Raw genomic sequence first — 911,237 nt, 5'->3', positions numbered from 1 at the left:
GGTGCGGCCGTGACCCAGTCGCCCGCCGAGGCGGCGAGGCGGGCGAAGTCGCCCGGCGCGGTGAAGTAGGAGGCGACCGCGACCCGGCGGTGGCCCTCGCCAGTGAGGCGGGCGACGGCTTCGGCCACCGAGCGGCCGCCGGTGACGGCGCCGGTCCGGACCGGGACGCCGAGGCGGGCGGCGAGCAGGGCGGCCTGGGTCTCGGTGTCCACGGCCGCGGCCGGATCGCGGGAACCTGCGGCGGCGAGCACGACGGCGTCGCCGTCCGGCCCCCAGCCCGCTTCGGTCAGGCGGGTGTGCAGCAGTTCGGTGAGCAGCGGGTCGGGGCCGAGCGGGGGTGCGATCAGGCCGTTGACCTGGGGCGCGGCGGCCAGCAGGGCGGGCAGGTCGACCTTGACGTGGTAGCCCCGGCTGAGCAGCAGCGGGACCAGCACGGCGGGGCCGCTCAGGCCGTCCAGTACGTCGGGCAGCAGCGGGGCGTTCAGTCCGAGGTGCGCAACCCGGACGTCGAGTTCGGGGCGGGCGGCGGCCAGCAGGGCGGTCAGCCGGTGCACCTCGGCCAGGGTCTGCGGGTCACGGGAGCCATGGGCGACCAGGACCAGGGCGGGGCGGCGGCGGGCGTGCAGAACCCGGAGCGGGGCCTGGCCTCGGGTCGGGATCGTCGTCATGGGCCAAGCCTGCCCAGCGGCTGTTTCGGCGCCGTTGCCCGACCGTCAACATTGGTGAACCCGGCCTCACAGTGGCCGGAACGGCCCGCGAGAGGGCCGTGAACAGCAGCTGTAACCGGGCGGGCGCCGGGCCGAAACAGCGCCGTAGCAGGCTGGCGGCCATGAGCGAGACTGCCACTGACACGCACTGTCCGTACTGCGCCCTGCAGTGCGGCATGGGCCTGCGCCGCACGGGCGGCGCGGTTCCGGTGGAGGTGGTGGAGCGGCCCGGCTTCCCGGTCAACCTGGGTGCGCTGTGCGGCAAGGGGTCGAACGCCGCCGCGGTGCTCGCGCCCGGCGCCCGGCTGACCACGCCGCTGGTGCGGGTGGACGGCGAGCTGCGCCCGGCGGGCTGGGCCGAGGCGCTGGACCGGATCGCCACCGAGCTGTCGGCCACCGCCGCCGCCCACGGACGGGACGCCGTGGGTGTGTTCGGCGGTGGCGGACTGACCAACGAGAAGGCCTATCTGCTGGGCAAGTTCGCCCGGGTGGTGCTCGGCACCTCGACCATCGACTACAACGGCCGGTTCTGCATGTCCTCGGCGGCGGCGGGCGGGATCAGGGCCTTCGGCCTGGACCGCGGGCTGCCCTTCCCGGTGGCGGACATCCCGAAGGCCGGCTGCGTGATCCTGGTCGGCGGCAACCCGGCCGAGACGATGCCGCCGTTCGTCCGCTACCTGCGGGAACTGCAGGACAACGGCGGCAGGTTGATCGTGGTGGACCCGCGCAGGACCAGGACCGCCGAGCTGGCCGACCTGCACCTGGCGCCGCGCCCCGGCACCGACCTTGCGCTGGCGCTCGGCCTGCTGCACCTGGTGGTCGCGGACGGCCGTACCGACGAGGCGTTCATCGCCGAGCGCACCACCGGCTGGGCGGAGACCCGGGCGGCCGCGATGGCGCACTGGCCCGAGCACGTGGAGGCGGTGACCGGCGTCCCGCTGCCCCAACTGCGGGAAGCGGTCAGGACGTTCTGTGACGCCGGGACGGCGATGGTGCTCACCGCGCGTGGGCCCGAGCAGCAGGCCAAGGGCACCGACACGGTGAGCGCCTGGATCAACCTCTGCCTGGCCACCGGCAACGCGGGCCGCCCGTACGCGGGGTACGGCTGTCTGACCGGCCAGGGAAACGGCCAGGGCGGCCGGGAGCACGGCCAGAAGGCCGACCAGCTGCCCGGCTACCGGAAGTTGGACGACCCGGCCGCCCGCGCGCACGTCGCGGCGGTCTGGGGCGTGCACCCCGACAGCCTGCCCGGCCCCGGCCCGAGCGCGTACGAACTGCTGGACTCGCTCGGCATCACGGTCCGTTCGCTACTGCTGATGGGCTCCAACCCGGTGGTCTCCGCGCCGCGTTCGACGCACATCGCCGAGCGGCTCCGCTCGCTGGACTTCCTGGCGGTCAGCGACGTGGTGCTGTCCGAGACGGCCGCGCTGGCGGACGTGGTGCTGCCGGTCACCCAGTGGGCCGAGGAGACCGGCACCCTGACCAATCTGGAAGGCCGGGTCGTCTTGCGCCGCAAGGCCGTTGACGCTCCGTCAGGTGTCCGCAGCGACCTGGAGGTACTGCACGGCCTGGCCGGACGGCTGGGCCACGGCGAGGGGTTCGACACCAACGCCGAGAAGGTCTTCGACGAGCTGCGACGGGCCTCCAGCGGCGGTGCGGCCGACTATGCGGGCATCAGCTACCAGCGGATCGCCGAGCAGGACGGGGTCTTCTGGCCCTGCCCGGACGGCGACCACCCGGGCACCCCCCGGCTGTTCCTGGAGCGGTTCGCCACCCCGGACGGCCGGGCCAGGTTCACCCCGGTCCAGCACCGCCCTGCGGCCGAGGAGCCGGACGCCGAGTACCCGGTCCGGCTGACCACCGGGCGGGTGCTGGCCCAGTACCAGTCCGGCGCCCAGACCCGCCGGGTCGAGGCCCTGAACGCCGCCGCACCGGGCGCCTTCGTCGAGCTGCACCCGCAGCTTGCCGAGCGCCTCGGCGTGGCGGACGGGGACCGGGTCGCGGTGGTGAGCCGGCGCGGACGGACCGTCACCCCCGCCCGGCTGACCACCGCGATCCGCCCCGACACCGTCTTCATGCCGTTCCACTGGCCCGGCGAGGCCAACGCCAACGTGCACACCAACCCGGCCCTCGACCCGACCTCCCGAATGCCGGAGTTCAAGGTCTGCGCCGTCCGCCTGGAGGCGGTCACCTCCCACTAGGGCCGGTCCGGCAGGACCGGCCGGGCAGGGTCTGGACGGCGGTCAGCACGATCTTGCCCTGGGTGCGGCCGCTGTCCAGCAGCTCGTGGGCCTTGGAGGCGAGTTCGAGCGGCAGGACGGTGTCGATCACCGGCCGCAGCTGCCCGGCCTGGACCAGGGCGGCCAGCTCCCGCAGGCCGGTCTGGTCGGCCTCGACGGCCATGAAGGCGGCCCGCTTGCCCAGCGGGCGGGCCTGCTCGGCCAGGTAGGACTCGGCGGGGGAGGCCAGCGAGACCAGGAAGCCGCCCTCCTTGAGCGCCCGCAGTGAACGCGGGCCGTAGGCGCCGCCGATGGTGTCGATCACGACATCCACCGGTTCGACCGCCGTCTCGAACTCGGCCTCGGTGTAGTCGATCAGCTCGTCCGCGCCGAGCCCGCGCAGGAACTCGTGCTTGGCCGCCCGGGCGGTGCCGATCACGTACGCGCCACGGGCCTTGGCGATCTGCACCGCGAGGTGGCCGACCCCGCCGGCGGCCGCGTGGATCAGCACCCGCTGCCCGGGCCGGACGTCGGCGGTGTCCACCAGCGCCTGCCAGGCGGTCATCCCGACCAGCGGCAGGGCGGCCGCCTCGGTGTGGTCGAGCCCGGCGGGCTTGTGGAGCAGGTGCCGGGCGGGCGAGGTGACGTACTCGGCGTACGTCCCTGCGGCCACCGGGTGGCGCGGCATGCCGAAGACCTCGTCGCCCGGCGCCAGCGTGGTCACGCCGATGCCGACCGCCTCGACCACCCCGGAGACGTCCCAGCCGAGCCGGACGATCCGACCGCCCAGCCCGCCGCTCCCCCGGTGCCACGAGTCGGTCGGGTTGACCCCGGCCGCGTGCACCCGCACCAGCACCTCGGCCGGGGCCGGTTCGGGCCGCTCCACCTCGACGACCTTCAGTACCTCGGGGCCGCCGAAACCGTCCTGGCCGATCGCACGCATCGTCATCTCCCTTGTCCCGGGCGGCCACTGCGGCCGCCCGACGACAAGATTTCCGGATCCGAGCGGGCCCGACGAGTGGCAGGAATGCCGCGATGTGCAAGGATCTTGCCATGCATCGTGTCGTGGTCCTGGCCCTCGATGGCGTCTACCCCTTCGAACTGAGCATCCCGGTACGGATCTTCGGCACCGCCGAGGGCCCGGACGGCGGGCGGCTGTACGAGGTGGTCACCTGCAGCCTGGACGGCGCCCCCGTGACCACCTCCGCCGACTTCGCCATCACCGTGCCGCACGGGCCCGAGGTGCTGCGGACCGCCGACACGGTGGTGATCCCGCCGTTCGCCTGCGGCCCGGACGGCCTCCGGGACTGGCTGCCGGACGACCTGGCGGCGGCGCTGGCCCTGCTGCCCCCGACGGTGCGGACCGTCTCGATCTGCACCGCCTCGTACGTGCTCGCCGCCGCCGGCCTGCTGGACGGACGCCGGGCCACCACGCACTGGACCGAGGCCGCGCACTTCCAACGCACCTTCCCCCAGGTCGAGGTGGACGCCGACGTGCTCTTCGTCGACGACGGCCAGGTGCTCACGGCGGCGGGCGTCGGCGCCGGGGTCGACCTCTGCCTGCACCTGGTCCGGCGCGACCACGGCAGCGAGATCGCCAACCGGGTGGCCAGGCTCTGCGTGGTGCCGCCCTGGCGCGAGGGCGGGCAGGCCCAGTACATCGACCGCCCACTGCCCGAAGCCGCCGCCGCGTCCACCGCCGCCACTCGGGTCTGGGCCCTGGAGCAGCTCCACCGCCCGCTGCCGCTGGCCGAGTTGGCCGAGCACGCCCGGATGAGCGTGCGCACCTTCTGCCGCCGGTTCGGCGAGGAGGTCGGCATGCCGCCCGGCCAGTGGCTGACCCAGCGCCGGGTCGACCGGGCCCGCCGCCTGCTGGAGACCACGGACCTGCCGATCGACCAGGTCGCCTCCGAGGCGGGCTTCGGCACCGCCGTCTCGCTCCGCCAGCACCTGACCGGAACCGTCGGGGTGTCGCCCTCCGCCTACCGCACCGCGTTCCGCACCCGCACCACCGCCTGAGCACCCGCACCGCCGCCTGACCAGCGGCCGTCCGCCCGAGCACCAGCCGCCCGCCCGCCTGCTCACACCCGCCGGTACCGCCGTTTGAGGTCGAAGTTCCGCCTGCGAAACAGCGCGGCCCCGGCCGGGTAACACCTCCGGATCATGCTCATCGACATGACGGCAACCGATTCCCGAGTGGTCGTGGTCGGCGGAGGTATGGCCGGCCACCGACTCGCCCAGCAGCTCGCGCTGCACGGCGGGCGCGAGGTGCTGCTGCTCGCCGAGGAGGAGCACCGCCCGTACAACAGGGTGCTGCTGGCCGAGGTGCTGGCCGGGCGGTACGCGCCGGAGATCGCCGAGTTGGCCGCGCTGCCGGCGGCGGTCGAGCGGCGCCGGGCCCGGGTGGTGCGGATCGACCGGGAGCAGCGCCGGGTGCTGTGCGACGACGGCGCGGAGATCGGGTACGGCGACCTGGTGCTGGCCACCGGGAGCAACCCGGTGCTGCCGCCGCTGCGCGGCCTGTTCGACGACTCCCTGGCGGGTCGCGACCGCCACGAACTCCCCGCCGGCGTCTTCGCCTTCCGCACCATGGCGGACTGCGCCGACATCGACGCCCGGCTGCCCGGGACGCGGCAGGCCGTGGTGGTCGGCGGCGGACTGCTCGGGGTGAGCGCCGCCCGGGCGCTGGCCGCGCGCGGCATCCCGGTGGTGCTGGCCCACCAGGGCGAGCACCTGTTGGAGCGTCACCTCGACCCGGAGGCGGCCGAGCTGCTCCGGACCCACCTGACCGAGCTGGGCGTCGAGGTGCACACCGAGTGCCGGGTCCGCTCGGTGCTCACCACCGACACCGCCGACCGGGCCGTCACCGGCGTCGAACTGGCCGACGGCTTCCGGCTGGACGCCGACCTGCTGGTGATCGCGGTCGGCGTCCGCCCCCGGACCGGACTGGCCCAGGCGGCCGGTCTCGAGGTCCGCCGGGGCGTGCTGGTCGACGACGAGCTGCGCACCGACGACCCGCACATCCACGCGCTGGGCGACTGCGCCGAGCACGACGGCACCGTCTACGGCCTGGCCGGGCCCGCCTTCGAGCAGGCCGACGTCCTGGCGCAGGTGCTCACCGGCCGGCCGGCCGCCTACCGGGGCAGCCGGCTGCTCACCCGGCTGACCCTGGCCGCCACCCCCGCCCGGGGCCCGCTGGACATCGCCGCTTTCGGCGTTACCAGCCCCAGCCCCGAGGACCGGGTGGTCCGCCTCGCCGACGCCGGCCGGGGCAGCTACCGCAAGGTGATCGTCCGCCGGGACGAGACCGGCGACCGGCTGGTCGGCGGCGTACTTCTCGGCGACCTCGACACCATCGGTCAGGTCGCCCACACCTGGGAGGGCGACGAGGCCCTCTCCGCCCACCCGCTCCACCTGCTCACCACCCGGAGCACAACCCCCGGAGGGGCTTCCAGATGAACACCAACCCGATGACCACCACCAAGCCCACCGTCGTCCTGGTCGGCTACGGCATGGTCGGCCACCGCTTCCTGGAAGCCCTGGCCGACACCGGCACCGCCGACCGCTTCCGCGTCGTGGTGCTCGCCGAGGAGCCCCGCCCGGCGTACGACCGGGTCGCGCTGACCTCGTACTTCTCCGGGAAGACCCCGGAGGACCTGCTGCTGGGCGAGCCCGGCTTCCTGGACACCCACGGCTTCGAGCTGCACCTGAACTCCCCGGTGGCCTCGATCGACCGGACCGGACGGACCGTCACCACCGCCGCCGGGCACACCGTGGCGTACGACACCCTGGTGCTGGCCACCGGCTCCTACCCGTTCGTCCCCCCGGTCGAGGGCAAGGACGCGGACGGCTGCTTCGTCTACCGCACCATCGAGGACCTGCACGCCATCGAGGCGTACGCGGCGGGCCGAAAGGTCGGCGCGGTGGTCGGCGGCGGGCTGCTCGGGCTGGAGGCGGCCGGTGCGCTCAAGGGCCTCGGGCTGGAGACCCACGTGGTGGAGTTCGCCCCGCGCCTGATGCCCGTCCAGGTGGACGAGGGCGGCGGCGAGGCGCTGCGCCGCACCATCGAGGAGATGGGCGTCACCGTGCACACCGGGGTCGGCACCAACGCGATCCTGACCACCGACGGCGCCGCCAGCGGGATGACCTTCACCAGCGGCGAGCGGATCGACACCGACCTGGTGGTCTTCTCGGCCGGCGTCCGCCCGCGCGACCAGCTGGCCAGGGACTGCGGTCTGACGGTCGGTGAGCGCGGCGGCATCGCGGTCGACGCGCTCTGCCGCACCTCCGACGAGGCCGTCTACGCGATCGGCGAGTGCGCCCTCGCGGTGGACGGCCGGGTGTACGGCCTGGTCGCCCCCGGCTACGAGATGGCCACCACGGTCGCCCGGCAGCTCGCCGGGCAGGACGCCAAGGAGTTCACCGGCGCCGACCTCTCCACCAAGCTCAAGCTGCTCGGGGTGGACGTGGCCAGCTTCGGCGACGCCTTCGCCACCACGCCCGGCGCGCTCGACGTGGTCTACTCCGACTCCCGCTCCGGCATCTACAAGAAGCTGGTGGTCACCCCCGAGGGCGCGCTGCTCGGAGGCATCCTGGTCGGCGACGCGGAGGCGTACTCCTCGCTCCGTCCGCTGACCGGCACCGGCACCCCGCTGCCCGTCCCGGCCGAGTCCCTGGTGCTCCCGGCCGGTCTCGGCGCCCCGGTCTCGCTCGGCAGCTCGGCGCTCCCCGACGACGCGGTGGTCTGCAACTGCCACAACGTCACCAAGGGCGCCGTCCGGGCGGCGGTGACGGACCACCAGTGCACCACCGTGCCCGAGGTGAAGCAGTGCACCAAGGCCGGCACCGGATGCGGCTCCTGCATCAAGCTGCTCTCCACCATCGTCACCGACGAGCTGGAGGCCAGCGGCGTCGAGGTCGACAAGGGCCTCTGCCCCTGCTTCGCGCACACCCGCGCCGAGCTGTACGAGATCGTCCGGGTGAAGCGGATCGCGACGCACCGTCAGCTGCTCGCCGAGCACGGCCGGCTGGCGGGCGAGGGCTGCGAGGTCTGCAAGCCCACCGTCGGCTCGATCATCGCCTCGTTGGCCCCCGAACTGGCCGCCTCCGGACACATCCTGGACGGCGAGCAGGCCGCGCTCCAGGACACCAACGACCACTTCCTGGCCAACCTCCAGCGGAACGGCTCCTACTCGGTCGTCCCGCGCATCCCGGGCGGCGAGATCACCCCCGAGAAGTTGATCGTGATCGGTGAGGTGGCCCGCGACTTCGGGCTCTACACCAAGATCACGGGCGGCCAGCGGATCGACCTGTTCGGCGCGGCCGTCGACCAGCTCCCGCTGATCTGGTCCCGGCTGGTGGCGGCCGGCTTCGAGTCGGGCCACGCGTACGGGAAGTCCCTGCGCACCGTCAAGTCCTGTGTCGGGTCCACCTGGTGCCGGTACGGCGTGCAGGACTCGGTGGCGATGGCGATCCACCTGGAGCTGCGCTACCGGGGCCTGCGCTCGCCGCACAAGCTCAAGTCGGCGGTCTCCGGCTGCGCCCGCGAGTGCGCCGAGGCCCGGGGCAAGGACTTCGGTGTGATCGCCACCTCGAACGGCTGGAACCTCTACGTCGGCGGCAACGGCGGTGCCACCCCCCGGCACGCCGACCTGCTGGCCCAGGACCTCACCGACGAGGAACTGATCACGCTGATCGACCGCTTCCTGATGTTCTACATCCGCACCGCCGACCGGCTGGAGCGCACCTCCGCCTGGCTGGAACGGATCGACGGCGGCCTGGAGCACGTCCGGCAGGTGGTGGTCGAGGACAGCCTCGGCATCGCCGCCGACCTGGAGGCCCTGATGGCCAACCACGTGAGCGACTACCAGGACGAGTGGGCCGCCACCCTGGCCGACCAGGACCGCCTCCAGCGCTTCGTCTCCTTCGTCAACGCCCCCGGCGTGCCGGACCCGAGCATCCGGTTCACCCCCGAGCGCGACCAGGTCAAGCCCGACCTCGGCGTGCTGGCCACCGCGGAGGACCTGCTCGCCACCCTCTCCGCCGACCTCCTGGAGATCCGATGACCACCGTCACCGCCCCGATGGCCACCGTCACCGCCACCGCCCGGGTCGAACTGCAGACCCCCGGGGGCTGGGTCGCCGTCTGTGACCACGACCGCCTCATCCCGGGCCGGGGGGTCGCCGTACTGCTCCCGGACGGCAGCCAGGCCGCCGTCTTCACCGACCACCGGGGCGCCCTCTACGCGGTCGCCAACCGGGACCCGTTCACCGGCGCCTACGTGCTCTCCCGGGGACTGCTCGGCTCCACCCCCGAGGGCCGGGTGTACGTCGCCTCGCCACTGCTCAAGCAGCGTTTCGACCTCAGCACCGGCGAGTGCCTGGACGACGCGGCGGTGAGCATCGCCGTGCACCCCGTCCGGCTGGGCTGAACGGGCCGTCCCGGACTCCGGTGGCCGTGGACAATGCCCTGATCCACGGCCACCGGCCCTACCCGCGGCGGAGCTCCGCCAGCACCGCCTCGGCCATCCCGCGCTCACCGGCGGCGTTGGGGTGCACCGCGGCCAGGCCCGGGGCCGGGCGCGGTGGTTCGATCCAGCGGGTGCCCACGCCCGCGCACATGTCGTGGCCCACCGAGACGGTGTCCACGAACCGGGCACCGGCCGCCTGCGCGCGGCGCTTCAGCTCGGCGTTCAGCTCCGCGAACTTCCCCACCAGGTACCGCAGGTCGGCGGCCGCCACAGTGAACCCGAACGCCCCGGTGCAGGCCGCCGGATCAGCCGGGAGCAGCGCCGGGTAGCCGACCACCAGGACCTTCGCCGCCGGGGCCCGCCGACCGGTCTCCGCCAGCACCGTTGCGACCCGTTCCCCCGCTGTGGCGATCCGCCGGGTCACCTCGTCCGTACCGTCGGCCGCGGCGAAGACCGACCGGCAGTCGGTGCCGGTCAGCCCGGCCGTCGCACAGCGCGACAGCACCTCCAGGAAGCCGACGTCGTTGCCGCCGATGCCGACCGTCACCAGCCGGGTGGCGGCCGAGAGCGCGTCCAGCTGCGGCGGGTTCGACCCGTCGGGCACCCGCTGGGCCGCCGTCAGGTCGGCCGTGGTGGCCGAGCTGCAGCTGACGTCCGTGAACGCGGCCGGCTTGAGCTCCTTGGCGACCAGCGCCGGGTAGTTGACCGTCGACCGGTGGCACCCTGCCGGGACCCCGGCCTCCGGCGCGATCCCCAGCCCCGAGGTGTACGAGTCCCCCAGCGCCACGTACGGACCGCCCGCCGTCGGCGGGGCCTGCACCGCAGGGTCCGTCCCGGATGTCACCGTCGGGGCCGTCCCGGACGCCGCGCAGCCGGCCAGCAGGGCCAGGCCCAGCAGACCGGTCAACGTCTTCCGCACTAGTCCGCGCCGCGCTCGTGCTCGGCCAGGAACTCCTCGAACCGGCGCCCGAGTTCGTCGGCCGAGGGCAGGTCACTGCTCTCCGCGAGCAGGCTCTCCCGGCCGTCGGCCCCGGCCACCGCGTCGTACTGGCTCTCCATCCCACGGATCGCCGAACGCAGCTCGCCGTCGCCCTGGGCCAGCTGCTCCTCGATGTCCGCGTACACCTCGCCGACCCGGTCGCGCAGGTCGGTGCCGGGCAGCACCAGCCCGCTGGCGGACTGCACCGCCTCCAGGATCAGCACGGCGGCGGCGGGGTACGGCGAGCGCGCCACGTAGTGCGGCACGTGCACCGCGAAGCCCAGCACGTCGTGGCCGGACTCGGCGAGCCGGTACTCCAGTAGCGCCTGGGCGCTGCCTGGCACCTGGGCCTGTTCGAACCACTTCGGGTAGCCCGAGGCCAGGTCGAGGCGGGTGCCGTGCGGGGTGAGGCCGACCGGGCGGGTGTGCGGGACACCCATCGGGATGCCGTGGAAGTCGATCGCCATGCGCACCTCGAAGCGGTCCACCAACTCCCGTACGGCGGCCGCGAACAGCTCCCACTCGGTGTCCGGCTCCGGGCCCGTGATCAGCAGGAACGGGGTGCCCACCGCGTCCCGGACCAGCTGGAGCAGGATCTCCGGCGGGTCGTACGACGTCCAGCGCTCGCGGTCGAAGACCATCGCGGGGCGCCGGGCCCGGTAGTCCACCAGGCGGTCGTGGTCGAACCGGGCGACCACCTGCGGCGAGCCCTGCTCCAGCAGGTGGGTGACCACCTGGCCGCCGGCCTCGCCGGCGTCCATGAAGCCCTCGAAGTGGTACAGCAGCACCAGACCGGCGGCGTCAGGACCGGCCTCGGCCTTCGCGGCGGCCAACGCGTCCACGCCCTGCTGCTCCAGCCGGTACAGCTCCTTGGCATCACGCACCGCGCACCCAACCCCGTCCGTCTAGTCGTTCGTCTCGTCGCTCAGTCCAGCACGCCCCGAACCGCCCGCATTCCCACTCTGCCCGGCCGCCGGTGTACGCGCGTGGCGAACGTCCGAGAATCATCGCATCCCCGCGCGAAACCGCAGGTGACAGCCCTGCCGGGGAGCGCGGCGCGGTGACGGCGGCGCGGGGCCGAGAACCGCGCGCCACGGATGACGCGCCGTGAAGTGACGCACCGCCTTCGGACGGGTATCGTCCTCTCGCTGCCTCGCATCGCCGCGTCGTCGTCACGTCGTCCGTCACGCCGTCGTCACGGCCCGGCCCGGTGCGGTCAGCCACCCCACACCGCACCTTGCCTTCACTTGGCCGCCTGTTTCCCTTCGCGCTCTCGTACCTCTCTCGGCCATCTCGCGGACGCACGCTGTCCCCTCGCTCATCCCTCGCCGGACCGGCCCCGTGGTTCCGTGTCCGCTCCGGCACCGCGCTGCCCGACTCCGGGCCGTCGCCGTCCCTCCGTACCGCCGGGTCCCTCCGGCGTACGCCGAGGTCGGCGCCGGGCCCTGGGACGGGGCGAAGTCCCCTCCCGAGCGTCGCACCTGGCGCCCGGGTCCCTACGACAGCCGAAGGACCGAAGGTTCCGTGCCCGTACCCGTCACCCTCATCGGCCGCTCCGTGCGGCTGGAGCCTCTCGCCGAGCACCACGCCGAGGCACTCGCCGACGCCGGCGCCGAGGACCGTACGACCTACGCCTTCACGCCCGTCCCGCACGGCCTGGAGGCCGCCCGGGACTACATCGGGCGGGCCCTCGCCGATCAGGCGGTCGGCCGGTCCCTGCCGTTCGCCACCGTGGCGGTGGCGGACAACCGGGTGGTCGGCTCCACCCGGTTCCTCGAACTCGACTACTGGCAGGGCCCGGTGGTCTGGCCGCCGACCCCCGGCGTGCCGTACGGCGACCCGCGCAGCGCGGTGCCCGACGCGGCCGAGATCGGCGCCACCTGGCTGTCCTCCCGGGCCCAGGGCACCGGGATCAACACCGAGGCCAAGCTGCTGATGCTCCGGTACGCCTTCGAGACCTGGCGGGTGCGCCGGATCTCGCTCCGGGCCGACGCCCGCAACCTGCGCTCGCGGGCGGCGATCGAGCGGCTCGGCGCCACCTCCGAGGGCGTCCGCCGGGCCCACTCGCGCGGGCTGGACGGAGTGGTCCGCTCGACCGCGTTCTACTCGATCCTGGACGAGGAGTGGCCCGCCGTCCGCGACATCGTCGAACTGCGGATCGCCGCCGCCACCTCGCCGAGCGCACCGGACCCGACCATCGCGCAGGAGTGCCGCCTGCACGGTGTGCCGCTGATCACCGCCTAGGCCGGTCCGGCCGGTACTGAGCGAACCCGCGTCGCTCAGGACCGGCCGGACAGCTCCTAGCTCTTCGCGGTCCGTCGACGCGCCAGCTCCCGGGTCTCCTCCGGGAGTTCGGCCACGTCGACCAGCTTCGGCAGCAGCTCGGGCTCGGTGGTCAGGGCCCGGAAGGTCTCGCCCACGGTGAGGTCGTGGGCCGGGCGGTACTCGACGCTGATCGCGTCCCCGGCCCGGACCACGCCGGGCTCCAGCACCCGCAGGTAGGCCCCGGGCAGCGCCCGCTGGGTGAACCGCTTCACCCAGCGCTGCTCGTCCAGCCAGTCGGCGAAGGTCGAGCACGGCACCCGGGGCGTCGTCACCTCCAGCAGCACCTGGCCGCCTATCCGCCAGCGCTCCCCGATCAGCGCGTCGTCCACGGCGATCCCCCGGGTCGTCAGGTTCTCCCCGAAGCACCCGTCGGTCAGCTCCCGCCCGAGCTCCGTCTCCCACTGGTCGAGCGCCTCCCTGGCGTACGCGTACACCGCCTGCTGCTCACCACCGTGGTTCACGGTGTCGAAGATCGCGTCCCCGGCCAGTCCGGACCCGGTCTCCCCGGGCGCCCGCACCTCCACCGGCAGATCGGTCGGCCGCTTGTCGATCCCGGTACCCCCGATCTCCGGCTTGGCCGGATTCGGGCGCGGATGAGCAAGGTTGACGGAGCGTAGGAATCCCATGCCCGGCAGCGTACGGCGACCGTCAACCCACCCGCAGCCGGATTACCCGGCCCCGACCACCCCTCCGGTGGCCCACCCGGGCAGCGGCTCGGTGGCGGCCGGCCGGGGAGTCGCCGCCGCCGTTACCGCCAGGCCCCGGGTTCAGCGGTCCAGGAATTCCCGGACGGCGGCCACGAAGCCGGCCGACTCGCCGACCCAGGGGAAGTGCCCGATCGCGGGCAGCACCGAGATCTCGCCGGCCGGGAAGGAGGCGGCGATCCGGGCCGCGAAGGCCGGGTTCGGGCTGCCGTCGTACGCGCCCGCCAGCACCAGGACCGGGGCGGTCAGGGCGGCGAGCGCGGCCCGGGTGGTCTGCGGGTCGAAGGCGCCCTCGGCGTAGTAGAGGCCGCCGAGTTCGGGGTGAGCCTGGGTGGCCCGGTCGGCGACGTGCTGCTGTTCGGCCGTGCCCCAGCGGCCGTAGATGAGGGGGGCGAACCCCTCGAAGTCGAACACTCCTTGTCTGGTGGCCTCCAGCGCCGCCAGCGCGGCCGGGTGCCACGGCTCACCGGCTGTCAGGGCGGCGGCCTCGGCCCGGTCGTCCGGCCCCTCCGCGAGGCCGAGCGCGCCCGCCGCCGGGGTGAGCAGCACCAGCCGGCGCAGCCGGGCCGGGTACCGGGCGGCGTACAGCACGGCCAGCTCGGCCGCGGCGGAGTGCGCGAGCAGGTCGAAGGCGTCCAGGCCGAGGTGCTCGCGGAGCGCCTCCACGTCCTCGACCTGGCGGTCGCAGCGGTAGTCGGCCGGGTCGGCGGGGGCCTCGGAGCTCCCGGTGCCCCGCAGGTCGAGGCGGATCAGCGTGCGGTGTGCGTCCAGGCCACCGAGGTCGCCGAAGTACGCGGAGTCACGCATCGGTCCCCCGGGCAGACAGACCAGCGCGGGCCCCTGCCCGGAGCGGTGGTAGGCGAGCGACGTGCCGTCAGGGGCGGAGAAGGTAGCCATGCGGAGATCATCTACGCCCCGACCTGCCGGGGGCAACCGACTACCCGTCAGCCCCGGGGCCGTCGGCCCCCTCCGCCTCCGCAGCCGCCGCGAGCTGCTGGAGCGCCGTCAGGTGCCCGGCCAACGCGGCCCGGCCGGACCGGGTGGCGGCCAGCCAGGTGCGCGGGCGCTTGCCGACGTGCCCCTTCTTGGCCGTGACGTAGCCGAGCTCCTCCAGGGTGGCAGCGGTCTTGCTGAGCACCGAGTCGGAGACCTGGCAGTAGTCCCGCACCGGACTCGGCCTCCTGACACCCGCTCAGGAAGACCGGCACGGTCAGCCGGTCTATTTTCCTGACCGGCAAGTGGTTTCTCAGCACCGGGCGTCGATCTCCTCGAAGGTGTCGTAGTGGTCCCCGGTCCAGTACTGCTCCCCCGCCGCCCCGGTGACCACCCGGAGGGCGCCCCGGGTCGGTGAGCCCGGGGTGACCACGGTGTACTCGTGGTAGTAGTCGCGCTTCTTCCGGGGCAGCCGCCCCTCCCGGTTCTCGAAGACGATTCCGTCCGAGCGGTAGGGGTACGGACCGCCCCTGGCGATCAGCGCGAGGGTGTCCCTGGCCTGGACCGGCAGCGCGGTCCGGCAGACGTCGGCGTACGCGGCGCTGCTCGGCACCCACCCGGCGCTCGCGGGGGCGGTGGCCTGCCCGCCACCGCCGCAGCCGGACAGCGCGAGGGCCAGCAGGAGCAGGACCGGACCACGGCGGCGTCTCATCCGCCCAGCATCCCGCTCCGACGCGCCGGGAGGAGGACAAAACGCCGCCGGGGCGGGTACGGACGCCATTGTCCGTACCCGCCCCGGCTGCTTACGTACGGCGGCTCTCCTGCGCCGAGCTCCGCCGTACGCCCCTCCCCGTTGGAGGGGGTGCGGTCAGCGACGGGACCGCGCTGATCAGGGATCAGCGCGAGTCGCTGCCCGCGGTCTCGAGGGCGGCGCGGCCTGCCTCCAGGCGCGCCACCGGAATCCGGAAGGGCGAGCAGGACACGTAGTCCAGGCCCACCTCGTGGAAGAAGTGCACCGAGTCCGGGTCACCGCCGTGCTCGCCGCAGACGCCGAGCTTGAGGTCGGGACGGGTGGCCCGGCCGGCCTCGACGGCGTGCTTGACCAGCGCGCCGACACCGTCCCGGTCGATGGTCTCGAACGGGCTGACCCCGAAGATGCCCTTCTCCAGGTAGGCCGTGAAGAACGAGGCCTCCACGTCGTCCCGGGAGAAGCCCCAGACCGTCTGGGTCAGGTCGTTGGTGCCGAACGAGAAGAACTCGGCCGCCTCGGCGATCTGACCGGCGGTCAGCGCGGCCCGGGGCAGCTCGATCATCGTGCCCAGCTTGATGTCCAGCGACACCCCGGTGGAGGAGGCGACCTCGGCGAGCACCCGCTCGCACTCGTCCCGGACCAGCTCCAGTTCCTGCACGGTGCCGACCAGCGGGATCATCACCTCGGGGCGCGGGTCGCCGCCGGCCAGCTTGCGCTCGGCCGCCGCCTCCGCGATTGCCCGGACCTGCATCCCGAACAGGCCGGGGATGACCAGGCCGAGCCGGACGCCGCGCAGACCCAGCATCGGGTTCTGCTCGTGCAGCTTGTGCACCGCCTGGAGCAGCCGCAGGTCGTTCTCGTTCGGGTCCTTACGGGCCTCGGCGAGCGCGACCCGGACCGACAGCTCGGTGATGTCAGGCAGGAACTCGTGCAGCGGCGGGTCGAGCAGACGCACCGTCACCGGGAGGCCGTCCATCGACTGGAACAGCTCCAGGAAGTCGCCCTTCTGCAGCGGCATCAGGGTGGAGAGCGCCAGCTCCCGGTCCTTGTCGTTGTCCGCCAGGATCAGGTGCTCGACCTCCTTGCGGCGCTCCTCGCCGAGGAACATGTGCTCGGTGCGGCACAGGCCGATGCCCTGGGCACCGTACCGGCGGGCGCGGTTGGCGTCCTCGGCGTTGTCGGCGTTGGCCCGGACCGCGAGCCGGCGGCGGACGTCGGCGTGCGACATCAGCCGGTGCACGGCCTGCACCAGGCCGCCCTGGACGTCGGCGCCCGCGTGCAGGGTGCCCTCGAAGTACTCGACCACCGGGGACGGCAGCACCGGTACCTCGCCGAGGTAGACCCGGCCGTTCGCGCCGTCGATCGAGACCAGGTCGCCCTCCTCGATCACCAGGCCGTCGGAGGTGGTCATCCGGCGGCGCTTGGTGTCGACCTCGAGCTCCTCGGCGCCGCAGACACAGGTCTTGCCCATGCCACGGGCCACCACGGCCGCGTGCGAGGTCTTGCCACCGCGCGAGGTGAGGATGCCCTCGGCCGCGATCATGCCCTCCAGGTCGTCCGGGTTGGTCTCCCGGCGGACCAGGATCACCTTCTCGCCGGACCGGGACCACTTGACGGCGGTGTACGAGTCGAAGACCACCTTGCCGACCGCGGCGCCGGGCGAGGCCGCGATTCCCCAGGCGACCTGCTTGGACTCGGCGTTCGGCGCGAACCTCGGGAACATCAGCTGGGAGAGCTGGCCGCCGGTCACCCGGTGCAGCGCCTCGTCCAGGTCGATCAGGCCCTGGTCGACCAGCTGGACCGCGATCCGGAACGCGGCGGCGGCGGTGCGCTTGCCGATCCGGGTCTGCAGCATCCAGAGCTTGCCGCGCTCGATGGTGAACTCGATGTCGCACAGGTCGCGGTAGTGCAGTTCGAGCTTCTGCATGATCGCCATCAGCTCGTCGTACGACTTCTTGTCGAGCTGCTCCAGGTCGGCCAGCTGGAGGGTGTTGCGGATGCCCGCCACCACGTCCTCGCCCTGGGCATTGGAGAGGTAGTCGCCGTAGACGCCGACCGCACCGGTGGAGGGGTCGCGGGTGAACGCGACACCGGTGCCGGAGTCCTCGCCGAGGTTGCCGAAGACCATCGAGCAGACGTTGACCGCCGTGCCGAGGTCGTTCGGGATGCGCTCCTGGCGGCGGTACAGGCGCGCCCGGTCACCGTTCCAGGAGTGGAAGACCGCGTGGATCGCCAGGTCCATCTGCTCGCGCGGCTCCTGCGGGAACTCCCGGCCGGTCTCGCGGAGCACGATGCCCTTGAAGGTCTCGACCAGGTCCTTGAGGTCGTCGGCCGTCAGGTCGAGGTCGTTCTCGGTGCCCTTCGCCCGCTTCGCCTCGTCGAGGGCCTCCTCGAACAGCTCGCCGTCGACGCCCAGCACGGTCTTGCCGAACATCTGGACCAGTCGGCGGTAGGAGTCCCAGGCGAACCGCTCGTTGCCGGACTGCGCGACCAGACCGAGCACCGAGCTGTCGGAGAGGCCGATGTTCAGGACGGTGTCCATCATGCCGGGCATGGAGAACTTGGCCCCGGAGCGGACCGAGACCAGCAGCGGGTTGTCGGCCTGTCCGAGCCGCTTGCCCATCTCGGCTTCCAGGGACTCCAGGTGGCTGCTGATCTCCCGGTGCAGCGACGAGGGCTCGCTGCCGGTCTCCAGGAAGACCTTGCAGGCCTCGGTCGTGATGGTGAACCCCGGAGGGACGGGGAGACCCAGGTTGGTCATCTCGGCGAGGTTCGCACCCTTGCCGCCAAGAAGGTCCTTGAGGTCCTTGTTTCCTTCGGTGAAGGAGTAAACAAACTTCTGCTCGGACGGCACGGGTCGTCTCCTCGCACACGGTTGCCCTGACGCCGGAGAACATACCCATTTCGAAGGCGCTGGTGCGCCCCCAACAGGCTGTACATACCTGAGGGCGGCAGCCGACCCGAGGTATCGAATGCCCGGAAAGGCGTTCACCTCTGTTGCTGAAATCGTCCGGCTGACGCTAGCAATGCTTCAAGTATTGAACTCATCGAAACCTGAAGATCACACGAAGCGGACGGAGAGTAGCGGCAGATCCTCTGCCGTGTTGCCCCGGCTTGATTTCCTGCAGCCAGTCCGGTGGTTCGGCACCCCGGCCCTTCGGGAAGCGTTCCACCCCTCCGGAGCCCGTCCGACCCACCTGACCGGCCGTCAGGGCCACCGTATGTGGCCAGCGTCACGAGCGCATCTCAGCCGTCGGTCGTATGCCGATCGGGCACTCCGCCACGCTGCGTCCACTCGCGAACGCGCTGGGTCATTGAAATCTGCCACAAAGGAGCCCCCTTGGCCAGGTTGTCCAAGAGGGCTCGGCCGGGTCGGCCTGTGCGCCGTCGGAGGCCATTTGGCCACCGCGTAGCGGTCAGCCTCCAGAGCTGTCCGATTCGGCGTCCGCGCTGGGCAGGGCGCAGTCGTACGGATCGTCCAACCAGCCCTCGGGCAGTACCACCCGGTTGTTGCCGCTGGTCCGGCCGCGCGGACCGTCGGCGCTCTCCGGCCAGAGCTGGGTCTGCTCCACCTGGGAGAGCGTCTCGGTGAGTTCGGCCAGTGAACTCGACATTGCCAGCTTCACCCGCAGCTCGGAGCCGACCGAGAAGCCCTTGGTGTACCAGGCGACGTGCTTGCGGAAGTCGACCACGCCCCGCGCCTCGTCCCCCATCCACTCCCCCAGCAGCTCGGCGTGCCGCACCATCGCCCCGGCCACGTCGGCGAAGGCCGGCCGGGCGTAGTCCACCTCACCCTCGAAGATCTGCACCAGGTCCTTGAACAGCCAGGGGCGCCCCAGGCAGCCGCGCCCGACCACCACGCCGTCGCAGCCGGTCTCGCGCATCATCCGGACCGCGTCCTCCGCCGCCCAGATGTCCCCGTTGCCGAGCACCGGCACGTGCGCGGGGACGGACTCGCGCAGCCGGGCGATCGCCGACCAGTCGGCGGTGCCGCCGTAGTGCTGGGCGGCGGTGCGGCCGTGCAGCGCGATCGCCGACACGCCCTCCTCGGCACCGATCCGCCCGGCGTCCAGATAGGTCAGGTGCTCGTCGTTGATGCCCTTGCGCATCTTCATGGTGACCGGCAGGTCACCCGCGTTCGCCACCGCCTCCCGCAGGATCTCGCGCAGCAGGTTCCGCTTGTACGGCAGCGCCGAGCCGCCGCCCTTGCGGGTCACCTTGGGCACCGGGCAGCCGAAGTTGAGGTCGATGTGGTCGGCCAGGCCCTCGTCCGAGATCATCCGGGCGGCCTTGCCGACGGTCACCGGGTCGATCCCGTACAGCTGGATCGAGCGCGGCTTCTCGCTCGGGTCGAAGTGGATCAGCTGCATGGTCTTGGCGTTCCGCTCGACCAGCGCCCGGGTGGTGATCATCTCGCTGACGTACAGGCCCTTGCCACCGCTCTGCTCCCGGCACAGGGTGCGGAACGGGGCGTTGGTGATCCCGGCCATCGGGGCCAGCACCACGGGCGGCCAGACCTCCATCGGCCCGATGTTCAACGGCTTGAACTCGGGCGTCGGGGCAACGGGAGTGGTCGTCATGGCGCGGCAGGTCCTCGGGCGTCGGCGGATGGGCAGGACTCCCTATTCTCCCCCACCCGGCCCCGCGTCCAGCCGCAGCAGCTTCTCCCGGCCCTCCTGGTCGCGCGGCGTGTACGTCACCAGCCGGGTACTGGGCCGGGGGCCGAGCCAGAGGCTGGTGTACTCGAAGCCGATCAGCCCGGCACCCGGGACCAGGAACCGCTTCACGCCGTTGCCCGCCGCCGCCACCTCGTGGCGCCCCCAGAGCTCCTCGAACTCCGGCGAGGCGGTGCGCAGCCGGTGCAGCAACGTCTTCCAGGCCGGTTCGGCCCCGTGGTCGGCCATCGCGACCCGGAACCGGGCGACCATCCCCTGCCGGTCCGTGTCCCGGTCCACCAGCCGCTGCCCGAAGGTGCCGCCCGTGAACACCTGCCACATCAGGTTGCGCTCCTCGAACGGGAGCTCCTCCAGGTCACCGGCCAGCCACTGGTAGGAGCGGTTGAAGGCCAGCACGTCGTACCTGCTGTTGATCACCGCCGCCGGGTAGGGCGCCAGCTGCTCCAGCAGCAGCCGGACCGCCGGGGTCACGGTCGGACAATCGGGCCGGGCCACCGGGTCCTCGCTGCCCGCCAGGACGAACAGGTGGGTCCGCTCGGTCGGATCGAGCTGCAACGCCCGGGCGACCGCGTCCAGCACCTGGGCCGACACCTGGATGTCGCGACCCTGCTCCAGCCAGGTGTACCAGGTCACCCCGACCGCCGAGAGCAGCGCCACCTCCTCCCGGCGCAGCCCCGGGGTCCGGCGCCGGCCGACCACCGGGAGGCCGACCTGCTCGGGGGAGATCCGTTCGCGGCGGCTGCGCAGGAAGGCGGCCAGTTCGGTGCGGGCGGTGGTGGTCATGGTCATGGGTACCAGCATGCCGGGGCCGCTCTCCCGTTGCCAGGTGCTGCTGATACCAGGATAAGGAGCATCTGGTACCCGGCTGGCCCCGGCGCCAGAGTAGCGGACGTGACTCAGCAACTGACGCTCCCCCAGCTCGCTCCATCCCGGTCCCTGCTCTCCACCGCCGGGCTCGCCACCGTCCTGCTCGGGGCCTTCCTCCCCTCGCTGGACTTCTTCGTCGTCAACGTCGCCCTGCCGACCATCGAGCACGACCTCAGCGCCGGGCCCGCCGTCCTGGAGCTGATCGCCGCCGGGTACGGGATCTCCTTCGCCGTCCTGCTCGTGCTCGGCGGCCGCCTCGGCGACGCGCTCGGCCGCCGTCGGCTCTTCCTGTACGGCGCGATCGCCTTCGCGCTCACCTCGCTGGTCTGCGGCCTGGCCCCGGACGCCTGGAGCCTGGTGGCCGGCCGGGCCGCCCAGGGCGCGGCCGCCGCACTGCTGATCCCGCAGGTGCTCGGCACCATCACCGCCGCCACCGACGGCCACCGCCGGGCCAGGGCGCTCAGCGTGTACGGCGCGGCGGGCGGGGTGGCGGTGGTGGCCGGGCAGGTGCTCGGCGGGCTGCTGGTCGCCGCCGACCTGTTCGGCACCGGCTGGCGCTCGGTCTTCCTGCTGAACGTCCCGTTCGCGCTGCTGGCCGCCCTGCTGGCGCTGCGGCACGTCCCGGAGAACCGCGCGGACCGGGCCACCGGGGTCGACCTGCCTGGCACGGCCCTGCTGACCGCCGCCCTGCTCGCGCTCTTCGTCCCGCTGACCGAGGGGCGGGCGCTGGGCTGGCCGGTGTGGGGCTGGGTGCTGCTCGCCGCCTTCCCCTTCCTCGCCTGGGCCTTCGTCCGCGTCGAACTGCGGACCGAACGGGCCGGGGCGGTGCCGCTGCTGCCCTTCTCGCTGCTCCGCCTGCCGGAGATGCGGCGTGGGCTCGGCATCGCACTCCCCTACTTCACCGGCTTCGGCGGCTTCATGTTCGTGATCGCCGTCCTGCTCCAACAGGGTCTCGGACTGGGCCCGGTGACGGCGGGCTGGGCGCTGGTGCCGATGGCCGTCGGCTACTTCTGCGCCTCGCTGTCCGGCCCCCGGCTGGTCGGCCGCTTCGGCAGCCGGGTGATCACGGTCGGCGCGGTGGTCCAGGCGCTCGGCCTCACCACCCTGGCCACCACCGCCCTGGTCACCGACCTCACCCCGCTCCGGATGCTCCCGGGCGTCGCCCTCGCGGGCATCGGCCAGGGCCTGATCGGCACCCCACTCTTCCGGGTCGTCCTCTCCCGCATCCCCACCACCCGGGCCGGCGTCGGCAGCGGCGTCCTCGCCACCACCCAGCAGTCCAGCCTCGCCCTGGGCGTCGCCACCCTCGGCACCCTGTACCTCGCACTCGCCCCCTCCCTCGGGTTCGCCCAGGCCCTCGCAGTGGTGCTGGCGCTGCAGACCGGCGGCTCGCTGGCGATCCTGCTGCTCAGCCTGCGGCTGCCCCGCTCGGTCGGGTGACGACGCGCACGGTGAGCCGGCATGCCGTGCGCCCGCAGTCCCTCGACCACGGACGGGCCGTCAGCGTCTCTTCCCGGCCGAGGGGTTGCACCGCCTGACACCCGACGTCGGTGGCGGGTGACAGCATGACGGGATGAACGACGCCGTGCACCCGTCCACCACCCGTACCCGCGAGGAGCTGGCCGCCCTGGTGGCGGCCGGTGCGCGGCCGAAGTACCTGATGTTCTGGGGCCACCGGCCGGAGCGCGACGGCAGTGTCGGGCCCGGCTCGCTGAGCCAGTGGTGGCCGTCCGCGTTCGCCGTGGACGGGGTGCGGTACCCCACGGCCGAGCACTGGATGATGGCGGGGAAGGCTCGGCTGTTCGGGGACGAGGAGGCGCTCGGGCGGATCCTCGCCGCCCGTACCCCGGCCGAGGCGAAGAACCTGGGCCGGCTGGTCCGCGGCTTCGACGACGCGCGCTGGGCGGCTGCGCGGTTCGACCTGGTGGTGGCCGGCAACCTCGCCAAGTTCGGGCAGGACCCGGCGCTCCGCTCCTACCTCCTCGGCACCGCCAACCGGGTCCTGGTCGAAGCCAGCCCGCTCGACCGGGTCTGGGGCATCGGCCTGGCCGCCGACGCCGAAGAGGCCCTCCGGCCGTCCGCCTGGCGGGGTCTCAACCTCCTGGGATTCGCCCTGATGGAGGCCCGCCGGCAGCTGTCCTCCTGAGGCATCCGCTCGGCCGGGCAGCTCCCGGGAACTGCGACGCCGGCTGCTGGGCGCCTGACCACGGCCGAAAAGCTCCGGACTCGCCTCCGTAACACAACTGCCTTGTTCTGCGGCCAGGATGACCCTTCAGGGACTGCCGGAAGACTCAGGACGGTGCGATGACGGTGCGCGAAATCGACCCCGGGGCGGCGGAGGATGTCCAGGCCCTGCGGTCGGAGCTGGACGAGCTGCTGCGGGCCCGCCGGTACGCGGCCCAGCGCGAACAGCGGCTCGCCGAGGGCGTGAGCAGCGGCAACGATCCCGAACTGCACCGTCAGCTGGCCCAGATCCGAAGTCTCAGGGACGGACTCGCCAGCCGTCACCTGGAGTTGAGTGAGCGTCTGCTCGCGTTGGAGGACCACCGGCGCGAGCAGACCGCCGTCCCGGTCCCGCGTCGTCCGACCGGTGCCCGGTTCGGCGGCGCTTACGAGGCGGCCCCCGCGCCGCAGCCCGCTCCGGCGGCGGCCGCCGCGCCGATGCGCGGGGCCCGGTTCGCCGGGGTCGCCGCCCCCGCCGCCGAGCCCGAACCCGAGGCGCCGCAACCGGTGGCACCGCCCCGCCCCAAGGCCCCCGAGCCGCGCAGCGCAGCCGAGTTGGCCGCGCTGGCCGCCCGGATCACCGCCCTGCACCGCCGGGGTTCGGCCCAGGAGTCGGCCGCCGTCACCGCGCAGGCCGCGGTGGTGCTGGCCCCCGCCGACGTGGCGCGGCTGATCGCGCTGCTGCGCGCCGAGGGCCCGGCGGGCGCGGCGGGCTACCTGGCCCGGGCGGTGGCCCACGGCGCCGCCGGGCAGGCCGCGGGCACGCTGGCCGAGCTGCGCAGGGCCGGTCTCTCCGAGGAGGCGGCCGCCCTGTTTCACGCCCTCTGGGGTTATCCGGCCACCGAACTCCCCTCTCTGCTGGCCGCGTTGGAGCAGGCCGGGCTCTCCGCCGACGGTCTCACCCTGCTCTGGGAGTGGGGCTCGGCCCCGCCCGCCGAACTCGCCGCCCTGGCCGACCATCTCCGGGCGGCCGGCCGCACCGAGGACGCGTACCGGCTGCTGCACCAGGCGGCGGGCCGTCGGACCGACGAACTCGCGGACACCGCAATCCACTTGGCCCCCCGGCTGGCCGAGGCACTGAGCTACGAGGTGGTCCGGCTGCGCTCCCCCGCCGACCTCGCCGACTACGCGGCCGGGCTGGTCGTCTCCCCCGACCGCTACCGAGCGCTGCTGGCGGCCGTCGGCACGCTGGACGAGAGTCGCACCCGGGCCGCGCTGGCCGCCCTGCGCGGGGCGGGCCTGCCGCTCCGCACCTGACGGGAACGACGGTGGCCCCCGACCGAGGACGTCGGGGGCCACCGTCGAGACGTACCTAGCAGCCGATCAGGCGCGCACCCAGGTAGGACTTCACCTGGTCGAGCGAGACCCGCTCCTGCGCCATGGTGTCACGCTCGCGGATGGTGACCGCGTTGTCCTCGAGGGTGTCGAAGTCGACGGTGACGCAGAACGGCGTACCGATCTCGTCCTGGCGGCGGTAGCGCTTGCCGATCGCGCCCGCGTCGTCGAACTCGACGTTCCACGCGGTGCGCAGGTCGGCCGCCAGGCCACGGGCCTTCGGCGACAGGTCGGCGTTGCGCGACAGCGGCAGCACCGCGACCTTGACCGGCGCGAGCCGGGGGTCGAGCCGCATGCCGACCCGCTTCTCCATGACGCCCTTGGCGTTCGGCGCCTCGTCCTCGAAGTAGGCGTCGATCAGGAAGGCCAGCATGGCGCGGTTCAGACCGGCTGCGGGCTCGATGACGTACGGGTAGTACCGCTCGCCGGACTCCTGGTCGAAGTACTTGAGGTCCTGGCCGCTGGCCTCGCTGTGCACCGTGAGGTCGTAGTCGGTGCGGTTGGCCAGGCCCTCAAGCTCGGAGAACTCACTGCCGCCGAAGTTGAAGCGGTACTCGATGTCCACCGTGCGCTTGGCGTAGTGGGACAGCTTCTCCTTCGGGTGCTCGAAGAAGCGCATGTTCTCGGTCCGCAGGCCGAGGCCGACGTACCAGTCCCAGCGCTGCTGGAGCCAGTACTCGTGCCACTGCTCGTCCTCGCCCGGCTTGACGAAGAACTCCATCTCCATCTGCTCGAACTCGCGGGTGCGGAAGATGAAGTTGCCGGGGGTGATCTCGTTGCGGAAGCTCTTGCCGACCTGGGCGATGCCGAACGGCGGCTTCTTGCGCGAAGTCGTCTGCACCGCCTTGAAGTTGGTGAAGATGCCCTGCGCGGTCTCCGGGCGCAGGTAGGCCAGGCCACCCGCGTCCTCGGTGACGCCCAGGTGCGTCTTCAGCATGCCCGAGAACTCCTTGGGCTCGGTGAAGGCGCCCTTGTTGCCGCAGTTCGGGCAGTTGACGTCGGCCAGGCCGTTGGCCGGGACCCGGCCGTGCTTGGCCTCGTACGCCTCCTCCAGGTGGTCCGCACGGAACCGCTTGTGGCAGGAGAGGCACTCGGTCAGCGGGTCGTTGAAGGTGGCGACGTGGCCGGAGGCCTCCCAGACCTCGCGGGCCAGGATCACCGACGAGTCGAGCCCGACGACGTCCTCCCGAGCGGTGACCATCGAACGCCACCACTGGCGCTTGATGTTCTCCTTGAGCTCGACGCCCAGCGGCCCGTAGTCCCAGGCGGCGCGGGTGCCACCGTAGATCTCGCTGCAGGGGTAGACGAAGCCACGGCGCTTGCTCAGGCTGACGATCGTGTCGATCTTGTCGGCGGCCACAGTGCTCTCTTCAGTACGACGTCACGGGAGGACGGCACGGTCAAGGCGCGGCTGGTTGCACGCACCCGAATACTCCAGAGGTTACCGGGCGTGGTGGTGGGGGGTTCAAATCGGTATTCCGGGACGGGTCGGTGCGTCGAACCGATGATCGGCCTGTTCGATGATCGATCGAGTTGACAATCATTTCCAGTTAAGTTGAGAATGGTTGTCATGATGTTGCGACGCCTCACCACCTCGATAGCCCTGACCGCCACCGCCGCCGTCGGCGCCCTCGTCCTGACCGCCTGCGGAGGTTCGAGCAGTGCGAAGGACGCCGGCGGCAAGCTGGACGTGGTGGCGTCGTTCTACCCGATGGAGTTCCTCGCCCAGCAGATCGGCGGCGAGCACGTGAAGGTGACCGGGCTCACCAAGCCCGGTGTCGAGCCGCACGACCTGGAGCTGACCGCCAAGCAGGTCGCCCAGGTGAAGGGCGCCGACGCGGTGGTCTACCTCAAGGGCCTCCAGCCGGCCGTCGACAAGGCCGTCGCACAGACCGACGCCAAGCACGTGGTGGACGCCACCGCCGCCTCCCCGCTGGTCGACCACCACCTCGCGGAAGAAGAGGCCGAGGGCGGCCATGAGCACGAGGGCGCCGCGGGCGACCCGCACATCTGGCTCGACCCGAACCGCTACGCCACCGTCGCCAAGAGCCTCGGCGCCGAGCTGGCCAAGGCCGACCCGTCGCACGCCGCCGACTACCAGCGGAACACCGACCGGACGGTGGCCGAACTGGCCGCGCTGGACCAGGAGTTCAAGGACGGCCTGAAGGACGTCAAGGGCAGGTCCTTCGTCACCAGCCACGCCGCCTTCGGCTACCTCGCCGACGCCTACGGCATCAACCAGATCGCCATCAACGGCGTCGACCCCGAGGCCGAGCCCACCCCGGCCAAGCTGGCCGAGGTCCAGCAGGCCGCCAAGCAGCACGGCGTCACCACGATCTTCTTCGAGACCCTGGTCAGCCCCAAGCTCGCCGAGACGGTCGCCAAGGACCTCGGTCTGAAGACCGCCGTCCTGGACCCGCTGGAGGGCGTCAAGGACCCGGCCAAGGACACCTACTTCTCGGTCATGCGGCAGAACCTGCACAACCTCCAGGCCGCGTTCGGCACCACCACCGGCTGACGGGACGTCACCAACTCATGAGCTTCACACCACAGGTCTCCCCGGCGCGGCACCCCCGAGAGGCGGGTGCCGCGCCCGCGGTCGTCCGCCTCCGCGACGCCGTCGCCTCCCTCGGCGGCCGCCCCGTGCTGCGCGGCGTGGACCTGGAGGTCCGGCCCGGCGAGGTGGTCGCGCTGCTCGGGGCCAACGGCTCCGGGAAGTCCACCACCGTGAAGTCCGTGATCGGCGCCGTCCCGCTGGAGCGGGGCGGGCTCGAGCTGTTCGGCACGCCGTTCGCCAAGTTCCGCGCCTGGCACCGGATCGGCTACGTGCCGCAGCGCACCACCGCCGCCGGCGGGGTGCCCGCCACCGTCCGCGAGGTGGTCTCCACCGGGCGGCTCCCGCAGCACGGGCTGTTCCCGTTCCGCCGCAAGGACCGGGACGCAGTCGACCGCGCCCTGGCCCAGGTCGGCATGCTGGACCGGGCCGAGGACGGCGTGGCCGGGCTCTCCGGCGGCCAGCACCAGCGGGTGCTGATCGCCCGCGCACTGGTCGGCTCCCCCGAACTCCTCATCATGGACGAACCGATGGCCGGGGTGGACGTGGCCAGCCAGCAGGTACTCGCCGACACCCTGCGCCAGGAGGTCGGCCGGGGCACCGCCGTTCTACTGGTGCTGCACGAACTCGGGCCGCTGGAACCGCTGATCGACCGCACCGTGGTGCTCCGCGACGGCTGCGTCGCGTACGACGGCCCGCCGCACCCGGACACCGGCCAGCACGCCCTGCCCGGCCACGACCACGTGCATCCCCACGGGGACGACCACCTGACGACCCCTGGACTGCTGTCATGACGGAAATGCGGATGCCCTCCAGGCGGGTCCGTGGTCGTGTCCTGCACGCGCTGCCCGACGCCCCCTGGACCGCCGTCATGACCGAAGTGCAGACGCCCTCCGGGCGGGTCAGTGGTGTTGCCCTGCCCGACCAGCCGACGACCCCTGGACTGCTGTCATGACGGAAATGCTCAGTTACGACTTCATGCAGCGGGCGCTGATCGCCGCCGTGCTGGTCGGCATCACCGCGCCCGCCGTCGGCATCTACCTGGTGCAGCGTCGGCAGGCGCTGATGGGTGACGGGATGGGCCATGTCGCGCTCACCGGTGTCGGCCTCGGCTTCTTCTTCCAGACCAGCCCGGTCTGGATGGCCGTGCTGGTCTGCATCCTCGGTGCGGTGGTGATGGAGCTGGTCCGCTCGCGCGGCAACCAGCGGGGCGACATCGCGCTGGCGATGCTCTTCTACGGCGGCATGGCCTGCGGGAAGATGCTGGTCAGCATGAGCGCCCAAGCGGGCAACGGCAGCCTGGAGAGCTACCTCTGGGGTTCCATCCTGACCGTGGCGCCCAGTGACCTGGTCACCATCACGGTGCTCGCCGGGGTGGTCATCGCGGTCACCATCGGCCTGCGCCGCCAGCTGTTCGCGATCTGCCAGGACGAGGAGTTCGCCCGGGTCACCGGCCTGCCGGTACGGGTCCTCAACCTGCTGCTCGCGGTGATGGCCGCGGTCACCGTCACGGTGGCGATGCGGGTGGTCGGCCTGCTGCTGGTCAGCGCGCTGATGGTGGTCCCGGTGGTGGCGGCCCAGCAGCTCACCCGCTCGTTCGCGATGACCCAGGCCACCTCGATCGGCGTCGGCGTCGCGGTGGCGGTGGCCGGGGTGGCCGGTTCGTACCAGGCCGACCTGCCCTCGGGGCCGACCATCGTGCTGCTGGCGATCGTGGTCTTCGCGGTGCTCAGCGCGGTCGCCGCGCCGCTGGCCCGGCGGCGGCACCGGGCGGCGGGCGACCACGGCCCCGAGGTCTGCGAGGTCCGGCTGCCCGGACAGCAGCAGGGCAGCGCGGAGGATTCGGTCACCAGTCGGGGGCTGGCACAATGAGGTGCCAGACCACCCCACGACCAGGAGGACCCACGGTGACCACCGCAGGCCCGTCGCGCGCTCGATCGACCCGGCAGCGAGCTGCCGTCTCGGCGGCCCTGGACGAGATCGAGGACTTCCGCAGTGCGCAGGAACTGCACGACCTGCTCAAGCACCGGGGCGACTCCGTCGGTCTGACCACCGTCTACCGCACCCTGCAGTCGCTGGCCGACGCCGGTGAGGTGGACGTGCTGCGCACCGCCGACGGCGAGGCGGTCTACCGCCGGTGCAGCAGCGGGCACCACCACCACCTGGTCTGCCGCAGCTGCGGCTCCACCGTCGAGGTCGAGGGCCCGGCGGTCGAACGCTGGGCCAACGCGATCGCGGCCGAGCACGGCTACAGCGACATCGCGCACACCCTGGAGATCTTCGGTACCTGCGCGGAGTGCACCAAGAAGGTCTGAACCACCACGAGGGCCCCGTACGCGACCGCGTGCGGGGCCCTCGGCGCGTACGGGGTCAGCGCTGGGCCGGGACCTCGTTGGCCAGCGGAACCTCGTTGGGCTGAGCCCCGCCGAAGCGCCGGTCGCGCATCGCGAACTGCTCGCAGGCCCGCCACAGGTCGCGCCGGTCGAAGTCCGGCCAGAGCACGTCCTGGAACACGAACTCGGCGTAAGCACTCTGCCAGAGCAGGAAGTTGGACGTGCGCTGCTCGCCGCTCGGGCGCAGGAAGAGGTCCACGTCCGGCATGTCGGGGTGGTAGAGGTACTTGGTGATGGTCTTCTCGTTGACCTTCGACGGGTCCAGCCGACCGTCGGCCACATCGCGGGCGATCGCCGCCATCGCGTCCGCGAGCTCGGCCCGGCCACCGTAGTTGACGCACATGTAGAGGGTGACGGCGTCGTTGTTCTTCGTCTGCTCCTCGGCGACCTGGAGCTCCTGCACCACGCTCTTCCAGAGCTTGGGCATCCGCCCGGCCCAGCGGATCCGGACGCCCATCGCGTCCATCTCGTCGCGGCGGCGGCGGATCACGTCCCGGTTGAAGTTCATCAGGAACTTCACCTCGTCGGGGGACCGCTTCCAGTTCTCGGTCGAGAAGGCGTACAGCGACACGTTCTTGACGCCCAGCTCGATCGCGCCCTTGAGCACGTCCAGCACCACCGACTCGCCGATCTTGTGGCCCTCGGTGCGGGGCAGCCCGCGCTCCTTGGCCCAGCGGCCGTTGCCGTCCATCACGATCGCGACGTGCTCGGGCACCAGCTCACCCGGGAGCTTCGGCGGCAGGGCGCCGCTCGGGTGCGGGGTCGGGGGGAGGTACTCCCGCTGCTTGCTGCCGAAGAGCCGTCGCGCTGCCATGCTCACTTCTCCACGTATCTCATCGAGCGGATACCCCGCTCCAGGTGCCACTGCAGGTAGGCCGCGACCAGGCCGCTGCCCTCCCGCCAGTACCGGGACTCACATCCGTCCGCCGTCCGCCAGTCCCCTGACAGCAGCGCGCCGAGCAGTACCAGTGTCTCAGGGGAGGGTACGGCACAGCCAGGCACGCGGCAGTCGGCGCAGAGCACCCCGCCCGCCTGCAACGAGAAGAACCGGTTGGGGCCCGGCAGTCCGCACTTCGCGCAGTCGGTGAAGCTGGCGCCGTACCCGTTGACGGCCAGTGAGCGGAGCAGGAACGCGTCCAGCACCAGGTGGGACTGGTGCGTGCCGGCGGCCAGCGTGCGCAGGCCGCCGACCAGCAGCAGGTACTGCTGGACGGCCGGCTCGCCCTCGTTCTCCGCGAACCGCTCGGCGGTCTCCAGCATCGCGGTGCCGGCGGTGTAGCGGCCGTAGTCGGTGACGATGGTGCCGCCGTACGGCGCGATCGTCTCCACCTGGGTACAGAGCGGCAGCCCCCGGCCCACCAGGTCCGCACCGCGGCTGAAGAACTGCACGTCCACGTGCGAGAACGGCTCCAGCCGCGCCCCGAACTTCGACTTCGTCTTGCGGATACCCCGCGCCACCGCCCGCACCTTCCCGTGCTGACGCGTCAACAGGGTGATGATCCGGTCGGCCTCGCCCAGCTTCTGGGTGCGGAGCACGATGCCGTCGTCCCGGAACAGACTCATGCCTCCCATTCTCGCGCACCCCACCGACACCCCCGCCCTCGCGGGCGCCGGGACGGGACGCCGCCTGCGGCGCGCTTGAGCAGCACCGACGACGGCAACCGCCTGCGGCGCACGCGGGCGCAGCGGAGAACATCGCCTGCGGCGGGCTCAGCGGACAGCAGCCGCCTGCGGCGCGCTCCGCGGACGTGCGGAACCGGTTTCGCCGGCGGCGGGCTTGGGTGGTGCGGGCGGGGTCCGCCGGCGGCGGGCTTGGGTGGACAGCCGGGCAGCAGCAGCCTGCGGCGCGCTCAGCCGGAACGAAGACGACAACCGCCCGCGCCTCGGCGGGGCAGCTCCGACATCGCCTGCGGCGCGCGCTCGGCGGACCGCCGGGCGGGCGCGCCTGCGGCGGCCCTCCCGACGGGGCTCGCCTGCCAAGGGGTTGCACCTGAGTTCCGCCCAGCGGCACGTCGCAGGCGGCCCCATATATGACCCGTCACAGGCGACCCGCTCGCATGTCCCGAAGCGCGCCGTAGACGAATCCTCCGAAGCCCGCCGCAGGCGACTCTGCTCTCGCCACCCCAAGGCCGCCACCAGCGAATCCGGCTCACACGTCCCCGAGCGCGCCGCAAGCGAATCCTCCCGATGCCCGCCGCAGGCGGCCCCTTACAGCCGTGAGCCCCGCACCCGGTCTCGTGGGGGGACCGGTGGGTGCGGGTCACGGCGGGCCCGGAGGGGGGAGTCGGGCCCGGCCTGTGGGGGTCTAGTGGGGGGCGTTGGTGGCTGCCTCCAGGAGTTCGTCGACGCGGCTGCCGGGGAGTTTGAGGCAGCGGCCGACGGCCAGCAGGGCGGCGCGCTCCTGGGGGAGGTAGCGACCGTCGGCCAGCGCGATCCAGGCTCCCTGGAGGAGCAGCCGCTCCCGCCCCTGCTGGGCCAGGTGCGGCACCAGGGGCCCTATCGCGGCGTGCAGTTCGACGGTCAGTCCGTTCCCGGCGCCGACCAGGTCGAGCGGGGCCTCGCCGCCGACGCCGGACAGGGCGGCCAGTGCGGCCAGCACCTGTGCCTCGCCGCAGTCCTCGAATCCGGCCTCGCGGATCACGCCGCAGGCCGCCTCGCGGGCCGACCGGCCGCCGGTGCCGCCCGCGGCGAGCAGGGCGAGCGCGACGGTGTACTGGGCGTCCCGCAGCATCGCGGCCAGCCGGACGCAGGTGAGTTGGTCGAGGGTCTCCACGCCGTAGCGGCGGTGGCAGGAGGTGCACTGCACGCAGCCGGTCACCGGGCCGACGGGCAGGACCGGGGTGCCGAGCAGCCGGAGCCAGCGCCGACCGTACTGCCGGCGGTAGTTGCGGTCCCCGCCACAGCCGGGACAGAAGAAATCACCGAGGACGTCGGTCCGCCAGCGAGGACGGACACCCCACAACCCTGTCACGGCGCCACTCCCCAGACATGGCAGGCGGCCTGCACAACAGTGGGCAGGTCACGCGACCGGACTCCGCGGCCGTCCCACCGACCTCGGTTCCGGTGGATAGATGCTGCCACGGTTACGGCCGGGTGTCAGCACCCCGAACGGGTAAAGATGTGTCGCAGAACACATTCCCCGGGAACACCTCAGGGGGCCACCGACGGCGGCCCCCTGAGGGAGGATCAGGCGCGCTGCGCCCGGTTGACGGCGCTCACCACGGCCTTCAGCGAGGCCAGCACGGTGTTGCCGTCGATGCCGACGCCCCACAGCACCTTGCCGTCCACCGCGCACTCGACGTACGCGGCGGCCTGGGCGTCGCCGCCCTCGCTCAGCGCGTGCTCGGCGTAGTCCAGCACCCGAACGTCCACGCCGATCCCGGCCAGCGCGTTGACGAAGGCGGAGACCGGACCGTTGCCGGTGCCGGTCAGGGTGACCGGCTGCCCGTCCACCACGGCCTCGGTGGACAGCACGTCCCGCCCGTCCTCGGTGGTCAGGCTGCGGGACCCGCTCAGGGTGACCCGGCCCCACGGGTTGGCAGGGGTGGGCAGGTACTCGTCCTGGAAGACGCTCCAGATCTCGGCCGGGGTGACCTCGCCGCCCTCGGCGTCGGTCTTGGCCTGGATGATCCGGGAGAACTCGATCTGCTGACGGCGCGGCAGGTCCAGCTTGTGGTCGTTCTTCAGCACGTAGGCGATGCCGCCCTTGCCGGACTGGCTGTTGACCCGGATGACCGCCTCGTACGAGCGGCCCACGTCCTTCGGGTCGATCGGCAGGTAAGGGACGCCCCAGGTGTACGTGCCGACCGGCACGCCGGCCGCCTTGGCGTCGGCCTCCAGGGCGTCGAAGCCCTTCTTGATCGCGTCCTGGTGCGAACCGGAGAAGGAGGTGTACACCAGGTCGCCAGCGTAGGGGTGGCGCTCCGGCACCGGCATCTGGTTGCAGTACTCGGCGGTGCGGCGGATCTCGTCGATGTCGGAGAAGTCGATCATCGGGTCGACGCCCTGGGAGAACAGGTTCATCCCGACGTTGACCAGGTCCAGGTTGCCGGTCCGCTCGCCCTGGCCGAACAGGCAGCCCTCGACCCGGTCCGCCCCCGCCATGATGGCCAGCTCGGCCGAGGCCACGCCGGTGCCGCGGTCGTTGTGCGGGTGGGTGGACAGCGCGATGAACTCGCGGCGGCTCAGGTTCCGCGACATCCACTCGATCTTGTCGGCGTAGACGTTGGGAGTGGACCGCTCGACCGTGGTCGGCAGGTTCAGGATGATCTCGCGGCCCTCGCCCGGCTGCCAGACGTCCATCACCGACTCGCAGACCTCCAGCGCGAAGTCCAGCTCGGTGTCGATGAAGATCTCCGGCGAGTACTCGTAGCCGAAGACGGTGTCGTCCCGCAGGATCTTCTCGGCGTACTCCATCACCAGGCGGGTGCCGTCCACGGCGATCGCCTTGATGTCGTCCTTGCTGCCCTTGAAGACCACCCGGCGGAACAGCGGCGAGGTGGCGTTGTACAGGTGGACGGTGGCGCGCGGGGCGCCGACCAGGGACTCCACGGTGCGCTCGATCAGGTCCTCGCGGGCCTGGGTCAGCACCGAGATGGTGACGTCTTCGGGGATCGCGTCCTCGTTGATCAGCGACCGGACGAACTCGAAGTCGGTGGCACCGGAGGAGGGGAAGCCGACCTCGATCTCCTTGTAGCCCAGCTTCACCAGCAGGTCGAACATCTTGCGCTTGCGGGCCGGCGACATCGGGTCGATCAGCGCCTGGTTGCCGTCCCGCAGGTCGGTGGAGAGCCAGCGCGGCGCCTGGGTGATCACCTTGCTCGGCCAGATCCGGTCCGGCAGGTCCACGGTGCCGAAGGGTACGTACCGCTGGAACGGCATGCCGGACGGCTTCTGCGGGGTGGCCGCTGCGGTGATCGGAGTGGGGCGGTCGTTGAACGCGCGAGCGATGGAGGACTGCTCAGTCATGGAGGAGACTCTCGGCTTCCGAACTCGATTGCGGGCTGGTCGGGGTGAATGGACACCCGACTCGGCCGACTACCGCCCCGCGTCGGTGCGGGTGCAGCACAGTCCCCCGCGGAGAGGGAGCCGGCCTTCAGTGGTCTACAGGTCCTCGCCGCGGCAGCTAAGAAGAAGCAGCCCGTAACGCATGATGTGTCCCAGCGTAACCCAGGCCACTCCGTACCCACAGTGAGCCTCGCCACCATTCCACCCAGTGAGACGGACTCGAACTGACGTGCCGTCAACCAACCCATCCGTCCGGAACCCCCGCCGACTTCGCACCGCATTTTCACCGAAACGGGCAGCGCGTCGGCGGCGGTGCGTAGCACACTGGCAACCATGCGTATCCAGGTGAGCCGGACCGGTGGCCTGGCCGGCCACGCCCTCCGAGCCGAGCTGGACACCACCGAGCGGATCGACGCGCCCCACGTGCACGCACTGGCCAGGGAGGCCGTGGCGGGCGGCCTCCGCGCGCCCTCGTACGGGGTGCCGGACGGCTTCCACTACACGATCACCGTCGACGGGCGGACGGTGCACTGCGCCGACCCCAGGCTCACCGACTCGCAGCACGAGCTGGTCTCGCTGGTGCTGCGCGAGGGCGTGGCGCTGCACCCGCAGCAGTAGTCCGCTTTCGGATAATCCGGATCCCGCCGCAGTTTGTAGACTGCGGGCATGACCACCCGAACCGTTCTGGACCTCTCCGGCCTGCTCGCCCACACCAGTCACGTCCTGGCGACCCGGATGTCGGCCGCCTTCGCCGAGAGCGGCCTGGAGATCACTCCGCGCGGCTTCTGCGTCCTGCTGCACGCACAGGAGGAGGAGCGGACCCAGATCCAGCTGGCCGAGATCGCCGACCTGGACAAGACCACCATGGTGGTGACCGTCGACGAGCTGGAGCGTCTCGGCCTGGCGGAGCGCCGCCCGTCCAGCACCGACCGGCGGGCCCGGATCATCTCGGTCACCCCGAGTGGCGCCGAGGCGGTGGCCGCAGGCGTGCAGATCGTCGACCGGGTACACCAGGACGTACTGGACGCACTGCCCGAGCAGGACGGCGCGGCACTGCTGCGCGCCCTGACCACCCTCCAGGAGGGGCACCTCGCCACACCGGCCGAGAGCGACCGGCCGATCCGCCGACCCCGCCGGGCGCGGGCATAGTCCGGGAAAAGATAGTCCGGTACGGGACTATCTGGTAGCGTCCTACCCGCTGTCACCGAACGGGAGGGACCCCATGACCCCGCACGCCCACTCACGCTGGTTCTCACTCGTGGCGCTCTGCGCCGGGATGCTGATGATCATCCTGGACGGCAGCATCGTGACCGTCGCGCTGCCCGCCATCCAGTCCGACCTGGGCTTCTCCCCCGAGGACCTGACCTGGACGGTCAACGCCTACCTGATCGCCTTCGGCGGACTGCTCCTGCTGGCCGGCCGGCTCGGTGACCTGCTCGGGCGGAGGCGGATGTTCGTCGCCGGGCTGGTGATCTTCACCGCGGCCTCGCTGCTCTGCGGGGTGGCGGGCAGTCAGGAGGTGCTGATCGGCGCCCGGTTCCTCCAGGGCGTCGGCGGGGCGATGGCCTCGGCGGTCAGCCTCGGCATGATCGTCACGCTCTTCCCCGAGCCGGGTGAGCGCGGCCGGGCGATCGGCGCGTTCAGCTTCGTCGGCGCGGCCGGTGCCTCGATCGGGCAGGTGCTCGGCGGGGTGCTGACCGAGGCGGTGGGCTGGAACTGGATCTTCTTCGTCAACCTGCCGATCGGGCTGGCCGCCGTGCTGCTCGCCCTCCGGGTGCTGGCCGCCGACGGCCCGGCCCGGTCACTCCGCGGCCTGGACGTGCCCGGCACCGCCCTGGTCACCGCCGGCCTGATGACCGGCGTCTACGCGATCGTCTCGATCACCCGGTACGGCTGGGGCGCGCTGCTGCCCGGCGGCCTCGCGGTGCTGCTGCTCACCGGCTTCGTGCTCCGCCAGCGGCGGGCCGCGGAACCGCTGCTGCCGCTGCGACTGCTCCGCTCCCGCACCGTCTCCGCGGCCAACCTGGTGCAGGTCCTGATGGTCTCCGCACTGTTCGGCTTCCAGGTGCTGATCGCGCTCTACCTGCAGAACGTGCTCGGGTACGGCGCCGCAGCCACCGGCTTCGCCATGCTCCCGGCCGCCCTGACCATCGGCGCGGTCTCGCTCTTCCTGTCCGCCCGGCTGACCGCCCGGTTCGGTGAACGGGCCGTCCTGCTCGGCGGGTTGGCCCTGCTGGTGGCTGCCATCGGCCTGCTGACCAACCTCCCGGTGGACGCCTCGTACCCCGTCCACCTGCTCCCCACCATGCTGCTCGCGGGCGGCTTCGGCCTGGCCGTCTCCGCCCTCACCTCGCTCGCCATGGCCGAGGCGAGCCCCGAGGACGCGGGCGTCAGCTCCGGCCTCTTCAACACCACCCAACAGGTCGGCGGCGCCCTCGGCGTGGCCGTCCTGGCCACCCTGGCCGGCCACCGCACCCACGTGCTGCTCGCCGACGGCGCGTCAGCTCAGGCCGCCCTGACCGACGGCTTCCGGCTCGCATTCGGGCTCGGCACCGGCCTGCTGGTGGTCGCCTTCCTGATCGCCGCCACCGTCCTGCGTCGTCCGGCCCGGGCCGTTGTACCCGCCCCGGTCTGAGCCGGCCCCGGTCTTACCCCCACCCGAAGAGGAGCCGTCCCGATGAGCACCCCGACCCTCGACCCCGCCGTCCGCGCCCTGCTGGACGCCCGGAACTTCGCCACCGTCACCACGCTGAACCCGGACGGCGGCCCGCAGTCCTCGGTGATGTGGCTGAAGCGCCAGGGCGACACCGTCCTGCTCTCCACCACCGCGGGCCGCCAGAAGGCCCGCAACCTGGCCCGCGACCCCCGGATCAGTGTCTCGGTCTACGACCTGGCCAACCCGTACTCCTCGGTCGAACTGCGCGGCACCGCCGAGCTGCTCCCCGACCCCGACCGCCAGCTGCCGTACGAGCTCTCGCACCGCTACCTGGGCACCGACCCGCCGCTGGCTGAGCCCGACGAGGAGCGGCTGATCATCCGGGTCACCCCGGCCAGGGTGCTCCGGTTCGCCGTCTGAGGGTCAGAACCCCAGCTTGCGCAGCTGCTTCGGGTCCCGCTGCCAGTCCTTCGCGACCTTGACGTGCAGGTCGAGGTAGACCGGCGTGCCGAGCAGCGCCTCGATGTGCTTGCGCGCCGTCGTGCCGACGTGCTTGAGCCGGGCGCCCTTCGCTCCGATGACGATGGCCTTCTGGCTCTGGCGCTCGATGTAGACGTTGGCGTGGATGTCGAGCAGCGGGCGGTCGGCCGGGCGGCCCTCGCGCGGGATCATCTCCTCGACGACCACGGCCAGCGAGTGCGGGAGTTCGTCCCGGACGCCCTCCAGGGCGGCTTCGCGGATCAACTCGGCGACCATCACCAGCTCCGGCTCGTCCGTCAGGTCGCCGTCGGGGTAGAGCGGCTGGCCCTCGGGGAGCAGCTTGGTGATCAGGTCGCCGACCAGCTCGACCTGCTGGTCGCCGACGGCCGAGACCGGGATGATCTCGGCCCACTCGAAGCCGAGCTCCTGGGCCAGCTGCTGGACGGCGAGGAGCTGTTCGGCCAGCTTCTTGGAGTCGACCAGGTCGGTCTTGGTGACGATGGCCACCTTGGGGGTCTTCCTGATCTCGGCGAGTTCCTTGACGATGAACTTGTCGCCGGGGCCGAGCTTCTGGTCGGCGGGCAGGCAGAAGCCGATCACGTCGACCTCGGCCCAGGTGGAGCGGACCAGGTCGTTGAGGCGCTCACCGAGCAGCGTGCGCGGCTTGTGCAGCCCGGGGGTGTCGACCAGGACGAGCTGGGAGTCGGGCCGGTGCACGATGCCGCGGACGGTGTGGCGGGTGGTCTGCGGACGGTCCGAGGTGATCGCGACCTTCGTCCCGACCAGAGCGTTGGTCAGGGTCGACTTGCCGGCGTTGGGACGGCCGACGAAGCAGGCGAACCCAGAGCGGTACGGGGAGGAAGGGGCAGTCATGCCGACCATTCTCCCTGATCCACCGAGCGGGATCGGTCACCCGGTCTTCTTCTTCCCGGTGAGCGCGCCCACCAGCACCAGCAGGAACAGCACCAGCGAGCCGACCAGCCAGTACGGCGACCCGGTCTCGCGCCACCGCCCCAACCCCATCAGGCTCAGCAACACCCCGGCGAAGAACGCGAACGCACCCATGCCGGTCAGATTATCGACCGCCGAGCCCGACGGGGTACGGCGTCTCAGAAGCTCTGCCGCAGGACGCCGTCCGGCCCGGCCAGGTGCACCGGCGCAGCGGGGCCGCCGAGATCCCGTACGGCGGCCAGGTCGGCCTCGGAGGGCGCCGGTTCCTCGGTGACCACGGCGGCCGCCTCCAGGCCCTTGGCGCCGCTCGCCACGGCCATCGCGACGGCCGTCCGCAGTGCGCTCAGCTCCAGCGAGGGGAGCGCCACGGTGCCCGCCACGTACGTCCGTCCGGTCTCGTCCCGGACCGCCGCCCCCTCGGCCACGCCGTTGCGGGCGCGGGCCGAGCGGGCCAGCGTGATGATCTTCTTGTCCTCGGCGTCCAGCTCAGTCGGCTCAGTCATGCCGCCGAGCATAGGCGGCCGCCCGGGCCGCGGACCGTCAGGCCCCGGCGGCGTCCTCCAGCAGACCGCCGCGCCCGGCCGGGGCGAAGTCGGCCAGTGCCGCGTCGACCCGGGCCAGGTCGGCCGCCGACAGGGAGACGGCGGCCGCCCCGGTGTTGTCCTCGATGTGCCCGGGCGTCCGGCTGCCCGGGATCGGCACCACGTGGTCGTCCTGGTGCAGCAGCCAGGCCAGCGCCAGCCGGCCCGGCGTCAGGCCCAGCTCGGCGGCGATCGCCCGGATCGGCGCGTAGCGGTCGTTGTTGGCCCGCAGGTTGGCCTGGTCGAAGCGCTCCAGGTGCTGCCGGAAGTCGCCCTCGGCCAGCTGCTGCACCGTACCGGTCAGGAACCCGCCGCCGAGCGGGCTCCAGGCCACCAGGCCGACGCCCAGCTCACGGGCGGCGGCCAGCAGCTCCGGCTCCACCGGCTGCCACATCGACCACTGCACCTGGACCGCGGCCACCGGGTGCACCGCGTACGCCTCGCGCAGCTGCGCGGCGGTGACGTTGGAGAGCCCGAGGTGGCGGACCAGCCCGTCCCCGACCAGTTCGGCGACCGCCCCGACGGTGTCGGCCAGCGGGACCTGCGGGTCAGGGAAGTGCGGGTAGTACAGGTCGATCACGTCGGTACCGAGGTTGCGCAGCGACTGCTCGGCGTAGCCCCGGACGTACTTGGGTTCGGCGTTCACGGCCAGCTCGCCGAAGGCGTAGGTGACCGGGAAGCGGTGCGCCTCGGCCCCCTCGGGTATCCGGAAGCCGAACTTGGTGGCGATCACCACCTCGTCCCGCCGCCCGGCGATCGCCCGGCCGATCAGCCGCTCGTTGTGGCCGTCGGCGCCGTAGCCGTCCGAGGTGTCGATCAGCGTCACCCCGCTGTCCAGCGCGGCGCGCACCGCCCGCTCACCGCGATCGTCGTCGATCTCGCCGTACATGCCGGGCGAGAGCACCATCGCCCCGAAGCCGATCGGGGCGGTACTGAGGGCACCCAGGGTGCGGGTAGTCATCACATCTCCTCGGAGGGGGGGCGGGTAGGCAGAGAACCCTTACCCCTCAACTCCTGACGACCCGTCAGCTGTTCCGGGTGACCGCTTTTCGATCACCGTGGCCGATTCCGGCCGCCCGTCCCTCGAAGGTCCGGGCGGCCGGATAGCCGCCGGGCGCTACTCCTCGGGCGGGCCGCCGGCTGCCGGCTCGTCCTCGCCCCGGACCGGGGCGACCAGGACGGTGCCGATCCGGTTCCGCCGCCCGGCCGCGCTCTCGGCGGTGAGCCGGATCGCGGTCAGGTCGGTGTGCGCGTCCTCGGGCACCGGCAGGTCGCAGGAGGAGCCGGGGATAGGCACCCGGCCGAGGTGCTTGGCGAGCAGACCACCGACGGTCTCCACGTCCTCGTCCTCCAGCTCGAGCCCGAACAGCTCGCCGAGGTCCTCGACCAGCAGCCGGGCGGTGATCCGGTACGAGCCGTCGCCCAGGTCCTCGACCGGCGGGAGCTCCCGGTCGTACTCGTCGGTGATCTCGCCGACGATCTCCTCCAGGATGTCCTCGATGGTGACCAGACCGGCGGTGCCGCCGTACTCGTCGATCACGATGGCCACGTGCGAGCGCATCTTCTGCATCTCGCGCAGCAGGTCCGCCGCAGGCTTGGAGTCCGGGATGAAGACCGCCGGGCGCAGCACCGACGAGACCGGCTCCGACTCGGCGTCCCGGTTGATGTGGGTGCGCCTGACCAGGTCCTTGAGGTAGACGATGCCCACCACGTCGTCCTCGTTGTCCCCGACCACCGGTATCCGGGAGAAGCCGGAGCGGAGCGCCAGGGTGAGCGCCTGACGGACCGTCTTGTGACGCTCGATCATCACCAGGTCGGTCCGCGGCACCATCACCTCGCGGACGATGGTGTCGCCGAGCTCGAAGACCGAGTGCACCATCCGGCGCTCCTCGTCCTCGATCAGGTCGTCCTTCTCGGCCAGGTCGACCAGCGCCCGCAGCTCGGCCTCGGAGGCGAACGGCCCCTCGCGGTAGCCCTTGCCGGGGGTGAGCGCGTTGCCGAGCAGGATCAGCAGCCGCGGGATCGGGCCGAGCACCCGGGCCAGCGGCAGCAGCACGAAGGAGGCGGCGGTCACCGTGGTCAACGGGTGCTGGCGACCGATGGTGCGGGGCGAGACGCCGACCGCGACGAACGAGACCAGCACCATCACCCCGATCGCCAGCAGCACGGCCTCCCAGGTCTGGTGCAGGCTGCGCACGCAGACCACGGTGACCAGGACGGCCGCGGCCATCTCGCAGGACACCCGGATCAGGGTGGCCAGGTTCAGGTAGCGGATCGGGTCGCTGGCCAGGGTCAGCAGCCGGTCGGCGCCGCGCCGCCCGGCCCGGACGGCCTCCTCGGCACGGAACCGGGAGATCCGGGAGATCCCGGCCTCCGCGCAGGCGGCCAGCCAGCCGAAACCGACCAGCAGGAGAGCTCCGATCAGGAAGCTCGTACTGTCACCACTCACGGAGGGCCGGGTCCTGTCTTTCGGATCGCGTCGGATCAGCGGGCGTCGTCAGGGTGCGTGCATCGTCGGTGCGGAGGAGGAAGTCCATGCGGAGCATCGGCGACTGACGACAAGCCGACGAGGTGCGTGCCCTGGCGGCGCCCGCCCGGCGTACTCCGAAAGACAGGACCCGACCTCAGTGGGTGGTCGGCGCCGGGGAGATCCCCGAGAGGCCGCGGCCGGCCCGCCAGTCGTCCAGGATCCGCTTCTGGAGGCCGAACATGACCTCCTTCTCCTCCGGCTCCTCGTGGTCGTAGCCGAGGACGTGCAGCACCCCGTGGACGGTGAGCAGCTGGAGCTCGTCGTCCACGGAGTGCTTCGAGGGGGCCTCCTCGCCCTGCCGCTTCGCCACCTCGGGGCAGAGCACGATGTCGCCGAGCAGCCCCTGCGGGAGCTCCTCGCCCTCCTTGCCCGGGCGCAGCTCGTCCATCGGGAAGGACATCACGTCGGTCGGACCGGGCAGGTCCATCCACTGGATGTGCAGTTCTTCCATCTGGGCGCTGTCCACCAGGATGACGGAGAGCTCGGCCTGCGGGTGGATCCGCATCTGGTCGAGGGCGTAGCGGGCGACGTCGAGGATTGACTCCTCGTCAACCTCCCAGTCGGACTCGTTCGCGATGTCGATCGACATGTCGGGGTCGGTACTCAGCTTTCGGTGTGATGGGACTGGCGGGGGGCACGGGCGCCCTTCCGCTGAACGGGCTTACGGGGTACGGCGGGTGCGTCGGTCTCCTGCAGCGCGTCCCAGCGCTCGTAGGCGTCGACGATCCGGCCGACCAGCTTGTGCCGGACCACGTCGGTGCTGGTGAGCACGGAGAAGTTGATGTCCGGGACGTCCGCCAGGATCTCCTGGACCACCTTGAGCCCGGAACGGGTGCCACCCGGCAGGTCGATCTGGCTGGTGTCACCGGTGACCACGACGCGGGAGTTGAAGCCGAGCCGGGTCAGGAACATCTTCATCTGCTCGGGCGAGGTGTTCTGCGCCTCGTCCAGGATGATGAAGGCGTCGTTCAGGGTCCGGCCGCGCATGTACGCGAGCGGGGCGACCTCGATGGTGCCCGCGGCCATCAGCCGGGGGATCGAGTCCGGGTCCATCATGTCGTGCAGCGCGTCGTAGAGCGGGCGCAGGTACGGGTCGATCTTCTCGTACAGGGTGCCGGGCAGGAAGCCCAGCCGCTCCCCCGCCTCGACGGCCGGCCGGGTCAGGATGATCCGGTTGACCTCCTTGGCCTGCAGCGCCTGGACGGCCTTGGCCATCGCCAGGTACGTCTTGCCGGTACCGGCCGGGCCGAGGCCGAAGACGATGGTGTGCTTGTCGATCGCGTCGACGTAGCGCTGCTGGTTGAGGGTCTTGGGGCGGATGGTGCGGCCCCGGTTGGACAGGATGTTCGCGGTGAAGACCTCGGACGGGGCCGGGTGGGCCGGGTCGTCGACGGCGCTCCTGAGCATGGCGATGGAACGCTCCACGGCGTCCTCCGTCAGGGGTTGGCCGGTGCGCAGCACCAGCATCATCTCGTTGAACAGCTCCTGGACCATCGCCACCTCGGCGCGGGCGCCGGTGGCGGTCACCTCGTTGCCGCGGACGTGGATGTCGGCGGTCGGGAACCCCTCCTCGATGACCCGGAGCAGGGAGTCGGTGGCACCGAGCAGGGTGACCATCGGATGCTTCTCGGGGATGGTGAACCTGGCGGTGGTGGCGTCCCCGTCGGGACGCTGCTGTCCATTGGCACGGGTCTGCGGTGTCTCAGTCATGGGTCGGCGCTGTGGCCTGCCTCATCCCATCCGTCTCGGGTGCCGCTCGGTCTCTCCGGGGTCACCAGGGTACGCCGCGCGGTGGACCGTTGCGGCGGTGCGGCCCGCCGCCGGGGCGACGGAGTTCGATGGTCCGGGAGTTGCGCCCCGGACGCGACTGCTTTTCGGTCAGAGCCGCGGCGGCACCGGGCTGTGCTACACGGCCCGGCGCGGCGGCACCGGGACGCGAACCAGGTCCTCCGCCACCACCAGCTCGCCGTCGAAGTACTTCCTGGCCTCGGCCAGGTGTCCGTCCAGATCCGGGTAGCGCTGCGAGAAGTGGGTCAGCACCAGCGTCTGCACCCCCGCCTCGGCGGCGGCCCTGGCGGCCTGGGCGGCGGTCAGGTGGCCGTGGTCCTCGGCGAGCTGCGCCTCGCTCTCCAGGAAGGTCGCCTCGATCACCAGCAGGTCGGCGCCCTCGGCCAGTTCGCCGACGCCGTCGCAGAGCCGGGTGTCCATCACCAAGGCGAACCGCTGGCCCGGGCGGACCTCGCTGACCTCGGCCAGGGTGATGACCCGGCCGTCGGCCAGCTCGATCCGGCCGTCCCGCTGGAGCTGCCCGACGGCCGGGCCGCACAGCCCGTGCTCGGCCAGCCGCGCGGGCAGCAGCCGGGTCGAGTCCGGCTCGGTGAGCCGGTAGCCGAAGGAGTCCACCGGGTGCGAGAGCCGGACCGCCGCCAGTTCGAACGGGGCGCCCGGCGCGGGCAGCGGGCCAGGGCCCTCGACCGGGTGCGGGCGCAGCTCGGCGGTCTCATGGAAGGCGGTGGCCTGCCGGAGCCGGTCGAAGAACACCTGACCGCTGGCCGGGTAGTAGGCGTCCACCGGGTGCGGGACCCGGTCCAGGTTGATCCGCTGGATCACCCCGGCCAGGCCGAGCGAGTGGTCGCCGTGGAAGTGGGTGACCGCGATCCGGGTCAGCTGGGTGGCCGAGACCCCGGCGTGCAGCATCTGGCGCTGCGTCCCCTCACCGGGGTCGAAGAGCAGGCCCTCGCCGTCCCAGCGGAGCAGGTAGCCGTTGTGGTTCCGGTGCCGGGTGGGCACCTGGCTGGCGGTGCCGAGGACGACGAGTTCGCGCTGTGACACCGGATCAGACCAGGCCCTCGTGCAGCTTCGTCCCGCCGAGCAGGTGGACGTGGGCGTGGAAGACGGTCTGGCCCGCGCCGGCCCCCGTGTTGAAGATCAGCCGGTAGTCGGTCAGACCCTCCTCACGGGCCACCTCCCCCGCCTCGGCGAGCAGTTCGCCCGCGATCGCCGGCTCGGCGGCGGCCAGCGCGGCGGCGTTCGGGTAGTGCGCGTGCGGGATCACCAGGACGTGCGTCGGCGCCTGCGGGTTGATGTCCCGGAAGGCCAGCGTGCGCGCGCTCTTCCGGACCACGGTCGCGGGGATCTCGCCCGCCACGATCTTGCAGAACAGGCAGTCGGACTGCGGCTCGCCGGCCATCTCGGTCTCCTTCACGCGGTGATCGTCCCTACCCGCCGCAGCCTAACGGAGGCGGCTGGTCACGTACCGGCCCACGGCACGTGACCAGCCGCCTCCTGACGGTGCTACAGCTGCGGCTCCGCCAGCCCGGGTCCGGTCTTGGCCGGGGTCCCCGCCAGGGCGGCCAGCGCGAGCCGGACGCCCTCGGCGAGCTGCGGGTCCTCGCCGGCGGCCCACTGGTGCGGGGCGATCACCACCTCGACATCCGGGTCGATGCCGTGGTTCTCCACGCCCCAGCCGTAACCCTCCAGCCAGAAGGCGTACTTGGGCTGGGTGACGCCGGTCCCGTCGACCAGGCTGTACTTGCCGTCGATGCCGATCACGCCGCCCCAGGTCCTGGTGCCGACCACCGGGCCGATCTTCAGGGCCTGGATGGCGGCGTTCACGATGTCGCCGTCCGAGCCGGAGAACTCGTCGGCCAGCGCGACCACCGGACCGCGCGGGGCGTCCGCCGGGTACGGGGCGGCGCCGTCCAGGTCGCGGCCGAGGTCCCAGCCGACGATCCGCCGGCTGAGCTTCTCGATGATCAGCTGCGAGGTGTGGCCGCCCCGGTTCTCCCTGAGGTCGACCAGCACGCCCTCCTTGGCCATCTCGACCCGCAGGTCCCGGTGCAGCTGGGCCCAGCCCACGCTCTGCATGTCCGGGATGTGCAGGTAGCCGAGCCGCCCGGCGGACAGCTCCCGGACCGCCGCCCGGCGGCCGGCCACCCAGTCGTGGTAGCGCAGCGCCTCCTCGTCGGCCAGCGGGACGATCACCGGGTGGCGCTCGGCCCCGTCCTTGCCGGTCACGGTCAGCTCGATCGGCTGGCCCGCCGTGCCCGCGAGCAGCGGGGCCGGGCCGGTCACCGGGTCCACCGGGCGGCCGTTCACCGCCAGGATCGCGTCCCCGGCCCGGACGGCCGCGCCGGGCGCGGCCAGCGGCGAGCGGGCCCGCGGGTCGGAGGACTCGCCCGGCAGTACCCTGGCCACCCGCCAGACCTCGCCGTCCCGCACCAGGTCGGCCCCGAGCAGGCCCTGCCGGCGCGCCGCCTCGGTGCCCCGCCCGGGCGGCATCACGTACGCGTGCGAGGTGCCCAGCTCGCCGACCGTCTCCCAGAGCACGTCCACCAGGTCGTCGTGGGTGCCCGCCCGCTCGACCAGCGGCCGGTACCTGGCCAGCGCACCGGCCCAGTCGAAGCCGCCGAGGTCGGCCCGCCAGAAGTTGTCCCGCATCAGGCGGCCGTTCTCGTCGAACATCTGCCGCCACTCGGCGGCCGGGTCGACGGTGGCCCTGATCCGGTCCAGATCGACCGTCAGGTCGTCGTCGTCCCCGGCCTTGTGGTCCGCCGGGAGGATCCGCAGACCGCCCTCGTCGAGCACCGCGATCCGGCTGCCGTCGCCGCTGACCCGGAAGTCGTCCAGGTCCTCGACCAGCTGCTCGGCCTTGAGCTTCTTGAAGTCGAAGCGCTCCAGCGCCGGCCGGGGGTGGTCGTCCTCCAGCGAGGCGGCGTTGTCGCCGAGCATGCCCAGCAGCGGGTGCCTGGTCCACAGCACGCCGTCCTTGGCCGCCCGCAGGCTGCCGAACTGGCCGCCCTCGACCGGGAACGGGATGATCCGGTCGGCGATGCCGTCCAGGTCCACCCGGGTCTGGGGGACGGTGCTCTCCTCGGCCGTCTCCTCGTCCTTCTTCTTCGGCTCCTCGTCCTCGCCGCCGAGCGGGCGCCCGGCCCGCTGCGGGCCGAACGGTGACGGGGTGTCGGCGGCCAGCGTGATCAGGAACGGCCGGGCACCGGTCGGGAAGGACAGGTCGAAGACGTGCGCGTCGTAGACCGGGTCGAAGTTTCGCACCGACAGGAAGGCCAGGTGCCTGCCGTCCGCCGTGAACGCGGGCGAGTAGTCCACGAAGCGCTGCGGGGTCGCCTCGGCGACCGTACGGTCCGTCAGGTCGGCCAGCATGATCTGGCGCAGCGACTCCGCGTTCAGGGCCGGCTGCGACCAGGCCAGCCACCGCGAGTCCGGCGAGAAGGCCAGGCCGGACACCTCGCCGTGGCCGCTCCTGGTCAGCTGGTGCAGTGTGCCGTCGGCGAGCGTGAGCAGCAGCACCCGGCCGTCGTGCGAGGCCAGCGCCAGTGTCCCGCCGTCCGGCGAGACCGCCAGGCCGAGGACCCGGCCGAGCTGCCCGGCGGCGAACCGGCGGCGCTCGGTGCCGAGCACGGCGGGGGCGTACTCCACCGCGTCGTCGCCCTCGGCGTCGGTGATCCACACCACGCCCTGGCCGCCGTCCTGCCCCGGCACGATCCGGGCCAGCCGGTGGCGGACGCCCGGGGTCTCGGCGAGCACCCGGGCCGGGCCCTCCTGGTGGGTCAGCCAGTGCACGCTGCCGCGCACCACGACCGCGCTGGCCCGGCCGGTCCGGTCCGGCGTCACCGTCTCCAGCTGCCCGGCGGCCGGGGTCGGCCGGGGCTGACGGCCCGTCCGGGGGCCCGCGAGCACGATCTCCAGGCGGCGCGGTGCGGCGCCCGCCAGGTCGTCCAGGATCCACAGGTCGCCGGCGCTGTGCCAGACGATCCGGGTGCCGTCGGTGGTGGCGTTCCTGGCATAGAAGCCCTGATCGTAGGGGGCCCCGTCGCCGTGCCGCCGCAGGTCGGTGCCGTCGGGAAGGCTGGAGTACAGCTGCCCGACGCCCTCGTGGTCGGAGAGGAAGGCGATCCGGTCCCCGACCCAGAGCGGCGAGTCGATGTTGCCGGCCAGCCCGGCGTGCACCCGCTCGAACTCGCGCGCACCGATCCACAGCTTCCCCGTCGTGCCGCCCCGGTACCGCTTCCAGTACGCGGGCTCGGTGCCCAGCGGGGCCAGCAGCAGCGTCCGCTCGCCGTCCGGATCCTGCGCCAGGCCGCCGATCGGCCCGTACGGCAGCCTGACCGGCTCGCCGCCGTCCAGCGGGATCGCGAACGCCCAACTGCGGCGCGAGGTCGCCTGCCCGGCGCTGGAGACCGCGATCGGACGGCCGTCCCTGGTCCAGCCGCGCAGCCTGGTCCTCGGCGCACCCCAGTACGTCAGCCGGCGGGACTGGCCGCCCCCGGTGGGCGCCACGTGGATCTCCGGCGCACCGTCCCGGGTCGAGGTCCAGGCCACGTGCCGCCCGTCCGGCGCGAACCTCGGGTGGCTGACCGGCACCTGATCGGCGGTCAGCCGCCAGGCCCGTCCGCCGTCCAGCGGGGCGAGCCAGATGTCGTCCTCGGCGACGAAGGTCACCAGGTCGCCGTGCAGGTGGGGATGGCGCAGATACGCGCTCGCAGAGGTCGTCACGGCGTCACCCTAAACGCATCCCCGCGAACGGAGCCCGGGTTTTGGCCGGTCGGTCTCAGCCCCAGCGGTTGGTGCGCCCCAGCAGCAGGGCGCCGGCCGCCACCCCGGCGGTGGAGGTCCGCAGGACGGAGGGGCCGAGCCGGTGCGGGGTGGCCCCGGCTTCGGCGAAGGCGGCGATCTCGTCCGGGGAGACGCCGCCCTCGGGGCCGACGATCAGGACCAGGTCGCCGGCCCCGGGCAGCGGGGCGGTGGCGAGCGGGACGGAGCCCTCCTCGTGCAGGACGGCCGCGAACGCCGCCGAGGCCAGCACCGGCGTCAGCTGACGCGTCGTCATCAGCTCCCGGACCTCGGGAAACCGGAGACGCCGGGACTGCTTGCCCGCCTCCCGGGCGGTGGCCCGCCACTTGGCGAGCGCCTTGGCGCCCCGGTCGCCCTTCCACTGGGTGATGCAGCGGGAGGCGGCCCAGGGGATCACCACGTCGACCCCGACCTCGGTCATGGTCTCCACCGCGAGCTCGCCCCGGTCGCCCTTGGGGAGCGCCTGGACGATGATGATCCGCGGTGCGGGCTCCGGCTCCTGACGGACGCTCAGCACGGTGACGTCCAGCGCGTCCTTGCCGTGCACGGCCGCCACGGTGCCCTCGACGCCGAGGCCGTGCCCGTCCGCCAGAGTGAGCGCCTCGCCGGGCTCCAGCCGCTTCACGGCGGCGGCATGCCGCCCCTCGGGCCCGTCCAGCCGGACCACCCCACCGGGGGCGGCCCCGGCGAGACGGTCGGTCTCCACGACGAACACGGGGGCGGTCATGCGTCTGCCTTACCTGGTAACCGGGGCCGCCTCAGCGACCGTTGAACGCGTCCTTCAGGCGGGAGAACAGCCCCTGCTGGCCCGGTGCGAACGTCCCGGAGGGCCGCTCCTCGCCGCGCAGCACCGCGAGGCGGCGCAGCAGGTCCTCCTGCTCGGGGTCGAGCTTGGTGGGGGTCTGCACCTCGACGTGCACTATCAGGTCGCCCCGGCCGCCGCCGCGCAGATGCGTGATGCCCCGGCCGTGCAGCGGGATCGACTGGCCGGACTGGGTGCCGGGCCGGATGTCGACCTCCTCCAGGCCGTCCAGGGTCTGCAGCGGCACCTGCGTGCCGAGCGAGGCCGCCGTCATCGGGATGGTGACCGTGCAGTGCAGGTCGTCCCCGCGCCGCTGGAAGGTCGGGTGGCTGGTCTCGGCGATCTCGACGTACAGGTCACCGGCGGGGCCGCCGCCGGGGCCGACCTCGCCCTCGCCCGCGAGCTGGATCCGGGTGCCGTTGTCGACACCGGCCGGGATCTTGACCGTGAGGGTGCGACGGGCCCTGACCCGGCCGTCGCCCGCGCACTCGGGGCACGGGGTCGGGACCACGGTGCCGAAGCCCTGGCACTGCGGGCAGGGGCGGGAGGTCATGACCTGGCCCAGGAAGGACCGGGTGACCTGGGAGACCTCGCCCTTGCCGCGACACATGTCGCAGGTCTGCGCCGAGGTGCCGGGGGCGGCACCCTCGCCGGAGCAGGTGGTGCAGGTGACGGCGGTGTCCACCTGGAGTTCCTTGGTGGTGCCGAACGCGGCCTCCTCCAGGGTGATCTCCAGCCGGATCATCGCGTCCTGGCCGCGACGGGTGCGCGAGCGCGGGCCGCGCTGACCCGAGGCCGCGCCGAAGAACGCGTCCATGATGTCGGAGAAGCCGAAGCCCGCCGCGCCGGCCCCGAAGCCGCCCGCGCCACCGCCGCCGTTGGGCGACAGCGGGTCGCCACCGAGGTCGTAGACCTGGCGCTTGGCCGGGTCGGAGAGCACCTCGTAGGCGGCGTTGATCTCTTTGAACCGCTCCTGCGTCTTGGGGTCCGGGTTGACGTCCGGGTGCAGTTCGCGGGCAAGGCGCCGGAACGCCTTCTTGATCTCGTCCTGCCCCGCATCCCGTCGGACGCCGAGTACCGCGTAGTAGTCCGTGGCCACCAAATGCTCCGCTTGTTCCGCCTCTAGAAGTGCTGCGACTGGTCTGACAGTGCTCTGTTAGGACTCGGCCAGGATCTGACCCACGTACCGTGCCACCGCTCGCACCGCCCCCATTGTGCCCGGGTAGTCCATCCGGGTCGGTCCGATCACACCCAGCTTCGCGACACTCTGATCGCCCGAACCGTAACCGACCGAGACCACGGAGGTGGAATTGAGCCCCTCGTAGGCGTTCTCGTGGCCGATCCGGACCGTCATCCCCGCGTCCGCCGTCTCACCCAGGAGACGGAGCAGGACGACCTGCTCCTCCAGGGCCTCCAGCACCGGCTGGATGGTGAGCGGGAAGTCGTGGCCGAAGCGGGTCAGGTTGGCCGTGCCGGCCAGCATGATCCGCTCCTCGTTCTGCTCGGCCAGCGTCTCGAAGAGGGTGGCCAGCACGGTGCTGACGGTGGGCCGGTCGGCGGGCTCGAAGGCCGCCGGCAGGTCCTCCAGCAGACCGGGCACCTCGGGCAGCGGCCGGCCGACCGCCTGGGTGTTGAGCTTGGCGCGCAGATCGGCCAGCACCGTCTCGCCGACCGCCCCGGGGCAGTCGACCATCCGCTGCTCGACCCGGCCGGTGTTGGTGATCAGGACCAGCATCACCTTGGCCGGGGCCAGCGCCACCAGCTCGACGTGACGCACCGTCGAACGCGACAGCGAGGGGTACTGGACCACCGCGACCTGTCGGGTCAGCTGCGCGAGCAGCCGGACCGTACGGGCCACCGTGTCGTCCAGGTCCACCGCGCCGTCCAGGAAGTGCCGGATCGCCCGGCGCTCGGGGGCCGTCATCGGCTTGACCTCGGCCAGCCGGTCCACGAACAGCCGGTACCCCTTGTCGGTGGGGATCCGGCCCGCGCTGGTGTGCGGCTGGTGGATGTAGCCGTCCTCTTCCAGGGCCGCCATGTCGTTGCGCACGGTGGCGGGGGAGACGCCGAGGTTGTGCCGCTCGACGAGGGCCTTGGAGCCGACCGGCTCCTCCGTGCCGACGTAGTCCTGGACGATCGCGCGCAGCACCGCGAGCTTGCGTTCGTCCAACGGCCGCTCGCTGTACATGGCCACGCACCTCCGTCTCCGCATCCGTCCTGACCGGGCCCCTGGCACTCAAGTGGGCAGAGTGCCAGGACAGTAGCTGCCAGTGTAAGGCCCCACTCCGACGGCAGGAACGGTCCGCCCTGGTGATCCTTGCCGCTGTCCGCCCCGTGTCCAACCCCTGCCACCCACCGAATGCCCCCGGCAAGTGGCAGCATCGAAAGCGACAGATGCCGACATAAGGAGCAGTCATGTCGTCAGGCCAGCACTCCCGCTTCGCGCCCGACCGCGGGCTGACCGGTCGGATGGTCACCACGATGTTCGTGATCGGACTGCTCTACGTCGGCTTCACCGGGCTGCTGATCGTGCTGCTCCGGGGCGCCTGGCCGCTGATCGTGCTGATCTCCGGCGGGCTGTTCGTGGCCCAGTTCTGGTTCAGCGACCGGATCACCCAGCGGGCGATGGGCGCCCGCGAGGTGACCCCCGAGGAGTTCCCGCAGCTGCACGGCACCATCGACCGCCTGTGCGCCCTGGCCGACATGCCCAAACCCCGGGTCGCGGTGACGGTCACCGACATGCCGAACGCCTTCGCCACCGGCCGCAACCCCGAGCGCGCCGTGGTCTGCGTCACCACCGGCCTGCTCCGGCGGCTGGAGCCGGCGGAGCTGGAGGGCGTGCTCGCGCACGAGCTCTCGCACGTCGCGCACCGGGACGTGGCGGTGATGACCATCGCCGGCTTCCTCGGCGTCCTGGCCGGGGTGATCACCCGGATCGCGCTGTACGGCGGCCTGATGAACGGACGCGGCCGCAGCAACGACAGCAACGCCGCGCTCGCCATGATCCTGATTCCGCTGATCAGCATGGTCGTGTACGCCGCGAGCTTCCTGCTCACCCGGCTGCTCTCCCGCTACCGCGAGCTGGCCGCCGACCGGGCAGCCGCCCAGCTCACCGGGCGGCCCAGTGCGCTGGCCTCCGCCCTGACCAAGGTGACCGGCCAGATCGCCGCCATCCCGAGCGAGGACCTGCGCCGGGCGCAGCCGTACAACGCCTTCTACTTCGCCCCCGCGCTGAGCGCCCGGGAGGCCGCGAGCCAGCTGATGTCCACCCACCCGTCGCTGGAGCAGCGGCTCGAGCAGCTCGGCCGGATCTCCGCCGAGCTCGGCCGCTGAGGAGCCCACGTGGGATTCCTGGACGCGCTCTTCGGCCGCAGCAAGCCGGTCCGGCCCGACCTGGACCAGCTCTTCGGCGTACCGTCCGCCGCCCTCACCCTGGAGGCCGCCGCCGGCTTCCGCCCCACCGGCTTCGGCTCGGTCTGCTTCGCCGCCGTCGAGGGTGCCGCCTTCACCGAGGTGGCCGGCCAGATCCGCGCCCTGCTGGACGCCGACACCGAACGGGGCGGCATCCCGGTCGAGGTCTCCCAGGACTCGTACGGCTACTCCTGGCTGCTCGCCCGGCACACCCCGGAGGAACTCCCCGACCTGGTCAACGACCTGCACGCGGTCAACAGCGAGCTGGAGGCGAACGGCTTCGGCCCGCAGCTGCTCTGCTCCATCGTCGGCTTCCGGAACGCCGCCGACCGCCCGCTCGGCCTGGTCTACCTCTACAAGCGCGGCACCTTCTACCCCTTCGCGCCGCTCCCCGGCGAGAAGCGCGACAACCCGCTGGAGCTCCAGGTCAAGGCGATGCTCGGCAACGACCTGCGGATCGAGCAGGACCTCACCCGCTGGTTCCCGGTCTGGGGCGCACCGGGGCTCTGACGGTCAGCCGGCCGCGGCCGCGCGGTAGGCCGCCACGGCGGGTGCGAGGACGGTCGTCACGCCCGACGACGGCTTCTGCGCCACCACCTGCTGCACCATCAGGATCACGTCGCCCTCGCGCACGAAGCCGGTCTCGGTGACGAACGGATCGGCCTCGCCGGGGTACGCCGAGACGATGCGGAGCACCAGTCCGTCGTCGGCCGCCACCCCGGCCGCCGTCACGGACGCGGTCTCCTGGACCTGGGTGCCGCCCGCGAGCGTGCTGGTGAAGGAGGCGCAGCGCTGAGCGGCAGCGCGGACGGCGGCCATCACCTCGGCCGACCGGCCCGGTGCGTACCGGTCGAGCGACTCCTGCCCGAACCACCCGTCGTCGGTCTCGTCGGGCGGATTCCGTTGCAGGCCGACCGCCACGTCCTCCAGGGGAGGGGCATGCACCGTCATGAAGGACTCGACGCCCAGTTCGGAGCACGGCATCTGCGCGAGCGAATCGGTGGAGGCGGGCTGGTGCGGGGCGCCGGTCGTCGTCGAGTCGACCTGCGCCGACAGCAGCTCGAAACCCTGGGGCAGCCGGTCCTGGGTCAGCAGTCCGGCCCGCAACGACCGCCGGGCGGACGGCGTCGGATGACCGGCCGAGCCGGCCGGGCCCACCGAGCAAGCCGATGTGCCGAGTACCGCCAGCGCGGCCATGACCACCACTGCCTGCCGTGTGCGCACCTGTCCCCCACCGAATCCGTAGTCGGCCGCACTCTGTCACACGGCCGCCATCTGCCCGCGCCCGGGCTCCGCGGCCGTCCGGTCCGTGTTCTACGCGATGGAGGACGACCGGCTCGGCTGCGCGATCGCCCTGGTGCTGACCCGTGACCAGCTGACGGAACGCCAGTCGGTCGACTGGCTGGGCCCGGTGGCGGAGGACTTCCGGGCCGGGCGGCCGGGCCCGGTCCCCGCGTACGTCTCCAGCACGATGCGCACGCTGCGGGTGGTCTACCTGCTCGCCGACCGGGGCGTCCGCCCCCGCGGCCACCAGGGCGGACCGGTCCGGCTGCGGCACGCCGAGGCCGTCCGCGAAGCGGCGGCCGACGTCCTGGCGATCAGCTCCCGCTACGCCGGGTGACGGCGGGTCAGCTCTCGTAGACTCGGTGGAATGCGCAGCAGGGAGTACGGCCCCGATCTGACCCCGCCGTGGAAGCGGCAGCAGCCCGCCCCCGAGGTGGCGGCCGAACGGGATCTGGTGGTGGAGGAGGCGGCCACCGGCTTCTGCGGCGCGGTGGTGCGCTGCGAGCGGACCGCCGAGGGATTCACCGTCACGCTGGAGGACCGGTTCGGCAAGCACCGGGTGTTCCCGCTGGTGCCGCGCGGCTTCCTGCTGGAGGGCCGGGTGGTCACCCTGGTCCGGCCGACCGCCGCGGCCCCGGCACCCACCCGCCCCAAGGTGACCGCCTCCGGGTCGGTCGCGGTCCCCGGCGCCCGGGCCCGGGTCGCCCGGGAGTCCCGGATCTACGTCGAGGGACGGCACGACGCCGAACTGGTCGAACGGGTCTGGGGTGACGACCTGCGGATCGAGGGCGTGGTGGTCGAGTACCTGGAGGGCATCGACGACCTCCCCGCCATCGTCGCCGAGTTCGCGCCCGGACCGGGCCGCCGCCTGGGCGTCCTGGTCGACCACCTGCTGCCGGGCACCAAGGAGCACCGGATCGCCCAGCAGGTCACCGGCACCGAGGTGCTGGTCGTCGGCCACCCCTACATCGACGTCTGGGCCGCCGTGAAGCCCGCCAGCGTCGGCATCCCCGCCTGGCCCGACGTCCCCCGCGGCGAGGAGTGGAAGCTCGGCGTCTGCCGCCGCCTCGGCTGGCCCGAGGACACCCCGGCCGCTTGGAAGCGCATCCTCGCCTCGGTCGACTCCTACCGCGACCTCGACCCGGCCCTGCTGGGCCGGGTGGAAGAGCTGATCGACTTCGTGACGCTGCCCTAGGCCCGGTCCGGACAGGCCCTAGTCCACCAGGTCGCGGACCACCCCGTCGGCCAGCAGCCGCCCGCGCAGCGTGAGCGCGGCCCGGCCGTCGGCGTACGCGTCGTGGTCCAAGAGGCCGTCGGCCAGGGCGCGTTCGGCGGCGGCCAGCCCGTCGGCGGTGAGCAGCGAGAGCGGGCACCCCTCGCGGAGGCGCAGCTCCAGCAGGATGCGTTCGACCCGGCGGTCCTCCTCGGGGAGGACCTCGCGGCCCTGGCCCGGGGTACGTCCCTCGGCGAGCGCCTGGGCGTACGCGGCGGGGTGCTTGGCGTTCCACCAGCGGACGCCGCCGATGTGGCTGTGGGCGCCGGGGCCCGCACCCCACCAGTCGGCGCCGGTCCAGTAGAGCTCGTTGTGGCGGCACCGGCCGGCCTCGGAGATGGCCCAGTTGGACACCTCGTACCAGGAGAAGCCGGCCGCGCTCAGCGCCTCCTCGGCGATCAGGTAGCGGTCGGCGTGCACGTCGTCGTCTATCATCGGCAGCTCGCCGCGCTTGACCCGGGCGGCCAGCTTGGTGCCGTCCTCGACGATCAGCGAGTACGCGGAGACGTGGTCGGGCCCGGCGCCGATCGCGGCGTCCAGCGAGGCCCGCCAGTCGTCGTCGGACTCGCCGGGGGTGCCGTAGATCAGGTCCAGGTTGACATGTTCGAAGCCGGCCGCGCGGGCCTCGGCGACGCAGGCCTCCGGGCGGCCGGGGGTGTGGTGCCGGTCGAGCAGCTGGAGCACGTGGGGCTTGGCGCTCTGCATGCCGAACGAGAGCCGGTTGAAGCCGCCCTCGCGCAGCTCGGCCAGGTAGGCCGGGTCGACCGACTCCGGGTTGGCCTCGGTGGACACCTCGGCGCCGGGGGCCAGGCCGAACTCGTCCCGGATCGCGGCCAGCGCCTTCACCAGGTCACCGGCGGGCAGCAGGGTCGGGGTGCCGCCGCCGAGGAAGACCGTCTCGACCGGGAGGTCCACGTCACCGAGCACCCGCCGGGCCAGCCGGACCTCGGCCACCAGGTTGTCGGCGTACGTCTCCTGCGAGGCCACCGCGCCGGAGGAGCGCAGCTCGGTCGCGGTGTAGGTGTTGAAGTCGCAGTAGCCGCAGCGGCTGGCGCAGTACGGCACGTGCAGGTAGAAACCGAACGGCCGCCCGCCCAGCCCGTCGAGGGCGGAGCCGGGCAGTGAACCGTCGGACGGCAGCGGTTCACCGTCGGGAAGTGCGGAGGGCATGCACCCATTGTCCGGTACGACCCGGGTGGGCCGTACCGGACCCGGGCCCTCAGGCCTCGACCGTGCCCGCGTACATCTCGGTCACCGCGTCGGCGTAGGTCCGCTCGACCACCGGGCGCTTGATCTTCAGGCTCGGGGTCAGCTCGCCGTGCTCGATGTCCAGGTCGCGCGGGAGCAGGGTGAACTTCTTGATCGTCTGCCAACGCTGCAGGTCGCCGTTGAGGCGCTGCACGAAGCCCTCGATCAGCTGGTTCACCTCCGGGGAGGCCACCACCTCGGCGTAGGATCGGCCCGCCAGGCCGTGTTCGGCGGCCCACGGCATGATCACCGCTTCGTCCAGGCCGATCAGGGCGGTGCAGTAGTTCCGGCCGTTGCCGATCACCAGGATGTTGCTGACGAACGGGCAGACCGCCTTGAACTTGCCCTCCACCTCGCTGGGCGCGACGTACTTGCCGCCCGAGGTCTTGAACATGTCCTTCTTGCGGTCGGTGATCCGCAGGTAGCCGCCGTCCAGCTCGCCGATGTCACCGGTGTGGAACCAGCCGTCGGCCTCCAGCACCTCCTCGGTCTGCTCGGGCAGGTTGTGGTAGCCGCGCATCACGCCGGGACCCTTGAGCAGGATCTCACCGTCCTCGGCGATCCGGACCTCGGTGCCGGGCAGCGGCTGTCCGACGGTGCCGACCCGGTAGTCCTCCTGCCGGTTCACCGTGGAACCCGCACTGGTCTCGGTCAGGCCGTAGCCCTCCAGCACCGGCACGCCCGCTCCGGCGAAGAAGTACCCGATCTCGGGGGCGAGCGCGGCGCTGCCGGAGACCGCACCGCGCATCCGGCCGCCGAAGGCCGCCCGGATCTTCGCGTAGACCAGCTTGTCGGCCAGCCTGTGCTGGATCGTCAGGCCGAACGGGGCGGTGTTCTGCCCGGTGGCGATCCGGTTGGCCTGGGTGGTCCTGGCGTACTCCCGGGAGACCTTCGCGGCCCAGAGGAAGATCTTGTACTTGGCGCCGCCCTCGGCCCTGGCCTTGCCCGCGATGCCGTTGTAGACCTTCTCGAAGATCCGCGGCGCGCTGGCCATGATGGTGGGGCGGATCACCGGGAGGTTGTGGATGATCCGGTCCACCCGGCCGTCCACCGCCATCACGTGGCCGGTGGCGATCTGGCCCGAGATCAGCGTCTTGCCGAACACGTGCGACAGCGGCAGCCACATGAACTGCACGTCGTCCGAGCGGAGCAGGCCGCTCTCCTGCTGGGCCACGCCCTCGTACGCCCAGCAGTCGTGCACCAGGCGGACGCCCTTGGGGCGGCCGGTGGTGCCCGAGGTGTATATCAGCGTGGCCAGTTGCTCGCGGTCGAGCGCCGCGACCGCCTTGGTGACCGCGTCCGGGTGCTCGGCCAGGTGCGCGGCGCCGCGCTGCTCCAGCTCCGCCAGCGACAGGATCTCCAGGCCGCCGGTCTCCTCGTCGCCGGTCGGGGCGTCGAACAGGATCACGGTGCGCAGCTCGGGCAGCTCGGCGCGGCGGGCGACCACCTTGGCCAGCTGGGCGGCGTTCTCCGCGAACATCGCGCGGCTGGCCGAGTTCGCCAGGATGAAGGCGGTCTCCTCGGCGTTGGTGCTCGGGTAGACCGTGGTGGTCGCCGCACCGGCGCACATGTTGCCGAGGTCGGCGACGATCCAGTCGATCCGGGTGGACGAGGAGAGCGCGACCCGGTCCTCCGGGCCGATGCCGAGCGACATCAGACCGGCCGCCACGGCCGCCACCCGCTCCGCGGTCTGCGCCCAGGTCAGCGAGCGCCACTGCTCGGCGCCGGGGGCGCCGTCGGCCGCGTGCTCGTCCACGGGGACGGGGAACCGGTAGGCCTCACCGTTGGGGGTGGCCTCGACGCGGCTGAGGAAGAGGTGGGCCACCGAGGGCGGGCGCCGGTCGATCGTGGACTGCGCGGAACTCAACGAGGACCTCCGGGGGGCGGGTGGCCGAGGGTGGAGCGCGGTGGCGTGGGGGCCTGCCTACCGGCTGTTGGTTAACCAGCGAGTAACAAGCTGGCAATCAGCAGCCTAGGGGCTCGAAGGCCGATCCGTAAGGGGGTGAAATGAGCTGGCACCCCGACCGGCGCGGCGTGCAAAGACAGTACAAAACCGCGGGGTCGAGCCACCGTAAACCCCCACACGGCGCGCCGGAAGCCCGAAAATGGGGTGCGACTCCCCCCGCCGACAACGAAAGTGTCACGGTGCTGATCAAACTTCTGCGGGCTCATCTGGGCCCGTACTCCCGGCCCATCACCCTGCTGGTGCTGCTCCAGCTCGTCTCGACCATCGCAGCGCTCTACCTTCCCGCTCTGAACGCCGACATCATCGACAACGGCGTGGTGAAGGGCGACACCGGACACATCCTGGCCCTCGGCGGCGTGATGATCGGCGTCACCGTCGTCCAGGCGCTCTGCTCGGTCGCCGCCGTCTTCTTCGGCGCCCGGACCGCGATGGCGATCGGCCGCGACATCCGGGCCGCCGTCTTCGACCGGGTGCAGAGCTTCTCCGCCCGGGAGCTGAACTCCTTCGGCGCGCCCTCGCTGATCACCCGCACCACCAACGACGTCCAGCAGGTCCAGATGCTGGTGCTGATGGGCTTCACCCTGATGGTGGCGGCGCCGATCATGTGCTTCGGCGGCATCCTGATGGCGCTCAACCAGGACGTGCCGCTGTCCGCGCTGCTGCTGGTCGTGGTGCCGGTGCTGGGCGGTGTGGTGACCGTGCTGGTGCGCCGGCTCCGGCCGCAGTTCCGCACCATGCAGACCCGGATCGACACGGTGAACCGGGTGCTGCGCGAGCAGATCACCGGTATCCGGGTGATCCGCGCCTTCGTGAAGGACCGTCACGAACAGGATCGTTTCGCCGGTGCCAACACCGAGCTGACCGACGTCTCGCTCAAGGTCGGCCGGCTGCTGTCCTTCATGTTCCCCAGCGTCATGTTCGTGGTGAACGTCTCCAGCGTCGCGGTGATCTGGTTCGGCGCGCACCGGATCGACTCCGGCGGCATGGAGATCGGCGCGCTGACCGCCTTCATCTCCTACCTGATGCAGATCCTGATGAGCGTCATGATGGCCACCTTCATGTTCATGATGGTGCCGCGCGCCGAGGTCTGCGCCGAGCGGATCCAGGAGGTGCTGGCCACCGACAGCAGCGTGGTGCCGCCCACCGACCCGGTCGGGAAACTGCTGACCCGGGGTCAACTTGAGCTGCGCGCGGTTGAGTTCCGCTACCCGGGCGCCGAGGCCCCGGTGCTGCGCGGCATCGACCTGGTCGCCCGTCCCGGCCAGACCACCGCCGTGATCGGCTCCACCGGCAGCGGCAAGTCCACCCTGCTCGGCCTGGTGCCCCGGCTGTTCGACGCCACCGGCGGCCAGGTGCTGCTGGGCGGCGTGAACGTCCGCGACCTCGACCCGGTGCTGATCGCCGACACCGTCGGCCTGGTCCCGCAGAAGCCGTACCTGTTCTCCGGCACGGTGGCGAGCAACCTGCGCTACGGCAAGCCGGACGCCACCGACGAGGAGCTCTGGCGCGCGTTGGAGGTGGCCCAGGCCAAGGACTTCGTGGAGCAGCTGGCCGAGGGCCTGGACGCGCCGATCGCCCAGGGCGGCACCAACGTCTCGGGCGGCCAGCGCCAACGGCTGGCGATCGCCCGGGCTCTGGTCAGCCGCCCGCAGGTGTACCTCTTCGACGACTCGTTCTCCGCACTGGACTACGCGACCGACGCCAGGCTGCGCAAGGCGCTGGCCCAGGAGACCGCCGACGCGGCGGTGCTGATCGTGGCCCAGCGGGTCTCCACCATCCGGGACGCCGACCGGATCGTGGTGCTCGACGAGGGCGCCGTGGTCGGCAGCGGCACCCACCACGAGCTGATGACCGACAACCCGACATACCGGGAGATCGTGCTCTCCCAGCTCACCGAGCAGGAGGCGGCATGAGTACCTCGGCCAACGGGGCCACCCCGAAGAAACCCCAGGCGGAGAACTCCCAGGCCGCCGCCGCACGGCGCGGACCGGCCGGCCCCGGCCGGTTCATGGGCGGGCAGGCCACCGAGAAGTCGCTCGACTTCAAGAACTCCTCCAAGCGCCTGCTCGGCATGCTCCGGCCCGAACGCCCTCTGCTCCTCGGCGTGCTGACGCTCGGTGTGCTCAGCATCGGCCTCGCGGTGACCGGCCCCCGGGTGCTCGGCAAGGCCACCGACCTGATCTTCGCGGGCGTGGTGGGCCGGCAGACCCCCTCCGGGATCGACAAGTCCCAGGTGCTCGACGGCCTGCGGCAGAGCGGCCGGGGCGGCGTCGCCGACGTGCTCGGCGCGGTCGACTTCGTCCCCGGCCAGGGGATGGACTTCGGCGCGATCGGCACCGTGCTGTTCTGGGCCCTGCTGCTGTACGTCGGCTCGGCCGTGTTCGGCATCCTCCAGGGCAGGCTGGCCGCCTCCGCGATCAACCGCGCGGTGTACCGGCTGCGCGAGGACGTTGAGGCCAAGTTGTCCCGCCTGCCGCTGAGTTACTTCGACAGGCAGTCGCGCGGCGAGGTGCTCAGCCGGGTCACCAACGACATCGACAACATCGGCCAGTCCATGCAGCAGACCATGGGCCAGGTGGTGAACTCGCTGCTCACCATCGTCGGCGTGCTGGCGATGATGTTCTGGATCTCCCCGCTGCTCGCGCTGATCGCGCTGATCTCGGTCCCGCTCTCGGTGGTGGTCGCCACCAAGGTCGGCAAGCGGGCCCAGCCGCAGTTCATCACCCAGTGGAAGACCACCGGCACGCTCAACGCGCACATTGAGGAGATGTACACCGGCCATGCCCTGGTGAAGGTCTTCGGCCGCCAGCAGGAGGCCGCGGAGACCTTCCGCCAGGAGAACGACGCGCTGTTCGCGTCGAGCTTCCGGGCCCAGTTCATCTCGGGCACCATCCAGCCCGCGATGATGCTGATCGGCAACCTCAACTACGTGCTGGTCGCGGTGGTCGGCGGTCTGCGGGTGGCCAGCGGCGCACTGTCGATCGGCGACGTGCAGGCGTTCATCCAGTACTCCCGGCAGTTCAGCCAGCCGCTCACCCAGGTCGCCAGCATGGCCAACCTGGTGCAGTCCGGTGTCGCCTCCGCCGAGCGGGTCTTCGAGCTCCTGGACGCCCCCGAGCAGTCGGCCGAACCGCTCTCTCCCGAGCGGCCCGAGGAGCTGCGCGGGCTGGTCTCCTTCGACGGCGTCTCGTTCCGGTACGACCCGGAGAAGCCGCTGATCGAGGACCTGTCGCTGAAGGTCGAGCCCGGCCACACGGTGGCCATCGTCGGCCCGACCGGCGCGGGCAAGACCACCCTGGTCAACCTGCTGATGCGGTTCTACGAGACCACCGGCGGCCGGATCACCCTGGACGGCGTGGACATCGCGGCGATGTCCCGGGAGGAGCTCAGGGCCGGGATCGGCATGGTCCTCCAGGACACCTGGCTGTTCGGCGGCACCATCGCGGACAACATCGCGTACGGGGCCGAGGGCGCGACGCGGGAGGCCGTGGTCGAGGCCGCGAAGGCCGCCCACGTGGACCGCTTCGTACGGACCCTGCCGGACGGCTACGACACCCGGATCGACGACGAGGGCACCGGGGTCAGCGCGGGCGAGAAGCAGCTGATCACCATCGCCCGGGCGTTCCTGGCCCAGCCGTCCATCCTGGTGCTGGACGAGGCCACCTCCTCGGTGGACACCCGGACCGAGGTGCTCATCCAGCGCGCGATGGCCCGGCTGCGGACCGGCCGGACCAGCTTCGTGATCGCGCACCGGCTCTCCACCATCCGGGACGCGGACGTGATCCTGGTGATGGAGGGCGGCTCGATCGTGGAGCAGGGATCGCACGAGGAGCTGATCGCGGCGAAGGGCGCCTACGCGCGGCTGTACGCGGCCCAGTTCAGCGAGGCGGTCGCCGAGGTCGACTGAGACCGAGGGGGACGGCGACGGCGAGGCGGAAGTGCCTAACCACGCACACGGGCGGCGGCCACCGCCGAGCTTGCCGTCGCCGTTCCCCGGCCCCCTGACGGCTGACGTCCGGAGCGCAGCGCCCCCACGGCGGTGCTGCCCAGGGCGATCGCCATGCCCAGAAGCTGAAGGGGCGTCAGGGACTGGCCGAGCGCGATCCAGCCGATGACGGTGGCCGAGACCGGGCTGAGCAGGCCGAGGAAGGCAACCGAGGAGGCGGGCAGCTTGCCGATGCCGCGGAACCAGAGCCAGTACGCCACCAGGGTGTTGGGGACGGCAAGGTAGAGGTAGCCGAGCAGGTTGGTGCCGGTCAGGGCGGGCGGCATGCCCTCCACCGCGAGGGCGACCGGAAGCAGCAGCAGCCCACCCGCCGTCAGCTGCCAGCCCGTCATCGCCAGCGGGCCGACACCCTCGGGGCGGCCCCAGCGCTTCGTCAGCACGGTGCCGACCGCCATCACCCCGGCTCCGGCCAGACCGGCCAGTACGCCGATGGTGTCGAGTCGGGCGGTGGCCTTGAGGACCACCAACGCGACCCCGAAGACTCCGGCCAGCCCGGCCAGCAGGCTCCGCCCGCCGGGCCGCTCCCCGAGCAGCGGGAGCGCCAGCCCGGCGGCGAGCAGCGGCTGCACCGCGCCGAGCACGCCCGCGACTCCGCCGGGCAGGCGGTACGCCGCGACGAACAGCATGGCGAGGAAGAGCCCGATGTTGAGCGCGCCGAGCAGCGCCACCTTCCACCACCAGCTCCCCTTCGGCAGCCGCCTGGTGACGGCCAGCAGGATCAGCCCGGCGGGCAGGGCGCGGAGGGTGGCGGTGAGCAGCGGCCGGTCGGGCGGCAGGTACTCGGTGGTGACCAGGTAGGTGGAACCCCAGGCGAGCGGGGCCAGCGCGGTGAGGGCGAGGGCACCTTTGGAAGTCGGAAGCATGTAAGTAACTTAGCACTAAGCTACTTGCAGTCAAGCTTCTTTCTCGTGGCAGACTCTCCCCATGGACAGCACCCCCCGCCCCGACCCCGTGGACGCGATCACCGCCCAGTGGAACCGGGTCCGTCCCGACCTCCCCACCGACGCGATGGCGGTGTTCGGCCGCATCTTCCGGATCTCCCGGGTCATCACCGACCGGCTCGGCCAGGTGCACGCGCAGCACGGCATCGGCAAGGGCGAGTTCGACGTCCTGGGCACGCTGCGCCGCTCCGGCGAGCCGTACACGCTCTCGCCCCGCGAGCTGACGGCCACCCTGATGGTCACCACCGGCGGCATGACCGGCCGGCTGGACAAGCTGGAGCGGGCCGGGCTGGTCAGCCGCTCCCCCGACCCGAACGACCGCCGGGGCCTGCGGATCACCCTCACCGAGGCCGGTCTCGCGCTGGTCGACCGCGCCGTCGGCCCCGGCGTCGCGATCTACGAGGAGACCCTGGCCGCCGCGCTCACCCCCGAGGAGGCCGCCACCCTGAGCGATCTGCTCCGCCGCCTGCTCGCCGCCTCCGGAGGCTGACCGGCTACGGTGTCGGGGTGATTGACGACAGGTCAGGAGTCGACGAGTTCGAGGCGCTCCGGCGCTATCTGGGCTCGGTCGCGTACCGGTTGCTGGGATCGGTGAGCGACGCGGAGGACATCCTCCAGGAGGCGTGGCTCCGCTGGCGCGCCACCGACCGGAGCACGGTCCAGGAGCCGCGCGCCTACCTCACCACCGTCGTCACCCGGCTCTGCTACGACCAGCTGGGCTCGGCCCGGGTGCGCCGGGAGGCGTACTACGGCGAGTGGCTGCCCGAGCCGCTGGTCGCCGAGGAGAACGCCCCCGACCGGCTCGCCGAGCTCGGCGAGGAGGTCTCGCTGGCGCTACTCGCCGTCCTGGAGGAGCTCACCCCGGCCGAGCGGACCGCCTTCGTGCTGCACGACGTGTTCGCGGTCGGCTTCGAGGAGATCGCCGGCTCACTGAACCGCACCCCGGACGCCGCCCGGCAGCTGGCCTCCCGGGCCCGCCGTCGGGTCCGCGAACGCGGCCACCGGGGCCGGGTCGATCCGGCGGCGCACCGCCGGGCCGTGGACGCCTTCGCGGCGGCCGCCGCCAGGGGTGACCTCCAGGCTCTGCTGGCCGTGCTCGACCCGGACGTGGTCTGGCACTCCGACGGCGGCGGTGTGGTCAGCGCGGGCTCCCGCCCGGTGTTCGGTGCCGACAAGGTCTCCCGTCTGGTGCGCGGCCTGACCACCAAGTGGCTCGGCCCGGACAGCGGCTACCTCGCCAGCCCGGTCCTGGTGAACGGCGAACGGGGCCTGGCCTGGCACGACGCCGAGGGCCGGATCGCCGGCGTGCTGGCGTTCCAGGTGACCGACGGGCGGATCGCCGCCGCGTACGTGGCGCTCAACCCGCAGAAGCTGACCCATGTGACGCGGCTCACTGTCACAGACTGACCGGCTGTCTCGTCCACCTCCCGAAAGCACCAGACACGCTTCGCAGGAGGACGAGATGACCGCTCAGCAGCAGCACATCGTCGTGATCGGCGCCGGCTACGCGGGCCTGGCGGCGGCCACCCGGATCGGCAGGAAGCACCGGGTCACCCTGGTCGCGCCGGAGAGCCGGTTCCTGCACCGGGTCCGCCAGCACGAGACCGCGGCCGGGCTGCCCGAGCACCGCCCGGCGCTGGCCGAGGTGGTGCGGGGCCGTCAGGTGACCCACCGCCAGGCCCGGGTCACCGAACTCGACCTGGCCGGGCGGAAGGTCTTCCTGGACTCCGGCGAGGCGCTGACCTACGACACCCTGGTGTACGCGCTGGGCAGCAGGACCGCCCTGCACGGCATCCCCGGCGCGGCCGAGCACGCCTACCCCGTCGAGCGGGCCGCCGAACTGGCCGAGCGGATGCGCACCGCCGCGAGGCCCGGCACCGTCGCGGTGGTCGGCGGCGGTCCGACCGGCATCGAGCTGGCCGCCGAGCTGGCCGAGGCGCACCCCGCCTGGCAGGTCCGGATCGTGGCGGCCGGCCAGGTCGGCGGCTGGCTCTCGGCCAAGGGCCGGGCCCACGTCCGGAAGGTGTTCGGACGGCTCGGCGTCCAGGTGCACGACCGGTCGGCCGTTACCGCCGTGACCGCGGCCGGCCTCCGCACCGACCAGGGCACCCTCGACGCCGACCTGGTCGCCTGGGCCGCCTCGATGGAGCCCCGCGAGCTGGCCGCCGAGACCGGACTGACCGTCACCCCCGACGGCCGCGCGGTGGTGGACCAGTACCTGCGCTCGGTCTCCCACCCCGAGGTGTACGTGATCGGCGACGCCGCCCAGGTGGTGGTCGAGGGCGTCGGCGAGCTGAGGATGAGCTGCGCCACCGCCCAGCCGATGGGCGTCTATCTGGGGAAGCTGCTGACCGGGCGCACCGACAGGCCGTTCGGCTACGGGTACGTGATCCACTGCCTGAGCCTGGGCCGCAAGGACGGCCTGGTCCAGCTGGTCCACAAGGACGACTCCATGAAGCCGAAGGCCGTCACCGGGACCGCCGCCCGCCTGGTCAAGGCCGGGATCGTCAGCGGCGTCCTGTGGAACCTGCGCTGACGGCACGACGAAGGGCCCGGTCCGTGGACCGGGCCCTTCGTCGTGACCGACCTACTTCTTCTCGCCCTTGGGAGCGTCCGCGTCGGTGGACAGCGCGGCGATGAAGGCCTCCTGCGGGACCTCCACGCGGCCGACCATCTTCATCCGCTTCTTGCCCTCCTTCTGCTTCTCCAGCAGCTTCCGCTTCCGCGAGATGTCACCGCCGTAGCACTTGGCGAGCACGTCCTTGCGGATCGCGCGGACCGTCTCACGGGCGATCACCCGGGAGCCGATCGCGGCCTGGATCGGCACCTCGAACTGCTGGCGGGGGATCAGCTTCTGCAGCTTGCCCGCCATCATGACGCCGTAGTTGTACGCCTTGTCCTTGTGCACGATCGCGGAGAACGCGTCCACCGCGTCGCCGTGCAGCAGGATGTCGACCTTGACCAGGTCGGCGGTCTGCTCGCCGATCGGCTCGTAGTCGAAGGAGCCGTAGCCACGGGTCTTGGACTTCAGGTGGTCGAAGAAGTCGAAGACGATCTCGGCGAGCGGCAGGGTGTAGCGGAGCTCCACCCGGTCCTCGGAGAGGTAGTCCATGCCCTGGAGGTTGCCGCGGCGGCCCTGGCAGAGCTCCATGATCGCGCCGACGAACTCGTTCGGCGCCAGGATGGTGCCCTTGACGACCGGCTCGTGCACCTCGGCGATCTTGCCGGTCGGGAACTCGCTCGGGTTGGTGACGATGTGCTCGCTGCCGTCCTCCATCACCACGCGGTAGACCACGTTCGGCGCGGTGGAGATCAGGTCGAGGTTGAACTCGCGCTCCAGCCGCTCCCGGATGATCTCCAGGTGCAGCAGGCCGAGGAAACCACAGCGGTAGCCGAAGCCGAGCGCGACCGAGGTCTCCGGCTCGTAGACCAGCGCGGCGTCGTTCAGCCGCAGCTTGTCCAGCGCGTCGCGGAGCAGCGGGTAGTCCGAACCGTCCAGCGGGTACAGGCCGGAGAACACCATCGGGCGCGGGTCCTTGTAGCCGCCCAGCGCCTCGGTCGCACCCTTGTGCATCGAGGTGATGGTGTCACCGACCTTGGACTGCCGGACGTCCTTCACACCGGTGATGATGTAGCCCACCTCGCCGACGCCCAGGCCGTCCGCGACCTTGGGCTCGGGCGAGATGACGCCGATCTCCAGCAGCTCGTGGGTCGCGCCGGTGGACATCATCGCGATCCGCTCGCGCTTGGTGAGCTGGCCGTCGACCACTCGGACGTAGGTGACCACGCCGCGGTAGGAGTCGTAGACCGAGTCGAAGATCATCGCACGGGCAGGGGCGTCCTTGACGCCGACCGGGGCCGGGATCTTCTCGACCACGTGGTCGAGCAGCTCCGGCACGCCGAGGCCGCTCTTGGCGCTGACCTTGAGCACGTCCTCCGGGTCGCAGCCGATGATGTGCGCCAGCTCGGCGGCGTACTTCTCGGGCTGGGCGGCCGGCAGGTCGATCTTGTTCAGCACCGGGATGATCGTGAGGTCGTTCTCCAACGCCAAGTACAGGTTGGCGAGGGTCTGCGCCTCGATGCCCTGGGCGGCGTCCACCACGAGGATGGTGCCCTCGCAGGCGGCGAGCGAGCGGGACACCTCGTACGTGAAGTCGACGTGGCCCGGGGTGTCGATCATGTTCAGGATGTGGGTCGTGCCGGTGTTCTCACCAGTCTTCGGCGCCCACGGGAGGCGGACCGCCTGCGACTTGATGGTGATGCCGCGCTCGCGCTCGATGTCCATCCGGTCGAGGTACTGGGCGCGCATCTGCCGGGGGTCCACCACGCCGGTGATCTGGAGCATCCGGTCGGCGAGGGTGGACTTGCCGTGGTCGATGTGGGCGATGATGCAGAAGTTGCGGATCAGCGCCGGGTCGGTACGGCTGGGCTCTGGCACATTGCTGGGGGTCGCGGGCACCTTGGTCCGATTCTCCGTTGGTCCGGGGGCCGGGCGCTCCGGCTCGGCACTGACGGCGCCGAGCGGCTTCCCGGGACCGGACGGTCTCGTCCGATCGAAATGGTTCCTGCCATCTTCCCACGAGCCCGGACCGGCGCGGTGTCCAGCTCTTCCACTGGGCGGCCGGGGTGCGGCAGGATCGACTCCCATGATCCTGGAGAGCGCTCTGCTGGACGTCCGCCCCGGCCTGGAGCAGGAGTTCCTCGCCGCGTTCACCGAGGCCAGGCCGCTGATCGCGGTCCAGCGCGGCTTCCGCTCGCTGGAGCTGCGCCGCTGCCTGGACCAGGGCCGGAGCTCGCGCTTCCTGCTCCAGGTGGAGTGGGAGACCCTGGCGGACCACACCGAGGGCTTCCGCCGTTCGGCCGAGTACGAGCGGTGGCGGGAGCTGCTGCACCGCTTCTACGAGCCGTTCCCCGAGGTCGAGCACTACGGCGAGGCGCTGCTCACGGCGTAGGGCCTGCCTCCTCCGGTTTGGGGGGAGGGTGGGGCCTTTGGTAGCGTTGGCCGCTGCACCTGGCACCGGCATGCCCTCTCAGCCTGCCGCGCCCGGCGCAACCCGTTCAACTCTCGACTCAAGACTGAGGCTATTTTCGTGGCGAACATCAAGTCCCAGATCAAGCGCAACAAGACCAACGAGAAGGCGCGCCTGCGCAACAAGGCCGTCAAGTCCTCGCTGAAGACCGCTCTGCGCAAGGCCCGCGAGGCCGCCGCTGCCGGCGACACCGCGAAGGCCACCGAGCTCGCCAAGGCCGCCTCCAAGGCGCTCGACAAGGCCGCGAGCAAGGGCATCATCCACAAGAACCAGGCCGCCAACAAGAAGTCCGCGATCACCAAGCGCGTCGCGGCCTGACGTTCGGCCCCCCGGTCGACGGGCACGGCGGCCCTCTACCCGCCTCCGACGACCACCCCTCACGTCAACCTTCCGGCCCTCTACCCGGAACTCGTGAGACGTAGAACTCCGTACCGCACGCGGCCTGCGTTCGCCACGCGGGTGCGGTACACGACAGGCGTCGTAGCTCCGGCTACGGCGCCTGTCGGCGTCTGTGCGGGTGCGGCCTCACGCTCTGCCACCTTGTGTGCACCGATAGGGTTCGGTCCGACGTGGCCAGCACGCATCCCGGTTGGGGGCTCATCAGATGTCGCATCAGCTGCCGGCACCGACGGACACCGGTCCGGTGTTCCCCGGCCTCCACACGCCCATGCCGTACGGGCCGCCGCCCCGGACCACCCGTCGGCACCGTCCGCTGCTCTGGGGCGTGCTGAGTGCGCTGCTGACCTCGGCGATCTGGGCCGTCGCGGTGCTGACCGTGCCGGGCATCGTGGTGCTGCCGGAGGGCCCGGCACCCGCGATCGGGAGCTACCGGGTGGTCGACGACCTCTGCACCACCGCCCGGCTGAACCGCTTCACCCAGCTCTACCCCGCGCAGTCCGGCACGCCGTACCACTACTCGACCCGGCACGCGGCGCTGGACGACATGTACTGCAGCAAGTACCTGAAGAAGAGTGCCGGGGAGACCGAGTACTCCTCGCTCTACATGCAGGCGCAGCTGCACCGGAAGGTGAACCCCCGGGCCGAGTTCGAGGCACAGCAGTCCGGGCTCCGGCAGCGGAAGTACGTGATCACCGAGGTCTCCGACCTGGGGGAGCAGGCGTACGTCGGCTACCTGGACGACCGGAGCAGCTCGGACCGGACCTGGCACTACCTCACCCAGGTGCTGTACGTGCGGGACGGCGCGCTGACCTACTACCTGAGCTGGTCCGGCTCGTACCAGGAGGGCAAGGCCGTCGCCCCCGACCGGGAGACCGTCCGGCAGGCGCTGCTGATGGACAGCCGGGACCTGCTCCGCGCGCTGACCGGTATCTGAGCGCGGTCCTGACCGGCCGTCAGCGCATCCGGAAGACCGGGCCCGGACGGTGACGACACCCTGCAAGGCAGGGACTCCTTCGGAGGTTCGGAGGAATTCCGCGTCAGCCTGCGGGACGGGCCGACGGGGCCGCACCTCGCTTGCGGGGCCCGGTGCCGTCACGGGCTGCCCTTTCGGCCTGATCGGGGTGGACCGTCCGGGCAGTGTTGCGGCGGTGATTCCGCCCGGCGGCCGCCCAGGGCTTGAGGGGGGCGGCCCGGGGTGCTTCGATGTGCAGCAATTCCTAGTTGGTCTAGTCCAATTGCTGGCACACTGGCGCGAGGCCCACCACGTGAACCGGAGCACCGACTTGCGCAGGATCTGCCTGACCCTTCCCACCAACCGCGCCTGCGCCACCACGATTTCGGACATCGGCGCGGAAGCCGCCTACGCAGCCGAGCAGTTCGGCGTCGAGGTGAGGCTGCTGATCCTCGACTCCTCGGACGAGTCGACCTTCACCGAGCACGCCAAGGCCGTCGGCGAACTGCCGGTGCGACCCGACGTGATCGCGCACCACCTGGACGAGGCCGCCCAGCGCGACTTCCTGCGCAGGGTGATCGACCGGTCCGGTGCGGCCGACCCGGAGCCGCTGCTCGACCTGATGCTGCCGGACGCCGTCTCCTACGGCGCCTGCACCAACCGGGCGTTCCTGATCGCCGCCGCGCTCGGCTGCGCCTCGATCCACCGCAGGGACTCCGACAGCGGCTACCAACTCCTCGACGGCGAACCGGTGTTCCCGATCCACCATGAGCTGCTCTCGCTCGGCAGGTCGGGCACCGACGCGGCCGTCGGCGTCACCGAGAACGCGCTCGACCCCGCGCACGGGGCCAAGCCGGTCTCCATGGTCGGCAGTTCCTTCATCGGCGAACTGTCGGTGGACGTCGGCGAGATCCGCGAACTGGACCCTGCGGTCTACCACGAGGTGGTCAGCCTCTGGGCCCCGCCCGAGTGGTCGCGGGAGGAGGTGGACGGCCTGGTCGAGGAGTCCTTCGTCGGCGGCGGCACCGATCCGTTCACCCACGACGTCTCGGTGCTGGACGTGCCCGACATCTGGCGGATCGACATGTGCAACATCGGCTTCGACCGCGAGCTCTACGAACGCGTCCCGCTGCCGCCCGCGACCGCCACCATCGGCAGCGACTACTTCCTGCTGCACGTGGTCCGGCACGCCCCGCTCCCGGCGGTCGTGCACAACCGGCACATCGTCAACTACTACACCCCGGAACGGCGGACCGGCGCCGGGTTCCTGGCGTACCAGCTGCGGTTCGTGAAGTTCCTGCTGTCGATGCTGTACTTCCATCCCGTCTACTTCGCCCTGGAGGCGGCCGGCCCCGCGCTGCTCGACGCAGAGCATCGCGTACACGCCGCGACGATCGCCGGGTTCGCCCGGCAGACCGCCGGTGCGGACCGGGCGGAGAACGTCCGCCGGCTGGACGTGGTCGACCGTTGCTACCGCCGACTCGGCGGCAAGTACGCCGAGTTCGCCGACCACCTGGCTCCGCTCCGGGACCGCCTGCTGGACGAGGCGCAGGCCGACATCGAGTCCTTCGCGCTGCTGATCGACGCCTGGGGACCGCTGGTGGCGGCCGCCAGGTCGGTCGGGCTGGAGCAGCCCGACGACCGGATCCGGATCCGTCCGCTGGTGGAACGCGACTGGGACCAGCTGGTGGCCCTGGAGGCCCGCGCCTACGCCGAGAGCGGCCTCTCCGAGGGGGACGTCGCACTGCGGTCACGGGCCGCGGTCTCCCCCGCCACCTGCTTCGCGCTGGAGCACGAAAGGCGGTTCGGCGGCTACCTGCTGGCCCTGCCCTACCCGGCGGGCCGGTGCCCCGACCTGAGCCTGGCGGAGACCTCGGCCTTCGCCTCGCGCAACCTGCACGCCCACGACTTCGTGATCACCGAAGAGCTGCGCGGCCGGGGGCTGACGCCGCATTTCGTCCGGCAGATCGAGGCGACCGCGCGTGCCCTGGGCTTCGAGCGGCTCTCCATGGTCGCGGTGCAGCGCAGCCACGTGCTCTGGGCCCGGCTCGGCTACACCGCCGACCATGAGGTGGCCCTGCCGGAGAGCTACGGCACCGAGGCGGTCTACATGTCCAAGGCCCTCTGACCGGCAGCCACCGGTACGAAGCACCCCCGCCGCCGCGCATCCTCCGAAGACGAAGAAGGCTCACTCACCCATGCTCCGCGCTCAAGATCCGTTCCGGAGAGCACAGTTGGCGATCGCCGCGCTGTTCTTCTCGCTCGGGTTCCAGTACGCCACCTGGGTCTCCCGGCTCCCCGCTCTGAAGGCGGAACTCGACCTCACCGAGGCGCAGCTCGGGCTGCTGCTGATGGCCGGCGGCGTGGGCGCAGCGGCCTCCTACCCGCTGGTGGCGGTGGCGATGAAACGGCTGGGGTCGCGGCGAGTGTCGCTGCTGGCCGCCCTGGCGCTGGCCGTGGTCCTGCCAGTACTGGCCGTGGCGCCGAACTACCCGGTCACCCTGGTGGTGATCTGCTTCGACGGGGTCGCGGTGGGCTTCCTCAACGTCGCGATGAACGCCCAGGGCGCTGCCCTCGAGGTCGAGTACCGGCGGACCGCGATGGCCCGGTTCCACGCCACCTTCAGCGCCGGTTCGTTGACCGCGGCGCTGGTCGCCTCCGGCGTCAACCTCCTGTCGTCGGCGCTGACCGTGCACTTCGGCGTGGCCGCCGCACTGCTGCTCCTGGCGATCGGACTCACCCGCGGCGGACTGCTGACGGGTGATCAGCAGCCCGCGCCGGAATCGGCGGAGCAGCCTGTCGGGCCTGGACTGACCCTGCCGACCCGGGTGACCGCCTGGATGGGCCTGGCCATGGTCTTCGGCACCATCACCGAAGGTGCCATGAACGACTGGTCCACGCTCTACCTGAAGGACTCGGTCAGTGCCTCGGCCCAGGTCGCGCCGCTGGGCATCGCCGTGGTCGCCGGGATGATGGTGCTGGCCCGGATCTTCGCCGACGGCTGGCGGGCCCGCTGGGGTGACGGCAGGATCGTGGTCGCGGGCAGCGCTCTGGCCGGTGCCGGGCTCGCGACCGCGCTGCTGGTCGGCGGGGTCGTTCCAGCGCTGATCGGCTTCGCCTGCGTGGGTCTCGGCACGGCGGCGATCACCCCGTGCGTCTACGTGGCCGCCGCCCGCCAGGGCCCGGACGCGCTGGCGCTGGTCGCCGCGATGGGTACCGTCGGTCTGCTGGCCGGCCCGGCGATCATCGGCTTCATCGCGGACGCCAGCAGCCTGGTCTGGGGCATGGCCGCCGTCGCGGCCTCGGCCGGACTGGTCTCACTGTGCGGCACCCGGATCCGCTGGAAGGCCCTCGCCGAGGTCTGACACCACCCTCGGCTCACGCAGACCACCCGCTCGCATCGACGGCCCGCCTCGGGTGCCGGCCCGTACCGGCGGGCGGTCTGCGCAGGCGCCCGTCAGTGCGGGCGGGCGGTCTGCGCAGGCTCAGGTCAGTGCGGGCGGGCGCCCGCGCGGGAGGCCCTGGCCACCGCGACCACGGCACGCTCCAGGGCGTAGGCCGGGTCGCCGGAACCGCCCTTGACGTCGGCATCGGCCCGGGCGATCGCGGTGAGGGCGGTGGCGACCCCGTCGCCCGTCCAGCCGCGCATCTGCTGCCTGACCCGGTCGATCTTCCACGGCGGCATGCCCAGCTCCCGGGCCAGGTCGCCGGGCCGCATGTTCCGGCCGGCGCTGGCCAGTCGGCCGATGCTGCGGACGCCGGAGGCGAGCGCGTAGGTGATGCCGGTGGGCGGCTGACCGACCGCCAGCGCCCACCGCAGCCGCTCCAGCGCCTCGGCCGTCCGGCCGGTGACGGCCAGGTCGGCCACCTCGAAGCCGGTGGCCTCGGCGCGGCCGCCGTAGTAGCGGGCGACCACGGTCTCGTCGATCGCTCCCTCGACGTCGGCGGTCAACTGGCTGCAGGCCGAGGCCAGCTCGCGGAGGTCGCTGCCGAGCGCGTCGAGCAGCGCCTGGCAGGCCTCGGGGGTGGCGGACCGGCCCAGCGTACGGAACTCGCCCTTGATGAACGCCAGTTTCTCGCCCGCCTTGGTGAGCTTGGGGCAGGCCACCTCGCGGGCACCGAGCTTGCGCCCCGCGTCCAGCAGGCCCTTGCCCTTGGCGCCGCCGGCGTGGACCAGCACCACCATGACCTCCTCGGCGGGCGTGTCGAGGTAGGCCCTGAGCTCCTTGACCGAATCCGCCGAGAGGTCCTGTGCGGCCCGGACCACGATCACCTTGCGCTCGGCGAACAGCGAGGGCGTGGTCAATTCGGCCAGGCTGCCGGGCTGGAGCGCACCGGGGGCGAGGTCGCGTACGTCGGTGTCCGGATCGGCCGCCCGGGCGGCGGCGACCACGGCGGCGACCACGCGGTCGAGCAGCAGCTCCTCCTGGCCGACCACCAGGGTCAGCGGGGCGAGCAGGACGTCGGGTGCACTCTTCCTGGCCATCGCCAACCAGGATCGCACGTGCCACCGACGGTGCCCCGCCGACCCGGCTCCGGAGGCCCGTGGAGAATGGTGTGCGTGACCATGAACCTCAGCCGCCAACTGCTCGTCCTACCCGATCGTGACGCCGCCGAGGAGGTGACGGAGGAGCTCTCCGCGCGCTGGCCCGAGCTGGGCGAGATCGAGCTCGTCCGGGACGCGCTGGCCGGCGAGGACGACGCGGAGGACGCGCAGTGGCTGGTGGTGCTGGAGGCGCCCGAGGAGGGCGGCTGGACGGGGGAGCAGCTCGCCGCCCTGGACCGGCTGAGTGCGGAGCAGGACGGCTGGCGCGAGGAGGGCTGACGCGGTGTCGGCCCCGAGCTGGTGCGGCGGATGTCCACGGTTCACCCCGACCGCTGAGCCCGAGGCAGCCGGTGTACCGGTGGCCCTCAGGGCAGATGGTCGGCCCCCTGAACGACGGCGTGCAGCGAGCCGGGTGAGCCGAGCACCGCGATCGCCCCCGAGCGGTCGGTGCGCAGCACCGTCGCGCCGAGCGACTGCAGGCGGTCGATGGTGGCCTGGGAGGGATGGCCGTACGGGTTCTCCGGGCCGCAGGAGATCAGGGCCAGCCGGGGGTGGAGGGTGCTGGTGAGCTCGTCGTCCTGGTGGGCCGAACCGTGGTGGGCGACCTTGAGCACCTCCACCTGAGGTGGGGTCAGCCGGGCCCGGAGCGCCGCCTGCGCCGGCGGTTCGAGGTCGCCGAGCAGGGCGATCCGGAGCGCGTCGGGCGGTCGGCCGACGGTGGCGATCAGGGCGATGCTGGCGTTGTTGGCGCCGGGGGCGGTCGGGTCGATCGGGTCGGTGGGCCAGAGCAGCTGCCAGGAGAGCCCGGGGCCCGCGCTGCGCCGCTCGTCCGGCCTGGCGGGGAGCACCGGGACGTGGGCGGCGGCGGACCAGGCCAGCACCCTGGCCCGCTCACCCGGCGGCGAGTCGAGGGTGGTGACCTGGACGGCCCCGACCGTACGGCCGCGCAGGACGCCGGGCAGGCCCTCGACGTGGTCCGCATGGTAGTGGCTCAGGATCACCAACGGGACCGTGGTGATGCCCAGTTCCCGCAGGCAGCGGTCGGCGGCCAACGGGTCGGGACCGGTGTCCACCACGATCGCGCTGTCGGCGGGGGAACCGATCGGAAGCACGGACATGTCGCCCTGGTCCACGTCGCACATGATGAACCGCCAGTCCGGCGGCGGCCAGCCGGTGGCGATCCGGGTGACGGGTGCTGGGCGGAGCACGGCGAGCAGCAGGACCAGGGTGAGGACGGCGGTGAGGACGGGTCGCAGCCGGTCGGCGGTGCGGAACGCCCGGGTGGACCAGGCCAGCGCGAGGATGACCAGCGCGAGCAGGGCGGCTCCCACCAGGCCGCCCGGCCAGCTGAGTTGGGCGCCGGGGAGGTCCGCACCGTGCCGGGCCACGGCGGCCAGCCAGCCGGTGGGGACGGCCGCCAGATCGGCCAGCACCCGGGCGGCGGGGCGGGAGAGCGGATCGACGGCCAGGGTGGCGAAGCCGAGCAGGGTGGCGGGTGCGACGGCCGCTTCGGCGAGCAGGTTGCACGGGATGGCGACCAGGCTGATCCGGGGCGCCAGCAGGATGGTGGCCGGGGCGCAGAGGGCCTGGGCGGCGGCGGTGGCCCCGGTGGCGGCCGCCAGGAACTCCGGCCAGCCCCGGGCCCGCAGGGCGGCGGACCAGCGTGGACCGAGGGTGAGCAGACCGGTGGTGGCGAGGACGGAGAACAGGAAGCCGAAGGACCGGGCCAGGTACGGGTCGAACAGGATCAGCAGCAGGACGGCCGAACAGAGCGCGGGCAGAGCACGTCGGGGACGTCCGGTGGCCAGCGCGAGCAGGCCGATCAGCCCGGTGGCGGCGGCCCGCAGCACGCTGGGCTCCGGACGGCAGACCGCCACGAAGGCCACCGTGAGGGCGGCTCCCACCACGGCGGTGGTGCGCAGTGGCAGCCCCAGCAGGGCCGCCAGGCCGCCCCGGGCCGTACCGCCCGCTCCGGTGGGTGTGCCGAGCAGGATGGCCAGCACGATGGCGAGATTGGCACCGGAGACGGCGGTCAGGTGCCCGAGGTCGGTGGCCCGGAACGCCTGGTCGAGGTCCGGGGGCAGTCGGGTGGTGTCGCCGACCACCAGGCCCGGGAGCAGGCCCCGGGGGTCGGTGGCGAGGTGGTCGGTTGCCGCCCGCAGGCCGGCCCGCAGGCGGGCGGCCACCTGCTGGGCGCGGTCGGGCGCTTCGAGCTGTCGGGGTGGGCCCTGCGCCAGCAGGGCGGCGGCGGTGCTGCGGTACTCGTCGGTGGCGGGCAGCACCCGGGCGTCCACCCGCAGCCTGGTGGACGGGATCACCTCGCGCCAGGCCGCGACGTCCTGGGCGCGGACCACCACGGTGACCGGCGTCGTGGTGGCCACGTCCGGGCCGACCCGGTCGACGGTGGCGGCGAGGGTGAGCGTGGACTGCCCGGGAGAGGTGCCCCGGGAGTGTGAGGTGTGCGGCTTGGGATCACCGGTGACGGTGAGTTCGACGGTGAGCGCGGGCGGGGCCTCGGAGCGGGCGAGCGCGGGGATCGGCCCCCGGTACAGGTCGGCGGTGTGCAGGGTGGTGCCGACCGTCGCGGCGGCCGAGGCCAGCAGGGTGGCGGCGACCAGAGCACCGGTCGGGCGGGCACGGTGCAGCAGGACGAGGGCGGTGACGACGAGCAGGGCCGCCGCTCCCAGCAGCAGCGGACGGTGCTGCGCGCCGAGGCCGAGCACGGTGGCGGTGACCGCCCAGACCACGACCGTGGGCACCAGCAGCCGGAGGTCGGCAGGCTCAGCCGGGTGGGGGGCCACGGTGCGAGGAGCCGTCGGGTGAGGTGTCACAGCGTCAGCAGCGTCCGGAGTTCGGCGTACTTGCGGTCACCGACGCCGCTGATCTGACGGAGCTGGTCGAGGGAGCGGAACGGGCCGTGCTCCTGACGGTGCTGCAGGATTCGCTGAGCCAGCGTCGGGCCCACTCCGGGGAGGGCGTCCAGTTGCTCCTGGGTGGCCTGGTTGAGATGGACCGGCCCGGCCCGGGCCCCCGGCGCGGCGCCCGCGACGGCTCCGCTGCCGACCAGGACCTGTTCGCCGTCGGTGAGCACCCGGGCCAGGTTGAGCCCGTCGGTGGCGGTGTCGGGCAACGGACCACCCGCCAGCGCGAGCGCGTCGGCCACCCTGGCTCCGCTCGGCAGCGTCCGCAGGCCCGGCTCCCGGACCTTCCCCGCGACGTCGACCACCACGGTCGCCCCCGACGGCCGTACCGATGGCGGCCCCGCCCCCGAACGTGACCCGGCTGGTGCCGACGCCGAGGACACCGCGGCCGGGACGGCGACCTCCGACGGCCGGCCCAGCCAGAAGTGCTGCACGGCGTACCCGACCGCGAGCAGCAGCAGCACCGACAGGCCGAACACCGCCCGCCGGTCGAACAGCAGACCGCGCACGGCCGGAGCCGGTGGCGGCGGGAGCACCTCCTCCGCCGGCTCGGGCGGCTCGGGCGGCTCGGCTGACGGCACCGTCTGAGCGGGTGTCAGGAAGAGGTAGGTCAGCCGCCCGCGGACGGTGTCGGCGGTCTCCTGGCGACGGGCTGCGCCCGGGGTCATCGTTCTCATGCCGAGGACGCTACGAGCCCCGGCGGGCAGCCCGGCCCAGCGGGGAAAAGCTGTGGAAAAACCGGGGTTGTGGACAACCGGGGTCCCTCGAAGGAGGGAGTTTCAGCGCGGTGCGACCACCACGGCCAACAGCCCGGGACCGACGTGGGCACCGATCACCGCGCCCACCTCCACCACCGAGAGTTCGCGCAGCCCCGGCACTCGCTCGCGCAGCCGGTCCGCCAGCGGCTCGGCCCGGTCCTCGGCGGCGAGGTGGTGCACGGTGATGTCCACCTCGTCCGTGCCCGCCTTCTCGACCGCGATCTCCTCCAGCCGGGCGATCGCCCGGGAGGCCGTCCTGACCTTCTCCAGCGGTTCGATCCGGCCGCCGGAGAGGTGCAGCAGCGGCTTGACCGAGAGCGCGGAGCCGAGCAGCGCCTGTGCGGCCCCGATCCGACCGCCCCGCCGTAGGTACTCCAGGGTGTCCACGTAGAAGAATCCGCTGGTCCGCTCCGCCCGGGCGGTCGCGGCGGCGGTCACCGCGTCCAGGTCGAGACCTTCCTCCACGGCCTGAGCCGCCGTCAGGACGCAGTGGCCGAGCGCCATGCCGATCAGGCGGCTGTCCACCACCCGGACCGGGAGACCGGCCTCGGCGGCGGCCAGCCTGGCGGCCTCGCCGGTGCCGGACAGCTCGGCGGAGATGTGCAGCGAGACGATGCCGGTGGCTCCCGCCTCGGCGGCGGCCCGGTAGGCGGCGGCGAAGGTCTCGGGGCTGGGACGGGAGGTGGTCACCCGCTGCTTGGCGCGGAGCGCCTCGGCGACATCCTTCGGGGAGATCTCGACGCCTTCGGTCAGCGCCGTGTCGCCGACCACCACACTGAGCGGGACCACCGTGATCCGGTGCCGGTCGATGGCCTGCTGCGGCAGGTAGGCCGTGGAGTCGGTGACGAGGGCGAGGCGGTGGGACATGTGCCGGAGGGTACTCCCCGCTCGTCGGGTACGGACACCAGGGTCGGCCGCGTGGGCCGGTCGCTCAGGCCAACTGCTCAGGCCGACCGCTCAGGCCGACCGCTTGCGCAGCCGCTGCGCGAGGTCGGCAAGCCCGAGCAGGTCCTCGGCGCTCACCCCGCGCTTGCCCGAGATCCCCGCACGCTCGGCCCTCGGAGCGGCCGCACCGGCAGCACCAACAGCCGAGTCCCAGTGCCGGAGCGCCCCCGCCTCGCTCTCGCACTCCTCCGCGAGCCGCGAGAGCTCGTCGTCGGCGAAGCGCTGCATCCGGTCCTGCGCCGCCCAGCGCATCGACTCCGCCGCGTGCGTGATCCGGTCGGCCCGCTCGCGCAGCTCCGGGAGCTTGGTGGCGACCCGGGCGGCCTCCGGCTCCAGTTCCAGGGTCCGCAGTTCGCCGTCCAGTTCGGCGGCGTGCGCGTCCAGCCGGGTCAACAGCTGGAGCGACTCGGCCAGTTGGGAGTCCTCGGCGAGGCCGGTGGTCAGCACCTTGCGGGTGCTGTCGAGCGAGGAGCGCAGCGTGAGGCGGACGGTGGAGATCTGACCGTGGGCGCCCGGCCTGGCGAAGGACTTGGCCTTCAGCGCGGTGTTCTCGAAGGCCCGGCGGGCCTTCGCCTCCTCCTGCGAGATCCTGGCCGCGGCGGCCTTCGCGACCTTGACCGCACCGACCCCGAGCACGACCAGGAGTCCCAGTCCGAACAGCAGGGCAAGACCGAGTACCACGCCGAGCGCGTCCATCACGAGCCACCTTCCGGATGAGCCGACCGTACCGAGGACTTCCACAGTAACCGCCGCCCTCCCCCGTCGGACCGGTCCGGCGGCTCCGGAGGGAGAGATCAGGGCCTCCGCGGGAAGAGATCAGGGGCGGCTCAGGGATACCCCGACACGCAGCAGGGCCGCCCCCGGGAAAGAAGGGGGCGGCCCTGCTCACGCCACGTCAGGCGGTGGCAGTCGTCAGCCGGTGACGATGTTCACCAGCTTCGGCGCCCGGGCGATCACCTTGCGGACCGGGGCGTCGCCGATGGCGGCGACCACGGCCGGGTCGGCCAGTGCCAGCGCCTCCAGCTCGGCGTCGGAGATGGCCGGCGAGACCTCCAGGCGGGCCTTCACCTTGCCCTTGACCTGGATCACGCAGGTGACCGCCTCGTCCACCGCGTAGGCCGGGTCGGCCACCGGGTAGTCGGTGTAGGTCAGCGACTCGGTGTGGCCCAGCCGGCGCCACAGCTCCTCGGCGATGTGCGGGGCCAGCGGGGCGACCATCAGCACGATCTGCTCCGCGACCGAACGCGGCGTCGAGCCGCGCTTGACCAGGAAGTTGTTCAGCTCGATGGCCTTGGCCACCGCCGTGTTGAAGCGCAGCCCGGCCATGTCACCGCGGATGCCGTCGATCGCCTTGTGCAGCGCGCGCAGGGTCGCCTCGTCGGGCTCCTCCTCCGTCACCACCAGCTCGCCGGTGGCCTCGGAGACGATGTTGCGCCACAGCCGCTGCAGGAAGCGGTACGAGCCGACCACCGCGCGGGTGTCCCACGGACGGGAGACGTCCAGCGGGCCCATCGACATCTCGTACAGGCGCAGAGTGTCGGCGCCGTACTCGTCGGCGATCTCGTCGGGCGCGACCGCGTTCTTCAGCGACTTGCCCATCTTGCCGGCCTCGCGCTTGACCGCCTCGCCGTTCCAGATGTACTGGCCGTCGCGCTCCTCGACCTCGGCGGCGGGCACCGGGAAGCCCCGCTCGTCGCGGAAGACGTCGGCGGTGATCATGCCCTGGTTGAACAGCTTGTGGAACGGCTCGACCGAGGAGACGTGCCCCAGGTCGTGCAGCACCTTGTGCCAGAACCGCGCGTACAGCAGGTGCAGCACCGCGTGCTCGGCACCGCCGACATACAGGTCGGCGCCGCCGCCGGGCTTCTGCGCAGTGGGGCCCAGCCAGTACTGCTCGTTGGCGGGGTCGACCGCCTTCTCGCTGTTGGCCGGGTCGATGTAGCGCAGCTCGTACCAGCAGGAACCGGCCCAGTTGGGCATGGTGTTGGTCTCGCGGCGGTACCACTTCGGGCCGTCGCCCAGGTCCAGCTCGACGTTGACCCAGTCCTCGTTGCGCGACAGCGGGGTCTTCGGCGAGGAGGTCGAGTCGTACGGGTCGTAGGTGTGCGGCGAGTAGTCCTCCACCTCGGGGACCTCGACCGGCAGCATCGACTCGGGCAGCGCGTGCATCACGCCGTCGGCGTCGTAGACGATCGGGAACGGCTCGCCCCAGTACCGCTGACGGCTGAACAGCCAGTCGCGCAGGCGGTAGTTGACGGTGCCCTCGCCGATCCCGCGCCCGGCCAGCCACTCGGTGGCGGCGGCCTTGGCCTCGACCACGCTCAGCCCGTCCAGTGACAGGTCGTCGTGGGCGGAGTTCACGATCACCGAGTCGTAGGTGTCGAAGGCGTCGTCCCAGGTCGACGGGTCTTCGCTCCGGCCGTCGGTCGGCTGCACCACGCAGCGCATCGGCAGCGCGAAGGCGCGGGCGAAGGCGAAGTCGCGGTGGTCGTGCGCGGGCACGGCCATGATCGCGCCGGTGCCGTAGCCCATCAGCACGTAGTCGGCGATGAAGACCGGTACGGGCTCGCCGCTGACCGGGTTGGTCGCGTAGGCGCCGGTGAAGACGCCGGTCTTCACCTTCGCCTCGACCTGGCGCTCGACGTCGGACTTGGCGGCGGCCTCGGCCCGGTACGCCGCGACGGCCTCGGCCGGGGTCGCGGCGCCGCCCTTCCAGTCCTCGTGGGTCTCGGCCGGCCAGGCGGCCGGGACGATCGAGTCGACCAGCGCGTGCTCGGGGGCCAGCACCATGTAGGTGGCGCCGAACAGGGTGTCGGGACGGGTGGTGAAGACGGTGATCCTGTCGGAGCCGACGGCGAAGTCGACCCGGGCGCCCTCGGAGCGGCCGATCCAGTTACGCTGCTGCAGCTTGATCGCCTCGGGCCAGTCCAGCAGGTCCAGGTCGGCGATCAGGCGGTCGGAGTACGCGGTGATCCGCATCATCCACTGGCGCAGGTTCGACTTGAAGACCGGGAAGTTGCCGCGCTCGGAGCGGCCGTCCGCGGTGACCTCCTCGTTCGCCAGCACGGTGCCCAGCCCGGGGCACCAGTTGACCGGCACCTCCTTGGAGTACGCCAGCCGGTACTCGCCCAGCAGCTCCTCCCGCTCGGCGGCCGACAGCTCGGCCCAGGCGGCGCCCGGCGCCTCCCGCTCACCGGACTCGAACTGCGCGATCAGCTCGGCGATCGGGCGGGCCCGGCCGGCCTCCTGGTCGTACCAGGAGTTGAAGATCTGCAGGAAGATCCACTGGGTCCAGCGGTAGTAGTCCGGGTCGATGGTGGCGATCGACCGGCGCGGGTCGTGGCCCAGGCCCAGGCGGCGCAGCTGCTGCCGCATGTTCGCCATCGCGGCCTCGGTGGTGATCCGGGGGTGCTGGCCGGTGGCCACCGCGTGCTGCTCGGCCGGCAGGCCGAACGCGTCGTAGCCCAGGGTGTGCAGCACGTTGTGACCGGTCATCCGCTGGTAGCGGGCGTAGACGTCGGTCGCGATGTAGCCCAGCGGGTGGCCCACGTGCAGGCCCGCACCGGACGGGTACGGGAACATGTCCATGATGAAGCTGTGCGGCTTCGAGACGACGTCACCGGCGGCAGCGTCCGCCAGCGCACCGGCCGGGTTGGGGGCGTTGAACGTCCCCTCCTTCTCCCAGAGGTCCTGCCAGCGGGACTCGATCTCGGCGGCCAGCGTCGCGCCGTAGCGGAAGGGCTCGGTGGCAGCGGCCTCGGCCGCGGCGGGGGTCGTCTCGCTCATGGTCCTTCGGGCTCCATCTGAATGTCAGTTCGCGAACGGCGGCGGGAAAACAAAAAAGCCCCTCGCAGGAGGGGACGCCACGCCGACTCCGGCCCTCGGCCGGTCCTGGTCAGCGCGGCCGGCTAAGAAGCAGGCGCACGGTTCGCATGGCCACAGGGTACCGCACCGGCTGTCGCCGGACGGTTCGGAAAACCGGGGTCGCCCTCGCAGGACCCCTACCCCCTGGGCCGTAGGCGGCTGAGCAGAGCCCCTGGCCCCTATCCCCTGGCAGCGGCGTCGAACTCCCGGAGGGCCCGCGCGACCCGGGCCGACTGCATGCCGGCCGCGAGCAGCCGGGCCTGGTCGGCGACCAGGGCGGCCTGCTCCCGCTCGCCGGTCCTCAGGTACGAGTCGGCCAGCCGGACCATCAGCAGCGCCTTGGCCCTGGCCCGTTCCGGCGAGAGCACCGCGACCGCGCCCGCGAGCAACTGCTGCGCCCGTTCGTGCTCGCCGAGGAAGAGGTACGCCTCCCCCACCATGCCCTCCAGGTCGGCCCGTTCCTGGCTGTGCTCGTGGTCGTCCCCCAGGGCCTGGAAGGCCCGCTCCGCGACCGCTTCGGCGCTGATCTGCTCGCCCTTGCGGCCGTGCGCCCGGGCGATCCTGCCCAGTTGGAGGGCCCGCTCACGGGGAGTCAGGACCTCGTCGGCCGCCCGCAGCGCGGTGGAGAGCATGGCGACGGCGTCCAGCCCGCGCCCGCCCGAGTTGTGGGTCGCCTGCACCGCAAGACAGCCGACCACGCTGACCCCGAGCCGGGGATCGCCCGAGACGTGGGCGGCCCGCAGGGCGGCGACGAAGGCCCGTTGCGCCGCCGCATCGTTGCCCAGGTCGTAGTTGGCCCACCCGACCAGCCGGGCGAGCCGGCCCGCGGCGCCGTACAGCTCGCGGCCGAGCCGCTCGTCATAGGCGCCGAGTTCGAGCAGCTTGCCGATCATGGCGAGTTCGGCCTTGGCCAGGTCGAGTATCAGGCCGCCGCCGTACGCCCGTTCCAGCCGCTGCTTGCTGTCGTAGCTGAGCCGGAGGTCGGCGAGCTGTTCGCCGGCTATCCGCAGCGCGCCCTCCCCGCCGGTCAGTTCGGGGGCCGGGGAGGCCCAGTGCCGGGCGGCCTGCTGGAGTTCGTCGCCGCGGAACAGGTCGGTCAGCCGGACCGGGGCGGCATCCGCACCGGCCTCGCGCAGCGCGGTCTGGGCGGTGTCGGCGGTCCACGGGTCGGTGAGCAGCCGGGGCGAGAGGATCTTGGCGCCGCGGCTGCTGCCCATCTGGCCCCAGAGCTGCTCGTACGTCACCGCGATGCCGACCGTGCGGCTGAGCACCTCGCAGACCGTCTGGTCGTGCGGGCTGCGCGGCACCATGCCACGGTCGCGCCACTTGTACGGAGCGGTGGAGCTGATCGCCAGCCCGGGCGGGAGCGCGGCGTTGAGTTCGCGGGCCAGCCGCTCCGGGCTCCAACCGAGCTGGTGCAGGATGCGGGCCAGCTCCTCGTTCCTTCTGCGCTCCAGGTCGGCCATGGCATCGACCGTATCCGGCCGCTCCGGCAGCCGGACAGGGAACCCCCGAAACGAAAGAGGGCCCCTCCCGTTACCCGGGAGGGGCCCTCTTCACGAACTGTGGAGCTACGGAGAATTGAACTCCGGACCTCTTGCATGCCATGCAAGCGCTCTACCAACTGAGCTACAGCCCCGCGTCATCCGGCGTCTCCCCCGGCGACGTCGTTCACTTTACACGCTCCCCGGCCTACTCCCCTAATCCCTTCCGGCGGCCGTCGCCCGTCGGGTGCGCAGCGCGAAACCGGCCGCCAGGACGAAGGCGGCGGCGACCGCCGTGAGCGTCACCAGCAGCGCCCGGCCCGAGTCGGCGGGCGGTGCCGGGAGCGCGGCGCGGCCGAGGAAGAGGGTGCCGAGCAGGGCCACCCCGACCAGCTGGCCGAGCTGGATCACCGTCACCAGCACGCCGCTCCCGTCCGCCGCGTCCGCAGGGTCGACCCGACCTAGCGCGGCGGCGAACAGGGGGCTGTACGCACAGCCGGCCGCCAGGCCGCCCACGCCGAGCGCCAGTTCGGCGCCGGGGCCGAGGTCGGCGCCGTCGCTCACCAGCACCCCGAAGAGCAGGTACGCCCCGGCAGTGGTGACCAGCGCCAGGGGCGGCAGCGAGCGGTGCAGCCGGACCGGCAGCCGCTGCCAGTACAGGCTGGAGAGGCCGAAGCCGAGCGCGGCGGGGGCGGAGAGCAGCCCGGCCCGCAGCGCACTGTAGCCAAGTGCCGCCTGCTGGTGCAGGGCGAACGCGAACAGGAAACCGGCGAAGGCCGCCATGATCAGGAAGATCGCCCCGGCGGCGGGCCTGAGACCCGGTGCCCGCAGCACCCGGCCCGCGACCAGCGGCTGACCGCCCCGGGCCGCGATCCGGCGCTCCACGACGGCGAAGACCACGAACAGCACCGCGCTGGCAGCCAGCATCACCCAGCCCCAGAGCGGCCAGCCGAGCTCGTGCCCGAGCACCAGCGGCACCACCAGCAGGCCCAGCGCGGCTGCCAGCACCACCAGACCGACCAGGTCGAACCGCCGACCGTGGTCCCCCGGGAGTGCCGGGAGCAGCCGGCGGCTGCCGATCAGCAGCAGCACGCCGATCGGCACGTTGACCAGGAACACCGGCCGCCAGCCGGTGCCGAACAGGTCCGCGCTGACCAGCACGCCGCCGAGCACCTGCCCGACCGCCATCCCGCCCGCCAGCACCGCCGAGTACAGCCCGAGCGCCCTGACGCGGGCCGCTCCGGTGAAGGTCCGCTGGATCAGGCTCATCACCTGGGGCACCATCAGCGCCGCCCCGGCCCCCTGGAGCACCCGGAAGCCGATCAGCCAGCCGCTGCCCGGCGCCAGTCCGCAGGCCAGCGAGGTGGCGGTGAAGGCCGCCAGGCCGTACCGGAACAGCCGGCTGTACCCGTGCCGGGCGCCGAGCCTGGCGCCGGTGATCAGCAGCACCGCGTACGCGATGGTGTACCCCGCGACGACCAGTTGCAGGGCCGCACCCGAGGCGCCCAGGTCGGTCCGGATGGCGGGGACGGCGACGTTGACGATGGAGACGTCCAGCAGGGCCATGAACTGGCCCAGCAGGACGAGCGCGAGCAGCGGCCCGGTACGGGCCGGGGCAGGTGCGGCGGCCACGGGTGGTGTCTGAAGGTCCGTCATGTGCCCAGCCTGCCCGCCCGCTGGTACTGGTGGTTAGAGCCTGCCGATCCTGGTATTGGCAGCACCCCGCTCCCGACGATCCGTCAGGATGGGGGCATGACCGTGCTCGACGAGCTCCACCCGACCACCCCGGCCCCCGAGATACGCCGGACCGAGCTCGCCGCCTTCCTGCGGGCCTGCCGGGCCCGGATCACCCCCGAGGCGGTCGGGCTGCCGCCGGGGCCGCGCCGCCGTACGCCGGGGCTGCGCCGCGAGGAGCTGGCGCAGCTCGCCGGGGTCGGGGTCACCTGGTACACCTGGCTGGAACAGGGGCGGCCGATCAACGCCAGCGAACAGGTGCTGGAGGCGGTGGCCCGGACGCTGCGGCTGGACGGCACCGAGCGCGACCACCTGTTCCGGCTGGCCGGGCTCAGCGTGGTCCGGGCGGCCGACCCCGCTCTCTCGGCCCTCGACCCGGCCACCCAGCTGATCCTGGATCAGCTCGACCCGCTGCCGGCCGCCGTCAGCAACGGCCGCTACGACCTGCTGGCGCACAACGCGGCGTACGACAGGCTGTTCCCCGGCGCGACCCGGCCGCCGACGCCCAGCGGGCGGCGGAACAGCATGTGGTGCGCGTTCACCGTGCCGGCCTGCTGCAACCCCTTCCTGAACCGGGAGAGCGAGCTGCCCCGGATGGTCGGCGTGCTGCGCGGCGCGTACGGGCGGCACGTCGGGGAGCCCGCCTGGGAGGAGTACATCCGGGACCTGGCGGCGGCCAGCCCGGAGTTCCGGGAGCTGTGGGCCCGTCAGGAGGTGGCGCCGCCGCGGTCCTCGCTCAAGGTGTTCCGGCACGCGGCCGTCGGCGACCTGCGGTTCCAGGCCGCGTACCTGACCATGCCGACCGCACCCGAGTGCTACCTGGTGGTCTACACCCCGGAGGGACCGGAGGACCGAGCCGCGCTGGAGTGGCTGGCGGCCCACCCGGACACCCAGCCGGTCGACCACCGGCACTGAGGTCCGGTAACGACCGAAGGCCGCCTCCCTGAGGAGACGGCCTTCGGTGTGTTGTGGAGCTACGGAGAATTGAACTCCGGACCTCTTGCATGCCATGCAAGCGCTCTACCAACTGAGCTACAGCCCCGCGTGCCGCACGGTCCTTACGGACCGCCGAAGCGGAGTGGAGCTACGGAGAATCGAACTCCGGACCTCTTGCATGCCATGCAAGCGCTCTACCAACTGAGCTACAGCCCCGCAGCCGGAGGAATCCCCGCCTGCCTTCCGGCCTGCGTTCTTTCCTGCGAACGAGGAAGACTCTAGCTGGTCAGGTCCGGAACTGCGAAATCCGGCACCGCTCAGGTCTCGTCGCCGATCACCGGCTGCGGCAGGGTGCCCGCGTTGTGCTCCAGCAGCCGCCAGCCGCGCGCGCCCTGACCGAGCACGGACCAGCAGCAGTTGGAGAGACCGCCGAAACGCTCCCACTGGGTCGGCTCCAGATCGAGCAGCCGGCCGAGCATGGTGCGGATCGTCCCGCCGTGGCTGACGACCACCAGGGTGCCGTCCTCCGGCAGCTTCTCCACCGCGGCCAGCACCACCGGGACGGACCGGTCCGCCACCTCGGTGCTCAGCTCGCCGCCACCGCGCCGGACCGGCTCGCCGAGCGCCCACGCCTCGTACTCCTCCGGGAACCGCGCCCGGATCTCCGCGTTGGTCAGCCCCTGCCACTCACCGGCGTAGGTCTCCCGCAGGCCCTCGTGGTGGTCCACCTCGAGGCCGGTGACCTTGGCCAGCTCGGCGGCGGTCCGCCGGGCGCGCTTGAGGTCGGAGGAGATCAGCAGGTCGGGCCGGAGACCGGAGAGCAGCTTGGCCGCCCGCTGGGCCTGGAACAGGCCCTGGTCGGTCAGCTCGATGTCGGTGCTGCCCTGGAACCGCGATTCGAGGTTCCAGGAGGTCTGGCCGTGCCGCCAGAAGACGATGCGCGGCCCCCGCGCCTTGCCGCTCAGCTCTCGTCCCCGGAGACGGCGTTGCCCGCGGCGTCGGTGACGGCGTTCTCGGGACGGTTCCGGGTGGCCATCGCCTCGGCCGGGACGGGCAGCTCGGGGCAGTCCTTCCACAGGCGGTCGAGGGAGTAGAAGGAGCGCTCCTCGGAGTGCTGGACGTGCACCACGATGTCCAGGTAGTCCAGCAGGATCCAGCGGCCCTCGCGCTCGCCCTCACGGCGGACGGGCTTGATGTCCAGCTGCTCGCGCAGCTGCTCCTCGATCTCCTCGGCGATCGACTTCACCTGGCGGTCGTTGTTGGCCGAGGCGATCAGGAACGCGTCGGTGATCGACAGCACATCGCTGACGTCGAAGGCGATGATGTCGTGGGCCAGCTTGTCGGCCGCCGCGAGGGCGGCGACGTTGATGAGTTCCTGGCTGTGCTCGGTGGCAGTCACGGTGTTCTTCCGGCTCGTCCTATGAGATTCGCCTTCCAGGATCTCACGAACCGGCACGGGTCCCGGTCGGTTCGCACCGGGACCCGGACGCCCTACTGCGCCTTGGGCGGCTGGTAGTCCTTGCCGAGCACCACCACGAGGTCCGCGTTCTGTGCGGTGGTGACCTTCTTCACCGCGGTGTCCTTGAGCCCCATGGTGATCGCCAGCTGCTGGGCGACGGCCAGCTTGGCGTCGTCCGTGTAGCGGATCTCGGTGGCCGGCTGGACCGGTGCCTTGGCGCCGATGGGCAGCAGTTCCAGGCCCGAGTTGGCGACCTGGCTCCCGGCCGTGTTGGCCGCTTCGTCCACGCCGGAGCCGTTCAGCACCGAGACCCGGGTGGTCTTGTTCGCTGCTGCGGCGTTCTTCACCGTGCCGCCGAGCACGTCCTTGACCTGCTTGCCCGCCGTGGCCTCGTCCAGCGTGCCGTCGGGCTGCACCGACAGGGCACTGGTGGTCAGGTGGTTGTCCTTCGTGTACTGGGCCAGCTGCGCCAGCACCCCGGCCAGCGCCTGTTCCGGCAGCGAGGGATCGGGCACCGCGCCGACCCGGTGCACCAGGTCCTGCGCCTCCTTCAGGTCGGTGGGCATCACCCGCAGCACCCCGTCCAGCACCTGCCCGAACCGGGCCAGCTGGGCGTCGGTGGTCTCCCCCGGCGCCTGGTACGTGGCGTACGCCACGGCGGCCTGCGCGCTCAGCGAGACGGCCTTGCCGGCCGGGGCCAGCTCCTTGCCGCCGGGCTGGTTGCCCTCGTGGACCACCGCGTTGGTGTCCACCTTGATCCCGCCGAGGTGGGCCACCAGCAGCAGCAGGTACGGGGTGTCCAGCCGCCACGTCCCGGCCACCGGGGCGCCGAGCACAGTGCTCAGGCCCTCCCTGGTCCCGGAGGCGCCCGTGGCGTCCAGCGATTTGCCGAGCGCCTCGGTGGCCGAGACGCCCGAGCCGGGCAGCTTGAGGCTGTCCGGCAGCAGCAGCACCGAGGCCTTCTGGCCGGACTGGTCGTTCACCAGCAGGGCGCTGGTGACCTTGCCCTGAAGGTCCCTCAGGTGCACCACGTTCACGGTCCGGCCGCCGGCCGCCTTGGCCGCCGAGCTGGAGCCGCCGAGATCGCCCTGCCACCAGAGGTAGCCCGCCGTCCCGCCCGCGACCAGCACCAGCGCGACCGCCGCGCCGAGCAGCCGGTTGCGCAGCTTGCGCCGGCGCTCGTCCCGTCGCTCGGTCCTGGACTCGGCGAACTTCAGCCAGTCGATGACGTCCTCGGACTGCTCCGCCTCCTCGTCCACGAAGGTGAACTCACCGGTCGGGTAGTCCGGTTCGGGAGCGGCGGCCTTCCGGGCCTGCGGGGCCGCCGACGGCGCGGGCGTCACCGGCGGCGCGGGCGTCACCGGCGGCGCGGGCGGTTCGGCCACGGGCGCCCTGACCGGCTGGACGGGCTGCACCGGGACCACCGGCGGGGCCGCCTGGTACTCGGGCTGCCGGTACGGGTCCTGGACGTACTGCTGCGGCTGCCCGTACGCGTCGTAGTAGACCTCCGGCGGCGGCTGCTGCGGATAGTACTGCTGCTGGTACGGGTCCTGGACGTACTGCTGCGGCTGCCCGTACGCGTCGTAGTAGACCTGCGGCTGGGGCTGCTGCTGGTACTCCTGGTAGGGCTCCTGCGGGTACCACTCCTGGTTGCCGCGCTCCTCGGGACCCGTCACGCCGTACCTCCCCGCGCGTACAGCGCCCGTTTGTGGATGTACCGGACGACACCGTCCGGGACCAGGTACCAGACCGGATCGCCCTTGGCGACCCTGGCCCGGCAGTCCGTCGAGGAGATCGCCAGCGCGGGCACCTCGACCAGCGAGACGCCGCCGACCGGCAGACCGGCGTCGGTGAGCACATGACCGGGGCGGGTGCAGCCGATGAAGTGGGCCAGCGAGAACAGTTCCTCGGAGTCCCGCCAGGACAGGATCTGGGCCAGCGCGTCGGCACCGGTGATGAAGAAGAGGTCCGCGTCCGGGTGCAGCGCGCGCAGGTCGCGCAGGGTGTCCACGGTGTAGGTGGGCCCCTCGCGGTCGATGTCGATCCGGCTGACCGAGAACTGCGGGTTCTCCGCCGTGGCGATCACCGTCATCAGGTAGCGGTCCTCCGCCGACGTCACCACCCGGTCGCTCTTCTGCCACGGCTGCCCGGTCGGCACGAAGATCACCTCGTCGAGGTGGAACGCGCTCGCCACCTCACTGGCGGCGACCAGGTGCCCGTGGTGGATCGGGTCGAAGGTGCCACCCATCACGCCGAGGCGCTTACGTGCCCGCACTCCGGGGGTCTCGGCCTGCTGTCCCATGCCGCCACACCTTACGCGACCCGCATCGCGGCCGGGCAAGCCCGCCCGGCCGCCGACCCGGACGACTCAGCGGTCGCGGTTGAAGCGGGTGGTGATCCAGAGCAGCAGCAGCAGGATGCCCAGACCGGCGCCGCCGGTCAGGTACGGGCTCAGGCTCTCGTGGTTGCCGCCCTCGGAGGCGCCTTCGGCAAGCTGGGTCAGGAGGGGCAGTGCGGAAGTGCTCATGGTCGGCAGGACCTTCTCGACTCGGTGAGGGCGGATGGGGCCCGCTCATCGTACGGGGGTGGTAGGCGCAACCGCGCGCCGCCCCACCGCGTCTGACTCGGCGTGGGGCACTCGGACCAGCCGTCAGTTGTCGCGCCCGGCCCGGGCCAGCACCCAGACCAGCAGGCCGATGCCGACCACGGAGCCGATCAGGACGAGCCGCAGGAAGAGTCCGGGGCCCGGCTCGGTGGAGACCGGTCCGGCCAGCTGGGCGAAGGTGGCGGGGTTCATCAGCGGTCTCTCCTCGGTGCGTTCGACTCCGCCCAGGGTAGACCCGGACGTACCGGACATCGGACGGCGCCCCCGTCCACCAACCCCCGACGGGGTCGTAGTGTGGCGGCGGGGACGAGTACATGCGGACAGACGTTGTAGCGGACAGCAGCGGGGGCCGGGCAGAACCGGTGCCGGCGTCGAGCAGGAGGTACTCAGCACATGACGGACATGACCAAGGACAACACGCCGAGCCGCCGCCGTGAGCGCTTCCCCGGGATCTCCACCCGGGCCTGGGAGCACCCGGCCGACCGCTCGGCCCTGGTCGCCCTGCGGAAGCTCTCCGGCTTCGACGAGATCCTGAAGAAGCTGGCCGGCCTGGTCTCCGAGCGCAGCGTCCGGCTGATGTTCCTGGCCACCGCCGTCCGCACGTCGGAGCGTCAGTTCCCCGAGCTGCACGCGATGGTGCGGGACGCCGCCTACGTGCTGGACCTGGAGCAGGTCCCCGACCTGTACGTCACGCAGGACCCGACGGTGAACGCGATGTGCATCGGGATGGACACCCCGATCATCGTGGTCACCAGCGGGCTGGTCGACCTGCTGGACGAGGAGGAGCTCCGCGCGGTGATCGGCCACGAGGTCGGCCACGCGATGTCCGGCCACGCGGTCTACCGGACGATGCTGCTGATCCTCACCAACATCGCCACCCGGATCGCCTGGATCCCGCTCGGCACCCTGGCCATCACCGCCGTGATCACCGCCCTCAAGGAGTGGTTCCGCAAGGCCGAACTCTCCTGCGACCGGGCCGGCCTGCTGGCCGGTCAGGACGTGCAGGCCTCGATGCGCGGCCTGATGAAGCTGGCCGGCGGCCACAACCTGGCCGAGATGAACGTCGACGCCTTCCTGGAGCAGGCCGAGGAGTACGACAAGGCCGGCGACCTGCGGGACGGTGTGCTCAAGCTGCTCCAGGTGCTGCCGCAGACCCACCCCTTCGCGGTGGTCCGGGTCGCCAAGCTCAAGAAGTGGGCCGACAGCGAGGAGTACCGCTCCATCCTGGCCGGTGCCTACCCGCGCCGGGCCGACGACGCGAACACCTCGGTCGGCGAGCAGTGGAAGGCGGCGGCGGACTCCTACTCCAAGTCCATGAAGGAGACCAAGGACCCGCTGCTGGGCCTCATCCGCGACGTGGCCGGCGGCGCCGCCACCGTGGGCGGCAAGCTCCGTGACACCTTCACGGGGCCCCGCAACTCGGGCGAGTAACTTTTTGCAGGACACCCAGGTGGCACACGCCATGGGCTCGGGGAACTGCGAGGAGGTCTGGCGTGCGGGTCACTGCGAAAGTGCCTGACCATCCACGCGACGATCACCTGTTCCGAGGTCGGCGTCGCAGTTCCCCGAGCCCCTGGCGTGTGCCCGCCTAGGGCAACGCCTAGGGCTTGAGCACCGCACACACGGCCCACGCCGAGCGCGAGTGGTCGGCCGGGTCGGTAACGGCCGGTGGGGTGGTGCCGGTGAGGACCGGCTGCAAGTAGGCCGCCAGCCGACTGGTGCAGGAGGTCGGCCCGGTCTGGACCACCGCGTCGATCAGGCGGAGCCGTCCGGCAGCGAGGTCGGCCCGGTCGAACTCGAAGCGGAGCGCCCGCCGCACGGTGTGCAGCGTGACCGGCCCGCTCGGTGCGTCCGCGGGCCGGAGCGCGTAGACGAGGGTGTGGTCGGTGTCGATGGCCAGCACACCCGCGTCCTCCTCGTCGATCGTCATGGCACCGACCACCTTGACGGTGTCCACCGCCAGCGCGACCTTGGCCGGGTCGAAGCGGACCAGCCAGCCGGTGGCCGCGTGGTGCTGGTCGTCGCTGGGGGCGGCGATGCTCTGGTCGTACTGGGTCTGCTGCCCGGGCGTGACCAGGCGGCGGACGTCCGCGGTCTCGCCGTGCACCAGGGTGCCCAGGGCCAGTGAGGAGGCGCTCAGGTAGTGCTGGACGATGTCGAGCGCCCGGCTCACCTCGGTCCGGGTGAAGTGCGGGGTGGCCGAGCCGCCCGGGGTGCCGAGACCGACGGCGCCGTCGTGGTAGCTCGCGGGCAGGCCGGCGAACGGGGCGTTCGGGTCGTCCACCGGTACGACGGGGGTGCTGGGGGCCAACGCCACCAGGCTGGCGGTCAGTTGGCTGCCGCTGGGCCGGCCGGACGAGTGGGGCGAGGAGATCCCGAAGTACACCGCGGCCGCGAAGGCCACCGCCACCACCACCAGCAGCGCGATCGCCTGCCGGGACAGCGAGCCGAACAGACCGCGGCGCCGGACCGCCCGGGAGTAGCCGCCGCCCAGCCGCTCCCGGGCCGAGAGCTCCTGAATCCGGGCAGCCCGGACGAACGATTCGTCGAACACGACGGATCGGTACTCGTCCTCGTTACCGGAACCACCGTCGGGCGTACCCTCCGGAGGCTCGACCGGGTCACCCATGACTCAAGGGTAGAGCCGGGGCCGGTGCGCCACGAGAGGCCATGCGTAACTTCTTCGTGGCCGCCGGTGAACCACCGCCGCCGGTCTCAGCGGCTGATCGAAACCGTCACCGGCGGCGCCTGCGAGGTCTCACCCCGTGGTGGCGCCCCGCTGGAACTGGAACTGCTACCGGTCTCCGGGCGGCTGGCCGGCTGCTCGCCACCGCCCGCGCCCCGGTAGATCGCGGCCACCGCGACGGCCACCACGCTGACCCCCATCACCACGGCGAGCACCCAGGCGACCGGGCGGTGCCAGCGCTGCTGGGCGACCTGCCGGGCGCCGCCCGCCCGGCCGGGGTCGAACCCGTCCGCCCGGCTCCAGCGCAGCCGCCGGGCAGCCCGGCCGCCGGACCAGGGGTCGGGGTGGAGCCGGTCGTCGTCCAGACCGCTCGGGTGCGGGCGCAGCTCCAGCGGCAGCCCGTCCGTCGCGGTGAACTCCGGAACCCGGCCGAGTGCCACCGCGTCGGGCTCGAACCTGGCCTCGGCGGCGGCCAGCTGCCGCTCCTCGGCGCTCGGCTCGTGCACGGCGGCGGACCGGATGAATGCCTCGTCAAGGACCACGGTGGCGAACTCGTCGTCCGCTCCACCGTGGTCGGCGCCGTCGGAGTACGGCGAGCCCCCCACGTCCTCAGCCACGGATTCAATGTATTACCGGACGGGGCTTTTGTCTGTGGGTCCCGGCAGTTCGTCAGGCGCGGCCCTGCCGGATCCTGAGCCGGCGTCAGCCGCCCGTGCCACCCACGGTGGGCGTCGCGCCACCCCGGACATGGCCGTCACCGGTGACGATGTACTTGGTCGAGGTCAGCTCCGGCAGGCCCATCGGCCCCCTGGCGTGCAGCTTCTGGGTGGAGATGCCGATCTCGGCGCCGAAGCCGAACTCACTCCCATCGGTGAACCGGGTCGAGGCGTTGACGGCCACGGTGGTGGAGTCGACCAACTGGGTGAAGCGGCGGGCGGCGGCCTGCGAGGTGGTCACGATCGCCTCGGTGTGGCCCGAGGACCAGCGGCGGATGTGCGCGACGGCGGCGTCCAGCGAGGGCACCACGGCGGCCGCGATGTCGTACGAGAGGTACTCGGTCTCCCAGTCCTCCTCGGTGGCGGGCACCGCCGTGACGGCGGAGCCCTCGGCGGCCTTGAGCACCGCGTCGTCGCCGTGCACGGTCACCCCGGCCTCGGCCAGCGCGGCCAGCGCGAGCGGCAGGAAGGCGTCCGCGACGTCCTGGTGGACCAACAGGGTCTCGGCAGTGTTGCAGACGCTGACCCGCTGGGCCTTGGAGTTCAGCAGGATGCCGACCGCCATCGCCAGGTCAGTGTCGGCGTCGACGTAGACATGGCAGTTGCCGGTGCCGGTCTCGATCACCGGCACGGTCGAGCCCTCGACCACGGTACGGATCAGTGAGGCGCCGCCGCGCGGGATCAGCACGTCGACCAGGCCCCGGGCCCGCATCAGCTCCTGGACCGAGTCCCGGCTCTCGCCGGGCACCAGCTGGATCACGTCGGCGGGCAGCCCCGCCCCCACCACGGCATCCCTGAGCACCCCGACCAGCGCGGTGTTGGAACGGTAGGCGGAGGCCGAGCCGCGCAGCAGCACGGCGTTGCCGGACTTCAGGCAGAGCGCGGCGGCGTCCACCGTGACGTTGGGACGGGCCTCGTAGATGATGCCCACCACGCCGAGCGGCACCCGGATCTGACGGACGTCCAGACCGTTCGGCAGCGTGTAGCCCCGGATCACCTCGCCGACCGGGTCGGGCAGGCCGACCACCGAGCGGACGTCGGCGGCGATCGCCTCGATCCGCTCCCCGGTCAGCGTCAGCCGGTCGATCACCGACTCGGCGGTGCCGGCCGCCCTGGCCTTCGCGACGTCCTCGGCGTTGGCGGCGGTGATCTCCCCGGTCCTGGCGAGCAGCGCGTCGGCGATCGCCAGCAGCGCGGCGTCCTTCACCGAACGCGGCAGCGGGGCGAGCACGGCGGCCGCCTCACGGGCACGGCGCGCGACGGCGAGGACGGGGCTGTCGGTGGTCTGGTCGCTGGTCATGCGGCCAAGGGTAGCGACTACGGACGCCCCGCCGGGCAGGCTTGTCGAGCCGTGAGACGGGGCCGGACCGAGCACAGCCGAGCCGCGGTCCCCGCGTCCGTGACCGGTCAGTACGGGTGCACCCCGCCCAGGTGCGGCGGCGTCTCGCCGAAGCCCTCGGCGATCCGCTTGTGGTAGGTCGGGCGGTCCACCACCTCCAGGCCGACGATCTCCCACGGCGGTAAGTTCGCCGAGCTCTTGTGCTCGCCCCAGAGCCGGAGCGCGATCGCGGCGGCGTCGTGCAGGTCCCTGGCCTGCTCCCAGTAGCGGATCTCGGCGTGGTCGGCGGCATAGCGGGCAGTCAGGAAGAACGAGTGGTCGTGGGCCAGCTGTTCGAGCCCGGCCCGCAGCTCGGTCAGCGGGGTCACCTTGCCCGCCACGCTCAGCACCACGTGCCAGAGCCGGGGCTGCTCCTCCTCCGGGCGCTCCGCCCGCTCGTTCAACTGCCGTACGGTGCCCCGGGGTTCCTCGGGCGCCTGTTCGCCCCTACCGCCGTCGATGCTGGTCAGCCTTCGTCCCACCGGCGGCCTCCTGTTCGGCGACGTCGTGTCCTGGCCGCTTCGGACGGCCACGGGTCCGGCCCGTCAGCCGCGCAGGATGACCAGGTCGTCGCGGTGGATGACCTCGCGCTCGTACGCGGCACCGAGCTCCTGGGCCAGCTCTCTGGTGGACCGGCCGAGCAGACGGGGCAACTCCCTCGCATCAAAGTTGACCAGTCCACGGGCGACGATGTGGCCGTTTTCGCCAAGAAGGTCCACCGGATCACCGGCGGAGAAGTCCCCGTCCACCCGGGTCACCCCGGCCGGCAGCAGCGACTTCCCTCCGACCACCACCGCCTCGACCGCCCCCGGGTCCAGCTGGAGGGCGCCACGCGGGCTGCTGGCGTGCTCCAGCCAGAGCAGCCGGTCGGCGGAGCGGCTGCCGGTGCGCAGGAAGAGGGTGCCGGTCCGCCGGCCCGCCAGCGCATCGGCGGCCTGGCTGGCGGCGGTCAGCACCACCGGGATGCCGGCGCCGGTGGCGATCCGGGCGGCCTCCACCTTGGTGACCATGCCGCCGGTGCCGACACCCGCCTTGCCGGCGCTGCCGATCTCGATGCCGTCCAGGTCCTGCGGGCCGCTGACCTGGTCGATCCGGCTGGTGCCGGGTCGGCTCGGGTCGCCGTCGTACAGGCCGTCCACGTCGGAGAGCAGCACCAGCAGGTCGGCCCGGACCAGGTGGGCGACCAGGGCGGCCAGCCGGTCGTTGTCGCCGAACTTGATCTCGGCGGTGGCGACCGTGTCGTTCTCGTTGACGATCGGCATCGCGCCCATCGCCAGCAACTGGTCCAGGGTCCGGTAGGCGTTCCGGTAGTGGGCCCGGCGGCTGGCGTCCTCGGCGGTCAGCAGCACCTGGCCGACCCGGACGCCGTACCGGGCGAAGGAGGCGGTGTACCGGGCGACCAGCAGCCCCTGGCCGACGCTGGCGGCGGCCTGCTGGCGGGCCAGGTCCGGCGGGCGGCGGTCCAGCCCGAGCGGGGCCAGGCCGGCCGCGATCGCGCCGGAGGAGACCAGCACGATCTCGGGGGCCGACGGCTGGCTGCGGGCCTTGGCGAGGGCGTCGACCAGCGCGTCCACCCGGTCCGCGTCGAGCCCGCCGGCGGCGGTGGTGAGCGAGGAGGAGCCGACCTTGACCACGATGCGGCGTGCGGTCAGGACCTCCTGACGCAGGGTCTGGTCCGTCATCCGGCTTGCCTCCACACGAGAATCGACGGGTCGTAATCTACGCGATCAGGACCACCGCACCCGACGACCTTTCAGCCCGTGGACACGCCACAGGGGCGCGGCGGACCCGCCACGCCCCTGTGAACGGTGCCGAGTTACTCCTCGTCGCCGGAGTCGTCCACGTCCAGCGCAGCCGGGCGCTTGCTGGAGAGCGCCTCGAAGGCGAGGAACTCGTCCTCCGCCGAGTCGCGCAGCTTCTGCTTGTCGCGGCGGCGGTCCAGCGCGGGGCGCTGGGTGTCCAGGCGGTGGTCCTCGCCACGGCGGCCGAGCATCTCGGCGCCGGCGGCCAGGGTCGGCTCCCAGTCGAAGACCACGGCGTTCTCGTCCGGGCCGATGATGACGGTGTCGCCCTCGGTGGCACCGACCTTCCAGAGCTGGTCCTCGACACCGAGCCGGGCCAGCCGGTCGGCCAGGTAGCCGACGGCCTCGTCGTTGGAGAAGTCGGTCTGCCGGACCCAGCGCTCGGGCTTGAGGCCGCGCACGCGGTACGCGCCGTCCTCCTCGGTGACCGTGAAGCCGGCGTCGTCCACCGCGGTCGGCCGCAGCACGATCCGGGTGGCCTCCTGCAGCGGCTTGGCGGCCCGTGCCTCGGCGACGATCTGGGCCATCGCGTAGTTGAGCTCGCGCAGGCCCGCGCGGGAGGCGGCGGAGACCTCGAAGACGCGGTAGCCGCGCTCCTCCAGGGAGGCGCGGGTCAGATCGGCGATGTCCTGGCCGTCCGGCACGTCGATCTTGTTGAGCGCGACCAGGCGGGGTCGGTCCTCCAGACCGCCGTACTGGGCGAGCTCGGCCTCGATGGTCTCCAGGTCGGTGAGCGGGTCACGGCCCGGGTCCAGGGTGGCGCAGTCCAGCACGTGCACCAGGACGGTGCAGCGCTCGACGTGACGGAGGAACTCCAGGCCCAGACCACGGCCCTGGCTGGCGCCCGGGATCAGGCCGGGGACATCGGCGACGGTGTAGACCGTCTCGCCCGCGGTGACCACGCCGAGGTTGGGGATCAGGGTGGTGAAGGGGTAGTCGGCGATCTTCGGCTTGGCGGCCGAGATCACCGAGATGAGCGAGGACTTGCCCGCGCTCGGGTAACCCACCAGGGCGACGTCGGCGACGGACTTGAGCTCCATCACGATGTCGCGGGCCTCGCCGGGCTCGCCGAGCAGGGCGAAGCCGGGGGCCTTGCGGCGGGAGGAGGCCAGCGCCGAGTTGCCCAGACCGCCACGGCCGCCTGCCGCGGCGATGAAGCTGGTGCCGTGGCCGACCAGGTCGGCCAGCACGTTGCCCTGCTTGTCCATCACCACGGTGCCGTCCGGCACCGGCAGGATCAGGTCGCCGCCGGTCGAGCCGGTCCGGTGACCGCCCGCGCCCGGCTTGCCGTTGGTGGCCTTGCGCTTCGGCGAGTGGTGGTACTCGAGCAGCGTGGTGACCTGGGCGTCGACCATGAGGATAACGCTGCCGCCCTCACCGCCGTTGCCGCCGTCGGGCCCGCCGAGCGGCTTGAACTTCTCCCGGTGAACGGAGGCGCAGCCGTGGCCCCCGTTACCCGCGGCGACATGCAGTTCGACGCGGTCCACGAAGGTGGTCATGGGGTGTGCCTCCAGATAGGGAAAAACAGTCTCTGCTTCAAAGCATGGAGGGTGGACCGGAAAATTCCGGTCCACCCTCCACAGGAATTCCGACGCGGGGTCAGAATCAGGCCTCGACGGCCACGATGTTCACAACGCGGCGACCGCGGTGGGTGCCGAACTGCACCGCACCGGCGTTCAGCGCGAAGAGGGTGTCGTCGCCACCGCGACCGACGCCCGCACCCGGGTGGAAGTGGGTGCCACGCTGGCGGACCAGGATCTCGCCGGCGCTGACGACCTGACCACCGAAGCGCTTGACGCCGAGGCGCTGGGCGTTCGAGTCGCGGCCGTTCCGGGTAGAGCTTGCGCCCTTCTTGTGTGCCATCTCGCTATCCCCTTACTTGCTGACGGAGTCGATGCTGGTGATCCGGACAGCGGTGTGGCGCTGACGGTGGCCCTGGCGGCGACGGTAACCGGTCTTGTTCTTGTAGCGCAGGATGATGATCTTCTCACCCTTGGTGTGGTCGACCACCTCGGCGTGAGCCTTCACGCCGGCGAGGACCCACGGGTCGGAGGTGACATCGTCACCGTCGACGACCAGGATGGTCGAGAGCTCCACCGAGTCACCCGGCTTGACGTCAACACGGTCAATCTCCAGCACGTCGCCGACGGCGACCTTGTGCTGGCGGCCGCCTGCGCGAACGATCGCGTACATGCGGTACCTGCTTTCTCTAACTCGATCGGAACTCTCGATGCCAGCCACCTGGGTACGGACACAGGCGGCCTCCCCCTCACTCCGAGGAGTGCGGGAGGTGATGTGCTCGGGAGCGCGGCGCTAGACACGCCAAGGGTCAAGAATACGGACCGGCCCCCACTTGGGCAAACCGGACCCTACGAGGGCGGGGGCGACTCGTTCGAGCCGCCCCCGCCCCAGGGCTTACTCAGCCGCCGAATCACCCTCGGCGGCCGCGGCCTTCTTGGCCGCCGCGCTGGTCCGCTTGGTGGCGGTCTTGCGGGCGGTGGTCTTCTTCGCGGCCGTGGTCTTCTTGGCCGCGACGGCCTTCTTGGCCGGGGCCTTGCGGGCCGCGCGCTTCTTCGGCGCGGGCTCGTCCTCGGCCGGGGTCTCGACGACGGGCTCCTCGACGACCGGCTCGGCCTCGGCCGCGGGCGCCTCGACGACGGCCTCCGGCTCCTCGACCGCGGGCACGGCGGCGGCCGTCAGCGCGGCCTCCATCGCGGCCTCGGCGCGGGCCTGCAGCACCACGATCTCGGCCTCGCCCGGCGCACCGGCCGGAGCCGTCGCCTTGCGGACCGCGCGGCGGCGGGTCCGGCCGGCCGGAGCGGCCGGGGCCGCCTCGATCTCGACCAGGTCGACCTGCGGAGCGGGCTGCTCGACGACCGGGGCCTCGACCGCCTCGGCGATCTCGGCCGGCTCGGGGGCGCCGATCTCCGGCTGCCCGCCACCATTCGGGATGACCTCGAACTCCTCGTGGTCGTGCTCGTCCGCGACCGCCTCGGTGACCAGGTGCGCCTCGTCCTGCGCGGTGCCGCCCTTGCCCCGGCGACGACGCTTGGAGCCACCGGCCGCAGCCGCCTCGCCCGCGGTGCCGACCGGGCCACCGCCGCCGCCCACCGAGGTGGGCTGCTCCATGTGGACGATCACGCCACGGCCGTTGCAGTGCACGCAGGGCTCGGAGAAGGACTCCAGCAGGCCCTGGCCGACCCGCTTGCGGGTCATCTGCACCAGGCCGAGCGAGGTGACCTCGGCCACCTGGTGCTTGGTCCGGTCCCGGCCCAGGCACTCCAGCAGGCGGCGCAGCACCAGGTCCCGGTTGGACTCCAGCACCATGTCGATGAAGTCGATCACGATGATGCCGCCGAGGTCACGGAGCCGCAGCTGCCGGACGATCTCCTCGGCCGCCTCGATGTTGTTCCGGGTGACGGTCTCCTCGAGGTTGCCGCCCTGGCCGACGAACTTGCCGGTGTTGACGTCGACCACGACCATTGCCTCGGTCCGGTCGATCACCAGCGAACCGCCGCTCGGCAGCCAGACCTTGCGGTCCAGCGCCTTCATCAGCTGCTCGTCGATCCGGTAGGTGGCGAACACGTCCACGTCCGAGGTCCACCGCTGCAGACGCTCGGTCAGGTCCGGCGCCACGTTGGTGACGTACTCGTGGATGGTGTTCCAGGCCTCGGAGCCGGAGACGATGACCTTGGTGAAGTCCTCGTTGAAGATGTCGCGGACGACCCGGACGGTCATGTCGGGCTCGCCGTACAGCAGCGCCGGGGCGTTGCCGGTGGTGGCCTTCTTCTGGATCTCCTCCCACTGCTGCTGGAGGCGCTGCACGTCGCGGGTCAGCTCGTCCTCGCTGGCGCCCTCGGCGGCGGTGCGCACGATCACGCCCGCGTCGTCCGGCACGATCTTCTTGAGGATCTGCTTGAGGCGCGCGCGCTCGTTCTCCGGCAGCTTGCGGCTGATGCCGGTCATCGAGCCCTCGGGCACGTAGACCAGGTAGCGGCCGGGCAGCGAGATCTGGCTGGTCAGACGGGCGCCCTTGTGGCCGATCGGGTCCTTGGAGACCTGGACCAGCACGGACTGGCCGGACTTGAGCACCGACTCGATCCGACGCGGGCCGCCATGGCCGCCCAGCGCACCGAAGTTGACCTCACCGGCGTACAGCACCGCGTTGCGGCCCTTGCCGATGTCGACGAAGGCGGCCTCCATCGACGGCAGCACGTTCTGGACCTTGCCCAGGTAGACGTTGCCGACGTACGAGGTGGCCTGCTCCTTGTTCACGTAGTGCTCGACCAGCACGTTGTCCTCGAGGACACCGATCTGGGTGCGCAGGCCGTTCTGACGGACCACCATGACCCGCTCGACCGACTCGCGGCGGGCCAGGAACTCGGCCTCGGTGATGATCGGCACCCGGCGGCGGCCCAGCTCGCGGCCCTCACGACGGCGCTGCTTCTTGGCCTCCAGACGGGTGGAGCCCTTGATCGACTGCACCTCGTCCGGATCGAACGACGGCTCGGTGGAACGGCGGCGCGGCTCCCGGACCTTGACGACGGTTCGGACGCCGTCCTCGTTGGTCTCGGCGACCACCTCGACACCACCGGTGTCACCGCTGCGGCGACGACGGCGACGGCGACGGCGGGACGAGGCCAGGCCACCGGCCAGGTCGTCCTCGTCATCCTCCTCCGCGTCGTCCTCGGGCTCCTCGACGGGAGCCGCGGCGGCGACCGGCTCGGTGCCCTGCTCGGCCTCGAACTCCTCGGCCTCACCACGGCGGCGACGACGGCCACCACGGCGGCGACGGCGGGACGGACGGTCATCCTCCCACTCGGCCTCGGCCTCGGCCTCGGCCTCGGCCTCGGGGCCGGCGGTCACCTCGACGGGCGCCTCCTCGACCTCGGCCGGGGCCTCGGCCTTGGGGACCTCGCGGACCGGCTGCGGCTGCTCCACCCGGGGCTGCTCGACCCGAGGCTCCGGACGGGCCTCCTGGCGGGCCTCGTGGCGCGCTTCCTGACGACCGCCCTGGCGGGACTGGCGCGACGGGGTCTGCACCCGGACCTGCTGGCGGGTGCGACGGCGGCGGCCGACCCCGCTGTACTCGAACTCGTCCTCCTCCTGGGCCGCGGCCGGAGCGGCGACCGGAGCGGCGGCGGGCACGGCCGGAGCAGCGGCGGGCGCCGGGGCCGGGGCACTCGCGGCGGCCGGGGCGACGTAGGGCGCGGGCTCCTGGAAGACCGGGGCCTGGAAGATCGCGGTGGACGGACGGACCGCGCGGCGGCGGGCCCGCGGCGGGGCGGCGTCCTCGACCACGGGGGCGGGCTCGGCCACCGGGGCCTCGGCCACCGGCTCCTCGACCGGAGCCTCGGGCTCCTCCTCGACGACCGGCTCCTCGACCACGACCGGGGCGGCCTCGACCACCCGGCGGCGACGGGCGCGGCGCGGCGGGGCGGCGTCCTCGACCGGGGCGACCGGGGCGGGCTCCTCGGCCACGGCCTCGACCACGGGGGTCTCCTCGACGGCGACCGGCGCCGTCTCGGCCCGCTTGCGCGGGGTGCGGCGGGCCCGGACGGGCTTCTCGGGGGCGGCCTCGGCAGCGGGCTCCTCGGCGGCGGCCTGGACCGGCGCGGGTGCCTCGGTGGCGGCCTCGACGGCCTCCGGCGCACCGGCCGGGGACTCGACGCGCTTACGGGTCCGGCGGGCGCGCACCGGCTTCTCGGCGGCGGGCTCCTCGGCGGCGGCCTGAACGGCGGCGGCCGGGGCCTCGTGCGTCTCCACCGGGAGGACCGTCTCGGCGGTCTCGGTGGCCGCGCCCTGCGGGGTGCCCGCGGGGCGGGACACCGCGCGGCGGCGGCGACGCGGCGGGGCCGCGCTGTCGTCGGCCGCGGACTGCTGCGGTTCGTTGTTCTCGTTCTCGAGCATGCGGGTGGATCTCCCGTCAGGCCCCCGGGCTCCGCATCCGGGCACGGCGCGACGCCGCTGGTTCCGGTCGGTCGCGAGCTTCGCGGGCCGACCTCCACGGCGTCGCCGTGCGGGACGCCGATGCCGCACAGGGGCTCGTAGTCTCGCTCGGCGCCCCGCACAGTGCGGGGTGTCGAAAGTCTTCTGGTTCTGACCAGTCTTCAAGTTTTCCGGGCCGGTGCCGTCCCCCGTCCCGGATGGCTGCCGGAGGGGTCCTCGGGCCCACCGCCCATCCGGGGCGGCGGGCCACAAGGGGCTGGCCTGCGTTCGACGGCGCTCGCTCCCCTGGGGAGCCGCAGCGGCCCGGAGGGGACCCGGCCCGACTCGCCTCGAAAGGCTGCCGGGTCGGCCCTCCTCCCGCTAGGCGGACGCAGGTGCGCGCGGCCCGGCGGCCTACAGGCCGGCCGGGGCCGCGGCGCGGTCGAGCGCCAGCGGGTCGGTCACCGTGCCGGTCTCCTCGTCGAGCGGCCCCTGCGCCAGCCTGGTCACCTCAGCGGGGACCGGCGGCGCCAGGTCGGCCGTCGCACGGAGACCGGACAAAACGTCGTCGGGTCGTACGGCGGGTGTGGCGTGTCGTACTACCAGCCGCAGTATCGCACAGGGATTGGTGCTACGAACATCGGCGGTACCGTCCGTACCGGTCTCGTTACCATCGCCCACCTGGGGCGAAAGCAGTTCGAGCGCCGCCACCGCCCCGCGCGCGTCGAAAACCCGGACGCCGTTCTTGGTGCGGCGTTCGACCTCGACCTGCTCGGCGGCCAGGAACGCGGCGATCGCGCGGCCGGCCTCCTCGGGCGTGACCTGGTCCAGTCGGACCTGCCACTCGGAGGCTTCCAGCCGCTCCACGAAGTTCGGGGTGCGGACCTCGACGGCGTCGGTGATGTCCAGGCCGTTGGGCAGCGACTCGTCGAGCTGCGCGCGCAGCGCCTCCGGGTCACGGGCCTCGGCCAGGCCGATCTCCAGGTACTCGGCCTCGCTGGCCACCCCGGTCGGGGCGGCGTTGGCGTACGAGACCTTGGGGTGCGGGGTGAATCCCGCCGAGTACGCCATCGGGACCGCCGAGCGGCGGAGCGCGCGCTCGAACGCCCGCTGGAAGTCACGGTGGCTGGTGAAGCGCAGACGGCCGCGCTTGGTGTACCGGAGACGGATCCGCTGCACCGTCGGCGCGGGCGGCGGACCATCAGGCGTGCGGCGTGCCAGGGTCGCTCAGTCCTTAGTCAGTGGGCCGGTCCGGCCGCTGCACCAACGGGCTCCGGCCGGACTCTGTCAGGCTCAAGGGTACGGCCTGCTCAGCCGACCATCGCCCGCTTGGCCTCCCGGACCGCCTCCCGGGTGGACGCCCAGGCCCGGCGCAGCTCGTCCTTGACCGGCCACCACACGTCCCGCCGCAGCCAACGGCACGGGTGCACCACCGCGAAGCGCCACAGTCGGCCGCCCAAGTGCCAGGCCCGGCCGGCCAGCTGACCGACCGTCCGCAGCACCGGGTACAGCAACACCCGCCAGAGCCACCCGAGCGGAAGCACCACCAGATACCGCGCCAGCCACGCCAGCCCTCGGCCGAGGGCGGTCACCAGGGTGACCGCTCCACGCCCGAACGCCGCGACCGCCGCGAGCAGAGCACGGCCGAGCGGCGTGAGCACCGACTGCCACAGCCACACGAGCGGGACCACCACCAGGTAGCGGCCCAGCCAGGCCAGCGCCCGGCCGAGAAGGGTCACTGCCAGCACCAGGCCCCGGCCGGCCGGGGTCAGCACCGACTGCCACAGCCACACCAGCGGGACCACCACCAACCACCGCCCCAGCCAGGCCAGCGGCACCGCCACGCCGTACCGGGCGAGCCGGACCAGACCCCGGCCGAGCGCCAGCAGCGCGGTACCGGCCGCGCGCAGCGCTGCCAACAGCCCGCGTCCGCACGGCCGCAGCACCTCCCGGCCGAACCAGCCGCTCGGGCGGACCACCAGCACGGTGACCAGCCAGACCGTCGCGGCGACCAGGGCACGGCCGGTCCACCCCAGCCCGTGCCCGGTCACCAGCACGAGTGCGGCCACGGCCCGCCCGAGCGGGGCCACCACGTTCGCCCAGCTCCAGAGCAGCGGCGCCCGCACCAGCACCCTGAGCACCCAGACGACCGCCCGGCCCACGGCGGACACGGTGGCGGCCACGGCCCGGCCGAGCGGGGCCAGCACACGGCCGTACAGCCACTTCACCAGCAGGGCCAGTCCGCGCCCTGTCCCCCGGACGGCGGCGGCCACCCCCCGCCCGAGCGGGACGAGCAGGTTCTGCCTGCACCACACCGAGGGCCGCAGCACCAGCACCCGGCCGGCCCAGGTCAGCGCCCGGCCGAGCGGCGTGAGGATATACCGGTAGAGCATCAGCAGCGGCCGGGCGACCAGGCCGTACCAGACCCTGCCGAGCAGCCATCCGAGCCACCCGAGCGCCTTGCGGACGGGCCGCCAGGTGAGGACCAGCAGCTCCCAGACGAACCGCAGCGGGACCACAACCGCGAAGGCGAGGAACCTGGCCGGTATCCGTACGAAGGCGACCAGGCAGCCCTCGGCCGGTCTGTCGTCCTGCTGATCCATCGGTTTCCCCCCATGACCTGACGGCCCCTGCCGTGCAGTACGCACGGGAGGGGCCGTCAGGTTGCGTGCCGGTATTACGAGTTGACCACGGTGAGGGGCAGCAGCTTCACGCCGGTCGGGCCGATCTGGATGGAGGTGTCCATCTGGGGGCAGACGCCGCAGTCGAAGCACGGGGTCCAGCGGCAGTCCTCGACCTCGACCTCTTCGAGGGCGTCCTGCCAGTCCTCCCAGAGCCAGTCCTTGTCGAGGCCGCTGTCCAGGTGGTCCCAGGGCAGCACCTCCTCGTAGGAGCGCTCGCGGGTGGTGTACCAGGCGACGTCGACGCCGGTGCCGGCCAGGCCCTTCTCGGCGGCCGCGATCCAGCGGTCGTAGGAGAAGTGCTCGCGCCAGCCGTCGAAGCGGCCGCCGTCCTCGTAGACCGCGCGAATGATCGCGCCGACCCGGCGGTCGCCCCGGGAGAGCAGGCCCTCGATGATGCCGGGCTTGCCGTCGTGGTAGCGGAAGCCGATGTTCTTGCCGTACTTGCGGTCACCGCGGATGGCGTCGCGGAGCTTGCCCAGCCGGGCGTCGGTGTCCTCGGCGGAGAGCTGCGGCGCCCACTGGAAGGGAGTGTGCGGCTTCGGGACGAAGCCGCCGATCGAGACGGTGCAGCGGATGTCGTTCTGGCCGGTGACCTCGCGGCCCTTCTGGATCACGTTCTTCGCCATCGAGGCGATCTGCAGCACGTCCTCGTCGGTCTCGGTGGGGAGACCGACCATGAAGTACAGCTTCACCTGGCGCCAGCCGTTGCCGTAGGCGGCGGCGACGGTGCGGATCAGGTCCTCCTCCGACACCATCTTGTTGATCACCTTGCGGATGCGCTCCGAGCCGCCCTCGGGGGCGAAGGTGAGACCGGAGCGACGGCCGTTGCGGGTCAGCTCGTTGGCCAGGTCGATGTTGAAGGCGTCGACCCGGGTGGACGGCAGCGAGAGGCCGATCTTGTCCTCGGTGTACCGGTCCGCCAGGCCCTTGGCGATGTCACCGATCTCGGTGTGGTCGGCGGAGGAGAGCGAGAGCAGGCCGACCTCCTCGAAACCGGTGGCCTTGAGACCGCGCTCGACCATCTCGCCGATGCCGGTGATGCTTCGCTCCCGCACGGGGCGCGTGATCATGCCGGCCTGGCAGAAACGGCAGCCGCGGGTGCAGCCGCGGAAGATCTCCACGGACATCCGCTCGTGCACCGTCTCAGCCAGCGGGACCAGCGGCTGCTTGGGGTAGGGCCACTCGTCCAGGTCCATCACGGTGTGCTTGGAGACCCGCCACGGCACGCCCTCGCGGTTGGCCACCACACGGGCGATCCGGCCGTCCTCCAGGTAGTCCACATCGTAGAAGCGCGGGACGTAGACACCGCCGGTACGGGCCAGCCGGAGCAGCACCTCGTCGCGGCCGCCGGGGCGGCCCTCGGCCTTCCAGGCCCGGATGATCTCGGTCATGTCGAGCACCGCCTGCTCGCCGTCACCGATGACCGCGCAGTCGATGAACTCGGCGATCGGCTCGGGGTTGAACGCGGCGTGGCCGCCGGCCAGCACGATCGGGTCGTCGAGACCCCGGTCGGCGGCGTTCAGCGGAATGCCGGCGAGGTCGAGCGCGGTCAGCATGTTGGTGTAGCCGAGCTCGGTGGAGAAGGAGAGCCCGAACACGTCGAACGCCTTCACCGGCCGGTGCGCGTCGACGGTGAACTGCGGGACGCCGTGCTCGCGCATCAGCGCTTCCAGGTCCGGCCAGACGCTGTACGTGCGCTCGGCGAGCACGCCCTCGCGCTCGTTGAGCACCTCGTACAGGATCATGACGCCCTGGTTGGGCAGCCCGACCTCGTAGGCGTCGGGGTACATCAGGGCCCACCTGACGTCGGCGCTGTCCCAGTCCTTGACGGTCGAGTTGAGCTCGCCGCCGACGTACTGGATCGGCTTCTGGACGTGCGGGAGGAGGGCCTCCAGGCGTGGGAAGACCGATTCGACTGGCATGCGGTGAGCCCTTTTCGGCGGGGACGAGGTGACCCTCAAGGGTAGCCGAACCGGCTGCGGTCAAATCCCTATCGGCCGCTGGGTGCGGACGCACTGGAGCAGGCCGACGCCGATCCAGACCGCGAACATCGAGGACCCGCCGTAGGAGACGAACGGAAGCGGGAGGCCCGCGACCGGCATGATGCCGAGGTTCATCCCGATATTCTCGAAGGCCTGGAAAGCGAACCAGCTGACCACCCCGGCCGCCACGATGGTGCCGAACAGGTCGGTGGCCTGCCGGGCGATCTTGCAGGCCCGCCAGAGCAGCAGGCCGAGCAGCAGGATCAGGCCGAGCCCGCCGACGAAACCGAGCTCCTCGCCGGCCACCGTGAAGACGAAGTCGGTCTGCTGCTCGGGGACGAACTGACCGGTGGTCTGGGTGCCCTTGAACAGCCCCATGCCGGTCAGGCCGCCGGAGCCGATCGCGATCCTGGCCTGGGCGGTGTTGTAGCCCACCCCGGCCGGGTCGAGCGCGGGGTTGGCGAAGGCGGCGAAGCGGTCGATCTGGTACTTGCTCAGCACGCCGAGCTGCCAGATCCCGGCCGCGCCGAGCGCACCGGCCCCCAGCAGGCCGAAGACCCAGCGGTCGGCCGCGCCCGAGGCCAGCAGGACGCCGAGGATGATGACGCCCATCACCATCACCGAGCCCAGGTCGGGCATCAGCATGATCACGGCCATCGGGAGCGCGGCCAGCCCGAGCGACTGGAGCACGCTGCGGGTGGGCGGGTGCTCCCGCTCCCCCGCGTCCACCCGGGCGGACAGCACCATGGCCATCGCCAGGATGATCACGAACTTGGCGAACTCGGCGGGCTGGATCGAGAACCCGCCGCCGAACTGGATCCACGCCTTGGCGCCGTTGATGGTCGAGCCCAGCGGCGTGAGCACCGCGAGCAGCATCAGCAGCACCACGACGTACACCACAGGCACGGCGGTGCGCAGGCGCCGACTCCCTATCAGGACCACGATCCCGCACAGCACCAGACCGATCGCCAGGTTGGTGAGGTGGCGGAGCAGGAAGTACTGCGGGTCGCCGTGGGTCAGCGAGTCCCGGCCCCGGGTGGCCGACCAGACCAGCAGCGAGCTGCCGAGCGAGAGGCCGAGGGCGGACAGCACCATGATCCAGTCCAGCCGGCGGAGCGGGGAGCCCTTGGCCAGCACCCGGCCCACCGCGCTGCGCTGCGGCGCCAGCCGGTACTGGCTGTACGAGGAGGTCATGCCCGGCCCCTTCCGGCGGTACGGGTGACGGGTTCGAGCGCGGCCAGGGTCAGGGTGCCCGGCGCGGCGGGGACGGTCGGCTGCTGCGGGTCCAGGAAGGCCCGGCCGCCGAGGAGCGCCACCGGGTGGACGGCGGTGCCGTCCGGGTTGAACTTCGGCAGCTCGGTCTGCGGCTTGCTGAGCAGGGCCTTGCCGGTGTCGACGTTGCCCTTGTCGTCCACGCCGTACAGCGCCTGGTAGATCCGCCGGACGGCGTCACCGGAGGCACCGGAACCGGTACCGGCCTGACTCATCGTCATGACCACCGCGTAGTCGCGGCTGTAGGTGGTCAGGTAGGAGGTGGTCTGCTTGTTCAGGACCTCCGCGGTGCCGGTCTTGGCGTGCAGCTCGATCTTGCCCTGCGGCCAGCCGGCGCCGGTGAACTTCCAGGCCGCGCTGCCCTGCTCGATGACGCCCTTGGTGGCCTGGTCGATGTACTGCAGGGTGCGCTCGTCGGTCGGGATCTTGCCGTCCACCTGGGGGGCGATCTCCCGGATCAGCGTGCCGTCCGGGCTGATCACGGCCTTGCCGATGGTCGGACGGTAGAGCGTGCCGCCGTTCGACAGCGCGGCGTAGATCTTCGCCATCTGGAGCGGGGTCACCAGCGTGTCGCCCTGGCCGATGGCGTAGTTGACCATGTCACCGGCGCGCATCTGGTTGCCGTCGGCGCAGTTCTCCTTGGCCACCAGGGTGCCGTAGTCGTTCTTGCCGGACTTGGCCTGCTCGCACCAGGCGTCCCGGTTGGCGTCGTAGAAGTCCTGCTTCCACTTGCGGTCCGGGATCCGGCCGGGGGCCTCACTGGGCAGGTCGACGCCGGTCTTGGAGCCGAGGCCGAACTGCTTGGCGGTCTTGAAGAACCAGTCCGCCGGCTCCTTCTTCGGCTTGATACCGCCGTCGGCCATCCACTGGTCGTAGGCGAGGCCGTAGAAGACGGTGTCGCAGGACACCTCCAGCGCGCGGGCCAGGCTGATCGGGCCGTAGCCCTTGCTCTCGAAGTTCTTGAACTCGCGGCCGCCGATCGTCATGCTGCTCGGGCAGTCGTAGGTGCCGTTCAGCGAGTAGCCGGCCTGCGCGGCGGCGGCGGCGGAGACCACCTTGAAGGTGGAGCCGGGGGCGGACTGACCCTGTATGGCCCGGTTCAGCAGCGGGTAGTTGGACTCCTTGCTGGTCAGGCTCTCGTAGTCCTTGCCCGCGATGCCGCCGACCCAGAGGTTGGGGTCGTAGGTCGGGGCGCTGGCCATCGCGACGATCCGGCCGGTGTGCACGTCCAGCACCACGGCCGCGCCGGAGTCGGCCTCGTAGTTGCGCTTGGTGTCCTTGTCGTAGGCCTTGCGGGCGTCCACCATGGCCTGCGCGAGGTTGTCCTCGACGGCCTTCTGCACCCGGGCGTCGATGCTGGTGACCAGGTTGTTGCCGGGCACCGCCGGGGTCTTGCCCGCGCTGCCGATCACCCGGCCGAGGTTGTCCACCTCCAGCCGGTCGATGCCGGTGGTGCCGCGCAGGTCGTTGTCGTAGACCGACTCCAGGCCGGCCCGGCCGATCTGGTCGACCGGAAGGCGGCGCTCCCGGCCCTCCTTGTCCTTGGACTTGGTGACCTCCTCGTCGGTGACCGGCGAGAGGTAGCCGAGCACCTGGGCGAGGTTGGCGCCCTCGACACCGGTGTAGCGGCGCAGCGAGGTGGGCTGGGCGGTGACGCCGGGGAAGTCCTCGTGGCGTTCCATTATCTGCATCGCCTGCTGGGTGGTGGCCGCCTTGGTCACCGGGATCGGCTGGTAGGGCGAGCCGTTCCAGCAGGGCTGCGGGGTCTTGGCGTCACAGAGCCTGACCTTGTCCTGGACGTCCTTGGCCGGCATTCCGAGCACGTCGGCGAGCCGGGCCAGCACCGCCTTGCCGTGGTCCTTCTGCTGGAGCAGCGAGGTACGGCTGACCGAGACCACGAGCTTGGCCTCGTTCCCGGCCAGGATCCGCCCGGAGGCGTCCAGGATCTCGCCGCGGACGGTCGGCTCGACCACCTCGCGGACGTGGTTGCCCGCCGCCTTCTCCACGTACTCGGCGCCGGTGCGGATCTGCAGGTACCAGAGCCGCCCACCCAGGGTGGCGAGCAGCGACAGCACCAGGACCTGGAGGACGATCAGACGGATCGTCACCCGCTGGGTGCGGCCGGTCTCCGGGATGTTGCTCAACGGTGATCGCTCCTCAGGGGCGCTTGGCCAGGCCGGGGATCCGCCGCTTCCTGCCGTACGGCAGCGGGGAGGCCTCGCGGGTGGTGCGGTAGCGGGCCAGCGTGCCCAGGCCCGAGCCGCTGGAGTCCTCGGACTCGGTGATCACGCTGCCGCCGTCGAACCGGCGGGCCAGCATCATCACGGCGGGCACCACGAACGGGGCCAGCAGCACGTCGTACAGCAGGGCGCTGAACACCAGCCCGGTCAGACCGACGTGCCGGGCGGCGGTGTCGCCAACCAGGGCGCCGACCGTCGCGTACAGCAGGGTGGAGGCGACCGCGGCGACCGCCACGATCAGCAACGCGCTGACCGCAGAACGCTGCCGGGCGCCGTCCGGGCGGAGCAGCCCGGCGACGTAGCCGAGCAGGCAGAGCACCAGGGCGTAGCGGCCGATGGCGTGGTCGGAGGGCGGTGCAAGGTCGGCCAGCAGGCCGGCCGAGAAGCCGACCAGGCAGCCGCCGGTGGGCCCGTACACCAGGGCCAGGCCGACCACCACGAGCAGCATCAGGTCCGGTGTGGCGCCCGGGAGTTGGAGCCGTCCGAGCACGCTGACCTGGATCACCAGGCCGAGCAGGACCAGGACGGCGGAGAGCAGGATCCGGTTGATCCGCATGGTCAGTTCCCCCCTGCGGGTGTCGAGGCGGGCTGGGCGGGCGGCAGGACGGCGTCCCTCGGGTCGGTCCGCGGCGGGACCACCACCACGCCGACCAGGTCCAGCCGGGTGAACTGGACGTACGGCTCGACCAGCACGGTCTTGGTGAGCTGACCCGGCGTCGCCTCCACCTCGACCACCTTGCCGACCGGCACGCCGGGGACGAACGGGCGGCCGCTCTGCGAGCCGAAGGTGACCAGCCGGTCCCCGGCCTTGACCTGCGCCTTGCCGTTGAGCAGCGAGACCTTCATCGGGCCGGTGCCCTGGCCGTTCGCGAAGCCGATCTCGCCGCTGCCCTCCAGCCTGGTCCCGACGCTGAAGCCGGGGTCGGAGGCGAGCAGCACGGTGGCGGTGGTGGGCGCGATGGTGGTGATCCGGCCGACCAGACCCTGACCGTTGATCACGGTCATGTCCCGGGTCAGGCCGTCGTCGCTGCCCGCGTCGATGGTGATGGTCCAGGAGAAGCCCTGGGCGGCCCCGATCGCGATCACTTGGGCGGCCTTGACGGTGTATCCGCCGTTCCCGGCGGTGCGCAGCAGCTCGTCCAGCTGCTTGGTGCGGCCTGACGCGGTGTCGGAGGACGCGACCCGCTGGCGCAGGTCGGTGTTCTCCCGGGTGATCTGGTCCAGCCGGGCCTGGTGGGTGCCCGCGTCCCTGACCGCCCGTACGGTGCCGGCCACCGGGTCGACCAGCCCGGCCGCGCCGCGCTCGACCGGGCCGAGCGCGCTCGCGGCGGCCCGGCGGGCGCCGCTGAGCGGAGAGCTCTCGCCGCCCTTGATGTCCACGGTGATCAGGGCGAAGGCGACCGCTACCAGCAGGACGAGCAGCAGTCGGCTCTCTCGGGTGTCCCTCACGATGCTGGAGCTGCCCCTTCGATGCCTGGCCCCCACCCGCTGCGGACGGCTGAGGGCCCTTCAGTTGACGTGTGTTCCACCCGGCTCAACGACGGGGCTGGGCGTCCAGTACCTGCTGGAGCGCCTCGAACTCCTCGACGCACTTGCCGGAGCCGAGCGCGACCGAGTCGAGCGGGTTCTCCGCGATGTGGATCGGCATCCCGGTCTCGCGGCGCAGCCGCTCGTCCAGACCGCGCAGCAGGGCGCCGCCGCCGGTGAGCACGATCCCACGGTCCATCACATCGCCGGCGAGCTCCGGCGGGCACTGGTCCAGGGTCGTCTTCACCGCGTCGATGATGGAGTTCACCGGCTCGTCGATCGCCTCGCGGACCTCGGCTGCGGAGATCACCACGGTTTTCGGCAGCCCGCTGACCAGGTCCCGGCCGCGGATCTCGGCGTGCTCGTCCTTCTCGCCCTCCAGGGCGAACGCGGAGCCGATGCTCATCTTGATCTGCTCGGCCGAGCGCTCACCGAGGAGGAGCGAGTACTCCTTCTTGATGTGCTGCACGATCGCGTTGTCCAGCTCGTCGCCGGCCACCCGGATGGACTGCGCGGTGACGATCCCGCCGAGCGAGATCACCGCCACCTCGGTGGTGCCGCCGCCGATGTCCACCACCATGTTGCCGGTGGCCTCGTGCACGGGCAGCCCCGCGCCGATCGCGGCCGCCATCGGTTCCTCGATGATGTGCACCTGGCGTGCGCCGGCCTGCGAGCTGGCCTCGATCACGGCGCGGCGCTCGACCCCCGTGATGCCGCTCGGCACGCAGACCACGACCCGGGGGCGGGCCAGGTAACGGCGGCGGTGGATCTTGAGGATGAAGTACCGCAGCATCCGCTCGGTGATCTCGAAGTCGGCGATCACGCCGTCCTTGAGCGGGCGGATCGCGACGATGTTGCCGGGCGTGCGCCCGATCATCTTCTTCGCCTCGGACCCGACCGCCAGGATGCCGCCGGTGTTGGTGTTCACCGCGACCACGGAGGGCTCGTTGAGGACGATGCCCTTGCCCCTGACGTACACCAGCGTGTTGGCAGTGCCCAGGTCGATCGCCATGTCACGGCCGATGAACGACAGATTGTTGGCCATGGGGTGTGTGGTGCCTTCCCGAGCTCGGAATCAGATGGCGGGGAGATGGGGGCGGACGACGGCTGACCAGCCGTACCGAGCCCGTGAGTTGTGCTCCATCGTAGCCACGCCGGTCATCTCGGACTGCGAGGTACGGCGTGCAGCCCATTCTCCGGCGGCTCGTCGGCATCTCCGAGGATTGGGACGCCGTGTCGGGGCTTCGAGTTCCGTATTTGAGGATGAAACGTCGATATTCACCTGGTCGGGCCAGGCGGTGCACCGGCCCGACCGGGTGACCGCCCGTCAGGCCTGCGCGGGGAAGAAGATCTTGATCTCGCGCTCGGCCGACGCCTCGGAGTCGGAGGCGTGGATCAGGTTCTCGCGGGTGATGGTGGCGAAGTCACCGCGGATGGTGCCGGGGCCGGCCTGCAGCGGGTCGGTGGCGCCGGCCAGCGCGCGGATGCCGGGCACGACGTTCTCGCCCTCGACGATCAGCGCCATCGACGGACCCGAGGTCATGAACTCGAGCAGCGGCTCGTAGAACGGACGGCCGACGTGCTCCGCGTAGTGCTGCTCCAGCGTCCCGCGGTCGAAGGTGCGCAGCTCGGCTGCGGCGAGCCGCCAGCCGGCCTTGCGCTCGATCCGGCTGATGATCTCGCCGGCCAGGCCGCGCTTGACGGCGTCGGGCTTGAGCAGGACGAGAGTGCGCTGCGACACGGTTACGGCTCCTGGGGACTAGGGGTCGGTCACCCGAAAGGCTACCTTGCGTACTCGGCCGGACCTGCAGGTGCGTGCACCCAGGGGCGCGAGGAACTGCGCGCTGCGGAAGGGCAGCACGTGCAACTGACTCACCGAGCCCGGCTGAACAGTGGTCCACTTCCGCCTCGCGCAGTTCCTCGCGCCCCTGGCTTTACGCCTGCGCGAGCTCTCGGGCGGCCTTCATCTCGTCGATCCGGCGTCCGTAGTGCACCGAGCACCACCAGAGCGCGGCGAAGACCGCGCCGAGCCCGAACATGGTGGGCAGCACGAAGCCGCTGACGACCAGTCCGACCTGGAGCGCCCAGCCGACCGCCACGGCGCCCGGCCGGGTGATCGCGCCGCAGAGCAGTACGCAGAGCAGCATCGCGATCCCGCTGACGGTCCACACCGTCGCGGTGGGGACGTCCGAGAGCTGCATCGCGACCAGCGCGGCGAACATGATCAGCAGGGCCTCGCCGATCAGCGTCGAGGAACAGAGAACGCGCATGTCACTTCTTCCCGAGCAGGATGCGGGCTTCGCCGACGGTGATCACGGACCCGGTGACGAGGACTCCGGCACCGCCGAGGTCCTCGTCCTCGGCCATCGTGACGGCCGCGTCGATGGCGTCGTCCAGCCGGGGTTCGATCCGGACCCGGTCCTCGCCGAAGATCTCCACGGCGATCGCGGCCAGCTGGTCCACCGGGGTGGCCCGGTGGGTGGAGTTCTCGGTGATGACCACCTCGGCGAGGATCGGCTCGAAGGCCTCCAGGAAGCCGGCGGCGTCCTTGTCGCCGCTGGTGGCGATCACACCGACCAGCTTGGCGAAGTTGAAGGACTCGGTGATCGCGGCGACGCTGGCCTCGGCCCCGTGCGGGTTGTGCGCGGCGTCCAGGATCACGGTGGGGCTGCGGCGGACCACCTCCAGGCGGCCGGGCGAGCTGACTCCGGAGAACGCGGCGCGGATCTTCTCCGCGTCCAACGAACCGCCGCCGGCGCCGCCGATGCCGAAGAACGCCTCGACCGCGGTCAGTGCGAGCGCCGCGTTGTGCGCCTGGTGGGCGCCGTGCAGCGGCAGGAAAATGTCCTCGTACTCGGCCCCGCCCAGTCCACGGATCGTCACCAGCTGCCCGCCGACCGCGACCTCACGGTGGATCACGCCGAACTCCATGCCCTCACGGGCGACGGTGGCGTCCACCTCGACCGCGCGCCGCAGGATCGCCTCCGCAGCGTCCAGCGGCTGCTGGGAGACCACGGCGAGCGCACCGGGCTTGATGATTCCGGACTTCTCGGTGGCGATCTTGCCGGTGGTGTCGCCGAGCCGGTCGGTGTGGTCCAGGCCGACCGGGGTGATCACCGCGACGGTGCCGTCGACCACGTTGGTGGCGTCCCAGGAGCCGCCCATGCCGACCTCGATCACCGCGACGTCCACCGGGGTGTCGGCGAACACGGCGTACGCCATGCCGGTGAGCACCTCGAAGAAGGACATCGGGATCGGCTGCTGGGCGTCGACCATCTGCACGTACGGCTCGATGTCGCGGTAGGTCTCGATGAACTTCCGCACGCTGATCGGCGCGCCGTCCAGACTGATCCGCTCGGTCACCGACTCGACGTGCGGGCTGGTGTAGCGGCCGGTGCGCAGCTCGAAGGCGAGCAGCAGCTGCTCGATCATCCGGGCCGTCGAGGTCTTGCCGTTGGTCCCGGTGATGTGGATCGCCGGGTACGCCCGCTGGGGCTGGCCGAGGATGTCCATCAGCGCGGCCATCCGGTCGAGCGACGGCTCCAGCTTGTTCTCCGGCCAGCGGGCGGAGAGGGCGGTCTCGATCTCGCGCAACTCACCCGCCGGGTCGGCGGAGTCCGGGTTGCCGGGGCGGATCGTGTACGGGTTCTGCTGGGCCTTGTCGCTCACGCACCCAGTCTACGGAGCCGCTCACCCACTCCGATCCGGGTGGTCCACGACTCGCCCGCCGGCCCCCGCACCGGCGTCACGCCTGGCGCGGGATGCTCCGGGAGCCGTGCCGGTGCCGGAGTTCGGCGGTGATCTCCCCGAGCTCCCCGTCGGGCAGGAACGGCAACATCATCGCCACCGCCTGGAGCAGGCCGCCGACCAGGAAGGTGGTGTCCGGGGTGGAGGCGACCAGCGAGCGGACCGTACCCACGTCGCCCGCGTCCACCGCCTCCACCAGCTGGGCCACGTCGACCAGCTCCTCGTCCACCGCGACGCCGGAGGTGTCCGCCGGGGCCAGCCTGGCCAGGCCGCGCAGCACCCGGTCGCCGACCTCGGGCGCGTACGCCTTGCGGACCGCCTCGGCGGCGATCCACACCAGCAGGGTGGTCACCTCCTGCTCGGCCTGGTCGGCCAGCAGGCGATCCAGCTCACGGTCGAAGGCGAGCTGGTTGCCGTGCCGGAAGGCGAGCAGCAGGGTCGCCGCCCTGGCCTTGGCCACGTCGACCGCCTCCGCAGGCAGTTCGTCGGCCAACTCCTTGGTCACCACCACGCCGTGCCCTCCCGTCAGTCGACATGCACTGCCCAGAACTCCCACTTACCGTACACAGTCGAACTGCAAACGCCGCTTAACCCGCCGCAAAAGAACACGACCCGATCGGCCGAACGTCAATTCGGCAATTCTCCCGATCCGGCCCCGGACCTGGGACTTCGTCAGCTACCCTGCGAGCGGCCGCGTTCTCGGATTTCCAACTCTTCGTGCAGATCCACGGCCGGGCGGGGCCTCCGTACGGGAATTCGGCCGAACGGGTTAGCGCGAACTCGTCCGGCCCGCGGAATATCCGACGGCTAATCGACAAACACCGAGGGCCGCACCTCCGCGTGATGCGGAGGTGCGGCCCTCGGCCGGAACAGGTCGGGTCAGCCCTGCGGCAGCGACGCCAACTGTGCGGTGATCCGGGCGATGTCGGCCTCGGCCGCCTGGCGGCGGGCCTTGATCTTGTCGACCACGTTGTCCGGCGCCTTGGCCAGGAAGGCCTCGTTGCCGAGCTTGGCGGCGGTCTGGTCCATCTCCTTCTCGGCGGCGGCCAGGTCCTTGGCGAGACGCTTGCGCTCGGCCGCCACGTCGATGGTGCCGGAGAGGTCCAGCGCCACGGTGACCCCGGCGACCGGCAGCGAGGCGGTGGCCGCGAAGCCCTCCTCAGGGACGGTCAGCCGCAGCAGCGAACGGATCGCCGCCTCGTGCGCGGCCAGCACCGTACCGGCCAGCTCCAGCTGGGCCGGGACCCGCTGACCCGGGTTCAGACCCTGGTCGGAACGGAACCGGCGGACCTCGGTGACCACCTGCTGGACGGTCGCGACCTCGGCCTCGGCGGCCGCATCGATCCGACCCGGGTCGGCGACCGGCCACTCGGCGATCACCAGCGACTCGCCACCGGTCAGCGTGGTCCACAAGGTGTCCGTGACGAACGGCACGATCGGGTGCAGCAGGCGCAGCGTCTTGTCCAGCACCTCGCCGAGCACCCGGCGCGCGGCGTCTGCCTGCGGACCGCCCGCGAAGAGCGTGGTCTTGGAGAGCTCGACGTACCAGTCGAAGACCTCGTCCCAGGCGAAGTGGTAGAGGACGTCCGAGATCTTGGCGAACTCGTAGCCCTCGTAGAGCGCGTCCACCTCGGTGATGGTCGCGTTCAGGCGGGACAGGACCCAGCGGTCGACGGCGGTGAGCTCCTCGGGCGCGGGCAGCGGGCCCTCGACCGTGGCGCCGTTCATCAGGGCGAACCGGGTGGCGTTCCAGATCTTGTTGCAGAAGTTCCGCGAGCCCTGCACCCAGTCCTCGCCGATCGGGACGTCGGCTCCGGGGTTGGCACCGCGGGCCAGGGTGAACCGGACCGCGTCGGCGCCGTACGCGTCCATCCAGTCCAGCGGGTCGACCGCCGTGCCGGAGGACTTGGACATCTTCTTGCCGAACTGGTCGCGGACCAGACCGGTCAGCGCGACGGTCTTGAACGGCGCCTGGCCGTCCATCGCGTACAGGCCGAACATCATCATCCGGGCGACCCAGAAGAAGATGATGTCGTGGCCGGTCAGCAGCACGTCGGTGGCGTAGAACTTCTCCAGGTCCGGGGTCTGTTCCGGCCAGCCGAGCGTGGAGAACGGCCACAGGCCGGAGGAGAACCAGGTGTCCAGGACGTCCGGGTCCTGGTGCCAGCCCTCGCCGGTCGGCGGCTGCTCGTCCGGGCCGACGCAGACGACCTGGCCCTCGGGGCCGTACCAGACCGGGATCCGGTGACCCCACCAGAGCTGGCGCGAGATGCACCAGTCGTACATGTTGTCGACCCAGTCGAAGTAGCGGCGCTCCAGCTCCTTCGGGTGGATCTCCACCCGGCCGTCGCGGACCGCGTCGCCGGCGGCCTGCGCCAGCGGCGCGACCTTGACCCACCACTGCAGCGAGAGCCGGGGCTCGACGATGGTGTGGCAGCGCGAGCAGTGGCCCACGGAGTGGTCGTACGGGCGCTTCTCGGCGACGATCCGGCCCTGCTCGCGCAGCGCACCGACCACGGCCGAGCGGGCCTCCAGCCGGTCCAGGCCGAGGAACGGGCCGTGCACGGTGATCGCGCCGTGCTCGTCCATCACGGTCAGGTTGGGCAGGCCGTGGCGCTGGCCGATCGCGAAGTCGTTCGGGTCGTGCGCCGGGGTCACCTTGACGGCTCCGGTGCCGAACTCCGGGTCGACGTGCTCGTCCGCGACCACCGGGATCTCACGGTCCGTCAGCGGCAGCTTGACGGTGCGGCCGACCAAGTGCCGGTAGCGCTCGTCGTCGGGGTGGACGGCGACCGCAGTGTCACCGAGCATCGTCTCGGCCCGGGTGGTGGCGACCACGAGGGAGTCCTCGCCCTCGCCGTAGCGGATCGAGACCAGCTCGCCGGGGACGTCCTTGTGCTCCACCTCGATGTCGGAGAGCGCGGTGAGGCAGCGCGGGCACCAGTTGATGATGCGCTCGGCGCGGTAGATCAGGTCGTCGTCGAAGAGCTTCTTGAAGATGGTCTGGACGGCCTTGGACAGGCCCTCGTCCATGGTGAAGCGCTCGCGCGACCAGTCCACCCCGTCGCCGAGGCGGCGCATCTGGCCCAGGATCCGGCCGCCGTAGTTCTCCTTCCACTCCCAGACCTTCTCGACGAAGGCCTCGCGGCCCAGGTCGTGGCGGGAGAGGCCGGACTCGGCGAGCTGCTGCTCCACCTTGTTCTGGGTGGCGATGCCGGCGTGGTCCATGCCGGGGAGCCAGAGCGCCTCGTAGCCCTGCATCCGCTTCCGGCGGGTCAGGGCGTCCATCAGGGTGTGCTGGAAGGCGTGGCCGAGGTGCAGCGCACCGGTGACGTTCGGCGGCGGGATGACGATGGTGTACGCGGGCTTGTCACTCCTGGCGTCGGCCGTGAAGTAGCCGCGCTCCTCCCAGCGCTCGTACAGCACGCCCTCTACCTCCGCCGGGGCGTAGGTCGTCGGGAGGGTGGCTGCGTTGTCCCCGTCGAAGGTTCCGGGGCGCTGGTTCGTCGTGTCGGTCACGACACACAGTTTACGTAAACCCGGAGACCGCCTTCGACCGCATTCCCCGGCGGCCACCCGGACGGGGGCCGGTCTTGACGCGTACGGTACCGTGCCCCGATACTCGCACGCTCGTTTGGCGCGCACTGACGAACAGTCACAACCGACATGGGGGAGACCGATGAACGGGCCGGGGCAGCAGTATCCGCAGGGCCAACCGCCGCAGCAGCCGTACGGCCAGCCGCCGCAACAGCAGCCCTACGGCGCGCCGCAGCCCCCGTACGGTCAACCGCCGCAGCAGTACGGTTACCCGCCCCAGGCCCAGCCGCCCGCCGCCCCGCCGTACGGCGCGCCGCCGCAGCAGCCGGGCCCGCCGCAGTACGGCCAGCCGCCCGCGCCCCAGTTCGGTCAGCCCCAACAGCAGCCCGCCGCACCGCAGTTCGGCGCCCCGCCGCCGTTCGGCCAGCAGCCGCAGTACGGCGCGCCGCAGCCCCTGTACGGGCAGCAGCAGCCGTACGGCCAGCCCCAGTTCGGCGGGCCGATGCCCGAGCCGCGGAAGAGCAACACCGGTCTGGTGATCGGCCTGGTGGTCGGTGCCGTGGTGCTGGTCGGTGGCGGCGGCGCCGTGCTCTGGGCGCTGAACTCCTCCGACTCGCCGGTCGGCGCCGGCAGCTCCACCACCGGGAAGTTCAAACTGGCCGCCCCGGCCACCCTCCCCGGCGGGTACACGCTGAAGACCAGCAAGGACGCCCCGGGCGACCCCAAGGAGAGCGGCAAGGGCTACAGCTCGTACGACGGCGGCCTGGTCGCGACCTACCTCAAGGGCAAGGACGCCACCGACAGCCTCACCATCGGCGGCTCCTGGGGCACGGTCACCGACCCCGAGGCCATCACCAAGCAGGTCAACAAGCAGGCCGCCGGTCTGGCCTCGCTGACCTGGAAGACCCCGCTGACGGCGGTCGACGCCAAGGACGCCAAGGACGCGGGCGGCAAGCTCACCTGCGGGGTGGCCAGCAGCAGCGGGATCGAGATCCCGATCTGCCTCTGGGCCAACCATTCCACGGCCGGCTCGGTCACCTTCACCAAGATCTCGCTGGACGGGAAGAGCAGCCCGCTCACCCCCACCCAGGCCGCCGACCAGACCCGGGCGATCCGGGACGCCATGGTGGTCCCGAAGTAATCAGAGCAGCGACGCCCGCGACAGCGAGGAGCCCCGCACCCTCCGGGAGGGTGCGGGGCTCCTCGCTGTCGCGGGCCGCGGGTCAGGCGCTCTTGTCGCGCCGCTCGCGCTTGATCATGTCGCGCGGGACCAGGGTCGGGATCGCGTGCTTGGAGACCACGTCGCCGGTGACCACCACGCGGGCCACGTCCTGCCGGGACGGCACCTCGTACATCACGGACATCAGCACCTCCTCCATGATGGCCCGCAGGCCACGGGCACCGGTGCCGCGCAGGATCGCCTGGTCGGCGATCGCCTCCAGCGCGTCGCGGCTGAACTCCAGCTCCACGCCGTCCAGTTCGAAGAGCTTGCGGTACTGCTTGACCAGCGCGTTCTTCGGCTCGGTGAGGATCTGCAGCAGCGCCTCGCGGTCCAGGTTGTGCACGCTGGTGATCACCGGGAGCCGACCGATGAACTCCGGGATCATCCCGAACTTCACCAGGTCCTCCGGCATCACCGAACGGAAGTGGTCGCTGCTGTCCGACTCGCGCTTCGAGCGGATGGTGGCGCCGAAGCCGATGCCCTTGCCACCCGCCCGGCCCTCGACGATCCGCTCCAGACCGGCGAACGCGCCACCCACGATGAACAGCACGTTGGTGGTGTCGATCTGGATGAACTCCTGGTGCGGGTGCTTGCGGCCGCCCTGCGGCGGCACGCTCGCGGTGGTGCCCTCGAGGATCTTCAGCAGCGCCTGCTGGACACCCTCGCCGGAGACGTCCCGGGTGATCGACGGGTTCTCGCTCTTGCGGGCGACCTTGTCGATCTCGTCGATGTAGATAATCCCGGTCTCGGCCTTCTTGACGTCGTAGTCCGCCGCCTGGATCAGCTTCAGCAGGATGTTCTCGACGTCCTCACCGACGTACCCGGCCTCGGTGAGGGCGGTGGCGTCGGCGATCGCGAACGGCACGTTCAGCATCCGGGCCAGCGTCTGCGCGAGCAGCGTCTTGCCGGAGCCGGTCGGGCCGAGCAGCAGGATGTTGGACTTGGCCAGCTCGATCGCGTCCTCGCGGCCGTTGCCACCGCTGCGGCCGGCCTCACCGGCCTGGACGCGCTTGTAGTGGTTGTAGACCGCGACCGACAGCGACTTCTTCGCCGTGTCCTGGCCGACCACGTACTGGTCCAGGAACTCGTAGATCTCGCGGGGCTTCGGGAGCTCCTCGAAACGCACCTCGGAGGTCTCGGCGAGCTCCTCCTCGATGATCTCGTTGCAGAGGTCGATGCACTCGTCGCAGATGTACACGCCGGGGCCGGCGATGAGCTTCTTCACCTGCTTCTGGCTCTTGCCACAGAACGAGCACTTGAGCAGGTCGCCACCGTCTCCGATGCGTGCCACGAGGTGCTTCCCCTTCGCCAGGGGCCCCGCGGGGGTCCGGGGCCTGGTGCTGTGGACCGGTTCGCCGTCGAGCGACCGGTCTCGCTATCCGACGGTACTCTGCCGAGCCGCCGATTCCGCCTTCTTCGACAGCTCTGCCCTACGCCCAGGGCGAATTGATACCGAACAGATGCCGTCGAAGACACGGGCGGAGCATGGCTGACCGCCATGCCCCGCCCGGTGAGCCCGGCTGGGCTCAGGAGGTCAGGGAGGACTTCCGGGTCGAGATGATCTGGTCGATCAGCCCGTACTCCAGGGCCTCCTCTGCCGTCAGGATCTTGTCCCGCTCGATGTCGTCGCGGACCTGCTCGATCGCCTTGTTGGAGTGCTTGGACAGCATCTCCTCCAGCTGCTCGCGCATCCGGAAGATCTCCCGCGCCTGGATCTCCAGGTCGGAGACCTGGCCACGGCCGGTCTCGGTGTACGGCTGGTGGATCAGGATCCGGGCGTTCGGCAGCGCCATCCGCTTGCCGGGCGTGCCCGCCGCCAGCAGGACGGCCGCAGCGGAGGCCGCCTGGCCCATGCACACGGTGGTGATGTCCGGCTTGACGTACTGCATGGTGTCGTAGATCGCCGTCAGCGCCGTGAAGGAGCCGCCGGGCGAGTTGATGTACATCTGGATCTCACGGTCCGGGTCCATCGACTCCAGGCAGAGCAGCTGCGCCATGATGTCGTTGGCCGAGACGTCGTCCACCTGGGAGCCGAGGAAGATGATGCGCTCCTCGAACAGCTTGGCGTACGGGTCGTACTCGCGGATGCCCTGCGAGGTGCGCTCGACGAAGCGCGGGACGATGTAGCGGCCCTCTGCCCTCGGGGCGGTGAACTCGGTGCGCGCGGTGTTCATGGGGTGTTCGGTCCTCCGAAGCGTGACGGTCGGTTGGGTCTGCTGCCGGCTGCTGTCAGGCGCCGGTGCCGCCGCCGCCGGGAACGTCCGCGGCGCTGTGCATGATCGAGTCGATCAGGCCGTACTCCTTGGCCTGCTCCGGGGTGAACCAGCGGTCCCGGTCCGAGTCCGCGGTGACCCGCTCGAAGGACTGGCCGCTGTGCGCGGCGATCAGCTCGGACATCCGCTTCTTGGTACGGAGCAGCTGCTCGGCCTGGATCTTGATGTCGGTGGCCGAACCGCCGAGACCGGCGGAGGGCTGGTGCATCAGGATGTTGGCGTTCGGCAGCGAGAAGCGCTTGCCCTTGGCACCCGCGGTCAGCAGGAACTGGCCCATCGAGGCCGCCATGCCCATCGCGATGGTCACCACGTCGTTCTTGATGTACTGCATGGTGTCGTAGATCGCCATGCCCGCGGTGATCGAGCCACCGGGCGAGTTGATGTACAGGTAGATGTCCTTCTCCGGGTCGGCCGCCAGGAGGAGGAGCTGGGCCGTGATCTTGTTGGCGATGTCGTCGTCGACCTGCTGGCCGAGGAAGATGATCCGCTCGTTGAGCAGCCGGTTGTAGACCTGGTCCCCCAGGCCGCCGAGCACGTCACCAGCGGCGGCGTGCGGCGCCATCAGGCCAGGCATCTGCATCTGCGGGAACGTCACTTAGCCACCTGCTCAGTCGAATTGGACGGCCGCGCGTGGGCCGCCACTCTGTCGCACAGCTAGAAATCACTGCGTGAATGTCACTGTCTAAGGACCCTAACGCGCAGGCCCGGCCGCAGAATCCCCCACGCAGAACTGTTCGCTGTGAGCGCAGGGTCGGGACGGGAACGGCGGACGGCCCGGACACCCCGCTGACGGGGTGTCCGGGCCGTCCGGAACAGCTCGGGTACGACCGGGGCGATCAGGCCTCGGTGGTCTCCGCCGACTCCTCGGAGACCGCCTCGGTGGTCTCGTCGGTGGTCTCGTCCTCGTCGTCCTCGAAGGAGACGACGTCGCCGTTGGTGTCGGTGACCTTGGCGGCCTCGACCACCAGCGCCAGCGCCTTGCCACGGGCGACCTCGCCGACCAGCAGCGGCACCTGGTTGCCCTGGACGACCTGCTGGGCGAACTGGTCCGGCGTCATGCCGGAACCCGCGGCGCGGCGGATGAGGTGCTCGGTGAGCTCCTCCTGGTTCACGCCCAGCTTCTCCTTGTCGACGATCTCGTCGAGCACGAACTGGGTCTTGATGCCCTTCTTGGCCTGCTCCTCGGTCTCCTGGGCGAAGTCCTCGACGGACTTGTCCTGGGTGGCGAGGTAGGTCTCGAGGGTCAGGCCCATGGGCTCGAGCTGGTGGTGCTCGAGGTTGTGCTTGCGGGTCTCGACCTCGTCCTTGAGGAGCTTCTCCGGGTACTCCATCTCGACCAGCTTCAGCAGCTCGTCGAGCACCCGCTCCTGGGCCTGGGTGGCCTGGTCGAACTCGCGCATCCGCTCGAGGCGCTTGCGGGAGTCGTCCTTCAGCTCCTCCAGGCTGTCGAACTCGCTCGCCAGCTGCGCGAACTCGTCGTCCAGCTCGGGGAGTTCCTTCTCCTGGACGGCGGTCACGGTGACGGTGACCTCGGAGCTCTGGCCGGCCTGGGTGCCGCCCTTGAGCTCGGTGGTGAAGGTCGCCGACTCGCCGGCGGACAGGCCGACCACGGCCTCGTCGATGCCGTCCAGCAGGCGGCCGGAGCCGATCTCGTAGCTCACGCCGGTGGCGGTGCCGTCCTCCGGCACCTCACCGTCGACCTTGGCCTCGAGGTCGAGGACCACGACGTCGCCCTCGGCGGCGGCGCGCTCGACGTCCTTGACCGAGGAGAAGCGCTCGCGCAGCTGCTCCAGCGACTTCTCGACGTCGGCGTCCTCGACCACGATCGGGTCGACGACGACCTCGATGCCCGAGAAGTCCGGCAGGGTGATCTCGGGACGCACGTCGACCTCGGCGACGAAGCTGAGGTCACCGCCGTCGGCGAGGTTCTCGACACCCTGGATGTCGGTGATGTCGGGCTGTCCGAGGACCTCGATCTTGCCCTCGTCGACGGCCTGCGTGTAGAAGCGCGGCAGGGCGTCGTTGACCGCCTCTTCCAGCACGGCGGCACGGCCGAAGCGCTGGTCGATGACGCGGTTCGGGATCTTGCCCTTACGGAAGCCCGGGACCGAGACCTGCTGGTTGATCTTCTTGTACGCCGCGTCGAGGCTGGGCTTGAGCTCCTCGAAGGGCACCTCGACGGTGAGTCGAACCCGGGTCGGGTTCAGAGTCTCGACGGCGCTCTTCACGGTTGGGTCTCCTAGTGGGCTTGCGGTCAGGTTGTCTCCGCCGTCCGACGACCGGCCGTGGGCCGATCGGGTTCGGGCGAGACGGGTGATGGGCGGTTGGAGCTGCATCTCCCGTATTGGGGTGGACGGTGAGCGTGACTCCTCGCCCTCGGGTGGTCTGACCTGTGCACATGCCACAGGGACGACCACCAGCGGCCCATCCTACCGGTACCACGAAAGGCGGACGCCAGGGCGCTGCGGTTCGGGCCCCGGAAGTCCCCCGATGGCGGCTCCCGGACCACCACCTCCACCCGCCGTGCGAGGCGAAACGCCAACAGGGCCCCGCCTGTTGACGAGACCCTGCCGCACTGTCGGGGTGGCCGGATTCGAACCGACGGCCTTCCGCTCCCAAAGCGGACGCGCTACCAAGCTGCGCCACACCCCGTGGTGCCGAGAGAAGCGTACACGCCACCCCCGTTACCCCTTTGGTCATCCCGATGACCCGCCGAAGGGGCCGAACCGCCCAAGCAGTGTGCGAGCAACCGACCCGACCAGGTACGCTGACCCTGTCCTCGCGACCGGCAACGGTCCCGGGGGCGCCGTGTGCTCCGGCACCACGCGCGGGTGTAGCTCAATGGTAGAGCCCCAGTCTTCCAAACTGGTCACGCGAGTTCGATTCTCGTCACCCGCTCCAACGCTTCGGCCCCCTGGTCAATGACCAGGGGGCCGAAGTCGTCTGAGGCTGGATCAGACGTTGACGCCGTGCGCGCGGAGGTAGGCGACCGGGTCGATGTCGGAGCCGTAGTTCGGGCCGGTGCGGACCTCGAAGTGCAGGTGCGGGCCGGTCACGTTGCCGGTGGCGCCGGAGAGGCCGAGCTGCTGGCCGGCCGAGACGGACTGGCCGACCCGGACGGAGATCGAGGAGAGGTGGGCGTACTCGGAGTACTTGCCGTCGGCGTGCTTGACGATGACCTCGTTGCCGTAGGCCCCGCCGTTGCCGGCCGAGACCACGGTGCCGGCCGTGATGGCCTTGACGCTGGTGCCGGTCGAGGCGCGGAAGTCGACACCGGTGTGGTGACCACTGGACCAGTTGGAGCCGGCGGCGCCGTACGGGGTGGAGGTGCCGCCGCTGACCGGGGCGACGTAGCCGCCGGTCGCGACGGTGGCCGGCTGGGCCTTGGGGGCCACGGCGGCCTTCGGGGCGGTGCTGGCCTTGGGGGCGACGGTGGTGGACTTGGAGCGGGACGCCTTGGTGGAGTCCGTGGTGCTCGTGGTGGAGGAGGAGGACTTGGTCTCGGCCTTCGGGGCCTCGGCGGCGGGCTTCGGGGCCTCGGCGGCGGGCTTCGGGGCCTCGGCGGCGGGCTGCGGCGCGGCGGCCACGGCCTTACCGGCCAGCGAGAGCTGCTGACCCGGGTAGATCAGGTTCGGGTTGCCGCCGACCACGGAACGGTTGTCCTGGTAGAGCTTCTGCCAGCCGCCGTCCACCTGCTTGGCGGAGGCGATCTTGGAGAGGGTGTCACCGCTGACGACCCGGTAGTTGCTCGCGGCCGGGGCGGCAGCGGCAGCCGGGGCCACGGCGGGGGCGGCCGGGGCGGTCTCGGTGGCGATGGTGGTCACGGCGGCGGGGGCGGCCTGCGGCACGGAGGCGGCGGCGTGGCCCTGGTGGGCGCTGGCGGCGGCGACCGGGAGTGCGAAGGTGGCGCCGAGTACGCCGGTCGCGACGGCGATCCGGGTGAGGTGGGACAGCTGGACGCGACGGTGCTTGCCCTGTGCGGACATGGGGGTGGTCCTCTCCGACGCCTACGAGGTGAGCTGTCGGGTTCGGGCGGGAGATGCCCGGCCGCAGGAATGCGGCTTCACCCCAAGCCGTCCCGGTCACACCGGTTCGGCGACTTACCTTGGGTCCCCCGCTCCTGCCATGCGTGCCTGGTACGAGGCGCCGGGCGGCGGCAGGACTCGGCGTTCCGCCCGGTTGAGCCGTCCGGTCGTTCACCGGACAGGCCACGAAGCAAAGCCGATGGTCCGTGGAGTTGGCAAGCCCCCATCGGCGGACAACCCGGGATGATCAGGGACGAAGGTCACGTCGGAGCCGGGACTCGGGTCCCCGGGGGCCTTGATCAGCGACGCTTCGTCTGCGACCGGTTGACGGAGGGTGCCCGATCTCGCCCTCCGTGGCCGTCCGGACCCGCTCCGCCAGCACGGAGAGTGACACCGCTCACGTCCGGCCGATACGCTCGCCACGGTTGAGCTCGAACGCCGGTGTTCGAAGCGCCGCTGAGCAAGGAGCCCCGCCTGTGCGCCCCGAGGAACGGCTGGCCGTCATCCAGCGCGCGGTGATCCGCGAGATGGGCCGCCTCGGCCAGGAGTTCACCGTCGACGGCCCGCTGGTGCGCGGACCCGGGACCACGGCGGTGGCCTTCCGGGACCACGACGAGCACGGCACCGGCGGCGGCCACGTCGATCTCGGCTACGTGCTGCGGCTCGGCCAGGGCGACGCGCCGGTGATCTGGGACTGCGCGGCCGGCGTGGGCGGCACCGAGGTGGAGCGGCTCGACAGCGCCGTCCGGATGTGGGCGGACACCACCGCGTCCGCCGTGGTCGGCCTGATCACCGGCAGCGGTGACCACTACGACGCCCCCGAGTTCCCCGGCTGGCACGTGGTGCAGGGGCCGGCCGCGGTGTTCGGTGCCGACACCGACCCGCTGTTCGACTGGGTCACCGAGCGCGACCTCGGCCCAGTGCTGGCCGCCGCCGTGCTGCCGAAGCTGACCGAGCGCCAGGTGAACGGGGTGAAGCTGTTCCTCGGCGGCAAGGCGGGCGACGACGTCGCCGAGGTCCGGGTCAACGGGACGGTCTGCGAGCCGGCTTCGGCCGCCCTGCGCGCCCTGGACTGGCCACGGGGCGAACGGCTCTGCTGGGCCCGGCTGTTCCTGCTGCTGGTCGCCGAGCACCCACAGCCCGAGCACCCACAGCCCGCGCACCCGCTGCACAGGCACCCGCGACCCGAGGCCCCGGGGCAGGCCGAACTCCCGCCGTACCGCCGCTGGTTGAACCGCTGGCGGCGGAGCCGTCGCTGAGTCCGGCCCGGCCCGGGTCAGTCCCGTCCGGTCAGCTGGCGACCGAGGAGATGGTCTGCGCGAGCTGGGTCAGGAAGTCCTGGATCGGCTTGGCCGCCGTGGACTGGCTCAGCATGAAGCCGAAGAGCGCGGCCATGACCGCATGACTGGTCTTCAACTGCTTGTTGCGGATGAAGATGACCACGATGATCCCGAACAGGACCAGCGCTGAGACGGAGAAGGCCACCAGGACTCACTTCCTCATTCTTTCGTAGCGAGCTTCGTGGCGGGCCCAATCCCCCGAGACCCCCGAGAATCGACCGTCCCACCCGAACTCAGTGTGGTCGTTCGTGCCGACTGCGTAAAGGACTTGCCGGAAGGCAGCCTCGAAGATCCTGCGATGTGAGACGAATTTCCGCCGACCGAGACGATAGCCCAGCCAACCTGACGGGCCGTCGAACGGGTACCCCTAACTGGAAGTTGGCGGCTCCCGCCCTGGTGGGCGCGGACCTAGATCCACTTTGGCGGGCCGTCGTCAGGAATGGCCGAAGAGTGGTACACCGACTTGACACATTCCGGCCACCGGTCGGTCACCCGCGCCAGAGCAGCAGGACCGCCCGGTCGTCGTTCACGTCCTTGGCCACCGACTCGATCAGCTTCACCGCCGAGCCCCGGCCGCCGTGTTGGGAGAACGGAGCACCACCGATCAGCCGGTCCGCCTCGCCCATCAGACGGTCCATCCCCTCGGTCAGGTCCCGGCCGGGGATCTCCACCATGCCGTCGGTGCAGAGCATCAGCACGTCGCCCTGGTCCAGCCGGCCGCGGACCGCCTCGAACACGGCCCCGTCGTAGACGCCGAGCAGCGCACCCTCGGTGGACTCCTTGACCTCCCAGCGGCCGGTGCCCGCGTGCCGCTGCATCCCAGGCAGGTGCCCGGCCGAGAACAGCTCGTACTCGCCGGTCTCCAGGTCAAGCACCAGGTGCACGGCGGTCGCGAAACCCTCGTCCCAGTCCTGCCGGAGCAGGTAGCCGTTGGCGGCGGGCAGGAACTGCTGGGCCGGCAGCGAGCCGAGCAGGCCGCCGAACGCGCCGGAGAGCAGCAGCGCCCGGGAGCCCGCGTCCATGCCCTTGCCCGAGACGTCGGCGAGGACCACCTCCAGGACCCGCCGGCCGGGTCCGGTCCTGGTGGCCACCACGAAGTCGCCGGAGAAGGACTGGCCGCCGGCCGGGCGGAGCGCCATGTCGGCGGACCAGCCCGCGGGCAGCGCGGGCACCCTGCTCTGCACCCGGAGCCGCTCGCGCAGGTCGAACAGCATCGAGCCGCCGCCCCGCCACGGCACACCGACCCGGCTGCGGAACTGGGCCAGCAGCAGTCCGGCCACGCCGACCGCGCCGACCACCAGGGCGGCGCCCGGGGTGACGCCGAAGACGTACGTGTCGGGGCGGTCGCTGGCCACCCGCTCGCCGGTGTGGATCAGCGACTCGACGGAGAGCCCGAGGGCTGCGGCCGCGTAGAGCAGCACCAGCGTGCCGGGCCGCAGCAGCAGCGCCCCGGCCAGAATCGGCAGCACCAGGGCGGTGGGCGGGGCCCAAGCCGGGATCAGGACGTTGAGCGCCACCAGCAGCGGTACGGCGACGATCAGCACGGCGAAGGCCAGCCAGTCCGAGGCGTCGCCCCGGAAGTAGTCCACCCCGGTCCGGCGCAGCACTCGGCGGGCCCGGAGGAGCCTGCTGCGCAACCGGGCCGTCCACGGGCTGTCGGCCGCCTCTGCGGCCGGGCCCGATTCAGTCGGCCGGGTCGTCAAACCCGGCGTGCTGCCAGCCATGGGCTCTGACCTTATCCACCGGCGTGGGCCCCCGTCGACGGTTGGGGCGCCGCCGGGCGCACAGTTCCGGCGCGGATCGAGCCGTTTCGACCCGCCGGAGGCGCCCACCCGCCGCTGAAACCCTGGCGGGATCCGTGGGGTCAAGCCGCCGAATATAGGTCGCGCACGACACAACTCGGTGATAGCTGTTGGCACATGACCGCTGATGCCCTGACGGGCGACCACCTGACAGCTGACGGCCTGACCGTGCGCCCCCTGGCGGCCGAGGAGTGGGACGACTGGTACCGGACGCTGGAGGTCGCCTTCGGCGGCCAGGAGGAGCACCCTGAGGAGCGCGCGCTCTGGCGGGAGCTGACCGAACCGGAGCGCTCAGTGGGTGTGTGGGACGGCAACGCGCCGGTGGCCTGCGCCGGTGCGTTCTCGCTGCGGATGACCGTCCCGGGTGGGGTGATGGTCCCAGTGGCGGCGGTCACCATGGTCGGCGTGCTGCCGACGCATCGGCGACGCGGCATCCTCACCGGGCTGATGCGCCGTCAGCTGGCCGGGCTGCGGGACGGCGGCGAGGCGCTCGCGGTGCTGACCGCCTCGGAGTCCGGCATCTACGGCCGGTTCGGCTACGGCCTGGGCAGCTGGCGGATGGCGCTGACGGTGCCGACCGGCCGGGTCGGGGTGCGGGCCCGGGTGGACCGCGGCGTCCGGCTGCGGCTGGCCGACCCGGCCGCCGCCGGGCCGGCCTGCGAGGAGCTGTACGCCGGGCTGGTGCCCGAGCGGCCCGGCATGCTGGAGCGCCGCCCCGGCTGGGAGAAGCTGCCACTGCTCGACCCGCCGGCCGGCCGGGACGGTGCCTCGCCCCGGCAGTGCGTGCTGGCCGAGGACCGGGAGAGCGGCGAACTGCTGGGCTACGCCCGGTACGCGGTCTCGATCGCCTGGGGCACCGAGGACATCCCGGACGGCACCGTCCGGGTCCGCGACATCGAGGCGCGCACGCCGGAGGTGTACGCGGCGCTCTGGGACTACCTGCTGAACCTGGACCTGGTCGAGCGGGTGACGGTCGCCAACCGCCCGGTGGACGACCCGGTGCTGCACCTGGTGGACGATCCGCGGCGCCTGGAGCCCCGGCTCGCCGACGCCCTGCACGTCCGGCTGGTCAGAATCGGCGAGGCGCTGGAGCTGCGCGAGTACACGACGGCGCTGGACGTGGTGTTGGAGGTGACCGACGGCTTCTGCCCGTGGAACGCCGGACGCTGGCGGCTGCGGAGCGCCGGTCCCGGCAAGGGGGCGAGCTGCGTCCGTACCGACGATCCGGCCGATCTGGCCCTGGACGTAAGGGAGTTGGGGGCCGCCTACCTCGGCGGCGTCCGGCTCGCGGCGCTCGGGCGGGCCGGGTTGGTGCGGGAGCTGACCGGCGGTGCGCTGGCCGGGGCCGACCGGGCCTTCGCCTCGGATCTGGCCCCGTGGCTGCCGCACGGCTTCTGACCGACAGGGGCGCGGGGCCGTGCGGCCCCGCGCCTCAACGGAAGGTCAGCCCTGCGGGTGGTGGGCCGGGACCGGGGGGAGCTCGCCGGTGGTCTCGTACTCGGAGAGCATCTCGATCCGGCGGGTGTGCCGCTCCTCGCCGCTGTACGGGGTGTTGAGGAAGATCTCGACGAAGCGGGTGGCCTCGGCCTCGGTGTGCATCCGGCCGCCGACGCTGATCACGTTGGCATTGTTGTGCTCGCGGCCGAGCGCGGCGGTCTGCTCGGTCCAGGCCAGCGCGGCGCGGACGCCCTTGACCTTGTTGGCGGCGATCGCCTCGCCGTTGCCGGAGCCGCCGATCACGACGCCCAGCGACTCCGGGTCCGCAGCGGTGCGCTCGGCCGCCCGGAGGCAGAACGGCGGGTAGTCGTCCTCCGCGTCGTAGATGTGCGGGCCGCAGTCGACCGGCTCATGGCCGTTCTCCTTCAGCCACTGGACGAGGTGGTTCTTGAGGTCATATCCGGCATGGTCGGAACCCAGGTACACGCGCATGCGCAGATTGTGGCATGCGCGGGTACCCGGGCCGCGGTCGACAGGTCGGTTCAGGAGGCGCGCCGGACCAGCTTCCAGGCCAGCGGGAGCGCGCCCATCGCCAGCACCAGCTTCAGCGCGTCGCCCACCAGGTAGGGGTAGAGCCCGAGTTCGGCCGCGCGGGCCAGCGGGACGTGCAGCGAGGCGGCCAGGTACGGGACGCCGACGGCGTAGATCGTCAGGGTGCCGAGCAGCATCGCGCCCGCCGTCCGGAGCGGGCTGCGGTCCGCGCCCCGCTGCGCCAGCGCCCCGACCAGGCCGGCCGCCAGCACGAAGCCGATCACGTAGCCGAGGCTGGGCATCGCGAAGCCGGAGCTGCCGTCGGCGAACCAGGGCAGGCCCGCCATGCCGGCCAGCAGGTAGAGGCCGAGCGAGGCGATGCCGCGCCGGGCGCCGAGCGCGGTGCCGACCAGCAGGGCGGCGAAGGTCTGGCCGGTGACCGGGACGGGCGAGCCGAGCACCGGGACCGAGAGCTGCGCGGCCAGGCCGGTGACGGCCGCTCCCCCGGCGACCAGGGCGAGTTCGCGGGCCTGGGCGCCGAACCGGGAGCCGGCCTGCGGGAGCAGGTCGGCCAGGACCGGGGTGGTGGCTGCGGCGGACGTGGCGGTGGCCATGGGCGGGTCTCCTGACGACTCGTTCGGTGATCAGTTGTGAACCTACGTCGTCGTCAGGGCCGGTGGGGGCGTCGGATCCGGCCAAGGGCCGGTGCCCCGACTTGTCGTGTTCGACCCATTCAAGCCATCGAGAGTGAGGAATCGATCACTTTCCGTCAGATGACCGTCCGCATGACGGTCTCCTGACCCCGCCCCTTGGCATGCCCACCGTTCGTACCGAATAGTGGACGTTCACTCCCGCTATCCGTACAGAGTCTGGACCTCCCTGATGCCCTCCCCCACTCCCCCGCCGACGGTGGAGCCCGCCGAGCGGGCCGCCACGGGCGCGCCCAGCGGCCTCTCGCACGGGCTGAAGCAGCGTCACCTGTCGATGATCGCGCTCGGCGGCGTGATCGGTGCCGGGCTGTTCGTCGGCTCCGGGGCGGGCATCGCCGCGGCCGGCCCGGCCATCGTGCTGGCGTTCGCCGCCTCCGGCGTGCTGGTCATGCTGGTGATGCGGATGCTCGGCGAGATGTCGGCGGCCCGCCCGGCCAGCGGCTCCTTCTCCGTGCACGCCGAGAAGGAGATCGGCCCCTGGGCCGGAGTGGCCTCCGGCTGGGTGTTCTGGACCCTGCTCTGTGTCGGGGTGGCCGCCGAGGCGATCGCCGCCGCCGGGATCGTGCACGGCTGGCTGCCCGGTGTGCCCACCTGGGTCTGGGTCGCGCTGTTCATGACCTTCTTCTGCGGCACCAACCTGGCCGCCGTGAAGAACTTCGGCGAGTTCGAGTTCTGGTTCGCCGTGATCAAGGTGACGGCGATCGCCGCCTTCCTGGTGGTCTGCGTCCTCGCCATCCTCGGCCTGCTGCCCGGCACCTCGGCCCCCGGCACCGGAAACCTGACCGGCCAGGGCGGCTTCTTCCCGAACGGGCTCAGCGGACTGGTCACCGGCCTGCTCGCCTCGGTCTTCGCCTACGGCGGGCTGGAGACGGTCACCATCGCCGCCGCCGAGTCCGAGAACCCCCGGCGCAGCGTGAGCATCGCCGTGCGCACCGCGATGTGGCGGATCGCGCTCTTCTACGTCGGCTCGATGGCCGTGATCGTCACGCTGGTCCCGTGGAACGACCCGAAGGTGGTCAGCAGCGGCCCGTACGTCGCGGTGCTGGACGTCATCGGCATCCCGAACGCCGCGCAGCTGATGAACGTGGTGGTGCTGATCGCCCTGCTCTCCGCGATGAACGCCAACATCTACGGGTCCTCCCGGATGGCGTACTCGCTGGTCCAGCGCGGCCAGGGCCCGCGGGTGCTGGCGAAGGTCAGCGGCGGGGTGCCGCGGCTCGCGGTGCTGGCCTCCTCGGCCTTCGGCTTCTTCGCGGTGCTGCTCAGCTTCAAGTGGCCCGACACGGTGTTCGCCTGGCTGCTCAACATGGTCGGCGCGGCGGTGCTGGTGGTCTGGGGCTTCATCGCGGTGGCCCAGCTGCGGATGCGGCGCCGGCTGGAGCGGGAGGCCCCGGAGCTGCTCACCGTCCGGATGTGGGCGTACCCGTACCTGACCTGGGTGGCGCTGGCCGGCATCGTCACGGTGCTCGGCCTGATGACACTGGACCACGACAACCGGGTCCAGCTCTACTTCACGGCGGCGCTGACCGTGGCGCTGTCGTTGGCGGGCTGGCTCAAACAGCGCCGGGACGCCGACGCCTGACCGGCCGTCAGCCCGGAGGCCCTGGACCCGATGGTCCAGGGCCTCCGGCGTGCCGTCACTCGAAGGACGGGCCCGCGGTGCGGGTGCGCTTGATCTCGTAGAAGCCGGGGGTGCCGGCCACCAGCAGGGTGCCGTCCCACAGCCGGGCGGCGGCCTCGCCGCGCGGGGTCGGGGTGACCACCGGGCCGAAGAACGCGATCCGGCCGCCGTCCGGGCCGTCCACCGCGATCACCGGGGTGCCGACGTCCTCGCCGACCAGGCCGATGCCCTCGGCGTGAGAGGCCCGCAGCGCCTCGTCGTACTCGGTGGAGTCGGCCGCGTCGGCCAGCTCGACCGGCAGACCCGCCGCAACCAGGGCCGCCTCGATGGTGGCCCGCTCGTTCGGCAGGCCCTGGTTGTGGAAGCGGGTGCCGAGCTCGGTGTAGAGCGGGCCGAGCACCTTGTCACCGTGCGCCTGGGCGGCGGCGATCAGCACCCGGACCGGACCCCAGCCCTTGGCGACGAAGTCCTTGTAGTGCTGCGGCAGGTCCTCGCGGTGCTCGTTCAGCACCGACAGGCTCATCACGTGCCAGCGGGTCTGCACCGGGCGGAGCTGCTCCACCTCCAGCATCCAGCGGGACGTCATCCAGGCCCACGGGCAGGTCGGGTCGAACCAGAAGTCGGCGATCTTCTTGGAGTCTGCGGTCGTCACTGACGGCGTCCTTCGCTCGGTACGGGGGTTCCAAGGTCAGCAACAGCGGTGGGACGCCACTGATTCCGGCCGCCTGTGCAATGGCACCTGGGGGCGTACGTGAAAGGATGCGGCTGGGACGACCTCCCGACAGAGACCGTGCGAGCCGGACAGAGGAGTACACCACCGTGCCGGGCAAGAACCTGAGCCGTGAGGAAGCCCGGCAGCGGGCCGCAATCCTCTCGGTGGACAGCTACCGCGTCCACCTCGACGTCACCTCGGCCGTCGATCCGACGGCCGCCACCTTCCGGTCGACCACCACCATCGCCTTCCGCTCCGCCGAGACCGGCGCGGAGAGCTTCGCCGACCTGCTGGCCCCGCGCGTCAGGGCCGTCACGCTGAACGGGCGGTCGCTCGACCCCGCCGAGGTCTTCGACGGCACCCGGGTCGCGCTCGCCGGGCTGGCCGAGCAGAACCTGCTGGTGGTCGAGGCGGACTGCGCCTACAGCCGGACCGGCGAGGGCCTGCACCGCTTCGTCGACCCGGTGGACGGCGAGACCTACCTCTACACGCACTTCGAACCGGCCGACTCCCGACGGGTGTTCGCCAACTTCGAACAGCCCGATCTGAAGGCCCCGTTCACCTTCACGGTGACCGCTCCGGCCGCCTGGGACGTGTACGCCAACGCGGTGCACACCGCGGTCACCGAGGACGGCGCCGCCCGGGTCTGGGAGTTCGCGCCGACCCGGCCGATCTCCACCTACCTGACCGCCGTGGTGGCCGGCCCGTACCACGTCGAACGCGACCACTACACCCGGGAGTCGGCCGACGGCTCGACCCTGGAGATCCCGCTCGCTGCGACCTGCCGCAAGTCGCTGGCGAAGCACTTCGACGCCGACGAGATCTTCACCGTCACCAAGCAGGGCCTGGACTTCTTCCACGCCGAGTTCGACTACCCGTACCCGTTCGGCAAGTACGATCAGTGCTTCGTCCCGGAGTACAACATCGGCGCGATGGAGAACCCGGGCTGCGTCACCTTCCGCGAGGAGTTCGTCTTCCGTTCGAAGGTCACCGAGGCCGCGTACGAGGGCCGGGCCAACGTCATCCTGCACGAGATGGCGCACATGTGGTTCGGCGACCTGGTCACCATGCGGTGGTGGGACGACCTCTGGCTGAAGGAGTCGTTCGCGGACTTCATGGGCTCGTACGGGCTGATCGGCGCGGGCACCAAGTACACGTCCTCCTGGATCACCTTCGCCAACCGGCGCAAGGCCTGGGCGTACCGGCAGGACCAGTTCCCCACCACCCACCCGATCACGGCTGACATCCGTGACCTGGAGGACGCCAAGCTCAACTTCGACGGCATCACCTACGCCAAGGGCGCCTCGGTTCTCAAGCAGCTGGTGGCGTACGTCGGCGCGGAGGCGTTCTTCGAGGGCGCACGGCACTACTTCAAGCGGCACGCCTTCGGAAACACCGTGCTCGCCGACCTGCTCGGCGCGCTGGAGGAGACCAGCGGCCGCGACCTCACCTCCTGGGCCGCCGCCTGGCTGCAGACCTCCGGGGTCAACTCGCTCACCCCGCAGCTCACCGTGGACGCCGAGGGCCGGATCACCGAGTTCGCGGTGCTCCAGGACGGCGGCACGCTCCGCCCGCACCGGATCGCGATCGGCTGCTACGAGCGGGACACCGACGGCAGGCTGGTGCGCACCGAGCGGGTCGAGCTGGACGTGGACGGCGCCCGCACCCCGGTGCCCCAGCTGACCGGCCGGCCGCGCCCGGCGCTGGTGCTGCTGAACGACGAGGACCTGACCTACTGCAAGATCCGGTTCGACGACCGCTCGCTGGCGACGCTCCGCGAGGGCCTGGGCGAGATCGTCGATCCGCTGTCCCGCGCGCTGGCCTGGTCGGCGGCCTGGAACCTGACCAGGGACGGCCTGATGCCCACCCGTGACTACCTCGACCTGGTGGACCGGTTCGCCGGGCCCGAGTCGGAGATCGGGGTGCTGCAGTCGCTGCACCAGCAGGCCAAGGGTGCCCTCGATCTGTACGCCGCGCCGGAGCACCGGGCGGCGGGCGCACGGCAGTTGGCGGCCTGCGCGCTGCGCGAGCTGCGCGCCGCCGAGCCCGGCAGCGACCACCAGCTGGCCTGGGCCCGGTTCCTGGCCCTGACCGCCGACCAGGCCGAGCAGCTCCAGCTGGTCGAGGGCCTGCTGGCCGGCACCGCCAGGATCGACGGCCTGGTGGTGGACCAGGAGCTGCGCTGGGCGCTCTGGCTGGCGCTCGCCTCGGCCGGACGGGCGACCCCCGACCAGCTGCAGGGCGAACTCGAGTTGGACAACACCGCGAGCGGACGCCAGCACCTGACGCACTGTCTGGCCGCCCTGCCCACCCCCGGCGCCAAGGCCACCGCCTGGGCCTCCGTGGTGGAATCGGACGAGCTGCCGAACGCGCTGGTGGAGGCCCAGATCGCGGGCTTCGCCCAGCCGGGCCAGCGCGAGCTGACCGCCGGGTACGCCGACACGTACTTCGAGGTGATCGAGTCGGTCTGGGCCCAGCGCTCGATCGAGATCGCGATGCGGATCGTCGGCGGCTTCTTCCCCCGGTTCCAGACCGATCCGGCGACCCTGGCCGCCGCCGACGCCTGGCTGGCCGGGCACCCGGGCGCCGCCCCCGCGCTGCGCCGCCTGGTGCTTGAGTGCCGGGACGACCTGGACCGCGCGCTGCGCGCCCAGGCGGTCGACGGGGCCTGAGAACGCCGAAGGGGCCGCCCACGTGTGCACGTGGGCGGCCCCTTCGGCGTAGGTCACTTCAGGGTCGCGCTGGTCAGACCCGACTGCACCTGGCGCTGGAAGGACAGGTACACCACCAGCACCGGCAGCATCGCGATGGTCATGCCCGCGAACAGCGCCGGGGCGTCGCTCTTGTAGCCGGACTGAAGGGCCAGGTTGACCAGGCCCTGGGCCAGCATCGAGTGGTCGGCCTCGCCGGCCGAGGTCGGCTGCATCAGGGTGACCGGCAGGATGTACTGGTTCCACTGCCCCAGCACGTTGAAGATGCCCACGCTGATCAGGCCGGGCTTGGCCATCGGCACCATCACCCGGAAGAACGCCCGCGCGTGCGAGCAGCCGTCCAGCATGGCCGCCTCGTGGATCGCGGTCGGCAGGGTGCGGAAGAACGAGTGCAGGAAGAACACGGTGAACGGCAGCGAGTACGCCGTGTACACCAGGATCAGGCCCGCATAGCTGTTCAGGCCGAGGTAGGGGCTGATCTCGCCGAGGTTGCGGACCATGAAGAACAGCGGGACGAGCGCGAGGTAGACGGGGAACATCGCGCCCGCGACGAACAGGAAGTAGATCGGCCGGTTGCCCCTGAACTCGTAACGGGCCAGCACGTAGGCGGCCATCGCGCCGAGCAGCATGGTCAGGGTCAGCGAACCGGCCAGCACGATCAGGGTGTTGGCGAAGTAGCCGCCGATGCCCTTCTCCCAGGCGGTGCCGAAGTTCTTGAAGCTCCAGCTGCTCGGCCAGCTCCAGGCGCTGCTGTTGATCTGGGAGTCGGTCTTGAACGACCCGAGCACCACCCAGGCCAGCGGGAAGACGATCATCAGGGCCCAGATGGCCAGGAAGCCGTGCGAGAAGACGTTCAGCACCCCGCCGCCGTCGGCGAAGCGTGCCTCCTTGACCGGCGGCCGGGGGCTGACGGGGCGTTGGGCGGGAACGGTCGTGGTCTTGTCGATGCTGGTACTCATGCCATGGCCCCGCTCAGTACTCGATCCGCTCGCGCCGGGTGACCCGCAGCGAGACGACGGACAGGATGAGGGTGAAGAAGAAGATCACAACACCCATCGCGCAGGCGTAGCCCGCCTCACCGAAGGCGAGGAAGTTGCGCATCAGGTACGTCGACATCAACTCGCTGTGGTGGTCCGGGCCGCCACCGTAGGTACGGCCCGGGGTCATGCTGGCGACCAGCGCGAAGGCGTCCATCGCCACGATGGCGAGGTAGACCCAGGCGGTCTGGACGGTCTCCCAGAGCAGCGGCAGGGTGATCTTGAAGAAGGTCTGCCCGCGCTTGGCGCCGTCCAGCAGCGCCGCCTCGTAGATGTCCTTCGGGATCGACTGCATGGCCGCCGAGAACAGCACCAGGTAGAAGCCGACGCCGCCCCAGACCAGGACGCCCATGATGCACCAGAGCACCAGGTCAGGACTGTTCAGCCACTCCATCGGGTGCTGCGGATCGACCAGGCCGAGCTCGATCAGCGCGCCGTTGGCCAGGCCCGCACCGTCGCTGCGGTACACCGCCTGCCAGAGCACCGCCAGGATGGCGATCGACAGGACCTGCGGGAAGAAGAAGACCACCTTGTAGAAGGCGGCACCCGCCACACCCTGGACCCCGCCGGTACCGCCCTTGCCGCCCACGTTGAGCATGAAGGCGAAGAACAGCGCGATCAGGATGGTGGCGACCGGGAGCACGGCGAGCAGGAGCAGGTTGTGCCAGAGCGCGCCGAGGAAGACCTCGTCACCGAGGAGCTTGGTGTAGTTGTCCAGGCCGACGAAGTTCATCTCCTGGCTCTGCCCCGACCAGTCGGTCAGGGAGTATCCGAACGTCTGCGCGTAGGGCCAGAGCACCAGGCCCACGTACAGCAGGATCGGAAGAAAGAGGAACCCCACGATGAAGGGGTACTTGCCGTGACGCATCGTCACATCTCCTGTCCGTCAGGCGGGCGCACCGGGGGCCTGGTGCGGGAGGCCCCCGGTGCGCGGTGTCGCCCTCCTTGCCCGCCGTCGGGCAGGGGGCCCTCCGCCGGTCAGGCGGTCTTGTTCTTGGTGGCCGACTCCTTGGCGCGCTTGATCCACTCCGCCGGAGTGATGCGCTTGGCCAGCAGCTCGCCCGACGCGTTCTGCAGGTCCTCGTCGAACTTGCTCGCGGTGTTCGGGTACTGGTAGTTGAAGACGTTGGCGCCTGCGGCCTTCAGCGCCGCCACGGTCGACTTGGTGCCCGGCTTCAGCTGGACCTCGGGGCCGACGCCGTCCTTGAGGCAGGTGAGGCTGTTGGCGGCCTGGGCGAACTTGCCGGAGGCCTCCTTGGTCAGCATCATCCGGAGGAACTCCAGGCCGCCGGCCACGTTCTTGGCCTTGGCCGGCACCACGAACGGCTCGCCGGAACCGGCCCGGATGGCCTCGAACGGGAGCTTGTCGCCGGGCAGCGACGGCATCGGCAGGAAGGTCATCTCGAAGTCTGCCGGGGTGGAGGAGAGCTGCTCGTTCTCCAGCCAGGAGCCGGACGGGATGAAGACCGCCTTGTACTGGTTCCACGCGGTCTGCGACTCGGTGTGGGTCATGCCGTTGGTGCCGGGGAGCAGGAAGTCCTTCTCCACCACCTGGTAGAACGCCTCGACGGCGGTCTTCACGGCCGGGTCGTCCCACGCGGTCGGGTCGAGCTTGTCGATCCGGGCCATCAGGTCGAGGCCGCCCTGCTTGGCGATCATGTCCAGGATGGCGACGTTGATGTAGTACGGGTACTTGCCCTGGTGGGCGAGCGGGGCGATGCCCTTGGCCTTGGCCTGCTCACAGACGGTGATGAAGTCGGCCCAGGTCTTCGGTACGGTCCAGCCGTTGTCCTTGAAGAGCTTGCCGGAGAACCACAGACCCCACATGGTGTACGCGTACGACAGGTTGTAGACCTTGCCGTCGATGGTGCCGGACTCGATGGTGCCGGGCATCAGGACGTCGCGGACCTTCTTCGACGGGTCGTCGATGTACGGCGCGTCCAGCAGGGGGGCCAGGTCGACCAGGCTCTTGTCCTTGACCAGGACGTCGAGCTTGATCTGCTTGTTGCCCGAGTCGTCGATGACGTCCGGCGGGGAGCCGGCGTTGAAGCGCGGCTGCAGCTTGCCCGTGATGTCCTTGTCGGCCTGCTGGTTGACCTTGGCGTCCGGGTACGTCTTGGAGTAGATCGCGGCGAACGCGGCCAGGTAGTCCTTGCCGTAGCCACCGTCGAAGATGAAGGCCTCCAGGCCCGCCTTCGGGTCGACGCCGAACGGGTTCTTGGCGTCCTTCAGGTTGTACTCACCGGACTTCTTGCTGTCGCTGCTGCCACTGCCCCCGGCGCAGGCGGCGAGCAGCGAGCCGCTGCCGGCCGCGAGCACGGTGATGGCCGCGGCCCGCTTGAAGATGTCACGGCGGTTGTACTCGGTTGCAGAGCCCATGAGTGCCCTAACCCCTCGGTGTCCAGAAGATGCGTACAGATATTGACGGATCGTCAATTCCTGCCAGTGAGGCGCGCCCAGCGGCCAAGGGGCCGGTCAGAGGCGGTTTCTGTGATGGGCAAAGGTATAGTCCACTGTTCATCTGGCAGCAATAGCCGAACCGCCCGATGCGGCCCCTGAGGACCAAAGCGTTGTCGGCGATGCAGCATGTGCAATGTGCAGGGGGCCTGCGTATTTGCCCATCCGGCCCGTCGGTGGGGAAAATCTAGCGCGCTAGTGTTCGTTTGAACATAGAAATGCGCAGCTTCGCGCATCACAGAACAGTGACGCACGAAGCTGCGCGCGGCTTTTGCTACGGTTCGGGCACCGGGTCAGGCGCTCGCCCGGCGCCCGTCAGAACCGGAGCCCCTTGTCCAGGGCCTTCACCAGGGTCCCGTCGCTGTCGTCGTGGTCCAGCGCCCAGACCATCACACCACCAAGTCCGATGAAGCGGGAGTATGCGGCCTTGTAGCTGAGTACCTCGGGGGTGTCGAAGGTGTACAGGGTGCTGCCGTCGTACTTCCAGCTGGCTCCCCGCAGCCAGTCCGTGTGCACCGTGCCCGGCAGGTTCTTCACGTCCTTGTAGGGCAGGTCGGCGACCGAGGAGGTGGCGGCCTGGTAGAGACCGTCCCCCTTCGGCCCCGGCTGCACGCCGGTCCAGCCGTGGGCATAGAACGGCACCCCGAGCACGGCCTGCCGGGCCGGCAGGCCGCGGTCGAGGTAGTGCCTGACCACCCGGTCACCACTGAGCTGCTTCGGCGAGGGATCGGCGCCGTCCGCGAACAGGTTGGCCTGGTGGGCGGTCGGACCGGCGCCCTCCCAGGGGCCGTGCAGGTCGTACGTCATCAGGTTGAGCCAGTCCGCCGACCGTGCGATCCGCGGGAGCTCCAGCCGGTCCGCCACCGTCTCGTTGGCGGCCACCGCGGCGGTCAGCAGGTAGTGCTGCCGCGACTTCCTCCCCAGCTCGTCCAGCTGCCGCCGGAACTCCTGCACCAGCAGGGTGAAGTTGTGACCGTCCTCGGGACGGACCACGTTGCCCGCGTCGCCGCCGCCACCCGGGTACTCCCAGTCGAGGTCTATGCCGTCGAAGACGCCGAGACCGGCCCCGGCCCCGCCCTCGGCCGAACCGAGCTGCGGCAGGTTGCCCCGGAGGTACAGGTCCAGGCAGGAGGAGACGAAGGCCTTCCGGGACGCGTCGGTGAGCGCCGCATCCGAGAAGTACTTGGACCAGCTCCAACCGCCCAGCGAGATGACGGCCTTGAGCTGCGGGTTCTTCGCCTTGAGCTTGCGCAGCTGGTTGAAGCTGCCCTTCAGCGGCTGCTCGGCGGTGTCGGCCCTGCCGTCCACCGACTCCTCGGCGCCGACCGGGCGCTGGTAGTCGGCCCAGGCGTCGCCGACCCCGGCCTCGTTGGCCTCGAAGCACCTGCCCTCGGCGTTGACGTTGCCGAAGGCGTAGTTGATCACTGTGAGCCTGGCGGCCTGACCGGAGGTCTGCACGTTCTTGAACGAGAAGCCGCCGTACACACCCCACTGGGTGAAGTAGCCGACCCGCTCACCGTTCAGGTGCGGGCCGGTGTGGGCCTGGGCCGTGCCGGGAGCCAGGACGGCGGCGATGGTGACGGCCGCGAGCAGTGCAGAGGATCTTCTGGGCATGCGGGACCCGTTCTCCGAATCAGCGTCAATTGGTCTGGACCATGTGCTGACTGAGAGATTTAGTCCATTGCGGGCGAACGCACAAGAGGCCCGGACCCCGCACGGCTGCGGGGTCCGGGCCTCTTGTCGGGCTGATCAGCCGATCAGGCTGCGCAGCACGTACTGCAGGATGCCGCCGTTCCGGTAGTAGTCGGCCTCACCGGGGGTGTCGATGCGGACCACCGCGTCGAAGGTGATGTCGCCGGCCGTGACCTTGACGGTCTTCGGGGTGCGGCCCTCGTTGAGCTCGGTCACGCCGGTGAAGGAGAAGGTCTCCTCGCCGGTCAGACCCAGCGACTCGGCGGTCCGGCCCTCGGGGAACTGCAGCGGCAGGACGCCCATGCCGATCAGGTTCGAGCGGTGGATGCGCTCGTACGACTCGGCGATGACGGCCTTGACGCCGAGCAGCGCGGTGCCCTTGGCCGCCCAGTCACGGGACGAGCCGGAGCCGTACTCCTTGCCCGCCAGGATGACCAGCGGGGTGCCGGCGGCCTGGTAGTTCTGCGCGGCGTCGTAGATGAACGACACCGGGGCGTCGGCCTGGGTGAAGTCGCGGGTGTAACCACCCTCGGTGCCCGGCGCGATCTGGTTGCGCAGACGGATGTTGGCGAAGGTGCCGCGGATCATCACCTCGTGGTTGCCACGGCGCGAGCCGTACGAGTTGAAGTCGCGCTTCTCGACACCGTTGGCGGTCAGGTACTGCGCCGCCGGGGTGCCCGGCTTGATGTTGCCGGCCGGGGAGATGTGGTCGGTGGTGACCGAGTCGCCCAGCTTGGCCAGCACGCGGGCGCCGGTGATGTCGTTCACCGGGCTCGGGGTCTTGGCCATGCCGTCGAAGTACGGGGGCTTCCGCACGTAGGTGGACTCGGCGTCCCACTCGAAGGTGTTGCCGGTCGGGACCGGGAGCGACTGCCAGCGGTGGTCACCTGCGAAGACGTCCTGGTAGCCCTTGGCGAACATCGCCTCGTCGATGGAGGACGCGACGGTGTCGGCGACCTCCTTCTCCGAGGGCCAGATGTCGGCGAGGTAGACCGGGTTGCCCTCGGCGTCCGTGCCCAGGGCCTCGCGGGTGATGTCGATGTTCATGTTGCCGGCGAGGGCGTAGGCGACCACCAGCGGCGGCGAGGCCAGGTAGTTCATCTTGACGTCCGGGTTGATCCGGCCCTCGAAGTTGCGGTTGCCCGAGAGCACCGAGACGACGGCCAGGTCGTGGTCGTTGACCGCCTTCGAGACCTCCTCGGGCAGCGGGCCCGAGTTGCCGATGCAGGTGACGCAGCCGTAGCCGACCAGGTTGAAGCCCAGCTTCTCCATGTAGGGGAGGACGCCGGCCTTCTCGTAGTAGTCCATGACGACCTTGGACCCGGGGGCCAGTGTGGTCTTGACCCACGGCTTGACCGTGAGGCCCTTCTCCACGGCCTTCTTCGCCAGCAGGGCGGCGCCCAGCATGACGGAGGGGTTCGAGGTGTTGGTGCAGGAGGTGATCGAGGCGATCACGACGGCGCCGTGGTCGATCTCGTAGGTCTTGCCGTCCGGGCTGGTCACCGGGGTCGGCTTGTGGATCCCGTTGCTGCTGGCGGGGGCGTCGGAGGCGGGGAACGACTCCTGGCCGGCCTCGTCGACGTCCGAGATGTAGTCACGGACGGCGGTGCGGAAGCGGTCGGCGGCCTCGGCCAGGACCACGCGGTCCTGCGGGCGCTTCGGGCCGGAGATCGACGGGACGACGGTGGAGACGTCCAGCTCGAGGTACTCGGAGTAGACCGGCTCGACCGACGGGTCGTGCCAGAGGCCCTGCTCCTTGGCGTACGCCTCGACCAGCGCGAGCTGCTGCTCGGAACGGCCGGTCAGCTTGAGGTAGTTGATCGTCTCGGCGTCGATCGGGAAGATCGCGCAGGTCGAACCGAACTCCGGCGACATGTTGCCGATGGTGGCGCGGTTCGCCAGCGGGATGGCGGTGACGCCGGCGCCGTAGAACTCGACGAACTTGCCGACCACACCGTGCTTGCGCAGCATCTCGGTGATGGTGAGCACCAGGTCGGTGGCGGTGGTGCCGGCCGGCAGCTCGCCGCTCAGCTTGAAGCCGACCACGCGCGGGATCAGCATGGAGACCGGCTGGCCGAGCATCGCGGCCTCGGCCTCGATGCCACCGACGCCCCAGCCCAGCACGCCCAGGCCGTTGACCATGGTGGTGTGCGAGTCGGTGCCGACGCAGGTGTCGGGGTACGCCTGGCCGTTGCGGACCATGACCGTGCGGGCCAGGTGCTCGATGTTGACCTGGTGCACGATGCCGGTGCCCGGCGGGACGACCTTGAACTCGTCGAACGCGGTCTGGCCCCAGCGCAGGAACTGGTAGCGCTCCTTGTTGCGGCCGTACTCGATCTCGACGTTCTGGGTGAACGCGTCCTTGGTGCCGAACTTGTCGGCGATGACGGAGTGGTCGATGACCAGCTCGGCCGGCGCCAGCGGGTTGATCTTCGCCGGGTCGCCGCCCAGCTCCTTCACGGCCTCGCGCATGGTGGCCAGGTCCACCACACAGGGGACACCGGTGAAGTCCTGCATGATCACGCGGGCGGGCGTGAACTGGATCTCCTGGCTCGGCTGGGCGTTCTCGTCCCAGTTGCCCAGCGCCCGGATGTGGTCGGCGGTGATGTTCGCGCCGTCCTCGGTGCGGAGCAGGTTCTCCAGCAGCACCTTGAGGCTGTACGGCAGCCGCTCGGAACCCTCGACGGCGGAGAGCTTGAAGATCTCGTACGACTCGTCGCCCACCTGCAGCGAGCTGCGGGCGTCGAAGCTGTTCGCGGACACGACTGACTCCTTTTGGATCCACCCGGTGGTAAGGTGACCCTAACTTGGGTCCGACCCGGCCGCCGGTGGAGGCGTACGCCTCTCGGCAAGTATCTTGACGTCAAGATAAACCATAGCGCGGAGTTATCTCGATGTCGAGATAAACCATAGTGCATGCCCGGGTGAGCGCCGCGTCAGGCAGGCCCCTATTGGCGGTCCAGCCGCGATACCTCTCCAAACTTCCGCTCCGGGTGCCGTCACGCAACTCCACCGCCGGGGCGGCGGGGGCGGGCGGGGGGACGGGTGGGCCGCGCGGACGGGCTCAGGGTGGGCGCCCCGTACGGGTGACTTCGGGCGGCGGGGCGTGCTCCGGCCCGGCCGGAGCTGGCAGCTTGGGGCGGAGACCCCCTCCCGAAAGGCCCGCCCATGTACGCCGCCCCCGCGCTGGCACTCGCCCTGCTGCAACCGCTCCTCCCGCCGGCGAGCACGGTGGAGGCCACCTTCGACCGGACGGACGGCATCGCACCCGCCACCGCCGTCAGCTTCGCCCCGGACGTCGTCCCGTACGGCGCGGGCGTCCGGATCGTGGCGCACCGGGCCGACGGACGCACCACCGTCACGATGACGGTGGACGGGCTGGTGCCCGGTCATGCGTACCCCGTGCACGCGCACACCCGTGGCTGCGGCACCGTCCCCGCCGACTCGGGCCCGCACTACCAGGACCGGCCGGACCCGGTACAGCCCTCCACCGACCCCGCCTACGCCAACGACCGGAACGAGCTCCGGCTCGTCCTGCGCACCGACGAGACCGGCCACGCCACCGCGAGCAGCACGGTGGAGTGGGAGTTCCGGGAGGGCGGGGCCAGGTCGTTGGTGCTGCACGCCGGCCAGGACGGACAGGGACACGCCCTGGCGCAGCGGGTCGGCTGCGTCAACGTCAACCTCTGAGCGGCTGAGGGTCCGTCAGGGGGTCGGTTCGCCAGGGATCAGGAGCCGAGCGTCGCCACCAGGATCGCCTTGATGGTGTGCAGGCGGTTCTCCGACTGGTCGAAGACCACCGAGTGGGCGGACTCGAAGACCTCGTCGGTCACCTCCAGCTCGCTCAGGCCGGAGACCTCGAAGAGCTGGCGGCCGACCTCGGTGCCCAGGTCGTGGAAGGCCGGCAGGCAGTGCAGGAACTTGACCGACGGGTTACCGGTGGCCCGGATCGTCTCCATCGAGACCTGGTACGGCCTCAGCAGGGCGATCCGCTCCGCCCAGACCTCCTTGGGCTCGCCCATCGAGACCCAGACGTCGGTGTAGAGGAAGTCGGCCCCGGCCACGCCCTCGGCCACGTCCTCGGTGAGGGTGATCCGGGCACCGCTGGTCTCGGCCAGCGTCTGGGCCGCCTTCTGGACCTCCGGCGAGGGCCAGAGCTGCTGCGGCGCGACGATCCGGATGTCCATCCCGAGCAGCGCTCCGGTGACGAGCAGCGAGTTGCCCATGTTGTAGCGGGCGTCGCCGAGGTAGACCAGCGTGGTCTGCTCCAGCGGCTTGGTGCCGTGCTCGACCACGGTGAGCATGTCGGCCAGCGACTGGGTGGGGTGCCACTCGTCGGTCAGCCCGTTCCAGACCGGGACACCCGCGTGGGTTGCCAGCTCCTCCACCAGCACCTGACCGTGCCCGCGGTACTGGATTCCGTCGAACATCCGGCCGAGCACTCGGGCGGTGTCCTTGATGGACTCCTTGTGGCCGAGCTGCGAGCCGGACGGGTCCAGGTACGTGGTGCTGGCACCCTGGTCGTGGGCGGCCACCTCGAAGGCGCAGCGGGTCCGGGTGGAGGTCTTCTCGAAGACCAAGGCGATGTTCTTGCCGGTCAGTCGGGGCCGCTCGGTCCCCGCATACTTCGCTGCCTTGAGCTGGGCGGACAGCTCGAGCAGGAAGCGGAACTCCTGCGCGGTGAAGTCCAGCTCCTTGAGGAAGTGCCGGTTCCGGAGGTTGAAGGCCATGCCGGGCTCCTGGGTCGCGGGGACGATGAGACGGGAAGTGTATACGACTTCCAGAATTCTTATGCATCAGGAGCTGGCGCATGGCAGTGAGTGGCGGCCGATAGGGACGTGGCGGGCCACCCTCGCACGGGGGTGGCCCGCCACGACCGACGTCAGAGGCGGGGGTCGACCGGCTCCGACTCCAGCGCCAGGACGGCGAACACCGCCTCGTGCACCCGCCAGAGCGGTTCGGACCCGGCCAGCCGGTCCAGCGCCTCCAGGCCGAGCGCGTACTCCCGCAGGGCGAGCGAACGCTTGTGGCCGAGTGAACGCTGCCGCAGCTCGGCGAGGTGCTCGGTGTAGTCGGGACCGTAGATGATCCGCAGGTACTCCCGGCCGCGGACCTTCACACCGGGCTGGACCAGGCCGCCCCGGCCGGTGGCACCGCCCCGGACCAGCGAGGCCAGCGGCTTGACCACCATGCCCTCGCCACCCGCCTCGGTCAGCTCCTCCCACCAGGCGACGCCGGCCGCGACCGAGGCCGCGTCGGAGGTGTCGACCAGCAGTCGCTCCGTCCGGTGCAGGATCGGTGCCGCCGGGTCGTCGGCCGCCACCAGGCGGTGGATCCAACCGAGGTGCTGGTCGTGCGAGCGGACCGCGAGGTTCGCCCCCTCGGCTGCCAGCACCTGGAACGGGGCCAGCCGAAGACCCGTCAGGCCCTCGGTGGGCCAGCAGTAGCGCCGGTAGGCGACAGTGAACGCCGCCGCGTCCGCCGACCGCTGACGCTGACGCCCGATCAGCTCGTCCAACGGCAGGCCACGGGCGGCGCCGAGCTCCAGCGCGACGAGCGCCTCGGGCAGTGCGGCACCGGCTGCCGCACCGACCGCCGCGTACTGACGGCGCAGCAGCTCGACCGCCTTGAGCGACCAGGGCATCAGCTCCGCGTCCAGCAACAGCCAGTCGGTGCCCAGCTCCTCGAACAGCCCGGCCCGCTCGGCCGCCGCCCCGAGCCGCTCCAGCACCGCGTCGGTGAGCTCCTGGCCGTTCAGGAAGGCCCGGCCCGTCCTGGTCCAGATCGCGCCCGGACCGGCCAGACCGAACCGGCGCTCCAGCGACGCGTCGTCGCGCGCGACCAGCACGACCGCGCGGGAGCCCATGTGCTTCTCCTCGCAGATCACCTGCTGGACACCGTCGTTGCGGTAGCCGAGGAACGCCTCCTCCGGGTGCTCCAGGAAGCCGTCCCGACGCGAGGTGGCGACCGGCGCCATGGTCGGCGGCAGGTAGGCGAGCAGGCGCGGGTCGAGCGCGAACCGGCTCATCACCTCGAGCGCGGCGGCCGCGTTCTCCTCGCGGATCGACACCCGGCCGTGCTGGGTGGTCTCCACGATCCGGCGGCCGGCCACGTCCTGCAGGTCGAGCGGACGGCCCTCCCTACCACCCGGCGCATCCGTGCGCAGCGGTCGGACGGGGGCGTACCACTCCTGCTCCGCCTCGACGGTGACCAGCTCGCGCTCCGGGTACCGGAGCGCGGTCAGGCTGCCGCCGAAGACACAGCCGGTGTCCAGGCAGATGGTGTTGTTGACGAAACTGGCGGTCGGCACCGGGGTGTGGCCGTAGACCACCAGGGCCCGGCCCCGGTACTCCTCCGCCCACGGGTAGCGGACCGGCAGACCGTACTCGTCGGTCTCGCCGGTGGTGTCGCCGTACAGGGCGTGCGAGCGCACCCGGCCGGAGTTGCGGCCGTGGTACTTCTCCGGCAGACCGGCGTGACAGACCACCAGGTTGCCGCCGTCGAGCAGGTAGTGGCTGACCAGACCGCGCATGAACGCGCGGACCCGGGCGCGGAACTCCTCGCTCTCCCCGGCCAGCTGGTCGATGGTCTCCTGGAGGCCGTACGCGACGGTGACCTTGCGGCCGTCCATCCAGCGGCCGAGCTTGTTCTCGTGGTTTCCGGGCACGCAGATCGCGTGGCCCGCCTCGACCATCCCCATCACCAGGCGCAGCACACCCGGGCTGTCGGGGCCGCGGTCGACCAGGTCACCGACGAAGACCGGGGTACGGCCCTCGGGGTGCACGGCGTCGACCGGGCGGCCCTGCTCGTCCTTGGCCAGCGAGTAGCCCAGGGTGGTGAGCAGCGTCTCCAGCTCGGACCGGCAGCCGTGGATGTCACCGACGATGTCGAACGGGCCGGTGAGCTCGCGCAGGTCGTTGTACCGCTTCTCGGTGACCACCTCGGCCGAGTCCACCTCGGCCACGCCGCGCAGGACGTGCACCTTGCGGAAACCCTCACGCTCGAGACCGCGCAGCGAGCGGCGCAGCTCGCGCTGCTGACGGGGGATCACGTGGGCGGCGAACTGGCGGTCCGGTCGGGCCTTGTTCCGCTCCGCGCAGACCTCCTGCGGGAGGTCGAGCACGATCGCGATCGGCAGCACGTCGTGCTCGCGAGCCAGCTTGATGAGCTGCTTGCGGCTCTCCGGCTGGACGTTGGTGGCGTCCACCACGGTGCGGCGGCCGGCCGCCAGGCGCTTGCCGACGATGTAGTGCAGCACGTCGAAGGCGTCGGAGGAGGCCGACTGGTCGTTCTCGTCGTCGGCGACCAGGCCGCGGCAGAAGTCCGAGGACACCACCTCGGTCGGGCGGAAGTGACGCCGGGCGAAGGTGGACTTGCCGGAGCCGCTGGTGCCGACCAGGACCACCAGCGAGACGTCGGTGACGGGAAGGGAGCGGGTGGACGGGCGCTCGGCCGGAGTGTCGGTGGTGGTGTCGGGATCGGTGGTCATCAGGCGGCGCTCCCTTCGGTGGCTTCGGATGCGGATGCGGTGGATACGGCGGCTTCGGATACGGATGCGGTGGATACGGCAGCTGCGGCTGCGGCTGCGGCTGCCGAGGTGCGGCGGAACAGCGCGAGCTGGGTCGGCGCGCCGACCTCCCCGTCCAGCGGGCCGACCGGCCGGACGGTGACGGAGTAGCCGTAGTCGGCCGCGATCCGCTCGGCCCACGCCAGGAACTCCGACCTGGTCCACTCGAACCGGTGGTCGCTGTGCCGGACCTGTCCGGCCGGGAGGGTCTCCCAGCGGACGTTGTACTCGACGTTGGGCGTGGTCACGACCACGGCGCCGGGCTGGGCCGCACCGAACACCGCGTACTCCAGTGCGGGCAGGCGCGGCAGGTCGAGGTGCTCGATCACCTCGGAGAGCACCGCGGCGTCGTAGCCCTTGAGCCGGTCGTCGGTGTAGGTGAGCGCGCCCTGGACCAGCCGGACCCTGGCCGCCTGACGCTCCGACATCCGGTCCAGCCGCAGCTTGCGGGCGGCGGCGGTGAGGGCTCGGGAGGAGACGTCCACGCCGAGCACCTCCGTGACCCGGACGTCCTTCAGCAGTGCCTCCACCAACTCGCCCTGGCCGCAGCCGAGATCGAGCACCCGGGCGGCACCGACCTCGGTCAGCGCAGCCAGGATCGCCTCCCGTCGGCGGACTCCGAGGCTGACCGTCTTCGGCTCCTGATCCGCCGTCGGGTGGTCGGCTCGTTGGTCGGCTGCCTCGTCGGTGTGCGGCGTGTCGTCGGTGTCGGGCGTGTCGTCGACCGCGTTGTCCACCTCCTCGGCCTCCCGGTCGTCGGCCTCGGCCAGCCGGGCCAGTTCGAGTCGTTCCAGTGCCGCCCTGGTCAGCGACCAGCGGCGGGCCAGGTACCGACGGGTGATCAGCGCCAGCTCCGGATGCGCCCCGAGCCAGCCCTCCCCCGCCGCCAGCAGCTTGTCCACCTCGTCGGGCGCGACCCAGTAGTGCTTGGCGCCGTCCAGAACCGGCAGCAGCACGTAGAGCTGCTGCAGGGCGTCGGCCAGCCGGACCTCGGCGGACAGCTCCACCCGGACGTAGCGGGAGTCGCCCCACTCCGGGAAGGCCTCGTCCAGCGGGATCGCGGTGGCCACGACCTGCCAGCCCAGCGGCTCGAACAGCCGCCGCACCATGGCCGACCCACCCTCCTCCCCCGCGCCGTTGGCGGGCACGGCGGGCAGCGCGATCCGCAGCGGCCGCGACTGCTCCGCCAGGCCGGGACGCTGCTCGCAGACACCCTTCATCGCCGTCCGGAACACCGTCCGCAGCGCGACCGCGAGCAGCGAGGAGGCCGCGTAGGGGCGGTCGTTGACGTACTGGGCGAGCGCGAAGTCGGGTGAGCCCCCGCGACCCTTGCCCCGGCCCTTGCGGACCAGTGCGATCGGGTCGACGTCCAGCAGCATCGCCGCCGTGCAGGACTCGGTGCCGGTCTCCGGATAGAAGACGTGGGCGACACCGTGCGAGGTGGAGAAGCGCTGCACCTTGTCGGGGTGCTTGTGCAGCAGAAAGCCCAGGTCGGAGGCCGGGCGTTCAGCCGTTCCTGTGGTGGAGATCGAAATGAACACCTGTCTGAGTATTGCTGACGGCGGATGAAGGCGGCACCGGGTTTTCGCCGAGGGGAGGGGCTGCGCGACCGCCGTTCGGAGGGGTGGGCCGGTGTCCGCACGGTGAGCGTGTTCGTCAGCCCGGGCGGTGATTCGTTAACGTGCTCGATGTGACTGCTGAAACCTCCTCCCTCGCAAGTGGTGCCGTGGCCGTCGGCCTGGCGACCATCGCCGCCGACGGCACCATCCTCGACACCTGGTACCCGGCCCCGGAGCTGGCCGCCGCCCCCGGCCCGGCCGGGACCGTCCGGCTGACCGCCGAGGAGGCCGAAGCGGCGCTCGGTGCGGGCACCGCCGAGGCGCTGCGCGCCGACGCCCGCCGGGGTGTCGAGGTCGTCGCGGTGCGCACCACGATCGCCTCGCTGGACGAGAAGCCGCTCGACGCGCACGACGCCTACCTGCGTCTGCACCTGCTGAGCCACCGTCTGGTCCAGCCGCACGGCCAGAGCCTGGACGGCCTCTTCGGCCTGCTCGCCAACGTCGCCTGGACGTCCATCGGCCCGGTGCCGGTGGACCAGGTCGAGCGGGCCCGGCTCGCCGTCCGCGCGCAGGGCGGCCAGCTGGCCGTGTACGGGATCGACAAGTTCCCCCGGATGACCGACTACGTCGCGCCGAGCGGGGTCCGGATCGCGCACGCGGACCGCGTCCGGCTCGGGGCGCACCTGGCCGTGGGCACCACCGTGATGCACGAGGGCTTCGTCAACTTCAACGCGGGCACCCTGGGCACCTCGATGGTTGAGGGCCGGATCAGCGCGGGCGTGGTGGTCGGCGACCACAGCGACATCGGTGGCGGCGCCTCGATCATGGGCACCCTCTCGGGCGGCGGCAAGCAGGTCGTCTCCGTCGGCGAGCGCTGCCTGCTCGGCGCCAACGCCGGCATCGGCATCTCGCTGGGCAGCGACTGCGTCGTGGAGGCCGGTCTGTACGTGACCGCCGGCACCCGGGTCACCACCCCGGACGGGAAGATCGCCAAGGCGGTGGAGCTGTCCGGTCAGGACAACCTGCTGTTCCGTCGCAACTCGCAGAGCGGCGCCGTCGAGGTCATCGCGCGGTCCGGCTCGTGGGGCGGTCTCAACGCGGAGCTGCACGCTCACAACTGATCTCCTGTCAGGGTCCGTCAGTGGAAACCGGTTCGGGCTGAAGCGACGGTTCAGGCCGTTGGAGCGGTGGAGGCGCGAGGCCGGACGACCGGTGCCCGCGCCTCCGGCGTTTCCGGTGTCTCCGGTGCTCCCGCCGTCTCCGGCACGCCCGAGGCGGTGGCCCTGGTCGAACCGCGTAGCCCAGCGGCCGGGCGAGCCGCAAACCGGGATCACCCCTGAGGCTGACCGGGAGCCGGTGTTGGACCTCTACGAGTGGTCTGTGGTGACCGGGCATCGGCAGAGGTCGTTGGACCGCCGGGGCCGCTTGCCCGAGCGGCGGCTCCGCCACCGACGCCCGTCGGTTCACACCGCACTACCGAGCTGGAGGGGTCCGCTCATGTCCGAGCCCTGGTCCGAGGCACCCGTAACACCGCAACAGGACGCGCCCGCCCCGGCGGCCTCCCCCGGCAGTCTGCTGGAACAGATGCAGCGCATGCTCGCCGACCTCAACGCCAACCTCGCCGGATTGGACGCCGACCTGCAGTCCTCCGCCGGACGGACCGGCGAGCAGCGCGACGCGGACGACCGCTCGACCGACTCCGCAGGCCGGGCCTGATCCGCCCGCACCGTGGCCGGCGGCCCCAGCGGTACGACCAAGGTCGGCACCCCCTGGCTCTCCGCCGGTCCGGCCCCGGCCACCGCTGACAGCTCCGGCTCTCCCGCCACCTCGGCCTCCGCCTGCTCCGTCGAGTCGACCGGCACCGCGTCGGCCGCCTCCCGGCGGAGCGTCCGCAGCAGCTCGACCACCACGTCCTTGCACTCCGAGCCCGCGTCCACGCCGTCGATGCAGCGCCAGTACAGGCTCTCCCCGTCGGCACCGCAGGCCAGCACCACCAGGGCCTCGGCCGTTTCGTGCAGCAGCCCGCCGAGTTCGGTCAGCACCGGCTCCAGCTCGCCGAGCTCGTCCAGCCGGGCGGCCCGGCCGTTGCCTCCCCAGTCGGCCCGGTGCCATTCGGTGTCGGCGGTCTCCTGGGCGCTCTCCGCCCGGCCGGGCTCCTCCAGACAGCTGACCGCGTGTGCGCCCGCATCGCAGAGCAACTGCCCGAGGGCGGCCAGCTCTCCGCTCTCCCGCCCGGCGATCGCGGCTCCCACGGCCTCGGTGAGCAGGGCCGCCTGCCACGCCTCCGCCAGCGCGTCCTGCGCGCTCCGGGCCTCCGCCAAGGCGTGCCGGGCCGTCTTGATCAATCGCAGCGCGTCCATGCGTCGCCGCTCCCCTCGCTCGCGTCCGACAGTCCGACCGTCGAAGCCGACGGTGTGTCACGCGGCAAGAGTGCGGCGGCTCCGGCCGCTGCGGGTGAAAGAGCCGGAGAGCTGTGGACAACCAGCCCCTGTGGACAACTACCGTCACCCACAAGAGGGACGGCGAGGCGTCAGACCGGGAAGCGGATCTCGTTGCGCTCGATCTTGGCCGCCAGCGCCGCCGCCGGGTCCACGCCGACCGCCGTACAGAACTGGAGCAGGTACGCCAGCACGTCGGCGACCTCGTCCCGGACCCGGTGCGCGCGGTCCGGATCGGCCATCACCGTCGCCGCCTGCTCGGGGGTGAGCCACTGGAAGATCTCCAGCAGTTCGCCGGCCTCCACGCTGAGCGCGGCCGCCAGGTTCTTGGGGGTGTGGAAGGGCTCCCAGCCCCGGGCAGCCGCGAAGTCGGTGAGCCGCTGCTGGAGTTCGTCGAGGGTCTTGTCGGTCACGACTACAGGTCTACCCCATCGGTGTCGCCACGCGGGCCCTGCAACGGCACCCGGGCCGACTCGGGTCGAAGCACGCTGTGGCCGCTGGCCGGATCGCGTCGGCACTCGACCAGTTCGATGCCGAGTCCCGGTTCGCGGGCCGGCACCACGTCCTGCACCGCGCCCAGCAGGCGGATGTCCTCCTTCTCGCACACCTCCCGGGCCAGCCGCAGCAGCGCCGAGACCTGCTCAGCCCCCAGACCGGCCGCCAGGTCCTCGGCCAGCACCGTGAGCTGACGATGCGCCGCCGGGACCTCCACGGCCGGATCGACGTCCAATACCCCGACCCCGGTGAGCAGGACGGTGGCGAACGCGAGCAGCCGCAGCATGCCGTCCGACGCCTGGTCCGCGCCCGTCCGGCCGAGCACCCCCTCGTCGAAGACGGCGAGCAACTGCTCGCGGGCCTCCGGGCCACGCCGGGCCACGTCCAGGCCGAGCAGCGGGTGCGGGGCCGCCTGCTGGACGGCCTTGAGCAGCCGGCCGTACCGGCGGGTGCACTGCTGCTTCACGCGGGCCAGCACCGGGGAGATGTTGGCGGCCGAGGCAAGCAGGCGGGCCTCCGGGTCGGGCTCGGCCCAGTCGCGCATCAGGGCGGGCACCGGGTGCAGCGGGAAGACCTCGCGCAGGGCGGTGAGGAGTTGCTCGGCGGCGGCCAGCACCTGGCGCTCGCCGTTCGAGGAACCCGCCACCCGGAGCGGGATCTGCGCGGTGATCAAGCTGTCGTTGGGGAACGGCGCCCGGATGTCGCCCTGCCGGGTGTCGTTGTGCCAGGTGACGTTGACCCTGCCGTGGGCGACGTCCTGCTCCCCGGTCTCCACCAGGGTCTGCCCGGCGCAGGTCAGCCACTCCCGGGCGACCCGGACCGGGCCGTCGGTGCGGACCACCACCTCCAGCCGGATCGGCCCGGCGGCGGAGCGGACGGTGCAGCCGAGGATGATCGCGTTCCGGCCGTGCGGGACGCAGCCGAGCAGGCCACCGCGGATCGGCAGCGCGAGCGGGCCCGAGGCGCCGCCGAGGCCGTCCAGCGAAGGACCGATGGGCTCGCCGAGGGAGAGCCGGGAGAGGGTGGCCAGCGCGTCCAGCGCGTTCGACTTGCCGACGCCCGAGGGGCCGTGCAGGACGGTCAGCGGGGAGAGCGGCAGGGTGGTCCGCCGGTAGGACTTGAAGGAGGTGAGGCGCAGCTCCTCCACGGTGGGGCGGAGGACTGGACGGACTGCTGCGGGACGGACGACTTCGCTGGTCACCCGGGGGACGTTAGCCGTCGTCGGAGGTGGCGAAACGTGCCTGCGGCGCATCTTCATCCCAACGAGTCCCGCCCGGGACCGGGCCGAGTCCCGGGCCAGGACCAGGCCAGGTCCGGACCAGACGGGAGAGCTGGACGCGGCAGCCGCTCAGCGGTACGTGGTCAGGTGCACCGAGCCGCTCAGCGGTACGTGGTCAGGTGCACCGAGCCGGTCACCTCGACCGGGTCGGGCAGTTCGGCGAGCGCGGCGGCCAGCCGGGCCGGGTCGGTGTGCCAGGCGTTGGGACCCATCGCGACCACCTCGTTGGCCTCCGCGTGCGAGAGCCGGAGCCGGAACTCGACCTCGGTGCGGTCGGTACGGGTCAGCCAGGGGCTGAGCTTCTCGTCCGTCCGACGCTCCTTGTCCTCGTCCACCGAGAGCAGCCCCAACGCCTCCACCAGCTCCCGGAGGTGACGGGAGGTCGGCGAGACCAGCAGCATCCGGCCGCCCGGGCGGAGCACCCGGCGGATCTCGGGGCCGTTGCGCGGCGCGAAGACGTTGAGCAGCAGGTCGGCGGAGTCGTCCAGGAGCGGAAGCGGGCGCCAGGCGTCGCAGACCAGCGCGCCGATCCGGGGGTGCGCCCTGGCTGCGCGCCGGAGTGCGAACTTGGAGATGTCGAGCGCGGCACCGACCCCGCCCGTGCGGTCGAGCACGTGGGACAGGTAATAGCCGGTGCCCGCCCCGAGATCGGCGACCAGGCCGGTCGGACCGTCCGTGACCTGACCGCCCATGACCTGACCAGCCGTGACCTGACTCCCCATGACCTGACCGGCCGCCTCCGCCAGTGCGTCGGCGATCGGACGGTAGTGACCGGCCGCCAGGAACGCCTCCCGGGCGGCGACCATCTCGGCGGTGTCGCCGGTGCCGGTGTGCGCGTCACCGGCGAGCAGGCTGACGTAGCCCTGCCTCGCCTGGTCGAAGCTGTGGCCCGCCGCACAGCGCAGCGTCCGGCCGTCCAGGATCAACGGCCGGACACAGTGCGGGCAGGCCAGGTAGCGCTCGATGTCCTGCAACAACGTGGGTGGTCCTCGCCGGAGTCGGAATGGACCACCAGGCTACTCAATCAGCTTCGCCCTCTTCGCCGTCGTCGTCGCCGCTGACCTCCTCGTCCTCGGGGTCGTCGACGATCCAGCCGGCCAGCCGCTCGGCGACCCCGCTCACGCCGAGCTTGCCCTCCCGGATGGCCCGGGCCAGGCTGCGCACCTCACGGGCGGTGGTGGCGACGGTGCAGCCGCTGGCCACCAGGTACGAGTACGCGACGGCGGTGGCGAACAGCTCGTTGGTCCGCTCCAGGGCCGGGACGCGGATCAGTTGGTGCATCAGGGCCGCGGCGCGGTCCTGCGGCTCGGGGTAGACGGCGATGTCGAAGATCTCGGCCTGGTGCCGGGCAACCGAGGCGAGCAGCGATCCGTAGTCGGTCACTTGGGGATCGCCCGGGGTGTACTGCTCGGCTGTCATGAGCAGCCAGGACAGGTCTACCTCAAGTTTCAACGGCGCACGTCCTGCAGCTCGGCGCCGCGCTCGAACTCGGCGAGGAAGGCGGTCTCGTACTCCTTCATGAACTGTGCGGCGGTGTCGACGAACAGCCGCCCCGCCTCGCCCATGTCCTGCTGCACGAGCCGTTCGATGTACTGGTTCATGCTGATCCCCTGCTGCTCGGCCCGCTCCCGGGCGATTTCGGCGGTCGTGGCATCCACCCTGACGTTCAGCTGCTTTTTGGCCATGCTTCACGCTAGCGCCGATGTGCTAGCACAACAAGGGCGCATTCCGGCCCTCCGCACTCCCTCCCCCGCGCACGAGGAGTCCCCTACCCGCGCACGGGGCGCTTGGCACCCCCTGGGTACATCCCGTCGGACCGCCGCCGAGCACGGGCCGGCCGGGCGACCGGATCACGGCGGGCCCCGGAAACGGCTGATGGGCGCCGGGGCGGTGGCCCCGGCGCCCATCGGTGGTGGATCGTCAGTCGGCGGCGATCGGCTCCAGGATGGCCACGCACTCGAAGTGGTGGGTCATCGGGAAGAGGTCGAAGGCGCGGAGCGAGACCGGCTGGTAGCCGCCCTCGCGGAAGAAGGCGAGGTCGCGGGCGAGCGCCGCGGGGTCGCAGGCCACGTAGGCGATCCGGCGGGCGGAGAGGCCGGCCAGGTGGGCGACGGTCTCGCGGCCGGCGCCCGCGCGGGGTGGGTCGAGGACGATGAGGTCGGTGGAGGTGATGCCGGTGCGCGGCAGCAGGGTCTCCACCCGGTCGTGCTCGATCCGGACGTTGTCGAGGGTGGCCAGGTTGTGGCGGGCGTCGACGACGGCCTGCTTGCTGGACTCGATGCCGAGGACGGCGCCGTCCTCACCGACCCGGTCGGCCAGCGCGCCGGCGAACAGGCCCACACCGCAGTAGAGGTCCAGGGCGCTCTCGCCCCACTGCGGGTCGAGGCCGTCCAGGACGGCGCCGACCAGGGTGTCGGGGGCCTCCGGGTGGATCTGCCAGAAACCGCCGTTGGAGACCCGCCAGGTGCGGTCGGCCGCCCGCTCACGGACGAAGGACCGGCCGTGCACCTTGTGGATCAGGTCCTGCTCGTCGACCCGGGAGATCGAGACCGGCTTGTCGAGCTCGACCAGCGGGAGCTGGGAGCCGGGCGTCGGGGCGATGATCACCTGACGGTCGGAGGAACCGGCCGCGGCGATCACGTCGATCGAGCTGACGCCGGGCCAGGTACGGGCTTCGACGCCGAGCTCGGACACGCCCTCGGAGGCGATCAGGCAGCGGTCGACCGGCTCGAGCTCGTGCGAACGGTTGCGGCGCAAGCCGACCTTGCCGGTCGCCGGGTCCACCGCGTACTGGATCCGGGTGCGCCAGGCCGGCACCTCGCCGGGCGGGAGCTTGCCGCCGACCGGCTCGACGCTGCCGTCCCAGCCGGCCTCGGCGGCGGTCAGGCCGGCCAGCTTGGTGAGCTGCTCGGTGAGCACCGCGACCTTGAGCTTGCGCTGGCCGCCGGGGGTGACGTGCTGCCAGTCGCAGCCGCCGCACTTGCCGGGGCCCGAGAACGGGCACGGCGCGGGGATCCGGTCCTTGGCGGGCTCCAGGATCTCCACCGCGTCGGCACGCAGGAAGCGGGACTTGGTGGTGCCCTCGGTGACCTGGGCGATCACCTTCTCGCCGGGCAGCGCGTGGCGGACGAAGAGCACCCGCCCCTCGTGCCGCGCCACGCAGTGGCCGCCGCCGTGCGCGACCGCGCCGACCTCGACCTCGTAGCGCTCGCCGACCAGCGGGTCACCGGCGGGCACCCGAGGGGTGGACGGCGCCTTGGTCGAGCGCTCCGTCCTCACCGGACGGGCGGCCCGGCCGGCGGCCGCGCCGGTGCGGGCGGCCTTCGGGGAGCGTCCGGCCTGCTTCTTCGCGCCCCCAGCACCACCAGCACTGCCAGCGCCCCCAGCACCACCACCGGCGCCCCCGGAGCGCGGCGCCGGGCTCGGCTCGGGCTCACCCGGCGCGAGCGGCGCGGTCTGCGCCGTGAAGCCATCGCGGTCGGTCGCCTCCGGGCGGGCCGGCCTGGCGCCCCAGCGGGGCCGGGCGACCTGACCCGGCTTGCTGCCGGACTTGCCCTTGCCGGTGCGGCCGGAGCCGGAGGAGCGGGGCGGGTTGTTGCGGGTCACGAGTCGGCGTCCTTGCTGGGGTTGCTGGAATCACTGGCGGCACTGGCGTTCGCGGAAGTCCTCGACTCTACGCGCTGCGGCCGGGGCTCACCGCGCCGGACGGCGCCGGGAGCGGACCAGGCCTTCTGCGGCTTGCGTCGTTCGGAGGACTCCAACTGCCAGGGTACGGAGGTCACCATCACTCCGGGCTTGAACAGCAGCCGCCCCTTGAGCCGCAGCGCGCTCTGGTTGTGCAACAGGTGCTCGTACCAGCGCCCCACCACGTACTCGGGGATGTAGACCGCGACCACGTCGCGCGGGCTGCTGCGGCGCAGGTTCTTCACGTACTCCAGCACCGGCCCCGTGACCTCGCGGAACGGCGAGTCCAGCACCTTGAGCGGCACCTCGATCCCGCGCTCGTCCCAGTCCCGGCGGAGCGCCTCGGTGTCCGTGGGGTCCACGTTGACGGTGACCGCCTCCAGGGTGTGCGCCCGGGTCAGCCGGGCGTACGCCAGCGCGCGCAGCGCGGGCTTGTGCAGCTTGGAGACCAGCACGATGGCGTGTACCCGGGTGGGCAGGACCACGTCGTCCGCCACCTCGGCGGCGACCAGCTCGCGGGCGATGCCGTCGTAGTGCCTGCGGATCGCCTTCATCATCACGTAGAGCACGACCATGGCCGCGATCGCGATCCAGGCGTGGCTGATCTTGGTGGCCAGCACCACGATCAGCACCGCCATGGTCATCACCAGGCCGAAGGCGTTGATCGCCCGGCTGCGCTGCATGTGGGCGCGCTTCTTCGGGTCCTCTTCGGTGCGCAGCAGCCTGGTCCAGTGCCGGATCATGCCGGACTGGCTCATGTTGAAGGAGACGAAGACGCCGACGATGTAGAGCTGGATCAGCCGGGTCGGGTCGGCGTCGAACGCCACGATGAACAGGATCGCCGCCGCCGCCAGCAGGATGATGCCGTTGGAGAAGGCGAGCCGGTCGCCACGGGTGTGCAGCTGGCGGGGCAGGTAGCGGTCCTGGGCCAGGATCGAGCCGAGCACCGGGAAGCCGTTGAAGGCGGTGTTGGCAGCCAGCACCAGGATCAGCCCGGTGACGGCGGCGATGAAGTAGAAGCCCGGGGTGAAGTTGGAGAACACCGCCTCGCTGATCTGCGCCAGTGCGGTCTTCTGGTGGTAGTCCGCCGGGGCGCCGACCAGCTGGCTGGGCTCCTCCGCCATCTGGGCACCGGTCAGCCGGGCCAGGTAGATGATGCCCATGAACATCACGACCGCGAAGACCGCCATCATCAGCAGCGTGGTGGCGGCGTTCTTGCTCTTCGGCTTGCGGAAGGCGGGCACGCCGTTGCTGATCGCCTCCACACCGGTCAGCGCGGCACAGCCCGAGGAGAACGCCTTGAGCAGCAGGAAGACCAGCGCGAAGCCGGCCAGGCCCTCGTCACCGGGCAGCGCCGCCAGGTGGAACCCGGCACTCTCGGCGGGCATCTCCGTACCGAAGATCACGTTCCGGACCAGGCCGTAGCCGATCATGCCCATGATGCCGAACATGAACGCGTAGGTCGGGATCGCGAACGCGCCGCCGGACTCCCGGACCCCGCGGAGGTTCATGCCCATCAGCACGATCACCAGGATGATCGAGATGCCCATCTCGTGTCCCCGCAGCGACGGCACCGCCGACACGACATTGGCCACGCCCGAGGTGGTCGACACCGCCACCGTGAGCACGTAGTCGACCATCAGGGCGCTCGCCACCACCAGGCCGGAGTTCGGCCCGTGGTTGACGGTGGCGACCTCGTAGTCGCCGCCACCGCTCGGGTACGCGTGCACGTTCTGCCGGTACGAGGCCACCACCGCGAGCATCACGACGGCGACGACGATGCCGATCTGCCAGGAGAAGTGGATCGCCGAGACACCCGCCACCGAGAGGGTGAGCAGGATCTCCTCGGGGGCGTACGCCACCGAGGAGAGTGCGTCGGAGGCGAACACCGGCAGGGCGATCCGCTTGGGGAGCAGGGTCTCCCCGAGCTTGTCGCTGCGCAGCGCGCGGCCGATCAGGATGCGTTTCGGTAGGTCAGCAGGCATAGGCACGTTAAGGAATCGTAGGGGGTCCCCTCCGGTTCGACGCTCTCTGGTGGCCCCTTCGTCGGGACTGTGTTCGGTGGAGGGGCTAGCGTGTCGGATGATGACTGCGCGGGAACCATCCGGAAATCCCCGCGCCACACGGTGCCGAGGACTCGGCGAACTGTCCCCCCGGAGTCGGGGGCGGAAGGATGACGATCGGTGTCTGCGCAGGTCATGACCCCAACGGACCGGGTGAGGTAGTCCCGTGCACATCGTCATCATGGGCTGCGGCCGCGTGGGTTCGGCCCTGGCGCGCGCCCTCGAGAAGCAGGGTCACTCGGTCGCCGTGGTCGACCAGGACCCGACCGCCTTCCGGCGGCTCGGCTCGGGGTTCAACGGCCGCCGGGTGAACGGGGTCGGCTTCGACCAGGACACCCTGCGCGAGGCCGGGATCGAGGAGGCCGGGGCGTTCGCCGCGGTCTCCAGCGGTGACAACTCCAACATCATCGCCGCCCGGGTCGCCCGGGAGAACTTCGGCGTGGAGAACGTCGCGGCCCGGATCTACGACCCCCGCCGGGCCGAGGTGTACCAGCGCCTGGGCATCCCGACCGTGGCCACCGTCCGGTGGACCGCCGACCAGATGCTGCGCCGGCTGCTGCCCAGCGGCGGCGAGCCGCTCTGGCAGGACCCGAGCGGCGGCGTGCAGCTGGCCGAGGTGGCGTACGCCCCGTCCTGGGTCGGCCACCGGCTGACTGAGCTGGAGGAGGCGTCCGGGGCCCGGATCGCGTTCCTCACCCGGCTGGGCGAGGGCGTCCTGCCGACCCCCCAGCTCGTGGTCCAGGAGGGTGACCTGGTGCACGTGATGCTGCGCCGGGCCGACCTGGACACCGTCGAGGCCGCGTTCGCGCGGGGCCCGCAGGAGGATGAGCACTGATGAGAGTCGCCATTGCCGGAGCCGGCGCGGTCGGCCGCTCGATCGCGGGCGAGCTGCTGGAGAACGGCCACGACGTCCTCCTGATCGACAAGAACCCGAACTCCATCTCGGTGGAGCGGGTCCCGATGGCCGAGTGGCTGCTGGCCGACGCCTGCGAGATCACCTCGCTGGACGAGGCCGCCCTGCAGCGCTGCCACGTGGTGATCGCCGCCACCGGTGACGACAAGGTCAACCTGGTCGTCTCGCTGCTGGCCAAGACCGAGTACGGGGTGCCCCGGGTGGTCGCCCGGGTGAACAACCCGAAGAACGAGTGGCTCTTCAACGAGTCCTGGGGCGTGGACGTCGCCGTCTCCACCCCGCGCCTGATGTCGGCGCTGGTCGAGGAGGCCGTGAGCGTCGGCGACCTGGTCCGGCTGATGCGGTTCAGCCAGGGCAACGCCAACCTGGTCGAGCTGACCCTCGCGGCCGACACCGAGCTGGTCGGCACCCGGGTCGGGGCGGTCGACTGGCCGGCCGACACCGCGCTGGTGACCATCATCCGCGAGGGCCGGGTGCTGGTGCCGGGTAAGGACGACACCCTGGAGGGCGGCGACGAGCTGCTCTTCGTGGCGGCCCAGGAGCGCGAGGAGGAGCTCGAGGAGCTCCTGTCCGCAGGCTCCGGCGCCCAGTAACGGATCCGGGAACGGACGAAGGGCCCCACCGTGCGGTGGGGCCCTTCGCGTCACTCCGCCTGCTCGTCCTCCTCGACCTCCGCCTTGATCGGCGGCGGGGCCTTGAGCAGGATCTGCCAGGTCACGTACATCGCCAGCAGCAGTGGCGGGATGCCCAGCGCGACCTTGAGCCAGCCGAGCAGGTTGACGTTCCCGGTGAAGTAGAGCGGGAAGAGGATCACCGGCTTGATGCCCATGATCACCGCCCAGGCCCAGGTGGCCTTGGTGTACGCGGCCAGCCGGCCGGGGTTCTGCTTCCGCCAGGTGAACATCTCCCCGGTGATCGGGCCGAGCATCACGCCGATCAGCGGCCAGCGGACCAGGGCGGAGACGGCCAGACCCACGCAGTAGCCGACGTTCCAGAGCAGGCCGGGCAGGTAGAAGTTCTCCGCCTTGCCGGTCTTCATCGAGATCCAGGCACCGAGCGCGACCCCGAACACACCGCTGAACGCGTGCTGGACGGTCTCCCGGCGGAACAGCCGGACCACCACGAAGAGCAGGCTCAGTCCGAGCGCGGCCCAGGCGGCCGGGGCCACCTGGTGGGTGATGTTGAAGGTGATGATGAAGAGCAGACCGGGCAGGGTCATGTCGATCATGCCCCGGACGCCGCCGAAGGCCTTCAGCACCGTGTCGGCCGCCTCCTTGGAGGCGGCCTCGCGACCGGCCCGCTCCTCCTCCGCCGTCAGGGCGGCGGGGACGGGCTTGGCCAGGTCGAGCTGGGCGGCGGGGTCGCCGCCGGGCAGGTTGGTCACACTCACTCGCTCCCGTGTCCGGCCGGACGCAGTTCGTAGCGGGGGTTGAAAAGCACGCGGCGCCCGCGTGCATGACTGATCCGGCCGGTCGCGATGAGCCGACGGCCCGGCTCTATGCCGATGATCGAACGGCGGCCGAGCCAGACCACGTCCAGCGCGTCACTGCCGTCGAAGAGCTCTGCCTCCAGCGCGGGGACCCCGGCCCGGGGGCGGAGGGTGACGGTGCGCAGGGTCCCTGCCACGGTCACCACTTCCCGGTCACCGCAGCTGGCGATCGGAGTGCAGCCCGACTCCGCCGTGTCCTGCCGCAGTTCCTCCGCGTCCAGCTCCTCGGACGAGGAGGTGAGGCGGCTGATCATGCGGCGGAACCGGCCCTGCGGCTGCTCGCTGCTGTTGTCACCACTCATGCCCGAAGGGTACCGGTTTCGGCTCACCGAACGTCAGTCCGCCGGGGTACCGGGGCCACCCGGTCAGGGCTCGAAACGGTAGCCCATGCCCGGTTCGGTGATGAAGTGCCTCGGCCGGCTCGGGTCCGTCTCCAGCTTGCGCCGCAGCTGGGCCAGGTAGACCCGCAGGTAGTTGGTCTCGGTGCGGTAAGCCGGGCCCCAGACCTCCTGGAGCAGCTGGGTCTGGCTGACCAGCCGTCCGGCGTTGCGGACCAGCACCTCCAGCAGGTGCCACTCGGTCGGGGTTAGCCGGACGTCGGTGCCGTCCCGGTTGACCTTCTTGGCGGCCAGGTCGACCGTGAAGCCCTCGGCGACCACGGTCGGCTCGTCCTCGCCGACGACCGGTTCTGCCCGGCGGATCGCGGCCCGCATCCGGGCCAGCAGTTCGTCCATGCCGAAGGGTTTGGTGACGTAGTCGTCGGCCCCGGCGTCCAGCGCCTCGACCTTCTCGTCCGAGCTGTGCCGGGCGGACAGCACGATGATCGGCACCCTGGTCCAGCCGCGCAGGCCGCGGATCACCTCGACGCCGTCCAGGTCCGGCAGGCCGAGGTCGAGCAGCACCACGTCGGGGTGCCGGGCGGCGGCCAGCTCCAGGGCCGACGCGCCGTCATGGGCGGCGTCCACCTCGTACTTCCGGGCCTTGAGGTTGATCACCAGGGCGCGGACGATCTGCGGTTCGTCGTCCACGACGAGGACCCGGGTCATACGGGCTCCGCCTTTCGGTTCGGGGAGGGGTCGGGTACGGCGGCGGGCAGCACGACCACCATGGTCAGCCCGCCGCCCGGGGTGTCCTCGGCGGCCAGCGTGCCGCCCATCGCCTCGACGAAGCCCCGGGCCACGGCCAGGCCGAGCCCGACGCCGACGCCGCGCGGGGCGTCGCCGTGGCGCTGGAACGGAGCGAAGATCCGCTCCTTGGCCTCCTCGGGCACGCCGGGGCCGCGGTCCACGATCCGTACCTCGACCTGCCGGGCGGCGCCCGGGCGGTCGATCGCGGCGGCCCGGACCAGGACGTCGGAGCTGTACTTGACGGCGTTCTCCACCAGGTTGGCGAGCGCCCGCTCCAGCAGCCCGCCGTCGGCCCGGACCATGGCGAGCGTCTCGGGCACGTCCAGCCGGACCGAGCCCGGCGGCACCCCGCCGAGCGCGTACGGGACCACCTCGTCCAGGTCGGTGTCGCGGATCAGCGGGGCCACCGTGCCGGTCTGGAGGCGGCTCATGTCGAGCAGGTTGTTGATCAGATGGTCGAGCCGGTCGGCGCCGGTCTCGATGCCCGCCAGCAGTTCGGCCTCGTCCTCCGGGCTCCACTCGACGTCCTCGGCGCGCAGCGAGCTGACCGCCGCCTTGATCCCGGCCAGGGGAGTGCGCAGGTCGTGCGAGACGGCGGCCAGCAGGGCGGTCCTGATCCGGTTGCCCTCGGCCTCCCGCCGGGCGGCGGCGGCCTCCCCGGCCAGTCGGCGGCGCTCCAGCAGGGCCGCGCCCTGGGCGGCGTACGCCCCGAGCAGGCGGCGGTCGGCGGCGGGCAGCACCCGGCCGCGCAGCACCAGCGTGAGGTGATCGCCGACGGGCACGTCCACGTCGCCGTCCTCGGGCCTGGCCGGGGGGTGCGGGCCGCGGGCCGCGGCGGGCCGCCAGGGCGAGTGGTCGTCGGCTCGCTCCAGCAGGACGGCGGAGTCCTGTTGGAAGGTCTCCCTGACCTGGTCGAGCAGGGCGGTCAGCAGGCCGTCGCCGCCGGGGGCGCCGCGCAGTACGGTGCCGGCCAGCGCGCTGAGCGACTGCGCCTCGGCCTGGCCGCGGGCGGCCTGCTGGGTGCGTCTGGCGGCCAGGTCGACCACCGAGGCGACCGCGATGCCGACCGCCGTGAAGATCGCCACGGCCAGGATGTTCTGCGGCTCGGAGATGGTGAAGGTGTGGATCGGCGGCGCGAAGTAGTAGTTCAGCGCCGAGGAGCTGACCAGCGCGGAGGCGATCGCCGGGAAGAGACCGCCGACCAGGGCCGCGCAGACGGTCAGGCTGAGGAAGAGCAGCATCACGGAGGGGAGCCCGAGACCGTCGACCTGGGTGAGCAGCAGGGTCAGCAGCGGCGGACCACCGACCCCGATCAGCCAGCCGAGCACCGTCCTGGTCCGGCCGAGGTCGGTGACCTTGCGCAGCGGCACCCGGCCGCGGCCCTTGGCGACCTGCTCGTGGGTGACGGTGTGCACGTCGATGTCACCGCTGCCCCGGGTCACGGTGGCGCCGACCCCGGGGCCGTACAGGTACTGCCAGGCCCGGCGGCGGCTGCTGCCCAGCACGATCTGGGTGGCGTTCACGCCCCGCGCGAAGTCCAGCAGCGCGGCGGCCGGGTCGTCGCCGAGGACGGTGTGGAAGGTGCCGCCGAGGCTCTCGGTGAGGGCCCGCTGCTCGATCAGGGTCTGCGGGGAGCCGCTCGCGCCGGTCAGGCCGTCCGAGTGGGCGATGTGCACGGCGAGCAGCTCGCCGCCGGAGGCGCGGTCGGCGATCCGCGCGGCGCGCCGGATCAGGGTGGCGCCCTCGGGGCCGCCGGTCAGGCCGACCACGATCCGCTCGCGGGCCTGCCAGGTGCCCTCGATGCCGTGCTCGGCCCGGTAGCGCTGCAGGTACTCGTCCACCCGGTCGGCGGTCCAGAGCAGGGCCAGCTCGCGCAGCGCGGTGAGGTTCCCGGGCCGGAAGTAGTTCGCCAGCGAGGCGTCGATCCGGTCCGGCGGGTAGACGTTGCCGTGGGCCAGGCGGCGGCGCAGCGCCTGGGGCGACATGTCGACCAGCTCGATCTGGTCGGCCCGACGGACCACCTCGTCCGGCACCGTCTCGCGCTGGCGGACCCCGGTGATGCCCTCGACCACGTCGCCCAGCGACTCCAGGTGCTGGATGTTGACGGTCGACACCACGTCGATGCCGGCCGCCAGCAGCTCCTCGACGTCCTGCCAGCGTTTGGCGTTGCGGCTGCCCGGCACGTTGGTGTGGGCCAGCTCGTCCACCAGGGCGACCGCCGGCCGCCGACGCAGCACCGCGTCCAGGTCCAGCTCGGCGAGGGTCGCCCCCCGGTACGTCAGTTCCCGGCGCGGGACCGTCTCCAGACCCTCGATCAGTTCGGCGGTCCGGTCCCGACCGTGGTGCTCGACGAAGCCGACCACCACGTCGGTGCCGCGCAGCGCGCGCCGGTGCGCCTCGGCCAGCATGGCGTACGTCTTGCCGACGCCGGGTGCCGCCCCGAGGTAGATCCGCAGCCTGCCGCGTGCCATCCGCACCGTTCCCGGTCAGCCCGGCGGGCCGTGCCCCCGGACGCCTGTTCGTCTGCCCCCGAGCCTACGGCCGCCCGACTGGAAATCCGCTGATCAGATCACCCGTCCGGCCAGTCTTAGCGAGCTCTTGACGGCCAGGAGGCCCCTTCATACCGCCGCCACGCCCGTGCAACACCCCGCTGGGAACATCGACCGCATGCTCTCTCTGGTCGCTCCCCCCGCGCCGGTCCGGGCGCCGCAGCCCTCCGAGGGCGGCGGCGCCGGGGCGGTGCTGCGCGCCGTACTGGCCGACGGGCCGCTGGCCCGGGCCGCCGTCGGACGGGCCACCGGGCTCAGTCCGGCGGCGGTCTCCCGGCACACCACCGACCTGATCGGCCTCGGCCTGGTCCGCGAACTGCCCGCGCCGGACGGACCGCCCCGGGCCGGCCGCCCCCAGCTGCCGCTGGACGTGGACAGCCGTCACCACCTCGCCTGCGGGGTGCACATCGGCGTGCCCTTCCTCACCTTCGCCCTGCTCGACCTGCGCGGCCGGGTGGTCGCGCAGGAGCGGCTGCCCCGGCGGGGCGACGCCGCCACCGTGCTGGCCACCATCCGCGACCACCTGCCCGGCTTCCGGGCCCGCCGGGCCGCCGGGCGCTCGCTGCTCGGCCTCGGCGTGGTCACCGGCGGCTGGGTCGACTCCGAACGCGGCACCGTGGTCGAGCACGGCCCGCTCGGCTGGCGGGACATCCCCGTCCGGGCCGAACTTGCCCGCGCCACCCGGCTGCCGGTGCACGTCGACAGCCACGCCAAGGCACTGGCCCAGGCCGAGTTGCTGTTCGGCGCGGGCCGCGGCGCCACCGAACTCGTCCAGCTCTTCGTCGGCAACGTGGTCGACGCCGCCTTCGCCACCGGCGGCACCGTGCTGCGCGGCCGCCGCTCCCGGGCCGGCAACGTCGGCCACCTGCCCGTACCGGGCTCCACCGAACCCTGCGTCTGCGGCCGCACCGGCTGCCTCCAGGCCACCGTCTCCGAGCGCACCATCGCCCGCCGCGCACACGCCCGGGGCATCGTGCCCGTACCGGACTTCCAACTGCTGCTGACCCTGGCCCGGGCCGGCGACGAGCGGGCCGAGGCGCTGATCCGGGAACGGCTGCGGCTCGCCGCCCCGGCCGTCGCGCTGCTGCTCAACGTGCTCAACCCCGAGGTGCTGGTGGTCAGCGAGGCCGGGCTGACCGTCCGTCCTGACCTGGCCGGCTACCTGTACGGACAGGTCGCCCGGCACGGCCCGGTGGAGCCGGGCCAACTGGTGACGGCCGCCTCGTTCGGAACGGACGTGCTGGCGGTGGCGGCCTGCGCGGGCGTACTGGACAGCGCCTACCAGCGGCCGATGGAGCTGCGCACCGCGCGCAGCTCGTAACGGCCGGATTAATTCCGCCGCCTGGCGAATCACTGACCAATTCTCCTCCGACAAAGGAGAATTGGGGACAAATCCCTTTCCTCCTCCTCCGGAACCGGAGCACCTCACCATGCCCACTGACGACCGGCAGCTGCACTTCAACCTCTTCCTGATGGGCGTCGGCCACCACGAGGCGGCCTGGCGTCACCCGCGCACCGACCCGCACCGGGCCGCCGACATCACGCACTTCCAGCGCCTCGCCCAGACCGCCGAGGCGGCCTCCTTCGACTCGGTCTTCCTGGCCGACGGCGTGGAGGCCCGTTCGGACGGCGGCTGGGGCCTGATCAGCCACTTCGAACCGTTCACGCTGCTCACCGCGCTGGCCGTGGTGACCGAGCGGATCGGCCTGATCGGCACCGTCTCCACCGGCTTCACCGAGCCGTACAACCTGGCCAGGCAGTTCGCCTCGCTCGACCACATCAGCCACGGCCGGGCGGGGTGGAACATCGTCACCTCGGCCGGGGAGCGGTCCGCGCAGAACTTCAGCCGCTCCGCCAACCAGGAGCACGCCGTCCGCTACCGGCGGGCCGCCGAGTTCCTCGACGTGGTCACCGCGCTCTGGGACAGCTGGGAGGACGGCGCGCTCACCCTGGACCGGGCCACCGGCGCGTTCGCCGACCCGGACCGGGTGCACGAGATCGACCACGTCGGCGAGCACTTCCAGGTCCGCGGACCGCTGAACATCCCCCGCCCGCCGCAAGGGCACCCGCTGCTGGTGCAGGCCGGCTCCTCCGACAACGGCCGGGCCTTCGCAGCCCGTTGGGCCGAAGCCGTGTTCACCGCACAGCAGACCCTGGCCCAGGGGCAGTCCTTCTACGCCGACCTCAAGCGCCAGGCCGCCGGCTTCGGCCGGGCCCCCGAGCAGGTCGTGGTGCTGCCCGGGGTGGTGCCGGTGCTCGGCTCCACCGAGGAGGAGGCCCACCGCCTCGACCGCGAACTGGACGAACTCATCAACCCCGCCCGCGCGGTGGGCGTGCTCTCCACCGTGCTCGGCGTCGACCTCACCGACCACCCGCTCGACGAGCCGCTGCCGCCGCTGCCGCCGGTCACCGAGATCAACGGAGCCAAGAGCCGGTTCGAGTTGATCCGTGACCTGGCCGGACGCGACCGCCTGACGCTCCGTCAACTGGTCGGCAGGCTCGGCGGCGGACGCGGCCACCAGGTCGTCGTCGGCACACCCGAGCAGCTCGCCGACCACATCGAGACCTGGTTCACCCAGGGCGCCGCCGACGGCTTCAACATCATGCCGCCGATCCTCCCCGACGGCCTGACCGACTTCGTCGAGCAGGTGCTGCCGATCCTGCGCAAGCGCGGCCTGTTCCGCGAGGGCTACACCGGCCGCACCCTGCGCGAGCACTACGGCCTCCCCCGGCCCGCCGGCCGCTTCTCCTGACCCCGCAGCACCGAAGGGGCGCCCACCGGTTGGTGGGCGCCCCTTTCGTGCCAGGCGTTCACCGGACTGTGGTCCAGCACCCGGACCCCCGCGCGCGCTTCACCCTGATCCGCATCCGGCGCATGCACTCGGGGCCCTGCAGACCGTTCCGCAGCTGCCGCCCGTCGGGGCCGGTCGGGAAGGGGTAACTCCTGCTCTCGGCGCGCTCGTTGATGTTGGCGTAGGTCCGATCCAACACCCGCCCCATCCAGTGCCGGTCGGCCAGGTAGCCGCCCAGCGCCTCCCGGCTCGCCATCGCGGCCTCCCGCGCCGCCGGTTCGGGCTCCACGTACCAGAATCCCGTACCCCCGGCGACAGTGCATCCGCATCCGGCGCATGCACTCGGGGCCCTGCAGACCGTTCCGCAGCTGCCGCCCGTCGGGGCCGGTCGGGAAGGGGTAACTCCTGCTCTCGGCGCGCTCGTTGATGTTGGCGTAGGTCCGATCCAACACCCGCCCCATCCAGTGCCGGTCGGCCAGGTAGCCGCCCAGCGCCTCCCGGCTCGCCATCGCGGCCTCCCGCGCCGCCGGTTCGGGCTCCACGTACCAGAATCCCGTACCCCCGGCGACAGTGGCGCCACTGGTACCGCACTAACCCTCGTCGGCGAGGACCACGTCCGCGCCGGCCCGGGCCGCGTCCAGCGCGGCCCAGGTGGCGGCCGGACCGCCGCCGACCACCAGGACGTCCGTACTCAGCTCCTGCACGGCTCTCTCCTCAACCGTTCACAGGCGCGCGCCAGGCGGTGAACCGGCGCTCCAGCCGGACCAGCAGCTGGTTGAACGCCACCCCGATGACCGAGATCGTGACGATTCCCGCGTACATCTGCGGGATCGCGAAGTTGTACTGCGAAGCGTTGATCAGATAGCCCAGACCGGCCTTCGCGCCGACCATCTCGGCCGCCACCAGCACCAGGATCGAGACCGCCCCCGCCAGCCGGATGCCCGTGAACACCACCGGCACCGAGGCGGGCAGGATCACCTTCTGGAACAGCTTCACCGGCGACAGGTCCAGCGAACGGGCCAGCCGCAGCAGGGTGGGGTCGACGCTGCGCACGGCGCTGATGGTGTTCAGCAGGATCGGCCACAGGCAGGCGTACAGCACGATCGAGATCTTCGAGGTCTCACCGATCCCGAGGATCAGCACGAAGACCGGCAGCAGCGCCAACGCGGCGGTGTTGCGGAAGAGTTCGAGCAGCGGGCTGAGCAGATTGGCCACCGGACGGTACCAGCCGATCAGCAGTCCGAGCGGGACGCCGACCACCACCGCGAGGCCGAAGCCGCTGAGCGAACGGGTCAGGCTGGCCCAGGTGTTGACTGCGAGCTGTCCGCTGTCCAGCAGACCGAGCCAGGCGTCCAGCACCTCACTGACCGGCGGCAGGAAGGTCCGGTCCACCAGGTCGAAGCGCGGGGCCAGCTCCCAGAGAACCAGCAGCAGGACGATCGCCACCGACTTGGTGACGGCGTTGAACAGCAGGCCGGGCAGGCGGCTCCGGCGGGGCGCCGGGGCGAGCGTCTTCGGGATACTCGAGAGCCTGGAGGTCTCCGAAGTCTTCGGGTTCACCAGGCTGATCGACGGCGCGGGCCGCAGGTCGGTGCTCATACGTGGGCCACCTCTCGCTCCAACTGCTGGGCTCGGTCGACCTCGTCGTGCAGCAGGCTCCAGATCTCGTGCCGGTACCGCGCGAACTCCGGTGCGGAGCGCAGGTCCTGTGCCGTCGTCCGTTCGCCCAGATCGATCGGGACCACCTCCTTCACCCTCCCGGGCCGCGAGGTCAGCACCGCAACTCGCTGCCCCAGGTAGACCGCCTCCTCGATGCCGTGCGTGATGAACACGACCGTCTTGCCGGTGCGCTCCCAGATCCGCAGCAGCTCGTCCTGGAGCAGCTCCCTGGTCTGCGCGTCCAGTGCCGCGAACGGCTCGTCCATCAGCAGCACGCCCGGGTCGTACGCCAGGCTGCGGGCGATCGCCACCCGCTGCTTCATGCCGCCGGACAGCTCGTGCGGATGCCGGTCCTCGAAACCGGACAGGCCGACCAGCCCGAGGTACTCCCGTGCCAGCGCAACCCGTTGACGCCGCGGAACCCCGGTCGCCTCCAGGCCGAACTCGACGTTGCCCTGCGCGGTCCGCCACGGCAGCAGCGCGTACTGCTGGAACACCACGCTCCGATCGACACCGGCCCCGGTGACCGGATTCCCGTCCAACAGGATCCGGCCGCCGGTCGGCCTGGTCAGGCCCGCCGCCAGATCCAGCAGCGTCGACTTGCCGCAGCCACTCGGCCCGACGATCACCACGAACTCACCGGCGGCGATGTCCAGATCCACCCGGTCCAACGCGGTGAACTCGGCGCCGTCCTTGATCGGGAAGGTCTTGGTCACCTGCTCGAAGCTGATCCGACTCGTCACGCTCTCAACCCCCGTACGTGTTGTACTCGTTGGTGTAGAGGTCGGCCGGCCTGATCTGGCCCACCTTGATGTCGCCGTGCGAGACCAGCCAGTCGATCCAGAGCTGGAACTCCTGGTCGTTGATCCGGCCGCCGGTCTCCGCCACGCCGGTGGAACGCCAGTACTGCAGGGCGGCGGTGTCCTCGTTCCGGCCCCGCTTGCGGATGATCTCGGTGCTGCGGGCGATCACCTCCTCGCGCGGCGTGCTCCTGGACCACTCGATCGCCTTCGCCACACCGGTGACGAAGGTGCGGGAGGTGGTGGGGTTCTGCTTCAGGAAGCGGTTGGTCAGCACGAAGGTGCCGGCGCTGAACTTGCCGAGCAGGTCGTAGTCGCTGAACAGCGGCCGGATCCCGCCCGCCGCCAGCGCCTTGTCCCGCAGGATGCTGCCCAGCACCGAGACCTCGATCTGCTTCTGCCGCAGCGTCTGCTCACCGTTGACCGGCGGGATGACGATCGGCTCCACCTTGGCGATCTCGGCCGCCGTCAGCCCGTTGCGCTGGAGGTAGATGTCGAGCATCGCCTCGCTGTGTGCGCCCAGCGTGTTCATCCCGACCTTCTTGCCCTGCAGGTCCCGGGCCGACCGGATCGGGCTGTCCGCCAGCACGTAGTAGCCGTTGTAGGTGAACTCGTCCACGCCGTAGTAGCTGATCACCGCCTTCACCGGCGCGCCGGCCGCGATCAGCTTCACCACCGCGCCGTTGAACGCCCCACCGAAGTCGGTCTGGCCGGTGGCAGCCGACTGGATGTCCTGCGGACCGCTGATCGTGTTGCCGACCCACTCCAGCTTCACGTCGCCGAAGTAGCCGAGGTCCTCGGCGAGTTCGGGCAGCGTGACCTGCCCGGCCCAACCCTGGTAGCGGATCTTCCCGGTCTCGTGCCCGCCGCCCCCGGTCGCAGTGGCCCGGCCGCAGGCGGCGGTCGCCGCGCCGATGGCAGCCAGGGCGAGGAAGGTACGTCTGGAAGTGCTGGTGGGCATGGCGATGTAATCCTTTACGAGGGCAGCGGGGAGCGCCGGACCGACGAGGCGGTCACGGGCTTCGGGGTTCGTTGAACGGCCGCCCTGAACACGGGCAGACGCGGGTGCACGATCAGCGGTACGGCGTCACGGAGCGCCGGGTGAACGGCGGCCGGGCATGGGCGGGCGGTGCGTCGTCGTCAGCGACAGACGGCACAGATCGCGCTCGCGTGCCGTCGGAGATCGACGTGCAGGCGGCCCACAAGGCTCACGGCTCGGCTCACGTCCCTCAGCGTTCCAGCGCTGCGGAGCCTCGTCAACGAATGTTCCCCCGGCGGAAGAAACCCGGCCGGACCCGTCGCGGTGTGGGTGCTGTGGGGTCCCCTGTTCCCCACAGCACCCACCTGGCCGTGACCGGGCGATCGCGGCCCGGTCCTCGGCACGTACAGAACACGCCGCGAGACGGGGGAAGGTTGCATCGGAATCCGGAAAAACTTCGGTGTCTTCCACGACGCGTCGACCGAGGTCAGCCCTGGCCTGTCGGACGGCCGCCGGTTGGGGTCCCCACCTCGCCGAACCGCTCGGCCGCCGTCCGGAACTCCGGCTCCAGCGCCGCCGGTTCGGCCTGGCTTGCCGACCGGTACTGCACCGTCAGCACCGCCAGCTGACGGCCACTCAGCCGAGTGGTGAACTCCTCCACCCGTCCGGCGAGCCTGGTCGACGCGACCACCGCCGCCCGGTCGGTCCGTTCCCCCGCCGGCCAGCCCAACGCCGCGCACTCCCCAGGGCCCAGCAACCGGGCCGCCGCCTGCGCCGCCTGCGACTCCGCCTCGAACTCCAGCAGGTACTGCACCGACGTCACATCGGACCGGGCCAGGTCGCCGTGCACCAGCTCCCAACGGTGCAACGCTCCCAAGGAGTCCACCAGCTCAGGCACACACCCCTGGACGGTCGGCAGCGCGAACGCCGTGGCCGCCAACAGCTGTGCCCCCCACGGCCCGTACCGTCCCGGGCTCACCGGCAGCTGGTCCCGGCCGAACAGCAGTTGACCGCCGGCTGCGTCCACCGGCATCACCGTCTCCACCGGGCCGACCGGCTCGCCGGGACCGGGCAGCACCAGGGTGGGCGTGATCGTGCGTAACGCCGGCGGCCCCACCAGCCCAGCGGCGATTCCGCCGCCGCCCCTCATCGCCGCCAGACCACACACCCCGGTGGAGGCCAACGCCCCCACAACCAAAGTCACTTCGATCCGACGCCACCGCCGACGGCGTACCGCCCGGCCCACCACGTGCTCGGGCTCGGGCACCCGCAGGCCGCTCAACTCCCCGCGCAGACCGTCGAACAGACCGTCCAACCGCGCGGCGGAGATGGCCGGACGATCCTGGTCGTCCACGGTGATCGTCGTCCTCTCAGTCACGAGCGCTCAACGTCCTAGTCAAATTTCGCTCCCGGCCGCCGCGTTGCTCCGGTACGACGGGAGTGGGAGTCCCGACGCCCTCAGTACGCGCCTGCGGCCGGGCCTCTTGTTCCGACCGCGGCTGCGGAGCGTGGCCGGGTCTCGACGGTACGCCGGGCTTCGGACCTGACGGCGCTTCCGGTTGCCGCTCCGTCAGTCGGAGGCCACCCTCGCCCTCCTCCTCCCCCAGCAGTTCCGCCAACGCCTGCCGCCCGCGGTGCAGCCGCGCTTTCACCGTCCCGACCGGGACACCCTCCTCGGCCGCGATCTCGGCCACCGCCCTACCCCCCATGTGATGCAGCACCAGGGCCGACCGCTGGGCTTCCGGCAACCGGCGCAACGCCTCCACCAGGGCCACCGACTCCGGCCCGGGCCCCGGCAACGGGCTTCCCTCACCGTGCCGTACCCAACTCCGCAACGCCGTCCTGGCCCGCCGCCACCGGCTGATCGCGATCCGCTGACCGGTCAACCGCACCCAGGCCACCGGGTTCTCGTACGCGCTGAGCCGGTTCCAGTGACTCCAGGCCCGGACAAACGCTTCCTGCGCGGCGTCCTGGGCGTCCCCCAAATCCCCTGTCAGGGCGTAGAGGTGAGCGACCAGCTGACCATACGCACCTTCGTAGAACGCCCGGAAGTCGCTCTCCGCCTCGTGCCCTCGGTCACCACCCATGACGGGCCAGTGTGCCGTGGACGGAACCGCGAGGCAACCGGGTTGGACGGGCGCTGACCGGGATCTGAAATGCAGAAAGCCCCGCCGGGAGACCCGGCGGGGCTTTCTGTGAATGATTGTTCGGCGGCGTCCTACTCTCCCACAGGGTCCCCCCTGCAGTACCATCGGCGCTATGAGGCTTAGCTTCCGGGTTCGGAATGTAACCGGGCGTTTCCCTCACGCTATGACCACCGAAACACTATGAAACTGTCAACCGCACCCCACCGTGACCATGGCAGGGGGTCGTTGTTTCAGAACAACACAGTGGACGCGAGCAACTGAGGACAAGCCCTCGGCCTATTAGTACCGGTCAGCTCCACCCCTTACAGGGCTTCCACATCCGGCCTATCAACCCAGTCGTCTACTGGGAGCCTTACCCTCTCAAGGAGGTGGGAATATTCATCTCGAAGCAGGCTTCCCGCTTAGATGCTTTCAGCGGTTATCCCTCCCGAACGTAGCCAACCAGCCATGCCCTTGGCAGAACAACTGGCACACCAGAGGTTCGTCCGTCCCGGTCCTCTCGTACTAGGGACAGCCCTTCTCAATATTCCTACGCGCACAGCGGATAGGGACCGAACTGTCTCACGACGTTCTAAACCCAGCTCGCGTACCGCTTTAATGGGCGAACAGCCCAACCCTTGGGACCTACTCCAGCCCCAGGATGCGACGAGCCGACATCGAGGTGCCAAACCATCCCGTCGATATGGACTCTTGGGGAAGATCAGCCTGTTATCCCCGGGGTACCTTTTATCCGTTGAGCGACGGCGCTTCCACAAGCCACCGCCGGATCACTAGTCCCGACTTTCGTCCCTGCTCGACCCGTCGGTCTCACAGTCAAGCTCCCTTGTGCACTTACACTCAACACCTGATTGCCAACCAGGCTGAGGGAACCTTTGGGCGCCTCCGTTACTCTTTAGGAGGCAACCGCCCCAGTTAAACTACCCACCAGACACTGTCCCTGATCCGGATCACGGACCCAGGTTAGACATCCAGCACGACCAGAGTGGTATTTCAACGACGACTCCACGACAACTGGCGTTGCCGCTTCAAAGTCTCCCACCTATCCTACACAAGCCGAACCGAACACCAATATCAAGCTATAGTAAAGGTCCCGGGGTCTTTCCGTCCTGCTGCGCGAAACGAGCATCTTTACTCGTAATGCAATTTCACCGGGCCTATGGTTGAGACAGTCGAGAAGTCGTTACGCCATTCGTGCAGGTCGGAACTTACCCGACAAGGAATTTCGCTACCTTAGGATGGTTATAGTTACCACCGCCGTTTACTGGCGCTTAAGTTCTCAGCTTCGCCAACCCGAAGATTGACTAACCGGTCCCCTTAACGTTCCAGCACCGGGCAGGCGTCAGTCCGTATACATCGCCTTACGGCTTCGCACGGACCTGTGTTTTTAGTAAACAGTCGCTTCTCGCTGGTCTCTGCGGCCGGCCCCAGCTCAGAGTGCAAGACTCATCACCAGTTCCGGCCCCCCTTCTCCCGAAGTTACGGGGGCATTTTGCCGAGTTCCTTAACCATAGTTCACCCGAACGCCTCGGTATTCTCTACCTGACCACCTGAGTCGGTTTGGGGTACGGGCCGCCATGAAACTCGCTAGAGGCTTTTCTCGACAGCATAGGATCATCCACTTCACCACAATCGGCTCGGCATCAGGTCTCAGCCTTAATGAGTGACGGATTTGCCTATCACTCGGCCTACACCCTTACCCCGGGACAACCACCGCCCGGGCTGGACTACCTTCCTGCGTCACCCCATCGCTCACCTACTACCCTGTTGGGTCACCGGCTCCACCACGTCCCTTTGTCCGAAGACTCCGGGCCGGCTTCACGGGCTTAGCATTCAGAGGTTCGACGTTGGCGCTTCAAAGCGGGTACGGGAATATCAACCCGTTGTCCATCGACTACGCCTGTCGGCCTCGCCTTAGGTCCCGACTTACCCTGGGCAGATCAGCTTGACCCAGGAACCCTTGGTCAATCGGCGCAAGAGTTTCCCACTCTTGTATCGCTACTCATGCCTGCATTCTCACTCGTGAACCGTCCACAACTGGATTCCTCCGCTGCTTCACCCGGCACACGACGCTCCCCTACCCATCACAGCCCCCGTTGGGGGTATTGCTGCAATGACACGACTTCGGTGGTGTACTTGAGCCCCGCTACATTGTCGGCGCGGAATCACTTGACCAGTGAGCTATTACGCACTCTTTCAAGGGTGGCTGCTTCTAAGCCAACCTCCTGGTTGTCTCTGCGACTCCACATCCTTTCCCACTTAGCACACGCTTAGGGACCTTAGTCGGTGTTCTGGGCTGTTTCCCTCTCGACCATGGAGCTTATCCCCCACAGTCTCACTGCCACGCTCTCACTTACCGGCATTCGGAGTTTGGCTAAGGTCAGTAACCCGGTGAGGCCCATCGCCTATCCAGTGCTCTACCTCCGGCAAGAAACACGTGACGCTGCACCTAAATGCATTTCGGGGAGAACCAGCTATCACGGAGTTTGATTGGCCTTTCACCCCTAACCACAGGTCATCCCCCAGGTTTTCAACCCTGGTGGGTTCGGTCCTCCACGAAGTCTTACCTCCGCTTCAACCTGCCCATGGCTAGATCACTCCGCTTCGGGTCTTGGGCATGCAACTGTACCGCCCTATTCGGACTCGCTTTCGCTACGGCTACCCCACACGGGTTAACCTCGCTACACACCGCAAACTCGCAGGCTCATTCTTCAAAAGGCACGCAGTCACGAGACACACAGCAAGCTGCATGTCCGACGCTCCCACGGCTTGTAGGCACACGGTTTCAGGTACTATTTCACTCCGCTCCCGCGGTACTTTTCACCATTCCCTCACGGTACTATCCGCTATCGGTCACTAGGGAATATTTAGGCTTAGCGGGTGGTCCCGCCAGATTCACACGGAATTTCTCGGGCTCCGTGCTACTTGGGAGAAGCTCAAGTGAGCCGCACAGATTTCGTCTACGGGGGTCTTACCCTCTACGCCGGACCTTTCGCATGTCCTTCGACTATCCATACGGTTTCTGACTCACCGACCGGCCGGCAGACCAATCAAGAACTTTCCCACGACCCCGCTCTGGCAACCCCTGCCGGGTCTCACACCAAAACGGTTTAGCCTCATCCGGTTTCGCTCGCCACTACTCCCGGAATCACGGTTGTTTTCTCTTCCTGAGGGTACTGAGATGTTTCACTTCCCCTCGTTCCCTCCACACACCCTATGTGTTCAGGTGCGGGTGACAGCCCATGACGACTGCCGGGTTTCCCCATTCGGAAACCCCCGGATCAAAGCCTGGTTGACGGCTCCCCGGGGACTATCGTGGCCTCCCACGTCCTTCATCGGTTCCTAGTGCCAAGGCATCCACCGTGCGCCCTTAAAAACTTGGCCACAGATGCTCGCGTCCACTGTGCAGTTCTCAAACAACGACCAGACACCCACCCTCATGACGCTCACGCACCACTCAAGTAGGACCGGCACTGAAGCAACAGCCTCACGGCCGTTCCCTCAGGACCCAACAACGTGCCCGACACACCCGCCATCCACCGCGTTCCACGCCCCGAAGGACAGTACTGACGGCTTCAACCGTGTGTGCCGAATAGTCAACGTTCCACCCATGAGCAACCAACCGAGAGCATTCGTCTCGGTCTGGCTATGTGCTCCTTAGAAAGGAGGTGATCCAGCCGCACCTTCCGGTACGGCTACCTTGTTACGACTTCGTCCCAATCGCTGGTCCCACCTTCGACGGCTCCTCCCCTTACGGGTTAGGCCACCGGCTTCGGGTGTTACCGACTTTCGTGACGTGACGGGCGGTGTGTACAAGGCCCGGGAACGTATTCACCGCAGCATGCTGATCTGCGATTACTAGCAACTCCAACTTCATGGGGTCGAGTTGCAGACCCCAATCCGAACTGAGGCCGGCTTTTTGGGATTCGCTCCGCCTCGCGGCATCGCAGCCCTTTGTACCGACCATTGTAGCACGTGTGCAGCCCAAGACATAAGGGGCATGATGATTTGACGTCGTCCCCACCTTCCTCCGAGTTGACCCCGGCAGTCTCCTGTGAGTCCCCATCACCCCGAAAGGCATGCTGGCAACACAGAACAAGGGTTGCGCTCGTTGCGGGACTTAACCCAACATCTCACGACACGAGCTGACGACAACCATGCACCACCTGTATACCGACCACAAGGGGGCGACTATCTCTAGCCGTTTCCGGTATATGTCAAGCCTTGGTAAGGTTCTTCGCGTTGCGTCGAATTAAGCCACATGCTCCGCTGCTTGTGCGGGCCCCCGTCAATTCCTTTGAGTTTTAGCCTTGCGGCCGTACTCCCCAGGCGGGGAACTTAATGCGTTAGCTGCGGCACCGACGACGTGGAATGTCGCCAACACCTAGTTCCCAACGTTTACGGCGTGGACTACCAGGGTATCTAATCCTGTTCGCTCCCCACGCTTTCGCTCCTCAGCGTCAGTAATGGCCCAGAGATCCGCCTTCGCCACCGGTGTTCCTCCTGATATCTGCGCATTTCACCGCTACACCAGGAATTCCGATCTCCCCTACCACACTCAAGCCTGCCCGTATCGAATGCAGACCCGGGGTTAAGCCCCGGGCTTTCACAACCGACGCGACAAGCCGCCTACGAGCTCTTTACGCCCAATAATTCCGGACAACGCTCGCACCCTACGTATTACCGCGGCTGCTGGCACGTAGTTAGCCGGTGCTTCTTCTGCAGGTACCGTCACTTGCGCTTCTTCCCTGCTGAAAGAGGTTTACAACCCGAAGGCCGTCATCCCTCACGCGGCGTCGCTGCATCAGGCTTTCGCCCATTGTGCAATATTCCCCACTGCTGCCTCCCGTAGGAGTCTGGGCCGTGTCTCAGTCCCAGTGTGGCCGGTCGCCCTCTCAGGCCGGCTACCCGTCGTCGCCTTGGTAGGCCATTACCCCACCAACAAGCTGATAGGCCGCGGGATCATCCTGCACCGCCGGAGCTTTCCACCAACCCCCATGCAGAGGAAGGTCATATCCGGTATTAGACCTCGTTTCCAAGGCTTGTCCCAGAGTGCAGGGCAGATTTCCCACGTGTTACTCACCCGTTCGCCACTAATCCACTCCGAAGAGCTTCATCGTTCGACTTGCATGTGTTAAGCACGCCGCCAGCGTTCGTCCTGAGCCAGGATCAAACTCTCCGTGAATGTCTGCGAGTAATCTCGCGAGCCACTCGCGTTGAGCGGCACGGCAACCACCGGAATAGGCGGCCCCGCGCACTGCGTCCTCGCTAGTGTTTTACTTCATAAAGGAATCTCCAACCCCACAAAGTGAGGCCGGGGATGTCAACATATCTGGCGTTGACTTTTGGCACGCTGTTGAGTTCTCAAGGAACGGACACTTCCTTCGAGCCGCTTATCAGGCGGACCCTCCGGGCGCTTCGTTCGTTCTTTCGTGTTCCGAGCTTATCAGATGTTTTCCGCTCCGTTTTCCCGGAGTCTCACTCACCCAACTCGCCCTCGTCCTCCGGAACCTGACGGCCCGTCCGACGTTTCAAACTCTAGCCGATCCCCGCTCCTGAAAGCGAATCCAACCGCAATCCATATAAACGCACACGGCAAATAGACCCGGCCCGCAAAAAAGCGCGAACCAGTTCGACCAGAAGATGTGTTCAGAGGATTGGCCACCCCGGGACCGTCCGCGCCGATGCGTGTCCGGTGCTCCCTGCCGAGCGACTAGGGAACACTACCCCCGTCTGGGTCCTGCCGCAAATCACCCACCCTGACCACCCTGGTGCAGGCGGCCAGGCCCAGCTTCACGTACTCGCCGTTCGGGTCGTCGTTGCCGGTGATCCAGTCCCGGGCCGCCTCCGGGCTCCGGCCGCCGGCCACGTGGCGTCGCATCAGCCGCTCGTCCCGCACGGCGTCCTCGGCCTTGACGTACCAGAGCTCGTGCAGCAGGGCGCGGACCGCGCTCCACGGGTGCTCCGCGTTGGCGAGGTAGTTGCCTTCGGTGATGACCAGGCGGGTGTGCGGCTGGATCACGTGGCAGCCGGCCACCGGTTCGTCCAGGGCGCGGTCGAAGCCGGGGGCGTAGATGTCGTTGAACCGTTCCACTGTGACCCGGCGCAGCAGGGCAAGGTAACCGAGGGCGTCGAAGCTCGCGGGTGAGCCCTTCCGGCCGCGCAGGCCCAGGCGGTCGAGCTGGACATTGGCGAGGTGGAAGCCGTCCAGCGGAACGTAGGCAGCGGTGCCGGGGCCCTCGGCGCGGTTGAGCTCGGTGACCAGGTGCAGGGCCAGGGTGGACTTGCCCGCGCCGGGCGGCCCGGTCAGGCCGAGGAGGGAGCGGCCCTTGTGGACGGTGCGCCCGTCCAGTAGCCGGGCCGCCAGCCCGACGAGTGCGGCGGGATCGGTGACGGCGGACGTGCGAGCCGCTCGGGCTTCCTCGTGCATGGCCGCACCCTACTCAGCGGGTCCGGTCGTGAGGACCGGAACGTCGAAGGTGAGCGTGCCGGCGTCGGCGTCCAGGGTGGCGGGCAGGCCGAGCGGCACGGTGAGGGTGGACGGGCAGTGCCCGAAGCCGAGTTCCCAGGCGACCGGGACGCCGAGCGGGGTGAGCCGGTCGGCGAGCACCTCGCGCACCGGGGCGAGCGGTCCGCAGTCCTCCCAGGAACCGAGCGCGATACCGGCGACGCCGTCCAGGGCGCCGGAGCGGATCAGCTGGGTCAGGATGCGGTCGAGTTGGTAGGGGTGCTCGCCGACGTCCTCCAGCAGCAGGATCGTCCCGGCGAAGGAGGGGCGGGCGGTGGGGGTGCCGCGTTCGGCTGCGAGCAGGCTGGCGCAGCCGCCCGCGGTGATGCCGTGGGCCGTTCCAGGGACGAGCGGCCCGGCGGTGGGGGCGCCGACCACCAGGGTGTCGGCCGGGGTGAAGAGCGTGCGGCGCAGGTGTTCGGCGGTGGGCGGGTCGGCGATGAAGGTGGCGCCGGTGCCCATCGGGCCGTACAGGGTGGGGATGCCGAGGCGCTGGGCCACGGTCTCGTGCAACACGGTGATGTCGCTGAAGCCGACCAGGACCTTGGGCGGGGCGGCGCGCAGGGCGTCCCAGTCGAGCAGGTCGACCATCCGCTGGACGCCGTAGCCGCCCCGGGCGCAGATGACGGCGGCGATGGTGGGGTCGAGCCAGGCCCGCTGGAAGTCGGCGGCCCGGTCGGCGTCCGTCCCGGCCAGGTAGCCGAGGTGGCGGTCGGTCAGGTGTGCGCCGGGGACGACGTCCAGTCCCCAGGAGCGGAGGATCGCGGTGCCTGCGGTGAGTTGGTCGGGGTCTATGGCGCCGCTGGTGGCGACCAGGGCCACCCGGTCGCCCGGCACCAGGCTGCGGGCGCGGCGCGGCACCGTGGCCCCGTTCTGCTGAGGCATCGTCAGCCCCTTTCTGGGAGGTGGGCAGGCGCGTGACGCGGGTCGCGCGCCTGCCGTCAGTCCTACCCCATACCCATCGCTGACCTGACCTCGGCCAGGGTGGCTTCCGCGATGGCGTTGGCCCGTTCGGCACCGCCGGCGAGTACTTCCCGGAGGAGCGCCCGGTCGGTGGCCAGTTCGGCCCGTCGGGCACGGAGCGGGCGGAGGTACTCGTTGACCGTCTCGGTGACCCGGCGCTTGAGGGTGCCCGCGCCGCCGTCGCCGATCTCGGCGGCGACCTCGGCCGGGTCGCGGCCTTCGCAGAGCGCGGCGAGCTGGACCAGTCCGGACACGCCGGGCCTACGCTCGGGGTCGTACGTGATGTGGCGGTCGGCGTCGGTGGTGGCGCCCTTGATCAGCCGGGCCGTCTCGTCCTCGGTCGCGCCCAGGGCGATCCCGTTGCCCCGGCTCTTGCTCATCTTGCCGCCGTCGGTGCCGGGGAGCTGCGGTGCGTCGGAGAGCAGCGGCTGCGGTTCGGGGAACAGCGCGGTGGCGTAGCGGTCGTTGAACCGGCGGGCGATGGTGCGGGTGGTCTCCAGGTGCGGGAGCTGGTCGCGGCCGACCGGGACCAGGTTGGCCTTGCAGAACAGGATGTCGGCGGCCTGGTGCACCGGGTAGGTGAACATCAGTCCGCTGACGGCGGCCTGGCGGGAGTGCGCGATCTCGTCCTTGACCGTGGGGTTTCGGCTGAGCTCGGCGACGCTGACCAAGCTGAGGAAGGGGAGCAGCAGTTGGTTGAGCGCCGGTACGGAGCTGTGGGTGAAGATCGTGGTCCGCTCCGGGTCGATCCCGGCGGCGAGGTAGTCGAGGACCAGGTTCTCGGCCTGTTCGGCGGGGCGGTCGGCCCGGTCCCGGTCGGTGAGGGTCTGGTAGTCGGCGACCACCAAGAGGAGTTCGACGCCCGCCCGCTGAAGCCGGACCCGGTTGTGCAGGGTGCCGAAGTAGTGGCCGAGGTGGAGCGGTCCGGTGGGACGGTCGCCGGTCAGGACGCGGTACCGGTCGGGGTGCTGCTGGACGGTCTCGAACTGCATGGCGGTCTCCTCAGTGGCTGACGATGGGTCGGACCGGCCCGCCGGGACGCCCTGAGGGAACGCGACAGGGCCGTCCGGTCGGACGGCCCTTTAGTCGTGCGGAAAGGGTGGCCGTCCTAGGACGGCCACCAGTTCAGGCACGGCTGCTGCTTCATGGGTACCAGCGTAGCGGCCGCCACCGCCGCCGGACCGGTTCAGCGCGGCTGGTTGGGGACGTAGCCGAGGTGCACCGGAGTCTCCGGACCCCGCCCGGCCAGCCAGTCGCTGCGGACGGCGGCCAGCAGCTCGGGCAGCGTGGGAGGCCAGAACGGGTCTGCCGCCGACGAGGCCAGTTCCTCGGGCGTCCACCAGCGCCAGTCCAGGATCCCGTCGGCGAGGTGCATCTCACTGACGTCGCCGACCGGGCCGCGGCGCGGGCCCCGGCCGAGGTAAATGTGCTCGGACTGGCGGACCGGTGTGCCGTGCCAGGTGAAGTCGTGCTCCCAGGTGCAGAGCAGCGGGCCGGGCGCGAGGTCGGTCCAGCCGGTCTCCTCCCACAGCTCCCGTCTGGCCCCGGTGGCCGGGGTCTCGCCGGCCTCGATGCCGCCGCCCGGCAGGTTCCAGTGGACACCGACCTCGCTGTTGTCGGAGCGCAGCAGGAAGACCGCACCGTCCGGTTCCAGTACGGCGGTCCTGGCCGCACGTCGTGGGGTTCGCATCCGGTCACCCTGGCAGAACGCCGTCGCGTCGGACCACTGGAATTCCGGTGGCCGGGTTCTACCCTGAGCCGGTGATCATGCTGCCTGCCGACCCGCTGACCCCCGGCCGTCCCGACCCGCACTTCCTCCGGGAGGCGCGCCGGATCGAGGAGTTGAGCGGCGGGTTCGTCCTGCTCGACCATGACGCGCTGCTCGCCGGGGACGTTCGGGCCGCGGTCCGCCGGATCCCGGCCGGGGGCCGACCGCTCTGGTACCGGGGCTGGATGGTGCCGGTCCCGGCCTACGCCGCGCTGGCCGAGGCGCTCGCCGAGCGCGGGCGGCCGCTGCTGACCTCACCGGCCTCGTACGCGGACGCCCATGAACTGCCCGGCTGGTACCCGGTCTTCGAGGGCTTCACGCCGGAGAGCGTCTGGCTGTCGGGGCCGACGGGGCCGACCCGGGAGCAACTCGGCGAGGCCGCCCGGCGGCTGGGCGGGCACGGGCCCGCGATCGTCAAGGACTACGTGAAGTCGCGCAAGCACGAGTGGGCGGAGGCCTGTTACGTACCGGAGCTGGGCGATTTGGACGGACTGGCGCGGGTGGTGGGCCGGTTCGTGGAGCTCCAGGGCGAGTTCCTGACCGGCGGGGTGGTGCTGCGGCGGTTCGAGGAGTTCCGGCGGGACGCGAGCGGGCGGGCCGTGGAGGCGCGGGTCTGGTGGCTGGACGGCGAGCCCGTCCTGGTCGGGCCGCACCCGGACTGCCCCGACGCGACCGTCCGGCCGGAGCTCGACGGGGTCGGGCAGCTGGTCAGGGAGCTGGGCTGCCGCTTCGTCACCACCGACCTGGCGCAGGCGGCGGACGACGGTTCCTGGCGGGTGGTCGAGGTCGGGGACGGCCAGGTCAGCGACCTGCCGCGAGGCGCCGAGCTCGGCGGCCTGCTGTCCACCCTGCTGGCGGTCAGCGGGGGCTGAGCTCGGGCCCGGGCCTCCCGGAACTCCGTGGAACCTTTGCCGGACCGCGCTCCTCCTGACAGGACGACCACATCCGGCGAAGGAGATCGCATGACCGTCAGCAAGCGTCCGATGCCACACCTGGAAGGTGCGAAACACCGCTGGGTGGAGGTCAGGGGCGCCCGGCTCCACCTCGCCGAGTTCGGCAGCGGCGACCCCGTGCTGCTGCTGCACGGCTTCCCGCAGCACTGGTACGCCTGGCGGCGGCTGGTGCCACTGCTCGCGGCCGACCACCGGCTGATCTGCCTGGACCTGCGGGGTTTCGGCTGGTCCGAGCAGACCCAACACGGCTACGACACCGACGCACTCGGCGCGGACGTGCTCGCCCTGCTGGACGCGCTCGGCCTGGACCGGGTGACGCTGGTCGGCCACAGCTGGGGAGCCGGGGTGGGCTTCCGGATCTGCCAGCGGGCGCCGGAGCGGTTCCGCGCGTTCCTGGCGTTGAACATGGCCCGCCCCTGGACAGCGCACCGTCAGGTGCTGCCCAACCTGTGGCGGATGTGGTTCACCGCGTTCATCGAGTACCCGGTGGTCGGGCGGCTGGTGCTGCGGTACTGGCCGGCCTTCACCCGGTACCTGCTGCGCCGGGCTGTCCCCGACCCCGGCTGCTGGTCGGAGGCGGAACTCGCCGAGTTCACCGAGGCGACCCGGGTCTCCGCCACGGCCGGGCAGTCGCTGTTCTGGCAGTACGTGCTGCGCGACATACCGGCCGGTCTGCGCGGCACGCACCGTCGGCGGCGGCTGACCGTCCCCACGGTGGTGCTGGGCGGCGAGCACGATCCGGTGATCCCGCCGGCCCTGCTGCGCGGTGAGCCGAACGCCGACGACCTGACCGTGTCGGTGTTGCCCGGCGTGGGCGGCCACCTGCCCGAGGAGTGCCCGGAGCGGGTGGCCGGGGCCCTGCGGAAGCTGATCGCCGAAACGGGCTGACGCAGGGTCAGCGCAGCCGGGCCCGACGCTCCACCTCGCGGAGGAAGGCGCGGGCCCGGCGCTCGCCGACCAGGCGACGGTACCCGCGCTGCACCGGCCCGAGGGCGGCCGGCCGGAGCGCGCCGCAGACCGCGAACCGGGTGCCCCCACCGCCTTCGCCGTCGGGCTCGGCGGCCATGCCCATGGTCACCAACCGGGACTGCATCAGGCACCAGCCGGGCCCGAGCCGCGCCTCGAACCGCCCCCGGAACCCGAGGGTGTCAACGGCCTCTGCCTGCTTGAGCTCGCTGTCCCCCGCCGGCACCCGGAACTCCCGGACGAAGGGGATCAGATGGGGCAGCTCGCCCTCCAGGTCGGCGACCACCGCCCAGACCCGGTCGAAGGGCAGGTCGAACCGCCGCTCGGCGTACAGCGGCGCGCGCAGCCCGGCCGCCAGGACCCGTAGCCGGGCGATCCGATCCGGTCCGTTCACCGCGTCCACGCCTTCCGGAAGGAGGAACGGGCCCTGCTGAGCCGTGACTTCACGGTGCCCTCGGGTACGTCCAGCAGCTCGGCCATGGTCCGCTCGTCCAGCCCCTCCAGCTCGCGCAGCACCAGGACGGTGCGGTGCTGGACGGGCAGCCGGGCCAGCAGGTCCCGCACCTCGGTGGTCAGGTCGGTGCCGACGGCGGGCAGCAGGTCCCGGAGCCGGGCGATCTGCTCGGAGGCGGCCGGGGTCTCCGCGCCGGTCCGCCGGGCCACCCGGACCGCTTCCCGGACAGTCACCGCCCGCACCCAGCCGTAGACCGCCACCGGCTCGCGCAGCCCGCGCAGGCCGCGGAAACCGGCGAGCAGCGACTCCTGCACGGCGTCGGCGGGGTCGGCCGGGGCGATCGACGCGCACAGCCGGGTGACGTACGGGGTGATCAGCTTCAGCAGATCGTCCATGGCCAGGGCGTCGCCGCGCTGCGCCGCACGCACCAGCGGCGCCGCCACGTCCCAGGGCCGCAGGTCGTCGTCCACGGTCGGAACCGTACTCCTGACCGTCCGTCAGCCGTCGGCCGGTCCGGCCTCCAGCTGGGCGGGTGCGGCCACGGTGGGCGCCGACGGCCGGGCAGTCGCATGGTGAGCAGCCGGGCGCGCGGGGCGAGCCACTTGACCATCGCGAACAGGGAATCGGTACGGCTGCGGTCCGCATCGAGCACGGTGAAGAGGTTGGCCCCGAGGTAGAAGGTGATCGCCGTGTTGGCCAGGTTCGCACGGCTGATCGCCGACGGTCGGCGGGCCGCGCGAGCTCCGGGTGTCGGCCGAACGGGTGTGACGGGCCACGGCCCTCGGGCGTCCGGAAGTGACGGAAGGTTGTCACCCACGGCGCTACACCCGCTGCTCCTGGTGGCTGTCCGCGACGAAGGCCCGCCAGAGCCGCGCGTAGGCACCGTCCTCGGCGAGCAGGCCGGCGTGCGTGCCGTCCTCGACCACCCGGCCGTGGTCCAGCACCACCACCCGGTCGGCCCGCTCGGCGGTGGTGAGGCGGTGGGCGATCACCAGGGTGGTGCGGCCGCCGCTGATCCGGTCGGCGGCGCGGTTGACGGCGGCCTCGGTGGCCAGGTCGAGCGCGGCGGTGGCCTCGTCCAGCAGCAGGATGTCCGGGTCGACCAGTTCGGCCCGGGCCAGGGCGATCAGCTGCCGCTGCCCGGCGGACAGGTTGCGGCCTCGGCCGGAGACCCGGTGCGCGTAACCACCCGTCAGCCCGGTGATCATCTCGTGCGCGCCGACCGCCCTGGCCGCCGCCTCCACCTCGGCGTCGCTCGCCTCCGGCCGCCCGTACGCGATGGCATCGCGCACCGTGCCCGCGAACAGGTACGCCTCCTGCGGGACCACGCCGAGCCGGTGCCGGTACTCCGCCAGGTCGTAGGCGGTGATGTCGGTGCCGTCGATCCGGACGGTGCCGCCGGTCGCGTCGTAGAACCGGGCGACCAGTTTGACCAGGGTGGACTTACCCGCGCCGGTCTCGCCGACCAGCGCCACGGTCTGCCCGGCCGGGATGTGCAGGTCGATGCCGGTCAGCACGTCCGCGTGCCCGTCGGCACCGCCGTGGTAGGCGAAGCTGACGTCCCGGAAGGTGATCTCGCCCCGCAGCTTCTTCACCGGCAGCGGGTCCGCCGCGTCCGGGGTGCCGGTCGGGGTGCGCAGCAGGTCCCGGATCCGGCCGAGGCCGACGGCGGCCTGCTGGTAGCCGTCGAAGATCTGCGAGAGCTGGTTGACCGGCGCGAAGAACAGGTCGATGTAGAGCAGGTACGCGACCAGCGCGCCGATCGTCAGGGTGCCCGACTCGACCCGGGAGGCGCCGACGATCAGTACCAGGGCGGCGGCGGCGCTGGACAGGAACTGGACGAACGGGAAGTACAGCGAGATGTACCACTGCGCCTTGACCCGGGAGTGCCGGTAGGCCAGCCCGCTGGCCACGAAGCGGTCGGTGTTGACGGTCTGCCGGCGGAACGCCTGGACGATCCGCATGCCCGCGACGTTCTCCTGCAGCTCGGCGTTGACCGTGCTGATCAGGTCCCGGGAGATCTGGTACTGGCTGCTCGACCTGCGGCGGAAGACCAGGGTGGCGACCGCCAGCACCGGCAGCACCGCGAAGACCACCAGGGCCAGGCCCGCGTCGATCACCAGCAGCGCGGCGAAGATACCGAAGAAGGTGAACAGGCTGACCACGGCGGTGACCACGCCGGTCTGCAGGAAGCTCGACACCGAGTCCACGTCGGTGGTCATCCGGGTCATGATCCGGCCGGACAGCTCGCGCTCGTAGTAGTCCAGGCCGAGCCGGTTGAGGTGCGCGAAGATCTTCAACCGCAGGGTGTAGAGCACCCGTTCGCCGGTCCGGCCGCTGACCCTGGCCTCGGCGGTCTGCACCACCCAGTCCAGCAGCACGATCGTCAGGGCGAGCAGCGAGGCGGTGGCCACCCCGGCCATCGCGGCCTTGCTGACGCCGTCGTCGATGCCGTGCCGGATCAGGATCGGCAGGGTCAGCCCGGCGGCCGCGTCCAGCGCGACCAGCAGCAGGGCGACGGCCAGCGGTGCGCGGAACGGGGCGAGCAGGCGGCGGAGGGTGAAATCCGGGTCACCGGCCTCGGCCTGCTCGACCGGGATGTCGGGGGTGTCGGTGGCCGGGGGCAGGGCCGCGACCTTGGCGAGCAGCTCGGGGTCGGTGCCGCTCGCCGCCTCGGGCTCCTGCTCGGGGGTCTCCACCACCGGCGTCTCGACTGCGGACACCGCGTCCGGGTCGCTGATCAGCGCCCGGTACCGGGGACACCGGGCATCAAGCTCCTCGTGCGTGCCGAGGTCGACCAGCCGGCCGCGCTCCAGCACCGCGATCCGGTCCGCGAGCTGCAGGGTGGAGCGGCGGTGCGCGATCAGCAGCGTGGTGCGGCCGGCCATCACGCCGCGCAGGGCCTGGTGAATCTCGGCCTCGACCTGGGGGTCCACGGCCGAGGTCGCGTCGTCCAGCAGCAGGATGCGCGGGTCGCTCAGAATCGCCCGGGCCAGGGCGATCCGCTGCCGCTGGCCGCCGGACAGGGTGAGGCCCTGCTCGCCGACCTTGGTGTCGTAGCCGTCCGGGAGTTCCCGGATGAACCCGTCGGCCTGCGCGGCCCGGGCGGCGGCCTCGATATCGGCCCCGGTGGCGTCCGGGCGGCCGTACGCGATGTTGCCGGCGACGCTGTCGGAGAACAGGAAGCTGTCCTCGGGCACGATGCCGACGGTGGCCCGGATCGAATCGAGCGTCAGCTCCCGGACATCGTGCCCGTAGAGGCGGACGGTGCCCTCGGCGGCATCGTAGAAGCGCGGGACCAGCTGGGCCACCGTGGACTTGCCCGAGCCCGAGCCGCCGACCAGCGCCAGCGTCTCGCCCTCGGCGAGGCGGAAGCTCAGCCGGTGCAGAACGTGGGCCGCGTCGCCGTACCCGAAGTCGACCCCGTCGAACTCGACGGCGGGTACGGGAAGCTCCATGGCCGGCGCTGTGGTCAGGTCGACCGCGTCCGGACGCTCCTGCACCTTCGGGCGCTGGTCGACGAGCTGGAGCACCCGCTCGACCCCGGCCCTGGCCTGCTGGCCGACCGTGATCACCATGGTCAGCATCCGGACCGGTCCGGTGAGCTGCGCCAGGTAGGTGGAGAACGCGACGAAGGTGCCCAGGGTGACCTCGCCCCGGACGGCCAGCCAGCCGCCGAGCGCCAGCACCGCGACCTGGCCGAGGGCCGGGATGGCCTGCATCGCCGGGGTGTAGAGGCTGTTCAGCCGGATCGAACGGAGCCGGGCGCCGAACAGGTCGCGCGAGGCGCGCTCCAGCTTGCCGCGCTCCTGGGCCTCCTGGCCGAAGCCCTTCACCACCCGGACGCCCCCGACCGCGCCGTCCACCACGCCGGCGACCGCTGCCGCCTCCTGCTGCGCGGCCCAGGTCGCCGGGAACAGCCGCTTGCGGCTGAGGGTGGCGAACCACCAGAGCGCGGGGCCCATCACCAGCGCGACCAGGGTCAGCGGCAGCGAGAGCCAGAGCATCACCAGCACGGACATGCCGAACATCAACACGTTGCCGGTCATCATCGGCAGCATCGACAGCAGGCCGACGATCAGCTGCAGGTCGGAGGTGGCGCGGCCGACCACCTGGCCGGTGTCCAGCCGGTCCTGCCGCTCGCCGTCCAGCCGGGTGAGCGAACGGAACAGGTCGGACCGCATCTCGTGCTGCACGTCGACGGCCAGCTGACCGCCGTAGTACCGGCGGACCTGGGTGCAGAGGAAGACCAGTGCCGCCGCGGCCAGCAGGGCGGCCGCCCACGGCGCGAGCGGCCGGGTGTGGGTGGTGATCACGTCGTCGATGATCACCTTGGTGATCAACGGGACGGTGGCGGTCACGGCCATGCCGACCAGCGAGGCGCCGAAGGAGAGCAGTACGTTGCGGCGGTGCCGCCAGCTGTAGCCGACCAACCGGCGGAGCCAGCCCTGCTCGGCCGTGGATCCGTGAGTTTCAGACATATTTAGGAATACTAACCATTTCATCGTCCGCCCCCACCGCTTTTCGACGGGCACCCATCGTGACCGAACAGCTCTCCGGCCGAGCTGCTTCCCGTCCCGACCAGGATGGTCCTTCGAGCCGCCGGTGCGGACCGGTCGGGCGAACTCCGTCGGGTCCTCCGTTGGACCTAGGGCCTGTCCGTTGCACCTGGGGCCTGTCCGGCGGACCGCTCAGCGCTGCTCGGCGGCAGCCCCGAAGGCTCCCTGGGCCAGGCCGCGCAGCAGGCCGGCCATGGCGGAGCGGGACAGACCGGTGCGGTCGGCGCTGTGCGGGGTGGAGTTGAGCAGACCGAAGACGGCGTGCACGGCGGTACGGGCGGTGGGCTCGGCGGCCGGCTCGGCCAGGGTCGGATAGGTCTGCCGGACCACCTCGATCCAGAGCTCGACGTAGGCTCGCTGGAGCCGGCGGACCCGGCGGCGGTCCTCCTCCTTGAGGTGCAGCAGCTCGCGGTCGTGCAGGGTGATCAGGTCGCGGTCGTCCAGCGCGAAGTCGACATGCCCGACGATCAGGGCATCCAGTGCGCCGTCCGGGTCGGTCGCCTCACCCGCTCGGCGGCGGCCCTCCTCCAGCAGGCGCTCGCTGATGCCGATGAGCAGATCGGCGAGCATCGCGTCCTTGCCGGAGAAGTGGCGGTAGAGCGCGGGGCCGCTGATCCCGACCGCCTTTCCGATCTCGTCCACTCCCACGCCGAGGAAGCCACGCGCGGCGAACAGCCGGGCCGCCTCCTTCCGGATCTGGTCGCGGCGCGGGACTGCGGGGGCTGCTGGGACATTCGGCATGCCACCCATCGTAGACAGTGGGGTTATCCATGGTTAACCTGAGCCCACGAGTTAACGCTCATTAACCTTGGGCGGATTCGGGTCTCGGGCTACCCGTTCGACGGCCCGTCCCGTCCGCTCTCCGAGGGCAAGGGAGCTCTGGGGATGGCCATCTCCACCGTCGGTCCGTTCGCCGGTCCGGCTGCTGCTGCGGCTGCTGTTCCGCCACCGGTCGTACCCGTTGATCCGGCCGCGGCGCCCGCGCCCCGGCTGACCAGCGCGGCCGACCCCGGCTCGGAGGCGTACCGGGCGAACACCTCCGCCCACCGGGCCCTGGTCGCCGAACTCCGCGAGAAGCTCGCGGCGGCGGCCCTCGGCGGCGGCGCAAAGGCCCGCGCCCGGCACACTGCGCGCGGCAAGCTACTGCCGCGCGACCGGGTGGACACCTTGCTCGACCCCGGCTCCCCCTTCCTGGAGCTGAGCCCGCTCGCGGCGGACGGCCTGTACGACGGTGCGGCCCCGGCGGCGGGCGTGATCGCGGGCATCGGCCGGGTGGCAGGCCGCGAGGTGGTGGTGGTCGCCAACGACGCCACCGTCAAGGGCGGCACCTACTACCCGATGACGGTCAAGAAGCACCTCCGGGCCCAGGAAGTGGCGCTGGAGAACCAGCTGCCCTGCATCTACCTGGTCGACTCCGGCGGCGCTTTCCTCCCGATGCAGGACGAGGTCTTCCCGGACCGCGACCACTTCGGGCGGATCTTCTACAACCAGGCCCGGCTGTCCGCCGCCGGCATCCCGCAGATCGCGGCGGTGCTCGGCTCCTGCACGGCGGGCGGCGCGTACGTCCCGGCGATGAGCGACCAGGCGGTGATCGTCCGGAACCAGGGCACCATCTTCCTGGGCGGCCCGCCGTTGGTGAAGGCCGCGACCGGCGAGGTGGTCACCGCCGAGGAGCTGGGCGGCGGCGAACTGCACTCCCGCACCTCGGGAGTGACGGACCATCTGGCCGAGGACGACGCGCACGCCCTCGCCATCGTCCGGACCATCGTGGCCGGGCTCGGCGCCCGGCCCGCCAAGCCGTGGCCGCTGACGCCGGTCGAGCCCCCGGCGGTGGACCCGGCCGGGCTGTACGGCGCGGTGCCGGTGGACCCGCGCACGCCGTACGACGTCCGCGAGGTGATCGCCCGGCTGGTGGACGGCAGCCGGTTCGCCGAGTTCAAGGCCGAGTACGGCGCCACCCTGGTCACCGGCTTCGCCCGGATCCACGGCCACCCGGTGGGCATCGTGGCCAACAACGGCGTGCTGTTCGCCGAGTCGGCCATGAAGGGCGCGCACTTCATCGAGCTCTGCGACCAGCGCGGCATCCCCCTCCTCTTCCTCCAGAACATCACCGGCTTCATGGTCGGACGCCAGTACGAGGCGGGCGGCATCGCCAAGCACGGCGCCAAGATGGTCACCGCCGTCGCCTGCACCCGGGTGCCCAAGCTGACGGTGGTGATCGGCGGCTCGTACGGCGCCGGGAACTACTCGATGTGCGGCCGGGCGTACTCACCCCGCTTCCTGTGGATGTGGCCGGGCGCCAAGATCTCGGTGATGGGCGGGGAGCAGGCCGCCTCGGTGCTGGCCACCGTCCGCCGGGACCAGTTCGACGCCCAGGGCGAGGACTGGTCGGCCGAGGCGGAGGAGGAGTTCAAGCGGCCCGTCCGGGAGCAGTACGAGCGGCAGGGCAACGCCTACTACGCGACCGCCCGGCTCTGGGACGACGGCGTGATCGACCCGCTGGACACCCGTACCGCCGTCGGCCTCGCGCTGACCGCGTGCGCCAACGCCCCGCTGGCCCCGGCCAGGCCGTACGGGGTCTTCCGGATGTGACGCACCGTATGTGACGCACCGTCGGCTGCCCGCCGTCCGGCCCGCCCTGCTGTTCTCCTGATCTTCCGACTCGGAGGAACACCTCCCATGTTCGACACAGTTCTGGTCGCCAACCGAGGCGAGATCGCGGTGCGGGTGATCCGCACCCTCCGCCGTCTCGGCGTGCGCTCGGTCGCGGTGTTCAGCGACGCGGACGCCGACGCTCCGCACACCCGGGCGGCCGACCTGGCCGTCCGGCTCGGCCCGCCGGGGCGCAGCGACAGCTCGGCGGCGGAGACGTACCTCCGCACCGACCTGCTGCTGGACGCCGCCCGGCGCAGCGGGGCCCAGGCCGTCCACCCCGGGTACGGCTTCCTGGCCGAGAACCCGGCCTTCGCCCGGGCCTGCGCCGAGGCCGGTCTGGTCTTCATCGGCCCGCCGCCGGGTGCGGTGGAGCTGATGGGCGACAAGATCAACGCGAAGCAGGCCGTTCGGGCCGCCGGCGTACCGGTGGTGCCCGGCAGCCAGGGCGGCTCGCCGACCGACGCCGAACTCACCACCGCCGCGGCCGAGATCGGCTACCCCGTGCTGCTCAAGCCCTCGGCCGGTGGTGGCGGCAAGGGCATGCGCCTGGTGCACGACCCGGCCGAGCTGGCCGGTGAGCTGGCTGCCGCCCGACGGGTCGCCCGGACGGCCTTCGGCGACGACACCCTGCTGCTGGAGCGCTGGGTCGACCGCCCGCGGCACATCGAGGTCCAGGTCCTGGCCGACACCCACGGCCGGACGGTGCACCTCGGCGAGCGCGAGTGCAGCCTGCAACGCCGACACCAGAAGCTGATCGAAGAGGCGCCCTCCGTTCTGCTGAACCCGGAGACCCGGGAGGCGATGGGACTGGCGGCCGTCCGGGCAGCCCAGGCCTGCGGCTACACCGGCGCCGGGACGGTGGAGTTCATCGTGCCGGGCATCGACCCCGACGGGCCGGCCCCCGACGGCGTCCTGGACTTCTTCTTCATGGAGATGAACACCCGGCTCCAGGTGGAGCACCCCGTCACCGAACTGGCCGTGGCCGTGCGGGCCGACACCGGGGCCCCCGAGCGGCTCGACCTGGTCGAGTGGCAGCTGCGGGTCGCCGCCGGTGAGGAGTTGACGTTCGATCAGTCGGAGGTCTCCTTCCTGGGCCACGCGGTCGAGGCCCGGATCTGCGCCGAGGACCCGGAGCGCGACTTCCTGCCCACCGGCGGGCGGATCCTGCTGCTGGACGACCCGACCGGCGACGGCATCCGGGTCGACTCGGGCATCCAGCCCGGCACCGAGGTCGGCAGCCTGTACGACCCGATGCTGGCGAAGGTGATCGCGTACGGGCCGGACCGTCCGACCGCGCTCCGTCGTCTCCGGGCCGCGCTCGCGGAGACCCGGGTGCTCGGGGTCACCACCAACACCGGCTTCCTCCGCCGCCTGCTGGCCCACCCCGACGTGGTGGCGGGCCGGCTCGACACCGGCCTGGTCGAGCGCACGGTGGAACTGACACCCGAGGTACTTGCCTCCTCCCTGGTTCGTGAGTTGTCCGACCCCGCCGCCGAACCGGCCGAGAGCCTGTACTACGCGGCCGCGCTGGCCCGGCAGTTGGGCCTGGCACCGGCCGCCGTGGACGGCTGGACCGACCCGTTCTCCGTGCCGTCCGGCTGGCGGCTCGGCGGCGGCACCGCTTGGACCACGCACCGGCTCCGGCTCCCGGGGCACGACCCGGTCACCGTCCTGATCCGCCCCGCCACCGACGACACCCCGTCGGAGGCCGGGCCCGAGTTCGAGATCCGGATCGGTGCAGCGGGACCGGTACGGCTCGCCCGGGCCTCCCTGAGCCCGGGACGGTTGCAGCTGACGGTCGATGGACTGCGGTCGACGTTCGCATACGCCACTGACAGTGGCACCGCGACCGCGGGTGGCCCGGTCCAGTGGCTCGGGACGGACGGGGACGCCTGGGCGGTACACCCGTACGACCCGGTGGTCGACCGGGCGGGTGCGAGCGCCGCCCACCACGGCGGCCTGACCGCACCCATGCCGGGCACGGTCACCGTGGTCAAGGCCGCCCTCGGCGAACTGGTCCGCCGTGGGCAACCCCTGTTGGTCCTGGAGGCGATGAAGATGGAGCACGTGATCACCGCGCCGCACGACGGCACCGTCACCGAACTGCGGGCCGGTGCCGGGGCGACCGTGGCGATGGACGAACTGCTGGTCGTGGTGGAGCCCGTCGGGGACACCGCCGAGGAGCTCACCGGGGCTGCGTCATGAGTGGATCCACCGTCACGAACGGGGCCACCGGAACGCCGGCAACCCACGAACCCGACGCGCTCGAACTGGGGCTGCCCGCCCTCGTACCGGAACCCGGCCTGCCCGGTCGGGTCAGTATCCACGAGGTAGGGCCGCGCGACGGTCTGCAGAACGAGAGTTCACTCGTACCAGTGACGGTGAAGGCCGAGTTCATCGCCCGGCTCGCCGCCGCAGGACTGCGCGCGGTGGAGGCCACCAGCTTCGTGCACCCCAAGTGGGTACCGCAGTTGGCGGACGCCGAGGAGCTGATGCCCCGGCTGGCCGGCCTGTCCGAGCAGTACCCCGGGCTGCGGCTGCCGGTGCTGGTGCCGAACGAGCGTGGCCTCGACCGCGCGCTGGCCCACCACGCCACCGAGATCGCCGTGTTCGCCAGCGCCACCGAGACCTTCGCCCGCCGGAACCTCAACCGGACGGCGGGCGAGGCCCTGGAGATGTTCCGGCCCGTGGTGGAACGGGCCGGTGCGGCCGGGGTGCCGACCCGCGGCTACCTGTCGATGTGCTTCGGCGACCCGTGGGAAGGGCGCGTCCCGACCGCTCAGGTGGTCGACTTCGGCGTCCGGCTGCTGGAGCTCGGCTGCACCGAGCTGAGCCTCGGCGACACGATCGGGGTGGCCACCCCGGGCCAGGTGGGCGCACTGCTGCAGGGCTTCACCGAGGCCGGCGTCCCGATGGCCAGGCTCGCCGTCCACTTCCACGACACCTACGGCCAGGCGCTCGCCAACACGCTGGCCGCGCTGCGCGCCGGGGTCACCACGGTCGACGCTTCGGCGGGCGGCCTGGGCGGTTGCCCGTACGCCAAGAGCGCCACCGGCAACCTGGCCACCGAGGACCTGGTCTGGATGCTGCACGGCCTCGGCATCGAGACCGGCGTCGACCTGCGGGCCCTGGTCGCCACCAGCGCCTGGATGGCCGGGCAGCTCGGCCGCCCCAGCCCCTCCCGGGCGGTCCAGGCCCTCGCCGGCCGCCCGGCCTGAACCGTCCCCCACCGTCCGTCCCCCTCGGCCCGCCGACTCTCCGGCTCCGCGGCCGCCTCGATCCAGGAGGATCACCATGCTCGATCACCGCTTGGACAGTGAGTACGAGGAACTCCGGCGCACCGTCGCCGAGTTCGCCCAGGACGTGGTCGCCCCGAAGATCGGGGACTTCTACGAGCAGGGCGAGTTCCCGTACGAGATCGTCCGTGAAATGGGGCGGATGGGGCTGTTCGGCCTGCCGTTCCCGGAGGAGTACGGCGGCATGGGCGGCGACTACTTCGCGCTCTGCCTGGCCCTGGAGGAGCTGGCCCGGGTCGACTCCTCGGTCGCGATCACGCTGGAGGCCGCGGTCTCGCTGGGCGCGATGCCGATCTACCGGTTCGGCACCGAGGAGCAGAAGCGGGAGTGGCTGCCCCGACTGACCTCGGGCGAGCTGCTGGGTGCATTCGGCCTGACCGAGCCGGAGGGCGGTTCGGACGCGGGCGCCACCAGGACCACCGCGCGGTACGACCAGGCCACCGACGAGTGGGTGATCAACGGCACGAAGTGCTTCATCACCAACTCCGGTACGGAGATGACCGGTCTGGTCACCGTGACGGCACTGACCGAACCGATCGCTCGTTCGAGTGAAGACGGCTCGGACCCCTCGCCAAGCCGGGAGATCTCCTCCATCATCGTGCCCACCGGTACCCCTGGCTTCGCGGTTTCACCCAAGTACTCCAAGGTCGGCTGGAACGCCTCCGACACCCGAGAACTGTCCTTCACCGACTGCCGAGTCCCCGCAGCCAACCTGCTCGGCGCCCAGGGCCGCGGCTACGCCCAGTTCCTGCGCATCCTCGACGAGGGTCGCATCGCCATCGCAGCCCTGGCCACCGGCCTGGCCCAGGGATGTGTCGACCAGTCAGTCAGCTACGCCGGCACCCGCCGCGCCTTCGGGCGGACGATCGGCGCCAACCAGGTCATCCAGTTCAAGCTCGCCGACATGGAGATGCGCGCGCACACCTCCCGCCTGGCCTGGCGGGACGCCGCCTCCCGGCTGCTGCACGCCGAACCGTTCAAGAAGGAGGCCGCGATCGCCAAACTGTTCTCCTCCGAGGCCGCCGTGGACAACGCCCGTGAGGCCACCCAGATCCACGGCGGCTACGGCTTCATGAACGAGTTCCCGGTCGCCCGGTTCTGGCGCGACTGCAAGATCCTGGAGATCGGGGAGGGCACCTCCGAGGTCCAGCGGATGCTGATCGCAAGGGAGTTGGGGGTCAAAAACGTCTGACCTCAGGTCGAGGTCAGGTCAAGGTCTCGTCAGGTCAGGGTCTCGTCGGGGTGGGGTCACGGCAGGCCGACGGTCTGTGCGCACCAGATCGTCTTGCCGCTGGTGGTGTGCCGGGTCCCCCAGCCCTGGGTGAGTTGGGCGACCAGCATCAGGCCCCGCCCGCCCTCGTCGAAGGCACGCGCCCGGCGCAGGTGCGGGGTGGTGTCGCTGGCGTCGGAGACCTCGCAGATCAGCGACGTGTCGCGGATCAGTCGCAGCCTGATCGGCGGCTCGCCGTACTTGATGGCGTTGGTGACCAGCTCGCTGATCACCAACTCGGTGATGAACGCCGTCTCCTCCAGCCCCCAGGCGTCGAGCTGGTCGACGACGACCATCCTGGCGTACGCCACCTGTGCGACGTCGGGCTCGATGTCCCAGGCGGCGACGTGCTCGGAGGCCAGCGCGTGCGTGCGTGCGGGCAAGCAGCAGGGCGGCGTCGTCGGTGCGGTGGCCGGGGAGCAGCGCCTCCATCGCCGCGTCGCAGAGGGCGTCGAGTGAGGCGGCCGGCCTGTTCAGGACGCTGAGCAGTTCGGCGGTCCCCTCGTCCATGTCACGCTCGCGGCTCTCCACCAGCCCGTCGGTGTAGAGGGCGAGCAGGCTGCCCTCGGGCAGTTCGATCTCGGTGGCCTCGAACGGCAGGCCACCGACGCCGAGCAGCGGCCCCGGCCGTGCGGGTACCGGGGTCAGCGTGCGGTCCGGCGAGATGACCAGCGGCAGCGGATGGCCGGCGCTCGCCAGTGAGCAGCGGCATGAGACCGGGTCGTAGACGGCGTACAGGCAGGTGGCACCGGATTCGCCGCTCGACTCGAAGCGGACCTCGGGCTGGAGGTCGCTGGGGAAGTGTATGACCAGGTCGTCCGGGTGGGTCAGCAGTTCGTCGGGCGGGAGGTCCACGTCGGCCAGGGTGCGGACCGCCGTCCGCAGTCGGCCCATGCTCGCCGAAGCATGCAGGCCGTGACCGACGACATCGCCGACGACCAGTGCGACCCGGGCACCGGACAGCGGGATGACGTCGAACCAGTCACCACCCACCCCCGCACTGGCTCCGGCGGGCAGGTAGCCGGAGGCCACTTCGATCGCCTCCTGGCTCGGCAGCCGCTGCGGCAGCAGGCTGCGCTGCAGGGTCAGCGCGGTGGTGTGCTCGCGCGTGAACCGGCGGGCGTTGTCGATGGCGGCAGCGGCCTTGGCGGTCAGCTCCTCGGCGAGGATCAGGTCATCGGCGGTGAAGGACTCGGGCCGGTCGGTGCGGGCGAACGCGACGACGCCGAGCAGCGCGCCGCGTGCCCGGAGCGGCACGGTGATCCGGCCGGTCAGCCCGTCGGCGGCCATCGACTCGTCGATCACCGGATTGCCGGGCGGCCAGAGGGCCGGATCGGCGGAGAGGCCCGGTCCGAAGCCCCATTCGCCGCGCTGGCTCGGCTCGGCGGCGAGCTGAACCGTTGACCTGCCGGCGGCCATGCAGCGGGCGGCGACGGAACCGGGGGCGTAGCGGACCGACGTGGTGGGCCCGGGCAGCTGGTCGGGGCCGACCTTGACGCTGCGCTCGGCCACGCCCTGATCGGCAACGCTGCGCTCGGCAGTGCCATGATCGGCAGCCCGGCTGAGGGTGATGGTCCCACTGACGGTGAACGCGGCGGACAGGGGCGGCTCGTCTCCACGGAGCACCTCGTCGAAGAGGTCGACCGTGACGTGGTCGGCGAATCCCGGCTGCGCGGTCCTGGCCAGTTCCCGGGCGGTGCTGACGACGTCGAGTGTCCCGCCAATCCCGCTACCGGCCTCGTTGAGGATGAGCAGACGCTGCCGGGCCCAGTACTCGGCGCTCATGTCGAAGCCCCAGTTGGCGACCGCACGGACGGTGCCCTCGGCGTCCCGGACGGGCCACATGCTGGTGGCCCAGGCGTTGGCATAGTTGCTGCCGAGCGGTCGGAATACCGTGATGAGCCGCGCGGGCTCACCCGTCCTGGCCACCTCGGAGAGCTTGTTGGTGTATGCGGTGTCGTCCAGCTCGGGGAACAGCTCGCGGTACTTCTCGCCGAGCACTTGCGCCTCGGAGTGTGCCATCACCGCGCACGCGGCGCCGTTGACCCAGAGGAACCGCAGTTCGGTGTCGTAGACCCCCAAGGCGAAGGGGCACTGCTCGAAGGCCCGGTCGGCGATCACGGGGCGGCACCCCCAACGCTGGACGGTCACCGCACGGCCCAGCGGCCGACCGTCGGGGCCGTGCAGGAGCTGAGCGGCCACCACGGCGTCCACCGTCGAACCGTCCCGGTGGCGCAGCGTGCGCAGAGCTGCCGGACCGGTGTCACCGCTCCCGGGGAAGCCGGGTGGCGGATCGACGAACAGGTCGGTGAGCGGACGCCCGACGGCCTCCTCCGCCGTCCAGCCCAGCAGCAGTTTCCCGGCCTCCCCCCAGCCGGTCACCACGCCGTCCGGGTCTGTCGGGACCACAGCGATGGGAGCGTCCTGGTTGTCCGCCATCTCCATGCGCCACGCCTCCGTCCGGGCAGCCGTGCACGCCGGAACGGGTTCCAGCGCCGCATCCAGCGTAGGACCGCCACCCCGGCCCCGCCGTCCGGACCGCGGCCATCCGGAGGTAATGGATCGCGGCCGTGAAAGGCCGGGATCTACGACGTGTTTCCGGTCAGGCCGGTGGGCGTCGCTCACACGACCCTCTCGCAGCAGTCGCCAATTTCCTTGCCGACCCTGGAATCTGGTGCTCAATCAGTTAGGTGTTCCGCTCGACGGATGTGAACGCGAGGGCTTGACATGCCCCTGAAGCGGGCGTTTCCTGTAGCGCCGAGGGGCGTTTGATATCGATCGTTTCTGGTTGGTTGTGTTTCGTTTCCCATCCACCGCATCCCTCCTCTCTGGAGCTGCCATGGCGAAGCCGTCGATTCACCGCGCCGTTCTTCCCGCAGTACTCGTCCTGCTCTTGAGCACGCTGACCGGCCTGTTCCTGCCGGCCACGGCCGGTGCCGCCACCACCACCGCCATCACCGTCGACGGCACGCAACCGGGCCTCGCCTTCGACGGCATCGGAGCGATCTCCGGCGGCGGCGGCAACACCCGCCTGCTGATCGACTACCCGGAGCCCCAGCGCAGCCAGCTCCTCGACTACCTGTTCAAACCCGGCTACGGCGCCAGCCTGCAGCTGCTGAAGATCGAGATCGGTGGTGACACCAACACCACCGACGGCGCCGAGGCCAGCCACGAGCACGCCCAGGGCGTGGTGGACTGCAACCAGGGCTACGAGTGGTGGCTGGCAGCCCAGGCCAAGGCGCGCAATCCCGGCATCAAGCTCTACGGCCTCTCCTGGGGAGCACCGGGTTGGGTCGGCGGCGGCAAGAGCACCTTCTTCACCGCCAACGCGATCAGCTACGTGATGGACTGGATGGGCTGCGCCGCGCAGCACGGCCTGGCCATCGACTACCTGGGCGGCTGGAACGAACGCGGCTTCGACGTCCCCTGGTACGAGAGCCTCAAGTCCGCGCTGGTGTCCCACGGTTACGGCAGCACGAAGGTGGTCGCCTCGGACAACTTCGGCTGGTCGGTGGCCGATTCGATGACCACCGATCCGGCATTCAGGAACGCGGTGGACATCGTCGGTGTCCACTACCCCTGCGGCTACCTCGGGGCGTTCAAGTCCTGCCCGAGCACCGCGAACGCGCGCAGCCTGGGCAAGCCGCTGTGGGCCAGTGAGCACGGCTCGCTGGACACCACCGAGGGTGCACCGGCGGTGGCCCGGGGCATCAACCGCGACTACATCGACGGCCGGATGACCGCCTTCATCAACTGGCCGGTCATCGCCGCGCTCTACCCCAACCTGTTCTTCTCGACCGACGGCATGTCGATCGCCAACCAGCCCTGGTCCGGCAATTACATGATCGGCAAGACCACCTGGGTCACCGCTCACACCAGCCAGTTCACCCAGCCCGGCTGGCGCTACATCGACTCGGCCGGTGGCTACCTCAGTGGCGGCGGCAGCTACGTGACGCTGCACTCGACCAGCACCGACGACTACAGCACGGTGCTGGAGACGATGGACGCCACCGCCGCCCAGACCGCGAGCCTCAAGGTCACCGGCGGCCTCTCCGGCGGGACCGTCCACGTCTGGGCCACCAATGTGAACTCCGGCAAGTCCGCGGACCACTTCGTGCGGCAGGCCGACGTGACGCCGAGCAACGGCCAGTACAGCCTCACCCTGCAGCCCGGCTACGTCTACACCCTGTCCACCACCAGCACCGTCCCCGGCACCACCGCCGCACAGGGCAAGGGCAGCGGCACCCCGCCGCCCGCGGCTCCCCTCGCACTCCCCTACCGCGACGATTTCAGCGGGGCCACCGACAGCACCTCGCCGAAGTACTTCACCGACATGAACGGGGCGTTCGCCAAGGTGGCCTGCGTCGGCGGCCAGGCCGGTACCTGCCTGCAGCAGATGGCCACCGGCACGCCGGTCCGGTGGACGGACGAGCCCTACAACGCCCCGTACACCCTCATGGGCGACAGCGGTTGGAGCAACTACACCGTCTCCGCCAAGGTACTCCTCCGGCAGCAGGGCAGCGTGGAACTGCTCGGCCGCGTCGGCCAGCAGGGCCGTAACAACAACGGCCTGAACGCCTACCACCTACGCGTCTCCGACACCGGCGCATGGTCGATCCTCAGGAGCGACCTGAACTGGAACTTCACCACCCTCGCCCAGGGCACCACGAGCGCGCTCGGCACCGGCAGTTGGCACTCGGTGGCGCTGACCATGCAGGACAGCAGGCTCACCGCCGTACTCGACGGCACCGCCGTGGGCTCGGTCAGCGACACCACCTTCGCCGGCGGGCAGGCGGGTCTCGGCGTGGTGGGCTACCAGAACGCCCAGTTCGCCCAGTTCTCCGTGACCCCCGGCACCGGTTCGGCGACGCTGGGCGGCAACCTCGGCTTCGAGTCCGGCGACTGTGCCGCCTGGTCCTGCTACGGCGGTTCCGCCGCGACGGCCGGGAACGCCCACACCGGTACCTACAGCGTGCAGCTCCCCCCGAACTCCGGTGCCAACCAGACCATCTCCGGCCTCACCCCCAACACCAGCTACAGCCTCACCGGTTGGGCGAAGACCGGTGTTGCCGGCCAGTGCGTCCAGCTCGGCGTCAAGGACTTCGGCGGCACCGAGACCCGCACCTGCCTCTCCGGCACCTCGTACACCAGGTGGATCGTCCCGTTCACCACGGGACCGGGCAGCACCAGCGCCACGGTCTACGAGTGGAACCCGCCCGGCAACACCGCCAGCGGCTGGGGTGACGACCTCGTGCTCACCTCGGGACCGGTGACCGGCGCCCTGGTCCTGGACGCCTCCAACAGCTGCCTGGACGTCCCGGGCGCCACCACGAACGCGGGTACCCGGCTGGAGATCTGGAGGTGCACCGCGGGCCCGAACCAGAGCTGGTCCCACCGCACCGACAACACCTTGCAGGTGTACTCCGGCGCCGGTCTCCGGTGTGCGGACGATCTCGACTCCAGCACCGCCGCCGGAGCCCCGGTCGGGATCTGGACCTGTAGCGGCAGCCCCAACCAGCAGTGGCAGCTCCGCACCGACGGCACCATCACCACCCCGGCCGCGCCGGGCCTGTGCCTCGGCGCCCCGGCCGGCCAGACCGCCGACGGGACGCTGCTCGGTCTGCAGTCCTGCGTGACGGGCGCCGCCTCGCAGCGATGGCGCCTGGCCTGAGCAGCCGGTAGCCCGTCGCAGGGACGATGCGTCATCGCCTCTGCGGTGGGCTACCGGCCGCACCGGTCATGCAGCGGGGAACGGACGACAGCGCATTGTCGGGCCGCCCCGGGCGTCACTCGTCCTGTCCCGCATAGGCGAGGAGCTCCTCGGACGACCAGGCCAGACGCCCCTGCGCGAGATCAGCCAGCACGTCCCGGACCCACGCCAGCTCCGCCGCCGTCATCGCGCGGACGTACCCCGTCTCCAGCGTCGCGATCCGGGGCAGCCCGCTCTCCGCCGCCCGGGCGAGCTCCTCGTCCTGGCGGGCGATCGCCGCCTCCAATGCCTCGACGCGGCGGCCGAGCGCGTCCCGCAGTGCCTCGGGAGTCAGCATCATGAGCAGCGACAGCGCGGCGGGGAACTCGGGGAACTCCTGCTTCGGCACGGAGAGCATCTCGTCGAGCCAGCGGTGCGCCGTCTCGCTGCCCGCCTCGGTGACCTCGTAGACCGTGCGCTCCGGGTACTGCGCGTCCCGGCCGGTCTCCCGGACGGCGATCAGCCCGGCCGCGAGCAGGCGGTCCATGGTCCGGTACAGCCCGGCCCGTTGGCCGACGTTGACGACCTGGTCCTTGCCCCACTCCTTGAGCAGGCGTTGGACGCCGTAGGGATGCAGCGGCTTGTAGTGCAGCAGGGCCAGAACGGTCATCGCGAGGGGGGAACTTCGAGGCGCTGTACTCATGGACCGATGCTATCCACCGAGGAACTAGTTGACCAACAACTAGTTACAGTGCAACTATAGAGCCATGGCGAACTCCACAGGCACGACGAGCGGCAAGGTCCGCTCCGCACTGGTCATCGGCGGCGGTATCGCCGGCCCGGTCACCGCGATGGCGCTGCAGCGGGCGGGCATCGAGGCGACGGTCTTCGAGGCGTACGACGGCCCGGCCGACGAGGTCGGCGGCGGTATGGGGCTGGCACCGAACGGGTTCCAGGCGTTCGACGCGATCGGCGTGGGCGACGCGATCCGCGCGGTCAGCGCCGAGATGAACGGCATCGTGCTGCAGAGCTGGAACGGCCGGAGACTGGCCCAGTTCGGCACGCTGCCCGGGATCGATCCGATGCGCTTCGTCATCCGCGCGAAGCTGTTCCGCACCCTTCGCGAGGCGGCCGAGGAGCGCGGCCTGACCACCGTCTACGGTCGGCGCATCGTCGACGCGAGCGAGGACGCCGACGGTGTCACCGCCCGCTTCGAGGACGGCAGCACGGCCACCGCCGACGTGCTGATCGGCGCGGACGGGCTGCGCTCCACGGTCCGCCGCCTGATCGAACCGACCGCCCCCGCACCGCAGTTCGCGGGCACGATCGGTTTCGGCGCCCTGATCCCCGCCGTCGGCGTCGCGCCGACCGACGGCAGGATGCACATGGCCTTCGGCAGGCGGTGCTTCTTCGCGTGGCAGGTCTTCGCCGACGGTACGGGCGTCTGGTTCGTCAACCTGCCGGTGGCGCACCCGCTCTCGATCGGCGAACAGCGCGAGCGCGGCGGCGCGTACTGGCTGGACCACCTGGCGAAGGTCTGCGAGGGCGACACCACCCCGGCGCAGCTGATGCTGGCGGCCACCGACCCGGGGACGATGCTCTTCGCCGGCGGCATGGAGAAAATGCCGCGGGCCGTGCGCTGGAGCCGGGGCCGACTGGTGCTCACCGGGGACGCGGCCCACGCGCCTTCCTCCAGCTCCGGCCAGGGCGCCTCGCTGGCCGCGGAGAGCTCGGTCGAACTCGCCCGCTGCCTGCGCGACCTACCCCTCCCGCAGGCGCTGGCCCGCTACGAGAACCTGCGTCGGCCCCGGGTGGAACGGATCATCAAGGAGACCGCCAGGACCAACGCCCGCAAGGCCGCGGGCCCGGTCGCCCGGGTGGTCCGGGACGCGCTGTTGCCGGTGGTGTTCAAGCTGACGAAGCCCGAGAAGAGCGCCTGGCAGTTCCGGTACCCGATCGACTTCGACGCCCCGGTGGCGTGAGGCCGCGATCGGGACGGACGGCGGCCGGTCAGGGGATGACGATGACGGGCCGGTTCGCCCGGCGGGCCAGCCGGCCGGAGACCGAGCCGAAGAGCTTGCCGAGCAGCCCGTGGGTGCTGCCGACCACGATCGCGTCGGCGGCGTACTCGCGGCCGACCTCCTCGATCTCGTGGCAGATGTCGCCGCCCCGCTCGACCAGGATCCAGGGCACACCGGCGAGGTAGTCGGCGCAGGCCAGTTCCAGGCCCAGGAGTTCGGTCCTGTGGTCCGGCATGTCGACGAACACGGGCGGCTCGCAGCCGGCCCAGACGGTGGCGGGCAGCCGGTTCGCCACGTGCACGATGACCAGCCCGCACCGCGAGCGGCGGGCCATCCCCACCGCGTACGCGAGGGCCCGCTCGCTGGACAGCGAGCCGTCGAAGCCGACCACCACCCCGTGCTGGAACGCCGGGTCGCAGGCGGGTACGGCCTGCTGCTGCACGGTGGGCTCGTCGCTCCGCCCCGGGCGGGAACCCGCAGGACCCGAGCCGGCGCCGCCCGTGATCATTCCGTCCGTCATGACGTCCTCCACCGCACCGTCACCCCGTTGCCCGGCCCGCCGCTGTCGCGGACGCGGCCAGCCACGGCGGACCACGTCGCGCGCGAGGACCGGCACCGGACGTCGGCGGCCGCGCAGACCGAGCGACCACTCGTCCACCGTCCGCGTGCCGACCGCATCGTCGTCGGCAGCGGGTCGGCGAGGCTCAGGACCGACCATGGCTGATAGCTCTTCGCGTGGAATGGGCCGACAGGACGGGGCACGGATGCCCGGGCAACAGGCCCACCCCCGACTCCGAGCCGGTCTCTGCCGAGCACCACCGAATGTGACCTGTTCCTCTCAGAGTACGACGGGGCCAGGGCCCCGCCCAGCTGCGGAGCTCTGAAACGGCGACGATCCCGCTAACGGCGGACGCGCACGCCGTGGCTTTCGCGCCCCTCTGTTGAGGTCGCGCGCCGCCCGACGAGAAGTTCCCTGGAGCTTCGCCGAGGAAGCCCCCGGGCGCAACAGTGCCGCCACAGAACGTGATCCGACTGTCATCGTCCGGCAGGCGACCGGACCGGCCGGTCTGTCTGTTCCTGTCCCCTATATACAGCCGCGAATGCGTGCACGTCACGGGCGGGGCGAGCGGGCAGCGGCTGACGCCTTCTGCGGGCCGCATCCTCCGCACCCGTCCGGTCGCATCCCAAACCCCGAACGTCGGCAGACCGGCCGCTTCCGGCCATTCCGTTCCGCTACGGAACGCGACCGGGCAAATGCCTGCTGCATACGCCGCAGCCCTGGCAGCATCAGCGCATGCCGCTGCTGCTGTTCGATCTCGACAACACCTTGCTGCCCCGGGACGCCGCGTTCCGCGCCTGGGCGCAGGACTTCCTGGCCGAGCACCGGCTGCCCGCCGGGGATCTGGGGTGGTTCACCACCATCGACGGCAGCGGGCACGTACCGCGTAGCACCGTACTGGGCGCGGCCAAACGCCGCTACGGGCTGGACCGGTCGATGGACTTCCTGCTCGCCCACTACCGACGCGGCATCAACTCGCACATCCACTGCCCCAGTTCACACATCCAGGCGCTCAACGCGGCGCGCTCGGCCGGCTGGTCGCTCGGCATCGTCAGCAACGGCGGCACCCGGCCGCAGCTGGACAAGATCCGCCGGGTGGGGCTCGGCTCGCTGGTCGACGGCTGGGTGATCTCCGAGGAGGCCCGCTACCTCAAACCGGACCCCCGGATCTTCGAGATCGCCGCCCAGCGCTGCGGGGTCGCGCCGACCGGCGACTGGACCACCCACACCTGGATGGTTGGCGACCACGCCCCGGCGGACATCGCCGGGGCGGAGCTGACCGGTCTGCGCAGCGTCTGGCTCCACCACGGCCGCCCCTGGGCCGAACTCGGCTACCGGCCGACCCTGAGCGCGGCCGGCATCCCCGAGGCCGTCGGTCTGATCCTCTCCGCCCGCTCGGCCCCGAGCCCCCGGCGCGCCGCCGCAGCACCGTCCACCGCCAAACCGACGCACCGGCCGGGCACCGCCCTGCACTCAACCTCGGCCCGCTTCGCCCCGGCCCCGGTCGCAGCTCCGACCACGGCCCCCGCCGCTACCGCCACCAGCGCGTGACGCCCTGCTCCACGAACCCCAACCGCTGGTAGAGCGGCTGGCCGAGCCGGGTGGCCACCAGAGTGGTCACCCGGCCGGCCTGCGCCACCAGAGCGGGCGAGAGCACCGCCCGGCCCAGCCCCTTCGAGCGGAACTCGGGCAGCACCGCCACCCAGTAGACGCCGACCGTCTCCCCGTTGTCGTACGTCATGCACGCCGCGGCCGGCGCGCCGTCCACCCGGCCGAGCCAGGCCCGGTAGCCGGATTCCGCCAGCAGGCCGGGCGGCAGGTGGACGCCGCGCTGCCACGGCTGCCTGGCCTCGATCGGGAAGCCGTCCACCACGACCCGCTCCACGGCGGCCAGTTCGTCGGCTCCGTGCACCTCCGTGACGGTGACTCCGTTCGCCCCGGCTCCGGCGGTCGCCGTCGGCGTGCCGGTCGGCCGGGCCGAGGAGGACAGCTCCGCGACCGACGGCGCGTCAGGTTCGCGGACCATCACCGGCATGCCGGCGGCCGGGGCCCGCCCGCCTTCGCCGGTCAGGTCGATCCCGCCGTACGGGTCCTCCAGGATGAAGTGCTCGGTGCCCCACTCCTTGCGCAGCTGGGCCAGTTCGGCGAGCAGCGGTTCGGCGCCGTCCGGTCCGTACGGGCGGGTGAGCACGATCCGGTGCGCGTCGGCGGCGTCCCGCGCGCACCGGACCGCGGTGAAGCCGGGACGGCTGGTGGACTCCCAGCCGTGCACCCGGGCCTGAGCCAGCCAGAAGGAGGCTGCGTTGTCATTGGCCTGTTCGAGCCGACCCCGATTCGTCATGGCCCGACCCTAGCCAGTGGTCGAACGGCCGACCCGTCCCACCCCTCCGGAGGGCGCACACGGGCGCGCACTTGTACCGCGCGCGCTCCTCGTACGGACCGGCTGTTTTCGGTCAATCTCGGGGCCGGTCCGGTCCGCCCGGCAAAGTCGCAGCCCAGGGCGCTCGGCGCGGCTCATTCTTCCGTGCGGCCGACAGGTGGGTCGTGTGGCAACCAGCCATCGATGCTCCGGCCCTCTTCACAGGGGGGTCGACGGCTGCCACGCTTCGTGATCGAATGCATCACGCCAAATTGCCATGTCGACATAGCGTCGGATGGTGAACTTGTCACAACGGCAACGGTCCAACCAGTAGATTCGATCTTGACCAACGGCTTGACCGTCAGGGCGGTCTGCGGGGCGATTCGGCGGTCACGGCGAGCAGTTCGGCACCACGGCACCACCACACACAACCGAGGGGGCTGGAGCGCCTTGAGCAGGGTGAGCAGGAGCGACACGGGTCCTGACGGCGGCCAGTCGTCGGCCGGCTTCACGAACCGCGCCCCGAGAGACAGCGCGCCCCACCAGCCACACCAGCACCCGGGCCACTCCTCCGCCCCCGCCAACTCCCTGCTGCGGCGCGTGATCCCCGCCACCACTCCACTGACGGGCGGTCAGTCGGGCTCAGCCGCCTCACAGCTGACGTCCAACCAGTTCGCCAACGGAGCGGCGACCGCCACCCTCCCGGTCCCGGCCACCTCCGCCGCGTCGAACTCCGCCCTGCTGGGCCACGCCACCACGCCGCGCAAGCTCTCCGGCCGGCGCCGTCGCGAGACGGTGGCGGTGCTGATCTTCGGTGGCGCCCCGATCTTCGAGAGCTCGATCCCGCTCTCGGTCTTCGGCGTCGACCGCCAGGACGCCGGCGTCCCGCGCTACCGCCTGCTGGTCTGCGCGGGCGAGGACGGCCCGCTGGCGACCACCGGCGGCCTGACCCTGACCGCGCCGTACGGCCTGGAGACGCTCGCCCGGGCCGGCACCATCGTGGTCCCGGCCTGGCGCTCGATCTCGCAGCCCCCGCCGCCCGAGGCGATCGCCGCGCTGCGCAAGGCCCACCACGAGGGGGCCCGGATCATCGGCCTCTGCACCGGGGCGTTCGTGCTCGCCGCGGCCGGCCTGCTGGACGGCCGCCCGGCCACCACGCACTGGATGTACGCGCCGACCCTGGCCAAGCGCTACCCCAAGGTGCACGTCGATCCGCGCGAGCTCTTCGTGGACGACGGCGACGTCCTCACCTCGGCCGGTACGGCGGCCGGGATCGACCTCTGCCTGCACGTGGTCCGCAGCGACCACGGCGCCGAGGCCGCCAACGCGCTGGCCCGCCGGCTCGTGGTGCCGAGTCGGCGCGGCGGGGGCGGTCAGGCCCAGTACATCGACCAGTCATTACCTGAGGAAATCGGCAACGACCCGCTCGCCGAGGTCGTGACCTGGGCCCTGGAGAACCTCAACCAGCAGTTCGACGTCGAGGTGCTGGCGGCCCGCGCCTACATGAGCCGCCGTACGTTCGACCGGCGGTTCCGCACCCTCACGGGCAGCGCCCCGCTGCAGTGGCTGATCACCCAGCGGGTGCTCCAGGCCCAGCGGCTGCTGGAGGCGTCCGAGCTCTCGGTGGACGACGTCGCACGCCGGTGCGGCTTCCGCTCCCCGGTCGCGCTGCGCGGTCACTTCCGGCGCCAGCTCGGCGTCTCACCGGCCGCGTACCGAACGGGTTACCGCGCTCGGCGTCCGGCGTCCCAGTCGACCACCGGGCAGGGGCTGCCCACGGGCGCGAACCCGACCGTGCCGGCCCAGACGCACCCGGCTGACCGGTCCGCCGGCGCTCCGGGCGGGACGATGCACCTGACGGCGGGTCAGACCCGCCCGTTGGTGCCGGCCCAGTCCGGCGGCGCCGGCCGCCCGGTCGCGCGCGGCGCCCACCCAGGGCACGCGGGTGCCGAGGGCAGCACTGAGCGGGCCGTCGAGCACGCGCACGCGGCGGCCACCGAGGAGGGCTACGGCCAGCCGACGGCCCGTGACCTGGGCCAGGGTCACCGACCGGACGGAGCACCGGCGTCCGCGCCCCGCCCGGGCCACGGCGGTCCGGCGGCCACCTCCGGCGAGGCTCAGGGCACCGCTCCGGACGACTCCGTGGGCGGACGGCCGGACCGGCAGCTGTCCGGCTCCCGGGATCGCGCCGTAGGGTGAGTGTGTGAATGACCGCCTGGTATGGATCGACTGTGAAATGACGGGGCTCGACCTCGGCCGGGACGCCCTGGTCGAGGTCGCCGCTCTGGTGACCGACTCCGAACTGAACATCCTCGGGGAGGGCGTGGACGTCATCATCCGTCCACCCGCCGAGTCCCTGGAGACCATGCCGGACGTGGTGCGCCAGATGCACACCTCCTCCGGCCTGCTCGACGAGCTGGCGAACGGCGTCACGCTCGCCGAGGCGGAGGCGCGGGTGCTCGCGTACGTCCGGGAGCACGCCGCCGAGGCGGGCAGGACGCCGCTCTGCGGCAACTCGGTGGCCACCGACCGGGGCTTCCTCGCCCGGGACATGCCCGCCCTCGAGAGTCACCTGCACTACCGGATCGTGGACGTCTCCTCGATCAAGGAACTGGCCCGTCGCTGGTTCCCGCGCGCCTACTACAACAGCCCGCAGAAGGGTGGCAGCCACCGCGCCCTCGCGGACATCCGGGAGAGCATCGCCGAACTCCGCTACTACCGCGAGGCGGTGTTCGTCCCCCAGCCGGGCCCGGACACCGACCTCGCCCGCGCCATCGCGGCCAAGCACCAGCTGCCCACCGGCTGACCTACCGCTCCCTTCCGCACCACCGAAACCCTGGCGCGAGCACCCGTTCCGATCCTGTAGAGTTCTTCCTGTCGGAGCGGGAACGCACCGGCAGATGGTGGGTATAGCTCAGTTGGTAGAGCACCTGGTTGTGGTCCAGGTGGCCGCGGGTTCGAGTCCCGTTACTCACCCCAGAAGCCTTGAGGGCCTGATCTCCTGGAGATCAGGCCCTCAAGGCTTTTCGCATTCCTCCGGGCCGGTGTGACCCAGCGCGCCGACCAGGCACTACCCACCGAACCTACCCGCTAGTAACATCGCTGCCATGACCACACCTTCGATCGGCCAGCTGCTCGACTCCACGGTGCCGATGGCGCACACCCTCAACCTCGAGTACCTGGAGACCGGTGCCGAGCGCGCGGTGCTCCGGCTGCCGGACCAGGCCGCGTACCACAACCACGTCGGGGGCCCGCACGCCGGCGCGATGTTCACGCTGGCGGAGTCGGCCAGCGGCTGCATCGTGCTCGCCGCGTTCGGCGACCAGCTGCACCGGGCCGTGCCGCTCGCCGTGAAGGCGGAGATCGCCTACAAGAAGCTGGCGAAGGGCGTGGTCACCGCGACCGCCACCCTGGACCGCCCGGCCGCCGACGTGGTGGCCGAGCTGGACAAGGGCGAGCGCCCGGAGTTCACCGTCACGGTCGACATCACCCGCGCCGACGGCGACGTCACCGGCGTGATGACCATCACCTGGACCCTGCGCCCCAACTCCTGACGTCCGGTCATCCGGCGGGGGCCACCACCACGGCCCCCGCCTGCCGGACGGCGCCCGCCCGGGCGATCTGATCGGCGGCGCAGCCCGGGCAGGACCGCCCGGACCGGTCTAGGCGGACTCCCGCACCACCAGTTCGGTGGCCAGCACGACCTGTCGCCGCGCCCGGCCCTGTTCGGCGATCTCCTCCAGCAGCAGACGGGCCATCGTCCGGCCCATCTCCTCGATCGGCTGGCGCACGCTGGTCAGCGCGGGGTCGGTGTGCCGGGCCACGATCGAGTCGTCGAAGCCGATCACCGCCACGTCGTCCGGCACCCGGCGGCCGGCGGCCCTGAGCACCTGCAGCGCGCCCGCCGCCATCACGTCCGAGGCGCAGAACACCGCATCCAGGCCGGGCCGGCGCTCCAGCAGCTCGCGCATCGCGAGCCGGCCGCCCTCCTCGGTGAAGTCCCCGGCACCGACCAGGTCCTCCTGGTACGGCCGACCCGCCTCCTCCAGCGCCTGCCGGTACCCGGACAGCCGGGCCCTGGCTCCTTCCATGTCGAGCGGCCCGGCGATGGTCGCCACCTGGTCGCAGCCGCGCCGCAGCAGGTGCCGGACGGCCATCCGGGCACCGCCCGCGTTGTCCGCGTGGACGTAGCTCAGCGGCTCCAGGTCACCCCGCCGCCCCGCCAGCACCGAGGGGATCTCCAGGCTCTCCAGCAGGCTCGGCAGCGGGTCGTCCTGATGCACCGACACCAGCAGTACGCCGTCCACCCGTTGGGCGGTCAGATAGGCCGAAAGTCGCTCCCGCTCGCGCCGGTTGCGGACCAGGATCAGCAGCAGCTGCATGTCGGTCTCGGCGAGTTCGGCGGAGACGCCGCTGATGATGTCGGAGAAGTACGGCTCGGAGAACAGCCGGGTCTCCGCCTCGGGGACGACCAGGGCGATCGAGTCGGTCCGCGAGGTCACCAGGGTGCGGGCGGCCCGGTTCGGGACGTAGCCGAGTTCGGCGATCGCGGCGTTCACCGCCTCCCGCGCCCGCTCGCTCACCCGGGGCGAACCGTTCACCACCCGGGAGACCGTCCCGCGCCCGACGCCCGCCAGGGCGGCGACCTCCTCCAGGGTCGGCCGGGCCGCAGCCGCCGTCCGGGCCGGGGCGGCGGTCGGGCGGACCGGAGCCGGGCGGGCGGAGGCCGAAGCCGCCCGGGCCTGCTCCCGGCCGCCGCCGGCTTCGCCTTGGGACCCCGTCGGGCGCTGTGCGGTCTGGCTCATCGCTCACCTCGTAGCACTGCTGGTCATGGTCGTCGGTTGGCACTGCTGATCGTGGTCGTCGCTGCCCATTGTGGCCGGTTCGGGCGTGGATCGGCCCACCCGGTTCCGAGCGCCTCGCACACCGGTCCGGTGGGCCGGTCAGGACACACTCCGGCAACGGTTCCGACTTCTGCTCTTGACACTCACCCCCGCGACCGAGCAACCTTCCGGCATGCCTTCCGTGGGAGCGCTCCCACACTCTACTGGCCAATCATCGCGCACACAGCACCCCTGCCCCACCCTGGACCAAGGAGAACGTCATGCGCCGCAGCACCACCCGCCCCCGCAGAGCCGCTGCCCTCGCCACCGCCACGGTGGCCGCCACCGCCCTGCTGCTCACCAGCTGCTCCAGCTCCGGTTCCGGCTCCGGTGACGCGAAGGGCGGGGACTCCAACGAGAAGATCACCCTCACGGTCGGCGACTTCGGCACCTTCGGCTACCAGGAGGCCGGGCTCTACACCGAGTACATGGCCGCCCACCCGAACATCACCATCAAGGCCGAGACCGCGCAGGACGGCCAGAAGTACTGGGACGCCCTGACCACCCACCTGGCGGCGGGCAGCGGCCTGACCGACATCCAGGCCGTCGAGGTCGGCTACATCGCCCAGGCCACCAGCAAGTTGGGTGACAAGTTCCTCGACCTCGGCAAGACCGAAGGCATCAGCGCGGGCGCCTGGCTGCCCTGGAAGTCCGAGCAGGCCACCACCGCCAAGGGCGAACTGATCGGCCTCGGCACCGACATCGGCCCGATGGCCGTCTGCTACCGCAAGGACCTGTTCCAGCAGGCCGGCCTGCCGACCGATCGGGAGGCGGTCGGTGCGCTCTGGGCCGGCGACTGGAACAAGTTCGTCGAGACGGGCAAGCAGTACCAGGCCAAGGCTCCGGCGGGCACCTTCTTCACGGACTCGGCGAGCGGTCTGTTCAACGCCGTGATCTCCAGCGACACGCAGCAGTACTCCGACGCCTCCGGCAAGTTGAACGTCAAGGAGAGCCCGACCGTACGGAAGGCGTGGGACCTCTCGGTCGCCGCCTCGCAGGCGAAGATCAGCGCCGGTCTGCGGCAGTTCCAGAAGCCGTGGGAGGCGGCCTTCGCCAACGCGAAGTTCGCCACCGTGGTCTGCCCGTCCTGGATGACCGGCATCGTCAGCAAGCAGTCCGGTGAGGCCGGCAAGGGCAAGTGGGACATCGCCAAGCCGCCGGTCGCCGCCAACTGGGGCGGTGCCTTCCTGACCGTCCCGAAGGCGGGCAAGCACACCAAGGCGGCTGCGGCGCTGGCCGCCTGGCTGACCGCTCCCGAGCAGCAGGCCAAGGTCTTCACCAAGGTCGGCAACCTGCCCTCGACCACTGCCGGCCTGGCGCTGCCCGCCGTGCAGTCGGCCAAGCTGGACTACTTCGGCGACACCCCGACCGGCCAGATCTACGCGGCCGCCGCCTCGGCCATCAAGCCCGCCAAGATCGGCCCGGACGACGGCACCGCCAAGACCATCATCACCGACAACGGCGTCCTCGACATCGAGGAGCACGGCACCGACCCGGCCAAGGCTTGGGAGAACGTGCTCAAGGGCATCGCCGACAAGATCAACGGCTAACACCTTCCGGCACGGCGGTCGGCGGTCCCTCCGCCGACTGCCGTCTCCGTCCAGAACCCCCGCCCGGCCGAGGCCTGACGAAACGCTTCGGCCGGGCGGCACCATCGGCAGCCCTCCCGGGAGGACACCCCGTGGCCACCCCAGCCCCGTCCACCAGCTGGCGTTCGCGCCTGTACCGCTTCGACCTGAAGGCCTCCCCGTACGCCTACATCGCACCCTTCTTCCTCTGCTTCGCCGCCTTCGGGCTGGTCCCGCTGGTCTGGACCGGCTGGCTGTCGCTGCACCAGGTCGACCTGCTCACGCCGGACGTCATGGAGTGGCGTGGGTTCGGCAACTACACCCGGCTCTGGGACAGCGACCAGTTCTGGACCGCGCTCCGGAACACCTTCACCATCGGGGTGCTCTCCACCGTCCCGCAGCTGCTGATGGCCCTCGGCCTGGCGCACCTGCTCAACTACCGCCTGCGCGCCCGGGGTTTCTTCCGGGTGGCGGTGCTCGCCCCGTACGCGACGTCGATCGCCGCGGCCACCCTGGTGTTCGTCCAGCTCTACAACCCGGATTACGGGATGATCAACTGGGCGCTCTCGGCGGTGGGCATCGACCGCACCGACTGGTTCGCCGACACCTGGCCCTCCCAGATCGCCATCTCCTCCATCGTTACCTGGCGTTGGACCGGCTACAACGCGCTGATCTACCTGGCCGCGATGCAGGCCGTACCGAAGGACCTGTACGAGGCGGCCAGCCTGGACGGCGCCTCCCGCTGGCAGCAGTTCACCCGGATCACCATCCCGTCGATCCGGCCGACCATCCTGTTCACCATCATCGTCTCCACCATCGGCGCCACCCAGCTGTTCGGTGAGCCGATGCTGTTCGGCGGCGGGGTCGGGGTTAGCGGCGGTTCCGCGCACCAGTACCAGACCCTGAGCCTCTACTTGTACGAACTCGGCTGGCCCAGCCGTCAGTTGGGCCGCGCCTCGGCGGTGGCCTGGACGATGCTGCTGATCCTGCTGCTGATCGGCGCGATCAACCTGCTGATCGCCCGTCGCAACCGCACCAAGCTGGGAGGCTGAGTTATGAGCACCCTGACCACGCCCCGCCCGGCCGAGGCCCCGAGCACCTCCGGGCCCATCACGGCCCGGCGGCGGTTCCGAGCCGGAGCCGGCGACCACGACAAGGCCGGCCCGGTCACCTACGTGCTGCTCGGCCTGGCCGCCCTGGTCTCGTTCTTCCCGCTCTACTGGACCTTCGTGGCGGCCAGTCACACCGGCGAGCGGGTCGCCCAGTCGCCGCCGCCACTGCTGCCCGGCGGGGAGCTGTGGACCAACCTCTCCACCGTCTGGGATCAGACCGAGATGGGGCTGGCGCTGCTCAACTCGACCATCGTGGCCGGGCTGGTGTCGATCTCGACCGTCATGTTCTCCACCTTGGCGGGCTTCGCCTTCGCCAAACTCCCCTTCCGAGGGCGGAACATCCTGCTCACCCTGGTGGTGGCGACCATGACCATCCCGCCACAGCTCAGCGTCATCCCGCTGTACAAGATCATCACCGACCTGGAGTGGGGCAACCAGCTCCAGTCGGTGATCCTGCCCTCGCTGGTGGCGGCCTTCGGGGTGTTTTTCATGCGGCAGTTCCTCGCCGAAGCGCTGCCGGTGGAGCTGATCGAGGCCGCCCGGGTGGACGGTGCGCACAGTCTGCGGATCGTCTGGCACGTGGTCTTCCCGATCGCCCGTCCCGCCATGGCCGTCCTTGGCATGCTGGTGTTCGTGCAGTCCTGGAACGACTTCTTCTGGCCCTTCGTGGTGCTCACCCAGCAGAACCCGACCGTGCAGGTCGCGCTCTCCGCGATCGGCGGCGGCAGCGCGTACGACATCAACCAGGCCGTCATCATGACCGGTGCGTTGGTCGGCACCCTGCCGCTGCTGCTGATCTTCGCCGTGCTCGGCAAGCACATCGTCGGCGGCATCACCGCCGGTGCCGTCAAGAGCTGATCCGACGTCAGCGTCCACACTCACCATGGGAGCGCTCCCGCAATGACCGTGACCGAACCGAGCACCACCCGCACCGGCCCGGCCTTCCCGCCCGGTTTCGCCTGGGGCGCGGCCACCGCCGCGTACCAGATCGAGGGCGCCATCACCGAGAACGGGCGAACCCCGTCGATCTGGGACACCTTCAGCCATACCCCCGGCAAGGTCGCCAACGGTGACACCGGCGACATCGCCGTCGACCACTTCCACCGGTTCCGCGAGGACGTCCGGATGATGGCCGACCTCGGCCTCACCGCCTACCGCTTCTCGCTCTCCTGGCCCCGGATCCAGCCGACCGGGCGCGGCCCGGCCGTCGAGAGCGGCCTGGACTTCTACCGAGCCCTCACCGACGAGCTGCTGACCCACGGCATCGCCCCGGTCGCCACCCTCTACCACTGGGACCTGCCCCAGCACCTGGAGGAGCTCGGCGGCTGGCCGGCCCGGGACACCGCGTACCGGTTCGCCGACTACACCGCCCTGGCCGCCGAGGCGCTCGGCGACCGGGTCTCCACCTGGACCACGCTCAACGAGCCCTGGTGCAGCGCCTTCCTCGGCTACGGCTCCGGCGTGCACGCCCCGGGGCGCACCAATCCGTCCGACGCCCTCAAGGCCGCCCACCACCTCAACCTCGGCCACGGCCTGGCGGTCGGCGCCCTGCGCTCGGCGCTGCCACGCACCGCCCAGCTGGCCGTCTCGCTCAACCTGCACCAGATCCGGCCGCTCACCGACGACCCGGCCGACCTGGCGGCCGCTCGCCGGATCGACGCCGTCGGCAACCGCGTCTTCACCGGCCCGATGCTGAACGGCGGTTACCCCGCCGACCTGCTCGCCGACACCGCCCACCTGGTCGACTGGGACACCCTGGTCCAGCCCGGCGACGAGGCCGAGATCGGCCGGCCGATCGACCTGCTGGGTATCAACTACTACACGCCGACCGTGGTTTCGAGCGCCGAGAACGCCAAGGACCTCCCCCGCCACGACGGTCACGGCGGCGGCGACCAGTCGCCCTGGCCCGGCGCGGAGGACGTCGCCTTCCACCTCGCCCCCGGCGAACGCACCGCGATGGACTGGCCGATCGACCCGACCGGCCTGACCGACCTGCTGCTCGACGTGCACCGGGCGCACCCCGGGCTGCCGATGATGGTCTCCGAGAACGGCGCCGCCTTCGAGGACATCGTCGGTCCCGACGGCACCGTGGACGACCAGGAGCGGATCGCCTACGTGCACGGCCACCTGGCCGCGGTGGCCGACGCCGTGGCGGCGGGAGCCGACGTCCGGGGCTACTACCTATGGTCGCTGATGGACAACTTCGAGTGGGCGTACGGCTATGCCAAGCGGTTCGGCGCCGTGCACGTCGACTACGCCACCCTGGCCCGCACCCCGAAGGCCAGCGCCCGCTGGTACGCCGAGGTGATCCGTACCGGAACCCTGCCGCAGCAGGGGTGACCGCCGCCGCGTGACCTGACCGCCCGACCGGTCGTTCTCTCTTGTCGTGCGAGCAAATCACGCGGCCCGGCCGCGAGTCGAGGGCCCGAGCGGCGATCCGGAGTGTCATGAGCGTCCGGGCCCGGAGCACGGCCGGGGGCGACTGCCCCGGCCCCGGGCCCGGACGCTCGCCGCGGGCGGCGCGGTACTCGCCCACGTCTGGGGCCTCGGCCTCGGTGTCACCAGCGCGTACGCCAGCGAGGGACCGGCCGTCATCGATCTGGTCAACCAGACCGACGCACCGGAGCTGTTGGGCCGCCTGACCGGGGCGACCGTGCCCGTGCTGGAGCAGCAGACCGCCGCGGTGGCCCGCGCGCTCCAGGACCGGATCAAGGCCGACGGGCTGCCGCTGCCCGGTCAGGCCACCTCGGTGCCGGACGCCTTCGCGATCGCGGCGGTGCTGCTGCCCGCCGTGCCGCCGCAGCCCCGGGGTGACGGAGAGCCCCGGGCCTCCCGGTCCGGCGGGGTCGCCGAGAGCGTGGTGGCGGAGACTCCGCCGGCCGTCGGTGCCGCGCTGCCCCCGGCGGTGGCCGGGCAGGCGGTGGTGCCCGCCACCGCTCCGGGCCGGTCCCCGGCGAGCGCCAGGACGGCCGACCTCCAGGTGGTGCAGGACAGTTGGGAGGCCGTCCGGCCGGAGCCGACGGTGGCCACCGCCGCGCCGGTGGAGAGCGAGGGCGAGCTCACCGCCGTGCTGGTCCCGATCGCGGCGGGGCTGCTGCTCACCGGGGCGGCGATGTACAAGCACCGGGGGATCCCCAGCGGGCACTGAACGGCAGCTGGCCAGCTGCTGGTTGGCGTCCGGCTGGCTGGCAGCAGGCAGTGGGCGTCCGGCTGGCTGGCAGCAGGCGGTGGGCGTCAGCGGAAGACGCCCGGCGGGGGTGCCGGGGACGGCGCCGCCGTGGCGTCGGTGGCCGGGGCGGCGCCGGCGGTGAAGTCGGCCAGCGGGCGGCCGTGTTCGATCCGGCCGAGGTAGGAGTCGGAGGCCACCCGGCGCCCCAACTCGTCCAGCGGAAGCGGCTGGTGGGCGGCAGCCAGGATCAGGTTGCCGAACCGCTTGCCCCGGAGCACCGCGGGATCCGCCGTCAGACAGACCTCGGGGAAGACCGCCAGCAGGGTGGCGACCTGGGAGCGGGCGAAGCCGATCGCCCCGCCGTCGGCGATGTTGGCGGCGTACCGGCCCCCCGGGGCGAGTGCCCGGGCGGCCAGTGCGGCGAACTCGACGGTGGCGCAGTGGGCCGGGGTCCTGGCGCCGGAGAAAATGTCGGCGATCACCAGGTCCACGGTGCCCTCGGGGGTCCGTTCGAGCACCGCACGCGCGTCGGCTCCGCGTACCTTGATCTGCCAGCCGCGCTCCAACGGCAGTTCGGCGCGCACCAGTTCGGTCAGCTCGGGGTCGATCTCGGCGACCTGCTGACGGGATCTCGGCCGGGTGGCGGCGGTGTAGCGGGCCAGCGTCAGGGCGCCACCGCCCAGGTGCAGCACGGTGATCGGCTTGCCGGGCGGGCCCGCGAGGTCGATCAGGTGGCCGAGGCGGCGCTGGTACTCGAAGCCCAGGTGGCTCGGGTCGGCCAGGTCGACCAGGGACTGCGGCGCTCCGTCGAGCAGCAGCGTCCAGGCGCTGGGGCGGTCGCGGTCCGGGATCAGCTCGGCCAGACCGGAGGCGACCGTACGGGCCAGCGGACCCTGTGCGTGTGTACGACCGCCGGGCGAACCGGCGGGGGCCGACGTGGCGGGCTCGGCCTCGGTGCGAGCCCGACCGGCCCGGTTGCTGCGTCCCATGGGGACCATTATCGCCGGGGGGAGCGGGTGGCCGCCCCGGCGGCGGGCCGGCGCCAGGGTGTCGGCGCAGGTCAGGGCGGCAGAGGTAAGGGCGCCTGGGTCAGAACGGGCCGAGACCGCTCGCCGTCAGGGTGCAGGCCGCCTCGCAGAGGGCCGAGCGGAGCACCCACGGGTCGGTGGCGCGGGCCGGGGCGGTGGGCCCGGCGGGCGGCATCACCCAGCGCGGGTCGGTCGCGGGGAGCTGCTTGGCCCCCGGCGTACAGCTGGTGCCGGGCAGGTGCCACTGACCGGCGACCCCGGCCGGGACCAGGAAGGCGATCGCCGACCCGCTGCCCGTCTGGTGCACCGTGCCGCAGGCCCGGCGAAGCCGGAGGATGTCCACCGTCTCCAGACCGTGCCGGACCGGGACGGTGACGGTGTCGAAACCCACCGGGGCGGGGAGCGGGGCGGGCAGCGTCCCGGAGTGTCCACGGGCCGCTGCGGGGGCCGCCCCCGCTGCGATGCGTCGGTACTGCGGAAGTCCGGTGGGCATGGGCCCTCCTGTCGCCTCGTCAGGTCGGAAGCCGAGGTCGCCCGATCGCAGGACCGGATCGGTGGGGCACGGCGCTGGGCTTCCACGTACCAGGACAACGCCAGAGGTGCCGAAAGGCCACGGGGCGACGTACAGCGCGCCATGGCATTTCATGGCGGATCTCGGCAACAGTGACCGATTTGATGGGAATTGACCCTACATCATCCAGCAACCAGGTGTGATCGGTCCGTGACGGCCGGTACTCTCTGCGCTGGATCGAGGCCCTCCCCCGGGCCGTCCGCACCACCGACGACCGACCCGACGCACCAAGGACCGACCCCCGACGCACCAGCTCGGAGCGCACCAGATGGCAGCCACGAGGCCCCTCGCCCTCATCCCCAACGCCGCCATGCGAGCCCTGCGCGGCGACCTCTCCCCCGGCGAGTTCGCCGTGGCGATCCGCCGGGCCGCCCGGGAGATCGGCGAGCACGTCTCGTGCGACGCCCGTTACGTCGGCCGGGTCGAGGCCGGCGAGATCCGCTGTCCCAACTACGCCTACGAGCGGGTGTTCCGGCACATGTGGCCGGACCGCTCCCTGTCCGAGCTCGGGTTCACCCCCCGTACGGCGGTCCGCCGCCGGGGGGCCGCCCCGCCGCCGGTCCCGGTTCCCGGGTCGGGCGGGCTCGACGACTCGTACCATCCCGACGAGGAGAACGACGACGTGCGTCGCCGGACGTTCCTGAACGGCGGATCCACCGCCCTGGTGACCGCGCTCGGTCTCGACCTGCCCGCGCAGGCCGCGACCCCGGCCGCGCCGACCCCGCGCCGGGTCGGCGCGGCCGAGGTGCTCGGGGTGGAGCAGGCCGTCCGCGACATCCGGCTGCTGGACGACGTGCACGGCGCGGACACCCTGTTCGAACTGGCCGGCCAGTCGCTGCGGGGTGCGTACGTGATGCTCAACGACGGCGAGTACAGCGCCGCCACCGAGCGCCGACTGCAGGCCGGCGCGGGCGAACTGGCCATCTCGGTGGGCTGGTTGGCCCACGATTCGGACCGGCTCGCGGACGCCCGTTCGTTCTACTCCGAGGCGCTCGCCACCGCCCGGATGGCCGACGACGCGGCCCTGGAGGCGCACGTCTTCTCCAACAGCGCCTTCCTGGCCCGGGATGCCGGCCGGGCCAGGGAGGCCCTCAGGGCCGCCCAGGCCGGGCAGGCCGCCGCCCGCCACCTGGACTCCGACCGGTTGCTCTCCCTGCTGGTCATGCGGGAGGCCGGCGCCTGGGCCCTGCTGCGCGACCGGGCCGCCTGCGAACGGGCGTTGGGGCGGGCCCACACGCTCTTCGACCGGGGCGAGTCGGAGGCCGACCCGGAGTGGATGAGCTTCTTCGGCGAGGCGGAGATCGCCGGCCTGGAGGCCCAGTGCTGGTCCGCGCTCGGCGAGTTCGCCCGGGCCGCCGACCGGGTCGGCCAGGCGATCGCCCTTCAGGAACCGCACTTCGTCCGCAACCGGGTCCTCTACACCGCCGAACTCGCCCACGACCGCCTCGGCCTCGGCGACCTGGCGGGCGCAGCGGTGCACGGCACGGCGGCAGCCACCCTGCTCGGCCAGGTCCGCTCCGCCCGCATCCGCGGCATGCTCGCCACCACGGCGGACCGGCTGCGGCCGCACCGCACCGTCCCCGAGGTCGCGGCCTTCCTGACCGTCCACGACGCCGCCTGAACCACCGGGAGGTCGGGTTCGGCTGGCGGCCGGCTCCGGCGTGTTCAGCCCTCCAGGTGACTGTGGTCGTTCCAGATCTCCACCGCCGGTGCCCCGTACTCCCAGGAGAGCACCGAGAGCGCCGCCGTCCCGAGCTTGAACCGCTGCGCGAACTCGGGCGGCAGCCCCAGCCACCGCGCCGTCAGGATCCGCAGCAGGTGCCCGTGCGCGAACAGCACCACGTCGCGGTCGGCGCAGTGCATGGTGGTGGTCTCCGGGTGCGGGGTCCCGTGCTCGGCGTTGACCTCCGCGAGGAAGCGGTCCACACGAGCCGCCACCTCGGAGAGCTTCTCGCCGCCGGGCACGCCGTCCCGCCAGATCAGCCAGCCGGGGTGGTCGGTGGCCCGGATGTCGGCGCCGGTCCGGCCCTCGTACTGGCCGTAGTCCCACTCCAGCAGCTCGTCCCGTTCGACCGCCCGGTCGCCGAAGCCGGCCAGATCGCAGGTCTCCCTGGCCCGGGACAGCGGGCTGGTGTAGACGAGGGCGTCCGGCAGTCCGTTCCACGGGGCCTTCGCCAGGCGGGCGCCGAGGGCCAGGGCCATCCCACGGCCCTCCGCGGTGAGCGGGATGTCGGTACGGCCGGTGTGCTGGCCGCCGGCCGACCAGGCGGTCTCGCCATGCCGGACGAGGACGATACGGGCGGGCATGGGCGGACTCCTCGCGAACTGGGGGCTGCGACCTCCCCATGATCCCTCACCACCCGGGTGCCCCGACGATCGGTCCGGAGTCCGGAAGGGTGCCCCGGCCCTCGGCCGCCGTCCGGAACGGCCCGGAAGGTCCGGGGAGCGCGTTCCAGGGTGGTTTGTCGGTGCCGGGTGCGAGACTTGGCCGCACCATGAACGTCTTGACCCACGGGCAGGCGGAGCCGGTCGCGCGACGGCTCCGTGATCTGCGCGGCCCGGCGCCGCAGCGCAGCCTCGACGCCCGGGCGCTGGCCGCGCTCGCGGCCAACCCCGGGTGCCGCCGTCGCGCGGTGCTGGACGCGGCGGGGGTCGACAAGGGCGCGGTGGCGGACCGGCTCGGACACCCGGCGCCGTTCGGGCAGTCCCCGTTCGCGATCACCCGGGGGAACGTCTTCGAGGCCCGCCTCAAGGCCGACGGCTACGCGGCGCTGCTGGACCCGCTCCGCCGGCTGCTCGGCACCCCGCCCGAGGGCGTCGGCCCGTCCGTGCCGGACCTGCTGCCCCGCTCGGCCCCCGCGACCAGGGCCGAGCGGACGGCCCAGGCGCTGGCCGAGGCCGCCGCCGATCCCGAGCGGTGGACGCTGCTCGACCACCCGATGTTCCGGCTCACCCTGGCGGGCAGCCCGGCCTACCTGGAGCCGGACGCGGTGGTGGTGCACGGCGGGCGCAGCACCGTGGTGGAGATCAAGTCTTTCCCGGTCATCGACGGCTCGGCCGATCCGGCCAAGGTCGGCGCGGCCGCCCGCCAGGCGGCGGTGTACGTGCTGGCGCTGCAGGAAACGGCGGCCACGCTGGCCGGTACGACGGCCGACCAGTCGCCGTACGCCACCGACGCGTTCCCCGGCAGCCCGGAGCTGAGCGTGCTGCTGGTCTGCCCGAAGGACTTCTCCAACCGCCCGACGGCGACCGTCGTGGACGTCCGCCGCGAGCTGGCCACCACCCGCCGCCAGCTGGCCCGGCTGACCGGGATCGACCAGCTGCTCGACGCGCTCCCGTCCGGCACCAGTTTCGACCTGGCACCGGATCAGGCCGGGATCCCGACCCGCCCGGTCGCCGAGCTGACCGCGTCGGTCGAGGCGGTCCCCGCCGCCTACAGCCCGGACTGCCTCTCCACCTGCGAGCTGGGCTTCCACTGCCGGGCGCAGGCCCGCTGCGCGGACGCGGTGGAGCAGCTCGGCCGGGGTGTCCGGGGCGAGCTGGGCAGCCTCCGTACGGTGAGCGCCGCGCTGGCGGCCGCCACCGACCAGGGCCCGCAGGCCGACAGCGAGGCCGCCGCCCGCCTGGCACACGCCGCCGCCCTGCGCGCCGAGGCGCTCGGGGTCCGGGAGGCCGACCGGTGAGCCTGCTCGCCACCCTCGCCCGGCTGGAGGCGGTCCGCAGCGGGCACGCCGAGCCGCTGGCCACCGTCCGGCACCGGCACCTGTCCGACCGGCCGATGGTGCTGATCCCGCTGGCCGCCGCCGGTGAGGCGGGTGCCCCGCTCGCGGTGCTGCTCGGCACCGAGCGGGAGGCGCCCCGCCTGCACCTCGTACCGCAGCCGCTGAACCGCGGTCAGCGCTTCGAGTTCCTGGCCCGGTTCGCCGCCGACCTGGTGCCCTACCTGGAGTCGTACGGCGCCGAGGTCGAGCAGATCGAGCGCACCGAGAAGGACCCGGAGACCGGCGAGAAGACCCAGACCTTCCGCGAACTCTGCTCGGACGCACCCCAGTTGATCGTGCCGAACAGCGGCTCGGTGCACCACCTGGCGCTGCTCGGCCGGTCCACCCGGTTCCGCCGCACCGCCGAGGACCCGGATCCGGGGCCCTACCCGGCGCCGACCCGGGTGCCGCTGCTGGGGCGCTGGCTGACGCATCTGACCGAGCGGGCCCAGGTGCCGGGCTCCAGCCTGCTGCTCCCGATGACCGGGCTGCTGGCCCGGCACTGGGCGACCGGCCAGAGCCACCTGGAGGACCAACACCTCGGGGCCCAACTCGCCTGGCACCAGCCCCCGTCCGGCAGCTCCGGCGCCGAGCTGGCCACCCGGGTGGAGACCGCCAGGGACGCCGCCGGCCAGCTGCTGCACCCACCGGCGGGCCCGGCCACCGACCCGGCCTTCGACGCCCGGGTGCTGGCCCCGGCCATCACCCGGCACGACAACGCCCTGGCCGCCCTGGCGACCGCCCAGGACGACCCGGCCCGGCTCCGGGTCAAGCAGGCCGCCGAGGAGCTGCACGCCGCGCTGCTCGGGGTGCTGCTGCCGACCTGGCAGGACGTCTGGCGCGGTCTCGACCTGCTCCGCACGCTCCCGCCCGCCGCTCACCTGGCCGAGCGTTGGGAGGGCGACCGCTGGTCGTACACGGGCCACCGCGACCGGCTGGCGGCCGGCGAGCCGCCGCAGCCCAAGCAGGACGACGCCGTCACGGCCGCCCGGAAGCTGGCGCAGCGGGAGCGCGAGCAGGCCAGGCTGGACGTCCAGGAGGCGTTGGACGACCCGCTGGCGATGGCCGAGCACCGACTGTCGGGTGAGGCGTTCGCCGGGGTGGTCACCGAGGTGGTCCCGGAGTACGACACCTCGGGGCGCTCCCCCAAGCCCCGCCCGCTGTTGGTGGTGCGGACCACCGACCGACCGCACGCCGACCAGGGCCGCAAGGTGTACCGGGCGAACCACAGTTCGGCCCAGGAGGCGGTGATCGTCGGCTCCGACCCGGCCGCGGGCACCGTCACCGTCCGGGTGCTGAACGGGATGGGCCGGAAGAAGGACCCGGAGCCGGGCAGTCTGCCCGAGCCCGGGGAGCGGATCGTGCTGACCCTGTTCGAGCTGACGCCCCGCCAGTCCGCACCGCTCCCCGAGCCGGACGACACCCCGTGGACGCACGGCGGGCCGCCCGGCGGCAGCGATCACTCGCCTACCGCCACCGAAGAGTGGGAATGACCACCGGCATGACGATCAGTCCGACCAGCCCGGCAGACGAGCACCCCGGTGCGGCCGCCGACGCCGCCGTGGCCGCGATCCTGGCCGCCACCCTCCACCCCGCTCCGGGCGGCCCGCGCGGGGTGGTGGTCGACTCGCCGCCGGGTGCGGGCAAGTCCACCCTGGTGGTGCGGGCCGCCCGGGAGCTGGTGGCGGGCGGGGAGAAGCTGATGATCGTGGCCCAGACGAACAGTCAGGTGGACGACCTGGTCGGCCGACTCGCCGAGAAGGGCCCCGACCTGACGATCGGTCGGCTGCACGCCGCCGACTCCAAGCCCGCCGCCGAGCTGTCCCGGTACGCCAACGTCACGGCCGCTGCCAAGGTCGGTGACCTGCTGGAGCAGGACGTGATGATCTCCACGGCGGCCAAGTGGCAGTGGGTGAAGACCGAGACGCGCTGGCGGCACGCGATCGTGGACGAGGCGTACCAGATGCGCTCGGACGCGCTGCTCGCCGTGGCCGGGCTGTTCGACCGGGCCCTGTTCGTCGGCGACCCCGGCCAGCTGGACCCGTTCACGGTGGTCGGCACCGACCAGTGGGCGGGCCTGTCCTACGACCCGTCGAGCAGCGCGGTGGTCACCCTGCTCGCGCACAACCCGGAGATCCGGCCGCACCGCCTGCCGGTCTCCTGGCGGCTGCCGTACTCCGCCGCGCCGCTGATCTCCGCCGCCTTCTACCCGTACACCCCGTTCCGCTCCGGTACCGGGCCCGATGACCGGCGGCTGACCACCGGGACCGCCCCGGACGGCTCCGCGCTGGACGCGGCGATCGACGAGGCGGCCGAGCACGGCTGGGCGCTGCTGGAGCTGCCCGCCCGGCACACGGTGCGGACGGATCCGCAGGCGGTGGCCGCCACCGCCGCCACCGTGCACCGGCTGCTCACCCGGGGTCTGACCGCGCACTCGGAGCAGGGCAGCACCCCGCTGACCGCTGACCGGATCGCGGTCGGCACCGCCCACCGCGACCAGGCGGCGGCCGTCCGGGCCGCCCTGCTGGCGCTCGGCGTCCCGGTGGACGGCTCGGCCGGCCCCGCCGTCACGGTGGACACCGCGAACCGGTTGCAGGGCCGCGAGTACGACGTCACCGTGGTGTTGCACCCGCTCTCCGGGCGCCCGGACGCCACCGCCTTCCACCTGGAGACCGGGCGGCTCTGCGTGCTCGCCTCCCGGCACCGGCACGCCTGCATCGTGGTGGCCAGGGCCGGCATCCCCGAGCTGCTGGACGAGCACCCGGCGACCGAACCGGTCCAGTTGGGAGTGACGATGAAGTTCCCGGACGGCTGGGAGGCCAACCACGCGGTGCTCGCCCAGCTGAACGAACACCGGGTGCAGCTGCGCTGACCTCGGGTGAAGCCGCACCGGCCTTGGGGGCGCACGCCGGGGGAATAGCACCCGCACGCGCACCGTTCCGCTACCGGCCGTCCCCGCGCGACAATGGACGGCAGTCCCCTCACCCACCACCTCGGAGGTGTCGTCCCATGCCCGACCGCCACCCGCCGGTGTCCGCCCAGCCGGTCGGCCGCGACGCCGTACCGCCGCTCCCGGCGCAGTCCGGCCCTTCCGCTGGCGAGCCGAGCACCGTCCCGCCCACCGCCAGCGAGAGGCCGCGTCGCCTCCGTCCGGCCCAGCTGCTCTTCGAGCCGCCCGCCGAGGCGCCGGAGGAGGAACGGTTCTTCGACCTGGAGTCGATCGACGACCCGGCCGAACTGCTCCGCCGCGCCACCGAATTGACCCTGGCCTTCCGGATCGCCGCCGAGCGGGCCGCCGACTTCCAGGCGATCGCCGCCGCCCAGCTCGCGGACACCCGCCGGTTCGACGCCCTCTCACCCGCCGAGATCGCCGCCCGGATCGAGTGGACGCCGGACTACGCGGCCCGGATGGTCGAGTACGGTCAGACCCTGCTCCGGCAGCAGCACAGCGGCGAGCACTGAGACCGCGCCCCGGCACGCCTCTGGCATATGCGGCCGGGAAGGGTACGCCCCTCGCCCACCCGTTGTCCGCCGAACCCGACTTTCCCGGCGCGACTCACCCCGCCCGCGCCAGTCTGCTGCCCGTGGACATCTGGACGTATCAATCCGTGGAGTACGTCACCGTGGCCGGGGAGTCCTGGCTGGCCTCCGCGAGTGAGTACCCGCGCAGCATGCGCGCCCTCTGGGAGTCACGCCCCTGGGCGCCGACCGTCCTGCCCTGCGGGCGGGTCTTCGACGTGATCAGCATGCCGGCCGTGTTCGGCCGCACCGTGCTGGACGAGCTCTGGGCCACCGGCCCCGGCTGCGGCCCGGTCGCCTCCTTCCGGGGGCGGACCCTGCTCTTCGTCCAGCCGGGCGCGGCGCCCCGGCTCCGCAGTCTGCTGGCCTGGGAGGAGTGGGCCCGCGAGGTGCCGCCGCTGCTCTGCCACGGGCAGGGCGACGCGGTGACCGTGCCGCCGATCCAGCGGATGGTGGACGCTCCGGTCTCCCCCGGCCAGGGCGCCGGCCGCTGGATCGTCGCGCCGGACTCCCGGGAGCCCTGGCTGCCGGGTGCGGCCACGGTGCTCTGGGCCTGCGTCCGGGCCTCCCGGATCCGTCCGTCGGCCGAGCCTGCCGGGGCCTGAAACCGATTTTGGTTCCGCCCGACCCCGCTGCTAATGTTTTCCACGTCAGCAGGCGCCGCTAGCTCAGTTGGTTAGAGCAGCTGACTCTTAATCAGCGGGTCCGGGGTTCGAGTCCCTGGCGGCGCACAGACGGTCGAAGGGCCCCCACCTTACGGTGGGGGCCTTTCCTCGTTCTCAGGCCCGAAAGCCGGTGGTGGCCCCCCGCCACAGCGGGGGGCCACCATCCGTCAGCGCCCGCGCAGCGAGCGGTAGTTCTCCACCAGCGCGGCGGTCGAGCTGTCCAGCGCCTCGGCGCCCTCACCGGTCAGCAGCACCGGCTCGATCCGCTTGGCCAGCACCTTGCCGAGCTCAACGCCCCACTGGTCGAAGGAGTCGATGTTCCACACCGCGCCCTGGACGAACACCTTGTGCTCGTACAGGGCGACCAGCTGGCCGAGCACCGACGGGGTGAGCTCGGCGGCCAGCACGGTGGTGGTCGGGTGGTTGCCCTTGAAGGTCTTGTGCGGCACCAGCTCGGCGGGCACGCCCTCGGCGGCGACCTCCTCGGCGGTCTTGCCGAAGGCCAGCGCCTGGGTCTGGGCGAAGAAGTTGGCCATCAGCAGGTCGTGCTGGGCGGCCAGGGCGGGGCTCAGCTCGGCGACCGGCTTCGCGAAGCCGATGAAGTCGGCCGGGATCACCTTGGTGCCCTGGTGCAGCAGCTGGTAGTACGCGTGCTGGCCGTTGGTGCCGGGGGTGCCCCAGACCACCGGGCCGGTCTGCCAGTGCACCGGGTTGCCCTCGCGGTCCACCGACTTGCCGTTGGACTCCATGTCGAGCTGCTGGAGGTACGCGGTGAAGCGGGCCAGGTAGTGCGAGTACGGCAGCACCGCGTGCGCCTGGGCGTCGAAGAACGCGCCGTACCAGACCCCCAGCAGACCGAGCAGCAGCGGGACGTTCTGCTCGGCGGGCGCGGTGCGGAAGTGCTCGTCGACCAGGTGGAAGCCGTCCAACATCTCGCGGAAGTGGTCGGGTCCGATCGCGATCATCAGCGAGAGGCCGATCGCCGAGTCGTACGAGTAGCGGCCGCCGACCCAGTCCCAGAACTCGAACATGTTGGCCACGTCGATGCCGAAGTCCGCCACCCCGGCCTCGTTGGTGGAGAGCGCCACGAAGTGCTTGGCGACCGCCTCCTGACCGGCCCCCAGCTCACCGAGCAGCCACTCACGGGCCGAGGTGGCGTTGGTGATGGTCTCGATGGTGGTGAAGGTCTTGGAGGCGACGATGAACAGCGTCTCGGCGGCGTCCAGGTCACGGACCGCCTCGTGCAGGTCGGCGCCGTCCACGTTGGAGACGAACCGCACCGTCAGGTCGCGCTGCGCGTAGGAGCGGAGCACCTCGTACGCCATCGCGGGGCCGAGGTCGGAGCCGCCGATGCCGATGTTGACGATGTTGCGGATCCGCTTGCCGGTCTGCCCGGTCCACTCGCCGGAGCGGACCCGGTCGGCGAAGGCTGCCATCCGGTCCAGCACCGCGTGCACGGCGGGCACCACGTTCTCGCCGTCCACCTCGACCACCGCGCCGCGCGGCGCGCGCAGGGCGGTGTGCAGGACGGCTCGGTCCTCGGTGATGTTGATCTTCTCGCCGCGGAACATCGCGTCGCGCAGCTCGGCGACGCCGGTGGCGTCCGCCAACTCCCGCAGCAGGCCCAGCGTCCGGTCGTTCACCAACTGCTTGGAGTAGTCCACCAGCAGGTCGCCGACCTGCAGCGTGTACTCGGCCCCGCGGCCGGGATCGGCCGCGAACAGCTCGCGCAGGTGGGTCTCACCGAACTCCTCCCGGTGCTTGGCCAGCGCCGCCCACTGCGGCAGCCGGTCCAGGGGGGTGCGGTTCTGCGCCGTCATCGGTTGCTCCTCGAAGTCATCCGGTGGTGTGTACCGGCAGGCCCAGCGGGAGGGTGGCGCGAGGTCCGGCGGTAGTACGGGGGTGTGCGCCGACTCCGTTGACGGCCTGCCGCGGGCCAGCCTACGCGTCCTGGCGGGCCGTCACCCGCGCCACCACCGGCGGTCACGGACACTTCGTCGGTTCCACACCCGCAGGTCACCTGGCCCTGCGGCTACTTCGGGCGGCTACTCCTTCGGGAGCTTCCGGCCGCTACTTCCGGCGGGACCGCAGGTCGAGCTTGCGCATCACCTGGTCGGCGATCTCCGGATCGGCGCCCGGCTCGCCCCGGGCGGCCAGCACCTCGCGGCGGGAGGCGGCGATCATCTCCTGCTCGATGTCGGCGGCGGCCTGCCACTGGACGAACCGCTCCCTGGCCTCCTGCGCCTCCTCCTCGGCGTACTTCTCCGGGCAGAGCCTGGCCAGCCGGTCATGCTGGCGCTCCCGCAGCCGTTCGACCACCTCGGGCTGCAGGTCACGCTCGTCCTCCAGCTCCCCGAGCCGGGTCAGTCCGGCCTTGGCGGCCCGCCACCACATCCGCTTGACCTCCTCCTCGTGCACGTCCGCCGCGCCGCCCAGGCCGAGCAGCCGGACCACCAGAGGCAGCGTCAGACCCTGGACCAGCAGGGTGAACAGCACCACCGCGAAGGCGACCACCACGATCTCCTCCCGGCCGGGGAAGGACGCGCCGCCGTCGATGGTGAGCGGGATGCCGAGCGCCAGCGCGACGGTGGCCACCCCGCGCATCCCGGACCACCACAGCACCACCGTCTCCCGCCAGCTGATCGGGGTGTCCTCGTCGGCCCCGCTGACCCGTCTGGAGAGCCAGGCGGCCGGCAACAGCCAGAGCAGCCGGACCAGCACCAGGGCGCCGATCACCCAGACCGCGTCGCCGACCATGCCGTGCCAGCGGTCCTTCACCTCCGCCATCAGCGGCGCCAGCTCCAGGCCGATCAGCCCGAACGCGACACCGGTGATCAGGATCTCGACGATCTCCCAGAAGGCGTTGCCGACCAGTCGGTACGCCACGTCGTCCGCGTCGGCCGCCCGGTCCGCCAGGTAGAGCGCGCAGACCACCACCGCCAGCACGCCCGAGCCGTGGATCTCCTCCGCCAGCACGTAGGCGGCGAACGGCACCAGCAGGTTGAGCGCGACCTGCTGGGTCGGGTCGTCGAGCAGGCCGGCCAGCTTGGCGTTCAGCCAGCCCAGCGCGATCCCGACCACCACCGCGAGCACCGCCGAGAGCACGAACCGCAGTGCCGCGCCGCCCGCCGAGAAGTCCCCGGTCACCACCGCCTGGACGGCCACCGAGTAGATGACGATCGCGGTGACGTCGTTGAACAGGCCCTCGCTCTCCAGCACGGCAACCAGCCGCCGGGGCAGTCCGACGCTGCCGGCCACCGCGACCGCCGCGACCGGGTCGGGCGGCGAGACCAGCGCGCCCAGGGCGACGGCGGCGGCCAGCGGGAGGGTGGGCATCAGCCAGTGGAACACCCCGGCCACCACCGTGGTGGTAACGATCACCAGGGCGACCGCGAGCAGCAGGATCGAGCGGATGTTGGCCCGGAAGTACCGGACCGAGGAGCGCCGGGCCACCGCGAAGATCAGCGGCGGCAGCACCAGCGGCAGGATCAGCTCGGGGTTGATGGTGATGTCCGGAACCTGCGGCAGCCAGGCCAACAGCATGCCGATCGCGGTCATCAGCACCGGCTGCGGCACCCGGGTGATCCGGGCCACCGGGATGGTCACCACCGAGGCGAGCAGCACCAGGAAGAGCAGTGACAGCTGGGCCACGGAGTGAGGTCCTCTCGGTCTCACGGCCTTCCCGTTCTGGCGGCCGTTCGGGCCAGGATAAATCTGACAATGAGCCAACCTGATCCGGCTCGCCGTCGGGTTCTTGACTTCAACCGCGCTTGAACACTCAGAGTGGGCCGCAGAAGCCCACGGCCAAGCCCAGAAGCAGTCCACGAGCCAAGAGGAGCGGTGCCATGCTGGCGTCGATGTTCAACGAACCCGGTGGCCCCGACGTGCTGTACGTGGCGGAGCTGCCGGTGCCGGCGCCGGGGCCGGGTGAGGTGCTGGTCCGGGTACTGGCGGCCGGCATCCAGCCCGCCGACACGGCCGTCCGGTCCGGCTGGTGCCCGCCAGGCGCGGCCATCACGTACCCAGCGATCCCGGGCAACGAGTTCGCGGGGGTGGTCGAGCAGCTCGGGGCGGGCAGCTTCGGCTGGGAGGTCGGCGACGAGGTGCTCGGCTTCCGGCTGCTCAACTGCCACGCCCAGCACGTCGCGGTGGACGGCGCGCAGCTCGTCCCCAAGCCCGCCGGGATGAGCTGGGCCGAGGCGGGCTCGTTCTCGGCCTCCGCCCAGACCGCCCACGTCGCCCTCACCGAACTGAAGGTCGGCCGGGGCGACACGGTACTGATCCACGGCGCCTCGGGCGGCGTCGGCACGGTCGCCGTCCAGCTGGCCCGGGCCTGGGGCGCCACCGTGATCGGTACGGCGAGCAAGCGCAACCACGCGTACCTCCGCGAACTCGGCGCGATCCCGGTCACGTACGGCGAGGGCCTGCCCGCCCGGGTCCGCGAGCTGGCCCCGGACGGAGTGAACGCCGCCCTCGACGCGGCCGGGCGGGGCGCACTGGAAGCCTCGCTCGAACTGGTCCCCGACCGGACGCGGATCGGCACCATCGTCGACTACCCGGGCGCCCAGCGCCTCGGCCTCACCGCCCTGCGCGGCCCCCGCACCGCCGCCCGCCTCGCCGAACTGACCGCCCTCTGGGAGTCCGGCGCACTCCGACTGGAGATCGCCGCAACCTTCCCACTGACCCGGGCGGCCGAGGCCCACCGCTTGGTCGAAGCCGGTCACGTCCGGGGCAAGGCGGTCATCACCCCTTGGGCCGACTGATTTCTGCTTTCGGCTGCTGACCAGGTAATGTTCTCTCCGTCAGCAGGCGCCGCTAGCTCAGTTGGTTAGAGCAGCTGACTCTTAATCAGCGGGTCCGGGGTTCGAGTCCCTGGCGGCGCACCGCGAGGCAATCGCCTGACCAGGCCGCTCTTCCTTCGGGGAGGGCGGCCTCTGGCGTTCCCTGGCGCCGGAGCTGGCGAGGGGCTGATCACGCCCCGGTCGACCCGCGCGGGCCTCGGCGCCAGTGCCGTTCCGTCATCGCGAGTCCGCCAGTACCACTCCGCGTCCACCGCCTGTCTGAGCGCCATCGGAAGAGGGAGGGGCAGCCCAGGAGATCATCCGGTTCGCGGACCTGACCGGCACGCACACGCAGAACGACGAGTCAGGTGGGTCGTACAAGACCTGCAGGGCCCGGGAGCCGCGTCGGGCAGTCGTCCGGCGCGGCTCCCGCCCCTGCGGCGGGCCGGGCTCAGCCGAAGTAGCTGTCGAAGTTCTTCGAGAACTCGCGCACCCCGTTGTACTGGTCCCAGTTGATCGACCAGGTCATCAGGCCGCGCAGGGCGGGCTGGGCTCCGCTGCGCGGGACGTATGTGCCGCAGTTGGTGGTCTTGGTGAGGCAGTCCAGGGCCTTGTCGACCTCGGTGGGGCTGACGTAGCCGTTGCCGGCGTTGGTGGTGGCGGGCATGCCGATGGCGAGTTGGGAGGCGGCCAGCGGGGGGAACATGTTGGCGGTGTTGCCCGCGACCGGGAAGCCCTTGAGCAGCATGTCGGTCATCGCGACGTGGAAGTCGGCGCCGCCCATCGAGTGGTACTGGTTGTCCAGGCCCATGATGGAGCCGGAGTTGTAGTCCTGGACGTGCAGCAGGGTCAGGTCACTCCGCATCGCGTAGATCACCGGCAGGTAGGCGCCCGCGCGCGGGTCCTGGCCGCCCCAGGGGCCGGAGCCGTAGTACTGGTAGCCGAGTTGGACGAAGAAGGTCTCCGGCGCCATGGTGAGGACGAAGTTCTGGCCGTACTTGGCCTTGAGCGTCTTGAGCGCCGAGATCAGGTTGACCACCACCGGCGAGGTGGGGTTCTTGAAGTCGGTGTCACCGGTGTTCAGCGAGAGCGAGTGGCCCTCGAAGTCGATGTCGAGGCCGTTCAGGCCCCACCGGTCGATGATCGCCGAGACCGAGCTGACGAAGGCGTCCCTGGCGGCCGTGGTGGTGAGCTGGACCTGGCCGTTCTGGCCGCCGATCGAGATCAGCACCTTCTTGCCCTTGGCCTGCTTGGCCGCGATCGCCGCCTTGAAGTCGGCGTCCGACTCGACCCCGGCGCACTCGGTGGCCGGGCAGCGGTTGAACCGGATGTCGCCGGAGGTCGCCGAGGTGGGCTCGCCGAACGAGAGGTTGATGACGTCCCAGCTGTCCGGGATGTCGGCGACCTTGGTGTAGCCCGCGCCGTTGCCGAAGCTGGCGTGCAGGTAGCCGACCAGCGCGTGCGGCGGCAGACCGCTCGGCGGCGAGGTCGGCGAGGAGGAGGAGGAGGAAGGCGAAGGGGACGGGGAGGAGGAGGGAGAGGAGGAGGCAGAGGCAGAGGGAGAGACGGACGAGGACGGCGACGGGCTCGGCGCGCCAGGACCGTCCAGCGAGAGGTCGTCCGCGTAGTACGTGCCCTGGCCGTACCAGCCGTGGGTGTACACGGTGGCGCTGGTCTGCGCGGCGGCGGTGGTGAAACTGACCGTGAGCTTCTGGTAGGCGCCGCCGGTGCCCGGGGTCCAGGTGCTCGCGCCGCCGTCCACGCCGAGGTAGACGTACGCGCCCTTGACCCAGCCGGTGAGCTGGTACGTGGTGCTGGGCTTGACCGTGACGGTCTGGCTGCACTGGGCCGAGTCGCTCGCCGAGGCGGCCCCGGCGAGGGCGTAACTGCCGCTCCTGGACTGGCCGGTGAGGCTGCCGAGGCCGCCGGTGCAGCTCCACGGGGAGAGGCTGCCGGTCTCGAAGCCGCCGTTGGTGAGGAACTCGCCGGCGCTCGCGGGCGGCGCCAGGGTGAAGCTGAGGGCGACGGCACCGGCCAGGGCCGTGCTCCAGGCGGTCGCGGCGGCGACCAGTCTTCTGGTGGTTCGGGGAGTTCGCATGTGGGGATGCTCCTGCCTCGATCTGTAAGGGTGGTCCAACTCGCTTCGGGGGAAAGCTCGGTGTGGGGAGCGCCGATTGGACTGGACCACTGAACCGGCTGCGCGGCGCAGGTGTCAATGGTCTCGGCCAGCGCAGGGGTTGACGGCCCGTGAGGAGCAGTCCGGGTTGCGACCCGCCCGGGACGCCCGTTGCATGAAGGGGTGACCGAGCCCGGCTATCTCAGGTACCCGCACCTGCGCGGCGGCCTGCTCACCTTCACCGCCGAGGACGACGTCTGGGCCGCCCCGTTGGCCCCGGACGGCACCGTCGGCCGGGCGTGGCGGGTGAGCTGCGACCGCACCAGGGTCAGCCACCCCCGGCTCTCGCCGGACGGTGCGACGGTCGCCTGGACCAGCTGGCTCACCGTCACGCCCGAGGTGTGGACCGCCCCTTCGGCCGGTGGCCTGGCCACCCGGCTGACCTACTGGGGCAGCCAGGACACCCGGGTGCGCGGCTGGCTGCCGGACGGCGAACTGCTCGCGCTGACCTCGTACCACGAGCCGTTCGCCCACTACACCTGGGCCTGGGCCCTGCCGCCGGACGGCTCCCCCGGCCGCCGGATGCCCTGGGGTCCGGTCAGCGACGCCCAGATGGACGCCCGGCACACCGTGCTGCTCACCGCCGCCGCGCCGCACGAACCGGCCGCCTGGAAGCGCTACCGGGGCGGCGCCACCGGCCGGCTCTGGCTCGACACCACCCAGCTGCTCCCCGACCACCCGGGCCACCTGTCCTCCCCGATGCCGGTCGGCGGGCCTGACCGCCCGAGGATCGCCTTTCTTTCCGACCACGAGGGCGTCGGCAACCTCTACTCCTGCCGCCCCGACGGCACCGGTCTGCGCCGACACACCGACCACGCCGCGTACTACGCCCGCGAGGCGGCCAGTGACGGGACCAGGATCGTCTACCAGCACGCTGGCGACCTCTGGCTGCTGGACAGCCTGGACCACCCGCACCCACGCAGGCTGGAGATCCCGCTCGGCGGCTCGCGCTCGGGCCGCCGCCCGTACCAGGTGCCGACGGCCAGTCAGGTGAAGGACCTGGCCTGCGACGCCACCGGCCGGGCCAGCGCGATCACCGTGCGCGGCAGCCTCTACTGGCTCGCCCACCGGGACGGCCCCGCCCGGGTGCTGGCCGACACCCCCGGGGTGCGGACCCGGCTCCCCGTCCTGCTCGGCCACAGCGGCCAGCTGGCCTGGGCCACCGACGCCGAGGGCGCCGACGCGATCGAGGTGGCCCCCACACCGGGCCGGGGCGACCCGGACGCCCCACCGCGCCGGATCGCCGCCGGGCGGCTCGGCCAGGTGCTGGAGCTGGCCGCCGCGCCCGACGGACAGACCCTGGCCGTGGTCTCCTCGGACGGCCGGCTGCTGCTGGTGGCCACCGCCGACGGCACCGTCACCGAGGCGGCCACGTCCCGGTACGGGCCGGTCGGCAGTCCGGCCTTCTCCCCGGACTCGCAGTGGCTGACCTGGTCGCAGCCGGTGGCGGGCCGTTCGCTGCGTTCGATCCAGCTGGCCCGGGTGGCCGATCCGGCGCACACCATCGACGTGACCGGCGGCCGGTTCGAGGACGAGCACCCGGTCTTCACCCGGGACGGCCGCTTCCTGGTCTTCCTCTCCTGGCGCGGCTTCGACCCGGTGCACGACGTGCACACCGGTGACATGTCCTTCCCGCTCGGCTGCCGCCCGTACCTGGTGCCGCTGGCGGCGGACACCCCGTCACCGTTCGCCGACCCGGCGGAGGGACGGCCGCCGGTCGGCCTGGACCCGGAGCAGACCGGCGACGGCACGGTGACGGTCGACCCGCAGGGCCTCTCCAGCCGACTGGTGCCGTTCCCGGTGATCGCCTCCAAGTACTCCGCCACCGCACCCGTCCGGGGCGGTCTGCTCTGGCTGCGCTGGCCGATCGCCGGGGCGCTCGGCCAGACCTTCGCCAATCCGGCCGACACCTCGGGCCGCCCCGCCCTGGAGTACTTCGACCTGGCGCACGGCACCAGGACCACCGTCGCCGAGCAGTTGGACGGCTACTCCGTCTCCGGTGACGGCCGCTCGGTCCTGGTGTTCTCGGCCGGCACCCTGCGACTGCTCCAACTTCCCTCCGGAAGCCAGCCGTTGACCGTCGACCTGCGCCGGATCACGCACACCGTGCACCCGGCGGAGGAGTGGCGGCAGGCGTTCCACGAGGCGGCCCGGATCGTCCGGGACCAGTTCTGGGACCCGGGGATGTGCGGCCTCGACTGGCCCGAACTGGTTGACCAGTACGCCCCGTTGGTGGACCGGGTGGCCAGCCCCGACGACTTCGCCGACCTACTCAGGGAGCTGCTCGGCGAGCTCGGCACCTCACACGCCTACGTCTCTGCGTCCCGGCGCAGCGAGGGCCCGAGTCCGGCCGCCCAGCCGCTCGGCCTGCTCGGCGCCAACCTCCAGTGCGCCCCGGACGGCCGCTGGCTGATCCACCGGGTCCTGCCCGGCGAGTCCTCCGACCCGCGCGCCCGGGCCCCGCTGGCCGGGTACGGGCTGCGCGACGGCGACGAGTTGGTGGCCGTCTCCGGCCGTCCGCCCGACCCGCTGCGCGGCCCCGCCCCGCTGCTGGTGGGCACCGGCGGGACCACCGTCGAACTCACCGTCAGGACGGCCGCCGGTGGCGCCCTGCGGCGGATCGCGGTCACCCCGCTGACCGACGAGCGGCCGATCCGCTACCAGGACTGGGTGACCCGACGGCGGCACCTGGTAAGGGAGTTGAGCGACGGCCGGTGCGGCTACCTGCACATCCCGGATCTCGGCGGCTCCGGCTGGGCCCAGTTCAACCGCGACCTGCGGCGTGAACTCGACTACCCCGCACTGGTATTGGACGTTCGGGGGAACGCCGGCGGGAACGTCTCCGAACTGGTGTTGGAGAAGCTCAGCCGCCGGGTGCTGGCCTGGGACCACAGCCGGGGCAGGCACCCGGTCCGCTACCCGAAGGACGCCCCGCGCGGCCCGGTGGTGGCGCTCGCCGACCACGCCACCAGTTCCGACGGCGACGTGATCATCACCGCCATCAAGCTGCTCGGCCTCGGCCCGGTGGTGGGCAGCCGGACCTGGGGCGGGGTGGTCGGCATGACCGGCCGCCACACCCTGGGGGACGGGACCCAGATCTCGGTGCCGAAGAACGCCGCCTGGTTCACCGGCGGCATCGGCTGGTCGGTGGAGAACCACGGCGTGGCACCCGACGTCCCGGTGCTGCGCGGCCCGCACGAGTGGGCCGCCTCGCTGCACACGGAGCTGGAGGCGGCCGTCCGGCTGGCGCTGGAGCTGCTGGCCGCACACCCGGCGGCCACTCCGCCGCCGCCGGACGCACCCCGCCCCGACCTGCGCCGTCCGCCGCTCCCCCCGCGCTGACCCGTGCAGGGTCAGGCGTGGTGGCAGGCGACACCATCCTCCAACGCGGGTGCTGCCGTCTCACAGCGGGCCTGCCGGGCCGGGTCGAGGGTGGCGTAGAGCGGGCAGCGGGTGCGGAAGGCGCAGCCGGTGCGCCGTTCGGTGGGTGAGGGCGGGTCCCCCGGGAGGAGCACCCGGGTGCGGGCGCGCTCGGCTGCCGGGTCGGGGAGCGGGACGGCGGAGAGCAGGGCCTGGGTGTAGGGGTGGCGGGGGCGGGCGAAGACCTCGGCCGCCGCGCCGGCCTCGACGGTGCGGCCGAGGTACATCACGCTGATCCGGTCGCAGAGGTGGCGGATCACCGAGAGGTCGTGCGAGACGAAGAGGTAGGCCAGGCCCAGTTCGGCCTTGAGCTGCTGGAGCAGGTTGAGGACTCCGGCCTGGACCGAGACGTCGAGGGCGGAGACCGGTTCGTCCAGGACGAGCAGCTTCGGCTGGACGGCGAGGGCCCGGGCGATCGAGATCCGCTGCCGCTGCCCGCCCGAGAACTGGTGCGGGTAGCGGGCGACGTACGCCGGGTCGAGCCCGACCTGCCTGAGCAGTTCGGGGACCCGACGGTTGATCAGCTCGCGGGCCGCGCCCCGGGCGAGCAGCGGTTCGGCGATCACGTCGCCGATCGGCAGCCGGGGGTCGAGGCTGGCCATCGGGTCCTGGAAGACGATCTGCACCTCGCCGCGCAGCCGGTGCGCTCCGGCCCGGTCGAGCGTCGCGGTGTCCTGGCCGAGCAGTTCGATCCGGCCGGCCTCGGGCCGGCCGAGGCCGAGCAGCTCGAACAGGGTGGTCGACTTGCCGGATCCCGACTCCCCCACCAGCCCGAGCGTCTCGCCCCGGCGGAGGTCGAGCTCGACGCCGTCCGCCGCGTACACCGACCCGACCCGGCGCTTGAAGACGGTGCCCTTCAGGACCGGGAAGGTCTTGGTCAGCCCGGTCACCCGGAGCACCGGTTCGCGCTCCGCGCGGGGCGTCGGGTCGGCGGCGGGCAGCGGCGGTACGGGGTAGACGTCCTGCGGGGCCGGGCGGTCGCGGGCGAGTTCGTCGGCGCGCAGGCAGGCCGCCAGGTGATCGCCCTCGCCGGTCAGCGGCGGTTCGGCCGCCAGGCAGCGGTCCTGCACCAGCGGGCAGCGGTCGGCGAACGGGCAGCCGGGCCCGACCGCGCCGAGCGCGGGCGGTTGGCCGGGGATCGGCACCAGTGGGCCGCCCTCGGTGTCCAGCCGGGGGACGGCGCCGATCAGGCCGAGGGTGTACGGGTGCCGGGGGTGGGCGAACAGCTCGTCCACCGGGGCGGTCTCCACCACCCGGCCCGCGTACATCACCGCGACCCGGTCGGCCATCCCGGCGATCACCCCGAGGTCGTGGCTGACCAGGACCAGCGCGGCGCCGGTCTCGCGCTGCGCGGTCCGCAGCACGTCCAGCACCTGGGCCTGGATGGTGACGTCGAGTGCGGTGGTGGGCTCGTCGGCGAGCAGGATGTCGGGGTCGTTGGCGATCGCCATGGCGATCATCGCGCGCTGCCGCATGCCGCCGGAGAACTCGTGCGGGTAGGCGTCCAGGGCCCGTACGGGGTCCGGGATGCCGACCAGGTCCAGGAGTTCTGCCGCGCGCTTGCGGGCGGCCTCCCGGTCCAGCGGCTGGTGGATCCGGATCGCCTCGACGATCTGGTCGCCGATCCGGTAGACGGGGGTGAAGGCGGAGAGCGGGTCCTGGAAGACCATCGCGACCTTGCGCCCGCGCAGTCCGGCGAGCTCCCGGCCGGGCAGACCGACCAGCTCCCGGCCCTCCAGCCGCACCGAACCGCGGACCCGGGCGGTGCCGGGCAGCAGTCCGAGCACGGCCAGTGCCGTGACGGACTTGCCGGAGCCGGACTCGCCCACGATGCCCAGGGTCTCGCCGCGCCGGAGCGCCAGGTCGACCCCCCGGACGGCCGGCTGGGAGCCGAAGTCCACGGCGAGGTCAGCCACTTCGAGCAGCGGGGTGGTCATGACCGGCTCCCGGAGGTCGGATCGAGGGCGTCCCGGAGGCCGTCCCCGATCAGGTTGACGGCGAGCACGAACAGCACCAGCAGGCCGGCCGCGAAGTAGAACAGCCAGGGGAAGACCGGTGCCTGGTCCGTACCGGCGGCGAGCAGGGTGCCGAGTGAGACGTCGGGGGCGCGGACGCCGAAGCCGAAGTAGGAGAGCGCGGCCTCGCTCATCACGGCGCCGCCGACCGCGACGGTGGCGTCGGTGATCAGGAAGGAGGCGACGTTGGGCAGGATGTGCCGCAGGATGATCCTTAGCGGGTGGACGCCCATGAACCGTGCGGCGCGGACGAATTCGCGCTCGCGCAGTGAACGGGTCATCGAGCGGACCACCCGGGCGGTGATCATCCAGTTGAACGCGGCCAGCAGCACCACGAAGGCGATCCAGCCCGAGCCCTTGAGCCGGGGCGAGATGATGGTGATGATCAGGAAGCTCGGGAAGACCAGCAGCAGGTCGACCAGGAAGGTCAGTACCCGGTCGGTCCAGCCGCCGAAGTACCCGGCGCAGGCGCCGACCAGCCCGGCCAGCACGGTGGAGAACAGCGCCACCAGCAACCCGATCACCAGCGACTTCTGCAGGCCCCGGACGGTCTGCGCGAAGACGTCCTGCCCCAGCCCGTTGGTCCCGAACCAATGAGTACCGGACGGCGGTTGACGGATCGCCAGGTAGTCGGGCGTAGCGTAGTCCCAGGGCGTCAGGAACGGGCCGACGAAGGCCAGCAGGAAGAGCAGCAGCACGGTCACCGCGCCGATCAGCACACCCTTGGCGGCCAGCAGGCGCCCAGTGACCAGGCGCATCCTTCCGGCAGCGAGCGGGAGTTCGGCGGTGGGCAGCGGCAGGACGGCAGTCATCAGGACCTGACCCGGGGATCGAGGGCGGCGGTCAGCAGGTCGGCCAGGAAGCCGGACGCCAGCACCACCACCGCGGCGAACAGGTTGACCGCGACCACCGAGTTGATGTCCTGCTCGTTGATCGCCTGGATGAACCACTCCCCCATGCCGTGCCAGCCGAAGATGGTCTCGGTGAAGGCCGCGCCGGTGAAGATGCCCAGGAAGCTGTAGGCGAACATGGTGGCCATCGGGATCACCGCGGTGCGCAGGCCGTGCTTGACCAGGGCCCGGTTCCTGGTCAGCCCCTTGGCCTCGGCGGTGCGCAGGTAGTCGGAGCCGAGCACGTCGAGCATGGTGGCGCGCTGGTAGCGGCTGTAGACCGCGATCCCGCCGAGCGCCAACGACAGGGTGGGCAGCAGCAGGTGGAGCCCCCAGTCGGCCAGGTGGGCACCGATCCCGCCGGCCAGTCCGGGGGTCTCGTAGCCGGTGAACGGGATCACCTCGTGGCCGGCCGCGTCCTTGGCGGCGATCGCACCGTTCTTCAGCAGCAGGGCGAGCAGGAAGACCGGGGTGGAGAGCAGCACGAAGGAGGTCAGGGTGGCCGCGCGGTCCGAGAAGCGGTACTGCCGCACCGCGCCCCAGGCGCCGACCGCCACGCCCAGCACCATCCCGAGCAGGCTGCCGACCAGCAGCAGCCGGAGCGAGACCCAGATCCGGCGGCCGAAGTCCTCGTTCACCGAGGTGTCGTGGATGGTCCGGCCGAGGTCGCCGTGGAGCACCAGCCCCTCGGCCCAGGAGCCGAAACGTTCCACCACGGGGGTGCGGTCGTTGATGTTCAGCGCGGTCAGCTGCCGGTCCACCGAGGCGGCGGACGGCCGGGGCTGCTTGGCCTCGAAGTAGCTCCGGGGCCCGAGCGCGGTGCTGGAGAGGGCGTACGCCAGGAAGACCGCGACGATCAGCAGGATCACGTAGTAGCCGAGGCGTTTAACCAGGTACCGGATCACCCCGCACCGCCGGTCCGGAGGTTCGTACACCTGGTCAGCATGACGAATTGCCTTCGCTCTAGGGGTGTTTGGCGCAGCTTCGCGCGCAGCAGTTCTACGGCATGGCCAGTCGGCCGTCCAGAGCTCTGGCACGCCCTGCTTCGGCCGATTGGCGAAGCAGCAGGTCAGAGTGTTCCAGCGGGTTGCTGACGGCGTATTGCCGCAGTGTTGCCGCTCGTTTCGATTCGATCAGGTGTGAACAGGACCCCCTGGTACGTGAACTGATCCGCTGTTACGTTCTGCTCGGCCGGACACCGACTTGGCTGCCCATGCTCAAGCGTCGCCACACCTGGCGGCCACCGACTCTTCCCGGGGGAACCCCAGATGGACACCTTCACCGCCGCCCGCGGCCTGCGCCGCGCCGCCGTCCTCGCCATCGCACTGACGCTGGCCGTCACCGGGTGCAGCTCGGCCGGCTCGGGCTCGGGGGACGTGGCGAAGAACGTGGTGCCGGCCCAGGACGCCGAGGACAACAACCCGCAGCCGCTGGAGAGAATCAAGGACGGCGGCGAGTTCCGGCCTCCGCTCCAGCAGTGGATCACCCAGTGGAACCCGTACCAGGTGGACGGGCGGTACGGCGACGCGGTCGAGATCATGGGCTACACCGAGGCCAAGCTGTTCCGCACCGACGCCAAGGGCGTCTTCAAGCCGGTGCCGGAGTACCTGGCCTCGGCCGAGGTCACCTCCAAGTCGCCGCAGGTGGTGACCTACAAGATCAACCCGAAGGCCAAGTGGTCGGACGGCAAGCAGATCGGCGCGCAGGACTTCAAGGCGGTGTGGGAGTCCACCAACGGCAAGAACCCGGCCTACAACATCGCCGACTCCTCCGGCTACGAGCAGATCGCCTCGGTCGAGCAGGGCGCCGACGCCCAGGAGGTGAAGGTCACCTTCGACAAGCCGTACGCGGACTGGCAGAACCTGTTCAACCCGCTGATCCCGGCCGCCGGCATCGCCACCCCCGAGGCGTTCAACCAGGGCTGGATCGAGCAGGTGCCGGTCACCGGCGGACCGTTCAAGTTCGGCGCGATCGACAAGACCGCGCAGACCATCACCCTGGTGCCGGACCCCAACTGGTGGGGCCCGAAGCCCAAGCTGGACAAGATCACCTACCGGGTGCTGGCCATCCCGGCGATCACCCAGGCGTTCCTCAACAACGAGGTGGACTACGCCTCAGCGGGCAGCGCCACCGCGTACGGCCAGCTCAAGGACGCCAAGGACGGCGTGATCAGGACCGGCACGCCGTGGGACGAGGTGCACATCTCCTTCGGCGGCAACGGGCCGCTGGCCGACAAGTCGCTCCGGCAGGCGCTCGGCCTGGCGCTGGACCGGGCCGCCCTGATCAAGATCGTCAACCAGGGCGTGCCGGTGGAGTTCAAGCCGCTCGGCAACCACCTCTTCATGACCAACCAGAGCGGCTACCAGGACAACTCCGGCGACTGGGTCAAGTTCAACGTTCCGGGCGCCAAGGAGCTGCTGGACAAGGCGGGCTGGAAGGAGGCGACGGCCGGCCAGCCGCGCACCAAGGACGGCCAGCCGCTGGAGCTGCACTACGTGCTGAGCGACGGCTCGGCGCAGGCGCAGATCGACATGGCCACCGCCGTGCAGAACATGCTCCAGCAGGTCGGCGTGAAGCTCACCGTCGACAAGGTGCCGAGCAAGGAGTACTTCGGCAAGTACATCAACCAGGGCAAGTTCGACCTGGCCAGCTGGCGCAACACCGGCTCCTTCCCGCTCTCCGCCGGGGTGGCCAACTTCCGTGCCCCGCAGGGCGACAACGTGTTCGGGAACTACTCGAAGCTGGCCACCCCGGAGATCGACGAGCTGCTGCGCACGGCGGCGGCCACCCTCGACCCGGCCGAGGCGGCCAAGCTCTACAACAAGGCCGACGCGCAGATCTGGGAGCTGGGCCACACCTACGAGCTGTACCAGCGGCCGAGCATCGTGGCGGTCCGCAAAGGCCTGGCGAACTTCGGGGCGGGAAGCCTGGCGGACACCGACATCACCAAGGTCGGCTGGGAGAAGTGACCCCTGAGAGGTACGGGCTGACGGACGCCAGACGGCACTGACGAGCAGCGCGGTGATCACGAGGCCGGTGGCACGGGCCAGCGGGTGACCCACCCCCGTGTACCGCCACCGGCCTTGACCTTCCGCGTTGCTCGCCGACCGCCCGCGTCGTCCTTGCACTGCCGAGGAATCTAGCCGGTCAAACCCGACACGCCGAACAGCACTCACGGGGCACGCCCGGGGACCCGGCCGCTGTCACCCGGTTCGCGCACTCCGTCGTCAACTCTCGCTGACGACACGAGAGAACGGGCGGCGGCCGGCCCGACGTGCCGCGCTGCTACGTGCGTCGCCGAGGACGGGCTGCCAGGATCGCGGCATGACCAGCAGCGAGACCGTCCCGACCGATCCGGCGCCGTTCCGCCGGATGACGCCCCGGAGCAAGAGCGAGAGCCACCGGGCCGCCACGCCCCTGGAGCTGTTCTTCGACCTCTGCTTCGTGGTGGCGGTCGCCCAGGCCGGTTCCCAGCTCGCCCACGACCTGGCGTCGGGTCACCTCGGCCACGGGCTGTACAGCTACGCGTTCGCGTTCTTCGCGATCTGGTGGGCCTGGATGAACTTCAGCTGGTTCGCCTCCGCCTACGACGTGGACGACGTGCCGTACCGGCTGACCACGCTGGTCCAGATCACCGGCGTGCTGATCCTGGCCGCCGGGGTGCCCCGGATCTTCGCCGACCAGGACCTCACCCTCTCGGTGGTCGGCTACGTGGTGATGCGCCTGGCCATGGTCACCCAGTGGCTGCGCGCCGCCGCCTGCGAGAGCGGCGGCGCGCGCACCATGGCGCTGCGCTACGCGGCCGGCATCACGGTCTGCCAGATCGGCTGGGGCCTGGTGCTGCTGGTGCCGGAGGGCGCCCGGGTATGGGTGCTGCCGCTCGGCATCGTGGCCGAGCTCTCGGTGCCCGCGCTGGCCGAGCTGCACTCCCAGAGCACCTGGCACCCGCAGCACATCGCCGAGCGGTACGGCCTGTTCACCCTGATCGTGCTCGGCGAGACGGTCTCCGCCGCCACCCTGGCGATGCAGGCCGCGCTGGACGAGCACGAGGCGCTGGGCGAGCTGATCCCGCTGGCGACCGGCGGCATCCTGATCTGCTTCGCCGCCTGGTGGATCTACTTCGCCCGGCCGGTGCACCACCTCCTCACCTCCAGTCGGCGGTCCTTCCTCTGGGGTTACGGCCACTACCTGGTGCTCGGCTCGGCCGCCGCGATCGGCGCCGGGATGGAGGTCGCGATCGAGTACGCGACCGGCGAGGCGCACATCGGTGCGGAGGCGGCCACCGCCGCTGTCACCGTGCCCACCGCGCTCTACCTGTTCACCGTCTGGCTGCTGCACGCCCGGCACACCAAGCGCGGCCCGGCCGAGGTGCTGCTCCTCCCGGTCGCCGCGGTGGCCGTACTGGCCTGCACGCTGCTCGGCGCGTCGGGCGTCCTGGCGGCCGGGCTCGTCTGCGCGGCGGCGGTGGCAACGGGCGTCACGCTGCACTCCCGTCAGTCCTGACTGTGAGGATGGGCGGACCCACTACGCCTGGAGGCCCGCATGCCGTCCGTCCCCGACCAGCTCGGCGACCTGCCGTACGCGCACCTGCTCGTCCCGCACACCGGACCGCTCCGGCGCGACGAGCGATACGACACCGTGCACTTCGAGGGCCCGGAGCTGGACGGCCCGGCGAACGGCGCGAGCTTCCTCGAGTGCGCCTTCACCGGCGTGCAGCTGAGCGGTGCCAAGCTCCGGCAGGCCCGGTTCAACGAGGTCTGGGTGCAGGGCAGCCGCTGGGTCGCGGTGGACTGCGCAGAGACCGAGTGGCAGGACACCGGTTTCGTCGGGACCGTGCTGGCCGGACTGACCGCGTACGGCTCGGCGCTGCGCCGGGTGGTGTTCCGCCAGTGCAAGCTGGAGGCGGTCAACCTGCGCGCGGCCACCCTGCGCGACGTGGTCTTCGAGGACTGCCTGCTGCGTGACGTGGACTTCGGCGGCGCCAAGCTGACCGAACTCTCCTTCCCCGGCTCCACCCTGGAGGAGGTCCGCCTCGGCGGCGCGACCCTGCGCCAGGTCGACCTCCGCGGCGCCAGCCGGCTCGGTCTGGCCGACGGGCCGGACGGGCTGCGCGGCGCGATTCTGGGCAGTGCCCAACTCTTCGAACTGGCCCCGCAGTTCGCCCAGGCGCTCGGGATCACCGTGCGGGACTGAGCCCCGACCGTTCATCCGGCCTTCGCTCCGCCGGTCCAAGTTGAACAATCCAACAAGCCTTGATGGAAAGTCCTGGACCGGCGCCCCGGGCTGCACAAAGATGCCGCCTGAACGATGGCGTGGACACAACGTGTGTGCACAACATCGCTACCGAAGGGACGGGCAGACGGGATGTCCGAGCTGAGTCGTAGGAAGTTCATGGCACTGTCGGCGAGCGCGGCGGCCGGGGCGGCGGTGGCCACTTCGGCGGCAGCCGAGGTCAGCGCCGCGGCCACCGTGGCCGGAGGCACGGCCGAGGCGGCCGCGCTCGGCCTCGACGCGACCGGGACGATCACCGACGCAAAGCACATCGTGGTACTGATGCAGGAGAACCGCAGCTTCGACCACTACTTCGGCATGCTCAAGGGTGTCCGGGGCTTCGCCGACCGGGCCGCGATCCAGATCCCCGGCGGGCACAGCGTCTTCAACCAGCCGAACGGCACCGGCCGCCAGTACCCGTGGGCGTTCAGCGCCACCAGCCCGGCCGGCGGGCAGACCCCGGAGCGGCTGGCCCAGTGCAGCGGCGACCTCGCGCACTCCTGGAACGACCAGCACAGCGCCTGGAACACCGGGAAGATGGACAACTGGGTGGCCGCCAAGTCCAGTGTCAGGGCGCTCGGTTACCTCAACCGCAAGGACATCCCGTTCCACTACGCCCTGGCCGACAACTGGACGGTCTGCGACGCCTACTTCTCCTCCACGCTGAGCGCCACCGGACCGAACCGGACCTTCCACTGGAGCGGCCAGATCGACCCGGACGGCAAGGCGGGCGGCCCGGCCTACAACGGCGGCGACGAGTCCGGACTCCGCTGGCAGACCTACGCCGAGGCGCTGGAGAACGCCGGGGTGAGCTGGAAGCTCTACCAGAACGCCGCCGACAACTACGGCGACAACGCGCTGGCCTACTTCAAGCAGTTCACCGACGCCCCGGCCGGCAGCCCGCTCCGGGTCAAGGGCATGGGCTCGGTCCCCAAGGTGACCGGCAAGACCCCCGAGGACATAGCCGCCGCGATCCGCGCCGACGTGCTGAACGGCACGCTGCCGCAAGTCTCCTGGATCGTCGCCGACGAGGCCTCCTCCGAGCACCCCTACGCGCCGCCGAACGACGGCGCGCACTTCGTGCACCTGGTGATGGACGCGCTCAACGCCGACCCGGCCGTCTTCAACTCCACCGTGCTGTTCCTGAACTACGACGAGAACGACGGCTTCTTCGACCACGTGCCGCCGCCGGTCCCGGTGACCGGCACCGCAGGGGAGTTCTACAACGGCCAGCCGATCGGCCTCGGCTTCCGGGTCCCGATGGTCGCCATCTCGCCCTGGAGCCGGGGCGGTTGGGTGAGCTCCGAGGTCTTCGACCACACCTCGGTGCTGCGCTTCCTGGAGACCTGGACGGCTGCCCTGGGCAAGCCAGCGACCTGCCCGAACATCAGCGCCTGGCGACGCAAGGTGACCGGTGACCTGACCGGCGCCTTCGACTTCGCCAACCCGGTGTACGGGATGCCCGCGCTGCCGGACACCTCCTTCGTGATCGGCCAGTCCAGCTGCGGCCCGCTGCCAAACCCCGCGCCGACCAACAACGCCCTGCCGCTGCAGGAGGCCGGCACTCGGCCGGCCCGCGCGCTGCCGTACCAGCCGAACGCCAACCTGGACCACCTGGAGTTCGGCGCCAACGGGGTGATGAAGGTCTGGATCAAGATGGCCAACGAGGGTGCGGTGGCCACCAGTTCGGCCCACTTCGCGGCCTATGCGAACGCCTACCGCAGCGGCGGGCCGTGGCAGTACACCATCGACCCGGGCGGCAGCACCAGCGACTTCTTCAACTGCGGCACCAACTTCGGCAACGGCCCGTACGACCTCGGCGTCACCGGCCCGAACCGGTTCCTGCGCCGCTTCAAGGGCGACGCCACCAAGCCCGGCAAGACGGTCACGGTGACCGCCTCGTACGCGAACGCGCCCGACACCGGGAAGGCGGCGCTCTGGTTCCGGCTGGCCAACGCGGGCACCGCGGCGGTGACCTTCACCGTCACCCCGAACAACTACCGCGCGGACGGTCCCTGGACGTACACCGTGCAGGCCGGCGGCAACACCAGCGACTGGTTCAACGCCGTCGCGTACCAGAACGGTTGGTACGACTTCACGGTCACGGTCAGTTCCGACCCGAGCTGGTCGCAGCGGTTCACCGGGCACATCGAGACCGGCGCACCGAGCATCTCCGGCTGACGCGGCCGGTCCGGGTCGGCGGTCCTGGTCGGCCGTCCGGGTGGGCGGTCGGCGGGCGATCGGCGCAGGCTGGAGGTATCCGGCCGGGCGGTCGTCCGCCGCCCGGCCCTTCCCCCGGAGGTGAGTGGGATGACGACGGAGCCCGAAACGGAGCCCGAGACCGAGTTCGGCCCGGACCGGTACGCCAGGCCCCGCAGGGTGGGCGGACCACGCGGCGCCTGGCGGCTGCTGGAGCACGTCCAGCCGATCACCGTCGTGCTGCTGGTCGCGGCCTCGGCGGGCCTGGTCCTGGTCGCCGTGCAGGTCGACAACGCCTTCGCCATGGCGGCGGCCAGCCTGGTCTGGCTCACCACCCTGTTCGCCCTGATGGGCTGGCTGGGCCGTCGCCACGAGGAGCAGGCGGCAGGACGGCACCGCAGGCCCGCCTGACCTGGCGCCCTGCCGACCGGACGGAGCCGACCGTGACCGCGCGATCACGATTTCGGAGTTCCGGCTGACGTCGCGTACAGTCTCCGACGTCAGACAGGCGCCGCTAGCTCAGTTGGTTAGAGCAGCTGACTCTTAATCAGCGGGTCCGGGGTTCGAGTCCCTGGCGGCGCACCGCGAGGCAATCGCCTGACCGGGCCGTCCTTCCTTCGGGAAGGGCGGCCTCCGGCGTTTCCGGGTCCGGCGCGAACGACCCCGGCCCGTGATCACCCGGGCCGGGGTCGAGGGTTCTGCGACCGTGACAGGTGGCTCAGAGCCCGGCCGGGACCTTGTCCAGGAAGCCGTGGACGCTCTTGATCTTGCCGGCGCCGTCCAGGACCGCGACGTCGAAGCCGATGACGATGTTCTCGCCGCCGGCCGCCGGGACGAGCTCCCACTGGAAGCGCGCGATGTTGTGGTGCGCGTCGATGTCGCCGTACTGGTTGAAGACGAAGCCCTGGAACTGGTCGCGCGCACCGCTGATCACCGCGGCGACGCCCTCGTGGCCCTCGACGTCGGCCAGCGGGTCCGTGTAGGTGGCGCCCTCGGCGAACAGGTCGGCGATGGCGTCGGCACGCTTGCCGGCGTCGGCCTCGTTCCAGATGGCCAGGTAACGGGTCACCACGTCGTTGAGATCACTCATGCCCAAACTCCCTACGTCTACGAAACTCATCATCGGCACCACCCGATGACGGGCAGCGACGCACCCACTCTGGAGCAGGCGGGTGGAGCTGCGCTGGACCGCCGCTGGAGCCGCCGCCAGCAGGGACGGAGCCGCACGCCCGTCCTCCTCGCCCGGCGCAGTCAGCTCCGGGTCAGGACGGGGTCAGGCTCGGGTGTTCGCATGGTGCCCGACCTGCGGCGGCCGACCTGGACGGCGGCAACGGCACCGGCCGCGACCGGGCGGGTCCACGAAGCAGACGGAGGCGATCGCTGTGAGGAACCAGAGCCCGTACCACCCGGCCCGGAGGTCGGTCCGATGACCGTGACCGCTGCCACCGAGCAGCTGATCTCGCTGTCGGCGCCGGAACGGGCCGACGCCCTCAGGGAGTTGGTGGCCGGGGAGTTCCGGGTCACCATGCTGTTGGAGCCGGACGAGGAACTGCCGCTGGACCGCAGCTACTTCGACCTCGGGCTGACCTCACTGCGGCTCACCGAGATCAAGCGCCGGCTGGAGCAGCGGCTCGGGCTGGCGATCAGCGCCAACACCATGTTCAACGAGCCGACCATCGAGGCGCTGGTGACCCACCTGTCGGGTCTGCTGCCCGGCGGCGGCACCGATGCGCCGGCGGACGACGCCCCGGTCGCGCAGGACCACGCACTGCTCGACGAAATCCTCAAGGACCTCTACCAGTCCTGAGCACCGGCGGACCTCTCCCGCCGTCGTATGGAAGGGAACCCATGCCCGACACCGCCGCGCCCGTGGGGGATCAGCTCCGCAGCGCCCTCGAAACCGTGCGCAAGCAGCAGGAGCTGCTCAAGGACCTGATGCTGGAGAAGTACGAACCCATCGCCGTGGTCGGTGTCGGGCTGCGCTTCCCCGGTGGCAGCAACAGCCCCGACGAGTTCGCCGACTTCCTGCGCGACGGCCGGTCGGGCATCGGTCCCTTCCCGGCGGACCGCTTCGACCTGGAGCGGTTCACCGAGGCGGCGGGCGCGGAGGAGACGGACGGCGAGCCGTCCCAGGGCCGGATCCGGGCCGCCGGCGGCGGTTTCCTGGACCGGGTCGACCTCTTCGACGCCGGCTTCTTCAACATCTCCCCCAAGGAAGCCCAGTACATGGACCCCCAGCAGCGGCTGCTGCTGGAGACCGCCTGGGAGGCCCTGGAACACTCCAACATCGACCCCGCGCCGCTGCGCCGGGGCAACGGCGGCGTCTACATCGGGGCCAGCTCGATCGACTACGCGCTGGAGCTGGAGTCGCTCCCGTACGAGGAGCTGGACGGCCACCTGGCCTCGGGCATCACCTTCTTCCCGCTCTCCGGCCGGCTCTCGTACTTCCTCGGCTGGCGCGGCCCGTGCGTGAGCCTGGACGCCGCCTGCGCCTCCTCGCTGACCGCCGTGCACGCGGCGGTCCAGGGGCTGCGCCACCGGGAGTGCGACATCGCGCTGGCCGGTGCGGTGAACGCGCTGCATCACCCCCGGATCCCGGTGATCTTCTCCAACGCGAACATGCTCGCCCCGGACGCTCAGTGCAAGACCTTCGACGAGTCGGCGGACGGCTACGTCCGCGCCGAGGGCTGTGCGGTGGTGGTGCTCAAGCGCCTGTCGGACGCCAAGCGGGACGGCGACACCGTGCTCGGCCTGATCCGGGGCTCCGCCGTCGGCCAGGACGGCGACAGCGCGGGCCTGACCGTGCCGAACGGGCCCGCCCAGGAGGCAGTGATGCGGGCCGCGATCCACCGCGCCGCGCTGCGCCCGGAGGACATCCAGTACGTCGAGGCACACGGCACCGGCACCCCGCTGGGCGACCCGATCGAGATGGGTGCGATCAGCGACGTGTTCGCCAAGTCGCACACCAAGGCGGCGCCGCTGACCGTCGGTTCGGTGAAGACCAACCTCGGCCACATGGAGCCGGTGGCCGGTCTGGTGGGCGTGATCAAGACGCTGCTGCAGATGCGCGAGTCGGTGATCTATCCACACCTCAACTTCCGTACGCCGTCCGGCCGGATCCCCTGGGACCGCTACCCGGTGACGGTGCCCACCGAGAACCGGCCCTGGCCCGCCGAGGTCAAGCGCGCCGTGGTCAACAGCTTCGGGTTCGGCGGCACCATCGCCGCCGTCGTCCTGGAACAGCCGCCCGGCTTCGCCACCGGCGCGACCGGCACCGAGGAGCCCGACGCCCGCCAGGTCTTCACCCTCTCCGCCAAGAACCGGCGGTCGCTGCGCCGGCTGATCGAGCGCTACCAGGAGCACCTGGAGCGGACCCCGGGCATCGACGTGGCCGACCTCTGCCACACCTCCAACGTCGGCCGCTCGCACTTCCCGCTCCGGATCGCCGGGGTGGTCGGCGGCCGGGAGGACCTGGACGGCCTGCTCGCCAAGGGGCTGACCCAGCTGGACCGCCGGGCGGTCGAGGCCCCGGAGGCCCGCAAGACCGCGTTCCTGTTCACCGGCCAGGGCTCGCAGTACCCCGGCATGGGCGCGCCGCTGTACGACCGCTACCCGGTGTTCCGCCGCCATGTGGACGAGTGCGACCGGCTGTTCGCCCCGCTGCTCGGCCGGTCGGTCCGGGATCTGGTGCTCGGCGTCGGCGAGGACCAGGAGGCCGTTCACCAGACCCGGTACACCCAGCCCGCGCTGTTCACCCTGGAGTACGCGCTGGCCCAGCTGTGGATGGACTGGGGTGCCCGGCCCAGCACCCTGATCGGGCACAGCATCGGCGAGGTGGTCGCGGCGACGGTGGCCGGGCTGTTCAGCCTGGAGGACGCGGTGACCCTGGTGGCCGCCCGCTCCCGGCTGATGCAGTCGGTCTCCGCCCCCGGTGGGATGGCCGCCGTGCCGGCCGCCGCCGCCGAGGTGACGCCGCTGTTGGAGGGGTACTCCGACCTGGCGCTCGCGGCGGTCAACTCGCCCGACCAGTGCGTCATTTCGGGCGGGAGCGACTCGCTGGCGGAGGTGACGGCGATCCTCCAGGAGCGGGGCTTCGCGGTGAAGCAGCTCCAGGTCTCGCACGCCTTCCACTCCCCGCTGATGGCGGAGGTGTTCGACGAGTTCCGCGCCGTACTGGCCGGAATCCACTTCCAGCAGCCGCAGTTGACGCTGATCTCCAACCTCACCGGCAAGGTGGCCCGGCCCGCCCAGCTGGCCGACCCGGAGTACTGGGTCAGGCACATCGGCGAGCCGGTGGCCTTCGAGGCCGGCATGCGGGCGGTCGAGCGGCGCGGCAAGCACGTCTTCGTCGAGATCGGCCCGTCCACCGCGCTGACCACGCTGGCCCGCAAGTGCGTGGCGGCGGACGAGCACCGCTGGCTGAGCAGCCTGCACCCGAAGGAGCAGGACGGGCTCACCATCCTGCGCTCGCTGGCCCAGATGTACACCGCCGGGCAGCCCGTCTCCTGGCAGGGCTTCCACCGCGACCGGCCCCGGCGGCGGATCGGGCTCCCGCTCTACGCCTTCGATCGCAAGCGCTACTGGCTGCCGAACGGCAGCGGCCCCGGCACCGAGGAGGAGACCGGCGAGCGGCACTTCCTGCACGTGCCCACCTGGGTCGAGCAGGCCGCCGAGCCGGAGGCCCCGGCCTCCCGGCACGTGCTGGTACTGGGCGCGGGCCACGCCGCCTTCCCCGAGCCCGCCGGGGCCGGCCTGCGGGTCACCCCGGTCTCCACGCCCGAGGAGGCCGTCAAGCTGCTGCGCACCGAGGGCGCGACCGACCTGGCCTGGTTCTGGCAGCCCGGCGAGGGGCCGGCCGGAGTGGACCGGCTGCGCGCGGAGTGCGAGCGGAACTACCGTGAACTCCTCGCGCTGCTCGATGACTTGGAGCAGGACGGGACAGCCCTCGGGCTGCGCCTCTGGCTGGCCACCCGGCAGGCCCAGGTGCTGCCGGGCGACCCGGCGGGCGACGGCACCCAGCTCGCCGCGGCCACCCTGTGGGGCTTCGGCCACGTGCTGCTGAACGAGCGCCCGATGCTGCGGGTGACCCTGGTCGACCTCCCCGCCGGAGCCGGCGGGGAGCAGGACCTGGCGGCCGAGTGGCTCGCCCGGGACACCGGGGACTTCCAGGTCGCGTACCGGGACGGCGTGCGCCGGGTCCGGCGGCTGCTGCCCGCCGAGGAGGCCGGCCGGCCGGCCGAGGGCGCGCCGATCCGCGCCGACCGCACGTACCTGGTCACCGGCGGCCTCGGCGCCCTGGGCCTGGTGACCGCCCAGCGGCTGGTGAAGGAGGGCGCCCGGCACCTGGCCCTGCTCGGCCGGCGCCCGCTGACGGCGGCGGAGACCGCAGCCGTCCGGGAGCGGATCGGCACCGAGGCCGAACTGACGGTGCTTCAGGGCGACATCGGCAGTGCCGAGGACACCCGTCGGGTGCTGGCGGCGCTCCGGCAGGCGGAGCAGCCGCTCGGCGGCATCGTGCACGCCGCCGGTGCGCTGGCCGACGCGCCGGTCTCGGCGCAGACCTGGGAGAGCATCGACGGGCTGTTCGGGGCCAAGGTGTACGGCAGTTGGATGCTGCACGAGGCCGCCGCGGACTTCCCCGAGCTGGACTTCTTCGTCGCGTTCTCCTCGGCGGCCGCGGTGGTCGGCGGTGCCTCGCAGTCCAACTACGCCGCCGCCAACGCCTTCGTGGACCAGTTGGTGCACTGGCGGGCCGGCCAGGGCCTGCCCGCGCTGGCCGTCAACTGGGGCCCCTGGTCGGAGGTCGGCATGTCGGCCCGGCTGAGCGCCCAGCACGTCAAGGCGCTGGAGCGGGAGGGCATCACCTTCTTCACCCCCGCCCGGGCGCTGGACACCCTGGTGTCGCTGCTGAGCCGCGACCAGGGCCCCGCGCAGCTGGTGGCCGGCGAGTGCGACTGGGACCGCTTCTCCGCCGCCAAGCCGGTGGTGAACGCGCTCTACAGCGCTCTGGTACGGGCGGAACAGGGCGGCTCGCGGACCATCGACGTAACGCAGCTGCGCATCCTCCAGGAGTCGGAACGGATCACCGAGATCACCGACTTCATCCGTCACCGGGTCGCCGAGGTGCTGCACATCGAGGACCCGGACGACGTCGGCCCGAACACCGAGTTCGCGCAGGTCGGCCTGGACTCGCTGGTCGCGATCGACCTGAAGAACGCGCTGGAGGCGGCCCTGCGGGTCCCGCTGCCGCCGTCGATGGCCTTCGACTACCCGACGGCAGCCCTGCTCGCCGCCCACGTCAACACCCAACTCGCGCTCCCCGGCAGTGCACCCGGCGTCTCGGAGTGACCGGCATCAGAGTGAAAGGTCCGCAACGGCCATGACCGACAGCACAGCCCAGACCCTCGTCACCGTCTCCGCCCAGCACGCCCGGCAGCGTCCCGGCCACCCGGCGGTGGTCTGCGAGGGCCGGGTGACCACGTACGCGGAGCTGCACCGGGAGAGCAACCGCACCGCGCACGCCCTGCTGGCCGCCGGTCTCGGCCGGGGCTCCCGGGTCGCCTACCTCGGCAAGGAGTCCGAGCACTACTACGAGATCGCGCTCGGCTGCGCCAAGGCGGGCGCCGTGCTGGTGCCCGTCAACTGGCGGCTGACGTCCGGCGAGGCGGAGCACATCCTGCGGGACTCCGGCGCCGAACTCCTCCTCGTCGAGGAGGCGTTCCGGCCGCTGGTCGACCGGATCCGGGCGGACCTGCCCTCGCTGCGCACCGTGGTGGCACTGGCCGCTCCCGGGCCGGCCGGTGGCGGCCAGCGGACCTGGCACGCCGACCGGCCGGACACCGACCTGGATCCGGGCACCGGCTCGCACGACGCGGTGCTGCAGATCTACACCAGCGGCACCACGGGCGCGCCGAAGGGCGTGGTGCTCGCCCACCGGAGCTTCTTCACCCTGCCGGAGGCGATGCGGCGCAGCGGCCAGGACTGGATCGACTGGCTGCCGGAGGACGTCAACCTGATCTCCCTGCCGGGTTTCAGCATCGCCGGCATGGGCTGGTTCATGCACGGCTTCGCGGCGGGCGGCACCAACGTGGTGATGCGGATGTTCGTCAGCGAGGAGGCCGTCCGGCTGATCGAGGCGCACCGGGTGACCACCACCTTCGCCGCGCCGGCCATGCTGCAGATGATGATCGAGGAGCCCGGGGTCACCCCGGAGACGTTCAGGTCGCTGCGCAAGGTGGCCTACGGTGCGGCGCCGATCTCGGAGTCCCTGCTCAAGCGCTGCCTGGACATGCTGGGCTGCGAGTTCGCGCAGATCTACGCCAGTACCGAGACCGGCACGGTCGCGGTCTGCCTCCCGCCGGAGGACCACTACCCCGGCAGCCCGGTGCTCGGTTCGGCCGGGAAGGCCTGCCCGGGGCACCAGTTGAAGATCGTCGACGGCGAGGGACGCACGCTGCCGCCCGGCGAGATCGGCCAGGTCTGCGTGTTCACCCCGGCCAGGATGCTGAGCTACCACCAGCTGCCCGAAGCGACCGCCGAGACCCTGGTCGGGCTCTGGCTGCATCTGGGGGACGCGGGCTACCTGACCGAGGACGGCTACCTGTTCCTCTGCGACCGGATCAACGACACGATCATCGCGGCCGGGCAGAACATCTACCCCGCCGAGATCGAGAAGGCGCTCGGCGAGCACCCGGCGGTGGCCGAGGTGGCGGCCCTCGGAGTGCCCGACGAGCTGTGGGGCGACGCCGTGCTGGCCTGCGTGGTGCTGCGGCCGGGACAGCAGGCCGGGCCGCGCGAGCTGCTGCGCTTCCTCTCGGGCCGGCTCGCCGACTACAAGGCGCCCAGCCGCTGGGAGTTCGTCGACAGCATCCCGCGCAACCCCACCGGGAAGATCCTGCGCCGGGTGCTCCGCGAGCGCCACCTGGCCGACCGGGCCGCCGTTCCCGCGCAGGTCTGACCCACCGTCGAGAACGAGGAGTCCGCAATGAGCACCACGACCCATCCGCTGCGCTTCGGGCTGCTGTTGCCCACCCGGGAGATGGCGATGACGGGCGACTACGCCGTCGGGCCGCTGCTGGAGCTGGCCCAGGAGGCCGAGGCGGCGGGGTTCGACTCGGTGTGGACGGGTGACTCGCTCACCGCCCGCCCCCGGCTCGACCCGCTGATCGTGCTGGCCGCCGTGGCGGGGGCCACCTCCCGGATCTCGGTGGGCACCGGCGCGCTCACCGCCGCCCTGCGGCACCCGCTGATCGGCGCCAACATGGTGGCCAGCCTGCACCACGCGGCGGGCTCCCGGCTGGAGTTGGGGGTCGGCGCGGGCTTCCCGATGCCGGAGAGCGAGGCCGAGTTCGACGCGGTCGGCGTCCCGTTCGCGGGCCGGTCCGGGCGGCTGGACGAGACCGTCCGGCTGTGGAAGCAGGCCTGGGGAAGCGGACAGGACCCGGCCGCCGGCAGCTTCCGGGGCAAGCACCTGACGGCGGACCTGCTGCACCGGCTGCCGCCCGCCGCCACCGCGGCGGGCCCCCGGGTCTGGCTCGCGGGCAGCGACACCCCTCGGGTGCTGGAGCGGGTCGCCTCGGGCTACGACGGCTGGCTGCCGTTCCTGCCCACCACCGAGGCGTACGACCGGGCCTGGCGGCGGATCGGCGAGCTGCTCGCCGAACGCGACCGGCCCGCGGACGCGGTCGTCCCCGGCCTGTACGCCACCCTGAACGTCGACTCCGACCGGGCCCGCGCCGCCGCCGGGCTGGACGAGTACGTCCGCGGCTACTACGGCCGCCCGCTGGACGTCATGACCGGCATCCAGGCGTACGGCTACGGCTCCGCCGAGGAGTGCGCCGAGTGGCTCACCGGGTACGTCCGGGCGGGTGCCCGCCACGTGGTGCTGCGGATCGGCTCGTTGGACGCCGCCCGGCAGTTCAAGGAGCTCGCCGAGCACGTCCTGCCGGCCGTCCGCGCCAGCGTCGGCTGACCACCGCCTCACACCAGGAGAGAGCATGACGACCCCGACCGCCCTCGGCCAGTGGCTGCAGCCCGCCGAGATCCGCCCCGACGCCACGATCAGGTTGTTCCTCTTCCCGCACGCGGGCAGCGGGGGCACGATCTACCGCAACTGGCACGAGTACCTGCCGTCCGACATCGCCCACCAGATCGTCCAACTGCCGGGCCGCGAGAAGCGGTTGGGCGAGACGGCATTCACCGAGATCGAGCCGCTGGTGGAGGCGGCCTACGAGGCGATCGCGGACGACCTGGACGACCGCCCCTACGCCTTCTTCGGGCACTGCCTCGGCGCCCAACTCGCCTACCGGGTCTCGCTCGCGATGGCCAGGGACGGGCAGCCCGCGCCGGTCCTGATCGGCGCCTCGGGCTGGGCGCCCGAGGGGTTCTCGCAGGTGACGTACGAGCAGAGCCTCATGCCGGAGCCCGAGTTGGTGACGTGGATGCGGACCCTCGGCTCGTTCCCGGAGGAGGTGTACGGCAACCAGGACCTGCTGAGCATGATCGTCCCGGCGCTCCGGGCCGACCTGGCCGTGGTCTCCACCTACGTGGACGACGGTGCGGCCACCAACTGCCCGATCGTGGCGTACAGCGGCAAGTCCGACCCGCTGATGGACCCGGGTGCGATGGCCTCCTGGGACAAGCGCTCCCCCGAGTACCTCGGCAACAGCGAGTTCGTCGGCGACCACTTCTACATCGACCACGCCGAGCACGCCCTCGCCGTCACCTCGGACCTGGTGCGCCACCTGCGGCGGGTGGTCGACGCCCGGCGCTGACCGGGACGGTCCGCGACACTCCAGCGTCTCTCCAGTGGCGCTCCAGCACCGCCGGGGACCATCACCGGCGACAGTGGCGTACACACGCGATCACAGAACGTATTCGAACAACCTCCCACATGAGGGACAAGGGGTTTGCACCGATGACCGACACAGCGGACCTGAGCACGAAGGCGGGGCCCGCGGCGGCCCCGGCCGAAGACCGGCCCAACTGGTCGACACTGCCGGTGGTCCTGGCGCCCACCTTTATGATCACGTTGGACATGTTCATCGTGAACGTGGCCATCCCCTCCATCCAGGAGGACCTGCACGCCGGCACCGGAGCGATCCAGTTCGTGGTGGCCGGCATCAGCCTCGCCGTCGCGGCCGTGCTGATCACGGCCGGCCGGCTCGGCGACATCTACGGCCGGCGGCGACTGTTCGCCATCGGCCTGGCCCTGTTCACCGTGGCGTCGGCCGGTTGCGGCGTGGCACCGGACGCCGGTGAGCTGATCGTCGGCCGGGTGGCCCAGGGTGTCTCGGCCGGTCTGATGATGCCTCAGGTGCTGGCCATCCTGAGCATCGCGTACACCGGCGCGAACCGCCTCAAGGCCTTCAACGCGTACGGCATCTCGATGGGCTTCGCCGGCGTGTTCGGGCAGCTGATCGGCGGCGCGCTGATCAAGGCCGACCTGTTCGGCCTCGGCTGGCGGGCGATCTTCCTGATCAACGTCCCGATCGGCATCGTCGTCCTGCTGCTCACCCGGCGCCACGTCCCGGAGTCCAAGGGGACCGGCAGCTCGAAGCTCGACCTGGTCGGCACCGTCCTGGTGACGCTGGGTCTGGTCGGCGTCATCCTGCCCCTGATCAAGGGCCGTGAGGAGGGCTGGCCCGCCTGGACCTGGGAGTGCCTGGCCGCCTCGGTCGTGCTGCTCGCGGTGTTCGCGCTCCACCAGCGCCGGCTGGGCGCCAAGGACGGCGCACCGCTGATCAACATGGCGCTGTTCGGGCAGCGCGCCTTCTCGGTCGGCCTGATCACCACCATGCTGTTCTACGCGGTGATGTCGACCTTCTTCCTGGTCTTCGCGCTCTACCTGCAGCAGGGCCACGGCCTGTCCGCGCTCGAGTCGGGTCTGATCTTCGTCCCGCTCGGGACCGGTTTCTTCCTGTCCTCGATGATCGCCAAGCAGATCGGCGCCAAGCTCGGGCAGCAGGCTCTCGCGGTCGGCTCGGTCGTGCTGGCGGTCGGGCTCGTCGTCCTGGAGCTCACCGCCGACCACCTCGGCACCGACGGGGCGATCGGCTGGATCACCCCGGCCCTGCTGGTGGCCGGCTTCGGGATGGGCATGGTGATGGCTCCGCTGTCCGCGTCCGTCCTGGCCGGCATCCCGCCGCAGTTCGCCGCCGCGGCCTCCGGTGTGCTGTCCACCGCGGTCCAGGTCGGCACCGCCCTGGGCGTCGCCATCATCGGCAACCTCTTCTACAACGCGCTCGGCTCCCCGGTCCAGCCGTCCTCCTTCACCCACGCGTTCGTGCTGAGCAGCGAGGTACTGGCCGTGCTGTCCGTCGTCGTGGCGGTCTCGGTGCAGCTGCTGCCCAAGCCCGCCAAGCGGGGCTGACCCGCAGCAGTCCCACCGCAGCGCCCGTGGCACCCGTGCCACGGGCGCTGCGTCGTCCCCACCACTACCCGGACGCGGCGTCAGCCGGCGGTCAGGGACGCGTCACCGTCACCTCCCACACTTGTGCCAGCCCGACGGGGGGCTAGAACAGGGGATACGTGACATGCGTTGGCAGGACATCTACATAGCGGGTACCGGAGTCTTCCTGCCGGAGAGATTTCCGGTCGCGGACGCGCTGGAACAGGGCCTGGTGCGTGAGTTCAACCAGGGTCTCGGCTACGAGTCGGTGCTGGTCGACCGCAGCGGCACGGCCGCCCCGGACATGGCCGTGGGCGCCGCCCGGCAGGCACTCGAGCGGGCCGGCATCCCCAGCGAGAAGTACGGGCTGCACCTGCACGCCCACCTCTGGTACCAGGGTCACGACTGGTGGTCGGCGGCCAACTACGTCGCCGCCCGGTCCTCCGGTAACCAGGCCGTCGCCTTCTCCATCGACCAGCGCTCGCTGACCGCGCTCGGCGGGATGCACCTGGCCGCCGGCTACCTCAGCTCCGGCGCGGCCTCCACCGCGATGATCACCACCGCCGACCGGTTCACCGCCCCGATGATCGACCGCTGGAACACCCAGCGGCAGCTGATGTTCGGCGACGGCGGCACCGCGGCCGTGCTGTCCCGCACCGGCGGCGTCGCCAAGCTGGTGGCCACCGTGGCGTTCGGCGAGAACGCGATGGAGACCTGGACCCGCGGCGACGAGCCGTTCCTCGACTTCCCCGGCCAGACCTCCCCGATCCCGGTGATCGAGCGCGCCGAGGCCCGGATGTCCGCGCCGGAGGCGGCCGCCGACTGGAAGCTCTGGGTCGACAGCATGCTGCGGCTCAGGGACGAGGTGCTGGCCGAGGCCGGCATCGGGATCAAGGACATCGTCCGCGCCGCCATGCCCTTCCAGCACCGCGGCGACGGCCAGGCCGAGATGCACGACCTGATCGGCCTGACCGAGGAGCAGACGCTCTGGCGTGAACTCGGCCGCTACACCGGCCACATCGGGGCCGGCGACCCGTTCGCAGGGATCAACCACCTGCTGGAGAACAGGCTCGTCGAGCCGGGCGACCACGTCCTCGCCTACGGCTGCGGCGTCGGCTTCAACTTCTCGGCCGCCGTCCTGCAGATCACCGAAACTCCCGCCTGGTGACCCGGCCCCACCCCAGACCGACCGACTCCGGAGACCCCATCATGCGCCACACCACGGACATCTTCCTGGCCGCCACCGGGACCTGGCTGCCCGACGAGCGCCGGTCGCTGGCCGACGCCGTCGCCGCCGGACTCGTCGGTGAGAGCCACCGCGACCTCGGCTACGAGTCCATAGCCGTCGAGGAGTCCGGCACCGCGCCGGTCGACATGGCGGTCGCGGCGGCCCGTCAGGCCGTCGGACGGTCCGGCGTGGCCGGCGCCGACTTCGGGCTGCACCTGCACGCCAGCGTCTGGTTCCAGGGCCTCGACTGCTGGGCCCCGGCCGCGTACGTGGCCAACCAGGCCGTCGGCCCGCAGGCCATCGCGTACAGCGTCGACCAGCGGTCGGCCGGCGGTCTCGGCGCGGTGCACCTGGCCGCCGCGTACCTGTCCTGCGGCACCGTCGCCAACGCGCTGGTGACCACCGCGGACCGGTTCGACGGCCCCGCGATCGACCGCTGGAACTCGTACGTCCAGGCCATCTGGGGCGACGGCGGCACCGCGCTGGTGCTCTCCACCGAGGGCGGGTTCGCCCGGCTGCTGTCCAGCGTCGTGGTGAGCGACAACAGCCTGGAGCGGTGGGACCGCGGCGCCACCCCGTTCGCCTCGGGGCCGCTGCAGGAGACGCCCGTCCAGGTCGAGAAGCGATTCGAGCAGCACGCCGCCACTCCGGACGCCGTGGCGGAGTTCGCCCAGTGGACGGCCGCCGTGCTCGCGGCCAGGGACCAGGCGCTGGCCGAGGCCGGGGTGGAGCTGGGCGACCTGAAGCGCGCCGTCCTGCCGTTCGTCCACCGGGGCGGCGGTCAGGCCGAGTTGCACGACCTGCTCGGCCTGACCGAGGAGCAGACCGTCTGGCGCGAGTTCGGCCGGCACGTCGGGCACCTGGGCGCGGGCGACCCGTTCGCGGGGCTCGACCGCCTGCTCCAGGACGGCGCGCTCGCCGTCGGCGACCGGGTCCTGCTCTACAGCGTCGGGGTCGGGTTCACCATGGCGGCCGCCGTCATCGAGATCACCGACCTGCCCGCCTGACCCGCCGCCTCACCCGTCCCGTACGACCACGCCCGGAGGAAGAGCCGTGACCGACACCGAGACGCTCCTGGACTACCCGCTGCCGCGGACCGACCCGCTGCTGCCGCCGCCCGCCTACACCGAACTCCGCAACGGACCGCCCAAGTTGGTCCGGGTCAACGGCGGGCGCCGGGCCTGGCTGGTGACCAGGTACGACGACGTCCGCTCCGCCATCGCCGACCCCCGGGTCAGCTCGGACGACATGGCGCCGAACTTCCCGGCGCTGATCCCGCTGCCGCCGAGCCCCCGGGCGCTGTCGATGTTCCGGATGGACAACCCCGACCACGCCACCCTGCGCCGGATGGTCATCCCGGAGTTCACCGCCCGCGCCACCCGCGCGATGCAGCCCGACGTGGAGCGGATCACCAACAACCTGATCGACGCGCTGGCCGCCGGCCCCAAGCCCGCCGACCTGATGGCGGCCTTCGCCGACCCGCTGCCCACCCTGGTGATCGCCCGGCTGCTGGGCGTGCCGTACGCGGACCACGAGGTCTTCCAGGAGAACGGACGGATCGTCACCTCGCCGACCGCCACTGCCGAGGAGGCCGGCGCCGCGTTCGTCACGCTGACCGAGTTCATGAGCCGGTTGATCGACGACAAGCGGAAGGACCCGCAGGACGACCTGATCAGCCGACTCTGCGTCAAGTACCTGATCCCCGGAGCGATCAGTCACGACGACCTGCTGGCGATGGCCCGGCTCCTGCTCTTCGCCGGCCACGACACCACCGCCAACCAGATCGCCATCAGCGTGCTGTTCCTGCTGGAGAACCCTGCCCAGCTGGCGCTGCTCCGGGCGAACCGCAGCCTGATCCCGAGCGCCGTCGAGGAGCTGCTGCGCTTCGCGTCCATCAAGCAGCACGACTTCATCCGGACGGCGGCCGAGGACATGGAGATCGGCGGCGTGCCGATCCCCAAGGGCGACGGCATCATCTTCGCGCTCCCCTCGGCGAACCACGACGAGACGGCCTTCCCCGACCCCGGCCGCCTCGACATCACCCGCGACGCCCACCAGCACCTGGCCTTCGGCCACGGCGTCCACAAGTGCGTGGGTGCCCCGCTGGCCACCCTGGAGCTGGAGACCGCGATCGGCGCGCTGCTCGACCGCTTCCCGGAGCTCAGCCTGGCCACCGGCCTGGACGAGGTGCCGTTCCGTGACGACATGCTGCTCTACGGAGTGCACCGGCTGCTCGTCACCTGGTAGGCAGCACCACCGAGACCGCCGAAGCCCCGTCCCGCTCCCCGGGGGGACGGGGCTTCGGCCTGCCCGGGGGCCCTCGGTGAAGGGCTGACGCCGGAGGTGAAATCGCTCCAGTGGTAGTCGAGTTGACGGCCCGACAATCCGAACACCCAATCCAGTCGGGATTGATTCACCTCGTACCCGTGAAGGATCAACGGTTCCTCACCACTGGGAGACAACCATGCAGTTCAGGATTCTCGGGTCGGTCGGGGCAGTCGTCGACGGCCGGTTCTGCACGATCCCGGGAACCCGTCAGCGCACCCTGCTGGCCACCCTGCTGACCCGCACCGGGCGCCTCGTGCCCACCGAACAGCTCTACACGGAACTCTGGGGCGACAACCCGCCCGCGACCGTGGAGAACTCCCTCCAGGCCCACATCTCCCGCCTGCGCCGCACCCTGCGCAAACTCGGCGGCCCACACGGGGACATACCCCCGCTGATCACCCAGGCGTCGGGCTACATCCTGGACGCGGCGCCCGAATCCATCGACGTCAACCTGTTCCGGGAGCGGCTGGCCAGGTCCAGGAGGGCGATGGCCGTCGACAGCCGGGTGGCGGGCGAGCTGCTGGAGGAGGCCCTCGCGCTCTGGCAGGGCTCCCCGCTCCAGGACGTGGCCGCCGGCCCGCTCTGCCAGAGCGAGGCGCTCCAGCTGGAGGAGGAGTACCTCTCGGCACTCGAGGACAAGCTCTGGCTCGGCACCTGCTGCCCCGAACCCTCGCTGGTCATCGGTGAGTTGAAGCGCATGAGCATCACCCATCCATGGCGGGAGCGGATCACCGAGATGCTGATGCTCGCGCTCTACCGCAGCGGCCGGCAGGCCGAGGCGATCGAGGCCTACAACACCGCCCGCGGTCGACTGGTCGACGAGCTCGGCATGGAGCCCTCGCCGCAGCTCAAGAACCTCTTCCGGGAGGTGCTCAACCAGGCCCCCGGCCTCTACAGCCCGAACCCGCTGCAGCAGCTCAAGTCGGCCTGAGGAACGCGGGGAACGGCGCGAGGTCGGAAGGCTAGGTACTGCCGCCTTCCGACCTCGCGTCGTTCCCCGGTGCGGCCGCTCAGCTGCCGCTGGTAGCGCCCCCGGGCAGGATCCGCCGGAATCCGGCGTACGGGACCAGCGCGTCCGGCAGCAGCACCGAACCGTCCTCCTGGACGCCCTGCTCCAGCAGCGCCGCGATGGTCCGGCCCACCGGCAGCGCCGAGCCGTTGAGGGTGGCCGCGGGCAACTTCCCGCCACCCGCGACCCGGTGCCGGATGCCCGCCCTGCGAGCCTGGAAGCTGCCGCAGTCCGACACCGAGGAGATCTCCCGGTACGAGTCGCTCCCGGGCAGCCAGACCTCCAGGTCGTACGTCATCCGGGCCGAGAAGCCCATGTCCCCGGCGGGCAACATGACCACCCGGTAGGAGAGTTCCAGCCTGCGGAGGCACTCCTCGACCTGGCCGACCATCAGCTCCAGCTCACGCTGGGCGTCCTCCAGCGCGCAGATCCGGACCAGCTCGACCTTCTCGAACTGGTGCAGCCGCAGGATGCCCCGGGTGTCGCGGCCGTACGAGCCGGCCTCGGCGCGGTAGCAGGGTGTCCGGGCGGTGAAGGCGAGCGGCAGGGCGCTCTCGTCCAGCAGTTCGCGGGCCACCAGGTTGGTCAGCGGCACCTCGGCGGTCGGGATCAGGAAGAGCTCCCGGTCCCCCACCATGGTGGCGAACAAGTCCTCCTCGAACTTCGGCAGTTGGCCGGTGCCGGTCATGGTCTCCCGGTTGACCAGGTGCGGTACGGAGTACTCGGTGTAGCCGTGCTCCTCGGTGTGCAGGTCGAGCAGGAACGAGGTCAGGGCCCGCTCCAGCCGCGCACCCGCGCCACGGCTGACCGTGAAGCGGGCACCGGACAGCCTGGCGGCCCTCGGCCCGTCCAGGATGCCGAGCGACTCGCCGAGGTCGGCGTGGTGCCTGGCCTGACCGGCGGCGGGCCGGAGCGTCGGGCCACCGCGCCGGACCTCCACCGCCTGCTTCTCGCTGTCCCCGTCCGGGACTTCGTCCAGGGGGAAGTTCGGGATGCCCGACATCCGTTGCTCCAGGTCGAGTTCGACCTCGCGGACGACGGCCTCGGCCTGCTGCACCGCCTCCCGCAGCCGGCGCGACTCCTCCCGGGCCTCCTCGGTGGGCGCCCCGCCCCCGCGCGAGGAGCGCTTGAGCTCGGCCCGCAGCCGGGCGACGGTCTCCACGGCGGCGGACCTGCGCCGGTGCGCGGCCCCCAGCCCGTCCAGATCCAGCTGGTACCTGCGGCGGGCCAGCCGTCGGACGGCCTCCGGGCCCAGCTCGATCAGCTCACGTACGTCGTGCACGGCACTCTCCTTCGGCGTGTTGCGGGGTCGGTTTCGGTGCGCAGGTCAAGAGACCGGGACGGCCACCTTCGCCGGCCGTACGGACTCCGTGACCGCCGCCTCGGCGACATGGCTCCGGGCCAGCCGCCCGTACCGCGCCGGCCGGGCGGACCGCAGCCACCGGGCGTGGCCGAGCCCCAGCACGCCCACCGCCGGGATCACCCAGGGCAGAGCGGCGACCAGGCCGTTCCGGGTGCCGGTCAGCAGCTCGAAGTTGCCGACCACCAGCCAGACCGTGGCCGCCAGCCCGAGGAACCCGAGCAGCGGGGCGACCGCACCCTGCCACCAGCCGAGGCGCAGCCCCTTCCGGGCCAGGCCGAGCACCGACAGCGCGGCCAGCGCCTGGAGCACCACGATGCCCAGGGTGCCGAGGCCGAGCATGCTGGTGGTCAGGTCCGCGTACGGGTCGAGGCCGGCGAGGGCGAAGCCGGTCACCGCGACGGCGCTGACCACGCTCTGGACCACGCTGGCCCGGTGCGGGGAGGCGTGCCTGCGGTGCACCGCGGCCAGCCCGGCGGGCAGCAGGCCGTCGGCGGCCAGCACCTGGGCGTACCGGTTGGCCGCGCTGTGCAGGGCCAGCGTGGCGGCGAACAGGCTGGTGCAGAGCATGACCTGGAGCAGAGTGCCGCCGGCCGGGCCGAGGTAGTCACTGCCCAGCGTGAAGAACAGCTCGCCCATCTGGTCGGTGGCGACCTGGCGCACCTGGTCCGCGCCGATCGCGCCCACCGCCGTCCAGCTGGTCAGCGCGTAGAACCCGGCGATCAGCAGGACGGCCAGGTAGGTGGCGCGCGGGACGCTGCGCCGGGGGTCCCTGGCCTCCTTGCCGTACAGCGCGGCGGACTCGAACCCGATGAAGGAGACGAAGGCGAACATCAGCGAGACCCCGATCCCGGGGCCGCCCGCGACGTGCGGGGAGAACGAGGCGGCGGGCAGGGCGGAGGCGCCGTGCCGGCCGAGGACGGCCACGTCCAGCGCGGCCAGCACGCCGATCTCACCGATCATCAGGACGGCGAGCACCCGGGCGCTCACCGCGATGTCGCGGTAGCCGAGCACCGCGACGGCCGCCAGTCCGACGGCGGCGCACAGCTGCCAGGGGAGGTCCAGGCCGTGGTCGGCCAGCACGAGCTGGGTGAAGTAGCCGAGGGCGCCGACCAGTCCGACGGTCGCGCAGTTGTAGGCGACCAGGGCGATGAAGCCGCCGCCGACCGCGGGCGGGCGGCCGAGCCCGTCGGCGATCGAGGCGTAGAAGCCGCCGGACCCGCCCGTCCGGCGGGCGCTGACGGCGTAGCCGACCGAGAAGCAGAGCAGGGTCACCCCGGCGAACGCGAAGGCGGCGGGGACACCGGCGCCGTTGCCGATGGCGAAGGCCAGCGGGACGGTGCCGACCATGGCGGAGAGCGGTGCGGCGGCGGCGACGATGAGGAAGACGATGTGACTGGTCGTCAGGCGTCCGGAGGAGGGCGAACCGGCCGGGGCGGCCGTGCTCACTGATCCGGCCGGGGGTCTGGTGACGGTCATCGGGGCTCCAAGGGAGGGAGTGCGCCAAGGGAGGGAGCGGTGGATCGGGACGGCATGACGACGGGCCTGCGGCCGGGTGTGGGGCCCCGGGCGCAGGCCCGTCCAGGGGATGGATCGAGAACCGGCGGGTCTATGCGGCGGCGATCGCCAGGACCGCGTTCTGGCCGCCGAAGCCCAGCGAACTGCTCAGCGCGAACTCCACCGGGGTGTCGGTGGCCGAGGTGGCGACCTTGATCTCCATCTCGGGGTCGAGCGTGCGCAGGTTGGCGGTGGGCGGGACGACGCCCTGCTCCACCGAGAGCACCGTGAAGACCGCCTCCACCGCGCCCGCCGCTCCGAGCAGGTGCCCGGTGACGCCCTTGGTCGAGGTGACCAGCGGGTCACCGGTGAGCACCCGGCGGATCATCCGGGCCTCGGCGAGGTCGTTCAGCGGGGTGGAGGTGCCGTGGGCGTTGACGTGCCGGACGTCGCCCGGGTCGGCCCCCGCATCGGCCAGCGCCGCCCGAACGGCGGACTCGATGCCGAGGCCCTTCGGGTGCGGGGTGGTCATGTGGTGGGCGTCGGCGGTGGCGCCGTACCCGGCGATCCGGGCCCGGATCCGCGCGCCGCGGGCCCGGGCGTCGACCGCCCGCTCCAGCACCACCACCCCGGCGCCCTCCCCCGCGACGAAACCGTCGCGGTCGGCGTCGAACGGCCGGGAGGCGGTCCCCGGGTCGTCCTCGCGCCGGGAGAGCGCGCCCATCTGGGCGAACCCGGCCATCACCAGAGGCGTGATCATCGCCTCGCTGCCGCCCGCCACCACGATGTCGCAGCGGTCGAGCAGCAGCAGGTCGCGGGCGGTCCCGATGGCGGTGGCACCCGAGGCACAGGCGGTGGCCACCACGAGGTTGGGGCCGGTGGCGCCGAACTCGATCGCGGTCTGCCCGGCCAGCATGTTGGGCAGCTGCATCGGGAGCAGCAGCGGGGAGACCCGGGCGGCGGACTGCTCCACCAGGATCCGGTGCTGCGCCTCCACCGTCCCGGGGCCGCCGTCGGCGCACCCCAGGACGACGCCCACCCGGGCGCCGTCCCAGGTCTGCGGGTCGAGTCCGGCGTCGGCGATCGCCTCGCGGGCGGCGACCAGGGCGAACTGGGTGAACGGGTCCAGCCGGTGGGCCCGGCGGCCGCCGAGCAGCTCGGCGGCGTCGAAGCCCGGGACGCGGCAGGAGATCCGGACCGGGTTCCGGTCCAGCACCGGGTCGAGCGCGGCCGTCGGGCGGCCCTCGAGGACCCCCGCCCAGCTCGCGGCGACCCCGATGCCGGCGGGGGTGACCAGCCCCAGGCCGGTCACTGCTACGTCGATGCCGGCCATCAGACCCGTGCGCCCGCTTCCTCGATCAGGGCGGCCATCTCGCCGATGGTCTCCGCCTCCAGCAGCTGGTCGTCGGTGATGGAGATGCCGTACTCGGCCTCCAGCAGGAGCGACAGCTCGACGACGGCGAGCGAGTCGAGCTCGACGTCCTCCTTGGTGGCCTCGGGGGTGACCTGCTCCGGCATCACCTTGAGCTTGCTGACCAGGATTTCCTTGAGCTTCTCGAACATGATCGGGTCCTTTCGGGAGTCTGTTGCCGGGTGGTGGGGCTCAGCCGAGGTCGGGCCACGTGACGGTGGCGGCGCCCCAGGCGAGTCCGCCCCCGAACGCGGTGAGCAGTACGCGCTGACCGGCCTCCAACCCGCCGTTCTCGACCGCCTGCGCGAGCAGCAGCGGGATCGAGGCGGCGCCGGTGTTACCGACCCGCGCGATGTTGGAGAGCCTGCGTTCGGCGGGGATGGTGAGGCGGTCGGCGACCGCCTCCAGGATCCGGGCGTTGGCCTGGTGGGCCGCCAGCCGGTCCACGTCCTCGATGGCCCAGCCGGCCGCGGCGACGGCCTGGAGCGAGGCCTCCGTCATCCGCTCGACGGCGTGCCGGTAGGTCGCCCGGCCGGCCATCTGGAAGAACTCGTCGCCGGGCTTGGCGGCCTCGCCGGTGGAGCGCTGGCGCGAGCCGCCGGCCGGGACGGTGATCAGGTCGCTCTGGTCGCCGTCGCTGCCGAGCACGATCGGGCCGATCGCGCCGGGCTCCCAGACCTCGCCGGCCCGGAGCACCACCGCGCCCGCACCGTCGGCGAAGATGACGGCGGTGGTGCGGTCGGTCGGATCGATGATGGTGGTGAACGCGTCGGCGGCGATCAGCAGGACGCGCTGCGCGAGGCCAGAGGCGATCAGGCCCGTCGCGGTCGCCAGCCCGTACAGGAAGCCGGTGCAGACCGCGGAGACGTCGAAGGCCGGGACCCCGCCGAGGCCGAGCCTGGCGGCCACGTCCGGCGCGGTGGCCGGGCACGGGCGGTCGGGGGTGGTGGTCGCCAGGACCACCGCGTCCACCTGCGAGTCGTCGGCGGACTTGAGGGCCCGGCGTCCGGCCTCCACCGCGAGGTCGGAGGTGGCCGTACCGGGTGAGACCACGTGCCGGGTGGAGATCCCGGTCCGGGTGCGGATCCACTCGTCCGAGGTGTCCAGCCGGGCCACCAGGTCCTGGTTGCTGACCAGGTCCGGCGGGACGTAGGCGCCGACGCCGACGATGACCGCGGCGCGGCCCTGCGGCGGGCCGGGACGCAACCCGGGGTCCGGCAGACCGACGGTCATACCGCGTCACCCCCGGTGCTGCTGAGGACCTCCAGCGGGAGGCCCATGTACGCCATCCGCTCGGCGGCCATCTCGTCCGTCCACTGCTCGGCCATGTCGTAGCGCTGCTCGGGAGTGGTGTCGAGCATCCGGACGCCGGGCCAGATCTCGTAGTCGCCGATCTTGTCGGCGTGCTCGGCCATGCCCTGCTGGAAGAGCTCCTCGCGGTGGATCACGAACTCCTTGTCGGGCACCTCGTCCCAGAGCTTGACGCCGGCCCGCAAGATCTCCAGCAGCCTCGGCCGGTAGCCGGGTTCGGCCGCCAGGTGGTCCTTCAGGATGGTGCTGGCGACGGTGAGGTGGCGGATCTCGTCGATCGCGGTGCCCCGGGAGATCTCGCCGGTGGCGGGCGACAGCGGGGTCCACTTCCGCTCGCTCAGCTCGGCGGCGGGGGCGAGCACGCCCTCGATGACGATGGCGAAGACCGCGACGCCGCCCATGAAGTCCGCCTGGTCGCGGACGACCTCCAGCGTGAAGTCCTCCACCGGCTGGAGCACCCGGCGGCGGTAGTCGGCGGCCATCTCGTCGATGTCCTTGACCAGGGTGGCGGCGGGGAGGCCGAGTTCGACCAGGTGGTTGCGGAACACCCGGGCGTGCCTGGCCTCGTCGATCAGCTGGGTGGCGTAGAACTCCAGCTCGGGGATGCCGGGTGCGATCGCCACGTAGTGGGCCAGCAGCCGGGTGGCGATCTCCTCGGAGAGGCCGCGGTAGCCGAACTCAAGGACCAGGGCGTCGCGCAGCGGGCCGGGCTGTTTCAGGAAGTCGGGGATGCCGGCGTCCCTGTGGTGCCCGGTCTCGCCGCGGTCGCGCAGCGTGCCCTGGGCGACCTCGGTGAACCAGTAGGCCAGATTGCACTGCTCCGGGCCGAGGGTGAGCTGCTTCGCCCCGTCCAGCAGTCCGGGAGCGGTGTCCCAACCGGCCTCGGGTGCCACGGTGTTGGTCATAGTCCCGCGTCTTCCTTCCTGATGCGGCTGATGCCGGTCCCCTGGACGGGGACCGGGAGGAGCGCGCCGACGTACAGCCCGCCGGCGAAGCTGAGCAGCGGTTCGCCCTCGCCCGCCGTCGCGTGGACCACCCGGCCGAGCAGGACCTCGTGGTCACCGACCCGGACCCGGCCGGCCACCCGGCAGTCGACGTGCGCCAGTGCCCCGTCCAGCAGCGGCGCCGCCGAGTACCGGGCGGGCCGCCAGTCGAGTCCGGCGAACTGCTCGGCGCCGTCCGGGCGGGAGCTGTCGGCGAACCAGCGGGCGAGTGCGCTCTGGCCGCCGCCGACCACGTTGATCGCGAACCGGCCTGCCTCGGAGGCCAGTTCGGCCAGCACCGAGCCGGCCTTCAGACTGGCGCCGACGATCAGCGGGCTCTGCGAGACGGTGGTGACCTGGCTGGCCGTGGTGCCGTGCAGCCGCCCGTGGTGACTGACCGTCAGAACCGATACCGGGCAGGCCAGATGACGCAGGTCGCGACGCCGCTGGACCGGGTCGGCGGTGGTCCGCCGGATCGGCTCGGCGGTGGTGCTCACCGGACCGCGCCCTGGCTGACGGGCTCCCTGGCCGGCGGCGTGGCGGCCGCCGGAACGTGGCCGACCGGGGTCGGCGTCATCTCGTGGCCGACCGGCTTGGGGTGCGGCAGGCCCAGGTCGTCCAGCAGCCGCAGGTAGCCCGGCTGGCGCACCGGCTCGAAGGGCAGCGCGAAGGACTTCATGAAGTTGCCGAACAGCGCCCGGTCGCCGAACAGGTGGAAGGGCAGCACGAGCAGCGCCCACTCCGGCCCGATCAGCCAGCACCACAGGCCGGCGACCGCCGCTTGGGTGATCAGGCTGTGCATGACGTTGTAGAGCACGTAGTACGTCTTGGAGATCGGCCGGCCGCCCGCCTTCTTGAAGGCGAGCGCACCGGGGATGTACCCGATCAGGTCGATGTACAGGAACAGCCCGATCGCCGGCAGCCAGCGGATCTCGCCGAGGTGCGCGACGATGAGCCCGGTGGTGACCGCGAGGCCGACCAGGTACTCGGCGCGGTGCAGGGAGTAGGTGCTCGGGGTCTCGAAGGGATTGGCCTGGTCCACGGTTCAACTCCTGGAGCAACATGGCGGGTTCGAGGTGCGGGGGAAGCGTGGTGGCGGGAGCGGCGGCGCCGGGTGGGGGGTCCCGGCGCCGCCGCTGGTCGGTCAGCCCGCGGCGGCCACCGGCTGGGGCTCGGCGAGCTCGGCGTCGCCGAGCAGGGCGGTGTCCTCGAAGAGGCCGGTGACGGCCCAGGCCACGGTCTCCTTGATGACCCGCTCGGCGATCGGGTCGAGGATGCCTTCGAGGCTCGGGATGCCGAAGTCGAAGTCCGCCTCGAAGTGCACCGCGACGTCGGCGCCGTCCTGGCGCAGCGCCCAGGTGCCGGTGAAGCTGTCGAAGTCGCCGTCGGTCTGCTCGAAACGGATCTCCAGCCGGTCCCGGTCGAAGTGGTCCGCCTCGGTCCAGCGCAGCAGGCCGCTGCGGAAGTGCAGCTCCCAGCTGGAACTTCCCACCGGGTCCGGCAGGGTGGAGTGCACGGTGGTGGCCCGCACGTGCGGGGCCAGCTCCGGGTAGCGCTCCCACTTCAGGACGGTGGTGAAGACGTCCTCGGCCTGGTGGTTGCGCACCACGGCGTCGAGTTCCACGTGTCGCACGGTCAGTTACCGCCTTCCGGCATCTTGGCCGAGCCCCGGACGAGGTCCAGGGTGGCCTTGTCAAAGGAGTCGAGCAGGAACTCGACCTCCGGGTCGGTCAGGATCGCCGGCGGGGTGAACCGGACCACCGAGCTGCCGTTCATCGAGTGGTTGGCCACCACGCCGTGGTTGAAGAGCTCGATCAGGAGCTCTCCGGCCAGGCCCGCCTCGACCAGCTCCACACCGATCAGCAGGCCCTGGCCCCGGACGTCGACGACCAGTTCGGGGATGTTGCGGTAGGCGATCTCGGCGATCCGCGGCAGCAGACGGGAGCCGAGCTCCATCGCCCTGGACACCAGCCGCTCCTCCTTGATCGCCTGGACGGCGCCCTGGACGGCGGCCATCAGCAGCGGCTGCCCGGAGAAGGTGGCGGTGTGGATGTACGGGTCCTTGTCGAAGGGCTTGAACGCCTTGCGGGTGGCGATGGCCGCCGACACCGGCACCACCCCGCCGCCAAGCGCCTTGCCGGCCAGCAGCACGTCCGGCTGCACGCCCTCGGTGTCAATGCCCCACCACTCGCCGAGCCGGCCGAAGCCGGTCTGCACCTCGTCCAGGATCAGGAAGCCGTCGAACTCCCTGACCAGCTCCTCGACCTGCTTGAGGTAGCCCTTCGGCGGGATGATCACGCCGCCCTCGCCCTGGACCGGCTCCAGGATCACGCAGACCTCGCCCGGGTGGGCGCGGAGCTCGTCGCGCAGCGCGTCCGGGTCGCCGAAGGGCAGGTGCGAGACGTCCGGGATCAGCGGGCGGAACGGCGCCTGGTAGACCTCCTTGGCGGTCGCCGACAGCGCGCCGAGGGTCTTGCCGTGGTAGCCGCCACGCATCGAGACGGTGCGCTTGTAGCCGTTGGCGCGGGCCAGCTTGAGGCCGGTCTCCACCGCCTCGGCGCCGGAGAGCGCGAAGTGCACCCGGTCCAGCCCCGGCGGGGTGATGGAGGTGAGTGCCTCGGCGGCGCGGGCCACGGTGGGCTCCAGCAGGATGCGGGTGGCCACCGGGTGGGTGGTCAGCTGGCGCATCACCGCCTCCATCACGATCGGGTGGCGGGCGCCCATGATGAACACGCCGTAGCCACCGGCGTTCAGGAAGCGCTCGCCGTCGCTGGCGGTCACCCAGGCACCGGAGGACTCGACCTCCATATGGCTGCCGAACAGCTCGGCGAGGGTCGCCCGGCCCTTGCTGAGGTGGGCCCGGTAGAGGTTGAGGATGCTCTCCTCGGTGTCGACGCCGCCGGTGCCGGCGCTTCCGGCGTCGGCCCTTCCTGCGTTGATCGGGGCGGTCTGCATCACGGTCACGGATGACTCCCTTTCAGGGCGGTACGTCGGTCAGGAGAGTTCGAGGGGGGCGCCGCCGAAGTACTTCAGCAGCGGCTCCGCCGCGCTGCCCCGGGACGGCGGGTGGAAGGCCAACGGCCGTACGGCGGTAGCGAGTCGGGCGTGGTCGGAGGAGCGGATGAAGTCCAGTCCGCCGAGCAGTTCGAGCGCCTGGTCGGCGGCCCTGTTCAGCGCCTCCTGGGCGGCGAACCGGGCGACCAGCACCTGGGCGACCGCCTCCTCGCCCGTCACCCCGTCGCGCACCGCACGGGCCGCGCCCTCCAGCAGCGCGAAGGCGGCCTCCACCCGGATCGCGGCGGCGGCCCGCTCGCCCGCACTGCCCTTGCCCCGGTCCAGCACGTGCTCGATCAGCGCGGAGGCGGCCCCCGCGTAGCCGGCCGAGATGAGCATCTCGAACCAGACGAACCCGGCGGTCTGCAGGTCGTCGATCCGGTGCGGGTCAGCCTCGGAGGTGCGGATGACCAGGTCCTCCGGCACGAACACGTCAGCGAGTTGGACCTCGTCGCTCTCCGCTGCGGCCAGCACGTCGTTACCCCAGAACGGGTGGACGGTCAACCCCGGGGAGTCCGCCGGGACGAGCGCCAGCGCCATCTCCGGCGTGCCGTCCGCGCCCGGGACGGCGATGCTCGCCGTCAGCAGGTCCATCGAACGGGCCAGGCTGCACGGCTTCTTCGAGCCGCCCAGCCGGTAGCCGCCCTCGACCGGGACGGCGGTCACCGCCGGGGTGAGGATGTTCTGCTGGGTCCGTCCCTCGGCCCAGCCGGAGGCCATCACCCGCTGCGCGGGGACGACGCCGTGCAGCAGGTCGAGCTGTGCTCCGGTGAGCCGGCCGGCGTCACCGGCCAGCGAGTAGAGCATCGCGGCCGTGAAGTGGTGCATCGTCACCGCGGCGGCCAGCGAGGGCGAGAGCGAGCCGAGGGCCCGCTGCACCCGGACGGCCTCGACCGGGTCGGCCCCGTGGCCGCCGTACTCGGCCGGGACCAGCAGGGCCACTCCGTCGTTGGCCCGGAACAGGTCGATCACCGGGCTGCCCGGTGCCTCGCGTTCGGCGTAGGGGATGTCGGCCAGGGCCTTGACCAGCCCGGGGTGGTACCGCTCGCAGGTCTCGCGGGCGGAGTCGAGGGAGCGCACGGCAGAAAACCTCCGGTCGTGGGTGATCAGGGACGAGGAGCGGCGGCCGCTCAGTCGGAGCCGAAGACCGCCTGGCGCGGGCTCACGTCGTGGGCGATGCTGACGCCCTGGATGTGCGAGGTCTTGAGCATCGGGTAGTTCGCCTCGCCGTAGACGCCGCCGGTCAGGCCGGTGCCGCCGTGGCTCGGCAGGTACGGCAGGAAGCCGATGTGCGAGTCGTTGATCTTCAGCAGCCCGCCGTTGGTGACGCGCTGCACGAAGGCGTTGATCACCTTCGCGGACTTGGCCCAGAGCGAGTTGCGCAGGCCGTACTCGTTGCTGTTGACGAAGGAGATGAAACTGTCGAGCAGTTCGTCGTTGTCGCCCGGCTCGGGCACCACGATCGGCAGCAGCGGGAAGAAGGTCTCGTGCCGGACGACGTCGTGCTTCCGCGCCCCGGCCAGACCGTTCACCCGGAGCACCGTGGGCTGGAGGAACACGCCGGTCTCGGACGGGGTCCCGTCCAGCTCGGTGCGCTGGCCGCCGGTGATGATCTCGGAGCCCTGCGCCAGCGACTGCTTCAGCAGCGCGAAGAACTTCTCGCTCCGCCGGACCGGGGAGAGCAGCACGTTCTCGTCCTCCGGGTAGCCCGGCAGCACGGTGGCGACCTGCTTCTTGACCTCCTCGATCAGCTCGTCCGCGATCGCGGGGTGCGCCAGCACGTAGTTGGGCACCATGCAGATCTGGCCGGAACCGTAGAAGGACTCGGCGATCGCCTCGGCGGCGTACTTGAGGTCGGCGCCCTGCCAGACGATGATGCCGTCGTTCCCGGCCAGCTCCAGGATCGGCTTCTTGCCGTGCGCCACGCACTGCTCCTGGAAGCGCAGGCCCTCCTGGCTGCCGCCGATGTAGAAGATGTCGTTGACCAGCGGGCTCTCCACCCAGCGGTCCAGGGTCTGCTTCGGGTTGCTGCAGACGGCGTTCAGCACGCCGGGGGGCGCACCGACCTCGTCCAGCAGCGGCGCCACGACGTCGCGCAGGATCCACATGGTGCTCAGCGGGATGCTCCGGGGAGCGCGCACCACGACGGCGTTGCCGGCCATCAGGGCGAGGACGGCCAGTGCGGCGCTCGGCGCCGGGGCGTTCTGCGGCGGGTTGAAGCCCACCACGCCGTCGGGCTGGCGACGGACGATCAGCCGGCGTCCGGCGTGCTCGAACTCGGTGTGCATCCGCTGCCGGTACCAGTAGATGCTCTCCTCGCTGTAGACCTGCAGCAGGCAGCTCAGCTCCCAGCGGGCCAGCCGCACCGGATGCGCCTCGGAGACCAGCATGTCGATGAACTCGTCCTGGCGGCGGACGAGTTCCTCGCGGAAGAGGGTGCCGAGCCGCATCCGGCGTTCCAGCGGCACGGCCGCCCAGCCGGGCGCGGCGGCGGCGGCCGCCTCGGTCGCCAGGTCGATCGCCTCGTTGCTCGCGATGGCGCACCGGCCGACCACGTACGGGTGCTCCGCCGCGTCGGAGTCCGGGTCCTGCTCCAGGGCGCGCTTCAGGCTGACGCTGGTGAAGACGTCCTCCAGCAGCGACCTGGCACTGACCGTGTAGACCCAGCCGTCGCCGTCGATGTCCTTTCCGGCGATGTACAGCGGATAGCTGCGGAGCGGTTTCTCCCGCCCAGACCCGGCGGTTTCGCCGGGAGCGTCGGAATTCCCGGAGAGGATTCCCACCGCCGATTCGTCAAGAAGCATCATCAGGCCTTTCCGAAGAATTCCGAGCGGGAAAGTCGGTATTTCCAGCTGAATCGACTTGATGGTGACAGAACATTCTGACTCCCCGCTGACGCGCGGCTGATCAGCGCAGCGCGGCCGAGATCCACTCCTGCAGCTCGTCGGCCGCCATCCCGTCCAGCCGGTCGGCCGCGGCCGCGACGTCCTTGTCACCGCCGAACTCGACGAACTTCTCCCGCATCAGTTCGGCGTGGTTGGCCCGGGTGTGCGGTCCTGCCGCCGCCAGCGGGACGAGGCGCTCCCTGGAGGCCGTACGGCCGTCGGTCAGCCGGACCGTCACCCGGGCTCCGGTGGCCTTGGTGGACGCGGAGAAGTCGCCGGGCTGCCGGCTGTTCGCGGCGTCCACCGCGAGCTTCGCCTCCGCCTCGCCCGCGAACTCGCGCAGCCACGGCTCGGCCGCGTCCCCCGCCTGCCGCAGCGCCTCGCCGAACGGGGCCTCCGAGGCGAACAGCGCCCGGGTGAACTCGGGGTCGTGCACCAGCCGGACCCGCTCGGCGACCTGCCAGCGGCCCCGGTCGTTCAACAGCGGCGCCGAGAAGTCGTTGACGGTGAGCCCGCCGGTGAGCAGCGCGGTGGCCACCGGGTACGGCGTGTGCAGCACCAGCGCGCCGAGCGGTGATCCCGGCCCGGCCACGTACGAGGCGGCCTTGCGGCCGGCGAACAGCGTGTACAGCGACGCCTCGACGACCACCTCGGCGATCTCGTCGGGTCGGATCGGGCCCAACTGCCGGCGCAGGTCGGCGGCGCAGTCCACGGCGGCGTCCACACCGGGGCCGCCCGGATGCATCTTGAACGAGAGGGTCTCGGTGTGCCAGCGCTCGCCGAGGCCGGCGTTGACCGCGTCCGGCAGCGGGACGTTGGAGAACCTGTCCAGGAAGCCGTCCGGGTGCTCCAGGATGTCCGGCGCGCCGCGCAGGCCGACCCGGGCCGCGTCGCAGGCGTCCATCGCCGTGCGGACGGGCGTGAAGGAGTTGAACAGCCGGGCATCGCTGGCCAGGAAGGCCCGCATCAAAGGCCAGTTGGGCATCGCGAAGGCCAGGCCGACGGCGCTGGTCCACACCACGTCGTCGGCCCCCTCGCAGTGCAGCCGGCCGCAGACCGCCCCGGCCAGGTGGGTGTGGACGGCGCTGTGGCCGCGCAGCGGTCCCAGGGTGGCGGCGGCGGTGATCCTGGCCGCGCACTCGTTGGCCGCGACCACGGCCGCGACCAGCGCGGCACCGTCCAGCCGGCGGTCGTACGCGTAGGCGAGCGGCACGGCGACGGTGGAGTTGGAGAGGTGGCCCGCGTATGCGGTGTCGTCGAGGTTGAGGAACGACCCCAGCCCGGACAGGACGCAGGCGGAGAGCCTGGCGTCGTGCTGCAGCGGCGGGCCGAACGCCTCGACCATCCGGCGGCCCAGCGGGTGCTCGGCACCGGCCCGGATCGAGGCCAGCTGGGAGAGCACCTGACTGGCCGCCAGCGAGCGCACCCGCGCGGGGATGTCTTCCGGGCGCAGCCAGGCAGCCCAGTGCGAGAGTTCCTTGAGGACGGGCACGGTGGGGCTCCCTGAGATCGGGCGGCCCGGCACGGAACGGCCTCGGGGCCGCAGCCAGTTGCACTGTCCGGAGGCGCGGGACCCTACGTTCGGGCGGCGCCCCAGACGGGGAGGGCGCCGGGCAGGACCTCCAGGGTCATCGACGGCCAGCGGCGCTCCTGCAGTTCGCCGTCGTGCTCGAAGCAGAGCGGCGTGGCGTCCAGGCGCTCGACCACGATCCTGCGGCCGCGCCCGTAGGCGACCCCCGGCAGATCGAGGTGGCGGGCCTCCCGGGTCAGTTCCGGCACCTGGGTCGGATGCACCTCGGCGCCGATGACGCAGACGTCGAGCAGGCCGTCGTCGAGCTCCGAATGCGGCAGGACCTGGTACTGGCCGCCCCGGTAGCGGCCGCCGCCGACGTTGGCGAGCACGGTGTCGCCCTCGTGCAGCACGACGCCGTCGACGGTGACCCGGCCCGGGTAGGGGGTGAACGCGGCGGCGGTGTCGGCGAACGCCTTCGCGTAGCGGGCCCTCCCGGTGAGCGGGATGCTCCGCGCGGTGACCAGCGCCTCGGCGATCACGCCGGAGCAGGCCCCGAGCAGCACCAGCTCGTCGGTCTCGGCGAGCAGGGCCAGGTCGATCCGGTGCAGCTCCGCCTCCCCCGTGCCGTCCAGCGCCGCGGTCAGCGCCTCGGCCCAGGGGCGCTCGCCCCAGAGCATCCGGTAGTCGGAGTTCCCGGTCCCCGCGGGGACGATGGCCAAGGCGGCCGCCGTCCCGTGGCCGGGGCGGGTCATCCCCTCCACCACCTCGCGCACCGTGCCGTCGCCGCCCACCGCGACCACCAGGTCCGGGGCCGGCACGCCGCCGTCCCCCCGGAGCGCGGTCCGCACCGTTTCGGTGGCGTCGCCGCGGTGCGTGGTGCGGTGCAGGACGACGGCGTCGAGGCGCGCGGAGCAGAGCCCGGTGACCTCTTCGAGCAGTGCCGCATGCGTGGTCCCCGCCGTCGGGTTGGCGATGATCAGGGCCCGCCGGGGGCGCTGGACAGCTGCGGATCCCATGCTCAAGTCTCCAGACACGATGCCGACAGCCTCGATCGGCCGCCGGCGGAAGCCGACGGCCGATTCGGACGCGGAGAAGGCAGGATTCGAACCTGCGTGGGCCTGAACCCGACCAGAGCCAAAGCCCCGGCCCCCGATAAACCACTCCGGGCACCTCTCCCTCTGCACTACGCGGAGAAGGCAGGATTCGAACCTGCGTGGGCCTGAACCCGACCAGGACCATAGCCCCGGCCCCCGATAAACCACTCCGGGCACCTCTCCCTCTGCACTACGCGGAGAAGGCAGGATTCGAACCTGCGTGGGCCTGAACCCGACCAGAGCCATAGCCCCGGCCCCCGATAAACCACTCCGGGCACCTCTCCCTCTGCACTACGCGGAGAAGGCAGGATTCGAACCTGCGTGGGCCTGAACCCGACCAGAGCCAAAGCCCCGGCCCCCGATAAACCACTCCGGGCACCTCTCCCTGATCCGGCCCGGTTTCCCGTGCCGTTCACATGGACAACAGTGCCCGGTTCTCCTGATATCCGCCTGACACCCCGCTGACGCGTACTCGCGGCTTTTTACGCCCCTTTCCCGGTGCCATTTCCAGGTGCTCTACTTTCCTCACCGCCCATTCACCCCGGAAGGGATCGACACCTGATGTCACCCATCACCGCCACCGAGACCGAGAGTCCGGTCCTGCAAGCCGTACGCACCCACACCCGGTCCGAGAACCCGAGTGCGTTCCTCGCCCTCAACAGCGGCAACAGCGTCTTCACCACCCCGGGCGCCGACGGCGTCGTCGTCTACCGCCGCACCGGCCGCCACCTGGTCCAGTTCGGCGGCCCGTTCGCCTCCGCCGAGTCGTACGACACCCTGCTCGACGGCTTCACCGCCTTCGCCCGCGAGCAGGAACTCCAGCTGGTGAGCGTCCAGTTGCAGCGCTCGGACGCCGACCGCTACGCCGACCGCGGCTTCACGGTGAACCAGCTCGGCGCCTCCTGGGCCGTGCACCTGCCGGACTTCACCCTGCGCGGCACCCGCTTCATGCAGCTGCGCAACAAGATCTCCAGGGCGTTCCGGAACGGGCTCCAGGTGCAGGAGGTCCCGGCCGACCGGTGGGAGGGCGCGCTGCAGGAGATCGACGGCGCCTGGCTCGGTTCGAAGGGCGACCACGCCCGTCAACTGGAGTTCCTGGTGGGCCAGATCGGCGGCCCGGTCCAGTCGCACCGCCGGCTCTTCCTCGGCACCATCGACGGCGCTCCGGTGGGCTACATCTCGTACTCGCCGGTGTACGGGAGCCGGGCGGGCTGGATGCACGACCTGAGCCGCCGGATCCCGGGCGGCTCGCCCGGCCTGATGGAGGCAATCAACTCCGCCGCCATCGACGTGTTCCGCGCCGAGAGCGTGGACTGGCTGCACTTCGGCTTCACGCCGTTCACCGGCCTGGACGCCGCGCACGAACTCCCTGGCCACAGCCTTTCGTTCCAGTGGCTGATGCACTTCCTGTGGGCCGAGGGCGAGGCGGTCTACCCGGCCCAGACCCAGCTCGCCTACAAGGAGAAGTGGGCTCCGGACGTGCTGCTGCCCGAGTACGTCGCCTTCGACGGGCCGGCCTCGCTGGCCTCCTTCGCGCACATCTTCCGCGCCTGCAACGCCTTCTGACCCGACCCCACGAGGAGAGACCCGACATGTCCGAGCAGCAAGCACCCGACACCGACGCGCTCAAGCAGTCTCTGGTGGAGTCGTTCATGGCCATCATCGGGGCACCGGACGACCTGGAGGTCGCCCGGGCGGCCGACCAGGTGGTCCGCACTCTCGACGAGCGGCTGACCGCCGAGTCGGTCGCGGCCTGAACCGGCCCGCACCGGCGGTAGTACGTCGAGAGAATGACGCCGGGTCAGGGGCCGATCAGCGCCGCATCAGCGCGGTGCCGGATTCTGGCCCCTGTCCGGCGTCCGGCACCGCGATCTCCGCGCCTCTCGGCCCCAGTGGCGGCCGAGCCCGTACGCCGCTTGCGGACCTCACCATCCCGCCGCGCCTCGCGTCACTTGACGGCAGCGCCGTCAGCCACGACCGGGCGCCTGCCCCAAGGAGCTCACGGCATGCAGTCTCCGCACGTCAGCCAGGCCGAACCTGGCGCCCTCGACACACTCGACGCTCCCGGCGGCCCGAAGCAGGCCACCACGGCGGGAGTCGGGGCCTCCGCCACCTTCTCCGAGCTGCTGAAGCGGGTGAAGGCCGAGGGGCTGTTGGACTTCGACCGCCGCTACTACGTCTGGCGGCTCGTCCTCAACACCACGATGATCCTGGCCGGCCTGGCCGTCTTCTTCGAACTCGGCGAGTCCTGGTGGCAGTTGCTGGTCGCCGCCTGGATGGGCCTGTGCGGTGCGCAGAGCTCGTTCATGTGGCACGACGCCGGCCACAAGTCGATGTTCCGCAGCAAGAAGGCCGCCACGGTGGTCGGCTACTTCCACGCCAACTTCGTGAACGGGGTCAGCTACGGCTGGTGGGTCAACCACCACAACCGGCACCACAGCCACCCGAACCACCTGGAGCTCGACCCCGACATCGGCCGCCGTACGGCGATCTTCGACATCAAGCAGTACGCCAGCCGCCGTGGTCTGCAGCGGTTCATCGTGCGCTACCAGAGCGTGCTCTTCTTCGTCCTGCTGACCCTTGAGGGCTTCAAGATGCAGCGGACCGCCGTCAAGGCGATCGCGAAGGGCGAGACCAAGTACCCGGTGCTGGAGTCCGCGCTGATCGCGCTGCGGGCCGTGCTCTACCTGGGCGCCGTGTTCGTGGTCCTGCCGCCCGCGATGGGCGTCGCGTTCGTCCTCGTCCAGACGGCCGTGCTCGGCGTGTACTTCGGGTTGCTCTTCGCCCCGAACCACAAGGGCATGGACGTCCGTGACGGCGAGGAGGAGACCCTCGACTGGCTGGAGCGCCAGGTGCTCACCTCGCGCAACATCACCCCCTCGCCGCTGATCGACTTCCTCTACGGCGGCCTCAACTACCAGGTCGAGCACCACCTGTTCCCCGCGATGGCGCAGAAGCACCTGGCCCGCGCACGGGAGCTGACCATGGAGTACTGCGCGGAGCGCGGGGTGCCGTACCGCGAGGTCGGCTTCTGGGCCTCGTACCGCGAGGTCGCGAGTTTCCTGCACGAGGTCAGTGCGCCGGTCCGGCGGGGCGAGGGCGACGCGCTCGCCGCCGAGGCCCTGCGGGCCGCCTGACCGTACCCGTCCGTCGTCGACCACTCACCGCCCCGGCCACCGTGCCGGGGCGGTTCAGCAGAGGAGCCGGTAAGTCCCATGCTCGACCAATCAGTCCGCGTGGCGGAGCCGACGCCACGGCCCTCGATCGGCGATCGGCTGGACCGCATGCCGATCACCCCGATCCACCGCAGGCTCACCGCCATCGTCGGCGTGGGCCTGCTCTTCGACACCTTCGAGAACAACCTGTCCGGGACGATCTCCAAGGTCCTCCAGCACGAGTTCGCGTTCGGCGGCGACACCCTGAAACTGGTGCTGGCCTCGGCCTTCGTGGGCCAGTTCCTCGGCGCGCTGGTGCTGGGGCGGGTGGCCGACCGGATCGGCCGACGGCGGGCCTTCCTGATCAACCTGGCGCTGTACTCCGGGTTCTCGCTGCTCGGTGCCTTCTCCCCGAACGCCGAGTGGCTGATCGCCACCCGATTCCTGGCCGGCATCGGCATCGGCGCCGAACAGGCGCTCTCCGACTGCTACTTGGCCGACGTACTGCCTGCGGGGAAGCGCGGCAGGTACACCGCGTGGGCGTACACCATCGCGTTCTGCGGCGTGCCGGCCGTGGGCTTCGCCGCCCTGTGGCTGGTACCGCTCACCCCGCTCGGGATCGCCGGCTGGCGCTGGCTGTTCGTCCTGGGCTCGCTGGGTTCGGCCGTGGTGTGGGTGCTGCGGCGGCAGTTGATCGAGTCGCCGCGCTGGCTCGCCTCGGTGGGCCGGCACGCCGAGGCCGAGCTGCTGGTCGCCCGGCTGGAGGGCCGGCCCGCCGGGGACCCCATGACCGGGCCGGTCGCGGTGGAGCCGCCCGCCGTCCGGGCCCGGGTGCGGGAGATCTTCCGGCCGCGGTACGTCAGACGGACCGCGATGCTCTGGATCTTCTGCGTCCTGTCGGTGATCGGCTACTACGGCTTCGGGGCGCTGGCCCCGCAGATCCTGGCCGCCAAGGGGTACGGCATCGTGGCCGGGCTGGGCTACACCGCGCTCTCCTTCGTCGGCTACCCGATCGGCTCGCTGCTGTCCGTGCCCGTCATGGACCGGATCGAGCGGAAGGTGCTGGTGGCGCTCTCCGCCGTCGCCATGGCGGCGGCCGGCCTGGGCTTCGCGTACGCGGGCTCGGCGGCGCTGGTGGTGCTGTTCGGCTTCGGCTACACCGTCGCCAGCAACATCTTCTCGACCGTCTCCCACGTCTACCTCGCCGAGCAGTACCCCACGTCCATCCGGGCCGCGGCCTCCGGCGCGGCCTACTCGCTGTCGAAGCTGAGTGCGGCGGCCCTGCCGTTCGTGCTGCTGCCGGTGCTGCAGTCGCACGGTGCCGGTCCGCTGTTCGCCGTGATCGCCGCCGCCATGGGGCTGTTGACGGCCACCGTGCTGCTGCTCGGCCGTCGCACCACCGGCGCGTCGGTGGACGCGGCGTAGCGCGTACGGCAGACCCGCAACGCAGAGGGCCCGTTCACTCCGTCGAAGGACGGGGGGAACGGGCCCTGGCGTCGGCGGCCGCGCCGGTGGGTCAGCCGGCGTTGGCGGACGCCCGCTGCTCCTGGGCGAGGAAGGCCGCCATCGCCGTGACGGTCGGGTGCTCCCACGCCACCGCGGGCTCGAGGTAGAGGGCGAACTTCTCCTCGATGTCGCCGAACAGGCTCAGCGCCGCGACGGAGTCCAGGCCATACTCGACGAACGGCACTTCGGTGTTGATCTCCGTCTCCGGGCGGGAGAGGTGGGTGGCGAGCCGCTCGGTCAGCCAGCTCTTGATGTCGTGCTCACGATGAACGGATCCTGGGGTTGTCATCAGATGCTCCTTCGCAGTGGCGTCTCGCCGCAGGGTGCACCGCCACACTCAAGGGCCGCTCGAACGGCCCTGGACGGCTCACGCGGCGGTCTGCCAGCTGGCCGGTGGTGCGTAGTTGACGCGCCGCCAGGCGCAGTGCCGTTCGACGGTCGGCTCCGCCGGGGCACCGGCCGGGCCGGCCGGGCGCAGCCGGAGCAGGACGGCGGTCAGGGCGGCGAGCTCCTCGTCGGTCAGCGAGCCACGGGTGATGGTGATGGTCATGCTGGGTCCCCTCGACTACATCGGCGGGTTGCCGTGTTTGCGGCTGGGCAGGTCGGCGTGCTTGGTGCGGAGCATGGCGAGTGCGGAGGCGAGGACGGCGCGGGTTTCGGCCGGGTCGATGACGTCGTCCACCAGGCCGCGTTCGGCGGCGTAGTAGGGGTGCATCAGTTCGGTCTTGTATTCCTTGATCTTCTGCGCGCGGGTCGCTTCGGGGTCCTCGGCGCCGTTGATGTCGCGGCGGAAGATGACGTTGGCGGCGCCTTCGGCGCCCATCACGGCGATCTCGTTGGTGGGCCAGGCGTAGGACAGGTCCGCGCCGATGGAGCGGGAGTCCATGACGATGTAGGCGCCGCCGTAGGCCTTGCGCAGGATCAGCTGGATGCGGGGCACGGTGGCGTTGCAGTACGCGTAGAGCAGTTTGGCGCCGTGGCGGATGATGCCGTCGTGTTCCTGGTCGACGCCGGGCAGGAAGCCGGGGACGTCGAGCATGGTGACGAGGGGGATGTTGAAGGCGTCGCACATCTGGACGAAGCGGGCGGCCTTCTCGCTGGCGTTGATGTCCAGGACGCCGGCGAGGGACTGGGGCTGGTTGGCGATGATGCCGGTGACGTGGCCGTCGATGCGGGCCAGGACGCACAGGACGTTGGTGGCCCAGCGTTCGTGGATCTCCAGGAACTCGCCGTGGTCGACGATCTCCTCGATCACCTTGCGCATGTCGTAGGGGCGGTTGCCGTCGGCGGGCACCAGGTCCAGGAGGGAGTCGTTGCGCCGGTCGACGGGGTCGTCGGTGGGGGCGGCGGGCGGCATCTCGCGGTTGTTCTGCGGCAGCAGCGACAGCAGGAAGCGCACTTCCTCGATGCAGGACTGCTCGTCGTCGTAGGCGAAGTGGGAGACGCCGGAGACGCCGGAGTGGACGTCGGCGCCGCCGAGGCCGTTCTGGCTGATCTTCTCGCCGGTGACGGCCTGCACCACGTCGGGGCCGGTGATGAACATCTGCGAGGTCTCGCGGACCATGAAGATGAAGTCGGTCAGCGCGGGTGAGTAGGCGGCGCCGCCGGCGCAGGGGCCGAGCATGACGGAGATCTGCGGGATGACGCCGGAGGCGCGGGTGTTGCGCTGGAAGATGCCGCCGTAGCCGGCCAGCGCGGTGACACCCTCCTGGATGCGGGCACCGGCACCGTCGTTGAGGGACACCAGCGGCGCACCCGCCGCGATGGCCATGTCCATGATCTTGTGGATCTTCTGCGCGTGCGCCTCACCCAGCGCGCCACCGAAGATCCGGAAGTCATGCGCGTACGTGAACACGGTCCGGCCGTGCACGGTGCCCCACCCGACGATCACACCATCGGTGTGCGGCTTCTTCCCCTCCAGACCGAAACCCGTCGCCCGGTGCCGCCGCAACGGCTCCACCTCACGGAACGACCCCTCGTCCAACAGCAGGTCGATCCGCTCACGCGCCGTCAACTTCCCCTTCGCGTGCTGCGCCTCGGTCGCCTTGTCGCTGGGGCCGCGCACCACCTGCGCGCGGAGTCCGTGCAACTCGGCCACCCGCCCCCGCGCAGCGGTGGGCGGGCCGGGTGAGTCGGGTTCGGGCGCGGGACGCTCCGCGCTGGACGGGTTTACGCTGCCGACGCCGATCGCTGCGGAGCCGGCCTCCTGATCCTCGACGGTGGTCATGACAGCGGACCGTAGGAACGGTGCCTAGAGCGGTACTCGGTCCGTGCTCGACCTCAACCGGAGACCCGCTCGGGCGGCCGACCAGCCGGCCGGCCGCCGCTCACCCGACCAGCCGGTTCAGCTCCAACACCGGTTCGCCGTCGACCAGATCGAGCCTCGGGTCGGCCGCCAGCAGCGCGATGTGCAGGCGCTGCAGCCGGGCGGACGGTTCGATGCCGAGCTCCGCGACCAGGGTGCCGCGCAGCCGCTGGTAGGTCTCCAGTGCCTGCCAGGCCCGGCCCGACCGGTACTGGGCGAGCATGAACTGCGCGTGCAGCCCCTCGTGCATGGGGTGGCGGGCCGAGAGCACCGTCAACTCGCCGAGCAGGTTGGCGTGCCGGCCCAGCCGGAGGTCCGCGGCCACCCGGCCCTCCAGCGCGCCGAGCCTGGCCTCCTCCAGCCGCAGCACCTCGATCTCCAGCACCCGGCCGACCTGGACGTCCACCAGGGCAGGTCCGCGCCACAGCTTGAGGGCCTGCCCGAGCAGCATCGAGGCGGTCGCGTCATCCCCCGCGGCCAACGCGGCCTGTCCAAGACCGAGGATCCGCTCGAACTCGGAGCTGTCCACCTCGCCCGGCTGGACGTCGAGCAGGTAGCCGCCGTGCCGGGTGACCAGCACCTCCTTGGCCGCTGCGCGCTGGTCCGTACCGAACGCGGTCGCGAGCCGTCTGCGCAGCTGGAGGATGTAGGTCTGGAGCGTGGTGGTCGCGGTGCGGGGCGGTTCCTCCCCCCAGATCTCCTCCATCAGCGTCGGCACGGTCACCATCTGATTCGCCTGGAGCGCCAGGAGGGCCAGGATCTGCCGCGGCTTGGCCGCGGTGGGAAGGATCGACGTCTGTTGCTCATGAGCGACGAAGGGGCCCAGAAGATTGATCTGCACGGATCCGCCTCCTTTCGGGAGCTGAGTGTGCGCCCCGGGCGGAGGGGCGGCGGGCAAGCCCGACCGGGCCCTCGCCGGCGCCTGGTGCCAACACCACCGCACCCGGATGCGCTCTCAAGAGACTGCCATGCGCGCAGGCCGCTCCAACAGTGAGATCTTCACGGGTTGAGCGGGAGTTCACCCCGGCTGCGGGCATGAGAAGTTCACCCTCGACGCATGACGGTTCCACTGTCCCGGCGCCGTCCGAATCACACAGACTTCCGTGACGTACGACCCACCCGTTCGGACAGTCTTCAGCAACCGGAGAGACCTCGTGCGTACCACCGATCTTCCCCTCCGACCGTCCACCCCCGACCTTGAGTGTGACTGGCGTTTCGCCGAACTCGTCGTCTGGACGCACCTCGACCCGGAGCTCCGCGCCCGGTACGCCGTCGACCCGCGGGCGGTGTTGGCCGAGTTCGACGTGGTGCTGCCGACCGGCACGGCCGTGCCCCCGCTCCGCCGCCCGCAGCACCCGCCGGTGGTCGTCGAGGACCTCGGCCGGGCGGCCGCGGCCATGATGAGCATCTGTCTGAGTCCCGGCGAATGAAGCCTGACGTCCGGCGCGAGACGCCGTCGCCACGCGGCTCCCTGGTTGGGTTCAAGCGCCACTTACGGGCCGAGGTGGTCGCCGGGGACGGTGTCTACCTGATCTCGGAGCGCGGCACGACCCGTCTGCACGGCCCCCATCTGGAGGCCGTGGGACCGCTGTTGGACGGTACCCGGGGCATCGCGGCACTGGTCCGCGATGCCCGGCCGGGGGCGACGGCCTCGGAGATAGCCGAGCTGCTCTGCTCGCTCTCCGAGGCGGGGCTGGTCTCGTACCGCGCCCGCGCCCCGCACGAGAGCGGCTCCCCTGCCCGCCGGGCCGCCGAGGCTTACTGGGACCTGGCCGGCCTGGACGGCCCGCACTCCGCCGAACGGGCGGCCACTGCCAGGGCCAGGGTCCTGACCGTCGGTCAGGTGGACGGCCCGGTGGTGCGGCAGGCGCTGGAGGACGCCGGACTCCCCTGCCTCCCTCCCGAGGCCGGGATCGAGGACGCGGACCTCACCGTGGTGGTCTGCGACGACTACCTCGCACCGGGGCTGCGCCGGATCGACGCCCGGCAGCGGGCGGCCGGACGGCCCTGGCTGCTCGCCAACCCGACCGGCTCGATCACCTGGACCGGACCGGTCTTCGAACCGGGTACGGGCGCCTGCTGGTCCTGCCTGGCCCACCGGCTGCGCGCCCACCGGCAGCCCGAACTCGCCCTCCAGCAGGCACTGCGGATGCGCGAGGCACCACAGGGCCCGGCCGCCTCGCTGCCGGTGACCCGGGGGCTCGGCCTGCAGCTGGCCGCCCTGGAGGCCGTCAAGTGGCTCGCGGGGCACCGGAATCCGGGGCAGCGGGCGGTCCACACGCTCGACACGCTGACCCTGGAGGCCCGGACCCACACCCTCGTGCACCGCCCGCAGTGCCCGGAGTGCGGCACCCCCGCAGCCGGATCGGCCGCGGCCGGCCGGCCGGTGGTGCTGCGCTCCCGGCCGAAGACCTCCACCCGGGGCAACGCCCACCGCTCGCTGACGCCGCAACAGGTGCTGGACAGGTACGGACACCTGGTGAGTCCGGTGACCGGCGCCGTCAAGGAGATCACCCGCTCCCGGTACGGGCCTTCGTTCCTCAACTCCTTCATCTCCGGCCACAACCTCGCCACCCACTCGCCCGGCCTGCCGGGCACCCGGCAGTTCAGCGGCGGCAAGGGCGCCACCGAACTGGATGCCAGGGTCAGTGCGCTGTGCGAGGCGCTGGAGCGCTGCTCCGGCACGTACGAGAACAACGAGCCGGTGGTCCGGGACACCCTGCGGGGGCTCGGCGAGGCGGCCGTCCACCCCAACCGCAGCCAGCTGTACGACGAGCGCCAGTACCGGGACCGCGACCGGTGGAACGCCGGGCACTCCGGCTTCCACCACGTCTGCGATCCGCTCGACGACCACACCCCGATCGACTGGACGCCGGTCTGGTCGCTCACCGGGGACCGGCAGCGGCTGCTGCCCACCTCCCTGCTCTACTACGACGCACCGCGCCCGGTGCCCGGCAAGCACTTCGCCCGGGCCGACTCCAACGGGTGCGCGGCGGGCAGCAGTCTGGAGGACGCCGTCCTCCAGGGGTTCTTCGAGCTGGTGGAACGGGACGCCGTCGCCCTGTGGTGGTACAACCGGACCCGGCAGCCCGGGGTGGATCTCGCCGCGTTCGCGGACCCCTGGATCGGCGAACTCCAGGAGGTCCACAGCGAGTTGGGACGAGAGGTCTGGGCGCTCGACCTGACGGCCGACTTCGGTGTCCCGGTGGTCGCCGCGCTGTCCCGGCGGACGGACAAGCCCGCCGAGGACATCGTGTTCGGCTTCGGCGCCCACTTCGACCCGGCGGTGGCCGTCGGCCGGGCCCTGGCCGAGATGAACCAGCTGCTCCCCGGCGCGGTGGGAGCCGCCGCCGACGGCACCGGCTACACCCTGCGGGACGCCGACGCGCTCCGCTGGTGGCGCACCGCCACCACCGCCTCCGAGCCGTACCTGCTCCCGCACGACGGTCTGCCGGCCACCGTGCCCGGCACCCACCCCCACGTCACCCGCGCCGACCTCAGGGACGACGTCACCGCCGCCGGTGAGCTCGTCCGCCGCCACGGTATGGAACTGCTCGTGCTGGACCAGACCCGCCCGGACATCGGGCTGCCCGTGGTGCGTGTGGTGGTACCGGGGATGCGCTCCTTCTGGGCCCGGTTCGGCCCGGGGCGCCTGTACGACGTGCCGGTCGCACTCGGCCGGCTCGCCGAACCGACGGCCTATCAGGACCTCAACCCGGTCCTGATGTTCGTCTAGGACCGGTCCGGGACCGGCTCCAGCGAGACTCCAGCGCTGTCCGCCACCCTCGGGGTCCCGAACGGATTCGATGCCGGAGACCGACCGTGATCGTCTCGCCCGACCCCGAAGATCTGGCGCCGCGACGCCTGTGGTCGCTGCGGGAGGATGTCCACGTCGAGCTGCCCGTTCCGGGCGGGGACGTACTGCTGCACAGCCGTTGGAAGACCGAGCGGGTGGTCCGGCCGGACCGGACCACCCGCGAGGCGTTGCTCCGGATGCGGCTGGGTCCGGTCTCGCTCCGGAACGTGCTGGACGGCGCCGAGGACGGCGCCGAGGAGCGGCTGTCCCGGACCCTGCACGGGATCCGGCACCTGGTCGTCCGCTCCATCGGGATGACCGGCTCGCAGTCCCCGGTGCTGTCGTTCGTCCCGATGTCGCCCAGGGCGGAGCTCGACCTCCCCGATGTCGCTCCGGACCGGCCGGTCCGGCTGTCCCGCTTCGCCCATCTGCACAGCGAGGGCCGGGGCTTCGTGATGGAGTCCCCGCTCTCCCTGTTCCGGGTGGCCGCCCACCGCGGCGCGGGGGCCGAGCTGCTGGCCTCGCTCGGCTGGACGGCGACGCCCGAGGAGCTGCTCAAGACAGTCCCGCTCCCACCCGCCGTCCTGCTGGACCTGCTCGCCCACCTGCTGGCGGCCGGGCTCGTGATCACCGACGAGGAGCAGCAGGGCGAGCTCCGGTCCGCCTTCGCCGAGCCCACGTTCGCCGAGGACAGCGACCCCGTGCTGGCCACCTGGTCCCCGGTGGACCTGCTCTTCCACACCCGGAGCACCACGGGCCGGCACGACCACGACTTCGGTGCCACCTTCGCGCACACCCTCCGCCTGGTGCCCGAACCGGCCGTCCGGCCGCTGCCGGACGGGCCCCGGTTCCCGCTGCCACGGCCGACGGTCCGCGACACCACGGCCGACGCCCCTTCACCACTCGCCGCCGCGCTCGACGCCGGGCCGCGCGAAGGCTCAGCCGTGGGTGAGTTGACGATGACTCAGATCGGCGAGCTGCTCCACCGGTCCCTGCGGGTCCGCTCGGTGTCGACGGACCCGGCCGCCCCGGCCGCGTACCAGGTCAGCGACCGTCCCTACACCAGCATCAGCGGGAGCCACCCGCTGGAGGCGTACCTCACGGTCACCCACTGCGCCGGGCTGCCGCCCGGCATCTTCCACTACGACCCCGCCGAGCACCGGCTGACCCTGGTGAACGGGGACCAGGCCGACCTGGCAGAGATCCTCACCTGCATCCGGGCCGCTGCGGGACTCACCGCGACCCCTTCGGTGACCATCACGCTGACCGCACGGTTCCCGCGCGTCAGCTGGAAGTTCAGCGCCCTGGGCTACGCCCTGGTGCTCCGCGACACCGGCGCCGCGCTGCAGACCCTGGCCCTGGTGGCCGCCGCCATGGGCCTGACCACCGCCGTCCTCGGGAACTCGGACCTCGACCTGGCACCCCGCACCGTGGGCCTCGACTGGCGGTCCGAATCCCCGGTGGGCCAGCTGATCATCGGCCCGTCCCGCGCTCCGGCCGACGGCCACCGCTGACCGACCGGCCAAGTCGGCTGAATTCCATGCCGGACCGACCCCCCACCCCGTACGCTCGGTCTTGGAATCGGCAAGTCGGAAGGGCACGGATGGGCGTCCAGTCGGGAGAAGGGCAGCCCTCGGCCTCGCTGCCGCACGCAGCTCGCCGGGCACTCGGGCGGTTACGCGCCGCGGTACGGCGCCCACCTAGGGACGCGCCGGGGACTCCGGTGCCCCGGTTCGCGCTGTTCATCCTCTGCTTCGTGCTGATCGCGTTCATGGTGCAGGTCTCGGTGAACCTCTCGGTGGCGAGACCGGGCCACACCACCCCGGTGATCGGGATGGTGTGCTTCGCCGTCATCGACGTCATCCAACTCACCCACTCACTACCCCAGATGGCCGCGTTCCGGCGCAGGTACGGTGGGTGGACGCTGGGCGCCCAGGCCCTGCTGACCTACCTGCCGATCATCCTGTTCGGCGATGTCTGGGGCGCGGCCGGCGGGTTCCTCGCGGGGTCGGCGCTGCTCCTGCTGCCGACCGCCTGGGCCTGGGTGGCCTTCACGCTGGTGACGCTCTCCATCCCGGCGATCGCGGTGGCCAACCACAGCGACTTCCAGAACACGGTCTACGTCGTGATCTCCACCGCGCTGAGCGGTCTGGTGGTGTACGGCCTCAGTCGGCTGGCCGGCCTCGTGGTCGAACTGCACCGGGCGCGGGAGAAGTTGGCCCAGATGGCGGTGGCACAGGAACGGCTGAGGTTCGCCCGGGACCTGCACGACCTGCTCGGCTACAGCCTGTCCGCGATCACCCTCAAGAGCGAGGTGGCCATCCGGCTGGTGCCCAAGCACCGGGGCCGGGCGGTCGACGAGTTGACCTCGATACTGGAGATCTCACGTCAGGCGCTGTCCGACGTCCGGGCCGTCGCGAGCAGTTACCGCGACATGTCGCTCTCCGGCGAGGTCGCGGCGGCCGAGGCGATGCTCCGCGCCGCCGACATCGACGTCGAGGTGCGGGTCTCCCGTACCCCGCTCGCCCTCGACGGGCAGTTGGACACCGTGCTGGCCACCGTGCTCCGCGAGGCCGTCACCAACATGCTCCGGCACAGCAAGGTGCAGCACTGCCTGATCGACACCGTGCAGGAGGGCTCCCTGGTCAGGCTCACCATCGTCAACGACGGCGTGACCGACGAACCCGAGACGGCCGTCTCCGCCACCCGGAAGTTCAACGAGCGCAGCGGGAGCGGGCTGGCCAACCTGGACGGCCGGGTGACGGCGATAGGAGGACGACTCACCGCGGGCGTCCAGCCGGACGGCCGGTTCCAGGTGGTCGCCGAGGCGCCGCTCGAACCGGCTGTGCACCTGCGAGTGGCATCCTGAGGCGCCGTCAGAGCAGCAGCCAGCCGGCCTCCTCCGCGATCCGGATAGCGTCCACCCGGTTGCGCGCATTCAGTTTGGTGACGACCGTCGTCAGGTAGTTGCGCACGGTGCCGGCCGAGAGGAAGAGCGCCGCCGCGATCTCCACCACCTCCGCTCCGCCGGCGGCCATCCGCAGGACGTCCACCTCCCGCTTGGTGAGCGGGTTCTCCCCCGAGTCCCAGGCCGCCATCGCGAGTTGCGGGTCGACCACCCGGTCCCCGGCCACCACCTTGCGGATCGCCTGGGCCAGTTCGGCCGGCGGCGCGTCCTTGAGCAGGAACCCGCCCACCTTGGCCGCCATCGCCCGGCGCAGCGTGCCCGGCCTGCCGAGGCTGGTGAGGATCAGCGTCCGGCAGCTCGGCAACTGTTCGTGCAGGATGGTCGCGGCGGTCAGCCCGTCCACCCCGGGCAGGTCGATGTCCAGAACCGCGATGTCCGGTCGATGGGTCAGGGCCTGGGGGAGGATCGAGTCCCCGTGGTCGACCTCCGCGACCACCTCGATGTCCTGCTCCATGCCGAGAAGAGCCACCAGTGCCCCCCTGACCATGTGCATGTCCTCAGCGAGCAGTACCCGAATCACAGTCCCCCCGCTCAATCGATCCCGACGAACAACCGTCAGATGAGCGAGTGTAGGGCGACCGGCAAAAGGATCACTTTAGGCGCCGCGTCACGTCACCGCCGTCCCGGCGGTAACCGCTCAGTGCGTCCAGCAGACCGTCGTCCAGCATGGTGCGGGCCGCGATGTCGGCCGTGTCGCCGAAACCCGCGTCGAACAGGGCGACGCTCACCGTGTAGGCACCGTCGTCCACCGCCCAGGTGCCGAAGCTCCACTCGTCCCCTGTGCCGGGCGAGCCGTCCGGACGCAGCACCTGGACCCGATCGGCGCCCGCCGTCGGCGTGAAGCCGAACTCGGTGAACCGGAACCGCAGGCCCTGGCCGATCGCCTTGCTGTACGCCTCCTTGAGCGTCCACAGCCGCACCAGTGCCAGGTTCCGCCGCTCCTCCGGCAGCTCCTCCAGCCGAGCGATCTCGTGCGGGGTGCAGATCTGCTTCTCCGCCCCCGTGCCGAGCAGCCGACGGCTCTCCAGCTCCGCGTCCACGCCGATCCAGCCCCGGCGGGTCAGGCCGACCACCAGCAGGTCCTCGGTGTGGCTGAGGCTGATGTCGACCTGGTCGCAGCCCCGCAGGTAGGGCCGCCCGCCCAGCTTGTACGCCAGGTCGACCGTCTCGGGGGAGGCCTGGAGCGCGTTGCCCGCCGCGTGCTTGAGCAGCAGCCGGGAGGCCAGGAAGCGGGACCTGACCTGCTCGTGCGACATGGCCTGGTAGCGGGCCCAGTCGCGGCCGAGCACGGCGACGTCCCGCTCCGACGGCTCGACGGAGCCACCTGACGGCGCGTCCGGTTCCGCCGCCGACGCCCCGGCGACCGGGTCCGGCTCCCCCGCCGGGAGCCAGTCACCCAGCCGGGACACCAGGACGGCACTCCCGCGCATCGCGAGCGCCTCCCGGACGGCCTCCCACGGACCCTCGGGGCCGGTCACCCGGATCGGCTCACCGACCGCCGCTCCGGTGACGGTGGCCGGCATCACGGGCGACCCTCCCCGGCGAGGTCGGCGAAGCCGTGCGGGTCGGGCAGGTCGGCGAGGTCCGTGAGGTCGGTGAGGTACTCGACCAGCGTGGTGACGCTCACCAGGCTGCCCACCATCTCGGAGAGCGACAGCTCACCGAGCTCCGGGAGACGGTTCTCGATCCGGTACTTGAGCTGCATCAGCATCACCGAGTCGAACCCGAGGTCGTCGTAGAATCGCGCGTCGGGGTCCGCCAGGACGGCCGGCTCCGGGGCCTGGTCGGCCAGCACGGCGGCGACCTCCGCCGACACCAGCTCCAGCAGCCCCCGCACCGGCCGGTCGAGCACCGCGCCGGGGCTCGGGCCGGTCAGTTGGCGGCCGTTCCGATGAATCGTCATGTTCGGTCCCTCCGGGTGGTGGTCTCGGGCGCCGGTCCTCTCAGGACGCCGGGCGGGCCGCGGTCTGGGAGTCGTACAGGTCGAAGCTGCCCCCCGTGCGGTAGCGGCGGAGCAGCTCCTCCAGCACCTGGTCGTCGGCGCCGGGGGCGCGGTCAGGCAGACCGGCGCCGAGCCGTCGGCAGATCCTCAGCAGGGCGGTGACCAGCCAGGCCGACCGGCCCAGGAAGGTCTCGGGGCCGCCCTGCTGGTGTCGCCAGACCCCCAGTGCGGCGGCGGCGGCGAGCAGCAGCGTGTAACGGTCGGCCAGCGCGTAACTGCGGGGGCTGGCCAGGCCGTTGCGGTCCTGGACCGACAGTTCCCGGCAGGCCGAGCGGAGTTGCCGCAGCTCCGCGACGAGCGACCGGGCCAGCACCCGCAGGACGTCCCGGTGCTCGCCGCCCTCCTCGGACTGCTCCAACCAGGCCGCGGCCGACACCAGTTCGGCGGCCAGCGGGTCGCTGTCGCCGACCGCGCCCAGCCGGGTCACGTCCAGTGCGGGCAGGTCGTCCTGCATCCGGAACAGCGCCGGGTCGGGCTGGTGCTCGGCGAACCAGGCCCGGTCCGCCAGCACCGGCAGCCGGGGGATGATCGTCGACTGGCAGGCCGCCGTGCCGGAGTGCCCGAGGCTGGTGATCGGCAGGTCCCTGACGTGCTTCTGGAAGATCCCGTACTCCCCCTCCTTCACGTACAGGCTGGAGCCGAGCAGCACCGAGAGGTCGTAGACCAGGTCGCTGAGCAGGATCGGCAGGAGGTACTTGGTGGCCGCCGCGTAGACGCCGGTGGCCACCGGGTGGAGGTGGACGCCGCGGGTCGCGGCCAGGGCGAGGCTGTCGCAGACCAGCAGGTCCGCGAAGGAGCCGGCCAGACTGGCCCTGGCCTGCGGATTGCGCATCACCGGGCGGCCGTTGACGCCCCGGTCGAGGGCGAACCGCAGGGCGGTACGCAGTGCGGTGTCGCAGCCGGCCAGCACCATCGAGGGCAGCACGCTGCGGGTGAGCTGGAAGGAGCTGAGCGCCAGGTCGACACCGTCGCCCCAGCCGCCGAGGAGGGCGTCCCGAGGGACGGGGCAGTCCTCGAAGCCGAGACCGCTCATCCAGCAGCCGCGCAGGCCGACCGTCCGGTACCTGGGCAGGTCGCGCACCCGGTCGGCGGGCAGGGTCGCCCGGTCGAGCAGGACGGCCGAGTGGCTCCGGCTGCCCGGACGGGTGTCGGTGCGGCAGAACATCACCAGGGCGTCGGCGTGCGCGGCGTTGACGATCACCCGCTTGGCGCCGTCGAGCCGCAGGCCCCGGCCCGACGGTTCCGACCTGAGGCTGAACTCGTCCCGCAGGAAGGCGTTCCCGTGCGCCAGGTCCCGGTAGGCGACGGCCAGCCTGCCGCCGCCGAGCAGCACCTCGGCGGCCTGGCGCTGCTGCCGCTCGGTGCCGCCCGCCCAGACCGAGATCGCCGCCAGGAAGGAGCCGGCGCCGTGGCCGACGCCGAGCGAGGGATCCCGGCGGAACACCGGGCGCAGCATCCGCGCCAGCACGTCCACCCGGTCGAACCTGCCGCCGAGCCGCTCGGGTACGAACTCCGCGTTCAGCCCGATCCGGTGCAGCAACTCAACCGCCGCACTCGGTAGTTCGGACCGCTCGTCGGCGGCCAGCACGGCGCTGTGACCGAACGGGTTGGCCGGGTCCCACGGGTCGCCGAAGCCCTCCTCCAGCTGCGCGAGCCGTCGTTGCACGTCCAGCTCGGTGGCCGTGGGGGCCTCGGCCGTCGACAGGGTCATCAGGGTGCCTCCGTATGCGTCGGGGTGGCGCCGACCAGCTGCGCGACCTCGGGTTCGACCACCTGGTGGAGCGCCTGCAGCCTTCCGGCGAGGAAGAGTTGCCGCATCGCGGACCGCTCCAGCTTGCCGCTGGTGGTCCGGCGGACCGTCCCGGGCCGCACCAGCAGCACGCTGCCCGCCCTGACCTCGAACTCCTGGGAGACGCACCTGCGGACGGCCAGGTTGAGGGCGGGCAGGTCGAGGTCGTAGCGGCTGCCCGTCCGGACCTCCTGCACCACGACCATGTGACTGCGGTCCGGTTCCACCGCGAACACCACGGCCGAGCCGAACAGGCTGCTGACCTTCTGCACGGTGCGCTCGATGTCCTGGGGGTAGAGGTTGCGGCCGGCCACCACCAGCAGGTCCTTGATCCGGCCGGTGATGAACAGCTCGCCGTCGCGGAGCACCCCGAGGTCACCGGTGCGCAGGAAGCCCGTCTCGCCCTGGGCGGTGGCCGTCCGGAACGCCCGGTTGGTCTCCAGCGGACGCTTCCAGTACCCCTGCGCCACGCTCTCGCCGCGCACCCACACCTCGCCGACCTGGCCCTCGTCGAGCGTCCGGCGGGTCCGCGGGTCGACGATCCGCAGGTCGAGGCCGGTGGAGCCGGGGCGGCCGCAGCTCACCAGGGTGCGGACCGGACCGCCGGGCAGCGGGTCGCTCAGCTGGTGCCGCTCCAGCGCACCGGCGTCCACCACCCGCTCGACCGACCCTGCCCCGCCCGGCTCGGCCGGGCGTCCGAAGGCCAGCAGGGTGGCCTCGGCGAGCCCGTACGCGGGCACGAAGGCGTCGGGGTTGAAACCGACCGGGCCGAAGCGCCCGGCGAACGCCCGCAGCGTGTCCGCCCGGACGGGCTCGGCCCCGTTCACGGCGGTCCGCCAGCCGGACAGGTCGAGGCCCTCCAACTGCCGGTCGGTCACCCGGCGGACGCAGAGGTCGTAGCCCAGATCCGGCGCGCCACTGACGGTGATCCCGTACCGGCCGACGGCCTGGAGCCAGCGGACCGGGTGCCGGACGAAGTCCTCGGGCGCCAGCAGCACCCCGGTGCCGCCCACCCAGAGCGGGTGCAGCAACTGACCGACCAGGCCCATGTCGTGGTGGAACGGCAGCCAGCCGCCGATCCGCGACTCCGCCGTCGTGCCGAGCAGGGCAGCGATCTGGCGCTGGTTGGCGAGCAGGTTCCGGTGGGTCACCATCACGCCGCGCGGTTCGCTGGTGGAGCCGGAGGTGTACTGCAGGACGGCCAGGTCGTCGGCATCCGCCGCCGGCAGGTGCAGGCCCTCGGCCTCGGGCAGTTCGGCGCCGTCCAGGGCCAGGCAGGGGACCTGGGTGTTGCCGGACTCCGCCAGCAGTCTCGAGATCGCGGGCGCGGACTGACGGTCCGTGAGCACCAGGGCCACCGCCGCGTCCTTGACGATGCCGAGCACCCGGCTGTCCCGGGTGTGACGGCCGTTGGGCGTGGGCGCCGGCACCGCGACCGCACCCGCGTACAGGCAGCCGAGGAAGGCCACCGTGAAGCGCTGGGCGTCGGGCTGGAGGATCAGTACGTGCCGCCGGTTCAGGCCGCGCTCCAGCAGCCAGCCGGCCACCCTGCGCGCGGCCAGATCGAGCTGTCGGTAGGTCAGCGGCTCGGCCCGCAGCCCGTCCAGGTCGGCGGGTCTCGCTCCCCGGCCCCGCCCGGCGTCCTGCAGGAACAGGTAGGCGTCCTGCTCCGGCCGCTCCACCGCCTGCCGCGACAGCACTTCGGCGAAGGTCACTGGCTCCGTCATCGATTCCCCCGGTCACATGGGCGTTCCAGCACGCCGGTCACAGGGTCGGGGCAGTTGCTAGAGTCCGTCTGGACTACCGCTGGGCAGTCCGGAGCTGCCGCGCGGGCGCGCAATCCCGGGCCCGGACACGCGGAAGACCCCCGCCGAGGCGGGGGCCTTCCTTCGTCCGTCGGCCGACTGTCAGCCCTGGCGGCGGCCGAAGATCCGACGCCACCAGCTGCGGCGCGGGGCCGGGGCCTGGACGGCGGCCGGGGCGACGGCCTGAGCCGGAACGGCTGCGGCGGGCGCAGCGGGCGTGGGCGCAGCAGGTGCGGGCGCGGCGGGTGCGGGCGCGGCGGGCTTCGCGCGGCCCGGGGTGAAGGTGACCGGCAGCCCGGTCAGGTGGCGGGCGAGCCAGGCGCCGCTCCAGCGCAGCTCCTCCTCGGCGACCGCCAGCTGGAGGTCGGGCAGCCGGGTGAGCAGGATGTCGATTCCGGTCTCGGCGATCGCGCGGCCGACGTCCTGGCCGGGGCACTCGTGCGGGCCGCCGCTGAACGCGAGGTGCGAGCGGTTGCCGTAGAGCGGGGTGTCCAGGTCGGGACGCACCTCGGGGTCGACGTTGCCGGCCGCCAGGCCGAGCAGCAGCATATCGCCGGCCTTGATCTGCTGGCCGCCGAGCTCGGTGTCGATGGTGGCCCAGCGGCCGGGGATCATCGAGAGCGGGGGGCTGTCCCAGAGCACCTGGTCCAGCGCGTCCGGCAGGGTCATGTGACCGCCGGAGAGGTTGGCGCGGAAGCGGCTGTCGGTGAGCACCATCCGCAGGGTGTCCGCGATCAGGTTCACGGTGGACTCGTTGGCCATCAGCAGCACCAGGCGCAGGTGCTCCATCAGCTCGTCGTCGGAGAGCCCGGCCTCGTGCTGGATCAGCCAGCTCGCCAGGTCGTGGCCCGGCTCGGTCCGCTTGCGGGCGACCAGCTGGCGGAGCGTGGTGGCCACGTACTCGTTGCTGGCTATCGCGGTCTCGGTGCCGAGCATCATGTCCCGGGCGGCGACCACGAGTTGCGGGCCGTACTCGTCCGGCATGCCGATCAGCTGGGTCATCACCAGCATCGGCAGGTGCTCGGCGAACTCGCCCACCAGGTCGACCGTGCCGCGGCCGGTGAAGCCGTCGATCAGCTGGTCGGCGAACCGGGTGACGTACCGTCGCATGCCCCGGCGGTCGAAGCGGTTCAGCGCGTCGGTGACCGCTCCGCGCAGCCGGCGGTGCTCGGCACCGTCCGCGAACAGGCAGAGCGGCTGCCAGGCCAGCACCGGCATCAGCGGCGAGTCCATCGCCACCTGGTTCTGCTGGAACGCCGTCCAGCGCCGGGAGTCACGGGAGAACCGGGACGGGTTGCGCATCACGGTCAGGTTGGCCGAGTGGCCGACCACCAGCCAGGCAGGCAGGTCGCCGTGCAGCAGCACCGGCGCCACGGAGCCGTGTTCGGCGCGCAGCTTCTCGTACAGACCGCTCGGGTCGGCCTCGGCCTCCGGGCCGTACAGCCGCCGTATCTGGTCGGTGCCGAGGCCGTGGGCCGGGCAGCCGGGCGGCGGGGTGAGCTGGCCGTCGGGGGTGGTCACGGGTTGTCTCCGGGAGTGAGTGTGAACAGACGTCAGGTGCTGAGCGTGTACAGGTAACGCATCAGGGCGAGCAGTACGTCGCGGCTGGCGCCCCGGCTGCGGGCGTCGCAGCCCACGATCGGCACCTCGTCCGGCAGGTCGAGCGCCGCGCGCAGCTCGTCGATCGGGTAACTCGGCGACTCCGGGAAGGTGTTGACGGCCACCACGAAGGGCACGCCGCGCTCCTCCAGCCGCCCGATCACGTCGAAGCTGACCTCCAGGCGGCGGGTGTCGACCAGCACCACCGCGCCGAGTGCGCCCTCGAACAGGCCGTTCCAGAGGAACCAGAACCGCTGCTGACCCGGGGTGCCGAAGAGGTAGAGCACCAGCTCGTCGGAGATGCTGATCCGGCCGAAGTCCATCGCCACCGTGGTGGAGGTCTTCCGCTCGACACCGGTGGCGTCGTCCACCTCGGCGCCGGCCCGGGTCATGGTCTCCTCGGTGGTCAGCGGACGGATCTCGCTGACCGATCCCACCAGCGTGGTCTTGCCGACCCCGAAGCCGCCGACGATCACCACCTTGACGGCGGTGGCGGCGGTGGCGGGCAGCAGGTCGGTGCCGCTCGGGCCGCTGGGATCAGAGCTTCTGAAGTCCATTCATCACCGCTTCGATCAGGGCACGGTCGGGGAGTTCGGCCTTCGGGACGGGGGCCCGGGCCTCGACCCGGTCATCCGTCAGCAGGTCGGCGATCAGCACGGTCACCACGCTCATCGGCAGGTTGAGATGGGCGGAGACCTCCGCCACCGAGAGCGGCGACTCGCAGATCCGCAGGATCGCCGCCTGCTCCGGCTGCATCGCCGGCTGCGGACGGGCCTTGGCGACGATCAGGGTGACCAGATCCAGTACGACCCGCTCGGTCAGCCCGCTGCGTCCACGCGTGATCACGTACAGCCGCTCAGGGTTACCCGCCTCCCAGTCCGCGCCAGGGTCGGTCATGCGACCTGCTCACCATGGCGCGGGGGTGTGCTCAGATGCTCACCGATCCGGGCCACCAGGTCGCGCATCCGCTGGCCCATCAGTCCGGCGTCCACGCCCTGGTCGGCTAGGACCGCGAGGTAGGCGCGGGCGCCGGCCGCCATCAGGTAGAAGAACCCGCCCGTGGTCTCGATCACCACCAGCCGCATCCGGCCGTCCCCGTGCGGGAATTCGGAACCGATCGCGGTGGCCAGGCTCTGCAGTCCGGCGCAGGCGGCGGACAGCCGGTCCGCGGTGTCGGTGTCCGTGCCGTACTGCGCCATCCGCAGCCCGTCCGAGGACAGCACCACCACGTGCCGGGTCTGCGGTACGCCCTCGGCCAGTTCCTTGAGCATCCAGTCCATGTTGCCCCGCTGCTGAATCACTGCTCACCCTTACCTGAGGACTCGTCACTGTGGGGGTCCGGCCGGCCGTTCACACCGTTGGCGAACGCCGCCAGCCACATCCCGGGCTGCTCCGGCTCCGGCGCCGGGGCGGCCTGCGGGACCGGCAGCGGGCGGCTCGCCGCGGCGTGCCGACGGCGCTGCGGCAGGCCGTTGGCGGCCCGCTCGGTCACTGCCGGGTACTGCTCGCTCTCCCAGGGCTGCGGTCCCGACGGCTGCCGGACCGCCGCCTGGGCGGTCACCGCGTGCCGGGCCGTCAGGGCCGGACGGGCCACGGCGGGTGCCCGGCGCGGCCCGGAGGCCACCCCGATGCCGTGCGCCCGCTCGGTGGTGGCCGGGGTGGCGGTGAGCAGGTCCTGCGGGACGATCAGCACCGCGCGCACGCCACCGTAGGCGGAGGGGCGCAGCGAGACCTGGAAGCCGTACGCCTGGGCCAGCCGGCCGACCACGGCGAGGCCGAGGCGGGGCGTCTCGCCGAGGTCGTTGAGGTCGATGCCCTCCTGCGCCTCGCGGAGCATCCGCTCGGCCCGGGCCCGGCCCTCCTCGCTCAGGCTCAGGCCGCCGTCCTCGATCTCGATCGCGATGCCGGTCTGCACCTCGACCGCGGTGAGGTGCACGTCGGTGTGCGGCGGCGAGTACCGGGTGGCGTTGTCCAGCAGCTCGGCCAGCGCGTGGATCAGCGGCTCGACCGCGGTGCCGACCACGGCGACCTCGGAGACCGGGTGCAGCTCGACCCGCTGGTAGTCCAGGATCCGCGAGATGGCCCCGCGCAGCACGCTGTAGAGCGGAACTCCCTTGCTCCACTGGCGGCCCGGCCGCGCCCCGCCGAGTACGGCGATCGAGTCGGCCAGCCGGCCGACCAGGGCGTTCCCGTGGTCCAGCCGGAGCAGATCGTCGAAGACGGCCGGATCGGTGCCGTGCCGGTCCTCCATCTCGCGCAGGTCCTGGGCCTGCCGGTGCACGATCGCCTGCACCCGGCGGGCGATGTTCACGAACGCCCGCTGGGCCGACTCGCGCAGGCCCTCCTCGGCGTCGACCGCTTCGAGCACCGTCCGCAGCACGGCCTGCCTGGCCTGCTGGAACCCGGGCGAACCGGTCCCGGGGGCCAGCTCGCGCAGCACGTCCTCCAGGAACTCACCGGCCTGCAGCCGGGCCACCGCGTGCGGCAGCATCTCGGCGAGCTGGGCGGTCTCCGCCTCCTGGACGGCCAACTGGCTTCTGAGCTCGGCCTCCTGCCAGGCCGACCGCTCACGCAGCGCGGTCAGCGCGCGCCCCCGGCGGCCCGCCTCGGCCGCCACCAGCGCGACCGCCAGCGTGGCCACCGCGCCGCACCAACCGACGGCCGGCCGGGCTTCCTTGGCGATCAGGAAGGTGGCGACGACGGCCGCGGCCGCCGTCAACACCGTGGGCAGGAGCCACCCCAGTGCGCGCGGGGGGCGCAGTTCTGCGGGCGTCTCTCCAGCACCAAGCATCAGCGTCCTCAACTGTCGGAAGGTGTACGGACATACGAGCCGCGTACCGGCCTGGGAGGGGCCTTTCCGGTCCTCGCCCACCGTGACCGGCACGGCGTGGGCGGGGCTGGGCGGGAGTAGCATAGCCGGTTTTTCGATTCACTCTGACGGGGACTCAACAGACTTTGCGGCTAGCATATTTGGGCCTTTCACGTGGCCTTTTGGGCGTAGATCACATGCAGATCACACCGGGACAACAGCCCTGAGGCCCACCAGTTCGAACCCGCACCTCAGCCCCGGACGGCCTGCCCCGCTCTGCACCTCACACCGTGGCAGGCCGCCCTGAGAGCCCCCGTTCCGGCACCGGACGTCAGCCACAGGCACCAGGGCCGGCCTCACACCTCGGACCCGGACAGGTGCCCTGAAACCCACCGCGTCGGCGCCCGATCTCAGCCGGAGGCGTCCAGCACTGCCGCAGCCACATCGCCCGGCCGGTCCTGCATCAACAGGTGGCCGGCCGGGACGGCGATGCGGAACTCCCCGCCCAGCAGTGCCGCCAGCTCCCGCTGCTCCGCGAGCCAGCCCCGCCCGCCCCGGCCGGTCGAGGCGGCCAGCACGATCGTCGGCGCGCCGACCGACGGCAGCGCCCGGCGCAGCTGGTTCAACTCGGCCGCCACGTCCAGGTAGTAGGTGTTCTCGGCGAGCGCGGCCCGGAACGACCGGCTGGTCCGGTAGCAGCGGCGGACCAGCTCGGCCGGCGCCGGATCCTGGTGCCCCAGGGTGTTCGCGGCCACCACCACCCGCCGGGCGGCCGGGCCGAGCAGGTACGGCAGCGCGGTGGCGGTGGCGAGCCCGCCGAGCATACGGACCGTCAGCTCGCGCAGGTCCGGGGCGCGGGGCGGGCGGGCGGCGGGTTCGGTGCTGCCGTCGAGCAGCACCACGGCGGCGGTCCTGACCGGGTACAGCCGGGCGAAGGCCTCGACGTGGAAGGCGGCGATCGAGTGGCCGACCACCGTGACGGGGGCGTCCACCGCCAGGGCGTCCAGCAGGGCGGCGATCCGGTCCGCCTCGCCCCGGGCGGTGGGCCGGTCGGGCACGGGCTCGCTGAGGCCGAGGCCCGGCCGGTCGAAGCGGACCACGGTCCGGTGCGGTTCGAGCAGCGGGACCACCCGATCCCAGTCGAACCAGCAGCAGCCGAGGCCACCGCTGAGCACCACCACCGGACCCCGTCCCGAGACCACGGCGTGCACCGCCCGGCCGCCGACCCGGACGAACCGCGCGCCGCTCACCGCTCCACCCCGCGCGGCCCGGTGGCGACAGCGCGGGCCAGCACCGCGAGCCAGGCCGCGATCAGCAGGATCTGCGAACGCTGGCCCGCGCCCAGCGTCCAGGTGCCGTGCCCGGCCTCGAACGCCGCGATCGCGCCGAGGCTCCAGAGGGTGGCGGCCAGTTCGGCGGCCACCAGCCAGGGACCGTACCGGCCCAGCGGCGGCCACCAGCCGTACCGTCGGGCGGCGGTCGTGAGCAACACCACGGCCGCGATCGCGCCGACCATGGCCAGGCTGCTGCTGACGGCGTGGGCGGTGTGGGTGGCGGGCACCAGGCCGGCCGTCTCGCGGGCCGCGCACTCCGGGTCGGCGGTCGGCGTGCAGCTCAGCGGCAGCCGGGAGTCCACCGCCGTGGCGGCGCCGAACAGCGCCAGTGCCGACCAGCCGGCCACCGCCCAGGGGCGTCGCTCCAGCCGCCACAGCGCGGTGCCCGCCGCCGCCAGCACGGCCAGCCCGGCGACCAGGTCGGTGGCGCGGAACAGACCCCCGAGCGGCTGGTCCTCGGCGGCCAGCTCGCTGACGTACGTCCGCACCGGGTCGAGCCCGGTGCGGATCACCACCTCCAGCACCCAGGCCGTGTAGGCGAGGGCGCTGACCAGCAGGAGGACGGCGGTCACCGTCGTGGTGCGGCGAGGGCGGCGGGCTGCGGGGCTGGGCACCGGGCCAGCCTAGTCACCGGCGCGGGCCGGGCGCCGGAACCGATTCGGAGCTTCCCCTCGGAGCGTGTATTGTTCTCGGGGTCGGACAGGCGCCGCTAGCTCAGTTGGTTAGAGCAGCTGACTCTTAATCAGCGGGTCCGGGGTTCGAGTCCCTGGCGGCGCACAGACGATCGGAAGGCCCCTCACTTCGGTGGGGGGCCTTCCGGTGTTTCCGCTCCCGAACGGGCGGCCGGGTGTCCAATGGAGGGAGAGGCCACCCACCAGAGGAGCACCCCATGCCGAACCCCGCCAAGGGCCACCGGATCGACCTGGTCTTCCCCGAGCAGACCGTGACGGTACGGATCGACGGCACCCAGGTCGCGAAGTCGAGCCGCCCGCTGGCGCTGTTCGAGACCGGCCTGCCGGTCCGCTACTACCTGCCGCCGGAGGATGTCGACCTGACGCTGTTCCGGCCGAGCGTGACGCACACCACCTGCCCGTTCAAGGGCGAGGCGTCGTACTGGTCGTTCGGCGACCGGGCGGACGTGGCCTGGTACTACCCCGAGCCGATCGACTCGGTGGCGCCCATCGCCGGGTACGTCTGCTTCTACGACACCGTCGCCGAGCTGAGCGTGGAGGGCGAGCTCCCCGAGCGCTAGGGCCTGTCTCTTGAATCCCGCCGGGCGGGCGGTAAGCGCGATGTGAGGAAAAACGGGACATAGGTCCCTTCATCTCCCATACCGTTCGGGGCAGAATGGGACGGATCGTCTGATCCCGACCGCGTGAGCAACCGTCACAGGTCTCGCAGGAAAGGCCTCCCGTTGTTCCGCAGTGCCCCGAACGGTCCCCTCCCCCGTCTCCCGAAGCTCGGCACGTCCCGGCCACGCCGGACCGGCTGGCGCCGCCTGATACCGACCTGGCGGGTCACCCTGGTCGGCTCGCTGGTCTGCACGGTGCTCGGGACCGGCCTGTTCGCCCTCGGGCTGGTGCTGGTGAAGGTGCCGGACGCGCACGCCCAGGCCACCGCGCAGAGCAACACCTGGCTCTACCAGGACGGCACCCTGCTGGCCAGGACCGGGCAGACCAACCGGCAGAACGTCGGCCTGGACAAGATCTCGCAGGACGCCCAGCACGCCGCGCTCGCCGCCGAGGACCGGAACTTCTACCACGAGGGCGCGGTCAACCTGAAGGGCCTGACCCGGGCCGCGTTCGCCACCGCCACCGGCGGGAGTACCCAGGGCGGCTCGACGATCACCCAGCAGTACGTCAAGAACACCTACCTGAACCAGAAGCAGACCGTCACCCGCAAGGTGAAGGAGCTCTTCATCGCGCTCAAGGTGGACGCCACCGAGACCAAGGACGAGGTGCTGTCCGGCTACCTCAACACCTCCTACTACGGCCGCGGCGCGTACGGCATCCAGGCCGCCGCCCAGGCGTACTACGGCATCGACGCCGCCCAGCTGAACGCCGCCCAGGGCGCGTACCTGGCCGCGCTGCTCAACGCGCCCAGCGCGTACGACGTCTCCACCGCCTCCCCCACCGGCAAGCAGAACGCCACCAACCGCTGGAACTACGTGCTCGACGGGATGGTGCAGGAGAACTGGCTCTCCGCCTCGGACCGCGCCGCGATCACCTTCCCGGAGGTGAAGGAGCCGAAGAGCGCCCCCGGGCTGGCAGGCCAGGCCGGGTACCTGGTGAACGCCGCGACCGAGTACCTCACCACGCACAACGTGCTCACCGACGCCCAGCTCGCCCAGGGCGGCTACACCGTCAGGCTCACCGTGGACCCGAAGCGGCAGCAGGACCTGGACGCCGCCGTCCGCGCGCAGCTCACCGACCGCCTCAAGCCGGACAGCCGGCCGGTGGACGCGGCCGCGCAGGCCGGAGCGGTCTCGCTGGACCCGAAGACCGGGGCGGTGGTCGCCCTGTACGGCGGCCAGGACGCCACGAAGCACTGGATCGACAACGCCACGCGGCAGGACTACCAGGCCGGTTCGACCTTCAAGGCGATCGCGCTCGCGGCCGCGCTGGAGAGCGGCGCGAAGACCCAGTCCGGCCGGACCATCACCCCACAGACGGTGTACGACGGCCGGAGCAACCGGCCGGTGGTGGGCGGTCGCGGCACGCCGTACGCGCCGCCGAACGACGGCAACAAGAGCTACGGCCAGATCACCCTCCAGCAGGCCACCGACTGGTCGGTGAACTCGGCCTTCGCCCAACTCGCCCAGGACACCGGCCTGGAGAAGGTCCGGGAGACCGCCGTCGCCCTCGGGCTGCCCGCCGACACCCCTGGGCTCACGGCGGTTTCCTCGATCGCGCTCGGCTCCTCCACCCCGAGCGTGCTGGAGATGGCCGGGGTGTACGCCACCCTGGACAACGGCGGCCGGCAGACCACCCCCTGGCTGGTGAAGTCACTCGAGCACGAGGGTGAGAACGTCGCGCTGCCCGCGCCGAAGACCACCCAGGCGGTCAGCGAGGAGACCGCGCGGACGGTCACCTCGATGCTCCAGGGCGTGGTGAGCGATCCGGGCGGCACCGGGTACCGGGCCAAGGAGCTCGACCGGCCGGCCGCCGGCAAGACCGGCACCACCGACGACCTCAAGTCGGTCTGGTTCTCCGGCTACACGCCCGAACTGGTCACCTCCGTCGCACTGTTCGGCCAGGAGCCGGGCAGCGGGAAGCAGGTCTCGCTGGACGGGACCGGCGGCGCCGCCGGTGCGGCAGGCGGCAACTTCCCGGCCCGGATCTGGACCGCGTACATGGCGGCGGCGCTGGACGGACAGCCGGTCACCGACTTCCCCGAGCCGGCCGGCCGTGGCCGGAGCTCCGCCGAGGAGCCGGCCTCGACCCCCTCCTCGACGCCGTCCGGCACTCCGAGCGCGCCGGCCTCCACCCCGGCCGAGCAGCCGTCGACCCCGGCCGAACCGGACCCGTCCAGCTCGACGCCGAGCGCCACGGCCTCGCCCACCCGCACACCGAAGCCCACCCCGACCCAGACGCCGACCCGGTCGCCCGACCCGACCCGGTGGCCCACGCCGACGCCAACGCCGCCGGAACCGAGCCGGGAGCCGACGAACGGCGGCGGCGCCTCGCAGCAGGCCGTACCGACGGGCTGACCGCCTACACCGGATGGCAGGACCGTCAGACGTGGACACCCCTTACCGGAGAGTGGTTCGGGCTGGCACAATGCGTCGGTGCACAGCTCTCCGCCCCTCCCCCAGGTGTCCTGGCTCTCCCCCCGGACGCTCGGCCTCACGCTGGCCCTGGTCTCGGCGCTCGCCTTCGGCGGCTCCGGCACCGCGGCCAAACCGCTGATCGAGGCCGGGCTCTCGCCGCTGCACGTGGTCTGGCTCCGGGTCACCGGCGCGGCGGTGGTGCTGCTCCCGCTCGCGTACAAACACCGGGACGCGGTGCGACGCCGGCCGCGGCTGATGGTCGGCTTCGGGCTGCTCGCGGTGGCGGGCGTCCAGGCCTGCTACTTCGCCTCGATCTCCCGGATCCCGGTCGGGGTGGCGCTGCTGATCGAGTACCTCGGGCCGCTGCTGCTGCTCGGCTACCTCAAGTTCGTCCAGCGCAAGCCGGTCTCCCGGGCCGCCACCATCGGCGCCGGGGTCGCGGTGACCGGCCTGGCCTGCGTGGTCGAGGTCTGGCACGGCCTGGCCTTCGACGCGCTCGGCGTGCTGTTCGGGCTCGGTGCCGCCTGCTGCCAGGTGGGCTACTTCCTGCTCGCTGACGCCGGGCGGCAGGGCGACAGGCCGGTGGACCCGATGGCGATCAGCGCGTACGGCCTGCTGATCGGAGCCCTCGCGCTGACCGTGTTCACCCGGCCGTGGACGGCGGACTGGAGCGTCCTCGGCGGCGACGTGGTGATGAACGGGCGGGTACTGCCCGCCACCCTGGCGGCCGGCTGGATGGTGCTGATCGCCACGGTGCTGGCCTACCTGACCGGCGTGGTCTCGGTGCAGTTCCTCTCACCGGCGGTGGCCGCCGTGGTGGCCAACCTGGAGGCCGTGGTCGCCACCGTCGCCGCCTGGTTCCTGCTCGGCGAACGGCTCGGCGGCTGGCAGCTGGTCGGCGGCGCGCTCGTGCTGATCGGCGCCTTCACCGCTCAGACCAGCCGGCCCGCCGAGCCCGGCCCGGAGCCGGCGGACGCCGCCGACCTTGCGGCGCCGGTGGGTCTCGCACAGCTGGCGGAGTCGGTGGCCCTCGCGGAGCCGGTGGCCCTTCCTGAGCCGGTGGCTCTCCGAGAGCCGACGGACCCGCCTGCCGAGCGGAGCGCGGCGGGCGGGCACCGGGGCTGACCGGGGTGACCCGCCGGGGGGGATTACTTGCCGACCCAGCCGAACCAGTCCGCGTGGGCCAGCGGCCAGACGATCGCCGAGGTCGGGCCGACCACGTCGGAGACCGGGACGGCACCGGCACCCGGGCCGCCCTGGTGGTAGCGGGAGTCGGCGGAGTCGCTGCGGTGGTCGCCCTCGACCCAGAGGTACCCCTGCGGGACGGTGACCGGGCCGAAGTCCAGCCCCGAGCAGGAGTCGTCGCCCGGGTGCAGGTACGGCTCGGAGACCGGCGCACCGTTCACCGTGAGCGTCCTGCCGGTGCACTGAACGGTGGCACCACCGGTCGCGATCACCCGCTTGACCAGGTAGTTGTCGTCCTTCGGCGGCAGCAGGCCGACAAAGCTGAGTGTGCTGCCGACCGCGTCGGAGAACGCGTTGCCGCCGGCCGGCTGCTTCGGCAGCCACCCGCCCGGGTCCTTGAAGACCACCGGCTCGCCGGGGCTGGGCTCCCAGCCGAGCAGTGGCGCCATCTTGTTGACGGCCACCCGGTCGCCGATCCGCAGGGTGTTCTCCATCGAACCGGACGGGATGCTGAACACCTGGAACAGGCAGGTCTTGATGGCCAGCGCGATCACCAGGCCGAGCACGATCATCGCGGGGAACTCGGCCCACCAGGGCAGCCGTCGGCGGCGTCCGGTGGCCTTTCCGGTGGCCCTGCCGCTGGTCCCGCCGAGGTGGTGCGGTGCGTGGTGCTCGGTGGCAGGGGTCGACGTGTCGACCGCCGGGCCGGACTGTGGAAGCGTCACGGATCAGGCCGCCTGCGGGCCGGAACCCGGCTGCGGGGCGCGCCTGGCGCCGTACTGCTTCTCGGGGTGGGGCTTTCGGGGCTGGGACTTCCTGGCCATCGCGCTGTCCTGCCTTTCCGGGTATCCGGGGAGAACAGCACGCTAACGCCGCACTGGAACTGTCGCGAAATCAGACATTTGGCCACGCCCGACGGAGCGGGCTTCCGGGCGGGTCCCGCGTGGCTCCATGGCGGGTGCCACATGGCTCCCTCGCGGATCTCGCCTGGCTCCCGAGCGGGTGCCGGATGGGGCCGCCGGGCGTACCCCGGACGCCTCAGGACTGGGCGATCGCCTCGTGGTGCCTGATCACCTCGGCGATGATGAAGTTCAGGAACTTCTCCGCGAAGACCGGGTCCAGGTGCGCGCCCGCGGCGAGTTCACGGAGCCGGGCGATCTGGGCCCGCTCCCTGGCCGGGTCGGCGGCCGGCAGCTTGTGTTCGGCCTTGAGCCGGCCGACCCGCTGCGTCGCCTTGAACCGTTCGGCCAGCATGTGGACGACGGCGGCGTCGATGTTGTCGATGCTCTCGCGCAGGCTGACCAGCTCGGCCCGGACCGACTCGGCGATCCCTCCGTTCCCATCGGCTGCGGCACCGGTGGCAGCCACGGAACCGGCCGTGGAACCGGCGGTGGTGGCGGCGGAATTCGTGGGCTGATCCGTCATCGGGGTGGCTCCGGAGCTCGCTGACTGGGCTCTGGCAATCTAACAGGGCGGCCACCTGGCGATCCCGGAGTGTGTCACCTTCGTCCGCCATGTGGACACTCCGGTCGGAGCGGTAACCGGCTTTCCGAACTCCGTGTGGCGCTCGCCACGTAGGCTGGGCGCGGCATGACCGGATCGACGGACCAGTAGTCCCCCAGCACAGGAGGTACCTGATCGTGGCAACCACCCGTACCGCTCGCACCGCTTGGGAAGGCAACCTGCTCGAAGGCAAGGGCGAGGTCACCTTCGCCTCCTCCGGCATCGGCCAGTTCCCGGTTTCGTGGCCCGCCCGTGCGGAGGCCGCGAACGGGAAGACCAGCCCCGAGGAGCTCATCGCGGGCGCGCACTCGGCCTGCTTCTCGATGGCGCTCTCTCACGGGCTGGCGGGCGCGGGCACTCCGCCCACCGCACTGGACACCCAGGCCGACGTCACCTTCCAGCCGGGCACCGGGATCACCGGTATCCACCTGACCGTCACCGGCCAGGTCCCCGGCCTCGACGAGGCGGCCTTCGTGAAGGCCGCCGAGGACGCCAAGGCCAACTGCCCGGTAAGCCAGGCGCTGACCGGCACCACCATCACCCTGACCGCGAAGCTCGCCTGACGCTGCTCACCGTCTCTTTCGCCCGATGGGGCTCCGGCCCCTCTGCTTCGACTCCCGCCCCCTGACTTTCCGTCGGATTGACTGCCCGTCGGGCTGACTCTCCGTCGAATTGACTCTCCGTCTGTCTACTTTCGTCGGATAAGTAATGCTGTCTGACGAGAAGTGCGGAGGGGGGCGCGTGCGCCCCTGACGTGCATCTCAGGATGTGTGCCAGGGGCGCCGTCACGTACCAGCACGGTTGCTACGAAACCTGACGAATCACCCTGGCGGCGGTCGCCGTTGCAACTGCGGGCGTCCTATGATCACCGCAGTGCCCTGCTTCCTTGCCGAACGCCCTCCACCCGGCGTTCCCGGCACCGAACGCCGACCGAAGGTCGAGGGCCTCACAGAGCGGTGAGCCGGCCACTGCGGTGCGGTCGGCGGGAGCAGCAACAGCAGCGGACGGGAGCATGCCGTGCCGGGTCGGAACGAGGGAGCCGACCGCACCTGCCCGGTCTGCTCCGGACCGCTGAGCCTGGGTGGTAGCAGCCCGGACTCGCTCGTCGACGCTCTCCAGGCCAGTGAATCCCGCTTCCGTGCGGCCTTCGCCGACGCCGGGATCGGGATGGCCCTGATCGGCCCCGACGACCGGATCATCGAGGCCAACCCCGCCTTCGCCGCGATGATCGGCCATGAGGCGCCGAACCTGGTGCGCACGCACATCCACGAGATCATCGACCCCGAGGACAGCCCCCGGCAGCTGTACCTGGAGCTGATCCGCGGCGATCGCGACCGGCTGCGGGTGGCGAAGCAGCTCAAGCACCGCGAGGGCCGCGTGGTCTGGAGCAACGTCACCATCTCGCTGATCCGGGACGGTGCCGGGCACCCGCTGTACACCCTCGCCATGGTCGAGGACGTGACGGAGCAGCGGCTGCTCGGCGACCAGCTCGCCTACCAGGCGATGCACGACCCGCTGACCAGGCTGCCGAACCGCACGCTGTTCTTCGAACGGCTCAACACCGTCTTCGAGTTCGGCACGAGCGGACCCACCGAGGCGGCCGTGCTCGCCCCGACCGGCCTCAGCACGTCCGGCCTCAGCACGGGCCTCGGCGCGACAGACGTCGACGCGACAGACCTCGACGCGACCGATCTGAGTGGGGCCGACCTCAGTGGGGCCGACCTCGACGCCGGCACCTTGGGCGACCTGGCCGGCTCCGTCGATCCCGCCGCACTGGACCGGCTCGACCGGTTGGACGGGCTGGCGAGGCTGGGCGACCCGGACGGGCTCGCCGAGCTGACCGGGTCGGCGGCCCAGGGGCGGCGGATCGGCCTCTGCTACGTGGACCTGGACGGCTTCGCGGCGATCAACGAGACCCTCGGGCACCACGTCGGCGACGAGCTCCTGGTCGCCGTGGCGGCACGGCTCGAACGCGGCTTCGCCCGCGAGGAGGGACGGCTGGTGGCCAGGCTGGGCGGGGACGAGTTCGCCGTACTGGTCTGCGACAGCGACGGGAGCGAGCAACTGACCGCGCTCGCCGCCGAGCTGATCAAGACGCTCGAGGATCCGTTCGAGGTGGCCGGCCAGCAGCTGGCGGTGACCGCGAGCGTCGGGGTGGTCGAGCGGCAGATCGTCGAGACCACGCCGACCGACCTGCTGAAGGACGCCGACGCCACGCTGTACTGGTCCAAGGCCGACGGCCGGGCCCGCTGGACGCTCTACGACCCGGACCGAGGCGCCCACCAGCTGACCAGGCAGCGACTGGCCACCGCGCTGCGACCGGCACTGGAACGCGGCGAGTTCACCGTCGAGTACCAGCCGCTGGTCGGGCTGGCCGACGGCACCGTGCACGGCGCCGAGGCGCTGGTCCGCTGGCGGCACCCCCGGTACGGGACGCTCTCCCCCGACCGTTTCATCCCGCTCGCCGAGGAGTCCGGCGCCATCGTGCCACTCGGCAAGTGGGTGTTGGAGGAGTCCTGCCGACAGGCCAAGCGCTGGCTGCTCGAGTTCCCCGACGCCGAGACCTTCGTCAGCGTCAACCTGGCAGCCCGTCAGATCTGGGACTCGGACGTGGTGGCCGATGTCGCCCAGGCGCTGAAGAGCACCGGTCTGCCCGCCCGACTGCTCCAGCTGGAGATCACCGAGAGCGCGGTGCTCGGCCCCGGCGGCCGCCCGGTCCAGGCGCTCCAGGCCCTGGCGGACATGGGCATCCGGATCGCCATCGACGACTTCGGCACCGGCTACTCCAACCTCGCATACCTCTCCCGACTGCCGGTGCACGTGCTCAAGCTCGACGGCAGCTTCATCGAGGGATTCCGCGACCCGGCTCCGGGCGGACGGCCGGACAGCCGCTTCCGGCGCACCGACGCGGACGAGCAGATCGTGGGCGCGATGGTCCAGCTGGCGCATGCGCTCGGCCTGACCGTGACGGCCGAGGGCATCGAGAACGCCTCCCAGGCCGAACGCCTACGCCTCACCGGCTGCGACACCGCCCAGGGCTGGTACTTCGCCCGGCCCGGCGAGGCCGAGCGGATCGCGACCATACTGCGCGAGGGTCGCGTCCGCTCGGTGTGACCGGCTGTCAGCCCCTGCTGGCGGCGATCACGGGCGACACTCCGACCGTTCTCCTGCCGCCGTCAGGGCGTATGCGCGGTCAGACCCGTCCGCAAGGTCAGGCCGTACCAGCCGTCAGGCCGTACGCCTCGGCGATCAGTCCGTAGGAACGCTGCCTCGCGGCGTGGCCGTGGATGTGCGAGGTCACCATGAGCTCCTGGGCGCCTGTCCGCTTCCGCAGCGCCTCCAGCCCGTCGGCCACCTCGCCCGGCGCACCGAGCACCACGTTGGCGAGCCAGCTGTCCAGGAACTCGGACTCCGCCGGGCTGTACGGGTACTGCTCCGCCTCGTCCGGGGTGGGGATCAGCCCGGGTGTGCCCCTGCGCAGCCGAAGCATGGCCAGTCCCGCCGAGCGGGCCAACCGCCTGGCCTGGCGCTCGTCGTCGGCCGCGACCGCACTCACCCCGATCAGCGCGTACGGCTCGTCCAGCACGGCGGAGGGGCGGAAGGACGAGCGGTAGAGGTCGAGCGCGGGGACGGTGTTGGCCGCGCTGAAGTGGTGCGCGAAGGCGAACGGCAGGCCGAGCCGCCCTGCCAGCTGCGCACTAAAGCCGGACGAACCGAGCAGCCAGACCGGCGGCCGGCCGTCGCCCTGGGGAACGGCGCGGAGCCTGGCGTACGGGTGCCCGTCCGGGAAGTCACCGTCCATGAAGTGCAGGAGTTCGGAGAGCTGCTGCGGGAAGTCGTCCGGGCTCTCCGCCACACCCCGGCGCAGCGCGCGGGCGGTGGCCTGGTCGGTGCCGGGCGCCCGGCCGAGGCCGAGGTCGATCCGGCCCGGGTGCAGCGACTCCAGCAGCCCGAACTGCTCCGCGATCGCCAGCGGCGCGTGGTTCGGCAGCATCACGCCACCGGAACCGAGCCGGAGGGTGCGGGTGTACGCGCCGAGGTGGGCCAGCAGCACGGCCGGGGTGGAACTGGCGACTCCGGGCATCCCGTGATGCTCGGCGACCCAGAAGCGGTGGTAACCCCAGCGCTCGGCGTTGCGTGCCAGCTCGGTGGTGGCCTCCAGCGCCTCGCTCGGCGTGTGACCGGCGCCGATGGTCGCGAGGTCGAGGATGGAGAGCGGGGCCGGGGCGGTGCCCCGGGTCACGCCACGGATGGGGTCTGCAGCCACTGCGGGCGGAGCGCTCGCCTGCTGCTCGTCCTCGGAGGTCATTGCCGGGGGTTCTCCCTTCTGGCCGGGAGCGGGCTGTCCGTTCCTGCCGTCGGGACTCACTCAACCGAGCCGAGTCGTCTCCTGTTCCCCGGAGACCGGGTGCTCCTCCACCGCCTGTTTTTGCCGCCGATTCGCGGGCGCTCCACCGTCTCGGGCCCTCGGCAGCTGATGCATCGACAGCAGGACTGGGCTTGAACGCAGTTAGGGGGTGAGTCTGGGGTGGCGAATTTCCGCCAGCGCCAGAAGTCGCCAGCTGTAGGACTCGCGCCGCCTCACCCCATCAGGCAGGCTTTCCGATCGGCAGGGGCAGTGCACCAGCGCGCCCCATCCTCACCTGCAAGGTCGGCGGACCGGATCGGTTCCGCTGGACCCCTGTGAGCCCCTGGAGCGGCACCCCGCCTCAGGGGCTCACGCCAATTCTCAGGACCTTGCCCTCTCGGCCACTGCTCGGCGACCACTCCTGGGGCCGTATCGTGATGCGCGACACGTGGGGGTGCTTCATGGCATGAAACTTCAAGCCGCTAGCGTTTACCCCCGTAGTCAACGGGACACCTCCCGGAGACTTGTTGAGGGAGCATCGCCTTGGACGCCGCAGCGCTGGTAGGGCCGGTATGGATCTGCGTACTGGCGCTCTTTGCCGTACTCGGCGACGCCTTCCTCCCGTTCCTGCCCAGCGGCACCCTGGTGATCCTGGCCGTCCTGAACACCACCGAGGTGGACGGTGCGCCGCTGCTGCTCGGGGCCGGTGTCGCGGTGGCCTCCTTCCTGGGTGACTACGTTCTTCTGAACCTCGCCCGCCGTGGTTCACCCCGGGTACAGCGCCGACTCGACGACCGCCCTGAACTGGCTGCCAGCGTCGAACGGCTGCAGCACTACTTCACCGGCCAGACCAGTCGGACCGCCGCAGCCGTGGTGATCGTGGCCCGTTTCGTCCCGGCCGGACGGACCGTCCTCGACCTGGCAGTCGGCCACTCTTCCTCCTCCTCGCGCCGCTTCCTCAGGATGTCGGCGCTGGCCGCGCTGATCTGGGCCTCGTACATCGTGAGCCTGGGCTGGCTGAACAGCCACTGGTTCAACACCGAGTGGCTGAGCCTGGTGGTCTCCTGCGTCGCGGCAACCACGATCAGTACGGCGGTGGCGCGCGTGGTCCGCCGTCGGCGCCGCGAGCTCGCGCTCACCTGACGCCCGCCAGGCGCTCTCCCGGTACCCGCGCTCTGGTCGAGTCTGCCCGGTCGGATTCTCCCCGTCGGTCGGATGTGCCTGGTGGGTCGGATGTGCCCGTCGATGGGCGGCGTTCCGGGGAACTGTCCCAAGACTGCAACAGTGCTCCTATCGTGGAGCCGGACGCCCCTTGGCTGCGTGTTGTCCCGCAGCGAAGGGGCTTTGAAGTGCTCTCATCCCACGTGGCATGCTGGCGCTGAAATATCCATCAATATCCGATTTTTCCGCGTGGACACTCGGATGCACTACGGCTGGGGAGACCATGGGCAGCATCTCGCGCAGGACCGTGCTCAGTGCCACTGCCGCCACGGCGGCCCTCGGAGCGGTGGCCGCCTGTGGCGACAACGGCTCCGGGGGCGGCGGTTCGGGAGCCGGGACGTCCACGCCGGGGAGCCCGGCGGCCGGGTCCAGCGGGAGTTCGAGCAGCGCCTCGGTGAAGGGCAAGCCGATCGGGGACGGCTCCACGTCGGACACCGGGGCCCAGCCCAACCAGCCGAAGCCCGAGAAGCTCAAGCCCGGTGAGCGCCCGCCGCAGTTCGTGGTCTTCTCCTGGGACGGCGCCGGCGGCACCGACGACAACCAGTTCCCGAGGTTCCTCAAGCTGGCCGAGCAGTACAAGGCCACCATGACCTTCTTCCTCTCCGGCATCTACACCCTGCCGAAGGGCAAGTCGAACCTCTACCACCCACCGCAGCACTCGGTCGGCGCGTCCGACATCCCGTTCCTCTCCGACAACGCGGTGAAGAGCACCATCAAGCTGATCAGCCAGGCGTGGCTGGCCGGGCACGAGATCGGCACGCACTTCAACGGGCACTTCTGCTCCAGCCGCTCCGACGGCAACGGCGTCAACAAGTGGAGCCCCGACGACTGGCAGAGCGAGATCGACCAGGCCATCGCCTTCGTCACCCAGTGGAAGACCAACACCGGCTTCACCGATGTCGACCCGCTCCCCTTCGACTACAGGAAGGAGCTGATCGGCGGTCGAACCCCGTGCCTGGAGGGGCAGAAGGCACTGCTGCCGACAGCGGTCAAGCTGGGGTGGAAGTACGACGCCAGCTCGTCGGGCGGTCTGCAGATCTGGCCGCAGAAGGTGCAGGACGGGAAGATCTGGGACTTCCCGCTGCAGTCCATCCCCTTCCCCGGGCACGGCTTCCAGGTGCTCTCGATGGATTACAACATCCTGGCCAACCAGTCCGCGGGCAGCACGAAGGGTGACCCTGCCAAGTACGACACCTGGCGCGGCCAGGCCAAGGACGCCTACCTGGCCGGCTTCGACCGCGCCTACAACTCCAACCGCGCGCCGCTGTTCATCGGCAACCACTTCGAGCAGTGGAACGGCGGCATCTACATGGACGCCGTCGAGGAGGCGCTCAAGGTGATCGCGGACAAGCCCGAGGTCCGGCTGGTGTCGTTCCGTCAGTTGGTCGAGTGGCTGGAGGTCCAGGACCAGTCGACGCTGCGGAAGCTGCGGACCCTCGGCGTGGGCAAGGCGCCTGCGGAGGGCTGGCCCGCCTTCCTCGGCTCGGCAGGCTGACGGAAGGTCAGTTCCGCCGTGACATCTGTCATTGGGATGTCGTCACCGGCGGCACTGCCGAGCCGTACCCCTGTCGCGGGACTCTCATTGAGGCAGCAGAGAGCCGCCGGGGAATCATCGGACAGGGGACACAGCGATGGCACTCACCACCAGCACTCGGACCACCGGCGTTCGGACCATCGGCGCTCAGGCCAGCGGCGCTCAGGCCAGCGGCGGTCAGAACGACCGCAGCGCTCTGGCCGGCGCCGTCACCACCGAGCCGCGTGGCACGGGGGTGGACCCGAGGATCGCCGCGCTCGCCCCGCTGGCCGTGGACGTGGCACTGCCGCTGGCCGTGTACTTCGCGGCCCACTCGCTGTTCGGCCTGAGCCTGGTCACCGCACTCGGCCTCGGCAGTGCGGTGCCGGCCGTCCGGACGGTGGCGAGCCTGGTCCGGCGGCGTCCGGTGAACGCGCTCGCGCTGCTGATGCTGGCCGTCAACATGGTGGGGATCGCGCTGTCCGCCGTAGCGGGTGACGCCCGGCTGATGATCGCCAAGGACGGCGCCGTCTCCAGTGTGATCGGCGGTGCGATCGTGATCTCGGCGCTGCTCGGCCGACCGGTGATGAGTGCCGGGCTGCGGCCCTTCCTGGTCCAGAACAAGGCTGACCGGGAGGCGGCCTGGCTGCGGCTCTCCGCCGGGGACGCCGCCTTCCGCCGGAACGAGCGGAACTTCTCCCTCGTCTGGGGCACCGCATTGCTCATCGAGTGCGCGGCCAAGGTCGTCGGCGCGTACACCTTCCCGGTCGAGACCATGGTCTGGCTCGGCCCGGTCATGCTCGCCGCCGCCATCACCTGCGGAATCGCCGTCGGCAACCTCATCGCCGGGCGGATGGCCGAGCGCCTCGCCGCCGAGACGGTCTGAGCCGGGCCGCCGACGCGCGCCTACCCGCTGCCGAACTGGCACCTCCTGTCGAACGTCCCCACTCGGGCTCTTCCGGACACACTCTGGAAGGGCCCGAGGCGTCGCTCCGCAGACGCCCCGTCAGCTCGGGATCAGGTACGGCGTCAAGGGCTCGCTGTCGGCCCACTGACGGCAGGTCAGTCGGCGAGCAGTCGCCGCACGATCTGCTCGGCGCCGGCCTGACCGGTCAGGATCGTGTAGTGGTTGGTGTCCGGCACCGGGGTCGCCCTGACCCGCTCCAGGTCGAGCCCCGCGAGCTCGAACCTGTTCAGGTCGTACAGGCCCTGCGGCTCGTCCATCAGGCCACGCTCGGCCCAGAGCAGCTCGGCGGGTAGCGGCAGTCGGTGGACGGCCCCGGCGGCGTCCTTGTCGACCAGGACCTCGCCGCCGTCCTGCCGGATCGCCTCCGGCACGCAGGAGGACCGGAGCTCGGGCTCGGCGCCGACCAGGTCCCGTTGGATGTAGGCGTCCAGCTCAGCCGTCCACGCTCCGGCGAAGGCCGGGTGCTGCTGCCAGAACGTCCGGTAGGCGTCCCGGCTCGGGAAGGTCATCGACAGCTTCGCCAGCGCGGGGCCGAGGACGGCGGCCAGTGCGGCGTCCTCGGTCACTCCGGGCGGCAACGGGAAGCTGACCGCTCCGTCCACCAGGAGTAGCGAGGCGGCCAGTTCGGGGTGCCTGACGGTGGCGAGCGCCGCTATCCAGGCACCCATCGAGTGCCCGGTGAGCCGCACCGGACCGAGGCCGAGCGCCGCCACCAGGACGGCCATATCGTCGGCGTGCCGAGCCAGACCGTAGGGCCCGGCGACCGTCCGGCTGGCTGCCCGACCGCGCAGGTCGGGAGCGATCAGGGTGGCCCGGCCGGCGAGGTGACGGGCCACCTCGCTCCAGGCCAGGGCGTTCGCGGCGATGCCGTGCAGGGCCAGCACGGTCGGGGCGCCGGGTTCGGTGGCCGGCCACCGGAGCACCGCCAGTTCGCCGCCCGGGACGGGGACGGTCAACTCTTCGTAGCGGGCGGGTCCGGAGCTCACGTGGTGCCACCTTCCAGGGGGCGAGCCGGGCCGGGAAGTCCGACCTTGCCGGTGCCGGAGCGGCCGGCTCGGATACGGGTCGGTAGCTTGGCCAGACCGCCGGGGAGCAGATAGACCACGGCGACGAAAAGTGCGCCGAGCAGGAAGAGCGGCTGCGACAGCGGTACCCGGAGCACGGCCGGGAGGTCCGCGATGGCGGAGGAGTTTGCCAGGTCACCCAACCGGTGACCTGCCCAGGTGTAGAGGACACCGCCGAGCAGCGGGCCCCATCGCGTGCCCGAACCGCCGAGCACGACCATCACCAGCAGCGCGAGGGTCGCGTCCGAGGTGGCCGCCTGCGGGGTCGCACCGCCCGTCAGCAACAGGTAGACCACGCCGCCGGCCCCCGCCAGGCCGCCGGCGATGACGAAGGCCACCAACTTGAAGCCGTACGGGCGCAGGCCGAGCACCTCGACCCGGCGCTCGTTCTCCTTGATGCCCTCCCAGACGCGGCCGATGGGAGAGCTGACGGTCCAGTGGACGACGGCCAGGGTCAGCACCAGGTAGCCGAGGGCGATCCAGTAGAGGTTGGCGGTGTTCTCGATGCCGACCAGGCCATCGGGCAGCATCCCGGACGGCACGGCCCGCCCCTCCTCGCCACCGGTCACCCCGCCGGGGTTGCGCTGGACCAGGATCGAGCCGGCCTGGGCGAACGCGAGCGTCACCATCGAGAACCCGATGCCGGTCACCCGCAGGCTGACCGAGCCGAGCAGCAGCGCGAGGCCGATGGAGCAGCCGACGCCGAAGAGCGCGGCGGCGGCGAACGGGAGGTGGAGTTCGAGCATCGCGAGGTCGGTCGCGTAGAGACCGGTGGCGAAGTAGAGCGCGTGCCCGAAGGAGAGCAGACCGGTACGGCCGAGCAGGAGGTCGTAACCGGTGGCCAGCGCCCCGTAGACCAGGCAGAGGGCGATGAGTTGCAGGCTTCCGGGGCTGCCGAGCGGGCCGTCGAGGAGTCCGGGAAGCGGAAGCGCACTGTATGGGGCGACAAGGAACAGGATCAGCAGAGCGATCGGCCACCAGCGTAGCGCTCTGTATATCGGTGTCGAGCGTTCCGTGATTGGTTCACCCGTTCGAGGGATGGTGTGATCCACCCCCGATGCAGCAGACTTCCCGTCAGCGGCGCTTCCGGTGCTCGTGGTTGAGGTGTCAGTGCTCACGCGAGCCTCCCGGTGAGTCCGCGCGGCCGTACCAGGAGCAGCACGGCCAGCAGCACGACGACCGAGAGGTCGCCGAGCCCGGCAGCGGTGTAGTAGTTGGCGAACTGCTGGACGAGGCCCACCACGACGGAGGCCACTGCCGCTCCGGTGACGGAGCCCATGCCTCCCATCACGACCACGACGAAGGCGAAGATGAGCAGGCTGGTCCCCTGGCCGGGGTGGACCGAGCCGAAGTAGAGGCCGCTGAGCGCCCCGCCGAGAGCAGCGGCCGCGCCACCGATCGCGAAGACCAGCGTGAACGCCTTGCGGACATCGATGCCCAGGGCCGTCACCATCGCACGGTTCTCGACGCCGGCCCGGACCACCAGGCCGTACCGGGTCCGGCTCAGGAAAAGCCGCAGCGCCACCAGGACGACGGCCGCGGCCGCGAGCAACACGAAGCGATTGACCGGGACGATCGCGCCGAGCAGTTCCACCGTGCCTGAGAGCGCGGCGGGTTGGGGGAAGGGACGGGAGTCCGCACCCCAGATCCCCATCAGCAGGGCGGGTACCGCGAGACCGACACCGACCGTGGCCAGGATCTGGTCCCGGGGCCGGTTGTAGAGAGGACGGATCAGCACCAGTTCCAGCAGGACGGCCGCGACCGTCCCGACCGCCGTACCGAAGACGACCGCCGGCCAGAAGCCCATCCCGCCCTCGGTGCCCGCCCACCAGGTGGCGTACGCACCGACCGAGAGCAGCGCCCCGTGGGCGAAGTTGAGCACGTCCATCAGCCCGAAGATCAGGGAGAGCCCGGAGGCGACCAGGAAGTAGAGCGCACCCAGTCCGAGACCGGTGCAGGTGAGGAGGACGACAGTGTCCATCAGGGAGCCACCTCCTTGGTGACAGCGGCAGTCGGAGCGGCGGGAGGGGGTACGGCGACGGTCGACGCAGGCGACGGGCCAGGACGAGCAGTGGGGCCGGGCGTGGGGCGGCCGACTCCGAGCAGTCGGCGGGCGGCCTCCTCGTCGGCCAACAGCTCGGCGGTGCCACCCTGGTGGGCGGTCCGGCCGTCGGCCAGTACGGCACAGGTGCCGGCCAGTCGGCGGACCAGGGCGAGGTTCTGCTCGACCAGCAGGACGGGCACCGTCGCGGCGGCCCGCTCCAACACGTCGGCGACCTCGGCCACGATCCTCGGCGCCAGACCCTTGGTCGGCTCGTCGGCGATGATCAGGCGGTTGCCGTTGAGCAGGGTCCGCCCGATCGCCACCATCTGCTGCTGCCCGCCTGACAGCGTCCCGGCCAACTGCCGCGCGCGCTGCCGGAGTTCCGGAAAGAGCTCATGGACCAGGTGGTACGCCGGGGAGCTGTCGCGTTCGGCCAGGCGGAGATTCTCGGCTACGGTCAGGCCGGCGAAGATCCCCCGGTCCTCCGGTGCGTAGCCGATGCCCTGACGGACCACCAGGTGAGTCGGCAGCCTGACAAGTTCGGTGCCCGCGAACCGCAGGCTCCCGGTACGCGGCACCAGTCCCGTGATCGCCTTGACCGTGGTGGTCTTCCCCGCGCCGTTGCGCCCGAGCAGAGCGGTGACCCCGCTCGGCGCGACGTCCAGGTCCACCCCGTGCAGGATGTGCAACCCGTCGATCACCACCCGCAGGCCACGCACCGTCAGCAGCGGCTCTGCCTCAGCCGGACCAGTAGAGGCAGCAGCACCCGGCCCCGCACCCGCACCCGCACCCGCACCCGCACCCGCACCCGCACCCGCAGCATCGTTCAGGAACGAGGAGTCCGTCACAGTCCCTCTCCCAGGTAAGCCTGTTGCACCGTGGCGTCGGCCATCACCGCAGCAGGGGTGTCGAGCGCGAGCAGCGTGCCGTGGTGCATCACGGCGAGCCGGTCCGCGAGGCCGAGCAGGACGTCCATGTGGTGCTCGACCATCAACACGGTGCGGCCGAGGTCCCGGTGCACGGAGCGGATCAGGGCGGTCAGGGCCGGGACCTCCTCCGCACTGACTCCGGCCATCGGCTCGTCTAGGAGGATCAGCCTGGGGTCCGAGACCAGCAGGACGGCCAACTCCAACTTGCGCTTCTCACCATGCGACAGGGCGCCCGCCAGACTGTCGGCCCGGTGGGCGAGTTCGGTCCGCTCCAGGGTCTCGGCCACCTGTGCGGCGTACCGGCCGGCCCGGCGCCAGATCCGGTACGAGGCGCCCGGCCCGGCCGCCGCCTGGGCGGCCAGTCGGACGTGGTCGGCCACGGTCATCCCGTTCCACAAGGAGGAGGTCTGAAAGGTGCGGCCCAGCCCTCGTCGGGCCCGACCGTGCACCGACTCGGTGGTGATGTCCGCTCCGTCGAGCTCGATGGCTCCGTGGGTCGCCGGGTTGATCCCGGAAATCAGGTTGAACAGGGAGGTCTTGCCCGCACCGTTCGGGCCGATGAAGGCGATGAACTCGCCCTCGTGCACGTCGAAGGAGACGTCCTCGACGATCGGCACACCACGGACCGACCAGCCAACCCCGCGCAGCCGCAGCACCGAATCGAACGGGGCCTCCGCCGACGTCCCTGTACGCGTACCCGACCCCGTCCCCCTACCCGTACCCGTACCCATACCCATACCCGTCACCACTCTCCCCGAGGCTGCCGCACTGGCCGACGCGTCAGCCGCAAGGGCTGCAGCTGACGGGCCGGTTTCAGCCGGGCGGTCCGACATGTGGATCAGCCCGCGATCGGGGTGGCCGGGGGTGCCACCTGGTCGGCGGGGAGGATCTTCTCCACCGTCGGCCTGGCATCCGCACCGGTCCCGGTCAGCTTCACCTGGAACATCGGCTGCAGCAGCGCGTGGTCCTCGGCCCGGACGGTCAGCTTGCCCTTGACCCCGTCGAAGCTCCACCCCTCCAGTGCCCTCACCAGGGCGTCGACGTCGTCGGCAGAGCCCTTGTTGGCCTCGATCGCGTGCACCACCAACTGTGCGGCGGTGAAGCCGTCGGGAGTGAAGATGTCCGGCTTCCCGCCGGTCTTGCCGACGGCAGCGGTCATCGCCTTCTCGACCTCGGTGCCGGCCGCGCCGTCGAAGTAGTGGTTCAGGAAGGAGATCTTGTCGGCCGCCGGGCCGAAGAGCGGGTAGGAGGCCGCCAGGTCGAGACCGGTCACCACCTTGGTCGAGCCGAAGACGTCCTGCTGGTTGAGCGAGGTCCAGAGCGCGGACGCGGTCTCCCCCGCCCAGGCGACGTACAGCAGGTCGGGCTTGGCCGACTTCGCCTGGGTGGCGAACGGCGTGAGGTCGGTCGCGCTCGGCGGGGCGAGCACCGACTCCACCGTCGCGCCCTGACCGCCCAGCACCGCCTTCACGGCCGCTACGTTGCCCTGCCCGAAGGCGTTGTCCTGGGCGAGCACCGTGACCTTCTTGCCCTTGGCCTCACCGATGAACGAGGCGGCCGTACGAATGTCCTGGTACGACTGCCGACCCGAGCGGAAGGTGTACTTGTTCAGTCCGGTGACCTTGTCGGTGGCGGCTGAACCGCTGATGAAAAGCACCTTGTTCTGCGCCGCGATCGGTCCCACCTGGAGCGCCACGCCCGACGCGGTCGAACCGGCGAGGATCTTGTGGCCCTTGCCGATCAGGTCCTTGGCGGCGGAGACGGCCTTGGCCGGGTCGCCCGCGTCGTCCTGCTCGGCGATCTCGATCTTGTGACCGTCCACCGCGCCGGTGCCCTTGGTCGCGTAGTCGAGGCCCGCCTTGAAGCCGTCCAGGTACTGCTTGCCGTAGGCCGCGAGCGGACCGGTCTTCGAGTACACCAGACCGACCTTCACCGGCGCCTTGCCGCCACCCGCACCCCCACCACCACCGGCATCGCCCGCCGTGGTGCCCGCCGTGGTGCCCGCCGTGCCGGCCTTGGCGCAGCTGACCACGGTCACCGCGAGCAGACCGCCCAGCGCAGCGGCGAGCAGGCGTCGACTCCCCCGACGGGCAACCGACGCAGCATCCGAGCGAACACCCGATGGGGCCCCCGGGCGAGCACTCGACCGAGCAAGCGGTCGCGCGGCCTGAGCTGCGGGTCTGGGGCGGTTGGTCGAACTGCGCATGATGGCCGACTCCTGACGACTGACACGTGTCAACGGACGACACGGCGGTGGTGGATGCCGGAACCGTAGGTGCGCCATCAGGTGGGCGACATGTGACGGGCCGACGCAGCGTCAGCCGTCGACGTGTGCCGGACAGCCATATCCCGACCCGTCACCCGCACCCATGTGCCTGATCGCCACGGAACCGGCCACCCCCATGGCCACCGTCGCCATGGAGAATGCCGCCCCGCTGCGGGGAAGGTGGTGGGCGCAGCAAGGTCCCGGCCTCCTGCGGCACCCTCCCGAAACCCCCTCATGAGGTGACCCCCTTGGACAAGGTCCTGGACTCCCCCGCCCGCGCAGTCGAGGACATCCCCGACGGCGCGACGCTCGCCGTCGGCGGCTTCGGCCTCTGCGGCATTCCGAGCACGCTGATCGGCGCCCTGGTCAGCGCCGGCACCTCCGGTCTGCGGGTGGTGTCCAACAACTGCGGGGTGGACGACTGGGGGCTCGGTCTGCTCCTGCGGGCCGGCCGGATCGCCCGGATGACCTCCTCGTACGTGGGCGAGAACAAGGAGTTCGCCCGGCAGTACCTCTCCGGCGAGCTGGAGGTCGAGCTCACCCCGCAGGGAACGCTGGCCGAGCGGCTGCGAGCGGGCGGCGCGGGCATCCCCGCCTTCTTCACCCCGGCGGGGGTCGGCACCCAGGTCGAGGAGGGTGGCCTGCCCTGGCGGTACGCCCCCGACGGGAGCGTCGCGTTGGCCTCACCGCCCAAGGAGGTACGGGAGTTCGGCGGGCGGCGGTACCTGCTGGAGGAGGCGATCACCGCCGACTACGCCCTGGTCCGCGCCGAGGTGGCCGACCGGCAGGGCAACTGCGTCTTCAACGCCGCCGCCCGCAACTTCAACCCGCTCTGCGCAACCGTCGGCCGGATCACCGTGGTCGAGGCGGACCGGATCGTCGAGCCCGGCGAGCTCCTGCCGGACGCGATCCACCTGCCCGGCGTCTACGTCGACCGGGTGGTCGCCGCCGACCCCACGGACCGCCGGATCGAACGGCGCACCGTCCAGCCCCTGCCCGCCAACTCCACCACCGCCCACGGGAGCTGAGCATGACCACCGCCGCCACCACCCCCGCCGCCGACCGCCCCACCGACCGCTCCCTCGACCCGCGCGACGCCCTGGCCGCCCGGGCAGCACGCGAGCTCCGCGACGGCCAGTACGTCAACCTGGGCATCGGGCTCCCCACCCTGATCCCCGGTCACCTGCCGCCCGGCGTGCACGTCGTCCTGCACTCGGAGAACGGCATCCTCGGCGTCGGCCCCTATCCGTACGACGGCGCGGAGCACCCCGACCTGATCAACGCGGGCAAGGAGACGGTCACCGTCGCCGACGGCGCCGCGTACTTCGACTCCGCCTTCTCCTTCGGCATGATCCGGGCCGGCCGGATCGACGTCTCGGTGCTCGGCGCGATGCAGGTCTCCGCCGCAGGTGACCTGGCCAACTGGATGATCCCCGGCAAGATGGTCAAGGGCATGGGCGGCGCCATGGACCTCGTGCACGGCGCCCGACGGCTGATCGTGGTGATGGAGCACACCACCCGGGACGGCTCCCCGAAGATCGTCGACGAGCTCTCCCTGCCCGCCACCGGCCGGGCCGTGGTGCACCGGATCGTCACCGACCTGGCCGTCATCGACGTCACCCCCGACGGCCTCCGCCTGGTCGAGGTCGCCCCCGGCCACACCCGCGAGGAGGTGCAGGCCGCCACCGGCCCGAAGCTGCTCTGACCCACCACCGGACAGCCCGGGGCCGACGCGCCCGCCCCCTCCACGGGCGCGTCGGCCGGGGCCGGACGAACCGTCAGCCCTGCTCGGCCAGGTTCGGCACCCGCCAGTCGATCGGCTCGCTGCCGAACCCGGTCAGCGCCTCGTTGATCTGCGAGAACGGGCGGCTGCCGAAGAACAGCCGGGCCGACAGCGGCGAGGGGTGCGCCCCCTGCACCACCACGTGCCGGGAGGTGTCGATCAGCGGCAGCTTCTTCTTCGCGTAGTTTCCCCAGAGCACGAAGACGCACGGCTCGGGCCGGTCGCTGACCGCCGTGATCACCGCGTCGGTGAACTTCTCCCAGCCCTTGCCCTTGTGCGAGTTGGCCTCGTGCGCCCGCACCGTGAGCACCGCGTTGAGCAGCAGCACACCCTGCTCGGCCCAGTGCATCAGGTAGCCGTTGTCGGGGGCGGGGATGCCGAGGTCGGCGTCCAGCTCCTTGAACATGTTCCGCAGCGAGGGCGGCGTCTTGACGCCGGGCTGCACCGAGAAGCTCATCCCGTGCGCCTGGTTGTCGTCGTGGTACGGGTCCTGCCCGAGCACCAGTACCCGGACCTTGTCGTACGGCGTGGCCGCCAGCGCCGCGAACTCCTGCCCGCTGGGCGGGAAGACCTGGTGCTCGGCCCGCTGCTCCGCCACGAAGGCCGCCAGCTCGCCGAAGTACGGCTTCGCCAACTCGCCTGCCAGCGCCCCGCGCCAGGACTCCGGCACCTCGAATCCGGCCACCGTCTCCACCAGCTCAGTCACAGCCCCACTGCCTCTCACCGCCTCGGACCCCCGATTGACACCCCGAACGCTACACACCCGCACCGACACGCCCGTGCCCCTCCGGTCCGCTGGAGACCAGCCGGACCGGAGGGGCACGGGAAGCGACGGGAAGCGGGCGGAGACGTCAGACCAGCTCGATCAGATCGGCGATCGACTTGACCACCCGGGTGGGCCGGTACGGGAAGCGCTCCACGTCGGCCTCGGCGGTCAGGCCGGTGAGCACCAGGATGGTCTCCATACCGGCCTCCATGCCCGCGACGATGTCGGTGTCCATCCGGTCGCCGATCATCACGGCGCTCTCGGAGTGGGCGCCCGCGCTGTTCAGCGCCTCGCGCATCATCAGCGGGTTGGGCTTGCCGACGAAGTACGGGTCGACGCCGGTCGCCTTGGTGATCAGCGCCGCGACCGAGCCGGTGGCCGGCAGCACGCCCTCGTTGGACGGGCCGGTCTCGTCGGGGTTGGTGCAGATGAACCGCGCCCCGGCGTTGATCAGGCGGATCGCCTTGGTCAGCGCCTCGAAGCTGTAGGTACGGGTCTCGCCGAGGACCACGTAGTCCGGGTCCTTGTCGGTCAGCACGTAGCCGGCCTGGTAGAGCGCGGTGGTCAGTCCGGCCTCGCCGATGACGTACGCGGTGCCGCCGGGGCGCTGGCCCTTGAGGAACTTGGCGGTGGCCAGGGCGGAGGTCCAGATGCACTCCTCCGGCACCTCCAGGCCCATGCCGGCCAGCCGGGCGCTGAGGTCCCGGGGGGTGTAGATGGAGTTGTTGGTCAGCACCAGGAACGGCTTGCCGGACTCCCGCAGGCGGCGGAGGAACTCCTCCGCGCCGGGGATCGGCGTGCCCTCGTGAATGAGGACACCGTCCATGTCGGTCAGCCAGGACTCGATGGGCTTGCGCTCTGCCACGTGCGTGTCTCCCGAAGTCGTGCGAGGTCGTGCGAGGTCGTGCGGATAGCTGTGAGGGTGGTGCGCCCCGGAGGGCGCCACCAGGGATACTGCGCTGCCCCGACGGGGCACAGCCTAATCCGCACGCCTGCCCGAGGGGAGTACGTCCCGCCCACCGGACGGTCCGCTCCGCCCCTCGGCTCGATCCTCATGGCCGCCTCAAGACAGGCTTAAGAGCTCCCTAACGGAGCTGAGTGACCGTCAACTCCCATACTGTGTCTGGCTAGCGTACTTCTCAGCGACCCCCACCGCTGAAGGAGCACCCCCACCATGTCTCTCCGTCGCACCGCCGTCCTGGTCACCCTCGCCGGCACCGCACTGGCCACCACCCTGCTCGGCACCGGCACCGCTACCGCCCACGGCTCCCTGCAGAACCCGCTCAGCCGGGTGTACGGCTGCTACCTGGAGAACCCCGAGCAGCCGAAGTCGGCCGCCTGCAGGGCCGCCATCGCAGTCGGCGGCACCCAGGCGATGTACGACTGGAACGGCGTCCGGATCGGCGACGCCGCCGGTCGGCACCGCCAGCTGATCCCGGACGGCCGCCTGTGCAGCGCGAACGCCGCCGAGTTCGTCGGACTCGACCTGGCCCGCAACGACTGGCCCGCCACCAACCTCACCGCCGGCGCCAGCACCACGTTCAAGTTCCGGGCCACCGCGCCGCACCGGGGCACGTTCCAGCTCTTCATGACCAACAGCAGCTACAACCCGAACCTCCCGCTGAGCTGGTCGAACCTGGACGCCACGCCGTTCGCCAGCATCACCGACCCGCAGGTGGTGAACGGCTACTACTCGTTCCCGGTGACCGTGCCGACCGGCCGGACCGGCCGTCAGATGATCTACGCGATCTGGCAGCGTTCGGACAGCCCGGAGGCGTTCTACACCTGCTCCGACGTGGCCTTCGACGGCAGCGGTACGGCCGCCGCCCCGGCCGCCGTGGTCCCGGCCTCGGACACCTCCGCGCACCACGACCACGCCGCAGCCGTCCCCGCCACCGCCCCCGGGGCACCCGCCGCACCGGAAGCACGCGCCACCGCCCCGCAGCTGGCCGCGACGGGCACCGACCGCTCCACCGGCCTGATGGCCGCCGTCGGCACCTCGTTCGTCCTGGCGGGCGGCGCCGTCGCCGTCCTGCACCGCCGTCGCCGGATCGAGGGCCGGCCCGCCCGCTGACTCCGGGTCACCTCACCGACGGCGCTCCCACCCGGACGCCGGAGGTCGTGGTTGAGTAGGGGCATGAGCAGCGCGCCCCGCCCCCCGTTCCGTGTCGGCCTGGTCGGCTTCGGCCTGGCAGGCTCCGCCTTCCACGCCCCGCTGATCGCCACCACCCCCGGACTGCAGCTGGACGCGGTGGTCACCGCCAACCCCGACCGCCGCGCCCAGCTGCACCGCGAGCACCCGGGCGCCCGGCCGCTGGACACCCCGGAGCAGTTGTTCGAGCAGGCCGCCGACGGCCGGCTCGACCTGGTGGTGATCGCCTCCCCGAACCGCACGCACGTACCGCTGGCCCGTACCGCCCTGACCGCCGGGCTGCCCACCGTGGTGGACAAGCCGCTGGCCGCCACCGCCGCCGACGCGGCCGAGCTGTGCCTGTTCGCGGAGCGCACCGGCACCCTGCTGTCGGTCTTCCAGAACCGGCGCTGGGACGGCGACTTCCTGACCGCCCGGCGGCTGGTCGAGGACGGCTCGCTCGGCCGGGTGCACCGGTTCGAGTCCCGGTTCGAGCGGTTCCGGCCCAAGCCCAAGGCGGGCTGGCGTGAGCTGGCCGACCCGGCCGAGGTCGGCGGCACCCTCTACGACCTGGGCAGTCATCTGGTGGACCAGGCCCTCACGCTGTTCGGCCCGGTCGAGTCGGTCTACGCCGAGATCGACGTCCGCCGGGACGGCGCGGTGGTGGACGACGACGCCTTCCTCGCCCTCACCCACGCGTCGGGCGTCCGCTCGCACCTGTGGACCAGCGCGATCGCCGCACTCGGCGGCCCCCGCCTGCGGGTGCTCGGCGACACCGCCGGGTACGTGAAGTTCGGCATGGACCCGCAGGAGAACGACCTCAGGTCCGGCCGCCGCCCGGGCAACGGCGCCCCCTGGGGCACCGACCCGGCCCACGACGGCACGCTCGGCACCGACGAGTCGTCAGCCCCGTACCCCACCGCCCCCGGCGACTACCCCGCCTACTACGCGGGCATCGCCACCGCCCTCGCCGACGGCACCCCGCCCCCGGTCGACCCCCGCGACGCGGTCGCCACCCTCACCGTCCTGGAAGCCGCCCGCAACTCGGCCGCCACCGGCAGCACCATCCCCCTGCCGGTCTGACGGCCCTCCTGCTCTCCGCGCGGAGCTGAGCTCAGCCGCGGTCCCACCCGGCGAGGTACCGGTCGATCTCACCGATGATCCGGGCCTTGCCGGGTGCGTCCAGGAAGGACGCCTCGACGGCGTTCCTGGCCAGGGCGGCGACGCCGGACTCGTCCAGGTCGAGCAGGCGGGCGGCGACCGCGTACTCGGTGTTCAGGTCGGTGCCGAACATCGGCGGGTCGTCGCTGTTGACGGTCACCAGCAGGCCGGCGTCGACCATCTGACGGATCGGGTGCTCCTCCATCCGCGCCACCGCGCGGGTGGCGATGTTGGAGGTCGGGCAGACCTCAAGCGGGATGCGCTGCTCGCCGAGCCAGTCCATCAGCGCGGGGTCCTTGACCGCGTGGGTGCCGTGGCCGATCCGCTCGGCGCCGAGCACCCGGAGGGCGTCCCAGACCGTCTCGGGCCCGGTGGTCTCACCGGCGTGCGGGACGCTGTGCAGGCCGATCGCCCTGGCCCGGTCGAAGTACGGCTTGAACTGCGGGCGCGGCACCCCGACCTCGGGACCGCCAAGCCCGAAGCTGACCAGGCCCTCGGGCGCCAGGTCCACGGCCAGCCGGGCGGTCTCCTCGGCGGCGGCGAGACCGGCCTCGCCGGGGATGTCGAAGCACCAGCGCAGCACCACGCCGAGTTCCTTCTCGGCGGCGACCCTGGCGTCCTCGATCGCCTCCATGAAGGCCACGTCGGGGATGCCCCGGCTGACCGAGGAGTACGGGGTGACCGTCAGCTCGGCGTAGCGGATGTTCTGCCGGGCCATGTCCTCGGCCACGCCGAAGGTGAGCGCCCGGACATCCTCGGCGTCGCGGATCAGGTCCACCACGCTCAGGTAGACCTCGATGAAGTGCCCGAAGTCGGTGAAGGTGAAGTACTCGGCCAGCGCGGCAGGGTCGAGCGGCACCCTGGTCCTGCCCTCGTGCCGGGCGGCCAGCTCGGCCACCACCCGCGGCGAGGCGGAGCCGACGTGGTGCACGTGCAGTTCGGCCTTGGGCATCCCCGCGATGAACGCCTCGATGCCCCGCTTGCCCTCAGCCAGCACTTCGTTCTCCTTCGTACGATGCGGACGCGCCATGCTAACCCCGGCCCTCGACCCGATCCTTGACCCCGGCCCCCGACCGGGGCCCGTGACCGCAGCCCTCAGCCGCCCAGGGCCATGGCCACGGTGTGGATCAGCAGTCCGGCCAGCGCACCCACCACCGTGCCGTTGATCCGGATGAACTGGAGGTCGCGGCCGACGTTGGCCTCGATCTTGCGGGAGGCGTCGTCCGCGTCCCAGCCCGCCACGGTCTCCGAGATCAGCGCGGTGATCTCGGCCCGGTAGGTCTCCACCACGTACACGGCGGCGTCCTGCAGCCAGCCGTCGGCCTTCGCCTGGAGCCTGGTGTCGGTGGCCAGCCGGCCGCCGAACGAGCGCAGGCCGTCCCTGATCCGCCGGCGCAGCTCGCTCTGCTCGTCCTCGGCGGCGCTCAGCACCAGGGTCCGGACGGCCGACCAGGACGAGGCGATCAGCTCCTGCACCTCGGGCCGGGCCAGCAGGTCGGCCTTGGCCCCCTCGACCCGGGCGATGGTCTCCGGGTCGTGCTGGAGCTCGGTCGCGAACTCGGCCAGGAAGTTGTCGATCGCGCCCCTGGCCGGGTGGTGCGGGTCGTCCCTGATGTGGGTGACGAAGCGCATCAGCTCCTTGTGCACCCGCTCGCCGACCTGGTGGTCGATGAACTTCGGGGTCCAGCCGGGACTCTTCCTGGTGACCCGCTCGACCACGTCCTCGTGATGCTCCGTCAGCCAGTCGTGCACCCGGACGGCGATCAGGTCCACCACCCCGTGGTGCCCGCCCTCGGCGACCACCCTGCCGAGCAGTCGCCCGGCCGGTTCGGCCACCGAGGTGGCGGCGGCCCGCCGGGTGACCGCCTCGGCCACCACGGCCTGCACGTCGTCGTCGTTGAGCACCGCGAGCACCCCGCGCAGCGCGGCCGACGCCTCGCTGGTGACCCGCTCGGCACTGCCCGGCGCGGCCAGCCACTCGCCGAGCCTGCGGGCGATGCCGATCCGTCCCAGCCGGTCCCGGACCACCGGGCCGGAGAGGAAGTTGTCGCCGACGAAGTCGCCGAGCGACTGGCCGAAGGCGTCCTTCTTGGTCGGGATGATCGCGGTGTGCGGGATCGGCAGCCCGAACGGGCGGCGGAACAGCGCGGTGACGGCAAACCAGTCCGCCAGCGCACCGACCATGCCGGCCTCGGCGGCCGCCGCAACGTAGCCGGCCCAGGCGCCCGCTCCGGCCGCCTCGGCCCAGGTGGCGAGACCGAACACCACCGTGGCCAGCCCGAGCAGCCCGGTCGCGAACAGCTTCATCCGCCGGACGCCCCGGCGCTTCTCCTCGTCGGCGGCCGTGAAGCTGACTCCCAAGCCGCCCGGCGGCCGGACCTTCTGATCGACGCTCACCCCGACAGTCTGCCCCGACCGGCCAGATCATCCGACGATGCCACGGGCTTCTCCGGGACAGATCAGGGGCGGATCAGGGAGACTGGCACGCGCCGTACCTGCCAGGATCGCACCGCCGAAGGGTGTCGCACGATGACCAGCACCGACCGACCGATCCGCTGGGGCGTGCTCGCCACCGGCGGGATAGCCGCAGCCTTCACCGAGGACCTGCTCGCCGTCCCCGGCGCCGAGGTGGCCGCCGTGGCCTCCCGGAGCGAGGCATCGGCCCGCGCCTTCGCCGACCGCTTCGGCATCCCCCGGGCGTACGGCTCCTGGGCGGAGCTGGCCGCCGACCCTGAGGTCGACGTGGTGTACGTGGCCACCCCGCACGCCGCCCACCTGGCCGCCACCACGCTGATGCTGGAGGCCGGGAAGGCGGTGCTGTGCGAGAAGCCGTTCACCCTGAGCGCACCGCAGGCCGAGCAGCTGGCCGCCACCGCCCGGGCCCGGGGGAGCTTCCTGATGGAGGCGATGTGGATGTACCTCAACCCGGCGGTCCGCCGGATCGTCGAGCTGGTCAGGGACGGCGCGATCGGCGAGGTGCGGGCGGTGCACGCCGACTTCGGCTTCCCGGCCCCGGCCGACCCCGCCCACCGGCTCTGGGACCCGGCGGCGGGTGGCGGCGCCCTGCTGGACCTCGGCGTCTACCCGGTCTCCTTCGCCCACCTGCTGCTGGGCGAGCCCGAGCAGGTCAAGGCCGTGGCCACGCTGACGCCGGAGGGCGTGGACGAGCACACCGGCATGGTGCTGAGCCACCCGGGCGGGGCGCTGTCGCTGCTCAGCTGCTCGCTGGTGGCCGACTACGGCCAGCGGGCTTCGGTGCACGGCACCACCGGCCGGATCGAGCTCCCCGCCGACTTCTTCCACGCCGGCGGCTTCGTGCTGCACCAGGACGGGAAGCCCGCCGAGGAGTACGTGATCGACCGCGGTCCCGGGAACGGCCTCGGACTGGAGGCCACCGAGGTGGTCCGCTGCCTGCGGGCGGGGCTGACCGAGTCGCCGCTCGTACCGTTGGACGGCACGCTCGCGGTGATGCGGACGCTGGACGCCGTCCGGTCCCAGATCGGGGTGGTCTACCCGGGCGAGTGACCGCCCCGAGCAGCCGTCACGTGCCCGACAGTCGGCTCCGGCGAGTAGCCGTCAGGCGCCGAGCACGATCCGCCGCACCCCCGCCCAGCGCGCCGGGTCGGTGACCCGGCGGCCGTCGAGCAGCGCCAGCACACCCGGCAGGTCGGCCGCGCCCAGCGTCCGGTACTCGGCGTGGTCGGCCTGCACCACGGCCGCCTCCACCGGCTCACCCCGGTGCGGCGGCAGGCCGAGCGCGGTCAACTCCCCCGCGTCGTACAGCGGATCGGTCACGTACGGCCGCGCTCCGGCCGCCCGGAGCGCGGCCACCAGCGGGAAGACGCCGGAGTACGCGGTCTCCCTGACCCCGCCCCGGTACGCGGCGCCGAGCACCAGCACGCCCCGATCGGCCAGCCCGCCGAGCGCCGCAGCCAGCCGGTCGACCGCGTACCCGGGCATCGCCAGGTTGGCCGCCCTGGCCGCCTCGACCACTGTCGCGGTCGGGTCCCCGGCGAGGTAGAGCCTCGGGTAGACCGGGATGCAGTGGCCGCCCACCGCGACACCCGGCTGGTGCAGGTGGCTGTACGGCTGCGAGTTGCAGGCCGCGATCACCTCCGCGAAGTCCACCCCGATCCGGTCGGCGTACCGGGCGAACTGGTTGGCCAGTCCGATGTTGACGTCCCGGTACGTGGTCTCGGCCAGCTTGGCGAACTCGGCCGCCTCGGCCGAGCCGAGCGCCCACACACCGTTCGGGCGGGGCAGGTCGGGGCGCGGGTCGAAGTCCAGCACCTCGCGGTAGAACTCGACGCCCTGCCGGGTGGAGCGCTCGTCGATCCCGCCGACCAGCTTCGGGTAGCGCCGCAGATCGGCGAAGACCCGTCCGGAGGAGACCCGTTCGGGGCTGAACACCAGCGCGAAGTCCGTCCCCGGGCGCAGGCCGGACCCCTCCGCCAGCAGCGCGGCCAGCCGCCCCGCGGTGGTGCCGACCGGCAGCGTGGTCTCGTAGCCGACCAGCGCGCCGGGCCGCAGTCCGGCCGCTACGGCGCGGGTGGCGGCGTCCAGCAGGGTGAAGTCGGGCCGGTCGTCCGGGCCGGTCAGCAGCGGCACCGCGACCAGGACGGCATCCGCCTCGGCGACCGCCGCAGAGGTGTCCGCCACTGCCTTCAACTGACCAGTGGCGACCGCCAGTTTGAGCCGCTCGGGCAGATCCGCCTCGCCGGGGAACGGTGCCTGGCCGTCGTTCACCTGCCGGACCACCGAGGGGGCGGTGTCCACGCCGAGCACCCGGTGCCCCTTGCCCGCGCACTGCACCGCGAGCGGCAGCCCGATCTTCCCGAGACCGACCACACAGACCGTCCGAGCCATGGTCAACTCCTGGTCATCCGGTTGGCGAACGAGCGCCAGCCCCTCCGTCGGCGCAGCTCGCGCCTGGCCCGCTCCGGCACCACGCCGCGCCAGAGCTGCCGGGGCAGAACGAACCGGGCCGTCCCACCGCCGAGTTCGTCCTCGATCAGCCCCCGGACCGCCCGGAACCGGTCGCTGCCGGCCAGCTCCAGCCGGAGCCGGTCGGGCTCCGCCAGGTCGGCCAGCACGTCGCAGTGCTCGCGGACCAGCCGACCCACCTCGGCCACCACGTGCCGCTGCTCCGCCTCGGGCTGCCTGAGCAGCTCGGCCTGGAGCAACTGCGGTACGTCCCAGCCGAAATGGCGCCGATGCAGGGCCCGGCGTACCTCGCCGCCCGGCTCGGTGAGGCGGTCGGTGACGGCCAGGATCTCGGTCAGCCCGCGCAGCCGGTCCCGGTGGTTGGAGCGCACCGTGGCGTTGGCCCGGTCGGCCCGCAGCACCGCGTGGTAGCAGTCGTAGTCGGCCAGCACCGAGACCCGCCTGGCCCGCAGCAGCGCCTGGAGGGTGAACGGCTGGTCGGAGTAGACCGGCAGGTCCTCCCGGCGCCGCAGCCCCTCCCTGACCAGCGGTTCACGGCGGAACAGCTTGGTGTCCGAGAGCGCCCAGGCCAGCGCGGAGTCGGTGAAGTCCACCGAGGGCTCGGTCCGGTCGAAGATGCCCTGCGGCACCTGCCGGCCGCCGACCCCGACCATCCTGCCGAGCACCACGTCGGACTGGTACCGGTCGGCCATCGTGACCAGCCGTTCCAGCGCCTCCCGGCCGAGCCAGTCGTCCGCGCCGAGGAAGAACACGTAGCGGCCCCTGGCCAGTTCCATCGCCCGGTTGGTGGGCGCGGCCGGGCCGCCGGAGTTGGCCTGCCGCTCGATCCGGAACAGACCGGGGTGCTCGCGGGCGAACCGGGACAGCTCGGCGCCGCTGCCGTCGGTGGAGCCGTCGTCGACCGCGACCACCTCCAACCGGTCCCGCCCGATGGACTGTTCGACCAGTGATGTCAGACAGGCCGTCAGGTACGGCATGGTGTTGTAGACCGCGATCACCACGGTCACGTCGGGCGTGCTCATCGGCTCCTCACCCCCAGCAGGCCCTGCCGACCGGCGGCGGCCAGCACCGATTCGGCCACCTCGACCGTGTGCAGCCCCTCGGTCAGTGCGACGGTCTCGGCCGGTCGTCCGGCCACCGCCTCGCGGAACTGCTCGTGCTCGCTCATCAACGGCTCCCGTTTCGGGAAGGCGTACCGGATCACGTCGCCCTCGGTCACTCCGCGGAAGGTGCGGACGGTGTCCCACTCAGTGGCCACCGCGCCGTTCACCTGGAGGGTCAGGTCCGCGGTCAGCGTGTCGGCGACCAGGCAGCCGCGCTCGCCGGTCACCGCGACGTAGCGCTCCTTCTGCGGGCTGAGCCAGTTCACCAGGTGGCTGACCATGGTGCCGTCGGCCAGCGTGCCGACCGCGGCCACCATGTCCTCGTACGGGCGGCCGCTCTTGCGCACCGTCCTGGCAGCCACCGAGGCGTAGCTCTGGCCGGTGATCCAGCCGGTCAGGTCGATGTCGTGGGTGGCCAGGTCCTTGACCACCCCGACGTCGGCGATCCGGCGCGGGAACGGGCCCTGGCGGCGGGTCGACACCTGGTACACCTCGCCGATCTCGCCGCTCGCCAGCCTGGCCCTGAGCTGCTGGAGCGCGGGGTTGTAGCGCTCGACGTGCCCGACGGCCGCCACCTGACCCCGGAAGGCGTCCACCAGCCGCCGGGCGGCCCGGACGTCGTGCGCGAGCGGCTTCTCGATCAGCGCGGGCACCCCGGCGACGGCCAGCCGCAGGCCGACGCTCTCGTGCTGAGCAGTCGGGCAGGCCACCACCGCGTAGTCGACGCCCAGCGCGAGCAGGTCGTTGAGGTCGGCCAGCACCGGGACGCCGCCGGGGGCGGTGCCGCCCGCCGGGTCGACCACGCCGACCAGTTCGACCCCGGCCAGTCCGTCCAGCACCCGGGCGTGGTTGCGTCCCATCGCGCCGAGGCCGATCAGTCCGGCCCGCAGCGGCCGCCGTCGGCCCGCCGCCGCCCGACCGTCAGACCGCATGCCGCACCGCCCTTACCACCAGGGCGAGTTCGTCCTCGGACAGGGTCGGGTGCACCGGTAGCGCGACCACCTCGGCGGTCGCCCGCTCGGTCTCGGGCAGCTCCCAGCGGCCCGGGTAGGGCGGCAGCCGGTGGATCGGAACCGGGTAGTAGACCTCGCTGCCCACCCCGGCCTCGGCCAGGCTCCGGCGGAAGGCGTCCCGCTCACCGCGCACCCGGACGGTGTACTGGTGGTAGACGTGCCCGGCTCCCACCGCCACCGCCGGCAGCCCCAGGCCGGTGGCGGCCAACTCCCGGTCCAGCAGGGCCGCGTTGGCCCGGCGGCGCTCGGTCGCCGCCGCCAGCCGACCGAGCTGGACGCGGCCCACGGCCGCCGAGACGTCGGTCATCCGGAGGTTGGCCCCGACGATCTCGTTCCGGTAGGGCTGCTCCATCCCCTGGTTGCGGAGCAGCCGCAGCTTCCGGGCCAGCGCCGGGTCCGCGACGGTGACCATGCCGCCCTCCAGGGCGTGCATGTTCTTGGTCGGGTAGAAGCTGAAGCACCCGGCGGCGCCGAACGAGCCCACCGGCCTGCCGTCCAGGCTGGCGCCGTGCGCCTGGCAGGCGTCCTCGACCAGCGCCAGGCCGTTCCGGTCCGCCAGCCCGGTCAGTTCGGCCATCGCGGCCGGGTGCCCGTAGAGGTGGACCGGCAGCAGTGCGGCAGTCCGCGGACCGATCGCGGCCCGGACCGCCGCCGGGTCGAGGCAGAAGGTGTCCGGGTCGATGTCGGCGAAGACCGGCTCGGCACCGGCCAGTCGGACGGCGTTGGCGGTGGCGGCGAAGGAGAAGGACGGCACCACCACCTCGTCGCCGGGCCCGATCCCGAGCGCCGTCAGCGCCAGCTGCAGGGCAGACGTACCGGAGTTGACCGCGACGCAGTGCCAGCCGTCCACCAGCTCGGCGAACTCCCGCTCGAAGGCGTCCACTTCGGGGCCCTGGACCACCGATCCGCTGCGCAGCACCCGGACGGCGGCGGCGATCTCCGCCTCCCCGATCACCGGCCGCGCCACCGGCACCACGGCGGCGGAACGCACCGTCGGCACCTGTTCCCCGACCAGCCCCGCCGGCACCGACCCCCCGACCAGCTGAGCCATCCGCGCGCACCCCTCACAAGCCTGTCCGGTGATCCGGAGTGTCAACTGCCCACGACACTCCGGGGTCACCGGCTCCACCCGGACGAGTGACGACGGCCGAACGGTACGGTCGAACAGGTCAGCCGATCTTCGCGTACATCCGGGCGATCACGTCCTCGATAGCGGGCTCCCGGACCGACAGGTCGACCAGCGGGTAGCGCTCGGCCACGGCCGCGACCAGCGGGGCGGCACTCTGCTCGGCCGGGAAGGCCAGCCACTGCCGGGGCCCGTCGACCCGGACCACCCGGGCGCCCGGCACGGCGATCGCGGGCCGTGGCTCGGCCAGGTCGACCACCAGGGTGCGTTCGCTGCGGCCCGCCGCGTGCAGCCCCTCCAGGCTGCCGTCGTGGACCACCCGGCCGTGGTCGATCACCATCACCCGGTCGCAGAGCTGCTCAATGTCGGTCAGGTCGTGGGTGGTGAGCAGCACCGTGGTGCCCTTGACCCGGTTCACCTCGCGCAGGAACTCCCGGACCCGTGTCTTGCTCACCACGTCCAGGCCGATGGTGGGCTCGTCCAGGTAGAGCACCTGCGGGTCGTGCAGCAGCGCCGCCGCCAGGTCCCCGCGCATCCGCTGGCCGAGCGAGAGCTGCCGGACCGGGGTGTCCAACAGGTTCCCCAGGTCCAGCAGTTCCACGCAGCGCGCCAGGTTGGCCCGGTACCGGTCGGCCGGGATGCGGTAGATCCGGCGCGCCAGCTCGTAGCTGTCGCGCAGCGGCAGGTCCCACCAGAGGGTGGTGCGCTGGCCGAAGACCACGCCGATCCGCCGGGCCAGCCCGACCCGCTCCCTGGCCGGTTCGACCCCGGCCACCCGCAACCGGCCCGAGGTGGGCACCAGGATGCCGGTGAGCATCTTGATCGTGGTGGACTTGCCGGCGCCGTTCGGGCCGATGTAGCCGACGCACTCGCCCGCGCCGACGGTGAAGCTCAGGCCGTCCACCGCGTGCACCACCCGCTTCTCGCGGCGCAGCCGCCCGACCTTGGTCCGGATCGTGAAGTCCCGGCGGACGTCTTCCAGTTCGATCAGTGCCATGTCCAACTCCTCTTCGGAAGGGTCTAGTTGCCGGTGCCGCGATAGGCCCGCAGCCCGGCCCGCCAGGCCAGTCCGGCGGCCAGCACGCAGAGCAGGGCGGCCAGCGGGGAGGCGAACCGGAAGGCCACCGGCAGGCCGAGCGGATCGGGCTTGCCGAGGATGTGCAGCGCGGGCAGCCAGTTGACGAAGGCGATCGGCAGGCCGAAGACCGTCCCGGCCACCAGCTCCTTGGCGAAGATCGTCGGCGGGTACTGGAGCATGGTGGCGCCGCCGTAGGTGAAGGAGTTCTGGAACTCGCCCGCCTCGCCCCACCAGAACTGCACGGTGGCGAAGCCGACGAAGATCGCGCCGAAGATGACGCTGCCGCAGCTCAGCAGCACGGCCAGCAGCAGCACCCGATCAGCCGTCCAGTGCACCTCGACCCGGGTCAGCGACCAGGCCAGGATCACCGCGGCCTGCACCGGGCGGCCGACCCGGCGCAGCGAGAACCGTTCGGCACAGACCTGGGCGAGCGCCGGGGCGGGTCGGACCAGCATGGTGTCCAGGGTGCCGGTGCGGATCCGCTCGCCGAGCGCGTCCACGCTGCCGACCAGCACGTTGGCCATCCCGAGTGCGAAGCTCGACGTCCCGTACAGGAAGCCGAGTTCGCCCAGTGACCAGCCACCGAGCTGCTCGGTGTGCTGGAACATCAGCAGCAGCACCACGAAGTCGAGTGCGGTCACCGTGGTGCTGGCGGCCAGCATCATGACGAACGAGGTCCGGTAGGCCATCGTCGAGCGGGTCCACATCCCGGCCATCAGCCTCCAGGAGCGCACTGCCCAGGCGGTCCGGCCCCACACGGTGTCAGCCACCGTGCACCACCACCTTGCGGGTGGCCAGCAGTTGGACCAACCGTCCGGCCGCGAGCAGCAGCAACGCCCAGGCCGCCTGGAAGCCCAGCGCAGCGAGCAGCGCGGTACCGGAGCGGCGCTCCAGGAAGACGTCGGTGGGGACCTGGATCAGCGCGGACCAGGGCAGCAACCGCGCCAACCGGCCCAGCCCTCCCGGGAAGAGGGTGAGCGGCAGGAGCGCCCCGGAGAAGAACAGCGCGACCACCACCATCACCGAGCGCACCCCCTCCGAGTCGTGCAGCCAGAACCCGGTGAGCGAGACCAGGAAGCGCAGCCCGAAGCTGACCAGCACGGCCAGCAGCACCGAGGCCAGGAAGGCCGCCCAGGTGTACGGGTGACCGGGCAGCCGGATGTCGAAGGCCAGCACCCCGGCCACCGTGGGCGCCACGCCGCGCCCGAGCAGGTGGAACGCGGCCCGGCCCAGGTCGGCGGCCAACCACCAGCCCATGAAGTCCACCGGCCGGTACAGGTCGACGGCGATGTCCCCGCTCCTGAACCGCTCCTGCACGTCGTCCTGGAATCCGCCACCCCAGACCGCCACGGTGATCAGCAGGGCCTGGCTCACCCAGATGTAGGTCACCGCCTGGTTGCTGTCGTACCCGCCCACCCCCGGCCTGGCCTGCCAGAGCGCGAGGAAGGTGTACGCCAGGATGAAGCCGAACACGGTGTTGGTGAAAGCCCCGGCCAGGGTGGCGGCCCGGTAGGTGGAGTAGCGACGGAACGAGCCGGCGGCGACCGCCAGGTAGAGGCGCACCGATGCCGTCCGGTCCACCCGGTCCGGTGGGCGGAGCTGCTGGGCGAGCTGCATCTTCTGTCTCCTTGTCGACTTTTGGGCAGGCAGGAGAGCGCAGCCGGAGAGAGCCCGGGGCAGCCCCGAGCGGCCCCGACCGGCTGACCCCCGGGGGTACCGGGGACTGCGGGCGGAGCTGCGTCTGTCCTGCTGCGCTATGTGGTTGTCACCTTTCAACGTACCGCCGGTGCGGGCCGGGCGCAGCCGAATTACCGAGGGCCACGCCTGGTCAAAGCCGTCTGATGGCGGATCAGATCCCAGATAATCCCCCCATGAGCCAGCAGCTGGACCTGCCGCCCACACCCGACGGCCTCGACTGGGAGGACCGCGCCGAGGGCTCCCGGCCCGGCCGGCGCCAGGCCCGGCGGGCCGCCCGCAGGGCCAGGCGGCAGTCGCTGCCCTGGTGGCGGCGGATGGTGCCGACCTGGCGGATGGTGGTCGGCGGCCTGCTCGGTCTGGTCCTGCTCGGCCTCGCGGGCTTCGTCACGCTGTACCTGATCGTCCCTGTCCCCGGCCCCAACACCCAGGCGGTGGCGCAGAGCAACGTCTACTACTACGCCGACGGCAGCACCGAACTGGCCCGCACCGGCTCGGTGAACCGCCAGGACGTGACGATCCGGCAGGTCCCGCCGGACACCCGGCACGCGGTGGTCTCCGCGGAGGACCGCAGCTTCTACCGCAACAAGGGCATCGACCTGCGCGGCATGGCCCGGGCGGCCTGGAACACTGCGACCGGCAAGGGCACCCAGGGCGGCTCCACCATCACCCAGCAGTACGTGAAGAACTACTACCTGACCCAGGACCAGACCGTCGCCCGCAAGGCCAGGGAGCTGTTCATCGCCCTCAAGGTGGACCAGCAGCAGAGCAAGGACGAGATCCTGGCCGGCTACCTCAACACCAGCTACTTCGGCCGCAACGCCTACGGCATCGAGACCGCCGCCAAGGCGTACTACGGCGTAGACGTCTTGGACCTGACCCTCGGTCAGGGTGCCTACCTGGCGGCCCTCCTCCAGGCCCCGAGCGCCTACGACGTGAAGAACAGCACCCCGGCCAACCGGGAGAAGGCGCTGGCCCGCTGGAACTACGTCCTGGACGGCATGGTCCAGCTCGGCTTCCTGGACGCCGACACCCGGGCCGCCACCACCTTCCCCGAGCCGCTCGACCCCCAGCCCGCCACCGGCCTGAGCGGACAGGCGGGCTACCTGGTGGACGTCGCCGACGACTACCTGATCAGCGCGAACGTGCTGGACGCCGCCACCCTGAAGGCCGGCGGCTGGAAGATCACCACCACCTTCGACAAGGCCAGGCAGGACGCCTTCGTCCAGGCCGTCCAGGAGGAGCTGACCGCCGAACTCGACCCCACCGCCCGGCCGGAGAGTGACACCGCGGTCCGGGTCTCCGGTGCCTCGGTCGAACCGGACAGCGGGAAGGTCGTCGCGGTCTACGGCGGCCCCGACTACGCCGAGCAGCAGTACAACGACGCACTCCGGCAGGACAACCAGGTCGGCTCCACCTTCAAGCCGATCGACCTGGCGGCCGGGCTGGAGGGTGAGCACACCACCCGGGACGGCAGGCCGATCACCACCCAGACCCTGTACGACGGCAGCAGCCGCCGCCCGGTCGTCGGCGGCCCCACCACGTACGCCCCGCCCAACGAGGACGACGCCGACTACGGCGCGGTGACCCTGCGGTTCGCCATGATGAAGTCGGTCAACTCGGTCTACGCCCAGGAGGGCGTGGATGCCGGCCTCGACCACGTCCGGCAGACCGCGATCCGGCTCGGCCTCCCGGACACCGTGCCGGGCATGGACCCGGCGAACACCTCGATGACCCTTGGCACCGCCACCCCCAGCGCGCTCGACCTGGCCTCGGTGTACGCCACGCTGGCCGCCCACGGCCAGGCGCACACCCCGTGGTCCGTACTCAAGCTGGAACGCTCCGGCGGCTACTCCGACCTGCCCGAACTCCCCGACCACCCGGCCCGCGCCGCCATCGGCCGGGGCACCGCGGACGCCGTCACCGACGTGCTCCGGGACGTGGTCAGCCCCGCAGGCACCGGCGCCCGCGCCCTGAACCTGGGCCGCCCGGCGGCCGGCAAGACCGGCACCACCGACAGCAACCGCTCGGCCTGGTTCGCCGGCTACACCCCCGAACTGGCCACCGTGGTGGGCCTGTTCCGCGAGGATCCGAAGACCCACGCCAAACTCTCGCTGGCCGGCACGGCCGGCCACAGCCGGATCAACGGCGGCGCCTTCCCCACCGAGATCTGGACCAACTACATGGCAGCCGCCCTCCGGGGCACCCCGGTCCAGACCTTCGACCTCCGCCCCAGCCGGGCCAACACCCAGCCGAGCGCCCCGGCCTCACCCACCCTCAGCCCCACACCCACGCCCACCCCGAGCCCGACACCGTCCGGTCCTGCCTCCGGCTCCCCCTCGCCGACCCGCACACCGTCCGCCACCGCCCCGGCCTCCGCCACGCCACCGGCCACCGGCACCCCGTCCGCCACCCCCGCGCCCCAGCCCGGCCCGAGCGGCTCCCCGAGCCCGTGACCGCCTGGGCCACCAGCGGTGTGGGCCGTCAGAGGTACAGCCCCGTCGAGCCCTCCGTGTCGCCGAACCGGGTCGCCGCCACCGCGTGCAGGTCGCGCTCGCGCAGCAGCACGTACGTCGCGCCCCGGACCTCGACCTCCAGCTTGTCCTCCGGGTCGTACAGCACCCGGTCGCCGGGCTCCACCGAACGGACGCTCTGACCGACGGCCACCGCCTCCGCCCAGGTGCAGCGCTTGGACAGCTCGGCCGTGGCCGGGATCAGAATGCCGCCGGTCGAACGGCGCTCACCCTCGCTGCCCTCGGTCTTCACCAGCACCCGGTCGTGCAGCATCTTGATCGGCAGCTTCGCGCCCAGCCGGTCGTGCCGGGTCTCCTCGTGCTGTACGTTCCGCTCTTCGTTCACGCTCCCGACGGTACCCGCCCGGCCGCAGGGGCGTGACGCTGGCCCGGCATGCGGGAGGGGTCGGACCCGTCAGGATCCGGCCCCTCCAGAGCGCTTCGATCAGCCCCGTCGGCGTCTGCGGGCCGAAGCCACCAGCAGCAGCACCCCGACGCCGACCAGCGCGGCCGGGACGATCCGCTCCTTGCGCGGCTGCCCCTTCTCGTCGGTGAACTGCCCCTTCAGCTGCTCCACCGCACCGCTCGCGGCGACGTACGCCCGGCCGGCCTTCTCCTCGACCGAACCGAGCAGCCTGGCCTTGGTCTGCGCCGCGATGGTGCTCGGGTGCACCCGGACCGCGAGCTCGTCCAGGGTCGTCGCGAGCTGGGTGCGGGTCCGCGCGATGTCCGCCTCGATCTGGGCGGTCGTCCGCGCCGCCTTGTCTGTCCCGGCCTTGCCCACTCGGGCCACCCCTTCACTGGTTGCGTCCGTCAGCGTCCGATACGACAGGTGTCAGTCTGTCAGCTCCCGGCCCGGCCCGCGCAGTGCCACCCACCAACAGGGGTAGGTTTGCGGCTGGTACGACCCACGAGTCCGCACGAGGAGAAGTCCCACCATGAGCGAGCGCCTCCAGCCCGGCGACCCCGCCCCCGCCTTCACCCTGCCCGACGCCGACGGCAACCAGGTCTCCCTCGCCGACCACCTCGGCCGCAAGGTGATCGTCTACTTCTACCCCGCCGCCCTGACCCCCGGCTGCACCAAGCAGGCCTGCGACTTCACCGACAACCTGGAGGTCTTCGCGGGCGCCGGGTACGACGTGATCGGCATCTCCCCCGACAAGCCGGCCAAGCTCGGCAAGTTCCGCGAGGCCGAGAACCTCAAGGTCACCCTGCTGGCCGACGAGGACCACGCGGTTCTGGAGGCGTACGGCGCCTACGGCGAGAAGCAGAACTACGGCCGCACCTACACCGGCGTGATCCGCTCCACCGTGATCGTCGACGAGCAGGGCAAGGTCGAGCACGCCCTCTACAACGTCAAGGCCACCGGCCACGTCGCCAAGCTGCTCCGCGACCTCAAGGTCGAGACCGTCTGACGCCCGGCCGGGCACGACCCTGACGCCCCGCCGGGCACGACGAAGCGGTGGCGGTGCACCCCCCGACCGGGTGCACCGCCACCGCGTCTCTCACCTCGTCAGGTCAGCAGACCCCGAGGTCGTTCCAGACGCCCCACTGACCGGTGGTCGAGGGGTCCTCTCCGGTGGTCCACCACTTGTTGGTGTACTGGTGGCCCTTCCAGGACACCTTGGTGCCGGTGGTGGCGTAGACGGCACCCGCGCTCCAGCTCGGAGCGGTGCAGGTGCCGGTGCTCGGGCTCGGGCTGCTGCTCGGGCTGGTGCTGGGTGAGCTGCTCGGGCTCGACGACGGGCTGCTCGACGGCGAGCTGCTCGGCGAGGAGGACGGGCTGCCGGACGGGGAGCCGGACGGGCTGCCCGACGGCGAGGAGGTCGCACCACCGGTGCCCCGGGTCAGGTCGCCGGTCAGGCCGTACAGGGTGCCGCCGACGTTCACGGTCCAGTTCGCCGGGGTCGAGACCGGCAGGTAGTAGGTGAAGTCGATGTCCACCGAGGCGCCGGGAGCCAGCGACTGCCAGCCGGGCAGCGAGACCGAGACCCGGTTGTAGACGCCCTTCAGGCCGCCGACGTTGTTGGTCGCGGTGTGGTCCTGGCGGATCACCTTGAGGCCGAAGCCCGACTGGTCCTTGGCGTTGCCGGGGGCCGAGTTGGAGTAGTCGAACTGGAACTCGGTGCCGCCCGGCAGGGTGACGGCCGAGTTGTTGACCAGGTGGATCTTCGGGTTGATCGGGTAGTTCGAGTCCCCCAGCGCGAAGTTGGTGAAGGACACGTCGATCGGCAGGGTCTGCTGCGGTAGCGCGATGGTGGAGCGGGTCGCGCCGTACGCGGAGGCGGCCTTGAACTTGTCGTACATCAGCGAGGTCAGGGTCGAACCCTGCACGTACTCGCCCTTGCCGCCGTTCGCGGTGGCGTCCCAGCGGTAGTCACCCGCCAGCTCCCAGATCATGGTGCCACCGGCACCCTGGTTGACGATGTAGTCGGCCTTGGCCGCCACCGACTCCTCGTCCTCGGTGGACAGGAAGACCTTCTTGGTGTCGTTCCAGAGCCACGGCGCGACCAGCGAGGAGCTGTAGTTGCGGGTGTACGTGCCCTGCAGCGCGGTGTCGGTGAGCTTGTACTTGGAGAGGTAGTCGGGGACGACGCCCTTCTCCAGGTTCTTCGCGTGCCACATCGGGTTCGAGCCGGCCGGGGCCTCCTTGCCCGCGTCGTCCAGGTCGTGCCACAGGTTGTCGATGCCGACGGCACCGTCACCACAGGTGGTCAGACCGGCGCCCACCGGGCAGGTGCTGGTCGAGGACGTGCCCCAGAGGCCGTTGGTGCCACCGGTGACGTTCTTGAAGCCGCGGGTGTAGTACGGCAGGCCCATGTTGATCCGGCCGCCCGGCATCGCACCGCGGAAGTAGTGGTACGCCCAGTCGGAGTTCAGGTAGCCGATGCCGCCGTACTGCGCCGTGGAGTAGACGTTCGCGGAGGCCAGCTCGGCGTCCTTGCCGTCGTCGTACAGCGAGGCGTTCGGGCCGACGTACTTGTTCCAGGCACCGTGCAGGTCGTACGACATGATGTTGACGTAGTCCAGGTACTGGGTGACCGGGAACGTCTCCATCCCGCGCAGCAGGTAGCCGGAGGACGGCGAGGCGATCGACAGCAGGTAGTGCTTCCCGTCGGCGGCGCCCGCCCGGTCCAGCTTCTCCCGCAGGGTCTTCAGCAGCGCCGCGTACCCCTTGACCAGCGAACCGCGCTTGGCGTTCGCGGCGGTCCAGTCGAGCGGGTTGCCCGCGTCCTTCATCGAGGTCGGGTACTCGTAGTCGATGTCGACGCCGTTGAAGCCGTACTTCTTGATGAAGTCGACCGAGGAGTCCGCGAAGGTGTTGATGCCGGCCTGGTTGACCGAACCGTCCGCGTTGACCGTCATCGAGTAGAAGCCACCCGAGTTGACGCGGCTCCCGTCGGCACCGAAGTAGCCACCGGTCTCGGCCCAACCACCTACCGAGATCAGGGTCTTGACGTTCGGGTACTGCTTCTTGAACTTGCTCAGCAGGTTGAAGTGACCCTTGTACGGCAGCGTCGGGTCCATCTCCGCGCCGGGCACGCCCGGGAAGGTGATCCCGGTGGCCTCGTTGGTCGCGGTGTCGTCGCCGACCGAGAGCCTGTTGCCGCCGTCGACGTGGCCGAAGGCGTAGTTCAGGTGGGTGACCTTGTCCCACGGGACGTTGTTGACCAGGTAGGCGGGCGTGCCGTCCTTGCCGGTGCGCCAGCCCGTGAAGTAGCCGATGATGCGGCGCTGGTGGTCGGCGCCCATCTTCTCGCGGCCCGCGGTGTCGTACACGCTGCAGTAGGGCACGTCCACGCCGGGCGTGGTGTACATCCCGTCAGGGCGACAGGCCTGGTTGTCGACGGCGGCCGCCGCCTGCGAGGGCGCCGTACCGAGCGTGGCGACCAGCAGACCGGCCAACCCGGCGGCGGCAGCGGTGGCGAACGCCGCCCGCCTGCCGGACGTCTGACGGCCCGCAGCGCTGGGACGCCGCTCCGTCGTGGATCGGATCAACACTCGGTCCTCCAGGGGAGAGTGCCGGCGCGCACTGTGGGGGGCGCGCAGTGGGGGAGGTCGGACACACCACAGCCGCCAACCGGCCAACTCCCGGCTGCCGCGCTGCAGATTGGCGCGAAGCTATGTGGTCTGAACCACCTAGGTCAATAGGTCTGTACCAATCGGTAGCCATCCGAAACCTGCCCCGCCCCGCGCTCCCCACCACCGGACCATCCCGCGTCCTTACGCCCCAGCACTCGTTCGTACCCATGGGGGACGAGTGCACAACTGAGCCCGGAAGAGACGAACATGACGAACCGCTACACCCGCGAACTTCTGACGGACACCGCAGCGACGGTCGCGTCGATCGACCAGCTGCTGCTGGCACTCGGCCGCGACCCCGGCCGGAGCAACCGCAAGTACCTCTGCCACCGGCTCACCAGCTACGGGATCGACGTCTCCCACTTCGTGCCGAGGGGCACCGTCGACACCCGAGAGCTGCTGGAGGAGGCCGTGGCCGTCTGCCACAGCGTGGCCGGGGTGGTGCGCCATCTTCACCAGCGCCAGGCGGGCGGCGGATCAAGGCGCTCGGAATCGACACCTCACACTTCACCGGGCAGGCGCACGACCGGGGAGTGCGGTCCGCACGACGCCTTCGCCCGGACCAGGTGCTCGTGCAACGGCCCGCCGATGCCAAACGCCTGCCGGGCTCCCGGATCCGCAAGGCACTGCTCGAACTCGGTCGTCCGGACGCCTGCCAGGACTGCGGGACCGGCCCCGTCTGGCAGCGGAGACCACTCACCCACGAGGTCGACCACATCAACGGGGACTGGTCGGACAACCGGCCCGACAACGTCAGGCTGCTCTGTCCGAACTGCCATGCCGTCACGGACACCTACTGCGGTCGGAACAGGGGTCGCCGACGGACCGGCCGACTCTGAAGGTCGGCTGCTCCGCGCCCTGCCACCTGTAGCATGATGGCTGCTGTACGGGCGGCCTTGGCGTAATCGGCAGCCGCGCGGGTTTTAGGTGCCCGTGAGGGAAACCTCGTGAGGGTTCGAGTCCCTCAGGCCGCACAGAAACGGAAGGCCCCCGCCTCGGCAGGGGCCTTCCCTCGTGCCCGACGGACCATCAGCCCAGCAGCTCCCGCGCCACCGGAGCGAGCGCCCGGAATGCCTGGCCGCGGTGGCTGATGGCGTTCTTCTCGGCGGGGGTCAGTTCGGCGCAGGTGCGGGTCTCGCCGAGGGGCTGGAGGATCGGGTCGTAGCCGAAGCCGCCGTCGCCCGAGGGGGTGGTGCGGAGGGTGCCGAGGAGCCGGCCCTCGACCACCCGCTCGGTGCCGTCCGGCAGAGCGAGCGCGGCGGCGCAGGCGAAGTGCGCTCCCCGGTGCGGCTCGGCGATGTCGCCGAGCTGGGCGAGCAGCAGCTCCAGATTCGCCCGGTCGTCGCCGTGCTTGCCGACCCAGCGGGCGGAGAAGATGCCGGGGGCGCCGTTGAGCACGTCCACGCAGAGCCCGGAGTCGTCCGCGACGGCGGGCAGGCCGGTGGCGCGCGCCAGCGCGTGCGCCTTCAGCAGGGCGTTCTCGGCGAAGGTCACGCCGGTCTCGCGGACGTCCGGGATCTCCGGGTAGGCGTCGGCGCCGACCAGTTCCACGTCGAGTCCGGCCGTGCCGAGGATGGCGCGCAGCTCCGCAACCTTGTGCTGGTTCCGGGTGGCGAGGACGAGGCGTCGGGTAGTCATGCCGACCACCCTATGCGCGCCGACGCCTCGTCAGCCGGTGCAGGCCTTGGACAGGTTGGAGGCCGCGTCGCCGAGCGGCTTGAGGTCGGGGACCTGCTTGGCGTTGATCGCCGCCTGGGTCTTCTCGACCTGGGTCTGCAGGTCGGTGATCGCCTTGCTGACGTCGGTGTCGCTGGAGTTGCGGCCCAGCTCGTCGAGGTCGGTCTTGAGCTTCTGCAGGGCCTGCCCGGCGGCCTGCGGGTCATCGGCCGCGTTGCCGTACGCGCTGCTCACGTTCGCGAAGTCGGTGCTGATCCGCACCGCCGTGTTTCCGCAGTCGAGCGCCTTCTGGGCCGCCGAGCAGCCCACCGCGAGCGGCAGCAGGAGCGCGAGCGCGGCCACCGACAGGGTGGTGGAACGGTTGATGCTGAGGGGCATCGAAGGTCCTCCGTTGTGAAGACACTGGGGCAGGTCCGACAGTCAGCAGGACGACGGCGCGACCGCCGCCGGTTCCCGTACCGTGCCGACGGCCCGAACCGTACGGGCTCCGGGGCTGCCTGTACAGCGGCCGTTCCCGGAGCCCGTGCGGTCCGACGCCCGGTCAGCCCTCGAGCACCTTGCGCTGGATCTCGTCCAGCTCGGCGCAGCCCAGCGTGCCCAGGTCGAGCAGCTGGTCGAGCAGCGCGCGGTCGAACGGCGCGCCCTCGGCGGTGCCCTGGACCTCGACGAAACGGCCGTCGGAGGTGCAGACGATGTTCATGTCGGTCTCGGCCCGGACATCCTCCTCGTAGCGGAGGTCGAGCATCGGGACGCCGTCGATGATGCCGACGCTGACCGCGCTGACACCACCGGTGATCGGCTGGCCCTTGGCGCGCAGCAGCTTCTTGTCGCGGGCCCAGGAGACCGCATCCACCAGCGCCACGTACGCGCCGGTGATGGCCGCGGTGCGGGTGCCGCCGTCGGCCTGGAGCACGTCGCAGTCGAGCACGATGGTGTTCTCGGCGAGCGCGCGGTGGTCGACCACGGCGCGCAGCGAACGGCCGATCAGGCGGCTGATCTCGTGGGTGCGGCCGCCGATCTTGCCGCGGACCGACTCGCGGTCGCCGCGGGTGTTGGTGGCGCGCGGGAGCATGGAGTACTCGGCGGTGACCCAGCCCTCACCGGTGCCCTTGCGCCAGCGGGGGACGCCCTCGGTGACGCTGGCGGTGCAGAGCACCTTGGTGTCGCCGTAGGAGACCAGGACGGAGCCTTCGGCGTGCTTGCTCCAACCTCGTTCGATGGTGATCGGGCGGAGCTGTTCGGGGGTGCGGCCGTCGATGCGTGACATAGGCACCGAGCCTAGCCGTTCCCGGCGGAGGGCCGGAAAACGCCGCGGCCCCGGGAAGTGCTGCGGCCCGTCACCCCCGAACGGGGGTCACGGGCCGCAGCGGGTGGGACCAGGACTGTCTCAGCTCACATCATGTCTTCGATGTCCGCAGCGATCGGGTCGGCGTCGGTGCCGATCACGACCTGGATCGCGGTGCCCATCTTCACGACGCCGTGGGCGCCGGCGGCCTTCAGCGCGGCTTCGTCGACCAGGGAGGCGTCCTTCACCTCGGTGCGCAGCCGGGTGATGCAGCCCTCGACCTCTTCGATGTTGTCGATGCCGCCGAGACCGGCGACGATCTTCTCAGCCTTGCTGGCCATGTCTTTCTCCCTCTGTCTCGGCTCCCGGCAGCTCTGCCCGGTGCCGTACCGCTCGGTGCTGGTGGCTGTCGTCGGAAGGTGACGCGGACTCAGTTGCCGCGCCTACGACAGCGCGCGACCAGCATCGCCCGAGTTCGACCGACTTGCCACGTTAGTTCACGTTCGGCTCAGCAGGACGCGCGCGTTGCCGATCATCGTCACAGGATGACGATCAGGTAGGTCCTCGGACCCGACGCGGCCACTCTGCCCCGAAGTGGTCTACACCAATCCTAGGTGCACTTCGGGCGGCGCGGAAACGCCCACCGGCGTTCCGGGCCCGGACACATCCGGCACTCGGAGGACGATGATGAGTTCGGCAGGCGCCACGGCCCCGCAGACGCAGTGGTGGCACGGCCTCTACGGGGGCCTGCAGAAGATGGGGCGGAGCCTGCAGCTCCCGGTCGCGGTCCTGCCCGCCGCCGGCATCCTGAACCGGCTCGGCCAGGACGACGTCTTCGGCAAGGACGGCCTCGGCTGGAACAACGTGGCCAAGGTCTTCGCGGCGGCCGGTGGCGCCCTGCTCGACTCCAGTCTCGGTCTGCCGCTGCTCTTCTGCATCGGTGTGGCGATCGGCATGGCCAAGAAGTCCGACGGCTCGACCGCGCTCGCGGCGGTGGTCGGCTTCCTGGTCTACTACAACGTGCTCCGGGCCTTCCCGGCCGACTGCGCAGGCGCCACCACGCTGATCGGGAACCAGTGCGTGGACTACACGTCGAAGAAGGCGGCGAACGCCGTCTACCAGAATCCCGGCGTGCTCGGCGGCATCCTGATCGGCTTAGCCTCGGCCTGGCTCTGGGTCCGCTACCACCGCACCAAGCTGGTCGACTGGCTCGGCTTCTTCAACGGCCGCCGCCTGGTCCCGATGATCACCGCGCTGTTCGGCCTGGCGTTCGCCTGCCTCTGCCTCTGGGTCTGGCCGCCAGTCGGCGACAGGCTGACCGACTTCAGCCAGTGGCTCTCCGACCTGGGCGCCTGGGGTGCCGGCCTGTTCGGTCTGGCCAACCGCGCGCTGCTGCTGATCGGCATGCACCAGCTGCTGAACACCTTCCTCTGGTTCCAGTTCGGCGACTACACCAAGTCGGACGGCTCGGTGGTCCACGGCGACATCCCGCGCTTCCTGGCGGGCGACCCGACGGCCGGCCAGTTCACCTCCGGCTTCTTCCCGATCATGATGTTCGCGCTGCCCGCCGCCGCCCTGGCCATCGCGCACTGCGCCAAACCGCACCGGCGCAAGGAGATCACCGGTCTGATGCTCTCGCTCGGCCTGACCTCCTTCGTCACCGGCGTGACCGAGCCGATCGAGTACTCCTTCGCCTACATCGTCCCCGCGCTGTACGCCGTGCACGCACTCCTGACCGGCGTCTCGATGGCGGTCACCTGGGCCTTCGGCGTGCACGACGGATTCAGTTTCTCGGCGGGCCTGATCGACTACGTCATCAACTGGAGCCTGGCCACCAAGCCGTGGCTGATCATCCCGATCGGCCTGGTCTTCGCGGTGGTCTACTACCTGCTCTTCCGCGTCATCATCACCAAGTTCGACCTCAAGACCCCCGGCCGCGAGGACGAGGACCAGGTCGACGACGTCACGAAGGCCTGACGCCCGCCCCGCTGGAATTCCCCCTGCGGCGGCGGAACCCATTTGTTGCGCAACTCGCCAAAATGCCGATTGCGGCCGGTGCGCATGATCGGCAATCGGAAAGAAGGTTTCGATTCAGTAGCGCTTCCGGCCACACGGCTTCCTGGGGTTCCGGCCCCCCTCTCGGCATGCTAGAAAATTGGTCTACGCCACTAGTGGTGTAGACCAGTTCGCGGTTCGGCCCCCGATGCTCCTCCCCCGACCGAGCCGCCCTGCCGTTAGGAACCACCCCCCATGACTACGACTGCGAAGGCACCGGCGCCCGCCGCGGCACCGGTCCCCTCCCCGGGCAAGAAGTTCGGGCAGAACCTGCTCCAGGGCCTGCAGAAGATCGGCCGCAGCCTCCAGCTCCCGATCGCCGTGCTCCCGGCGGCGGGCATCCTGCTGCGCCTGGGCCAGGACGACGTCTTCGGGCCGAAGGGTCTCGGCTGGAACAAGGTCGCCGAGGTCTTCGCAGCGTCCGGCGGCGCGGTGTTCGACTGGATGCCGCTGCTGTTCTGCGTCGGCATCGCGATCGGCTTCGCCAAGAAGGCCGACGGTTCCACCGCCCTGGCCGCACTGGTCGGCTTCCTGACCTACCACAAGGTGCTCGAGGTCTTCCCGAAGACCTCGGCGCAGATCCTGCCCGGCAAGGACATCGCAGCGGTCGCCCAGGACCCGGGCGTCCTCGGCGGCATCGTGGTCGGCCTGATCAGCGCGATGCTCTGGCAGAAGTACCACCGCACCAAGCTGGTCGACTGGCTCGGCTTCTTCAACGGCCGCCGCCTGGTCCCGATCATCATGGCCTTCGTCGGCACCGCCCTGGGCGTCGTCTTCGGTCTGGCCTGGGGGCCGGTCGGCACCGTGGTCGACAACTTCAGCGGCTGGGTGATCGGTCTCGGCGCCGGCGGCGCCGGAATCTTCGGCCTGGTCAACCGCGCCCTGCTGCCGGTCGGCATGCACCAGTTCCTGAACACCTTCTTCTGGCAGCAGGCGGGTTCCTTCCAGGACACCGCCGACAAGGTCGCCCACGGTGACCTGAACCGCTTCTTCGCCGGTGACCCCAGCGCCGGTCAGTTCATGTCCGGCTTCTTCCCGATCATGATGTTCGGCCTCCCGGCCGCCGCGCTCGCGATCGCGCACGCCGCCCGCCCGGAACGACGCAAGGTCGTGATGGGCATGATGATGTCGCTGGCGCTGACCTCCTTCGTCACCGGTATCACCGAGCCGATCGAGTTCGCGTTCATGTTCATCGCCCCGGCGCTGTACGCGGTCCACGCCGTGCTGACCGCCGTCTCGATGGTCGTCACCTGGGCCCTCGGGGTGCACCACGGCTTCACCTTCTCGGCCGGGGCGCTGGACTACTTCCTCAACTGGCACTTCGCCACCAAGCCTTGGTTGATCATCCCGATCGGCCTGGTCTTCGCGGTGGTCTACTACGTGCTCTTCCGCTGGGCGATCGCCAGGTTCAACCTGCCGACCCCCGGCCGGGAGACCGACGAGGAGCTCGAGGAGCTCACCAAGGCGTGAACGCCTGACCGCTTCGACGGAAGGCCCCTGCCCGGCAACTGCCGGGCGGGGGCCTTCCGTTGCCGGAGGGTCAGAGCTGGTAGACCGCACCCGGGCGGGCCAGTTCGACCGGGCCGCCGTACACCGCGGCGGCGTCGCGCCGGTTGACCTCGGGGTCCGTCCACGGCGGGATGTGGGTGAGCACCAGCCGGCCGACCCCGGCTGCGGCGGCGTGCTCGCCCGCCTCCCGGCCGTTCAGGTGGACGTCCGCGACGGTCTCCTTGCCATGGGTGTAGGCCGCCTCGCAGAGGAACAGGTCGGCCCCGCGGGCCAGTTCGACCAGCGCCTCGCACTCGCCGGTGTCGCCGGAGTACACCAGGCTGCGGCCGCCGTGCTCGATCCGGAAGGCGAAGGTCTCCACCGGGTGGCTGACCCGGACCGTCGTGACGGTCAGCGGGCCGAGCCGGAAGTCGCCCTCGGCCAGCGTGCGGAAGTCGAAGACCTCGGTCATTCCCGGCTGCTCGGGCATGTCGTACGCCCGGGCCAGCCGCTCGGCGGTGCCCGCGGGCCCGTACACCGGGACGGACGCGGGGCACCCCTCCAGCCGGTAGTTCCGGGCGACCCAGTAGGCGCAGAGGTCGATGCAGTGGTCCGCGTGCAGGTGGCTGAGGAGCACTGCGTCGATGTCGTACAGGCCGCAGTACTTCTGCAGGGCGCCGAGCGCGCCGTTCCCGAGGTCGAGCACCACCCGGTAGCCGTCGGCCTCGATCAGGTAGCTGGAGCAGGGCGACTCGGCGGACGGGAAGCTTCCCGAGCACCCCACCACGGTCAGTTTCATGCCGAGCCCCTCCACCCCGATGGGTCATGGTCCGTGCCTGCGGAGCTACCTGGTGGTAGCGGCCGGCTGCCAGACGAGAGTAAGGGCCGGGAGGCACTTTGCCCCCGTCTCCGTGCCGTGCTGTGGCTGATGTCACCAGAACGGGGCGCGCCGGGGACGGGGGCGGGACGGACGGGAGTGTCAGCGGTTGCCGGGGCGGCTCCGGGCCCAGGCGCGGATGGTGCCCGCGAGCCAGCGGGGATGGCCGTTGCCGTCGATCATGTCCGGTTCGGGCAGCAGGCCGTGCCGCCGGTAGTTGCGTACGGTGTCGGGCTGCACGTTGATGTGCCGGGCGATCTCGGTGTACGACCACAACTCGTCGCTGCGTGAGGACATCTGGGCCACCTTCAGGGAGGGTTCCGAGGGCTGCTGTCGGGAGCTCGCGATCAGCTTTTCCGGCCCAACGAGAATCTTTAGTGCAGAAGGGACTCCGTGGTCGTTCCGTGACAAATCAGCAGCACCAAACGGATAAATGCTCAACTGTCACAGCCGAACCGGGACGTGGTTGTACGGTCTGCGGATGGAGAAGTGGCTGATAGCAGCGTTGGTCGTGCTGGTCCTGCTCGCGGCCCTGGTCGCCGCCCGCCGCCGGCGGGGTGCCCCGGCCGGCGGTCCGGTGGCCCGCGAGGTGTGGTGGGCCGAAGTGCCGTTCGAGGACGGGCCGGGGACGAAGGACCGGCCGTGCCTGGTGCTGCGGGTGAACCGGCGGACCGCCACCGTCGCGAAGATCACCAGCAAGCGGCACGACGACCGTCCCGGCGTGCTCGCCCTGCCGGCGGGCGCGGTCGGCGACCGGCAGGGCCGGGCCAGCTGGCTGGAGACGGACGAGCTGCGCGAGGTGCCGCTGCGCGCGTTCCGCCGCCGGGTCGGGCCACTGGACGGACCGACCTGGACGAAGGCCCAGCGGGCGCTGCGCTGAACGACGGACGGCGCGGCCCCCGCCCGGCGGGAGCCACGTCGCACGCGGAACGACTGACGGACCGTCAGGCCCAGAGCTGGCCCTGCAGCACCTCGACGGCCGCCTCGGTCGACTCGGCCGTGTAGATGCCGGTGGAGAGGTACTTCCAGCCGCCGTCGGCGACCACGAAGACCACCTCCGCCCGCTCCCCGGCCTGGGCGGCCTTGCGGCCGGCCCCGATCGCGGCGTGCAGGATGGCGCCGGTGGAGACGCCCGCGAAGATGCCCTCCAGCTGGAGCAGTTCGCGGGTGCGGCGGACGGCGTCCGCCGAGCCGACCGAGAACCGGGTGGTGAGCACCTCGGCGTCGTACAGCTCGGGGACGAAGCCCTCGTCCAGGTTGCGCAGCCCGTACACCAGGTCGTCGTAGCGCGGCTCGGCCGCGACGATCCGGACGCCGGGTACCTTCTCGCGCAGGTAGCGACCGACGCCCATCAGGGTGCCTGTGGTTCCGAGGCCCGCCACGAAGTGGGTGATGCCGGGCAGGTCGGCGAGGATCTCCGGGCCGGTGCCCGCGTAGTGCGCCCCGGCGTTGTCCGGGTTGCCGTACTGGTAGAGCATCACCCAGTCCGGGTGCTCGGCGGCGATCTCCTTGGCGATCCGGACGGCGGTGTTGGAGCCCCCGGCGGCGGGCGAGGGGATGATCTCCGCGCCCCACATCCGGAGCAGCTCGCGCCGCTCCTCGCTGGTGTTCTCCGGCATCACGCAGACCATCCGGTAGCCCTTGAGCTTGGCCGCCATGGCGAGCGAGATGCCGGTGTTGCCGCTGGTCGGCTCCAGGATGGTGCAGCCGGGGGTGAGCAGCCCCGCCGCCTCGGCCCGCTCGATCATGTGCAGCGCCGGCCGGTCCTTGATAGAACCGGTCGGGTTGCGGTCCTCCAGCTTCGCCCACAGGGTCACCAGACCGTCCCCGTTGCCGGGCACGGCGGCGGAGATCCTGGGCAGGCGGACCAGCGGAGTGTTGCCGACGGCTTCGAGCGGGCTGTCGTACTTCATCGGGCGGAGCCTCCGGCAGGTCGAGGAGCGGGACGGGGTGCGGAGGGGCCGCGGACCCCCGGCGGTCGGAGGGGTCTCAGCCGCCGGCCACGGCAGGGAGGATGGTGACACTGTCACCGTCGGCCAGTCCGGTGCCGATGCCCTCCAGGAAGCGGACGTCCTCGTCGTTCAGGTAGACGTTGACGAAGCGGCGCAGCTCGCCGCCGTCCAGCAGGCGGGCGGCGATGCCCGGGTGCCGGGCGTCCAGGTCGGCGAACAGCTCGCCGAGGTTGGCACCGGCGCCCTCAACGGCCTTCTGGCCGTCGGTGTACGTGCGGAGGATGGTCGGGATGCGGACCTCGATGGCCATGGCTGCGCTCCTGATCGGGTGAGTTCGGGTGGCCGCGGGCGCGGCGGGGAGAGGATCGCCCCGGGTGCGGGGAGAGGCGGTGGGTACCGAGGTCAGCGGACGTCGGCGGGGCCGGGACAGATCGCACTGGCGAGCCGGCACAGGTCGACGTGCAGGCGCGCGACGAGGCGGATGCCCGGGGCCTGGTTGCTCACATCGACGGAACGCATGGGGGCATCGTATAGATTCCCGCCCCCGCTCCGACATCTCCGTCTCGCCATCCGGATGTTTCCGTATCGAACTGCGAGATCAGTGGCTGGAGACGCGCCGCGGCCCGCCGTACCGGCCTGGTCAGGGCGGTACGGCGGGCCGGACGTTCGTTCAGACGGCGTAGGCCGGGACGATCTCGACGTCTTCCTCCGTGATCACGCCGTCCACGATCCGGAACGAGCGGAACTGGAACGGGTCGTCCGGCCCGGTGCCGTCGGCGGTGGAGACCAGCACGTAGTGCGCCTCCGGCTCGGAGGCGTAGCTGACGTCGGTCCGCGACGGGTACGCCTCGGTGGCAGTGTGCGAGTGGTAGACGATCACGGGCTCCTCGTCCCGGTCGTCCATCTCGCGGTAGAGCTTGAACAGGTCACCGGAGTCGAACTCGTAGAAGGTGGGCGAGCGGGCCGCGTTGAGCATCGGGATGAACCGCTCGGGGCGGCCGCTGCCCGCCGGGCCCGCGACCACGCCGCAGGCCTCGTCCGGGTGGTCGGCGCGGGCGTGGGCGACGATCGCGTCGTGCAGCTCTCGGGTGATGGTCAGCATGCGGTCAGGATAGCCAGCCGTCCGCGCCGTCCTCATCGGCCGTCTCAGTCACCGGACCTGACGTGGACGTGGTCGTGCCCGTGCGGCACCACGGCCTCCGGCCTTCGGCGCTTGAGCGTCTGGTACCCGACCACCAGCAGCGCGGCCCAGAACGGGAAGACGTACAGCGAGATCCGGCTGTCCTTGTCGATCGCGATCAGCACGATCACCATCACCAGGAAGGCCAGCGAGGCCCAGCTGGTCACCGGCCCGCCCGGGGCCTTGAAGGTCGGCGCGGGCAGGTGACCCGCCTTCCAGGCGGCCCGGTAGCGGATCTGGCTGATCAGGATCACCGCCCAGGTCCACAGGCCGCAGACGGTGGCGACCGAGGTGATGTACTCGAATGCCCTGGCCGGGGTGAGGTAGTTGAGCACCACGCCGAGGCCCATCAGCAGGCAGGAGACGGTGATCGCGGCGGCCGGGCTCTTCTGCCGGTTGAGCGCGGTGAGCTGCTCGGGTGCCTGACCGCGGATCGCGAGGTCGCGCAGCATCCGGCCGGTGGAGTACATCCCGGAGTTGCAGGAGGAGAGCGCGGCGGTGAGCACCACGAAGTTGATGATCCCGGCCCCCGCCGGGATGCCCATCTTCTCGAAGGCGGCCACGAACGGGCTGACGCCGGGGCCGAACTCCCGCCATGGCACCACGGCCAGGATGACCACCAGCGCGCCGATGTAGAACAGCGCGATCCGCCAGGGCAGCGTGTTGATCGCGCGCGGCAGGGTCTTCTGCGGATTCTGGCTCTCCCCCGCCGTGACGCCGACCAGTTCGACGCCGAGGTAGGCGAACATGACGATCTGCAGGGTCATCACGGTGGAGCCGACGCCCTTGGGGAAGAAGCCGCCGTCCGACCAGAGGTTGCTGATCGCCGCGGTGTCACCGGCGTCGCTGAACCCGAGGGTGAGCACCCCGATGCCGATCAGGATCATCCCGAGGATCGCGGTCACCTTGATCATGGAGAACCAGAACTCGATCTCGCCGAACAGCTTCACCGAGATCAGGTTGGCGCCGTAGAGGATCAACAGGAAGACCAGCGCGGAGATCCATTGCGGGATGCCGGGGGCCCAGAACTTCACGTACACGGCGGCGGCGGTGGTCTCGGCCATGCCGGTGACCACCCAGAACAGCCAGTACGTCCAGCCGGTCACGTATCCGGCGAACGGGCCTAGGAACTCGCGGGCGTACTCGGCGAAGCTGCCGGCGACCGGCCGGTAGGTCAGCAGCTCGCCGAGCGCCCGCATGATCGCGAAGATCACCAGGCCGGCCACGGCGTAGCTGAGGATCAGGCTCGGGCCCGCCTTGGAGATGGCGGTGCCCGCGCCGAGGAAGAGGCCGGTGCCGATCGCGCCGCCGATCGCGATCATCTGGATCTGGCGGCTGCCGAGACCGCGTTCGTAGCCCTCCTCGTCCGGTACCGGGTCGGTCACCTCGTCGTACTGCTGCTGGTCCATCGGCCACCGTCCTTGCGTCGGGGAGAGTGGCAGTCGTACCACGCGGCGCCCGGATAGCGGTGCACATCTGAGCGACATTTGAGCATGTGATGTCAGGTTTGGTGGCGTAATGCCGGAAATGCCGGAGCCTCCGTCCCACACCGTGGGACGGAGGCTCCGGGGCCGGGCATCAGCCGGCCATCGCCTCCAGCAACGACTCCTGGAGCGCGCCGAGCCACAGGTAGGCCATCGCCAGCGGCTTGGCCGGGTCGTCGTCCGAGAGTGCGAAGAAGTCGTCGTCCTCGGTGACCTCCAGCCGGGTGCCGAGGATCAGCCGCAGGTCGTTGGTGGCGCCCAGCCAGCGCGGGCACTCCTCGACCGGGACGGTCAGCTCCTTGCCTCCGCCGACCCCGTCCAGGGCCCGGATCACCGTCATGACGTCGTCCCGCTTGCGGGCCCGCAGGTCCGGCTCGGTGTAGCGGCGGAACTCGGCCGAGAACGCGACCGCCTCCTGGTCCTCCGCCTTCTCCGGGTCGCCGTAGGCGTCCGGGAAGAGCCGGGCCAGCGCCGGGTCGGCGGGAGGCTTGCTCGGCCCCTCGGCGAACATCGCGGCCAGGGGGTCGGCGTCCTCCGCCGGACCCGGGCCGATCATCTCCAGCACCTGCAGGAACAGCGAGCGCAGCAGAGCGGCGTCACCCTCGTCCAGCGCGATCCGCGCGCCGCCGTCGCCCGTGCTCTCGAACAGCCGAACCATGATTAGTCGTCAACCCGTCGTCGTGGTGGAGTGGTTGGTCAGTCGTGCTGGAGCGTGGCCCACAGGCCGTAGCCGTGCATCGCCTGGACATCCCGCTCCATCTCCTCGCGGGAGCCGCTGGAGACCACGGCGCGGCCCTTCTGGTGCACCTCCATCATCAGCGTCCTGGCCTTCTCCTTCGGGAAGCCGAAGTAGGCCTGGAACACGTACTGCACGTAACTCATCAGATTGACCGGGTCGTTGTGGACGATCGTGACCCAGGGGGTGTCGGGCTCCACCGCTGGAATGCCTTCGACCTCCGGGCGCTCGATCTCCACGGGCGCGACACTCACGGCTGCACTCCTCGTCGGGACACGGTTTACCGCCTCTCATGCTTCCATCCAGGGGACCTGCGGGCGAATCCGGGTCGGTCGGAACGAGAAATCGTCAAAGTGACGCTAAGTCCGGTAGCATCATCGCCATGGATGCCGACACCGTGCGCCGCTCCACGGCGCTGCTCACCGACCGCTACGAGCTCACCATGCTGCAGGCCGCCCTGCGCAGCGGCGCCGCGCACCGGCGCTCGGTCTTCGAGGTCTTCACCCGCCGACTCCCGGACGGCCGCCGCTACGGCGTGCTGGCCGGGGTCGGCCGGGTGCTCGACGCGGTCGAGGACTTCCGCTTCACCACCCCGCAGTTGGACTGGCTGGCCGACCAGAACGTGGTCGACGAGCCCACCCTGCGGTTCCTCGCCGACTACCGGTTCTCCGGTGACATCCACGGCTACCCCGAGGGCGAGGTCTACTTCCCCGGCTCCCCGCTGCTCACCGTGGAGGGCAGCTTCGCGGAGGCGGTGATCCTGGAGACGCTGATCCTCTCGATCCTCAACCACGACTCGGCGATCGCCGCCGCGGCCTCCCGGATGACCAGCGCGGCGGGCGGGCGGCCGTGCATCGAGATGGGCGCGCGCCGGACGCACGAGGACGCCGCCGTGTCGGCCGCCCGGGCCGCGTACGTCGCGGGCTTCGGTGCCACCTCGGACCTGGCGGCCGGCTTCACCCACGGCATCCCGACCACCGGCACCGCCGCGCACGCCTTCACCCTGCTGCACGACAGCGAGCGGGACGCCTTCACCGCGCAGATCGACTCGATGGGCCGGGGCACCACCCTGCTGGTCGACACCTACGACCTGAACGAGGCGGTGCGCACCGCCGTCGAGGTGGCGGGGACCGGACTCGGCGCGGTCCGGATCGACTCCGGCGACCTCACCCTGCTGGCCCACCGGGTCCGCCGTCAGCTGGACGAACTCGGCGCCACCGGCACCCGGATCATCGTCACCTCCGACCTCGACGAGTACGCCATCGCCGCCCTGGCCGCCGCCCCGGTGGACGGCTACGGCGTCGGCACCAGCCTGGTCACCGGCAGCGGCGAGCCGACCTGCGCGATGGTCTACAAGCTGGTCGCCCGCGCCACCGGGCCCGACGGGCCGCTGGTCCCGGTCGCCAAGCGCTCCGCCGGCGCCAAGTCCAGTGTGGGCGGCCGCAAGTGGGCCGCCCGGCAGCCCGACGCCGAGGGCGTGGCGGCGACCGAGGTGGTCGGCACCGGACCGGTACCGGCCGAGCTGGAGCCGCACCTGCTGCACGTGCCGCTGATCCGCGACGGCAAGGTGGTCGGACGGGAGCCGCTGAGCGCCGCCCGGGACCGTCACCTCAGGGTCCGGGACGCGCTGCCGCTCTCAGCCACCCAGCTCTCCAAGGGCGAGCCGGTGCTGCCCATCGAGCTCCGGCTCGGTTCCTGACGGCGCGTGCCCGGCAGTGCACCCCTGACAGTGCGTCGCCCCTTCCGCCTACGCGCGTCACTGCCTACAGTGGCCATCACCGAGGCCCATCACACCGCCCCCGGAGGCGGAGAAGGAAGCAATCCCATGCATCGGGCACTGATCGTCGTCGACGTGCAGAACGACTTCTGCGAGGGCGGCAGCCTGGCCGTGCCCGGCGGGGCCGAGGTGGCCGCCGCGATCACCGACCTGATCGCCGAGTCGACCCCCGGGTACGCGCATATCTGCGCCACCCGGGACCACCACATCGACCCCGGGCCGCACTTCTCCGCCGAGCCGGACTACGTCAGCTCCTGGCCGGTGCACTGCCTGGCCGGGACGGAGGGGGTGGGCTTCCACCCGAACTTCTCGCCCGCGGTGATCTCGGGCGCGGTCGAGGCGGTCTTCGACAAGGGCGCGCACTCGGCCGCCTACAGCGGCTTCGAGGGCTTCGACGAGAACGGCGAGACGCTGGCCGCCTGGCTGCGCGAGCGGGACGTCACCGAGGTGGACGTGGTGGGGATCGCCACCGACCACTGCGTCCGGGCCACCGCGCTGGACGCGCGGCGGGAAGGATTCACCACCCGGGTCCTGCTCGACCTCACCGCAGCTGTGGCGGCCCCGACCACCGAGACCGCGCTCGCCGAACTCCGCTCCGCCGGAGTGAAGTTGACCGGGACGCCGATCGTCCGCGACTGATCCTTCGCGGGCGGCACGCCCGTTCACCCATGGCCGGCGACCATCAGCTCGACCACGTCGGTGCCGCCCGCCAGGAACGCCTCCCGCAGCTCGCCACCGACCGCGTCCGGCTCCGCGGCGAGCCGAGCCCCCGACACGTACACCACCCGGACCCCCAGGTACTCCATCCGGTGCTGGCCGCCCCGCACCCAGGCCGCCTCGCCCTCGCTGACGCAACGCAGCTCCGAGTCCACCTCCACCGCGACCCCGGCGGCCGGCCAGTACAGGTCCGGTACGGCCACGAAGGTGCCGCCGGGCATCCGCAGCTCGGGGCCGGCCAGCGGGGCGGGCAGCAGCCACTCGTCCACCAGGTCGCCGATCCGGCCGAGTACCGACTCCCGCTCCGCCGCCAGCAGTTCGTCGACCGCGGCCCGCACCCGCTCCTCGCCGAGCAGGCCGGCCTCCCGGAGCTCGGCCAGCAACTCCTTGAGCGTGCAGCCGGGTTCGGTCTTCGCCAGCGCCTCCCGGAGCACCGCCCTGAGCTGCCGGGTCGGCACCTCGCCGGTGTCGAAGACACCCGCGTCGGTCCACTCCCGCAGCGTGTCGGCCACCGCCCTGGCCACCGGGGCACAGGCCAGCCCGTGCACCGACCGGGCCACCAACTCCCGCTCCGTACGCCGGATCCGGACCTCACCGGCGTCCTTGAGCCGACGCTGCCGGGGCACCAGCACCTCGACGCCGGTCACCGCGGGCAGTCGGGGCGCGGAGCTGAATCCGTACAGTGCGAGCGCCGCCGCGCCGGTGATCACCGCGCCGTCCCGACGGCCCTCCTCCCGCCCGTTCTGCGCCGCGTACAGCAGCGCGGCCCACATCCGCTGCTCCGGCGTCGGCTCGCCCTCCTGCAACAGGTAGACCCGGGGCAGCAGCCGCTGCCACGGCCCGCCCTCCCGACAGTGACCGCTGACCACCCGGGTCGGCACCCCACTGGCCCGGAGCTGGCTGGCGGTGACCACGTTCTGCTGACGGCGCGCCAACTCCTCGAGGGAGGGCGACTGCGAGGGAATCTGGTAGCTGCTCATGCCGACAACCCTCCCCATCCGGCCCCGCTCCGCACCCACGACCTGACGCACCGTTACCCAACCGTCGCGAAACCGGGACTCCCCCGCACTAAAGTCCTCATACCCTCACCCATTCGGACCAATGGACGTTCGGCCGAATGCCGGAATCGATCGGACTTGGCCTGTACCATCCGATTTTCCGCCCGGCGGTCGGCCGGCCGCCCCGGAGCACCACAGGCCCGCCACCTGCACCGGCTGACCGAGAGTGACCAGCGCCATACGCGCCCCCGCCGTCCGGGGGTCACAGCGGACCTTCAGGATTGCCTAACATCACCTCATGCCACGTGACGAATCCGCCGCCCTGCGCGCTGCTCAACTGCGCCTCGGTCGCCTCCCCGGCTACGTCCGCCAGCCGGACCTGGCCCGGCGCAGCGGCGACGACGGCCACACGTACAAGAAGGGCTGGGAAGTCCGCTTCACCGCGCGGACCGAGGAGGAGATAGCCGAGATCCGCGATCTGGTGATAGCCGCCGGCTTCGCCCCGGCCCGGCCTTTTTTCAAGGGCAACCAACTCATCCAGCCGGTCTACGGCATCGCCGCCGTGCACGCCTACCTCGAAGCCCGGGAGGCCGCAGGGGGCGCCGGCATCCCCGAGCAGCCCAACCGCCGCGCGTCCGCCACCGCCGCAGCGGCCGCCGCTGCCACCGCCGCCGGAGCAGCTGCCAGGCGCGCCCGCCACAGACCCGAACAGCCCGACCACAGCTCCTGACGCGGGGCTCGGGACTCTGCTGATCCGCCGCACCTGAGGAAGTGCGGGCACGTACCCGGGCGAAGCACCTACCCGGGCGTCAGACCTCCCCGCGGCTCCCCGAGCCCGGGAACCGCGGCCGGCCGGGTCACCGTACAGGGCGTCAGGTGAACCGTCGCCGCCCGGAGCCCGGGAACTGCCCGCACCAGGGACCGTTCGGCAGCCTGCGCGACCTGGTGCCCCGCCGCCACGGTGAGGCTGCCGTCGATCAGCACCTCCGCCTCGGCCCGCAGCGAGTGCCCGATCCACCTCAGCCGCAGCGCCCCGACTCCCCGCACGCCCTGGACCGCCCGCAACTCCCGCTCCGCCACGTCCAGCAGCGCCGGATCGACACCGTCCATCAGCCGCCGCCCGACCTCCCGGGCGGAGCTCCACAGCACCAGCAGGATCGCCCCCGCGATCACCAGCCCGACCACCGGATCGGCCGAACGCCAGCCGGCCGCGCTGCCCGCGGCGCCGAGCAGGACCGCCAGCGAGGCCAGCCCGTCCGTCCGCGCGTGCAGGCCGTCGGCGACCAGTGCGGCGGAGCCGATCCGCCGTCCGGTGCCGATCCGGTAGCGGGCCACCCACTCGTTGCCCAGGCAGCCGACCAGCGCCGCTCCGGCCACCGCCCAGAGCCGGCCGACCGGCTCCGGGTGGAGCAGCCGGTGCACTGCGGTGACCGTCGCGAACACCGCCGAGACGGCGACCACCGCCACCACCGCCACGCCCGCCAGGTCCTCGGCGCGGCCGTAGCCGTACGGGTAGCGGCGGTTGGCCGCCCGGCGGCCGAGCAGGAAGGCCAGCCCGAGCGGCACCGCCGTCAACGCGTCGGCGAAGTTGTGCACGGTGTCGCCAAGCAGCGCGACCGAACCGGAGAGCGCCGTCACCGCCCCCTGCACGCCCGCCGTGACCGCCAGTACCACCAGCGAGATCCAGAGCGTGCGCAGGCCCGCCGCGGAGGACTCCAGGGTGCTGTCGAGCCGGTCTACGGCATCGTGCGAGTGCGGCCGGAGCAGATGGACCAGTCGGCGCCCCGGCCCGTGCGGGTGATGGTCCACGTTCGGGTGCCCGTGCGAGTGTCCGTGCGGCTCCATGGATGTACGGTGGCACATCAACTCCCTTGCAGCCACTGCCGTACTACCCACCCTGACCAGGTGCGCAGCACCCGCAACTGACACACCGTCACACAACGGCTCAATCACACCCTTCCCGGGCAGCTGATGGGACTTGTCACTCAAAGCAGCCAACCAAGGCCCTAGAGTGAGCACCGACCGCCCGTTACCCGCCACCCCCCGGACCGAGAGGCTGATGTGACAAACCGTCATGACCCGCTCGCCTCCGTGGAGTTCATTGCCTTCCGCGAGCTGCACCACCCCCGGTACCTGAGCTACGCCCGGGTCTGGTTCCGCGAGAGCGGGCTGGCCGCGTCCGTGGTGGAGGAGGCCTTCGCGGCGATGGCGGCGAGCTGGGCCGAGATCCTGGGCAGCCCCAACCCCACGGCGGCGGCCTGGCGGATCCTGCGGGCCACCGTCTCCTCCCGGTTCGACCCGGCCCGGGTGCCGACGCAGCGGATCACCGCCGCCGACGAGGACCTCGCCATCCTGCACTACGTGGTCGGCCTGGCCACCCCCGAGATCGCCGACACGGTCGGCACCGACACGGCGAACGTGGCCAGCCAGCTCCGCCACGCGCTCCGCGACGTGGCCGACTGGTGATCCAGACAGGCTGACGCCGCCGAGGGCCGCTGTCACCCCGGAAGGGCTGACGCCGCCCGGTGATCGTTGTCACCCCGGTGGCGCCTTCACCACGGCTCCGGACGGGCGAATGATGGGATCACCGCCCCCTGACGGGTGGTCACCCGACCCGAGGAGCCCGCCGGTGCCACTCCCCCACGCCGCGGCGATGATCGACCGGCAGGCCGATGCCTGCGGTGAACTCGGTTCACCGCTCTACGAGTTCCTGCTCCGCCGCGCGGCGCTGGACGTGGCCTCGGGAGGCCCGTGCGCGGCGGCCGTCGTGGGGCACGAGGACGCCCCCGGTCCCGATGCGATCGCGCTGCGGCTGCTCGGCGGGGTGCACGCCCTGGTGCTGACCGGCCGGGCACCCGACCTGGCGGCCTACTACCCGAGCGCCGGCGGCCGGTTCACCCTGCCCGTTCCCGGGGGCGCCTGGACGGCCTTCCGCACCACCGTCGCCGACCACCTGGACTGGGTCAGGAGCTGGCTCACCAGGCCCCCGCAGACCAACGAGACCGGCCGCGCCAACCTGCTGATCGCCGGACTGCTGCACCTGCTGGCGGACACCCCACGTCCCGTCCGGCTGTTCGAACTCGGGGCCAGTGCCGGCCTCAACCTGCTGGCCGACCGGTTCCGCTGCGAGTGGTCCGGCGGCGCGCACGGCCCGGCCGGGTCACCCGTCCGGCTGACCGACGCCTGGCGCGGCGACCCGGTGTTTCCGCTCGACCGGCCGCTGCCTGAGCTGGAGTTCACCGAGCGGCGCGGCTGCGACCTGACCCCGATCGACCCGCTCTCGCCCGAGGGCGCGCTCGCGCTGCGCGCGTACGTCTGGGCCGACCGCCCGGAGCGGGCCGCCCGGTTGGACGGCGCGCTGGCCCTGGCGGCCGAGCACCCGGTGAAGGTCGAGCGGATCGGTGCTGCCGACTTCCTCGGCCCGGTCTCCGTGGCCGAGGAGGCGCTCACCGTGGTCTGGCACTCGGTCATGCGGCAGTACGTACCGGCCGAGGAATGGGCCAGGGTGGAGGCCGAGTTGGCCCGCCTGGCGGCCGCCTCCACCCCCACCGCGCCGTTCGCGCACCTGGCCTTCGAGCCCACCCGGGTGGGCGGCTCGGAGCAGCGCCGGTTCGTCCTCACCGTCCGGGCCGGGACGGGCCCGGCGCAGGTACTCGCCGAGGCCGTACCGCACGGACTGCCCGCCTGGGCCTGGTAGGCGGTCAGCGCGTGACGTCGTACAGGTGGTGCACCGGGTCGTGGATCAGGTACCGGGCGAACGACTCGACAGTGAACCTGGCGCCGTCGCTGCGGACGCCCGTACGCTGCCACCGCGCCCCACCCACCGCTTCGAAGGCGCGCGCCAAGGTGTCTGCCGCAGGCAGCAGTTCGGCTGCCACCAGGGCCGGATCCTGCTCGCCGTACCGTTCGGTGACGGCCGTCTCGTCCTGGTTCCAGTTCGGGAAGAGCGGACCGTCCTGGTCGAGCATCAACCGGAGCCGGACGTCGAACAGCCGGAAGACGTCCCGGACATGGCACGCGTACTCGAGGTCGGACCACACCTCGGGTGCGGGCCGACGGCGCAGTTCCGCCTCGGGGCGTTCGGTCAACAGGTCCACCCAGGCAGTGGCGTTGGCCCGCAGTAGTCCCGCGACCTCCTCGCGCACGACGGCCGGCGTGTCGAGGCCGCAGTCGGGGCAGGGGCGGTGGAGGACCCAGGTCCAGTCCTTGGTGTCAGGAGTGATCATGCCTCCAGGATGCTGGCCCGCACCGCCCCCGGCCAGGGGCGGAACGGCCAGCCACCGCTGAGATACCGCCAGCTCAGCGGACGGGCGGCTCGGCACCGGCGCCGGCCTCCACTGCTGCCTCCGTCTCCGTCAGCGGGAGGTACATCACCAGCAGGTCGACGTAGCCCAGCTCCGGGTGGAGGAACCCCTCCGGGACGGCCGCCAGCACGGTGAACCCGAACGACTTCCAGAGCGCCACCGCACGGGAGTTGCTCGACGCCACCGCGTTGTACTGGATCGCCCGGTAGCCGTCCGCACGGGCCTGCTCGATCACGTGCGCGCAGAGCGCCCGGCCGACCCCGCGGCCCGCGTGCGCCTCGTCCACCATGAAACCGGCGTTGGCGATGTGCGACCCGGGGCCCATCTGGTTGGGGTGCGTCTCGGCGCTGCCCAGCACCGTGCCGTCCTCCGCCACCGCGACCACCGTCCGGCCCGGCGGCCGCTTCATCCAGATCTCCCGGGCCAACTCCTCGGAGATGTCCCGGGGCCAGGTGAAGGTGTCGCCGGCCGCGACGATCCGGTGTAGGAAGGGCCAGATGGCGGGCCAGTCGGCCTCGGTCGCCTCACGAATGATCACCCACGCAGTCTGCCCCCGTGCAGCTGCTCCCGGCCAGCTGTATTCCCCCGTTCCCTCTGCGTCTCCCCCCTCTCGAGAGACTCTCCGCATCCCTTGACCTCCCCTCCTCAGCCGAGCGCCTTCGCGAACCAGACCTCGGCGTACGGGTCGTCCCCGTACGGCTCGACCGGCTGGTATCCCAGGCGACGGTACAGCGCGAGGGCCTCCACCAGGTCCTTCCTGCTGTTCAACCTGACCAGACCCGCCCCGCGCGCCCGGGCCAACTCCTCTGCCGCACCGACCAGTCGGGCCCCCGCTCCACCTCGACGGGCCGCCTGGCGGACGAACATCCGGGTCAGCTCCGCGTCGCCCTCCGCCAGCCCCGCCCCCTGCCAGCGCAGCCCCACGCAGCCCACGGGTACCGCCCCGTCCCAGGCCAGCAGCAGGGTCCCGTGCGGCTCCCGCAGATCCGCCCCGTCCCCCAGCGTCGCCGCGATCTCCGCCGGGGTCGCCGGACGCCGGTAGTAGCGGCTGGCGAGCTCGTCGACGTACTCGTACAGGACCGCAGCCGCCTCGGGGTGGTTGACGGCGATCGGGGACACGGTCCAGTTCAGGGGCGCTGTGCTCATGCCGCCATTCTCCCGGCGGCCGCAACGCGTTTTCCCGTGGCATCGACCCACCGCCCGGCGGTAGAACTGCCAGGTGATCAACGACGCCGCTCTGCTCCCGAAGCCCACGCTGACCGGCCATCGCCTCCGCCTGGTCCCGCTCTCGCCCCGCCACGCCGAGGACTCCTGGCACGCCACCCAGGACCCCGAGGACCGCCGACTCACCGGCACCCGACGGGAGTTCACCCTCGCCGAGATCGACCACCGGTGCGCCACCCGCGCCGACCAGCCCGACCGTCTGGACCTCGCCGTCGAGGGCCTCGACGGCCGCTACCTCGGCGACCTCGCCCTGATGGACCTGGACCGCGACAACCGGTCCGCCGCTCTCCTGATCGCCCTCCTCCCGACCGCCACCGGCCGGGGACTCGGCACCGAAGCCGTCCGCCTGCTGCTCGACCACGCCTTTACCGCGATCGGCCTGCACCGCGTCCACCTGGAGGTCTTCGACTTCAACCTCCGTGCCCAACGGGTCTACCAGAAAGCGGGTTTCAGCCTCGAAGGCCGCCTCCGCCAGTCCCACCACTGGGACGGCAAGTGGCACGACACCCTCCTGATGGCCGCCCTGGCCACCGAATGGCGGGCGGCCACCCCGACCCCCGCCGCTACTTGACCTTGCAACTCGAGTCGACCGACGTGGCCGGCAACCCGACGATCGACTGCGCCCACCCCAGCAACGCCGAACAGACCTTAGCCTCCTCGGCATTGGCTGGCGGGTGCCCCTCGCTGACACTGACACTGCCCGTCGCCGCAGCCGGCGAGGCGAGGCTCAACGCGAGCAGGAGCACGGGCAGGACGGACTTCACACGACGGCTGCGCATAGGCATAACAGGACGGCCCTTCGGGGTGCTATGGCTTACTGACTGGCCATCAGTACCCGAAGGGCCGCTCCCTCGGCCGGGATTGTGCGCCGTTCGTGGGCGTGTCACCGGTACGGATTGCCCCCACTGTCGCCACCCGGCTGAGGCGGGTACTGCTGCTGGCTCCCGTACGGAGGCTGCTGCGGCGGATACTGCGGGAACTGCTGCTGCGGCGGCTGCGGCCCCCCGTACGGAGGCTGCCCACCCCCGCCACCCCCCTTGTTCCGCCGAGCCACCGCGATCACGCCGCCCACCACCAGCACCGCCACCAGCCCGACCCCGGCCCAGACATACACCGGAATCCCACCCTCGCTCTTGGGCTCCGCAGCCTGGTTGCCACCAACCGAGCCGGAGCCCGTGCCCCCACCGGCCGACGGGGACGCCTGCGGCGCGGCGGAAGAGCCGTCCGGCTGGCGCTGCGACTCCGGCCGCGACAGAAGCGGATTCTCCTTCGGCCCGTTGTCCACGGCCGGGTTGGCGGCCAGCGCCTTCTGCGGCGAAGCGATGCCGTAGCCGTAACTGTCGTTCGGCACCTTCTGCCCCGCGGGCACCACCGCCGATTTGATCAGCCGGTTGATGACCTGCCCCGCCGACAGCTCCGGGTACTTCGAGCGCACCAGCGCTGCGATCGCGGAAACATAGGCGGTCGCGTCGGACGTGCCGCTCCCGGAGTGATATCCGGTCGTCGTGGCAAAGTCGGCGGAATAGATCTCCACCCCGGGTGCCACGAGTGTCAACTCGGGGCCCTTGTTCGACTTCTCCCAGACTTTCCCGGATCGGTCGACCGCGCCCACGGCGACGACACCGGGTACGGCCGCCGGGTAGCTCACCGGCGTGTCATGATTCCCAAGATTTCCGGCTCCACCTACCAGTACGACATCCTTGTCGATGGCGTACTTGATGGCTTGCCGGACATCATCGAGGGCGCCACCGGTGAAGGACATGTTAATGACCTTGGCGCCATGGTCGACAGCATAGCGAATTCCCTCGGCCAGCCGATCTTTCTCCCCTTGGCCCGTGTCCCCAGAAGCCGTGACCGCAATTTTGACAGGAAGGATTTTGGCCTTGGGCGCAAGGCCGATCACGCCTTCATTGTTTCCATGCCCTCGGGCGGCGATCAAACTCGCCATGGCCGTCCCATGGCCATTCGTGTCGGTCCTTCCGTCGCCCTGCCCTCCGGAAAGATCGATGCCCGGGAGGATCTGGCCGGCGAGGTCCTGGTGGCCCGCTGCGACGCCGCTGTCGATGACCGCCACGATGATGTTCTCGCCCTGGCTCACAGGCCAGACCTTGGCTTCGGCGTCAAACTTCTCAATAGCCCACTGCCCCGTGCGAATATCATCCGCAGCAGCTGGTCCGGCGACAGTGCCCCATAGGAGTGAGCCCAGAACGAGTACTGCTGCTCCCCGAATCTGCCGACTGGACATCAACCCTCGCCACTCCACTCGCTGGAAACATTGCTGATTCTACGAATGGGCAGGGAATCGTCCCCTGCCCATCCGGTCGACCTCTGACTACTCCACCACGTTCGGATTCGTCGGATTCCCGACTGCCCAGGTTTCCTCGTCCTCGACGAGATAGTCCGGACGACGCTTGCCGTTCTTGTCCTTGTCCTTCTTGCCCTGCTGAGCAGCGCCCGCCATGCCGCCTCCCGAAGCGCCGGCAGCTTGACCGACCTGCCCACGGCCACGTCCGAGTCCCGATCCGCCCTCGGTGAAGGATCCGCGACCGGTACCCCCCGAACCGACCGCACCTGCCGTACCACCAGCACGCCGGGCCGCACTCGATCCTGCTCGACCTGCGGCGCCACTGGCGCCGGATCCCGCTGCGCCCGAACCTGACATCCCGGAGGACCCGAAAGCGCCGCTGCCCCGCCCCGCCGATCCTGCGGTCGCCCGCCGGAGTTCGGAGTTGGTTGTACCCCTGGTTCCGTTGAATCCGGCTGATGTACCCCTCGCGCTCCCGCCCGAGGAACCGCCGACGACTCCGGTACCACCAAGGTTGCCGCTCGTCCCGGTCCCAGCCCCCGGCCCAGTGCTGTGGCCCCCGGACGAACCGGGAGCGCTGCCGGTCGGCCTCGGGGCCGCCACAACACCATCGATTCCAGTCCCCGGCCCGAACGATCCTGGAGACTGCGGCTTGGGGAGCGGATTCGCGGTGCCACCCTTGATGCCCGGATCGGTGGGACCACTGGGCTGGAACTTCTTCGGCGGCTGAGCTCCGGTGGAACCCAGCGAGCTGGTGGACCGCGACTTGACGGGCGCTCCACCTGAGCTGTTCGCACCAGCAAAGCCGACACCAGCACCCATGATCAGGCTGCTGAGTGCCGCCGGGCCTGTGGAGTCCGGAGCAGGGATGGAGTCCCAGTCCTCAACCCGCCCACGGGAAGGCGGCTTCAGGTACTCGGTCGCTGTCCGGTACCGAGTGGCCAGGAGGTTCATCACCGCAACCGCCTGAGCCTTTTTCTCGTCGGAGACAGTAGTCCTGGTGTCCTCGTTGTCGGCACCGGCGGCAGACGCAGCGGTGTCACCAACAGCGTCGGCAGCCTTGGACCAGAAGCCTGGCTCCTCCGGCATAGTGCGCTTGGCTTCGTCAATGGCTCCCGACATGAGTTCGAGAGTGACGGCAGCATCGTTGGCGTAAGCGGCGACATTGTTGATACTCGTCGCCAGCTTGGTCATCTTGGTGTGAAACGCCTCGCTGGTCGAACCTTCCCAGCTCGTGGTGGCATCCGACGACGCAGTGGTCAGGGACGTCCGGATCTGCTTGAGGGTGTCACTGGCACGCCGCCAGGGATCGGCTGCGGACATGATGCCGCCAGAGTCCATGCCGCCGACCATCCGGCGGAGATCGCCATGGCTGTAGCCATCGAAGTTGGTGAATTCGCTCACGAGTGTGCCTCCTGTCCGCCGGAAAATCCTGGATGTTGGGGGGTGCTCACCATGTCGACTGGGGTTCGCCACTGCCGGCCGGCGTTGCTCCGACGGGAGGAGTGGGGCTCGTCTTCGGGCCACCGGGGCGCGATGACGACGAGCTGTAACCGACCTGCGTGGTGGCCGTGTTGCTGCCCACCGACCAGCCGTCGGAGTTCAGCTTGAGACCACGGGTGGTCTCGCTCTCCTGCTCCTCGTAGTTCCGAGCGGTGAGCTCCGCCTTACGCTGGGCCTCGTCAATGGCGTCCTGGAGGAAGTTCATGACGTCCCGAAGGCTGTCCCGCATCGTCTCGTACTTGTCGAACAGCGCCTGCGCCTCCGGAAACGTCCCGAACGCCGCCCGCCCGACCCCGCTCTGTCCGTGTGTCCGGCTGCCGTCCGCCCGCGCCTGGAACTCGTCCAGCAGTCCCCGTACCTGCGACGCGAACGCCCGTAGGTTGTCGACCTCGACGCGGTAGCCGGCACCGCCGCCGTTCCCCGTGCTCACGACTGTCCTCCCCCATGGAGCCAGGACTGGACTGGTATGCCCTGGTATCAACTGTTCCGGTACGACCCGGCCTTGAGGGCACGGGCTTACAACCCTCATGTCTAACACATGCCGCCGTCGGCCTGAACGGCGACGTGACGCTCCGAGAGCGATTGGTACCGAATCAGGACACGGCCGCCGCGAGCGCCCGGCGGCAGAGCGAGTCGGCCCGGCGGGTGGTCTCGGGCTGGCGGTAACCGGCCGTCAGGTCCAGCGTGACGGCCACGGATTCGGGAAGGCCGATGCGGTGGCCGACCGAGACGAAGACCGGCTTGGTGCCCGCCCGGGTGCGGAGTGCGGCACCGACCTGCTCCCCGGTATCGGGGTCGAGCAGCGGTGCGGTGGCCCCGCGTTCCGGCCCGGGCTGGTCGAACACGAAGGTGAACGGCGTCTTGGCGACGCCGAGGGTGCGCAGGCCGGTGAGTACGCCCAGGTGGCTGGCGAGACCGAGGCGGCGCGGGTGCGCCAGGCCGTATCCGTCGCAGACCACCAGGTCCGGGGCGCGCCGGAGATCCGCCAAAGCGTCCAGGACGGTGGGCAGTTCGCGGAAGGCGAGGAGGCCGGGGACGTACGGGAAGGTGATCCGCCCGGTCGCGGTGGTCTCCTCGACGACGGCCAGGGTGGGCAGCGAGAGCAGGACCGCCGCCGCGACCACCACGTCCCGGTCGTCGTCGTAGGCCACGTCCACGCCCGCGACCAGGGCGTCGGGGGCCAGGCCGGGACCGGACGGTTCGACCAGGGCCCGCAGGCGTTGCTGCACGGCGAGGGCTTCGGCCTCGGTGGTGGGCCAGTCGGCAGGCACGGGCATGGACTCCCCCAGATGACTACGGCTGTTCGATCCCACCGTACCGAGCGCGCGCGTGAGCCCGTGCGCCCCCCGTTCTCGGCCGAAGGCCTACTTGTCCGGACCGAAGGCTGGGTACACCTTGGTAAGGCAAGGCTTCCCCCGGCAGCGCAAGGCTCATGCGAAGGACGGTCCTGTCATGTCGCGTCCCACCATCGCCCAACTCGTCACCGGCATCCTGACCGTGGTGGTCGCGGCCGCCGTGCTGCTCGCCGTCTCCGCGTCGCGGGGGGTGTTCGAGATCGCCGTACTGGTGGCCTTCTCGGTGGCGCTCGGCACCCTGGCGACCGCACTGCTGATGACCGTCGCGGCACAGCGTCGGACCTCCGCCGGGCACCGGCCGCAGCCCCGCCCGACGACCGCCCCGGAGTACGCGGCACAGCGCTGAGCGGGCGGAGCGCCCACGAAACGCACGCGAGCCCGCGAGCCAACGCACGAAGTACGACTCGCGGGCCCTCATCGCCTGCCGCAGCATGCCGCCGTCCGGCCGCCGCGCCCTGGCGCCCCGTCAGGCCGTCGAGACGACCACGGTCTTGGCGGCCTTGTCATGGAGGCACTGGCGGTACGGCTTGTCGAAGACGCCGAACAGGCCGTCCACCGGCCACCACAGCCCGCCGCAGCAGATCACGGCTGGGAGCACGAAGGTCGCAGCCCGGGTCCAGGCGGCCGACCCGGACGGGGCGCTGCCGTCGACCAGCATCGCGACCCGGATCTTCATCAGTTTCTTGCCGAAGGTCTGGCCGTCCCGGCTGAGCATGATGCCCTCGTAGACCAGGTAGAGGGCGTAGCCGAGCCAGGCCGCACCGACCCAACCGCCCTGGTCGTCGAGGTGGGCGAACGGAAGCACCACCACCACCGCAACTGCCTGCACCAGCAGGAAGTCGACCAGGCGGGCGAGGATCCGGGCGCCCCAGCCACCCAACGGTGGCATCCCGGCGACCGGGCCGGCGCCGGTCTGGTACGGGGCACCGTAGGCGGGCGGTGGGGGCGGCGCGCCGTACGGGGATCCGTCATAGCCGCCGGGTGCGCCGTACGGGCCGGGAGGTGGCGGCGTGCCGTAGGGGTCGGCCGCCGGTGGGTGCAGAGGCGGTGCGCCGTACGGATCGGACGGCGCACCCTGCTGCCCGCCCGGTTGCGGGGGCTGCTTGTCGAAGGAGGGCTTGTCGCCCCCCTCCGGTGCGGGGTCTGACGAGGGGTCATGGGTGCTCATGATCCGAGTAGAACATCACGGATACTACGATGTTGGGATATTTAGTCCGTTTTGATCCATCAGGCTCGTTCCTCTCGGCGCACTGAGGCTCCGTCAGGCGCGCACCACGCGGGTCCGCGCCGCCCGGTCCGGCCAGCCCCGCCGGGCGGTACGGTCCCGCAGCGGCGTCAACAGGCCGACCACCGTGAGCAGCGCCACCTGCCGGACCAGCCACCGCACCGCCGACCGGCCGACCGTCGGCGCTAGAGCGGCGCGGGTCATGTCGGCGACCCGGATGCCGACCAGGCGCTTGCCGAAGGTCTGTCCGGTCCGCGAGACCGGCAGGACCTCGTAGAGCAGCGCGGCCAGCACCAGGACCCCGAGCAACGCCGCCAGCCGACCGAGCACCAGTCCGTCCACCAGCCAGACCCGTACGAGCTGACCGTCATGCCCGGCATTCATCTTGGCCAGTTCCACCTTGGCCTCGATGTGCGAGATCACCGAGCTGACCATCGGCACACCGGCCGCGACGGCAACGACGGCGAGCGCCACCGTGTCGACCAGCCGGGCCACCGCCCGACGGCCGAGACCGGCGGGGAGCGGGGCCGGCGGCTTCCGCGGGACGGCCCGGCGCGGCACAGCCGGCTTCGGCTCGGTCGGCTTCGGGGCGGTCGGCTTCGGGGCGGCCTTGGACACGGCGGCCACCACCGGAGCGGGCACCTGCACGTCGACCGGCGTCACCGTCGGCGCCAGTTCGGGCAGGGTCGCCGGCTCGGGAAAGGTCGTCGGCTCGGCGAAGGTCGCGGCAGGCGCGCCCCAGGAGACCACCTCGGGCTGCGGGGTCGGCACGGCCTGCCACGCGGTGGCAGTGGGAGGCTCGTGAACGGTCTGCTGCAACTCCCGTTCCGCATACGGCGCCAGGACGAAGGACGCACCGCCCGAAGTCTGGTCGAAGAAGACCGGTCCGGTCTCCTCGGCCGCCAGGACGGACCGGGCCGGCGGGGCCGACCGGACCGGCGGGACGGTCCGCGTCTGCGGGACGACAGGAACGGCGGGGGACGACTGCGAGGGCTCCACCCGCGCCGGCGACCCGACCACCGGCCGGGGCGGCGGTGCGACCGGAGCGAACGTGGCGGCCGCCCGATGGGTGACCCCTCGGGGCGGGGCCAGCGATTCACCGGCCGCCGGGGCCGGGCGGCTGGTGCCCGGCACCCAGGCGGAGCCACCCCAGTAGCGGACGAAGCCGGGGACGGACGGGTCGGGGTAGTAGCCCGGCGCCGGGTCGACGGCTGTGTCCAGGTCACCGGCGAAGGGCCGTTCCGTCATGGGGTTCTCTTTCCTGGCAGCACCGTGGAGCGGACGACCGGTCAGCACCCGCCTGCGGGCGGACAGTCGTCGAGCAGTCACAAAGGGTAGTACCTAGACGACGCGACGGCGGGCAGTTGGTCAATTCCAGGACCTTGGGCGAAGGCGTGTAAGAGCTTCGCCGGAGCTCACTCTCTCCTGCTGCAGGGGCACGGAGGCGGTCCCCACCACACCGAGAGGAACCCCGTCATGGAGCGGTCCACGAGCGTCATCGAGCACGAACTCGACCTCAACCTGGTGCTGTCGCCCGAGCGCAGCGTCCCGGTCCCGGCCCGGCTGTCGTACGGCAGCCACGACCCGTTCGCCGTGCACATCACCTTCCACCTGGACACCGGCACCCCGGTGACCTGGGTGTTCGCCCGCGAGCTGCTGGTCGAGGGAACGTTCCGGCCGTGTGGCCAGGGGGACGTGCGGATCTGGCCGACCCGGTCCGGACGGCACAGCGTGCTCTGCATGGCGCTCAGCTCTCCGGCCGGCGACGCCCTCCTCGAGGCACCGCTGCCCGCCGTGGCGGCGTGGCTCGAGCGGGCGCACCGCCTGGTGCCGCCGGGCGCCGAACTGGCGGCGCTGGACCTGGACCACTCGCTGGCCGAACTGCTCGCGTGAACATTAACGCGGGCGTGAAAGTTGGCTCAGGCGGGAACATCCACCCCAGGGTGAACGCCCACCGGAACATGAACGCTCACGCAGGCATGAACGCCACCTCAGACGTGAACATCGCCCCGACCATGAACGCTGTCCCCCTAGCGAACGCCACCCCCACCATAAACGTTCACCTAACTATGAACGTTCACCTCACCATGAACGCTCACGCGAACACTCACGCGAGCCGCCCCCCTCTCAGCGCCGCCCCGCCCGCTCCCCCAACCCGCCGGAAGTCCGCTGCCGGGGCAGCCAGACCAGCGGTGCCCCCGCCGCCCGCCGCCGAGAGCGGATCCGCACCGCAGCCACCGCCAGGAAGCACAGCCCGGTGAGCGGGTAGACCGCCGCCGGCAGCTGGGCCAGCGGCGACAGGTGCAGGTCCAGGTCGCCCTTGTGCGGAACGACCCACATGCCGAAGGAGAGGAAGGCGAGCAGCGTGGCAGCGAAGATCAGCCGCCACCGCAGCCGCCGGATCGCCGTCGGCCGGGAACGCTCGTGCGCCGCCTCCGCGGCGAGCAGCACCAGCACGGGCACGCACCAGACCCAGTGGTGGGTCCAGCTGATCGGTGAGATCAGCACCGCCGTGACGGCCGCGCAGCAGACGCCCCAGGCGTTGGCCCTGGGCAGCCAGCGGGCGCTGCGGAACGCCCAGGCCGCCGTGGCGAGCCCGGCGATCGCGATCAGGGCGGAGACCGCCGTGGCGACGGCCCCCGGGTGGGTGGTGTGCAGCAGCCGGGCGACCGCGCCGCTGATCGACTGGTTGTCCACGATCTCGGTCTTGCCGACCCGCGAGGAGTCGTAGAGGTACTTGGTCCAGAAGCCCCAGGTCGCGTCGGGAAGGATCAGCCAGCCGAGCAGGAAGGTGCCGAGGAAGGTCGCGCCTGCCACGAAAGCGGCCCTGACCCGGCCGGTGATCAGCAGGTAGACCGCGAACAGGCCCGGGGTGAGCTTTATCCCGGCCGCGATGCCGATCGCCACGCCCTTGGAGCGGCGGGAGTCCGCACGGGTCAGGTCCCAGAGCACCAGGCAGGCCAGCGCCAGGTTGATCTGCCCGTACCGGAGCGTGGTGAAGACCGGTTCCAGCCAGACGCCGAGCCCGGCCACCAGCACCACGCCGACCGCGCGCAGGTCCCGGCGGGGCCAGCCGACCAGCTTGAAGGAGAGGTGCGCGAGAAGGGCCAGCAGCCCGACGTTGCCGACCGTGATCGCCACTCGCAGGAAGCCGATGCCGAACCAGGTGGTCGGCACGAACAGCATCGCCGCGAACGGCGGGTACGTGGCGGGGAGGTTCCACTCCGTCACCCGAAGCCCGTACAGGTCCTGACCGTTCGCGACGGCCGCGCCCTCGGCCCGGTAGACGATCATGTCGACCATCGAGGTGCCGACGAAGTGGCGCACCACCGCGTACGTCAGCAGCGAGAACAGCGCCGCTGCCGTGGCGATCGCCAGTGGCCGGCGCGGAGCCTCCCGGAGTGCCCGGACGGGAGCGCCGAGGGCGACGGTGATACGCCGTCCGGGTGTGACATGGGCAACGGGGGCGGGCTCCTGAGAGGCCCTGCGCTGCTCTTGCGCCGTTGTCACGTGTTAGCTCCGTCCGCGGGTAGACCAGCTAGCGACCTTACCGGACCACCGGAAACGCGCTACCTGACGCTACCCCTCCCACCGCCCGACAGCTGCCCGACGGCTGCCCGACGGCTGCCCGACGGCTGCCCGACGGCTGCCGCGAGCCTCAGTCGGGAGTGCTCCTGACCCCCCGTTGGTCAGGAACACCCCCGCCGGACCGTCACCCGGTGTAGGCGCCGAGGGCCCGGGCGAAGTCCAGCGGCTGCTGGACGATGCTGCTGCAGGAGGCGTCCGCGTACGGCTTGGCGCCACCCGCGCAGGCCTTGTCCCGGGTGCCGGACCACATCGCCAGCCAGGCCAAGTGCTTGGTCCCGGCGAACTCCGCGAGCTGGGTGGCGTCGGCCACGGTGAAGACCTCGCTGGCCACGTCGTTCACGCCGATCATCGGCGTGACCGCGACCTTGGCCCAGGCGGCCGCGTCGGCCAGGCCGAGCACGCTCTTGAGCTGCGCCTGGGTCGCGGTGGCCGCGTCGATCGCGTACTTGCCCATCCGGCCCTGCGGGTTCGGCGCCGCGCGGTCGCCGTAGTCCATCGCCATGATGTTCACCGCGCCGATCGCCACGCCGTAGGACTTGGCGTTGCCAACCAGGTTCACGCCGTCCTGGGTCAGCCCGCTGGGCAGCGCGGGCAGCGTGTAGGAGACGTCCAGGGTCTTGCCCTTGGCAGCGGCGCTCTTTTGCAGCTGCGCGACGGCCTGGGCGCGACGGGTGTTCGCGGCGGTGTCACCGAGGGCACCGCCCTCGACGTCGAAGTCCACCTTGGTGGCGCCGTACGCGTCCACGGCCTTCTGGTAGGCGGCCGTCAGCTCGGGCACCGAGGAGCAGGCGGTGGCCAGTTCACTGCCGTTGGCACCGCCGAAGGAGATCCGTACGTCGCCGCCGATCGCCCGCAGCGCACCGATCTGCGCGGCCACCGCGTCGCTGCCGAGGTCGCTGACGCCGCCCCACTTCGGGGTGCAGCCGCCGCCGGAGACCACGAAGGCGAGGGTGTAGTTCTTCACGCCGGTCGCCTTCGCAGTGGCGACCAGATCGAACGGCGGGTAGAGCGAGGAATCCACGTACGGGGCGAAGTGACTCGACGTCACCACGGGCGGTGGCGGGGTCGCCGAAGCAGTGGGAGTGGGGGTCGGTGTCGCCGTCGGCTTCGCGGTAGTGGGGGTAGCGGTCGGCGGGACGCTCGGGGTCGGGGTGGCGGGCGTGGTCGGGCGCCCCGAAGGAGTGGGCGGAGTGGTGGAGCCCGCCGTGCACGGGGCGTCGTTGATCAGGCAGTTGGCGGGCTCGGCCTGGGCGGCGCCGGTGCCCTGCACCACGAAGCCGACGTCCAGGGACTTGCCCGGCTCTATCCGCTTGCTCCAGTCCTGGGGCTTGACGGTGACGTGCTGGCCGGTGGCGGTGAAGGTGGCGTTCCAGAGGCTGTCGATCCGGGCGCCGGCCGGGAGGTCGAAGCTGAGAGTCCAGCCATCGATGGCCGTGCTGTCCGGGTTGGTTACCAGGTACTGGCCGGTGTACCCGGTCTCCCAGGTGCTGGTGCGGCTGTAGACCGCCCCCGGGGTCGCGGCGCTGGCGGTGGCGGCGAAGGTTACCGCCGCGCCCGCGACGATCGTGGTGGCGACCGAGGTGGCGCCGATCACCGTGCCCTTGCGGCTGCGGCGGCGGTGCCCGGAGCGGCGGGTGGGCTGGTTCGTCATGGGCTGAGACCTCCGGCTGAGTGACCGTCAACCGGCGCTCGACGCCACCGGCCGGGCCGACGCTAGCGCCGCCCCGACGGCCCGGGGCCCCGCCTCAGACACCCGAACACCTCCGTTAGGGATCCCTTAAGGCAGACGCTCGGCCAGGGACGCTCTGCAAGGTGCACGGCTGTCGCACCGGGGCCGGAAGCTAAAGTGCCTGACCAGCTATGCACGGGCCCCCTCAGCCACGACGCTTGCGCGACAGCCGGGGCAACGTGGACAGCGTGGGCCGGGTCTCCAGGCGGAGACGGAGTTCGGCGCCGCCGAGGACGGCGGAGCGGCCGAGGGCGAGGTCGCCGCCGGTGGTCTCGGCGAGTTTGCGGACGATGTCCAGGCCGAGGCCGGTGGAGCCCTCGCCGCCCTGGCCCTCGCCCCGGCGGAGGGCGGCGTCGGGGTCGGCGAAGCCGGGGCCCGCGTCGCCGACCAGGACGATCACCGACCCCTCGGTGACCAGGACGTCAACCGAGAAGGCGGTACCGACGGCGGTGTGCCGGAAGACGTTGCCGAGCAGGGCGTCCACGGCCGCGGCGAGGTCGCCACGCTGGGCCGGTACGGGTGCAGCGCCCTCCGCGCCGGCCAGCTGCCAGCGGCGGCCCTCGTCCTCGGCGAGGGCGGACCAGAAGCCGACCCGCTCCCGGATCACCTCGGCCGCGTCGCAGCCGAACGCCACCGAGGGGATGTCCTCGGGCGCGCGGCGGGCGGTCCTGATGATCTGGTCGACCTCGCGCTCCAGCTGGGCGACCGCGTGCCTGGTGGCGTCGGCGGCGTCGCCGGTGCCCAGCGAGGCGGTGTTCAGCCGGAGGACCGTCAAGGGCGTGCGCAGGCGGTGCGAGAGGTCGGCGGCGAGTTCGCGTTCGGCGACCAGCAGGTGGACCACCCGGTCGGCCATCGCATTGAAGGCGAGGGCGGCCTCCTGGAGTTCCTCGGGGGCACCGTCGGCCTCCCGCCCCTCGACCGGGACCCGGACGGCGAGGTTGCCGCTGCCGAGCGAGCGGGCGGCGGCGGCCAGCCGACGGGCGGAGCCGACGATCCGGGCGCCCATCCGGTCGGCCACCAGCACCGAGATGGCGACCAGGGCGAGCGCGACCAGCGAGAGCACCAGCCAGGCGGTGCCCACGCCCCGAGTGAGGTCACCCCCGGCGACGTACACCTCGACCACCGCGACCCGCTGGGCGTCCACCGCGACGGGCTGCAGCAGGACGAAGCCGCCGGGCGCCCGGTCGATGAAGGACTGGCCGTGGCCGGCCGCGGTGCCGACCGCGACCTCGGAGGCCCGGCCGTGGCCGACCACGGTGCCGGGGCCGGAGCCGGTGACCGGGAGGTGGACGGCCATCTTCTCCTGGGCTCCCGCGTCGGTACTGGCCAGCGCGCGGGTGATCGCGCCCTCCTCGGTGGTGATCGCCAGGGCCGGACCGAGCGCGGCAGCCTGGCGTTCGGCGGAGGTGAAGGCGCGGTCCCTGGCGGTCTGCTGGACCATCAGGCCGAGCGGGATCAGGAAGGCCAGCGCGACCATCGTGGTGCCGGCCACCGCCGCCTTGATCAGCGCCCGGCGCAGCGAGCTCCCGGTCCGCACGGCACCGTCGGTACGGGCGACGCGGTCGGTCCGCGCGACACCGTCGGTACGGGCACCGCCGTCCGCCCGGGCACCCCGACCGCTCCGGCTCACGTCGGCTCCCCGCCGTCGGCCTCCGCCGCCGGGGCCTCCAGCCGGACCCCGACGCCCCGGACGGTGTGCAGGTAGCGCGGTTTCGAGGCAGTCTCGCCGAGCTTGCGGCGCAGCCACGACAGGTGCACGTCGATGGTCTGGTCACCGCCGTACGTCTGCCGCCAGACCTCGGCCAGGATCTCCTTGCGCGGCACCACGACACCGGGCCGGGCGGCCAGGAAGGCGAGCAGGTCGAACTCGCGCCGGGTCAGGTCCAGCGGCCGGTCGTCCAGGACGGCTTCGCGCCGCTGGGCGTCGATGGCCAGTCCGCCGACCCGGAGCACCTGGGCGACCGGGGCGGTGCCGCCGCCGAAGCGGCGCAGCACGGCGGTCATCCGGGCCGTCAGGTGTTCGACGGAGAAAGGTTTCACCAGGTAGTCGTCGGCGCCGTCGTTGAGCAGCCGGACGATCTCCGCCTCGTCGTCCCGGGCGGTCGAGATGATCACCGGGACGTTGGTCAGTCCGCGGATCATCTTGAGCGCCTCGCTGCCGTCCAGGTCGGGCAGGCCGAGGTCGAGGATCACCAGGTCGCAGCCGACCTGGGCGACCTCCCGGAGGGCTTCCAACGCGGTGCCGACGCTGCGGACCGCGTGGCCGGAGGCGGCCAGGTGCCGGATGAGGGCGGAGCGTACGAAGGGGTCGTCCTCGACCACGAGCACTGTTGCCATGGGGCCGCAGGGTACGCCATTCGGGACCAATGGTCTGTACCGCAGGACGGTTCCGGAACGGCCCGCGACCGGCCCGGTGTCATTTGTGCAACTTCCCTGCCGATTCGCTGACCTGCACTCCTGACGGTCCCGCCGGTACGGCAGGATGTGCAGGCGATGCGGAACGGACTGGTACAGCTCGGCGCCTGGACGGCGGCCACGGGGGCAGCGGTGGCGCTGTCCTGGCTCGGCGTGCACGCGGTGCTGACCGAGGCCGCGTTCGAGCAGCCCTCGGCCCTGCCGCTCCCGTCAGCGGCGGCCCGGAGCTCCGACGCACCGTCAGTTCCGTTGCCGCCCAGCACTGGCGACACCCTTTCGACGAGCCCCACGCCCACGGCGGCGATCACCCCGGTGGCCAGGCCGAGCAAGAAGCCCACTCCCACCGCCGCCTCCTCGGTGAAGAGCTTCCGGGTCCCCGGCGGTCGGGTCGCGCTGGACATGCAGCCGACCACCGCCGACCTGGTCTCCGCCACCCCCGACCAGGGCTGGCAGATGCAGCTCTGGCAGGGCGACCAGTGGCTCCGGGTCGACTTCTCCAGGGACGGCAGCACCAACTCGGTCTTCGCCACCTGGAACGGCCACCACCCCGACGTCCAGACCGTGGTGCGCTGAAGGTCAGCCCAGGATCCCCGGCGGCGGCACGAGGTAGCCCGGCAGGTACGGGCCCGGGTAGGCGGTGCGCTCGACCAGCAGGTGGTGCGCGGGCCCGGGGGTGCCCAGGGTGGCCAGCACGGCGGTGCCGTAGTGGTCGGTGAGCTCGTGCGGTTCGGTCACCGAAAGAGCGCCGCGGTCGACCGCATAGTCGTACGCGGCGTAGGCGTCGGGCACTTCGATGACCAGGTCGAGGATGGTGTCGCCGTGCCGGGCGACGTGCCGGGCGATCCGTTCGGCCCGCGCGGTGAAGGGGTGGAGGGCGGAGCTGACGACCAGTCGGGTCGCGCCGGACTCCAGCACGAAGGAGAGCGTGTCGGGACGGCCGGTCTCGGGGCCCGCGTACGCGGTGCACCGCATGGCCAGTGCGGCGCAGTAGTACCGGGCGGTGCGGCGGGCGTCCCGGACGGCGAGCACCGCGTCGGTGCGCAGGGCCGCCGGTGGACCGGTCTCGTCCGGGAACGGGGCGAGCGGTGCAGTGGAGACGTCGGTCAACGAGAACCTCCCCGGTTGGCCTCGTGGCACGCTGTGGGGGCCCGCACCACGAGGCGGTGGAGGGAGCGTGGCGCCCGGACCGGCGTTGCGCAACTGTTCCGGATTCCGCTGGGCAAGCTGTGCGCCCGGGCCGGACAATGGCAGGCGCAGTTGGACAGATTGCCCACTGGACGGAGCGGCCGTGCACACCCCGAACGACGCGATCGACGCGCTCGACGGCAAGTTGATCAGACTACTCAGCGAGGAGCCCCGGATCGGGGTGCTGGAGTGCTCCCGCCGGCTCCAGGTCGCCCGGGGCACCGTTCAGGCCCGGCTGGACCGGCTGCAGGCCCGGGGAGTGATCGGCGGCTTCGGCCCCCAGGTGGACCCGGCGGCGATCGGCTATCCGGTCACGGCCTTCGCCACGCTGGAGATCTCGCAGGGCCAGGGGGTGGACGTCCGGGCCCACCTGACCTCCGTGCCCGAGGTGCTGGAGCTGCACACCATCACCGGGCACGGCGACATGATGGTACGGATCGTGGCCCGGTCGAACGCCGACCTGCAGCGGGTGATCGACCGGGTGGTGGGCTTCGACGGGATCGTCCGGGCCTCGACCGCGATCGCGCTGGAGAACCCGGTGCCGTTCCGCATCCTGCCGCTGGTGGACCAGGCCGCGCGGGAGTGATCCCGGGGGCGGTCCACCGGACGCCGACGGAGCGTCAGCAGGCGGGCACCGCGCCGCCGGTGTTCAGCGCGCCCAGGGCGGCGATCGCGCCCGCCAGGGTCTCCACCGGCACCAGCCGCAGTCCGGCCGGGGTGTTCACCTTGGCCGACGAGCACTCGCTCCTCGGCACCAGGAAGACGGTCGCGCCGTCCCGGGCGGCCGCCTGGGTCTTCAGCGGTACGCCGCCGACCGCGCCGATGTTGCCCTGCTCGTCGATGGTGCCGGTCCCCGCGATCACCCTGCCGCCGGACAGGTCACCGCCCTTGCCGTCACCGGCCAGCTTGTCGACGATGCCCAGCGCCAGCAGCTGGCCGGCGCTCGGCCCGCCGATCGAACCCAGGTCGACCTTCACCTTCACCTGGTTCGGCGACAGTTTCAGGTAGTCCAGGGCCGCGACTGTGGCACTGTCCTGGGACTCCGTCATCTGTTCCGCCGTCACCTGCTCGGCCTTGACCGGGTCCCGCTGCGGGTAGACCGCCTCGGACGGCAGCACCGCCTGGTCCGGATCGAGCCAAGCTTCCAGCGCGGTGGACAGCCGGGTGCGCTCGCCCGGGTTGGTCGCCGAGATGGTCACCATCCGCAGCTGCCCGTCGGTCTGCCGGAGCGGCGCCCCGGTGACGGTCAGCACCGGCTGCCCCTCGTACGAGCCGAGCACGTCGGCGGTGGTCCCCGGCATGGTCAGCGTGAACGGCAGCGGCACGAAGGCCGCCGTGCCGAACAGCGTGGCCACCAGCGCCCCGCACAGGGCCAGCGCGCGGGTCTTCGGACGGGTCAGCACCGGGGGCAGCTTCGCATCGGACACACCGGAATCGTACGGGCCAACCCGTCCGGCGCGCGGCACCGGCCACCTGAGGGCTACCTGAGGGCGTCGGCCACCTCGGTCGCGGCCTCCACCACGCGCGGTCCGACCCGCTCGGGCACCAGCCCGTTGAGCATCACCACGCCGACGCTGCCCTCGATCCCGCTGAGCCCGAGCAGCGCCGCCGCCGCACCGCTGGCTCCGGACTGCTCCTCCGCCCGGGTGATCACGAAACCCTGCTCGGGCCGGCGCTGACCGGGGAAGTTGCGGGCCTCCAGGATCGCCCGGCCGGCCGCGCTCTCGTCCAGCGGGTGCCGCAGGCCGGTCCGGTACGCGACGTGGAAGTCGGTCCAGCTCGGCTCAACCACGGCCACCGCGAGCGCCTCGGCGCCGTCGACCAGGGTCAGGTGGGCGGTGGCGCCGAGATCCTCGGCCAGGCTGCGCAGCGCGGGCAGCGCGGCCTCCCGCAGCAGCGGGTGGACCCGGTGGGCCAGTCGCAGCACGCCCAGCCCGACCCGGGCCCGGCCGCCGATGTCGCGGCGGACCAGCCCGTGCTGCTCCAGGGTGGCCAGCAGCCGGTAGACGACCGTCCGGTTGACGGCCAGCCGGGCCGCCAGCTCGGTGACGGTCAGGCCGCGCTCGGAGTCGGCCAGCAGTTTGAGGACCCGGACACCACGGTCCAGGGTCTGGGAGGTCTCGGCAGTCACGACGCGCATTCCTTTCTGCGGCGGGTCACCGACTTCCGGGCAGGCCGGGGCCTGACCGGGGGTCCGGTGCTGTACGCGCAGGTGGGGTGTCCGCCCTGGAGCTGTCCGTCGGCGTCGTCGACGAGCGGGCAGCCCTGCGGTGCCCGTCTCGGGTTGGGGTGGGTCGTTCGAGAGAGCGTGGGGAGAAAGTAGTGAAGGAGGGGCACGCTGCGGAAGGGTCTGTCCAAAATTCGGGCAGGATCCGTTATCGAACGGAACGCAAATCCGGACAACCAGCCCATTTATCCAGGCCCTTCCCGCCCACCAGTTCGAACGGACTCCGGAGTCCGGACACTCACCAGAGGTTGCGGCCGACCGTCCAGACCACCGCAACAGCGAGAACGGCCACCGTCCCGCGCGGACCGAGCCGCACCCGAAAGCGCCGCCCTGCCAGTCCGTGCCGGACCCAGTTCCCGTAGAGCACCGCGAGCAGCGGGAGGGCGAGCAGCAGCGCGGCATTGTCCGCCCAGGCGGCGGCCAGATCACCGTGCAGCAGGTCGTACGTCATCCTGGTGGCGCCGCAGGCGGGGCATGCCAGGCCGGTCAGCCGGTGCCAGGGGCAGAACGGCAGCAGCTGTCCGGCCAGGTGCGGATCGCGGGAGCGGAGGTGCCAGGCGCCCACCGCCCCGGCGGCCGACACGGCCGGCGGCAGTGCGGCGGCGCGCAGCCGGTCGGTCCCGGACACGACGGAACCCCCGGCCCGGGTGAACTCACCGGACCGGGGGTCGGGACGCCTGGAGCGCACCTGGGGCACCGTCAGCCGGCGAGCTTGCGGCCCTGGGCGTCGGTGCGGTCATTGCTGACCAGGAAGATGACACCGTCGATCAGCGACCAGAAACCGAGGCCACCGCAGGTGCAGAGCTGGGCGATCGCCATGCCGGTGTGACCGGTGTAGAAACGGCCGACGCCGAAGCAGCCGAGGAAGAGCTGGAGAACGCCGGCGACGATCTTCGACTTGTCGGACAGCTCGGGGGAGGCGGTGTTTGCCACGGTGGTTCTTCTCCTTCTGGCGGCCCACCGGAAAAGGGCATGGTGAGGCCGCGTCAAATCAATGGGGTCGCCGGAGGATCGCGCAGGAATATCGCCGTGCGACCAGGCAACCGGCACGCTATCGGACTTCCGCACCCCATGTCTCGGTAAAATCCGCCCACCAAACGACATTGCCGTAACGCTTCCACAACGGATCGTCAGATCGCCCGACGCAGGCCACCTTCGGGCGCATCGAATCCCGAGCTCTCCATGCCGAATTCTGGACGGAAATCGGCGTGGCGAGCTTTCCCTGTCGCTTCACCGAATGGCCGGGGCCAATATCTGACGCTGCGACAGATGCGCGCTCGGCTACCGGAGTTCGCCGAGAACGTGCGCATCACCTTCCGGGGAATCCCAGCGCGCAGGCTCTCAGTTGGCCCACTCGCGGATCTTGGAGATCCGCGCCTTCAGCTGGTTGGCCGTCGCCTGGGCCGTGAGCGGGCCGCCACACTGGCGGCGGAGCTCGTTGTGGATGGTGCCGTGCGGCTGGTTGGTGCGGTGGTGCCAGGCGGCGACCAGGCCGTTCAGCTCCTTGCGCAGGTCGCGCAGCTCCTGGTGGGTCACCACGGGGCGCTGCTCGGCCGGGAGCTCCAGCAGGTCGGCCTCCTCGGCCGGCTTGCCCTTGGAGCGCTGGATCTGCCGGGTCTGACGTTTCTGCAGCAGCATCTGCACCTGGTCGGGCTCCAGCAGGCCGGGGATGCCGAGGTAGTCCTCCTCCTCCTCGCTGCCCGGGTGCGCCTGCATCCCGAACTCCATGGAGTTGTAGAGCACCCGGTCGAAGACCGCGTCGGAGCCGATCGCCTCGTAGCTGAACTCGTCACCGCCGCCGTCCGGGCCGTCGTTGGCCCGCTCGGCCTCGGCGAGCAGCCGGTCCTCCTCGTCGAAGAGACCGTCACCCTCCTTCTTCGGCCGGTCCAGCACGTGGTCCCGCTGCAGCTCCATCTCGTTGGCGAAGCCGAGCAGCGTGGGTACCGTGGGCAGGAAGACCGAGGCGGTCTCGCCCCGCTTGCGGGCCCGGACGAAACGGCCGACCGCCTGGGCGAAGAACAGCGGGGTGGAGATCGAGGTGGCGTACACCCCGACGCAGAGCCGGGGCACGTCGACGCCCTCGGACACCATCCGGACCGCGACCATCCAGCGGGACGTCCCCGCCGCGTAGTCGGAGATCCGCTGGGAGGCCTCGGTCTCGTCGGAGAGCACCAGGGTGACCTTCTCCCCGGAGATCTCGCGCAGGATCTTGGCGTACGCCCGGGCCACGTTCTGGTCGGTGGCGATCACCAGGCCGCCCGCGTCCGGGATCGCCTTGCGGACCTCGGTGAGCCGCCGGTCGGCCGCCTGCAGCACACTCGGGATCCACTCGCCCTGCGGGGCCAGCGCGGTCCGCCAGGCCTGGGCGATCAGGTCCTTGGTCATCGGCTCGCCGAGCCTGGCCTCCAGTTCGTCCCCGGACTTGGTCCGCCAGCGCATGTTGCCGCTGTACGAGAGGAAGATGACCGGCCGGACCACGTGGTCCGCCAGCGCGTGCCCGTAGCCGTAGGTGTAGTCGGCGACCGACTTCCGCAGACCGTCGGTGTCCTGCTCGTACTGGACGAACGGGATCGGGTTGGTGTCCGAGCGGAACGGCGTACCGGTCAGCGCGAGCCGCCGGGCGGCCGGCTCGAAGGCCTCGAAGCAGGCCTCGCCCCAGGACTTGGAGTCACCGGCGTGGTGGATCTCGTCCATCACCACCAGGGTCTTGCGGGCCTCGGTCCGGTTGCGGTGCAGCATCGGGTTGACCCCGACGCCCGCATAGGTGACCACGATGCCGTGGTACTCCTTCGACAGCGGCCCCGAGGAGTAGGCCGGGTCGAGCTTGATGCCTATCCGGGCGGCGGCCTCGGCCCACTGCTTCTTCAGGTGCTCGGTCGGGGCGACCACGGTGATCTGCTGCACCAGGTGGTTGTGCAGCAGGTACGAGGCCAGGGTGAGCGCGAAGGTGGTCTTGCCTGCGCCGGGGGTGGCGACCGCGAGGAAGTCCCGCGGCTGCTTCTCGACGTACTTGTCCAGCGCACCCTGCTGCCAGGCCCGGAGCTTGCCCGCCGTGCCGTACGCGGCGCGGCTGGGGAAGGCTGGGGACAGATGGTGCGACCCGGCGGCGACGGGGCGGACCGGCGCATGCGGGTCGGCATCCGAGAACAGCGGGGCCATGGCGGAGGAAGCGGCAGTACTCACGGTCTCCGGAGGGGGATCGTCGCAGGTCAGGGCCCAGGCGGCAGGCCCGTCCCGCAGTCGGGCAGCGGTCGGACAACCCGCCTAGCCTACCGGCAGCCACCCCGGGCGCCCGCCCGACACGAGATCCACCGGGGGCGCGCGTCGCGGCCCCGGCGCGGACGTGCAGGCCGAACGGGGGGTACCGGACGATTCCGGTCGGTCGGCCGGTTTCGCCGGAAAGGTCGTGGGCAATGTGACGTGGGTCACGTCATTACGTCTCAGAAGTGACGTAAGACCCAGGGGTCACCCGGCTCTCACTGGTGTGGCCCCGGACAACCGGGCCGTGCCCGATCGGGAGGAATCCATGTCCGCCGCCGTTGTCGAGCAGGTCGTCCAGGCCAGGCTCATCGTCAGCACCCACCGCTCCGCCCTGCTGCGCGTCACTCTGCGGTACCGGGCCGACGATCCGCTGGCGGTGCGGATGGGCTTCCCGGCCGAGTACTCGCTGGACGTCGAGCCCGAGCCGCCTGCCGCCTCGCAGCCGCCCGAGGTCGAGTGGGTCTTCGCCCGCCAGCTGCTCGCGGCCGGCCTCGACCAGCCGACCGGCGACGGCGACGTGCACGTCCGCCCCGCGCTCGGGCAGCGCGCGATGGTCGAGCTACGGGCCCCGGAGGGCGTCGCGCTGCTCCAGTTCGACGCGCCCGACCTGCGCCGCTTCCTCTGGCGCAGCCACCTGGTGGTGGCCGAGGGCGAGGAGTTCAGCCTCCTGGACGCGGACCGGGCGCTGGCCGAGCTGCTCGGCTGAGACCACTACCCGGACAGCTTGCGCATCAGCCGGACGCCCTGAGCGGGCGTCAGGTGGGGCAGGTACGCCTTGCCGATCGCCCGACTGATGCTGCCCAGCGCGGCCGGGTCGGGGTAGACCATGTACATCGGCCGGTACTCGGGCTGGAACTTCGCCTTGAAGGCGAGCAGCGAACGGAAGCCGTAGACCGGCTCCATGCTCCGGCCCAGCCAGTCCATGGTGCGGTCCAGCGCGCTCAGCTCGGCCCCGCGCTCGGCCCTGGCCAGCGGGGCGCCGGAGAGGCTGAGGAACTCCGCGCCCTCCTCCTTGAAGCCGAGCGCGGCGGAGGCGATCAGGAACTCCATCACGCCCCGGAAGCCCTCCGAGCGCCGCCGCATGAAGTCCAGCGTCCAGCCCACCGGGGCGCCGTCCCGGTAGACCGGCATCCAACTGGTCAGCCCGTGCACGGTCCGGTCACCGTCCACCGCGACCAGTATCCGCACCGCCGGGTCGGCCAGCTCTTCCAGGCCGCCCAGGGTGAAGCCCATCTCGGGAAGGCCCTTGTCGGAGACCCACTCCTCGGAGATCGAGCGGATCTGGTCCCGGATCGCGAGCGGCGCGTCCTGCCAGCTCCACCACTCGGCGGTGATGCCCTGCTTGCCCGCCTTGTTCAGCGCGGTCCTGATGTCCTGCCACTTCTTCCCGGTGAAGGCCAGCTCGGGCAGCGGCACCACGGTGTCCTCGGCGACCTGGAGCGAGCGCCAGCCGAGCTCCTCGGCGACCTGCTGGGTGTCGCCGGTGACGCTGTAGAAGCAGGGCGACCAGCCGCGTTCGTCGCAGTACCGGGCGAAGCCGCCCACCGCCCGCCGCCGGGCGGCCGGCTCGCCGAACGGGTCGCCGGTGGTCAGCGCGACCGTGGCGATCACCCGGTACGGGACGGCCGCCTCGCCGCGCTCGTCGAACCAGTAGTGGTTGCCGTCCCAGGTGGAGATGAAGGAGAGCGTCGAGCCGCCGTACCGGGTCAGCAACTCCCTGGCCCGGGCCGCGTCCTCGGCGTCCACGTGCACCACCGGGCGGCGGAACGCGAGCAGCAGCGCGACCAGCGCGACCACCCAGAACAGCACCCCGCACCAGATCTGCAGCGCCTGCGCGGTGCCGCCCACGGCGATCGGGTAGGCCGGCACCAGGTCGTTGTAGGCGGGCGGCAGCAGCTCCGAGGGCAGCCCGGCCACCAGGCGGTAGAAGGTGGCGTCCGGCTCGTACTGGTCCCGGACCAGCCAACCGATGCCGACGTACGCACCGCAGCTGAGCAGCAGCGCGCCCCCGATCACCTGCGCCAGCCGGCGCAGATGACGCCGGGGCAGCCGCTGCTCGAAGCGCTGACGGGTGATCAGCAGCAGGAGCAGCATCACCACCGGCAGCAGCATCGCCTCGACCATCAGCTGGATCAGATAGCTCGCGCCGCCGTCCCGGGAGAAGTCCGAATAGCTCTCCACCAGCACCAGGACCAGCACGCCGGTCCAGAGCAGTTCGGTGACGGCGGTGATCCACCAGGCCAGCCGCAGGCCCCGGCGCAGGCCCTCGGCCAGCACGATCAGCAGCCCCGGCACCAGGGCCGCCATCAGCCGGCCCGGCGAGTCGAAGAACCGCTGGGTGGAGTGTGCCCGGGCGCAGGCCTTGGCCGACTCCTCGCAGGCCGCGGCCACCTCCTCGGCTGAGGGCACGTGCGAGAAGTACAGCTCGCTCATGGTGTCGAACGGCCCCATCGCGTCCTTGTAGAGCGAGGCGACCAGCGGGCCCAGCGCGGTGGCCACCAGGCAGAGCGCGACCAGCACCCGGGCCTCGGTGTGCGAGATCCCGCGCGGCCGGGCCGGGCCCCGGTGGTGCAGCAGCGCACCCAGCAGCAGGCCGACCAGCACCGCCGCGACCCGCTGGACGGTCTCCAGGTGGCCGACGTAGAGCATCGCCACCAGCGGGACCAGGACGATCAGCAGCCGCAGCCGACGCCGCCAGAGCGCGGTCAGCCGGTAGCTGAGCACCGCCGCCAGGCCGAGCAGGCCGATGTTGGGGCCGAGGGCGATCTGGTCCTGGATGGAGTCGAGCCAGTCCAGGTCGGCCGCTACCCCGAGCCACACCAGCCCGGTGCCGAGCAGCGAGCCGAGCACCTGACAGGTGATCAGCACTCCGGCGGTCAGCGGGGTGCCGAGCCGCTGCTCGGCGACCGGGCCGAGCAACAGCAGCAGCACGCTGGCGGCCACGTACGCGCCGATGCCGGGGCACCAGAGCAGCGAGCTGACCAGGGCCCACCAGTGCCCGTCCTGCAGGCTCGGCAGGCCGACCCCGACCTGTTCGAGCAGCGACTGCTCCGGCCCGTCGCCGAGGCTGCCGGTGGCCGCGCCGACCGCCCAGAGCGCGGCGAGCAGAGCGAGCGTGAGCGGCGCGGCGCGCAGCCGGCCGGCCAGCACGCCGAGCAGCCGCAGCCAGCGGTGCCAGCCGCGCTCGGGCCTGGGTGCGGTCGGGGCGGCCTCGGCCGCCGGGAGGGTGCCGGTCATCGGATCAGTCCCGCCTGCTGGGCCAGCCATGGGAGGTTGACGCCGAGTCCGGCCCGGAAGGTGTTCCAGTCGTGGCCGCCCGGGACGGTCTGGAAGGTGGCCTTCATCCCGGCCGCCACGGCCGCCTCGTACACCGTGCGCGCCTGCGGTCCGTACTCGCCGTCACCGGCGCCGACCACGAAGGCGCCCGCGGTGTCGGGGAACCTCTTCCGGGCCATCACGTGCAGCGGGTCGACCGCGTCGAAGGCCGCCTCGTCGCCGCCGAAGGCCTTCTGCACGGTCTGCTGCCGGCTACCCAGGGTGGGCTCCAGCTGGCCGGAGATGTCCAGGAAGGTGGCGTACACCTCGGGGGCGTTGACGGCCAGCTGGATCGAGCAGGTGCCGCCCTGGGAGAGCCCGCCGATCGCGAAGGCCTTGCGGCCGGTGCCGGTCTGCAGGTGGGTGTGCGCCCAGTCCGGCACGTCCTGGGCCAGGTAGGTCTGGGCTTGGGCGATCTTCGAGTTCATGCAGAGCGAGTTGGCCCACTGCGAGCCGTTCTGGCTGACCATCAGGACGATCGGGGCCAGGCCCTGGTGCGCGGCGGCGAAGGCGTCCAGTTGCTGCGGCACCTGGCCGGTGCCGACCCAGTCCGACGGGGAGCCCGGCTGGCCGGTCAGCAGGACCAGCACCGGCAGCAGCGGCCGGGGGTTCGCCTGGTAGGCGGGCGGCAGGTAGACGTAGGCGTCCATGGTCTTGAAGCCGGACTTGGTGCCGGGGATCGGGGTGGTCGACACGGTGCCCTTGGCGGGCAACCCGGCGGGCGGCTGCCAGACCTCGGAGAGCGTCTTGCCCTCCGGTACGTGCACGGCCGGCACCCGACCGGTGGTCAGGGCGTCGGTCTTGCCGATCCAGGGGGCCAGCAGCACCCGCAGGGTCGGGTTCTCGTCGAACTGCCGGTTGACCTCGGAGGTGGCCATCAGCACCACCAGCGCGGCCGCCAGGGCCGCCAACGCCCGCCCGCGCCAGGGCAGCGGCGGCATCCGCAGCGCGGCCAGGCAGAGCCCGAGCACCGCCACCCCGATCCAGAACAGGGTCTTCCGGGGCAGCCCGTCGGGGAACGGCACCCACCAGACGTCCACCACGAACCGCAGCAGTACGGTCAGCGCGGCGGCGAGCACCACCGCGCACGGCAGCCGCCTGGTCCACCAGTGCCTGCTCCTGGAGTACACCAGGCCGAGCAGCGCGGCGGAGCCGACGGCCAGTACCAGGGACGGGATCACCCCGGTGGTGAGCGGCCAGTCCAACGGGTTCCAGGTCACGGCGAGGTCGGTCCGACGGCTCATCAGGTCGCGCTCCGTACCAGGTGGGCGAAGACCACCACGTTGGCGTCCCAGCCGCGCCCGGCGGTGAAGTCGCCGCCGCAGGTGATCAGCCGCAGCTGGGAGTCGGCGCTCCGGCCGTACACCCGGGCGTCGGGGAAGGCCTCCTTGGGGAAGCTCTCCACTCCGTCCACGGTGAAGTACGCGGTGCCCCGGTCCTCGCCGTCCACCTCCACCTGGTCGCCCTTGCGCAGGGTGCCCAACCGGTAGAAGACCGCGGGGCCGTCCGCGATGTCGACGTGTCCGGCCATGATCGAGGTGCCGCGCTGACCCGGCGTCACGCCGTCGCGGTACCAGCCCGCGAGGTTGCGCTCGTGCTCCGCCGGGGTCTCCAGCCGGCCACCGCTGTCCAGTCCGAGCCCGGCCACCGGAGCGTCCACCCGCAGGGCCGGGATCCGGATCCGGGTCGGCACCGCGTGGGCCCTCGGCGGCACCAGCAGGGCGGCCGAGGTCGCCGGGTCCAGCGCCTGGTCCCGGTCCGGGGCGGGCGGGCCGCCGATCCCACCGCCGGCCAGCAGCCAGGCTCCGAGCACCAGTGCCCCGCCTGCCGCGAGCGAGCCCGACCACGGGCTCCTGGAGACCTGGTCGGTCACCCGTGACTCCTCTGCCTGACGTCGATCCACAATTCGTTCCAGTCAACCGCCCCCGGCCCCGGCTCGCTCGCCGAGCGCGCCCAGCTTCCGCCGTACGCTACCTGAGCGCGGGTCAGCCGCCTGACGACGGATCAGCGACGGGCGCGGTCGGCAGGCGGCGCCTGGACAGCAGCCCCTCGGCCCCCGCACCGGCCAGTACGATCGCGGGCAGCTCGGCCGACTTCTCGTACAGCAGGAACCGCGGCACCCAGCGCGGGCCGTACCTGGCGTTCGCCCGGTACCGCTCCTCCAGCCGCCACCAGCGGGCCAGCGAGCCCAGGACCACCCGGGCGAGCCGCAGGACGAGGCCAGGCCGGGTGTCGCGCTCGAAGACGTGCCGGAACATCGCGAAGTTCAGCGAGACCCTGACCACCCCGAACCGGCCTGCTCCCAGCAGGAGTTCGGTGATCAGGAAGTCGACCAGACCGTCGTCGGACTCGCGGTCCCGGCGGACCAGATCGAGGGTGAGACCGTCGGTGCCCCAGGGCACCAGGTTGACCAGCGCGCAGACCCGGTCGTACTCGTCCCGGCACTCGGCCAGCACGCAGTCGCCGTCCGCCGGGTCGCCGAGCCGGCCCAGGGTCATGGCGAGGCCGCGCTCGCCCCGGCCGTGCCGCCAGGCGTCGGCGAGCCGGACCAGCTCGGCCGACTCGGCCGCCGGGACGTCCCGGTGACGGCGCAGCAGCACCCGGTACCCGGCCCTGGTGACCCGCTCGCGGACCTGCCGCAGCTCCTCGGTGGGGACGAAGCCCGCCACCTCGACCACCGCCTCGGCGCCGAACTCCATCGCCCGCAGCCCGGACAGCTGGTACACCGCCCCGGCCCGCTCCCCCGCGCCCAGCACCGCCGGGATCCAGGCGTACTGCATGGCCTGCTGCCGCCAGACCTCGACCGCCTGCGGCCAGTCCTCCGGGTCGCCGACCGGATCGCCGGTGGCGAAGGTGACGCCGTTGACCACCCGGTGCAGCACCGCCGCCCGGCCCGAGGGCGACCAGCAGACCGATCGGTCCCGACGGAGCACCAGATAGCCGAGCGAGTCCCGCCCGCCGTACCGGGCCAGCAGGGCGCGCAGCCGCTCCTCGTCCTCCGACTCCAGCCGGACCAGCCCGCGCGGCGAGCGGAACAGCAGCCGGACGGCGACCAGCAGCAGTCCCGCGCCCAGCACGTTCAGCAGCACGTCGAACCAGCCGGGTACCGCCAGGTCCGCGTACTCACCGATGCCGGAGAGGGTGACCAGCCGGAGCGCCACGTACTTCGCGCTGGCGCCCCAGGTCGGCGAGGTGCCCTGGTCGGCCAGCCGCAGCAGCACCGCGCCGATGCCGGTCAGCAGTGCGCCGCCGCCGACCAGCACGGTCAGCGCGAGCGGCAGGTTGCCGGGCTCGCCCCTGGCCCGGAAGGCCGGGCGGCCGAGCAGCAGGGTCAGCAGCACGGCCAGGGTCAGCCCGGCCGAGACCCAGTTGAAGGGGTGCGCGCGGTCCTCCGGCAGCACGGCCAGCGCGAGCGAGAACAGCGCCGCGTACCCCGCCACCACGACCGTCGCCACCACCCAGGCGGCCCGCTTGCGGCGGCGCAGCATCACCGCGAGCAGGGCGGCGAACAGCGCCGCCGTGAAGCCCGCGGTCATCAGCACGGGGGTGAAGAACTCACCGCTGTTGGCCCGCTGCACCCGGTCCCGGAACGGCGCGATCGCCCCGGCCGCCAGGTTGAGCGCCGCCGCGAGCCGCAGGTACCACTCGGCCGCGGTGGCGCACCGGCCCCGCCAGCGCGGTACCTCGACCGGCTGCTCCGGCACGGGTGGGAGTGACGGTGGTTCAGGCAGCGGCTCCGGCACCGGCACGGCTGCCTGACGCGGGCTGGGATCGGGGGCGCCGGCCAGCACGTCGTACACCGAGGTCTTGGCCGCCACCAGCCGCCGGTGGATCCGCTCCTCCCGGCGTTCCGCCCTGGCCAGCCGTCGGGGGCGGGCGTGGTAGCGCCAGCGCGCCCAGGGGCTGCGCGGCCGGGCCAGCCGGAGCATCCCGACGATCGCCAGCGGCGGCAGCATGACGCCCAGCAGGCCGGTCCAGATCTTGCCCTTGAGCAGGCTGGCCAGCACCGGCACCAGCAGCAGCGCGGCGACCGCGACCTGACCGCCGGTCAGCCCGCCGGTGAAGCCGCCCAGCGGCACCTCACCGAGCAGCAGCAGACCGATCAGCGAAACGGCCAGGATCACCGCGTCCACCGAGGTCCGGCCCTGTTCGCTCCAGTACACGTCCTCCAGGTGCAGCACCAGGGCGAACTCGTCCAGCACCAGCCCGCAACCGATCCCGAACCCGGCCGCCAGCACCTCGCGGAGCGCCCCGCCGTGACCCCGGACGGCGACGGCGCCGACCCCGCAGATCACCATCAGCCCCTGGCCGAACACCACGTGGTGGATGTGCAGACCGCCGGGGGTGACGTTGCCGGGCCACCAGGAGGTGCCGCGCCGGATCATCCGGACGCTGAACCGGATGAACAGGAAGGAGCCGATCAACCCGAGCAGCAGCAGGAAGAGCGGCTGCCGACCGGTGTCGACGATCCGCTCGTGGTAGGCATCGAGCACCGACTGCCACATGGACGGATCTGCCTCCGCGGTCCGGGAGTCCCATCCGACGCCTGGTCAGGGCGGGCCGCCAGCCGGATACTCCGTACGGGCGAGCGTTGTCGGGGCACCATGAGGATCACCCGCGCCACTGTCCCGCCTTAGCCGCCGGATCGGGTGGCTCCGTGGCAGGCTGTGGCCCATTAGCCACATCCGTGCACTTATCGGACTAACAATCGGCCGACTCCCGACGGCCTCGGCCCGGCAGCACCGCACGGCCCTCCAGGAACGGACGTGACCATGGACGCACTCTCCCGCCGCACACTGCTGGCCGCCGGGGCCGCCACCGCCGCCACGCTGGCGGCGGGCTGCGGCAGTTCGACCGGCGAGGACGGCGAGCAGGCCGCACCGCCGGCCCCGGCCGCCGCCGGCAGCAGCAGCCCGGGAGCCCATCCCAGCGTCCCGGCCAAGCCTCCCGCCACCGTGATCGGTGACGGCTCCACCTCGGACACCGGACCGCAGCCGCACCAACCGACGCCCGAAAAGCTCAAGCCCGGTGAGCGGCCGCCGCAGTTCGTGGTCTTCTCCTGGGACGGCGCGGGCGAGCTGGACAACCGTCTGTTCACCCGGTTCCGGCAGCTGGCCAAGGACCACCAGGCCTCGATGACCTTCTTCCTGTCCGGCATCTACACCCTGCCGGAGGCCAAGAAGGACCTCTACCACCCGCCGCAGCACCGGGTCGGCGCCAGCGACATCGGCTACCTGACGGACCAGCACATCCACGACACCATCGAGCAGATCGGCGCCGCCTGGCTGGAGGGCCACGAGATCGGCACCCACTTCAACGGCCACTTCTGCGGCGCCAACGGCGGTGGCCGGTGGTCCCCCGAGGAGTGGGACAGCGAGATCGAACAGGCGATGTCCTTCGTCATGAACTGGAAGACCAACACCGGCTTCACCGACCTTCCGGCGCTGCCCTTCGACTACCGCAAGGAGCTGATCGGCGGCCGCACCCCCTGCCTGGAGGGCCAGCGCGGCCTGCTGCCGACCGCGGTCAAGCGGAACTGGAAGTACGACAGCAGCGGCCCCGGCGGCACCCAGGTCTGGCCGCAGAAGTTCCAGGGCGGGGCGCTCTGGGACATGCCGCTGCAGTCCGTCCCGTTCCCCGGGCACAGCTTCCAGGTGCTCTCGATGGACTACAACATCATGTACAACCAGTCCGGCAACAACACCAAGGGCAGCTCGGGCTCGTACGACGCCTGGCGCACCCAGGCCGCCGGGTCGTACCTGGCCGGCTTCGAGCGGGCGTACAACTCCAACCGGGCGCCGCTCTACATCGGCAACCACTTCGAGCAGTGGAACGGCGGCATCTACATGGACGCCGTCGAACAGACCATCAGGACCATCGCGGGCAAGCCCGAGGTCCGGCTGGTGTCGTTCCGCCAGCTGGTCGAGTGGCTGGAGGTGCAGGACCCGGCGGTGCTCCGCAAGCTGCAGACCCTCAACCCCGGCCAGGCGCCGACCGGCGGCTGGGAGACCTTCCTCGGCACCCCGGCGGCCACCGCCGGCAGTCCGGCGGCGGGCTGAGCCACGCCTCAGCTCAGCTCTTCACCCGGCCGGTGAGCGCGGCGCCGAGCAGGGCCACTCCGGTCATCACCGCGAAGATCAACGCGAACGGTGCGACCGGCACGCCGGCCTGCGTTGCCGTCGCCGCCGCAGTTGCCGCCGCGCCCGTGGCAGCCACCGAGCCGCCGCCGAGCGCCGCGAACAGCACGCCCGCCAGACCGGCCAGCGCGACGTTCCCGAGCGCGTCGCTGAGCTGGAGCGAGGCCGAGTTGACCCCGGCCTCCTCCGGCTTGGAGAGCTTCATCATCAGCACGCTGATACTGGCCACCGCCAGTCCCATCCCGACCCCGCCGACCGCCCAGGACACCGCCGCCACCCAGACCGGCACCGCCGGGATCAGCACCAGCGCCGCGCCCGCGATCGACACCGCCGTCAGCAGGAAGCCCAACCGGATCAGCGCCTCCCGGTGCCGGTCCGCCGCCGGGCGCCCCTGCAGCCAGGAGCCGAGCGCCCAGGACAGCCCGCCGCTGGTCAGGGTCAGTCCGGCCATGGTCAGCGACAGGTGCCGCTGGGTGACCATCATCAGCGGGATGAACAGTTCGGCCGTGAAGAAGGCCCCCGCCGCCACCCCGCGCAGCACGATCACCGTCGGCAGCCCCCGGGCCACCCGCAGCGCCCCGGCGGGCAGCAGCCGCAGCACGGCCGGCCCCAGCAGCGCCGCACCCACTACCGCCGGAACCAGTCCGGGCAGGTCGCGTCGCTGGCCCGCGTACTGCAGCAGCGCGGCACCGACCGCCGCCATAGCCGCCAGACCGGTCCGCCGGAGGTCGAACTCCGCACCGCGCCGCGACGGCTGCCCCTGCTCGGCACGCCCGGCCCGCTCGGCACGCTCCGACCGGCGCAGGGCGGGGCCCATCACCACCAGCGGCAGCAGGATCAGCACCGGCACCGCCAGGAACACCCAGCGCCAGCCCAGGTGCTGGGTCACCGCACCCGAGATCAGCGGCCCGAGGATCGAGGGCAGCACCCAGGCCGCCGAGAAGGCCGCGAACACGGCCGGCCGGAGCCGCTCCGGGAACGCCCGCCCGACCACCACGTACAGCGCCACGATCACCAGGCCGCCGCCGAGCCCCTGCACCACCCGGCCGGCCAGGAACATCCACATGTTCGTCGCCGCCCCGGCCAGCACCAGACCTGCCCCGAACACCGCGATCCCGGTGAACAGCGGCCCCATCGGCCCCCGCCGGTCCGACCACTGCCCCGAGACCACCAGCGCGAACAGCGTCGAGGTGAAGTACCCCGAGTATGCGAAGGCGTAGAGCCCGAGCCCGTCCAACTGCCTGGCCGCCTCCGGCATCGCGGTGTTCACCGCCGTCGCCTCGAAGGCGAGCAGCAGGACGACCGAGACGATCCCGAGGGTGAGCGCCCGGTACGGGCCGCTCAGCACGCCACCCTGCGAGGGTGGTTCGGGGACGGTCTCGACGGAGGCGGAGGTGGCTGTGGTCATGCCCCTCATGGTAAGTGCCGTTGGCCCAAGTGACTCCTGACCTGCAGTCGCCCCGGCCTCCGTCGCTGGTCCTACGCCCCTCGGTCAGTGCAGCACCTTGAGCCCGACCACTCCGCCCAGGATCAGCACCAGACAGGTGATCCGGGCCGCCGACACCGCATCCCCCATCGCCGCCATGCCATACAGCGCGGTACCGATCGCGCCGATCCCGACCCAGACCGCGTACCCCGTACCGAGCGGGATCGACTTCATCGCGTACGCCAGCCCGCCCATGCTCAGCACCAGCGCGACCCCGAACACCACGCTCGGCACCAGCCGCGAGAACCCCTTGGACGCCTCCAGGGCGACCGCCCACACCGTCTCCAGCACACCGGCGATGATCAGAACGACCCAGGCCATGACGAGCACTCCTCGCAGTAGGTGTCACTTCACTACTGCGTCGTCTTGTCGGACCGGGTACGGCGCGTCTCGTCCGGGGGCGATCACTCGCCTGCGTTCGAGGCTAGCACGGCCGACACACGGAATTCATATTCGGATATTGACGCGGGACCGTGCATTCGGGCACCATGAATTCACGAACAGCGCGCCCGGTCGATCCGGGTCACGACGACAGGAGCAGGCCATGAGCAGGGAGACGGCGGCGATCTCGATGCCCCGCACCTGTGCCGCTCCCTGTTGTCGGTCCTGTCGCTGACGCTCCCCCCTTGTCGACAGCTGGCTCTGACCTGCCGTCACACCTTCACGGCCGTGTGCCCGAGTGGCTTAGGGAACCGCCTGCAAAGCGGTTTACACGGGTTCGATTCCCGTCATGGCCTCTTTGCCGGATGCGTCGAATTCCCCTGCGCGGGGGGAATTCGGCGTATTCTTCCGTGCTGCCCGGAATCCCCGCGTGAACGGGAACGGCCCGGCCACGGGGTCTCCCCCGCGGCCGGGCCGTCACTCGGACCGGACCACCCGCTACTCGATCACCGGCGGGTTGGCCTTGCCGCCGGAACGCCAGGTGTCCTCGTCCTCGACCAGGTAGTCGGGACGATTGCCGTTCTTGTCCTTCTTCTTCCCGCCGGCGTGGCCCCCGGGCATACCGCCCGCACCGGCCGCACCGCCACGGCCCTGGCCGCTCTGGCCGAGACCGGAACCACCCTGGGTGAAGGCCCGGCCGCTCGCGCCGCCCGCCTTCGCACCACCGACCGCACCGCCCGCCTTGCGGACCAGGCTCGGCTTGCCGCCGCCGGCCTTGCCACCGGCCGCGCCGCCACCGGCCATGCCACCCATACCGGACGCACCACCACGGCCCTGCCCAGCACCAGCGCCACCAGCCGCACCGGCACCTCCGGCCGCACCAGCACCCAGGCCACCGGCCCGGCCACCCGCACCGCCACCGGCGAGCCCGCCGCCGCTCCGGCCACCACCACTGATACCGCCACCGGCACGGCCCCCGCCGCCCGGCAGCCCACCGACGCCACCAGGGAAGCCCCCGATACCGCCACCACCCGTGCCACCGCCGGTGCCGCCACCGGCCCCGATCCCACTGCCACCCGGCAGATCGATCCCGGGCCGCGGCAACGTCGACCCCGTCGGCACCTGCACGCCACCGTCGATCCCGGTCCCGGGCACCCAGCCCGGCACCTTGCCGTCCGGCGGCAGCTGGTGAATCCCCGGATACACCGTGTTCGGCGGGGTGACCAGCTTCTCGTCACCCCGGGGGATCACCGGCCCCCCCGGAGGCGTCGGCGTCTTCTGATCGCCGCCACCGGGGCCGTTCGGGTCGACCGGCTGCTTGATGTGCGGCGGGGGCGTCGGCGGATCGATCGGGGGATGAGGACCGACCGGAGCAGGCGGATACGGCTTACTCGGATCCTCGCCCTGCTTGCTCGGCGGGTCGAGATACGCGGCAGCCTCGGTGTACTGCGGGGCCAAGTGCTCCATCACGACGATCGCCCGTTGGTGCGCGATCTCGGTGGCGGACAACTCGTCGTAGTTCTTGTTGACTGCGCTGGCGCGGTCCATCCCGCTGGCGAGGTCAGCCTTGAACTGAGCGTCCGAGCGCTCACCGAGGTCGCCGACCCACTTCATCCCGCTCTCGAAGGAGCTGGGAACATCGATCGCGTCCATCGTCGACTTGCCCTGCTCCAGCGCCTGCCCTGCGTAGCTCATCGCCGAGGACGTGCGTACCGCGTGCGCAGCGGTGTTGGTCAGGTTGGTGTGGAGAACGTTGGCCCGGGCGACGAAGCCATCGGCTGCCTTCCCCTGCCAGTTCTGCGTGGCGTGCTCGACGGCCCGCTTCAGGTCATCAGCCGCGGACCGGAGTTCGGCGTCAACGTTCTTCCAGTGGTCCGCGACCTCCTTCAGACGGCCGGGGTTGGCTCCCTGCAGCATGTTCTTGAGCGGGATGAGGGATTCACCTTCGAAGTTCGTCTTGCCTGACATGTCAGACCGCCTTCTGCTGGCTGTTCATGACGGACTTCTGGTCTTCCTCGATGCTCCGGTAGTTGTCGGTGACCATCTTGGTCTTGTCACCGAAGTCGTTGATCAGGTTGTTCAGATCGGTGATCGTCTGAGTAAGGAAGCTCTGCATGCCGCTGTGCGCGCTGTACAGCGCACTGGCCTCGGAGAAGCTTCCACCGAAGTGGCCCGGCTCGACTACGGTGTTGTACTTGGTCTTGTCTGCGGTCTGACCGATGTTCTGCTGGAGCGCCCGCAGTCGCTTGACGACCGCCTCCAACTCGTCGGTGTTGACCTGATATCCGTCCGACATACGGCTCCTCCCCCTGGAGTGTCGCTGCTTCCCCGTCTGGCATTGGCTCCGGCGGGTGATGAACTCGCTCTGGTCCGTCGGCTGCTGACGAACCAGGGCGTTCGATCGTATCGCTTACTTGAGGCGTGCTGACACACCCTCAGCGTTACTGGTTGCCACCAGGACCGTACGGATTCTGGTACGGCGGCTGCTGCGATGGCTGGCTACCGTAGGGCGGCTGCCCCGGCGGCGGAGGCTGGTTGCCGTACGGCTGGTTCGGATACGGCGGCTGAGCCTGCGGGTACCCGTACGGCGCTGGTCCGGGCTGGGGCACCTGGGCGGCCCGGCGGCGCTTCGACGCCTTAACCAGGACCACGATCAGAATTACGACCAACAGCGCGAACACCAGCAGCGCAACTGCCGCGATGGCAAGGCCCTTACCGATGATCGAGAAGCTCTCCGGCTCGGAAATGTCCGCCGCGCCCGTACCTGCTCCAGGAGTCGTACTGCCTGGGGCCGTTCCCGCCGGACTGGCGGAGCCGCTCGAACCGGCAGCCTTGGCCAGCGGTCCCTGCGGCGAACCGGCCGGAATGTTCTGGGTAAGGGCCTCGTACGGCTGGACCACCCCATAGCCGTAGTGCGCGTCCGGCAGCTTGGCGCCACTCAAGGAAGCAGGCACCTTGGCCGACTTCACCAGCCGGTTCGCCACCTGTCCGGCCGTCAGGTCCGGGTACTTCGCCCGTACAAGGGCAGCGGCACCTGCAACGAACGCAGTCGCGTCGGATGTGCCGTTGCCGATGCAGTACTTGCTTCCGGAGCAGTTGCCGGCCGAGACGATCTCGTCGCCGGGCGAGGTGAGCATCAGCTCCGGACCGGAGTTCGACTTGGCTCGGACCTTGCCGTCCTTGCCAACTGCGCCGATCGCCATCACACCAGGGAGGTTGGCAGGGCTCGAGACCTTGGAGCTGCCGTCGTTCCCGGATGCCACGACGATCAGAACGTCCTTCGCCGTCGCGTAGGCGATCGCATCGCTGTACCGGGATGTACCGGGGCCCTGACTTCCCTGCGAGATGTTGATGACCTTCGCGCCATTGTCCGCCGCCCAGCGAATGCCTTCCGGGATGGCGTCCGCCGCGTCGGCAGTGGCCTTGTAGATTGGAAGAATCTTGGCCCCCGGAGCCACGCCGACCACACCTTCTCCGCCGCCGTGGCCCTTTCCGGCGATGATGCTGGCCATCGAGGTGCCGTGGTCATCCGTCGGCGCCTTCTCCCGCCCTTGGCCGGCCGGATCAAAGCCAGGGAGGACCTGACCCGCCAGATCCACGTGGGTGGGGTCGACACCCTCGTCGATGACGGCCACCTTCACGCCCTCGCCCGTGCTCACCCCCCAGGCCTTCTCCAGGCCGTACTGCTGGATGACCCACTGCCCGTCCCGTACCTGGTCGGCAGAGGCCAGCGGCGCCGTGGTCAACAGCAACCCGGCGGCCAGCGTGGTGGCGCCGAGCGCGCGCATGGTCCTGGTGAGCGTCATCCCTACCCCGTTACCCCGTCAGTTGGAGACTGCGGTGCGCGCCGTGCAGGCACGCACCGCTCGATCGTATCGCCCGACTACCTGACATGGGCAGAACCCCACGCCTCTGCACGCCTTCACCACAGGCGAAGTGCGATGCCGTAGGTGAGCCCTCAGGATGCGTTCGGGATCTTGTCGAAGATCATCTGGGTGATCTTCCGGGCGACACCGCAGACGTCCGGCTTGGTCGCCTTGTCGTAGTTAGTGATCTCGACGTCCACGGCGTTGTCGCCGAACTCGTTGACGCTGTTCAGCTGCACCACAATGTCGCAGGAGTCGAGGTTCTTGCCGCTGGCCTTGGTCAGCTTCTGGGACGCCTGGTTGCCGCCGAAGCGGAGCTTCGTGCTGCCGCCCTCCTGGTGCTGGACGCCCTGTTCGTAGCGGATGGCCTGCACCATGATCGCCAGCATGGACTTCTTCGTGGAGACCACGCAGTAGTTGCCGGGGTCCTTCTGGCCCTCCATCTCGTCGTTGGTGGCCTTGTTGATGTCCTCCGCGGTGAAGATTGAGCACATCTGCACCGTCTGGGTCCGCTTCTGCACCGTCACCGGACCGGCGGCCGTGCCGGTGTCCGGCGTCTCGGGCTCCACCGGCAGATCGACCGCGGTCGGGTGCCCGGTGGCCTGGCTGATCATCGAGCAGGACGCGAGTGTCAGCGGGAGCACCGCCAACGCCACCCCGCTGACGAATCGTCGAGTACGCATAATGTGAGACCTCATTCCGAGTACCTGTCTGAGCGGCCGTCGAACCCCAGCGGCGCAGCCCCCGAACACAGCCGCCGCCCCGTCCCCGCGTCGAGCGTGTCGGTGACCAGGAAGACCCCCGTCCCCACCAGCGCCACGCCGGCCACCATCGCCAGCACCGCCAACACACCGAGCCGGGCCCGGCCCAGCAGCCGCTGTCCCAGCGGCAGCGCCACCGCGACCACGCCGAACCCCAGTACGCCCCAAGCCCCCACCCGCATACCGGTGTTGGCCGGCAGGTCGAGGCAGCTCGCCAGCACCGCGCGGTGCCGTTCGTCGTACGCCGTGCTGAACCACCACACCGCGACGCCCCCCAGGGCGGCGGCGGACAGGCCGAGGGAGCCGGACCGGGTCGGCGTCATCAGTACCACCCCGGGGAGACCCGTACGATCCGGATCTTCTGCTCGCCCTCGGCCTTCTCCGTCGCGGGGAGGCGGCCGTCCAGGCTGACGTTCTGGCGGGAGGTGGTGTGCTGGGTGTACTTGACGTCGCCGTCGGGGGTGACGGCGGTGACCACGGCGGCGTGGTGGGTGTTGCCCTTCTCGATGTGCTCGTTGTCGCCGGATTGCTCGTAGAAGACCAGGTCGCCGGGCATCGCCTGCGAGGCGGGAACCTCGTAACCGCCGTTCTGCAGAATGAAGTTCTGCAGGTTCTCGGCGGCGCCCCAGCTCTTGGACCAGTCCGTCCGCTCGTCGAGCCAGCCGGAGTCGGCGTCGTCGTCGCGCCCCCAGCTGTCGTCGGACCAGCCGGGGCCCCAGCCGGTGTCAGGCTTCTCCTTGACGCCGCCCTGCCGCAGTGACTCGGAGGCGAAGTTGGTGCAGTTGTTGTCGAGCTTGTCGATCGACGTGTCGTCCCAGTGGTCCAGCGCCCACTGGACCTGCCTGACCCGGTCGTACTTGCCGTCCCGGCCGCGCAGGTCGAGCTCGACGTCCGTCGGGATGCCGTTCAGGTTGGCGATCCGCACCGGCTCGGCCCGCATCAGTTCGTGCTGCTGTTGCGGCGTCAGACCGGCCCACCAGTCCCGGACCACCTGCGGGTCGGTGCCGTCGGGGATGCTGCGGGAGAGGATCTCCATCTGGGTGTGCGAGGCGGCGGTCTGTGCGTCGTCCAACGCCTTGGCCGGGTCGGACTCGTACGTCTCGCCCATCAGGGTGCGCAGCTGCGGCTCGGCGAGCGCGTCGGCCTCGCGGGCCTGGCGGAGCGCCTCCTTGATGAGGTCCGAGACGTCGTTGAGGTGGACGAGTTTCTCGGTGGTGACGCCGTCGCCCTGGGTGGAGGTGTTGCCGTCCTGGTCCACCGTGATGTGGTGGAGCTCGGCGAGTTCCAGCGCGTGGTTCAGCGTCCGCTGCGCGTACTCCATGGCGGAGGCGAGGCCGTCCAGCACCATCGTGACGCCGCGCATGAGGTCCGCGCCGGCCTCCAGCCGGTCGGCGATGTCCTTGAGGTCGGCGGCGGCCTGCTGCCCGACCGCGTCGGTCCAGTTCTCGGCCAGCGGGCGGCTGCCCTGGCCACGGACGTCCTCGGCGGCCTGCAGCGCGTGCTTGGACAGCGAGAGCCAGTCCTCGGCGGCGGTCTGCCACTGCGCGGGGCGGGCGTTCCTGAGATCGGCGAAGGTGATCACGGCGCTCACACCTTGCCGAGGTCGCTCATCGCGGCCCGCATCCGGGCGTCCGCCTCGGCGTCGGCCGCGTCGTACTCGTCGGCCGAGCCGTGCAGTTGCTCGGAGAGCCGCTGCAGGCGGTCGGCCAGCAGCACCATGTGGCGCTCCCAGTCCCCCGCGCACTCCCGCAGGGTGGCCGCCGAGGACCAGCCCGGGTCCAGCGTGCCGGCGGTCTCGCTGGAGTCCAGCGCACCGGAGAGCCGGCTCTTGGTCTGCCGGCTCAACTCCCCCATGCTGTCGCCCACCCTGCGCACCCCGCCGGTGGTGATGTTCACGTCCCGCATCCGGACCCCCGCCCGTTCCCCGTTCAGACCGCCTTACCGGGGAACACCCTAACCAGGCGGTCCGACGACCCGTCAGCCACCTGCACGGAGCAGGACACCAGGACGCCCGTCAGCCGACCGTCGCGTCCTCGGGCAGGATCGGCAGCCGTCCGACCGGCAGCCCGGTGGCGGCCCGGACGGCGGCGGCCACGGCGGCCGGGGCCACCACGGCGGGGACGGCGCTGACGGCCTTGGCGCCGAAGGTGGCGACCACGTCGCGGTCCTCGATCAGGGCGGCGATCCTGACCTCGGGGGTGTCCAGGGCGGTGGGCAGGCGGTAGCCGGTGAGCGAGGGGTTGACCAGGCGGCCGCCCTCGGTGCGCAGGTCCTCCAGCAGGGCGAGCCCGACGCCCTGGGCGACCCCGGCCTCGATCCGGTCCTCGATCTGACGGGGGTTCAGGGCCCGGCCGACGTCCTGGGCGACCGTCATCTCGACCACCCGGACGGCACCGAGCTCGATGTCGACGTCCACCACCGCCCGCATCGCGCAGAACGCGATCGAGACGAAGGCGTCGCCCTGACCCGCCTCGTCCAGCGGCTCGGTGGGGTGCGGCCTGCACTGGGCGGTGGCCCAGAGCTCCTTGCCCTCCAGCGCCTCGGTGACCGGCATGCCCAGCACGCCGTCGTACGAGGTGATCTTGCCGTCGGCGATCGTGAGCAGCTCGACGGACATCCCGAAGTTGGCCGCGATCGGCTGCAGCAGCTGGTGCCTGACCATCAGCGCGGCCCGCTCCACCGCGCCGCCGGAGACCCAGGTGTGCCGGCCGCGCGCGGACGGTCCTGCCGAGGCCTGGTCGCTGTCGGCGGGGGCGATGTAGACCTCCGAGACGCCGAGCACGGACTGCACGATCTGCCGGGCCAGGGTGGCGAAGCCCTGCCCGGAGTCGACCGCCGCGCAGATCACGGTGGCGTGGTCGCCGCTGACCCGGACGGTCGCTGTGGAGACCTCGTCCTCGCCCTCGGCGCCGAGCATGTGCACCATACCGACGGCGTAGCCGATCCCCCGGCGGACGGCGGCCGGGTCGCCGGCGCCCCCCGGGCCGCCGGGCAGCAGCCACTCGCTGTCCGGGTCGTCCAGCGGGAGCGGCGGCAGCGGCGCGGTGGAGACCGCGTCGAGCAGCACCGCGACCGGGGCGGGGCAGGTGACGGCCTGTCCGGTCGGCATCGGGTCCCCGGTGGCGAGCGCGTTGCGGCGCCGGACCTCCACCGGATCGATCCCCAACTGAACAGCCAGCTGGTCGAGTTGGGACTCGTACGCGAAGCAGGTCTGCAGAGCGCCCTCGCCGCGCATCCGTCCGGCGGGCGGGTTGTTGGTGCGCACCGCCCAGGCGTCGACGAAGACGTTCGGGCAGACGTAGGGGCCGACCGAGAAGGCCGCGGCGGCGGCCAGCGCCTCCGCCGACACCTCGGCGTACGCACCGCCGTCCAGCAGGATCTGCGCCTCGACCTTGACCAACCTGCCCTCGGCGTCGGCGTGGTGGCGGTAGCGCAGCAGGGCCGGGTGCCGGGAGGTGTGGGTCTGGAACGACTCCTCGCGGGTGAGGGTCATCTTCACCGGACGGCCGGTGCGCAGCGCGAGCAGCGCCAGGGTGACCTGGAACGAGCGGTCCTCGCGGTCCGCGGTGGCGCCGGGCACACCGGTGACCACCAGCCGGACCCGGTCCGGGTCCAGGCCGAGGCTCGCGGCGGTGCGGTCCCGGTCGCCGTGCGGGTCGGTGGAGGAGAGGTGCAGCTCAACGCCACCGTCCGGGCGGGGCACGGCGAGACCGGCCTCGGCGCCGATCGGCGCCGGGTCCTGCCGGCCGACCTGGTACAGGCCCTCGACGATCACCTCGCCGACCGCCTCCGGGTCGCCGGCGCGCAGCGGCAGGTGGCGGAACAGGTTGCCGTCGGGGTGCAGCGGCGGGACGTTGAAGGACTGCTCGGGGTCGGTGACCGGCTCCAGCGGCTCGTACTCGACCACGATCGACGCGGCGGCCAGCCGGGCGGTGTCCGGGTGGTCGGCGGCCACCGCCGCGATCGGCTCGCCGTGATGGCGGACCACGCCGGAGGCCAGCACCGGCCGGTCCGCCGAACCGCGGCCGTCCGGGGCGACCTCGGGGGTGCCCTCCGGCCCCGGCGGCAGGTCGGCGGCGGTGATCACGGCGTGCACCCCGGGCAGCGCCAGCGCGGCACTGGTGTCGATCGAGACGATCCGGGCGTACGGGTGCGGCGAGCGCAGCACCGCACCCCAGAGCAGCCCCTCGGCCCACAGGTCGGCGGCGTACGGGTAGATGCCGAGCGCCTTGGGCAGCGCGTCGCTGCGCGGGGCGGAGCTGCCGAGACCGAACGGCTCGGCGCCGTCCGGCAGTTCGCCGGCCGAGGGCGCGACCGGGGCGGTGAGGTCGGTGGGCGAGCTCATGCGCGATCGTCCTCGGGGAGCCGGATGCCGTGGGGCGGGGTGGTGCCGTCGTACACCGCGTCGTAGCCCGGCCCGTCGAAGGGCGTGCCGTGCGCCGGGGTCGGGTAGTACGGCGTGCCGTGCGCGGGAGTGCCGACCGGGCCGTCCGCGGCGGTGCCGTGTGCCGGGGTGGCCTCGTGCCGGCCCGGTTCGTACGGGGCCTCGTAGCCCGGGTCGTACGGCGCCGGGTCGTAGTACGGCGTGGGGTACTCGGGTTCGTAGACCCCGGTCTGGTGCGTGGTGGCGGCGTACTCGCGGGCCACCGGCTCGGCCTCGACCCAGACCTCGGAGTCGGCGTACAGCGGGTGTTCACCGGCCAGCGGCAGATCGGCGGCGGACTGGGTCGGCGGCACCGGGGCGGGCTGCGCGTCCGCCGGAGCGGCCTCGACGGTGTCGGCGGCGGCCGGCTCGGCGTCGGGCTCCTCCTCGACCACGCCGCGCGCCTCGGCCACGGCCTGCACCGCCGCGAGCACGCCCTGGTAGCCGGTGCAGCGGCAGAGGTTGCCGCAGAGCGCCTGCCTGGCCTCCACCTCGCTGGGCCGGTGGTTGCGCTGGAGCAGGTCGTGGACGGCCATCGCCATCCCCGGGGTGCAGTAGCCGCACTGCACCGCGCCGGAGTCGGCGAGCGCCTGCTGCACGTCGCTGGCCGTGCCACCGGCCGAGAGGCCCTCGACGGTGGCGATCTCGCTGTCCGAGGCGAGCGCGGCGGGCACCAGGCAGCCGGCCACCAACTGGCCGTCCACCTGCACCGAGCAGGCCCCGCACTCGCCCTGCTCGCAGCCGTCCTTGGCCCCGGCCAGGCCGAGCCGTTCGCGCAGCACGTAGAGCAGGCTCTCGCCGATCCACGCGTCGCTGACCGGCCGTTCGAAGCCGTTGACCCGCAGGGTGTACGAGGCGGTCGGACGCACGTCGGCGCCCATGAGGTCGTCCGTCACTTCAGCGCCCTTCCCAGTGCCCGGCGGGCCAGCACGGATACCGTACGCCGCAGCCTCATCGCGGCCGCGTGCGCCCCCCCGGGGCCGCTCTCGGTCATGCCGTCGGGCACGCAGGCCGCTGCCACGTACTCGCCGAAGGCGGCGGCCGCGGCCGGGTCGATGGCGCTGGCGGCCTGGTCGCCGCGGGCGTCCCAGTCGATGCAGCCGGCCACCCAGGACTCGGCCTCCAGCGGGCGCAGCGGCACGGGGGCGACGGCGCCGACGGCACACCGGACGGCCCGCCGGGCCGGGTCGAGCACCAGGGCGACCGAGGCGGTGGCCCGGGACGGGCCGCTGCGTCCGGTGGCCTTCAGGAAGACCTGCGGGGCGTGCAGCAGCGGGACGCGCACCCAGGTGAGCAGCTCGCCGGGGCGGACCGGGTCCAGGCCGGTGAGCAGGTGGCTGACCGGGACCTCGCGGGTGCCGCCCGCCCTGGCCAGCGTGACGGTGGCCTCCAGCGCGGCGAGCACCGGCAGGGTGTCCCCGGCGGGGGCGGCGGTGGCGATGTTGCCGCCCAGCGTGCCGACGTTACGGATCTGCGGCGGCCCTGCGGTCCTGGCGGCGTCCGCCAGCGCGGGGATCAGCGCCGAGAAGTCGGGGCGGTCCATCCGGGCGTGGGTCAGCCCGGCACCCAGCACGGCGGTGCCGCCGTCCTCGTAGCGCCAGCCGCGCAGTTCGGTGATCCGGCCGAGGCCGATCAGCGCGGCCGGACGGAGCCGGCCCGCGTTGACCGCCTCCATCAGGTCGGTGGCACCGGCCACCGGCACCGCGCCGGGAGTGGCGGCGAGCGCCTCGACAGCCTCGTCGAGCGAGGCCGGCAGCATGATCGTCCGGTTCACCAGGAATCCACCGTGCTCCACTTGCTCATCAACTGCCCGCCGTCTCCCGGCGGTGCGGCCTGGCCCGTAGGGTACGGGCGATCGGGGCGGGTTGGGCAACTCTGGCACACAAAGCTTGGTGATCATTTCCCGGGGGACGGACAGGCGGGGAGAATCTCGGACGAATCCAGGCAGCGAACGATCCGATCCGGTCGGCCCCGGATCGGAACTTCACCTGTTGTTGACGTACGGGCCGGGTTCAGAGGTTCCGCCGGCGGGGGCCCGAATGAAGGAGCGGCGTCCGGGCCGAGTCCGGGCGGTGCCGGCGAGGAAGTCCATGCGGAGCATCGGCGACCGAGGAGAAGCCGTCCGAGGGGGCACCTCCCGCCCGAAGGGTGGGGGAGACAGTCCGGGCGCCGCGACGCCGGGCCCCCGCCGGCGGAACCTCTAGTTCCCGGGCCCGTCGGACGGGCGTCCCTGCACCCCCGGGCGGCGCTGCCAGGGGTGCGGCCCGGCCGGCGGGCGGTACTCCACGCCGAGCGCGTCCAGGCGGGCGTAGTGCGTGGCCATCCGGCGTTCGAAGTCCGGCCAGTCGCGGGCGGCGGGCTCGCGCGGCAGGTCCGACCAGGCCACCTCGGCGAACGCGGCCAGCCGGGGGAAGGCGCGGTAGTCGACGTCCCGGGCGTCGTTCATGAACTCGGTCCACAGGTTGGCCTGGGTGCCGATCACCCGGGCGGCCGCAGCGGCGTCCAGCTCGGCCGGGACCGGTTCGAACCGGTAGACGTCCTCCAGCGTGCGGACGAAGCCGACCGGGATCGGCTCGTCCTCCCCGGCCGCCTGCCGGTGATCCAGGTAGACGTGCTGCTCGGGGCACATCACCACGTCGTGGCCCGCCTTCGCGGCCGCCACCCCGCCCTGGTAGCCGCGCCAGGAGGAGACCGCCGCACCGGGTGCGAGGCCGCCCTCCAGGATCTCGTCCCAGCCGATCAGCCGTCGGCCGCGCTCGGCCAGCCAGCTGTCGAAGTGCCCGATGAACCAGCTCTGCAACTCCTCCTCGTCGGCGAGCCCGAGCCCCTCGATCCGGCGCTGCGCGGCCGGGCTGAGCTTCCACTGCTCCTTGCGGCACTCGTCACCGCCGAGGTGGACGAACTGCGAGGGGAAGATCTCCAGCACCTCCTCCAGCACCCCTTCGAAGAACCGCAGGGTCGGCTCGGAGACGTTCAGCACGTTGTCGCTGATCCCCCAGTCCGTCCAGACCGAGAGCCCGGCGGTGTCCACCACATCGGTGTTACCGAGTTCGGGGTAGGCCGAGATCGCGGCCTGCGAGTGGCCCGGCAGGTCGATCTCCGGGACCACGGTGATGTGCCTGGCGTCCGCGTACGCGACGATCTCGCGCAGGTCGTCCTGGGTGTAGAAACCGCCGTGCGGCTCCTCGTTGCGGCGCTCGGCGGCCCGGAAGCCGACCATCGAGCGCTCCCGCCAGGAGGCCACCTGGGTGAGCCTCGGGTAGCGCTTGATCTCGATCCGCCAGCCCTGGTCGTCCGTCAGGTGCAGGTGCAGCACGTTGAGCTTGTGGACGGCCATCAGGTCCAGGAAGCGCAGCACGTCAGCCTTGGGCAGGAAGTGCCGCGACACGTCCAGCAGCACCCCGCGCCAGCCGAACCGGGGCGCGTCCTCGATCTCGGTGTACGGCAGCACCCAGCCGGTACGACGCAGCGGGGCGCGGCGGTAGGCGTCGGGGCCGAGCAGCTGACGGAGCGTCTGAACGCCGAGGAAGGCCCCCGCCGGGGCACCCGCCGACAGCCGGACGCCGTCCGGGCTCACCGAGAGCCGGTACGCCTCCGGGGCGAGCGACCCGTCGAGCCGCAGCTCGACACCGCCCGGGCCGGGGCGCAGCGGGAGGCCGGCGGCGGAGTTGAGCGCGGCGCGGAGCCAGGACTCGACGTCCTCCAGGCCGGGGTCGGCGGTCAGCGTCGTGCCGGGGTCCAGCGCGTACTCGCCGCGCTCGGGAGAGGTGACGCTCAGCGGGGCGGGGATGAGGTCCATGGCCTCATCCTGCCCCGCCGGAGCACCAGTGGCATAGACCAATCAAGCGGTCTACTTCTTGTCGTCGTCCCCGCCCTGCGGCTTGCCGATGCCGTCGAAGATCTCCTTGCACATCGGGCAGACCGGGTACTTCTTCGGGTCGCGCCCGGGGACCCAGACCTTGCCGCAGAGCGCGACCACGGGAGAGCCGGAGAGCGCGCTCTCCATGATCTTGTCCTTCTGGACGTAGTGCGCGAAGCGCTCGTGGTCGCCGTCGCCGTTGGAGACCTGGGGGACGGGCTCGACCAGGGTGCCGGTACCGAGACCGCGCTCGGGCTCAAGAGTGCTCATGGGGGCCAAGTCTATGGGGCCCGGCGCCACGGCGGGAGCCCGTGTCGGTCGAGGCCCGGGGCCCGTGTCAAGTGAGGCCCGGGGCCGTGTCAGTTGAGGCTCGGGTCGTCCGGGTACGTCGCCAGCACCGCGAGCGGGCCGCGCTGGCGGCGCAGCACCGCGCGCCAGAGGCGCTCCGGCTCCGGGCAGAAGATGTCACCTGGCTCACAGTCCACCAGGTACCAGGCGCCCTCCGCCAACTCCGCCTCCAGCTGCCCGGGCGACCAGCCGGCGTACCCGGCGAAGACCCGCAGACCGCCCAGTTCCCCGGCCAGCAGCTCGGGCGGGGCCTCCAGGTCGACCAGCCCGATCGCGCCGTGCAGGCGGCGCCAGCCGAGCGGCTCGGCCTGGCCGGGTTCGCCGGGGACCACGGCGACCGCGAGGGCCGAATCCAGGCCGACCGGGCCGCCCTGGAACAGGACCGCCGGGCGGCCGGCCAGCTCTGACCAGCCGTCCAGCACCGCCGCCACCTCGATCGGGGTGGGGTGGTTGAGCACGACGCCGAGCGCGCCCTGGGCGTCGTGGTCCAGCAGCAGGACCACGGAGCGGGCGAAGTTCGGGTCGGCGAGCACCGGCGTGGCGACCAGGAGTCGGCCGGTGTTCGAGGAGGCCGGGGTCATGCCCACATGATCCCGCAGTCGGGCCCCGCCCGGGAGTCCAACACGAAAGCCGCGCCGGGTCCGGTACCACCCGAACGGACGTACCGCGCCGCCGTGTCGGCCCCCGGGAGAGCATGATCACGAGTAGGGCGCAAGGGAACCAACCGTCCTCCCCTTACCATCTATAGGTGGTGGAAGGGCCTTCTACTCCGGTGGAAGATCCTTCCACTTGCGTCTGCCCTGCTCCGCAGCCGACTCACCCCCCTATGGCATCCCGGATTGCGAGAACGATGACCGACGACGTCCTGCTGGTCCACGGCGGAAACCCGCTCGAAGGCGAGATCCGGGTCCGTGGTGCGAAGAACCTGGTCCCCAAGGCCATGGTCGCCGCCCTGCTCGGCACGGGCCCCAGCAGACTGCGCAACGTTCCGGACATCCGCGACGTCAAGGTGGTCCGCGGCCTGCTGCAGCTGCACGGCGTGACGGTGCGCACCGGTGACGAGGAGGGCGAGCTGATCCTCGACCCCTCGCACGTGGAGAGCGCCAACGTCGCCGACATCGACGCGCACGCGGGCTCCTCGCGGATCCCGATCCTGTTCTGCGGCCCGCTGCTGCACCGCCTCGGCCACGCCTTCATCCCGGGCCTGGGCGGCTGCGACATCGGCGGCCGACCCGTGGACTTCCACTTCGAGGTGCTCCGCCAGTTCGGCGCGACCATCGAGAAGCACCCGCAGGGCACCTACCTGGTGGCGGCCCAGCGGCTGCAGGGCACCAAGATCGAGCTGCCCTACCCGTCGGTCGGCGCGACCGAGCAGGTGCTGCTCACCGCGGTGCTCGCCGAGGGCGTCACCGAGCTGCGCAACGCGGCCGTCGAGCCGGAGATCGTCGACCTGATCTGCGTGCTGCAGAAGATGGGCGCGATCATCTCGCTGGGCACCGACCGGACCATCCTGATCACCGGCGTGGACGAGCTGGGCGGCTACACCCACCGCGCCCTGCCGGACCGGCTGGAAGCGGCCTCCTGGGCCTGCGCGGCGCTGGCCACCAAGGGCGACATCTACGTCCGCGGCGCCGACCAGATCCCGATGATGACCTTCCTGAACACCTTCAGGAAGGTCGGCGGCGCCTTCGAGATCGACGACGAGGGCATCCGGTTCTGGCACCCGGGCGGCGAGCTCAAGGCGATCGCCCTGGAGACCGACGTGCACCCCGGCTTCCAGACCGACTGGCAGCAGCCGCTGGTGGTCGCGCTGACCCAGGCCGACGGCCTCTCCATCGTGCACGAGACGGTGTACGAGTCCCGGCTCGGCTTCACCGGCGCGCTGAACCAGATGGGCGCGCACATCCAGCTCTACAGCGAGTGCCTGGGCGGCACCCCCTGCCGCTTCGGCGCCCGCAACTTCCAGCACTCCGCGGTGGTCTCGGGCCCGTCCAAGCTGATCGGCGGCGAGCTCGTCATCCCCGACCTGCGCGGCGGGTTCTCGTACCTGATCGCGGCGCTGGCGGCCGAGGGCACCTCGACCGTGCACGGCATCGACCTGATCAACCGGGGCTACGAGAACTTCATGGAGAAGCTCCGCGACCTCGGTGCCCAGGTCGAGCTGCCCAGCGAGAACCTGGTCGGCATCTGATCCGCAGCCGTAGACGACCGTGGCCGGTCTCCCCGAGGGGAGACCGGCCACGGTCGTCTACGGCTGCTTCGGGACTACTTGCCCTTGGCAGCTTCCTTCAGCTTCGAACCAGCGCTGACCTTGGCGCTGAAACCGGCCGGGATCTGGATCGGGTCGCCGGTCTGCGGGTTACGGGCCGTACGAGCGGCACGGTGGGTGCGCTCGAAGGTCAGGAAGCCGGGGATGGTGACCTTCTCGTCGCCCTTGGCGACGACCTCACCGACAACCTCGGCGAAGGCGGCCAGAACAGCGTCGGCGTCCTTGCGGGTCACCTCGGCGCGCTCCGACAGAGCGGCCACCAGCTCACTGCGGTTCATGTGTACTCCTGTGGTCTGTTCGCGTTGCGGTGTGCGGGGGGCCCATCGGTCGTCCCTCCCGGGGCCCCCACGTTCTGGAGGCGGCCGGACGGGCCGCTGGTCCGCACACTGTGCTCATTCAGGCGAGGGTTGGTCAGGGGTCGGGCTTGCACCCCGAAGCGCCTCAAACCGCACTGCCTGGGTACGAATCCTGCCCCGACCGGCACTGAGAAAGCCAATCGGACCCCGGCGCGGTTGACCCGAACAGCGCCCGCCCACCGGAGTTGTGACACTCCGTCGGCTCCGGCGGACCGGATCGGGCGACGGTCCGGAGGACACGCCGGGAGCCCAGGGGGACGTTCCGTACTTGTCGGACACGCCTGCCCCGTGCAGGGCTACCGTACGCCCTGGCACCGACAAGCCCAAACACGCCCCTTCCCCTTGTGTCGCAAGGGTTCGGGGCGTGTGCCGATGGGTAGGGCCGGCGACCGGGCTTTTGTCCGAGCGTCCGGACGCTCCCGGGCAGCCGTGCGACCTAGAGCCGAACGACCGGGAAAGCCGCGGTGTCGAGCGTGCCGACGATGCCGGGGGTGGGCCTGCCGGGGGCGGGTTCGGCGCCGCCACGGGCCGCCAGGGCGGCCTCCCGGACGGCTGCCGCCACGGTCTTGGCCACGTCGGGGTGGAAGACGCTGGGGATGATGTAGTTGGCGTTCAGCTGGTCGTCGGCGACCGTGGTGGCCAGCGCCCGGGCGGCGGCGATCATCATCTCGGTGTTGACGGTGTGGCTCTGCGCGTCCAGCAGGCCACGGAACACGCCGGGGAAGACCAGCACGTTGTTGATCTGGTTCGGGAAGTCGCTGCGGCCGGTGGCCACCACCGCGGCGGTCTGACGGGCCACCGCCGGGTCGACCTCCGGGTCCGGGTTAGCCAGCGCGAAGACGATCGCGTTCTCGGCCATGGTGGCCAGGTCGTCGCCGTCCAGCAGGTTGGGGGCCGAGACGCCGATGAAGACGTCCGCGCCGGCCACCGCGTCCTTGAGCGTGCCGGTACGGCCGGAGCGGTTGGTGTGCTCGGCGATCCAGCGCAGCGAGTCGTTCAGGTCCTCCCGGCCGCTGTGCACCACACCGCTGACGTCGGCCACGGTGGCGTGCTCGACACCGGCCGCCAGCAGCAGCTTGAGGATCGCGGTACCGGCGGCGCCGGCGCCCGACATCACCACCCGGATCTCGGAGATCTCCTTGCCGACCACCCGCAGCGCGTTGGTCAGCGCGGCGAGCACCACGATCGCGGTGCCGTGCTGGTCGTCGTGGAAGACCGGGATGTCCAGCGCCTCGCGCAGCCGGGCCTCGATCTCGAAGCAGCGCGGCGCGGAGATGTCCTCCAGGTTGATGCCCGCGAAGCCGGGGGCGATCGCCTTGACGATCGCGACGATCTCGTCGGCGTCCTGGGTGTCCAGGCAGATCGGCCAGGCGTCGATGTTGGCGAACCGCTTGAACAGCGCGGCCTTGCCCTCCATCACCGGCAGGGCGGCCATCGGGCCGATGTTGCCCAGGCCGAGCACGGCGGAGCCGTCGGTGACCACCGCGACGCTGTTGCGCTTGATGGTCAGGCGGCGGGCGTCCTCGGGGTTCTCGGCGATCGCCATGCAGACCCGGGCCACGCCCGGGGTGTAGATCATGCTGAGGTCGTCACGGTTGCGGATCGGCAGCTTCGAGGACATCTCGATCTTGCCGCCGAGGTGCATCAGGAAGGTACGGTCCGAGACCCGGCCGATCGCCACGCCGTCGATCGCGCGCAGCTTCTCGACGATCTCCTCGCCGTGCGCCACCGAGGAGGCGGCCACCGTCACGTCGATCCGGAGCGCCTCGAGGCCGGAGGCGGTGACGTCGAGACCGGTGACCGAACCGCCGGAGGACTCGACCGCGGTGGTGATCGAGCTCACCGCGTTGCCGGTGGCCGGGACCTCCAGCCGCACCGTGATCGAGTTCGAGACACTGGGCACCGTCGCCATCGACGTCCTTCTTCCTGGATCCACGTCTTGAGATCAACACTTTGTTGAAAATCTCACGCCTTGGGCATGCTAGACCTCGATCGTCGCACCAACCAAGGGCCTGCCAGAAATAACGTTCATTGAGTGTCCGGACTCGACAAGGTTTCTTGCCCTTCACGGGCGATGCGTTACATTGGACAAGGCACCGGCTCGATCCAAGCCCCCGGGCCCAACCTTCGTCGCTACGAGCGACCACTTGCCGCGAGGCGAGCATGGCGGGTCGGTGTCATAACGTCGGAAGGCCCCTCACCACCGGTGAGGGGCCTTCTCCGTGTCGGTCCGTCAGCGCAGCAGCGCCGGCACCCCGTCCGCGTCCGGCAGGTCGTCGGGGCCGGAGAGCACGGTCAGCCGCTGGGTCGCCCGGGTCAGCGCCACGTACAGCACCCGCAGCCCCGCCTCGGACTCGCCCGCGATGCCGACCGGGTCGGCCACCACCGTGGCGTCGTACTCCAGGCCCTTGGCCTCCAGGCTGCCGAGCGCCACCGCCCGCTCGCCCAGACCCTCGATCCAGCCGGCCGCCTCGACCCTGCGGTCCATCGGGACCACCACCGCGACCGTGCCGTCCACCTCGGCCAGCAGCTTGGTCAGCTCGGCCCGGGCGGCCGCCGCGAAGTCGGCCGGGTCGGCCGACTCCACCGCCGCGAAGCGCGGCGCCAGACCGGTCGAGCGGACCGCCGACGGCGAGGGGGTGCCGGGCGCGGCCAGCGCCAGCACCTTGGCCGCCACCTCGGCGATCTCGGACGGGTTGCGGTAGTTGACGGTCAGCGTGTGCCGACGGCGCGGCTTGCCCGCCAGCACCTCGTCCATCGCCGCCTGCGCCTCCTGCGGGAACGGCCAGGAGGACTGCGCCGGGTCGCCGACGATGGTCCAGGTCGCCATCCGGGAGCGCCGGCCGACCATCCGCCACTGCATCGGGGTGAGGTCCTGGGCCTCGTCCACGATCACGTGCGCGTACTCGACCCGCTCGACCGGCACCCGGTCACGCTGCCGGGCCGAACGGTCCGCGTAGGTGGTGACCTCCTCCAGGCCGGTCAGCAGGTCGACGGCGTCCACCTCGCGGACCACCCGTCTGGCCGACTCGCCGAGCAGCAGCTGCAGCTCGTCCACCATCGCCACGTCGTGCACCGAGAGCGGGCCCTCGCCACGGTCGGTCAGCCCGCTCCATGACGCGGCCAGCAGGCGCGCCTCCTCCGGCGTGACGGCCCGACGGGCGATCCGGTTGGTGTGCCGGGGCTGCTTGAGGGTGGCCAGCACCTGACGGGGCGTCAGGGAGGGCCACCAGGCGTCCAGGAAGTCCAGGAAGACCGCCTCGTCGGAGACGTACTCGTCGAACGCCTCCTTCTCCTCCTGGCGCTGCTCCCTGGCGTAGTGGTCGCTCGGGCGCGGCTGGTGCCTGATCGCCTCCTGCCAGAGTGCGTCCAGCAGCAGCCGCCGGGCCCGCGGGCGCAGCAGGTTGAGCGGTGTGCCGCCGCTGCCGATCACGTTGCCGCGCACGGCGCGCAGCCTGTTGGCGTCCAGCCGGAGCGCCTCGCCCCGGGCGAACACCTTCAGCTCGGTCGGCGCACCCAGCTCCAGCGCCGCCTTGGCCGCCCGGCGCAGCAGCGTCACCATCCGGGCCGAGCCCTTCACGTGCGCGGCCTCGGGGGTGTCGTACCGGCCGGCCTCGATGCCGTCCACCAGGCTGCCGACGGCCCGGATCGCGACCTGGCCCTCCTCGCCCAGCGAGGGCAGCACGCCCTCGGTGTACGAGACCAGCAGCGCCGTCGGGCTCACCACCAGGATGCCGCCCGCGTACCGGCGGCGGTCCTGGTAGAGCAGGAACGCGGCGCGGTGCAGCGCGACCGCCGTCTTCCCGGTGCCGGGGCCGCCGGTGACCAGGGTGGCGCCCGGCGCGGGGGCCCGGATCACCTCGTCCTGCTCGCGCTGGATCGAGGAGACGATGTCCCGCATCGAGTGGCTGCGGGCCCGGCCGAGCGAGGCCATCAGCGCACCGTCGCCGACCACCGCCAGCTCCTGGCCGTCCAGGGTCGGCGTCAGGTCGGGGCGCAGCAGGTCGTCCTCGACCCCGAGCACCTTGCGACCCTTCGACCGGATGACGCGCCGTCGGATCACCCGGCCCGGCTCCAGCGGTGTGGACCGGTAGAACGGCGCGGCGGCCGGCGCCCGCCAGTCGATCACCAGCGGCCCGAACTCGGCGTCGAGCACGCCGAGCCGCCCGATGTGCAGCGTCTCGGCGACGGCCGGGTCGGCCGGGTCGAGCGGGGTCTGCGACGGGATGCCGTGCTCCTCGGGAGCATCGGCCTGTTGGAGGTCGATCCGGCCGAACAGGAAGTCCTCGAACTCGCTGTTCAACCGGTTCAGGTGCGCGCCCGCGCGGTACACCTGGGCGTCACGCTCGGCGAGCGCGCCGGGCGTACCGACCTGCACGCGCTTGGCGGCGTCCTCCAGGATGTACTCGGCCTCGGCGAGCTTCTCCTCCAACCGGTGGTACACCGTGTCGAGATGGCGCTGTTCGCCCGCGATCTCGCGGTCGCGGATGGTGTCTGAGTCAGAGCTGCTGTGCATGGCCTCGGGGGGTGCGGCGAAGGACCTCGGAAAAGAGACGGACGGATGATCCTACGCCCTGCGCACCGCGCTCGGCCATGCACCGGCGCGGACTCGGGCGGACGTGCGCCGCCAGGGGCCCGGGACTCCGATCCCCGACCCGCCGACCGTGCACTGCCGAGCCCCTGCCGACACCTACGCCGCGCCGTACTTCTCCCCCGGATCGGCCACCGGATCGAGCGCCAGCCGGTACCCCCGCTTGACGACGGTGGCGACCAGCCGCGGAGCACCCAGCGCGGAGCGCAACCGCGCCATCGCCGTCTCCACCGCGTGCTCGTCGTTCCCGCTCCCCGGCAACGCCCGCAGCAGCTCGGCCCGCGGCACCACCCACCCCGGCCGCTTCGCCAGCGCCCGCAGCAGTGCCATCCCGGCGGGCGGTACGGGCCGCAGCCCGCCGTCCACCAGCACGGCCTGACCGCGCAGTTCCAGCAGGTGTCCGGCCACCGAGAGCCGGCGCGCCCGGCCCGGCAGCTGCGCGGTGAGCATCTGCACCATCGCTCCGAGCCGCATCCGCTCCGGCCAGACCGTCGCGACGTCCAGCTCCTCCAGCGGGGCCGCCGTCACCGGGCCGACGCAGACCGGCAGGACGTCGCGGCGCAGCGCGTGCAGCAACTCGGCCGTCAGGCCGCGCTGTTCGGCCCGGTCGAGCAGGCTGATGGCGGCGGGTGCGCTGGTGAAGGTGACCGCGTCCAGGGCACCCGCGCAGCAGGCGTCCAGCAGCCGGTCCAGCGGGGCGAGGTCGGCGGGCGGCAGCCAGCGGTAGACCGGGACCTCCACGACCTCCGCGCCGGCCGCCTTCAGCGACTCGACGAAGTCCCGCAGCGGGGCGCCGTGCAGCTGGACGGCGATCCGCCGCCCGTCCACGCCCTGTTCCAGCAGGCGTTCCAGCACCTCGACCGAGGACTCCGACTCGGGCGACCACTCCTCCCGCAGCCCGGCGGCCCGGATCGCGCCCTTGGCCTTGGGGCCACGTGCGAGCACCACGGCCTTGCCCAGGCGGTCGATCAGGTCGTCGCCGAGCCCCCAGCCCTCGGCGGCCTCGATCCAGCCCCGGAAGCCGATGCCGGTGGTGGCCACCGCGATGTCCGGCGGGTCGGCGACCAACGCGCGGGTGGCGGCGAGCAGTTCGGTGTCGTCGGTGAGCGGCACGATCCGCAGGGCGGCGGCCCGCAGGACGGTGGCGCCCCGGCGCTGGAGCAGGGCGGCGAGTTCGTCCGCCCGGCGGGCGGCGGTGATGCCGATGGTGAAGCCGGCCAGTGGCGGTACCGGTTCGGCGCGGTCGGTGGGGCGACTGCTCGTCAGATCGTCCATGGCTCTCGGTCCTTCGGTGGTGCGCGCCTCCCGGCTGCGGCCGGCCGGAAGGGTGGGTGGACGGAAATCCTCTCCCCTGGCGGTGTCGCAGCGGGGTCGGTCCGATTTCCGGCTTGTTTCGCAGGTCGGACCGGCCGTCCAGGGACTGGACGGCCGGTCCGAGGGACGCTCAGGCGCGGGCCAGCGCCGGGCTCGGCGCGGTCTCACCAGGGGCCGCACTCGGACGGCGGAGGTACACCACCCAGGTGAGCGCGAAGCAGACCGCGTACGCCGCCAGGAAGGAGACGAAGGCCGGGGTACCGGTCTTGGCCACCAGGAAGGACTGGCGGAAGGCCAGGTTGATGAACAGTCCGCCGAGCGCACCGACCGCCCCGATCACGCCCACCGCCGCGCCGGACATCCGGCGGGACCAGGCGGCAGCCTGCTCGACGGTGTCGCCGAGCTGGGCGATCCGGTCCTGCGCCTTGGCCTCGAAGATCACCGGGATCATCTTGTAGGTGGAGCCGTTGCCCAGACCGGCGAAGACGAACAGGGCGATGAAGCCGGTCAGGAAGACCGGCAGCGACCGGATCGACGAGGCGTACGTGACCAGCCCGGCGGCGGCCGCCATCGCGGCGAAGTTCCACAGGGTGATCCGGGCCCCGCCGAGCCGGTCCGCCAGCCAGCCGCCGACCGGGCGGATCACCGAGCCGAGCAGCGGGCCGACGAAGGTCAGCTGAGCGGCCTGCAGCGGGGTGCGGCCGAACTGGTTCTGCAGCACCAGACCGAAGGCGAAGCTGAAACCGATGAAGGAGCCGAAGGTGCCGATGTAGAGGACGGACATCAGCCAGGTGTGCTTCTGCTTCACGATCTCGGCCAGCGCACCGGTGTCGCTCCGCATCGGCGCCAGGTTGTCCATGAAGAGCGCCGCGCAGGTCGCCGCGACCACGATCAGCGGCAGGTAGATGCCCAGCACCAGCCTCGGGTGGGTCGCCCCGGCCCAGGTGATCACGCCGAGCGCCACCAGCTGGATCACCGGCACGCCGATGTTGCCGCCGCCCGCGTTCAGGCCGAGCGCCCAGCCCTTGCGGTGCTGCGGGAAGAAGGCGTTGATGTTGGTCATCGAGGAGGCGAAGTTGCCGCCGCCGAGCCCGGTCAGCGCCGCGACCAGCATGAACGTGGTGTACGAGGTGCCCGGGTGCATCACCCAGGCGGCCGCCAGGGTCGGCAGCAGCAGCAGGAGCGCCGAGACGATGGTCCAGTTCCGGCCACCGAACCTGGCCACCGCGACGGTGTACGGGATCCGGACGAACGCGCCGACCAGGGTGGGCACCGCGACCAGGAAGAACTTGCCGGCCGGGTCCACGCCGTACTTCGGTCCCATGAAGAGGACCATCACCGACCAGAGGCTCCAGATCGAGAAGCCGACGTGCTCGGAGACGACCGAGAACAGCAGGTTGCGGTTGGCCACCTTCCGCCCTGTCCGCTCCCAGAATCCGGCGTCCTCCGGCTGCCACTCCTGGATCCAGTGGCCGCCCGCTCTGCCCTGCGCTGCCGTGTCGGTGCTCATCGCGCTCCCCTTGCCTGCCGGTGCCCTGTGCCAACTGACGTTAGGAGGCGGTGATTTCGCCCTCGTTGTGGCCTGTGACGCCCGAGGAACCGTCCTCTCACCCGCCGGACGTCGGCGTTGTGAGGGCGCGGCCCCTGCACAGCGGACGAGGTGCGACCCCGACTCCCTACCCGTCCCGGCGCCGACGAACCGGATCACTGCGAGAAGGGTTGACACCGCATGCACCGAGGAGCACGCTGCCGTCATTCCGACGAGAACGCCGCCCCTCCCACCCCGGGCGGCGTGTTAACGCTCACACGACTTGTGCGTGTCGCACTTGGCTGCCACCCCCGCCAGGAGAACTGCGTGAACGTCAGAACCCCCGTGGGCTGATGCCCTCCTGACCGGTCATCGCTGCGCCGTGTCGGCGTCCCACCCCCACAGCGAAGGACGAACAGATGAAGCACCGATCCTTACTGGCCTCGGTCACGGCCGCCGCGCTCCTCGTGCTGGGAGCCGCCGGCACCGCACAGAGCCGGACTCCCGCCCCGGCCACCGCCCTCGCCGCACCGGCGGCCGTCGGTGCGGCCGCCCCGGCCGCCGTCACCGCCGCCGCACCGACGGCCGGCTGCGGCAAGGCTCCGGCGCTGAGCAGCGGCGCCCACACGATCCAGAGCAGCGGCCAGAACCGCAGCTACATCCTCAGGCTCCCCACCGGTTACGACAGCAACCGCCCCTACCGACTGGTCTTCGGCTTCCACTGGCGCGGCGGCACCGCGAGCGAGGTCGACTCGGGCGGGACCGACGGCTACAACTGGTCCTACTACGGCCTCCGGCGGCTGGCGGACGCCGCCAACAACGGCACGATCTTCGTCGCCCCCCAGGGCTTCGACAACGGCTGGGCCAACAGCAACGGCCAGGACGTGACCCTCGTCGACGACCTGACCCGGCAGCTCGAGTCGGGGCTGTGCATCGACGGCACCCAGCTGTTCTCGGCCGGCTTCAGCTACGGCGGCGCCATGTCGTACGCGCTCGCCTGCGCCCGGCCGACCCTCTTCCGGGCGGTCGCGGTCTACTCCGGCGCCAACCTCAGCGGGTGCGCCGGGGGAACGCAGCCGGTCGCGTACATGGGGCTGCACGGCCTCCGCGACAACGTGCTGCCGATCTCGCTGGGACGCTCGCTCCGCGACACCTTCGTCAGGAACAACGGCTGCACCCCGCAGAACCCGCCGGAGCCGGCCAACGGCAGCCTGACCCACATCGTCACAACCTACTCCGGCTGCCGGTCCGGGTATCCCGTGGTCTGGGCGGCCTTCGACGGAGCGGGCCACGACCCCGGCCCCATCGACGGCTCGACCGGTGACGGCTGGCGCACCTGGACCTCGGGCGAGGTGTGGAAGTTCTTCTCCCAGTTCGAGTCGGGCACCACTCCCCCGCCCAGCGGGCAGCAGCTGGTCGGGCAGCAGTCCGGCCGGTGCGTCGACATCAGCGGCTCCGCCACGGCCAACGGCACCCAGGCCCAGCTGTGGGACTGCAACGGCGCCACCAACCAGCGCTGGACGAACACCGCGGGCAAGCAGCTCACGGTCTTCGGCACCAAGTGCCTGGACGCCTCCGGCAAGGGCACCGTGAACGGCACCGCCGTGGTGATCTGGGACTGCAACGGGCAGACGAACCAGCAGTGGAACCTCAACGCCAACGGCACCATCACCGGAGTCCAGTCGGGGCTGTGCCTCGACGCCACCGGCGTGGCCACGGCCAACGGTACGAAGCTCCAGCTGTGGGCCTGCTCGGGCGGCGCGAACCAGCAGTGGCACCTGCAGAGCTGACCCGGACCGCCTGACCGGCCGGGCCCCGACCGGTCGGCGCCCGGCAAGCACGAAGGCCACCCTCCGGTGGGGAGGGTGGCCTTCGATACACATGGGGTGGTGGAGATGCCGGGAATCGAACCCGGGTCCAGTGGAGTGGATTCAGGACTTCTCCGAGCGCAGTCCGCTGTGATTTTCTCGGCCCTGGCAGTCACGCGGACAAGCCGCCAACAGGCCCAGTCACTGTTTGGTTTCCCCACCGACCCCCGTGACCGGGGTGGCGGGTTGAGTTCCCTAAATTATGCCAGGGTCCGGGTCGGGAACTCCCCGGTCTGACACCCGTTCACTTTCGCTTAGGCAGCGAGAGCGAACTGCTGGGCATCGCGCTTAGAGTTGGCGATTATTGTTTTGCGGCAGATGGTTAACGAGATCATTGCCGCGTTCCTCGGCTCGCTTCTCCTGTTTCGACTTCCCCTGTCGAAACCGATCATCCCCATGTTTTGTTGAGAAACAACGCTCCGGCGGGCGGACCCTCCGGGGTGGTGCTTGAGCCATACTACGCGCAGCGACCGGCCCTGGCCAAGCAGATTAACCCTGCTGGCGGCGGCGGACCGCCGCGACCGCCCGGTCCGTCTCACGGCGGTCCTGCTTCTCGCGCAGGGTCTGCCGCTTGTCGTGCAGCTTCTTGCCGACCGCGAGGGCCAGCTCCAGCTTCACTCGGCCGTCCTTGAAGTACAGCGAGAGCGGCACCAGGGTGTGGCCGGTCTCCTTGGTCTTCGACTCGATCTTGTGGATCTCCATCCGGTGCAGCAGCAGCTTGCGCTTGCGCCGCGCCGAGTGGTTGGTCCAGGTCCCCTGGGCGTACTCGGGGATGAACACGTTGTCGATCCACACCTCGCGCTGCTGGACGTAGGCGTAGCCGTCCACCAGGTTGGCCCGCCCCTCGCGGAGCGACTTGACCTCGGTGCCGGTCAGCACCAGGCCGCATTCGTACGTGTCGAGGATGGTGTACTCGTGTCGCGCCTTCTTGTTCTGCGCGATCAGCTTCTTCCCGGTTTCTTTAGCCATAGCGCCGATCATTGTCGCACCTCGGAGGACCCATCGGCAGCCCCTTTACCGCTGGGTGCGGCACGCCGAGGGCTCGTACGGGACCGTCCCCGGCAGCGCCACCCCCACAGAGGCGGGCACCCGCCCCGCCCGCACCCGGGCTACCTGCCGCCCAGCCCCGAGAGCACGGTGTCGGCGAGTCCGACGGTGTCGGCCGGGGTGGCGCCGGGCGGGCGGGGGACGTCCGGGGTCAGGCCGGTGCCGTCCGGGGAGCGGCCGGCCGGGGTGAAGTAGCGGCCCACGGTCAGTTCCAGCACCGCGCCGTCGGCCAGCCGGCTGGGCTGCTGGACGGTGCCCTTGCCGAAGGTGCGGGAGCCGACCAGGACGGCGCGGCTGCGGTCCTGGAGCGCTCCGGCCAGCAGTTCGGCGGCGCTCATGGTGCCGCCGTCCACCAGCACCACCAGCGGGGTGACGGTGTCGCCGCCGGGGGCTGCGGTGAGTTCGCGCCGCTCGCCGTGCTCCAGGTAGGAGCCGACCGGGCCGCCGTCCAGGAACAGCGCGGCGGTGGCGGCGGCCTCGTCGACCAACCCGCCGGAGTTGCCGCGCAGATCGAGCAGCACCCCGTGGGCGCCCTGGACGGCCGCTCTGACCTGCTCGGCCACCCCGGCCGTGAAGCCGTGCACCGCGATCCGGACGACGCCCGGGCGCGGCTGGTCCACCGTCACGTCACGGGCCGCCAGTTCAGCCCGGTGCAGGGTCAGTTCACGCTCCGGGCCGCCGGGGCGGCCCAGCGCCAGGGCGACCGTCGAACCGGCCGCGCCGCGCAGCCCGGCCACCACCTCGGTGATCGGCAGCCGGTCGGCCGGGACGCCGTCGATCCGCAACAGCCGCTCCCCGACCGCGATCCCGGCCTGATCGGCCGGCCCCGCCGGAGTCACCTGGGCCACCGTGGTGGCCCCGTCCGGCGCGCGGAGGACCGAGAGGCCCACGCCCGCGTACCGGCCCTGGGTGAAGTCGGTGTACGCCTCCCGGCTGTAGTACGCGGCCCACGGATCGCCGCCCCCGGCCAGCAGTTGCTCGGCCTGCTGCCGGGAGAGGTCGGCCCCGGCCAGCGGGCGGCCGCCCAGCGCGTCCGAGGAGGTGGCGAGTTGAGCGAACTCCGGGGGCTCGCTCCAGGCGCCGGTCATCGCACCGCCGAGCAGCACGGCGCCGAACACCAGCGAGAGCACGGCCCCCTGGCGTACCCCACTGCGCAGCGTCACCGGCATGGCACCGGAGTCTAGGCGCGGTCCCTGGCCCGACGTCAGACCTTGAGGTACTTCCGCAGGGTGAAGAACGCCGCGATCGCGGCCATCCCCATACCGACCACGATCAGCAGCGGGATCACCGACAGCACCGAGGAGAGCCCGATGAAGTGGATGAACTCCACCTTCTTGGCCAGGAAGCCCTGCACGAAGAAGTGCCCGGCGACCAACAGCCCGGAGGCCAGCGCGGCCCCCAGCAGTGCGGCGAACGCGGCCTCGGCGATGAACGGCATCTGGACGTAGAAGTTCGAAGCACCGACCAGGCGCATGATGCCGGTCTCACGCCGTCGGCTGAACGCCGACACCCGGACGGTGTTGACGATCAGGAGGAGCGCAACGAACAGCATCAACACCATGATCACGAACGCGGCCGTCTGCAGACCGTTCAACAGCCCGAACAGGTTCTCCAGGATCTTCTTCTGGTCCTGCACCGATTTGACGCCCGGTAGACCCGCGAAGGCGCTCTGCATGACGTCGTACTTGGTCGGGTCCACCAGCTTCACCCGCCAGGACTGCGGCAGTGCGTCCGCACCCACCGCGGCGATCAGCGCGTTGTTCGGGTCCATGTCCTTCCAGTGCTTGAACGCCTCGGCGGAGCTCTCGAAGGTGAAGTTCTGCACCAGCGGCATCTTCTCCAGCTTCGCCTTCACGTCGGCGATCTGCTGGTCGGTGGCGGCACCCGCCGCACACTGGGCCGACTTGGTGTCGGCCTTGGTGCAGAAGTAGATGCTCACCTCGACCTTGTCGTACCAGAAGTCCTTCATCGAGTTGACCTGGTCACGCACCAGCAGGCTGGCTCCGGCCAGGGCGAGCGACAGCGCAACGCTGATGACGACCGCGATGGTCATGGTCAGGTTGCGACGGAGACCGACGCCGATCTCGGACAGTACGAACTGGGCGCGCATGGCTTTGTCTCACTCCAGGGTCATTGCGGGTGGGGCGGGCAGGCGGACGGGGCGTCAGGGCTCAGTGCTGGTAGCCGTAGACGCCGCGGGCCTGGTCGCGGACCAGCAGCCCCTTGTCGAGCTCGATCACCCGCTTGCGCATCTGGTCGACGATGGCCTGGTCGTGGGTCGCCATCAGGACCGTGGTGCCGGTGCGGTTGATCCGGTCGAGCAGCTTCATGATGCCGACCGAGTTCTGCGGGTCGAGGTTTCCGGTCGGCTCGTCGGCGATCAGCAGCATCGGACGGTTCACGAAGGCGCGGGCGATCGCCACGCGCTGCTGCTCACCACCCGAGAGCTCACCGGGCATCCGGTCCTCCTTGCCACCGAGGCCGACCAGGTCGAGCACCTCGGGAACGACCTTGTTGATGGCGCTCTTCGGCTTGCCGATCACCTCGAGGGCGAAGGCGACGTTCTGCGCCACCGTCTTGTTCGGCAGCAGGCGGAAGTCCTGGAAGACGGTGCCCAGCTGGCGGCGCATGTGCGGCACCTTCCAGTTGGACAGCTTGCCGAGGTCCTTGCCCAGGACGTGCACCTCGCCGACGCTCGGCCGCTCCTCGCGCAGGCAGAGCCGGAGAAAGGTCGACTTGCCCGAGCCGGATGACCCGACCAGGAAGACGAACTCGCCCTTCTCGATCTCCAGCGAGACGTTGTCCAGGGCCGGACGGTTCTGCTTGGGATAGGTCTTGGAGACGTTGTCGAATCTGATCACGGCTGCATCACGGGGGCCATCCTAGGTGGAATGGCGACCGCATCGGCCGAACTTCCGTGACCCGATCGTTACTTCGGGCTCCGGAGGGCTGGCCGGACGGCACCGTTCCTCGGTCGGTTCCGCTCCCGCGACGGACCGGGAGCGGCGGCGGAAGTGGCCGGCTGCCACTTCTCCGGTCTCGGACCATACGCGAAGCAGCTCCGGGCCCGCAGGCCCGGCCGCGCTGCCGGCCTGAGAATTGGTGGCCAATGTTCCGATTTGACCGGATAAATGCGAGCCATGTCACAGCTCTGCTTGCGGTTGAGCGGTCGACCGGCCCCACGCACGGGCCGGATCGACCGGAACCTGGCACAGTGGTAGCAGAGAGCGGCCGTACGGGGCATCCGAAGGAACCGGAAGCCCGCCCGGCGCGTTGCTGTAAGCAGCAAGGAGGAGATCGCATGACGTGCGACCATCTGGTGTGCGCCAACTGCAACGGCCGCGTGAGTGACGGCCGGTGCCCGGTCTGCCGCGCCAACCGAGCCCGGCTGCAGGGGCAACAGGGCCCGTTCGCCGCGCTGACACCCGCCACGCTGCTCGCGTTGCTGGTCGGCCTGCTGGCCGTGGCCCTGATCGCCCGACAGGCCCTGGCCTGACCCAGGACACGCGAAAGGGCCCCGGGACTTCCCGGGGCCCTTTCGTATGCCGTTGCGCCTACGCGGCGGTCTCGCGCTGCTTCCGCCGGCGGATCCCGGCCTCGATGCTCTGCTCGACCTTCATCGAGGCCGGCATCCGCGCGTCACGATGCCGTTTCGCGCTGCTTCCGCCAGCGGATGCCGGCCTCGATGAAGCCGTCGATGTCCCCGTCCAGCACCGACTGCGGGTTGCCGACCTCGAACTCCGTCCGGAGGTCCTTGACCATCTGGTACGGGTGCAGGACGTACGAGCGCATCTGGTTGCCCCAGGAGCTGCCGCCGTCCTTGAGCGCGTTCATCGCGGCCTTCTCCTCCTGCCGGCGCAGCTCGAGGAGCTTGGCCTGGAGGACGTTCATCGCCGAGGCCTTGTTCTGAATCTGCGAGCGCTCGTTCTGGCAGGAGACCACGGTGCCGGTCGGCAGGTGGGTGATCCGGACCGCCGAGTCGGTGGTGTTGACGCCCTGGCCGCCGGGGCCGGAGGCGCGGTAGACGTCGATCCGCAGCTCGCCCTCGTCGATGTCGACGTGGTCGGACTGCTCGACCACGGGGAGCACCTCGACGCCCGCGAAGGACGTCTGACGGCGGCCCTGGTTGTCGAACGGCGAGATCCGGACCAGGCGGTGGGTGCCCTGCTCGACCGAGAGCGTGCCGTAGGCGTACGGCACCTTCACGGTGAAGGTCGCGGACTTGATGCCGGCCTCTTCGGCGTACGAGGTGTCGTACACCTCGGTCGGGTACCCGTGCCGCTCGGCCCAGCGGAGGTACATCCGCATCAGCTGCTCGGCGAAGTCGGCGGCGTCCACGCCACCGGCCTCGGCCCGGATGTTGACCAGGGCCTCGCGGGAGTCGTACTCGCCGGAGAGCAGGGTGCGGACCTCGAGCTCCTCGACCGCCTTCTGCACCGAGGTCAGCTCGGCCAGCGCCTCGGTGAGGGTGTCCGCGTCGTCCTCGTCCTCGGCCAGCTCGAACATGATGGAGAGGTCGTCCACCCGGCCGCGCAGGGTCTGCACCTTGCGCAGCTCGCCCTGGAGGAAGGAGAGCCGGCTGGTGACCTGCTGCGCGTTCGCCAGGTCGTCCCACAGGTTCGGGGCGGCCGCCTCCTCTTCGAGGGCGGCGATGTCGGCCCGGATCTTGTCCAGGTCGAGGACGGCCTCGATCGACCCCATGGTCGTTTCGAGGGACTTGAGCGCTTCGGAAGGATCGACGGCTGCCACGCCACCAGCCTAATGGCTCCGGGCCACCGACCGTGCATGGGTATCCGCAGCCGGGTCGGTCGACCACGGAGCGGACGCCCCGGAGCGGGTACCGGGGGACGAGGCCGCGAAGGCCGAGTACGCGGCCGCCGCACCGGCCAGCAGCAGCACCACGGCGAGCAGCACCGCGTACAGCCTGCGGCGCCGGACCAGCGCCGAGCGCCCCTTCCGGTGACCGGCCGCCGGGGCCGCCGCCTCCCGGCGCTGGGCCTGGGACTCGGCCGCGTAGGAGGCCAGCTCCTGGGCGGACGGGCGGCGCAGGCTGGTGTGGGTGTCCCGGGTGGAGTCGGGCGAGGGCGCCGGTACCAGCGGGACGGCCGGGCCGCGACGGCGCCGGTGGGTGCCGGGGCCGGTGTCCGCCTCGGCGTAGACCGCCTCGCCCGGGGTGATCAGCTCCTCGACCGGCGCCTTGCCCTGCGGCGGCACGTGCGCGGGGAGCCCGGCGAGGTACGGCAGCTGCTCGCGCAGCCGCTCGGCCAGCTCGGCGGCGCGCAGCCGGGAGGCCGGGGCCTTGGCCAGGCACTCGCCGATGATCCGGGACAGTCCGTCGGGGAGCCCCGGGATCGGCGGGACGGTCTCGGTGACGTGCCGGCGCAGCACCGCGCCGGTGTGGCCGCCGCCGAACGGGGTGAAGCCGGTCAGCAGCTCGTACAGCACGGTGGCCAGCGCGTAGATGTCGACGGCGGCGCGCGGCTCCAGGCCCTCGATGATCTCGGGGGCCAGGTAGTCGGGTGTGCCGATGATCCTGGTCGCCCTGGTCCGGCGCGGGGCGTCCACCAGGCGGGCGATGCCGAAGTCGGTGAGCTTGGCGCGCGGGGCGCCGCCCGGGCCGGCCGGGGCGGCCAGGTCGAGCATGACGTTCTCCGGCTTCACGTCCCGGTGCACGATCCCGGCGGCGTGGGCGGCGGCCAGGCCGTCGGCCACGTCGGCGATCACCGAGACGGCGGCCATCGGGGTCAGCGGGCCGTCCCGGTCCAGCCGGGAGCGCAGGTCGGCGCCCTGCACCAGCTCCATCACCAGGGCCAGGTCGTCGCCGTCCATCACCATGTCGCGGACCCCGACCACCCGGGGGTGGTCCAGGCTCATCAGCGCGGTGCGCTCCTGGATGAACCGCCCGACGAGGACCTGATCGGAGGCCAGGTCCTCACGCAGCAGCTTGACTGCCACCGGCCCGTCCGGGCCCTCGCCGAGCCAGACGGTCCCGGCGGACCCCCGGCCGATCACCTGGTGGACGGTGTACCGGCTGCCGATCTTGCGTGCCAATGCTGGTGCTCCGTAGGCGGCGGGAGCGCGCGGTACCGCTGCGCGCTCGGTAGGTCGGTGCTTCAGCCCACCAACCTACGCGCCCGACGGCCGTTCGGGGGACGCCGAACGGCCCTGTGCGCCCTCCCGGAACAGGAAAAGATTCTGAAGTGTCGACAAATCTCTACTGTTGACTGCCCGTCAGGTTGCTGATCCAGTCACTGGCCTTGCTGAACCAGTCCTGGACGTTCTGCCACCAGATCGGCAGGTCGGTGAAGTTCCACAGCGCGACGGCGGCCACCGCCAGCACCAGGATCACCATCAGGCAGCCCTTGAGACAGCCCAGACCCGGGATGTACATCCGGTTCCGGCTACGACGGCGCGGCTCCCGGGCGGGTTCGGGCTCGCGCTGCTGCGGGGCCGGCGGCTCCTGGCGGCGCGGCGGGGCGGGCTCGGGCCTGCGGGCCGGGGTGGGGGCCGGGGCCTGCTGGTACGGCTGCGGCGGGGGCGCCTGCTGGTAACCCTGCGGCGGGGGCGCCTGCTGGTAACCCTGCGGCGGGTACGCCTGCTGCTGGGCCTGGTACGGCGCCGGGGCCACCGGCGGCCGACGGCGGCCGGCGGGGGGCTGCGGCGGCCCGGACTGCTGCGGGCGGTAGGGCTGGTACGGCTGCGGCGGGGGCGCCTGCTGGTAGCCCTGCGGCGGCCGCTGCTGCCCGGCCTGGTAGGGCTGCGGTGCGACCTGCGGCTCACCGAAGTCGGCGGGGTCGAAGTAGGCGACCTCGGTCTGCTGGTTGCGGTCCCGGGCGGCCCTGAGCTGGGTCTGCCAGGGGTGCGGCTGCTCCGGCTGCACCGGCGCGGGCGGCGGCGTGACGGGCGGCACCGGCGGCGGTGCGGTCCGGCCCGCCGCGCTCTGAGGGGTCATCAACTGGGTGGCGGCCGCCGCGTCGTACTGCCCCGAGGGCAGCACCTGGGTCGGATCGGCGCCACCGAAGGCGGAGTCGACGAACTGCGCGGAGAGCGGCACCCCGGGCTCGGTGGGCGCGACGTACGCGGGCGTCGGCCGCGGGTCGGGCAGCAGCAGGGCCCCCACCTCGAAGGCCGCCTCGGCCTGGGCCGGCGAGGCGTGCACGCCGACACCGGCCGCGACCACCCGCAGGGCCCTGGCCAGCGCGACCGCGCCGGGCCGCTCGGCCGGGTCCTTGCGCAGGCAGCGCTCGACCACCGTCCAGAGCGGCTCGGGCATGGTGCGCGGGCGCTCAGGGTCCTGCTGGAGGTGCGCCTGGAGGATCGCGATCGGGCTGTCGCCCTGGAACGGCGCCCGGCCGGTGACCAGCTCGTACAGCATGATCCCCGCACCGTAGACGTCCACGGCGGAGGTCTGCGGACGGCCGTCGGCGGACTCGGGGGCGACGTACGCGGGCGTGCCGACGAACTCGTGGGTCCGGGTGATGCCCGGGGAGTCGGCGAGGCGGGCGATGCCGAAGTCGGTGAGCATCGGGTGCATCTGCTCGGCGCCGTCGACGCTGGTGCTGGCGAGCAGCACGTTGGCGGGCTTGAGGTCGCGGTGCACGATGCCGTCGGCGTGGCTGACGGCCAGCGCGTCGGCAATCTGGGCCATCAGCAGGGAGCCGGCGATCGGGCTGAACGGGCCGTTGCCGCGCAGGTAGTGGAACAGGTCGGGGCCGTCGACCAGGTCCATCACCAGGGCCAGCAGCTCGCCCTCGACCACCAGGTCACGGACCCGGACGATGTTCGGGTGGGTCAGCCGGAGCAGCACCGAGCGCTCGCGCAGGAAGCGCATCACCACGTCCGGGTCGGCGGCCAGTTCCTCGCGCAGTATCTTGATCGCCACCGGCCGCCCGGGCTCGATCCCGGGCACCACGACGTCCTCGCGCACCCGGGCCCGCCAGACGGTGCCGGTGGCCCCTCGTCCGAGGGCTTCCTCAAGCAGATACTTGCTGCCGACTGGCCGCACCTACGACTCCTCGCGCCGCCGTGTTTTCGGCAACTCTAACGGTGGCCGCTCAGGTTTCCGAGGCGCCCGGACCGCGTCCCGCGGGGCGACGTACGCCCGAGGTTGACCTGACGGTTCGTCGGCTCCACCATGGCGATCATCGCAAGATCGTCAAATCCGGTGCCGGGCGCGCGGTGTCGGTCCGGGGTGGCAGGATGACAGGCACCACTCTTGTGGCCCAACGGCATCACGGAAGGGGAGTGCGGGGGCGATGCAGATCCGGCTCACTGTCCTCCGACCGCGCAGCGGCACGGCAGCCGTGGGAACGGCCACCGACGTCCTGGTCACCGCCCCGGTCGGCACGGCGCTCGGCGCAGTCGCGGGGGCGCTCGCGGGCGCCGTGGGCGTGCGCGGCCCGCGCTCCGCCACCCATGTGCACCTGTACGCCGGTGCCGAGCGGATCGACGAGCAGACCCTGCTCGGCCATCCCCCGCTGCTGGACGGCGCCGTGCTCTCGCTCAACGAGCCCGATCCGGACGCGGACGAGGACGGCCCGCCCGCCCCCGCCGAGCTCCGGGTCACCGGCGGCCCCGACGCGGGCGGCGTGCACCGCCTGCACGGCGACCGGATCCACGTCGGCCGGTCCAGCGCCGCCGACGTCCCGCTCGACGACCCCGACGTCTCCCGGCTGCACCTCTCGCTCACCCTGGGCGCCGATGGCCAGGTGACGGTCCGTGACCTCAACTCGACCAACGGCACCGGTCTGGACGACCGGTTCCTCCGCGACGAGGCGGTCGAGCTGCCCGACGGCGGGCTGGTCCGGATCGGCGAGTCCACCCTCCAGGTGGTCCGCACCGAGTCCGGCGAGCTCCCCGGGGCGCGGACCACCCCGGACGGGCTCGGCCACCTCCAGCTCACCGTCGCCCCCCAGCCCAGGCAGGCCGCGGTACCCGAGCCCGAGCCGGTCCTCGCCGAGCCGCCCGCCACCGGCGGCCTGGCCCGCGCGCTGCTGTCCCGCCGACGCGGCCGACCCGAGCCCACCGCGCCCAGTCCCGCCCAGCAGCACGCCGCCGCCCGACTCCGGCAGGCCGCCGCCCAGCGCGAGCGCTGGCCCGACCTCGCCACCGTGCTGCTCACCGCGCTCGGCCCCGGCCCCCGGCTCTGGGAGCGCGGCCACACCCACCCCGACTCGCTGACCCTGCGGCTCGGCACCGCCGACCGGCCCGGCGGCCCCGGCACCACCCCCGGCACCATGCTGCCCGCCGTCCCGGTCACCGTCGACCTGCAGACCGCCGGCAGCCTCGGCCTGGCGGGCCCGCGGGCCCGGCTGACCTCGCTCGCCCGCGCCGTCCTGGCCCAACTCGCCGTGCTGCATCCGCCGAGTGCGCTCAGCCTGGTGGTGGTCGGCGCCGACGAGGAGCGGACGGCCGACTGGTCCTGGTCGTTCTGGCTGCCGCAGCTCCAGCCGACGCACGGTCAGGCCTGCCGTCTGCTGGTCGGGTTCGGCCCCGAGCAGACCGAGGCCAGGCTCACCGAGCTGACCAACGGCCCCAGTGACGGCCTGTCAGGTCCGCCCGCCACCGTGCTGCTGCTGGACGGCACCCCCGGCACCGCCGAGGGGCGGGCCGCACTGGCCGTCCTGCTGGAGCAGGGCCCCGCCCTCGGCGTCTTCCCCATCTGCCTGGCCGATCAGAGCACCGCCCTGCCAGCCGGGCTCGGCGCCACCGCCGTCCTCACCGGCGAGGTCGCCACCCAGCTCACCCTGGACCGCCCACTCGGCGGCGGCGGCCGCGAGCGGATCGAGGAGATCGCCGTGGACGCGGTCTCCCCCGCCTGGGCCGAGCGCCTGGCCCGGGCCCTCGCCCCGCTCAGCGAGGCCAGCCCGGTGGCCCGCGGCCCGCTGCCCGACCAGCTCAGGCTGCTCGACCTGCTCCGCCTCGACACCGTCACCCCCGCCAAGCTCTCGGCCCGCTGGGCGGCCCTGCCCTCGGGCCCCGGCACCGCCACCGCGCTGCTCGGCACCACCAGGGACGAGCCCTGCCTGATCGACCTCGCCGACCCGGACGAGCCGAACGGCCCGCACGTCCTGGTCGGCGGCGCCCGGGGTACCGGCAAGACCGAGCTGCTCCGCACCCTGGTCGCCTCACTGGCCGTCTCCGAGCAGCCCGAACGGCTCCGGATCACCATCGTCGAGGGCCGCGGCTCCGCCCCCGACGCCCCGTCGAGCCTGCGCGGCTGCACCGACCTCCCCCAGGTCACCGAGCACGTCGACGCCGGGGCCGACCCCCGCGGCGCGATGCTCGCCGCCGAATCCCTGCTGGACGAGCTGGCGCACCGCGAGGCGCTCTTCGGCGACCAGGACTTCACCGGCTGGCACACCGCCCGGGCCCTCGGCACCCCCGCCCCGGCCCTGGTCAGCGCCGGTGGCGGCACCCTGCGCGAGGCCACGGTCCGGATCGCCGCCCCCCGCAAGGCACCCGACGTGCTGACCGCCGTCCCGGCCCGGCTGGTCGTCGTGGTCGACGACTACGACGCGCTGCTCGCCCCCACCTCCCCGGCCGGGCGCCCGCTCGGCCGCGCCCTGGCCGCCGTCGCCGAACGCGGCGGCCGACTCGGCGTCCACCTGGTGGCGGCCACCGGCTCCCCCGAGCAGACCGCCGGTACGGAGCTGGACGAGGTGGCCCAGCTCAGGATCGCCCTTCGGACGGCCGACCCGGCCGACTCGGACCAGCTGATCCACCTCGCCGACGCGGCGGCCCTGCCGGAGGAGACGCCAGGCCGGGCCTACCTCCGGCGGCCGGACGGGGGCGTGACCGCCTTCCAGTCCGCCCGGGTCAGCGGCCGGATCCCCCGGACCGCCACCCTCCGCCCCACCGTGGTCGCCATCGACCCCGCCCAGCTCGGCGCCCCGCCCACCCGCAGGCCCGTCCGCGAACTGGGCAACGGCCCCACCGACCTCGCCCTGCTGGCCAGCGCCCTCCAGCGGGCGGCGCAGGTCTAGGTGTACTCGGTCATGAGGTTGGTGACAGTCGGCTGATCGGTGGCTGGCCGCCGAGCGCGGTGTGTCGACGTCGAGTGTTGTAGAAGTCGAGCCAGGGTGCGAGTGCGCGGGTGCGTTGGGTGTTGCTGGTGAAGACCTGCCGGTAGGCCCATTCGGTCTGCAGGGTGCGGTTGAAGCGCTCGACCTTGCCGTTGGTCCATGGGCAGTGCGGGCGGGTGAACTTCTGGCGTGCGCCGAGTTCCCGGCACGCGGCTTGGAAGTCGTGCGAGATCCGGTAGTTCTTGGCGTTGTCGGTCATCACGCGTTCGATCCGGGTGATGCCGTGTGCCTGGAAGAACGTGGCGGCGCGGGTGAGGAAGCCGGCGCAGGTGGCGCCCTTCTCGTCGGGCAGGACCTCGGCGTAGGCGAGGCGGGAGTGGTCGTCGACGGCGGCGTGGACGTAGTCGTAGCCCAGGCCGCGCAGGGCGCGGGGGCGTTCGCCGCGGCCGTGGGCGCGGTGGCCGCCGCCGTCCGGGATCTTCCCGAGCTTCTTGACGTCGATGTGGATCATGTCGCCGGGGCCGGCGTGCTCGTAACGCCGCCCGCCTGCCCGGGTGGCACGGATGACTTCACCGGTCAGCGGGTCGCAGGCGGACAGTGGCGGCACGTTGTGGCGGCGCAGGATCCTGCTGACCGTCCGGGCCGGGACACCGGTCTGCTCGGCCAGGAAGCCCGGGCCCACCCGCAACTGGTGGCGGGCCTTCAGTACGCGTCTTTCGACCGCGGGCGAGGTGCGTGCGGGACAGTGGTGCGGGCGGCTGGTCCGGTCGTGCAGACCGTTCCAGCCCTCCGCCCGGTACCGGTTGACCCAACGGTGGGCGCACTGGCGTGAGACACCGAGCTCCTTCGCGACGTGCGCGACCGGACGTTCGTCGAGTACGACACGGCGGACCAGCAGGCATCTGCCGTGAAAGGTCAGCCGGGCATTAGCGTGGGCCACCAGGACCTCCGAGGTGAGTGAAGACGGCAAACTCCACTACGCCCGGAGGTCCCTCCATGATCAAGTACCGACGCCACCTGTCATCAACGTGTCGGCCGAGTACATCTAGGGCCGGTCCGGCGGGGCTCGGAGCACGGAGAAGGGAGGGCGGGACCGCAGCGGTCCCACCCTCCCTTCTCTGCTGTCAGTGCGCGGTGCGCAGCAGCGTACGGATCACCCGCATCGCGACCGAGAGGCTGGACAGCTCGTACTTGTCCGAACCCCTTATGTCGTCGAGGGTGGTCTTGGCCCGGCTCAGCAGGGTGGAGTTGAGCTCCGCCCAGGCCGCGTACCGCTCCTCCGGGGAGGCGCCCTCGGGGCCGCAGGTGAGGATGTCGGCGGTCAGGGCCGCGTGCGCCGCGAACAGGTCCTCACGGATCGCCGCCCGGGCCATCGAGGACCACCGGTCGGTGCGCGGCAGTTCGATGATCCGGTCCAGCAGGTGGGTGATCTGGAGGCGGTCGGCGAGGTCGTAGTAGAGGTCGGCGACCTCGGTGACGTCCACCCCGGCGCGGTCGGCGACACCGACGATGTCCAGGGTCGGGAAGGCCGAGGAGAGTCCGGCGATCCGGCCGGCCAGCTCGTCGGGGACGCCGGCGGCGACCAGCTCCTGCTGGATCGACTCGAACCAGGCCAGGTCCTCGCCGCGGAGCGGCTTGGGCAGGCTGTCCCAGACCTGGTTGACCCGGCCCTGGAAGAACGCGATGTTCTCCGCGATGTCCAGCGGCTGGCGGCGGTTGTTGAGCATCCACCGGGTGGCCCGCTCGACCAGGCGACGGCTGTGCAGCCGCATCTTGGTCTGCACCCGGGCCGGCACCACGTTGTCCAGGCCCTCGATCTCGTCCCAGATCCGCTCCAGGCCGAAGACCGCGCGCGCCGCCGCGTGGGTGCGGGCGATCTCCTCCATGGTCGCGCCGGTCTCCTCCCGGAGCCGGAACGCGAAGGTGCAACCGCCGCGGTTGATCGTGTCGTTGACGATCAGGGTGGTGATGATCTCGCGGCGCAGCGGGTGGCTGTCGATCGCCTCGGCGAACCTGGCCCGCAGCGCGCTGGGGAAGTACTGGTGCAGGGCGGTGCGGAAGTACGGGTCGTCGGGGAGCTCGGTGGCCAGCAGCTCGTCGGCCAGGGTGATCTTGGTGTAGGCGAGCAGCACCGACAGCTCGGGCTGCGAGAGCCCCCGCCCGGCCTGCTGGCGCTCCCGGATCTGACGGTCCGTCGGCAGGAACTCGATCGCCCGGTCGAGCTGCCCGCCGGCCTCCAGCCGGTTGATCATCCGGGCGTGCACGTCGACCATCGAGGCGGCCTGGGCGACCGCGTTGGCCAGCACCACGTTCTGCGCGTAGTTGTTGCGCAGCACCAGGTGGCCGACCTCGTCGGTCATCTCGGCGAGCAGCTTGTTGCGCTGCTTGACCGTCATGTCGCCGTCGGCGACGACCTGGTTGAGCAGGATCTTGATGTTCACCTCATGGTCCGAGGTGTCCACGCCGGCCGAGTTGTCGATCGCGTCGGTGTTGATCCAACCGCCGGTGCCCTCGGGGCCGCCGGTCGCCGCGTACTCGATCCGGCCGAGCTGGGTGCAGCCGAGGTTGCCGCCCTCGCCGACCACCCGGGCGCGGACCTGGCCGCCGTTCACCCGGATCGCGTCGTTGGCCTTGTCGCCGACCTCGGCGTTGGTCTCGGCGGTGGCCTTGATGTAGGTGCCGATGCCTCCGTTCCAGAACAGGTCCACCGGGGCCTGGAGGATCGCCTTCATCAGCTCGGCCGGGGTCAGCTTGGACTCGGTGATGCCGAGCCGCTCGCGGACCTGGGAGCTCAGTTGGATCGACTTGGCACTGCGCGGGAAGACCCCGCCGCCGGCCGAGATCAGCGACTTGTCGTAGTCGTCCCAGGAGCTGCGCGGCAGCTCGAACAGCCGGCGGCGCTCGGCGTACGAGACCGCCGCGTCCGGGTTCGGATCGAGGAAGATGTGCCGGTGGTCGAAGGCGGCCAGCAGCCGGATGTGCTCGCTCAGCAGCATCCCGTTGCCGAACACGTCACCGGACATGTCGCCGATGCCGACCACGGTGAAGTCCTCGGACTGGGTGTCGACGCCCAGCTCGCGGAAGTTCCGCTTGACGGACTCCCAGGCGCCGCGCGCCGTGATGCCCATGCCCTTGTGGTCGTACCCGGCGGAGCCGCCGGAGGCGAACGCGTCGCCCAGCCAGAAGCCGTACGACTCGGCGACCCCGTTGGCGATGTCGGAGAAGGTCGCGGTGCCCTTGTCGGCGGCCACCACCAGGTAGGTGTCGTCCTCGTCGTGCCGCACCACGTCGACCGGGTGGACGACGTCGCCGGCCTTCAGGTTGTCGGTGATGTCGAGCAGCGCCGAGATGAAGGTCTTGTACGAGGCGATGCCCTCGGCGAGCCAGGCGTCCCGGTCCACCGACGGGTCGGGCAGCTGCTTGGCGACGAAGCCGCCCTTGGCGCCGACCGGCACGATCACGGTGTTCTTGACCATCTGGGCCTTGACCAGGCCGAGGATCTCGGTTCGGAAGTCCTCGCGCCGGTCGGACCAGCGCAGACCGCCGCGGGCTACCTTGCCGAAGCGCAGGTGCACGCCCTCGACCCGGGGCGAGTAGACCCAGATCTCGAAGGCCGGGCGGGGCGCGGGCAGGTCGGGGATGGCCTTCGGGTCGAACTTCATCGACACGTACGAGTGCCAGTCGCCGTCCTCGGCGCGCTGGAAGAAGTTGGTCCGCAGGGTGGCCCTGATCAGGTGCAGGAAGGAGCGCAGGATGCGGTCCTCGTCCAGCGAGACGACCTCGTCCAGGGCGCCGGACAGCTCCTCGAGGATCGCCTCGGTGTTCTCCGCCGCACCGAGCTGGTGGGCCGGGCTGAGCCGGGCCTCGAAGAGGTTGACCAGCAGCCGGGTGGAGTGGATGTTGTTGCGGAGCGCGTCCTCCATGTAGTCCTGGGAGAAGGTGCTCCCGGCCTGCCGGAGGTACTTGGCGTAGGCGCGCAGCACCACGGCCTGACGCCAGGTCAGCCCGGCGCTGAGGATCAGCTCGTTGAAGCCGTCGTTCTCCGCCTTGCCCGTCCAGGTGGCCGCGAAGGTCTCCTGGAACCGCTCGCGGGCCTCCTCGGTGAGGGTGGTCGCCTCGCGCAGCCGCAGGCCGAAGTCGTAGACCCAGGCCTTCGAGCCGTCGTCCCGGGTGAGCGCGTACGGGCGCTCGTCGAGCACCTCGACGCCCAGGCGCTGGAGCACCGGGAGCACCTCGGTCAGCGAGATCGGGCCGCCGACCCGGTAGATCTTGAACCGGCGCTCGTCGTCGCCCGCGCCGACCGGCTGGTAGAGGTTCAGCCGGAAGTCGCCCTCGCCGCTCAGCGACTCGATCTGCTTGAGGTCGGCGACCGCGGTGCGCGGCGGGAAGTCGGCCCGGTAGCCGTCCGGGAACGCGTTGGCGTAGCGGCGGCCGAGCTCGGCGGCGCGCTCCTCGCCCAGCTCGACGTGCAGCTGGTCGTTGAAGCCGTCCATCCAGAACCGGGCGGCCTCGGCGAGCTTGGACTCGATCCGCTCGATCTCGGCGTCGGTCAGGCTGGGCAGCTCGCTGCCCTTGGCGACCCGGACCACGAAGTGGAGCCTGGTCAGCACCGACTCGGTGGACCACACCGTGTACTCGATGTTGTCGCCGTTCAGCTCCTGCTTGAGGATCTCCATCAGGCGGAGCCGGATGCGCGTGGTGTAGCGGTCGCGCGGCAGGTAGATCAGCGCGGAGAAGTAGCGCCCGTACTCGTCCTGACGGAGGAACAGCCGCAGCCGGCGGCGCTCCTGGAGGTAGAGCACGCTGGTGGCGATGGAGAGCAGCTGCTCGGCCGGGGTCTGGAAGATCTCGTCCCGGGGGAAGGTCTCCAGGATCTGCAGCAGGTCGCGGCCGTCGTGGCTCTCGCCGGAGAAGCCGGAACCGGCCAGCACCTCCTGCACCTTGCGGCGGACCACCGGGATGCGGGTGACCGACTCGGTGTACGCGGCGGAGGAGAACAGGCCGAGGAAGCGGCGCTCGCCGACCACGTTGCCCTGGGCGTCGAACTTCTTCACGCCGACGTAGTCCAGGTACGCCGGGCGGTGCACGGTGGCGCGGCTGTTGGCCTTGGTGAGGACCAGCAGCTTCTTCTCGTGCGCCTTGGCCCGGACCGGCGCGGACAGCCGGCCGAACGCCTCGGAGACCGGGTGGTGGTCGGTGTCGTGGCTGAGCGGGTCGGAGCGCAGGATGCCCAGGCCCGTGCCGGGGACGGCCCGAAGCACCTCCTCGCCGTCGTGCTCGGCGAGGTCGTACTCGCGGTAGCCGAGGAAGGTGAACTTGTCGTCGGCCAGCCAGCGCATCAGCTCCCAGGCCTCGCCCACCTCCTGCTCGGACAGGTGGGACGGGGGCGCCTCGGCGAGCTCGTCGGCCAGCCGCAGCGCGGAGTCGCGCATCTTGCTCCAGTCCTCGACCACCTCGCGGACGTCGCCCAGCACCCGGCGCAGACCGGTCTCGATCGCGCTCAGGTCCTCGCGGTCGGTCTCCCGGTCGATCTCGATGTGCATCCAGGACTCGACGGTGGCGTCGGCGGGCCACTCGGCGCCTGCCGCCTGGCTCCGCGAGCAGGCGTCCAGGTCGAGGATCTCCAGCAGCTTGCCGGTGATGTCACGGCGGACCGCGAGCTGCGGGTGGATCACCACGTGGATGCCGCGGTCCTGGCGGGTCAGCTCGTTGGTGACCGAGTCGACCAGGAACGGCATGTCGTCGGTGACCACCTCGACGATCGTGTGCCCGCAGGACCAGCCGTTCTCCTCGACGGTCGGGGTGTACACCCGGACCTCGGCGGTGCCCTGGGGCCGCTTGAGGCCCAGCCGGTACTGGGAGGCGGCCGCACCGTAGACGTCGACCGGGTCCCGGTCCACCAGGTCCTCGGGGGCGGTGTGGAGGTAGTAGTGGTGCAGGTACGCGGCCAGAGCGCCGTTGCTCAGACCCTCCCCTGGCGCCGCTCCCCCCACCTGGCTGTTCTCAGCGGCTGCTGCTGCCTTGGTGAGCAGTTCGGCCTTGGCTGCGTCCAGCTTGGTCTGCATGGCTGTTTGGCTCCTGTCGCGCGCCGTTGCGTGACTCGGTGACGGTTCGGTCCACCGCCGAGTCTGCCCACAATCCTTCCGCATCACCGGAAGAAAGACGGCCATGGCACGCATGACGCGACGTTCGTCCGGGTATTACGGAATGTTGGCCTGCGGCCGGAACCCGACGACGCCAGTCAGCCTAACCGGCGGGAACGTGGGTGTCAGGGGACATGAAGGAGCAAACGCCCGAACAGATCGGGCCGTCCTGGACACCGTGTCCAATCAACCCTCAGCCCATGTGCGGATAGCGGTACCCGGTCGGCGGCACGAAGGTCTCCTTGATCGACCGGGCCGAGGTCCAGCGCAGCAGGTTCTGCGCGGCACCCGCCTTGTCGTTGGTCCCCGAGGCCCGCCCGCCGCCGAACGGCTGCTGCCCGACCACCGCGCCGGTCGGCTTGTCGTTGACGTAGAAGTTGCCCGCCGTGAACCGCAACCGCTCCATCGCCTGCGCGATCGCGTACCGGTCGGTGGCGATCACCGCGCCGGTGAGCCCGTACGGGGCGCCGGCGTCGACCCGGTTGAGCGCGTCGTCCCAACGCGAGTCCTCGTAGACGTGCACGGCCAGCACCGGGCCGAAGTACTCCTGGCCGAAGATCTCGTTCCGGTGGTCGCTCGACACCAGCACGGTGGGCCTGACGAACCATCCGATCGCGTCGTCGTACTGGCCGCCGGCCGCCAGCTCCACCGTCGGGTCGGCCACCGCCCGGTCGATCGCGGCGGTCACCCGGGCGTACGCCTTGGCGTCGATCAGCGCGCCCATGAAGTTGGACAGGTCGCTGACGTCGCCCACGGTGAGCGCGTCCACCTCGGCCAGGAACTCGTCCTTGATCTTCTGCCAGAGGCTGCGCGGCAGGTAGGCCCGGGACAGCGCCGAGCACTTCTGGCCCTGGTACTCGAAGGCGCCGCGGATCAGCGCGGTGCGCAGTACGTCCGGGTCGGCCGAGCGGTGCGCGATCAGGAAGTCCTTGCCGCCGGTCTCGCCGACGATCCTCGGGTACGTCCGGTACGAGCCGATGTTGCTGCCGATGGTGCGCCAGAGCGACTGGAAGGTGGCGGTCGAGCCGGTGAAGTGCAGTCCGGCCAGCGCCGGATCGGCCAGCGCGACCTGGGAGAGCGCCTGGCCGTCGCCGGTCACCAGGTTGATCACCCCGGGCGGCAGCCCGGCCGCCTCCAGCAGGCGCATCAGGTGATGGGCCGCCAGCGTCTGGGGGGGCGCGGGCTTCCAGACCACCGTGTTGCCCATCAGCGCGGGCGCGGTCGGCAGGTTGCCCGCGATGGCGGTGAAGTTGAACGGCGTGATCGCGTAGACGAAACCTTCCAGCGGGCGGTGGTCGGTGCGGTTCCACACCCCCGGGGACGACTTCGGCTGCTCGGCCAGGATCTGCCGGGCGAAGTGCACGTTGAACCGCCAGAAGTCGACAAGCTCGCAGGGCGCGTCGATCTCGGCCTGCTGCACGGTCTTGGACTGGCCCAGCATGGTCGCCGCCGCGACCGTCTCGCGCCACGGGCCGGCCAGCAGGTCGGCGGCCCGCAGGAAGACCGCGGCCCGGTCGTCGAAGGAGAGCGAACGCCAGTCGGCCGCCGCCGCCAGTGCCGCGTCCACCGCGAGCCTGCCGTCCTCCCGGGTGGCGTTGCCCAGCAGGCCGAGCTTGGCGGCGTGGTGGTGCGGCTGCACCACGTCGATCCGCTCGCCGGAGCCGAACCGCTGCTCGCCGCCGATGGTCATCGGCAGCGGGATCTGCTCGGCCGCCAGTTCGTCCAGCCTGCGTTCCAACCGGGCCCGTTCGGGACTGCCCGGGGCGTAACCGTGCACCGGCTCGTTGACCGGCTCGGGGACCTGCGTGACTGCGTCGATCGGCATGGCTGGCTCACTCTCTTCCGCTCAGCCCCCAGCCTGACCACCCGTCAGCCGAATCGCCGTGGCTGACACGCCCTGACGGGTGTGGCTCACGCCACGATCCGCTCGGCCAGCTCCACCGCTTCGGCCAGCGAGTCCACCACCGGCACGCCGAGCGGCTCCAGCTTCTCCCGCGTGTGCGAGCCCCCGGTGTACAGCACCGCCCGCGCCCCGGCGTTCTTCGCGGCCACCGCGTCGTCCGCCGCGTCGCCGATCACCACCGTGTGTGCCGGGTCCGCGCCGAGCGCCTCGAGGTGCTGCCGCAGGTAGTCGGTCTTGCCGGTGCCGTACGACTCTCCGACCCGGCCGTCCACCCGGACGAAGTGCTCCTCGATGCCCCGGGCCCGGACCTGCGGCACCAGCCGGTGGTGCTCGTGCATCGACAGCAGCGACTGGCTCCGGCCCGCCGCCCGCCACCGGGTCAGCAGCTCGGCAGCGCCCTCGGTCAGACCACAGGCGTCGCTGAGCTCCTGGTACCGCTCCTGGAAGGCGCCGTCCAGCATCAGCCACTCGCTCGCACTCGGGGTCCGGCCGAGCAACGACTCGTAGAACTTCGGTATCGGGAAGCAGTACAGCTCCCGGTACTGCTGCACGGTGATCGGGGCCACCCCCACGGTCGCGAAGGCGGCGTTGCTCGCCGCCACCACCGCTGCCATGTCGTGCAGCAGGGTGCCGTTCCAGTCCCAGACGATGTGAGTACGCACCGGGGAACGGTACCCGAGCGGTGCTGGGAGGCGAGGACTGGCCGGTCGGCGGCGACCGGGAAAACCGCTGTCCGATCATCGGGGCACGGTGATAGACATCCGGCGTGGAAAAGAATCTTGAGTTCCCCGAGCTGCTGCGCCTGATCGACGAGCGGTCCACCGCCTTCCGGGCCGCGGTCGCCGCCGCGCCCGGTCTCGACGCACCGGTGCCGAGCTGCCCCGGGTGGACGCTGTTCGACCTGGTGAAGCACCTGGGTGGCGGAGACCGTTTCTGGGCCGCCATCGTGGGCGCGGGGCCGGCCGACGGTCCCCCGGCCGAGGCCGCCGCCGCGCGCGCCGCACTGGAGCTGCCGCGGGAGCGTGAGGCCCTGCTGGCCTGGGCGGCCGCGTCGACGCAGCTGCTGCTGAGCGCCCTGCGCGAGGCAGGCCCGGACGCCGACTGCTGGACGTGGTGGAGTGCCCGGCAGACGCCGCGGACCTCCGGCGGAGTCGCCCGCCACCGGGTCCAGGAGAGCATGGTGCACACCTACGACGTCCAGCTCGCCTCGGGCGCCCCGCAGCCGCTGCCGGCCGAGGTCGCCCTCGACGGTGTCGAGGAGTTCCTGTTCACCTGCGTCGCGACGCACAGTGCTTGGCCGCACGAGCCCACGGCCTTCGAGTTCCACGCCGCCGAGGGCCGCTCCTGGCGCCTCACGGTCGATGCCGACGGCGCACGCTCCGCCCGCATCCCGGCGCCCACTGCCGCGACCGGCGAGGACTCGGAGGCAGCCGGCGCCTCGGTCCACGGCACGGCCGGTGAGTTGGTCCTCTACCTGTACGACCGGATCAAGGCCGACTCCCTGCAGATCGGCGGAGACGCGGGGCTGCTCGACCTGCTCCGCGCCTGGGAGCCGGAGGAGTAGGACGCAGCGGGGCGGACCGCCCCACTGACATCGTCCCTGCGGCAACAACCCGAAATATTGCCGCAGGGAAGACGTCAGTTCCCTGCTCACCGCCGTGCCGACCGCACTCTTCCGTGCCGCTCGACCGGGGCGGCCGGGTTCAGGAGACGCTGACGGTGACGTCGTCGAGGACGAACGAGGTCTGCTTGGTGTAGTCCTCGGTGCCGGTGAACTTCAGGGTGACGCTCTGCCCGGCGTACGCAGCGAGGTTGAAGGTGCGCTGCTGGTAGCCGGCGGCGGCGTTGAGGTTGGAGTAGGTGGCGAGGGTGGTGCCGTTGGCGGTGACGGTCAGCTTGTCGTAGGCGGTGGTCGTCGACGACGCCGTGTCGATGTGCAGCCAGAAGCCGAGGGTGTAGTTGGTGCACCCGGCCGGCAGGGTCACCGTCTGGGCGAGGGTGTCGGTGTTGGCGGCGCCGTAGCCGTCCAGCCAGGCGTCGTAGCTGCCGGAGTGCGCGGGCTCGCTGGAGCTGCTGGTGACGGTGGTGGCGCCGCCGCTGTTGGTCTCGGTCCAGGACGAGGCGGATCCGGTCTCGAAGCCGCCGTTGGCGATCAGCTGGGCCGAAGTGCAGCCGCCACCGGTGGAGTTGACCGTCCAGGTGAAGGTGGCCGAGGAGGACGGGCCGGTGGAGTCGGTGGCGGTGGCGGTCACCGTCGAGGTGCCTGCGGTGGTGGGCGTGCCGCTGATCAGGCCGGTGCCGGTGTTGAGGCTGAGGCCGGCGGGCAGACCGGTGGCGGCGTAGCTCAGGGTGCCGCCGGCGGTGTCGGTGGCGGAGAGCTGGAGGCTGGTGGCGGTGCCGACGGTGGCACTGCGGGCGCCCGGGTTGGCGAGGGTGACCGATCCCGTGCCGCTGCCGGTGCCCTGCGCGAGCCAGGCGGTGGCGTTGAGGGCGAGGGCGGCGTCGGTACCGGCGGGGTCGTTCCATCCGTCGAACAGCGTGTTGCCGGACTGGCCGGTGCCGTCGTCGATCGGGGAGCTGTCGCCCCAGACGGCGACCCGGCCGCTGCCGAAGGCCGAGGTGACGAAGAAGGCGCCGCTGGTGCCGCTGTAGCCGCTCCGGTAGAGCAGGCCCTTGACCGCGGGGTTGTCGGCGGGCTTGAGGGTGAAGGTGGTGCCGTTGCGAATGATGGAGCCGGTCACCGTGCCGAACGGCCCGTTGAGCACCGGGTCGGTGCTGTCGGCGATGGCGCGCGGGTTCTCGTTGGCGATGTTCAGCAGGTCGACGGAGAAGCCGAACGGGTCGGTGTTGTCGACGCCGTTGCTGGTCATCAGGTCGTTGATGATGCCGGGCGAGTCCCAGCCGTCGTTGTTGCGGTCGCTCACGTTGTGGTCGGAGACCAGGAACAGGCCGCCGCCGTTCTGCACGAACTTCAGCACGGCGGTCTTCTCGGCGTCGCCGAGCCGGATGTTGGGCTCGGGCAGCACGAACTCGTCGAAGTTGGCGAGGTCGAGCGCACCGCCCGTGCCGTACGTGATCGTGGAGCCGGACGGGAGGGTCTTCAGGCTGTACTGGCCGGTCTTCTGGAGCGCCACGCCCCAGGCTGAGATCGCGCCGGTCCAGGACGTCTCGCTGGTCGGACTGGCGTTCTGGCCGAGCGGGTCGGGCTGGCTGGTGGAGATGATCCAGTCGGCGTTGCCCGCGGTCTCGCCCTTGCTGTTGTCGAACAGGATCCGCTTCGGGGTGCTCACGGCGGCCGTGGTCGCCGCCGGGGTCCCGGCCACGGCTGCGGCCGCGCGGTGCGGTACGGCGCTCGTGCCGGCCACCACGACCAGTGCGGTGACGGCGACAGCCAGGGGACGGGCGGCGTTCAGGACTCTGATCATGTGTCAACACTCCTCGTGCCTGGGGGAACTGAGGGTGCGCGCTACGCGCGTAGGCGCGGCCATACGGTGCCATGGTCGGGTGATCGGAGCTTGAACGGAACACGTCGACTGAACGTTTCTGCAGAGTCGCCGGTCGCGGGAGTGGCCGAAAAGGGCACCGGCTCGTGATGAGGGGCCGTCAGGGTCTCGGCGCAGTACCGGGGTTCACCGCGGCGCGCATCGCCTGCTGCCGCGCTTGTCCTACTTATTCGCGGGGCTTGAGCTGAGCGGATGAACTGTCCGGGCCACCTTGTTGAATTCGAGTCGAATCCGACAGGCACCAGGCGTGAAAGTCACAGAGATCATTCCGGGGGTTTCTCGAATGGAGCGATGTGAGCATCTTGCCGCAGGGGCCGGACGGCCTTCGGAGAGGGATTCCGCACAGATGGCGGCCGCTCGCAGCGGTGACCGCCTTCGCGATGACCGCCTCGGTGGCGGTCGCCGCGTTCGGACCGGATTCCCGGGCCGCCACGGGCGACGGCACAGTGACCGTCCAGGTCGTGCGTGAGGTCAACGCGGACGGCAGCTGGAACGGGGCCGCCCTGGAACCGGGCATGAGCGGCGTCACGGTCACGCTGACCGACGACGCGGGCGCGAGCATCAGCGGGACGACGGCGGCCGACGGCACCGTCACCTTGCGCCCGGCGGGCACCGCGCTGGCCGGCGGCAAGTACCGGGTCCAGGTCATGAACCCGAAACCCGGCACGCTGTTCTCGGCCTTCGCCGACCGCCAGGGACTGACCGGCGCGCCGACCAGGTTGAGCAGCACCGAGGAGTTCGTCGACCTCTCGGGTGGCAAGAGCGTCTCCTACACCACGGCCTTCTGGAACCCGGCCGACTACTGCCAGAAGAACGCCCCGCTGGTCACCGCCTGCATCAGGAACGACACCGACGCCACGACGATGCGGACGCTGGTGCAGTTCCCGTACAACGCTCGCGGGACCGACAGCCAGACCACCGACCTGGCCACCAAGGCGGCCACCGGCTCGGTCTACGGCATCGGCTACAGCAAGCAGAAGAAGTGGATCTTCAGCGGCGCGCACGCGCACCGGAGCGCCCCGTACGGCCCGTCCGGACAGGGTGCGATCTACCTGACCGACCGGTCGACCGGCACCACCACGCTCTTCGCCACGGTGCCGGCCGCCGGGACCACGGCGCACGCCCTCACCACCAACAACGATGTCGGCTTCATTCCGGTGGTGGCCAAGGAGTCGCTCGGCGACGTCGAGGTCTCGGAGGACGGCAACGACCTCTACGTGGTGAACCTGGCGGACCGTCAGCTCTACCGGTACGACGCGACCGCGAAGACCGCGAGCGCGGCGAAGGCGGTCTACCCGATCCCCGGCCCGGACACCGCCTGCCCGGCCGCGGCTGACTGGCGTCCGTACGGACTGGGCTTCCAGGACGGCGTGCTGTACGTCGGCGGCGTCTGCTCGGGCGAGTCGACCCAGAGGAAGTCGGACCTGCGCGCCGTCGTGCGGACCTTCGATCCGGTGGCCGGCTCCTTCGGCCCCGTGGTGATGGACCAGAAGCTGGACTACCCGCGCAGCAACACCTTCCAGTCGGCGATCTGCAAGGGCCCCTCCTGGTACCCGTGGAGCGACCAGGTCCCCACCACCCAGGACGGCATCGCCTGTCCCCCCGGCGTCTACGCCAACCCCGAGCCGATCCTCGCCGACATCATCGTGGACACCGACGGCGCCCTGATCCTCGGCTTCCGCGACCGCCTCGCCGACCAGGTCGGCCAGGGGCAGCCCATCGTCCCGAACGGCGGCCTGTACGCGCCGGCCGCAGGCGGTTCGCTGACCCGGGCCTGCCCCGAAGCGGGCGGCCTGTTCGTGATGGCCGAGAACGGTGGCTGCGGCAAGTCCGTACGCGGCGACGACTTCTACTACAACCGGACCTACTGGGAGCACGGCAACGGCTTCTTCGCCGGCAACGCGCTCTCCAAGGTGGAGAGCACGATCGCCGGTTCGGGCGTCGACCCCACCGGGGCCATCTTCACCGGCGGTACGGCCTTCGCCAACCGCGACGGCTCCGAGAGCCCCCTCGACGCCACCCACGGCAACCGGCTGACCACGACCTTCGGCAAGGGCGGCTCGATGGCCGACCTGGAGGTGCTGTGCGACGAGGCACCGCTCCAGATCGGCAACCGCGTCTGGTACGACGTCAACAGGAACGGCATCCAGGACCCGAGCGAGGGCCCCGTGCCCGGCGCCACCGTCAGGCTGTACGACGCGGCCGGTGCGGTGGTCGGCACCACGAAGACCACTGCCCGCGGTGAGTACTACTTCGACAACTCCAACGTGACGGGCGGGCTGCTGCCCCGTACGCAGTACACCATCAAGATCGACAACCCGGCGGACTACCAGGCAGCCGGCCCGCTCTTCCACTGGGTCCCCGCCAAGAACGACGTCGGCACCAACGACTTCATCGACAGCGACGGGGTGGTACCGCCGGGCGGCACCTACCCCGAGCACACGATCACCACCGGCGGCCCCGGGCAGGACAACCACACCTACGACTTCGGCTACATCCAGCCGGAGGGGCAGGTGTCGGTGCTCAAGCAGTCCAAGGAGAGCAGCACCCCACTCCCCGGCGCGGTCTTCCAGCTCTGGCGCGAGACCAACGGCACGGCAGGCCTCCAGACCGACGGGGCCACCCCCGACACGACGGTGGGCACCCCGTGCACCACCCCGGCCACCGGCATCTGCTCGGCCACCGTGCCGCTCGGGACGTACTACTGGCAGGAGACCCAGGCACCGACCGGCTACCTCCTCCCCTCGCCCGCCGTCTTCGGACCGCTGACGCTCACCTTCGCCAACTACGCCCAGGGCGCCACGGTCACCGCCGTGGACGAACTCGCGACGGGCGCGGTCAGCGTGCTCAAGCAGGACGCCGCCGCCAAGCCCCTGGCGGGCGCGGTGTTCCAGCTCTGGCGCGACACCAACGGCACCGCCGGCCTCCAGACCGACGGGGCCACCCCCGACACGACGGTGGGCACCCCGTGCACCACCCCGGCCACCGGCATCTGCTCGGCCACCGTGCCGCTCGGGACGTACTACTGGCAGGAGACCCAGGCACCGACCGGCTACCTCCTCCCCTCGCCCGCCGTCTTCGGACCGCTGACGCTCACCTTCGCCAACTACGCCCAGGGCGCCACGGTCACCGCCGTGGACGAACTCGCGACGGGCGCGGTCAGCGTGCTCAAGCAGGACGCCGCCGCCAAGCCCCTGGCGGGCGCGGTGTTCCAGCTCTGGCGCGACACCAACGGCACCGCCGGCCTCCAGACCGACGGGGCCACCCCCGACACAGCGGTCGGCACCCCGTGCACCACCCCGGCCACCGGCATCTGCTCGGCCACCGTGCCGCTCGGGACGTACTACTGGCAGGAAACCCAGGCACCGACCGGCTACCTCCTCCCCGACCCGGCCGTCTTCGGACCGCTGGTCCTGACGATGGCCAACCTGACCCAGGGCGTGACCGCGACCGCCGTCAACCAGCTCGCGACGGGCGCGGTCAGCGTCCTCAAGCAGGACGACAACGGCAAGGCCCTGGCGGGAGCCGTCTTCCAGCTCTGGCGGGACAGCAACGGCACAGCGGGGCTCCAGACCGACGGGGCCACCCCGGACACGGCAGTCGGGACGCCCTGTACGACTGCGGCCACCGGCATCTGCTCGGCCACCGTCCCACTGGGCACGTACTACTGGCAGGAAACCCAGGCACCGACCGGCTACCTCCTCCCCGACCCGGCCGTCTTCGGACCGGCCGTCCTCACGATGGCCAATCGGCTGTTCGGCGTCAGCGTCACGGCGGTCAACCAGAAAGTGACGGGCGCGGTCCGGATCCTCAAGCAGGACAGCGCGGGCAACTCCCTCGCCGGAGCGGTGTTCCAGCTCTGGCAGGAGACCAACGGCACCACCGGTCTCCAGTTGGACGGGGCGACGCCGGACACCGAGGTGGGCTCCCCGTGCACCACGGCGGCGAACGGCTACTGCTCCGTCACCGTGCCGCTGGGGACGTACTACTGGCAGGAGACCAAGGCTCCCGACGGCTACCTGCTCCCCTCGCCCGCCGTCTTCGGACCGCTCGCTCTCACCATGGACAACAGCCTTCTCGGCACCAGCATCACCGCCGTCAACCAGCTCGCGACGGGCGCGGTCAGCGTGCTCAAGCAGGACGACAGCGGCAAACCCCTGGCCGGAGCGGTGTTCCAGCTCTGGCGCGACACCAACGGCACCGCCGGACTCCAGACCGACGGCACCACCCCCGACACAGCCGTGGGCAGCCCCTGCACCACCCCGGCGACAGGCATCTGCTCCTCCACCGTCCCGCTCGGCACGTACTACTGGCAGGAGACCCAGGCGCCCGACGGGTACCTGCTGCCCAGTCCGGCCGTCTTCGGGCCGCTCGTCCTCACCATGGACAACCGCATCCAGGGCGTCACCCTCACCGCCGTCAACGAACTCGCGATGGGCAGTGTCAGCGTGCTCAAGCGGGACCAGAACGGCACGGCTCTGCCCGGCGCGGTGTTCCAGCTCTGGCGGGACACCAACGGCACCCCGGGGCTCCAGACGGACGACACCAAGGTGGGCAGCCCCTGCACCACCCCGGCCAGCGGGCTGTGCAGCAGCCGGACCACGGTCGGGACGTACTACTGGCAGGAGACCAAGGCACCCGACGGGTACCTGCTCCCCGACCCGGCCGTCTTCGGACCGCTCGTCCTGACCACCGCCAACTACGCCCAGGGAGTGAGCACCACCGCCGTCAACCAGCTAGCCACCGGCGCCGTGACCGTCCTCAAGCAGGACGACGGCGGCAAGGCCCTCGCCGGAGCCGTCTTCCAGCTCTGGCACGAGACCAACGGCACCACCGGACTCCAGACCGACGGCGCCACCCCCGACACCAAGGTGGGTGCTCCCTGCACCACCCCCGCCGACGGCAGGTGCAGCAGCACCGTCCCGCTCGGCACCTACTACTGGCAGGAGACCAAGGCACCCGACGGCTACGTCCTGCCCGCCCCGGCGGTCGCCGGCCCGCTCGTCCTCACCGCGCTCAACCGGCTCCAGGGCGTGACCGTCACCGTGGTCAACCGGCCGCAGGCGGCCGACCTGCACCTGGTCAAGCGCGGCGACGGGGACGGGCACCCCGCACTCAAGGGCGCGGCCTTCCGGCTCTGGCGGGAGAACAACGGCATTCCCGGCCTGCAGACGGCGGGGTCCGGCCCGGACCAGCTGGTCGGCGACGGCTGCGTGACGGACGGTCAGGGCCGTTGCGCCTTCCCGGCCCTGCCGCTCGGCGCGTACTACCTGGAGGAGACCCGGGCGCCCGACGGGTACCTGCTGCCCGCCGAGACGGTGAGCGGTCCGCACCTGATCGGCGAGGGTGACATCGGCAAGGTGGTCGAGATCGTCCGGCTGAACACCGCGAAGCCGACCCCGTCGCCCTCCCCCAGCCCGTCCCCGTCCACGCCGCCCGGGCCCAAGCCTCCGAAGCCGCCGGCCTCGCTCCCCGCGACCGGTCTGGCCGTGACGGGCGCGCTCTCGCTCAGCCTCGCGGTGATCTGCGGCGGCATCCTGCTGCTGGCCCTCCGCGGCAGGCGCCGGAAGGCGGGTGACTGACCCGGTACCGGACGAACCGGCAGGGGCCGGTCCGCGCAGCCGCGAGGCTGTCCGGACCGGCCCCTGCGGCTTTCACCACCGCCCACTCCGGGGGCCCCGAAGTCCGACGGTTGCTCAGGCGCCGGACACGACCCGGCCCAGCTCGATCCAGTCGCCCCGGCCGTCGCCGCCGTTGAAGGCGTAGCCCTCGGCACTGCCGTTGCTGAGGTTCCAGAGATAGTCACAGCCGGGGACCACTCGTGCGTGGCCAAGCTGACCATCGGCGACCAGGGGAGGACCTGCTCAGGCGCGCGGGTCGACCCGTACTGGGTGCTCACCGCCGCCTCCTGCTTCGCCGATGCCGGCCGCGAGTACGGTGGCAAGCAGTCCGGACTTCCACACCGGGCGTGGCTGGTTGTGAAACAACGTCGGTAGTCCTCAACCGGTCTGACGGTACACCGGAGGGCAGGCACAGCCGGCCGACTGCCCTCTCCGGCGCCCCTCCGCCGCCCAGACGGGCACGACAGCGGACGCTGGTTCCCCCAACGGATCCGCGAACCGGACACCAACTCATGATCGAGTCGGTGAGGACACTGATGTCACCTGCCCACGGCCCGTCCGCCCGGGAGTTCAGGCCAGCAGGGCGGGGATCTCCTGGGTCGCGAACCAGAGCAGCTCGTGGTCCTCCGCACCGTCCACGGTGAACTGCGCGTCGTCGTCGCCCATGTCCGCCGCCTCGATCACCGCGGCGGCGGCCGCGATGTCCGCCACCACGTCCTCCTCGGCGACGTCCGCGTGCACCGCTGCGGCCTTCGCCAGCGGGAGCGGGCTCTTGAGCACGACCCGTCCCAGCGAGGCCTGGTCCTGGTACTCGTCGCCGACGAACGGCCCCACCCCGGAGTCCGCCACCTCGACCGCCACGACCACCCGACGCCGGGGCGCGGCGGGGTCGGCCGCGAGCAGGCGCAGCGCCGCCTGGGCGGCCCGGTTCAGTGCCGCGTACTCCAACTCCTCCAGGTCGTCGCTGACATACCACTCGCGCAGCGCGGGAGTCACCGCGTAGGCCACCGACTGGTCCAGCGCCCCACCGGGGTACGCCGCCGCCAGGCCGGCCAGGGTCGTGGGCACGTACACGCGCATCGAGGGCACTCCGGGGTCGTCAGCGGGCCAGATCCTCAAACAATACGCGCAGCCACCCGGTGCTCCCGGGGGCGGCGAACCGCGTGGAGCGCCGGCGTGCGGTCACCGCGCAACCGGGCCTCAGCCGCTGCGACGCTCCACGAGCGCCCGGCCCACCGTGTGCAGGGCCGTCTCCAGGGTCTCCGCCCGCCGGGCCGGGTCCATCATGTTCACCCCCATCGCCGCGAGATCCGCCGGCGTCGGCGCGAGCAGCTGCACCCGCACCCCCTCGGCCCGCAACTGCCGGGCCTCCCGCATCAGCTGACGGGTCACCGCCCGCCGGTACCGACTGATCAGGTGCACCAGGACGCCGCCGGACCGCCGCCGGTCCGACGGCGACGGCCAGGACGGCCGCAGGGCCATCGGCGCGAGCACGTAGACCTCGTCCAGCCCTCGGTCGGCCATCAGGTCCGCGTTGGTGGCCGACCAGCAGCCGCCGTCGACGTAGCGGCTGCCGCCCACCTCGACCGGGGCGAACCAGCCGGGGATCGCGCAGGAGGCCATCACCGCCTCGTCGACCGCCGCCACCGGCGCGCCGGGGTCGCCGAAGGTGACCCGCCGCCCGGTCCTGTGGTCCACCGCCGCGACCCGGAGCGCGGGCGCCATGGTGTCCCCGGCCAGGCCCCGCACCAGCGAGCCGATCGGGGCCACCGAGCCGCGTCCGGTCGGCACCAGCGCCGAGACCATGGTCAGGAAGGGGTAGTCCCCCGGATGCCGGACGACGTCCCGCAGCAGGCCGGGTGAGCCGATCCCCGGCCCGGGCCTGGGCGGCAGCGCCCCGCCCAGGACGGTGTCGTAGTCGAAGTCGAGTCCGGCCAGCGGTCCGGTGAGGATCTCCAGTCCGCGGTGGTGGTCGCGCAGGTCGGCGACGCCCACTCCGCTCGCCAGCAGGGCGCCGAGGATCGAACCGGCCGACGTGCCGAGCACGATCTCGGCCGAGCCCGGACGCCACCCGGTCACCTCCTCGACCGCGCAGAGCGCGCCGATCGTCCAGGCGGCGCCGAGCATGCCGCCCCCGCCGAGCACCAGTCCCCGTCGCACCACGCCGACCTCCTCCGTCCCCGGACCTGCCACCGTCCGTACCGCCGTCCGCGCCACGGAGAACGTCCCCCTTCGGGCCCCACGCCACCCGTCACCCTGTCAGCCGGACGCGCCGGCCCGGGGCGTACGGCTCCGGTCCCCGCACCGTACGTCACCCGGATAGGTGACCCGGGAGGCCGCCGTCGACACGGTCCGGGTCTTCGTTGCCCGCGCCACGGCCCCCCGGTACCAAGGGACTCGACCGCATCCGCGAACGAAGGGCGCCCGCTGTGACCGTTCCCGCACCGCACGTCCGCGCTCTGGTCCACCCGGCCGCCCCGCACCAGCCGCACCGGCGCCGCGCCGACCGGGTGCCACGTCGGCCACACCCGGTCGGCGAGCTGACACCACGTCACCCGCGCGCCGCCTGCGCACCGGCCAGGACCGGGCAGAGCGTACTGGCCGCACGGTTCGCCCACCGGCTGGTGGAGGTGCTCACCGGCCACCGTCCGGCCGGGCAGCTCCAGCGGCACACCAGCCTGCCCGGGTACCAGCAGCTCACCGCCCTGGTACGGACCGGACCGCTCCGCCCGCGCGGGCGGCTGACCGCACACCGGCTGGGCCGGGTCTACGACTCCGCGCCGACCGCCCGGGCCCTGGAGGTCTGCGTCCGGGTCGAGTTCGGGCCGCGCCACCACATGGTGGCCTTCCGGCTGGAGCGCCACCGCCGCACCGAGCAGTGGCAGTGCACCGCTGTGGAGGCCCGCTGAGGCAGCAACCCAGTGGCAGCCCGCTGAAACGCCACGAGGCGCGGAGCAGCGAGCCCCGCGCCTCGTGACAGTTGTCGCTACTTCCGGCGACGGCCCTTCGCCGCCCGCGCGGCCTTGCGGCGCTCGGCCCGGGTCAGCCCGTCGCCCTCGTCGCCGAGGCCGTCCTCGAAGTCGCCCTCGACGACCGTCTCGTCGCCGTCCACCGACGGTGCGGTGTAGTGCAGGCGCTGCGGCTTCGGAGCCTCCAGGCCCTTGGCCTTGATCTCCGGGCGGGCCGCGGCGGCGTCCTTCTCCAGCTTGGCCAGGGTCTCCTCGGCGTCCGCCAGCGGGACCTCCTCGACCTGCTGCTCGACCTGGACCTCCAGGTTGAACAGGTAGCCGACGGACTCCTCCTTGATGCCCTCCATCATGGCGCCGAACATGTCGAAGCCCTCGCGCTGGTACTCGACCAGCGGGTCGCGCTGGGCCATCGCCCGGAGGCCGATGCCCTCCTGGAGGTAGTCCATCTCGTACAGGTGCTCGCGCCAGCGGCGGTCCAGCACCGAGAGCACCACCCGGCGCTCCAGCTCACGCATGATCTCGGAGCCGAGCTGGTCCTCGCGGGCGCCGTACTGCGCCTGGATGTCCTCCTGGAGCACCTTGGTGAGGAACTCGGCGGTCAGACCGGCCGGGCCACCGACCTCCTCCTCCAGCTCCTCCAGGTCCAGGGTGAGCGGGTAGAGCTGCTTGAGCGCCGTCCACAGCTTCTCGAGGTCCCAGTCGTCCTCGAAGCCCTCGCCGGTCGCGGCACCGACGTACGCGGCGACGGTGTCGTCCATGAAGTGGCCGACCTGCTCCTGCAGGTCCTCGCCCTCCAGGACGCGGCGGCGCTCGCCGTAGATGACCTCGCGCTGACGGTTCAGCACCTCGTCGTACTTGAGGACGTTCTTGCGGATCTCGAAGTTCTGCTGCTCGACCTGCGTCTGCGCGGAGGCGATGGCGCGGGTGACCATCTTGGACTCGATCGGCACGTCCTCCGGGACGTTGGCCATCGCGAGCACGCGCTCGACCATGCCGGCCTTGAAGAGCCGCATCAGGTCGTCGCCGAGCGAGAGGTAGAACCGGGACTCGCCCGGGTCGCCCTGACGGCCGGAGCGGCCGCGGAGCTGGTTGTCGATCCGGCGGGACTCGTGGCGCTCGGTGCCGAGCACGTAGAGGCCGCCCAGGCTCTGGACCTCCTCCTGCTCGGCCTTGACCGCGGCCTTGGCCTTCTCCAGCGCGGCCGGGAAGGCGGCCTCGTACTCCTCCGGAGTGTCCAGCTCGGTCAGCCCGCGCTGGGCCAGCTCGGCCGCCGCGAGGTGCTCGGCGTTGCCGCCGAGCATGATGTCGGTGCCACGGCCGGCCATGTTGGTCGCGACCGTGACGGCGCCCTTGCGGCCCGCCTGGGCGACGATCTGCGCCTCGCGCTCGTGGTGCTTGGCGTTCAGCACCTCGTGCGGGATCCCGCGCTTGCGCAGCTCCTGGGAGAGGTACTCGGACTTCTCCACCGAGACGGTGCCGACCAGGATCGGCTGGCCCTTCTCGTGCTTCTCCGCGATGTCCTCGACCACGGCCGCGAACTTGGCCGGCTCGGACTTGTAGATGAGGTCGGGCTGGTCGATCCGGAGCGGGGTCTTGTTGGTCGGGATCGGCACCACGCCGAGCTTGTAGATCTGGTGGAACTCGGCCGCCTCGGTGGTGGCGGTACCGGTCATGCCACCGAGCTTGTCGTACAGCCGGAAGAAGTTCTGCAGGGTGACGGTGGCCAGCGTCTGGTTCTCGTTCTGGACCTCCACCCCCTCCTTGGCCTCGATGGCCTGGTGCATGCCCTCGTTGTAGCGGCGGCCCGCCAGCATGCGGCCGGTGTGCTCGTCGACGATCATGACCTCGCCGTTCATCACGACGTAGTCCTTGTCGCTCTTGTAGAGCTCCTTGGCCTTGATCGCGTTGTTCAGGAAGCCGACCAGCGGGGTGTTCACCGACTCGTAGAGGTTGTCGATGCCGAGGTAGTCCTCGACCCGGCTGACGCCCTCCTCCAGCACACCGACGGTGCGCTTCTTCTCGTCCACCTCGTAGTCGCGGTCGCGCTTGAGGCGCTGCACCAGCTTGGCGAAGTCGGCGTACCACTTGGTCGCCTGGTCGGCCGGGCCGGAGATGATCAGCGGCGTACGGGCCTCGTCGATCAGGATCGAGTCGACCTCGTCGACCACCGCGAAGTTGTGGCCGCGCTGCACCAGCTCGTCCTGCGACCACGCCATGTTGTCGCGCAGGTAGTCGAAGCCGAACTCGTTGTTGGTGCCGTACGTGATGTCCATCGCGTACTGGCGCTTGCGCTCGGCCGGCGACATGTTGCCGAGGATCACGCCGACCTCGAGGCCGAGGAAGCGGTGCACCCGGCCCATCCACTCAGAGTCACGCTCGGCGAGGTAGTCGTTCACCGTGATCAGGTGGACGCCCTTGCCGGTCAGCGCGTTCAGGTACGCGGGCAGCGTGCCGACCAGGGTCTTGCCCTCGCCGGTGCGCATCTCGGCGACGAAGCCCATGTGCAGCGCGGCGCCACCCATCAGCTGGACGTCGTAGTGCCGCTGGCCGAGCACGCGCTTGGCGGCCTCGCGGACGGTGGCGAACGCCTCGGGGAGGATGTCGTCCAGCGTCTCGCCGTCGGCCAGCCGCTGCTTGTACTCATCGGTCAGGGCGCGCAGCTCGTCGTCCGTGAGGTTGACGAAGTCCTCTTCGATGGAGTTGACCTGGGCGGCAATCCGCTGCAGCTTGCGAAGGGTCTTACCCTCGCCGGCGCGCAGGATCTTGTCGAAGACGGACACTTGGGCGGGCTCCTTGCCTGGATCGGCTCTGGACGACTGCACGATGGGTCGACCCCACCGCACGGGCCATCGTATGCGAGGAGGCCAACGCGCCGGGAGGTGCGTCAGCACGGTAATACCGTGTCACCCGTGGGAGCACAACCCCCGAAAGCGCTCCGGTCCGGACAAAACGGTCCACCGTCCTTGCCCCTCGCGCTCGTTGATACGTACAGGACGGGTTCCAGGTTCCCGGAGCCGCGTTGTCCTACCCGGGATCTACGCTGCTGGGCATGACCGCCCCGAGTTCTCCCGCCCCGACCGTCGAACTCTCCGCCGACGACGCCCGCCGGATCGCCCTGCGCGCCCAGGGCCTGCTCGGCGCGCCGGACCGCAGGGCCGGCGTCCGGGGCGTGCTGCGCCGGCTGGGCGCGGTCCAGCTGGACACCATCTCGGTGCTGGCCCGCTCGCACGAGCTGATCCCGTACGCGCGGCTCGGCGCGGTCGGCCGCCCGGCGGTCGAGGCGGCGTACTGGGGGTCGGCGGCCACGTTCGAGTACTGGTCGCACGCGGCCTGCATCCTGCCGATCGAGGAGTGGCCGCTGTTCGCCTTCCGCCGCCGGGCCTACCGCGCCCGCGGCCACCTCTGGGGCGGCGAGGTCAGCGAGGAGACCTACCTGCGGGTGCTCGACCAGCTGCGCGCGGAGGGCCCGCTGACCTCGACCGAGCTGGGCGGCGCGAAGCGGACCTCGGAGTGGTGGGACTGGTCCGACACCAAGATCGCGGTGGAGCGGGCGCTCGCCTTCGGCGACGTGGTCTGCACCGAGCGGCGGAGCTGGAAGCGGGTCTACGCGCTCGCCGAACAGGCCGTCCCCGCCGAGCTGTTCGAGCAGGACCTGACCGACCGGGAGTGCGTCCGGCAGCTGATCACCCAGGCCGGGGCCGCGCTCGGCGTGGCCACCCGGGCCGACCTGATGGACTACCACCGGCTCAAGGCCGTGCACTTCGACGCCGCGCTGCCCGAGACCCGCCTGGTCCCGGTGACGGTGGCCGGCTGGGCCGCCCCGGCCTGGGCCGATCCGGCGGCACTGGCGACCACCCCGCGCGGGCGGCACCGCACCACGCTGCTGTCACCCTTCGACTCCCTGGTCTGGGACCGCCCCCGCACCGAGCGGATCTTCGATATGACGCACCGCCTGGAGGCGTACACCCCCAAGCACAAGCGGGTGCACGGCTACTTCGCGATGCCGCTGCTGGCCGGCGGCCGCCTGGTCGGCCGGGTCGACCCGGCCCGCGAGGGCCGCACCCTGGTGGCCCGTCAGGTCTCGCTGACCTCGCCCCGGCACGTCGGGGCACTGGCCGAGGCGCTGCGCGAGGCCGCCTCCTGGGTCGGCTGCACGGACGTCCGGGTGGAGGCGCTGCACGACGAGTCGCTGCGCCCGGCGGTGGAGAAGCTGCTGGGCTGAGGGGTCAGCCGATCTCCAGGATCTTCTCCCGCATCGCGTAGACCACGGCCTCCATCCGGGAGTGCAGCTGGAGCTTCTCCAGGATGTTCCGGACGTGGTTCTTCACCGTGTTCTCGCTGATGAAGAGCTCCTTGGCGATCTCCCGGTTGTTCATTCCGGTGGCGACCAGCTTGAGCACCTCGAGCTCCCGGTCGGTCAACCGCGGCGCGGGCACCAACTCCCGGTCGTCCGAACGCCGTTGGATCATCGACTTGAACTCGGTGAGCAGCTTGGAGGCCATCGCAGGGCTGATCTGCGACTGCCCGTCGGCGACAGCCCGGATCGCGGTGGCCACCTCGTCGGTGGAGATCTCCTTGAGCAGGTAGCCGGTGGCCCCCGCCTTGATCGCCTCGTAGAGGTCGGCTTCCTCGTCGCTTATCGTCAGCATGATGATCTTGGTGCTGGGCACCACGTCCTTGATCGCGGTGCAGGCCTCGATCCCACTCCGCCGGGGCATCCGGACGTCCATCAGGATGATGTCCGGCAGCAGGTCGGCCGCCTTGACCAGCGCCTCCGCGCCGTCCCCCGCCTCGCCGACGACCCGGATGTCCTCCTCCTCGGCCAGCACGATCTCCAGGCCTCGGCGGAACAGGGCGTGGTCGTCCACCACCAGCACCCGGATCGGTTCGGCCCGGCGCGGCGGGTAGTCCGCCTCCCGGGCCTGTTCGGCCGTCAGACCGAATCGCTCCCCCATCCGTGCCTCCCCGTCACCGGTCAGTGTCCGGCCATCATTCCACGAAGCGCCGCCACTGATCACCCTCCGCCGTCGGGCCGCCCAGCTGGGTGACCCCCGGCGGCTCGGCCGCCGGGGGTCACCGGTTCATCGACTGCTCTTCCGTTGTCGTAGCGGGGGCCGCTCAGTCCTCGTCGGGCCCGCCGATCGCACCACCGGCGCCGCCCACCTCACCGACGGTCGAACCGTCCGTGGTCAGGTGGATCACGCCGTAGTGGTAACCGTGCCGCCGGTAGACCACGCTCGGCAGCCCGCTGTCCTTCTCGACGAAGAGGTAGAAGTCGTGGCCGACCAGCTCCATCTCGAACAGCGCCTGGTCCAGCGCCATCGGCGCGGCGCCGTGCGTCTTCTCGCGGACGACGAGCGGGCCGTCGCCCTCCACCTCCAGGGATCCCATCATGGTCTTGCGAACGGCGCCGTTCGTCCCGGTGCTCGGCGGCTCCGCCTCGGGGAGCGCGGCGAGCGCGGCCGTCGCCTCGGCGACGCTGATCGGGGTACGGCCGTTGCCGCCCTTGTGCACCCGGCGCCGGTCGGCCGACTTGCGCAGCTGCGCGTCGAGCTTCGCCGAGGCCAGATCGAGCGCCGCGTAAGGGTCGGCGGCGGCGGCCTCGGCCCGGATCACCGGGCCACGGGTACGAAGGGTGATCTCCACCCGCTCGGACCGGTCGGCCTGACGCGGGTTGTGTTCCTTGGACACCTCGACATCGAGGCTGATCACCTTGTCGTCGAACTTCTGGACCTTCTCCAGCTTCTCGGCCACGTGCTCGCGGAACCTCTTGGGCACCTCGGTCTTGCGGCCCTTGACGACGATGTCCACGCAGAACTCCGATCCCTTGTGCTGACGCCGATCCGGAGTGCTCACCGGAGCGGACTGAGACCCAGCCGGACCAGCCTCTCTGTCGCCGAACCCGTGGTTCGCCGGGAGCGGCGAGCGCGACTGGCCCTCACCTCACTTCCTCCCCACCAGGAACGCTTGAAACCCCTTGGAGCCTTATCGAACACCTCACACCGGGATTTCGCCTCCCCAGTCCTGTGCCGGTCGAACAACGTAGTGGCGCAGTACGGGCGGTACAGCTGTTCCACTCTGTTTACCCCCCGGTGGGTGAAACATCGGTAAAGGCCTGGACAACACCCTCGGGGCGGACGACCGTTTGGCTCAGCCGCGCCCGAGGAGGCCGCCATCGCCGTCCACCTCCTGTTCGAACTGCTCGACCTGCTGCTGCCCACCACCTGCGCGGGCTGCCGCACCGGCCGCACCCAGCTCTGCCCCGCCTGCCGCACCGCGCTCACCGCTGCCGGGGCCTCACCCGCCGGGCCCGATCCGGCTCCACCCGGGCTGCCCCCGGTGCACGCCGCAGGCCCGTACGCGGACCCGGTCCGGCAGTTGCTGATCGCCCACAAGGAGCGCGGCGCGCTCCGGCTGGCCGGACCGCTCGGGCAGGCGCTGGCCGGGGCCGTCCGGCCGCTGCTGGACGGGCGGCCCGTGCTGCTGGTGCCGATGCCCTCAACGCGGCGCTCGGTCCGCGCCCGGGGGCACGATCCGACGCTGCGGCTGGCCCGGGCCGCCGCCCGGGAGCTGCGCCGGGCCGGGCACCCGGTCCGGGCCGCGCCGGTGCTCGGGCACGGCCGCCCGGTGGCCGACCAGTCGGGCCTGAGCGCGGCGCAGCGCCGCGCGAACCTGCACGGTGCGCTCTGCCCCCGACCCGGTGCCGTAAGGCTGCTGAGCGGCCGTCAGGCGGTGCTGGTGGACGATCTCGTGACCACCGGGGCCACCCTGAGCGAGGCGGCCCGGGCCCTCACCGCGCTCGGGCACCCGCCCCGGGGCGCCGCCACGGTCGCGGCGGCGGTCCGCAGGCGGGTCAGCCCGGGTAGCTGAACATCCAGGCCTTCGGCTTGCCCTGGACCTCGCGCCACTGGTTGCCGACCAGCCGGTAGATCTGCTGCTCGGCGGAGGAGGTGGCGAGCACCGGCGGCACCTTGTCCGACCGGTCGCCGCGCGCCTCGGTGGCGGAGACCGAGGACATCGAGTCGCCGCCCTGGAGCGCGAAGTCGGTGCTGACCGAGCCGTCCGTCCCGAAGTAGTGCAGCTGCTGGAGCTTGCCGTCCTCCTTGCCGAGCACCAGTAGCTGGTCGGTGTCGGCCCAGGAGACCGAGACCACCTCGCTGAGCACGGTGCCGACGGACCGCAGCCCGGTCACCGTGGCGGCGGGGGCGGCCGAGGTGCCCGAGTGCTCGATCCGGCCGATCAGCAGGCCCTGACGGCCCTGGTCGGCCACCACCAGCGCGATCCTGGTCCCGTCCGAGGAGACCTTGAGCGAACGGACGCTGCGCCGGTCCAGGCCCTCGATCCGGACCGGCACGACGGTCCTGCCGCGGACCACCTTCACCTCGGTGCCCTCCGGCTCGCGATCCACCACCCAGAGCGAGCCGCGCCCGTCCCAGCTCGGCGAGGTCAGTCCGGCCTCCGGTCCGACGGCCGGGCTGGTCAGCACCGGCTCGCCGAGCTTGCCGCCCTCGGTGACGCCCAGCCGCCTGCGGTCGGAGCTGATCACGGCGGCCTCCAAGCCGTCCCTGCGGACCGCGAAGGCCGCGGGCCGCTGCGGGTTCTCCTGCCCCAGCACGCCGGTCACCGGCATGGTCCTCGCGTCCTCCGAGGCCTGGATCAACTGGCCGTTCCCCAGCAGGTAGTACTGCTGCGTTCCGGCCGTTCCGCCGGCCAGGACGCCCGGCGCGATCTGCGCGGTGCGGCCCGCGTCGGTCTGGCAGCCGCCCCGGTCACCCTGGAGGTCCAGCCGCATCAACTGGGACTTGCCCTGCAGGTCGGAGAGGGTGTGAAAGAGCTGGGCCGCCATCTGCTGGCAGTACGGCTGGCGGCCGCCGAAGTCCGGCACGCTGATCTTCACGGTGGCCACCCCGCTGTCGCTCACCGTGACGGTGTCGCGGATCTTGGTGGTCCGGTCGAAGACCGGGTCCACCACGTTGGCGAGCCAGCTCGACGGCCCCTCGACCAAGGCCTTGGCGGCGGAGGTGAACGGGTCTATTCGGCGCCGCAGGTAAACCGGGTCGGGCACCAGCACCGGGGTCTGCGGCTTCTCGGCCCACGGGTCGGCGACGGTCGGGTAGTAGAGGTGGACGGCGCGGTAGCCGTTCTTGAACTTGGTCTGATCGATGATCAGACCGTCCGGCAGCTGGTCGATCCGCCACTGGCCCTTGTTCTTGCCCTCGGTCTCCTTGACGAAGGAGAAGCGCGCCTCGAACTGGGCGTCGTGGTCGGCCCGGTAGGTGTGCTTGGAGTCGAGCCGGGCGACCTGTTCACCTGTCACCTTGAACTCGGCCCTGGTGTCACCTATCGCACCCGTGGTCACCGGCTGGGAGACGCTGCGCAGCACCACCAGACCGGCGTCCGGTTTCCACCGCTTGGCGGCCTCCACCGTCAGGTACTCGGCGGCCGTGGCGTACGCGGGCTCGTCCGCGTTGGCCGCGTCCAGGAAGCCCGTCAGCAGGCTGTTCGGCCCGTCACCCGGATACGGGGCCACCGGGTAGACCCGGACCTGGAGGTTCTCGGACCCGCCGGCCTGCTGGAGTTCGACCCGCTCCGGCGGCCCGTCGGAGGGCATCGCGACGCAGCCCGCGGTGAGTGTCGAGACGATCACCATGCCGAGCGCGGCCACGGCCCGTCGGTCAGTCCTGCCCGTCCTCGGCACGCCCGGCCCCCTCCGTCTCGCTCTGGTCGGCGCCGTCGGACGCCTTCGGCACGGTCGGCGGCCTGACCGCCGAACGGTCCACCACCACCTGGGCACCGGTCGCACCGTACCCCGCCGCCACGGCCCAGACGTCCGAGGGGTCGGAGACCGGTGCGGTCGGCGCCTTGCCCAGGCCGGGGCCGATACTCAGCACCCCGCCGAGACCGCTGCCGAAGCCGCCGTTGGGCGTCTCCGGGGTCTCCGGGACCTCGCCGCCGGGCTCGCCCGTCACGGTCAGGGCGGTCGCCCCGGCCGGGCGGGCCCGCCGGTACGGCGCACCGGTGGAGTTCAGGCCGCGGTTGTGCCGGGAGTCCTCCGGCTCCAGCCGGAACGGGGCCCGGCCGATCTCGCCGCCGCGGGTGCGCGGCAGGGTGAGCCGGAAGTGCGAGCCACCGCCGGGCTCGCCCCAGGCCTGGAGCCAGCCGCCGTGCAGATGGGCGTCCTCGACCGCGATCGACAGCCCCAGGCCGGTGCCGCCGGTGGTCCGTACCCGGGACGGGTCGGCCCGCCAGAAGCGGTGGAACACCCGGGACGCCTCGCCGGGCTTGAGCCCGATCCCGTAGTCCCGGACGCCGACCGCGACCGCGCCGCCGGCCGAACCGAGCCGGATCACCACGTCCCGGCCCTCGCCGTGCTCCAGCGCGTTGACCACCAGGTTGCGCAGGATGCGCTCGATCCGCCGGGAGTCCACCTCGGCGACCACCGGCTCCTCACCACCACGGATGATCACCGCGCTGCCCTTGGCCTGCGCCAGCGGGTCGGCGGCCTCGACCACCCGGCCGACCACCTCCCGCAGGTCCACCGGCTCGGCGTCCAGGATCGCCGCGCCCGCGTCGAACCGGCTGATCTCCAGCAGGTCGGCGAGCAGCGACTCGAAGCGGTCCAGCTGACCCTGCAACAGTTCGGCCGACCGGGCCGCCATCGGGTCCAGGTCGTCCCGGCTGTCGTAGATCAGGTCGGCCGCCATCCGGACCGTGGTCAGCGGGGTGCGCAGCTCGTGCGAGACATCCGAGACGAACCGCCGCTGCACCCGGGAGAGTTCCTCCAGCTGCCGGATCTGCGCCTGCAGCGCGTTGGCCATCCGGTTGAACGATTCGCCGAGCCGGGCGATGTCGTCGGTCCCGGTGACCTTCATCCGCTCCTCCAGGTGCCCGGCGGCGAGCCGCTCGGAGATCCCGGCGGCCATCCGGACCGGGGTCACCACCTGACGGACCACCAGCCAGGCGATGCCGCCCAGCAGCATCACCACGAACAGCCCGGCGGTCGCCAGGGTGCCGCTCACCAGGTCGAGGGTCTTGGTCTCCTGCCCGAAGGAGAAGACGTAGTAGAGCTGGTAGTTGGTGTTGTCGGGCCCGGAGAAGTGCTTGCCGATGACCAGCCCCGGCTCCTCGAAGGGGTCGCTGTCACGCTTGATCATCGTGGTCTGCTCGTGGGAGACCGACGGCTCCGCCGCCACCTGCCCGCGCAGGTCGGCGGAGATCGAACTGGGCAGGATGTCACCCAGGTAGTACGCGCCGCGCAGTCCGGCGCTGGCCGCGCTCTCCTGCACGTCCGAGGTCGGCACCAGGGCGATCACCGAGTAGACCCCGGTGCCCCCGCTGGCCAGGTCGGAGACCTGCTTGATCAGCCAGGTGCTGATCTCCTCGCGGGTCGGGTCGTTGTTCGCCCCGACCCTGGCCTGGAGGTTGATCGCGTCGTTGATCTTCTCCTGCTCGATCTGGAAGCCGCCCTTGGCCTGGCCCTGGGCGGCGGTCTTCTTGGCGTTCAGCAGCCCGCCCCGCACCTGGGCCACGACCACCACGCCGAGCACCAGCACCACCGCGAGCGACAGCAGCAGGGTCGCCGCCACCACCCGGACCTGGATCGACCGCCGGTAGAGCGCCAGCAGCCGGTGGATCGGCCGCCGGAACTGACGGACCACCGACGCGAGCAGGGCCCGTGGACCACCGCGGGGCCGGTGGCCCTCGGTGGTCGAGCTCAGTACGTCCCCGCGCACGGCGGACTCCCCGTCGGGGGCGGTGCCCGACGGGGAGTCGTCAGTCTGGTGCCTCACGTCAGCTGGGCCCGGCCTTGTAGCCGACGCCGCGGACCGTCACGACGATCTCGGGACGCTCCGGGTCCTTCTCGATCTTCGAACGGAGCCGCTGGACGTGTACGTTGACCAGCCGGGTGTCGGCGGCGTGCCGGTAACCCCAGACCTGCTCCAGCAGCACCTCGCGGGTGAACACCTGCCAGGGCTTGCGGGCCAGCGCGACCAGCAGGTCGAACTCCAGCGGGGTCAGCGGGATGCCCCGCCCGTCCCGCTTCACCGAGTGCCCCGCCACGTCGATCACCAGATCGCCGATGGTCAGCTGCTCCGGAGTCGGCTCCTCGGCCCGGCGCAGGCGGGCGCGGACCCGCGCCACCAGCTCCTTGGGCTTGAACGGCTTGACGACGTAGTCGTCGGCACCGGACTCCAGGCCCACCACGATGTCGACGGTGTCGGTCTTCGCCGTCAGCATCACGATGGGCACGCCGGACTCGGACCTGATCTGCCGGCAGACGTCGATACCGTCCCGCCCGGGCAACATCAGGTCGAGGAGAACCAGATCAGGCTTGGTCTCCCGGAACGCGGCTAGTGCCTTGTCCCCATCCGCGACGAAAAACGGCTCAAAACCCTCACCACGCAACACGATGCCCAACATCTCGGCCAGTGCGGTGTCGTCATCGACGACCAGGACGCGTCCCTTCATGGGTCCATCCTCTCATTACCGGATTGTGACCTGCCGCACAGCCGTGCCATTCTGGCGCGCCTTGGCCCGCCAAGTCGGTCATTTAGTAGCAAAGTTCACTGCTCTCGTCGCGGTGGCCGGACGCCCTTGACGCGTGCCGGGACCGACCAGCGATCGCCCGTCGCCACCATGGCACGATGGGCGGCACAGAGTACCGATTCCGCCAGGGAGCCGTGATGACCGACACTCCGGGCTGGGCCTCGCCCAGCTCGCCCGAGCCGCCCCGAGAGGACGCCGGCCCGTCGGCAGCAGTTCCCCCCACTCCGGGCCCAGGCCCGTACGACGCAGCCTACGGCCAGGGCCCGTACGGCGGGACCGGGCCGCAGTCCGGCTGGGGGCCGCAGGCCGGTGGCCCGCCGCCCGGCTGGGGTCAGCCCGGCTGGGGGCCGCCGCCGAGCCCCAAGCCCGGCGTGATCCCGCTCCGGCCGCTCGGCGTCGGCGAGATCCTGGACGGCGCGTTCACCACTGTCCGCACCTACTGGCGCACCATGCTCGGCCTCAGTCTCGGCGTCGCCGCCGTCGAGCAGAGCGTGCTGGCGGTCGCCCAGTGGTGGCAGTACGAGCAGCCGGACGCGGTCGGCCCGCTGATCATGCTGGCCTTCGGCTACCTGCTCGGCCCGCTGCTCGGCATCGTGGCCAGCGCGCTGCTCACCATGGTGGTCAGCAAGGCGATCCTCGGCCAGCCGGTGTCGATCGGCGCCGCCTGGGCCGCCGCCCGGCCGCAGCTGCTCAAGATGACGGGACTGAGCCTGCTCACCGGACTGGCGGTGCTGGCCGTCCTGGCGGTCTCCCTGCTGCCGATGATCATCGTTGCGGTCGGCGACGATGCCGACCCCCGGCTCCTCGCGCTGACCGCACTGTTCCTGCTGCCCGGTATGGCAGTGGCGGCCTGGATCGGCGTCCAGCTGATCCTGGCCGCTCCCGCCCTGATGCTGGAGAAGCAGGGCGTGTTCACCGCGCTGTCCCGCTCCCGTCGGCTGGTCAAGGGCGCCTGGTGGCGCACCTTCCTGGTCACGCTGCTGATCCAGGTGCTGGCCGTGGTCTTCACCATGATCGTGATGACCCCCTTCACCATCCTCGGGGCCGTCTTCGGCATCGGGACCATGGAGAGCGACCCCGACCAGCCGTTCGCCGGCCTGGGTGCCGTCGGGCCGCCCGTGATGATCCTAATCGTCTCGGTCGGCGCGATCCTGGCCTCCACCCTCACCGTCCCGGTCCAGGCCGCCGTCAACGTGCTGCTCTACGTCGACCGCCGGATCCGCCGCGAGGGGCTGGACATCGAGCTCACCCGGGCCGCCGGCATCCCCGGCCAGTACGGGCCGCAGGGGACCTGAGCGAATGCCCGCATGGGGGGAATGGGTCCCGTCCGACGGAGCTCCGGTCACCGTCGAACGGGACCCGGCCCAGGACGCCGCCCGCACCGAACTGCTGAACCCGGCTTACCACCGGCACGACCCGAACCTGCTCCAGCGCATCAGGGACTGGGTCCTCGAACAGCTCGACCGGGCCTTCGGCGCGGTCGGCCTGCCCGGCGGCGGACTGACCGCCACAATGCTCTTCCTGCTGATCGCCGCCCTGCTCGTGGCCGCCCTCTGGTGGCGGTTCGGCCTGCCCCGGCGGACGGCCCGAGCGGCTGCCACCCTCTTCGAGAACACCGGCCCCGCCACGGCGGCCGACCACCGCGCCGCAGCCGCCGCGCACGCTGCGGCAGGCGCCTGGGAGGCCGCCGTACGCGAGCAACTCCGGGCGATCGTCCGGGCGTTGGAGGAGCGTACGCTGCTCGATGTCCGCCCGGGCCGAACCGCCGACGAGGCCGCCGACGAAGCCGGACGGGTCCTGCCCGAGCACGCCGACGCGCTCCGCCGGGCGGCCCGCACCTTCGACGAGGTGGTCTACGGCGAGCATGCCGCCGACCAGGCGGCGTACCAGTCGCTGCTGTACCTCGACCGGACGCTCGGCGCCGCCCGGCCGACCCTGACCGGAGCCGCCGGATGACCACCACCTCCACCCCGGTCGACGTCTTCCCCGGCTGGGCCCAACTCTGGCGCCGCAGCCGGTGGTTCGCGGCCGCCGCGGTCTTCGTCCTGCTGACCGCACTGCTGATCTCCGGCCTCGGCGGCCACCGCGAGTACCCGCCACTCGACCCGCGCGACACCGACCCGCACGGCACCCGGGCCGCCCTCCACCTGCTGGAGGAACGCGGCCTGACCACCCGTACGATCGCCACCGAGGCCGAGCTCACCGCCGCCCTCGCCGAACCCGGCACCACCGTGGTCGTCCCCTTCACCGCCCCCATGCCGTCCCGCCAGCTCGTCCAGCTGGGCCGCCAACACCGCGGCAGCGACAGCCGGTTGGTGCTGATCGGCCCGGACCGCAACGCGCTCGCCGCCATCACCCCCGACATCACGCTGGTCACCGCCCCCGACGGCGAACCGCTGTACCGGGACCCGCTCGCCACCGACCCCGGCTGCGCGCTCCCCGAGGCCACCCGGGCCGACCGCGCCGAACTCGGCGGTCTGCTCTACGACCCGGGCCCCACCGACGTCGGCTGTTACGCCGTCAGCGGCCACCCCACGCTCGTCCGGCACACCGACCCGGGCTCCCGCGAGATCGTGGTGCTCGGCAGCGCCCGGGCCCTCACCAACGACCGGCTGGACGAGCAGGGCAACGCCTCGCTGGCCCTCGGTCTGCTCGGCTCCCGCCGCCAACTGGTCTGGTACCTCCCGGACTACAGCAACCTGCCGGCCGGCCAGGAGCCCAAGAGCCTCACCGACTTCATCCCGGCCGGCTGGAACTGGGCCGCCGTCCAACTCGGTATCGCCGCCCTGCTCACCGCCCTCTGGCGGGCCCGCCGACTGGGCCCGGTGGTCACCGAGGACCTGCCCGTCGTGGTCCGCGCCGCCGAGACCACCGAGGGCCGGGCCCGGCTCTACCACCGGGCCAAGGCCCGCGGCCGAGCCGCTGACGCGCTGCGCCGGGCCGCCAGGCACCGGATCGCCACCGCCCTGGGCATGCCGCTCAGCACCGGCGAACCCGAGCCGACCGCCCTGTGCGCCGCCGTCGCCGATCGCGTCCGGCAGCCCGCCACCGACCTGCACGCGCTGCTGTACGGCGCCGCACCCACCGACGACGCCGCACTGCTGCGGCTGACCGACCAACTCGATGCCCTGGAAAGGCAGGTACGACAGCCGTGACCGAGCAGGCCGCCCCCACTCCCCTCACCAAGACCGACGCGACCCCGGTTGACGCCCCGGCTGCCGTCCCGCCCTCCACCTCTGCCGACGCGCCCGCCTCGGACGCCAGGGCCGCACTCACCGCGCTCCGGACCGAGATCGCCAAGGCCGTGGTCGGCCAGGACGCCGCCGTCACCGGCCTGGTGGTCGCCCTGCTCTGCGGCGGCCACGTACTGCTCGAAGGCGTCCCCGGCGTCGCCAAGACCCTGCTGGTCCGCACTCTCTCCACCGCACTCAGCCTGGAGACCAAGCGCATCCAGTTCACCCCCGACCTGATGCCAGGTGACGTCACGGGCTCGCTGGTCTACGACGCCAGGACCGCCGAGTTCTCCTTCCAGCCCGGCCCGGTCTTCACCAACCTGCTGCTCGCCGACGAGATCAACCGCACCCCTCCGAAGACCCAGGCCTCGCTGCTGGAGGCGATGGAGGAGCGCCAGGTCACCGTCGACGGCGAACCCCGAAAGCTGCCCGAACCGTTCCTGGTCGCCGCCACCCAGAACCCGGTCGAGTACGAGGGCACCTACCCGCTCCCCGAGGCCCAACTCGACCGCTTCCTACTCAAGTTGGTCCTCCCGCTGCCGACCCGCGAGCAGGAGTTCCAGGTGCTCGCCCGGCACGCCGCAGGCTTCGACCCGCGCGACCTGGCCGCCGCCGGGGTCCGCCCGGTGGCCGGCCCCGCCGACGTGGCCGCCGCCCGCGCCGAGATCGCGAAGCTCACCGTCTCCCCCGAGGTGCTCGCCTACATCGTCGACCTCTGCCGGGCCACCCGGCAGTCCCCGTCGCTCTCCATCGGCGTCTCCCCGCGCGGTGCCACCGCCCTGCTCGGCACCTCCCGCGCCTGGGCCTGGCTGGCGGGCCGCGACTACGTCACCCCCGACGACGTCAAGGCACTCGCCCTGCCCACCCTGCGGCACCGCGTCCAGCTCCGCGCCGAGGCCGAGATGGAGGGCGTCACCGCCGACTCGGTGATCCAGGCCGTCCTGACCCAGACCCCGGCCCCGCGCTGACCCTCCCTCACCCTGCCCTAGGAGCAACCTGATGGCCCTGACCGGCCGAACCGCCCTCGTCGCCGCGCTCGGCGCGCTGGTCGTGGGCCTCCTGCTGCCCTCCTGGGCCGGGATCGGCGCGGTCTGCCTCCCGCTCCTGCTCGCTGTGCTGGCCGATCTCGTCCTCGCCGCCCCGGTCCGCACCCTGCGGTTCGAGCGGGGCGGTGACACGACGGTCCGGCTCGGCGACCCGGTGGACGTCGAACTGTCCGTCACCAACCCGTCCGGACGCCCTCTTCGGGGTCGGCTCCGTGACGCCTGGGCACCCTCGGCGTGGGAGCCCGGCACCGCCGTGCCGGGCTCCCGACACACCGTCACCGTCCCGGCCGGCGAACGCCGCCGACTCACCACCCACCTCGCCCCCACCCGCCGCGGCGACCACCACGCCCACCGGGTCACGGTCCGTTCCCTCGGCCCGCTCGGCCTGGCGGCCCGTCAGGGATCCCACCAAGTTCCCTGGACCATAAGGGCGTTGCCGCCGTTCGCCAGCCGCAAGCACCTGCCGTCCCGACTGGCCAGGCTGCGCGAACTGGACGGTCGTACCTCGCTGCTCAGCCGTGGCCAGGGCACCGAGTTCGACTCCCTGCGCGAGTACCTGCCCGGCGACGACGTGCGCTCCATCGACTGGCGCGCCAGCGCCCGCCGCAACACCGTCGCCGTCCGCACCTGGCGTCCCGAACGCGACCGGCACGTGCTGATCGTCCTCGACACCGGCCGCACCTCGGCCGGCCGGGTCGGCGACGCCCCGCGCCTGGACGCCGCGCTGGACGCCGCCCTGCTGCTGGCCGCGCTGGCCACCAAGGCCGGCGACCGGGTGGACCTGCTCGCCCACGACCTGCACGCCCGGCGCACCGTCCTCGGCCGGTCGGCCTCCGAGGTGCTCCCCGCCTTCACCAACGCGATGGCGACCCTCGAACCCGCGCTGGTCCAGACCGACCTGCGCGCCCTCACCTCGGCCACCCTCCGGCTGGCCCCGCACCGCTCCCTGATCGTGCTGCTCACCGGCCTCGACGCGGACCCGATCGAGGAGGGGCTGCTCCCCCAGCTCCCGCTGCTGACCAAGCGCCACGAGGTCGTCCTGGCTTCCGTCGCCGACCCCCGGCTGGACGAGCTGGCAGCAACCCGCGGCACCGTCCAGGACGTCTACGGCGCCGCAGCAGCAGAACAGACCCGCGCGGACCGGACCCGCACCGCCGCCCGACTCACCCGCCGCGGCGTCACCGTCCTGGACAGCCCGCCGACCGCGCTCCCCCCGGCACTGGCCGACACCTACCTGGCCCTCAAGGCTGCAGGTCGGCTCTGACAGCCCCGTTCATGACCGGGGGCCCGGCTCGCGGGCGCCCAAAACGCTGTTGTGGGGGAACTGCGAGGCGGCTACCGAGTGTACTTCGTGCTGGCGTCGGTGCTCTGCGGGGTCGCCCAACCGCAGCACAGGGCCAGGGCAGAGCTCACCGAGCCCGAGTACTACGGGGCGCTGAAGAGCCAACTCCGGATCTTCAGCGCCGGCCCGACTGCGTTCTACGCGGTCAGCACCTTCCTCGTCCTCGCCTCCGCGTCGGCGGCCGCCGCCGCCCGTTCGCGGACGGGCACGAAGAGGACTCGTCGATCCTGAGGGCTGGTTCGCGTCGGCAGGACTTCTCGGTCAGGGCTGGTCGTACCAGGAGAACGCCACGATCCGCCAACCGTCCTCCTCGGTACGGACGAACTGGATCGTCTTGGTGCCGCCGCCCTCGAACGGCTCACCCTCCATGACACCGGCCTTGCGGTACTCGCCGACGCGGCACGCGATGTCCCCCACGACCTCGGTCCGCTCCGAGGTCTCCCACTCGTGGAACTCCGTCAACCGCCCATCGGACAGCAGCCGTTCACGAGGCTCGACGAACTCCTCCACGGTGTAGGTGACCAGGCCATCGGCACCGGTCTTGACGATCACCCCGCCGGGCAGCATCAGCCGACGTATCCGGTCCACGTCGGCCACCTTGCCCTCCCGGTTGTCGAAGGATCCGAAGAACTCGGCGGTCAGCAGATCGATCTCACTCTTTGACATGGCGGGAACGTAACACGGGCCGGGGAAATGCAGAAAGCCCCCCGGCTGATAGCCGGGGGGCTTTCTGTGAATGATTGTTCGGCGGCGTCCTACTCTCCCACAGGGTCCCCCCTGCAGTACCATCGGCGCTATGAGGCTTAGCTTCCGGGTTCGGAATGTAACCGGGCGTTTCCCTCACGCTATGACCACCGAAACACTATGAAACTGTCAACCGCACCCCACCGTGACCATGGCAGGGGGTCGTTGTTTCAGAACAACACAGTGGACGCGAGCAACTGAGGACAAGCCCTCGGCCTATTAGTACCGGTCAGCTCCACCCCTTACAGGGCTTCCACATCCGGCCTATCAACCCAGTCGTCTACTGGGAGCCTTACCCTCTCAAGGAGGTGGGAATATTCATCTCGAAGCAGGCTTCCCGCTTAGATGCTTTCAGCGGTTATCCCTCCCGAACGTAGCCAACCAGCCATGCCCTTGGCAGAACAACTGGCACACCAGAGGTTCGTCCGTCCCGGTCCTCTCGTACTAGGGACAGCCCTTCTCAATATTCCTACGCGCACAGCGGATAGGGACCGAACTGTCTCACGACGTTCTAAACCCAGCTCGCGTACCGCTTTAATGGGCGAACAGCCCAACCCTTGGGACCTACTCCAGCCCCAGGATGCGACGAGCCGACATCGAGGTGCCAAACCATCCCGTCGATATGGACTCTTGGGGAAGATCAGCCTGTTATCCCCGGGGTACCTTTTATCCGTTGAGCGACGGCGCTTCCACAAGCCACCGCCGGATCACTAGTCCCGACTTTCGTCCCTGCTCGACCCGTCGGTCTCACAGTCAAGCTCCCTTGTGCACTTACACTCAACACCTGATTGCCAACCAGGCTGAGGGAACCTTTGGGCGCCTCCGTTACTCTTTAGGAGGCAACCGCCCCAGTTAAACTACCCACCAGACACTGTCCCTGATCCGGATCACGGACCCAGGTTAGACATCCAGCACGACCAGAGTGGTATTTCAACGACGACTCCACGACAACTGGCGTTGCCGCTTCAAAGTCTCCCACCTATCCTACACAAGCCGAACCGAACACCAATATCAAGCTATAGTAAAGGTCCCGGGGTCTTTCCGTCCTGCTGCGCGAAACGAGCATCTTTACTCGTAATGCAATTTCACCGGGCCTATGGTTGAGACAGTCGAGAAGTCGTTACGCCATTCGTGCAGGTCGGAACTTACCCGACAAGGAATTTCGCTACCTTAGGATGGTTATAGTTACCACCGCCGTTTACTGGCGCTTAAGTTCTCAGCTTCGCCAACCCGAAGATTGACTAACCGGTCCCCTTAACGTTCCAGCACCGGGCAGGCGTCAGTCCGTATACATCGCCTTACGGCTTCGCACGGACCTGTGTTTTTAGTAAACAGTCGCTTCTCGCTGGTCTCTGCGGCCGGCCCCAGCTCAGAGTGCAAGACTCATCACCAGTTCCGGCCCCCCTTCTCCCGAAGTTACGGGGGCATTTTGCCGAGTTCCTTAACCATAGTTCACCCGAACGCCTCGGTATTCTCTACCTGACCACCTGAGTCGGTTTGGGGTACGGGCCGCCATGAAACTCGCTAGAGGCTTTTCTCGACAGCATAGGATCATCCACTTCACCACAATCGGCTCGGCATCAGGTCTCAGCCTTAATGAGTGACGGATTTGCCTATCACTCGGCCTACACCCTTACCCCGGGACAACCACCGCCCGGGCTGGACTACCTTCCTGCGTCACCCCATCGCTCACCTACTACCCTGTTGGGTCACCGGCTCCACCACGTCCCTTTGTCCGAAGACTCCGGGCCGGCTTCACGGGCTTAGCATTCAGAGGTTCGACGTTGGCGCTTCAAAGCGGGTACGGGAATATCAACCCGTTGTCCATCGACTACGCCTGTCGGCCTCGCCTTAGGTCCCGACTTACCCTGGGCAGATCAGCTTGACCCAGGAACCCTTGGTCAATCGGCGCAAGAGTTTCCCACTCTTGTATCGCTACTCATGCCTGCATTCTCACTCGTGAACCGTCCACAACTGGATTCCTCCGCTGCTTCACCCGGCACACGACGCTCCCCTACCCATCACAGCCCCCGTTGGGGGTATTGCTGCAATGACACGACTTCGGTGGTGTACTTGAGCCCCGCTACATTGTCGGCGCGGAATCACTTGACCAGTGAGCTATTACGCACTCTTTCAAGGGTGGCTGCTTCTAAGCCAACCTCCTGGTTGTCTCTGCGACTCCACATCCTTTCCCACTTAGCACACGCTTAGGGACCTTAGTCGGTGTTCTGGGCTGTTTCCCTCTCGACCATGGAGCTTATCCCCCACAGTCTCACTGCCACGCTCTCACTTACCGGCATTCGGAGTTTGGCTAAGGTCAGTAACCCGGTGAGGCCCATCGCCTATCCAGTGCTCTACCTCCGGCAAGAAACACGTGACGCTGCACCTAAATGCATTTCGGGGAGAACCAGCTATCACGGAGTTTGATTGGCCTTTCACCCCTAACCACAGGTCATCCCCCAGGTTTTCAACCCTGGTGGGTTCGGTCCTCCACGAAGTCTTACCTCCGCTTCAACCTGCCCATGGCTAGATCACTCCGCTTCGGGTCTTGGGCATGCAACTGTACCGCCCTATTCGGACTCGCTTTCGCTACGGCTACCCCACACGGGTTAACCTCGCTACACACCGCAAACTCGCAGGCTCATTCTTCAAAAGGCACGCAGTCACGAGACACACAGCAAGCTGCATGTCCGACGCTCCCACGGCTTGTAGGCACACGGTTTCAGGTACTATTTCACTCCGCTCCCGCGGTACTTTTCACCATTCCCTCACGGTACTATCCGCTATCGGTCACTAGGGAATATTTAGGCTTAGCGGGTGGTCCCGCCAGATTCACACGGAATTTCTCGGGCTCCGTGCTACTTGGGAGAAGCTCAAGTGAGCCGCACAGATTTCGTCTACGGGGGTCTTACCCTCTACGCCGGACCTTTCGCATGTCCTTCGACTATCCATACGGTTTCTGACTCACCGACCGGCCGGCAGACCAATCAAGAACTTTCCCACGACCCCGCTCTGGCAACCCCTGCCGGGTCTCACACCAAAACGGTTTAGCCTCATCCGGTTTCGCTCGCCACTACTCCCGGAATCACGGTTGTTTTCTCTTCCTGAGGGTACTGAGATGTTTCACTTCCCCTCGTTCCCTCCACACACCCTATGTGTTCAGGTGCGGGTGACAGCCCATGACGACTGCCGGGTTTCCCCATTCGGAAACCCCCGGATCAAAGCCTGGTTGACGGCTCCCCGGGGACTATCGTGGCCTCCCACGTCCTTCATCGGTTCCTAGTGCCAAGGCATCCACCGTGCGCCCTTAAAAACTTGGCCACAGATGCTCGCGTCCACTGTGCAGTTCTCAAACAACGACCAGACACCCACCCTCGGCACCCCTGACAGGATGTCCTCAAGTAGGACCGGCACTGAAGCAACAGCCTCACGGCCGTTCCCTCAGGACCCAACAACGTGCCCGACACACCCGCCCTCACCGACCCACTTTCCACGCCGAAGCAGTACTTGTGAGGCCAACAGACCGTGTGTGCCGAATAGTCAACGTTCCACCCATGAGCAACCAACCGAGAGCATTCGTCCCGGTCTGGCTATGTGCTCCTTAGAAAGGAGGTGATCCAGCCGCACCTTCCGGTACGGCTACCTTGTTACGACTTCGTCCCAATCGCTGGTCCCACCTTCGACGGCTCCTCCCCTCACGGGTTAGGCCACCGGCTTCGGGTGTTACCGACTTTCGTGACGTGACGGGCGGTGTGTACAAGGCCCGGGAACGTATTCACCGCAGCATGCTGATCTGCGATTACTAGCAACTCCAACTTCATGGGGTCGAGTTGCAGACCCCAATCCGAACTGAGGCCGGCTTTTTGGGATTCGCTCCGCCTCGCGGCATCGCAGCCCTTTGTACCGACCATTGTAGCACGTGTGCAGCCCAAGACATAAGGGGCATGATGATTTGACGTCGTCCCCACCTTCCTCCGAGTTGACCCCGGCAGTCTCCTGTGAGTCCCCATCACCCCGAAAGGCATGCTGGCAACACAGAACAAGGGTTGCGCTCGTTGCGGGACTTAACCCAACATCTCACGACACGAGCTGACGACAACCATGCACCACCTGTATACCGACCACAAGGGGGCGACTATCTCTAGCCGTTTCCGGTATATGTCAAGCCTTGGTAAGGTTCTTCGCGTTGCGTCGAATTAAGCCACATGCTCCGCTGCTTGTGCGGGCCCCCGTCAATTCCTTTGAGTTTTAGCCTTGCGGCCGTACTCCCCAGGCGGGGAACTTAATGCGTTAGCTGCGGCACCGACGACGTGGAATGTCGCCAACACCTAGTTCCCAACGTTTACGGCGTGGACTACCAGGGTATCTAATCCTGTTCGCTCCCCACGCTTTCGCTCCTCAGCGTCAGTAATGGCCCAGAGATCCGCCTTCGCCACCGGTGTTCCTCCTGATATCTGCGCATTTCACCGCTACACCAGGAATTCCGATCTCCCCTACCACACTCAAGCCTGCCCGTATCGAATGCAGACCCGGGGTTAAGCCCCGGGCTTTCACAACCGACGCGACAAGCCGCCTACGAGCTCTTTACGCCCAATAATTCCGGACAACGCTCGCACCCTACGTATTACCGCGGCTGCTGGCACGTAGTTAGCCGGTGCTTCTTCTGCAGGTACCGTCACTTGCGCTTCTTCCCTGCTGAAAGAGGTTTACAACCCGAAGGCCGTCATCCCTCACGCGGCGTCGCTGCATCAGGCTTTCGCCCATTGTGCAATATTCCCCACTGCTGCCTCCCGTAGGAGTCTGGGCCGTGTCTCAGTCCCAGTGTGGCCGGTCGCCCTCTCAGGCCGGCTACCCGTCGTCGCCTTGGTAGGCCATTACCCCACCAACAAGCTGATAGGCCGCGGGATCATCCTGCACCGCCGGAGCTTTCCACCAACCCCCATGCAGAGGAAGGTCATATCCGGTATTAGACCTCGTTTCCAAGGCTTGTCCCAGAGTGCAGGGCAGATTTCCCACGTGTTACTCACCCGTTCGCCACTAATCCACCCCGAAGAGCTTCATCGTTCGACTTGCATGTGTTAAGCACGCCGCCAGCGTTCGTCCTGAGCCAGGATCAAACTCTCCGTGAATGTCTGCGAGTAATCTCGCGAGCCACTCGCGTTGAGCGGCACGGCAACCACCGGAATAGGCGGCCCCGCGCACTGCGTCCTCGCTAGTGTTTTACTTCATAAAGGAATCTCCAACCCCACAAAGTGAGGCCGGGGATGTCAACATATCTGGCGTTGACTTTTGGCACGCTGTTGAGTTCTCAAGGAACGGACACTTCCTTCGAGCCGCTTATCAGGCGGACCCTCCGGGCGCTTCGTTCGTGTTTCCCAGCTTAGCAGAACAATTTCGGCCGTTTTACCGGCTTCATTCATTCTGAATTCCCGCTGGGAGGGATTGTCGCCGGATTGGTGGCGGGTATCCGTGGATACTCACTGCCCCATCCGGGCTACGTCGTAGACTCTAAACCTTCAAGGTGGCTGTTGTCCAGCCCGTCTCAACCGTTCAAACCTACTAGCACATCGCGGCCACGTCAATGGTTTTGCTGCGCTGAGGAGAAGACTACCAGGTCAGCGACCCTGTACCGACCACGGACGAGCTACGCCGCCACCGGGTTCAGGTCCGTCAGATCGGCCGAATCGAGGTCGCCCAGGTCGCCCGCGGCTGCGGCTCGGCAGCCGAGGACCAGGGCGTACAGGAGGAAGAGCAACTCCGCGAGTGCGCCGATGCCGATCCGGGCCCAGGTGGGGAGTCCGGAGGGGGTGACGAAGGCTTCGAGCAGGCCGCTGACGAACAGGACGGCGGCGAGGCCGATGGCCATGCCGATCACCGACCTGCCTTCCTCGGCAAGTGCGGTGGCGCGGGGGCGCGGGCCGGGGTCGATGACGGTCCAGCCGAGGCGGAGGCCGAGGCCGGCGGCGACGAAGACCGCGGTGAGTTCGAGCAGACCGTGCGGGAGCAGCAGGCCGAGGAAGAAGTCCAGACGGCCGGCCGAGCTCATCAGGCCGAGGGCGACGCCGAGGTTCATCACGTTGCTGATCAGGACCCAGACGACCGGGAGGCCCAGCAGGACGCCGAAGATCAGGCACTGGGCGGCGATCCAGGCGTTGTTGGTCCACACCTGGGCTGCGAAGGAGCTGGCGGGATGGTCGGAGTAGTACGTCTCGTACTGGCCGCCAGGCCTGGTCATCTCGCGGATCTGGTCGGGGGCGGCCAGGCTGTCCCGGATCTCCGGGTGGGCGGCCACCCACCAGCCGACCAGGGCGGAGAGCAGGATCGAGAGCACGGCGATCGGTATCCACCAGCGGCGCGAGCGGTAGAGCGCGGCGGGGAAGCTGACGGTGAAGTACCGGCCGGCGTCGCGCCAGGAGGCGCTGCGGGCGCCGGTCACCGCGCTGCGGGCCCTGGCCACCAGGGTGGTGAGGCGGCCGACCAGGGTGGGGTCGGGGGCGGCGGACTGGATCTGGGCCAGGTGGCTGGTGGCGCGTTGGTAGAGGGTGACGAGTTCGTCGGCCTCCTCCCCGCTGAGGCGGCGCTGCCTGCTCAGGACCTCCAGACGGTGCCACTCCGCCTGGTGGGCGGTGACGAAGACGTCGAGATCCATGCGGCGGTCTCCTGCGGGGAAGAGGGACTACGGAATCGGGCTCAGCATGCCAGAGGGGAGGGTTGCCCTTCGCGGGGGTCGGGCGGCGCCGTATGTTGGCGGCTTCAGACGCGGGGCGGCCCGCCGGATCGAACGGGCGGGGTGGCGGACGATGAGTCAGTTGGTGACGGGCGAGGCGGTGGTCCTCGGACTGCGGTCGGCCAAGCTGCCGAGTCGGGCGCTGGCGGTCTGGCTGGATCTGCTCGCCGAGTTCGCCGTGCTGATCGGCTCGCTCTTCCTGCTGGACTCGACGCTCAGTGAGGTGGACGACGCCGCTGCGGCGGCGATCGCGCTCGGGCTGATGGTGTTCTGCCTGGTGGGCGTGCCGGTGCTGGTCGAGACGCTGAGCCGCGGCCGGTCGCTCGGGAAGTTGGCCATGGGTCTGCGGGTGGTGCGGACCGACGGCGGACCGGTGCGGTTCCGGCACGCGCTGGTGCGCGGGCTGGTGGGCTTCGCCGAGCTGCTGATGTTCATGGGTGTCCCGGCGGTCATCTGCTCGCTGGTCTCGCCGGAGGGCCGCCGACTCGGGGACGTCTTCGCCGGGACCCTGGTGGTCCGGGAGCGGGTGCCCGGCTCAGGCGCCGGCCGGGCCGCACTGCCGCCGCTGTCCCCCGAGCTGATGCAGGGGCTGGGCGGCGGGTTGGTCGCGCTGGACCTCTCTGCGGTGCCGGAGGGGCTCTGGCTGGCGATCCGGCAGTACCTGGGACGGATCGAACAGCTGGACCCGGCCGTCGGGCACGGCATGGCGCTGCGTCTGGTCGCTGACCTGGTGACCCGCACCGGCCAGGCCGCACCGTACGGGGTGCCCCCGGCGGCCTACCTCGGCGCGGTGCTGGCGGAGCGCCAACGGCGTGACTGGGAGCGGTCGTCGAGCCGGCTGGCGCAGCAGGCCCCGCAGGTCCGACAGCCCGTCCAGCCACAGGTCCAGCCTCAGGAGCCCCCGGCCGCGCCGCCGACCGGCTTCGCGCCGCCCGCCTGAGCCCGGGTCAGGCGTAGTACTCGGTCGGCCACTGGTTGGGCGGCGACTCCAGCTCCTCCAGCTCGATGCCCGAGGCGGCGAGCACCACGTCACCGGCCAGGTGGACGATCTGCTGCTCGCCGGTCTCCAGGTCGGCGACCTGGTACTGCTCGACCTGGAGCGGGCCCGAGTCGGTCTCGTGGGTCTGTACGGACTCCAGCAGCCACCCCTGGTCGAGGGTGCGCGGCGCGAGCACCGGGTCGGTGAAGGCGACCAGCCTGACCCGGGAGCTGCTGCCCGGCTGGAGCCGGAGCAGCCGGGCGGTGGCGATCAGGAAGGCCGGCGAGGAGCCGGTGAAGGCGTGCGCCCGGTCGTAGCCCTCGGCCGCGTGCTCGGGGTTGCCGTCGGCCGCCGTACGGACCCAGGTGACGCCGTCGACCGCGCCGCCGCGTACCAGCCAGCCGCCGGACCGCAGTTCGAGCCTGAGCGGCCGGGCGCGGGAGTCCAGCGTGAGGTCCGTGGTGGCCAGCACGGCCCCGTCGGGCGCGTACGTCTTGGAGACGTACCGCCAGCCGGCCGGGCCCGGGGCGCAGCTGAAGCGCTCCTCGCCGAGCAGTTGGTGGTCGTGGCTCCCGTGCAGTGAGGCTGTGTGGTGCAGGTAGCGGCCGTTGGGCATGGGCCGAAGCCTACGTGCAACCTCTCCGCCGGAACGGCCGTGCGGCCGGTGCCACGGGGGCGCCGGCCGCACGGTTCGTTGCTGGGGCGGGATCAGTAGCGGTACTGCTCCGGCTTGTACGGGCCCTCGACCGGGACGCCGATGTAGTCGGCCTGCTCCTGGCTCAGGACGGTGAGCTTGACGCCCAGGGCGTCCAGGTGGAGCCGGGCGACCTTCTCGTCCAGGTGCTTGGGCAGCACGTAGACGCCGACCGGGTACTCCTCGGTCTTGGTGAAGAGCTCGATCTGCGCGATGGTCTGGTTCGCGAAGGAGTTCGACATCACGAAGGACGGGTGGCCGGTCGCGTTGCCGAGGTTCAGCAGGCGGCCCTCGGACAGCATGATGATGGTGTGGCCGTCGGCGAAGCGCCACTCGTGGACCTGCGGCTTGACCTCGGTCCTGACGATGCCGGGGAGCTTCGAGAGACCGGCGATGTCGATCTCGTTGTCGAAGTGGCCGATGTTGCCGACGATCGCCTGGTGCTTCATCTGCTCCATGTGCTTGGCAAGGATGATGTCCTTGTTGCCCGTGGTGGTGATGAAGATGTCCGCGATCCCGACGACCTCCTCCAGGGTGGTGACCTGGTAGCCGTCCATGGCGGCCTGCAGCGCGCAGATCGGGTCGATCTCGGTGATGATGACGCGGGCGCCCTGGCCGCGCAGCGACTCGGCGCAGCCCTTGCCCACGTCGCCGTAGCCGGCCACGACCGCGACCTTGCCGCCGATCAGGACGTCGGTGGCGCGGTTGATGCCGTCGATCAGCGAGTGGCGGCAGCCGTACTTGTTGTCGAACTTCGACTTGGTCACCGCGTCGTTGACGTTGATGGCCGGGAACAGCAGCTTGCCGTCCCGGTGCATCTCGTACAGGCGGTGGACGCCGGTGGTGGTCTCCTCGGTGACGCCCTTGATCGTGGCGGCCATCTCGGTCCACTTGGACGGGGTGTCCTTGAGGGTGCGGTTGAGCACCTCGAGGATGAGGCGGAACTCCTCGTTGTCCGCGGTGGACGGGTCCGGGGCCTGGCCGGCCTTCTCGAACTCGACGCCCTTGTGGATCAGGAGGGTGGCGTCACCGCCGTCGTCCAGGATCATGTTCGGGGTCTGGCCGTTCGGCCAGGTGAGCGCCTGCTCGGTGCACCACCAGTACTCCTCCAGCGTCTCGCCCTTCCAGGCGAAGACCGGGACACCGGCGGGGTTCTCGGGGGTGCCCTCCGGGCCGACCGCGATGGCGGCGGCGGCGTGGTCCTGGGTGGAGAAGATGTTGCAGGAGCACCAGCGGACCTCGGCGCCGAGGGCGACCAGGGTCTCGATCAGGACGGCGGTCTGCACGGTCATGTGCAGCGAACCGGTGATCCGCGCACCGGCCAGCGGCTGCGAGGCCGCGAACTCCTTGCGGATCGACATCAGACCGGGCATCTCGTGCTCGGCGAGCTGGATCTCCTTGCGGCCGAAGGCGGCAAGCGAGAGGTCGGCGACCTTGAAGTCACCGGTGAGGTTGGTCGACATGCGGTAGTGCTCCTCGCTGCATGGGACGGTTCGGGCCTGTCTTACGGGTGTGCTCAGTGGCAGGACGCCCGACGGCTCGGCGTACTGCTGCTGCGGCACAATCCGTCGGAGGACCTCTCTCCCTCGACCGACCCCGCCCGGGTGCACCGGACGCCGTCGATCGACCGCCATCAGCAGCGACGTTTGGCTCTGCTGACGAATCTACACCGACGGCGTGATCGCACGGGATTCGTACGGACGGATTCGGCCGGGACCGGGGCGCCCGGTCCGACGGTCCGTCAGTGCGAGGGACCGCCGGGGGTGGCCGCCCGGTCGGGGCCCTGGGCCTCCTTGTCGGCGCTGTAGATGTCCGGCTCCAGGTAGATCGCCCGGGCGATCGGGACGGCCTTGCGGACCCGGGCCTCGGCCAGGTCGATGGCCTCGGCCACCTGGGCGGCGCTGTCCTCGGCGTTGACGCCGATCTTGGCGGCGACCAGCAGCTCCTCCGGGCCGAGGTGCAGGGTGCGCATGTGGATGATCCGGGTCACCGAGTCGTGGTCGACCAGGGCCGCGCGGATCTTCGCCACCTCGTTCTTGTCGGCGGACTCGCCGATCAGCAGGCTGCGGGTCTCCAGCGCGAGCACCACGGCGATGGCCACCAGCAGCAGGCCGATGCAGAGCGTGCCGATGCCGTCGAAGACCCCGTCACCCGTGAGCACGGTGAGCCCGACGCCCAGCAGGGCGAGTACGAGGCCGATCAGCGCGCCGAAGTCCTCCAGCAGGACCACCGGCAGCTCGGGGGCCTTGGCCCGGCGGATGTAGTCGACCCAGCCGAGCGCGCCCTTGGCCTTCCGGCCCTCGGTGATCGCGGTCAGGAACGACCAGCCCTCGGCCAGGATGGCGAAGACCAGCACGCCGACCGCCCAGTACCAGCCGTGCAGCTCGTGCGGGTGGCGGATCTTCTCGACGCCCTCGTACACGGCGAACAGGCCACCGACGCTGAACAGCACGATGGAGACCACGAAGGCGTAGATGTACCGCTCGCGGCCGTAGCCGAACGGGTGCTCCTCGTCGGCCTCGCGGGCCGCCCGCTTGCTGCCCACCAGCAGCAGCACCTGATTGCCCGAGTCGGCCACCGAGTGCACGCCTTCGGCCAGCATCGAGGACGAGCCGGTGAAGGCGAAGGCCGCGAACTTGCTCGCGGCGATCGCCAGGTTCGCGGACAGCGCCGCAACCAGTGCCTTGGTGCCGCCTTCGGTGCTCATGCTGGGGTGGTGTCCCTCCGACTGGGCCGGTGCACCGCACCGGCCGACGCTCAGCTTGCCGATCGCACAGAGTATCCCGGTGCGGTACGGCGCCTGGGCGCCGGTCAGTCCCGCGTGGCGGCCAGTCCGAGGTAGACGGCGGCGAAGTCGGTCAGCGCGGTGAGCTCGGCCAGGGCCTGGAGCGGATCGGCCAGCGCACTGCGGTACTCGGTCAGCCGGACGTCGTGCGCGTCGGCCAGCCGGTGTGCGCGGCGGACCGGGTACCCCGGCTCGGGCACCTCGGCCTGGTCATCCTCGGCCGGATCGGCGGCGCGGCCCGGGGTCTGACGGAGCAGCAGCACCTGGAGCAGTAGCGGGTCGGGCTCGTCCACCCGGTCCCGGAAGAAATCGTCCGGGTCCGCACCCGAGCCGAGCTGCCCGACGAACATCCCCCGGTGGGTGGTCAGCACCTGCGGCAGCGCCCCGGCCACCGCCGGGCGGCCGGCCCGGTCGGCCAGCATGGTGGCGAACCGCTCCGCGACCGCCGTGGCCACCGGGCCCTCGGCCCAGATCAGCGGCACGGTACCGGAGAGCTTGCCGGCCAGGTCCTTCGCCGGGTTCACGTACGCGCCGGCGTCCGGGCGGCAGCGGACCGCCGTCTCGTCCAGCCGGTCGGCCGTGGCCTGCAGCGAGCCGGGCGGCAGCTGGGTCACCCCGAGCTTCTCGGTGAGCGCCAGCAGCGGGGCCAGCAGCGCCCAGAGCGCGCCCGGGTCCAGCGGCGGCAGGTCGGGCTCGGCACCCGCGACCGGCTCGGCCGGGCCCACCGTGGACGGCGCGTACGGCAGCGGCAGGCCCCGGACCTGGTGCGCGGCTTCGGTCAGCGGGCTGGTCGCCGGGGCGATCACCACCACCGAGCAGCCGCGCGCGTACGCCTGCTGGGCGAGCTCGATCAGGCCCTGCTCGGTGCCGTCGATGGAGGCGATAACCAGCAGGTCGACCGGGCCGACCCAGCCCGGCAGCTGCCAGCTCATCCCGGCCGAGAAGAGCGGGTCGGCGGCCGTCCGGTCACGCCGTACGGGCTCCGCGTCGGTCGGCGGCAGCGGGAGCACCTGGGTGGTCCCGGCGGCCAGCGCGGCCAGCGCACCGCCGGCGGCCAGCACGCTGCCGTGACCCGCGACCAGCAGGGTGCGCGGGCGGCCGTCCGGCCGCAGTGCCGACAGCCCGGCGTCGTCGGCGAGCCGCAGGGCGGTCCTGACCCGGGCCCCGGCGCCGGCCAGGGCGAGCAGGGCGTGGTCCCGGTCGGCGCGCTGGAGGGCGGCCGGGTCGTCGAGCAGGCTGTCGTCGATCATTGCGGCGGCCTCCGGCCTCGGACTGGATCAGGAGGGGCGGCGGGCCTCGTCGACCAGCAGCACCGGGATGCCGTCGCGGACCGGGTAGACCAGGCCGCAGGTCTCGCCGGTGCAGCGCAGCTCGCGCTCCTCGCCCTTGCTCTCCTCGGCGAGCGCGGAGTGGCACTCGGGGCAGACCAGGATCTCCAGCAGGAAGGACGGCAGGCTGCTCATGGTCGTCAGGCTCCAGAAATCGGTACACGGTGCCGCCGGTACAACGGTGCCCGGCCACTGGCCACCCTACCGGCCGGTGTGGTGGTGGGGGGTGTCAGGTGCGGATGAGGGTCAGGACGGTGTCGCGGATGGTGGCCATGATGGCGGGGGTGTCGGCTTCGACGTTGAGCCGCAGGAGGGGCTCGGTGTTGGAGGCGCGGAGGTTGAGCCACCACGTGGGCGTGGTGATGGTGAGCCCGTCGAGGGTGTCGGTACCGGCGTCGGGACAGCCGGCGTAGTGGGCGGCGACCCTGGCGGTGGCGGCCTCCTGGTCGGTGACCGTGGAGTTGATCTCCCCCGACGCGCTGTAGCGGTCGTAGGCGGCCGTCAGCGCCGACAACGGCCGCTCCTGGTGCCCCAGCGCCGCCAGCACGTGCAACGCCGCCAGCATCCCGGTGTCGGCGCGCCAGAAGTCCCGGAAGTAGTAGTGCGCGGAATGCTCCCCGCCGAACACCGCACCCGTGACGGCCATCTCCTGCTTGATGAACGAATGCCCCACCCGGGTCCGCACGGGAGTGGCACCCAGCTCACGGACCACCTCGGGCACCGTGTGCGAGGTGATCAGGTTGTGGATGACGGTCGGGTTGCTCTCACCGGCGGCCTGCACCCGGGCGATCTCCCGCGCCGCCACCAACGCCGTGATCGCCGACGGCGACACCGCCTCACCACGCTCGTCGATCACGAAACAGCGGTCCGCGTCCCCGTCGAACGCCAGCCCCAGATCCGCCCCGCACTCCACGACCTTCGCCTGGAGGTCGACCAGGTTCGCCGGATCCAACGGGTTCGCCTCGTGGTTGGGGAACGTCCCGTCCAACTCGAAGTACAACGGCACCAGATCCACCGGCAGACCCGCGAACACCGTGGGCACCGTGTGGCCGCCCATCCCGTTCCCCGCGTCCACCACCACCTTCAACCGCCGCATCCCCGCCAGGTCCACCAGACCCAGCAGATGACCCGCATACCCACCCAACGTGTCCTTCACCGACAACGACCCCGCAGCCACCTCCAACGGCGGCACCGTCACCACGCCATCCGGACCCGTCCACGACTCCACCAACTCACGGATCTCCGTCAGCCCCGTGTCCTGCCCCACCGGCGACGCACCCGCACGACACAACTTGATCCCGTTGTACCGCGCCGGATTGTGCGACGCCGTGAACATCGCCCCCGCCAGATCCAACGACCCCGACGCGTAATACAACTGATCGGTCGAACACAACCCGATCTCCACCACATCCGCCCCCGACCCCACCGCCCCCAACGCGAACGCCCGCGACAACGACGGCGACGACGGCCGCATGTCATGCCCCACCACCACCGCCGACGCACCCACCACCCGCACAAACGCAGCACCCAACGCGAACGACAGACCCTCGTCCCACTGATCCGGCACCACACCACGCACGTCATACGCCTTCACCAACTGCATCAAGTCCCGCACTGCCGCTCCACACCTGTTGGGTCCTCAGAGGAGGGCAGCGTACTCGCAGGTGGTGGACGGTCTCAGCTCTCGGGCGAGCGCAGGACGCGCAGGTGGCCCCGGCGGCCCGCCTCGGTGGGGTCGGGCCCGGAGGGCCTGGTCTGACGGGGTGTCTGCGGGCGGGCCGCCTCGCGGACGGCGTTGGCCAGCGCCTCCAGATCATCGCTGGAGCGCCGCAGCGGGCCGGCCTCGGCGGCCAGCCGGACCACCTCCCAGCCGCGCGGGGCGGTCAGGCGCTCGGCGTGCTCGGCGCACAGGTCGTAGCAGTGCGGCTCGGCGTAGGTCGCGAGCGGGCCGAGGACGGCGGTGGAGTCCGCGTAGACGTACGTCAGCGTCGCGACGGCCGGTCGGCCGCACGCGGTCCGCGAACAACGACGTACAGAGCTCACGAGGGTGGACGGTACCGCACTCCTGACCAGGCCGCGAAGACCCTCCCCCGCCGAGTGTCACGTGTCGCCGACATGGGCCCCGGCCGGGGTGGTCCACTTCCGGGCTGCCAAGGGCTACGCTCGACTCTGATATGGACAGCTCCGCACCCCAATCACCGGCCGAGCCGCCCCGGCGTCGCAGACACCGGGACAGGCACGGCCGCGGCCTGCGAGGGCCGTTGGCGCCTCCCCAGGTGCCCATCTCGCTCACCAGGTCCGAGCTGTTCGAGGACTACGTGCGCGAGTCGGTGGAACGGCTGGAACGGCGCTGGCCGCAGCTGGTCGACGTGGAGTTCGCCGTGCAGGAGGTGCCGCTCGCCGACGCGGGGGCGCCGGAGCCGGAGGCGGTGCCGCTCGGGCGGGTGATCGCGGCCGCCCAAGGGCGGAAGAGCCGGATCATCGTCTACCGGCGGCCGGTGGAGATCCGGGTGAAGACCAGGGACGACCGGGCCGCGCTGGTGCACGAGATCCTGATCGAGCAGGTCGCGGACCTGCTGGGGCTCTCGCCGGACGCGATCGACCCCCGGTACGACGAGGAGTAGCCGACGACCCTCGGCCCGGGGCTCGGCTCTGCCGAGGTGCGGCTCCGCCGCGTGGGCGGAGCCGCACCTCGGCAGGTTGCGGAGTCTCAGGCGCTCTCGCGGCGACCTGGACCCACGGGTCAGCGGAGGAGGACGGCCGGGTCCGGGGCGGCGTGGGGGACGCTGACGGTGCTGTGGTCGTCCGGGATGGACTGGATGGTGAACATCGGGACGTCCTTGAGCGGGAGCAGGAGCATCCGGGCCGCCGCCACGGGACCTCCGGAGACGCTCTCGACGGTGAGGCCGAAGGTGCCGTTGAGGCCGGCCGGATCGGGGGCCGGGAGGGCGACGGTGGCGCCGGCAGGGATGTCGACGTCCTTGCTGGTGGGGGTGCCCGCAGAGCTGCCGGCGGAGCTGGTGACCCTGACCTTGGCGGCGGCTTCGCCGGTGGCGGTCAGGAAGACCGTGGTGGCGCCACCGCCCCGGTTGTCGGCGAGGCTGCCGCGCTTGTTGATCGGAGTCGCACCGGTGATCCAGGCGGCGTCGGACTTGCCGTTCTGGCTCCGATCGACCCGGAGGGTGGCGACGATCGGCGTCGGGTGGGCCGGGTCGGACGGGCTGAGCCGGAGTGCGCCGGGCTCGGTCCGGGTGATCTGGCCGAGGTCGACCGCGGTGACCATGCCCGCCTTGACGTGGACCGTCTCGAACCCGGCCGGGGTGAACCAGCCGTTCTTGCCGGAGACCTGGACCTTGAGGTCGGCGTCGTCCTCGCCCGGGGCGGCCACCACCAGATGGGCGGCGGTGGCGTCGCCGACCAGCCCGGGGAGCACCTGGATGGGGGCGGGATCCGCGGAGGCGGGCACCCAGTCGGCGCCCTTGTTGCCGTCGGCGGCGTGCAGCCCGGCGCCGACCCGGCCGCTGCGGGCCACCACGTGGATGGCCAGGTCCTTCTGGTCCTTGACCAGCGAGGGCAGCCGGACGGCCTGCGAGGAGCCGGGTGCGAGCGTGAGGCCGTCGGCGCCCTGGACCTCGAGCGGGCCCTTGTCGCCGAAGAACTTGAGGTCGACCACGGCCCCGATCGACTCGGCGTTGACCAGGCTGACGTAGTCCACCCGGTCCCCCGCCGTGCTGGCGCCGGAGAACCAGAAGCTGGTGTCGGACGGGGTGCAGTTGATGCCGGAGAGGCCGAGGCCCTGCTGGTCGGTGACGACGGTGGTCTGGCCGACGGCGAAGCCGGGGGCGTACGAGCCGGTGCCGGTCGCGATGGTGCCGGGGGCGACGTCACCGTTCTGGGCCGGTCCTGAAATCGGCGTACCGACCTTGGCGAGCGCGACCCTGGCGTCCGCGGGGGCGGTGTTGGCGGGGTCGGCGCTCGGGCCGGCCGAGGGGGCCGTCGATGCCGGGGCCGCAGGCGCCGGGGCGGCGGCCGGGGTGCGCGAGGCGACGTCCTGCAAGGCACCGTACCCGCCGGTGGCGCTGCCGCCCGGCGGCGTGAAGAGCGACAACGTGGTGACGCCGGTGAGGTTCTGGAGCGGCTGCGGGCAGACCTTGACGGTGCGTTCGACCTGGGCCGAGGTGGCCCCGCCGGTCGCCGCCCCGGCGGTGTCCGCCGGCGGCCGCAGCTCGGCGATGCCGAACACCACCCCGAGCACCACGGCCCCGGCGAGCAGGGAGGTTCCGGTGCGACTGCCACCGAGCACCTTGAGGTCGGGGGCCTTGAAGCCGGGGGTCTTGAGCGTGGGCTTCTTCATGACGGTGGGTCAGCTCCCCGATCCGTGCCGGTAAGGCTGGCCGTATGGGTCGTTGGGGTCGTAGTACGGCTCCTGCTGCGGCTGCTCCGGCATCCAGGCCTGCTGGTCCGGCTGCTGCGCCTGCGGTTGCTGCTCGTACCCCTGGTACTGCTGCTGGTCGTACCCGGCGTACTGGTCGTAGCCGTACTGCGGCTGCTCGTACCCGTACGGGGCGGCGGGCTGCTGCTGGCCGGCGTACGGGTCCCAGCTGTACGGGTCGGCCTGCTGGTACGGGTCCTGGTACTGCTCGGCCGGGGGCGCGGGCGCCGGGTCCGGTTCGGTGGCGGACTGCGGCGGGACGGCGGCGTAGACGCCGTTCTCCTCGGTGCCGTCGGTCTCGCCCTCGCCGCGTTCGGCCAGGCGGCGGGCCCGGCGGCTGCCGGGGACGGGTGCCTGGGCCTGGGCGGCGGCGGCCAGCGCGGCGGCGGCCACCACCTCCTCGGGCAGGTCGTCGTCGTTGTGGTTGCGCCGACCGGGCAGGGCGAGCACCAGGACGGTGGCGCCGAGTAGGAGTTGGGCCCAGATCCAGCCGGTGTGCAGCAGGCCGGACTCGTGGGTGACGTCCAGCCGGCCGCCGGTGGCGGGGAGCTTGAAGCCCTGCGCCCAGCCGTCCAGGGTGACCGGCTCCAGGGTGGTGCCGTTCAGGGTGGCGGTCCACTTGGGGTCGGCCTGGTCGGCCAGCCGCAGGACCCGGCCCGCCGGGCCGGCCGGGAGCTCGCCGTAGATGTCGTGCACGCCGGACGGGAAGGGCTGCCCGGTGCCCTGGGGGTCGACGATCACTGCCCGGGTGGCGGGGGCGCCGGTGACCTGCCAGAGCGCGATGCCGTTCTCCTGGCTGAGCTTGGTCAGGCCGGGGGTGGTGTCCAGGACGTCGCGGACCTTGGGGGTCAGCGGGTCCTTGACCTCGACGTAGCCGATGCCGTGCCCGGCCAGTTCCTTGGCCTGGTCGCCGCCCGAGCCGGCCAGCAGCCGGCCGACCAGACCGGTCAGCCGGTCCTTCGGGTCGTCGGCCGCGTCCACGGTGCCCTCGGCCTGACCGAGGGTCAGGCCCGCGCCGCGGACCATCGCGTAGTGGACGGCGGCCGCCTGGGCGTCACCGCTGATCACCAGCGTGCGGATGTGGTCGGTGGTGCCGGCCTCCTCCGCGATGAAGGCGGGGACCTGGTCCGTCTCGGTCCGGTGGAGCGGGCCCTGGACGCCGGTGGCGGCCCACCAGACGGCGGTGCCCACCGGGGCGAGCACCGCAGCGGCGAGCACCAGGGCGGCGACCGGCTGGCGCCAGCCGAAGGCGATCCCGGCGACCCGGGCGTTGGCGCCGTCGGCGCCGATCGCGGCGGCCGCCAGCAGGGCGACACCGGTCAGCAGGGTCGCGGGCCCGGCCCAGGCGGCCACCGGGGCGCCGCCGGAGGCGGGGGTGACGGCGGTGCCGGCCACCACGACGGTGAAGAGCAGACCGGCGAAGGCCGCTCCCCAGGCGGCCAGCACGGCCCGTCGGCGGTCCGCCCTGAGCAGCGCGGCCAGGGCGGCGAGCACCACACCGGCGGAGAGCCAGACCGGCGGGACGCCGGCGCCGCCGGGGTTGACCAGGATCAGGCCGAGCGGCCCGGGGGCCGTACCGCTCAGGCCGGGCAGGCCCGCTTCGAGCAGCAGCCGGGAGGGGTGCGCCAGCGCCTGGAGCGACCAGGGGGCGAGCACCAGTACGGGGACGCCGAGGATCACCAGCATCCGCAGGCCGAGCAGGCGCACCGCCTCGCCGCCGGAGCCGTACGCCCCGCCGCGGAGCACCGCGAAGGTGAGCGCGGCAAGGCACAGCGGGACGGCGATGGCCCAGGTGAGCGGGACGAAGGCGGTGCAGAGGGTGAGCATCAGCACGGTCATCCAGGTGGACCGCCAGCCGGGGCGGGCGCCCTTGGCAGCGGTCTCCGCGCGGATGCCGAGCCCGGCGCTGATCGCGGCGGCGCGGGCCAGCGGCGGCAGCAGTACGGCGAGCACGGCGGTGCCGATCCGGCCCTGGGCGAGCGCTCCGGTGGCGGCCGGCAGCAGGGCGTACCCGGCACTGGCCCAGGCGCGGACCAGCTTGGACTCGATCAGCGGACGGGAGACCAGGTAGGCGCTGACCGCGGCGAGCGGGATGGCCAGCACCAGCAGCAGGCCGACCGCGAGGTCGGCGTTGCCGAAGGTGAGCCCGGAGAGCACCGCGAGCACGGCCAGGTACGGCGGGGCGGTGGCGGTGGAGCCGGTGCCGACCGGGTGCCAGCCGTCGGCGTACATCGACCAGAGACCTGACGCACCGTCGGAGGCGGGCAGCAGGGCGCCGCCGAGCAGGTTGCCGCTGCCGAGCAGGTCGCGGCAGGCGATCAGGGCGAAGATCAGCAGGGCGGTGAAGAGCAGCGGGGCCGGGCGCCTGGCCAGCTTCTTGAGCAGGGCGAACTGCTCGACCACGAGGTCGTCGGCGTCCTCGTCACCAGGCCCGGACTCGACCGAGCCGTGCCGTCCGGCGCCGGAGTCGTCGGCGCCGCCGATGCCGAGCGAGCCGATCAGGCCCTCGACGGCGAGCCTGGCGGTCGCGCCGGGGGCCGGGAAGAGGGTGCGGTCGTCCAGCGCGTCCCCGGCCCTGGTCCTGGCCCGGCGTTTGCGGGCCGCCAGCAGGCGGGGCAGCCGGACCAGCTCGTGGCCGAGGCCGGCGAGTTCGTCGAAGGCCTGCTTGGGGTCCTTGCCGACCACGTTGACCAGCACCCGGAACAGCGTGCCGAGCACCAACCGGAGCAGCACGTACGGGAACAGCAGGCCCTTGGAGTTGGCCAGCAGGGTGTAGACCGCGCCGGCCTTGTCGACCCGGTGCGGGTGGGCCGCGCCGCAGTCGATCGCGCGGCGCTCGCGGCTGGCGGCCTCGGCGTGCCGGAGCACGGCGTCGGGGGCGACCACGACCCGGTGGCCGGCCGCGTTGACCCGCCAGCAGAAGTCGGTGTCGTCGCGCATCAGCGGCAGTGCCTTGTCGAAGCCGCCGAGCTCCTCGAAGACGTCGCGGCGGACCAGCATGCCGGCGGTGGAGACGGAGAGCACCGGACGGACCTGGTCGTGCTGGCCCTGGTCCTGCTCGCGGCGGTCCAGCCCGGTCCAACGGCGGCCGGAGCGGGCGATGGTGACGCCGACCTCGAGCAGCTGCCGGCGGTCGTACCAGCTGCGCAGCTTGGGGCCGACCACGGCGGCGGTCGGGGTGGAGTCGGCGACCTGGAGCAGCCGGCGCAGCGCGTCGGTCTGCGGCTCGCAGTCGTCGTGCAGCAGCCAGAGCCACTCGACCGGGCGGGTCTCGCGCGGCCCGCCCCGGCCGAGGTCGTCCTCGGCGCCGAGCGGGTCGCCGAAGTCGTCCCAGCCGCCGGTGACCGGGTCGTAGCCGGACGGGTCGAGGCTGTACGGGAGGTCCTCGGGGCGCAGCGGGGGGCTGTTGAAGACAGCCTGGCCGACGGCGTTGCCGAAGCCGGAGCGGCGGCCGAGGATCAGCGGTCCGCTCTCGGGCAGCCAGTCACCCAGGGTGTCCTGGAGCAGCTGCGGCGAGGTGTCGGTCGAGCCGGTGTCCACGGCGAGGATCCGCTGCACCTGCCGGTCCTGGCCGAGCAGGCCGGCGAGGGCCTGCGGGAGCCAGCGGGCGCCGTCGTGCGAGACGATCACGGCGGTGACCAGGTGGCGCGGGTACGCGGGCGGCCGGGTTGCGGAGAAGCCGCTCTGGTGGCTGTAGACGGTCATCGAGTGCGTGGGCCCCAAGCTTCTCAGTGGACGCGGCCGAGGACGGCGAAGTCAGGTGGCGCACCACACTAACGGCTCCGGGTGGCGGGCTCGCGCCCGGAGGGTGCGGGGGAATGCGAAAGCGCCCCACCGTCATGGGTGAGGCGCTGCACGGAACAGGTGTGGGACCAGCGGCCGAAGGCCCGGTCAGACCGCGCTCTTCTTGAGCCGACGGCGCTCGCGCTCGGAGAGACCGCCCCAGATACCGAAGCGCTCGTCGTTGGCCAGGGCGTACTCGAGGCACTCGGACCTGACCTCGCAGGAGAGGCAGACCTTCTTCGCCTCGCGGGTGGAGCCGCCCTTCTCCGGGAAGAAGGACTCCGGGTCGGTCTGAGCGCACAGCGCGCGCTCCTGCCAACCGAGTTCCTCTTCGTCCTCTTCGATGCCCTCACCGATCAACAGCTCAAAGAGCTCGCTCATCTGGCGCGCCTCCTCTGCCCCTTGTGGCGTCCCCGTGGTGTTGCCGTTGCCTGGAGCGGCGGAACGACACGAGTGAAATTACATGTGCGTCACTCTGGCCCAGTCAAGCCGAGCTCTGGTATTGGGTCGAGGATTCACTCCCCGGAACCAAGGCACTACGATAAGTGTACATATCCGGACATCTAGGATTTAGCACCCTGATGGGCCTCAATCATCCGGAACCACCCACTGTCTGACAGGCAGTCAACCTGACACACCGTCGCCCCGACCACCCCCCGAACGGGGGGACGTCGGAGAGGATCGCGCTGGTTGCCTGGTCATCGGCTGCCTTCCCGGCGATCTTCACATCGAAACATCAAGGGTGATTTATCACCCCATCCGGTAGTTCAGGACTGATCCACCCCGAATGTCCCCGGAGTTGGCTTGACACTCACGCCTCTCCTGCGGTCTCCTTACTCCCATGTCAGAGTTCGCCACCTCCCGGGGCCGCCGCCAGGCGCAGTTCCGTGCTGCCGCGAGCTCGTTCTGTTGTCGCCTCTGTTCCTGCTGTATCTAGGCGCTCGCGTCCCACCGCGCGCCGCCCAGGAACATCGAGGCCGCCCGCGCGACAGAGTCCCCCCTGAATCCCGCGGCCCGGCTGAATCCCCCGCCGACCAGCTGCTCCGAGGATTCCTCCATGCGAATGCCCCGTTTCCGCAAGCGCAATCGAGACCGCGCCAAGCACGCCGCCCTCACCGCCGTACCGGCTCCCCGGTGGACCGACGGTCTGAGCGACGTCTCCATCGCCGGCGACCCGCTGGCCTTCCCGCACCTGGCCCGCACCGACCTGCCGCAGCACCCCGGCACCGTGGCCGGATACGCCCGGCTGGTCCGCGAGATCGCCGCCGACCGCTCCCGCTGGGAGCCGCTGGTCCGCTACGACGCCCTCACCCGCTGGTACGCCCGGCTGGAGACCGGCCCGGGCTACGAGGTCTGGCTGCTCAGCTGGCTGCCGGGACAGAGCAGCGGGTTCCACGACCACGGGCAGTCCTCCGGCGTGATGACGGTGCTCCAGGGCGAGCTGGTCGAGCGCTCGCTGACCCACGCCGGTGAGGGCTCCCGTCCGCTGCGCCGTGGCGGCCAGCGTGTGTTCTCGTCCGGGTACCTGCACGAGGTGGTCAACGCCTCGCTGGAGCCCGCCGTCTCGATCCACCTGTACTCCCCCGGTCTGGTCGAGATGAACCAGTACGCCGGTGCGGTTGCCCCGGAAGCGCGCGTCGAAACGCACTGACCCCGGGCCCGGGCCCGCTGTCACCGGCCCGCCTGGCAGGATGAGCGCATGCGCATCGTGGCACTGGCAGGCGGGATCGGTGGAGCGCGTTTCCTGCGCGGACTCCGTGAGCTGACCGGCCCTCAGGACGAGATCACCGTCATCGGCAACACCGGCGACGACATCCACCTCTTCGGTCTCAAGGTCTGCCCGGACCTGGACACCGTGATGTACACCCTCGGCGGTGGTATCCACGAGGAGCAGGGCTGGGGCCGGGCCGACGAGACCTGGTCGGTCAAGGAGGAGCTGAAGGCGTACGGCGTCGGGCCCGAGTGGTTCGGCCTCGGCGACCGGGACTTCGCCACCCACATCGTCCGGACCCAGATGCTCGGCGCGGGCTACCCGCTCAGCGCCGTCACCGAGGCGCTCTGCGACCGCTGGCAGCCCGGTGTTCGGCTGCTGCCGATGAGCGACGACCGGGTGGAGACTCACGTCCGGATCACCGACGCGGCGGGCCCCCGGGTGGTGCACTTCCAGGAGTACTGGGTCAAGCTGCACGCCGCCGTGGCCGCCGAGGCGATCATCCCGGTCGGCGCCGACACCGCGAAGCCCGCCCCGGGTGTGCTGGAGGCGATCGCCGGGGCCGACGTGATCCTCTTCCCGCCGTCCAACCCGGTGGTGTCGATCGGCACCATCCTGGCCGTCCCCGGCATCCGACAGGCCGTCAGTGCGGCCTCCGCCCCCGTGGTCGGGCTCTCCCCGATCATCGGCGGGGCGCCGGTGCGCGGCATGGCCGACAAGGTGCTGGCGGCGGTCGGGGTCGAGGCGACGGCCGAGGCGGTCGCCCTGCACTACGGCTCCGACCTGCTCGACGGGTGGCTGGTGGACACCGCCGACACCGCCGCGGTGGCCGCGGTCGAGGCCGCCGGGATCACCTGCCGGGCGGTGCCGCTGCTGATGACCGACGTACCGGCCACGGCCGGGATGGCCAGGGCCGCACTGGAGCTGGCCGAGCAGGTCCGGTCTTGATCTCGGTCCTGCCGGTGGCGGGTCTACCGGAGGTCACCACCGACGCCGACCTGGCCGAACTGATCGCCAAGGCCGGGGAGTTCGAGGACGGCGACATCCTGCTGGTCACCTCGAAGATCGTCAGCAAGGCTGAGGGGCGGCTGCTGCACGCCGCCGACCGGGAAGCCGCGATCGACGCCGAGACCGTCCGGGTGGTCGCCCGGCGCGGTCCGGCCAGGATCGTCGAGAACCGCAACGGGCTGGTGATGGCGGCAGCCGGCGTGGACGCCTCCAACACGGCGCCAGGCACCGTGCTGCTGCTGCCGCTCGACCCCGACGCCTCCGCGCGGGTCCTGCGGGCCGGGCTCCAGCGGCTGACCGGCCGTCGGCTGGCCGTGGTGATCACCGACACCTTCGGCCGGCCGTGGCGCAACGGCCTGACCGACGTGGCGATCGGCGCCGCCGGGCTGGCCGTCCTCGACGACCACCGGGGGCGGCGGGACAGCCACGGCAACGAGCTCGCGCTCACCGTCACCGCCACCGCCGACGAACTGGCCGCCGCCGGTGACCTCGTGAAGGGCAAGACCAGCGGCGTGCCGGTCGCCGTGGTGCGCGGTCTGGGAGCCCTGGTGACCGGGGAGGACGGCGAAGGGGTCCGCCCGATGGTCCGGCCTGCCGCCGACGACATGTTCCGGCTCGGCACCTCCGAGGCGCTCCGACAGGCTGTCACGCTGCGGCGCACCGTCCGCTCCTTCACCCCCGAACCGGTCGACCCCGCCGCCGTCCGCCGGGCGGTCGCCGCCGCCGTCACGGCCCCTGCCCCGCACCACACCACGCCGTGGCGGTTCGTGCTGCTGGAGAGCGCGGCGGTACGGACCCGGCTGCTCGACGCGATGCTCGCCGCCTGGCAGCGGGACCTCCGCGAGCTGGACGGGTGGGACGACGCCAAGGTGACGCGCCGCACCGCCCGGGGGGACGTGCTGCGGGACGCCCCGTACCTGGTGGTGCCCTGTCTGGTGATGGACGGTTCGCACGACTACCCCGACGCCCGACGGACCGCGGCCGAGCGGGAGATGTTCACGGTGGCGATCGGGGCGGCCGTGCAGAACCTGTTGGTGACGCTGACGGGCGAGGGGTACGGGTCCGCCTGGGTCTCCTCGACGATGTTCTGCCGGGACACCGTGCGGGAGGTGCTCGACCTGCCGGACGGGTGGGACCCGATGGGGGCGATCGCGGTCGGACGGCCGGCGGAGGCTCCGCGGGAGCGTCAGGCCCGGCCTGCGGACGCTTTCGTGGTCACGCGCTAGCCCTACGCCCTGCTGGCCGACTACCGGTGCCGGTGGTCCTCGGGTGTGAGGCGGGGGCCGTACCGGGGGGCTCGGGTGGCGGTCATCAGCAGGAGGCGGCAGAGGCGGTGCCGGTGGCCCGCGTAGGGGGCCAGGAGGGCGAGCATCTGGTCGTCGTCGCTGCGCGGGCGGCCGGCCAGGGCCCAGCCGACCAGGTTGGGGAGGTGGTAGTCGCCGACCGAGACCGCGTCGGGGTCGCCGTTGCTGCGTTGCAGCGTCTCCGCTGCGGTCCAGGGGCCGATGCCGGGCACGGTGGTCAGCCGGGCGAAGGCCTCGTCGGAGGGGAGGGCCGCCGCCTCCTCCAGCCGGGGGGCCAGTCGGGCGGCCCGGACCACGGTGGCGGAGCGCCTGGGATCGACGCCCGCGCGGTGCCACTCCCAGCTCGGGATCAGCGCCCACTCGCGGGCCGACGGCGCCACCCGGAGGCCGGGGAGCGGGCCGGGTGCGGGGGTACCGAAATCGCGCAGCAGGGTGCGCCAGGAACGGAACGCCTCGTCGGTGGTGACCTTCTGCTCCAAGATCGAGGGGATCAGCGACTCCAGCACCAGCCCGCTCCTGACCAGCCGGACACCGGCGTGGGTGCGCTGCGCCTCGCGCAGTGGGCCGGGGGGCAGCACCAGCCCGGACGGGTCGTCAGTGTCGCCGAGCAGCGTCGGCAGCCGCTCCAGCACCCAGTCCGCGCCGGGGCCCCAGGCGCGGGCCTCGACCTCTCCGGCGCGGGCGGAGAGCCGCAGGGTGCCGATCCCGCCGGGCGTCCGGGAGGCCCGCCAGATCCCGCCGTCGGGGTCCGTCCGGTAGGCCGGGTCGGCGGGACCGTGCCGCAGCGGCAGCATGGTCCGCCCGAGGTCCAGCGGGAACCCCGGCCGCCACCGTCGTACCGCGCCCGGCATCTCGCACCACCTCTCCGGGGAGCACCCTACGCCGCTCAGTACGTGTAGATGTGACCCTGCGGGTTGACCGTCATGCAGGCCTTGTCGTCGTCCGCCGTGGCCGCCTCGGCGGACCTGGGCAGCTGGGTCGGTGCGGCGGCCGGCGGGAAGGCGGTGCCGGTCGGCCAGTCGGCGCCGATCACCAGGGTCAGGGACCTGCCGGTGCCGCCCTCCTTGAGGGCGGTGGCCGGCAGGCCGAGGGCGGCGGCGACCGCCTGGGCCTGGGCGGAGCGGCTCGCCGGGTAACCGAGCTGGGTGGTGGGCCGGGTGCCGCCCCCGGCGATCGCGGTGGCCCCGGTGAAGCCGAGGTGGCCGAGCGCGGCGCCGATCTCCTTGGCGCGGCCCTCGGTGCCGGAGGCGTTCTGCACGGTGAGCTCGACCTCGCCCTTGGCCACCGGGACGGAGGGCGTGGGGTCCGGGGCCGGCGAGGGGCTCGACGGCGCCGCAGCGGGTGCCGGGCCCTTGTCGTCGAGGGGACGGTCGGCCAGCAGCAGCTTCCATATCTGGTCGGTGTCCGGCTGCCTGAGCTCCAGCCGGTCCGCGTCGCGCCTGGCGGTGTCCACCGGCACGGTGAGGGTGGTGATCCGCTCGGTCGGCACGGCACGCAGTTCGGTACCGAGCTCGTACAGCTTGCGGATGTCGGCCAGCGGCTTGTCCACGCTGAGCGACTTCGTTGCGGCCTCGGCCAGCGACATCAGCCGGCCGGGGTCGGTGAGCGAACCCTTGGCCTTCAACTCCCGTACCATCGCCGAGAGGTACATGTGCTGGGCCTTGGTGCGGCCTATGTCGTCACCCCAGGCGTCGCGGACCCGCAGCCACTTGAGCGCGTCCTCGCCCTCGATGTAGTGGGTGCCCTTGGGCAGCTTGAGGTCGGTGCCGCCGACGCCCTTCTGGTACCGGTCCCAGAGGTTCATGTTGACGCACACGGGCACCCCGCCGACCGCCGTGGCCATGCTGGCCACGCCCGCGAAGTCGACCATCATGTAGTGGTCGATCCGGATGTGGGTGAGGGCCTGCCAGGTGCCGACCAGGCAGCCCGGGCCGCCCCGGGCCAGCGCCTCGTTGATCATCTTGTTCTTGAGCGCCGGATAGTTGGTCTTCCCGTCCTCGCTGTGACAGGCCGGGATGTCCACCAGGGTGTCGCGCGGGATGCTGATCAGCGAGGCGTTGCTGCGGTCGGCCGAGACGTGCAGCAGCATCTGGACGTCCGCCAGCCCGGGCCGGCCGGCCTCGTCGGCCCCGCCGCCGAGGGCGACGTTGGCGGCGGAGCCCCGGTTGTCGGTGCCGATCAGCAGGATGTTCAGCGGGGTCTGGCCGGCGGCGTTCGGCGCGGTCCGGTCACCGCTCACTTCACTGAGGTTGAGCTCGCCGGCCTGGAAGTTGCCGTTAAGGTGCTGGTAGTACCAGAACCCGGCGCCGCAGCCGGCGACCAGGACGAGGCCGACCGCCAGCGCGGTGACCCGCAGCCAACGGCGCCGTCCTGAGCGCTTCCCGGCCGCTCGGCGTTCGGCGCCCCGGCCACCCGGTGGGCGGGTCTGGACGTCCGGCATCTGTTGGCCCCCCTGCTCAAGTGGTCGCCCCCCGTAGGCCACCTGTTCGGAACCTACCCGAGATCACAGCACGGGCCCGAATCCTGTTACGGAATCAGAACGCTTGAGCGATCAGGGCCTGACGGTCCGTCGAACGGCCGGTTACTTGGCGCACACGTTGGCGTCGTCGGCCTGCACCCGCTGGAGGTCCTTCGGGGCCTCGGTGGGCACCGGCGCGGCTGGCTTGCCCACGGCGGTGTAGTCCTTGCCGAGCACCAGCTGCAACGGGTCCTTGGCGCCGAGCGTGCTGCTCTCCTTGGCGGTCTCGGCGGGCAGGCCGAGCGCGGCCGCCAACGCGAGGGCCTGGTCGGACCTGCCGCGCGGGTAGCCGATCGTACTGGTGGCGACGGCGGTGGCGTCCTTGCCGGAGGCGGCCTGGGTGAAGCCCTTGCCCTCCAGGGCGGTGACGGCCTTTCCGGCCTGGCCGGTCGTCCCGGTGCCGTTCCGGACGGTCACCTTGACCGCCGCCGCGTCCACCTGCGGGGCGGCAGGCACGGGCGCCGGGGCCGCCGTGGGGGTCGCGGCCGGCGCCTCGGCGGGGGCGCCCGCCACCTGGGTGAGCGAGCGGTCGGCGGCGACCATCGCGAACAGCTGGGCGGCGTCCTTGTCGTTCAGCACCAGCCGGTTCTCGTCCTTGGGATCGTCCAGCACCGGCACCGTGGTGAAGGTGATGTTCTGGGTGTTCACCCCGGAGAGGTCGAGCGCCAGGTCCTTGAGCTTGTCCACGCTCTTGATCGCGGAGTCCACCGTGAGCGCCTTGGTGGCGGCGTCCGCGAGGTTCCACAGCTTGGTCGGGCTGGTCAGGGTGTCACTGCTCTTGATCTTGCGGATCATCGAGCTGATGAACTGCTGCTGGAGCGGGATCCGGGTCAGGTCCCCGCCGAGGCCCACGGCGTGCCGGGTACGGACGAAGGCGAGCGCCTCCTCGCCCTGCACCACGTGCCTGCCCTTGGACATCTTCAGGTGCGAGTCCTTGTCGTTGATGTCCTTGGCCGCACAGACCTCCACCCCGCCGACGGCGGTGGAGAGGGTCTTGACCGCCTCGAAGTCCACCATCACGAAGTGGTCGATGTGAATGTCCGTCATCTTCTCGACGGTCTTCCAGGTGCAGCCCGGGTCGCGGCCGTTCTGCCCCAGGCTGGTGTTGAACATCGCCCGGCTCTCGGCCGGGATCTTCTTCCCGGCCGCGTTCTCGCACTCCGGGATCGGCACCATCAGGTCGCGCGGGATGCTCAGCACGGTCGCGTTGGAGCGGTCCTTGGAGATGTGGAACAGCAGCGTGGTGTCGGCGTGGCCCTCGCTGCCCTCGTCGCCGTACTCGCGCCCCAGGCCCTTCCGGCTGTCCGTGCCGATCACCAGGATGTTCAGCGCGCCGGTGGCCGCCTTCGGCCGCTCGGCCTCGCTGCCGAGCTTGACCTCGACCGAGGAGAGGTTCCCGTTGAAGTGCTGGTACGCGTAGTACGCCCCGCCACAGCCGGCCACAAGGACCAGCGCGCCCACCCCGGCGGTCCACTTGAGGGCCCGTCGCCTGCCGCGCGGCTTCCCGCCGGACACCTGACGGCGGCGGTCGGCCCGACTGCCGGACGGCGGCTCGGCCACCCGCCGGGGGTTCTCGGCCGTCCGGGGGCGCGGCACCTGTGCCGGCACCGCGTCCAGGTCCAGCCGGAACTCACCCGTGGCCGGGTCGAGCACCCACTGATCGGCCGGATCGACCTCGCGCGGGGTCTGATCCGCGAGGTCCGCCCTGTGCCGGTGTCCGCTGTTCATCCCGGACACCCTAGACGAGCTTCCGCCATGATCCGGCCGGAGTGTGACCGGTGTCATGACGGCCAACCACCTTAAAGGCGGGCAAACTTCCCGGCCCGCCCGCACCGAACCCACACATTTCAGTCGGATGGCGTCAGTGTATGGCGCAGGAGTCCTGGTCGGCGGTGCGTCCTTCCAGGGTGGGACCGGTGGTCGGCAGGGGGGCTACGGAGGCTGACGGGGCGTCGGGGTACGGCGTCTCCGTGGTGGCGTCCTCCGCCGGGTCGGCGCTCGGTCGGGGGGTGTACGCCGGGGCGAACGGACCGGCGAGCCCGGAAGGCGTACGAGAGGGTGACGGCGACGGCGACGGTGTGACCTGGTACGGCCGGACGGTGACCGGCAGGTCCGCCCGGAGGGCGGCGAAGAGCTGGTCGGTCTGCGGCTGGACCAGCTGGTCCCGGTCCCAGTCGCCCGGGTAGGGGCGACGCGGGGTGGTCACGAAGACCACGTTCCCGGTGGACATCGAGCGCAGGTCCTGAGCCAGGTCGTAGAGGTCGGTGACCCGGCTCAACCCCTCGTCGGCGGTGATGGCGGAGGTCGCGGCGTCCAGCAGCGGCCACAGCCTGGCCGGGTTGAGCAGCACCCCCTGCGACTGCACCTTGCGGATCAGCGAGGCGAGGAACTGCTGCTGGCGGCCCATCCGCTGGGTGTCGCTGCCGTCGCCGAGGGTCTCCCGGACCCGGACGTAGCCGAGCGCCTGCTCGCCGCCGAGGGTCTGCCGCCCGGCGGCCAGGTCGAGTTGGGCGTTCCGGTCGTGGATCGCCCGGGGTACGCAGACCTCCACCCCGCCGACCGCGTTCACCATCCGCTTGAAGCCGGTGAAGTCCAGGATCAGGTGGTGGTCCACCCTGATGCCGCTGAGCCGCTCCACGGTGCGAATGGTGCAGGCCGGGCCTCCCGCCTCGAAGGCCCAGTTGAACTGGACGAGGCGGGCCTGGGTCCTGGTGCCGTCCGGGAGTTCGCAGGCCGGCACACGGACCATCGCGTCCCGGGGGATGCTCACCGCCGTCGCATGCCGCCGGTCCGCCGAGAGGTGCAGCAGGATCGTGGTGTCGGAGCGGCGACCGCCCGCGTAGCCGTACGCGGCGTTGGCGCCGCTGCGGTCGTCGCTGCCGATCAGCAGGATGTTCTCGGCCTGCGCCGCACCCCGGTCGGGCCGGCCGGAGGCGTCGCGCTCCAGCAGCCGTCCCGTGGTGGCGTCGGTCTCGATGTTGCCGTCCAGCTTGCGGTACGCGATCCAGGCCAGCGTGCCGCCCGCCAGCAGGAAGAAGGCCAGCACGGCGGCGGTGATCAGCAGGAAGCGGCGACGCCCCCCGCCTCGGGAGGTCGGGGGGCGCGCGCTGTCGTCATCGTCCTCGGCCATATCGGGGATGCCTACCCCGGTGGCCGCCGGGCCGGGGTCAGCCCAGGCGCAGAGTCACCCGTTCGGATTCGATCCGCTTCGTCCACTGCTCCTCGGTCAGCTCGCCGGAGTTCCGGCAGAGCACCACCGAGGCGCCGGCCGCCAGCGGGGCGAGCAGCCCGGCCTCCAGGCCGGTCCAGTCCTCGTAACCCAGGGTGCTGAGCACCCGGCTGCCGGGCTCCAGGCCGAGCCGGAGCGCGCCCTCCCGGGCGAGCGCCACGGTCTGTTCACCCGTCAGCTTCAGCGGCAGGCCGTCCACCAGCGTCTCCAGCGCGGGGGCCTGCGGGTCCACCGGCGAGTACGGGGCGAACCGGTCCCCCTGGCCCGGCACCTCGGCCGCGTAGTCCAGGAAGCCGTCGGGGCGCTCGGGGAACCTGCCGCCGAGCGGGCGGAGCGCCAGCGCCACCCGCTCGCCGGAACAGTCCTTGGCGGTGTCCAGACCGTCCGGCCCGCTGATCACCAGGTCGGCCTCGGCCGGGTCGCCGCCCGGCACCGCCGTCACCCCGACCGACCAGCAGGCGAGCAGCCAGACGGCGCTCTGCCAGTGGGCCGGGAGGAGCAGCACGGCGCGGGTCTCGGGGCCCGCGTTCAGCTCGTCCTGGAGCAGGTTGGCGGTCTTGGCCACCCAGTTGTCGAAGGTCTTGGCGGAGAGTTCCACCCGCTCGCCGGTCGCGTCGTCGTAGAACGTGACCAGGGGGCGGGACGGATCGGCGTCGGGGGCTCCCGCGCGCAGGTATGCGTGCAGCAGCTCGGCGGGAGTGCGGGCGTCGGCAGCGAAGGGCGCAGTCATGGTGCGGTCCAGCCTACGACCTAGGACCGTGCCCGGGGAGAGGAGGCCAATCGGACGAACTGGCGTGGCGTCAGGTCCGGGTCGCGCGCAGGATCCCTTCCATGCGCCTCTCTCTGCTCGCCGCTGTCGGCTCCCTGCTGCTCCTCCCGCAACCCGCCTTCGCCTCGCCCTCCGAAGGGGGCGTCACCACCTTCCCGCTGACGGCGGGTCAGCGCGGACCGGCCGAGCGGGACACCGCCGCGTTCTCGCTGGTCGGGGTGAGCTGGGACGATCCCGGGGCGGTGCTCGACGGCTCGGTCCAGGTGAAGGTCCGCTCGGTCGCCGGGGTGTGGAGCGACTGGCAGCCGCTGGAGGTGGAGGCGGACGACCGGCCGGACACCGAGGGCGCCGAACGGGCCGGCCGCGGCGCCACCGCGCCGCTCTGGGTCGGGCCCAGCAACGGGGTCGCGGTCCGGGTGACCGGCAGCAGCCTGCCGCGCGGGCTGCGGGCCGAACTGGTCGACCCGGGCCGGACGTCCGACCGGTCGGTGCCCGCGACGGACCACGAGGGGCCGCGACCCGGAATCGTGACCCGGGCGGGCTGGGGAGCGGACGAGAAGCTGCGGGACCCCGGCTTCGGCTACACCGGGCCGGTCCGGGCGGTGTTCGTGCACCACACCGACACCGCCAACGACTACGCCTGCTCGGACGCGCCCAAGGTGATCCGGGCGATCTACCAGTACCACGTGAAGAGCAGCGGCTGGCGGGACATCGGCTACAACTTCCTGGTGGACCGCTGCGGCACCATCTACGAGGGCCGGGCCGGCGGCGTGACCAAGCCGGTGCTCGGTGCCCACACCCTGGGGTTCAACACGGACACCGCCGGGGTCGCGGCGATCGGCCACTACAGCTCCGACGCCGCCCCGCAGGCCCAGGTGGACGCGATCGCCAAGGTGGCCGCCTGGAAGCTCGGCCTCACCGGCCAGGACGCGAACGGCTCGGTCACCCTGACCTCGGCCTCGGACGGCAGCAAGTTCAAGAAGGGGACCGCCGCCACCTTCCGCACCGTCTCCGGCCACCGCGACGCCTTCAACACCGAGTGCCCGGGCAACGCCCTGTACGAGCGCCTGCCGGCCATCCGCTCCTGGTCGGCCCACCTCCAGGGCCGCTAGGCCTCCCGGAGGGTGCCGTCGGCCTCCAGGTACGTCTCGCCGGTGCGCGGGCAGACCCAGCGGCCGTCGCCCGCGTCGGTGAGGGGTTCGCCCGCCCGGCCGACCCATTTGATCCGGCGGGCCGGGACGCCGGCCACCAGGGCGAAGTCGGGGACGTCACGGTGCACCACGGCGCCCGCCGCGACCAGGGCCCAGCGGCCCACGGTGACGCCCGCGACCAGTACCGCGCGGCCGCCGATCGAGCAGCCCTGACGGAGCGTCACACCCTCGGCATGCCAGTCGTCGCCGCGCTTGAGCCTGCCGTCGGGGTCGACCGAGCGGGGGTAGAGGTCGTTGGTGAGGACGGCGGCCGGGCCGACGAAGACGCCGTCCTCCAGGACCGCGGGCTCGTAGACCAGGGCGTGGTTCTGCAGCTTGACCCGGTCGCCGATCCGGACCCCGGGGCCGACGTACGCGCCCCGGCCGACGATGCAGTCCGCGCCGATCACCGCGTCCTCACGGACCTGGGCGAGGTGCCAGACCGTACTGCCGGGCCCGATCACCGCCCGCTCGTCGACATCGGCGCTCTGTTCCACCCGCACGGAGTTCCCCATGGCGCCGAAGATAGCGCCACGGGGGCCGCGTGGTGGGCTAGTTGAGCTCGGTGACCGGCTTCATCGGTTCGGGTGCGGAGCTGGCGATCACCCGGCGGGCCAGCCGGCGCGGGGAGGTGAGGAAGCCGAAGCCCCAGCTCAGGTGCATCGTGGCGAGGGCCACCGGCAGCTGCAGCCGGGCCCGGGCGGCGAGGCCGCGGCCCTCCAGCACCGAACCGCCCGCGATCGCCAGCAGGTAGCCGCCGGGGAGCGCGAGGAAGGCCGGGTGCACCGCCGCGCCGAGCACCAGACCGGTCAGCACGCCGAGCAGGGCGGTCGGCGGGGCGAGGTAGCGCAGGTTGACCGAGCCCCGGTGGTAGCGGGTCACCACCCGGCGCCAGCGGCCGTAGTCCTTGTACTGCTTGGCCAGGGCCCGCACGCTCGGCCGGGGCCGGTAGGTCACCTTGAGCTGGGGCGTGAACCAGATCAGGCCGCCGTCCTGGCGGATCCGGTAGTTCAGCTCCCAGTCCTGGGCGCGGATGAACTCCTCGTTGTAGCCGCCCAGTCGCTCCAGCACCTCGCGGCGGAACACCCCGAGGTAGACCGTCTCGGCCGGGCCGGCCAGACCGCCGGTGTGGAAGGCCGCGTTGCCGACGCCGATCTTCGAGGTCATCGCGGCGGCGACCGCGTTCTCCCACTCGGTCTCGCCCTCGGCGTGCATGATGCCGCCGACGTTGGCCGCGTCCATCTCGCCGAGCAGCCGGACGGCGGTGGCGATGTACCCGGGCGTGAGCAGCCCGTGCCCGTCCACCCGGACCACGATCGGGTGACGGGAGCCACGGATCGCCGCGTTCAGGCCGGCGGGGGTGCGCCCGGTCGGGTTGGGCACGGTACGCACCCGGGGGTCCTCGGCGACCAGTTCGGCGGCGATCGCGTCGGTCCGGTCGGCGGAGGGGCCGAGGGCGATCACCACCTCCAGCTCGCCCGGATAGTCCTGTTCCAGGATGTGCCGCACGGCGGTGCGCAGGTGACGTTCCTCGTTGAGCACCGGCATGATCACGGAGACCGCCGGCAGCTCCTCAGCAGCCTTGGTGTTCATCGGGGCCCACCGTACCGGCGCCCGCCCGGCCTTGTCAGGTTCGGTCTGCTGCGCGAGGTTCGCAGGAACGTTTCAGCGACCTCCCCGGCGTCCGGCGTACCCGGTCGGCGCGTCCCCGCCCGGCCACCGGGGCACCCGCCTACCATCCGAGAGATGCCGTCCACCGCCCTCCGCCCCGCACCGGAACGCACCCCGCAGGCCCGCACCCCGCGCCGCCGCTGGGGCGGCTGGCTGGCGGGCGCCGTCTCGCTCGCCATCCTGGCCACCGCCTGCGGCGGGCGGGCCCTGCTGGACGGTGTCGGCGACGCGATCGGCCGGGTGGACGCCTTCGACCGGAGCCAGGACCGGCCCGCCGACGACGGGGTGACCACCTTCCTGGTGGTCGGCACCGACGACCGCGAGGGCATCCCCGCCGACACCCTGAAGAACGTGCTGCACGCGGGCGGCGAGTCCTGCCACTGCACCGACACCATGATGATCGTCCAGCTCGCCGAGGACGGCGGCAGGGCCAGCGTGGTCAGCATCCCGCGCGACTCCTACGTCACCATCCCGGCCCACCAGGACCCCGCCACCCACAGGCAGGTGCCGGAGGGCCACGGCAAGATCAACGCGGCGTACGGGATGGGCGGCGCACCGCTCACCGTCCGCACGGTGGAGCAGAACACCGGCCTACGGATCGACCACTACCTCCAGATCAACTTCCTCTCCTTCGTGTCCACGGTGGACGCACTGGACGGCGTCGAGGTGTGCAGCACCCGGCCGCTCAAGGACGACTACTCCGGCCTCGACCTGCCCGCCGGGACCACCCGGCTGGACGGTGCCGGGGCACTCAGGTACGTCCGGGCCCGGCACCTGGACGGCCGGGCGGACCTGGGGCGGATGCAGCGTCAGCAGAAGTTCCTGGCCCAGCTGCTGCACCAGGCGACCAGCAGCGGCACCCTGCTCAACCCGGTGAAGCTCAGCCGGGTGACCGACACCGTGCTCAAGTCGGTCAAGGCCGACCAGGACCTCTCCACCGAGGACCTGCTCCAACTGGCCACTCGGTTGAAGGACCTCTCCCCCGCCCGGGCGGACTTCACCACCGTCCCGGTGAGTGACGTCAACCACCAGGTGGAGGGCTGGGGTTCGACGGTGCTCTGGGACGACGCCGGAGCCAAGGCGCTGTTCGCCGCCGTACGCGAGGGCCGGGCGCTCACCGACCGTCCGGCCGCCGCTGCTTCCGCCGTCCCGGCCGTGGTCACCGTGCCGCCGGGGCAGATCCACGTCCAGGTGCTCAACGGCGCGGGCGTGGTCGGCCTCGGCGCCCGGGTGGACGACGACCTCCGCAAGGCCGGCTTCGCCACCACCGGCGCCCCCTCCAACGCGGGCGGCGGCTCCACCACCCGCACGGCCGTCCGCTACGACCCGCGCTGGGACGAGTCGGTCAAGACCGTGGTCGCCGCCCTCCCGCACGCCGAACTCGTTCCCGCCCCCGGCCTCGGCGCCACCATGCAGGTCATCGCGGGCACCGACTACGCGGGCGTCACCGGCGTGGCCGGACCCCCGTCACCCACAGCCACCCCGTCCCCGTCCGGGGCTCCGGCGGTGGTCGCCAGTACCGGCAGCGAGATCAGCTGCGCCTGACCCGGGCCCGCTCAGAGCCAGCCGCGGGCGATGAGGAAGGTGGCGACGGTCAGCACCAGATAGGCCGTCAGCGCACAGCGGTTGACGAAGAGCCGACGTTGCGGCAGCAGACCGGCTCCATCGGTCGCGGGACGGTCGGCCTCCGAGTCGGCGGCCCGGGTGATCGCGGCGGCCAACTGCTCGGCGTCGTAGCCGCCCAGTCCAAGCCACTGGGCCGGGCGGCTGCCGACCGAGAGCTCCCGGCCACTGCGGAGCCGGACGATCACCTGACCCTTCTTCGCCTCGGCCCCCTCGATGTCGGCCCAGTCCGCCCGACGGTGTGTCAGCCCGTTCACCACGGACAGGCCGCGACGGTCGAGTGCGGCCTGCCAGCCGAACGCGGCCACCGCACCGGTGAACCCGAACCCGCCGACCAGCAGGGGATGCAGGAGCCCGCTCCACCAGCCGTCCGCCGTCCGCAGCAGCACCAGCGAGCCGAACAGCAGCGCGGCGACCGGCCCGACCGCCAGCCGCAGCGGCGCGGGCGTCTCCCAGCGGTCGGCGTGCACGGGGGCGGGCGCGGCGGCGGCGGTTTCGACGGTGGGCGCGGCGGCGGCGGTTTCGACGGTGGGCGCGGCGGCGGCTTCGACGGCGGCGGTCCGATGGGCCAGCGGCCGGACCTCCGGCGCGCAGACCAGGGCCCACCAGTGCACCGGGGGCCAGGTGCTCTCCGGTGAGCCGTCGGCTTCCGAGGACCGGACCAGGAGTTGGGCGGATGACCCGTCAGGTCCCTGGTAGAGCAGGGCCTCGACCGGTCCTTCCAGGTGCACCGTGTCTTCGTCGTCCTCGTCCTCTTCGCCTGTCCAGGTGTCGTCGTCCCAGCCGAGCGTCTCGTGCATGCGCAACTTCCAGAGCGGAGCTCCGGACAGCGGCCCGACCGATGCCCCGCTGTCGCCCGTCCGGACCAGCACCCGGAGCGCCGGAGCGCCCGGCCGGTCGAAGCCACGTCTGATCCGGACCGCCTTGGCAGCGGAGGCCAGCGCGATCAGCCCGCCCCCGCCGACCACAGTGGCGGTCATCAGCCAGACCGTCGGGTCGTACGGGTCCCCCGCGAACCGGGCCCACCCGTCCTGGTCGGCCAGCAGCGGAAGGGTGTCACCCGGCGCCGGGACGGCGTCCCACCAGACCTCCAGGTCGACGAAGCGCACGACCTGGTCCTCGGGCAGCCGATAGCTGAGCGTGGTGTCGCCGAACTCGTCCGAGGAGCGTACGGTGCCCTGCACCAGCTCAGCCCCGGCCGCCCGTTCGTCGCTCACCGCCTCCCGGTGCAGCCCCAGGCCGAGCAGCAGCACGGCCGTACCGAGCAGCAGCCACCCCAGCACCCGGCGCCCGGTCGGACGGAGCGGGTGGGCCGCGAACGGGGACGGCTCGCCCGCCGCCGTCCACGGGTACGGCACCTCGGGCCCCATCTGCTCCGCGAGCTGCTGCCGCGCCCGGCGGCGGCCGACCTCGACGACGGTCAGCAGCCAGGCCAGCAGCGCCTGCCCGATCAGGACCACCCAGCGGCTCACCTGGTCCGGCAACCCCTCCGGCAGGTACCAGACCACCGGCAGCAGCGCGTACGGAACGAGCACCTGCCCCTGCGGCCGGGCCAGCAGCACCAGCGCCTCGCCCAGCAGCCCGGCGGCCACCAGATCCCCGGCCCAGTCCTGTACGCACGGCTGAGCCGGACTGCAGACGACGGGCGCCCCCGCCCGGATCATGGCAACCAGACAGAGCCCGAGCGGGACCAGCACCAGCCACCGGTTGTCCCACCGACGGGCGGTCCTGGCAGCACGCCACCGGGCGGCCGCCTCGGCGGTGAAGGGCACGCCGGACGGCGGATCAGTGGGGGACATACGGCAGATGATCCCACCAGCACACCGACGGGGACCGACGGCCCCTCAGTACGGCAGCAGCCCGGCGGTGACCAGGTCGAAGTCGAAAGGCTCAGGGATGCGGAGGGTCTCGCCGAAGTCGACGTCCTCCCGCCGGTGGTACTTCGTCCCGTCGGGGCGGCTGAACAGCGTGACGGTCTTCTGGCGGGCGTCGACCAGCAGATAGAGCTGAATCCCCATCAGCGGGTAGTCCCGGACCTTGCCCACCCAGTCGTTCTCCGGGTTGGAGGGTGAGACCAACTCGACTGCGATCACGGCTGCCTCGGCGGCAACCTGGTTGTCCGTGGTCTCCAGAGCACCTTCCGGAAGGTACGTCAGATCGGGGTTGCGGCTCTTCCCGACCTTCGGCGAGACGAGGTCGGTGTTCTCGCTCGGCAGCAGTCCGGCCGGGGCGTGGGAGTCGAACTGCCGACGGACCGTCAGGAGGTTTCGTTGGTGGATGCCGGACGGGCTGACCATCATGACGATGGTGTCGCCGGAGAGCTCGACCTTGAACCCGTCAGGCAGACTCCTGCGGGCCTCTTCGAGGAGTGCGAAGTGCTCGGGATTCATGACTCTCAGCGTAGTCGGCAGGACGACCAGCCGGTGGCACCACCGCCGCCCCGCTCCGCCGCCAGTGAGCCTTGAGGCGGGGGTGAGTCCGGTCGCCTATGGTCCCGGCATGGTTGATCGTCTTCTGGTGGACGTGGGAGGGGCCCGGCTGGCCTGTCAGGTTTCGGGTCCGTCGGATGCGCCGCCGCTGGTGCTGCTGCACGCCCTGACGGTGGACGGCGCGGACTGGGACGGGGTGGCGCCGGCCTTCGCCGTGGGTCGGCGGGTGTACGCGGTCGACCTGCGGGGTCACGGCCGGAGTGAGCGGCCGGGGCAGTACTCACTGGAGCTGATGCGGGACGACGTGCTCGGTCTTCTGGATGCCGTGGGTGTCGAGCGGGCCGACGTGATCGGGCACTCGATGGGCGGGGTGGTGGCGTACCTGTTCGCCGAGGAGTATCCGGAACGGGTGGACCGGCTGATCCTGGAGGACGTGCCGGCTCCGCACCCCCGCCGACCGAGCCTGTCGATCAGGCCCGCGGGGACGCTGCCCTTCGACTGGGAGATGGTGCTCGCGGTCAGGAGCCAGCTGGACACCCCCGACCCGGCCTGGCTGGAGCGGCTCGGCGCGATCACCGCCGAGACCCTGGTGCTGGCGGGCGGCCCGCGCAGCTGGGTGTCCCAGGAGGGCGTCGCCGAGCTGGCGCGCCGCATTCCGGCCGGACGGGCCATCACCATTCCCGCCGGGCATCTGATCCACCGGGCCGAGCCGCGAGCGTTCACGGAGGCGGTCGCCGGCTTCCTGGGACTGCCGGACTCGCCGCCGTAGCCGGATTGTCCGATCGGATGCCGATTGCTACGTCCGGTGCGGCGGCTGTTGCCGCCGGTCGTCCGCGCTCCCTAGGCTCACCCCGCTCAGTCGGCCCAGGACGAAGGAACACGGTATGACCATCACAGCCAGCCCCGATGCCCTCGACCGCAAGATCGACCTCTGCTTCGGGCAGATCGACCTGGACCGGAACGGTCTCGTCGACGCCTCCGACGTGCTCGGGCTCGCGGCGCGGACGATCGACGCCTCGGGTGAGGACTTCGACTCCCCGAAGGCGGTCGCGATGCTCGCGGCGTCCCAGGCGTGGTGGCGGGCGCTGGTCGCGGACCTGGACACCAACCGGGACCGGAAGATCCAGCGGCACGAGTACCGCGCCGGGATGCGGCTGCTCGCGGAGGCGCCGGGCGCGTTCGACGACGTCCTGCGGCCGATGGCGCTGGCGGTGTTCCGGCTGATGGACCGGAACGGCGACGGGGCGATCTCGGCGGCCGAGTTCTGGGACTTCCAGCGGGCGTTCGGCTCCTCCGAGGCGGCGGCCCGGTTCGCCTTCGAGAAGCTGGACACCGACCGGAACGGGGTGCTCTCCGAGGCGGAGGTGCTCTCGGCATTCCGGGGCTTCTACACCAGCACCGACCCGGACCAGGTCGGCAACCACCTCTTCGGCGACGCCCTGAACTGACCCACCGCCACACACGGACGGAGGGGCCGCACCCCCGTGGCGGCCCCTCCGTACGTACTCGTGGTGCTGGTGGTGCGTCAGTCCGTCGCGATGGCCGCCAGGACGTTCATCCGGCCGGCCCGGAAGGCCGGGAGGAGGGCGGCCAGCAGGCCGATCACGGCGGACGCGAGCAGGATGCCCACGATGGTGGCGACCGGGACCGTCAGCAGGCCGACCCCCGAGTCCGCCAGCACCTGCTGGGAGGTGACGCCCCAGGCGAGGCCGAGGCCGGTGCCGAGCAGGGCGCCGAAGATGGCGATCACCACCGACTCCAGGCGGATCATCCGGCGGAGCTGACGGCGGGACAGACCGATCGCCCGGAGCAGGCCGATCTCCCGGGTGCGCTCGACCACCGAGAGGGCGAGGGTGTTGACGACGCCCAGGACCGCGACCACGATCGCCAGGCCGAGCAGGCCGTAGACCATGTAGAGCAGGGTGTTGACCTGGCTCTGGATGATCTCCTTGTAGCCCGCCTTGTCGGTGATCAGCAGCTGCGGGTACTCCTTCAGGGAGTCCTCCAGCGCGGCCAGCACCTTCGCCGGGTCGGCCCCGTCCGCGACCACGGCGAACATCGCCTGGTCGGCCGGCTGCTCCGCCGCCGGGACGGCCTTGCCGACCGTCTCCAGGTTGGTGAAGGTCCCGTTGAACATGTCACTGTCGGCCTTGATGATCAGCCCGACCGTGAGTTCCTGGGTACGGCCCTGACCGTAGTCGGCGGTGATCCGGTCACCGGTCCTGAGGCCGTGCTCCTTGGCGAACTTGCTGCCGACCGCCACACCGCCGACCTCGAACGCGGCCTTCGCCGAACCCGATTCCGCCGGCATCCTGAAGTCCTCCACGAAGGTCTTCGTGGCGGCAGCCAGCTGCTCCTTGCTGCGCTTGCCGTCGGGAGTGGTGTACTCGACCGTGAAGCCCTTCTGCAGCGTCACGTGCTCGAGACCCTGCACGCCCTGAACCGCCGTCACCATCGGCGGGGTCAGGTCGCCCTGCTGCTTGAGCCCGACCACGAAGTCGGCACCCACGGACTGGTCGATCATCTCGTTGGCCGAGGAGACCATCGAGGAGGTGACCACCGAGGCTCCGGTGACCAGCGCCAGACCGATCATCAGCGCGGCGGCGGTGGCGCCGGTGCGGCGCGGGTTGCGGGTCGCGTTGCGCTGCGCCAACTTGCCGGACGGGCCGAACAGCGCGGGCAGCACCGCTCCGAGCACCCGGATCACCGCGGTGGACAGCAGCGGCCCGATCACCACCAGGCCCACCAGGGTCAGCACCACGCCCAGGCCCAGCAGTTGGCCGCCGGTGGAGGCGGTCGACGCTCCGGCCGCCGAGACCAGCACCGCCGCACCGCCCGCGGTGAGCAGCACTCCGATCGCGGCCCGGATCCGGTTGGCCTTGGCCTCGGCGGGGGTGCCGTGGTCACGCAGCGCGGCCATCGGCGAGATCCTGGACGCCCGGCGGGCCGGGATCCAGGCGGCCAGCACCGTGATCACCACGCCGACCGCGTACGAGGCGATCGGCACGCTGGCGCCGATCTCCAGGTCGGCGGAGGACAGGTTCATCCCGGTCGCCTTCATCAGCTGGATCAGACCGACCGCCAGGCCGATCCCGGCCAGCAGCCCGAGGGTGGAGCCGAGCACACCGAGGATCAGCGCCTCGACCAGCACCGAACGGTTGACCTGGCTGCGGCTGCCGCCGATGGCCCGCAGCAGGCCGATCTCGCGGGTGCGCTGGGCGACCAGCATCGAGAAGGTGTTGATGATCAGGAAGCCGCCGACCAGCAGCGAGATCCCGGCGAAGCCGAGCATCGCGTACTTCATGTAGTCGAGGAAGCTCATGTCGGCCTGACCCTCGGCCTTCTGCTCCTCGGCGGTGAGCACCTTGTACCCGCTGCCGAGCGCGGCCAGCGCGGCGGCCTTCAGCTCCTCGTGGCTCCGTGAACCGTCGCCGGTCACCTCGACCGTGCTGAACGCCGTGCTGCCCAGCAGGTCGGCCTGGGCGGTCGGCAGGTCCATGAAGGCCAGCGCCGCACCGGGGTTGGTGCTCTGGAAGGTGGCGATGCCGGAGATGGTGAAGTCGTGGTTGGCGGTGGCGATCACCCGCAGCTTGGCACCGATCCCCAGGCCGGCCTTCTTGGCCGTGTCGGCGTCCAGCACGATCTCGCCGGCCCCGGCCGGTGCCCGGCCCGAGGTGATCTTCAGCATGGTCTGGTTGTCGTGCCAGGAGCCGGTGATGGTCGGGGCACCGCTGGTCGGGCCGACCGCCTTGTTGGTGAGCGGGTTGGTCAGCACCGCGTTCTGGACCGAGACCTCACCGCGGGCCGACTTCACCCCCGGCAGGGCGGCGATCTTCTGCTCGGTCCCGACCGGGACGGTACGGGGCTTGCCCCCGCCGCGGTTCTGCTCGCCCTCGGCGTCGGGGACGGCCTGCCGGACCGAGATGTCGGAGGCGGTGGTGGCGAAGAGCTTGTCGAAGGTGGCGGTCGCGGTGTTGGAGAACACGAGGGTCCCCGACACGAAGGCGACCGAGAGGACCACAGCGATGAGCGAGAGCGCCATCCGCCCCTTGTGGGCGAAGAAGCTCCGTAGCGACGTCTTGAGCAGCATTGGTTTCCGACCCCGTCTCAGCTGGTGCGCTTGCCGTCGAAGCGCCGCATGCGCTCGAGGACGGAGTCAGCGGTCGGGGCGTGCATCTCGTCCACCAGGCGGCCGTCCGCCAGGAACAGCACGCGGTCGGCGTAGGACGCGGCGACCGGGTCGTGGGTGACCATCACGATGGTCTGGCCGAGCTCGTCGACCGAGCGGCGCAGGAAGGTGAGCACCTCGGCGCCGGAGCGGGAGTCGAGGTTGCCGGTGGGCTCGTCACCGAAGATGATCTCGGGCCGGGCGGCCAGGGCCCGGGCCACCGCGACGCGCTGCTGCTGGCCGCCGGAGAGCTGGGTGGGCCGGTGCTTGAGGCGGTCGGCGAGGCCGACGGTGGAGACCACGGTGTCCAGCCAGGCGGCGTCGGCCTTGCGGCCGGCGATGTCCATCGGGAGCGTGATGTTCTCCAGTGCGTTCAGCGTGGGGAGCAGGTTGAAGGACTGGAAGATGAAGCCGATCTTGTCCCGGCGCAGCTTGGTGAGCTGACGGTCCTTCAGGCCGGTGATCTCGGTGTCGCCGATCCAGATCCGGCCCTCGGAGACCGTGTCCAGACCCGCCAGGCAGTGCATCAGCGTGGACTTGCCGGAGCCCGAGGGCCCCATGATCGCGGTGAACCGGCCGCGGTGGATGTCCACGTCCACGGCGTCGAGGGCGGTGACCCGGGTCTCGCCCGCGCCGTACGCCTTGGTCACCTGCCGCGCGGCCGCGGCCGGGGCCTCGGGGCCGCCGGAAAGCTGCTGGTCCTGCACGGCGCTGGCTGCCGTCGTCACTTGAGTCTCCTCGATCGTGGTCCACCCGTCGACCCCAGGCTTCCGCAGTCCACCCGTCCTCGGACATGGTGTGGTCTGCCGTCTTCGCCCTGGGGCTGCCCCCACCCTCCAGGTGGTGCTGAGTGGAGTGGCGAGGTAAGAACCACGTTAGGAGCGCCGTCCGAACGGATCGTCATCCGCCGGGAGGAAGCCGACCAACGAGCGATGTACGGGCTGCGGGCCCCCTCCCCCTAGGGGTTGCCACCGCCCGTCTCAGGGATCAGCCGATCAGCACCGGCTCGCCCTGCCGGACCAGCGCGGTCGCGAAGGCATCCACCACCGGCGTGAGCAGGGCCTCGGTCTCCCGCTCGATCAGCGTCGAGCCGTCCTCCCGGGTGCCGATGTGACGGTCCAGTACGAACCAGCCCTGGGTGATGTGCCCGGCCCCCATCGAGGACAGCACCGGCCGCAGCGCGTAGTCCACCGCGAGCACGTGCGCGGTGGAGCCGCCCGTGGCCAGCGGCAGCACCGCCTTCCCGGCGAGCGCGTACTGCGGCAGCACGTCCAGCAGGGTCTTGAGCAGTCCCGAGTACGCGGCCTTGTAGACCGGGGTGCCGATCACCACGCCGTCCGCCTCGGCGAACAGTTCCACGGCACGGGCGAGTTGGGGATCGCTGAGGTCAGCGGAGAGCAGCGCGGCCGGGGGCAGGCTGCGCACCTCCAGCGGGATCACCCGGTGGCCGTGCCCGGTCAGCCGGGCGTCGACGTGGCGCAGCAGGCGGGTGGTGCGGGAGGTGGCGGAGGGCGAGCCGGAGACGGACAGGACGGTGGCCATGAGGCACCCCAGGGGTGTGGAAGCGGGCAGGGCTGACCGCGCGACGGTGCGCGAGAGGAGAGGAGGGGGAGCAGGGGTGGCGAGCGGTCAGCCACTACAGAGGGAGCAGGACACGCGCAGCAGGTCGACGTGCCGCCTCCGCGTGAGAATCCGTTGCTGCTCCATGGGGGTCATGGGACCACGCGGCGTTCGAAGGGGTCAAGGTTCGTTCCGGCCCGTGAACATACGGCCGACCGGTCCGGGACGTGCATCAACTCTGCTACAAGGGCCCTGGTGGGAGACCCCACTGCGGTGGACGGCCGCGGTTTCGGGCATCCTCTCCCACATGAACACGTGGCAGGAGGGCCGCCCGAGCGGCGGCAGTGGCGGCGGCGCGTACGGGTCCTACGGCTCCGAGGGCGGGCCGAACCCGTACCGGGACGAGCCCCCGCTGCCGCCCGGGCTGAACCCGCGCGGCCCCGGCGCCGCCGCGCCGCACCGCCCGGCCGTGCCGCCGCAGGCCGTACCGCCGCAGGCCGTGCCCGCTCAGGCCGCTGCGGGTGCGCCGCCGCGGGCTCCCGGCACCCCGATACCGCCCGGCCCGCCGCAGTCGCCGACCGCGCCGCCCGCCGCGCCGCGCCCCGCCAACGGGCGCTGGTCGCGCGGCCGGAAGATCAGGTACGGCGTCTACGGCACGCTGGCCGCGCTGATGGTGACCGCCGTCGGCACCTGGTTCTGGGCCGGTTCCCAGCTCAACCACGAGAACGTGCTGGCCTCCTACGACGGCAGACCGGCCGCCGGGAAGGGCACCAACTGGCTGATCGTCGGTTCGGACAGCCGACAGGGGCTGTCCGACGCCGACGAGGACGCGCTGCACACCGGCTCCGCCGTGGGCAAGCGCAGCGACTCGATGATGCTGCTGCACATCGGGGACCACGGGAACACCCTGATGAGCATCCCGCGTGACTCCTGGGTGCAGATCCCGGCGCACCCCAACACCAACGGGAGTGGCAAGGCCGTCCCGGCCACCACCACGAAGATCAACGCGGCCTTCAACACCGGTGGCGGCAGGCTGCTGGTGCAGACGGTCGAGCACAACACCGGCATCCGGATCGACCACTACGCCGAGATCGGCTTCGCCGGCTTCGTCGGGATCGTGGACTCGGTCGGCGGCGTGGACATGTGCATCGACAAGGCGATCGCCGACAAGGACTCGGGGCTCAACCTCAAGGCGGGCTGCCAGTCGCTGAGCGGCAAGGAGTCGCTGGCCTTCGTCCGGCAGCGGCACCAGATGGCCGACCAGGACCTGGGCCGGATGCGCAACCAGCAGAAGTTCCTCTCCGCGCTGGCCAACCAGGCCGCCTCGCCGGCCACCCTGCTGAACCCGTTCACCTTCTACCCGATGGTCAGCTCGGGCCTGGGCACCCTGATCGTGGACGACGACGCGGGCCTCGGCGACCTCGGCTCGCTCTTCCTGGCGATGCGGTCGGTCTCCGGCGGCGAGGGGAAGTCGATGACCGTCCCGATCGCCAACCCGGACTTCCGCACCCCCACCGGCGAGTCGGCGGTCAAGTGGGACGCCACCAAGTCGAAGCAGGTCTTTGACGCCTTCAAGAACGACAGCGCGGTGCCCGAGGTGAAGTGACGTCGGACCTGAGCCACCGTCAGTCCGCCTGATCCGGACGGCCCACACGGGGCGGCCGTCCGGGCGCCGCGCGCCCACTCTGGAAGCATGAGCAGCACTGGCCGGTCCGGCGGAACCCCGGGGTCGTACGGCTCCGAACCCCCGCTGCCGCCCTCGCTGAATCCGCGCGGGCGCCCGGCCGGGCCGCCCCGGCGCCGGAACTGGTGGCGGATCGTGCGTTGGACTGCTGGGCTGCTGGTGCTGGCCCTGGTCTGCGTGGTGGGCGGCAGCTGCCTCTGGGCCGGCGGGAAGATCCGGCACGTGGACGTGGTCGCCGACTGGTCCGGCCGCCCCGGCAACGGCCCCGGCACCAACTGGCTGCTGGTCGGCTCCGACAGCCGGGCCGGGCTGAGCGAGCGGCAGCAGCGGGACCTGCACGTCGGCGGCGAGTCGGGGACCAACACCGACACCGTCATGGTGCTGCACCGGGGAAAGAACGGCCCGGTGCTGATGAGCATCCCGCGCGACAGCTACGTGACGGTCCCCGGGCACGGCAAGAACAAGATCAACGCGGCCTACGCCCAGGGCGGCCCGCGCCTGCTGGTGCAGACCGTGGAGCAGAACACCGGCATCCGGATCGACCACTACGCCGAGGTCGGATTCACCGGCGTCGTGAGCATCGTCGACTCGCTCGGCGGCGTACGCATGTGCCTGGACCAACCGGTGGTCGACGCGAAGTCCGGCGCCGACCTGCGGGCCAGCTGCCGGACCCTGAACGGCACCCAGGCGCTCGCGCTGGTCCGCACCCGCTACGCGCTGCCCGACTCCGACCTCGGCCGGATCCGCAACCAGCAGGCGTTCCTGCGCGCACTGGCCGGGGAGGTGCTCAGACCGTCCACCATGCTGAACCCGTTCGACCTGTACCCGTTCCTGAGTGCCGCCCTCGGGGCCCTGAGGGTGGATCAGGGCTCGTCGCTGTGGACGCTGGCGCGATTCGGGCAACAGCTGGACAAGGTGGCGGGCTCCGGCGGCCGGACCATCACCGTGCCGATCGCCGACCAGGACTACCGGACGCCGGCCGGCTCCTCGGTGCTGTGGGCCCCGAACGCCGCCCAGCAGCTGTTCGAGGCGATCCAGAACGACCGGCCGGTGCCCGCGACGTCCTGAGCTCAGGGGCGGTACAGCTCGTGGATCGCGCTGATCTTGCCGGACGCGTCCACCGTGACCGCGAACTGGTTGCCGTAGCAGTTGTAGGGCGCCTTCACCGAGGCCCGGTTCGTCAGGCAGGCCTCCGCGTGGGCCATGAAGTCGTTCAGCGGGAGCTGCTTCTCCTTGAGGTCGGCGAGCACGTAGGTCTTGACCTCGTTGGTGAACTCGAAGACCTTCACCGCGCCGGTCGCCTCGAAGTAGCTCTCCCCCGGGAGGTCCGGGCCGCAGACGAACTTGGTCTCCTTGGCCTTCATCCAGACGTGGGTGGCGTACCCGACCTCGGCGGCCTCGATCACCCGGCCGACCTGGGCCGCGTTGGCCGTGCAGTTCGCTGCCGGGGTGGCACTCGCCTTGGGTGCGCTCTTCGACGCGGCCGGGGCGGAGGGCTTCGCCGTGCCGGTGCCGGTGCCGACGGCCGTCGCCGTGGGCGTGGCGCCGGCGCTGGCGGTCAGCGCGGGGCCGCCGGCCGGCGCCGGATCCTTCGGCCCGCAGGCGGTCAGGACCAGCACGCTGGAGGCGAGGACGGCGGCGGCGACGGGCAGGCGGCGAGCGTTCATGGCAGGTTCCCCCGGATACGAATGACAAGGTCAACCTGTACACGGGGCGGCCACCCCGGCGGGTTACCTCCAGGGCGCCGATGTGACAGCACCGGGACAATGTCGCGGCGCTGACCCTCCGTCAGCACCGGAGCGGCCACAATGTGCTCCATGTCGCTGGTGACCGCTCTGATCTACCGCCGCCGCAGCCGCCTGTTCGGGCGCCTGGTGCAGGAGGCCCTCGCGCTGTACGGGATGGAGGTGCCGGCCGCCGTCGAGATCGGGCCCGGGCTGCAGGTGTTCCACCGCGGCTTCGGCACGGTGCTGCACCCGTACACCACGCTCGGCGCGGACGTCACCCTCTACAACGGCGTCACCATCGGCCGGGCCGACCCGTGGGTGCCGCAGCGGCGGAGCGCGATGCGCCGGGTGGTGCTGGAGGACGGCGTCCTGGTCTGCGCGGGCGCCAAGATCGTCTGCCGGAGCGGCGTGCTCACCGTCGGCGCGGGCACCATCGTCGGCGCCAACGCCGTCCTCACCACCTCCACGGGACCGAACGAGATCTGGGCCGGCGTCCCGGCCCGCCGGATCGGAACGCGCGAGAGCCCCGCCGACCGTACCGACGGGGCCCTGCGAGGCAGTTGAGGGCTACGGGAGGTTGCGGGACATGACGATCCGCTGGATCTGGTTGGTGCCCTCGTAGATCTGGGTGATCTTGGCGTCGCGCATCATCCGCTCCAGCGGGTAGTCACGGGTGTACCCGTACCCGCCGAGCAGCTGGACGGCGTCCACGGTGATCTCCATCGCGGCGTCCGAGGCGAAGCACTTGGCCGCCGCACCGAAGAAGGTCAGGTCGGCGTCGACCCGCTGGGACTTGGCGGCGGCGGCGTAGGTCAGCTGCCGGGCCGCCTCCAGCTTCATCGCCATGTCGGCCAGCATGAACTGCACGCCCTGGAAGTCACCGATCGGCTTGCCGAACTGCTTGCGCTCCTGGACATAGCCCTTGGCGTAGTCAAGCGCGCCCTGCGCGATGCCCACCGCCTGCGCGGCGATCGTCACCCGGGTGTGGTCCAGCGTCTTCATCGCGGTCGCGAAACCGGTGCCCTCCGCGCCGATCATCCGGTCCGCCGGGATCCGCACGTTGTCGAAGTACACCTCACGCGTCGGCGAACCCTTGATGCCCAGCTTCTTCTCCGGCGCCCCGAACGACACACCCGCGTCGCCCTTCTCCACCACGAACGCCGAGATGCCCTTCGTCCGCAGCTCCGGATCGGTCACCGCCAGCACCGTGTAGAACTCCGACACCCCGGCATTGGTGATCCAGCGCTTCACACCGTTGAGCACCCAGAAGTCACCGTCACGCACCGCCCGGGTCTTCATCCCCGCCGCGTCCGACCCCGCGTCCGGCTCCGACAGGCAGTACGAGAACATCCCCTCGCCCCGCGCCAGCGCCCCCAGGTACTTCGCCTTCAGCTCCTCCGAACCCGACAGCTGCACCGGCAGCGAACCGAGCTTGTTCACCGCCGGGATCAGCGACGACGAAGCACACACCCGCGCGATCTCCTCGATCACGATCACCGTCGCCAGCGCGTCCGCACCCGCACCGCCGTACTCCTCCGGAACGTGCACCGCGTGCAGCTCGTTGGCCTGCAACGCCTCCAGCGCCTCCTGCGGGAACCGGCCCTGCTCGTCCACCTCGGCCGCGAACGGAGCGATCTTCGCCTCCGCCAACGACCGCACCGCCTCCCGGAGCATCTCGTGCTCCTCGGAAAGCCGGAAGAGATCGAAATCCGCCCCGGAGTTGCCCGCCATGTGCCTCGCCCCTTGAATTCGGACCACGTTAGTTACTGTTAAGTAAGCGCAATTCTAGGCGGCCGCCCCGCCCATCCCGGACGTGACATGCGTGACACCGGGGTGACGGCTGCCCGGTCACCCTCACCGGACGTTCTCGTCCAGCGTGTCGCCGGTGCCGGGGTGCTGGGCCAGGTACTCCAGGACCTGGTCGTTGCGGACCGCCTCCCAGAGCTGACCGGCCGCCCGCTGGTCCAGGTAGACCACCGACTGGCCGCCCTCGTCGCCGAAGCCGCCGAACGGCGCGTTCATGAACCGCACGCCGTCACCGCGCAGCGCGCGCAGGCTCCACGCCAGGTCGTACAGGTCGGTGTTGCTCAGCCTGTCGTCCACGCTGACCACCTCGCCCACCGAGCCGAGCAGGCCGGTCAGCCTGCCGGGGTTGCCCAGGGTGCCGGAGCTGAGGGTCTGTTGCATCAGGGCGCGCAGGAAGTTCTGCTGACGCTTCGTCCGGTCCAGGTCGCCGTTGGGCAGCCCGTACCGCTCCCGGACGTAGAGCAGCGCGGTCGTCCCGTCCATGTGCTGGGTGCCGGCCGCCCAGTGCCTGGCCTCGCCCTTGCCCTCGATCTCCTTGGGGATGGTGATGTCCACCCCGCCGACCGCGTCGGTGAGCGAACGGAAGCCGTTCCAGTCCACCACCGCCAGGTGGTCGATCGGGATGCCCGTGAGGTCCTGGACGGTACGCACCATCAGGGCCGGACCGCCCAGCGAGTACGCCGCGTTGAGCTTGGCCTTGCCGTGTCCCGGCACGTCCACCCAGGTGTCCCTGGCCAGTGAGATCACCGAGGCGTTCTTCCGGTCCGCCGAGAGGTGCAGCAGCATCATGGTGTCGCTGCGGGCCGCTCCCGCCTTCCAGACCGGGGCCTTGGCGGGCGCGGCCGGGTCGGTCCTGGCATCCAGGCCGACCAGCAGGAAGGTGACCCCGGCGTTGGACAGCGGCTTCGGGCGCTCCGATGCGGCGAGGCTGGGCAGCGCGTCCGGGATCCGGGTCACCGAGGAGGCGTAGTGCTCGGCCGTCCAGTACACCGCGCCCGAGCAGCCGCCGGCGATCAGCAGCACCGTCAGCAGGACCGCCAGCAGCAGCCGTCGGCCCCGCCGCCGGGGCCCGGGCTCCTCGGTGTCCCCGCCGTCCCCGGCTCCCCCGGCCTGCTCGGAACGGTCGGCGAAGATGCTCAGTCCGGCGGAGTCCGCCCCGTCCTCGGTACTCATGCGGGCATTGTCGGGCCGGACCGCCGCCCGCCGGGCGGGAACCGGTAGGAGGAGGGTGAAGTCGTTACCTCGCCACCGCCGGCTACGCGGCAGGGCGCCCGCCGGATAGCATCGGTCCCTGCCCGACCCGAGCAGATCGACCCTAAGGGGAAGCGCGTGACCCTCCGCATCACGGTGATCGGCACCGGATACCTCGGCGCGACCCACGCCGCCTGCATGGCGGAGCTCGGTTTCGAGGTGCTCGGCCTGGACATCGACCCGGAGAAGGTCGCCACGCTGGCCGCCGGGAAGATCCCGATGTACGAGCCCGATCTGGCCGAGCTGCTGGTCAAGCACGTGCCCGGCCACCCCGGCTCCTCCGGCCGGCTGCGCTTCACCACCTCGTACGAGGAGGTCGCCGACTTCGGCGACGTGCACTTCCTCTGCACCAACACCCCGCAGAAGAAGGGCGAGTTCGCCGCCGACATGTCCTATGTCGACGCCGCGCTGGACTCGCTCGCGCCACACCTCAAGCGCCCCACCCTGGTGGTCGGCAAGTCCACCGTGCCGGTCGGCAGCGCCAACCGACTGGCCGTCAGGCTGGCCGAGCTGGCCCCGGTCGGCGAGGCCGCCGAACTGGCCTGGAACCCGGAGTTCCTCCGCGAGGGCTTCGCCGTCGGCGACACCCTGCACCCCGACCGGCTGGTGGTCGGGGTCCGCAGCGAGCGGGCCGAGGCGCTGCTCCGCGAGGTGTACGCGACCCCGGTCGCCGAGGGCGTGCCGTTCGTGGTGACCGACTTCGCCACCGCGGAGCTGGTCAAGGCCGCGGCCAACTCCTTCCTCGCCACCAAGATCTCCTTCATCAACGCGATGGCCGAGGTCTGCGAGAGCGCGGGCGCGGACGTGGTCCAGCTCAGCAAGGCGCTCTCCTTTGACGAGCGGATCGGCGGCAAGTTCCTCAACGCCGGCGTCGGCTTCGGCGGCGGCTGCCTGCCCAAGGACATCCGCGCTTTCATGGCGCGGGCCGGCGAGCTCGGCGCCGACCAGGCGCTGACCTTCCTGCGCGAGGTCGACTCGATCAACATGCGCCGCCGCTCCCGGATGGTCGAACTCGCCCGCGAGCAGTGCGGCGGCGGCTTCCTCGGCCGCCGGGTCGCCGTGCTCGGCGCCGCGTTCAAGCCCAACTCGGACGACATCCGGGACTCCCCCGCCCTCAACGTCGCCGCCCAGATCCAGCTCCAGGGCGCCCAGGTCACGGTGTACGACCCCAAGGCGACCGACAACGCCCGCAAGATGTTCCCCGGTCTCACCTACGCCACCTCCGCTCTGGAGGCCGCCGAGGGCGCCCACGTCGTCCTGCACCTGACCGAGTGGCAGGAGTTCCGCGACCTCGACCCGGCCGTCCTGGGCAGCGTGGTCGCCGAACGCCGCATCCTGGACGGCCGGAACATCCTGGACGACGCCAAGTGGCGCGCGGCCGGCTGGACCTACCGCGCGATGGGCCGCCCGACGGTGGAATAGGCGCCTCCCGCAGGCGGGTTGCAGCCGGTATGAGCGACGACGCGACGGTACGGAAGATCCTGCTGGAGAGCGGCGACACCTGGGCGGTGGTCGGGTTGTCCAACAACACCGCCCGGGCCGCCTATGGGGTGGCCCAGGTGTTGCAGCGGGCGGGCAAGCGGGTGGTGCCGGTGCATCCCAAGGCCGAGACCGTGTTGGGTGAGCCCGGGTACGCCACGCTCGCGGACGTGCCGTTCGACGTGGACGTGGTGGACGTCTTCGTGAACTCCTCGCTGGCCGGGGCGGTGGCCGACGAGGCGGTCGCCAAGGGGGCCAAGGCGGTCTGGTTCCAGCTCGACGTCATCGACCGGGACGCATACGCCCGCACCACGGCGGCCGGTCTTGACATGGTGATGGACCGCTGCCCGGCGATCGAGCTGCCACGGCTCTGACCGGTCGGCGCCTGCGCCCGGCTACCGGGCCGTGGCTCGGAGGTGGGCGAGCACGAGCGGGTCGATGTACCCGGGGACGAGGCGCCCCTCCAGGTTCTCGACGCCGGCCCAGCGGTCCAGGGTGGGCTGGCCCACGGCGGTCAGCAGGGCGCTGACCTCGGCGGCGAGGTCACCGGTGAGCTTCAGCAGGGTGGCCGGGTCGGGGGTGCCGAAGAGGGTCTCGTGGATGCCGAGCAGGCGAGCCAGTTCGGTGACCGGGTCGGGGTGGTCGTCCACCCGGAGGTCGTACGAGGTGTCGCTGAGGCCGCCGTACCCGACGCCCCGGTCGGCGACGTACAGGGCGGCGCTCTGCCGGCCCCGGCTGTCGCCGCCCGCTGCGTCGCCGGCCGCCAGGGTGACCACCAGTCGCTCGGCGAAGGGGAGTTCGGCCCCGGCGAGCCAGCTGGACTCCATCGCCTCGACCACCTCGGGGCCGGTCAGGATGTTGCCCTGGATCGCGTACCCGGGGCCCGCGACGCCGCCCGCCCAGTCCAGGCAGTCGGCTCCGGTCCAGGTCGCGCCGTCGCCGGAGCAGCCGACCACGCCGAGCTGACGGTCCGCCCGGCCGGGGTCGGCGGCGGTCAGGCCGGCCACCACGTCGGCGGGGGCGACGCCGGTGCGGAGCAGGGCGAGGCCCTGCGACCGGTAGGCGAAGTTGGCGGTCGCCTGGGTGGCCAGCGCCCCGACATCCGCCTCGGCGGCCGGGACGATCGCGCCTGCGGCGAGGAACTTGCTGGCCACCGCGACACCGACGGCACTGCCCGAACGGGCCACTACGGAGAAGGTCACGCGGACGGACGATAGCCGCTCGCCGCACCCGTGCCTAGGGAGTGACGATCGAGGGCCGCCGGACGGCGCGGAGGTCCCCCGCCACCGCCTCCGCGTCCCGCAGCACCCGGACGGCGTTGTGCCAGGTGAGCTTCGCCAGATCCGCCTCGGACCAGCCCCGGCCGAGGAGTTCGGCGATCAGGTGCGGGTAGCCGGAGACGTCGTCCAGGCCCGCCGGGGTGAAGGCGGTGCCGTCGAAGTCGCCGCCGATCCCGAGGTGGTCGATCCCGGCCACCTGCCGCATGTGGTCGAGGTGGTCGGCGACCGTCGCCACGGTGGCGACCGGGCGGGGGTGGGCGGCCTCGAAGGCGCGCTGGCAGACCATCGCCCCGGGGGTGGTCTCCAACGGGTGGAAGCCGTGCGCCCGCATGTTCTGGTCGGCGTCGACGGTCCACTCGATCGCAGCGGGCAGGATGAACTTCGGTACGAAGGTGACCATCGCGACGCCCCCGTTGGCGGGCAGCTGGGCCAGTACGTCGTCGGGGATGTTGCGCGGGTGGTCGCAGACCGCCCGGGCCGAGGAGTGCGAGAAGATCACCGGCGCCTCGGTGACCCGGAGGGCGTCCCGCATGGTGTCGGCGGAGACGTGCGAGAGGTCGACCAGCATGCCGAGCCGGTTCATCTCCCACACCACCTCCTCGCCGAAGGTGGTCAGACCGCCGTGCTCGGGCTTGTCGGTGGCGGAGTCGGCCCAGGGCACGTTGTCGTTGTGGGTGAGCGTCAGGTACCGGACGCCCAGCTGGTACAGCGCCCGCAGGGTGGCCAGCGAGCTGTTGATCGAGTGTCCGCCCTCGGCGCCCATCAGCGAGGCGATCCGGCCCTCGGCGCGGGCGTTCTCCATGTCCTCGGCGGTGAGCGCGAGCCGGAGCCGGTCCGGGTAGCGCTCGGTCAGCGTCCGCACGAAGTCGATCTGCTCCAGGGTGGCACTGACCGCCTGGTCGCCCGCGTAGTCCGAGCGCACGTAGACCGACCAGAACTGCGCGCCGACCCCGCCCTCCCGCAGCCGGCCGAAGTCGGTGTGCAGCCGGTCGCGTTGGTCCGAGGTCAGGTCCAGCGCGTCGAGGTCGTACCCCACCTGGGCGCGCATCGCCCACGGCAGGTCGTTGTGACCATCCACCACCGGTGCGGAGCGGAGCAGGGCGCGGGCACGGTCGAGCAGCTCAGGAGTCATGGCAACAGTTCTACCCCGCACACCAGTGTTAACCGGAGGTTAGCTCTCGGCCACGCCACTGCCCCGGCCGCCCGTCCGGGTGGACGCTCGGTCCCCCAGCCCTCGACACCGGGAGACCCACCATGACCTCAGCGACGCCCTGGAAGGCCGTGATCGGCGGCTCGGTCGGCAACCTGGTCGAGTGGTACGACTGGTTCGTCTACGCCAGCTTCGCCACCTACTTCGCCTCCGCGTTCTTCCCGCACGGCAACCCCACCGCCCAACTCCTCAACACCGCGGGCATCTTCGCGGTCGGCTTCTTCATGCGCCCGGTCGGCGGCTGGCTGCTCGGCCGGTACGCGGACCGGCGCGGCCGGAAGGCGGCCCTGACCCTGACCGTGTCGCTGATGTCGGTCAGCGCCCTGCTGATCGCGGTCGCCCCGACGTACGGGCAGGTCGGCTACGCGGGCGCCGTGGTGCTGCTGGTCGCCCGGCTGCTCCAGGGCCTGTCGGTCGGCGGCGAGTACGCGGCCAGTGCCACCTACCTGACCGAGGCGTCGCAGCCGGACCGTCGCGGGTTCGTCTCCAGCTTCCAGTACGTCTCGATGACCTTCGGCCAACTGCTGGGCCTGGGGCTGCAGATCGTGCTCCAGCACACCATGTCGCCCGCCGCCCTGCACTCGTACGGCTGGCGCATCCCGTTCGTCGTCGGGGCGCTCGGTGCGGCGGTGGTGTTCTGGCTGCGGCGCAACCTGGTGGAGACCGAGGCGTACTCCGAGGCTGCGGGCAGCGACGCCGAGCGCGGCACGCTGCGCCGACTGCTGGCGCACCGGCGGGAGTTCGCCCTGGTGATGGCGCTGACCATGGGCGGCACGGTGGCGTACTACACCTACACCACCTACCTGACCAAGTACCTCTCGAACACCGCCGGGCTGAGCAAGAACGACGCCGCCCTGGTGAGCTTCTGCGCCCTGACCGTCTTCATGCTGCTGCAGCCGCTGGCCGGTTCGCTCTCCGACCGGATCGGCCGCCGTCCGCTGCTGATCACCTTCGGGGTCGGCGCCACCTTCGGCACGGTGCCGCTGATGACCACGCTCTCGCACGCCTCCAGTTTCGGTGGCGCGCTGCTGCTGGCGGTGACCGCGCTGGTGCTGGTCACCGGCTACACCTCGATCAACGCCGTGGTGAAGGCCGAGCTGTTCCCGACCCAGATCCGGGCCCTCGGGGTGGCACTGCCGTACGCGCTGGCCAACGCGCTGTTCGGCGGCACGGCCGAGTACGTGGCGCTCTGGTTCAAGGACGCGGGCATCGAGTCGGGCTACTACTGGTACGTCTCCGCGCTGGCGGCAGTCTCGCTGGTGGTCTACCTGACGATGCGTGAGACCCGTAACAACGCGCTCACCGAGACCACCCGGCCGGCCACCGAGGCCGCCGTCCCGGCCCGGTCCCTGTCCGGCAACCCCTAGGCTGCTGGCATGCGCGTGCTTCTGGTCGAGGACGACGACCGCCTCGCGGCCGCCCTGATCCCGGCGCTCGCCCGGCACGGCCACCAGGTGGTCCGGGCCGGGCGGGCGGACGACGCGTTCCGGCTGAAGGACACCTGCGAGTTCATCCTGCTCGATCTCTGCCTGCCCGACCTGGACGGTCTCGAACTGCTGCGCCGACTGCGCCGGGTGTCCACCGTGCCGGTGATCGTGCTGACCGCCCGGACCGAGGAGCGGGACATCCTGCGCGGTCTGCGCTCGGGCGCCGACGACTACCTGGCCAAGCCGTTCCGGACCGCCGAACTGGCCGCCAGGATGGCCGCCGTGGTGCGGCGCGGCACCCGGCCGCTGGCCGTCGCCGGACGGGCGGTGCGGATCGGCGACGTCCGGATCGACCTGGAGACCCGGCGGATCACCGTGGCCGGGGAGCAGGTGACGCTCACCCGCCGGGAGTTCGACGTGCTGGCCGTGCTCGCCCGCGAGCCCGGCGTGGTGCGCGGGCGGGAGGAGATCCTGGATGAACTCTGGGGCGACGTCCAGCTCTCGGCCTCCCGCTCGCTGGACGTGCACATCGCCGGCATCCGCTCCAAGACCGGCCGCCCGCACCTGGTCGAGACCCTCAGGTCCACCGGCTACCGGCTGGCCGTCGACTGATGCAACGTCGGCTGCTTGTGGTGCAGTTCCTGCTGATCGGCTGCCTGGTGGCGGCGCTGGCGGTACCGCTCGCGCTGGCGTACTCCTCGCACCGGACCGGTCAACTGCTGCTCGCCCGCCGGGCGGACGCCACCCGGTTCGCCGAGCTCACCGACCGGGCGCTGCGCGAGGGCGGCCCGTCCGGGCTGACTACGGAGGTCACCCGGTATGCGGAGCTGTACGGCACGGCGGTGGAGATCCGGGACCGGGACGGGCAGTTGATCGCGGGCACCCCGGTCGGCGGGGACCGGGCGGCCGGGCGGGCGCTGTCCGGCCGCACCACGGACGGGCTGCCGCTGCTCACCCCGTTCGGCCCGCCCTCGGTGCTGGTGGCCGAACCGGCCGGGCGGGACGACCAGGTCTCCGGAGTGGTGGTGCTTCGGGTGTCCACCGCACCGGCCCGCCGTTCGGTGGCCCTGGTCTGGGCCGCGCTGGCGGTCGGCTCCGTACTGGCGCTGCTCTGCTCGCTGGTCGCCGCCCGCAGGCTGACCGCCTGGGTGCTCCGGCCGGTGGACGAACTCGACCGCACCACCCGGGAGATCGCCGAGGGACGGCTCGGTGCCCGGATCGGCACCGTGCGCGGCCCGGTCGAACTGCGCCGCCTGGAGGAGCGGTTCAACGCCATGGCGGACGCCATCTCGATGGCGCTGGAACGCCAACGCGCCTTCGTCGCGGACGCCTCGCACGAACTGCGCACCCCGCTCACCGTGCTCTCGCTCCGACTGGAGAACCTGGAGCAGCACCTGACCCGCGAGGGCCACCCCGAGTACCAACAGGTGCTGGCCGAACTCGACCGGCTGGAGGTGCTGTTGGAGGACCTGCTGACGCTCGCCCGGGTGGAGGCGGACGCCGGGTTGCCCGAGACGCTGCCGGCCGACCGACTGCTCTCGCGGCTGACCGGCTGGCAGGAGCTGTACGCCGCCAAGGGCCTGACCCTCACCGTGCACGCACCGGACCCGGAACCGCTGCCCGCCGCCGTGGCCAGGATCGCCGACATCGCGCTCGACAACGCGGCGAAGTTCGTCCCGTCCGGCGGCCGGGTGGAGGTCTCGCTGACCGGCCGGGTGCTGCGGGTCGCCGACGACGGCCCGGGACTGGACGAGACCGGCCGCGGGGCCGCCCTCGGCCGGTTCTGGCGCGCACCCGAGCAGCACAACGTCACCGGCAGCGGCCTGGGCCTCGCCATCGCGGTCGAACTGGCCCGCAGCTGCGGCGGCACCCTCGCCCTACTGCCGAACCAACCACAGGGCCTGACAGTCGAGTTGACGATCGCTCAGTAGACCGAGCGGTAGTACCGGGCCGCTCCCGGATGCAGCGGGACGGTGCCCGTACCGATCGCGTACCGCTCGTCCAGCCGCCCGCCCGGCGCGTCCGGCGTCTGCAGGTGGTCCCGGCGCCGGAACAGCACCTCGGTGACGGCCCGCACGATCTCCGGGTCGAGACCGGCGGCGCAGACCAGGTAACTCGGGGTGCCGACGGTCGGGGTCGGCCCCGGTTGCCGGTAGGCGCCGAGCGGGATCGAGACGTCCTCGTACACCGGCCCGTACGTCGTACGCAGCGCGGCCGCCTGCGCCGCCAGCGGGACCAGCCGGACCGGCAGCCGTTCGGCCAGCTCGGTGATAGCCCGGGTCGGTACGCCGCCGGACCAGAAGAACGCGTCCAGTTCCCCGGCCCGCAGCGCCGCCACCGACTCGGCGGGGCCGAGCAGTTGGGCGCCCGCCGTGCTCAACCCGGCGGCGTTCAGCACCCGTTCGGCCACCACGGCGGTGCCGGATTCGGCGGCGCCCAGCGAGTACCTGCGCCCGGCCAGCTCACCGACGGTCGACGCCGGACGGTCCGAAGGGACCACCAGGTGCAGGTAGTTGAGGTAGAGCCGGGCGATCGCGGCCACCGGGACCGGCCGGGCGAACCCGCCGCCCCCGGCCACCGCGTCGGCCGCGCTGTCGGCCAGGGTCAGCCCGAGCTCGGCCCCGCCCTCGCCGATCAGCCGCAGGTTGCGCACACTCGCGGCGGTCGACAGCACCTCGACGGTCAGCCCCGGGTGGGCCAGGGTGACCTCCTCGGCCAGCCGCCGGCCGAAGGTCTGGTAGGGCCCGCCCTCCGGACCGGCCGCCAGCCGCAGCACCCCGCGCGGGGACGGCGCCGAACACCCGGTGAGCACCGCGGCGGCCCCCAGGGCGAGGGCCGCGCGGCGCGACAGCGGCACGGTCCCGGGCCCTGTCCGGGCCTAGTTGCCGAAGCCGAAGGAGGTGGAGCCCGCGACCTTGGCGCGGAGCTTCTTGCCCTTCTCGGTGGCCTGACTGTTCAGCTCGGCCTGGAACTCGGCCATCTTCTCGGTCAGCTCCGGGTCGAAGGCGGCCAGGATCCGGACCGCGAGCAGCCCGGCGTTGCGGGCTCCGGCGACCGAGACGGTGGCGACGGGCACTCCGGCCGGCATCTGGACGATCGACAGCAGGCTGTCCATCCCGTCCAGGTAGCGCAGCGGCACCGGCACGCCGATCACCGGCAGCGGGGTGACCGAGGCCAGCATGCCCGGCAGGTGGGCGGCACCGCCCGCGCCCGCGATGATCGCCTTCAGGCCCCGGGTGTGCGCCTGCTCGCCGTACGCGATCATCTCGCGCGGCATCCGGTGCGCCGACATGACGTCGACCTCGTACGGGATCTCGAACTCGTCGAGCGCCTTGGCGGCGGCCTCCATCACGGGCCAGTCGGAGTCGGAGCCCATGACGATGCCGATAAGGGGCTGGGTCATTCGGTGATCGTCCCTCGCAGGTAGGCGGCCGCGTGGCGGGCGCGCTCGCGGACGTCCTCGAGGTCGTCCCCGAAGACGTTGACGTGGCCGACCTTGCGGCCGGGCTTCACATCCTTTCCGTACATGTGGATCCGCAGGCCGGGGTCGCGGGCCATGCAGTGCAGGAAGGCCCGGTACATGTCCGGGTAGTCGCCGCCGAGCACGTTGACCATCACGGTCCACTTGGCGCGCGGGCGCGGGTCGCCGAGCGGGAGGTCCAGGACGGCGCGCAGGTGGTTCTCGAACTGCGAGGTGACGGCACCGTCCTGGGTCCAGTGGCCCGAGTTGTGCGGCCGCATGGCCAGCTCGTTGACCAGGATCCGGCCGTCCCTGGTCTGGAACAGCTCGACCGCGAGGTGGCCGGTGATGTCCAGCTCGCCGGCGATCCGCAGGGCCAGCTGCTGGGCCTCGTCGGAGAGCGCCGGGTCGAGGTCGGGCGCGGGGGCGGTGACCTCGGCGCAGACGCCGTTCTCCTGGACGCTCTCCACCACCGGGTAGGCAACCGCCTGACCGCTGGGTGAGCGGACCACGTTGGCGGCCAGCTCGCGGAGGAAGTCGACCCTCTCCTCGGCCAACACCGGCACACCGGCCAGGAACGGGGCGTGCGCCTCGGACTCGTCACCGACGACCCAGACGCCCTTGCCGTCGTAGCCGCCGCGCACCGTCTTGAGGACGACCGGGTAGCCGTCGCCCTCGTCGGCGAACGCGGTCACGTCGGCCGGGTCGGCGACCAGCCGGTGCCGGGGGCAGGGGACGCCGATCGAGTCCAGCTTGGCCCGCATCACGCCCTTGTCCTGGGCGTTGACCAGGGCCTCCGGGCCCGGGCGGACGGCGATGCCGTCGGCCTGCAGGGCGCGCAGGTGCTCGGTCGGCACGTGCTCGTGGTCGAAGGTGATCACGTCGCACCCGGCCGCGAAGCGGCGCAGCGTGTCGAGGTCCCGGTAGTCACCGAGCACCACGTCCGAGACCACCTGTGCGGCGGAGTCCTGAGGAGTGTCGGCGAGGAGCCGGAAGCGGATGCCCAGCGGGATGCCCGCCTGGTGCGCCATTCGGGCGAGCTGCCCGCCGCCGATCACGCCCACCACTGGAAAATTTGCATTGCCCGCGAAAGTCACGCTGCCCAGGATATCCGGGCCGGTCGGGGGTGGTGCACCAGCCGGCACCGCTGGGACGGGTGCGGCGGGCCGCGACGGGCGCCCGCCGGGAGCGAGTAGCCTGAATGGCCGGGCCCGAAGCACACTGTCGGATGATGTGCTTGCGAAGCAGCCCACGCGAGCACCGTTTTCGTCGGCACACACTGGAGACCCGCGGATGACGAGCATGACCGGCCCGAAGCCCTCGCTGACGCAGAAGCTCCGCGGTATCTCGGGTGAGGCGCTCAAGTTCGGCCTGGTCGGCCTCAGCGGCGTGGTGGTCAACTTCGCCGTCTTCTGGATCTGCATCAACGGCCTCGGGCTGGCCACCCTGCGCTCCAACATCGCGGCGACCATGGTCGCCATCGCCGGCAACTACCTCGGCTACCGCTACTGGCTGTACAAGGACCGCGACGCCAGCTCGCGCAAGCGGGAGATCACGCTGTTCCTGCTGTTCAGCGGCATCGGCATGCTGATCGAGACCGGGATCATCGCCCTCTCGAAGTACGGCTTCGGCTTCGACAGCCACCTGCAGGTGCTCGCCGCCAAGACGGTCGGGCTCGGCATCGGCACCGTGTTCCGCTTCCTCTCCTACCGCACCTGGGTCTTCAAGGCGTTGCCCGAGCTGGCCGGGCCCGCCGCCGTTCCCGCGCCCGCCGAGCCCGCCCTGGTGCTGGCCGCCGAGCAGCCGCAGTACGTGAAGTAGGGCCGCCCCTCAGACCTCCTCGGTCTCCTCGCTGTCCTCGTCCGCCCGGGTCAGGAAGAGCGCGAAGACCGGCGGCTGGAGCGAGAGCAGCTCCAGCCGAGCCCCGTCCGCCTCGGCCAGGTCCCTGGCCACCGCGAGCCCGATGCCGGTGGAGTTGCGGCCGCTGACGGCTCGTTCGAAGACCCGGTTGCCCAGCTCGGTCGGCACACCAGGGCCCTCGTCCTGCACCTCGACCACCACCGACCGGCCGGACGGCCTGGCCCGGACGGTGACCGTCCCGGCGCCGTGCATCAGCGAGTTCTCGATCAGGGTGGCCAGCACCTGCGCGACCATCCCTGGCGTGCCCAGCACCCGTACGCCGCGCAGGCCCTCGACCCGCAGGGTGCGGCCGGTGCCGCGCACGGCCGGGCTCCACTCGGCCAGCTGCTGGGTGATCACCTCGTCCAGCTCGAAGACCACCGCCGTGGGGCTGCGCGGGTCGCGCTGGTTGGTGAGCAGCCGCTGCACCACGTCGGTGAGCCGCTCCACCTGCTGGAGGGCGATGGTGGACTCCTCCTTCACGGTGTCCGGCTCGCTGGCCTGGGTGTTGATCTCCTCCAGCCGCATCGAGAGCGCGGTGAGGGGGGTGCGGAGCTGGTGCGAGGCGTCGGCGGAGAGCCGCCGCTCGGCGGAGAGCATCCGGGCGATCCGCTCGGCGCTGGCGTCCAGCACCTCGGCCACCCGGTCCAGCTCCGGCACGCCGTACCGGCGGTCCCGAGGCCTCGGGTCTCCGGAGCCGAGCCGTTCGGCGGTCTCGGCCAGGTCGACCAGCGGCCGGGCCAGCCGCTTGGCCTGCCAGACCGCGAGGGCGACGGCCGCCTGGACGGCGAGCAGCGCGACCACGCCGAGCAGCAGCAGCATGTTGGCGATCTCGTGGTCCACCCCGCGCCGGGACTGCACCACGGTGACCGTCTCCCCATCGGCGCCGGTCTCGGTCACGCTCAGCACGGGCGCCGACGGCGGGGTGCCGATCGCCAGCACCGGCTGCCCGGGCACCGCGATGGTGACGTACCCGCCCTCGGGGAGCTGGGCGGTGAACTTCTCGCCGGTGATCGGCTCCTGCGCCGCGAGCCGGCTCTCCACCAGGCCGAGCACCCGGACCACCTGGGCGTCCACCCGGGCGTCGGCGGCGTTGACGATGGACTGCTTCTCGATCAGGGCGATCGGGACGCAGAACACCACCACCATCACCAGGACCACGCCGAGCAGGGAGTTGATCATCCGGCGCTTCACGCGGACTGACCCCTGGTCAGTTCTTCTCGAAGCGGAAGCCGACTCCGCGGACGGTGGAGATGTAACGCGGGTTGGCGGCGTCGTCGCCGAGCTTCTTGCGCAGCCAGGAGATGTGCATGTCCAGCGTCTTGGTCGAGGTCCACCAGGTGGTGTCCCAGACCTGACGCATGATCTCCTCGCGGGTGACGACCCGTCCGGCGTCCCGGACCAGCACCCGGAGCAGCTCGAACTCCTTGGCGGAGAGGGTCAGCTCCTCCTCCCCCAGCCAGGCGCGGTGCGACTCGATGTCGATCTTCACGCCGTGTGCGCCGGTGGTCAGCTGGTCCACGTTGCCGCGCCGGAGCAGGGCCCGGACCCGAGCCAGCAGCTCGGCCAGCCGGAACGGCTTGGTGACGTAGTCGTCCGCGCCGGCGTCCAGGCCGACCACGGTGTCCACCTCGTCGGCCCGGGCAGTGAGCACCAGCACCGGACAGGTCCGGCCCTCGGCGCGGAGCCGGCGGGCCACCTCCAGGCCGTCCATCTCGGGCAGCCCGAGGTCGAGCACGATCAGGTCGACGTCCTCGGTGAGCCCGGCCGCGAGCGCCCCGGGGCCCTCCTCGCGGACGAGCACCTCGTAGCCCTCCCGTCGGAGCGCACGGGCCAGCGGTTCGGAGATCGCCGGGTCGTCCTCAGCCAGCAGCACACAGGTCATGTGGCAGATGGTAGTCCGCCCGCGACGCGACGTTGATGGGCTTCGCCTTGCCGGTCCGCGCTGTGAAGTAGTTCACAGAAGGTGAGCGGCGGGGCGGCCCGGTCCGTCGACGTGATTTCGGCTTGATCATGCAATCGCTGGAAATTCGCCCGGATAGTATGCGATTAAGAGGATGCATCCCGGTGCGACCATGGATCCACGGCCCTCGCGGGCGTTTCTCCCTACTCGGACATTCGCCGGAAATGGGCACTTGTCCCCAGATAGCGCCACGTACAGTGTTCTGGTCCCTGCCTCCGCCGCCACAAGGAACCCCCACTCATGGCGTCAACAACTCTGGACGTCGGCACCGCGCCGAACCCCACCAGCAGCGGCCCCACCTTCTTCGGGCACCCCCGCGGACTCGCCACCCTCTTCATGACGGAGATGTGGGAGCGGTTCAGCTTCTACGGGATGCGCGCCCTGCTGGTGCTGTACATGGCCGCCGAGGTCTCCAAGGGCGGGCTCGGCATGCAGGCCGCCACGGCGGCCGCCGTCTACAGCGTCTACAACGCCATGGTCTACCTGCTCGCCCTCCCCGGCGGCTGGATCGCGGACCGCTTCCTCGGCGCCCGGAAGACCGTGGCGATCGGCGGCGGCATCATCATGCTCGGCCACTTCGCGCTGGCCCTGCCGCCCGAGGCGACCTTCTTCGCCGGGCTCGGCCTGATCGCGATCGGCTCCGGCCTGCTCAAGGCCAACATCTCCACCATGGTCGGCCACCTGTACGAGGGTCCAAACGACCCGCGCCGTGACGGTGGCTTCACCATCTTCTACATGGGCATCAACGCCGGTGCCTTCTTCGCCCCGCTGGTGATCGGCACCGTCGGCCAGAAGGTCAACTGGCACCTCGGCTTCGCACTGGCCGGCGTCGGCATGGCGGTCGGCCTGATCCAGTACCTGCTCGGCAGCCGCCACCTGAGCGAGCGCAGCAGTGTGGTGACCTCGCCGATGCCCGCTGCGGAGAAGCGGGCCGTGCTGCGCAAGGCCGGTCTCTGGCTGGCCGTGGCCGTGGTCTTCTACGCCGGCGTCGCGCTGACCGGCAGCCTGAGCGTCGACTGGCTGATCTGGCCGCTCTCGATCGCGGGCATCGCCATCCCGGTGTTCTACTTCGCCCGGCTGCGCCGGGACAAGGACCTCACCTCGGACGAGAAGTCCAAGATGAGCGGCTACATCTGGTTCTTCGTCGCCGCCGCGATCTTCTGGATGATCTACGACCAGTCCGGCTCGACGCTGAACCTGTTCGCCGAGGACAGCACCTCCTCCAGCCTGTTCGGCTTCGACTTCCCGACCAGCTGGTTCCAGTCCCTGAACCCGCTCTACATCATGGCGCTGGCCCCGGTCTTCGCGTGGCTCTGGGTCTGGCTGGCCCGCCGCCGGAAGAACCCGTCCACCACCGTGAAGTTCGCCTTCGGCCTGCTGATGATCGGCGGCTCCTTCCTGGTGATGATGCTGGCCATGGCCGCCGCCTCGGGCGGTGCCAAGGTCACCCCGCTCTGGCTGGCGCTGGTCTACCTGATCCAGACCGTCGGCGAGCTGACCCTCTCCCCGGTCGGACTCTCCGTCACCACCAAGCTGGCACCGGCCAAGTACGCCAGCCAGATGATGGGCATCTGGTTCCTCGCCGTCACGGCGGGCGACTGCACCGCCGCCGTCATCCAGCTGCTGGTCGGCGACGCCACGGGCAGCACTTGGTACTTCGCCTCGCAGGGCCTGTTGGCGGTCCTCGCCGGTGTGGCGCTGACGATGTACCGCAAGAAGGTCGTGAAGCTGATGGGCGACGTGCACTGACGCCTGCTCAGCACTGAGGGCCGGTACCCCGTCCGTCGGGGTACCGGCCCTCTCCGCGTGCTCAGACCTTGCGGACGCCGCCGTGCCAGACGGCGGCGGTGAGCGGGACGCCAGGACGGTACGCGAGGTGCACGGCCGAGGGCGCGTCCAGCAGCAGCAGGTCGGCCCGCGCGCCCTCCCCCACCAGGCCGACGTCCGTCCGGCGCAGCGCACGGGCGCCGCCCGCCGTGGCGGCGTACACCGCCTCGTCCGGGGTCATGCCCATCTCGCGGACCGCGACCGCGATGCAGAACGCCATCGAACTGGTGAAGCTCGAGCCCGGGTTGCAGTCCGTGGATAGCGCGACGGTGACGCCGGCGTCCAACAGGCGGCGGGCGTCCGGGTACTTCGCCCGGGTGGAGAACTCCGCGCCGGGGAGCAGCGTGGCGACGGTGTCGCCGTTGGCCAGCGCGTCCACGTCGGCGTCGGTCAGGTGGGTGCAGTGGTCGGCCGAGGCCGCCCCCAGCTCGACCGCGAGCTGCACGCCCGGGCCGTGGTGCAGCTGGTTGGCGTGCACCCGGGGGATCAGCCCGCGCTTCGCCCCGGCGGTCAGGATCGCCCGTGCCTGGTCGCCGTCGAAGGCGCCCTGCTCGCAGAACACGTCCACCCACCGGGCGTACGGGGCACAGGCGTCCAGCATCCCGCCGGTCACCAGCTCGACGTACCCGGCCGGGTCGTCCTTGAACTCCGGGGCCACCACGTGGGCGCCGAGGTACGTGGTCTCGGGCGTGTGCTGCGCCGCGATCCGCAGGGCGCGCGCCTCGTCGGCGGTGGTCAGGCCGTAGCCCGACTTGCACTCGATGGTGGTGGTGCCCTGACGGAGGGCCTCGCCGACGAAGCGGGTGAGGTTGGCCTCCAGCTCGGCGTCGGTGGCGGCGCGGGTGGCGGCGACGGTGGTCCTGATGCCGCCGGCGGTGTACGACTGGCCGCTCATCCGGGCGTTGAACTCGGCGGTGCGGTCGCCGGCGAAGACCAGGTGGGCGTGCGAGTCGACGAAGCCGGGGATCATCGCCCGGCCCCCGGCGTCGAAGCGGTCGTCGGCCTCCGGGGCGGCGGCGGCCGCACCGACCCAGGCGATCCGGTCCCCGTCGATCACCACGGCGGCGTCGGTCAGGGGGGTGCCGGTGTTGGTGACCAGGGAACCGAGGTTGGTGATCAGGGTGCTCACGGGACGGCCTTTCGGATGTGGGTGGGTCGGCGGGGAGCCGAAGGCCCCTGGGGTGCCTGGTCGGGCGCCCAGCGAAAGGCGTGTGCCCGAGCGGATCAGCCCCGCTCGGGCACACGCCCCGCAGTCTAGGACCGGAGGGCGGCGATCGTCGTGCCCAGGGCGGTCGCGACATCGGGGACGAGCTGGTGCTGCCCGTCCTTGACGATGTGCCGACCGCCGACCACCACGTGGCGGACGTCTGCGGCCGAGGCCGCGAAGACCGCCGTCTCGGCGCCGAGGGCGGGCGGCGGCCCGGCGGTGCGGACCGAGTCGAGCGCCACCACGGTGAAGTCGGCCAGCGCACCCGCCTCGATACGGCCCGCCTCGGGCCAGCCGAGGGAGGCGTGGCCGTCCTCGCCGCCCGCGCGAAGCAGGGCGTTGGCCGTCCAGTGGCCCCGGGTGCGGGTGCGCAGGCGTTCGTTCAGCTCCAGCGCCCGGGCCTCCTCGAACGGGTCGATCACCGCGTGGCTGTCGCTGCCGAGGGTGATCGGGCACCCGGCGGTGGCGAGCCGCCGGGCGGGCCCGATGCCGTCCGCGAGGTCGCGTTCGGTGGTGGGGCACATGCAGATGTTGGTCGAGGAGTCCGAGAGCAGCTGGACGTCCTGGTCCGTCAGGTGGGTCGCGTGCACGGCGGAGGTGCGCGGCCCGAGCACGCCGTGGTCGGCGAGCAGCCTGGTCGGGGTGACGCCGTGGGCGGTGAGGCAGGCGTCGTTCTCGGCGGTCTGCTCGGAGAGGTGGACGTGCAGGGGGGCGTCCGCTGCCGTGGCCCACTGCGCGACGGTGCTCAACTGCCCGGCGGGGACGGCCCGGACGGAGTGCACGGCGGCGCCGATCCGGGCGTGGTCGGTGGCCTTGAGGGCGCTGACCCGCTCCGCCCAGGCGTCCGAGTCACCGTCGCTGAACCGGAGTTGGTGCCTGGTCGGTTCGGCGCCGAAGCCGGAGGAGAGGTAGCAGGTGTCCAGCAGGGTGATCCGGATACCGGCCCGGGCCGCCGCCTCGATCAGGGCGTGGCCCATCGCGTTCGGGTCGGCGTACCGGCCGCCGCCGGGAGCGTGGTGCAGGTAGTGGAACTCGCCCACGCTGGTGATCCCGGCGAGCGCCATCTCGGCGTAGACGGCGGTGGCCAGCGCCAGGTAGCTGTCCGGGTCGAGCGCACCGGCGAACCGGTACATGGTGTCCCGCCAGGTCCAGAAGGTGCCGGAGCCGACCTGGACGCTGCCGCGGAGCGCGCGGTGGAAGGCGTGCGAGTGGGCGTTCGCCTGGCCGGGCAGCAGCAGACCGGCCAGCCGGACCGCGCCGGGCGGGCAGGGCCCGCCGTCCGGTGCGACCCGGGTGATCCGGCCGTCCGCCACCTCGACCAGCACGTCCCGCTCGACCACCGGACCGTTGACGTGCGGCAGCCAGGCGTACTCGGCCCAGTAGGTGGTCACTGACACGCCAGGTCCTCCAGTACGTCGGCGAGCGCGGCCACGCCGGCCAGGCAGTCGGCCTGCTCGGCGTACTCGGCCGGGGAGTGCGAGACCCCGCTCGGGTTACGTACGAACAGCATGGCGGTCGGGACGGCGGACGCCAGGATCCCGGCGTCGTGTCCCGCTCCGGTCGGCAGCACCGGGACGCCGCCGAGCCGCTTGGCCAGGCGGTCGCGGAGCGGTCCGTCGAAGTCGACCACCGGGGTGTAGGACTCGCGGGTCAGTTCGACCCGGACGCCGTCCCGCTCGCCGCGCCGCAGCGCGGACTGCCTGATCCGCTCGACCAGTTCGGTCAGGACGGTCTCGTCGGCTGCCCGCGAGTCCAGCCAGCCCCGGATCAGCGAGGCGATCGCGTTGGTGCCGTTCGGCTCCACCACGACCTTGCCGAAGGTGGCCAGCGCTCCGGCCAGTTCGGCCTGCTGCCGGGCCGAGAGCACCGTGTCGGCGAAGGTCAGCATCGGGTCGCGGCGGTCCTCGATCCGGGTGGTCCCGGCGTGGTTGGCCTCACCGTGGAAGTCGAACCGCCAGCGGCCGTGCGGCCAGATCGCGCTGGCCACACCGATCGGCTGGTCCTCCGTCAGGTAGCGGCCCTGCTCGACGTGCAGCTCCACGAAGGCGCCGACCCGGCGCAGCCGGTCCTGGTCCGCGCCGATCGCGGCCGGGTCGTAGCCCGCCCGCTCCATCGCGTCGGGCAGCCGGACGCCGTCGGCGTCGCGCAGCTCGTACGCCTGCTCCCGGCCGAGCACCCCGGCGCTGAGCCGGGAGCCGATGCAGGCCACGCCGAACCGGGCGCCCTCCTCGTCGCCGAAGTTGACGATTGCCAGCGGCTTCGCGAACTGCGCGTCACGGTCCCGGAGTTCATCGAGGGCGGCGAAGGAGGAGACCACCCCGAGCGGGCCGTCGAAGGCGCCGCCGTCCGGCACCGAGTCCAGGTGCGAGCCGGTGACGATCGCGCCCTCCCCGGTCGGATCGCCCAGCCAGGCCCACTGGTTGCCGTTGCGGTCCAGCTCGTAGGTCAGACCCCGGTCGGTGGCCTGCTGCTCGAACCAGGCCCGGCACTCGGCGTCGGCCGAGTTCCAGGCGTGCCTGCGGTAGCCGCCCGAGGAGACGGAGCGGCCCACGGGGAGCAGCTCCGCCCACATCGCTTCGAAGGTCACAGCTCACCCATCGGGATGCGCACACCGCGCTCGTCGGCGACCTCGACCGCGCGGTCGTACCCGGCGTCCACGTGCCGGATCACGCCCATACCCGGGTCGTTGGTGAGCACCCGGCGGATCTTCTCGCCCGCCAGCGGGGTGCCGTCGGCGACCGTGACCTGACCGGCGTGGATCGACCGGCCGATGCCGACGCCGCCGCCGTGGTGGATGGAGACCCAGGAGGCGCCGGAGGCGACGTTCACCATGGCGTTCAGCAGCGGCCAGTCGGCGATCGCGTCGGAGCCGTCGAGCATCGCCTCGGTCTCCCGGTACGGGGAGGCCACCGAGCCGCAGTCCAGGTGGTCGCGGCCGATCACGATCGGGGCGGACAGCTCGCCGCTCGCCACCATGTCGTTGAACCGCTCACCGGCCTTGTCGCGCTCGCCGTAGCCGAGCCAGCAGATCCGCGCCGGCAGGCCCTGGAAGTGCACCTTCTCCTGGGCCATCTTGATCCAGCGGTGCAGCGACTCGTTCTCCGGGAAGAGGTCGAGCACGGCCTTGTCGGTCTTGTAGATGTCCTGTGCGTCACCCGAGAGCGCGGCCCAGCGGAACGGGCCCTTGCCCTCGCAGAACAGCGGCCTGATGTACGCCGGGACGAAGCCAGGGAAGGCGAACGCGCGGTCGTAGCCCGCGAGTTGGGCCTCGCCACGGATCGAGTTGCCGTAGTCGAAGACCTCGGCGCCACGGTCCTGGAAGCCGACCATCGCCTCGACGTGCCTGGCCATCGACTCCCGCGCACGCTGGGTGAACTCGGCCGGCTTGGCCGCCGCGTAGTCCGCCATGTCGTCGAAGTCGACGCCGATCGGCAGGTAGGCCAGCGGGTCGTGTGCGCTGGTCTGGTCGGTGACGATGTCGATCGGGGCGTCCATGGCGAGCAGCTGCGGGAACAGCTCGGCGGCGTTGCCCAGCAGGCCGATCGACAGTGGCTGCCGCTTGTCGCGGGCGGCGGTGGCGAGTTCGAGCGCGTGGTTGAGGTTCTTGGCCTCGACGTCCAGGTAGCGGTGCTCGATCCGGCGGGCGATCCGGGACGGGTCGCAGTCGATGCAGATCGCCACGCCGCCGTTCATGGTGACGGCCAGTGGCTGGGCGCCGCCCATGCCGCCGAGACCGGCGGTCAGGGTGATGGTGCCCTCAAGGGTGTCGTTGAACTTCTTCGCGGCCACCGCGCCGAAGGTCTCGTACGTGCCCTGCAGGATGCCCTGGGTGCCGATGTAGATCCACGAGCCGGCCGTCATCTGGCCGTACATGGTGAGCCCGAGGTTCTCCAGCCGGCGGAACTCCTCCCAGTTCGCCCAGTCGCCGACCAGGTTGGAGTTGGCGATCAGCACCCGGGGCGCCCACTCGTGGGTCTGCATCACGCCGACCGGCCGCCCGGACTGGACCAGCATGGTCTCGTCCTGCTTGAGCGTCTGGAGCGTGCGCACCATCGCGTCGTACGAGCGCCAGTCGCGGGCCGCCTTGCCGGTGCCGCCGTAGACCACCAGCTTGGAGGGGTGCTCGGCCACCTCGGGGTCGAGGTTGTTCATGAGCATCCGCAGTGCGGCCTCCTGCTGCCAGCCCTGCGTCGTCAGCTGCGTCCCACGCGCCGCACGCACCTCGCGCGGACCACTGCCCTGCTGCTGCACCATGCTCACGGTCTCCTTGCGGATGGATTCATTCAAAGTCTGTTGGACTGAATATATCCAATCACTCGGACGGCGGCCAGAGGCGCGGCACCGCGCCGCACTCCTCAGGCCGCCGCGTCGCCGCCGCCGCCGTCCCAGCTGATGCCGATGTCGGCGAGCCAGGCGCGGTCGTCCTCACCGGGCGGATCGGGGACGGCGGGGCGGGGCGGGCGGGGGATCTCCTGGATCGGGCCCAGGCCGTACCTCTCGGCGGCGGCCGAGGCGGTCGGACCCGGGTTGATCACGCCGACGTGCACGGCGGTGTCGTCACCCTCCTCCAGGACGGTGAGGTCGGGGCGGGGCGGTTGGCGGAGTGCGATCCGGCGGCCACAGGTGGGGCAGGACCATTCGTCGGCGCCCGAGGCGAGCCGGCCGACCAGTTTCATCTCGTGGATCACGCGCATGATGGGCGAGCACCCCCGTTCGGCCCTGTCGTCAGGGCCCACTGAGGGAATGCCCGCTCACGGATCGTCAGCAACCGGGCGTGACCGAGCTGTTGTTAGGCCAGCCGGTCGGCGCCCGTGTAGACGTTGGCGCCCTCGCCGCGCAGGAAGCCGACCAGGGTCAGGCCCAGCTCCTCCGCCAGCTCCACCGCCAGCGAGGACGGCGCCGAGACGGCGGCCAGCACCGGGATGCCGGCCAGCGCCGCCTTCTGGGTCAGCTCGAACGAGGCCCGGCCGCTGACCAGCAGCAGGTGGCCGGTCAGCGGCAGCAGGCCCTCCCGGAGCGCCCAGCCCACCACCTTGTCGACCGCGTTGTGCCGCCCGACGTCCTCCCGGACGCAGCGCAGTTCGCCGTCCGCGGTGAACAGCCCGGCCGCATGAAGACCGCCGGTGGATTCGAACGCCCGCTGGGCGGAGCGGAGTTGGTCCGGCAGCCCGTACAGCACCCGGGGCCGCACCCGCACCCGGTCGTCCGCGACCGGCCACCGGACCCTGGTCCGCACCGCGTCCACGGTGTCCCGGCCACAGAGGCCGCAGGCGCTGGTGGTGAGCAGGTTCCGATGGGTCGTCAGCGCGGGGCGGCCGCCGCGCAGGGCCGCGTCCACCACGTTGTACGTGTTCAGCCCGTCCGCGTCGGTCCCGGCGCAGTACCGCAGCCCGGCCAGTTCCTCCGCCGTGTGCAGCATGCCCTCGCCGACCAGGAAGCCGGCCACCAGGTCGAAGTCGTGCCCGGGGGTGCGCATCGTCACGGTCAACGGCTCGCCGCCGACCCGGATCTCCAACGGCTCCTCCGCCGCCAGCGCGTCCGCCCGCTCACCGCGCTCGTCCCCGCGCAGCCGCAGCACCCGCCGCCGCACCGTCGCCCGTGCCATCCGTCCGTACCCCTTTCACGGCCGACCGGCCACCGCCTGCCAGGCTACGACTCCGTCCGGGACTCAGTGCACCGGGAGCCGCTCGGCCTCCGGGGCCGGGGCCGCCGCCGGGTGCTCCGCGGGCCGCGACCTGAGCGGCCACCAGAGGGCCCGGCCGAGCAGTGCGGCGATGGCCGGGACCAGGACCAGCGAGAGGACCAGCGCGGAGAGCATGATGCCGAGCGCCATCGCGAACGCGACCTGTTCGCTGCCCGGGGTGGTGGCGAGCGAGGCGAAGGAGCCTGCCAGCACCAGCCCGGCGGTCGCGATGGCCGGAGCGGTGTGCCGTACCGCGCGGGCCACGGCGGCGCGGGCCGGGCCGGGGCGCCGCATCTCCTCCCGGATCCGGTCGGTGATCAGGATGTTGTAGTCGGTGCCCAGCGCGACCACGAACAGGAACAGCACCAGCGGGAGGGTGAAGCTGACGCCCGGCCTGCCCAGACCGTGCTGGAACAGCAGGGTGGCGGCACCGAGGGTGGCGGCGAAGCCGAGCCCGACCGAGAGCATCAGGACCACCGGCGCCAGCAGGCTGCGCAGGAGCAGCAGCAGGATCAGCGCGATCAGCGCGGCGGCGACCGGGAAGACGATCCTGAGGTCGTGGTCCACGGCGGTCGAGACGTCCGCGAGGATCGCCGCCGTCCCGCCCACGTGGGCCGTCGTCCCGGCGGGCGTGTTCCCGGCGACGGCGGCCCTGACCGGTCCCGAGGCCAGGTCGCGGGCCTGCTGGCTCTGCGCGTCGGCGGTCGGGTAGAGGTCGATCCGGGCGGCCCGGTGGTCGCCGTTCAGGACGGTCGGGGCGACCTGGGCCACGCCCGCGACCTGGGTGAGCGCGCGGTGGAGGCCGTCGAGGCGGGCGGTGGTCAGGGTGCCGCCGTCGGTGGCGGTGACGAAGACGCTGGTCGGGTCGGACACGCCGGCCGGCAGCGCCTTCGCGATCTCGGCCGCGGTGACCACCGAGGGCGTCCTCTCACCGGAGTCGCCCCGGCCGTAGTCCATCCGGATGCCGATCACGCCGGCGGTCAGCGCGGCCAGCAGGGCGACGGAGGCGGCCAGCGCGGTCAGCGGCCGTCGGGTGACCAGGGCGCCGAAGAGGGCGGCCCGGCCCGCGGGCGGCTCGTGGCGCAGGGTCCGGGAGGGCCAGAACATCTTCCGTCCGGCGGCCGCGAGCAGCGCGGGCAGCAGGGTGAGGCTGCCGAGCAGCATCACCAGCACCGCGACGGCGATCGCCGGGCCCAGCGAGCGGAACTGGCCGAAAGTCGCCAGGCCGAGCGTGGCGAACGCGGCCACGATGGTCAGCGCCGCCGAGGTGATCGCGGTGCCCACGCGTCCCGAGACCTGGGCGGCCGCCTCCCTGGCGTTCTGCTCGGGCCGGTTGCGCAGCTGCTCGCGGAAGCGGAACAACAGGAAGAGCAGGTAGTCGATGCCAATGCCGAGCAGCACCACGTTGATCAGCCCGGGGGTGCTGGGGTCGAGCTTGCGCCCGGTCAGCATCGCGGCGCCCGCGACGGCGCCCATCGCCACGCCGCCGATCATGGAGACGGCGAGCAGCGGCAGTACGGCGGCCAGCACGCTGCGGAAGACCAGCACGTTGAGCAGGACGATGAGCCCCATGACCAGGGCGCCCCCGACCTTGGTGGCGGTCTCGTTGGCGTCGGTGGTGTCGACCAGGTCAGCGAGACCACCGGTGAAGCCGGTGCGCATCCCCGCCTCGCCGAACTGCGTCACGGCGGAGTCCCGGAAGGTCCGGTAGACGCCCTGGACGCCACGGTCCGAGGGGTTCCCGGTCAGCTGGACGGAGAGCAGTTCGAAGCTCCGGTCGGGCGCCGTCATCGCCGGGGCGATCCGGGGCGTCTGGGAGCTGTCCGGGACCAGGAACGCGGGGACGTCGTCCTCCCGGGGCATGGCCACCCGGCGCTGGGACAGCTTCGCCGCCTCGGCCTCGATCCGCTGCTGGTCGGCGGCGCTCAGCGGCCCGCCGTCGGAGCGGGCCACCAGCAGCGTGACCACGGTGGCGTCCGGGTCGAGACCGAACCGCTCCTCCGCGATCCGCAGCGCGGCGGCCGAGTCGTAGCCGGGCGGCAGGAAGTCCCCGGTCTGGTGCTGGGTCACCCGGGCCGTCATGGTCGGGGCCAGGGCGATCAGGATGAAGCCCAGCACCGCCCAGAGGCCGATGACCTTCCATGGGTTTCTGGTGGAGCATCCGGTCAGGGCGCGGATCAAGGTGTCCTCCGGCGGACGGGTCTGGTGCGGACGTCGACCGGGGATTCCCGGCCTGTCTCCAGACCATCAGTCCGAGGGGCCGGTGGGCGTCGGGGCAGCGGATGATCCGGACCGGGGCCCTGGGTCCTCCCCGGGCCCCGGACCAGGACCAGGGTCCTGGTCCGCATCTCCGTCCGGCGCCGGTACGGGCGACCGCACCCGCTGTGCGAGGCTGTCCCGGAGGGTCGGCAGAGCAGACACAGAGAGGGCGGACATGCCCAGGAGCAGCGGGTCCGGCGGCGCCGAGAAGCCGCGACGCCCGGACCGTGCCGAGCAGCCGTGGTCCCCCAACGAGGCGCTGGTCACCGGCGGGGCCTGCGCGGTGAACCTGCTCAGCTACGTCTTCCTCGACTACCCCGACGGCCGGTACGACGTGAACGTGGCCGGCTTCCTGCTGGTCGCGCTGGCGGCCCTGCCGCTGCTGGCCAGGCACCGCCACCCGGTGCCGGTGCTGGCCGCCGTCCTGGTCCTCGACGCGACCGCCTCCGTGGTCGCGCCGCTGCCCAGCCACTTCGGGGCCGTCCTGCTGGTCGCGCTGTACACGGTCGCGCGGGCGTGCCCCGGCCGGGTGACGGTGGTCGCGGGCGTCGCGACGGCGGCGGTGACGCTGCTGAGCCAGAGCCACGGCCGGACCCCGCCCTGGCCGGAGATCATCGGACCCCTGCTCTCCACCGCGATCGTCGTCGGCGCCGCGCTGGCGGTCAACCACCGGCAGCGCGAGGTGGCGGCTCACCGCCGACTGGTCGCGGACCGCGCGGTGGCCGACGAACGGCGGCGGATCGCCCGGGAGTTGCACGACATCGTGGCCCACCACATCACCACCATGCAGCTGATGGCCGGCGGCGCCCGGGCCAACCTCGCCAAGCCCGAGGTGGTCCGGGACGCGCTGGTCACCCTGGAGTCCTCCGGACGGCTCGCGCTGCGCGAGATGCGCCAGCTCCTCGACGTCCTGCGAGCCGGTGACGAACCAGAGACCACCCCGTCGCTGCCCCAGCCCGGCGCCGACGACCTCGACCGCCTGGTGACCGAGTCCCGGCTGGCCGGGCTGCCGACCGAGTTCGGCGTCCACGGACCCCAGCGTCCGCTGCCACCGACGGTGGGTCTCACGGTGTTCCGGATCGCCCAGGAAGCCCTGACCAACACCCGCAAGCACGCGGGGGGCGCCCGGGCCTCCGTCCGGCTGACCTACCGTCAGGACGGCGTCACCGTCGAGGTGCGCGACGACGGCGGCGGTGCGCCGCCACCGTCGGGCCCGGGAGGTTACGGCCTGATCGGGATGCGGGAGCGCGTCGCCCTGCACGGCGGCACCCTCGCGGTCGGCCCGCTGCCCGAGGGCGGGTTCGCCGTGCTGGCCGACCTTCCGCTGACCGCAGAGGAGGTGGAGCAGTGATCAGGGTGCTGATCGTCGACGACCAGCCGCTGGTCCGGCGCGGCCTGTCGCTGATCCTCTCGCCGGACCCCTCCTTCGAGGTGGTGGGAGAGGCCGAGAACGGCGCCCAGGCCGTGACCCTCGCCCGCCGACTACGCCCGGACGTCGTGGTGATGGACATCCGGATGCCCGTCCTCGACGGCGTCGCCGCGACCGGCGAGCTCGCCGCCGCCGTGCCCGACTGCCGGGTGCTGGCCCTCAGCACCTTCGACCTGGACGAGTACGTGGTGGGCGCCCTGCGCGCCGGGGCGTACGGCTTCCTGCCCAAGGACAGCTCCCCGGAGGAGCTGGGCGCGGCGATCCGGACCGTGCACGCGGGCGAGGCGGTGGTCGCCCCGCGCCTGCTCACCCGCCTGATCTCCACCTACGTACGGGCCCCTGGCAGTGACCGGCCGGCGCCAGCCGGTCTCGGTGAGCTCACCCCGCGCGAGGTCGAGGTGTGGCGGCTGATGGCCACCGGGCTGGACAACGCCGGGATCTCCCGCGCCCTGGAGCTCAGCCTCTCCACCGTCAAGAACCACATCACCAGCCTGTTCGGCAAGCTCGCCGTCCGCGACCGTGCCCAGGCGGTCATCGCGGCGTACGAATCGGGCCTGGTCACCGCCCGAAGCCCGGAGGGGCAGTAGCCCGGTCAGAGCGGCGCGTCGCCGTCGGCGGCGAAGGGTGCGCCGTGGCCGGGGACGAGCACGTCGGCGGCGGCCAGGACCCGCAGCCTGGAGCGTCGGTGCTGGTCGAGGTCCGGGGCGACCGGGTCCTCCACCGGGCCGTTCGGCCGCCACCAGAGGTCACCGACGAAGGCCACCACGCCCTCGGCCGTACCGGCCAGCAGGGTGATGTCCTCGGCGCTGTGGCCGGGGGTGCGGATCAGCCGCAGCGAGGGGGTGAGCTCGTGGCCCTCGGCGTCCCGGTCGGTCCACCGGTCGTCCTGGTAGATCGCCTTGTGGTCGTGCACCCGGGCCCGGCCGAAGAGACCGACGTTCATGATGTTGTCCGGGTGGTGGTGGCTGAGCACCACGTCGGTGATGTCCTCGGGCCCGAGGCCCAGCCCGGCGAGCGGGCCTAGGATGCGGTCCCGGCCGGCCACCATGCCCGGGTCGATCACCACGTGCCGGTCCCCGTCGGTGACGTACGAGACCGTGGCCGCCACGCCGGGGCCGGTGGAGAGGGTGTAACCCGTGGTCAGGACCGTGTACTGGGCGCTGCGGCCGCGCGGTGCGTCTGTCATGCCTCAAGTCTTCCGGGCCGGCCGGTCCGGTACGAGTGGCCTTTCTGCCGCTGATCGCGGGTTTCGTGCCACACTCCCCGGATGCCACCTTTCCTGACCGTCGCCGCGTACGCCCCGTCCGGCGTCGGCATGCTCGCGGCGGGCATCGTCGCCGAGGTGTTCGACCGGCGCGGGGGCGACCTGCCCGCCTTCGACTTCGCCCTCTGCACCGACCACCCCGGGCAGGTCAGGACCGACACCGGGCTCCCGCTCCTGGTCGGGCACGGTCTCGACCGGCTGGCCACCGCCGACCTGGTCCTCGCGCTGCCCTGGGCGGACTTCCGCACCGCACCGCCGCCCGCCGTACTCGACGCCCTGTCAGCCGCCCACCGGCGCGGCGCCCTGGTCGCCAGCCACTGCGTCGGGGCCTTCGCCCTCGCGGCCGCCGGGCTGCTGGACGGCCGCCGGGCCACCACCCACTGGCGGTTCGCCGACCTGCTGGCCCGTCGGCATCCGGCCGTCGAGGTCGACGCCGGTGCCCTGTACGTGGACGAGGGCCGGCTCGTCACCGGTGCGGGTGCGGCCGCCGGCTTCGACCTCTGCCTGCACCTGCTCCGGCGCGAGCACGGCGCCGCGACCGCCAACGCGATCGCCCGGGACCTGGTGCTGCCTTCCCACCGGGCCGGCGGGCAGGCCCAGTACGTGGCCACGCCCGTCCCCGAGGACTGCCAGGACGACCGGCTGGCCGAGGTGCTGGACTGGGCCAGGGCCCATCTCGACCAGCCGCTCCCGGTGACGGAACTGGCCCGCCGGGCGCTGATGAGCCGACGTTCCTTCGCCCGGCGGTTCGCCGCCGCCACCGGCACCACCCCGCACTCCTGGCTGCTCAACCTGCGGCTCAGCCGGGCCGAGGAGCTCCTCGAGACCACGAACCTGCCGGTCGAGGAGATCGCCCGCCAGGTCGGCTACCGGAGCGCCACCGTGCTGCGCGAACAGTTCGTCCGCCGCCGGGGGGTGCCGCCCCGGTCGTACCGGCGCTCGTTCGCCCGGGCGACCGCACCATAGTTGTCATATCTTCATTCACCTGGTGTGATTGTGTATATGGATATGCACAGTGCTGTGGACCCCGACGCTCCGCTGGTCCTGGTCGGCAAGGCCGACGTCAGTGCGGAGGACGTGATCGCCGTCGCGCGTGGCAACGCCCGGGTCGAGATCGGCCCCGACGCGCTCGCCGAGATGGCCACCGCCCGCGCCCGGATCGACGCCCTGGCCGCCGAGCCCCGCCCGGTGTACGGCATCTCGACCGGGTTCGGGGCGCTCGCCGTCCGGCACATCAGCCCCGAGCTGCGGGCCCAGCTCCAGCGCTCGCTGGTGCGCTCGCACGCCGCCGGCATGGGCCCGGTGGTGGAGCGCGAGGTGGTCCGGGCGCTGATCTTCCTGCGGATGAAGACGCTGGCCTCCGGCCGCACCGGGGTCCGCCCGCTGGTCGCGCAGAACATGGCCGCCATGCTGAACGCCGGTATCACACCCGTGGTCCGGGAGTTCGGCTCGCTCGGCTGCTCCGGCGACCTGGCGCCGCTGTCGCACTGCGCGCTCGCGCTGATGGGCGAGGGCACCGCCTTCGGCCCGGACGGTGTCGAGCGGGACGCCGGCGAGCTGCTCGCCGAGGCCGGCATCGAGCGGGTCGAGCTGCTGGAGAAGGAGGGCCTGGCCCTCATCAACGGCACCGACGGCATGCTCGGCATGCTGGTGATGGCGCTGGCCGACCTGGCCCGCCTGTTCACCACCGCCGACATCACCGCCGCGATGTCGCTGGAGGCGCTGCTCGGCACCGACAAGGTGCTCGCCCCCGAGCTGCACGGCCCGATCCGCCCGCATCCGGGCCAGGCGCTCTCCGCCGCCAACATGCTCGCCGTGCTCAAGGGCTCCGCCCTGACAGGGCATCACCAGGACGACGCGCCGCGGGTCCAGGACGCGTACTCGATCCGCTGCGCCCCGCAGGTCGCCGGCGCCGGGCGGGACACCCTGGCCCACGCCCAGCTGGTCGCCTCCCGCGAGCTGGCCGCCTCGGTCGACAACCCGGTGGTACTGCCCGACGGCCGGGTCGAGTCGAACGGCAACTTCCACGGCGCCCCGGTCGCGTACGTTCTGGACTTCCTGGCCATCGCCGCCGCCGACCTCGGTTCGATCTCCGAGCGCCGCACCGACCGGCTGCTCGACAAGGCCCGCTCGCACGGCCTGCCGGCCTTCCTGGCCGACGACCCGGGCGTGGACTCCGGCCTGATGATCGCCCAGTACACCCAGGCCGCCCTGGTCAGCGAGAACAAGCGCCTCGCCGTCCCGGCCTCGGTGGACTCGATCCCGTCCTCCGCGATGCAGGAGGACCACGTCTCGATGGGCTGGTCCGCCGCCCGCAAGCTGCGTCAGTCGGTGGAAAACCTCGGCCGCATCCTGGCGGTCGAACTGACCGCCGCCGCCCGCGCGTTGGAGATCCGCGTGGACAACGGGAGCGGGCCGCCGGCTCCCGCGACCGCCGTCGCACTGGCCACCGCCCGCGCGGCCGGGGTCGGCGGCGCGGGCCGCGACCGCTTCCTCTCGCCCGACCTGGAGGCCGCCGCCGCGCTGGTCGCCTCGGGCGAGCTGGTCACCGCGGTCGAGCAGGTCACCGGGCCGCTGGCCTAGGACCTGTCGGGCCGGGGCGACCGGACATCACTTCCAGTCGCTCCGGCCCGGCCCGAAGTCCCGGCGCTCGATCCGTGAGCCGACCGCGGCCGCGATGTTCACCCCGGCGATACCCGCCCAGCAGACGATCATCCCGGTCAGGCTGGCACCGGCGGCGATCCCGGTGAGCGGAATGGCCAGCACCAGGGAGACCACCGGCAGTCGGCCGGCCGACGCCCAGCCGCCGCGGCCCCCGCGCCGAACGTCACCCACGCCGTGCTCGGCCAGCCGATCGGCCACCCGCTGGTCGACCTGGGCGTCGATCCGGGCGTCCAGCCGGGTCAGGAAGGAGTCGACGATCTCCGTCTCGTACTCCCGACCGAGCTCCCTGCGGGTCTGGAGCGCCGCGTCGAGGTCCTGCTTCAGATCGTCCTGGCGACTGTTCATACCGGTCATCCTGTCGTTCCGGACACCACGCGGTCCACTTCGGGTCTGCGGTTTCCGGGACTCTTCAGGGGTAAGTCAGGGTCACCCTGAGACCGCTCCGCCCGTCCCACTGTTCGATACCTCGTTGCCCGCACTGCGGGACTGCTGCACAGTCGTCCCGAGCACCGCCCGACCCGCCCGGAGGAACCGCTGATGACCGCCACGGACAACACGGACGACACCGGTACGGTCGGCCCCTCCTCCCGGCTGCTCCAGCTCTTCGAGGGCCACCGGCTGACGCCCACCCAGCGCCGGATCGCCCACTCTCTGGTCAAGCACGCCGCCGAGGCGCCCTTCCTCTCCAGCGTCGAGGTGGCCGAACTGGCCGGCGTCAGCCAACCCTCGGTCACCCGCTTCGCGGTGGCGCTCGGCTTCGACGGCTACCCGGCCCTGCGCAAGCAGCTCCGCGAGCTCGGCGCGGGCGAACCGGCCGCCCCCGAGACCCACGCCGACGTGGTCCGCAACGAGCACCAGCAGGCCGTACTCGCCGAGATCGCCCACCTGCGCCACCTCGCCGAGCTGCTCGCCGACCCCGAACCGATCGTCCGCGCCGCCCGGCTGCTGGCCGCCTCCCGGCCCCTGCCCGTCCTCGGTCTGCGGGCCGCCTCCGCGCAGGCCAGGGGCTTCGCCTACTTCGCCGGCAAGGTGCACCCCGACGTCCGGCTGCTCGACGAGGGCGGCTCGATGCTCGCCGACCGGCTGGAGCAGGCGGTCGCGGCCGGCGCGTCGGCCCTGCTCTGCTTCGCGCTGCCGCGCTACCCCCGGGAGCTGATGGACGCTCTGACCGTGGCCAGGGACTGCGGGTTGACCGTGCTGACGGTGGCCGACAGCGCCTTCGCGCCGGTGGCGAAGCTCTCCGACCTGCTGCTCCCGGCCGCCGTGGGCACCGGGCTGGTCTTCGACACCGCCTGCGCACCGATGATGCTCGGACGGGTGCTGCTGCAGACCATGTGCGACTTCATCCCCGGTGCCGAAGCCCGGCTGGAGTCGATCGAACAGTCCGCGGCGGCCCGGGGGCTCTTCCTCGACTGACGGGCAGGCGCTCCGCTGTTCCGCCGAGCCCTGGACCGTCGGTGGCAGAGCAGGGGACCGGGCTCCTGACGGGAGGTCAGTGCCGGTCGCTGCCGCGCCGCTTCATCGCCAGCACCACCAGGATCACCGCAGCGGCCAGCAGGCCGAGCAGCACCAGGATGATCAGGATGGCGACGACCGACAGGCCCTTCTTCTTCTTCTTGCTCTTCGACTTGGCCAGCTCCGTGGTCGCGACCTTGGTCACGGCGGGTGCGCCGACCACCAGCACCGCTTCGCTCGGCTGCGCGCCCTGAACGGCCATCAGGGTGACGCTGTTCCTCGGCTGGACGCTCGCGGCGTTGGCCGTGGCGGTGGTGGCCATCACCCCGCCGAAGGCGAGCGTCATGGTGAGCAGTGTGGCAGCCAGTCGTGTCCGCATGTTCCCCGTACCTCGTTCCCGCCCAGGCCCCTCCGGCTGGCGTTCCCGCCCACTGTGGCAGAGGGCGGCCCGACGCGACAGCTCTGTTCCCGAGCTGTGACGACCAGGGTGGCGCCGCTCACGGCGGCGGCGAGGCGGGCCCGGCCAGGGCCACCGCGACCAGCGCGCGCAGGGCGGGGGCGATCTGACCGAACGGCAGGGTGGTCTCGTCCGCGAAGAGTTCGAGCAGCCAGCCGCCCGCCGCGTTGCCGCCGCCCGCCGCGACCATCGCCTTGTAGCCGCTGACCATCATCATCGCCTCCTCGGCCGCGTCGTTCCCGGCCGACCCGGCGCGCAGCGCGAACGCACCGCCACGCACCGTCCGGCGGGTGAGCGGGTAGTGCCCGAGGTCGAAGACCGCGTCGGGCGCCTCGATCTGGGCCCGCTGGGTCTCCGCGCCGGTGCTGGTCGGGCCGCTGGTCATCCGGTACACGGCGTGCCGGGTGGTCCGCATGAACTGCGAGCCCGGCGGCACGTACGAGATCCACCAGCCGACCGCGTCCAGCAGCCGGGCGGCGGTCTCGGCGACCACCTCCAGGCGACTGACGGTGTCGGCGGGGTGGCCGGCCCGACCGGCGCCGCTGTGGTCGAGGGCGGCGAGCACCACGCTGAGCAGCTGACCGGGGTCGGCGCTGTGCGCGGCCCCGCGGAACCGGCGGCGGTCGGCGGCACCGATCCGGCCGGGGCGCGGGCGGCCGTCGGCGCGGTGGTGCGGGTCGGCTGCGTCGGCGAGCAGCACGGTGGGGTCGGGCGAGAAGCCAGGGCCGTGGCTGCGGCCGGCCACCACGGGGTGCGCGGCCCTGGCCCCCTTGGCGCGGTACTGCGCGGCGTCGGCGAGCCGGAACAGCCGGTCCGGGGTGGTCACCGGACCGATCGAGTCGCCGGTGGAGGCGACTCCGCAGGCAACGCCCTCGCCGTCGGCCAGTTGGAGGGCGCGGGCGCACAGCTCCTCGGCCACCGCGACCACCTCGTCCGCCTTCTGTCCCTCCGCCAGCAGGCAGAACTCGTCGCCGCCGAGCCGGGCGGCGAGCGATCCGGGCAGCCGGGCGGCGGCCAGCGAGAGCTGGTGGGCGAAACGTTCCAGCAGCCGGTCGCCGACCTCGTGGCCGAGCCGGTCGTTGACCCGTTTGAGGCCGTTGACGTCGCAGACCACCAGCGAGACCACGGTGCCGTCCCGGTTGTGCGCCTGGAGGGCACCCTCCAGCCTGGCGTCCACGGCGCGGCGGTTGGCCAGGCCGGTGAGCGGGTCGGTGAAGGCGAGCCGGCGCAGGTCGGCGAGGCGTTCGGTGGCGGCGAGACCGGCCGAAATCTGGGCGGCCAGCAGCGTGGCGTACTCGGCGTCCGAGTCGCTGAAGACGCCGAGACCGGCGGTACGGGCCAGGTAGAGCTCGCCCCAGGCCTGGCCGTGCAGCACGATCGGTGCGACCAGGCAGCACTCCCGGCCGCGCCGGCGCAGTCCGGCGGCGCGCTGCTGGCGGAACGCGCCCGCGCCGGGATCCGCGTGCGGGCCCGGTTCGGTGTTCTCCGCCGTCTGCACCCAGGCGCGCGGCAGCCGGCCGGTGCTCCAGTGCTCCTCCAGGTAGGTGACGATCTCCGGGAAATCCGCCACCGGGTACGACTCGTCCTCGGGGAGCTCCTCCTCTCCCGCCGCCAGGTCGCCGTGGTTGACCAGCACCCGCAGCCGGCCGGACTCGCGGTCCCAGACCGAGACGGCGGCCATCGTCGCGCCGAGTGCGGTGGTGGCCCGGACGGCGGCGGCCCGGACGGCCTCCAGTGGGGTCAGCGCCCCCGCCATGTCCTGGGCCAGTTCGACCACCGCGCGCAACCGCCGGTCCGTCGACGGTGCCTGTGCGCACTCCGCCATGGTCGCCTCGCTCACCGGCTCGCCCTCGTCCCTGGTGCAGGTTGATCTGCCCGCTCTGGAACCAGGTTATGACGGTTTGTTGATAATTTGTCTGTTTTGCCGGGACGATTGTGTGCGAATCCGGTGCGGAGCGGCCGACCGTTACGGCAGGTGGGTGCGCCCGATCCGGGTGAGCAGCCACGGCTCGACCAGACCCAGCCCGCGGACCGGGCGACGCCACATCGGCTGCAGGTGGAAGCGGTGCGGCCCGGCCAGCTCGGTGCCGTCCGGCTCCCCGGAGGGCTCGGCGGCGCCGCTGCCCTCGAGCGCGGCCGCGAACTCGCCGTCCAGCAGCACGGCGTCCTTGGGCGCGATCGAGGTGAGCCGGCTGGCCAGGTTGACCGTGGTGCCGAAGACGTCGCCCATCCGGGAGGTGACCGTGCCGAAGGCCATGCCGACCCGGAGCGCCGGGATGTTCTCCACGTCGGCCAGCGCCTCGACCAGGCTGAGCGCGATCTCGGCGGCGGTGGCCGGGTCCTCCGAGACGAACAGGATCTCGTCCCCGAGGGTCTTGACCACCCGGCCACCGTGACCCGCGATCAGGTCGGAGCAGGTGTTCTCGAAGCTCTCGACCAGCTCGCCGAGCTCCTCCTCCTCCAACCGCCGGGAGAGCCGGGTGAAGCCGACCAGATCCGCGAAGCCGACCGCGAGCCGACCGCTGGTGATCTCGGTGTCCTCGGCGGCCTGGACCACCCGACCGGTGACGGCAGCGAGTTGACGCCGCCACACGTACACCAGGAACTGCTCCAGCTCCGGCAGCAGCAGCTCGGTCAGCGGGTAGGCCACCTCGGCCCTGGTCAGACCCGGCTCGACCGCCTGGGTCAGGTTGTCCAGGAAGGTGTCCATCTGCCAGCCCGCGAGCCGGGCGGTGGTCTGGCCGGTGGAGCGGGCCACCTGGATCGCCATCGACTCGCTGAGCAGGCCGGACTCGACCAGACCGGCCAGTCGGCGGAGCGCGATCACGTCGCCGTCGGTGAGGGCGCGGGACTGGCCGATGTCGGGGAAGCCCATCGCCCGCCAGAAGCGGGTGGCCAGCTCCATCGGGACGTCCGCGGCACGGGCGGCCTGGTACGGCGTGTACCTGCGTGGCGCGTCCAGGATCAGGCGCTCCAGGTCCAGCGCGACCGTCCGGCTGTCGTGGTCCGGCTCCTCGCCGCCGCCTTCGTGCACCACCGGTCCGTCCCCGTGCGGTTGCCGCACTTGCCTCATGTCCTGCCTGTCCAGGGGCGACCGACCACCACGCGGGTAGTGGTGCGCCTCACACCGCTGCCAGGTGGAATCGTCGCACGGAATCCCGTGATCCGGGGCATCCGCCGGAGAGCCGCCCACCGGCTGGACGGTTTCAGGCCCGCTGGGGCCGTACGTGCACGACGTCCCCGGCGGCGACCGGGTGCCGGCTGCCGTCGGTGGTCCTGACCACCAGCCTGCCGTCCCCGTCGATCGCCACCGCCTCGCCCAGCAGCTCCCGGTCGCCGGGCAGTTGGACCTTCACCGACCGGCCGAGCGTGGTGCAGCGGGCGGTGTACGCGGGGAGCAGCCCGCTGGCCTGCGGGTCACCCGCGGCGGTCACCCACTCGCCGTACAGCTCGGCGAACTCGCGCAGCAGCGCGCGCAGCAGGGTGTCCCGGTCGGTCACCTCGGCGCCGGCCAGGAGCAGCGAGGTGGCGGTCGGCACCGGCAGCTCGTCCTCGCGCAGCGAGACGTTGACACCGAGGCCGACCACCACGGCGCCTTCGCTCAGCTCGGTCAGGATGCCGCCGAGCTTGCGCTCGTCGCCGCCCACGGTGACCTGGAGGTCGTTCGGCCACTTCAACCCGGTGTCCACCCCGGCCACCCGGTTCAGGGTGGCCGAGACCGCGACTCCGACCAGGATCGGCAGCCAGCCGTACCGCTCCATCGGGACGTCCTTCGGCCGCAGCAGCAGCGAGAGGAAGAGGCCCGAGCGCGCGGGCGCCGACCACTGCCGCTCCAGTCGGCCGCGGCCGGCCGTCTGCTCCTCGGCCACCAGCACCGCACCCTCGGCGGCGCCCTCCTTCGCCCGGACGGCCAGATCGGTGTTGGTCGAGCCGGTGGCGACCGCCACGTCCAGCGCCGTCCACAGCCCACCCGGCGTCAGCAGGTCCCGCCGCAGCGCCGCCTGGTCGAGCGGCGGCCGCTCCAGGTCGGTCCAGGGGGACGGCCCGTCATGGCCGAAGCCACGCAGACCACTACGGCGGGGGCGGGGAGTCTCGGTCACCGGGCCAGCGTACCGACCGGCCGTCCGCTCACCGGGTCTCGCGCGGCCCGCCGACCGCCCCGGTCGCCGGGCCCCGCCGCCAGGCCGTGAGCCGCACCATGCTGCCGCAGAAACACGCCCGACTGCACTGTGTCGCTGGCCATAACCGGAACCGCCCCGGGCTGGCTACGCTACCCAGCGGTAGTTCGCAGCGCCGCACCTGCCCTCACGCAGCCATGCACCGGGAGCGGCCGATGGATCAGGGAGAGCCGACCGGATGACCGAGGCGTCGTACGACCCGCACACCACCGCCGGCAAGCTCGCCGACCTGCGCCGCAGGATCGACGAGGCCGTGCACTCCGGCTCGGCGGCCGCCGTCGAGAAGCAGCACGCCAAGGGCAAGCTGACGGCCCGTGAGCGCGTCCGGGAGCTGCTGGACGAGGACTCCTTCGTGGAGTTCGACGAGTTCGCCCGGCACCGTTCGGTCAACTTCGGCCAGGAGAAGAACCGGCCGTACGGCGACGGCGTGGTGACCGGCTACGGCACCGTGGACGGTCGTCAGGTCGCCGTCTTCGCCCAGGACTTCACCGTCTTCGGCGGCTCGCTCGGCGAGGTGTTCGGCGAGAAGATCGTCAAGGTGATGGACTTCGCGCTGAAGACCGGCTGCCCGGTGATCGGCATCAACGACTCCGGCGGCGCCCGGATCCAGGAGGGCGTGGTCTCGCTCGGCCTGTACGGCGAGATCTTCCGCCGCAACGTGCACGCCTCGGGCGTCATCCCACAGATCTCGCTGATCATGGGCCCGTGCGCGGGCGGCGCCGTCTACTCCCCCGCGATCACCGACTTCGTGGTGATGGCGGACCAGACCTCGCACATGTTCATCACCGGCCCCGACGTGATCAAGACCGTCACCGGCGAGGACGTCGGCATGGAGGAGCTGGGCGGTGCCCGGACCCACAACGCCAAGTCCGGCAACGCGCACTACCTCGCGGCGGACGAGAAGGAGGCGGTGGAGTACGTCAAGAGCCTGCTCTCGTACCTGCCCTCCAACAACCTCTCCGAGCCGCCGGCCTTCCCCGAGGAGGCCGACCTCTCGGTCACCGACGAGGACCTGGAACTCGACGCCCTGGTGCCCGACTCGGCGAACCAGCCGTACGACATGCACAAGGTGATCGAGCACGTCCTCGACGACGGCGAGTTCCTGGAGACCCAGCCGCTGTACGCGGGCAACATCCTCACCGGCTTCGGCCGGGTCGAGGGCCACCCGGTCGGCATCGTCGGCAACCAGCCGATGGACCTGGCCGGCTGCCTGGACATCAACGCCAGTGAGAAGGCCGCCCGGTTCATCCGCACCTGCGACGCCTTCAACATCCCGGTGCTCACCTTCGTGGACGTCCCCGGCTTCCTCCCCGGCACCGAGCAGGAGTGGAACGGCATCATCCGGCGCGGCGCCAAGCTGATCTACGCGTACGCCGAGGCGACCGTCCCGATGATCACCGTGATCACCAGGAAGGCGTTCGGCGGCGCCTACGACGTGATGGGCTCCAAGCACCTCGGCGCCGACCTCAACCTGGCCTGGCCGACCGCGCAGATCGCCGTGATGGGTGCCCAGGGCGCGGCCAACATCGTCTACCGCCGCGAGCTGACCGAGGCGGCCAAGGCCGGCGAGGACGTCGACGCCCGCCGCGCCGAACTGGTCGCTGAGTACGAGGACACCCTGCTCAACCCGTACCTGGCCGCCGAGCGGGGTTACGTGGACGCGGTGATCGCCCCGAGCGAGACCCGGCGGCACATCGTCCGGGGGCTGCGGGCGCTGCGCGGCAAGCGCGAGGTCCTCCCGCCGAAGAAGCACGGCAACATTCCGCTCTAGGGAGATGATTGAGCCATGACTCCGATTCAGGTGCTGCACGGGCAGCCAACCCCCGAGGAGCTGGCCACCGTCCTGGCGGTGGTCTCAGCCCGGGCCGCCGCCGCGCAGGCCGCCGCAGAGGCGGCCCGCCAAGCGGACGGTGGCCCGGCCTCGGCCTGGAACGACCGCGCCCGGCGACTGCGGCACACGCCGAAGCCCGGGCCGAACACCTGGCGCACCTCCGGCTGGGCGGGCTGACTTTCTGAGTATCCGTACTCAAGCCTTCCGGGCGGTCGGCAGCGCACCCTGGAAGGGTGCTCTGGTCAGACCCTCCGGACGAAACAACGGCCGAGGCCCGTCGCGTGCAGCGGATGCTGCGACGGGCCGGGTCGGTGCTGGCAGCATGCGCGCTGGTGATGGCGGTCCTGCTGCTGCTCTGACCCGCCTCGGGAGGGCCGGGGCCGGGAAGGCCCGGCTCGGGAGCACCGCACCCGGGTGGTCCGCCGCTGGCTAAGGTGGGCGCATGAGCAACCGCGTACTCATCCTCGCCTCCGCCTCCCCCGCCCGGTTGGGGCTGCTGCGTCAGGCGGGCCTCGACCCGCAGGTGATCGTGAGCGGGGTGGACGAGGACGCACTGACCGCCTCGACCCCGGCCGAGCTCGCACTGGTGCTGGCGGAGGCCAAGGCCCGGGTGGTGGCAGGTCAGTTGACGGAGCGTCAGCTGGTGATCGGCTGCGACTCCGTCCTGGAACTGGACGGCCTGGCGCTCGGGAAGCCCACCGATCCGGCCGACGCGCTGGCCCGCTGGCAGGCGATGCGCGGCCGTGAGGGCATCCTGCGGACCGGCCACTGCGTGATCGACACCTCGACCGGCAAGGAGTCCTCGGCGACCGCCTCGACCACTGTCCGGTTCGGCACCCCGGACGACGCCGAACTGGCCGCGTACATCGCCTCGGGCGAACCCCTGCATGTGGCGGGGGCGTTCACCCTGGACGGGCGCTCGGCCCCGTTCATCGAGGGCATCGACGGCGATCCCGGCAACGTCATCGGCCTGTCCCTGCCGCTGCTGCGATGCCTGCTGGCCGACCTCGACGTCCGGATCACCGACCTCTGGTCCTGAGAACCGCCGTGCGGATCCGGACAGATCCTGGGTCGTACATCTGTTGCCCTGAGCCACCCTCGCCGGGCGGACCCGGCCGCTAGGCTGGCGCGGTCGTCGGATCGGGACCGGACCAGGAGGGCACAGTGCGATGATCGACAGCCTGCTCAACCTGGCGCTCGGTCTGCTGGCCAGTGCCATCAGCGCCGGCCTCGGCTGGCTCGCCCCCACCCTGCGCCGTCGCCGACGGATCGGCCGGGTGCGGGAGTTCTTCGGCATGCCGGACGGCACCGAATGCCTGCTGGTGGTCAACCGGCACACCGCGGTGACGAGTTCGAAGAGTGTCTCGCGCAACGACGTGTACGCGCTGATGGAGCTGGCCGCGCTGGTCAAGGAGTGCGGCGCCCGGGCCGACGTGGTCGGGCACGACCAGGTCCGCCAGGGGCTGGGCGGGAAGGCCGAGTTCTGCCTCGGCGGCCCGGAGAGCAACGAGCGGACCGCCGCCCACCTGCGCAACTGGCTGCCCGGCGTGAGCTTCGTCGCGGAACCGGGGCAGCACTACGCCGGCACCATTACCGCGGGCGACGAGACGTTCCGCCACGACTCCACCGACGGGGCGGCCCTGGCGTACGTCCTGCTGGCCCGGGTGCACGCCGGCGCCGGCAGCCGTCCCGTCTTCCTGATAGCCGGCCAGACCGCGACCTCCAACCACGCGGCGGTCCGCTACCTGACCGCCCGCCACCGCCAACTGGCGCGCGGGCACGGCCGGGACGGCGCCTTCGCCCTGGTGCTCAAGGTGGTCAACCCGGAGGCGTACGGGCCCGACGTGGTCGAACTCGCCTCGGACGTCACCGCCAAGGCGTTCGCGACGGCCGATCCGGCGGGCGGAGCCGGGTGATGTGGTGAAGGCCACGGCTCGCCCAGGGCGGCCCCCGTCGGCTTCGGTTCCGCTATAGGCCGACCGCGTAACGTCGCCACCAGCGGTGCATGCCGCTCCGTATCCGGGTGATCACGAATACGCGTCACGCTCCGTGTGGGCAAGCTCACCACCTGGGGCTACTCGCCGGTACACCCTTGCAATCCATAAACTCAACGAGGTTCAAGAAGGGAGCCAAACGTGCGCAAGGTGCTCATCGCCAACCGTGGCGAAATCGCCGTCCGAGTCGCCCGGGCCTGCTCGGATGCCGGTATCGCCAGCGTCGCCGTCTACGCCGAGCCGGACCGGGACGCCCTCCACGTCCGTGCGGCCGACGAGGCGTACGCGCTCGGCGGCGACACCCCCGCCACCAGCTACCTGGACATCGCCAAGGTGCTCCAGGCCGCGGCGGACTCCGGGGCTGACGCGATCCACCCGGGTTACGGCTTCCTGTCCGAGAACGCGGAGTTCGCGCAGGCCGTGATCGACGCGGGCCTGACCTGGATCGGCCCGCCCCCGCAGGCGATCCGCGACCTCGGCGACAAGGTGACCGCCCGTCACGTCGCCCAGCGCGCCGGTGCCCCGCTGGTGGCCGGTACGCCGGAGCCGGTCCAGGGTGCCGACGAGGTCGTGGTGTTCGCCCGCGAGCACGGCCTCCCGGTCGCCATCAAGGCGGCGTTCGGTGGCGGCGGCCGCGGCCTCAAGGTCGCCCGCACGCTGGAGGAGATCCCCGAGCTGTACGAGTCGGCGGTCCGCGAGGCGGTCGCCGCCTTCGGTCGCGGCGAGTGCTTCGTCGAGCAGTACCTGGACAAGCCGCGGCACGTGGAGACCCAGTGCCTGGCCGACCAGCACGGCAACGTGGTGGTCGTCTCGACCCGTGACTGCTCGCTCCAGCGCCGGCACCAGAAGCTGGTCGAGGAGGCGCCCGCGCCGTTCCTGACGGCCGAGCAGAACGCCGAGCTGTACCGGGCCTCGAAGGCGATCCTCCGCGAGGCGGGCTACGTCGGCGCCGGTACCTGCGAGTTCCTGGTCTCCCAGGACGGGCTGATCTCCTTCCTGGAGGTCAACACCCGTCTCCAGGTGGAGCACCCGGTCTCCGAGGAGGTCACCGGGATCGACCTGGTCCGCGAGATGTTCCGGATCGCCGACGGCGAGGAGCTCGGCTACGACGACCCGGAGATCCGCGGCCACTCGCTGGAGTTCCGCATCAACGGCGAGGACCCGGGCCGCAACTTCCTGCCCGCCCCCGGCACCGTGACCCTGTTCGCGCCGCCGTCGGGCCCCGGTGTCCGGCTGGACGCGGGCGTCGAGACCGGCTCGGTCATCGGCCCCGCCTGGGACTCGCTGCTGGCCAAGCTGATCGTCACCGGCGCCACCCGCAAGCAGGCGCTGCAGCGCGCCGCCCGGGCGCTGGCCGAGTTCAAGGTCGAGGGCATGGCCACCGCCATCCCCTTCCACCAGGCGGTCGTCACCGACCCGGCGTTCGCGCCGGAGGTGCACGGCGGCGAGGGCCCGTTCACGGTCTTCACCCGGTGGATCGAGACCGAGTTCGACAACACCGTCCCGGCCTTCACCGGCGGCGGCGCGGACGCGGACGAGGCCGACCAGCGGGAGACCGTGGTGGTCGAGGTCGGCGGCAAGCGGATCGAGGTCTCGCTGCCGTCCTCGCTCGGTGTCTCCGCCGCACCGGCGGCCGGCGCCTCGGCGACCGGCAAGGCCAAGCGCCGGGTCGGCGCCAAGAAGGCCGGCGCGGCGGCCGGCGGTGACACGCTGGCCTCGCCGATGCAGGGCACCATCGTCAAGGTCGCCGTCGAGGAGGGCCAGGTGGTCGCCGAGGGCGAGCTGATCGTGGTCCTGGAGGCGATGAAGATGGAGCAGCCGCTCAACGCCCACAAGGCGGGCACCGTCACCGGCCTCAAGGCCGAGGTCGGTGGCAGCGTGAGCAGTGGCGCGGTGCTCTGCGAGATCAAGGACTGATCTTCGGTCCGGGCTCCCGTGGCACCGTCAGGGGCTCGGGGAGCGGCGACGGGATCCGGTGTGCGGGTCAGGGCGAAAGCGCCCGACCCCGCACCCGGGGGCGACCTCGTACGAGGTCGGCGTCGTGGCTCCCCGGGCCCCTGCTGTGTTCAGCGCACACGGGAGGGGCTCAACTCGGTCAGACGCCCAGGGAGTTGGTGTGCCGGTCGGCGCTGCCCGGGCAGCGGGGCCGGGCGCCGGGGGGCGCCGTTGACCGAGGCGGACTGCTGGTGGGCCGGGGGTTCCACCGGGGCGCCGAGCGGGGCGATCGAGATCTGCACGCCGCAGTCGGCGAGCGCGTCCAGCTCGCGGCCGGTCGGGTCGGTGCCGACGGCCTGTTCGTCCGTCACCAGGCGGGTGATCGCCTCGGTCGGGACGGTCTGGAACATGGTGTCCGCGCCGAGCTTGGTGTGGTCGGCGAGGACGATGACCTCGGTGGCCGACTGCACCAGCGCCCGGTCCACGCTCGCGGAGAGCATGTTGGTGGTGGAGAGACCGCGCTCGGCGGTCAGTCCGCTGCCGGAGATGAAGGCCTTGGAGACCCGCAGCCCGTGCAGCGACTGCTCCGCCCCGCTGCCCACCAGGGCGTAGTTGGAGCCGCGCAGCGTACCGCCGGTCATCACCACCTCCACCCGGTTGGCGTGCGCCAGCGCCTGGGCGACCAGCAGCGAGTTGGTGACCACCGTCAGCCCGGGCACCCGGGCCAGCCGTCGGGCCAACTCCTGGGTGGTGGTGCCCGCACCGACCACCACGGCGTCCCCCTCCTCGACCATCGAGGCGGCGAGATCGGCGATCGCGCTCTTCTCGGCGGCCGCGAGATGGGTCTTCTGCGGATAGCCGGGCTCCCGGCTGAAGCCGCCGGGGAGCACCGCGCCGCCGTGCCGGCGGTCGAGCAGCCCTTCGGCCTCCAGCGCCCGGACGTCTCGGCGTACGGTGACCTCGGAGGTCTGGACGACGCGGGCCAACTCCCGGAGCGAGACCGCTCCGTTGGCGCGCACCATTTCTAGGATCAACTGGCGACGTTCTGCAGCAAACACAGAACCGACGGTAACCGAATGACCGTCTGCTTTCAGGCGTTTGCAGCTGGTATCGGGAAATGCTCACCTGGGGACAGCGCGCGACCGTACAATACGCGCCGTCAGCTACCGGTGATCACGCTGGGCCGGGCGGGTGAGACGGCTGAGGCGGCCGCCACCGGCGACCGCCTCAACTCCGTTCCGCAGCTCAGGAGTCCGAGTCCTCCCGCTTGCGGATGTGCAGCTGGCGGGCGGCCTCGGCGGTGGAGCCGGAGAGGGACGGGTAGACCGTGAACGCACCGGCCACCTGTTCGACCGTCAAGTTGTTGTCCACCGCGAGCGAGATCGAATGGATGAGTTCGCTGGCGCGCGGCGCGACCACCACACCGCCGACCACGATGCCGGTGCCCGGGCGGCAGAACAGCTTCACGAAGCCGTCCCTGATGCCCTGCATCTTGGCCCGCGGGTTGCCGCGCAGCGGGAGCTTGATCGCGATCGCGTCCATCTTGCCGCAGGAGACGTCGGTGGCGGTGTAGCCGACCGTGGCGATCTCCGGGTCGGTGAAGACGTTGGAGGCCACCGTCTTCAGGTTGAGCGGCTGCACGGCGTCGCCGAGCACGTGGTACATCGCGATCCGGCCCTGCATCGCGGCGACCGAGGCGAGCATGAAGACACCGGTGCAGTCACCGGCCGCGTACACCCCCGGGACGCTGGTCCTGGAGACCCGGTCGACCTGGATCTGGCCCCAGTCGTTGAGCTTGACCCCGGCCTCCTCCAGGCCGAGACCGGCGGTGTTCGGCACCGAGCCGACCGCCATCAGACAGTGGCTGCCCTCGATCACGGTGCCGTCCGAGAGGGTGACCTCGACCCGGTCGCCGATCCGCTTCGCACTCTCGGCCCGCGAGCGGCCCATCACGTTCATGCCGCGGCGACGGAAGACCTCCTCGAGCACCTCGGCGGCGTCCGGGTCCTCGCCGGGCAGCACCCGGTCGCGGGAGGAGACCAGGGTGACCTTGGAGCCGAGCGCCTGGTACGCGCCGGCGAACTCGGCGCCGGTGACGCCCGAGCCGACCACGATCAGCTCGCTGGGCAGCTCCTCCAGGTCGTAGACCTGGGTCCAGGTGAGGATGCGCTCGCCGTCCGGCTGAGCGTCCGGGAGCTCTCGCGGGTGCACGCCGGTGGCGATCAGCACGGCGTCGGCCTGCAGCGTCTCGGTTGAACCGTCGGCGCCCTCCACGATCACCTCGCGGGAGCCGTCCACCGCCTGGCCGCCGGGGCCGAGCCGGCCCTTGCCGCGCAGCACGGTGACGCCCGCCCTGGTGACCGACTGCGTGATGTCGTGCGACTGCGCGATGGCCAGCCGCTTCACCCGTCGGTTGACCTTCCCGAGGTCGACCCCGACCACCCGGGCCGATCCCTCGATCGGTGGGGTGTCGTCCGCGACGATGATGCCCAGCTCCTCGTACGAGCTGTCGAAGGTGGTCATCACCTCCGCCGTCGCGATCAGGGTCTTGGACGGCACACAGTCCGTCAGCACCGCCGATCCGCCCAGACCGTCGCGGTCGACAACGGTCACCTCCGCGCCGAGCTGGGCGGCCACGAGGGCCGCCTCATATCCGCCGGGTCCGCCACCGATGATCACGATCCGAGTCACATGCACCATTGTCCCGTACGCCGGGACCGGCGCCACGCCGGGGGCGTTGCATTGTGCTCAGCGACGGTCGAAGCCGGTCGTGAACTGTCCGGAACGCGTGATCGGACGGACCGTCAGGCGCTCCGTACCCGCTCCCTCACGGCCGCCGCTCTCCCGTAGGCTGACGCCCATGCCCCTCTACGCCGCGTACGCCACGAACCTCGACGCCCGGCAGATGAGCCGCCGCGCCCCCCACTCGCCGCTGCGCGGCACCGGATGGCTGGACGGCTGGCGGATGACCTTCGGCGGCGAGCAGCTCGGCTGGGAGGGCTCGCTGGCCACCGTGGTGGAGGACGAGAAGGAACAGGTCTTCGTCTCGCTCTACGACGTCGCGCCGATGGACGAGGACGGCCTCGACCGCTGGGAGGGCGTGCAGCTCGGCATCTACCGCAAGATCCGGCTGCGGGCGCACACCCTGGACGGGGACATCCCGGTCTGGACGTACGTGCTGAACGACTGGGAGGGCGGGCTGCCCGCCGCCCGCTACCTGGGCATGATCGCGGACGCGGCGGAGAGCGCCGGCGCGCCGCACGACTACGTACTGGACCTGCGGCGACGTCCCTGCTGATGACCTGCTTGTAGGACTCTCCGAACAGGGCGGCCCGTAGCGGGTGTTCGGTTGGGTCACTAGGTCATCCGGGTAACGATCCGGCATGGTTCGGCGGGTATGTCTACGCGCGTAGGCGATTGCCGTCTATTCTCGGTGACGTGAACGCATCTCCTCAGTCCAACGTCTCCGCCGACCCCTACGCCGCCGCCGGGGCGGCCGCCGCGCGTCTGCGTGAGCTGACCGGTGCCGAGCGCCACGACGTCGCCCTGGTGATGGGCTCCGGCTGGGTGCCGGCTGCCGACGCCCTCGGCGAGACCGTGGCTGAGTTCCCGGTCACCGACCTGCCCGGCTTCCCGGCGCCGGCCGTCGCGGGCCACTCCGGCAAGGTCCGCTCGGTGAAGATCGCCGGTGAGGGTGGGGCCAGTAAGCGGGCGCTGATCTTCCTGGGCCGCAACCACTACTACGAGGGCCACGGCGTGGCCACCGTGGTGCACGGCGTCCGCACCGCTGTCGCGGCGGGCTGCGAGACCGTGGTGCTGACCAACGGCTGCGGCGGTCTGCGCGAGGGCTGGGTGCCCGGTCAGCCGGTGCTGATCAGCGACCACATCAACCTCACCGCGGACTCCCCGATCGTCGGCGCCAACTTCGTCGACCTCACCGACCTGTACTCCAAGCGGCTGCGCGAGCTCTGCCGCGAGGTGGACTCCTCCCTCGACGAGGCCGTTTACGTGCAGTTCCGCGGGCCGCACTACGAGACCCCGGCCGAGATCGGCATGGTCCGGGCGATCGGTGGCGAGCTGGTCGGCATGTCCACCACGCTGGAGGCGATCGCCGCCCGCGAGGCCGGTGCCGAGGTGCTGGGCATCTCCCTGGTCACCAACCTGGCGGCCGGCATCACCGGCGAGCCGCTCAACCACGAAGAGGTGCTGGAGGCCGGCAAGGCCAGCGCCGAGCGGATGGGCGCGCTGCTGGCGAAGGTCCTTGAGCGGATCTGACCCTCACCTGACGCAGAATCAGTAGTCCGGAGCCGTCGGCCCCAGGGTGGTGCCTGGCCCGGTGGGATTCGGCCCATAAGGAGCGTCGTTCGGTGCGTGCTCTCGGCGTGCCGACCGGAGGCCCTCGTAGCGGAGCTACTCGGGCCTTTGGCCGGTGCGGTGAGAGCACGCACCGAACGACGCGACGGGGCGAATCCCACCGGGCCAGGCACCCGGCCGGGGCGGCGGCTTCGTCATCTCACCCACCCTCAGAGGGAGCTGGCAGCAATGTCGCAGGCACCGACCACCGACCTCCTCGTCCGCGCCCGGACCTGGCTCGCCGAGGACCCGGACCCGGACACCCGGGAGGAGCTGACCGCGCTGCTGGCAGCCGCCGAGGGCGAACCCGGTGGCGGCGAACGGATGGCCTGGTCCCGGCTGGCCGAACGCTTCAGCGACCGGCTCCAGTTCGGCACCGCCGGGCTGCGCGGCGAGCTGGGCGCGGGCCCGATGCGGATGAACCGCGCCGTGGTGATCCGGGCCGCCGCCGGCCTGGTCGCGTACGTGAAGGCCGAACAGCTCGGCGACCTGGTCGTGATCGGCTACGACGCCCGCCACAAGTCGTACGACTTCGCCCGGGACACCGCCGCCGTGGTGGTCGGCGCCGGGCTGCGCGCCGCGCTGCTGCCGCGGCCGCTGCCCACCCCGGTGCTGGCCTTCGCCGTCCGCCACCTGGGCGCGGCGGCCGGCGTCACCGTGACCGCCAGCCACAACCCGCCGCAGGACAACGGCTACAAGGTCTACCTCGGCGACGGCTCGCAGATCGTCCCGCCCGCCGACGCGGGCATCGCCGCCGAGATCGACGCGATCGTCTCGCTGGACCAGGTGCCGCTGGCCGAGGACGGCTGGGAGGTCCTCGGCGAGGATGTCGTCCAGGCGTACCTGGACCGCGCCGTCACCGTGGTCGACCCGGCCGGGGCCCGCGACCTCGACGTGGTCTACACCCCGATGCACGGCGTCGGCCGGGACACCCTGGTGGCCGCCTTCAAGCAGGCCGGCTTCCCCGCCCCGACCGTGGTCGCCGAGCAGGCCGAGCCCGATCCGGACTTCCCCACCGTGGCGTTCCCGAACCCGGAGGAGCCGGGCGCGATGGACCTCGCGTTCCGCACCGCCGCCTCGGTCGGGCCCGACATCGTGATCGCCAACGACCCGGACGCGGACCGCTGCGCCGTCGCCGTCCCGGACAACGGCGGCTGGCGGATGCTGCGCGGCGACGAGGTGGGCGCGCTGCTCGGCTCCGCGCTGGTCGCCAAGCGGGCGACGGGGGTCTTCGCCACCACCATCGTCTCCTCCACCCTGCTCGGCCGGATCGCGGCGGCGGCGGGCCTGGGCTACGCCGAGACCCTGACCGGCTTCAAGTGGATCTCCCGCGCCGAAGGTCTGCGGTACGGCTACGAGGAGGCGCTCGGCTACAGCGTCGACCCCGAGGGCGTCCGCGACAAGGACGGCATCACCGCCGCCCTGCTGGTCGCCGAACTCGCCGCCACCCTCAAGCGGTCCGGCCGCACCCTGACCGACCTGCTCGACGACCTGGCCCTCGAACACGGCCTGCACGCCACCGACCAGCTCTCGGTCCGAGTCGACGACCTCTCGCTGATCGCGGCCGCCATGCAGCGCCTGCGCGACCAGCCGCCGACCGTGCTGGCGGGCCTGCGCGTCACCCGCGCCGACGACCTGACGGCCGGCTCCGCCGAACTCCCGCCCACCGACGGCCTCCGGTACCACCTGACCGGCCCTGAGGTCACCGCCGCCCGGATCGTCGTCCGCCCCTCCGGCACCGAGCCCAAGCTCAAGTGCTACCTGGAGGTCGTCCTCCCGGTCCCCAGCGCCGCCGACCTCGCCGACACCCGGGCCCGGGCGACGGCGCTGCTCGACGCGGTCAAGCGCGACCTGGCGGTGGCCGCCGGCATCTGACCCGCCGTGACGCGACGGTGCCCGGCCACCCCGTGCGGGGGGCCGGGCACCGTCGTGCGTGGTGTCAGTTGGTGGCGACGATCAAGGTGATCAGGGCGATCAGGCCGACTGCGGTGGGGGCGATGAGCCACCAGCACCAGCGGACCACGACCGGGCCGGCGGCGGCGGGGTTGCCGGCGTTGCGTTCGGCGATCTCCAGGAGGGTGACGACCACCTGGTCGGACCAGGCCTTGGTGGGGTCGGGCTGGCCCGCGCGGACGGAGCGCATCGGGTTGACCAGGTCGGCGCCGCGGGACGCCTTCGGGTCGTCGGCGGCCGCGGCGCGGGTGGCCGAACGGGTGGCCTTCTTCCGGGCGCGGAGGGACACCGGGACGGCCCACACCTGGTACTTCTTCCCGCCGGCGAAGAGCTCGACCGAGTACCCGGCCCGGAGGCCCTCCACCGAGGCCCAGGGGGCGTCCACGGTCCGGAACGGGTTCCGGACCAGCAACCGCACGTCGTTCGCGCGCACCGTGGGCCGGAGCGTGTAGGCGATCACCGGCAGGCCGAAGACCGGGGCGCAGGCCAGCGCGATCCAGGGCGTCCGGCCGGAGCCGGTCAGCACCGCGTCGATGATCAGCCAGCCGGCCACGGCCAGCAGCAGCACGCCGGAGATGACACCGGGGACGGAGCGGTAGACGCGGTCGGCGTACTTGAGCTCGGAGGCGGCGCTGCCCGGGTCGGGCCTGCCGTCGGAATCGGTCATGAGCGAGATTCTGCACCATCGCTCACACCCGGCACCGGGAGGAGCCCGGCACCGGGCTGCCGACGACCCGTCAGGCCGTGCGGCGGCGCAGCGTGGCCGCACCGAGAGTGAGCGCCAGCAGCACACAGCCACCGATCACCGCCAGGTCACGGACCGCAGCGCCGGTGACGTCGGGGCTGATGGCGAGGTGGTCCATCGCGTCGACCGCGTACGAGAGCGGGAGGACGTCCGAGACCCAGCGCAGGACCGGGGCCATCGCCTCGCGGGGGACGAACAGACCGCAGAGCAGGAGCTGCGGCAGGATCACCGCCGGGAGGAACTGGACGGCCTGGAACTCGGTCTCGGCGAACGCGGAGACCAGCAGGCCGAGCGCCATCCCGAGCAGCCCGTCACCGACCGCGACCGCGAAGACCAGCCAGGTCGGCCCCTGGATGTCGAGCCCGAGCAGGCCGAGCGTGAGGGCGGAGGCCAGCGCGGCCTGGACCAGGGCGACCAGGCCGAAGGCGATCGCGTAACCGAGCAGCAGGTCCAGCTTGCCGAGCGGCATGGTGAGCAGGCGTTCCAGGGTGCCGCTGGTCCGCTCGCGGAGCATCGCGACCGAGGTGACCAGGAACATCACCAGCAGCGGGAAGATCCCCAGCAGCGCGCCGCCGACCTGGTCGAACACCTGCGGCTGCCCGTCGAACATGTACCTGAGCAGCGTGAGCAGCAGGCAGGGCACCACCAGCAGCATCACCAGGGTCCGGGGGTCGTGGCGGAGTTGGGCCAGGACGCGGCGGGCGGTGGCCAGAGTACGGCGGAGGTTCACGAGGTGCTCCCGACCAGGCTGAGGAAGGCGGCGTCCACGTCGGCGGCGCCGGTACGGGCCAGCAGGCCGGCGGGGGTGTCGGCGGCCAGCAGGCGGCCGTCGCGCATCAGCAGCAGGCGGTCGCAGCGCACCGCCTCGTCCATCACGTGGCTGGAGACCAGCAGGGTGCTGCCCGCGTCGGCGAGCTGGCGGAAGAGCTGCCAGAGGTCACGGCGGAGCACCGGGTCGAGGCCGACAGTGGGCTCGTCCAGGACCAGCAGTTCCGGGGTGCCGACCAGCGCGGCGGCGAGCGAGACACGGGCCTGCTGGCCGCCGGAGAGGCGGGCCGCGCGGTGGTCCCGGTGGGCGGTGAGGCCGACCGCCTCGATCACCCGGTCGGGGTCGGTGGCCGGCGCACCGAGGACGGCGGCGAAGTACCGCAGGTTCTCGGCGACGGTGAGGTCGCCGTAGACGGACGGGGCCTGGGTCAGGTAGCCGATCCGGCTCCGCAGCCCGGCGCTGCCGGCCGGTGCGCCGAGCACCTCGACCCGGCCGCCCGAGACCCGCTGCACTCCGACGATCGAGCGCAGCAGGGTGGTCTTGCCGCACCCGCTCGGCCCCAGCAGACCGGTGACCGATCCGGTGGGGACGTCCAGGTCGAGGGCGTGCAGGACGGGGTGGCCGCCCCGGTCGACGGTGAGGCCGGTGACCCGGACCGCATAATTCATCATGCGATGAGTTTTGCGCGGCGCGCGGTACCCGTCAAGGCGCCGGGCAGGACTTCCGGCGCTCGGATCAGTGCAGGACGACGCACCCCCGCCGGGCCAGTTCGGCGAGCAGCGAGGGCGCCGGCCGCACCTCGTTCCACCGCAGGTCGAGCTTCTCCAGGGCGGGCATGGTGACCAGCCAGTCCGGCAGGCCCCGGAGCCGGTTGGACCGGAGGTCGAGGTGACGCAGGCGGGGCAGGACGGCGAGCGCTTCGGGGACGGCGGGGAGGGCGTTCTCACGCAGGTCGAGGTGGCGCAGTTCGGACAGTCCGGCGACGGAGGCGGGCAGTCGGTCGAGGGCGTTGCCGCGCAGCCAGAGCTCGCGCAGCGAGCGGAGACCACCGAGGGTGGACGGGAGGCTCGTCAACCGGTTGTGCTGGACACGGAGTTCGACCAGCGCGGTCAACCGGCCGACCTCGGAAGGGAGTTCGGTGAGGCGGTTCCCGGAGACGTTGAGATAGCGGAGGACGGTCAGGCGGGAGAGCGAGGCCGGCAGGGCGGTGAGCTGGTTGTCGTGCAGGTAGAGGAAGTCGCTAAGGGCGGTCAAGTCGCCGAGCTCAGGCGGGATTTCGGTGATCCGGTTGTGGCCGAGGTCCAGGGTACGCAGCTGTCGGAGGTCACCGATCCGGGACGGGAGAGCGGTCAGTCCGGTGTCCGCGAGGATCAGGACCCGCAGGCCCGGGTGGCGCCACACCTCGTCCGGGACCTCGTCCAGCGGGCGGCGCCAGAAGTTGAGGGTCTCCTCCATCAGGCGCCCGCCGTCAGGTAGTTCTGGAAGGTCGGGGCGAGCAGCGGCAGCAGCTCCTCGCGGGTGGCGGAGGCGAGCGGCTCGACCTTCACCACGTAGCGGGCCATCGCCAGGCCGACGATCTGGGAGAACATCAGCTCGGCCCGGAGCTCGGGCTGCTCCACGTCCAGTTCGGCGGCGATCCGGGCGATCAGCTCGACGGTCACGAACCCGCGCATCAACTGCGCCACCTGCTCGGCCGTCGCCGCCGCCCGGATCAACGCGAGCATCCGGTCCAGCACGCCGGGCTGCTCCCACAGCGTGAGCACGAAACCGGCCACCCGCTCCCCCACGGTCGCCCGGTCACCCGCCAACGCGTGCGCCACCACGGCCCGGGGATCGACGGGCAACTCCAGCGCGGCCAGGAAGAGCTGGTCCTTGGTCCCGAAGTAGTGGTGCAGCAGCGCCGCGTCCACCCCGGCCACCCGCCCGATCGCCCGCATGCTCGCCCTCTCGTACCCACGCGCGGCGAACTCCGCCCTGGCCGCCTCCAGCACGGTGCGCCGGGTGTCGGCCGAGCCAGGACGGCGCCCGGTCCGCTTCCGGGGCGTCGGGTCGGGGGTCGCGGGCTGCTCAGCTGAGGTCACCAGGCCATTGTCGCCAGGCCCGGCCCGGTCGGCGGAGCTCGGGCGACAAGCTGTTGCCCAAACGGCTCGAGAGGCCAGCCGGGACGATCCGGTCCCGACGGTGAGAGCACCCACCGCTCCGGCAACGGGCGCACCGGCGGCGCCAGGTATCGGTCCAGCATCGAAAAGGGCCGGGTCTGGCGGATCGCTACGCGCGTAGATATGCTGATCTGGTGACTATGTCCACTGTTGCAGCCAATGCCCCCGGCGCTGCGGGCGGCGGCCTTCAGGACGTTGCGGCGTCCGAGGCCTCGCTCCGCCGTTTCCTGCACGGCCTGCCCGGCGTCGACGCCGTCGGCCTGGAAGCCCGCGCCGCCACTCTCGGTACTCGATCGATCAAGACCACGGCGAAGGCGTACGCCATCGACCTGGCGATCTCGATGATCGACCTGACCACGCTGGAGGGTGCCGACACCTACGGCAAGGTGCGCGCCCTCTGCACGAAGGGCCGGAACCCCGACCCGACCGACCCGACCGCCCCCCGGGTCGCCGCGATCTGCGTCTACCCGGACATGGTCGCCACCGCCAAGGCCGCCCTCGCGGGCACCGACATCCAGGTCGCCTCGGTCGCCACCGCCTTCCCGGCCGGGCGCGCCGCGCTGCCGGTCAAGCTGGCCGACACCGCCGATGCGGTGGCTGCCGGGGCCGACGAGATCGACATGGTGATCGACCGGGGGGCGTTCCTCTCCGGCCGGTACATGGACGTCTTCAACGAGATCACCGCCGTCAAGGAGGCGTGCAAGCGCCCCGACGGCACCTCCGCCCACCTCAAGGTGATCTTCGAGACCGGCGAGCTGCAGACGTACGACAACGTGCGCCGCGCCTCCTGGCTGGCGATGCTGGCCGGTGCCGACTTCATCAAGACCTCGACCGGCAAGGTCGCCGTCAACGCGACTCCGCCGGTCACCCTGCTGATGCTGGAGGCGGTCCGCGACTTCAAGCGGCAGACCGGCGTCCAGATCGGCGTGAAGCCGGCCGGTGGCATCAAGACCACCAAGGACGCCATGAAGTACCTGGTGATGGTCAACGAGACGCTCGGCGACGACTGGCTGTCCCCGCACTGGTTCCGCTTCGGCGCCTCCAGCCTGCTCAACGACCTGCTGATGCAGCGTCAGAAGCTCACCACCGGCCGGTACTCCGGTCCCGACTACGTGACGGTGGACTGATCCCCATGGCCAAGAACAAGCAGACCGAGGCCCCCAGGGCGGCCGGTCTCTTCAGCTACGCCCCGGCACCCGAGTCCCCGGCGGCCGCCGGGGAGATCGCCACCTCGTACGGCCACTTCATCGGCGGCGAGTTCGTCGACTCCTCCGGCAGCGAGGCGCTGAAGACCGTCAACCCGGCCACCGAGCAGGTGCTGGCCGAGTTCGCGCAGGGCACCGACGAGGACGTCGAGCGCGCGGTGGCCGCCGCCCGCAAGGCGTTCACCGACTGGTCGGCGCTGCCGGGCAGCGAGCGGGCCAAGTACCTGTTCCGGATCGCCCGGATCATCCAGGAGCGCTCGCGCGAGCTGGCGGTGCTGGAGTCGATCGACAACGGCAAGCCGATCCGTGAGACCCGCGACGTCGACCTGCCGCTGGTCGCCGCGCACTTCTTCTACTACGCGGGCTGGGCCGACAAGCTCGACTTCGCCGGGTACGGCGCCAACCCGCGTCCGCTCGGCGTGGCCGGCCAGGTCATCCCGTGGAATTTCCCGCTGCTGATGCTGGCATGGAAGATCGCGCCCGCCCTGGCCACCGGCAACACGGTCGTGCTCAAGCCGGCCGAGACCACGCCGCTGACCGCGCTGCGGTTCGCCGAGATCTGCCGCCAGGCCGGCCTGCCCAAGGGTGTCGTCAACATCGTCACCGGTGACGGCCGGACCGGCGCCGCGCTGACCGCGCACCCGGACGTCAACAAGGTCGCCTTCACCGGCTCCACCCCGGTCGGCAGGGCGATCGCCCGGCAGCTCGCGGGCAGCCGGAAGAAGCTCTCGCTGGAGCTCGGCGGCAAGGCCGCCAACATCGTCTTCGACGACGCGCCGATCGACCAGGCGGTCGAGGGCATCGTGAACGGCATCTTCTTCAACCAGGGCCACGTCTGCTGCGCGGGCTCCCGCCTGCTGGTCCAGGAGTCGATCCAGGACGAGCTGCTGGACGCGCTCAAGCGCCGGATGGACACCCTTCGGGTCGGCGACCCGCTGGACAAGAACACCGACATCGGCGCCATCAACTCGGCCGCGCAGCTCGCGCGGATCACCGAGCTGTCGGCGGCGGGCGAGGCCGAGGGCGCCGTGCGCTGGGCCCCGGAGTGCGAGCTCCCGGGGGCCGGTTACTGGTTCCGCCCGACACTGTTCACCGGCGTCTCGCAGGCACACCGGATCGCCCGCGAGGAGATCTTCGGGCCGGTGCTCTCGGTGCTGAGCTTCCGCACTCCGACGGAGGCGGTGGAGAAGGCCAACAACACCCCGTACGGCCTCTCGGCGGGCATCTGGACCGAGAAGGGCTCGCGCATCCTCTGGATGGCGAACCAGCTCAAGGCCGGTGTGGTCTGGGCCAACACCTTCAACAAGTTCGACCCGACCTCGCCGTTCGGCGGCTACAAGGAGTCGGGCTACGGCCGCGAGGGCGGCCGCCACGGCCTGGAGGCGTACCTCGATGTCTGAGACCACCCTGAGCGTCTTCAAGACCTACAAGCTGTACGTCGGCGGGAAGTTCCCGCGCTCCGAGAGCGGGCGGGTGTACGAGGTGTCGGCTGCAACATCGACCGCTGGCGCGGCGGGCAAGGGCCAGTGGCTCGCCAACGCCCCGCTCGGCACCCGTAAGGACACCCGGGACGCGGTGCTCGCCGCCCGCGCCGCGGTCAAGGGCTGGGCCGGCACCACCGCGTACAACCGCGGCCAGGTGCTGTACCGGATCGCCGAGATGCTGCAGGGCCGGCGCGAGCAGTTCGTCGTCGAGGTGTCGCTCGCCGAGGGCATCGGCCACAAGAAGGCTTCCGCCCTGGTGGACGCCGCGATCGACCGCTGGGTCTGGTACGCGGGCTGGACCGACAAGGTGGCCCAGATCGCGGGCAGTTCCAACCCGGTGGCCGGGCCGTTCTTCAACCTGTCCACCCCGGAGCCGTCCGGCGTGATCGGCGTGGTCGCACCGCAGTCCGGGACGGGCTTCTCCTTCCTCGGGCTGGTCTCGGTAATCGCCCCGGCGATCGCGGCGGGCAACACCGTGGTGGTCGCGGCCGCCACCGACGCACCGCTGCCCGCGCTCTCGCTGGGCGAGGTGCTGGCCACCTCCGACCTGCCCGGCGGCGTGGTCAACGTCATCTCCGGGAAGACCGCCGACATCGCCCCGACCCTGGCCTCGCACCAGGACGTCAACGGCCTGGACCTGGCCGGCGCGATCGCGGCCGAAGGCCCCGGCGCGGCGGTCGAGCTGGAGGTGCTCGCCGCGGATACCCTGAAGCGAGTCATCCGCCCGGCGGCCGACCAGGCCGCACTGGACTGGACCAATGCGCCCGGTACCGAGCGGCTACTCTCGTTCCTGGAGACCAAGACGGTCTGGCACCCGATGGGTATCTGACCTGCCGTAAGGGAAAACTCCACACAGACTGGCCGTCCCCAGTGCCCTACCCCCCCCGGGGCCCGGACGTGCCACAGACGGGCCCGCGCATCTCCCCCCCCTTGCGCGGGCCCGTCAACCTTTGCCCTCTTTCCCGGCGGCACCCGGATTCGCGCACGAAGCTGACGCCCCGTCTGTTTCGGCATCGCCCCTCCATGCGTCAGACTGGTGTCTCGTGAGTGACTCCCCCATGAACCCCGCCCCGACGGCTCCCGCCCTGGTCGTACTGCTGTCCGGGCCGTCCGGATCGGGGAAGTCCTCGCTGGCGGAGCGGACCGGCCTGCCGGTGCTCCAGCTCGACGACTTCTACAAGGACGGCGACGACCCGACGCTGCCCCTGCTGCCGGACGGCGACGGCACCGACTGGGACTCGCCGCTCTCCTGGCACCGCGAACAGGCGCTGGCCGCGATCCGCCAACTGGTCGGCACCGGCCGGGCCGAGGTGCCGGTGTACTCGATCCCGGCCAACGGGCGGGCCGGCACCCACGTGCTCGACCTCGCCGGCGCTCCCGCCTTCATCGCCGAGGGGATATTCGCGGCGGAACTGGTCGAGCAGTGCGCGGCCGAGGGCCTGCTCGGAGCGGCGGTCTGCCTGCGCAACCGCCCGCTGACCACCGCCTGGCGGCGGTTCCGCCGGGACGTCCGGGAGGCCCGCAAGTCCGTCCCGTACCTGCTGCGGCGCGGCTGGCGGCTGATGCGGGCCGAGCGCGGCATCGTGGCCAGGCAGATCGAGCTCGGCGCGTACGCCTGCGCGGGGCCCGAGGCCACCCGCCTGATCGGCGCGGTGGCCGACCGACAGCCGCAGCCCGCCTGACACCGGCCCGGGCCACGGACACGACGGAAGGGCCCGGTGCCGCTCCCCGGCACCGGGCCCTTCCTGTTCGGTCACGTTGCTGCGGCGTCCGCTCCCCCGAGTCGACCCGCCGCCCTACCGCGACCTGCCCCGTCCCCCGACGGGAGTCCTGTGGTGCGGCCTACGCGACCAGCTCGCCGAAAGCGATGACGGTGTCACCGGTGCGGTTCAGCTGGTCGTCCTCGCGCAGGCGGCGCAGGGCGCGCCAGATGCTGCTCTTCACCGTGCCGACGCTGATGTTCAGTATGTCGGCGATCTCCGGGTCGGTGCGGCCCTCGTAGTAGCGGAGCACCAGCATGGTCCGCTGGTTCTCCGGCAGCTTGGCCAGCGCCTGCCAGAGCACGGCGCGCAGCTCGGTGCCGCCCATCGCGTCGGTGTCGCCGACCGTCTCCGGCAGCTCCTCGGTCGGGTACTCGGCGACCTTGCGGCGGCGCCAGGCGGAGATGTGCAGGTTGGTCATGGTGCGGCGGAGGTAACCCCCGACCGCGGCCTTGTCGGTGATCCGGTCCCAGGCCCGGTAGGTAGAGAACAGCGCGCTCTGCAGCAGGTCCTCGGCCTCGTAGCGGTCGCCGGTCAGGTGGTACGCGGTGGCGTACAGCGAGGCGCGGCGCTCCCGGACGTACGCGGTGAACTCGGCGGTGTTGTCGGTCCGAGCGGTGGCCGGGGCGGTGGCCGCCCCTGCGGTCGCCGGCGTGAGCCTCAGCAGCGTCGCGCCCGCGGCCTCCCGTCCGGCCGGCTCCCCCGAGCCGGTACCGGACAGGCCCTCCCCCGTACCCCCCGTGTTCTCCCGACCCTCGACGCGGACGGGGAGGATCCCCCGCAGCGTCATGGTCGAGGCGGAGTCGGCCGCACTCCCCACGCGACCGATCCCGAACAGCTCCCCCCTGCTCCCGCCACCGAGGCGGCGGGACCCGGTGCTGTGTGCGCACCCCCGTACGATCACGGCACCGGAGGTCTCGTCGGTCCGCACCTCGAAGTGCGTGCGAGACGAACGCGCGTTGTGGACGGCCGCGTTGCTGCGGGTCTTGAGCGTGGCGTTCATCGTGCACCCCCATGGGTCGGTACCAGCGGTTCTGCCGCCCGGTACTGCGGCGACAAGGAAGATCCTGCCGCTCCGTTGTGATGGGGGTGTCCGCCGACTGTCACAGGGCTGTCACAGGCGCAGGGCCTTCGACCTTCGGAACCTGGACGCCAGAACGGGCCGTTCCGGTTGCAGAGGATCTGCGGGACTGGCCCTGGTGGGTGAACAGTGGCCGCGCTTGGGCCAGAATGAGCCCGTGCCATTCCTCCTTCTGATCGAGGACGACGACGCCATCCGGACCGGCCTCGAACTCGCTCTCACCCGCCAGGGCCACCGCGTGGCCGCCGCTGCCTCGGGCGAGGACGGCCTGAAGCTCTTCAAGGAGCAGCGTCCCGACCTGATCGTGCTAGACGTGATGCTGCCCGGTATCGACGGTTTCGAGGTGTGCCGCCGGATCCGGCGCACCGACCAGCTGCCGATCATCCTGCTCACCGCCCGCTCGGACGACATCGACGTGGTGGTCGGTCTGGAGTCGGGAGCGGACGACTACGTGGTCAAGCCGGTCCAGCCCCGTGTGCTGGACGCCCGGATCCGGGCCGTGCTGCGGCGCGGCGAACGGGAGAACTCCGACTCCTCGGCGTACGGCAGCGTGGTGATCGACCGTTCCGCGATGACCGTGACCAAGGACGGCGAGGACCTTCAACTCACGCCCACCGAGCTGCGGTTGCTGCTGGAGCTGAGCCGCCGTCCGGGCCAGGCACTGTCCCGTCAGCAGCTGCTCAGGCTGGTCTGGGAGCACGACTACCTCGGCGACTCCCGGCTGGTGGACGCCTGTGTGCAGCGACTGCGGGCCAAGGTCGAGGACGTACCCTCCGCCCCGACCCTGATCCGCACCGTGCGCGGGGTCGGCTACCGGCTCGACCCGCCGGCCTGATCCCTGACGATGGTGAGCTGCTCCGTTGACTGACCCCAAGAGCCCGCCCCGCCCGAGCCCGGGGCGGGAGCGGCACCTGCGCTCGCTCCGGGTCCGGCTGATCGCGGTCTTCGCGGTGGTCGCGCTGACCACCGCGGTCTCCGCCTCCGGGATCGCCTACTGGCTGAACCGGGACGCGGTGCTCAAGCGTGCCCAGGACACCGCGCTGAACGACTTCAGGAACTCGCTGAGCCGGAACGTCTCCGCCCTGCCGCTCGACCCGGGCTGCAACCAACTGGCGTACCTGGCCTCCCAGGTGGCCAGCTCGGGGCTGAGTTACCAGGTGGTCGTGGTGGACCCCCGACTGCCCGACTGCGTGGCCTCCTCGGACCCGGCCCGGTTCACCGTGGCACAGGTCCCGGCCAAGCTGCGCGGCACGGTGAACGAACCGCGTGAGGTCGGTCCGGGCAATCCGTACGCGTACCACCTCTACTGGCAGCGGGCCAACCTGCCCGGCCCCTACCTCGTCGGCGGCACCCGGGTGGTGCCGACCGGGCCGACGGCGTACATGTTCAAGTCGCTGGAGAACGAGCGGGCCGACCTGAACACCCTCGGCTGGTCGCTGGCGATCGCCACCCTGCTCGCGCTGATCGGCTCGGCGCTGATCGCGCAGGCCGCCGCGGCCACCGTGCTGCGGCCGGTGAAGCGGCTCGGTGAGGCCGCCAGGCAGCTCGGCGAGGGGCACCTGGACACCCGGCTGGAGGTCCAGGGCGCGGACGAACTGGCCGAGCTGGCAAGGACGTTCAACCAGACCGCGGAGTCGCTGGCCGAGCAGGTGGCCGAGCTGAGCGCACGGGAGGCGCAGAGCCGCCGGTTCGTCGCCGACATGTCGCACGAGCTGCGGACGCCGCTGACCGCGATGACCGCCGTGACCGACATCCTGGAGGACGAGGCGGAGGCGCTGGACCCGATGATCGCACCGGCCGTCCGGCTCGTGGTGAGCGAGACCCGGCGGCTGTCCGACCTGGTGGAGAACCTGATGGAGGTGACCAGGTTCGACGCGGGCACCGCCAAGCTGGTCGCCGACGAGGTGGACATCGCCGACCTGATCATGTCCTGCATCGACGGCCGGGCCTGGTACGACGCGGTCGAGCTGGACGCCCCGCGCGGGATCCTCGCGGTGGTCGACCCGCGGCGCCTGGACGTGGTCTTCGCCAACCTGATCGGCAACGCCCTCAAGCACGGCGGCTCGCCGGTCCGGGTGAAGGTACGCCAGATCGACGAGACCGTGGTGGTCGAGGTCTCGGACAGCGGTCCCGGCATCCCGGAGGACGTGCTGCCGCACGTCTTCGACCGGTTCTACAAGGCCGACAAGGGCCGGGCCAGATCCGAGGGCAGCGGGCTCGGCCTGTCGATCGCGATGGCCAACGCCCAGATCCACGGCGGCTCGATCACCGCGGCGAACGGTACGACCGGCGCGGTCTTCACCCTCACCCTGCCGCTCACCCAGCCCGCGCCGACCAGCCAGGAGGGCTCGAAGTGACGGTACGCCGCCTGTTGACCGCCGCGCTGCTGGGCGCCGCGCTGACCACCGCCGCCGGGTGCGGCATCCGGCCTACGGCGGTCCCGGTGGACGCGGGCGCACCCGCCAGCCGGACCGCCTGCCCGACACCGGTGCGCGTACCGGAGGCGGCCGAGCCGACCCCGACGCCCGACCGGCCCGGCGCATCCGGCGCCCCGGCACCGACCGGCCGTCCCATGCCGAGCCCGGCGTCGCGGTCGCCCGCCGTGCTGTTCAGCGCCTCGCCGAGCAGTGCGGCGCCGAGCGGGATCCCCTGCCCCTGATGGCGACGGCGCTGGAACCGTCCGCGCACCGGCTCGCGTCCCTGCCGGTGTGACGGACCAGGCGAACCCCTCGCACCCCGCGCCGGAGGTGTCGCCCCGGCTGCGGCTGCTGGGCATCCTGCTACTGGCCGGCTACCTGGGCCTGACCGGGTGGCTGATCCTGCGGCCGCTCGCGGTCGGCTGGACGTCCCCGGCCAACCTGACGCCGTTCGCCTCGGTACAGCTCGCCTTCTCCACCGGCGACCAGAACGGGCTGCTCCAACTGGCGGGCGGTCTCCTGCCGTTGGCCCCGCTCGGCGTGCTGCTGCCGCTGGCCGCCGGGCGGCTGCGGGTCGGCTGGCTGCCCTCGCTGCTGCGGACGGCGGGCAGCTCGGCGCTGATCGCCACCGGCCTGGAGATCCTCAAGGGCTGGACGCCTGGCCACGTGCTGAACGTGGACAACATCGTGCTCGGCGTACTCGGCGTGGCCGCCTGCCACCTCGCGGTGGTCCCGTTCGCCCGGGCCCGCCTGACCGGGCCGCCGGAGGTCCGTCCGACCCCCGACCGGACCGCCCACCGGCTGCGTTCGTCGCTGAACTCCTTCGCCCAGCAAGGAAGCTCGCCGCACCGCTGAGCCGCCCTCGGCCGGGCCGTCAGGGTAACCCCGACAAGGACCCTGAGCCGCGGGTACCCCGCAGCGGTGAGAGACCCGGGGCCGGGATCGGTATCAGGACGGAGGATTCGGCGGCCGTCGGCGCCGAGGATGGATACATGCCCACCGGAGGGACCGGCCCGGGCAACCCCAACCGGAGCTGACCATGAGCGCACTCGCCCGCCCCCGACACAACCGCGTCATCGCCGGCGTCTGCGCCGGGATCGCCAAGCGCTTCGGACTCGCCCCCTGGACGGTCCGGATCATCTTCCTGGCCTCGTGCCTGCTGCCCGGCCCGCAGTTCCTGATCTACCTCGCACTCTGGCTGATCCTCCCCCAGGAGCCGTGACCGAACCGGGCCGGATCGGCCCCGGCAGCCCGAAGGGCCGCCTCCCCCGCCGCGTGCGGGGAGGCGGCCCTTCGACCGTTGCGCGAGGTTCAGCCACCCAGGCCCGGGAGGCTGCTGCCGCCGGGCAGGCCGCCGCCGAGGGCACCGGTCACGGTGCTGACGCCGGGCGCCTGGGTCAGACCCTCCGCACCGGGTACCGGGAGCGGCAGACCGCGCGGCGTGGCGGCCTCGGCGACCGGGGCGGTCGCGCCGTCGGTCATCGGCGAGGTCTGGTCGGTGACCGGGGCGGTCATCGGCTGGGCCGACTCCGGGGCCTGCGCGACCGGACCCGCCACGTCGGGGTTGAGGTGGCCGACCGCCTCGGTCACCGGGGCGGTGGCGGGCAGCTGGCTGACGGTGCTGGTGGCCGCTCCGGTCAGCGCACCGGACTGGGCGAGCGCTCCGGTGGGGAGACCAAGCCCACCGGGCGTGGCGGCGGAGGCGGAACCGGCAGCCGCAGCCGCGAGCGCGACGCCGAGCGCAGCGGTCCCGGCAGCCTTCAGAGTGGCCTGCTTCATGAGTTGGTCCTCGTGTCCTCGTCGGTGGCCGACGTCGCGGCGGGCATCCGGAAACGCCCCATCGCTACGCCGTGTCAGCTCTGACTGGCTCACCGTAGTGACTACGTCGCACGTAGATCAAAGGCGCGTAACTCACACGACTGAATAGTCAGATGAACGCGAGGCCACGGCGAAGACCTCGCGTTCATCCGTCCGGGGGCGGGCAGCCGTCAGGCGCCGGTGGCCGTACCCGTGCTGAACAGCCACTCCGCCTTCAGCTCGGCGTAGCCGGGCTTGATCACGTCGTTGATCATCGCGAGCCGCTCGTCGAACGGCAGGAACGCGGACTTCATCGCGTTCACGGTGAACCACTCCATGTCCCCCAGCGTGTAGCCGAAGGCCTCCACCAGGTGGCCGAACTCCTGGCTCATGCTGGTGCCGCTCATCAGTCGGTTGTCGGTGTTCACGGTGACCCGGAACTTGAGCCGGCTGAGCAGACCGATCGGGTGCTCGGCGTACGAAGTCGCCGCTGCCGTCTGCAGGTTGGAGGTCGGGCACATCTCCAGCGGGACGCGCTTGTCGCGCACGTACGCGGCCAGCCGGCCGAGCTCGACGCTGCCGTCCTCGTTGACCGTGATGTCGTCGATGATCCGGACGCCGTGGCCGAGCCGGTCGGCGCCGCAGCACTGCAGGGCCTCCCAGATCGACGGCAGACCGAAGGCCTCACCTGCGTGGATGGTGAAGTGGTTGTTCTCGCCCTTGAGGTAGTCGAAGGCGCCCTGGTGCCGGGTCGGCGGGTGGCCCGCCTCGGCGCCGGCGATGTCGAAGCCGACCACGCCCTGGTCGCGGAAGCGGTTGGCCAGCTCGGCGATCTCCTGCGAGCGGGCGGCGTGCCGCATCGCGGTCAGCAGCGTGCCGACCCGGATCCGGTGGCCCTTGGCGCGGGCGGTCGCCTCACCGAGGCGGAAGCCCTCGTTCACCGCCTCGACCACCTCGTCGAGGGTCAGGCCCTGCTCCAGGTGCTGCTCGGGCGCGTAGCGGACCTCGGCGTAGACCACGCCGTCGGCGGCCAGGTCCTCGGCGCAGTCCGCGGCGACCTTGACCAGCGCCTCGCGGGTCTGCATGACCGCGCAGGTGTGGGCGAAGGTCTCCAGGTACCGGACCAGCGAACCGGAGTCGGCCGCCTCCCGGAACCAGAGGCCGAGCTTGGCCGGGTCGGTCGTGGGGAGACCCTCGTAACCGCAGGCCGCGGCCAGCTCGACGATGGTCTCCGGGCGCAGCCCGCCGTCGAGGTGATCGTGCAGGAGCACCTTCGGGGCGCGGGCGATCTGGGCGGCATCGGGGATGCGGGGGCCTGTGGTGCCCGCGGTAACAGGGATCTGCTTCTCCATTGCGGGAGTGTAGCCCCTACGCGCGTAGATTCACCATGTGGATCAGCACTTTCGCTCGTCGGGAGTACGTGGTTGGGCCGGTCGGCCGCACTCCGGGCAAGCGGCCCTTCGCCTGTGCCCGGGCCCGGGCGGTCAGCCCTTCATGCGGTACTTCAACCCGAGCAGCGCGCCGGACAGCCCGTGCGGCACCAGCCAGCTCAGGTCCGCACGGTCGGCCGCGTCGAACCGGTACTTGTACGGCTCGGTGCCGCGCAGGAAGTCGAAGGTGGTCACCTTCCGTTCCGTACAGGCCCGGACGGCCTCGGCGATGATCGCGGTGCCGAGCCGCAGCGGGGCCCAGGCCGGGTCCCAGCCGATCTGGTAGTAGGCGAAGGTGTCGCCCCAGAGGAAGCCGTACAGCCCGCCGATCACCTCACCCTCGTGCTCGGCCAGCAGGAAGGCGGGTCCCGCGCCCGGCCGCGCGCGCTCCAGCAGCCGGGCGTGCAGCGGCAACCGCCGCTCGTCGAAGGTGGTGCCCCGGCCCAGCGCGTCCCGGCGGAGCCGGTGCAGCCGTACGACGGTGTCCAGCAGTCCGGGCGCCGCTTCGCCGGGCGGCACCCAGCGGAAGGTCACCCCGGCGGCGGCCAACTTGCGCCCGTACCGCCGCAGGTCGGCCCGGAACTGCCGGGAGCCCAGCGACTCGACGCCCCCGGAGAGGTCGGCCCGGGGGCAGGACTGCCGGGACACCTCGCGCCGGGCGGTCGGCAGCAGCTCGCCGAGCAGCGGATCGACGTCGGGGAACCAGAGCGTCTCGCGCCGCGCCAACTCCGTGAGCCACGAACGGACTTCGTCCGCCCGGCCGGGCCGCACCGCGAACCCTCCGTGGTCGGCCGCGCCCAGCCCGGCACCGAGCACCGTCCGGCAGCCGACCGTGAACGGGAGCCGGGGGTGCAGTCGCAGCCTGGTCCTGACCAGCGGCAGCACGGCCTCCACCGCGCCGTCCGGGCCGCGCCAGACCACGATCTCGGCGGGGCGGCGCCCGCCCAGCGTCTCCCACCAGGACAGCACCCAGTCGGGGGTCAGGAACCAGGACCCTCGCTCCCCCAGATCGGCCACCAACTCCCGCCAGCTGTCCACCAGTTCTGGCGCCAGCTGCTCCGGCGCGTACCGGTCGACCATGCTCGTTCCCCCGTCTCAGCAACCGCCGCGCAACCGGTGCACGGCCGGGTGCAGCCCCGAGAGGATTGTGTCGAACCGGTCGCGGCTGGTGTCGGAGTTCACCCGAAGTCGGCTGATCCGCAGGGGATGTGGCGGCAGCAACGCGTCCTGCCGGTGGTCGAAGAGGAAGCCGAGCCGGTAGCCCAGGCCGCGCAGCACCGCGTCGGCCCCGGCGTCGAAGTTCCCGTTGGGGTAGGCGAACGCGGTCGGCCGCACGCCGAGCCAGCCGGTCAGCATGCGGTGCGCCTGCTCGATCTCGGTACGCACCACCGCCGGCTCGCAGCGGTCGAGGCAGGGGTGCCCGAGGGTGTGGCTGCCGATCGCCACCCCGGCGGCGGCGAGCTCCAGCAGCTCCAGCGCGGACAGCTGCTGCTGCCGGGCCGCCGGCCGAGCCGCCGTGGCCCGCAACTCCTCGATGGCGGCGCGCCGTTCGACGTCCGGGAGCAGCTTGAGCCGCCGCACCACCGAGGCTGCGGGCACACCGGCCAGCGCCCGTGCCACACCACCCAGCTCGGCCAGTTCGAGCGCTTCGCGCCACCAGAACGGCTGGTCCCCGTCGACGAGTTCTGCCACCACGAAGGCGGCGGCCGGCACGCCGAGCCTGGTCAGGACCGGCAGCCCCCGGGTGAGCACCGTACGGTCCCCGTCGTCGAAGGTGACCAGCACGCTGCGCGGAGGCAGCGGACGCCCCTCGGTGACGGCCCGCTCGACCGTGGCGAGCGAGACCGGGGTGGCGCCCGCGACCAGCCGCTCCATCTGGGCGGTGAAGGCCGGCCGGTCGTCCACGCCGTGATACGCCAGGACGGAGAGCCGGTGCGCGGCCCTGGCCCGGAAGAAGGGCTGGAACGGCGAGCGCCTCAGCAGCCGGTCCAGCCGCCCCCGCCGGTCCTCACCCGACGCGCCGCCGAGAACGCGCGCGGTCGTGTCCTGCTCCGACACGATTCCCCCTGGTTCGATGCTCGCAGCCGTACCTGCAGCCCCCCATCAATATCCCGCAGTTTGGTAAAGGGCGGGACAAGTTCACGAAGTTGGCGTGCGCTGACCGGATCCCGCCACCCCCACGGGGCCCGGCCCCGCTACCGATGCCCCCGCCCGGATCCCACCACCCGCGCGGACCGCTACCGACCCCGGACCACCTCGACCAGCGGTGCCAGCTCGGGCCGCTCCGACGCCTCCGCGAGGGCTGCGTCGAGGGCCGCGCCGTTGGTGGGCCTGGCCCGTTCGAGCAGTTCGAGTCCGGCCGGGGAGACGTTGGTGTAGATGCCCCGGCGGTCGGTCGGGCACAGGTAGCGGGCCAGCAGGCCACGGTCCTCCAGCCGGGAGACCAGCCGGGTGGTCGCGCTCTGACTGAGCACCACCGCCTCGGCGACCTCGCCCATCCGCAAGTGGCCTCCCTCGCCGGAGTGTTGACGGCTCAACACGTCCAGCAGCGTGTACTCGCGCACGCTCAGCCCGTGCGCCGCCTGGAGCTCGCGCTCCAGCCGGGCCTCGATCCGTCCGTGCAGCGCCGCGAGCGCGCACCAGCCCTGCGCGAGTCCGCGTCCCACCGTCTGCTCACCACTCCGCACCACTGGGCCTCCCACCTCTCGGGGTCCAGGATAGCGACTCCACGAAATATCCCGCGCTTGCAACTAGCCCGCGTACGCATTTATTGTCAAAGCATGCAATCAGCCCCCGCAACCACCCCAGCGAAGACTCGCCGCAGCAGCCTGGCCCTGCTCGCACTCGCCATCGGCGCCTTCGGGATCGGCACCACCGAGTTCGTGATCACCGGGTTGCTTCCGCTGATCTCCGCCGACTTCGACGTCTCCATCCCGACCACCGGCATCCTGGTCACCGGCTACGCACTCGGCGTGGTGCTGGGCGCCCCGCTGCTCACCGCGCTCGGCACCCGCATCCCCCGCAAGCGGATGCTGATGCTGCTGATGGGGGTGTTCGTGGTCGGCAACCTGCTCTCGGCCGTCTCGCCCAGCTTCGAACTGCTGCTGGCCGGACGGGTGGTGACCTCGCTCGCGCACGGCGCCTTCTTCGGCATCGGCGCGGTGCTCGCGGCCGAGCTGGTCGCCCCCGACCGCAAGGCCGGTGCGATCGCCACCATGTTCACCGGCCTCACCGTGGCCAACGTGATCGGCGTACCGCTCGGCACCCTGATCGGCCAGCAGCTCGGCTGGCGGGTCACCTTCGCCCTGGTCGCGGCCGTCGGTGTGGCCGGGGTGGCCGGGATCGCCCTGCTGGTCCCCGAACTGCCGCACCCCCGGGTGGCCGCCCGGCTCCGGCAGGAGCTGTCCGCGTTCCGCAACGTCCAGGTCGGTCTGGCGATGGCGATGACCGTGCTCGGCTTCGGCGGGGTGTTCGCCGCCATCACTTACATCGCGCCGATGATGACGGGCCCGGCGGGCTTCTCGGACTCCTCGGTCACCTGGCTGCTGGTCCTCTTCGGCCTCGGCATGGTGATCGGCAACCTGGTCGGCGGCCGGTTCGCCGACCGCGCCCTGATGCCGATGCTGTACCTGTCGCTCGGGCTGCTCAGCCTCACCCTGCTGGCCTTCACCTTCACCGCGCACAGCCAGCTCGCGGCGGTCGTCACCGTGCCGCTGCTCGGCGTCTTCGGCTTCGCCACCGTCCCCCCGCTGCAGAAGCGGGTGCTGGACCAGACCGCCCAGGCCCCGACCCTGGCCTCCGCCGTCAACATCGGCGCCTTCAACCTCGGCAACGCGCTCGCCGCCTGGCTCGGCGGCGTGGTCATCACGGCCGGGTACGGCTACACCGCGCCCAACCTGGTCGGTGCCGCGCTCACCGGCTCGGCCCTGCTGCTGGCCGTGCTCTCCGCCGCCCTGGAGCGACGGTCCGCAGCTCCGGTCCGGGTGGGCGTACCGGCGTGACCCGCGGTGCCGGGGCGCGGATCAGTCGTGGTCGAGCAGGCGCCCCCGGCGCGACAGTACGAAGTCCCGGAAGGCCGCCACCGGCGGGGTGAGCGGACGGCCCGTCACCCAGGCGAGCCCGATCGCCCTGCGGGTGCGCGGAGAGGTCACCTCCAGCTCCACCACACCGGGTCTGGGCACCAGCGCCGGCGGCAGCAGGGCCACCCCGAGGCCGGCCGCGACCAGCCCGCGCAAGGTCTCCGCCTCCTCCCCCTCGAACGCGATCCGGGGCGAGAAGCCCGCCTCCGCGCAGAACCCGTCGGTGATCACCCGCAGGCCGTACCCCTCCTCGACCGCCACGAACGGCTCCTCGGCCACCTCCGCCAGTCTGATCCGCCGCCGCCCGGCCAGCCGGTGGTCGGTCGGGACGGCCAGGTTCAGCCGCTGTTCGTCCAGCGGACGGGCCGTCAGGTCGGCGGCGTCCGGCAGCGGCGAGACCAGGCAGAGGTCCAGCTCGCCCGCCCGCAACCGCTCCAGCATCGCCGCGACGTAGTCCTGCACCAGCTGGAACCTGACCTGCGGATGTCCCACCCGGAAGCCGCGCAGCAGCGCCGGAACGGCGTCCGACCCCATCGTGTGCAGGAAGCCGAACGCCACCCGGCCGACGGCCGGATCGGCCTCCGCCCTGGCCGCCTCCGCGCCGCGCTCCAACTCGGCCAGTGCCCGTTCCACCGATCCCAGCAGCATCCGCCCGGCCCGGGTGAGCCGCACCGTACGCCCCTGGCGGGCCAGCAGCCGCACCCCGAGCTCCGCCTCCAGCCGGGCCACCGAACGGGACAGCGTCGGCTGCGGCATCCCGAGCAGCCGCGCCGCCTGGGTCACGTGCTCCAGCCGGGCCACCGCCGCGAACTGCGCCAACTGCGGTGCCAGCACCGCGAGATCGGTCTCCGGGCCGAGGTCGGCCAGGGACAGGGGCGGTGGGCTGCTCTCATGCGGCATGGCATGAATTATCGACCAATCATGCATTGGACGCATCAGCGGCCGACCGCCTAACTTCACTTCCATGCCGCCTGCCAGTACCGGGGCATCCGCAGTCGAGCTGCCGGGTGCCCTTCCCTCGCCGTCCGCTGCCGCCGCCTCCGTCGACACTCGCCACCGCCCCGGTGACCGCGCCTTCCGACGTGCCAACCTCGCGCTGTTCGCCGCCGGGATCGCCACCTTCGTCCTGCTGTACTCCACCCAGGGCCTGCTGCCGCTGCTCTCCGCCGACCTCGGCCTCACGCCCGGCCAGGCCAGCTGGACCGCCTCGGTGGCCACCCTCGGGCTCGCCCTGGCGCTGCTCCCGGCCAGCGCGCTGTCCGACCGGTACGGGCGGACCGCCGTGATGACCGCCTCGATGCTGGCCGCCGCCGGGATCGCGCTGCTGCTGCCGTTCGCCCCGAACCTCACCACCCTCGTCGTGCTGCGCGCCGTCCAGGGCGCCGCCCTCGCCGGACTGCCCGCCACCGCGATGGCGTACCTGGCCGAGGAGATCCATCCGAGCGCGCTGGCCTCCGCGATGGGCCTGTACGTGGCCGGCAACAGCATCGGCGGCATGGGCGGCCGACTCGCCTCCGGCTGGGCGGGCGCCGCCTGGGGCTGGCGCTGGGGCCTGGCCGTCTCCGCCGTCCTCGCCCTGCTGGCCGCACTCGCCTTCCGCCTGCTGATCCCCACCGCCCGCCAGGTCCGCCGCACCCCGCTGGACGCCCGCGCGCTGGCCCGCACCGTCACCGGCCACCTGCGCAACCCGCTGCTGCTACGGCTCTACACCCTCGGCCTGCTCTTCATGGCGGTCTTCGGCGCCGTCTACAACACTGTCGGCTACCGGCTGGTCGCCGCCCCCTTCGACCTCCCCGAATCGGTGGCCGCCTCCGTCTTCGTGGTCTACCTGGTCGGCACCGTCTCCTCGGCCTGCGCCGGGCGCCTGGTCGGCCGCCTCGGCCGACGCGGCACCCTCTACGTCGCCATCGGCACCACCAGCACCGGTCTGCTGCTCTCCCTCTCCGACACCCTGACCGGCGTCCTCCTCGGCCTCACCCTCATCACCGCCGGCTTCTTCGCCGGCCACGCCACCGCCTCATCCTCCGTCGGCCGCACCGCCACCGAGGGCCGGGCCCAGGCCTCCGCCCTGTACCTGATCGCCTACTACCTCGGCAACAGCCTCGGCGGCACCCTCGGCGCCGACGCCTACCACGCCACCGGCTGGCCCGGCACCGCCACCGTCGCCCTGATCGCCATGACCCTGGCCACCACCGTCACCCTGTACGCCACCCGCAAGGCCGTCACCACCCGCCGCGCCCTCAGTACAGTCCGGGCATGAGCACCGACCCGGCCAGGGACGGCGGCGGCCAGGACGGGCATCAGAGACATCCGCTTCGACCGGGCCCGCCTGGGTAGGTCAACTCCCGTCGCAACAACGAGAGTCGGGAGCGCCCGCCGTGCCCAGGAACCAGGACCGCACCGCCGAGTTGGACGCGTTCATCGGTTTCGCCGCCGGGCTGCTCGGCATGGTGCTGACCGCCCTTCCGCTGGCCGGGCTGAACGCGCTGGTGCCGGTGGGGCCAGGGTTGCGGCAGGTCGGCTACGGGCTGATTGTCGCCGGCGGAGTGGTGAGCGCGGTGACCACGTACCTGCGGCTGCGCGCCCGCTGAGCAGCACGGAGCCCCGACAGGTGGCCTGCCGGGGCTCCGAGCGATGCGGGTGTTACGCGATCCGGTCGAGCACGATCGGGTTCGGCGTGAAGGCGGTGCCCTCGGGCGAGATGGTGACGCCGCCGGCCAGGGCCTCCATCGCGTAGTCGTAGCGCTCGGGGGTGTCGGTGTGCAGGGTCAGCAGGGGCTGACCCGCCGTTACCTCGTCGCCCGGCTTGGCGTGCATCTCGACGCCGGCGCCGGCCTGCACCGGGTCCTCCTTGCGGGCGCGGCCCGCGCCGAGGCGCCAGGCGCAGACGCCGACGGCGTAGGCATCCAGGCCGGTGAGGACACCGGAGGAGGAGGCGGTGACGACGTGCTGCTCGCGGGCGACCGGCAGCGGGGCGTCCACGTCGCCGCCCTGGGCGGAGATCATCCGGCGCCAGTGGTCCATCGCGGAGCCGTCCCGCAGCGCGTCGGCCGGGTCCTTGCCGTGCACGCCGGCCGCCGCGAGCATCTCGCGGGCCAGCGCCAAGGTCAGCTCGACCACGTCGGCGGGGCCGCCGCCGGCCAGCACCTCGACGGACTCGCGGACCTCGAGCGCGTTGCCGGCGGTGAGGCCGAGCGGGGTGGACATGTCGGTGAGCAGCGCGACGGTGTTGACCCCGGCGGCGGTGCCCAGGCCGACCATGGTGCGGGCCAGCTCCTGGGCGTCGGCCAGGTTCTTCATGAAGGCGCCGGAGCCGACCTTGACGTCGAGGACCAGCGCGCCGGTGCCCTCGGCGATCTTCTTGGACATGATCGAGGAGGCGATCAGCGGGATCGCCTCGACCGTGCCGGTGACGTCGCGCAGCGCGTAGAGCTTCTTGTCGGCGGGGGCCAGACCGTCACCGGCGGCGCAGATCACCGCACCGGCGGAGCCCAGCACGGCCATCATCTCCTCGTTGGAGAGCAGCGCCCGCCAGCCGGGGATGGACTCCAGCTTGTCCAGGGTGCCGCCGGTGTGGCCGAGGCCCCGGCCGGAGAGCTGGGGGACGGCCGCGCCACAGGCGGCGACCAGCGGGGCCAGCGGGAGGGTGATCTTGTCGCCGACGCCGCCGGTGGAGTGCTTGTCGGAGGTGGGGACGCCGAGCGCGGAGAAGTCCATCCGGACGCCGGAGCGGATCATCGCGTCGGTCCAGCGGCTGATCTCGCGCAGGTTCATGCCGTTCAGCAGGATCGCCATGGCCAGCGCGGACATCTGCTCGTCGGCGACCTCGCCGCGGGTGTAGGCGTCGATCACCCAGTCGATCTGGGGGTCGGTCAGCTCGCCGCGGTCGCGCTTGGTCCTGATGACGGAGGGGGCGTCCATGATGGTGCTCCAGGAGGTTCGAGGAAGAGGAAATGCGAAGAGTGCCGCGAGGGAGCTGATCCCCCGCGACACTCTACGCGCGTAACTAAGCGAGTGGCCAGAGCCGCTCCGGCCCGGTCGTCAGAGCCGTTGCGGTCGGCCCTCAGAGCTGTCGCGGCCCGGTCGCCCGAGCCGGGCCGACCCTCAGAGTCGCTCCGGCCCGAAGGCGTCCGGCAGGACCTCGCTCATCGGCAGCACGCCGGACGGCAGCTCCACCAGCAGCGAAGGCCCGCCGTGCTCGTACAGCAGCTGGCGGCAGCGCCCGCACGGCATCAGCAGCTCGCCGGCGCCGTCGACGCAGGTGAACGCCACCAGCCGGCCGCCGCCGCTCGCGTGCAGCGCCGAGACCAGCCCGCACTCGGCGCACAGGGCGAGGCCGTACGAGGCGTTCTCCACGTTGCAGCCGGTGACCACCCGGCCGTCGTCCACCAGGGCGGCGGCGCCCACCGGAAACTTGCTGTACGGAGCGTACGCGTGCCCCATCGCGTCCCGGGCGGCGGTCCGCAGGCGCTCCCAGTCGACCGTCGGAGCGGCCGTCACTTGCCCTGCCCCCGCCGGTAGATCTGCCCGTCCGCCTTGGGCATCCGCAGTCGCTGCGAGGCCAGCGCGAGCACCACCAGGGTGATCACGTACGGGGTGGCGACGATCAGCGGACGCGGCACCGTGTCGGTGGTGGCGTACCAGATCGCCAGACCGGCGGCGACCACCAGGCTGATCGCGGCACCCCGGTACTGGCGCCGGTACAGCTTCCAGAGCGCCAGCAGCGCCATGGCGAGCGAGATGGTCAGCAGCAGCACGTGCACCGAGTCGGCGTCACGGAGCTGGAGGCTGTCGGTGAAGCCGAACAGGCCGGCACCCATCGCCAGACCGCCGGGCATCCAGTTGCCGAAGATCATCGCGGCCAGACCGATGAAGCCCCGGCCCTGGGTCATGCCGTCCTTGTAGAAGTGCGCCGCGACCAGCGAGAGGTACGCACCGGCCAGACCGGCGAACGCGCCTGAGGAGATCACCGCGAGGTACTTGTACTTGTAGACGTTGACGCCCAGCGACTCGGCGGCGGTCGGGTTCTCGCCGCAGGAGCGCAGCCGCAGGCCGAAGACCGTCCGCCAGAGCACGAAGTAGCTGCCCACCACGAAGGCCGCGGCGATCACCACGACCACCGAGAGGTTGGAGACCATGCCGCCGAGGATGCCCGCGACGTCGGAGACCAGGAACCAGTGGTGCACCTCGATGCTGCGCAGCCAGTCGGACAGCCCGGGGACCGTGATGTACGGCAGCGGGTCGGCCGGCGGGGACTGGTTGGCGCCCGCGCCGAAGGCCACGTAGTCGCGGTAGTAGATCCGGTTGACGTACGCGCAGATGCCGGGGATCAGCAGGTTGATGCCGACACCGGAAACGATGTGGTCGACGCCGAAGGTGACGGTGATCAGCGCGTGCAGCAGACCGCCGAGCGCGCCGCCCGCCATGCCGGCCAGCAGGCCGACCCAGGGGTTGACCAGGTAGCCGGCCCAGGCGCCGCAGAAGGTGCCGGCGACCATCATGCCTTCGAGGCCGATGTTGACCACGCCGGCCCGCTCGGCCCAGAGACCACCGAGGCCGGCCATCGCGATCGGCACCGAGGCGCCCAGCGCGGCGGTGACCTGCCCGGAGGACGTCAGACCGTGGTTGCCGGTGGCCGCGCCCACGGCGGAGAACAGCAGCAGGGCCCCGGCGATCAGCAGCAGCACGACCGGGACGGTCAGCTTGCGCTTCTTGACGGGCGTGCCCGGCGACTTCGGCCGGGCGGCAGTAGCGGTGCTCATGCCGCCACCTCCTTCTTGGCAGCAGCGGCGGCCTGGGCGGCCAGCTCGGCGCCGACCTTCTGCTGCTGGCGCTTGAGGCCGTAGCGGCGCACCAGCTCGTAGGCGACGACGACACAGATGACGATGGTGCCCTGCATGACGTTGACGATTTCCTGCGGGTAGTCGCCGCTGTTCGGCAGCTGGGTCCCGGCCACGTCGAGGAAGGCGAACAGCAGCGCCGACAGGGCGATGCCGATCGGCGAGTTACGGCCGAGCAGGGCGACCGAGATGCCGATGAAGCCGAGGCCCGGCTGGATGCCCTGCCCGAAGTAGTAGGAGCTTGACATCAGTTCGGGCAGGCCGATCAGACCGGCGATCGCGCCGGAGACCACCATCGAGGTGATCACCATCCGCTTGACGTTCACGCCCGACGCGGTGGCGGCGCTCTCCGAGCGGCCGGTGGCGCGCAGGTCGAAGCCGAACCGGGTCCGGCTCAGGGTGAACTGGAACGCCACGCCGACCAGGATCGCGATCACCAGGAAGCCCCAGAGGGTGCCACCGGCGGTCTCCAGCGTGAAGAAGTGGCTGGAGGCGGAGATCGGATCGGTCTGGATGCTGTTGGTGGTGGTGCCCTTCTCGGGGGCGAAGATGCCCGGCACCAGCAACAGGCCGACCACCGAGGTGGCGATGGCGTTCAGCATGATGGTCGAGATGACCTCGCTGACGCCCCGGTAGACCTTGAGCAGACCGGCGATGCTCGCCCACAGGCCACCGACCGCCATGGCGGTCAGCAGCAGCAGCGGGATCTGCAGGATCGCGGGCAGGTCCAGCTGGCTGCCGACGAAGGCGGCGAACAGCACCCCCAGCTTGTACTGGCCGTCGACGCCGATGTTGAAGAGGTTCATCCGGAAGCCGAAGGCGGCCGCGGCACCGGCGAGGTAGTACGTGGTGGCCCGGTTGAGGATGCCGACCTGGCCGTCCGAGGCGGTTCCGTACGAGAACAGCACGTCGAACGCCTTGAACGGCTCCTTGCCGGAGACCGCCAGCAGCACGCTGCAGATCACCAGGGAGAGCAGCACCGCGAGGACCGGCGCGGCCACGCCGAGCACGATCTTCTCGGTGTCGAACCGCTTCTTCGCCACCGGTCCGGTGGCGGCGGGGTTGGGACTGGTCATGTGGGTTACTCCCCCGCCTGCGCGTCGGTGGCGGTGTCTTGGGTGGACTCGGCCTCGGTGCCCTCGGTCACGACCGCCCGGAACTCGGCGACCGCCTCCGGGTCCGACGCGATGTGGCCGGTGGCCGCACCCGTCATCGCGGTGCCCAGGTCCTCGGCCGTCACGGTGGCCGGGTCGGCGTCCGCGACCAGACGGCCGCGGTAGATCACCCGGATGGTGTCGGAGAGGCCGATCAGCTCGTCCAGGTCGGCGGAGATCAGCAGCACCGCCAGACCGTCGCGCTGGGCGGCCCGGATCTGCTCCCAGATCTGCGCCTGCGCGCCGACGTCCACACCACGGGTGGGGTGGGCGGCGATCAGCAGCTTGGGCTTGTGGCTCATCTCGCGGCCGATGATCAGCTTCTGCTGGTTGCCGCCGGAGAGCGAGGCCGCGGTGACCTCGATGCCGGGGGTACGGACGTCGTACTCCTCGACGATCCGCCGGGTGTCCCTGCGGGCGCCGGCCGGGTCGAGCAGCAGGCCCTTGGAGTTGGGCTCCTCGGTGACGTGACCGAGGATCCGGTTCTCCCAGAGCGGGGCCTCCAGCAGCAGGCCGTGCCGGTGCCGGTCCTCGGGGATGTAGCCGATGCCGGCCTCCCGACGGGTCCGGGTCAGCGTCCCGGTCAGGTCCGTGCCGTCCAGCGTGACGGTGCCGCCGTCCAGCGGCAGCATGCCCATGATTGCCTCGACCAGTTCGGCCTGGCCGTTGCCCTCTACACCGGCGATGCCGAGGATCTCGCCCTTGCGGATCCGCAGCGAGATGTCGTCCAGCACCACGCGCTCGATGCCCTCGGCGTCCGCCTTGGCGATCCGCAGGGTGTCGACCCTGAGCATCTCGGTCTCGGTGACGGTGGACTCGCGGCTCGCCGGGGAGGGCAGCTCGGCGCCGACCATCAGCTCGGCGAGCTGACGGGCGGTCACGGTGCGCGGGTCGGCGTCGCCGACCGTGGTGCCCCGGCGGATCACGCTGATCGCGTCGGCCACCGAGAGCACCTCGTGCAGCTTGTGCGAGATGAAGATGACGGTGACGCCCTCGGCCTTGAGCTCCCGCAGGTTGCCGAAGAGCGCGTCCACCTCCTGCGGCACCAGCACGGCGGTCGGCTCGTCCAGGATGAGGATCTTGGCGCCCCGGTAGAGCACCTTGAGGATCTCCACGCGCTGACGGTCCGCCACGCCGAGGTCCTCGACCATGGCGTCGGGGCGGATGCCCAGGCCGTACTGGTCGGAGATCTCGCGGATCTTCGCCTTGGCCCTGGCTCCTATCCCGTGGAGCTTCTCGCCGCCCAGGACGACGTTCTCCCACACCGTCAGGTAGTCGGCCAGCATGAAGTGCTGGTGCACCATGCCGATGCCGCGCGCGATGGCGTCGCCGGGGGTGTTGAACTCGACCTGCTCACCGTTGACGGCGATGGTGCCCTCGTCCGGCTTCTGCATGCCGTAGAGGATCTTCATCAGGGTGGACTTGCCCGCGCCGTTCTCGCCCATCAGGGCGTGCACGGTGCCGGGGGCCACGGTGATGTCGATGTCGTGGTTGGCCACGACACCGGGGAAGCGCTTGGTGATGCCGCGCAGTTCGACGGCCGGTGTCGCCGTCCCCGCGCTGGGGTTGCCGCCCGCGGGGGTCGGGGCGGGTTCGGAAGCGGTGATGGCGATCTCCTGATGGTCACAGGGCGCGTCGTTGCGCTGGAGAAGGCTTGGGGGAATGGGCGAGGCCCGGTGGCGTGCGCGTACGCACCCAGCCGGGCCCCGCCCTGATGCTGTGTCAATCATGCGCGCCGGTCGCGGGGACCGGCGGCAGGCTGAGCAGGTGTCAGCCGGTGGTGGTCGGGATCTTGGTGGCGCCCGAGGTGATGGCCGCGGTGGCCGCGTCCAGCTTCGCCTGGATGTCGGAGATGAAGCCGCCGGTGGTGGCCAGCGACACGCCCTTCTCCTTCAGGTCGAAGTTCTTGGCGCCGGTGATCGGCGAGCCCTTCTTGACCGAGTCGATGTACGAGTACACCGCGGTGTCGACGTTCTTCACCATCGAGGTGAGGATGCGGTCCTTGTACTTGGCCAGGGCCGGCTGGGCGGCCTGGTCCGAGTCGACGCCGATGGCCCACTTCTTGGCGTTGTAGACGGCCTCGATGGCGCCGTTGCCGGAGGAGCCGGCGGCGGAGTAGACGACGTCCGCGCCCTTGTCGATCTGGCCCTGCGCGGCGTCCTTGCCCTTACCCGGGTCGTTGAAGCCCGAGAAGTCCGGCGGGGTGGTGAGGTAGGTGGTCTCGATCTTGATGTCCGGGGTGACCGACTTGGCGCCCGCGACGTAACCGGCCTCGAACTTCTTGATCAGCTCGGACTGCACGCCACCGATGAAGCCGATGTGCTTCGCGGTGCTCTTCGAGGCGGCGGCGACGCCGGCCAGGTACGAGCCCTCCTGCTCCGAGAACGTCAGCGAGGTGACGTTGCTCGGCTGGGTGGAGGAGCCGGAGTCGATGATCGCGAACTTGACGTTCGGGTTGTCCTTGGCGACCTTCTCGACCGCGGCCTGGTAGACGAAGCCGACGGCGATGATCGGGTTGAAGCCACCGGTCACCAGCGTCTTGAGGCGGGTCTCCTTGTCGGCCTCGGCCTCACCGGTCTTGGCCTCGGCCTCGGTGACCTGCACGCCGAGGTCGGCCTTGGCCTTGTCGAGGCCACGGGCGGCGGAGTCGTTGAACGACTGGTCGCCACGGCCGCCGATGTCGTACGCCATGCCGACCTTGATGCCGGAGGCACCACCGGCGGGGGCGGAGGTGTTGTTGTCGGTGCTCTTTGCGCCGCAAGCGGCGAGCGAGGCGATGCCCAGGGAACCCGTGAGCACTACCGCGGCGAGCTTCATAGAACGGCGCAAGGGAGTATCTCCTTCTCACACACCCGTTTGGCGTGGTCGAGCGCCACCGTAACGCGCGTAGAACACGGTTGGGTTACGGGCCCGAAGGGCATACGGGTTGTTATCAAAACGTGGTGCTACGTCCGGACGAACCGGACATATGTCCAAGCTTGCCATACCCGAATGTCACTACTCACTGGTAGTGCGCCGCCACTCTACGGTGAGCCGCCCTCACGGACCTCAGACTCGCCCGTACTCCAGGGCGAGTGCCGCAAACAGTTCGACCCCGATCGCGATCGCCCGCTCGTCCACGTCGAACCGCCCGTGGTGGAGGTCGCGGACCGTGCTGTCGTGCGGACTCCGGACACCCAGCCGGGCGAGCGCGCCGGGGGCGTGCTCCAGGTACCAGGAGAAGTCCTCACCGCCGAGGCTCTGCTCGGTGTCCTCGACCACCGGACCCGCCCCGGTGGCGAAGCGGCCGGTCATCGCCGCCTCGAACTGGTTGATCGAGGCGTGCTCGTTCACCACCGGCGGCACCCCCCGGTGGTAGTCCACCGTCCACTTGGCCCGGTAGAGCTCGGCCAGCTTCGCGGTCAGCTCGTGCAGCGCGTCCGGCGCCTCGCGCCAGCCGGCCAGCTCCAGGCAGCGGACGGTGCCCTCCAGCTCGGCGTGTTGCGGGATCACGTTGGAGGCCGAGCCCGAGGCGATCCGGCCCCAGACCAGGCTCACGCCCCAGCGCGGGTCCATCCGGCGGGCCAGCGCGGGCGGCAGGTCGGAGGCCAGCCGGGCCACCGCGGTGACCAGGTCGGTGGTCAGGTGCGGCCGCGCGGTGTGCCCGCCGGGCCCGTCCAGGTGCAGCACCAGCCGGTCGCAGGCAGAGGTGATCGCGCCGACCTTGAGGCCGATCCGGCCCACCTGGACCCTCGGGTCGCAGTGCACCGCGAAGATCCGGCCGACGTCCTCCATCCCGCCCGCCTCGATGACGTCCAGCGCGCCGCCGGGCATCATCTCCTCGGCGGGCTGGAAGATCAGCCGCACCGGCTGCTTCAGCTCCCCCGTCCGGGCCGCCTGGGCCAGCACCAGCGCGGTGCCGAGCACCACCGAGGTGTGCACGTCGTGCCCGCAGGCGTGCGCCCGGCCGGGCAGCGTGGAGCGGTACGGGGCCTCGGCCTTGGCGTCGTCGATCGGCAGCGCGTCGATGTCCGCCCGGAAGGCGAGGAACGGGGTGCCCGGCTGGTGGTCGGCCGGCAGGATGTCGACCGTCATCCCGGTGCCGCCCGGCAGCAGCCGGGGCGAGAGACCGGCGGCCAGCAGCCGCTCGCGGATCAGCCGGGTGGTGCGGAACTCCTGCCGCCCCAGCTCCGGGTGCCGGTGCAGGTCACGGCGGAAGGCGATCAGCTCCGCCTCGTAGGCCCGTACCCTTGCGCGCAGGTCAGAACCGGGGCGGGCGGGGGTGAGGGTGGCCTGAGCGGCGGGCTGCGGATCGTTCACCCCAACAAGACTAGGCCGGTGGTGGGTTTTTGGCCCGACTTCCGCCGAACTGGTCCCCGGATGGGTGCATACCGGCCCCGCAGCTGGGTATGACATACCGTTTCATCCGCCTTCCGGTGCTCGCTGGTCTGTGCAACGAGCGGTCCGGGAGCAGGACACGGCGCGGGGTCCGGGGCGCGCCCCGACCCCGCGCACAGCGCCGACTGACGGCCGCTCAGAAGCGGTCGACCGGGGTGTAGGTGCCCCAGATCTCGCGCAGCGCGTTGCAGACCTCACCGACGGTGGCCCGGGCGGCCAGCGCCTCCTTCATCGGGTACAGCACGTTGTCGCTGCCCTCGGCCGCCTTGCGGAGGGCGGTCAGCGAGCGGTCCACCGCCGAACTGTCGCGTTCCGCGCGGAGCCTGGCCAGCCGCTCGGCCTGCTGGGCCTCGATCGCCGGGTCCACCCGGAGCGGCTCGTACGGGTCCTCGGTGTCCAGCTGGAAGCGGTTGACGCCGACCACGGTGCGCTCGCCGGAGTCCTGCTCCTGCTGGATCCGGTAGGCGGTCCGCTCGATCTCGCCCTTCTGGTAGCCCTGCTCGATGGCGGCCACCGAGCCGCCCATCTCCTCGACCTTGTGCATGAGTTCCAGCGCGGCGGCCTCGACCTCGTCGGTCATCTGCTCGACCACGTAGGAGCCGGCGAACGGGTCCACCGTGGCGGTGATGTCGGTCTCGTACGCCAGCACCTGCTGGGTGCGCAGCGCCAGCCGGGCGGATTTCTCGGTGGGCAGGGCGATGGCCTCGTCGAAGCTGTTGGTGTGCAGCGACTGGGTGCCGCCGAACACCGCCGCGAGCGCCTGGACCGAGACCCGGACCAGGTTCACCTCGGGCTGCTGGGCGGTGAGTTGGACCCCGGCGGTCTGGGTGTGGAAGCGCAGCATCTGCGACTTCGGGTTCTTCGCGTTGAACTCCTCGCGCATCACCCGGGCCCAGATCCGGCGCGCGGCACGGAACTTGGCCACCTCTTCGAGCAGCGTGGTGCGGGAGACGAAGAAGAAGGAGAGCCGCGGCGCGAAGTCGTCCACGTCCATCCCGGCGGCGACCGCGGTGCGCACGTACTCGATGCCGTTGGCCAGCGTGAAGGCGATCTCCTGCGCGGGGTTCGCCCCGGCCTCGGCCATGTGGTAGCCGGAGATCGAGATGGTGTTCCACTTCGGGATCTCGGCGCGGCAGTACTGGAACACGTCCGCGATCAGCCGCAGGCTCGGCTTCGGCGGGAAGATGTACGTCCCGCGCGCGATGTACTCCTTGAGCACGTCGTTCTGGATCGTGCCGGTCAGCTTGTTGGAGGCCACACCCTGGGCCTCGCCGACCAGTTGGTACAGCAGCAGGAGCAGCGAGCCGGGCGCGTTGATGGTCATCGAGGTGGAGACCTCGCCCAGCGGGATGCCGCCGAAGAGCACGCTCATGTCGTCGACGCTGTCGATCGCCACGCCGACCTTGCCGACCTCGCCGGCCGAGATCGGCGCGTCCGAGTCGTAGCCCATCTGGGTCGGCAGGTCGAAGGCGACCGAGAGCCCCATGGTGCCGTTGGCGATCAGCTGCTTGTACCGGGCGTTGGACTCGGCCGCCGTGCCGAAGCCCGCGTACTGGCGCATCGTCCAGGGTCGGCCGGTATACATCGAGGGGTAGACGCCGCGCGTGTACGGGTACTCGCCCGGCCGACCGAGCTTGGCCTCCGGGTCCCAGCCGGCGAGGGTCTCCGGACCGTACAGCGGCTCGATCGGGAGGCCCGACTCGGTGCGACGGGGCTCGGCTGCCATGGGGGTCCTCCGCAGGGTGAGGGATGCGGTGAGTGAGTGCTGACTAACGTTCAGCTGGAGCTACGCAATGTAGTCGTGCGTGGTCGGGAACAGACAGAGGCCACGGCTGGGACCTTGCTCACAGGCGGTCCGCACCCGGCCCGCCCGGCACTCCCTGCGATGATCGGTGCCAGACGACCGGACGAACCTGGGGAGTGGAAATGACCGAGCGCAAGGTGGCCGTGGTCACCGGTGCCAGCAGCGGGATCGGTGCGGCGACGGCCCGGCGGCTGGCCGCCGACGGCTTCGAGGTGGTGGTCACGGCCCGCAGGACCGAGCGGATCGAGGCGCTCGCCAAGGAGATCGGCGGCCGGGCGTACACCGTGGACGTGACCGACCGGGCCGCGGTGGACGCGTTCGCGGCCGAGGTCGGCCCGGTCGACGTGCTGGTCAACAACGCGGGCGGGGCGATCGGCGCGGAGTCCGTGGAGACCGCCGACCCGGCCGACTGGCTGGCGATGTACCAGGTGAACGTGCTCGGCGTGCTGCACGTGACCCAGGCCCTGCTCCCCGCGCTGCGGGCGAGCGGCGACGGCACGGTGCTGGTGCTCAGCTCGACCGCCGCGCTGGCCGCGTACGAGGGCGGCGGCGGGTACGTGGCGGCCAAGGCCGCCGCGCACAGCGTCGCGGCCACCCTCCGGCTCGAGCTGTGCGGCGAGCCGATCCGGGTGATCGAGATCGCACCGGGCATGGTGAAGTCCGAGGGCTTCGCGGTCACCCGCTTCCGGGGCGACGAGGAGAAGGCGGCGGCGGTCTACGCGGGCGTGGCGGAGCCGCTCACCTCCGAGGACGTCGCCGACACCGTCTCCTGGGCGGTCACCCGGCCGCCGCACGTCAACATCGACCTGCTGGTGGTCCGGCCCCGGGCGCAGGCGGCCAACCACAAGGTGCACCGGGGCTGAGCGCGGCCCGCCCGTCGGGGTGGCCGGACCGGCGGCCACCCCAACGAGCATGACAACATCACGACTTGATAGCTCGATCGAGTGAATTCGGCGTGACTCTTCCTCAATTGACGAACCCTCAACTACCGTGGGGCCGCTGCCCGGGCGGTCCACAAGACGCCTGTTCCCGGGCCCGGCCGACCGGTCCTCCGCGCAACCGCCGACGACTTACGTTTCGTCTCTGGAGCATCTCCCCTTCCCGCCCTCACGAGGAGGACCCGCTGTCCAGTGACATCCCGCCGCAACGGTTCGACCTGCCGCTGCTGGTGCCGTCCCTGCTCGGGCTTCACCGTTTCAACGAGGCCGACCCCGGCGCCGCCGAGGAGGCCCTGCTGGCCTGCTGCGGCAGCCACCGCTGGGCGCTCCGGCTCACCGCACACCGCCCCTACCCCGACATAGAGTCCCTGCTGGCCGCCGCCAGTGAGGCGTCCTACGACCTGCGCCCGGCCGACCTGGCCGAGGCGCTGGCCGACGAGAGTTGGATGCCGCAGCCGCTGCTCGGCATGCGCGCCCCCGGCAGCCAGGCGGCGCACACCGCACTGCGGGCCGCCCACGCCGCGTACGAGGCGCGGTTCGGCCACGTCTTCGTGGTCTGCCTGGACGGGGTCGAACCGGAGGAGATGCTCGACACCGTGCTCACCTCCGTCCGGACCAGGCTCGCCAACGATCCGGACGAGGAACGGCTGATCGCGGCCGACGAGCTCCGCCGGATCGCGCTGACCCGCCTGGAGCACCTGGTGGCCTCGGCCGCGGCGAGCAGGGCGGGCAACTGACCGACCAGCAGATCATCACGCACAGTCACATTTCGGTGGTCGATTAGGCCGTGCGTGCCTGATTGATCACACCTGACACCCCCGGAGGCGGTTCACGACACGGCGTCGATAGGATGCTGGCGGCCGGAGACCGTACCGGCCGGGCTGACCGACACCGAAGCCGGCCGAGCCCCCAATCGCTTCCGGAGGGTTTTCCGTGCCGGCTGGAACGCTGTACCGCGGCCGGGAAGGCATGTGGAGCTGGGTGGCTCATCGAGTCACCGGCGTCCTCATCTTCTTCTTCCTGTTCGCCCATGTTCTCGACACCGCGCTCGTGCGGGTGTCACCCGAGTCGTACGACACCGTCATCCAGACGTACAAGACACCGCTGGTGAACCTGATGGAGTACGGCCTCACCGCCGCCATCCTGTTCCACGCACTGAACGGCCTGCGGGTCATCGCGGTGGACTTCTGGTCGAAGGGTCCGCGCCTGCAGAAGCAGATGCTGTGGACCGTCGTCGGTGTCTGGGTCGTCCTGTTGGCGGCGTCGTTCTACCACATCCTCCAGCACACGCTTCGCACCTGGTTCGGGGGATGATCCGCGATGGCTACTGAGACCAACGAGACCCTGGTGGTCCCCTCCTTCCAGGCCCACACCGGCCAGGGCCTGGGCACCGGGAACCCGGCCGACGCCTTCGTCGTCGAGCCCCCGCGCACGCGTACCAAGAAGACCCCGCGGCGTTCGCGCACCAACTTCGAGATGCTCGCCTGGCTGTTCATGCGCCTGTCGGGTGTCCTGCTGGTCGTGCTGATCCTCGGTCACCTGCTGATCATGCTGGTGCTCGACGGCGGCGTGTCGAAGATCAACTTCGCCTTCGTGGCGGGCCGCTGGGCCTCGCCGTTCTGGCAGGGCTGGGACCTGCTGATGCTGTGGCTCGCCATGCTGCACGGCAGCAACGGCATGCGCACGGTCATCAACGACTACGCGGAGAAGGCCTCCACCAGGCTGTGGCTGAAGACCCTGATGGGCGCCGCGACCGTCTTCACGGTCCTGCTCGGCACCCTGGTGATCTTCACCTTCGACCCGAACATCTAATCGGCCAGCCAGAGGCGACGTAGACCCCATGCAGATTCACAAGTACGACACCGTCATCGTCGGCGCCGGTGGCGCGGGCATGCGCGCGGCCATCGAGTCGACCCAGCGCAGCCGCACCGCAGTGCTGACCAAGCTGTACCCCACCCGCTCCCACACCGGCGCGGCCCAGGGCGGCATGTGCGCCGCCCTCGCCAACGTCGAGGAGGACAACTGGGAGTGGCACACCTTCGACACGGTCAAGGGTGGTGACTACCTGGTCGACCAGGACGCCGCCGAGATCATGTGCAAGGAGGCCATCGACGCCGTCCTCGACCTGGAGAAGATGGGTCTGCCCTTCTCCCGGACCGAGCAGGGCCGGATCGACCAGCGCCGCTTCGGCGGGCACTCCCGCAACCACGGTGAGGCGCCCGTCCGCCGCTCCTGCTACGCGGCCGACCGCACCGGTCACATGATCCTGCAGACGCTGTTCCAGAACTGCGTCAAGCACGGCGTCGAGTTCTTCAACGAGTTCTACGTCCTGGACCTGCTGATCAACGACGGCAAGACCGCGGGCGTCGTCGCCTACGAGCTGGCCACCGGCGAGATCCACGTCTTCCAGGCCAAGTCGGTGGTCTTCGCCTCCGGCGGCACCGGCAAGTTCTTCAAGGTGACCTCCAACGCGCACACCCTGACCGGTGACGGCCAGGCGCTGGTCTACCGTCGCGGCCTGCCGCTGGAGGACATGGAGTTCTTCCAGTTCCACCCGACGGGCATCTGGCGGATGGGCATCCTGCTCACCGAGGGCGCCCGCGGCGAGGGCGGCATCCTGCGCAACAAGGACGGCGAGCGCTTCATGGAGCGCTACGCCCCCGTCATGAAGGACCTCGCGTCCCGTGACGTCTGCTCCCGCGCGATCTACACCGAGATCCGCGAGGGTCGCGGCTGCGGTCCGGACGGCGACCACGTCTACCTGGATCTGACGCACCTCCCGCCGGAGCAGCTGGACGCGAAGCTCCCGGACATCACCGAGTTCGCCCGGACCTACCTCGGCATCGAGCCCTACACGGACCCGATCCCGATCCAGCCCACCGCGCACTACGCGATGGGCGGCATCCCGACCAACGTCGAGGGCGAGGTGCTGCGCAACAACACCGACGTGGTGCCCGGCCTCTACGCGGCCGGCGAGGTGGCCTGCGTCTCGGTACACGGCGCCAACCGCCTGGGCACCAACTCGCTGCTCGACATCAACGTGTTCGGCAAGCGGGCCGGCATCGCCGCCGCCGACTACGCGCAGACCGTCGACTTCACCGAGCTCCCGGAGAACCCGGCCGAGAAGGTCATCTCGATCATCGAGGGCCTCCGCGACTCCGAGGGCACCGAGTCGGTCGCGCAGATCCGCAAGGAGCTGCAGGAGACCATGGACACCAACGCCATGGTCTACCGGACCGGCGAGACCCTGAAGCAGGCCGTGGCCGACATCGCCGTGCTGCGCGAGCGGTACAAGAACGTCGCGATCCAGGACAAGGGCCAGCGCTACAACACGGACCTGCTGGAGGCCGTCGAGCTGGGCAACCTGCTCGACCTGGCCGAGGTGCTGGCCGTCTCCGCGCTCGCCCGCGAGGAGTCGCGCGGCGGTCACTACCGCGAGGACTTCCCGACCCGTGACGACGTGAAGTTCATGCAGCACACCATGGCGTACCAGGAGGTCGCCGCGGACGGCACCACCTCGATCCGCCTCGACTACAAGCCGGTCGTCACGACCCGCTACCAGCCGATGGAGCGTAAGTACTGATGAGCACTCCGACCGTGGAGAAGCACTCGGCCGCTCTGGACGCGGCCGAGGTGGGCGGCGTCCAGCTGATCACCGTCACCCTCCGGATCCGCCGGTTCAACCCGGAGGAGCTGCCGGACCCGGTGTGGGTCGACTACCAGCTGGAGATGGACCCGAAGGAGCGCGTCCTGGACGCCCTCAACAAGGTCAAGTGGGAGCAGGATGGCACCCTCACGTACCGCCGTTCCTGCGCGCACGGCATCTGCGGCTCCGACGCGATGCGGATCAACGGCCGCAACCGGCTGGCGTGCAAGACCCTGATCAAGGACGTCAACCCGGAGCAGCCGATCACGATCGAGGCCATCAAGGGCCTCACGGTCCTCAAGGACCTGATCGTGGACATGGACCCGTTCTTCCAGGCGTACAAGGACGTCATGCCGTTCCTGATCACCAACGGGAACGAGCCGACCCGCGAGCGCCTGCAGACCGCCGAGGACCGCGAGCGGTTCGACGACACCACCAAGTGCATCCTGTGCGCCGCGTGCACCTCCTCGTGCCCGGTGTTCTGGAACGACGGCCAGTACTTCGGCCCGGCGGCCATCGTCAACGCGCACCGCTTCATCTTCGACTCGCGTGACGAGGGCGGCGAGCAGCGCCTGGAGATCCTGAACGACCGCGAGGGCGTGTGGCGCTGCCGCACCACCTTCAACTGCTCCGAGGCCTGCCCCCGTGGCATCGAGGTCACCAAGGCGATCCAGGAAGTGAAGCGGGCCCTGGTGACCCGCCGCTTCTGACCGTCGCCTGAGCACCAACTGAGCAGCACGAACCGAGGGCCCGTCCGGCAGACCGGACGGGCCCTCGGTCGTGTCGCCGCGCCGTTCAGGCGCGGCGCAGGGTGCGCAGGCTCCGTACGCCGATCGCCCCGACCGCCAGGCCGAGGGCCAGCGAGGTGACGGTGAGCAGCAGGTGGACCCAGAAGAAGGCGGTGGGCTGACCATGGTCGCCGTTGCTGAAGGCCTGGCCGCCCGAGTCCTTCCAGAGGTTCTTCAGGAAGGTGATCCAGATGATCACCGACCAGACGCCGAAGGCGGTGAGGAACCAGGAGGTGCGGCGGCCGAGCTTCATGGGAGGTCCTAGCGGGCGGGGGCGGAACGGTCCGGTCCAGTATGCGGAGTGGTCCGGACGGGCCAACCGGCGGCACTCGTTCGGGGGACGATTCCGGCGCGGCGGGCCACCGGCGGGGCCTCCGGGTACGGTCCCGGGGTGTCCACACTCCGTCACTTTCTGTACCGGTGCGCCACGGTGGCCGTGGCCGTGTCGCTGAGCTCCGCCGGGACGCCCTGGCAGGAGCCCCCGCCCGGGGTGTCCACGGTGGGCGGCGAGCGGCTCGGGCAGCCGGGGGTGCAGCTCGCACCGTCGGCCGGAGCTCCGGCGCTGCCCACCGGGCTGACCGGGCAGTCCTGGCTGGTGGCCGACGCGGCCAGCGGTGAGGTGCTGGCCGCCAACAACGCGCACCTGCGGCTGCCGCCCGCGAGCACGCTGAAGATGCTGTTCGCCGACACCGTGCTGCCCAAGTTCGACAAGAACACCGTGCACCGGGTCACCGACGCCGAACTGGCCGGACTGGGCGCCGGCAGCAGCCTGGTCGGGGTCAAGGAGAACCTGGACTACCGGGTGGAGGACCTCTGGCGCGGGGTCTTCCTCGCCTCGGGCAACGACGCGGTCCGGGTACTGGCCCACATGAACGGCGGAATCCCCCAGACGGTGGCCCAGATGCAGGCCAGGGCCCAGGCCCTGGGGGCGCTGGACACCAAGGTGATCACGCCGGACGGGTACGACACCGACGGGCAGCTCACCTCGGCGTACGACCTGACGCTGTTCGCCCGCTCCGGCCTGCGCAACCCGGACTTCCGGGCCTACTGCGCCACCCGGACCGCGCAGTTCCCCGGCGCGGTCGACAAGACCACCGGGCAGCGCGGCAGCTTCGGCATCGCCAACACCGACCGGCTGCTCGGCAAGTACCCGGGGCTGGTCGGGGTGAAGAACGGCTACACCACCAACGCCGGGGCCACCTTCACCGGCGCGGCCGAGCGGGGCGGCCGCGCACTGCTGGTGACGGTGATGCACCCGACCGGGTTGCAGCAGGTCTACGACGAGACGGCGGCCCTGCTCGACTGGGGCTTCACCGCGGCCGGGAAGGTCACCCCGGTCGGCCGGCTGGCCGACCCGCCGCCCCTGCCGGCCGCCTCCGCCGGCGGCGCCGGTTCGACCCCGGCCGCCGAGCCACCCAAGGCCGCGCCCGTGGAGCAGCTGTCGGCCGCCCGGGAACAGGGCGAGGTCGGCTGGGCCGGCTGGCTGGCCGCCGGACTCTGCCTGGCGGCCGTGGCCGCCGCCGTGCACGGGGTCAGGCGACGGCCCGCCCGCTGACCCGCGTCAGTGCGCCACGGGCGAGGAGCCGCCCTCGGGTTCCGCCGCGCTCTCCAGCATCGCGTCGGCCCGCGCCCTGGTCCTGGCGCGGGCCGCGGCCGGATCGGCCAAGGCGGTCCAGGAGGCGCAGAACAGCAGCAGCCGGCCGACGAAGTCGATCCAGAGCAGCAGCGCGACGGGGACGCCGAAGGCGCCGTACAGACTCTTGCCCGCGACCGAGCCGAGGTAGGAGGAGAGCAGCAGCTTGAGCAGCTCGAAGCCGACCGCACCGATCAGGGCGGCCTGGAAGAGGGCACGCCGCTGCTGCTCCTCGGTGATCCGGGGGAACGGGCCGAGCAGGTAGGCGAACAGCACCAGGTCGGCGCCGACCGCGATCAGGAACCCGACCAGGCTCAACAGCCAACCCACGCCGTCGAGTCCGAGCCACTCGGCGGCCCGCCGGGCCAGGGTGGTGGCCATCGCCGAGGCGCCCAGCGAGACCGCCGAGACCAGGCCGAGGCCGACCAGCACCGCACAGTCCCAGAGCTTGCCGATCACCGGGTTGCCCTCGTCGGTGGGCAGACGCCATATCTCCCGGATCGAACCGCGCATGGTCGCCACCCAGCCGAGCCCGGAGATCAGCAGCAGGAAACCGCTGATCAGCCCGACGGTGCCGGCGTTGGCCACCAGCGAGGGCAGGTCGAGCGAGTCGGAGAGTCCTGGCAGCTGGTCGGCGATGTCGTGCTGGAGCCGGTCCACCCGGCTGTCCGAGAGGGTGGCCACCGCGATCGCCAGCGCCACCGTGAGCAGCGGGAAGAGCGCCAGGAAGGCGAAGAAGGTGACCGCCCCGGCCAGCCGGTTGCCCTGCATCTCGGTGAAGTGGGCGTACACCAGCCAGGGGCGGCTGCGCAGTACCCGGGCGGCGATCGGCCCGATCACCGGGAGTCTGGTCAGGAATTCCACGGTCACTCCGCCGTTCGGATCCGCAACGTCGGGTCCCTGTATACCCGCCGGAGCACGACCCAAGGGGTCAACGCTCCGGCTGACGGCGACTCACTTGGCGGAAGCTCCGACCGACGGCGGCTCACTTCGCCCGGCGGGCCCGGCGGACGGCCGCGGTGACGACCGGCGGGAGCAGGTCGACGGCCATCCGCTTGGCCACCGCGACCGGGCGCCGGGCGGCGGCGGCCTTGGCCCGGCGGTCCGCCAGGTCCCCGGTGGCCTCGCTTCCCTTCCGGGAGGCGGCCTCCCGGGTGAGCCGGTCGTGATGCCGGGAGACCGGGAACTCGGGACTCCGGTCGGGCTGGCCGTCCAGCCGCAGCACCCGCCGGCCGGCGATGGTGTCCGTCACCACCCAGACACCGGACGCGCCCCCGGACGCGGCCAGCAGGGCCTCCTGGGCGGCCGTCGGGTCGCCCCAGGTGCCGTAGAACTTGCACTCGGTCAGCAGGATCGGCCGCAGCCCGAGATTGAACACCGCCTCCCAGGTCGCGGCGGCCACGCCCGGGGTGTGCGCGGCGCGGTAGTCGTCCAGAACCAGCACGCCGTCCTCGGCCAGCGCGGCCCGGGCGACCTGGATGTCGCCGGCCACGTGCTCGTACAGGTGCGAGGCGTCCACGTGGACGAACCGGCAGCTGCCCGCCGGGATCCGGCCGTCGGCCAGCACCGAGGTGGGGGCCTGGATCAGCTCGGGCAACCGGTCGTGGAAAGCGAGGTAGTTGACCTCGAACGCCTCCCGGGTGAGCGTCTTGCGGTAGGACATCGTCATCTCGGCCGAGTTCTCCTCGTCCGGGGCGTCCGAGTCGAACAGGTCGCAGACGGTGAACTTCTCGCCCTCCCGGAGGTGACGGCCCATCACGATCGCGCTGCGCCCGAGGTACGCGCCGAGCTCCATCAGGTCACCGGTGACCCCGGCCCTCTCCTGACGATCCAGGAGCCACTCGAAGGCGTGCCGGTCCAGATCCCAGAACCAGCCGGGAACGTCGCCGAGGACCGCAGGTTCGACGATTCGGGACGTCTCGCTGGTCGCGGTGCTTCCGGTCATCGGGTACTCCTCACAGCTGCACGGCCGACCGCCACGGGCGGCCCAACCGGAGCAACGACTCGGCGCCGTCCGGGTGACCATGCGGACCGGGTGAGTTTCGATCCTGACGGTTGACCGGTGCCTCCCGGTCGGCGACCGGGTGGCACCAGTATGCCGAGACCGTGCCACCGGTCAACCCGTCCGACAGAGTCGGAGAGAATCGTGTTGCAGGGCCTCGCCCGGCTAGCGGATCCGGGGGACCAGCCGGGCAGCCGCGGTCCGGCCGCGAGCCAGCGCGCGGACCGTCTGGTACGTCAGATACCTTCCGTGGCTGAGCAGTTGGGGGCGCAGGCTCACGAGGCCCGGGGCCGGTCGGTGGTCGGCCGGGCGCAGCCGGGCGCAGTGTTCGGCGGCCCGGCGGAAGTACTCCCGGCGGTCGCCCGGCGGGACCCGGCCAGGCTTGGAGACCACCGTGTCGAGGTGGTGCAGCATCCGGCCGTAGACCACCGGGCGCCAGCGGTCCAGGTCGGGGCGGCTGTCCAGGAAGGCGAAGACCCGGTCGTACTGGTCGAAGACATCGAAGTGCCTACGGGTCGCCGTGGCGAGGATGTTGCCGCCCTCGCGCCGCTGGCGGTAGTGCACACCGACCCGGTCCAGCACGGTGATCCGCCCGGCGGCCAGCAGGGCCGGGAAGGTCCAGGGGGTGTCCTCGTAGTACCCGGCCGGGAAGGTCAGACCCTGTTCGGTGAGGAAGTCCCGGCGGTAGGCCTTGTTCCAGACCACCATCAGCAGGTCGAGCAGGTCGGGGCGCAGGTCCAGGTCGAAGACCTCGGGGCCGGGGCGGGCGAAGACCGGGGCGGAGTTCGAGCGGACCACCCGGCCGTCCCAGTAGGTGCGGGCGTAGTCATAGACCAGCAGATCCGGGTCGGCGGTGGACCCGAGCCGGTCCTCGACGGCCTGGAGCAGGCCGGGGGTCAGCGTGTCGTCGCTGTCCAGGAAGATCACGTAGTCGCCGGTGGCGACCTCCAGGCCGGCGTTCCTGGCCCGGCCGAGGCCGACGTTGGTGGCCAGGTGCAGCACCCGGATCCGCTCGTCGCGGCGGGCGGCATGGTCCAGCAGGGCGCCACAGCCGTCGGGTGACCGGTCGTCGACCGCGATCAGTTCGAAGTCGGGACAGGACTGGGAGAGCACCGAGTCGAGGCACTCGGCCAGGTACTCCTCGACCTGGTGGACGGGGACGATCACACTGAAACGGGGCATTTGCCCGTCATTCTAGGGGCCGGGACCGATCCGGCCGGCACCGTCACCCCCCGCCCGGGTCCACGGGGACGCCCGCGCCGGACGGTAGCATGACGGCAGACCCGCGCCCGGTCCACAGCGTCCGAACAGAGCTGGTCGCACGTCCCCGATGAAAGGCCCGCGCAGCCGATGGCCCCCCGTCTCTCCGTCGTCGTCCCGATCTACAACGTCGAGCGCTATCTCGAGGAGTGCCTGGACTCCATCGCCGCCCAGACGTTCGGTGACCTTGAGTGTGTGATGGTCGACGACGGCTCCAAGGACGGCAGCGCGGCGATCGCCGAGGCCTATGCCGCCAAGGACCCGCGTTTCCGCCTGGTCAGGCAGGAGAACAAGGGCCTCGGTGCGGCCCGCAACACCGGGTACCGGCACATCGCGCCGGACTCGGAGTTCCTCAACTTCGTCGACAGTGACGACACCCTGCCGCCCAGCGCGTACGAGCTGATGATCAGCACGCTCGAGGAGACCGGCTCGGACTTCGTCACCGGCAACGTGCTGCGCTTCCGGGCGGTCGGGTACTACCAGTCCGGCGGGCACCGCAAGCCGTTCGCCGAGACCAGGTTGCAGACCCACATCACCGAGCTGCCCAGCCTGGTCACCGACCGGACGGCGTGGAACAAGGTCTACCGCCGCTCGTTCTTCGACGCGGCCGGCGTGCTGTACCCCGAGGGCATCCTGTACGAGGACGCCCCGGTCAGCGTGCCGCACCACTACCTGGCGAAGAGCGTGGACGTGCTCTCCGAGCCGATCTACCACTGGCGCGAGCGCGAGGTCGGCGAGATGTCGATCACTCAGATGCGCACCAACCCCAAGGGCCTGATCGACCGGGTCAAGTCGATGGAGCTGGTCCGGGCGTGGCTGCTGGACCGGCCCGAGCCGGAGTTCAAGGAGTACCTGCGCTCCTACGACGAGAACAACCTCGTCGAGGAGATCCCGATGTTCTTCTGGTCCGTCCTCGAGGGCGACCAGGACTACCGGGAGGCCTACCAGGTGAACGTCAGCCGGCTGCTCCGGGCGATCGGCCCCGAGCAGGTCCGGAAGCTGCGCGCGCCGCTGCGGCTCAAGTACCACCTGACGCTGCAGAACCGGATGTCCGAGTTCGTCGACCAGATGGAGTTCGAGAAGGACAGCAACGGCGCCGCCCCGGCCCGCGGCCTGCTCCGCCCGTACGCCGACTACCCGTTCCTGCGCGGCGGCCGCAAGAGCGTGCCCGCCGACGTGCTGCGGCTGGACAACGCGCTGGTGATGCGCAGCCGTCTGTACGACTCCGCCTGGGAGGACGGCAAGCTCCGGATCACCGGGCACGCCTTCCCCGAGCACCTCGGCGCCGAGAACCGGCACGACATGGTCAAGGTGCTGGTGCTGCGGGAGGCCAAGGGCCGCCGGGTGCTGGCCGTGCAGACCAAGGCCATGTACAGCCCGGAGGCCACCGCCTCCTCGCCGCACGACCTCTACAACTGCGACTGGGCCGGCTTCTCCGCCGTCATCGACCCCAAGCGGCTCAAGCACCGGGGCGAGTGGCGGGACGGCTCCTGGCGGGTGCTGATCGCCGGCATCGGCAAGGGCGGCGTCTACAAGGGCCGGATCTCCGGTGGCTGGAGCGACACCGCCGAGTACCCGCCGGTGCAGTGGGTCGAGGACGACGTCCGGATCGTGCCGTGGCTCAAGGACAACCACGTCTACCTGCGGGTCGAACGGGTCCGGGCGCGGGCCCTGACGGTCAGTGAGCGGGGCGGCGAGATCACCCTGACCGGGCAGGTCGGCTCCGGCAGCGACCTGGCCGGGGCGCGGCTGCGGCTGGTGCACGCCGAGTCGGACCGCGAGCTGCTCTACCCGGTGGAGCTGGGCACCCCGGTCGGCCGGGTGGTGCCGTTCGGCGGGACCTTCCCGATCGCCGAGCTGACCGCCGTCCGGGAGGCCTGGGACGCACTGGACCCGGCCGCCGAGGAGCGGCTGCGGGACCGCTGGGCCACCGAGCTGCTGCTCGCCGACGGCACCGCGTTGCCGGTGGTGATAGACGACCGCCGGGCCCCCGAGCAGATCAACGTGCCGATCCTGGACAACACCCGGGCGCTGTTCTCCAAGCCCTCGCCGAGCGGGTACCTGCAGTTCACCGACCAGGTGCTGCAGCCGGTGGTGGACGACATCGTCCGGGCCAAGGACACCGAGGGCTTCCTGCTCAGCGGCAGCTTCCCGCTGCCCGGCAGCCACCACTACGAGCTGGTGATCCGGCACAACTGGCGGGAGGAGGAGCACCGCTACCCGGTCGAGATCACCGACGGCCGGTTCCGCGCCGCGCTGCCCGCCGTGCCGACCGCCTCGTTCGCCGGGCAGGTCCCGCTGCACCGGGGCACCTGGGACGTGGAGTTCCGCCCGGTCGGCGCCGAGCCCGGCAGACTCTGGCCGAACGCGCTGCTGGCCTCCAGCAGTCACGACGAACTGCCGCTGGAGATCCAGGCCCGCGGCCGCCGGGTGGCGCTGGAGCGCCGCACCTACGACAGCCTCTCGCTGGAGTCGCACGCCGACCTGCTGCCGGAGGAGCGCAGCGGCTACCGCCAGCGCCGGCTCCGCAACGGTTTCGCCGAGGCGCAGCGCGCGCCGCTCACCGACACGGTGCTCTACAACGTCGCGCTGGGCGGCCAGTACGCCGGCTCGCCGCGGGCCGTGCACGAGGAGCTGGTCCGCCGGGGCACCCGGCTGCGGCACGTCTGGACCAACGACGACATGCAGGCCGACCTGCCGCAGAGCGCCGAGCCGGTCCGGCAGTGGAGCCCGGAGTGGTACGAGCACCTGGCCACCGCCAAGTACGTGGTGACCAGCGCCCACCTGCCCGACTTCTTCGTCCGCCGGCCCGGTCAGGTGGTCCTGCAGACCTGGCACGGCACCCCGTTGAAGCGGATCGGCCACGACTTCGAGAAGGTCTGGTTCACCGACTCGGAGTACCTCAAGCTGCTCGACCACGAGGTCGCCCAGTGGAGCCTGCTGGTCTCCGGCAACACCTTCTCCACCGGGGTGCTGCGGCGGGCCTTCAAGTACCAGGGCCGGATCCTGGAGTCCGGCTACCCGCGCAACGACGTGCTGTTCGCCGCCGACCGGGAGAAGACGGCCGAGCAGGTCCGCGAGCGGCTCGGCCTGCCCGAGGGCAAGAAGGTGGTGCTGTACGCGCCGACCTTCCGGGAGGACCGGCGCCGGCCGCAGGGCGGCTACCAGCTCGACCTGCGGATCGACCTGGCGGCTGCCGAGGCCGCGCTCGGCGAGGACCAGGTCCTGCTGGTCCGGGCCCACGAGCTGATGTGCGGTCAGGTCCCGAGCGCGGGCAACGGCTACGTCTGGGACGTCGGCACGTACCCCGACATGGCCGATCTGCTGCTGGTCGCGGACGTGCTGGTGACGGACTACTCCTCGGCCACGTTCGACTTCGCCAACACCGGCAAGCCGATCCTGTTCTTCACGTACGACCTGGAGCACTACCGGGACAACCTGCGCGGATTCAGCCTGGACTTCGAGGCGGACGCGCCCGGGCCGCTGCTGGCGACCTCGGAGGAGCTGGTCGAAGCGCTCGGCCGGGTCGACGCGGTGGCCGCCGAGCACGCCGACGCGTACGCGGCGTTCCGGGAGAAGTACTGCGACCTGGACGACGGCCAGGCCTCGGCCCGGGTGGTCGACGCCCTCCTGGGCTGACTCCCACGGGCTGAGGGTCGAACCGGCGTCCGAACCTCCCGGACGCCGGTTCGATCGCGCTGTCCCCGATCGGGTCGTCCTCGGAGCTTTCCGCAGCACGTGGGTTGACCAACGGACCCGCCGGGTATGTCATGGCGCTCACGATGTCCATGACCCGCTCCCGCCCCATCCTGCCCTCCCCCCGGGCGGGGGCGCCGACGGCCGTCGGCCCCGCCGCCGCACCGCCCGCCGCCCTCGCGCTCGGGCTGCGCTCCGCCCGGTGGACCGGCGGACGGTTGGAGCTGACCGGCTTCGCCCGCCGGATCGACCGGGGCAGCGGCAGGGTCCGGAGCTCGTTCACCGTGCTGGAACTCGCCAGACCGGGACACCGGCCGCTCCGGTTCCGCACCCGGCCGCTCCGGCTGCCCGAGGTCACCGAGGACAGTGCGCAGAGCGAGCACAACCACGACTGGGCCGCTTTCACCGTCACGGTCGACCCCGAACGGCTACGCGCCGACGGCGCCTGGCCGGACGCCGAGTGGGAGGTCAGGGCCGGACTGCTGCGCACCCTGCGGCTGACCGGCGTACGGCGCGAACACGGCCCGCTCCGGCCGCACTGGTGCGGTTCGGGCGAGTACCCGCCCGCGCACTGGGTGGAGCAGAACGTCCGGGTGCTGCTGCACTTCACCGACCAGCGCCTGCGGATCAAGGTGCACCGGGTGTGGAGCCGACTCACCGGCCTGCGCCCGGCGGACGACGGCCTCGAACTCACCGGCTGGGCGCACGACTTGCCGCCCGGCACGGTATTCAGACTGTCGCACCGTCGGACCGACGCCGAGAGCCTGTACCCGGTCGCCGCCACCGGCCGGGACTTCACCGTCCTGCTGCCGTTCGAGGCGTTCGACACCGCCGGAGCGGCCACCGCGCTCTGGCACGGCGAACTGCTCCGACCCGACGGCTCCACCGAACGGCCCGTGCTCGACGAGCGCCCCTGGCCCGGTGGCATGGTGCTCGCCCGGCCTGCGGGCGGCGCCCTGCTGGTACGTCAACTCGCCGACGGCTACCCGGAGTTCTGCGCTCAGCCCGGCGCCGTACTGGTCGACCGGATCACCCCGGGGCAGGACGGCTTCCGGCTCACCGCGCACACCGTCCTGCCCGGCGGCGGCCCGTTGGAACTGGTGCTCAGGCACGGCAACGGCACCCGGGAGATCCGCCACCCGGTCGAGCGCGCCGCACCGGCCGAGCTGACCCTGCCCGTTGCCGCCACCGCCGCCGACCTCAGCCGGCATCCGCTCCGGCGCGGCGTCTGGGAGCTGCGGCTGCGCCCGGCCGGCCGACCCGAGGCCGAACAGCCGTTGCTGCTCAGCCGACGGGCACTGGCCCAACTCCCGTGCGCGGTGAAGCTGGGCGTCACCGCCGGCGTGGTCGCCGGGGGCGCCAAGCAGGCCGTCCTGCAGAGCCGCTGGCACAACACCCTGATCCTTGACTCCACGCCCGTGCTGGCCCCCGCCGAGCGCAGCCGCTACACCCAGCGGAAATTGCGCACCGTCGACTACCCCGCCGCCCGGCGCAGGCCGCTCCGCCCCGCCGTGCTGTACGACGTCTTCGGCGGCCGTGGCTACGCCGACTCGCCCCGTGCGATCCACGCCGAACTGGCCCGGCGGGCAGCCCCGTTGGAACACCTCTGGGTGGTGGACGACGCCCAGGCCGTGGTCCCCGCCGGGGTTCGGCCGATCCGCAGTCACAGCCCCGAGTGGTACGAGGCGCTGGCCACCTCGCGCTACCTGGTCGGCAACACCCACCTGCCGGAGTTCCTCGAACGGCGGCCCGGCCAGGTGGTGCTGCAGACCTGGCACGGCTCACTGTTGAAGCGGATCGCCCACGACGTGGCCAACCCCCTGCTGGCCAGGGCCGGTTACCTGGCCGCGCTGGACCGCGAGGTCCCGCAGTGGAGCCTGCTGCTCTCCCCCAGCGCCTTCGCCACCCCGATCCTGCGCCGGGCGTTCCGCTACACCGGCGAGATCCTGGAGTCCGGCTACCCCAGGAACGACCTGCTGGCCCGCTCGGCGGACGCCTCGGCCGTCCGCCGCCGACTGGGCGTCCCGGACGGCAAACGGATCGTACTCTACGCCCCCACCTGGCGGGAGGACCAGCAGCGGGCCAACGGCGACGGCTACCGGCTCGGTCTGCGCCTCGACCTGGCCGCCGCCCGGACCGCACTCGGCGCGGACCACGTGCTACTGGTCCGCCCGCACGCCCACGTGGCCGAGCCGCTGCCGCGCGCGGGCGACGGCTTCGTGCTGGACGTCGGCGACTACCCCGACGTCCAGGAACTCCTCCTGGCCGCCGACGTGTTGGTGACCGACTACTCCTCGATCATGTTCGACTTCGCCATCACCGGACGGCCGATCCTGTTCTTCACCTACGACCTGGAGCACTACCGGGACGCCCTGCGCGGCTTCTACTTCGACTTCGAACGCGAGGCGCCGGGGCCGCTGTTGGCGGACTCTGCCGAACTGGTCGACGCCCTGCGCTCGTTGACCACCGGCACCACGCTGGTCGACCGGTACGCGAGCGCCTACCGGAGGTTCCGCGCCACCCACTGCCACCTGGACGACGGCCGGGCCGCCGCCCGGGTGGTGGACCGCCTGCTCGAACTCGGCGGCTGAGCCAACCGGCCGATCAGGTCCCGGCCAGCCGCGCCCAGGGCCGGTCGGCTCAGGCCGCGCCGAAGGCGTAGCTGCGCCACGGCCGCCAAACCTCGTCCGCGCCGAACCGGGAGAGCACGAAGCCGGGCACCGGGAAGGTCGCGTGGAAGCTGCGGGCCTCCCGGTGCGCGCGGTCCAGCGCCGCCTCGGAGAGGCCGTGCGCCACCGTGACGTGCGGGTGGTACGGAAAGGCCAGCTCGCGCGCCAGCGGGCCCGAGCGGACGGCCGCCTCCAGCGCCCGGCACTCCTGGGCACCCTCCTCCACCCGGACGAACACCACCGGCGAGACCGGCCGGAAGGTGCCGCTGCCCTGCAGCAGCATCGGGAACGGAGCGTGCCCGGCCGCCACCGCGCGCAGGTGGGTCTCCACCTCGGCCAGCCGGCCGACCGGGATCTCGGTCGGCGGCAGCAGGGTGACGTGGGTCGGTATGGAGCGGGCGAGCGGGTCGCCGTGCCCCGCCCTGGCGTCCTGGATCGCGGAGCCGTACGGCTCCGGGACGTGTATGGACACGCCGATGGTGACGGCCTCGGGGAGGCCGTCACCGACGGGGGCGGACACGGCGGTCGACATCAGCGCTTGGGAGTCAGGAAGCCGATGCGGTCGTACACGGTGGCCAGCGTCTCGGAGGCGACCGAGCGGGCCTTCTCCGCGCCGAGGCCGAGCACCCGGTCCAGCTCCGCCGGGTCGTCCAGGTAGCCCTGGGTGCGCTGCTGGAACGGGCCGACCCAGTCGGTGAACAGCTCGGCCAGCTCGGTCTTCAGGGCGCCGTACTGCTTGCCCTCGAAGTGCTCGACCAGCTGCTCGATCGACTGCCCGCTGAGCGCGGAGTGGATGCGCAGCAGGTTGGAGACGCCGGGCTTCTTCTCCTCGTCGTAGGAGACCACCGTGTCGGTGTCGGTGACGGCGCTCTTGAACTTCTTCGCGCTGACCTTCGGCTCGTCCAGCAGGTTCACCAGGCCCTTGGGCGAGGAGGCCGACTTGCTCATCTTGGCGGTCGGGTCCTGAAGGTCCAGGATCTTGGCCGTCTCCTTGAGGATGTACGGCTTCGGCACGGTGAAGGTGGGCGCGTAGCGGGTGTTGAAGCGCTCCGCGAGGTCGCGGGTGAGCTCCAGGTGCTGGCGCTGGTCCTCGCCGACCGGGACGGCGTCGGCCTGGTAGAGCAGGATGTCGGCGATCTGCAGGATCGGGTAGGTGAACAGGCCGACCGAGGTCCGGTCGTTGCCCTGCTTGGCCGACTTGTCCTTGAACTGGGTCATCCGGGCGGCCTCGCCGAAGCCGGTGAGGCAGTTCATCACCCAGGCGAGCTGGGCGTGCTCGGGCACGTGCGACTGGACGAAGAGGGTGCAGCGCTCCGGGTCGAGACCCGCGCCGAGCAGCTGGGCGGTCGAGACCCGGGTGTTCTGCCGCAGGGTGGCCGGGTCCTGCTCGACGGTGATCGCGTGCAGGTCGACCACCATGTAGAAGGCGTCGTTGGCCTCCTGCAGGTCCACCCACTGGCGCACCGCGCCGAGGTAGTTGCCGAGGTGGAAGGAGCCCGAGGTGGGCTGGATGCCGGAGAGGACCCGGGGACGGTCCTGGGCCGGACCGGTGATCGCTGCGTTGACCATGCGCGCCATTGTTCCAGCTTCCCCGACCGCTCAGGAAACCTCAGCCCCTGGAGGATCCGACAGTGTGACCGCACTCACCCGGATGCGTTCGATCCGCCGGCCGTCCAACTTGGCCACCGCGAGCCGCAGGCCGTCCCCGGTGGCCACCTGGTCCCCGGTGCTGGGCAGCTTGCCCAGCTCGCTGACCAGGTACCCGGCCACCGTCTCGTACGGGCCCTCCGGGAGGGTGACGCCGGTCTCCTCGGCGAAGTCGGCCAGGTTGAGCAGTCCGTCGAGCTCCATCCCGCCGCCGGCCAGCCGTCGGGTCGCGGTGGTGTCCAGGGCGTCGTACTCGTCCCTGATCTCGCCGATCACCTCCTCGACCAGGTCCTCCAGGGTGACGATGCCCGCGGTGCCGCCGTACTCGTCCACCACGATTGCCAGGTGGTGGCCCTCCCTGCGCATCTCGCCCATCGCCGCCAGCACCCGCTTGGTGGCCGGCAGCAGTTTGACCGGACGGGTCAGCTCGCGGACCCGCAGGGCGTGTTCGCCGCGCGCCCCGTACAGGTCGCGGACGTGCACGAAGCCGGCCACCGAGTCGTACGAGCCCTCCACCACGGGGTAACGGGAGTGCGGCGAGCGGCTGGTCTCGGTGCGGACCTCGGCCAGCGGGCGGTCGGCGTCCAGGAAGGTGACCTCGGTCCTGGGGACCATCACCTCGCGCAGCTGGCGCTCCCCCGCCGAGAACACGTCGGCGATCAGCTCGCGCTCGTCGTGCCCCAGTTCGGTGTTGGCGGCGACCAGGCCCCGGAGCTCCTCCGAGCTGATCGCGGGCTCCTCGCGCAGCCCCTGGGCGTAGCCGAGCAGGCGGCTCAGCGGGCGGAGCAGTTCGGCCGCGACGGCGGTCAGCAGCAGGAGCAGGACGAGGGTCACGGGGGGTCAGTGTACGGCGACGGCCGGGCCGCCCCTCTCGGGGCGACCCGGCCGTTCGGGTGAGCCGGGGTCGGAGTCGGACTCAGATGAGGCCGAGCTCCTTGACCGCGTCGCGCTCCTCGACCAGCTCGGCGACCGAGGCGTCGATCCGGGCGCGGGAGAAGTCGGAGACCTCCAGGCCCTGGACGATCTCGAACTTGCCGTCCTTGGTGGTGACCGGGAAGGAGGAGATGATGCCCTCCTCGACGCCGTACGAGCCGTCGGAGACGATGCCCATCGAGGTCCAGTCGCCCTCGGCGGTGCCGTTCACCCAGGTGTACACGTGGTCGATGGCGGCGTTCGCGGCCGAGGCGGCCGAGGATGCGCCACGGGCCTCGATGATGGCCGCGCCGCGCTTGGCGACGGTCGGGATGAAGGTCTCGGCGAGCCACTTCTCGTCGTTGACGGCCTCGGCGGCGTTCTTGCCGTTGACCAGCGCGTGGAAGATGTCCGGGTACTGGGTGGCCGAGTGGTTGCCCCAGATGGTGAGCCGCTGGATGTCGTTGACGGTGACGCCGAGCTTCTTGGCGAGCTGGGCGACCGCGCGGTTGTGGTCCAGGCGGGTCATCGCGGTGAAGCGCTCGGCCGGCACGTCGGGGGCGTTGCGCTGGGCGATCAGGGCGTTGGTGTTGGCCGGGTTGCCGACCACCAGGACCTTGATGTCGTCCGCGGCGTGGTCGTTGATGGCCTTGCCCTGCGGGCCGAAGATGCCGCCGTTGGCCTGCAGCAGGTCGCCGCGCTCCATGCCCGCGGTGCGCGGACGGGCACCGACCAGCAGGGCCACGTTGGCGCCGTCGAAGGCGGTGGCGGGGCTGTCGGTGATGGTGATGTCGCGGAGCAGCGGGAAGGCGCAGTCGTCCAGCTCCATCGCGGTGCCCTCGGCGGCCTTGAGACCCTGCGGGATCTCCAGGAGGCGCAGGTTCACCGGCACGTCCGCGCCGAGCAGGTGGCCGGAGGCGATACGGAACAGCAGCGCGTAGCCGATCTGGCCGGCCGCGCCGGTGACGGTGACGTTGACGGGGGTGCGAGTCATTTTCTGTCTACTCCAGCGATCGCCAGCCACGCCCCACGCGCGCCCGACGCGCTGGAGCCGAGGACGATCTCTCGACGTCGAGAGATCCGGCGTCAGGTTATCGCAAGCCCGCCGCCGGGGGTGGCCACGGCACTGGCTGATACGTCACAACGGCCCCCGCCCGCACCCGGACGGGGGCCGTGCGGACGGGTCAGTGCCGCTGGCGGCCGATGACCTGACCGATGTTGTCCAGGACGGAGAGCCGCAGCCACGGGTCGGGCTGGGCGATCAGGGTGAGCAGCACGATCGCCCCGCCGAGGAAGGTCAGCACGGTGACGTCGGTGAAGCGGCTGCGCACCGCCAGCATGCCGACCTCGGGCAGCACCAGCCGGAGCACCGCCCCGATCAGCACCGCCCCGCCGACGGTCAGCAGGCCGTACTTGAAGTCACCGAAGCAGGTGATGCCCAGCCCGGCCGCGACCAGGCCCAGCACCATCGTTATCGGCCACTGCCGGACCGGCAGCGGGTGACTGCCGTCCGTCGCCGCCGCCGAACCCTCCGGCGGCAGCGTGCCGGTGGTCTTCACCGGCCGTCGCCGTGACCGGCCCGCCTTGACCGTCATCGGCGTCAGGCCCCTGCGCGGCGCTCGGCCGCCACCACGATGTTGTTGAGCAGCATCGCGCGGGTCATCGGACCCACGCCGCCCGGGTTCGGGGAGATCCAGCCGGCCACCTCGGCGACTGCGGGCTCCACGTCTCCCTGGATCTTGCCCTCGCCGTCCCGGCTGACGCCGACGTCGAGCACGGCCGCGCCGGGCTTGACGTCCTGGGCCTTGATCAGGTGCCCGACGCCCGCGGCGGCCACGATGATGTCGGCCTGCCGCAGGTGCTTGGCCAGGTCGCGGGTGCCGGTGTGGCACAGCGTCACGGTGGCGTTCTCGGACCGGCGGGTCAGCAGCAGGCCGATCGAGCGGCCGACGGTGACACCGCGGCCGACCACCACGACCTCGGCGCCGTCCAGCTTGACGTCGTGCCGGCGGAGCAGCTCGACGATGCCGTACGGGGTGCAGGGCAGCGGGCCCTCGATGCCGAGCGCGAGCCGGCCGAGCGAGGTGGGGTGCAGGCCGTCGGCGTCCTTGTCCGGGTCCATCAACTCCAGGACGGGGTTCTGGTCCAGGCCCTTGGGCAGCGGGAGCTGGACGATGTAGCCGGTGCAGGTCGGGTCGGCGTTGAGCTCGCGGACGACGTCCTCGACCTCCTGCTGGGTGGCGGTGGCGGGCAGCTCGCGCTGGATCGAGGCGATGCCGACCTCGGCGCAGTCCCGGTGCTTGCCGTTGACGTACCACCGGCTGCCCGGGTCGTCGCCGACCAGGACGGTACCGAGGCCGGGGACGATGCCCCGCTCCTTGAGGGCCGCCACGCGGACGGCGAGTTCGGACTTGATCGCGGCAGCGGTGGCCTTGCCATCGAGAATCTGGGCAGTCATGGCACCATTCTCCCGGATCGGCTCCGGTGCTCGGCACGTGCCACCCTGGTTGCGGTTGCGCCACAGTTCCGTCCGGGTGCCGGTCGCCGCTGGACAGCCCCGGGGGCACCCACCCACGATATGACCGGGACGACCATGCGCCGGTCGGCCGGTGACGGCCCGTCGGCGCAGCGCGGGGGAGAACAGAGCTCGGGGGGACCGGAACACAGTGAGCAATCCGTACCAGCAGCAGCCGCCCGATCCGTACGGGTCGTACGGGCAGCCGCAGCAGCCGTACACCGCACCTCAGCACCACCAGGCGGCCTACCCGCAGCCCGGGTACCAGCAGCCCGGATACGGCTACCCGCAGCCGCCGGTGGCCCAGGCTCCGCAGAACAGCTTGGCGATCGCCTCGCTGGCGCTGGGTTTCCTGAGCATCCTGATCTGCTTCTACGGCGCACTGCTCGGCCCGGTCGGCCTGGGACTGGGCATCGCGGGCCTGAGCAAGTCCAAGCAGACCGGTGTCGGCCGCACCCAGGCGATCGGCGGGGTGCTGCTCTCCACGCTCGGGATCCTGATCGGCATCGCCGGCCTGGTCTTCTACTCGACCGTCTCCGAGAACTACACGCCGTGATGCAGCAGTTGACGGCTCGCTGGACGAGCACGGCCGGTACGCCGCTGGGCGGCGTGCTGCGGATGGCCGCTCGCGGGGCCGGTGCGGCGGTGGCCGCGCTGACGGTCGCCGCGCTGCACGACGTGCACGACCCCGGCGCGCTCTGCCCGCTGCGCCGGTTCACCGGCATCCCCTGCCCCGGCTGCGGGAGCACCACGGTCTTCATCGAGGCCGGCCACGGCGCGTTCGGCGCCGCGCTGCTGGCCAATCCGGTGACGGTGGTGGCCGGACTCGGCCTGCTGGTCGCGCCGCTCGGTCCCGGGCGCTGGTGGTGGCAACTCCCCAACCTCCACCGGAATGTCCTGATCGGTACCGCCTTAACGATCTCCTGGCTCTGGCAGTTGCACCGCTTCGGCGTCGTACTGCCCTGAGTCTGACGCTTTCTGACGGTAACTGACCTTCGCGGTGTCACCGCGTTCCGCTAATGTCCCACCCGGTCGGCAACTCAACTGCCCGTCCGCCCCAGGGTCTTCCTGTCCCGTCCACACCTCACCATCCTGCCCGGAGGCACTGATGAGTTACCCGCCCGACCCGAACAACCCGAACAACCCGTACAACCAGCCGCCGCAGCCCCCGCAGCAGCCGCAGCCCGGTTACGGCTACCCGCAGCAGGGTGCCCCGCAGGGCGCGCCGGGCTACGGCTACCCGCAGCAGCCCCCGCAGCAGCAGGGTTACGGCATCCCGCCGCAGCAGGGCTACGGCCAGCCGGGCGGCTACCCCAACGCCGGCCAGGTGCAGAACTTCTACGCGAGCTGGGGCTCCCGGGTCGCCGCCACCCTGGTCGACGGGCTGATCCTCGGTGTCCCGGTGGGCATCCTCTACGGGATCGGCTTCGCGATCGGCTACGAGGCCCCGGTGTGCAGCACCAGCCGCTACACCTCGGTCTGCACCGGCGGCGGCATCTCCGGCGCGGGCATGGCCATCGTCGGCGTCGCCTGGCTGATCGGCGTGGCCGGCCTGCTCTGGCTGCTCTACCAGGTCGGCACGACCGGCCAGACCCCCGGCCGCAAGATGGTCAACATCCGGGTGGTCCGGGAGGCCGACGGCCAGCCGATCGGCTTCGGCATGGCCTTCGTCCGCTACCTCTGCAAGATCGTCGACGAGCTGGCCTGCTGCCTCGGCTTCCTGTGGCCGCTCTGGGACGCCAAGAAGCAGACCCTGTCGGACAAGATCGTCGGCACCGTGGTCGTCAAGTCCAGCTGACCGCACGACAGCGGCCCCGCACACCTTCCGGTGTGCGGGGCCGCTGTCGTGTACGCGGGGATCAGTGGAAGAAGTGCCGCGTACCGGTCAGGTACATCGTCACGCCGGCCGCCTTCGCCGCCGCGATCACCTCGTCGTCCCGGACCGAACCACCCGGCTGCACCACGGCCTTGACGCCGCCGTCGAGCAGCACCTGGAGACCGTCGGCGAACGGGAAGAACGCGTCCGAGGCGGCGTACGAGCCCTGGGCCCGCTCGCCGGCCCGCTCGACCGCGAGCTTCGCCGAGTCGACCCGGTTGACCTGGCCCATGCCGACGCCGACCGAGGCGCTGCCCTTGGCGAGCAGGATGGCGTTGGACTTGACGGCCCGGCAGGCCCGCCAGGCGAAGGCCAGCTCGGCCAGCTCGTCGGCGGAGAGCGCGTCGCCGGTGGCCAGGGTCCAGCTCGCCGGGTCGTCACCGGCCGCGTCGACCCGGTCCACCTGCTGGAGCAGGGCGCCACCGGAGACCGGGCGGAGCTCGACCCGGTTGGCCGGGGCCCCGGGGGCGCGCAGCACCCGGATGTTCTTCTTCCGGGCCAGCACCTCGACGGCGCCGTCCTCGTACGCCGGGGCGACCACCACCTCGGTGAAGATCTCGGCGATCTGCTCGGCCAGCTCGACGGTGACCGCGCGGTTGACCGCGATCACACCGCCGAACGCGGAGAGCGGGTCACAGGCGTGCGCCTTGCGGTGCGCCTCGGCGACGTCCGCACCGGTGGCGATGCCGCACGGGTTGGCGTGCTTGATGATCGCGACGGCCGGCTCGGCGTGGTCGTACGCGGCCCGGCGGGCGGCGTCGGTGTCCACGTAGTTGTTGTACGACATCTCCTTGCCGTGCAGCTGCTCGGCGCCCGCCAGGCCGCCGCCCGCGACGGAGCCGTCGATCGATGCCGTGTCGGTGTAGAGCGCCGCCTGCTGGTGCGGGTTCTCGCCGTAGCGGAGCACGTTCTCGCGCTGGAAGGTGGCACCCAGGAAGGCCGGGAACGACTCGGTGTTCTCGGTGTAACCCGAGCCCTCGAACCAGGAGGCGACCGCCACGTCGTAGGCGGCGGTGTGCGCGAAGGCCGCGCCGGCCAGCCGCTTGCGGGTCAGCAGGTCGAAGCCGCCGCCCTGAACGGCCGTCAGCACGTCCGCGTAACGGGCCGGGTCGACCACGACGGCGACCGAGGGGTGGTTCTTGGCAGCCGCGCGGACCATCGAAGGACCGCCGATGTCGATCTGCTCGACGCACTCGTCGGGGGTGGCGCCGGAGGCGACCGTGGCGGTGAAGGGGTAGAGGTTCACCACCACCAGGTCGAAGGGCTCGATCTCCAGCTCCGCGAGCTGCGCGCGGTGCGAGTCGAGGCGCAGGTCGGCGAGGACACCGGCGTGCACGCGGGGGTGCAGCGTCTTCACGCGCCCGTCCAGGCACTCCGGGAAGCCGGTCAGCTCCGAGACCTCGGTGACCGGGACGCCGGCGGCGGCGATCCGGCCGGCCGTGGAACCGGTGGAGACGATGGTGACCCCGGCGGCGTGCAGGCCCCGGGCCAGCTCCTCCAGACCGGTCTTGTCGTACACGCTGATCAGCGCGCGGCGGATCGGGCGGATGTTCTCCGAGACGGGGGGCGTGGTGGAGCTGGCACTCATGCCGGAATCCATACCTTTCGGTCCTCGATACGGTGACCCTCGCGAGCCAGTCGGCCCACGACGTCGACGAGCAACTGACGCTCGACAGTCTTGATGCGCTCGTGCAGCGCGTCCCCGCCGTCGGCGTGGTCGGTCTCCTCGACCGGGACCACACCCTGGGCGATGATCGGCCCGGTGTCCACGCCGCCGTCCACCAGGTGGACGGTGCAGCCGGTCACCTTCACCCCGTACGCCAGCGCGTCGGCCACACCGTGCGCGCCGGGGAAGGCGGGCAGCAGGGCGGGGTGGGTGTTGACGATCCGTCCGGCGAACGCGGCGACGAACTCCGGGCCGAGGATCTTCATGAACCCGGCCGTGACCACCAGGTCGGGCCGGTGTCCGGCTACCGCGGCGGTCAGCGCGGCGTCCCAGGCGGCCCGGTCGGCGTGGTCCTTGACCCGGTGCACGAAGGTCGGCAGCCCGGCCCGCTCGGCCCGGTCCAGCCCGGCGATGGCGTCCCGGTCGGCACCCACCGCGACGATCTCGGCGCCGAAGGCCGGGTCGGCGACGGCGTCGATCAGGGCCTGCAGGTTGGTGCCGGAGCCGGAGACCAGCACCACCAGCCGGGCCGGACCCGGCGTACGCGGCGGGAAGACCTGACTGCGGGCGGTACCGGCGGTGCGGGCGGGCTGGGCGGAAGCAGCGGCCACTGCGCGATTCTCCGTACGTCGTTGCTCCCCCAGCCTCCGGCCGGGAGGTGCCTCTTGCTGGTACGTCCACCGGCGGTGGGGCCACTACAAGGGGCGGACAGGTCGAGTCGGGAGGCGGCGGGGCTGCTCCGAACTGCTGACCGTCACCACGATAACGGCTGGTCGCAGGCCCCCTGTAACCCGATGGCGACGCTACGCGCGTAGTTGAGGCGCGGGCCACATACCGTCCAGGAAGCGGCCCGCCGAACGCCACGTGATCCCGGTTCGCCATACCCGTGTGAATCTCGTACACCCCTGCGGGATCATTGAGCAGGCCCGACCACTCGACGAAGGATTGGCTGACCGATGAGCAGCGGCGACAACACCGGCGAGCGCAACCCCTTCGCGCCGCCGCCGGCGGATGCCCCCGACCGGCCCTGGCAGCCGCGCGCCCCGCAGCAGCCGAACGGTTCCTCCGGCGGTTCCGGTGATTCCGGCGGCTCCGACGGCTCCGGTCACCCGGGTGACCCCGCCGAGGGGTCGTCGGAGCAGGACGGCCGCCCGCAGGTCCCGCCGCCGCACCCCTGGAGCCCCGGCTACCAGGGTGGATGGTCGCCCCAGCAGCCGCCCGCCGCACCGAAGTTCGACCCCAACGACCCGGTCCAGCGCCGCTCGCGGTACGCGCTGAGCGCCGGCATGGGGGGCCTGTTCTGCGTCGTGCTCGGCATCCCGTACGTCGCGCTGCTGCTCGGTGCGCTGGCCGCGTACTGGGGGATCAGCGCGCTGCGTCCGCCCCGGTCGAAGTCGGCTTCCGCCTCGGCCGCTGGTTCAGCTGCTGGTTCCGCCGAGGGCGCCACCGCCCAGCCTGGCCAGCAGCACGGCCCGGGCCACGGTCCGCAGCCGGTCCGGCCGCAGACTCCGGCCGCGATCGGCGGGCTGGTCACGGGCGGTGTGACGATCCTGTTCGTGCTCGCCTCGCTCGGCGTCACGCTGTACTACCAGGACTACGTGAGCTGCGTCAGCGAGGCCCTCACCTCCCAGGCCCGGGACAGCTGCGACAACCTCGCCCCGGACTTCCTGGTCAACCTGTACAACCAGAACCGCTGACCCCGCACGCCGGCGGACCGCCGCTCAGCGGTCCCTCCGGCGGGGTGGCAGGCGGTCCGCCGCCCAGGTCAGGCCCTGCTCGGCGGCCCGCCTGACCCGGCAGAGCTGACGTCCGGTCAGGTCGGTCCACCAGAGCGGCGGGGCCACCCAGCAGCGGGCCAGCAGGGCGCCCGGCACGGTGACCAGGACCAGCCAGGCCGCCGTCACCGGGGCGATCAGCCAGGGCACCGGGCCCAGCTCCGCCATCCTGGCGCCGGCCAGCGCGCCGCCCGCCAGCCAGGCGCAGACGCCCGCGCCGAGCCCGGTCAGCAGCGAACTTCCCGCAGCGGACACCGCAGTGGCCACCGGATGCCAGCGGGCCTCCGCCGCCGCCCGGCCGAGCAGCAGCGCCGGGACCAGCCCGGCCAGCAGCGGCAGTACGCAGGCCACCGGCCACCAGGGCGCCGAGCCGGTCTCCGGGAGCAGTGCGAACAGCGGGAAGTCCGGCACCGGCCCGACCCGGGCACCGGTCGGCGCCACCACCGTCCCGGTACCGACCGCGAAGCCCGGGCCGAGCGCGTACGAGGCCGCCCAGAGCACGGCGTTGGGCACCAGCAACAGGCAGGCCAGGCCCAGTCCGCCGATCGCGGCCGGCCCGCCACCGAACCCGGCCGCCGACCGGCCGGCCGCGCCCTGGCCGAGCAGCACGGTCACGGCCAGCACCACCCCGCCCGCCGCCACCAGGCCGGCCCCGCCGACGGCGGCCGCCCGGGCCGTCACCGGACCGCCGCCGACCGGCCGGGCCCAGTCGGGCACGTACGACCGGTCCGGCAGGTGCGCCCACGCAGGCAGCCGGACCCAACCCGGCCGCCGGGCCCAGCCGGGCAGCGCCGGTCCGCCGCCTACCGCCGAGCGGAGACCCGCCCCGACCGAACCGGTCACCAGCACCGCGACCGCCGCCAGGTCAAGCAGCGGGACTGCCCGCAGCGCGCCCGCGCCGGAGCACTCGGCGACCGCGCCCAGCGCGACCGCCAGGTACCCGGCGCACACCGCCAACGGCGCGCGCCAGTGCAGGCGTTCACGCCCGCCGAGGCGCCGGCCGGTCCTGACCAGCAGCACCACGGTGAACAGCGTCAGCAGCAGCGGGGTCAGCGTCACCGGAGCCTGGCTCGCCCCCCGGGTCAGCGGGGCGCCGTGGCCGAGCAGCCAGAGCGCGCAGGCCAACCGTCCGGCTCCGGTGGCGGTGTCGTCGGCGTAGGGGGTGAGTACCCAGAGGGCGAGCACCGGGACGGCCGGCACCGCCAGGGTGAGCAGTGCGGCCCGGACACCGGTGAGCAGGTCGGCGACGAAGGGGCGGACTCCCAGTTCGCCCGGCAGGCCCAGGATCGGACGGCCCATCAGCTGAGTCATGTCGCTCATGGTCCCAAGATCACCCGTTATGCCCCGTGAAGAGGCGAAGCTCCGCCGTGTCCCGGATTATCTATTTATGTGTCTACTTTCGGCCCGTCTGTCCCGGGCGGCGCGGTGACCTCGCCCGCGCCGACACGCCCGCACGCCGACTCCGGCCAGTTGCTGCGGCTGCTGACACCTCGTGAGGCCCAGGCCCTCGCCCTGCTCGCGACCGGCCTGGACACCCGGGCCATCGCCGAACAGCTCGGCATCGCCCCCGCCACCGCCCGCACCCATCTGCACCGCGCGATGCGCAAGCTCGGCGTACGCACCCGGGAGGACGCCGCCGCCCTCGCCGGCCGGCTCTCCCCCGCGCCGACCGCGCGGCCGGCGCCGGCGGCTCCCGCCGTACCGGAAGCGGCGGCCGTGGCTGCGGCTGCGGCTGCGGCTCGCCCCGCGAACTTCGAGGCGCTCTGCACCGTGAGCCACACCCGGCTGGTGCAGCAGACCTTCCTGCTCACCGGCTGCCGCCACCGTGCCGTCCATGCGGTGCACCTGGCCCTGTCCGCCGCCGGACGCCGCTGGCCCGAGGTGTCCGCGCTGCCGGACCCGGAGAGCTGGGTCCGGGAGTACGCCTTCGAGACCGCGCAGGCGGTCTGGCACCGGGGCGGTCCGCGCCGGGCGCACCTGTTCCGGTTGCCCCGCCGTCAGATCCGGGTGCATCCCCTGTCCGACCTGCCGCACCCCGACCAGGACCGACTGACGCCGCGCGACCGCGATCTGCTCAAGGCCCTCAAGCGGCTGACCAGGCCGCAGCGCCGGGCGCTGGTGCTGCACGACGCGCTCGGACTGCCCGTCGGGCAGGTGGCGTTCGAGGTGCAGTCCAGCACCGCCGCGGCGACCGGACGGGTGCTCAGCGCCCGGGCCGCACTGGCCAGGACGGTCCCCGCCCTGGTCGGTTCGGACCCGGCGGATCCCGAGTTCGGCCCCCGGCTCGGTGCGCTGCTGCACCAGGCCGCGGTGCACGGCTGTCCCGCGCCCAGGACGCCGTCGAGCCGGCTGCTCACGCTCCGGGGCTGGGCCCGCTCCGGCCTGGCCGCCGCAGCCGCGGGAGCGGTCACCCTGGCCATGACGGCCGCGATAGTGGCGACCCTGACCGGCAACGGCCCGTCAGAGCTCTTCCGCCCTGCCCGGCTCGGGCCCGGTCCGGTCTGCTCGACCGCCACCAGCGGCAGCGCGGGGCCCGCGGCGCCGGGCACCGGACCTGGGCCCGGGCTGCGCAGTTACTGGTGCGGCCCGACACCCGGGCAGGCCGTGCCCCTGGGCTCCGCCCCGGTCGCAGCTACTCCTGCCGCAGCTGCTCCGGCCGGGTTCGCAGCCGCCGTCCGGCCGGCCGGAAACCTGTTCCGGCTGACGGCGGCACCGGCTGCCGCGCCGCCCCTCCCACCGCTGCCGATCACCGTCCCGGCCAGGCCCTGTCCACCGCTGCGGCTCTGTCCCGGCCCACTGCTGCCGTCCGCCGCGCACGGCGTGGAGCCGGCAGGGCACTGAGCCCCGCAGTCCCAGCTCGATCCAAGCCCGGCCGAACGCCGGAGGCCCCCCACCCGAGATCGGGTGAGGGGCCTCCGTGGCGAGTGCGAGCCTTACTTGGCGATCAGCTCACGGGCCAGACGAGCGGTCTCGGACGGCGTCTTGCCGACCTTGACACCGGCGGCCTCGAGGGCCTCCTTCTTCGCCTGGGCGGTGCCCGAGGAGCCCGAGACGATGGCGCCGGCGTGGCCCATGGTCTTGCCCTCGGGGGCGGTGAAGCCCGCGACGTAGCCGACGACCGGCTTGGTGACGTGCTCGGCGATGTAGGCCGCCGCACGCTCCTCGGCGTCGCCGCCGATCTCACCGATCATGACGATGATCTTGGTCTCCGGGTCCGCCTCGAACGCCGCCAGGGCGTCGATGTGCGTGGTGCCGATGACCGGGTCGCCGCCGATGCCCACGGCCGAGGAGAAGCCGAGGTCCCGCAGCTCGTACATGAGCTGGTAGGTCAGGGTGCCCGACTTGGAGACCAGACCGATCGGGCCGGTGGTGGTGATGTCCGCCGGGATGATGCCCGCGTTGGACTGTCCGGGGGAGATCAGGCCGGGGCAGTTCGGGCCGATGATCCGGGTCTTGCTGCCCTTGGCACCGGCGTACGCCCAGAAGGCGGCCGAGTCGTGGACCGGGACACCCTCGGTGATGACGACCGCGAGGCCGATCTCCGCGTCGATCGCCTCGACGACGGCGTCCTTGGTGAACTTCGGCGGCACGAAGATGACGGTGACATCGGCACCGGTCTTCTCCATCGCCTCGGCGACGGAGCCGAAGACGGGCACCTCGGTGCCGTCGACGTCAACCGTGGTGCCGGCCTTGCGCGGGTTCACGCCACCGACGATCTGGGTGCCCGAGGCGAGCATCCGGCGGGTGTGCTTCATACCCTCGGAGCCGGTCATGCCCTGGACGATGACCTTGCTGTCCTTCGTGAGGAAGATAGCCATGATGTAGTCCTCTTCCTTACTTGTTGGCCAGCTCGGCGGCGCGGGCAGCCGCGCCGTCCATGGTGTCCACCTGCTGCACCAGCGGGTGGTTGGCGTCGGTCAGGATCTTGCGACCCAGCTCGGCGTTGTTGCCGTCGAGGCGGACGACGAGCGGCTTGGTGACCGCCTCGCCCTTCTCCTCGAGCAGCGCGAGCGCCTGCACGATGCCGTTGGCGACCGCGTCGCACGCGGTGATGCCACCGAAGACGTTGACGAAGACCGACTTGACGTCGGTGTCGCCCAGGATGATCTCCAGGCCGTTCGCCATCACCTCGGCGGAGGCGCCGCCACCGATGTCGAGGAAGTTGGCGGGCTTGACGCCACCGTGCTCCTCACCGGCGTACGCGACCACGTCGAGGGTGCTCATGACGAGACCCGCGCCGTTGCCGATGATGCCGACCTCGCCGTCGAGCTTGACGTAGTTGAGGCCCTTGGCCTTCGCCGCCGCCTCGAGCGGGTTGGCGGCGGCCTTGTCCTCGAGCTCGGCGTGGTGCGGCTGACGGAACTCGGCGTTCTCGTCCAGCGAGACCTTGCCGTCGAGCGCGATGATCTTGCCGTCACCGGACTTGATCAGCGGGTTGACCTCGACGAGGAGCGCGTCCTCGGCGATGAAGACCTTCCAGAGCTTCACCAGCACGTCGGCGACCTGGTCGGCGATCTCGGCCGGGAACTTGGCCGCGGCGACGATCTCGGCGGCCTTCTCCGGGGTGCAGCCCTCGTTGGCGTCGACGGGGATCTTGGCGAGCGCGTCGGGGTTCTCCTCCGCGACGACCTCGATCTCCACGCCGCCCTCGACGCTGGCCATGGCCAGGAAGGTGCGGTTGGTGCGGTCCAGCAGGAAGGAGACGTAGTACTCCTCCTTGATGTCCGCCGTCTGAGCCAGCATCACCTTGTTGACGGTGTGGCCCTTGATGTCCATTCCGAGGATCGCCTCGGCCTTGGCGACGGCGTCGGCCGGGTCGGAGGCGAGCTTCACGCCACCGGCCTTGCCTCGGCCACCGACCTTCACCTGAGCCTTGACGACGGCGCGGCCGCCGAAGCGCTCCGCGATGGCGGCAGCGTCTGCGGCGGTCTCGATGACATCGCCGTCAAGCACGGGAACACCGTGCTTGGCGAAGAGGTCCCTCGCCTGGTACTCGAACAGGTCCACGTGTTTGTCCTTGTTCGTGGTCGCGGATTGTGTCTCTTCGAGCGTGCCACGGCAGGATCTTCGCTGCGGGTCGTCGAGGCTGGCGGGTACGCAGAGATACGGCCTTGCGGCCCACACAGCCACGGGCGCACACGTCAATCAACACGCGCGTCACGTCCGTGTGGCAGGTTATCCCCGGACGACGGGCCTGTTTCGCCCGGGGCCCGCTCGGCTTTGGTGAGAACCGTCACAACGGGTGCTTCCGGGCGCGTCGCCTGCCCAGCTCACCACCGGTGCACCGGTCCGGTGAGGCGGGCGGTGAGCCGGGCCGACGCATCGCACGTATGGGTGAATCGCGCCCAACACTCCGTCAGCTCTCCGCCGCCGGGCGCGTCGCCGCTCTCGGGCTCCGCCGCCCGTCGGATCGACTCCTTGCCGGGCGCGTCGCCGGTCACCCGCTCCGTCACCTCGTCGGATCCACTCCGTCAGCCCTCCGGGACCGGCAGCGGGCGGCGCTCGATCGCGGCGGCCATGATCTCCGGGAAGGCGTCCGGCGTGCAGGCGAAGGCAGGCACACCGAGCGCGGCCAGCGCGGCGGCGTGCGCGTGGTCGTACGAGGGAGCCCCCTCGTCGGAGAGTGCGAGCAGCGCGACGAACTGGACGCCCGACGCCTTCATCGCCGCGACACGCTTGAGCATCTCGTCCCGGATGCCGCCCTCGTAGAGGTCACTGATCAGCACCACCACGGTGTCGGCCGGCCGGGTGATCCTGGACTGGCAGTAGGCCAGCGCCCGGTTGATGTCGGTGCCGCCGCCGAGCTGGGTGGCGAACAGCACGTCCACCGGGTCCGTGAGCTGCTCGGTCAGGTCCACCACGGAGGTGTCGAAGACCACCAGCCGGGTGGACAGGCTCTTCATCGAGGCCAGCACGGCGCCGAACACCGCCGAGTGCACCACGGAGGGGGCCATCGACCCGGACTGGTCGACGCAGAGGATCACCTCCTTCTTCACCGCTCGCTGTGCCCGGGCGTAGCCGACCAGCCGCTCGGGCACCACCGTGCGGTGCTCGGGGAGGTAGTTGGTCAGGTTGGCCCGGATGGTGCGGCCCCAGTCGATGTCCCGGTGCCGGGGGCGGTTGACCTTGGCGCTGCGGTCGAGGGCGCCACCGAGGACGGTCCTGGTCCGGTCGGCGAGCCTGCGCTCCAGGTCCGTGACCACCTTGCCGACCACCGCCCGGGCGGTCTCCCTGGTGGTCTGGGGGAGGGCGTGGCGGAGCGAGAGCAGGGTGCCGACCAGGTGCACGTCCGGCTCGACGGCCTCCAGCATCTCCGGCTCCAGCAGCAGCCGCTCCAGCCCGAGGCGGGTGATCGCGTCCTGCTGCATCACCTGCACCACCGAGGTCGGGAAGTACTTCCGGATGTCTCCCAGCCAGCGGGCCACCTGCGGGGCGGATCCGCCGAGACCGGCCGTCCTCGCGGTGCCGGACCGGCCGCCGGAGCCGGCCGCCTCGGCGCCCCGGTAGAGGGCGGCGAGCGCGCCGTCCATCGCGGCGTCCCGGCCGGTGAGGGTGCAGCCCGTCCCGTCGGCGTCGCCGCCGAGCACCAGGCGCCAGCGGCGGAGCCGCTCCTGCTCGGGGGTGTCGGAGGTGGTGTGGAACCGAGTGGTGGTCATCCGGCACTCCTGCGGTCGGTCTGACGGGGGATCCGGGCCACGGCGGTGGACGTGCCGACGGCGGCGCCGCCCAGGCCCAGCAGCAGGGTGAGCACCGGCAGGGCGGCGTCGGCGCGCTCGACGTCCAGCTCGGCGGCCGGTACGGCCGAGCTGGGTGCGGTGCCGTCCAGGGCACCGGCTGCGACCCGCTCCCCGACGGTGCGGCGGACCCCCGACTCCAGCGCGGCGAACGTCCGCCGCAGCAACGGCAGGACGTCGGTGAACGCCTCGGCGGGCACCCCGCTCAGCCAGCGGTCGAGCAGGCCGAGCAGCGCCGGGTCGTGCAGCAGCAGAACGCCGCTGCCGGCGAGGAAGCCCTCCACCCAGCCCGCCGTGTCGGCCGGCTGGCTGCCCGGTGAGAGGGCCAGGCCGAGCCGCCGGCCGGCTTCCTCGGAGTCGATCCGCCCACCGTCCAGCAGCAGCCGGGTGGCGCGGCCACGGAGCAGCCCGGGCACGCCGGCCCCGCTACCGGTCCCGCTCAGGGGCTGACGCCGCGCCAGCGAGCGCAGGGTGACGGCCCAGCGCTCGCCGAGCGAGTCGGCGGGCCCGGCCGCCCGGCCCGGCTCGTCCGCCTCCAGCAGGCCGATCGCGGCGTGCACGCCCTCCAGGTGGCCGCGCAGGACGCCCGCCTGCTCGGCGTCGAGGCCGATGCAGGCCGGTGGCAGCCCGACGCAGATCCGGTCGGCGAGGCCCCGGGCGACGCCCTCCAGGGCGGCGCTGTCGGTGCCCCGGACGTCGCCGTACCGCAGCGCCCGGACCAGGGCCGGGAGTGCCTCGGCGAGTTGGGCGACGTCGGTGTCCAGCGCGGCCCGGTCGGCGAGCGCCCGCATCACGGCGGGCAGCGCGGCGGGCAGCTCGGCCAGCAGGCAGTGCTCGACCAGCTCGGTGAGCTGCGGCAGGGCGGTCGCCCGGGCGGCCCGCTCGACCGCGCGGCCGGTGGCGGCCGCCTCGACGGTGGTGCCCCACTGGGCGGCCACCGCGATCCGGACCGCGAACTCAGGCTGCCAGCGCAGCCGCCAGCTCTCCCGGAAGGTGCCGGTCGAGTTGACGGTGGAACGGGCCGGGCTGCCCCAGTCGATGCCGAGCAGCCGCAACCGGTGCAGCAGCAGCGAGCGGGCGGTGTCGTTCTCCTTCCGGAGGTCGAGGTCGAGCTCGCGCGGCTCCGGTTCGGGCTTGAGCCGCAGGCTGCGCTGCAGCCGGCTCAGGTCGCGCTGCAGCGGCACGGTCGGCGCCGACTCGGGGACCTCGCCGAGCGTGTCCCCGACCACCAGCCTGTCGTGGACCAGGGCGAGGGCGAGCTCGGAGCCGTCACACATCACCGCCCGGACGGCGTCCAGCGTCTCGGCCAACCCGGCCAGCGGGCGTCCGCGCATCGCCGCGAGGGTCTCGGCCAGCCGGACCGCCTCGATCACGTGGGCTGAGGAGACCGGGTGGTCCTCCGCCCGCAACAGCTCGGCGACCCTGGTCATCCAGTGCGCCAGCGCCCGGCCTCCCGGACTCCCGCCGCCCGACGCGCCGTTGGTGAACAGGTGGTGGTACCAGCCGGGCGAGTCGATGCCCGCGCCGTAGCCGGTGTGCTGGGAGAGCCTGCGGTGCGTCCAGGGCACCCAGGTGATCTCCGTCCGCACCTTCTTCGGCAGCTCGGCCAGCAGGGCGCGGTCGTGGGCGACGGTCGGCATGCTGCTCAGCGCCGGGACGTGCCAGGCACCGCAGACCACCGCGATCCGCGCGTACCGCGCCCGCCGGGCGGCGCGGACCGCTTGGCGCATGTACGCCTCGCGGAGCTCGTCACGACGGCTGGTGGTGGCGCGCTCGCGCAGCGCCGTCATCGCCTCGGCGACGGCGCTGAACGGAGCCAACGCGTCGGCCGCCGGATCGACGGACGGGGCACGGTGCTCGACCACGTCCTCCCACCAGCTCTCGGAGTCGGCGTGACCGGCTGCGGCGGCCAGCTGTCCGATCGGGTCGTACGGCGACTCCCGCTCGGCGTCGAGGACTTCGGGCGCCTGGCCGTCGGATGCCTGATCGCCAGGTGCCCGGCCGCCCGGTGACCGGCCGTCAGACGCCTGGTCGCCCGGTGCGGGAGTGCCCCCCGGCACTTCCGCACCCGACGCCAGGCCGTACGCCGCCGGTAGGTCGATGAAGCGGACGGGCACGCCCTGATCGAGGGCGTACCGGATCGCCACCCACTCCGGGGAGAAGGCGGCGAACGGCCAGAACGCCGCCTTCGAGGGGTCGTCCACCGCGTGGGCGAGCAGGGCGACCGGCGGCACCATACCGGGCTCGGCCGCCAGCCCGACCACGGCGTCCGCCTCGGGCGGCCCCTCGATCAGCACCACGTCCGGCCGCAGCCGTTCGAGTGCGGCGGCCACCGCCCGGGCCGAGCCCGGGCCGTGGTGCCGGATGCCCAGCAACGTCACCGCTGCGTCGCTCATACCGTGCTCCCCTCGAACAAGTCGTCCACTGCTGCTGCTCCACCGGACCGGCCGTCAGCGGGAGTTGTCCCGGCTGGCGCGATAGAAGTCCTTCCAGCCGTCCCGCTCCCGGAGCACGCCCTCCACGTACTCCTGCCAGATCACCCGGTCGGTGGCCGGATCGCGCAGCACGGCGCCCGCGACTCCCGAGACCACGTCGCTCGCGCGGAGCACGCCGTCGCCGAAGTGGGCCGCCAGGGCCAGGCCGTTGGTGACCACCGATATCGCCTCGGCGGTGGAGAGGGTGCCGCTGGGCGTCTTCACCTTCGTCCGGCCGTCGGTGGTCACGCCGTCCCGCAACTCGCGGAAGACGGTGACCACCCGGCGGATCTCCTCCGCGCCCTCCGGGAGCGCGGGCAGGTCGAGCGAGCGGCCGAGCTGGCCGACCCGGCGGGTGACGATGTCGACCTCCTCCTCCAGCGAGCCCGGCAGCGGCAGGACCACCGTGTTGAACCGGCGGCGCAGCGCACTGGAGAGCTCGTTGACCCCCCGGTCGCGGTCGTTCGCCGTGGCGATCAGGTTGAAGCCGCGCACCGCCTGGGTCTCCAGGCCGAGTTCGGGGATCGGCAGGGTCTTCTCCGAGAGGATGGTGATCAGGCTGTCCTGCACGTCGGCCGGGATCCTGGTCAGCTCCTCGACCCGGGCGATCTGTCCGTCGGCCATCGCCCGCATGATCGGAGACGGCACCAGGGCGGCCCGGCTGGGGCCGTTGGCCAGCAGCTGGGCGTAGTTCCACCCGTACCTGACCGCCTCCTCGGGGGTGCCCGCAGTGCCCTGCACCAGCAGGGTCGAGTCGCCGCTGACGGCGGCGGCGAGGTGCTCGGAGACCCAGGTCTTGGCGGTTCCGGGAACGCCCAGCAGGAGCAGCGCACGGTCGGTGGCCAGCGTGGTGACGGCGACCTCCACGATCCGGCGCGGGCCGACGTACTTCGGCGTGATCACCGTGCCGTCGGGCAGCGTGCCGCCCAGCAGGTAGGTGGCCACCGCCCAGGGCGAGAGCCGCCAGCGCTCGGGGCGCGGCCGGTCGTCCTGCGCGGCGAGGGCGGCGAGCTCGGCGGCGAAGGCGTCCTCGGCGTGCTCGCGGAGCACCTCGCTGGTCTCGGGGGCACTCGTGCGAGTGGTCATCAGGGCTCCTTCGGATCGGCCGCGGGCAGGCTCGGGGGCAAGCGCAAGGACAGGCTGAGGACAGGGCTGTCGCAGGGGACGGAGAAGTCGGGGTCGACTGGGCGTAGGCGTCTCACCAGTGAGGACAGGCCCCGGTTCGGACATCCGTTCCCGGGCTGCGAGACCAACCATGCACCCCGGGACTGACAATTCCAGGGCAGGAAGTGACAGATCATCAGTTCGAGTGAACGGGCCGCTCCGTTGTCAGTGCCTTCTCTTAGCGTCATCGGCATGGAGGAACGCTGGAGCACCGAACACGTCCTGTCCCTGGCCCCCGACCAGCCGTCCCGCAAGGCCGCGGGCAAGCTGTCCGCCACCCCCCCGTGGTCCGCGACCGGCCAGGGCGAGGGCACGCTCTGGGGTCTCTGCAAGGGCAGCGGGAGCACGCCGTACCGCACGGCCGTCGAGCTCACCACGCCCGTCTACAAGTGCAGTTGCCCCAGCCGGAAGTTTCCGTGCAAGCACGCGCTCGGACTGCTGCTGCTCTGGAGCGGCAGCGGCGAGGCGGTCCCGGCCGCCACCCCGCCGGACTGGGTCGCCGAGTGGCTGAGCAGCCGTCAGGAGACGGCCGCCCGTCGCACGGCGGCCGCCGCCGGGGTCGCGCCGGCCGATCCGGTCGCCGCCGCCCGCAGGGCCGCCCGCCGCAGCTCCCGGATCGCGGCCGGTGCGGCCGAGCTGCGGCTCCGGTTGGCCGACCGGGTCAGGCACGGCTTGGCCGACGAGCCGCCCGGCGGCTGGGACGAGGTGGCCGCCAGGATGGTCGACGCCCAGGCCCCCCGGCTTGCCGCTCAGGTGCGGGAGTTGAGCTACCTGCCGAGCCAGGAGCGGCTGGCCGAGTACGCGCTGCTGCACCTGCTGGCCGGCGCGGTCGGCCGGGCCGACCAGCTGCCCGAGGAGCTCGCCGCAACCGTCCGCAACCGGGTCGGCGTCCCCGCCGACACCGCCGAGGTGCTGGCCGGGCCGACGGTCCGCGACCGCTGGCTGGTGCTCGGCTCCCGGGACACCGCCGACGACCGGCTCACTACCCGCAGGATCTGGGTGCGCGGCGCCAAGACCGGCCGTCCCGCCGTACTGCTCGCCTTCGGCGGCCCGGGCCGGGCCCCCGAACTCGCCCTGCCCGTCGGCCGCCTGCTGGAGGCCGAGCTCGCCTTCCACCCCGGCGTCCGCCCGTTGCGGGCCGTGCTCGGCACCCGGTACGGCGAGCCGGAGCCGGATGCCTCGGTGCCCGACGGCATGACGCCCGGGGAGGCGGTCGCCGAGTACGGCCGGGCGGTCGCCGAGGACCCCTGGGTTGAGTCCTGGCCGACCGTCCTCACCGGGGTGGTCCCCGTCCTCGGCAGCGACGGCTGGCGCCTGACGGATGGCCAGCACAGCCTGCCGGTCCGCACCGGCAGCTGCCCCGAGGCGGCCCTCTGGCGCCTCGCCGCCCTCTCGGCGGGCCACCCACTCACCGTCTTCGGCGAGTCCGGCCACCGCGGCTTCGCCCCAGTCACCGCCTGGCCCACCAACGGGCTTGCGACGCAGCTCACTTAGACAGCCACGGCGGATCGACAGAGAGGGGCTCGGCAACTCCTCCGCCGCCCACGCAGGGGCCCGGGGCTGCGCGTGGGCGACGCCGACCTGAGGAGCGTGATCGCCACGTGAACGGTCGGGCGCCTCGACCCGTGGCCGGGGTCGACCGCCCGCGCTGCTGAGCCGAAGCAGCGCCTCGACCCCTGCCTTCCGCACCATGTGTCTCCAAGGAGCCCTCGATGACGATCACCGACACCTGGCAGGAGCTGCACACCACCGCCCTGCTCGGTACCGACCGCCGCCCTCTCCCGCCCACCCCGACCGGCCCGGCGGCCGAGGTGGACCGGTCGGATCCGGCCACCGCGCTGCTCGATCTGGCGGCGCTGGAGACCGTCCGCCGCCGCGCCGGGGCCCGCCCCGATCCTGCGGTCCAGCCACCCGCACCGGCCGCCGAGGACACCCGCCCTGAGCCTCCGTCAGCAGCGGTACACCGACTGACCGTCCTGCTCGGCGGCCACCTCACCGGCACCGCCAACCTGGGCGAGCTGCTCCCCCAGTGGCTCGTCACCGCCCGCCGGTACGACTACCGGGCGCCGGCGGCAGCCGTCCCGGCGCTGCTGGACGCGGCGCGGGCCCGCAGCGAGCTGCGTCCCGACGTGGTGGCCCTCGCCGGTCCGCTCGGCCGCTGGCTCGCTGGGCAGAATCCGGACTGGAAGTACGTCCACCGCACCGTCACCGAGCAGCCGGCCGCCGAGCCGGACGAACAGCTCTGGCTGGAGGGCCTGTTCGCCGAGCGGGTCACCCTGATCTCCCGCCTGCGGCGGACCGAGCCGGACGCCGCGCTGAGCCTGCTGCGCGGCACCTGGTCCACCGAGCGCGCCGAGGACCGGCTGCTCTTCCTGGACGCCCTGCACGAGGGTCTGTCCCTCGCCGACGAGAGCTTCCTGGAGGCGGCACTCGCCGACCGGAGCAGGAACGTCCGGGCCACCGCCGCCGAACTGCTCTCCACCCTGCCGGAGTCCGCCCTCGCCGTACGGATGGCGGAGCGCGCCCGGGCCGCCGTACGCCTGGAGGAGGCCGGGGGCACCCGGCTCCTGGTCAGCCCGCCCGTGGAGTGCGACGCGGGGATGCAGCGGGACGGCATACCGCTCAAGTCGCCCACCGGCCGGGGGCAGCGGGCGTGGTGGTTCGGCGAGGTGATCGCGGCGGCCCCGCTCGCGTACTGGACGACGGAGACCGGCCTCACCCCGGACCAACTGCTCCGGCTGCCCGTCAGCGACGCCGACCCGGCCGGTCCCGACTGGGCGGCGGACCTGCACGAGGCGTGGGCTCGCGCGGCGGTCCGCCAGCAGCACGTCGGCTGGGCCCGCGCCCTGCTCGGTCCTGCCCCCCGCCGGACCGGCAACCGGGCGGCCGGGGCGTCGGACACACCGGCCGCAGGCGCACCGGCCCGGCTGCTCGCCGTCCTGCCGGAGTCCGAACGGGCTGCCTGGACGGCCGCGATCATCCAGAGCCACGGGCTCGGCGAGGCGTTCCAGCTGCTGGGCGCCTGCGCCACGCCCTGGACGCCGCCGCTGAGCACCGCCGTGGTGGCGGCGCTGGAGCGGGCCGCCGCCTCGGGGGCGTACCCGTGGAGTCACAGCGGGGTGCTCGGCATGACCGAGCGAGCCCTCGCGCCGGAGACCGCGCCCGCGGTCGCCGCCCTGGCCGCCGACGCGACACCGAACTCGGCCTGGGCGGACACCCTGGCCCGGCTCGCCGAAACGCTCCGGTTCAGGGCCGTCATGCTCGCCGAACTGGCCGGCTGACCCACTCGGCCACCCGGCCCATCGACGCGGCCACCCGACCACCCGAGGTCAGCCAGATCACCCGGATCACGCCGACCGCCAGGCTCTGGGATCAGCTGGCGACGCGGAGGTTCGCCTCGACCCAGGCGACCACGTCGCGGGTCGGGGTGCCCGGGGTGAAGATGTCCGCGACCCCGATCCGCTTGAGCTCGATGATGTCGGCCTCGGGGATGATCCCGCCGCAGAAGACCTTGATGTCCGCCGCGTCCCGCTCCTTGAGCAGCTCGATCACCCGGGCGCAGAGCGTCATGTGAGCGCCCGACAGGATCGACAGGCCGATGCCGTCCGCGTCCTCCTGGATGGCGGTGTCGACGACCTGCTCGGGCGTCTGGTGCAGGCCGGTGTAGATGACCTCCATACCGGCGTCCCGCAGGGCGCGCGCGATCACCTTCGCGCCCCGGTCGTGGCCGTCAAGCCCCGGCTTGGCGACGACCACACGGATCGGCCCTGACACACCCATGACTGCCTCCTGGACCACGTCGTCCCACCACAGCGGCCGACCTGATCGGGCGCGCACGTGGTTAACCACCGATAACGAATCTGAGGGGAGGTTAGCGCTCCCGGGGCCCGTTGACGGAGTCCCCTCCCCAGAGGAGGGGAAAATCACAACACCCCCGGCCTCCGGAACCTGTCAGGCCGCCACCCCGAGCAGCTCCCGCACGGCCTCCTCGAAGAGCCGGACCCGGGCGGTCACCCCGTCCGCCCGCCAGTGCAGCCGCCACTCCGAGGGATCGGCACCCTGGAGCCGGACGTACCCGACATCCGGCCGCGGGTGGTACCGGCGGACGTGCGCCCCCACCGGAAAGACCGCCCGCCCGGCCCCGACCAGCGTCAGCGCCTCCTGCAGCGACGTCTCGGCCCCCAGCATCCGGAGGTCGCCCAGCTCCGCCAGTGAGACCTCCGCCCGCCCCGCCAGCCGATGCCGGGCCGGCAGCGCCAGCAGCTGCGGCTCGGTCACCAACACCGGCCCCGCCACCAGCTCCTCGGGGGCCAGCGGCAGGCAGGTCAGCAGCAGCTCCACCTCGCCCGCCAGCAGCCACGGCGCCGCGTCACCCGGCTGCACCTCCCGGATCACCACCTCGCACTCCGGCTGCCGCTGCCCGCACAACTCGGCCACATCGACCAGCAGTTGTCCGCCCGGTGTCCCGGTGAAGCCGACCCGCAGCACCCCGTTGAAGCCGCGCCCCGCGTTGAGCGCCCGCGCGAACCCGGCCTCGACCGGGCTCCACGCCGGCCGCAGGTCCTGCTCCAACTGCCTCCCGATCGCGGTCAGCGCCACCCGTCGGCTGGTCCGCCGGAACAGTAGCGCCCCCACCCGGCGCTCCAGCGCGCCGATCGTCTGGCTGACCCGGGCCGTCGAGACGCGCGTCCGCTCGGCCGTACGACCGAAGTGCAGCTCCTCGGCCAGCGTCAGGAAGATCTCCAGCTCCTGCCGTTCCAGCATGCCCTCTCCCACCGTTAAGTGCGGCTCAACGATCCTTGCGCAGAAGCACGTTGATCGAAGGGGCGCCCCGCCCGAGAGTGGAACCACCACCGAACACCAGGAGCCCCCGATGTACGTCACCACCGACCACGCCCTCGACGCCACCGTGTCCACCGCCACCCACGACTCCGCCCCCGCCGAGGACTCCACCGCCCTGCTCCGCGAACTGCGCGACCGGACCGAGATCCTGGACGCGCTGCTCCGCTTCGGTCTCGGCCAGGACTCCGGGACAAGGCCCTGTTCGCCTCCGCCTTCGCCCCCGACGTTGAGCTCGACTTCCGTCCTGCCGCCGCCAAGTGGGGTGGCGAACCGCCGCTGATGACCGGACGCGAGGCCATCGTCACCGACATCCTCGCCATGTTCGCCGGCCGGGTCATCACCACCCACGTGGTGACCAACGCGCGGATCACCGTGGCCGGCGACACGGCCGCACTGACCGCCATCGTCGAGGCCCAGCACCTGCTGACCGCCGACCCCACCACCCACGCACTGCTCAAGAACCGCTACGCCGTCGACCTGGTCCGGGACGGCGCCCGCTGGACCGTCCGCCGCCTGCACATCGACAACGTCTGGTACGCCGGCGACCCCGTCGCCATCTTCGGCGGCTGACACACCGGACGAGGTGTCAGCCGCCGCAACGAAGGCGACGCGAGCCGCAGCGCAGCCGACAGCCCGTCAGAGCTTCTCGACCGGCGCGTACCGCAGCAGAAGCTGCTTGCGCCCCGTGGCACCGAAGTCCACCGTGGCCTGCGCCTTGTCCCCGACTCCGGAGGTCGCCACCACGGTGCCGAGCCCGAAGCTGTCGTGGGTGACCCGGTCGCCGACCGCCAGCGAGACGGCCTCCCGCTCGGTGACCCGCCGGGCCGACTGACCCCAGCCCGCCTTCGGCGAACTCGCAGGCCCCGCCGACCTCCTGACTCCCGAACCACCCGAGCCGCCGGAGCCACCCGAGCCGGACGAGGAGAACCCACGCGAAGCCGGCACCGCCGAAGCACCCGTGCGCTTCCACTCCACCAGCTCGACCGGAATCTCCTCCAGGAACCGCGAGGCCGGGTTGTACGAGGGCTGCCCCCACGCACTGCGCAGCACCGACCTGGTCAGGTACAGCCGCTCCCGCGCCCGGGTCAGCCCGACGTACGCGAGCCGTCGCTCCTCCTCCAGCTCCTTGACCTGGTTGAGCGCCCGCATGTGCGGGAAGATCCCGTCCTCCATGCCGGTCAGGAACACCACCGGGAACTCCAGCCCCTTCGCGGTGTGCAGCGTCATCATCGTGATCACGCCCGCCCCGTCCTCGTCATCGGGGATCTGGTCCGAGTCGGCCACCAGCGCGACCCGCTCCAGGAAGTCCGCCAGCGAGCCGACCGGCGGCGTGCCCTCGTCGTCGCCCTCCGGCCGTTCGCCCGGGTCCTGCTCGTACTCCAGCGCCACGGAGGCCAGCTCCTGGAGGTTCTCCACCCGGGTCTCGTCCTGCGGGTCGGTCGATGCCTGGAGCTCCGCCAGGTACCCGGTCTCCTCCAGCACCGCCTCCAGCACCGCCGCCGGGCCCGCCCCGGACTCGACGATCTGCCGCAGCCCGGCCATCATCTCGTTGAACTTGCGCACCGCGTTGGCCGAGCGGGCGGCCATCCCGTATGCCTCGTCCACCCGCACCAGCGCCTGCGCGAAGCTGATCCGCTCACGCTGCGAGAGCGCGTCGATCATCGCCTCCGCGCGGTCGCCGATGCCGCGCTTGGGCACGTTCAGGATCCGCCGCAGCGGCACGGTGTCCTCGGGGTTGGACAGCACCCGCAGGTACGCGAGCACGTCCCTGACCTCCTTGCGCTCGTAGAAGCGCACCCCGCCGACCACCTTGTACGGCAGGCCGACCCGGATGAACACCTCCTCGAACACCCGGGACTGCGCGTTCGTCCGGTAGAAGATCGCCACGTCACCGGGCCGGGCGTCCCCGGCGTCCGTCAGCCGGTCGATCTCGTCCGCGATGAACTGCGCCTCGCCGTGCTCGTCGTCCGCGACGTAGCCGATGACCTTCTCGCCGTGCTCCCCGGCGGTCCAGAGCTTCTTCTCCCGGCGGCCGGTGTTCCGCTCGATCACCGAGTTGGCGGCGCTCAGGATGGTCTGTGTGGAGCGGTAGTTCTGTTCCAGCAGAATGGTGGTCGCGTTCGGGTAGTCCTCCTCGAACTGGAGGATGTTGCGGATCGTGGCGCCGCGGAAGGCGTAGATCGACTGGTCCGCGTCACCCACCACGCAGAGCTCGGCCGGCGGAACCTCGGACAGCCGCCCGGCCGCCGGGTTCACGTAGTCGCCGTCCACCGTCCGTTTCGGCTGCGCGGCCACCGCTCCACCGCTCAACTCCCTGACCAGCATGTACTGGGCGTGGTTGGTGTCCTGGTACTCGTCCACCAGGATGTGCCGGAACCGCCGCCGGTAGTGCTCGGCCACGTCCGGGAACGCCTGCAGCAGGTTCACCGTCGTCATGATGATGTCGTCGAAGTCCAGCGCGTTGGCCTCGCGCAGCCGCCGCTGGTAGAGGTGGTACGCCTCGGCGAGCTTCTTCTCCATCGGGTTCGCCGCCTGGTCGGCGTACGTCTCCTCGTCGATCAGCTCGTTCTTCAGGTTGCTGATCTTCGACGTGAACGACTTCGGCGGGAACTGCTTCGGGTCGAGGTCGAGATCCCGGCAGACCAGCGCCATCAGCCGCTGCGAATCCGCCATGTCGTAGATCGAGAAGCTCGACGTGAAGCCGAGCACCTTGCTCTCCCGGCGCAGGATCCGCACGCACGCGCTGTGGAACGTCGACACCCACATCGCCCGCGCCCGCGGCCCGACCAGCGCCTCGACCCGCTCCCGCATCTCGCCTGCGGCCTTGTTGGTGAACGTGATCGCCAGGATCTCCCCCGGCTGCACCCCGCGCGCCCCGAGCAGGTACGCGATCCGGTGCGTCAGCACCCGCGTCTTGCCCGACCCGGCCCCGGCCACCAGCAGCAGCGGCGCCCCGGAGTGGACCACGGCCTCCCGCTGGGGGTCGTTCATCCCCTCCAGCAACTGCACCGGATCGATCACCGTCCGCGCCGCACCGTTCCGGTAGAACGCGTCCCGCTCGGCCTGCGCCGCGTGATCCGTCTGGAACAGTCCGTCCGGCATCGCCTCCTCGTACGAGTCGTACGGCACCTCGTCGTACGGCGGCGGCTCCTCCTCGTACGGGGGCTGGTCTGCGGGCGGCTGCTGCTGCGACCTGGCCGAGGACGGAAGCTCGAAGCCGGGGAGCGGAAGGTCGTCAAAGAGGCTAGTCATGGCCCTACGAGTCTATGGGCCCGCACCGACACCTCCGGAGGAAACGGTCCACTCCCTCCGCCCACCCGGACCGCCCCGCGACCACTGCCCGCCCGCAAAGCACCCCACGCACCACCGCGGACTGCCCCGCGGACTGCCCTGCGGCCACCGACGCGGCCGGCCGGCCGGCCGAGCGGTTCGCAGCCGTCAGACCAGCCGTCGGGCCGTCGCCCAGCGGGTCAGCTCGTGCCGGTTGCTCAGCTGCAGCTTGCGCAGCACCGCCGACACGTGCGACTCCACCGTCTTCACCGAGATGAAGAGCTGCTTGGCGATCTCCTTGTACGCGTAGCCGCGCGCGATCAGCCGGAGCACCTCGCGCTCCCGCTGGGTGAGGCGGTCGAGGTCCTCGTCGACCGGCGGGGTGTCGGTGGCGGCGAAGGCGTCCAGGACGAAGCCGGCCAGCCGGGGGGAGAACACCGCGTCGCCGTCCGAGATCCGGAAGATCGCGTTGACCAGGTCGGTGCCGGTGATGGTCTTGGTGACGTAGCCGCGGGCGCCGCCACGGATCACGCCGATCACATCGTCGGCGGCGTCGGAGACCGACAGCGCCAGGAACCGGACCCCGTTCGGGTCGGACATCAGCGGGGCGGAGCGCCGCAGCACCTCGACGCCGCCGCCACCGGGCAGGTGGACGTCGAGCAGCACCACGTCGGGCCGGGTTTCGGCCACCACCTGGACCGCCGACTCGACGTCGTCGGCCTCCCCGACCACGTCGATGCCGGTGACCTCGGTACGCCCGATCTCGGCCCGCACCCCGGTCCGGAACATCCGGTGGTCGTCCACCAGCACCACCCGGGCGACCCGGTCCGGCACGGACCCCGCCACAGCATCAGTCATCTGCTCTCTCCATCTCCAGCTCGACCTCGGTCCCGCCGTCCGGCGCGGGCCGCACCCTCGCGGTGCCGCCGTTGCGCTTCATCCGGCCGATGATCGACTCCCGTACGCCCATCCGGTCCTCCGGCACGCTGTCGGGATCGAAGCCGGGCCCGTGATCGCGGACGAACACCGACACCGTCCGCCCCTCCACCTCGGCGTAGACCTGGACCGGTCCCCCGCCACCGTACTTGGCGGCGTTGACGGTCGCCTCCCTCGCGGCCTGGATCTGGGCCGCGATCCGGTCGTCCATCGGGCAGTCGCCGACGCAGACCAGCTCCACGGCCACCCCGTGCCGGTCCTCCACCTCGGCCACCACCGAGCGGATCCGCTCGGCCAGGGTGTCGGGGGCGGCCTCGGCGGCGGCCTCGGGACGGTACAGCCAGAGCCTCAACTCCCGTTCCTGCGCCCGGGCGAGACGCAGCACCTCCTTGGCGTCATCGGCGTTGCGCTGGATCAGCGTCAGGGTGTGCAGCACCGAATCGTGCACGTGGGCGGCGATCTCGGCCCGCTCCTGGGCCCTGATCCTGGCGGTCCGTTCGGCGCCCAGGTCCTGCCACATCCGCAGCGCGTACGGACCGACCAGCACCAGCACGCCGGCCAGCACCGCGAGCGCGGCCTCGATCACCGAGGACACCGTCGAGTCGCTGCCCTGGAGGATCAGGAAGCCGACGGTGCCCGCCACCACCAGCAGCACCCCCGCGCCGACCCTGGTGTACGCGGCCCGCCGCCTGGTGCCCTCCTCCAGGCCGAACCAGCGCTGCCACCGCGAGTCGTCGGCCTGCCGCCAGACCAGCGCGACGCCGACCCCGATGGTGAGCAGCGGCCACATGTACGGCTTGGCGGTCTGGATGTGCAGGGCGCTGAGCAGGGCCATGATCCCGACCACCAGCAGCAGCAGCGCGAGCAACTGGCCGAGCCCGCCCCGGGTCGGCCGGGCGTCCGCGGTGAACTCCCCGGTCACCGCCGTCTCGCCGTGGAAGGTGCGCTGCAGCAGTTCGCGCAGCCGGCCGATCCGACGCGGGCGGCCCTTGCGCAGCTCGCTGCCGCCGACCACCGAGTCGGCGGGCACGAAGCCGCCGTTGACGTACGCCCAGCGCGGCCCGCCGCCCGGCGCGGGCTGGCCGATGCCGATCGGCACCACGAACCAGAACGCCGCGTACAGCAGCACCCCGATCCCCTGCGCGAAGAACAGCAGCACGAAGGCGACCCGGACCCAGGTGACCGGCAGGCCGAGGTGCAGCGCCAGCCCGTGCGCCACGCCGCCGAGCATCCGCCCGTGCGGGCTCCGGTAGAGCCGGCGGTACGGCGGAGGCTCCACCCCGGGATCGGCTGACGGCGCGTCAGGACCGCGCTGTCCTTCGGGTGCGAGGGGTCTGGGATCGGTGCCGGGTGCTGCCACGCCACCGATGGTCACACGTCCGCCGCCCCCGGCGCATCAGGGTGCCACCCCCGATCCTTCTCAGGGAGAGATCAGGGTCCGTACCGGGCAGCGGAAGGTTGGGTACGAGCGGCCGGACCAGCAGGATGGGAGCATGACGGACGACCAGATCACCCCGACGGGCACGCCGGCCGACCCGGAGCGGCAGCGCCCGCCGCTGACCCGCAGCGAACGCCACCGGGTGGTGGCCGGGGTGTGCGGCGGTCTCGGGCGTCACCTGGACATCGACCCGGTGGTGTTCCGGGTGGTGATCGCGGTGCTCTGCCTCTCCGGCGGCCTCGGCCTCTTCCTGTACGGCCTGGCCTGGCTGATCGTGCCGCGCGAGCCGACCGCCGACGGCAGGCAGGGCCGGACCGAGCTGCAGCGCGTGCTGACCGGCCGGGTGGACGGGCAGTCGATCGGCGCGGTGCTGCTGACCGTGATCGGCACCGGGGTGTTCTTCTCCTCGATGGGCGACGGCGGGCAGCTGTTCCCGATCCTGCTGCTCGGTGGCCTGATCCTGCTGGCCGTCCGGTACGACCCGGAGCGCCGCCGCCGGGGCCGGCTGGGCCGGCTCTTCCAGCACCCGCAGGACGGCCCGGCCGGGCCGTACGACCGGCCGGTGGACGACGGCGGCCACCCGTACGACTTCGGCGGCACCCCGGCCGGCTGGCGCGAGCGGGCCGCTGAGCAGCACGCCCGGGAGCGGTCGGCGGGCACCGTACCGGCCGACACCCCGGCCCCGGGCCCCTCCGGCTACCTCTGGGACCCGCGGCACCCGGAGCGCAATCCGTACGCCGGGCAGCTCCCTCCCGCCCCGCCGGCCCCCCAGCCGCCGCGACCGCCGGACCAGGCCCTGCCCTGGTGGCAGCGCCCCGACCTGCCTTCGGGCGACCCGCTGCGCAAGAACGCCCCCGCCGCCCCGGTGGCACCGCGGCGTCCGGCGAGGCGGCGGGAGCGGTCGTTCCTGGGCCCGGCCGGCCTGCTGCTGGCCGGTGGCGCGGGTGCGCTGGCCTGGTGGCTGACGGAGAGTCAGGACGGGACCGCACGCCTCTCGACGGTGCTGGCGGCGGCACTGCTCGCTCTCGGGGTGGTGGTCCTGCTGAGCACCCGGTACGGCCGGGCGCGCGGGCTGACCGTGCCCGCGGTGCTGCTGACCGTCGCGCTGGCCGGGCTCTCGGGGTCGAACATCACCGTGGAGGGCAGCTTCGGGGACCGGCTCTGGGCCCCCGTCTCGGTCGCCGACGTGCGGACCGAGTACCGGCTCGGTGCGGGCGACGCCACCCTCGACCTGAGCGGGATCGACCCGGCGGGCGGCACCGTCACCACCGCCGTCAAGGTCGGGGCGGGTGACCTCCGGGTGACCGTCCCCGGCGACGTGGACGTCCGACTGACCATGCGCACGGCCCTGGGCGACGTCCGGGTCACCGACCGCAACCTGTCCTCGGGGGCGGGCAACAACCTGGAGTACCAGTTGCATCCGACCAACGGTCAGCCGTCCAAGGGGACGCTGGACCTCACGCTCACCATCGGTCTCGGCGACCTGAAGGTGGTGCAGTCATGAGGAAGCACCGGCTGGACGTGTTCTCCCTGATCGCGGGCGCCCTGTTCACCGTGGTCGCGGCGCTCTACCTGGTCGCCTCGCTGAACGACCGCGCGGTGAACGGCCGGATCGTGCTCCCGGTCACCTTCATCGTGCTCGGTACGGCCGGTCTGGCCGGCGCGGTGACCGCGATGACCCGGCGCGGCCGGTCGGCCGGGAACCAGCCGGCCGATCCCGACCACTGAGGGCGGCTACGACTGCACCGCGCCCAGGTCCAGCTGCTCGCCGTTCTTGGTGACGCTGTACTTGGGCAGCGGCTTGGTGGCCGGCCCGTTGATCACCGCGCCGGTGGTGGCGTCGAACCGGGAGCCGTGGCAGGGGCAGTACATCTGGTTGTTCTTGGGGGCGTCCACGGCGCAGCCGGAGTGGGTGCAGACCGAGGAGAAGCCGCAGTACTGCCCGGCCTTGGGCTGCACGATGTAGATCGCGTCGCCCGAGGCCGGATCCTTGACCTGGGCCGACCCGCCGACCGGGACGCTGGCCGCGGCGACGGAGACCTTGGCGCCTCCGCCCGACGTCCCGGCGGGCGCGGGGGCCGGCGTCGGCCCCGGAGCGGCCACGGTCTTGGTGTCCCGGCCGAAGGTGGCGGTCAGCGATCCGGCCAGCAGCCCGGCCCCGCCCAGCGCGACGGCCGCGATCCCGCCGTCCACCAGCGCCCGGCGACGGACCTGGTCCTCGGCCAGCCCGCGCCCGCGGTCCCGGCGCGCGCGCCGGGCCAGGTAGCCGTCCACCGACAGCTGCGGGCTGCCCGCCAGCACCAGCGGCAGCCAGGCCATCAGGTAGGCCAGGTCGTTGCCGAGGTAGTAGGGGGCGACGTTCCAGCTGACGGTCAGCCAGAGGCTCAGGCTGATCAGGGCGCCGCCGGTGGCCGCGACCCGGCCCCAGAGGCCGAACAGGGTGCCGAGGCCGACCGCCAGCTCGCCGAAGGCGATCGCCAGCGCGAAGAGGGTCGGGTAGTCCAGCGCGGGACCGAGCGCCCACCCGATCGGGCTGAGCGGCTTGACGGCGGTGGTCTGCGAGACGAAGGAGGCCGCGTCACCGGCCCCGGCCAGGTAGTGCGAGTCCGACAGCTTGTCGAAGGCGGCGTAGACGAAGGTCAGCCCGAGGAACAGCCGGAGCGGCAGCAGGGCGTACCGGGTGCCCAACTCCCGCCACTGCGCCGCTCGTTCCGCTCTCCCCGACTGTTCCGGCCCACCATGCCCCACCGCCATGCGCCGACACCCTTCGCTCACGGCCCGTCAAGTGCTGACAGGTCCGGTCCGATTCTGCCCGTTCCGCCGCTGTTTCGGTGGCACGGACCCCTGCAGAGACGGCCGCGCCGCCGCCCCCTTCAGTACGGGGACGGCGGCGCGAGCGTTCAATGCAGAGCAGGAATCACTCCCACTCGATGGTGCCCGGCGGCTTGCTGGTCACGTCCAGCACCACCCGGTTGACGTCCTTGACCTCGTTGGTGATCCGGGTCGAGATCTTCGCCAGCGCCTCGTACGGCAGGCGGGACCAGTCGGCCGTCATGGCGTCCTCGGAGGAGACCGGGCGCAGCACGATCGGGTGGCCGTAGGTGCGGCCGTCGCCCTGCACGCCGACGCTGCGGACGTCCGCCAGCAGGACCACCGGGCACTGCCAGATCTCGCGGTCCAGACCGGCCAGGGTGAGCTCCTCGCGGGCGATCGCGTCGGCCTCGCGGAGCAGATCCAGCCGCTCCTTGGTGACCTCACCGACGATCCGGATGCCCAGGCCGGGGCCCGGGAACGGCTGGCGCTGGACGATCTCCTCCGGCAGGCCGAGCTCCTGGCCGACCATCCGGACCTCGTCCTTGAACAGCTTGCGCAGCGGCTCGATCAGCTTGAACTGCAGGTCCTCGGGCAGTCCGCCGACGTTGTGGTGCGACTTGATGTTGGCGGTGCCGGTGCCGCCACCGGACTCCACCACGTCCGGGTACAGGGTGCCCTGGACCAGGAACTCGACCTCTTCGCCGTGCTCGCCGGCCTCGGCCACGATCTCGGCCTGGGCCTGCTCGAAGACCCGGATGAACTCCCGGCCGATGATCTTGCGCTTCTCCTCGGGGTCGGTGACCCCGGCCAGCGCGGTCAGGAAGCGCTCCTGGGCGTCGACCACCTTGAGCTGGATGCCGGTGGCGGCGACGAAGTCCTTCTCGACCTGCTCGGTCTCGCCCTTGCGCATCAGGCCGTGGTCCACGTACACGCAGGTGAGCTGCGAACCGATGGCCCGCTGCACCAGCGCGGCGGCGACGGCGGAGTCCACGCCGCCCGAAAGGCCGCAGATGGCGCGCTTGGTGCCGACCTGCTCGCGGATCAGCGCGACCTGCTCGTCCACCACGTTGACGGTGGTCCAGTTCGGCGCGATCCCCGCACCCCGGTAGAGGAAGTGCTCCAGGATCTGCTGGCCGTGCGTGGAGTGCAGCACCTCGGGGTGGTACTGGACGCCGTACAGCTTCTTCTCGTCGTTCTCGAAGGCGGCGACCGGGACCACGTCGGTGGACGCGGTGACGGTGAAGCCCTCGGGAGCGGCCGAGCAGGCGTCGCCGTGCGACATCCAGACCGCCTGCTCGGCCGGCGTGCCCTCGAAGAGGGTGGAGCCGGACTTGCTGACGTGCAGGTCGGTACGGCCGTACTCGCGGGCGCCGGAGTTGTCGACGGTGCCGCCGAGCGTGATGGCCATCAGCTGGAAGCCGTAGCACATGCCGAAGACCGGGACCCCGGCCTCGAAGATCGCGCGGTCCAGGCGCGGCGCGCCGTCCTCGTAGACCGAGGAGGGGCCACCGGACAGGATGATCGCCTTCGGGTTCTTGGCGAGCATCTCGGCCACCGGCATGGTGCTCGGGACGATCTCGCTGTAGACCCGGGCCTCACGCACCCGACGGGCGATGAGCTGGGCGTACTGGGCACCGAAGTCGACCACCAGTACGGTGTCGAGCTCGGGGGCGGACTGGTCGGGAGTAGCAGAGGACACGGACGGCCTTCCGGCAGCGAAACGGAGGTGCCGCGCGCGGCGCGACCTTGGAAGGGTGGTGGCGGGCGGCGTGTGGGGGTGTCGCCACCGATTCTACCGGCCGACACACCGCCGGTGATTCACCCACTTGCCGGGGCCCCACGGCGTGACCGGCGCCACGCAGGATCGTTGCTCCTGACGACCGCACCTTCCGGGTCGCGCCCGCCAGGCGCGGGGCCGGCCGGGCGGTCGACCCGACCCATGCGCGTGGATCTCTCAGTCCACCGGCGCACGTGGCGCCGCCGCTCCCCTGTCGGGGACGGCCCGCCGTGGGACCGTGCGCGGGTGGTGTGACCGGACCGGCAGGGGACAGCCGCCCGGCCACGACTGAACCAGTGAAAGAGGTACGGCGGCCTGCGTCCGGGACGCCGGGCACCGGTCGCCGTACCTCTGGACCTCTCGACCCCGTCTCACCGTGCTACTACTACGCAGCGTAGTCGACCTGCCGGTCTGATTCGCTCGTCTCCGAACCGTCGGACAGGGTACGCCGATCCGGGCCGGCAGGAGACGGACTGTACCGAACTGCGTCGAACCGGTTGCAGAGCCGGGGCTCCGTCCATCACGATGCTGGATGCGGGGTTGACCTGTCGTCGGCCTGAACATCACGCTCCGTTAAGGGCCGCCCCGCGCCCGGACCATCCTTCCGGACGGCGCTCATCCCCCGGCGCCGTCAACCGCAGCACCGGCGCCGCCCTGACGCCGCGTGCTGAACGACAAAGGGCCCCGTTCCCCCGCGGGGCCCTTTGCCCGTCCCGGGGCGGGCACCCGCCCTGCTCGACCCCGGTCGGCGATCGCCGGACGGTCAGCGAGGGCCGTTCGAGTCCAGCACCTCGTCGGTGAACGGCGCGTACGCGGGCCGAGGCGGCACCCCGGCCGGCAGGTGGTCCGACGGAGCGTCCGCAGGCGCGGCCGAGGGGGCCGCCCGGCCGCCCCACCTGCCGAACAGCAGTGGAACCGCGACCGCACCGAGGGCGGCCCAGAGCAGATTCGCCACCAGGACGGAGACCAGGCCGAGCCCGAGCGTGGTCGTGGACGTCATGCCGGCCACCTCCCCGGGGTTGCCGGAGCCGCGCAGCTGGAAGCCGATCTGCTGGACGTACCCGGCGAGCACCATCAGCAGGCTCGCCCCGGCCCAGTACAGGGCCGCCGCCCGCAGCCGTCCGGCCAGGCCGAGGGTGCGCACCGTCCAGCCGAACAGGAGGGCCCCGGCCAACGCGAGCAGCACGGTCCAGCGCCACTGCCCGCCGAGTCCGCCCAGGTCGACCAGCGAGACGTCGTAGCCCGGGCTGCTCCGCAGGTCGAAGCCGGCCGGACCACTGTGCTCGAACCCGGCGCCGAAGGTCGCCCCCGAGCCGAAGCCGAGCAGGAGCAGCCCCAGATTGGGCAGCAGCACCAGGGCCGGCAGCACCACCTCGGACGGCTCCCTGACCGCCAGCACGACCACGGCCGCCGCGGCGGCCACGGCCACGGCCGACAGCAGCGCCCGGACGGCGGCGCGGGCGCTCTCCACCCAGGCACCGGCCACCCGGCGCAGGACCTCCGCGCCGTACACCGCGGCGGCCGTCGCCCCGGCCAGCACCACCGAACCGAGCACCACCCGGACCACTCCCAGGGAGACCACCGCGTGGTCGGCGTAGCCGACCTGGAAGAGCCAGCTGACCGGCCCCTGCCGGCCGGCCCGGCCGGGGCTCGGTTCGGCTCGGGCGAGCAGGCCGAGCATCAGGTTCACCAGAACGGCCAACAGCACCGGCCGCCCCGCCTCGGCCGCCCGCCGGCGGGCGCTGAACTCCGGCAGCACGCTGCGCCGGGCGGCCCGCAGGCCGTACCGGAACAGCACGATCCAGAGCAGCGTGACCGTCATGGGGAGGAACTGGAACCGGGTGGTCAGGTCGGGGACGAGCTCGAGCCGCCCGATCTCGGAGTCCATCCCGACCGGGGCGCCGAACGCGGCCAGCACCAGGGCGAGCGCGATGCCGAAGCGGGTGCCGAAGCCGAGCGGTTCGGCGTCGCCGCCGGCCAGGCCGAGCGCCAGCAGCAGGGCCGCCACCAGCAGCAGGCCGGTCGGCGCGGCCACCACCCTCATCGCCGGGCGCCAGTCCGCGTCCGTGAACCAGCGCAGCACGGCCGGTTTCGGCCGGGCCTCGACCACCACCCCCGCGCCCCAACTGCCCTGCCCCTGCGGCGCGCTGAGGCCGCCACCGCCGAACTCGACCTCACCGATGGCGAACGACCGGCCACAGGCCGCGCAGCGCATCGCCCCCTCGGTCGACGCCGCGCCGCACCCGTCACAGATCGCCATTCGCCCCCCTCGTCAGGCGCCGTTTATCCCATCGCCCCGGAGAGGGTGTCAACCGCAGTACGGACCGACCGGTAGCCGGGAGGCGTCCCTTCGGCCTCAGCCGAGCTTCTTCGGCACCTCCGGCACCGGGAGCAGCAGTTCGCCGAAGGCGCCCTTCGGCACGGCGGGAGCGCGCGGCGCGACCGCCGCCACCCGGCGGTACTCCTCGCCCTGCTCGGGGCGGGCGTCCGGCTCCCCCTTGTTGGGCCACATCGACATGGCCCGCTCGGCCTGTGCGGTGATGGTGAGCGAGGGGTTGACGCCGAGGTTGGCCGAGATGGCGGAGCCGTCCACCACGCTGATCCCGGGGTAGCCGTAGAGCCGCTGGTACGGGTCCACCACGCCGTTCTCGGCGCTGTCGGAGATCGGGCAGCCGCCGAGGAAGTGGGCGGTCATCGGGATGTCGAAGATCTCGCCGACCGTGCTGCCCGCGAAGCCGTTGATCGACTCGGCCAGTGCCCGGGCACCCGCCTCGGCGGCCGGGATGTACGTCGGGTTCGGTGCGCCGTGGCCCTGCCGGGAGGTCAGCTTGCCCTTGCCGGGGCCGGACTTCTTCAGCGAGACGGTGATCGAGTTGTCCAGCGACTGCATGACCAGGCCGATGATTGTCTTCTCCGACCAGCGGTGCTGGTTCATCGACCGCGCGAAGATCACCGGGTGGCTGGCCGCCGTGACGGCGTACCGCAGCCAGCGCGGCCCCCGGCCGACCCCGGGCACCTGCTGCACGCTGAGCGCACCCATCGCGTTGGAGCCCCGGCCGTAGCGGACCGGCTCGATGTGGGTGTTCTCGTCCGGGTGGATCGAGGAGGTGATCGCCACCCCCTTGGTGAAGTCCACCCGCTCCCCGTACCGCCGATCGGTGGTGGAAGCCCCCACCAGCGCCTCGGAGTTGGTCCGGGTCAGCTCGCCGAGCCGGGTCGAGATCGCGGGCAGGTGGCCGCCGTCGCGCATCCGGTGCAGCAGGGTCTGGGTGCCGTAGGTGCCGGCCGCGACCACCACCTTGGCGGCGGTGATGGTCCGCGCCCCGGCCTTCTCGCGGTCCCTGGAACGGGAGTTGGTACGCCGGACGTCGACCGCGTAGCCGCACTCCCCGTCGGCGCCCTCGATCTGCCGCAGCCGCGCGACGGTGGTGAGCGGGTGGATCTCGGCACCGTTCCGCTCGGCCAGGTAGAGGTAGTTCTCGGTCAGGGTGTTCTTGGCCCCGTGCCGGCAGCCGGTCATGCACTCGCCGCACTCGGTGCAGGACTTCCGCTTCGGCCCGGCCCCGCCGAAGTACGGGTCCTCGACCTCGGTGCCCGGCGCGACCCTGGTCCCGCCGTCGGCGTCCCTGCCGTCGCCGAAGAAGACCCCGACCGGCGCCAGGTGAAAGGTGTCGGCACATCCCATCTTCTCGGCGGCGTCCTTCAGGTGGACGTCGGAGGGGGTGACGGTCGGGTTGGTGCGCACCCCGAGCATCCGCTGGGCCTGGTCGTAGAACGGGCCCAACTCCTCCTGCCAGTCCGTGATGTGCTGCCACTGCCGGTCCTCGAAGAACGGCTTCGGCGGGACGTACAGGGTGTTGGCGTAGTTCAGTGAGCCGCCGCCGACCCCGGCGCCGCCCAGCACCAGGACGTTGGCCAGCAGGTGGATCCGCTGGATGCCGTACAGGCCGAGGGCGGGGGCCCAGAGGTAGTTCCTGGTGTCCCAGGAGTTCTTCGGCAGCTCGTCCCGGCCGTACCGCCGCCCGGCCTCCAGCACCGCGACCCGGTAACCCTTCTCGGTCAGCCGGAGGGCGGCCACCGATCCACCGAAACCCGAGCCGACCACGACCACGTCGTAGTCGAAACCGTCCTGCGCCATGGCTGCAACTCCCAAGGAAGTACGACTACTTGAACCGCAGGACCTTCAACGCCTTCAGGCTGGTGGTGAACAGCGCGGCGAACTTCTCGTCGTCCAGGCCGAACGAGGGCGCGATCGGCAGCATCCGCTGGGTCGCGATGGTCTGCGCCTCGGTGTAGCGCAGGATGCCGTCCGAGCCGTGCCGGCGACCGAGCCCGGAGTCGCCCATCCCGCCCATCGGCGCGGCCACCGAGCCGTAGGCCGCGGCGTACGCCTCGTTCACGTTGACGGTGCCGGTGTGCAGCCGGGCCGCGATCGCCTGGCCACGCCGGGCGTCCTTGGTCCAGACGCTCGAATTCAGGCCGTACGTGGTCGAGTTTGCCGCCTCGACGGCCTCGTCCTCGGTGTCGAAGCGGTAGACCGAGACCACCGGGCCGAAGGTCTCCTCGCCGCAGACGGCCATACCGGGGGTGACCCCGTCCAGGATGGTCGGCTCGAAGAACAGCGGGCCGAGGTCGGGCCTGGCCTGACCGCCGGCCAACACCGTGGCACCGGCCTTGACGGCCTCCTCGACGTGCCGGGTGACGGTCTCCAGCTGCCGGTCGGAGACCAGCGATCCCATGTCCGCCCCGTACGCCAGACCGCCGCCGAGCCGCAGTGCGCTGGTCCGCTCGGCGAACCGGCGGAGGAACTCTTCGGCCACCGAGCGGTGCACGTAGAGCCGCTCGATCGAGATGCAGAGCTGCCCGGCGGAGGAGAAGCAGGCCCGGACGGCGCCTTCGGCGGCCCGGTCGAGGTCGGCGTCGGCGAGCACCAACAGGGCGTTCTTGCCGCCGAGTTCGAGCGAGGCGCCGACCAGCCGGGCGGCGGCGCGCTGGGCCACGTCGCGGCCGGTGGCGGTGGAGCCGGTGAACGAGACGTAGTCGGCGTGCTCGACCACGGCCGGGCCGATCACCGGACCGTCACCGATCACGATCTGCCACAGGTCGGCGGGCAGCCCGGCCTCGATCAGCAGCTCGCGGGCCCAGAGCGCGGTCAGCGCGGTCTGCGTGTCCGGCTTGTTGACCACCGCGTTGCCGGCCACGAAGGCGGGCAACGCGTCCCCGACCGAGAGCTCCAGCGGGTAGTTCCACGGTGAGATCTGGCCGATCACGCCCTTGGGGCGGCGGGCCTCGACCGCGTGGGTGAGCACCGGCATGGCGCCGCCGCGACGGCGGTCGCGCAGGTAGGACGGGCCCTTGCGGCCGTAGTGCCTGGCGGCCAGCGCGGCGCCGAGCACCTCCTCGAAGGCGTGCAGCCTGGCCTTGCCGGTCTCGGCCTGGATCAGGTCGAGCACCTCGTCCTGGCGCTTCAGCAGCAGGTCGTGGAAGCGCAGCAGCACCCCGGCCCGGCGGCGGACCGGCAGCGCGGCCCACGCCTTCTGGGCCCGCCGGGCCAGCTGGTACGCCACCTCGACGTCGGCCGGGGTGGACCGCGGCAGGGTGGCCAGCCGCTCACCGGTGAGCGGCGCGGTGGTGTGCACCAGCTCGGGCTCGCCGGTCGCGGTGACGCCTCTCGCGAGCCGGGCGACCAGCGCCGCCGGGACGGCCGAGGCGACCGTCCGGGCCGCCCCGGGGGCGGCGGGGTTGCGTCCGGTGGTCTGTCCGACTGCCGTGGTGTCCGTCATGGGGCGCAGCCTAGGCGCTCGGCGCCCCGAACGGTACCCGTCGGTAACCGGAAGATACCGGGTGGCGGATTCCTACCTCTTCGGTTGGAACTCGTTGAGCACCGTGGTCAGGATCCGCTGCCCTGCGACCCAGTCCTTCTCGTTGTCGGGGGTGGCCACCAGCAGCGTGTACGAGGTGCCCTTGGCGTCCCGGAACTCCACGTCCCTGACGTGCCGCCGGTTGCCGTCCTTCGTATTGGTGAACTCCCAGACCGCACCCTTGGCCCCGTTCACGTCCACCTGGGTCAACGAGATCTGCCGGTAGTCCTTCCCCTTGCCGACCGTCAGCTCCATCTCACGGAAGTGCTCGATCGGTTCCTTCGGCTGACCGACCTCCACCGCGAACTGCAGGTAGCGCTGCCTGTTCTCCGGCCGGTCCGGCGAGTAGTAGATCTGGTTGTTCTCCACCGAGCGCTCCCACGTGCCGCCCTCGGTGGGCAGCAGGAAGCGGAACCCGGCCGGGTCGTCCACCCACCGGTAGCCCTTGGGTGCGGTCGCCGAGGGCGAAGCCGACGCCGACCCGCTCGGCGTCGGGCCCGGCTGCTCCTGTGCCGCGGCGCCGCCCTTCGCACCGCCGGTCACCGCGTAGGTGGCCGCCCCGGCCAGCAGCGCCGTGAGCACGCCGGCCACCAGCAGCTTGGGCCAGAACCGACGGCGGGTCAGCCGCTCGGTCGGCGGGTCCGGTACGGTCTCCGGTTCGGCCGGCCCGGCGGACGCGGACCGGTCCACCACCGGGACGGACTGGGTCGGCTCAACCTGCGGCCGGGGCTCCGGCGCGGCCTTGATCTCCAGGGTGTGACCCGCCGTCACCTCCGCCAGCATCCGCAACGCCTGGTCCGCGCCCACCCGGTCGGCCGGGTCCTTGGCCATCAGCGCCGCCAGCACCGGGCCGAGCGCACCCGCCCGGCGCGGCTCCGGCAGCGGGTCCCCGACCACGGCGGCCAGCGTGGTGATCGGTGAGCTGCGCCGGAACGGCGACTCGCCCTCCACCGCCGCGTACAGCGTCGCGCCGAGACCCCACAGGTCCGAGGCCGGTCCTGGCCGCTCGCCCTGGGCCCGCTCCGGCGCCAGGTAGTCCGGCGAACCGACCAGGTCCCCCGGCCTGGTCAGCTCGGTCGAACCCTCGAAGGTGGCGATCCCGAAGTCCAGCAGCACCACCCGCCCGGTGCCGTGCTCCAGCAGGACGTTGGCGGGCTTCACGTCCCGGTGCAGCACGCCGAGCTGGTGGCCCCGGTGCAGCGCGGCCAGCACCTGGGTGCCGACCTCGGCCGCCTCCCGGGGCGTCAGGGTGCCGTCCTGGCTGATCACGTCGGCCAGCGAACGGCCGTCGATCAGCTCCATCACGATCCACGGCCGACCGTCCTGCTCCAGCACGTCGTGGATGGTGATCACGCCGGGGTGCTTGATCCGGGCGGCGGCCCTGGCCTCGCGCTTCATCCGGGACTGGAGGATCTCCAGCTCCTCCTCCGGAAGGTGGCTGACCGTCAGCTCCTTGACCGCCACCTCGCGGTCCAGCAGCTCGTCCCTGGCCTGCCAGACCGTGCCCATGCCGCCCCGGCCCAGCCGCTCGCCCAGCGCGTATCTGCCGGCCAACAGACGCCGACCGTCCCCTGCGTCCACAGTGGCTGCTCCCCCGTACCAGGCGTTCGATTCACGTTCCCTGCACAGGTTAGATCAGCCGCCGAACGCGACCACCGCCGCCAGGGCCGTTGCCAGCAGCACCAGCACCCCACCGACCAGCAACGGCCCCAGCAGCAGCGGGCTGATCCGCCCCCCGGAGCGGCCGGCCGTGACCACCGGGACCTTCGCCCGGGGCCTGCGCACCACGGGACCGCGCGGTCGCACCACCGGCAGCAACGGGGTCACCCGCTCGAAGGGCTCCGGCGCCCCGGCCAGGAACGCGCCCAACCAGGAGCGCAGCTGTCCGAGCGTCAGCTCCCCGGCCAGCAGCCCGGCCACCACCGGGCGGAGCGGTCCACAGCCCTCCGCCGGCACCGGCACCCCATCCCGGACCGCCGCCAGCAGCTCCCCCAACTCCCGTTCCGGGTACGGTGCGTGGCCGGTCAGCAGCCGGTGCATCAGCACCCCGAGCGCCCAGCCGTCCCCGGCCGCCCCGCCGACCGGCGCCCACCGCTCGGCCCGTACGCCCAGCAGCACCGCCCGCGCCTCGTACACCCGGCGCGGCACCGGACCGCCCAGCGCGGCGCAGTACCCCTCCTCCGCCGCCCCGGCCAGCAGCCCGCCGAGCATCGCCGCGCCGTCCTCACCGACCAGCACCGAAGCCGGAGAAACGTTCCCGTGCACCAGGCCGGCCCGGTGCAGCGCGCCCAGCGCACCCGCCAGGTCCGCCGCCAACTCCGCCACCCGGTACGGCGACCACTGCTGCTCGGTCAGCTCCGCCAACGGCAGCCCGGCGGGCAGCTCCTCGGCCACCCAGAGCCGCCGGCCCTCGACGAACGCCCCGAAGCCCCGCAGCAGCCGCGGGTGCACCGGCACCGTCGCCAGACCGGCGGCGAGCCGCTCGGCCAGCCCGGTCCACGGCTCCGCGTCCCAGTCGTCCTGGTTCAGCAGCTCCGGCAGTTCGAGCCCGTCCAGCCGGGTCTGCTCCCCGCTGTGCAACTCCACCGCCCGCACCGCAGCACCGATCGGACGGTCCGTCACGCGGTACCGCCCGCCCACCACCTGCCCCGGAGCCGGCATGCGTCGTCCCTCCCTGCCTAGGTCTGCCACAGTACGCGGACACCCGCGCCGGGCGGCGACCTACGGGGCGGGCTGGAAGCTGTCGTACGAAACCTGCCGGGCCTGCACGACCTCCGGCTTCGACCAGTCCGCGTCCGGCACGGTCCAGTAGATCGAGTAGCCGTACTTCCCGGTCACGAAGCCCCGGTTGAGGGAGTGCTGACGGGTGCCCTTCTTGCCGTCGTAGGTCCACTCCCAGTCGGCCGCGTTGGTCCAGGTGCGGAAGGTGATCGCCCTGGTCCCCAGGCTCTTGTACCCGGTGAAGCTGCCGGCCGCATCCAGCTCCTGCCAGACCTTCAGCGCGCTGGGCCCCGGCTTGGCGGTCCACGCGACGGTGAGGGTGATGCCGTTGCCCCGGTAGTAGAACTGGTCACCTTCCTGGCTGACCCCGTCCTCCTTGAGCCAGTCGGGCATCGTGACGGTGAAGCCCTGCGGGCCGTGCACCTCCCGGTAGCCCGCCAGCTGACTCGGCGTCGGCGTGGGGGTCGGCGTCGGCGTGGGGGTCGGCGTCGGCGTGGCAGCCGGGGTCGACGGCGGGGACGGAGCGGGGGACGCCGGCGGGCTCGCCGCCGCCGTCTGCCCGGGCGTGGCGGGGCCGGTCACCTCGACGGACGGCTTCCCGGCGTCCGCCGAGCCGCCGGCCTTCTTCTTCCACGGCTGCCACATCAACGCCCCCGCCACCAGCACCGCGACCACCAGCACGGCCGCCACCGCCAGCAGCGTCCGCCGGGACGGCGCCGCAGCCACCGGTATCGCCGCCACCTCGGTGGTCGACTCCGCCCGTACGGTGCCCTCGGCCACCACCCGGCGCAGCAGCGGCCGAGCCGCCTCCGCGTCCACCCGCAGCGCCGGGTCCTTCTCCAGCAGTCCCTCGATCAGCGGCCCCAGCAGCCGTCCGGCGTTCACCGGCGGCGTCAGCGGCTCGGTCATCACCGCCGTCAGGGTGGCCAGCGCGGAGCCCCGGTCGTACGGGGGCCGGCCCTCGACCATCGCGTACAGCGTGCCGCCCAGCGACCACAGGTCGGCCGGTGGTCCCGGCTTCTGGCCCCGGGCCCGCTCCGGCGAGATGTACGAGGGCGCGCCGACCAGCATCCCGGTGGAGGTGACCGAGGTGTCGCCCTCCACGCTGGCGATGCCGAAGTCGGTCAGCACCACCCGGCCGTCGTCGCCGATCAACACGTTGGACGGCTTCACGTCCCGGTGCAGGATGCCCAACTCGTGGGCCTCGCACAGCACTCCGAGCACTTCGAGGGCGATCTGGGCGGCCCGGACCGGCGGCAGCGGGCCGTCCTCCTTGATCACCTCAGCCAGCGAGCGGCCGCCGACCAGCTCCATCACGATCCACGGCCGGTCGTCCTCCTCGACCACGTCGAAGACCGTCACCGCCGCCGTGTGCCTGATCCGGGCGGTCGCCTTGGCCTCGCGCAGGGTCCGGACCACCAGCCGGTGCCGGTCCTGCTCGTCGACGCCGTCGTGCATCCGGAGTTCCTTGACCGCGACCGTCCGGCCGAGCATCTCGTCCTCGGCCCGCCAGACGGTACCCATGCCGCCGCGCCCCAGCACCCCGGTCAGCCGGTAACGCCCGCCCAACAGACGTCCGCCGGTCTCGGTCATCGCCACGTCCCCCATAGTGCGGTCGGCCAAGCCCCCATCATGTCGTGTCACCCCGACCGCGCGTCAGCCGCCCCCGGAGGGAGCGGAGTTCGTACTCGACCCGTGATCAGAAATGGCTGTTCCAGGCCACTTCGGCACTGCTAGCGTTCGCCGTCGTTCACTTCTTCTCCTCGGGGGACCCCCTTCATGAGCACCGACCTGCCCGGCTCCGCCCTGCCCGTCCCGCCGGTCGCCCCGGCCCCGGCCCCGGCGGCCCCGAAGGCGCCGGGTGTCGCCGTCGCCGCGGCGTTCGGCGCCGCGATCGTCGCCGGTCTGGCGTACGGCTTCATCGCCAAGGCCATCGAGCGCGAGATCGGCTGGGCCGTGATCGGCATCGCCGCCGCGGTCACCTTCACTCTCGGCCGGCTCGGCGGCCGGAACCCGGTGCTGCCGGTGGTCGGCGCGGTGCTGAGCGTCCTCGGCCTGTTCTTCGGCCAGCTCTTCACGATGGCGCTCTTCGCCCACCAGGAGGCCGGCCTCTCCGTCGGCGACCTGCTGACCAGCCAGCTGGATCTCACCTTCGAGCTCTGGAAGGCCGACCGCGACATCATCGACGTGCTGTTCTACGGCATCGCGGTGTACTTCGGCTTCACCTACACCGCCAAGTTCGCCTCCTCCTGACCGCGACGCTGAAGGCCCCCGCTGCGAGCAGCGGGGGCCTTCAGCGTCGGCGTACGTCAGCGGGGCTGGGCCGGGTTGACCGTCACCTCGACGCGCTGGAACTCCTTGAGCTCCGAGTAGCCGGTGGTGGCCATCGCCCGGCGCAGCGCGCCGAACAGGTTCATGGTGCCGTCGGGGGTGTGCGACGGGCCGGTGAGGATCTCCGCCGTGGTGCCCACGGTGCCGAGGTCCACCCGCTTCCCGCGCGGCAGCTCCTCGTGCACGGCCTCCATGCCCCAGTGGAAGCCCTTGCCGGGCGCGTCGGTGGCCCGGGCCAGTGCAGCACCGATCATCACCGCGTCCGCGCCGCAGGCGATCGCCTTGGCCAGGTCGCCGCTGTAGCCGACCCCGCCGTCCGCGATCACGTGCACGTACCGGCCGCCGGACTCGTCCATGTAGTCGCGGCGGGCGGCCGCGACGTCGGCGACGGCGGTGGCCATCGGGACCTGGATGCCCAGCACGTTGCGGGTGGTGTGCGCGGCGCCGCCACCGAAGCCGACCAGCACACCGGCGGCGCCGGTCCGCATCAGGTGCAGCGCGGCGGTGTAGGTGGCGCAGCCACCGACGATCACCGGGACGTCCAGCTCGTAGATGAACTGCTTCAGGTTCAGCGGCTCCGCCGCCCCCGAGACGTGCTCGGCCGAGACCGTGGTGCCCCGGATCACGAAGACGTCCACGCCCGCGTCGACCACGGCCTTGGAGAACTCGGCGGTCCGCTGCGGCGAGAGCGCGGCGGCGGTGACCACACCGGACTCACGCACCTCCTTGATCCGCTGCTTGATCAGCTCGGCCTCGATCGGCGCCGAGTAGATCTCCTGCAGCCGACGGGTGGCCACCGCCTCGTCCGACATGCTGGCGATCTCGTCCAGCAGCGGCTGCGGGTCCTCGTACCGGGTCCACAGACCCTCCAGGTTGAGCACCCCGAGCCCGCCGAGCCGGCCGATCTCGATGGCCTGTGCGGGCGAGACCACGCTGTCCATCGGCGCTGCCAGGAACGGCAGCTCGAACCGGTAGGCGTCGATCTGCCACGCGATCGAGACCTCCTTCGGGTCGCGCGTACGGCGGCTGGGGACGACGGCGATGTCGTCGAAGGAGTACGCCCGGCGGCCGCGCTTGCCTCGCCCGATCTCGATCTCAGTCACTTCGAGCCCTTCCTGCACATGCTTTGCTGGTCGCCCCAGTATCCCGCACCCGTGCCGCCGGGCGTGACCACCGCAGACGTGGGGGCGCAGGGAGCCGCGCGGATCGGAGGGTGGATCACCTGCGAGCCGGGCTCCGAGAGCCGGTCGCACGTGCTGCCCCGCCGACTCGCGCGGCTCCCCGCGCCCCTGGTCAGCCGCTCGCGCGGGCGCGCTCAGCGCCCGTGGTAGTTCGGCGCCTCGACGGTCATCTGGATGTCGTGCGGGTGGCTCTCCTTGAGCCCCGCCGAGGTGATCCGGACGAACCGGCCCTTGGACTCCATCTCGGCGACGGTGGCCGCGCCGACGTAGCCCATGGTCTGCCGCAGCCCGCCGACCAGCTGGTGCAGCACCGCCGACAGCGGGCCGCGGTAGGGCACCTGGCCCTCGATGCCCTCGGGCACCAGCTTGTCGTCCGAGGAGACCTCGGCCTGGAAGTAGCGGTCCTTGGAGTACGAGCGGCCCTGGCCGCGCGACTGCATGGCGCCCAGCGAACCCATGCCCCGGTACGACTTGAACTGCTTGCCGTTGATGAACATCAGCTCACCTGGCGACTCCTCGCAGCCCGCCAGCAGCGAACCGAGCATCACGGTGTCGGCACCGGCGGCCAGCGCCTTGCCGATGTCGCCGGAGTACTGGAGACCGCCGTCACCGATCACCGGCACGCCGGCCGCCTGGCAGGCCACCGCCGCCTCGTAGATCGCCGTCACCTGCGGGACGCCGATGCCGGCCACCACGCGGGTGGTGCAGATCGAGCCGGGGCCGACGCCGACCTTCACACCGTCCACGCCCGCGTCGATCAGCGCCTGGGCGCCGTCCCGGGTGGCCACGTTGCCGCCGACCACGTCTACCGCGACGGCCGCCTTGATCTTGGCGATCCAGGACAGCGCGTTGTGGCTGTGGCCGTGCGAGGTGTCCACCACCAGGAAGTCCACCCCGGCGCCGACCAGGGCCTGGGCCCGGTCGAAGGCCTCGGCGGAGGCGCCGACGGCGGCACCGACCAGCAGGCGGCCCTCGGCGTCCTTGGCGGCGTTGGGGTACTTCTCGGCCTTGACGAAGTCCTTGACCGTGATCAGGCCCTTGATCCGGCCCTCGTCGTCGACCAGCGGGAGCTTCTCGATCTTGTGGCGGCGGAGCAGCCCGATCGCGTCCTCGCCGGAGATGCCGACCTTGCCGGTGATCAGCGGCATCGGGGTCATGATCTCGCGCACCTTGCGGTTGCGGTCCGACTCGAAGGCCATGTCGCGGTTGGTGACGATGCCGAGCAGCTTGCCCGACTCGTCCGCGATCGGCACGCCGGAGATCCGGAACTTCGCACAGAGCGCGTCCGCCTCGCCCAGTGTGGTCTCCGGGCCGACCGTGATCGGGTCGGTCACCATGCCGGACTCGGAGCGCTTGACCAGATCGACCTGGTTGGCCTGGTCCTCGATCGAGAGGTTGCGGTGCAGCACGCCGACCCCGCCCTGCCGGGCCATCGCGATCGCCATCCGGGACTCGGTCACCTTGTCCATCGCGGCCGAGAGCAGCGGGATGTTCACGCGGACGTTGCGGGAGACCCGGGAGGAGGTGTCCACCTGGTTCGGGAGCACCTCGGAGGCGCCGGGCAGCAGCAGGACATCGTCGTAGGTCAGTCCGAGCATCGCGAACTTCTCGGGTACGCCTGCGGCGTTGTAGGACATGAGTGGGGACCTTCCGTGGCGGCCGTCGATCTGATCCCGCGCCCGGTGAGGGTGCCGGGCACGCTGCTCTCGAACCGGCACCAGCTAAGACCGCCAAGACACCCGGGCTTGGAGGAACCTCCAACGGAACCCCATGCGCACCCGCGAAACTTTGGCGACCTGCCCAGGCGCCGATACCCCATGGTACTGGCACCCGAATGCCGAACTCGCGCCCCCTTGACAACGCTGCGAGGACCGGATCCCTTCCGCGACCGACGGGCAGGTCAGGAGGGTTCGTCGGTCAGCTCGGCCAGGGCGCGCAGCCGGCTGAGCGCCCGGTGCTGGGCGACCCGGACCGCGCCGGGTGACATCCCGAGCACCTCACCGGTCTCCTCGGCGGACAACCCTGCGGCCACCCGGAGCAGCACCAGCTCGCGCTGGCGGGCGGGCAGGTTGGAGAGCAGCTCCTTGGCCCAGGCCGCGTCGCTGCTCAGCAGCGCCCGCTCCTCGGGGCCGAGCGCGTCGTCCGGCAGCTCCGGCAGGTCGTCGGGCGGGATCACGGTCGAGCCTGGCCCGCGCATCGCGGCCCGCTGCAGGTCGGCCACCTTGTGCGCGGCGATCCCGTAGACGAAGGCCTCGAACGGCCGCCCCTCGTCCTTGTAGCGGGGCAGCGCGCAGAGCACCGCGACACAGACTTCCTGGGCCACGTCGTCCACGTGGTGCCTGGCACCGCCGGGCAGCCGGAGCAGCCGCCCCCGGCAGTAGCGCAGGGCCAGCGGGTGCACGTGCGCCAAGAGGGCCTCGACTGCCGGGCTCTCGCCCGCGACCGCCGCGGCGACCAGGGAGCTCAACTCGACCGAGGCCACCGATGCCGAGGGCGAACCGCCGGCTCGGGGAGGATCGTCGTCGCGCATCGGTCCATGGTGCCTGGTCGGAGCGGAAAACATGGCACCGCGTCCGGAGTTGTGCATCGGAACGTTATGCGCCTCCCCCACCGCCGCCTCCGCCCGCTGGTCCCCGAGGTGCTCCACCCCTCCATGGTGCAGCCTCGGGACCGTAACGTCATACGTCTGAGCGAGCATTAGATCCCCGGCCGGTGAAGGCCGGTCAGCGGACCAGGCCCCAGCGGAAGCCGAGTGCCACGGCGTGCGCGCGGTCCGAGGCGCCGAGCTTCTTGAACAGCCGGCGGGCGTGCGTCTTCACGGTGTCCTCGGAGAGGAACAGCTCGCGCCCGATCTCGGCGTTGCTCCGGCCGTGGCTCATCCCCTCCAGCACCTGGATCTCACGGGCCGTCAGGGTGGGTGCGGCGCCCATGTCGGGGCTGCGCAGCCGGCGCGGGGCGAGCCGCCAGGTCGGGTCGGCCAGGGCCTGGGTGACGGTGGCCCGCAGCTCGGCGCGCGAGGCGTCCTTGTGCAGGTAGCCGCGCGCCCCGGCGGCGACCGCGAGCGCGACGCCGTCCAGGTCCTCGGCCACCGTCAGCATGATGATCCGGGCCCCCGGGTCGGCCGAGAGCAGCCGGCGGACCGTCTCCACCCCGCCCAGGCCGGGCATCCGGACATCCATCAGGACGAGATCGGAGCGGTCGGCCACCCAGCGGCGGAGGACCTCCTCACCGTTCGTCGCCGTGGTCACCCGGTCGACACCGGGGACCGTCGCCACCGCGCGGCGAAGCGCCTCCCGGGCGAGGGGGGAATCGTCGCAGACGAGTACGGATGTCATGACCGTCCTCCGCAGCTGATCCGCGTCACGTTGAGCCTCCTGGCTGGTACGAATCTCTCCGACGCGGCCGAATGGCGAAGGACTCCCGGTCGGACCTGCGGTCTCCCGCGATCGTTCCCGGCGTCCGGCGCCCGCTAACCGCCTCCGCACTTCCAACGACCGTCACTCGAATGAGTTACGGCTTTCAGGGCCATCTCCACCACTGTACGTGGCCGACCCGTCACCGATCGGCCGCATCGCGGTGCACACGCCGCGCATTTGTGCTGATCACACGCATGCCGCGCACCACCGGCGCTTCCGAGCATCCCCCCACGCCCCCGGCGCCACCCGAATGCCACGCCGGTATCAGCCAAACGTCATGCCCTCTTTGTCCGGTTCTATCGCTTCTGTACGGTCATTGACTGTTGTGTGGCTCTGTGAGTGACTTGTCCCAGTGGTTGCCTTAAGTCATATTTCCAGGTGTGCATACCGGTCCATGAAGGGATACAAGAGCCATGGCAGACTTCTCCCGCCTCCCCGGCCCCAACGCAGACCTCTGGGACTGGCAGCTCTCCGCCGCCTGCCGCGGTGTGGACAGTTCGCTCTTCTTCCATCCGGAGGGCGAACGCGGGGCCGCGCGCAGCTCGCGCGAGGCAAGTGCCAAGGAGGTCTGCATGCGCTGTCCGGTCCGGACCGAGTGCGCGGCGCACGCGCTGGCGGTCCGCGAGCCGTACGGCGTGTGGGGCGGACTCACCGAGGACGAGCGTGAGGAACTGATGGGGCGTTCGCGCAACCGGCTGGCCGAGGTTCCCCTCACCCTCCCGGCCGGAATCAGGCGCTGACCCGCCGTCAGGCAATGAAAAAACGTTTCACCACAGACCGTTCCGCCACGGAACCCAGCCCCGGCTACCGGTCGGCGGCCGCCCCGGCGAGCTGATCCAGCATCAGCGCCACGGCCGGGACCTCCGCCAGGTCCGGCAGGGTCAGTGCGACCACCTGCCGCACCGCCGGGGCCCCCGAGGCCCGCACCGGTACGGCGGCCACCCCCGAGTGCCGCACCGCCTCCAGTGCGAGGCCGGGGAGCACCGCGACCCCGAGCCCGGCCGCCACCAGCCCGACCACCGCCGGGTAGTCGTCGGTCGCGAAGTCGATCCGCGGCTCGAAGCCCGCACCCGCGCACAGCTCCACCAGGTGCCCCCGGCACTGCGGACAGCCCGCGATCCACTGCTCCCCCGCCAACTCCGCCAGGTCCACCGGCCTGCTCTCGTCGCTGGCCGCCAACGGGTGGCCGACCGGGAGCAGGCCGACCAGCGGGTCGTCCAGCAGCGGCCGGACCACCAGGTCCGACCAGTCGTTCGCGGCCAGGCTGGCGGCCGCCTCCAGCGCCGCCTCGGCCCGCGCCTCCCGGGCCGTGCTGTGCGGGGCGGGCAGCGTGGCCCCGCCGTTCGAGTCCGGGTACCGGAAGGCCAGCGCCACCTCGCACTCGCCGCTCCGCAACATCACCAGCGACTCCGGCGGCTCCGCCTCCACCAGCGACACGCGCACCCCCGGACGGGCGCCCCGCAGACGGGCGACCGCCGGCGGCACCAGGGTGGAACTCGCGGTCGGGAACGACACCAACCGCACCCGCCCGGCCCGCAGCCCGGTGATCGCCGCCACCTCCTCCTCGGCGGCCGACAGGCCCGAGAGGATGCCGTTCGCGTGCTTCACCAGCACCTGACCCGCCTCGGTCAGCTGCATCCCCTTGCCCGACCTGGCCACCAGCGGGGTGGCCACCGACTTCTCCAGCGCCTTCATCTGCTGGCTCACCGCGGGCTGCGTACAGCCCAGCTCCCGCGCGGCGGCGGAGAACGAACCGCTGCGGGCGACGGCGCGCAGGACACGGAGATGGCGGGCCTCGATCATGCTTCAGTTATAAGGCAAAGCTCAGTGGCACCGTTCAGGGGCTCGGGAACGGCGGTACCACCGTCAACCGGGCCCCTGCCGCCCGGACGGAACGCCGCAGGCCCGGCGCACCGAAGTGGGCCGGGCCTGCGGAGTGGTGACCTGAGGTCAGTGCGAGTGGCCGTGGCCGCCGTGGTTGGCGGGCTCCTCGTCGGCCGGCTTCTCGACCACGAGGGTCTCGGTGGTGAGCAGCAGCGACGCGATCGAGGCCGCGTTCTCCAGGGCGGAGCGGGTGACCTTGACCGGGTCGATGACGCCGGCCTTCAGCAGGTCGCCGTACTCGCCGGTGGCGGCGTTGAAGCCGTGACCGTTCTCGAGCTCCGCGACCTTGTGGGTGATGACGTAGCCCTCGAGGCCGGCGTTCTGGGCGATCCAGCGCAGCGGCTCGGCGAGCGCCTTGCGGACCACGGCGACACCGGTCGCCTCGTCGCCGGTCAGGCCGAGGCCGCCGTCGAGCACCTTCTGGGCGTGCACGAGGGAGGCGCCACCACCGGCGACGATGCCCTCCTCGACCGCCGCGCGGGTCGCCGAGATGGCGTCCTCGAGACGGTGCTTGCGCTCCTTGAGCTCGACCTCGGTGGCCGCGCCGACCTTGATCACGCAGACGCCACCGGCCAGCTTGGCCAGGCGCTCCTGCAGCTTCTCGCGGTCCCAGTCCGAGTCGGTGTTGGCGATCTCGGCCTTGATCTGGTTCACGCGACCCGCGACGGCCTCGGCGTCACCGGCACCGTCGACGACCGTGGTGTCGTCCTTGGTGATGGTGATGCGGCGGGCGCTGCCGAGCACGTCCAGACCGGCCTGGTCGAGCTTGAGGCCGACCTCCTCGGAGATGACGGTGGCACCGGTGAGGGTGGCCAGGTCGCCGAGGATGGCCTTGCGGCGGTCGCCGAAGCCGGGGGCCTTCACCGCGACGGCGTTGAAGGTGCCACGGATCTTGTTGACCACGAGGGTGGAGAGCGCCTCGCCGTCCACGTCCTCGGCGATGATCAGCAGCGGCTTCGAGGTGCCGCCCTGGAGGATCTTCTCGAGCAGCGGGAGGAGCTCCTGGATCGAGGAGATCTTGCCCTGGTTGATCAGGATGTACGGGTCCTCGAGGACCGCTTCCTGACGCTCGGCGTCGGTGACGAAGTACGGCGACAGGTAGCCCTTGTCGAACTGCATGCCCTCGGTGAAGTCGAGCTCCACGCCGAAGGTGTTCGACTCCTCGACGGTGATGACACCGTCCTTGCCGACCTTGTCGATCGCCTCGGCGATCAGGTCGCCGACCTGCTGGTCCTGGGCGGACAGGGACGCGACGGCGGCCACGTCCTCCTTGCCCTCGATCTCCCGGGCGCTGGCGAGCAGGTGCGCGGAGACGGCGGCGACGGCCTTGTCGATGCCCTTCTTCAGGGCGGCGGGACCGGCACCGGCGGCGACGTTGCGCAGACCCTCGTTGACCAGGGCCTGGGCCAGCACGGTGGCGGTGGTGGTGCCGTCACCCGCGACGTCGTTCGTCTTGGTGGCGACCTCCTTGACGAGCTGCGCGCCGAGGTTCTCGTACGGGTCGTCGAGCTCGACCTCACGGGCGATGGTGACACCGTCGTTGGTGATGGTCGGGGCGCCGAACTTCTTGTCGATGACGACGTTGCGGCCCTTGGGACCGATGGTCACCTTGACGGTGTCGGCCAGCTTGTTCACGCCACGCTCGAGCGAGCGGCGGGCGTCCTCGTCGAACTGCAGGATCTTCGGCATGATTCCGTTTCCTAAAGGGGTCTACTGACGACGTGAGCCAACAACCGCGCCCCGGGCCCCTGTCACTGGTGACAAGAATCCGGGGCGGGCTGGTACGTCTTACTTCTCGATGATGGCGAGAACGTCGCGCGCCGAGAGGACCAGGTATTCCTCACCCTGGTACTTGACCTCGGTGCCGCCGTACTTCGAGTACAGGACGATGTCGCCGACGGCGACGTCCAGCGGGAGACGCTGGCCGTCCTCGAAGCGACCCGGACCGACGGCCAGGACGACGCCCTCCTGGGGCTTCTCCTTCGCCGTGTCCGGGATGACCAGGCCGGAGGCCGTGGTGGTCTCGGCGTCGAGCGGCTGGACCACGATGCGGTCCTCGAGCGGCTTGATGGCAACCTTGCTGCTGGCGGTCACGTCCGAGCTCCCCTTCGGAGATTACGGGGTTGTTCTTCAGGTAGGTGGCGATGAGTACGGGTCTGCCGTCGCGGGGGTCAGACTCGCTTCATCGCGTTAGCACTCACCCGGTGGGGAGTGCCAGGAACGACCATAGGCGGCCGTTAGCACTCAGTCAACCAGAGTGCCAACGGCGTGGCCCGGAGAACCGCCGGAACCGAGTACGCGTACTCATGTACGAAGCCGCCCCCGCTGGGCAGAATGGCCGCCATGCCCACTGCCAGCCACCACCCCCGGCCCGCCCTCGGGACCGACCTCGCCACGGCGTTCGGGCTCCTGGCTCTCACCGCGGCGGGCGGCTGGTACGCCTTCCTCCTGCTGGCCTTCAGGAACTGGGGCGGCCAGGAGGTCGGGCCGCAGCCGTACGACTGGACGCCGATCCTGACGATCGGTGCGCTGGCCCTCTGGCTGCTGGCCGTGACGGCGCTCGCCTGGCGCGGCCGGCTGCGGGTCACCGCCGTGCTGCACGGTCTGCTGCTGACCGGCGTGCTGCTGACCGGCGCGGCGAACTACACGTACCAGCACCGGCACGACAACGAGCAGAGGCCGGAGCCGCTGCCCTCGAACTACCAGCCCTGCTTCAGCGGCAGCGGACGGTGCAACTGATCCGGCCGGGCAGAATGAGCCCGTGGAGATCGAATCGTTCCGTGCCCTGCTGACCGACCAGGGGCAGGCGCTGCTGGCCGAGCTGCGCGAGTTCAAGCCCGGCGAGGAGCTCGCGCTGGCCACCCGGCTGCGCAGGGCGCACCCGGCGGAGCTGGTCAGTGCGGCCCTCGCGCAGGCGGCGCTGCGGCAGCGGGCCCGGGCGAAGTTCGGCGCGGACGCGGACGCCATGTACTTCACACCGAACGGGGTCGAGCAGGCCACCCGGCGCAGCGTCGCCGAGTGGCGGGCCGGGCGGTTCGCCGCGCTGGGCGTGCGGCGGCTGGCCGACCTGTGCTGCGGGATCGGCGGGGACGCGATCGCGCTGGCCCGTGCCGGGATCGCCGTGCTGGCGGTCGACCGGGACGAGCTGACCTGCGCGGTCGCCGAGGCGAACGCCGCCGCCCTGGGGCTCTCGGAGCTGATCGAGGTGCGTTGCGCGGACGTGACCGAGGTGGACGTCACCGGCTACGACGCGGTCTTCACCGACCCGGCGCGCCGTACGGCGCGCGGGCGGGTCTTCGATCCGGAGGCGTACTCCCCGCCGCTCTCCTGGGCGGTCGAGGTGGCCCGCCGCACCCCGTACGGGGCGCTCAAGGTGGCACCCGGCATCCCGCACGAGCTGGTGCCCGAGGGTGCCGAGGCGGAGTGGGTGTCGGACCACGGGGAGGTCAAGGAGGCAGTGCTCTGGTTCGGCACCGGGGCCACCGAGCCGCACCGGGCCACCCTGCTGCCGGGGTCGCACACCCTGACGGGCGGTCGCCTCCCCGACCCGGCGCCCGGGCCGGTCGGGCGCTACCTGTACGAGCCGGACGGCGCGGTGATCCGGGCCCACCAGGTGGCCGAGGTGGCTGGGCAGGTGGAGGGCCGGCTGATCGACCCGATGATCGCCTACCTGACCTCGGACCGGCTGGTCGCGACGCCGTACGCCCACGCGTACGAGCTGACCGACGTGCTGCCGTTCCAGGTCAAGCGGCTCAAGGCGCTGCTGAAGGAGCGCCGGGTCGGCACCGTGGTGATCAAGAAGCGCGGCATCGCGATCACCCCGGAGGACCTGCGCAGGCAGCTCAGGCCGAGCGGCCCGAACACCGTCACGGTGATCCTCTGCCGGACCGACCGGGGCCCGCTGATGATGCTGGGTCAGCCCGTCGGCGGCTGAACGTAGTCCTCCAGGCGCGCCACCGCGAAGCCCTGCTCCTGGATCCGGCGCAGCAGTTCGGCGAACATCTCGGTCATCGTCTCGCCCTTGAGGTCCTTGGGCCCCCGGAAGTGCGCCAGCACGATGTCACCGGGCTTGAGCTTCTTGTCGGCGGCCTGGTACTGCATGTCGTGGATCTGCATCGACTCGCGCCAGAGCACGATCGCGCGCGGGCCGCACTGCTGCACCGAGGTGTTCAGCTGCGGGGTGTGCGCGCCGTCGCCGTACGGCGGGCGGAACAGCAGCGGGGCCTTGCCGTACTGCTGGGTGAGCGCGGTCTGCGCGTCGCAGACCTCGGACTTCTGCTTCTCCGCCGACACCTTGCTGAGCTGGGCGTGGTCGGTGGTGTGGTTCTGCACGTGGTTGCCGAGCGCCTGGAGCGGCTTGAAGTAGCCGTAGTCGTCCTTGACGATGTCCCGGGTCAGGAACATCGTGATCGGGATCTTCAGGTCAGTGATCATCTCGACGAACTTCGGGTCCTTCTCGGCCCCGTCGTCGATGGTCACGAAGACCACCTTGTCCTTGGTCGGCACCTCGCTGAAGACCGGCACCGGGCCGGTGGCGGTCAGCTTGACGGGCTTGTCGGCCGGCGCGGCGGGAGCCGGCGGCAGCGCCGTCAGACCCCACTTGGCCCAGTTGCCGACCGCGCCCTGCGCCGGGGCCGAAGGGGTGGCCGACGCGGCGTCAGCCGCCTTGGCGGTACCGGGCGCAGAGGCCGGCGGAGCGGCCGGGGATCCGGTGCCTCCACTGCCGCAGCCGGCCACCAGCAGCAGGGCGAGAGCAGCCACCCCGTACGTCTTCTTCACCGTGCTCCCCGTCGTTCAGCGAACTCCCAGGAAGGCTACTCGACGTACTCGCTGGTGAACCCCCACCGATGGACGGGGCGCGCCAGCAGCTCGGCGGGCGGGTCGGCCACCGGCACCGGCTCGCCGTCCCACCAGGTGATCAGCAGCACCCGGTCCCCGGGCGCGGAGAACAGTTCGACCCGGGCCGCGCCGGGCAGCGCGGGGATGACGAACTCCCGCACCCAGGCGGAGAGTTCGCCGCCCCGGCCGTCGGCGGCCCGGGCCTCCCACATCTGCGCCAGGGTCACCGCAGCGCCTCGTGCGCGGCCGCGTGCAGGTCGGTGTGCGGGACGGAGACCTCGGTGACCGGCAGCGAGGAGTCGGCCGACAGGTCGAGGGAGGAGGGGGCGCGGTCCCGCCAGACCATCTCGGAGCCGAGCGCCGCCACCATCGCACCGTTGTCGGTGCACAGGCCGGGACGCGGCACCCGCAGGACGATGCCCGCCTTGTCGCAGCGCTGCTGGGCCATCTCGCGCAGCCGCGAGTTGGCCGCCACTCCGCCGCCGATCATCAGGTGGTCGACGCCGTTGGCCTTGCAGGCCTTGACCGCCTTGCGGGTCAGCACGTCGGTGACCGCCTCCTGGAAGGAGGCCGCCACGTCGGCGATCGGGACCGTCTCGCCCGCGCGCCGCTTGGCCTCAACCCAGCGGGCCACCGCGGTCTTCAGGCCGGAGAACGAGAAGTCGTACTCCGGGTCCTTCGGACCGCTCAGTCCGCGCGGGAACTTGATCGCCTTCGGGTCGCCGTCCCTGGCCTGACGGTCCACCACCGGCCCGCCGGGGAAGCCCAGCCCGAGCACCCGGGCCACCTTGTCGAAGGCCTCGCCCGCCGCGTCGTCGATGGTCGAGCCGAGCGGGCGGACGTCGGTGGTGATGTCCTCGCTGAGCAGCAGCGAGGAGTGGCCGCCGGAGACCAGCAGCGCCATGGTGGGCTGCGGCAAACGGCCGTGCTCCAGCTGGTCCACGCAGATGTGCGAGGCCAGGTGGTTCACCCCGTACAGCGGCTTGTCCAGCGCCCAGGCGTACGCCTTCGCGGCCGAGACGCCGACCAGCAGCGCACCGGCCAGGCCCGGGCCCGCCGTGACGGCGATGCCGTCCAGGTCGGAGCCCTTGATCCCGGCGGTGTCCAGCGCGCGCTGGATGGTCGGGACCATCGCCTCCAGGTGCGCCCGGCTGGCGATCTCCGGCACCACGCCGCCGAACCGGGCGTGGTCGTTGACGCTGGAGGCGACCGCGTCAGCCAGCAGGGTGGTGCCGCGGACGATGCCGACACCGGTCTCGTCGCAGGAGGTCTCGATACCGAGGACCAACGGTTCGTCAGCCATCGGCCGGCTCCTTGGGATTGTCGAGACGCATCACCAGTGCGTCCACGTTGGCGGGTTGGTAGTAGCCGCGGCGGATGCCGACCGGCTCGAAGCCGAAGCGTTCGTAGAGCCGCTGGGCGCGCGGGTTGTCCATCCGCACCTCCAGCAGCAGTTCGGCGCAGTGCCGCCGGGCGGCCTCGGCCACCAGGTCGGCGAGCAGCCGGGCACCGAGCCCGGCGCCCTGCTGGTCCTCGGCGACCGCGATGGTCTGCACGTCGCCCTCGGCACCGACGGCCATCAGCCCGGCGTAGCCGACGACGCCGCCGTCCTCGGCGACCGCGACCGTGTAGTGCCGGGTGCCGCCGGGGCCGGTGTCGGCCAGTTCGGACCAGTACATGCCGCGCGACCAGGCGTCCTCGGGGAAGAGCCGGTGCTCCAGTTCCATCACCGGCTCGATGTCCCACCAGCGCATCGGCCGCAGCCGGGCGGTGGTCATGCCGGGAGCACCGCCTTGTAGCCCGCGGGCACCTGGGCGTCCGGGCGGCGCAGGTAGAGCGGCACGTTGGGCAGCAACTCCCGCCCTGCGGCGAGCTCCTGGGCCGCGAAGTCGGCCAGCCAGCCGGCCGACACGTGCTCCGGCCCGGTCACCTGCGGAAAGCTCTCGGGGTACAGCAGCGCGCCCGCACCGACCGCGACCGCCTCGGCGGTCAGCTCGGCCGCCCGGCCCACCTCGGGGCCCGCCGTCCGGCGCTTGTCCGCGTCGTACGAGGCCCAGTAGACCTCCTTGCGCCGGGCGTCGGTGGCCACCGTGAACGGGCCGGTCACCTGCGCCTGGTGCGCGATCGCGTCCAGCGTGCAGACGCCGTGCACCGGCACGCCGAGCGCGTGGCCGAGGGTGGCCGCGGTGACCAGACCGACCCGCAGGCCGGTGTACGGGCCCGGGCCGACGCCGACCGCGATCCCGGTCAGCGCGTGCTTGTCCACACCCGCCTCCCGCAGCACCCGGTCGATCGAGGGCAGCAGCAGTTCCCCGTGCCGTCGGGCATCCACCTGGTGGGCCTCGGCCAGCACCTGGGTGCCGTCGTGGACGGCGGCCGTGACGGCGGGGGTGGCGGTGTCGAAAGCAAGCAGCAGCACGGAGTCAAGGTTAAGGGGTGCGCCGGGGTCGGTATTTCATACCGGGCCGGAACACACCGCCCGGACGGTCCGGACGGGGCTGCCGGACCTGGCACGATGGGCCGCACAGCACGATCGGGTACGAGCCTGGCGGGAGCAGACGTGTCACGTCCTGGAGTGGTGGTCACCGGCCTGACCCTGGCGGCCCTGGCGGCCGTCGGCCTGCTCGCCTTCCAGGCCAACGGCGCGGCCACCCGGACCCCCGTGGCCAAGCCGTCCACGAGCCCCACCGCCGCCCCGAGCCCGAGCGCCTCCGCGAGCCCCTCGGCCCCCGCCCTGCCCGGCGCCTCCGGCAGCGGCCGCCGGGTGGTCTACTCCGCGGGCAGCCACTACGTCTGGCTGGTCGACCCGAAGAAGGCCCCGCCGACCCAGTCCGCCTTCCCGGTCACCCCGGGTTCGGTGGAGCCGGTGCCCGGCAGCTACACCGTCTACAGCCGGACGGCCACCGGCACCGGCACGGACGGCCGGCAGATCGAGCACGTGGTCAGGTTCGCCCAGCAGAACAACGTGGTCTTCGGCTTCAGCGCCGCACTCGACGGCGCCACCGCGTCGGCCGACCCGAAGACGAAGACCGGCGGCATCCGCTCCGGCCGGGCCGACAGCCAGACCCTGTGGGACTTCGCACCGAACGGCACCAAGGTCGTGGTGATCCCCTAGGGCCGGTCCGGCCGACCCGAGTCCCAGGGCCTGTCTCTTGAATCCCGTCGGATCAGCGGGCGGTGTTCGGGTGCGTGCATCGGCGGTCCGGAGGAGGAAGCCTGGTGCGACGCATCGGCGACTGACGACAAGCCGTCGACTGGCCTCTCCTGCCCGATGCCGGGCAAGGAGGGCGCGTGCCCGGGCGCCGCCCGCCCGACGGGATTCAAGAGACAGGGCCTAGAAGACTGATGAAGATGTTGGGTTCTGGCCCCGTCGTGTGAGTGGTGGGGCCAGACTCGTTTTGTGGCGATGGGGGAATGGGCCGGGGAGACGGTCGGGCCGGACGTGTGGGAGACCTGCCGGGAGTTGATCCCCGTAGGGAGTGTGTTCGCGTTCCTGGCCGAGCACCGGGCCCGGCTGTTCCCGGCCGGGATGTTCGCGGACATGTACCCGTCGGCGAACGGCCGCCCGAGCATGCCGCCGCAGATCCTGGCCGCGGCGATCACGCTGCAGGCCCTGCACGGCCTGTCGGACTTCGAGACCGTGCAGGAACTGCGGTGCGACCTGCGGTGGAAGGCCGCCTGCGGGCTGGGCCTGCACGACACCGCGTTCGACTCGTCGCTGCTGGCCTACTTCCGCCGGCGGCTGGCCCGCTCGGCTCGGCCGGACCGGGTCTTCGAGGCGGTGCGGGAGGTCGTGAAGGCGACCGGTGTGCTGAAGGGCCGCCACCGAAGGGCGCTGGATTCCACCGTGCTGGACGACGCGGTCGCCACCCAGGACACCGTCACCCAGATCATCTCCGCCGTCCGCGCGGTGATCCGCGAGGTCCCCGGCGCCGATGCGGTCGCCGCGGTTCACTGCACCGCGCACGACTACCGCGATCCGGGCAAGCCCCGCGTCGCCTGGAACGATCAGCAGGCCCGGGCGGACCTGGTCGATGCGCTGGTCGGCGACGCACTCAGGTTGCTGGGCCACATGCCCGACCAGCAGCTCGGCGAGAAGGCCGCGAACGCGGTCGGTCTGCTGGCCCTGGTCGCCGGACAGGACGTCGAACCCGCCGACGACTCCGACGGCCGCGACGGCCGCTGGCGCATCTCCCAAGGGACCGCCCCGGACCGGATCGTCTCCACCGTCGACCCCGACACCCGGCACGTCCACAAGACCCGCAGCCACTACCAGGACGGATACAAGGCCCACCTCGCCGTCGAGCCCGAAACCGGCCTGTTCACCGCGGTCGCCCTCACCCCCGGGAGCGGCAGTGAGCACCACGAGGCCACCGTCGCCGTCGATCTGCTCGCCGACGAGAACGAGCCCGTGGACGCTTTCGGTGACACCGCCTACTCCACCGGCCCCACCCGCCAGGCGTTGCAGCAGGCCGGGCACCGGCTGTTCCTCAAGCCCGCCCCGCTGAGGACCGCCGTCCCGGGCGGGTTCAGCCTCGACGACTTCGCCATCGACACCACCGGCGGCACGGTGACCTGCCCGGCCGCCCACACCGTCCCCCTGGCCGAGCCGTCCGGGCAGAAGTCGCAGCGGAAGGCACAGTTCACCGATCAGTGCATCGGCTGCCCACTGCGTGAACGGTGCAGCACCGCCAAGGCCGGGCGGATCGTCACCATCCGCCCGCACCACGACCTGCTCGCAGCCGCCCGCCACCGCGCTGCCACCGACCCCGACTGGCAGGCCGCCTACCGCCGCTGGCGGCCACCCGTCGAACGCGCCGTCGCCTGGCTCGTCGCCCACGGCAACCGACGACTCCGACACACCGGCACGATCAAGAACCAGTCCTGGCTCCACACCCGTGCCGCCGCACTCAACCTGCGAACCCTCATCAACCTCGGGCTCACCCACAACGGCACGACCTGGCAAATCCAGGCCACCGCCTGACGGAGGCAGCCCGGATCACACCAAGATCTTCATCAGTCTTCTAGGCCGCTTTCCCGACCTGCGGCGCGACCGGGGCCTTCGGCGGTGTGGAGACCGCGCGGGCGGCGGCAGCGGCGGCGAGCAGGGCCCGCATGGGCGCCTGCGGCTCCGGCTGCTGTGGGGCGGGTGTCGTGCTCGACATGATGCGTCTCCCTAGTTAGGCACACCTAACCGCAGAGCCCATCCCACCACATCGGGGACCGCACCGACAACAGCTCGTCGGCACTCCGTCGGGTTCTCAGAGGGTGGCCAGCCCCGCCAGATCGACCCCGGCCCAGCGCGGGCCGATCCCGGTCAGCCGCACCTGCCGGGGATCGGCGTCGTCCTCGGCCTCGCCGCCGATCGCCCGCTCGATCCGGACCTCCAGCCGGTCGTCCGTCAACTGCTCGACCTTGCCCTCACCCCACTCGACCACCACCACCGACTCCGGCAGCGAGACGTCGAGGTCGAGGTCCTCCATCTCGTCCAGACCGCCGCCCAGTCGGTACGCGTCCACGTGCACCAGCGCAGGTCCCCCGCTCAGCGAGGGGTGCACCCGGGCGATCACGAAGGTCGGCGAGGTGACCGCGCCGCGCACCCCGAGGCCCTCGCCGAGCCCCCGGGTCAGCGTGGTCTTGCCCGCGCCCAGCTCCCCGGAGAGCAGCACCAGGTCACCCGGGCGCAGTACGTCGGCCAGGGCCCGCCCGAGCCGGTTCATCCGTTCGGGGGTCTCGACTGTGATCACCGCGGTCACTCCTTCGCTCCGGCGGCGGCCAGCAGCTCCGTCAGGTGACGGTCCACCAGCTCCGGCCGCTCCAACATCACCAGGTGCCCCGCGTCCGGCACCAGGACCAGCTCCGCGCCCAGCAGCTCCGCCGCGATCGCCTCGCTGTACTCGGGCGGGGTCAGCAGGTCCTTCATCCCGGCCAGCACCAGGGCGGGCCGCCCGGCCATCGCCGCCAGCGCGGCCAGCTTGTCGTGGGTACTGAACGCCGGGTAGAACTCGGCCACCACGTCGAACGGCGTGGCGTCCAGCATCTGCTCGGCGAACCGGGACACCGCGGGGTCGACATCCGGGCTCCCGAACGAGTACCGCCGGTACAACACCGCCGTGACGTCCGCACCGAGCCGCCGGCCCGCCTCCACCAGGGCGGCCTGACGGCCCAGCAGCTTCACCACGCCGGGTGCCAACCGCTTCACCGGCTTCGCCAGGGCGGCGGGGAGGCCCAGCGTGACGGCGTCCCAGCCCGCGGCCAGGGTGCCGACCAGCGCCACTCCGGCCACCCGGTCCCGGAACAGCTCCGGGTGCCGCTCGGCCAGCGCCATCACGGTCATGCCGCCCATCGAGTGCCCGACCAGCACCAGCGGCCCGGTCGGCGCGACGGCGTCCAGCACCGCCTTCAGGTCGGCGCCCAGCAGCTCTATGCTCGCGGGCTCCCCGGCCAGGAACGAGCGCGAGCGCTCGGACCGGCCGTGGCTGCGCTGGTCCCAGAACACCAGCCGGGCGCTGTCGCGCAGCGCGGCGCGCTGGAAGTGCCAGCTGTCCTGGTTCAGGCAGTACCCGTGGCTGAACACCACCGTGAGCGGCGCGTCCTCGACCCCGTCGAGCTCGATGTACAGCTCCGTCCCGTCGGCGGCCGCCACCGTCACTGGACGGCCGCGCAGCGATCCGTACGGCGCGGCGGCGTCCAGCTCCTCCCGGGCCCGGCGCCGGGTCGCCCGGCCCACCGTCAGCCGCTCCACCGCCACGCCGGCCGCCGCACCGGCGGCCAGCAGGCCGACCGATATCCCGATCAGTCCGGCGGCCCGGCCCACACCTGGCGTCTTCTCGGTCACCACGACGCCCCCAGGTACCGGCGCGGCACCCGGGTGCCGATCCGGGTGACGATCTCGTACGAGATGGTGCCGCAGGCCCGGCCCCAGTCCTCGGCGGTCGGCTCGCCGTGCTCCCCGTTGCCGAACAGCCGCACCTCGTCGCCCACCCCGGCGGTGTCCCCGCCGAGGTCGATCACGAACTGGTCCATCGCCACCCGGCCGGCCACCGTGTACCACTTGCCGCCGACCTGTACCGGGCCGCTGCCGCTGGCGTGCCGGGGGATGCCGTCCGCGTAGCCGACGGGCACCAGGCCGAGCGTGGTCTCGCCCGAAGTCGTGTAGTGGTGTCCGTAGCTGACGCCGTGTCCGCCCGGGACGTGCTTCACCAGGGCCAGCCGGGCGGTCAGCGCCATCACCGGACGCAGCCCGAAGTCCGCCGGACCGCCGACCTCGGGCACCGGGGAGAGCCCGTACATCGCCAGGCCGGGCCGGACCAGGTCGTAGTACGACTCGGGGAGCAGCAGGGTCGCGGGCGAGTTCGCCAGGTGCCGCACCTCGGGGCGCAGCCCGGCCCGCTCGGCGACGGCCAGCGCCTCGGCGAAGCCGTCCAGCTGGAGCCTGATCGACGGGTGTCCCGGCTCGTCGGCGGCCGCGAAGTGCGACCAGAGGCCGACCACCTGGACCAGGCCCTCGGCCTCGGCCGCCCGGGCCGCCGCCACCAGGTCCGGCCAGTCCCGGGGCTGGCAGCCGTTCCGGCCCAGACCGGTGTCGGCCTTCAGGTGCACCCTGGCCTGGATGCCGGTCTCCCGGACGGCGGCGAGCAGCTCGTCCATCGCCCACCGGCCGCTGACCGAGATGTCGATCCCGGCCCGCACGGCCTCCGCCCACGGTCCGCCCGGCGTCCACAGCCAGCAGAGCACCCGGGCCTGGTCCGCCCCGATCCCCGCCGCCCGCAGCGCGAGCGCCTCCTCCGGCGTCGCGGTCCCCAACCACCGGGTACCGGCCGCCACCGCCTCCCGGGCACAGCTGACCGCGCCGTGGCCGTAGGCGTCCGCCTTGACCACGGCCATCAGCTCGGGGCCGTGGGTGCGCTCCCGCAACGCAGCGAGGTTCCCGCGCAGGGCGGCCAGATCGATGGTCGCCTCGGCGCGGACCCCCTCGGTGAGCAGGGTCGTCCCGGTCGTGTTCGCAGTCGTCATCGCGTATCAGTCTCCCAGACCGACCCATAACCACCTGCCAGGGGCACACGCCTGGGCCCGGGAAACTGCGCAGCCGCGTGGGCGGCACCGACCTTCGGCACGGGACCGCAGCCTCAGTGGCCGGGCGCGTCCGGCTGAACCCGCACGCCGGGGACGGTCAGCCGCGCCCGCCGTGGGTCACTCCCTGTCCGGCCCCGGGGTCGTCGGTCCCACCCGCCGGAGCGCCGCCGCCACGTCCAGCGCGGTGATCGGGGCACCCTCCTCCGCCGCGTGCCGCCCGGCGAGCCCGTGCAGGTACGCGGCGACCGAGGCGGCGTCGAAGGGCGCGAGGCCCGCCGCCAGCAGCGAGCCGAGCAGGCCCGCCAGGACGTCGCCGCTGCCCGCCGTCGCCAGCCAGGAGGTGCCGGTCGGGTTGACCCGGCACCGGCCTTCGGGGTCGGCGACCACCGTGGTCGAGCCCTTGAGCAGGACCGTCGCCCCGTACAGCTCCGCCAGCCTCCGCGCCGTGGCCAGCCGCGCGGCGGCCAGCGCACTCGCGTCCGGCGGCGCCTCCCCCGTGGCCCCCGCGAGCAGCCGGGCCGCCTCGCCCGTGTGCGGGGTGAGCACCAGCGGTACGTCCGCTCCCGGCCCCCGGCGGGCCAGCTCGGTCAGCCCGTCCGCGTCGACCAGCACCGGGACCCCCGCCGCCAGTGCCTGGTCCAGCAGCGGCCCCACCCGGTCGCCGCCACCGGGCCCGACCACCCATGCCTGCACCCGCCCGGCCGCCGCCAACTCCCCCTCGCTGACCAGCACCTCGGGGAACCGTCGCACCACCTCACCCGCCGCCGACCCCACGTACCGGACCGCGCCCGCGCCGCCCCGCAGGGCCCCCGCCACCGCAAGCACCGCCGCACCGGGGTACTTCGCCGACCCGGCCGCGACCCCGACCACACCCCGCCGGTACTTGTCGCTCTCCGCGCCGGGCACCGGCAGCAGTAGCCGTACGTCCGGCTCCTGAAGGGCCGTCACCGCCGCCTCCGGCAACTCGATGCCGATCTCCACCAGGTGCACCGCCCCGGCGTACGAGGCGCCCGGATCGACCAGCAGGCCCGGCTTGTACGTACCGAAACAGACCGTCACATCGGCCCGCAGCGCCGCCCCGGCCACCTCACCCGTCCCGGCGTCCACCCCGCTCGGGACGTCCACCGCGACCACCGTGCCCCGCCGCTCCATCGCGGCCAACCCGGCCGCCTCGGGCCGCAGGCCACCCCGGCCACCGATGCCGACGATCCCGTCCAGCACCAGGTCCGCCGTCGTGAACTCGCCCTGTTCCGCCGTCACCCGCCCGCCGGCCGCCCGCAGCGCCGCCAGGCCGCCCGCGTGCGCCCGCTCCGGTGACAGCAGCACCGCCCGGACCCTGGCCCCTCGCCGGGCCAGCAGTGCGCCGGCATAGAGCGCGTCGCCCCCGTTGTCGCCGCTCCCGGCCAGCACCAACACCCGGCTCCCGTACACCCGGCCCAGCAGCCGGACGCAGACGGCGGCCAGGCCGTACGCCGCCCGCTGCATCAGCGTGCCCTCGGGCAGCCGGGCCATCGCCTCGGCCTCCGCCGTACGTACCTGTTCCACCGTATGGGCGTACCGCATGCGACAACCTCCGGGCTCAGCCTTCCGCGATCACCACGGCCGACGCTACGCCCGCATCATGACTCAGGGACACATGCCACGACCTGACGCCCAGTTCGGCCGCCCGCGCCGCCACCGTCCCACGCACCGTCAGCAACGGCCGGCCGGACTCCGCGACCTCCACCTCGGCGTCGGTCCAGCGCATCCCGCCGGGCGCCCCGAGCGCCTTGGCCAGCGCCTCCTTCGCCGCGAACCGCGCCGCCAGCGAGGCCGCCCCCCGCCGCTCCCCGCTGGGCAGCAGCAGCTCCCCCGGCGTGAAGAGCCGCTCCGCCATCCCGGGCGTCCGCTCGAGCGCCGCCCCGAACCGCTCGATCTCCGCCACGTCGATCCCGACCCCGACAATCACCGCGACCCGCTCCTCTCCCTCGCTGCCCGGACCTTACGGCACCCCTTCGAGCGAGAACCGCTTCGATCCCCTCCGGGTACCGGCCCGCGCTCCTACCCTCTCGTACAGACCGCACCCACCAGGAGGGAGAAGGGCCATGGTCGCCTTCTCGTTCGCCCTCGACACCGCTCCCCTGCGGTGGCGAACCCGCAGGGGAGCAGTGCCCCCGGCCCTACTCGACCGTGACGGACTTGGCGAGGTTGCGGGGCTGGTCGACCTCGTGGCCCTTGGCCGTCGCCAGCTCGCAGGCGAAGACCTGGAGCGGCACGGTCGAGACCAGCGGCTGGAGCAGCACCGGGGTGACCGGGATGCGGATCAGGTGGTCGGCGTACGGGGCCACGGCCTCGTCGCCTTCCTCGGCGATCACGATGGTGCGTGCGCCGCGGGCGCGGATCTCCTGGATGTTGGAGACGATCTTGTCGTGCAGGATCGAGCGGCCGCGCGGTGAGGGCACCACCACGACGACGGGCAGGCCCTCCTCGATCAGGGCGATCGGGCCGTGCTTGAGCTCGCCGGCGGCGAAGCCCTCGGCGTGCATGTACGCCAGCTCCTTGAGCTTGAGCGCACCCTCCAGCGCGACCGGGTAGCCGACGTGGCGGCCGAGGAAGAGCACCGACTTGGCGTCCGCCAGCGAGCGGGCCAGCTCACGGACCGGCTCCATCGTCAGCAGCACCTGCTCAAGCTGCTTGGGGGCCTCGCGGAGCTCCCGGATCACGCCCTGGATCTCGTCGCCCCACTTGGTGCCGCGCACCTGGCCCAGGTAGAGGGCAACCAGGTAGCAGGCGACGAGCTGGGTGAGGAACGCCTTGGTGGAGGCGACCGCGACCTCGGGGCCCGCGTGGGTGTACAGCACCGCGTCGGACTCGCGGGGGATGGTGGAGCCGTTGGTGTTGCAGATCGCCAGCACCTTCGCGCCCTGCTCACGCGCGTGCCGCAGCGCCATCAGGGTGTCCATCGTCTCGCCGGACTGCGAGATCGCGATGACCAGCGTCCGCTCGTCCAGGATCGGGTCCCGGTAGCGGAACTCGCTCGCGACCTCCACCTCGCACGGGATCCGCGTCCAGTGCTCGATCGCGTACTTGGCGATCATCCCGGCGTGGAACGCGGTACCGCACGCGACGATCACCACCTTCTCCACCTGCCGCAACTGCGCGTCCGAGATCCGCAGCTCGTCCAGCGTCAGCTGACCGTCCGCCCCGATCCGCCCCAGCAGCGTGTCCGCCACCGCCTTCGGCTGCTCGGCGATCTCCTTCAGCATGAAGTAGTCGTAACCGCCCTTCTCCGCCGCCGACGCGTCCCAGTCCACGTGGTACTCCCGCACCTGGGCCACAGCACCGTCGAAGTCGGTGACCGTCACCGACTCCGCGCGCAGCTCCACCACCTGGTCCTGCCCCAGCTCCACCGCCTCCCGCGTGTGGGCGATGAACGCCGCCACGTCCGAGGCGAGGAAGTTCTCCCCCACGCCACGCCCGACCACCAACGGCGAGTTCCGCCGCGCACCGACCACCACACCCGGCTGGTCCGCGTGCACCGCCACCAGGGTGAACGCACCGTCCAGCTGACGGCACACCACCCGCATCGCCTCCGCCAGGTCACCGGCGAACGCCTCACCCAGCAGATGGGCGACAACCTCCGTGTCGGTCTCCGAACGGAGCGTGTGGCCCCGCTCCGCGAGCTCCGCCCGCAGCTGCGCGAAGTTCTCGATGATGCCGTTGTGCACCACCGCCACCCGCCGCGCGTCGTCCAGGTGGGGGTGGGCGTTGGCGTCCGTCGGACCACCGTGGGTGGCCCACCGGGTGTGGCCGATCCCGGAGGTCCCGGCAGGGAGAGGGGTCTCCGCCAACGCCTTCTCCAGATTGACCAGCTTGCCCGCGCGCTTGTCCGTGGCGAGGCTCCACTGCCCGTCCGCGCCCTGTGTCTGGACGGCCACACCGGCGGAGTCGTACCCCCGGTATTCGAGCCGTCGCAGACCTTCGATCACTACGTTCTGGGCCGCAAGGGGACCCACATAACCTACGATTCCGCACATCGCGCCAGGATATCCGCGCACCTGCGACTCCCCCGCCACCCCCTGGTGACCGACACCACAGCACCCCGAACCCCCGGAACGGCCCACAATGGACCACGTGCTGACCGAACTCTGTACGAGGGGCGCCCCCGCGACGCCCACCCCCTCCCCGTACGTGGATCTGGACCGGGCCGAGTGGAGCGCCCTCCGGGAGCGCACCCCGATGCCGCTGACCGCCGAGGAGGTGGAGAAGCTGCGTGGCCTGGGCACCGCCCTCGACCTGGACGAGGTGCGGGACGTCTACCTGCCGTTGTCCCGGCTGCTGAACCTCTACATCCACGCCACCCACGAGCTGCGCAGCACCGTCGGGACGTTCCTGGACACGCCCGACACCGAGCGCACCCGCACCCCGTTCGTGATCGGTGTGGCCGGCTCGGTGGCGGTCGGCAAGTCCACCACCGCCCGTCTGCTGAAGGCCCTGCTGGCCCGCTGGCCGGAGCACCCCCGGGTCGAGCTGGTCACCACCGACGGCTTCCTGCTCCCCAACGCCGAGCTCCGCCGCCGGGGCCTGATGGCCCGCAAGGGCTTCCCCGAGTCGTACGACCGCCGGGCGCTGATGCGCTTCGTGGCGGACGTGAAGGCGGGCAAGGACCTGGTCACCGCACCGGTCTACTCGCACCTGGTCTACGACATCGTGCCGGACCAGCGCCTCACCGTGGAGCGCCCCGACATCCTGATCGTCGAGGGGCTGAACGTGCTGCAGCCCGCGCTGCCCGGCACCGACGGCCGCACCAGGCTCGCGGTCGCCGACTACTTCGACTTCTCGATCTACGTCGACGCCCGCACCGACGACATCGAGAGCTGGTACCTGTCCCGGTTCAAGAAGCTGCGGGACACCGCCTTCCAGGACCCGAACTCCTACTTCCGCCGCTTCACCGAGGTGCCGGAGGAGGAGGCGATGGAGTACGGCCGCCAGGTCTGGCGCACCATCAACAAGCCCAACCTGGTGGAGAACGTGCTGCCCACCCGGGGCCGGGCCACCCTGGTGCTCCAGAAGGGCGCCGACCACAAGGTCCGCCGGGCCCTGCTGCGCAAGCTCTGAAAACGCCTCAGGCGCCCCTCGGCGAGGGGCGCCTGACGCGTGTTCAGTCCGCGAGGTCTCAGCCCAGGTGGGTACGGACCGCCGTGGCCAGCCGCTCGCAGACCGCCTGCGCCTGCACCTGGTCGGCGGCCTCGACCATCACCCGGACCAGCGGCTCGGTCCCGGACGGGCGCAGCAGCACCCGGCCGGTGGCACCGAGCTCGGCCTCGGCCTCGGCGACGGCGGCGGCCAGCTCGGGCGAGCTGGTCACCCGGCTCCGGTCGACGCCCTTGACGTTGATCAGCAGCTGCGGCAGCCGGGTCATCACGGCGGCCAGGTCGGCCAGCGGCTGCTTGGTGGCGGCCAGCCGGGCGCCGAGCATCAGGCCGGTCAGCGTGCCGTCGCCGGTGGTCGCGTGGTCCAGCAGGATCACGTGCCCGGACTGCTCGCCGCCGAGCGCGAAGCCGTGCTGCTTCATCTCCTCCAGCACGTACCGGTCGCCGACCGCGGTCTGCACCAGCTCGATGCCCTCGCGCTCCATCGCCAGCTTGAAGCCGAGGTTGGACATCACGGTGGCCACCGCGGTTCCCCCGCGCAGCGTGCCGGCCTCCTTCATGGCGACCGCCAGGATGGCCAGGATCTGGTCGCCGTCCACCTCGTTGCCGTCCGCGTCGGCGGCCAGGCAGCGGTCGGCGTCGCCGTCCAGGGCGATGCCCAGGTCGGCCTTGTGCTCCCGCATCGCGACCCGGAGCTTGTCCAGGTGGGTGGAGCCGACGCCGTCATTGATGTTCAGGCCGTTCGGCTCGGCGCCGAGCGTGTAGACCACCTCGGCCCCGGCCCGGGCGAACGCCTCGGGGGCGACCCGGGCCGCCGCACCGTGCGCGCCGTCGATGACAACCTTCACACCGTCGAGGCGGTTCGGCAGCACGGCGACCAGGTGCGCGACGTACCGGTCGAAGCCCTCGGTGTACTGCCGGACCCGGCCGACCGCCGCGCCCGTGGGGCGCTGCCAGTCCTCGTTCGAGCCGACGCCGTAGCGGTGGTAGTGCGCCTCGATCGCGTCCTCGATCGCGTCGTCCAGCTTGTGGCCGCCGCGGGCCAGGAACTTGATGCCGTTGTCGGGCATCGCGTTGTGACTGGCCGACAGCATCACGCCGAAGTCCGCGCCGAGCGCCCCGGTGAGGTACGCCACGGCGGGGGTGGGCAGGACGCCGACCCGCAGTACGTCCACGCCTGCGCTGGCCAGGCCCGCGATCACGGCGGCCTCCAGGAACTCCCCGGACGCCCGGGGGTCGCGCCCGACCACGGCGACCGGCCGGTGGCCGTCGAAGGCCCCCGCGTCACCGAGCACATGGGCCGCGGCCACCGAGAGCCCGAGGGCCAGCTCGGCCGTCAGGGTCTGGTTGGCCACACCGCGCACGCCGTCCGTACCGAAGAGTCGTCCCACAGTTTCCGTCCTCCATCGCCGTTCCACAGGCAAGAAATCTCTCGCGGCTCCCCTGCCTCCGCACAGGCGTACGGGGAGAAAAAACACGACACCCCGGAGCACACGGGGTGCTCCGGGGTGTCCAGCACACCCCGGGGGTGCGAAACCATCGAGATGGTACGCCCCCCGGTGGAGGTGCTTAGCGCTTGCTGTACTGCGGGGCCTTACGGGCCTTCTTGAGACCGGCCTTCTTGCGCTCGACGGCACGCGCGTCACGCATCAGGAAACCGGCCTTCTTGAGCGCGGCGCGGTTGTTGTCCACGTCCGCCTCGTTCAGCGCACGGGCGACGCCGAGGCGCAGCGCGTAGGCCTGACCGGAGACGCCGCCACCCGAGATGCGGGCGACAACGTCGTAACGGCCGTCGAGCTCAAGGAGCTTGAAGGGCTCGTTCACGGTCTGCTGGTGCACCTTGTTGGGGAAGTAGTTCTCCAGGGTGCGACCGTTGATCTTCCACTTGCCGGTGCCCGGAACGATCCGGACGCGGGCAATGGCCTCCTTGCGACGGCCGAGGCCGGCGCCGGGGATGGCCTCGCCGAAACGGCCGGCCAGCGACTCGGAGGTGTAGCTCTCCTCGGAGGTGAACTCTTCGACGTTGTTCTCGTCGAAGTCGACCTCAAGGGTGTTCTCGATGGCAGTCTCGGCCACGGTGTTCCTCAGCTTCTCAGTGATGGGGCTTGGTGGCCGGAATTACTGCGCGACCTGGGTGATCTCGAACGGCACCGGCTGCTGCGCAGCGTGCGGGTGCTGGTCGCCCGAGTAGACCTTCAGCTTGGAGAGCATCTGGCGGCCCAGGCTGTTCTTGGGGATCATGCCCTTGATGGCCTTCTCGACGGCCTTCTCCGGGTTCTTGTCCAGGAGGTCGTCGTAGCGGACCGAGCGGAGACCGCCCGGGAAGCCGCTGTGGCGGTACGCCATCTTCTGGGTCTTCTTGTTACCAGACAGGTGCACCTTGTCCGCGTTGATGATGATGACGAAGTCACCAGTGTCAACGTGCGGCGCGTAGATCGCCTTGTGCTTGCCCCGGAGGAGGTTGGCGGCCTGGGAGGCCAGGCGGCCGAGCACGACGTCTTGCGCGTCGATGACGTGCCACTGACGCTGGACGTCGCCGGGCTTGGGGCTGTACGTACGCACGGTCGTAGCCTTCGCTTTTCAGTGAGTGAGTCCTGACAGGAGCACCCGGACGAGAGATCAGCCTGGTCCCGCTTGGACGCAATTCAAGGGGGAGCCGCTGGTCATCGGCCTGGGTATCTCCGGCGTACCGACCTCTCACGTGAGATGGAGCGAGCCAATACGCACAACAAGGGCCCAGCCTACCGGGCAGCTCCGTACGGGTCAAAAACGGTCACCTGTCGCGCTGCACGCGGGTCTCGTCCCAGACCGGTTCGGAGGACTCGTAGACCCTTCCGTCGGCGCCGAACACGAGGAAACGGTCGAAGGTCTTGGCGAACCAGCGGTCGTGGGTGACACACAGCACAGTGCCGTCGAAGGCCTCCAGGCCCTGCTGGAGCGCCTCGGCGCTCTCCAGGTCCAGGTTGTCCGTCGGCTCGTCCAGCAGCAGCGCGGTGACGCCGGTGAGCTCCAGCTTGAGGATCATCAGCCGGGCCTGCTGGCCACCGGAGAGCGACTCGAACTTCTGCTCCTCCTGCCGGTCCAGCTCGTACCGGCGCAGCGCGCCCATCGCGGCGCCGCGGCTGAGCGCGTGCTCCTCCTCGATGATCGACCTGACGGTCCGTCCGAGCAGCTCGGGGTGGGCGTGGGTCTGCCGGAAGTGGCCCGGCACCACCCGGGCGCCGAGCCGGAACGAGCCGTCGTGCTTGACCGTGTCGTCGCCCGCCAGCAGCCGCAGGAAGTGCGACTTGCCCGAGCCGTTCGAGCCGAGCACGCCGACCCGCTCGCCGTAGAAGACCTCCAGGTCGAAGGGCTTCATCAGGCCGGTCAGTTCGAGCTGCTCGATGGTCAGCGCCCGGACGCCCGTCCGGGCGCCCTTGAGCCGCATGGTGATGTTCTGCTCGCGCGGCGGCTCCTCCGGCCGGCCCGCCTCCTCGAACTTCTTCAGACGGGTCTGCGCGGCCGCGTACCGGGTGGCCAGCGCATGGCTGATCGAGGCGGCCTGACGGAGGTTCACCACCAGCTTCTTCAGCTTGGCGTGCTCCTCGTCCCAACGGCGGCCCAGCTCCTCGAAGCGCTCGAAGCGCTCCTTGCGGGCGTCGTGGAACGACTCGAAGCCGCCACCGTGCACCCAGACGCTGCTGCCACCGCCGCCGAAACCGGTCTCGACGCTGATGATCTTGTCGGCGGCCCGGGACAGCAGCTCCCGGTCGTGTGAGATGAACAACACGGTCTTCGGAGTGGCCCGGATCGCCTCCTCCAGCCAGCGCTTGCCCGGTACGTCGAGGTAGTTGTCCGGCTCGTCGAGGAGCAGCACCTCCTCGGGGCCGCGTAGCAGCGCCTCCAGCACCAGCCGCTTCTGCTCGCCGCCGGAGAGCGTGTTCAGGCCGCGGAACTGGGCCCGGTCGAACGGCATCCCCAGCGCCGCCGTGGTGCAGACGTCCCAGACCGTCTCGTAGTCGTAGCCGTCCGCGTCGGCCCAGTCCGAGAGCGCCTGGGCGTAAGCCATCTGCGACTTCTCGTCGTCCTGCGCCATCATCGCCAGCTCGGCCGCGTCCACCGCCTTGGCGGCGACCGCGATCCGCGGCGGGGCCACCGAGACCAGCAGGTCCCGGACGGAGGCGTCGGCGGCCAGCGCCCCCGGCGTCTCCCGCTGGTCCTCGCGGCCGGTCGTCCCGACGAACTGGCGCATCACGCCCAGCCCGCCGCTGACCGTCACCGAGCCGCCGTGCGGCTGGGTGTCCCCCGCGATCATGCGCAGCAACGTGGTCTTACCGGCCCCGTTGGCCCCCACCAACGCGACGGCCGACCCCTCGCCGACCCGGAAGGACGCGTCGTCGAAGAGCACCCGTCCGTCCGGCAGGTAGTACTCCAGGTGCGAAATCTCGACGTGTCCCATGCCTGGAATTGTGCCAAGGCCAGGGCAGTCGACCCAAACCGTTTAGCCGACCGCTCCCGGCAGCGTCCGCAAGCGCCGGGAGATCCGGTTCCGCTCCGCGAGCTGGTCGTCGGCCGGGTAGCCGACCTCCTCCAGCGTCAGTCCGTGCGGACGGATCACGTTGACCGCGGAGTTGCGGACCCCGCCGGCCAGCACCTCGCCGGGGAACTCCACCGGCCGGTGCCCGTCGCCGACCAGGAGCATCGCCCCCACCAGCGCCCGCACCATGTTGTGGCAGAACGCGTCGGCCCGCACCGTGGCGACCGCCAGCGACCCCTCCTGGGCCGCGTACGGATCGATCGCCACCCGGTCCCACCGCAGTTCGAGCAGCGTCCTGATGGTGGTCGCGCCCTCGCGCTTCTTGCAGTACGCCGCGAAGTCGTGCTCGCCGATCAGCAGCCGCGCCGCCTCGTTCATCCGGTCGACGTCCACCGGCCGGTCGTGCCAGAGCACGTGCCCCCGGAGCATCGGGTCCACCCCGCCCTGATGGTCGGCCACCCGGTAGGCGTACCGGCGCCAGATCGCGGCGAAGCGGGCGTCGAAGCCCGACGGCGCCTCGGTGATCCGGTACACCCGTACGTCGGCCGGCAGCCGTCCGGCCAGCCGCCGCAGCAGCTTCTCGCCGTGCTCGGCCCACAACTCGACCGGCAGGTCGACGTGCGCGACCTGGCCCCTCGCGTGCACCCCGGCGTCGGTCCGGCCCGCCACCGTGAGCGGGAAGAGCTCCGCGCTGCGGGTGACGATCTGCAGCGCGCTCTCGATCTCCTCCTGCACCGTGCGCCGCCCGCGCTGGCGGGCCCAGCCGGAGAACTCGGCGCCCTGGTAGGCGAGGTCGAGCCGGATCCGGACGTGGCCGTCCGCCGGACCGTCCTTGGCCGGGGGCTGCTCGGCACAGTCGTTCAGCACATCCACTCCAGGAAAGAAGGAACGGGCCCGCCTCCCCAACGGGAAGCGGGCCCGAACGAACACCTCAAGGCGTCAGGCCTTGTCGGCCTCGACCTCGTCGGCGACGACCTCGGTCTCGGCGGCCTCGGTGGCCTCGACCTTGGCGTCGGCCTCCTTGACGGCACGCTTGGTGGCCGCCTCGGCCTCGCCGACCGCGTTCTGCGCGACGGTGAGGGCCTCGACCAGCTCGATCACGGCCATCGGGGCGTTGTCGCCACGACGGGGACCGATCTTGGTGATACGGGTGTAACCACCCGGGCGGTTCTCGTAGCGCGGCGCGATCTCGGTGAAGAGGGTGTGCAGCACGGAGACGTCGGTGATCGTCTTGCGGACGATGCGACGGTTGTGGATGTCGCCGACCTTCGCCTTCGTGATGAGGCGCTCGGCCAGCGGGCGCATCCGACGGGCCTTGGCCTCGGTCGTGGTGATGCGGCCGTACTGGAACAGCTCGCGGCACAGGCCGGCGAGCAGCAGCGGCTCGTGGTGCGGGCCGCCGCCGAGGCGGGCACCCTTCGTGGGACGGGGCATGATTGCTCCTCAAATCTCCGAACCCGGCCGTATCAGGTACCGGGACGGGCGCCCGGGCACTGTTGCCCGGACGGCTTTCTTGCATCGAACAGGGGCGACCCGGGGGCCGCCCCTGTCGAAATCCTTAGTACTGCTCGGTCTCCGCGTAACCCGCGTCGTCCAGGTCGTCGGCGCCGAAGGCGTCGGCGGCGGCGGTCGGGTCGAACCCGGGCGGGCTGTCCTTGAGCGCCAGGCCCATGCCGGCCAGCTTCGCCTTGACCTCGTCGATCGACTTCGCACCGAAGTTGCGGATGTCGAGCAGGTCGGCCTCGGAGCGGGCCACGAGCTCACCCACGGTGTGGATGCCCTCGCGCTTGAGGCAGTTGTACGACCGAACGGTGAGCTCGAGCTCCTCGATCGGCAGGGCGAGATCGGCGGCCAGGGCCGCGTCCGTCGGGGACGGGCCCATGTCGATGCCCTCGGCGTCGATGTTCAGCTCGCGGGCGAGACCGAACAGCTCCACCAGGGTCTTACCGGCCGACGCCATGGCGTCACGCGGGCGCATGGCGGGCTTGGTCTCGACGTCGACGATGAGCTTGTCGAAGTCGGTCCGCTGCTCGACACGGGTGGCCTCGACCTTGTAGGTGACCTTCAGCACGGGGCTGTAGATCGAGTCGACCGGGATCCGGCCGATCTCCTGGCCGGAAGCCTTGTTCTGCACCGCGGAGACGTAGCCGCGACCGCGCTCGACGGTCAGCTCCATCTCCAGCTTGCCCTTGCCGTTGAGCGTGGCGAGGACCAGCTCGGGGTTGTGCACCTCGACACCGGCCGGGGGCGCGATGTCGGCGGCGGTGACCACACCCGGGCCCTGCTTGCGCAGGTACATCACGACCGGCTCGTCGTGCTCCGAGGAGACGACCAGCTGCTTGATGTTGAGGATGAGGTCGGTCACGTCCTCCTTGACGCCCGGCACGGTGGTGAACTCGTGCAGGACACCGTCGACCCGGATGCTGGTGACAGCGGCACCGGGGATCGAGGAGAGGAGCGTGCGGCGGAGCGAGTTGCCGAGGGTGTAGCCGAAGCCCGGCTCGAGCGGCTCGATCACGAACCGCGAGCGGAACTCGTCGACGACCTCTTCGGTCAGCGAGGGGCGCTGAGCGATCAGCATGTTTTCAGATCCTCCAGTTGGAACTCGGCACCCACTATTTGATGCCGAACAGAACCAGCGTACGGGGTCCCGCAAGCAGTGACACTCAACTGCGCAGGACCCCGTACGTGGTTTGAAACGTCAGACTGCCCGAAGGCGCTGCGTCAGACGCGGCGGCGCTTCGGCGGACGGCAGCCGTTGTGCGGGGTGGGGGTGACGTCCTGGATCGAACCCACCTCCAGGCCGGTGGCCTGGAGCGAGCGGATCGCGGTCTCGCGGCCGGAGCCCGGACCCTTGACGAAGACGTCGACCTTGCGCATGCCGTGCTCCTGCGCGCGACGGGCAGCCGACTCGGCGGCCATCTGCGCGGCGAAGGGAGTGGACTTGCGCGAACCCTTGAAGCCGACGTGGCCGGCAGAGGCCCAGGAGATCACGTTGCCCGAGGGGTCGGTGATCGAAACGATGGTGTTGTTGAACGTGCTCTTGATGTGGGCGTGCCCGTGAGCGACGTTCTTCTTCTCCTTGCGGCGCACCTTCTTGGCGCCGGCAGCCTGACGACCCTTGGGGGGCATAAGTCTGTTCTCCTACTGAGGTGGTCGGTCCGCTAACCCGCGGGCCGGAGGGAAGTCCGGTTAACGGGCGGACTACTTCTTGCCCGGCTTCTTCTTGCCGGCAATCGCGCGACGCGGGCCCTTGCGGGTACGCGCGTTGGTGTGGGTGCGCTGGCCGCGGACGGGGAGACCCCGGCGGTGACGCAGACCCTCGTAGCAGCCGATCTCGACCTTGCGGCGGATGTCAGCGGCAACCGCACGGCGGAGGTCACCCTCGACCTCGAAGTTCGCGTCGATGTACTGGCCGAGCTTGACCAGGTCTTCCTCGGCGATGTCGCGAACGCGGATGTCCGGGTTCACGCCGGTCTCCGCGAGCGCGAGCTGCGCGCGGGTGCGACCGATGCCGTAGACGTAGGTGAGGGCGATCTCGATGCGCTTCTCACGCGGGAGATCAACGCCTGCGAGGCGTGCCATTCAAGGCTCCTGTGTTTCTTCAGAGGTCTGACGTGCTACCTACTCCGACACCTCTCGGTGTGGGAGCCCCGGCCTCTGACCGGGGGTGGCAGTCCGTCCTGCGGACGGATCGGGCAGCCCGTTCATTACGTTGTGTCGCGTCGCGCGAAGCTGTACTCACGCAAAGACGTACGAGAAATGCTGGGTGAAGCTGATCAGCCCTGGCGCTGCTTGTGGCGCAGGTTGTCGCAGATCACCATGACCCGGCCGTGACGGCGGATCACCTTGCACTTGTCGCAGATCTTCTTGACGCTCGGCTTGACCTTCATGATTCAGGTACTCCGGGTCTAGATCTGACAGTTGCTTACTTGTACCGGTAGACGATCCGGCCGCGAGTCAGGTCGTAAGGGCTGAGCTCAACGACCACGCGGTCGTCCGGGAGGATCCGGATGTAGTGCATCCGCATCTTCCCGCTGATGTGCGCGAGGACCTTGTGACCGTTCTGCAGCTCAACCCTGAACATGGCGTTCGGAAGAGACTCGATCACGGTGCCCTCGATCTCAATGGCGCCTTGCTTCTTTGCCATGAACTGCGAGATCCACCTTCCGGGGACGGCTACCGTATGCGGCACGCTCGTGCGAACCTGGATTCACCCCAGCCCTGACCGGGCAGAGGGCGTGCTGAAGCACGCTACGAGTGAGCCGACGGTCCATCGTACGCCACGGCCCGCCCCCGGACCAAAACGCCTCAGACGCCGGCCGGGACCAGCGGCTCGACCTGGGCGGTGCACGCCGCGCAGCGCCGGGCGGCCACCGGGATCTCGGTCAGGCACTCGGGGCACGGACGCTTCGGGGCCTTGGGCTTCTTCGGCAGGTAGCGGGCGGTCGCCTTGGTGACCGGCAGCACCACGAAGAAGTACAGCACCGCGGCGGTCAGCAGGAACGCGATCAGCACGTTCAGGAACTGGCCGTACGGGAAGGTCACGCCGGCCAGCGCGAAGCTGTACGAGCGGAAGTCGCCGGCCGCGCCGACCACCACGCCGACCAGCGGGGTGAGGAAGGCCGCGACGAAGCCGGTCACCACCGCGGTGAAAGCCGAGCCGATGACGACACCGACCGCCATGTCGATCACGTTGCCGCGCATCATGAAGTCGCGGAATCCCTTGAGCACTTGCAGTCCCTTCGAAGGTGTCGGCTCCTAAAAATAGGACAAAGGGCCCGGTGGGCGAAACCCACCGAGCCCTTGACGTCCCGTCAGCGACTAGCCGAGCGGGTCCGGCGCCGCGACCACGCCCAGCTTGGCCAGCTCCGCCTTGCCACCGTCGAAGGCGGTCAGCACCAGCGGACCCTGCTCGGTGATCGCCACCGAGTGCTCCCAGTGCGAGGCCCAGGTCCCGTCGTTGGTGACGACCGTCCAGTCGTCCTCCAGCACCGTGGTGTGCGGGGTGCCCAGCGAGACCATCGGCTCGATCGCCAGCACGGTGCCGGGGACCAGCTTCGGGCCCTTGCCGCGGCCGCGCTCGACGTAGTTCAGCACGTGCGGCTCCATGTGCATCGCGGTCCCGATGCCGTGGCCGCCGTACCCCTCGGTGATGCCCCACTTGCCCTTGGGCGGCAGCGGCTGGCGACGGATGAAGCCCTCGATCGCCTTGGAGACCTCGACCAGGCGGTTGTTCTTCTTCATCTGGGCGATGCCGGCCCACATCGAGCCCTCGGTCACCCGGCTGAGCATCTCCACCTCGGGAGCCACCTCGCCGACCGCCACGGTGATCGCGGCGTCGCCGTGCCAGCCGTCCACGATCGCACCGCAGTCGATCGAGATGAGGTCACCCTCGACCAGCACCCGGTCGCCCGGGATGCCGTGCACCACCTCGTTGTTGACGGAGGCGCAGATCACACCCGGGAACCACAGGCCGCCGTGGTGCGCGCGGAAGTTCGAGGTGGCGCCGTGGTCGGCGATCACCTTCGCCGCGATGTCGTTGAGCTCCTGGGTGGTGACACCCGGCCGGACGGCCTCGCGGGCCGCCTTCAGCGCCTCGGCGACGACCAGTCCGGCCACCCGCATCTTGGCGACCTGCTCGGGGGTCTTGATCTCCACCATCTGGTCCACGCCTTCCAGTTCGAAGGCCCGTCCGGTCCTTGCCGGGGGGCCGTGCTGCCTCTACCACCGTACGACGACGAAACGGCCGGGACTCCCCCGTGCGGGGGCGTCCCGGCCGTCCGGTCGGTCTCAGACGCTCTTCTTGCTCTCCAGCGCGGCCACCGCGCGCTCGGTCACCTCGTCGACCTTGCCCAGCGCCGAGATGGTGACCAGCAGGCCCTGCTGGTTGTAGTACTCGATGATCGGCTCGGTCTCCGTGTGGTAGACCTCCAGCCGCGTCCGCACCTTCTCCTCGGTGTCGTCCGAGCGCTGGTACAGCTCGCCGCCGCACTCGTCGCAGACGCCCTCGGTCTTCGGCGGGTTGTAGACCACGTGGAACACGTGGCCACCGTTCACCCGGCAGAGCCGACGGCCCGCGATCCGCTTGACGACCTCGTCCTCGGGGACCTCCAGGTCCAGCACGCCGTCGAGGGCGATGCCGAACTCCACCAGGATCTCGTCCAGGGCCTTGGCCTGACCGAGGTTCCGGGGGAACCCGTCCAGCAGGAAGCCGTTGGCGGCGTCGGGCTGCGACATCCGGTCCTTGGCCATCCCGATGGTGACCTCATCCGGTACCAGACGACCCGCGTCCATGTACGCCTTGGCCTCGAGCCCCAGCTGGGTGCCCTGGCTGATGTTGGCGCGGAACAGGTCTCCGGTGGAGATGTGGGGAATGGACAGGGTCTTGGCCAGGACGTGCGCCTGAGTACCCTTCCCGGCCCCGGGAGGTCCGACGAGGACGATACGCATCAGCGGAGGAACCCTTCGTAATTACGCTGCTGGAGCTGGCTCTCGATCTGCTTCACAGTTTCGAGTCCGACACCGACGACGATGAGCACGCTGGTGCCACCGAACGGGAAGTTTTGGTTCGCGTTGAAGGCGACCAGGGCGATCATCGGGATCAACGCGATCAGGCCCAGGTAGAGCGACCCCGGCCACGTGATACGGGTCAGCACGTAGTTGAGGTACTCGGCCGTCGGTCGGCCGGCCCGGATGCCCGGGATGAACCCACCATACTTCTTCATGTTGTCCGCAACTTCTTCGGGGTTGAAGGAGATCGCGACGTAGAAGAAGGCGAAGAACACGATCAGCACGAAGTACGTGGCCATGTAGATCGGGTGGTCACCGCGGACGAAGTTGTCGCGGATCCAGGTCGCCCAGCCGGCCTGGCTGTTCGTCAGCTGGGCGACCAGCGCCGGGATGTACAGCAGCGACGAGGCGAAGATGACCGGGATCACACCGGCCTGGTTGACCTTCAACGGGATGTAGGTCGACGTCCCGCCGAACGCCTTGCGGCCGATCATGCGCTTCGCGTACTGGACCGGGATCCGGCGCTGCGCCTGCTCGACGAAGATGACCAGGATCACCACGATCACACCGATCGCGATGACGCTGAAGAACTCGACCCAGCCGTCACCGATCTTGCCCGAGAGCTTGATCGCCCACATCGAGCCGGGGAAGCCCGACGCGATCGAGGTGAAGATCAGGATGGACATGCCGTTGCCGATGCCGCGGTCGGTGATCAGCTCACCGAGCCACATCACCATCGTGGTGCCGGCGGTCATCGTGATCACCATGGTGGCGATCCGGAAGACCGACTGGTCCGGCACGACCTGGTTGGCGTACTGGCAGCCGGAGAACAGCGCACCGCTGGAGGCCGTCGCGACGATGCCGGTGCCCTGGAGCACGGCGAGCGCGATGGTCAGGTAACGGGTGTACTGGGTGATCTTGGCCGTACCCGCCTGGCCCTCCTTCTTCAGCGCCTCGAGCCGCGGGATCACGACGGTGAGGAGCTGGAGGATGATGCTGGCCGTGATGTACGGCATGATGCCGAGCGCGAAGATCGTCAGCTGCAGCAGCGCGCCACCACTGAAGAGGTTCACCAGGCCGAACAGACCGCTCGGGGTCTTCTCCAGGCACTGGTTCACCGCGACGAAGTCGACGCCCGGCACGGGGATGTGAGCGCCCAGCCGGAACAGCACCATGATGCCCAGCGTGAACAGCAGCTTCTTGCGCAGGTCGGGCGTCTGGAACGCCCGCGCGAACGCACTGAGCACGGTGCCTCCTGCGCCTCCCGCACGTCGTCGGCGGGAGGGTCGGTCCTGAATGGGTGTGGGGAGTGCGGCCCCTCGGGGTGTCCGCGTCAACGGACGGCACAGGCAAGCCTGGGCGCAGCCTACAAGGGAACTCCACGGACTCTAACAGTGTGTGGCCACCCGAAAGAAGCGTGCGCGGCTCCTCCCCCACGCACGGGGGACGGGATGCCCGTTTTCAACCACAAAAGCCACCCGAAAAGCACGAACCCCGTACCTCCCAGGAGGGAGGTACGGGGTTCGTGGACGTCAACCTGCTCAGAGGAGCTCGGTGACCGTACCGCCGGCAGCGGTGATCTTCTCGGCGGCGGAGCCGGAGACGGCGTCAACCGTCACCTGCAGCGCAACCGCGATGTCGCCGGTGCCGAGAACCTTGACGAGCTCGTTCTTGCGAACGGCGCCCTTCGCGATCAGGTCGGCCACGGTGACCTCGCCACCCTGCGGGTAGAGCTCGGCCAGCTTCTCCAGGTTCACGACCTGGAACTGCTTGTGCGCCGGGTTCTTGAAGCCCTTGAGCTTCGGCAGACGCATGTGGAGGGGCATCTGCCCACCCTCGAAGCGCTGCGGAACCTGGTAGCGGGCCTTGGTGCCCTTGGTACCACGACCTGCGGTCTTACCCTTGGAACCCTCACCACGACCGACACGGATCTTGTCGGTCTTGGCGCCGGGGGCCGGGCGCAGGTTGTGGATCTTGATCGGCGAGTTGTCTGCCATTTCAGTCCACCTCCTCGACCGTGACGAGGTGACGAACGGTGTGGACCATGCCGCGGATCTCCGGGCGGTCCTCCTTCACCACGGTGTCGTTCAGCCGCTTCAGGCCGAGCGAACGGAGCGTGTCACGGTGGTTCTGCTTGCTGCCGATGTACGACTTGGTCTGAGTGACCTTCAGGCGAGCCATCAGGCACTCACCGCCGCGGTCCCGGCCGCGCGAGCGCGGAGCAGAGCAGCGGGGGCCACGTCCTCCAGCGGCAGGCCACGGCGGGCCGCGATCTCCTCGGGGCGCACGAGGCCCTTCAGAGCAGCCACGGTGGCGTGCACGATGTTGATCGCGTTGTCCGAGCCGAGCGACTTCGACAGGATGTCGTGAACGCCGGCGCACTCCAGGACAGCACGCACCGGGCCACCGGCGATAACGCCGGTACCGGGGGACGCGGGCTTCAGGAGCACGACGCCGGCGGCCTTCTCGCCCTGGATCGGGTGCGGGATGGTGCCCTGGATACGGGGGACCTTGAAGAAGTTCTTCTTGGCCTCCTCAACACCCTTGGCGATGGCGGCCGGAACCTCCTTCGCCTTCCCGTAGCCGACACCTACGGTGCCGTCACCGTCGCCCACCACGACCAGCGCGGTGAAGCTGAAACGACGACCACCCTTGACAACCTTGGCGACACGGTTGATCGCAACGACACGCTCAACGTAAGCAGTCTTCTCGACGGCGGGGGCGTTGCCCCGGTCGTCGCGCTTACGGTCACGCCGCTCGCCACCGCCGGTGCCGCCGCCGGCGCCGCTACCGCGGCGCTGGGGTCCAGCCATTGGAATTACCTCTCTCGATTACGTCCGTCGACTGAGCCGACGAGCGGCTTAGAAGTCGAGCCCGGCCTCACGGGCAGCGTCCGCCAGGGCGGCGATGCGCCCCGCGTAACGGTTGCCCGCGCGGTCGAAGACGACCGACTCGATGCCGGCGGCCTTGGCGCGCTCGGCGACCAGGGCTCCGACCTTCTTGGCCAGCTCGGTCTTGTCGCCCTCGTTGCCACGGATGGAAACATCGAGGGTGGACGCCGACGCGAGGGTGTGACCCTTGGCGTCGTCGATGACCTGGGCGACCATGTGACGGTTCGAGCGGGTCACGACGAGACGAGGACGGACCTCGGTGCCGGTGACGCGCTTGCGAACGCGAATGGCGCGACGCTTGCGGGCAGCGTTCTTGTAGCCGTTGCCCTTGCCGATCTTCACAGAAAGACTCATGGCTTACTTACCGCTCTTTCCGACCTTGCGGCGGATGACCTCGCCCGCGTACTTGACGCCCTTGGCCTTGTACGGGTCGGGCTTGCGCAGCTTGCGGATCTTGGCCGACTCTTCGCCGACCAGCTGCTTGTCGATCCCGTCCACGTGGAACTTGGTGGGCGACTCGACCACGAAGGAGATGCCCTCCTTGGCCTCGATCAGGATCGGGTGGCTGTAGCCGAGCTGGAACTCCAGCGCGGAGCCCTTCGCTGCGACTCGGTAACCAACACCGCTGATCTCCAGCGACTTGCGGTATCCCGCGGTCACGCCGGTGATCATGTTCGCCACCAGCGTGCGGGAAAGGCCGTGCAGGGCCTTCGACAGACGCTCGTCGTTGGGGCGGGTGACGAGCAGAGTGCCGTCCTCGCCCTTGCTGATCTCGATGGGCGCGGCAACGGTGTGGGTGAGGGAGCCCTTGGGGCCCTTCACCGAGACCGTCTGGCCATCGATGGTGACGTCCACGCCGGCGGGAACCGGGATGGGCAGCCGTCCAATGCGAGACATTGCTGTACCTCCGTTTCCCGAATTACCAGACGTAGGCGAGAACTTCTCCGCCTACGCCCTTCTTGGCGGCCTGCTTGTCGGTGAGGAGACCGGAGGACGTGGAGATGATCGCCACGCCCAGGCCGCCGAGCACCTTCGGCAGGTTGGTGGACTTTGCGTAAACGCGCAGACCCGGCTTGCTGATGCGCTTGATGCCGGCGATGGAGCGCTCACGGTTGGGGCCGAACTTGAGGTCGATGGTCAGCTTCTTGCCGACCTCGCCCTCAACCGGCTCCTCAACCTTCCAAGAGGAGATGTACCCCTCCTGCTGCAGGATCTCGGCGACGTGCGCCTTGATCTTGCTAGCCGGCATCGCCACGGTGTCGTGGTACGCCGAGTTCGCGTTACGCAGACGCGTGAGCATGTCTGCGATGGGGTCGGTCATGGTCATGATGGCCTCAGGCCTCTCTCGCCGTGGTTTCTCCGCGCCAGGTCCCCCCGCCGCACTCCGAGGAGTGCGGCGGGGGCACAGACGCAGGGGACCTGCGGCGTTAGTAAGACTGGGTGCGAGCCCTCATAAGAGGGTCGCGGACAGCTCTGGCTGCCGCGACAGGGGGCCCGACCCCACTACCCTACGGGATTCCGTACGGCAGCCCAAAAACGGACTACGTGGGGTCGGGCACACCTGCTGATTCGCTGTGTGACGGAGCCTGGGTTACCAGGAGCTCTTGGTCACGCCCGGCAGCTCGCCGCGGTGCGCCATCTCACGGAGGCAGACACGGCAGAGGCCGAACTTGCGGTACACCGAGTGCGGGCGGCCGCAGCGCTGGCAGCGGGTGTAACCGCGGACAGCGAACTTCGGCTTGCGCTCGGACTTCGCGATGAGGGACTTCTTCGCCATGAGTTACGCCTCCTTGAACGGGAAGCCCAGTGCGCGCAGGAGCGCCCGGCCCTCGTCGTCGTTCTGAGCGGTGGTCACGACGGTGATGTCCATACCGCGCTGACGGTCGACCTTGTCCTGGTCGATCTCGTGGAACATGACCTGCTCGGTCAGACCGAAGGTGTAGTTGCCACGGCCGTCGAACTGCTTCGGGGAGAGACCACGGAAGTCACGGATACGCGGCAGGGCCAGCGACACCAGACGGTCCAGGAACTCCCACATGCGGTCACCACGGAGGGTGACGTGGGTGCCGATCGGCTGGCCCTCACGCAGCTTGAACTGCGCGATGGACTTGCGAGCCTTCGTCACCGCCGGCTTCTGGCCGGTGATGGCGGTGAGGTCGCGGATCGCGCCCTCGATCAGCTTGCTGTCACGAGCGGCCTCGCCGACACCCATGTTGACCACGACCTTGACCAGGCCGGGGATCAGCATGACGTTCTCGAACGAGAACTCCTCCTGCAGCTGACCCTTGATCTCGGAGTTGTAACGCTCCTTGAGACGGGGGGTCACCTTCTCAACAGTCGTCTCAGACATCAGATGTCCTCACCGGTTCGCTTGGCAACGCGGATCTTGTTGCCCTCGTCGTCGAAGCGGTAGCCAACGCGGGTGACGACCTTCTTGCCGTCCTTCTCCACGACCAGCTGGACGTTGGAGACGTGAACCGGGGCCTCGACGGTGATGATGCCGCCCTGGGTGCCCGGACCCGGCTTGGTGTGCTTCTTGACCCGGTTGACACCCTCGACCAGGACCTTGTTGGTGGCGGGGATGGCCTGGATGACCTTGCCCTGCTTACCGCGGTCCTTGCCGGTGATGACCTGGACCAGGTCACCCTTCTTGATCTTCATGCTGTTCGCCATGGGTTAGAGCACCTCCGGCGCAAGCGAGATGATCTTCATGAACTTCTTGTCACGCAGCTCGCGGCCCACCGGGCCGAAGATGCGGGTGCCACGGGGGTCACCATCGGTGTTCTTGAGAACGACCGCGGCGTTCTCGTCGAAGCGGATGTACGAGCCATCCGGACGACGACGCTCCTTGACGGTACGAACGATGACGCACTTGACGACGTCACCCTTCTTCACCGAACCACCGGGGATCGCGTCCTTGACGGTGGCGACGATGACGTCCCCGATACCGGCGTAGCGGCGACCGGAGCCACCGAGAACACGGATGCAAAGGATCTCCTTGGCACCAGTGTTGTCGGCGACACGCAGTCGCGACTCCTGCTGGATCACAGCTTTCTCCTGATCGTCAACGAGAGTCGACGGGCCGGCCGCTGCTCACACCAGCGCCCCTGGGGGACCTGGTGCACATACGGCCGTACCACATCGGCTTCGTTACTTGGCCTTCTCGAGGATCTCGACGACGCGCCAGCGCTTCGTCGCGGACAGCGGACGGGTCTCCATGAGGAGAACCCGGTCGCCGATGCCGCAGGCGTTGGCCTCGTCGTGCGCCTTCAGCTTGTTCGTACGGCGGATGACCTTGCCGTACAGAGCGTGCTTGACGCGGTCCTCGACGGCGACGACGACGGTCTTGTCCATCTTGTCGCTGACGACGAGACCCTCACGGGTCTTGCGGAAACCGCGCGTCTCGTTGGTGTTCTCAGTCATCAGGCGCTCTCCACCGTCTCGATGCCCAGCTCGCGCTCGCGCATCAGGGTGTAGATCCGCGCGATGTCCTTACGGACGAGCTTGAGCCGTCCGTGGTTGTCGAGCTGCCCGGTCGCCGCCTGGAAGCGGAGGTTGAACAGCTCCTCCTTGGCCTCGCGGAGCTTCGCAACGAGACCCTCGTTGTCAAGCTCGCGCAGCTCAGCAGCCTTGGTGCCGGCCGACATCAGCTCTCACCTGCCTCGCGCCGGACAATCCGGCACTTCATCGGGAGCTTGTGAGCAGCGCGGGTGAGCGCCTCACGAGCAACCTTCTCGTTGGGGTAGGACAGCTCGAACATGATCCGTCCCGGGTGAACGTTGGCGATCCACCACTCGGGGGAACCCTTACCGGAACCCATGCGGGTCTCGGCAGGCTTCTTGGTGAGCGGGCGGTCCGGGTAGATGTTGATCCAGACCTTGCCACCACGCTTGATGTGACGGGTGACGGCGATACGAGCGGACTCGATCTGCCGGTTCGTCACGTAGGCGGGGGTGACCGCCTGGATGCCGTACTCGCCGAACGCGAGCTCGGTGCCACCCTTGGCAGCGCCACGGCGCTTCGGGTGGTGCTGCTTGCGGTGCTTGACCCGACGGGGGATCAGCATGACGGTCAGGCCTCCGTTCCGGTGCTCTCGGCAGCCGGCGTCTCCGTCACAGCCGCGGCCGGAGCCTCGGTGTTCTGGGGACGACGGGCGCCACCACGGGCGCCGCCACGCTCGCCACCGCGGCCACCGCGCTCGCCGCCACGCGCGGGGCGGGCGTCGGTGCGGGCCGGGCGGTTGCCCGAGCGGGCAGCAGCGTTCTCGGCCCGGACCTCGGCGATGTTCTTGACATCGCCCTTGTAGATCCAGACCTTCACGCCGATACGACCGAAGGTCGTCTTGGCCTCGAAGAAGCCGTAGTCGACGTTCGCGCGAAGGGTGTGCAGCGGCACACGACCCTCGCGGTAGAACTCCGAACGGCTCATCTCGGCGCCACCGAGACGACCGGAGCACTGGACCTTGATGCCCTTGGCGCCGGACTTCATGGTGCCCTGCATGCTCTTGCGCATGGCACGGCGGAACGACACGCGGGAGGACAGCTGCTCCGCGACGCCCTGAGCCACGAGCTGGGCGTCCAGCTCGGGGTTCTTGACCTCGAGGATGTTCAGCTGGACCTGCTTGCCGGTCAGCTTCTCGAGGTCGCCGCGGATGCGGTCGGCCTCGGTGCCACGGCGACCGATGACGATGCCGGGGCGAGCGGTGTGGATGTCAACGCGGACGCGGTCACGGGTGCGCTCGATCTCGACCTTCGAGATGCCGGCCCGCTCCATGCCCTTCGTCATCATGCGACGAATGGCGACGTCTTCCTTGACGTAGTCCTTGTACAGCTTGTCGGCGTACCAGCGGGACTTGAAGTCCGTGCTGATGCCGAGGCGGAACCCGTGCGGGTTAACCTTCTGGCCCATTACCGGGTCCCTTCCTTGCTGCTGACGACCACGGTGATGTGGCTGGTCCGCTTGCGGATCCGGTAGGCACGGCCCTGGGCACGCGGACGGAACCGCTTCAGGGTCGGACCCTCGTCAACGTACGCCTCGCTGATCACGAGGTCGTCCACGTTGGAGTGGTTGTAGTTGTGCGCGGCGTTGGCGATGGCGCTGTTGAGCACCTTGCCGACCGGCACGGTGGCTGCCTGCGGAGCGAAACGCAGGACGGCCTGGGCCTCCGTGGCACTCATGCCACGGATGAGGTCCACCACGCGGCGGGCCTTCATGGGCGTGACGCGGATGTACCGCGCCTGGGCCCTGGCTTCCATGGTTGTCCCCTTGCTGGTGTAAGTCATTGAGTCGGTACTTCGCTGGCGACTAGCGACGCTTCGACTTGCGGTCGTCCTTGACGTGCCCGCGGAAGGTGCGCGTCGGCGCGAACTCGCCGAGCTTGTGGCCGACCATCGACTCGGTGACGAACACCGGGACGTGCTTCCGGCCATCGTGGACCGCGATCGTGTGACCGAGCATGCTCGGGCTGATCACGGAGCGACGGGACCAGGTCTTGATGACGTTCTGGGTACCCGCCTCGTTCTGCGAGTCCACCTTCTTGAGAAGGTGGCCGTCGATGAAGGGGCCCTTCTTGAGACTGCGCGGCATCTGACCTGCTCCTAGCGCTTCTTGTTGGACTTGCGGCGGCGCACGATGAGGGCGTCCGAAGCCTTGTTGGCCTTACGGGTGCGACCCTCCTTCTTGCCCCACGGCGAGACCGGGTGGCGCCCACCGGAGGTCTTACCCTCACCACCACCGTGCGGGTGGTCGATCGGGTTCATGGCGACACCACGCACGGTCGGGCGAACGCCCTTCCAGCGCATACGGCCGGCCTTGCCCCAGTTGATGTTCGACTGCTCGGCGTTGCCGACCTCGCCGACCGTCGCGCGGCAGCGCGCGTCGACCAGGCGGATCTCACCGGAGGGCATGCGCAGGTGCGCCATGCGACCCTCACGGGCGAGCAGCTGAATACCGGAACCCGCGGAGCGGGCCATCTTGGCGCCGCCACCCGGGCGCAGCTCCACCGCGTGAATGGTGGTACCGACCGGGATGTTGCGCAGCGGCAGGTTGTTGCCGGGCTTGATGTCGGCCGTCGGGCCGTTCTCAATCCGGTCACCCTGGCCGACGCCGCGCGGCGCGATGATGTAGCGCTTCTCGCCGTCCGCGTAGTGCAGCAGCGCGATGCGAGCGGTGCGGTTGGGGTCGTACTCGATGTGTGCGACCTTGGCCGGCACGCCGTCCTTGTCGTGACGACGGAAGTCGATCACGCGGTAGGCGCGCTTGTGTCCGCCACCCTGGTGGCGAGCGGTGATACGACCGGCGTTGTTACGGCCGCCCTTGCTGTGCAGGGGGCGAACCAGCGACTTCTCCGGCGTGGACCGCGTGATCTCTACGAAGTCGGCCACGCTGGAGCCACGACGGCCCGGCGTAGTCGGCTTGTACTTGCGGATGCCCATTTGGCTCTCTCGTCCTCGTCCTTATCGACGATCCGGACCCCGTTAGGAGGTCGGACCACCGAAGATGTCGATGCGGTTGCCCTCAGCCAGCGTCACGATGGCGCGCTTGGTGTCCTTGCGCTTGCCAAAGCCCGTCTTGGAGCGCTTGCGCTTGCCCTGACGGTTGAGCGTGTTGACGGACTCGACCTTGACCGAGAAGACCGCCTCGACGGCCTGCTTGATCTGGGTCTTGTTGGCACCCGGCGACACGACGAACGTGTACTTGTTCTCGTCGAGGAGCGAGTAGCTCTTCTCGGAGATGACCGGCTTCACCAGGACGTCACGGGGGTCCGTGAACGTCTTGCTCGTGATCTCTGCAGCCATCAGGCGGCGCTCCCTTCGAGCTCGCCCTCAGCAGCCACAGCCTTGGCGGACGCGGCCGGACCGGCCACGAAACGCTCGAAAGCAGCCTGGGTGAAGACCACATCGTCGGAGACGAGCACGTCGTAGGTGTTCAGCTGACCGGCGTCCAGGATGTGCACGTTCGGCAGGTTGCGAGCGGACTTGATGCCCAGCTCGTCCGCGCGCTCGACGACCAGGAGGACGTTCTTGCGCTCGGAGATCTTGCCGAACAGGCCCTTGGCGGCCTTGGTCGACGGCGCCTCGGCCGCGATCACGTCGGTGATGACGTGGATGCGGTTGTGGCGGGCCCGGTCGGTGAGCGCGCCACGCAGAGCGGCGACGATCATCTTCTTGGGCGTCCGCTGCGAGTAGTCACGCGGCTTCGGGCCGTGGACAACGCCACCGCCGACGAACTGCGGGGCTCGGGTCGAGCCCTGACGGGCGCGGCCGGTGCCCTTCTGGCGATACGGCTTGCGGCCGCCGCCTCGGACCTCGCCACGGCGCTTGGTCGAGTGGGTGCCCTGACGGGCCGCAGCGAGCTGCGCCACGACGACCTGGTGCATCAGCGGAACGCTGACCTTGGCGTCGAAGATCTCGGCGGGCAGCTCGAGGCTGCCGGCCTTGTCGCCCGAGGGCGACAGGATGTCAATGGTGCTCATATCCTCACAGCCCCTTCGCCGCGGTGCGGACGAGGACGAGGCCGCCGTTCGGGCCCGGGATGGCTCCCTTGATGAGGAGCAGCCCCTTCTCCGCGTCAACGGCATGGACGGTCAGGTTCTGGGTGGTCACGCGCTCGTGGCCCATCCGGCCGGCCATCTTCATGCCCTTGAACACGCGACCCGGGGTGGCGCAGCCACCGATCGAGCCGGGCGAACGGTGCTTGCGCTGCACGCCGTGACCGGCGCCGAGGCCCTTGAAGTTGTGACGCTTCATGACACCGGCGAAGCCCTTGCCCTTGGAGGTGCCGGTCACGTCGACCTTGACACCCGCCTCGAACAGCTCAGCGGTGATCTCCTGGCCGAGGGCGTACTCGGACGCGTCCGCGGTGCGGAGCTCGACCAGGAAGCGGCGCGGGGTGACACCGGCCTTGGCGAAGTGACCCGCGAGGGGCTTGTTCACCTTGCGGGGGTCGATCTCGCCGAAGCCGATCTGCACGGCGTCGTAGCCGGCAGCGTCAGCGGTGTGGACCTGGGTCACGACATTGGGCCCGGCCTTGACGACGGTCACCGGAACGATCCGGTTGTTCTCGTCCCAGACCTGGGTCATGCCGAGCTTCTCGCCCAGGATTCCCTTAATCTGCTTTGCCATCTTCGTCGCGCCTCTCAGAGCTTGATCTCGATGTCGACGCCGGCCGGAAGGTCGAGGCGCATCAGCGAGTCAACGGTCTTCGGGGTCGGGTCGAGGATGTCGATCAGACGCTTGTGAGTGCGCATCTCGAAGTGCTCGCGCGAGTCCTTGTACTTGTGCGGCGAGCGGATGACGCAGTACACGTTCTTCTCAGTGGGCAGCGGCACCGGGCCCGCGACCTGCGCACCAGTGCGAATGACGGTCTCGACGATCTTCTTCGCCGAGGAGTCAATCACCTCGTGGTCGTAGGCCTTGAGCCGGATGCGGATCTTCTGTCCCGCCATGGCTACTCAGTAGTCCTTTGTGTCGTCTGCTGCTTCTTCTGCCGGAGTCGGCCGGGTGGCTTGGTCCGGTGGCACCTCCGGGTGGCTACTTCCGACCCCCGCGCTCGGGCGTGTCGCCCTCTCGCTTGCAAAGAACCGGGAAGGTTTCCCTTCTCGGCCTGCGGAGTCGGTGAGCATTGCACCCACCAGGTGCCGGATCGAGGCCCCGCCCACGCTTCCCGGAAGATTCCCGTACGTCCGCCCCGCAGCTGCCGCGGTGTCGACTACACACCACTGCATCCACCCAAATCACGTGGACACATGAACGGCCATCACGGGAACGACGAGTACCTGGGACTCGCTTCCGGTCCTCCCGGCGGGAGGCGCGCAGCATCGGCACTCAACCGAGCAACTTGGCTATCCTGCCACAGCACGCTGCGCAAACGCGAATCGGGGCCGCCGTGGCCTTCGCCACGTCGACCCCGATCGGTCTTCCGCCTTCGGACTACCGCCTTCGGACTACTTCAGCCAGGGAGCCTTCCGGCCGCACACCGCCCGGTACTCCTCGTCGCTCCAGGTGTCGGCGCACCACAGCCGCGGGTCCGGGTCAGTGCGCGGGGGCTGGCCGAGCTGCATGTTGACCGCGCCGCAGCTGCCGCCGGGGACGGGCGTGAACTTCGGGCACTTGCCGTTCTCCTTGACGAGCGTGTGGGCCCGCCAGGCGTCGATGCCCATGGAGTTCGTCGAGGGGTCGGGCATGTAGCGGTTCGCGTTCCAGGAGGCGCCCATGGTGGCGAACAGGGCCACCGCGCAGATCAGGCCGGCCGTGACCTGGGCGATCCCCTTGCGGGACGGCAGGACCGACGTGGCCCCCGCCGACTCCAGCGCCCGGCCGAGCCAGCCGGAACCACGCTGGACCAGCATCATCAGCCCGTACACCGCGAGGATCATCAGGCTGTACATGATGATCCAGGTGGTGCGGGGGTAGAGCTGCACCGCCTGGTCGTGCGCCATGTGCGAGGCGAACCAGAACCGCAGCAGCCAGGCGCTGGCCAGGGTCATGGCGGTCGTCCGCACCACCATGTTCTTCAGCCCGAGACCGATGCCGAGGCCGAACCCGACGATCAGCAGCACCGCGAAGCCGCTCTGGCCCGCGAGCTCACCCGTAGCGGGCCAGTTCTGGTAGGTGAAGATGCCCGACCGGTCGGACATCCACCCGAGCACGTACGCCGGGTCGATGTACGTGCTGATGTACGCGTACCGGTCCGTGGTGTCCTGCCCGTACCTGACCAGCTGGTAGAGCAGCGGCGAGCCGACCGCGGCGGCGCTGAGCAGGATGGCGGCGAGGTAGACCACCGCACGCTTGATCGCCTGACCGCCGCGGCGCCACGGAAAGAGCGCCAGCCCCATCACCAGGACGCCCGGGGCGGACCACACGTACCAGCCCGAGTACCAGAGGAACAGCGCGCCGAACACCACGCCGTAGCCGACCCCGCGCAGCAGCGCCGAGCGCAGCGAACGCTCGGCGACCTGGCGGAGGTCGCGGAAGCAGGCGGCGAGCAGCGGGACCAGGATGATCATCACGACGTGGCTGTACGGACGGATCGGGTCCAGGAACAGCACTGCGGACGGAACCGCGATGGCCAGCGCCCAGAACGGCCGCAGCATCATCCGCCAGGCGAGGTAGCTCATCGGCCCGACCAGCGCGCTGAGCAGCAGCTGCAGGTCCTTCAGGGCATAGCCGACACCGGCGATGCCGTTGTACCGCAGCTCGGCCCAGCCGGCGAGCATCGCCGGGAAACCGGGCGGGTAGACACCCGGCAGACCCTTGCCGCGCATCATGTCGTTGGCCATGCCCTGCAGGTTGCCCGGGTCGCCCTCCTGGCCGCCGAGGCCCCAGGGGGTGCCGTGCAGTGCGACCGCGATGCCGCCCGCCACGATGCCGGTGGCCAGACCGGCGATCGCCGCGCAGACCAGCCGCTGGACGACCTCGCGGCGCTGCACCGATCCGCGGTAGGCGCTGTAGAGCAGGACCGCCAGGACCGGCAGCCCGACCATGGCCGCGTACTGCTGGACCTTGGCGAGGCCGCTCACCTGGCCGATCCGGTTGAACGGATTGGCGCTGATGTGCATGCACATCAGCATGAAGCCGACCGCCGCCGCCACGCTGACGACGGCCTCGGCCGCCGGCAGCACCCAGCGCCGCTGGGTCCAGCGCCGGGAGTTCTCGCCCCGTGCGCGCCCGGCCTTCTTCGACTGTTGCGCGGCCTCCGGGCCTCCGACGACGTCAGGCGCCAGATCGGTCATGTGTCATTCGCTTCCGTGTAGCGGCAGTACTGCCGCAGATCCGAGCTGTGCAGGTGTGCCCACGGCCATCGTGTACAGGCAGATCGGGAGCAACAGTCTGAATTGCGTCACATTGTGGTCATTCGCTCACACAGAACGACCACACCCGTCACAGTAGCAAGGCCCCCGGGCCGACCGGCCGTCTGCCCCACGCCCCTGGCGGCGCTCATGCTAGCCGTGTCCCGCAGTGACAACGGACACGGGGCGCCCGTCGGCGGACGCTCATGCTGGCCACGGGTCGGCGGTGTGCCCTAGATTTGGCGGCTGAGATGTGCCCGTCGACGGCCCAGGACCGGTGGTCCGGCCGAGTGCTCCGTCCGGCACCTCACCCACCCGGCACGCTCCGCAGTCGGTCACCGGCACGATCTCCTGCGCACCGTTCCGCCCTACCGGCCCGGAGCCCTCCTCATCATGACTCGTAAGAAGCTCAAGCCGAACCGTCTGCTGGCCGCTCCCCCGCTGGCGGACGCGCTCGGCCGGGAGAACGGGTTCGGGCTCCTCAGGCTGGTCCTGGCGCTGTCCGTGATCTTCGCGCACGCCATGCCGCTCGGCTTCGGCTCGCACGACCTCGGCTTCCCGGAGTCGCGGGGTCAGACCAATCTCGGCGCGATCGCGGTGAACGGCTTCTTCGTGCTCTCCGGGCTGCTGATCACCCGCAGCGGGATGCGCCTGGACACCGGCCGCTTCCTCTGGAACCGCGCGATCCGCATCCTCCCCGCCTTCTGGGTCTGCCTGCTGCTCACCGCCTTCGTGGTGGCGCCGCTGGTCGCCCGCCACCAGGGCCGACTAGACGGCTTCTGGGCCCACCCGGAGGGGCCGTGGCAGTACCTCAAGGCCAACTGGGGCCTCGGGATCGACCAGTGGGGGATCTCGGGACTGCTCGACCACAACCCCCACCCGGGAGCGTTCAACGGATCGGTCTGGTCCCTCGCGTACGAGGTGTTCTGCTACTTCGTGGTCGCCGCGCTGGCCGCGATCGGCGTGCTGCGGCGGCGTACCCGGTGGGCCGTAGCGGTCATGGTCGCCGGGCTGTACGCCTTCCTGGTCTCGATCGCGGTCGACTTCGAGCACCTGCGCGCCCCGCAGTACCCGCCGACCGGCCTACCCGGCTGGCGGCTCCCCCTCCTCGGCGGGCTGAGCCTGGACATGCTGGTCCCGCTGGTCTTCATGTTCGGCCTGGGCGCGCTCGCCGAGCTCTACAAGGACCGGCTGCGGATCAACGCCGTTGCCGCCGTGGTGGCCCTGGCGCTGTTCGTCGGCACCGCACGGTACGGCGCCTTCACCGTGGTCGGACTGCCCGCCTTCGCCTACCTGCTGATCTGGCTCGCCGCCCGGATGCCCAGGCCGCTGACCAAGGTCGGCACCAAGGTCGACCTCTCCTACGGCGTGTACATCTACGCCTTCCCGATCCAGCAGGTCCTGACCCTGCTCGCGGTGAACCGCCACGGGTACACGGTCTACACCGGCCTCTCGGTCCTGCTCTCGGTGGTGGCCGCGCTGTTCTCCTGGTTCCTCGTGGAGAAGCCCGCGCTCCGGCTCAAGAACCTCGGGACGAGCAGTCCGTCCACCGCGGCGCCGCAGCCCGCGACGCCGGTCGTCGCGACGGCCCAGGAGGGGAACGGAAGCTCACTCGCGGACCTGCGCGGCTGACGACCGGTAAAAAAGGGGTCCGGCCCCACCTCGTCGAGGTGGGGCCGGACCCTTTTCCACAGGACGGGCCGCGCCGGGTCAGACGCGGAGGCCGGCGACGTGGCTGAGCATCGCGGCGATGCCCCGGAGCCCCGCCCTCCGGCCGGCGGCCGGGATCATGCTCAGTGCGTGCAGCCGGGAGGAGAGGAAACGGCGGGAGATCGCCGCGGCGCGGTGCCACCCGAAGGCGTCCAGCCGGTCCGCAGTCTCCCGGAAGAACCGCCTGGCCTCCTCGAAGCGCTTGCCGGTGAACGCCGTCACCGACGATTCGCTGACCGCGTGCCGGCGGTAGCTGAAGCAGACCTCCGGGGTGAGGGCCAGCGACTCGCCCGCCAGCAGGAGGTCGACGACGATCGCCAGGTCCTGGATGACGCCCAGGTCCGAGCGGAACCGAGCGGCCTGGACGGCCTTGGTCCGCCAGCAGATCGACGGGAAGTACAGCCAGTTCCCGCGCATCAGGCTCATCGCCAGGGGCTCCCCGGACATCAGGACGGGCCCCGGGTCCCTGGGTGCGTACAGCCGCCGCTTGACGGTGTCGGCCAAGCTCTCGGTCGGCCTGCCCGCACCGTCGATCACGACCACGCCGGGCTGGACCAGCCCCGCCTCCGGGTAGCGGTCCAACGCCGCCCTGATGACCTGGAGGTAGTTGGGGTGCATCAGGTCGTCGCAGCCCATGAGCACCAGGTACTCGTACTCGGCCAGCTCCACGCAGCGGTTGAAGTTCCCGGTGACGCCGAGGTTGACCTCGTTGCGGAAGTACCGCACCCGTGGGTCGGCGAGCGCCTCGAACCAGCCGGGGACCTCGGGTTCCTGGCCGTCGTCGACGACCGTCAGCCGCCAGTCGTCGCCGTCCTGTGCCAACACGCTGTGGACGGCGTCCTGCATCAGCTGAACGTCGCCGTAGTAGGGCAGCAGGATCTCGAATCGGGACATCGCGTGAACCTACACCTTGCCGATGAGCTCGGGCCGGTTGACGGCCGTACGGGTGGCGGGCTGAATCGCCTTCAGGTTCGCCGGCATCCGGCGGATCATCGCGAGCAGCAGCACCAGACCGGCCCTGGCCAGGTAGATCATGGCCTTGACCGGGGAGGCGCTGGGCGTTCCCGTGGTCCGCTCGCGCATGGCCACCGGCACCTGCCGGATGGTGAAGCCGCACCGTGCGGCGCCGACCATGCTCTCGATGGTGTCGCCCAGGTACTCGACCGGGTACCACTGCGAGAAGAACTCGATGAGCGGCTTGTTGCAGGCCTTGAAGCCGGAGGTGGTGTCCGTGAGGCGCGTACCGGTGATCCGGGACAGCACCACGGAGAGCAGCTTCATCGCCCACTTGCGCGGGCCGCGCACCTTGTAGCTGCCCTCACCGTCGAAGCGGGCACCGATGACCAGGTCCGCCTCGTCGAGCTTGGCCAGCAGGGCGGGCACGTAGGCCGGGTCGTGCTGGCCGTCGGCGTCGCACTGGATCGCGACGTCGTAGCCGTGCAGGTGCGCGTAGCGGTAACCGAACCGCATCGCGCCGCCGACGCCGAGGTTGTACGGCAGCTGGGCCACCCGGGAGCCGGTGGCCGCGGCCACCGCCGCCGTGTTGTCCACCGAACCGTCGTCCACCACGAGGGTGTCCGCGCCGGGAAGCTTCTGCTGGATCTCCCGCAGGATCTTCGGCAGCCCCTCCGCCTCGTTCCAGGCGGGCAGGATGATCAGTACCCGCTTGCCGTCGATCATGCCCTCACCTCGGGGTCGGTCACGCTGCTCTGGTCGGTGCTCGCCCGAGCGATCGGGAAGCCGTGGTGCTCGGCGAGGTGCGCGCGCATCATCGCGACGTCCTCGGCCAGGGTGCGGGTCTCCGCCTCCAGCCTGCTGGTCTCCCAGCTGAGGTGGACGCAGACCAGCAGGACGAGCAGGAACCCCAGGAACAGCACCAGGCTGGCGCCGGAGGCAATACCGAGACTGCGGGCGGATGAGTCGAGCACCCGGGGGAAGAACCCCAGAGGCGCAACGACCACGCCGATGCCGAGCCAGAGCGCTGCGTACTTCTCCCGGAGTTGCTGACGACGCAGCAGCTCCAGGATCCACACGAGCACCAGCACGCCGGTGATCGAGGTCAGCACACTCAACTGCACGATGGGGTTCGCCTTTCACGCGTGGGTGAGGCACATATTAGGGACGCGGGAATCACAGCGCCCTTTCGGGGGACCGGTAGAGCGGGCACGGCGGGTCAACCGGCCGGAATGCTGTCGGCGGCGATCGGCACCTGGGCGGCCCCGGACCGGCCGCCCGGCGTGTTGCCGCCGCCGCGAAGCGCCAGCAGCAGGACGCCGAGGACCACTAGTGGCCCGATGGCGTAGGCCGCCTCCACCCGCACCGCCGGATCACCCGGCAGAGAGGTGACGGCGAGCAACGCCAGGGTGCCGAGCAGCCAGCCCAGCAGCTGCCGACGGTGGTGACCCCGGGCGATGACCGCCTGTCCGACCACGGTGGCCAGCAGGTAGGCCAGGGTGCCGACGGAGAGCCAGAGGAAGTCGACCGCTCCGAGAGCATGGCGGTCCGCGTTGAACGCCAGGTGAATGATCCACGGCCCGAGCAGAACGGCGGGCACTCCGCCGAGCACTCCGAGCGCGCTCACCATGGCGCAGGTCCGGACCAGCAGTCGGCGGAATCCGACCCGGTCGCCGGTGGCCACCGCGGTCGAGAGACCGGACATCAGCGAGGCCTGCAGTGCGCCGAAGACGAACAGCGGCACCCGGCTGAGCACCATCGCCGCCGTGAACGCCCCGACCAGCACAGCCTGAGTCGGCGCGACGACCTGGATGCTGAGCACCGCGGCGTTCGCGACGAACTGAGCGAGCAGGAACGAGCCGGTCAGCAGGCCGAGGCCGCTGCACAGCTCACGCCAGCCGATGGTCGGCCCCGGCTCGGCCACCCGCAGGGTCAGCGGCAGGCTCACCAACATCGCCAGGACCGGCGACACCGCCAGGACCAGGCTGTAGGCCAGTGCCGAGTGGACGCCCGCGACCATCAGGGTCACCGAGAAGACCATCCGCAGCACACCGTCGAGGCCGAGCTGGACCCCGTACGCGGTGAACAGCCCGAGGCCGGCCAGCACGCCCCGGGTCAGGTAGCAGGCCGCCGGACCGACGAAGGCGGCGGCCAGCGCCACCACCATGGTCCGGTCGCCGTGGAAGAAGACGTCCGCGATCTGGCCCGAGAAGACGACGAGCCCGACCAGCACGGTCAGCAGGACCGCACCGGTCAGCACGGTCGCCTTCCGAAGCACGGGCAGCGCCCCCTGGCCGGTGGCCGCTCGGGCGGCGATCACCCGGGTGAGCTCCTGCTCGACGGGGAAGAACAGACCGAGCCCGAAGGACATCGCCATGGTCCACAGCACCGACACCTCGGCGAGCGACTCCCGGTCCAGCGCGTGCCCGGCGATGCCGAGGTGCACGTAGGACGCGACGCCCAGCGTCACCGTGCCGACGGCGACGGCGAAGAGCCCCGGCGGGAGGGCGCGGGTGACCCTCCCGAGCAGGCCGGTCACGGCCGGAGCTCGACGAAGGCCGGGCGCTCCAGCGCCTCACCGAGCATGTCCCGCCACTCGGGCAGCGGCGCCAGGCCGGCCGCGGCCCACCGCTCGTGACCGAGCACGCTGAACGCCGGCCGGACGGCCGGACGGACGAACGCCTCGGAGGTGGTCGGGCGGATCCGCTCGGGATCGAGGCCGCTCAGCCGGTACGACTCGCGGGCCAGCCCGAACCAGGTGGTCCGGCCGGTCGCGGTGCCGTGGTAGACCCCGGCGGGCGCCCGGCCCGCCAGCGCGGCCCGGCCGAGTGCGGTGAGCTGCCTGGCCAGGGCCCGCGACCAGGTCGGCTGACCGTGCTGGTCGTCCACCACGTCCAGGGTGTCGCGCTGGGCCGCCAGCTTGAGCATGGTGGCCACGAAGTTCGGACCGTGCTCGCCGTACAGCCAGGCCGTCCGGACGATGTAGCCGGACTGCGGCAGCAGCTCGCGGACCGCCTGCTCGCCCACCAGCTTGGAGCGCCCGTAGGCGTTGACCGGAGCGGTCGGGGCGTCCTCGGCGTACGGCTCCGCGGCGTCACCGGAGAGCACGTAGTCGGTGGACACGTGCAGCAGCCTGACCCCGGTCGCGGCACAGGCCGCGGCGAGGTTGCGCACCCCGAGGCCGTTGACCGCAGTGGCGGCCTGCTCGGCGCTCTCGGCACCGTCGACGTCCGTCCACGCGGCGCAGTTGACCACCACGGCGTGGCCGGAGACGGCGGCCAGTACGGCCGTGTCGTCGGTGATGTCGAGGTCGGCCCGGCGGAGGGCGGTGGCCTCGATCCCGGCGGCCTCGAGCTCGGCCAGTACGTCCTGACCGAGCATCCCGGCCGCACCGGTCACCAACCAGCGGGCAGTGTCGGAAGTCACTTCTCCAGTGCCGCCTTCTGCTTCAGCGGTTCCCACCAGGCGCGGTTCTCGCGGTACCAGGCGATGGTCGCGGCGAGGCCGTCCTCGAAGCGGACCTGCGGCTCGTAGCCGAGCTCCTCGCGGATCTTGCCGATGTCCAGCGAGTAGCGGAGGTCGTGGCCCTTGCGGTCCTCGACCGGCTCGACCATCTCCCAGCCGGCGCCGGCGGCGTCCAGCAGGAGGCCGGTCAGCTCCTTGTTGCTGATCTCGGTGCCGCCGCCGATGTTGTAGACCTCACCGGCGCGGCCGCCGCGCATCACGAGCTCGATGCCGCGGCAGTGGTCCGAGACGTGCAGCCAGTCGCGGATGTTGCCACCGTCGCCGTACAGCGGCACCTTCCGGCCGTCGATCAGGTTGGTGGTGAACAGCGGGATGACCTTCTCCGGGAACTGGTAGTGCCCGTAGTTGTTGGAGCAACGGGTCACCACGACATCCATCCGGTGGGTGCGGTGGTAGGCCAGTGCCAGCAGGTCGGAGCCGGCCTTGGAGGCCGAGTACGGCGAGTTGGGGGCGAGCGGCCAGCTCTCGGTCCAGGAGCCCTCGCTGATCGAGCCGTACACCTCGTCCGTGGAGACGTGCACGAAACGGGCCACCCCGTGCTTGCGGGCGGAGTCCAGCAGGACCTGGGTGCCCAGCACGTTGGTGAGGACGAACGGGCCCGCACCGGCGATCGAACGGTCCACGTGGGATTCGGCCGCGAAGTGCACCACGACGTCGTGGCCGGGCATCACCTGCTCGACCGCGTCCGCGTCGCAGATGTCCCCCTGCACGAAGGTGTAGCCCGGGTGCTGGGCCACCGGGTCGAGGTTCTCCCGGACGCCCGAGTAGGTGAGCTTGTCGAAGACGGTGATCCGGGCACTCTCGTCCGCTCCGAGAAGCTGACGGACGAACTCCGAACCGATGAATCCGGCGCCGCCGGTCACGAGGATGCGCATAATGCGCGAAGTCTACCCGCGCCCGTGGGGCCGCTCCGACCGCCCCGGACCGCCCGTGGGCGGGCCCACCGGGGGCGCCCTCCCCGTCGCCCAGGGCCTCGGGTGATCGTTGCCGGGCGGTCTAAGCTGCTCGCATGCGTGGAATCCTCCTGGCCGGCGGAACCGGCTCGCGCCTCTGGCCGCTGACCCGAGCCGTCTCCAAACAGCTCCTCCCGGTCTTCGACAAACCGATGATCTACTATCCGCTCTCCACCCTGGTGATGGCGGGAATCAGCGAGATCCTGATCATCACCACCCCTGCCGACCGCGAGCAGTTCGAGCGGCTGCTGGGCGACGGGTCGCAGCTCGGGCTCCGTCTCGAGTACGCCGTCCAGGAACGCCCCGAAGGAATCGCGCAGGCCTTCGTCCTGGGCGCCGACTTCATCGGCGACCAGCCGGTGGCGCTGATCCTCGGCGACAACATCTTCCACGGCAGCGGCCTCGGCACCCGGCTCGCGCAACACACCGGCGCCGACGGCGGTCGGGTCTTCGCGTACCCGGTGGCCGACCCGACCGCCTACGGCGTGGTCGAGTTCGACGAGTCGGGCCAGGTGATCTCCATCGAGGAGAAGCCCGCCGTACCCAAGTCCCGGTACGCCGTTCCCGGTCTCTACTTCTACGACAACAAGGTCGTGGACATCGCCCGCGGTCTGAAGCCCAGCGCCCGCGGCGAGCTCGAGATCACCGCCGTCAACGAGGCCTACCTGAGGTCCGGCAGCCTCCACGTGACGATCCTCGACCGGGGCACCGCCTGGCTGGACACCGGCACCTTCGTCTCGATGGTGCAGGCCTCGGAGTTCGTCCGGGTCATCGAGGAACGTCAGGGCTTCAAGATCGGCTGCATCGAGGAGGCCGTCTGGCGAGCCGGCCTGATCAGCTCCGAACAGCTGCGGGAGCTCGCCGAGCCCCTGCTCAAGAGCGGCTACGGCGACTACCTGGTGGCCCTGCTGGACGAGGAAGGCGCGCTGTGAAGATCGAGGAGCTGTCCATCGAGGGCGCCTGGGAGATCACACCGCAGTTGCACGGTGACGCGCGCGGCCTGTTCACCGAGTGGTACCGGTTCGACAAGCTCGCCGCCGTCGTCGGCCATCCGCTCCGGCTCGCCCAGGCCAACCTCTCGGTGTCCAGCCGCGACGTGGTCCGGGGCATCCACTTCGCCGACGTACCTCCCGGTCAGGCCAAGTACGTGACCTGCGTCCGGGGCGCGGTGCTGGACGTGATCGTGGACCTGCGGGTCGGCTCACCGACCTTCGGACGGTGGGAGGGCGTGCGGCTCGACGAGAACGAGCGCAAGGCCGTCTACCTCTCGGAGGGCCTCGGTCACGGCTTCTGCGCCCTGAGCGACGACGCCACGCTGACGTACCTGTGCTCCGAGGCGTACAACCCGACCGGCGAGCACGGCGTGCACCCGCTGGACTCGGATCTCGCGATCGACTGGCCGGCCGGGGTGCCGCAGCTGTCCGCGAAGGACGCGGAGGCACCGACGCTGAGCGAGGCATTGGCGAGTGGCCTGCTGCCCGACTACCGGGCCGTCAGGTCCTTCACCGCGGGCCTGGGCGCCGAGCGCTCCTGACCGGCGGAACGCCTGGAAGGGCCCGGCAGCCTGATCGGCTGCCGGGCCCTCCTGCGTGGTCCCGGGGCGCTGTCACTTGAAGACCCAGCGGCGGTAGCCGACGTAGTTCACCACCGACAGCACGGCGAGCGTCAGGGCCCTCGCCAGCAGGTAGAACAGCCCGAGCTTGACCAGCAGGCTGACCATCAGCACGGTGCCCACCCAGTTGCAGCCGGCCATCAGCAGGTAGCGGACGCTCTGGCCGGCCACCGGTGCGGAGCTGCCGAACGACCAGAGCCGGTTCAGCAGGAAGTTCACCGCGAAGCTGGTCAGGACACCGGCGAAGGTGGCCAGCGCGAGCGGGACGTTCAGGACGCCGTGCAACAGGAACAGCATTCCCATGTCGACCGATGCGCTGATGACGCCCGCGATCAGGAAGCGCACGGCGCTATGGCCGAGCAGCGTACGGATCCGCCCCTTCCGGGAGGTATCCGACGTTTCGGCAGGCGAGTCCAGTGAAGTCACAGAGGGAATGGTAAGTGCCACCGAACCCACTGGCACGCGGCCCTCCGATTCCGCCGCTCCACCCACCGGTATCTTGGTCGCGTGTCCTCCTATTCCCCCCCTTCCGTCCCCCAGTCGAGCCCGTCGGCGCCCGGTTCGAACCGCCGTAGGGCGCAGGGCCGGAAGCGTCAGTCCTTCCGGCGAAGCTGGTGGACCGCGTTCATCGGTTTCTTCCTGCTCTGCGCCGGCTGGGCGCTGGCGGGACCGTACGACGCCAGCCCCGACGAGGCGCAGCACATCGTGCGCGCCGCAGGTGTGGCGCGGGGTGAATTCGCGCCCAAGCCCGAGGCGGCCGACATGGGCACCGGGGCTTTCCAGAACATCCCGAAATCGCTGGTCCGGCAGAACTGCTGGTACTTCGAGCCCTCCAAGTCCGCCGCCTGCGCCGAGGCACCGGGTGGCGACCAGCAGGTGGAGCGGGTGGCGACCAGGGCCGGGCGCTACAACCCGGTCTACTACGCCGTGGTCGGCTGGCCGCTGAACCCCTGGCCCAACTGGGTGGGCGTCACCCTGGCCCGGCTGATCAACGCCGCCCTGGTCGCGGCCCTCCTGGCGAGCGCCGCGTACAGCGCGGTGGCGTGGACCAGGCACCGCGTGATGGCGGCGGGCGTGCTGGCCGCCGTGACCCCGATGACGATCCACCTGGCCGGCTCGGTCAACCCCAACAGCGTCGAGATCGCCGCCGGGGCCGCCCTGTTCGCGGCCCTGATCCCCACCCTGTTGGACCCGGAGGCACCGCTGCGGCGGGCCGCCATGGTGCAGATCGGCATCGCGGGTTCCGTGCTGGTCACGCTCCGGGCCCTCGGCCCGCTCTGGTGCCTGGTGATCTTCGCGGTCATGCTGATCCCGACGAAGCGGGAGCGGATCGCGCAGTTGCTGCGCTCGGTCGCGTTCCGCTGGGCCGCCGGAGTCGTCTTCGTCACAGCCGTGGCCGGGGCGGCCTGGACGGTGGCGATGCGGGTCGCCGAGCTCGGGTCGCTGGCCGCGCCGCCGAAGATGACCTTCGCCCAGGGGATCCGGCAGGAGGTGATCGTCCGCTGGCCCGACTACGTCGTCCAGATGATCGGTGTGCCTTCCTGGCTCGACACGTACCTGCCCGGCAGCGCTTACCACCTCTGGCTGCTGGCCCTCGGCTGCCTCCTGCTGCTGGCCATGGCCTGCGGCCGCTGGGTGGACCGCTGGCGCATGTTCGCCGTCTTCGCGGCGGCCTTCGGTGCGACCACGCTCTCCGACGTCATAGGAGCCCACAAGTACGGCTTCGTCGCACAGGGCCGCTACATGCTGCCGGTCATGGTGGGCCTGCCGATCCTGGCGGCGTTCGTGCTGGGCCGTCGAGAGATTTTGAACGAGGCCAGGTCGGCCTCCCTGGTGCGGGCCTTCGCGCTGCTGCTGCTACCGCTGCAGCTGGCCTTCCTGGCCTACACGATGGTCCGCTGGCAGTCCGGCCTGGGCAGCTCGCTCACCTACACGCCGCTCAACCCGCTCGCCGGGTCCTGGCACCCGCCGACCGGCTCGGCCACGGCGCTGCTGGCGGCCGCGGTCGGGTGTCTGCTGCTCGGCGTCTGGGCGTGGAACGGCAGCCGGCCCGCCAACACCCCGCCGCAGGAGGTGGCTGCCGGGTCCTGACGCCCGTCAGTCCGCCGGAGGGGCGGGAGCCGAGGTCGGCTCTCGCCCCTCCGGCGTTCTCCGTTCCCGTACGACGTCCTTCGCGCATGACGTCCCGTGCGCGCATGACGTCCCGTGCCCGCTGCGGGCTCAGCGTCGTCCACGTCGGCGGGAGCACGTACCGACCCGGGAACGTACCGACCCGGGCGCCGCGGCCGGACACGCCTGAGGGCCCCGCACACCGGTCGGTGTGCGGGGCCCTCAGGTTTGCCTGTTGGTGCAGGCAGGTCAGAGCGTCGAAATTACTTGACGATCTTGGTGACCTGGCCGGCGCCGACGGTGCGGCCACCCTCACGGATGGCGAACTTCAGGCCCTCCTCCATGGCGATCGGCTGGATCAGCACGACCGACATGGCGGTGTTGTCGCCCGGCATGACCATCTCGGTGCCCTCGGGGAGGGTCACGACGCCGGTCACGTCCGTGGTACGGAAGTAGAACTGCGGGCGGTAGTTGTTGAAGAAGGGGGTGTGACGGCCACCCTCGTCCTTCGACAGGATGTAGGCCTGGGCCTCGAAGTCGGTGTGCGGCGTGACCGAACCCGGCTTGATGATGACCTGGCCGCGCTCGACGTCCTCGCGCTTGATGCCACGGAGGAGCAGACCGACGTTCTCGCCCGCCTGGCCCTCGTCGAGCAGCTTGCGGAACATCTCGATGCCGGTGACCGTGGTGGTGGTCTTGGTCTCCTTGATGCCGATGATGTCGACAGTCTCGTTGACCTTGAGGACACCACGCTCGATGCGGCCGGTGACGACGGTGCCACGACCGGTGATCGTGAAGACGTCCTCGATCGGCATCAGGAACGGGAGGTCGACCTCGCGGGCCGGGGTGGGGATGGACTCGTCCACGGCCTCCATCAGGCCGAGGAGCTTCTGGCCCCACTCGGCGTCGCCCTCGAGCGCCTTGAGCGCCGAGACGCGGACGACCGGCAGGTCGTCGCCCGGGAAGTCGTACTCGGAGAGCAGCTCACGGACCTCGAGCTCGACGAGCTCCAGGATCTCCTCGTCCTCCACCATGTCGGACTTGTTCAGCGCGACGACGATGTAGGGGACACCGACCTGGCGGGCCAGGAGCACGTGCTCCTTGGTCTGCGGCATCGGGCCGTCGGTGGCGGCGACGACGAGGATCGCACCGTCCATCTGGGCCGCACCGGTGATCATGTTCTTGATGTAGTCAGCGTGACCCGGGCAGTCGACGTGGGCGTAGTGACGCGCCTCGGTCTGGTACTCGACGTGCGCGATCGAGATGGTGATACCGCGCTGACGCTCCTCCGGGGCCTTGTCGATCTGGTCGAAAGGCGTGAAGGGGTTGATGTCCGGGTACGCGTCGTGCAGCACCTTGGTGATGGCCGCGGTAAGGGTCGTCTTACCGTGGTCGATGTGACCAATGGTGCCGATGTTGACGTGGGGCTTCGTCCGCTCGAACTTCGCCTTCGCCACTGCAGTCCTCCTGAGGACAGTTCTGTACGCCGTGCTGACGTCAGTTGGTCTTTGATCGGGTTTGGCACGGAGCGTGCCGTCCCGCGGGTGGGGGCGGAGGAAGCCTGGGGGATCCGGGAAGGATCCCCCAGGTTCGCCTCCTAATAGCCTAAGGGTTCACGAACGTCCCGATTGCGGGACGTCACTCACCCTTGGCCTTGGCGATGATGTCGTCCGCCACGTTCCGCGGAACCTCGGCGTACGAGTCGAACTGCATCGAGTAGCTCGCGCGACCAGAGGTCTTGCTGCGCAGGTCACCGACGTAGCCGAACATCTCGGAGAGCGGGACCAGCGCCGTGACGACGCGGGCACCGTGACGCTCGTCCATGGACCGGATCTGGCCACGGCGAGAGTTGATGTCACCGATCACGTCGCCCATGTAGTCCTCGGGCGTGGTGACCTCGACGGCCATCATCGGCTCGAGCAGGGCCGGGCTGGCCTTGCGAGCACCCTCCTTGAACGCCATGGAACCGGCGATCTTGAAGGCGAGCTCGGACGAGTCGACGTCGTGCGAGGCACCGTCGAGCAGGGTGACGCGGACGCCCTGAAGCGGGTAGCCGGCGAGAACGCCGAACTCCATGGCCTCCTGGCAACCGGCGTCGACCGACGGGATGTACTCGCGCGGAACGCGGCCACCGGTGACCTTGTTCACGAACTCGTAGCCCTCGCCGGACTCGATCGGCTCGATCGCGATCTGGATCTTCGCGAACTGGCCGGAGCCACCGGTCTGCTTCTTGTGCGTGTAGTCGATGCGCTCGACGGCCTTGCGGATCGTCTCGCGGTACGCGACCTGCGGCTTGCCGACGTTGGCCTCGACCTTGAACTCACGCTTCATACGGTCGACCAGCACCTCGAGGTGCAGCTCGCCCATACCCGCGATGATGGTCTGGCCGGTCTCTTCGTCGGTGTTGACCTGGAAGGACGGGTCCTCCTCGGCCAGCCGCTGGATCGCGGTGCCCAGACGCTCCTGGTCACCCTTCGACTTCGGCTCGATCGCGACGCGGATGACCGGGGCCGGGAAGTCCATGGACTCCAGGATGACCGGGTGCTTCTCGTCGGACAGGGTCTCGCCGGTGGTGGTCTGCTTGAGACCCATGACGGCGACGATGTCGCCGGCGCCCACCGAGTCGATCTCCTCACGCTTGTTCGCGTGCATCCGGTAGATCTTGCCGATCCGCTCCTTGCGGCCCTTCACCGCGTTGAGGACGGCGGTGCCGGCCTCAAGGCGCCCGGAGTAGACCCGGACGAAGGTGAGCTTGCCGAGGTGCGGGTCGGACATGATCTTGAACGCCAGCGCGGCCAGCGGCTCGTCGTCCGAAGGCTTGCGGGTGATCTTGACCGAGTCGTCGCCGGGCTTGGTGCCCTCGATGCCCTCGATGTCGATCGGCGACGGCAGGTACTTGACGACCGCGTCGAGCAGGGGCTGGACGCCCTTGTTCTTGAACGCGGAGCCGCAGAAGATCGGGGTGAAGTCCGAGTTCAGCGTGCCCTTGCGGATCGCCGCGACCAGCAGCTCCTCGGGGATGTCCTCGCCCTCGAGGGCGAGCTCCATCACCTCGTCGCTGACGTTCGAGACGGTGTCGAGCAGCTGCTCGCGGTACTCGGCCGCCTTGTCCGCCAGGTCGGCCGGGATGTCGACGGTGTCGTACATCTCGCCCTTGGGGGCGTCCGCGGACCAGACCAGGGCCTTCATCTTCACCAGGTCGACGACACCGGTGAAGTCACCCTCGGCGCCGATCGGGAGCTGCATGACCAGCGGGGTCGCGCCGAGGCGGTCCACGATGGTCTGCACGCAGAAGTAGAAGTCCGCGCCCGTGCGGTCCAGCTTGTTGATGAAGCAGATGCGCGGGACGCCGTAACGGTCGGCCTGACGCCACACCGTCTCGGACTGGGGCTCGACACCGGCGACGCCGTCGAAGACCGTCACGCCACCGTCGAGCACGCGGAGCGAACGCTCCACCTCGACGGTGAAGTCGACGTGGCCCGGGGTGTCGATGATGTTGATGGTGTTGTCGACGCCGTCGAGGGTCCAGTGACAGGTCGTCGCGGCCGACGTGATCGTGATGCCGCGCTCCTGCTCCTGCTCCATCCAGTCCATGGTGGCAGCGCCATCGTGGACCTCACCGATCTTGTACGAGACACCGGTGTAGAACAGGATCCGCTCGGTGGTGGTGGTCTTGCCCGCGTCGATGTGGGCCATGATCCCGATGTTCCGGGTCTTGGCCAGGTCAAGGGAGGTTGCAGCCATGGTGGCTCGTTCTCTCTCTGTCTAGTGACGGGGTTCGGACTACCAGCGGTAGTGCGCGAAGGCCTTGTTGGACTCGGCCATCTTGTGCGTGTCCTCGCGACGCTTCACGGAAGCACCGAGGCCGTTGGAGGCGTCGAGGATCTCGTTGAGCAGACGCTCGGTCATGGTCTTCTCGCGACGGGCGCGGGAGTAGCCGACCAGCCAACGCAGCGCCAGGGTGTTGGCGCGGCCCGGACGGACCTCGACCGGCACCTGGTAGGTGGCGCCACCGACGCGGCGGGACTTCACCTCGAGGGTGGGCTTGACGTTCTCCAGCGCGCGCTTGAGCGCGACGACCGGGTCGGCGCCGGTCTTCTCACGGACACCCTCGAGGGCGCCGTAGACGATCCGCTCGGCGGTGGAACGCTTGCCGTGCAGCAGGATCTTGTTGACCAGCGACGTCACGAGCGGCGAACCGTAGACCGGGTCAATGATGACCGGGCGCTTCGGGGCAGGACCCTTACGAGGCATTCTTACTTCTCCTTCTTGGCGCCGTAGCGGCTACGAGCCTGCTTGCGGTTCTTGACACCCTGGGTGTCGAGCGAGCCGCGGATGATCTTGTAGCGGACACCAGGAAGGTCCTTCACACGGCCACCGCGCACCAGCACGATGGAGTGCTCCTGCAGGTTGTGGCCCTCGCCCGGAATGTAGGCGGTGACCTCGATCCCGCTGGTGAGGCGCACACGGGCCACCTTGCGAAGCGCGGAGTTCGGCTTCTTCGGGGTGGTGGTGTACACACGCGTGCAAACACCGCGGCGCTGAGGGGAACCCTTCAGCGCGGGCGTCTTGTTCTTCTCGACCTTGTCCTGCCGGCCCTTTCGGACCAGCTGCTGGATCGTAGGCACCGTTTCTCCGTTTTCTGTGTGCCAAGGCTGCGTAAAACTAACCTGCGGTGACCCCAACGTCCGACCCACGCGGTCGGGTGTGTTGAGCCTCTTTCGAGGGCGGAATCCATGAGCCGATGTGCAGCGGCGGCGCTCACGGAGTGGTGACCACTCCGGTACGGCGGCCGGTCTGCTGGCACGCACAAGGACCCGGGGACACCCCAGGCACAAGGTCAGAGCGTACCTAGCGCATCGGCGCCGGTCAAAACAAATGCAACGCCGCAGCTCGGCCCCCGCCGAGCACACTCAACCGGCATACCTCAGGAGACGACGGCCAGCAACAGGAGCAGCGCCCAGCCGCCCACCGACAGCCAGCCGAGCACCAGACCGGCGGTGGCCATGCCGTCGCCGTCCTCCCCGGTGCGGGGCAGCTGGTTCTTGGCCAGGTGGCCGGTCACCACGGCGGGGATGCCGAAGAATCCGAAGGTCGGCAGGCAGAGCAGCCCGAGCACCAGCGAGGTGACCGCGAGCGGGTTGGTCCTGGTCCGGGGCGCGTACACCGGCCGCGCCATCATCGGCATCGCCGCCATCGGCAGCACGGCCGGGCCGACCGGCAGGTCGGAGACCAGGTAGGCCAGCTCGCCGTACGTCTTGGCGCGCTGCACCCCCTCGAACCGGGCGCCGTACTCGTCCGCCGAGAGGCGCCCCTCGGCGTAGGCGGCCTTCAACACGTCCACCGCGCGCTCGCGGTCGCTGTGCGCGGCGCGCATGGCCGCCTGGCCGTTGCCGTACGGCTGCGGCTGCGGCGCTCCCCAAGGCTGCATGCTCATCCGGGCCCACTTCCTGACGGTTCCTCATGGTGCATGACGAACGGCACCTCCGCACAGTTGCACATTCACCCGATCGGAGCAGACACGCCCGTCGTTCGTGGGGTGCCGCAGCCCGGCCCACCTCTGCGAGGCTGGCCGCACATCCGTACCTACAGGAGTGCTCACATGACACCTGCCGTCAGCATCCACAACCTGTGGAAGCGCTTCGGCGACCACGCCGCGGTCGCAGGACTCACCCTGGACCTGCCCGCCGGCTCCTTCATCGGCCTGGTCGGCCCCAACGGGGCGGGCAAGACCACCACGCTCTCGATGGTCACCGGCCTGCTCCGCCCCGACGAGGGCACCGTGCTGGTCCACGGCGCCGACGTCTGGACCGACCCGGTCGGGGTGAAGGCCAGGATCGGCATCCTGCCCGAGGGCCTGCGCATGTTCGAGCGGCTCAGCGGGCGGGAGCTGCTCCAGTACAACGGCCGGCTGCGCGGCCTGCCCGGTGCCGAGGTGGACCGTAGGGCCGAGGAGCTGCTGACCGTCCTCGACCTGGCCGCCGCCGCGGACAAGCTGGTCGCCGACTACTCCACCGGCATGCGGAAGAAGATCGGCCTGGCCGCCGCGCTGCTGCACAACCCGGACGTGCTGTTCCTGGACGAGCCGTTCGAGGGTGTCGACCCGGTCTCCGCGCAGACCATCCGGGGCGTGCTCAAGCGGTACGCCGCCAGCGGCTCCACGGTGGTCTTCTCCAGCCACGTGATGGAGCTGGTCGAGCAGCTCTGCGACTGGGTCGCGGTGATAAACGCGGGCCAGGTGATCGCCCAGGGCCCGCTGGACACCGTCCGGGGCGACCGCTCGCTGCACACCGCCTTCCTGGACCTGATCGGGGTCCGCGAGCAGGACGAGCAGAGCCTGGACTGGCTGGGCGAGGCCCGATGAACCTCCCCGCGGACCGCGTGGTGGTCCGGACCCTGGTCTCACTCAAACTCCGGCTGCTCGCCAACGGCCTGCGCCGCAGCCCAGGCCGCCGGGCGCTGTACGTGGTCGGCTCAGTGCTGGGCCTGCTGTTCACCGCCGCGATCGCTACCGCCTTCGCCTTCCTGAACGGGCACGCCGGCGCCGCCGACGCGACCGTGATGCTCACCACGTCGCTGGTGATCGGCTGGGCCGCACTGCCGCTCTTCCTGTTCAGCAGCGACGAGAGCTCCGACCCGACCCGGCTCACCATGCTGCCGCTACGGCCGGGACCGCTGCTGCGCGGGACGCTGCTGGCCGCGCTGATCGGGCCGGGACCGGTGATCGCGCTGGTGCTGCTGACCGGCGCCGTGACCGCCGCCGCCGCGGGGGCGGTGGCGGTCCCGTTCGCCGTGCTCGGGGTACCGCTGACGGTGGTCTGCCTGGTCACGCTGTCCCGCGCGGTCGCAGCCGGGAACGCCCGACTGCTCTCCAGCCGCCGGGGCAAGGACTTCGCCGTGTTCGGCGGTCTGCTGTTCGCGATCCTGGTGCAGGTCGGCAACCTGGCCTCGCAGAGCATCCTGGGCCGGCCCGGTGACGACGGCCTCGACCTGTCGCCGCTGAAGCCGTTCGCCTCGGTGCTGCGCTGGATCCCGCCGGTCAGCGCCCTGGACTCGGCCCGCACCGCCGGGGACTCCGTCCCGCTCGCACTGCTCCAGCTCGCCGCCACCGGCGCGCTGCTGGTGCTGCTGCTGCGCTGGTGGCAGCGGAGCCTGCAGGACCTGATGGTGACCGCCGACTCGTCCACCCTGATCACCACCAAGTCGGTCGGCGGCTCGTCCCGGAACCTCTTCCCGGACGGCCGGGTCGGCGCGGTGATGCAGCGTCACCTCCGGTACGCCTGGCGCGAGCCCAGGGCCAAGGCGGCCGTCTTCACCAGCATCGGGATGACCCTGGTGATCTGCGTGCTCTCGGTGGTCCAGGGCTGGTCCTCGGTATACATAGTGGCGATGGCCGGTCTGATGCTCGGCCTGCAGATGGTCAACCTGTTCGGCATGGACGGTTCGGCGTTCTGGATGGTCTCCAGCACGCTGGCCACCCCGGCCGAGGCCCGGGAAGAGCTGCGCGGGCGGGCGTACGCCGTGCTCTCGTACGCCGTCCCGGTCTGCACCCTGCTCGGCCTGGTGCTGGCCACCGTGACCGGGAAGTGGGCCGAGCTGCCCCCGGCGCTCGGCCTGGCCTACGGCGCGCTCGGCGCCGGGGTCGGTCTCGGCGCGCTGCTGAGCGTGCTGGCGCCGTACGCGATGCCGGCCGACTCCAACCCGATGCGGAACGCCGCGCCGGGGCAGGGCGGGGTGGTGCTGCTCAACACCTTCGGTTCGATGATCGGGGTGCTGCTGATCACCGGGCCGGTGGCGCTGCTGCTGTTCGCCCTGCCGGGCTGGACGTTGCTCCCGATCGGCCTCGGCTACGGGGTACTGCTGGCGGTCGGCGGCATCAGGTTCGCCGCTTCGCGGCTGCTGGACCGGCTGCCGGAGATCCTGCTCACCGCGATCGAGCGCTGACGGCAATGATGCCCGGGCCCGGACCGCTCCGGGCTCGGGCATCATTGCCAGTTCAACCCCCGACTTCTCGAGGCGATCCCCCGTGGCCCAGCCGTCCGATGCCGAAGCCCTGGTCACCCAGGCCGCCACCCAGGTCGTCGCCGCCTCCCCCGACACCCTCGACCTCGCGCTCGACACGGCGGCCTCGCTGCTCGCGGCCGCCGACTGGTCCGAGGTCAGCCGGGCCCTGGTGGCCCACGTCGAGCGCACCGTCACCCGGGCCTGGGCGATCGGCTGGCGCCCCGCCGACCTGGCCAGACTGGTCCGGCGCGAGCTCGGCACGGCGCACCAGCCGCTGGCGGTCGACCTGATCGCCGCCGAGAACCGCCGTCACCCGGCGGCCACCCTGGACCGGCGCTGGCACGAGCAGCTGCGCGAGCTGGCCGTCGAGGTCTGGTGGTCGGGCGACGACGCGTACCTGGTCGGCTTCGCGACCCGGCACCGGCTGGACCGGTTCGCGCTGGCCACCGCCGTCCTGGAGCTGAACCGGCTCTGGGCGCAGCTCCCGCCGATCACCCCGGTCGGGCCCACGCCGGGCCGCGCACCCGTGCAGCGTTCCGCCGGACCGCTGCCGGGCGAGCCCCGGATGCTGTCCCGGATCCGGGCGCTGCTCGCCAAGGCGGAGTCCACCGAGTACCCCGAGGAGGCCGAGGCGCTCACCGCCAAGGCCCAGCAGCTGGTGGCCCAGCACTCCATCGACGAGGCCCTGCTGACCATCGGCCAGCCCTCCCGGGACACCCCCGGCGCGCTCCGGATCGGGGTGGACAACCCGTACGAGAGCCCGAAGGCGATGCTGCTCGACGCGGTGGCCACCGCGAACCGCTGCCGCACGGTGTGGGCCAAGGAGTTCGGCTTCTGCACCATCATCGGCTTCGACTCCGACCTGGACGCGGTCGAACTGCTCTACACCTCGCTGCTGGTGCAGGCGACCGCCACCATGCACCGGGCCGGCAGCCGGCACCACAAGGAGGGCGCCGCCAGGACCAAGTCCTTCCGACAGTCCTTCCTGATCGCGTACGCGGCCCGGATCCGCGAGCGGCTGGCCACCGCCACCGAGCAGACCACCCGCGACGCCGCCGCCGGCCGCCACCTCAATCCGGACGGCAGCAGCGAACAGCTCACCCCCGACGAGCGACTGCTGCCCGCCCTGGCCGCCCGCGAACAGGCGGTCGACCAGGCCGTCGGCGAAATGTTCCCCAAGCTCACCACCCAGCGAGTCCGGATCAGCAACGCCGACGGCTGGCACGAAGGCCGCGCCGCCGCCGACCGGGCCGCCCTCCACCACGGCACGGGGGCCATCGACCGGTGACCCATCGGCACCGGGGTCGGCGGCACGGGCACTTCCGCAGTGAGCCGCAGGGCACGTACCGTCGCGGGATGACCCTTTCCCGTACCGATCGCGTGCACGGTTCCCTGCTCGGCGGCGCCCTCGGGGACGCCCTGGGCTGGCCCGTGGAGTTCCGGCGCCTGGAGTGGATCCGCGAGGACCACGGCCCGGCCGGGGTGACCGGCCTGCGGGCCGCGGGCCAACCGGGCGACCGGGCCGGGGACATCACCGACGACACCCAGATGACACTGTTCACCATCGAGGGCCTGCTGGCCGGCGGCACCCCGGCCGACCTGCACCGTTCCTACCAGCACTGGCTGCTGACCCAGCGTCGGGAGGGGCCGGGGCCCGCGCCCGCCTCGCCGCTGCTGGCGCACGCCTTCCTGTACGCCCGGCGGGCGCCGGGCAACGCCTGCCTGAGTGGTCTGGCCGACCACTCCGAGTTCGTGCCGCCGGCGCCGATCGGTGCGGTCGGGCCGGTGAACGGACACTCCAAGGGGTGCGGCACCGTGATGCGGTCCGCGCCGTTCGGCCTGTCCGGTCTCGGCGCCGAGCATGCCTTCGAACTGGCAGCGCAGTGCGCCCAGCTGACGCACGGCCACCCCACCGGACAGTTGGCGGCAGGCGCTTCGGCCGCCCTGGTCGACCTGGTGACGGCCGGTCAGGCACTGCCCGAGGCACTGACGGCGACCATCCGGCTGCTGGCCGGGTATCCGAACGCCGAGGAGACCGTCGAGGCGCTGGAGCGCGCGGTGCGGATCTCCGCGGAGGGGCCGCCGTCGGCGGAGGCGGTGGAGCGGGTCGGGCTCGGCTGGATCGCCGAGGAGTGCCTGGCCGTCGCGGTGTACTGCGCGCTGACCGCTCCCGACGCCCGCTCGGCGCTGCTGCTCTCGGTCAACCACTCCGGCGACAGCGACTCCACCGGCGCGGTCTGCGGCAACCTGGTCGGCGCGCTGTACGGCGCGGCGGCACTGCCCGCCGACTGGCTGGCGGTGGTGGAGGGCCGGGAGCTGATCGTCCGGATGGCCGACGCGCTGCTCGCCCGCGCTGGCTGACGGCTCAGCTGACGGCTCAGTCCCAGAGCGCGCCGAACTCCAGCAGTTCGTCCCGGTACTCGATCCGCTGGACCCAGTCGGCCGGCCAGGCCGCCGCACCGTGGCGGGCGCCCGCGAAGGCGCCCGCGAGGCAGGCGATCGAGTCGGAGTCGCCGGAGGAGAACGCACCGCGCCGGACCGCCGTGACCGGGTCGTCCGGGAAGAGCAGGAAGCAGAGCAGGGCGGTGCCGAGCGCCTCCTCCGCCACCCAGCCCTCGCCGGTCACCGTGCACGGGTCGCCCTCCGGCTCGGGACGGGCCAACGCGGCTTCCAGGCGGTCGAGTTCGAGCAGGCAGTCGTCCCAGCCCCGCTCGCTGAACGTCCTCGGCGACGGGTCCTGCGCGTGCGCCGCGAGGTCACCGAGCCAGAACTCGTCGTAGCCCCGGGCCCTGGCCGCGAGCGCGTACTCCCGCAACCGGGCGGGCAGTTCGGCCGGCTCGGCACCGTCGACCAGCAGGCGCACCGTGTGCGCGGTGAGGTCACTGGCCGCCAGCGCGGTCGGGTGACCGTGGGTCAGCGCGGACTGGAGCTGGGCGGCTCCGGACCTGACCCGGTCGGTCAGGTCGGGAAGCAGGCCGACCGGGGCCGACCGCATGTTGGCGCCGCAGCCCTTGGAGCCGAGGTCGGTGGCCTCCTGCCAGCGGCGCTCGGGCTGGCTCAGTCGCAGGCACGCCTTCAGGCAGGTCATACCGGGGGCCCGGTTGTTGTTCGGGTCGAAGTACCAGTGGACGAACTCCTCCCGGACCGGCCGGGTCAGCCGCAGCGGCGCCAGTGGACCGCGCTCCTGGGCGGTCCGCAGGCCCCGGGCCAATGCCAGTGTCATCTGGGTGTCGTCGGTCACCAACGCAGGTGTGGGCAGCGGGAGTTCACGCCACTGCGCGCCCCACTGGAGCAGCTCGTCGTACTCCTGGAACTCGGTCGGCTTGCCCATCGCGTCGCCGATCGCCAGGCCCAGCAGCGTGCCCGTCGCGCGCTTCATGACTACCCCCTCATGCTTCGACCACCAGCTCGGCCAGGCCCCGGATCACGTACCCGGGGCGCCAGTCGGGCTCGCGGACCAGCCGCAGCGCGGGTGCCCGCCGCAGCAGCGCCCCGTACGACTCGATGAGCTCCAGTCTGGCAAGCGGGGCGCCCAAGCAGAAGTGGATTCCCGCGCCGAAGGTGATGTGCGGGTTGTCGGTGCGGCCGACGTCCAGCCGGTCCGGGCCGGTGAACCGCTCCGGGTCGCGGTTTGCCGAGCCGAACAGCAGGGCCACCTCGGCGCCGCGCGGGACGGTCACCCCGCCGACCTCGATGTCGTCCAGCACCCAGCGTTCGAACATCTGCAGCGGGGTGTCGTAGCGCATCAACTCCTCGACAGCGGTGGGCAGCAGCTCGTCCACCGAGCCGCGCAGCCGGGCGAGTTCGCCCTCGTTCCGGAACAGCGACCACCAACCGTTGCCGGTGGTGTTCACGGTCGCCTCGTGGCCCGCGTTGAGCAGCAGCACGCAGGTGGAGACCATCTCCTGCTCGGTCAGCGCGTCGTCGCCGTCCGCCGCCCGGACCAGCCCGCTGATCAGGTCGGCACCCGGCTCGGCCCGCCGCTGCCGGATCAACTCCCGCAGGTACTCGGAGAATTCGATGCTGGCTGCCACCGCCCGCCGGGCCACCTCGGGCTCCGGACTGAGCTCGAACATCGCGGTGATGTCGGCCGACCACGGCCGCAGCAGTCCCCGGTCCGCCTCGGGCACCCCGAGCAACTCGGCGATCACCGCGACCGGGAGCGGCTCGGCGACGGCCGTGATCAAGTCGCCGCCGCCGTCCCGGACCAGCCCGTCCACCAGCTCCCCGGCCAGCCGGGCCACGGTCGGCCGCAGCTCCTCGACCGTCCTGGGCGTGAACGCCTTCGACACCAGCCGCCTGATTCGCCCGTGGTCCGCCCCCTCCAGGTCGAGCAGTCCGTGCTCGTTGAGCGTGTTGAACGGCTCGTACGCCGGATCGGGCTCCGGCCGGCCGAACTCCTGGTGGCTGAACCGGTGGGTGTAGGTGCGGCCGAGCCGACGGTCCCGCAGCAGCGCGCTGACGTCGGCGTACCGCGCCACCAGCCACTGCCCGGTCGGCTCGTGGAAGCTGACCGGCGCCTCCTTCCGCAGCCGCTCGTACGCGTCGTACGGATGCGCCACGAACTCCGGCGACCACGGGTCGTACTCGGTCATCGTCCACTCCCAGCTCGTCGGGAGCGCCATCGTACGCAGCCGGTCAACCCGTCAGCAGGCGGCCCACCAGGGCGGGAAGCGCGGTGCCGATCGGCTCCCGGATCAGCTCGGCGGCGAGCGGGTCGTACGGGGTCGGCTCGGCGTTCACGACGGTCAGCCGGGCGCCGTGGTCGACCGCGACCTCGACCAGTCCGGCCGCCGGGTGCACCTGGAGGCTGGTGCCGACCGCGATGAAGTGGTCGCAGTTCGACGCGATCGCCTCGGCCTGCGAGATCACCACCGGGTCGAGCTGCTCGCCGAACATCACCGTCGCGGGCTTGAGGACCGCCCCGCAGTCCAGGCACGGCGGGTCGGGCTCGCCCGCCTCGACCCGGGCCAGGGCGGCGCTCATGTCGGTCCGCCGGTGACACCTGACACACTCCACCAGCCGCGCCGTACCGTGCAGTTCGAGCACCTTGCGCGGCGACTGACCGGCCGCCTGGTGCAGCCCGTCCACGTTCTGGGTGAGCACCCGGACGGGGAGCCCGGCCCGCTCCAGCTCAACCAGCGCGCGGTGCGCGGCGTTCGGTTCGGCGGCCTGCGCCCCGACGTCCCGGCGCATCAGCCAGGCCCGCCGCCGCACCTCGGGGTCGGCCAGGTACGGGCCGATGGTGACCAGGTCCTGCGCGCTCGGGTCGCGCTGCCACAGGCCGTTCGGGCCCCGGTAGTCCGGGATCCCCGAGTCGGTGGAGACCCCGGCTCCGGTGAGGACGGCGATCAGCAGTCGCTTGGCGTTCATGCGCACCGACGCTACGGCCCGCACCGGCGGCGGGCCAGTCAATTCCCGTACCGTGGGGCGGTGAGCAGCGCCGAGGACCTGACCCGTTGGCTGACCAGCCGGACCGCCCAGCAGCTGACCGTCCTGCTGGAGCGGCGGCAGCTGCCGTACGCGGGCGTGCCGGGGCTGGCCGAACCCGCGAAGCTGGCCGCCTTCCTGCTGGGCAACCCGTCCGTCAGGCTCGCGCTGACCACGCTGAACCTGGCCGAGCTCCAAGTGCTCTCCGCCGTGGCCGTGCTGGCGGAGCGCCGGTTCGGCCCTGCCCCGGCGGCCGCCGTGAGTGCCCCCGCCGGGTTCGCCGGACGGCGGATCGGCGCTGCGGCCGTACCCGCCCTCGACCCGGCGTCCCGCCCGGTGCCCCGCGCCGAGCTGCTGGACCTGCTCGGCGACCGGGCCGCTCCGCTGCTGGCCGGTCTGGCCGAGCGCGCCCTGCTGCTGCCCCCGCACGGCGACCTGCTCACCGTCCCCGCCGCGCTGCACCAGCAACCCCCGTACCGGTCGCTGGACTTCACACCGGACGCGCCTCCGCTGCCGGCCGTCCTGCTGCCCGCGCACGCCGCCGGGGCGGCCCAGGCGGCCGTCACCGAGGCCGCTGCCAGGGTGGAGCTGCTGCTGCGGGTCACCGCGGCGCAGCCTCCCGTGCTCCGCCGGGCCGGCGGGCCCGGCGTCCGGGTGGTTCGGCAGCTCGCCAAGGCAGCCGGGCTCACCGGGCCGCACGCGACGCTCTGGCTCGACCTGGCCGCCAACGCCGGACTGCTCGCCCCCTCCCCCGCACCGCTCCGACTGCTGCCCACCACCCGGTACGACGACTGGCTGGCCGCGCCGCCCGCCGAACGGCTGGCGCCCCTGCTGGCCGCCTGGGCGGTCACCCCGGCGGTGTTCAGCACTGCCGACGCCGTGCTCAGCACCCCGAACGACCCGACGGCCGTACCGCTGCGCCAGGCCCTGCTGCACGCCTTGGCGCAGCTGCCGCCCGGCCACGGTCTCCCGCCCCTGGCGGACGTGCTCGCCGCAGCGGCCTGGCACCGTCCGCTCGGCGCGGCGCCGGACCCGGCGGCCGTGGCAGCCACCCTCGCGGAGGCCGAACTGCTCGGGGTGCTCGCGCACGGCGCGCCCACCCCCGTGGGACGCGCCGTCCGCGAGCTGCTCGATGCCGGGGCCGCGCACTGCTTCCCGGCGGTTCCTGCTGTCGACCAACTCTCCAGCACCCTGGCTCAGTTGATGCCTAGTCAGGTCGGCACGGCCAGGTTTCAGGCCGACCTGACCGCCGTGGTCACCGGGCCGCCCACGGCCGAGCTGGCTCGGCTGCTGGACTGCACCGCCGACCGGGAGTCCGACGGCCACGCGACCGTCTGGCGCTTCACCCCCGCCGCCGTCCGCCGCGCCCTCGACACCGGGCTGGACGCCGCCGAACTGCTGCGGCGACTGCGCGCCGCGGGCGAACTGCCGCAACCGCTGGAGTACCTGATCGAGGACACCGCCCGCACCCACGGCCGGGTCACCGTAGCCGAGGTCGGCTGCGTGCTGCGCTCGGACGATGAGGCGCTGGTACTCGAACTCACCCATGCCCGCGCCCTGTCGGCGCTCGGTCTGCGCCGGATCGCGCCCACCGTACTGACCTCCGCGGCCGACCCCGCGACGACCCTCGCCGCTCTCCGGCAGGCGGGTTACGCCCCCGCACCGGAGACCACCGCCACCGCCGTCACCGTCGAACGAGCTCCCGCCCCGGCGGACCGGCCACCGGTCGTCTGCGCCGCTGCACTCGCGCTGGCGCTGCTCAGCGCGGGCTGACGACCTGACGCTGCGCCGCCGGTCGCGCCACCGGTCCCGCTGGCCCCATCGGGGCGGTCAGCGGGCGCAGCGCCAGGGCGAAGAGCAGCGCGCCCGGCGTCATCAGGTCCAGGTCTATCGCCATCAGCACGGTGGCGACCAGCACCAGCACCAGCAGCGGGCTCCACAGCGCGATCCGGCGGAACGCCGCGCACAGCAGCACCAGCAGGCCGAGGTAGAACAGCGTCGGCAGGGCCGTGTAGAAGACCGGCAGCACCCCGGGCACGTCCTGGATCTCGGCGAACAGCCGGTGCTGGTCCGCCTTGTCCACCGCCACCATGCCCACCCAGAGGTCGATCAGCGTCTGCCCCACCGAGGCCGCCAGCCCGGTGCCCGCGACCACCAAGGCGACCGTGCCCAGCAGCCGCGAGGCCGCCCGGCGGCGCAGCTCCAGCAGCACCGGGACGAAGAACAGCAGCCCGCCGAGCAGCGCGGCGTGCCCGAGCAGCCAGCCCGCCTCGGGCTCCTTGCTGCCGGGAAGCAGGCGGATCGCGCCGTAGAGGCCGATCAGCAGCGGGGCGGCCAGCGCGGGTTGGTACTTCTTCATCACAAGTCCCTTTCGGAGCAGCTCGGTTCGACACCTGAATCCTGCTCGGGACACGCGCGCAGCGGATCGCCCGTACCGGCGAAGAGGTCCCCTCCCCCGTGCGGGGGAGGGGACCTCTCAGGGCCGGCCCCTAAGGGCCGTCCTCGCCGACGACCACCGCGCCGGACTCGTACGCGAACACCACGGCGTGCACCCGGTCCCGGAGCCGGAGCTTGGACAGCACGTTGGAGACGTGGGTCTTCACGGTGTGCTCACTGACCACCAGTTCGGCCGCGATCTCCGCGTTGGAGTGGCCCCGGGCCAGCAGCCGCAAGGTCTCCGTCTCCCGGCCGGTGAGCTGTTCCAGCAGCCGGGACGGCGGCCGTACCGCCTGCGGGGCGCTGCCCTTGCGGGCGGCGAACTCGGCGATCAGCCGACGGGTCACCGACGGTGCCAGCAGCGCATCGCCGGAGGCCACCGTCCGTACGCCGTGGGCGAGATCGTCCCGGCGGACGTCCTTGAGCAGGAAGCCGCTCGCGCCCGCGTACAGCGCGTCGTAGACGTAGTCGTCCACGTCGAAGGTGGTCAGCATGATCACCTTCGTGCCCGGATGGTCCGCACAGACCTGGCGGGCCGCCTCCAGACCGTCCATCACGGGCATCCGGACGTCCAGCAGCAGGACGTCCGGGGCGTGTTCGCGGACGGCCTCCACCGCCTCGGCGCCGTTCGCTGCCTCGGCCACCACCTCGATGTCCGGCTGCGCGTCCAGGATCATCCCGAACCCGGCCCGGACCAGCTCCTGGTCGTCCGCGACCACCACCCGAATCGTCATGCTCTCCCCCTCAACTCACCAACGGCAGAAGTGCCGTGACCACGAACCCTCGGCCACCGGGCCCCGGCCCGGCCTCCGCCCGGCCGCCACAGGCGGCGGCCCGCTCCCGGATGCCGACCAGCCCGCGCCCGCCCGACCAGACCCCGGCCACCGCCACCGGCACACCCGCGCCGTTGTCCTCGACCACGACCTCCAGCGCCCCCTGTACCTTCGCCACCCGCACCGCGACCCGGTCCGCACCGGAGTGCTTCACCGTGTTGGTGAGCGCCTCCTGCACGATCCGGTACGCGGCCGCCTGCACGTCGGCCGGACCGAGCTCCTGCACCGACAGCTCCACCCGCAGCCCGGCGTCCCGTACCCGGTCCACCACTGCGGGCAGCTCGGCCAGGGTCGGCTGCGGAGCCAGCTCGGGGCCTGCGCCCTGCTCCTTCAACACGCCCAGGACCCGGCGGAGTTGGACCATCGCATCGCGGCCGGAGTCGGCGATGGTGTCGAAGGTACGGATCGCCCGGTCCGGGTCGCTGCGGACCACCACCGGGCCCGCCTCCGCCTGGATAACCATCAGCGAGACCGCGTGCGCCAGGATGTCGTGCATCTCCCGGGCGATCCTGGCCCGTTCCTCCGCCACCGCCCGCGCCGCGTCGGCCGCCGCCCGGCGGCCCACCTCCTCGGCGCGGCCCGCCTGCACCCTGGCCAGCCGACGCAACTCCCGGACCACCGAGCCGAAGACGAACGCCCCGACCGAGGTGAGCAGGCTGAACAGCGCCCCGTTCAGCGAACGAGTGCCTGCCACGTTGCCCCACACCAGCAGGGTCAGCATCAGCCAGCGCTGCCACTCCCGGCCCCGGTCCGCCACCGTGTAGATCGCCACCACCGCGGCCAGCGGCACCTGCGGCATCGCCGAGTGGGCGGCCAGCGAGAGCGCCATCGAGGTCAGGCCGTTGAACGCGAAGACGGCGAACGGCGCCCGTCGGCGCCACGGCAGCGGCAGCACCGTCGCGGCCGCCAGCGCGTACACCCACCACGGCCAACCGACGTCGTCGTGCCGGACCGTCCACACTGCGACCGCCAGCGAGGCCGCCGCCAACAGCAGGTCCACCACGTGGGGATTCACCCCGGCGAAGCGCGCCTGCACCCGCTCCCCCAGGCCGGCCGCCCGGGCCTGCCACCGCGACATCAGCTCCACGTCCCCACCCCCGCGAAGTCGATCATGCCGCACGGGGCCCCGATCAGCCACCACTCACCGTGACGTCCCCGGTCGCCGCCCGGACCACGATCCGCCGCTCGGCCGAAGTCCGCACCGGCACCTGGACCTTCACGGCGCCGGTACCGGCGGCCGCCTCCACCGCGTACTCCTCCCCCTTCGGTACCGTCAGCCGCACACTGCCCGTCCCCGCCTTCACCCGGACATCGGCCGGCGCCACCGCGAAGACCGCCTTCACATCGCCCGTCCCCACCGTCAGCTGCACCTCCCGCCCGCCCAGCCGCTCCGCCGTGATCCCGCCGGTCCCCGCCGACGCCTCCACCTCGGCGGTCAGACCCGTCAGCCGTACGTTGCCGGTCCCCGCCTTCACCCGCACCACCGTCCCGGCCGGAACCCGCACCTGGTAGCCCACCGAACAGCCGTCCTCCGGGCACCGGTACGACAGCGTCAGCGTCCCGTCCGCCACCTCGTGCGCCGCCGCGGGCGCGGTTCCCCGGTACGACTGGTGCTCCGTCACCCGCACCTCCGAGCCCTCCCCGACCACCTCGACGTCCCCGGTCCCCCCGTCCACCACCAACACCCGGACGGCCTCGGTCACCCCGTAGGCGACCTCCCGCTCCTGCTGCGCCGCACACCCGGTGCCACCCGCCACCACGGCCACCGCAACGCCGAGACCCGCCAGTATCCGCTTCACGCCGAACTCCCCTCCCCGCACACCCTCTGACCCCCCGAATCCTGCCGCGCCGAGCCCCACCCCCGGATCCCCCGCCAGAGCGGTTCCCACCCCTCCCTCGCCGGAGGGAGCACGCGGGCTTCCAGGAGCACCCGCACCGGCCGAGCCGGAAACGCCGCAGGGCGGCCACCCCGTGTGGGGTGACCGCCCTGCATGCGATCAGGTGACCGTGACTCAGCCGGTGTAGGGGCCGTAGTCGTAGTCGTCCAGCGGCACTGCCTGGCCGGAGCCGGCGCTGAAGGGCGACAGGTCGTAGTCGTCGTAGCCGACGGCCGAGTACATCGCGGCCTTGGCCTCCTCGGTCGGCTCGACCCGGATGTTGCGGTAGCGGGGGAGACCCGTACCGGCCGGGATGAGCTTACCGAGGATGACGTTCTCCTTGAGGCCAAGGAGCGGGTCGGACTTGGCGTGGATGGCCGCGTCCGTGAGCACTCGGGTCGTCTCCTGGAAGGAGGCGGCCGACAGCCAGGACTCGGTCGCCAGCGAGGCCTTGGTGATACCCATCAGCTGCGGACGGCCGGAGGCGGGGTGACCGCCCTCGGAGACCACGCGACGGTTCTCGGTCTCGAAGCGGCCGCGCTCGACGAGCTCGCCCGGGAGCAGCTCGGCGTCGCCCGACTCGATGATCGTCACACGGCGGAGCATCTGCCGAATGATGATCTCGATGTGCTTGTCGTGGATCGACACACCCTGCGAGTTGTAGACCTTCTGGACCTCGGCCACCAGGTGGATCTGGACGGCGCGCTGACCCATGATCCGCAGGACGTCGTGCGGGTTCATCGTGCCGGCGGTCAGCTTCTGGCCGACCGCGACCGCCTCGCCCTCGGAGACCAGCAGCTTGATGCGCTTGGAGATCGGGTAGGCGATCTCGTCGCTGCCGTCGTCGGGGGTGACGACGAGCTTGCGGGTCTTCTCGGTGTCCTCGATCCGCACCCGGCCCTGGGCCTCGGCCACCGGGGCCACACCCTTGGGGGTACGGGCCTCGAAGAGCTCGACGACACGGGGCAGACCCTGCGTGATGTCGTCACCGGCCACACCACCGGTGTGGAAGGTACGCATCGTCAGCTGGGTACCGGGCTCACCGATGGACTGGGCGGCGATGATGCCGACCGCCTCACCGATGTCGACCAGCTTGCCGGTGGCCAGCGAACGGCCGTAGCAGAAGGCACAGGTGCCGACCGCGGACTCGCAGGTCAGGATCGAGCGGGTCTTGACCTCGCTGATGCCGTGGCGGATCAGCTCGTCGATCAGGACGTCACCGAGGTCGGTGTTGGCGGTGGCGAGGAGCTTGCCGTCCACCGTGATGTCCTCGGCCAGCATGCGGGCGTAGACGCTGGTTTCGACGTCGTCCGTCTTGCGAAGGACGCCGTTCTCGACCACGCCGATGGCCAGCTTGAGGCCACGCTCGGTACCGCAGTCCTCCTCGCGGATGATGACGTCCTGGGAGACGTCGACCAGACGACGGGTGAGGTAACCGGAGTCGGCGGTACGCAGCGCGGTGTCGGCCAGACCCTTACGGGCACCGTGGGTGGAGATGAAGTACTCCAGAACGGTGAGGCCCTCACGGAAGGACGCCTTGATGGGACGGGGAATCGTCTCGTTCTTGGCGTTCGACACCAGACCACGCATACCGGCGATCTGACGCATCTGCATCATGTTTCCTCGAGCGCCCGAGTCCACCATCATGAAGATGGGGTTCGTCTTCTCGAAGTTGGCGTTCATGGCCTCGGCGACCTCGTTGGTCGCGCGGGTCCAGATGCCGATGAGCTCGCTCTTGCGCTCCTCGTTGGTGATCAGGCCGCGCTCGTACTGACGCTGCACCTTCTCGGCCTGGGCCTCGTAGCCCTCGAGGATCTGCGGCTTGTTCGGCGGCACCACGACGTCGGAGATCGACACGGTGACACCCGAGCGGGTGGCCCAGTGGAAACCGGCCGCCTTCAGGTTGTCCAGGGTCGCCGCCACGACGACCTTGGGGTACCGCTCGGCCAGGTCGTTGACGATCGCGGAGAGCTGCTTCTTGCCCACCTCGTAGTCGACGAACGGGTAGTCCTCGGGCAGCAGCTCGTTGAAGAGCGCGCGGCCCAAGGTCGTCCGCAGACGGAAGGGCTCGCCCTCGAACCAGGTCGGCTGACCGTCCTCGTCGACCGGCGGGGTCCAGCCACGGGGCGGGACGGTGCCGATCGGCAGGCGGATGTCGATCACGGCCTGGACGTCGATCTGCTTGGCGTCGAACGCCATCACGGCCTCGGCGGCGGAGGTGAAGGAGCGGCCGGCGCCCTTCACGTTCTCGCGGTCCGAGGTCAGGAAGAACAGTCCGAGCACCATGTCCTGGGTCGGCATGGTGACGGGGCGACCGTCGGCCGGCTTCAGGATGTTGTTCGAGGACAGCATCAGGATGCGGGCCTCGGCCTGCGCCTCCGCGGAGAGCGGCAGGTGGACGGCCATCTGGTCACCGTCGAAGTCCGCGTTGAACGCGGTACAGACGAGCGGGTGGATCTGGATGGCCTTGCCCTCGACCAGCTGGGGCTCGAAGGCCTGGATGCCGAGGCGGTGCAGGGTGGGTGCACGGTTGAGCAGCACCGGGTGCTCGGCGATGACCTCTTCGAGGACGTCCCACACGACCGGGCGGGCGCGCTCGACCATGCGCTTGGCCGACTTGATGTTCTGCGCGTGGTTCAGGTCCACCAGGCGCTTCATCACGAACGGCTTGAAGAGCTCCAGCGCCATGGCCTTCGGCAGACCGCACTGGTGCAGCTTGAGCTGCGGGCCGACGACGATGACCGAACGGGCCGAGTAGTCGACTCGCTTGCCGAGCAGGTTCTGACGGAAACGACCCTGCTTGCCCTTCAGCATGTCGCTGAGGGACTTCAGCGGACGGTTGCCGGGGCCCGTGACCGGGCGGCCACGACGGCCGTTGTCGAAGAGGGCGTCGACCGCCTCCTGGAGCATCCGCTTCTCGTTGTTCACGATGATCTCGGGGGCACCGAGGTCGAGCAGACGCTTCAGACGGTTGTTGCGGTTGATCACGCGGCGGTACAGGTCGTTCAGGTCGGAGGTCGCGAAGCGGCCACCGTCCAGCTGCACCATCGGGCGGAGGTCCGGCGGGATGACCGGGACGCAGTCCAGCACCATGCCGTTGGGCTTGTTGGTGGTCTGCAGGAAGGCGGAGACGACCTTGAGGCGCTTGAGCGCCCGGGTCTTCTTCTGGCCCTTGCCGGTCCGGATGATCTCGCGCAGGCGCTCGGACTCCTCGGCGAGGTCGAACGTCTCCAGGCGGTCCTTGAGCGCCGCGGCGCCCATCGAGCCGGAGAAGTACGTGCCGAAGCGGTCGCGCAGCTCGCGGTAGAGCAGCTCGTCGCCCTCGAGGTCCTGGACCTTGAGGTTCTTGAAGCGGGCCCAGACCTCGTCCAGACGGTCCAGCTCGCGCTGCGCGCGGTCGCGCAGCTGCTTCATCTCGCGCTCGGCACCCTCGCGCACCTTGCGGCGCACGTCGGCCTTGGCGCCCTCGGCCTCGAGCTCGGCCAGGTCGGTCTCGGCCTTCTTGGCCCGGGCCTCCAGGTCGGAGTCGCGGCGGTTCTCGATCTGCTGACGCTCGACCGAGACGTGCGCCTCAAGGGACGGGAGGTCGCGCTGGCGACGCTCGTCGTCCACCCAGGTGATCATGTAGGCGGCGAAGTAGATGACCTTCTCGAGGTCCTTCGGAGCCAGGTCGAGCAGGTAGCCGAGGCGGCTGGGCACACCCTTGAAGTACCAGATGTGGGTGACCGGCGCGGCCAGCTCGATGTGGCCCATCCGCTCACGACGCACCTTGGCGCGAGTGACCTCGACGCCACAGCGCTCACAGATGATGCCCTTGAAGCGGACGCGCTTGTACTTGCCGCAGTAGCACTCCCAGTCCCGGGTGGGGCCGAAGATCTTCTCGCAGAAGAGCCCGTCCTTTTCCGGCTTCAGGGTGCGGTAGTTGATGGTCTCCGGCTTCTTGACCTCGCCGTGGGACCACTGGCGGATGTCGTCGGCGGTCGCGAGGCCGATGCGGAGCTCGTCGAAGAAGTTGACGTCAAGCACTGGTCGTCAAGCCCTCTTTCGTAAGTCGAAAGGTGTTCATCTGGTCTGAGGGGGCCTGGGGGCGGGCCGACCGCACGAGGCGGCCGGCCCAACCTCCGTCAGACCTCTTCGACGCTGCTCGGCTCGCGCCGGGACAGGTCAATGCCGAGCTCCTCGGCGGCACGGAAGACATCCTCGTCGGAGTCCCGCATCTCGATGGACTGGCCGTCCGAGGACAGCACCTCCACGTTGAGGCAGAGCGACTGCATTTCCTTGATGAGCACCTTGAAGGACTCGGGAATGCCCGGCTCGGGGATGTTCTCGCCCTTGACGATCGCCTCGTAGACCTTCACGCGGCCCAGGACGTCGTCGGACTTGATGGTGAGGAGTTCCTGCAGCGCGTAGGCCGCGCCGTACGCCTCAAGGGCCCACACCTCCATCTCACCGAAGCGCTGACCACCGAACTGCGCCTTACCACCGAGCGGCTGCTGGGTGATCATCGAGTACGGACCGGTCGAACGGGCGTGAAGCTTGTCGTCGACCAGGTGGTGCAGCTTGAGGATGTACATGTAGCCGACCGAGACCGGCATCGGGAACGGCTCGCCGGAGCGGCCGTCGTACAGCCGGGCCTTGCCGGTGGAGTTCACCAGGCGCTCACCGTCACGGGTGAGGGTGGTGTGGTCCAGCAGGCCGGTGATCTCGTCCTCGCGGGCGCCGTCGAAGACCGGGGTGGCGAGGTTGGTGCCACCCTCAACCTTGTCGGCACCGATCACCTGCAGGCGCTGGGCCCACTCCTCGGCGAGGCCGGAGACGTCCCAACCCTGCTTGGCGAGCCACCCGAGGTGGATCTCCAGGACCTGTCCCGGGTTCATTCGGGACGGGACACCCAGCGGGTTCAGGATGATGTCGACCGGGGTGCCGTCCTCGAGGAACGGCATGTCCTCGACGGGGAGGATCTTGGAGATGACACCCTTGTTGCCGTGACGGCCGGCCAGCTTGTCACCGTTGGTGATCTTGCGCTTCTGGGCGACGTAGACGCGGACCAGCTGGTTCACGCCCGGGGGAAGCTCGTCCCCCTCCTCGCGGTCGAAGACGCGGACGCCGATGACCTTGCCTGACTCACCGTGCGGCACCTTCAGCGAGGTGTCGCGGACCTCACGGGCCTTCTCACCGAAGATGGCGCGCAGCAGGCGCTCCTCCGGGGTCAGCTCGGTCTCACCCTTGGGCGTGACCTTGCCGACCAGGATGTCGCCGGTGACGACGTCGGCGCCGATCCGGATGATCCCGCGCTCGTCGAGGTCGGCGAGGACCTCCTCGGAGACGTTCGGGATGTCCCGGGTGATCTCCTCGGGGCCCAGCTTGGTGTCACGGGCGTCGACCTCGTGCTCCTCGATGTGGATCGAGGAGAGGACGTCGTCCTGCACGAGGCGCTGCGACAGGATGATCGCGTCCTCGTAGTTGTGACCCTCCCAGGACATGAACGCCACGAGCAGGTTCTTGCCGAGCGCCATCTCACCCTGGTCGGTGCACGGGCCGTCGGCCAGCACCTGGTTGACCTCGACCCGGGCGCCCTCGTCCACGAGCACCTTCTGGTTGAAGGAGGTGCCCTGGTTGGAGCGGGTGAACTTGGCGGCGCGGTACGTGGTGTACGTGCCGTCGTCGTTGGCCACGGTGACGTAGTCGGCCGAGACCTCCTGGACGACACCGGCCTTCTCGGCCACGATCACGTCGGCGGCGTCGACCGCGCAGCGGTACTCCATGCCGGTGCCGACCACGGGTGCCTCGCTCTTCAGCAGCGGCACCGCCTGGCGCATCATGTTGGAGCCCATGAGCGCGCGGTTGGCGTCGTCGTGCTCGAGGAACGGGATCATGGCGGTCGCGACCGACACCATCTGGCGCGGCGAGACGTCCATGTAGTCGATCTCGGTGCCCGGGATGTAGTCGATCTCGCCACCACGGCGGCGGACCAGGACACGCGGCTCGGCGAAGGTCAGCTCGTCGGTCAGCGGGGCGTTGGCCTGCGCGATGACGTAGCGGTCCTCCTCGTCTGCCGTGAGGTAGTCGACCGCCTCGGTCACGACACCGTCGATGACCTTCCGGTACGGGGTCTCGATGAAGCCGAAGGCGTTCACCCGGCCGTAGGACGCGAGCGAGCCGATCAGACCGATGTTCGGGCCTTCGGGGGTCTCGATCGGACACATGCGGCCGTAGTGCGAGGGGTGCACGTCACGGACCTCGAAGCCGGCCCGCTCACGGGACAGACCACCGGGGCCGAGCGCGGACAGACGACGCTTGTGGGTCAGACCCGAGAGCGGGTTCGTCTGGTCCATGAACTGCGACAGCTGGCTGGTGCCGAAGAACTCCTTGATGGAGGCGACGACCGGCCGGATGTTGATCAGGGTCTGCGGCGTGATCGCCTCGACGTCCTGGGTGGTCATGCGCTCGCGCACGACGCGCTCCATACGGGCGAGACCCGTACGGACCTGGTTCTGGATCAGCTCGCCGACGTTGCGCAGGCGACGGTTGCCGAAGTGGTCGATGTCATCGACCTCCACGACGATGTCGCGGCCCTCGTCGTCCCGCCAGTCGGTCTCACCGGCGTGCAGCTTCACCAGGTACTTGATCGCACCGATGATGTCGGGCTCGGTGAGCACTCCGGAGTCCAGCGACTCGGCGTTGCCCAGCTTGCGGTTGACCTTGTACCGGCCGACCTTGGCGAGGTCGTAGCGCTTCGGGTTGAAGTACAGGTTCTCCAGAAGCGTCTGCGCGGCCTCGCGGGTCGGCGGCTCGCCCGGGCGCAGCTTGCGGTAGATGTCGAGCAGCGCGTCGTCCTGGCCCTGGGTGTGGTCCTTCTCCAGGGTGGCGCGCATCGACTCGTACTCGCCGAACTCCTCGAGGATCATCTCGTTGGTCCAGCCGAGCGCCTTGAGCAGCACGGTGACCGACTGCTTGCGCTTGCGGTCGATGCGGACACCGACCATGTCGCGCTTGTCGATCTCCATCTCCAGCCAGGCACCACGCGAGGGGATGACCTTGCAGGAGTAGATGTCCTTGTCGGAGACCTTGTCCAGGGTGGAGTCGAAGTACACACCCGGGGAGCGGACCAGCTGCGAGACCACGACACGCTCGGTGCCGTTGATCACGAACGTGCCCTTGTGGGTCATGAGCGGGAAGTCGCCCATGAAGACCGTCTGGGACTTGATCTCACCGGTCTCGTTGTTGGTGAACTCGGCCGTGACGAAGAGCGGGGCCGCGAAGGTGAAGTCGCGGTCCTTGCACTCGTCGATCGAGTTCTTGGGCGGCTCGAAACGGTGATCGCGGAAGGTCAGCGACATCGACCCACTGAAGTCCTCGATCGGGGAGATCTCTTCGAAGATCTCCTCCAGACCGGACTTGGTGGGGACGTCCTGACCGCTCTCCAGGGCCGCCTCGACGCGAGACTTCCAGGCCGCATTGCCGAGGAGCCAGTCAAAGCTCTCGGTCTGCAGGGCCAGGAGGTTCGGGACCTCGAGGGGCTCCTTGATCTTCGCGAAGGAAACGCGGAGCGGGGCGGTGGAATTGGCGTTGTTCGAGGCGTTGCGCGGCGCGGCCAAGAGGGGGGTCCTTCCGAGGGCTCGGAGCTCACTGCGCGCATACCGGCCGGCCTCGACGGGCTGACCCCACCCCCGGCGCCGTGGGCCTCAGCCGGGGTGTGAACCCCAGGTCAGAGCCGCTTTGCGGAGGCGGTGCCAGGCCCCTTCAGGGCAATGCACACTCCGGGCGACGAGTCACGGAGCAGCTAACAGGCAGCGCAAAGGGACAGTGTAGCCAAAAGGCACACTGCTGACAAGCTCTGATTCGGAGACCGAATCGGAGACTCCCCTCGTACCGCTCCGCCATGGCTCGGACGCTCCGAGCCACCACACCTCACGAAGAGTCAGTTCCCGTCGGAGCCGCCGAATATGCATCCGGAACCACATCGACCGGTTGGACCCGCCTCATGGGGCGCGCCTTGAGAATCGCGCGCCCGGTGAAGTTCGTCAAGGCCCCTACCGGAGTGCGGACCTCGAAGCGTTCATCGTCCGAGCAGGCCACCGCGTTACAGAACCCGTGGTGGGAGCCTTCCCCGTGACAGCGCTCACCCTACCGGGCCGTGCCGACAGTGGCCGAGTGCACAGTCCGCCAGGCCGGTGACACCCCTCCGCCGACCGGGTGGACCCGGGCCGCCGACCAGGTGGACCAGCCCCTGGACCGGGTACGCAAAAAGGCCGGGCCGACCACCCGCAAGGGTGGTCGGCCCGGCCTCGCGCCCCCTCAGAGGGGGCACTGGGTCACTTGACGGTGACCTTGGCGCCAGCGGCCTCGAGCTGAGCCTTGGCCTTCTCCGCGGCGTCCTTGGCAACCTTCTCCAGGACGGTGGCGGGGGTGCCGTCAACGAGGTCCTTCGCCTCCTTCAGGCCGAGGGAGGTGAGGGCGCGCACCTCCTTGATGACCTGGATCTTCTTGTCGCCGGCGCCGTCGAGGATGACGTCGAACTCGTCCTGCTCCTCAGCGGCCTCGGCCGGGGCGGCCGTGCCACCCGCGGCGGCAACCGCGACCGGGGCGGCGGCGGTGACGTCGAACTTCTCCTCGAACGCCTTCACGAACTCGGAGAGCTCGATGAGGGTCATCTCCTCGAACTGCGCGAGCAGGTCGTCCTGGGACAGCTTCGCCATGATGGCGTCCTTCCACTAAATCGGCAGGTGGTGCCGGATGTACGGATTGGCGGGCGTACGGGCCCGCAGCGAGGGCGTGAGCCCGCCGAACTACTCGGCGGCAGCGTCCTCGGCGGCGGGAGCCGGCGTACCGGCACCGCCCTGCTCGGCCTTCTTCTCGCGAAGCGCGTCCACGGTGCGGACGAGCTTGGAGGGCAGGGCCTGGAAGAGCGCAGCAGCCTGGGAGGGCTTGGCCTTCATGGCACCCGCCAGCTTGGCGAGCAGCACCTCGCGGGACTCGAGGTCCGCGAGCTTCTTGATCTCATCGGCGGACAGCGCCTTACCGTCAAGGACACCGCCCTTGATGATGAGAGCGGGGTTCTCCTTGGCGAAGTCACGCAGAGCCTTCGCCGACTCCACCGGGTCACCGGTGACGAAGGCGACAGCCGTCGGACCCGCGAACAGGTCGTCGAGCTCGGAGATCCCGGCCTCATTGGCCGCGATCTTGGTCAGCGTGTTCTTCACCACGGCGTACTGGGCGTTGTCCCCCAGCGAGCGACGCAGGGTCTTGACCTGCTTCACCGTGAGACCGCGGTACTCGGTCAGCAGCGCCGCGTTCGAGGCACGGAACTTGTCCGTGAGCTCAGCGACGGCAGCAGCCTTGTCGGGCCTTGCCATAGGCTTACGCCTCCTTCCGTGATGTCGAAGTCAGGCCGACCTTGAAACAGTCGACCATCCAACGCCTCAAACCACCGGCCAGGAAGCTCTGCAGAAACAGTGAGAGCCCCGGTGCGCAGGCGCACGGGGCTCTGAATGACCTCAACGATCAGGCGGCAAGCCGCACGGACCGGAAGTCCAAGCTCCAAACACTCCTGCGCGGGCTGCCCGCGATCACTCGCGGATCCTTAGGTCGTCAACACCCTCACGGGCGCGGCCGACAACCAGCGGTCTTTGGCAGCCCCCACCGTACTCGACCGGTCGCGAATCGGCCAAATCGCTCAGGAGGCGAGCGGCGGCAGGGTCCTGGCGCCCTCGTCCACGGTGTCGCTCTCGGCCGGGGCCTGCACCGAGAGCGGCCCGCCGAGGTTCTTGTACGTCATGGTGTCGTCCGGGCCGCCCTCGCTGCTGCGGCGGAGCTGGACCAGCTGGTCCTTGTCGTTCAGCCAGAGGTCCAGGGTGAGCTGGTGCGCTCCCCCGGCGCTCAGCGCGGCCTGCAGCGCCTGCTGCCGGCCGGCGGGCAGCAGGGTCTGCGCCGCGACGTACCGGTCCACCCCGACGGTCAGCCGGTAGTGCTGGACGGTGGCCTCGCCGAGCTCCTCCTCACCGATCAGCCTCGGGCTCTCAGCGGCGACCGCGGCGGTCAGCGCCACCATCGGGTTGATCCGGTCCACCAGCCCGGCGTACGGGATCTCCCGCTGACCGCCCGGGGCGGTGAACTTCTCCCAGTGCCGACCGCCGGTCCGCTCGGCGGTGGCCGGGTCGCCGCCCCGGTAGGCGGTGGTGTCCAGCACGATCAGCTGCTCGGCGGTGTCCGGGTACTTCACCGTCAGCACCGTCTTCGGGGCCCAGAACAGCACCCCGACGGCCTGCTCCGCACCCAACCGGTACGAGAACTCGGCCCGGCGGGCGGCAGTCATCGCCAGCTGCGCGGAGAGCAGCACGCCGTGCGGTGACCGGTCGGTGGGGCTGGGCAGTCCGGTCGGTACGACGCTGGGGGTCGGGCCAGAGGTGGGCGGGGGCTCCGCCGCACTGCCGCAGCCGGCCACCCCGGTGAGCAGCAGCACCGCGATCGCCGCGGCCGCCGACCGCTGACCTGCCGTCATCCTGCTCCCCGTCCGCCGCCGTCCCACCCGACACCCTGTCATGCGGGGGTCAGCCGCCGAAGCCCTTGAGCAGATCTGCGACCTCGAACACATCCGTGGCGGGCGGGACGGCCACCTCGGGGGCCTTGCCGAGGTCGATGTAGCGGACCGTCATCTCCCCGGCCCTGGTCGGGGTGAGGTCGGCGGTCCTGAGCTGGACCAGCTCGTTCCTGCCGTTGATCCAGAGGTCCAGCGCGCCGCCGCCCTTGCCCAGCTCGGCCAGCGCCTGGTTCTTCTGGTCCTCGGTCAGCCCGGTCATCGCGCCGACCAGTGCCTGGGCCGCCCCGGTGGTCCTGAAGTGCACCGCCTCGGCGCCGTTCACCTGCTCGACGCCGACCTTGGCCAGCCCGGGGCTGGCTGCGCCGACCGCCAGCGGCACCGCCGGGTCGAGCGCCTTCATCAGGACGGCCAGCGTCCTGGCGTCCTCACCGCCGGCCGACAGGCCCGCGCCGTTGGCGGGCGCCGCAGCGTCCACCTTCATCCAGTGCCGGCCACCGGCCAGCGCGGAGGTGTCCGCCGAGGCGCCGACGTAGCTGACGCCGCTGGCCGAGCGCAGCTTCGCGTCCTGCCCGTCCACCTTGAAGGTCAGGTCGGCGGCGGCCGGCTGCCCCCAGCGCAGCGCGCCGCTGCCGGTGTCCGCTCCGCCGGTGCTGACCACCAGATCGGCACTGCCCGCCTTGGCCATCACCGCGGCGGCCGCCAGCAGGACGTCCTTCGGCGCGCCGGTGGGTGCCGGGGCCTGGGCGGCGCCGGGGGTGGCTGCGGCCGAGGAGGCCCCGGGCTCGGGCGTCGCCGTACCGGAGGCCGTCGCGCCGGCGCCGGCCGAGGGAGTGGCGCTCACCGGGGGCTTGGCCGCCTCGTCCGCCTTGGAGCCGCTCGCGCCACAGGCGGTCAGGCCGCCCAGCAGTAGCGCCGTGACGGCAATCGTCCGCAGGTCGCGCATGGAAGTCTCCCCCTCGTTGGGATCTCGGCATGCGGACTCTAATTGATGTGGATATGCCGACGGGCCCGCACCCCCCTCAAAGGGGAGTACGGGCCCGTTGAACGCGGTTACCGCTGGAGCTCGGAGGCTCAGACGGCGGCCGGGTCCTCCTCGACGAGGAGGTTCCGGGTGCGGTTCGGGTCCACCTGGATGCCGGGGCCGATCGTGGTGGAGAACGCGGTCTTCTTGATGTAACGGCCCTTGGCGGCGGACGGCTTGGCCCGGAGGACCTCGTCCAGCGCGGCGCCGTAGTTCTCGACCAGCTGCTCGTCGGTGAAGGAGGCCTTACCGATGATGAAGTGCAGGTTCGAGTGCTTGTCGACGCGGAACTCGATCTTGCCGCCCTTGATGTCGTTGACGGCCTTCGCGACATCGGGGGTGACGGTGCCGGTCTTCGGGTTCGGCATCAGACCACGCGGGCCGAGCACGCGGCCGAGGCGGCCGACCTTGCCCATGAGGTCCGGGGTGGCGACGACGGCGTCGAAGTCCAGACGACCCTTGGCGACCTCGTCGATGAGCTCGTCCGAGCCCACGACGTCGGCGCCCGCAGCACGCGCGGCCTCGGCACGCTCGCCGGTCGCGAAGACCAGGACCCGAGCGGTCTTACCGGTGCCGTGCGGGAGGATCACGGTGCTGCGGACCATCTGGTCGGCCTTGCGCGGGTCGACACCCAGGCGCATGGCAACCTCGACGGTCGCGTCGAACTTGGAGGTGGAGGTCTCCTTCGCGAGGCGGATGGCCTCGAGGGGAGCGTAGATCCGGCTGCGGTCGACCTTGGCGTCCGCGGCCTTGAGAGCCTTGCTGCGCTTCACTGCTTCTCCTGAATGTGAATGGAGTCGTGGTCTGTCGGGCCGCGCAGGCCCTGCCACGGGAGGACTGGGGGCTGTCAGCCCTCGACGGTGATGCCCATCGACCGGGCGGTGCCGGCGATGATCTTCTCCGCCGCGTCCAGGTCGTTGGCGTTCAGGTCGGGGAGCTTGGTGGTGGCGATGTCGCGGACCTGGGCGCTGGTGAGCTTCGCGACCTTGGTCTTGTGCGGCTCGGCCGAGCCCTTGTCCACGCCGGCGGCCTTCAGGATGAGGCGCGCGGCCGGCGGCGTCTTCGTGATGAAGGTGAAGGAACGGTCCTCGTAGACCGTGATCTCCACCGGCACGATCATGCCGCGCTGCGACTCGGTCGCAGCGTTGTAGGCCTTGCAGAACTCCATGATGTTGACGCCGTGCTGGCCCAGCGCGGGGCCGACCGGCGGAGCCGGGTTGGCCGCGCCGGCCTTGATCTGGAGCTTGATGAGCCCCGTGACCTTCTTCTTCTTGGGAGGCATGCTCTCCGGGTCCTTCCGAGAGTGGATTACTGGTGCGCCCTCGGCCGGAGCGACACCCGGCCTGGCAGAACACACATCGGACCAGGCTAACCGCTGATGCGGCCTGGACCAAAACGGGTTCGGGGGCAGGGCCGAAGCCCTGCCCCCGAACCCGAAGCTGTGGACTAGTTCTTCTGGATCTGGTCGAACGACAGCTCGACCGGGGTCTCCCGGCCGAAGATCTCGACCAGGCCCTTGACCTTCTTCGAGTCCGGGTTGATCTCGTTGATCGTCGCCTGCAGGGTGGCGAACGGACCGTCGGTGACGGTGACCGAGTCGCCGACCTCGAAGTCGAGCACCTGGACCTCGACCGGGCGGTGCGGGGACGCCTTGCCTGCGGCCTTGGCCGCGTCGCGCTCGACGTCGGGAGCGAGCATCTTGACGACCTCGTCCAGCGTCAGCGGGTACGGGTCGTAGGCGTTGCCGACGAAGCCGGTGACACCCGGCGTATTGCGCACGACGCCCCAGGACTCGGGGGTGAGGTCCATCCGGACCAGCACGTAGCCGGGGAGCTTGTTCTGCCGGACGGTCTTGCGGTCGCCATTCTTGATCTGGACGACCTCCTCCTGCGGAACGGCGGACTCGAAGATGTAGTCCTCGACGTTCAGCGAGACGGCGCGCTGCTCCAGGTTCTGCTTCACCCGGTTCTCGTACCCGGCGTAGGTGTGGATCACGTACCACTCGCCCGGCGCAGTGCGCAGCTGCTCCCGGAAGGCGACGACCGGGTCGATCTCGACCTCGACCTCGACCTCGGCATCCTCCGCGTCAGCCTCGACGTCCTCAGCCTCAGCGGCCTCGACCTCGTCCTCGGCATCCTCGGTCCCGTCCTCCGCGAGGGCCTCGTCCTCGGTCAGCTCGTGCACCGCGTCCTGCTCGGCCGGCACACCCGCCTCGGCCTCGTCCGCAGCCTCGACCTCGTCCTGGTCGGCGTCGACCGCGTCCAGGATCTGCTCGGCGTCCTCGACGTCAGCAGCCTCGGCCGCGACATCCGCCTCGCGGACGGTCTCGTCGGCGTCGTACAGGGGGGACTCAGACACGGTGGCTGCTTCTTTCCTGGGATGTGAGTTTGGAACGGCTCCGGACTGTCCGGCGCCCTCGCGGGCACGTGCGGGGACAACTCGGATACCTCCACAGTACCGAGTCAACGGTAGCGGGATCGCCCCGAGTGCGCCGACAGCTCGACCCGGACCGTTCTGCACGGCCCGGGTCGGGATGGAGCTGGGAGGTGACGGCGGATCAGCCGAACACCCACAGGCTGAGCTTGGAGAAGCCGTAGTCCATGCTGGCCACCAGGCCCATGACCACGACCACGAAGACCACCACGACGGTGGTGTACTGGGTCAGCTCGCTGCGGGTCGGCCAGACGACCTTGCGGAGCTCGGCAATGATCTGACGGTAGAACAGCGCCGTCCGGGCGAAGATGCTCTTCTTGGCCCGCTTGCCGGACTTCTTCTCGCCGTCACCGCCCTGAGCCTTCTGGGCACGCTTGCGGTCGCGGCGCGAGGGCACCTTGTCGTTGACGTCGGCGGAAGTCTCCGCGCCGTCGGCACCCTCGGGGTTGCCGCTCTCAGGCGTTGCGGTGGAGCCCGTGGTCTCCGTCACTCGTCCTCACCTGAATCCGGGTCCTGCCGAGCGTCGCTCCGCGGAGATGCGGGCGGTCCGGCGAATGCAGTGCGATGGAGCCATCTCCGCATCAAGCCCGCTCACTCCTGTGGAGCGAACGGGCTGGGTACGGTTCAAGCAGCAGGGCAAGAGGGACTTGAACCCCCAACCGCCGGTTTTGGAGACCGGTGCTCTACCAATTGAGCTATTGCCCTACGGAGCTTTGCGGCTCCGGAGATGACCACCAACCTACCGCATCCGGGCCGCTGCGTGAGTTACGCACCGGTGGAGCCGCACTTCGGGAGCCATCGAGCAGTGAGTGTACGTGGTCCGGGGCGTTTGGTCGAACCCCCTTCACCGAGCGCCCACCGGGCGGGTACGGATGGTGGACGGATCGGTACACATGCTGAAACCGCCGTACCCGCCCCCGGAGGACTCTGCAACGATTGCCGCATGAGCTCTCCCACCCCCCGCCCCGCAGACCGCCGCGTCTCCGCCCGTGTCGGTGCCATCGCCGAGTCCGCCACCCTCGCGGTGGACGCCAAGGCGAAGGCCCTCAAGGCGGCCGGCCGCCCCGTGATCGGCTTCGGCGCCGGCGAGCCGGACTTCCCGACCCCCGGCTACATCGTCGACGCCGCCGTCGCCGCCTGCCAGGACCCGAAGAACCACCGCTACACCCCGGCCGGCGGCCTGCCGGAGCTCAAGGCCGCGATCGCCGCCAAGACGCTGCGCGACTCCGGCTACGAGGTGGACGCCTCGCAGGTGCTGGTGACCAACGGTGGCAAGCAGGCCATCTACGAGGCCTTCGCCGCGATCCTGGACCCGGCCGACGAGGTCATCATCCCGGCGCCGTACTGGACCACCTACCCGGAGGCCGTGAAGCTGGCCGGCGGTGTCCCGGTCGAGGTCGTCGCGGACGAGACCACCGGCTACAAGGTCTCGGTCGAGCAGCTGGAGGCCGCCCGCACCGCCAACACCAAGGTGGTGCTCTTCGTCTCGCCGTCCAACCCGACCGGCTCGGTCTACACCGAGGCCGAGGCCGAGGCGATCGGCCGCTGGGCCCTGGAGCACGGCCTCTGGGTGCTCACCGACGAGATCTACGAGCACCTGGTCTACGGCGACGCCACCTTCACCTCGCTGCCCGCGCTGCTGCCGGAGCTGGCCGACAAGTGCATCGTGGTCAACGGTGTGGCCAAGACCTACGCGATGACCGGCTGGCGGGTGGGCTGGATGATCGGCCCCAAGGACGTGGTGAGCGCCGCGGCCAACCTGCAGTCGCACGCCACCTCCAACGTCTCCAACGTGGCGCAGCGCGCCGCGCTGGCCGCCGTCGCCGGCGACCTGGCCGCGGTGGACGAGATGAAGACGGCCTTCGACCGCCGTCGCAAGACCATCGTGCGGATGCTGAACGAGATCGACGGCGTGTTCTGCCCCGAGCCCGAGGGCGCCTTCTACGTCTACCCCGCGGTCAAGGACCTGCTGGGCAAGGAGATCCGCGGCAAGCGCCCGGCGACCTCCGCCGAGCTGGCCACCCTGATCCTGGACGAGGCCGAGGTCGCGGTCGTCCCCGGCGAGGCCTTCGGCACCCCCGGCTACCTGCGGCTGTCGTACGCGCTCGGCGACGCCGACCTGGTGGAGGGCATCAGCCGGGTCCAGAAGCTGCTGGGCGAGGCCCGCGCCTGACCCCCTCTTGCCGGCGCCGCCCCTTTCACCCCTTCGAGGGATGTGAAAGGGGCGGTTCCCGTCGGGGGTGCCGATACGGCAGGATCGGCTGATGGAACGCCAGCGTGATGTCCGGAGCCTCCCGAAGGCCCATCTGCACCTGCACTTCACCGGTTCGATGCGGCCCGCCACCCTGCTGGAGCTGGCCGACAAGCACCGGGTCCGTCTGCCGGAGGCGCTCAGCTCCGGCGAGCCGCCGCAGCTGCGGGCCACCGACGAGCGGGGCTGGTTCCGGTTCCAGCGGCTGTACGACACCGCGCGGTCGGTGCTGCGGGACGAGTCCGACATCCGGCGCCTGGTGCTGGAGACCGCCCAGGACGAGGTCGCCGACGGCTCCCGCTGGCTGGAGATCCAGGTCGACCCGACCTCGTACGCGCCCCGGCTCGGCGGGCTGATCCCGGCGCTCGAACTGATCCTGGACGCCGTCCGGGACGCCTCCGAAGCGACCGGGGTGGGGATCAGGGTGCTGGTCGCCGCCAACCGGATGAAGTCCCCGATGGACGCCAGGACGCTGGCCCGGCTCGCGGTCCGCTACGCCGACCGGGGGGTGGTCGGCTTCGGCCTCTCCAATGACGAACGGCGGGGCCTGGCCCGGGACTTCGACCGCGCCTTCACGATCGCCAGGAACGGCGGGCTGCTGGCCGCCCCGCACGGCGGCGAGCTCTCCGGGCCCGAGTCGGTCCGGGACTGCCTGGACGATCTCGGCGCGGGCCGGATCGGCCACGGGGTGCGGGCCGCGGAGGACCCGCGGCTGATGCAGCGGCTGGCGGACCGTCAGATCACCTGCGAGGTCTGCCCGTCCTCCAACGTCTCGCTCGGGGTCTACGAGCGGGCGGAGGAGGTGCCGCTGCGGAAGTTGTTCGAGGCGGGCGTACCGATGGCGCTCGGCGCCGACGACCCGCTGCTGTTCGGCTCGCGGCTGGCGGCGCAGTACGAGCTGGTCCGCGACGTGCAGGGCTTCAGCGACGCCGAACTCGCCGAGCTGGCCCGGCAGTCCATCCGCGCCACCCGTGCGCCGGAGGGCGTGCGCGGGCAGCTCCTGGCGGACGTCGACGCCTGGCTGACCAGCTGAGCACCCGACAGGGCTTGGGTTGCCCACCCTGTCGAAGCGTCTGCCTAGAGTGCGACCCCGACCATGACGGGTTCGTTGACCAGGTCGACGCCGAACGCCGCGCGGACGCCGTCGCGGATCTCGCGGGCCAGGGCGAGCAGGTCCTCGGTGGTGGCGGTGCCCCGGTTGGTGAGGGCGAGGGTGTGCTTGGTGGAGAGGGTGGCGGCGCCGGAGCCGTAGCCCTTGCCGAAGCCGGCCTGGTCGATCAGCCAGGCGGCGGAGGTCTTGGTGCAGCCGTCCGGCGCGGGGTACGCGGGTGCGGTGCGCTCGCCCAGCCGGGTCAGGAAGGCCGCGTACTGGTCGGCGGTCAGGATCGGGTTGGTGAAGAAGGAGCCGGCCGACCAGGTGTCGTGGTCCGCCGGGTCGAGCACCATTCCCTTGCCCGCGCGCAGCTCCAGCACCGTCTTCCAGGCGGTCCGCAGGGCGACCCGCTCGCCCGCCTCGACGCCCAGCGTCCGGGCGACCTCCGCGTACCGGACCGGGGTGGACCGCCCGTCGGCGTCCTCCAGCCGGAACCTGACCCGCAGCACCACGTACCGCTCGGGGTCGGCCTTGAAACGGCTGTGGCGGTAGGAGAACCCGCACTCGGCGTTGGTCAGCGTGACCACCTCGCCGGCCCGGCGGTCGTACGCGACCACCTCGGTGATCCCGCTAGCCACCTCCTGGCCGTACGCGCCGACGTTCTGCACGGGCGTGGCGCCGGCCGATCCCGGGATGCCTGCCAGGAACTCGATGCCGGCCAGTCCGGCGTCCACCACGCGGGCCACCGCGTCGGCCCAGACCTCGCCCGCGGCCAGCTCCAGGTCGACGCCGTCGAGGGCGAAGCCGGTGGTGGCGATCCGCAGCACCGTCCCGGCGAAGCCCTGGTCGCCGATCACCAGGTTCGAGCCGCCGCCGACCAGCAGCAGCGGCTCTCCGGCCGCGTCCGCGGCCCGGACGGTCTCGATGACCTCCTCGTCCGTGACGGCGGTCACCAGCCGGCGGGCCGGGCCGCCGATCCGGAGGGTGGTCAGCGGGGCGAGAGGGACGTCCAGTTCAACAAGCACGTCCCCAGCGTACGGGGACCGGCCGCGGCCGGTCCCCGTACGGGGTGTCAGCCGAGCTGGACCACCGCGCGGGACATGTTGAGCACCTTGTTCTCGCCGTTCCTGACGACCAGGTCGACCCGGACCCGGCGGTCGTCCAGCAGGGCGGCGACCTTGCCGGTGACCTCGATCACGGTGCCGACGCCGTCGTTCGGGACGGGCACCGGCTTGGTGAAGCGCACCCCGTAGTCGACCACCGCGCCCGGGTCGCCGACCCAGTCGGTGACCACCCGGATCGCCTCGGCCATGGTGAACATGCCGTGCGCAATGACGTCGGGCAGGCCGACCTCCAGCGCGAACTTCTCGTTCCAGTGGATCGGGTTGAAGTCACCGGAGGCACCCGCGTACTGGACGAGGGTGGCGCGGGTCACCGGGAAGGACTGGGCGGGCAGCTCGGTGCCGACCTCGACCTGGTCGAAGCTGATGGTCATCCTGGTCACTCCCCGGCCTGGTCGGCGGCCCGGGCCACCAGCGTCATGATCGCGGTCACCACGTGCTCACCGCTCTCGTCGTGCACCGTGCCGCTGACGGTCAGCACGTCGTTGCCGGCCAGCGACTTGATCGCGTCGATGGCGACCGTGACGCTGAGCCGGTCCCCGGCGTGCACCGGGCGGCTGTAGCTGAACTTCTGGTCTCCGTGCACCACGCGGGTGTAGTCGAGACCCAGCTCGGGGTCGTTCACCACCTGGGCCGCGGCCTGGAAGGTGATCACGAACGGGAAGGTCGGCGGCGCGATCACTTCCGGGTACCCGAGCGCCTTCGCGGTCTCCAGGTCGGTGTACGCCGGGTTGGCGTCGCCGATCGCGGTCGCGAACTCGCGGATCTTCTCCCGGCCTACCTCGTACGGCTCGGTGGGCGGGTACGTCCGCCCGATGAACGAGGGGTCGAGGGCCATGGGCTACTCCTCTGACGGTGGGTCACGCGGCCAAATGCAGAAAAGGCTCCAGGCCGTGCCCCTTGCGGGACACGGCCTGGAGCCGAGAGCCTGATCACACCAGGCCCGACGACGCCTTACGGGGTCAGCGGGTCTCGCGGTGCGCGGTGTGCGAGTTGCAACGGGGGCAGTGCTTCTTCATCTCAAGACGGTCCGGGTCGTTACGCCGGTTCTTCTTGGTGATGTAGTTCCGCTCCTTGCACTCCACGCAGGCCAGCGTGATCTTCGGGCGGACGTCGGTGGCAGCCACGGGAGTGCCTTCCTGAAAAAATGAGTGATGACACAACAAGAGTAGCCGATCGGGAGTTCGATCTCCCGACCGACTACGCGGGGTAGCGGTGACCGGACTTGAACCGGTGACACAGCGATTATGAGCCGCTTGCTCTACCAACTGAGCTACACCGCTTAGATGATCCGGCATCAGACCGGAGTCTGAGACCTTCTCACCAGAGCCCCCATGCGGAATCGAACCGCAGACCTTCTCCTTACCATGGAGACGCTCTACCGACTGAGCTATAGGGGCGAACGAGGAAGAGATTACACGTTTCCCGCCCAGAGGTGAAATCCGTATCCCGCCCGGAAGATCGCAGGTGGGCGACCCCGTACAGGCACTCCTGTGCAGCACCCGCGTTCGATCGTGCCTCGGAACCGACGGTGGCGTCCCCAGCCGGCCGGTACGACTGCTGCGAGCCTCCGAGCGCCCCGGCCCGACTCCCCATAGGCTCGACCCTCATGTGATCTTGCGGCTCCCGGGGCGCCCCGAGGCCGCCGGGCAGCGAGGAGCCGGCCGATGACCGCGGACAGCGCACCCGCCGAGGGGCCGCACCCGGACGAGGGATCGCCGAAGGCCCCCAATCCGCTCGGCCACGGCCCGGTCCTGCTGCTCGCCAACGCCCGGCTCGCCGACGGCCGGGTGGTGGACGTCCGGATCAGCGGCGACCGGATCCAGGCCGTCGGCACCAGCGGGAGCCTCGGCCCGCTGCCGGCCGTTCCCGGCAGCCCCACCAGCACCACCGGTGCCCGGATCGACCTCACCGGCTACCTGCTGCTGCCCGCCCCCGCCGAGCCGCACGCGCACTACGACGTCGCCTTCTCCGCCGCCCTGCCCACCCCACCGCCGGAGACTCCCCCCGAGCTGATCCGCCGGGTCACCGAGGGCGCGCTCACCGCGCTCGGGTACGGGGCCACCGCCCAGCGCACCCATGTCCGGATCGGCGACGTGCACGGCCTGCGCCGACTGGAGGCCGTGCTGACGGCCCGGCAGGCGCTGCGCGGCCTGGCCGAGCTCCAGGCGGTGGCGATGCCCCGACTGCTGACCGGCCGGGCCGGTGCGGACGGCCGGGCGCAGCTGCGGGACGCGCTCAAGCTCGGCGCGGCGGCGGCCGGCGGCTGCCCGGACCTCGATCCGGACCCGGTGGGCTACGTCCAGATCCTGCTGGAGGCTGCCCGCGAGGCGGACTGCCCGGTGGACCTGCACACCCTGGGCGCCGATCCGGCCCAACTCTCCCGAATGGCGACCCTGTTGGCCCCGCTCCGGCCCCGGGTCACGGTCGGCCCGGTGAGCGCGTTGGTGGACGGCGGGGCGGCGGTGCTGGCCGGCGCCGGGCTGCGAGTGGTCTGCCTTCCGCAGAACGGCGGCTGCGTCGGCCTCGAAGGCCCCGCAGCGCCCGTGCGCCCTTTCCTGGTAAGGGAGTTGACCGATGCTGGGCTGCCGCTGGCGGCGGGCGCCGGCGGCCTGCGGGACCTCGCCAACCCGGTCGGCCGGGCCGATCCACTGGAGGCCGCGTACCTGCTCGCCACAGGGGGCGGCCTGAGCCCCGAGGCGGCGTACGAGGCGATCTCCCACCAGGCCAGGGCAGCCCTCGGGCTGCAACCGGTCCGGGTCGACGCCGGCTTCCCGGCCGAGCTGTTGGCCGTCCGGGGCGACTCGCTGGCGGGGGCGCTGGCCGGCGGGCACAGTCGGCTGGTGATCCACAGCGGCCGGGTGGTGAGCCGGACCAGCGCCGTCCGGGAGTTCGCCGACACGGTGGCGCTGGCGCTGCCCCGGCAGAGCACTCCGGGGTAGCCGCTGCCCGCTGGGGTCGGCGGGGTGGTGGCTACCGGGCGCTCGGGTTGGCGGGCTCGCCTCGGCGGACCGCGCCTGGGGCGCGCCCGGTCGGACGGTTCGCCGCCGCCGAGGAGTTGAGCTGCCAGGGGACGCTGATCACCATCACCCCGGGGGTGAAGAGCAGTCGGCTCTTGAGCCAGAGGGCGGACTGGTTGTGCAGCAGGTTCTCCCACCAGTGGCCGACCACGTACTCCGGGATGAACACCGCGACCACGTCGCGCGGGCTGTCCCGGCGGACGCCGCGCACGTACCCGACCACCGGCCGGGTGATCTCCCGGAACGGCGAGTCGAGCACCTTGAGCGGCACCTGGACGTCGAACTCGTCCCACTGGCGCCGGAGTTCCTCCGTACTGTCCCGCTCGACCGCGACGGTCAGCGCCTCCAAGGTGTCCGGCTTGAACGCCTGCGCGTAGCCGAGCGCCCGCAGCGTCGGTTTGTGCAGCTTGGACACCAGGACGATGCCGTGCACCTTGGCCGGGCGGACGGACTCGTCGCGCGGATCCTGGACCGCCAGTTCCTCGGCCGTCCGGTCGTAGTGGCGGCGGATGCCGCGCATCATCAGCCAGAGCACCACCGCGGCGAGGACCGCCAGCCAGGCGCCTTCGGTGAACTTGGTGGCCAGCACGATCACCAGCACCAGCCCGGTCACCACCGCGCCCACGGCGTTGATCACCCGCGCCCGGTACGCGTCGCGGCGCGCTTGCGGGGCGGGGTGCTCGCCGAGGGCGCGGTTCCAGTGCCGGACCATGCCGATCTGGGACAGCGTGAAGGAGGTGAAGACGCCGAGGATGTAGAGGTGGATCAGGCTGGTGACGTCGGCGTCGTACAGCCAGAGCAGTCCGCCGGCCACCAGGGCCAGGGCGATGATCCCGTTGGAGAACGCGAGCCGGTCGCCCCGGGCGTGCAACTGCGTTGGCAGGTACCGGTGTTGCGCCAGGATCGAGGCCAGCAGCGGGAAGCCGTTGAACGCGGTGTTCGCGGCCAGCACCAGGACCAGCGCGGTGGCGGTCTGGATGACGTAGAAGGGGATGCTGTCGCTGCCGCCGAAGATCGACGCCGCGAGCTGGGCGATCACGGTCTGCTGCGGTGTGTCGCAAGCCCCGGTGAAGCCGATCAGCCGGCAGCTGTCATCGGTGATGTGCACCTTGGCGATCAGCGCGAGGGCGGTGATACCGGAGAACATCACGATCGCGGTGATGCCCATCACGGCCATAGTGGTGGCGGCGTTCTTCGACTTCGGCTTCCGGAACGCGGGCACGCCGTTGGAGATGGCCTCGACACCGGTCAGCGCCGTACAGCCGGAGGCGAAGGCCCGCAGCGCCAGCATCAGCAGCGCGAACCCGGCGAAGGTCTCGTCCCCGTGCTCGGGCGTGATCCCGTACTTGGCGCTCTCGGCCACCGGCGCGTCCCCGAGCAGGTACCGGACCAGACCGGTGGTCACCATGATCAGGATGGCGCCGATGAACAGGTACGTCGGCGCGGCGAAGGCGTTGCCGGACTCCCGTACGCCGCGCAGGTTCATCGCCGTCAGCAGCGCCACGAAGCCGACCGCGAGCACCACCCGGTAGTCCACCAGGCTGGGCAGTGCGGAGATAATGTTGGCCACTCCGGAGGCGACCGACACCGCCACCGTCATCACGTAGTCGACCAGCAGCGAGGCCGCCACCACCAGGCCCGTGCTCGGCCCGAGGTTCGTGGACACCACCTCGTAGGAGCCGCCACCACTGGGGTAGGCGTGCACCACCTGGCGGTACGACAGCACCACGACCACCATCAGCGCGACGACCGCCGCCGCGATCCACGGCGTGAGGTAGAGGAACGCCGTACCGCCGACCGTGAGCACCAGCAGGATCTCCTGGGTCGCGTACGCCACCGAGGAGAGCGGGTCGGACGCGAAGATCGGCAGCGCCAGCCGCTTGGGGAGCAGGGTCTCGCCCAACTCCTCGCTGCGCATGGCCGGGCCGATCAGGAGGCGCTTGAGCACCTGGGGGAGGTTGAACACACTGGCGAGCGTATGTGGCGAGGTGTCAGGTTTGCGGCTTGATATCCGGTGTGTCCCGTTTCGTGCCTGATGGTCTCTCCGCCATGGAGGGCGGGGGTGGCGGGCCGGGCGTCCCGGCGGGCGCCGGTTGGGAAGACGATCAGCACGGGTGGAGGACTCCCGGCGCGACGGCCGGGACGCACTTCAGCAGGTGACTGGACACGGTCCGGCCACCCCCGGGGACACTCTGCTGCTATCTATATGTAATTGCAAGTAGTACGCAATAGTGTGCCTCGTAGGCCGCAACCCTGCGCCCCGACGACTAGGAGTCCTCACCCGTGGGTCAGTACACGCTCCCCGATCTGCCGTACGACTACTCCGCCCTCGAGAAGGCGATGTCCGCCGAGATCCTTGAGTTGCACCACTCCAAGCACCACGCCGCCTACGTGGCCGGCGCCAACACCGCCCTCGAACAGCTCGCCGAAGCCCGCGAGAAGGAGCAGTTCGGCGGCCTGGTCGGCCTGCAGAAGACCCTGGCCTTCCACCTCTCCGGCCACGTCCTGCACTCCCTCTTCTGGGAGAACCTCTCCCCCGACGGCGGCGACCGCCCCGACGGCACCCTCGGCTCCGCCATCGACGAGCACTTCGGCAGCTTCGACGCCTTCAGGAAGCAACTCACCACCGCCACCGTCGGAGTCCAGGGCTCCGGCTGGGGCATCCTCTCCTGGGAGCCCCTGGGCCGACGCCTGATCGTCGAACAGGTCTACGACCACCACGGCAACGTCGGGCAGGGCACCACCCCGCTGCTGGCCTTCGACGCCTGGGAACACGCGTACTACCTGCAGTACCGCAACGTCCGCCCCGACTACGTGACCCGACTCTGGGACGTCGTCAACTGGGGTGACGTGTCCGCGCGCTTCGCTGCCGCGACGGGCTGACCGACGTACGGCGCGGCGCCCCCGCTGCCTTCGGGGAGCGTGGGGCGTCGCCGTCCTGTAGTGCGTACAGCAGAAGGGCCCCCGGTCAGCGTTTCCGCTGATCAGGGGCCCTTCTTTATCCTGTGGCTGGTGCAGGGTTCGAACCTGCGTAGCTTGCGCGGCAGATTTACAGGCCGCTGGACTAAGCGCCTCTGACCTGGGCATTACTGACGTGGCGTCATGTCAGGTCCGTGGCTGGTCCGGATCATGGCCCGATCCTCCTTGGTGATCTCATCCCTTGGCGCGGGCGGGGGCCTCTACAGCTCACACCCCAGGCACTCCGGTCGAAGGGGCATCCGTGACAGCCAGCGAAGCAGTCACAGCCATTTCCACAGGTCAGAGGCCCTGCTGTGGCACTGTGACAGCTACTGGTCGCCCCCCGACTATCACAACTGCCGAGGCTGGGCCTGCGCCCACCAGGCGGCCAGGAAGTGCTGTACTCAGCATCAAGCTGCCTCAGCTTCTCCGGGCCAAGGAGCTCACGAACCGTCGCCGGCGAGGCGACCACCTCAGCGCGGACAAGGTTCCTCGTCCGCGCTGCTTGTCAACGAGGCCCTCGCTCACAAGGACGGCAACCGCCCCTCAGAGCGTCGGCGCACTCACCTGGTACTCGGCTGCCAACATCTGACTCACCTAGAAGATGCTTACCACCCGCCGAACTTCCTGCCTTGATCTTCGCTCGCAGGTCATCGGTAATCTCTTCGCATCGGACTGGCGCGTGCCACCCTCTGCCCCGCTTCTGGCAGGGCCCCGGCAGCCCCTCCCCTCAACTAGCCACCCATGCACATGGGGTAGAGATCAACAGAACCCACTTCACGCCAGACTTAGGCGAGTGGAACGACCCTTCGCGCAGTGATCCACAGTTCGCGGAGCACCGCGCCAGCCACGTGCAATGAACCAACCAACTTTCCAACGCGAACTTCTACGTTGCGCTAGCGTGACGGGCAGTCACTCCGACGGCCAGTCAGGTTGAGCATGATCGAGACTCTTGCTACCAAGGTAGCCACAGCGGTTCTGGGCACTGCAACGAGCGTGGTTTCGCGGCACATGACACTGGGCCCAGGTGCAGGCTTCGCTCCCACCCCGATCTTCCAGAAGATTCGAGTCAAGAAGCCAGCCACGATTTCCAGTGCAGACATCACAAAGCTGGCGCGCTACATCGATTCGCGCCTTCGGCATGTCCTAGACGTTGAATATCGGGGTATTCCCGCCTCCGAAAAGGAGGCGGCAATACTGGCAGCAATCGAGTCATTCGAGAAGTCGACGGCGGATATCTGGGAGTGCACTCTAAATCCGGACGAATACTCCAGAATGGTCCTTAAGGACGCCACCCGACTTAGGGTAAACGCGGGTCTATCCGAGCAGGGCGAAGCCCTTTATGGGCTCATCCTGCGAGAGATTTCAACCTACATTGTCCAGTACGTGACCACCTGGCCCACCTTTTCGGCCCGGGTCGATGTGGAGCAACTGAGGCAGATTCGGCAGGTCTTTGAGACCGTCACAAAGATCTACGAACTAATGGGGCCCGACCTGCGCATGGCTGACCTTGAATTCGAGGAAAAATATTGCTCTCTAATTGCCCAGCAGCTCGACCGACTTGAGATCTTTGGCGTCGATCTGGTCGATCGGCGGAATAGCTCCTATAATCTTACAACGGCTTACATTACGCTTAGCGTAGCGGATGCTGGCGAAGAGCATCGAGTTCATCCCTCTCGCAAACACCCCGACCCGAAAAAGCCGATCGAAAATGGCGCAGAGGAGCCAGTTTCCCCGCAGTCATCCACCCTCGGAATGCGGACAGAGACGGCACTGTCTTCTCGGGGAAGAATTCTCCTGCGCGGTGATGCTGGATCGGGAAAGACCACACTTCTTCGCTGGCTTAGTGTCAACACTGCTAGACGAAGCCTGCCCGGCGAGTTGTCCGAGTGGAATACTCTCGTTCCATTCATCCTTCCCCTCCGTCGATTCGCGAACAGCACGCTACCAACACCACCAGGATTCCTGTCCGAGGTTGGGTCGCACCTCGCGGGAGAGATGCCTTCCGGGTGGGTAAACCGACTACTCCGATCAGGGCGCGCACTCGTTCTGATCGATGGTGTTGACGAGCTCCCAGCTGATCAGAGAGATGCTGCGCGCGAATGGCTAGACAATCTTGTGGCCACCTATCCTACCGCTAGGTACCTCGTTACGTCCCGCCCTGCTGCGGCAGAAACTGACTGGCTCACCGGTCAGGTTTTCACTTCGCTCGACTTGCTGCCGATGACCGGAAGTGACGTCGAAAACTTTGTTCAGCATTGGCATAATGCTGCGCGGAATAATGAGACAGACGAAGAAGAGATGGCCAAGCTTAATCAAGGCGAGGTTGATCTCATTTCTTCCGTCAAACAAGAGCTTCAGCTGCGGCGCCTCGCATCGAACCCTCTTTTGTGTGCGCTTCTTTGCACGCTTAATCGGGACCGGCACTCTCAGCTCCCCAAGGACCGAATGGAGCTCTACAAGGCTGCACTCGAAATGCTTCTACTTCGGCGCGACCGCGAGCGGAAGATCAATTACCCCGAACCTTCCAATATTTCAGATGGGCAAAAGAAGTCTATTCTTGGAAACTTTGCCTATTGGCTGATGCGGAATGGGCTGACCGATTCTTCAGAGCTTCAAGCTGTCGAACAGGTGCGTCTATCTCTGCAATCCATGCCAGCGGTTTCCTCCCCGCCGAAGATGGTCTTCGACTATCTCATGGTCCGGAGCGGATGTCTGAGGCGGCCAGTGGAAGGTCGAGTTGATTTCGTTCACCGCACCTTCCAAGAATACCTAGCAGCGGCGCGCATTGTGGAACTGGACGATCTAGGAGTCCTACTCTCTAATGCTCACCTCGATCAATGGCATGAGGTTGTGGTAATGGCCATTGGTCACGCGCGGCCAACTGAGAGGTCTCGCCTAATTTCCGGGCTTCTAGATCGCGGGGATAACGAAGCGGAACATAGAAGTCGACTCCATATTCTGGCCGCAGCGTGCCTAGAAACCGCCGGGGAATTCGACCCGCAGGTATATCAGCGCGTGAAGGAGGCGGCCGCCCAACTCATCCCACCACGAAAAATTTCGGATGCTAAGGCGCTTGCCGCTGCTGGCGAGATGGTAATTCCATTGATTCCCGAGTCATGGATGGGAGTTCACGAAACTGCCGCCACAGTGCGAATGGCTGCAACCCTGGGCGGCGATGCCGGCCTCTCCTTGATTGCCAGGTTTGCCACCGATGAACGCAAGAAGGTGCGTGGCGAGCTTGAGCGCGCATGGCTTTCCTTTGACCCAGAGGAATATGCAATTAGGGTTATCTCAAAAAAGCCAGAAGCGTGGAAGAGAATTTCAATCGGGTCAGCCTCCTACCTCCCCGCTCTTAAGTATGCTACCCGCCTCAAAGATCTTGAGATCTGGTGCGATATCGATAGCCTGGACTCGATCCCCGGTTGCGAAACCATCTCATGGTTGCATGCTAGGCGGCGAATCAGGGACTTCTCATACTCGGCGCTGCGGAGATTTGGGGAGCTGCGAAACCTCTCCATTGCCCCCAATACTCTCGAAGGCGCGCAAGATCTTGAGGGCCTCAAGAATCTCACCAGCCTCCGAATCTCATATATTGAAGAAAGGGATCACGGAACTAATACTTTGGCGATCCCCAAAATCGACGCCTTGACCAATCTGTCAATTTTCGGCCCAATGAAAGTAGATCTACTCAACATTGGCATGCGGGCGCCGAATCTAAAGACTCTCAGCATCCACGTTCTGGCGCTGGAAAACATGGACGCACTCAGAGAACTAAGTCAGCTTGAATCGGTATCTATCAACAATCCTCCACGCTCCATTACAGGTGACGATGCATGGAGTGTCAATGTAGCAATTTCGGCTCTCGAGAACTCCAGAATTAGCAGCCTGTATATCAGCGCCTCTGACGAAAGGGTAGATATCCGACCGCTACTTGAGCTCAAGAACCTGGGAATTCGAATTACAAGTGAAGCTGATAAGGTTCCCATCGGCTGGGATGATGAGAGGGTCTCCGAAAAATCCAGCACTGCTCACGAGAATCTGCATTATAGAAGTGGCCTGATTAATCCTGACGATTAGATCGCACGAAAGACTAAGGTCACCATGGTCCTACTTTGAAGCCCTAGACTCCAGCCGTAGATCGTGATCTTGCTGACGGCGTCGGCGTGGACACGAGTGCGTGTGGCGGCGCTGCTGATCCGAGGCCTCGGACAGATCACTTCTATGTCCGAGGTCAGCCCCAGCGGGCCAGCAGCATCGCATCCACCCAGATGGGTCGACGCCTGACGGCGAGCGGCTGAGGTCGCACGCGCCGTGAACCCGTAGAGAAAGTTTCTACGCACCCCTTCTCCTCACTCTCCCTGCTCTGCACATCCGACCCGCCCGCCGCTAGGCTCGGCAGCTTGATCTGACTGTTCTTCACATCCTGTGCGGGGGCCCGTGGATACGATTACCCAGCTCGTGACCATCGCTGCTGTCATGCTCGGCGCGCTGACCACGTACGTGACGAACCAGCTGATGGAGCGGAGCAAGCGCAAGGACGGCCTACGGGTCCGCTGGGACGAGAAGAAGCTCGACACCTACGTGGAGTACGTCGGCGGCGTCCGATCCTGTGTCTACGCGGCCGTGCTGGCCTACGAGGTGACCCACGACATCCGGGCGATGCCCCGCACCGAACACGAGCTGCTGATGGACCTCACCGAAGCCGAAGGCCGCCGCGCCATGGCCTTCGAGCGGCTGATGATGCTGGCCGGTGACGAGGTGATCGAAGCCGCCCATGCGGTCAACACCGCGACCCTGGCGATCGACTGGCAGGCCCGCCGCCTGGTGGAGGGCACCCTCGCTGACTGGCGCGCTCTCCACGCCGAATTCTTCCGGGCCGTGAACGTGTTCCACGAGGTGGCTCGCGCTGACCTCGGCGTACGTGGCGGCTTCGCCGGGGACCAGCACTCATCTCGCGGCCTGATCCTGCCGACCACTCGCAGCTCCGAGGAAACGCAGCAGCCCCGGCAGTAGATCCCGCCGGGGCCGCTCGGTGCTGTGTCCTGCTCAGGCTGCGTCGATGCGCCAGTTCTCCAGCGCGAGCAGCGCCTCGGCCCGGGCCTCGACCACGGCCATCCGGGCGGCACGCTCTTCCTGCTCGCTGTGGGCAGCCTGGCTGGTGCTCTGTCCGGGCCACTTCCGGTAGAGGAGTCCGGTCTCAGCCGTGAACCATCCCCGGCTCACAGCATTGAGAGCCAACAGCAACCCAGTGTCCTCCGACGCCGGCAGTGCCATCCAGCCGCCGAGCGCGAGCAGCAGATCCCGCCGCACGCACAACGTCGCCGGATGAACCTGAGCCCTGAAGTCATGGGCCTGCCAGTGCGTCAGTACCTCACCGCGCTCGATCGGCCCCTCGGGCGGGTCCTGGTCGAAGCCGACCGTGCTGCCGTCCGGGAGCAGGTCGAGCACTCGTGAGGTGGTCCATGCGATGCCCGGCTGACCGGTCAGCACCGTCAAATCTCGGGCCAGCGCTCCCGGGGTGAGCATGTCGTCCGCGTCCAGGACCCGAACGTACTCCCCGACAACCCTGGACATGCCCATCATCCGGGCCATCGCTGCTCGACCATGACGCCCCTGGCCGAAGCTGATCCGGGGATCGTCGGGCACATAGGAGGCGACGTCATCAGTCTCGCCGTCCTGCTGGATCACCCACTGCCACTCCCAACCCACAGGCAGCTGCTGCTCGTTGAGCGACTTGTAGGCGTCCGCCAGGAACTTGGCACTCGGCCCGTGCACCGCCGTGATCACGCTCACCACGCTGGTCATGCTCACCACCTGTTCAGCTTGGTCGTGTAAACCAGCTCGGTACGGTCGCCCGGCAGGATCACCTCTGAGACCTCGACCACCCGGTCATCGGTGTCGTACGAAGTCTTGCGGAGGACCACGACGGACACACCGACCGGCAGGCCGAGTTCTTCGCTCTCATCAGGCGTCGGGGGCCGGGCCCGGAAGGTCTCCACGATTCGGTCCAGCTCGATGCCAAGGGTGTAGAGCTGGTTCTGCGTACCCCCGGGCCAGGGCTCGGTGTCGGCCCGAAGAAGGTCCGGGTTGCCGGAGACCAAGCTCAGCGGCAGGTACGAGCGAACCAGGTGAATCGGCGTGCGCTCCTCCCGGTAGCGGGTCCGGTAGGTCCGCTCCAGCAGAGTGGCCCCCTCTTCGACCCCGAACAGCTCGGCCAGCTCGGCGGGGGCGGGCACCTGGTCGTACTCGGCGCCGAACACCAGGTCGTTGATGACCAGCCCGGTGTCGTGCTCAGTCGCCCCAGTCTTGCGCCGCACGTCTTCGGGTTCGCGGGCGCGGTCCTTCTCCCACTGGTGGCGGTCATTGGTGCGCGTGACCGGCTTCGGCCGGCGCCGAACGAAGGTGCCGCGCCCGTGCTGCTTCTCGATCAGCCCCTCCGCTTGGAGCACGCCTACGCCTTGCCGAAGGGTCGGCAGGCTCACGCCGTAGTGGTCCGCAAGTGCGGTCTCCGCCGGGAGCTTGTCGCCCGGAGCCAGTTCGCCGCTGGTGATCTGGCGCCGCAGATCGGTTGAAATCCGCTCGTACTGGTTGGCCATCGGGCTGGTCACCGTCCTGTCTTGGTCTCGCATCATCGTAAGTCCTCAAGAGGTGTTGACGACTACCTGAAAGACCGTCATAGTTCTAGCAACTCCTCAAGAGGAGTTGAGGACAGCATCTCTTTAGGAGCTGTTCTGGCTCTGCTGTTATTCCCCGCAAGTCAGAGAGCCCTTCTTTGGGCTGCTCTGCCTCGCTTGAAACGTACGACCAGGAGCCCCGGACAGATGGGGCTGAGGCACCCGGCGCCTTGTCAGCCGGAGGGCAGTGACCGAGAGGTCCGCGTCTGCCTAAAGCGGGGGCTCGCTCCCGTAAAGACGCACTGTACGAGCACTTTTGGTCCCCGATCCGCCTCGCTTCGGCGGGCGCGGGTCGGGCCCATGACTGCTCGTCACTTACGAGTGGTTGGGCCCGAACGAGTCGGAGTCACCGCGCCTTCCTTGGCGGGAGCGCGGTGACCCCTCGGGCCTACACACCCTTCGAGAGGTAGTCCCGTGAAGTCGATTGTTGCAGGACAGTGGGCCGTTTCGGCCCTGGAGTTCGCCGAGCTGGCCTTTGGCGTGGATGCCGACGTCGACCCGTTCGGCTCGTTGTTCGGCGGTGTGGCGGGCGAGTCGCCGGCCGAGTGGGCCGCCCGCATGGATGTGGCGCGGGAGGTGCTGGCGGAGCTGCTGGTGGACGACCCGGAGTCCGCCGAGGTCGCCGCCGAGCTGCTGCGTACCGCCCCGGTGCCGCTGCACCGCAGGATGGCCGGCCGCCGCCCGGTCTGGTCGGGGGTCGCGGCGTGAACCGCAAGGCCAAAATCCTGATGGTCACCGGTCTGCTGGCCGTGGTCGGCATGGCGTTCCGGGTCTCCTGGAACGCGCTCAAGGACGTGGCCGGCGCGATCGGGGCCGACCCGACCGCCGCCACCGTCTACCCGCTGGTCGTGGACGGGCTGATGGCGCTGGCGCTGGTCGCCGCACTCGTCCTCCCCGAGGCCGACCGCAGGTTCGCACTGCGGGTCCTCGCCGGGTACACGGTCGCCTCGCTGGTGCTCAATTACGTGCACGGCTTGGTGCCGACTCTGCACGGCGGGGCGCGGGTGAAGCTGGCCGACTGGTCGCCCGCCCACTGGGTGCTGGTGCTGCTCGCCAGCTCGCTTCCGGTCGGGTCGATCTTCTTCGGCTCCGACCTGGTCGCCAAGGTCCTGCACCACAAGCCCGAACAAGCACAAAACAACCAGAACACTGTAAATCGGTCGGGGTCTGACCTGCATGAACCAGCCCCCGCCGAGCCGGTGGAGTCGGTGATCGAGTCGCCCGACCAGTCGGCCGCGCCGCAGACCCCGGCGGCCGTGCCCGCTCCGGTCCCGGTGGCGCCGGTGGGGGTGGTCAAGTCGGCTGCGGCGCCTGCCAGTCGGGTCCGCAAGAACACGGGTGTGGTGCCACCGTCAGCGCGGACCGGTCGGCCGACCCGCACCTCCCAGCAGTTGCTCACCGAAGCCCGTACGGCCACGGCCGACTGGGCCGACGACAAGCTCACCGCCGACGCGATCCGGGCGGCCGTCCGCACGTCCGCCGACAAGGCCCGGACCCTGCGCGACGCCCTCAAGGCCGAACGCGCCGCCGCAGCCGAGTCGGCCGCGCCGACCGCCCTGCACGTCCTACCCGCTCTGCCCGTCCCGGCCGAGACCGTTCCGGCCGCTCTGTTCGAGGAGAAGGCATCGTGAGCGACTACAACGTCAATGGCGGTTACGGCAGTGACCGGCCGCAGCTCCCCGCTCCGCCCCCGCCGAGCGGCCCGTCCGACGGCAAGGGCCAGTGACCCGCTCCCGCCCCCCGGCCCCGGACGCACCGTCCGGGGCCGGAGCCCTGCCGACCTACAAGTGGCGCCAAGCGCCCGATGGACTGCTGACCCGCCGCCAGCTCCGCAAGCAGGGACTGCGGCCCAACGGTCAGCCCGTGGCCGCACAGATCCGCTGGCACTCCCGTTACGGCACCACCGCCGAAGCCCACCTGTTCCGCCCCGAACTTGCCGCCCCAGTGCGGAAGATGACCCCCGCATGGCGCGCCGCGCTGAACGCCGCGAACCGCGCCCGCCGATCCTGCCCCGCCTGCGGACGCGACGCCGGATACGTCCTGCCCCGGCACCTGGGCACCTGCATGCCCTGCGCCGACGCCGGCCAGCTCGCCGCCTGACCGGCGCTCCAACCCTCAACTTTCCTGCACAGCAGATGACTCGGAGACAGCCATGTCCAACGTTCGTGCCGCCCGCTTCGCCGCCACGTACGCCCTGCTCCGTGCCGCCGGTGACCTGGCGGACCACTGACCACCAGGCCAGCAACAAGGGCCAGCACGACCACAACGACGGCCAGTCCAGCGCGGCCGGGCGCCGCGCCTGCGCCGCCCACGTCGCCACCTACACCGCCACCCAGACCGCCGCACTGCTGCTCGGCTCCCGCGTCCTCGGTGTGCGTCTGCGGCCCGGCCCGGTCGCCGTCGCCCTGGCCCTGTCGGCCGCCACGCACTACGCCGCTGACCGGCGTGAGCCGCTGCGGCGCCTGGCGGACGCCACCGGCAAGGCCAAATTCGTGCGCCTGACCGACTTCGGGATGAACGGCGCCTACGCCCTCGACCAGGCGTTCCACCACACCTTCGAGACCGCTGCCGCCCTCATCGCCTCCGCCTGAACCGCATCACAGTCCACCCGCGCACCATCACCCAGACCTGGAGTTCGCCATGTCCGACCACCTGCCCGGTACCTACGACTTCGCGCTGATCGCCACCAACAACCACACCCTCATCGAGAACGGGCGCTACGGGGGCAGCATCTTCATCGACGTCCCGATGCGCCACAACGACCTCATCGACCTGGTCTGCACCGCCCTGCTCCGGACCAATAACGACGCGGTCCTGCGTGACTTCGGCACCCGCTACGTCGCCAAGTTCCGCCGCCGGTGACCTCGCCCCGGGACGGCCGCACAGCTTGCCGGCACCACGGCCGTCCCGGGCCCTTCACCCCTCTGATGTGTAGTTGAGGAAGGAACCTCCAGTGAACCAGCCCAACCCGCCCACCGGACCCGGTGGCCAGCCCGAGAACCCGGACGAGCTGTTCGCCCGGCTCGAAGCCGACCTGACCGCCGACTTCCCCGCCATCGCCGCCGACGTCGTTGACCTCGACAAGGCCCGCAACCTGCGCCGCGCCACCGAGAACGGCGACGACCCCGACGGCCTGTCCGTCTACGTCGACACCCCCGCCCCAAAGACCGACGCCCTCGCCTCACGGTGGGCCACGGCCCGTGCCGCGAAGCGGCGCCCGATCATCCCCGCATGGGCCAAGTCCAAGCTGGAACTGGCCGCCGCCGCGAAGTGGGCAGCCGGGCACGCCGGCCACACCCTCGGCTACCACGCCGTCCGCTCCCCGCTCTACGCGGCGAAGCTGGCCGCCCGCTCCCCGCGCGGCACCTCCCGCCTGGTCGGCGGCACCTGGCGCTGGGTGTCCGACGCCGAGTCCCGCCCGGTCCGGGCCGCCGCCGTGCGGCGTGAGGACGTCGCCGAGTACCTGGTGCTGGCCCGCCGGCGGGACGCCCGGGTGAAGGCCCGGGGTGCGCTCCTCGCGCTTGCCGCAGTCCTCGGGGTGGCGTTCGTCGCCGTCCTGCTGGTCACCACCCCCGGCTGGACCCAACTCGCGGTACTGACTGCCGGGTTGATGGTGCTTGGCGTGGCTGGTGGGGAGGCGGACGCTCCGCTGATCGACCGCGCGGTGGTGGCCACCAAGGTGCAGCGGCTCACCTCCGACATGGTGGTGCGGGCCCTGGGCGCGATGGGGCTGGCGGAGGTGAACAAGGCTCTGGGCAAGGGCGGTTCGGGGGTCACGTTCCCCGCGCCGATCACCCGGGACGGCCCCGGCTGGCGAGCCGACATCGACCTGCCCTACGGCGTGACCGCCATCGACGTGATCGAGCGCCGTGACCGGCTCGCATCCGGTCTGCGGCGGCCGATGGGCTGCGTGTGGCCCGAGCCTGTCCACGACCAGCACGCCGGCCGCCTCATGCTCTGGGTTGGCGACCAGGACATGAGCCAGACCAAGCCCCCCGCGTGGCCGCTCGCCAAGGGCGGCGCCGCGTCGCTGTTCAAGGCGCTGCCGTTCGGCACCGACCAGCGCGGACGCCCCGTGGCGATGAACCTGATGTTCGCGAACGTGCTGATCGGCGCCATGCCCCGCTTCGGCAAGACGTTCGCGCTCCGCGTGCTGATGCTGGCCGCAGCGCTCGACCCGATCGCCGAGCTGCACGTGTGGGAGCTCAAGGGCACCGGTGACCTGGAGGACGCGGAGAAGGTCGCCGCCGACTACGGGTCCGGCGCCGACGACGAGACGATCGAGGGCGCGCTCGGCTCGATCCGCTACGTCTACAAGGAACTGGAGCGCCGCGCAGCCGTGCTCCGCTCGCTCCCGAAGGAGCGGCGGCCGGAGAACAAGGTCACCCCCGAGCTGGCCGCCGACCGCAAGCTCGGCCTGCACCCGTTGGTGCTGGTCGTGGACGAGTGCCAGGAGCTGTTCAGCCACGACACCTTCGGCAAGGAAGCCGGGGAGCTGTGCGAGGGCATCATCAAGCGCGGCCCCGCCATGGGCGTCATCCTGCTGCTCGCCACCCAGCGCCCTGACGTGAAGTCCCTCCCGTCCGGGATCTCGGCGAACGTGGGCATCCGGTTCTGCCTGCGGGTCATGGGCCAGACCGAGAACGACATGGTCCTGGGCACCAGCAGCTACAAGAACGGGCTGCGGGCGACCACGTTCACCGCGAACGACAAGGGCATCGGCTACCTGGTCGGCGCCGCCACCGACCCGCAGATCGTCCGCTCCTACTACATCGACGGCCCCGCCGCCGGGAAGATCATGGACCGCGCCCGGGCCGCCCGCATCGCCGCCGGCACCCTGACCGGCGTGGCCGCCGGGGAACTGCCGGAGCGCGAGCAGAACACCACCAGCATCCTGGACGACCTGATCTCCATCTGGCCCGCCGCCGAACCCAAGGTCTGGTCCGAGACGCTGGTCGCGGCACTCGCCGCCCTGGACGAGGCACGGTACGGCGGATGGGAGCCCGAGCAGCTCGCCTTGGTCCTCAAGCCGCACGGCATCGACACGGTGCAGATCGGCCGCCGCATCAACGGCAAGGTCGTCAACCGGCGCGGCGTCGAGCTGGCCGCGATCCGCGACAGCATCACCCGGCGTAACCAGCAGCGGTCCGCCTGACCCCTCGGCAACGGTGCTAGCGCTAGCGGTCCCACCCGCTAGCGCTAGCACCACCGTTAGACCCCCACCCATGCCCTGATCAGGAAGCTAGCGCATAGCGACCTGGCCTGCGGCATGCCCGGAAACAGCCCCAGGAGACACCTTGTCGACCCTGCTCGGAGCGTTCATCACCGCCCTGCCCGGACTCATGCCCGTAGCTCTCTGTTACGCCCTGCTGTGTGCCGCCTCGCCGTTCGGCCGCTGCCGCGCCTGCAAGGGACTCGGCTTCCGCACCCGCACCACCGCCCTGACCGGCCGCCTCGCCCGGGGCCGCGACTGCCGCCGCTGCGACACCACCGGCCGCCGCCTGCGCCTGGGCCGCCGCCTCCACAACCACGGACTCGCCGCCCGCGAACGCGCCGAGCGCATCCGCCACAACTCCCAGCTCTGACCCGACACCGAAGGGAGCACGTCCGTGCTCGTCACCGCCTCCATCGCCGGTCTGACCGCACTTCTCACCGTGGGCCTGGTCTGGCTCAAGCGGATAGGGATCGGCGCCGCCATCGTCGTCTGGACGTCCGGGTTCACCGCCGCCGCCACCACCGTCGCCGGACCCGTCAACGACCTGCTCACTGCCATCACCAACGCCACCCACTGACCCACCCGGGCCACGGTGGACGGCCGCCACCGCGCTGCCGTCCATCGTGGCCCAACTCCCGGAAGAGAGAACAGAGATGGGCCAGAACAGTGCACTGCCGGGCGTGCGGCCACTGGCCGCCGTCCACCTCCGCGAAGCACTCACCGCCGCCGCCAACGGCCACACCCCCGCCGCCCTGGCCGCGCTGATGCACATCGACGCCGAGTCCTGGCAGGCCATCAACTCCCGTCTCGGCCAGCTCGGCGCCGATCTGCTCGACGCCCTCGCCCTCGCAGCCCGAACCGGAGGAACCCCGTGAGCACCACTTCTGACCTGGTGACCGCCGCCGTGCTCTTCGGCCCCGGCACCGCCCTGGCCGCCGTTGTCCTGCCCTCCCTGCGCAAGAGCCGCGCCGACTCCGCCGCCGTCCTGCTCGTACTCGCTGAGTCCGCCGCTGCCCGCGCCGCTGCTGCGCTGGAGGAGAGCGGTCCCACCCCGCCGACCGGGCGCGAACCCGCCCCCGAGACCGCCCCGGCGCCGACCGTGCGCCTGGCCACCGTCCTGGCCTTCCCCACCACGCGCCGCGCCGCCTGAGAGGCCCCCTCATGGACTACTGCGACGAGTGCGCCGACGAGTACTGCCCCGGCCACGAGATGTGCGAGGAGTGCGGCGGCGACCTGTGCCCCGAGTGCCAGGGCTGCGACTGCCCCGGCTGGGAGTGCCCCGGCTACGCCGCCCACCAGCTCGGCGACCACTGAAAACGGCGGCCCCCTTCCGCCAAGAACCGGGGCCGCCGTCAATCCAGCACGCTCGAAGAGAACTGGAGACACCCAGCATGACCGATCAGACCCTCATCCGGGGAGACCGCCTGACTACGGCGCTCGCCCTGGCGGCCTCCGGCGTGCCCGTGCTGCCGCTGCGAGCGGGGAAGGTGCCGTTCGGCAACTGCCGGAACTGCGCGGACAACCAGTGTGGTGGTCGACCGAACATGAAGACCCCGGGACCCTGCCACTGCCTGGCCCCGTGCCACGGCTGGGCCGCCGCCACCACCGACCCCGCCGTCCTCAACTCCCGTGTATGGGGGCGGGCGTGGCGAGCGGCAGCCGGGGTGGCCTACCACCCCGGAGGCGCCGGACTGACCGTCGTGGACCTCGACAACGAGGAAGCCATCGACTGGGCCAGCGCCACCCTGCCTGGCACCCGGACCGTGCGCACCACCCGGGGTGAGCACTGGATCTACCAGGGCGCCATGGGCTCCGCGAACGCCGTGCGGCCTGGCGTGGACCTCAAGTCGACCATGTCCTACGCCCGGTGGGTCGGTCCCGGCACCGGCACTGTCACCGCCCTGCCGGACACGGTCCGCGCCCTGTTGGTGAGGGAACCCACCCCGGCCCGCCCGGTGACCGCGTCCGTACCTGCTGGAGGCGGCAGGTGCCCCCACCGCAGCCCCGCGTTCCTTGAGCGCGGCATCGCCATGGCGGAGCAGCGCATCACCAACGCCGCGTCCGGGGTGCACGCCACCGTGTTCGGGGCGTTCTTGGCGGTGCTGTCCACGCACGGGCGGTGCGGCTGCCTGACCGACGCCCACACCGCCCGGTTGTTCGCCGCAGCTCAGGCCAAGGGCGAGTCCGCCTGGCACTGCGCCGACGCGTGGGCCAACGCCGTCCACAGGCTGGGGCTGTAACCGTGGCTGACGATGAGAAGAACCCGGCGCGCGAGGTCATCACCGAGTACGCCCGGTCCCACTTCCGGTACTTCCGCACCGCCGACGGCGCCGTCTATGCCCAGCGCCTCGGCCACCCCGTGGCCCGCCCGATCCGCTCTCAGGGCACCACCGGCAGCCACCGCCAGGAACTGATGGTCGGTCTGTACCGGGACGGCCTCGGGGTGTTCAACGGCAGCTCGCTCAAGGAAGCGCTCGACCTGATCGAGGCACTCGCCCTCTCCGAGGACGTGCAGGTCGTCCACATCCGCGTCGCCCCCGGTGCCGACGGGGCGACGTGGCTGGACCTGGGGCGCCCGGACGGCCTGTCGGTGCGCATCCACCCCACCGGGTGGGACCTGACCGTGCCGGACCCGCAGGAGGTGTGCTGGCGGCGCACCCAGCTCACCGGGGAACTCCCCGTTCCGGTGAAGGACACCGGCGAGGAGGGGATCGATCTGCTGCTGCGGTTGACCAACTTCGCCACCGCCGAGACCGAGTGCCTGGCGATCGCGTGGCTGATCGGCTGCCTGGGCCCGTCCGTGCCGGTCCCGGCCGTGTTCCTGACCGGGCCGCAGGGCTCGGGCAAGTCCACCGCCGGCCGGATGCTCACCCGGATCGTTGAGGGGCTGAGCGCGGACCTGCGCCGGGCGCCCAAGGATGAGGAGAACCTCATCGCCGCCGTCGCGGCCGGGTGGATCACCGCCCTCGACAACCTGAGTCACATGACCCCGGACCTCTCCGATGCGATGTGCTGCATCGTCACCGGGGCGGAGAGCGTGAAGCGGGCCCTGTTCACGGACGGGGACGTGGTGCGGTCCAGCTACCGCCGTCCGCTGCTGCTGACCGGCATCGATGTCGGCGTGATCCGCCCCGACCTGGCGGAGCGGCTGCTGCCGCTGCGGCTGGTGCGGCCCGCCAAGCGGCGCACCGAGTCGGAGTTGTGGACCGAGTACGCGCAGGTCCTGCCCGCCGTGCTCGGCGCGATCCTCGACCTGACCGTCAAGGTGCGGGCCGCTGATGCCGAGACGCCCACGGACCCGCGCATGGCGGACTTCGCGCACCTGTGCGCGCAGCTCGACGCCGCCACCGGCTGGAGCTCCCTCCCGGCCTACCGGGCCTGCCTGGACGACCTCAACGACGACGTCATTGAAGGCGACCTGCTCGCGCAGACCGTCCTGCGGCATGTTGAGAGCCTCGCCCCGGGCGAGGCGCAGCGGATGACGTCCACGCAGTGGCTGAACTGCCTCAGCCGCCTCTACACCGGCGAGGAGTTCAAGCCCCTGCCGAAGGGCTGGCCGACCACCGGCAAGGTGCTCTCCGACCGGCTCAAGCGGCTCCAGCCCACCCTTGCAGCCCGAGGTGTCCTGGTCGACTCCGGCCGCACCCGGGAGGGCCGCTACGTCGAAGTCGAGCGCCCCGCCCCCATTCCGCCGCACGAGCAGCCGCCACTGCTCTGACCGGGTTGCCCACCTGAACAGCAAGAGGAGCACCGGCTCCGCCCGGGGACCGGTGCTCCTCTTGCTGTTCGGCGAAGCCGCCCAAGGGCTCCGCTCTTCGCCCCGAGAGAGCGCCGAACCACAACAACAGCCCCTCAATTTTTCCTAAGTAGGAACCGCTGCGTCATGTTCGTCACGGCGGCCGGAAAACCGCCCCTGACCTGCACGGAAGGGCGTGACGCAGACGGAAAGCTCTGCGTCATCCTGCGTCACCCGCGTCACGCCCCCGCGTCACGGTGACACAGCCGCGTGACGCAGAGGCCGACCGGCCCGGACGCTGCGTCACGCCAAAACCCCAGGTCAGACCCCCTGCGTGACGCGCATGACGCTGTGACGCAGAAATCCCCACCTAGGACAACACACGCCCCCGTGCACCCGGTGCGGCGCTCTCTTTCACCCGGCACTCGCTGCCGTCAGCGCCACAAAACACCTCACCTGCTGACCTGACCCTCAGAGAGGCCCGCCATGCCCAAGCAGGAGTACCTCAAGCTTCCCGCTGTCCTCGAAGAACTCGACATGTCCCGCTCCGCCTTCACGCGGATGGTCGCCCGTGGGAAGGGGCCGAAGGTGATCAAGCTGCCCAACAATCAGCTCCGTGTCAGCCGCAGTGAACTGGACGCCTGGTGGGCCGCACAGGAGGTGGCCGCCTGATGCCCACCTCCTACAAGGTGAAGTTCTGGGAGCACCGGCACCGGCCGGACCGGAAGACGCCGTGGATGGTGCGGTGGACGGTTGCTGGGCGGGAGTTCTCCGAGTCCTTCCTGACCAAGCCTCAGGCTGACGGCCGGAAGGCCGAACTGGTGGTGGCCGCCGCCTGCTCAAGCGCCAGCGGGAGGAAAACGCCGTTTCCTGGTACCAGCACGGCCGGAACTACGTAGAGGCCCGTTGGGACGGTGCTCCGGCCAAGACCCGAACCACGTGGGCGGATGCGCTGGCAAGCGTCACGTTCGAACTGGTCAGCAGTAAGGCCGGCATGCCGGACAAGCGCGTTGTCCGGCGCGCACTGTACGGCTGGGGATTCAACGTAAACCGCTGGACCGAGGAGCCCCCGGCCGAGGTGGCGAAGGCACTCGGATGGGTCTCTCGGCACTCGGTAGACATGGCCGAACTGGCGGACCCGAAGATGGTCCGGAAGCTGCTCGCCGCCCTGTCCGTGAAGCTGGACGGCACGAAGGCTGCCGCGTCCACCGTCCTACGCAAGCGCCGGATCATGCACCACATCCTCGGGCGCGCCGTAGAGGACGACCTGCTGGCCTCCAATCCGCTGCCGCTGGTCCAGTGGCAGCCACCGCAGGTCGAGGAGGAGATTGACCCGGAGTACGTCATGAGCCCGGAGCAGGCATCCGAGATGCTGGCTGCGATCGGCCGTCAGGGGCGGCGCGGCCCGCGCCTGGTGGCATTCTTCGGGTGCATCTACTACGCAGGGATGCGCCCCGGGGAGGTCGTCCACCTGCGCAAGGACCGCTGCGTACTACCCGCTGAGGGTTGGGGAAAGCTCAACCTCAACGGCAACAGCCCACGCGTGGGGTCCTCTTGGACCGACAGCGGCACCTCGCACGACCCCCGGGGATTGAAGCACCGCGCCGAGAAGGCCACCAGGCCCGTCCCGATCCCGCCGGAACTGGTAAAGCTGCTGCGGGAGCACATCAGCGAGCACGGCATCGCGCCCGACGGTCGGTTGTTCAGGACGTCCCGCAACGGGATGGTCCAGGAAAGCAGCTACGGAATGGTCTGGGCAGCAGCCCGTGCCGAAGCGCTGAGCCCGGAGGAGCAGGCCACGCCCCTGGCCAAGCGCCCATACGACGGTCGGCATGCCGGTATCTCGCTCTGGCTGGCGTCCGGAGTGCCGCCGGCCGAGTGTGCTCGACGGGCCGGCCACAGCATCGCTGTTCTGCTCCGGGTCTACGCGAAATGCATCCATGGTGACGAAGACCATGCCAACCAGCTCATCACCGAGCGGCTCCAGCGCAGGGCCTCGCTACCGGGGACCGGGGACCTCGTCTGAGCTTGGTCCGCGCCTGGTCCGGAACTGCTGGTCAGAGCTGGGTACAGGTGACGAAAGGTGGGCCAAACCTCGCAAAACGGCAACCTGGAGCAGGCACGTGTTCGAGCGAACTAGAAGGGCCCCTGACCGGCGTTTCCGCTGGCCAGGGGCCCTTCTTTATCCTGTGGCTGGTGCAGGGTTCGAACCTGCGTAGCTTGCGCGGCAGATTTACAGTCTGCTCCCTTTGGCCGCTCGGGCAACCAGCCAGGATGGTGTCTTGCGGGGCGCTGCCCCGTTCGACCTCGTAAACGATACCTGATGGATGGGGGTGCTTGGCCACTTGGTTGGTCACGTGATGATCAAGGGGACGGGGCGTGGCTGGCGGAGGTGGGCGGGGGTGGGGGTGGATAGGCTTGGGCGGCGCCTGCTCCGTTGGGGTGGGGGCGGACAGTGAAGCCAGAGCATCAAGGAGACCAAGACACCATGGCCGACTCCAGTTTCGACATCGTCTCGAAGGTCGAGTGGCAGGAGGTCGACAACGCGATCAACCAGACCTCCCGCGAGATCGCCACCCGGTTCGACTTCAAGAACGTCGGCGGCGAGATCAAGCGGTCGGGCGAGAAGATCGAGATGAAGGCCAACGGCGAGGAGCGCGTCAAGGCGATCCTGGACGTGCTGAAGGACAAGTTCATCAAGCGTGGCCTGTCGCTGAAGGCGCTCGACGCGGGCGAGCCGCAGCTCTCCGGCAAGGAGTACCGGATCACCGCGGACGTGAAGGAGGGCATCTCCCAGGACGACGCGAAGAAGGTCGCGAAGATCATCCGCGACGAGGGCCCGAAGGGTGTCAAGGCGCAGGTGCAGGGCGACGAGCTTCGGGTCAGCTCGAAGAGCCGTGACGACCTGCAGACCATTCAGGCGCTACTCAAGGGCAAGGACCTGGAGTTCGCGATCCAGTTCGTGAACTACCGCTAGCAAGCCGCACTGACCTGCGGAAACGCTAGCTCTTCCAGCAGGGAGGGCGCATCGAGGGCGCTGGGTGGGACCGATGACCACCAGCAGTCCTCGATGTGCCCTTGCCGCCGCATATGAGCTCACCCGGCACTGTGCACGCCAGCTTGGTCATCAGCGCTCCGGCTGGTTCCGGGCCTGCAGCCTCAGATGCCTGTCACTACTCTGCGTCTGCCAGCTTCACAGCTGCCCGCCGGACGTCGTTAGGGGGGGCCGAGCTCAACTCCGCTAAAAACTCAACCAGGCCCGGTAGGGCGAGGAACGTTGCCCTGGAGGCGCTGGAGCCGGCGACCGGTACTGCCCCCCTGCCCTTGACCCGGCCGGCGAAGGTCCACTGACGTGATGGGGCGTCAGACCGGTGGACGCAGCGGAGGAGCGGGTGTCGGGTGCCCCCGCCGCGTACTTGAGCCTGGTGGTGGCCACGGTCGGCTTCACGTTGACGTTCTGGGCCTGGAACCTGGTCGCGCCGCCGGCCGGGGAGTTCGACAGGACGCGGCGCATGCCCTCGTTCGCCCGGTCGCTGCTGGTGGCGGTGCCGGTGCCGGCCAGCGCAAGCCACGCCGGTCACCCGAGTGAGCAGCGCGACGGGCATCGTGGGCGCGGTCGGCGGCCTGGGCAGGTTAGGACCGCCGCTGGCGAGGGGGCGGTCCCACAGCACGGAGGACAGTTACTCGATCGGCTTCATGCCGCTGTCCGACCTGGCGCTCGCGTGGGGTGTGTGTGCGCGGCTCTCCGGATGCGCTCCGTCCGCCCGGACACGCCGTCCTGAACGCTCCGAGGAGGGCACACCGGGGGCGCACCGGGGGCACGCGGATGATCGGGCGTGCTTCCTGACTGATCGTCAATTTTCTTGTACTGCCTGCCGGATGTTCGTATTCCACTTACGATTCGGCCGAATGGTGTGTACGCGACGCCATTCCGGTGACGCGTCGGCATCGATCCGGCGCGCCTTCCCGACGATCGAGGGCAGGGCATGACGCATATGCAGCAGCAGACCAGAGCGCCCGTGCCGCGCACGGGGCGCCGCGCGGCCGGACGGGCCGCCGCGTTGGTGGCGGCGTTCGCCACCGTGACCACGGCGACGACAGTGGCGGCGCCCCCGGCCTCGCCGGCCGACGCGGACGGGTCGGTGACGGTCCGGGTGGTCCGGGCGGTCGACGAGAACGGGGTGTGGAGCCCGGCCCTGGAGCCGGGGATGGCGGGGGTGACGGTCACGCTGACCGGGGCGGACGGGGTGCTGCGGGCCGCCGCGACCGCCGCCGACGGCACCGTGACACTGACCCCGGCCGCCGGGAGCGCGGGAGGCCGGTACCGGGTCGAGGTGGTGAACCCCAAGCCCGGCGTGCTCTTCCCGGCCTTCGCCTCCCGCGAGGGCCTGGCGGGGGCACCGACCAAGCTGAGCAGCAACGAGGAGTTCGTCGACCTCTCCGACGGCAAGCAGGTCACCTTCACCACCGGCCTGTGGAACCCCTCGGACTACTGCCAGGCGAACGCGCCGCTGGCCACCGCCTGCCAGCCCGCCTCCCTGGAACCCGGCACCAGCCGCACCCTGCTGACCTTCCCGTACCGCTCGCGCGGGGTGAACAAGGACGTCACGAACGTCTCCACCGCCACTGACACCGGGAACGTCTTCGGCATCGCCTGGAACCGTGAGGACCGGCGGCTGTTCAGCTCGGCCCACGCCAAGCGCAACACCGCCTACGGGCCCGGCGGGCCGGGCGCGGTCTACGTCACCGACCCGGTGACGAAGGCGACTTCGCTGTTCACCACCGTCCCCGACGCGGGCACCACCGCGCACACCGGCGCCGACGACCCTGGCTTCTTCGGCCCGGTCGGCCGGGAGAGCCTCGGTGGGCTGAAGCTCACCGAGGACGGCCACGACCTGTACGTGGTCAACCTGCACGACCGGAAGCTCTACCGGTACGACGCCACCGCGCCGACCGCCGCGGAGCCCGAGGCCGTGTACCCGATCCCGGCGGCGGACTGCCCGTCGCCGGAGGACTGGCGGCCGTTCGGCCTCGGCATGCAGGACGGCGTCGGCTACCTCGGCGGCGTCTGCTCCGGCGAGTCCACCCAGAAGATCGGCGACCTGCGGGCCGTGGTACGGCAGTTCGACCCGACGACGGGTGCGTTCGGCGCGGTCGTGCTGGACCAGCCGCTGGACCACCGGGGCACCCCGACGAGCTGCGCGGGCTACTTCTGGTACCCGTGGACGGAGACCCAGCCGACGACCGGCAGCGGGCAGGTCTGCAACGTCCACCCGGAGCCCGAACTCGGCGAGGTCGGCTTCGAGACCGACGGCTCGATGCTGCTGGTCTTCCGCGACCGGTACGCCGACCAGGCCGCCGCGTTCCCCGCCGCGAGCGGGCCGCAGCCTCCGGGCTTCGTGTCGGTGCTCGCCTCAGCAGACCTCAACAAGGCCTGCAAGTCAGGCACTTCGTACGTGCTGGACGTGAACCTGGGCTGCGGGGCGACCGTCCGGAACAAGAACTGGTTCGACCAGCCCCGCCCCTACCCCTGGGGCCACCCGTACCCGGCGTTCGCGGGCCTGGCGCTCTCCAAGGTGGAGAACTCCATCGCCACCTCCGGCTACGACGTCGCCAACAACGTCGTCAGCGCCGGCACCATGTTCACGCTGCGCAGCGGCGGTCCGGACCCGGGCTTCGGCCAGGAGCTGTCCAACGGCCAGTCGCGGTTCGGCAAGGGCGCGGCGATGGCCGACCTGGAGGTGCTCTGCGACCGGGCGCCGCTGCAGATCGGCAACCGGGTCTGGTACGACCCGGAGCGCTCCGGTCTCCAACTGCCTGAGCAGAGGCCGGTGGTGGGGGCGACGGTCGACCTCTACGACGCGGACGGCAAGAAGGTCGGCACCACCAGGACCACCGCGCGCGGCGAGTACTACTTCGACGACACCAACGTCACCGGCGGACTGAAGCCGAAGACCGCGTACACCATCCGCCTCGACAACCCCGGGGACTACGCCGCGGGCGGGCCGCTGCACCACTGGGTGCCGACCGCGGCGAACGTCGGCGACAACCGCCTGACCGACTCCGACGGCACCGTTCCGCAGGGCGGCACGTACGTCGAGCGGGCGCTCACCACCGGCGCGGCCGGGCAGAACGACCACAGCTTCGATTTCGGGTTCCAGCGTCAGCTGGGCGCCCTGCGCCTGGTCAAGCACGACCAGGACGGCAAGGCACTGCCCGGTGCCGTGTTCCAGCTGTGGCGGGAGAGCAACAACACCGCGGGCCTGCAGACCGACGGTGCGAAGCCGGACACCAAGGTCGACGGCGCGTGCACCACCGGGGCGGACGGCACCTGCACCAGCCGGGCCGACCTGGGCAGCTACTACTGGCAGGAGGTCCGCCCGCCGCAGGGCTACCGGGCTCCCGACCAGCCGGTCCTCGGGCCCGTAGTGCTGGACGACGAGCACCTGGACGCGGGCGTCACCACGACGGCGGTCAACACCCTGATCCCGCCGACCCCGACGCCCACCCCCACGGTCACGCCGACGCCGACGCCTTCGGTGGGGACCCCGGCCCCCGTGCCCACCACCACGCCGCCGGCCGTACCGCAGCCCTCCGGGCCGCTGGCCAGCACCGGCGGGGGCGCCGGCGCCTCGTACCTGGTCGCCGCGGGCGGCCTGCTGGTGGTCCTCGGCGCGGTGGTCCTGGTGGTGCTCAGGAAGCGCCGCACCACCTGACACGCAGTGAGACACCTGGAACACCAGGGGCCCCGGGACCCGTCCCGGGGCCCCTGCCCGGATCCTGCCCCGCCCCATGGAGGACGACCCCGTAATGGCTACCGAGAACAAGCGGCGCTCCCGCCGCCGCACCGCCGTGGCCGCCGCCCTCGCGGCGGCCGTGCTCGCCGTCGGCGGGGTGACGGCGTGGCGGCTGACGGACCGCCAGGAGATGAGTCGCCCGCTCAGCACCGAGGAGGCCTCACGGCTGGCGCTGTCGCGGTTCACCCTCTACGGCACCGGCCCCGTCCGGGTCTCGCTGACCGCGGAGGAGGGCGGGGGCCTGGTGACGGAGGTGCACGGCGTCATCGACTACCGCACCCGGCGCGCGGCGGGCAGCTACCGGGTACGCGGGCCGGCCGGCACCGTCGACGAGGGCCTGGTGGTGTGGGACGCCGGCGGGCTGGGCCTGGCGAAGCCGCCCGCCGATGCGGCCGGCCCCGCCTGGAAGCAGGCCGACCACGTGCCGCGCAGCGGCTGGGCCTCGCGGCCCTTCGGCACCGACCCGCTCGACGCCGGCCTCGACCTGCTGGCCCAACTCGGCGCGGACCGGCCCGACAACCCGCTGCTGCTCGCCCAGTCCGGCCCCCGCTGGCTGGGCCGCGACCGGATCGAGGGCCGCGACTACGACCGGATCTCCGGCCCCCGCCCGCGCGGGGCCGCCGACGGCGGCACCGCCGCCTCCCCGCTCACCTACTGGATCGACGCCGACGGCGGCCTGCGGCGCGTCACCATGCGGATCGCCGGGCTCCCCGCGCCCACCACCCTCAACCTGGAGGGGCCGCAACCGGACGCCGAACTCCCCCAGGCCCCGTGGGCGACCGCTGGCTGACGTGCCGTCACAGCGTGAACGACCCGCCAGGACGAGAGAGCCGGTCGGGCGGGCGTCAGACGCTCGTCGGCAGCGGGTAGGAGGCCGGGTCGACCGGTCCCGGGAGAGCCACGGCCGGGACTGCGGGAGCGTCCGGGTCGGGCAGCGAGGGCTGGGCGGGCGGTGGGGGTACGGCGTTGAACGGGGTGCCGGGCGGAGCCTGGACGGCCGCCGCGCGGCCCATCGGCACCGGGGCGGAGCCGTTCACCCCACAGGGCGCCAACTGCTCCAGCCCCGGCGGGCTCTGGACGCCCGGGCCGTTGCCCGTGAAGCAGTTGCTCGGCGCGGCCGCCGCTCCGACCAGGTCCACGCCGTTGCCGGTGACCCGGTTGCCGGTGACGCGGTTACCGCTCGCCGGGTGCCCCGGCGGGTCGGTGACCACCACGCCCGCCGCCCGGTTGCCGGCCACCAGGTTGCGCTCCACCTGGTTGTCGACGCCGCCGCCGATGCCGATGCCGATGCCGAACCCGCCGTCGGCCTGCTGCGGGGAGTCCGCCGAGTTGTTGTCCGCGACCACGTTGCCCGCGATCACCGCGCCGTGCTGGGGCGCCAGGGACTCCAGGTCGTTGGAGTTGACGGTCACTCCGACCCGGTTGCCCACCGCCCGGTTGCCGACCACGGTCAGGTTCTCCGAGGCGTTGGTGATCTCGATGCCGACCGCGTTGCGCTCCACCGTGTTGCCCCGCACCAGGGTGTCGCACGGCCGGCACTGGCCGACGTAGATCCCCGAGTCGGCCATCCCCGAGGCGTACGAGTCCTCGATGATCCCGCCCCGGGCGTCGAAGGCGTAGATGCCGTAGAGCGCGTTCCCGTACGCGGTGACCCTGGTCGCCCGGAAGCCCTCCACCGGGGGGAAGCGCGTGGTGTCCAGCGGGTCGTAGGCCGAGCCGCCCGCACCGTGGCGCTGGAGCTTCTCGTCGGTGACGCCGGTGAAGAGCACCCCGTTGGCGAGGTAGCCGCGTACCGTCAGGTTCTCCACCACGGTGCCCGCGCCGGTCGCGGTGATCCCGTTGACGAGCTTCAGGCCGCCGTCGAGGACCACCCCGTTGCGGTCCGTGCCGCGCAGCACCACCCGGGGCCTGGTGATCCGTACGCTCTCCCGGTACGTGCCGGGAGAGACCAGCACCAGATCGCCGGGCACCGCGACGTCCACCGCCCGCTGCACCGTCGGGAGGTCGGCCGGCACCCTGATCACCACGCCCGGCGGGTGGCGGTCGACCGAGGCCCCGCCCTCACCGCCCGAGGAGCAGCCGGACGCCGCCGCCAACACGCCCAGCGCCGCTAGGCAGGCCCCGGCCTGACGGCTCATCAACTTCATGGAACAACGGAGGAATTGCATGGATCGTGTTCTACCGTCTGGAATGGACGGCATGCACACCGAACACGCGAACCCGCAGGGCGGGGCCGCCCCCGCACGCCCTCGGTTCGACCGTCGGACCCTGCTCACCGCGGCCCTCGCCACCGGAGCGGGAGTCGCGGGCGCCACCACCTTCAACCGAGCGCCGCACCACTCCCCGGCCGCGCCGCCCCCGCCCGCCGCCGTGCCGTTCCACGGCGCCCGGCAGTCCGGGCTGACCCACCCTCAACTGCCGGTGACCAGGCTGCTCTCCCTCGACCTGCCGGGCGGGGCGGGCCGGGACGCGCTGCGTGGTCTGCTGGCCTCGATCGGTGCGGTGCTGGCCGGGGCGGCGGACGGCTCCCTCGGTGACGCCCGCCTCGACGGCACGCCGCCGGTCACCTCCCTGGTGGCGGTCGGGCCCGGGCTGGCCGGCCGGCTGCGGCTGAACGTCCCCGAGGCCCTCGCGGAGCTGCCGGCCTTCGCCGGTGACCGCCTCGAACCGGCCCGCAGCGGGGGTGACCTGCTGGTCCAGCTCGCCGCCGAGCAGCCCTGGACCACCGGCGTCCTGGCCGAGCACCTGGTCACCGCGGCGGGGCACAGCGGCGCGGCGGTCCGCTGGAGCCAGGGTGGGTTCCTGCCGCCCGTCCTCGAGGGGCGGACGCCGCGCAACCTCTTCGGCTTCAAGGACGGGACCGCCAACCCCGCCCCGGACGACCCCACCCTCTGGGGGCCGCCGGGGCCGCACGCCGACGGGACGGTCCTGGTCTACCGCCGGATCCGGATGGACACCGGGGCCTTCGCCGCGCTCCCGAGGGAGCGGCAGGACCTGGTCATCGGACGGCGGGCGGACACCGGCGCCCCGCTCACCGGCCACGCGGAGCACGACGACCCCGACGTCTACGCCAAGCACCCCGACGGCTCCTACGTCCTCCCCGCCGACTCCCACGTCCGCCTGAGCAGCCCCCGGCTCGACGGCGGCGCCCGCATGCTGCGGCGCGGCTGGTCCTACGACGACGGCCCCACCGACCGGGGCCTCCTCTTCTGCGCCTTCGTCCGCGACCCGGCCCTCTTCATCCGCGTCCAGACCCGCCTCGCCGAACGCGACGCCCTCACCCCCTTCGTGACCCACACCGCCTCGGCCGTGGCCTGGGTCCTCCCGGGCGTGGAGAAGGGGAAGGAGCTGGGCGCAGGCCTCTGAACGAGTCGCACGCCAAGGTCCGCCGAAGGTCAAACGTTGCCACGAACTCGGCCTTTCCTGCTGGGGCATCCATCCGACAACGTGATCTTCGGGGAGGAGCGCAAGCGGCAGTTCAACGAGCAGCAGGAGCTCGCGACATGAATGAACTTCCGCTGACGCCGGGACAGCGCTGCTGTCGGGGCCCGGACCGTGCACGGTCCGGGCCCCGAGGTGTGGGTGCGCCCGTCAGCTGGTGACCAGGGCGGTCGCGGTGGCCACGGTGGCGGTGACGGTGCTGGTGGAGAGCGGGGGTACCGCGTCCTTGACGGCAGTCGGGTCCGGCTTGGTGGCGGTGGCCTTGGTGACCAGGTCGGTTGCGGCCTTCTGGACCTGGGCGAGGGCGTCCGCCGGGCTGACCGGCAGCGGCGGGACGCCCCGGGCGTCGCCGGCCGGGAGGCCGGGCGGGGTGACCGGCAGGCTGGGGGCGGCAGGCGGGGCGACCGGCAGCTGGCCCAGCAGGGACTTCACCGCGGCCAGCAGGTCGGCGAGCAGCTTCTGCAGAACGCTCGTGTCCGGCGTGGCGGAGGTAGCGGAGGTCACCAGTTTGGTGACCTGGTCGAGGACGCCGCCGAGTGAGCCGAGCACCGCGAGGTCCTTGGTGGGGTCGGGTACGGCCGGCACGGCCGGGAGGTCCGTACCGCCGGGAGGCTTCACCGGCAGGTCGGGAGCGGGCGGGACGATCGGGAGGTTGGGGAGCGGCGGGGCAAGGGGACGGATGGTGGTCGCCGCAGCGGGTTCGGCAGCATTGGCGACGGTGACGGAGGCTGTGGTGACCGGGGCGAGGCCCAGGGTTGCGGTCAGCACGACGGCCGTCCAGGTGGCACGCATGGGATTGCGCTTCCTCTCAGTGAAGTACAGGCGGATTCGCCTGAGCTTCACGTTGGGCCACCACTCTTGCCCCGGCCACTGGTCGTACGCCGAATGGTCCGGGGCCCGGACGCGGGACCGGTTCCGGACCGGTCAGCCGGAGCACCAGTCGACCAGGCGCCGGTGCCGGTCGAGCCCGACCGCCTCGAACTCGTCCCGGCCGTGGGTGTGTTGGGCTCCGACCCGGCGGAGCGCCTGGGAGATCGGGCTGCCCTCGGCGGGGAAGGGCTGTCCGGTGACCGAGGCGAGCGGGCCGAGCACCACCTGGGCGTCGAACCAGACCGCCGCGTGCTGGGTGCCCTCCCCGCCGATGAAGTCCGCCTCGACGTAGCCGATCGGGCCGGCCTTGGACCAGGCCGCCATCCGGCGGCCGAAGCCGCCCGGGAAGGACGCGAAGCCGGGCTGGACGGCGCCGCCGTGCTCGGTGACGGTGTCGAAGAGAAGGTCCGTCATCGGGATCAGCGCCAGTTTCTGTTCGAGTCCGGCGACCCGGGCGACCGGCACCTCGGCCGCCACCACGTCGAGCAGTTCCCGTGATGCGATCAGCGCCTTCAGTTCGTAGGACATCCAGCCATTCTGCGCCTTCCGACAACGGTGCGGGAGCGGATTATCGAACTCACTGTGCGTTCGAACGGACTCGACGGCCGGGGGCGCGGCGGGAGCGGGCAGACTGGACGGATGAGCGAGAAGAGCGAGCCGACGGCCCGTCAGTTCCGGCCGGATGCCGCGGAGCTGGCGGCGGCCCGTGGCCGGACCGTCCCGGACGTGGTGGCTCCCGGACTGCGGGTGCTGTTCTGCGGCATCAATCCCGGGCTCTGGTCGGGCGCGACCGGGCAGCACTTCGCCCGGCCGGGCAACCGGTTCTGGCCCGCGCTGCACCGTTCCGGTTTCACGCCCCGTCAGCTGCGGCCGGACGAGCAGCGGGAGTTGCTCCGGTACGGCCTCGGCATCACCAACGTGGTGACCAGGACGACGGCGAAGGCGGACGAACTCACCGCCGAGGAGTACCGGGTGGGCGGCCAGGCCCTGGTGGAGCGGGTCGAACGGCTGCGGCCCGGGGCGCTGGCGGTGCTGGGCATCGGGGCGTACCGGACCGCGTTCGGGCAGCGGCACGCGGTGGTCGGGCGGCAGTCGGCCGGGATCGGCGACACCGAGGTGTGGGTGCTGCCCAACCCGAGTGGCCTGAACGCCCACTACTCCCTGGACGGGATCGCCGAGGAGTTCCGGCGCCTGCGCGAGGCGCTGCCCGAGCGGTAAACCGCAACGGAAGGCCGGAGCCAGAGGCTGGACGCCTGCCCGCGCGTCACACCGACAGGACGGGGGCCGGGACGGACCGGAGTTCGCGGATCAGCTCCCGGACGGCCGCGGTACGGGCCAGGGCGGGCGTGGTGACGTAGCCGACCGTACGGGTGGGCGGCTGCGGCCCGAGGGCGGTGATTGCCACGCCGGGTGGGGCTCCGAGCAGGGTGAGGGCGGGCATGATCGACATGCCGAGGCCCTGGGCGACCAGGGAGAGCGTGACGGTGTCGTCCTCGACGTACACCGTGGCGGCCGGGATCCAGTCCTGACTGCGCCACCAGTCGCGGGTGTACGAGCCGCAGTTCTCGTCCCAGTCGACCAGGGGCAGGGTGCGCGGCAGGGCATGGCCCTCGGGGTGCGCCAGCGCGTACGGCTCGGTGAACAGGCGGCCCGCGAGGAGGCCGGGCAGTGCCGGTGAGGAGGTCTGGCCGGTGGCCGCGTCCAGGGTGGCGATGCCGAGTTCGGCACGGCCGTCGGCAACTTCGCCGGCCGTGCCGCGGCCGATCTCGCGGACGATCCGCAGCTCCGGTTCGAGGCCGGGGTGACGTGCCGTCAGTCGGGCGAGCACGGCGGGGAGCAGGTGGGCGGCGGCGCTGCGGAAGGCGACGATCCGGAGTGGTCCGGTGAGGTCGGCGGCCTCCCGGGCGGCGGACCGGGTCTCGGCGGCCAGGGTGGCGAGCAGGTGCAGGATCTGGCGGGCGTGGGCGACGGCCTGCGCGCCGGCCGGCGTGGCGCGCGCCCCGTGCCGGCCCCGCTCGAACAGCACCGCGCCCAGCTTGCGTTCGCACCCGCGCACGGCGTGCGAGACGGCGGACTGCGACATGCCGAGCGCCGTGGCGGCGGCGGTGAAGCTGCGGTCGCGGTCGACGGCGACGAGGATGCGCAGCTCGTGCGGGGCGAGGTCGGTCATCCGGGCAACCTATCCCGACCCTGCGGCTTCCATGAAGAGCGCTCATGGAAGGGCCCGAACCATCGACGCGACCCCCTGCCCGGCCGCTCCGGGCCTCCCTAGCGTGATCATCACATCGAACAGGGAGTCCACCATGACCCGCACCGCCCGCCTCGTCCACCAGGTCGCCCGCCCTCAGGGCCGCCGTCCCACCCCCACCGACTTCACCTTCGTCGAGGCCGCGCTCCCGCCCGTCGAGCCGGGCGGCGTGCTGGTCGAGAACCTGTACTTCTCGGTCGATCCGTACATGCGCGAGGTGATGGACTTCGGTGAGCTGCACGCCCCCATGGAGGGCCGCGCGCTCGGCCGGGTGGTGGAGTCCCGGTCCGATCAACTGCTGGTCGGCGACCTGGTCGCGCACCGGCTGGGCTGGCGGACCCACGTCCTGCTGAGCCCGGATCAGATCCCGCCGCGCGGCGCCGCTCCCGACCCGGGCGGCGTCCAGGTACGGCTTCGCGAGCCCGGGGTCCCGGCGCTGCGTTCGGCCGGCGTCCGGCTGATCAGCCCGCCGGACGGGGTGCCGCTCCGCACCTACCTGAGCCTGCTCGGCGGCACCGGCCTGACGGCGTACGTCGGCCTGACCCGGATCGCCCGGCTGCAGCCCGGCGAGAGCCTGTACGTGAGTGCGGCGGCGGGCGGCGTGGGCACGGCGGTCGGCCAGCTCGCCCGCCTGATGGGAGTCGGCCGGCTGGTCGGGAGCACGGGCTCGGCCGCCAAGGTCCGGCACCTGACCGAACGGCTCGGCTTCGACGCCGCCTTCGACCACCACGGCGGCCCGGTCGGCGAGCAGCTGCGCAGGGCCGCGCCCGACGGTCTGGACGTGTACTTCGACAACGTCGGCGGCGACCACCTCGCGGGCGCCATCGACGTGCTGCGGGACGGCGGCCGGATCGCCTGGTGCGGCGCGGTGGCGCAGTACGACGACGCCACGAACCCGCCGGCCGCGCCGTACAACCTCTACGACGTGGTGAGCAAGAGCCTGCGACTGGAGGGCTTCCTGGTACGCAACCACCGTGAGGTGCAAGGTGAGTTGGAGGAGCACCTCGCGCCGTACCTGCGATCGGGTGCGCTGGTGCCGGACGAGACCGTAACAGTCGGCTTCGACCGGGCGGTGGACGCCTTCCTCGGGATGCTGGCCGGGGAGAACACCGGAAAGGCGATCGTCCAGGTCGGGTCGGAGTGAATCCGGGTCGGCTCCGGAGGACGGTGCGGGCGAAGGTGCGCACCACGGCTGAGCGGCTGTCGAGGGGTCAGGCGTCGGTGGCGAGACGGGCGTGCAGGTGCTCGTCGTGGTAGTTGCCGTCGCCGAAGCAGTGGCTCTGGCGGAGCGTGCCCTCCAGGAGGTAGCCGGCTCGGTTGGCCACTCGGCAGGACGCGGAGTTGCCGACGGCGTGGGCGAGTTCGATGCGGCGGGCGTCGGCGGTGGTGAAGGCCCAGCGGGTGACGGCTTCGAGGCCCCGAGTGGCGAGGCCGCGGCCGCGGGCGGCCGGGAGCAGCCAGTACCCGATCACGGCGAGACCGTCGGCCCGGTCCGACCAGCGGACGGTGACGGTGCCGAAGAGTTCGTCGAAGTCGGCGGCGAGCAGGGCGAACGAGGCCAGGTCGCCACGTTCCCAGCCTGCCGTCCGACCGGTCAGCCAGCGTTCGGCGTGCAGCACGGTGCTCACTGGCAGCGGGTTCCAGAGGGATATCGCGGGGTCGGCGGCGAGTGCGGCCAACTCCCGGGCCCGGCGCTCGGGTTCGCCGACCCGGCTCCACGGACGGAGCCCGAAGCCGTCGCCGGCCAGGTCGGCGGGGGTGAAGGTGGGAAGGAAGTTCAGGGAACCGTCAGCGCTCATGGCGGTCTGTCTACCTCCTGACGGGGCGCCCGCGCCAGCTGTTACGGGCGGCCGCCCGGAAGCCGCCGCTGCGCCTGCGGCCGGGCACTTCGGTCGCCCCCTGGACGCGATCACCGGCAAGTGCGCCCAGCGCGGGAAGACCGTCGAACTTCATGACCGGCCAACCACCCGGCCGACGGCGCCGCCTTCCGAACCGGCGGCCGCCGGACTAGCGACCGCCGAACTTCTCGTCCGTGGAGACGACCTCACGTCCGAGCGGCATCAGCGAGATCGGGATCAGCTTGAGGTTGGCCCAGGCGAACGGGATGCCGATGATCGTGACCGCCAGCGCGATGGCGGTGGCGATGTGGGCCAGCACCAGCCACCACCCGGCGAACACCAGCCAGATCACGTTGCCGACACAGGACGGCGCCCCGGCGTCGGGCCGCTCCACCGTGGTCCGCCCGAACGGCCACAGGACGTACCCGGCGATGCGGAACGACGCGATGCCGAACGGGATCGTGATGATGAAAATGCAACAGACGATCCCCGCGAGGAAGTAGCCGAGCGCCATCCAGATTCCGCAGAGGAGCAGCCAGAGCACGTTGAGGACAGTGTCGATCACCTTCATGGCCCCCACCCTCCCATGCGACCGCCGGTGCAGGGCATACCCGGTTCCTGGCGAGTCCGAACGGCGGGGTCCGGCTGTGCCGGGGGCTCGAAGACAAGCCGGGGAAGGCGGTCGCGGGAGGACCGGTCGAACAGGGTGACCGAGGCGGCCTCCGGGGCGGCGGCGGGGCCGAGGGTGTCGAGTGACCGCAGGAGGTGGGCGAGGCCGCGGTCATGGCGGGTGAAGGTGCGGGGCGGGGCCCAGCGGCCACGGGCGTGCTGGCCTGCCAGGGCTTCGGTGGGGCCCACGTCGAGGATGACCAGGTGGAGTTCGCGGCCCTGGGCGCGGAGGAGGCGGGCCAGGTGGCCGCGGAGCCAGGAGCGACTGCCGCAGTCGTGGACCAGGAGGTGGCCGCCGTCGCGGGCGGCGGTGCGCAGGCGGTGGAAGTGCCGCAGCCGTGCCCAGGGGCGGTAGACCGCGTACGGGAGCCAGGCGGGCATGACCGCTTCGCAGGCGAGGTGGGTGGTGCGGGGGTCGATGACCGGGGCCGCGTCGGCCCAGTGGTGGAGTGCGGTGCTCTTGCCGCTGCCCGGCAGGCCGGAGACCACGACCACCGCGCCGGGCGGGTAGGCGAGGGTGGCGGGCAGCGGGATGTCACCCCGCAGGTCGACCACGCCACGTGGGCTCGGTCCGGGCCGTGGCGCCCGGGGATCCGGTATGAGGTCGTGCAGCACCGCGCGTTCCCCCTCCTGACCTGCCGCCGCACTGGCCGGCGGTCCGTCACGTCCCGGCACCGCACGGCCGGAGGACGTCGGCCTCAGTCTGGCAGGTCGGGTGCCGGAACCGGCCCCACCCCGGACGGCGCAAGGTGGCACGGCCCCGCGCGCGGAGTCGCGCGGCAGTCAGCACTGTGGTCTGCATGGACAACTACCCGGCGCTCGACCTGTTCTGGACCATGATGGAGCTCTTCCTCTGGATCCTCTGGTTCTTCCTCCTCTTCAAGGTCATCACGGACATCTTCCGCAGCCACGACATGGGCGGCTGGGGCAAGGCCGGCTGGATGCTCTTCGTGATCGTGCTGCCCTACCTGGGCGTACTCGTCTACCTGATCGCCCGTGGCCGGTCGATGAGCCGCCGGGACGCCGAGCAGGTGCAGCAGAGCGAAGCCGCCTTCAAGGAGTACGTCCGACAGGCGGCCGCCACCACCCCCGATGGCACAGGGACGAGCGGCCGGGTCGACGAACTCGCCAAGCTCGCCGCACTCAAGGAGCGGGGCGCCCTCACCGACGAGGAGTACCAGCGGGCCAAGGAGAAGCTGCTCGCCTGAGCCCAACCGCCCGCGTGACGCCTCAGTGCCCGCGCGACGCCAGCTCCACCGCCGTGCGGGAGGCGGTCAGCCCGGGCAGGGTGCGCAGGTCGGCGCCGGTGAGCTGCTGCCAGCGGTCGAGGCGGCGGGCGAGGGTGTCGGCGGGCAGCCGGAGCTGCCGGGCGGCCGGGTCGACCGCGAAGCCGTGGTCGGCGAACGCCCGGACCGCGTCGGCGAGGTGAGGGAAGGTCCGGGCCGTGGCGACGGCGGGGGCCAGCAGCGGGTCGAGTCGGTCGGCCGCTGCGGCCGTCGCCGTCAGGGGCCAGAGGTCTTGGTACCGCCAGAGCCCCGGGCGGCCACCGGCCAGTGCGGCGGCCGCCCGGGCGTCCAGCAGGGTCTCGCGGGCAGCATCGGGACCGATCCTGAGCAGCCCGACGCCCAGGCAGTCCACCGTCCCGAGTGCCGCCGTGACGTCCTGCTCCGGGATGCCCTGGGTGAGGATCAGCAGCCCGTCGGGCCCCTCCCCCACCGCGCAGTGCCCCGGCAGCCGGTCCAGCCGCTCCTGAGCGGCGGCCGGGCCGGACCCGTCGACCGGGCCCGATCCGGCCGCCCAGCCCTGGAAGCCCTCGTCCGGGTCCAGTCCGGCCGCCTCGACCGCCGCCCGCAGCGTCTCGGCCGACACCGTTTCGGAGGCCAGCCGCACCAGCCACGACCGGGCCGCCGACCGGCCGGCCAGCTCGCGTACCGCCGCCAACAGCTCGGCCAGCACCTCGCCCTCCCCCACCATGCCCACCTCCCGCCCCAGGAGCGGCCAGCGTAGCCGCCGCACTCCCCGGCAACCAGGGCGATCGGTACGGTGAAGGTCGTCCGCGATCCTCCCCACCGCACCGGAGCCTGACGGTCCATGACCTCCACCCCGTCCTTCCTCGTCGTCGGCGAGAGCGTGGCCGACATCGTCCGCACTCCCGGCCGGCCGGACGTACCGCATCCGGGCGGCAGCCCGGCCAACGTGGCGTACGGGCTGGGCCGGCTGGGCCACCGGGTCGCCCTGCTCACCCAGCTCGGGGCGGACCGGGTGGGCGGGCTGATCGCCGGGCACCTGCGGTCGGCCGGGGTGGAGCTGCTGGCGGACGGTCAGACCGGGGTGCGGACGCCGACCGCGATCGTCACCCTCGGTCCGGACGGCGGGGCCGGGTACGAGTTCGACATCCACTGGTCGCTGCGGCCAATGGAGCCGCCGGTGCCGGCCGAGCACGTGCACCTGGGCTCGATCGCGGCCGTCCTGCCACCCGGCGCGGAGGCCGCGCTCGGGCTGGTGCGGCGGCTCAGGCCCGGTGCCTCGGTCAGCTACGACCCGAACGTCCGGGCCGACCTGTTCGGCGACCGGGCCGAGGCGGTGGCGCGGGTCGAGCGCTGCGTCGCGCTCAGCGATCTGGTCAAGGCCAGTGACGAGGACCTGGCGTGGCTCCACCCCGGCTGGTCCGAGCGACGGGTGGCCGAGCACTGGCTGGGCCTCGGCCCCGCGCTGGTCCTGGTCACCAGGGGCGGGCGCGGTGCCGCGGCCTTCACCGCGCGGGACACGGTCGAGCGGGCCGCCATACCGGCGACCGTGGTCGACACGGTGGGCGCGGGGGACTCGTTCATGGCGGCCACCCTGGACGCGCTGGCCGCTGACGGACTGCTCGGCGCGGAGGGCCGCCCGGCCCTCGGCACGGTCGGACCGGAGGCGCTGGACGGCCTGCTCCACCATGCTGGCCGGGCCGCCGCGATCACCGTCTCCCGGGCCGGGGCCAACCCGCCGTCCGGGGCCGAACTGGGCCTCGGCTGACCTGCTGCGACGCTCCTCGCCGTCCGGCGCCGGTGGGCCGTCCACCGGCCGCTCCGTCCGGAGTGCCGGACCTCGATCGCCCTCACATACTGGGACAAACTGGCACATCGTCAGTTGGTTCCCAGGAGGCAGTCATGACCCAGGCACCCGGCCCGCTCCACGAACCGTCAGCTCCCGTCCCGGTCTCCGGCGGGGGCCGGCGGAACACCGCGGCCGTCACCGGCCTGGTGGTGTTCGCCGGGGTGATGATGCTGGTCGACGGCCTGCTGGGGATCTTCCAGGGCATCGTGGCGATCGCCAGGGACGACCTCTACCTGACCACCCCGAACTACGTCTTCCGGTTCAACCTGACCACCTGGGGCTGGATCCACCTGGCGATGGGCGCGCTGCTCGCGCTGATCGGCTACGGCGTCCTCAGGGGCGCCGCCTGGGGCCGGGTGATCGGCATCGCGCTGGTCGCGCTGAACCTGGTGCTGAACTTCCTCTTCCTGCCCTACTACCCGCTCTGGTCCCTGGCCGCGCTCGCCATGAACGCCTTCGTGCTCTGGGCGCTCTGCACCTACCGGGACTGACGCCTCACGGCAGCCGGTGACCGGCCATCTGCTCCAGGCGGGCGATCCGCTCGGCCATCGGCGGGTGAGTGGCGAACAGACGGGTACCGGCTTCGCCGGTGCGGAACGGGCTGGCGATCATCATGTGGCTGGCGGTCTTGAGGCGGGGCTCGGGGGGCAGCGGGAGGCGCTGGGTACCGGTCTCCAGCTTGCGCAGGGCGCTGGCGAGGGCGAGCGGGTCGCCGGTGATCCGGGCTCCGTCGGCGTCGGCCTGGTACTCCCGGGAGCGGCTGACGGCCAGTTGGATCAGGGAGGCGGCGAGCGGGCCGAGGATCATGATCGCGAGCATGCCGAACAGGCCGGGGCCGTCGTCGTCCTCGCTCCGGCCGAACGGGATCAGCCAGGCGAAGTTCACCAGGAACATCACCACCGTGGCCAACGCGCCGGCCACCGAGGAGATCAGGATGTCCCGGTTGTGCACGTGGCTGAGCTCGTGGCCGAGCACCCCGCGCAGTTCGCGCTCGTCGAGCAGCTGGAGGATGCCGTCGGTGCAGCAGACGGCCGCGTTGCGCGGGTTCCGCCCGGTGGCGAAGGCGTTCGGGGCCGGGGTGGGCGAGATGTACAGGCGGGGCATCGGCTGTCGGGCCGAGGTGGAGAGCTCGCGGACGATCCGGTACAGCCGGGGCGCCTCGATCTCGCTCACCGGGCGGGCCCGCATCGCGCGCAGGGCGAGCCGGTCGCTGTTCCAGTACGCGTAGCCGTTGGTGCCGAGGGCGATCAGCAGGGCAACCAGGAGACCCGTCCGGCCGAAGAAACCGCCGATCACCAGGATCAGCGCCGACAGCCCGCCGAGCAGTGCAGCCGTCCTCAACCCGTTGTGCTGCCGGTGCACGCAGGCCCTCCAAGTGGCGCGGTGGGAAGCCTTCCGAGATCGTCCCTCTGCCAGGATCAACGGCAGGACGAGGCGGCTTCGTTCCCGTACCTACCGGAACAGGCTGCCCGAGACCACCTGGAGCACCAGCTGCGGGGCCGCCGAGAGCACCACGGCGGCCGCGGCGGTGAGCCCCAGGGTGGCCGTCAGCGGGCCCGGGATCCTGGTCCGCACGGTGTCCTCGGCGGGGGCGAAGAGCTTCGCCGTCCAGGCGAGGTAGTAGTACAGCGCCACCACCACGTTGGCCGCCATCACCACCGCGAGCCAGCCGAGACCGGCGTCCACCGCCGCGCGGAAGACCACCACCTTGCCGAACAGGCCGACCACGCCCGGCGGCAGTCCGGCCAGGCAGAGCAGGAAGAAGGCCAGCGCCAGCGCGGTCCACCGGTTGCGGGCGAACAGGCCCTGGAAGTCGTCCAGCCTGGAGTGCCCGGTGGCGGCGACCGCCGCGAAGGCGCCGAGGTTCACCACGCCGTAGACCAGCGCGTACGCCACGGTGGCCCCGACCGGGCGGCCGGAGTCGGCGTACCCGGCGGCGGCCAACGGCACCAGCAGGTAGCCGGCCTGGCTGACGGAGGACCAGGCGAGCAGGCGCACCGCACTGTCGGGGGCGGCGGCGCGCTGGCGCAGCGCGGCGACGTTCCCCGCGGTCATGGTGGCGGCGGCGAGCACCGCAAGCACCAGGCCCCAGGTGTGCCCGTACGGGCGGAACGCCACGGTGGTGACCAGGGCGAGCCCGGCCAGACCAGCCGCCTTTCCGACCACCGAGAGGTAGCCCGCGACCGGCACCGGGGCACCGACGTAGGTGTCGGGCACCCAGAAGTGGAACGGGACGGCGGCGGTCTTGAAGGCGAACCCGACCAGGGTCAGCACCGCCCCGGCCTCGGCCAGGTGGCGCAGCTGGGCGGGGGCCGTGGTCAGCGCGTCGGCGACCGCCGACAGGTGCAGGGTGCCGGTCGCGGCGTAGACGAAGCTGACGCCGAGCAGCATCACGGCGGTGGCGGTGACCGAGGAGAGGAAGAACTTGAGCGCGGCCTCCGCGCCCCGGCCGTCCCGGCGCAGCGCGACCAGCGCGAAGGCGGGCAGCGAGGCCACCTCCAGCGCGACCACCAGGGTGGCCAGGTCCCGGGAGGCGGGCAGCAGGGCGGCCCCGGCGGCACTGCTGAGCAGCAGGAACCAGAACTCACCGCCGGGCAGGCGGTCCTGCGCCACGGTGTGCACCGAGAGCAGGGCGGCGATCAGCGCACCGCCGAGCACGAGCAGCTGGAAGGCCAGCGTGAAGTGGTCCACCTCGTACGAGCAGCCGCCGGAGGTGACGCAGAAGGTGGAATGCGGGTCGCCGAGCGCGAGCGGGAGCAGCGCGGCGAGGGCGAGGGTCAGGCCGCCGATCGCCAGCCAGGACAGGGCCTTCTTCTGACTGCCCTTCAGGAGGAGATCGGCGACCAGCACCACCAGACCGGCCAGCGCGGCGATCAGCGGCGGCGCGACGGCCACCCAGTCGACGGACTGGACCAGGCCGCCCGGGTCGGCGACGGCGAGAGGAGTCATGGCGGTCGGCCCCTGGGGGATAGGGAGGGTGAACACGGGTCAGCCACCCCCGAGCAGGTGCTTGACGGCCGGGTCGGAGAGCCCCAGCAGCAGCGCGGGCCAGAGTCCGGCGACCACGGTGAGCGCGGCGAGCGGGGTCCAGCTCACCGCCTCGTACGCCTGGAGGTCCGGAACGTCCGAGAGGCCGGGCTGCTTCGGATCGCCCATGCAGACCCGCTTGACCACCAGCAGCAGGTAGCCGGCGGTGAGCAGGGTGCCGAGGGCGGCCAGCGCCAGGTAGGTGAGGAAGGCGGGGCGGGAGAGCGCGGCGGCCGGGTCGAAGGCGCCGTACATGGCGAGCAGTTCGCCCCAGAAGCCGGCCAGGCCCGGCAGGCCGAGGCTGGCCACGGCGGCGAAGGCGAGCAGGCCGCCGATCCTCGGGGCCCGGCCGTAGAGGGCCGCGCCGGTGGCACCGGCGAGGGTGTCCAGGTCGGCGGTGCCGTAGCGGTCCTTGACCGCGCCGACCAGGAAGAACAGCAGGCCGGTGATCAGGCCGTGGCCGATGTTGGCGAACAGCGCGCCGTTCACCCCGCTCGGGGTGAGCGAGGCGATGCCGAGCAGGACGAAGCCCATGTGGCCGACCGAGGAGTACGCGATCAGCCGCTTGAGGTCGCCCTTGGCGCCGGATTCAGAAGGCGCGAAGCGCTTCCTCAGAAGGGTGGCGGTGGGAGACGGGAGGGCGAGCGCGAGGCAGGCCAACGAGCCGTAGACGATGCCGACGGCGGCCAGCGCGCCCAGGTACGGGGCGAGGGTGGCGGTGCCGTCCGGGACCACCGGCAGCAGCACCCGGACCAGACCGTAGGTGCCCATCTTGAGCAGCACCCCGGCCAGCAGTACCGAGCCGACGGTCGGGGCGGCGGTGTGCGCGTCCGGCAGCCAGCTGTGCAACGGGAAGGCCGGGGCCTTCACCGCGAGGCCGACCAGGATCGCCAGCGCGGCGGTCACCTGGGTGGTGTGGCTCAGGCCGCGGCCGTGCGCGGCGGCCAGCTGCGTCAGGTCGAAGGTGCCCGCCTGGCCGCCGATCAGCAGGAAGCCGAGCAGCATCACGGCGGAGCCGAGCAGGGTGTACAGGATGAACCGGTTGGCGGCCGGGACCTTGGCGCCGCTGCCCCAGCGGGCGATCAGGAAGTACATCGGGATCAGCACGATCTCGAAGGCCAGGAAGAAAAGCACCAGGTCCAGCGCCACGAAGGTGGCCAGCATGCCCACTTCGAGCAGCAGCAGCAGACCGGTGAAGGCCCGTGCGCCGGGCCCGGCCGGGAGCTTCCGGGTCGAGTAGACCGCGCAGAGGAAGGTCAGCAGCGCGGTCAGCACCAGCAGCGGCAGCGAGATGCCGTCCACCCCGAGGTGGAACCTGACCCCGATCGCCGGGATCCAGCTCACGTCGGTGACGGCCTGCATCCGGGCGGGCGTGGCGTGGTCGAACCAGGCGGCCAGCGCGATCGTGCCCGCCAGTACGGCGCCGGTGACCCCGCAGCCGAGACGGAGCACGGCCCGCTCGCCGAGCGGGGCCAGGGTGAGCCCGGCGCCCAGCAGCGGCAGGGCCAGGAGGGCGATGAGGAGCACGTTCACGAGGCCCTGCCTCCGAAGCGGTGAGAGAGGGTCATGAGCCGACCGCCACCAGGACGGTGAGCACCACGACGGCGCCGAGCAGCACGCTCAGGTACGTCTGGGCGTTGCCGGTCTGGCTCCGCCGGACAGCCCAGCCGAGCAGGTTGGCACCGGTGCCGGTGCCCCGGACGTAGGTCTCCACCACCTCGCGGTCCAGGAAGCGCACCAGCCGCGCGGCGGCCAGGGTCGGGCGGACGAACAGCGCGCTGTACAGCCGGTCCAGGTGAAAGCCGTGCAGCGCCGGTCCGAACAGCGGCCCGAGCAGCAGGCGGCCGGGGTCGGCGGCGGGCTTCGAGGGGGCGGGTGCCAGGGTCTCGACGGCGGGCGGGCCCGCCTGCTCCGGCACGCGGTCGCTCGCGGCGGTGGACCGGGCGGTGACGGAGCGCCAGGCGCCGTACCCGATCAGCGCGCCGGCCAGGGCGCAGCCGGTGCCGATCACGGCGGTCACGGTGGACGGGCGGAGCGAGCCGCCGTCCAGCAGCGCGGGCAGCCAGTCCGGGCGCAGGCCGAAGACGCCGAAGCCCATGGTCGGGACCGCCAGCACCCAGAGCGGCCAGCGCATCGCGGGCGGCTCGGCGTGCGTTGGGTCGGCCTCGTCGATCTCGGCGGAGTACGGGGCGTCGGTGGCGGCGGGCAGCGCGACCGGCGCGCTGTGGAAGGCCAGCAGCCAGAGCCGGGCGGCGTACACTGCGGTGAGCAGCGCGGTCAGCCCGGCGGCGACCAGCACGATCCAGCCGGCGGCGGACGGCACGGCGGAGGCCGGGCCGAGGCCGTTGGTCAGGGCCTCGCCGGTGGCGGCGTGCTCGGCGGCGGTGAGCACCGCCTCCTTGCTGAAGAAGCCGGAGAACGGCGGCAGCCCGATCAGGGCGATCAGGGCGATGCCCATCGTCCAGTACGCGTCCGGCACCCTCCGCCGCAGCTCGGGCATCCGGGCCATCGCGCTGAGCGAGTTGGTGTGCGCGGCGTGGATGATCACACCGGCGGCCAGGAAGAGCAGCGCCTTGAAGGCACCGTGGCTGACCAGGTGGAAGACGGCGGCCTGCCGGTCACCGGCGGCCAGTGCACCCGCCATGTAGCCCAGCTGACCGACCGTCGAGTAGGCCAGCACCCGCTTGAGGTCGTCCTGGGCGAGCGCGCAGAGCGCGGAACCGACCATGGTGACGGCGGCCATCACCGACAGCACCAGCAGCGCGGCGCCGGAGGCCAGGAAGACCGGCAGCAGCCGGGCCACCAGGTAGATGCCGGCCGCGACCATGGTGGCGGCGTGGATCAGCGCGGAGACCGGCGTCGGACCGGCCATCGCGTCGGGCAGCCAGGTGTGCAGCGGGAACTGGGCGCTCTTGCCCGCGACGCCCGCGAGCAGCAGCAGCGCGGTCAGCGTCGGGTGCGAGAGGTGGCCCTCGGTGGCGGCCTTCAGCACGCCCTCGATCCGAAACGTCCCGGCGTCCGCGCCGAGCAGGAAGACGCCGATCAGGAACGGCACGTCGCCGAGCTTGGTGACCAGGAACGCCTTGAGCGAGGCGGAGCGCGCGTCGGCGGTCTCCCAGTGATGGCCGATCAGGAAGTACGAGCAGATGCCCATCACCTCCCAGCCGACCAGCAGCAACACCAGGTCGCCCGAGTACACGACCAGGAACATCGCCGCCGTGAAGAGCGAGACCAGGGCCGCGTACGAGGGGTAGCGGGGGTCGTCCTTCAGGTAGGCGGTCGAGTAGACCTGCACGCAGGTGGCCACCAGGCCGACCAGCACCGAGATCAGCGAGCTGAACCCGTCCAGGTGCAGGGCGAGCGAGAGGTCGGGGCCGCCGGTCGGGGCCAGCCGGGTGGCGGCGTCCAGGCTCTGGCCGGTGCCGAGCTGGAGCGCGACCAGCAGGGCGAGCACGGCGGAGGCGGCGACCGGCAGGATCGCCAGCGGCCGGGTCAGGCCGGGGGCGCGCCTGCCGGTGGCCAGCGTGGCGGCGGCCCCGAGTGCGGGCAGCACCGGGACCAGGACGGGGAGGGCGAGGTTCATGCGGCGGCCTCTGCTGACGTGGCGTCCGAGTCGTCGTCCTCTGCCCGGTCACCGAGCGCGGTGATCCGGTCCAGGTCGGCGGTGCGGCGGGTGCGGAAGACCAGCAGCACGATGGCCAGGCCGAGGCCGATCTCGGCGGCGGCCAGCGTGACGGTGAAGAGCGTGAGCACCTGACCGCCGTGCAGCGCGTCGCGCAGCCAGACGTCGAAGGCGACCAGGTTGAGGTTGACGGCGTTGAGCATCAGCTCGACGGACATCAGCACCAGCACCGTGTTGCGCCGGGCGAGCACGCCGTAGACGCCGATCGCGAAGAGCAGGGCGGCCAGGACGGCCGGGTAGGCGAGATGCATTCCGGTCAACGCTCCCTGCTGGTGCCGACGGACCGACCGGCCCTGAGCTTGCCGGGGCGGGGCTTCGGCCTGCCCTCGCCGTCCCTGCGGGACAGCACGATCGCACCGACCAGTGCGGCCAGCAGCAGGACGGAGAGCGCCTCGAAGGGCAGCACCCAGTGCCGGAACAGGTACTCGCCGGTGGCCCTGGTGCTGCCCGCGCCCGCGCCGAGGTCGATCCAGGAGGTGCGGAAGGCGTCCACCACCAGGGTCACCAGGGTGGCGGCGGTGGCCAGGCCGACGGCCAGCGCGGTCCACCGATTGCCGGAGTCGGCGTCCGGGGAGCGGCCGATCGGGGCCTTGGTGAGCATCAGGCCGAAGAGCACCAGGACGACCACCGAACCGAGGTAGATCAGCACCTGCACCCAGGCGATGAACTCGGCGGTGAGCAGCAGGAACTCCACCGCCAGGCCGCCGAGCGCGACCACCAGCCAGAGCGCGGCGTGCACCAGCTGACGGGTGGTCACGGTGAGCAGGGCGGCGCCCAGCACGGCGACGCCGACCAGCAGGAAGACGATCTCCACCCCGGTCGGGGAGAGGAAGGAACGGGTGGCCGGTTCCAGCGGACCGGCGGCGGCGAGGAGGTTCACGAGCCGTCCTCCTTCCGCAGGGCCGCGTGCGCCTTGTCGGCGGCCTTGCGGGCCATCGCGATCTCCTTGGGCTCCTCGGCCGCCGGGTCGAGCGCGGGCGGTGCGGGCACCGTCCACATCCACTCCCGGAGGCGGTCCCGCTCGTGGGTCAGCTCCAGGATGTCGGTCTCGGCGTACTCGAACTCCGGTGACCAGAACAGCGCGTCGAACGGGCAGACCTCGATACAGATCCCGCAGTACATGCAGAGCGAGAAGTCGATCGCGAACCGGTCCAGCACGTTGCGGGTACGGGCCCGGGCGTTCGGGTCGGCGGCGGGCAGCGTCTCCTTGTGGGAGTCGATGTAGATGCACCAGTCCGGACACTCCCGGGCGCAGAGCATGCAGACCGTGCAGTTCTCCTCCAGCAGCGCGATCACGCCACGGGTACGCGGGGCGAGGTCGGGCTGCACCTCGGGGTACTGCGCGGTGACGGTCTTCTTCGTCATGGTGCGGAGGGTGACGGCCAGGCCCTTGGCCAGGCCGCTGCCGGGAAGCTTCATGAGGAGATCGCCACCTTGACGATGCCGGTGAGGGCGAGCTGGGCGAGGGCGAGCGGGATCAGCGTCGTCCAGGCGAAGCGCATGAGCTGGTCCTCGCGCAGACGGGGAAAGGTGACCCGGAGCCAGATCACCAGGAGGGCGAGGGCGAAGGTCTTCAGGATCGTCCAGAGCCAGCCGAGCTGGTCCGGCAGCGGACCGTGCCAGCCGCCCAGGAACAGCACCGTGGTGAGCGCGGAGACCACCAGGATGCCCGCGTACTCGGAGAGCAGGAAGAACGCGAACCGGATGCCGGTGTACTCGGTGTACGCGCCGAAGATGATCTCCGAGTCGGCCACCGGCATGTCGAACGGCGGCCGCTGGAGTTCGGCCAGCCCCGCCACGAAGAACACGAAGGCGCCGACGATCTGCCACGGCACCCACCACCACTCGAACTGCTCCAGGATCCCGGGCAGCGAGAGGGTGCCGGCCGCCATCGCCACCGAGGCGGCGGCGAGCAGCATCGGCAGCTCGTACGCCATCAGCTGGGCGGCCGTGCGCAGACCACCGAGCAGCGAGAACTTGTTGGCCGAGGCCCAGCCCGCCATCAGCGAGCCGAGCACGCCGATGCCCATCACGGCGAGCACGAAGAAGATGCCCGCGTCGATCGCCTGCCCGACGAAGCCGTTCGGCCCGACCGGGACGGCCAGCAGCACCACCAGGTACGGCAGCAGGGCGACGGCGGGCGCCAGCTGGAAGACCCTGCGGTCGGCGTCGGCCGGGACCACGTCCTCCTTCTGGACGAACTTCACGCCGTCGGCCACCAGTTGGGCCCAGCCGTGGAAGCCGCCCGCGTACATCGGGCCGAGCCGGCCCTGCATGTGCGCCATCACCTTGTGCTCGGTCTGGCCGATCACCAGCGGGAACACCAGGAAGACCACCAGCACCGCGACGCAGCGCAGCAGCATTTCGAGGAAGGTCATGCGCTGTCTCCGTCCTTCGGCTCGGGGGTCTGCGGCTCGGTCGGCGGCTCGGGGGTCTGTGGCTCGGGATTCTGCGGTTCCGGGGCCGGCGGTACGGCCGGGGCGCCCGGGCCACCGCTGACCGGCGGAGCCGGGGGCGCGGCCGGGGGCGCGGCCGGGGGCGGCGGTTCCTCGGCGGTGGCCGGGACGGGGTTGTGCCAGGGGGCGTCCGAGGACTGGGTGCGCGCGGGGCGCGGGCGCTCGGGCGCCGGAGCGCCCTCGGCCTGGCTGACCGAGCCGTCACTGATGCTGCGGGTCCGGCGCGGCCGGGGCGCGGGCGCGCCCTCAGCGCCCGCCGCACCCTCAGCCGCAGGACCGGCGGCGGCCGCGCGGGGCGTACGGGCCGCGCGCGCGGGGCGCTCGGCGATCGGCGGCAGGGTGCCCTTGAGCGGACCCCACTCGTTCGGGTCGGGCACACCGGCCGGCTGCATCTTGCGGCGGGCCGGGCCTTCGCCCTCGCTCTCGCCGGGCTCCTTGGCGCCGGGCCAGGCCTTGGCGACCCGGGCCGCGAGCACGAACTCCTTGCGCAGCGGGTGCCCCTCGAAGCCGTCCGGCAGCAGCAGCGTGACCAGGTGCGGGTGGCCGGTGAAGTCGATGCCGAACATCTCGGCAGTCTCCCGCTCGTGCCAGCCGGCCCCGGCGTACACGCCGACGGCGGTGGGCAGCGCGGCGGCGCTCCTGGGCACCTTGGTCCGGAGCAGCAGGTGGCGGACCGGGCCTGAGCCCGCGTCGGCCAGGTGGGCGGCCACCGAGAAGCCGTCGGCCAGCTCGTCGACCGCGCTCAGCCAGTCGAAGTAGGTGAGGCCGAGGCCGTCCCGGGCGGCGGTGAGCGCCTCGATCCAGTGCTCGGCGGGCACGTCGACGGTGAGCAGCTGGTACGCCTCGCCGGCGGTGGCCCACTCGCCGATCGCGGCGACGGCGGCCTCGGCGGGGATCTGCGGGTCGGTCACTTCTGCTCTGCCTCCGGGCCGGCCACCAGCGGTCTGCGCAGTGCGGCGGCGGGCGCCGCGTACCGCTGCGGCAGCGACTCGGCCGCGATCTTCTCCTGCAGCTTGAGGATGCCCTGGAGCAGCGCCTCGGGGCGGGGCGGGCAGCCGGGCACGTAGACGTCGACCGGGATGATCTGGTCGACGCCCTTCGTGACGGAGTACGAATCCCAGTACGGACCGCCGGAGTTGGCGCAGGCGCCGAACGAGATCACGTACTTGGGCTCGGGCATCTGCTCGTACAGGCGCTTCACGGCGGGCGCCATCTTGTCCGTCACGGTGCCCGAGACGATCATCAGGTCGGCCTGCCGGGGGCCCGGCGCGAACGGGATCACACCCATCCGGATGAAGTCGTGCTTGGCCATCGAGGCGGCGATGAACTCGATCGCGCAGCAGGCCAGCCCGAAGTTGAAGCACCAGAGGCTGTACCGGCGGCCCCAGTTGAGCACCACCTTGACCGGGTCCGGCGCCAGCCGGGCCAGCGGGCCGAGCCGGGCAGGCTCCACCGCGCCGGGGGTGGCCGGGTCGGGGATGCCCAGCGGGATCGGGCCCCCGGCACCGTGCGAGTGCGTCACGTCCATTCCAGAACGCCCTTCTTCCAGGCGTAGAGCAGCCCGACCGCGAGGAAGCCGATGAAGACGAACATCTCCACCAGCGTGGTCGCCCCGAACCCGGTGGCGGCGAACACGGTCGCCCACGGGAAGAGGTAGATCGCGTCGACCGCGAAGATCACGTAGAGGAAGGCGTAGACGAAGTACCGGATCTGGGTGTGCGCCCAGCCCTCACCGACCGGGTCCACGCCGCACTCGTAGGCGAGCCGCTTCTCCGGCGAGTCGACCACCGGCCGGAGCAGGCGGTTGGCGGTGAAGGACACCGCGACGAACAGCACGCCGACGACCGCGAGCAGGCCCACCGCCGCGTACGCGTCGAAGTAGCCACCACCCACGGCAGGGTCGGCAGCGGCCAACTGCCCTTCCATGCGCTCGCCTCCCGGTGCCCCACTGATCCCACACGTCCTGAACCGTCAAGGCGTGAGTCTAAGTGCAGCACCATCCTCCCCTTACCCCCTGCCCGACCCGTAAGACACGGGGTGGTGGGGATATCCCCACCCCCGGAATGCCAACTGCCCCCATGTCCAGGGCCGTCCCGAACCGCGATGCTGGCCGCAGAGGTTCTACGAGAGGCTTGGTGCATGATGAAGGAGACCCCGGACCGTCCCCCGCTCTACGGGGCGAAGCTCTGGCGCCAGGTACAGCACCTGTTGCTCAACCTGCCGCTCGGGGTGGCCGGATTCATCTTCACGGTCACGCTGTTGAGCGTCGGCCTCGCGCTCGCCGTGACGGTGGTCGGCCTGCCGCTGCTGGCCGCCGGGCTGACCGGCTGCCGCGCGTTCGGCCAGTTCGCCCGTGGGCGCTGCGCTTCGGCGCTCGGCCTCGAGATCTCCGGGGCGCCGAAGATGAAGGCCACCCGTCCGGGTACCGCCGGCCGCGTCTCGGCCGCCCTGACGGATGCGCTGAGCTGGCGTTCGGCGCTCTACGCGGTGCTGCTGCTGCCCTGGGGCATCATCAGTTTCGCCCTCACCCTGGTACTGCTGGTGGTCGGCTGGCCCGCCCTGCCGTGGGCGGCCCGCTTCCTCTCCACCGTGGACCGGATCCTGGTGGACAGCCTGCTCAGCCCCAGCCCACTCTCCGAGCGGATCCGCGAACTGGAGGACGACCGGGGCGCGGTGGTCGACACCGCCGCCGCAGACCTGCGCCGGATCGAGCGCGACCTGCACGACGGCGCGCAGGCCCGGCTGGTGGCGCTGGCGATGGACCTGGGCCTGGCCAAGGAGAAGCTCACCGAGACCTCCGACCCGAAGAGCGTCGTGGCGGCCGCCGAGATGGTCGGCGCCGCCCACGGCGAGGTGAAGCTCGCCCTCCAGGAGCTGCGCGACCTGGCCAGGGGCATCCACCCGGCGGTCCTGACGGACCGTGGGCTGGACGCCGCGCTCTCCGCGATCGCCGCCCGCTGCACCGTCCCCGGCGGCGTCACCGTCCGCGTCGACCTGCCGGGCCGGCCGGACTCCGCCGTGGAGGGCATCGCCTACTTCACCGTCAGCGAGCTGCTCACCAACATCTCCAAGCACGCCGGCGCCAGGACCGCCGCGGTGGAGGTCTGGCAGGCCGCCGACCGACTGATGCTCCGGATCGAGGACGACGGGAAGGGCGGCGCGGCCTCCTACCCCGGCAGCGGCCTGGCCGGCCTGACCGAGCGGATCGGCGCGGTGGACGGCCTCCTACTGGTCGACAGCCCCGCCGGCGGCCCGACCGCCGTCACCGTCGAGCTCCCCTGGCGGACCAGGGTGTCGCGCTGACGGTACGACAGCACCGGGCCCGGCGGGCCGCCCCCCTTGCGCGGTGGGCGGCCCGCCGGGCCCGGTCGTCTCTGGACCTACAGACTGCCGAGGGTGACCTCGGCAGTCCTGGCCGCGCCCTCGCGTTCGTAGGTGACGGTGACCTTGGCACCGGGCTGGAGCGCGGCCAGGGCGGTGGTCAGGCTGTTCAGCGTGGTGACGGCGGTGTCGCCGACCTTGGTGATCACGTCACCGGGCTGGAGGCCGGCAGCGTCCGCCGGGCCGCCCGGGGTGACCGACACGATCACCGCGCCGGCGGGCTGGAAGTCGGCGTTGAAGGAGGTACGGGCGGAGATGCCGAGCGCGGCCCGGCCGGAGTTGCCGACCTTGCCGTCCTTGATCAGCTGGTCGGCGATGTTGGTGATGGTGGCGGCCGGGATGGCGAAGCCGATGCCGGGAGCGGCACCGCCGTTCATCTCCGGGTCGGTGGCCGCCAGGGTGTTGATGCCGATCACCTGGCTGGAGAGGTTGACCAGCGCGCCGCCGCTGTTGCCCGGATTGATCGCGGCCGAGGTCTGCACCATGTTGCCGATGGTGGCGCCCGGCGAGTTGCCGCCATTCGGCTCGGAGACCGTCCGGCCGGTGGCCGAGACGATGCCCTGCGTCACGCTGGAGGAGAGCCCGAGCGGGCTGCCCATCGCCAGCGTGATCTGGCCGACCTCCACCTTGCCGGAGTCACCGAAGGAGGCCGGCTTGAGGCCGCCAGGCGGACTGTCCAGCTTGATCACCGCGAGGTCGGACTCCGGGAAGCTGCCGACCAGGGTCGCCTGCAGCGCCTTGCCGCTGTTGGCCAGTGTGACGGTGAAGGTCTTGGCGCTGCCGACCACGTGGGCGTTGGTGACGATGTCGCCCTTGGAGTCGTACACGATGCCCGAGCCGAGCCCACTGGGGGTGGTGATCTGCACCACCGAGGGCAGCACGTTGGCGATCACCTTCTGGTAGTCGTCCTGCAGCTGGTTGCCGCTGGACCGCGCCGGGGCGGAGGGGCTGCCGGACGTACTCGCCGAGGGGGAGGAGGACGCGGTGGTGGAGGAGGAACCGCTGCTGCAGCCGGTGGCCAGGGCGCCCGCCAGCACCAGGGCCGCCCCCGGAAGCAGCAGGCGAGGCCCGGTCGGCCGGGGACCCGTCGGGATGGGGCGGGTGGGTTCCTTCTTGGGGTGCACCTGAGCTTCCTCCGGGTTCCGTACGCAGACAGCATTGGGCAGCATTGCACCGATATGTCCGTTTCCCTGGAAGCGACGCGCCATCACCGCCCGGCCCGGGGTCGAACCGTTCGCTCGTCCGGTCGTATCTCGCCGCGGCATAGGATTTCGGCCATGACCTGGTTGATCACCGGCGGAGCCGGCTACATCGGCGGACATGTCGTGCACCAGCTGGTGGCGGCGGACCGGCCGGTGGTCGTCGTCGACGACCTCAGCAGCGGCTCCCCCGACCGGCTCCCGGACGGCGTCCCCCTGGTCGTCGGCTCCACTCTCGACCGGGCGCTTCTGGACACGGTGATCCGCGAGCACGGGATCACCGGCGTGGTGCACATCGCCGCCAAGAAGCAGGTCGGCGAATCGGTCGCCGAGCCCCTGCTCTACTACAGGGAGAACCTCACCGGCCTGCAGAACGTGCTGGAGGCCGCCGTCGCGGGCGGGGTCCGCAACGTGGTGTTCTCCTCCTCCGCCGCGGTCTACGGCATGCCCGACGTGGAGCTGGTCACCGAGGCCACCCCGTGCGCCCCGATCAACCCGTACGGCGAGACCAAGCTCGCCGGCGAGTGGCTGGTCAACTCCGTCGGCCGCGCCCACGGCCTCCGCACCGTCTCGCTCCGCTACTTCAACGTGGCCGGCACCTCGTCACCCCACCTGGCCGACGACGGCGTCTCCAACCTGGTCCCGATGGCCTTCCAGCGACTGACCGACGGTCAGCCCCCGCTGATCTTCGGCGACGACTACGACACCCCGGACGGCACCTGCGTCCGCGACTACATCCACGTCGCCGACATCGCCGCCGCCCACGTGGCCGCCGTCCACCGCCTGGACGCCGCCACCGGACCGGTCTCGCTCGCCCTCAACATCGGCCGTGGCGAAGGCGTCTCGGTCGCCGAGATGCTCGCCGTGATCGCCCGCGTCACCGGCAACCCCGCCGTCCCTCAGGTCACCCCCCGCCGTCCCGGCGACCCCGCCCGCGTGGTGGCCGCCGCGGACCTCGCCCACCGCGAGCTGGACTGGCGCGCCCGCTACGACCTCGACGCCATGGTCACCTCGGCCTGGGCAGCCTGGCAGCTGCGCTGAGCTCGCCCGTCCCGCCGTGGGCCGGGGCTGCGGCGGGTGCTGACCCGCGCGCCCCGCACAAGGTGACCGGTCAGCTCGGCACCGCCGTGCCGTAGAAGGCGTCGAGGGCGTAGATGCAGCGGTCCTTGCTGCCGACGAAGACCCGGCCGCCGACAGCCACCGGGGAGCCGGTGAGTTCGCCCTTGGTGCCGAGCTCCCAGCGGAGCTGACCGGTGGTCAGGTCGAGGGTGTGGAGGGAGTGGTCCCGGCTGCCCAGGTGGACCAGGCCGTCCGCGACGGCCGGGGAACCGACGAGTTCGCCGCGGGCGCTGTAGCGCCAGCGCTCCCGCCCGGAGCCGGTGTCGAAGGCGTGCAGGGTGTCCCCGGCGCCGACCAGCACGGTGCCGCCCGCCACGACCACGGGTTCGGCGCCCTGCCGGCTGCCGGTCCGGGCGCGCCAGCGGTCCCGCCCGGTCGCGGCGTCCAGCGAGTAGACCGTCCCGAGGTAGTCCGCGACGTACACCGCCCCGCCGTCGAGCGCGGGCGGGGTGAAGAGCACCACCGCCGCCTCGAAGCGCCACCGCTCCACCCCGGTCGCGGCGTCCAGGGCGTGCACCCGGGTGCCGGAGGTCAGGTAGAGCGTCCCGCCCATCTCGACCGGCCGGGACGGCACCTCCTCGCCGACCTGGAAGGCCCACCGCAGCCGCCCGCCGCGCGGGTCGACGCAGCGCAGCCGTCCGCCGCCGTAGTAGTACGCCGCTCCGGCCACCAGCGCGGGTCCGGACTGCGGGTTCTCGTAGTCCTGCTGGGCGTCGTCGGCCCGCCAGAGTTCGGCGCCGCTGGCAGCGGAACGGAGCTGGACGCCACCGCCCCTGATGCCGCAGCAGAGGACGCCGTCGGCGGCGTCCAGCGAGTAGATCCAGCCGTCCAGCGAGTTGCGCCAGCGCTCGGTGCCGTCGGCCACGTCCACGGTGTAGAGGTGCGGCCCGTCGGCGGCGTGCACCCGTCCGGCGTCCACGGCGAGGGCCCAGGCCACGTCCCTGGTCTTGTAGCGGCGCTGCCCGGAGCCGATGTCCAGGGCGTGCACCTCGAAGCTGGAGACGAACAGCGTGCCCCCGGCCACCACCGGCGTTCCCCAGACGTCGTTGGACATCCGGAACCGCCACGGCCGCCAGCGGGACGCGGGCGGGGCGGCCGGGACGGCCCGCCGGACCCAGTCCGTGCCGGGTGCGGCGGCCCCGGTCGGGACGGCGGCCTCCGCACGCGGCCCGGGCCCTATCGGCACGGCGGCGCCCGCCAGCCGGATCTCACCGGCGGCCGGGGCCCGGCGGCCGGCGATCTTCTCGGTGGCCACCGAGGCGGGCCCCGGGACGCGCTCCGGCGCAGGCGCCGGCGGCTGCGGAGGCACTGGCGGCAGCACCGGCGGCGGCTGGGTGGACCGCCGACTGCGCTTGCGCTCGATCAGGTCCAGCGCGTTGGGCGGCAGCCAGTCCCCCGCCTCGCCGGCCGCGTCGTCCCGGGAGAACAGGTGCGGGGCCAGCTCCGCCTGGATCTGGGCGGGCGTCGGCCGGCTCCCGGGATCGGGCCGCATGCAGGCCCGGACCAGGTCGGCCAGCTCGACCGGCAGACCGGACAGGTCGGCCTGGTCGCGGAGCAGTTGGAAGACCGTCTCGACCGGATTGGCCCCCCGGTAGGGCGCGTGTCCGGTGGCGCAGAAGACCAGCAGCGAGCCGAGCGAGTACACGTCACTGGCGCCCGTCACACTGCGGCTGTCCTTGGCCTGTTCCGGCGACATGTACGCGGGGGTGCCGACCGCGACGTTGGTCATGGTGAGGCGGGAGTTGGAGACCCCGGCGGCGATCCCGAAGTCGATCACCCGGGGGCCGTCCTCGACCACCAGCACGTTGGACGGCTTGAGGTCGCGGTGCACCAACCCGGCCGCGTGGATGGACTGCAGGGCCTCGGCGATGCCCGCGATCAGCCAACGGACGGCGTCCACCGGGAGCGGCCCGCAGTGTCCGATCAGCTCCTCCAACGAGGGCGCTGGTACGTACGCGGTGGCCAGCCACGGCACCGGGGCGTCCGGATCGGCCTCCACCACGGCGGCGGTGTAGAAACCGCCCACCGTCTTGGCCGCCGCGATCTCCCGGGCGAACCTGACCCGGAACAGCTCGTCCTCCGCCAACTCCCCCCGGACGGTCTTGATCGCGACCCGTCGGCCGGACGCGGAGCGCGCCAGGTAGACCAGGCCCATCCCGCCCGCACCGAGCCGCCCGAGCACCTCGAAGGGCCCGATCCGCCTCGGATCGTGCGCTGAAAGCTGGTCCACTCCGCTGCCACCTCCCCGTCCTGCGGCCACCCCGTCGGGGTGCGCCGCCCCCGATTCTCCAATGCCCGCCCCGCCTGATCCAATCTCCCCCGCCGCCCGGCGAATCGGTGCTACTCGGTGGCGACCCCGTACCGGAACTGACGGACCGACGGTCCACCGCCCGAGTCGTCACTCTGCGCGACCCGACCATCCCTCAGCCGACACCCCGTCACGCTGGGGCTCCGTCAGAACACGGGGGGGCATCGTTCCCCGGCACGACAGCTGAATATCCGTCGGCTGATCACACCCCGGCTGGAGTAATAGTCACATCACCGAATCGCGCCAAGATCTTGCCACGGTAAGCTGACGGCATGACAGGACAAGTTCGCACCGTCGACGGTCGCGTCGCCGGGCGACGCGGACAGGAGACGCGGCAGAAGCTGCTCGACTGCCTCCGCGAGATGCTCAGCACGTCGCCTTACCGGGACGTCAAGGTCATCGACGTCGCCCGTATGGCGGGTACCTCCCCCGCGACCTTCTACCAGTACTTCCCGGATGTCGAGGGCGCCGTCCTCGAAATCGCCGAGGAAATGGCCGAGGACAGCGTGGAGCTCAAGCAGCTCCTCGATGGAAAGTCCTGGGTGGGAAAGACCGGCTTCACCACGTCGGAAGACCTGGTGGACGGATTTCTCACCTTCTGGCGCAAGAACGATGCCATTCTCCGAGTGGTCACTCTCGGTGCAGCCGAAGGGGACAAGCGGTTCTTCAAGATCCGCATGAAGGTCCTCAACTCGGTGGCCGGGCCGCTCGCCGAAGCCATCAAGGCCAACCAGGCCAAGACCGACAAGTCGGTCGATCCGGCCGCTCTCTCCGGGTCCCTGGTCTCGCTCCTCGCCTCGGCGGCGGAGCATTCCAAGGCCTTCACCGCCTGGGGCGTGAAGGTCAAGGACCTCAAACCCAACCTCGCCCTCCAGGTCTACCTGGGCGTGACGGGCAAGAAGCCGCCCAAGTAGTCCATCCCGTCCACCCGCGTGCTCCGTCCCGGTTTCCTGTCCGGGGCGCGTCGGACGGCGGCCGTGTCCTCGGGGGAGGTTCGCCGACGTTGACCGCGCAGCACGCACAGACCCCGAAGGGGCGGCCCACCCGGGCCGCCCCTTCTCTCTGCACGTGCTCAGCCGGTCACGGGCAGCGGACGACCTGCCCCGCGTACGCGAGCCCGCCGCCGAAGCCGAAGAGGAGCACCGGGTCCCCGGTCCGCAGCTCCCCCCGCTCGACCAGCTTGCTCAGCGCCAGCGGGATCGAGGCGGCGGAGGTGTTGCCCGACTCCACCACGTCGCGGGCGACCACCGCGTCCTCGGCCAGCCCGAGCTTGCCCGCGATCGCGTCGATGATCCGCAGGTTGGCCTGGTGCGCGACGAAGCCCCGCAGTTCGGACGGCTCGATCCCGGCCTTCCGGCAGGTCTCCCGGGCCAGCGGGGCGAGCTTGGTGGTGGCCCAGCGGAACACGGTCTGGCCCTGCTGACTGATCGTCGGGTCCCAGCCGGTGATCACCACGGCGTCGCCCTTGTCGGGCTCGGAGCCCCAGAGCACCGGACCGATCCCGGACTGCTCGTCGGGAACCGCCTCCACCACTGCGGCGCCGGCCCCGTCCGCGAAGATCACGCAGGTGGTCCGGTCGCTCCAGTCGATGGTGTCGGACATCCGCTCGGCGCCGATCACCAGCGCGCGGGTGGCCGAACCGGCCCGGATCGCGTGGTCGGCGGTGGCGAGCGCGTACGAGAAGCCGGAGCAGACGGTGTTGATGTCGTACGCGGCGGGCGAGCGGACGCCCAGCCGCGCGGCGACCGCGGCGGCGGTGTTGGGGCTGCGTTCGACGGCGGTGCAGGTGGCGACCACCACCAGGTCGATCTGCTCGGGCAGCAGGCCGCTGTTGGCGAGCGCCTTCTGGGCCGCCTCGGTGGCCATGTCGACCAGGGTCTCGTCCTCCGCGAGGTGCCGGGTCCTGATGCCGACCCGGGAGCGGATCCACTCGTCGTCGGTGTCGACCAGCAGGGCGAGGTCGTCGTTGGAGAGGACCTTCGGCGGCTGGAAGTGGCCGAGCGACACGATACGGGAGGCGGTCATACCGCCACTCAACAGCGTTACCGACGGGTCCGTGGGTGACGCCCTGGTACAAGGTCCGAGGTCCGAAGCTGTAGGGGCCGGACAACACCCCTTGCGCCGTCTGCCCTCCGGACCGGCCCCGAGGGAGCGTCAGGCGGCCAGCGAGGCGGCGTCACCCATCACGATCATCGGCTTGGCCGCCGGGTCGAGCGCCTTGATCAGTTCGATCATCTGCGCCTCCGGCAGCGAGACGCAGCCGTGGGTGGGGCCTCCGTGGTCGACGTGCAGCCAGATGCCGGTGCCCTTGGCGACACCGTCGGGGTACTTGGTGCTGAGCGGCGAGGTGCCCGCCACCCGGTTGTAGTTGATCGCCACCACGTAGTCGAAGGAGCCGGCCAGCGGTTCGCCGTTGAAGCCGTCGCCGTCGATCGCGAAGGCGTTGTCCCGGTCGTACGGGAGCCTGCTGCCCGGGTCGGCCTTGCGGCCGCCCGCGTCGGTCAGCGCGTAGAGGCCGATCGGGCTCCGCAGGTCGCCCTGGTGGTGGTCGGTGGTCCAGCCCTTGTACGCGTTGTGGCCCGCCCAGGCCGCGCCGGGCTTCCAGCGGTTGTCGGCGGTCCTGGTCCAGAGCGTGACGCCGGTCTCCGAGGCGTTCACGTCCTTGCCGGTGGCGACCACCAGCTGCCGGGTGTCGGCGGGTATCTGGGCGGTGAACTTGGGACCGAGGCCGGGGATCACCGCCACGCTGCCGTCGCTCCGGTCGGAGCGGTCGGCGGCGGGCTGCTCGGTCCGCTGGCCGGCCTGGGCGGCGACCGGGTCCGGGACGGCCGACGAGGCGTCGGGCAGCCGGTCGGGCATCCCGGCGGCGGTGACCTCGGTGCCGGAGCGGCCGGGACCGACGGTGAACCAGCCCGAGACGGCGGCCAGCAGCATCGCCGTACTGCCCATCAGGGCGCGGCCACCACGCTTCTTCTTCGCCTTCCGGCGGTGCCCACGGGGCCTGCTCGCCACCTCAGCGGGCAGGTCGGCCCGGCTGCGGGGTTTGGCACGATGGGAACCGGACATACGGACGATCCTTCCAAAGCCGTGGGCCGGAACGGAACCCCTGGCGTGTGGTGAGCCTGTGAGCATACGCGCACCCGGCACTGCCTGACACGACAACGCCCTCCGAGCCGGTTCGCTCTCGGAGGGCGTTGTGACGCAGTCGTCAGAGACGCATCGCCTGCGGGGTCTCCCGGCGACCGAGGTCCGGGCCCTCGTACTCGCGGATGATCTCGTACCGGGTGTTCCGCTCCACCGGGCGGAAGCCGGCGTCGCGGATCAGGTCGAGCAGGTCGTCGCGGCCCAACTTGTTCGGCGTGCCGAAGTTGTCCGCGTCGTGGGTGATCTTGTACTCGACCACCGACCCGTCCATGTCGTCCGCGCCGTGGCTGAGCGCCAGCTGGGCGGTGGTGACGCCGTGCATCACCCAGAAGACCTTGACGTGCGGGACGTTGTCGAAGAGCAGCCGGGAGACCGCGAAGGTCTTCAGCGCCTCGGCGCCGGTGGCCATCTCCGTTCGGGCCTGCAGCTTGTTGCGGATGACCCCGTCCTTGGAGTCGTGGAAGTCGTGCTGGTAGCGCAGCGGGATGAAGACCTGGAAACCGCCGGTCTCGTCCTGGAGCTCACGCAGCCGGAGCACGTGGTCGACCCGGTGGCGGGGCTCCTCGATGTGGCCGTAGAGCATGGTCGAGGGGGTCTTGAGACCCTTCTCGTGCGCCAGACGGTGGATGCGCGACCAGTCCTCCCAGTGGGTCTCGTGGTCGACGATGTGCTGGCGGACCTCCCAGTCGAAGATCTCCGCGCCGCCGCCGGTGAGCGACTCGAGACCGGCGTCGATCAGCTCGTCCAGGATCTCGCTCGCCGTCAGACCGCTGATCCGCTCGAACCAGTGGATCTCGGTGGCGGTGAACGCCTTCAGCGAGACGTTCGGCAGGGCCGCCTTCAACTCCCGCAGGCTGCGCGGGTAGTAACGCCACGGCAGGGTCGGGTGCAGGCCGTTGACGATGTGCAGCTCGGTCAGCGAGTCGACCTCCATCGCCTTCGCCAGCCGGACGGCCTCCTCGATCCGCATGGTGTACGCGTCCTTCTCGCCCGGCTTGCGCTGGAACGAGCAGTACGCGCAGGAGGCGGCGCAGACGTTGGTCATGTTGAGGTGACGGTTGACGTTGAAGTGGACCACGTCGCCGTTCTTCTCGGTCCGCACGTGGTGCGCCAGACCGCCGAGCCAGGCCAGGTCGTCGCTCTCGTACAGCGCGATCCCGTCCTCGCGGGTCAGCCGCTCGCCCGCGTAGACCTTCGCCTCCAGCTCACGCTTCAGCCCTGCGTCCATGCGGTGACCTGCCTCCTCGTGCCGTGAGAATTGACCTCGCCGAGCCTACGCCTATACCGACAGCAGCTCCGCGAGCAGGCTCGGATCGATGTTCCCACCGCTGACGACGGCGCCGAACACCCGCCCCTCCAGCTCGGCGGCGTGGTGGAAGTACGCCGCCGCCGCGACCGCGCCGGACGGCTCGGCGACCAGCCGGCCGCGCCGGGCCAGCAGCGCCACGGTGTCCTTGATCTCCTGCTCGGAGACGGTGACGATGTCGTCCACGTACGCCTGGATGTGATCGAACGGGAGCACCCCGACGCTCGGCGTGCGCAGCCCGTCGGCGATGGTCCGGTACGTGTCCTCGGTGGACCAGACCGCCCGCTCGCCGGCCCGGAAACCGGCCTGGGCGTCGGCGGCCAGCTCGGGTTCGACGCCGATCACCCGCACCCCGGGGCAGGCCAGCTTGAGCGCCGCCGCGGTGCCGCTGATCAGGCCGCCGCCGCTGACCGGGACCAACACGGTGTCCAGCTCGTCGGGGGCGTCCTCGGCGATCTCCAGGCCGACCGTGCCCTGGCCCGCGATGATGTACGGGTCGTCGTACGGCGGCACCCAGACGTAGCCGTGCCGCTCGGCCAGCTCAGCGGGCAGGGTGTCCCGCTCGCCGGGGCCGACCAGAATCACCTCGGCGCCGAAGGCCCGGGTGTTGTCGACCTTGACGGCGGGTGAGACGTCGGGCATCACGATGACGGCCTTGATGCCGAGCAGCCCGGCCGCGTACGCCACGGCCTGCGCGTGGTTACCGCTGGACTGCGCGACCACGCCGCGGGCGCGCTCGGCCCCGGACAGCGCGGCCAGCCGGTTGTACGCCCCGCGGATCTTGAACGCGCCGGTCGGCTGGAGGCTCTCCGGCTTGAGCCAGAGCGCCCGCTCCCCCTGCACCGCCCACGGGCAGGGCAGCAACGGTGTCCGGACCGCCACCCCGGCGATCCGCTGCTGCGCCGCGCGCAGCTCCTCCAGCCCGATCAAGGCCATGGTCCGCTACTCCCCTGGTTCCAACGGCAGTTCACTGACGCGGTTCTCCCACTTGGTGGAGAGCACCACGGTGGTCCTGGTCCGGGCGACGCCCTTGGTGCCGGAGAGCCGCTTGACCACCGACTCCAGGCCCTCGACATCCGAGACCCGGACCTTGAGCATGTACGAGTCGTCGCCCGCGATGAACCAGCAGTCCTCGACCTCGCCGAGGTCCTTCAGCCGGTGCGCCACGTCCTCGTGGTCGGCGGCGTCGGTGAGCTGGAGGCCGATCAGGGCGGTGACGCCGAAGCCCAGCGAGGCCGGGTTGACGGTGGCGCGGTAGCCGGTGATCACCCCGGCCTGCTCCAGCCGGTTGATCCGGTCCGTCACGCTCGGGCCCGACAGGCCGACCAGGCGGCCCAGTTCGGCGTAGGACGCGCGGCCGTTCTCCCGGAGCGCCTGGATGAGCTGTCTGTCCACCGTGTCCATGTATCCGCCCGCGTCCTTCCGAACCTCTCCAGACCCACAGATCATTATCCGGATTCGAAGGTGTCACACCTGAATCGACCCGGATATCGCAATGAACATACCGTCCCCGGGCCGCTCAGCTCACGCGACCTTCCCCCCGTCGCCCAACTCGCCTGCCCACCGCCGGTACAGCCCGTGCGGCACACCCACCGCGTCGAGCACCCGACCGGCCACGAAGTCCACCAGCTCACGGGCGGTGGAGCCGCCGGCGTAGAAGCCCGGCGCGGCCGGCAGCACCACGGCGCCCTGCGCGTCCAGCTCGACCAGGTGCTTCAACGTCACCCCGTTGAGCGGGGTCTCCCGCAGGCAGACCACCAGCGGGCGACGCTCCTTGAGGGTGACGCCGGCGGCCCGCTGGATCAGGTCCTTGCTCAGCCCGAGCGCGATGCCGGCCACCGCCCCCGTGGTGGCCGGCACCACCAGCATCCCCTTGGCCGGGTACGAGCCGCTGGACGGTCCGGCCGCGAAGTCCCCGGCCGGCCAGTACCTGACGCCGTCCAGCTGGTCGGTGCCCAGCCACTCGGCCAGGTCGTCCCGCCAGTGCGCGTCCCGGAACGAGATGCCGGTCTCGTCCAGGATGGTCAGCCGGGCGGCCCGGCTGACCACCAGGTCGACCGTCTCACCGGCCGTCAGCAGCGCCCGGATCACCGAGGCGGCGTACGGGGTGCCGGACGCCCCGGTGACTCCGACCACCCAGGGCTGACGTGGCGCCTGCTGCTGATCACTGCTCATACCGGGCACGATAGTCCGGCCGGCGGGACACCGGCCGCGCGGCCTGGGGCGACCGGCCGGAGCGGGTGCCGCGACGGGAGCGGACGGGCCAGGATGGAGGCATGCCGCCGACGCTGATCGACCTCACCCATCCGGTCACCACCGGGATGCCGGTCTACCCCGGTGACCCGGCCGTGGCACTGCGCCCCGCGCTGACCACCGCCGCCGACGGGGTCAACGTGCTCTCGCTGCACCTGGGTTCGCAGTCCGGCACGCACGTGGACGCGCCGTACCACGTGGACGTCACCTGGCCCACCCTGGACGGGCTGCCGCTCGACCTGTTCACCGGCCGCGCCGTACTGGCCGACCTGCGGGACCTGCCGCCGCGCACCGGGGTGACGGCGGCGCGGCTCGGCCCCGCGCTGGCCGCCCTGACGCCCGGCGCCGTCCTGCTGCTGGCCACCGGGTGGCACCGGTACTGGGCCACCGACCACTACTACGCGCACCCCTGGCTCACCCCCGGCGCCGCCGAGGCGATCGCCGCCGCCGGGGTGCGGAGCGTGGGCGTGGACGCGCTGAGCATCGACCCCACCCCCGACCCCGGCCCGGCCGACCCGGCGGTGGCCGCCCTGCTCGCCGCCCTGACCGACGAGCACGACCCCGCCCCGGACGCCCCCACACTGGCCGCCCACCGGGCGCTGCTGGGCAGCCCGGGCGGCGCCGTGCTGTGCGAGAACCTGGCCGACCTGACGCCGCTGCTCGACGCCTCGGCCGCCGGTCTCGCCGTCACCGTCTCCTTCTTCCCGCTCCGCCTCACCGCAGCCGACGGCGCACCGGTCCGGGCGGTCGCCCGACTGGGGTAGCCACCGGCGGCCCGCCTCCCGGGTCGTCCACTTGCCCCAGTCGAACGGGCGTCAGGTGTGATTCCGATCTGTCGACCGGGTGATCGGGGCCGGTCGAGCGGCTCACCGGGGCGAGAACGGGATACTCCTTCCGCCATGAACCGAACCAAGAAGTTCGCGGCGACCGTCGGCCTCGGCCTCGCTCTCGCCCTCAGCAGCGCCGCACCGGCCCTGGCGGAGTGCGGGGAGCAAGAGGCGGTCCAGCAGCACGAGAACTACGTCCCCCACCACGGGGTCGAGCACGGGAACGGCACCACCTGCATCAACACCGGCGGGGCCAGTGCCTCCGCGGTGGTGGTCGGATCGCCGGGCGTACTGTCCGGGAACAACATCCAGATCCCGATCAGCATCCCGATCAACATCTGCGGCAACTCCATCGGCTGACAGACGCCCCCCGTACGCCTCGGATCGAGGGCCGTCCTCCGGGCCGACCGGCCCACGGCCCTCGATCTGCCCATGTTGGTCTAGACCATCATTCGGCCGCGGCGCTAGGCTCCAGCCATGGGAGAGATCATCGGGGTGGTCGAGCGGCTGTGGCGCTACCCGGTCAAGTCGACCGCGGGCGAGCAGCTCGACGCGGTCGAGGTGGACGAACGCGGGCTGGCCGGCGACCGTCTGTACGCCGTCCGGGACGGCTCCGGCAAGTTCGGCTCCGGCAAGAACACCCGGCGGTTCCGCCGGATGGACGGCCTGCTCCGCCTCGGATCGCGAGTCGGGAACCGGCTCACCGCACCGGAGTTGCTCGACCCCCTGGGCAGCCCGGTCGCCGACCCGGACGCCTTCCTCCGCGCCTACCTCCAGCGGGACGATGTCGAACTCGCCCGCGAGGACACCGTCTCGCACCTCGACCAACTGCCCGTCAGCGTGTTGACCACCGCGACGCTCGACCGGCTCCGCGAGCTGCTCCCCACCACCGTGCTGGACGAACGGCGGTTCCGCCCCAACATCCTGCTGCGGACCCCGCCCGGTACCGCCCCCTTCGTCGAGGACACCTGGTTCGGCCACCGCACCACGGCCCCGTCCGGGCTGACCCTGGCCTTCGTCCGCTCCAGCGAACGCTGCGTCATGACCGGCACCGCCCAACCCGGCCTCCCGCACGCTCCGGAGATCCTCCGGACCATCGCCAGAACCCACCAGAACCGCCTGGACGCCCTGGCCACCGTGCCCCGCCCCGGCCGCCTTCAGCTCGGCGACCAGCTCACGCTCGGCTGACGGAAGGTCAGTGCGGGATGGCGGCGATCAGCTCGTGCGCACCCTGCCGCTTGAGGGCCAGGGCGACCGAGGTGCCGAGGTCCTCGGGGGAGAGCGCGCCCGCCCACTCATGCGCGTCCAGGATCCGCTTCCCGTCCGGGGAGAACACCCGGCCGCGCAGCGCGAGCCGCCCGTCCGGCTCGGCGGTCGCGTAGCCGGCGATCGGGCTGTTGCAGTGGCCCTGGAGGACGTGCAGGAACATCCGCTCCGCCGCCGCCTCCCGCCAGGTGTCGTGGTGACCGAGACCGGTGACGGCCTCGATGGTGGTGTGGTCGTCCTCCCGGCACTGCAGGGCGAGCACACCCGCGCCGATCGGGGGGCACATCGCGTCCAACGGGAGGATCTCGGTGATCCGGTCGCTCTCACCGATCCGTTCGAGCCCGGAGGCGGCCAGCAGCAGGGCGTCGGCCTCCCCGGCCGCCAGCTTCGCCAGCCGGCTGTTGGCGTTGCCCCGGATCGGTACGCACACCAGGTGCGGGTGCGAGGCGGCGAGCTGGGCGATCCGGCGCACCGAGGAGGTGCCGATCCGGCTGCCCGCGGGGAGCTGATCCAGCGTCAGGCCCTCGGGGTGGATCACCGCGTCGCGGATGTCGTCGCGCCGCAGGTAGCCGGCGAAGACCGTACCGGCCGGGAGCGGCCGGTCGGCAGGAACGTCCTTGAGGCAGTGCACCGCGAGGTCGGCCTCCCCGGCCAGCAGCGCCTGGTCGACCTCCTTGGTGAACGCGCCCTTCCCGCCCAGCTTCGCCAGGTCGCCCATCCACCGGTCGCCCGAGGTGAGCACCGGCACCACCTCGGTCCTGATGCCCGGGTGCAGCACGGCGAGCTCGGCCCTGACCCGCTCCACCTGGGCGAGTGCCATCGGCGAGGAGCGGGACACGATCCTGATCAACTCAGCGGCAGCCATGGCGACATGATAGGGCGTCAGTCGGCACTGCCCGGACCGCCGCCCCGCACCAGGCAGAACGGGTGGCCCGCCGGGTCCAGGTAGACCCGCCAGCCGGTCTCGACGTCCTTGCGCACCGCTCCGAGCTCCAGCACCCGGGCCTCGGCCGCGTCCAGGTCCTCGACCTCGATGTCCAGGTGGAGCTGCTGCGGATGGGCCGGGTCCGGCCACATCGGCGGGCGGTAGTCCTCGACCCGCTGGAAGCCGAGCACCATCCCGCCCGGGACGTGCACCGTCGACCAGTACTCGTCCAGCGACCAACGGGGGTCGGGGCGGTCCGTCTCGCCGCCGAGCAGGGCGGCGTAGAAGTGCGCCAACCCGGCGGGGTAGTGGCAGTCGAGCACCACGCACTGCAGCTTGCCGATCATCGGGACCACTCCTGGAGCAGACGGGGACCTGTGCCCCTCCAGCATCCCGCCGGGCCGGGGCCGGGTGGCGTCATCCCGGTACACCCCGCGAGTCGAGCTCAGACGGTCAGCCCGCGCAGCACCAGGTCCAGCAGGGCGAAGGCGAACAGGGACATCCCGACGAAGCCGTTGGTGGTGAAGAAAGCGCGGTTGAGCTTCGAGAGGTCGTGCGGCTTCACGATGGTGTGCTCGTAGACGAAGGCGGCCGCGACCACCACCAGGCCGACCCAGAAGGCCGGGCCCGCGTCGGTGAGCAGCGCGTACCAGACCAGCAGCACCAGCGTCACGGCGTGGCAGGCCCGAGCGCCGTACAGCGCGGCGGGGACCCCGAAGCGGGCGGGGAAGGAGCGGACGCCCTCGGCGCGGTCGGCGGTGACGTCCTGGGTGGCGAAGATCAGGTCGAAGCCGCCGATCCAGATGCCGACGGCGAGGCCGAGCACCACGGGGTACCAGGACCAGCTGCCGGTGACGGCGAGCCAGGCACCGATCGGGCCCATCGACTGGGCCAGTCCGAGGATCGCGTGCGGGAAGTCGGTGAACCGCTTGCCGTACGGATAGACCACCATCGGGACCACCGCGACCGGCGCGAGCACCAGGCAGAGCGGGTTGAGCAGTGCGGCCGAGCCGAGGAAGACCAGCAGCGCGATCGCCGAGCCGACGTACGCGGTGCGCATCGAGACGGCGCCGGTGACCAGTTCGCGGTTGGCGGTGCGCGGGTTCCGGGCGTCGATCTCGCGGTCGATGATCCGGTTGGCGGCCATCGCGAAGGTGCGCAGGCCGACCATGCAGACGGTGACCAGGGCCAGGGCGCCCCAGTGCATCCGGCCGTCCGTCAGGTACATCGCGGTGAAGGCGGCGGTGTAGGCGAACGGCAGGGCGAACACCGAGTGCTCGATCAGCACCAGGTTCAGGAAGGCCCTGACCTTGTTGGGCGGGACGGCGGCGACGGTGGTCATCAGAGTCCGTACTCCTTCCAGCGGGCGGTCACCAGGGCGGCGGTCTCCGGGTCGGAACTGACCATCTCGGGCCAGCCGCCGTCCCGGGTGTAGCCCTCCTCGGGCAGCTTGCGGGTGGCGTCGATGCCCGCCTTGCCCCCCCAGAACTGCTGGTAGGAGGCATGGTCGAGATGGTCCACCGGGCCTTCGACCACGGTCAGGTCGCGGCTGTAGTCGGTGTTGCCCAGGGCCCGCCAGGCGACCTCCTGGTAGTCGTGCACGTCGCAGTCGGCGTCCACCACGATGATCAGCTTGGTCAGCGACATCATGTGCGCGCCCCAGATCGCGTGCATCACCTTCTGGGCGTGCTTGGGGTACTTCTTGTCGATCGAGACGATCACGCAGTTGTGGAAGCCGCCCGCCTCGGGCAGGTCGTAGTCCACGATGTCCGGGATGATGATCTTCAGCAGCGGCAGGAAGAACCGCTCGGTGAACTTCCCCAGCGGCCCGTCCTCGGTCGGCGGCCGGCCGACCACGATCGACTGCAGGATCGGGCGCTTCCGCATCGTCACGCAGTCGATGGTCAGCGCCGGGAACGGCTCCTGCGGCGTGTAGAAGCCGGTGTGGTCGCCGAACGGGCCCTCGGGCAGCATCTCCCCGGGCTCCAGCCACCCTTCGAGCACCACCTCGGCGTCGGCGGGCACCTGGAGCGGGACGGTCTTGCAGTCCACCATCCGCACCCGCTCACCGGCCACGAACCCCGCGAACAGGTACTCGTCGATGTCGCCGGGCAGCGGCGCGGTGGCCGCGTACGTCACGGCGGGCGGGCAGCCGAAGGCGATCGCGACCGGCAACCGCTCGCCGCGCTTGGCGGCCACCGCGTAGTGGTTGCGGCTGTCCTTGTGGATCTGCCAGTGCATGCCGATGGTCCGCCGGTCGTGCCGCTGCAGGCGGTACAGCCCGAGGTTGCGGATGCCGGAGTCCGGGTCCTTGGTGTGGGTCAGGCCCAGGTTGAAGAACGAACCACCGTCCAGCGGCCAGGTGAACAGCGCCGGGAGCTGGTCGAGGTCGACCTGATCGCCCGTCAGCACCACCTCCTGGACCGGCGCGTCCGAGGACTTCACGTTCTTCGGCGGTACGTGCGCCATCGAGGCGAGCTTGCCGAACGCGTCCCGGAAGCCGGTGAAGCCCTGCGGCAGTTCGGGCTTGAGCAGGCCGGCGATCTTCTCCGAGATCTCCTCCGGGCCCTTCAGGCCGAGCGACTTGGCGAGCCTGCGCTCCGTCCCGAAGACGTTCATCGCCAGCGGCATCGAGCAGCCCTTGACGTTCTCGAACAGCAGCGCAGGGCCCTTGGCCTTCTGCACCCGGTCGACGATCTCGCCGATCTCCAGATGTGGATCGACCTCGGTCTTGATCCGCTTGAGGTCGCCCTCACGCTCCAGGGCCCGGAGAAACGAACGGAGATCGTCGTATGCCATGCCAGCCAGTATCCGATACGCACTACTCTGGCCACGCCAAGAGGGCCCCACCTGTTCGTCCCCCGGGGGAGACACACCGTGCTGAGGATTCTGCCGCCACTGCTCCTGCTCGCCCTCTGGATCTGGGCGTTCATCGACTGCCTGACCACGCCCGAGCAGGAGGTGAAGCACCTGCCCAAGGTGGCCTGGGTGATCATCGTGCTGCTCTTCCCGCTGGTCGGCTCGATCGCCTGGCTGGCCATCGGCAAGCGACGGGACGGCCTGACCTCGGTCCGTGCCCCGGGCCGCCAGGTGGCGCCGGACGACAATCCCGAGTTCCTCGCCTCGCTGAAGAAGGACCAGCGCGACCGGGACGCCGAGCTGCTCAAGCAGTGGGAGGCCGACCTGCGCCGCCGCGAGGACGAGCTGCGCGACAAGGGCGACGGGGAGGCAGGCGAGACAGGTCGGGGCGACAAGCGCTGACCTGCTTTGGCGCATCCCTACGAGCTGTCATACCCCTCGGTAGCCGGCCCGGACGCCCCTCGCATCCCCCGAACAGCCCCTTGACCTGCAAACGCTTCCCCGCAGCAGTCACCCCCGCACCACATGTAGCGGCCCGGCCGGATTTTCGGCCGGGCCGCTTTCTGTGCAGCCTTGACAGCTTCTGGCGCCCGACCTTGTACGGAATCGACGCCGAGCCGGGGCCATGATCCCTCGTACTGTCGTAGGTGAAGAAGTGTTCGCAGCGACCGGCCCGCCACAGCGGCCCGCCGCCGGACAGTTCCCTCAGACTTGGAGTGGTTCGAGATGACGGTTCTGCACGAGGCGCCCGCCGGTGGCGAGATCCCCGAGACCCCGGCCGACGCCCGGGGGCGAGTGGCCGAACTGCACGAACTCCGCGCGCAGGTGGTGCGCGGCCCCAGCGACAAGGCGACCGAGGCGCAGCACGCGAAGGGGAAGTTGACGGCGCGTGAGCGGATCGACCTGCTGTTGGACGAGGGGTCGTTCCGTGAGGTGGAGCCGTTGCGGCGGCACCGGGCGACGGGTTTCGGTCTGGAGGGGAAGAAGCCGCACACCGATGGTGTGATCGTCGGGTGGGGCACCGTGCACGGCCGGACCGTGTTCACGTACGCGCATGACTTCCGGATCTTCGGTGGCGCGCTGGGTGAGGCGCACGCGCAGAAGATCCACAAGATCATGGACATGGCCATCGCGGCGGGTGCGCCGCTGGTGTCCCTCAACGACGGTGCCGGTGCCCGCATCCAGGAGGGTGTCACCGCGCTGGCCGGCTACGGCGGCATCTTCCAGCGCAACACCCGCGCCTCCGGCGTCATCCCGCAGATCTCCGTCATGCTCGGCCCCTGCGCCGGCGGCGCCGCCTACTCACCCGCGCTGACCGACTTCATCTTCATGGTCCGCGAGACCTCGCAGATGTTCATCACCGGCCCCGACGTGGTGCAGGCCGTCACCGGCGAGAAGATCAGCCAGAACGGCCTCGGCGGCGCCGACGTCCACTCCGGCGTCTCCGGCGTCTCCCACTTCGCCTACGACGACGAGCAGTCCTGCATCGAGGAAGTGCGCTTCCTGCTGTCGCTGCTGCCGCAGAACAACCGCGAGATGCCGCCCGCCGCCCCCACCGACGACCCCGTCGACCGGCGCAACGACTCCCTCCTGGACCTGGTGCCCGCCGACGGCAACCGCCCCTACGACATGCGCAAGGTGATCGAGGAGATCGTCGACCACGGCGAGTTCCTGGAGATCCACGAACGCTGGGCCACCAACGTCCTGTGCGTCCTGGCCCGCATCGACGGCCACGTCACCGGCATCATCGCCAACCAGCCCCAGTCCCTCGCCGGCGTCCTGGACATCAACGCCAGCGAGAAGGCCGCCCGCTTCGTCCAGATGTGCGACGCCTTCAACATCCCCCTCGTCACCATGCTCGACGTCCCCGGCTTCCTGCCCGGCGTCGACCAGGAACACGACGGCATCATCCGCCACGGCGCCAAACTGCTCTACGCGTACTGCAACGCCACCGTGCCCCGCATCCAGCTGATCCTGCGCAAGGCCTACGGCGGCGCCTACATCGTCATGGACTCCCGCTCCATCGGCGCGGACCTGTCCTACGCCTGGCCCACCAACGAGATCGCCGTGATGGGCGCCGAAGGCGCCGCCAACGTCATCTTCCGCCGCGACATCAACGGCGCCGAGGACCCCGAAGCGACCCGCGCGCAGAAGATCAAGGAATACAAGACCGAACTGATGCACCCCTACTACGCCGCCGAACGCGGCCTGGTGGACGACGTCATCGACCCGGCCGAAACCCGCGCCGTCCTCGCCTCCGCACTCGCCATGCTCCGCACCAAGCACGCCGACCTGCCCAGCCGCAAACACGGCAACCCGCCGATGTAACGCGCTGTTGCGCTGCTCGGAACCCTTCAGACTTCAAGACGCGGGAGAAATGACCTCATGACCGCCAATGCCGAACCGCTGCTCCGCATCGTCCGTGGCACCCTGTCGGACGAGGAACTCGCTGCCCTGACCGCCGTTCTGATGGCCCGGGCAGCGGCAGCCCACACCGTCGCCGCAGCCCCCGTCGAGCCGATCGCCACCTGGTCCCGGGTCGAGCGCCGCCCGGCGTACTACTCCCCCGTCAGCTGGCAGCAGGCCGCCTGACCGCTGCGCTGCGCCTCCGGCGGCGCCAATGGCAGGCGCTCCGGGTCTACGGTCCAGGGGCTCGGGGCTCTGCTCATGGGCGGCTCCGCCGCCGGGGCGAGGAGATCTGGCGTTCGGTCACTGCGAAAGTGCCTGACCCCGTACGCACGTTGAACGCTCCTGAGGCTGGCTTCGCAGTTCCCCGAGCCCCTGGGCCGTGGACCCGGAGCGCCTGCGAACAGCTCAGGCCACCGCCAGGGCCTTGCGGCCCGCGTGCATCACGCTGAGGTTGGCCTCCAGGCGGGTGGGGTCCTGGCAGAGCCAGAGGCGGACGGCTGCGCCGAGGATCGCGCTGGCCGAGCCGAGCCTGACCCCCGTCAGCTGGGCCACCCGGGCGGCGGCCAGCACCAGCAGGTCGGCCAGGGCGGCCGGCAGCCAGACGGTCTGCGCGCACGGCGCCGGCGGCGCGAGCGCGGCCAGCAGCCGGTACGCGTCCGCCTGGCGGTGCAGCATCGGCAGGACGTCGAGCAGTCCGTCCGCCATCACCTCCGACACGTCGCTCCGATGGCTCTGGGCGAGTCGGCGGAGCAGCGCTCTCTCCGCTGCGGTGATTCGGACGGTCAGCATGACCTCGTCGCACTCCAGCATGGTGCGGCCCTCCTCGCGGCTTTCCAACGGGCTGAACGGGCTGAACGGACGGGTCGTCAGACTCCGGCGTAGGAGTGCTTACCCGTGACGAAGATGTTGACGCCGTAGTAGTTGAACAGGAAGCAGGCGAAGGCCAGCAGCGCCAGGTAGGCGGCCTTGCGGCCCTTCCAGCCCGCCGTCGCCCGGGCGTGCAGGTAGCAGGCGTAGAAGACCCAGGTGATGAAGGACCAGGTCTCCTTCGGGTCCCACTCCCAGTACTTGCCCCAGGCCGCCTCGGCCCAGATCGCACCGGCCATGATGGTGAAGGTCCAGAGCGGGAAGACGATCGCGTTGATCCGGTACGAGAGCTTGTCGAAGGTGGCGGCGGCGGGCAGCCGCTGCCAGACCGAGGCGGGGATCCCGAGCGGTCCGGTGGTCCGGCCGGCGGCGATCCGGCGGTCGTAGGAGTCCTTGCCCAGGTACAGGGCGGTGGCGATGAAGGCCGCGTAGAAGGCGCCGCCGCAGAGGATCGCGGCGGAGACGTGGATGGCCAGCCAGTACGAGTGCAGGGCCGGGACGAGCTGCTCGGACTCGGTGTAGAGCACGGTGACCGCGAGGCCGAGGGTGAGCACCACGGCGACCATCACGGGCAGCCCGAGCCAGCGAACCTGCTTCCGGGTGGCCAGCAGGCCGAGGTAGGCGACCACCATGGCGAGTGCGAAGGCGCAGGAGAACTCGTACATGTTGCCCCACGGCCAGCGCACCACCGAGAGGCCCCGGGTGAGCACCGCGGCGGCGTGCAGCACCGCGCCGAGGGCGGCCAGCGAGATCGCGATCCGGCCCGCCAGGTCGCCCTTCTCGCTGCCGCCGGCCGCGCCGGGGCCGTCCACATCGACGGCCGTGTCACGGCCGCTGGTGACCACGGTGGCGCCGGCGTCGGCGAGGGCGGTGCGGGTCAGCGTGGTGGTGCCGCCGTCGGCCGAGGCGACCGTGACGGTGACCTTCTTGGCGCCCTTGGCGGGGGTCTGGGCGGCCGCGACGGCGGCGGCCAGTCCGGCCTGCTCGACCGAGCGGACCGCGACGGCACCCTTGCTGCCGAACGTCCACTCGAAGATGTGGGCGAACATGGCGATGACGTACACGGCCATCGCCGAGTAGATCAGCTTGTTGGAGAGGTCGGCCAGGCTTGGGTCGACCGACGAGGCGAGATTCACCGTCTACTCCTTGGAGTCCGGGACAGCGGGGGCGGCAGGTTCTGAGGGTGGATCGTCGTCGGTGGCCGGGGCGTCGTCGGCCGGATCGTCGGCAGCCGGGGCGTCGTCCTGGAGGTCGACGGCGATCTCGGCCAGTTCCTCGGCGATCCTCGCGGACTCACTCCGGGCCAGACCGGCGACCTCGACCAGGGTGCGGCCGTCGGGGCCCGCACTGGCCCGCACCCAGACCCGGCGACGCTGGACGAACAGCGAGCCGATCAGACCGAGGATCGCGGCGACCGCGCCGAGCAGCGCGATCGAGTTGCCCGGCCGGTGCGAGACGGTGAAGCTCGCCCACTGCTGGTAGCCCTCGAAAGTGAGGGTCCCGTAGCCGTCCGGCAGGATCCAGGCCTGGCCGGGCTTGAGCCGGGCGCGGGCCGGATTGCCGTCCTGGGTGAGCTGGGTGAGGTGCTTGGTGTCCAGCTGGTAGACGTTCTGCGGCAGGCCGGAGTCGGTGCCGAGGTCGCCCGCGTACGCGGTCAGCACCAGCATCGGGTCGGCCGCGTCGGGGAACAGCGAGACCGGGCCGGTCTTCTCGAAGCTCTCCGGGGCGGTGGGCAGGAAGTAGCCGTTGAAGCCCAGTTGGGTCTTCGCGCCGTCCTTCTCGCCGTAGTCGTTGACCTTGAGCACACCGGTCGAGGTGAGGTTGCTGTCCTGCGGCAGGAAGGCGGTCGGGCCCGAGTAGACCTTCTCGCCCTTGGCGTTCTTCACGGTCACCACGGGCGCGTAGCCGTGGCCGATCAGGAAGACCTTGCTACCGCCGATCTCCAGCGGGTGGTTGACCTCGATCTCGCCCTGGGTCAGCTTCCCGGTGTCGCTGCCGGTCCAGTACCGGACGTGCGCGGTGAACTGCCGGGCGCTGCCCACCTGGGGGCCGCTGGTGGCGTACTTGGCGGTGAAGCCGTCCAGCTTGAAGCCGAACGGGTCCAGGTCGTTCAGCCCGTAGAACTGGGAGCCGGTGAAGTCGTCCAGCTGGGTCGCGGTGTTGGAGTACCCCTGCTTCTCGACCACCAGCTTGCCGCCCTCGCCGCTGGCCACGCTGGCCCAGGCGAAGCCGGTCAGCAGGGCGAACAGCGAGAGGTGGAAGGCCAGGTTGCCGACCTCGCGCAGGTACCCCTTCTCGGCCGCGACCGAGCCGCCGGACAGGTGAGCCCGGAAACCCCGGCGCTTCAAGTGCGCGTACGCGGCGGCGTTCACCGCCTGGTGGCCGACCTCGGTGTGCCAGGCCGCGTAGACCGGCATCCGGGTCAGGTTCTTCGGCGCGGCCGGCGGCCGGGCCCGCAGCACGCCGACGAACTGCCAGGTGCGCGGGACGATGCAGCCCGCCAGCGAGACGAACAGCAGGATGTAGATCGCCGAGAACCAGACCGAGCTGTACACGTCGAACAGCTGGAGCTTCTCGTACACCTCGCTGACGCCGGGGTGCGCCGCCTTCCAGCTCTGCACCTTGAAGGCGTTGTGGCTGTTCTGCGGGATCAGCGAGCCGGGGATGGCGGCCAGCGAGAGCAGGAACAGCAGGATCAGCGCGACCCGCATCGAGGTCAGCTGACGCCACGTCCAGCGCAGCCAGCCGAGCAGGCCGATGCCGGACGGGGCGTCCTGCTCGGTGGGCGCGCTGCTGAGGCGTTCCGCCTCGATCTCGTCGGTCAGGGGATTCACGGTCAGATTCCGATCGAGAAGTCGGCGACGTAGGACTGCATCTCACGGACCATCGAGTCCCAGGCACCGGTCACCAGCAGCACGCCGACCACGACGAGCATGCCGCCACCGAGCCGCATCACCCACTGGTAGTGCTGCTTGACCCAGCCGAAGGCGCCGAGCGCCCGGCGGAAGGCCAGCGCAGCCACCACGAACGGTACGCCCAGGCCGATGCAGTAGACGGCCATCAGGAGTGCGCCGCGCCAGGGCGAGGCCTGGTTCCAGGCCAGGGTCTGGATGGACGCCAGGGTCGGGCCCACGCACGGGGCCCAGCCGACGCCGAAGACGACGCCGAGCAGCGGGGCCCCGGCCAGGCCGATCGCCGGGCGGCGGTGCGAGCGCACCTCACGCATCGACAGGCCGGGCACCAGCCCCATGAAGGCCAGGCCCATCAGCACGACGAGCAGGCCCATGACGATGCTGATGGTCCGTTGGTTGGCCAGCAGGGTCTGGCCGAAGAAGCCGAAGAGCGCGCCGCCGGAGACGAAGACCGCCGTGAAGCCCAGGATGAACAGCACCGAGCCGAGCAGCATCCGGCCGCGCTTGGCGCCCTTGGCGTCGGCCAGGTCGGCGGCGGAGAAGCCGGTGACGTAGCTCAGGTAGCCCGGCACCAGCGGCAGCACGCAGGGGGAGAAGAACGAGACCAGCCCGGCCGCCAGTGCGATCGGCACGGCGAGCAGGATCGCCCCGCTGGCCACGGTCTCGTTCTGCCCGGCCGCGAGGGTCTGCGCCGCCGCGAGGGTCTGGCCCGCCGCGAGGCCCTGCCCCGCCGCGAGCAGGAGTGCGGCGCTCACTTCGGCTCGGCCAGGACGGGCTGGAGCAGCTTCTCGAGGTCCTCCGCCGAGATCGGCCGCATGGAGCGGGCGGCCAGCCTGCCCTGGCGGTCCACCACGATCGTGGTCGGGATGGACTGCGGGTTGAGGCTGCCCTTGGGGAACTTGAGGATCTCGGTGCCGTCCGGGTCGTACAGGCTCGGGTAGGTGATCCCGAAGCTGTCCTCGAACCGGACGGCGTTGTTCACGTCGGGGTCCCGGGTGTTGATCCCGAGGAACTGGACGTCCTGGTCCCGGTACTTCGACCAGACTTCCTGGAGCCCCTTCGCCTCGGCCCGGCAGGGGTTGCACCAGGAGCCCCAGACGTTGAGCACCACGATCTTGCCGCGGTAGTCGGCGAGGGCCGCCTTGTCGCCGTGCAGGGTGGTGCCGGAGATCGCGGGGGCGGTCTGCCGGGAGGCGACCGGAGCGGTGTCCAGACCGCCCTTCGGGTCGGAGATGAATCCGGTCTGGCCGTCCGAACTTCCGGAGTCCGCGGTGCAACCGGTGAGGGCCAGCGCGGCGGCGGCGGCGAGCGCGGCGGCCGGGCGGAGGTAACGGCGGGTCGTCCCAGACATGTGAAAAGTTTCGCATGGGACTTTGGGCAGATTTCGGGGGGTCCGCCGTTAGTCGACGGACCCCCCTTGACCTGCGGTTCTTACGCTTACGACCCACTTAATTCGGACAAAGTGCACTGACCTGCCGTCAGGCGCCGAAGCTCTTGCCGACCGGGGCGTCGCCCTTCCTGCCCTTCCCCACCAGGTGGGCCGGCAGCAGGTCCCTGGCCGGCTCGCGGTAGCCGATCGAGACGATCCGGTCGCCCTCGTACGTGAAGCTGGTCAGCGAGGCCAGCGAGCACTGCCGCTTGCGCGGGTCGTGCCAGAGCCGGCGCCGCTCGGCGAAGCTGCGGGCGATCCAGATCGGCAGCTGGTGGCTGACGCAGACCGCCTCGTGGCCGCGCGCCGCGTCCCGGGCCGCCGCCAGCGCGCCCATCATCCGGACCGCCTGCTCGATGTACGGCTCGCCCCAGGACGGGCGCAGCGGGTTGGTGAGGTAGCGCCAGTACGCCGGGTTCCGCAGCGAGCCGTCGCCGACACCGAAGGTCTTGCCCTGGAAGATGTTGTCTGCCTCGATCAGCCGGTCGTCGACCGCGACCTCCAGGCCGTGCGCCTTCCCGATCGGCTCGGCGGTCTCCTGCGCCCGCTCCAGCGGGGAGGCCACCACGTGGGTGATGTCCCGGTCCGCGAGGTGCTCGGCCACCCGGTCCGCCATCTGCCGCCCCAGGTCGGAGAGGTGGTAGTCCGGCAGGCGGCCGTAGAGCACGCCCTCCGGGTTGTGCACCTCACCGTGCCGCATCAGGTGGACGACGGTGATCTCTTTCGCACTCACTGTGCTCGCTCCTCGAAGACTGACGCGGGACTGACGCGGGGACTCACGCGGGCCGGGCCTCGGCCGCCGCGCGGGCGGCGGCGGGCAGGGCGGCGGCGATCCACTCGACCGCGCGCTCGTCGTGCGCGGCCGAGACGAACCAGGACTCGAAGGCCGACGGCGGCAGGTAGACGCCCTGCGCCAGCATGCTCTGGAAGAACGCGGTGAAGCGGAACGCCTCCTGCTGCTTCGCCTCGTCGTAGTTGGTGACCGACTGGTCGGTGAAGAAGACCGAGAACATGTTGCTCGCGTTCTGCAGCCGGTGCGCCACCCCCTCCTTGTTCAGCGCCTGGCTGACCAGCGCGGAGATCTCGGCGGCGACCAGGTCCACCTTCTCGTACACCGCGTCGGTGCAGTGCTGCAGCTGCGCCAGACCGGCGGCGGTGGCGATCGGGTTACCGGAGAGCGTGCCCGCCTGGTAGACCGGACCGGCCGGGGCCAGATATGCCATCACGTCCGCCCGGCCACCGAAGGCGGCGGCCGGGAAGCCACCGCCCATCACCTTGCCGAAGGTCAGCAGGTCCGGCGCCCAGCCCTCGACGGCCGCCTCGACGCCGTACCAGCCGGCCTTGGAGGTGCGGAAGCCGGTCATCACCTCGTCCGAGATGAACAGCGCGCCGTTGCTCCGGCAGAGCTCCGAGAGGCCCTTGTTGAAGCCGGGCAGCGGCGGGACCACGCCCATGTTGCCGGGCGAGGCCTCGGTGATCACACAGGCGATCTGGCCCGGGTTGGCCGCGAAGGCCGCCTCGACCGCGTCCAGGTCGTTGTAGGGCAGCACGATGGTGTCGCCCGCCTGAGCCCCCGTCACGCCGGGGGTGTCCGGCAGGCCGAACGTGGCCACGCCGGAGCCGGCCGCCGCCAGCAGGGCGTCCACGTGGCCGTGGTAGCAGCCCGCGAACTTCACGATCTTCGCCCGGCCGGTGAAACCGCGGGCCAGCCGGATCGCCGACATGGTCGCCTCGGTCCCGCTGGACACCAGCCGGACCTGCTCCACCGGTGCGACCCGGGCGACGATCTCCTCGCCGAGCAGCACCTCGCCCTCGCCGGGCGTGCCGAAGGAGGTGCCACGGCTCACCGCCTGCTGCACCGCCTCGATCACCGCCGGGTGCGCGTGGCCCAGGATCATCGGACCCCAGGAGCAGACCAGGTCGACGTACTCGCGTCCGTCGGCGTCGGTGAGGTAGGGGCCGGTCCCTGACACCATGAAGCGCGGGGTGCCGCCGACCGCGCGGAAGGCGCGCACCGGGGAGTTGACGCCGCCGGGGGTCACGACCGACGCGCGGTCGAACAGCGACTGGCTCTGCGGGGCCTCGTAGGGGTAGTTCTTCGGGTTGGTCACCCGGACATGGTCTCAAATCGTGTCCTGGACCTCCGCATGTCGGATCCGATCATCTGGAACGATGATCCTGGTACCGGTGCGACGCCGATGTGACCCGAACGGACTGTACGGTCCGTAGTGTCGTGGGTACGGTTATCCGTACTACCGCGATCGGCCGACCCACTCCGATGGGTCAGACTGTGAGCGGCCGTTCCGTGTACGACAGCGCGGAGCGGGTAGTGGGCACGTTCGGAGGGACACCGAGCGTGCGGGGGTCTGTCGATTGCGGCGTATTCCGGTGAGGATGGTCCGAGTGTCCGAGGCGCAGGACGGCCACGACGAGGCCGCGGGTGGCTCTCGTCGGCGTGCCGGGGCGGCCGGCGGGGGTACCGGTGCGGGCGGCAGGGGAAGGCGGGGCGAAGGCAGAGTGGGGGTCACCTACAAGTACTTCGGCGCACCCGACCGCGCCACCGCCGCGAGAGTCCCCACCGCCCTCGGCCCCGGCGGCCTCGGACTGGACGCCGGTGAGCTCGGCTCCCTGGGCCGCCTCGGCGACCTGATGGAGACCAGCGGCTCCCCCAACGGCCACCTCTCCACCAAGATCAAGCCCGAGACCATGTCCGCCATGGTCCTGACGGGCATTCAGGGCGTCCCGCTGCACCAGGTCCCGCCCCTGGAGCTGGTCGTCCTGCACCCGGACTACGCCGTGGTCCAGCTTCCGCACACGGTCGTCGAGCCGCTCCGCAAGGCCGACGAGACCGAACTCGGCGCCGCCGCCTTCATCTGGTCCACCGTCCCCGACCGCAGGGGCCCCCGGGACGCCTTCGTGATCTACACGATGCTCCACGAGTGGCAGGACTTCGCCAACCGCCTGCACGACGCGGGCCACCAGCTGTACTGCCTGGTCTGGCCCTGAGCGGGCCGTTCCGGACCTGATCAAGCCAGCGCGTTCGCCAGCCAGTGGTCGAGCAGGGCGGCGTCACCGGTCACCGTGACCTCGGGGGTGGTCGACGGGATCCGGCCCTTGAGCACCAGGAGCAGGGCTGCCGCGTCACCGCGCACCGTCACGTCGGCGGCGGTCCCCTCGGCGGGAGCCACGGCGGTCCGTGGGCCCTCGGGTGTCCGGGTGACCAGCCAGCGGCCGACCTCGCCCGACGGTGCGTCGACCACCTGGAAGAGGAGCGTCTCGCCGGAGCCGCGGAGGTTGACGACCCGGGGGTCGTAGAAGGGCTCGGTCGCCGGGTCGCCCAGCGCGGTCAGCCACAGGCCCACGCTGTCGTACGAGAGCTCCGGGTCCAGCCCGAAGTCCGGCCCGAACTCACGGCCCGCCAGCAGCTCCGCGTCCGCCCGGTGGACTGCTGCCTCCAGCGCACCCCAGCGGGCCCAGAACCCGGCCCGGTGCGGTCCGAAGGTGGTCCAGACCGGGCCGTCCGGGCCCGCGTCGCGCAGGGCGTCGGCAAGCCGGTCGGCCGCGCCCAGCAGCCAGGCCGAGAGGGCCTCCCGGTCGTCGCCGCCGGTGAAGCCGTCCAGCGCGCGCCGGGCCAGGTCGTCCACCGCGTCGGTCCAGTCGGCATCACCGGTGCCCGCGCCGGCCGCCGCGTTTGCGGGTGGCACGAACGCGACTGCCCGGGTCTCCACCAGTCCGGCGGCCCAGCTCAGCGCCTGGTGGAGGTGGCCGATCAGCTGCCCCGCCGTCCACCCCGGGCAGGTGGGTGACGGGTGGTCGAGCTCGACGGCGCTCAGCGCCTTCGCGAGACCCCCGGCCTCGTCGGTGATTCCGGTGCAGAGACGGTCGAAGCTGGCTACGGCCATGGCAGGGCTCCTCTTCTGACGCCGCGCCGTCGCTCCGTGGGCGATCGGCAGCATGCGTCCTATGTCGCGTGAGGCCGACCCTGCATGATCAGGCTGACATCGCCCGGACATCCCGCTGACCTGGTCCGGGAGCTGTCGCTACGTCAGTCCGGCCGAGAGTGGCGGCGGGATCCACGGGTCAGTGCGGGGCTTCGCCGAGGTGACGCCGTAGTCGCTCTTGAGGTGCTCGGGGATGGCGTACTGCATGACCCGTCCGCGGGTGAGCGAGCTGAGCTCCAGGCGGGTGGTGAGGTCGCCGAGGAGGTCCAGGGCCCAGGCGCCCAGCGGGGAGGCGTCCTCGATGCGTTCGAGCACGCCGAGCAGGGTCGGGGTGAGACCGATGGCCTTGTCCCAGGCGGAGCGCGGCACCTGGAGCCAGTCGGCGCAGGTGTCGCCGATGAGGTAGCGGATCAGGGCGGCCACCACCGGGTCGAGCAGCGTGCCGGGCACCACCTCCTCGTACAGGTCGATGAGTTGGCGGGTGAGGGCGACGCCCTCCTCGGAGGGTCCCATGTGCCTGGCCATGTAGAGGTCGGAGAAGTCGCGGGCCTGCTCCAGGTCGACGGGGGCGGCGGCGGTGTCGACGCCGAGCATCGCGCCGACCACCCGCCAGGCGTAGAAGTACGCGTCGGCGCCTTCGTTGGAGATGTGGATGCCCATCCGGTGCAGGGCGTCCAGCACCTGGATGGAGAACATCATCTGACTGCCGATCATGTCCTCCTGACAGATCGGCACCCCGAGCGCGGCCTCGTCCCAGCGGTTCTCGCGCCGCAGGTGGTGGCGGATCGAGGCGTGCAGCAGGCGGACCTTCTGCGCGGCGGGGATGAACCGGCCGCCGGCCTCGAACGCGTCCGGCCGCATCAGGTAGAGGGTGAACTGCCCGGTCTCCGCCATCCGCTTGGAGGGGTACGCCAGCGAGTGTGTCGCGCTGAGCAGTCGGGCGATGTGCGGGACGACGTAGCAGGCGGGCATCGAGGCGAAGGACAGCGCGGTGGAGATGTGCACGTTGTTGTCGATGAAGAACAGCCTGGCCCGCTCCATCCGGTCCCAGTCCACCCAGTCCGGCGGGGCGACGGTGGCCTCCAGGTAGTCGCGCGCCTCGGCCGGGACGCCGTCGGGCAGCGGCTGGCCGGTCCGGGCGAACCAGCGCATCAGGGTGTTGAACCGGCCCGTCTCGCCGTGCTCGAACAGTGCGGCGACCACGTCGTCGGCCATCGGGTCGCCCTGCCGGCGCAGGGCGTCCATCGCTTCGGGTGTCACGGCCATCGGTGCCCCTCGTTCGGGTCTGGTTGGTCAGGACGTGCGGGCGGTGGCAACCGTGACCAACCCGGCCAGGGCGGCGGCGGCCTGGGTCGGCAGAGCGGCCCGGCCGAGGGCGGTCCGGGCGGCGGTCGCCCGCTCGGTGATCAGCTCCTCGACCCGGGCGCGGGCGCCGGAGCGGATCATGATCTCGCGCAGTTCGGCCAGCTCGGCGGGGCAGAGGTCGGCCCGGCCCAGTACGGCCCGCAGCCGCGCCCGCTCGGCCCCGGTCGCTCCGGCCAGGGTGAGGGCCAGCAGCGCCGTGGGCTTGGCGCCCGCCAGATCGTCCAGGTTGGACTTGCCGGTCCGCCCGGGGTCGCCGAAGACGCCGAGCAGGTCGTCCCTGAGCTGGAACGCCTCGCCCAGCGGCAGCCCGTACGCGGTGAAGGTGGCCAGCAGTGCGGGCGGTGCCCCGGCCAGCAGGGCGCCGAGGTGCAGCGGGTGTTCGACGGTGTACTTCGCCGTCTTGTAGCGGACGATCTCCAGCGAGCTCGCCTCGGACGGCTCCGCGTGGGTGCGCAGGATCTCCAGGCACTCCCCCGCCACCAGCTCGCGGGCGAGCGTCGCCCAGAGCGGACGGGCCCGGCCCAGGTAGGCGGCAGGCAGGCCGCAGCCGGCGAACAGCTGCCCCGCCCAGGACATCAGCAGATCGCCGGCCAGCATCGCCAGTGCCCGGCCCGAGGTCGCGCGCCCCGGTCCCTCGGCGACGGCGTGCCGCAGGGCCACGTGCGCGGTGGGCGCACCGCGGCGGATCGGGCTCCCGTCGATCAGGTCGTCATGGACCACGGCCGCCGCGTGCACCAGCTCCATTGCCGCCGCGGCCCGCACCATCGCCTCGCTGTCCGGCTGCCCCGCCGCCCGCCAACCCCAGTAGGCGAAGGCGGCCCGCAGCCGTTTGCCGTCCGCCACCGCGGCCTGCAACTGCGCTGCCACCGGCCGGAGTTGACCGTCAATGGCGACCAGCAGTCCAGCCTCCCGCTCGACGAAGGCGTTCAGTGCCTGGTCGATCCGCGCCTTGAGCGCCGGGTCAGGCATCGGGTGACGACTGCCGGGAGGCCGCCGCGCGGCGGACCACCGCCTCCAGATGGGATTCGGAGGCCGGTGCGAGGCGGCCGAGCAGCAGTTCTCCGCGCACCCTCAGCTCCTCGTGACCGTCCGCCACCATCTCGTGCAGGTCGGACCGGCCCAGCACCCCGCGCGCCCGCCGCAGCAGACCCTCCGCCTGCTCCAGTCCGAAGTCGACCATCCCGGCGAGGAGTTGGACCGCCTCGGCTCCCCGATCGGCGTGCTTCCCCGCGCTGTCGCCTGCCGACACGGCTTCCCCGCCCTTCCGATGGCCCGGCGGCGACGGCATCCACCGGGCGGCGGCGCGGCACGCGCGGTCAAGGGCGATCCTTCCCGATCCCTTGCAGCCAAGTCCGGAGTTCAGCCGTACTGATGGAGAGTTGACGGTCTCTCAGCCGGCTGCGGACGCCTGTGCTAAGCCCTGTCAGGGGCGCGGCGGCAGGGCCCGGAAGGCGAGCAGGGCGATGTCGTCGCGGGTGTCGGGCACCTGGGCGAGCAGGAGGTCACAGAGGTCGTCCAGGGGCAGTTCCCTGGCCTGGTAGGCGGCGGCCAGCAGGCGGTCGAAGCCGGTGGTCAGGTCCTCGCCGGGGACCTCGACCAGGCCGTCGGTGTAGAGCAGCAGGGTGTCACCGGGGGCGATGTCGGCGTGGTGGGTACGGCGCGGCTCGTCCGGCGCCACGCACAGCGGGACGTCCGCCTCGGCCGCGGTGAGCAGGCGCGGCTCGCCGGTGGCGGGCAGCAGCAGGGGCGGCGGGTGCCCGGCGTTGGACCAGGCGGCCCGCCAGCCGGGGCCGGTGCGGGTGAGGTGCAGGTGGACGGCGGTGGCGAAGGTGCCGACGCCGAGGCCGCCTGCGGCCCGGTCGAGCGCGGTCAGTACGTCGGCGGGGGTCTGGGTCCCGGTCCGGTTGTAGGCCAGCGAGCGGAGCATGGCGCGCAGTTGGCCCATCGTGGTGGCCGCGGTGAGGTCGTGTCCCGAGACGTCGCCGATGGTCAGTGCGACCGGGCCCTCGGGCAGCAGGAAGGCGTCGTACCAGTCGCCGCCTACCTCGGCGGCCCGGTTGCCGGGCTGGTAGCGGGCGGTGATCCGGGCGCCGGGGACGGCAGGCGGGTCGGTGAGCAGCGCCCGTTGCAGGACCAGGGCGACCTGCCGGGTCCGCTGGAGCTCCAGGGTCTGACCCAGCGCGCTCTGGGCGCGTTGTAGGACGTCGCGGAGCAGCTCGATGTCGCCGGTGCCGGGCGGCGGGCCGTCCTGACAGGTGGCGGCGGCTGCGAGGACCACGGTGGTGCCGTCGATGACCAGCGGCAGCAGGGTCAGGCTGGTGGCGTGGGCCTCCGCCAGCCAGTGGGCGGACTCCTCGGGCACCACGCCGGAGGGCACCTCCCCGGCCGGGAAGGTGATCAGCACCGGGGTCTGTTCGACCACGGCCCTGAGGGCGGCCGGTCCGAGCCGGAAGGTCTGTTCGCGCAGCGCGGGCAGCGGCGGCAGGCCGGGCCGGGCGGCGGAGGCGATCCGGGTGCCGATGACCTGGTCGGGCCGTCCCGTACTCTGCCGGGCGGCCAGCAGGAACACCGTGCAGGCGTCGGTTAGATCGGGCACCACCAGCTGGGTGACGGCCTCGAAGGCGTCCTCCGGCCGGGAGCTCCCGGTCACCGCCGTGGTCTCGACCAGCAGCCGTTCGCGCTGCCGGGTGCGCCAACGGTCCTCGACGTCGGCGGTCGCGCCGACCCACTCCACCAGCTCGCCCCCACGCAGCACCGGCACCACCCGGACCGCGATGTGACGGTACGTCCCGGAGGCGAACCGCAGCCGGTAGGTGTACTCGAACTTCGAGGGCTCACCCTCAGCCGCCCGGCTCCACTGCGCCAACAGGCCCTCGCGGTCCCGGGGGTGGACCAGCTCCAGCCACCGCTCGTCCATGGTGTCCCGCCACGGGTGTCCGGTCAGCCGCTCCCAGCCGGGCACCAGTTCGGTCATCGAGCCGTCCGGGCGGGCGACCCAGACCAGCTGGGAGACCGCCGTCATCAACGCCTCGTACCGCTCCAGCGCGTGCAGGCGTTCGACGGAGAGCCGCTCGGCGTCCTGGGTGGACCGGACCTGCGCGGTGGTGTCGATGACGGCGATCAGCACGCCCGGGCCGTAGCGGGAGGAGACCGGAGAGCAGCTGTACACGCAGTACCGGCGGTCGGCCCCGTCCGCGCGATCCACCACGACGGGTGTGGTGACCTGCCGGGCGGCGCCGTCGGCGAGCACCTGGTCGAGCCTGCCGACGAAGCCCTCCCGCTCCGGCCCGGCGAACAGCTCCCCGACCGGCACGCCCAGGGGCCTGGGCCCGAACAGCTCCTGGAACGCCTCGTTGCGGTACGCGAGTTGGTGCTCCGGTCCTGCGGTAAGGGCGATCGCGACGATCGCCCGGTCGAAGACCTCCGGCGCCAACTGCGGCTCGGGCACCCTGACGCTCCCTCCCGGACGGCGGACGGCAGACGGCCGCCACTGCGTGGCGATCCCCGGCGAACGCTACCCGCGGATACCGGCTCCGCCACGGGAACCGGTACCGCTCGTCTGCGCCGTGTCGCGAGGGCGCCTGCGGCCGTTGGGCCGTCCGGGTGATCCGACTCACCCGGACGGTCGATCTCCGCGTGACCGCTGTGCTACGTTCCGTGACGTCATGAACTTACAGATGACCCCGGCGGTGCGCCAACACCCCGGGGTCCGGCACCGGAGCAAGACCTCCAAATGCGAATTCATCGTAGCGCCCACGCGCGCGCCTTCGCCGTCCTTCCCAACGCCCTGCTCCAGGACCGGCGACTGAGTTACACCGCCCGGGGCCTGCTGGCCGACCTGCTCTCCCGCCCCGACGGCCGGCGCGAGGACGGCCGACAGATGGCCGACTCCAGCACCCAAGGCCGGGGCGCGGTCCGCAGGGCCCTGCGGGAGCTGACCGAAGCCGGGTACTACCGGGTCAACAAGATCCGGATGCCCAACGGCAGGGTGCACTCCGAGGCTCATGTGTTCGACACTCCGCAGCCGACGTCGCCGGGTACCCCCCGTCCAGCCGCCGGTGAAGCAACGGCCGGTCCCGCTGGCACCCCTTCCGTAAAGAACCCGGAGAAAACACCCTCCCGTGGTGGCCGCCACGCTGACGAGCCGTCGGCCCGCCCGGCTCGGCGCCCCAAGAAACCACCGGCCGCCGAACCGGACGAGCAGACACGTGAGGCGGTGGCCACGCTGTTCCGGGTGATCAGACCGGAGCCGCGCCTACGCCTCGGCGAGGCCGAAGCCCTGGGGCTGGCCCCCCTGGTCACCCGATGGCTCGAACGAGGCTGCACCACAGCCGAGTTGGCCCGCGCTCTGCTGCCCGACCTCCCTGCTCCACTGCACTCCCCGGCCGCCCTGCTCCGCTACCGCCTGGAGCGCACGATGCCGCCCGTCCGGCCTGCCGGGCAGCCCCCAGGGCCTCGGTACGGCGAGTGCACCAGATGCCACGACCCGGTGTCCCAGCCGGGAATCTGCCGCGCCTGCGCGGGGCTCGCCCCGCGCCCGGTCGCCGTCGGCGGCGGCGCACTCGCGACCCGCAGCGGCGTCGCCCTGGCCCGGGAGGCGATGCGCACGGCCGGTCAGCGCATCCCCCGGCCGCGACGGTCGGCGCCGCAGGCCGTGCCGTAGGCGGCGTTCCGCGGGAGGCCCAGTCCAGTATCCGCCTGATGTATACCCTGTGTGTATAGTCGCCCGGGACGGGTCGCCCGAGGTGGTGGCCGTACTGTGAACGACCGATATGACACGGAGCCGTGCGATGACCGCACCTGCCACCCTGCTCTCGGCCCGAGGGCTTCGGAAGAACTTCGGGCTGACGCCCGCGCTGGAGGACGCCTCGATATCGGTGGCAGCGGGTGAGCTCGTCGCCGTGATGGGCCCGTCCGGGTCAGGGAAGTCCACCCTGCTGCACTGCCTGGCGGGGATCAGCCGGCCCGACGCAGGCAGTGTGGCCTACCGGGGAAGGGAGTTGGACGGCTCCACGGACGCCGAGTTGAGTGCGCTGCGGCGTACGGAGTTCGGCTTCCTGTTCCAGTTCGGGCAGTTGGTACCGGAGTTGAGCTGCCTGGAGAACGTGGCGCTGCCGCTGCGACTGAACGGGATGCGGCGGCCGGCCGCCGAGGCCAGGGCGCGGGAGTGGCTGGAGCGGCTGGAGGTCGGCGAGGTGGCGGCGCAGCGGCCGGGCGAGGTCTCCGGCGGCCAGGGGCAACGGGTGGGTGTGGCACGGGCGTTGATCACCGCGCCGTCGGTGGTGTTCGCGGACGAGCCGACCGGTGCGCTGGACTCGTTGAACGGTGAGCGGGTGATGGCACTGTTGGCGAGCGCCGCGAAGGACACCGGCGCGGCGGTCGTCCTGGTCACCCACGAGCCCCGGGTGGCCGCGTACGCGGACCGCGAGGTCGTGGTCAGGGATGGCCGCACCCAGGACCTGGCGGCGGCCGCGTGAGCGCGCCACCGGCCCGGGACCAGGTCCGTTCCCCGCTGCTGGCGCAGTTCGCGCTCGGCGCCCGGCTCGCGCTGGGCGGCGGCCGGGAGGGCTGGGGCCGGCTGCTGCTGACGGCCGCCGGGGTCGGCCTCGGGGTGGCGCTGCTGCTGTTCACCGCCTCCTTTCCGGGCATCGTCCAGCACCGGAACCAGCGGCTCTACCTGCAGAACGACACCTTCGACGACGGACCTGCGACACCGACCGGGCAGAGTGTGCTGGTCGCCGACGCGGACACCAAGTACCGGGACACCCCGATCCGAGGACGGGTGGTGCAGCCCGAAGGGCCGCAGGCCAGCGTCCCTCCGGGCCTGGCCGCCTTCCCGGGGCCGGGGCGGATGGCCGTCTCGCCCGCCCTCGCGGACCTGCTGGACGAACCCGCCAACCGCCTGCTCAGAGAGCGGCTGCCATACCCGGTGACCGGCACCATCGGCCCGGACGGCCTGCTCGGCCCGGGGCAGTACTCCTTCGTGCTCGGCGGCTCCGAACTCTCGGTGGCGAGCGGGGCGCACCGGATCACCGAGTACGGGCACCTCGCGCCACCCAAGCCGATGGACCCCCGGCTGGTGCTGCTCAACGTGGTCGGGCTGACGGTAATGCTGGCGCCGGTCGGGGTCTTCCTGGCCGCGGCCGCACGGTTCGGCGGTGAGCGCCGGGACCGGCGGCTGGCCGCGCTGCGGCTGGCCGGGGCGGACCGACGGATGACCGCCCGGCTGGCGGCGGGCGAGTCGTTGGTCGGCTCGATGCTCGGGCTGGTCACCGGGGTGGCGCTGTTCCTGATCGGGCGTCAGCTGATCGAGCGGCTGACCGTGGCCGGCTTCAGCTTCTACGCCTCCGACGTCTCACCCCAGCCGCTGAGCGCGGTCGCGGTGATCCTGGCGGTGCCGGTGCTGGCCGTCGGGGTGACCCTGCTGGCGATGCGCCGGGTGACCGTGGACCCCCTCGGCGTCGTCCGCCGCAGCGGCTCGGACCGGCGGCGGCTGTGGTGGCGCCTGGCGCTCCTGGTACTGGGCCTGCTGGTGATCGGGGCGGCGATGGCGCTGCCCTCCGGCTACAACCCGGCCGGTGACGCCCGCGACGAGCTGCTCAATCCGGTGCAGGACACCAGGGGTTCGCTGCTGGTCTCGTTCGGCGTGCTGCTGATGCTGGCTGCGGTCTGCACCCTGCTGCCCTGGCTGGTCGAAGCGGTGATCCGCCGGGCCGACGGCGGTGGGCTGTCCTGGCAGCTCGCGGTCCGTCGGCTCCAGCTCGGGGCCGGGCCGGCCGCCACCGCCGTGACCGGCGTGGTGGTGACGGTGGCGGGGGCGATCGCGCTGCAGACCCTTTTCATGGGGGTCGGTCAGACCTACCGGTTGGCCGAGCCCGACACCACCGGCTACCGCTTCCAGCAACGGGTGCAGTTCCCGGCCGCCGGGTCGGCGACGGAGCTGGCCGCCCGGCTCGGCCGCTCACCCGGGGTGGCCAGGGCGGCGGGCTTCATCGAGCTGAACGTGACCGACCCAAGCGGTGAGACCTGGTACAGCGACACAGTGCGGATCGCCGACTGCGCCACCCTGGCCCAGTTCGCGGCACTGCCCGGTTGCCGGGACGGCGACGCCTTCGCCAGTCCGATCGGTGACGAGCCGGGCGTGCGGTACGGCGATCGGCCGGTACCAGCAGGCGCCCGGGTACGGGCCGAGCGCACGCCCGGTGCCGAGGCGGCGGTCTGGACGATGCCCGGCGTCATCACCCCGGCGCCCCGGCTGAGCCGCGTCGACCCGGGCATCGCCTACAGCGGCAACCTGCTGCTGCTCACGCCGGGGGCCGTACCACCCGAGGCGGCGAACGGACAGCGGCGGGTCGTGCTGGTGGCGATGGACGGAGCGGCGGCGGAACCGCTGGAGCAGCTGACCACCGACGTGATGGTGCTCTCCCCGCAGGCCCGTACGGTCTCGCTGTCCGAGAACGGTCAGGACCACACCTACCTCGCCGTCAAGCGGGTGCTCACCGCCGGGGCCGGGCTGACCCTGCTGCTGGTCACCCTGAGCCTGCTGGTCGGCCAGTTGGAACGGCTGCGGGAGCAGCGCCGGATCCTGGGCGTGCTGTACGCCTTCGGCACCCGGCGCCGGGTGCTGGCGCTGTCCGTGCTGTGGCAGACAGCGATCCCCATGGCGCTCGGGCTGGCGCTGGCGGCGGCGGGCGGGCTGCTGATGGGCGCGGTGCTCCAGTACACGGCCGGGCTGGACTTCTCCGTCGAGTGGAGTTCGATGCTGGCCCTGTCGGGGGCGGCGGCCGCCTCCGTCCTGCTGGTCACCCTGGCCGGGCTCCCGCTTGTGCTCCGGCTGATGCGGCCCGACGCGCTGCGGTACGAGTAGGCCGCCCGCCCGACGCGCTGCGGTACGAGTAGGCCGCCCGCCCGTCAGTCCTCCAGCGCGAGCAGCTCCTCGATCGTCTGGCGGCGGCGGATCAGCCGGGTCTCCGGGCCGTCCACCAGCACCTCGGGGATCAGCGGGCGGGTGTTGTAGGTCGAGGACATGCTCGCGCCGTAGGCCCCGGTGTCGTGGAAGACCGCGAGGTCGCCGATCTCGACCCGGGGCAGCGGGACCGGCAGCACGTCGCCGCCGGGCGCCTGGGTGAAGACGTCGCCGGACTCGCAGAGCGGCCCGGCCAGCACGGTGTCGATCACCGGGGCGCCGAGCTCGGCGCCGTCGCGGAGCACGGTGACCTGGTGCGCGCTGCCGTACATGGCGGGGCGCATCAGGTCGTTGAAGCCTGCGTCCACCAGCACGAAGTGGTTGCTGCCGACCGGCTTCTGGGCCCGGACCTCGGCGGCCAGCACTCCCGAGTTGGCGACCAGGAACCGGCCGGGCTCGATCTCCAGCCGGACCGGGTGGCCGAGTTCACCGGCCAGCTCGCGGCGGGCGGCGTCCCAGATCCGGAAGTAGCGGTTGGTGTCCACCTCGGGCTGCCCGGCGGCGTACGGGACGGAGAGGCCGCCGCCCGCCGAGATGGCGCGGACGTCGTGGCCGGAGATCCTGACCTGCTTGACCATGGTCTCGCAGACCGCCTCCAGGTGGCCGTAGTCCACCCCGGAGCCGATGTGCATGTGGAAGCCGGTCAGGTCGAGGCGGTACCGCTCGACCAACTCGAGTGCGGCGGGCAGGTGTTCGTGCCAGATGCCGTGCTTGCTCTGCTCGCCGCCGGTGTTGGTCTTGCGGCTGTGGCCGTGGCCGAACCCGGGGTTGATCCTGATCCAGACCGGGTGGCCCGGGGCCGCCTCGCCGAGCTGTTCGAGCATCTGCGGGGAGCCCGCGTTGACCGGGATGCCGAGCTCGACCACCCGGGCCAGGGTGGCCCGGTCGAGCAGGTCGGCGGTGAAGACGATCGGCTCGTCGGCGCCGTCGGGACGGTACCCGGCCCGGAGCGCGCGCTCGATCTCGCCGAGCGAGACCGCGTCCACCGCGACGCCCTGCTCCCGCATCAGCCGGAGCAGCTGGGTGTTGGAGCACGCCTTCTGCGCGAACCGGACGGTGTCGAACTGACTCAGCCTGGCGATCTGACGCCGGATGCCCTCCGCGTCGTAGATCCAGACCGGGGTGCCGAACTCCTCGGCGACGGCGGCGATCCGGGGACCGGGTATTGCGATGGTCATCACGGGCTCCAGAGCAGGCAGGTGGTGCGTCGATCCTGCTGGATCCGGCCCGGAATCCGCTGAGCCGTCCGCCTGGTGGGCGGTCCGCTGGACAGTCCGGCCAACCGGAGCCGACCGATCCGGGCACGGAGCATTACAGCCCGCTGAACACCGGTCTCCATTAGGAAACTTTACTAACCTACCTGTTGACCCCCACCCACCCGAGCCCACATGCTCCCGCCATGTCCCTTACCAGAAGCAAGACTTCGGTCGCGCTCTGCGCGGCCACGGCAGCCGGAGCGCTGCTCACCAGCCTGCTCGCCCTGAGCCCCGCCAACGCCGCCCCGGGCAACCTCGCGCTCAACCGGCCGGTCACCGTCTCCTCCACCGAGACCAGCACCTACGGCGGCGCCAAGGCCGTCGACGGCAGCGGCACCACCCGCTGGGCCAGCGTCGAGGGCGTGGACAACCAGTGGATCCAGGTCGACCTCGGGGCCGGTACCTCGGTCGGCCGGGTCGTCCTCAACTGGGAGGCGGCGTACGCCAAGGCGTACCGGGTGGAGCTCTCCGACGACGGCAGCAGCTGGCGCCAGGTGTACGCCACCAGCACCGGTGACGGCGGCACCGACGACCTGACGGTCAGCGGCACCGGCCGGTACCTGCGGGTCTTCGGCACCGCGCGCGGCACGGCCTACGGCTACTCGCTGTTCGAGCTGGAGGCGTACGGCAGCGGCGGCACGCCGACGCCCACCCCGACCCCCACTCCCACCCCGACCCCCGGCGGCGTGAACGTGCCCTTCGGCAGCCACGCCTTCCCGTACGCCGCCGGGACCATCACGGTCTCCGGCAGCCAGGCCGTCAACGACGCCAAGGTGGTGGACTACTACAAGAAGTGGAAGGCCGCCTTCGTCACCTCCAAGTGCGGTAACGGCTGGTCCGCGATCGCCTCCACCGACGCCGACCACCCGTACGTCGCCGAGGGCCAGGGCTACGGGCTGACCATCCTGGCCACCATGGCCGGGGCCGACCCGGACGCCCGGACCTCCTTCGACCGGGTGCTCAAGTACGTCCTCGACCACCCCTCGGTGAACAACCCCGCCCTGCACGCCGCCGAGCAGGACGTGAACTGCAAGAGCGTGGACGGCAGCGACTCCGCCACCGACGGCGACCTGGAGATCGCGTACGCGCTGCTGCTGGCCGACCGGCAGTGGGGCAGCACCGGGAGCTACAACTACAAGTCCCTCGCGGTGAAGCGGATCAACGCGATCAAGGCGAGCGAGGTGGTGGCCGGCACCAAGCTGACCAACTTCGGCGACTGGTCCGACGGCAACTACAACACCATGAGCCGTACGTCGGACTGGGTGCCCGGCCACTTCAAGGCGTTCCGGAAGGCGACCGGCGACGCCGCCTGGGACGGCATCCTGACCGCCCACCAGAACGCGGTCGCGCACCTGCAGAGCGCCTACTCCCCCGGCACCGGGCTGCTCCCCGACTTCGTGGTCAACACCAACACCAGCGACCTCAAGCCGGCACCCGGCAAGGTGCTGGAGTCGACGCTGGACGGCGCCTACTCCTGGAACGCCTGCCGTGACCCCTGGCGGCTCGGCGTGGACGCGCTCACCACCGGTGACGCCAAGTCGCTCGCGGCGGTGCGGAAGATGAACACCTGGGTCAAGTCCGCCACCGGCGGGGACCCCAACCGGATCGCCCAGGGCTACAAGCTCAACGGCTCGGTGGCGGAGGCCGGTTCGTCGGTCGCCTTCATCGCGCCCTTCGCGGTGGCCGCCGCCACCGACGCCTCCAGCCAGGCGTGGCTGGACGCGATCTGGAACAAGCTGAACGCCACGCCGCTGGACCCGAGCGGTTACTACGGCGCCAGCATCCAGCTCCAGGTGATGATCGCGATCACCGGCAACCACTGGCTGCCGTAGCAATGGGACGGGCCCGGTCGGCCTCTCGCCGCCCGGGCCCGTCCGTCGTCACGGCAGGTAGGCGATGCCGAGCTTGGTGAGCTGCCACCGCTGGTCCGCCGCACCCGTGTCGGCCGCCAGCGCGACCACCCGGTTGCCCTGGCCGTCCAGCTGGGCCGAGAGGCCCATCACCTCGGACTGGTCCATCGCGGCGGCCAGTTGGTAGCCACCGGCGGCAGCCGACTTGAAGATCCAGCGCTGGTTGTCACCACTGTGGCAGGCCCACTGCACCAGCCGGGTGCCCGGCGCGGTGGCTGCACCGGTGGCGTCCAGGCACATCGACTCGTTGCCGCTGACGTTGAGCGAGAAGCCCCCCGCCGAGCGGGAGTTGAGCACGAAGGACTGGTTCAGCCCGCCGGTCGCACCGTAGCCGATCACGGGCCGTCCGTTGGTGCTGTCGCCGTACGTACCGCCGCCCGCGATGTCCAGCACCTGGCCGGTGGCGACGTTGGTGAGCTGGTACCAGGCGCCTGCCTCCGGCTTGTCCGGGAACGGCTGACCAGACGTCAGTGGCCGGATCGAGGTGGTGTTCTGCGGATCGAGCGTGCAGAACGCCTCCTTGAGATCGGGCTGCCGGTAGAACTGGTTCAGACAGACCCCCTCGCCCCGGTACCCGGCCACCCGCAGGTGGTAGGACTGCCGCACCATGTTCATGCAGACGCCCGGGATGCCGATCTCGTGGTCGCAGCCGTTCCTGGTCTTCTCGGACAGGTCGATCACGTCACCGTTGGTGTACTCGTACGGCGAACTGGTCCAGCCCGCGCAGACCTCGTGGCCGTACGAGACCCGCCGCTGGTCCAGGTACCTGACCCCCGGCACCCGGGACGCCGCCGTGCGGAGCGCGTCGCTGAGCGTCGGCACCACCCAGTTGTGGCCCCAGGCAAGGTCCTCGGGGAAGGCCGGGCAGCCGTCCGCAACCTTGCCGACGTAGTCGTTGCGCCGGATGTCCGGGGTGATCGGGGTGAAGTAGGACTGGTGGACCAGCTGGTACGAGGAGTCGGCGTACCCGGCGGCCCGCATGGTGTTGCGGATGTTCGTGAGGGCGGCCACCACCTTGGGAATCACCCGCTCGGCCCGCTGGGTGATCGCGGCGCTGCCGATGGTGTCCCGGCAGCCCTGGTCCTTGGGGACCGGGAAGTACTGCGTCAGGCAGCTCATCATGATGCCGCTGAAGTCGAAGTCGTCGTTGGCGCCGATCGTGACGACCACCATCTTGACGTCGTACTGCGCCGCCACGCGGGCCAGTTGGACGTCCTGCTTGACCTCACCGAAGTCGCCGCTGCCCGGCCCGGTGATCTTCGCCAGCTCCGGGTCGCTGACCAGGTCACCGGTCTGGGCACCGGAACAGGCCAGGTCGACCGGGGTGACACCGGGCAGGTCGGTGACGAAGATCTCCGACTTCGCGTGCCGGTGACAGTAGTTGGTGGGGGTGTCGGTGCCGGGCTCGTACGCGTCGTTGGTGTCGGTGCCCGCGCCCTCACCGGAGATGGCGCTGTCGCCGAGCGCGACGACGGCGGCGGGCTTCACGGTGGCCGTGGGGGCGGCCGAGGCGGTGGGGGTGCCCGCCAGGGTGAGGGCGGCGAGCAGACCGACGGCGGCCGTCAGGGCGGCACGGCGTTGTCGCCGCGCACCGGGCAGTACTGTCCTGATCACGCGTGACTCCTTGAGGGTGGGGGCCACTCGGCGTGCGCCGGGCGGCGCGGAGTATCGGGCGTGGAACGGTGGGCAGAAGATGAGCCCGGCTCACATGCTAGGTACTGACAAGTAACGCAACAAGAGTCATGACACCGCCCGGACAAGGGAGTTACCGCCCACCCGGCCGCTCCCGGACAGCACGGAACCGCCGCCCCGCGCCTCAGGAGGGGAGGCGGGGAGCGGCGGCTCGGGTACGGCGGAATCGACCGAGAGTTACAACTCAGTTGCTACGCGGCTGAATTCAGCCGACGTTGGCGCAGGAGTTGCCGAACGCGGGGTTGAGCGCGCCGATCACGTTGACGCTGTTGCCGCAGAGGTTGACCGGAATGTGCACCGGGACCTGGACGGAGTTGCCGGAGATGACACCCGGGGAGCCGGCGGTGACGCCCTCGGCCTCGGCACTCGCCATCGCGGTGCCCGCACCGGCGGCAACGATGCCGACAACAGCGGCGCCGACAGCGGCGGCCTTCTTGACGCTCATTTGAGTCTCCTCGTAGATCAGTTCTTCCAGTTGCCGTACCAACAGCGGACGAGCAAGGAAGCGCACAGGCGTGCGTCGAGTCCAACGAGGGCCGGCCCGCGCAGTTGCGCCGCCACTCCGACAATCACCCGGATGCAGTAATCCGAGCATTTGGGTGATCGCGGAAGCCGCCCGTTTCCCCCTGCGCACTGCGTCGTTCTTACTGGCGAACCCAGCTCCACCCAGTCCGCTGTTCCACACGCAAGAAATGAGTTCGCACCATGCGCAAGCTCGCCTACGGCACCCTCGGTACCGCCGCCACCGCGGCCCTGCTGCTGACCGGCGCCGCTGCCGCCTCCGCCCACGGCCACCACCACACCAGTGGCGCCTCCGCCGAGGCCGTCACGGCCGGCTCGCCCGGTGTGCTCTCCGGCAACTCCGTGCAGGTCCCCGTGCACGTGCCGATCAACCTCTGCGGCAACACCGTCAACGTGATCGGCCTGCTGAACCCGGCGTTCGGCAACTCCTGCGTGAACGCCTGACTCTGACAGAACGTCAGTCCGAAGATTTCCAGGTGGAGTATTTCGACACCCGCCTGGGCGCGCCGCGATTGCGTCCGGATCTCGACCGTGCGAGAACTGAACGACGGGGCGCGTGAACGAAGCGGCCGAGCGAGACCGCCCAAGCCACGGGCGCAACAAGGCACTTGGGCCGCTCGATTGAAAACCCCCACGGTACCCCCCCAGAACTCGGGCGACGTTTCGGTTCGCCCGTCCAAACGGAGGAATCCCCATGCGCAACATGAAGAAGGCTGCTGTCCTCTCCCTCGCCGCCGCCGGCCTGCTGCTCGGCTCGGCCGGTGCCGCCACCGCCAGCTCCGAGGCCGAGGCCGTCGTCGCGGGCTCCCCGGGTGTGCTCTCGGGCAACAACATCCAGGTCCCGATCCACATCCCGGTGAACGTCTGCGGCAACACCGTCAACGTCATCGCGCTGCTCAACCCGGCGTTCGGCAACTCCTGCGCCAACGTCGGCTGACTCAGCCCCGGCTGAGCCCCGCCTCACCGGGTGGGTGTCCCCGTACCCGTACGGGGACACCCACCCACCCCTCCCTGTGTGATCTAGGAGATCAACCCCCATGCAGAACGTGAAGAAGGCCGCCGCCGTCGGCGCCGCCGTTGTCGGCATCGTCGCGGCCGGTGCGGGCACCGCGCTGGCGAGCTCCTCCGCCGAGGGCGTCACCGCCGGCTCCCCCGGTGTCGTCTCCGGCAACTCGGTCCAGGTTCCGGTGCACGTGCCGATCAACCTCTGCGGCAACAGCATCGACGTGGTCGGCCTGCTGAACCCGGCGTTCGGCAACTCCTGCGCCAACGTCGAGGCCCCCCCGATGGCCGACGAGGACTGCTGAACCACCTGGTGATCGGCAGCACCATCGTGCGAAGCCCCTCGGTCCGCCGACCGGGGGGCTTCGCCGTCCGTCCAGGCACCACCCAGGAGTTGCACCCATGACGCTCAGGAAGAACCTGTCCCTCGGCCTGCTCACCGCCGCGGCCCTGCTCGGCGCCCCCACCGCCGCCCAGGCGGTCGACCTGCCGGTCCCCGGCGGGCAGCTGCAGCCGGTGGACGCGGGCGCCGGGCTCGGCGCGGTGACCGGCGCGCTCGGCCACGGCGTCCGGCCCGCCAAGACGCTCCGGCTCGACCCGTTCGCCCAGTCCTCGGCCGACGTGCTGAACAACGGCCTCGCGCTCGAACCGGACAACGGCCTCAAGCCGGTCTCCACCGCCCCGCTGACCGCCCCGCTGAGCGGTGGCGGCGGCCCGAAGGACCTGCTGCTGGTCGGCGAGGTCACCGACCTGCTGCCCGGCTGAACCCCCGCGCGCACAGCCCCCACGCGCAGCCCGAACCCCCGCGCACACAGCGGAGCCCGGCACCTCCTGTCCGGCCCTGGACGGTGGATGCCGGGCTCTTCCGTACGGAGCGTCAGGCCTGGTCGAGCACCTCACGCATGGTGCCGGCGGTGGTCGAGGTGAGGTCGGTCAGCGAGTCGGTCACCGAGAGCTTCTCGCCGCCCTTGCCGAGGGTCGCCTTGGCGCCCGGGATCGCCTGCACCGGCGCCGTGATCAGCTGCGGGTCCAGCTCGCCGGCGGTCAGCACGTCGTCGGCGGTGGAGTCGCTGCTGCCCTCGACCCAGGAGAACGGCTGACCGAGGGTCAGGCCCGGCCCCTTGGCGTTCAGCGGGGCGGCCGGCGCGTCCAGGGCCAGGTCCCCCAGCTCGGTGCTGTGGTCCGCCGTGGGCAGCGGCAGGGCGGCGTTCAGCCGGGGGCCGACCTTGCCGACCTCGACACCCGGGACCACCCGCTCCGGGATCAGCTGGGCACCCGGCTTCGAGTCCGGCACCGGCGGCATCAGCAGCGAGGTCGGCACCCCGCCCGACACCTGGCCGCCCTTCGGCAGCAACGGCACGTGCTCGCTGACGGTCTCCAGCGGGATGGTGAACGGGACCTCCTCGGTGCCCAACTGGTCCTCGACCGTCGCGACCTGACCGGGCGTCACCGGCGCGCCGTCGGGGGCGGCCATCGCGGCCGACTGGCCCGCGAGCACGCTGGATCCGACCGCCAGGAGCAACGCGCCGGTCGCCCGCTTGGAGAGCTTCATGCTGATCACCGTTCTGTCTGTGGAGCTTCGGTAGCGGCCGCTGCGCGGCCGAAAGCAATCTGCGCAACGAGTAAGCGGTGCTCGGGATAGCACGGGTTAACCGGTATGGCCTAATAATCCGACTGCATCGCCGGAAGTTTGACGATCCGTCATCGATTTTCGAAGTTTCCGCGTAACCTTCGCGCCCGTCATTCTTTGATCTAAATGTCGCAGCCAGGACGGTGTCGGAGGTAATCCCCCCGGACAGGCCGGCAACCGATGTGATTCATCCAGAGAGGTATCTCCATGCTCCAGAAGACTTTCGCGGCTGTCGGGCTGGCCGCTGCCGCCCTGGCCGCCACCGCCGCCCCGGCCTCCGCGATCGGCAACGCGGACGGTGCGGCCGGCTCGATCCAGGGCAATGGCGGCACCAACGCCACGGGCACCTGGGGCAACCACAGCCCGAACTACCACGTGCTCGACAACCCCAACATCTGCCTGCCCGAGGTGCACAACATCGGCGTGGGCGTACTCGGTGTCGCGGTGCCGGTCGAGGTCGCGGCACTGAGCAACCAGCCCAAGCAGACCTGTGTGGTCGGCGAGGGCTCGCTCGGCAGCGGTGACGGCGGCGTCTCCCACCTGGTCGGCTGATCCTCTCGCCGGCTTGGCCCGCAAGGGCCGACTGATCCACCCTGCTCCATCTCTCCCATCAGATCCGAAAAGGAACAGAACAATGATCAAGAAGGCTCTCGCCGCCGTGGGCGTTGCCACCGCTGGTCTGGCCATGACCGCTGCTCCCGCCATGGCGATCGGCGACTCGGACGGCCACGCCACCAACATCTCGGGCGACGGCGGCACCAACGCCACCGGCACCCACGGTGACCACAGCAACAACTTCCACACCCTGGACAACCCGAACATCTGCCTGCCCGAGGTCCACAACATCGCCGTTGCGGTCATCGGTGTCGCGGTGCCGATCGAGGCGGACGTTCTGAACAACGAGCCGAAGCAGATCTGCAACGTCGGCCAGAACACCCTGGGCAGCGGCGACGGTGGCGTCTCCCACCTGATCGGCTGATCCAGCACGGCACACCGGGCCGCCGGGCCGAAGGGAGCAATTCCCCTCGGCCCGGCGGTCTTCTGCTGCGTTCGGGTGGCCCGTCGATCATCCGGCGCGTGCTGCGCGACCGGCGGGCCGATCTGTGGTCACGTGTAGTAACACTGCTGTCACGCAGAGAGGAACATTTGATGAAGAGCTTCCTGGGCAAGGCCGTGGTCACCGCGGTAGCCTCCCTGGCTCTGGCCGGTGTCGCGGCCCCCGCGTACGCCCACGTCAGCGCGGGTGGTGGCGCCCAGTTCGCCGCCACCGCCGACGAGCCCTTCCTGGCCGCCGAGAGCTGGGGTCACGCGTCGACCAGCCACATCATGGCCGGCTTCCACGACTGGTTCGTGGCGGGTGACGACTGGGCGGCAGGCGGTGCCGAGGGCGGCGCTGTCATCCACTGACGTCCGGTCAGCACGAAGGGGTGTGGGGAACCTGTTCCCCACACCCCTTCCGCGTTCCCGGTGCTCAGCGGAGCAGCTGCGCCGCCTCGGTCGCCCAGTACGTGAGGATCTGCTCGGCGCCGGCCCGGCGGATCGAGGTGAGCGTCTCCATGATCAACCGCTCCCGGTCCACCCAGCCGTTCGCGGCGGCGGCCTCGATCATCGAGTACTCGCCCGACACCTGGTACGCCGCCACCGGCACCGGGGAGGCGTCGGCGACCTGCCGCAGGATGTCCAGGTACGCCATGGCCGGCTTGACCATCACCAGGTCGGCCCCCTCGGCGATGTCCTGCTCCAGCTCGCGCAGCGACTCGCGGGCGTTCGCCGGGTCCTGCTGGTACGCCTTCCGGTCCCCCTTGAGCGAGGAGCCGACGGCCTCCCGGAACGGGCCGAAGAAGGCGGAGGCGTACTTGGCGGTGTAGGCCAGGATGCCGGTGTCCTGGAACCCGGCGCCGTCCAGCGCCCGCCGGATCACCCCGACCTGACCGTCCATCATGCCGGACGGGCCGACCAGGTGGACCCCGGCCGCGGCCTGCACCAGCGCCATCTCCTCGTACCGGGCCAGGGTGGCGTCGTTGTCCACGCTGCCGTCCTCGGCCAGCACCCCGCAGTGCCCGTGGTCGGTGTACTCGTCCAGGCAGAGGTCGGACATCACCACCAGCTGGTCACCGACCTCGGAGACGACGTCGCGAATCGCCACCTGGAGGATCCCGTCCGGGTTGGTCCCCTCACTGCCGATCGCGTCCTGCACCTCGGGCACCCCGAAGAGCATGATCCCGCCGACGCCCGCCTCGGCCGCCTCCACGGCGGCCCGGCGCAGGGTGTCCCTGGTGTGCTGCACCACGCCCGGCATCGACCCGATCGGCCGCGGCTCGCTGATCCCCTCCCGCACGAACGCGGGCAGGATCAGCTCTGCCGGATGCAGCCTGGTCTCGGCGACCAGCCGCCGCATCGCGGGAGTGGAACGCAACCGACGCGGACGCACGGACGGGAACTCAGCGGGCACGGCTTCTCTCCTCGGCACACGGTTCGGAAGACAGGCGGGTACTGCCGGGTCAGCGGGCCTTGCGGCGGGAGCCCGGGCGGCGTTCGCTCGGGCGGTAGACCTGTTCGCCCGCGGCGGTCGCGGTGTCCCGGCGCCCCGCCCCGAAGTCGGCCAGCGCCTGAGCCAGCGCTGCGGCCGAGGGGGCCGGCGCCATCACGTCCACCCGCAGGCCGTGCTCCTCCGCGGTCTTCGCGGTGGCCGGGCCGATGCAGGCGATGATCGTGACGTTGTGCGGCTTGCCCGCGATGCCGACCAGGTTGCGGACGGTCGAGGAGGAGGTGAAGAGCACCGCGTCGAAGCCGCCGCCCTTGATCGCCTCCCGGGTCTCGGCCGGCGGCGGCGAGGCGCGCACGGTCCGGTACGCCGTCACGTCGTCCACCTCCCAGCCGAGGTCGACCAGGCCGGCCACCAGGGTCTCGGTGGCGATGTCGGCGCGCGGCAGCAGCACCCGGTCGATCGGGTCGAAGACCGGGTCGTACGGCGGCCAGTCCTCCAGCAGACCGGCGGCTGACTGCTCGCCGCTGGGCACCAGGTCAGGCTTCACGCCGAAGTCGACCAGCGCCTGCGCGGTGGTCTCGCCGACGGCCGCGACCTTGATCCCGGCGAAGGCGCGGGCGTCCAGGCCGTACTCCTCGAACTTCTCCCGGACCGCACGGACCGCGTTCACCGAGGTGAAGGCGATCCACTCGTACCGGCCCGTCACCAGGCCCTTGATCGCGCGCTCCATCTGCTGCGGGGTGCGCGGCGGCTCGACCGCGATGGTCGGCACCTCCTGCGGCACCGCGCCGTACGAGCGCAGCTGGTCGGAGAGGCCGTGCGCCTGCTCCTTGGTCCGCGGGACGAGGACGTTCCAGCCGAACAGCGGCTTGGTCTCGAACCACGAGTGCGAGGAGCGGTGGGCGACCTGCTCGCCCACCACGGCTATCACGGAGGTGGCCGGGTCGACCGGAGCGGAGACCGGCGAGGGCAGCACCCGGGCCGCCTTGAGGTCGGCCGCGATGGTGGTCAGGGTGGCGGTGAAGGTGCGCTGCCGGGTGGTGGTGCCGGAGAGCGTGGCCGACAGCGGCGACTCGGGCTTGCGGCCGTTGGCCACCAGGGCGGCGGCGGTGGCGGGCAGCTGGCCCAGCGTGGTGCGGACCACCAGGGTGGTCTCGGGGGCGCCGAGGTCGACGGTCTGACCGGCCAGCAGGCCGGCGCCGTCCACGAACCGGACGTCCGCGCCCCGGCTGCCGCGCAGCGGCACCCCGGCGTAGGCGGGCACGCCGACCGACTGGGCGACGCCGGGGATCACCTCGAACGGGATCGCGGCCTGGGCGCAGCCGAGCATCTCCTCGGCGGCGCCACCGTCCAGGCCGGGGTCGCCGTCCACGGTGCGGACCACGTGCTTTCCGGCCCGGACGGCCTCGGCGACCACGGCCGCCACGTCCGGGCAGTCCTCGCCGACGGTGCTGTGCACCACGACCCGCTCCGGGCAGTGGGTGCGTACGGCGGCCGCGGTGAGCGGGTCGGCGATCAGCACGTCGGCGGAGGCGAGCACGTCCACGGCCCGCAGGGTGAGCAGGCCCGGGTCACCGGGGCCGGCACCCAGGAAGGTGCAGCGGCCGGCCGGAGCGGCCGGGGTGTGCGCGAGGTTGGCGGCGGCGCTCATCGGGCTCGCTCCCCCATCAGGTTGGCCGCTCCCGCGTCGAGCAGCCGCTCGGCGAGCGCGTGGCCCAGGGCCACCGCCTGCCGCTCGGCGGTCTCGTCCAGGGCGAGCGGACCGTTGGCGGTCATCTTCAGCAGGGTGGCGCCGTCGACGGTGCCGACCACGCCCTCCAGCCGCAGTTCGGTGCCCTGCCAGGTGGCGAGGGCGGCGACCGGGGCGGAGCAGCCGGCCTCCAGGCGGGCCAGCAGGGCGCGCTCGGCGGCCACCGCGACCCGGGTCGGCAGGTGGTCCAACCCGCCGAGTATCGCGGCGAGTCCGGGGCTCACGCACTCGACGGCCAGGGCGCCCTGGCCGGGCGCGGGGAGCATCAGCTCCGGGTCCAGGTGCTCGGTGATCTCGGCGCTGCGGCCGAGCCGGTTGAGACCTGCGGCCGCCAGCACCACGGCGTCCAACTCACCGGAGGCGACGTAGCCGATCCGGGTGTCCACGTTGCCGCGGATCGGGACGGTCTCCAGGGCGACACCCCGGGCGCTCGCCCAGGCGTTCAGCTGGGCCGTGCGGCGCGGCGAGCCCGTGCCGATCCGGGCGGGGTGCCCGGCCAGCTTCTCCACCAGCTCGGTCAGGCCCAGCCCGTCCCGGCCGATCAGGGCGTCCCTGCTGTCCTCGCGCTCGGGGACGACCGCCAGCAGCAGACCCTCGGGGGCCGCGGTGGGCAGGTCCTTGAGCGAGTGCACGGCCAGGTCGATCCGGCCCTCCAGCAACGCGTCGCGCAGCGCGGAGACGAAGACCCCGGTGCCGCCGATCTGGGCCAGCGCCTCCCGGGAGGTGTCGCCGTAGGTGGTGATCTCCACCAGCTCGACGGGGCGCCCGGTGACCCGCTCGACCGTACGGGCGACCATGCCCGACTGGGCCATCGCAAGGGCGCTCCGGCGGGTGCCGAGGCGCAGCGGCTGCGACTGGCCGTCGCTGCTGCTCTGTTGACCATTCATGAGGTGATCGTCCCGGTCATGCTCGTGGGCTGGCTGGTGGTTCATCGGGGGCTTCCCCCCGCGAGGGTGGCGCCGGGCTTGGCCTGCGCGCCGATCGGTGTGCCGGAGACAGCCTGCACTGCCGCCGGGTCCAGGTCGAACAGCTCGCGCAGGGCGTCCGCGTACCCGGCCCCGCCGGGCTCGGCCGCGAGCTGCTTCACCCGGACGGTCGGGGCGTGCAGCAGCTTGTCCACCACGCGCTTGACGGTCTGGGAGACCTCGGCCCTGGTGCGCTCGTCCAGATCGGGCAGCCGGGTGTTGAGGCGGCCGAGCTCGCTCAGCACCACCTCGGAGGCCATCTGGCGGAGCGCCACCACGGTGGGCGCGATCCGGGCCGCCCGCTGGGCCGCGCCGAAGGCGTCCACCTCGTCCGCGACGATGCCGACCACGGCGTCCACGTCCCCGGCACCGGGGGTGGCGGCGTGCGCCTGGGAGAGGCTCTCCAGGTCGACCAGCAGCGCGCCGGCCAGGTCGTGCACGGCGTGGTCCACGTCCCGCGGCATCGCCAGGTCGAGGAAGGCCAGCGGGGTCTCGGCGGTCCGTACCGCCACCGCCGCGGCGACGTCCTCGGCGCTGATCACCACACCGGCCGCGCCGGTGCAGGAGATCACCAGGTCCACGTCGGCGAGCGCCGCGCGGACCTTGCCGAAGTCGACCGTACGGGCGCCCAGGTTGGCCGCCAGCCGGTCGGCCCGCTCGGCGGTCCGGTTGGCGATCAGCAGGTCGCTGACGCCGGCCCTGACCAGGGTGGCGGCGGCCAGCGAGCTCATCGACCCGGCGCCGACCACCAGGGCGCGCTTGCCCGCGATCTCGCCGGCCCCGGCCGCGACCTGCTCCAGGCCGAAGGTGACCAGGGACTGGCCGGCCTTGTCGATACCGGTCTCACTGTGCGCCCGCTTGCCGACCCGCAGGGCCTGCTGGAACAGCTCGTTGAGATCGCGCCCTGCGGTGTGCTCCTCCTGGGCGCGGGCCAGCGCGTCGCGCAGCTGACCGAGGATCTGGCCCTCGCCGACCACCATCGAGTCCAGCCCGCAGGCCACCGAGAAGAGGTGGTGCACGGCGCGGTCCTCGTAGTGCACGTAGAGGTGCGCGGTGAGCTCCTCCAGGTCCACTCCGCTGTGGTGGGCGAGCAGCAGGGAGAGCTCGGCCACCCCGGCGTGGAACTTGTCCACGTCGGCGTAGAGCTCGATCCGGTTGCAGGTGTTGAGCAGCGCGGCCTCGGCGACGGCAGGTGAGGCGGCGATGTCGTGCAGCAGCCGGGTGGGCGTCCGGCCGGTGAGCGCGGCGCGCTCCAACAGGCCGACGGGGGCGCTGCGGTGGCTCAGACCGACGACGAGAAGACTCATGCCCGCCCCCTCGGGTTGCGGTTCTGCTGGCGGCTCACGCGGGCATCACCGCGGAGAGATCGCCATCGGTGCCCTTGGCGGGCTTGCCCTTGACCGGCTCGGCCTTGGCGGCACCGGCCGCGCGGCGGAGCTTGGCGGCGGCGGCCCGGACCGGGCCGGGGGCACGGTCGAGCATCGAGTCGCCCTGGCCGGGCTCCTCACCGGCCTTGCGCTGCTCGTGGAAGGCGAGGATCTGAAGCTCTATCGACAGATCCACCTTGCGCACGTCCACGCCGTCCGGGACGGTCAGCACGGTCGGGGCGAAGTTCAGGATGCTGGTCACCCCGGCCTCGACCAGGCGGTCGCAGACCTGCTGGGCGGCTCCGGGCGGGGTGGTGATGACGCCGATGGAGACGTGCTGGTTCTCCACGATCGCCTCCAACTCGTCCATGTGCCGCACCGGGAGACCGGCGGCGCTGTTACCGACCACGGTCGGGTCGGCGTCCAGCAGGGCGGCGACCCGGAACCCGCGGGAGGCGAAGCCGCCGTAGTTGGCCAGCGCGTGGCCGAGGTTACCGATTCCGACGATGACCACGGGCCAGTCCTGGGTCAGGCCCAGCTCGCGGGAGATCTGGTAGACCAGGTACTCCACGTCGTAGCCGACGCCCCGGGTCCCGTAGGACCCGAGGTACGAGAAGTCCTTGCGGAGCTTCGCCGAGTTGACCCCGGCCGCGGTGGCCAGTTCCTCGGATGAGACGGTGGGCACCGAGCGCTCGGAGAGCGCGGTGAGCGCCCTCAGGTAGAGCGGAAGGCGGGCGACTGTCGCCTCCGGGATGCCCCGGGCACGCGAGGGTCGGCGCGCGGCGCCCGGCTCGGGCGTCTGCGAAGCGTTCTGGGTGGATCGGCCGATTGCCACGGTGCTCCTGTGGGTGAAGCTGGGCTTTGGCAGCCAGGCTATGCGTTTGTGAACGTGTGCACAAAGATGGTGTCCGATTTGTCCGGGCACAGTGACGCGCATCACGCCCCGTTCCGGACCCTCCGGCACGCGGGGAGCGGATGCGGGAGCACCCGCCGGGCCAGCGTCCCGCGTCGGAGCGACGAGGAACGCGCCCGGGCCCCGCGACGCCGCCCTCCAACTGCCGACGGGTCCCGGTCCGCCCCTGCCACAGTGTGCGCCACTCACCGCTCGGCGCCCAGAGGCGTGAGCACCAGAGTCGACGGGTCGACGCCCTGCGGCCACGGCCCGAACGGGGCCTCCCGGCGGATCAGCGGCAGCGCACCCGCCTTCCGCTGGGACGGCGCCCGGCCCAGCCGGGGCCAGGACAGGCCGGCGGCCTCGGATAACGGCGGGGACCAGTCGGGGCGCGCGCCGGTGACGTACCGCAGCAGGTCGGCGGTGGCCCGGGCGTCGCCCAGGGCGGTGTGGGCCGGGTACCAGCCGAGCCCGGCCGCCTCGACGCAGGCGGTCAGGCCGTACCCGCCGGCCTCGGCCAGGTGTGCCCGGGCCAGGCTCAGGGTGCAGAGCGTCGGCATCGAGGGCAGCGGCACCCCGATCCGGGCGAACTCGCGCTCCAGGAAAGCCTGGTCACAGCTGACGTGGTGCCCGACCAGCACCCGCCCGGCCAGCAGCTCCAGCAGGGTGGGGGCGACCTCGCGGAACCTCGGCGCACCGACCACGTCCGACTGGCTGATCCGGTGCACGTGGGTCGGGCCGACCGGTCCGACCGGGTCGATCAGGGTGGAGAACTCGTCCTCGGCACCCAGGTGGCCGTCCAGCAGCACGACGGCCACCTCGACCACCCGGTGCCGCCACGGGCTCCGGCCGGTGGCCTCGACGTCGACCACGGCGAAACCGCCCGACGCGGGCGGAAGTTGTCGGCCGGGAAGCATGAACGCTCTCCTCCGTCATCCAGCCCCCGGCGGACAGAAACGTTTTAGATCGTAAGCCGACCAACTGGCGTTTCCTAAGCCGATCTTCATTTTTGCAGGCAACGATTTGGCGAAGCACCCCCGCCGAACGGAGGGGCTGCCGCACCGTCAGGCGCCGAGCGCCGCACGCAGCCGGCGTTCGTCGACCCGCCAGAAGTCGTGCTGCTTCCCGTCGATCAACGTGACCGGGATCTGCTCCCAGTACTTCCGGTACAGCTCCTCGTCCTGGGTGATGTCGCGCTCCTCGAAGGCGCTCCCCAACTCTCCGGTCACTCGCAGGATCACCGCCCGCGCCTCGTCGCACAGATGGCACCCGGGCTTCCCGACCAGGGTCACCGTCCGCTCGGCGGGCGCCTTGCTCGTGTCACGTCGCAACAGTGGGCTCACCCGGTCCATTGTGCAGGGCCCGGGCACTCCACGGTCCCCCGGGCCCCTGGTGGTGCAACCGTGGGCCGGCGTTCAGGTGGCGGTCACGCGGGCTGGCTATGCTCGGGGCCATGGTCGCCCTCAGAAGGCTCACCCACGTACGGCGCTCGCCGAGCGAGCAGTCGGCCCTGGCGGGTGAGGCCGCCGCCGCTGCCGCGGAGGATCACACGCCGACGCCGGACGACCCGAGGGCCGCCGCGTTCTTCGACTGCGACAACACCATCCTGCGCGGTGCGGCGATCTTCTACCTGGGCATCGGCCTCTACCGGCGGAAGTTCTTCACCCGCCGCGACATGGCCAGGTTCGCGTGGCAGCAGGCGTGGTTCCGGGTGCACGGCGCCGAGGACCCGGCGCACATGGCGGACGCCAAGGACAAGGCGCTCGGCCTGGTGGCCGGCAAGCGGACCGCCGAGCTGGAGGCGATCTGCGAGGAGATCTTCGAGGACGTGATCACCCGGAAGATCTGGCCCGGCACCCGCGCGCTGGTGCAGCTGCACCTGGACGCCGGGCAGCGGGTCTGGCTGGTCACCGCGGCCCCGCAGGAGGTGGCCAGGATCATCGCCAGGCAGCTCGGCATGACCGGGGCGCTCGGCACCGTCGCCGAGGCGGTGGACGGGGTCTACACCGGCCGACTGGTCGGTGGCCTGCTGCACGGCGAGGCGAAGGCGGCTGCGGTCACCGCGCTGGCCCGGCGGGAGCGGCTGGAGCTGAGCAGGTGCGCGGCGTTCAGCGACTCCGCCAACGACATCCCGATGCTGGCGCTGGTGGGCCATCCGTACGTGGTGAACCCGGACGCGGCGCTGCGGCGGCACGCCCGGGCGCACGGCTGGCGGGTGCGTGACTTCAGGACCGGCCGCAAGGCGGCCAGGATCGGGCTGCCCACCGCCGCCGGCCTGGGAGTCCTGGCCGGCGCGACCGCCGCCGCGGTGGCGATCCGGCGCAGGCACCGGGCGGCCTGACGCCGGTCCGACGGCGGGTCAGCACGGCGCACCCGGCGGCTCACTCGTAAGGGCGAACTCCGCCGGGGGATCCGGTCGTTCCGATCCTGTTCGCCGGTGACCGGAACCGATCGTTCGGAGACTTCGCAAAGTCGGGGGTTGCCGGGGCCAGAACCCGGGAATCGGGCCCACCACCTCCCGAAACTGTCACCCGGTGCACAGGCGCGGTCACATTGAGCCGAGCAGCTGATGCCATGTTCGGTCAGTTCCAGCTGAATATGCACGCCAAGCGGATCTCAAACGACCACTTCGGCCACAGGGTGTAGCTGTCATTGCACAAAGCGTTATTCTCTCCTGGATGCACGCCACCCACACGTCCCCGGTGACGAGGGGTCAGTCGGAGTGTGCTCTCCGCGCAGGCGGAGGTGATCCGTCCACAGTTCTGCCTCTGGGAGTCCCGTGTACCCACCCGTCCGGAACGACGCGCCTGCCTCCTCCCGCCCGTCGCCCACCAACCTGCGCCGCGGTACACACCTCGACCGACTCCGGTCCGCGATCCGCGAGTTCGAGCTGTACGTGCCCCAACCGGCCCTGGCCGGTGTCCCGTTGGGGGCCGGGGTAGCGCTGCGCTCCTCGACCACCACCAGCGGGACCGGGGCCGGCACCCGCGGCCGGGTCGGCGCGGGCACCGGTCCCGGCTCCCGGAGTCGGACCAGGACGACGCCCTCCCCCGGCTTCGAATCCGAGCACAACCCGATCATGGAGCTGGTCGAGCGGGCCCAGAACGGCGAGAGCGAGGCCTTCGGCCGGCTCTACGACCACTACTCGGACACCGTCTACCGGTACATCTACTACCGGGTCGGCGGCCGGGCCACCGCCGAGGACCTGACCAGCGAGACCTTCCTGCGCGCGCTGCGCAGGATCGGCACCTTCACCTGGCAGGGCCGCGACTTCGGCGCCTGGCTGGTGACCATCGCGCGCAACCTGGTGGCGGACCACTTCAAGTCCAGCCGGTTCCGCCTGGAGGTCACCACCGGCGAGATGCTCGACTCCAACGAGTGCGAGCGCAGCCCCGAGGACTCGGTCCTGGAGTCGCTCTCCAACGCCGCCCTGCTGGACGCGGTGCGACGGCTCAACCCGCAGCAGCAGGAGTGCGTCACGCTCCGCTTCCTGCAAGGGCTCTCGGTGGCCGAGACGGCCCGGATCATGGGCAAGAACGAGGGCGCGATCAAGACCCTCCAGTACCGCGCGGTCCGCACCCTGGCCCGGCTGCTGCCGCCCGACGCCCGGTGAGCGCAATAGCCGAACGTTCGTCATATCAACTGCCCTATCTCCCCGGCCGGGTGAACGAGCGGTCACATGCTCTGCTTAATGCGGAAGAGGGGCCGTGCGTAACCGACGCCCCGCCCTGCTCGTTGGCCAACCTGCAAACCCCCGCCGGGCCGTCGGTCAAGCAGGATCGGCCACGCTCACCCGATGGAGTGGTTTTGGCCCGCCGCGGCAACCGTCCGGCAGGCCGGGGAGTCGACAACGACGAAGGGAGGTGTGGCCCGTGACGGCAAACATGCTGGAACACCGGCGGGCGAGGGCCTTCGCCGAGGCGCTGGAGGCCCACCACGTAGAGCCCCACCAGGGTGACCGGAGACCCGACAGCGGTCGGCCCGGTGGCTCCACCGCGATGGCGGAGCTGCTGAGCATGGCGGACGCCCTCGGCGCGCTGCCCGAGCCGGAGCTGAGCACCGAGGCCAGGACGCTCCAACGCGCTCAGCTGATGGCCGCGTTCGAGCGCGACTGGTCGGGCAGCCCGGCCGCGCGGGTGCCGCAGCAGCGCAGGCACCGGGCGATCAGGTCCGGGGCCCGACTGCGATGGGGCCGGCGGCTGGCGATCGGCGGCCTGGTGGCCGGCGTCGCGGTCGGCAGCTTCGCCGGTGCGGCCGCCGCCAGCTCCAACGCCCTCCCGGGGGACACGCTCTACGGCATGAAGCGCGGTCTGGAGGACCTCCGGCTGAGCTGGGCCGGCTCCGACTCCGAGGTCGGCGCCCTTCTGCTGGACCAGGCCTCCACCCGGCTGGAGGAGGCCCAGGGCCTGCTCGGCCGGGCGGACCCGGGCGCGACGTTGAGCCCGGCCACGGTGGAGCAGGTCCGCCGTGCGCTGGACGACATGCACGCCGAGGCGGTCAAGGGCCGGGAGCTGCTCCGCTCGGTCTACCGGAGCAACGGATCGCTCGACCCGATGCGCAGGCTGGCCACCTTCACCGACGCCGAGGACGACCGCTGGGCGTCCGTCCAGGGCCACCTGCCGGCCCAACTCACCGGTCAGGCGAGCAAGGTGAACGAGCTCTTCGACGAGATGACCGAGGACGTCGCCCCGCTCAAGCTGGCCCCGCCGGCTGCCAAGGGCAACGCCCCGGCCGCACCGGGCGGTGCACCGCAGTCCCCCGGCGGTGCCGCGGCCTCCCCGGCCGCCGGTACGGGCAGCGCGGAGCACCCGCGCACCGACCCTGGCCGGCCCAGCTCCGGTACCGGACAGGGCGCCGGCACGCCGAGCGGCAAGGCCAGCCCCGGTCTGCTCGACAAGCTGCTCCCCGGTGGCCTCACCGGCGGGGGCGCGACCCCGCCGGCCGCCGGTGCGCCGGGCGCCTCCGAGGCACCCGCCCCGGAGGGCGGCAGCGCTCCGCAGGACCAGCCGCCGACCCAGGAGCTGCGCATCCCCGCGCTGATCCCGGGCCTGCTGCCGGAGATCTCGCTGGGCTGAGCGCACGTCAGAGGTGGGCCCGAGGATCTCGGACCCACCTCTGACGCGTGCTCAGAAGAAGACCGACCGCCGCTGCACCAGCAGCTTGTACAGCGTGTGCTGGATGGTCTCCCTGACCTGGTCGGTCAGGTCGAAGACCACCATCGGGTCGTCCGCCGCCTCCGGCGGGTGGCTGTCGGTCCGGATCGGTTCGCCGAACTGGATGGTCCACTTGGTCGGCAGCGGGATCGCGCCGAGCGGCCCCAGCCAGGGGAAGGTCGGCGTGATCGGCAGGTACGGCAGCCCGAGCGCCCGGGCCAGCGTCCGGGCGTTCCCGATCATCGGGTAGGTCTCCTCCGCGCCCACGATCGAGCACGGCACGATCGGCACCCCGGCCCGCAGCGCGGAGGCCACGAACCCGCCCCGGCCGAACCGCTGGAGCTTGTACCGCTCGGCGAACGGCTTGCCGATCCCCTTGAAGCCCTCCGGCCAGACCCCGACCACCTCGCCGCGCTCCAGCAGCGCGGCGGCGTCCTCACCGCAGGCCAGCGTGTGCCCGGCCTTGCGGGCCAGCTCGCCTATCACCGGCAGGACGAAGACCAGGTCGGCCGCGAGCATCCGCAGGTGCCGCCGCCGGGGGTGGTGGTCGTGTATCGCGATCTGGGTCATCAGTGCGTCCAGCGGGACGGTGCCCGAGTGGTTGGCGACGATCAGCACCCCACCCTCGGCCGGGATGTTCTCGATCCCCCTGACCTCGACCCGGAAGTACTTCTCCGCCAGCGGGCGGAGCATCGAGAGCAGCACCTCCTCGGTGAGCTCCCGGTCGAAGCCGAACTCGTCCACCTCGTAGTCGCCGGTGATCCGCCGCCGCAGGAAGGACAGACCACCCGCGGCCCGCTCCTCCCAGCCCTTGCCGAGCGCCCGGGTGGCGGCCGAGCCCAGCGGCCCGGCCAGCGCCCCGCCGACCGCGTCCGCGATCCGGTCCGACAGGGCGGGCCCGGACGGCTCGGGCTGCCAGCTCGGCGCCGACTCGATCGGGATCACCTTCGCCTGCTCGACGTCCCGCGCAGCGGTCATCTCGGCCTCAGCTCCTCGGAGGGTTCTGACGGGTCAGCAGCCCCGCCAGCCGGTCGGTGGCGGCGGCCAGCCGCTCGGGCGGCAGCAGGCCGCCGGACTGGGCGGCGGCGAAGTCGGCGAACGCCTCGGGGGTGGTCATGGCCGGGGTCCAGCCGAAACCCTCGCGGAGCTCGGTGGTGTCCACCACCCGCCCGTGACTGAGCAGTTGGATCTGCTCCGGCGATATGTCGGCGAGCCCGGTCCGCCGCGCCAGGCCGGCCACCACGCCGAGCGCGGGCCCGAGCAGCGGGACGGTGGGCCGACCGAGCCTACGGGCGCACTGGGACAGCAGCAGCACGCCGTCCCCGGCCACGTTGTAGGTGCCGGGCCTGGGTTCGGTGGCCGCCAGGTGCAGCAGCGCGACGGCGTCGTCCTCGTGGACGAACTGCAGCCGGGGGTCGCGGCCGAGCACGGTGGGCAGCACCGGCAGCGCGAAGTAGTCGCAGAGCGGGGTGTCGCCGGCCGGGCCGACGATGTTGGCGAACCGCAGCACGGTGACGGCGACGTCGGGCCGGCGCCGGGCGAAGCCCCGGACGTACCCCTCGACCTCGGTGGCGTCCTTGCCGAAGCCGCTGCGCGGCAGGTCCTTGGGCTGCATCCGCTCGCCGAACACCGCCGGGTCGCGCGGCGCGGAGCCGTACACCGCGGTGGTGGACTTGACGACCAGTCGGCGCAGGCCGGGTGCCTTCTGGCAGGCCCCGAGCAGCTGCATGGTGCCGATGACGTTGGTCTCCTTGGCGGTCGCCCGGCCGCCCTGCATCCCGGCGCTGACGTCCAGGTGCACCACGGTGTCCACGTCGTGCTCGGCGATCACCCGGGCGACGGCGGGACGGCGCAGGTCGACCCGGACGTACTCGACGCCGTCGGCGGTCATCCCGCCCCACGGCTCGCGGCTGTCCACGGCGACCACCCGGTCGATGCCGGGCCGGCCGGCCAGCCGGGCCGCGAACCTGGCCCCGAGGTGCCGGGCCACGCCGGTGACGAGCACGACCTTTCCCACTCCGCCGCACCCCTCTCGTAAGCCCTGCACGCACCGTATCGCGCCGGGGTTCGATCCGGGCAACACGACAGCGCCCGCCCCGGCCTGAGCCGGGGCGGGCGCTGTCTGTACACCTGGCGCGCAGGGCGCGGCCGTGGGTGCCTACTTCTTGTTGCGACGCTGAACGCGAGTGCGCTTCAGAAGCTTGCGGTGCTTCTTCTTGGCCATACGCTTGCGACGCTTCTTGATGACAGAGCCCACGGAACTACCCTCGCTCACTGAGACTCTCGTCCGTGAGAGACGGAGTCCATACGACTGACGGAGGGCCTAGCCTACCCGTCACCTCGGATAAGCCGTAATCGCGCCCTGACGAGGGCCTACGTTACGCGCTTTCGAGCCGAACGTAGGAATCCCTGAGGTACTCGTGGACGGCCTGCTCGGGGACTCGGAAGGAGCGGCCGACCCTGATCGCGGGCAGCTCTCCACTGTGCACCAAGCGGTACACCGTCATCTTGGACACCCGCATGACCGAGGCAACCTCCGCCACGGTCAGGAAGACGACCTCCTGCAATGGGCGTTCGCCGGAACTCATGACCCTCACCCGACCCTTACCCGTGTGCAAGGCACCGACTTCCCCTTCGGTGACTCCACCGGCACACGTGTATCCCCAGAGTAGTTAAGGGTGGTACCAGTGGGAAGAGGGAGAAGCTCAGTCCTTGTACGGTGCGAGATCCGCCCGTTGCAGTACGTAGTCACTCAGCGCTCTGTAGCAGTCCGGCTGCGCACCGTCGTCCATCGGTACGGCCACCGCCACGGTGCCCTCGGCCTCGGCGACGAACGGGGCCACGTCGTTGGAGTCGGCCGGTCCACCGGCCGGGATGCCGAGCCGGCCCGCCCCGCAGAGCCAGCCGTGGTCGCCCAGCACCAGGTCGGGCAGCGGGTTCCCGGCCGCGGTGAGGGCGGCCAGCGCCAGCCGGACGGGCTGCGGCGAGTGGGTGTGCAGCGGCTCGCGCGCGCCGTCGGCGGAGCGGACCACCAGCACCGGGCCGACGGCGTCCAGCGCGCAGGTGCGCGGCCCCGCCGGGGTGGGCTCGCGGAAGCGGGTGCCGAGCGCGGGCGTACGCAGGGTGCAGCCCGCGCGCTCCAGGGCGCGGGCCAGTGCGCCGTGGAAGCCGGCCAGCTTGGTCGGGTGCCCGGTCCCGGCCAGCACGCTGCCCCGGCGGCGGGCGGTGGCGGCCAGCAGCCCGGCGAGGCGCTCCAGCGCGTCCACGGTGCGCTCCGGGTCGATGGTGTCGGGGCCCTGGCCGTACGAGAAGTCCGGGTGCACGCCGACCCGCTCGGCCATCAGGTCCAGCACCGCGCCGGGCCCCCAGCGGCGCTCCGGGTCCAGGCCCATCAGGGCCACCGGGTCGGCCTGGCCGAACAGCCGGTAGTGTCGCAGGTTGTTCTGACGGAGCGTCGGGACGGCCGGTCCGGCCAGCCGGTGCCTGAGCAGGTGCGCGACGAGCTCGGGCCGGGTCAGCTGGGCCCGGCTCACGGCAGCAGCCCGTGGTGCGGGAGGACGGCGCGGCGGGCGGCCAGGATGGCCTGGTCGAGCCGGTCGCCGGGGTCGTAGCCGTGCTCGTGGAAGTCCCGCCAGTGCGGCGTGGCGCCGTCGGTCATCCGGGCCGGTCCCGGGCGGCCGACGAGCCGCTCGGCGTCGGCCCGCCACCCGGCGGGGAGTTCGGCGGCCGGGTCGACCGGGTGCCCGGCGGCGATCGCCACCAGATGGGTCCAGGCGGCGGGGACCACGTCCGCCACCGCGTACCCGCCGCCACCGAGGGCCAGCCAGCGGCCGTCCGCGTAGTGGTGGGCCAGCTGGTGCACCGCCTCGGCGACCAGGCGCTGGGCGTCCAGACTGACCGTCAGATGAGCCAGTGGATCGGCCAGATGGGTGTCCGCGCCGTGCTGACTGACGATCACCTGCGGGCGGAACGCGGAGAGCAGCTCGGGAACGAAGGCGTGGAAGGCGCGCAGCCAGCCCGCGTCACCCGTCCCGGCGGGCAGCGGCAGGTTGGCGGCGGTGCCGGGGGCGTCCGGGCCGCCGGTCTCGGTGGCCCAGCCGGTCTCCGGGAAGAGGGTGGCCGGGCTCTCGTGGATCGAGACTGTGAGCACCCGGGGATCGTTCCAGAAGACCGCCTGCACGCCGTCGCCGTGGTGCACGTCCACGTCCACGTACGCGACCCGTTCGGCGCCGAGCTCCAGCAACCGGGCGATCGCCAGCGCGGGGTCGTTGTAGACACAGAACCCGGCTGCCCGGTCCGGCATCGCGTGGTGCAGGCCACCGGCGAAGTTGACGGCGTGCCGGACCTCGCCGCCCCGCCAGACCGCCTCGGCCCCGGCCACCGACTGCCCGGCGATCAGCGCGGAGGCGGTGTGCTGGGCGGCGAACGCCCAGTTGTCAGCGGTGCCGAGCCCGTGCGCGGGATCGCTGCGCCCCGGGTCGGCGGCGATCCGGCGGACCGCGTCCACGTACTCGGCGGTGTGCACCAGCCGCAGCGTCGACTCCCCCGCGGGCGGCGCGGCCCGGACGGTCACCCCGGGGGCGGTGGTCAGCCCGAACGCCTCCACCAGCCGCATGGTCAGCGCCAGCCTGGTCGGGTCCATCGGGTGCCCCGCCCCGAAGTCGTACGAGGTGACGGCCTCGTCCCAGTACAGGTGCAGGCCGCTGCAGTTCTCGGGCATGGGTGACACGTTAGCGGGCGGCGGACGCCCCGAAGTGTCGGGCCAGCGGGAGGATCGCGAGGATCAACACCATCGGGGCCAGCAGCGCCAGCCGGAACGAGCCCGCCCCGGCCAGTGCCCCGACCAGCGGCGAGCCGACCAGGAAGCCGACGTAGTTGAACAGGTTGAGCCGGGCCACCGCCGCGTCCGAGGCGGCCGGGAACAGCCGGCCACCCGCCGCGAAGACCTGCGGGATGATCGCGCAGATGCCGAAGCCCAGCACGGTGAACGCGGCCACCCCGGCCCACTCCCCCGGCGCGGCGGCGGCCAGCGCGAAGCCGAGCGCGGCCAGCGCCACCCCGCCGCGCACCACGGGCACGGCGCCCCAGCGCTCCACCGCCCGGTCGCCGAGCGCCCGGCCGAGCAGCATCGCCACCATGTAGCCGAGGTAGGAGAGCTTGGCCAGGTCCTCCGGGCTGCCCAGCACGTCGGTCAGGTACTTGACGCTGTAGTTGGAGACCGAGGCGTCGGCGATGTACGCGAAGGCCATCGCGGCGCAGAGCGGCAGCAGCGGGCGCCAGGGGATCCGGGCGGCCGCGGCGGTGGCAGCCTCCCGTACGGCGTCGCCGAGTTCGGCCGGGCCGGGGAAGCGGGTGCCGACCAGCAGCGCGAGCGGGATCAGCAGCGCGGCCGCACCCCCGAACAGCAGCGGCAGGTCCAGGTCGTAGTGCGCTCCGAGACCGGCCAGCGCGGCGCCGAGGATGCCGCCGAGGCTGAACGCGGCGTGGAAGCCGATCATGATGCTCCGGCCGTACCGGCGCTGCAGGCCGACCCCGAGCATGTTCATACTCGCGTCCAGCCCGCCCACCAGCAGGCCGAACAGGCCTAGCGCGATGGCGAGTTCCCACAGTTGGCCGCCGAGCCCGACCAGCGCCAGGCTGACACAGACGGCGGGCTGCACCACCCGCAGCACGGCCCGTGCCCCGACCCGCCCGGCCACCGACTCCGAGGCCACCGAACCGACGCCCGCCAGGATCGGCACCGCCGCCAGGAAGACCGGCAGCAGGCCGTCGCTCAGCCCGTACCGGTGCTGGATCTCGGGTATGCAGGTCACCAGCAGCGCGAAGGTGACGCCCTGGAGCACGAAACTCGCCGCCACCGCCGCCCGCGACCGGCGCAACCGCGCGTCCACCTGCTGCTCGGGCATGGCTCGGCCTCGCTCACTGTCGGCGCTACCGGCCGGTACGGAGATGTTGAGGCGTGAGCGTAGGCGTTCGATCGTGTTTTCGGGAGGGGTCGGACCGAATCTCTGCCGACGGCCCCCGGTCGACCCGCCGACGGGACCGGCGGCCGGCCGGTCAGCCGGTCGCGAGCCCGAGCAGGGCGGGCACCTCGGCGAGCGCGGTGATCAGCCCGGTGGCCCCCGCGCCGGTGAGCTTCGCCGGGTCGGTGAGTGCCGCGTAGCCGTACACGTCCATCCCGGCCGCGCGGGCGGCGAGCACGCCGTTACGGCTGTCCTCCAGCACCAGGCAGCGGGCGGGCTCGACGCCCATGGAGCGGGCCGCGTGCAGGAAGAGGTCGGGAGCGGGCTTGCCGATGCCGACGTCCTGGGCGCTGAAGATCCTCGGCTCGGCGTGGTGGCCGCGCAGCCCGGTGAGGTCCAGCGCGGTCCTGATCCACTCGTGGTGCGCGGAGGAGGCCAGGCAGTACCGCACGCCGTGCTGCTGAAGGGTCTTCAGCAGCTGCTCCGCGCCCCGGACCGCGACGAGTTCCCGCTCGAAGGCGGCGAACACCCGGGCGTGGAACAGCGCGTCGAAGCCTTCGGGCAGGGTCGCCCCGTACCGCTCGCCGATCACGTCGTGCACGGTGTGCGCGGCACAGCCCATGTAGTCGCGGTACGAGTCCTCGACCGTGGTGGGGTAGCCGAGTTCGGTCAGGTACTCGGCCAGCACCCGGTTGGAGATCGGCTCGCTGTCCACCAGCACGCCGTCGTTGTCGAAGATCACCAAGTCGTAGCTCACCCGGGCGAGCCTACTTTCCTCCGGAGGCCAGCTCCTGCGAACGGTTCCTGGCCGCCTCCAGGGCACCCAGCAGGGCGGCCCGCACGCCGTGGTTCTCCAGCTCGCGGATGGCCGCGATGGTGGTGCCGGCCGGGGAGGTGACCGCCTCGCGCAGCTTGACCGGGTGCTCGCCCGAGTCGCGCAGCATCACCGAGGCGCCGATCGCCGACTGCACGATCAGGTCGTGCGCCACCTGCCGGGGCAGGCCCAGCAGGATGCCCGCGTCGGTCATCGCCTCGACCAGGAAGTAGAAGTACGCCGGGCCCGAACCGGACAGCGCGGTGGCCGCGTCCTGCTGGGACTCCGGCAGCCGCAGCGCCTTGCCGACCGAGCGGAAGATCTCCTCGGCGCGCTCCAGGTGCCGTTCCTCGGCGTGCGAGCCGCCGGAGATCACGCTCATCCCCTCGTCCACCAGCACCGGGGTGTTGGGCATCACCCGGACCACCGGCGTCCCGGCGGCCAGCCGCGCTTCGAACCAGCGGGTCGGCACGCCGGCGGCCGCCGAGATGACCAGCCGGTCCGGGCTCACGTGCGGCGAGAGCTCCTCCAGCAGGGTGCCCATGTCCTGCGGCTTCACCGCCAGGATCAGGGTGTCGGCCAGCTTGGCCGCCTCCGCGTTGGTCACCACGACCACGCCGTACCGCTCGGCCAACTCCGCCGCCCGCTCCGGCCGCCGGGCCGTGACCAGCACGTCCCCGGGATCGGTGCCCGCCCGCAGCAGGCCCGAGAGCAGCGCCTCCCCGATCTTGCCGGTACCGAGGAAAGCGATCTTCTGTCCGGACATGGCCGCTCCTTACGTACGTGTGCCGCCATCCTCGCACCGGCCCGGCCGCCCCCGCCGCGACGTCCCACGGTGTGGGCAAGGCGCCCGGCACCGGGCACCCGTAGGGGGAAAGTCCGGGGCTTTCCCTATGGCTTCCGGACGGACGGCGGAGCACCTTGGAGGCATGGGACACGGAGATTTGTCACACACTGAGAACAGGCAGCTGGCGGTGGCGTCGGCGAGCCTGGGGCCGTGGCGGACGGCGGCGGGGGTCGGGGCGCTGGTGGGAGGTGCCGCGCTGGGGGTGGACGTGGTGACCGGGCACTGGTCGCTGGACATCCTGGCCGGACCGGTGGGGCTAGGGTTGTTCTTCTTCTTCCTGGTCGGCACGGTCGGCGGGAAGCTCCGCCGGGACACCGCCGACCGCCGACTGCACCGCTGGGCGGCCGAGCACCCGTGGCGTTCGGCGCTGCCGGCGGCGGCCGCGCTCTGGGGGCTGAACACGGTGTCGATGATGCTGCTCGGCGGGTCCGGGCTGTTCGGCGCGATGTTCGGTTCGCTGCTGCCGGCCGGGGTGCTGCTGCTGATCGCGGGCGTGGCCGGATCGGTGAAGAGGGCCCGCAGGCAGAGCTGACGCCGGGTCACCGCCGGACGGGAACGGGCGGCACGTGGGTGACGGTCAGCCGGAGTTGATCGGAAACGAGCGGCCGCCGGACGGCTCGCGAGGCATACTGGCGGCGTGCCGATAGCCGAAGAGCCGGAGCCCCGTCCGGCGGAGCAGCCCGACCCGTTCGAGGGGCTGGTGCTGGACGAGGAGTTCGTCCGGGCCGCCACCGTGAAGGAGCCGTCCGGAAGAACCCGGATGCTCGCCGCGCGCTGGAAGCACCAGCCGCCGGTCGATCCGGGCGGCCGGCGTTCCGTCAACGAAGGGCCCCGGAAGCGCAGCCGGGTGCGCGGCGGCAGCAAGGCCTGGCAGACCTGGCTGATCGTGCTGGCGATGATCGGCATCGTGCTGTTCAGCCTCAAGATCGCCACCGACACCGACGGCGGCCAGCCGCCACGGCCGGCCCCGAGCAGCCCGGCGGTCCAGCCCAGCGCGGACGCCACGATCACGTCGGCGACGGAGGTGCCGAGGCCGGTCTGACGTCCGCTCCGGCCGGCACCGACCGCACAGGCAGCAGCTCAGCGGCGCTTCCTGGCCTGTTTCCGGTCCCCGTTGCGGGCTCCCCGTCCGCTCCGCCGCCGCTCGAAGGCGGCGACCGCGCGGCCGTACTCGGCGCGCTTGACCGCCTCGCCGGGGGCCTCGGCCAGGCTGCGCAGGAAGTAGGCGAACAGGGCGCCGGCGAAGCCGATCAGCCAGACCGCGCCGAGCGACTTCTCCTCGGTCATCCAGCCCGTCAGGGCGTCCCTGCCCTCGCTGAGCAGCTTCCACGTCCGCAGACCGGAGAGCAGCGAGCAGAGCCCGATCGCGGCGACCAGCAGGCCGTGGACGAAGCCGCCGGCCGAGGAGTCCTCCACCCCGGCGACCGCGAAGCGCAGCAGCAGCGCCCCGGCCGCCACCGCCACCAGCGCGCCGAGCGGCACCGCGACCCGGCGCACCCAGTAGCCGGAGCCGCGCTCCAGCCAGCCGGTGCCGAACCAGCGGATCGGCTCGGGCTCGGGTCCGGGTGTGTTCTGCCGCTCGTCCACGGGACCGATTATGGCCGGCCCCGGGGGTGGAACGACGAAGGCGGCCGCCCCCCTGGAGGGGAGACGACCGCCTGAGCAGGCGTCAGCCGAGCTTGCTCACGTCGCGCACCGCGCCCTTGTCGGCGGAGGTGGCCATCGCCGCGTACGCCTTCAGCGCCGCGCTGACCGGGCGGACCCGGCTCTTCGGGCGGTAGCCGCCCTCGGCCTCCAGCTTGAGCCGGCGCTCGTGCAGCTCCTCGAAGGAGACCTTCAGCTCGACCGAGCGGTTCGGGATGTCGATGGCGATGACGTCGCCGTCCTGGACCAGCGCGATGGTGCCGCCGGAGGCCGCCTCGGGCGAGGCGTGACCGATCGACAGGCCGGAGGTGCCGCCGGAGAACCGGCCGTCGGTGATCAGCGCGCAGGCCTTGCCCAGGCCGCGGCCCTTGAGGAACGAGGTCGGGTAGAGCATCTCCTGCATACCGGGGCCGCCCTTGGGGCCCTCGTAGCGGATGACGACGACGTCGCCCTCCTTGACCCGCTTGGTGAGGATCGCGTCCACCGCGTCCTCCTGGGACTCCAGCACCACGGCCGGGCCGCTGAAGGTCCAGATCGACTCGTCGACGCCGGCGGTCTTCACCACGCAGCCGTCCTCGGCCAGGTTGCCGTACAGCACGGCGAGGCCGCCCTCGGTCGAGTACGCGTGCTCGATGCTGCGGATGCAGCCGTTCGCGGCGTCGGTGTCGAGGGTGTCCCAGCGCTCCGACTGGGAGAAGGCGGTGGCGGACCGCACGCAGCCGGGGGCCGCGTGGAACAGTTCGACCGCCGTCTCGGTGGCGGAGCCGCCCCGGATGTCCCAGTCCTTGAACCACTCGGCCATCGAGGCGGAGTGCACGGTGGTGACATCCTCGTTCAGCAGGCCGCCCCGGTAGAGCTCGCCCAGGATGGCGGGGATGCCGCCGGCCCGGTGCACGTCCTCCATGTAGTACTTGCCGTTCGGCGCGACCTTGGACAGGCAGGGCACCTTGCGCGAGATCGCGTCGATGTCCCGCATGTCGAAGTCGATCTCCGCCTCCTGGGCGGCGGCCAGCAGGTGCAGGATCGTGTTGGTCGAGCCGCCCATCGCGATGTCCAGCGCCATCGCGTTCTCGAACGCGGCGCGGGAGGCGACCGAGCGGGGCAGGACCGAGTAGTCGTCCTGCTCGTAGTGGCGCTTGGTGATGTCGACGATGGTCCGGCCGGCGTCCTCGTACAGCGCACGGCGGGCGGTGTGGGTGGCCAGCACCGAACCGTTGCCCGGCAGCGCCAGGCCGATCGCCTCGGCCAGACAGTTCATCGAGTTGGCGGTGAACATGCCCGAGCAGGACCCGCAGGTCGGGCAGGCGTTCTCCTCGATGATCGCGATGTCGGCGTCCGAGACGTTCTCGTTCACGGCGTCGGAGATCGCGTTCACCAGGTCGAGCTTGCGCACCGTGCCGTCCACCAGGACGGCCTGGCCGGCCTCCATCGGGCCACCGGAGACGAAGACGGTCGGGATGTTGAGGCGCAGCGCGGCCATCAGCATGCCGGGGGTGATCTTGTCGCAGTTGGAGATGCAGATCAGCGCGTCGGCGCAGTGCGCGCTGACCATGTACTCGACCGAGTCCGCGATCAGGTCACGCGAGGGCAGCGAGTAGAGCATCCCGTGGTGACCCATCGCGATGCCGTCGTCCACCGCGATGGTGTTGAACTCGCGGGGGATGCCGCCCGCCGCCTGGATCGCCTCCGAGACGATCCGGCCGACCGGCTGCAGGTGGGTGTGCCCGGGCACGAACTCGGTGAAGGAGTTGGCCACCGCGATGATCGGCTTGCCGAAGTCCTCGCGGGCTACGCCGGCGGCCCGGAGAAGCGCCCGGGCGCCTGCCATGTTGCGACCGTGGGTGACCGTACGGGACTTCAGCTCGGGCACTGTGTCCACTCCTTCTCAGGCGCGTTCGCGGCCCTGCGGAAGGTGGAAGGGTGCAGGGTCGCCGTGGCTTTCGAGCCTACGCCTCCGGTACCAGCGCACGGACACGCTGTCCGCCATCCGGTCAGCCCTTGGTGAGCACCGTGAGGTCGAGGACGTACGGCTCGGTGACCCGGCTGTCCGGGAACGCGGCCAGCAGTTCGGCCCGTTCGACGGCGAGCAGCGGCTCGCGCCGCTCGGGCGGCAGCACCGCGATGTAGGAGCGCGAGCGTAGGTCGGTGATCAGGGCGTCCACGGTGATGACCCGCTCCCAGCGCAGCACCGCCCGCCCGACGGTGCCGCCGTAGGGGGCCAACACCTCGGCGATCTCGTTGACCGCGCCGTACCCGTGGTAGCCCTCGGGGATACCGGCGGCCAGCCGCTCGCCCATCGCACTGACCCACGGGGTCCGCTGGTCCTTGACGTTCCACCAGGTGGCCAGCGAACCACCGGGGCGGAGCACCCGGAGCGCCTCCGGGATCGAGCGGGCCGGATCGGTCCAGTGGAACGCCTGGGCGTACGTGATCAGGTCGGCGGTGCCGTCGTGGAACGGCAGTTCGTCGCCGGTGCCCTTGACCAGCGGCAGCTCCGGGCTGACCTGTCGGAGCACCGCGGCCATCCCGGGGCTGGGTTCGACGGCGGTGACCCTGGCGCCCCTGGCGGCCAGCAGCCGGGTGGCGATCCCGGTGCCCGCACCGACGTCCAGCACCTCGGCCCCCCGGAGCGGACGGCCGGTCAGCCGCTCCAACTCGTCGAACAGCCCGGCGGGGTACGAGGGCCGCCCCGCGTCGTACTCTGTGGCCACCGCGCCGAAGGAGTTCGCGTGATCCTGCTGCTGATACGCCGTCACCCGATCAGCCTAGGACACGAGAGCGCCCGAGGGGGCGGCTCCCCACGTGTGCGGCGGCGCACGCGCCTAGGGCCTGCGGCGGATTTTGCCGGATCAGCGCGCGGCGTCGGGCGCCCGTCTGGGCGTGCGCCCGAGTCGGCCTCGTACTGGACGCACTTGGGCGATCCGGGCGTGCGTCCAGACGGGATGATCCGGCGTCGGGCGCCCGGCAAGATCCGCCGGACAGGCCCTAGAGGCGCTTGGCCGTGGCCAGGTGCAGGCGGGTGAAGGCCAGGGCCTCGGCGAGGTCGGCTTCGCGTTCGGCGGGGGAGAGGGCGCGCCGGGTGTTGACCTCCAGCACCACGTGGCCGGTGAAGCCGGTGCGGGCCAGGCGCTCCAGCAGGGCGGCGCAGGGCTGGGTGCCGCGGCCGGGGATCAGGTGCTCGTCCTTGCCGGAGCCCGCGCCGTCGGCGAGGTGGATGTGGGCCAGCCGGTCGCCCATCCGGTCGACCATCTCGAAGGCGTCGATCCGCGAGGTGGAGACGTGCGAGAGGTCGATGGTGAAATGCCGGTACGCCTCCTCGGTGACGTCCCAGCCGGGCGCGTACGCCAGCATCTCGCGGTCCCGGTAGCGCCACGGGTACATGTTCTCGACCGCGAAGCGGACGTCCGTCTCGCCCGCCATCCGGTTGATGCCCGTGACGAACTCCCGGGCGTACTGCCGCTGCCAGCGGAACGGCGGGTGCACCACCACGGTGTCCGCGCCGAGCTTCTCGGCGGCGGCCCTGGCCCGGACCAGCTTGGTCCACGGGTCGGTGGTCCAGACCCGCTGGGTGATCAGCAGGCAGGGCGCGTGCACCGCGAGGATCGGCATCCGGTGCCCGTCGGAGAGCCGGCGGAGGGCCTCGACGTCCTGGCTGACCGGGTCGTTCCAGACCATCACCTCGACACCGTCGTAGCCGAGCTTGGCGGCCAGCTCGAAGGCGGTCGCGGTGTTCTCGGGGTAGACCGAGGCGGTGGAGAGCACCACCTTGGTGTCCGGCACGTGCAGGCCGTCGCCGTGCGGCGGCAGCACCAGCCGGTCGGTGGTGCGCAGCAGCGGGGCCCGGCGGGCCGGCTTCTTCGCGGCCCGGACCGCCTTCACCGCCTGGGTGGCCATCGCGAGCTGCGACGGCTTCGCGGGCTTGGCGGGCGCCGGCGTACCGCCGGTGGCGCCGCTCTTCGCGGAGCCCTTCTTCGACGTGCCCTTGGTGGCCGCCCTCGCGGCTCTCGCCGGCTTCACCGACTTGGCGGCCCGCTCCCCCGGGGCCCGCCGTCCGTCCCCGTCCGGGAGGCGCTCGGCGGCGGCCCTGGCGCGGCGCGGCCGGGCCGGCCGCGGCTTCCGGGCAGGGTCACCGGCCGCGCGGCCCGCCCGCGTTCCGTCCTCATCCGCTGGTTCCGCCACGGGGAACAGCGTATGCGGCCGGGCGGAGTATTGGTGTGCGGCGGGTCACCCGGTCAGGGCCGGCCGCCGGTCGGACGGGCTGTCCAGGGTGTCGAGACGGCGCAGGATGATGCCCTCGCGGAGCGCCCACGGCCCGATGTCCAGCTCGTCCAGGCCGAACAGGTCCATCGCCGCATCAGCCACCAGCGCACCGGCGAGCAGCTGTCTCGCGCGGCCCTCGGAGACGCCGGGGATCTGTGCCCGCTGGGCCACCGTCATACCGGCCAGCCGGGGCACCCAGGCGGCCAGACCGGCCCGGGTGAGCTTGCGGGCCGCGAGCGGGCCCGCGTCGGCCGGGGCGGCGCCGGTCATCCGGGCCAGCTGCTTGAAGGTCTTGGAGGTGCCCACCGCCCGGTCCGGCGCGCCGCGTCGGGCGAACTCCCCGGCCACCTGGGCGATCTCGGCCCTGATGTGGCGGCGCAGCTCCCGGACGTCGTCCGGGTCCGCGATGTCCCCCGGCAGCCGGGCGGTCAGCCGGCCCGCGCCGAGCGGCAGCGAACAGACCACGTCGGGCTGCTCGTCCAGACCGGCCGCGAGCTCCAGCGAGCCGCCGCCGATGTCCAGACCGAGCAGCCGTCCGGCCGACCAGCCGTACCAGCGGCGCACCGCCAGGAAGGTCAGCCGGGCCTCGTCCTGCCCGGACAGCACCCGCAGTTCGACCCCGGTCTCCTCGAACACCCGGCGGATCACCGCCTCGCCGTTGGCCGCCTCCCGGACGGCGGAGGTGGCGAACGGCAGCAGGTCGACCACACCCTTGTCCTCGGCCACCCGGAGCGAGGACGCCACCATCCCGACCAGCTTGTCGACGCCGACCTCGGTGATCGACCCGTCCTGGTCCAGCAGCTCGGCGAGCCGCAGCTCCGCCTTGTGCGAGTACGCGGGCAGCGGGGCAGCACCGGGGTGCGCGTCCACCACGAGGAAGTGGACGGTGTTGGAACCTACGTCGAGTACACCGAGTCGCATAACGGGCCACGCTACGCGATCCGGCCCCGCCCCGACCGCCCGAGGCGTCAGCCGGAACGCGATGGGTACCTTCCCTGCACCAACTCGGCCCCAGGGAGCACGGTATGACGATCACTCACCGTCTGGTCGGCACGGGTGCCCAGCAGGTCATGGTGCTGCACGACTGGTTCGGCACCAGCGCCGGCTGGGGGCCGTTCCTCGACTACCTGGACGGCTCCGCCTTCAGCTACGCCTTCCTCGACTGCCGGGGCTACGGCGAGCGGGCCGACGTCCCCGGGGAGTACACCCTCGCCGAGATCGCCGGGGACGCCCTCGCGCTCGCCGACCAACTGGGGTGGGACCGCTTCTCCCTGGTCGGGCACTCGATGGGCGCCAAGGCGGCCCAGCAGGTGCTGGCCCTGGCCCCCGACCGGGTGCGACGGCTGGCCGGTCTGGCACCCGTACCGGCCGGGGCGTACCCGCTGGGCGAGGCGTACGACCTGTTCCACGGCGCGTCCACCCACCCGGCGAACCGCCGCGCCATCCTCGACCTGGTCACCGGCCAACGCGCCACCGGCGTCTGGCTGGACCGGATGACCGCCCGGTCCGTGCACAGTTCCCGCCCGGAGGCCTTCGCCTCCTACCTGGAGGAGTGGACCACCGTCGACCTCGCCCCCAAGGTGACCGGACTCCCGCTCCCGGCCCGCGCCTTCGTCGGCGAACACGACCTCGCGCTGACCGCCGAGCTGTACCGCGGCACCTGGCTCACCCACTACCCGAACGGCGACCTCGAAGTGCTGCCCAACTCGGGGCACTACCCGATGTACGAGATCCCGGTCGCGCTCGCGACCACCCTGGAGCGCTTCCTCCGGGGCTAGCTGTACTCGGTCATGAGGTTGGTGACAGTCGGCTGATCGGTGGCTGGCCGCCGAGCGCGGTGTGTCGACGTCGAGTGTTGTAGAAGTCGAGCCAGGGTGCGAGTGCGCGGGTGCGTTGGGTGTTGCTGGTGAAGACCTGCCGGTAGGCCCATTCGGTCTGCAGGGTGCGGTTGAAGCGCTCGACCTTGCCGTTGGTCCATGGGCAGTGCGGGCGGGTGAACTTCTGGCGTGCGCCGAGTTCCCGGCACGCGGCTTGGAAGTCGTGCGAGATCCGGTAGTTCTTGGCGTTGTCGGTCATCACGCGTTCGATCCGGGTGATGCCGTGTGCCTGGAAGAACGTGGCGGCGCGGGTGAGGAAGCCGGCGCAGGTGGCGCCCTTCTCGTCGGGCAGGACCTCGGCGTAGGCGAGGCGGGAGTGGTCGTCGACGGCGGCGTGGACGTAGTCGTAGCCCAGGCCGCGCAGGGCGCGGGGGCGTTCGCCGCGGCCGTGGGCGCGGTGGCCGCCGCCGTCCGGGATCTTCCCGAGCTTCTTGACGTCGATGTGGATCATGTCGCCGGGGCCGGCGTGCTCGTAACGCCGCCCGCCTGCCCGGGTGGCACGGATGACTTCACCGGTCAGCGGGTCGCAGGCGGACAGTGGCGGCACGTTGTGGCGGCGCAGGATCCTGCTGACCGTCCGGGCCGGGACACCGGTCTGCTCGGCCAGGAAGCCCGGGCCCACCCGCAACTGGTGGCGGGCCTTCAGTACGCGTCTTTCGACCGCGGGCGAGGTGCGTGCGGGACAGTGGTGCGGGCGGCTGGTCCGGTCGTGCAGACCGTTCCAGCCCTCCGCCCGGTACCGGTTGACCCAACGGTGGGCGCACTGGCGTGAGACACCGAGCTCCTTCGCGACGTGCGCGACCGGACGTTCGTCGAGTACGACACGGCGGACCAGCAGGCATCTGCCGTGAAAGGTCAGCCGGGCATTAGCGTGGGCCACCAGGACCTCCGAGGTGAGTGAAGACGGCAAACTCCACTACGCCCGGAGGTCCCTCCATGATCAAGTACCGACGCCACCTGTCATCAACGTGTCGGCCGAGTACAGCTAGCGCCTGGCCCACGGCCCGGGGCGCTGCCCTACAGCACGCCGTGCCAGAGCTGCTCGACGACGACTGCCCACCAGTTCTCGGGGTCGCCGAAGACCGTCCGGTCCAGCCCGGCCAGGGACCACTGGAGTTCGGCGACGGCCTGGCCGGCCGCCAGCGGGTGGAGGTCGCGCAGCTTGGGCAGCCGGTCGGCGAACAGGGCCAGCGAGCGGACGAAGGCGGTCAGGTCGGCGTTCACGTAGCGGGTGCCGGCCGTCTCGGGGTCCACCGCGCGGATCCGGCCCTGGGCGGTGTCGACGGTGAGCAGGGCCCAGCCGTCGGTACCGATCAACAGCTGGCCGAGCAGCTCGCGACGGGCCTGCGCGGTGGCCCGGTCGCCCAGGCCGTGGGCGGCGAGGTGGCCGACCAGGTCCGGCAGGACGGGGGCGTCGGGGGTGCCGTCCGCGATGCCGTCCGAGACCGGGTGGTGCAACTCGAAGAAGCCGGGGACCGCCAGCGGCAGACCGGTCCGCTGGAGCGGACGGGCCACCGCCTCGGGCAGGTCGGCGGCCATGGTGTGGGCCGGGTCGAAGCGGCGTACGCCCTGCGGGCCGAACTGGGCGGCCAGCCGGGCGGCCAGGGCCGCTTCGGCCTCCGGCTGGGCGGGCGGCACGTTGGCCGGGAAGGGCACCCGGTTCGGCCGGGGGTTGGCCGCGCCCGCCGAACGGACCGCGCGGGCCCGGCCGTCGTAGCGCGGACCGTAGGCCAGGTCGTGGCTGTGCAGGGCGGTCGGGAGGGCGGCGAGCAGCGCGGCGGCGACGTAGCCGCCGGGCAGCATGGCGGGCCGCAGGTCGGTGTGCACCGAGAGCACGTCCTCCGGCGGGACGCCCTGCTCGGCGAGCTGCTGCCAGGCCCGCAGGGCCGGGTGCGGACGGCCGGTGGCGGAGCGCAGGACCAGGGTGCGTTCCTCGCCGAGCGCGTCCCGGTAGCCGAGTTGGGCCCGGCAGCCCGGCCCGGTGGCGGGCGGCAGGGCGGGGTCGTAGCCGCCCGCGCCGATCCGGTCACGGTAGAGCTGGACCACCTGCGGGACGGGTACCGAGGGCCAGACGGTCAGCTCGCCGGTGGTCCGGTCGACCACCGCGCAGGCCGCGCCGAGCTCCTCCGGAGCGCGCCGGTCACCGGTGAGCGGGTCGACCCGGACCGGGGCGGGCTCCGGCCAGACCACCCAGCCGAGGTCGAACTCGTGGGCCTTGACAGCTCGTTGGTCCTCCTGGGCCAGTTCGGCGTTGACCCAGCGGTGAGCGGTGTCGAGGGCCTGCGCGAGGGTGGTCATCGACGGGAGCTCCTGGCGGCGGTGCGGTGGATGGTCAGCCGCGAGCGCGGCGGGGCGGGCAGCTCGGGCACCGGCTTGGTCAGCGGATCGGGCTCCGGCGCCGGGGTCAACTCGACTACGGGGATGGACGGTTGCAGCGCCGAGAGGTCGAGCGGACGCCCGGCCGCGTCCAGCGCGATCGCCCACAGGCCCTGGTCGGCCGGGTGCAGCGGAGCGGCCGAGCGGTAGCCGGTCTGCGGGTCCAGGTAAGTGAGGGTGTCACCGGAGACGAACGCGTTCCAGGTGTGCGAGCGGCCGTACTCGTCCAGGGTGAGCAGCACCGCCTGGGTGCCGGAGCCGGACCGTTCGAGCACCTCGGCGAGCTGGCCGAGGGCGTCCGAGCCGAAGCCCAGGTCCTTGAACTGGGTGCCGAGTTCGCGCTCCGCGCGGTCCCGTCCGCCGAACTCGCCGGCCGGACCGTCGGGCAGCCGGGGCGCGCCGCAGGTGGTGTTGCCGAGGTAGCTGTCCAGCGCGGACAGCGCCAGGTCGACCCCGTTGTTGGCCCGGCCCGGCTCGCGGAAGCCGCCGCCGTTCAACGCCTCGGGCCAGTCGCCGAACCGCGGGTCAGGATGGACCGAGGGCCGGCCCTCGGCATCGCGCGGCACCCGCCGCTCGACCTCGGCCTGGTGCGCCGGGTCGACCGGCCCCAGGCCACCGGTGGCCCCGTACGGGCGGCCGTCCGCGATGATCCGGGCGCGCGGCCGCTCGCCCGGCTGCTCGGGGGCGGTGCGGCGGTACGAGTGGGCGATCAGGAACATCGCGGCGATCGGGGCGGCCTCCAGCGGGGAGGCCAGGCTCTCGCCGTCCCGACGGCGGGGTTCCGGCAGCGCGTCGAAGGCGCGCAGCGGCACCGGCCCCATCGCCACCCCGCCGACCGAACCGGACTGCGCGGTCGGGAGGTTGGGCACCAGGCCGACCGCCGGCGGCGTACCCACCGGGCGGACCGGGCCGACGCTGTGGGCACCGGACTGCGGCTGGCCACCCACGGCGCCGACCGCACCGACCACACCCGCCTGACCGCCCGCCGCTCCCGGAGCACCGGCCGCGCCGGGCGCACCGACACCGCCGGGCGCACCGCCCGCCACGGGGGCCGACGGCGCCGCGGCCACCGGAGCGCCCGGGGCTGCGGCCACCGGCGGGGGCGCCATCGGCGGTGCACCGGCGGGTGCACCGGGGGTGCCGCCACCGACCGGGCCGAGCCCGGAGGACTGACCGCCGCCGCCCGGCAGCTGCGCCTCGACTCCGTGCCCACGGCCGCCCAGCGGGACCGACGAACCGTCGCCGAAGACCGGTCCCGTGCTCACCGGGGACGGGGCGACCGCCACCGAGTCGGTCCGGACCGAGGCCGGGCCGTGGTGCACCGGGGCGACCGGGGCCGCGTCGTAGTCGCCGTAGTTGTAGTCGTAGTCCACCGAGACGGTCGGGCGCTGCGGCCCGTAGCCGCCGGACGGGGCGGTCTCCGAGCGGTGCGAGGTGCCGCCGTACCCGGTGTCGCCCCAACCGCCGTTGCCACCGTGGCCGTTGCCGCCGCTCCCGCCGTGGCTCCCGTAGCCGCCGCCGTATACGTCGTTGCCGGTCACCGGTACCCCGGTCTGCACCGAGGCCGACAGCGGTCCGGCCTGCACCTCGACCTGCGGGTGCGGTCCCTTGCCCGCGCTGTGCTCCCTCAGCTCCAGGTCCGCGTCCACGCCGCCCGGGCCGACCTGGAGGTCGAGGCCCACCCCGCCGAGGTGCACCCCGGCGCCGGTCGCCGGCTTCGCCGGACCGTGGACCGGGGCACCGCGGTCGTCCACCATCACCGGCCGCCCCTGGGCGTCGGTGACCAGCTGACCGTTGGCGTCCACCTGCGCGACATGGCCGTCCGTGCCCCGGACCGGCGCACCGTTCCGGTCCAGCACCACGACCTCGCCGTCGGTGCCGAGCAGTGGTTTGCCGTCGCGGCCGAGCGCCACCGAGACGCCGGCGGCCGCTATCAGCCCACCGGCCCCGACCAGCGCCAGCCCGCCGTGCCCGTCCCGCAGCGCCCTGCCGTCCGCGTCGACCGCCAGGCCGACCACCGGCTTGCCGTCCTGGCCGACCACCAGGACCTTGCCGTCCTCGCCGACCACCGGCCGGCCCTGCTCGTCCTTGGCGACCGTGACGCCCTCGACGCCCTGCACCTGCCTGCCCTGCTCGTCGACCAGCACCGGCCGGCCGTGCGCATCGGTCACCAGTCGGCCCTGCCGGTCCACGGCCGCCGACAGCGTGCAGACCTTCGCCACGGCCCGCCCGCCGAGCAGCGCCCCGGCCGCCGCACCCGCCGCACCGGCGGTGCGGGCGGGGGCATAGCCGTCGGCCTGCGCGATCCGCTGCAACGTGATGACGGCGGGCTCCTTGAGCGCCTGCTCAAGGCCCTCCCGCATGTCCCGCCCGAGCTCCTCCAGGAGGTGGCCGACCTTGTGCTTGGCCAGCTCGACCGCGACCCGCTCGCCGGCCCCGACCACCAGGCCGGCCACCGCGTCGCCGACCACACCGAGCGCGGCGTGCGCCACCGCCTCCACCTTCTGGGCGAGCTTGATCTCCTCGGCCAGCTCGGTCAGCGCCGAGATGATCTCCGCCTTGCACGAGTCCACCGCACCGGCGGCCCGGTCGAAGGCGGCCGCGACCAGCTCGGCCGCGGTCTGCGCGTCGTCCAGGCTGCCCCGGCCACCACCCGCGAAGCCGCGCCAGTGCGCGGCGAACGCCTCCACCGAACTGCCGGAGTTCTCGCCGGTGACGCGCTGTGCGGAGTCGCCGCCCCGGCGGCTGAGCTGCTCCGCCTCGCCGCCGAACTCCCGCCACACACCGGCCGCGCGGCGCAGGCCCTCCTCGTCGGCCTGCGGCCACTCATGGCCCAACCTGGCCAGTACGGGGACGAGTTCCTCGGGCACGCTTCGGGACACCGGGCCCCTCCTTCCGGGTTCTGCGGAGACGGACAAGCTGGCGACGCACAGCTACACGTACGGACGGGCCACCGTGGTTCCCGACGGGGCGTCAGGCCACCGGAGGTCTGGCGGCGTCCACGTGCGCCAGATCGGCGCTCACCTCGCCGTCGGCCCGGTCGACCGACTCGGCCATCGTGTGCAGGCCGGTGCCGATCCCGCCGAGGCGGTCGGCCAGTCCGTTCAGCCCGGCCAGCAGCATGCCCTGGGCCTCGGTGTACGCCGTGCCGAACCCGGTGCCGGGCCGGTCGCCGCCCCAGGGCGTACCGAGTCCGGTCAGGCCCTGCTCCAGGGCCTGGGCGGCCCGGGCGAAGTCGTTCGAGATCTTCTCGAACTCCCGCCCCTCACCGCGTACTTCCCATGGCTTGATCAGGAACTCGCCCGCGCCACCGTTGCTCATCCGCCCACTCCCCCCAGCGCCCCCGTGCAGATACCTGGCCGCCATCCTAGGGGCAGCCCATGCCACCGTCGCAGGGCCCGTCCGGGTTTCTCACCGCAACTTCACCGGCCGCCGGGGCCGTCACCGGGGGACACTCGCGCCAGGCCATACCCTTGACCGGTGGCAGCAGACAGCAAGAAGACCAGCAAGAAGTCCAAGGACGCGAAGAGCGGCACGATCGATCTCGCGATGCCGACCATGCGGCCCGAGGTGCCGCTGGACTTCGCCCGCGCCTGGGTCGAGTTCGCCGATCCCGGCGACGAGGAGCAGGTCTTCCGCTGCGACCTGACCTGGCTCACCTCCCGGTGGAACTGCATCTTCGGCCGCGGCTGCCAGGGCATCCGCCCGGGCCGGGGCGAGTCGGACGGCTGCTGCACGCTCGGCGCGCACTACTCGGACGAGGACGACGAGCAGCGCGTGATCAGCCACGCCGCCCGGCTGACCCCGGAGATCTGGGAGAACCACGCGCACGGCACCGACGCCAAGGGCCGGATCAAGGTCGACGGCGGCATCACCATGCTCGACGAGGACGGCGACCGGCAGACCCGCCGGGTCAACGGCGCCTGCCTCTTCCTGAACAGCCCCGGCTTCCCCGGCGGCGCGGGCTGCTCGCTACACACCCTGGCCCTCAAGGAGGGCAGGGAGCCGCTGGAGACCAAGCCGGACGTCTGCTGGCAGCTCCCGGTCCGCCGCACCTACGACTGGATCGACCGCCCCGACGACACCCGCTACCTCCAGGTCACCATCGGCGAGTACGACCGCCGCGGCTGGGGCCCGGGCGGCCACGACCTGCACTGGTGGTGCACCGGCAGCCCCGACGCCCACGACGGCCCCGACCCGGTCTACGTCAGCTACCGCCCCGAGCTCACCGAACTGATGGGCCCCCAGGGCTACGCCGTCCTCGCCGAACTCTGCGAACAGCGCATCAAGGGCGGCCTCACGGTGGCCCCGCACCCGGCCGACCCGAGCTAGGCCCGGTCCGGGCGCGGGGCCGGGCCGGGCCGGGCGCCGGGCCGGAGCGCGGCTACTTGTCGATGTCGCCGACGACGAAGAACATCGAGCCCAGGATCGCCACCATGTCCGCGACCAGCGTCCCGGGCAGCAGTTCGGTCAGCGTCTGGATGTTGTTGTACGAGGCCGAGCGGAGCTTGAGCCGCCACGGGGTCTTGTCGCCGCGCGAGACCAGGTAGTAGCCGTTGACGCCGAGCGGGTTCTCGGTCCAGGCGTAGGTGGCGCCCTCGGGGGCCTTGAGCACCTTGGGCAGCCGCAGGTTGACCGGCCCGGGGGCCAGCCCGGCCAGCCGGTCGAGGCAGGCGTCCGCCAGGTCGAGCGAGTTGACGGTCTGTTCGAGCAGGCACTCGAACCGGGCCAGGCAGTCGCCCTCCTGCCGGGTGACCACCCGGAGGACGTCCTGCAGCTCGCCGTACGCGAGGTAGGGCTCGTCCCGGCGGAGGTCGAAGTCGACGCCGCTGGCCCGCGCGATCGGGCCACTGGCGCCGTACGCCTTCACGTGCTCGGCGGAGAGCACGCCGACGTCGGCGGTCCTGGCCCGGAAGATCTCGTTGCCGAGCACCAGGTCCTCGAAGACCGGCAGCTGCGAACGGACCGAGGCGACCGCCGCCCTGACCCGGCCGAGCCAGCCGGCCGGCAGGTCCTCCTTCAGGCCGCCGACCCGGTTGAACATGTAGTGCATCCGGCCGCCGCTGGCCTCCTCCAGCACGTGCTGGAGCTCCTCGCGGCCGTGGAAGGCGTGGAAGACCGGGGTGATCCCGCCGAGCTCCAGCGGGTACGAGCCGAGGAACATCAGGTGGTTGAGCACCCGGTTAAGCTCGGCCAGCATGGTGCGGATCCAGACCGCCCGCTCGGGCACCTCCATGCCGAGCATCCGCTCGACGGCGAGCACCACGCCCAGCTCGTTGGAGAAGGCGGACAGCCAGTCGTGCCGATTCGCCAGCATGATGATCTGACGGTAGTCACGCGCCTCGAAGAGTTTCTCGGCGCCCCGGTGCATGTAGCCGATCACCGGCTCGGCGGCCACGATCCGCTCACCGTCCAGCACCAGCTTCAGCCGCAGCACACCGTGCGTGGAAGGGTGCTGGGGGCCGATGTTGAGCACCATGTCACTGGTGCCCAGCTCCCCGACAAGATTCTCGGCACCCGCGCCGACGCCGACCGTGGTCTCCCTCATGGGGTGAGAGTCTGCCATCCCGGCAGCCTCGCGAGGCCCTCCGGTACCGGCATCCGGACAGCCTGGGCCAGCCAGACGAAGCCGCCGAGCCCGGCCGGATCGGTCAGCTCCGCCCCCTCCCCTGCGGCGCCGAGCGCACGCAGGTACGCCACGGGGTCGCCGGAGGCGAGCGCGAGCGGTGGCCGGGCGCCGTCCACCCCGAGCGCCCGGAGCGCGTCGCGCTGCGTCGTCCACAGGCTGTGGACACCGGGGACGGCCACCGCGTCCAGCGCCACGTGCGCGGTGAGATCGCACGAGCCGTCCGGGACCGGACGGACCTCCCGGCCCTCCCGGAAGCCCGTCAGCGTCTCGAACAGCGGCCGGTCGGCGCGGGTGTGGGCGTAGTCCACCGCCACCGCGAGCCCGCGCTCCAGTGACCCGACCGCCGCCGCCCACGCCGCGTCCCGGGGGCTGCCGAGCTCCACCCGGGGGCCCTCCGGCCACCACCGCGCGGCCCAGTCGGCATCCGCCCGCTCCACCGGGTCGCCGAGCCGCTCCGTCCCGTCCGGGGCCACCTCCACGTACCGCAGGCCCTGCTCGTCCCGCTCCGCGCTGTCCAGCGGCACGTTGTCCAGCCACTCGTTGGCGAACAGCAGACCCGACACCCCGTCAGGCAGCCGGTCCGTCCACACCACCGACTCCGGCAGCCCGTCCGGCCGGTCGGCCAGCTCCACCGCGTACGGGCGCAGCCGCCCCGCCAGCTCCGGGCCCACCGCCGCCAGCACGCCGGTCACCAGCTCGCCCCGGCCGGCCCCGATGTCCACCAGGGCCAGCTCGGCGGGGTGGCCGAGCGCGGCGTCCACCTCCGTCAGGAGGCGGGCGACCGCTCCGGCGTACCTCGGCGAGGCGTGCACCGAGGTCCGGAAGTGCCCGGCCGGGCCCTCCGGCCTGCGGTAGAAGCCGCCGTCGGTCCCGTACAGCGCCTGCTCCATGGCGGTCCGCCACCGCATCCAACTCATGCCCCGGACGTTACCGGCGTCACGCCCGCTCTCCACCCTGCGGAGTAGGAGGGATCGCTCTCCCGGCGGACCTTTCCACCGTTCCCGGGTGCCTAGGCTTGAGCTGTGCACCGACTCAACGCCTGGTTCCGCCGTCACCCCATGGTGGTCGACTCCGCCTGGGCGCTGCTCCTTGCCTGTTTCGCCCTGCTCTCCACCGGCAACCAGTCGGGCTGGCGGGAGCAGGTCTCCTACGTCCTGGCCGGTGTGGTCGGCGGGATGATGGTGTTCCGGCGGCGGCACCCGAACGCGACCACCGCCGCCGCGGTCGTGCTCGGTCTCGGCCAGCTGGCTGCCCAGGTCAACCCCGGCGTGGAGAGCATCGGTTACCTGGTCTTCGCCTACACAGGCGCGGCCTACGGCGCCGTCTGGACCTCACGGCTGGCCCTGGTGGCCGGGCTCGCCGCCGGGCCGCTGACGCTGATGCGGTTCCACGAGGTCAGCAGCTCGGTCCAGGGCGCCCCGCAGATCGTCTTCTTCGCCACCCTGATGTCCACCCCCTTCGTGCTCTGCTGGGCCTGGGGCCGGCTCACCCGGGTACGCCGGGCGTACCTGACCGAGCTGGAGGACCGGGCCGCCCGGCTGGAGCGCGAGCGCGGCGCCCAGGCCAAGATCGCGGTCGCGGCGGAGCGGGCCCGGATCGCCCGCGAGCTGCACGACGTGGTGGCGCACAACGTCTCGGTGATGATCGTTCAGGCCGACGGCGCCGCCTACGTGCTGGACAACTCCCCGCAGCAGGCCAAGGAGGCGCTGAGCACCATCGCGTCGACGGGGCGTCAGGCGCTGGTCGAGATGCGGCGGCTGCTCGGCGTGCTGCGCACCACCGACACCACCGAGGAGTACGTCCCGCAGCCGGGCGTGGCCGAGCTCCCAGAGCTGCTGGACCAGGTCCGTACGGCCGGTCTGCCGGTCGACTTCGACAGCGCCGGGGACCCTCAGGAGCTGCCCCGCGGCGTCGAACTGACGGTGTACCGGATCGTCCAGGAGGCGCTCACCAACGTCCGCAAGCACGGCGGCCCCGACGTCCGGGCCCGGGTCGCGGTGGACTTCCGCGACCGGGAGCTGGAGGTGCTGATCGAGGACGACGGCCGGGGCTCCACCGACGACCAGCTGGTGGTCGGTGGTAGCGACGGCCCCGGCCATGGTCTGATCGGCATGCGGGAGCGGGTCGGCATGGTCAGCGGGAGCCTCGACATCGGGCCCCGGCCCGGCGGGGGCTTCCGGATCCGCGCGGTACTCCCTCTCAAGACCATCAAGTAAGGACTGCTCCGTGACCATCAGGGTGATGCTCGTCGACGACCAGGAACTGCTCCGCACCGGCTTCCGGATGATCCTCCAGTCCCAGGGCGACATCGAGATCACCGCCGAGGCCGGGGACGGTCAGCAGGCCCTCCAGGTACTGGAGCGGACCGAGGTCGACGTGATCCTGATGGACGTCCGGATGCCCCGCCTCGACGGCGTCCAGGCCACCCGCCGGATCTGCCTCACCGAGGACGGCGCCCCCCGCCCGAACGCCCCGCACGTACTCATCCTGACCACCTTCGACCTGGACGAGTACGCCTTCGCCGCGCTCAAGGCGGGCGCCAGCGGTTTCCTGCTCAAGGACGTGCCGCCGGTCGAGCTGGTCGCCGCGATCCGCTCCGTCCACGCCGGGGACGCGGTGGTCGCCCCCACCACCACCCGCCGGATGATCGACCGCTTCGCCGAGGTCCTGCCGGTCCCGCGCTCCACCCCCGGCTCCCCGGTGCTGGCACCCCTCACCGACCGCGAGCGTGAGGTCTTCCTGCTGGTCTCCCAGGGCCTCTCGAACGGCGAGATCGCCGCCAGGCTCACCCTGTCCGAAGCCACCGTCAAGACCCACGTCGGCCGCATCCTGGCCAAGCTCAACCTCCGCGACCGCGTCCAGGCCGTGGTCCTCGCCTACGAGGCCGGCCTGGTCCGCGCGGGCGCCGGGGAGTAGCCGCGGCGGCGGGCGGCCGTAGAATGGCGCGGTACGTCCGGTACCTGCAGAGGACTGGAACGGAAGTGAGGACGACGGCGAGCCGTGAGCACCTTCGACGAGGCCGGGTTCGGGGCACCGGCCGATCCGTTCGGTGATCCCGCCGACCCCGGCAACCGGCCCGCACGGCTGGCGGTCGGCGTGGTCGGCACCGGCCGGGTCGGGCCCGCGCTGGGAGCCGCACTCCAGCTGGCCGGGCACCGGGTGGTGGCCGCGTCCGGCGTTTCGGCGACCTCCCGGCGGCGGGCCGAGGCGCTGCTGCCGGGGGTGAGGCTGGTCAGCCCACCGCAGGTACTGGCGGCGGCCGACCTGGTGCTGCTCACCGTCCCGGACGACGCGCTGGCCGACCTGGTGGCCGGCCTGGCGGCGACCGGTGCGGTCCGGCCGGGGCAGCTGGTCGTGCACACCTCGGGCGCGCACGGCGTGGCCGTGCTGGAGCCCGCGACCAGGGTCGGGGCGCTGCCGCTGGCGCTGCACCCCGCGATGACCTTCACCGGCACCTCCGTCGACCTGGACCGGCTGGCGGGCTGCCCCTTCGGTGTGACGGCCCCTCAGGAGCTGCGGCCGGTCGCCGAGGCGCTGGTGGTGGAGATGGGCGGCGAGCCCGAGTGGGTGCCCGAGGAGGTCAGGCCGCTCTACCACACGGCCCTCGCGCACGGCTCGAACCACCTGGTCACCCTGGTCGCGCAGGCCGCCGAACTGCTCCGGGCGGCGGGTGTGGCCGAGCCGGGCCGCCTGCTCGGCCCGCTGCTCGGCGCGGCCCTGGACAACAGCCTGCGCTCCGGCGACGCGGCCCTCACCGGGCCGGTCGCCCGGGGCGACGCCGGGACGCTCCGGCGCCACCTGCACCAGCTCGGTACGGTAGCCCCCGACATCGGGCAGGCCTACCGCGCGATGGCCCGCGCCACGGCGCAGCGGGCGGTCCGCTCCGGATCGCTCGAGGAAGCGTCGGCGGCTGCGCTGCTGGACGTACTCAACGAGGAGAACATCTGATGGCCCGTGGCAAGCAGCAGCCGAGCAAGGCTCCCAAGGTGCGCAAGGCCGAGCTGACCCACACGATCGCCGACTTCGAGCCCGCCTTCTGGCCGGACGAGCAGCCGGTCGACAACGCCGTGGTGATGACCATGGGCGCGCTGCACGAGGGCCACGCCGCGCTGATCCGGGCCGCCCGCA

At 71.5% G+C, this 911,237-nt stretch carries 808 protein-coding genes, 20 tRNA genes, 6 rRNA genes, 1 other RNA gene, 5 pseudogenes and 2 riboswitches (2 of these 842 running past the window's edge); of the genes and pseudogenes, 291 read left to right on the top strand and 549 right to left on the bottom strand.

The genetic code is table 11. From position 1 onward, the window contains the following. Positions 1-668 carry the 5' portion of a sirohydrochlorin chelatase gene (locus ACKUU6_RS22715; protein ID WP_407990393.1) on the bottom strand. Its footprint begins 136 nt before the window's first position, so the window shows 668 of its 804 coding nt (coding positions 1-668); the start codon lies at positions 666-668; its stop codon lies off the left edge, out of view. A gap of 161 nt (positions 669-829) precedes the next feature. On the opposite strand from ACKUU6_RS22715, the gene ACKUU6_RS22710 reads away from it, so the two are divergent. Further along, the gene (locus tag ACKUU6_RS22710; protein WP_407990392.1) at positions 830-2,908 is read left to right on the top strand and encodes a molybdopterin oxidoreductase family protein; all 2,079 of its coding nucleotides are present in this window, start codon (positions 830-832) and stop codon (positions 2,906-2,908) included. Here the strand turns inward: ACKUU6_RS22710 and ACKUU6_RS22705 are convergent. Further along, positions 2,895-3,869, bottom strand: coding sequence for an NADP-dependent oxidoreductase (locus ACKUU6_RS22705; protein ID WP_407990391.1), 975 nt, complete (start codon positions 3,867-3,869; stop codon positions 2,895-2,897). The genes ACKUU6_RS22710 and ACKUU6_RS22705 overlap by 14 nt on opposite strands. Before the next feature lie 110 nt (positions 3,870-3,979). Here ACKUU6_RS22705 and ACKUU6_RS22700 point away from each other — a divergent pair, with 110 nt between their 5' ends. The 4 genes from ACKUU6_RS22700 to nirD all read left to right on the top strand — a co-directional run bounded on the left by ACKUU6_RS22700 (position 3,980) and on the right by nirD (position 9,356). Next, positions 3,980-4,945: a GlxA family transcriptional regulator gene (locus ACKUU6_RS22700; RefSeq protein ID WP_407990390.1), complete on the top strand. Its 966-nt coding sequence runs from the start codon at positions 3,980-3,982 to the stop codon at positions 4,943-4,945. A gap of 156 nt (positions 4,946-5,101) precedes the next feature. After that, positions 5,102-6,385: an NAD(P)/FAD-dependent oxidoreductase gene (locus tag ACKUU6_RS22695; RefSeq protein ID WP_407990389.1), complete on the top strand. Its 1,284-nt coding sequence runs from the start codon at positions 5,102-5,104 to the stop codon at positions 6,383-6,385. Then, positions 6,382-8,991 carry a nitrite reductase large subunit NirB gene (gene nirB / locus ACKUU6_RS22690; protein ID WP_407990388.1) on the top strand — a complete coding sequence of 870 codons (2,610 nt, stop codon included), beginning with the start codon at positions 6,382-6,384 and terminating at the stop codon, positions 8,989-8,991. Before ACKUU6_RS22695 ends, nirB begins: the two co-directional genes overlap by 4 nt. After that, positions 8,988-9,356 carry a nitrite reductase small subunit NirD gene (nirD, locus tag ACKUU6_RS22685; protein WP_407990387.1) on the top strand — a complete coding sequence of 123 codons (369 nt, stop codon included), beginning with the start codon at positions 8,988-8,990 and terminating at the stop codon, positions 9,354-9,356. The genes nirB and nirD overlap by 4 nt, the downstream gene beginning before the upstream one ends. Before the next feature lie 58 nt (positions 9,357-9,414). Here the strand turns inward: nirD and ACKUU6_RS22680 are convergent, their stop codons facing one another. Both ACKUU6_RS22680 and ACKUU6_RS22675 read right to left on the bottom strand, forming a co-directional pair. Beyond that, entirely contained in the window at positions 9,415-10,182 is a 768-nt protein-coding gene (locus ACKUU6_RS22680) for an SGNH/GDSL hydrolase family protein (protein WP_407992205.1), read from the bottom strand. Positions 10,183-10,313: 131 nt separating this feature from the next. After that, positions 10,314-11,258 (bottom strand): proteasome assembly chaperone family protein, encoded by a 945-nt coding sequence (locus ACKUU6_RS22675; protein ID WP_407990386.1) that lies wholly within the window; start codon positions 11,256-11,258, stop codon positions 10,314-10,316. Positions 11,259-11,898: 640 nt separating this feature from the next. On the opposite strand from ACKUU6_RS22675, the gene ACKUU6_RS22670 reads away from it, so the two are divergent. Continuing rightward, positions 11,899-12,618 carry a GNAT family N-acetyltransferase gene (locus ACKUU6_RS22670; RefSeq protein WP_407990385.1) on the top strand — a complete coding sequence of 240 codons (720 nt, stop codon included), beginning with the start codon at positions 11,899-11,901 and terminating at the stop codon, positions 12,616-12,618. Between the two features lie 56 nt (positions 12,619-12,674). On the opposite strand, the gene ACKUU6_RS22665 is transcribed toward ACKUU6_RS22670, so the two are convergent. The 7 genes from ACKUU6_RS22665 to ACKUU6_RS22635 all read right to left on the bottom strand — a co-directional run bounded on the left by ACKUU6_RS22665 (position 12,675) and on the right by ACKUU6_RS22635 (position 20,552). Beyond that, complete coding sequence (locus tag ACKUU6_RS22665; protein WP_407990384.1) at positions 12,675-13,325, bottom strand: MOSC domain-containing protein; 651 nt, start codon at positions 13,323-13,325, stop codon at positions 12,675-12,677. A gap of 141 nt (positions 13,326-13,466) precedes the next feature. Beyond that, on the bottom strand, positions 13,467-14,300 hold the full coding sequence (locus tag ACKUU6_RS22660; RefSeq protein WP_407990383.1) for an alpha/beta fold hydrolase: 834 nt from the start codon (positions 14,298-14,300) through the stop codon (positions 13,467-13,469). A 40-nt stretch (positions 14,301-14,340) separates the two neighbouring features. Then, entirely contained in the window at positions 14,341-14,571 is a 231-nt protein-coding gene (locus tag ACKUU6_RS22655; RefSeq protein WP_407990382.1) for a transcriptional regulator, read from the bottom strand. 78 nt (positions 14,572-14,649) lie between these two features. Beyond that, positions 14,650-15,048: a ribonuclease domain-containing protein gene (locus tag ACKUU6_RS22650; protein WP_407990381.1), complete on the bottom strand. Its 399-nt coding sequence runs from the start codon at positions 15,046-15,048 to the stop codon at positions 14,650-14,652. A 184-nt stretch (positions 15,049-15,232) separates the two neighbouring features. Further along, the gene (gene ppdK, locus ACKUU6_RS22645; RefSeq protein ID WP_407990380.1) at positions 15,233-17,941 is read right to left on the bottom strand and encodes a pyruvate, phosphate dikinase; all 2,709 of its coding nucleotides are present in this window, start codon (positions 17,939-17,941) and stop codon (positions 15,233-15,235) included. 562 nt (positions 17,942-18,503) lie between these two features. After that, a complete protein-coding gene (dusB, locus tag ACKUU6_RS22640) occupies positions 18,504-19,667 on the bottom strand; it encodes a tRNA dihydrouridine synthase DusB (RefSeq protein WP_407990379.1) in 1,164 nt (387 codons plus the stop codon). Between the two features lie 42 nt (positions 19,668-19,709). Then, positions 19,710-20,552, bottom strand: coding sequence for a helix-turn-helix transcriptional regulator (locus ACKUU6_RS22635; protein WP_407990378.1), 843 nt, complete (start codon positions 20,550-20,552; stop codon positions 19,710-19,712). A 102-nt stretch (positions 20,553-20,654) separates the two neighbouring features. Between ACKUU6_RS22635 and ACKUU6_RS22630 the strand changes: the two genes are divergently transcribed. From ACKUU6_RS22630 to ACKUU6_RS22620, 3 genes are all read left to right on the top strand, one after another. Next, positions 20,655-22,070 carry an MFS transporter gene (locus ACKUU6_RS22630; protein ID WP_407990377.1) on the top strand — a complete coding sequence of 472 codons (1,416 nt, stop codon included), beginning with the start codon at positions 20,655-20,657 and terminating at the stop codon, positions 22,068-22,070. A gap of 133 nt (positions 22,071-22,203) precedes the next feature. Beyond that, positions 22,204-22,776, top strand: a complete 573-nt coding sequence (locus ACKUU6_RS22625) for an NADAR family protein (RefSeq protein ID WP_407990376.1) — start codon at positions 22,204-22,206, stop codon at positions 22,774-22,776. 158 nt (positions 22,777-22,934) lie between these two features. Continuing rightward, positions 22,935-24,110, top strand: a complete 1,176-nt coding sequence (locus tag ACKUU6_RS22620) for a hypothetical protein (RefSeq protein WP_407990375.1) — start codon at positions 22,935-22,937, stop codon at positions 24,108-24,110. A 55-nt stretch (positions 24,111-24,165) separates the two neighbouring features. Here the strand turns inward: ACKUU6_RS22620 and ACKUU6_RS22615 are convergent, their stop codons facing one another. After that, a complete protein-coding gene (locus ACKUU6_RS22615) occupies positions 24,166-25,548 on the bottom strand; it encodes a glycine--tRNA ligase (RefSeq protein ID WP_407990374.1) in 1,383 nt (460 codons plus the stop codon). A gap of 210 nt (positions 25,549-25,758) precedes the next feature. Between ACKUU6_RS22615 and ACKUU6_RS22610 the strand changes: the two genes are divergently transcribed. The 4 genes from ACKUU6_RS22610 to ACKUU6_RS22595 all read left to right on the top strand — a co-directional run bounded on the left by ACKUU6_RS22610 (position 25,759) and on the right by ACKUU6_RS22595 (position 29,057). Then, positions 25,759-26,706, top strand: coding sequence for a metal ABC transporter substrate-binding protein (locus tag ACKUU6_RS22610; RefSeq protein WP_407990373.1), 948 nt, complete (start codon positions 25,759-25,761; stop codon positions 26,704-26,706). A gap of 17 nt (positions 26,707-26,723) precedes the next feature. Further along, on the top strand, positions 26,724-27,536 hold the full coding sequence (locus ACKUU6_RS22605) for a metal ABC transporter ATP-binding protein (protein WP_407990372.1): 813 nt from the start codon (positions 26,724-26,726) through the stop codon (positions 27,534-27,536). A gap of 157 nt (positions 27,537-27,693) precedes the next feature. Next, a complete protein-coding gene (locus ACKUU6_RS22600) occupies positions 27,694-28,614 on the top strand; it encodes a metal ABC transporter permease (protein ID WP_407990371.1) in 921 nt (306 codons plus the stop codon). Positions 28,615-28,649: 35 nt separating this feature from the next. Further along, positions 28,650-29,057 (top strand): Fur family transcriptional regulator, encoded by a 408-nt coding sequence (locus ACKUU6_RS22595; protein ID WP_405017339.1) that lies wholly within the window; start codon positions 28,650-28,652, stop codon positions 29,055-29,057. Positions 29,058-29,112: 55 nt separating this feature from the next. Here ACKUU6_RS22595 and ACKUU6_RS22590 read toward each other — a convergent pair whose 3' ends face one another. The 4 genes from ACKUU6_RS22590 to leuA all read right to left on the bottom strand — a co-directional run bounded on the left by ACKUU6_RS22590 (position 29,113) and on the right by leuA (position 34,103). Then, complete coding sequence (locus ACKUU6_RS22590; RefSeq protein WP_407990370.1) at positions 29,113-29,949, bottom strand: isoprenyl transferase; 837 nt, start codon at positions 29,947-29,949, stop codon at positions 29,113-29,115. A gap of 2 nt (positions 29,950-29,951) precedes the next feature. Further along, the gene (recO, locus tag ACKUU6_RS22585; protein WP_407990369.1) at positions 29,952-30,698 is read right to left on the bottom strand and encodes a DNA repair protein RecO; all 747 of its coding nucleotides are present in this window, start codon (positions 30,696-30,698) and stop codon (positions 29,952-29,954) included. 742 nt (positions 30,699-31,440) lie between these two features. Continuing rightward, positions 31,441-32,106: a TerB family tellurite resistance protein gene (locus ACKUU6_RS22580; protein ID WP_407990368.1), complete on the bottom strand. Its 666-nt coding sequence runs from the start codon at positions 32,104-32,106 to the stop codon at positions 31,441-31,443. Positions 32,107-32,321: 215 nt separating this feature from the next. Next, positions 32,322-34,103 (bottom strand): 2-isopropylmalate synthase, encoded by a 1,782-nt coding sequence (leuA, locus tag ACKUU6_RS22575; RefSeq protein WP_407990367.1) that lies wholly within the window; start codon positions 34,101-34,103, stop codon positions 32,322-32,324. Between the two features lie 372 nt (positions 34,104-34,475). Here leuA and ACKUU6_RS22570 point away from each other — a divergent pair, with 372 nt between their 5' ends. From ACKUU6_RS22570 to ACKUU6_RS22555, 4 genes are all read left to right on the top strand, one after another. After that, complete coding sequence (locus tag ACKUU6_RS22570; protein ID WP_407990366.1) at positions 34,476-34,760, top strand: protealysin inhibitor emfourin; 285 nt, start codon at positions 34,476-34,478, stop codon at positions 34,758-34,760. 48 nt (positions 34,761-34,808) lie between these two features. Beyond that, a complete protein-coding gene (locus ACKUU6_RS22565) occupies positions 34,809-35,291 on the top strand; it encodes a MarR family winged helix-turn-helix transcriptional regulator (protein ID WP_407990365.1) in 483 nt (160 codons plus the stop codon). 73 nt (positions 35,292-35,364) lie between these two features. After that, a complete protein-coding gene (locus ACKUU6_RS22560; RefSeq protein WP_407990364.1) occupies positions 35,365-36,777 on the top strand; it encodes an MFS transporter in 1,413 nt (470 codons plus the stop codon). 42 nt (positions 36,778-36,819) lie between these two features. After that, a complete protein-coding gene (locus ACKUU6_RS22555) occupies positions 36,820-37,218 on the top strand; it encodes a PPOX class F420-dependent oxidoreductase (RefSeq protein ID WP_407990363.1) in 399 nt (132 codons plus the stop codon). Positions 37,219-37,221: 3 nt separating this feature from the next. Here the strand turns inward: ACKUU6_RS22555 and era are convergent, their stop codons facing one another. From era to hrcA, 13 genes are all read right to left on the bottom strand, one after another. Beyond that, entirely contained in the window at positions 37,222-38,151 is a 930-nt protein-coding gene (gene era, locus ACKUU6_RS22550) for a GTPase Era (protein ID WP_407990362.1), read from the bottom strand. A gap of 36 nt (positions 38,152-38,187) precedes the next feature. Then, a complete protein-coding gene (locus ACKUU6_RS22545; protein ID WP_407990361.1) occupies positions 38,188-38,343 on the bottom strand; it encodes a hypothetical protein in 156 nt (51 codons plus the stop codon). 44 nt (positions 38,344-38,387) lie between these two features. Beyond that, positions 38,388-38,732: a cytidine deaminase gene (locus ACKUU6_RS22540; RefSeq protein WP_407990360.1), complete on the bottom strand. Its 345-nt coding sequence runs from the start codon at positions 38,730-38,732 to the stop codon at positions 38,388-38,390. Between the two features lie 37 nt (positions 38,733-38,769). Beyond that, a complete protein-coding gene (locus ACKUU6_RS22535) occupies positions 38,770-39,771 on the bottom strand; it encodes an aldo/keto reductase (RefSeq protein WP_407990359.1) in 1,002 nt (333 codons plus the stop codon). A gap of 156 nt (positions 39,772-39,927) precedes the next feature. Further along, positions 39,928-41,259, bottom strand: a complete 1,332-nt coding sequence (locus tag ACKUU6_RS22530; protein WP_407990358.1) for a hemolysin family protein — start codon at positions 41,257-41,259, stop codon at positions 39,928-39,930. 175 nt (positions 41,260-41,434) lie between these two features. Continuing rightward, positions 41,435-41,929, bottom strand: coding sequence for an rRNA maturation RNase YbeY (gene ybeY, locus ACKUU6_RS22525; RefSeq protein ID WP_184919628.1), 495 nt, complete (start codon positions 41,927-41,929; stop codon positions 41,435-41,437). Between the two features lie 14 nt (positions 41,930-41,943). Continuing rightward, positions 41,944-43,050: a PhoH family protein gene (locus ACKUU6_RS22520; protein WP_407990357.1), complete on the bottom strand. Its 1,107-nt coding sequence runs from the start codon at positions 43,048-43,050 to the stop codon at positions 41,944-41,946. Positions 43,051-43,245: 195 nt separating this feature from the next. After that, positions 43,246-44,172, bottom strand: coding sequence for a ribonuclease Z (locus ACKUU6_RS22515; RefSeq protein ID WP_407990356.1), 927 nt, complete (start codon positions 44,170-44,172; stop codon positions 43,246-43,248). A 4-nt stretch (positions 44,173-44,176) separates the two neighbouring features. Further along, complete coding sequence (locus tag ACKUU6_RS22510) at positions 44,177-44,530, bottom strand: histidine triad nucleotide-binding protein (protein ID WP_407992204.1); 354 nt, start codon at positions 44,528-44,530, stop codon at positions 44,177-44,179. Between the two features lie 104 nt (positions 44,531-44,634). Further along, the gene (locus tag ACKUU6_RS22505; protein WP_407990355.1) at positions 44,635-47,856 is read right to left on the bottom strand and encodes a S41 family peptidase; all 3,222 of its coding nucleotides are present in this window, start codon (positions 47,854-47,856) and stop codon (positions 44,635-44,637) included. 55 nt (positions 47,857-47,911) lie between these two features. Further along, positions 47,912-48,661: a 16S rRNA (uracil(1498)-N(3))-methyltransferase gene (locus ACKUU6_RS22500; RefSeq protein WP_407990354.1), complete on the bottom strand. Its 750-nt coding sequence runs from the start codon at positions 48,659-48,661 to the stop codon at positions 47,912-47,914. 31 nt (positions 48,662-48,692) lie between these two features. Then, positions 48,693-49,835: a molecular chaperone DnaJ gene (gene dnaJ, locus ACKUU6_RS22495; RefSeq protein ID WP_407990353.1), complete on the bottom strand. Its 1,143-nt coding sequence runs from the start codon at positions 49,833-49,835 to the stop codon at positions 48,693-48,695. A 57-nt stretch (positions 49,836-49,892) separates the two neighbouring features. Next, on the bottom strand, positions 49,893-50,924 hold the full coding sequence (gene hrcA, locus ACKUU6_RS22490) for a heat-inducible transcriptional repressor HrcA (protein WP_407990352.1): 1,032 nt from the start codon (positions 50,922-50,924) through the stop codon (positions 49,893-49,895). Positions 50,925-51,151: 227 nt separating this feature from the next. On the opposite strand from hrcA, the gene htpX (ACKUU6_RS22485) reads away from it, so the two are divergent. Both htpX (ACKUU6_RS22485) and pspAB read left to right on the top strand, forming a co-directional pair. Continuing rightward, entirely contained in the window at positions 51,152-52,069 is a 918-nt protein-coding gene (htpX, locus tag ACKUU6_RS22485) for a zinc metalloprotease HtpX (protein WP_407990351.1), read from the top strand. Positions 52,070-52,078: 9 nt separating this feature from the next. After that, positions 52,079-52,657: a PspA-associated protein PspAB gene (gene pspAB / locus ACKUU6_RS22480; RefSeq protein ID WP_407990350.1), complete on the top strand. Its 579-nt coding sequence runs from the start codon at positions 52,079-52,081 to the stop codon at positions 52,655-52,657. Between the two features lie 3 nt (positions 52,658-52,660). Here pspAB and ACKUU6_RS22475 read toward each other — a convergent pair whose 3' ends face one another. Continuing rightward, the gene (locus ACKUU6_RS22475; RefSeq protein WP_407990349.1) at positions 52,661-53,371 is read right to left on the bottom strand and encodes a hypothetical protein; all 711 of its coding nucleotides are present in this window, start codon (positions 53,369-53,371) and stop codon (positions 52,661-52,663) included. A gap of 85 nt (positions 53,372-53,456) precedes the next feature. Here ACKUU6_RS22475 and ACKUU6_RS22470 point away from each other — a divergent pair, with 85 nt between their 5' ends. Beyond that, complete coding sequence (locus tag ACKUU6_RS22470) at positions 53,457-53,768, top strand: hypothetical protein (RefSeq protein ID WP_407990348.1); 312 nt, start codon at positions 53,457-53,459, stop codon at positions 53,766-53,768. A 30-nt stretch (positions 53,769-53,798) separates the two neighbouring features. Continuing rightward, positions 53,799-54,626 carry a DUF3097 domain-containing protein gene (locus ACKUU6_RS22465; RefSeq protein ID WP_407990347.1) on the top strand — a complete coding sequence of 276 codons (828 nt, stop codon included), beginning with the start codon at positions 53,799-53,801 and terminating at the stop codon, positions 54,624-54,626. Positions 54,627-54,644: 18 nt separating this feature from the next. On the opposite strand, the gene hemW is transcribed toward ACKUU6_RS22465, so the two are convergent. Continuing rightward, a complete protein-coding gene (gene hemW / locus ACKUU6_RS22460; protein ID WP_407990346.1) occupies positions 54,645-55,874 on the bottom strand; it encodes a radical SAM family heme chaperone HemW in 1,230 nt (409 codons plus the stop codon). A 49-nt stretch (positions 55,875-55,923) separates the two neighbouring features. Beyond that, positions 55,924-57,819, bottom strand: a complete 1,896-nt coding sequence (locus ACKUU6_RS22455) for an AMP-dependent synthetase/ligase (protein ID WP_407990345.1) — start codon at positions 57,817-57,819, stop codon at positions 55,924-55,926. Between the two features lie 278 nt (positions 57,820-58,097). Here ACKUU6_RS22455 and ACKUU6_RS22450 point away from each other — a divergent pair, with 278 nt between their 5' ends. Together ACKUU6_RS22450 and ACKUU6_RS22445 are read left to right on the top strand one after the other, a co-directional pair. Further along, a complete protein-coding gene (locus tag ACKUU6_RS22450; protein WP_407990344.1) occupies positions 58,098-59,831 on the top strand; it encodes an ABC transporter ATP-binding protein in 1,734 nt (577 codons plus the stop codon). Next, positions 59,828-61,825 carry an ABC transporter ATP-binding protein gene (locus ACKUU6_RS22445; protein ID WP_407990343.1) on the top strand — a complete coding sequence of 666 codons (1,998 nt, stop codon included), beginning with the start codon at positions 59,828-59,830 and terminating at the stop codon, positions 61,823-61,825. The genes ACKUU6_RS22450 and ACKUU6_RS22445 overlap by 4 nt, the downstream gene beginning before the upstream one ends. A 35-nt stretch (positions 61,826-61,860) precedes the next feature. Here the strand turns inward: ACKUU6_RS22445 and ACKUU6_RS22440 are convergent, their stop codons facing one another. Continuing rightward, complete coding sequence (locus tag ACKUU6_RS22440) at positions 61,861-62,787, bottom strand: EamA family transporter (protein WP_407990342.1); 927 nt, start codon at positions 62,785-62,787, stop codon at positions 61,861-61,863. A gap of 61 nt (positions 62,788-62,848) precedes the next feature. On the opposite strand from ACKUU6_RS22440, the gene ACKUU6_RS22435 reads away from it, so the two are divergent. Genes ACKUU6_RS22435 through ACKUU6_RS22425 form a run of 3 tightly spaced genes read left to right on the top strand, consistent with a single transcriptional unit; the run spans position 62,849 to position 65,401 of the window. Beyond that, entirely contained in the window at positions 62,849-63,355 is a 507-nt protein-coding gene (locus tag ACKUU6_RS22435) for a MarR family winged helix-turn-helix transcriptional regulator (protein ID WP_407990341.1), read from the top strand. Positions 63,356-63,372: 17 nt separating this feature from the next. After that, a complete protein-coding gene (sigJ, locus tag ACKUU6_RS22430; RefSeq protein WP_407990340.1) occupies positions 63,373-64,272 on the top strand; it encodes an RNA polymerase sigma factor SigJ in 900 nt (299 codons plus the stop codon). Positions 64,273-64,327: 55 nt separating this feature from the next. Beyond that, a complete protein-coding gene (locus ACKUU6_RS22425; RefSeq protein ID WP_407990339.1) occupies positions 64,328-65,401 on the top strand; it encodes an NAD(P)/FAD-dependent oxidoreductase in 1,074 nt (357 codons plus the stop codon). Between the two features lie 51 nt (positions 65,402-65,452). On the opposite strand, the gene lepA is transcribed toward ACKUU6_RS22425, so the two are convergent. Continuing rightward, positions 65,453-67,324: a translation elongation factor 4 gene (gene lepA / locus ACKUU6_RS22420; protein ID WP_407990338.1), complete on the bottom strand. Its 1,872-nt coding sequence runs from the start codon at positions 67,322-67,324 to the stop codon at positions 65,453-65,455. A 187-nt stretch (positions 67,325-67,511) separates the two neighbouring features. Here lepA and ACKUU6_RS22415 point away from each other — a divergent pair, with 187 nt between their 5' ends. The 5 genes from ACKUU6_RS22415 to ACKUU6_RS22395 all read left to right on the top strand — a co-directional run bounded on the left by ACKUU6_RS22415 (position 67,512) and on the right by ACKUU6_RS22395 (position 72,611). Then, positions 67,512-67,817, top strand: coding sequence for an antibiotic biosynthesis monooxygenase family protein (locus ACKUU6_RS22415; protein WP_407990337.1), 306 nt, complete (start codon positions 67,512-67,514; stop codon positions 67,815-67,817). Positions 67,818-67,955: 138 nt separating this feature from the next. Then, positions 67,956-68,213, top strand: coding sequence for a 30S ribosomal protein S20 (rpsT, locus tag ACKUU6_RS22410; protein WP_407990336.1), 258 nt, complete (start codon positions 67,956-67,958; stop codon positions 68,211-68,213). Positions 68,214-68,499: 286 nt separating this feature from the next. Beyond that, positions 68,500-69,228: a hypothetical protein gene (locus ACKUU6_RS22405; protein WP_407990335.1), complete on the top strand. Its 729-nt coding sequence runs from the start codon at positions 68,500-68,502 to the stop codon at positions 69,226-69,228. A 331-nt stretch (positions 69,229-69,559) separates the two neighbouring features. Beyond that, complete coding sequence (locus ACKUU6_RS22400; protein ID WP_407990334.1) at positions 69,560-71,374, top strand: DUF6271 family protein; 1,815 nt, start codon at positions 69,560-69,562, stop codon at positions 71,372-71,374. A 70-nt stretch (positions 71,375-71,444) separates the two neighbouring features. After that, positions 71,445-72,611, top strand: coding sequence for an MFS transporter (locus ACKUU6_RS22395; RefSeq protein WP_407990333.1), 1,167 nt, complete (start codon positions 71,445-71,447; stop codon positions 72,609-72,611). A gap of 125 nt (positions 72,612-72,736) precedes the next feature. Here the strand turns inward: ACKUU6_RS22395 and holA are convergent, their stop codons facing one another. Next, positions 72,737-73,732: a DNA polymerase III subunit delta gene (gene holA, locus ACKUU6_RS22390; RefSeq protein WP_407990332.1), complete on the bottom strand. Its 996-nt coding sequence runs from the start codon at positions 73,730-73,732 to the stop codon at positions 72,737-72,739. An 81-nt stretch (positions 73,733-73,813) separates the two neighbouring features. Here holA and ACKUU6_RS22385 point away from each other — a divergent pair, with 81 nt between their 5' ends. Beyond that, entirely contained in the window at positions 73,814-74,071 is a 258-nt protein-coding gene (locus ACKUU6_RS22385) for a hypothetical protein (protein WP_407992203.1), read from the top strand. Between the two features lie 86 nt (positions 74,072-74,157). On the opposite strand, the gene ACKUU6_RS22380 is transcribed toward ACKUU6_RS22385, so the two are convergent. The 8 genes from ACKUU6_RS22380 to ACKUU6_RS22345 form a co-directional block, all read right to left on the bottom strand. Continuing rightward, the gene (locus ACKUU6_RS22380) at positions 74,158-76,593 is read right to left on the bottom strand and encodes a ComEC/Rec2 family competence protein (RefSeq protein WP_407990331.1); all 2,436 of its coding nucleotides are present in this window, start codon (positions 76,591-76,593) and stop codon (positions 74,158-74,160) included. Between the two features lie 26 nt (positions 76,594-76,619). Beyond that, positions 76,620-77,390, bottom strand: coding sequence for a helix-hairpin-helix domain-containing protein (locus ACKUU6_RS22375; protein ID WP_407990330.1), 771 nt, complete (start codon positions 77,388-77,390; stop codon positions 76,620-76,622). Positions 77,391-77,492: 102 nt separating this feature from the next. Then, on the bottom strand, positions 77,493-78,338 hold the full coding sequence (locus tag ACKUU6_RS22370) for a DegV family protein (protein WP_407990329.1): 846 nt from the start codon (positions 78,336-78,338) through the stop codon (positions 77,493-77,495). A gap of 90 nt (positions 78,339-78,428) precedes the next feature. Beyond that, on the bottom strand, positions 78,429-79,112 hold the full coding sequence (locus tag ACKUU6_RS22365; protein WP_407990328.1) for a hypothetical protein: 684 nt from the start codon (positions 79,110-79,112) through the stop codon (positions 78,429-78,431). 216 nt (positions 79,113-79,328) lie between these two features. After that, positions 79,329-82,202, bottom strand: a complete 2,874-nt coding sequence (gene leuS, locus ACKUU6_RS22360) for a leucine--tRNA ligase (protein ID WP_407990327.1) — start codon at positions 82,200-82,202, stop codon at positions 79,329-79,331. Positions 82,203-82,459: 257 nt separating this feature from the next. Next, positions 82,460-83,746, bottom strand: coding sequence for a hypothetical protein (locus tag ACKUU6_RS22355; RefSeq protein ID WP_407990326.1), 1,287 nt, complete (start codon positions 83,744-83,746; stop codon positions 82,460-82,462). Between the two features lie 100 nt (positions 83,747-83,846). Beyond that, a tRNA-Ala gene (locus tag ACKUU6_RS22350) sits at positions 83,847-83,919 on the bottom strand. A 61-nt stretch (positions 83,920-83,980) separates the two neighbouring features. Then, positions 83,981-85,420 carry an MFS transporter gene (locus ACKUU6_RS22345; protein WP_407990325.1) on the bottom strand — a complete coding sequence of 480 codons (1,440 nt, stop codon included), beginning with the start codon at positions 85,418-85,420 and terminating at the stop codon, positions 83,981-83,983. 96 nt (positions 85,421-85,516) lie between these two features. Between ACKUU6_RS22345 and ACKUU6_RS22340 the strand changes: the two genes are divergently transcribed. Then, complete coding sequence (locus tag ACKUU6_RS22340) at positions 85,517-86,413, top strand: helix-turn-helix transcriptional regulator (protein ID WP_407990324.1); 897 nt, start codon at positions 85,517-85,519, stop codon at positions 86,411-86,413. A gap of 54 nt (positions 86,414-86,467) precedes the next feature. Here ACKUU6_RS22340 and ACKUU6_RS22335 read toward each other — a convergent pair. The 8 genes from ACKUU6_RS22335 to ACKUU6_RS22300 form a co-directional block, all read right to left on the bottom strand. Continuing rightward, positions 86,468-86,540: transfer RNA gene (locus ACKUU6_RS22335), tRNA-Ala, on the bottom strand. Positions 86,541-86,577: 37 nt separating this feature from the next. Continuing rightward, positions 86,578-86,650 (bottom strand) — tRNA-Ala (locus tag ACKUU6_RS22330). A gap of 101 nt (positions 86,651-86,751) precedes the next feature. Next, positions 86,752-87,399: a histidine phosphatase family protein gene (locus tag ACKUU6_RS22325; RefSeq protein ID WP_407992202.1), complete on the bottom strand. Its 648-nt coding sequence runs from the start codon at positions 87,397-87,399 to the stop codon at positions 86,752-86,754. Then, positions 87,396-87,833, bottom strand: a complete 438-nt coding sequence (gene rsfS / locus ACKUU6_RS22320; RefSeq protein WP_407990323.1) for a ribosome silencing factor — start codon at positions 87,831-87,833, stop codon at positions 87,396-87,398. Before rsfS ends, ACKUU6_RS22325 begins: the two co-directional genes overlap by 4 nt. Before the next feature lie 92 nt (positions 87,834-87,925). Beyond that, positions 87,926-89,569 (bottom strand): LytR C-terminal domain-containing protein, encoded by a 1,644-nt coding sequence (locus tag ACKUU6_RS22315; protein WP_407990322.1) that lies wholly within the window; start codon positions 89,567-89,569, stop codon positions 87,926-87,928. Then, positions 89,566-90,195: a nicotinate-nucleotide adenylyltransferase gene (gene nadD, locus ACKUU6_RS22310; RefSeq protein ID WP_407990321.1), complete on the bottom strand. Its 630-nt coding sequence runs from the start codon at positions 90,193-90,195 to the stop codon at positions 89,566-89,568. The genes ACKUU6_RS22315 and nadD overlap by 4 nt, the downstream gene beginning before the upstream one ends. 66 nt (positions 90,196-90,261) lie before the next feature. Beyond that, entirely contained in the window at positions 90,262-90,420 is a 159-nt protein-coding gene (locus ACKUU6_RS22305) for a hypothetical protein (RefSeq protein WP_184919542.1), read from the bottom strand. 123 nt (positions 90,421-90,543) lie between these two features. After that, on the bottom strand, positions 90,544-90,690 hold the full coding sequence (locus tag ACKUU6_RS22300; protein WP_403033559.1) for a hypothetical protein: 147 nt from the start codon (positions 90,688-90,690) through the stop codon (positions 90,544-90,546). A gap of 201 nt (positions 90,691-90,891) precedes the next feature. Here ACKUU6_RS22300 and ACKUU6_RS22295 point away from each other — a divergent pair, with 201 nt between their 5' ends. Next, positions 90,892-91,929, top strand: coding sequence for a M48 family metallopeptidase (locus ACKUU6_RS22295; protein ID WP_407990320.1), 1,038 nt, complete (start codon positions 90,892-90,894; stop codon positions 91,927-91,929). A 169-nt stretch (positions 91,930-92,098) separates the two neighbouring features. Here ACKUU6_RS22295 and ACKUU6_RS22290 read toward each other — a convergent pair whose 3' ends face one another. From ACKUU6_RS22290 to ACKUU6_RS22185, 22 genes are all read right to left on the bottom strand, one after another. Beyond that, entirely contained in the window at positions 92,099-93,127 is a 1,029-nt protein-coding gene (locus ACKUU6_RS22290; RefSeq protein WP_407990319.1) for a hypothetical protein, read from the bottom strand. Between the two features lie 86 nt (positions 93,128-93,213). After that, the gene (locus ACKUU6_RS22285; RefSeq protein ID WP_407990318.1) at positions 93,214-93,801 is read right to left on the bottom strand and encodes a hypothetical protein; all 588 of its coding nucleotides are present in this window, start codon (positions 93,799-93,801) and stop codon (positions 93,214-93,216) included. Positions 93,802-93,886: 85 nt separating this feature from the next. After that, complete coding sequence (locus ACKUU6_RS22280; protein WP_407990317.1) at positions 93,887-95,200, bottom strand: glutamate-5-semialdehyde dehydrogenase; 1,314 nt, start codon at positions 95,198-95,200, stop codon at positions 93,887-93,889. A 107-nt stretch (positions 95,201-95,307) separates the two neighbouring features. Further along, positions 95,308-95,760 carry a hypothetical protein gene (locus ACKUU6_RS22275; RefSeq protein WP_407990316.1) on the bottom strand — a complete coding sequence of 151 codons (453 nt, stop codon included), beginning with the start codon at positions 95,758-95,760 and terminating at the stop codon, positions 95,308-95,310. A 63-nt stretch (positions 95,761-95,823) separates the two neighbouring features. Beyond that, on the bottom strand, positions 95,824-96,960 hold the full coding sequence (gene proB / locus ACKUU6_RS22270) for a glutamate 5-kinase (protein ID WP_407990315.1): 1,137 nt from the start codon (positions 96,958-96,960) through the stop codon (positions 95,824-95,826). 134 nt (positions 96,961-97,094) lie between these two features. Next, positions 97,095-98,579 carry a GTPase ObgE gene (gene obgE, locus ACKUU6_RS22265; protein ID WP_407990314.1) on the bottom strand — a complete coding sequence of 495 codons (1,485 nt, stop codon included), beginning with the start codon at positions 98,577-98,579 and terminating at the stop codon, positions 97,095-97,097. Between the two features lie 106 nt (positions 98,580-98,685). Further along, positions 98,686-98,943: a 50S ribosomal protein L27 gene (gene rpmA / locus ACKUU6_RS22260; protein WP_057238555.1), complete on the bottom strand. Its 258-nt coding sequence runs from the start codon at positions 98,941-98,943 to the stop codon at positions 98,686-98,688. A 12-nt stretch (positions 98,944-98,955) separates the two neighbouring features. Continuing rightward, positions 98,956-99,273, bottom strand: coding sequence for a 50S ribosomal protein L21 (rplU, locus tag ACKUU6_RS22255; RefSeq protein ID WP_184919524.1), 318 nt, complete (start codon positions 99,271-99,273; stop codon positions 98,956-98,958). A 222-nt stretch (positions 99,274-99,495) separates the two neighbouring features. Then, positions 99,496-102,990: an Rne/Rng family ribonuclease gene (locus ACKUU6_RS22250; protein ID WP_407990313.1), complete on the bottom strand. Its 3,495-nt coding sequence runs from the start codon at positions 102,988-102,990 to the stop codon at positions 99,496-99,498. 432 nt (positions 102,991-103,422) lie between these two features. Further along, positions 103,423-104,187 (bottom strand): TIGR03936 family radical SAM-associated protein, encoded by a 765-nt coding sequence (locus ACKUU6_RS22245; RefSeq protein ID WP_407990312.1) that lies wholly within the window; start codon positions 104,185-104,187, stop codon positions 103,423-103,425. Between the two features lie 131 nt (positions 104,188-104,318). Beyond that, positions 104,319-105,611: a hypothetical protein gene (locus ACKUU6_RS22240; RefSeq protein WP_407990311.1), complete on the bottom strand. Its 1,293-nt coding sequence runs from the start codon at positions 105,609-105,611 to the stop codon at positions 104,319-104,321. A gap of 74 nt (positions 105,612-105,685) precedes the next feature. Further along, entirely contained in the window at positions 105,686-107,614 is a 1,929-nt protein-coding gene (locus ACKUU6_RS22235) for a TIGR03960 family B12-binding radical SAM protein (protein ID WP_407990310.1), read from the bottom strand. Positions 107,615-107,674: 60 nt separating this feature from the next. Beyond that, positions 107,675-108,868 carry a rod shape-determining protein RodA gene (gene rodA, locus ACKUU6_RS22230; protein ID WP_407990309.1) on the bottom strand — a complete coding sequence of 398 codons (1,194 nt, stop codon included), beginning with the start codon at positions 108,866-108,868 and terminating at the stop codon, positions 107,675-107,677. Beyond that, positions 108,865-111,090 carry a penicillin-binding protein 2 gene (gene mrdA / locus ACKUU6_RS22225; RefSeq protein WP_407990308.1) on the bottom strand — a complete coding sequence of 742 codons (2,226 nt, stop codon included), beginning with the start codon at positions 111,088-111,090 and terminating at the stop codon, positions 108,865-108,867. The genes rodA and mrdA overlap by 4 nt, the downstream gene beginning before the upstream one ends. 13 nt (positions 111,091-111,103) lie before the next feature. Further along, positions 111,104-111,742, bottom strand: coding sequence for a rod shape-determining protein MreD (gene mreD / locus ACKUU6_RS22220; protein WP_407990307.1), 639 nt, complete (start codon positions 111,740-111,742; stop codon positions 111,104-111,106). 2 nt (positions 111,743-111,744) lie between these two features. Next, the gene (gene mreC, locus ACKUU6_RS22215) at positions 111,745-112,635 is read right to left on the bottom strand and encodes a rod shape-determining protein MreC (RefSeq protein ID WP_407990306.1); all 891 of its coding nucleotides are present in this window, start codon (positions 112,633-112,635) and stop codon (positions 111,745-111,747) included. An 85-nt stretch (positions 112,636-112,720) separates the two neighbouring features. Then, the gene (locus ACKUU6_RS22210; protein ID WP_073927935.1) at positions 112,721-113,746 is read right to left on the bottom strand and encodes a rod shape-determining protein; all 1,026 of its coding nucleotides are present in this window, start codon (positions 113,744-113,746) and stop codon (positions 112,721-112,723) included. A gap of 294 nt (positions 113,747-114,040) precedes the next feature. Then, complete coding sequence (ndk, locus tag ACKUU6_RS22205) at positions 114,041-114,454, bottom strand: nucleoside-diphosphate kinase (RefSeq protein WP_407990305.1); 414 nt, start codon at positions 114,452-114,454, stop codon at positions 114,041-114,043. Positions 114,455-114,647: 193 nt separating this feature from the next. Next, the gene (locus ACKUU6_RS22200) at positions 114,648-114,983 is read right to left on the bottom strand and encodes a DUF4233 domain-containing protein (RefSeq protein WP_407990304.1); all 336 of its coding nucleotides are present in this window, start codon (positions 114,981-114,983) and stop codon (positions 114,648-114,650) included. A gap of 1 nt (position 114,984) precedes the next feature. After that, positions 114,985-116,382 (bottom strand): bifunctional tetrahydrofolate synthase/dihydrofolate synthase, encoded by a 1,398-nt coding sequence (gene folC, locus ACKUU6_RS22195; protein WP_407990303.1) that lies wholly within the window; start codon positions 116,380-116,382, stop codon positions 114,985-114,987. A gap of 76 nt (positions 116,383-116,458) precedes the next feature. Next, positions 116,459-116,971 (bottom strand): hypothetical protein, encoded by a 513-nt coding sequence (locus tag ACKUU6_RS22190; protein WP_407990302.1) that lies wholly within the window; start codon positions 116,969-116,971, stop codon positions 116,459-116,461. A 368-nt stretch (positions 116,972-117,339) separates the two neighbouring features. Beyond that, entirely contained in the window at positions 117,340-119,979 is a 2,640-nt protein-coding gene (locus ACKUU6_RS22185) for a valine--tRNA ligase (protein ID WP_407990301.1), read from the bottom strand. Positions 119,980-120,139: 160 nt separating this feature from the next. Here ACKUU6_RS22185 and ACKUU6_RS22180 point away from each other — a divergent pair, with 160 nt between their 5' ends. Further along, entirely contained in the window at positions 120,140-121,138 is a 999-nt protein-coding gene (locus ACKUU6_RS22180) for a hypothetical protein (RefSeq protein WP_407990300.1), read from the top strand. A gap of 82 nt (positions 121,139-121,220) precedes the next feature. Here the strand turns inward: ACKUU6_RS22180 and clpX are convergent, their stop codons facing one another. From clpX to ACKUU6_RS22155, 5 genes are all read right to left on the bottom strand, one after another. Continuing rightward, on the bottom strand, positions 121,221-122,510 hold the full coding sequence (clpX, locus tag ACKUU6_RS22175; protein ID WP_407990299.1) for an ATP-dependent Clp protease ATP-binding subunit ClpX: 1,290 nt from the start codon (positions 122,508-122,510) through the stop codon (positions 121,221-121,223). 235 nt (positions 122,511-122,745) lie between these two features. Next, entirely contained in the window at positions 122,746-123,393 is a 648-nt protein-coding gene (locus ACKUU6_RS22170) for an ATP-dependent Clp protease proteolytic subunit (RefSeq protein ID WP_407990298.1), read from the bottom strand. A gap of 55 nt (positions 123,394-123,448) precedes the next feature. Beyond that, complete coding sequence (locus ACKUU6_RS22165; RefSeq protein WP_407992201.1) at positions 123,449-124,066, bottom strand: ATP-dependent Clp protease proteolytic subunit; 618 nt, start codon at positions 124,064-124,066, stop codon at positions 123,449-123,451. Positions 124,067-124,328: 262 nt separating this feature from the next. Next, positions 124,329-125,720 carry a trigger factor gene (gene tig, locus ACKUU6_RS22160; protein WP_407990297.1) on the bottom strand — a complete coding sequence of 464 codons (1,392 nt, stop codon included), beginning with the start codon at positions 125,718-125,720 and terminating at the stop codon, positions 124,329-124,331. 350 nt (positions 125,721-126,070) lie between these two features. Further along, a tRNA-Pro gene (locus tag ACKUU6_RS22155) sits at positions 126,071-126,144 on the bottom strand. 175 nt (positions 126,145-126,319) lie between these two features. Here ACKUU6_RS22155 and ACKUU6_RS22150 point away from each other — a divergent pair. After that, positions 126,320-126,393 (top strand) — tRNA-Gly (locus ACKUU6_RS22150). A gap of 53 nt (positions 126,394-126,446) precedes the next feature. Here ACKUU6_RS22150 and ACKUU6_RS22145 read toward each other — a convergent pair. Further along, entirely contained in the window at positions 126,447-127,478 is a 1,032-nt protein-coding gene (locus ACKUU6_RS22145) for a M23 family metallopeptidase (protein WP_407990296.1), read from the bottom strand. Positions 127,479-127,483: 5 nt separating this feature from the next. Then, positions 127,484-127,648: riboswitch (cyclic di-AMP (ydaO/yuaA leader) on the bottom strand. 345 nt (positions 127,649-127,993) lie between these two features. Between ACKUU6_RS22145 and ACKUU6_RS22140 the strand changes: the two genes are divergently transcribed. Next, positions 127,994-128,776 carry a DUF6348 family protein gene (locus tag ACKUU6_RS22140; protein WP_407990295.1) on the top strand — a complete coding sequence of 261 codons (783 nt, stop codon included), beginning with the start codon at positions 127,994-127,996 and terminating at the stop codon, positions 128,774-128,776. A gap of 31 nt (positions 128,777-128,807) precedes the next feature. On the opposite strand, the gene ACKUU6_RS22135 is transcribed toward ACKUU6_RS22140, so the two are convergent. Next, positions 128,808-129,002: a hypothetical protein gene (locus ACKUU6_RS22135; protein WP_057238501.1), complete on the bottom strand. Its 195-nt coding sequence runs from the start codon at positions 129,000-129,002 to the stop codon at positions 128,808-128,810. Between the two features lie 343 nt (positions 129,003-129,345). Next, positions 129,346-130,494 (bottom strand): PP2C family protein-serine/threonine phosphatase, encoded by a 1,149-nt coding sequence (locus ACKUU6_RS22130; protein WP_407990294.1) that lies wholly within the window; start codon positions 130,492-130,494, stop codon positions 129,346-129,348. 282 nt (positions 130,495-130,776) lie between these two features. Between ACKUU6_RS22130 and ACKUU6_RS22125 the strand changes: the two genes are divergently transcribed. Beyond that, on the top strand, positions 130,777-132,057 hold the full coding sequence (locus tag ACKUU6_RS22125) for a GNAT family N-acetyltransferase (RefSeq protein WP_407990293.1): 1,281 nt from the start codon (positions 130,777-130,779) through the stop codon (positions 132,055-132,057). 45 nt (positions 132,058-132,102) lie between these two features. Here ACKUU6_RS22125 and ACKUU6_RS22120 read toward each other — a convergent pair whose 3' ends face one another. Continuing rightward, a complete protein-coding gene (locus tag ACKUU6_RS22120; RefSeq protein ID WP_407990292.1) occupies positions 132,103-132,588 on the bottom strand; it encodes a ribose-5-phosphate isomerase in 486 nt (161 codons plus the stop codon). A gap of 50 nt (positions 132,589-132,638) precedes the next feature. Then, a complete protein-coding gene (locus ACKUU6_RS22115; RefSeq protein ID WP_407990291.1) occupies positions 132,639-133,241 on the bottom strand; it encodes a biotin transporter BioY in 603 nt (200 codons plus the stop codon). Between the two features lie 268 nt (positions 133,242-133,509). Between ACKUU6_RS22115 and ACKUU6_RS22110 the strand changes: the two genes are divergently transcribed. Continuing rightward, a complete protein-coding gene (locus ACKUU6_RS22110) occupies positions 133,510-134,919 on the top strand; it encodes an amino acid permease (RefSeq protein WP_407990290.1) in 1,410 nt (469 codons plus the stop codon). Between the two features lie 55 nt (positions 134,920-134,974). Here ACKUU6_RS22110 and ACKUU6_RS22105 read toward each other — a convergent pair whose 3' ends face one another. After that, the gene (locus tag ACKUU6_RS22105; protein WP_407992200.1) at positions 134,975-135,544 is read right to left on the bottom strand and encodes a disulfide bond formation protein DsbA; all 570 of its coding nucleotides are present in this window, start codon (positions 135,542-135,544) and stop codon (positions 134,975-134,977) included. A 233-nt stretch (positions 135,545-135,777) separates the two neighbouring features. Here ACKUU6_RS22105 and pepN point away from each other — a divergent pair, with 233 nt between their 5' ends. Then, positions 135,778-138,342 carry an aminopeptidase N gene (gene pepN / locus ACKUU6_RS22100; RefSeq protein ID WP_407990289.1) on the top strand — a complete coding sequence of 855 codons (2,565 nt, stop codon included), beginning with the start codon at positions 135,778-135,780 and terminating at the stop codon, positions 138,340-138,342. A gap of 53 nt (positions 138,343-138,395) precedes the next feature. On the opposite strand, the gene ACKUU6_RS22095 is transcribed toward pepN, so the two are convergent. From ACKUU6_RS22095 to acnA, 5 genes are all read right to left on the bottom strand, one after another. Next, positions 138,396-139,340, bottom strand: a complete 945-nt coding sequence (locus ACKUU6_RS22095; protein ID WP_407990288.1) for a carbohydrate ABC transporter permease — start codon at positions 139,338-139,340, stop codon at positions 138,396-138,398. Positions 139,341-139,353: 13 nt separating this feature from the next. Then, positions 139,354-140,286, bottom strand: coding sequence for a carbohydrate ABC transporter permease (locus ACKUU6_RS22090; RefSeq protein WP_407990287.1), 933 nt, complete (start codon positions 140,284-140,286; stop codon positions 139,354-139,356). 110 nt (positions 140,287-140,396) lie between these two features. Continuing rightward, positions 140,397-141,797, bottom strand: a complete 1,401-nt coding sequence (gene ngcE, locus ACKUU6_RS22085; RefSeq protein ID WP_407990286.1) for an N-acetylglucosamine/diacetylchitobiose ABC transporter substrate-binding protein — start codon at positions 141,795-141,797, stop codon at positions 140,397-140,399. A gap of 393 nt (positions 141,798-142,190) precedes the next feature. Beyond that, a complete protein-coding gene (locus ACKUU6_RS22080; protein ID WP_407990285.1) occupies positions 142,191-143,489 on the bottom strand; it encodes a glycoside hydrolase family 18 protein in 1,299 nt (432 codons plus the stop codon). A gap of 135 nt (positions 143,490-143,624) precedes the next feature. Then, positions 143,625-146,330: an aconitate hydratase AcnA gene (acnA, locus tag ACKUU6_RS22075; protein ID WP_407990284.1), complete on the bottom strand. Its 2,706-nt coding sequence runs from the start codon at positions 146,328-146,330 to the stop codon at positions 143,625-143,627. Between the two features lie 405 nt (positions 146,331-146,735). Here acnA and ACKUU6_RS22070 point away from each other — a divergent pair, with 405 nt between their 5' ends. After that, positions 146,736-147,257 carry a superoxide dismutase family protein gene (locus ACKUU6_RS22070; protein WP_407990283.1) on the top strand — a complete coding sequence of 174 codons (522 nt, stop codon included), beginning with the start codon at positions 146,736-146,738 and terminating at the stop codon, positions 147,255-147,257. Positions 147,258-147,295: 38 nt separating this feature from the next. Here ACKUU6_RS22070 and argF read toward each other — a convergent pair whose 3' ends face one another. From argF to ACKUU6_RS22055, 3 genes are all read right to left on the bottom strand, one after another. After that, entirely contained in the window at positions 147,296-148,297 is a 1,002-nt protein-coding gene (gene argF / locus ACKUU6_RS22065; RefSeq protein WP_407990282.1) for an ornithine carbamoyltransferase, read from the bottom strand. A gap of 152 nt (positions 148,298-148,449) precedes the next feature. Next, positions 148,450-151,056: a polynucleotide kinase-phosphatase gene (locus tag ACKUU6_RS22060; RefSeq protein ID WP_407990281.1), complete on the bottom strand. Its 2,607-nt coding sequence runs from the start codon at positions 151,054-151,056 to the stop codon at positions 148,450-148,452. After that, a complete protein-coding gene (locus ACKUU6_RS22055) occupies positions 151,056-152,675 on the bottom strand; it encodes a 3' terminal RNA ribose 2'-O-methyltransferase Hen1 (protein ID WP_407990280.1) in 1,620 nt (539 codons plus the stop codon). Before ACKUU6_RS22055 ends, ACKUU6_RS22060 begins: the two co-directional genes overlap by 1 nt. A gap of 149 nt (positions 152,676-152,824) precedes the next feature. On the opposite strand from ACKUU6_RS22055, the gene dapD reads away from it, so the two are divergent. Further along, entirely contained in the window at positions 152,825-153,814 is a 990-nt protein-coding gene (gene dapD, locus ACKUU6_RS22050; RefSeq protein WP_407990279.1) for a 2,3,4,5-tetrahydropyridine-2,6-dicarboxylate N-succinyltransferase, read from the top strand. 342 nt (positions 153,815-154,156) lie between these two features. Here dapD and ACKUU6_RS22045 read toward each other — a convergent pair whose 3' ends face one another. The 8 genes from ACKUU6_RS22045 to ACKUU6_RS22010 all read right to left on the bottom strand — a co-directional run bounded on the left by ACKUU6_RS22045 (position 154,157) and on the right by ACKUU6_RS22010 (position 162,574). Next, complete coding sequence (locus ACKUU6_RS22045) at positions 154,157-155,053, bottom strand: DUF6099 family protein (protein WP_407990278.1); 897 nt, start codon at positions 155,051-155,053, stop codon at positions 154,157-154,159. Between the two features lie 170 nt (positions 155,054-155,223). Beyond that, on the bottom strand, positions 155,224-155,544 hold the full coding sequence (locus tag ACKUU6_RS22040; protein WP_407990277.1) for a nucleotide pyrophosphohydrolase: 321 nt from the start codon (positions 155,542-155,544) through the stop codon (positions 155,224-155,226). Between the two features lie 2 nt (positions 155,545-155,546). Then, positions 155,547-156,827: an AAA family ATPase gene (locus ACKUU6_RS22035; RefSeq protein WP_407990276.1), complete on the bottom strand. Its 1,281-nt coding sequence runs from the start codon at positions 156,825-156,827 to the stop codon at positions 155,547-155,549. A 179-nt stretch (positions 156,828-157,006) separates the two neighbouring features. After that, the gene (locus ACKUU6_RS22030; protein WP_407990275.1) at positions 157,007-157,882 is read right to left on the bottom strand and encodes a putative RNA methyltransferase; all 876 of its coding nucleotides are present in this window, start codon (positions 157,880-157,882) and stop codon (positions 157,007-157,009) included. A gap of 43 nt (positions 157,883-157,925) precedes the next feature. Continuing rightward, positions 157,926-158,357 (bottom strand): fic family toxin-antitoxin system, toxin component, encoded by a 432-nt coding sequence (locus ACKUU6_RS22025; RefSeq protein WP_407990274.1) that lies wholly within the window; start codon positions 158,355-158,357, stop codon positions 157,926-157,928. After that, positions 158,354-158,590, bottom strand: coding sequence for a toxin-antitoxin system HicB family antitoxin (locus ACKUU6_RS22020; RefSeq protein WP_057238448.1), 237 nt, complete (start codon positions 158,588-158,590; stop codon positions 158,354-158,356). Before ACKUU6_RS22020 ends, ACKUU6_RS22025 begins: the two co-directional genes overlap by 4 nt. Before the next feature lie 235 nt (positions 158,591-158,825). Next, on the bottom strand, positions 158,826-160,142 hold the full coding sequence (locus ACKUU6_RS22015) for a class I SAM-dependent RNA methyltransferase (protein ID WP_407992199.1): 1,317 nt from the start codon (positions 160,140-160,142) through the stop codon (positions 158,826-158,828). A 365-nt stretch (positions 160,143-160,507) separates the two neighbouring features. After that, on the bottom strand, positions 160,508-162,574 hold the full coding sequence (locus ACKUU6_RS22010; RefSeq protein WP_407992198.1) for an APC family permease: 2,067 nt from the start codon (positions 162,572-162,574) through the stop codon (positions 160,508-160,510). Positions 162,575-162,818: 244 nt separating this feature from the next. On the opposite strand from ACKUU6_RS22010, the gene ACKUU6_RS22005 reads away from it, so the two are divergent. Both ACKUU6_RS22005 and ACKUU6_RS22000 read left to right on the top strand, forming a co-directional pair. After that, positions 162,819-163,487 carry a potassium channel family protein gene (locus tag ACKUU6_RS22005; RefSeq protein WP_407990273.1) on the top strand — a complete coding sequence of 223 codons (669 nt, stop codon included), beginning with the start codon at positions 162,819-162,821 and terminating at the stop codon, positions 163,485-163,487. Beyond that, positions 163,487-164,158, top strand: coding sequence for a potassium channel family protein (locus tag ACKUU6_RS22000; RefSeq protein WP_407990272.1), 672 nt, complete (start codon positions 163,487-163,489; stop codon positions 164,156-164,158). The genes ACKUU6_RS22005 and ACKUU6_RS22000 overlap by 1 nt, the downstream gene beginning before the upstream one ends. 50 nt (positions 164,159-164,208) lie before the next feature. Here the strand turns inward: ACKUU6_RS22000 and ACKUU6_RS21995 are convergent, their stop codons facing one another. From ACKUU6_RS21995 to ACKUU6_RS21980, 4 genes are all read right to left on the bottom strand, one after another. Further along, a complete protein-coding gene (locus tag ACKUU6_RS21995; RefSeq protein ID WP_407990271.1) occupies positions 164,209-164,949 on the bottom strand; it encodes a DUF3159 domain-containing protein in 741 nt (246 codons plus the stop codon). Between the two features lie 2 nt (positions 164,950-164,951). Beyond that, the gene (locus ACKUU6_RS21990) at positions 164,952-165,356 is read right to left on the bottom strand and encodes an OB-fold nucleic acid binding domain-containing protein (protein WP_057238435.1); all 405 of its coding nucleotides are present in this window, start codon (positions 165,354-165,356) and stop codon (positions 164,952-164,954) included. A 63-nt stretch (positions 165,357-165,419) separates the two neighbouring features. Then, positions 165,420-166,100, bottom strand: coding sequence for a response regulator (locus tag ACKUU6_RS21985; protein WP_407990270.1), 681 nt, complete (start codon positions 166,098-166,100; stop codon positions 165,420-165,422). After that, on the bottom strand, positions 166,097-168,652 hold the full coding sequence (locus ACKUU6_RS21980; RefSeq protein WP_407990269.1) for a DUF4118 domain-containing protein: 2,556 nt from the start codon (positions 168,650-168,652) through the stop codon (positions 166,097-166,099). The genes ACKUU6_RS21985 and ACKUU6_RS21980 overlap by 4 nt, the downstream gene beginning before the upstream one ends. A gap of 196 nt (positions 168,653-168,848) precedes the next feature. Here ACKUU6_RS21980 and ACKUU6_RS21975 point away from each other — a divergent pair, with 196 nt between their 5' ends. Then, on the top strand, positions 168,849-170,051 hold the full coding sequence (locus tag ACKUU6_RS21975) for an ROK family transcriptional regulator (RefSeq protein ID WP_407990268.1): 1,203 nt from the start codon (positions 168,849-168,851) through the stop codon (positions 170,049-170,051). Between the two features lie 109 nt (positions 170,052-170,160). Further along, on the top strand, positions 170,161-171,483 hold the full coding sequence (locus ACKUU6_RS21970) for an LLM class flavin-dependent oxidoreductase (RefSeq protein ID WP_407990267.1): 1,323 nt from the start codon (positions 170,161-170,163) through the stop codon (positions 171,481-171,483). Positions 171,484-171,541: 58 nt separating this feature from the next. On the opposite strand, the gene ACKUU6_RS21965 is transcribed toward ACKUU6_RS21970, so the two are convergent. The 15 genes from ACKUU6_RS21965 to ACKUU6_RS21895 all read right to left on the bottom strand — a co-directional run bounded on the left by ACKUU6_RS21965 (position 171,542) and on the right by ACKUU6_RS21895 (position 186,265). Further along, the gene (locus tag ACKUU6_RS21965) at positions 171,542-171,811 is read right to left on the bottom strand and encodes a hypothetical protein (protein WP_407990266.1); all 270 of its coding nucleotides are present in this window, start codon (positions 171,809-171,811) and stop codon (positions 171,542-171,544) included. A 301-nt stretch (positions 171,812-172,112) separates the two neighbouring features. Then, positions 172,113-172,226, bottom strand: coding sequence for an FAD-dependent oxidoreductase (locus ACKUU6_RS21960; protein ID WP_407990265.1), 114 nt, complete (start codon positions 172,224-172,226; stop codon positions 172,113-172,115). A gap of 10 nt (positions 172,227-172,236) precedes the next feature. After that, on the bottom strand, positions 172,237-173,121 hold the full coding sequence (locus ACKUU6_RS21955; protein WP_407990264.1) for an ABC transporter permease: 885 nt from the start codon (positions 173,119-173,121) through the stop codon (positions 172,237-172,239). Beyond that, entirely contained in the window at positions 173,118-173,924 is an 807-nt protein-coding gene (locus ACKUU6_RS21950; RefSeq protein ID WP_407990263.1) for an ABC transporter ATP-binding protein, read from the bottom strand. Before ACKUU6_RS21950 ends, ACKUU6_RS21955 begins: the two co-directional genes overlap by 4 nt. Positions 173,925-173,928: 4 nt before the next feature. Beyond that, on the bottom strand, positions 173,929-174,942 hold the full coding sequence (locus tag ACKUU6_RS21945) for an ABC transporter substrate-binding protein (protein ID WP_407990262.1): 1,014 nt from the start codon (positions 174,940-174,942) through the stop codon (positions 173,929-173,931). A 179-nt stretch (positions 174,943-175,121) separates the two neighbouring features. After that, positions 175,122-175,400: a putative leader peptide gene (locus tag ACKUU6_RS21940; RefSeq protein ID WP_407990261.1), complete on the bottom strand. Its 279-nt coding sequence runs from the start codon at positions 175,398-175,400 to the stop codon at positions 175,122-175,124. 47 nt (positions 175,401-175,447) lie between these two features. Further along, entirely contained in the window at positions 175,448-176,314 is an 867-nt protein-coding gene (locus tag ACKUU6_RS21935; RefSeq protein WP_407990260.1) for a hypothetical protein, read from the bottom strand. A 16-nt stretch (positions 176,315-176,330) separates the two neighbouring features. Next, a complete protein-coding gene (locus ACKUU6_RS21930; protein ID WP_407990259.1) occupies positions 176,331-177,047 on the bottom strand; it encodes a SigE family RNA polymerase sigma factor in 717 nt (238 codons plus the stop codon). A 118-nt stretch (positions 177,048-177,165) separates the two neighbouring features. After that, positions 177,166-177,282 (bottom strand): 5S ribosomal RNA (gene rrf, locus ACKUU6_RS21925). 84 nt (positions 177,283-177,366) lie between these two features. Continuing rightward, positions 177,367-180,488, bottom strand: a 23S ribosomal RNA gene (locus ACKUU6_RS21920). 277 nt (positions 180,489-180,765) lie between these two features. Next, positions 180,766-182,289 (bottom strand): 16S ribosomal RNA (locus ACKUU6_RS21915). Together the 16S, 23S and 5S rRNA genes form the textbook arrangement of a ribosomal RNA operon. 528 nt (positions 182,290-182,817) lie before the next feature. Next, the gene (locus tag ACKUU6_RS21910; RefSeq protein WP_407990258.1) at positions 182,818-183,534 is read right to left on the bottom strand and encodes a nucleoside/nucleotide kinase family protein; all 717 of its coding nucleotides are present in this window, start codon (positions 183,532-183,534) and stop codon (positions 182,818-182,820) included. Between the two features lie 9 nt (positions 183,535-183,543). Further along, entirely contained in the window at positions 183,544-184,497 is a 954-nt protein-coding gene (locus tag ACKUU6_RS21905; RefSeq protein WP_407990257.1) for a S66 peptidase family protein, read from the bottom strand. A gap of 62 nt (positions 184,498-184,559) precedes the next feature. Next, positions 184,560-185,567, bottom strand: coding sequence for a tryptophan--tRNA ligase (gene trpS, locus ACKUU6_RS21900; RefSeq protein ID WP_407990256.1), 1,008 nt, complete (start codon positions 185,565-185,567; stop codon positions 184,560-184,562). Positions 185,568-185,761: 194 nt separating this feature from the next. Next, on the bottom strand, positions 185,762-186,265 hold the full coding sequence (locus ACKUU6_RS21895; RefSeq protein ID WP_407990255.1) for an NUDIX hydrolase: 504 nt from the start codon (positions 186,263-186,265) through the stop codon (positions 185,762-185,764). Positions 186,266-186,342: 77 nt separating this feature from the next. Between ACKUU6_RS21895 and ACKUU6_RS21890 the strand changes: the two genes are divergently transcribed. Next, a complete protein-coding gene (locus ACKUU6_RS21890) occupies positions 186,343-187,215 on the top strand; it encodes an ATP-grasp domain-containing protein (protein ID WP_407992197.1) in 873 nt (290 codons plus the stop codon). A gap of 90 nt (positions 187,216-187,305) precedes the next feature. Continuing rightward, entirely contained in the window at positions 187,306-188,184 is an 879-nt protein-coding gene (locus ACKUU6_RS21885) for an alpha/beta fold hydrolase (RefSeq protein ID WP_407990254.1), read from the top strand. 7 nt (positions 188,185-188,191) lie between these two features. Here ACKUU6_RS21885 and ACKUU6_RS21880 read toward each other — a convergent pair whose 3' ends face one another. From ACKUU6_RS21880 to ACKUU6_RS21865, 4 genes are all read right to left on the bottom strand, one after another. Further along, positions 188,192-188,656, bottom strand: coding sequence for a hypothetical protein (locus ACKUU6_RS21880; protein WP_407990253.1), 465 nt, complete (start codon positions 188,654-188,656; stop codon positions 188,192-188,194). Continuing rightward, positions 188,653-189,111: an RNA polymerase sigma factor gene (locus ACKUU6_RS21875; protein WP_407992196.1), complete on the bottom strand. Its 459-nt coding sequence runs from the start codon at positions 189,109-189,111 to the stop codon at positions 188,653-188,655. The genes ACKUU6_RS21880 and ACKUU6_RS21875 overlap by 4 nt, the downstream gene beginning before the upstream one ends. 426 nt (positions 189,112-189,537) lie before the next feature. After that, positions 189,538-193,197, bottom strand: coding sequence for an ABC transporter ATP-binding protein (locus tag ACKUU6_RS21870; protein WP_407990252.1), 3,660 nt, complete (start codon positions 193,195-193,197; stop codon positions 189,538-189,540). 210 nt (positions 193,198-193,407) lie between these two features. Next, positions 193,408-194,016 (bottom strand): TetR/AcrR family transcriptional regulator, encoded by a 609-nt coding sequence (locus tag ACKUU6_RS21865; RefSeq protein WP_407990251.1) that lies wholly within the window; start codon positions 194,014-194,016, stop codon positions 193,408-193,410. 144 nt (positions 194,017-194,160) lie between these two features. Between ACKUU6_RS21865 and ACKUU6_RS21860 the strand changes: the two genes are divergently transcribed. The 4 genes from ACKUU6_RS21860 to ACKUU6_RS21845 all read left to right on the top strand — a co-directional run bounded on the left by ACKUU6_RS21860 (position 194,161) and on the right by ACKUU6_RS21845 (position 200,418). Continuing rightward, on the top strand, positions 194,161-195,867 hold the full coding sequence (locus ACKUU6_RS21860; RefSeq protein ID WP_407990250.1) for a carboxyl transferase domain-containing protein: 1,707 nt from the start codon (positions 194,161-194,163) through the stop codon (positions 195,865-195,867). Positions 195,868-195,954: 87 nt separating this feature from the next. Then, a complete protein-coding gene (locus ACKUU6_RS21855; protein WP_407990249.1) occupies positions 195,955-198,135 on the top strand; it encodes a biotin carboxylase N-terminal domain-containing protein in 2,181 nt (726 codons plus the stop codon). Positions 198,136-198,200: 65 nt separating this feature from the next. After that, a complete protein-coding gene (locus ACKUU6_RS21850) occupies positions 198,201-199,148 on the top strand; it encodes a hydroxymethylglutaryl-CoA lyase (protein WP_407992195.1) in 948 nt (315 codons plus the stop codon). 76 nt (positions 199,149-199,224) lie between these two features. Next, on the top strand, positions 199,225-200,418 hold the full coding sequence (locus ACKUU6_RS21845) for an acyl-CoA dehydrogenase family protein (RefSeq protein ID WP_407990248.1): 1,194 nt from the start codon (positions 199,225-199,227) through the stop codon (positions 200,416-200,418). 56 nt (positions 200,419-200,474) lie between these two features. Here the strand turns inward: ACKUU6_RS21845 and ACKUU6_RS21840 are convergent. Further along, positions 200,475-202,941 (bottom strand): annotated as a pseudogene (locus ACKUU6_RS21840) (SpoIIE family protein phosphatase). Between the two features lie 394 nt (positions 202,942-203,335). Here ACKUU6_RS21840 and ACKUU6_RS21835 point away from each other — a divergent pair. After that, positions 203,336-206,167 (top strand): ricin-type beta-trefoil lectin domain protein, encoded by a 2,832-nt coding sequence (locus tag ACKUU6_RS21835; RefSeq protein ID WP_407990247.1) that lies wholly within the window; start codon positions 203,336-203,338, stop codon positions 206,165-206,167. 115 nt (positions 206,168-206,282) lie between these two features. Here the strand turns inward: ACKUU6_RS21835 and ACKUU6_RS21830 are convergent, their stop codons facing one another. Then, complete coding sequence (locus ACKUU6_RS21830) at positions 206,283-206,888, bottom strand: PadR family transcriptional regulator (RefSeq protein WP_407990246.1); 606 nt, start codon at positions 206,886-206,888, stop codon at positions 206,283-206,285. Positions 206,889-206,952: 64 nt separating this feature from the next. On the opposite strand from ACKUU6_RS21830, the gene ACKUU6_RS21825 reads away from it, so the two are divergent. Beyond that, the gene (locus ACKUU6_RS21825; RefSeq protein WP_407990245.1) at positions 206,953-208,167 is read left to right on the top strand and encodes an FAD-dependent oxidoreductase; all 1,215 of its coding nucleotides are present in this window, start codon (positions 206,953-206,955) and stop codon (positions 208,165-208,167) included. Between the two features lie 28 nt (positions 208,168-208,195). On the opposite strand, the pseudogene ACKUU6_RS21820 reads toward ACKUU6_RS21825, so the two are convergent. After that, positions 208,196-208,630: pseudogene (locus tag ACKUU6_RS21820) on the bottom strand (universal stress protein); the annotation flags it as partial. Positions 208,631-209,500: 870 nt separating this feature from the next. Here ACKUU6_RS21820 and ACKUU6_RS21815 point away from each other — a divergent pair. Next, positions 209,501-210,316, top strand: coding sequence for an HAD family hydrolase (locus ACKUU6_RS21815; protein WP_407990244.1), 816 nt, complete (start codon positions 209,501-209,503; stop codon positions 210,314-210,316). Here the strand turns inward: ACKUU6_RS21815 and ACKUU6_RS21810 are convergent. Continuing rightward, entirely contained in the window at positions 210,297-211,106 is an 810-nt protein-coding gene (locus tag ACKUU6_RS21810; protein WP_407990243.1) for a GNAT family N-acetyltransferase, read from the bottom strand. The two genes, ACKUU6_RS21815 and ACKUU6_RS21810, sit on opposite strands and share 20 nt — an antisense overlap. Positions 211,107-211,862: 756 nt before the next feature. Between ACKUU6_RS21810 and ACKUU6_RS21805 the strand changes: the two genes are divergently transcribed. From ACKUU6_RS21805 to ACKUU6_RS21790, 4 genes are all read left to right on the top strand, one after another. Further along, a complete protein-coding gene (locus ACKUU6_RS21805) occupies positions 211,863-213,323 on the top strand; it encodes a helix-turn-helix domain-containing protein (protein ID WP_407992194.1) in 1,461 nt (486 codons plus the stop codon). Positions 213,324-213,327: 4 nt separating this feature from the next. Beyond that, entirely contained in the window at positions 213,328-213,930 is a 603-nt protein-coding gene (orn, locus tag ACKUU6_RS21800; RefSeq protein ID WP_407990242.1) for an oligoribonuclease, read from the top strand. 97 nt (positions 213,931-214,027) lie between these two features. Further along, positions 214,028-214,103, top strand: a tRNA-His gene (locus ACKUU6_RS21795). 128 nt (positions 214,104-214,231) lie between these two features. Beyond that, positions 214,232-214,678 (top strand): DUF4442 domain-containing protein, encoded by a 447-nt coding sequence (locus ACKUU6_RS21790; RefSeq protein WP_407990241.1) that lies wholly within the window; start codon positions 214,232-214,234, stop codon positions 214,676-214,678. A 108-nt stretch (positions 214,679-214,786) separates the two neighbouring features. On the opposite strand, the gene ACKUU6_RS21785 is transcribed toward ACKUU6_RS21790, so the two are convergent. After that, on the bottom strand, positions 214,787-215,929 hold the full coding sequence (locus ACKUU6_RS21785; RefSeq protein WP_407990240.1) for a LacI family DNA-binding transcriptional regulator: 1,143 nt from the start codon (positions 215,927-215,929) through the stop codon (positions 214,787-214,789). A 299-nt stretch (positions 215,930-216,228) separates the two neighbouring features. Between ACKUU6_RS21785 and ACKUU6_RS21780 the strand changes: the two genes are divergently transcribed. The 5 genes from ACKUU6_RS21780 to ACKUU6_RS21760 all read left to right on the top strand — a co-directional run bounded on the left by ACKUU6_RS21780 (position 216,229) and on the right by ACKUU6_RS21760 (position 221,835). Further along, on the top strand, positions 216,229-217,557 hold the full coding sequence (locus ACKUU6_RS21780; protein WP_407990239.1) for an ABC transporter substrate-binding protein: 1,329 nt from the start codon (positions 216,229-216,231) through the stop codon (positions 217,555-217,557). Between the two features lie 131 nt (positions 217,558-217,688). Next, the gene (locus tag ACKUU6_RS21775) at positions 217,689-218,627 is read left to right on the top strand and encodes a carbohydrate ABC transporter permease (protein ID WP_407990238.1); all 939 of its coding nucleotides are present in this window, start codon (positions 217,689-217,691) and stop codon (positions 218,625-218,627) included. A gap of 3 nt (positions 218,628-218,630) precedes the next feature. Further along, positions 218,631-219,545, top strand: coding sequence for a carbohydrate ABC transporter permease (locus ACKUU6_RS21770; protein WP_407990237.1), 915 nt, complete (start codon positions 218,631-218,633; stop codon positions 219,543-219,545). A 42-nt stretch (positions 219,546-219,587) separates the two neighbouring features. After that, a complete protein-coding gene (locus ACKUU6_RS21765) occupies positions 219,588-221,027 on the top strand; it encodes a GH1 family beta-glucosidase (RefSeq protein ID WP_407990236.1) in 1,440 nt (479 codons plus the stop codon). Between the two features lie 46 nt (positions 221,028-221,073). Then, complete coding sequence (locus ACKUU6_RS21760) at positions 221,074-221,835, top strand: hypothetical protein (RefSeq protein WP_407990235.1); 762 nt, start codon at positions 221,074-221,076, stop codon at positions 221,833-221,835. Positions 221,836-221,921: 86 nt separating this feature from the next. Here ACKUU6_RS21760 and ACKUU6_RS21755 read toward each other — a convergent pair whose 3' ends face one another. After that, entirely contained in the window at positions 221,922-222,845 is a 924-nt protein-coding gene (locus ACKUU6_RS21755) for a spermidine synthase (protein ID WP_407990234.1), read from the bottom strand. Between the two features lie 100 nt (positions 222,846-222,945). Further along, positions 222,946-223,377, bottom strand: coding sequence for a hypothetical protein (locus ACKUU6_RS21750; RefSeq protein ID WP_407990233.1), 432 nt, complete (start codon positions 223,375-223,377; stop codon positions 222,946-222,948). 346 nt (positions 223,378-223,723) lie between these two features. Between ACKUU6_RS21750 and ACKUU6_RS21745 the strand changes: the two genes are divergently transcribed. Next, complete coding sequence (locus tag ACKUU6_RS21745) at positions 223,724-225,076, top strand: tetratricopeptide repeat protein (RefSeq protein ID WP_407990232.1); 1,353 nt, start codon at positions 223,724-223,726, stop codon at positions 225,074-225,076. A gap of 44 nt (positions 225,077-225,120) precedes the next feature. Here the strand turns inward: ACKUU6_RS21745 and ACKUU6_RS21740 are convergent, their stop codons facing one another. After that, on the bottom strand, positions 225,121-225,762 hold the full coding sequence (locus ACKUU6_RS21740; RefSeq protein WP_407990231.1) for a histidine phosphatase family protein: 642 nt from the start codon (positions 225,760-225,762) through the stop codon (positions 225,121-225,123). A gap of 188 nt (positions 225,763-225,950) precedes the next feature. Here ACKUU6_RS21740 and ACKUU6_RS21735 point away from each other — a divergent pair, with 188 nt between their 5' ends. The 6 genes from ACKUU6_RS21735 (at position 225,951) to ACKUU6_RS21710 (ending at position 231,466) form a co-directional block, all read left to right on the top strand. Next, positions 225,951-227,138 (top strand): hypothetical protein, encoded by a 1,188-nt coding sequence (locus ACKUU6_RS21735; RefSeq protein WP_407990230.1) that lies wholly within the window; start codon positions 225,951-225,953, stop codon positions 227,136-227,138. Continuing rightward, positions 227,135-228,709: a hypothetical protein gene (locus tag ACKUU6_RS21730; RefSeq protein WP_407990229.1), complete on the top strand. Its 1,575-nt coding sequence runs from the start codon at positions 227,135-227,137 to the stop codon at positions 228,707-228,709. Before ACKUU6_RS21735 ends, ACKUU6_RS21730 begins: the two co-directional genes overlap by 4 nt. 8 nt (positions 228,710-228,717) lie before the next feature. Further along, complete coding sequence (locus ACKUU6_RS21725; RefSeq protein WP_407990228.1) at positions 228,718-230,088, top strand: helicase; 1,371 nt, start codon at positions 228,718-228,720, stop codon at positions 230,086-230,088. A 287-nt stretch (positions 230,089-230,375) separates the two neighbouring features. Then, positions 230,376-230,678: a hypothetical protein gene (locus ACKUU6_RS21720; RefSeq protein WP_407992193.1), complete on the top strand. Its 303-nt coding sequence runs from the start codon at positions 230,376-230,378 to the stop codon at positions 230,676-230,678. A 122-nt stretch (positions 230,679-230,800) separates the two neighbouring features. Next, positions 230,801-231,340: a bifunctional DNA primase/polymerase gene (locus ACKUU6_RS21715; RefSeq protein ID WP_407990227.1), complete on the top strand. Its 540-nt coding sequence runs from the start codon at positions 230,801-230,803 to the stop codon at positions 231,338-231,340. 52 nt (positions 231,341-231,392) lie between these two features. Next, a tRNA-Lys gene (locus ACKUU6_RS21710) sits at positions 231,393-231,466 on the top strand. Positions 231,467-231,567: 101 nt separating this feature from the next. Here the strand turns inward: ACKUU6_RS21710 and pgi are convergent. Both pgi and ACKUU6_RS21700 read right to left on the bottom strand, forming a co-directional pair. Then, entirely contained in the window at positions 231,568-233,220 is a 1,653-nt protein-coding gene (pgi, locus tag ACKUU6_RS21705) for a glucose-6-phosphate isomerase (RefSeq protein ID WP_407990226.1), read from the bottom strand. A gap of 250 nt (positions 233,221-233,470) precedes the next feature. Beyond that, positions 233,471-235,051: a Na+/H+ antiporter gene (locus ACKUU6_RS21700; protein ID WP_407990225.1), complete on the bottom strand. Its 1,581-nt coding sequence runs from the start codon at positions 235,049-235,051 to the stop codon at positions 233,471-233,473. 194 nt (positions 235,052-235,245) lie between these two features. On the opposite strand from ACKUU6_RS21700, the gene ACKUU6_RS21695 reads away from it, so the two are divergent. Both ACKUU6_RS21695 and ACKUU6_RS21690 read left to right on the top strand, forming a co-directional pair. Further along, entirely contained in the window at positions 235,246-236,163 is a 918-nt protein-coding gene (locus ACKUU6_RS21695; protein WP_407990224.1) for an NADP-dependent oxidoreductase, read from the top strand. Between the two features lie 46 nt (positions 236,164-236,209). Continuing rightward, positions 236,210-236,283, top strand: a tRNA-Lys gene (locus ACKUU6_RS21690). A gap of 349 nt (positions 236,284-236,632) precedes the next feature. On the opposite strand, the gene ACKUU6_RS21685 is transcribed toward ACKUU6_RS21690, so the two are convergent. Then, the gene (locus tag ACKUU6_RS21685; RefSeq protein ID WP_407990223.1) at positions 236,633-238,279 is read right to left on the bottom strand and encodes a chitinase; all 1,647 of its coding nucleotides are present in this window, start codon (positions 238,277-238,279) and stop codon (positions 236,633-236,635) included. Between the two features lie 201 nt (positions 238,280-238,480). Here ACKUU6_RS21685 and ACKUU6_RS21680 point away from each other — a divergent pair, with 201 nt between their 5' ends. Further along, complete coding sequence (locus ACKUU6_RS21680) at positions 238,481-241,699, top strand: S41 family peptidase (RefSeq protein ID WP_407990222.1); 3,219 nt, start codon at positions 238,481-238,483, stop codon at positions 241,697-241,699. A gap of 11 nt (positions 241,700-241,710) precedes the next feature. Here ACKUU6_RS21680 and ACKUU6_RS21675 read toward each other — a convergent pair whose 3' ends face one another. Genes ACKUU6_RS21675 through ACKUU6_RS21665 form a run of 3 tightly spaced genes read right to left on the bottom strand, consistent with a single transcriptional unit; the run spans position 241,711 to position 245,587 of the window. Continuing rightward, positions 241,711-243,714, bottom strand: a complete 2,004-nt coding sequence (locus tag ACKUU6_RS21675) for a dipeptide ABC transporter ATP-binding protein (protein ID WP_407990221.1) — start codon at positions 243,712-243,714, stop codon at positions 241,711-241,713. Further along, positions 243,711-244,604, bottom strand: coding sequence for an ABC transporter permease (locus tag ACKUU6_RS21670; RefSeq protein ID WP_407990220.1), 894 nt, complete (start codon positions 244,602-244,604; stop codon positions 243,711-243,713). The genes ACKUU6_RS21675 and ACKUU6_RS21670 overlap by 4 nt, the downstream gene beginning before the upstream one ends. Beyond that, positions 244,604-245,587, bottom strand: coding sequence for an ABC transporter permease (locus ACKUU6_RS21665; RefSeq protein ID WP_407992192.1), 984 nt, complete (start codon positions 245,585-245,587; stop codon positions 244,604-244,606). Before ACKUU6_RS21665 ends, ACKUU6_RS21670 begins: the two co-directional genes overlap by 1 nt. 363 nt (positions 245,588-245,950) lie before the next feature. Here ACKUU6_RS21665 and ACKUU6_RS21660 point away from each other — a divergent pair, with 363 nt between their 5' ends. The 6 genes from ACKUU6_RS21660 (at position 245,951) to ACKUU6_RS21635 (ending at position 252,734) form a co-directional block, all read left to right on the top strand. Further along, positions 245,951-247,651 carry an ABC transporter family substrate-binding protein gene (locus tag ACKUU6_RS21660; RefSeq protein WP_407990219.1) on the top strand — a complete coding sequence of 567 codons (1,701 nt, stop codon included), beginning with the start codon at positions 245,951-245,953 and terminating at the stop codon, positions 247,649-247,651. 355 nt (positions 247,652-248,006) lie between these two features. Beyond that, complete coding sequence (locus tag ACKUU6_RS21655; RefSeq protein ID WP_407990218.1) at positions 248,007-249,185, top strand: low temperature requirement protein A; 1,179 nt, start codon at positions 248,007-248,009, stop codon at positions 249,183-249,185. Between the two features lie 39 nt (positions 249,186-249,224). Further along, positions 249,225-249,875, top strand: coding sequence for a pentapeptide repeat-containing protein (locus tag ACKUU6_RS21650; protein ID WP_407990217.1), 651 nt, complete (start codon positions 249,225-249,227; stop codon positions 249,873-249,875). 171 nt (positions 249,876-250,046) lie between these two features. Continuing rightward, complete coding sequence (locus tag ACKUU6_RS21645; RefSeq protein ID WP_407990216.1) at positions 250,047-252,134, top strand: phosphocholine-specific phospholipase C; 2,088 nt, start codon at positions 250,047-250,049, stop codon at positions 252,132-252,134. A gap of 129 nt (positions 252,135-252,263) precedes the next feature. Beyond that, complete coding sequence (locus ACKUU6_RS21640; RefSeq protein ID WP_407990215.1) at positions 252,264-252,563, top strand: hypothetical protein; 300 nt, start codon at positions 252,264-252,266, stop codon at positions 252,561-252,563. 97 nt (positions 252,564-252,660) lie between these two features. Then, positions 252,661-252,734: transfer RNA gene (locus ACKUU6_RS21635), tRNA-Lys, on the top strand. A gap of 136 nt (positions 252,735-252,870) precedes the next feature. On the opposite strand, the gene ACKUU6_RS21630 is transcribed toward ACKUU6_RS21635, so the two are convergent. Further along, a complete protein-coding gene (locus tag ACKUU6_RS21630) occupies positions 252,871-253,242 on the bottom strand; it encodes a nuclear transport factor 2 family protein (protein ID WP_407990214.1) in 372 nt (123 codons plus the stop codon). 336 nt (positions 253,243-253,578) lie between these two features. On the opposite strand from ACKUU6_RS21630, the gene ACKUU6_RS21625 reads away from it, so the two are divergent. From ACKUU6_RS21625 to ACKUU6_RS21580, 10 genes are all read left to right on the top strand, one after another. Beyond that, complete coding sequence (locus tag ACKUU6_RS21625; protein ID WP_407990213.1) at positions 253,579-253,959, top strand: acyl carrier protein; 381 nt, start codon at positions 253,579-253,581, stop codon at positions 253,957-253,959. A 41-nt stretch (positions 253,960-254,000) separates the two neighbouring features. After that, on the top strand, positions 254,001-258,500 hold the full coding sequence (locus ACKUU6_RS21620) for a type I polyketide synthase (RefSeq protein ID WP_407990212.1): 4,500 nt from the start codon (positions 254,001-254,003) through the stop codon (positions 258,498-258,500). A 31-nt stretch (positions 258,501-258,531) separates the two neighbouring features. Continuing rightward, positions 258,532-260,109, top strand: coding sequence for a fatty acid--CoA ligase (locus tag ACKUU6_RS21615; protein ID WP_407990211.1), 1,578 nt, complete (start codon positions 258,532-258,534; stop codon positions 260,107-260,109). A 27-nt stretch (positions 260,110-260,136) separates the two neighbouring features. Then, positions 260,137-261,123, top strand: a complete 987-nt coding sequence (locus tag ACKUU6_RS21610) for an LLM class flavin-dependent oxidoreductase (RefSeq protein ID WP_407990210.1) — start codon at positions 260,137-260,139, stop codon at positions 261,121-261,123. Between the two features lie 25 nt (positions 261,124-261,148). Further along, positions 261,149-261,925 (top strand): thioesterase II family protein, encoded by a 777-nt coding sequence (locus ACKUU6_RS21605; protein ID WP_407990209.1) that lies wholly within the window; start codon positions 261,149-261,151, stop codon positions 261,923-261,925. A gap of 143 nt (positions 261,926-262,068) precedes the next feature. Then, the gene (locus ACKUU6_RS21600; protein ID WP_407990208.1) at positions 262,069-263,523 is read left to right on the top strand and encodes an MFS transporter; all 1,455 of its coding nucleotides are present in this window, start codon (positions 262,069-262,071) and stop codon (positions 263,521-263,523) included. Between the two features lie 163 nt (positions 263,524-263,686). Next, positions 263,687-264,709 (top strand): ketoacyl-ACP synthase III family protein, encoded by a 1,023-nt coding sequence (locus tag ACKUU6_RS21595; RefSeq protein WP_407990207.1) that lies wholly within the window; start codon positions 263,687-263,689, stop codon positions 264,707-264,709. Between the two features lie 41 nt (positions 264,710-264,750). Then, the gene (locus tag ACKUU6_RS21590) at positions 264,751-265,776 is read left to right on the top strand and encodes a ketoacyl-ACP synthase III family protein (protein ID WP_407990206.1); all 1,026 of its coding nucleotides are present in this window, start codon (positions 264,751-264,753) and stop codon (positions 265,774-265,776) included. Positions 265,777-265,822: 46 nt separating this feature from the next. Further along, entirely contained in the window at positions 265,823-267,016 is a 1,194-nt protein-coding gene (locus ACKUU6_RS21585; protein WP_407990205.1) for a cytochrome P450, read from the top strand. A gap of 217 nt (positions 267,017-267,233) precedes the next feature. Beyond that, positions 267,234-268,028 (top strand): AfsR/SARP family transcriptional regulator, encoded by a 795-nt coding sequence (locus ACKUU6_RS21580; RefSeq protein ID WP_407990204.1) that lies wholly within the window; start codon positions 267,234-267,236, stop codon positions 268,026-268,028. Between the two features lie 79 nt (positions 268,029-268,107). On the opposite strand, the gene serS is transcribed toward ACKUU6_RS21580, so the two are convergent. The 18 genes from serS to ACKUU6_RS21490 form a co-directional block, all read right to left on the bottom strand. Then, complete coding sequence (gene serS / locus ACKUU6_RS21575; RefSeq protein ID WP_407990203.1) at positions 268,108-269,388, bottom strand: serine--tRNA ligase; 1,281 nt, start codon at positions 269,386-269,388, stop codon at positions 268,108-268,110. 45 nt (positions 269,389-269,433) lie between these two features. Next, positions 269,434-270,945, bottom strand: coding sequence for an APC family permease (locus tag ACKUU6_RS21570; protein WP_407990202.1), 1,512 nt, complete (start codon positions 270,943-270,945; stop codon positions 269,434-269,436). Positions 270,946-271,075: 130 nt separating this feature from the next. Beyond that, on the bottom strand, positions 271,076-272,296 hold the full coding sequence (locus ACKUU6_RS21565; protein WP_407990201.1) for a beta-ketoacyl-[acyl-carrier-protein] synthase family protein: 1,221 nt from the start codon (positions 272,294-272,296) through the stop codon (positions 271,076-271,078). After that, positions 272,296-272,526 (bottom strand): acyl carrier protein, encoded by a 231-nt coding sequence (locus ACKUU6_RS21560; RefSeq protein WP_407990200.1) that lies wholly within the window; start codon positions 272,524-272,526, stop codon positions 272,296-272,298. The genes ACKUU6_RS21565 and ACKUU6_RS21560 overlap by 1 nt, the downstream gene beginning before the upstream one ends. A gap of 40 nt (positions 272,527-272,566) precedes the next feature. Further along, positions 272,567-273,607, bottom strand: a complete 1,041-nt coding sequence (locus ACKUU6_RS21555; RefSeq protein WP_407990199.1) for a beta-ketoacyl-ACP synthase III — start codon at positions 273,605-273,607, stop codon at positions 272,567-272,569. After that, entirely contained in the window at positions 273,604-274,590 is a 987-nt protein-coding gene (locus tag ACKUU6_RS21550; protein WP_407990198.1) for a VlmB-like protein, read from the bottom strand. The genes ACKUU6_RS21555 and ACKUU6_RS21550 overlap by 4 nt, the downstream gene beginning before the upstream one ends. Then, entirely contained in the window at positions 274,587-275,165 is a 579-nt protein-coding gene (locus ACKUU6_RS21545) for a flavin reductase family protein (protein WP_407990197.1), read from the bottom strand. The genes ACKUU6_RS21550 and ACKUU6_RS21545 overlap by 4 nt, the downstream gene beginning before the upstream one ends. Next, positions 275,162-275,710, bottom strand: coding sequence for a hypothetical protein (locus ACKUU6_RS21540; protein ID WP_407990196.1), 549 nt, complete (start codon positions 275,708-275,710; stop codon positions 275,162-275,164). The genes ACKUU6_RS21545 and ACKUU6_RS21540 overlap by 4 nt, the downstream gene beginning before the upstream one ends. Before the next feature lie 102 nt (positions 275,711-275,812). Continuing rightward, positions 275,813-276,301 (bottom strand): type II toxin-antitoxin system RatA family toxin, encoded by a 489-nt coding sequence (locus tag ACKUU6_RS21535; RefSeq protein WP_407990195.1) that lies wholly within the window; start codon positions 276,299-276,301, stop codon positions 275,813-275,815. 2 nt (positions 276,302-276,303) lie between these two features. Next, a complete protein-coding gene (locus ACKUU6_RS21530; protein WP_407992191.1) occupies positions 276,304-277,623 on the bottom strand; it encodes an aspartate aminotransferase family protein in 1,320 nt (439 codons plus the stop codon). 39 nt (positions 277,624-277,662) lie between these two features. Beyond that, positions 277,663-278,802, bottom strand: a complete 1,140-nt coding sequence (locus ACKUU6_RS21525; protein ID WP_407990194.1) for an acyl-CoA dehydrogenase family protein — start codon at positions 278,800-278,802, stop codon at positions 277,663-277,665. 50 nt (positions 278,803-278,852) lie between these two features. Continuing rightward, entirely contained in the window at positions 278,853-280,529 is a 1,677-nt protein-coding gene (locus ACKUU6_RS21520; RefSeq protein WP_407990193.1) for an aldehyde dehydrogenase family protein, read from the bottom strand. 100 nt (positions 280,530-280,629) lie between these two features. Then, positions 280,630-282,099, bottom strand: coding sequence for an MmgE/PrpD family protein (locus ACKUU6_RS21515; protein WP_407990192.1), 1,470 nt, complete (start codon positions 282,097-282,099; stop codon positions 280,630-280,632). Between the two features lie 83 nt (positions 282,100-282,182). Beyond that, positions 282,183-283,136 carry a diacylglycerol/lipid kinase family protein gene (locus ACKUU6_RS21510; protein WP_407990191.1) on the bottom strand — a complete coding sequence of 318 codons (954 nt, stop codon included), beginning with the start codon at positions 283,134-283,136 and terminating at the stop codon, positions 282,183-282,185. Positions 283,137-283,207: 71 nt separating this feature from the next. Further along, a tRNA-Gln gene (locus ACKUU6_RS21505) sits at positions 283,208-283,296 on the bottom strand. A 12-nt stretch (positions 283,297-283,308) separates the two neighbouring features. Next, positions 283,309-283,397 (bottom strand) — tRNA-His (locus ACKUU6_RS21500). A 12-nt stretch (positions 283,398-283,409) separates the two neighbouring features. After that, positions 283,410-283,498, bottom strand: a tRNA-His gene (locus tag ACKUU6_RS21495). A gap of 12 nt (positions 283,499-283,510) precedes the next feature. Further along, positions 283,511-283,599, bottom strand: a tRNA-Gln gene (locus tag ACKUU6_RS21490). Between the two features lie 176 nt (positions 283,600-283,775). On the opposite strand from ACKUU6_RS21490, the gene ACKUU6_RS21485 reads away from it, so the two are divergent. The 4 genes from ACKUU6_RS21485 to ACKUU6_RS21470 all read left to right on the top strand — a co-directional run bounded on the left by ACKUU6_RS21485 (position 283,776) and on the right by ACKUU6_RS21470 (position 287,794). Beyond that, positions 283,776-284,780 carry a DUF2156 domain-containing protein gene (locus ACKUU6_RS21485; protein ID WP_407990190.1) on the top strand — a complete coding sequence of 335 codons (1,005 nt, stop codon included), beginning with the start codon at positions 283,776-283,778 and terminating at the stop codon, positions 284,778-284,780. Between the two features lie 26 nt (positions 284,781-284,806). Then, the gene (locus ACKUU6_RS21480) at positions 284,807-284,971 is read left to right on the top strand and encodes a hypothetical protein (RefSeq protein WP_407990188.1); all 165 of its coding nucleotides are present in this window, start codon (positions 284,807-284,809) and stop codon (positions 284,969-284,971) included. A 249-nt stretch (positions 284,972-285,220) separates the two neighbouring features. Further along, the gene (locus ACKUU6_RS21475) at positions 285,221-286,351 is read left to right on the top strand and encodes a fatty acid desaturase family protein (protein ID WP_407990187.1); all 1,131 of its coding nucleotides are present in this window, start codon (positions 285,221-285,223) and stop codon (positions 286,349-286,351) included. 78 nt (positions 286,352-286,429) lie between these two features. Next, the gene (locus tag ACKUU6_RS21470; protein ID WP_407990186.1) at positions 286,430-287,794 is read left to right on the top strand and encodes an MFS transporter; all 1,365 of its coding nucleotides are present in this window, start codon (positions 286,430-286,432) and stop codon (positions 287,792-287,794) included. 91 nt (positions 287,795-287,885) lie between these two features. Here the strand turns inward: ACKUU6_RS21470 and ACKUU6_RS21465 are convergent, their stop codons facing one another. From ACKUU6_RS21465 to ACKUU6_RS21450, 4 genes are all read right to left on the bottom strand, one after another. After that, positions 287,886-288,164, bottom strand: coding sequence for an acyl carrier protein (locus tag ACKUU6_RS21465; protein ID WP_407990185.1), 279 nt, complete (start codon positions 288,162-288,164; stop codon positions 287,886-287,888). A gap of 78 nt (positions 288,165-288,242) precedes the next feature. Further along, positions 288,243-288,425: an acyl-CoA carboxylase subunit epsilon gene (locus tag ACKUU6_RS21460; protein ID WP_407990184.1), complete on the bottom strand. Its 183-nt coding sequence runs from the start codon at positions 288,423-288,425 to the stop codon at positions 288,243-288,245. A 15-nt stretch (positions 288,426-288,440) separates the two neighbouring features. After that, on the bottom strand, positions 288,441-290,102 hold the full coding sequence (locus ACKUU6_RS21455) for an acyl-CoA carboxylase subunit beta (protein WP_407990183.1): 1,662 nt from the start codon (positions 290,100-290,102) through the stop codon (positions 288,441-288,443). Between the two features lie 100 nt (positions 290,103-290,202). Beyond that, entirely contained in the window at positions 290,203-291,021 is an 819-nt protein-coding gene (locus ACKUU6_RS21450; RefSeq protein ID WP_407990182.1) for an AfsR/SARP family transcriptional regulator, read from the bottom strand. Positions 291,022-291,334: 313 nt separating this feature from the next. On the opposite strand from ACKUU6_RS21450, the gene ACKUU6_RS21445 reads away from it, so the two are divergent. The 4 genes from ACKUU6_RS21445 to ACKUU6_RS21430 all read left to right on the top strand — a co-directional run bounded on the left by ACKUU6_RS21445 (position 291,335) and on the right by ACKUU6_RS21430 (position 296,845). Continuing rightward, positions 291,335-291,610: a hypothetical protein gene (locus tag ACKUU6_RS21445; RefSeq protein ID WP_407990181.1), complete on the top strand. Its 276-nt coding sequence runs from the start codon at positions 291,335-291,337 to the stop codon at positions 291,608-291,610. Then, positions 291,607-293,916: a TOMM precursor leader peptide-binding protein gene (locus ACKUU6_RS21440; RefSeq protein WP_407990180.1), complete on the top strand. Its 2,310-nt coding sequence runs from the start codon at positions 291,607-291,609 to the stop codon at positions 293,914-293,916. The genes ACKUU6_RS21445 and ACKUU6_RS21440 overlap by 4 nt, the downstream gene beginning before the upstream one ends. Positions 293,917-294,002: 86 nt before the next feature. Beyond that, positions 294,003-295,490 carry a SagB family peptide dehydrogenase gene (locus ACKUU6_RS21435; protein ID WP_407990179.1) on the top strand — a complete coding sequence of 496 codons (1,488 nt, stop codon included), beginning with the start codon at positions 294,003-294,005 and terminating at the stop codon, positions 295,488-295,490. A gap of 209 nt (positions 295,491-295,699) precedes the next feature. Further along, positions 295,700-296,845, top strand: a complete 1,146-nt coding sequence (locus ACKUU6_RS21430; protein WP_407990178.1) for a sensor histidine kinase — start codon at positions 295,700-295,702, stop codon at positions 296,843-296,845. 7 nt (positions 296,846-296,852) lie between these two features. Here the strand turns inward: ACKUU6_RS21430 and ACKUU6_RS21425 are convergent, their stop codons facing one another. The 12 genes from ACKUU6_RS21425 to ACKUU6_RS21370 all read right to left on the bottom strand — a co-directional run bounded on the left by ACKUU6_RS21425 (position 296,853) and on the right by ACKUU6_RS21370 (position 308,896). Next, positions 296,853-297,464, bottom strand: a complete 612-nt coding sequence (locus tag ACKUU6_RS21425) for a response regulator transcription factor (RefSeq protein WP_407990177.1) — start codon at positions 297,462-297,464, stop codon at positions 296,853-296,855. 70 nt (positions 297,465-297,534) lie between these two features. Beyond that, on the bottom strand, positions 297,535-298,467 hold the full coding sequence (locus tag ACKUU6_RS21420; protein WP_407990176.1) for a 4'-phosphopantetheinyl transferase family protein: 933 nt from the start codon (positions 298,465-298,467) through the stop codon (positions 297,535-297,537). Further along, positions 298,467-298,847, bottom strand: coding sequence for an acyl carrier protein (locus tag ACKUU6_RS21415; RefSeq protein WP_407990175.1), 381 nt, complete (start codon positions 298,845-298,847; stop codon positions 298,467-298,469). Before ACKUU6_RS21415 ends, ACKUU6_RS21420 begins: the two co-directional genes overlap by 1 nt. 40 nt (positions 298,848-298,887) lie before the next feature. After that, positions 298,888-300,657: an acyl-CoA dehydrogenase family protein gene (locus tag ACKUU6_RS21410; RefSeq protein WP_407990174.1), complete on the bottom strand. Its 1,770-nt coding sequence runs from the start codon at positions 300,655-300,657 to the stop codon at positions 298,888-298,890. Next, positions 300,657-302,462 carry a fatty acyl-AMP ligase gene (locus ACKUU6_RS21405; protein WP_407990173.1) on the bottom strand — a complete coding sequence of 602 codons (1,806 nt, stop codon included), beginning with the start codon at positions 302,460-302,462 and terminating at the stop codon, positions 300,657-300,659. Before ACKUU6_RS21405 ends, ACKUU6_RS21410 begins: the two co-directional genes overlap by 1 nt. A gap of 180 nt (positions 302,463-302,642) precedes the next feature. After that, positions 302,643-304,061, bottom strand: coding sequence for a cytochrome P450 (locus tag ACKUU6_RS21400; protein WP_407990172.1), 1,419 nt, complete (start codon positions 304,059-304,061; stop codon positions 302,643-302,645). Positions 304,062-304,093: 32 nt separating this feature from the next. After that, positions 304,094-304,696: a GTP-binding protein gene (locus ACKUU6_RS21395; RefSeq protein ID WP_407990171.1), complete on the bottom strand. Its 603-nt coding sequence runs from the start codon at positions 304,694-304,696 to the stop codon at positions 304,094-304,096. Beyond that, positions 304,677-305,036 (bottom strand): DUF742 domain-containing protein, encoded by a 360-nt coding sequence (locus ACKUU6_RS21390; protein WP_407990170.1) that lies wholly within the window; start codon positions 305,034-305,036, stop codon positions 304,677-304,679. The genes ACKUU6_RS21395 and ACKUU6_RS21390 overlap by 20 nt, the downstream gene beginning before the upstream one ends. Continuing rightward, entirely contained in the window at positions 305,033-305,440 is a 408-nt protein-coding gene (locus tag ACKUU6_RS21385; RefSeq protein WP_407990169.1) for a roadblock/LC7 domain-containing protein, read from the bottom strand. Before ACKUU6_RS21385 ends, ACKUU6_RS21390 begins: the two co-directional genes overlap by 4 nt. Then, a complete protein-coding gene (locus ACKUU6_RS21380) occupies positions 305,437-306,930 on the bottom strand; it encodes a sensor histidine kinase (protein ID WP_407990168.1) in 1,494 nt (497 codons plus the stop codon). The genes ACKUU6_RS21385 and ACKUU6_RS21380 overlap by 4 nt, the downstream gene beginning before the upstream one ends. A 428-nt stretch (positions 306,931-307,358) precedes the next feature. Further along, complete coding sequence (locus ACKUU6_RS21375; RefSeq protein WP_407990167.1) at positions 307,359-308,198, bottom strand: alpha/beta fold hydrolase; 840 nt, start codon at positions 308,196-308,198, stop codon at positions 307,359-307,361. Then, positions 308,195-308,896: a DUF998 domain-containing protein gene (locus ACKUU6_RS21370; protein WP_407990166.1), complete on the bottom strand. Its 702-nt coding sequence runs from the start codon at positions 308,894-308,896 to the stop codon at positions 308,195-308,197. Before ACKUU6_RS21370 ends, ACKUU6_RS21375 begins: the two co-directional genes overlap by 4 nt. Positions 308,897-308,985: 89 nt before the next feature. Between ACKUU6_RS21370 and ACKUU6_RS21365 the strand changes: the two genes are divergently transcribed. From ACKUU6_RS21365 to ACKUU6_RS21350, 4 genes are all read left to right on the top strand, one after another. Continuing rightward, a tRNA-Lys gene (locus ACKUU6_RS21365) sits at positions 308,986-309,059 on the top strand. Positions 309,060-309,171: 112 nt separating this feature from the next. Then, positions 309,172-309,534 carry a DUF427 domain-containing protein gene (locus ACKUU6_RS21360; protein WP_407990165.1) on the top strand — a complete coding sequence of 121 codons (363 nt, stop codon included), beginning with the start codon at positions 309,172-309,174 and terminating at the stop codon, positions 309,532-309,534. A 162-nt stretch (positions 309,535-309,696) separates the two neighbouring features. Next, positions 309,697-311,991: a transglycosylase domain-containing protein gene (locus ACKUU6_RS21355; RefSeq protein WP_407990164.1), complete on the top strand. Its 2,295-nt coding sequence runs from the start codon at positions 309,697-309,699 to the stop codon at positions 311,989-311,991. 78 nt (positions 311,992-312,069) lie between these two features. Continuing rightward, positions 312,070-313,176: an EamA family transporter gene (locus tag ACKUU6_RS21350; RefSeq protein WP_407990163.1), complete on the top strand. Its 1,107-nt coding sequence runs from the start codon at positions 312,070-312,072 to the stop codon at positions 313,174-313,176. Between the two features lie 23 nt (positions 313,177-313,199). On the opposite strand, the gene lepB is transcribed toward ACKUU6_RS21350, so the two are convergent. Together lepB and ACKUU6_RS21340 are read right to left on the bottom strand one after the other, a co-directional pair. Continuing rightward, positions 313,200-313,961, bottom strand: coding sequence for a signal peptidase I (lepB, locus tag ACKUU6_RS21345; RefSeq protein ID WP_407990162.1), 762 nt, complete (start codon positions 313,959-313,961; stop codon positions 313,200-313,202). A gap of 313 nt (positions 313,962-314,274) precedes the next feature. Next, positions 314,275-314,661 (bottom strand): chorismate mutase, encoded by a 387-nt coding sequence (locus ACKUU6_RS21340; RefSeq protein ID WP_407990161.1) that lies wholly within the window; start codon positions 314,659-314,661, stop codon positions 314,275-314,277. Positions 314,662-314,876: 215 nt separating this feature from the next. Here ACKUU6_RS21340 and ACKUU6_RS21335 point away from each other — a divergent pair, with 215 nt between their 5' ends. Then, positions 314,877-315,302, top strand: coding sequence for an OsmC family protein (locus ACKUU6_RS21335; RefSeq protein ID WP_407990160.1), 426 nt, complete (start codon positions 314,877-314,879; stop codon positions 315,300-315,302). Positions 315,303-315,756: 454 nt separating this feature from the next. Further along, the gene (locus ACKUU6_RS21330) at positions 315,757-317,853 is read left to right on the top strand and encodes a putative bifunctional diguanylate cyclase/phosphodiesterase (protein ID WP_407990159.1); all 2,097 of its coding nucleotides are present in this window, start codon (positions 315,757-315,759) and stop codon (positions 317,851-317,853) included. 97 nt (positions 317,854-317,950) lie between these two features. Here ACKUU6_RS21330 and ACKUU6_RS21325 read toward each other — a convergent pair whose 3' ends face one another. Further along, positions 317,951-319,048, bottom strand: coding sequence for an LLM class flavin-dependent oxidoreductase (locus ACKUU6_RS21325; protein ID WP_407990158.1), 1,098 nt, complete (start codon positions 319,046-319,048; stop codon positions 317,951-317,953). Positions 319,049-319,630: 582 nt separating this feature from the next. On the opposite strand from ACKUU6_RS21325, the gene ACKUU6_RS21320 reads away from it, so the two are divergent. From ACKUU6_RS21320 to ACKUU6_RS21310, 3 genes are all read left to right on the top strand, one after another. Further along, positions 319,631-320,230, top strand: a complete 600-nt coding sequence (locus ACKUU6_RS21320) for a DedA family protein (RefSeq protein WP_407990157.1) — start codon at positions 319,631-319,633, stop codon at positions 320,228-320,230. Between the two features lie 301 nt (positions 320,231-320,531). Further along, entirely contained in the window at positions 320,532-321,803 is a 1,272-nt protein-coding gene (locus ACKUU6_RS21315) for a hypothetical protein (protein ID WP_407990156.1), read from the top strand. A gap of 136 nt (positions 321,804-321,939) precedes the next feature. Next, positions 321,940-322,707 (top strand): VC0807 family protein, encoded by a 768-nt coding sequence (locus ACKUU6_RS21310; RefSeq protein WP_407990155.1) that lies wholly within the window; start codon positions 321,940-321,942, stop codon positions 322,705-322,707. Between the two features lie 176 nt (positions 322,708-322,883). Here ACKUU6_RS21310 and ACKUU6_RS21305 read toward each other — a convergent pair whose 3' ends face one another. The 6 genes from ACKUU6_RS21305 to ACKUU6_RS21280 all read right to left on the bottom strand — a co-directional run bounded on the left by ACKUU6_RS21305 (position 322,884) and on the right by ACKUU6_RS21280 (position 328,863). Continuing rightward, positions 322,884-323,774 carry an alpha/beta hydrolase gene (locus tag ACKUU6_RS21305; RefSeq protein ID WP_407990154.1) on the bottom strand — a complete coding sequence of 297 codons (891 nt, stop codon included), beginning with the start codon at positions 323,772-323,774 and terminating at the stop codon, positions 322,884-322,886. Beyond that, on the bottom strand, positions 323,771-324,904 hold the full coding sequence (locus ACKUU6_RS21300) for a branched-chain amino acid ABC transporter permease (protein ID WP_407990153.1): 1,134 nt from the start codon (positions 324,902-324,904) through the stop codon (positions 323,771-323,773). The genes ACKUU6_RS21305 and ACKUU6_RS21300 overlap by 4 nt, the downstream gene beginning before the upstream one ends. A gap of 62 nt (positions 324,905-324,966) precedes the next feature. Continuing rightward, complete coding sequence (locus ACKUU6_RS21295; protein WP_407990152.1) at positions 324,967-325,833, bottom strand: branched-chain amino acid ABC transporter permease; 867 nt, start codon at positions 325,831-325,833, stop codon at positions 324,967-324,969. Next, positions 325,833-326,615, bottom strand: a complete 783-nt coding sequence (locus ACKUU6_RS21290) for an ABC transporter ATP-binding protein (protein ID WP_407992190.1) — start codon at positions 326,613-326,615, stop codon at positions 325,833-325,835. The genes ACKUU6_RS21295 and ACKUU6_RS21290 overlap by 1 nt, the downstream gene beginning before the upstream one ends. 125 nt (positions 326,616-326,740) lie before the next feature. After that, positions 326,741-327,481 carry an ABC transporter ATP-binding protein gene (locus ACKUU6_RS21285; RefSeq protein ID WP_407990151.1) on the bottom strand — a complete coding sequence of 247 codons (741 nt, stop codon included), beginning with the start codon at positions 327,479-327,481 and terminating at the stop codon, positions 326,741-326,743. Positions 327,482-327,663: 182 nt separating this feature from the next. Continuing rightward, positions 327,664-328,863, bottom strand: a complete 1,200-nt coding sequence (locus tag ACKUU6_RS21280) for a substrate-binding domain-containing protein (RefSeq protein ID WP_407990150.1) — start codon at positions 328,861-328,863, stop codon at positions 327,664-327,666. 476 nt (positions 328,864-329,339) lie between these two features. On the opposite strand from ACKUU6_RS21280, the gene ACKUU6_RS21275 reads away from it, so the two are divergent. Together ACKUU6_RS21275 and ACKUU6_RS21270 are read left to right on the top strand one after the other, a co-directional pair. Then, the gene (locus ACKUU6_RS21275; protein WP_407990149.1) at positions 329,340-330,119 is read left to right on the top strand and encodes a CoA transferase subunit A; all 780 of its coding nucleotides are present in this window, start codon (positions 329,340-329,342) and stop codon (positions 330,117-330,119) included. A 2-nt stretch (positions 330,120-330,121) separates the two neighbouring features. Beyond that, positions 330,122-330,796, top strand: coding sequence for a 3-oxoacid CoA-transferase subunit B (locus ACKUU6_RS21270; RefSeq protein ID WP_407990148.1), 675 nt, complete (start codon positions 330,122-330,124; stop codon positions 330,794-330,796). 73 nt (positions 330,797-330,869) lie between these two features. Here ACKUU6_RS21270 and ACKUU6_RS21265 read toward each other — a convergent pair whose 3' ends face one another. Beyond that, positions 330,870-331,580 carry a uracil-DNA glycosylase gene (locus ACKUU6_RS21265; protein WP_407990147.1) on the bottom strand — a complete coding sequence of 237 codons (711 nt, stop codon included), beginning with the start codon at positions 331,578-331,580 and terminating at the stop codon, positions 330,870-330,872. A 145-nt stretch (positions 331,581-331,725) separates the two neighbouring features. Then, entirely contained in the window at positions 331,726-332,505 is a 780-nt protein-coding gene (locus tag ACKUU6_RS21260) for an HAD-IIA family hydrolase (protein ID WP_407990146.1), read from the bottom strand. Positions 332,506-332,814: 309 nt separating this feature from the next. Between ACKUU6_RS21260 and ACKUU6_RS21255 the strand changes: the two genes are divergently transcribed. Both ACKUU6_RS21255 and ACKUU6_RS21250 read left to right on the top strand, forming a co-directional pair. Next, positions 332,815-333,714, top strand: coding sequence for a lytic polysaccharide monooxygenase auxiliary activity family 9 protein (locus ACKUU6_RS21255; RefSeq protein ID WP_407990145.1), 900 nt, complete (start codon positions 332,815-332,817; stop codon positions 333,712-333,714). A gap of 63 nt (positions 333,715-333,777) precedes the next feature. Further along, positions 333,778-334,854 (top strand): Gfo/Idh/MocA family oxidoreductase, encoded by a 1,077-nt coding sequence (locus ACKUU6_RS21250; RefSeq protein WP_407990144.1) that lies wholly within the window; start codon positions 333,778-333,780, stop codon positions 334,852-334,854. Positions 334,855-334,885: 31 nt separating this feature from the next. Here ACKUU6_RS21250 and ACKUU6_RS21245 read toward each other — a convergent pair whose 3' ends face one another. Beyond that, positions 334,886-335,962, bottom strand: coding sequence for an adenosine deaminase (locus ACKUU6_RS21245; protein ID WP_407990143.1), 1,077 nt, complete (start codon positions 335,960-335,962; stop codon positions 334,886-334,888). A gap of 65 nt (positions 335,963-336,027) precedes the next feature. Further along, a complete protein-coding gene (locus ACKUU6_RS21240) occupies positions 336,028-337,329 on the bottom strand; it encodes a DUF445 domain-containing protein (RefSeq protein ID WP_407990142.1) in 1,302 nt (433 codons plus the stop codon). Positions 337,330-337,461: 132 nt separating this feature from the next. On the opposite strand from ACKUU6_RS21240, the gene ACKUU6_RS21235 reads away from it, so the two are divergent. After that, the gene (locus tag ACKUU6_RS21235) at positions 337,462-338,457 is read left to right on the top strand and encodes a Gfo/Idh/MocA family protein (protein WP_407990141.1); all 996 of its coding nucleotides are present in this window, start codon (positions 337,462-337,464) and stop codon (positions 338,455-338,457) included. A 51-nt stretch (positions 338,458-338,508) separates the two neighbouring features. Here ACKUU6_RS21235 and ACKUU6_RS21230 read toward each other — a convergent pair whose 3' ends face one another. From ACKUU6_RS21230 to ACKUU6_RS21200, 7 genes are all read right to left on the bottom strand, one after another. Continuing rightward, a complete protein-coding gene (locus tag ACKUU6_RS21230) occupies positions 338,509-339,798 on the bottom strand; it encodes a nucleotide sugar dehydrogenase (protein ID WP_407990140.1) in 1,290 nt (429 codons plus the stop codon). A gap of 2 nt (positions 339,799-339,800) precedes the next feature. Then, positions 339,801-340,898, bottom strand: a complete 1,098-nt coding sequence (locus tag ACKUU6_RS21225) for a glycosyltransferase family 2 protein (protein ID WP_407990139.1) — start codon at positions 340,896-340,898, stop codon at positions 339,801-339,803. Then, the gene (locus ACKUU6_RS21220) at positions 340,895-341,911 is read right to left on the bottom strand and encodes a Gfo/Idh/MocA family protein (protein WP_407990138.1); all 1,017 of its coding nucleotides are present in this window, start codon (positions 341,909-341,911) and stop codon (positions 340,895-340,897) included. The genes ACKUU6_RS21225 and ACKUU6_RS21220 overlap by 4 nt, the downstream gene beginning before the upstream one ends. After that, positions 341,901-343,043, bottom strand: coding sequence for a DegT/DnrJ/EryC1/StrS family aminotransferase (locus ACKUU6_RS21215; protein WP_407990137.1), 1,143 nt, complete (start codon positions 343,041-343,043; stop codon positions 341,901-341,903). The genes ACKUU6_RS21220 and ACKUU6_RS21215 overlap by 11 nt, the downstream gene beginning before the upstream one ends. A gap of 118 nt (positions 343,044-343,161) precedes the next feature. Next, positions 343,162-344,115, bottom strand: a complete 954-nt coding sequence (locus tag ACKUU6_RS21210; protein WP_407990136.1) for an ABC transporter ATP-binding protein — start codon at positions 344,113-344,115, stop codon at positions 343,162-343,164. A 23-nt stretch (positions 344,116-344,138) separates the two neighbouring features. Continuing rightward, a complete protein-coding gene (locus tag ACKUU6_RS21205; RefSeq protein ID WP_407990135.1) occupies positions 344,139-344,966 on the bottom strand; it encodes an ABC transporter permease in 828 nt (275 codons plus the stop codon). Next, the gene (locus tag ACKUU6_RS21200) at positions 344,959-345,759 is read right to left on the bottom strand and encodes an ABC transporter permease (RefSeq protein WP_407992189.1); all 801 of its coding nucleotides are present in this window, start codon (positions 345,757-345,759) and stop codon (positions 344,959-344,961) included. The genes ACKUU6_RS21205 and ACKUU6_RS21200 overlap by 8 nt, the downstream gene beginning before the upstream one ends. 308 nt (positions 345,760-346,067) lie before the next feature. On the opposite strand from ACKUU6_RS21200, the gene ACKUU6_RS21195 reads away from it, so the two are divergent. Then, positions 346,068-348,347, top strand: a complete 2,280-nt coding sequence (locus ACKUU6_RS21195; RefSeq protein WP_407990134.1) for a transglycosylase domain-containing protein — start codon at positions 346,068-346,070, stop codon at positions 348,345-348,347. A gap of 28 nt (positions 348,348-348,375) precedes the next feature. Here the strand turns inward: ACKUU6_RS21195 and ACKUU6_RS21190 are convergent, their stop codons facing one another. Together ACKUU6_RS21190 and ACKUU6_RS21185 are read right to left on the bottom strand one after the other, a co-directional pair. Then, positions 348,376-348,678: a GroES family chaperonin gene (locus ACKUU6_RS21190; protein ID WP_184925018.1), complete on the bottom strand. Its 303-nt coding sequence runs from the start codon at positions 348,676-348,678 to the stop codon at positions 348,376-348,378. A 171-nt stretch (positions 348,679-348,849) separates the two neighbouring features. Then, the gene (locus ACKUU6_RS21185) at positions 348,850-349,188 is read right to left on the bottom strand and encodes a DUF3618 domain-containing protein (RefSeq protein ID WP_407990133.1); all 339 of its coding nucleotides are present in this window, start codon (positions 349,186-349,188) and stop codon (positions 348,850-348,852) included. A gap of 154 nt (positions 349,189-349,342) precedes the next feature. On the opposite strand from ACKUU6_RS21185, the gene bcp reads away from it, so the two are divergent. Then, complete coding sequence (gene bcp / locus ACKUU6_RS21180; RefSeq protein ID WP_407990132.1) at positions 349,343-349,819, top strand: thioredoxin-dependent thiol peroxidase; 477 nt, start codon at positions 349,343-349,345, stop codon at positions 349,817-349,819. A 103-nt stretch (positions 349,820-349,922) separates the two neighbouring features. Here the strand turns inward: bcp and ACKUU6_RS21175 are convergent, their stop codons facing one another. Then, entirely contained in the window at positions 349,923-352,310 is a 2,388-nt protein-coding gene (locus tag ACKUU6_RS21175) for a chitinase C-terminal domain-containing protein (protein WP_407992188.1), read from the bottom strand. A 1,067-nt stretch (positions 352,311-353,377) separates the two neighbouring features. Between ACKUU6_RS21175 and ACKUU6_RS21170 the strand changes: the two genes are divergently transcribed. Beyond that, positions 353,378-353,461, top strand: a tRNA-Leu gene (locus ACKUU6_RS21170). A 55-nt stretch (positions 353,462-353,516) separates the two neighbouring features. On the opposite strand, the gene rdgB is transcribed toward ACKUU6_RS21170, so the two are convergent. The 4 genes from rdgB to ACKUU6_RS21150 form a co-directional block, all read right to left on the bottom strand. After that, on the bottom strand, positions 353,517-354,125 hold the full coding sequence (gene rdgB, locus ACKUU6_RS21165; RefSeq protein WP_407990131.1) for an RdgB/HAM1 family non-canonical purine NTP pyrophosphatase: 609 nt from the start codon (positions 354,123-354,125) through the stop codon (positions 353,517-353,519). A gap of 30 nt (positions 354,126-354,155) precedes the next feature. Further along, positions 354,156-354,542: a hypothetical protein gene (locus tag ACKUU6_RS21160; RefSeq protein WP_407990130.1), complete on the bottom strand. Its 387-nt coding sequence runs from the start codon at positions 354,540-354,542 to the stop codon at positions 354,156-354,158. A 163-nt stretch (positions 354,543-354,705) separates the two neighbouring features. Then, positions 354,706-355,431, bottom strand: coding sequence for a ribonuclease PH (gene rph / locus ACKUU6_RS21155; RefSeq protein WP_407990129.1), 726 nt, complete (start codon positions 355,429-355,431; stop codon positions 354,706-354,708). A gap of 125 nt (positions 355,432-355,556) precedes the next feature. Beyond that, on the bottom strand, positions 355,557-355,790 hold the full coding sequence (locus ACKUU6_RS21150) for a glucose PTS transporter subunit EIIB (protein ID WP_030060521.1): 234 nt from the start codon (positions 355,788-355,790) through the stop codon (positions 355,557-355,559). A gap of 346 nt (positions 355,791-356,136) precedes the next feature. On the opposite strand from ACKUU6_RS21150, the gene ACKUU6_RS21145 reads away from it, so the two are divergent. After that, positions 356,137-357,426, top strand: a complete 1,290-nt coding sequence (locus ACKUU6_RS21145) for a PTS transporter subunit EIIC (RefSeq protein ID WP_407990128.1) — start codon at positions 356,137-356,139, stop codon at positions 357,424-357,426. A 273-nt stretch (positions 357,427-357,699) separates the two neighbouring features. After that, positions 357,700-358,974: a PTS transporter subunit EIIC gene (locus tag ACKUU6_RS21140; RefSeq protein ID WP_407990127.1), complete on the top strand. Its 1,275-nt coding sequence runs from the start codon at positions 357,700-357,702 to the stop codon at positions 358,972-358,974. A 70-nt stretch (positions 358,975-359,044) separates the two neighbouring features. On the opposite strand, the gene ACKUU6_RS21135 is transcribed toward ACKUU6_RS21140, so the two are convergent. Together ACKUU6_RS21135 and ACKUU6_RS21130 are read right to left on the bottom strand one after the other, a co-directional pair. Then, positions 359,045-359,791, bottom strand: coding sequence for an MBL fold metallo-hydrolase (locus ACKUU6_RS21135; RefSeq protein WP_407990126.1), 747 nt, complete (start codon positions 359,789-359,791; stop codon positions 359,045-359,047). A 180-nt stretch (positions 359,792-359,971) separates the two neighbouring features. Then, the gene (locus tag ACKUU6_RS21130) at positions 359,972-360,166 is read right to left on the bottom strand and encodes a helix-turn-helix transcriptional regulator (RefSeq protein ID WP_407990125.1); all 195 of its coding nucleotides are present in this window, start codon (positions 360,164-360,166) and stop codon (positions 359,972-359,974) included. Positions 360,167-360,350: 184 nt separating this feature from the next. Between ACKUU6_RS21130 and ACKUU6_RS21125 the strand changes: the two genes are divergently transcribed. Beyond that, on the top strand, positions 360,351-360,749 hold the full coding sequence (locus tag ACKUU6_RS21125; RefSeq protein WP_407990124.1) for a type II toxin-antitoxin system PemK/MazF family toxin: 399 nt from the start codon (positions 360,351-360,353) through the stop codon (positions 360,747-360,749). Between the two features lie 64 nt (positions 360,750-360,813). Here the strand turns inward: ACKUU6_RS21125 and ACKUU6_RS21120 are convergent, their stop codons facing one another. The 7 genes from ACKUU6_RS21120 to clpS form a co-directional block, all read right to left on the bottom strand. Next, on the bottom strand, positions 360,814-361,782 hold the full coding sequence (locus ACKUU6_RS21120; RefSeq protein WP_407990123.1) for a PLP-dependent cysteine synthase family protein: 969 nt from the start codon (positions 361,780-361,782) through the stop codon (positions 360,814-360,816). 76 nt (positions 361,783-361,858) lie between these two features. Then, the gene (locus tag ACKUU6_RS21115; RefSeq protein ID WP_407990122.1) at positions 361,859-362,131 is read right to left on the bottom strand and encodes a MoaD/ThiS family protein; all 273 of its coding nucleotides are present in this window, start codon (positions 362,129-362,131) and stop codon (positions 361,859-361,861) included. A gap of 92 nt (positions 362,132-362,223) precedes the next feature. Then, entirely contained in the window at positions 362,224-362,340 is a 117-nt protein-coding gene (locus tag ACKUU6_RS21110) for a putative leader peptide (protein WP_407990121.1), read from the bottom strand. 151 nt (positions 362,341-362,491) lie between these two features. After that, the gene (locus ACKUU6_RS21105; protein WP_407990120.1) at positions 362,492-362,923 is read right to left on the bottom strand and encodes a Mov34/MPN/PAD-1 family protein; all 432 of its coding nucleotides are present in this window, start codon (positions 362,921-362,923) and stop codon (positions 362,492-362,494) included. Between the two features lie 44 nt (positions 362,924-362,967). Further along, complete coding sequence (locus ACKUU6_RS21100) at positions 362,968-364,410, bottom strand: amino acid permease (RefSeq protein ID WP_407990119.1); 1,443 nt, start codon at positions 364,408-364,410, stop codon at positions 362,968-362,970. A 169-nt stretch (positions 364,411-364,579) separates the two neighbouring features. Continuing rightward, on the bottom strand, positions 364,580-365,143 hold the full coding sequence (locus ACKUU6_RS21095; protein WP_407990118.1) for a DUF2017 domain-containing protein: 564 nt from the start codon (positions 365,141-365,143) through the stop codon (positions 364,580-364,582). A gap of 38 nt (positions 365,144-365,181) precedes the next feature. Continuing rightward, positions 365,182-365,475, bottom strand: coding sequence for an ATP-dependent Clp protease adapter ClpS (clpS, locus tag ACKUU6_RS21090; protein ID WP_057237597.1), 294 nt, complete (start codon positions 365,473-365,475; stop codon positions 365,182-365,184). A 128-nt stretch (positions 365,476-365,603) separates the two neighbouring features. Here clpS and ACKUU6_RS21085 point away from each other — a divergent pair, with 128 nt between their 5' ends. Next, complete coding sequence (locus tag ACKUU6_RS21085) at positions 365,604-366,920, top strand: nicotinate phosphoribosyltransferase (RefSeq protein ID WP_407990117.1); 1,317 nt, start codon at positions 365,604-365,606, stop codon at positions 366,918-366,920. A 126-nt stretch (positions 366,921-367,046) separates the two neighbouring features. Beyond that, entirely contained in the window at positions 367,047-367,637 is a 591-nt protein-coding gene (locus ACKUU6_RS21080) for an isochorismatase family protein (RefSeq protein ID WP_407990116.1), read from the top strand. 23 nt (positions 367,638-367,660) lie between these two features. Here ACKUU6_RS21080 and ACKUU6_RS21075 read toward each other — a convergent pair whose 3' ends face one another. Beyond that, complete coding sequence (locus ACKUU6_RS21075; RefSeq protein WP_407990115.1) at positions 367,661-368,695, bottom strand: hypothetical protein; 1,035 nt, start codon at positions 368,693-368,695, stop codon at positions 367,661-367,663. 316 nt (positions 368,696-369,011) lie between these two features. Here ACKUU6_RS21075 and ACKUU6_RS21070 point away from each other — a divergent pair, with 316 nt between their 5' ends. Continuing rightward, positions 369,012-369,443, top strand: a complete 432-nt coding sequence (locus ACKUU6_RS21070) for a hypothetical protein (protein ID WP_407990114.1) — start codon at positions 369,012-369,014, stop codon at positions 369,441-369,443. Positions 369,444-369,511: 68 nt separating this feature from the next. Here ACKUU6_RS21070 and ACKUU6_RS21065 read toward each other — a convergent pair whose 3' ends face one another. Beyond that, positions 369,512-370,558 (bottom strand): cation diffusion facilitator family transporter, encoded by a 1,047-nt coding sequence (locus tag ACKUU6_RS21065; RefSeq protein ID WP_407990113.1) that lies wholly within the window; start codon positions 370,556-370,558, stop codon positions 369,512-369,514. 216 nt (positions 370,559-370,774) lie between these two features. Between ACKUU6_RS21065 and ACKUU6_RS21060 the strand changes: the two genes are divergently transcribed. Then, positions 370,775-371,179: a hypothetical protein gene (locus tag ACKUU6_RS21060; RefSeq protein WP_407990112.1), complete on the top strand. Its 405-nt coding sequence runs from the start codon at positions 370,775-370,777 to the stop codon at positions 371,177-371,179. Between the two features lie 163 nt (positions 371,180-371,342). Further along, the gene (locus tag ACKUU6_RS21055) at positions 371,343-372,410 is read left to right on the top strand and encodes a DUF2332 domain-containing protein (RefSeq protein ID WP_407990111.1); all 1,068 of its coding nucleotides are present in this window, start codon (positions 371,343-371,345) and stop codon (positions 372,408-372,410) included. A gap of 4 nt (positions 372,411-372,414) precedes the next feature. On the opposite strand, the gene ACKUU6_RS21050 is transcribed toward ACKUU6_RS21055, so the two are convergent. The 3 genes from ACKUU6_RS21050 to ACKUU6_RS21040 form a co-directional block, all read right to left on the bottom strand. Next, positions 372,415-372,939 (bottom strand): DinB family protein, encoded by a 525-nt coding sequence (locus tag ACKUU6_RS21050; RefSeq protein WP_407990110.1) that lies wholly within the window; start codon positions 372,937-372,939, stop codon positions 372,415-372,417. A gap of 73 nt (positions 372,940-373,012) precedes the next feature. Then, on the bottom strand, positions 373,013-373,555 hold the full coding sequence (locus ACKUU6_RS21045; RefSeq protein WP_407990109.1) for a GNAT family N-acetyltransferase: 543 nt from the start codon (positions 373,553-373,555) through the stop codon (positions 373,013-373,015). 107 nt (positions 373,556-373,662) lie between these two features. Further along, entirely contained in the window at positions 373,663-374,163 is a 501-nt protein-coding gene (locus ACKUU6_RS21040; RefSeq protein ID WP_407990108.1) for a GNAT family N-acetyltransferase, read from the bottom strand. Positions 374,164-374,236: 73 nt separating this feature from the next. Here ACKUU6_RS21040 and ACKUU6_RS21035 point away from each other — a divergent pair, with 73 nt between their 5' ends. Then, positions 374,237-374,812: a GNAT family N-acetyltransferase gene (locus ACKUU6_RS21035; RefSeq protein WP_407990107.1), complete on the top strand. Its 576-nt coding sequence runs from the start codon at positions 374,237-374,239 to the stop codon at positions 374,810-374,812. Positions 374,813-375,124: 312 nt separating this feature from the next. Here the strand turns inward: ACKUU6_RS21035 and mycP are convergent, their stop codons facing one another. The 4 genes from mycP to ACKUU6_RS21015 form a co-directional block, all read right to left on the bottom strand. Then, entirely contained in the window at positions 375,125-376,486 is a 1,362-nt protein-coding gene (gene mycP / locus ACKUU6_RS21030) for a type VII secretion-associated serine protease mycosin (RefSeq protein ID WP_407990106.1), read from the bottom strand. Positions 376,487-376,573: 87 nt separating this feature from the next. After that, positions 376,574-377,950 carry a WXG100 family type VII secretion target gene (locus tag ACKUU6_RS21025; protein ID WP_407990105.1) on the bottom strand — a complete coding sequence of 459 codons (1,377 nt, stop codon included), beginning with the start codon at positions 377,948-377,950 and terminating at the stop codon, positions 376,574-376,576. Positions 377,951-377,996: 46 nt separating this feature from the next. Next, positions 377,997-378,479 (bottom strand): hypothetical protein, encoded by a 483-nt coding sequence (locus tag ACKUU6_RS21020; RefSeq protein WP_407990104.1) that lies wholly within the window; start codon positions 378,477-378,479, stop codon positions 377,997-377,999. Between the two features lie 163 nt (positions 378,480-378,642). Then, positions 378,643-379,326 carry an endonuclease V gene (locus ACKUU6_RS21015; RefSeq protein WP_407990103.1) on the bottom strand — a complete coding sequence of 228 codons (684 nt, stop codon included), beginning with the start codon at positions 379,324-379,326 and terminating at the stop codon, positions 378,643-378,645. A gap of 175 nt (positions 379,327-379,501) precedes the next feature. Between ACKUU6_RS21015 and ACKUU6_RS21010 the strand changes: the two genes are divergently transcribed. Beyond that, positions 379,502-379,750 carry a hypothetical protein gene (locus ACKUU6_RS21010; protein WP_407990102.1) on the top strand — a complete coding sequence of 83 codons (249 nt, stop codon included), beginning with the start codon at positions 379,502-379,504 and terminating at the stop codon, positions 379,748-379,750. A gap of 120 nt (positions 379,751-379,870) precedes the next feature. Here ACKUU6_RS21010 and ACKUU6_RS21005 read toward each other — a convergent pair whose 3' ends face one another. Next, positions 379,871-380,572: an RDD family protein gene (locus ACKUU6_RS21005; protein WP_407990101.1), complete on the bottom strand. Its 702-nt coding sequence runs from the start codon at positions 380,570-380,572 to the stop codon at positions 379,871-379,873. A 93-nt stretch (positions 380,573-380,665) separates the two neighbouring features. Then, positions 380,666-381,877 carry an RDD family protein gene (locus tag ACKUU6_RS21000; RefSeq protein ID WP_407990100.1) on the bottom strand — a complete coding sequence of 404 codons (1,212 nt, stop codon included), beginning with the start codon at positions 381,875-381,877 and terminating at the stop codon, positions 380,666-380,668. Positions 381,878-382,105: 228 nt separating this feature from the next. Here ACKUU6_RS21000 and ACKUU6_RS20995 point away from each other — a divergent pair, with 228 nt between their 5' ends. Continuing rightward, positions 382,106-382,522 carry an SsgA family sporulation/cell division regulator gene (locus tag ACKUU6_RS20995; protein ID WP_407990099.1) on the top strand — a complete coding sequence of 139 codons (417 nt, stop codon included), beginning with the start codon at positions 382,106-382,108 and terminating at the stop codon, positions 382,520-382,522. A gap of 234 nt (positions 382,523-382,756) precedes the next feature. Here the strand turns inward: ACKUU6_RS20995 and ACKUU6_RS20990 are convergent, their stop codons facing one another. The 4 genes from ACKUU6_RS20990 to ACKUU6_RS20975 all read right to left on the bottom strand — a co-directional run bounded on the left by ACKUU6_RS20990 (position 382,757) and on the right by ACKUU6_RS20975 (position 388,283). Beyond that, positions 382,757-384,139 (bottom strand): glycosyltransferase 87 family protein, encoded by a 1,383-nt coding sequence (locus ACKUU6_RS20990; protein WP_407990098.1) that lies wholly within the window; start codon positions 384,137-384,139, stop codon positions 382,757-382,759. A 202-nt stretch (positions 384,140-384,341) separates the two neighbouring features. Then, positions 384,342-385,868: a cellulose binding domain-containing protein gene (locus ACKUU6_RS20985; RefSeq protein ID WP_407990097.1), complete on the bottom strand. Its 1,527-nt coding sequence runs from the start codon at positions 385,866-385,868 to the stop codon at positions 384,342-384,344. A gap of 223 nt (positions 385,869-386,091) precedes the next feature. Continuing rightward, positions 386,092-387,465, bottom strand: a complete 1,374-nt coding sequence (locus ACKUU6_RS20980) for a sensor histidine kinase (protein WP_407992187.1) — start codon at positions 387,463-387,465, stop codon at positions 386,092-386,094. 107 nt (positions 387,466-387,572) lie between these two features. After that, on the bottom strand, positions 387,573-388,283 hold the full coding sequence (locus ACKUU6_RS20975) for a response regulator transcription factor (protein WP_407990096.1): 711 nt from the start codon (positions 388,281-388,283) through the stop codon (positions 387,573-387,575). 156 nt (positions 388,284-388,439) lie between these two features. On the opposite strand from ACKUU6_RS20975, the gene ACKUU6_RS20970 reads away from it, so the two are divergent. Then, positions 388,440-388,934, top strand: coding sequence for a hypothetical protein (locus tag ACKUU6_RS20970; RefSeq protein ID WP_407990095.1), 495 nt, complete (start codon positions 388,440-388,442; stop codon positions 388,932-388,934). A 3-nt stretch (positions 388,935-388,937) separates the two neighbouring features. Here the strand turns inward: ACKUU6_RS20970 and ACKUU6_RS20965 are convergent, their stop codons facing one another. Beyond that, positions 388,938-389,468, bottom strand: coding sequence for a VOC family protein (locus ACKUU6_RS20965; RefSeq protein ID WP_407990094.1), 531 nt, complete (start codon positions 389,466-389,468; stop codon positions 388,938-388,940). Between the two features lie 181 nt (positions 389,469-389,649). Between ACKUU6_RS20965 and ACKUU6_RS20960 the strand changes: the two genes are divergently transcribed. Further along, positions 389,650-390,132, top strand: coding sequence for an Lrp/AsnC family transcriptional regulator (locus ACKUU6_RS20960; protein WP_407990093.1), 483 nt, complete (start codon positions 389,650-389,652; stop codon positions 390,130-390,132). A 34-nt stretch (positions 390,133-390,166) separates the two neighbouring features. Here ACKUU6_RS20960 and ACKUU6_RS20955 read toward each other — a convergent pair whose 3' ends face one another. From ACKUU6_RS20955 to ACKUU6_RS20935, 5 genes are all read right to left on the bottom strand, one after another. Continuing rightward, positions 390,167-390,973 (bottom strand): S16 family serine protease, encoded by an 807-nt coding sequence (locus ACKUU6_RS20955; RefSeq protein ID WP_407990092.1) that lies wholly within the window; start codon positions 390,971-390,973, stop codon positions 390,167-390,169. Between the two features lie 53 nt (positions 390,974-391,026). Beyond that, positions 391,027-391,677 (bottom strand): IclR family transcriptional regulator, encoded by a 651-nt coding sequence (locus ACKUU6_RS20950; RefSeq protein ID WP_057237549.1) that lies wholly within the window; start codon positions 391,675-391,677, stop codon positions 391,027-391,029. Between the two features lie 334 nt (positions 391,678-392,011). Further along, entirely contained in the window at positions 392,012-392,401 is a 390-nt protein-coding gene (locus tag ACKUU6_RS20945) for a DUF2752 domain-containing protein (protein WP_407990091.1), read from the bottom strand. A 71-nt stretch (positions 392,402-392,472) separates the two neighbouring features. Continuing rightward, the gene (locus ACKUU6_RS20940; protein WP_407990090.1) at positions 392,473-392,706 is read right to left on the bottom strand and encodes a TM2 domain-containing protein; all 234 of its coding nucleotides are present in this window, start codon (positions 392,704-392,706) and stop codon (positions 392,473-392,475) included. A 408-nt stretch (positions 392,707-393,114) separates the two neighbouring features. Next, the gene (locus ACKUU6_RS20935) at positions 393,115-394,932 is read right to left on the bottom strand and encodes a DEAD/DEAH box helicase (protein WP_407992186.1); all 1,818 of its coding nucleotides are present in this window, start codon (positions 394,930-394,932) and stop codon (positions 393,115-393,117) included. A 367-nt stretch (positions 394,933-395,299) separates the two neighbouring features. Here ACKUU6_RS20935 and ACKUU6_RS20930 point away from each other — a divergent pair, with 367 nt between their 5' ends. Beyond that, positions 395,300-395,740, top strand: coding sequence for an SsgA family sporulation/cell division regulator (locus tag ACKUU6_RS20930; RefSeq protein ID WP_407990089.1), 441 nt, complete (start codon positions 395,300-395,302; stop codon positions 395,738-395,740). A gap of 5 nt (positions 395,741-395,745) precedes the next feature. Here the strand turns inward: ACKUU6_RS20930 and ACKUU6_RS20925 are convergent, their stop codons facing one another. From ACKUU6_RS20925 to ACKUU6_RS20910, 4 genes are all read right to left on the bottom strand, one after another. Then, a complete protein-coding gene (locus ACKUU6_RS20925) occupies positions 395,746-398,271 on the bottom strand; it encodes a bifunctional lysylphosphatidylglycerol flippase/synthetase MprF (protein WP_407990088.1) in 2,526 nt (841 codons plus the stop codon). Beyond that, a complete protein-coding gene (locus ACKUU6_RS20920; RefSeq protein ID WP_407990087.1) occupies positions 398,268-399,593 on the bottom strand; it encodes an alpha/beta hydrolase in 1,326 nt (441 codons plus the stop codon). The genes ACKUU6_RS20925 and ACKUU6_RS20920 overlap by 4 nt, the downstream gene beginning before the upstream one ends. Beyond that, the gene (locus tag ACKUU6_RS20915) at positions 399,593-400,222 is read right to left on the bottom strand and encodes a class F sortase (protein ID WP_407990086.1); all 630 of its coding nucleotides are present in this window, start codon (positions 400,220-400,222) and stop codon (positions 399,593-399,595) included. The genes ACKUU6_RS20920 and ACKUU6_RS20915 overlap by 1 nt, the downstream gene beginning before the upstream one ends. Positions 400,223-400,334: 112 nt before the next feature. After that, a complete protein-coding gene (locus ACKUU6_RS20910) occupies positions 400,335-402,854 on the bottom strand; it encodes a phosphatidylglycerol lysyltransferase domain-containing protein (RefSeq protein WP_407990085.1) in 2,520 nt (839 codons plus the stop codon). Positions 402,855-403,121: 267 nt separating this feature from the next. Between ACKUU6_RS20910 and ACKUU6_RS20905 the strand changes: the two genes are divergently transcribed. Then, positions 403,122-404,408, top strand: a complete 1,287-nt coding sequence (locus ACKUU6_RS20905) for a hypothetical protein (protein ID WP_407992185.1) — start codon at positions 403,122-403,124, stop codon at positions 404,406-404,408. Positions 404,409-404,421: 13 nt separating this feature from the next. On the opposite strand, the gene ACKUU6_RS20900 is transcribed toward ACKUU6_RS20905, so the two are convergent. Continuing rightward, positions 404,422-405,903: an MFS transporter gene (locus ACKUU6_RS20900; RefSeq protein ID WP_407990084.1), complete on the bottom strand. Its 1,482-nt coding sequence runs from the start codon at positions 405,901-405,903 to the stop codon at positions 404,422-404,424. Positions 405,904-405,978: 75 nt separating this feature from the next. Continuing rightward, positions 405,979-406,293, bottom strand: a complete 315-nt coding sequence (locus ACKUU6_RS20895) for a DMT family transporter (protein WP_407990083.1) — start codon at positions 406,291-406,293, stop codon at positions 405,979-405,981. A gap of 34 nt (positions 406,294-406,327) precedes the next feature. Beyond that, a riboswitch (guanidine-III (ykkC-III) riboswitch) is annotated at positions 406,328-406,389 on the bottom strand. Positions 406,390-406,637: 248 nt separating this feature from the next. Between ACKUU6_RS20895 and ACKUU6_RS20890 the strand changes: the two genes are divergently transcribed. After that, a tRNA-Cys gene (locus tag ACKUU6_RS20890) sits at positions 406,638-406,709 on the top strand. 142 nt (positions 406,710-406,851) lie between these two features. On the opposite strand, the gene ACKUU6_RS20885 is transcribed toward ACKUU6_RS20890, so the two are convergent. The 13 genes from ACKUU6_RS20885 to ACKUU6_RS20825 all read right to left on the bottom strand — a co-directional run bounded on the left by ACKUU6_RS20885 (position 406,852) and on the right by ACKUU6_RS20825 (position 420,191). Further along, positions 406,852-408,321 (bottom strand): WXG100 family type VII secretion target, encoded by a 1,470-nt coding sequence (locus ACKUU6_RS20885; RefSeq protein WP_407990082.1) that lies wholly within the window; start codon positions 408,319-408,321, stop codon positions 406,852-406,854. 1 nt (position 408,322) lies between these two features. Continuing rightward, positions 408,323-408,649, bottom strand: a complete 327-nt coding sequence (locus ACKUU6_RS20880) for a hypothetical protein (RefSeq protein WP_407990081.1) — start codon at positions 408,647-408,649, stop codon at positions 408,323-408,325. 145 nt (positions 408,650-408,794) lie between these two features. Continuing rightward, a complete protein-coding gene (locus tag ACKUU6_RS20875) occupies positions 408,795-410,159 on the bottom strand; it encodes a S8 family serine peptidase (RefSeq protein WP_407990080.1) in 1,365 nt (454 codons plus the stop codon). A gap of 152 nt (positions 410,160-410,311) precedes the next feature. After that, positions 410,312-410,902: a hypothetical protein gene (locus ACKUU6_RS20870; RefSeq protein ID WP_407990079.1), complete on the bottom strand. Its 591-nt coding sequence runs from the start codon at positions 410,900-410,902 to the stop codon at positions 410,312-410,314. A gap of 11 nt (positions 410,903-410,913) precedes the next feature. Next, entirely contained in the window at positions 410,914-411,303 is a 390-nt protein-coding gene (locus ACKUU6_RS20865) for a hypothetical protein (RefSeq protein WP_407990078.1), read from the bottom strand. Next, the gene (locus ACKUU6_RS20860; protein WP_407990077.1) at positions 411,303-412,562 is read right to left on the bottom strand and encodes an amidase domain-containing protein; all 1,260 of its coding nucleotides are present in this window, start codon (positions 412,560-412,562) and stop codon (positions 411,303-411,305) included. Before ACKUU6_RS20860 ends, ACKUU6_RS20865 begins: the two co-directional genes overlap by 1 nt. A 5-nt stretch (positions 412,563-412,567) precedes the next feature. Then, complete coding sequence (locus tag ACKUU6_RS20855) at positions 412,568-412,876, bottom strand: hypothetical protein (protein ID WP_407990076.1); 309 nt, start codon at positions 412,874-412,876, stop codon at positions 412,568-412,570. 118 nt (positions 412,877-412,994) lie between these two features. Continuing rightward, on the bottom strand, positions 412,995-415,325 hold the full coding sequence (locus tag ACKUU6_RS20850; RefSeq protein WP_407990075.1) for a xanthine dehydrogenase family protein molybdopterin-binding subunit: 2,331 nt from the start codon (positions 415,323-415,325) through the stop codon (positions 412,995-412,997). Further along, on the bottom strand, positions 415,322-416,299 hold the full coding sequence (locus tag ACKUU6_RS20845; RefSeq protein WP_407990074.1) for a (2Fe-2S)-binding protein: 978 nt from the start codon (positions 416,297-416,299) through the stop codon (positions 415,322-415,324). Before ACKUU6_RS20845 ends, ACKUU6_RS20850 begins: the two co-directional genes overlap by 4 nt. Further along, complete coding sequence (locus tag ACKUU6_RS20840; protein WP_407992184.1) at positions 416,296-417,162, bottom strand: FAD binding domain-containing protein; 867 nt, start codon at positions 417,160-417,162, stop codon at positions 416,296-416,298. Before ACKUU6_RS20840 ends, ACKUU6_RS20845 begins: the two co-directional genes overlap by 4 nt. 441 nt (positions 417,163-417,603) lie before the next feature. Continuing rightward, positions 417,604-419,202 (bottom strand): beta-N-acetylhexosaminidase, encoded by a 1,599-nt coding sequence (locus tag ACKUU6_RS20835; RefSeq protein WP_407990073.1) that lies wholly within the window; start codon positions 419,200-419,202, stop codon positions 417,604-417,606. Between the two features lie 51 nt (positions 419,203-419,253). Further along, complete coding sequence (locus ACKUU6_RS20830; protein ID WP_407990072.1) at positions 419,254-419,532, bottom strand: DUF3039 domain-containing protein; 279 nt, start codon at positions 419,530-419,532, stop codon at positions 419,254-419,256. 89 nt (positions 419,533-419,621) lie between these two features. Beyond that, positions 419,622-420,191: a YqgE/AlgH family protein gene (locus ACKUU6_RS20825; RefSeq protein ID WP_407990071.1), complete on the bottom strand. Its 570-nt coding sequence runs from the start codon at positions 420,189-420,191 to the stop codon at positions 419,622-419,624. Between the two features lie 269 nt (positions 420,192-420,460). Here ACKUU6_RS20825 and murA point away from each other — a divergent pair, with 269 nt between their 5' ends. Next, positions 420,461-421,801, top strand: a complete 1,341-nt coding sequence (murA, locus tag ACKUU6_RS20820; RefSeq protein WP_407990070.1) for a UDP-N-acetylglucosamine 1-carboxyvinyltransferase — start codon at positions 420,461-420,463, stop codon at positions 421,799-421,801. A gap of 74 nt (positions 421,802-421,875) precedes the next feature. Here murA and ACKUU6_RS20815 read toward each other — a convergent pair whose 3' ends face one another. The 5 genes from ACKUU6_RS20815 to ACKUU6_RS20795 form a co-directional block, all read right to left on the bottom strand. After that, on the bottom strand, positions 421,876-422,157 hold the full coding sequence (locus ACKUU6_RS20815; RefSeq protein ID WP_057237508.1) for an HU family DNA-binding protein: 282 nt from the start codon (positions 422,155-422,157) through the stop codon (positions 421,876-421,878). A gap of 514 nt (positions 422,158-422,671) precedes the next feature. After that, on the bottom strand, positions 422,672-424,147 hold the full coding sequence (locus ACKUU6_RS20810; protein WP_407990069.1) for an NAD-dependent malic enzyme: 1,476 nt from the start codon (positions 424,145-424,147) through the stop codon (positions 422,672-422,674). A 321-nt stretch (positions 424,148-424,468) separates the two neighbouring features. Further along, positions 424,469-426,751: a HelD family protein gene (locus tag ACKUU6_RS20805; protein WP_407990068.1), complete on the bottom strand. Its 2,283-nt coding sequence runs from the start codon at positions 426,749-426,751 to the stop codon at positions 424,469-424,471. 174 nt (positions 426,752-426,925) lie between these two features. Next, the gene (locus ACKUU6_RS20800) at positions 426,926-428,101 is read right to left on the bottom strand and encodes a uroporphyrinogen-III synthase (RefSeq protein ID WP_407990067.1); all 1,176 of its coding nucleotides are present in this window, start codon (positions 428,099-428,101) and stop codon (positions 426,926-426,928) included. 169 nt (positions 428,102-428,270) lie between these two features. Continuing rightward, complete coding sequence (locus tag ACKUU6_RS20795) at positions 428,271-429,650, bottom strand: nitrate/nitrite transporter (RefSeq protein ID WP_407990066.1); 1,380 nt, start codon at positions 429,648-429,650, stop codon at positions 428,271-428,273. Positions 429,651-430,087: 437 nt separating this feature from the next. On the opposite strand from ACKUU6_RS20795, the gene ACKUU6_RS20790 reads away from it, so the two are divergent. Beyond that, complete coding sequence (locus ACKUU6_RS20790) at positions 430,088-431,458, top strand: ricin-type beta-trefoil lectin domain protein (RefSeq protein WP_407990065.1); 1,371 nt, start codon at positions 430,088-430,090, stop codon at positions 431,456-431,458. A gap of 97 nt (positions 431,459-431,555) precedes the next feature. On the opposite strand, the gene ssrA is transcribed toward ACKUU6_RS20790, so the two are convergent. The 5 genes from ssrA to ftsE form a co-directional block, all read right to left on the bottom strand. Beyond that, positions 431,556-431,932: a transfer-messenger RNA gene (gene ssrA / locus ACKUU6_RS20785) on the bottom strand. A 93-nt stretch (positions 431,933-432,025) separates the two neighbouring features. Then, positions 432,026-432,505 (bottom strand): SsrA-binding protein SmpB, encoded by a 480-nt coding sequence (gene smpB / locus ACKUU6_RS20780; protein ID WP_407990064.1) that lies wholly within the window; start codon positions 432,503-432,505, stop codon positions 432,026-432,028. A gap of 140 nt (positions 432,506-432,645) precedes the next feature. Beyond that, positions 432,646-433,752: a S41 family peptidase gene (locus ACKUU6_RS20775; protein ID WP_407990063.1), complete on the bottom strand. Its 1,107-nt coding sequence runs from the start codon at positions 433,750-433,752 to the stop codon at positions 432,646-432,648. Between the two features lie 35 nt (positions 433,753-433,787). Then, the gene (ftsX, locus tag ACKUU6_RS20770; protein ID WP_407990062.1) at positions 433,788-434,693 is read right to left on the bottom strand and encodes a permease-like cell division protein FtsX; all 906 of its coding nucleotides are present in this window, start codon (positions 434,691-434,693) and stop codon (positions 433,788-433,790) included. Positions 434,694-434,754: 61 nt separating this feature from the next. Further along, positions 434,755-435,444 carry a cell division ATP-binding protein FtsE gene (gene ftsE, locus ACKUU6_RS20765; RefSeq protein ID WP_184919059.1) on the bottom strand — a complete coding sequence of 230 codons (690 nt, stop codon included), beginning with the start codon at positions 435,442-435,444 and terminating at the stop codon, positions 434,755-434,757. 440 nt (positions 435,445-435,884) lie between these two features. Here ftsE and ACKUU6_RS20760 point away from each other — a divergent pair, with 440 nt between their 5' ends. Next, the gene (locus ACKUU6_RS20760) at positions 435,885-436,079 is read left to right on the top strand and encodes a hypothetical protein (protein ID WP_184919057.1); all 195 of its coding nucleotides are present in this window, start codon (positions 435,885-435,887) and stop codon (positions 436,077-436,079) included. A 143-nt stretch (positions 436,080-436,222) separates the two neighbouring features. On the opposite strand, the gene prfB is transcribed toward ACKUU6_RS20760, so the two are convergent. The 3 genes from prfB to ACKUU6_RS20745 form a co-directional block, all read right to left on the bottom strand. Continuing rightward, a complete protein-coding gene (gene prfB / locus ACKUU6_RS20755) occupies positions 436,223-437,332 on the bottom strand; it encodes a peptide chain release factor 2 (RefSeq protein ID WP_407990061.1) in 1,110 nt (369 codons plus the stop codon). A gap of 9 nt (positions 437,333-437,341) precedes the next feature. Further along, the gene (locus ACKUU6_RS20750) at positions 437,342-438,634 is read right to left on the bottom strand and encodes a serine/threonine-protein kinase (RefSeq protein WP_407990060.1); all 1,293 of its coding nucleotides are present in this window, start codon (positions 438,632-438,634) and stop codon (positions 437,342-437,344) included. A gap of 163 nt (positions 438,635-438,797) precedes the next feature. Continuing rightward, positions 438,798-440,588, bottom strand: coding sequence for a serine/threonine-protein kinase (locus ACKUU6_RS20745; protein ID WP_407990059.1), 1,791 nt, complete (start codon positions 440,586-440,588; stop codon positions 438,798-438,800). A 250-nt stretch (positions 440,589-440,838) separates the two neighbouring features. Between ACKUU6_RS20745 and ACKUU6_RS20740 the strand changes: the two genes are divergently transcribed. After that, positions 440,839-443,568, top strand: coding sequence for an FtsK/SpoIIIE domain-containing protein (locus ACKUU6_RS20740; RefSeq protein ID WP_407990058.1), 2,730 nt, complete (start codon positions 440,839-440,841; stop codon positions 443,566-443,568). A 10-nt stretch (positions 443,569-443,578) separates the two neighbouring features. On the opposite strand, the gene ACKUU6_RS20735 is transcribed toward ACKUU6_RS20740, so the two are convergent. From ACKUU6_RS20735 to ACKUU6_RS20720, 4 genes are all read right to left on the bottom strand, one after another. Then, positions 443,579-444,547 carry an IS481 family transposase gene (locus ACKUU6_RS20735; RefSeq protein ID WP_407988834.1) on the bottom strand — a complete coding sequence of 323 codons (969 nt, stop codon included), beginning with the start codon at positions 444,545-444,547 and terminating at the stop codon, positions 443,579-443,581. A 184-nt stretch (positions 444,548-444,731) separates the two neighbouring features. Beyond that, positions 444,732-449,672, bottom strand: coding sequence for an NAD-glutamate dehydrogenase (locus tag ACKUU6_RS20730; protein ID WP_407990057.1), 4,941 nt, complete (start codon positions 449,670-449,672; stop codon positions 444,732-444,734). Between the two features lie 271 nt (positions 449,673-449,943). Then, positions 449,944-451,569: an L-glutamate gamma-semialdehyde dehydrogenase gene (gene pruA / locus ACKUU6_RS20725; protein WP_407992183.1), complete on the bottom strand. Its 1,626-nt coding sequence runs from the start codon at positions 451,567-451,569 to the stop codon at positions 449,944-449,946. Between the two features lie 92 nt (positions 451,570-451,661). After that, positions 451,662-452,315 carry an HAD family hydrolase gene (locus ACKUU6_RS20720; RefSeq protein WP_407990056.1) on the bottom strand — a complete coding sequence of 218 codons (654 nt, stop codon included), beginning with the start codon at positions 452,313-452,315 and terminating at the stop codon, positions 451,662-451,664. Positions 452,316-452,419: 104 nt separating this feature from the next. Between ACKUU6_RS20720 and ACKUU6_RS20715 the strand changes: the two genes are divergently transcribed. Continuing rightward, entirely contained in the window at positions 452,420-453,217 is a 798-nt protein-coding gene (locus ACKUU6_RS20715; RefSeq protein WP_407990055.1) for a maleylpyruvate isomerase family mycothiol-dependent enzyme, read from the top strand. A gap of 139 nt (positions 453,218-453,356) precedes the next feature. Here ACKUU6_RS20715 and ACKUU6_RS20710 read toward each other — a convergent pair whose 3' ends face one another. Then, entirely contained in the window at positions 453,357-455,078 is a 1,722-nt protein-coding gene (locus ACKUU6_RS20710; protein ID WP_407990054.1) for a putative Ig domain-containing protein, read from the bottom strand. 443 nt (positions 455,079-455,521) lie between these two features. Here ACKUU6_RS20710 and ACKUU6_RS20705 point away from each other — a divergent pair, with 443 nt between their 5' ends. Beyond that, entirely contained in the window at positions 455,522-460,738 is a 5,217-nt protein-coding gene (locus tag ACKUU6_RS20705) for a SpaA isopeptide-forming pilin-related protein (RefSeq protein ID WP_407990053.1), read from the top strand. 114 nt (positions 460,739-460,852) lie between these two features. On the opposite strand, the gene ACKUU6_RS20700 is transcribed toward ACKUU6_RS20705, so the two are convergent. Next, on the bottom strand, positions 460,853-460,975 hold the full coding sequence (locus ACKUU6_RS20700; RefSeq protein WP_407990052.1) for a hypothetical protein: 123 nt from the start codon (positions 460,973-460,975) through the stop codon (positions 460,853-460,855). Between the two features lie 6 nt (positions 460,976-460,981). Here ACKUU6_RS20700 and ACKUU6_RS20695 point away from each other — a divergent pair, with 6 nt between their 5' ends. Further along, complete coding sequence (locus ACKUU6_RS20695) at positions 460,982-461,152, top strand: trypsin-like serine protease (RefSeq protein WP_407990051.1); 171 nt, start codon at positions 460,982-460,984, stop codon at positions 461,150-461,152. 195 nt (positions 461,153-461,347) lie between these two features. Here ACKUU6_RS20695 and ACKUU6_RS20690 read toward each other — a convergent pair whose 3' ends face one another. Together ACKUU6_RS20690 and ACKUU6_RS20685 are read right to left on the bottom strand one after the other, a co-directional pair. Further along, positions 461,348-461,857, bottom strand: coding sequence for a DUF6912 family protein (locus ACKUU6_RS20690; RefSeq protein WP_407990050.1), 510 nt, complete (start codon positions 461,855-461,857; stop codon positions 461,348-461,350). Positions 461,858-461,977: 120 nt separating this feature from the next. Then, positions 461,978-462,940: a patatin-like phospholipase family protein gene (locus tag ACKUU6_RS20685; protein ID WP_407990049.1), complete on the bottom strand. Its 963-nt coding sequence runs from the start codon at positions 462,938-462,940 to the stop codon at positions 461,978-461,980. Positions 462,941-463,206: 266 nt separating this feature from the next. On the opposite strand from ACKUU6_RS20685, the gene ACKUU6_RS20680 reads away from it, so the two are divergent. Beyond that, a complete protein-coding gene (locus ACKUU6_RS20680) occupies positions 463,207-463,686 on the top strand; it encodes an Rv3235 family protein (RefSeq protein ID WP_407990048.1) in 480 nt (159 codons plus the stop codon). 77 nt (positions 463,687-463,763) lie between these two features. Here the strand turns inward: ACKUU6_RS20680 and secA are convergent, their stop codons facing one another. Continuing rightward, positions 463,764-466,526, bottom strand: a complete 2,763-nt coding sequence (gene secA, locus ACKUU6_RS20675; protein ID WP_407990047.1) for a preprotein translocase subunit SecA — start codon at positions 466,524-466,526, stop codon at positions 463,764-463,766. Between the two features lie 269 nt (positions 466,527-466,795). Here secA and ACKUU6_RS20670 point away from each other — a divergent pair, with 269 nt between their 5' ends. Beyond that, the gene (locus ACKUU6_RS20670) at positions 466,796-467,968 is read left to right on the top strand and encodes a winged helix-turn-helix domain-containing protein (protein ID WP_407990046.1); all 1,173 of its coding nucleotides are present in this window, start codon (positions 466,796-466,798) and stop codon (positions 467,966-467,968) included. A 4-nt stretch (positions 467,969-467,972) separates the two neighbouring features. Here ACKUU6_RS20670 and ACKUU6_RS20665 read toward each other — a convergent pair. Both ACKUU6_RS20665 and hpf read right to left on the bottom strand, forming a co-directional pair. Next, positions 467,973-468,641 (bottom strand): annotated as a pseudogene (locus tag ACKUU6_RS20665) (response regulator); the annotation flags it as partial. 223 nt (positions 468,642-468,864) lie between these two features. After that, the gene (hpf, locus tag ACKUU6_RS20660; RefSeq protein WP_407992182.1) at positions 468,865-469,557 is read right to left on the bottom strand and encodes a ribosome hibernation-promoting factor, HPF/YfiA family; all 693 of its coding nucleotides are present in this window, start codon (positions 469,555-469,557) and stop codon (positions 468,865-468,867) included. Positions 469,558-470,085: 528 nt separating this feature from the next. On the opposite strand from hpf, the gene ACKUU6_RS20655 reads away from it, so the two are divergent. Then, complete coding sequence (locus ACKUU6_RS20655; protein WP_407990045.1) at positions 470,086-470,616, top strand: ComF family protein; 531 nt, start codon at positions 470,086-470,088, stop codon at positions 470,614-470,616. Here the strand turns inward: ACKUU6_RS20655 and ACKUU6_RS20650 are convergent. From ACKUU6_RS20650 to mtrA, 3 genes are read right to left on the bottom strand one after another with little or no spacing between them, the layout of a single operon-like run. Next, on the bottom strand, positions 470,600-472,411 hold the full coding sequence (locus ACKUU6_RS20650) for an LpqB family beta-propeller domain-containing protein (protein ID WP_407990044.1): 1,812 nt from the start codon (positions 472,409-472,411) through the stop codon (positions 470,600-470,602). The two genes, ACKUU6_RS20655 and ACKUU6_RS20650, sit on opposite strands and share 17 nt — an antisense overlap. Positions 472,412-472,421: 10 nt before the next feature. Continuing rightward, entirely contained in the window at positions 472,422-474,479 is a 2,058-nt protein-coding gene (gene mtrB, locus ACKUU6_RS20645) for an MtrAB system histidine kinase MtrB (protein WP_407990043.1), read from the bottom strand. A gap of 58 nt (positions 474,480-474,537) precedes the next feature. Next, entirely contained in the window at positions 474,538-475,215 is a 678-nt protein-coding gene (mtrA, locus tag ACKUU6_RS20640) for an MtrAB system response regulator MtrA (protein WP_057236786.1), read from the bottom strand. A gap of 215 nt (positions 475,216-475,430) precedes the next feature. On the opposite strand from mtrA, the gene ACKUU6_RS20635 reads away from it, so the two are divergent. Genes ACKUU6_RS20635 through ACKUU6_RS20610 form a run of 6 tightly spaced genes read left to right on the top strand, consistent with a single transcriptional unit; the run spans position 475,431 to position 481,145 of the window. Then, the gene (locus ACKUU6_RS20635) at positions 475,431-476,588 is read left to right on the top strand and encodes a hypothetical protein (protein WP_407990042.1); all 1,158 of its coding nucleotides are present in this window, start codon (positions 475,431-475,433) and stop codon (positions 476,586-476,588) included. Between the two features lie 4 nt (positions 476,589-476,592). After that, positions 476,593-477,249, top strand: a complete 657-nt coding sequence (locus tag ACKUU6_RS20630) for a DUF4129 domain-containing protein (protein ID WP_407990041.1) — start codon at positions 476,593-476,595, stop codon at positions 477,247-477,249. Continuing rightward, positions 477,246-478,448 (top strand): DUF4350 domain-containing protein, encoded by a 1,203-nt coding sequence (locus tag ACKUU6_RS20625; protein WP_407990040.1) that lies wholly within the window; start codon positions 477,246-477,248, stop codon positions 478,446-478,448. Before ACKUU6_RS20630 ends, ACKUU6_RS20625 begins: the two co-directional genes overlap by 4 nt. Next, positions 478,445-479,494, top strand: a complete 1,050-nt coding sequence (locus ACKUU6_RS20620) for an AAA family ATPase (protein ID WP_407990039.1) — start codon at positions 478,445-478,447, stop codon at positions 479,492-479,494. Before ACKUU6_RS20625 ends, ACKUU6_RS20620 begins: the two co-directional genes overlap by 4 nt. Positions 479,495-479,525: 31 nt before the next feature. Then, positions 479,526-480,836, top strand: a complete 1,311-nt coding sequence (locus ACKUU6_RS20615; protein WP_407990038.1) for a DUF58 domain-containing protein — start codon at positions 479,526-479,528, stop codon at positions 480,834-480,836. A 51-nt stretch (positions 480,837-480,887) separates the two neighbouring features. Continuing rightward, positions 480,888-481,145 (top strand): hypothetical protein, encoded by a 258-nt coding sequence (locus ACKUU6_RS20610; protein ID WP_407990037.1) that lies wholly within the window; start codon positions 480,888-480,890, stop codon positions 481,143-481,145. A 30-nt stretch (positions 481,146-481,175) separates the two neighbouring features. Here ACKUU6_RS20610 and ACKUU6_RS20605 read toward each other — a convergent pair whose 3' ends face one another. The 5 genes from ACKUU6_RS20605 to ACKUU6_RS20585 form a co-directional block, all read right to left on the bottom strand. Beyond that, on the bottom strand, positions 481,176-481,580 hold the full coding sequence (locus ACKUU6_RS20605) for a DUF4440 domain-containing protein (RefSeq protein ID WP_407990036.1): 405 nt from the start codon (positions 481,578-481,580) through the stop codon (positions 481,176-481,178). Positions 481,581-481,656: 76 nt separating this feature from the next. Continuing rightward, positions 481,657-481,773: ribosomal RNA gene (gene rrf / locus ACKUU6_RS20600) — 5S ribosomal RNA — on the bottom strand. 84 nt (positions 481,774-481,857) lie between these two features. After that, positions 481,858-484,979: ribosomal RNA gene (locus tag ACKUU6_RS20595) — 23S ribosomal RNA — on the bottom strand. A gap of 284 nt (positions 484,980-485,263) precedes the next feature. Next, positions 485,264-486,787: ribosomal RNA gene (locus ACKUU6_RS20590) — 16S ribosomal RNA — on the bottom strand. Positions 486,788-487,302: 515 nt separating this feature from the next. After that, on the bottom strand, positions 487,303-488,307 hold the full coding sequence (locus tag ACKUU6_RS20585) for a stage II sporulation protein M (RefSeq protein WP_407990035.1): 1,005 nt from the start codon (positions 488,305-488,307) through the stop codon (positions 487,303-487,305). Positions 488,308-488,458: 151 nt separating this feature from the next. Here ACKUU6_RS20585 and ACKUU6_RS20580 point away from each other — a divergent pair, with 151 nt between their 5' ends. Next, positions 488,459-489,325, top strand: coding sequence for an RDD family protein (locus ACKUU6_RS20580; protein WP_407990034.1), 867 nt, complete (start codon positions 488,459-488,461; stop codon positions 489,323-489,325). 7 nt (positions 489,326-489,332) lie between these two features. On the opposite strand, the gene ACKUU6_RS20575 is transcribed toward ACKUU6_RS20580, so the two are convergent. The 7 genes from ACKUU6_RS20575 to ACKUU6_RS20545 all read right to left on the bottom strand — a co-directional run bounded on the left by ACKUU6_RS20575 (position 489,333) and on the right by ACKUU6_RS20545 (position 496,214). Next, positions 489,333-489,980 carry a hypothetical protein gene (locus ACKUU6_RS20575; RefSeq protein ID WP_407990033.1) on the bottom strand — a complete coding sequence of 216 codons (648 nt, stop codon included), beginning with the start codon at positions 489,978-489,980 and terminating at the stop codon, positions 489,333-489,335. A 92-nt stretch (positions 489,981-490,072) separates the two neighbouring features. Continuing rightward, positions 490,073-491,521, bottom strand: coding sequence for an adenosylhomocysteinase (gene ahcY, locus ACKUU6_RS20570; RefSeq protein WP_407990032.1), 1,449 nt, complete (start codon positions 491,519-491,521; stop codon positions 490,073-490,075). Between the two features lie 278 nt (positions 491,522-491,799). Then, on the bottom strand, positions 491,800-492,765 hold the full coding sequence (locus tag ACKUU6_RS20565) for a cation diffusion facilitator family transporter (protein WP_407990031.1): 966 nt from the start codon (positions 492,763-492,765) through the stop codon (positions 491,800-491,802). A gap of 104 nt (positions 492,766-492,869) precedes the next feature. Further along, entirely contained in the window at positions 492,870-494,093 is a 1,224-nt protein-coding gene (locus ACKUU6_RS20560) for an SIS domain-containing protein (RefSeq protein ID WP_407990030.1), read from the bottom strand. Between the two features lie 27 nt (positions 494,094-494,120). After that, positions 494,121-494,306 (bottom strand): Trm112 family protein, encoded by a 186-nt coding sequence (locus ACKUU6_RS20555; RefSeq protein ID WP_407990029.1) that lies wholly within the window; start codon positions 494,304-494,306, stop codon positions 494,121-494,123. A 94-nt stretch (positions 494,307-494,400) separates the two neighbouring features. Further along, positions 494,401-495,774, bottom strand: a complete 1,374-nt coding sequence (locus ACKUU6_RS20550) for a phosphomannomutase/phosphoglucomutase (protein WP_407992138.1) — start codon at positions 495,772-495,774, stop codon at positions 494,401-494,403. Between the two features lie 74 nt (positions 495,775-495,848). Beyond that, positions 495,849-496,214, bottom strand: coding sequence for a DUF3499 domain-containing protein (locus ACKUU6_RS20545; protein ID WP_407990028.1), 366 nt, complete (start codon positions 496,212-496,214; stop codon positions 495,849-495,851). A 131-nt stretch (positions 496,215-496,345) separates the two neighbouring features. Between ACKUU6_RS20545 and ACKUU6_RS20540 the strand changes: the two genes are divergently transcribed. Beyond that, positions 496,346-496,795, top strand: a complete 450-nt coding sequence (locus ACKUU6_RS20540; RefSeq protein ID WP_407990027.1) for a metallopeptidase family protein — start codon at positions 496,346-496,348, stop codon at positions 496,793-496,795. A 119-nt stretch (positions 496,796-496,914) separates the two neighbouring features. Here the strand turns inward: ACKUU6_RS20540 and ACKUU6_RS20535 are convergent, their stop codons facing one another. From ACKUU6_RS20535 to ACKUU6_RS20525, 3 genes are all read right to left on the bottom strand, one after another. Beyond that, on the bottom strand, positions 496,915-498,525 hold the full coding sequence (locus ACKUU6_RS20535; RefSeq protein WP_407990026.1) for a DUF5719 family protein: 1,611 nt from the start codon (positions 498,523-498,525) through the stop codon (positions 496,915-496,917). Positions 498,526-498,534: 9 nt separating this feature from the next. After that, positions 498,535-502,326, bottom strand: coding sequence for a glycosyltransferase family 2 protein (locus ACKUU6_RS20530; RefSeq protein ID WP_407990025.1), 3,792 nt, complete (start codon positions 502,324-502,326; stop codon positions 498,535-498,537). 168 nt (positions 502,327-502,494) lie between these two features. Beyond that, positions 502,495-502,767 carry a WhiB family transcriptional regulator gene (locus ACKUU6_RS20525; protein WP_057232581.1) on the bottom strand — a complete coding sequence of 91 codons (273 nt, stop codon included), beginning with the start codon at positions 502,765-502,767 and terminating at the stop codon, positions 502,495-502,497. Between the two features lie 676 nt (positions 502,768-503,443). Here ACKUU6_RS20525 and ACKUU6_RS20520 point away from each other — a divergent pair. Genes ACKUU6_RS20520 through ACKUU6_RS20510 form a run of 3 tightly spaced genes read left to right on the top strand, consistent with a single transcriptional unit; the run spans position 503,444 to position 506,331 of the window. Continuing rightward, on the top strand, positions 503,444-504,037 hold the full coding sequence (locus ACKUU6_RS20520; RefSeq protein WP_407990024.1) for a cysteine dioxygenase: 594 nt from the start codon (positions 503,444-503,446) through the stop codon (positions 504,035-504,037). A 48-nt stretch (positions 504,038-504,085) separates the two neighbouring features. Beyond that, on the top strand, positions 504,086-505,045 hold the full coding sequence (gene cofD, locus ACKUU6_RS20515) for a 2-phospho-L-lactate transferase (protein WP_407990023.1): 960 nt from the start codon (positions 504,086-504,088) through the stop codon (positions 505,043-505,045). Further along, positions 505,042-506,331 carry a coenzyme F420-0:L-glutamate ligase gene (locus ACKUU6_RS20510; protein WP_407990022.1) on the top strand — a complete coding sequence of 430 codons (1,290 nt, stop codon included), beginning with the start codon at positions 505,042-505,044 and terminating at the stop codon, positions 506,329-506,331. The genes cofD and ACKUU6_RS20510 overlap by 4 nt, the downstream gene beginning before the upstream one ends. Positions 506,332-506,351: 20 nt before the next feature. On the opposite strand, the gene ACKUU6_RS20505 is transcribed toward ACKUU6_RS20510, so the two are convergent. From ACKUU6_RS20505 to ACKUU6_RS20485, 5 genes are all read right to left on the bottom strand, one after another. Further along, complete coding sequence (locus ACKUU6_RS20505) at positions 506,352-507,260, bottom strand: DNA-3-methyladenine glycosylase family protein (protein WP_407990021.1); 909 nt, start codon at positions 507,258-507,260, stop codon at positions 506,352-506,354. A 35-nt stretch (positions 507,261-507,295) separates the two neighbouring features. Beyond that, complete coding sequence (locus ACKUU6_RS20500; RefSeq protein ID WP_407990020.1) at positions 507,296-508,849, bottom strand: LCP family protein; 1,554 nt, start codon at positions 508,847-508,849, stop codon at positions 507,296-507,298. 141 nt (positions 508,850-508,990) lie between these two features. Further along, positions 508,991-510,655, bottom strand: a complete 1,665-nt coding sequence (locus ACKUU6_RS20495) for an LCP family protein (protein WP_407990019.1) — start codon at positions 510,653-510,655, stop codon at positions 508,991-508,993. A gap of 133 nt (positions 510,656-510,788) precedes the next feature. After that, positions 510,789-512,057, bottom strand: a complete 1,269-nt coding sequence (locus ACKUU6_RS20490) for an LCP family protein (protein ID WP_407990018.1) — start codon at positions 512,055-512,057, stop codon at positions 510,789-510,791. A gap of 37 nt (positions 512,058-512,094) precedes the next feature. After that, a complete protein-coding gene (locus tag ACKUU6_RS20485; RefSeq protein WP_407990017.1) occupies positions 512,095-512,886 on the bottom strand; it encodes a TIGR03089 family protein in 792 nt (263 codons plus the stop codon). 101 nt (positions 512,887-512,987) lie between these two features. Between ACKUU6_RS20485 and ACKUU6_RS20480 the strand changes: the two genes are divergently transcribed. Further along, positions 512,988-514,037 carry a peptidoglycan recognition protein gene (locus tag ACKUU6_RS20480; RefSeq protein WP_407990016.1) on the top strand — a complete coding sequence of 350 codons (1,050 nt, stop codon included), beginning with the start codon at positions 512,988-512,990 and terminating at the stop codon, positions 514,035-514,037. Here ACKUU6_RS20480 and ACKUU6_RS20475 read toward each other — a convergent pair. Continuing rightward, entirely contained in the window at positions 514,034-514,630 is a 597-nt protein-coding gene (locus ACKUU6_RS20475; RefSeq protein WP_407990015.1) for an acyltransferase, read from the bottom strand. The two genes, ACKUU6_RS20480 and ACKUU6_RS20475, sit on opposite strands and share 4 nt — an antisense overlap. A gap of 37 nt (positions 514,631-514,667) precedes the next feature. Further along, positions 514,668-515,708, bottom strand: a complete 1,041-nt coding sequence (locus ACKUU6_RS20470) for a glycosyltransferase family 2 protein (RefSeq protein ID WP_407990014.1) — start codon at positions 515,706-515,708, stop codon at positions 514,668-514,670. Between the two features lie 153 nt (positions 515,709-515,861). Between ACKUU6_RS20470 and ACKUU6_RS20465 the strand changes: the two genes are divergently transcribed. Next, positions 515,862-517,331 (top strand): LCP family protein, encoded by a 1,470-nt coding sequence (locus ACKUU6_RS20465; protein ID WP_407990013.1) that lies wholly within the window; start codon positions 515,862-515,864, stop codon positions 517,329-517,331. An 11-nt stretch (positions 517,332-517,342) separates the two neighbouring features. On the opposite strand, the gene ACKUU6_RS20460 is transcribed toward ACKUU6_RS20465, so the two are convergent. Then, complete coding sequence (locus ACKUU6_RS20460; protein WP_407990012.1) at positions 517,343-519,208, bottom strand: hypothetical protein; 1,866 nt, start codon at positions 519,206-519,208, stop codon at positions 517,343-517,345. A gap of 45 nt (positions 519,209-519,253) precedes the next feature. Further along, positions 519,254-519,799: a Uma2 family endonuclease gene (locus tag ACKUU6_RS20455; RefSeq protein ID WP_407990011.1), complete on the bottom strand. Its 546-nt coding sequence runs from the start codon at positions 519,797-519,799 to the stop codon at positions 519,254-519,256. 109 nt (positions 519,800-519,908) lie between these two features. Here ACKUU6_RS20455 and ACKUU6_RS20450 point away from each other — a divergent pair, with 109 nt between their 5' ends. Both ACKUU6_RS20450 and ACKUU6_RS20445 read left to right on the top strand, forming a co-directional pair. After that, entirely contained in the window at positions 519,909-520,607 is a 699-nt protein-coding gene (locus ACKUU6_RS20450) for an alpha/beta fold hydrolase (protein WP_407990010.1), read from the top strand. Positions 520,608-520,722: 115 nt separating this feature from the next. Continuing rightward, positions 520,723-521,286 (top strand): EF-hand domain-containing protein, encoded by a 564-nt coding sequence (locus tag ACKUU6_RS20445; RefSeq protein WP_407990009.1) that lies wholly within the window; start codon positions 520,723-520,725, stop codon positions 521,284-521,286. A 77-nt stretch (positions 521,287-521,363) separates the two neighbouring features. Here the strand turns inward: ACKUU6_RS20445 and ACKUU6_RS20440 are convergent, their stop codons facing one another. The 3 genes from ACKUU6_RS20440 to ssuE form a co-directional block, all read right to left on the bottom strand. Continuing rightward, positions 521,364-523,928: an ABC transporter permease gene (locus ACKUU6_RS20440; protein ID WP_407990008.1), complete on the bottom strand. Its 2,565-nt coding sequence runs from the start codon at positions 523,926-523,928 to the stop codon at positions 521,364-521,366. Between the two features lie 17 nt (positions 523,929-523,945). Further along, the gene (locus ACKUU6_RS20435; protein ID WP_407990007.1) at positions 523,946-524,734 is read right to left on the bottom strand and encodes an ABC transporter ATP-binding protein; all 789 of its coding nucleotides are present in this window, start codon (positions 524,732-524,734) and stop codon (positions 523,946-523,948) included. 259 nt (positions 524,735-524,993) lie between these two features. After that, a complete protein-coding gene (ssuE, locus tag ACKUU6_RS20430) occupies positions 524,994-525,548 on the bottom strand; it encodes an NADPH-dependent FMN reductase (RefSeq protein WP_407990006.1) in 555 nt (184 codons plus the stop codon). A gap of 325 nt (positions 525,549-525,873) precedes the next feature. On the opposite strand from ssuE, the gene ACKUU6_RS20425 reads away from it, so the two are divergent. Beyond that, positions 525,874-527,172: an LCP family protein gene (locus ACKUU6_RS20425; RefSeq protein WP_407990005.1), complete on the top strand. Its 1,299-nt coding sequence runs from the start codon at positions 525,874-525,876 to the stop codon at positions 527,170-527,172. An 87-nt stretch (positions 527,173-527,259) separates the two neighbouring features. After that, positions 527,260-528,318: an LCP family protein gene (locus ACKUU6_RS20420; protein WP_407990004.1), complete on the top strand. Its 1,059-nt coding sequence runs from the start codon at positions 527,260-527,262 to the stop codon at positions 528,316-528,318. 2 nt (positions 528,319-528,320) lie between these two features. Here ACKUU6_RS20420 and ACKUU6_RS20415 read toward each other — a convergent pair whose 3' ends face one another. Continuing rightward, a complete protein-coding gene (locus ACKUU6_RS20415) occupies positions 528,321-528,917 on the bottom strand; it encodes a hypothetical protein (protein ID WP_407990003.1) in 597 nt (198 codons plus the stop codon). Positions 528,918-529,067: 150 nt separating this feature from the next. On the opposite strand from ACKUU6_RS20415, the gene ACKUU6_RS20410 reads away from it, so the two are divergent. Continuing rightward, positions 529,068-529,541 carry a serine O-acetyltransferase gene (locus ACKUU6_RS20410; RefSeq protein ID WP_407990002.1) on the top strand — a complete coding sequence of 158 codons (474 nt, stop codon included), beginning with the start codon at positions 529,068-529,070 and terminating at the stop codon, positions 529,539-529,541. Between the two features lie 3 nt (positions 529,542-529,544). Here the strand turns inward: ACKUU6_RS20410 and ACKUU6_RS20405 are convergent, their stop codons facing one another. Together ACKUU6_RS20405 and ACKUU6_RS20400 are read right to left on the bottom strand one after the other, a co-directional pair. After that, positions 529,545-530,708, bottom strand: a complete 1,164-nt coding sequence (locus tag ACKUU6_RS20405; protein WP_407990001.1) for an acyl-CoA dehydrogenase family protein — start codon at positions 530,706-530,708, stop codon at positions 529,545-529,547. Between the two features lie 123 nt (positions 530,709-530,831). Next, positions 530,832-531,956: an LCP family protein gene (locus ACKUU6_RS20400; protein ID WP_407990000.1), complete on the bottom strand. Its 1,125-nt coding sequence runs from the start codon at positions 531,954-531,956 to the stop codon at positions 530,832-530,834. A gap of 156 nt (positions 531,957-532,112) precedes the next feature. Here ACKUU6_RS20400 and ACKUU6_RS20395 point away from each other — a divergent pair, with 156 nt between their 5' ends. Together ACKUU6_RS20395 and ACKUU6_RS20390 are read left to right on the top strand one after the other, a co-directional pair. Then, positions 532,113-533,456, top strand: a complete 1,344-nt coding sequence (locus ACKUU6_RS20395; protein ID WP_407989999.1) for a UDP-glucose dehydrogenase family protein — start codon at positions 532,113-532,115, stop codon at positions 533,454-533,456. A gap of 29 nt (positions 533,457-533,485) precedes the next feature. Further along, positions 533,486-533,887, top strand: coding sequence for a CoA-binding protein (locus ACKUU6_RS20390; protein ID WP_407989998.1), 402 nt, complete (start codon positions 533,486-533,488; stop codon positions 533,885-533,887). Positions 533,888-533,908: 21 nt separating this feature from the next. On the opposite strand, the gene ACKUU6_RS20385 is transcribed toward ACKUU6_RS20390, so the two are convergent. Further along, entirely contained in the window at positions 533,909-534,715 is an 807-nt protein-coding gene (locus ACKUU6_RS20385) for a DUF1028 domain-containing protein (RefSeq protein WP_407989997.1), read from the bottom strand. Positions 534,716-534,749: 34 nt separating this feature from the next. Then, positions 534,750-535,925, bottom strand: a complete 1,176-nt coding sequence (locus ACKUU6_RS20380; RefSeq protein WP_407989996.1) for a dipeptidase — start codon at positions 535,923-535,925, stop codon at positions 534,750-534,752. A gap of 122 nt (positions 535,926-536,047) precedes the next feature. Here ACKUU6_RS20380 and ACKUU6_RS20375 point away from each other — a divergent pair, with 122 nt between their 5' ends. The 3 genes from ACKUU6_RS20375 to ACKUU6_RS20365 are packed head-to-tail and all read left to right on the top strand — an operon-like array spanning position 536,048 to position 539,361. Next, positions 536,048-537,370: an MFS transporter gene (locus tag ACKUU6_RS20375; protein WP_407989995.1), complete on the top strand. Its 1,323-nt coding sequence runs from the start codon at positions 536,048-536,050 to the stop codon at positions 537,368-537,370. A gap of 9 nt (positions 537,371-537,379) precedes the next feature. After that, the gene (locus tag ACKUU6_RS20370) at positions 537,380-538,042 is read left to right on the top strand and encodes a response regulator transcription factor (RefSeq protein ID WP_407989994.1); all 663 of its coding nucleotides are present in this window, start codon (positions 537,380-537,382) and stop codon (positions 538,040-538,042) included. After that, positions 538,042-539,361, top strand: a complete 1,320-nt coding sequence (locus tag ACKUU6_RS20365; RefSeq protein WP_407989993.1) for a sensor histidine kinase — start codon at positions 538,042-538,044, stop codon at positions 539,359-539,361. Before ACKUU6_RS20370 ends, ACKUU6_RS20365 begins: the two co-directional genes overlap by 1 nt. Here ACKUU6_RS20365 and ACKUU6_RS20360 read toward each other — a convergent pair. Genes ACKUU6_RS20360 through ACKUU6_RS20350 form a run of 3 tightly spaced genes read right to left on the bottom strand, consistent with a single transcriptional unit; the run spans position 539,355 to position 541,987 of the window. Continuing rightward, a complete protein-coding gene (locus ACKUU6_RS20360) occupies positions 539,355-540,287 on the bottom strand; it encodes a TAXI family TRAP transporter solute-binding subunit (RefSeq protein WP_407989992.1) in 933 nt (310 codons plus the stop codon). The genes ACKUU6_RS20365 and ACKUU6_RS20360 overlap by 7 nt on opposite strands. A 21-nt stretch (positions 540,288-540,308) precedes the next feature. Continuing rightward, entirely contained in the window at positions 540,309-540,833 is a 525-nt protein-coding gene (purE, locus tag ACKUU6_RS20355) for a 5-(carboxyamino)imidazole ribonucleotide mutase (protein WP_407989991.1), read from the bottom strand. Beyond that, on the bottom strand, positions 540,830-541,987 hold the full coding sequence (locus tag ACKUU6_RS20350) for a 5-(carboxyamino)imidazole ribonucleotide synthase (protein WP_407989990.1): 1,158 nt from the start codon (positions 541,985-541,987) through the stop codon (positions 540,830-540,832). Before ACKUU6_RS20350 ends, purE begins: the two co-directional genes overlap by 4 nt. Positions 541,988-542,183: 196 nt before the next feature. Between ACKUU6_RS20350 and ACKUU6_RS20345 the strand changes: the two genes are divergently transcribed. After that, positions 542,184-542,711, top strand: a complete 528-nt coding sequence (locus tag ACKUU6_RS20345; protein WP_407989989.1) for a GtrA family protein — start codon at positions 542,184-542,186, stop codon at positions 542,709-542,711. Positions 542,712-542,720: 9 nt separating this feature from the next. On the opposite strand, the gene ACKUU6_RS20340 is transcribed toward ACKUU6_RS20345, so the two are convergent. Together ACKUU6_RS20340 and ACKUU6_RS20335 are read right to left on the bottom strand one after the other, a co-directional pair. Further along, on the bottom strand, positions 542,721-543,983 hold the full coding sequence (locus ACKUU6_RS20340; RefSeq protein WP_407989988.1) for an ATP-binding protein: 1,263 nt from the start codon (positions 543,981-543,983) through the stop codon (positions 542,721-542,723). 16 nt (positions 543,984-543,999) lie between these two features. Then, positions 544,000-544,674, bottom strand: a complete 675-nt coding sequence (locus ACKUU6_RS20335) for a response regulator transcription factor (RefSeq protein WP_184918861.1) — start codon at positions 544,672-544,674, stop codon at positions 544,000-544,002. 318 nt (positions 544,675-544,992) lie between these two features. Here ACKUU6_RS20335 and ACKUU6_RS20330 point away from each other — a divergent pair, with 318 nt between their 5' ends. Continuing rightward, on the top strand, positions 544,993-546,501 hold the full coding sequence (locus ACKUU6_RS20330) for a peptide MFS transporter (RefSeq protein ID WP_407989987.1): 1,509 nt from the start codon (positions 544,993-544,995) through the stop codon (positions 546,499-546,501). Between the two features lie 61 nt (positions 546,502-546,562). Here ACKUU6_RS20330 and hutI read toward each other — a convergent pair whose 3' ends face one another. The 7 genes from hutI to ACKUU6_RS20295 form a co-directional block, all read right to left on the bottom strand. Further along, entirely contained in the window at positions 546,563-547,708 is a 1,146-nt protein-coding gene (gene hutI / locus ACKUU6_RS20325) for an imidazolonepropionase (RefSeq protein ID WP_407989986.1), read from the bottom strand. 125 nt (positions 547,709-547,833) lie between these two features. Next, the gene (locus tag ACKUU6_RS20320; protein ID WP_407989985.1) at positions 547,834-549,183 is read right to left on the bottom strand and encodes a formimidoylglutamate deiminase; all 1,350 of its coding nucleotides are present in this window, start codon (positions 549,181-549,183) and stop codon (positions 547,834-547,836) included. Beyond that, positions 549,174-550,358 carry an allantoate amidohydrolase gene (locus ACKUU6_RS20315; protein ID WP_407992181.1) on the bottom strand — a complete coding sequence of 395 codons (1,185 nt, stop codon included), beginning with the start codon at positions 550,356-550,358 and terminating at the stop codon, positions 549,174-549,176. The genes ACKUU6_RS20320 and ACKUU6_RS20315 overlap by 10 nt, the downstream gene beginning before the upstream one ends. Before the next feature lie 11 nt (positions 550,359-550,369). Continuing rightward, the gene (hutU, locus tag ACKUU6_RS20310; protein ID WP_407989984.1) at positions 550,370-552,040 is read right to left on the bottom strand and encodes a urocanate hydratase; all 1,671 of its coding nucleotides are present in this window, start codon (positions 552,038-552,040) and stop codon (positions 550,370-550,372) included. Between the two features lie 101 nt (positions 552,041-552,141). Then, a complete protein-coding gene (locus ACKUU6_RS20305; RefSeq protein WP_407989983.1) occupies positions 552,142-552,480 on the bottom strand; it encodes a hypothetical protein in 339 nt (112 codons plus the stop codon). A 95-nt stretch (positions 552,481-552,575) separates the two neighbouring features. Further along, entirely contained in the window at positions 552,576-553,391 is an 816-nt protein-coding gene (fdhD, locus tag ACKUU6_RS20300) for a formate dehydrogenase accessory sulfurtransferase FdhD (protein WP_407989982.1), read from the bottom strand. A gap of 63 nt (positions 553,392-553,454) precedes the next feature. Beyond that, positions 553,455-555,650 carry an MMPL family transporter gene (locus tag ACKUU6_RS20295; protein WP_407989981.1) on the bottom strand — a complete coding sequence of 732 codons (2,196 nt, stop codon included), beginning with the start codon at positions 555,648-555,650 and terminating at the stop codon, positions 553,455-553,457. A gap of 253 nt (positions 555,651-555,903) precedes the next feature. Here ACKUU6_RS20295 and ACKUU6_RS20290 point away from each other — a divergent pair, with 253 nt between their 5' ends. Together ACKUU6_RS20290 and ACKUU6_RS20285 are read left to right on the top strand one after the other, a co-directional pair. Then, positions 555,904-557,079 carry a sensor histidine kinase gene (locus ACKUU6_RS20290; protein ID WP_407989980.1) on the top strand — a complete coding sequence of 392 codons (1,176 nt, stop codon included), beginning with the start codon at positions 555,904-555,906 and terminating at the stop codon, positions 557,077-557,079. Next, positions 557,076-557,744: a response regulator gene (locus ACKUU6_RS20285; RefSeq protein ID WP_407989979.1), complete on the top strand. Its 669-nt coding sequence runs from the start codon at positions 557,076-557,078 to the stop codon at positions 557,742-557,744. The genes ACKUU6_RS20290 and ACKUU6_RS20285 overlap by 4 nt, the downstream gene beginning before the upstream one ends. A gap of 5 nt (positions 557,745-557,749) precedes the next feature. Here ACKUU6_RS20285 and ACKUU6_RS20280 read toward each other — a convergent pair whose 3' ends face one another. Continuing rightward, a complete protein-coding gene (locus ACKUU6_RS20280) occupies positions 557,750-558,343 on the bottom strand; it encodes an MBL fold metallo-hydrolase (RefSeq protein ID WP_407989978.1) in 594 nt (197 codons plus the stop codon). Between the two features lie 81 nt (positions 558,344-558,424). Between ACKUU6_RS20280 and ACKUU6_RS20275 the strand changes: the two genes are divergently transcribed. Further along, entirely contained in the window at positions 558,425-559,387 is a 963-nt protein-coding gene (locus tag ACKUU6_RS20275) for a GlxA family transcriptional regulator (protein ID WP_407989977.1), read from the top strand. A 42-nt stretch (positions 559,388-559,429) separates the two neighbouring features. Continuing rightward, complete coding sequence (gene hutH / locus ACKUU6_RS20270) at positions 559,430-561,004, top strand: histidine ammonia-lyase (protein ID WP_407992180.1); 1,575 nt, start codon at positions 559,430-559,432, stop codon at positions 561,002-561,004. A gap of 27 nt (positions 561,005-561,031) precedes the next feature. On the opposite strand, the gene ACKUU6_RS20265 is transcribed toward hutH, so the two are convergent. Then, positions 561,032-561,430, bottom strand: coding sequence for a hypothetical protein (locus ACKUU6_RS20265; RefSeq protein WP_407989976.1), 399 nt, complete (start codon positions 561,428-561,430; stop codon positions 561,032-561,034). Between the two features lie 192 nt (positions 561,431-561,622). Between ACKUU6_RS20265 and ACKUU6_RS20260 the strand changes: the two genes are divergently transcribed. Then, a complete protein-coding gene (locus ACKUU6_RS20260; RefSeq protein ID WP_407989975.1) occupies positions 561,623-562,501 on the top strand; it encodes a MurR/RpiR family transcriptional regulator in 879 nt (292 codons plus the stop codon). A 76-nt stretch (positions 562,502-562,577) separates the two neighbouring features. Here the strand turns inward: ACKUU6_RS20260 and ACKUU6_RS20255 are convergent, their stop codons facing one another. From ACKUU6_RS20255 to ACKUU6_RS20240, 4 genes and pseudogenes are all read right to left on the bottom strand, one after another. After that, a complete protein-coding gene (locus ACKUU6_RS20255) occupies positions 562,578-562,919 on the bottom strand; it encodes a hypothetical protein (RefSeq protein WP_407989974.1) in 342 nt (113 codons plus the stop codon). 682 nt (positions 562,920-563,601) lie between these two features. Further along, a pseudogene (locus ACKUU6_RS20250) lies at positions 563,602-564,753 on the bottom strand (diguanylate cyclase domain-containing protein); the annotation flags it as partial. 210 nt (positions 564,754-564,963) lie between these two features. Beyond that, a complete protein-coding gene (locus ACKUU6_RS20245) occupies positions 564,964-566,070 on the bottom strand; it encodes an adenylate/guanylate cyclase domain-containing protein (RefSeq protein ID WP_407989973.1) in 1,107 nt (368 codons plus the stop codon). 133 nt (positions 566,071-566,203) lie between these two features. After that, positions 566,204-567,097: a biotin--[acetyl-CoA-carboxylase] ligase gene (locus tag ACKUU6_RS20240; RefSeq protein ID WP_407989972.1), complete on the bottom strand. Its 894-nt coding sequence runs from the start codon at positions 567,095-567,097 to the stop codon at positions 566,204-566,206. A gap of 256 nt (positions 567,098-567,353) precedes the next feature. On the opposite strand from ACKUU6_RS20240, the gene ACKUU6_RS20235 reads away from it, so the two are divergent. The 6 genes from ACKUU6_RS20235 to ACKUU6_RS20210 all read left to right on the top strand — a co-directional run bounded on the left by ACKUU6_RS20235 (position 567,354) and on the right by ACKUU6_RS20210 (position 572,917). Continuing rightward, on the top strand, positions 567,354-568,946 hold the full coding sequence (locus ACKUU6_RS20235) for an acyl-CoA carboxylase subunit beta (RefSeq protein ID WP_407989971.1): 1,593 nt from the start codon (positions 567,354-567,356) through the stop codon (positions 568,944-568,946). A gap of 15 nt (positions 568,947-568,961) precedes the next feature. Continuing rightward, positions 568,962-569,183, top strand: a complete 222-nt coding sequence (locus ACKUU6_RS20230; protein ID WP_407989970.1) for an acyl-CoA carboxylase subunit epsilon — start codon at positions 568,962-568,964, stop codon at positions 569,181-569,183. Positions 569,184-569,239: 56 nt separating this feature from the next. Further along, positions 569,240-569,365 (top strand): morphogenic membrane protein MmpB, encoded by a 126-nt coding sequence (gene mmpB / locus ACKUU6_RS20225; protein ID WP_407989969.1) that lies wholly within the window; start codon positions 569,240-569,242, stop codon positions 569,363-569,365. Positions 569,366-569,448: 83 nt separating this feature from the next. Further along, positions 569,449-570,045, top strand: a complete 597-nt coding sequence (locus ACKUU6_RS20220; protein ID WP_407989968.1) for a nucleoside triphosphate pyrophosphatase — start codon at positions 569,449-569,451, stop codon at positions 570,043-570,045. A 130-nt stretch (positions 570,046-570,175) separates the two neighbouring features. Beyond that, positions 570,176-570,922, top strand: a complete 747-nt coding sequence (locus ACKUU6_RS20215; RefSeq protein ID WP_407989967.1) for a hypothetical protein — start codon at positions 570,176-570,178, stop codon at positions 570,920-570,922. A 219-nt stretch (positions 570,923-571,141) separates the two neighbouring features. Continuing rightward, the gene (locus tag ACKUU6_RS20210) at positions 571,142-572,917 is read left to right on the top strand and encodes an acetyl/propionyl/methylcrotonyl-CoA carboxylase subunit alpha (RefSeq protein WP_407989966.1); all 1,776 of its coding nucleotides are present in this window, start codon (positions 571,142-571,144) and stop codon (positions 572,915-572,917) included. A gap of 149 nt (positions 572,918-573,066) precedes the next feature. Here ACKUU6_RS20210 and ACKUU6_RS20205 read toward each other — a convergent pair whose 3' ends face one another. Beyond that, a complete protein-coding gene (locus tag ACKUU6_RS20205) occupies positions 573,067-573,993 on the bottom strand; it encodes a DeoR/GlpR family DNA-binding transcription regulator (protein WP_407989965.1) in 927 nt (308 codons plus the stop codon). A 187-nt stretch (positions 573,994-574,180) separates the two neighbouring features. Continuing rightward, positions 574,181-575,635, bottom strand: a complete 1,455-nt coding sequence (locus tag ACKUU6_RS20200) for an NAD(P)H-quinone dehydrogenase (protein ID WP_407989964.1) — start codon at positions 575,633-575,635, stop codon at positions 574,181-574,183. A 160-nt stretch (positions 575,636-575,795) separates the two neighbouring features. Between ACKUU6_RS20200 and ACKUU6_RS20195 the strand changes: the two genes are divergently transcribed. The 3 genes from ACKUU6_RS20195 to ACKUU6_RS20185 all read left to right on the top strand — a co-directional run bounded on the left by ACKUU6_RS20195 (position 575,796) and on the right by ACKUU6_RS20185 (position 579,163). Then, entirely contained in the window at positions 575,796-576,233 is a 438-nt protein-coding gene (locus ACKUU6_RS20195; protein WP_184918813.1) for a gamma-glutamylcyclotransferase, read from the top strand. A gap of 140 nt (positions 576,234-576,373) precedes the next feature. Continuing rightward, on the top strand, positions 576,374-577,210 hold the full coding sequence (locus ACKUU6_RS20190) for a purine-nucleoside phosphorylase (RefSeq protein WP_407989963.1): 837 nt from the start codon (positions 576,374-576,376) through the stop codon (positions 577,208-577,210). 267 nt (positions 577,211-577,477) lie between these two features. Then, the gene (locus ACKUU6_RS20185; RefSeq protein ID WP_407989962.1) at positions 577,478-579,163 is read left to right on the top strand and encodes a phospho-sugar mutase; all 1,686 of its coding nucleotides are present in this window, start codon (positions 577,478-577,480) and stop codon (positions 579,161-579,163) included. A gap of 64 nt (positions 579,164-579,227) precedes the next feature. Here ACKUU6_RS20185 and ACKUU6_RS20180 read toward each other — a convergent pair whose 3' ends face one another. The 5 genes from ACKUU6_RS20180 to ACKUU6_RS20160 all read right to left on the bottom strand — a co-directional run bounded on the left by ACKUU6_RS20180 (position 579,228) and on the right by ACKUU6_RS20160 (position 582,836). Further along, complete coding sequence (locus tag ACKUU6_RS20180) at positions 579,228-579,908, bottom strand: PH domain-containing protein (RefSeq protein WP_407989961.1); 681 nt, start codon at positions 579,906-579,908, stop codon at positions 579,228-579,230. 70 nt (positions 579,909-579,978) lie between these two features. Further along, positions 579,979-580,716 (bottom strand): ABC transporter permease, encoded by a 738-nt coding sequence (locus ACKUU6_RS20175; protein ID WP_407989960.1) that lies wholly within the window; start codon positions 580,714-580,716, stop codon positions 579,979-579,981. Then, a complete protein-coding gene (locus ACKUU6_RS20170; protein ID WP_407989959.1) occupies positions 580,713-581,426 on the bottom strand; it encodes an ABC transporter ATP-binding protein in 714 nt (237 codons plus the stop codon). Before ACKUU6_RS20170 ends, ACKUU6_RS20175 begins: the two co-directional genes overlap by 4 nt. A gap of 64 nt (positions 581,427-581,490) precedes the next feature. Next, positions 581,491-582,210 (bottom strand): leucine-rich repeat domain-containing protein, encoded by a 720-nt coding sequence (locus tag ACKUU6_RS20165; RefSeq protein WP_407989958.1) that lies wholly within the window; start codon positions 582,208-582,210, stop codon positions 581,491-581,493. Next, complete coding sequence (locus ACKUU6_RS20160) at positions 582,210-582,836, bottom strand: TetR family transcriptional regulator (RefSeq protein WP_407989957.1); 627 nt, start codon at positions 582,834-582,836, stop codon at positions 582,210-582,212. The genes ACKUU6_RS20165 and ACKUU6_RS20160 overlap by 1 nt, the downstream gene beginning before the upstream one ends. 218 nt (positions 582,837-583,054) lie before the next feature. Between ACKUU6_RS20160 and deoC the strand changes: the two genes are divergently transcribed. The 4 genes from deoC to ACKUU6_RS20140 all read left to right on the top strand — a co-directional run bounded on the left by deoC (position 583,055) and on the right by ACKUU6_RS20140 (position 587,285). Then, complete coding sequence (gene deoC, locus ACKUU6_RS20155) at positions 583,055-584,041, top strand: deoxyribose-phosphate aldolase (protein WP_407992179.1); 987 nt, start codon at positions 583,055-583,057, stop codon at positions 584,039-584,041. A gap of 5 nt (positions 584,042-584,046) precedes the next feature. Next, positions 584,047-585,519 carry an aldehyde dehydrogenase family protein gene (locus tag ACKUU6_RS20150; protein ID WP_407989956.1) on the top strand — a complete coding sequence of 491 codons (1,473 nt, stop codon included), beginning with the start codon at positions 584,047-584,049 and terminating at the stop codon, positions 585,517-585,519. Further along, positions 585,512-586,432, top strand: a complete 921-nt coding sequence (locus ACKUU6_RS20145; RefSeq protein ID WP_407989955.1) for an aldehyde dehydrogenase family protein — start codon at positions 585,512-585,514, stop codon at positions 586,430-586,432. The genes ACKUU6_RS20150 and ACKUU6_RS20145 overlap by 8 nt, the downstream gene beginning before the upstream one ends. A 229-nt stretch (positions 586,433-586,661) precedes the next feature. Then, positions 586,662-587,285: an ATP-binding protein gene (locus tag ACKUU6_RS20140; RefSeq protein WP_407992178.1), complete on the top strand. Its 624-nt coding sequence runs from the start codon at positions 586,662-586,664 to the stop codon at positions 587,283-587,285. Between the two features lie 160 nt (positions 587,286-587,445). On the opposite strand, the gene ACKUU6_RS20135 is transcribed toward ACKUU6_RS20140, so the two are convergent. Further along, on the bottom strand, positions 587,446-588,366 hold the full coding sequence (locus tag ACKUU6_RS20135) for a SigE family RNA polymerase sigma factor (RefSeq protein WP_407989954.1): 921 nt from the start codon (positions 588,364-588,366) through the stop codon (positions 587,446-587,448). Between the two features lie 235 nt (positions 588,367-588,601). On the opposite strand from ACKUU6_RS20135, the gene ACKUU6_RS20130 reads away from it, so the two are divergent. The 5 genes from ACKUU6_RS20130 to ACKUU6_RS20110 all read left to right on the top strand — a co-directional run bounded on the left by ACKUU6_RS20130 (position 588,602) and on the right by ACKUU6_RS20110 (position 592,083). Beyond that, positions 588,602-589,279 carry a response regulator transcription factor gene (locus ACKUU6_RS20130; protein ID WP_057231105.1) on the top strand — a complete coding sequence of 226 codons (678 nt, stop codon included), beginning with the start codon at positions 588,602-588,604 and terminating at the stop codon, positions 589,277-589,279. A 25-nt stretch (positions 589,280-589,304) separates the two neighbouring features. After that, entirely contained in the window at positions 589,305-590,801 is a 1,497-nt protein-coding gene (locus tag ACKUU6_RS20125) for an ATP-binding protein (protein ID WP_407989953.1), read from the top strand. Beyond that, positions 590,798-591,103, top strand: coding sequence for a hypothetical protein (locus ACKUU6_RS20120; RefSeq protein ID WP_407989952.1), 306 nt, complete (start codon positions 590,798-590,800; stop codon positions 591,101-591,103). Before ACKUU6_RS20125 ends, ACKUU6_RS20120 begins: the two co-directional genes overlap by 4 nt. Positions 591,104-591,152: 49 nt before the next feature. Next, on the top strand, positions 591,153-591,716 hold the full coding sequence (locus tag ACKUU6_RS20115; protein ID WP_407989951.1) for a VanZ family protein: 564 nt from the start codon (positions 591,153-591,155) through the stop codon (positions 591,714-591,716). A 184-nt stretch (positions 591,717-591,900) separates the two neighbouring features. Then, positions 591,901-592,083, top strand: a complete 183-nt coding sequence (locus ACKUU6_RS20110; RefSeq protein WP_407989950.1) for a PspC domain-containing protein — start codon at positions 591,901-591,903, stop codon at positions 592,081-592,083. An 89-nt stretch (positions 592,084-592,172) separates the two neighbouring features. Here the strand turns inward: ACKUU6_RS20110 and ACKUU6_RS20105 are convergent, their stop codons facing one another. The 5 genes from ACKUU6_RS20105 to ACKUU6_RS20085 all read right to left on the bottom strand — a co-directional run bounded on the left by ACKUU6_RS20105 (position 592,173) and on the right by ACKUU6_RS20085 (position 596,754). After that, complete coding sequence (locus ACKUU6_RS20105; protein ID WP_407989949.1) at positions 592,173-592,640, bottom strand: hypothetical protein; 468 nt, start codon at positions 592,638-592,640, stop codon at positions 592,173-592,175. Positions 592,641-592,849: 209 nt separating this feature from the next. Then, the gene (locus tag ACKUU6_RS20100; protein WP_407989948.1) at positions 592,850-594,010 is read right to left on the bottom strand and encodes an adenosine deaminase; all 1,161 of its coding nucleotides are present in this window, start codon (positions 594,008-594,010) and stop codon (positions 592,850-592,852) included. Positions 594,011-594,142: 132 nt separating this feature from the next. Then, entirely contained in the window at positions 594,143-595,168 is a 1,026-nt protein-coding gene (locus tag ACKUU6_RS20095; RefSeq protein ID WP_407989947.1) for a GNAT family N-acetyltransferase, read from the bottom strand. Positions 595,169-595,183: 15 nt separating this feature from the next. Continuing rightward, the gene (locus tag ACKUU6_RS20090; RefSeq protein WP_407989946.1) at positions 595,184-596,146 is read right to left on the bottom strand and encodes a polysaccharide deacetylase family protein; all 963 of its coding nucleotides are present in this window, start codon (positions 596,144-596,146) and stop codon (positions 595,184-595,186) included. A gap of 179 nt (positions 596,147-596,325) precedes the next feature. Further along, positions 596,326-596,754, bottom strand: a complete 429-nt coding sequence (locus ACKUU6_RS20085) for a MarR family winged helix-turn-helix transcriptional regulator (RefSeq protein ID WP_407989945.1) — start codon at positions 596,752-596,754, stop codon at positions 596,326-596,328. Between the two features lie 114 nt (positions 596,755-596,868). Here ACKUU6_RS20085 and ACKUU6_RS20080 point away from each other — a divergent pair, with 114 nt between their 5' ends. Continuing rightward, positions 596,869-598,089: an MFS transporter gene (locus ACKUU6_RS20080; RefSeq protein ID WP_407989944.1), complete on the top strand. Its 1,221-nt coding sequence runs from the start codon at positions 596,869-596,871 to the stop codon at positions 598,087-598,089. 21 nt (positions 598,090-598,110) lie between these two features. On the opposite strand, the gene ACKUU6_RS20075 is transcribed toward ACKUU6_RS20080, so the two are convergent. Then, the gene (locus tag ACKUU6_RS20075) at positions 598,111-599,067 is read right to left on the bottom strand and encodes a LysR family transcriptional regulator (RefSeq protein WP_407989943.1); all 957 of its coding nucleotides are present in this window, start codon (positions 599,065-599,067) and stop codon (positions 598,111-598,113) included. 64 nt (positions 599,068-599,131) lie between these two features. Between ACKUU6_RS20075 and ACKUU6_RS20070 the strand changes: the two genes are divergently transcribed. Both ACKUU6_RS20070 and ACKUU6_RS20065 read left to right on the top strand, forming a co-directional pair. Then, positions 599,132-600,427, top strand: a complete 1,296-nt coding sequence (locus ACKUU6_RS20070) for an MFS transporter (protein WP_407989942.1) — start codon at positions 599,132-599,134, stop codon at positions 600,425-600,427. Between the two features lie 118 nt (positions 600,428-600,545). Beyond that, positions 600,546-600,758 carry a hypothetical protein gene (locus ACKUU6_RS20065; RefSeq protein WP_407989941.1) on the top strand — a complete coding sequence of 71 codons (213 nt, stop codon included), beginning with the start codon at positions 600,546-600,548 and terminating at the stop codon, positions 600,756-600,758. Positions 600,759-600,810: 52 nt separating this feature from the next. On the opposite strand, the gene ACKUU6_RS20060 is transcribed toward ACKUU6_RS20065, so the two are convergent. The 8 genes from ACKUU6_RS20060 to ACKUU6_RS20025 all read right to left on the bottom strand — a co-directional run bounded on the left by ACKUU6_RS20060 (position 600,811) and on the right by ACKUU6_RS20025 (position 611,264). After that, positions 600,811-602,088 (bottom strand): thymidine phosphorylase, encoded by a 1,278-nt coding sequence (locus tag ACKUU6_RS20060; protein WP_407989940.1) that lies wholly within the window; start codon positions 602,086-602,088, stop codon positions 600,811-600,813. Positions 602,089-602,271: 183 nt separating this feature from the next. Continuing rightward, entirely contained in the window at positions 602,272-602,667 is a 396-nt protein-coding gene (locus ACKUU6_RS20055; protein WP_407989939.1) for a cytidine deaminase, read from the bottom strand. Next, entirely contained in the window at positions 602,664-603,929 is a 1,266-nt protein-coding gene (locus tag ACKUU6_RS20050) for an ABC transporter permease (protein WP_407989938.1), read from the bottom strand. Before ACKUU6_RS20050 ends, ACKUU6_RS20055 begins: the two co-directional genes overlap by 4 nt. Beyond that, positions 603,926-605,083 carry an ABC transporter permease gene (locus ACKUU6_RS20045; RefSeq protein WP_407989937.1) on the bottom strand — a complete coding sequence of 386 codons (1,158 nt, stop codon included), beginning with the start codon at positions 605,081-605,083 and terminating at the stop codon, positions 603,926-603,928. Before ACKUU6_RS20045 ends, ACKUU6_RS20050 begins: the two co-directional genes overlap by 4 nt. Before the next feature lie 5 nt (positions 605,084-605,088). Beyond that, positions 605,089-606,660 carry an ABC transporter ATP-binding protein gene (locus tag ACKUU6_RS20040; RefSeq protein ID WP_407992177.1) on the bottom strand — a complete coding sequence of 524 codons (1,572 nt, stop codon included), beginning with the start codon at positions 606,658-606,660 and terminating at the stop codon, positions 605,089-605,091. 271 nt (positions 606,661-606,931) lie between these two features. Further along, entirely contained in the window at positions 606,932-607,990 is a 1,059-nt protein-coding gene (locus ACKUU6_RS20035) for a BMP family lipoprotein (RefSeq protein ID WP_407989936.1), read from the bottom strand. Positions 607,991-608,209: 219 nt separating this feature from the next. Further along, a complete protein-coding gene (locus tag ACKUU6_RS20030) occupies positions 608,210-609,460 on the bottom strand; it encodes an amidohydrolase (RefSeq protein ID WP_407989935.1) in 1,251 nt (416 codons plus the stop codon). Positions 609,461-609,674: 214 nt separating this feature from the next. Then, positions 609,675-611,264 (bottom strand): acyl-CoA mutase large subunit family protein, encoded by a 1,590-nt coding sequence (locus tag ACKUU6_RS20025; protein ID WP_407989934.1) that lies wholly within the window; start codon positions 611,262-611,264, stop codon positions 609,675-609,677. A 200-nt stretch (positions 611,265-611,464) separates the two neighbouring features. Here ACKUU6_RS20025 and ACKUU6_RS20020 point away from each other — a divergent pair, with 200 nt between their 5' ends. From ACKUU6_RS20020 to ACKUU6_RS19995, 6 genes are all read left to right on the top strand, one after another. After that, on the top strand, positions 611,465-612,205 hold the full coding sequence (locus ACKUU6_RS20020) for an SDR family oxidoreductase (RefSeq protein WP_407989933.1): 741 nt from the start codon (positions 611,465-611,467) through the stop codon (positions 612,203-612,205). Between the two features lie 305 nt (positions 612,206-612,510). Continuing rightward, on the top strand, positions 612,511-613,017 hold the full coding sequence (locus ACKUU6_RS20015; RefSeq protein WP_407989932.1) for a 2-oxo-4-hydroxy-4-carboxy-5-ureidoimidazoline decarboxylase: 507 nt from the start codon (positions 612,511-612,513) through the stop codon (positions 613,015-613,017). A gap of 196 nt (positions 613,018-613,213) precedes the next feature. After that, positions 613,214-613,594, top strand: coding sequence for a succinate dehydrogenase, cytochrome b556 subunit (gene sdhC, locus ACKUU6_RS20010; RefSeq protein ID WP_407989931.1), 381 nt, complete (start codon positions 613,214-613,216; stop codon positions 613,592-613,594). 6 nt (positions 613,595-613,600) lie between these two features. Beyond that, positions 613,601-614,092, top strand: coding sequence for a succinate dehydrogenase, hydrophobic membrane anchor protein (gene sdhD, locus ACKUU6_RS20005; RefSeq protein WP_407989930.1), 492 nt, complete (start codon positions 613,601-613,603; stop codon positions 614,090-614,092). Between the two features lie 28 nt (positions 614,093-614,120). Continuing rightward, positions 614,121-615,863 (top strand): succinate dehydrogenase flavoprotein subunit, encoded by a 1,743-nt coding sequence (gene sdhA / locus ACKUU6_RS20000; protein WP_407989929.1) that lies wholly within the window; start codon positions 614,121-614,123, stop codon positions 615,861-615,863. Then, the gene (locus ACKUU6_RS19995) at positions 615,863-616,636 is read left to right on the top strand and encodes a succinate dehydrogenase iron-sulfur subunit (protein WP_407989928.1); all 774 of its coding nucleotides are present in this window, start codon (positions 615,863-615,865) and stop codon (positions 616,634-616,636) included. The genes sdhA and ACKUU6_RS19995 overlap by 1 nt, the downstream gene beginning before the upstream one ends. Before the next feature lie 85 nt (positions 616,637-616,721). On the opposite strand, the gene ACKUU6_RS19990 is transcribed toward ACKUU6_RS19995, so the two are convergent. Further along, positions 616,722-616,967, bottom strand: a complete 246-nt coding sequence (locus tag ACKUU6_RS19990; protein WP_407989927.1) for an SCO4848 family membrane protein — start codon at positions 616,965-616,967, stop codon at positions 616,722-616,724. A gap of 183 nt (positions 616,968-617,150) precedes the next feature. Here ACKUU6_RS19990 and ACKUU6_RS19985 point away from each other — a divergent pair, with 183 nt between their 5' ends. Beyond that, on the top strand, positions 617,151-618,269 hold the full coding sequence (locus ACKUU6_RS19985) for a D-alanyl-D-alanine carboxypeptidase family protein (protein ID WP_407992176.1): 1,119 nt from the start codon (positions 617,151-617,153) through the stop codon (positions 618,267-618,269). 6 nt (positions 618,270-618,275) lie between these two features. Here the strand turns inward: ACKUU6_RS19985 and ACKUU6_RS19980 are convergent, their stop codons facing one another. From ACKUU6_RS19980 to ACKUU6_RS19970, 3 genes are all read right to left on the bottom strand, one after another. Further along, a complete protein-coding gene (locus ACKUU6_RS19980) occupies positions 618,276-619,211 on the bottom strand; it encodes a YihY/virulence factor BrkB family protein (protein WP_407989926.1) in 936 nt (311 codons plus the stop codon). Between the two features lie 121 nt (positions 619,212-619,332). After that, a complete protein-coding gene (locus ACKUU6_RS19975; RefSeq protein ID WP_407989925.1) occupies positions 619,333-620,292 on the bottom strand; it encodes a class I SAM-dependent methyltransferase in 960 nt (319 codons plus the stop codon). Between the two features lie 222 nt (positions 620,293-620,514). Continuing rightward, on the bottom strand, positions 620,515-621,531 hold the full coding sequence (locus ACKUU6_RS19970; RefSeq protein WP_407989924.1) for a glycosyltransferase family 2 protein: 1,017 nt from the start codon (positions 621,529-621,531) through the stop codon (positions 620,515-620,517). A 168-nt stretch (positions 621,532-621,699) separates the two neighbouring features. On the opposite strand from ACKUU6_RS19970, the gene ACKUU6_RS19965 reads away from it, so the two are divergent. Then, the gene (locus ACKUU6_RS19965) at positions 621,700-625,248 is read left to right on the top strand and encodes a bifunctional glycosyltransferase/CDP-glycerol:glycerophosphate glycerophosphotransferase (protein ID WP_407989923.1); all 3,549 of its coding nucleotides are present in this window, start codon (positions 621,700-621,702) and stop codon (positions 625,246-625,248) included. Between the two features lie 149 nt (positions 625,249-625,397). Continuing rightward, positions 625,398-627,896: a CDP-glycerol glycerophosphotransferase family protein gene (locus ACKUU6_RS19960; protein WP_407989922.1), complete on the top strand. Its 2,499-nt coding sequence runs from the start codon at positions 625,398-625,400 to the stop codon at positions 627,894-627,896. A 49-nt stretch (positions 627,897-627,945) separates the two neighbouring features. Here ACKUU6_RS19960 and ACKUU6_RS19955 read toward each other — a convergent pair whose 3' ends face one another. The 6 genes from ACKUU6_RS19955 to ACKUU6_RS19930 form a co-directional block, all read right to left on the bottom strand. Next, positions 627,946-628,506, bottom strand: coding sequence for a 2'-5' RNA ligase family protein (locus ACKUU6_RS19955; protein WP_407989921.1), 561 nt, complete (start codon positions 628,504-628,506; stop codon positions 627,946-627,948). Further along, positions 628,506-629,543 carry a tryptophan--tRNA ligase gene (gene trpS / locus ACKUU6_RS19950; protein WP_407989920.1) on the bottom strand — a complete coding sequence of 346 codons (1,038 nt, stop codon included), beginning with the start codon at positions 629,541-629,543 and terminating at the stop codon, positions 628,506-628,508. Before trpS (ACKUU6_RS19950) ends, ACKUU6_RS19955 begins: the two co-directional genes overlap by 1 nt. Positions 629,544-629,573: 30 nt before the next feature. Then, positions 629,574-630,455, bottom strand: coding sequence for a hemolysin family protein (locus ACKUU6_RS19945; RefSeq protein ID WP_407989919.1), 882 nt, complete (start codon positions 630,453-630,455; stop codon positions 629,574-629,576). A gap of 82 nt (positions 630,456-630,537) precedes the next feature. Further along, positions 630,538-631,527 (bottom strand): malate dehydrogenase, encoded by a 990-nt coding sequence (locus ACKUU6_RS19940; protein WP_407989918.1) that lies wholly within the window; start codon positions 631,525-631,527, stop codon positions 630,538-630,540. A 190-nt stretch (positions 631,528-631,717) separates the two neighbouring features. Next, positions 631,718-632,092, bottom strand: coding sequence for a DUF3017 domain-containing protein (locus tag ACKUU6_RS19935; protein WP_407989917.1), 375 nt, complete (start codon positions 632,090-632,092; stop codon positions 631,718-631,720). Positions 632,093-632,133: 41 nt separating this feature from the next. Beyond that, on the bottom strand, positions 632,134-632,991 hold the full coding sequence (locus ACKUU6_RS19930; RefSeq protein ID WP_407989916.1) for a bifunctional methylenetetrahydrofolate dehydrogenase/methenyltetrahydrofolate cyclohydrolase: 858 nt from the start codon (positions 632,989-632,991) through the stop codon (positions 632,134-632,136). Positions 632,992-633,199: 208 nt separating this feature from the next. Between ACKUU6_RS19930 and ACKUU6_RS19925 the strand changes: the two genes are divergently transcribed. The 3 genes from ACKUU6_RS19925 to ACKUU6_RS19915 all read left to right on the top strand — a co-directional run bounded on the left by ACKUU6_RS19925 (position 633,200) and on the right by ACKUU6_RS19915 (position 634,846). Continuing rightward, the gene (locus tag ACKUU6_RS19925; RefSeq protein ID WP_407989915.1) at positions 633,200-633,604 is read left to right on the top strand and encodes a DUF4190 domain-containing protein; all 405 of its coding nucleotides are present in this window, start codon (positions 633,200-633,202) and stop codon (positions 633,602-633,604) included. Beyond that, the gene (locus ACKUU6_RS19920; RefSeq protein ID WP_407992175.1) at positions 633,604-634,014 is read left to right on the top strand and encodes a DUF2752 domain-containing protein; all 411 of its coding nucleotides are present in this window, start codon (positions 633,604-633,606) and stop codon (positions 634,012-634,014) included. Before ACKUU6_RS19925 ends, ACKUU6_RS19920 begins: the two co-directional genes overlap by 1 nt. 142 nt (positions 634,015-634,156) lie before the next feature. Continuing rightward, positions 634,157-634,846 (top strand): RDD family protein, encoded by a 690-nt coding sequence (locus tag ACKUU6_RS19915; RefSeq protein ID WP_407989914.1) that lies wholly within the window; start codon positions 634,157-634,159, stop codon positions 634,844-634,846. A 61-nt stretch (positions 634,847-634,907) separates the two neighbouring features. Here ACKUU6_RS19915 and purH read toward each other — a convergent pair whose 3' ends face one another. Both purH and purN read right to left on the bottom strand, forming a co-directional pair. After that, positions 634,908-636,512, bottom strand: a complete 1,605-nt coding sequence (gene purH, locus ACKUU6_RS19910) for a bifunctional phosphoribosylaminoimidazolecarboxamide formyltransferase/IMP cyclohydrolase (protein ID WP_407989913.1) — start codon at positions 636,510-636,512, stop codon at positions 634,908-634,910. Next, positions 636,509-637,111, bottom strand: coding sequence for a phosphoribosylglycinamide formyltransferase (purN, locus tag ACKUU6_RS19905; RefSeq protein ID WP_407992174.1), 603 nt, complete (start codon positions 637,109-637,111; stop codon positions 636,509-636,511). Before purN ends, purH begins: the two co-directional genes overlap by 4 nt. A 435-nt stretch (positions 637,112-637,546) precedes the next feature. On the opposite strand from purN, the gene ACKUU6_RS19900 reads away from it, so the two are divergent. Next, positions 637,547-638,287 (top strand): hypothetical protein, encoded by a 741-nt coding sequence (locus ACKUU6_RS19900; RefSeq protein ID WP_407989912.1) that lies wholly within the window; start codon positions 637,547-637,549, stop codon positions 638,285-638,287. A gap of 24 nt (positions 638,288-638,311) precedes the next feature. Here ACKUU6_RS19900 and ACKUU6_RS19895 read toward each other — a convergent pair whose 3' ends face one another. Further along, positions 638,312-639,685: a DUF6350 family protein gene (locus tag ACKUU6_RS19895; protein ID WP_407989911.1), complete on the bottom strand. Its 1,374-nt coding sequence runs from the start codon at positions 639,683-639,685 to the stop codon at positions 638,312-638,314. 69 nt (positions 639,686-639,754) lie between these two features. Here ACKUU6_RS19895 and ACKUU6_RS19890 point away from each other — a divergent pair, with 69 nt between their 5' ends. After that, complete coding sequence (locus ACKUU6_RS19890; RefSeq protein ID WP_407989910.1) at positions 639,755-641,206, top strand: sigma factor-like helix-turn-helix DNA-binding protein; 1,452 nt, start codon at positions 639,755-639,757, stop codon at positions 641,204-641,206. Between the two features lie 92 nt (positions 641,207-641,298). Here ACKUU6_RS19890 and sucD read toward each other — a convergent pair whose 3' ends face one another. From sucD to ACKUU6_RS19865, 5 genes are all read right to left on the bottom strand, one after another. Continuing rightward, positions 641,299-642,183 (bottom strand): succinate--CoA ligase subunit alpha, encoded by an 885-nt coding sequence (sucD, locus tag ACKUU6_RS19885; RefSeq protein WP_407989909.1) that lies wholly within the window; start codon positions 642,181-642,183, stop codon positions 641,299-641,301. Positions 642,184-642,199: 16 nt separating this feature from the next. After that, a complete protein-coding gene (gene sucC / locus ACKUU6_RS19880) occupies positions 642,200-643,372 on the bottom strand; it encodes an ADP-forming succinate--CoA ligase subunit beta (protein WP_407989908.1) in 1,173 nt (390 codons plus the stop codon). Between the two features lie 464 nt (positions 643,373-643,836). Next, complete coding sequence (locus ACKUU6_RS19875) at positions 643,837-645,021, bottom strand: VWA domain-containing protein (protein ID WP_407989907.1); 1,185 nt, start codon at positions 645,019-645,021, stop codon at positions 643,837-643,839. Continuing rightward, positions 645,018-647,495 carry a DUF5682 family protein gene (locus tag ACKUU6_RS19870; RefSeq protein ID WP_407989906.1) on the bottom strand — a complete coding sequence of 826 codons (2,478 nt, stop codon included), beginning with the start codon at positions 647,493-647,495 and terminating at the stop codon, positions 645,018-645,020. The genes ACKUU6_RS19875 and ACKUU6_RS19870 overlap by 4 nt, the downstream gene beginning before the upstream one ends. Positions 647,496-647,549: 54 nt before the next feature. Continuing rightward, complete coding sequence (locus ACKUU6_RS19865) at positions 647,550-648,659, bottom strand: ATP-binding protein (RefSeq protein ID WP_407989905.1); 1,110 nt, start codon at positions 648,657-648,659, stop codon at positions 647,550-647,552. 270 nt (positions 648,660-648,929) lie between these two features. Here ACKUU6_RS19865 and ACKUU6_RS19860 point away from each other — a divergent pair, with 270 nt between their 5' ends. Continuing rightward, entirely contained in the window at positions 648,930-650,231 is a 1,302-nt protein-coding gene (locus ACKUU6_RS19860; RefSeq protein ID WP_407989904.1) for an SWIM zinc finger family protein, read from the top strand. A 218-nt stretch (positions 650,232-650,449) separates the two neighbouring features. After that, positions 650,450-652,018, top strand: a complete 1,569-nt coding sequence (locus ACKUU6_RS19855; protein WP_407989903.1) for a DUF5691 domain-containing protein — start codon at positions 650,450-650,452, stop codon at positions 652,016-652,018. Positions 652,019-652,109: 91 nt separating this feature from the next. On the opposite strand, the gene ACKUU6_RS19850 is transcribed toward ACKUU6_RS19855, so the two are convergent. Together ACKUU6_RS19850 and ACKUU6_RS19845 are read right to left on the bottom strand one after the other, a co-directional pair. Beyond that, positions 652,110-652,517 (bottom strand): cobalamin B12-binding domain-containing protein, encoded by a 408-nt coding sequence (locus ACKUU6_RS19850; RefSeq protein ID WP_057231203.1) that lies wholly within the window; start codon positions 652,515-652,517, stop codon positions 652,110-652,112. A 171-nt stretch (positions 652,518-652,688) separates the two neighbouring features. Next, positions 652,689-653,501 (bottom strand): LysR family transcriptional regulator, encoded by an 813-nt coding sequence (locus ACKUU6_RS19845; RefSeq protein ID WP_407989902.1) that lies wholly within the window; start codon positions 653,499-653,501, stop codon positions 652,689-652,691. A 109-nt stretch (positions 653,502-653,610) separates the two neighbouring features. On the opposite strand from ACKUU6_RS19845, the gene ACKUU6_RS19840 reads away from it, so the two are divergent. After that, positions 653,611-653,859: a hypothetical protein gene (locus ACKUU6_RS19840; protein WP_407989901.1), complete on the top strand. Its 249-nt coding sequence runs from the start codon at positions 653,611-653,613 to the stop codon at positions 653,857-653,859. Next, on the top strand, positions 653,778-654,149 hold the full coding sequence (locus ACKUU6_RS19835; RefSeq protein WP_407992173.1) for a nuclear transport factor 2 family protein: 372 nt from the start codon (positions 653,778-653,780) through the stop codon (positions 654,147-654,149). The genes ACKUU6_RS19840 and ACKUU6_RS19835 overlap by 82 nt, the downstream gene beginning before the upstream one ends. Before the next feature lie 66 nt (positions 654,150-654,215). On the opposite strand, the gene pcrA is transcribed toward ACKUU6_RS19835, so the two are convergent. From pcrA to ACKUU6_RS19820, 3 genes are all read right to left on the bottom strand, one after another. Further along, on the bottom strand, positions 654,216-656,831 hold the full coding sequence (gene pcrA, locus ACKUU6_RS19830) for a DNA helicase PcrA (protein ID WP_407989900.1): 2,616 nt from the start codon (positions 656,829-656,831) through the stop codon (positions 654,216-654,218). A 186-nt stretch (positions 656,832-657,017) separates the two neighbouring features. Further along, positions 657,018-657,707, bottom strand: coding sequence for a LuxR C-terminal-related transcriptional regulator (locus tag ACKUU6_RS19825; RefSeq protein ID WP_407989899.1), 690 nt, complete (start codon positions 657,705-657,707; stop codon positions 657,018-657,020). Continuing rightward, on the bottom strand, positions 657,700-659,064 hold the full coding sequence (locus ACKUU6_RS19820) for a PspC domain-containing protein (protein WP_407989898.1): 1,365 nt from the start codon (positions 659,062-659,064) through the stop codon (positions 657,700-657,702). Before ACKUU6_RS19820 ends, ACKUU6_RS19825 begins: the two co-directional genes overlap by 8 nt. A 214-nt stretch (positions 659,065-659,278) precedes the next feature. Between ACKUU6_RS19820 and ACKUU6_RS19815 the strand changes: the two genes are divergently transcribed. Both ACKUU6_RS19815 and ACKUU6_RS19810 read left to right on the top strand, forming a co-directional pair. Then, on the top strand, positions 659,279-660,727 hold the full coding sequence (locus ACKUU6_RS19815; RefSeq protein WP_407989897.1) for a PspC domain-containing protein: 1,449 nt from the start codon (positions 659,279-659,281) through the stop codon (positions 660,725-660,727). After that, the gene (locus tag ACKUU6_RS19810) at positions 660,724-660,951 is read left to right on the top strand and encodes a hypothetical protein (protein ID WP_407989896.1); all 228 of its coding nucleotides are present in this window, start codon (positions 660,724-660,726) and stop codon (positions 660,949-660,951) included. The genes ACKUU6_RS19815 and ACKUU6_RS19810 overlap by 4 nt, the downstream gene beginning before the upstream one ends. Before the next feature lie 6 nt (positions 660,952-660,957). Here ACKUU6_RS19810 and ACKUU6_RS19805 read toward each other — a convergent pair whose 3' ends face one another. The 9 genes and pseudogenes from ACKUU6_RS19805 to ACKUU6_RS19765 form a co-directional block, all read right to left on the bottom strand. After that, the gene (locus tag ACKUU6_RS19805) at positions 660,958-661,326 is read right to left on the bottom strand and encodes a ubiquinol-cytochrome c reductase iron-sulfur subunit (protein WP_407992172.1); all 369 of its coding nucleotides are present in this window, start codon (positions 661,324-661,326) and stop codon (positions 660,958-660,960) included. Between the two features lie 132 nt (positions 661,327-661,458). Next, a pseudogene (locus ACKUU6_RS19800) lies at positions 661,459-661,977 on the bottom strand (DoxX family protein); the annotation flags it as partial. Positions 661,978-662,140: 163 nt separating this feature from the next. Next, positions 662,141-663,736: a glutamine-hydrolyzing GMP synthase gene (gene guaA / locus ACKUU6_RS19795; RefSeq protein WP_407989895.1), complete on the bottom strand. Its 1,596-nt coding sequence runs from the start codon at positions 663,734-663,736 to the stop codon at positions 662,141-662,143. Between the two features lie 841 nt (positions 663,737-664,577). Next, positions 664,578-666,074, bottom strand: coding sequence for a hypothetical protein (locus ACKUU6_RS19790; protein WP_407989894.1), 1,497 nt, complete (start codon positions 666,072-666,074; stop codon positions 664,578-664,580). Positions 666,075-666,170: 96 nt separating this feature from the next. After that, positions 666,171-667,952 carry a GMC oxidoreductase gene (locus ACKUU6_RS19785; protein WP_407989893.1) on the bottom strand — a complete coding sequence of 594 codons (1,782 nt, stop codon included), beginning with the start codon at positions 667,950-667,952 and terminating at the stop codon, positions 666,171-666,173. A 25-nt stretch (positions 667,953-667,977) separates the two neighbouring features. Beyond that, positions 667,978-669,597, bottom strand: coding sequence for a succinic semialdehyde dehydrogenase (locus ACKUU6_RS19780; protein WP_407989892.1), 1,620 nt, complete (start codon positions 669,595-669,597; stop codon positions 667,978-667,980). 72 nt (positions 669,598-669,669) lie between these two features. Then, the gene (locus ACKUU6_RS19775; RefSeq protein ID WP_407989891.1) at positions 669,670-671,229 is read right to left on the bottom strand and encodes a serine/threonine-protein kinase; all 1,560 of its coding nucleotides are present in this window, start codon (positions 671,227-671,229) and stop codon (positions 669,670-669,672) included. A gap of 81 nt (positions 671,230-671,310) precedes the next feature. Then, positions 671,311-672,336 carry a hypothetical protein gene (locus ACKUU6_RS19770; RefSeq protein WP_407989890.1) on the bottom strand — a complete coding sequence of 342 codons (1,026 nt, stop codon included), beginning with the start codon at positions 672,334-672,336 and terminating at the stop codon, positions 671,311-671,313. A 60-nt stretch (positions 672,337-672,396) separates the two neighbouring features. Next, a complete protein-coding gene (locus ACKUU6_RS19765) occupies positions 672,397-674,004 on the bottom strand; it encodes a serine/threonine-protein kinase (RefSeq protein WP_407992171.1) in 1,608 nt (535 codons plus the stop codon). A gap of 171 nt (positions 674,005-674,175) precedes the next feature. Between ACKUU6_RS19765 and ACKUU6_RS19760 the strand changes: the two genes are divergently transcribed. Continuing rightward, positions 674,176-674,649: a hypothetical protein gene (locus ACKUU6_RS19760; RefSeq protein ID WP_407989889.1), complete on the top strand. Its 474-nt coding sequence runs from the start codon at positions 674,176-674,178 to the stop codon at positions 674,647-674,649. Between the two features lie 56 nt (positions 674,650-674,705). Here the strand turns inward: ACKUU6_RS19760 and ACKUU6_RS19755 are convergent, their stop codons facing one another. The 4 genes from ACKUU6_RS19755 to ACKUU6_RS19740 all read right to left on the bottom strand — a co-directional run bounded on the left by ACKUU6_RS19755 (position 674,706) and on the right by ACKUU6_RS19740 (position 679,243). After that, positions 674,706-675,830 carry a GuaB3 family IMP dehydrogenase-related protein gene (locus ACKUU6_RS19755; protein WP_407989888.1) on the bottom strand — a complete coding sequence of 375 codons (1,125 nt, stop codon included), beginning with the start codon at positions 675,828-675,830 and terminating at the stop codon, positions 674,706-674,708. Between the two features lie 212 nt (positions 675,831-676,042). Next, positions 676,043-677,545, bottom strand: coding sequence for an IMP dehydrogenase (guaB, locus tag ACKUU6_RS19750; protein WP_407989887.1), 1,503 nt, complete (start codon positions 677,543-677,545; stop codon positions 676,043-676,045). 263 nt (positions 677,546-677,808) lie between these two features. Next, on the bottom strand, positions 677,809-678,438 hold the full coding sequence (shbA, locus tag ACKUU6_RS19745) for an RNA polymerase sigma factor ShbA (protein WP_407989886.1): 630 nt from the start codon (positions 678,436-678,438) through the stop codon (positions 677,809-677,811). A gap of 193 nt (positions 678,439-678,631) precedes the next feature. Continuing rightward, the gene (locus ACKUU6_RS19740) at positions 678,632-679,243 is read right to left on the bottom strand and encodes a response regulator transcription factor (protein WP_014136228.1); all 612 of its coding nucleotides are present in this window, start codon (positions 679,241-679,243) and stop codon (positions 678,632-678,634) included. 494 nt (positions 679,244-679,737) lie between these two features. Here ACKUU6_RS19740 and ACKUU6_RS19735 point away from each other — a divergent pair, with 494 nt between their 5' ends. After that, the gene (locus ACKUU6_RS19735) at positions 679,738-680,064 is read left to right on the top strand and encodes a WhiB family transcriptional regulator (RefSeq protein WP_407989885.1); all 327 of its coding nucleotides are present in this window, start codon (positions 679,738-679,740) and stop codon (positions 680,062-680,064) included. 64 nt (positions 680,065-680,128) lie between these two features. On the opposite strand, the gene ACKUU6_RS19730 is transcribed toward ACKUU6_RS19735, so the two are convergent. The 3 genes from ACKUU6_RS19730 to groES all read right to left on the bottom strand — a co-directional run bounded on the left by ACKUU6_RS19730 (position 680,129) and on the right by groES (position 683,302). Continuing rightward, positions 680,129-681,127, bottom strand: a complete 999-nt coding sequence (locus ACKUU6_RS19730; protein ID WP_407989884.1) for a LysR substrate-binding domain-containing protein — start codon at positions 681,125-681,127, stop codon at positions 680,129-680,131. 147 nt (positions 681,128-681,274) lie between these two features. After that, positions 681,275-682,897 carry a chaperonin GroEL gene (groL, locus tag ACKUU6_RS19725; RefSeq protein ID WP_407989883.1) on the bottom strand — a complete coding sequence of 541 codons (1,623 nt, stop codon included), beginning with the start codon at positions 682,895-682,897 and terminating at the stop codon, positions 681,275-681,277. A gap of 99 nt (positions 682,898-682,996) precedes the next feature. Beyond that, positions 682,997-683,302 carry a co-chaperone GroES gene (groES, locus tag ACKUU6_RS19720; RefSeq protein WP_057231242.1) on the bottom strand — a complete coding sequence of 102 codons (306 nt, stop codon included), beginning with the start codon at positions 683,300-683,302 and terminating at the stop codon, positions 682,997-682,999. Positions 683,303-683,551: 249 nt separating this feature from the next. On the opposite strand from groES, the gene ACKUU6_RS19715 reads away from it, so the two are divergent. Further along, positions 683,552-683,947 carry a DUF6234 family protein gene (locus tag ACKUU6_RS19715; protein ID WP_407989882.1) on the top strand — a complete coding sequence of 132 codons (396 nt, stop codon included), beginning with the start codon at positions 683,552-683,554 and terminating at the stop codon, positions 683,945-683,947. A 22-nt stretch (positions 683,948-683,969) separates the two neighbouring features. After that, on the top strand, positions 683,970-685,142 hold the full coding sequence (locus ACKUU6_RS19710) for a THUMP-like domain-containing protein (RefSeq protein ID WP_407989881.1): 1,173 nt from the start codon (positions 683,970-683,972) through the stop codon (positions 685,140-685,142). Here the strand turns inward: ACKUU6_RS19710 and ACKUU6_RS19705 are convergent. Genes ACKUU6_RS19705 through tsaB form a run of 5 tightly spaced genes read right to left on the bottom strand, consistent with a single transcriptional unit; the run spans position 685,124 to position 688,466 of the window. Further along, the gene (locus tag ACKUU6_RS19705; protein WP_407989880.1) at positions 685,124-685,987 is read right to left on the bottom strand and encodes a polysaccharide deacetylase family protein; all 864 of its coding nucleotides are present in this window, start codon (positions 685,985-685,987) and stop codon (positions 685,124-685,126) included. The two genes, ACKUU6_RS19710 and ACKUU6_RS19705, sit on opposite strands and share 19 nt — an antisense overlap. Positions 685,988-686,022: 35 nt before the next feature. Continuing rightward, positions 686,023-686,274 carry a hypothetical protein gene (locus ACKUU6_RS19700; RefSeq protein ID WP_407989879.1) on the bottom strand — a complete coding sequence of 84 codons (252 nt, stop codon included), beginning with the start codon at positions 686,272-686,274 and terminating at the stop codon, positions 686,023-686,025. After that, a complete protein-coding gene (gene tsaD / locus ACKUU6_RS19695; RefSeq protein ID WP_407989878.1) occupies positions 686,271-687,350 on the bottom strand; it encodes a tRNA (adenosine(37)-N6)-threonylcarbamoyltransferase complex transferase subunit TsaD in 1,080 nt (359 codons plus the stop codon). The genes ACKUU6_RS19700 and tsaD overlap by 4 nt, the downstream gene beginning before the upstream one ends. Beyond that, a complete protein-coding gene (rimI, locus tag ACKUU6_RS19690) occupies positions 687,343-687,825 on the bottom strand; it encodes a ribosomal protein S18-alanine N-acetyltransferase (RefSeq protein ID WP_407989877.1) in 483 nt (160 codons plus the stop codon). Before rimI ends, tsaD begins: the two co-directional genes overlap by 8 nt. Further along, on the bottom strand, positions 687,822-688,466 hold the full coding sequence (tsaB, locus tag ACKUU6_RS19685) for a tRNA (adenosine(37)-N6)-threonylcarbamoyltransferase complex dimerization subunit type 1 TsaB (RefSeq protein WP_407989876.1): 645 nt from the start codon (positions 688,464-688,466) through the stop codon (positions 687,822-687,824). The genes rimI and tsaB overlap by 4 nt, the downstream gene beginning before the upstream one ends. 141 nt (positions 688,467-688,607) lie before the next feature. Here tsaB and ACKUU6_RS19680 point away from each other — a divergent pair, with 141 nt between their 5' ends. Together ACKUU6_RS19680 and ACKUU6_RS19675 are read left to right on the top strand one after the other, a co-directional pair. Then, positions 688,608-689,162: a hypothetical protein gene (locus ACKUU6_RS19680; RefSeq protein WP_407989875.1), complete on the top strand. Its 555-nt coding sequence runs from the start codon at positions 688,608-688,610 to the stop codon at positions 689,160-689,162. 291 nt (positions 689,163-689,453) lie between these two features. After that, positions 689,454-691,031 carry an IS1182 family transposase gene (locus tag ACKUU6_RS19675; RefSeq protein ID WP_407992022.1) on the top strand — a complete coding sequence of 526 codons (1,578 nt, stop codon included), beginning with the start codon at positions 689,454-689,456 and terminating at the stop codon, positions 691,029-691,031. A gap of 40 nt (positions 691,032-691,071) precedes the next feature. Here ACKUU6_RS19675 and ACKUU6_RS19670 read toward each other — a convergent pair whose 3' ends face one another. From ACKUU6_RS19670 to glmS, 7 genes are all read right to left on the bottom strand, one after another. Beyond that, complete coding sequence (locus ACKUU6_RS19670; protein WP_407989874.1) at positions 691,072-691,212, bottom strand: hypothetical protein; 141 nt, start codon at positions 691,210-691,212, stop codon at positions 691,072-691,074. A gap of 96 nt (positions 691,213-691,308) precedes the next feature. After that, positions 691,309-691,803, bottom strand: a complete 495-nt coding sequence (gene tsaE, locus ACKUU6_RS19665) for a tRNA (adenosine(37)-N6)-threonylcarbamoyltransferase complex ATPase subunit type 1 TsaE (protein ID WP_407989873.1) — start codon at positions 691,801-691,803, stop codon at positions 691,309-691,311. Further along, positions 691,800-692,888, bottom strand: a complete 1,089-nt coding sequence (locus ACKUU6_RS19660; protein WP_407989872.1) for an alpha/beta fold hydrolase — start codon at positions 692,886-692,888, stop codon at positions 691,800-691,802. The genes tsaE and ACKUU6_RS19660 overlap by 4 nt, the downstream gene beginning before the upstream one ends. Beyond that, complete coding sequence (alr, locus tag ACKUU6_RS19655; protein ID WP_407989871.1) at positions 692,882-694,063, bottom strand: alanine racemase; 1,182 nt, start codon at positions 694,061-694,063, stop codon at positions 692,882-692,884. Before alr ends, ACKUU6_RS19660 begins: the two co-directional genes overlap by 7 nt. 177 nt (positions 694,064-694,240) lie before the next feature. Beyond that, entirely contained in the window at positions 694,241-695,686 is a 1,446-nt protein-coding gene (locus ACKUU6_RS19650) for an NAD(P)H-hydrate dehydratase (RefSeq protein ID WP_407989870.1), read from the bottom strand. A gap of 16 nt (positions 695,687-695,702) precedes the next feature. Beyond that, complete coding sequence (locus ACKUU6_RS19645; RefSeq protein ID WP_407989869.1) at positions 695,703-696,071, bottom strand: holo-ACP synthase; 369 nt, start codon at positions 696,069-696,071, stop codon at positions 695,703-695,705. Positions 696,072-696,282: 211 nt separating this feature from the next. Continuing rightward, positions 696,283-698,139, bottom strand: coding sequence for a glutamine--fructose-6-phosphate transaminase (isomerizing) (glmS, locus tag ACKUU6_RS19640; protein WP_407989868.1), 1,857 nt, complete (start codon positions 698,137-698,139; stop codon positions 696,283-696,285). A gap of 88 nt (positions 698,140-698,227) precedes the next feature. Between glmS and coaA the strand changes: the two genes are divergently transcribed. Next, entirely contained in the window at positions 698,228-699,220 is a 993-nt protein-coding gene (coaA, locus tag ACKUU6_RS19635) for a type I pantothenate kinase (RefSeq protein ID WP_407989867.1), read from the top strand. Between the two features lie 58 nt (positions 699,221-699,278). On the opposite strand, the gene glmM is transcribed toward coaA, so the two are convergent. From glmM to ACKUU6_RS19450, 37 genes are all read right to left on the bottom strand, one after another. After that, positions 699,279-700,646, bottom strand: coding sequence for a phosphoglucosamine mutase (gene glmM, locus ACKUU6_RS19630; protein ID WP_407989866.1), 1,368 nt, complete (start codon positions 700,644-700,646; stop codon positions 699,279-699,281). Positions 700,647-700,824: 178 nt separating this feature from the next. Continuing rightward, positions 700,825-701,316: a 30S ribosomal protein S9 gene (gene rpsI, locus ACKUU6_RS19625; RefSeq protein WP_407992170.1), complete on the bottom strand. Its 492-nt coding sequence runs from the start codon at positions 701,314-701,316 to the stop codon at positions 700,825-700,827. Between the two features lie 57 nt (positions 701,317-701,373). Beyond that, the gene (rplM, locus tag ACKUU6_RS19620) at positions 701,374-701,817 is read right to left on the bottom strand and encodes a 50S ribosomal protein L13 (RefSeq protein WP_184918591.1); all 444 of its coding nucleotides are present in this window, start codon (positions 701,815-701,817) and stop codon (positions 701,374-701,376) included. 211 nt (positions 701,818-702,028) lie between these two features. Then, a complete protein-coding gene (locus ACKUU6_RS19615) occupies positions 702,029-703,693 on the bottom strand; it encodes an ABC-F family ATP-binding cassette domain-containing protein (RefSeq protein ID WP_407989865.1) in 1,665 nt (554 codons plus the stop codon). A gap of 42 nt (positions 703,694-703,735) precedes the next feature. After that, positions 703,736-704,638: a tRNA pseudouridine(38-40) synthase TruA gene (gene truA, locus ACKUU6_RS19610; RefSeq protein ID WP_407989864.1), complete on the bottom strand. Its 903-nt coding sequence runs from the start codon at positions 704,636-704,638 to the stop codon at positions 703,736-703,738. 72 nt (positions 704,639-704,710) lie between these two features. After that, positions 704,711-705,205 carry a 50S ribosomal protein L17 gene (rplQ, locus tag ACKUU6_RS19605; protein ID WP_407989863.1) on the bottom strand — a complete coding sequence of 165 codons (495 nt, stop codon included), beginning with the start codon at positions 705,203-705,205 and terminating at the stop codon, positions 704,711-704,713. Positions 705,206-705,329: 124 nt separating this feature from the next. Further along, entirely contained in the window at positions 705,330-706,352 is a 1,023-nt protein-coding gene (locus ACKUU6_RS19600) for a DNA-directed RNA polymerase subunit alpha (protein ID WP_030232516.1), read from the bottom strand. Positions 706,353-706,495: 143 nt separating this feature from the next. Beyond that, the gene (gene rpsK / locus ACKUU6_RS19595) at positions 706,496-706,903 is read right to left on the bottom strand and encodes a 30S ribosomal protein S11 (RefSeq protein ID WP_057231298.1); all 408 of its coding nucleotides are present in this window, start codon (positions 706,901-706,903) and stop codon (positions 706,496-706,498) included. A gap of 72 nt (positions 706,904-706,975) precedes the next feature. Beyond that, positions 706,976-707,356 (bottom strand): 30S ribosomal protein S13, encoded by a 381-nt coding sequence (gene rpsM, locus ACKUU6_RS19590; RefSeq protein ID WP_407989862.1) that lies wholly within the window; start codon positions 707,354-707,356, stop codon positions 706,976-706,978. 194 nt (positions 707,357-707,550) lie between these two features. Beyond that, on the bottom strand, positions 707,551-707,664 hold the full coding sequence (rpmJ, locus tag ACKUU6_RS19585) for a 50S ribosomal protein L36 (RefSeq protein ID WP_003956441.1): 114 nt from the start codon (positions 707,662-707,664) through the stop codon (positions 707,551-707,553). A 35-nt stretch (positions 707,665-707,699) separates the two neighbouring features. After that, positions 707,700-707,921, bottom strand: a complete 222-nt coding sequence (gene infA, locus ACKUU6_RS19580; protein WP_014047798.1) for a translation initiation factor IF-1 — start codon at positions 707,919-707,921, stop codon at positions 707,700-707,702. 161 nt (positions 707,922-708,082) lie between these two features. Next, the gene (mscL, locus tag ACKUU6_RS19575) at positions 708,083-708,505 is read right to left on the bottom strand and encodes a large conductance mechanosensitive channel protein MscL (RefSeq protein ID WP_407989861.1); all 423 of its coding nucleotides are present in this window, start codon (positions 708,503-708,505) and stop codon (positions 708,083-708,085) included. 90 nt (positions 708,506-708,595) lie between these two features. Beyond that, positions 708,596-709,435: a type I methionyl aminopeptidase gene (gene map, locus ACKUU6_RS19570; RefSeq protein ID WP_407992169.1), complete on the bottom strand. Its 840-nt coding sequence runs from the start codon at positions 709,433-709,435 to the stop codon at positions 708,596-708,598. Between the two features lie 129 nt (positions 709,436-709,564). Further along, positions 709,565-710,224, bottom strand: a complete 660-nt coding sequence (locus ACKUU6_RS19565; protein ID WP_407989860.1) for an adenylate kinase — start codon at positions 710,222-710,224, stop codon at positions 709,565-709,567. Beyond that, the gene (gene secY, locus ACKUU6_RS19560; RefSeq protein ID WP_407989859.1) at positions 710,224-711,531 is read right to left on the bottom strand and encodes a preprotein translocase subunit SecY; all 1,308 of its coding nucleotides are present in this window, start codon (positions 711,529-711,531) and stop codon (positions 710,224-710,226) included. The genes ACKUU6_RS19565 and secY overlap by 1 nt, the downstream gene beginning before the upstream one ends. A 294-nt stretch (positions 711,532-711,825) precedes the next feature. After that, entirely contained in the window at positions 711,826-712,281 is a 456-nt protein-coding gene (rplO, locus tag ACKUU6_RS19555; RefSeq protein ID WP_403036675.1) for a 50S ribosomal protein L15, read from the bottom strand. Position 712,282: 1 nt separating this feature from the next. Then, complete coding sequence (gene rpmD, locus ACKUU6_RS19550) at positions 712,283-712,465, bottom strand: 50S ribosomal protein L30 (RefSeq protein WP_014136270.1); 183 nt, start codon at positions 712,463-712,465, stop codon at positions 712,283-712,285. After that, positions 712,465-713,097 (bottom strand): 30S ribosomal protein S5, encoded by a 633-nt coding sequence (gene rpsE, locus ACKUU6_RS19545; RefSeq protein WP_407989858.1) that lies wholly within the window; start codon positions 713,095-713,097, stop codon positions 712,465-712,467. The genes rpmD and rpsE overlap by 1 nt, the downstream gene beginning before the upstream one ends. A 48-nt stretch (positions 713,098-713,145) precedes the next feature. Continuing rightward, positions 713,146-713,529, bottom strand: coding sequence for a 50S ribosomal protein L18 (rplR, locus tag ACKUU6_RS19540; RefSeq protein WP_407989857.1), 384 nt, complete (start codon positions 713,527-713,529; stop codon positions 713,146-713,148). A 3-nt stretch (positions 713,530-713,532) separates the two neighbouring features. Next, positions 713,533-714,072 (bottom strand): 50S ribosomal protein L6, encoded by a 540-nt coding sequence (gene rplF / locus ACKUU6_RS19535; protein ID WP_184918574.1) that lies wholly within the window; start codon positions 714,070-714,072, stop codon positions 713,533-713,535. 22 nt (positions 714,073-714,094) lie between these two features. After that, positions 714,095-714,502 (bottom strand): 30S ribosomal protein S8, encoded by a 408-nt coding sequence (rpsH, locus tag ACKUU6_RS19530; RefSeq protein ID WP_057231318.1) that lies wholly within the window; start codon positions 714,500-714,502, stop codon positions 714,095-714,097. A gap of 264 nt (positions 714,503-714,766) precedes the next feature. Next, the gene (locus tag ACKUU6_RS19525) at positions 714,767-714,952 is read right to left on the bottom strand and encodes a type Z 30S ribosomal protein S14 (protein WP_104816571.1); all 186 of its coding nucleotides are present in this window, start codon (positions 714,950-714,952) and stop codon (positions 714,767-714,769) included. Positions 714,953-714,955: 3 nt separating this feature from the next. Beyond that, positions 714,956-715,525 carry a 50S ribosomal protein L5 gene (rplE, locus tag ACKUU6_RS19520; protein WP_184918572.1) on the bottom strand — a complete coding sequence of 190 codons (570 nt, stop codon included), beginning with the start codon at positions 715,523-715,525 and terminating at the stop codon, positions 714,956-714,958. Next, positions 715,525-715,836 carry a 50S ribosomal protein L24 gene (gene rplX, locus ACKUU6_RS19515; protein ID WP_057231325.1) on the bottom strand — a complete coding sequence of 104 codons (312 nt, stop codon included), beginning with the start codon at positions 715,834-715,836 and terminating at the stop codon, positions 715,525-715,527. The genes rplE and rplX overlap by 1 nt, the downstream gene beginning before the upstream one ends. A gap of 15 nt (positions 715,837-715,851) precedes the next feature. Then, positions 715,852-716,223 carry a 50S ribosomal protein L14 gene (gene rplN, locus ACKUU6_RS19510; RefSeq protein ID WP_030263487.1) on the bottom strand — a complete coding sequence of 124 codons (372 nt, stop codon included), beginning with the start codon at positions 716,221-716,223 and terminating at the stop codon, positions 715,852-715,854. A gap of 102 nt (positions 716,224-716,325) precedes the next feature. Then, entirely contained in the window at positions 716,326-716,598 is a 273-nt protein-coding gene (rpsQ, locus tag ACKUU6_RS19505; RefSeq protein WP_037605711.1) for a 30S ribosomal protein S17, read from the bottom strand. Next, a complete protein-coding gene (gene rpmC, locus ACKUU6_RS19500; RefSeq protein WP_030393300.1) occupies positions 716,598-716,822 on the bottom strand; it encodes a 50S ribosomal protein L29 in 225 nt (74 codons plus the stop codon). Before rpmC ends, rpsQ begins: the two co-directional genes overlap by 1 nt. Next, a complete protein-coding gene (gene rplP / locus ACKUU6_RS19495) occupies positions 716,822-717,241 on the bottom strand; it encodes a 50S ribosomal protein L16 (RefSeq protein WP_057231329.1) in 420 nt (139 codons plus the stop codon). Before rplP ends, rpmC begins: the two co-directional genes overlap by 1 nt. 5 nt (positions 717,242-717,246) lie before the next feature. Then, the gene (gene rpsC, locus ACKUU6_RS19490) at positions 717,247-718,083 is read right to left on the bottom strand and encodes a 30S ribosomal protein S3 (protein ID WP_184918568.1); all 837 of its coding nucleotides are present in this window, start codon (positions 718,081-718,083) and stop codon (positions 717,247-717,249) included. Next, positions 718,083-718,430: a 50S ribosomal protein L22 gene (rplV, locus tag ACKUU6_RS19485; protein WP_057231334.1), complete on the bottom strand. Its 348-nt coding sequence runs from the start codon at positions 718,428-718,430 to the stop codon at positions 718,083-718,085. The genes rpsC and rplV overlap by 1 nt, the downstream gene beginning before the upstream one ends. A 49-nt stretch (positions 718,431-718,479) precedes the next feature. Then, complete coding sequence (gene rpsS, locus ACKUU6_RS19480) at positions 718,480-718,761, bottom strand: 30S ribosomal protein S19 (RefSeq protein WP_350644792.1); 282 nt, start codon at positions 718,759-718,761, stop codon at positions 718,480-718,482. An 11-nt stretch (positions 718,762-718,772) separates the two neighbouring features. Beyond that, the gene (rplB, locus tag ACKUU6_RS19475) at positions 718,773-719,609 is read right to left on the bottom strand and encodes a 50S ribosomal protein L2 (protein WP_057231338.1); all 837 of its coding nucleotides are present in this window, start codon (positions 719,607-719,609) and stop codon (positions 718,773-718,775) included. Positions 719,610-719,651: 42 nt separating this feature from the next. Next, complete coding sequence (gene rplW, locus ACKUU6_RS19470; protein WP_030393296.1) at positions 719,652-719,972, bottom strand: 50S ribosomal protein L23; 321 nt, start codon at positions 719,970-719,972, stop codon at positions 719,652-719,654. Then, the gene (gene rplD, locus ACKUU6_RS19465) at positions 719,972-720,649 is read right to left on the bottom strand and encodes a 50S ribosomal protein L4 (protein ID WP_403036664.1); all 678 of its coding nucleotides are present in this window, start codon (positions 720,647-720,649) and stop codon (positions 719,972-719,974) included. The genes rplW and rplD overlap by 1 nt, the downstream gene beginning before the upstream one ends. A gap of 4 nt (positions 720,650-720,653) precedes the next feature. Next, entirely contained in the window at positions 720,654-721,298 is a 645-nt protein-coding gene (gene rplC / locus ACKUU6_RS19460) for a 50S ribosomal protein L3 (protein ID WP_407989856.1), read from the bottom strand. A gap of 14 nt (positions 721,299-721,312) precedes the next feature. Then, on the bottom strand, positions 721,313-721,621 hold the full coding sequence (gene rpsJ / locus ACKUU6_RS19455; protein ID WP_012785157.1) for a 30S ribosomal protein S10: 309 nt from the start codon (positions 721,619-721,621) through the stop codon (positions 721,313-721,315). 498 nt (positions 721,622-722,119) lie between these two features. Further along, complete coding sequence (locus ACKUU6_RS19450) at positions 722,120-723,907, bottom strand: hypothetical protein (RefSeq protein WP_407989855.1); 1,788 nt, start codon at positions 723,905-723,907, stop codon at positions 722,120-722,122. A 450-nt stretch (positions 723,908-724,357) separates the two neighbouring features. On the opposite strand from ACKUU6_RS19450, the gene ACKUU6_RS19445 reads away from it, so the two are divergent. Then, positions 724,358-725,596: an acyltransferase family protein gene (locus tag ACKUU6_RS19445; protein WP_407989854.1), complete on the top strand. Its 1,239-nt coding sequence runs from the start codon at positions 724,358-724,360 to the stop codon at positions 725,594-725,596. 78 nt (positions 725,597-725,674) lie between these two features. Here ACKUU6_RS19445 and ACKUU6_RS19440 read toward each other — a convergent pair whose 3' ends face one another. The 6 genes from ACKUU6_RS19440 to rfbB all read right to left on the bottom strand — a co-directional run bounded on the left by ACKUU6_RS19440 (position 725,675) and on the right by rfbB (position 731,028). Further along, entirely contained in the window at positions 725,675-726,568 is an 894-nt protein-coding gene (locus ACKUU6_RS19440; protein WP_407989853.1) for a glycosyltransferase family 2 protein, read from the bottom strand. Between the two features lie 9 nt (positions 726,569-726,577). Continuing rightward, on the bottom strand, positions 726,578-727,354 hold the full coding sequence (locus ACKUU6_RS19435) for a glycosyltransferase family 2 protein (protein ID WP_407989852.1): 777 nt from the start codon (positions 727,352-727,354) through the stop codon (positions 726,578-726,580). Next, positions 727,351-727,752, bottom strand: coding sequence for a DUF2304 family protein (locus tag ACKUU6_RS19430; RefSeq protein WP_407989851.1), 402 nt, complete (start codon positions 727,750-727,752; stop codon positions 727,351-727,353). Before ACKUU6_RS19430 ends, ACKUU6_RS19435 begins: the two co-directional genes overlap by 4 nt. 95 nt (positions 727,753-727,847) lie before the next feature. Continuing rightward, positions 727,848-729,167 (bottom strand): lipopolysaccharide biosynthesis protein, encoded by a 1,320-nt coding sequence (locus ACKUU6_RS19425; protein WP_407989850.1) that lies wholly within the window; start codon positions 729,165-729,167, stop codon positions 727,848-727,850. After that, positions 729,164-730,054, bottom strand: coding sequence for a dTDP-4-dehydrorhamnose reductase (gene rfbD, locus ACKUU6_RS19420; protein ID WP_407989849.1), 891 nt, complete (start codon positions 730,052-730,054; stop codon positions 729,164-729,166). The genes ACKUU6_RS19425 and rfbD overlap by 4 nt, the downstream gene beginning before the upstream one ends. Then, a complete protein-coding gene (gene rfbB / locus ACKUU6_RS19415; RefSeq protein ID WP_407989848.1) occupies positions 730,051-731,028 on the bottom strand; it encodes a dTDP-glucose 4,6-dehydratase in 978 nt (325 codons plus the stop codon). The genes rfbD and rfbB overlap by 4 nt, the downstream gene beginning before the upstream one ends. 134 nt (positions 731,029-731,162) lie before the next feature. Between rfbB and rfbA the strand changes: the two genes are divergently transcribed. Both rfbA and ACKUU6_RS19405 read left to right on the top strand, forming a co-directional pair. Next, positions 731,163-732,038 (top strand): glucose-1-phosphate thymidylyltransferase RfbA, encoded by an 876-nt coding sequence (gene rfbA, locus ACKUU6_RS19410; protein WP_407989847.1) that lies wholly within the window; start codon positions 731,163-731,165, stop codon positions 732,036-732,038. A 2-nt stretch (positions 732,039-732,040) separates the two neighbouring features. Further along, positions 732,041-732,640 (top strand): dTDP-4-dehydrorhamnose 3,5-epimerase family protein, encoded by a 600-nt coding sequence (locus tag ACKUU6_RS19405; RefSeq protein WP_407992168.1) that lies wholly within the window; start codon positions 732,041-732,043, stop codon positions 732,638-732,640. A 72-nt stretch (positions 732,641-732,712) separates the two neighbouring features. On the opposite strand, the gene ACKUU6_RS19400 is transcribed toward ACKUU6_RS19405, so the two are convergent. Next, the gene (locus tag ACKUU6_RS19400; RefSeq protein ID WP_407989846.1) at positions 732,713-733,063 is read right to left on the bottom strand and encodes a GtrA family protein; all 351 of its coding nucleotides are present in this window, start codon (positions 733,061-733,063) and stop codon (positions 732,713-732,715) included. 162 nt (positions 733,064-733,225) lie between these two features. Between ACKUU6_RS19400 and ACKUU6_RS19395 the strand changes: the two genes are divergently transcribed. Then, positions 733,226-734,809 carry a DUF2142 domain-containing protein gene (locus ACKUU6_RS19395; protein WP_407989845.1) on the top strand — a complete coding sequence of 528 codons (1,584 nt, stop codon included), beginning with the start codon at positions 733,226-733,228 and terminating at the stop codon, positions 734,807-734,809. 281 nt (positions 734,810-735,090) lie between these two features. Here ACKUU6_RS19395 and tuf read toward each other — a convergent pair whose 3' ends face one another. The 5 genes from tuf to ACKUU6_RS19370 all read right to left on the bottom strand — a co-directional run bounded on the left by tuf (position 735,091) and on the right by ACKUU6_RS19370 (position 740,264). Next, positions 735,091-736,284, bottom strand: coding sequence for an elongation factor Tu (gene tuf, locus ACKUU6_RS19390; protein WP_407989844.1), 1,194 nt, complete (start codon positions 736,282-736,284; stop codon positions 735,091-735,093). Between the two features lie 181 nt (positions 736,285-736,465). Next, positions 736,466-738,571 carry an elongation factor G gene (fusA, locus tag ACKUU6_RS19385; protein WP_407989843.1) on the bottom strand — a complete coding sequence of 702 codons (2,106 nt, stop codon included), beginning with the start codon at positions 738,569-738,571 and terminating at the stop codon, positions 736,466-736,468. A 39-nt stretch (positions 738,572-738,610) separates the two neighbouring features. Continuing rightward, positions 738,611-739,081: a 30S ribosomal protein S7 gene (gene rpsG / locus ACKUU6_RS19380; protein ID WP_030457432.1), complete on the bottom strand. Its 471-nt coding sequence runs from the start codon at positions 739,079-739,081 to the stop codon at positions 738,611-738,613. A 2-nt stretch (positions 739,082-739,083) separates the two neighbouring features. Then, complete coding sequence (gene rpsL, locus ACKUU6_RS19375) at positions 739,084-739,455, bottom strand: 30S ribosomal protein S12 (RefSeq protein ID WP_014144289.1); 372 nt, start codon at positions 739,453-739,455, stop codon at positions 739,084-739,086. Positions 739,456-739,754: 299 nt separating this feature from the next. Continuing rightward, positions 739,755-740,264, bottom strand: coding sequence for a DUF1707 and DUF4190 domain-containing protein (locus tag ACKUU6_RS19370; protein ID WP_407989842.1), 510 nt, complete (start codon positions 740,262-740,264; stop codon positions 739,755-739,757). A 165-nt stretch (positions 740,265-740,429) separates the two neighbouring features. Here ACKUU6_RS19370 and ACKUU6_RS19365 point away from each other — a divergent pair, with 165 nt between their 5' ends. The 4 genes from ACKUU6_RS19365 to ACKUU6_RS19350 all read left to right on the top strand — a co-directional run bounded on the left by ACKUU6_RS19365 (position 740,430) and on the right by ACKUU6_RS19350 (position 745,192). Further along, positions 740,430-741,191: an ABC transporter ATP-binding protein gene (locus ACKUU6_RS19365; protein ID WP_407989841.1), complete on the top strand. Its 762-nt coding sequence runs from the start codon at positions 740,430-740,432 to the stop codon at positions 741,189-741,191. After that, positions 741,188-742,771 (top strand): transporter, encoded by a 1,584-nt coding sequence (locus ACKUU6_RS19360; protein ID WP_407989840.1) that lies wholly within the window; start codon positions 741,188-741,190, stop codon positions 742,769-742,771. Before ACKUU6_RS19365 ends, ACKUU6_RS19360 begins: the two co-directional genes overlap by 4 nt. An 82-nt stretch (positions 742,772-742,853) precedes the next feature. After that, the gene (locus tag ACKUU6_RS19355) at positions 742,854-744,119 is read left to right on the top strand and encodes a DUF2786 domain-containing protein (protein WP_407989839.1); all 1,266 of its coding nucleotides are present in this window, start codon (positions 742,854-742,856) and stop codon (positions 744,117-744,119) included. 68 nt (positions 744,120-744,187) lie between these two features. Further along, on the top strand, positions 744,188-745,192 hold the full coding sequence (locus ACKUU6_RS19350) for an ADP-ribosylglycohydrolase family protein (RefSeq protein ID WP_407989838.1): 1,005 nt from the start codon (positions 744,188-744,190) through the stop codon (positions 745,190-745,192). A 16-nt stretch (positions 745,193-745,208) separates the two neighbouring features. Here ACKUU6_RS19350 and ACKUU6_RS19345 read toward each other — a convergent pair whose 3' ends face one another. Genes ACKUU6_RS19345 through ACKUU6_RS19335 form a run of 3 tightly spaced genes read right to left on the bottom strand, consistent with a single transcriptional unit; the run spans position 745,209 to position 748,204 of the window. Then, complete coding sequence (locus tag ACKUU6_RS19345; RefSeq protein ID WP_407989837.1) at positions 745,209-746,210, bottom strand: ADP-ribosylglycohydrolase family protein; 1,002 nt, start codon at positions 746,208-746,210, stop codon at positions 745,209-745,211. Between the two features lie 10 nt (positions 746,211-746,220). Then, on the bottom strand, positions 746,221-747,426 hold the full coding sequence (locus tag ACKUU6_RS19340; RefSeq protein ID WP_407989836.1) for a cytochrome P450: 1,206 nt from the start codon (positions 747,424-747,426) through the stop codon (positions 746,221-746,223). 43 nt (positions 747,427-747,469) lie between these two features. Then, positions 747,470-748,204: an SIR2 family NAD-dependent protein deacylase gene (locus ACKUU6_RS19335; protein ID WP_407989835.1), complete on the bottom strand. Its 735-nt coding sequence runs from the start codon at positions 748,202-748,204 to the stop codon at positions 747,470-747,472. A gap of 60 nt (positions 748,205-748,264) precedes the next feature. Here ACKUU6_RS19335 and ACKUU6_RS19330 point away from each other — a divergent pair, with 60 nt between their 5' ends. Beyond that, on the top strand, positions 748,265-750,034 hold the full coding sequence (locus tag ACKUU6_RS19330; RefSeq protein WP_407989834.1) for a helicase-associated domain-containing protein: 1,770 nt from the start codon (positions 748,265-748,267) through the stop codon (positions 750,032-750,034). Here the strand turns inward: ACKUU6_RS19330 and ACKUU6_RS19325 are convergent. The 15 genes from ACKUU6_RS19325 to ACKUU6_RS19255 form a co-directional block, all read right to left on the bottom strand. After that, positions 750,021-750,620 carry a hypothetical protein gene (locus ACKUU6_RS19325; RefSeq protein ID WP_407989833.1) on the bottom strand — a complete coding sequence of 200 codons (600 nt, stop codon included), beginning with the start codon at positions 750,618-750,620 and terminating at the stop codon, positions 750,021-750,023. The genes ACKUU6_RS19330 and ACKUU6_RS19325 overlap by 14 nt on opposite strands. A 130-nt stretch (positions 750,621-750,750) precedes the next feature. Next, the gene (locus tag ACKUU6_RS19320) at positions 750,751-751,431 is read right to left on the bottom strand and encodes a response regulator (protein WP_407989832.1); all 681 of its coding nucleotides are present in this window, start codon (positions 751,429-751,431) and stop codon (positions 750,751-750,753) included. A 10-nt stretch (positions 751,432-751,441) separates the two neighbouring features. Further along, positions 751,442-752,608 carry a sensor histidine kinase gene (locus ACKUU6_RS19315; RefSeq protein WP_407992167.1) on the bottom strand — a complete coding sequence of 389 codons (1,167 nt, stop codon included), beginning with the start codon at positions 752,606-752,608 and terminating at the stop codon, positions 751,442-751,444. A 52-nt stretch (positions 752,609-752,660) separates the two neighbouring features. Next, entirely contained in the window at positions 752,661-753,329 is a 669-nt protein-coding gene (locus ACKUU6_RS19310; protein WP_407989831.1) for a DUF4097 family beta strand repeat-containing protein, read from the bottom strand. Positions 753,330-753,542: 213 nt separating this feature from the next. After that, positions 753,543-757,433 (bottom strand): DNA-directed RNA polymerase subunit beta', encoded by a 3,891-nt coding sequence (locus ACKUU6_RS19305; RefSeq protein ID WP_407989830.1) that lies wholly within the window; start codon positions 757,431-757,433, stop codon positions 753,543-753,545. A gap of 98 nt (positions 757,434-757,531) precedes the next feature. Beyond that, a complete protein-coding gene (gene rpoB / locus ACKUU6_RS19300; RefSeq protein ID WP_407989829.1) occupies positions 757,532-761,005 on the bottom strand; it encodes a DNA-directed RNA polymerase subunit beta in 3,474 nt (1,157 codons plus the stop codon). Between the two features lie 717 nt (positions 761,006-761,722). After that, positions 761,723-762,106: a 50S ribosomal protein L7/L12 gene (gene rplL, locus ACKUU6_RS19295; RefSeq protein ID WP_407989828.1), complete on the bottom strand. Its 384-nt coding sequence runs from the start codon at positions 762,104-762,106 to the stop codon at positions 761,723-761,725. A gap of 90 nt (positions 762,107-762,196) precedes the next feature. Then, on the bottom strand, positions 762,197-762,763 hold the full coding sequence (gene rplJ, locus ACKUU6_RS19290; protein WP_407989827.1) for a 50S ribosomal protein L10: 567 nt from the start codon (positions 762,761-762,763) through the stop codon (positions 762,197-762,199). Between the two features lie 320 nt (positions 762,764-763,083). Beyond that, positions 763,084-763,908, bottom strand: coding sequence for a hypothetical protein (locus ACKUU6_RS19285; protein ID WP_407989826.1), 825 nt, complete (start codon positions 763,906-763,908; stop codon positions 763,084-763,086). 49 nt (positions 763,909-763,957) lie between these two features. Then, on the bottom strand, positions 763,958-764,890 hold the full coding sequence (locus ACKUU6_RS19280) for a hypothetical protein (RefSeq protein ID WP_407989825.1): 933 nt from the start codon (positions 764,888-764,890) through the stop codon (positions 763,958-763,960). A 128-nt stretch (positions 764,891-765,018) separates the two neighbouring features. After that, positions 765,019-765,741: a 50S ribosomal protein L1 gene (rplA, locus tag ACKUU6_RS19275; RefSeq protein ID WP_407989824.1), complete on the bottom strand. Its 723-nt coding sequence runs from the start codon at positions 765,739-765,741 to the stop codon at positions 765,019-765,021. A gap of 74 nt (positions 765,742-765,815) precedes the next feature. After that, entirely contained in the window at positions 765,816-766,250 is a 435-nt protein-coding gene (gene rplK / locus ACKUU6_RS19270) for a 50S ribosomal protein L11 (protein WP_350644740.1), read from the bottom strand. A 164-nt stretch (positions 766,251-766,414) separates the two neighbouring features. Beyond that, entirely contained in the window at positions 766,415-767,326 is a 912-nt protein-coding gene (gene nusG, locus ACKUU6_RS19265; RefSeq protein WP_407989823.1) for a transcription termination/antitermination protein NusG, read from the bottom strand. Positions 767,327-767,525: 199 nt separating this feature from the next. Continuing rightward, the gene (gene secE, locus ACKUU6_RS19260) at positions 767,526-767,891 is read right to left on the bottom strand and encodes a preprotein translocase subunit SecE (protein ID WP_407989822.1); all 366 of its coding nucleotides are present in this window, start codon (positions 767,889-767,891) and stop codon (positions 767,526-767,528) included. Between the two features lie 142 nt (positions 767,892-768,033). After that, a tRNA-Trp gene (locus tag ACKUU6_RS19255) sits at positions 768,034-768,106 on the bottom strand. Positions 768,107-768,344: 238 nt separating this feature from the next. Between ACKUU6_RS19255 and ACKUU6_RS19250 the strand changes: the two genes are divergently transcribed. Both ACKUU6_RS19250 and ACKUU6_RS19245 read left to right on the top strand, forming a co-directional pair. Then, entirely contained in the window at positions 768,345-769,574 is a 1,230-nt protein-coding gene (locus ACKUU6_RS19250) for a pyridoxal phosphate-dependent aminotransferase (RefSeq protein ID WP_407989821.1), read from the top strand. Positions 769,575-769,665: 91 nt separating this feature from the next. After that, positions 769,666-770,685: an adenosine deaminase gene (locus ACKUU6_RS19245; RefSeq protein WP_407989820.1), complete on the top strand. Its 1,020-nt coding sequence runs from the start codon at positions 769,666-769,668 to the stop codon at positions 770,683-770,685. Positions 770,686-770,729: 44 nt separating this feature from the next. On the opposite strand, the gene ACKUU6_RS19240 is transcribed toward ACKUU6_RS19245, so the two are convergent. From ACKUU6_RS19240 to ACKUU6_RS19215, 6 genes are all read right to left on the bottom strand, one after another. Continuing rightward, a complete protein-coding gene (locus ACKUU6_RS19240) occupies positions 770,730-771,770 on the bottom strand; it encodes a UDP-N-acetylmuramate dehydrogenase (protein ID WP_407989819.1) in 1,041 nt (346 codons plus the stop codon). A 47-nt stretch (positions 771,771-771,817) separates the two neighbouring features. Next, positions 771,818-772,240, bottom strand: coding sequence for a MaoC family dehydratase (locus tag ACKUU6_RS19235; RefSeq protein ID WP_407989818.1), 423 nt, complete (start codon positions 772,238-772,240; stop codon positions 771,818-771,820). 5 nt (positions 772,241-772,245) lie between these two features. Further along, on the bottom strand, positions 772,246-772,704 hold the full coding sequence (locus ACKUU6_RS19230) for an FAS1-like dehydratase domain-containing protein (protein ID WP_407989817.1): 459 nt from the start codon (positions 772,702-772,704) through the stop codon (positions 772,246-772,248). A gap of 124 nt (positions 772,705-772,828) precedes the next feature. Further along, a complete protein-coding gene (gene rpmG / locus ACKUU6_RS19225; protein ID WP_006604855.1) occupies positions 772,829-772,993 on the bottom strand; it encodes a 50S ribosomal protein L33 in 165 nt (54 codons plus the stop codon). Between the two features lie 83 nt (positions 772,994-773,076). Then, positions 773,077-773,149 (bottom strand) — tRNA-Met (locus tag ACKUU6_RS19220). A 44-nt stretch (positions 773,150-773,193) separates the two neighbouring features. Next, positions 773,194-773,266, bottom strand: a tRNA-Thr gene (locus ACKUU6_RS19215). A gap of 267 nt (positions 773,267-773,533) precedes the next feature. On the opposite strand from ACKUU6_RS19215, the gene ACKUU6_RS19210 reads away from it, so the two are divergent. Then, on the top strand, positions 773,534-774,808 hold the full coding sequence (locus ACKUU6_RS19210; RefSeq protein ID WP_407989816.1) for a hydrolase: 1,275 nt from the start codon (positions 773,534-773,536) through the stop codon (positions 774,806-774,808). A 31-nt stretch (positions 774,809-774,839) separates the two neighbouring features. On the opposite strand, the gene ACKUU6_RS19205 is transcribed toward ACKUU6_RS19210, so the two are convergent. Then, entirely contained in the window at positions 774,840-776,804 is a 1,965-nt protein-coding gene (locus ACKUU6_RS19205; RefSeq protein ID WP_407992166.1) for an APC family permease, read from the bottom strand. 365 nt (positions 776,805-777,169) lie between these two features. Between ACKUU6_RS19205 and ACKUU6_RS19200 the strand changes: the two genes are divergently transcribed. The 3 genes from ACKUU6_RS19200 (at position 777,170) to ACKUU6_RS19190 (ending at position 782,860) form a co-directional block, all read left to right on the top strand. Further along, positions 777,170-777,769, top strand: a complete 600-nt coding sequence (locus ACKUU6_RS19200; RefSeq protein WP_407989815.1) for a superoxide dismutase — start codon at positions 777,170-777,172, stop codon at positions 777,767-777,769. 1,014 nt (positions 777,770-778,783) lie between these two features. Beyond that, the gene (locus ACKUU6_RS19195) at positions 778,784-781,924 is read left to right on the top strand and encodes an NACHT domain-containing protein (RefSeq protein WP_407989814.1); all 3,141 of its coding nucleotides are present in this window, start codon (positions 778,784-778,786) and stop codon (positions 781,922-781,924) included. 381 nt (positions 781,925-782,305) lie between these two features. After that, positions 782,306-782,860 carry a hypothetical protein gene (locus ACKUU6_RS19190; RefSeq protein ID WP_407989813.1) on the top strand — a complete coding sequence of 185 codons (555 nt, stop codon included), beginning with the start codon at positions 782,306-782,308 and terminating at the stop codon, positions 782,858-782,860. 33 nt (positions 782,861-782,893) lie between these two features. Here the strand turns inward: ACKUU6_RS19190 and ACKUU6_RS19185 are convergent, their stop codons facing one another. Continuing rightward, positions 782,894-783,652: a glycosyltransferase family 2 protein gene (locus ACKUU6_RS19185; RefSeq protein ID WP_407989812.1), complete on the bottom strand. Its 759-nt coding sequence runs from the start codon at positions 783,650-783,652 to the stop codon at positions 782,894-782,896. A 2-nt stretch (positions 783,653-783,654) separates the two neighbouring features. After that, a complete protein-coding gene (locus ACKUU6_RS19180; RefSeq protein ID WP_407992165.1) occupies positions 783,655-784,443 on the bottom strand; it encodes a GntR family transcriptional regulator in 789 nt (262 codons plus the stop codon). A gap of 492 nt (positions 784,444-784,935) precedes the next feature. On the opposite strand from ACKUU6_RS19180, the gene ACKUU6_RS19175 reads away from it, so the two are divergent. The 16 genes from ACKUU6_RS19175 to ACKUU6_RS19100 all read left to right on the top strand — a co-directional run bounded on the left by ACKUU6_RS19175 (position 784,936) and on the right by ACKUU6_RS19100 (position 795,498). Then, positions 784,936-785,229 (top strand): hypothetical protein, encoded by a 294-nt coding sequence (locus tag ACKUU6_RS19175; RefSeq protein ID WP_407989811.1) that lies wholly within the window; start codon positions 784,936-784,938, stop codon positions 785,227-785,229. Further along, positions 785,226-786,152: a DUF2637 domain-containing protein gene (locus tag ACKUU6_RS19170; protein ID WP_407989810.1), complete on the top strand. Its 927-nt coding sequence runs from the start codon at positions 785,226-785,228 to the stop codon at positions 786,150-786,152. The genes ACKUU6_RS19175 and ACKUU6_RS19170 overlap by 4 nt, the downstream gene beginning before the upstream one ends. A gap of 91 nt (positions 786,153-786,243) precedes the next feature. Then, positions 786,244-786,621: an RRQRL motif-containing zinc-binding protein gene (locus ACKUU6_RS19165; protein WP_407989809.1), complete on the top strand. Its 378-nt coding sequence runs from the start codon at positions 786,244-786,246 to the stop codon at positions 786,619-786,621. Positions 786,622-786,722: 101 nt separating this feature from the next. Then, entirely contained in the window at positions 786,723-787,112 is a 390-nt protein-coding gene (locus ACKUU6_RS19160) for a hypothetical protein (protein ID WP_407989808.1), read from the top strand. Between the two features lie 49 nt (positions 787,113-787,161). Continuing rightward, positions 787,162-787,383: a hypothetical protein gene (locus ACKUU6_RS19155; protein ID WP_407989807.1), complete on the top strand. Its 222-nt coding sequence runs from the start codon at positions 787,162-787,164 to the stop codon at positions 787,381-787,383. A 91-nt stretch (positions 787,384-787,474) separates the two neighbouring features. After that, on the top strand, positions 787,475-789,676 hold the full coding sequence (locus tag ACKUU6_RS19150; protein ID WP_407989806.1) for a cell division protein FtsK: 2,202 nt from the start codon (positions 787,475-787,477) through the stop codon (positions 789,674-789,676). A 142-nt stretch (positions 789,677-789,818) separates the two neighbouring features. Further along, positions 789,819-790,106 (top strand): hypothetical protein, encoded by a 288-nt coding sequence (locus ACKUU6_RS19145; RefSeq protein WP_407989805.1) that lies wholly within the window; start codon positions 789,819-789,821, stop codon positions 790,104-790,106. 24 nt (positions 790,107-790,130) lie between these two features. Then, complete coding sequence (locus tag ACKUU6_RS19140) at positions 790,131-790,313, top strand: hypothetical protein (RefSeq protein WP_407989804.1); 183 nt, start codon at positions 790,131-790,133, stop codon at positions 790,311-790,313. A 76-nt stretch (positions 790,314-790,389) separates the two neighbouring features. Next, on the top strand, positions 790,390-790,611 hold the full coding sequence (locus ACKUU6_RS19135) for a hypothetical protein (protein WP_407989803.1): 222 nt from the start codon (positions 790,390-790,392) through the stop codon (positions 790,609-790,611). Next, positions 790,608-790,886 (top strand): hypothetical protein, encoded by a 279-nt coding sequence (locus tag ACKUU6_RS19130; protein ID WP_407989802.1) that lies wholly within the window; start codon positions 790,608-790,610, stop codon positions 790,884-790,886. The genes ACKUU6_RS19135 and ACKUU6_RS19130 overlap by 4 nt, the downstream gene beginning before the upstream one ends. A gap of 11 nt (positions 790,887-790,897) precedes the next feature. Next, on the top strand, positions 790,898-791,050 hold the full coding sequence (locus tag ACKUU6_RS19125; protein WP_407989801.1) for a hypothetical protein: 153 nt from the start codon (positions 790,898-790,900) through the stop codon (positions 791,048-791,050). 77 nt (positions 791,051-791,127) lie between these two features. After that, positions 791,128-791,976 (top strand): bifunctional DNA primase/polymerase, encoded by an 849-nt coding sequence (locus tag ACKUU6_RS19120; RefSeq protein WP_407989800.1) that lies wholly within the window; start codon positions 791,128-791,130, stop codon positions 791,974-791,976. A gap of 2 nt (positions 791,977-791,978) precedes the next feature. Continuing rightward, positions 791,979-793,454 carry an ATP-binding protein gene (locus ACKUU6_RS19115; protein ID WP_407989799.1) on the top strand — a complete coding sequence of 492 codons (1,476 nt, stop codon included), beginning with the start codon at positions 791,979-791,981 and terminating at the stop codon, positions 793,452-793,454. Between the two features lie 504 nt (positions 793,455-793,958). After that, positions 793,959-794,144 (top strand): helix-turn-helix transcriptional regulator, encoded by a 186-nt coding sequence (locus ACKUU6_RS19110; RefSeq protein ID WP_407989798.1) that lies wholly within the window; start codon positions 793,959-793,961, stop codon positions 794,142-794,144. Then, complete coding sequence (locus ACKUU6_RS19105; protein WP_408649639.1) at positions 794,144-794,371, top strand: hypothetical protein; 228 nt, start codon at positions 794,144-794,146, stop codon at positions 794,369-794,371. Before ACKUU6_RS19110 ends, ACKUU6_RS19105 begins: the two co-directional genes overlap by 1 nt. Positions 794,372-794,592: 221 nt before the next feature. Continuing rightward, positions 794,593-795,498 (top strand): tyrosine-type recombinase/integrase, encoded by a 906-nt coding sequence (locus ACKUU6_RS19100; protein ID WP_408649638.1) that lies wholly within the window; start codon positions 794,593-794,595, stop codon positions 795,496-795,498. 164 nt (positions 795,499-795,662) lie between these two features. On the opposite strand, the gene ACKUU6_RS19095 is transcribed toward ACKUU6_RS19100, so the two are convergent. Continuing rightward, positions 795,663-795,743: transfer RNA gene (locus ACKUU6_RS19095), tRNA-Tyr, on the bottom strand. A 217-nt stretch (positions 795,744-795,960) separates the two neighbouring features. On the opposite strand from ACKUU6_RS19095, the gene ACKUU6_RS19090 reads away from it, so the two are divergent. From ACKUU6_RS19090 to ACKUU6_RS19080, 3 genes are all read left to right on the top strand, one after another. Then, positions 795,961-796,449: a YajQ family cyclic di-GMP-binding protein gene (locus tag ACKUU6_RS19090; RefSeq protein ID WP_407989796.1), complete on the top strand. Its 489-nt coding sequence runs from the start codon at positions 795,961-795,963 to the stop codon at positions 796,447-796,449. A 1,009-nt stretch (positions 796,450-797,458) separates the two neighbouring features. After that, a complete protein-coding gene (locus ACKUU6_RS19085) occupies positions 797,459-800,188 on the top strand; it encodes an SdrD B-like domain-containing protein (protein WP_407989795.1) in 2,730 nt (909 codons plus the stop codon). Positions 800,189-800,282: 94 nt separating this feature from the next. Continuing rightward, positions 800,283-801,059: a hypothetical protein gene (locus ACKUU6_RS19080; protein ID WP_407989794.1), complete on the top strand. Its 777-nt coding sequence runs from the start codon at positions 800,283-800,285 to the stop codon at positions 801,057-801,059. A 55-nt stretch (positions 801,060-801,114) separates the two neighbouring features. Here the strand turns inward: ACKUU6_RS19080 and ACKUU6_RS19075 are convergent, their stop codons facing one another. Beyond that, positions 801,115-802,407, bottom strand: coding sequence for a right-handed parallel beta-helix repeat-containing protein (locus ACKUU6_RS19075; protein ID WP_407989793.1), 1,293 nt, complete (start codon positions 802,405-802,407; stop codon positions 801,115-801,117). Positions 802,408-802,468: 61 nt separating this feature from the next. Here ACKUU6_RS19075 and ACKUU6_RS19070 point away from each other — a divergent pair, with 61 nt between their 5' ends. After that, positions 802,469-803,635 carry a Dyp-type peroxidase gene (locus tag ACKUU6_RS19070; protein ID WP_407989792.1) on the top strand — a complete coding sequence of 389 codons (1,167 nt, stop codon included), beginning with the start codon at positions 802,469-802,471 and terminating at the stop codon, positions 803,633-803,635. 225 nt (positions 803,636-803,860) lie between these two features. Here the strand turns inward: ACKUU6_RS19070 and ACKUU6_RS19065 are convergent, their stop codons facing one another. Further along, positions 803,861-804,502 (bottom strand): hypothetical protein, encoded by a 642-nt coding sequence (locus ACKUU6_RS19065; RefSeq protein WP_407989791.1) that lies wholly within the window; start codon positions 804,500-804,502, stop codon positions 803,861-803,863. A 132-nt stretch (positions 804,503-804,634) separates the two neighbouring features. After that, positions 804,635-805,108: a hypothetical protein gene (locus tag ACKUU6_RS19060; RefSeq protein ID WP_407989790.1), complete on the bottom strand. Its 474-nt coding sequence runs from the start codon at positions 805,106-805,108 to the stop codon at positions 804,635-804,637. 111 nt (positions 805,109-805,219) lie between these two features. Here ACKUU6_RS19060 and mug point away from each other — a divergent pair, with 111 nt between their 5' ends. Then, positions 805,220-805,798: a G/U mismatch-specific DNA glycosylase gene (mug, locus tag ACKUU6_RS19055; RefSeq protein WP_407989789.1), complete on the top strand. Its 579-nt coding sequence runs from the start codon at positions 805,220-805,222 to the stop codon at positions 805,796-805,798. Positions 805,799-805,844: 46 nt separating this feature from the next. Here mug and ACKUU6_RS19050 read toward each other — a convergent pair whose 3' ends face one another. Beyond that, positions 805,845-806,750 carry a LysR family transcriptional regulator gene (locus ACKUU6_RS19050; protein WP_407989788.1) on the bottom strand — a complete coding sequence of 302 codons (906 nt, stop codon included), beginning with the start codon at positions 806,748-806,750 and terminating at the stop codon, positions 805,845-805,847. Positions 806,751-806,883: 133 nt separating this feature from the next. Between ACKUU6_RS19050 and ACKUU6_RS19045 the strand changes: the two genes are divergently transcribed. Further along, positions 806,884-807,972 (top strand): NADP-dependent oxidoreductase, encoded by a 1,089-nt coding sequence (locus ACKUU6_RS19045; RefSeq protein ID WP_407989787.1) that lies wholly within the window; start codon positions 806,884-806,886, stop codon positions 807,970-807,972. Positions 807,973-808,039: 67 nt separating this feature from the next. On the opposite strand, the gene ACKUU6_RS19040 is transcribed toward ACKUU6_RS19045, so the two are convergent. The 3 genes from ACKUU6_RS19040 to ACKUU6_RS19030 all read right to left on the bottom strand — a co-directional run bounded on the left by ACKUU6_RS19040 (position 808,040) and on the right by ACKUU6_RS19030 (position 809,890). Continuing rightward, entirely contained in the window at positions 808,040-808,627 is a 588-nt protein-coding gene (locus ACKUU6_RS19040; RefSeq protein WP_407989786.1) for a GNAT family N-acetyltransferase, read from the bottom strand. 208 nt (positions 808,628-808,835) lie between these two features. Continuing rightward, entirely contained in the window at positions 808,836-809,237 is a 402-nt protein-coding gene (locus ACKUU6_RS19035) for a YccF domain-containing protein (RefSeq protein WP_407989785.1), read from the bottom strand. Further along, positions 809,234-809,890, bottom strand: coding sequence for an AAA family ATPase (locus ACKUU6_RS19030; protein WP_407989784.1), 657 nt, complete (start codon positions 809,888-809,890; stop codon positions 809,234-809,236). Before ACKUU6_RS19030 ends, ACKUU6_RS19035 begins: the two co-directional genes overlap by 4 nt. Before the next feature lie 245 nt (positions 809,891-810,135). Between ACKUU6_RS19030 and ACKUU6_RS19025 the strand changes: the two genes are divergently transcribed. Beyond that, positions 810,136-810,543: an SHOCT domain-containing protein gene (locus tag ACKUU6_RS19025; protein ID WP_407989783.1), complete on the top strand. Its 408-nt coding sequence runs from the start codon at positions 810,136-810,138 to the stop codon at positions 810,541-810,543. A gap of 22 nt (positions 810,544-810,565) precedes the next feature. Here the strand turns inward: ACKUU6_RS19025 and ACKUU6_RS19020 are convergent, their stop codons facing one another. After that, a complete protein-coding gene (locus tag ACKUU6_RS19020; protein WP_407989782.1) occupies positions 810,566-811,309 on the bottom strand; it encodes a helix-turn-helix domain-containing protein in 744 nt (247 codons plus the stop codon). 117 nt (positions 811,310-811,426) lie between these two features. Here ACKUU6_RS19020 and ACKUU6_RS19015 point away from each other — a divergent pair, with 117 nt between their 5' ends. Continuing rightward, entirely contained in the window at positions 811,427-812,350 is a 924-nt protein-coding gene (locus tag ACKUU6_RS19015; RefSeq protein WP_407989781.1) for a carbohydrate kinase family protein, read from the top strand. 134 nt (positions 812,351-812,484) lie between these two features. Continuing rightward, positions 812,485-812,922 carry a hypothetical protein gene (locus ACKUU6_RS19010; RefSeq protein ID WP_407989780.1) on the top strand — a complete coding sequence of 146 codons (438 nt, stop codon included), beginning with the start codon at positions 812,485-812,487 and terminating at the stop codon, positions 812,920-812,922. Between the two features lie 4 nt (positions 812,923-812,926). Here the strand turns inward: ACKUU6_RS19010 and htpX (ACKUU6_RS19005) are convergent, their stop codons facing one another. The 11 genes from htpX (ACKUU6_RS19005) to ACKUU6_RS18955 all read right to left on the bottom strand — a co-directional run bounded on the left by htpX (ACKUU6_RS19005) (position 812,927) and on the right by ACKUU6_RS18955 (position 823,522). Next, positions 812,927-813,793 carry a zinc metalloprotease HtpX gene (htpX, locus tag ACKUU6_RS19005; RefSeq protein ID WP_407989779.1) on the bottom strand — a complete coding sequence of 289 codons (867 nt, stop codon included), beginning with the start codon at positions 813,791-813,793 and terminating at the stop codon, positions 812,927-812,929. A 90-nt stretch (positions 813,794-813,883) separates the two neighbouring features. Then, positions 813,884-815,380 (bottom strand): NADH-quinone oxidoreductase subunit N, encoded by a 1,497-nt coding sequence (locus tag ACKUU6_RS19000; protein WP_407989778.1) that lies wholly within the window; start codon positions 815,378-815,380, stop codon positions 813,884-813,886. Positions 815,381-815,419: 39 nt separating this feature from the next. Beyond that, positions 815,420-816,991, bottom strand: coding sequence for a complex I subunit 4 family protein (locus ACKUU6_RS18995; protein WP_407989777.1), 1,572 nt, complete (start codon positions 816,989-816,991; stop codon positions 815,420-815,422). 31 nt (positions 816,992-817,022) lie between these two features. Further along, positions 817,023-819,041 carry an NADH-quinone oxidoreductase subunit L gene (locus tag ACKUU6_RS18990; protein ID WP_407989776.1) on the bottom strand — a complete coding sequence of 673 codons (2,019 nt, stop codon included), beginning with the start codon at positions 819,039-819,041 and terminating at the stop codon, positions 817,023-817,025. Continuing rightward, the gene (gene nuoK / locus ACKUU6_RS18985) at positions 819,038-819,391 is read right to left on the bottom strand and encodes an NADH-quinone oxidoreductase subunit NuoK (protein WP_407989775.1); all 354 of its coding nucleotides are present in this window, start codon (positions 819,389-819,391) and stop codon (positions 819,038-819,040) included. Before nuoK ends, ACKUU6_RS18990 begins: the two co-directional genes overlap by 4 nt. A 5-nt stretch (positions 819,392-819,396) precedes the next feature. Then, positions 819,397-820,020 carry an NADH-quinone oxidoreductase subunit J gene (locus tag ACKUU6_RS18980; protein ID WP_407989774.1) on the bottom strand — a complete coding sequence of 208 codons (624 nt, stop codon included), beginning with the start codon at positions 820,018-820,020 and terminating at the stop codon, positions 819,397-819,399. Continuing rightward, the gene (locus ACKUU6_RS18975) at positions 820,017-820,559 is read right to left on the bottom strand and encodes a NuoI/complex I 23 kDa subunit family protein (RefSeq protein ID WP_407989773.1); all 543 of its coding nucleotides are present in this window, start codon (positions 820,557-820,559) and stop codon (positions 820,017-820,019) included. Before ACKUU6_RS18975 ends, ACKUU6_RS18980 begins: the two co-directional genes overlap by 4 nt. After that, on the bottom strand, positions 820,556-821,518 hold the full coding sequence (gene nuoH / locus ACKUU6_RS18970; RefSeq protein WP_407989772.1) for an NADH-quinone oxidoreductase subunit NuoH: 963 nt from the start codon (positions 821,516-821,518) through the stop codon (positions 820,556-820,558). Before nuoH ends, ACKUU6_RS18975 begins: the two co-directional genes overlap by 4 nt. Further along, the gene (locus tag ACKUU6_RS18965; RefSeq protein WP_407989771.1) at positions 821,515-822,507 is read right to left on the bottom strand and encodes an NADH-quinone oxidoreductase subunit C; all 993 of its coding nucleotides are present in this window, start codon (positions 822,505-822,507) and stop codon (positions 821,515-821,517) included. Before ACKUU6_RS18965 ends, nuoH begins: the two co-directional genes overlap by 4 nt. Beyond that, on the bottom strand, positions 822,504-823,124 hold the full coding sequence (locus tag ACKUU6_RS18960; RefSeq protein WP_407989770.1) for an NADH-quinone oxidoreductase subunit B: 621 nt from the start codon (positions 823,122-823,124) through the stop codon (positions 822,504-822,506). Before ACKUU6_RS18960 ends, ACKUU6_RS18965 begins: the two co-directional genes overlap by 4 nt. Then, entirely contained in the window at positions 823,115-823,522 is a 408-nt protein-coding gene (locus ACKUU6_RS18955; RefSeq protein WP_407989769.1) for an NADH-quinone oxidoreductase subunit A, read from the bottom strand. The genes ACKUU6_RS18960 and ACKUU6_RS18955 overlap by 10 nt, the downstream gene beginning before the upstream one ends. A gap of 213 nt (positions 823,523-823,735) precedes the next feature. Here ACKUU6_RS18955 and ACKUU6_RS18950 point away from each other — a divergent pair, with 213 nt between their 5' ends. Further along, a complete protein-coding gene (locus ACKUU6_RS18950; RefSeq protein WP_407989768.1) occupies positions 823,736-824,899 on the top strand; it encodes a sensor histidine kinase in 1,164 nt (387 codons plus the stop codon). Positions 824,900-824,976: 77 nt separating this feature from the next. Here ACKUU6_RS18950 and ACKUU6_RS18945 read toward each other — a convergent pair whose 3' ends face one another. Further along, the gene (locus ACKUU6_RS18945) at positions 824,977-826,101 is read right to left on the bottom strand and encodes a S1C family serine protease (protein ID WP_407989767.1); all 1,125 of its coding nucleotides are present in this window, start codon (positions 826,099-826,101) and stop codon (positions 824,977-824,979) included. Positions 826,102-826,254: 153 nt separating this feature from the next. Between ACKUU6_RS18945 and galE the strand changes: the two genes are divergently transcribed. After that, positions 826,255-827,217, top strand: coding sequence for a UDP-glucose 4-epimerase GalE (gene galE, locus ACKUU6_RS18940; RefSeq protein ID WP_407989766.1), 963 nt, complete (start codon positions 826,255-826,257; stop codon positions 827,215-827,217). A 70-nt stretch (positions 827,218-827,287) separates the two neighbouring features. Here the strand turns inward: galE and ACKUU6_RS18935 are convergent, their stop codons facing one another. Then, on the bottom strand, positions 827,288-829,525 hold the full coding sequence (locus tag ACKUU6_RS18935) for a serine/threonine-protein kinase (protein WP_407989765.1): 2,238 nt from the start codon (positions 829,523-829,525) through the stop codon (positions 827,288-827,290). Positions 829,526-829,875: 350 nt separating this feature from the next. Here ACKUU6_RS18935 and ACKUU6_RS18930 point away from each other — a divergent pair, with 350 nt between their 5' ends. After that, the gene (locus ACKUU6_RS18930) at positions 829,876-830,517 is read left to right on the top strand and encodes a TetR family transcriptional regulator (RefSeq protein WP_407989764.1); all 642 of its coding nucleotides are present in this window, start codon (positions 829,876-829,878) and stop codon (positions 830,515-830,517) included. Positions 830,518-830,683: 166 nt separating this feature from the next. Here the strand turns inward: ACKUU6_RS18930 and ACKUU6_RS18925 are convergent, their stop codons facing one another. The 6 genes from ACKUU6_RS18925 to ACKUU6_RS18900 form a co-directional block, all read right to left on the bottom strand. Continuing rightward, positions 830,684-831,628: a beta-ketoacyl-ACP synthase III gene (locus tag ACKUU6_RS18925; protein ID WP_407989763.1), complete on the bottom strand. Its 945-nt coding sequence runs from the start codon at positions 831,626-831,628 to the stop codon at positions 830,684-830,686. Positions 831,629-831,757: 129 nt separating this feature from the next. Continuing rightward, positions 831,758-832,669 (bottom strand): L,D-transpeptidase family protein, encoded by a 912-nt coding sequence (locus ACKUU6_RS18920; RefSeq protein ID WP_407989762.1) that lies wholly within the window; start codon positions 832,667-832,669, stop codon positions 831,758-831,760. A gap of 142 nt (positions 832,670-832,811) precedes the next feature. Continuing rightward, positions 832,812-833,975: an aminofutalosine synthase MqnE gene (gene mqnE, locus ACKUU6_RS18915; protein ID WP_407989761.1), complete on the bottom strand. Its 1,164-nt coding sequence runs from the start codon at positions 833,973-833,975 to the stop codon at positions 832,812-832,814. Positions 833,976-834,026: 51 nt separating this feature from the next. Continuing rightward, entirely contained in the window at positions 834,027-834,989 is a 963-nt protein-coding gene (locus tag ACKUU6_RS18910; protein ID WP_407989760.1) for a threonine ammonia-lyase, read from the bottom strand. Positions 834,990-834,995: 6 nt separating this feature from the next. Beyond that, positions 834,996-835,457 carry an Lrp/AsnC family transcriptional regulator gene (locus ACKUU6_RS18905; RefSeq protein WP_057231532.1) on the bottom strand — a complete coding sequence of 154 codons (462 nt, stop codon included), beginning with the start codon at positions 835,455-835,457 and terminating at the stop codon, positions 834,996-834,998. Positions 835,458-835,577: 120 nt separating this feature from the next. Further along, the gene (locus ACKUU6_RS18900; protein ID WP_407989759.1) at positions 835,578-836,228 is read right to left on the bottom strand and encodes a UbiX family flavin prenyltransferase; all 651 of its coding nucleotides are present in this window, start codon (positions 836,226-836,228) and stop codon (positions 835,578-835,580) included. Between the two features lie 101 nt (positions 836,229-836,329). Between ACKUU6_RS18900 and ACKUU6_RS18895 the strand changes: the two genes are divergently transcribed. From ACKUU6_RS18895 to ACKUU6_RS18885, 3 genes are all read left to right on the top strand, one after another. Continuing rightward, positions 836,330-837,070, top strand: a complete 741-nt coding sequence (locus tag ACKUU6_RS18895) for a cyclase family protein (protein WP_407989758.1) — start codon at positions 836,330-836,332, stop codon at positions 837,068-837,070. Positions 837,071-837,205: 135 nt separating this feature from the next. Beyond that, the gene (locus ACKUU6_RS18890; protein WP_407989757.1) at positions 837,206-837,493 is read left to right on the top strand and encodes a chaplin; all 288 of its coding nucleotides are present in this window, start codon (positions 837,206-837,208) and stop codon (positions 837,491-837,493) included. Positions 837,494-837,610: 117 nt separating this feature from the next. After that, the gene (locus ACKUU6_RS18885) at positions 837,611-838,321 is read left to right on the top strand and encodes an MOSC domain-containing protein (RefSeq protein ID WP_407989756.1); all 711 of its coding nucleotides are present in this window, start codon (positions 837,611-837,613) and stop codon (positions 838,319-838,321) included. Between the two features lie 7 nt (positions 838,322-838,328). Here the strand turns inward: ACKUU6_RS18885 and hemC (ACKUU6_RS18880) are convergent, their stop codons facing one another. From hemC (ACKUU6_RS18880) to ACKUU6_RS18865, 4 genes are all read right to left on the bottom strand, one after another. Further along, complete coding sequence (hemC, locus tag ACKUU6_RS18880) at positions 838,329-839,264, bottom strand: hydroxymethylbilane synthase (RefSeq protein WP_407989755.1); 936 nt, start codon at positions 839,262-839,264, stop codon at positions 838,329-838,331. Positions 839,265-839,281: 17 nt separating this feature from the next. Further along, positions 839,282-839,671, bottom strand: a complete 390-nt coding sequence (locus ACKUU6_RS18875; RefSeq protein ID WP_407989754.1) for a VOC family protein — start codon at positions 839,669-839,671, stop codon at positions 839,282-839,284. A gap of 98 nt (positions 839,672-839,769) precedes the next feature. Further along, complete coding sequence (gene mqnP, locus ACKUU6_RS18870) at positions 839,770-840,666, bottom strand: menaquinone biosynthesis prenyltransferase MqnP (RefSeq protein WP_407989753.1); 897 nt, start codon at positions 840,664-840,666, stop codon at positions 839,770-839,772. Then, positions 840,666-842,123 (bottom strand): menaquinone biosynthesis decarboxylase, encoded by a 1,458-nt coding sequence (locus tag ACKUU6_RS18865; protein WP_407989752.1) that lies wholly within the window; start codon positions 842,121-842,123, stop codon positions 840,666-840,668. Before ACKUU6_RS18865 ends, mqnP begins: the two co-directional genes overlap by 1 nt. 78 nt (positions 842,124-842,201) lie before the next feature. Between ACKUU6_RS18865 and ACKUU6_RS18860 the strand changes: the two genes are divergently transcribed. The 3 genes from ACKUU6_RS18860 (at position 842,202) to ACKUU6_RS18850 (ending at position 844,775) form a co-directional block, all read left to right on the top strand. Next, positions 842,202-842,585 (top strand): PLD nuclease N-terminal domain-containing protein, encoded by a 384-nt coding sequence (locus tag ACKUU6_RS18860; RefSeq protein WP_407989751.1) that lies wholly within the window; start codon positions 842,202-842,204, stop codon positions 842,583-842,585. 324 nt (positions 842,586-842,909) lie between these two features. After that, complete coding sequence (locus ACKUU6_RS18855) at positions 842,910-844,511, top strand: acyl-CoA carboxylase subunit beta (RefSeq protein ID WP_407989750.1); 1,602 nt, start codon at positions 842,910-842,912, stop codon at positions 844,509-844,511. Between the two features lie 57 nt (positions 844,512-844,568). Next, the gene (locus tag ACKUU6_RS18850; RefSeq protein ID WP_407989749.1) at positions 844,569-844,775 is read left to right on the top strand and encodes an acyl-CoA carboxylase subunit epsilon; all 207 of its coding nucleotides are present in this window, start codon (positions 844,569-844,571) and stop codon (positions 844,773-844,775) included. A 222-nt stretch (positions 844,776-844,997) separates the two neighbouring features. On the opposite strand, the gene ACKUU6_RS18845 is transcribed toward ACKUU6_RS18850, so the two are convergent. From ACKUU6_RS18845 to hemL, 7 genes are all read right to left on the bottom strand, one after another. Next, the gene (locus ACKUU6_RS18845; RefSeq protein ID WP_407989748.1) at positions 844,998-845,402 is read right to left on the bottom strand and encodes a hypothetical protein; all 405 of its coding nucleotides are present in this window, start codon (positions 845,400-845,402) and stop codon (positions 844,998-845,000) included. A 56-nt stretch (positions 845,403-845,458) separates the two neighbouring features. After that, a complete protein-coding gene (gene ccsB / locus ACKUU6_RS18840) occupies positions 845,459-846,595 on the bottom strand; it encodes a c-type cytochrome biogenesis protein CcsB (protein WP_407989747.1) in 1,137 nt (378 codons plus the stop codon). Positions 846,596-846,598: 3 nt separating this feature from the next. Beyond that, positions 846,599-848,293, bottom strand: coding sequence for a cytochrome c biogenesis protein ResB (locus tag ACKUU6_RS18835; RefSeq protein WP_407989746.1), 1,695 nt, complete (start codon positions 848,291-848,293; stop codon positions 846,599-846,601). Between the two features lie 2 nt (positions 848,294-848,295). Beyond that, the gene (locus ACKUU6_RS18830) at positions 848,296-849,030 is read right to left on the bottom strand and encodes a cytochrome c biogenesis CcdA family protein (protein WP_407992164.1); all 735 of its coding nucleotides are present in this window, start codon (positions 849,028-849,030) and stop codon (positions 848,296-848,298) included. A gap of 92 nt (positions 849,031-849,122) precedes the next feature. Next, entirely contained in the window at positions 849,123-849,722 is a 600-nt protein-coding gene (locus ACKUU6_RS18825) for a TlpA family protein disulfide reductase (protein WP_407989745.1), read from the bottom strand. A 127-nt stretch (positions 849,723-849,849) separates the two neighbouring features. Beyond that, on the bottom strand, positions 849,850-850,500 hold the full coding sequence (locus tag ACKUU6_RS18820; protein ID WP_407992163.1) for a histidine phosphatase family protein: 651 nt from the start codon (positions 850,498-850,500) through the stop codon (positions 849,850-849,852). A gap of 76 nt (positions 850,501-850,576) precedes the next feature. Next, a complete protein-coding gene (gene hemL, locus ACKUU6_RS18815) occupies positions 850,577-851,911 on the bottom strand; it encodes a glutamate-1-semialdehyde 2,1-aminomutase (protein ID WP_407989744.1) in 1,335 nt (444 codons plus the stop codon). A 406-nt stretch (positions 851,912-852,317) separates the two neighbouring features. Here hemL and ACKUU6_RS18810 point away from each other — a divergent pair, with 406 nt between their 5' ends. Then, a complete protein-coding gene (locus tag ACKUU6_RS18810) occupies positions 852,318-852,806 on the top strand; it encodes a hypothetical protein (protein ID WP_057231582.1) in 489 nt (162 codons plus the stop codon). 20 nt (positions 852,807-852,826) lie between these two features. Here the strand turns inward: ACKUU6_RS18810 and ACKUU6_RS18805 are convergent, their stop codons facing one another. The 5 genes from ACKUU6_RS18805 to ACKUU6_RS18785 form a co-directional block, all read right to left on the bottom strand. Then, positions 852,827-853,702 (bottom strand): maleylpyruvate isomerase N-terminal domain-containing protein, encoded by an 876-nt coding sequence (locus tag ACKUU6_RS18805; RefSeq protein ID WP_407989743.1) that lies wholly within the window; start codon positions 853,700-853,702, stop codon positions 852,827-852,829. A gap of 138 nt (positions 853,703-853,840) precedes the next feature. Continuing rightward, the gene (locus ACKUU6_RS18800) at positions 853,841-855,007 is read right to left on the bottom strand and encodes an oxygenase MpaB family protein (protein ID WP_407989742.1); all 1,167 of its coding nucleotides are present in this window, start codon (positions 855,005-855,007) and stop codon (positions 853,841-853,843) included. Positions 855,008-855,034: 27 nt separating this feature from the next. Further along, positions 855,035-856,075 (bottom strand): polyprenyl synthetase family protein, encoded by a 1,041-nt coding sequence (locus ACKUU6_RS18795; protein WP_407989741.1) that lies wholly within the window; start codon positions 856,073-856,075, stop codon positions 855,035-855,037. Continuing rightward, positions 856,068-856,355 carry a hypothetical protein gene (locus ACKUU6_RS18790; RefSeq protein ID WP_407989740.1) on the bottom strand — a complete coding sequence of 96 codons (288 nt, stop codon included), beginning with the start codon at positions 856,353-856,355 and terminating at the stop codon, positions 856,068-856,070. Before ACKUU6_RS18790 ends, ACKUU6_RS18795 begins: the two co-directional genes overlap by 8 nt. Positions 856,356-856,529: 174 nt before the next feature. After that, positions 856,530-858,554 carry a SpoIIE family protein phosphatase gene (locus ACKUU6_RS18785; protein ID WP_407989739.1) on the bottom strand — a complete coding sequence of 675 codons (2,025 nt, stop codon included), beginning with the start codon at positions 858,552-858,554 and terminating at the stop codon, positions 856,530-856,532. Positions 858,555-858,839: 285 nt separating this feature from the next. Here ACKUU6_RS18785 and ACKUU6_RS18780 point away from each other — a divergent pair, with 285 nt between their 5' ends. The 3 genes from ACKUU6_RS18780 to ACKUU6_RS18770 all read left to right on the top strand — a co-directional run bounded on the left by ACKUU6_RS18780 (position 858,840) and on the right by ACKUU6_RS18770 (position 862,973). Next, positions 858,840-859,769, top strand: coding sequence for a hypothetical protein (locus ACKUU6_RS18780; RefSeq protein WP_407989738.1), 930 nt, complete (start codon positions 858,840-858,842; stop codon positions 859,767-859,769). A 127-nt stretch (positions 859,770-859,896) separates the two neighbouring features. Continuing rightward, a complete protein-coding gene (locus ACKUU6_RS18775) occupies positions 859,897-860,583 on the top strand; it encodes an ABC transporter ATP-binding protein (protein WP_407989737.1) in 687 nt (228 codons plus the stop codon). Beyond that, entirely contained in the window at positions 860,580-862,973 is a 2,394-nt protein-coding gene (locus ACKUU6_RS18770) for an FtsX-like permease family protein (protein WP_407989736.1), read from the top strand. The genes ACKUU6_RS18775 and ACKUU6_RS18770 overlap by 4 nt, the downstream gene beginning before the upstream one ends. A 44-nt stretch (positions 862,974-863,017) precedes the next feature. On the opposite strand, the gene lysA is transcribed toward ACKUU6_RS18770, so the two are convergent. Continuing rightward, the gene (gene lysA / locus ACKUU6_RS18765) at positions 863,018-864,250 is read right to left on the bottom strand and encodes a diaminopimelate decarboxylase (protein ID WP_407989735.1); all 1,233 of its coding nucleotides are present in this window, start codon (positions 864,248-864,250) and stop codon (positions 863,018-863,020) included. Between the two features lie 221 nt (positions 864,251-864,471). Between lysA and ACKUU6_RS18760 the strand changes: the two genes are divergently transcribed. After that, the gene (locus ACKUU6_RS18760; protein WP_407989734.1) at positions 864,472-866,160 is read left to right on the top strand and encodes a glycosyl hydrolase family 8; all 1,689 of its coding nucleotides are present in this window, start codon (positions 864,472-864,474) and stop codon (positions 866,158-866,160) included. A 48-nt stretch (positions 866,161-866,208) separates the two neighbouring features. Here the strand turns inward: ACKUU6_RS18760 and ACKUU6_RS18755 are convergent, their stop codons facing one another. Together ACKUU6_RS18755 and ACKUU6_RS18750 are read right to left on the bottom strand one after the other, a co-directional pair. Then, a complete protein-coding gene (locus ACKUU6_RS18755; protein ID WP_407989733.1) occupies positions 866,209-867,852 on the bottom strand; it encodes an RICIN domain-containing protein in 1,644 nt (547 codons plus the stop codon). A 283-nt stretch (positions 867,853-868,135) separates the two neighbouring features. After that, complete coding sequence (locus tag ACKUU6_RS18750) at positions 868,136-868,375, bottom strand: chaplin (RefSeq protein ID WP_407989732.1); 240 nt, start codon at positions 868,373-868,375, stop codon at positions 868,136-868,138. Between the two features lie 260 nt (positions 868,376-868,635). On the opposite strand from ACKUU6_RS18750, the gene ACKUU6_RS18745 reads away from it, so the two are divergent. From ACKUU6_RS18745 to ACKUU6_RS18730, 4 genes are all read left to right on the top strand, one after another. Beyond that, on the top strand, positions 868,636-868,896 hold the full coding sequence (locus ACKUU6_RS18745; protein ID WP_407989731.1) for a chaplin: 261 nt from the start codon (positions 868,636-868,638) through the stop codon (positions 868,894-868,896). Between the two features lie 250 nt (positions 868,897-869,146). Beyond that, positions 869,147-869,389, top strand: a complete 243-nt coding sequence (locus ACKUU6_RS18740) for a chaplin (RefSeq protein ID WP_407989730.1) — start codon at positions 869,147-869,149, stop codon at positions 869,387-869,389. A 100-nt stretch (positions 869,390-869,489) separates the two neighbouring features. Next, the gene (locus ACKUU6_RS18735) at positions 869,490-869,759 is read left to right on the top strand and encodes a chaplin (protein WP_407989729.1); all 270 of its coding nucleotides are present in this window, start codon (positions 869,490-869,492) and stop codon (positions 869,757-869,759) included. 97 nt (positions 869,760-869,856) lie between these two features. Continuing rightward, entirely contained in the window at positions 869,857-870,219 is a 363-nt protein-coding gene (locus ACKUU6_RS18730) for a hypothetical protein (protein WP_407989728.1), read from the top strand. A 112-nt stretch (positions 870,220-870,331) separates the two neighbouring features. Here ACKUU6_RS18730 and ACKUU6_RS18725 read toward each other — a convergent pair whose 3' ends face one another. After that, the gene (locus tag ACKUU6_RS18725; RefSeq protein ID WP_407989727.1) at positions 870,332-871,006 is read right to left on the bottom strand and encodes a hypothetical protein; all 675 of its coding nucleotides are present in this window, start codon (positions 871,004-871,006) and stop codon (positions 870,332-870,334) included. Positions 871,007-871,291: 285 nt separating this feature from the next. Here ACKUU6_RS18725 and ACKUU6_RS18720 point away from each other — a divergent pair, with 285 nt between their 5' ends. From ACKUU6_RS18720 to ACKUU6_RS18710, 3 genes are all read left to right on the top strand, one after another. Beyond that, a complete protein-coding gene (locus tag ACKUU6_RS18720; protein WP_407989726.1) occupies positions 871,292-871,636 on the top strand; it encodes a rodlet layer protein in 345 nt (114 codons plus the stop codon). 82 nt (positions 871,637-871,718) lie between these two features. Next, positions 871,719-872,063: a rodlet layer protein gene (locus tag ACKUU6_RS18715; RefSeq protein ID WP_407989725.1), complete on the top strand. Its 345-nt coding sequence runs from the start codon at positions 871,719-871,721 to the stop codon at positions 872,061-872,063. A gap of 170 nt (positions 872,064-872,233) precedes the next feature. Then, positions 872,234-872,491 (top strand): hypothetical protein, encoded by a 258-nt coding sequence (locus tag ACKUU6_RS18710; protein WP_407989724.1) that lies wholly within the window; start codon positions 872,234-872,236, stop codon positions 872,489-872,491. Positions 872,492-872,555: 64 nt separating this feature from the next. Here the strand turns inward: ACKUU6_RS18710 and hemB are convergent, their stop codons facing one another. The 7 genes from hemB to ACKUU6_RS18675 all read right to left on the bottom strand — a co-directional run bounded on the left by hemB (position 872,556) and on the right by ACKUU6_RS18675 (position 879,898). Continuing rightward, entirely contained in the window at positions 872,556-873,536 is a 981-nt protein-coding gene (gene hemB / locus ACKUU6_RS18705; RefSeq protein WP_407989723.1) for a porphobilinogen synthase, read from the bottom strand. Positions 873,537-873,585: 49 nt separating this feature from the next. After that, complete coding sequence (locus ACKUU6_RS18700; RefSeq protein WP_407989722.1) at positions 873,586-875,223, bottom strand: uroporphyrinogen-III synthase; 1,638 nt, start codon at positions 875,221-875,223, stop codon at positions 873,586-873,588. Next, a complete protein-coding gene (gene hemC, locus ACKUU6_RS18695) occupies positions 875,220-876,209 on the bottom strand; it encodes a hydroxymethylbilane synthase (protein WP_407989721.1) in 990 nt (329 codons plus the stop codon). The genes ACKUU6_RS18700 and hemC (ACKUU6_RS18695) overlap by 4 nt, the downstream gene beginning before the upstream one ends. A gap of 41 nt (positions 876,210-876,250) precedes the next feature. Then, the gene (locus ACKUU6_RS18690) at positions 876,251-877,594 is read right to left on the bottom strand and encodes a glutamyl-tRNA reductase (protein ID WP_407989720.1); all 1,344 of its coding nucleotides are present in this window, start codon (positions 877,592-877,594) and stop codon (positions 876,251-876,253) included. A 34-nt stretch (positions 877,595-877,628) separates the two neighbouring features. Next, on the bottom strand, positions 877,629-878,489 hold the full coding sequence (locus ACKUU6_RS18685) for a redox-sensing transcriptional repressor Rex (RefSeq protein ID WP_407989719.1): 861 nt from the start codon (positions 878,487-878,489) through the stop codon (positions 877,629-877,631). Between the two features lie 263 nt (positions 878,490-878,752). Beyond that, positions 878,753-879,463, bottom strand: a complete 711-nt coding sequence (locus ACKUU6_RS18680; protein ID WP_407989718.1) for an exonuclease domain-containing protein — start codon at positions 879,461-879,463, stop codon at positions 878,753-878,755. A 147-nt stretch (positions 879,464-879,610) separates the two neighbouring features. Continuing rightward, positions 879,611-879,898: a glutaredoxin family protein gene (locus ACKUU6_RS18675; protein ID WP_407989717.1), complete on the bottom strand. Its 288-nt coding sequence runs from the start codon at positions 879,896-879,898 to the stop codon at positions 879,611-879,613. A 101-nt stretch (positions 879,899-879,999) separates the two neighbouring features. Between ACKUU6_RS18675 and ACKUU6_RS18670 the strand changes: the two genes are divergently transcribed. The 3 genes from ACKUU6_RS18670 (at position 880,000) to ACKUU6_RS18660 (ending at position 883,621) form a co-directional block, all read left to right on the top strand. Further along, on the top strand, positions 880,000-880,887 hold the full coding sequence (locus ACKUU6_RS18670) for an HAD family hydrolase (RefSeq protein WP_407989716.1): 888 nt from the start codon (positions 880,000-880,002) through the stop codon (positions 880,885-880,887). Positions 880,888-881,325: 438 nt separating this feature from the next. Continuing rightward, entirely contained in the window at positions 881,326-882,159 is an 834-nt protein-coding gene (locus tag ACKUU6_RS18665; RefSeq protein WP_407989715.1) for an ECF subfamily RNA polymerase sigma factor, BldN family, read from the top strand. Between the two features lie 259 nt (positions 882,160-882,418). Then, positions 882,419-883,621: a DUF5667 domain-containing protein gene (locus ACKUU6_RS18660; RefSeq protein WP_407989714.1), complete on the top strand. Its 1,203-nt coding sequence runs from the start codon at positions 882,419-882,421 to the stop codon at positions 883,619-883,621. 51 nt (positions 883,622-883,672) lie between these two features. Here ACKUU6_RS18660 and ACKUU6_RS18655 read toward each other — a convergent pair whose 3' ends face one another. The 9 genes from ACKUU6_RS18655 to proC form a co-directional block, all read right to left on the bottom strand. Continuing rightward, a complete protein-coding gene (locus tag ACKUU6_RS18655) occupies positions 883,673-884,677 on the bottom strand; it encodes a lysophospholipid acyltransferase family protein (RefSeq protein WP_407989713.1) in 1,005 nt (334 codons plus the stop codon). A 7-nt stretch (positions 884,678-884,684) separates the two neighbouring features. Continuing rightward, on the bottom strand, positions 884,685-885,716 hold the full coding sequence (locus ACKUU6_RS18650) for an NAD-dependent epimerase/dehydratase family protein (protein ID WP_407989712.1): 1,032 nt from the start codon (positions 885,714-885,716) through the stop codon (positions 884,685-884,687). Positions 885,717-885,857: 141 nt separating this feature from the next. Then, positions 885,858-885,956 (bottom strand): 30S ribosomal protein bS22, encoded by a 99-nt coding sequence (locus tag ACKUU6_RS18645; protein ID WP_003948845.1) that lies wholly within the window; start codon positions 885,954-885,956, stop codon positions 885,858-885,860. 121 nt (positions 885,957-886,077) lie between these two features. Next, the gene (locus tag ACKUU6_RS18640; RefSeq protein WP_184918271.1) at positions 886,078-886,287 is read right to left on the bottom strand and encodes a helix-turn-helix domain-containing protein; all 210 of its coding nucleotides are present in this window, start codon (positions 886,285-886,287) and stop codon (positions 886,078-886,080) included. A 117-nt stretch (positions 886,288-886,404) separates the two neighbouring features. Continuing rightward, entirely contained in the window at positions 886,405-887,232 is an 828-nt protein-coding gene (locus tag ACKUU6_RS18635) for a phosphatase (RefSeq protein WP_407989711.1), read from the bottom strand. Beyond that, positions 887,229-888,419, bottom strand: a complete 1,191-nt coding sequence (locus ACKUU6_RS18630) for an acetoin utilization protein AcuC (protein ID WP_407989710.1) — start codon at positions 888,417-888,419, stop codon at positions 887,229-887,231. Before ACKUU6_RS18630 ends, ACKUU6_RS18635 begins: the two co-directional genes overlap by 4 nt. Positions 888,420-888,429: 10 nt before the next feature. Then, on the bottom strand, positions 888,430-889,605 hold the full coding sequence (locus ACKUU6_RS18625) for an MFS transporter (protein ID WP_407989709.1): 1,176 nt from the start codon (positions 889,603-889,605) through the stop codon (positions 888,430-888,432). 151 nt (positions 889,606-889,756) lie between these two features. Next, positions 889,757-890,419 (bottom strand): HAD family hydrolase, encoded by a 663-nt coding sequence (locus ACKUU6_RS18620; RefSeq protein WP_407989708.1) that lies wholly within the window; start codon positions 890,417-890,419, stop codon positions 889,757-889,759. Positions 890,420-890,429: 10 nt separating this feature from the next. Then, positions 890,430-891,242: a pyrroline-5-carboxylate reductase gene (proC, locus tag ACKUU6_RS18615; protein WP_407989707.1), complete on the bottom strand. Its 813-nt coding sequence runs from the start codon at positions 891,240-891,242 to the stop codon at positions 890,430-890,432. A 178-nt stretch (positions 891,243-891,420) separates the two neighbouring features. Between proC and ACKUU6_RS18610 the strand changes: the two genes are divergently transcribed. Both ACKUU6_RS18610 and ACKUU6_RS18605 read left to right on the top strand, forming a co-directional pair. Then, positions 891,421-891,855, top strand: coding sequence for a hypothetical protein (locus ACKUU6_RS18610; RefSeq protein WP_407989706.1), 435 nt, complete (start codon positions 891,421-891,423; stop codon positions 891,853-891,855). Positions 891,856-891,960: 105 nt separating this feature from the next. Further along, on the top strand, positions 891,961-892,365 hold the full coding sequence (locus tag ACKUU6_RS18605) for a hypothetical protein (protein WP_407989705.1): 405 nt from the start codon (positions 891,961-891,963) through the stop codon (positions 892,363-892,365). 38 nt (positions 892,366-892,403) lie between these two features. Here ACKUU6_RS18605 and ACKUU6_RS18600 read toward each other — a convergent pair whose 3' ends face one another. The 5 genes from ACKUU6_RS18600 to ACKUU6_RS18580 all read right to left on the bottom strand — a co-directional run bounded on the left by ACKUU6_RS18600 (position 892,404) and on the right by ACKUU6_RS18580 (position 898,148). Next, entirely contained in the window at positions 892,404-892,910 is a 507-nt protein-coding gene (locus ACKUU6_RS18600; RefSeq protein ID WP_407989704.1) for a hypothetical protein, read from the bottom strand. Positions 892,911-892,992: 82 nt separating this feature from the next. Then, on the bottom strand, positions 892,993-894,837 hold the full coding sequence (gene ilvD, locus ACKUU6_RS18595) for a dihydroxy-acid dehydratase (RefSeq protein WP_407989703.1): 1,845 nt from the start codon (positions 894,835-894,837) through the stop codon (positions 892,993-892,995). A gap of 121 nt (positions 894,838-894,958) precedes the next feature. After that, on the bottom strand, positions 894,959-895,723 hold the full coding sequence (locus ACKUU6_RS18590; protein ID WP_407989702.1) for a class I SAM-dependent methyltransferase: 765 nt from the start codon (positions 895,721-895,723) through the stop codon (positions 894,959-894,961). A 229-nt stretch (positions 895,724-895,952) separates the two neighbouring features. After that, positions 895,953-896,753: a sugar phosphate isomerase/epimerase family protein gene (locus ACKUU6_RS18585; RefSeq protein WP_407992162.1), complete on the bottom strand. Its 801-nt coding sequence runs from the start codon at positions 896,751-896,753 to the stop codon at positions 895,953-895,955. 438 nt (positions 896,754-897,191) lie between these two features. Then, entirely contained in the window at positions 897,192-898,148 is a 957-nt protein-coding gene (locus tag ACKUU6_RS18580; RefSeq protein WP_407989701.1) for a Ppx/GppA family phosphatase, read from the bottom strand. A gap of 104 nt (positions 898,149-898,252) precedes the next feature. Here ACKUU6_RS18580 and ACKUU6_RS18575 point away from each other — a divergent pair, with 104 nt between their 5' ends. Beyond that, positions 898,253-899,005, top strand: a complete 753-nt coding sequence (locus tag ACKUU6_RS18575; RefSeq protein ID WP_407989700.1) for an alpha/beta fold hydrolase — start codon at positions 898,253-898,255, stop codon at positions 899,003-899,005. 10 nt (positions 899,006-899,015) lie between these two features. Here ACKUU6_RS18575 and ACKUU6_RS18570 read toward each other — a convergent pair whose 3' ends face one another. The 4 genes from ACKUU6_RS18570 to ACKUU6_RS18555 all read right to left on the bottom strand — a co-directional run bounded on the left by ACKUU6_RS18570 (position 899,016) and on the right by ACKUU6_RS18555 (position 904,801). Continuing rightward, positions 899,016-899,984: an IS481 family transposase gene (locus tag ACKUU6_RS18570; RefSeq protein ID WP_407988834.1), complete on the bottom strand. Its 969-nt coding sequence runs from the start codon at positions 899,982-899,984 to the stop codon at positions 899,016-899,018. 137 nt (positions 899,985-900,121) lie between these two features. Continuing rightward, positions 900,122-901,402 carry an SUKH-4 family immunity protein gene (locus ACKUU6_RS18565; protein WP_407989699.1) on the bottom strand — a complete coding sequence of 427 codons (1,281 nt, stop codon included), beginning with the start codon at positions 901,400-901,402 and terminating at the stop codon, positions 900,122-900,124. Then, a complete protein-coding gene (locus ACKUU6_RS18560) occupies positions 901,399-904,362 on the bottom strand; it encodes a toxin glutamine deamidase domain-containing protein (RefSeq protein ID WP_407989698.1) in 2,964 nt (987 codons plus the stop codon). The genes ACKUU6_RS18565 and ACKUU6_RS18560 overlap by 4 nt, the downstream gene beginning before the upstream one ends. A gap of 91 nt (positions 904,363-904,453) precedes the next feature. After that, positions 904,454-904,801: a hypothetical protein gene (locus ACKUU6_RS18555; protein WP_407989697.1), complete on the bottom strand. Its 348-nt coding sequence runs from the start codon at positions 904,799-904,801 to the stop codon at positions 904,454-904,456. 228 nt (positions 904,802-905,029) lie between these two features. Between ACKUU6_RS18555 and ACKUU6_RS18550 the strand changes: the two genes are divergently transcribed. Continuing rightward, positions 905,030-905,812, top strand: coding sequence for a hypothetical protein (locus tag ACKUU6_RS18550; RefSeq protein ID WP_407992161.1), 783 nt, complete (start codon positions 905,030-905,032; stop codon positions 905,810-905,812). A gap of 52 nt (positions 905,813-905,864) precedes the next feature. On the opposite strand, the gene ACKUU6_RS18545 is transcribed toward ACKUU6_RS18550, so the two are convergent. Beyond that, a complete protein-coding gene (locus tag ACKUU6_RS18545) occupies positions 905,865-907,028 on the bottom strand; it encodes an NADH-quinone oxidoreductase subunit D (protein WP_407989696.1) in 1,164 nt (387 codons plus the stop codon). After that, positions 907,025-908,026: an SAM-dependent methyltransferase gene (locus ACKUU6_RS18540; RefSeq protein WP_407989695.1), complete on the bottom strand. Its 1,002-nt coding sequence runs from the start codon at positions 908,024-908,026 to the stop codon at positions 907,025-907,027. Before ACKUU6_RS18540 ends, ACKUU6_RS18545 begins: the two co-directional genes overlap by 4 nt. A gap of 105 nt (positions 908,027-908,131) precedes the next feature. Here ACKUU6_RS18540 and ACKUU6_RS18535 point away from each other — a divergent pair, with 105 nt between their 5' ends. The 4 genes from ACKUU6_RS18535 to panC all read left to right on the top strand — a co-directional run. Then, positions 908,132-909,325: a sensor histidine kinase gene (locus tag ACKUU6_RS18535; RefSeq protein ID WP_407989694.1), complete on the top strand. Its 1,194-nt coding sequence runs from the start codon at positions 908,132-908,134 to the stop codon at positions 909,323-909,325. Positions 909,326-909,335: 10 nt separating this feature from the next. Then, a complete protein-coding gene (locus ACKUU6_RS18530; protein ID WP_407989693.1) occupies positions 909,336-910,025 on the top strand; it encodes a response regulator in 690 nt (229 codons plus the stop codon). An 84-nt stretch (positions 910,026-910,109) separates the two neighbouring features. Next, positions 910,110-911,057: a Rossmann-like and DUF2520 domain-containing protein gene (locus ACKUU6_RS18525; protein ID WP_407989692.1), complete on the top strand. Its 948-nt coding sequence runs from the start codon at positions 910,110-910,112 to the stop codon at positions 911,055-911,057. Continuing rightward, positions 911,057-911,237, top strand: partial view of a pantoate--beta-alanine ligase gene (gene panC, locus ACKUU6_RS18520; RefSeq protein ID WP_407989691.1) — the start only. The gene runs 719 nt beyond the window's last position; only the first 181 of its 900 coding nucleotides appear in the window; the start codon lies at positions 911,057-911,059; its stop codon lies beyond the right edge, outside the window. The genes ACKUU6_RS18525 and panC overlap by 1 nt, the downstream gene beginning before the upstream one ends.

It is taken from the genome of Kitasatospora sp. CMC57 (assembly GCF_045866025.2).
Classification (GTDB): domain Bacteria; phylum Actinomycetota; class Actinomycetes; order Streptomycetales; family Streptomycetaceae; genus Kitasatospora.
Note: the sequence above shows the minus strand (reverse complement) of the source record. Positions and strands in the feature narration are given on the sequence as shown.

Coding starts and splice junctions, on each gene's coding strand:
- coaA (WP_407989867.1), top strand. CDS start 698,228: ATGGACCACGTGCTGACCGAACTCTGTACGAGGGGCGCCCCCGCGACG.
- ACKUU6_RS19245 (WP_407989820.1), top strand. CDS start 769,666: ATGGAACGCCAGCGTGATGTCCGGAGCCTCCCGAAGGCCCATCTGCAC.
- ACKUU6_RS19670 (WP_407989874.1), bottom strand. CDS start 691,212: ATGTCGAGCACGACACCCGCCCCACAGCAGCCGGAGCCGCAGGCGCCC.
- ACKUU6_RS19280 (WP_407989825.1), bottom strand. CDS start 764,890: ATGCGCGACCTGCGGACGATTGCCGTCACGGCGCTACTGCTGGGCGGC.
- ACKUU6_RS18960 (WP_407989770.1), bottom strand. CDS start 823,124: ATGGACGTGACGCACTCGCACGGTGCCGGGGGCCCGATCCCGCTGGGC.
- ACKUU6_RS21125 (WP_407990124.1), top strand. CDS start 360,351: ATGGAGAAGTGGCTGATAGCAGCGTTGGTCGTGCTGGTCCTGCTCGCG.
- ACKUU6_RS20080 (WP_407989944.1), top strand. CDS start 596,869: ATGCAATCAGCCCCCGCAACCACCCCAGCGAAGACTCGCCGCAGCAGC.
- rpmC (WP_030393300.1), bottom strand. CDS start 716,822: ATGTCGGCCGGCACCAAGGCTGCTGAGCTGCGCGAGCTTGACAACGAG.
- ACKUU6_RS20335 (WP_184918861.1), bottom strand. CDS start 544,674: ATGACCTGTGTGCTGCTGGCTGAGGACGACCCGGCGATCTCCGAACCG.
- ACKUU6_RS20135 (WP_407989954.1), bottom strand. CDS start 588,366: ATGAACGCCACGCTCAAGACCCGCAGCAACGCGGCCGTCCACAACGCG.
- cofD (WP_407990023.1), top strand. CDS start 504,086: ATGCGCATCGTGGCACTGGCAGGCGGGATCGGTGGAGCGCGTTTCCTG.
- ACKUU6_RS22590 (WP_407990370.1), bottom strand. CDS start 29,949: ATGGCAGCGCGACGGCTCTTCGGCAGCAAGCAGCGGGAGTACCTCCCC.
- ACKUU6_RS21510 (WP_407990191.1), bottom strand. CDS start 283,136: ATGGGATCCGCAGCTGTCCAGCGCCCCCGGCGGGCCCTGATCATCGCC.
- ACKUU6_RS20995 (WP_407990099.1), top strand. CDS start 382,106: ATGGAGCGGTCCACGAGCGTCATCGAGCACGAACTCGACCTCAACCTG.
- ACKUU6_RS22095 (WP_407990288.1), bottom strand. CDS start 139,340: ATGAGTACCAGCATCGACAAGACCACGACCGTTCCCGCCCAACGCCCC.
- ACKUU6_RS20835 (WP_407990073.1), bottom strand. CDS start 419,202: ATGGACCTCATCCCCGCCCCGCTGAGCGTCACCTCTCCCGAGCGCGGC.
- ACKUU6_RS19825 (WP_407989899.1), bottom strand. CDS start 657,707: ATGACTGATGCTGTGGCGGGGTCCGTGCCGGACCGGGTCGCCCGGGTG.
- ACKUU6_RS22235 (WP_407990310.1), bottom strand. CDS start 107,614: ATGCCAGTCGAATCGGTCTTCCCACGCCTGGAGGCCCTCCTCCCGCAC.
- ACKUU6_RS22345 (WP_407990325.1), bottom strand. CDS start 85,420: ATGACGGACCTTCAGACACCACCCGTGGCCGCCGCACCTGCCCCGGCC.
- ACKUU6_RS19235 (WP_407989818.1), bottom strand. CDS start 772,240: ATGACCATCAGCTTCGACCAGGTCGAGGTCGGCACCGAGCTGCCCGCC.
- ACKUU6_RS20415 (WP_407990003.1), bottom strand. CDS start 528,917: ATGAACGCTCGCCGCCTGCCCGTCGCCGCCGCCGTCCTCGCCTCCAGC.
- ACKUU6_RS20815 (WP_057237508.1), bottom strand. CDS start 422,157: ATGAACCGCAGTGAGCTGGTGGCCGCTCTGTCGGAGCGCGCCGAGGTG.
- ACKUU6_RS20635 (WP_407990042.1), top strand. CDS start 475,431: ATGACCGACACTCCGGGCTGGGCCTCGCCCAGCTCGCCCGAGCCGCCC.
- ACKUU6_RS19335 (WP_407989835.1), bottom strand. CDS start 748,204: ATGAACGCCAAGCGACTGCTGATCGCCGTCCTCACCGGAGCCGGGGTC.
- ACKUU6_RS18745 (WP_407989731.1), top strand. CDS start 868,636: ATGCGCAAGCTCGCCTACGGCACCCTCGGTACCGCCGCCACCGCGGCC.
- ACKUU6_RS20605 (WP_407990036.1), bottom strand. CDS start 481,580: ATGTCAAAGAGTGAGATCGATCTGCTGACCGCCGAGTTCTTCGGATCC.
- lysA (WP_407989735.1), bottom strand. CDS start 864,250: ATGACCATCGCAATACCCGGTCCCCGGATCGCCGCCGTCGCCGAGGAG.
- trpS (WP_407989920.1), bottom strand. CDS start 629,543: ATGGTCAACGCAGCGATCACCGGTCCGGCCCAGGACCGTCCCCGGGTC.
- ACKUU6_RS21955 (WP_407990264.1), bottom strand. CDS start 173,121: ATGAGCACCGACCTGCGGCCCGCGCCGTCGATCAGCCTGGTGAACCCG.
- ACKUU6_RS22425 (WP_407990339.1), top strand. CDS start 64,328: ATGACCGCTCAGCAGCAGCACATCGTCGTGATCGGCGCCGGCTACGCG.
- ACKUU6_RS21780 (WP_407990239.1), top strand. CDS start 216,229: ATGCGCCGCAGCACCACCCGCCCCCGCAGAGCCGCTGCCCTCGCCACC.
- ACKUU6_RS18780 (WP_407989738.1), top strand. CDS start 858,840: ATGCGAATTCATCGTAGCGCCCACGCGCGCGCCTTCGCCGTCCTTCCC.
- ACKUU6_RS21600 (WP_407990208.1), top strand. CDS start 262,069: ATGACCGACACAGCGGACCTGAGCACGAAGGCGGGGCCCGCGGCGGCC.
- rimI (WP_407989877.1), bottom strand. CDS start 687,825: ATGACCACCGCCCGGCTGCGGCCGATGCGCTGGTGGGACATCGAGCCG.
- rph (WP_407990129.1), bottom strand. CDS start 355,431: ATGTCACGCATCGACGGCCGCACCCCCGAACAGCTCCGCCCGATCACC.
- argF (WP_407990282.1), bottom strand. CDS start 148,297: ATGGCCTTCAACCTCCGGAACCGGCACTTCCTCAAGGAGCTGGACTTC.
- ACKUU6_RS21040 (WP_407990108.1), bottom strand. CDS start 374,163: ATGAGCACAGCGCCCCTGAACTGGACCGTGTCCCCGATCGCCGTCAAC.
- ACKUU6_RS20790 (WP_407990065.1), top strand. CDS start 430,088: ATGAAGCACCGATCCTTACTGGCCTCGGTCACGGCCGCCGCGCTCCTC.
- rodA (WP_407990309.1), bottom strand. CDS start 108,868: ATGACCTCCTCGTACAGCCAGTACCGGCTGGCGCCGCAGCGCAGCGCG.
- ACKUU6_RS19975 (WP_407989925.1), bottom strand. CDS start 620,292: ATGACCGGAAGCACCGCGACCAGCGAGACGTCCCGAATCGTCGAACCT.
- ACKUU6_RS20900 (WP_407990084.1), bottom strand. CDS start 405,903: ATGAGGGGCATGACCACAGCCACCTCCGCCTCCGTCGAGACCGTCCCC.
- rpsH (WP_057231318.1), bottom strand. CDS start 714,502: ATGACCATGACCGACCCCATCGCAGACATGCTCACGCGTCTGCGTAAC.
- ACKUU6_RS20070 (WP_407989942.1), top strand. CDS start 599,132: ATGCCGCCTGCCAGTACCGGGGCATCCGCAGTCGAGCTGCCGGGTGCC.
- ACKUU6_RS21470 (WP_407990186.1), top strand. CDS start 286,430: ATGCTCGACCAATCAGTCCGCGTGGCGGAGCCGACGCCACGGCCCTCG.
- ACKUU6_RS20245 (WP_407989973.1), bottom strand. CDS start 566,070: ATGAGGCAAGTGCGGCAACCGCACGGGGACGGACCGGTGGTGCACGAA.
- rplO (WP_403036675.1), bottom strand. CDS start 712,281: ATGGCAGACAACTCGCCGATCAAGATCCACAACCTGCGCCCGGCCCCC.
- ACKUU6_RS19010 (WP_407989780.1), top strand. CDS start 812,485: ATGACCCAGGCACCCGGCCCGCTCCACGAACCGTCAGCTCCCGTCCCG.
- ACKUU6_RS20290 (WP_407989980.1), top strand. CDS start 555,904: ATGCCCAGGAGCAGCGGGTCCGGCGGCGCCGAGAAGCCGCGACGCCCG.
- ACKUU6_RS19940 (WP_407989918.1), bottom strand. CDS start 631,527: ATGACTCGCACCCCCGTCAACGTCACCGTCACCGGCGCGGCCGGCCAG.
- ACKUU6_RS21270 (WP_407990148.1), top strand. CDS start 330,122: ATGACCACCGCCGCCACCACCCCCGCCGCCGACCGCCCCACCGACCGC.
- ACKUU6_RS21065 (WP_407990113.1), bottom strand. CDS start 370,558: ATGGAGCCGCACGGACACTCGCACGGGCACCCGAACGTGGACCATCAC.
- leuA (WP_407990367.1), bottom strand. CDS start 34,103: ATGACTGAGCAGTCCTCCATCGCTCGCGCGTTCAACGACCGCCCCACT.
- rpmJ (WP_003956441.1), bottom strand. CDS start 707,664: ATGAAGGTCAAGCCGAGCGTCAAGAAGATCTGCGACAAGTGCAAGGTG.
- ACKUU6_RS22115 (WP_407990291.1), bottom strand. CDS start 133,241: ATGGCCACCGCCACGTCCGCCGCAGCCACCACCCCGGTCCTGGCCGAC.
- ACKUU6_RS20810 (WP_407990069.1), bottom strand. CDS start 424,147: ATGGCGACGGTGCCCAGTGTCTCGAACTCGATCACGGTGCGGCTGGAG.
- ACKUU6_RS21785 (WP_407990240.1), bottom strand. CDS start 215,929: ATGAGCCAGACCGCACAGCGCCCGACGGGGTCCCAAGGCGAAGCCGGC.
- trpS (WP_407990256.1), bottom strand. CDS start 185,567: ATGCAGTTCGAGACCGTCCAGCAGCACCCCGACCGGTACCGCGTCCTG.
- ACKUU6_RS20865 (WP_407990078.1), bottom strand. CDS start 411,303: ATGACGCCGACCCGGTCCGGCTCCCTCGGCCTGTCCGCCGCCGCCCTG.
- ACKUU6_RS20195 (WP_184918813.1), top strand. CDS start 575,796: ATGCCCCTCTACGCCGCGTACGCCACGAACCTCGACGCCCGGCAGATG.
- ACKUU6_RS19730 (WP_407989884.1), bottom strand. CDS start 681,127: ATGATCGAGGCCCGCCATCTCCGTGTCCTGCGCGCCGTCGCCCGCAGC.
- ACKUU6_RS21145 (WP_407990128.1), top strand. CDS start 356,137: ATGAGTTCGGCAGGCGCCACGGCCCCGCAGACGCAGTGGTGGCACGGC.
- rplR (WP_407989857.1), bottom strand. CDS start 713,529: ATGAGTCTTTCTGTGAAGATCGGCAAGGGCAACGGCTACAAGAACGCT.
- ACKUU6_RS19840 (WP_407989901.1), top strand. CDS start 653,611: ATGTACGTCACCACCGACCACGCCCTCGACGCCACCGTGTCCACCGCC.
- ACKUU6_RS19855 (WP_407989903.1), top strand. CDS start 650,450: ATGACGATCACCGACACCTGGCAGGAGCTGCACACCACCGCCCTGCTC.
- nuoH (WP_407989772.1), bottom strand. CDS start 821,518: ATGACCTTCCTCGAAATGCTGCTGCGCTGCGTCGCGGTGCTGGTGGTC.
- htpX (WP_407990351.1), top strand. CDS start 51,152: ATGTCGTCAGGCCAGCACTCCCGCTTCGCGCCCGACCGCGGGCTGACC.
- rplF (WP_184918574.1), bottom strand. CDS start 714,072: ATGTCTCGCATTGGACGGCTGCCCATCCCGGTTCCCGCCGGCGTGGAC.
- ACKUU6_RS19920 (WP_407992175.1), top strand. CDS start 633,604: ATGCAGCAGTTGACGGCTCGCTGGACGAGCACGGCCGGTACGCCGCTG.
- ACKUU6_RS19315 (WP_407992167.1), bottom strand. CDS start 752,608: ATGTCGCGGTGGCAGGCCCGGGCGGCCGGCCTGGGGGAGCGGGTGCAG.
- deoC (WP_407992179.1), top strand. CDS start 583,055: ATGTCCACTGTTGCAGCCAATGCCCCCGGCGCTGCGGGCGGCGGCCTT.
- rpsM (WP_407989862.1), bottom strand. CDS start 707,356: ATGGCACGCCTCGCAGGCGTTGATCTCCCGCGTGAGAAGCGCATCGAG.
- ACKUU6_RS20280 (WP_407989978.1), bottom strand. CDS start 558,343: ATGACAGACGCACCGCGCGGCCGCAGCGCCCAGTACACGGTCCTGACC.
- ACKUU6_RS21395 (WP_407990171.1), bottom strand. CDS start 304,696: ATGGACTTCAGAAGCTCTGATCCCAGCGGCCCGAGCGGCACCGACCTG.
- ACKUU6_RS21685 (WP_407990223.1), bottom strand. CDS start 238,279: ATGCGAACTCCCCGAACCACCAGAAGACTGGTCGCCGCCGCGACCGCC.
- ACKUU6_RS18865 (WP_407989752.1), bottom strand. CDS start 842,123: ATGGCATACGACGATCTCCGTTCGTTTCTCCGGGCCCTGGAGCGTGAG.
- ACKUU6_RS18900 (WP_407989759.1), bottom strand. CDS start 836,228: ATGAGCAGTGATCAGCAGCAGGCGCCACGTCAGCCCTGGGTGGTCGGA.
- ACKUU6_RS19050 (WP_407989788.1), bottom strand. CDS start 806,750: ATGACCGACCTCGCCCCGCACGAGCTGCGCATCCTCGTCGCCGTCGAC.
- ACKUU6_RS20200 (WP_407989964.1), bottom strand. CDS start 575,635: ATGGTGCATGTGACTCGGATCGTGATCATCGGTGGCGGACCCGGCGGA.
- ACKUU6_RS21245 (WP_407990143.1), bottom strand. CDS start 335,962: ATGGCGCGTCCGCATCGTACGAAGGAGAACGAAGTGCTGGCTGAGGGC.
- ACKUU6_RS22605 (WP_407990372.1), top strand. CDS start 26,724: ATGAGCTTCACACCACAGGTCTCCCCGGCGCGGCACCCCCGAGAGGCG.
- rpmA (WP_057238555.1), bottom strand. CDS start 98,943: ATGGCACACAAGAAGGGCGCAAGCTCTACCCGGAACGGCCGCGACTCG.
- ACKUU6_RS20580 (WP_407990034.1), top strand. CDS start 488,459: ATGAGTCAGTTGGTGACGGGCGAGGCGGTGGTCCTCGGACTGCGGTCG.
- ACKUU6_RS22020 (WP_057238448.1), bottom strand. CDS start 158,590: ATGGCCAAAAAGCAGCTGAACGTCAGGGTGGATGCCACGACCGCCGAA.
- ACKUU6_RS21550 (WP_407990198.1), bottom strand. CDS start 274,590: ATGACCAACACCGTGGCACCCGAGGCCGGTTGGGACACCGCTCCCGGA.
- ACKUU6_RS22110 (WP_407990290.1), top strand. CDS start 133,510: ATGCCCTCCCCCACTCCCCCGCCGACGGTGGAGCCCGCCGAGCGGGCC.
- ACKUU6_RS18760 (WP_407989734.1), top strand. CDS start 864,472: ATGTCCCTTACCAGAAGCAAGACTTCGGTCGCGCTCTGCGCGGCCACG.
- ACKUU6_RS21325 (WP_407990158.1), bottom strand. CDS start 319,048: ATGACCTCCGAGGACGAGCAGCAGGCGAGCGCTCCGCCCGCAGTGGCT.
- ACKUU6_RS18680 (WP_407989718.1), bottom strand. CDS start 879,463: ATGCTTCCCGGCCGACAACTTCCGCCCGCGTCGGGCGGTTTCGCCGTG.
- ACKUU6_RS19250 (WP_407989821.1), top strand. CDS start 768,345: ATGAGCTCTCCCACCCCCCGCCCCGCAGACCGCCGCGTCTCCGCCCGT.
- ACKUU6_RS22540 (WP_407990360.1), bottom strand. CDS start 38,732: ATGACTGAGCCGACTGAGCTGGACGCCGAGGACAAGAAGATCATCACG.
- ACKUU6_RS19180 (WP_407992165.1), bottom strand. CDS start 784,443: ATGGCCAACCAGTACGAGCGGATTTCAACCGATCTGCGGCGCCAGATC.
- ACKUU6_RS21905 (WP_407990257.1), bottom strand. CDS start 184,497: ATGCCTCAGCAGAACGGGGCCACGGTGCCGCGCCGCGCCCGCAGCCTG.
- ACKUU6_RS20265 (WP_407989976.1), bottom strand. CDS start 561,430: ATGAACAGTCGCCAGGACGATCTGAAGCAGGACCTCGACGCGGCGCTC.
- ACKUU6_RS22610 (WP_407990373.1), top strand. CDS start 25,759: ATGATGTTGCGACGCCTCACCACCTCGATAGCCCTGACCGCCACCGCC.
- ACKUU6_RS21875 (WP_407992196.1), bottom strand. CDS start 189,111: ATGGACGATCTGCTGAAGCTGATCACCCCGTACGTCACCCGGCTGTGC.
- rplB (WP_057231338.1), bottom strand. CDS start 719,609: ATGGGCATCCGCAAGTACAAGCCGACTACGCCGGGCCGTCGTGGCTCC.
- mtrA (WP_057236786.1), bottom strand. CDS start 475,215: ATGAAGGGACGCGTCCTGGTCGTCGATGACGACACCGCACTGGCCGAG.
- ACKUU6_RS20050 (WP_407989938.1), bottom strand. CDS start 603,929: ATGAGCACCGCTACTGCCGCCCGGCCGAAGTCGCCGGGCACGCCCGTC.
- ACKUU6_RS21910 (WP_407990258.1), bottom strand. CDS start 183,534: ATGCACGAGGAAGCCCGAGCGGCTCGCACGTCCGCCGTCACCGATCCC.
- ACKUU6_RS19015 (WP_407989781.1), top strand. CDS start 811,427: ATGACCTCCACCCCGTCCTTCCTCGTCGTCGGCGAGAGCGTGGCCGAC.
- ACKUU6_RS20220 (WP_407989968.1), top strand. CDS start 569,449: ATGAGCAACCGCGTACTCATCCTCGCCTCCGCCTCCCCCGCCCGGTTG.
- ACKUU6_RS20925 (WP_407990088.1), bottom strand. CDS start 398,271: ATGACCGGCACCCTCCCGGCGGCCGAGGCCGCCCCGACCGCACCCAGG.
- ACKUU6_RS21410 (WP_407990174.1), bottom strand. CDS start 300,657: ATGACCCTGTCGACGGCCGAGGCCCCCACGGCCACCGAGCTGGACGTG.
- rpsG (WP_030457432.1), bottom strand. CDS start 739,081: ATGCCTCGTAAGGGTCCTGCCCCGAAGCGCCCGGTCATCATTGACCCG.
- rplP (WP_057231329.1), bottom strand. CDS start 717,241: ATGCTGATCCCCCGTCGGGTCAAGCACCGCAAGCAGCACCACCCGAAG.
- ACKUU6_RS20405 (WP_407990001.1), bottom strand. CDS start 530,708: ATGGCGGGCAACTCCGGGGCGGATTTCGATCTCTTCCGGCTTTCCGAG.
- ACKUU6_RS19780 (WP_407989892.1), bottom strand. CDS start 669,597: ATGACGGACACCACGGCAGTCGGACAGACCACCGGACGCAACCCCGCC.
- ACKUU6_RS21610 (WP_407990210.1), top strand. CDS start 260,137: ATGAGCACCACGACCCATCCGCTGCGCTTCGGGCTGCTGTTGCCCACC.
- ACKUU6_RS19765 (WP_407992171.1), bottom strand. CDS start 674,004: ATGGGGGACGTGGCGATGACCGAGACCGGCGGACGTCTGTTGGGCGGG.
- ACKUU6_RS20150 (WP_407989956.1), top strand. CDS start 584,047: ATGGCCAAGAACAAGCAGACCGAGGCCCCCAGGGCGGCCGGTCTCTTC.
- ACKUU6_RS20525 (WP_057232581.1), bottom strand. CDS start 502,767: ATGAGCGAGCTCTTTGAGCTGTTGATCGGTGAGGGCATCGAAGAGGAC.
- sucD (WP_407989909.1), bottom strand. CDS start 642,183: ATGGCTATCTTCCTCACGAAGGACAGCAAGGTCATCGTCCAGGGCATG.
- ACKUU6_RS20425 (WP_407990005.1), top strand. CDS start 525,874: ATGAACACGTGGCAGGAGGGCCGCCCGAGCGGCGGCAGTGGCGGCGGC.
- holA (WP_407990332.1), bottom strand. CDS start 73,732: ATGGCCAGGAAGAGTGCACCCGACGTCCTGCTCGCCCCGCTGACCCTG.
- ACKUU6_RS19040 (WP_407989786.1), bottom strand. CDS start 808,627: ATGAGCGCTGACGGTTCCCTGAACTTCCTTCCCACCTTCACCCCCGCC.
- ACKUU6_RS22500 (WP_407990354.1), bottom strand. CDS start 48,661: ATGACCGCCCCCGTGTTCGTCGTGGAGACCGACCGTCTCGCCGGGGCC.
- ACKUU6_RS20830 (WP_407990072.1), bottom strand. CDS start 419,532: ATGAGCACTCTTGAGCCCGAGCGCGGTCTCGGTACCGGCACCCTGGTC.
- ACKUU6_RS20480 (WP_407990016.1), top strand. CDS start 512,988: ATGCGCCTCTCTCTGCTCGCCGCTGTCGGCTCCCTGCTGCTCCTCCCG.
- ACKUU6_RS19360 (WP_407989840.1), top strand. CDS start 741,188: ATGAACCTCCCCGCGGACCGCGTGGTGGTCCGGACCCTGGTCTCACTC.
- ACKUU6_RS21250 (WP_407990144.1), top strand. CDS start 333,778: ATGAGCAGCGCGCCCCGCCCCCCGTTCCGTGTCGGCCTGGTCGGCTTC.
- ACKUU6_RS21845 (WP_407990248.1), top strand. CDS start 199,225: ATGCTCGATCACCGCTTGGACAGTGAGTACGAGGAACTCCGGCGCACC.
- ACKUU6_RS22705 (WP_407990391.1), bottom strand. CDS start 3,869: ATGCGTGCGATCGGCCAGGACGGTTTCGGCGGCCCCGAGGTACTGAAG.
- ACKUU6_RS18850 (WP_407989749.1), top strand. CDS start 844,569: ATGACCGCCAATGCCGAACCGCTGCTCCGCATCGTCCGTGGCACCCTG.
- ACKUU6_RS21815 (WP_407990244.1), top strand. CDS start 209,501: ATGCCGCTGCTGCTGTTCGATCTCGACAACACCTTGCTGCCCCGGGAC.
- ACKUU6_RS19525 (WP_104816571.1), bottom strand. CDS start 714,952: ATGGCGAAGAAGTCCCTCATCGCGAAGTCCGAGCGCAAGCCGAAGTTC.
- ACKUU6_RS19155 (WP_407989807.1), top strand. CDS start 787,162: ATGTCCGACCACCTGCCCGGTACCTACGACTTCGCGCTGATCGCCACC.
- rfbB (WP_407989848.1), bottom strand. CDS start 731,028: ATGCGCATCCTCGTGACCGGCGGCGCCGGATTCATCGGTTCGGAGTTC.
- ACKUU6_RS21480 (WP_407990188.1), top strand. CDS start 284,807: ATGTCCGAGCAGCAAGCACCCGACACCGACGCGCTCAAGCAGTCTCTG.
- ACKUU6_RS21940 (WP_407990261.1), bottom strand. CDS start 175,400: ATGCAACCTTCCCCCGTCTCGCGGCGTGTTCTGTACGTGCCGAGGACC.
- ACKUU6_RS21855 (WP_407990249.1), top strand. CDS start 195,955: ATGTTCGACACAGTTCTGGTCGCCAACCGAGGCGAGATCGCGGTGCGG.
- ACKUU6_RS22510 (WP_407992204.1), bottom strand. CDS start 44,530: ATGGCCGGCGAGCCGCAGTCCGACTGCCTGTTCTGCAAGATCGTGGCG.
- ACKUU6_RS21810 (WP_407990243.1), bottom strand. CDS start 211,106: ATGACGAATCGGGGTCGGCTCGAACAGGCCAATGACAACGCAGCCTCC.
- ACKUU6_RS20560 (WP_407990030.1), bottom strand. CDS start 494,093: ATGATCGACGACAGCCTGCTCGACGACCCGGCCGCCCTCCAGCGCGCC.
- ACKUU6_RS19230 (WP_407989817.1), bottom strand. CDS start 772,704: ATGGCCCTCGACCCCTCGTTCATCGGGCGGACGTACCCGCCCACCGAG.
- ACKUU6_RS19870 (WP_407989906.1), bottom strand. CDS start 647,495: ATGAGCGACGCAGCGGTGACGTTGCTGGGCATCCGGCACCACGGCCCG.
- ACKUU6_RS22560 (WP_407990364.1), top strand. CDS start 35,365: ATGACCCCGCACGCCCACTCACGCTGGTTCTCACTCGTGGCGCTCTGC.
- rplC (WP_407989856.1), bottom strand. CDS start 721,298: ATGGCAAAGCAGATTAAGGGAATCCTGGGCGAGAAGCTCGGCATGACC.
- ACKUU6_RS18630 (WP_407989710.1), bottom strand. CDS start 888,419: ATGCCCGAGAACTGCAGCGGCCTGCACCTGTACTGGGACGAGGCCGTC.
- ACKUU6_RS21210 (WP_407990136.1), bottom strand. CDS start 344,115: ATGGCACTGATCGAACTGGAAGACGTCCGCCGGGACTTCACGATCCGG.
- murA (WP_407990070.1), top strand. CDS start 420,461: ATGACCGACGACGTCCTGCTGGTCCACGGCGGAAACCCGCTCGAAGGC.
- ACKUU6_RS18710 (WP_407989724.1), top strand. CDS start 872,234: ATGAAGAGCTTCCTGGGCAAGGCCGTGGTCACCGCGGTAGCCTCCCTG.
- ACKUU6_RS18715 (WP_407989725.1), top strand. CDS start 871,719: ATGATCAAGAAGGCTCTCGCCGCCGTGGGCGTTGCCACCGCTGGTCTG.
- ACKUU6_RS22200 (WP_407990304.1), bottom strand. CDS start 114,983: ATGCGCGTTCTCTGTTCCTCGACGCTGATCGGCGAGGCCCTGCTGATC.
- ACKUU6_RS19120 (WP_407989800.1), top strand. CDS start 791,128: ATGACCGATCAGACCCTCATCCGGGGAGACCGCCTGACTACGGCGCTC.
- ACKUU6_RS20305 (WP_407989983.1), bottom strand. CDS start 552,480: ATGCGCGTGATCCACGAGATGAAACTGGTCGGCCGGCTCGCCTCGGGC.
- ACKUU6_RS19100 (WP_408649638.1), top strand. CDS start 794,593: ATGGCCGAACTGGCGGACCCGAAGATGGTCCGGAAGCTGCTCGCCGCC.
- ACKUU6_RS21725 (WP_407990228.1), top strand. CDS start 228,718: ATGACGATCAGTCCGACCAGCCCGGCAGACGAGCACCCCGGTGCGGCC.
- ACKUU6_RS20330 (WP_407989987.1), top strand. CDS start 544,993: ATGGCGTCAACAACTCTGGACGTCGGCACCGCGCCGAACCCCACCAGC.
- ACKUU6_RS20345 (WP_407989989.1), top strand. CDS start 542,184: ATGACGAGCATGACCGGCCCGAAGCCCTCGCTGACGCAGAAGCTCCGC.
- ACKUU6_RS22180 (WP_407990300.1), top strand. CDS start 120,140: ATGAACGGGCCGGGGCAGCAGTATCCGCAGGGCCAACCGCCGCAGCAG.
- ACKUU6_RS19135 (WP_407989803.1), top strand. CDS start 790,390: ATGGGCCAGAACAGTGCACTGCCGGGCGTGCGGCCACTGGCCGCCGTC.
- ACKUU6_RS18550 (WP_407992161.1), top strand. CDS start 905,030: ATGCCGACCATGCGGCCCGAGGTGCCGCTGGACTTCGCCCGCGCCTGG.
- ACKUU6_RS21380 (WP_407990168.1), bottom strand. CDS start 306,930: ATGCTTGGTGCTGGAGAGACGCCCGCAGAACTGCGCCCCCCGCGCGCA.
- rpsC (WP_184918568.1), bottom strand. CDS start 718,083: ATGGGCCAGAAGGTTAACCCGCACGGGTTCCGCCTCGGCATCAGCACG.
- ACKUU6_RS21115 (WP_407990122.1), bottom strand. CDS start 362,131: ATGGCCATCGAGGTCCGCATCCCGACCATCCTCCGCACGTACACCGAC.
- ACKUU6_RS19090 (WP_407989796.1), top strand. CDS start 795,961: ATGGCCGACTCCAGTTTCGACATCGTCTCGAAGGTCGAGTGGCAGGAG.
- ACKUU6_RS20690 (WP_407990050.1), bottom strand. CDS start 461,857: ATGCGCGTGTACGTGCCCACGACCCTGGCCGGCCTGGCGGCGGCGTAC.
- ACKUU6_RS18625 (WP_407989709.1), bottom strand. CDS start 889,605: ATGCCCGAGCAGCAGGTGGACGCGCGGTTGCGCCGGTCGCGGGCGGCG.
- ACKUU6_RS21675 (WP_407990221.1), bottom strand. CDS start 243,714: ATGACCACCCCGCTGCTCGAAGTGGCTGACCTCGCCGTGGACTTCGGC.
- ACKUU6_RS18565 (WP_407989699.1), bottom strand. CDS start 901,402: ATGACCACCCTCGCGCAGGCCCTCGACACCGCTCACCGCTGGGTCAAC.
- ACKUU6_RS19865 (WP_407989905.1), bottom strand. CDS start 648,659: ATGACCACTCGCACGAGTGCCCCCGAGACCAGCGAGGTGCTCCGCGAG.
- ACKUU6_RS22435 (WP_407990341.1), top strand. CDS start 62,849: ATGGACAGCACCCCCCGCCCCGACCCCGTGGACGCGATCACCGCCCAG.
- ACKUU6_RS22240 (WP_407990311.1), bottom strand. CDS start 105,611: ATGGATCAGCAGGACGACAGACCGGCCGAGGGCTGCCTGGTCGCCTTC.
- ACKUU6_RS21895 (WP_407990255.1), bottom strand. CDS start 186,265: ATGCGAACCCCACGACGTGCGGCCAGGACCGCCGTACTGGAACCGGAC.
- ACKUU6_RS20540 (WP_407990027.1), top strand. CDS start 496,346: ATGGACAGCTCCGCACCCCAATCACCGGCCGAGCCGCCCCGGCGTCGC.
- ACKUU6_RS21625 (WP_407990213.1), top strand. CDS start 253,579: ATGACCGTGACCGCTGCCACCGAGCAGCTGATCTCGCTGTCGGCGCCG.
- ahcY (WP_407990032.1), bottom strand. CDS start 491,521: ATGTCGACCAACCTCACCGGTGACTTCAAGGTCGCCGACCTCTCGCTT.
- ACKUU6_RS19110 (WP_407989798.1), top strand. CDS start 793,959: ATGCCCAAGCAGGAGTACCTCAAGCTTCCCGCTGTCCTCGAAGAACTC.
- ACKUU6_RS19900 (WP_407989912.1), top strand. CDS start 637,547: ATGAGCAGCGGCGACAACACCGGCGAGCGCAACCCCTTCGCGCCGCCG.
- ACKUU6_RS20880 (WP_407990081.1), bottom strand. CDS start 408,649: ATGTCGGACGGATATCAGGTCAACACCGACGAGTTGGAGGCGGTCGTC.
- ACKUU6_RS19085 (WP_407989795.1), top strand. CDS start 797,459: ATGACGCATATGCAGCAGCAGACCAGAGCGCCCGTGCCGCGCACGGGG.
- ACKUU6_RS18875 (WP_407989754.1), bottom strand. CDS start 839,671: ATGATCGGCAAGCTGCAGTGCGTGGTGCTCGACTGCCACTACCCCGCC.
- hemC (WP_407989721.1), bottom strand. CDS start 876,209: ATGAATGGTCAACAGAGCAGCAGCGACGGCCAGTCGCAGCCGCTGCGC.
- ACKUU6_RS22340 (WP_407990324.1), top strand. CDS start 85,517: ATGACCGTGCTCGACGAGCTCCACCCGACCACCCCGGCCCCCGAGATA.
- rfbA (WP_407989847.1), top strand. CDS start 731,163: ATGCGTGGAATCCTCCTGGCCGGCGGAACCGGCTCGCGCCTCTGGCCG.
- ACKUU6_RS21195 (WP_407990134.1), top strand. CDS start 346,068: ATGAGCCAGCAGCTGGACCTGCCGCCCACACCCGACGGCCTCGACTGG.
- ACKUU6_RS21765 (WP_407990236.1), top strand. CDS start 219,588: ATGACCGTGACCGAACCGAGCACCACCCGCACCGGCCCGGCCTTCCCG.
- nuoK (WP_407989775.1), bottom strand. CDS start 819,391: ATGCATCTCGCCTACCCGGCCGTCCTGGCCGCCCTGCTCTTCGCGATC.
- ACKUU6_RS21790 (WP_407990241.1), top strand. CDS start 214,232: ATGACCACACCTTCGATCGGCCAGCTGCTCGACTCCACGGTGCCGATG.
- ACKUU6_RS22710 (WP_407990392.1), top strand. CDS start 830: ATGAGCGAGACTGCCACTGACACGCACTGTCCGTACTGCGCCCTGCAG.
- ACKUU6_RS20315 (WP_407992181.1), bottom strand. CDS start 550,358: ATGTGGGCGGAGCTGCTCCCCGTGGGCCGCTCCGTCTCCTCGGGCGGC.
- ACKUU6_RS20365 (WP_407989993.1), top strand. CDS start 538,042: ATGCAACGTCGGCTGCTTGTGGTGCAGTTCCTGCTGATCGGCTGCCTG.
- ACKUU6_RS22465 (WP_407990347.1), top strand. CDS start 53,799: ATGCGCAGCAGGGAGTACGGCCCCGATCTGACCCCGCCGTGGAAGCGG.
- ACKUU6_RS20495 (WP_407990019.1), bottom strand. CDS start 510,655: ATGAACAGCGGACACCGGCACAGGGCGGACCTCGCGGATCAGACCCCG.
- guaB (WP_407989887.1), bottom strand. CDS start 677,545: ATGTCCTACAACGCCGCAGGCGTACCCGAGAAGTTCGCGATGCTCGGA.
- ACKUU6_RS18575 (WP_407989700.1), top strand. CDS start 898,253: ATGACGATCACTCACCGTCTGGTCGGCACGGGTGCCCAGCAGGTCATG.
- ACKUU6_RS22290 (WP_407990319.1), bottom strand. CDS start 93,127: ATGGGTGACCCGGTCGAGCCTCCGGAGGGTACGCCCGACGGTGGTTCC.
- ACKUU6_RS20895 (WP_407990083.1), bottom strand. CDS start 406,293: ATGGCCTGGGTCGTTCTGATCATCGCCGGTGTGCTGGAGACGGTGTGG.
- ACKUU6_RS19565 (WP_407989860.1), bottom strand. CDS start 710,224: ATGCGTATCGTCCTCGTCGGACCTCCCGGGGCCGGGAAGGGTACTCAG.
- bcp (WP_407990132.1), top strand. CDS start 349,343: ATGAGCGAGCGCCTCCAGCCCGGCGACCCCGCCCCCGCCTTCACCCTG.
- ACKUU6_RS18975 (WP_407989773.1), bottom strand. CDS start 820,559: ATGAAGCTTCCCGGCAGCGGCCTGGCCAAGGGCCTGGCCGTCACCCTC.
- ACKUU6_RS20800 (WP_407990067.1), bottom strand. CDS start 428,101: ATGGACGATCTGACGAGCAGTCGCCCCACCGACCGCGCCGAACCGGTA.
- ACKUU6_RS20505 (WP_407990021.1), bottom strand. CDS start 507,260: ATGCCGGGCGCGGTACGACGGTGGCGGCCGGGGTTCCCGCTGGACCTC.
- ACKUU6_RS21655 (WP_407990218.1), top strand. CDS start 248,007: ATGACCAGCAGCGAGACCGTCCCGACCGATCCGGCGCCGTTCCGCCGG.
- ACKUU6_RS22395 (WP_407990333.1), top strand. CDS start 71,445: ATGCTCCGCGCTCAAGATCCGTTCCGGAGAGCACAGTTGGCGATCGCC.
- ACKUU6_RS21360 (WP_407990165.1), top strand. CDS start 309,172: ATGCCGAACCCCGCCAAGGGCCACCGGATCGACCTGGTCTTCCCCGAG.
- ACKUU6_RS22250 (WP_407990313.1), bottom strand. CDS start 102,990: ATGCTCGAGAACGAGAACAACGAACCGCAGCAGTCCGCGGCCGACGAC.
- ACKUU6_RS19035 (WP_407989785.1), bottom strand. CDS start 809,237: ATGAAGGTGATCGACACTGTCCTCAACGTGCTCTGGCTGCTCCTCTGC.
- ACKUU6_RS22090 (WP_407990287.1), bottom strand. CDS start 140,286: ATGCGTCACGGCAAGTACCCCTTCATCGTGGGGTTCCTCTTTCTTCCG.
- ACKUU6_RS20470 (WP_407990014.1), bottom strand. CDS start 515,708: ATGAACACCAAGGCTGCTGAGGAGCTGCCGGCGGTCTCCGTGATCATG.
- ACKUU6_RS18740 (WP_407989730.1), top strand. CDS start 869,147: ATGCGCAACATGAAGAAGGCTGCTGTCCTCTCCCTCGCCGCCGCCGGC.
- rpsJ (WP_012785157.1), bottom strand. CDS start 721,621: ATGGCGGGACAGAAGATCCGCATCCGGCTCAAGGCCTACGACCACGAG.
- ACKUU6_RS22370 (WP_407990329.1), bottom strand. CDS start 78,338: ATGTCCCACCGCCTCGCCCTCGTCACCGACTCCACGGCCTACCTGCCG.
- ACKUU6_RS20095 (WP_407989947.1), bottom strand. CDS start 595,168: ATGGTCGACCGGTACGCGCCGGAGCAGCTGGCGCCAGAACTGGTGGAC.
- ACKUU6_RS22660 (WP_407990383.1), bottom strand. CDS start 14,300: ATGGCTACCTTCTCCGCCCCTGACGGCACGTCGCTCGCCTACCACCGC.
- ACKUU6_RS20615 (WP_407990038.1), top strand. CDS start 479,526: ATGGCCCTGACCGGCCGAACCGCCCTCGTCGCCGCGCTCGGCGCGCTG.
- ACKUU6_RS18825 (WP_407989745.1), bottom strand. CDS start 849,722: ATGTCTGGGACGACCCGCCGTTACCTCCGCCCGGCCGCCGCGCTCGCC.
- ACKUU6_RS20170 (WP_407989959.1), bottom strand. CDS start 581,426: ATGATGAATTATGCGGTCCGGGTCACCGGCCTCACCGTCGACCGGGGC.
- ACKUU6_RS19760 (WP_407989889.1), top strand. CDS start 674,176: ATGAGCACCGACCTGCCCGGCTCCGCCCTGCCCGTCCCGCCGGTCGCC.
- ACKUU6_RS21595 (WP_407990207.1), top strand. CDS start 263,687: ATGCGTTGGCAGGACATCTACATAGCGGGTACCGGAGTCTTCCTGCCG.
- ACKUU6_RS20420 (WP_407990004.1), top strand. CDS start 527,260: ATGAGCAGCACTGGCCGGTCCGGCGGAACCCCGGGGTCGTACGGCTCC.
- ACKUU6_RS20455 (WP_407990011.1), bottom strand. CDS start 519,799: ATGAATCCCGAGCACTTCGCACTCCTCGAAGAGGCCCGCAGGAGTCTG.
- ACKUU6_RS20105 (WP_407989949.1), bottom strand. CDS start 592,640: ATGAAGCAGGCCACTCTGAAGGCTGCCGGGACCGCTGCGCTCGGCGTC.
- ACKUU6_RS19735 (WP_407989885.1), top strand. CDS start 679,738: ATGGCAGACTTCTCCCGCCTCCCCGGCCCCAACGCAGACCTCTGGGAC.
- ACKUU6_RS22000 (WP_407990272.1), top strand. CDS start 163,487: ATGAGAGTCGCCATTGCCGGAGCCGGCGCGGTCGGCCGCTCGATCGCG.
- ngcE (WP_407990286.1), bottom strand. CDS start 141,797: ATGGGCTCTGCAACCGAGTACAACCGCCGTGACATCTTCAAGCGGGCC.
- ACKUU6_RS19020 (WP_407989782.1), bottom strand. CDS start 811,309: ATGGTGGGGGAGGGCGAGGTGCTGGCCGAGCTGTTGGCGGCGGTACGC.
- ACKUU6_RS19850 (WP_057231203.1), bottom strand. CDS start 652,517: ATGGGTGTGTCAGGGCCGATCCGTGTGGTCGTCGCCAAGCCGGGGCTT.
- fdhD (WP_407989982.1), bottom strand. CDS start 553,391: ATGGCACGGGCGACGGTGCGGCGGCGGGTGCTGCGGCTGCGCGGGGAC.
- ACKUU6_RS21735 (WP_407990230.1), top strand. CDS start 225,951: ATGAACGTCTTGACCCACGGGCAGGCGGAGCCGGTCGCGCGACGGCTC.
- ACKUU6_RS22165 (WP_407992201.1), bottom strand. CDS start 124,066: ATGCCTGGCCTGATGGCGCCGCACGCCGCCGCTGGTGACGTGCTCGGC.
- ACKUU6_RS21310 (WP_407990155.1), top strand. CDS start 321,940: ATGGCACTCACCACCAGCACTCGGACCACCGGCGTTCGGACCATCGGC.
- ACKUU6_RS22650 (WP_407990381.1), bottom strand. CDS start 15,048: ATGAGACGCCGCCGTGGTCCGGTCCTGCTCCTGCTGGCCCTCGCGCTG.
- ACKUU6_RS19650 (WP_407989870.1), bottom strand. CDS start 695,686: ATGCGGTACGCCCATACGGTGGAACAGGTACGTACGGCGGAGGCCGAG.
- ACKUU6_RS20185 (WP_407989962.1), top strand. CDS start 577,478: ATGTCGCAGGCACCGACCACCGACCTCCTCGTCCGCGCCCGGACCTGG.
- ACKUU6_RS22600 (WP_407990371.1), top strand. CDS start 27,694: ATGACGGAAATGCTCAGTTACGACTTCATGCAGCGGGCGCTGATCGCC.
- ACKUU6_RS20020 (WP_407989933.1), top strand. CDS start 611,465: ATGACCGAGCGCAAGGTGGCCGTGGTCACCGGTGCCAGCAGCGGGATC.
- ACKUU6_RS20585 (WP_407990035.1), bottom strand. CDS start 488,307: ATGGATCTCGACGTCTTCGTCACCGCCCACCAGGCGGAGTGGCACCGT.
- ACKUU6_RS21520 (WP_407990193.1), bottom strand. CDS start 280,529: ATGATGCTTCTTGACGAATCGGCGGTGGGAATCCTCTCCGGGAATTCC.
- ACKUU6_RS20935 (WP_407992186.1), bottom strand. CDS start 394,932: ATGGCCCCGCTGTTCTCGGATGCCGACCCGCATGCGCCGGTCCGCCCC.
- ybeY (WP_184919628.1), bottom strand. CDS start 41,929: ATGTCGATCGACATCGCGAACGAGTCCGACTGGGAGGTTGACGAGGAG.
- sdhA (WP_407989929.1), top strand. CDS start 614,121: ATGCAGATTCACAAGTACGACACCGTCATCGTCGGCGCCGGTGGCGCG.
- ACKUU6_RS19915 (WP_407989914.1), top strand. CDS start 634,157: ATGAGTTACCCGCCCGACCCGAACAACCCGAACAACCCGTACAACCAG.
- ACKUU6_RS18735 (WP_407989729.1), top strand. CDS start 869,490: ATGCAGAACGTGAAGAAGGCCGCCGCCGTCGGCGCCGCCGTTGTCGGC.
- ACKUU6_RS22305 (WP_184919542.1), bottom strand. CDS start 90,420: ATGAGCACTTCCGCACTGCCCCTCCTGACCCAGCTTGCCGAAGGCGCC.
- ACKUU6_RS21015 (WP_407990103.1), bottom strand. CDS start 379,326: ATGCCCGTGCCTGCCGACTGGCCCACCACCGAGGCCGAAGCCCTCGCC.
- ACKUU6_RS22385 (WP_407992203.1), top strand. CDS start 73,814: ATGAACCTCAGCCGCCAACTGCTCGTCCTACCCGATCGTGACGCCGCC.
- ACKUU6_RS18905 (WP_057231532.1), bottom strand. CDS start 835,457: ATGGACACGGTGGACAGACAGCTCATCCAGGCGCTCCGGGAGAACGGC.
- ACKUU6_RS21825 (WP_407990245.1), top strand. CDS start 206,953: ATGGCGAACTCCACAGGCACGACGAGCGGCAAGGTCCGCTCCGCACTG.
- ACKUU6_RS21140 (WP_407990127.1), top strand. CDS start 357,700: ATGACTACGACTGCGAAGGCACCGGCGCCCGCCGCGGCACCGGTCCCC.
- ACKUU6_RS22520 (WP_407990357.1), bottom strand. CDS start 43,050: ATGACTGAGACACCGCAGACCCGTGCCAATGGACAGCAGCGTCCCGAC.
- era (WP_407990362.1), bottom strand. CDS start 38,151: ATGACTGCCCCTTCCTCCCCGTACCGCTCTGGGTTCGCCTGCTTCGTC.
- ACKUU6_RS19675 (WP_407992022.1), top strand. CDS start 689,454: ATGGGGGAATGGGCCGGGGAGACGGTCGGGCCGGACGTGTGGGAGACC.
- ACKUU6_RS21835 (WP_407990247.1), top strand. CDS start 203,336: ATGGCGAAGCCGTCGATTCACCGCGCCGTTCTTCCCGCAGTACTCGTC.
- ACKUU6_RS20260 (WP_407989975.1), top strand. CDS start 561,623: ATGACCGCCACGGACAACACGGACGACACCGGTACGGTCGGCCCCTCC.
- ACKUU6_RS20450 (WP_407990010.1), top strand. CDS start 519,909: ATGGTTGATCGTCTTCTGGTGGACGTGGGAGGGGCCCGGCTGGCCTGT.
- ACKUU6_RS21660 (WP_407990219.1), top strand. CDS start 245,951: ATGGACACCTTCACCGCCGCCCGCGGCCTGCGCCGCGCCGCCGTCCTC.
- ACKUU6_RS22700 (WP_407990390.1), top strand. CDS start 3,980: ATGCATCGTGTCGTGGTCCTGGCCCTCGATGGCGTCTACCCCTTCGAA.
- ACKUU6_RS21440 (WP_407990180.1), top strand. CDS start 291,607: ATGAAGCCTGACGTCCGGCGCGAGACGCCGTCGCCACGCGGCTCCCTG.
- ACKUU6_RS18655 (WP_407989713.1), bottom strand. CDS start 884,677: ATGACCGCTGCGCGGGACGTCGAGCAGGCGAAGGTGATCCCGATCGAG.
- ACKUU6_RS21230 (WP_407990140.1), bottom strand. CDS start 339,798: ATGGCTCGGACGGTCTGTGTGGTCGGTCTCGGGAAGATCGGGCTGCCG.
- ACKUU6_RS19365 (WP_407989841.1), top strand. CDS start 740,430: ATGACACCTGCCGTCAGCATCCACAACCTGTGGAAGCGCTTCGGCGAC.
- ACKUU6_RS21570 (WP_407990202.1), bottom strand. CDS start 270,945: ATGACCGTCACCAGACCCCCGGCCGGATCAGTGAGCACGGCCGCCCCG.
- ACKUU6_RS20555 (WP_407990029.1), bottom strand. CDS start 494,306: ATGAGCAGCCTGCCGTCCTTCCTGCTGGAGATCCTGGTCTGCCCCGAG.
- ACKUU6_RS19025 (WP_407989783.1), top strand. CDS start 810,136: ATGGACAACTACCCGGCGCTCGACCTGTTCTGGACCATGATGGAGCTC.
- rpmD (WP_014136270.1), bottom strand. CDS start 712,465: ATGGCTCGCCTGAAGGTCACTCAGACCAAGTCGTACATCGGCAGCAAG.
- rpsQ (WP_037605711.1), bottom strand. CDS start 716,598: ATGACTGAGAACACCAACGAGACGCGCGGTTTCCGCAAGACCCGTGAG.
- nirB (WP_407990388.1), top strand. CDS start 6,382: ATGAACACCAACCCGATGACCACCACCAAGCCCACCGTCGTCCTGGTC.
- ACKUU6_RS20795 (WP_407990066.1), bottom strand. CDS start 429,650: ATGAGCACCGACACGGCAGCGCAGGGCAGAGCGGGCGGCCACTGGATC.
- ACKUU6_RS22545 (WP_407990361.1), bottom strand. CDS start 38,343: ATGGGTGCGTTCGCGTTCTTCGCCGGGGTGTTGCTGAGCCTGATGGGG.
- ACKUU6_RS19600 (WP_030232516.1), bottom strand. CDS start 706,352: ATGCTGATCGCTCAGCGCCCCTCGCTGACCGAAGAGGTCGTCGACGAG.
- ACKUU6_RS19960 (WP_407989922.1), top strand. CDS start 625,398: ATGACCCGCTCCCGCCCCATCCTGCCCTCCCCCCGGGCGGGGGCGCCG.
- ACKUU6_RS22405 (WP_407990335.1), top strand. CDS start 68,500: ATGTCGCATCAGCTGCCGGCACCGACGGACACCGGTCCGGTGTTCCCC.
- ACKUU6_RS20500 (WP_407990020.1), bottom strand. CDS start 508,849: ATGCCGGACGTCCAGACCCGCCCACCGGGTGGCCGGGGCGCCGAACGC.
- ACKUU6_RS18895 (WP_407989758.1), top strand. CDS start 836,330: ATGCCGCCGACGCTGATCGACCTCACCCATCCGGTCACCACCGGGATG.
- ACKUU6_RS21235 (WP_407990141.1), top strand. CDS start 337,462: ATGACCAGCACCGACCGACCGATCCGCTGGGGCGTGCTCGCCACCGGC.
- hemC (WP_407989755.1), bottom strand. CDS start 839,264: ATGGCTGCCGCTGAGTTGATCAGGATCGTGTCCCGCTCCTCGCCGATG.
- ACKUU6_RS22280 (WP_407990317.1), bottom strand. CDS start 95,200: ATGACCAGCGACCAGACCACCGACAGCCCCGTCCTCGCCGTCGCGCGC.
- ACKUU6_RS19065 (WP_407989791.1), bottom strand. CDS start 804,502: ATGCGTGCCACCTGGACGGCCGTCGTGCTGACCGCAACCCTGGGCCTC.
- ACKUU6_RS19790 (WP_407989894.1), bottom strand. CDS start 666,074: ATGGCGATCTGTGACGGGTGCGGCGCGGCGTCGACCGAGGGGGCGATG.
- ACKUU6_RS20875 (WP_407990080.1), bottom strand. CDS start 410,159: ATGACGCTCACCAGGACCATGCGCGCGCTCGGCGCCACCACGCTGGCC.
- ACKUU6_RS21750 (WP_407990233.1), bottom strand. CDS start 223,377: ATGCCCACCGGACTTCCGCAGTACCGACGCATCGCAGCGGGGGCGGCC.
- ACKUU6_RS18540 (WP_407989695.1), bottom strand. CDS start 908,026: ATGAGTTGGATGCGGTGGCGGACCGCCATGGAGCAGGCGCTGTACGGG.
- ACKUU6_RS19715 (WP_407989882.1), top strand. CDS start 683,552: ATGCCCACTGCCAGCCACCACCCCCGGCCCGCCCTCGGGACCGACCTC.
- ACKUU6_RS22170 (WP_407990298.1), bottom strand. CDS start 123,393: ATGAACACCGCGCGCACCGAGTTCACCGCCCCGAGGGCAGAGGGCCGC.
- ACKUU6_RS18990 (WP_407989776.1), bottom strand. CDS start 819,041: ATGAACCTCGCCCTCCCCGTCCTGGTCCCGGTGCTGCCCGCACTCGGG.
- ACKUU6_RS18845 (WP_407989748.1), bottom strand. CDS start 845,402: ATGCTGGAGTGCGACGAGGTCATGCTGACCGTCCGAATCACCGCAGCG.
- rplL (WP_407989828.1), bottom strand. CDS start 762,106: ATGGCGAAGCTGTCCCAGGACGACCTGCTCGCGCAGTTCGAGGAGATG.
- leuS (WP_407990327.1), bottom strand. CDS start 82,202: ATGAGCGAGACGACCCCCGCCGCGGCCGAGGCCGCTGCCACCGAGCCC.
- ACKUU6_RS19185 (WP_407989812.1), bottom strand. CDS start 783,652: ATGACCAGCGTGGTGAGCGTGATCACGGCGGTGCACGGGCCGAGTGCC.
- ACKUU6_RS21645 (WP_407990216.1), top strand. CDS start 250,047: ATGTCCGAGCTGAGTCGTAGGAAGTTCATGGCACTGTCGGCGAGCGCG.
- ACKUU6_RS20230 (WP_407989970.1), top strand. CDS start 568,962: ATGACTCCGATTCAGGTGCTGCACGGGCAGCCAACCCCCGAGGAGCTG.
- ACKUU6_RS21530 (WP_407992191.1), bottom strand. CDS start 277,623: ATGCAGACCGCCCCGATCAACGCAGGAAGGGCCGACGCCGGAAGCGCC.
- ACKUU6_RS19815 (WP_407989897.1), top strand. CDS start 659,279: ATGACGGACGACCAGATCACCCCGACGGGCACGCCGGCCGACCCGGAG.
- ACKUU6_RS20490 (WP_407990018.1), bottom strand. CDS start 512,057: ATGGCCGAGGACGATGACGACAGCGCGCGCCCCCCGACCTCCCGAGGC.
- ACKUU6_RS21315 (WP_407990156.1), top strand. CDS start 320,532: ATGGGCAGCATCTCGCGCAGGACCGTGCTCAGTGCCACTGCCGCCACG.
- ACKUU6_RS22010 (WP_407992198.1), bottom strand. CDS start 162,574: ATGCCTGCTGACCTACCGAAACGCATCCTGATCGGCCGCGCGCTGCGC.
- hutH (WP_407992180.1), top strand. CDS start 559,430: ATGCACAGTGCTGTGGACCCCGACGCTCCGCTGGTCCTGGTCGGCAAG.
- ACKUU6_RS20165 (WP_407989958.1), bottom strand. CDS start 582,210: ATGGAGGAGACCCTCAACTTCTGGCGCCGCCCGCTGGACGAGGTCCCG.
- ACKUU6_RS20905 (WP_407992185.1), top strand. CDS start 403,122: ATGGACGCACTCTCCCGCCGCACACTGCTGGCCGCCGGGGCCGCCACC.
- ACKUU6_RS21215 (WP_407990137.1), bottom strand. CDS start 343,043: ATGGCTCAGCTGGTCGGGGGGTCGGTGCCGGCGGGGCTGGTCGGGGAA.
- ACKUU6_RS21975 (WP_407990268.1), top strand. CDS start 168,849: ATGCTCTCTCTGGTCGCTCCCCCCGCGCCGGTCCGGGCGCCGCAGCCC.
- rplV (WP_057231334.1), bottom strand. CDS start 718,430: ATGGAAGCCAGGGCCCAGGCGCGGTACATCCGCGTCACGCCCATGAAG.
- ACKUU6_RS20775 (WP_407990063.1), bottom strand. CDS start 433,752: ATGCCGGTGACGCTGCGCAGTGGGGTACGCCAGGGGGCCGTGCTCTCG.
- ACKUU6_RS21190 (WP_184925018.1), bottom strand. CDS start 348,678: ATGCTGCACGACCGGGTGCTGGTGAAGACCGAGGGCAGCGAGGGTGAG.
- ACKUU6_RS20970 (WP_407990095.1), top strand. CDS start 388,440: ATGCGGAACGGACTGGTACAGCTCGGCGCCTGGACGGCGGCCACGGGG.
- ACKUU6_RS21295 (WP_407990152.1), bottom strand. CDS start 325,833: ATGGACACTGTCGTCCTCCTCACCTGCACCGGTCTCGGACTGGGTGCG.
- ACKUU6_RS18885 (WP_407989756.1), top strand. CDS start 837,611: ATGGGAGAGATCATCGGGGTGGTCGAGCGGCTGTGGCGCTACCCGGTC.
- ACKUU6_RS21970 (WP_407990267.1), top strand. CDS start 170,161: ATGCCCACTGACGACCGGCAGCTGCACTTCAACCTCTTCCTGATGGGC.
- ACKUU6_RS19370 (WP_407989842.1), bottom strand. CDS start 740,264: ATGAGCATGCAGCCTTGGGGAGCGCCGCAGCCGCAGCCGTACGGCAAC.
- ACKUU6_RS19440 (WP_407989853.1), bottom strand. CDS start 726,568: ATGTCCCGATTCGAGATCCTGCTGCCCTACTACGGCGACGTTCAGCTG.
- rplJ (WP_407989827.1), bottom strand. CDS start 762,763: ATGGCAAGGCCCGACAAGGCTGCTGCCGTCGCTGAGCTCACGGACAAG.
- ACKUU6_RS22120 (WP_407990292.1), bottom strand. CDS start 132,588: ATGCGCGTGTACCTGGGTTCCGACCATGCCGGATATGACCTCAAGAAC.
- ACKUU6_RS21640 (WP_407990215.1), top strand. CDS start 252,264: ATGACGACGGAGCCCGAAACGGAGCCCGAGACCGAGTTCGGCCCGGAC.
- nirD (WP_407990387.1), top strand. CDS start 8,988: ATGACCACCGTCACCGCCCCGATGGCCACCGTCACCGCCACCGCCCGG.
- rpsK (WP_057231298.1), bottom strand. CDS start 706,903: ATGCCCCCCAAGGGTCGTCAGGCTGCCGGCGCCAAGAAGGTGCGCCGC.
- ACKUU6_RS21830 (WP_407990246.1), bottom strand. CDS start 206,888: ATGAGTACAGCGCCTCGAAGTTCCCCCCTCGCGATGACCGTTCTGGCC.
- ACKUU6_RS18955 (WP_407989769.1), bottom strand. CDS start 823,522: ATGGAAGGGCAGTTGGCCGCTGCCGACCCTGCCGTGGGTGGTGGCTAC.
- ACKUU6_RS20075 (WP_407989943.1), bottom strand. CDS start 599,067: ATGCCGCATGAGAGCAGCCCACCGCCCCTGTCCCTGGCCGACCTCGGC.
- rplQ (WP_407989863.1), bottom strand. CDS start 705,205: ATGCCCCGTCCCACGAAGGGTGCCCGCCTCGGCGGCGGCCCGCACCAC.
- nadD (WP_407990321.1), bottom strand. CDS start 90,195: ATGGGACAGCAGGCCGAGACCCCCGGAGTGCGGGCACGTAAGCGCCTC.
- ACKUU6_RS18775 (WP_407989737.1), top strand. CDS start 859,897: ATGACCGCACCTGCCACCCTGCTCTCGGCCCGAGGGCTTCGGAAGAAC.
- recO (WP_407990369.1), bottom strand. CDS start 30,698: ATGAGTCTGTTCCGGGACGACGGCATCGTGCTCCGCACCCAGAAGCTG.
- ACKUU6_RS20625 (WP_407990040.1), top strand. CDS start 477,246: ATGACCACCACCTCCACCCCGGTCGACGTCTTCCCCGGCTGGGCCCAA.
- ACKUU6_RS20670 (WP_407990046.1), top strand. CDS start 466,796: ATGACCGCCCCGAGTTCTCCCGCCCCGACCGTCGAACTCTCCGCCGAC.
- ACKUU6_RS21555 (WP_407990199.1), bottom strand. CDS start 273,607: ATGACCGTCGGTCTGCCGGACCCCGGGTTGCGTCCCGGCCCGCCGCAG.
- ACKUU6_RS20710 (WP_407990054.1), bottom strand. CDS start 455,078: ATGATCAGAGTCCTGAACGCCGCCCGTCCCCTGGCTGTCGCCGTCACC.
- ACKUU6_RS22620 (WP_407990375.1), top strand. CDS start 22,935: ATGACGGTGCGCGAAATCGACCCCGGGGCGGCGGAGGATGTCCAGGCC.
- ACKUU6_RS22570 (WP_407990366.1), top strand. CDS start 34,476: ATGCGTATCCAGGTGAGCCGGACCGGTGGCCTGGCCGGCCACGCCCTC.
- ACKUU6_RS19340 (WP_407989836.1), bottom strand. CDS start 747,426: ATGACCGAGTACGACCCGTGGTCGCCGGAGTTCGTGGCGCATCCGTAC.
- ACKUU6_RS20805 (WP_407990068.1), bottom strand. CDS start 426,751: ATGCACAGCAGCTCTGACTCAGACACCATCCGCGACCGCGAGATCGCG.
- tsaD (WP_407989878.1), bottom strand. CDS start 687,350: ATGGCTGACGAACCGTTGGTCCTCGGTATCGAGACCTCCTGCGACGAG.
- ACKUU6_RS18555 (WP_407989697.1), bottom strand. CDS start 904,801: ATGAGCAACGGTGGCGCGGGCGAGTTCCTGATCAAGCCATGGGAAGTA.
- ACKUU6_RS21455 (WP_407990183.1), bottom strand. CDS start 290,102: ATGACCACCGTCGAGGATCAGGAGGCCGGCTCCGCAGCGATCGGCGTC.
- ACKUU6_RS19875 (WP_407989907.1), bottom strand. CDS start 645,021: ATGACCACCACTCGGTTCCACACCACCTCCGACACCCCCGAGCAGGAG.
- ACKUU6_RS18720 (WP_407989726.1), top strand. CDS start 871,292: ATGCTCCAGAAGACTTTCGCGGCTGTCGGGCTGGCCGCTGCCGCCCTG.
- ACKUU6_RS19895 (WP_407989911.1), bottom strand. CDS start 639,685: ATGAGCGACATGACTCAGCTGATGGGCCGTCCGATCCTGGGCCTGCCG.
- ACKUU6_RS19125 (WP_407989801.1), top strand. CDS start 790,898: ATGGACTACTGCGACGAGTGCGCCGACGAGTACTGCCCCGGCCACGAG.
- ACKUU6_RS19770 (WP_407989890.1), bottom strand. CDS start 672,336: ATGCCGGCTCCGGGGCAGGTGGTGGGCGGGCGGTACCGCGTGACGGAC.
- dusB (WP_407990379.1), bottom strand. CDS start 19,667: ATGACGACCACTCCCGTTGCCCCGACGCCCGAGTTCAAGCCGTTGAAC.
- rplK (WP_350644740.1), bottom strand. CDS start 766,250: ATGCCTCCCAAGAAGAAGAAGGTCACGGGGCTCATCAAGCTCCAGATC.
- ACKUU6_RS21100 (WP_407990119.1), bottom strand. CDS start 364,410: ATGGACCAGCAGCAGTACGACGAGGTGACCGACCCGGTACCGGACGAG.
- ACKUU6_RS22415 (WP_407990337.1), top strand. CDS start 67,512: ATGATCCTGGAGAGCGCTCTGCTGGACGTCCGCCCCGGCCTGGAGCAG.
- ACKUU6_RS19205 (WP_407992166.1), bottom strand. CDS start 776,804: ATGCGCAGCGAGGAGTTGGGCGAGACCCTGCTCCCCAAGCGGCTGGCG.
- ACKUU6_RS18690 (WP_407989720.1), bottom strand. CDS start 877,594: ATGAGTCTTCTCGTCGTCGGTCTGAGCCACCGCAGCGCCCCCGTCGGC.
- galE (WP_407989766.1), top strand. CDS start 826,255: ATGACCTGGTTGATCACCGGCGGAGCCGGCTACATCGGCGGACATGTC.
- ACKUU6_RS22635 (WP_407990378.1), bottom strand. CDS start 20,552: ATGACCATGACCACCACCGCCCGCACCGAACTGGCCGCCTTCCTGCGC.
- ACKUU6_RS18795 (WP_407989741.1), bottom strand. CDS start 856,075: ATGCCTGACCCGGCGCTCAAGGCGCGGATCGACCAGGCACTGAACGCC.
- ACKUU6_RS22375 (WP_407990330.1), bottom strand. CDS start 77,390: ATGAGAACGATGACCCCGGGCGCAGCCCGTCGCCAGGAGACCGCCGAC.
- fusA (WP_407989843.1), bottom strand. CDS start 738,571: ATGGCTGCAACCTCCCTTGACCTGGCCAAGACCCGGAACATCGGGATC.
- ACKUU6_RS20235 (WP_407989971.1), top strand. CDS start 567,354: ATGACCGAGGCGTCGTACGACCCGCACACCACCGCCGGCAAGCTCGCC.
- ACKUU6_RS21005 (WP_407990101.1), bottom strand. CDS start 380,572: ATGAGCACCCATGACCCCTCGTCAGACCCCGCACCGGAGGGGGGCGAC.
- ACKUU6_RS20575 (WP_407990033.1), bottom strand. CDS start 489,980: ATGCCCAACGGCCGCTACCTGCACCACACAGCCTCACTGCACGGGAGC.
- ACKUU6_RS19350 (WP_407989838.1), top strand. CDS start 744,188: ATGACCCTTTCCCGTACCGATCGCGTGCACGGTTCCCTGCTCGGCGGC.
- ACKUU6_RS21105 (WP_407990120.1), bottom strand. CDS start 362,923: ATGCTGACCATCACCCGAGAGCTGCACGACGCGATCGTCGCCCACGCC.
- sdhD (WP_407989930.1), top strand. CDS start 613,601: ATGGCTACTGAGACCAACGAGACCCTGGTGGTCCCCTCCTTCCAGGCC.
- ACKUU6_RS19210 (WP_407989816.1), top strand. CDS start 773,534: ATGACCGCGGACAGCGCACCCGCCGAGGGGCCGCACCCGGACGAGGGA.
- ACKUU6_RS19955 (WP_407989921.1), bottom strand. CDS start 628,506: ATGTCGACCGCCGTGTCCGCCCCCGTCGGTGACGGCCTCCCCGAGGCC.
- ACKUU6_RS21130 (WP_407990125.1), bottom strand. CDS start 360,166: ATGTCCTCACGCAGCGACGAGTTGTGGTCGTACACCGAGATCGCCCGG.
- ACKUU6_RS19810 (WP_407989896.1), top strand. CDS start 660,724: ATGAGGAAGCACCGGCTGGACGTGTTCTCCCTGATCGCGGGCGCCCTG.
- ACKUU6_RS18925 (WP_407989763.1), bottom strand. CDS start 831,628: ATGACCGCCTCCCGTATCGTGTCGCTCGGCCACTTCCAGCCGCCGAAG.
- ACKUU6_RS21885 (WP_407990254.1), top strand. CDS start 187,306: ATGACCGTCAGCAAGCGTCCGATGCCACACCTGGAAGGTGCGAAACAC.
- ACKUU6_RS22535 (WP_407990359.1), bottom strand. CDS start 39,771: ATGACTACCCGCACCCTGGGTGCCCTCAGTACCGCCCCGATCGGCTTC.
- ACKUU6_RS18855 (WP_407989750.1), top strand. CDS start 842,910: ATGACGGTTCTGCACGAGGCGCCCGCCGGTGGCGAGATCCCCGAGACC.
- ACKUU6_RS18670 (WP_407989716.1), top strand. CDS start 880,000: ATGGTCGCCCTCAGAAGGCTCACCCACGTACGGCGCTCGCCGAGCGAG.
- ACKUU6_RS19995 (WP_407989928.1), top strand. CDS start 615,863: ATGAGCACTCCGACCGTGGAGAAGCACTCGGCCGCTCTGGACGCGGCC.
- ACKUU6_RS21650 (WP_407990217.1), top strand. CDS start 249,225: ATGCCGTCCGTCCCCGACCAGCTCGGCGACCTGCCGTACGCGCACCTG.
- ACKUU6_RS20850 (WP_407990075.1), bottom strand. CDS start 415,325: ATGAGCTCGCCCACCGACCTCACCGCCCCGGTCGCGCCCTCGGCCGGC.
- ACKUU6_RS20985 (WP_407990097.1), bottom strand. CDS start 385,868: ATGACGAACCAGCCCACCCGCCGCTCCGGGCACCGCCGCCGCAGCCGC.
- ACKUU6_RS21000 (WP_407990100.1), bottom strand. CDS start 381,877: ATGACGGAACGGCCCTTCGCCGGTGACCTGGACACAGCCGTCGACCCG.
- ACKUU6_RS20375 (WP_407989995.1), top strand. CDS start 536,048: ATGACCTCAGCGACGCCCTGGAAGGCCGTGATCGGCGGCTCGGTCGGC.
- rplD (WP_403036664.1), bottom strand. CDS start 720,649: ATGAGCACCATTGACATCCTGTCGCCCTCGGGCGACAAGGCCGGCAGC.
- groL (WP_407989883.1), bottom strand. CDS start 682,897: ATGCCGAAGATCCTGCAGTTCGACGAGGACGCCCGCCGCTCGCTCGAG.
- ACKUU6_RS20215 (WP_407989967.1), top strand. CDS start 570,176: ATGATCGACAGCCTGCTCAACCTGGCGCTCGGTCTGCTGGCCAGTGCC.
- ACKUU6_RS20930 (WP_407990089.1), top strand. CDS start 395,300: ATGTCCGCCGCCGTTGTCGAGCAGGTCGTCCAGGCCAGGCTCATCGTC.
- ACKUU6_RS19450 (WP_407989855.1), bottom strand. CDS start 723,907: ATGACCGATCTGGCGCCTGACGTCGTCGGAGGCCCGGAGGCCGCGCAA.
- ACKUU6_RS19080 (WP_407989794.1), top strand. CDS start 800,283: ATGGCTACCGAGAACAAGCGGCGCTCCCGCCGCCGCACCGCCGTGGCC.
- ACKUU6_RS21740 (WP_407990231.1), bottom strand. CDS start 225,762: ATGCCCGCCCGTATCGTCCTCGTCCGGCATGGCGAGACCGCCTGGTCG.
- ACKUU6_RS22555 (WP_407990363.1), top strand. CDS start 36,820: ATGAGCACCCCGACCCTCGACCCCGCCGTCCGCGCCCTGCTGGACGCC.
- ACKUU6_RS20630 (WP_407990041.1), top strand. CDS start 476,593: ATGCCCGCATGGGGGGAATGGGTCCCGTCCGACGGAGCTCCGGTCACC.
- ACKUU6_RS22565 (WP_407990365.1), top strand. CDS start 34,809: ATGACCACCCGAACCGTTCTGGACCTCTCCGGCCTGCTCGCCCACACC.
- ACKUU6_RS22045 (WP_407990278.1), bottom strand. CDS start 155,053: ATGGACGCGCTGCGATTGATCAAGACGGCCCGGCACGCCTTGGCGGAG.
- ACKUU6_RS22105 (WP_407992200.1), bottom strand. CDS start 135,544: ATGACGTCCCGCTGGATGCTGGAGGTGGAGCAGCTCCGCCCGGTGCAG.
- ACKUU6_RS18820 (WP_407992163.1), bottom strand. CDS start 850,500: ATGCGGCACGGTGAGGTGCACAACCCGGAGGGCGTGCTCTACGGCCGC.
- ACKUU6_RS20370 (WP_407989994.1), top strand. CDS start 537,380: ATGCGCGTGCTTCTGGTCGAGGACGACGACCGCCTCGCGGCCGCCCTG.
- mycP (WP_407990106.1), bottom strand. CDS start 376,486: ATGTCCAGTCGGCAGATTCGGGGAGCAGCAGTACTCGTTCTGGGCTCA.
- ACKUU6_RS20390 (WP_407989998.1), top strand. CDS start 533,486: ATGAGCGACGACGCGACGGTACGGAAGATCCTGCTGGAGAGCGGCGAC.
- rpsE (WP_407989858.1), bottom strand. CDS start 713,097: ATGGCTGGACCCCAGCGCCGCGGTAGCGGCGCCGGCGGCGGCACCGGC.
- ACKUU6_RS21010 (WP_407990102.1), top strand. CDS start 379,502: ATGTCGCGTCCCACCATCGCCCAACTCGTCACCGGCATCCTGACCGTG.
- ACKUU6_RS19320 (WP_407989832.1), bottom strand. CDS start 751,431: ATGACGATTCGGGTGGTGGTCGCGGACGACCAGGAGCTGGTCCGGGCC.
- ACKUU6_RS19325 (WP_407989833.1), bottom strand. CDS start 750,620: ATGAAGAAGTACCAACCCGCGCTGGCCGCCCCGCTGCTGATCGGCCTC.
- ACKUU6_RS18730 (WP_407989728.1), top strand. CDS start 869,857: ATGACGCTCAGGAAGAACCTGTCCCTCGGCCTGCTCACCGCCGCGGCC.
- ACKUU6_RS21110 (WP_407990121.1), bottom strand. CDS start 362,340: ATGCGTTCCGTCGATGTGAGCAACCAGGCCCCGGGCATCCGCCTCGTC.
- mqnE (WP_407989761.1), bottom strand. CDS start 833,975: ATGGACGCAGGGCTGAAGCGTGAGCTGGAGGCGAAGGTCTACGCGGGC.
- ACKUU6_RS18920 (WP_407989762.1), bottom strand. CDS start 832,669: ATGTCCGGTTCCCATCGTGCCAAACCCCGCAGCCGGGCCGACCTGCCC.
- ACKUU6_RS18675 (WP_407989717.1), bottom strand. CDS start 879,898: ATGGACCGGGTGAGCCCACTGTTGCGACGTGACACGAGCAAGGCGCCC.
- ACKUU6_RS22625 (WP_407990376.1), top strand. CDS start 22,204: ATGAACGACGCCGTGCACCCGTCCACCACCCGTACCCGCGAGGAGCTG.
- ACKUU6_RS20550 (WP_407992138.1), bottom strand. CDS start 495,774: ATGCAGTTGGTGAAGGCGTATGACGTGCGTGGTGTGGTGCCGGATCAG.
- ACKUU6_RS19000 (WP_407989778.1), bottom strand. CDS start 815,380: ATGACTCCTCTCGCCGTCGCCGACCCGGGCGGCCTGGTCCAGTCCGTC.
- ACKUU6_RS22080 (WP_407990285.1), bottom strand. CDS start 143,489: ATGCCCAGAAGATCCTCTGCACTGCTCGCGGCCGTCACCATCGCCGCC.
- ACKUU6_RS21630 (WP_407990214.1), bottom strand. CDS start 253,242: ATGAGTGATCTCAACGACGTGGTGACCCGTTACCTGGCCATCTGGAAC.
- ACKUU6_RS19045 (WP_407989787.1), top strand. CDS start 806,884: ATGACCCGCACCGCCCGCCTCGTCCACCAGGTCGCCCGCCCTCAGGGC.
- ACKUU6_RS21085 (WP_407990117.1), top strand. CDS start 365,604: ATGGATGCCGACACCGTGCGCCGCTCCACGGCGCTGCTCACCGACCGC.
- ACKUU6_RS20025 (WP_407989934.1), bottom strand. CDS start 611,264: ATGGCAGCCGAGCCCCGTCGCACCGAGTCGGGCCTCCCGATCGAGCCG.
- ACKUU6_RS20475 (WP_407990015.1), bottom strand. CDS start 514,630: ATGGGGAACTCCGTGCGGGTGGAACAGAGCGCCGATGTCGACGAGCGG.
- ACKUU6_RS19070 (WP_407989792.1), top strand. CDS start 802,469: ATGCACACCGAACACGCGAACCCGCAGGGCGGGGCCGCCCCCGCACGC.
- rpsS (WP_350644792.1), bottom strand. CDS start 718,761: ATGCCGCGCAGTCTCAAGAAGGGCCCCTTCATCGACGGCCACCTTCTC.
- ACKUU6_RS21745 (WP_407990232.1), top strand. CDS start 223,724: ATGGCAGCCACGAGGCCCCTCGCCCTCATCCCCAACGCCGCCATGCGA.
- ACKUU6_RS19860 (WP_407989904.1), top strand. CDS start 648,930: ATGGAGGAACGCTGGAGCACCGAACACGTCCTGTCCCTGGCCCCCGAC.
- hrcA (WP_407990352.1), bottom strand. CDS start 50,924: ATGTACAGCGAGCGGCCGTTGGACGAACGCAAGCTCGCGGTGCTGCGC.
- ACKUU6_RS21990 (WP_057238435.1), bottom strand. CDS start 165,356: ATGAGTGGTGACAACAGCAGCGAGCAGCCGCAGGGCCGGTTCCGCCGC.
- ACKUU6_RS19930 (WP_407989916.1), bottom strand. CDS start 632,991: ATGACTGCCCAGATTCTCGATGGCAAGGCCACCGCTGCCGCGATCAAG.
- ACKUU6_RS18930 (WP_407989764.1), top strand. CDS start 829,876: ATGACAGGACAAGTTCGCACCGTCGACGGTCGCGTCGCCGGGCGACGC.
- ACKUU6_RS21075 (WP_407990115.1), bottom strand. CDS start 368,695: ATGAGCAGCTACCAGATTCCCTCGCAGTCGCCCTCCCTCGAGGAGTTG.
- ACKUU6_RS20535 (WP_407990026.1), bottom strand. CDS start 498,525: ATGAAGAAGCCCACGCTCAAGACCCCCGGCTTCAAGGCCCCCGACCTC.
- ACKUU6_RS20920 (WP_407990087.1), bottom strand. CDS start 399,593: ATGAGCCGTCGGACCGACCTCGCCGTGACCTGGAACCCGTTGGACTGG.
- ACKUU6_RS21860 (WP_407990250.1), top strand. CDS start 194,161: ATGGCCATCTCCACCGTCGGTCCGTTCGCCGGTCCGGCTGCTGCTGCG.
- ACKUU6_RS18805 (WP_407989743.1), bottom strand. CDS start 853,702: ATGGCCGTAGCCAGCTTCGACCGTCTCTGCACCGGAATCACCGACGAG.
- ACKUU6_RS18800 (WP_407989742.1), bottom strand. CDS start 855,007: ATGGCCGTGACACCCGAAGCGATGGACGCCCTGCGCCGGCAGGGCGAC.
- ACKUU6_RS19615 (WP_407989865.1), bottom strand. CDS start 703,693: ATGGGACACGTCGAGATTTCGCACCTGGAGTACTACCTGCCGGACGGA.
- ACKUU6_RS18580 (WP_407989701.1), bottom strand. CDS start 898,148: ATGCGACTCGGTGTACTCGACGTAGGTTCCAACACCGTCCACTTCCTC.
- ACKUU6_RS21890 (WP_407992197.1), top strand. CDS start 186,343: ATGCTGCCTGCCGACCCGCTGACCCCCGGCCGTCCCGACCCGCACTTC.
- mqnP (WP_407989753.1), bottom strand. CDS start 840,666: ATGACCACCGTCGCCGCCGTCCCGCCCAACAAGGTCAGGGCCTTCCTG.
- ACKUU6_RS22295 (WP_407990320.1), top strand. CDS start 90,892: ATGACGGACATGACCAAGGACAACACGCCGAGCCGCCGCCGTGAGCGC.
- ACKUU6_RS21460 (WP_407990184.1), bottom strand. CDS start 288,425: ATGACCATCACCATCACCCGTGGCTCGCTGACCGACGAGGAGCTCGCC.
- alr (WP_407989871.1), bottom strand. CDS start 694,063: ATGACGACTGCGAACACGACCGGGACGACCCTGCTCACCGAGGGGGTC.
- rdgB (WP_407990131.1), bottom strand. CDS start 354,125: ATGACTACCCGACGCCTCGTCCTCGCCACCCGGAACCAGCACAAGGTT.
- obgE (WP_407990314.1), bottom strand. CDS start 98,579: ATGACCACCTTCGTGGACCGCGTCGAACTGCATGTCGCCGCGGGTAAC.
- ACKUU6_RS19060 (WP_407989790.1), bottom strand. CDS start 805,108: ATGTCCTACGAACTGAAGGCGCTGATCGCATCACGGGAACTGCTCGAC.
- ACKUU6_RS19740 (WP_014136228.1), bottom strand. CDS start 679,243: ATGACATCCGTACTCGTCTGCGACGATTCCCCCCTCGCCCGGGAGGCG.
- ACKUU6_RS20840 (WP_407992184.1), bottom strand. CDS start 417,162: ATGCTGCCGGCCTCGCTCGACGAGGCTGTCGAGGCGCTCGCCGCCACT.
- ACKUU6_RS21590 (WP_407990206.1), top strand. CDS start 264,751: ATGCGCCACACCACGGACATCTTCCTGGCCGCCACCGGGACCTGGCTG.
- ACKUU6_RS18545 (WP_407989696.1), bottom strand. CDS start 907,028: ATGAGGGAGACCACGGTCGGCGTCGGCGCGGGTGCCGAGAATCTTGTC.
- ACKUU6_RS22445 (WP_407990343.1), top strand. CDS start 59,828: ATGAGTACCTCGGCCAACGGGGCCACCCCGAAGAAACCCCAGGCGGAG.
- ACKUU6_RS21485 (WP_407990190.1), top strand. CDS start 283,776: ATGTCACCCATCACCGCCACCGAGACCGAGAGTCCGGTCCTGCAAGCC.
- ACKUU6_RS20140 (WP_407992178.1), top strand. CDS start 586,662: ATGAACCCCGCCCCGACGGCTCCCGCCCTGGTCGTACTGCTGTCCGGG.
- ACKUU6_RS20400 (WP_407990000.1), bottom strand. CDS start 531,956: ATGAGTACCGAGGACGGGGCGGACTCCGCCGGACTGAGCATCTTCGCC.
- proB (WP_407990315.1), bottom strand. CDS start 96,960: ATGACGGACCAGACCCTGCGTCAGGAGGTCCTGACCGCACGCCGCATC.
- shbA (WP_407989886.1), bottom strand. CDS start 678,438: ATGCGCGACGACGATCCTCCCCGAGCCGGCGGTTCGCCCTCGGCATCG.
- ACKUU6_RS20485 (WP_407990017.1), bottom strand. CDS start 512,886: ATGACTGCGCCCTTCGCTGCCGACGCCCGCACTCCCGCCGAGCTGCTG.
- ACKUU6_RS20910 (WP_407990085.1), bottom strand. CDS start 402,854: ATGTGGCAGTCGGTGCTCGATGCCTACCACGAGCGGATCGTCGACACC.
- ACKUU6_RS22355 (WP_407990326.1), bottom strand. CDS start 83,746: ATGGCCGACCTGGAGCGCAGAAGGAACGAGGAGCTGGCCCGCATCCTG.
- ACKUU6_RS20465 (WP_407990013.1), top strand. CDS start 515,862: ATGCCGTCCACCGCCCTCCGCCCCGCACCGGAACGCACCCCGCAGGCC.
- ACKUU6_RS19285 (WP_407989826.1), bottom strand. CDS start 763,908: ATGACGGCAGGTCAGCGGTCGGCGGCCGCGGCGATCGCGGTGCTGCTG.
- ACKUU6_RS19075 (WP_407989793.1), bottom strand. CDS start 802,407: ATGAGCCGTCAGGCCGGGGCCTGCCTAGCGGCGCTGGGCGTGTTGGCG.
- ACKUU6_RS21985 (WP_407990270.1), bottom strand. CDS start 166,100: ATGACCCGGGTCCTCGTCGTGGACGACGAACCGCAGATCGTCCGCGCC.
- ACKUU6_RS19435 (WP_407989852.1), bottom strand. CDS start 727,354: ATGATCGACGGCAAGCGGGTACTGATCATCCTGCCCGCCTGGAACGAG.
- ACKUU6_RS20145 (WP_407989955.1), top strand. CDS start 585,512: ATGTCTGAGACCACCCTGAGCGTCTTCAAGACCTACAAGCTGTACGTC.
- rplX (WP_057231325.1), bottom strand. CDS start 715,836: ATGAAGATCAAGAAGGGTGACCTGGTCCAGGTCATCACCGGCAAGGAC.
- ACKUU6_RS21415 (WP_407990175.1), bottom strand. CDS start 298,847: ATGACGATTCATCGGAACGGCCGCCAACTGACCGGCCCGAGCCCCGGC.
- ACKUU6_RS21565 (WP_407990201.1), bottom strand. CDS start 272,296: ATGGCCGGCATCGACGTAGCAGTGACCGGCCTGGGGCTGGTCACCCCC.
- map (WP_407992169.1), bottom strand. CDS start 709,435: ATGGTGGAGATCAAGACCCCCGAGCAGGTCGCCAAGATGCGGGTGGCC.
- rplE (WP_184918572.1), bottom strand. CDS start 715,525: ATGTCTGAGACGACTGTTGAGAAGGTGACCCCCCGTCTCAAGGAGCGT.
- ACKUU6_RS19345 (WP_407989837.1), bottom strand. CDS start 746,210: ATGAAGCGCGCGACGGGCACGCTGCTGGGCCTGGCGATCGGCGACGCG.
- ACKUU6_RS21340 (WP_407990161.1), bottom strand. CDS start 314,661: ATGACGGATCAGCCCACGAATTCCGCCGCCACCACCGCCGGTTCCACG.
- ACKUU6_RS22695 (WP_407990389.1), top strand. CDS start 5,102: ATGACGGCAACCGATTCCCGAGTGGTCGTGGTCGGCGGAGGTATGGCC.
- infA (WP_014047798.1), bottom strand. CDS start 707,921: ATGGCAAAGAAGCAAGGCGCCATTGAGATCGAGGGCACCGTGATCGAG.
- ACKUU6_RS21580 (WP_407990204.1), top strand. CDS start 267,234: ATGCAGTTCAGGATTCTCGGGTCGGTCGGGGCAGTCGTCGACGGCCGG.
- ACKUU6_RS20975 (WP_407990096.1), bottom strand. CDS start 388,283: ATGGCAACAGTGCTCGTGGTCGAGGACGACCCCTTCGTACGCTCCGCC.
- ACKUU6_RS21220 (WP_407990138.1), bottom strand. CDS start 341,911: ATGCGGTCTGACGGTCGGGCGGCGGCGGGCCGACGGCGGCCGCTGCGG.
- glmS (WP_407989868.1), bottom strand. CDS start 698,139: ATGTGCGGAATCGTAGGTTATGTGGGTCCCCTTGCGGCCCAGAACGTA.
- ACKUU6_RS21095 (WP_407990118.1), bottom strand. CDS start 365,143: ATGGTTCGGCTGTTCGAGAGCACGGGCGACGGCGGCGCGCGGATCGCG.
- ACKUU6_RS22365 (WP_407990328.1), bottom strand. CDS start 79,112: ATGGACGCGCTCGGCGTGGTACTCGGTCTTGCCCTGCTGTTCGGACTG.
- ACKUU6_RS21465 (WP_407990185.1), bottom strand. CDS start 288,164: ATGACAACCCCAGGATCCGTTCATCGTGAGCACGACATCAAGAGCTGG.
- rplU (WP_184919524.1), bottom strand. CDS start 99,273: ATGTACGCGATCGTTCGCGCAGGCGGCCGCCAGCACAAGGTCGCCGTC.
- ACKUU6_RS20060 (WP_407989940.1), bottom strand. CDS start 602,088: ATGGACGCCCCCTCCGTCATCAGGACCAAGCGCGACCGCGGCGAGCTG.
- ACKUU6_RS21070 (WP_407990114.1), top strand. CDS start 369,012: ATGCCACGTGACGAATCCGCCGCCCTGCGCGCTGCTCAACTGCGCCTC.
- ACKUU6_RS19845 (WP_407989902.1), bottom strand. CDS start 653,501: ATGCTGGAACGGCAGGAGCTGGAGATCTTCCTGACGCTGGCCGAGGAG.
- purE (WP_407989991.1), bottom strand. CDS start 540,833: ATGACCCAGCCCCTTATCGGCATCGTCATGGGCTCCGACTCCGACTGG.
- ACKUU6_RS18700 (WP_407989722.1), bottom strand. CDS start 875,223: ATGAGCGCCGCCGCCAACCTCGCGCACACCCCGGCCGCTCCGGCCGGC.
- ACKUU6_RS20445 (WP_407990009.1), top strand. CDS start 520,723: ATGACCATCACAGCCAGCCCCGATGCCCTCGACCGCAAGATCGACCTC.
- ACKUU6_RS22440 (WP_407990342.1), bottom strand. CDS start 62,787: ATGCTTCCGACTTCCAAAGGTGCCCTCGCCCTCACCGCGCTGGCCCCG.
- ACKUU6_RS21980 (WP_407990269.1), bottom strand. CDS start 168,652: ATGGCACGCGGCAGGCTGCGGATCTACCTCGGGGCGGCACCCGGCGTC.
- ACKUU6_RS20275 (WP_407989977.1), top strand. CDS start 558,425: ATGCCACCTTTCCTGACCGTCGCCGCGTACGCCCCGTCCGGCGTCGGC.
- ACKUU6_RS21475 (WP_407990187.1), top strand. CDS start 285,221: ATGCAGTCTCCGCACGTCAGCCAGGCCGAACCTGGCGCCCTCGACACA.
- rplW (WP_030393296.1), bottom strand. CDS start 719,972: ATGGCTGCAGAGATCACGAGCAAGACGTTCACGGACCCCCGTGACGTC.
- ACKUU6_RS20740 (WP_407990058.1), top strand. CDS start 440,839: ATGCAGATCCGGCTCACTGTCCTCCGACCGCGCAGCGGCACGGCAGCC.
- ACKUU6_RS21755 (WP_407990234.1), bottom strand. CDS start 222,845: ATGGGACGCAGCAACCGGGCCGGTCGGGCTCGCACCGAGGCCGAGCCC.
- ACKUU6_RS20380 (WP_407989996.1), bottom strand. CDS start 535,925: ATGACTCCTGAGCTGCTCGACCGTGCCCGCGCCCTGCTCCGCTCCGCA.
- ACKUU6_RS18910 (WP_407989760.1), bottom strand. CDS start 834,989: ATGGCCTTGATCGGGCTGGAGGAGCTGCGCGCGGCGCAGCAGCGGATC.
- ACKUU6_RS21870 (WP_407990252.1), bottom strand. CDS start 193,197: ATGTCTGAAACTCACGGATCCACGGCCGAGCAGGGCTGGCTCCGCCGG.
- ACKUU6_RS21050 (WP_407990110.1), bottom strand. CDS start 372,939: ATGATCACTCCTGACACCAAGGACTGGACCTGGGTCCTCCACCGCCCC.
- pgi (WP_407990226.1), bottom strand. CDS start 233,220: ATGACGGCGCAGAACCGCACCCCCCTGGACCGGCTGCCGCAGTGGGCG.
- ACKUU6_RS21225 (WP_407990139.1), bottom strand. CDS start 340,898: ATGAGCACGCCCGACGTGACCGTGGTGATCGCGGTCTACAACACCATG.
- ACKUU6_RS20110 (WP_407989950.1), top strand. CDS start 591,901: ATGAGCGCACTCGCCCGCCCCCGACACAACCGCGTCATCGCCGGCGTC.
- mug (WP_407989789.1), top strand. CDS start 805,220: ATGAGCGAGAAGAGCGAGCCGACGGCCCGTCAGTTCCGGCCGGATGCC.
- ACKUU6_RS21150 (WP_030060521.1), bottom strand. CDS start 355,790: ATGGCCAGCAAGGCTGAGAAGATCGTCGCCGGTCTCGGCGGCATCGAC.
- ACKUU6_RS20255 (WP_407989974.1), bottom strand. CDS start 562,919: ATGCGGACACGACTGGCTGCCACACTGCTCACCATGACGCTCGCCTTC.
- ACKUU6_RS18640 (WP_184918271.1), bottom strand. CDS start 886,287: ATGAGTTCCGGCGAACGCCCATTGCAGGAGGTCGTCTTCCTGACCGTG.
- ACKUU6_RS19195 (WP_407989814.1), top strand. CDS start 778,784: ATGATCGAGACTCTTGCTACCAAGGTAGCCACAGCGGTTCTGGGCACT.
- ACKUU6_RS20565 (WP_407990031.1), bottom strand. CDS start 492,765: ATGAGCACCGAAGGCGGCACCAAGGCACTGGTTGCGGCGCTGTCCGCG.
- ACKUU6_RS21930 (WP_407990259.1), bottom strand. CDS start 177,047: ATGGGTGGTGACCGAGGGCACGAGGCGGAGAGCGACTTCCGGGCGTTC.
- ACKUU6_RS21560 (WP_407990200.1), bottom strand. CDS start 272,526: ATGTTCGAGAAGCTCAAGGAAATCCTGGTCAGCAAGCTCAAGGTGATG.
- ACKUU6_RS21695 (WP_407990224.1), top strand. CDS start 235,246: ATGCTGGCGTCGATGTTCAACGAACCCGGTGGCCCCGACGTGCTGTAC.
- ssuE (WP_407990006.1), bottom strand. CDS start 525,548: ATGGCCACCGTCCTGTCCGTCTCCGGCTCGCCCTCCGCCACCTCCCGC.
- ACKUU6_RS21120 (WP_407990123.1), bottom strand. CDS start 361,782: ATGAAGTACGACAGCCCGCTCGAAGCCGTCGGCAACACTCCGCTGGTC.
- ACKUU6_RS20460 (WP_407990012.1), bottom strand. CDS start 519,208: ATGTCCCCCACTGATCCGCCGTCCGGCGTGCCCTTCACCGCCGAGGCG.
- ACKUU6_RS21135 (WP_407990126.1), bottom strand. CDS start 359,791: ATGAAACTGACCGTGGTGGGGTGCTCGGGAAGCTTCCCGTCCGCCGAG.
- ACKUU6_RS22060 (WP_407990281.1), bottom strand. CDS start 151,056: ATGACCACCGATCCCGACACCACCACCGACACTCCGGCCGAGCGCCCG.
- ACKUU6_RS19445 (WP_407989854.1), top strand. CDS start 724,358: ATGACTCGTAAGAAGCTCAAGCCGAACCGTCTGCTGGCCGCTCCCCCG.
- proC (WP_407989707.1), bottom strand. CDS start 891,242: ATGTCCGGACAGAAGATCGCTTTCCTCGGTACCGGCAAGATCGGGGAG.
- ACKUU6_RS19105 (WP_408649639.1), top strand. CDS start 794,144: ATGCCCACCTCCTACAAGGTGAAGTTCTGGGAGCACCGGCACCGGCCG.
- purH (WP_407989913.1), bottom strand. CDS start 636,512: ATGAGTGCCAGCTCCACCACGCCCCCCGTCTCGGAGAACATCCGCCCG.
- hemW (WP_407990346.1), bottom strand. CDS start 55,874: ATGCCCTCCGCACTTCCCGACGGTGAACCGCTGCCGTCCGACGGTTCA.
- ACKUU6_RS20825 (WP_407990071.1), bottom strand. CDS start 420,191: ATGACCCCGGCCTCCTCGAACACCGGCCGACTCCTGGTCGCCACGCCG.
- ACKUU6_RS20885 (WP_407990082.1), bottom strand. CDS start 408,321: ATGTCAGGCAAGACGAACTTCGAAGGTGAATCCCTCATCCCGCTCAAG.
- ACKUU6_RS21770 (WP_407990237.1), top strand. CDS start 218,631: ATGAGCACCCTGACCACGCCCCGCCCGGCCGAGGCCCCGAGCACCTCC.
- ACKUU6_RS19970 (WP_407989924.1), bottom strand. CDS start 621,531: ATGCCCCGTTTCAGTGTGATCGTCCCCGTCCACCAGGTCGAGGAGTAC.
- ACKUU6_RS21390 (WP_407990170.1), bottom strand. CDS start 305,036: ATGACCGACCCTGGCGCGGACTGGGAGGCGGGTAACCCTGAGCGGCTG.
- ACKUU6_RS20440 (WP_407990008.1), bottom strand. CDS start 523,928: ATGCTGCTCAAGACGTCGCTACGGAGCTTCTTCGCCCACAAGGGGCGG.
- ACKUU6_RS21080 (WP_407990116.1), top strand. CDS start 367,047: ATGCATCGGGCACTGATCGTCGTCGACGTGCAGAACGACTTCTGCGAG.
- ACKUU6_RS21255 (WP_407990145.1), top strand. CDS start 332,815: ATGTCTCTCCGTCGCACCGCCGTCCTGGTCACCCTCGCCGGCACCGCA.
- ACKUU6_RS18725 (WP_407989727.1), bottom strand. CDS start 871,006: ATGAAGCTCTCCAAGCGGGCGACCGGCGCGTTGCTCCTGGCGGTCGGA.
- ACKUU6_RS18750 (WP_407989732.1), bottom strand. CDS start 868,375: ATGAGCGTCAAGAAGGCCGCCGCTGTCGGCGCCGCTGTTGTCGGCATC.
- ACKUU6_RS22070 (WP_407990283.1), top strand. CDS start 146,736: ATGTACGCCGCCCCCGCGCTGGCACTCGCCCTGCTGCAACCGCTCCTC.
- ACKUU6_RS22665 (WP_407990384.1), bottom strand. CDS start 13,325: ATGGGATTCCTACGCTCCGTCAACCTTGCTCATCCGCGCCCGAATCCG.
- smpB (WP_407990064.1), bottom strand. CDS start 432,505: ATGGCTAAAGAAACCGGGAAGAAGCTGATCGCGCAGAACAAGAAGGCG.
- ACKUU6_RS21670 (WP_407990220.1), bottom strand. CDS start 244,604: ATGACTGCCGTCCTGCCGCTGCCCACCGCCGAACTCCCGCTCGCTGCC.
- ACKUU6_RS20410 (WP_407990002.1), top strand. CDS start 529,068: ATGTCGCTGGTGACCGCTCTGATCTACCGCCGCCGCAGCCGCCTGTTC.
- ACKUU6_RS21605 (WP_407990209.1), top strand. CDS start 261,149: ATGACGACCCCGACCGCCCTCGGCCAGTGGCTGCAGCCCGCCGAGATC.
- ACKUU6_RS21420 (WP_407990176.1), bottom strand. CDS start 298,467: ATGCCGGCCACCGTCACCGGAGCGGCGGTCGGTGAGCCGATCCGGGTG.
- ACKUU6_RS22300 (WP_403033559.1), bottom strand. CDS start 90,690: ATGAACCCCGCCACCTTCGCCCAGCTGGCCGGACCGGTCTCCACCGAG.
- ACKUU6_RS20870 (WP_407990079.1), bottom strand. CDS start 410,902: ATGCGTACTCGACGATTCGTCAGCGGGGTGGCGTTGGCGGTGCTCCCG.
- ACKUU6_RS20180 (WP_407989961.1), bottom strand. CDS start 579,908: ATGACCGATTCCGACGGCAGGCCCGACCCGGGCAGCGCCGCCTCCGAG.
- ACKUU6_RS22125 (WP_407990293.1), top strand. CDS start 130,777: ATGACCGCTGATGCCCTGACGGGCGACCACCTGACAGCTGACGGCCTG.
- ACKUU6_RS22145 (WP_407990296.1), bottom strand. CDS start 127,478: ATGTCCGCACAGGGCAAGCACCGTCGCGTCCAGCTGTCCCACCTCACC.
- ACKUU6_RS21945 (WP_407990262.1), bottom strand. CDS start 174,942: ATGCCCACCAGCACTTCCAGACGTACCTTCCTCGCCCTGGCTGCCATC.
- ACKUU6_RS20100 (WP_407989948.1), bottom strand. CDS start 594,010: ATGGAGAAGCAGATCCCTGTTACCGCGGGCACCACAGGCCCCCGCATC.
- ACKUU6_RS20520 (WP_407990024.1), top strand. CDS start 503,444: ATGCGAATGCCCCGTTTCCGCAAGCGCAATCGAGACCGCGCCAAGCAC.
- ACKUU6_RS21620 (WP_407990212.1), top strand. CDS start 254,001: ATGCCCGACACCGCCGCGCCCGTGGGGGATCAGCTCCGCAGCGCCCTC.
- ACKUU6_RS19990 (WP_407989927.1), bottom strand. CDS start 616,967: ATGAAGCTCGGCCGCCGCACCTCCTGGTTCCTCACCGCCTTCGGCGTC.
- ftsX (WP_407990062.1), bottom strand. CDS start 434,693: ATGCGCGCCCAGTTCGTACTGTCCGAGATCGGCGTCGGTCTCCGTCGC.
- hutU (WP_407989984.1), bottom strand. CDS start 552,040: ATGGTGCAGCAGCAGGGCAGTGGTCCGCGCGAGGTGCGTGCGGCGCGT.
- ACKUU6_RS20045 (WP_407989937.1), bottom strand. CDS start 605,083: ATGACCAGTCCCAACCCCGCCGCCACCGGACCGGTGGCGAAGAAGCGG.
- ACKUU6_RS21865 (WP_407990251.1), bottom strand. CDS start 194,016: ATGCCGAATGTCCCAGCAGCCCCCGCAGTCCCGCGCCGCGACCAGATC.
- ACKUU6_RS18890 (WP_407989757.1), top strand. CDS start 837,206: ATGAACCGAACCAAGAAGTTCGCGGCGACCGTCGGCCTCGGCCTCGCT.
- ACKUU6_RS19965 (WP_407989923.1), top strand. CDS start 621,700: ATGGCCCCCCGTCTCTCCGTCGTCGTCCCGATCTACAACGTCGAGCGC.
- mreD (WP_407990307.1), bottom strand. CDS start 111,742: ATGCGGATCAACCGGATCCTGCTCTCCGCCGTCCTGGTCCTGCTCGGC.
- ACKUU6_RS21405 (WP_407990173.1), bottom strand. CDS start 302,462: ATGACGGAGCCAGTGACCTTCGCCGAAGTGCTGTCGCGGCAGGCGGTG.
- ACKUU6_RS19785 (WP_407989893.1), bottom strand. CDS start 667,952: ATGGCGCAGGACGGTTTCGACTACGACGTGGTCGTGGTCGGCTCGGGT.
- ACKUU6_RS18950 (WP_407989768.1), top strand. CDS start 823,736: ATGATGAAGGAGACCCCGGACCGTCCCCCGCTCTACGGGGCGAAGCTC.
- ACKUU6_RS20730 (WP_407990057.1), bottom strand. CDS start 449,672: ATGCAGACCAAGCTGGACGCAGCCAAGGCCGAACTGCTCACCAAGGCA.
- ACKUU6_RS21160 (WP_407990130.1), bottom strand. CDS start 354,542: ATGCCCCTCAGCATCAACCGTTCCACCACCCTGTCGGTGGCCGCGCTC.
- ACKUU6_RS21615 (WP_407990211.1), top strand. CDS start 258,532: ATGACCGACAGCACAGCCCAGACCCTCGTCACCGTCTCCGCCCAGCAC.
- ACKUU6_RS20760 (WP_184919057.1), top strand. CDS start 435,885: ATGACGTGCGACCATCTGGTGTGCGCCAACTGCAACGGCCGCGTGAGT.
- pcrA (WP_407989900.1), bottom strand. CDS start 656,831: ATGACTAGCCTCTTTGACGACCTTCCGCTCCCCGGCTTCGAGCTTCCG.